The 917,429-nt window shown below is 36.7% G+C and carries 978 protein-coding genes, 2 tRNA genes, 1 other RNA gene, 8 pseudogenes, 7 riboswitches and 8 other annotated features (1 of these 1004 cut by a window edge); of the genes and pseudogenes, 191 read left to right on the top strand and 798 right to left on the bottom strand.

Translation table 11 applies throughout. The features are described 5' to 3' along the window. Window positions 1-484 carry the start of a TraB/GumN family protein gene (locus MHH95_RS13420; protein WP_340727997.1) on the bottom strand. Its footprint begins 869 nt before the window's first position, so 484 of the gene's 1,353 nt are visible here — the first part of the coding sequence; the start codon lies at window positions 482-484; its stop codon lies beyond the left edge, outside the window. Window positions 485-901: 417 nt separating this feature from the next. Between MHH95_RS13420 and MHH95_RS13425 the strand changes: the two genes are divergently transcribed. Next, a complete protein-coding gene (locus MHH95_RS13425; RefSeq protein WP_191698909.1) occupies window positions 902-1,381 on the top strand; it encodes a YusW family protein in 480 nt (159 codons plus the stop codon). A 325-nt stretch (window positions 1,382-1,706) separates the two neighbouring features. On the opposite strand, the gene MHH95_RS13430 is transcribed toward MHH95_RS13425, so the two are convergent. From MHH95_RS13430 to ilvD, 13 genes are all read right to left on the bottom strand, one after another. Continuing rightward, window positions 1,707-3,515 (bottom strand): S-layer homology domain-containing protein, encoded by a 1,809-nt coding sequence (locus MHH95_RS13430; RefSeq protein WP_340727998.1) that lies wholly within the window; start codon window positions 3,513-3,515, stop codon window positions 1,707-1,709. A gap of 578 nt (window positions 3,516-4,093) precedes the next feature. Then, window positions 4,094-5,215, bottom strand: coding sequence for a Ger(x)C family spore germination protein (locus MHH95_RS13435; protein ID WP_340727999.1), 1,122 nt, complete (start codon window positions 5,213-5,215; stop codon window positions 4,094-4,096). Further along, window positions 5,202-6,305, bottom strand: coding sequence for a GerAB/ArcD/ProY family transporter (locus MHH95_RS13440; protein ID WP_340728000.1), 1,104 nt, complete (start codon window positions 6,303-6,305; stop codon window positions 5,202-5,204). The genes MHH95_RS13435 and MHH95_RS13440 overlap by 14 nt, the downstream gene beginning before the upstream one ends. Beyond that, complete coding sequence (locus MHH95_RS13445) at window positions 6,302-7,645, bottom strand: spore germination protein (protein WP_340728001.1); 1,344 nt, start codon at window positions 7,643-7,645, stop codon at window positions 6,302-6,304. The genes MHH95_RS13440 and MHH95_RS13445 overlap by 4 nt, the downstream gene beginning before the upstream one ends. Window positions 7,646-7,769: 124 nt before the next feature. Beyond that, complete coding sequence (locus MHH95_RS13450; RefSeq protein ID WP_340728002.1) at window positions 7,770-8,288, bottom strand: ABC transporter substrate-binding protein; 519 nt, start codon at window positions 8,286-8,288, stop codon at window positions 7,770-7,772. A gap of 179 nt (window positions 8,289-8,467) precedes the next feature. After that, on the bottom strand, window positions 8,468-9,058 hold the full coding sequence (gene leuD / locus MHH95_RS13455; protein ID WP_191698899.1) for a 3-isopropylmalate dehydratase small subunit: 591 nt from the start codon (window positions 9,056-9,058) through the stop codon (window positions 8,468-8,470). 12 nt (window positions 9,059-9,070) lie between these two features. Further along, window positions 9,071-10,480 carry a 3-isopropylmalate dehydratase large subunit gene (leuC, locus tag MHH95_RS13460; RefSeq protein WP_340728003.1) on the bottom strand — a complete coding sequence of 470 codons (1,410 nt, stop codon included), beginning with the start codon at window positions 10,478-10,480 and terminating at the stop codon, window positions 9,071-9,073. A gap of 154 nt (window positions 10,481-10,634) precedes the next feature. Continuing rightward, window positions 10,635-11,735, bottom strand: coding sequence for a 3-isopropylmalate dehydrogenase (leuB, locus tag MHH95_RS13465; RefSeq protein ID WP_191698897.1), 1,101 nt, complete (start codon window positions 11,733-11,735; stop codon window positions 10,635-10,637). A 287-nt stretch (window positions 11,736-12,022) separates the two neighbouring features. Continuing rightward, window positions 12,023-13,567: a 2-isopropylmalate synthase gene (locus MHH95_RS13470; RefSeq protein WP_340728004.1), complete on the bottom strand. Its 1,545-nt coding sequence runs from the start codon at window positions 13,565-13,567 to the stop codon at window positions 12,023-12,025. A 1-nt stretch (window position 13,568) separates the two neighbouring features. Beyond that, window positions 13,569-14,582 carry a ketol-acid reductoisomerase gene (gene ilvC, locus MHH95_RS13475; protein WP_340728005.1) on the bottom strand — a complete coding sequence of 338 codons (1,014 nt, stop codon included), beginning with the start codon at window positions 14,580-14,582 and terminating at the stop codon, window positions 13,569-13,571. Window positions 14,583-14,667: 85 nt separating this feature from the next. Then, on the bottom strand, window positions 14,668-15,183 hold the full coding sequence (gene ilvN / locus MHH95_RS13480; protein WP_191698894.1) for an acetolactate synthase small subunit: 516 nt from the start codon (window positions 15,181-15,183) through the stop codon (window positions 14,668-14,670). Beyond that, a complete protein-coding gene (gene ilvB / locus MHH95_RS13485; protein WP_191698893.1) occupies window positions 15,180-16,928 on the bottom strand; it encodes a biosynthetic-type acetolactate synthase large subunit in 1,749 nt (582 codons plus the stop codon). The genes ilvN and ilvB overlap by 4 nt, the downstream gene beginning before the upstream one ends. 447 nt (window positions 16,929-17,375) lie before the next feature. Beyond that, entirely contained in the window at window positions 17,376-19,046 is a 1,671-nt protein-coding gene (gene ilvD, locus MHH95_RS13490; RefSeq protein ID WP_191698892.1) for a dihydroxy-acid dehydratase, read from the bottom strand. A gap of 742 nt (window positions 19,047-19,788) precedes the next feature. On the opposite strand from ilvD, the gene MHH95_RS13495 reads away from it, so the two are divergent. Beyond that, entirely contained in the window at window positions 19,789-20,334 is a 546-nt protein-coding gene (locus tag MHH95_RS13495) for a cysteine hydrolase family protein (RefSeq protein WP_340728006.1), read from the top strand. Window positions 20,335-20,438: 104 nt separating this feature from the next. After that, complete coding sequence (locus MHH95_RS13500; RefSeq protein ID WP_340728007.1) at window positions 20,439-20,696, top strand: GlsB/YeaQ/YmgE family stress response membrane protein; 258 nt, start codon at window positions 20,439-20,441, stop codon at window positions 20,694-20,696. Window positions 20,697-21,025: 329 nt separating this feature from the next. Here the strand turns inward: MHH95_RS13500 and MHH95_RS13505 are convergent, their stop codons facing one another. Further along, window positions 21,026-21,721, bottom strand: coding sequence for a lytic transglycosylase domain-containing protein (locus MHH95_RS13505; RefSeq protein WP_191698889.1), 696 nt, complete (start codon window positions 21,719-21,721; stop codon window positions 21,026-21,028). A gap of 144 nt (window positions 21,722-21,865) precedes the next feature. On the opposite strand from MHH95_RS13505, the gene mscL reads away from it, so the two are divergent. After that, window positions 21,866-22,258, top strand: coding sequence for a large conductance mechanosensitive channel protein MscL (gene mscL, locus MHH95_RS13510; RefSeq protein WP_191698888.1), 393 nt, complete (start codon window positions 21,866-21,868; stop codon window positions 22,256-22,258). 110 nt (window positions 22,259-22,368) lie between these two features. Here the strand turns inward: mscL and MHH95_RS13515 are convergent, their stop codons facing one another. Then, entirely contained in the window at window positions 22,369-22,854 is a 486-nt protein-coding gene (locus MHH95_RS13515) for a DedA family protein (protein WP_340728008.1), read from the bottom strand. Further along, window positions 22,841-23,017, bottom strand: a complete 177-nt coding sequence (locus MHH95_RS13520; protein ID WP_340728009.1) for a hypothetical protein — start codon at window positions 23,015-23,017, stop codon at window positions 22,841-22,843. The genes MHH95_RS13515 and MHH95_RS13520 overlap by 14 nt, the downstream gene beginning before the upstream one ends. Before the next feature lie 472 nt (window positions 23,018-23,489). On the opposite strand from MHH95_RS13520, the gene MHH95_RS13525 reads away from it, so the two are divergent. Beyond that, window positions 23,490-24,605 carry a methionine biosynthesis PLP-dependent protein gene (locus tag MHH95_RS13525; RefSeq protein ID WP_340728010.1) on the top strand — a complete coding sequence of 372 codons (1,116 nt, stop codon included), beginning with the start codon at window positions 23,490-23,492 and terminating at the stop codon, window positions 24,603-24,605. Further along, window positions 24,602-25,765: a cystathionine beta-lyase gene (metC, locus tag MHH95_RS13530; RefSeq protein ID WP_340728011.1), complete on the top strand. Its 1,164-nt coding sequence runs from the start codon at window positions 24,602-24,604 to the stop codon at window positions 25,763-25,765. Before MHH95_RS13525 ends, metC begins: the two co-directional genes overlap by 4 nt. A gap of 295 nt (window positions 25,766-26,060) precedes the next feature. On the opposite strand, the gene MHH95_RS13535 is transcribed toward metC, so the two are convergent. Both MHH95_RS13535 and MHH95_RS13540 read right to left on the bottom strand, forming a co-directional pair. Further along, window positions 26,061-27,191, bottom strand: a complete 1,131-nt coding sequence (locus tag MHH95_RS13535) for a DUF4362 domain-containing protein (protein WP_340728012.1) — start codon at window positions 27,189-27,191, stop codon at window positions 26,061-26,063. Then, window positions 27,188-27,595, bottom strand: a complete 408-nt coding sequence (locus MHH95_RS13540; RefSeq protein ID WP_340728013.1) for a hypothetical protein — start codon at window positions 27,593-27,595, stop codon at window positions 27,188-27,190. Before MHH95_RS13540 ends, MHH95_RS13535 begins: the two co-directional genes overlap by 4 nt. A gap of 134 nt (window positions 27,596-27,729) precedes the next feature. Here MHH95_RS13540 and MHH95_RS13545 point away from each other — a divergent pair, with 134 nt between their 5' ends. The 3 genes from MHH95_RS13545 to MHH95_RS13555 are packed head-to-tail and all read left to right on the top strand — an operon-like array spanning window position 27,730 to window position 30,190. Next, complete coding sequence (locus MHH95_RS13545) at window positions 27,730-28,164, top strand: MarR family winged helix-turn-helix transcriptional regulator (protein WP_340728014.1); 435 nt, start codon at window positions 27,730-27,732, stop codon at window positions 28,162-28,164. A gap of 18 nt (window positions 28,165-28,182) precedes the next feature. Continuing rightward, window positions 28,183-29,121 carry a ring-cleaving dioxygenase gene (locus MHH95_RS13550; protein ID WP_340728015.1) on the top strand — a complete coding sequence of 313 codons (939 nt, stop codon included), beginning with the start codon at window positions 28,183-28,185 and terminating at the stop codon, window positions 29,119-29,121. Between the two features lie 13 nt (window positions 29,122-29,134). Continuing rightward, window positions 29,135-30,190, top strand: a complete 1,056-nt coding sequence (locus MHH95_RS13555) for an LLM class flavin-dependent oxidoreductase (protein WP_340728016.1) — start codon at window positions 29,135-29,137, stop codon at window positions 30,188-30,190. Window positions 30,191-30,301: 111 nt separating this feature from the next. Here the strand turns inward: MHH95_RS13555 and MHH95_RS13560 are convergent, their stop codons facing one another. The 3 genes from MHH95_RS13560 to MHH95_RS13570 form a co-directional block, all read right to left on the bottom strand. Then, window positions 30,302-30,805, bottom strand: a complete 504-nt coding sequence (locus MHH95_RS13560) for a GNAT family N-acetyltransferase (protein ID WP_340728017.1) — start codon at window positions 30,803-30,805, stop codon at window positions 30,302-30,304. Window positions 30,806-30,888: 83 nt separating this feature from the next. Continuing rightward, window positions 30,889-31,080: a DUF4083 family protein gene (locus MHH95_RS13565; RefSeq protein ID WP_340728018.1), complete on the bottom strand. Its 192-nt coding sequence runs from the start codon at window positions 31,078-31,080 to the stop codon at window positions 30,889-30,891. 77 nt (window positions 31,081-31,157) lie between these two features. Continuing rightward, a complete protein-coding gene (locus tag MHH95_RS13570; RefSeq protein WP_340728019.1) occupies window positions 31,158-31,421 on the bottom strand; it encodes a CPCC family cysteine-rich protein in 264 nt (87 codons plus the stop codon). Between the two features lie 106 nt (window positions 31,422-31,527). On the opposite strand from MHH95_RS13570, the gene MHH95_RS13575 reads away from it, so the two are divergent. Beyond that, entirely contained in the window at window positions 31,528-32,052 is a 525-nt protein-coding gene (locus tag MHH95_RS13575) for a carbamoyl-phosphate synthase small subunit (protein ID WP_340728020.1), read from the top strand. A 292-nt stretch (window positions 32,053-32,344) separates the two neighbouring features. Here the strand turns inward: MHH95_RS13575 and MHH95_RS13580 are convergent, their stop codons facing one another. The 16 genes from MHH95_RS13580 to MHH95_RS13655 all read right to left on the bottom strand — a co-directional run bounded on the left by MHH95_RS13580 (window position 32,345) and on the right by MHH95_RS13655 (window position 46,189). Then, complete coding sequence (locus tag MHH95_RS13580; RefSeq protein WP_340728021.1) at window positions 32,345-32,893, bottom strand: hypothetical protein; 549 nt, start codon at window positions 32,891-32,893, stop codon at window positions 32,345-32,347. 21 nt (window positions 32,894-32,914) lie between these two features. Then, a complete protein-coding gene (locus tag MHH95_RS13585; RefSeq protein WP_340728022.1) occupies window positions 32,915-33,721 on the bottom strand; it encodes a hypothetical protein in 807 nt (268 codons plus the stop codon). A gap of 267 nt (window positions 33,722-33,988) precedes the next feature. Further along, a complete protein-coding gene (locus MHH95_RS13590; protein WP_336046293.1) occupies window positions 33,989-34,609 on the bottom strand; it encodes a zf-HC2 domain-containing protein in 621 nt (206 codons plus the stop codon). Continuing rightward, a complete protein-coding gene (locus tag MHH95_RS13595) occupies window positions 34,599-35,108 on the bottom strand; it encodes an RNA polymerase sigma factor (protein WP_340728023.1) in 510 nt (169 codons plus the stop codon). The genes MHH95_RS13590 and MHH95_RS13595 overlap by 11 nt, the downstream gene beginning before the upstream one ends. A 671-nt stretch (window positions 35,109-35,779) precedes the next feature. Further along, the gene (gene ssuE, locus MHH95_RS13600; protein WP_339216786.1) at window positions 35,780-36,313 is read right to left on the bottom strand and encodes an NADPH-dependent FMN reductase; all 534 of its coding nucleotides are present in this window, start codon (window positions 36,311-36,313) and stop codon (window positions 35,780-35,782) included. Window positions 36,314-36,325: 12 nt separating this feature from the next. Then, window positions 36,326-37,654 carry an LLM class flavin-dependent oxidoreductase gene (locus MHH95_RS13605; protein WP_340728768.1) on the bottom strand — a complete coding sequence of 443 codons (1,329 nt, stop codon included), beginning with the start codon at window positions 37,652-37,654 and terminating at the stop codon, window positions 36,326-36,328. 4 nt (window positions 37,655-37,658) lie between these two features. Continuing rightward, on the bottom strand, window positions 37,659-38,786 hold the full coding sequence (locus tag MHH95_RS13610) for an LLM class flavin-dependent oxidoreductase (RefSeq protein WP_340728024.1): 1,128 nt from the start codon (window positions 38,784-38,786) through the stop codon (window positions 37,659-37,661). A 12-nt stretch (window positions 38,787-38,798) separates the two neighbouring features. Continuing rightward, window positions 38,799-39,170 (bottom strand): chemotaxis protein CheY, encoded by a 372-nt coding sequence (locus tag MHH95_RS13615; protein ID WP_340728025.1) that lies wholly within the window; start codon window positions 39,168-39,170, stop codon window positions 38,799-38,801. 15 nt (window positions 39,171-39,185) lie between these two features. Continuing rightward, window positions 39,186-40,484: an O-acetylhomoserine aminocarboxypropyltransferase/cysteine synthase family protein gene (locus MHH95_RS13620; RefSeq protein ID WP_191698864.1), complete on the bottom strand. Its 1,299-nt coding sequence runs from the start codon at window positions 40,482-40,484 to the stop codon at window positions 39,186-39,188. Window positions 40,485-40,499: 15 nt separating this feature from the next. After that, window positions 40,500-40,991, bottom strand: coding sequence for a redoxin domain-containing protein (locus MHH95_RS13625; protein WP_191698863.1), 492 nt, complete (start codon window positions 40,989-40,991; stop codon window positions 40,500-40,502). After that, window positions 40,988-41,344 carry a FixH family protein gene (locus MHH95_RS13630; RefSeq protein ID WP_191698862.1) on the bottom strand — a complete coding sequence of 119 codons (357 nt, stop codon included), beginning with the start codon at window positions 41,342-41,344 and terminating at the stop codon, window positions 40,988-40,990. The genes MHH95_RS13625 and MHH95_RS13630 overlap by 4 nt, the downstream gene beginning before the upstream one ends. After that, window positions 41,341-42,111 carry an ABC transporter permease gene (locus MHH95_RS13635; RefSeq protein WP_191704492.1) on the bottom strand — a complete coding sequence of 257 codons (771 nt, stop codon included), beginning with the start codon at window positions 42,109-42,111 and terminating at the stop codon, window positions 41,341-41,343. Before MHH95_RS13635 ends, MHH95_RS13630 begins: the two co-directional genes overlap by 4 nt. A 17-nt stretch (window positions 42,112-42,128) precedes the next feature. Further along, window positions 42,129-43,199 carry an ABC transporter substrate-binding protein gene (locus MHH95_RS13640; protein WP_191704491.1) on the bottom strand — a complete coding sequence of 357 codons (1,071 nt, stop codon included), beginning with the start codon at window positions 43,197-43,199 and terminating at the stop codon, window positions 42,129-42,131. An 11-nt stretch (window positions 43,200-43,210) separates the two neighbouring features. Further along, a complete protein-coding gene (locus MHH95_RS13645; RefSeq protein WP_340728026.1) occupies window positions 43,211-44,083 on the bottom strand; it encodes an ABC transporter ATP-binding protein in 873 nt (290 codons plus the stop codon). Window positions 44,084-44,087: 4 nt separating this feature from the next. Next, window positions 44,088-45,227, bottom strand: coding sequence for an acyl-CoA dehydrogenase family protein (locus MHH95_RS13650; protein WP_340728027.1), 1,140 nt, complete (start codon window positions 45,225-45,227; stop codon window positions 44,088-44,090). A 398-nt stretch (window positions 45,228-45,625) separates the two neighbouring features. Further along, window positions 45,626-46,189 carry a rhomboid family intramembrane serine protease gene (locus tag MHH95_RS13655; RefSeq protein ID WP_340728769.1) on the bottom strand — a complete coding sequence of 188 codons (564 nt, stop codon included), beginning with the start codon at window positions 46,187-46,189 and terminating at the stop codon, window positions 45,626-45,628. 1,366 nt (window positions 46,190-47,555) lie between these two features. Here MHH95_RS13655 and MHH95_RS13660 point away from each other — a divergent pair. Next, a complete protein-coding gene (locus MHH95_RS13660; protein WP_340728028.1) occupies window positions 47,556-48,053 on the top strand; it encodes a hypothetical protein in 498 nt (165 codons plus the stop codon). Window positions 48,054-48,166: 113 nt separating this feature from the next. Here the strand turns inward: MHH95_RS13660 and MHH95_RS13665 are convergent, their stop codons facing one another. After that, the gene (locus MHH95_RS13665) at window positions 48,167-48,391 is read right to left on the bottom strand and encodes a hypothetical protein (protein ID WP_340728029.1); all 225 of its coding nucleotides are present in this window, start codon (window positions 48,389-48,391) and stop codon (window positions 48,167-48,169) included. 241 nt (window positions 48,392-48,632) lie between these two features. Here MHH95_RS13665 and MHH95_RS13670 point away from each other — a divergent pair, with 241 nt between their 5' ends. After that, entirely contained in the window at window positions 48,633-48,935 is a 303-nt protein-coding gene (locus MHH95_RS13670) for a hypothetical protein (protein WP_340728030.1), read from the top strand. Between the two features lie 208 nt (window positions 48,936-49,143). Here MHH95_RS13670 and MHH95_RS13675 read toward each other — a convergent pair whose 3' ends face one another. Beyond that, the gene (locus MHH95_RS13675; protein WP_340728031.1) at window positions 49,144-50,037 is read right to left on the bottom strand and encodes a 3-hydroxyacyl-CoA dehydrogenase; all 894 of its coding nucleotides are present in this window, start codon (window positions 50,035-50,037) and stop codon (window positions 49,144-49,146) included. 1,313 nt (window positions 50,038-51,350) lie between these two features. Between MHH95_RS13675 and MHH95_RS13680 the strand changes: the two genes are divergently transcribed. Then, window positions 51,351-51,767: a hypothetical protein gene (locus MHH95_RS13680; RefSeq protein ID WP_340728032.1), complete on the top strand. Its 417-nt coding sequence runs from the start codon at window positions 51,351-51,353 to the stop codon at window positions 51,765-51,767. 47 nt (window positions 51,768-51,814) lie between these two features. Here MHH95_RS13680 and MHH95_RS13685 read toward each other — a convergent pair whose 3' ends face one another. After that, complete coding sequence (locus MHH95_RS13685; protein ID WP_340728033.1) at window positions 51,815-52,216, bottom strand: SLAP domain-containing protein; 402 nt, start codon at window positions 52,214-52,216, stop codon at window positions 51,815-51,817. A 76-nt stretch (window positions 52,217-52,292) separates the two neighbouring features. Between MHH95_RS13685 and MHH95_RS13690 the strand changes: the two genes are divergently transcribed. After that, window positions 52,293-52,676, top strand: coding sequence for an SET domain-containing protein (locus MHH95_RS13690; protein WP_191698852.1), 384 nt, complete (start codon window positions 52,293-52,295; stop codon window positions 52,674-52,676). 31 nt (window positions 52,677-52,707) lie between these two features. Here the strand turns inward: MHH95_RS13690 and MHH95_RS13695 are convergent, their stop codons facing one another. Then, complete coding sequence (locus MHH95_RS13695) at window positions 52,708-53,454, bottom strand: alpha/beta hydrolase (protein ID WP_340728034.1); 747 nt, start codon at window positions 53,452-53,454, stop codon at window positions 52,708-52,710. A 165-nt stretch (window positions 53,455-53,619) separates the two neighbouring features. On the opposite strand from MHH95_RS13695, the gene MHH95_RS13700 reads away from it, so the two are divergent. Both MHH95_RS13700 and MHH95_RS13705 read left to right on the top strand, forming a co-directional pair. Further along, on the top strand, window positions 53,620-54,165 hold the full coding sequence (locus MHH95_RS13700) for a copper resistance CopC family protein (RefSeq protein ID WP_191698850.1): 546 nt from the start codon (window positions 53,620-53,622) through the stop codon (window positions 54,163-54,165). Beyond that, on the top strand, window positions 54,162-55,241 hold the full coding sequence (locus MHH95_RS13705) for a copper resistance D family protein (RefSeq protein ID WP_340728035.1): 1,080 nt from the start codon (window positions 54,162-54,164) through the stop codon (window positions 55,239-55,241). The genes MHH95_RS13700 and MHH95_RS13705 overlap by 4 nt, the downstream gene beginning before the upstream one ends. A gap of 480 nt (window positions 55,242-55,721) precedes the next feature. Here MHH95_RS13705 and MHH95_RS13710 read toward each other — a convergent pair whose 3' ends face one another. The 6 genes from MHH95_RS13710 to MHH95_RS13735 form a co-directional block, all read right to left on the bottom strand. Continuing rightward, window positions 55,722-56,441 carry a TspO/MBR family protein gene (locus MHH95_RS13710; RefSeq protein WP_340728036.1) on the bottom strand — a complete coding sequence of 240 codons (720 nt, stop codon included), beginning with the start codon at window positions 56,439-56,441 and terminating at the stop codon, window positions 55,722-55,724. 149 nt (window positions 56,442-56,590) lie between these two features. Beyond that, a complete protein-coding gene (locus tag MHH95_RS13715) occupies window positions 56,591-57,211 on the bottom strand; it encodes a LysE family translocator (RefSeq protein ID WP_340728037.1) in 621 nt (206 codons plus the stop codon). A 302-nt stretch (window positions 57,212-57,513) separates the two neighbouring features. Continuing rightward, window positions 57,514-58,692 carry a DUF2812 domain-containing protein gene (locus MHH95_RS13720; protein ID WP_340728038.1) on the bottom strand — a complete coding sequence of 393 codons (1,179 nt, stop codon included), beginning with the start codon at window positions 58,690-58,692 and terminating at the stop codon, window positions 57,514-57,516. A gap of 29 nt (window positions 58,693-58,721) precedes the next feature. Then, window positions 58,722-59,687 carry a M23 family metallopeptidase gene (locus MHH95_RS13725; RefSeq protein ID WP_340728039.1) on the bottom strand — a complete coding sequence of 322 codons (966 nt, stop codon included), beginning with the start codon at window positions 59,685-59,687 and terminating at the stop codon, window positions 58,722-58,724. A 411-nt stretch (window positions 59,688-60,098) separates the two neighbouring features. Continuing rightward, window positions 60,099-61,304, bottom strand: coding sequence for a DUF2812 domain-containing protein (locus tag MHH95_RS13730; RefSeq protein ID WP_340728040.1), 1,206 nt, complete (start codon window positions 61,302-61,304; stop codon window positions 60,099-60,101). After that, entirely contained in the window at window positions 61,297-61,614 is a 318-nt protein-coding gene (locus MHH95_RS13735) for a PadR family transcriptional regulator (RefSeq protein WP_191698843.1), read from the bottom strand. The genes MHH95_RS13730 and MHH95_RS13735 overlap by 8 nt, the downstream gene beginning before the upstream one ends. Before the next feature lie 140 nt (window positions 61,615-61,754). Here MHH95_RS13735 and MHH95_RS13740 point away from each other — a divergent pair, with 140 nt between their 5' ends. Next, a complete protein-coding gene (locus tag MHH95_RS13740) occupies window positions 61,755-62,213 on the top strand; it encodes a hypothetical protein (protein WP_340728041.1) in 459 nt (152 codons plus the stop codon). A gap of 95 nt (window positions 62,214-62,308) precedes the next feature. On the opposite strand, the gene MHH95_RS13745 is transcribed toward MHH95_RS13740, so the two are convergent. The 3 genes from MHH95_RS13745 to MHH95_RS13755 form a co-directional block, all read right to left on the bottom strand. After that, window positions 62,309-62,536 (bottom strand): hypothetical protein, encoded by a 228-nt coding sequence (locus tag MHH95_RS13745; protein WP_340728042.1) that lies wholly within the window; start codon window positions 62,534-62,536, stop codon window positions 62,309-62,311. A 350-nt stretch (window positions 62,537-62,886) separates the two neighbouring features. Then, window positions 62,887-63,342: a DUF2975 domain-containing protein gene (locus MHH95_RS13750; RefSeq protein WP_340728043.1), complete on the bottom strand. Its 456-nt coding sequence runs from the start codon at window positions 63,340-63,342 to the stop codon at window positions 62,887-62,889. Window positions 63,343-63,539: 197 nt separating this feature from the next. Continuing rightward, window positions 63,540-64,127 (bottom strand): GNAT family N-acetyltransferase, encoded by a 588-nt coding sequence (locus MHH95_RS13755; protein ID WP_340728044.1) that lies wholly within the window; start codon window positions 64,125-64,127, stop codon window positions 63,540-63,542. A 386-nt stretch (window positions 64,128-64,513) separates the two neighbouring features. Between MHH95_RS13755 and MHH95_RS13760 the strand changes: the two genes are divergently transcribed. Both MHH95_RS13760 and MHH95_RS13765 read left to right on the top strand, forming a co-directional pair. Next, window positions 64,514-64,720, top strand: a complete 207-nt coding sequence (locus tag MHH95_RS13760) for a helix-turn-helix transcriptional regulator (protein ID WP_014823680.1) — start codon at window positions 64,514-64,516, stop codon at window positions 64,718-64,720. Further along, the gene (locus MHH95_RS13765; protein ID WP_340728045.1) at window positions 64,717-65,397 is read left to right on the top strand and encodes a hypothetical protein; all 681 of its coding nucleotides are present in this window, start codon (window positions 64,717-64,719) and stop codon (window positions 65,395-65,397) included. The genes MHH95_RS13760 and MHH95_RS13765 overlap by 4 nt, the downstream gene beginning before the upstream one ends. Before the next feature lie 323 nt (window positions 65,398-65,720). Here MHH95_RS13765 and MHH95_RS13770 read toward each other — a convergent pair whose 3' ends face one another. The 8 genes from MHH95_RS13770 to ribE form a co-directional block, all read right to left on the bottom strand. After that, complete coding sequence (locus MHH95_RS13770) at window positions 65,721-66,560, bottom strand: methyl-accepting chemotaxis protein (protein ID WP_339212248.1); 840 nt, start codon at window positions 66,558-66,560, stop codon at window positions 65,721-65,723. 220 nt (window positions 66,561-66,780) lie between these two features. Beyond that, complete coding sequence (locus MHH95_RS13775) at window positions 66,781-67,209, bottom strand: hypothetical protein (RefSeq protein WP_340728046.1); 429 nt, start codon at window positions 67,207-67,209, stop codon at window positions 66,781-66,783. A 287-nt stretch (window positions 67,210-67,496) separates the two neighbouring features. Beyond that, window positions 67,497-67,958 (bottom strand): hypothetical protein, encoded by a 462-nt coding sequence (locus MHH95_RS13780; RefSeq protein ID WP_340728047.1) that lies wholly within the window; start codon window positions 67,956-67,958, stop codon window positions 67,497-67,499. Window positions 67,959-68,931: 973 nt separating this feature from the next. After that, window positions 68,932-69,240 (bottom strand): spore coat protein, encoded by a 309-nt coding sequence (locus MHH95_RS13785; RefSeq protein ID WP_339212256.1) that lies wholly within the window; start codon window positions 69,238-69,240, stop codon window positions 68,932-68,934. Window positions 69,241-69,257: 17 nt separating this feature from the next. Continuing rightward, window positions 69,258-69,464 carry a spore coat protein gene (locus MHH95_RS13790; protein ID WP_340728048.1) on the bottom strand — a complete coding sequence of 69 codons (207 nt, stop codon included), beginning with the start codon at window positions 69,462-69,464 and terminating at the stop codon, window positions 69,258-69,260. A 162-nt stretch (window positions 69,465-69,626) separates the two neighbouring features. After that, window positions 69,627-70,091, bottom strand: a complete 465-nt coding sequence (gene ribH / locus MHH95_RS13795) for a 6,7-dimethyl-8-ribityllumazine synthase (RefSeq protein ID WP_191698830.1) — start codon at window positions 70,089-70,091, stop codon at window positions 69,627-69,629. Window positions 70,092-70,106: 15 nt separating this feature from the next. Next, the gene (gene ribB / locus MHH95_RS13800) at window positions 70,107-70,718 is read right to left on the bottom strand and encodes a 3,4-dihydroxy-2-butanone-4-phosphate synthase (RefSeq protein ID WP_340728049.1); all 612 of its coding nucleotides are present in this window, start codon (window positions 70,716-70,718) and stop codon (window positions 70,107-70,109) included. Window positions 70,719-70,732: 14 nt separating this feature from the next. Continuing rightward, window positions 70,733-71,368, bottom strand: a complete 636-nt coding sequence (gene ribE / locus MHH95_RS13805; RefSeq protein ID WP_340728050.1) for a riboflavin synthase — start codon at window positions 71,366-71,368, stop codon at window positions 70,733-70,735. A 121-nt stretch (window positions 71,369-71,489) separates the two neighbouring features. Continuing rightward, window positions 71,490-71,622: riboswitch (FMN riboswitch) on the bottom strand. Between the two features lie 99 nt (window positions 71,623-71,721). After that, window positions 71,722-71,856: riboswitch (FMN riboswitch) on the bottom strand. 200 nt (window positions 71,857-72,056) lie between these two features. Between ribE and MHH95_RS13810 the strand changes: the two genes are divergently transcribed. The 3 genes from MHH95_RS13810 (at window position 72,057) to MHH95_RS13820 (ending at window position 74,512) form a co-directional block, all read left to right on the top strand. Next, window positions 72,057-73,250 (top strand): transglutaminase-like domain-containing protein, encoded by a 1,194-nt coding sequence (locus MHH95_RS13810; RefSeq protein ID WP_339212262.1) that lies wholly within the window; start codon window positions 72,057-72,059, stop codon window positions 73,248-73,250. A 348-nt stretch (window positions 73,251-73,598) separates the two neighbouring features. After that, a complete protein-coding gene (locus tag MHH95_RS13815; RefSeq protein ID WP_339212263.1) occupies window positions 73,599-74,288 on the top strand; it encodes a VC0807 family protein in 690 nt (229 codons plus the stop codon). A gap of 20 nt (window positions 74,289-74,308) precedes the next feature. Further along, window positions 74,309-74,512 carry a transcription initiation factor TFIIIB gene (locus MHH95_RS13820; protein ID WP_339212264.1) on the top strand — a complete coding sequence of 68 codons (204 nt, stop codon included), beginning with the start codon at window positions 74,309-74,311 and terminating at the stop codon, window positions 74,510-74,512. Window positions 74,513-74,640: 128 nt separating this feature from the next. Here MHH95_RS13820 and MHH95_RS13825 read toward each other — a convergent pair whose 3' ends face one another. Both MHH95_RS13825 and MHH95_RS13830 read right to left on the bottom strand, forming a co-directional pair. Beyond that, the gene (locus tag MHH95_RS13825) at window positions 74,641-75,210 is read right to left on the bottom strand and encodes a GNAT family N-acetyltransferase (protein WP_339212266.1); all 570 of its coding nucleotides are present in this window, start codon (window positions 75,208-75,210) and stop codon (window positions 74,641-74,643) included. Between the two features lie 67 nt (window positions 75,211-75,277). Continuing rightward, window positions 75,278-75,685: a carboxymuconolactone decarboxylase family protein gene (locus tag MHH95_RS13830; RefSeq protein ID WP_339212267.1), complete on the bottom strand. Its 408-nt coding sequence runs from the start codon at window positions 75,683-75,685 to the stop codon at window positions 75,278-75,280. A 105-nt stretch (window positions 75,686-75,790) separates the two neighbouring features. Between MHH95_RS13830 and MHH95_RS13835 the strand changes: the two genes are divergently transcribed. Next, a complete protein-coding gene (locus tag MHH95_RS13835; RefSeq protein ID WP_339212269.1) occupies window positions 75,791-76,201 on the top strand; it encodes an Lrp/AsnC family transcriptional regulator in 411 nt (136 codons plus the stop codon). Between the two features lie 96 nt (window positions 76,202-76,297). Here the strand turns inward: MHH95_RS13835 and MHH95_RS13840 are convergent, their stop codons facing one another. From MHH95_RS13840 to MHH95_RS13870, 7 genes are all read right to left on the bottom strand, one after another. Then, window positions 76,298-76,432 (bottom strand): hypothetical protein, encoded by a 135-nt coding sequence (locus tag MHH95_RS13840; protein WP_340728051.1) that lies wholly within the window; start codon window positions 76,430-76,432, stop codon window positions 76,298-76,300. A gap of 2 nt (window positions 76,433-76,434) precedes the next feature. Further along, entirely contained in the window at window positions 76,435-76,992 is a 558-nt protein-coding gene (locus MHH95_RS13845; protein WP_340728052.1) for a cysteine peptidase family C39 domain-containing protein, read from the bottom strand. Between the two features lie 137 nt (window positions 76,993-77,129). Continuing rightward, on the bottom strand, window positions 77,130-77,456 hold the full coding sequence (locus tag MHH95_RS13850) for a hypothetical protein (RefSeq protein ID WP_339212275.1): 327 nt from the start codon (window positions 77,454-77,456) through the stop codon (window positions 77,130-77,132). Between the two features lie 114 nt (window positions 77,457-77,570). Beyond that, window positions 77,571-78,326 carry a nucleotidyltransferase domain-containing protein gene (locus tag MHH95_RS13855; protein WP_340728053.1) on the bottom strand — a complete coding sequence of 252 codons (756 nt, stop codon included), beginning with the start codon at window positions 78,324-78,326 and terminating at the stop codon, window positions 77,571-77,573. Window positions 78,327-78,342: 16 nt separating this feature from the next. After that, window positions 78,343-79,023, bottom strand: coding sequence for an HAD family hydrolase (locus MHH95_RS13860; RefSeq protein WP_340728054.1), 681 nt, complete (start codon window positions 79,021-79,023; stop codon window positions 78,343-78,345). Beyond that, window positions 79,001-79,912: a hypothetical protein gene (locus tag MHH95_RS13865; RefSeq protein WP_340728055.1), complete on the bottom strand. Its 912-nt coding sequence runs from the start codon at window positions 79,910-79,912 to the stop codon at window positions 79,001-79,003. Before MHH95_RS13865 ends, MHH95_RS13860 begins: the two co-directional genes overlap by 23 nt. 33 nt (window positions 79,913-79,945) lie before the next feature. After that, window positions 79,946-80,476 (bottom strand): GNAT family N-acetyltransferase, encoded by a 531-nt coding sequence (locus MHH95_RS13870; RefSeq protein ID WP_340728056.1) that lies wholly within the window; start codon window positions 80,474-80,476, stop codon window positions 79,946-79,948. Window positions 80,477-80,618: 142 nt separating this feature from the next. On the opposite strand from MHH95_RS13870, the gene MHH95_RS13875 reads away from it, so the two are divergent. Beyond that, window positions 80,619-81,104 (top strand): HIT family protein, encoded by a 486-nt coding sequence (locus tag MHH95_RS13875; protein ID WP_340728057.1) that lies wholly within the window; start codon window positions 80,619-80,621, stop codon window positions 81,102-81,104. Between the two features lie 387 nt (window positions 81,105-81,491). Here the strand turns inward: MHH95_RS13875 and MHH95_RS13880 are convergent, their stop codons facing one another. The 4 genes from MHH95_RS13880 to MHH95_RS13895 form a co-directional block, all read right to left on the bottom strand. Beyond that, window positions 81,492-82,103: an SCO family protein gene (locus MHH95_RS13880; protein ID WP_340728058.1), complete on the bottom strand. Its 612-nt coding sequence runs from the start codon at window positions 82,101-82,103 to the stop codon at window positions 81,492-81,494. Window positions 82,104-82,216: 113 nt separating this feature from the next. Further along, a complete protein-coding gene (locus MHH95_RS13885; protein ID WP_191698817.1) occupies window positions 82,217-82,357 on the bottom strand; it encodes a YvrJ family protein in 141 nt (46 codons plus the stop codon). Window positions 82,358-82,419: 62 nt separating this feature from the next. Beyond that, complete coding sequence (locus MHH95_RS13890) at window positions 82,420-82,641, bottom strand: DUF2922 domain-containing protein (protein ID WP_191698816.1); 222 nt, start codon at window positions 82,639-82,641, stop codon at window positions 82,420-82,422. A gap of 32 nt (window positions 82,642-82,673) precedes the next feature. Beyond that, on the bottom strand, window positions 82,674-82,892 hold the full coding sequence (locus MHH95_RS13895) for a DUF1659 domain-containing protein (protein ID WP_191698815.1): 219 nt from the start codon (window positions 82,890-82,892) through the stop codon (window positions 82,674-82,676). 118 nt (window positions 82,893-83,010) lie between these two features. Between MHH95_RS13895 and MHH95_RS13900 the strand changes: the two genes are divergently transcribed. After that, the gene (locus tag MHH95_RS13900; protein ID WP_191699408.1) at window positions 83,011-83,445 is read left to right on the top strand and encodes a DUF2621 domain-containing protein; all 435 of its coding nucleotides are present in this window, start codon (window positions 83,011-83,013) and stop codon (window positions 83,443-83,445) included. A 52-nt stretch (window positions 83,446-83,497) separates the two neighbouring features. On the opposite strand, the gene MHH95_RS13905 is transcribed toward MHH95_RS13900, so the two are convergent. From MHH95_RS13905 to MHH95_RS13950, 10 genes are all read right to left on the bottom strand, one after another. Beyond that, complete coding sequence (locus tag MHH95_RS13905) at window positions 83,498-83,989, bottom strand: CcdC family protein (protein WP_191698814.1); 492 nt, start codon at window positions 83,987-83,989, stop codon at window positions 83,498-83,500. Window positions 83,990-84,021: 32 nt separating this feature from the next. Continuing rightward, on the bottom strand, window positions 84,022-84,387 hold the full coding sequence (locus tag MHH95_RS13910) for a response regulator (RefSeq protein WP_191698813.1): 366 nt from the start codon (window positions 84,385-84,387) through the stop codon (window positions 84,022-84,024). A 55-nt stretch (window positions 84,388-84,442) separates the two neighbouring features. Next, window positions 84,443-85,153, bottom strand: a complete 711-nt coding sequence (locus MHH95_RS13915) for a cytochrome c biogenesis CcdA family protein (RefSeq protein ID WP_191698812.1) — start codon at window positions 85,151-85,153, stop codon at window positions 84,443-84,445. A gap of 136 nt (window positions 85,154-85,289) precedes the next feature. Then, on the bottom strand, window positions 85,290-85,673 hold the full coding sequence (locus tag MHH95_RS13920; RefSeq protein ID WP_225231104.1) for a hypothetical protein: 384 nt from the start codon (window positions 85,671-85,673) through the stop codon (window positions 85,290-85,292). A 125-nt stretch (window positions 85,674-85,798) separates the two neighbouring features. Continuing rightward, window positions 85,799-86,431: a hypothetical protein gene (locus MHH95_RS13925; RefSeq protein ID WP_340728059.1), complete on the bottom strand. Its 633-nt coding sequence runs from the start codon at window positions 86,429-86,431 to the stop codon at window positions 85,799-85,801. A gap of 138 nt (window positions 86,432-86,569) precedes the next feature. Continuing rightward, on the bottom strand, window positions 86,570-87,211 hold the full coding sequence (gene cbpA / locus MHH95_RS13930) for a cyclic di-AMP binding protein CbpA (protein ID WP_340728060.1): 642 nt from the start codon (window positions 87,209-87,211) through the stop codon (window positions 86,570-86,572). Window positions 87,212-87,531: 320 nt separating this feature from the next. Then, the gene (locus MHH95_RS13935) at window positions 87,532-88,869 is read right to left on the bottom strand and encodes a dehydrogenase (RefSeq protein WP_340728061.1); all 1,338 of its coding nucleotides are present in this window, start codon (window positions 88,867-88,869) and stop codon (window positions 87,532-87,534) included. A 23-nt stretch (window positions 88,870-88,892) separates the two neighbouring features. Then, a complete protein-coding gene (locus MHH95_RS13940; RefSeq protein ID WP_340728062.1) occupies window positions 88,893-89,510 on the bottom strand; it encodes a serine protease in 618 nt (205 codons plus the stop codon). Between the two features lie 120 nt (window positions 89,511-89,630). Further along, window positions 89,631-90,818: an NAD(P)/FAD-dependent oxidoreductase gene (locus tag MHH95_RS13945; RefSeq protein WP_339212301.1), complete on the bottom strand. Its 1,188-nt coding sequence runs from the start codon at window positions 90,816-90,818 to the stop codon at window positions 89,631-89,633. 32 nt (window positions 90,819-90,850) lie between these two features. Then, window positions 90,851-91,279, bottom strand: a complete 429-nt coding sequence (locus tag MHH95_RS13950) for a DUF1641 domain-containing protein (RefSeq protein WP_191698805.1) — start codon at window positions 91,277-91,279, stop codon at window positions 90,851-90,853. A 401-nt stretch (window positions 91,280-91,680) separates the two neighbouring features. Here MHH95_RS13950 and MHH95_RS13955 point away from each other — a divergent pair. Next, window positions 91,681-92,232 (top strand): annotated as a pseudogene (locus MHH95_RS13955) (GNAT family N-acetyltransferase); the annotation flags it as partial. Window positions 92,233-92,281: 49 nt separating this feature from the next. Here the strand turns inward: MHH95_RS13955 and MHH95_RS13960 are convergent. Then, window positions 92,282-92,650, bottom strand: coding sequence for a VOC family protein (locus MHH95_RS13960; protein ID WP_340728063.1), 369 nt, complete (start codon window positions 92,648-92,650; stop codon window positions 92,282-92,284). A 268-nt stretch (window positions 92,651-92,918) separates the two neighbouring features. Between MHH95_RS13960 and MHH95_RS13965 the strand changes: the two genes are divergently transcribed. The 4 genes from MHH95_RS13965 (at window position 92,919) to MHH95_RS13980 (ending at window position 96,453) form a co-directional block, all read left to right on the top strand. Next, window positions 92,919-93,221 carry a transposase gene (locus MHH95_RS13965; RefSeq protein ID WP_340728064.1) on the top strand — a complete coding sequence of 101 codons (303 nt, stop codon included), beginning with the start codon at window positions 92,919-92,921 and terminating at the stop codon, window positions 93,219-93,221. Between the two features lie 11 nt (window positions 93,222-93,232). Continuing rightward, the gene (locus MHH95_RS13970; protein WP_340728065.1) at window positions 93,233-94,108 is read left to right on the top strand and encodes an IS3 family transposase; all 876 of its coding nucleotides are present in this window, start codon (window positions 93,233-93,235) and stop codon (window positions 94,106-94,108) included. 359 nt (window positions 94,109-94,467) lie between these two features. After that, window positions 94,468-95,094 (top strand): LysE family translocator, encoded by a 627-nt coding sequence (locus MHH95_RS13975; protein ID WP_340728066.1) that lies wholly within the window; start codon window positions 94,468-94,470, stop codon window positions 95,092-95,094. Window positions 95,095-95,220: 126 nt separating this feature from the next. After that, window positions 95,221-96,453, top strand: coding sequence for an MFS transporter (locus MHH95_RS13980; protein WP_340728067.1), 1,233 nt, complete (start codon window positions 95,221-95,223; stop codon window positions 96,451-96,453). Between the two features lie 46 nt (window positions 96,454-96,499). On the opposite strand, the gene MHH95_RS13985 is transcribed toward MHH95_RS13980, so the two are convergent. After that, a complete protein-coding gene (locus MHH95_RS13985; protein ID WP_340728068.1) occupies window positions 96,500-96,775 on the bottom strand; it encodes a YqhV family protein in 276 nt (91 codons plus the stop codon). 295 nt (window positions 96,776-97,070) lie between these two features. Here MHH95_RS13985 and pnuC point away from each other — a divergent pair, with 295 nt between their 5' ends. Both pnuC and nadR read left to right on the top strand, forming a co-directional pair. After that, complete coding sequence (pnuC, locus tag MHH95_RS13990; protein WP_340728069.1) at window positions 97,071-97,784, top strand: nicotinamide riboside transporter PnuC; 714 nt, start codon at window positions 97,071-97,073, stop codon at window positions 97,782-97,784. Between the two features lie 2 nt (window positions 97,785-97,786). After that, window positions 97,787-98,869: a multifunctional transcriptional regulator/nicotinamide-nucleotide adenylyltransferase/ribosylnicotinamide kinase NadR gene (gene nadR / locus MHH95_RS13995; RefSeq protein ID WP_340728070.1), complete on the top strand. Its 1,083-nt coding sequence runs from the start codon at window positions 97,787-97,789 to the stop codon at window positions 98,867-98,869. A 599-nt stretch (window positions 98,870-99,468) separates the two neighbouring features. Here nadR and MHH95_RS14000 read toward each other — a convergent pair. The 18 genes and pseudogenes from MHH95_RS14000 to MHH95_RS14085 all read right to left on the bottom strand — a co-directional run bounded on the left by MHH95_RS14000 (window position 99,469) and on the right by MHH95_RS14085 (window position 111,297). Further along, window positions 99,469-100,245: a class I SAM-dependent methyltransferase gene (locus tag MHH95_RS14000; protein WP_340728071.1), complete on the bottom strand. Its 777-nt coding sequence runs from the start codon at window positions 100,243-100,245 to the stop codon at window positions 99,469-99,471. Between the two features lie 72 nt (window positions 100,246-100,317). Continuing rightward, window positions 100,318-100,782 carry a GNAT family N-acetyltransferase gene (locus tag MHH95_RS14005; protein WP_340728072.1) on the bottom strand — a complete coding sequence of 155 codons (465 nt, stop codon included), beginning with the start codon at window positions 100,780-100,782 and terminating at the stop codon, window positions 100,318-100,320. Window positions 100,783-101,124: 342 nt separating this feature from the next. Beyond that, window positions 101,125-102,180 (bottom strand): ankyrin repeat domain-containing protein, encoded by a 1,056-nt coding sequence (locus MHH95_RS14010; RefSeq protein ID WP_340728073.1) that lies wholly within the window; start codon window positions 102,178-102,180, stop codon window positions 101,125-101,127. Between the two features lie 53 nt (window positions 102,181-102,233). Beyond that, window positions 102,234-102,689, bottom strand: coding sequence for a GNAT family N-acetyltransferase (locus MHH95_RS14015; protein WP_340728074.1), 456 nt, complete (start codon window positions 102,687-102,689; stop codon window positions 102,234-102,236). A 60-nt stretch (window positions 102,690-102,749) separates the two neighbouring features. Continuing rightward, window positions 102,750-102,893 (bottom strand): annotated as a pseudogene (locus tag MHH95_RS14020) (cytidine deaminase); the annotation flags it as partial. A gap of 83 nt (window positions 102,894-102,976) precedes the next feature. Continuing rightward, window positions 102,977-103,555: a GNAT family N-acetyltransferase gene (locus tag MHH95_RS14025; protein WP_340728075.1), complete on the bottom strand. Its 579-nt coding sequence runs from the start codon at window positions 103,553-103,555 to the stop codon at window positions 102,977-102,979. A 241-nt stretch (window positions 103,556-103,796) separates the two neighbouring features. Further along, a complete protein-coding gene (locus MHH95_RS14030) occupies window positions 103,797-104,189 on the bottom strand; it encodes a hypothetical protein (RefSeq protein ID WP_340728076.1) in 393 nt (130 codons plus the stop codon). Between the two features lie 29 nt (window positions 104,190-104,218). Then, on the bottom strand, window positions 104,219-104,530 hold the full coding sequence (locus tag MHH95_RS14035) for a hypothetical protein (protein ID WP_340728077.1): 312 nt from the start codon (window positions 104,528-104,530) through the stop codon (window positions 104,219-104,221). A 304-nt stretch (window positions 104,531-104,834) separates the two neighbouring features. Next, complete coding sequence (locus tag MHH95_RS14040) at window positions 104,835-105,074, bottom strand: hypothetical protein (protein ID WP_340728078.1); 240 nt, start codon at window positions 105,072-105,074, stop codon at window positions 104,835-104,837. Between the two features lie 188 nt (window positions 105,075-105,262). Then, the gene (locus tag MHH95_RS14045; protein WP_340728079.1) at window positions 105,263-105,385 is read right to left on the bottom strand and encodes a hypothetical protein; all 123 of its coding nucleotides are present in this window, start codon (window positions 105,383-105,385) and stop codon (window positions 105,263-105,265) included. Between the two features lie 179 nt (window positions 105,386-105,564). Then, on the bottom strand, window positions 105,565-106,668 hold the full coding sequence (locus tag MHH95_RS14050) for a DUF4179 domain-containing protein (RefSeq protein ID WP_340728080.1): 1,104 nt from the start codon (window positions 106,666-106,668) through the stop codon (window positions 105,565-105,567). Then, window positions 106,665-107,219 carry a sigma-70 family RNA polymerase sigma factor gene (locus MHH95_RS14055; RefSeq protein WP_340728081.1) on the bottom strand — a complete coding sequence of 185 codons (555 nt, stop codon included), beginning with the start codon at window positions 107,217-107,219 and terminating at the stop codon, window positions 106,665-106,667. Before MHH95_RS14055 ends, MHH95_RS14050 begins: the two co-directional genes overlap by 4 nt. A gap of 296 nt (window positions 107,220-107,515) precedes the next feature. Then, window positions 107,516-108,076, bottom strand: coding sequence for an AAA family ATPase (locus MHH95_RS14060; RefSeq protein WP_340728082.1), 561 nt, complete (start codon window positions 108,074-108,076; stop codon window positions 107,516-107,518). A 73-nt stretch (window positions 108,077-108,149) separates the two neighbouring features. Further along, a complete protein-coding gene (locus tag MHH95_RS14065; RefSeq protein ID WP_340728083.1) occupies window positions 108,150-108,665 on the bottom strand; it encodes a DUF6985 domain-containing protein in 516 nt (171 codons plus the stop codon). Window positions 108,666-108,752: 87 nt separating this feature from the next. Then, on the bottom strand, window positions 108,753-109,151 hold the full coding sequence (locus MHH95_RS14070) for an NUDIX hydrolase (protein ID WP_340728084.1): 399 nt from the start codon (window positions 109,149-109,151) through the stop codon (window positions 108,753-108,755). A 98-nt stretch (window positions 109,152-109,249) separates the two neighbouring features. Continuing rightward, complete coding sequence (locus MHH95_RS14075) at window positions 109,250-109,819, bottom strand: GNAT family N-acetyltransferase (RefSeq protein ID WP_340728085.1); 570 nt, start codon at window positions 109,817-109,819, stop codon at window positions 109,250-109,252. 465 nt (window positions 109,820-110,284) lie between these two features. Beyond that, window positions 110,285-110,479, bottom strand: a complete 195-nt coding sequence (locus tag MHH95_RS14080) for a hypothetical protein (RefSeq protein ID WP_340728086.1) — start codon at window positions 110,477-110,479, stop codon at window positions 110,285-110,287. 119 nt (window positions 110,480-110,598) lie between these two features. Then, a complete protein-coding gene (locus MHH95_RS14085) occupies window positions 110,599-111,297 on the bottom strand; it encodes a YoaK family protein (protein ID WP_340728087.1) in 699 nt (232 codons plus the stop codon). Between the two features lie 235 nt (window positions 111,298-111,532). On the opposite strand from MHH95_RS14085, the gene MHH95_RS14090 reads away from it, so the two are divergent. The 4 genes from MHH95_RS14090 (at window position 111,533) to MHH95_RS14105 (ending at window position 115,372) form a co-directional block, all read left to right on the top strand. After that, window positions 111,533-112,564 carry an ABC transporter permease gene (locus MHH95_RS14090; RefSeq protein ID WP_340728088.1) on the top strand — a complete coding sequence of 344 codons (1,032 nt, stop codon included), beginning with the start codon at window positions 111,533-111,535 and terminating at the stop codon, window positions 112,562-112,564. Window position 112,565: 1 nt separating this feature from the next. Further along, window positions 112,566-113,243: an ABC transporter ATP-binding protein gene (locus MHH95_RS14095; RefSeq protein WP_340728089.1), complete on the top strand. Its 678-nt coding sequence runs from the start codon at window positions 112,566-112,568 to the stop codon at window positions 113,241-113,243. A 78-nt stretch (window positions 113,244-113,321) separates the two neighbouring features. Beyond that, window positions 113,322-113,999, top strand: a complete 678-nt coding sequence (locus tag MHH95_RS14100; protein ID WP_340728090.1) for a response regulator transcription factor — start codon at window positions 113,322-113,324, stop codon at window positions 113,997-113,999. Further along, a complete protein-coding gene (locus tag MHH95_RS14105) occupies window positions 113,996-115,372 on the top strand; it encodes a HAMP domain-containing sensor histidine kinase (RefSeq protein WP_340728091.1) in 1,377 nt (458 codons plus the stop codon). The genes MHH95_RS14100 and MHH95_RS14105 overlap by 4 nt, the downstream gene beginning before the upstream one ends. Before the next feature lie 102 nt (window positions 115,373-115,474). On the opposite strand, the gene MHH95_RS14110 is transcribed toward MHH95_RS14105, so the two are convergent. The 4 genes from MHH95_RS14110 to MHH95_RS14125 form a co-directional block, all read right to left on the bottom strand. Then, a complete protein-coding gene (locus tag MHH95_RS14110; RefSeq protein WP_340728092.1) occupies window positions 115,475-116,314 on the bottom strand; it encodes a DUF5700 domain-containing putative Zn-dependent protease in 840 nt (279 codons plus the stop codon). Between the two features lie 30 nt (window positions 116,315-116,344). Then, window positions 116,345-116,917, bottom strand: coding sequence for an acyl-CoA thioester hydrolase/BAAT C-terminal domain-containing protein (locus tag MHH95_RS14115; RefSeq protein WP_340728093.1), 573 nt, complete (start codon window positions 116,915-116,917; stop codon window positions 116,345-116,347). Window positions 116,918-116,995: 78 nt separating this feature from the next. After that, a complete protein-coding gene (locus MHH95_RS14120; protein WP_340728094.1) occupies window positions 116,996-118,027 on the bottom strand; it encodes an LCP family protein in 1,032 nt (343 codons plus the stop codon). Next, window positions 118,017-118,544 carry a sigma-70 family RNA polymerase sigma factor gene (locus MHH95_RS14125; RefSeq protein WP_339212344.1) on the bottom strand — a complete coding sequence of 176 codons (528 nt, stop codon included), beginning with the start codon at window positions 118,542-118,544 and terminating at the stop codon, window positions 118,017-118,019. The genes MHH95_RS14120 and MHH95_RS14125 overlap by 11 nt, the downstream gene beginning before the upstream one ends. A gap of 288 nt (window positions 118,545-118,832) precedes the next feature. Between MHH95_RS14125 and MHH95_RS14130 the strand changes: the two genes are divergently transcribed. Beyond that, complete coding sequence (locus MHH95_RS14130; RefSeq protein WP_340728095.1) at window positions 118,833-119,276, top strand: hypothetical protein; 444 nt, start codon at window positions 118,833-118,835, stop codon at window positions 119,274-119,276. A 191-nt stretch (window positions 119,277-119,467) separates the two neighbouring features. Here the strand turns inward: MHH95_RS14130 and MHH95_RS14135 are convergent, their stop codons facing one another. From MHH95_RS14135 to arsR, 6 genes are all read right to left on the bottom strand, one after another. After that, the gene (locus MHH95_RS14135) at window positions 119,468-119,695 is read right to left on the bottom strand and encodes a phosphoglycerate mutase (protein WP_340728096.1); all 228 of its coding nucleotides are present in this window, start codon (window positions 119,693-119,695) and stop codon (window positions 119,468-119,470) included. 66 nt (window positions 119,696-119,761) lie between these two features. Next, window positions 119,762-120,214 carry a GNAT family N-acetyltransferase gene (locus MHH95_RS14140; protein ID WP_340728097.1) on the bottom strand — a complete coding sequence of 151 codons (453 nt, stop codon included), beginning with the start codon at window positions 120,212-120,214 and terminating at the stop codon, window positions 119,762-119,764. A gap of 82 nt (window positions 120,215-120,296) precedes the next feature. Next, the gene (gene arsC, locus MHH95_RS14145; RefSeq protein ID WP_340728098.1) at window positions 120,297-120,695 is read right to left on the bottom strand and encodes an arsenate reductase (thioredoxin); all 399 of its coding nucleotides are present in this window, start codon (window positions 120,693-120,695) and stop codon (window positions 120,297-120,299) included. 17 nt (window positions 120,696-120,712) lie between these two features. After that, on the bottom strand, window positions 120,713-122,008 hold the full coding sequence (locus tag MHH95_RS14150) for an arsenic transporter (protein WP_340728099.1): 1,296 nt from the start codon (window positions 122,006-122,008) through the stop codon (window positions 120,713-120,715). A gap of 42 nt (window positions 122,009-122,050) precedes the next feature. After that, window positions 122,051-122,482, bottom strand: coding sequence for an ArsI/CadI family heavy metal resistance metalloenzyme (locus MHH95_RS14155; protein ID WP_340728100.1), 432 nt, complete (start codon window positions 122,480-122,482; stop codon window positions 122,051-122,053). Between the two features lie 56 nt (window positions 122,483-122,538). Beyond that, a complete protein-coding gene (arsR, locus tag MHH95_RS14160) occupies window positions 122,539-122,844 on the bottom strand; it encodes an arsenical resistance operon transcriptional regulator ArsR (protein ID WP_340728101.1) in 306 nt (101 codons plus the stop codon). Window positions 122,845-123,074: 230 nt separating this feature from the next. On the opposite strand from arsR, the gene MHH95_RS14165 reads away from it, so the two are divergent. Next, window positions 123,075-123,869 carry a M15 family metallopeptidase gene (locus tag MHH95_RS14165; protein ID WP_340728102.1) on the top strand — a complete coding sequence of 265 codons (795 nt, stop codon included), beginning with the start codon at window positions 123,075-123,077 and terminating at the stop codon, window positions 123,867-123,869. Between the two features lie 208 nt (window positions 123,870-124,077). On the opposite strand, the gene rarD is transcribed toward MHH95_RS14165, so the two are convergent. From rarD to MHH95_RS14185, 4 genes are all read right to left on the bottom strand, one after another. Further along, entirely contained in the window at window positions 124,078-124,992 is a 915-nt protein-coding gene (gene rarD, locus MHH95_RS14170) for an EamA family transporter RarD (RefSeq protein ID WP_339212364.1), read from the bottom strand. Window positions 124,993-125,362: 370 nt separating this feature from the next. After that, complete coding sequence (locus tag MHH95_RS14175; RefSeq protein WP_340728103.1) at window positions 125,363-127,135, bottom strand: ABC transporter ATP-binding protein; 1,773 nt, start codon at window positions 127,133-127,135, stop codon at window positions 125,363-125,365. Then, window positions 127,125-128,888: an ABC transporter ATP-binding protein gene (locus MHH95_RS14180; protein ID WP_340728104.1), complete on the bottom strand. Its 1,764-nt coding sequence runs from the start codon at window positions 128,886-128,888 to the stop codon at window positions 127,125-127,127. Before MHH95_RS14180 ends, MHH95_RS14175 begins: the two co-directional genes overlap by 11 nt. A gap of 183 nt (window positions 128,889-129,071) precedes the next feature. Then, a complete protein-coding gene (locus tag MHH95_RS14185; protein WP_340728105.1) occupies window positions 129,072-130,751 on the bottom strand; it encodes a methyl-accepting chemotaxis protein in 1,680 nt (559 codons plus the stop codon). Window positions 130,752-131,223: 472 nt separating this feature from the next. Between MHH95_RS14185 and MHH95_RS14190 the strand changes: the two genes are divergently transcribed. After that, entirely contained in the window at window positions 131,224-131,814 is a 591-nt protein-coding gene (locus tag MHH95_RS14190; protein WP_340728106.1) for a copper resistance CopC family protein, read from the top strand. A 125-nt stretch (window positions 131,815-131,939) separates the two neighbouring features. Then, window positions 131,940-133,181 (top strand): erythromycin esterase family protein, encoded by a 1,242-nt coding sequence (locus MHH95_RS14195; RefSeq protein ID WP_340728107.1) that lies wholly within the window; start codon window positions 131,940-131,942, stop codon window positions 133,179-133,181. A gap of 257 nt (window positions 133,182-133,438) precedes the next feature. Here the strand turns inward: MHH95_RS14195 and MHH95_RS14200 are convergent, their stop codons facing one another. From MHH95_RS14200 to MHH95_RS14340, 29 genes are all read right to left on the bottom strand, one after another. Next, window positions 133,439-133,915 (bottom strand): hypothetical protein, encoded by a 477-nt coding sequence (locus MHH95_RS14200; protein WP_340728108.1) that lies wholly within the window; start codon window positions 133,913-133,915, stop codon window positions 133,439-133,441. A 69-nt stretch (window positions 133,916-133,984) separates the two neighbouring features. Beyond that, window positions 133,985-134,269 (bottom strand): hypothetical protein, encoded by a 285-nt coding sequence (locus MHH95_RS14205; protein WP_340728109.1) that lies wholly within the window; start codon window positions 134,267-134,269, stop codon window positions 133,985-133,987. A gap of 446 nt (window positions 134,270-134,715) precedes the next feature. Further along, complete coding sequence (locus tag MHH95_RS14210) at window positions 134,716-135,492, bottom strand: helix-turn-helix domain-containing protein (protein ID WP_340728110.1); 777 nt, start codon at window positions 135,490-135,492, stop codon at window positions 134,716-134,718. 95 nt (window positions 135,493-135,587) lie between these two features. Continuing rightward, window positions 135,588-136,001, bottom strand: coding sequence for a GNAT family N-acetyltransferase (locus MHH95_RS14215; protein ID WP_340728111.1), 414 nt, complete (start codon window positions 135,999-136,001; stop codon window positions 135,588-135,590). 22 nt (window positions 136,002-136,023) lie between these two features. Then, on the bottom strand, window positions 136,024-137,061 hold the full coding sequence (locus MHH95_RS14220) for a serine hydrolase domain-containing protein (RefSeq protein ID WP_340728112.1): 1,038 nt from the start codon (window positions 137,059-137,061) through the stop codon (window positions 136,024-136,026). Between the two features lie 122 nt (window positions 137,062-137,183). Next, window positions 137,184-138,368: a peptidase gene (locus MHH95_RS14225; RefSeq protein ID WP_340728113.1), complete on the bottom strand. Its 1,185-nt coding sequence runs from the start codon at window positions 138,366-138,368 to the stop codon at window positions 137,184-137,186. A gap of 111 nt (window positions 138,369-138,479) precedes the next feature. Then, complete coding sequence (locus MHH95_RS14230) at window positions 138,480-139,673, bottom strand: HD-GYP domain-containing protein (protein WP_340728114.1); 1,194 nt, start codon at window positions 139,671-139,673, stop codon at window positions 138,480-138,482. 500 nt (window positions 139,674-140,173) lie between these two features. Then, window positions 140,174-141,625, bottom strand: coding sequence for an aldehyde dehydrogenase family protein (locus MHH95_RS14235; protein ID WP_340728770.1), 1,452 nt, complete (start codon window positions 141,623-141,625; stop codon window positions 140,174-140,176). 291 nt (window positions 141,626-141,916) lie between these two features. Beyond that, window positions 141,917-142,624: an ABC transporter permease gene (locus MHH95_RS14240; RefSeq protein ID WP_340728115.1), complete on the bottom strand. Its 708-nt coding sequence runs from the start codon at window positions 142,622-142,624 to the stop codon at window positions 141,917-141,919. After that, window positions 142,624-143,553 (bottom strand): osmoprotectant ABC transporter substrate-binding protein, encoded by a 930-nt coding sequence (locus MHH95_RS14245; RefSeq protein WP_445683013.1) that lies wholly within the window; start codon window positions 143,551-143,553, stop codon window positions 142,624-142,626. Before MHH95_RS14245 ends, MHH95_RS14240 begins: the two co-directional genes overlap by 1 nt. A gap of 11 nt (window positions 143,554-143,564) precedes the next feature. Beyond that, the gene (locus tag MHH95_RS14250) at window positions 143,565-144,200 is read right to left on the bottom strand and encodes an ABC transporter permease (RefSeq protein ID WP_340728117.1); all 636 of its coding nucleotides are present in this window, start codon (window positions 144,198-144,200) and stop codon (window positions 143,565-143,567) included. Further along, window positions 144,197-145,363, bottom strand: a complete 1,167-nt coding sequence (locus tag MHH95_RS14255; RefSeq protein ID WP_340728118.1) for an ABC transporter ATP-binding protein — start codon at window positions 145,361-145,363, stop codon at window positions 144,197-144,199. The genes MHH95_RS14250 and MHH95_RS14255 overlap by 4 nt, the downstream gene beginning before the upstream one ends. Window positions 145,364-145,621: 258 nt before the next feature. Next, window positions 145,622-146,365, bottom strand: coding sequence for an amino acid ABC transporter ATP-binding protein (locus MHH95_RS14260; RefSeq protein ID WP_340728119.1), 744 nt, complete (start codon window positions 146,363-146,365; stop codon window positions 145,622-145,624). Window positions 146,366-146,377: 12 nt separating this feature from the next. After that, complete coding sequence (locus MHH95_RS14265; RefSeq protein WP_340728120.1) at window positions 146,378-147,043, bottom strand: amino acid ABC transporter permease; 666 nt, start codon at window positions 147,041-147,043, stop codon at window positions 146,378-146,380. Between the two features lie 34 nt (window positions 147,044-147,077). Then, entirely contained in the window at window positions 147,078-147,863 is a 786-nt protein-coding gene (locus MHH95_RS14270) for a transporter substrate-binding domain-containing protein (protein WP_340728771.1), read from the bottom strand. 249 nt (window positions 147,864-148,112) lie between these two features. Further along, window positions 148,113-148,547 carry a hypothetical protein gene (locus tag MHH95_RS14275; RefSeq protein WP_340728121.1) on the bottom strand — a complete coding sequence of 145 codons (435 nt, stop codon included), beginning with the start codon at window positions 148,545-148,547 and terminating at the stop codon, window positions 148,113-148,115. An 84-nt stretch (window positions 148,548-148,631) separates the two neighbouring features. Then, a complete protein-coding gene (locus tag MHH95_RS14280; protein ID WP_340728122.1) occupies window positions 148,632-148,850 on the bottom strand; it encodes a hypothetical protein in 219 nt (72 codons plus the stop codon). Between the two features lie 86 nt (window positions 148,851-148,936). Continuing rightward, a complete protein-coding gene (locus MHH95_RS18645; RefSeq protein WP_445683014.1) occupies window positions 148,937-149,353 on the bottom strand; it encodes a VanZ family protein in 417 nt (138 codons plus the stop codon). Window positions 149,354-149,488: 135 nt separating this feature from the next. Further along, window positions 149,489-149,842, bottom strand: a complete 354-nt coding sequence (locus MHH95_RS14290; protein WP_340728124.1) for a hypothetical protein — start codon at window positions 149,840-149,842, stop codon at window positions 149,489-149,491. Between the two features lie 271 nt (window positions 149,843-150,113). Further along, window positions 150,114-150,848 (bottom strand): glucose 1-dehydrogenase, encoded by a 735-nt coding sequence (locus tag MHH95_RS14295; protein ID WP_340728125.1) that lies wholly within the window; start codon window positions 150,846-150,848, stop codon window positions 150,114-150,116. Window positions 150,849-151,066: 218 nt separating this feature from the next. Then, the gene (locus MHH95_RS14300) at window positions 151,067-151,255 is read right to left on the bottom strand and encodes a hypothetical protein (protein WP_191701867.1); all 189 of its coding nucleotides are present in this window, start codon (window positions 151,253-151,255) and stop codon (window positions 151,067-151,069) included. Window positions 151,256-151,270: 15 nt separating this feature from the next. Beyond that, complete coding sequence (locus MHH95_RS14305; RefSeq protein WP_340728126.1) at window positions 151,271-152,467, bottom strand: class I SAM-dependent rRNA methyltransferase; 1,197 nt, start codon at window positions 152,465-152,467, stop codon at window positions 151,271-151,273. Window positions 152,468-152,578: 111 nt separating this feature from the next. Next, window positions 152,579-153,811, bottom strand: a complete 1,233-nt coding sequence (locus tag MHH95_RS14310) for an ABC transporter permease (RefSeq protein WP_340728127.1) — start codon at window positions 153,809-153,811, stop codon at window positions 152,579-152,581. Next, on the bottom strand, window positions 153,804-154,706 hold the full coding sequence (locus MHH95_RS14315) for an ABC transporter ATP-binding protein (protein ID WP_340728128.1): 903 nt from the start codon (window positions 154,704-154,706) through the stop codon (window positions 153,804-153,806). The genes MHH95_RS14310 and MHH95_RS14315 overlap by 8 nt, the downstream gene beginning before the upstream one ends. Before the next feature lie 14 nt (window positions 154,707-154,720). After that, a complete protein-coding gene (locus MHH95_RS14320) occupies window positions 154,721-155,257 on the bottom strand; it encodes a DUF2812 domain-containing protein (protein WP_340728129.1) in 537 nt (178 codons plus the stop codon). Window positions 155,258-155,397: 140 nt separating this feature from the next. Beyond that, window positions 155,398-155,934 (bottom strand): DUF2812 domain-containing protein, encoded by a 537-nt coding sequence (locus tag MHH95_RS14325; RefSeq protein WP_340728130.1) that lies wholly within the window; start codon window positions 155,932-155,934, stop codon window positions 155,398-155,400. Next, window positions 155,934-156,245, bottom strand: a complete 312-nt coding sequence (locus MHH95_RS14330) for a PadR family transcriptional regulator (RefSeq protein WP_445683015.1) — start codon at window positions 156,243-156,245, stop codon at window positions 155,934-155,936. The genes MHH95_RS14325 and MHH95_RS14330 overlap by 1 nt, the downstream gene beginning before the upstream one ends. Window positions 156,246-156,888: 643 nt before the next feature. Continuing rightward, complete coding sequence (locus tag MHH95_RS14335) at window positions 156,889-157,551, bottom strand: DNA-binding response regulator (RefSeq protein ID WP_340728132.1); 663 nt, start codon at window positions 157,549-157,551, stop codon at window positions 156,889-156,891. Window positions 157,552-157,896: 345 nt separating this feature from the next. Next, the gene (locus MHH95_RS14340; protein WP_340728133.1) at window positions 157,897-159,777 is read right to left on the bottom strand and encodes an N-acetylmuramoyl-L-alanine amidase; all 1,881 of its coding nucleotides are present in this window, start codon (window positions 159,775-159,777) and stop codon (window positions 157,897-157,899) included. Between the two features lie 467 nt (window positions 159,778-160,244). On the opposite strand from MHH95_RS14340, the gene MHH95_RS14345 reads away from it, so the two are divergent. After that, on the top strand, window positions 160,245-160,478 hold the full coding sequence (locus MHH95_RS14345; RefSeq protein ID WP_340728134.1) for a hypothetical protein: 234 nt from the start codon (window positions 160,245-160,247) through the stop codon (window positions 160,476-160,478). Window positions 160,479-160,576: 98 nt separating this feature from the next. Here MHH95_RS14345 and MHH95_RS14350 read toward each other — a convergent pair whose 3' ends face one another. Together MHH95_RS14350 and MHH95_RS14355 are read right to left on the bottom strand one after the other, a co-directional pair. Continuing rightward, window positions 160,577-161,479, bottom strand: a complete 903-nt coding sequence (locus tag MHH95_RS14350; RefSeq protein ID WP_340728135.1) for a stalk domain-containing protein — start codon at window positions 161,477-161,479, stop codon at window positions 160,577-160,579. Window positions 161,480-161,534: 55 nt separating this feature from the next. After that, entirely contained in the window at window positions 161,535-162,293 is a 759-nt protein-coding gene (locus MHH95_RS14355; protein ID WP_340728136.1) for an N-acetylmuramoyl-L-alanine amidase, read from the bottom strand. Window positions 162,294-162,468: 175 nt separating this feature from the next. On the opposite strand from MHH95_RS14355, the gene MHH95_RS14360 reads away from it, so the two are divergent. Continuing rightward, on the top strand, window positions 162,469-163,386 hold the full coding sequence (locus tag MHH95_RS14360) for an EamA family transporter (protein ID WP_340728137.1): 918 nt from the start codon (window positions 162,469-162,471) through the stop codon (window positions 163,384-163,386). 439 nt (window positions 163,387-163,825) lie between these two features. Here the strand turns inward: MHH95_RS14360 and MHH95_RS14365 are convergent, their stop codons facing one another. The 7 genes from MHH95_RS14365 to MHH95_RS14390 all read right to left on the bottom strand — a co-directional run bounded on the left by MHH95_RS14365 (window position 163,826) and on the right by MHH95_RS14390 (window position 170,455). Continuing rightward, complete coding sequence (locus MHH95_RS14365) at window positions 163,826-164,833, bottom strand: serine hydrolase domain-containing protein (RefSeq protein WP_340728138.1); 1,008 nt, start codon at window positions 164,831-164,833, stop codon at window positions 163,826-163,828. A 204-nt stretch (window positions 164,834-165,037) separates the two neighbouring features. Beyond that, the gene (locus tag MHH95_RS14370) at window positions 165,038-166,522 is read right to left on the bottom strand and encodes an S-layer homology domain-containing protein (RefSeq protein WP_340728139.1); all 1,485 of its coding nucleotides are present in this window, start codon (window positions 166,520-166,522) and stop codon (window positions 165,038-165,040) included. A gap of 173 nt (window positions 166,523-166,695) precedes the next feature. Next, a complete protein-coding gene (locus MHH95_RS14375; protein ID WP_340728140.1) occupies window positions 166,696-166,824 on the bottom strand; it encodes a hypothetical protein in 129 nt (42 codons plus the stop codon). Between the two features lie 40 nt (window positions 166,825-166,864). Further along, window positions 166,865-167,830 (bottom strand): quinone oxidoreductase family protein, encoded by a 966-nt coding sequence (locus tag MHH95_RS14380; protein ID WP_340728141.1) that lies wholly within the window; start codon window positions 167,828-167,830, stop codon window positions 166,865-166,867. Window positions 167,831-167,988: 158 nt separating this feature from the next. Then, window positions 167,989-168,084, bottom strand: a complete 96-nt coding sequence (gene cydS, locus MHH95_RS18650) for a cytochrome bd oxidase small subunit CydS (protein WP_445683016.1) — start codon at window positions 168,082-168,084, stop codon at window positions 167,989-167,991. Between the two features lie 11 nt (window positions 168,085-168,095). Beyond that, on the bottom strand, window positions 168,096-169,124 hold the full coding sequence (locus tag MHH95_RS14385) for a cytochrome d ubiquinol oxidase subunit II (protein WP_340728142.1): 1,029 nt from the start codon (window positions 169,122-169,124) through the stop codon (window positions 168,096-168,098). After that, the gene (locus MHH95_RS14390; protein WP_340728143.1) at window positions 169,124-170,455 is read right to left on the bottom strand and encodes a cytochrome ubiquinol oxidase subunit I; all 1,332 of its coding nucleotides are present in this window, start codon (window positions 170,453-170,455) and stop codon (window positions 169,124-169,126) included. The genes MHH95_RS14385 and MHH95_RS14390 overlap by 1 nt, the downstream gene beginning before the upstream one ends. Window positions 170,456-170,648: 193 nt before the next feature. Between MHH95_RS14390 and cydD the strand changes: the two genes are divergently transcribed. Then, complete coding sequence (gene cydD / locus MHH95_RS14395) at window positions 170,649-172,349, top strand: thiol reductant ABC exporter subunit CydD (RefSeq protein ID WP_340728144.1); 1,701 nt, start codon at window positions 170,649-170,651, stop codon at window positions 172,347-172,349. Continuing rightward, entirely contained in the window at window positions 172,349-174,010 is a 1,662-nt protein-coding gene (cydC, locus tag MHH95_RS14400) for a thiol reductant ABC exporter subunit CydC (RefSeq protein ID WP_340728145.1), read from the top strand. Before cydD ends, cydC begins: the two co-directional genes overlap by 1 nt. 41 nt (window positions 174,011-174,051) lie before the next feature. On the opposite strand, the gene MHH95_RS14405 is transcribed toward cydC, so the two are convergent. The 11 genes from MHH95_RS14405 to MHH95_RS14455 form a co-directional block, all read right to left on the bottom strand. Then, complete coding sequence (locus MHH95_RS14405) at window positions 174,052-174,786, bottom strand: hypothetical protein (protein WP_340728146.1); 735 nt, start codon at window positions 174,784-174,786, stop codon at window positions 174,052-174,054. 166 nt (window positions 174,787-174,952) lie between these two features. Then, window positions 174,953-175,843, bottom strand: coding sequence for an IS3 family transposase (locus tag MHH95_RS14410; RefSeq protein ID WP_340728147.1), 891 nt, complete (start codon window positions 175,841-175,843; stop codon window positions 174,953-174,955). Continuing rightward, on the bottom strand, window positions 175,840-176,142 hold the full coding sequence (locus tag MHH95_RS14415; protein WP_340728148.1) for a transposase: 303 nt from the start codon (window positions 176,140-176,142) through the stop codon (window positions 175,840-175,842). Before MHH95_RS14415 ends, MHH95_RS14410 begins: the two co-directional genes overlap by 4 nt. Before the next feature lie 162 nt (window positions 176,143-176,304). After that, window positions 176,305-176,652, bottom strand: a complete 348-nt coding sequence (locus tag MHH95_RS14420; protein WP_340728149.1) for a DUF3139 domain-containing protein — start codon at window positions 176,650-176,652, stop codon at window positions 176,305-176,307. Window positions 176,653-176,662: 10 nt separating this feature from the next. Continuing rightward, the gene (locus tag MHH95_RS14425) at window positions 176,663-176,875 is read right to left on the bottom strand and encodes a hypothetical protein (protein WP_191701586.1); all 213 of its coding nucleotides are present in this window, start codon (window positions 176,873-176,875) and stop codon (window positions 176,663-176,665) included. Window positions 176,876-176,930: 55 nt separating this feature from the next. Continuing rightward, the gene (locus MHH95_RS14430) at window positions 176,931-177,125 is read right to left on the bottom strand and encodes a DUF6366 family protein (RefSeq protein ID WP_340728150.1); all 195 of its coding nucleotides are present in this window, start codon (window positions 177,123-177,125) and stop codon (window positions 176,931-176,933) included. A gap of 32 nt (window positions 177,126-177,157) precedes the next feature. Beyond that, window positions 177,158-177,757, bottom strand: coding sequence for a protein kinase (locus MHH95_RS14435; protein WP_340728151.1), 600 nt, complete (start codon window positions 177,755-177,757; stop codon window positions 177,158-177,160). Between the two features lie 29 nt (window positions 177,758-177,786). Continuing rightward, entirely contained in the window at window positions 177,787-178,329 is a 543-nt protein-coding gene (locus tag MHH95_RS14440; RefSeq protein ID WP_340728152.1) for a DJ-1/PfpI family protein, read from the bottom strand. Window positions 178,330-178,372: 43 nt separating this feature from the next. Next, window positions 178,373-178,942 carry a nucleotidyltransferase domain-containing protein gene (locus tag MHH95_RS14445; RefSeq protein ID WP_340728153.1) on the bottom strand — a complete coding sequence of 190 codons (570 nt, stop codon included), beginning with the start codon at window positions 178,940-178,942 and terminating at the stop codon, window positions 178,373-178,375. Between the two features lie 12 nt (window positions 178,943-178,954). Next, window positions 178,955-179,917: a phosphotransferase enzyme family protein gene (locus MHH95_RS14450; RefSeq protein WP_340728154.1), complete on the bottom strand. Its 963-nt coding sequence runs from the start codon at window positions 179,915-179,917 to the stop codon at window positions 178,955-178,957. 185 nt (window positions 179,918-180,102) lie between these two features. Further along, window positions 180,103-181,365 carry a M48 family metallopeptidase gene (locus MHH95_RS14455; protein ID WP_340728155.1) on the bottom strand — a complete coding sequence of 421 codons (1,263 nt, stop codon included), beginning with the start codon at window positions 181,363-181,365 and terminating at the stop codon, window positions 180,103-180,105. A 170-nt stretch (window positions 181,366-181,535) separates the two neighbouring features. Here MHH95_RS14455 and MHH95_RS14460 point away from each other — a divergent pair, with 170 nt between their 5' ends. Then, a complete protein-coding gene (locus MHH95_RS14460; RefSeq protein WP_191701579.1) occupies window positions 181,536-181,757 on the top strand; it encodes a hypothetical protein in 222 nt (73 codons plus the stop codon). A 689-nt stretch (window positions 181,758-182,446) separates the two neighbouring features. Here MHH95_RS14460 and MHH95_RS14465 read toward each other — a convergent pair. Next, on the bottom strand, window positions 182,447-183,577 hold the full coding sequence (locus MHH95_RS14465) for a serine hydrolase domain-containing protein (RefSeq protein ID WP_340728156.1): 1,131 nt from the start codon (window positions 183,575-183,577) through the stop codon (window positions 182,447-182,449). Window positions 183,578-184,032: 455 nt separating this feature from the next. Between MHH95_RS14465 and MHH95_RS14470 the strand changes: the two genes are divergently transcribed. Continuing rightward, window positions 184,033-184,105 (top strand) — tRNA-Val (locus MHH95_RS14470). A gap of 451 nt (window positions 184,106-184,556) precedes the next feature. On the opposite strand, the gene MHH95_RS14475 is transcribed toward MHH95_RS14470, so the two are convergent. Further along, window positions 184,557-184,769, bottom strand: coding sequence for a bacteriocin immunity protein (locus MHH95_RS14475; RefSeq protein ID WP_191701602.1), 213 nt, complete (start codon window positions 184,767-184,769; stop codon window positions 184,557-184,559). A gap of 132 nt (window positions 184,770-184,901) precedes the next feature. Then, on the bottom strand, window positions 184,902-185,240 hold the full coding sequence (locus MHH95_RS14480) for a hypothetical protein (protein ID WP_191701566.1): 339 nt from the start codon (window positions 185,238-185,240) through the stop codon (window positions 184,902-184,904). 496 nt (window positions 185,241-185,736) lie between these two features. Here MHH95_RS14480 and MHH95_RS14485 point away from each other — a divergent pair, with 496 nt between their 5' ends. Next, entirely contained in the window at window positions 185,737-186,765 is a 1,029-nt protein-coding gene (locus MHH95_RS14485; RefSeq protein WP_340728157.1) for a PTS transporter subunit IIC, read from the top strand. A gap of 222 nt (window positions 186,766-186,987) precedes the next feature. On the opposite strand, the gene MHH95_RS14490 is transcribed toward MHH95_RS14485, so the two are convergent. The 6 genes from MHH95_RS14490 to MHH95_RS14515 all read right to left on the bottom strand — a co-directional run bounded on the left by MHH95_RS14490 (window position 186,988) and on the right by MHH95_RS14515 (window position 192,913). Then, window positions 186,988-187,377 carry an OsmC family protein gene (locus MHH95_RS14490; RefSeq protein ID WP_340728158.1) on the bottom strand — a complete coding sequence of 130 codons (390 nt, stop codon included), beginning with the start codon at window positions 187,375-187,377 and terminating at the stop codon, window positions 186,988-186,990. After that, window positions 187,365-188,363 carry an ABC transporter ATP-binding protein gene (locus MHH95_RS14495; RefSeq protein ID WP_340728159.1) on the bottom strand — a complete coding sequence of 333 codons (999 nt, stop codon included), beginning with the start codon at window positions 188,361-188,363 and terminating at the stop codon, window positions 187,365-187,367. Before MHH95_RS14495 ends, MHH95_RS14490 begins: the two co-directional genes overlap by 13 nt. Next, a complete protein-coding gene (locus MHH95_RS14500) occupies window positions 188,363-189,349 on the bottom strand; it encodes an ABC transporter ATP-binding protein (protein WP_340728160.1) in 987 nt (328 codons plus the stop codon). The genes MHH95_RS14495 and MHH95_RS14500 overlap by 1 nt, the downstream gene beginning before the upstream one ends. Continuing rightward, window positions 189,349-190,287 carry an ABC transporter permease gene (locus MHH95_RS14505; protein ID WP_340728161.1) on the bottom strand — a complete coding sequence of 313 codons (939 nt, stop codon included), beginning with the start codon at window positions 190,285-190,287 and terminating at the stop codon, window positions 189,349-189,351. Before MHH95_RS14505 ends, MHH95_RS14500 begins: the two co-directional genes overlap by 1 nt. 12 nt (window positions 190,288-190,299) lie before the next feature. After that, complete coding sequence (locus MHH95_RS14510; protein WP_340728162.1) at window positions 190,300-191,250, bottom strand: ABC transporter permease; 951 nt, start codon at window positions 191,248-191,250, stop codon at window positions 190,300-190,302. A 79-nt stretch (window positions 191,251-191,329) separates the two neighbouring features. Then, complete coding sequence (locus MHH95_RS14515) at window positions 191,330-192,913, bottom strand: ABC transporter substrate-binding protein (protein ID WP_340728163.1); 1,584 nt, start codon at window positions 192,911-192,913, stop codon at window positions 191,330-191,332. A 441-nt stretch (window positions 192,914-193,354) separates the two neighbouring features. On the opposite strand from MHH95_RS14515, the gene MHH95_RS14520 reads away from it, so the two are divergent. Continuing rightward, window positions 193,355-193,885: a DUF6241 domain-containing protein gene (locus MHH95_RS14520; protein ID WP_340728164.1), complete on the top strand. Its 531-nt coding sequence runs from the start codon at window positions 193,355-193,357 to the stop codon at window positions 193,883-193,885. Between the two features lie 53 nt (window positions 193,886-193,938). Next, window positions 193,939-194,361, top strand: coding sequence for a hypothetical protein (locus MHH95_RS14525; protein ID WP_340728165.1), 423 nt, complete (start codon window positions 193,939-193,941; stop codon window positions 194,359-194,361). Window positions 194,362-194,912: 551 nt separating this feature from the next. Here MHH95_RS14525 and MHH95_RS14530 read toward each other — a convergent pair. Continuing rightward, complete coding sequence (locus MHH95_RS14530) at window positions 194,913-196,562, bottom strand: catalase (protein WP_340728166.1); 1,650 nt, start codon at window positions 196,560-196,562, stop codon at window positions 194,913-194,915. 448 nt (window positions 196,563-197,010) lie between these two features. Between MHH95_RS14530 and MHH95_RS14535 the strand changes: the two genes are divergently transcribed. Further along, on the top strand, window positions 197,011-197,277 hold the full coding sequence (locus tag MHH95_RS14535; protein ID WP_339212484.1) for a hypothetical protein: 267 nt from the start codon (window positions 197,011-197,013) through the stop codon (window positions 197,275-197,277). 68 nt (window positions 197,278-197,345) lie between these two features. Here MHH95_RS14535 and MHH95_RS14540 read toward each other — a convergent pair whose 3' ends face one another. Beyond that, entirely contained in the window at window positions 197,346-197,681 is a 336-nt protein-coding gene (locus MHH95_RS14540) for a hypothetical protein (RefSeq protein ID WP_340728167.1), read from the bottom strand. A 147-nt stretch (window positions 197,682-197,828) separates the two neighbouring features. On the opposite strand from MHH95_RS14540, the gene MHH95_RS14545 reads away from it, so the two are divergent. After that, complete coding sequence (locus tag MHH95_RS14545) at window positions 197,829-198,005, top strand: hypothetical protein (protein ID WP_340728168.1); 177 nt, start codon at window positions 197,829-197,831, stop codon at window positions 198,003-198,005. A 99-nt stretch (window positions 198,006-198,104) separates the two neighbouring features. Here the strand turns inward: MHH95_RS14545 and MHH95_RS14550 are convergent, their stop codons facing one another. From MHH95_RS14550 to MHH95_RS14605, 12 genes are all read right to left on the bottom strand, one after another. Then, entirely contained in the window at window positions 198,105-199,115 is a 1,011-nt protein-coding gene (locus MHH95_RS14550) for an LLM class flavin-dependent oxidoreductase (RefSeq protein ID WP_340728169.1), read from the bottom strand. Between the two features lie 6 nt (window positions 199,116-199,121). Next, complete coding sequence (locus tag MHH95_RS14555; protein WP_340728170.1) at window positions 199,122-199,406, bottom strand: DUF3219 family protein; 285 nt, start codon at window positions 199,404-199,406, stop codon at window positions 199,122-199,124. Between the two features lie 156 nt (window positions 199,407-199,562). Continuing rightward, on the bottom strand, window positions 199,563-200,540 hold the full coding sequence (locus tag MHH95_RS14560; protein ID WP_340728171.1) for a ketoacyl-ACP synthase III: 978 nt from the start codon (window positions 200,538-200,540) through the stop codon (window positions 199,563-199,565). Between the two features lie 44 nt (window positions 200,541-200,584). Continuing rightward, window positions 200,585-200,929, bottom strand: coding sequence for a hypothetical protein (locus MHH95_RS14565; protein WP_340728172.1), 345 nt, complete (start codon window positions 200,927-200,929; stop codon window positions 200,585-200,587). A gap of 464 nt (window positions 200,930-201,393) precedes the next feature. After that, window positions 201,394-201,867 (bottom strand): NUDIX hydrolase, encoded by a 474-nt coding sequence (locus MHH95_RS14570; RefSeq protein ID WP_340728173.1) that lies wholly within the window; start codon window positions 201,865-201,867, stop codon window positions 201,394-201,396. A gap of 74 nt (window positions 201,868-201,941) precedes the next feature. Next, on the bottom strand, window positions 201,942-202,418 hold the full coding sequence (locus tag MHH95_RS14575) for a GNAT family N-acetyltransferase (protein ID WP_340728174.1): 477 nt from the start codon (window positions 202,416-202,418) through the stop codon (window positions 201,942-201,944). 186 nt (window positions 202,419-202,604) lie between these two features. After that, window positions 202,605-203,018, bottom strand: a complete 414-nt coding sequence (locus MHH95_RS14580; RefSeq protein ID WP_340728175.1) for a molecular chaperone — start codon at window positions 203,016-203,018, stop codon at window positions 202,605-202,607. Window positions 203,019-203,345: 327 nt separating this feature from the next. Next, window positions 203,346-204,053, bottom strand: a complete 708-nt coding sequence (locus MHH95_RS14585; RefSeq protein ID WP_340728176.1) for a DUF4274 domain-containing protein — start codon at window positions 204,051-204,053, stop codon at window positions 203,346-203,348. A 48-nt stretch (window positions 204,054-204,101) separates the two neighbouring features. Continuing rightward, window positions 204,102-205,397 carry a DUF1963 domain-containing protein gene (locus MHH95_RS14590; protein ID WP_340728177.1) on the bottom strand — a complete coding sequence of 432 codons (1,296 nt, stop codon included), beginning with the start codon at window positions 205,395-205,397 and terminating at the stop codon, window positions 204,102-204,104. 18 nt (window positions 205,398-205,415) lie between these two features. Next, window positions 205,416-206,090: a hypothetical protein gene (locus tag MHH95_RS14595; protein WP_340728178.1), complete on the bottom strand. Its 675-nt coding sequence runs from the start codon at window positions 206,088-206,090 to the stop codon at window positions 205,416-205,418. Window positions 206,091-206,153: 63 nt separating this feature from the next. Beyond that, window positions 206,154-206,891, bottom strand: coding sequence for a YwqG family protein (locus MHH95_RS14600; RefSeq protein WP_340728179.1), 738 nt, complete (start codon window positions 206,889-206,891; stop codon window positions 206,154-206,156). Between the two features lie 322 nt (window positions 206,892-207,213). Then, the gene (locus MHH95_RS14605) at window positions 207,214-207,387 is read right to left on the bottom strand and encodes a hypothetical protein (RefSeq protein ID WP_340728180.1); all 174 of its coding nucleotides are present in this window, start codon (window positions 207,385-207,387) and stop codon (window positions 207,214-207,216) included. A 206-nt stretch (window positions 207,388-207,593) separates the two neighbouring features. Here MHH95_RS14605 and MHH95_RS14610 point away from each other — a divergent pair, with 206 nt between their 5' ends. The 4 genes from MHH95_RS14610 (at window position 207,594) to MHH95_RS14625 (ending at window position 209,776) form a co-directional block, all read left to right on the top strand. Then, window positions 207,594-207,776 carry a histidinol-phosphatase gene (locus tag MHH95_RS14610; RefSeq protein WP_340728181.1) on the top strand — a complete coding sequence of 61 codons (183 nt, stop codon included), beginning with the start codon at window positions 207,594-207,596 and terminating at the stop codon, window positions 207,774-207,776. Between the two features lie 257 nt (window positions 207,777-208,033). After that, the gene (locus tag MHH95_RS14615) at window positions 208,034-208,243 is read left to right on the top strand and encodes a spore coat protein (protein ID WP_340728182.1); all 210 of its coding nucleotides are present in this window, start codon (window positions 208,034-208,036) and stop codon (window positions 208,241-208,243) included. Window positions 208,244-208,255: 12 nt separating this feature from the next. Next, entirely contained in the window at window positions 208,256-208,618 is a 363-nt protein-coding gene (locus MHH95_RS14620) for a spore coat protein (protein ID WP_191701548.1), read from the top strand. A gap of 21 nt (window positions 208,619-208,639) precedes the next feature. Then, a complete protein-coding gene (locus tag MHH95_RS14625) occupies window positions 208,640-209,776 on the top strand; it encodes a zinc-dependent alcohol dehydrogenase (protein ID WP_340728183.1) in 1,137 nt (378 codons plus the stop codon). Window positions 209,777-210,013: 237 nt separating this feature from the next. Here MHH95_RS14625 and MHH95_RS14630 read toward each other — a convergent pair whose 3' ends face one another. From MHH95_RS14630 to MHH95_RS14650, 5 genes are all read right to left on the bottom strand, one after another. Then, the gene (locus MHH95_RS14630) at window positions 210,014-210,808 is read right to left on the bottom strand and encodes an alpha/beta fold hydrolase (protein WP_340728184.1); all 795 of its coding nucleotides are present in this window, start codon (window positions 210,806-210,808) and stop codon (window positions 210,014-210,016) included. A gap of 500 nt (window positions 210,809-211,308) precedes the next feature. Next, the gene (locus MHH95_RS14635) at window positions 211,309-213,246 is read right to left on the bottom strand and encodes a sigma-70 family RNA polymerase sigma factor (RefSeq protein ID WP_340728185.1); all 1,938 of its coding nucleotides are present in this window, start codon (window positions 213,244-213,246) and stop codon (window positions 211,309-211,311) included. A gap of 249 nt (window positions 213,247-213,495) precedes the next feature. Further along, window positions 213,496-214,464 carry an NAD(P)H-dependent flavin oxidoreductase gene (locus MHH95_RS14640; protein WP_340728186.1) on the bottom strand — a complete coding sequence of 323 codons (969 nt, stop codon included), beginning with the start codon at window positions 214,462-214,464 and terminating at the stop codon, window positions 213,496-213,498. 203 nt (window positions 214,465-214,667) lie between these two features. Beyond that, window positions 214,668-215,450 carry an enoyl-CoA hydratase/isomerase family protein gene (locus MHH95_RS14645; RefSeq protein ID WP_340728187.1) on the bottom strand — a complete coding sequence of 261 codons (783 nt, stop codon included), beginning with the start codon at window positions 215,448-215,450 and terminating at the stop codon, window positions 214,668-214,670. Between the two features lie 76 nt (window positions 215,451-215,526). Next, window positions 215,527-217,083: a class I adenylate-forming enzyme family protein gene (locus MHH95_RS14650; protein ID WP_340728188.1), complete on the bottom strand. Its 1,557-nt coding sequence runs from the start codon at window positions 217,081-217,083 to the stop codon at window positions 215,527-215,529. Window positions 217,084-217,455: 372 nt separating this feature from the next. On the opposite strand from MHH95_RS14650, the gene MHH95_RS14655 reads away from it, so the two are divergent. Further along, entirely contained in the window at window positions 217,456-217,761 is a 306-nt protein-coding gene (locus MHH95_RS14655) for a DUF5658 family protein (protein ID WP_340728189.1), read from the top strand. A 65-nt stretch (window positions 217,762-217,826) separates the two neighbouring features. On the opposite strand, the gene MHH95_RS14660 is transcribed toward MHH95_RS14655, so the two are convergent. Next, a complete protein-coding gene (locus MHH95_RS14660; RefSeq protein WP_340728190.1) occupies window positions 217,827-218,540 on the bottom strand; it encodes a hypothetical protein in 714 nt (237 codons plus the stop codon). 1,099 nt (window positions 218,541-219,639) lie between these two features. On the opposite strand from MHH95_RS14660, the gene MHH95_RS14665 reads away from it, so the two are divergent. Beyond that, window positions 219,640-224,148 carry a S8 family serine peptidase gene (locus tag MHH95_RS14665; RefSeq protein ID WP_340728191.1) on the top strand — a complete coding sequence of 1,503 codons (4,509 nt, stop codon included), beginning with the start codon at window positions 219,640-219,642 and terminating at the stop codon, window positions 224,146-224,148. A 154-nt stretch (window positions 224,149-224,302) separates the two neighbouring features. On the opposite strand, the gene MHH95_RS14670 is transcribed toward MHH95_RS14665, so the two are convergent. The 3 genes from MHH95_RS14670 to MHH95_RS14680 form a co-directional block, all read right to left on the bottom strand. Beyond that, the gene (locus MHH95_RS14670) at window positions 224,303-224,653 is read right to left on the bottom strand and encodes a DUF1428 family protein (RefSeq protein WP_340728192.1); all 351 of its coding nucleotides are present in this window, start codon (window positions 224,651-224,653) and stop codon (window positions 224,303-224,305) included. Between the two features lie 53 nt (window positions 224,654-224,706). Beyond that, on the bottom strand, window positions 224,707-226,233 hold the full coding sequence (locus tag MHH95_RS14675; RefSeq protein ID WP_340728193.1) for a class I adenylate-forming enzyme family protein: 1,527 nt from the start codon (window positions 226,231-226,233) through the stop codon (window positions 224,707-224,709). Window positions 226,234-226,802: 569 nt separating this feature from the next. Beyond that, window positions 226,803-227,732, bottom strand: a complete 930-nt coding sequence (locus MHH95_RS14680) for a DNA/RNA non-specific endonuclease (protein ID WP_340728194.1) — start codon at window positions 227,730-227,732, stop codon at window positions 226,803-226,805. 230 nt (window positions 227,733-227,962) lie between these two features. Between MHH95_RS14680 and MHH95_RS14685 the strand changes: the two genes are divergently transcribed. Then, window positions 227,963-228,526, top strand: coding sequence for a TetR/AcrR family transcriptional regulator (locus MHH95_RS14685; protein ID WP_340728195.1), 564 nt, complete (start codon window positions 227,963-227,965; stop codon window positions 228,524-228,526). A gap of 85 nt (window positions 228,527-228,611) precedes the next feature. Further along, window positions 228,612-229,811: an MFS transporter gene (locus MHH95_RS14690; RefSeq protein ID WP_340728196.1), complete on the top strand. Its 1,200-nt coding sequence runs from the start codon at window positions 228,612-228,614 to the stop codon at window positions 229,809-229,811. A 149-nt stretch (window positions 229,812-229,960) separates the two neighbouring features. Here the strand turns inward: MHH95_RS14690 and thrS (MHH95_RS14695) are convergent, their stop codons facing one another. The 5 genes from thrS (MHH95_RS14695) to MHH95_RS14715 all read right to left on the bottom strand — a co-directional run bounded on the left by thrS (MHH95_RS14695) (window position 229,961) and on the right by MHH95_RS14715 (window position 234,691). After that, window positions 229,961-231,880 (bottom strand): threonine--tRNA ligase, encoded by a 1,920-nt coding sequence (gene thrS, locus MHH95_RS14695; protein WP_340728197.1) that lies wholly within the window; start codon window positions 231,878-231,880, stop codon window positions 229,961-229,963. Between the two features lie 525 nt (window positions 231,881-232,405). Next, the gene (locus MHH95_RS14700) at window positions 232,406-232,840 is read right to left on the bottom strand and encodes an NUDIX hydrolase (protein WP_340728198.1); all 435 of its coding nucleotides are present in this window, start codon (window positions 232,838-232,840) and stop codon (window positions 232,406-232,408) included. 47 nt (window positions 232,841-232,887) lie between these two features. Further along, entirely contained in the window at window positions 232,888-233,337 is a 450-nt protein-coding gene (locus MHH95_RS14705) for a GNAT family N-acetyltransferase (RefSeq protein ID WP_340728199.1), read from the bottom strand. Window positions 233,338-233,418: 81 nt separating this feature from the next. Then, window positions 233,419-234,192 carry a Cof-type HAD-IIB family hydrolase gene (locus tag MHH95_RS14710; protein ID WP_340728200.1) on the bottom strand — a complete coding sequence of 258 codons (774 nt, stop codon included), beginning with the start codon at window positions 234,190-234,192 and terminating at the stop codon, window positions 233,419-233,421. Between the two features lie 253 nt (window positions 234,193-234,445). Continuing rightward, a complete protein-coding gene (locus tag MHH95_RS14715) occupies window positions 234,446-234,691 on the bottom strand; it encodes a cold-shock protein (RefSeq protein WP_191701531.1) in 246 nt (81 codons plus the stop codon). A 267-nt stretch (window positions 234,692-234,958) separates the two neighbouring features. Between MHH95_RS14715 and MHH95_RS14720 the strand changes: the two genes are divergently transcribed. Continuing rightward, the gene (locus MHH95_RS14720; RefSeq protein ID WP_340728201.1) at window positions 234,959-235,933 is read left to right on the top strand and encodes a phosphotransferase enzyme family protein; all 975 of its coding nucleotides are present in this window, start codon (window positions 234,959-234,961) and stop codon (window positions 235,931-235,933) included. Between the two features lie 35 nt (window positions 235,934-235,968). Here the strand turns inward: MHH95_RS14720 and MHH95_RS14725 are convergent, their stop codons facing one another. Then, the gene (locus MHH95_RS14725; RefSeq protein ID WP_340728772.1) at window positions 235,969-237,129 is read right to left on the bottom strand and encodes an MFS transporter; all 1,161 of its coding nucleotides are present in this window, start codon (window positions 237,127-237,129) and stop codon (window positions 235,969-235,971) included. Between the two features lie 963 nt (window positions 237,130-238,092). Here MHH95_RS14725 and MHH95_RS14730 point away from each other — a divergent pair. Further along, window positions 238,093-239,937 (top strand): serine hydrolase domain-containing protein, encoded by a 1,845-nt coding sequence (locus MHH95_RS14730; RefSeq protein ID WP_340728202.1) that lies wholly within the window; start codon window positions 238,093-238,095, stop codon window positions 239,935-239,937. Between the two features lie 76 nt (window positions 239,938-240,013). Here the strand turns inward: MHH95_RS14730 and MHH95_RS14735 are convergent, their stop codons facing one another. Continuing rightward, window positions 240,014-240,610 carry a CAP domain-containing protein gene (locus tag MHH95_RS14735; protein ID WP_340728203.1) on the bottom strand — a complete coding sequence of 199 codons (597 nt, stop codon included), beginning with the start codon at window positions 240,608-240,610 and terminating at the stop codon, window positions 240,014-240,016. A gap of 161 nt (window positions 240,611-240,771) precedes the next feature. Continuing rightward, window positions 240,772-241,359 (bottom strand): YitT family protein, encoded by a 588-nt coding sequence (locus MHH95_RS14740; RefSeq protein ID WP_340728204.1) that lies wholly within the window; start codon window positions 241,357-241,359, stop codon window positions 240,772-240,774. 181 nt (window positions 241,360-241,540) lie between these two features. Between MHH95_RS14740 and MHH95_RS14745 the strand changes: the two genes are divergently transcribed. After that, window positions 241,541-242,299, top strand: a complete 759-nt coding sequence (locus tag MHH95_RS14745; RefSeq protein ID WP_340728205.1) for a TerC family protein — start codon at window positions 241,541-241,543, stop codon at window positions 242,297-242,299. Between the two features lie 292 nt (window positions 242,300-242,591). On the opposite strand, the gene MHH95_RS14750 is transcribed toward MHH95_RS14745, so the two are convergent. The 28 genes from MHH95_RS14750 to MHH95_RS14885 all read right to left on the bottom strand — a co-directional run bounded on the left by MHH95_RS14750 (window position 242,592) and on the right by MHH95_RS14885 (window position 265,998). Beyond that, window positions 242,592-243,353 (bottom strand): DUF2935 domain-containing protein, encoded by a 762-nt coding sequence (locus MHH95_RS14750; protein ID WP_340728206.1) that lies wholly within the window; start codon window positions 243,351-243,353, stop codon window positions 242,592-242,594. Window positions 243,354-243,550: 197 nt separating this feature from the next. Further along, window positions 243,551-244,768 (bottom strand): ABC transporter substrate-binding protein, encoded by a 1,218-nt coding sequence (locus MHH95_RS14755; protein WP_340728207.1) that lies wholly within the window; start codon window positions 244,766-244,768, stop codon window positions 243,551-243,553. Window positions 244,769-244,850: 82 nt separating this feature from the next. Further along, a complete protein-coding gene (locus MHH95_RS14760; RefSeq protein ID WP_340728773.1) occupies window positions 244,851-245,558 on the bottom strand; it encodes an ABC transporter ATP-binding protein in 708 nt (235 codons plus the stop codon). Then, window positions 245,542-246,318 (bottom strand): ABC transporter ATP-binding protein, encoded by a 777-nt coding sequence (locus tag MHH95_RS14765; protein WP_340728208.1) that lies wholly within the window; start codon window positions 246,316-246,318, stop codon window positions 245,542-245,544. Before MHH95_RS14765 ends, MHH95_RS14760 begins: the two co-directional genes overlap by 17 nt. Window positions 246,319-246,320: 2 nt before the next feature. Beyond that, entirely contained in the window at window positions 246,321-247,340 is a 1,020-nt protein-coding gene (locus MHH95_RS14770; protein WP_340728209.1) for a branched-chain amino acid ABC transporter permease, read from the bottom strand. Next, entirely contained in the window at window positions 247,340-248,203 is an 864-nt protein-coding gene (locus MHH95_RS14775; RefSeq protein ID WP_340728210.1) for a branched-chain amino acid ABC transporter permease, read from the bottom strand. The genes MHH95_RS14770 and MHH95_RS14775 overlap by 1 nt, the downstream gene beginning before the upstream one ends. Before the next feature lie 41 nt (window positions 248,204-248,244). After that, on the bottom strand, window positions 248,245-248,661 hold the full coding sequence (locus MHH95_RS14780) for an acyl-CoA thioesterase (protein WP_191701522.1): 417 nt from the start codon (window positions 248,659-248,661) through the stop codon (window positions 248,245-248,247). 48 nt (window positions 248,662-248,709) lie between these two features. Further along, entirely contained in the window at window positions 248,710-249,879 is a 1,170-nt protein-coding gene (locus tag MHH95_RS14785) for a thiolase family protein (protein WP_191701521.1), read from the bottom strand. Beyond that, a complete protein-coding gene (locus MHH95_RS14790; RefSeq protein WP_340728211.1) occupies window positions 249,876-250,322 on the bottom strand; it encodes a MaoC/PaaZ C-terminal domain-containing protein in 447 nt (148 codons plus the stop codon). The genes MHH95_RS14785 and MHH95_RS14790 overlap by 4 nt, the downstream gene beginning before the upstream one ends. Beyond that, on the bottom strand, window positions 250,319-250,768 hold the full coding sequence (locus tag MHH95_RS14795; RefSeq protein ID WP_340728212.1) for a MaoC family dehydratase N-terminal domain-containing protein: 450 nt from the start codon (window positions 250,766-250,768) through the stop codon (window positions 250,319-250,321). The genes MHH95_RS14790 and MHH95_RS14795 overlap by 4 nt, the downstream gene beginning before the upstream one ends. 16 nt (window positions 250,769-250,784) lie before the next feature. Beyond that, window positions 250,785-251,549: an SDR family NAD(P)-dependent oxidoreductase gene (locus MHH95_RS14800; RefSeq protein WP_191701518.1), complete on the bottom strand. Its 765-nt coding sequence runs from the start codon at window positions 251,547-251,549 to the stop codon at window positions 250,785-250,787. 55 nt (window positions 251,550-251,604) lie between these two features. Continuing rightward, window positions 251,605-252,780 (bottom strand): acyl-CoA dehydrogenase family protein, encoded by a 1,176-nt coding sequence (locus MHH95_RS14805; protein WP_340728213.1) that lies wholly within the window; start codon window positions 252,778-252,780, stop codon window positions 251,605-251,607. 32 nt (window positions 252,781-252,812) lie between these two features. Then, window positions 252,813-254,432 carry a long-chain-fatty-acid--CoA ligase gene (locus tag MHH95_RS14810; protein ID WP_340728214.1) on the bottom strand — a complete coding sequence of 540 codons (1,620 nt, stop codon included), beginning with the start codon at window positions 254,430-254,432 and terminating at the stop codon, window positions 252,813-252,815. Next, window positions 254,429-255,199 (bottom strand): SDR family oxidoreductase, encoded by a 771-nt coding sequence (locus MHH95_RS14815; protein ID WP_339212575.1) that lies wholly within the window; start codon window positions 255,197-255,199, stop codon window positions 254,429-254,431. Before MHH95_RS14815 ends, MHH95_RS14810 begins: the two co-directional genes overlap by 4 nt. Window positions 255,200-255,274: 75 nt before the next feature. Next, window positions 255,275-256,249, bottom strand: a complete 975-nt coding sequence (locus tag MHH95_RS14820) for a quinone oxidoreductase family protein (RefSeq protein ID WP_340728774.1) — start codon at window positions 256,247-256,249, stop codon at window positions 255,275-255,277. A gap of 50 nt (window positions 256,250-256,299) precedes the next feature. Continuing rightward, the gene (locus MHH95_RS14825) at window positions 256,300-256,866 is read right to left on the bottom strand and encodes a TetR/AcrR family transcriptional regulator (protein ID WP_340728215.1); all 567 of its coding nucleotides are present in this window, start codon (window positions 256,864-256,866) and stop codon (window positions 256,300-256,302) included. 284 nt (window positions 256,867-257,150) lie between these two features. Continuing rightward, window positions 257,151-257,828, bottom strand: a complete 678-nt coding sequence (locus tag MHH95_RS14830; RefSeq protein ID WP_340728216.1) for an ABC transporter ATP-binding protein — start codon at window positions 257,826-257,828, stop codon at window positions 257,151-257,153. After that, on the bottom strand, window positions 257,829-258,950 hold the full coding sequence (locus MHH95_RS14835; protein ID WP_340728217.1) for an ABC transporter permease: 1,122 nt from the start codon (window positions 258,948-258,950) through the stop codon (window positions 257,829-257,831). Between the two features lie 768 nt (window positions 258,951-259,718). Beyond that, the gene (locus MHH95_RS14840) at window positions 259,719-260,243 is read right to left on the bottom strand and encodes a GNAT family N-acetyltransferase (RefSeq protein WP_340728218.1); all 525 of its coding nucleotides are present in this window, start codon (window positions 260,241-260,243) and stop codon (window positions 259,719-259,721) included. 57 nt (window positions 260,244-260,300) lie between these two features. After that, window positions 260,301-260,849, bottom strand: coding sequence for an NUDIX hydrolase (locus MHH95_RS14845; protein WP_340728219.1), 549 nt, complete (start codon window positions 260,847-260,849; stop codon window positions 260,301-260,303). 54 nt (window positions 260,850-260,903) lie between these two features. After that, window positions 260,904-261,602 carry a Type 1 glutamine amidotransferase-like domain-containing protein gene (locus MHH95_RS14850; RefSeq protein ID WP_340728220.1) on the bottom strand — a complete coding sequence of 233 codons (699 nt, stop codon included), beginning with the start codon at window positions 261,600-261,602 and terminating at the stop codon, window positions 260,904-260,906. Beyond that, window positions 261,599-262,018 carry an NUDIX hydrolase gene (locus MHH95_RS14855; RefSeq protein ID WP_340728221.1) on the bottom strand — a complete coding sequence of 140 codons (420 nt, stop codon included), beginning with the start codon at window positions 262,016-262,018 and terminating at the stop codon, window positions 261,599-261,601. The genes MHH95_RS14850 and MHH95_RS14855 overlap by 4 nt, the downstream gene beginning before the upstream one ends. A gap of 210 nt (window positions 262,019-262,228) precedes the next feature. Further along, the gene (locus MHH95_RS14860) at window positions 262,229-262,510 is read right to left on the bottom strand and encodes a hypothetical protein (protein ID WP_340728222.1); all 282 of its coding nucleotides are present in this window, start codon (window positions 262,508-262,510) and stop codon (window positions 262,229-262,231) included. 149 nt (window positions 262,511-262,659) lie between these two features. Further along, window positions 262,660-263,217 (bottom strand): cysteine hydrolase family protein, encoded by a 558-nt coding sequence (locus tag MHH95_RS14865; RefSeq protein ID WP_340728223.1) that lies wholly within the window; start codon window positions 263,215-263,217, stop codon window positions 262,660-262,662. Window positions 263,218-263,287: 70 nt separating this feature from the next. Beyond that, a complete protein-coding gene (locus tag MHH95_RS14870) occupies window positions 263,288-263,785 on the bottom strand; it encodes a DinB family protein (protein ID WP_340728224.1) in 498 nt (165 codons plus the stop codon). A gap of 153 nt (window positions 263,786-263,938) precedes the next feature. Then, the gene (locus MHH95_RS14875; RefSeq protein ID WP_340728225.1) at window positions 263,939-264,787 is read right to left on the bottom strand and encodes an MBL fold metallo-hydrolase; all 849 of its coding nucleotides are present in this window, start codon (window positions 264,785-264,787) and stop codon (window positions 263,939-263,941) included. 243 nt (window positions 264,788-265,030) lie between these two features. Next, window positions 265,031-265,519: a GNAT family N-acetyltransferase gene (locus MHH95_RS14880; RefSeq protein WP_340728226.1), complete on the bottom strand. Its 489-nt coding sequence runs from the start codon at window positions 265,517-265,519 to the stop codon at window positions 265,031-265,033. A 152-nt stretch (window positions 265,520-265,671) separates the two neighbouring features. Beyond that, complete coding sequence (locus MHH95_RS14885; protein ID WP_340728227.1) at window positions 265,672-265,998, bottom strand: nucleoside triphosphate pyrophosphohydrolase; 327 nt, start codon at window positions 265,996-265,998, stop codon at window positions 265,672-265,674. Window positions 265,999-266,213: 215 nt separating this feature from the next. Between MHH95_RS14885 and MHH95_RS14890 the strand changes: the two genes are divergently transcribed. Together MHH95_RS14890 and yidC are read left to right on the top strand one after the other, a co-directional pair. Further along, window positions 266,214-266,741, top strand: a complete 528-nt coding sequence (locus tag MHH95_RS14890) for a hypothetical protein (RefSeq protein ID WP_340728228.1) — start codon at window positions 266,214-266,216, stop codon at window positions 266,739-266,741. Window positions 266,742-267,238: 497 nt separating this feature from the next. After that, window positions 267,239-268,009: a membrane protein insertase YidC gene (gene yidC / locus MHH95_RS14895; protein WP_340728229.1), complete on the top strand. Its 771-nt coding sequence runs from the start codon at window positions 267,239-267,241 to the stop codon at window positions 268,007-268,009. Window positions 268,010-268,089: 80 nt separating this feature from the next. On the opposite strand, the gene MHH95_RS14900 is transcribed toward yidC, so the two are convergent. The 7 genes from MHH95_RS14900 to MHH95_RS14930 form a co-directional block, all read right to left on the bottom strand. Continuing rightward, a complete protein-coding gene (locus MHH95_RS14900; protein ID WP_445683017.1) occupies window positions 268,090-268,413 on the bottom strand; it encodes a hypothetical protein in 324 nt (107 codons plus the stop codon). Between the two features lie 172 nt (window positions 268,414-268,585). After that, a complete protein-coding gene (locus MHH95_RS14905; RefSeq protein ID WP_340728230.1) occupies window positions 268,586-269,833 on the bottom strand; it encodes an S-layer homology domain-containing protein in 1,248 nt (415 codons plus the stop codon). A gap of 189 nt (window positions 269,834-270,022) precedes the next feature. After that, window positions 270,023-270,178 (bottom strand): hypothetical protein, encoded by a 156-nt coding sequence (locus MHH95_RS14910; protein WP_340728231.1) that lies wholly within the window; start codon window positions 270,176-270,178, stop codon window positions 270,023-270,025. A 132-nt stretch (window positions 270,179-270,310) separates the two neighbouring features. Continuing rightward, the gene (locus MHH95_RS14915) at window positions 270,311-270,904 is read right to left on the bottom strand and encodes a DUF2441 domain-containing protein (RefSeq protein ID WP_340728232.1); all 594 of its coding nucleotides are present in this window, start codon (window positions 270,902-270,904) and stop codon (window positions 270,311-270,313) included. A 10-nt stretch (window positions 270,905-270,914) separates the two neighbouring features. Continuing rightward, window positions 270,915-271,166: a hypothetical protein gene (locus MHH95_RS14920; RefSeq protein WP_340728233.1), complete on the bottom strand. Its 252-nt coding sequence runs from the start codon at window positions 271,164-271,166 to the stop codon at window positions 270,915-270,917. 76 nt (window positions 271,167-271,242) lie between these two features. After that, window positions 271,243-271,551, bottom strand: coding sequence for a hypothetical protein (locus MHH95_RS14925; protein WP_340728234.1), 309 nt, complete (start codon window positions 271,549-271,551; stop codon window positions 271,243-271,245). A gap of 16 nt (window positions 271,552-271,567) precedes the next feature. Beyond that, window positions 271,568-271,855, bottom strand: a complete 288-nt coding sequence (locus tag MHH95_RS14930; protein ID WP_340728235.1) for a hypothetical protein — start codon at window positions 271,853-271,855, stop codon at window positions 271,568-271,570. 175 nt (window positions 271,856-272,030) lie between these two features. Between MHH95_RS14930 and MHH95_RS14935 the strand changes: the two genes are divergently transcribed. Continuing rightward, a complete protein-coding gene (locus MHH95_RS14935) occupies window positions 272,031-272,456 on the top strand; it encodes a hypothetical protein (RefSeq protein ID WP_340728236.1) in 426 nt (141 codons plus the stop codon). Window positions 272,457-272,539: 83 nt separating this feature from the next. On the opposite strand, the gene MHH95_RS14940 is transcribed toward MHH95_RS14935, so the two are convergent. The 7 genes from MHH95_RS14940 to MHH95_RS14970 all read right to left on the bottom strand — a co-directional run bounded on the left by MHH95_RS14940 (window position 272,540) and on the right by MHH95_RS14970 (window position 276,811). Then, window positions 272,540-273,232, bottom strand: coding sequence for a UDP-N-acetylmuramyl pentapeptide phosphotransferase (locus tag MHH95_RS14940; protein WP_340728237.1), 693 nt, complete (start codon window positions 273,230-273,232; stop codon window positions 272,540-272,542). Between the two features lie 196 nt (window positions 273,233-273,428). After that, a complete protein-coding gene (locus tag MHH95_RS14945) occupies window positions 273,429-273,689 on the bottom strand; it encodes an alpha/beta-type small acid-soluble spore protein (protein WP_340728238.1) in 261 nt (86 codons plus the stop codon). Between the two features lie 65 nt (window positions 273,690-273,754). Continuing rightward, entirely contained in the window at window positions 273,755-274,324 is a 570-nt protein-coding gene (gene thpR, locus MHH95_RS14950; protein WP_340728239.1) for an RNA 2',3'-cyclic phosphodiesterase, read from the bottom strand. Between the two features lie 306 nt (window positions 274,325-274,630). Further along, window positions 274,631-275,113, bottom strand: coding sequence for a GNAT family N-acetyltransferase (locus tag MHH95_RS14955; RefSeq protein WP_340728240.1), 483 nt, complete (start codon window positions 275,111-275,113; stop codon window positions 274,631-274,633). Window positions 275,114-275,163: 50 nt separating this feature from the next. Continuing rightward, window positions 275,164-275,304: a hypothetical protein gene (locus MHH95_RS14960; RefSeq protein ID WP_340728241.1), complete on the bottom strand. Its 141-nt coding sequence runs from the start codon at window positions 275,302-275,304 to the stop codon at window positions 275,164-275,166. A 12-nt stretch (window positions 275,305-275,316) separates the two neighbouring features. After that, window positions 275,317-275,712 (bottom strand): hypothetical protein, encoded by a 396-nt coding sequence (locus tag MHH95_RS14965; RefSeq protein ID WP_340728242.1) that lies wholly within the window; start codon window positions 275,710-275,712, stop codon window positions 275,317-275,319. Between the two features lie 208 nt (window positions 275,713-275,920). Beyond that, window positions 275,921-276,811, bottom strand: a complete 891-nt coding sequence (locus tag MHH95_RS14970; RefSeq protein WP_340728243.1) for a DMT family transporter — start codon at window positions 276,809-276,811, stop codon at window positions 275,921-275,923. Between the two features lie 150 nt (window positions 276,812-276,961). Between MHH95_RS14970 and MHH95_RS14975 the strand changes: the two genes are divergently transcribed. Continuing rightward, on the top strand, window positions 276,962-278,332 hold the full coding sequence (locus MHH95_RS14975; protein ID WP_340728244.1) for an aminotransferase-like domain-containing protein: 1,371 nt from the start codon (window positions 276,962-276,964) through the stop codon (window positions 278,330-278,332). A 105-nt stretch (window positions 278,333-278,437) separates the two neighbouring features. Here MHH95_RS14975 and MHH95_RS14980 read toward each other — a convergent pair whose 3' ends face one another. Together MHH95_RS14980 and MHH95_RS14985 are read right to left on the bottom strand one after the other, a co-directional pair. After that, window positions 278,438-278,839, bottom strand: a complete 402-nt coding sequence (locus MHH95_RS14980) for an MFS transporter permease (RefSeq protein ID WP_340728245.1) — start codon at window positions 278,837-278,839, stop codon at window positions 278,438-278,440. 123 nt (window positions 278,840-278,962) lie between these two features. Beyond that, window positions 278,963-279,592, bottom strand: a complete 630-nt coding sequence (locus MHH95_RS14985) for a hypothetical protein (protein WP_340728246.1) — start codon at window positions 279,590-279,592, stop codon at window positions 278,963-278,965. 171 nt (window positions 279,593-279,763) lie between these two features. On the opposite strand from MHH95_RS14985, the gene MHH95_RS14990 reads away from it, so the two are divergent. Beyond that, a complete protein-coding gene (locus MHH95_RS14990) occupies window positions 279,764-280,141 on the top strand; it encodes a nuclear transport factor 2 family protein (protein WP_340728247.1) in 378 nt (125 codons plus the stop codon). 549 nt (window positions 280,142-280,690) lie between these two features. On the opposite strand, the gene MHH95_RS14995 is transcribed toward MHH95_RS14990, so the two are convergent. After that, a complete protein-coding gene (locus MHH95_RS14995; protein ID WP_340728248.1) occupies window positions 280,691-280,936 on the bottom strand; it encodes a hypothetical protein in 246 nt (81 codons plus the stop codon). A 66-nt stretch (window positions 280,937-281,002) separates the two neighbouring features. Continuing rightward, window positions 281,003-281,299, bottom strand: coding sequence for a hypothetical protein (locus MHH95_RS15000; RefSeq protein WP_340728776.1), 297 nt, complete (start codon window positions 281,297-281,299; stop codon window positions 281,003-281,005). 309 nt (window positions 281,300-281,608) lie between these two features. Here MHH95_RS15000 and MHH95_RS15005 point away from each other — a divergent pair, with 309 nt between their 5' ends. Continuing rightward, complete coding sequence (locus MHH95_RS15005; RefSeq protein ID WP_191701897.1) at window positions 281,609-282,058, top strand: DUF2269 family protein; 450 nt, start codon at window positions 281,609-281,611, stop codon at window positions 282,056-282,058. A gap of 105 nt (window positions 282,059-282,163) precedes the next feature. On the opposite strand, the gene MHH95_RS15010 is transcribed toward MHH95_RS15005, so the two are convergent. The 6 genes from MHH95_RS15010 to MHH95_RS15035 all read right to left on the bottom strand — a co-directional run bounded on the left by MHH95_RS15010 (window position 282,164) and on the right by MHH95_RS15035 (window position 286,137). Next, window positions 282,164-282,598: a hypothetical protein gene (locus MHH95_RS15010; RefSeq protein WP_404828911.1), complete on the bottom strand. Its 435-nt coding sequence runs from the start codon at window positions 282,596-282,598 to the stop codon at window positions 282,164-282,166. A gap of 91 nt (window positions 282,599-282,689) precedes the next feature. After that, entirely contained in the window at window positions 282,690-283,403 is a 714-nt protein-coding gene (locus MHH95_RS15015; RefSeq protein WP_340728249.1) for a DUF5694 domain-containing protein, read from the bottom strand. Window positions 283,404-283,545: 142 nt separating this feature from the next. Beyond that, a complete protein-coding gene (locus MHH95_RS15020) occupies window positions 283,546-283,956 on the bottom strand; it encodes a GNAT family N-acetyltransferase (protein ID WP_340728250.1) in 411 nt (136 codons plus the stop codon). A 142-nt stretch (window positions 283,957-284,098) separates the two neighbouring features. Then, window positions 284,099-284,785: a DUF3600 domain-containing protein gene (locus MHH95_RS15025; protein ID WP_340728251.1), complete on the bottom strand. Its 687-nt coding sequence runs from the start codon at window positions 284,783-284,785 to the stop codon at window positions 284,099-284,101. After that, the gene (locus MHH95_RS15030) at window positions 284,775-285,302 is read right to left on the bottom strand and encodes a sigma-70 family RNA polymerase sigma factor (RefSeq protein WP_340728252.1); all 528 of its coding nucleotides are present in this window, start codon (window positions 285,300-285,302) and stop codon (window positions 284,775-284,777) included. Before MHH95_RS15030 ends, MHH95_RS15025 begins: the two co-directional genes overlap by 11 nt. Before the next feature lie 355 nt (window positions 285,303-285,657). Further along, window positions 285,658-286,137 carry a DinB family protein gene (locus MHH95_RS15035; protein WP_340728253.1) on the bottom strand — a complete coding sequence of 160 codons (480 nt, stop codon included), beginning with the start codon at window positions 286,135-286,137 and terminating at the stop codon, window positions 285,658-285,660. A gap of 140 nt (window positions 286,138-286,277) precedes the next feature. Here MHH95_RS15035 and MHH95_RS15040 point away from each other — a divergent pair, with 140 nt between their 5' ends. Beyond that, the gene (locus MHH95_RS15040) at window positions 286,278-286,649 is read left to right on the top strand and encodes a VOC family protein (protein WP_340728254.1); all 372 of its coding nucleotides are present in this window, start codon (window positions 286,278-286,280) and stop codon (window positions 286,647-286,649) included. A gap of 78 nt (window positions 286,650-286,727) precedes the next feature. On the opposite strand, the gene MHH95_RS15045 is transcribed toward MHH95_RS15040, so the two are convergent. The 6 genes from MHH95_RS15045 to MHH95_RS15070 form a co-directional block, all read right to left on the bottom strand. Further along, window positions 286,728-287,036, bottom strand: a complete 309-nt coding sequence (locus tag MHH95_RS15045; protein ID WP_340728255.1) for a hypothetical protein — start codon at window positions 287,034-287,036, stop codon at window positions 286,728-286,730. Between the two features lie 171 nt (window positions 287,037-287,207). Continuing rightward, on the bottom strand, window positions 287,208-287,774 hold the full coding sequence (lepB, locus tag MHH95_RS15050) for a signal peptidase I (RefSeq protein WP_340728256.1): 567 nt from the start codon (window positions 287,772-287,774) through the stop codon (window positions 287,208-287,210). Window positions 287,775-287,779: 5 nt separating this feature from the next. Then, the gene (locus tag MHH95_RS15055) at window positions 287,780-288,340 is read right to left on the bottom strand and encodes an ATP-binding protein (protein WP_340728257.1); all 561 of its coding nucleotides are present in this window, start codon (window positions 288,338-288,340) and stop codon (window positions 287,780-287,782) included. 29 nt (window positions 288,341-288,369) lie between these two features. Beyond that, window positions 288,370-288,729, bottom strand: a complete 360-nt coding sequence (locus tag MHH95_RS15060; RefSeq protein ID WP_340728258.1) for a nuclear transport factor 2 family protein — start codon at window positions 288,727-288,729, stop codon at window positions 288,370-288,372. A gap of 48 nt (window positions 288,730-288,777) precedes the next feature. Continuing rightward, window positions 288,778-289,257, bottom strand: coding sequence for a YjdJ family protein (locus MHH95_RS15065; RefSeq protein WP_340728259.1), 480 nt, complete (start codon window positions 289,255-289,257; stop codon window positions 288,778-288,780). A 120-nt stretch (window positions 289,258-289,377) separates the two neighbouring features. After that, window positions 289,378-290,247, bottom strand: a complete 870-nt coding sequence (locus MHH95_RS15070; RefSeq protein WP_340728260.1) for a hypothetical protein — start codon at window positions 290,245-290,247, stop codon at window positions 289,378-289,380. A 450-nt stretch (window positions 290,248-290,697) separates the two neighbouring features. Between MHH95_RS15070 and MHH95_RS15075 the strand changes: the two genes are divergently transcribed. Then, window positions 290,698-290,850, top strand: coding sequence for a YrzI family small protein (locus tag MHH95_RS15075; protein WP_340728261.1), 153 nt, complete (start codon window positions 290,698-290,700; stop codon window positions 290,848-290,850). A 232-nt stretch (window positions 290,851-291,082) separates the two neighbouring features. Here the strand turns inward: MHH95_RS15075 and MHH95_RS15080 are convergent, their stop codons facing one another. From MHH95_RS15080 to MHH95_RS15140, 13 genes are all read right to left on the bottom strand, one after another. Continuing rightward, window positions 291,083-292,378 (bottom strand): NCS2 family permease, encoded by a 1,296-nt coding sequence (locus MHH95_RS15080; protein ID WP_340728262.1) that lies wholly within the window; start codon window positions 292,376-292,378, stop codon window positions 291,083-291,085. 146 nt (window positions 292,379-292,524) lie between these two features. After that, window positions 292,525-292,624, bottom strand: a riboswitch (purine riboswitch). 215 nt (window positions 292,625-292,839) lie between these two features. Beyond that, entirely contained in the window at window positions 292,840-293,289 is a 450-nt protein-coding gene (locus tag MHH95_RS15085) for an NUDIX hydrolase (protein ID WP_340728263.1), read from the bottom strand. 41 nt (window positions 293,290-293,330) lie between these two features. Next, window positions 293,331-293,951, bottom strand: coding sequence for a histidine phosphatase family protein (locus MHH95_RS15090; RefSeq protein WP_340728264.1), 621 nt, complete (start codon window positions 293,949-293,951; stop codon window positions 293,331-293,333). Between the two features lie 127 nt (window positions 293,952-294,078). Beyond that, window positions 294,079-294,798 carry a GNAT family N-acetyltransferase gene (locus MHH95_RS15095; protein ID WP_340728265.1) on the bottom strand — a complete coding sequence of 240 codons (720 nt, stop codon included), beginning with the start codon at window positions 294,796-294,798 and terminating at the stop codon, window positions 294,079-294,081. Window positions 294,799-294,811: 13 nt separating this feature from the next. Further along, on the bottom strand, window positions 294,812-295,651 hold the full coding sequence (locus MHH95_RS15100) for an aminoglycoside 6-adenylyltransferase (RefSeq protein ID WP_340728266.1): 840 nt from the start codon (window positions 295,649-295,651) through the stop codon (window positions 294,812-294,814). 193 nt (window positions 295,652-295,844) lie between these two features. After that, a complete protein-coding gene (locus MHH95_RS15105; RefSeq protein ID WP_340728267.1) occupies window positions 295,845-296,735 on the bottom strand; it encodes an SDR family oxidoreductase in 891 nt (296 codons plus the stop codon). A gap of 197 nt (window positions 296,736-296,932) precedes the next feature. After that, window positions 296,933-298,549, bottom strand: coding sequence for a thiamine pyrophosphate-binding protein (locus tag MHH95_RS15110; RefSeq protein WP_340728268.1), 1,617 nt, complete (start codon window positions 298,547-298,549; stop codon window positions 296,933-296,935). Window positions 298,550-298,999: 450 nt separating this feature from the next. Then, on the bottom strand, window positions 299,000-299,824 hold the full coding sequence (locus MHH95_RS15115) for an inositol monophosphatase family protein (protein WP_340728269.1): 825 nt from the start codon (window positions 299,822-299,824) through the stop codon (window positions 299,000-299,002). 18 nt (window positions 299,825-299,842) lie between these two features. Further along, window positions 299,843-300,220, bottom strand: a complete 378-nt coding sequence (locus tag MHH95_RS15120; protein ID WP_340728270.1) for a cupin — start codon at window positions 300,218-300,220, stop codon at window positions 299,843-299,845. Between the two features lie 50 nt (window positions 300,221-300,270). Continuing rightward, window positions 300,271-300,828 carry a hypothetical protein gene (locus MHH95_RS15125; protein ID WP_340728271.1) on the bottom strand — a complete coding sequence of 186 codons (558 nt, stop codon included), beginning with the start codon at window positions 300,826-300,828 and terminating at the stop codon, window positions 300,271-300,273. A gap of 70 nt (window positions 300,829-300,898) precedes the next feature. After that, window positions 300,899-301,237, bottom strand: a complete 339-nt coding sequence (locus MHH95_RS15130; RefSeq protein WP_340728272.1) for a hypothetical protein — start codon at window positions 301,235-301,237, stop codon at window positions 300,899-300,901. 255 nt (window positions 301,238-301,492) lie between these two features. Next, window positions 301,493-302,272: a class I SAM-dependent methyltransferase gene (locus tag MHH95_RS15135; protein WP_340728273.1), complete on the bottom strand. Its 780-nt coding sequence runs from the start codon at window positions 302,270-302,272 to the stop codon at window positions 301,493-301,495. Between the two features lie 66 nt (window positions 302,273-302,338). After that, on the bottom strand, window positions 302,339-302,773 hold the full coding sequence (locus MHH95_RS15140) for a DMT family transporter (protein ID WP_340728274.1): 435 nt from the start codon (window positions 302,771-302,773) through the stop codon (window positions 302,339-302,341). Between the two features lie 153 nt (window positions 302,774-302,926). On the opposite strand from MHH95_RS15140, the gene MHH95_RS15145 reads away from it, so the two are divergent. Then, complete coding sequence (locus MHH95_RS15145) at window positions 302,927-303,562, top strand: phosphatase PAP2 family protein (protein ID WP_340728275.1); 636 nt, start codon at window positions 302,927-302,929, stop codon at window positions 303,560-303,562. Window positions 303,563-303,647: 85 nt separating this feature from the next. Here the strand turns inward: MHH95_RS15145 and MHH95_RS15150 are convergent, their stop codons facing one another. The 13 genes from MHH95_RS15150 to MHH95_RS15210 form a co-directional block, all read right to left on the bottom strand. Then, window positions 303,648-304,064 carry a hypothetical protein gene (locus MHH95_RS15150; protein WP_340728276.1) on the bottom strand — a complete coding sequence of 139 codons (417 nt, stop codon included), beginning with the start codon at window positions 304,062-304,064 and terminating at the stop codon, window positions 303,648-303,650. Window positions 304,065-304,130: 66 nt separating this feature from the next. Further along, window positions 304,131-304,445, bottom strand: coding sequence for a hypothetical protein (locus tag MHH95_RS15155; protein WP_445683018.1), 315 nt, complete (start codon window positions 304,443-304,445; stop codon window positions 304,131-304,133). A 159-nt stretch (window positions 304,446-304,604) separates the two neighbouring features. Continuing rightward, entirely contained in the window at window positions 304,605-305,090 is a 486-nt protein-coding gene (locus MHH95_RS15160) for a DUF2691 family protein (RefSeq protein WP_340728277.1), read from the bottom strand. 35 nt (window positions 305,091-305,125) lie between these two features. Next, a complete protein-coding gene (locus tag MHH95_RS15165; protein ID WP_340728278.1) occupies window positions 305,126-305,647 on the bottom strand; it encodes a GNAT family N-acetyltransferase in 522 nt (173 codons plus the stop codon). 101 nt (window positions 305,648-305,748) lie between these two features. Beyond that, a complete protein-coding gene (locus MHH95_RS15170) occupies window positions 305,749-306,537 on the bottom strand; it encodes a sulfite exporter TauE/SafE family protein (protein ID WP_445683019.1) in 789 nt (262 codons plus the stop codon). Between the two features lie 60 nt (window positions 306,538-306,597). Further along, window positions 306,598-306,825 carry a sulfurtransferase TusA family protein gene (locus MHH95_RS15175; protein ID WP_191699911.1) on the bottom strand — a complete coding sequence of 76 codons (228 nt, stop codon included), beginning with the start codon at window positions 306,823-306,825 and terminating at the stop codon, window positions 306,598-306,600. A gap of 123 nt (window positions 306,826-306,948) precedes the next feature. After that, a complete protein-coding gene (locus tag MHH95_RS15180) occupies window positions 306,949-308,076 on the bottom strand; it encodes an MBL fold metallo-hydrolase (RefSeq protein ID WP_340728279.1) in 1,128 nt (375 codons plus the stop codon). A gap of 77 nt (window positions 308,077-308,153) precedes the next feature. Then, window positions 308,154-308,549: a DsrE/DsrF/DrsH-like family protein gene (locus MHH95_RS15185; RefSeq protein WP_339212716.1), complete on the bottom strand. Its 396-nt coding sequence runs from the start codon at window positions 308,547-308,549 to the stop codon at window positions 308,154-308,156. 1 nt (window position 308,550) lies between these two features. After that, on the bottom strand, window positions 308,551-309,111 hold the full coding sequence (locus MHH95_RS15190; RefSeq protein WP_340728280.1) for a sulfurtransferase TusA family protein: 561 nt from the start codon (window positions 309,109-309,111) through the stop codon (window positions 308,551-308,553). Between the two features lie 49 nt (window positions 309,112-309,160). Further along, window positions 309,161-309,457 (bottom strand): rhodanese-like domain-containing protein, encoded by a 297-nt coding sequence (locus tag MHH95_RS15195; RefSeq protein ID WP_340728281.1) that lies wholly within the window; start codon window positions 309,455-309,457, stop codon window positions 309,161-309,163. Window positions 309,458-309,468: 11 nt separating this feature from the next. Beyond that, on the bottom strand, window positions 309,469-309,810 hold the full coding sequence (locus MHH95_RS15200; protein ID WP_191699916.1) for a rhodanese-like domain-containing protein: 342 nt from the start codon (window positions 309,808-309,810) through the stop codon (window positions 309,469-309,471). A 10-nt stretch (window positions 309,811-309,820) separates the two neighbouring features. Further along, window positions 309,821-310,297, bottom strand: coding sequence for a DsrE/DsrF/DrsH-like family protein (locus tag MHH95_RS15205; RefSeq protein WP_340728282.1), 477 nt, complete (start codon window positions 310,295-310,297; stop codon window positions 309,821-309,823). A 52-nt stretch (window positions 310,298-310,349) separates the two neighbouring features. Continuing rightward, window positions 310,350-310,610: a metal-sensitive transcriptional regulator gene (locus MHH95_RS15210; protein ID WP_340728283.1), complete on the bottom strand. Its 261-nt coding sequence runs from the start codon at window positions 310,608-310,610 to the stop codon at window positions 310,350-310,352. 189 nt (window positions 310,611-310,799) lie between these two features. Between MHH95_RS15210 and MHH95_RS15215 the strand changes: the two genes are divergently transcribed. From MHH95_RS15215 to MHH95_RS15250, 8 genes are all read left to right on the top strand, one after another. Next, window positions 310,800-311,270: a DinB family protein gene (locus tag MHH95_RS15215; RefSeq protein ID WP_340728284.1), complete on the top strand. Its 471-nt coding sequence runs from the start codon at window positions 310,800-310,802 to the stop codon at window positions 311,268-311,270. Between the two features lie 65 nt (window positions 311,271-311,335). Next, a complete protein-coding gene (locus MHH95_RS15220; RefSeq protein WP_191699920.1) occupies window positions 311,336-311,536 on the top strand; it encodes a hypothetical protein in 201 nt (66 codons plus the stop codon). A gap of 60 nt (window positions 311,537-311,596) precedes the next feature. Beyond that, the gene (locus MHH95_RS15225; protein WP_340728285.1) at window positions 311,597-311,863 is read left to right on the top strand and encodes a hypothetical protein; all 267 of its coding nucleotides are present in this window, start codon (window positions 311,597-311,599) and stop codon (window positions 311,861-311,863) included. A 5-nt stretch (window positions 311,864-311,868) separates the two neighbouring features. Then, the gene (locus MHH95_RS15230) at window positions 311,869-312,423 is read left to right on the top strand and encodes a nucleotidyltransferase family protein (RefSeq protein ID WP_340728286.1); all 555 of its coding nucleotides are present in this window, start codon (window positions 311,869-311,871) and stop codon (window positions 312,421-312,423) included. Window positions 312,424-312,677: 254 nt separating this feature from the next. Continuing rightward, window positions 312,678-312,902, top strand: coding sequence for a spore coat associated protein CotJA (locus tag MHH95_RS15235; protein ID WP_340728287.1), 225 nt, complete (start codon window positions 312,678-312,680; stop codon window positions 312,900-312,902). Next, complete coding sequence (locus MHH95_RS15240) at window positions 312,899-313,162, top strand: spore coat protein CotJB (protein ID WP_318245196.1); 264 nt, start codon at window positions 312,899-312,901, stop codon at window positions 313,160-313,162. The genes MHH95_RS15235 and MHH95_RS15240 overlap by 4 nt, the downstream gene beginning before the upstream one ends. A 27-nt stretch (window positions 313,163-313,189) precedes the next feature. Continuing rightward, a complete protein-coding gene (locus MHH95_RS15245) occupies window positions 313,190-313,759 on the top strand; it encodes a manganese catalase family protein (protein WP_191699923.1) in 570 nt (189 codons plus the stop codon). A gap of 110 nt (window positions 313,760-313,869) precedes the next feature. Further along, the gene (locus tag MHH95_RS15250; RefSeq protein ID WP_340728288.1) at window positions 313,870-314,838 is read left to right on the top strand and encodes an HNH endonuclease; all 969 of its coding nucleotides are present in this window, start codon (window positions 313,870-313,872) and stop codon (window positions 314,836-314,838) included. A gap of 92 nt (window positions 314,839-314,930) precedes the next feature. Here MHH95_RS15250 and MHH95_RS15255 read toward each other — a convergent pair whose 3' ends face one another. From MHH95_RS15255 to MHH95_RS15275, 5 genes are all read right to left on the bottom strand, one after another. Beyond that, window positions 314,931-315,365: an NUDIX domain-containing protein gene (locus MHH95_RS15255; protein WP_191699925.1), complete on the bottom strand. Its 435-nt coding sequence runs from the start codon at window positions 315,363-315,365 to the stop codon at window positions 314,931-314,933. 20 nt (window positions 315,366-315,385) lie between these two features. Beyond that, window positions 315,386-315,910: a GNAT family N-acetyltransferase gene (locus MHH95_RS15260; protein WP_340728289.1), complete on the bottom strand. Its 525-nt coding sequence runs from the start codon at window positions 315,908-315,910 to the stop codon at window positions 315,386-315,388. Between the two features lie 114 nt (window positions 315,911-316,024). Continuing rightward, window positions 316,025-316,846 (bottom strand): MetQ/NlpA family ABC transporter substrate-binding protein, encoded by an 822-nt coding sequence (locus MHH95_RS15265; protein WP_318245198.1) that lies wholly within the window; start codon window positions 316,844-316,846, stop codon window positions 316,025-316,027. Window positions 316,847-316,856: 10 nt separating this feature from the next. Beyond that, on the bottom strand, window positions 316,857-317,519 hold the full coding sequence (locus MHH95_RS15270; RefSeq protein WP_191699927.1) for a methionine ABC transporter permease: 663 nt from the start codon (window positions 317,517-317,519) through the stop codon (window positions 316,857-316,859). Then, window positions 317,512-318,258: a methionine ABC transporter ATP-binding protein gene (locus MHH95_RS15275; RefSeq protein WP_340728290.1), complete on the bottom strand. Its 747-nt coding sequence runs from the start codon at window positions 318,256-318,258 to the stop codon at window positions 317,512-317,514. The genes MHH95_RS15270 and MHH95_RS15275 overlap by 8 nt, the downstream gene beginning before the upstream one ends. Before the next feature lie 235 nt (window positions 318,259-318,493). Here MHH95_RS15275 and MHH95_RS15280 point away from each other — a divergent pair, with 235 nt between their 5' ends. Further along, on the top strand, window positions 318,494-318,790 hold the full coding sequence (locus MHH95_RS15280) for a hypothetical protein (RefSeq protein WP_191699929.1): 297 nt from the start codon (window positions 318,494-318,496) through the stop codon (window positions 318,788-318,790). Window positions 318,791-318,870: 80 nt separating this feature from the next. Here MHH95_RS15280 and MHH95_RS15285 read toward each other — a convergent pair whose 3' ends face one another. Both MHH95_RS15285 and MHH95_RS15290 read right to left on the bottom strand, forming a co-directional pair. Then, the gene (locus tag MHH95_RS15285) at window positions 318,871-319,365 is read right to left on the bottom strand and encodes a hypothetical protein (RefSeq protein WP_225231232.1); all 495 of its coding nucleotides are present in this window, start codon (window positions 319,363-319,365) and stop codon (window positions 318,871-318,873) included. 12 nt (window positions 319,366-319,377) lie between these two features. Then, window positions 319,378-319,980 (bottom strand): hypothetical protein, encoded by a 603-nt coding sequence (locus tag MHH95_RS15290; RefSeq protein WP_191699930.1) that lies wholly within the window; start codon window positions 319,978-319,980, stop codon window positions 319,378-319,380. 414 nt (window positions 319,981-320,394) lie between these two features. Here MHH95_RS15290 and MHH95_RS15295 point away from each other — a divergent pair, with 414 nt between their 5' ends. Both MHH95_RS15295 and MHH95_RS15300 read left to right on the top strand, forming a co-directional pair. Then, the gene (locus tag MHH95_RS15295) at window positions 320,395-320,943 is read left to right on the top strand and encodes a sigma-70 family RNA polymerase sigma factor (RefSeq protein ID WP_340728291.1); all 549 of its coding nucleotides are present in this window, start codon (window positions 320,395-320,397) and stop codon (window positions 320,941-320,943) included. Continuing rightward, window positions 320,927-321,724, top strand: coding sequence for a hypothetical protein (locus tag MHH95_RS15300; protein WP_340728292.1), 798 nt, complete (start codon window positions 320,927-320,929; stop codon window positions 321,722-321,724). The genes MHH95_RS15295 and MHH95_RS15300 overlap by 17 nt, the downstream gene beginning before the upstream one ends. Window positions 321,725-321,952: 228 nt before the next feature. Here the strand turns inward: MHH95_RS15300 and MHH95_RS15305 are convergent, their stop codons facing one another. The 8 genes from MHH95_RS15305 to MHH95_RS15340 form a co-directional block, all read right to left on the bottom strand. Then, window positions 321,953-323,170, bottom strand: coding sequence for a glutathionylspermidine synthase family protein (locus MHH95_RS15305; protein WP_340728293.1), 1,218 nt, complete (start codon window positions 323,168-323,170; stop codon window positions 321,953-321,955). A gap of 8 nt (window positions 323,171-323,178) precedes the next feature. Further along, on the bottom strand, window positions 323,179-323,634 hold the full coding sequence (locus MHH95_RS15310; protein WP_340728294.1) for an RNA helicase: 456 nt from the start codon (window positions 323,632-323,634) through the stop codon (window positions 323,179-323,181). A gap of 17 nt (window positions 323,635-323,651) precedes the next feature. Beyond that, the gene (locus MHH95_RS15315) at window positions 323,652-324,050 is read right to left on the bottom strand and encodes a DUF350 domain-containing protein (RefSeq protein ID WP_191699936.1); all 399 of its coding nucleotides are present in this window, start codon (window positions 324,048-324,050) and stop codon (window positions 323,652-323,654) included. A 15-nt stretch (window positions 324,051-324,065) separates the two neighbouring features. Then, complete coding sequence (locus tag MHH95_RS15320; protein WP_339212760.1) at window positions 324,066-324,398, bottom strand: aminotransferase yhxA; 333 nt, start codon at window positions 324,396-324,398, stop codon at window positions 324,066-324,068. A 633-nt stretch (window positions 324,399-325,031) separates the two neighbouring features. Further along, on the bottom strand, window positions 325,032-325,340 hold the full coding sequence (locus MHH95_RS15325; RefSeq protein ID WP_340728295.1) for a hypothetical protein: 309 nt from the start codon (window positions 325,338-325,340) through the stop codon (window positions 325,032-325,034). 257 nt (window positions 325,341-325,597) lie between these two features. Beyond that, window positions 325,598-326,461, bottom strand: a complete 864-nt coding sequence (locus MHH95_RS15330; RefSeq protein ID WP_340728779.1) for a M23 family metallopeptidase — start codon at window positions 326,459-326,461, stop codon at window positions 325,598-325,600. Window positions 326,462-326,744: 283 nt separating this feature from the next. After that, on the bottom strand, window positions 326,745-327,623 hold the full coding sequence (locus MHH95_RS15335; protein ID WP_340728296.1) for a dehydrogenase: 879 nt from the start codon (window positions 327,621-327,623) through the stop codon (window positions 326,745-326,747). Then, window positions 327,613-328,107 (bottom strand): RNA polymerase sigma factor, encoded by a 495-nt coding sequence (locus MHH95_RS15340; RefSeq protein WP_340728297.1) that lies wholly within the window; start codon window positions 328,105-328,107, stop codon window positions 327,613-327,615. The genes MHH95_RS15335 and MHH95_RS15340 overlap by 11 nt, the downstream gene beginning before the upstream one ends. 148 nt (window positions 328,108-328,255) lie before the next feature. Between MHH95_RS15340 and MHH95_RS15345 the strand changes: the two genes are divergently transcribed. Further along, window positions 328,256-328,447 carry a hypothetical protein gene (locus MHH95_RS15345; RefSeq protein ID WP_340728298.1) on the top strand — a complete coding sequence of 64 codons (192 nt, stop codon included), beginning with the start codon at window positions 328,256-328,258 and terminating at the stop codon, window positions 328,445-328,447. A 91-nt stretch (window positions 328,448-328,538) separates the two neighbouring features. Here the strand turns inward: MHH95_RS15345 and MHH95_RS15350 are convergent, their stop codons facing one another. After that, window positions 328,539-329,039: a DUF1648 domain-containing protein gene (locus MHH95_RS15350; RefSeq protein ID WP_340728299.1), complete on the bottom strand. Its 501-nt coding sequence runs from the start codon at window positions 329,037-329,039 to the stop codon at window positions 328,539-328,541. A gap of 104 nt (window positions 329,040-329,143) precedes the next feature. On the opposite strand from MHH95_RS15350, the gene MHH95_RS15355 reads away from it, so the two are divergent. Continuing rightward, on the top strand, window positions 329,144-329,797 hold the full coding sequence (locus tag MHH95_RS15355) for a DedA family protein (RefSeq protein WP_340728300.1): 654 nt from the start codon (window positions 329,144-329,146) through the stop codon (window positions 329,795-329,797). Between the two features lie 63 nt (window positions 329,798-329,860). Here the strand turns inward: MHH95_RS15355 and MHH95_RS15360 are convergent, their stop codons facing one another. From MHH95_RS15360 to MHH95_RS15380, 5 genes are read right to left on the bottom strand one after another with little or no spacing between them, the layout of a single operon-like run. Beyond that, complete coding sequence (locus MHH95_RS15360) at window positions 329,861-330,343, bottom strand: chemotaxis protein CheW (protein WP_340728301.1); 483 nt, start codon at window positions 330,341-330,343, stop codon at window positions 329,861-329,863. A gap of 13 nt (window positions 330,344-330,356) precedes the next feature. Further along, window positions 330,357-331,466 (bottom strand): M20/M25/M40 family metallo-hydrolase, encoded by a 1,110-nt coding sequence (locus MHH95_RS15365; protein WP_340728302.1) that lies wholly within the window; start codon window positions 331,464-331,466, stop codon window positions 330,357-330,359. 49 nt (window positions 331,467-331,515) lie between these two features. After that, window positions 331,516-332,496 (bottom strand): hypothetical protein, encoded by a 981-nt coding sequence (locus tag MHH95_RS15370; protein ID WP_340728303.1) that lies wholly within the window; start codon window positions 332,494-332,496, stop codon window positions 331,516-331,518. Window positions 332,497-332,528: 32 nt separating this feature from the next. Continuing rightward, complete coding sequence (locus MHH95_RS15375) at window positions 332,529-333,263, bottom strand: AAA family ATPase (RefSeq protein ID WP_340728304.1); 735 nt, start codon at window positions 333,261-333,263, stop codon at window positions 332,529-332,531. Window positions 333,264-333,302: 39 nt separating this feature from the next. Then, window positions 333,303-333,995 (bottom strand): AIM24 family protein, encoded by a 693-nt coding sequence (locus tag MHH95_RS15380; RefSeq protein WP_340728305.1) that lies wholly within the window; start codon window positions 333,993-333,995, stop codon window positions 333,303-333,305. Between the two features lie 150 nt (window positions 333,996-334,145). Here MHH95_RS15380 and MHH95_RS15385 point away from each other — a divergent pair, with 150 nt between their 5' ends. Next, the gene (locus MHH95_RS15385) at window positions 334,146-334,535 is read left to right on the top strand and encodes a general stress protein (RefSeq protein ID WP_340728306.1); all 390 of its coding nucleotides are present in this window, start codon (window positions 334,146-334,148) and stop codon (window positions 334,533-334,535) included. A 2-nt stretch (window positions 334,536-334,537) separates the two neighbouring features. Here MHH95_RS15385 and MHH95_RS15390 read toward each other — a convergent pair whose 3' ends face one another. The 4 genes from MHH95_RS15390 to mce all read right to left on the bottom strand — a co-directional run bounded on the left by MHH95_RS15390 (window position 334,538) and on the right by mce (window position 338,680). Continuing rightward, window positions 334,538-334,888, bottom strand: a complete 351-nt coding sequence (locus MHH95_RS15390; RefSeq protein WP_340728307.1) for a hypothetical protein — start codon at window positions 334,886-334,888, stop codon at window positions 334,538-334,540. Between the two features lie 4 nt (window positions 334,889-334,892). Further along, window positions 334,893-335,831: a GrpB family protein gene (locus tag MHH95_RS15395; RefSeq protein ID WP_340728308.1), complete on the bottom strand. Its 939-nt coding sequence runs from the start codon at window positions 335,829-335,831 to the stop codon at window positions 334,893-334,895. A gap of 873 nt (window positions 335,832-336,704) precedes the next feature. After that, complete coding sequence (locus tag MHH95_RS15400; RefSeq protein ID WP_340728780.1) at window positions 336,705-338,252, bottom strand: acyl-CoA carboxylase subunit beta; 1,548 nt, start codon at window positions 338,250-338,252, stop codon at window positions 336,705-336,707. Window positions 338,253-338,266: 14 nt separating this feature from the next. Beyond that, window positions 338,267-338,680 carry a methylmalonyl-CoA epimerase gene (gene mce, locus MHH95_RS15405; RefSeq protein WP_336046916.1) on the bottom strand — a complete coding sequence of 138 codons (414 nt, stop codon included), beginning with the start codon at window positions 338,678-338,680 and terminating at the stop codon, window positions 338,267-338,269. 109 nt (window positions 338,681-338,789) lie between these two features. On the opposite strand from mce, the gene prli42 reads away from it, so the two are divergent. Next, on the top strand, window positions 338,790-338,885 hold the full coding sequence (prli42, locus tag MHH95_RS15410; protein WP_008404197.1) for a stressosome-associated protein Prli42: 96 nt from the start codon (window positions 338,790-338,792) through the stop codon (window positions 338,883-338,885). Between the two features lie 24 nt (window positions 338,886-338,909). Here prli42 and MHH95_RS15415 read toward each other — a convergent pair whose 3' ends face one another. The 10 genes from MHH95_RS15415 to MHH95_RS15460 form a co-directional block, all read right to left on the bottom strand. After that, window positions 338,910-339,866, bottom strand: coding sequence for an aromatic acid exporter family protein (locus MHH95_RS15415; protein ID WP_340728309.1), 957 nt, complete (start codon window positions 339,864-339,866; stop codon window positions 338,910-338,912). A gap of 73 nt (window positions 339,867-339,939) precedes the next feature. Then, entirely contained in the window at window positions 339,940-340,380 is a 441-nt protein-coding gene (locus MHH95_RS15420; protein ID WP_191699952.1) for a BrxA/BrxB family bacilliredoxin, read from the bottom strand. A gap of 72 nt (window positions 340,381-340,452) precedes the next feature. Then, window positions 340,453-341,544 (bottom strand): methylmalonyl Co-A mutase-associated GTPase MeaB, encoded by a 1,092-nt coding sequence (meaB, locus tag MHH95_RS15425; protein WP_340728310.1) that lies wholly within the window; start codon window positions 341,542-341,544, stop codon window positions 340,453-340,455. Continuing rightward, window positions 341,544-343,694: a methylmalonyl-CoA mutase gene (scpA, locus tag MHH95_RS15430; RefSeq protein ID WP_340728311.1), complete on the bottom strand. Its 2,151-nt coding sequence runs from the start codon at window positions 343,692-343,694 to the stop codon at window positions 341,544-341,546. Before scpA ends, meaB begins: the two co-directional genes overlap by 1 nt. Further along, the gene (locus MHH95_RS15435) at window positions 343,691-345,373 is read right to left on the bottom strand and encodes a methylmalonyl-CoA mutase family protein (RefSeq protein ID WP_340728313.1); all 1,683 of its coding nucleotides are present in this window, start codon (window positions 345,371-345,373) and stop codon (window positions 343,691-343,693) included. The genes scpA and MHH95_RS15435 overlap by 4 nt, the downstream gene beginning before the upstream one ends. 126 nt (window positions 345,374-345,499) lie before the next feature. Continuing rightward, on the bottom strand, window positions 345,500-346,843 hold the full coding sequence (locus MHH95_RS15440) for a dihydrolipoamide acetyltransferase family protein (protein WP_340728314.1): 1,344 nt from the start codon (window positions 346,841-346,843) through the stop codon (window positions 345,500-345,502). Window positions 346,844-347,098: 255 nt separating this feature from the next. Continuing rightward, on the bottom strand, window positions 347,099-348,082 hold the full coding sequence (locus MHH95_RS15445; RefSeq protein WP_340728315.1) for an alpha-ketoacid dehydrogenase subunit beta: 984 nt from the start codon (window positions 348,080-348,082) through the stop codon (window positions 347,099-347,101). Next, on the bottom strand, window positions 348,082-349,092 hold the full coding sequence (locus MHH95_RS15450; RefSeq protein WP_340728316.1) for a thiamine pyrophosphate-dependent dehydrogenase E1 component subunit alpha: 1,011 nt from the start codon (window positions 349,090-349,092) through the stop codon (window positions 348,082-348,084). Before MHH95_RS15450 ends, MHH95_RS15445 begins: the two co-directional genes overlap by 1 nt. A gap of 70 nt (window positions 349,093-349,162) precedes the next feature. After that, on the bottom strand, window positions 349,163-350,572 hold the full coding sequence (gene lpdA / locus MHH95_RS15455; protein ID WP_340728317.1) for a dihydrolipoyl dehydrogenase: 1,410 nt from the start codon (window positions 350,570-350,572) through the stop codon (window positions 349,163-349,165). A 132-nt stretch (window positions 350,573-350,704) separates the two neighbouring features. Next, on the bottom strand, window positions 350,705-351,799 hold the full coding sequence (locus MHH95_RS15460) for a Leu/Phe/Val dehydrogenase (protein WP_340728319.1): 1,095 nt from the start codon (window positions 351,797-351,799) through the stop codon (window positions 350,705-350,707). 411 nt (window positions 351,800-352,210) lie between these two features. Between MHH95_RS15460 and MHH95_RS15465 the strand changes: the two genes are divergently transcribed. Continuing rightward, window positions 352,211-352,444 carry a DUF2627 domain-containing protein gene (locus MHH95_RS15465; RefSeq protein ID WP_191699963.1) on the top strand — a complete coding sequence of 78 codons (234 nt, stop codon included), beginning with the start codon at window positions 352,211-352,213 and terminating at the stop codon, window positions 352,442-352,444. A 33-nt stretch (window positions 352,445-352,477) separates the two neighbouring features. On the opposite strand, the gene MHH95_RS15470 is transcribed toward MHH95_RS15465, so the two are convergent. The 25 genes from MHH95_RS15470 to MHH95_RS15590 all read right to left on the bottom strand — a co-directional run bounded on the left by MHH95_RS15470 (window position 352,478) and on the right by MHH95_RS15590 (window position 380,364). Continuing rightward, window positions 352,478-353,206, bottom strand: coding sequence for a glycerophosphodiester phosphodiesterase (locus tag MHH95_RS15470; RefSeq protein ID WP_340728321.1), 729 nt, complete (start codon window positions 353,204-353,206; stop codon window positions 352,478-352,480). After that, on the bottom strand, window positions 353,206-354,777 hold the full coding sequence (locus MHH95_RS15475) for a DUF342 domain-containing protein (protein ID WP_340728322.1): 1,572 nt from the start codon (window positions 354,775-354,777) through the stop codon (window positions 353,206-353,208). The genes MHH95_RS15470 and MHH95_RS15475 overlap by 1 nt, the downstream gene beginning before the upstream one ends. Before the next feature lie 144 nt (window positions 354,778-354,921). Then, complete coding sequence (locus MHH95_RS15480; protein WP_340728324.1) at window positions 354,922-355,356, bottom strand: hypothetical protein; 435 nt, start codon at window positions 355,354-355,356, stop codon at window positions 354,922-354,924. Between the two features lie 308 nt (window positions 355,357-355,664). Beyond that, window positions 355,665-356,456 (bottom strand): sporulation transcription factor Spo0A, encoded by a 792-nt coding sequence (gene spo0A, locus MHH95_RS15485; RefSeq protein WP_191699969.1) that lies wholly within the window; start codon window positions 356,454-356,456, stop codon window positions 355,665-355,667. A gap of 336 nt (window positions 356,457-356,792) precedes the next feature. Beyond that, entirely contained in the window at window positions 356,793-357,716 is a 924-nt protein-coding gene (locus tag MHH95_RS15490) for a SpoIVB peptidase S55 domain-containing protein (protein WP_340728326.1), read from the bottom strand. Window positions 357,717-357,904: 188 nt separating this feature from the next. Next, on the bottom strand, window positions 357,905-359,596 hold the full coding sequence (recN, locus tag MHH95_RS15495; RefSeq protein WP_340728327.1) for a DNA repair protein RecN: 1,692 nt from the start codon (window positions 359,594-359,596) through the stop codon (window positions 357,905-357,907). A 16-nt stretch (window positions 359,597-359,612) separates the two neighbouring features. Then, the gene (ahrC, locus tag MHH95_RS15500) at window positions 359,613-360,062 is read right to left on the bottom strand and encodes a transcriptional regulator AhrC/ArgR (protein ID WP_191699975.1); all 450 of its coding nucleotides are present in this window, start codon (window positions 360,060-360,062) and stop codon (window positions 359,613-359,615) included. 198 nt (window positions 360,063-360,260) lie between these two features. Beyond that, window positions 360,261-362,282 (bottom strand): cellulose biosynthesis cyclic di-GMP-binding regulatory protein BcsB, encoded by a 2,022-nt coding sequence (locus MHH95_RS15505; RefSeq protein ID WP_340728328.1) that lies wholly within the window; start codon window positions 362,280-362,282, stop codon window positions 360,261-360,263. A 1-nt stretch (window position 362,283) separates the two neighbouring features. Further along, entirely contained in the window at window positions 362,284-363,555 is a 1,272-nt protein-coding gene (locus tag MHH95_RS15510; protein WP_340728329.1) for a glycosyltransferase family 2 protein, read from the bottom strand. Then, complete coding sequence (locus tag MHH95_RS15515) at window positions 363,555-365,108, bottom strand: DUF2334 domain-containing protein (protein ID WP_340728330.1); 1,554 nt, start codon at window positions 365,106-365,108, stop codon at window positions 363,555-363,557. Before MHH95_RS15515 ends, MHH95_RS15510 begins: the two co-directional genes overlap by 1 nt. Continuing rightward, the gene (locus MHH95_RS15520; protein WP_340728331.1) at window positions 365,098-365,949 is read right to left on the bottom strand and encodes a diguanylate cyclase domain-containing protein; all 852 of its coding nucleotides are present in this window, start codon (window positions 365,947-365,949) and stop codon (window positions 365,098-365,100) included. Before MHH95_RS15520 ends, MHH95_RS15515 begins: the two co-directional genes overlap by 11 nt. Continuing rightward, entirely contained in the window at window positions 365,939-367,000 is a 1,062-nt protein-coding gene (locus tag MHH95_RS15525) for a glycosyl hydrolase family 8 (protein ID WP_340728332.1), read from the bottom strand. The genes MHH95_RS15520 and MHH95_RS15525 overlap by 11 nt, the downstream gene beginning before the upstream one ends. Window positions 367,001-367,248: 248 nt before the next feature. Further along, window positions 367,249-368,067 carry a TlyA family RNA methyltransferase gene (locus MHH95_RS15530; protein WP_340728333.1) on the bottom strand — a complete coding sequence of 273 codons (819 nt, stop codon included), beginning with the start codon at window positions 368,065-368,067 and terminating at the stop codon, window positions 367,249-367,251. Between the two features lie 6 nt (window positions 368,068-368,073). Next, complete coding sequence (gene dxs / locus MHH95_RS15535) at window positions 368,074-369,969, bottom strand: 1-deoxy-D-xylulose-5-phosphate synthase (RefSeq protein ID WP_340728334.1); 1,896 nt, start codon at window positions 369,967-369,969, stop codon at window positions 368,074-368,076. An 88-nt stretch (window positions 369,970-370,057) separates the two neighbouring features. Beyond that, window positions 370,058-370,942, bottom strand: coding sequence for a polyprenyl synthetase family protein (locus MHH95_RS15540; protein WP_340728335.1), 885 nt, complete (start codon window positions 370,940-370,942; stop codon window positions 370,058-370,060). 3 nt (window positions 370,943-370,945) lie between these two features. Continuing rightward, entirely contained in the window at window positions 370,946-371,173 is a 228-nt protein-coding gene (gene xseB / locus MHH95_RS15545) for an exodeoxyribonuclease VII small subunit (RefSeq protein WP_008404237.1), read from the bottom strand. Beyond that, window positions 371,170-372,528 (bottom strand): exodeoxyribonuclease VII large subunit, encoded by a 1,359-nt coding sequence (gene xseA / locus MHH95_RS15550; RefSeq protein WP_340728336.1) that lies wholly within the window; start codon window positions 372,526-372,528, stop codon window positions 371,170-371,172. The genes xseB and xseA overlap by 4 nt, the downstream gene beginning before the upstream one ends. A gap of 188 nt (window positions 372,529-372,716) precedes the next feature. Next, complete coding sequence (folD, locus tag MHH95_RS15555; protein WP_340728337.1) at window positions 372,717-373,580, bottom strand: bifunctional methylenetetrahydrofolate dehydrogenase/methenyltetrahydrofolate cyclohydrolase FolD; 864 nt, start codon at window positions 373,578-373,580, stop codon at window positions 372,717-372,719. Window positions 373,581-373,693: 113 nt separating this feature from the next. Next, complete coding sequence (nusB, locus tag MHH95_RS15560; protein WP_191699988.1) at window positions 373,694-374,080, bottom strand: transcription antitermination factor NusB; 387 nt, start codon at window positions 374,078-374,080, stop codon at window positions 373,694-373,696. A 204-nt stretch (window positions 374,081-374,284) separates the two neighbouring features. Next, window positions 374,285-374,551, bottom strand: coding sequence for an aminopeptidase (locus MHH95_RS15565; RefSeq protein WP_340728339.1), 267 nt, complete (start codon window positions 374,549-374,551; stop codon window positions 374,285-374,287). A gap of 72 nt (window positions 374,552-374,623) precedes the next feature. Further along, window positions 374,624-376,114, bottom strand: coding sequence for a glycerol kinase GlpK (glpK, locus tag MHH95_RS15570; RefSeq protein WP_340728340.1), 1,491 nt, complete (start codon window positions 376,112-376,114; stop codon window positions 374,624-374,626). Beyond that, complete coding sequence (locus MHH95_RS15575; protein ID WP_340728342.1) at window positions 376,114-376,923, bottom strand: MIP/aquaporin family protein; 810 nt, start codon at window positions 376,921-376,923, stop codon at window positions 376,114-376,116. Before MHH95_RS15575 ends, glpK begins: the two co-directional genes overlap by 1 nt. A gap of 11 nt (window positions 376,924-376,934) precedes the next feature. Next, a complete protein-coding gene (locus MHH95_RS15580; RefSeq protein WP_340728344.1) occupies window positions 376,935-378,581 on the bottom strand; it encodes a glycerol-3-phosphate dehydrogenase/oxidase in 1,647 nt (548 codons plus the stop codon). Window positions 378,582-378,754: 173 nt separating this feature from the next. Next, a complete protein-coding gene (locus tag MHH95_RS15585) occupies window positions 378,755-379,159 on the bottom strand; it encodes an Asp23/Gls24 family envelope stress response protein (RefSeq protein ID WP_191699997.1) in 405 nt (134 codons plus the stop codon). 134 nt (window positions 379,160-379,293) lie between these two features. Beyond that, on the bottom strand, window positions 379,294-380,364 hold the full coding sequence (locus tag MHH95_RS15590) for a mechanosensitive ion channel family protein (protein WP_340728347.1): 1,071 nt from the start codon (window positions 380,362-380,364) through the stop codon (window positions 379,294-379,296). Between the two features lie 188 nt (window positions 380,365-380,552). Here MHH95_RS15590 and MHH95_RS15595 point away from each other — a divergent pair, with 188 nt between their 5' ends. Then, a complete protein-coding gene (locus MHH95_RS15595; protein WP_340728349.1) occupies window positions 380,553-380,900 on the top strand; it encodes a nuclear transport factor 2 family protein in 348 nt (115 codons plus the stop codon). Between the two features lie 32 nt (window positions 380,901-380,932). Here the strand turns inward: MHH95_RS15595 and MHH95_RS15600 are convergent, their stop codons facing one another. The 4 genes from MHH95_RS15600 to MHH95_RS15615 form a co-directional block, all read right to left on the bottom strand. Continuing rightward, window positions 380,933-381,934 (bottom strand): VanW family protein, encoded by a 1,002-nt coding sequence (locus MHH95_RS15600; protein ID WP_340728351.1) that lies wholly within the window; start codon window positions 381,932-381,934, stop codon window positions 380,933-380,935. A 121-nt stretch (window positions 381,935-382,055) separates the two neighbouring features. After that, window positions 382,056-383,054, bottom strand: coding sequence for a M23 family metallopeptidase (locus tag MHH95_RS15605; protein ID WP_340728352.1), 999 nt, complete (start codon window positions 383,052-383,054; stop codon window positions 382,056-382,058). A gap of 7 nt (window positions 383,055-383,061) precedes the next feature. After that, entirely contained in the window at window positions 383,062-383,841 is a 780-nt protein-coding gene (locus MHH95_RS15610) for a polysaccharide deacetylase family protein (RefSeq protein ID WP_340728354.1), read from the bottom strand. A 163-nt stretch (window positions 383,842-384,004) separates the two neighbouring features. Next, a complete protein-coding gene (locus MHH95_RS15615) occupies window positions 384,005-385,306 on the bottom strand; it encodes an NCS2 family permease (protein ID WP_340728356.1) in 1,302 nt (433 codons plus the stop codon). 460 nt (window positions 385,307-385,766) lie between these two features. On the opposite strand from MHH95_RS15615, the gene MHH95_RS15620 reads away from it, so the two are divergent. Continuing rightward, window positions 385,767-385,961 carry a hypothetical protein gene (locus MHH95_RS15620; protein WP_340728357.1) on the top strand — a complete coding sequence of 65 codons (195 nt, stop codon included), beginning with the start codon at window positions 385,767-385,769 and terminating at the stop codon, window positions 385,959-385,961. A 292-nt stretch (window positions 385,962-386,253) separates the two neighbouring features. Here MHH95_RS15620 and accC read toward each other — a convergent pair whose 3' ends face one another. The 13 genes from accC to MHH95_RS15685 form a co-directional block, all read right to left on the bottom strand. Next, window positions 386,254-387,618, bottom strand: coding sequence for an acetyl-CoA carboxylase biotin carboxylase subunit (gene accC, locus MHH95_RS15625; protein ID WP_191700010.1), 1,365 nt, complete (start codon window positions 387,616-387,618; stop codon window positions 386,254-386,256). Window positions 387,619-387,633: 15 nt separating this feature from the next. Further along, entirely contained in the window at window positions 387,634-388,128 is a 495-nt protein-coding gene (gene accB, locus MHH95_RS15630) for an acetyl-CoA carboxylase biotin carboxyl carrier protein (RefSeq protein WP_191700012.1), read from the bottom strand. Between the two features lie 193 nt (window positions 388,129-388,321). Further along, the gene (locus MHH95_RS15635; protein WP_191700014.1) at window positions 388,322-388,855 is read right to left on the bottom strand and encodes a SpoIIIAH-like family protein; all 534 of its coding nucleotides are present in this window, start codon (window positions 388,853-388,855) and stop codon (window positions 388,322-388,324) included. Then, on the bottom strand, window positions 388,852-389,229 hold the full coding sequence (locus tag MHH95_RS15640) for a hypothetical protein (protein WP_340728358.1): 378 nt from the start codon (window positions 389,227-389,229) through the stop codon (window positions 388,852-388,854). Before MHH95_RS15640 ends, MHH95_RS15635 begins: the two co-directional genes overlap by 4 nt. Window positions 389,230-389,295: 66 nt before the next feature. Beyond that, a complete protein-coding gene (locus MHH95_RS15645; protein WP_263617017.1) occupies window positions 389,296-389,430 on the bottom strand; it encodes a hypothetical protein in 135 nt (44 codons plus the stop codon). Continuing rightward, the gene (locus MHH95_RS15650) at window positions 389,427-390,338 is read right to left on the bottom strand and encodes a stage III sporulation protein AE (RefSeq protein WP_340728362.1); all 912 of its coding nucleotides are present in this window, start codon (window positions 390,336-390,338) and stop codon (window positions 389,427-389,429) included. Before MHH95_RS15650 ends, MHH95_RS15645 begins: the two co-directional genes overlap by 4 nt. Next, window positions 390,338-390,715, bottom strand: coding sequence for a pyruvate formate-lyase (locus MHH95_RS15655; protein ID WP_340728364.1), 378 nt, complete (start codon window positions 390,713-390,715; stop codon window positions 390,338-390,340). The genes MHH95_RS15650 and MHH95_RS15655 overlap by 1 nt, the downstream gene beginning before the upstream one ends. A 4-nt stretch (window positions 390,716-390,719) precedes the next feature. Then, complete coding sequence (locus MHH95_RS15660; protein ID WP_008404269.1) at window positions 390,720-390,926, bottom strand: hypothetical protein; 207 nt, start codon at window positions 390,924-390,926, stop codon at window positions 390,720-390,722. Between the two features lie 103 nt (window positions 390,927-391,029). Further along, entirely contained in the window at window positions 391,030-392,034 is a 1,005-nt protein-coding gene (locus MHH95_RS15665) for an NAD(P)H-dependent flavin oxidoreductase (RefSeq protein WP_340728365.1), read from the bottom strand. 169 nt (window positions 392,035-392,203) lie between these two features. Then, the gene (gene efp / locus MHH95_RS15670; protein WP_340728366.1) at window positions 392,204-392,761 is read right to left on the bottom strand and encodes an elongation factor P; all 558 of its coding nucleotides are present in this window, start codon (window positions 392,759-392,761) and stop codon (window positions 392,204-392,206) included. 17 nt (window positions 392,762-392,778) lie between these two features. After that, window positions 392,779-393,840, bottom strand: a complete 1,062-nt coding sequence (locus tag MHH95_RS15675; RefSeq protein ID WP_340728781.1) for a M24 family metallopeptidase — start codon at window positions 393,838-393,840, stop codon at window positions 392,779-392,781. Window positions 393,841-393,855: 15 nt separating this feature from the next. After that, entirely contained in the window at window positions 393,856-394,284 is a 429-nt protein-coding gene (gene aroQ, locus MHH95_RS15680; RefSeq protein WP_340728367.1) for a type II 3-dehydroquinate dehydratase, read from the bottom strand. A 69-nt stretch (window positions 394,285-394,353) separates the two neighbouring features. After that, window positions 394,354-394,761 (bottom strand): DNA helicase, encoded by a 408-nt coding sequence (locus tag MHH95_RS15685; RefSeq protein WP_340728368.1) that lies wholly within the window; start codon window positions 394,759-394,761, stop codon window positions 394,354-394,356. Between the two features lie 235 nt (window positions 394,762-394,996). Here MHH95_RS15685 and MHH95_RS15690 point away from each other — a divergent pair, with 235 nt between their 5' ends. The 3 genes from MHH95_RS15690 (at window position 394,997) to MHH95_RS15700 (ending at window position 399,847) form a co-directional block, all read left to right on the top strand. Next, entirely contained in the window at window positions 394,997-395,884 is an 888-nt protein-coding gene (locus MHH95_RS15690; RefSeq protein ID WP_445683027.1) for a DUF1385 domain-containing protein, read from the top strand. A 451-nt stretch (window positions 395,885-396,335) separates the two neighbouring features. Continuing rightward, complete coding sequence (locus MHH95_RS15695) at window positions 396,336-398,054, top strand: ABC transporter ATP-binding protein (RefSeq protein WP_340728370.1); 1,719 nt, start codon at window positions 396,336-396,338, stop codon at window positions 398,052-398,054. After that, window positions 398,051-399,847: an ABC transporter ATP-binding protein gene (locus tag MHH95_RS15700; protein ID WP_340728371.1), complete on the top strand. Its 1,797-nt coding sequence runs from the start codon at window positions 398,051-398,053 to the stop codon at window positions 399,845-399,847. Before MHH95_RS15695 ends, MHH95_RS15700 begins: the two co-directional genes overlap by 4 nt. Before the next feature lie 89 nt (window positions 399,848-399,936). Here the strand turns inward: MHH95_RS15700 and MHH95_RS15705 are convergent, their stop codons facing one another. The 14 genes from MHH95_RS15705 to MHH95_RS15770 all read right to left on the bottom strand — a co-directional run bounded on the left by MHH95_RS15705 (window position 399,937) and on the right by MHH95_RS15770 (window position 412,147). Continuing rightward, window positions 399,937-400,809, bottom strand: coding sequence for a CPBP family intramembrane glutamic endopeptidase (locus MHH95_RS15705; RefSeq protein ID WP_340728372.1), 873 nt, complete (start codon window positions 400,807-400,809; stop codon window positions 399,937-399,939). Between the two features lie 192 nt (window positions 400,810-401,001). Continuing rightward, window positions 401,002-401,847, bottom strand: coding sequence for a PhnE/PtxC family ABC transporter permease (locus tag MHH95_RS15710; protein WP_340728373.1), 846 nt, complete (start codon window positions 401,845-401,847; stop codon window positions 401,002-401,004). Then, complete coding sequence (locus MHH95_RS15715; RefSeq protein WP_340728374.1) at window positions 401,847-402,638, bottom strand: PhnE/PtxC family ABC transporter permease; 792 nt, start codon at window positions 402,636-402,638, stop codon at window positions 401,847-401,849. Before MHH95_RS15715 ends, MHH95_RS15710 begins: the two co-directional genes overlap by 1 nt. A gap of 9 nt (window positions 402,639-402,647) precedes the next feature. Then, the gene (phnC, locus tag MHH95_RS15720) at window positions 402,648-403,493 is read right to left on the bottom strand and encodes a phosphonate ABC transporter ATP-binding protein (protein ID WP_340728375.1); all 846 of its coding nucleotides are present in this window, start codon (window positions 403,491-403,493) and stop codon (window positions 402,648-402,650) included. Window positions 403,494-403,618: 125 nt separating this feature from the next. Next, window positions 403,619-404,659 (bottom strand): PhnD/SsuA/transferrin family substrate-binding protein, encoded by a 1,041-nt coding sequence (locus tag MHH95_RS15725; protein ID WP_340728376.1) that lies wholly within the window; start codon window positions 404,657-404,659, stop codon window positions 403,619-403,621. 115 nt (window positions 404,660-404,774) lie between these two features. Beyond that, window positions 404,775-405,596 (bottom strand): PHP domain-containing protein, encoded by an 822-nt coding sequence (locus tag MHH95_RS15730; protein ID WP_340728377.1) that lies wholly within the window; start codon window positions 405,594-405,596, stop codon window positions 404,775-404,777. Further along, window positions 405,593-406,288: a phosphonate C-P lyase system protein PhnL gene (phnL, locus tag MHH95_RS15735; RefSeq protein ID WP_340728378.1), complete on the bottom strand. Its 696-nt coding sequence runs from the start codon at window positions 406,286-406,288 to the stop codon at window positions 405,593-405,595. The genes MHH95_RS15730 and phnL overlap by 4 nt, the downstream gene beginning before the upstream one ends. A gap of 11 nt (window positions 406,289-406,299) precedes the next feature. Then, complete coding sequence (gene phnM / locus MHH95_RS15740) at window positions 406,300-407,472, bottom strand: phosphonate metabolism protein PhnM (RefSeq protein WP_340728379.1); 1,173 nt, start codon at window positions 407,470-407,472, stop codon at window positions 406,300-406,302. An 11-nt stretch (window positions 407,473-407,483) separates the two neighbouring features. Beyond that, on the bottom strand, window positions 407,484-408,320 hold the full coding sequence (locus MHH95_RS15745; protein WP_340728782.1) for an ATP-binding cassette domain-containing protein: 837 nt from the start codon (window positions 408,318-408,320) through the stop codon (window positions 407,484-407,486). Beyond that, window positions 408,320-409,165, bottom strand: a complete 846-nt coding sequence (locus MHH95_RS15750; RefSeq protein ID WP_340728380.1) for an alpha-D-ribose 1-methylphosphonate 5-phosphate C-P-lyase PhnJ — start codon at window positions 409,163-409,165, stop codon at window positions 408,320-408,322. The genes MHH95_RS15745 and MHH95_RS15750 overlap by 1 nt, the downstream gene beginning before the upstream one ends. Beyond that, window positions 409,162-410,247, bottom strand: coding sequence for a carbon-phosphorus lyase complex subunit PhnI (locus tag MHH95_RS15755; RefSeq protein WP_340728381.1), 1,086 nt, complete (start codon window positions 410,245-410,247; stop codon window positions 409,162-409,164). The genes MHH95_RS15750 and MHH95_RS15755 overlap by 4 nt, the downstream gene beginning before the upstream one ends. Further along, on the bottom strand, window positions 410,235-410,816 hold the full coding sequence (gene phnH, locus MHH95_RS15760) for a phosphonate C-P lyase system protein PhnH (RefSeq protein ID WP_340728382.1): 582 nt from the start codon (window positions 410,814-410,816) through the stop codon (window positions 410,235-410,237). Before phnH ends, MHH95_RS15755 begins: the two co-directional genes overlap by 13 nt. Before the next feature lie 11 nt (window positions 410,817-410,827). Then, a complete protein-coding gene (gene phnG / locus MHH95_RS15765) occupies window positions 410,828-411,250 on the bottom strand; it encodes a phosphonate C-P lyase system protein PhnG (RefSeq protein ID WP_340728383.1) in 423 nt (140 codons plus the stop codon). A 195-nt stretch (window positions 411,251-411,445) separates the two neighbouring features. Continuing rightward, on the bottom strand, window positions 411,446-412,147 hold the full coding sequence (locus MHH95_RS15770; protein WP_340728384.1) for a GntR family transcriptional regulator: 702 nt from the start codon (window positions 412,145-412,147) through the stop codon (window positions 411,446-411,448). A gap of 138 nt (window positions 412,148-412,285) precedes the next feature. Between MHH95_RS15770 and MHH95_RS15775 the strand changes: the two genes are divergently transcribed. After that, window positions 412,286-412,744, top strand: coding sequence for a cAMP-binding protein (locus MHH95_RS15775; RefSeq protein ID WP_340728783.1), 459 nt, complete (start codon window positions 412,286-412,288; stop codon window positions 412,742-412,744). Between the two features lie 125 nt (window positions 412,745-412,869). Here the strand turns inward: MHH95_RS15775 and kynB are convergent, their stop codons facing one another. The 6 genes from kynB to MHH95_RS15805 form a co-directional block, all read right to left on the bottom strand. Further along, window positions 412,870-413,484: an arylformamidase gene (gene kynB, locus MHH95_RS15780; RefSeq protein WP_340728385.1), complete on the bottom strand. Its 615-nt coding sequence runs from the start codon at window positions 413,482-413,484 to the stop codon at window positions 412,870-412,872. Between the two features lie 10 nt (window positions 413,485-413,494). Continuing rightward, window positions 413,495-414,841: a sodium-dependent transporter gene (locus MHH95_RS15785; protein ID WP_340728386.1), complete on the bottom strand. Its 1,347-nt coding sequence runs from the start codon at window positions 414,839-414,841 to the stop codon at window positions 413,495-413,497. Between the two features lie 39 nt (window positions 414,842-414,880). After that, complete coding sequence (gene kynA / locus MHH95_RS15790; RefSeq protein ID WP_340728387.1) at window positions 414,881-415,738, bottom strand: tryptophan 2,3-dioxygenase; 858 nt, start codon at window positions 415,736-415,738, stop codon at window positions 414,881-414,883. 11 nt (window positions 415,739-415,749) lie between these two features. Further along, window positions 415,750-417,009 carry a kynureninase gene (gene kynU, locus MHH95_RS15795; RefSeq protein ID WP_340728388.1) on the bottom strand — a complete coding sequence of 420 codons (1,260 nt, stop codon included), beginning with the start codon at window positions 417,007-417,009 and terminating at the stop codon, window positions 415,750-415,752. 126 nt (window positions 417,010-417,135) lie between these two features. Continuing rightward, a complete protein-coding gene (locus tag MHH95_RS15800; protein ID WP_340728389.1) occupies window positions 417,136-418,023 on the bottom strand; it encodes a signal recognition particle in 888 nt (295 codons plus the stop codon). Further along, window positions 418,016-418,492 carry an RNA polymerase sigma factor gene (locus MHH95_RS15805; RefSeq protein WP_340728390.1) on the bottom strand — a complete coding sequence of 159 codons (477 nt, stop codon included), beginning with the start codon at window positions 418,490-418,492 and terminating at the stop codon, window positions 418,016-418,018. The genes MHH95_RS15800 and MHH95_RS15805 overlap by 8 nt, the downstream gene beginning before the upstream one ends. Before the next feature lie 178 nt (window positions 418,493-418,670). Here MHH95_RS15805 and MHH95_RS15810 point away from each other — a divergent pair, with 178 nt between their 5' ends. Further along, a complete protein-coding gene (locus MHH95_RS15810) occupies window positions 418,671-418,841 on the top strand; it encodes a hypothetical protein (protein ID WP_340728391.1) in 171 nt (56 codons plus the stop codon). A 61-nt stretch (window positions 418,842-418,902) separates the two neighbouring features. On the opposite strand, the gene MHH95_RS15815 is transcribed toward MHH95_RS15810, so the two are convergent. The 13 genes from MHH95_RS15815 to trhO form a co-directional block, all read right to left on the bottom strand. Further along, window positions 418,903-419,082, bottom strand: coding sequence for a hypothetical protein (locus tag MHH95_RS15815; RefSeq protein ID WP_191700070.1), 180 nt, complete (start codon window positions 419,080-419,082; stop codon window positions 418,903-418,905). A 127-nt stretch (window positions 419,083-419,209) separates the two neighbouring features. After that, window positions 419,210-419,917 (bottom strand): response regulator transcription factor, encoded by a 708-nt coding sequence (locus MHH95_RS15820; RefSeq protein ID WP_340728392.1) that lies wholly within the window; start codon window positions 419,915-419,917, stop codon window positions 419,210-419,212. A gap of 22 nt (window positions 419,918-419,939) precedes the next feature. Then, window positions 419,940-420,593 (bottom strand): phosphate signaling complex protein PhoU, encoded by a 654-nt coding sequence (gene phoU / locus MHH95_RS15825; RefSeq protein ID WP_340728393.1) that lies wholly within the window; start codon window positions 420,591-420,593, stop codon window positions 419,940-419,942. Window positions 420,594-420,608: 15 nt separating this feature from the next. Further along, the gene (pstB, locus tag MHH95_RS15830; protein WP_340728394.1) at window positions 420,609-421,424 is read right to left on the bottom strand and encodes a phosphate ABC transporter ATP-binding protein PstB; all 816 of its coding nucleotides are present in this window, start codon (window positions 421,422-421,424) and stop codon (window positions 420,609-420,611) included. A 16-nt stretch (window positions 421,425-421,440) separates the two neighbouring features. Next, window positions 421,441-422,265, bottom strand: a complete 825-nt coding sequence (pstA, locus tag MHH95_RS15835; RefSeq protein WP_340728395.1) for a phosphate ABC transporter permease PstA — start codon at window positions 422,263-422,265, stop codon at window positions 421,441-421,443. Window position 422,266: 1 nt separating this feature from the next. After that, complete coding sequence (gene pstC, locus MHH95_RS15840) at window positions 422,267-423,181, bottom strand: phosphate ABC transporter permease subunit PstC (RefSeq protein WP_191700078.1); 915 nt, start codon at window positions 423,179-423,181, stop codon at window positions 422,267-422,269. Between the two features lie 21 nt (window positions 423,182-423,202). Further along, window positions 423,203-424,033, bottom strand: coding sequence for a phosphate ABC transporter substrate-binding protein (locus tag MHH95_RS15845; RefSeq protein ID WP_191700081.1), 831 nt, complete (start codon window positions 424,031-424,033; stop codon window positions 423,203-423,205). A 468-nt stretch (window positions 424,034-424,501) separates the two neighbouring features. Beyond that, window positions 424,502-426,460, bottom strand: a complete 1,959-nt coding sequence (locus MHH95_RS15850; protein ID WP_340728398.1) for an ABC transporter permease — start codon at window positions 426,458-426,460, stop codon at window positions 424,502-424,504. Continuing rightward, on the bottom strand, window positions 426,450-427,214 hold the full coding sequence (locus MHH95_RS15855) for an ABC transporter ATP-binding protein (protein WP_340728400.1): 765 nt from the start codon (window positions 427,212-427,214) through the stop codon (window positions 426,450-426,452). Before MHH95_RS15855 ends, MHH95_RS15850 begins: the two co-directional genes overlap by 11 nt. A gap of 75 nt (window positions 427,215-427,289) precedes the next feature. After that, entirely contained in the window at window positions 427,290-428,183 is an 894-nt protein-coding gene (locus tag MHH95_RS15860; RefSeq protein ID WP_340728402.1) for a sensor histidine kinase, read from the bottom strand. Window positions 428,184-428,260: 77 nt separating this feature from the next. After that, entirely contained in the window at window positions 428,261-428,872 is a 612-nt protein-coding gene (locus MHH95_RS15865) for a response regulator transcription factor (RefSeq protein ID WP_191700091.1), read from the bottom strand. A gap of 97 nt (window positions 428,873-428,969) precedes the next feature. Beyond that, on the bottom strand, window positions 428,970-429,539 hold the full coding sequence (locus MHH95_RS15870; RefSeq protein WP_340728403.1) for a hypothetical protein: 570 nt from the start codon (window positions 429,537-429,539) through the stop codon (window positions 428,970-428,972). A gap of 133 nt (window positions 429,540-429,672) precedes the next feature. Continuing rightward, on the bottom strand, window positions 429,673-430,614 hold the full coding sequence (gene trhO / locus MHH95_RS15875; protein WP_191700095.1) for an oxygen-dependent tRNA uridine(34) hydroxylase TrhO: 942 nt from the start codon (window positions 430,612-430,614) through the stop codon (window positions 429,673-429,675). A 221-nt stretch (window positions 430,615-430,835) separates the two neighbouring features. Here trhO and MHH95_RS15880 point away from each other — a divergent pair, with 221 nt between their 5' ends. Then, a complete protein-coding gene (locus MHH95_RS15880; RefSeq protein ID WP_340728784.1) occupies window positions 430,836-431,600 on the top strand; it encodes a YqjF family protein in 765 nt (254 codons plus the stop codon). A 112-nt stretch (window positions 431,601-431,712) separates the two neighbouring features. Here the strand turns inward: MHH95_RS15880 and MHH95_RS15885 are convergent, their stop codons facing one another. Further along, window positions 431,713-434,283: a vitamin B12-dependent ribonucleotide reductase gene (locus MHH95_RS15885; protein ID WP_340728405.1), complete on the bottom strand. Its 2,571-nt coding sequence runs from the start codon at window positions 434,281-434,283 to the stop codon at window positions 431,713-431,715. Window positions 434,284-434,534: 251 nt separating this feature from the next. Further along, window positions 434,535-435,368, bottom strand: coding sequence for a lipoate--protein ligase family protein (locus tag MHH95_RS15890; protein WP_340728406.1), 834 nt, complete (start codon window positions 435,366-435,368; stop codon window positions 434,535-434,537). 99 nt (window positions 435,369-435,467) lie between these two features. On the opposite strand from MHH95_RS15890, the gene MHH95_RS15895 reads away from it, so the two are divergent. Beyond that, entirely contained in the window at window positions 435,468-435,851 is a 384-nt protein-coding gene (locus MHH95_RS15895; RefSeq protein ID WP_191700099.1) for a rhodanese-like domain-containing protein, read from the top strand. A gap of 129 nt (window positions 435,852-435,980) precedes the next feature. Here the strand turns inward: MHH95_RS15895 and gcvPB are convergent, their stop codons facing one another. The 10 genes from gcvPB to comGA all read right to left on the bottom strand — a co-directional run bounded on the left by gcvPB (window position 435,981) and on the right by comGA (window position 444,985). Then, entirely contained in the window at window positions 435,981-437,462 is a 1,482-nt protein-coding gene (gcvPB, locus tag MHH95_RS15900; RefSeq protein ID WP_340728407.1) for an aminomethyl-transferring glycine dehydrogenase subunit GcvPB, read from the bottom strand. After that, a complete protein-coding gene (gcvPA, locus tag MHH95_RS15905) occupies window positions 437,455-438,801 on the bottom strand; it encodes an aminomethyl-transferring glycine dehydrogenase subunit GcvPA (protein ID WP_340728408.1) in 1,347 nt (448 codons plus the stop codon). The genes gcvPB and gcvPA overlap by 8 nt, the downstream gene beginning before the upstream one ends. Before the next feature lie 23 nt (window positions 438,802-438,824). Then, window positions 438,825-439,928 carry a glycine cleavage system aminomethyltransferase GcvT gene (gene gcvT, locus MHH95_RS15910; protein WP_340728410.1) on the bottom strand — a complete coding sequence of 368 codons (1,104 nt, stop codon included), beginning with the start codon at window positions 439,926-439,928 and terminating at the stop codon, window positions 438,825-438,827. A gap of 272 nt (window positions 439,929-440,200) precedes the next feature. After that, window positions 440,201-440,293, bottom strand: a riboswitch (glycine riboswitch). A 129-nt stretch (window positions 440,294-440,422) separates the two neighbouring features. Continuing rightward, entirely contained in the window at window positions 440,423-440,935 is a 513-nt protein-coding gene (locus MHH95_RS15915) for a shikimate kinase (RefSeq protein WP_339212875.1), read from the bottom strand. Between the two features lie 428 nt (window positions 440,936-441,363). Beyond that, the gene (gene comGF / locus MHH95_RS15920) at window positions 441,364-441,816 is read right to left on the bottom strand and encodes a competence type IV pilus minor pilin ComGF (protein WP_340728412.1); all 453 of its coding nucleotides are present in this window, start codon (window positions 441,814-441,816) and stop codon (window positions 441,364-441,366) included. Further along, window positions 441,813-442,106 (bottom strand): pilus assembly FimT family protein, encoded by a 294-nt coding sequence (locus MHH95_RS15925; protein ID WP_340728414.1) that lies wholly within the window; start codon window positions 442,104-442,106, stop codon window positions 441,813-441,815. Before MHH95_RS15925 ends, comGF begins: the two co-directional genes overlap by 4 nt. Continuing rightward, entirely contained in the window at window positions 442,015-442,566 is a 552-nt protein-coding gene (locus tag MHH95_RS18655; RefSeq protein ID WP_445683020.1) for a prepilin-type N-terminal cleavage/methylation domain-containing protein, read from the bottom strand. Before MHH95_RS18655 ends, MHH95_RS15925 begins: the two co-directional genes overlap by 92 nt. Before the next feature lie 18 nt (window positions 442,567-442,584). Further along, window positions 442,585-442,896 carry a competence type IV pilus major pilin ComGC gene (comGC, locus tag MHH95_RS15930; RefSeq protein WP_340728416.1) on the bottom strand — a complete coding sequence of 104 codons (312 nt, stop codon included), beginning with the start codon at window positions 442,894-442,896 and terminating at the stop codon, window positions 442,585-442,587. An 18-nt stretch (window positions 442,897-442,914) separates the two neighbouring features. Then, a complete protein-coding gene (gene comGB, locus MHH95_RS15935) occupies window positions 442,915-443,988 on the bottom strand; it encodes a competence type IV pilus assembly protein ComGB (protein ID WP_340728417.1) in 1,074 nt (357 codons plus the stop codon). Beyond that, on the bottom strand, window positions 443,969-444,985 hold the full coding sequence (gene comGA, locus MHH95_RS15940) for a competence type IV pilus ATPase ComGA (RefSeq protein WP_340728418.1): 1,017 nt from the start codon (window positions 444,983-444,985) through the stop codon (window positions 443,969-443,971). The genes comGB and comGA overlap by 20 nt, the downstream gene beginning before the upstream one ends. A gap of 189 nt (window positions 444,986-445,174) precedes the next feature. On the opposite strand from comGA, the gene MHH95_RS15945 reads away from it, so the two are divergent. Together MHH95_RS15945 and MHH95_RS15950 are read left to right on the top strand one after the other, a co-directional pair. Then, window positions 445,175-445,873, top strand: coding sequence for a helix-turn-helix transcriptional regulator (locus MHH95_RS15945; protein WP_340728420.1), 699 nt, complete (start codon window positions 445,175-445,177; stop codon window positions 445,871-445,873). Window positions 445,874-445,990: 117 nt separating this feature from the next. Beyond that, window positions 445,991-446,233: a DUF2626 family protein gene (locus MHH95_RS15950; RefSeq protein WP_008404362.1), complete on the top strand. Its 243-nt coding sequence runs from the start codon at window positions 445,991-445,993 to the stop codon at window positions 446,231-446,233. A 77-nt stretch (window positions 446,234-446,310) separates the two neighbouring features. On the opposite strand, the gene MHH95_RS15955 is transcribed toward MHH95_RS15950, so the two are convergent. Beyond that, a complete protein-coding gene (locus tag MHH95_RS15955) occupies window positions 446,311-446,955 on the bottom strand; it encodes an MBL fold metallo-hydrolase (RefSeq protein WP_340728422.1) in 645 nt (214 codons plus the stop codon). Between the two features lie 171 nt (window positions 446,956-447,126). Here MHH95_RS15955 and MHH95_RS15960 point away from each other — a divergent pair, with 171 nt between their 5' ends. Next, the gene (locus MHH95_RS15960; protein WP_191700211.1) at window positions 447,127-447,303 is read left to right on the top strand and encodes a DUF2759 domain-containing protein; all 177 of its coding nucleotides are present in this window, start codon (window positions 447,127-447,129) and stop codon (window positions 447,301-447,303) included. Between the two features lie 94 nt (window positions 447,304-447,397). On the opposite strand, the gene MHH95_RS15965 is transcribed toward MHH95_RS15960, so the two are convergent. From MHH95_RS15965 to rpmG, 4 genes are all read right to left on the bottom strand, one after another. Beyond that, window positions 447,398-449,296: an LTA synthase family protein gene (locus tag MHH95_RS15965; RefSeq protein WP_340728426.1), complete on the bottom strand. Its 1,899-nt coding sequence runs from the start codon at window positions 449,294-449,296 to the stop codon at window positions 447,398-447,400. Between the two features lie 317 nt (window positions 449,297-449,613). Beyond that, window positions 449,614-449,814, bottom strand: coding sequence for a YqgQ family protein (locus tag MHH95_RS15970; protein WP_191700213.1), 201 nt, complete (start codon window positions 449,812-449,814; stop codon window positions 449,614-449,616). Window positions 449,815-449,832: 18 nt separating this feature from the next. Continuing rightward, the gene (locus tag MHH95_RS15975) at window positions 449,833-450,396 is read right to left on the bottom strand and encodes a 5-formyltetrahydrofolate cyclo-ligase (protein ID WP_340728427.1); all 564 of its coding nucleotides are present in this window, start codon (window positions 450,394-450,396) and stop codon (window positions 449,833-449,835) included. Between the two features lie 147 nt (window positions 450,397-450,543). After that, the gene (rpmG, locus tag MHH95_RS15980) at window positions 450,544-450,693 is read right to left on the bottom strand and encodes a 50S ribosomal protein L33 (protein WP_008408521.1); all 150 of its coding nucleotides are present in this window, start codon (window positions 450,691-450,693) and stop codon (window positions 450,544-450,546) included. 224 nt (window positions 450,694-450,917) lie between these two features. Between rpmG and MHH95_RS15985 the strand changes: the two genes are divergently transcribed. Genes MHH95_RS15985 through MHH95_RS15995 form a run of 3 tightly spaced genes read left to right on the top strand, consistent with a single transcriptional unit; the run spans window position 450,918 to window position 453,118 of the window. Continuing rightward, on the top strand, window positions 450,918-451,367 hold the full coding sequence (locus tag MHH95_RS15985) for a hypothetical protein (protein ID WP_340728428.1): 450 nt from the start codon (window positions 450,918-450,920) through the stop codon (window positions 451,365-451,367). Further along, on the top strand, window positions 451,364-451,855 hold the full coding sequence (locus tag MHH95_RS15990; RefSeq protein WP_340728429.1) for a hypothetical protein: 492 nt from the start codon (window positions 451,364-451,366) through the stop codon (window positions 451,853-451,855). Before MHH95_RS15985 ends, MHH95_RS15990 begins: the two co-directional genes overlap by 4 nt. Before the next feature lie 57 nt (window positions 451,856-451,912). After that, complete coding sequence (locus tag MHH95_RS15995) at window positions 451,913-453,118, top strand: MFS transporter (RefSeq protein ID WP_340728430.1); 1,206 nt, start codon at window positions 451,913-451,915, stop codon at window positions 453,116-453,118. Between the two features lie 20 nt (window positions 453,119-453,138). Here the strand turns inward: MHH95_RS15995 and MHH95_RS16000 are convergent, their stop codons facing one another. Further along, window positions 453,139-453,990: a DegV family protein gene (locus MHH95_RS16000; RefSeq protein WP_340728432.1), complete on the bottom strand. Its 852-nt coding sequence runs from the start codon at window positions 453,988-453,990 to the stop codon at window positions 453,139-453,141. Window positions 453,991-454,230: 240 nt separating this feature from the next. Here MHH95_RS16000 and MHH95_RS16005 point away from each other — a divergent pair, with 240 nt between their 5' ends. Further along, on the top strand, window positions 454,231-454,701 hold the full coding sequence (locus MHH95_RS16005) for a glutathione peroxidase (RefSeq protein WP_339213017.1): 471 nt from the start codon (window positions 454,231-454,233) through the stop codon (window positions 454,699-454,701). Window positions 454,702-455,091: 390 nt separating this feature from the next. Here MHH95_RS16005 and MHH95_RS16010 read toward each other — a convergent pair whose 3' ends face one another. The 11 genes from MHH95_RS16010 to cymR form a co-directional block, all read right to left on the bottom strand. After that, window positions 455,092-455,955 (bottom strand): TIGR04104 family putative zinc finger protein, encoded by an 864-nt coding sequence (locus MHH95_RS16010; RefSeq protein WP_340728436.1) that lies wholly within the window; start codon window positions 455,953-455,955, stop codon window positions 455,092-455,094. Continuing rightward, the gene (locus MHH95_RS16015) at window positions 455,945-456,439 is read right to left on the bottom strand and encodes an RNA polymerase sigma factor (RefSeq protein ID WP_340728438.1); all 495 of its coding nucleotides are present in this window, start codon (window positions 456,437-456,439) and stop codon (window positions 455,945-455,947) included. Before MHH95_RS16015 ends, MHH95_RS16010 begins: the two co-directional genes overlap by 11 nt. Before the next feature lie 111 nt (window positions 456,440-456,550). Then, window positions 456,551-456,922 carry a DUF5071 domain-containing protein gene (locus MHH95_RS16020; protein ID WP_339213023.1) on the bottom strand — a complete coding sequence of 124 codons (372 nt, stop codon included), beginning with the start codon at window positions 456,920-456,922 and terminating at the stop codon, window positions 456,551-456,553. After that, on the bottom strand, window positions 456,919-457,500 hold the full coding sequence (locus MHH95_RS16025) for an anthranilate synthase component II (RefSeq protein WP_340728440.1): 582 nt from the start codon (window positions 457,498-457,500) through the stop codon (window positions 456,919-456,921). Before MHH95_RS16025 ends, MHH95_RS16020 begins: the two co-directional genes overlap by 4 nt. Beyond that, window positions 457,497-458,885: an anthranilate synthase component I gene (gene trpE, locus MHH95_RS16030; RefSeq protein WP_340728441.1), complete on the bottom strand. Its 1,389-nt coding sequence runs from the start codon at window positions 458,883-458,885 to the stop codon at window positions 457,497-457,499. Before trpE ends, MHH95_RS16025 begins: the two co-directional genes overlap by 4 nt. 53 nt (window positions 458,886-458,938) lie before the next feature. Further along, window positions 458,939-459,142 (bottom strand) — a binding site (T-box leader). A 50-nt stretch (window positions 459,143-459,192) separates the two neighbouring features. After that, on the bottom strand, window positions 459,193-460,560 hold the full coding sequence (locus MHH95_RS16035) for a hypothetical protein (protein ID WP_340728442.1): 1,368 nt from the start codon (window positions 460,558-460,560) through the stop codon (window positions 459,193-459,195). Further along, on the bottom strand, window positions 460,557-461,198 hold the full coding sequence (locus MHH95_RS16040; RefSeq protein ID WP_339213029.1) for an ATPase: 642 nt from the start codon (window positions 461,196-461,198) through the stop codon (window positions 460,557-460,559). Before MHH95_RS16040 ends, MHH95_RS16035 begins: the two co-directional genes overlap by 4 nt. A gap of 407 nt (window positions 461,199-461,605) precedes the next feature. Next, entirely contained in the window at window positions 461,606-462,265 is a 660-nt protein-coding gene (locus MHH95_RS16045) for a tetratricopeptide repeat protein (RefSeq protein WP_340728785.1), read from the bottom strand. A gap of 63 nt (window positions 462,266-462,328) precedes the next feature. Then, window positions 462,329-463,447, bottom strand: coding sequence for a tRNA 2-thiouridine(34) synthase MnmA (mnmA, locus tag MHH95_RS16050; protein ID WP_340728444.1), 1,119 nt, complete (start codon window positions 463,445-463,447; stop codon window positions 462,329-462,331). Between the two features lie 59 nt (window positions 463,448-463,506). Then, window positions 463,507-464,652 (bottom strand): cysteine desulfurase family protein, encoded by a 1,146-nt coding sequence (locus tag MHH95_RS16055; RefSeq protein ID WP_340728446.1) that lies wholly within the window; start codon window positions 464,650-464,652, stop codon window positions 463,507-463,509. 24 nt (window positions 464,653-464,676) lie between these two features. Next, window positions 464,677-465,096: a cysteine metabolism transcriptional regulator CymR gene (gene cymR / locus MHH95_RS16060; RefSeq protein ID WP_191700229.1), complete on the bottom strand. Its 420-nt coding sequence runs from the start codon at window positions 465,094-465,096 to the stop codon at window positions 464,677-464,679. 131 nt (window positions 465,097-465,227) lie between these two features. Here cymR and MHH95_RS16065 point away from each other — a divergent pair, with 131 nt between their 5' ends. Further along, on the top strand, window positions 465,228-466,520 hold the full coding sequence (locus tag MHH95_RS16065; protein ID WP_340728448.1) for a replication-associated recombination protein A: 1,293 nt from the start codon (window positions 465,228-465,230) through the stop codon (window positions 466,518-466,520). Between the two features lie 52 nt (window positions 466,521-466,572). Here MHH95_RS16065 and MHH95_RS16070 read toward each other — a convergent pair whose 3' ends face one another. Together MHH95_RS16070 and MHH95_RS16075 are read right to left on the bottom strand one after the other, a co-directional pair. Next, window positions 466,573-467,067, bottom strand: a complete 495-nt coding sequence (locus MHH95_RS16070) for a GTPase (protein WP_340728450.1) — start codon at window positions 467,065-467,067, stop codon at window positions 466,573-466,575. A 147-nt stretch (window positions 467,068-467,214) separates the two neighbouring features. Next, on the bottom strand, window positions 467,215-467,619 hold the full coding sequence (locus MHH95_RS16075) for an aminopeptidase (protein ID WP_340728452.1): 405 nt from the start codon (window positions 467,617-467,619) through the stop codon (window positions 467,215-467,217). Between the two features lie 174 nt (window positions 467,620-467,793). Between MHH95_RS16075 and MHH95_RS16080 the strand changes: the two genes are divergently transcribed. Beyond that, window positions 467,794-469,251: a methyl-accepting chemotaxis protein gene (locus MHH95_RS16080; protein WP_340728453.1), complete on the top strand. Its 1,458-nt coding sequence runs from the start codon at window positions 467,794-467,796 to the stop codon at window positions 469,249-469,251. Window positions 469,252-469,309: 58 nt separating this feature from the next. On the opposite strand, the gene MHH95_RS16085 is transcribed toward MHH95_RS16080, so the two are convergent. From MHH95_RS16085 to hisS, 4 genes are all read right to left on the bottom strand, one after another. Next, entirely contained in the window at window positions 469,310-470,071 is a 762-nt protein-coding gene (locus tag MHH95_RS16085) for a tRNA threonylcarbamoyladenosine dehydratase (protein WP_340728454.1), read from the bottom strand. A 192-nt stretch (window positions 470,072-470,263) separates the two neighbouring features. Further along, window positions 470,264-470,463, bottom strand: a non-coding RNA gene (gene ssrS, locus MHH95_RS16090) — 6S RNA. Between the two features lie 147 nt (window positions 470,464-470,610). Next, window positions 470,611-472,377, bottom strand: coding sequence for an aspartate--tRNA ligase (gene aspS / locus MHH95_RS16095; RefSeq protein ID WP_340728455.1), 1,767 nt, complete (start codon window positions 472,375-472,377; stop codon window positions 470,611-470,613). 14 nt (window positions 472,378-472,391) lie between these two features. Then, window positions 472,392-473,660: a histidine--tRNA ligase gene (gene hisS / locus MHH95_RS16100; protein WP_340728456.1), complete on the bottom strand. Its 1,269-nt coding sequence runs from the start codon at window positions 473,658-473,660 to the stop codon at window positions 472,392-472,394. Between the two features lie 85 nt (window positions 473,661-473,745). After that, window positions 473,746-473,980, bottom strand: a binding site (T-box leader). 155 nt (window positions 473,981-474,135) lie between these two features. On the opposite strand from hisS, the gene MHH95_RS16105 reads away from it, so the two are divergent. Continuing rightward, complete coding sequence (locus tag MHH95_RS16105) at window positions 474,136-475,740, top strand: N-acetylmuramoyl-L-alanine amidase (RefSeq protein WP_340728457.1); 1,605 nt, start codon at window positions 474,136-474,138, stop codon at window positions 475,738-475,740. 57 nt (window positions 475,741-475,797) lie between these two features. Here the strand turns inward: MHH95_RS16105 and MHH95_RS16110 are convergent, their stop codons facing one another. The 3 genes from MHH95_RS16110 to MHH95_RS16120 all read right to left on the bottom strand — a co-directional run bounded on the left by MHH95_RS16110 (window position 475,798) and on the right by MHH95_RS16120 (window position 478,313). After that, complete coding sequence (locus MHH95_RS16110) at window positions 475,798-476,997, bottom strand: iron-containing alcohol dehydrogenase (protein ID WP_340728458.1); 1,200 nt, start codon at window positions 476,995-476,997, stop codon at window positions 475,798-475,800. Between the two features lie 132 nt (window positions 476,998-477,129). Continuing rightward, window positions 477,130-477,915, bottom strand: coding sequence for a vWA domain-containing protein (locus tag MHH95_RS16115; RefSeq protein ID WP_340728459.1), 786 nt, complete (start codon window positions 477,913-477,915; stop codon window positions 477,130-477,132). 176 nt (window positions 477,916-478,091) lie between these two features. Beyond that, window positions 478,092-478,313, bottom strand: a complete 222-nt coding sequence (locus tag MHH95_RS16120; protein WP_191700240.1) for a phosphate-starvation-inducible protein PsiE — start codon at window positions 478,311-478,313, stop codon at window positions 478,092-478,094. Window positions 478,314-478,565: 252 nt separating this feature from the next. On the opposite strand from MHH95_RS16120, the gene MHH95_RS16125 reads away from it, so the two are divergent. Further along, window positions 478,566-479,399 (top strand): hypothetical protein, encoded by an 834-nt coding sequence (locus MHH95_RS16125; RefSeq protein ID WP_340728460.1) that lies wholly within the window; start codon window positions 478,566-478,568, stop codon window positions 479,397-479,399. 58 nt (window positions 479,400-479,457) lie between these two features. On the opposite strand, the gene MHH95_RS16130 is transcribed toward MHH95_RS16125, so the two are convergent. The 13 genes from MHH95_RS16130 to MHH95_RS16190 all read right to left on the bottom strand — a co-directional run bounded on the left by MHH95_RS16130 (window position 479,458) and on the right by MHH95_RS16190 (window position 491,308). Continuing rightward, complete coding sequence (locus tag MHH95_RS16130; RefSeq protein WP_340728461.1) at window positions 479,458-480,021, bottom strand: NUDIX hydrolase; 564 nt, start codon at window positions 480,019-480,021, stop codon at window positions 479,458-479,460. 116 nt (window positions 480,022-480,137) lie between these two features. Continuing rightward, entirely contained in the window at window positions 480,138-480,566 is a 429-nt protein-coding gene (locus tag MHH95_RS16135) for a GatB/YqeY domain-containing protein (protein ID WP_340728462.1), read from the bottom strand. An 85-nt stretch (window positions 480,567-480,651) separates the two neighbouring features. Further along, window positions 480,652-481,875, bottom strand: coding sequence for a hypothetical protein (locus MHH95_RS16140; protein ID WP_340728463.1), 1,224 nt, complete (start codon window positions 481,873-481,875; stop codon window positions 480,652-480,654). After that, window positions 481,868-482,365, bottom strand: coding sequence for a sigma-70 family RNA polymerase sigma factor (locus MHH95_RS16145; RefSeq protein ID WP_340728464.1), 498 nt, complete (start codon window positions 482,363-482,365; stop codon window positions 481,868-481,870). The genes MHH95_RS16140 and MHH95_RS16145 overlap by 8 nt, the downstream gene beginning before the upstream one ends. A gap of 103 nt (window positions 482,366-482,468) precedes the next feature. Further along, window positions 482,469-483,122 (bottom strand): phosphate signaling complex protein PhoU, encoded by a 654-nt coding sequence (gene phoU, locus MHH95_RS16150; RefSeq protein WP_340728786.1) that lies wholly within the window; start codon window positions 483,120-483,122, stop codon window positions 482,469-482,471. 21 nt (window positions 483,123-483,143) lie between these two features. Further along, the gene (gene pstB, locus MHH95_RS16155) at window positions 483,144-483,887 is read right to left on the bottom strand and encodes a phosphate ABC transporter ATP-binding protein PstB (RefSeq protein ID WP_445683028.1); all 744 of its coding nucleotides are present in this window, start codon (window positions 483,885-483,887) and stop codon (window positions 483,144-483,146) included. Between the two features lie 84 nt (window positions 483,888-483,971). Continuing rightward, window positions 483,972-484,850, bottom strand: coding sequence for a phosphate ABC transporter permease PstA (gene pstA / locus MHH95_RS16160; RefSeq protein ID WP_340728466.1), 879 nt, complete (start codon window positions 484,848-484,850; stop codon window positions 483,972-483,974). A 1-nt stretch (window position 484,851) separates the two neighbouring features. Continuing rightward, on the bottom strand, window positions 484,852-485,796 hold the full coding sequence (gene pstC / locus MHH95_RS16165) for a phosphate ABC transporter permease subunit PstC (protein WP_340728467.1): 945 nt from the start codon (window positions 485,794-485,796) through the stop codon (window positions 484,852-484,854). 104 nt (window positions 485,797-485,900) lie between these two features. Further along, window positions 485,901-486,866 carry a PstS family phosphate ABC transporter substrate-binding protein gene (locus MHH95_RS16170; protein ID WP_340728468.1) on the bottom strand — a complete coding sequence of 322 codons (966 nt, stop codon included), beginning with the start codon at window positions 486,864-486,866 and terminating at the stop codon, window positions 485,901-485,903. Between the two features lie 160 nt (window positions 486,867-487,026). Continuing rightward, window positions 487,027-487,440 carry a response regulator gene (locus MHH95_RS16175; protein WP_340728469.1) on the bottom strand — a complete coding sequence of 138 codons (414 nt, stop codon included), beginning with the start codon at window positions 487,438-487,440 and terminating at the stop codon, window positions 487,027-487,029. Window positions 487,441-487,492: 52 nt separating this feature from the next. After that, window positions 487,493-489,703: a peptidoglycan D,D-transpeptidase FtsI family protein gene (locus MHH95_RS16180; protein WP_340728470.1), complete on the bottom strand. Its 2,211-nt coding sequence runs from the start codon at window positions 489,701-489,703 to the stop codon at window positions 487,493-487,495. A 269-nt stretch (window positions 489,704-489,972) separates the two neighbouring features. Further along, window positions 489,973-490,416: a universal stress protein gene (locus tag MHH95_RS16185; protein WP_340728471.1), complete on the bottom strand. Its 444-nt coding sequence runs from the start codon at window positions 490,414-490,416 to the stop codon at window positions 489,973-489,975. Window positions 490,417-490,549: 133 nt separating this feature from the next. Continuing rightward, window positions 490,550-491,308 carry an SDR family oxidoreductase gene (locus MHH95_RS16190; protein ID WP_340728472.1) on the bottom strand — a complete coding sequence of 253 codons (759 nt, stop codon included), beginning with the start codon at window positions 491,306-491,308 and terminating at the stop codon, window positions 490,550-490,552. A 150-nt stretch (window positions 491,309-491,458) separates the two neighbouring features. Between MHH95_RS16190 and MHH95_RS16195 the strand changes: the two genes are divergently transcribed. Then, complete coding sequence (locus MHH95_RS16195; protein ID WP_340728473.1) at window positions 491,459-492,037, top strand: TetR/AcrR family transcriptional regulator; 579 nt, start codon at window positions 491,459-491,461, stop codon at window positions 492,035-492,037. A gap of 131 nt (window positions 492,038-492,168) precedes the next feature. Here the strand turns inward: MHH95_RS16195 and MHH95_RS16200 are convergent, their stop codons facing one another. Continuing rightward, window positions 492,169-492,774, bottom strand: a complete 606-nt coding sequence (locus MHH95_RS16200; protein ID WP_191704983.1) for a superoxide dismutase — start codon at window positions 492,772-492,774, stop codon at window positions 492,169-492,171. 210 nt (window positions 492,775-492,984) lie between these two features. After that, a complete protein-coding gene (locus MHH95_RS16205; protein WP_191700255.1) occupies window positions 492,985-493,464 on the bottom strand; it encodes a DUF456 domain-containing protein in 480 nt (159 codons plus the stop codon). Window positions 493,465-493,595: 131 nt separating this feature from the next. Here MHH95_RS16205 and MHH95_RS16210 point away from each other — a divergent pair, with 131 nt between their 5' ends. The 4 genes from MHH95_RS16210 to MHH95_RS16225 all read left to right on the top strand — a co-directional run bounded on the left by MHH95_RS16210 (window position 493,596) and on the right by MHH95_RS16225 (window position 496,350). Beyond that, window positions 493,596-494,102: a DUF1189 family protein gene (locus tag MHH95_RS16210; RefSeq protein ID WP_340728474.1), complete on the top strand. Its 507-nt coding sequence runs from the start codon at window positions 493,596-493,598 to the stop codon at window positions 494,100-494,102. 75 nt (window positions 494,103-494,177) lie between these two features. Beyond that, window positions 494,178-494,516 (top strand): hypothetical protein, encoded by a 339-nt coding sequence (locus tag MHH95_RS16215; RefSeq protein WP_340728475.1) that lies wholly within the window; start codon window positions 494,178-494,180, stop codon window positions 494,514-494,516. Between the two features lie 130 nt (window positions 494,517-494,646). Beyond that, window positions 494,647-495,756 carry a flavodoxin-dependent (E)-4-hydroxy-3-methylbut-2-enyl-diphosphate synthase gene (gene ispG, locus MHH95_RS16220; protein WP_191700258.1) on the top strand — a complete coding sequence of 370 codons (1,110 nt, stop codon included), beginning with the start codon at window positions 494,647-494,649 and terminating at the stop codon, window positions 495,754-495,756. 18 nt (window positions 495,757-495,774) lie between these two features. After that, window positions 495,775-496,350 (top strand): hypothetical protein, encoded by a 576-nt coding sequence (locus MHH95_RS16225; protein ID WP_340728476.1) that lies wholly within the window; start codon window positions 495,775-495,777, stop codon window positions 496,348-496,350. A 60-nt stretch (window positions 496,351-496,410) separates the two neighbouring features. On the opposite strand, the gene MHH95_RS16230 is transcribed toward MHH95_RS16225, so the two are convergent. From MHH95_RS16230 to MHH95_RS16290, 13 genes are all read right to left on the bottom strand, one after another. Further along, window positions 496,411-497,220 (bottom strand): C40 family peptidase, encoded by an 810-nt coding sequence (locus MHH95_RS16230; protein ID WP_340728477.1) that lies wholly within the window; start codon window positions 497,218-497,220, stop codon window positions 496,411-496,413. Window positions 497,221-497,235: 15 nt separating this feature from the next. Then, window positions 497,236-498,006, bottom strand: coding sequence for a serine hydrolase (locus tag MHH95_RS16235; RefSeq protein ID WP_340728478.1), 771 nt, complete (start codon window positions 498,004-498,006; stop codon window positions 497,236-497,238). A 1-nt stretch (window position 498,007) separates the two neighbouring features. Then, entirely contained in the window at window positions 498,008-498,946 is a 939-nt protein-coding gene (locus MHH95_RS16240; RefSeq protein WP_340728479.1) for a S66 peptidase family protein, read from the bottom strand. Between the two features lie 7 nt (window positions 498,947-498,953). Beyond that, entirely contained in the window at window positions 498,954-499,904 is a 951-nt protein-coding gene (locus MHH95_RS16245; protein ID WP_340728480.1) for an ABC transporter ATP-binding protein, read from the bottom strand. Between the two features lie 5 nt (window positions 499,905-499,909). Continuing rightward, a complete protein-coding gene (locus tag MHH95_RS16250; RefSeq protein ID WP_340728481.1) occupies window positions 499,910-500,941 on the bottom strand; it encodes an ABC transporter ATP-binding protein in 1,032 nt (343 codons plus the stop codon). Window positions 500,942-500,956: 15 nt separating this feature from the next. Beyond that, a complete protein-coding gene (locus tag MHH95_RS16255) occupies window positions 500,957-501,943 on the bottom strand; it encodes an ABC transporter permease (protein WP_340728482.1) in 987 nt (328 codons plus the stop codon). Continuing rightward, on the bottom strand, window positions 501,943-502,887 hold the full coding sequence (locus MHH95_RS16260; protein WP_340728483.1) for an ABC transporter permease: 945 nt from the start codon (window positions 502,885-502,887) through the stop codon (window positions 501,943-501,945). The genes MHH95_RS16255 and MHH95_RS16260 overlap by 1 nt, the downstream gene beginning before the upstream one ends. Before the next feature lie 103 nt (window positions 502,888-502,990). Beyond that, window positions 502,991-504,802 carry a peptide ABC transporter substrate-binding protein gene (locus MHH95_RS16265; protein ID WP_340728484.1) on the bottom strand — a complete coding sequence of 604 codons (1,812 nt, stop codon included), beginning with the start codon at window positions 504,800-504,802 and terminating at the stop codon, window positions 502,991-502,993. Between the two features lie 24 nt (window positions 504,803-504,826). Next, window positions 504,827-505,912, bottom strand: coding sequence for a mandelate racemase/muconate lactonizing enzyme family protein (locus MHH95_RS16270; protein ID WP_340728485.1), 1,086 nt, complete (start codon window positions 505,910-505,912; stop codon window positions 504,827-504,829). A gap of 13 nt (window positions 505,913-505,925) precedes the next feature. Beyond that, window positions 505,926-506,720: a M55 family metallopeptidase gene (locus tag MHH95_RS16275; RefSeq protein WP_340728486.1), complete on the bottom strand. Its 795-nt coding sequence runs from the start codon at window positions 506,718-506,720 to the stop codon at window positions 505,926-505,928. Next, the gene (locus MHH95_RS16280) at window positions 506,717-507,400 is read right to left on the bottom strand and encodes a M15 family metallopeptidase (protein WP_340728487.1); all 684 of its coding nucleotides are present in this window, start codon (window positions 507,398-507,400) and stop codon (window positions 506,717-506,719) included. The genes MHH95_RS16275 and MHH95_RS16280 overlap by 4 nt, the downstream gene beginning before the upstream one ends. Window positions 507,401-507,775: 375 nt before the next feature. Beyond that, complete coding sequence (locus MHH95_RS16285) at window positions 507,776-508,816, bottom strand: P1 family peptidase (protein WP_445683021.1); 1,041 nt, start codon at window positions 508,814-508,816, stop codon at window positions 507,776-507,778. A 168-nt stretch (window positions 508,817-508,984) separates the two neighbouring features. Next, window positions 508,985-509,122 carry a hypothetical protein gene (locus MHH95_RS16290; RefSeq protein ID WP_191705031.1) on the bottom strand — a complete coding sequence of 46 codons (138 nt, stop codon included), beginning with the start codon at window positions 509,120-509,122 and terminating at the stop codon, window positions 508,985-508,987. Between the two features lie 248 nt (window positions 509,123-509,370). Here MHH95_RS16290 and MHH95_RS16295 point away from each other — a divergent pair, with 248 nt between their 5' ends. From MHH95_RS16295 to MHH95_RS16305, 3 genes are all read left to right on the top strand, one after another. Next, window positions 509,371-509,865, top strand: a complete 495-nt coding sequence (locus tag MHH95_RS16295; RefSeq protein WP_340728489.1) for a 23S rRNA methyltransferase — start codon at window positions 509,371-509,373, stop codon at window positions 509,863-509,865. A 65-nt stretch (window positions 509,866-509,930) separates the two neighbouring features. Next, window positions 509,931-510,128 (top strand): CsbD family protein, encoded by a 198-nt coding sequence (locus MHH95_RS16300; RefSeq protein ID WP_340728490.1) that lies wholly within the window; start codon window positions 509,931-509,933, stop codon window positions 510,126-510,128. A gap of 191 nt (window positions 510,129-510,319) precedes the next feature. Then, window positions 510,320-512,500, top strand: coding sequence for a sensor domain-containing protein (locus tag MHH95_RS16305; RefSeq protein WP_340728491.1), 2,181 nt, complete (start codon window positions 510,320-510,322; stop codon window positions 512,498-512,500). Between the two features lie 24 nt (window positions 512,501-512,524). Here the strand turns inward: MHH95_RS16305 and MHH95_RS16310 are convergent, their stop codons facing one another. The 7 genes from MHH95_RS16310 to yneA all read right to left on the bottom strand — a co-directional run bounded on the left by MHH95_RS16310 (window position 512,525) and on the right by yneA (window position 518,140). Beyond that, window positions 512,525-513,172 carry an alpha/beta hydrolase gene (locus MHH95_RS16310; protein WP_340728492.1) on the bottom strand — a complete coding sequence of 216 codons (648 nt, stop codon included), beginning with the start codon at window positions 513,170-513,172 and terminating at the stop codon, window positions 512,525-512,527. A 14-nt stretch (window positions 513,173-513,186) separates the two neighbouring features. Beyond that, the gene (locus MHH95_RS16315) at window positions 513,187-513,750 is read right to left on the bottom strand and encodes a DNA helicase (RefSeq protein ID WP_340728493.1); all 564 of its coding nucleotides are present in this window, start codon (window positions 513,748-513,750) and stop codon (window positions 513,187-513,189) included. Window positions 513,751-513,965: 215 nt separating this feature from the next. Then, window positions 513,966-515,960 carry a transketolase gene (gene tkt, locus MHH95_RS16320; RefSeq protein WP_340728494.1) on the bottom strand — a complete coding sequence of 665 codons (1,995 nt, stop codon included), beginning with the start codon at window positions 515,958-515,960 and terminating at the stop codon, window positions 513,966-513,968. A 136-nt stretch (window positions 515,961-516,096) separates the two neighbouring features. Continuing rightward, entirely contained in the window at window positions 516,097-516,333 is a 237-nt protein-coding gene (locus MHH95_RS16325) for a DUF896 domain-containing protein (RefSeq protein ID WP_191700270.1), read from the bottom strand. Window positions 516,334-516,747: 414 nt separating this feature from the next. Next, window positions 516,748-516,975: a lactate dehydrogenase gene (locus MHH95_RS16330; RefSeq protein WP_340728495.1), complete on the bottom strand. Its 228-nt coding sequence runs from the start codon at window positions 516,973-516,975 to the stop codon at window positions 516,748-516,750. Between the two features lie 174 nt (window positions 516,976-517,149). After that, entirely contained in the window at window positions 517,150-517,806 is a 657-nt protein-coding gene (locus tag MHH95_RS16335; RefSeq protein ID WP_340728496.1) for a YneB family resolvase-like protein, read from the bottom strand. Beyond that, entirely contained in the window at window positions 517,793-518,140 is a 348-nt protein-coding gene (gene yneA, locus MHH95_RS16340; RefSeq protein ID WP_340728497.1) for a cell division suppressor protein YneA, read from the bottom strand. The genes MHH95_RS16335 and yneA overlap by 14 nt, the downstream gene beginning before the upstream one ends. A 162-nt stretch (window positions 518,141-518,302) precedes the next feature. Between yneA and lexA the strand changes: the two genes are divergently transcribed. Then, the gene (gene lexA / locus MHH95_RS16345; RefSeq protein ID WP_191700274.1) at window positions 518,303-518,926 is read left to right on the top strand and encodes a transcriptional repressor LexA; all 624 of its coding nucleotides are present in this window, start codon (window positions 518,303-518,305) and stop codon (window positions 518,924-518,926) included. An 83-nt stretch (window positions 518,927-519,009) separates the two neighbouring features. On the opposite strand, the gene MHH95_RS16350 is transcribed toward lexA, so the two are convergent. From MHH95_RS16350 to MHH95_RS16360, 3 genes are all read right to left on the bottom strand, one after another. After that, entirely contained in the window at window positions 519,010-519,705 is a 696-nt protein-coding gene (locus tag MHH95_RS16350) for a gamma-glutamyl-gamma-aminobutyrate hydrolase family protein (protein WP_339213087.1), read from the bottom strand. A 118-nt stretch (window positions 519,706-519,823) separates the two neighbouring features. Beyond that, window positions 519,824-520,369, bottom strand: coding sequence for a 5' nucleotidase, NT5C type (locus MHH95_RS16355; protein ID WP_340728498.1), 546 nt, complete (start codon window positions 520,367-520,369; stop codon window positions 519,824-519,826). Between the two features lie 77 nt (window positions 520,370-520,446). After that, entirely contained in the window at window positions 520,447-521,154 is a 708-nt protein-coding gene (locus MHH95_RS16360; protein ID WP_339213090.1) for a DNA alkylation repair protein, read from the bottom strand. Window positions 521,155-521,448: 294 nt separating this feature from the next. On the opposite strand from MHH95_RS16360, the gene MHH95_RS16365 reads away from it, so the two are divergent. Next, window positions 521,449-521,847 (top strand): gamma-type small acid-soluble spore protein, encoded by a 399-nt coding sequence (locus tag MHH95_RS16365; protein WP_191700278.1) that lies wholly within the window; start codon window positions 521,449-521,451, stop codon window positions 521,845-521,847. A 93-nt stretch (window positions 521,848-521,940) separates the two neighbouring features. Here MHH95_RS16365 and glnA read toward each other — a convergent pair whose 3' ends face one another. The 3 genes from glnA to MHH95_RS16380 form a co-directional block, all read right to left on the bottom strand. Beyond that, complete coding sequence (gene glnA / locus MHH95_RS16370; RefSeq protein WP_191700279.1) at window positions 521,941-523,275, bottom strand: type I glutamate--ammonia ligase; 1,335 nt, start codon at window positions 523,273-523,275, stop codon at window positions 521,941-521,943. Window positions 523,276-523,337: 62 nt separating this feature from the next. Next, window positions 523,338-523,721, bottom strand: coding sequence for a MerR family transcriptional regulator (locus MHH95_RS16375; protein WP_191700280.1), 384 nt, complete (start codon window positions 523,719-523,721; stop codon window positions 523,338-523,340). Window positions 523,722-523,969: 248 nt separating this feature from the next. Then, window positions 523,970-525,217 carry a methionine gamma-lyase family protein gene (locus MHH95_RS16380; protein ID WP_191700281.1) on the bottom strand — a complete coding sequence of 416 codons (1,248 nt, stop codon included), beginning with the start codon at window positions 525,215-525,217 and terminating at the stop codon, window positions 523,970-523,972. A 122-nt stretch (window positions 525,218-525,339) separates the two neighbouring features. Between MHH95_RS16380 and MHH95_RS16385 the strand changes: the two genes are divergently transcribed. Next, a complete protein-coding gene (locus MHH95_RS16385) occupies window positions 525,340-525,948 on the top strand; it encodes a trimeric intracellular cation channel family protein (RefSeq protein WP_339216931.1) in 609 nt (202 codons plus the stop codon). A 127-nt stretch (window positions 525,949-526,075) separates the two neighbouring features. Here MHH95_RS16385 and MHH95_RS16390 read toward each other — a convergent pair whose 3' ends face one another. The 14 genes from MHH95_RS16390 to gpr form a co-directional block, all read right to left on the bottom strand. Then, complete coding sequence (locus tag MHH95_RS16390; protein WP_191700282.1) at window positions 526,076-526,378, bottom strand: rhodanese-like domain-containing protein; 303 nt, start codon at window positions 526,376-526,378, stop codon at window positions 526,076-526,078. Window positions 526,379-526,453: 75 nt separating this feature from the next. Beyond that, window positions 526,454-526,684 carry an RNA chaperone Hfq gene (gene hfq, locus MHH95_RS16395; protein ID WP_191700283.1) on the bottom strand — a complete coding sequence of 77 codons (231 nt, stop codon included), beginning with the start codon at window positions 526,682-526,684 and terminating at the stop codon, window positions 526,454-526,456. An 85-nt stretch (window positions 526,685-526,769) separates the two neighbouring features. Beyond that, window positions 526,770-527,669 (bottom strand): tRNA (adenosine(37)-N6)-dimethylallyltransferase MiaA, encoded by a 900-nt coding sequence (gene miaA, locus MHH95_RS16400; RefSeq protein ID WP_340728499.1) that lies wholly within the window; start codon window positions 527,667-527,669, stop codon window positions 526,770-526,772. Beyond that, on the bottom strand, window positions 527,662-528,579 hold the full coding sequence (locus tag MHH95_RS16405) for an alpha/beta fold hydrolase (RefSeq protein ID WP_191700285.1): 918 nt from the start codon (window positions 528,577-528,579) through the stop codon (window positions 527,662-527,664). Before MHH95_RS16405 ends, miaA begins: the two co-directional genes overlap by 8 nt. 22 nt (window positions 528,580-528,601) lie before the next feature. After that, window positions 528,602-530,482: a DNA mismatch repair endonuclease MutL gene (gene mutL, locus MHH95_RS16410; RefSeq protein ID WP_339213095.1), complete on the bottom strand. Its 1,881-nt coding sequence runs from the start codon at window positions 530,480-530,482 to the stop codon at window positions 528,602-528,604. Between the two features lie 13 nt (window positions 530,483-530,495). Next, on the bottom strand, window positions 530,496-533,114 hold the full coding sequence (gene mutS / locus MHH95_RS16415) for a DNA mismatch repair protein MutS (RefSeq protein ID WP_339213097.1): 2,619 nt from the start codon (window positions 533,112-533,114) through the stop codon (window positions 530,496-530,498). Between the two features lie 180 nt (window positions 533,115-533,294). Next, window positions 533,295-533,864, bottom strand: a complete 570-nt coding sequence (gene cotE / locus MHH95_RS16420) for an outer spore coat protein CotE (protein ID WP_191700288.1) — start codon at window positions 533,862-533,864, stop codon at window positions 533,295-533,297. A gap of 337 nt (window positions 533,865-534,201) precedes the next feature. After that, a complete protein-coding gene (locus tag MHH95_RS16425; RefSeq protein ID WP_340728500.1) occupies window positions 534,202-536,388 on the bottom strand; it encodes an EAL domain-containing protein in 2,187 nt (728 codons plus the stop codon). A 178-nt stretch (window positions 536,389-536,566) separates the two neighbouring features. Beyond that, window positions 536,567-537,004, bottom strand: coding sequence for a RicAFT regulatory complex protein RicA family protein (locus MHH95_RS16430; protein ID WP_191700290.1), 438 nt, complete (start codon window positions 537,002-537,004; stop codon window positions 536,567-536,569). Continuing rightward, window positions 537,001-538,536, bottom strand: coding sequence for a tRNA (N6-isopentenyl adenosine(37)-C2)-methylthiotransferase MiaB (miaB, locus tag MHH95_RS16435; protein WP_340728501.1), 1,536 nt, complete (start codon window positions 538,534-538,536; stop codon window positions 537,001-537,003). The genes MHH95_RS16430 and miaB overlap by 4 nt, the downstream gene beginning before the upstream one ends. 74 nt (window positions 538,537-538,610) lie before the next feature. Beyond that, window positions 538,611-538,955, bottom strand: coding sequence for a hypothetical protein (locus MHH95_RS16440; protein ID WP_340728502.1), 345 nt, complete (start codon window positions 538,953-538,955; stop codon window positions 538,611-538,613). Between the two features lie 121 nt (window positions 538,956-539,076). Beyond that, window positions 539,077-540,906, bottom strand: coding sequence for a translation elongation factor 4 (lepA, locus tag MHH95_RS16445; protein ID WP_340728503.1), 1,830 nt, complete (start codon window positions 540,904-540,906; stop codon window positions 539,077-539,079). 336 nt (window positions 540,907-541,242) lie between these two features. Next, entirely contained in the window at window positions 541,243-542,064 is an 822-nt protein-coding gene (gene spoIIP / locus MHH95_RS16450; RefSeq protein WP_340728504.1) for a stage II sporulation protein P, read from the bottom strand. 90 nt (window positions 542,065-542,154) lie between these two features. Beyond that, entirely contained in the window at window positions 542,155-543,183 is a 1,029-nt protein-coding gene (gene gpr / locus MHH95_RS16455) for a GPR endopeptidase (RefSeq protein WP_191700295.1), read from the bottom strand. Window positions 543,184-543,347: 164 nt separating this feature from the next. On the opposite strand from gpr, the gene rpsT reads away from it, so the two are divergent. Beyond that, on the top strand, window positions 543,348-543,596 hold the full coding sequence (gene rpsT, locus MHH95_RS16460) for a 30S ribosomal protein S20 (protein ID WP_191700296.1): 249 nt from the start codon (window positions 543,348-543,350) through the stop codon (window positions 543,594-543,596). A gap of 140 nt (window positions 543,597-543,736) precedes the next feature. Here rpsT and holA read toward each other — a convergent pair whose 3' ends face one another. Continuing rightward, a complete protein-coding gene (holA, locus tag MHH95_RS16465; protein ID WP_340728505.1) occupies window positions 543,737-544,747 on the bottom strand; it encodes a DNA polymerase III subunit delta in 1,011 nt (336 codons plus the stop codon). Between the two features lie 234 nt (window positions 544,748-544,981). Here holA and MHH95_RS16470 point away from each other — a divergent pair, with 234 nt between their 5' ends. Then, entirely contained in the window at window positions 544,982-545,155 is a 174-nt protein-coding gene (locus MHH95_RS16470; protein ID WP_340728506.1) for a YqzM family protein, read from the top strand. A 589-nt stretch (window positions 545,156-545,744) separates the two neighbouring features. Here MHH95_RS16470 and MHH95_RS16475 read toward each other — a convergent pair. The 12 genes from MHH95_RS16475 to MHH95_RS16530 all read right to left on the bottom strand — a co-directional run bounded on the left by MHH95_RS16475 (window position 545,745) and on the right by MHH95_RS16530 (window position 555,544). After that, complete coding sequence (locus tag MHH95_RS16475) at window positions 545,745-547,835, bottom strand: DNA internalization-related competence protein ComEC/Rec2 (RefSeq protein WP_340728507.1); 2,091 nt, start codon at window positions 547,833-547,835, stop codon at window positions 545,745-545,747. Window positions 547,836-548,028: 193 nt separating this feature from the next. After that, the gene (locus MHH95_RS16480) at window positions 548,029-548,604 is read right to left on the bottom strand and encodes a ComE operon protein 2 (protein ID WP_340728508.1); all 576 of its coding nucleotides are present in this window, start codon (window positions 548,602-548,604) and stop codon (window positions 548,029-548,031) included. Between the two features lie 84 nt (window positions 548,605-548,688). After that, window positions 548,689-549,324 (bottom strand): helix-hairpin-helix domain-containing protein, encoded by a 636-nt coding sequence (locus MHH95_RS16485; RefSeq protein ID WP_340728509.1) that lies wholly within the window; start codon window positions 549,322-549,324, stop codon window positions 548,689-548,691. Window positions 549,325-549,463: 139 nt separating this feature from the next. After that, complete coding sequence (locus MHH95_RS16490; RefSeq protein WP_340728510.1) at window positions 549,464-550,201, bottom strand: class I SAM-dependent DNA methyltransferase; 738 nt, start codon at window positions 550,199-550,201, stop codon at window positions 549,464-549,466. After that, a complete protein-coding gene (gene rsfS / locus MHH95_RS16495) occupies window positions 550,194-550,547 on the bottom strand; it encodes a ribosome silencing factor (RefSeq protein ID WP_191700303.1) in 354 nt (117 codons plus the stop codon). Before rsfS ends, MHH95_RS16490 begins: the two co-directional genes overlap by 8 nt. A gap of 6 nt (window positions 550,548-550,553) precedes the next feature. Then, a complete protein-coding gene (gene yqeK, locus MHH95_RS16500) occupies window positions 550,554-551,114 on the bottom strand; it encodes a bis(5'-nucleosyl)-tetraphosphatase (symmetrical) YqeK (RefSeq protein ID WP_340728511.1) in 561 nt (186 codons plus the stop codon). Then, a complete protein-coding gene (locus tag MHH95_RS16505; RefSeq protein WP_340728512.1) occupies window positions 551,083-551,676 on the bottom strand; it encodes a nicotinate-nucleotide adenylyltransferase in 594 nt (197 codons plus the stop codon). The genes yqeK and MHH95_RS16505 overlap by 32 nt, the downstream gene beginning before the upstream one ends. Before the next feature lie 11 nt (window positions 551,677-551,687). Beyond that, window positions 551,688-551,993 carry a ribosome assembly RNA-binding protein YhbY gene (gene yhbY / locus MHH95_RS16510; protein ID WP_191702673.1) on the bottom strand — a complete coding sequence of 102 codons (306 nt, stop codon included), beginning with the start codon at window positions 551,991-551,993 and terminating at the stop codon, window positions 551,688-551,690. 5 nt (window positions 551,994-551,998) lie between these two features. After that, window positions 551,999-552,829 (bottom strand): shikimate dehydrogenase, encoded by an 831-nt coding sequence (aroE, locus tag MHH95_RS16515; RefSeq protein ID WP_340728513.1) that lies wholly within the window; start codon window positions 552,827-552,829, stop codon window positions 551,999-552,001. Between the two features lie 226 nt (window positions 552,830-553,055). Further along, entirely contained in the window at window positions 553,056-554,159 is a 1,104-nt protein-coding gene (gene yqeH / locus MHH95_RS16520; RefSeq protein WP_191700307.1) for a ribosome biogenesis GTPase YqeH, read from the bottom strand. Window positions 554,160-554,212: 53 nt separating this feature from the next. Then, the gene (locus MHH95_RS16525) at window positions 554,213-554,728 is read right to left on the bottom strand and encodes a YqeG family HAD IIIA-type phosphatase (protein ID WP_191700308.1); all 516 of its coding nucleotides are present in this window, start codon (window positions 554,726-554,728) and stop codon (window positions 554,213-554,215) included. 33 nt (window positions 554,729-554,761) lie between these two features. Further along, window positions 554,762-555,544, bottom strand: a complete 783-nt coding sequence (locus MHH95_RS16530) for a phosphatidylserine decarboxylase (RefSeq protein ID WP_340728514.1) — start codon at window positions 555,542-555,544, stop codon at window positions 554,762-554,764. Window positions 555,545-555,701: 157 nt separating this feature from the next. Between MHH95_RS16530 and pssA the strand changes: the two genes are divergently transcribed. Further along, window positions 555,702-556,241: a CDP-diacylglycerol--serine O-phosphatidyltransferase gene (gene pssA / locus MHH95_RS16535; protein ID WP_340728515.1), complete on the top strand. Its 540-nt coding sequence runs from the start codon at window positions 555,702-555,704 to the stop codon at window positions 556,239-556,241. An 85-nt stretch (window positions 556,242-556,326) separates the two neighbouring features. After that, on the top strand, window positions 556,327-557,028 hold the full coding sequence (gene sigK, locus MHH95_RS16540; protein ID WP_340728516.1) for an RNA polymerase sporulation sigma factor SigK: 702 nt from the start codon (window positions 556,327-556,329) through the stop codon (window positions 557,026-557,028). A 125-nt stretch (window positions 557,029-557,153) separates the two neighbouring features. Here sigK and mtnN read toward each other — a convergent pair whose 3' ends face one another. The 14 genes from mtnN to MHH95_RS16610 form a co-directional block, all read right to left on the bottom strand. Beyond that, a complete protein-coding gene (gene mtnN / locus MHH95_RS16545; RefSeq protein ID WP_340728517.1) occupies window positions 557,154-557,846 on the bottom strand; it encodes a 5'-methylthioadenosine/S-adenosylhomocysteine nucleosidase in 693 nt (230 codons plus the stop codon). A gap of 41 nt (window positions 557,847-557,887) precedes the next feature. Continuing rightward, window positions 557,888-558,550 (bottom strand): YrrS family protein, encoded by a 663-nt coding sequence (locus MHH95_RS16550; protein WP_340728518.1) that lies wholly within the window; start codon window positions 558,548-558,550, stop codon window positions 557,888-557,890. 158 nt (window positions 558,551-558,708) lie between these two features. Next, the gene (greA, locus tag MHH95_RS16555) at window positions 558,709-559,194 is read right to left on the bottom strand and encodes a transcription elongation factor GreA (protein WP_191700314.1); all 486 of its coding nucleotides are present in this window, start codon (window positions 559,192-559,194) and stop codon (window positions 558,709-558,711) included. Window positions 559,195-559,545: 351 nt separating this feature from the next. Then, on the bottom strand, window positions 559,546-560,181 hold the full coding sequence (udk, locus tag MHH95_RS16560; RefSeq protein WP_340728519.1) for a uridine kinase: 636 nt from the start codon (window positions 560,179-560,181) through the stop codon (window positions 559,546-559,548). Further along, a complete protein-coding gene (locus MHH95_RS16565; protein ID WP_340728520.1) occupies window positions 560,182-561,459 on the bottom strand; it encodes a peptidase U32 family protein in 1,278 nt (425 codons plus the stop codon). A 19-nt stretch (window positions 561,460-561,478) separates the two neighbouring features. Beyond that, window positions 561,479-562,411, bottom strand: a complete 933-nt coding sequence (locus MHH95_RS16570; protein WP_191700317.1) for a peptidase U32 family protein — start codon at window positions 562,409-562,411, stop codon at window positions 561,479-561,481. 5 nt (window positions 562,412-562,416) lie between these two features. Beyond that, on the bottom strand, window positions 562,417-563,049 hold the full coding sequence (locus MHH95_RS16575) for an O-methyltransferase (RefSeq protein WP_340728521.1): 633 nt from the start codon (window positions 563,047-563,049) through the stop codon (window positions 562,417-562,419). A 209-nt stretch (window positions 563,050-563,258) separates the two neighbouring features. Then, on the bottom strand, window positions 563,259-564,377 hold the full coding sequence (gene mltG, locus MHH95_RS16580; RefSeq protein ID WP_445683022.1) for an endolytic transglycosylase MltG: 1,119 nt from the start codon (window positions 564,375-564,377) through the stop codon (window positions 563,259-563,261). A 196-nt stretch (window positions 564,378-564,573) separates the two neighbouring features. Further along, the gene (locus tag MHH95_RS16585; protein ID WP_340728522.1) at window positions 564,574-565,086 is read right to left on the bottom strand and encodes a DUF1292 domain-containing protein; all 513 of its coding nucleotides are present in this window, start codon (window positions 565,084-565,086) and stop codon (window positions 564,574-564,576) included. Window positions 565,087-565,157: 71 nt separating this feature from the next. Then, window positions 565,158-565,448, bottom strand: coding sequence for a DUF1292 domain-containing protein (locus MHH95_RS16590; RefSeq protein ID WP_191700320.1), 291 nt, complete (start codon window positions 565,446-565,448; stop codon window positions 565,158-565,160). 148 nt (window positions 565,449-565,596) lie between these two features. Beyond that, a complete protein-coding gene (gene ruvX / locus MHH95_RS16595) occupies window positions 565,597-566,013 on the bottom strand; it encodes a Holliday junction resolvase RuvX (protein WP_191700321.1) in 417 nt (138 codons plus the stop codon). Continuing rightward, window positions 566,010-566,282, bottom strand: a complete 273-nt coding sequence (locus tag MHH95_RS16600; protein WP_191700322.1) for an IreB family regulatory phosphoprotein — start codon at window positions 566,280-566,282, stop codon at window positions 566,010-566,012. Before MHH95_RS16600 ends, ruvX begins: the two co-directional genes overlap by 4 nt. A gap of 117 nt (window positions 566,283-566,399) precedes the next feature. Next, the gene (gene alaS / locus MHH95_RS16605) at window positions 566,400-569,072 is read right to left on the bottom strand and encodes an alanine--tRNA ligase (protein ID WP_339213132.1); all 2,673 of its coding nucleotides are present in this window, start codon (window positions 569,070-569,072) and stop codon (window positions 566,400-566,402) included. A 66-nt stretch (window positions 569,073-569,138) separates the two neighbouring features. Next, window positions 569,139-569,346, bottom strand: a binding site (T-box leader). 54 nt (window positions 569,347-569,400) lie between these two features. Next, window positions 569,401-570,549, bottom strand: a complete 1,149-nt coding sequence (locus MHH95_RS16610) for an MFS transporter (RefSeq protein WP_340728523.1) — start codon at window positions 570,547-570,549, stop codon at window positions 569,401-569,403. Window positions 570,550-570,654: 105 nt separating this feature from the next. Between MHH95_RS16610 and yeiL the strand changes: the two genes are divergently transcribed. Next, complete coding sequence (yeiL, locus tag MHH95_RS16615; RefSeq protein ID WP_340728524.1) at window positions 570,655-571,323, top strand: transcriptional regulator YeiL; 669 nt, start codon at window positions 570,655-570,657, stop codon at window positions 571,321-571,323. Window positions 571,324-571,379: 56 nt separating this feature from the next. On the opposite strand, the gene MHH95_RS16620 is transcribed toward yeiL, so the two are convergent. Both MHH95_RS16620 and recD2 read right to left on the bottom strand, forming a co-directional pair. Beyond that, window positions 571,380-572,612 carry a NupC/NupG family nucleoside CNT transporter gene (locus MHH95_RS16620; RefSeq protein ID WP_340728525.1) on the bottom strand — a complete coding sequence of 411 codons (1,233 nt, stop codon included), beginning with the start codon at window positions 572,610-572,612 and terminating at the stop codon, window positions 571,380-571,382. 342 nt (window positions 572,613-572,954) lie between these two features. After that, window positions 572,955-575,450, bottom strand: coding sequence for an SF1B family DNA helicase RecD2 (recD2, locus tag MHH95_RS16625; protein WP_340728526.1), 2,496 nt, complete (start codon window positions 575,448-575,450; stop codon window positions 572,955-572,957). A 161-nt stretch (window positions 575,451-575,611) separates the two neighbouring features. Here recD2 and hisA point away from each other — a divergent pair, with 161 nt between their 5' ends. After that, window positions 575,612-576,376, top strand: a complete 765-nt coding sequence (gene hisA, locus MHH95_RS16630; RefSeq protein ID WP_340728527.1) for a phosphoribosylformimino-5-aminoimidazole carboxamide ribotide isomerase — start codon at window positions 575,612-575,614, stop codon at window positions 576,374-576,376. A 76-nt stretch (window positions 576,377-576,452) separates the two neighbouring features. On the opposite strand, the gene MHH95_RS16635 is transcribed toward hisA, so the two are convergent. The 9 genes from MHH95_RS16635 to MHH95_RS16675 all read right to left on the bottom strand — a co-directional run bounded on the left by MHH95_RS16635 (window position 576,453) and on the right by MHH95_RS16675 (window position 586,860). Further along, window positions 576,453-577,346 carry a manganese catalase family protein gene (locus MHH95_RS16635; protein ID WP_191700328.1) on the bottom strand — a complete coding sequence of 298 codons (894 nt, stop codon included), beginning with the start codon at window positions 577,344-577,346 and terminating at the stop codon, window positions 576,453-576,455. 66 nt (window positions 577,347-577,412) lie between these two features. Further along, window positions 577,413-577,619 (bottom strand): YuzF family protein, encoded by a 207-nt coding sequence (locus MHH95_RS16640; protein WP_225223674.1) that lies wholly within the window; start codon window positions 577,617-577,619, stop codon window positions 577,413-577,415. A gap of 70 nt (window positions 577,620-577,689) precedes the next feature. Then, complete coding sequence (dtd, locus tag MHH95_RS16645; RefSeq protein ID WP_191700330.1) at window positions 577,690-578,136, bottom strand: D-aminoacyl-tRNA deacylase; 447 nt, start codon at window positions 578,134-578,136, stop codon at window positions 577,690-577,692. Window positions 578,137-578,157: 21 nt separating this feature from the next. After that, complete coding sequence (locus MHH95_RS16650) at window positions 578,158-580,353, bottom strand: RelA/SpoT family protein (RefSeq protein ID WP_340728528.1); 2,196 nt, start codon at window positions 580,351-580,353, stop codon at window positions 578,158-578,160. A gap of 200 nt (window positions 580,354-580,553) precedes the next feature. Further along, entirely contained in the window at window positions 580,554-581,066 is a 513-nt protein-coding gene (locus MHH95_RS16655) for an adenine phosphoribosyltransferase (protein WP_191700332.1), read from the bottom strand. A gap of 16 nt (window positions 581,067-581,082) precedes the next feature. Then, a complete protein-coding gene (gene recJ, locus MHH95_RS16660) occupies window positions 581,083-583,404 on the bottom strand; it encodes a single-stranded-DNA-specific exonuclease RecJ (protein WP_340728529.1) in 2,322 nt (773 codons plus the stop codon). Between the two features lie 171 nt (window positions 583,405-583,575). Then, window positions 583,576-583,950, bottom strand: coding sequence for a LapA family protein (locus tag MHH95_RS16665; protein WP_340728530.1), 375 nt, complete (start codon window positions 583,948-583,950; stop codon window positions 583,576-583,578). Between the two features lie 113 nt (window positions 583,951-584,063). Then, a complete protein-coding gene (gene secDF, locus MHH95_RS16670; protein WP_340728531.1) occupies window positions 584,064-586,337 on the bottom strand; it encodes a protein translocase subunit SecDF in 2,274 nt (757 codons plus the stop codon). 214 nt (window positions 586,338-586,551) lie between these two features. Then, the gene (locus tag MHH95_RS16675; RefSeq protein ID WP_340728532.1) at window positions 586,552-586,860 is read right to left on the bottom strand and encodes a post-transcriptional regulator; all 309 of its coding nucleotides are present in this window, start codon (window positions 586,858-586,860) and stop codon (window positions 586,552-586,554) included. A 132-nt stretch (window positions 586,861-586,992) separates the two neighbouring features. On the opposite strand from MHH95_RS16675, the gene MHH95_RS16680 reads away from it, so the two are divergent. Next, a complete protein-coding gene (locus MHH95_RS16680) occupies window positions 586,993-588,462 on the top strand; it encodes a putative polysaccharide biosynthesis protein (protein WP_340728533.1) in 1,470 nt (489 codons plus the stop codon). On the opposite strand, the gene MHH95_RS16685 is transcribed toward MHH95_RS16680, so the two are convergent. From MHH95_RS16685 to MHH95_RS16720, 8 genes are all read right to left on the bottom strand, one after another. Further along, window positions 588,442-589,083 (bottom strand): DUF421 domain-containing protein, encoded by a 642-nt coding sequence (locus MHH95_RS16685; protein ID WP_191700338.1) that lies wholly within the window; start codon window positions 589,081-589,083, stop codon window positions 588,442-588,444. The genes MHH95_RS16680 and MHH95_RS16685 overlap by 21 nt on opposite strands. Before the next feature lie 101 nt (window positions 589,084-589,184). Continuing rightward, the gene (yajC, locus tag MHH95_RS16690) at window positions 589,185-589,445 is read right to left on the bottom strand and encodes a preprotein translocase subunit YajC (protein ID WP_191700339.1); all 261 of its coding nucleotides are present in this window, start codon (window positions 589,443-589,445) and stop codon (window positions 589,185-589,187) included. A 128-nt stretch (window positions 589,446-589,573) separates the two neighbouring features. Then, complete coding sequence (gene tgt, locus MHH95_RS16695) at window positions 589,574-590,731, bottom strand: tRNA guanosine(34) transglycosylase Tgt (RefSeq protein ID WP_339213157.1); 1,158 nt, start codon at window positions 590,729-590,731, stop codon at window positions 589,574-589,576. A 117-nt stretch (window positions 590,732-590,848) separates the two neighbouring features. Beyond that, entirely contained in the window at window positions 590,849-591,886 is a 1,038-nt protein-coding gene (gene queA, locus MHH95_RS16700; protein ID WP_339216937.1) for a tRNA preQ1(34) S-adenosylmethionine ribosyltransferase-isomerase QueA, read from the bottom strand. Window positions 591,887-591,901: 15 nt separating this feature from the next. After that, complete coding sequence (gene ruvB, locus MHH95_RS16705; protein ID WP_191700341.1) at window positions 591,902-592,906, bottom strand: Holliday junction branch migration DNA helicase RuvB; 1,005 nt, start codon at window positions 592,904-592,906, stop codon at window positions 591,902-591,904. 17 nt (window positions 592,907-592,923) lie between these two features. Continuing rightward, the gene (gene ruvA / locus MHH95_RS16710) at window positions 592,924-593,544 is read right to left on the bottom strand and encodes a Holliday junction branch migration protein RuvA (RefSeq protein WP_191700342.1); all 621 of its coding nucleotides are present in this window, start codon (window positions 593,542-593,544) and stop codon (window positions 592,924-592,926) included. A 203-nt stretch (window positions 593,545-593,747) separates the two neighbouring features. Then, window positions 593,748-594,590, bottom strand: a complete 843-nt coding sequence (locus MHH95_RS16715; RefSeq protein WP_339213160.1) for a phosphotransferase — start codon at window positions 594,588-594,590, stop codon at window positions 593,748-593,750. Further along, window positions 594,581-595,627, bottom strand: a complete 1,047-nt coding sequence (locus tag MHH95_RS16720) for a LysM peptidoglycan-binding domain-containing protein (RefSeq protein WP_340728534.1) — start codon at window positions 595,625-595,627, stop codon at window positions 594,581-594,583. The genes MHH95_RS16715 and MHH95_RS16720 overlap by 10 nt, the downstream gene beginning before the upstream one ends. Window positions 595,628-595,750: 123 nt before the next feature. Between MHH95_RS16720 and MHH95_RS16725 the strand changes: the two genes are divergently transcribed. Further along, window positions 595,751-596,278, top strand: coding sequence for a transcription repressor NadR (locus MHH95_RS16725; RefSeq protein ID WP_340728535.1), 528 nt, complete (start codon window positions 595,751-595,753; stop codon window positions 596,276-596,278). 51 nt (window positions 596,279-596,329) lie between these two features. On the opposite strand, the gene MHH95_RS16730 is transcribed toward MHH95_RS16725, so the two are convergent. From MHH95_RS16730 to MHH95_RS16935, 41 genes are all read right to left on the bottom strand, one after another. After that, window positions 596,330-597,622, bottom strand: coding sequence for an FtsW/RodA/SpoVE family cell cycle protein (locus tag MHH95_RS16730; protein ID WP_339213166.1), 1,293 nt, complete (start codon window positions 597,620-597,622; stop codon window positions 596,330-596,332). Next, window positions 597,612-598,007 (bottom strand): helix-turn-helix transcriptional regulator, encoded by a 396-nt coding sequence (locus MHH95_RS16735; protein ID WP_340728536.1) that lies wholly within the window; start codon window positions 598,005-598,007, stop codon window positions 597,612-597,614. Before MHH95_RS16735 ends, MHH95_RS16730 begins: the two co-directional genes overlap by 11 nt. After that, on the bottom strand, window positions 598,000-598,545 hold the full coding sequence (locus MHH95_RS16740; RefSeq protein ID WP_340728537.1) for a sigma-70 family RNA polymerase sigma factor: 546 nt from the start codon (window positions 598,543-598,545) through the stop codon (window positions 598,000-598,002). The genes MHH95_RS16735 and MHH95_RS16740 overlap by 8 nt, the downstream gene beginning before the upstream one ends. 112 nt (window positions 598,546-598,657) lie before the next feature. Next, window positions 598,658-598,831 carry a hypothetical protein gene (locus MHH95_RS16745; protein ID WP_340728538.1) on the bottom strand — a complete coding sequence of 58 codons (174 nt, stop codon included), beginning with the start codon at window positions 598,829-598,831 and terminating at the stop codon, window positions 598,658-598,660. Window positions 598,832-598,895: 64 nt separating this feature from the next. Continuing rightward, complete coding sequence (locus tag MHH95_RS16750) at window positions 598,896-599,285, bottom strand: thiol-disulfide oxidoreductase DCC family protein (protein WP_339213172.1); 390 nt, start codon at window positions 599,283-599,285, stop codon at window positions 598,896-598,898. A gap of 10 nt (window positions 599,286-599,295) precedes the next feature. Further along, entirely contained in the window at window positions 599,296-600,168 is an 873-nt protein-coding gene (gene pheA / locus MHH95_RS16755; protein ID WP_339213174.1) for a prephenate dehydratase, read from the bottom strand. 136 nt (window positions 600,169-600,304) lie between these two features. Beyond that, window positions 600,305-600,760: an ACT domain-containing protein gene (locus tag MHH95_RS16760; RefSeq protein ID WP_191700351.1), complete on the bottom strand. Its 456-nt coding sequence runs from the start codon at window positions 600,758-600,760 to the stop codon at window positions 600,305-600,307. A 17-nt stretch (window positions 600,761-600,777) separates the two neighbouring features. Continuing rightward, on the bottom strand, window positions 600,778-602,067 hold the full coding sequence (gene obgE, locus MHH95_RS16765) for a GTPase ObgE (protein WP_340728539.1): 1,290 nt from the start codon (window positions 602,065-602,067) through the stop codon (window positions 600,778-600,780). 5 nt (window positions 602,068-602,072) lie between these two features. Beyond that, window positions 602,073-602,597: a Spo0B domain-containing protein gene (locus tag MHH95_RS16770; protein WP_339213178.1), complete on the bottom strand. Its 525-nt coding sequence runs from the start codon at window positions 602,595-602,597 to the stop codon at window positions 602,073-602,075. Window positions 602,598-602,872: 275 nt separating this feature from the next. Then, the gene (gene rpmA / locus MHH95_RS16775) at window positions 602,873-603,169 is read right to left on the bottom strand and encodes a 50S ribosomal protein L27 (protein ID WP_008405208.1); all 297 of its coding nucleotides are present in this window, start codon (window positions 603,167-603,169) and stop codon (window positions 602,873-602,875) included. A gap of 13 nt (window positions 603,170-603,182) precedes the next feature. Next, window positions 603,183-603,524, bottom strand: a complete 342-nt coding sequence (locus tag MHH95_RS16780) for a ribosomal-processing cysteine protease Prp (RefSeq protein ID WP_008405207.1) — start codon at window positions 603,522-603,524, stop codon at window positions 603,183-603,185. A gap of 16 nt (window positions 603,525-603,540) precedes the next feature. Beyond that, window positions 603,541-603,849: a 50S ribosomal protein L21 gene (rplU, locus tag MHH95_RS16785; protein ID WP_008405205.1), complete on the bottom strand. Its 309-nt coding sequence runs from the start codon at window positions 603,847-603,849 to the stop codon at window positions 603,541-603,543. A gap of 14 nt (window positions 603,850-603,863) precedes the next feature. After that, window positions 603,864-603,940, bottom strand: a sequence feature (ribosomal protein L21 leader region). Window positions 603,941-603,985: 45 nt separating this feature from the next. After that, entirely contained in the window at window positions 603,986-604,597 is a 612-nt protein-coding gene (locus MHH95_RS16790) for a site-2 protease family protein (protein ID WP_191700354.1), read from the bottom strand. Then, window positions 604,598-605,137 (bottom strand): hypothetical protein, encoded by a 540-nt coding sequence (locus tag MHH95_RS16795; protein ID WP_339213181.1) that lies wholly within the window; start codon window positions 605,135-605,137, stop codon window positions 604,598-604,600. Between the two features lie 117 nt (window positions 605,138-605,254). After that, window positions 605,255-606,052, bottom strand: a complete 798-nt coding sequence (gene minD / locus MHH95_RS16800) for a septum site-determining protein MinD (RefSeq protein ID WP_191700463.1) — start codon at window positions 606,050-606,052, stop codon at window positions 605,255-605,257. Between the two features lie 87 nt (window positions 606,053-606,139). Beyond that, a complete protein-coding gene (locus tag MHH95_RS16805; protein ID WP_340728541.1) occupies window positions 606,140-606,808 on the bottom strand; it encodes a septum site-determining protein MinC in 669 nt (222 codons plus the stop codon). Between the two features lie 92 nt (window positions 606,809-606,900). Further along, a complete protein-coding gene (gene mreD, locus MHH95_RS16810; RefSeq protein ID WP_340728542.1) occupies window positions 606,901-607,419 on the bottom strand; it encodes a rod shape-determining protein MreD in 519 nt (172 codons plus the stop codon). Continuing rightward, window positions 607,419-608,336: a rod shape-determining protein MreC gene (gene mreC / locus MHH95_RS16815; protein WP_340728543.1), complete on the bottom strand. Its 918-nt coding sequence runs from the start codon at window positions 608,334-608,336 to the stop codon at window positions 607,419-607,421. The genes mreD and mreC overlap by 1 nt, the downstream gene beginning before the upstream one ends. A gap of 12 nt (window positions 608,337-608,348) precedes the next feature. Next, complete coding sequence (locus MHH95_RS16820; RefSeq protein ID WP_191700359.1) at window positions 608,349-609,365, bottom strand: rod shape-determining protein; 1,017 nt, start codon at window positions 609,363-609,365, stop codon at window positions 608,349-608,351. Between the two features lie 380 nt (window positions 609,366-609,745). Continuing rightward, entirely contained in the window at window positions 609,746-610,444 is a 699-nt protein-coding gene (radC, locus tag MHH95_RS16825) for a RadC family protein (protein WP_318245204.1), read from the bottom strand. 11 nt (window positions 610,445-610,455) lie between these two features. Continuing rightward, window positions 610,456-611,049 carry a Maf family protein gene (locus MHH95_RS16830; protein ID WP_340728544.1) on the bottom strand — a complete coding sequence of 198 codons (594 nt, stop codon included), beginning with the start codon at window positions 611,047-611,049 and terminating at the stop codon, window positions 610,456-610,458. 105 nt (window positions 611,050-611,154) lie between these two features. Next, a complete protein-coding gene (locus tag MHH95_RS16835; RefSeq protein WP_340728545.1) occupies window positions 611,155-611,754 on the bottom strand; it encodes a translation initiation factor 2 in 600 nt (199 codons plus the stop codon). Window positions 611,755-611,914: 160 nt separating this feature from the next. Further along, window positions 611,915-613,171: a bifunctional folylpolyglutamate synthase/dihydrofolate synthase gene (locus tag MHH95_RS16840; RefSeq protein WP_340728546.1), complete on the bottom strand. Its 1,257-nt coding sequence runs from the start codon at window positions 613,169-613,171 to the stop codon at window positions 611,915-611,917. Further along, window positions 613,168-614,439, bottom strand: coding sequence for a bifunctional folylpolyglutamate synthase/dihydrofolate synthase (locus tag MHH95_RS16845; RefSeq protein ID WP_340728547.1), 1,272 nt, complete (start codon window positions 614,437-614,439; stop codon window positions 613,168-613,170). The genes MHH95_RS16840 and MHH95_RS16845 overlap by 4 nt, the downstream gene beginning before the upstream one ends. Before the next feature lie 97 nt (window positions 614,440-614,536). After that, window positions 614,537-617,179: a valine--tRNA ligase gene (locus tag MHH95_RS16850; RefSeq protein ID WP_340728548.1), complete on the bottom strand. Its 2,643-nt coding sequence runs from the start codon at window positions 617,177-617,179 to the stop codon at window positions 614,537-614,539. 57 nt (window positions 617,180-617,236) lie between these two features. Next, window positions 617,237-617,620: a binding site (T-box leader), on the bottom strand. Window positions 617,621-618,196: 576 nt separating this feature from the next. After that, the gene (locus MHH95_RS16860; protein WP_340728549.1) at window positions 618,197-618,859 is read right to left on the bottom strand and encodes an alanine racemase; all 663 of its coding nucleotides are present in this window, start codon (window positions 618,857-618,859) and stop codon (window positions 618,197-618,199) included. Between the two features lie 64 nt (window positions 618,860-618,923). Then, a complete protein-coding gene (gene hemL, locus MHH95_RS16865; RefSeq protein WP_340728550.1) occupies window positions 618,924-620,213 on the bottom strand; it encodes a glutamate-1-semialdehyde 2,1-aminomutase in 1,290 nt (429 codons plus the stop codon). 1 nt (window position 620,214) lies between these two features. Beyond that, window positions 620,215-621,195: a porphobilinogen synthase gene (gene hemB, locus MHH95_RS16870; protein WP_340728551.1), complete on the bottom strand. Its 981-nt coding sequence runs from the start codon at window positions 621,193-621,195 to the stop codon at window positions 620,215-620,217. Then, window positions 621,192-621,935 (bottom strand): uroporphyrinogen-III synthase, encoded by a 744-nt coding sequence (locus tag MHH95_RS16875; protein WP_340728552.1) that lies wholly within the window; start codon window positions 621,933-621,935, stop codon window positions 621,192-621,194. The genes hemB and MHH95_RS16875 overlap by 4 nt, the downstream gene beginning before the upstream one ends. Continuing rightward, the gene (gene hemC / locus MHH95_RS16880; protein WP_340728553.1) at window positions 621,925-622,857 is read right to left on the bottom strand and encodes a hydroxymethylbilane synthase; all 933 of its coding nucleotides are present in this window, start codon (window positions 622,855-622,857) and stop codon (window positions 621,925-621,927) included. Before hemC ends, MHH95_RS16875 begins: the two co-directional genes overlap by 11 nt. Before the next feature lie 18 nt (window positions 622,858-622,875). Next, window positions 622,876-623,703, bottom strand: coding sequence for a cytochrome c biogenesis protein CcsA (gene ccsA, locus MHH95_RS16885; protein ID WP_191700370.1), 828 nt, complete (start codon window positions 623,701-623,703; stop codon window positions 622,876-622,878). Between the two features lie 134 nt (window positions 623,704-623,837). Next, window positions 623,838-625,196: a glutamyl-tRNA reductase gene (hemA, locus tag MHH95_RS16890; RefSeq protein ID WP_340728554.1), complete on the bottom strand. Its 1,359-nt coding sequence runs from the start codon at window positions 625,194-625,196 to the stop codon at window positions 623,838-623,840. A 296-nt stretch (window positions 625,197-625,492) separates the two neighbouring features. After that, on the bottom strand, window positions 625,493-628,450 hold the full coding sequence (locus MHH95_RS16895) for a VWA domain-containing protein (protein ID WP_191700372.1): 2,958 nt from the start codon (window positions 628,448-628,450) through the stop codon (window positions 625,493-625,495). A 12-nt stretch (window positions 628,451-628,462) separates the two neighbouring features. Then, on the bottom strand, window positions 628,463-629,911 hold the full coding sequence (locus tag MHH95_RS16900; protein WP_340728555.1) for an S-layer homology domain-containing protein: 1,449 nt from the start codon (window positions 629,909-629,911) through the stop codon (window positions 628,463-628,465). Window positions 629,912-629,990: 79 nt separating this feature from the next. Continuing rightward, complete coding sequence (locus tag MHH95_RS16905) at window positions 629,991-631,685, bottom strand: phosphate ABC transporter ATPase (RefSeq protein WP_340728556.1); 1,695 nt, start codon at window positions 631,683-631,685, stop codon at window positions 629,991-629,993. 180 nt (window positions 631,686-631,865) lie between these two features. Continuing rightward, on the bottom strand, window positions 631,866-632,039 hold the full coding sequence (locus MHH95_RS16910; protein ID WP_191700375.1) for a YjfB family protein: 174 nt from the start codon (window positions 632,037-632,039) through the stop codon (window positions 631,866-631,868). A 168-nt stretch (window positions 632,040-632,207) separates the two neighbouring features. Then, a complete protein-coding gene (gene yihA / locus MHH95_RS16915) occupies window positions 632,208-632,789 on the bottom strand; it encodes a ribosome biogenesis GTP-binding protein YihA/YsxC (RefSeq protein ID WP_191700376.1) in 582 nt (193 codons plus the stop codon). Continuing rightward, window positions 632,789-635,131: an endopeptidase La gene (gene lon / locus MHH95_RS16920; RefSeq protein WP_340728788.1), complete on the bottom strand. Its 2,343-nt coding sequence runs from the start codon at window positions 635,129-635,131 to the stop codon at window positions 632,789-632,791. The genes yihA and lon overlap by 1 nt, the downstream gene beginning before the upstream one ends. 156 nt (window positions 635,132-635,287) lie before the next feature. Continuing rightward, window positions 635,288-636,559, bottom strand: a complete 1,272-nt coding sequence (gene clpX / locus MHH95_RS16925) for an ATP-dependent protease ATP-binding subunit ClpX (protein WP_191700378.1) — start codon at window positions 636,557-636,559, stop codon at window positions 635,288-635,290. A 412-nt stretch (window positions 636,560-636,971) separates the two neighbouring features. Beyond that, window positions 636,972-638,261, bottom strand: a complete 1,290-nt coding sequence (gene tig / locus MHH95_RS16930) for a trigger factor (protein ID WP_340728557.1) — start codon at window positions 638,259-638,261, stop codon at window positions 636,972-636,974. Between the two features lie 109 nt (window positions 638,262-638,370). Continuing rightward, window positions 638,371-639,363: a DUF3196 domain-containing protein gene (locus MHH95_RS16935; RefSeq protein WP_340728558.1), complete on the bottom strand. Its 993-nt coding sequence runs from the start codon at window positions 639,361-639,363 to the stop codon at window positions 638,371-638,373. Between the two features lie 260 nt (window positions 639,364-639,623). On the opposite strand from MHH95_RS16935, the gene MHH95_RS16940 reads away from it, so the two are divergent. The 5 genes from MHH95_RS16940 to nspC all read left to right on the top strand — a co-directional run bounded on the left by MHH95_RS16940 (window position 639,624) and on the right by nspC (window position 644,214). Then, window positions 639,624-640,082, top strand: coding sequence for a hypothetical protein (locus MHH95_RS16940; protein ID WP_340728559.1), 459 nt, complete (start codon window positions 639,624-639,626; stop codon window positions 640,080-640,082). 159 nt (window positions 640,083-640,241) lie between these two features. Further along, window positions 640,242-641,051 (top strand): pyrroline-5-carboxylate reductase, encoded by an 810-nt coding sequence (gene proC / locus MHH95_RS16945; protein WP_340728560.1) that lies wholly within the window; start codon window positions 640,242-640,244, stop codon window positions 641,049-641,051. Between the two features lie 108 nt (window positions 641,052-641,159). Beyond that, a complete protein-coding gene (locus tag MHH95_RS16950; RefSeq protein WP_191700383.1) occupies window positions 641,160-641,636 on the top strand; it encodes a hypothetical protein in 477 nt (158 codons plus the stop codon). A gap of 158 nt (window positions 641,637-641,794) precedes the next feature. Next, the gene (locus MHH95_RS16955) at window positions 641,795-643,024 is read left to right on the top strand and encodes a saccharopine dehydrogenase family protein (RefSeq protein ID WP_191700384.1); all 1,230 of its coding nucleotides are present in this window, start codon (window positions 641,795-641,797) and stop codon (window positions 643,022-643,024) included. Continuing rightward, window positions 643,024-644,214 carry a carboxynorspermidine decarboxylase gene (gene nspC / locus MHH95_RS16960; RefSeq protein ID WP_340728561.1) on the top strand — a complete coding sequence of 397 codons (1,191 nt, stop codon included), beginning with the start codon at window positions 643,024-643,026 and terminating at the stop codon, window positions 644,212-644,214. The genes MHH95_RS16955 and nspC overlap by 1 nt, the downstream gene beginning before the upstream one ends. A 40-nt stretch (window positions 644,215-644,254) precedes the next feature. Here nspC and MHH95_RS16965 read toward each other — a convergent pair whose 3' ends face one another. The 3 genes from MHH95_RS16965 to MHH95_RS16975 form a co-directional block, all read right to left on the bottom strand. Next, entirely contained in the window at window positions 644,255-645,388 is a 1,134-nt protein-coding gene (locus tag MHH95_RS16965; RefSeq protein ID WP_340728562.1) for a hypothetical protein, read from the bottom strand. Continuing rightward, window positions 645,375-645,872, bottom strand: a complete 498-nt coding sequence (locus MHH95_RS16970; RefSeq protein WP_340728563.1) for an RNA polymerase sigma factor — start codon at window positions 645,870-645,872, stop codon at window positions 645,375-645,377. The genes MHH95_RS16965 and MHH95_RS16970 overlap by 14 nt, the downstream gene beginning before the upstream one ends. A 147-nt stretch (window positions 645,873-646,019) precedes the next feature. Beyond that, on the bottom strand, window positions 646,020-647,483 hold the full coding sequence (locus tag MHH95_RS16975) for a protein adenylyltransferase SelO (protein ID WP_340728564.1): 1,464 nt from the start codon (window positions 647,481-647,483) through the stop codon (window positions 646,020-646,022). A gap of 204 nt (window positions 647,484-647,687) precedes the next feature. Between MHH95_RS16975 and MHH95_RS16980 the strand changes: the two genes are divergently transcribed. Together MHH95_RS16980 and MHH95_RS16985 are read left to right on the top strand one after the other, a co-directional pair. Next, entirely contained in the window at window positions 647,688-648,284 is a 597-nt protein-coding gene (locus MHH95_RS16980) for a biotin transporter BioY (protein ID WP_191700389.1), read from the top strand. 136 nt (window positions 648,285-648,420) lie between these two features. Then, entirely contained in the window at window positions 648,421-648,870 is a 450-nt protein-coding gene (locus tag MHH95_RS16985; protein ID WP_191700390.1) for a universal stress protein, read from the top strand. A gap of 104 nt (window positions 648,871-648,974) precedes the next feature. Here MHH95_RS16985 and MHH95_RS16990 read toward each other — a convergent pair whose 3' ends face one another. Beyond that, window positions 648,975-652,172 (bottom strand): DEAD/DEAH box helicase, encoded by a 3,198-nt coding sequence (locus MHH95_RS16990; RefSeq protein WP_340728565.1) that lies wholly within the window; start codon window positions 652,170-652,172, stop codon window positions 648,975-648,977. 165 nt (window positions 652,173-652,337) lie between these two features. Here MHH95_RS16990 and MHH95_RS16995 point away from each other — a divergent pair, with 165 nt between their 5' ends. Continuing rightward, complete coding sequence (locus tag MHH95_RS16995) at window positions 652,338-652,808, top strand: DUF2975 domain-containing protein (protein ID WP_340728566.1); 471 nt, start codon at window positions 652,338-652,340, stop codon at window positions 652,806-652,808. Window positions 652,809-652,817: 9 nt separating this feature from the next. After that, window positions 652,818-653,027, top strand: a complete 210-nt coding sequence (locus MHH95_RS17000; RefSeq protein ID WP_340728567.1) for a helix-turn-helix domain-containing protein — start codon at window positions 652,818-652,820, stop codon at window positions 653,025-653,027. Between the two features lie 36 nt (window positions 653,028-653,063). Here MHH95_RS17000 and MHH95_RS17005 read toward each other — a convergent pair whose 3' ends face one another. Both MHH95_RS17005 and MHH95_RS17010 read right to left on the bottom strand, forming a co-directional pair. Continuing rightward, window positions 653,064-654,107, bottom strand: coding sequence for an acyl-CoA dehydrogenase family protein (locus MHH95_RS17005; protein WP_340728568.1), 1,044 nt, complete (start codon window positions 654,105-654,107; stop codon window positions 653,064-653,066). A 20-nt stretch (window positions 654,108-654,127) separates the two neighbouring features. Further along, window positions 654,128-654,643 (bottom strand): DUF4242 domain-containing protein, encoded by a 516-nt coding sequence (locus MHH95_RS17010; RefSeq protein WP_340728569.1) that lies wholly within the window; start codon window positions 654,641-654,643, stop codon window positions 654,128-654,130. 206 nt (window positions 654,644-654,849) lie between these two features. On the opposite strand from MHH95_RS17010, the gene MHH95_RS17015 reads away from it, so the two are divergent. Next, window positions 654,850-655,278, top strand: coding sequence for a winged helix-turn-helix transcriptional regulator (locus tag MHH95_RS17015; protein WP_339213238.1), 429 nt, complete (start codon window positions 654,850-654,852; stop codon window positions 655,276-655,278). A gap of 16 nt (window positions 655,279-655,294) precedes the next feature. Here MHH95_RS17015 and MHH95_RS17020 read toward each other — a convergent pair whose 3' ends face one another. Genes MHH95_RS17020 through MHH95_RS17030 form a run of 3 tightly spaced genes read right to left on the bottom strand, consistent with a single transcriptional unit; the run spans window position 655,295 to window position 657,806 of the window. Beyond that, window positions 655,295-656,056: an ABC transporter permease gene (locus MHH95_RS17020; RefSeq protein ID WP_339213240.1), complete on the bottom strand. Its 762-nt coding sequence runs from the start codon at window positions 656,054-656,056 to the stop codon at window positions 655,295-655,297. Window positions 656,057-656,076: 20 nt separating this feature from the next. Further along, window positions 656,077-657,009: an ABC transporter substrate-binding protein gene (locus MHH95_RS17025; protein ID WP_340728570.1), complete on the bottom strand. Its 933-nt coding sequence runs from the start codon at window positions 657,007-657,009 to the stop codon at window positions 656,077-656,079. Window positions 657,010-657,029: 20 nt separating this feature from the next. Then, window positions 657,030-657,806 carry an ABC transporter ATP-binding protein gene (locus MHH95_RS17030; RefSeq protein WP_340728571.1) on the bottom strand — a complete coding sequence of 259 codons (777 nt, stop codon included), beginning with the start codon at window positions 657,804-657,806 and terminating at the stop codon, window positions 657,030-657,032. 213 nt (window positions 657,807-658,019) lie between these two features. Here MHH95_RS17030 and MHH95_RS17035 point away from each other — a divergent pair, with 213 nt between their 5' ends. Continuing rightward, complete coding sequence (locus tag MHH95_RS17035) at window positions 658,020-658,583, top strand: GNAT family N-acetyltransferase (protein WP_340728572.1); 564 nt, start codon at window positions 658,020-658,022, stop codon at window positions 658,581-658,583. Between the two features lie 41 nt (window positions 658,584-658,624). Here the strand turns inward: MHH95_RS17035 and MHH95_RS17040 are convergent, their stop codons facing one another. Continuing rightward, window positions 658,625-660,421, bottom strand: coding sequence for a carbon starvation CstA family protein (locus MHH95_RS17040; protein WP_340728573.1), 1,797 nt, complete (start codon window positions 660,419-660,421; stop codon window positions 658,625-658,627). Between the two features lie 421 nt (window positions 660,422-660,842). On the opposite strand from MHH95_RS17040, the gene MHH95_RS17045 reads away from it, so the two are divergent. Beyond that, window positions 660,843-661,103 carry a KGG domain-containing protein gene (locus MHH95_RS17045; protein ID WP_340728574.1) on the top strand — a complete coding sequence of 87 codons (261 nt, stop codon included), beginning with the start codon at window positions 660,843-660,845 and terminating at the stop codon, window positions 661,101-661,103. 289 nt (window positions 661,104-661,392) lie between these two features. Further along, on the top strand, window positions 661,393-661,947 hold the full coding sequence (locus MHH95_RS17050) for an integrase (protein WP_340728575.1): 555 nt from the start codon (window positions 661,393-661,395) through the stop codon (window positions 661,945-661,947). Window positions 661,948-662,013: 66 nt separating this feature from the next. Here MHH95_RS17050 and MHH95_RS17055 read toward each other — a convergent pair whose 3' ends face one another. Further along, complete coding sequence (locus tag MHH95_RS17055) at window positions 662,014-663,678, bottom strand: ribonuclease J (protein WP_340728576.1); 1,665 nt, start codon at window positions 663,676-663,678, stop codon at window positions 662,014-662,016. A 132-nt stretch (window positions 663,679-663,810) separates the two neighbouring features. Here MHH95_RS17055 and MHH95_RS17060 point away from each other — a divergent pair, with 132 nt between their 5' ends. Next, the gene (locus MHH95_RS17060) at window positions 663,811-664,494 is read left to right on the top strand and encodes a TraR/DksA C4-type zinc finger protein (RefSeq protein ID WP_340728577.1); all 684 of its coding nucleotides are present in this window, start codon (window positions 663,811-663,813) and stop codon (window positions 664,492-664,494) included. A 134-nt stretch (window positions 664,495-664,628) separates the two neighbouring features. On the opposite strand, the gene MHH95_RS17065 is transcribed toward MHH95_RS17060, so the two are convergent. The 5 genes from MHH95_RS17065 to MHH95_RS17085 all read right to left on the bottom strand — a co-directional run bounded on the left by MHH95_RS17065 (window position 664,629) and on the right by MHH95_RS17085 (window position 671,895). Beyond that, window positions 664,629-665,540 carry a glycine betaine ABC transporter substrate-binding protein gene (locus MHH95_RS17065; protein WP_340728578.1) on the bottom strand — a complete coding sequence of 304 codons (912 nt, stop codon included), beginning with the start codon at window positions 665,538-665,540 and terminating at the stop codon, window positions 664,629-664,631. 220 nt (window positions 665,541-665,760) lie between these two features. Next, window positions 665,761-666,633 carry a CAP domain-containing protein gene (locus MHH95_RS17070; protein ID WP_340728579.1) on the bottom strand — a complete coding sequence of 291 codons (873 nt, stop codon included), beginning with the start codon at window positions 666,631-666,633 and terminating at the stop codon, window positions 665,761-665,763. A 263-nt stretch (window positions 666,634-666,896) separates the two neighbouring features. Further along, window positions 666,897-669,260 carry a bifunctional 2',3'-cyclic-nucleotide 2'-phosphodiesterase/3'-nucleotidase gene (locus tag MHH95_RS17075; protein WP_340728580.1) on the bottom strand — a complete coding sequence of 788 codons (2,364 nt, stop codon included), beginning with the start codon at window positions 669,258-669,260 and terminating at the stop codon, window positions 666,897-666,899. A gap of 178 nt (window positions 669,261-669,438) precedes the next feature. After that, window positions 669,439-670,251 carry a bifunctional hydroxymethylpyrimidine kinase/phosphomethylpyrimidine kinase gene (gene thiD, locus MHH95_RS17080; RefSeq protein ID WP_340728581.1) on the bottom strand — a complete coding sequence of 271 codons (813 nt, stop codon included), beginning with the start codon at window positions 670,249-670,251 and terminating at the stop codon, window positions 669,439-669,441. Window positions 670,252-670,339: 88 nt separating this feature from the next. After that, window positions 670,340-670,438: riboswitch (TPP riboswitch) on the bottom strand. 167 nt (window positions 670,439-670,605) lie between these two features. Further along, complete coding sequence (locus MHH95_RS17085) at window positions 670,606-671,895, bottom strand: glycoside hydrolase family 18 protein (protein WP_340728789.1); 1,290 nt, start codon at window positions 671,893-671,895, stop codon at window positions 670,606-670,608. Window positions 671,896-672,065: 170 nt separating this feature from the next. Between MHH95_RS17085 and MHH95_RS17090 the strand changes: the two genes are divergently transcribed. Continuing rightward, a complete protein-coding gene (locus tag MHH95_RS17090) occupies window positions 672,066-672,506 on the top strand; it encodes a cell wall hydrolase (RefSeq protein ID WP_191700415.1) in 441 nt (146 codons plus the stop codon). Window positions 672,507-672,580: 74 nt separating this feature from the next. Here MHH95_RS17090 and MHH95_RS17095 read toward each other — a convergent pair whose 3' ends face one another. Beyond that, window positions 672,581-672,784, bottom strand: a complete 204-nt coding sequence (locus tag MHH95_RS17095; protein ID WP_340728582.1) for a hypothetical protein — start codon at window positions 672,782-672,784, stop codon at window positions 672,581-672,583. 144 nt (window positions 672,785-672,928) lie between these two features. Here MHH95_RS17095 and MHH95_RS17100 point away from each other — a divergent pair, with 144 nt between their 5' ends. After that, window positions 672,929-673,090: a hypothetical protein gene (locus tag MHH95_RS17100; RefSeq protein WP_340728583.1), complete on the top strand. Its 162-nt coding sequence runs from the start codon at window positions 672,929-672,931 to the stop codon at window positions 673,088-673,090. A 71-nt stretch (window positions 673,091-673,161) separates the two neighbouring features. On the opposite strand, the gene MHH95_RS17105 is transcribed toward MHH95_RS17100, so the two are convergent. After that, entirely contained in the window at window positions 673,162-673,314 is a 153-nt protein-coding gene (locus MHH95_RS17105) for a YpzG family protein (RefSeq protein ID WP_191700418.1), read from the bottom strand. 182 nt (window positions 673,315-673,496) lie between these two features. On the opposite strand from MHH95_RS17105, the gene MHH95_RS17110 reads away from it, so the two are divergent. Next, window positions 673,497-673,778: a hypothetical protein gene (locus MHH95_RS17110; RefSeq protein ID WP_191700419.1), complete on the top strand. Its 282-nt coding sequence runs from the start codon at window positions 673,497-673,499 to the stop codon at window positions 673,776-673,778. A gap of 45 nt (window positions 673,779-673,823) precedes the next feature. Here MHH95_RS17110 and MHH95_RS17115 read toward each other — a convergent pair whose 3' ends face one another. Further along, window positions 673,824-675,014 carry a M14 family metallopeptidase gene (locus MHH95_RS17115; protein ID WP_340728584.1) on the bottom strand — a complete coding sequence of 397 codons (1,191 nt, stop codon included), beginning with the start codon at window positions 675,012-675,014 and terminating at the stop codon, window positions 673,824-673,826. A 193-nt stretch (window positions 675,015-675,207) separates the two neighbouring features. Here MHH95_RS17115 and MHH95_RS17120 point away from each other — a divergent pair, with 193 nt between their 5' ends. Continuing rightward, window positions 675,208-675,837, top strand: a complete 630-nt coding sequence (locus MHH95_RS17120; protein ID WP_251686599.1) for a hypothetical protein — start codon at window positions 675,208-675,210, stop codon at window positions 675,835-675,837. A 394-nt stretch (window positions 675,838-676,231) separates the two neighbouring features. On the opposite strand, the gene MHH95_RS17125 is transcribed toward MHH95_RS17120, so the two are convergent. The 57 genes and pseudogenes from MHH95_RS17125 to MHH95_RS17395 all read right to left on the bottom strand — a co-directional run bounded on the left by MHH95_RS17125 (window position 676,232) and on the right by MHH95_RS17395 (window position 713,511). Then, window positions 676,232-676,768, bottom strand: a complete 537-nt coding sequence (locus MHH95_RS17125; RefSeq protein ID WP_339213280.1) for a hypothetical protein — start codon at window positions 676,766-676,768, stop codon at window positions 676,232-676,234. A 104-nt stretch (window positions 676,769-676,872) separates the two neighbouring features. Further along, entirely contained in the window at window positions 676,873-677,337 is a 465-nt protein-coding gene (locus MHH95_RS17130; protein WP_339213282.1) for a toxin-antitoxin system YwqK family antitoxin, read from the bottom strand. 247 nt (window positions 677,338-677,584) lie between these two features. Further along, window positions 677,585-678,256: a PoNi-like cognate immunity protein gene (locus MHH95_RS17135; RefSeq protein WP_339216943.1), complete on the bottom strand. Its 672-nt coding sequence runs from the start codon at window positions 678,254-678,256 to the stop codon at window positions 677,585-677,587. Between the two features lie 77 nt (window positions 678,257-678,333). After that, window positions 678,334-678,600: a hypothetical protein gene (locus tag MHH95_RS17140; RefSeq protein WP_340728585.1), complete on the bottom strand. Its 267-nt coding sequence runs from the start codon at window positions 678,598-678,600 to the stop codon at window positions 678,334-678,336. Between the two features lie 478 nt (window positions 678,601-679,078). Further along, the gene (locus MHH95_RS17145; RefSeq protein ID WP_339213286.1) at window positions 679,079-679,396 is read right to left on the bottom strand and encodes a hypothetical protein; all 318 of its coding nucleotides are present in this window, start codon (window positions 679,394-679,396) and stop codon (window positions 679,079-679,081) included. Between the two features lie 212 nt (window positions 679,397-679,608). Then, entirely contained in the window at window positions 679,609-679,776 is a 168-nt protein-coding gene (locus tag MHH95_RS17150; protein WP_339213288.1) for a hypothetical protein, read from the bottom strand. A 274-nt stretch (window positions 679,777-680,050) separates the two neighbouring features. Beyond that, the gene (locus MHH95_RS17155) at window positions 680,051-680,584 is read right to left on the bottom strand and encodes an SMI1/KNR4 family protein (protein WP_339213290.1); all 534 of its coding nucleotides are present in this window, start codon (window positions 680,582-680,584) and stop codon (window positions 680,051-680,053) included. Between the two features lie 12 nt (window positions 680,585-680,596). Next, entirely contained in the window at window positions 680,597-680,932 is a 336-nt protein-coding gene (locus tag MHH95_RS17160; RefSeq protein ID WP_339213292.1) for a DNA/RNA non-specific endonuclease, read from the bottom strand. Next, on the bottom strand, window positions 680,904-681,356 hold the full coding sequence (locus MHH95_RS17165; RefSeq protein ID WP_339213294.1) for a toxin-antitoxin system YwqK family antitoxin: 453 nt from the start codon (window positions 681,354-681,356) through the stop codon (window positions 680,904-680,906). Before MHH95_RS17165 ends, MHH95_RS17160 begins: the two co-directional genes overlap by 29 nt. 183 nt (window positions 681,357-681,539) lie before the next feature. Continuing rightward, on the bottom strand, window positions 681,540-681,914 hold the full coding sequence (locus MHH95_RS17170; protein WP_340728586.1) for a hypothetical protein: 375 nt from the start codon (window positions 681,912-681,914) through the stop codon (window positions 681,540-681,542). Between the two features lie 106 nt (window positions 681,915-682,020). Then, window positions 682,021-682,437 (bottom strand): immunity 70 family protein, encoded by a 417-nt coding sequence (locus MHH95_RS17175; protein ID WP_339213298.1) that lies wholly within the window; start codon window positions 682,435-682,437, stop codon window positions 682,021-682,023. A gap of 148 nt (window positions 682,438-682,585) precedes the next feature. Then, window positions 682,586-683,161 carry a suppressor of fused domain protein gene (locus MHH95_RS17180; protein ID WP_340728587.1) on the bottom strand — a complete coding sequence of 192 codons (576 nt, stop codon included), beginning with the start codon at window positions 683,159-683,161 and terminating at the stop codon, window positions 682,586-682,588. A gap of 11 nt (window positions 683,162-683,172) precedes the next feature. Continuing rightward, a pseudogene (locus tag MHH95_RS17185) lies at window positions 683,173-683,291 on the bottom strand (hypothetical protein); the annotation flags it as partial. 114 nt (window positions 683,292-683,405) lie between these two features. Continuing rightward, entirely contained in the window at window positions 683,406-683,822 is a 417-nt protein-coding gene (locus MHH95_RS17190) for an immunity 70 family protein (protein ID WP_339213302.1), read from the bottom strand. Between the two features lie 127 nt (window positions 683,823-683,949). Beyond that, window positions 683,950-684,156, bottom strand: coding sequence for a hypothetical protein (locus MHH95_RS17195; protein ID WP_340728588.1), 207 nt, complete (start codon window positions 684,154-684,156; stop codon window positions 683,950-683,952). 64 nt (window positions 684,157-684,220) lie between these two features. Then, complete coding sequence (locus MHH95_RS18660) at window positions 684,221-684,436, bottom strand: hypothetical protein (RefSeq protein WP_445683029.1); 216 nt, start codon at window positions 684,434-684,436, stop codon at window positions 684,221-684,223. Between the two features lie 26 nt (window positions 684,437-684,462). Further along, a complete protein-coding gene (locus MHH95_RS17200) occupies window positions 684,463-684,753 on the bottom strand; it encodes a hypothetical protein (protein WP_340728589.1) in 291 nt (96 codons plus the stop codon). Next, window positions 684,741-684,950: a hypothetical protein gene (locus tag MHH95_RS17205; protein ID WP_340728590.1), complete on the bottom strand. Its 210-nt coding sequence runs from the start codon at window positions 684,948-684,950 to the stop codon at window positions 684,741-684,743. Before MHH95_RS17205 ends, MHH95_RS17200 begins: the two co-directional genes overlap by 13 nt. Window positions 684,951-685,205: 255 nt before the next feature. Next, window positions 685,206-685,922 carry an endonuclease V gene (locus tag MHH95_RS17210; RefSeq protein WP_340728591.1) on the bottom strand — a complete coding sequence of 239 codons (717 nt, stop codon included), beginning with the start codon at window positions 685,920-685,922 and terminating at the stop codon, window positions 685,206-685,208. Then, window positions 685,919-686,380, bottom strand: coding sequence for a toxin-antitoxin system YwqK family antitoxin (locus tag MHH95_RS17215; protein WP_340728592.1), 462 nt, complete (start codon window positions 686,378-686,380; stop codon window positions 685,919-685,921). Before MHH95_RS17215 ends, MHH95_RS17210 begins: the two co-directional genes overlap by 4 nt. Then, window positions 686,364-686,738, bottom strand: a complete 375-nt coding sequence (locus MHH95_RS17220) for a YwqJ-related putative deaminase (RefSeq protein WP_340728593.1) — start codon at window positions 686,736-686,738, stop codon at window positions 686,364-686,366. Before MHH95_RS17220 ends, MHH95_RS17215 begins: the two co-directional genes overlap by 17 nt. Window positions 686,739-686,872: 134 nt before the next feature. Then, window positions 686,873-687,193: a DUF6572 domain-containing protein gene (locus tag MHH95_RS17225; RefSeq protein ID WP_339213312.1), complete on the bottom strand. Its 321-nt coding sequence runs from the start codon at window positions 687,191-687,193 to the stop codon at window positions 686,873-686,875. Between the two features lie 13 nt (window positions 687,194-687,206). After that, entirely contained in the window at window positions 687,207-687,665 is a 459-nt protein-coding gene (locus tag MHH95_RS17230; RefSeq protein WP_340728594.1) for a toxin, read from the bottom strand. Between the two features lie 165 nt (window positions 687,666-687,830). Continuing rightward, on the bottom strand, window positions 687,831-688,373 hold the full coding sequence (locus MHH95_RS17235; RefSeq protein ID WP_340728595.1) for a T6SS immunity protein Tdi1 domain-containing protein: 543 nt from the start codon (window positions 688,371-688,373) through the stop codon (window positions 687,831-687,833). A gap of 12 nt (window positions 688,374-688,385) precedes the next feature. After that, window positions 688,386-688,511 (bottom strand): annotated as a pseudogene (locus MHH95_RS17240) (polymorphic toxin type 15 domain-containing protein); the annotation flags it as partial. A gap of 88 nt (window positions 688,512-688,599) precedes the next feature. Further along, on the bottom strand, window positions 688,600-689,025 hold the full coding sequence (locus tag MHH95_RS17245; RefSeq protein WP_339213318.1) for an SMI1/KNR4 family protein: 426 nt from the start codon (window positions 689,023-689,025) through the stop codon (window positions 688,600-688,602). Between the two features lie 96 nt (window positions 689,026-689,121). After that, entirely contained in the window at window positions 689,122-689,310 is a 189-nt protein-coding gene (locus MHH95_RS17250; RefSeq protein WP_340728596.1) for a hypothetical protein, read from the bottom strand. Window positions 689,311-689,379: 69 nt separating this feature from the next. After that, window positions 689,380-689,628 (bottom strand): hypothetical protein, encoded by a 249-nt coding sequence (locus MHH95_RS17255; protein ID WP_339213322.1) that lies wholly within the window; start codon window positions 689,626-689,628, stop codon window positions 689,380-689,382. Between the two features lie 155 nt (window positions 689,629-689,783). Further along, entirely contained in the window at window positions 689,784-690,236 is a 453-nt protein-coding gene (locus MHH95_RS17260) for an SMI1/KNR4 family protein (protein ID WP_340728597.1), read from the bottom strand. A 15-nt stretch (window positions 690,237-690,251) separates the two neighbouring features. Further along, the gene (locus MHH95_RS17265; protein WP_340728598.1) at window positions 690,252-690,503 is read right to left on the bottom strand and encodes an HNH/ENDO VII family nuclease; all 252 of its coding nucleotides are present in this window, start codon (window positions 690,501-690,503) and stop codon (window positions 690,252-690,254) included. Continuing rightward, complete coding sequence (locus MHH95_RS17270; protein WP_340728599.1) at window positions 690,503-691,141, bottom strand: hypothetical protein; 639 nt, start codon at window positions 691,139-691,141, stop codon at window positions 690,503-690,505. The genes MHH95_RS17265 and MHH95_RS17270 overlap by 1 nt, the downstream gene beginning before the upstream one ends. A gap of 20 nt (window positions 691,142-691,161) precedes the next feature. After that, window positions 691,162-691,459 (bottom strand): annotated as a pseudogene (locus MHH95_RS17275) (recombinase family protein); the annotation flags it as partial. Between the two features lie 460 nt (window positions 691,460-691,919). Beyond that, window positions 691,920-692,042, bottom strand: a complete 123-nt coding sequence (locus MHH95_RS18665; RefSeq protein WP_445683023.1) for a YxiF family protein — start codon at window positions 692,040-692,042, stop codon at window positions 691,920-691,922. Window positions 692,043-692,078: 36 nt separating this feature from the next. Further along, the gene (locus MHH95_RS17280) at window positions 692,079-692,501 is read right to left on the bottom strand and encodes a hypothetical protein (RefSeq protein ID WP_339213324.1); all 423 of its coding nucleotides are present in this window, start codon (window positions 692,499-692,501) and stop codon (window positions 692,079-692,081) included. A gap of 3 nt (window positions 692,502-692,504) precedes the next feature. Further along, window positions 692,505-693,035 carry a hypothetical protein gene (locus MHH95_RS17285; RefSeq protein ID WP_340728600.1) on the bottom strand — a complete coding sequence of 177 codons (531 nt, stop codon included), beginning with the start codon at window positions 693,033-693,035 and terminating at the stop codon, window positions 692,505-692,507. A gap of 15 nt (window positions 693,036-693,050) precedes the next feature. Continuing rightward, window positions 693,051-693,557, bottom strand: a complete 507-nt coding sequence (locus MHH95_RS17290) for a DNA polymerase III (RefSeq protein ID WP_339213332.1) — start codon at window positions 693,555-693,557, stop codon at window positions 693,051-693,053. 235 nt (window positions 693,558-693,792) lie between these two features. Further along, window positions 693,793-694,113 carry a hypothetical protein gene (locus MHH95_RS17295; RefSeq protein ID WP_340728601.1) on the bottom strand — a complete coding sequence of 107 codons (321 nt, stop codon included), beginning with the start codon at window positions 694,111-694,113 and terminating at the stop codon, window positions 693,793-693,795. Between the two features lie 54 nt (window positions 694,114-694,167). After that, window positions 694,168-694,407, bottom strand: a complete 240-nt coding sequence (locus MHH95_RS17300) for a hypothetical protein (protein ID WP_340728602.1) — start codon at window positions 694,405-694,407, stop codon at window positions 694,168-694,170. A 191-nt stretch (window positions 694,408-694,598) separates the two neighbouring features. Further along, window positions 694,599-695,153, bottom strand: a complete 555-nt coding sequence (locus MHH95_RS17305) for a T6SS immunity protein Tdi1 domain-containing protein (protein WP_339213336.1) — start codon at window positions 695,151-695,153, stop codon at window positions 694,599-694,601. A 79-nt stretch (window positions 695,154-695,232) separates the two neighbouring features. Then, a complete protein-coding gene (locus MHH95_RS17310) occupies window positions 695,233-695,646 on the bottom strand; it encodes a hypothetical protein (RefSeq protein WP_339213338.1) in 414 nt (137 codons plus the stop codon). 11 nt (window positions 695,647-695,657) lie between these two features. Next, window positions 695,658-695,924, bottom strand: coding sequence for a hypothetical protein (locus MHH95_RS17315; protein ID WP_339213340.1), 267 nt, complete (start codon window positions 695,922-695,924; stop codon window positions 695,658-695,660). Continuing rightward, window positions 695,893-696,588: a hypothetical protein gene (locus MHH95_RS17320; RefSeq protein ID WP_340728603.1), complete on the bottom strand. Its 696-nt coding sequence runs from the start codon at window positions 696,586-696,588 to the stop codon at window positions 695,893-695,895. The genes MHH95_RS17315 and MHH95_RS17320 overlap by 32 nt, the downstream gene beginning before the upstream one ends. Window positions 696,589-696,648: 60 nt before the next feature. Next, window positions 696,649-697,067 (bottom strand): annotated as a pseudogene (locus tag MHH95_RS17325) (T6SS immunity protein Tdi1 domain-containing protein). Window positions 697,068-697,208: 141 nt separating this feature from the next. Next, window positions 697,209-697,666, bottom strand: a pseudogene (locus MHH95_RS17330) (DUF2247 family protein). Between the two features lie 267 nt (window positions 697,667-697,933). Next, window positions 697,934-698,350, bottom strand: a complete 417-nt coding sequence (locus MHH95_RS17335) for an SMI1/KNR4 family protein (protein WP_339213344.1) — start codon at window positions 698,348-698,350, stop codon at window positions 697,934-697,936. 15 nt (window positions 698,351-698,365) lie between these two features. Beyond that, complete coding sequence (locus MHH95_RS17340) at window positions 698,366-700,000, bottom strand: T7SS effector LXG polymorphic toxin (protein WP_340728604.1); 1,635 nt, start codon at window positions 699,998-700,000, stop codon at window positions 698,366-698,368. Between the two features lie 57 nt (window positions 700,001-700,057). After that, the gene (locus MHH95_RS17345) at window positions 700,058-700,522 is read right to left on the bottom strand and encodes a DUF5085 family protein (RefSeq protein WP_340728605.1); all 465 of its coding nucleotides are present in this window, start codon (window positions 700,520-700,522) and stop codon (window positions 700,058-700,060) included. Beyond that, window positions 700,504-700,953, bottom strand: coding sequence for a biotin carboxylase (locus MHH95_RS17350; protein ID WP_340728606.1), 450 nt, complete (start codon window positions 700,951-700,953; stop codon window positions 700,504-700,506). Before MHH95_RS17350 ends, MHH95_RS17345 begins: the two co-directional genes overlap by 19 nt. 13 nt (window positions 700,954-700,966) lie before the next feature. Next, window positions 700,967-701,752 (bottom strand): ABC transporter ATPase, encoded by a 786-nt coding sequence (locus tag MHH95_RS17355; RefSeq protein ID WP_340728607.1) that lies wholly within the window; start codon window positions 701,750-701,752, stop codon window positions 700,967-700,969. Window positions 701,753-701,771: 19 nt separating this feature from the next. Continuing rightward, complete coding sequence (locus tag MHH95_RS17360) at window positions 701,772-703,343, bottom strand: ribonuclease YeeF family protein (RefSeq protein WP_340728608.1); 1,572 nt, start codon at window positions 703,341-703,343, stop codon at window positions 701,772-701,774. Then, window positions 703,343-703,645 (bottom strand): YwqI/YxiC family protein, encoded by a 303-nt coding sequence (locus MHH95_RS17365; RefSeq protein ID WP_191700476.1) that lies wholly within the window; start codon window positions 703,643-703,645, stop codon window positions 703,343-703,345. Before MHH95_RS17365 ends, MHH95_RS17360 begins: the two co-directional genes overlap by 1 nt. A 49-nt stretch (window positions 703,646-703,694) precedes the next feature. Beyond that, window positions 703,695-704,135 carry a type VII secretion protein EssA gene (gene essA, locus MHH95_RS17370; RefSeq protein WP_340728609.1) on the bottom strand — a complete coding sequence of 147 codons (441 nt, stop codon included), beginning with the start codon at window positions 704,133-704,135 and terminating at the stop codon, window positions 703,695-703,697. Between the two features lie 70 nt (window positions 704,136-704,205). Beyond that, complete coding sequence (gene esaA / locus MHH95_RS17375; protein WP_340728610.1) at window positions 704,206-706,929, bottom strand: type VII secretion protein EsaA; 2,724 nt, start codon at window positions 706,927-706,929, stop codon at window positions 704,206-704,208. 17 nt (window positions 706,930-706,946) lie between these two features. Then, complete coding sequence (gene essC / locus MHH95_RS17380) at window positions 706,947-711,419, bottom strand: type VII secretion protein EssC (protein ID WP_340728611.1); 4,473 nt, start codon at window positions 711,417-711,419, stop codon at window positions 706,947-706,949. Between the two features lie 69 nt (window positions 711,420-711,488). After that, complete coding sequence (gene essB, locus MHH95_RS17385; RefSeq protein ID WP_339213357.1) at window positions 711,489-712,817, bottom strand: type VII secretion protein EssB; 1,329 nt, start codon at window positions 712,815-712,817, stop codon at window positions 711,489-711,491. A 12-nt stretch (window positions 712,818-712,829) separates the two neighbouring features. After that, window positions 712,830-713,069 carry an EsaB/YukD family protein gene (locus tag MHH95_RS17390; protein ID WP_191700481.1) on the bottom strand — a complete coding sequence of 80 codons (240 nt, stop codon included), beginning with the start codon at window positions 713,067-713,069 and terminating at the stop codon, window positions 712,830-712,832. A 148-nt stretch (window positions 713,070-713,217) separates the two neighbouring features. After that, window positions 713,218-713,511: a WXG100 family type VII secretion target gene (locus tag MHH95_RS17395; RefSeq protein ID WP_191700482.1), complete on the bottom strand. Its 294-nt coding sequence runs from the start codon at window positions 713,509-713,511 to the stop codon at window positions 713,218-713,220. A gap of 305 nt (window positions 713,512-713,816) precedes the next feature. Between MHH95_RS17395 and MHH95_RS17400 the strand changes: the two genes are divergently transcribed. Further along, window positions 713,817-714,152, top strand: coding sequence for a YwqH-like family protein (locus MHH95_RS17400; RefSeq protein ID WP_339213361.1), 336 nt, complete (start codon window positions 713,817-713,819; stop codon window positions 714,150-714,152). A gap of 41 nt (window positions 714,153-714,193) precedes the next feature. Here MHH95_RS17400 and MHH95_RS17405 read toward each other — a convergent pair whose 3' ends face one another. The 4 genes from MHH95_RS17405 to MHH95_RS17420 form a co-directional block, all read right to left on the bottom strand. Then, entirely contained in the window at window positions 714,194-715,255 is a 1,062-nt protein-coding gene (locus MHH95_RS17405) for a YkvI family membrane protein (RefSeq protein WP_339213363.1), read from the bottom strand. A 192-nt stretch (window positions 715,256-715,447) separates the two neighbouring features. Continuing rightward, on the bottom strand, window positions 715,448-716,101 hold the full coding sequence (locus MHH95_RS17410; RefSeq protein ID WP_339213366.1) for an SIMPL domain-containing protein: 654 nt from the start codon (window positions 716,099-716,101) through the stop codon (window positions 715,448-715,450). 195 nt (window positions 716,102-716,296) lie between these two features. Further along, window positions 716,297-717,439, bottom strand: coding sequence for a cation:proton antiporter (locus MHH95_RS17415; RefSeq protein WP_340728612.1), 1,143 nt, complete (start codon window positions 717,437-717,439; stop codon window positions 716,297-716,299). A 176-nt stretch (window positions 717,440-717,615) separates the two neighbouring features. Further along, the gene (locus MHH95_RS17420) at window positions 717,616-718,299 is read right to left on the bottom strand and encodes an SGNH/GDSL hydrolase family protein (protein WP_340728613.1); all 684 of its coding nucleotides are present in this window, start codon (window positions 718,297-718,299) and stop codon (window positions 717,616-717,618) included. Window positions 718,300-718,658: 359 nt separating this feature from the next. Between MHH95_RS17420 and MHH95_RS17425 the strand changes: the two genes are divergently transcribed. Next, window positions 718,659-719,138, top strand: a complete 480-nt coding sequence (locus MHH95_RS17425; RefSeq protein WP_340728614.1) for a DNA polymerase III subunit alpha — start codon at window positions 718,659-718,661, stop codon at window positions 719,136-719,138. 159 nt (window positions 719,139-719,297) lie between these two features. Here MHH95_RS17425 and MHH95_RS17430 read toward each other — a convergent pair. The 11 genes from MHH95_RS17430 to MHH95_RS17480 all read right to left on the bottom strand — a co-directional run bounded on the left by MHH95_RS17430 (window position 719,298) and on the right by MHH95_RS17480 (window position 727,122). Continuing rightward, window positions 719,298-719,371: transfer RNA gene (locus tag MHH95_RS17430), tRNA-Arg, on the bottom strand. A gap of 178 nt (window positions 719,372-719,549) precedes the next feature. Beyond that, a complete protein-coding gene (locus tag MHH95_RS17435; RefSeq protein WP_191700489.1) occupies window positions 719,550-720,050 on the bottom strand; it encodes a metallophosphoesterase family protein in 501 nt (166 codons plus the stop codon). A gap of 114 nt (window positions 720,051-720,164) precedes the next feature. Continuing rightward, a complete protein-coding gene (locus tag MHH95_RS17440) occupies window positions 720,165-720,758 on the bottom strand; it encodes an XTP/dITP diphosphatase (RefSeq protein ID WP_191700490.1) in 594 nt (197 codons plus the stop codon). Then, on the bottom strand, window positions 720,755-721,510 hold the full coding sequence (rph, locus tag MHH95_RS17445) for a ribonuclease PH (protein ID WP_191700491.1): 756 nt from the start codon (window positions 721,508-721,510) through the stop codon (window positions 720,755-720,757). Before rph ends, MHH95_RS17440 begins: the two co-directional genes overlap by 4 nt. A gap of 125 nt (window positions 721,511-721,635) precedes the next feature. Continuing rightward, a complete protein-coding gene (racE, locus tag MHH95_RS17450; RefSeq protein WP_191700492.1) occupies window positions 721,636-722,436 on the bottom strand; it encodes a glutamate racemase in 801 nt (266 codons plus the stop codon). 16 nt (window positions 722,437-722,452) lie between these two features. Next, on the bottom strand, window positions 722,453-722,896 hold the full coding sequence (locus MHH95_RS17455) for a MarR family winged helix-turn-helix transcriptional regulator (RefSeq protein ID WP_191700493.1): 444 nt from the start codon (window positions 722,894-722,896) through the stop codon (window positions 722,453-722,455). A gap of 73 nt (window positions 722,897-722,969) precedes the next feature. Then, on the bottom strand, window positions 722,970-723,191 hold the full coding sequence (locus MHH95_RS17460; RefSeq protein WP_191700494.1) for a helix-turn-helix domain-containing protein: 222 nt from the start codon (window positions 723,189-723,191) through the stop codon (window positions 722,970-722,972). A 69-nt stretch (window positions 723,192-723,260) separates the two neighbouring features. After that, the gene (locus MHH95_RS17465) at window positions 723,261-723,704 is read right to left on the bottom strand and encodes an acyl-CoA thioesterase (protein ID WP_191700495.1); all 444 of its coding nucleotides are present in this window, start codon (window positions 723,702-723,704) and stop codon (window positions 723,261-723,263) included. A gap of 169 nt (window positions 723,705-723,873) precedes the next feature. After that, window positions 723,874-724,650 (bottom strand): succinate dehydrogenase iron-sulfur subunit, encoded by a 777-nt coding sequence (sdhB, locus tag MHH95_RS17470; RefSeq protein ID WP_191700496.1) that lies wholly within the window; start codon window positions 724,648-724,650, stop codon window positions 723,874-723,876. Window positions 724,651-724,666: 16 nt separating this feature from the next. Further along, a complete protein-coding gene (gene sdhA, locus MHH95_RS17475; protein ID WP_191700497.1) occupies window positions 724,667-726,412 on the bottom strand; it encodes a succinate dehydrogenase flavoprotein subunit in 1,746 nt (581 codons plus the stop codon). Window positions 726,413-726,504: 92 nt separating this feature from the next. Beyond that, window positions 726,505-727,122 carry a succinate dehydrogenase cytochrome b558 subunit gene (locus tag MHH95_RS17480; RefSeq protein ID WP_191700498.1) on the bottom strand — a complete coding sequence of 206 codons (618 nt, stop codon included), beginning with the start codon at window positions 727,120-727,122 and terminating at the stop codon, window positions 726,505-726,507. Between the two features lie 271 nt (window positions 727,123-727,393). Here MHH95_RS17480 and MHH95_RS17485 point away from each other — a divergent pair, with 271 nt between their 5' ends. Further along, window positions 727,394-727,810, top strand: a complete 417-nt coding sequence (locus MHH95_RS17485) for a YslB family protein (protein ID WP_191700668.1) — start codon at window positions 727,394-727,396, stop codon at window positions 727,808-727,810. A gap of 106 nt (window positions 727,811-727,916) precedes the next feature. Here the strand turns inward: MHH95_RS17485 and MHH95_RS17490 are convergent, their stop codons facing one another. From MHH95_RS17490 to zapA, 13 genes are all read right to left on the bottom strand, one after another. Next, window positions 727,917-729,149: an aspartate kinase gene (locus MHH95_RS17490; RefSeq protein ID WP_340728790.1), complete on the bottom strand. Its 1,233-nt coding sequence runs from the start codon at window positions 729,147-729,149 to the stop codon at window positions 727,917-727,919. A gap of 92 nt (window positions 729,150-729,241) precedes the next feature. Continuing rightward, window positions 729,242-729,420: riboswitch (Lysine riboswitch) on the bottom strand. Between the two features lie 34 nt (window positions 729,421-729,454). Then, a complete protein-coding gene (uvrC, locus tag MHH95_RS17495; protein ID WP_340728791.1) occupies window positions 729,455-731,245 on the bottom strand; it encodes an excinuclease ABC subunit UvrC in 1,791 nt (596 codons plus the stop codon). Window positions 731,246-731,343: 98 nt separating this feature from the next. Beyond that, window positions 731,344-731,658: a thioredoxin gene (trxA, locus tag MHH95_RS17500; RefSeq protein ID WP_191700500.1), complete on the bottom strand. Its 315-nt coding sequence runs from the start codon at window positions 731,656-731,658 to the stop codon at window positions 731,344-731,346. Window positions 731,659-731,818: 160 nt separating this feature from the next. Then, window positions 731,819-732,796, bottom strand: a complete 978-nt coding sequence (locus MHH95_RS17505; RefSeq protein ID WP_340728615.1) for an electron transfer flavoprotein subunit alpha/FixB family protein — start codon at window positions 732,794-732,796, stop codon at window positions 731,819-731,821. Window positions 732,797-732,854: 58 nt separating this feature from the next. After that, complete coding sequence (locus tag MHH95_RS17510; RefSeq protein ID WP_340728616.1) at window positions 732,855-733,628, bottom strand: electron transfer flavoprotein subunit beta/FixA family protein; 774 nt, start codon at window positions 733,626-733,628, stop codon at window positions 732,855-732,857. A gap of 60 nt (window positions 733,629-733,688) precedes the next feature. After that, entirely contained in the window at window positions 733,689-734,462 is a 774-nt protein-coding gene (locus MHH95_RS17515) for an enoyl-CoA hydratase (protein WP_191700503.1), read from the bottom strand. A gap of 15 nt (window positions 734,463-734,477) precedes the next feature. Continuing rightward, window positions 734,478-735,059: a TetR/AcrR family transcriptional regulator gene (locus MHH95_RS17520; protein WP_340728617.1), complete on the bottom strand. Its 582-nt coding sequence runs from the start codon at window positions 735,057-735,059 to the stop codon at window positions 734,478-734,480. Window positions 735,060-735,162: 103 nt separating this feature from the next. After that, on the bottom strand, window positions 735,163-736,854 hold the full coding sequence (locus tag MHH95_RS17525) for a long-chain-fatty-acid--CoA ligase (RefSeq protein WP_340728618.1): 1,692 nt from the start codon (window positions 736,852-736,854) through the stop codon (window positions 735,163-735,165). Window positions 736,855-737,299: 445 nt separating this feature from the next. Further along, on the bottom strand, window positions 737,300-737,713 hold the full coding sequence (locus tag MHH95_RS17530) for a DUF350 domain-containing protein (protein WP_191700506.1): 414 nt from the start codon (window positions 737,711-737,713) through the stop codon (window positions 737,300-737,302). A gap of 68 nt (window positions 737,714-737,781) precedes the next feature. Next, window positions 737,782-740,145: an endonuclease MutS2 gene (locus tag MHH95_RS17535; RefSeq protein WP_340728619.1), complete on the bottom strand. Its 2,364-nt coding sequence runs from the start codon at window positions 740,143-740,145 to the stop codon at window positions 737,782-737,784. A gap of 14 nt (window positions 740,146-740,159) precedes the next feature. Continuing rightward, entirely contained in the window at window positions 740,160-741,875 is a 1,716-nt protein-coding gene (gene polX, locus MHH95_RS17540; protein ID WP_340728620.1) for a DNA polymerase/3'-5' exonuclease PolX, read from the bottom strand. Between the two features lie 183 nt (window positions 741,876-742,058). Further along, window positions 742,059-742,598: a CvpA family protein gene (locus tag MHH95_RS17545; RefSeq protein ID WP_191700509.1), complete on the bottom strand. Its 540-nt coding sequence runs from the start codon at window positions 742,596-742,598 to the stop codon at window positions 742,059-742,061. A gap of 5 nt (window positions 742,599-742,603) precedes the next feature. Next, window positions 742,604-742,864 (bottom strand): cell division protein ZapA, encoded by a 261-nt coding sequence (gene zapA / locus MHH95_RS17550; RefSeq protein ID WP_191700510.1) that lies wholly within the window; start codon window positions 742,862-742,864, stop codon window positions 742,604-742,606. Window positions 742,865-743,128: 264 nt separating this feature from the next. On the opposite strand from zapA, the gene rnhC reads away from it, so the two are divergent. Continuing rightward, on the top strand, window positions 743,129-744,061 hold the full coding sequence (gene rnhC, locus MHH95_RS17555) for a ribonuclease HIII (RefSeq protein WP_340728621.1): 933 nt from the start codon (window positions 743,129-743,131) through the stop codon (window positions 744,059-744,061). Between the two features lie 38 nt (window positions 744,062-744,099). Here rnhC and MHH95_RS17560 read toward each other — a convergent pair whose 3' ends face one another. Further along, window positions 744,100-744,471 carry a VOC family protein gene (locus MHH95_RS17560; protein ID WP_340728622.1) on the bottom strand — a complete coding sequence of 124 codons (372 nt, stop codon included), beginning with the start codon at window positions 744,469-744,471 and terminating at the stop codon, window positions 744,100-744,102. Window positions 744,472-744,567: 96 nt separating this feature from the next. Then, a complete protein-coding gene (locus MHH95_RS17565) occupies window positions 744,568-746,091 on the bottom strand; it encodes a DHA2 family efflux MFS transporter permease subunit (protein WP_191700513.1) in 1,524 nt (507 codons plus the stop codon). Between the two features lie 229 nt (window positions 746,092-746,320). On the opposite strand from MHH95_RS17565, the gene MHH95_RS17570 reads away from it, so the two are divergent. Next, complete coding sequence (locus MHH95_RS17570) at window positions 746,321-747,214, top strand: TetR/AcrR family transcriptional regulator (protein ID WP_340728623.1); 894 nt, start codon at window positions 746,321-746,323, stop codon at window positions 747,212-747,214. A 63-nt stretch (window positions 747,215-747,277) separates the two neighbouring features. On the opposite strand, the gene MHH95_RS17575 is transcribed toward MHH95_RS17570, so the two are convergent. Together MHH95_RS17575 and MHH95_RS17580 are read right to left on the bottom strand one after the other, a co-directional pair. Next, entirely contained in the window at window positions 747,278-748,723 is a 1,446-nt protein-coding gene (locus MHH95_RS17575) for a DEAD/DEAH box helicase (RefSeq protein ID WP_340728624.1), read from the bottom strand. A gap of 19 nt (window positions 748,724-748,742) precedes the next feature. Next, window positions 748,743-749,639: a LysR family transcriptional regulator gene (locus MHH95_RS17580; protein ID WP_340728625.1), complete on the bottom strand. Its 897-nt coding sequence runs from the start codon at window positions 749,637-749,639 to the stop codon at window positions 748,743-748,745. A 153-nt stretch (window positions 749,640-749,792) separates the two neighbouring features. Here MHH95_RS17580 and MHH95_RS17585 point away from each other — a divergent pair, with 153 nt between their 5' ends. Continuing rightward, window positions 749,793-750,983, top strand: coding sequence for a coenzyme F420-0:L-glutamate ligase (locus MHH95_RS17585; protein WP_340728627.1), 1,191 nt, complete (start codon window positions 749,793-749,795; stop codon window positions 750,981-750,983). 49 nt (window positions 750,984-751,032) lie between these two features. Here MHH95_RS17585 and MHH95_RS17590 read toward each other — a convergent pair whose 3' ends face one another. The 4 genes from MHH95_RS17590 to MHH95_RS17605 all read right to left on the bottom strand — a co-directional run bounded on the left by MHH95_RS17590 (window position 751,033) and on the right by MHH95_RS17605 (window position 754,855). Next, a complete protein-coding gene (locus tag MHH95_RS17590; protein ID WP_340728628.1) occupies window positions 751,033-751,920 on the bottom strand; it encodes a glycine betaine ABC transporter substrate-binding protein in 888 nt (295 codons plus the stop codon). A gap of 1 nt (window position 751,921) precedes the next feature. Beyond that, the gene (locus MHH95_RS17595) at window positions 751,922-752,785 is read right to left on the bottom strand and encodes an ABC transporter permease (RefSeq protein ID WP_340728629.1); all 864 of its coding nucleotides are present in this window, start codon (window positions 752,783-752,785) and stop codon (window positions 751,922-751,924) included. After that, the gene (locus MHH95_RS17600) at window positions 752,778-753,977 is read right to left on the bottom strand and encodes a quaternary amine ABC transporter ATP-binding protein (protein WP_340728630.1); all 1,200 of its coding nucleotides are present in this window, start codon (window positions 753,975-753,977) and stop codon (window positions 752,778-752,780) included. The genes MHH95_RS17595 and MHH95_RS17600 overlap by 8 nt, the downstream gene beginning before the upstream one ends. Window positions 753,978-754,228: 251 nt before the next feature. Next, window positions 754,229-754,855, bottom strand: coding sequence for a TrkA C-terminal domain-containing protein (locus MHH95_RS17605; protein WP_191700521.1), 627 nt, complete (start codon window positions 754,853-754,855; stop codon window positions 754,229-754,231). Between the two features lie 319 nt (window positions 754,856-755,174). Between MHH95_RS17605 and MHH95_RS17610 the strand changes: the two genes are divergently transcribed. Next, window positions 755,175-756,557 (top strand): amino acid permease, encoded by a 1,383-nt coding sequence (locus MHH95_RS17610; RefSeq protein WP_340728631.1) that lies wholly within the window; start codon window positions 755,175-755,177, stop codon window positions 756,555-756,557. A 145-nt stretch (window positions 756,558-756,702) separates the two neighbouring features. Continuing rightward, entirely contained in the window at window positions 756,703-757,242 is a 540-nt protein-coding gene (locus MHH95_RS17615) for an ECF transporter S component (RefSeq protein WP_340728632.1), read from the top strand. Window positions 757,243-757,286: 44 nt separating this feature from the next. Here the strand turns inward: MHH95_RS17615 and MHH95_RS17620 are convergent, their stop codons facing one another. Continuing rightward, window positions 757,287-757,826, bottom strand: a complete 540-nt coding sequence (locus tag MHH95_RS17620) for a hydrolase (protein ID WP_340728633.1) — start codon at window positions 757,824-757,826, stop codon at window positions 757,287-757,289. A gap of 127 nt (window positions 757,827-757,953) precedes the next feature. On the opposite strand from MHH95_RS17620, the gene MHH95_RS17625 reads away from it, so the two are divergent. After that, window positions 757,954-758,430: a nucleoside-diphosphate sugar epimerase gene (locus tag MHH95_RS17625; protein WP_340728634.1), complete on the top strand. Its 477-nt coding sequence runs from the start codon at window positions 757,954-757,956 to the stop codon at window positions 758,428-758,430. A 126-nt stretch (window positions 758,431-758,556) separates the two neighbouring features. On the opposite strand, the pseudogene tnpA reads toward MHH95_RS17625, so the two are convergent. The 8 genes and pseudogenes from tnpA to MHH95_RS17665 form a co-directional block, all read right to left on the bottom strand. After that, window positions 758,557-759,032: pseudogene (gene tnpA, locus MHH95_RS17630) on the bottom strand (IS200/IS605 family transposase). Window positions 759,033-759,215: 183 nt separating this feature from the next. Continuing rightward, the gene (gene pheT / locus MHH95_RS17635) at window positions 759,216-761,621 is read right to left on the bottom strand and encodes a phenylalanine--tRNA ligase subunit beta (RefSeq protein ID WP_340728635.1); all 2,406 of its coding nucleotides are present in this window, start codon (window positions 761,619-761,621) and stop codon (window positions 759,216-759,218) included. 17 nt (window positions 761,622-761,638) lie between these two features. Continuing rightward, window positions 761,639-762,676 carry a phenylalanine--tRNA ligase subunit alpha gene (gene pheS / locus MHH95_RS17640; protein ID WP_340728636.1) on the bottom strand — a complete coding sequence of 346 codons (1,038 nt, stop codon included), beginning with the start codon at window positions 762,674-762,676 and terminating at the stop codon, window positions 761,639-761,641. 524 nt (window positions 762,677-763,200) lie between these two features. Beyond that, window positions 763,201-763,430: a binding site (T-box leader), on the bottom strand. A 68-nt stretch (window positions 763,431-763,498) separates the two neighbouring features. Further along, window positions 763,499-763,780: a cytochrome aa3 quinol oxidase subunit IV gene (qoxD, locus tag MHH95_RS17645; protein WP_340728637.1), complete on the bottom strand. Its 282-nt coding sequence runs from the start codon at window positions 763,778-763,780 to the stop codon at window positions 763,499-763,501. A gap of 3 nt (window positions 763,781-763,783) precedes the next feature. Beyond that, window positions 763,784-764,383 (bottom strand): cytochrome (ubi)quinol oxidase subunit III, encoded by a 600-nt coding sequence (locus MHH95_RS17650; RefSeq protein WP_191700528.1) that lies wholly within the window; start codon window positions 764,381-764,383, stop codon window positions 763,784-763,786. Then, window positions 764,383-766,347, bottom strand: a complete 1,965-nt coding sequence (gene qoxB, locus MHH95_RS17655) for a cytochrome aa3 quinol oxidase subunit I (RefSeq protein ID WP_340728638.1) — start codon at window positions 766,345-766,347, stop codon at window positions 764,383-764,385. The genes MHH95_RS17650 and qoxB overlap by 1 nt, the downstream gene beginning before the upstream one ends. Before the next feature lie 36 nt (window positions 766,348-766,383). Beyond that, window positions 766,384-767,274 (bottom strand): cytochrome aa3 quinol oxidase subunit II, encoded by an 891-nt coding sequence (gene qoxA, locus MHH95_RS17660; protein ID WP_340728639.1) that lies wholly within the window; start codon window positions 767,272-767,274, stop codon window positions 766,384-766,386. Between the two features lie 607 nt (window positions 767,275-767,881). Continuing rightward, window positions 767,882-768,643 carry a TrmH family RNA methyltransferase gene (locus tag MHH95_RS17665; protein ID WP_340728640.1) on the bottom strand — a complete coding sequence of 254 codons (762 nt, stop codon included), beginning with the start codon at window positions 768,641-768,643 and terminating at the stop codon, window positions 767,882-767,884. A gap of 128 nt (window positions 768,644-768,771) precedes the next feature. Between MHH95_RS17665 and sspI the strand changes: the two genes are divergently transcribed. Next, the gene (gene sspI, locus MHH95_RS17670; protein ID WP_340728641.1) at window positions 768,772-768,981 is read left to right on the top strand and encodes a small acid-soluble spore protein SspI; all 210 of its coding nucleotides are present in this window, start codon (window positions 768,772-768,774) and stop codon (window positions 768,979-768,981) included. A 268-nt stretch (window positions 768,982-769,249) separates the two neighbouring features. Here sspI and argF read toward each other — a convergent pair whose 3' ends face one another. Next, window positions 769,250-770,215 (bottom strand): ornithine carbamoyltransferase, encoded by a 966-nt coding sequence (gene argF, locus MHH95_RS17675; protein ID WP_340728642.1) that lies wholly within the window; start codon window positions 770,213-770,215, stop codon window positions 769,250-769,252. Between the two features lie 284 nt (window positions 770,216-770,499). On the opposite strand from argF, the gene MHH95_RS17680 reads away from it, so the two are divergent. From MHH95_RS17680 to MHH95_RS17690, 3 genes are all read left to right on the top strand, one after another. Further along, window positions 770,500-770,952: a CoxG family protein gene (locus MHH95_RS17680; protein ID WP_340728643.1), complete on the top strand. Its 453-nt coding sequence runs from the start codon at window positions 770,500-770,502 to the stop codon at window positions 770,950-770,952. Between the two features lie 780 nt (window positions 770,953-771,732). Next, window positions 771,733-774,699 carry a bifunctional diguanylate cyclase/phosphodiesterase gene (locus MHH95_RS17685; protein ID WP_340728644.1) on the top strand — a complete coding sequence of 989 codons (2,967 nt, stop codon included), beginning with the start codon at window positions 771,733-771,735 and terminating at the stop codon, window positions 774,697-774,699. 38 nt (window positions 774,700-774,737) lie between these two features. Beyond that, entirely contained in the window at window positions 774,738-776,405 is a 1,668-nt protein-coding gene (locus MHH95_RS17690) for a sensor domain-containing diguanylate cyclase (protein WP_340728645.1), read from the top strand. Window positions 776,406-776,457: 52 nt separating this feature from the next. Here MHH95_RS17690 and MHH95_RS17695 read toward each other — a convergent pair whose 3' ends face one another. Both MHH95_RS17695 and MHH95_RS17700 read right to left on the bottom strand, forming a co-directional pair. Next, window positions 776,458-777,546 carry a M42 family metallopeptidase gene (locus MHH95_RS17695; protein WP_340728646.1) on the bottom strand — a complete coding sequence of 363 codons (1,089 nt, stop codon included), beginning with the start codon at window positions 777,544-777,546 and terminating at the stop codon, window positions 776,458-776,460. Between the two features lie 90 nt (window positions 777,547-777,636). Further along, complete coding sequence (locus tag MHH95_RS17700; protein ID WP_191700540.1) at window positions 777,637-778,119, bottom strand: dUTP diphosphatase; 483 nt, start codon at window positions 778,117-778,119, stop codon at window positions 777,637-777,639. A 90-nt stretch (window positions 778,120-778,209) separates the two neighbouring features. Here MHH95_RS17700 and MHH95_RS17705 point away from each other — a divergent pair, with 90 nt between their 5' ends. Beyond that, window positions 778,210-778,590 (top strand): sigma-w pathway protein ysdB, encoded by a 381-nt coding sequence (locus tag MHH95_RS17705; protein ID WP_340728647.1) that lies wholly within the window; start codon window positions 778,210-778,212, stop codon window positions 778,588-778,590. A gap of 48 nt (window positions 778,591-778,638) precedes the next feature. Here the strand turns inward: MHH95_RS17705 and MHH95_RS17710 are convergent, their stop codons facing one another. The 5 genes from MHH95_RS17710 to infC all read right to left on the bottom strand — a co-directional run bounded on the left by MHH95_RS17710 (window position 778,639) and on the right by infC (window position 781,030). Next, window positions 778,639-779,229, bottom strand: coding sequence for a peroxidase-related enzyme (locus MHH95_RS17710; protein ID WP_340728648.1), 591 nt, complete (start codon window positions 779,227-779,229; stop codon window positions 778,639-778,641). A 213-nt stretch (window positions 779,230-779,442) separates the two neighbouring features. Further along, window positions 779,443-779,712 (bottom strand): DUF1294 domain-containing protein, encoded by a 270-nt coding sequence (locus tag MHH95_RS17715; protein WP_340728649.1) that lies wholly within the window; start codon window positions 779,710-779,712, stop codon window positions 779,443-779,445. 138 nt (window positions 779,713-779,850) lie between these two features. Next, window positions 779,851-780,210, bottom strand: a complete 360-nt coding sequence (rplT, locus tag MHH95_RS17720) for a 50S ribosomal protein L20 (RefSeq protein WP_191700544.1) — start codon at window positions 780,208-780,210, stop codon at window positions 779,851-779,853. A 76-nt stretch (window positions 780,211-780,286) separates the two neighbouring features. Further along, window positions 780,287-780,487, bottom strand: a complete 201-nt coding sequence (rpmI, locus tag MHH95_RS17725) for a 50S ribosomal protein L35 (RefSeq protein WP_036156293.1) — start codon at window positions 780,485-780,487, stop codon at window positions 780,287-780,289. Between the two features lie 39 nt (window positions 780,488-780,526). Beyond that, on the bottom strand, window positions 780,527-781,030 hold the full coding sequence (gene infC, locus MHH95_RS17730; RefSeq protein ID WP_191700545.1) for a translation initiation factor IF-3: 504 nt from the start codon (window positions 781,028-781,030) through the stop codon (window positions 780,527-780,529). Between the two features lie 445 nt (window positions 781,031-781,475). On the opposite strand from infC, the gene MHH95_RS17735 reads away from it, so the two are divergent. After that, window positions 781,476-782,312, top strand: a complete 837-nt coding sequence (locus tag MHH95_RS17735) for a manganese catalase family protein (protein WP_340728650.1) — start codon at window positions 781,476-781,478, stop codon at window positions 782,310-782,312. Window positions 782,313-782,446: 134 nt separating this feature from the next. Here the strand turns inward: MHH95_RS17735 and thrS (MHH95_RS17740) are convergent, their stop codons facing one another. The 15 genes from thrS (MHH95_RS17740) to MHH95_RS17810 all read right to left on the bottom strand — a co-directional run bounded on the left by thrS (MHH95_RS17740) (window position 782,447) and on the right by MHH95_RS17810 (window position 802,144). Then, window positions 782,447-784,378, bottom strand: coding sequence for a threonine--tRNA ligase (thrS, locus tag MHH95_RS17740; RefSeq protein ID WP_340728651.1), 1,932 nt, complete (start codon window positions 784,376-784,378; stop codon window positions 782,447-782,449). A gap of 560 nt (window positions 784,379-784,938) precedes the next feature. After that, window positions 784,939-785,880, bottom strand: coding sequence for a primosomal protein DnaI (dnaI, locus tag MHH95_RS17745; RefSeq protein WP_340728792.1), 942 nt, complete (start codon window positions 785,878-785,880; stop codon window positions 784,939-784,941). Between the two features lie 2 nt (window positions 785,881-785,882). Next, the gene (locus tag MHH95_RS17750; protein ID WP_340728652.1) at window positions 785,883-787,247 is read right to left on the bottom strand and encodes a replication initiation and membrane attachment family protein; all 1,365 of its coding nucleotides are present in this window, start codon (window positions 787,245-787,247) and stop codon (window positions 785,883-785,885) included. Window positions 787,248-787,266: 19 nt separating this feature from the next. Further along, complete coding sequence (gene nrdR, locus MHH95_RS17755) at window positions 787,267-787,734, bottom strand: transcriptional regulator NrdR (protein WP_340728653.1); 468 nt, start codon at window positions 787,732-787,734, stop codon at window positions 787,267-787,269. 275 nt (window positions 787,735-788,009) lie between these two features. Then, window positions 788,010-789,029: a glyceraldehyde-3-phosphate dehydrogenase gene (locus MHH95_RS17760; RefSeq protein WP_339213430.1), complete on the bottom strand. Its 1,020-nt coding sequence runs from the start codon at window positions 789,027-789,029 to the stop codon at window positions 788,010-788,012. A 183-nt stretch (window positions 789,030-789,212) separates the two neighbouring features. After that, entirely contained in the window at window positions 789,213-789,809 is a 597-nt protein-coding gene (gene coaE, locus MHH95_RS17765; protein ID WP_340728654.1) for a dephospho-CoA kinase, read from the bottom strand. Between the two features lie 12 nt (window positions 789,810-789,821). Further along, window positions 789,822-790,694 (bottom strand): bifunctional DNA-formamidopyrimidine glycosylase/DNA-(apurinic or apyrimidinic site) lyase, encoded by an 873-nt coding sequence (gene mutM / locus MHH95_RS17770; protein ID WP_340728655.1) that lies wholly within the window; start codon window positions 790,692-790,694, stop codon window positions 789,822-789,824. A gap of 12 nt (window positions 790,695-790,706) precedes the next feature. Continuing rightward, the gene (gene polA, locus MHH95_RS17775; protein WP_340728656.1) at window positions 790,707-793,337 is read right to left on the bottom strand and encodes a DNA polymerase I; all 2,631 of its coding nucleotides are present in this window, start codon (window positions 793,335-793,337) and stop codon (window positions 790,707-790,709) included. A 533-nt stretch (window positions 793,338-793,870) separates the two neighbouring features. Beyond that, window positions 793,871-795,391, bottom strand: coding sequence for a methyl-accepting chemotaxis protein (locus tag MHH95_RS17780; RefSeq protein ID WP_340728657.1), 1,521 nt, complete (start codon window positions 795,389-795,391; stop codon window positions 793,871-793,873). A 218-nt stretch (window positions 795,392-795,609) separates the two neighbouring features. Next, a complete protein-coding gene (locus MHH95_RS17785; RefSeq protein ID WP_340728658.1) occupies window positions 795,610-796,776 on the bottom strand; it encodes an ATP-grasp domain-containing protein in 1,167 nt (388 codons plus the stop codon). 225 nt (window positions 796,777-797,001) lie between these two features. Further along, window positions 797,002-797,442 carry a DNA polymerase I gene (locus MHH95_RS17790; protein ID WP_191700554.1) on the bottom strand — a complete coding sequence of 147 codons (441 nt, stop codon included), beginning with the start codon at window positions 797,440-797,442 and terminating at the stop codon, window positions 797,002-797,004. A gap of 164 nt (window positions 797,443-797,606) precedes the next feature. Beyond that, window positions 797,607-798,680, bottom strand: a complete 1,074-nt coding sequence (gene hflC, locus MHH95_RS17795) for a protease modulator HflC (RefSeq protein WP_191700555.1) — start codon at window positions 798,678-798,680, stop codon at window positions 797,607-797,609. Then, a complete protein-coding gene (hflK, locus tag MHH95_RS17800; RefSeq protein ID WP_191700556.1) occupies window positions 798,677-799,648 on the bottom strand; it encodes an FtsH protease activity modulator HflK in 972 nt (323 codons plus the stop codon). Before hflK ends, hflC begins: the two co-directional genes overlap by 4 nt. 247 nt (window positions 799,649-799,895) lie before the next feature. Then, window positions 799,896-801,434: a two-component system histidine kinase PnpS gene (pnpS, locus tag MHH95_RS17805; RefSeq protein ID WP_340728659.1), complete on the bottom strand. Its 1,539-nt coding sequence runs from the start codon at window positions 801,432-801,434 to the stop codon at window positions 799,896-799,898. Next, complete coding sequence (locus MHH95_RS17810; RefSeq protein WP_340728660.1) at window positions 801,434-802,144, bottom strand: response regulator transcription factor; 711 nt, start codon at window positions 802,142-802,144, stop codon at window positions 801,434-801,436. Before MHH95_RS17810 ends, pnpS begins: the two co-directional genes overlap by 1 nt. A 357-nt stretch (window positions 802,145-802,501) precedes the next feature. On the opposite strand from MHH95_RS17810, the gene MHH95_RS17815 reads away from it, so the two are divergent. Genes MHH95_RS17815 through MHH95_RS17825 form a run of 3 tightly spaced genes read left to right on the top strand, consistent with a single transcriptional unit; the run spans window position 802,502 to window position 805,007 of the window. Then, window positions 802,502-803,275 carry an ATP-binding cassette domain-containing protein gene (locus MHH95_RS17815; RefSeq protein WP_340728661.1) on the top strand — a complete coding sequence of 258 codons (774 nt, stop codon included), beginning with the start codon at window positions 802,502-802,504 and terminating at the stop codon, window positions 803,273-803,275. Between the two features lie 13 nt (window positions 803,276-803,288). After that, entirely contained in the window at window positions 803,289-804,227 is a 939-nt protein-coding gene (locus MHH95_RS17820; protein WP_340728662.1) for a sulfonate ABC transporter substrate-binding protein, read from the top strand. A 12-nt stretch (window positions 804,228-804,239) separates the two neighbouring features. Beyond that, window positions 804,240-805,007, top strand: a complete 768-nt coding sequence (locus MHH95_RS17825; protein WP_340728663.1) for an ABC transporter permease subunit — start codon at window positions 804,240-804,242, stop codon at window positions 805,005-805,007. 50 nt (window positions 805,008-805,057) lie between these two features. Here MHH95_RS17825 and mdh read toward each other — a convergent pair whose 3' ends face one another. From mdh to citZ, 3 genes are all read right to left on the bottom strand, one after another. Continuing rightward, complete coding sequence (gene mdh / locus MHH95_RS17830) at window positions 805,058-805,996, bottom strand: malate dehydrogenase (protein ID WP_340728664.1); 939 nt, start codon at window positions 805,994-805,996, stop codon at window positions 805,058-805,060. Window positions 805,997-806,221: 225 nt separating this feature from the next. Further along, a complete protein-coding gene (gene icd, locus MHH95_RS17835) occupies window positions 806,222-807,484 on the bottom strand; it encodes an NADP-dependent isocitrate dehydrogenase (protein WP_340728665.1) in 1,263 nt (420 codons plus the stop codon). A 79-nt stretch (window positions 807,485-807,563) separates the two neighbouring features. Then, window positions 807,564-808,679, bottom strand: coding sequence for a citrate synthase (citZ, locus tag MHH95_RS17840; protein ID WP_191700564.1), 1,116 nt, complete (start codon window positions 808,677-808,679; stop codon window positions 807,564-807,566). A gap of 261 nt (window positions 808,680-808,940) precedes the next feature. Here citZ and MHH95_RS17845 point away from each other — a divergent pair, with 261 nt between their 5' ends. Continuing rightward, entirely contained in the window at window positions 808,941-809,909 is a 969-nt protein-coding gene (locus MHH95_RS17845; protein WP_340728667.1) for an AI-2E family transporter, read from the top strand. Here the strand turns inward: MHH95_RS17845 and MHH95_RS17850 are convergent. From MHH95_RS17850 to MHH95_RS17885, 8 genes are all read right to left on the bottom strand, one after another. Beyond that, on the bottom strand, window positions 809,893-810,282 hold the full coding sequence (locus tag MHH95_RS17850; RefSeq protein ID WP_340728668.1) for an FxsA family protein: 390 nt from the start codon (window positions 810,280-810,282) through the stop codon (window positions 809,893-809,895). The genes MHH95_RS17845 and MHH95_RS17850 overlap by 17 nt on opposite strands. Before the next feature lie 110 nt (window positions 810,283-810,392). Continuing rightward, window positions 810,393-812,153, bottom strand: a complete 1,761-nt coding sequence (gene pyk / locus MHH95_RS17855) for a pyruvate kinase (protein WP_340728669.1) — start codon at window positions 812,151-812,153, stop codon at window positions 810,393-810,395. Window positions 812,154-812,180: 27 nt separating this feature from the next. Next, window positions 812,181-813,140 carry a 6-phosphofructokinase gene (gene pfkA / locus MHH95_RS17860; RefSeq protein WP_340728670.1) on the bottom strand — a complete coding sequence of 320 codons (960 nt, stop codon included), beginning with the start codon at window positions 813,138-813,140 and terminating at the stop codon, window positions 812,181-812,183. 156 nt (window positions 813,141-813,296) lie between these two features. Further along, complete coding sequence (locus tag MHH95_RS17865) at window positions 813,297-814,253, bottom strand: acetyl-CoA carboxylase carboxyltransferase subunit alpha (protein WP_340728671.1); 957 nt, start codon at window positions 814,251-814,253, stop codon at window positions 813,297-813,299. Beyond that, window positions 814,246-815,118, bottom strand: coding sequence for an acetyl-CoA carboxylase, carboxyltransferase subunit beta (accD, locus tag MHH95_RS17870; RefSeq protein ID WP_340728672.1), 873 nt, complete (start codon window positions 815,116-815,118; stop codon window positions 814,246-814,248). The genes MHH95_RS17865 and accD overlap by 8 nt, the downstream gene beginning before the upstream one ends. A 32-nt stretch (window positions 815,119-815,150) precedes the next feature. Then, entirely contained in the window at window positions 815,151-815,783 is a 633-nt protein-coding gene (locus tag MHH95_RS17875) for a FadR/GntR family transcriptional regulator (protein ID WP_340728673.1), read from the bottom strand. Window positions 815,784-816,017: 234 nt separating this feature from the next. Continuing rightward, window positions 816,018-819,092: a DNA polymerase III subunit alpha gene (gene dnaE, locus MHH95_RS17880; RefSeq protein ID WP_340728674.1), complete on the bottom strand. Its 3,075-nt coding sequence runs from the start codon at window positions 819,090-819,092 to the stop codon at window positions 816,018-816,020. 19 nt (window positions 819,093-819,111) lie between these two features. Beyond that, window positions 819,112-820,056 carry a DHH family phosphoesterase gene (locus MHH95_RS17885; RefSeq protein ID WP_340728675.1) on the bottom strand — a complete coding sequence of 315 codons (945 nt, stop codon included), beginning with the start codon at window positions 820,054-820,056 and terminating at the stop codon, window positions 819,112-819,114. A gap of 92 nt (window positions 820,057-820,148) precedes the next feature. Between MHH95_RS17885 and MHH95_RS17890 the strand changes: the two genes are divergently transcribed. Further along, on the top strand, window positions 820,149-820,460 hold the full coding sequence (locus MHH95_RS17890; protein WP_191700574.1) for a YtpI family protein: 312 nt from the start codon (window positions 820,149-820,151) through the stop codon (window positions 820,458-820,460). Window positions 820,461-820,535: 75 nt separating this feature from the next. On the opposite strand, the gene MHH95_RS17895 is transcribed toward MHH95_RS17890, so the two are convergent. Together MHH95_RS17895 and MHH95_RS17900 are read right to left on the bottom strand one after the other, a co-directional pair. Continuing rightward, window positions 820,536-821,843 (bottom strand): DRTGG domain-containing protein, encoded by a 1,308-nt coding sequence (locus MHH95_RS17895; protein WP_340728676.1) that lies wholly within the window; start codon window positions 821,841-821,843, stop codon window positions 820,536-820,538. 171 nt (window positions 821,844-822,014) lie between these two features. Beyond that, entirely contained in the window at window positions 822,015-822,695 is a 681-nt protein-coding gene (locus MHH95_RS17900) for a metal-dependent hydrolase (protein ID WP_340728677.1), read from the bottom strand. 123 nt (window positions 822,696-822,818) lie between these two features. Between MHH95_RS17900 and MHH95_RS17905 the strand changes: the two genes are divergently transcribed. Further along, the gene (locus tag MHH95_RS17905) at window positions 822,819-823,907 is read left to right on the top strand and encodes a M24 family metallopeptidase (protein ID WP_340728678.1); all 1,089 of its coding nucleotides are present in this window, start codon (window positions 822,819-822,821) and stop codon (window positions 823,905-823,907) included. A gap of 433 nt (window positions 823,908-824,340) precedes the next feature. Further along, a complete protein-coding gene (locus MHH95_RS17910; RefSeq protein ID WP_340728679.1) occupies window positions 824,341-825,114 on the top strand; it encodes an SH3 domain-containing protein in 774 nt (257 codons plus the stop codon). A gap of 63 nt (window positions 825,115-825,177) precedes the next feature. Here the strand turns inward: MHH95_RS17910 and ald are convergent, their stop codons facing one another. Beyond that, window positions 825,178-826,314, bottom strand: a complete 1,137-nt coding sequence (ald, locus tag MHH95_RS17915) for an alanine dehydrogenase (protein WP_340728680.1) — start codon at window positions 826,312-826,314, stop codon at window positions 825,178-825,180. Between the two features lie 316 nt (window positions 826,315-826,630). Here ald and MHH95_RS17920 point away from each other — a divergent pair, with 316 nt between their 5' ends. Further along, window positions 826,631-827,077: a universal stress protein gene (locus MHH95_RS17920; RefSeq protein WP_191700580.1), complete on the top strand. Its 447-nt coding sequence runs from the start codon at window positions 826,631-826,633 to the stop codon at window positions 827,075-827,077. Between the two features lie 115 nt (window positions 827,078-827,192). Here MHH95_RS17920 and MHH95_RS17925 read toward each other — a convergent pair whose 3' ends face one another. From MHH95_RS17925 to ezrA, 9 genes are all read right to left on the bottom strand, one after another. After that, a complete protein-coding gene (locus MHH95_RS17925) occupies window positions 827,193-828,134 on the bottom strand; it encodes a class I SAM-dependent methyltransferase (RefSeq protein WP_340728681.1) in 942 nt (313 codons plus the stop codon). A 192-nt stretch (window positions 828,135-828,326) separates the two neighbouring features. Then, window positions 828,327-828,833, bottom strand: a complete 507-nt coding sequence (gene tpx, locus MHH95_RS17930) for a thiol peroxidase (protein WP_340728682.1) — start codon at window positions 828,831-828,833, stop codon at window positions 828,327-828,329. Window positions 828,834-829,017: 184 nt separating this feature from the next. Then, on the bottom strand, window positions 829,018-829,509 hold the full coding sequence (locus MHH95_RS17935) for an RDD family protein (protein ID WP_340728683.1): 492 nt from the start codon (window positions 829,507-829,509) through the stop codon (window positions 829,018-829,020). A gap of 14 nt (window positions 829,510-829,523) precedes the next feature. After that, window positions 829,524-830,531 carry a signal peptide peptidase SppA gene (sppA, locus tag MHH95_RS17940; protein WP_340728684.1) on the bottom strand — a complete coding sequence of 336 codons (1,008 nt, stop codon included), beginning with the start codon at window positions 830,529-830,531 and terminating at the stop codon, window positions 829,524-829,526. Window positions 830,532-830,691: 160 nt separating this feature from the next. Further along, a complete protein-coding gene (mbcS, locus tag MHH95_RS17945) occupies window positions 830,692-832,263 on the bottom strand; it encodes an acyl-CoA synthetase MbcS (RefSeq protein ID WP_340728685.1) in 1,572 nt (523 codons plus the stop codon). Between the two features lie 165 nt (window positions 832,264-832,428). After that, on the bottom strand, window positions 832,429-832,635 hold the full coding sequence (locus MHH95_RS17950; protein WP_191700586.1) for an alpha/beta-type small acid-soluble spore protein: 207 nt from the start codon (window positions 832,633-832,635) through the stop codon (window positions 832,429-832,431). Between the two features lie 109 nt (window positions 832,636-832,744). Then, window positions 832,745-833,956: a tRNA uracil 4-sulfurtransferase ThiI gene (thiI, locus tag MHH95_RS17955; RefSeq protein ID WP_339213452.1), complete on the bottom strand. Its 1,212-nt coding sequence runs from the start codon at window positions 833,954-833,956 to the stop codon at window positions 832,745-832,747. Further along, entirely contained in the window at window positions 833,953-835,101 is a 1,149-nt protein-coding gene (locus tag MHH95_RS17960; RefSeq protein ID WP_340728686.1) for a cysteine desulfurase family protein, read from the bottom strand. The genes thiI and MHH95_RS17960 overlap by 4 nt, the downstream gene beginning before the upstream one ends. Before the next feature lie 205 nt (window positions 835,102-835,306). After that, window positions 835,307-837,010 (bottom strand): septation ring formation regulator EzrA, encoded by a 1,704-nt coding sequence (gene ezrA, locus MHH95_RS17965; RefSeq protein ID WP_340728687.1) that lies wholly within the window; start codon window positions 837,008-837,010, stop codon window positions 835,307-835,309. A gap of 140 nt (window positions 837,011-837,150) precedes the next feature. On the opposite strand from ezrA, the gene hisJ reads away from it, so the two are divergent. After that, entirely contained in the window at window positions 837,151-837,954 is an 804-nt protein-coding gene (gene hisJ, locus MHH95_RS17970; RefSeq protein WP_340728688.1) for a histidinol-phosphatase HisJ, read from the top strand. Between the two features lie 15 nt (window positions 837,955-837,969). After that, on the top strand, window positions 837,970-838,449 hold the full coding sequence (locus tag MHH95_RS17975) for a GAF domain-containing protein (RefSeq protein WP_340728689.1): 480 nt from the start codon (window positions 837,970-837,972) through the stop codon (window positions 838,447-838,449). 43 nt (window positions 838,450-838,492) lie between these two features. Here MHH95_RS17975 and MHH95_RS17980 read toward each other — a convergent pair whose 3' ends face one another. Beyond that, window positions 838,493-840,349, bottom strand: a complete 1,857-nt coding sequence (locus MHH95_RS17980; protein WP_340728690.1) for a sensor domain-containing diguanylate cyclase — start codon at window positions 840,347-840,349, stop codon at window positions 838,493-838,495. Between the two features lie 541 nt (window positions 840,350-840,890). Between MHH95_RS17980 and rpsD the strand changes: the two genes are divergently transcribed. Continuing rightward, window positions 840,891-841,493 carry a 30S ribosomal protein S4 gene (gene rpsD, locus MHH95_RS17985; RefSeq protein WP_191700593.1) on the top strand — a complete coding sequence of 201 codons (603 nt, stop codon included), beginning with the start codon at window positions 840,891-840,893 and terminating at the stop codon, window positions 841,491-841,493. Between the two features lie 146 nt (window positions 841,494-841,639). On the opposite strand, the gene MHH95_RS17990 is transcribed toward rpsD, so the two are convergent. Then, entirely contained in the window at window positions 841,640-841,834 is a 195-nt protein-coding gene (locus MHH95_RS17990; protein ID WP_340728691.1) for a hypothetical protein, read from the bottom strand. Between the two features lie 251 nt (window positions 841,835-842,085). Between MHH95_RS17990 and MHH95_RS17995 the strand changes: the two genes are divergently transcribed. Continuing rightward, window positions 842,086-842,253, top strand: coding sequence for a uroporphyrinogen-III decarboxylase (locus MHH95_RS17995; RefSeq protein WP_340728692.1), 168 nt, complete (start codon window positions 842,086-842,088; stop codon window positions 842,251-842,253). A 59-nt stretch (window positions 842,254-842,312) separates the two neighbouring features. Here MHH95_RS17995 and MHH95_RS18000 read toward each other — a convergent pair whose 3' ends face one another. The 3 genes from MHH95_RS18000 to tyrS form a co-directional block, all read right to left on the bottom strand. Continuing rightward, complete coding sequence (locus MHH95_RS18000; RefSeq protein WP_340728693.1) at window positions 842,313-842,930, bottom strand: YIP1 family protein; 618 nt, start codon at window positions 842,928-842,930, stop codon at window positions 842,313-842,315. A 103-nt stretch (window positions 842,931-843,033) separates the two neighbouring features. After that, window positions 843,034-844,206: a PstS family phosphate ABC transporter substrate-binding protein gene (locus MHH95_RS18005; protein WP_340728694.1), complete on the bottom strand. Its 1,173-nt coding sequence runs from the start codon at window positions 844,204-844,206 to the stop codon at window positions 843,034-843,036. 102 nt (window positions 844,207-844,308) lie between these two features. After that, window positions 844,309-845,580 carry a tyrosine--tRNA ligase gene (gene tyrS, locus MHH95_RS18010; protein ID WP_340728793.1) on the bottom strand — a complete coding sequence of 424 codons (1,272 nt, stop codon included), beginning with the start codon at window positions 845,578-845,580 and terminating at the stop codon, window positions 844,309-844,311. A gap of 71 nt (window positions 845,581-845,651) precedes the next feature. Further along, window positions 845,652-845,859, bottom strand: a binding site (T-box leader). Window positions 845,860-845,961: 102 nt separating this feature from the next. Here tyrS and MHH95_RS18015 point away from each other — a divergent pair. Then, entirely contained in the window at window positions 845,962-848,808 is a 2,847-nt protein-coding gene (locus MHH95_RS18015; RefSeq protein ID WP_340728695.1) for a transglycosylase domain-containing protein, read from the top strand. 266 nt (window positions 848,809-849,074) lie between these two features. On the opposite strand, the gene MHH95_RS18020 is transcribed toward MHH95_RS18015, so the two are convergent. The 5 genes from MHH95_RS18020 to acsA form a co-directional block, all read right to left on the bottom strand. Then, window positions 849,075-850,223 carry an acetylornithine transaminase gene (locus tag MHH95_RS18020; protein WP_340728696.1) on the bottom strand — a complete coding sequence of 383 codons (1,149 nt, stop codon included), beginning with the start codon at window positions 850,221-850,223 and terminating at the stop codon, window positions 849,075-849,077. Beyond that, window positions 850,220-850,996: an acetylglutamate kinase gene (argB, locus tag MHH95_RS18025; protein WP_340728697.1), complete on the bottom strand. Its 777-nt coding sequence runs from the start codon at window positions 850,994-850,996 to the stop codon at window positions 850,220-850,222. The genes MHH95_RS18020 and argB overlap by 4 nt, the downstream gene beginning before the upstream one ends. Then, window positions 850,959-852,182, bottom strand: a complete 1,224-nt coding sequence (gene argJ, locus MHH95_RS18030; RefSeq protein ID WP_340728698.1) for a bifunctional glutamate N-acetyltransferase/amino-acid acetyltransferase ArgJ — start codon at window positions 852,180-852,182, stop codon at window positions 850,959-850,961. Before argJ ends, argB begins: the two co-directional genes overlap by 38 nt. A 19-nt stretch (window positions 852,183-852,201) precedes the next feature. Beyond that, window positions 852,202-853,236 (bottom strand): N-acetyl-gamma-glutamyl-phosphate reductase, encoded by a 1,035-nt coding sequence (gene argC, locus MHH95_RS18035; RefSeq protein WP_340728699.1) that lies wholly within the window; start codon window positions 853,234-853,236, stop codon window positions 852,202-852,204. A gap of 256 nt (window positions 853,237-853,492) precedes the next feature. After that, the gene (gene acsA / locus MHH95_RS18040; RefSeq protein WP_340728700.1) at window positions 853,493-855,220 is read right to left on the bottom strand and encodes an acetate--CoA ligase; all 1,728 of its coding nucleotides are present in this window, start codon (window positions 855,218-855,220) and stop codon (window positions 853,493-853,495) included. 164 nt (window positions 855,221-855,384) lie between these two features. Here acsA and MHH95_RS18045 point away from each other — a divergent pair, with 164 nt between their 5' ends. From MHH95_RS18045 to MHH95_RS18060, 4 genes are all read left to right on the top strand, one after another. Next, window positions 855,385-856,017: a GNAT family N-acetyltransferase gene (locus tag MHH95_RS18045; protein WP_340728701.1), complete on the top strand. Its 633-nt coding sequence runs from the start codon at window positions 855,385-855,387 to the stop codon at window positions 856,015-856,017. Window positions 856,018-856,042: 25 nt separating this feature from the next. Further along, window positions 856,043-856,690, top strand: a complete 648-nt coding sequence (locus tag MHH95_RS18050; protein WP_340728702.1) for an acetoin utilization AcuB family protein — start codon at window positions 856,043-856,045, stop codon at window positions 856,688-856,690. Next, entirely contained in the window at window positions 856,687-857,850 is a 1,164-nt protein-coding gene (locus MHH95_RS18055; protein WP_340728703.1) for an acetoin utilization protein AcuC, read from the top strand. The genes MHH95_RS18050 and MHH95_RS18055 overlap by 4 nt, the downstream gene beginning before the upstream one ends. 105 nt (window positions 857,851-857,955) lie before the next feature. Next, complete coding sequence (locus MHH95_RS18060) at window positions 857,956-858,369, top strand: universal stress protein (RefSeq protein WP_340728704.1); 414 nt, start codon at window positions 857,956-857,958, stop codon at window positions 858,367-858,369. Window positions 858,370-858,450: 81 nt separating this feature from the next. Here MHH95_RS18060 and ccpA read toward each other — a convergent pair whose 3' ends face one another. The 3 genes from ccpA to MHH95_RS18075 all read right to left on the bottom strand — a co-directional run bounded on the left by ccpA (window position 858,451) and on the right by MHH95_RS18075 (window position 861,573). Continuing rightward, window positions 858,451-859,449, bottom strand: a complete 999-nt coding sequence (ccpA, locus tag MHH95_RS18065) for a catabolite control protein A (protein ID WP_340728705.1) — start codon at window positions 859,447-859,449, stop codon at window positions 858,451-858,453. Between the two features lie 156 nt (window positions 859,450-859,605). Then, entirely contained in the window at window positions 859,606-860,367 is a 762-nt protein-coding gene (locus MHH95_RS18070) for a 3-hydroxybutyrate dehydrogenase (RefSeq protein ID WP_340728706.1), read from the bottom strand. Window positions 860,368-860,487: 120 nt separating this feature from the next. Further along, a complete protein-coding gene (locus tag MHH95_RS18075) occupies window positions 860,488-861,573 on the bottom strand; it encodes a bifunctional 3-deoxy-7-phosphoheptulonate synthase/chorismate mutase (RefSeq protein ID WP_340728707.1) in 1,086 nt (361 codons plus the stop codon). Between the two features lie 178 nt (window positions 861,574-861,751). Between MHH95_RS18075 and MHH95_RS18080 the strand changes: the two genes are divergently transcribed. Continuing rightward, window positions 861,752-863,899 (top strand): cell division FtsA domain-containing protein, encoded by a 2,148-nt coding sequence (locus tag MHH95_RS18080; protein WP_340728708.1) that lies wholly within the window; start codon window positions 861,752-861,754, stop codon window positions 863,897-863,899. A 59-nt stretch (window positions 863,900-863,958) separates the two neighbouring features. On the opposite strand, the gene MHH95_RS18085 is transcribed toward MHH95_RS18080, so the two are convergent. The 9 genes from MHH95_RS18085 to MHH95_RS18125 form a co-directional block, all read right to left on the bottom strand. Further along, a complete protein-coding gene (locus MHH95_RS18085; RefSeq protein ID WP_191700612.1) occupies window positions 863,959-864,444 on the bottom strand; it encodes a YtxH domain-containing protein in 486 nt (161 codons plus the stop codon). 33 nt (window positions 864,445-864,477) lie between these two features. Beyond that, window positions 864,478-864,993, bottom strand: coding sequence for a DUF948 domain-containing protein (locus tag MHH95_RS18090; protein ID WP_340728709.1), 516 nt, complete (start codon window positions 864,991-864,993; stop codon window positions 864,478-864,480). A 288-nt stretch (window positions 864,994-865,281) separates the two neighbouring features. Continuing rightward, window positions 865,282-866,580 (bottom strand): UDP-N-acetylmuramate--L-alanine ligase, encoded by a 1,299-nt coding sequence (gene murC, locus MHH95_RS18095; RefSeq protein ID WP_340728710.1) that lies wholly within the window; start codon window positions 866,578-866,580, stop codon window positions 865,282-865,284. Between the two features lie 148 nt (window positions 866,581-866,728). Beyond that, the gene (locus MHH95_RS18100; protein ID WP_340728711.1) at window positions 866,729-869,773 is read right to left on the bottom strand and encodes a DNA translocase FtsK; all 3,045 of its coding nucleotides are present in this window, start codon (window positions 869,771-869,773) and stop codon (window positions 866,729-866,731) included. Between the two features lie 194 nt (window positions 869,774-869,967). Then, window positions 869,968-870,582 (bottom strand): YtpR family tRNA-binding protein, encoded by a 615-nt coding sequence (ytpR, locus tag MHH95_RS18105; protein WP_191700616.1) that lies wholly within the window; start codon window positions 870,580-870,582, stop codon window positions 869,968-869,970. Then, a complete protein-coding gene (locus MHH95_RS18110; protein WP_340728712.1) occupies window positions 870,579-871,394 on the bottom strand; it encodes a DUF1444 domain-containing protein in 816 nt (271 codons plus the stop codon). Before MHH95_RS18110 ends, ytpR begins: the two co-directional genes overlap by 4 nt. 107 nt (window positions 871,395-871,501) lie before the next feature. After that, window positions 871,502-872,020, bottom strand: a complete 519-nt coding sequence (locus MHH95_RS18115; protein ID WP_340728713.1) for a hypothetical protein — start codon at window positions 872,018-872,020, stop codon at window positions 871,502-871,504. Window positions 872,021-872,091: 71 nt separating this feature from the next. Further along, entirely contained in the window at window positions 872,092-872,628 is a 537-nt protein-coding gene (locus tag MHH95_RS18120; protein ID WP_339213487.1) for a DUF84 family protein, read from the bottom strand. Window positions 872,629-872,771: 143 nt separating this feature from the next. After that, entirely contained in the window at window positions 872,772-873,848 is a 1,077-nt protein-coding gene (locus tag MHH95_RS18125) for a M42 family metallopeptidase (protein ID WP_340728714.1), read from the bottom strand. A 145-nt stretch (window positions 873,849-873,993) separates the two neighbouring features. On the opposite strand from MHH95_RS18125, the gene MHH95_RS18130 reads away from it, so the two are divergent. Continuing rightward, window positions 873,994-874,308, top strand: coding sequence for a hypothetical protein (locus MHH95_RS18130; RefSeq protein ID WP_191700621.1), 315 nt, complete (start codon window positions 873,994-873,996; stop codon window positions 874,306-874,308). 92 nt (window positions 874,309-874,400) lie between these two features. Here the strand turns inward: MHH95_RS18130 and MHH95_RS18135 are convergent, their stop codons facing one another. The 6 genes from MHH95_RS18135 to pepV all read right to left on the bottom strand — a co-directional run bounded on the left by MHH95_RS18135 (window position 874,401) and on the right by pepV (window position 880,325). Beyond that, a complete protein-coding gene (locus tag MHH95_RS18135; protein WP_340728715.1) occupies window positions 874,401-875,261 on the bottom strand; it encodes a YtnP family quorum-quenching lactonase in 861 nt (286 codons plus the stop codon). Window positions 875,262-875,285: 24 nt separating this feature from the next. Then, window positions 875,286-875,933, bottom strand: a complete 648-nt coding sequence (gene trmB, locus MHH95_RS18140; RefSeq protein ID WP_340728716.1) for a tRNA (guanosine(46)-N7)-methyltransferase TrmB — start codon at window positions 875,931-875,933, stop codon at window positions 875,286-875,288. 65 nt (window positions 875,934-875,998) lie between these two features. After that, window positions 875,999-876,919, bottom strand: coding sequence for a diacylglycerol/lipid kinase family protein (locus MHH95_RS18145; protein WP_340728717.1), 921 nt, complete (start codon window positions 876,917-876,919; stop codon window positions 875,999-876,001). 3 nt (window positions 876,920-876,922) lie between these two features. Further along, entirely contained in the window at window positions 876,923-877,930 is a 1,008-nt protein-coding gene (locus MHH95_RS18150; protein ID WP_340728718.1) for a nuclease-related domain-containing protein, read from the bottom strand. A gap of 128 nt (window positions 877,931-878,058) precedes the next feature. Further along, window positions 878,059-878,910 (bottom strand): D-amino-acid transaminase, encoded by an 852-nt coding sequence (dat, locus tag MHH95_RS18155; RefSeq protein ID WP_340728719.1) that lies wholly within the window; start codon window positions 878,908-878,910, stop codon window positions 878,059-878,061. Window positions 878,911-878,930: 20 nt separating this feature from the next. Continuing rightward, window positions 878,931-880,325, bottom strand: coding sequence for a dipeptidase PepV (pepV, locus tag MHH95_RS18160; protein WP_340728720.1), 1,395 nt, complete (start codon window positions 880,323-880,325; stop codon window positions 878,931-878,933). 327 nt (window positions 880,326-880,652) lie between these two features. On the opposite strand from pepV, the gene MHH95_RS18165 reads away from it, so the two are divergent. After that, the gene (locus MHH95_RS18165) at window positions 880,653-880,874 is read left to right on the top strand and encodes a DeoR family transcriptional regulator (protein WP_008408196.1); all 222 of its coding nucleotides are present in this window, start codon (window positions 880,653-880,655) and stop codon (window positions 880,872-880,874) included. 187 nt (window positions 880,875-881,061) lie between these two features. Here MHH95_RS18165 and MHH95_RS18170 read toward each other — a convergent pair whose 3' ends face one another. Together MHH95_RS18170 and MHH95_RS18175 are read right to left on the bottom strand one after the other, a co-directional pair. Further along, complete coding sequence (locus MHH95_RS18170; RefSeq protein ID WP_340728721.1) at window positions 881,062-881,775, bottom strand: pseudouridine synthase; 714 nt, start codon at window positions 881,773-881,775, stop codon at window positions 881,062-881,064. 50 nt (window positions 881,776-881,825) lie between these two features. After that, window positions 881,826-883,442, bottom strand: coding sequence for a putative polysaccharide biosynthesis protein (locus MHH95_RS18175; RefSeq protein ID WP_340728722.1), 1,617 nt, complete (start codon window positions 883,440-883,442; stop codon window positions 881,826-881,828). A gap of 251 nt (window positions 883,443-883,693) precedes the next feature. Here MHH95_RS18175 and MHH95_RS18180 point away from each other — a divergent pair, with 251 nt between their 5' ends. Both MHH95_RS18180 and MHH95_RS18185 read left to right on the top strand, forming a co-directional pair. Next, window positions 883,694-884,956, top strand: a complete 1,263-nt coding sequence (locus MHH95_RS18180; RefSeq protein ID WP_339213503.1) for a BaiN/RdsA family NAD(P)/FAD-dependent oxidoreductase — start codon at window positions 883,694-883,696, stop codon at window positions 884,954-884,956. Between the two features lie 80 nt (window positions 884,957-885,036). Next, complete coding sequence (locus MHH95_RS18185) at window positions 885,037-885,852, top strand: cysteine methyltransferase (protein WP_339213505.1); 816 nt, start codon at window positions 885,037-885,039, stop codon at window positions 885,850-885,852. A gap of 37 nt (window positions 885,853-885,889) precedes the next feature. On the opposite strand, the gene trhA is transcribed toward MHH95_RS18185, so the two are convergent. The 5 genes from trhA to MHH95_RS18210 all read right to left on the bottom strand — a co-directional run bounded on the left by trhA (window position 885,890) and on the right by MHH95_RS18210 (window position 889,212). Then, window positions 885,890-886,531, bottom strand: a complete 642-nt coding sequence (trhA, locus tag MHH95_RS18190; RefSeq protein WP_340728723.1) for a PAQR family membrane homeostasis protein TrhA — start codon at window positions 886,529-886,531, stop codon at window positions 885,890-885,892. Between the two features lie 186 nt (window positions 886,532-886,717). Then, the gene (locus tag MHH95_RS18195) at window positions 886,718-887,152 is read right to left on the bottom strand and encodes a CoxG family protein (RefSeq protein WP_340728724.1); all 435 of its coding nucleotides are present in this window, start codon (window positions 887,150-887,152) and stop codon (window positions 886,718-886,720) included. Window positions 887,153-887,237: 85 nt separating this feature from the next. Beyond that, window positions 887,238-887,774, bottom strand: coding sequence for a hypothetical protein (locus MHH95_RS18200; RefSeq protein WP_340728725.1), 537 nt, complete (start codon window positions 887,772-887,774; stop codon window positions 887,238-887,240). 12 nt (window positions 887,775-887,786) lie between these two features. Continuing rightward, complete coding sequence (locus tag MHH95_RS18205) at window positions 887,787-888,713, bottom strand: hypothetical protein (RefSeq protein ID WP_340728726.1); 927 nt, start codon at window positions 888,711-888,713, stop codon at window positions 887,787-887,789. Continuing rightward, window positions 888,694-889,212: a sigma-70 family RNA polymerase sigma factor gene (locus MHH95_RS18210; RefSeq protein WP_340728727.1), complete on the bottom strand. Its 519-nt coding sequence runs from the start codon at window positions 889,210-889,212 to the stop codon at window positions 888,694-888,696. Before MHH95_RS18210 ends, MHH95_RS18205 begins: the two co-directional genes overlap by 20 nt. Before the next feature lie 279 nt (window positions 889,213-889,491). Between MHH95_RS18210 and MHH95_RS18215 the strand changes: the two genes are divergently transcribed. After that, on the top strand, window positions 889,492-891,183 hold the full coding sequence (locus MHH95_RS18215) for an HD-GYP domain-containing protein (RefSeq protein WP_340728728.1): 1,692 nt from the start codon (window positions 889,492-889,494) through the stop codon (window positions 891,181-891,183). Between the two features lie 44 nt (window positions 891,184-891,227). Here MHH95_RS18215 and leuS read toward each other — a convergent pair whose 3' ends face one another. Then, window positions 891,228-893,642: a leucine--tRNA ligase gene (gene leuS / locus MHH95_RS18220; RefSeq protein WP_340728729.1), complete on the bottom strand. Its 2,415-nt coding sequence runs from the start codon at window positions 893,640-893,642 to the stop codon at window positions 891,228-891,230. A 112-nt stretch (window positions 893,643-893,754) separates the two neighbouring features. Next, window positions 893,755-893,970 (bottom strand) — a binding site (T-box leader). 57 nt (window positions 893,971-894,027) lie between these two features. Beyond that, a complete protein-coding gene (locus tag MHH95_RS18225; protein ID WP_340728730.1) occupies window positions 894,028-895,191 on the bottom strand; it encodes an MDR family MFS transporter in 1,164 nt (387 codons plus the stop codon). A gap of 126 nt (window positions 895,192-895,317) precedes the next feature. On the opposite strand from MHH95_RS18225, the gene MHH95_RS18230 reads away from it, so the two are divergent. The 3 genes from MHH95_RS18230 to MHH95_RS18240 are packed head-to-tail and all read left to right on the top strand — an operon-like array spanning window position 895,318 to window position 897,301. Then, complete coding sequence (locus MHH95_RS18230; protein WP_340728731.1) at window positions 895,318-896,274, top strand: TIGR01212 family radical SAM protein; 957 nt, start codon at window positions 895,318-895,320, stop codon at window positions 896,272-896,274. Next, a complete protein-coding gene (locus MHH95_RS18235; protein ID WP_191700643.1) occupies window positions 896,271-896,852 on the top strand; it encodes a tRNA (mnm(5)s(2)U34)-methyltransferase in 582 nt (193 codons plus the stop codon). Before MHH95_RS18230 ends, MHH95_RS18235 begins: the two co-directional genes overlap by 4 nt. A 41-nt stretch (window positions 896,853-896,893) precedes the next feature. Further along, window positions 896,894-897,301, top strand: a complete 408-nt coding sequence (locus MHH95_RS18240) for a pyrimidine dimer DNA glycosylase/endonuclease V (protein ID WP_340728732.1) — start codon at window positions 896,894-896,896, stop codon at window positions 897,299-897,301. A gap of 66 nt (window positions 897,302-897,367) precedes the next feature. Here the strand turns inward: MHH95_RS18240 and MHH95_RS18245 are convergent, their stop codons facing one another. Both MHH95_RS18245 and MHH95_RS18250 read right to left on the bottom strand, forming a co-directional pair. Next, window positions 897,368-898,834: an alanine/glycine:cation symporter family protein gene (locus MHH95_RS18245; protein WP_340728733.1), complete on the bottom strand. Its 1,467-nt coding sequence runs from the start codon at window positions 898,832-898,834 to the stop codon at window positions 897,368-897,370. Window positions 898,835-898,966: 132 nt separating this feature from the next. Next, the gene (locus MHH95_RS18250; protein WP_191700646.1) at window positions 898,967-899,770 is read right to left on the bottom strand and encodes an alpha/beta hydrolase; all 804 of its coding nucleotides are present in this window, start codon (window positions 899,768-899,770) and stop codon (window positions 898,967-898,969) included. Window positions 899,771-899,906: 136 nt separating this feature from the next. Between MHH95_RS18250 and MHH95_RS18255 the strand changes: the two genes are divergently transcribed. Then, window positions 899,907-900,419: a gamma carbonic anhydrase gene (locus MHH95_RS18255; RefSeq protein WP_191700647.1), complete on the top strand. Its 513-nt coding sequence runs from the start codon at window positions 899,907-899,909 to the stop codon at window positions 900,417-900,419. A gap of 104 nt (window positions 900,420-900,523) precedes the next feature. Here MHH95_RS18255 and metK read toward each other — a convergent pair whose 3' ends face one another. After that, window positions 900,524-901,720 carry a methionine adenosyltransferase gene (gene metK, locus MHH95_RS18260; protein WP_340728734.1) on the bottom strand — a complete coding sequence of 399 codons (1,197 nt, stop codon included), beginning with the start codon at window positions 901,718-901,720 and terminating at the stop codon, window positions 900,524-900,526. A 261-nt stretch (window positions 901,721-901,981) separates the two neighbouring features. Continuing rightward, a riboswitch (SAM riboswitch) is annotated at window positions 901,982-902,097 on the bottom strand. Window positions 902,098-902,297: 200 nt separating this feature from the next. On the opposite strand from metK, the gene pckA reads away from it, so the two are divergent. Continuing rightward, window positions 902,298-903,884, top strand: coding sequence for a phosphoenolpyruvate carboxykinase (ATP) (gene pckA / locus MHH95_RS18265; RefSeq protein ID WP_191700649.1), 1,587 nt, complete (start codon window positions 902,298-902,300; stop codon window positions 903,882-903,884). A gap of 128 nt (window positions 903,885-904,012) precedes the next feature. Here the strand turns inward: pckA and MHH95_RS18270 are convergent, their stop codons facing one another. From MHH95_RS18270 to MHH95_RS18285, 4 genes are all read right to left on the bottom strand, one after another. Continuing rightward, window positions 904,013-904,792, bottom strand: a complete 780-nt coding sequence (locus MHH95_RS18270) for an alpha/beta hydrolase family protein (protein WP_340728735.1) — start codon at window positions 904,790-904,792, stop codon at window positions 904,013-904,015. Beyond that, window positions 904,776-905,243, bottom strand: a complete 468-nt coding sequence (locus tag MHH95_RS18275; protein ID WP_339213528.1) for an NUDIX hydrolase — start codon at window positions 905,241-905,243, stop codon at window positions 904,776-904,778. Before MHH95_RS18275 ends, MHH95_RS18270 begins: the two co-directional genes overlap by 17 nt. Window positions 905,244-905,306: 63 nt before the next feature. After that, on the bottom strand, window positions 905,307-905,624 hold the full coding sequence (locus MHH95_RS18280; RefSeq protein WP_318245216.1) for a transposase: 318 nt from the start codon (window positions 905,622-905,624) through the stop codon (window positions 905,307-905,309). Between the two features lie 76 nt (window positions 905,625-905,700). Further along, the gene (locus tag MHH95_RS18285; protein ID WP_191700653.1) at window positions 905,701-906,144 is read right to left on the bottom strand and encodes a Dps family protein; all 444 of its coding nucleotides are present in this window, start codon (window positions 906,142-906,144) and stop codon (window positions 905,701-905,703) included. Between the two features lie 239 nt (window positions 906,145-906,383). Between MHH95_RS18285 and MHH95_RS18290 the strand changes: the two genes are divergently transcribed. The 3 genes from MHH95_RS18290 to MHH95_RS18300 all read left to right on the top strand — a co-directional run bounded on the left by MHH95_RS18290 (window position 906,384) and on the right by MHH95_RS18300 (window position 907,899). Then, entirely contained in the window at window positions 906,384-906,536 is a 153-nt protein-coding gene (locus MHH95_RS18290; RefSeq protein WP_191700654.1) for a hypothetical protein, read from the top strand. Window positions 906,537-906,538: 2 nt separating this feature from the next. Next, a complete protein-coding gene (yidD, locus tag MHH95_RS18295; RefSeq protein ID WP_191700655.1) occupies window positions 906,539-906,772 on the top strand; it encodes a membrane protein insertion efficiency factor YidD in 234 nt (77 codons plus the stop codon). A gap of 104 nt (window positions 906,773-906,876) precedes the next feature. Beyond that, window positions 906,877-907,899 carry a metal ABC transporter solute-binding protein, Zn/Mn family gene (locus MHH95_RS18300; RefSeq protein ID WP_340728736.1) on the top strand — a complete coding sequence of 341 codons (1,023 nt, stop codon included), beginning with the start codon at window positions 906,877-906,879 and terminating at the stop codon, window positions 907,897-907,899. Between the two features lie 53 nt (window positions 907,900-907,952). On the opposite strand, the gene MHH95_RS18305 is transcribed toward MHH95_RS18300, so the two are convergent. From MHH95_RS18305 to MHH95_RS18325, 5 genes are all read right to left on the bottom strand, one after another. After that, entirely contained in the window at window positions 907,953-909,392 is a 1,440-nt protein-coding gene (locus tag MHH95_RS18305; RefSeq protein WP_340728737.1) for an o-succinylbenzoate--CoA ligase, read from the bottom strand. Between the two features lie 74 nt (window positions 909,393-909,466). Next, a complete protein-coding gene (gene menB, locus MHH95_RS18310; RefSeq protein WP_191705226.1) occupies window positions 909,467-910,291 on the bottom strand; it encodes a 1,4-dihydroxy-2-naphthoyl-CoA synthase in 825 nt (274 codons plus the stop codon). Between the two features lie 21 nt (window positions 910,292-910,312). Continuing rightward, window positions 910,313-911,128 carry a 2-succinyl-6-hydroxy-2,4-cyclohexadiene-1-carboxylate synthase gene (gene menH, locus MHH95_RS18315; protein ID WP_340728738.1) on the bottom strand — a complete coding sequence of 272 codons (816 nt, stop codon included), beginning with the start codon at window positions 911,126-911,128 and terminating at the stop codon, window positions 910,313-910,315. Continuing rightward, window positions 911,110-912,843 carry a 2-succinyl-5-enolpyruvyl-6-hydroxy-3-cyclohexene-1-carboxylic-acid synthase gene (menD, locus tag MHH95_RS18320; protein ID WP_340728739.1) on the bottom strand — a complete coding sequence of 578 codons (1,734 nt, stop codon included), beginning with the start codon at window positions 912,841-912,843 and terminating at the stop codon, window positions 911,110-911,112. Before menD ends, menH begins: the two co-directional genes overlap by 19 nt. Further along, window positions 912,836-914,218 carry an isochorismate synthase gene (locus MHH95_RS18325; RefSeq protein WP_340728740.1) on the bottom strand — a complete coding sequence of 461 codons (1,383 nt, stop codon included), beginning with the start codon at window positions 914,216-914,218 and terminating at the stop codon, window positions 912,836-912,838. Before MHH95_RS18325 ends, menD begins: the two co-directional genes overlap by 8 nt. 240 nt (window positions 914,219-914,458) lie before the next feature. Here MHH95_RS18325 and MHH95_RS18330 point away from each other — a divergent pair, with 240 nt between their 5' ends. Next, window positions 914,459-915,376, top strand: a complete 918-nt coding sequence (locus MHH95_RS18330; protein ID WP_191700662.1) for a 1,4-dihydroxy-2-naphthoate polyprenyltransferase — start codon at window positions 914,459-914,461, stop codon at window positions 915,374-915,376. A 38-nt stretch (window positions 915,377-915,414) separates the two neighbouring features. Here MHH95_RS18330 and MHH95_RS18335 read toward each other — a convergent pair whose 3' ends face one another. The 3 genes from MHH95_RS18335 to MHH95_RS18345 form a co-directional block, all read right to left on the bottom strand. Then, window positions 915,415-915,762, bottom strand: coding sequence for a TraR/DksA C4-type zinc finger protein (locus MHH95_RS18335; protein ID WP_340728741.1), 348 nt, complete (start codon window positions 915,760-915,762; stop codon window positions 915,415-915,417). A gap of 65 nt (window positions 915,763-915,827) precedes the next feature. Then, window positions 915,828-916,586 carry a MerR family transcriptional regulator gene (locus MHH95_RS18340; RefSeq protein ID WP_340728742.1) on the bottom strand — a complete coding sequence of 253 codons (759 nt, stop codon included), beginning with the start codon at window positions 916,584-916,586 and terminating at the stop codon, window positions 915,828-915,830. 162 nt (window positions 916,587-916,748) lie between these two features. Beyond that, complete coding sequence (locus MHH95_RS18345; RefSeq protein ID WP_340728743.1) at window positions 916,749-917,372, bottom strand: NUDIX hydrolase; 624 nt, start codon at window positions 917,370-917,372, stop codon at window positions 916,749-916,751. Window positions 917,373-917,429 lie beyond the last annotated feature (57 nt).

Here is a 917,429-nt window from a genome sequence, read left to right on the forward strand (position 1 = left end):
GAATTAAACGGACAGCAAAAATGACAGCATGCTGTGTCGTTGCTTTAGCATCCAGCATTAATCCACTTTCAGACCCTTGCAATACTTTGCGCTCTTGCATATATTTAACCGCATCTTCTGATACATTCAAATCGTATTGTGCGACAATATTATATAGTTGGTTAATGATATCACCGCGTGTTTTGTCACCAGTAACTTTTAAAGGTGTAAAAGCCACATTTTTAGGTAAATTTAATTCTGCAATTTTCTTTTCTGTTAATGTCATTAATGAATTTAAACGTTCAGTAGAAATAGTGGATCGAAAGCCATCATAATACCATTCAATCGGGAAAATGCCGAACTTTTCGCCATCATTTAATGTTTGGATTGCCCAATTACTAATATCGGGAGTAACCTGTTCTGCTTTAACGGCTGGCATAATTGTCGTAAACATTAAAGTCGTTCCTAATGTTGTTGCAATAGCCGTTTTCGTAAACTTTTTCATTGTTAACATCCTCCTAAAAAACGATTATGAAATCGCTTTTTCAAAATAGAATATATGAAATAGCTTTATTAGTTTGTAGTCGCTCTATAACTCTACTTGAATACATTCTAAAATTATATTTCACCCAATAATTGTATCATAATTTTTTATAAATATTTTCATTTAATGGTAATTTTTATGCAAATTTTTTATATTGCTATATTTGGTTGATGATTGATGAAATCCGTTCATATTACTGACTACTAAGTATTTTTTATTTCTGTCTGAGACATATTAAATTAGGTTGATTTATACAATTTAATTTGATACCAAAAAAATTTTATATGGAATAATCATCTTTTTAAAATAATATTTTCATGATTATTTTTTTTTATTCAGGGTAATTTAACTGTAGATAATCGAAAGGTGGTAAAAAGGATGAAAAAACTCGCTTTATTTTTAGCAATAGGAACCAGTGCATTTTTAGTAGCTTGCGGAGATAAAGAGGAAGCAACTAATTTACCGGATAATGCACCTACAGAGCAAAATACAATGGATCAGACAAGTAAAGATACTAATACTGATACGACGAATGCACCGTATAACTTTACACACTTTGATTTAGATATTAAGTATGCTGATAATAAGAGCTATGAAGTGGATTATGAAAATGAAGCATCTCGTGCAGAGGCAACCATCGATGATGAAGTAAATAATTCTAAAATCGAAGGTAATGAAGCTACAAATACTTTAGTACCGATTTTTGAGAGCTTTACATTTGATGCGAATACAGATTCTGATGCAGTCATTGATGAAGTTTTAGAAAAGTTCAATCAGCCTGACAGCTTCTTAGAAGTTGAAATTGAAATTAAGTTTGCTGACGGTACAGTGAAAGAATACCGTCGTACAAACCAATAAGAACCTGTAGATAATAATTCTGGTTCATGCTAAAAGATGTCTGGACACAAACTAAACACCATTTTTCTCTTAGAGAAGAATGGTGTTTTTTCTGAGCACACAATTGATTTCCATTGCGCTTTCCACGGGCGTGGCCTGAGCCTGTAGTCTCAGGCGTCGTGCTCCTGCGGTTACTCGTCGCAAAATAAATTTCGCTATTCCCGTAGGAGTCGCCCCTCCATTCCAATCAATTTTATAGAGTATCAGTTTCTTATGAGGGTTTTCTCCATAACCCTTTCAATTCAACTACTGTCCCGCCCTCATTTTAGTTTTTCACTTTATTAATCTAAATCATCTTTGCAATTTGAAGCGTGCGATGCAGTACTTTTGCCATTTGTGATCGTGTTAATTTTCCATTTGGATCGAAACGGCCATTTTCTTTTCCTCCAAAGATGCCATATTCAAACGCCAATGCAATATAGTATCGCTCCGAAGAAGAAAGCTGTTTAATATCCGTGAATGGCATTTTACTTAAGTTAGGATCAGCCATTGCCACTCCTGCATGTTGCAGCATACGAATCGATAGTAGAGCTGCTTCTTTTCTAGTAACGACTTGTTCGGCATGAAAGTAATTTGATTTTTTATCATCCAATATCCCTGCCTCCAGTAGCGCTTGAACAGATGCTTCATACCATTTCCCCTGTATATCCTGATAGTTAGAAAATTCATTAGCTGTTAAACCCATTGAACGGGAAATCATTGCTGCATATTGTGCTAACGTAACGTGTGCACTCGGTTTAAAATAATTATTTTCAACTCCAGAAACAATTTTACGTTTCGCCAGCTGCTCAATTTGATAACGGTGCCCGTCTGCCTGAATATCAAAGAACTTCGGATTGTGCTCGGAAACAATATATTCTGCGGAGTTTTTTGTCTTCAATACATGCTTATTCAACACTCTTGTATATGGCGTTGCTTCATATTCACCATCATTACCTAAACGAAGTATTGTTGCTGAAGCCGGGAAACCTTTTACTTCGATATCAATATAAGATGAGAACTGTAAATTTTCATTATGCATACTTGCTGAAAACAAAATAGACTGCCCTTTTACTTCATCAATCGTCAAAGCAATGACTGCATTATTATTTGAAGCAGGAATTGCAGCTCGAGGGATGGAAAGTGAAATGCTGTCTGAAACCGTGATTTTTGTTGGTATATGACGGTTCATATCCGATACTGGGATTAGTATAGAATACGAATCACCTTTCTTTGAAACTTCAATCGACGTCGGGTTTTCCTTTTCCTCGACCTCTTCATAATAATAAGGATCCCATCCAAATGGTATATTGCGCTGAGCCTCTTCTATATATAATAAATCTTGTAAATTCGTCACTAATCGTTGCTGCAATGCGTTTAATGCATTATATTCCTTTCGAACCGCTTCTACTTGCTGCTGCGTTGAAGAAGTCGTCAATTTCGATATGGCAGTCATGACTTGCTGTGCGATGGAGCGATTGTAGGCAGGAGACTGATGTAGCTCATATTCTCGCATTTTTTCATTTGCCATTGTCGATAGTAAAGTTCGGAAATCGTACGGCAATGAATTGTACGCTTGCATCGCGGATTGGTAGTTGGATACATAGTTCCAATCTTTCGTATTTAATTGTTCGAAGCTGAGTTGGACAGCTTCCATTTTTCGTACGTTTTCCATATAATTTTGAAGCTGTATGTATGAATGGCTTGGAATTGCATTTTTCTGTGAGTACGTTAATGAATTGTAATAACGATTTGCTTCTTCAATATCTCGAATAAATGTGCTATTTCTCGCCGAAATTGCTGACATCTTTGCAGCAAATGTATTCAAAATTTCCTGATGATTTTCATATGTATCTAAATAATAAAATAAAGTCGCCGCATTCCTAACTTGTGTCTGCTGGTAATAAGTTAATGCATTATAGGCGTTTCGTGCTTCCCTTAAGTAGTAATCATATGTACTGCTTGCTGCATTAATTTGATCGATTAAGCTCTCTACGTTATAAACTTGCCAATCATAGGAGTTACTGCTATTGGCAGAAGTAGGTGCATCGGTAATTACGATTGCAGCAGGAATGGTAAGCATGGCAAATAGTGCTGCTGATTTTTTAATAGTCATGAAAATCAACCTTTCTTAATTAAACTCGCATGTAAATTGTAGCATGAATTAGTAAGTGGATGTTAAATTTTCCAAATAACTGGCTCATCATTCTGTTGTTACGGGGAAAACACGTTGAAGCAAGTTTGGGGAGGGATTTGAATTGTGTAGTGAGATAAATAGCGGAAGGAATTTCCGTTATTTTTAAAGTAGCTTAAAAAATGGTGAAAATAAGGGAAGGAATTTCCGCTATTGACCTTAAAAACATGAAATTTCATGGTTTTATTTAAAATAACGGTAAAATGTTCCCTTATTTAACATAAAATGAGCTACACCATGCCAAATAACGGAAAAATATTCCCTTATTTTAGGAATCCACTGAAAAACATTTTGCCTACTCGAGGTTGGTCAGACGTGAAGGAAGCGGAAGTTGTGTACAAATAACAGAAGCATTTTCACCAATACAAAGCTTCTATTAAATGAGGTATCAAAATGCCAAGAAAAGAAATAAGTTAAAAAGTATGCGCGGTTATATGCAGGTGATATTTCAAACTAAAAAGACCAATTTTTCTCATATGAAAAATTGATCTTTTTTCTTTTTATTGAATGGACCCTGTACTTTTCAGACCCGGAGTTACAGTTACATTTACTTTTGCATTTTTATAGGCTTCCATCCATTCCGTTTCGCTCATACGCCTGTTATGAAGGACTTTGCCTTTATAGTCAATTCCAAAGCCAAGCGGATCAAAGCCGAGTTCCATCATCTCTTTAATAAATGCTGTAATTTTTTCCTCTGTTTCACGTTTAAGCTGTTTGTTATACTTTGGCAAATCTTTATTTTTTAACGGCTTCTTTGATTCTGAAATTGACCCTTTTAAGCTAACTTTTATATCAAGCTCTATATTTGATTCATCTTTTATGATGACTTTGTAATTGGATCGGATTGTGTCAATTTTAGCTATAAATGAATCGCCATCTTCTTCTATTTTTAATTCAGCACTTTTTGATTTTTTTGTGAGCAAATTATAGATGGAGGTATTTAGCGTTTCAAGTTCATGTGGCTCTTTGTTATTTGCTAATAAGAATGACTTATTAATTTTGAAATGCTCATCTGCTTTAACTATCTCGATAATTGGTATAACTGTATCTATTCCTTTTTCCTTCATGTTTCGTCTGAATTCAAATAAATATGTCGTCACGATTAATGGACTAGTCGTTCCATTTTCATCAAAATAGTTAAATAGCTCTGGATAGGCAGCGGTCTCCCCTTGTGGAATCAGTTTAATAATTTCTTCAGCTGATGGTCGTCCAATGCTGATCCATGAAATCATTTGAATGTCCGGTCTTCTTAATAAAAAATCAATAATTCCCTCATTTTTATCCTCTTTTAATAATTCTTCTCCAATGACAATAAGTTTGGAATGCCCAAATTCAAGCTCCTTATCGGAATACGATTCTAATATACGAATAGCTTCTGACAATGTTTCACCAGTTTGTGTTAAATAAGAGTACTCCGGAGCAGTCGCTTCTTTAAAAGAGCTTGTTGGTTCATATAGCTTTAACGTTATTTTATAAGGTTTGTCCTCTTCATCTGATTTATCAATCGCAATCATTGCAATGAAAACAGTTTTATCGATATCTTTAAATTCGCAACCTGCTATGAAAATGCTGCACATTAATAACAAAATGAGAGCCTTCATTTTAATATTAAGATTTTGCATATTTCATTCTCCTTTTTATAAAAACAAAGACTAGGACCATTAAAGGAAATACAAACACTAAAATGCTATAAAAAATACTTGTATAACGAAATAGTTGGTACTCATTTAGTTCAGTTACTAAATACAGTGTAATGGCTATGAAAAAAGGAATTGGTATAAATTTTCCAATGCTTTTTCCTTTGAATTTTATATTTTCAAACTTAAAAATAAATCTTAAAAATTCCATCGAAGCATGCCAATGAATGAGAATACTTATAAATGCAATCCCTAAATAAAATAACAGAAAAATAAACAGTACTCGCTCTATTACAAAAAAGTCCATTTTTAATGAGTCTGTAGTAGAAATCCACGGGTAAACAAGCTGATTAATATCCTCAAAGCCATTAAATCCAATTGGTATAAAATATGTCGTAAATAATGTTGCGCCGGCTATGAATGTGATGAGACTAATTTGTTTCCAACCAAACGTTTGTTTTTTTGTAAAGTATCGATTAAATATAAACAAATTTGCTACACCTAAAAATAAAAAAAAGCATGAAGAGAATGAATGCCAGTTTGGAATTTTATTAATATATAAAGCAGCTTCTCTTACATAATCCCATTCCAAATTTGGACTAGTATACGCTTTATAAAAGATGAACAGGATTAATGGGCTTGTAATTAACAAGATAATTTCCGTTGTAAATAATACACGTTGTGTTTTCATTAAACATCCAAAAATAACGGAAAGGATTATCGTTAAGCTAATTTGCATAATAGGCATTTCTGGACTCAAGTAACGAATTAACAGAAATGTAAAGGTGATTAAGGTGATAAGCCCCGCAACAAACCATAAAATCGCGAGTGAAAATACAAACGGTAAATAAAACCATTTAGGTGTCGTTTTCTGTAAAAGCTCAGGTAAAGTCATACCAGGATAAGAATTAAAAAAGCGAGTATAAATTGTAACAAGAATCACACCTGCTATTATTCCCATTATCATAGAAGAAACCGTACCTTCTTTATGGTAATGTAAAAGAATGGCAGGTACTGAAGCGATAATATTTGCAACCATATTAATTAAAATTAAATAATAATAAAATCGGTTCATGATTCCTCCCCTGATTTCATTTTATTTTTTTTGCCCATACTAAGTTTTAAATAAGGTTCCCCAAAGCTATTAATGCTTACTAAGTACATAACTAAAGCGTACAGCCCCAGTGTTAAACCAGCTAAGCCGAATATAGTTGTCACTAATATGAAAAATATACGTAGGACACGAATAGAAAAGGCCATTTCATTTATCGGAATAACAAAAGTGGATATGGCAACAGCAGATACGACAATAACCATTACATTTGATGCCAGGGAAGCCTCTGTCACAGCAGTTCCTAATATTAACCCACCTACTGTAGTAGCAGTTGCACTTACTGCTTTTGGGAGTCGAATACTTGCTTCTAATAGCATTTCCATAAAGAAAAGCATAAATAAAACTTCTATAAATGAAGAAAAAGGAACACCAATGCGACTTCCGGCGATTGTTAATGCTAACTCTGTACGAAATACTTCCGGTGCATATGAGGTAATACCAATATACAAACTCGGCAGGAGAATACTTATAAACAACCCTGTATAACGGAGGAATTTTAGGAAAAAAGAAATAAAAAACGTGTGGTAATTATCTTCCATAGTTGTCATGAAATCAAAAAAGAAAACGGGTGCAATAAGCGCCTGAGAATTTCCGTCCAATAGTAAAACAACTTTTCCACCTGAAAGATTGTATGCGATACGGTCTGGTCTTTCAGTCATAATCATTTGAGGAAATAAGGAAAATCTCTGATTGTTTATATAATTATTTAACTGAGTTGTCGAAGTAATGATATTGCGGTCTACAGCTTGAAGCCTTTCTTCAATTAGCTTCAATGCATTTTTGTTTACATGTTCTTTATCATAAATGATTGCCAATTTTTGCTGGTTCACTTCGCCCATTACAACGTAATCAACGTATAATGTAGGCTGATGATAATTCGATCGAATCATATTTATGCTCATTGTCAGATTTTCACTTAACGCTATTTGTGAACCATGTGTGGTCATTTCTACTGAGGTTGTATTTATTTGATCATTCGTAGAGAACTTTAAATCGAGTACTAGAATTTCATTTTGAATCCTTATTATTACATTACCGCTCATTACATCCTGTTTAAGCTGATCTTTTGATTTACTTTCTTGGAATTGGGGCAATGCCTGAATATATCGAACAAACTTAGTTTCAGAGGACATTTCAAAAAAAGGCTTAATAATAATTTTTTGCAATAATTCCAAATCAATAAGGGACTTAATATAATGTATTTCTGCTTTTTTCCCCTCATCTTCTAGCGTCTTCTTTGTTAGTTCGTTTGTATCCTTGAATTGTTCTTCAATTGACTTTATATTTTCTTCAGAAGACATCGTAATTCTCCTATTCTTAAATATCTTTATTTCAGTATGTCCAATTCTAGGAATATTAATCATGTAAGGTTAATTTTGGTCAATAAAAAAGCCATTCTCAACTGATGAGAATGGTCTTACGTTATTAATCATTATGGATTTGCTTTAGTAAACGGTAAGCATTAATATTAATAGATTTTACAGGACTAATGCCTTCCATTATTTCTACTACATCTCGTAATAATGGCATCAAGTTTTCCTCAATGAATTCTTTTTTTACCGCATCTGTCACTTCGATTTCGAGTTTGTCCATACGATTAAGTAATTCATCACACATGATATGTAGTACTTCCTCTTCACGGTATGTAGACGTGTCATTTAAAATTAACTTGGCGCGTAAATCCAAATATTTATACCAGTAATCCCGCAAATTTAATTGCTGCTTAGTTTTATATTCCTGACGTTTAGAACGATTCGGGTCGAGGTTTTTCGTTATCGTTAACAGTCTTTCCATTTTATATTCGATCGTGGATTGACTTTCTTTTTTTAGCTTTAATTGAGCTTCCAATGCTTTTTGTAGTTGCTTTTCTTTCTTATACTTTTTAAACTTCTTGAAGCCAAAATACAGAACAATCGCCCCTACGAAAACCATCCAATTACTCATTAAAAGTAATATTACAAAAAATATTCCGAACCAACTCCAAAATTTCTTCACCAGCTACTACACTCCTAATACTTAAACATTATACCGGAATTATAGCATCGGCAAATTTCTGCAACAACCGGTAAAATAAGACAAAGCCTGTTACGAAAGGTGTTGACCCTTCATAACAGGCTTGTTATTTAATACGCTATACGTTTTTTTTCATATGCCGCGATTTGTTCTTCGTATTGGAATGTCAACGAAATTTCATCCCAGCCATTTAACAGCATTTGCTTATAATATGGGTCAATCGTGAATGAATACGTTTTGCCATACCCTGTAGTAACAGTTTGTTGCTCCAAGTTTACTTCAATTGCCTGTGCTTTTTCTAAGCCTTTTTCCAGTAGTTCATCACATTCAGCTTCTGTTAATTTAATCGGTAAAATACCGTTTTTAAAGCAGTTATTATGGAAAATATCTGCAAAGCTCGGTGCAATAACTACACGGAATCCGTAATCAAGAATGGCCCATGGTGCATGTTCGCGTGAAGAACCGCAGCCGAAGTTATCTTGTGCGACTAAAATTTCAGCACTTTTATATTCAGGCTTATTTAATACGAAATCCTCATTTGGCTTGCCGTCTTTGTCAAAACGCCAGTGATAAAATACGTATTGTCCAAACCCTGTACGCTCAATACGCTTTAAAAACTCTTTTGATATAATCTGGTCAGTATCGACATTTTTACGGTCGAGTGGTGCATATATGCTGTTGACGATATTAATCGGTTCCATACTAATCTCTCCTTATACTTCCTGCTTTTGTAGCTTACGAACATCTACAAAGCGCCCATGAATTGCAGCGGCAGCCGCCATAGCTGGTGACACAAGATGTGTACGTGCACCCGCGCCTTGACGCCCTTCAAAGTTACGGTTTGACGTCGATGCACAACGTTCACCGGATGGAATGACATCTTCGTTCATGCCTAGGCAAGCTGAGCATCCCGATTCACGCCATTCAAAGCCAGCATCAAGGAAAATTTGGTGTAGTCCTTCTTCTTCTGCCTGACGTTTTGTTGACCAAGATCCTGGAACAACAATCCCTTTAACACCTGGAGCTATCTTTTCGCCTTTAACGATATCTGCTGCTGCACGTAAGTCATTAATACGTGAGTTTGTACAAGAACCGATAAATACGTGCTGAATCTCGATATCAGTAATATTTTGTCCTTCTTGTAAATCCATATATTGCAATGCTTTATTTAATGCTGCTCTATCAGTCTCGTTATTGTAGTCTGCAGCAGTTGGTACAGTTTTCGAAACGCCAACACCCATTGCTGGATTCGTACCCCATGTTACGATTGGTTCGATTTCGTCTGCATCAATTTCAAGTACTACATCATAAGTAGCATCCGGATCAGACGCTAAGCTTAACCAGTACTTTGCCGCTTCTTCAAATTGTTCGCCCTGTGGTGCATGGCGGCGGCCGCGAAGGAATTCGACTGTAATTTCATCTGGAGAAATTAGACCGGCTTTTGCTCCGGCTTCAATTGACATATTACAGATTGTCATTCGTTCTTCCATAGAAAGCTTGCGAATTGCTTCTCCCGTGTACTCAACGATATGACCTGTTCCTACACCGATTCCCCACTTGGCGATAATTGCTAAAATGATGTCTTTTGCTGTTACGCCAAGACCAAGTTCACCGTTAACACGAATTTCCATAGTAGGTGGCTTTAATTGCCATAATGTTTGAGTAGATAGAACATGTTCCACTTCCGATGTTCCGATACCGAATGCAATGGCACCGAAAGCACCGTGTGTAGCTGTATGTGAGTCTCCGCAAACAATCGTCTTACCAGGCTGTGTTAACCCTAGTTCTGGCCCGATTACGTGAACAATCCCTTGATCAGGGTGTCCGATATCTGCTAATTCAATGCCGAATTCCTTCGCATTTTCAGCTAGTGTCATAATTTGCTTTTTCGCTATCGGATCGTTAATTGTCGGTAAATTTTTCGTTGGTACGTTATGGTCCATTGTAGCAAAACATAAATCTGTTCGACGCACTTTTCGCCCTGCTAAGCGTAATCCCTCAAACGCCTGTGGACTAGTAACCTCGTGAATTAAATGTAAGTCGATATATAGTAAATCTGGCTTACCTTCTTCACGATGTACGACATGCTGTTCCCACACTTTTTCAATAATATTTTTCCCCATAGTTTTCACCGTTCCTTACCCATATATAGAGTTGATGTTCATTCTTGGGGCAGACATGATGCTGGCTAAAAATACGTCATAACAAGCGTGACATTTTTAATTCGCACCATGCTCCCCTTTTTTACAATCAACAATCTGCTTACTTAAAAAATGATTAATTATATGAAATCATAATGCTGTCCGAAACGAAGCTTGCATCGATTTCGTTTAGTACTTGTTCAGTCCATTCTTCAGTAGATAGTGAACGTGTATGTTCCTGTGCTAAATCTGCTGTGAAATACCCATCATTAAACACTGCAGTAACCGCACGTTCAATTTCGGCTGCTTCCTCTTTTAAACCGAATGAGTATTGTAGCATCATTGCTACTGAAAGAATTGTTGCTGCCGGGTTGGCAACACCTTGCCCTGCAATTTCAGGTGCTGAACCATGTACTGGCTCGTAAAGACCGAAGTTATCACCGCGAATTGATGCTGAAGGCAATACACCTAGTGAACCTGTAATAACAGAAGCTTCGTCACTTAAAATATCACCGAATAAATTTTCAGTAACGATGACATCATATTGACCAGGATTTGTAATCAGCTTCATCGCCACTGAGTCAACTAAGTTATGTTCTGTTTCTACATCTGGGTACTGCTTTTTCTTCTCTTCTACAATTTCACGCCATAAACGTGATGTATCGAGTACGTTTGCTTTATCTACTGAGCAAAGTTTTCCACGACGTAAACGAGCTAATTCGAAAGCATTTTCGACAATACGCTCAATTTCTTCACGTGAATACACACATGTATCAATAGCACCTGCATCTGTTTTTTTACGTGGCTCTCCGAAGTAAAGCCCTCCTGTTAATTCGCGGACGATCATTAAGTCTACATTTTCCGCAACTTCACGCTTTAATGGAGAAGATGCAAGTAAACTAGGGAATGCTTTCACAGGACGTAAATTCGCAAATAAATCAAAGTGCTTACGAATTTTTAATAAACCTTTTTCCGGTCGTAGGCTTGGTGCGTTATTATCCCATTTCGGTCCACCGACAGCGCCTAATAAAATAGCATCACTTGCTTCACACATCGCAATTGTTTCATCCGGTAATGGATTGTTGTATTGATCAATTGCTGCTCCGCCGATTGCCGCGTAGTTTAAATGAAATGTATGATTAAAACGTTTCCCGATTACTTGTAATACTTTTACTGCACTTGCAACAACTTCTGGACCAATGCCGTCACCTGGTAGTACTGTAATTTTCTTTTCCATTTGTAAAACACCTTTCTTTCTACGTGAAGTTACTTGATGTAGAAGCGCCATCAAAAAGGATGACGCTATTGTCAATATAAAGAGAATGCTAGTTGTTTTCCGTTACGGTGGACGCTTTCCGGGGGCACAAGGCCGACACGATGTCGGTCACAAAAGCGTTGCCACAGGACGTGGCGTTCTTAGCTTTTGTTCCTATTCTCAGGCGTCATGCTTATCCCCCAGGAAGCTTTGATTGCAGTTGCACTCGCCACCTTCACTCCAAACAACAATTTAGTTTGTATAATCTATTACACCGTAATTGCATTTTCAGCGCGTACTTGCTGTTGAATCAGTTGGCGATTGACTGCATTTAAGTATGCTTTTGCACTTGCTTCTAATACATCTTGTGCTGAATCGCGTCCTGTAGAGGTATAGCCATTGTATTTTAAATTAACGACCGCTTCTCCAAGGGCATCGCGTCCTTTGCCGACTGATTGTACTCGGTAATCTAGTATGTTTACCTTTCCTCCAACAAGTAATTCCAACGTATTGAAGATTGCTTCGACTGAACCTGAACCTGTTGAAGCGAGTGTTTTCAACTCACCGTCAGGAGTAAGCACTGATGCAGTAGCAGTTGGGATATTTTCAGTACCGTACTGAACTTGAACTGATTTTAGTTCAAATAACGGAACATCTTCTATTGAAACTTGTTGCTCAGTTAAAATCGTTGTTAAATCGTCTTCCGTAACTTCTTTTTTGCGGTCGGCCAATTTTTTGAACTCAGCAAATGCTTTGTTCAGTTTTTCATCCGATAGCTCGAAGCCCATTGTTTCTGCACGGTCACGGAATGCTGCGCGTCCGGAATGCTTCCCTAAAACTAATGGAATATCGTCTTCTCCTACAAGTGCCGGAGAAATAATTTCGTAAGTTTCTGGATTTTTCAATACACCGTCCTGGTGAATACCCGATTCATGAGCAAATGCGTTTTTCCCTACAACAGCTTTGTTAGGCTGAATAACAACATTCGTTAGGCGGCTTACCATTTGAGATGTACGTTTAATTTCTTTTAAGTTAAGCCCTGTTTCAACACCGTAAAAATCTTTACGAATGTGAAGCGCAACACCGATTTCCTCTAATGCTGCATTTCCGGCGCGTTCACCGATACCGTTAATCGTACATTCTACTTGATCGGCACCATTTTGAACGGCTGCTAATGAGTTTGCTACTGCCATTCCTAAATCATCGTGGCAATGGGCAGAAAACTTAATTTTTTCTGCACCGATTACGTTTTCACGTAAATAGCGGAATAATGCGCCATATTCTTCCGGCGATGCGTAACCAACTGTATCCGGAATATTAATTGTTGTGGCACCTGCTTTAATTACTTCCTGGCAAATGCGTACTAAAAATTCTTTATCGGAACGGAAGCCATCTTCTGCGGAAAATTCTACAAGCGAGAACTTTTCCTTTGCGTATTTCACAGCGGCTACTGCCTGCTCGACTACTTCATCCGGATTTTTCTTTAATTTGTATTCCATATGAATCGGGCTTGTTGCGATAAATGTATGAACATGTGGTTGTTCTGCATGGCGAATTGCTTCCCAAACTGCGTCGATGTCACTTTTCACGGCACGCGCTAAGCCTGTTACAATTGAATTTTTCACTGTTTTTGCAATTAACGAAACAGCTTCCAAGTCACCTGGAGATGAGGCAGGAAATCCCGCCTCAATAATTGTGACACCTAAACGCTCTAGTTGTTTTGCGATTTCCACTTTTTCTGCTGTATTTAAATTGATACCAGCAGACTGTTCACCATCGCGCAATGTTGTATCAAAAATGTCAATTTTTCTCATATTATTTCACTGTAACCTTTTGTTTTCCTTTGTTGATGAATGGCATCATTGCGCGTAATTTTTCGCCTACTTCTTCAATTTGGTGGTTAGCGCCAGCTTCTTTAAACTTCGTATATTCTGGACGACCCGTTTCATTTTCTTCGATCCAGCGTTTCGCGAAAGTACCATCTTGGATATCTGTTAACACTTCTTTCATACGTGCTTTTACAGATGCGTCGATAATACGTGGACCTGATACATAGTCTCCCCACTCAGCTGTATCTGAGATTGAATAGCGCATTGTCGCCATACCGCCTTCGAACATTAGGTCAACGATTAGCTTTAATTCGTGTAAAGTTTCAAAGTAAGCTAATTCTGGTTGGTAGCCCGCTTCTACTAATGTTTCGAAACCTGCTTTTACAAGTTCAGTTGTACCACCGCAAAGTACGGCTTGCTCACCGAATAGATCCGTTACTGTTTCTTCAGCGAATGTCGTTTCAAGTAATCCACCACGTGCTGAACCGATTCCTTTACCGTATGCAAGGGCTAAATCACGTGCTTGACCAGTTGCATCTTGGTGGATTGCGAATAAGCCAGGTACGCCTGCACCTTCAACGAATTGACGACGTACTAAGTGACCAGGACCTTTTGGCGCTACTAGGAATACGTCCACATCTGCAGGTGGTGTAATTTGACCGAAGTGTACGTTGAAACCATGTGCGAACATTAACGCTTTACCAGGTGTTAAGTAAGGTGCGATTTCTGCTTCGTAAACTGCTTTTTGACGCTCATCCGGAAGTAAGATTTGGATTACATCTGCTTCTGCTGCTGCTTCAGCAACTGTTTTTACTTCTACGCCGTCTTCTTTTGCTGCATCATAAGATTTACCTGGACGGATACCTACTACTACATCAAAACCTGATTCTTTTAAGTTAAGCGCATGGGCATGGCCTTGTGAACCATAACCGATAATCGCGATTTTTTTCCCTTGTAATACTTGCTCGTTGATTTCATTTTCATAATACATTTTAGACATTTTCATTTCCTCCAATTAAGTTAAATTATATATTTTTTGATATACGGGCTTCAGATGACATCCTCCGCCCCGTATGGAATGCCGGTTATTTTAAAATTGAAAGTTGTGGACCTTCGATTTTTTGTGCTTCACGTATCGACGCTGTTGCGCCAGTACGTGTTAATTCTTTAATGCCATATGGTCTAATCAGTTCGATAAATGCATCGATTTTTTCCGGATGACCTACAACTTCATATGTGACAACATTTTTTGACGTATCGACAACTTGTGGTCGGAACGGCTCAACAATTGCATTCATTTCCATTCGCATATTCGGTGGTGATACTACTTTAATGAGTGCCAGCTCACGAAGAACGATTGATTTTTCTGTAATATCATTTACTTTTAATACGTCAATTTGCTTCGATAGCTGTTTAATTAACTGTTCGATTTTATTTTCATCTTCCACATGAACGATGAACGTCATTTTCGAGAAGTTCGGCTGTTCTGAGTGGCCAACTGTAATTGATTCAATATTGAATTGGCGTTTCATTAACAAACCTGTCACTCGATTTAATACTCCGCTTTGATTAATTACTGTTACTGTGAGCACACGTTTCATGGCTTTTCCACTCCAATCATTTCATGTAATCCTTTTCCTGGTGCGACCATTGGGAAGACGCTCACGAGCTGTTTCACTCGACAGTCAATTACGACTGGTTCATCTGAATTAATTGCTTCGGCAAAAATTGCTTCTGCCTCCGATAAATTATCAATTCGATAGCCCTTTACTCCATATGCCTCAGCAAGCTTTACGAAATCCGGCTGAATCGGCATAAGACTTTGAGAGTAGCGCTCTTCATAGAAAGTTTCCTGCCATTGACGTACCATTCCTAAGCAGCTGTTATTCAAAATGACAACTTTTACAGGTAAATTGAATTCTTTTAATAGAATCAGCTCTTGGTTTGTCATTTGGAATCCTGCATCACCTACGATGGAAATAACCTTCTTATCAGGTTTCGCAAATTGTGCTCCGATTGCTGCAGGGAATCCGAAGCCCATTGTTCCTAATCCGCCTGATGTAACCCAGCCATGTGGATTGTTTAAATGATAATATTGTGCTGCCCACATTTGATGTTGACCTACGTCAGTTGTAACAATTGCGTCGCCATCCGTTAATCTATGGATGATTTCCATTGCTTGCTGCGGTAAAATTTCCTCACCAGCATCTTCATACCAAAGCGGGTATCTGTCGCGACTATCATTTAAGTAATCCATCCAGTCCGTCGTATCCGGTCCTTGGAAATCTTTTTTCAATAATGCATAAAGTGCTTCTTTTGCATCCGCTACAATCGGAATGTCTGTCGGAACATTTTTCCCGATTTCTGCTGGATCGATATCAATATGGATAATCGTCGCATTTGGTGCAAAAGTAGCTAAGTTCCCTGTCAGGCGATCGTCAAATCGTGCCCCGATATTGATTAATAAATCACATTTTGTAATGGCATCATTAGCTGTTGCATAACCATGCATTCCTGCCATACCAAAGAACTGTTTATGCTGTCCATGTATACTTCCTAAACCAAGTAGAGTGTTTACAACCGGTAAATTATATTTTTCAATAAATTCAGTCAATTGTTCACAAGCATCTGCGAATAATACACCTGCACCTGCAAGTACTAAAGGTTTTTTAGCTAAAGTAATGGCCTGAATCGCTTTTTGAATTTGTAAATAGTTCGGTTTTGTCGTTGGTTGATATCCTGGTAAATAAATATCTTCCGGTGTTTTTATATCCTCAAGGAAAACAGATTGTGAAATATTTTTAGGGAAATCAATAACTACCGGCCCTTTTCGTCCTGTATTCGCAATATGGAATGCTTCTTTAACGATTCGTGGAATATCCGCTACATCCTGTACCTGATAGTTGTGCTTTGTAATTGGTGTTGTAATCCCCATAATATCTGCTTCCTGGAAAGCGTCCGTACCGATGACTGATGTTGCTACCTGACCTGTAAAAATTACTAGTGGAATGGAATCAATCATCGCATCCGCAATACCTGTTACAAGGTTTGTTGCCCCTGGTCCAGATGTTGCAATGACTACACCCGGCTTATTCATGACACGTGCATACCCTTCTGCTGCGTGGATAGCACCTTGTTCATGTCGTGTTAAAATATGGCGAATCGGGTTACGGTAAAGTGCATCATAAATCTGTAATACGGCACCACCTGGATAACCAAAAATAATTTCGACTTCCTGATCATGTAATGCCTGCACTAAAATATCGGCACCATCTCTAGATTTAATTACTTGTGGCTGTTCCTCAGGCATTTCAATTTCTTTACTGATTGAAACATTTGTACTCATTTTTTTAATACTCCTTCCTTTTAAAAAACTTTATATGTTAACTCATGGACGATTTTTATATAAAAAGAAAAAGCCTCTTATATCCGCACGCAAAAGAAAACCTCTTACGTAGGGATGAAAAAGACTTTTCATGGTACCACCCTTATTTATAGCTAAGACAACAAAGGCCCCTTTAAAAGACCAATGTCCACTTTGCTACCTCGTGAACCGCCTTGACCTCTCTATTACCAAATTCCATAAGAAATTTGTGCAACTAATAAAGAGAGCGATTCATTAATAACGAGCATTTCGATTATGCCCGGAGCTATCTAATGGCGAATGCGTTTAATAGCTCACTCCGAGGGGATGTCGAATATAGTTGTATCACCGGCTTCCACCAGCACCGGCTCTCTGGTAAATACAAGACTCTATATTCTTTAACCTCATCAACGATTTATATTATTCTTTTTATATTTTCATTACGCCGCCTTGGGAAGCATTCGTTACTAAAGCTGAGTAACGTGCAAGCCAACCGCGCTTAATTTTTGGTTCAAATGGTTGCAAGTTTTGACGACGCTCTGCAAGAACTTCATCAGAAACTTGTAAATTAATTGTTCGACCTGGTAAATCGATTTCGATAATATCTCCGTTGTTTACTAAAGCGATTGGACCGCCTTCAGCTGCCTCTGGAGAAATATGACCGATGGAAATTCCGCGTGATGCGCCTGAGAAACGACCATCTGTAATTAAAGCTACTTTCGTCCCCAATCCGCGACCTTGAATCGCTGATGTAGGAGCAAGCATTTCCGGCATACCCGGACCACCTTTTGGCCCTTCATAGCGAATGACTACTACGTGCCCTTCACGTACAATGCCTTCATCAATTGCTTTTTGTGCTTCTTCCTGTGATTCAAATACGATTGCCTCACCTGTAAATGTTTTAATAGAAGGGTCAACAGCACCTACCTTAATAACAGATCCTTCAGGTGCGATGTTTCCGAATAGAACGGAAAGACCTCCTACAGCACTATATGGATTATCTTTTGTTCGAATAACCTTATCATTCGTAATCTTGTAATCTTTTACAAGTTCTCGCATCGTTACGCCTGCGATTGTTGGACGATCTGGGTGGATCGCACCAGGAATTTTCGTTAATTCATTTATAATTGCCTGTACGCCGCCTGCTTTTGCAATGTCATCCATCGATATATCCGATGCCGGCATAATTTTCGCAATATAAGGAACGCGTTCTGCGACTTTATTAATATCTTCAATGTTATATTCGATTTCAGCTTCATTCGCGATTGCCAATGTGTGAAGTACTGTATTTGTTGAACCGCCCATTGCCATATCCAATGCAAATGCATCATCAATAGCCTCTTTTGTTACGATATCGCGTGGTTTTACGTCTTCTTTAATCATGCGTACCAAGTGTTTGGCTGCTTCATAAATTAACTCTTTCCGCTTATCACTCGTTGCAACAATTGTACCGTTACCTGGCAAAGCCAAACCTAGCATTTCCATTAGGCAATTCATTGAGTTGGCTGTGAACATTCCTGAACATGATCCGCATGTTGGACATGCATTGTTTTCAATATCAAGAAGTTCTTCTGCTGACATCGTTCCTGCCTTATGTGCGCCGACTCCTTCAAATACACTCGTCAATGATAATTGCTTACCAGTTGATGAAGTACCAGCTTCCATCGGACCGCCGGAAACAAATACTGATGGTACGTTCGTTCGAACAGCTGCCATTAGCATACCCGGTGTAATTTTGTCACAGTTCGGAATGTAAAATACGCCATCGAACCAGTGTGCATTAATAACTGTTTCGGCTGAATCTGCAATAATCTCTCGAGATGGCAATGAATAACGCATGCCGATATGACCCATTGCTATTCCGTCATCAACACCGATCGTATTGAATTCAAATGGAATACCGCCAGCTTCTATAATGGCATCCTTTACAACGTCTGCAAACTGACGTAAATGCACATGGCCTGGAATAATATCAATATATGAGTTACAAACACCGATAAACGGCTTCTCTAAATCTTTCGCCTTTACTTTACCTGTAGCATATAAAAGACTACGGTGTGGAGCTCGGTCAACTCCAAGTTTGATCATATCACTTCTCATATTAAACGCCCCTCAACGTAAAGCTTTCACTCTTGTTGTTTTATATTTCGCTTCCCCGTAATTAAAAATAAGAATTTTCTAAATTTTAATTATAGGAATCGATTTTGTCACATCATTCATTTAACATGTTTGTGTGCTTGAATGATGTGGTGTACTAAATTGTTGTTATCATAGTACGGAATGAGTGCTACCGTCAACACTATTTTTTGAATTTTTTATACAATTCAAAATGTTCTAATTTATTGTAACCGCTTTCTTACTGATTACTGTGCTGTTTACTCTCTTTCAGTTCAATTTTTACAAATTTGAATTTTTAAAAAATTTAATTTATTTTTATTTGAAAATGGTGTTGGAGCTCATCACAGTACTTGACCTAAATGCTTACATGCCTTGTTAGCATTGGTGTTAAATCATTTGAAATGATTAACAAAAAAACAATAACCTAGCAAACTGATGCTAGGTTAGGAATATCCCATTTTATTAGAGTAGTAGTAATTCAATTGCAAAGTTCAAAATTATAAAGCTGTGGATTCCTACAAAAATAAGTGCCTGACGGTTTAATTTCCTCATTAATGCCTGATCCATCTTATCCACTCCACCCCGTTTAATTTTTTGATATTCTTAATATACATTACCCAACTAAATAAATCAAAATATTTTGAATATTTAGTTAACAATTTATTTTATCATTATTGCTTCTATCATGGCATAATAGCTTTATAACATATCAAGGAGGATAATAATGGTAAAAAGAGCACTGATTGTAATCGATTATACGTATGATTTTGTCGCATCGGATGGGAAATTAACTTGTGGAGCTGCTGGGCAGGCTATTGAACAGGATATAAGCTCGTTAATTGAACAATTTGTAGAACAAAATGAAGTAGTCGTTTTTGCAAATGATTTACATGAAGAAAATGATCCTTACCACCCTGAATCAAAATTATTCCCGCCTCACAATATTAGAGGCACAAAAGGCCGTGACCTTTATGGATCGGTAAAGGACATGTATGAAAAATACAAAGAACAGGTTATTTCCTTCGATAAAACTCGCTACAGTGCTTTTGCAGGCACAGACTTGGATATCCTTCTGCGTGAGCGAAGTGTCGAAGAAGTAGTTCTTGTCGGGGTTTGTACAGATATATGTGTGTTGCATACAGCCGTTGACAGTTACAACCTTGGCTATAAAATCATAATTCCAGAAAAGGCGGTAGCTAGTTTCAATGAGGCAGGACATGCTTGGGCTCTGCAACATTTTAAAGGTTGTTTAGCTGCTACCATTATTTAACACGCCAATAGAAAGCTTAAAAATGTTTAACCCTTCAGAAGAAAGGAAATAACTAACTAGATGCAATTATCATTCACTATTTTCAGAAGGAGTTGGACATTTATATGATGAGTTTTATTTGGTTTTTAATTATCGGAGGTATTTTAGGTTGGTTAGCAGGAGTAATTCTAGGTAAGGACGTTCCGGGAGGCATTATCGGTAACATTATTGCAGGTATTGTCGGTTCTTGGATCGGTAGTATGTTATTAGGAAATTGGGGATGGAGAGTTTCTGACTTCTATGTATTCCCAGCATTAATTGGTGCTATTGTATTGATTTTCATCGTAAGCTTCATTTTACGTTCTATGCGAAAAGCAGTGTAATAAATACCAAATTTCAAAAAATCTGTGCATCTAAGTTTTAAAAAAGTGTGACTTCACGTCACACGTTCAGACTGTAGACAAACTCGAAGAAATTCGGGTTTGTCTACAGTCTTTTTTATTAAAATAAAGTTAACTAATGAACACCGGTGATTTCCATTCCGGGACCGATGCTTTCCCCGGGCACGGTTCCCGGTGGAGTCACGGTCCCTCCACTCCAATCAACTTATTCATCGCTTTAAATACAGTGAGATAGGATATCTACGATGACTAATAATCAATTCAAATCAATGAACATGAACAACTTATTCCTGCTAAGCATTTAGTTTTTTTTATTTAGTATCATCCATTGCAATTTGCTTCAATTGATCACCATAATCTCGGTATTGTTTGTAATAATATAAAACATCTTCTACATAGGCATCGCTGTGATTATATTGAAAAACGGCTTTTTTCAGTTCCCCATTTCTTACTCCGGCAATCGATAAAAACTTTGCCGCACTAAAAATCGCGTCTTCTATGTCAAACGGATCTGCAATACCATCTCCATTGGCATCTACCCCATATCCACCATATTTTTTAATTACTGCTGGATTCGTTTTATCCTTTTCCGGAATCTCCCCTAAACCTAAGTCTTTACATGACGGGTGCTTCCAACCGACAAATGTACAAGGCATAAATTGCATATGCCCTTCTGCTCCCACAGGGGAAATAAGCGTTCTCATTGTAGAAAAACGTGTTTCTACTCGATGATGTGCAGCAAGAAGTGTCCATGGTACATTATACTTTTGTTCCGCCGCTACGTAGACAGGTATGTACTCGATCGGGATTTCTAAATCAAATTGATCCTGAATTTGTTGGTAGACCGACTTTTCGGTAAATCGTTCGATAAAAGGCAATCCACGAATTTGCTGCCAACTAAAAAAAGCAAATATGTATATTGTTAATGATATCGGAATGAGTAGTACGATTAAGTAAATTTTTACTTTAGGTGATAATAAAGGTTGTTTCTTTTTGCTTTTTGCCATAGCCGCCACCAATCTTTAACTGATTAAAACCCTACTATTCTATTCATTTTACTAAATTTCAACTCTATTTCATAGTTGATAATCAGATAGACAATCGTTACAATAGAAAACTGCATTAATTATTGATTATAGGAGTTGTTGAAGATGTGGAAAGACTTTAAGGAATTTGCGATGAAAGGTAATGTCATCGACTTAGCGGTTGCAGTTGTAATTGGATCTGCATTCGGAAAAATCGTAACATCTTTAGTAGAAAATATTATTATGCCCCTTGTAGGGATGCTTACAGGTGGAATTGATTTAAAGGATGAGTGGAAATTTGGTTCAGGTGAGGCACAAATAGCACTTGGAGTATTTGTCCAATCGATCATTGATTTTCTTATTATTGCGTTTGCCATTTTCATGGCTCTACGCCTATTAACAAAATTAAATCGGAAAAAGGAATCGGAAATTGTAGAAGAGCCAAAACCGGAACTTGATACGAAGGAAGAACTTTTAAAAGAAATTCGTGATTTATTAAAGAACGAACAAGCCAAATAATCAAATCTTAAGTAGAAAAACTAAAAAAGCCATGAAATGTTATTGATTCAACATTTCGTGGCTTTCATAATGAATTTTAACCATTGCTCTTTTAACTCTCCCCCGTGTTATTAATCAAAGTGACCTACCATTCTTCCTAAAGTTAAAAGTACACAACACCAAATAATTGCACTGATGCCTACATAAATCGCATAGGTTTTTAATCTCATCTGAGAAACACCAAAAAAATAGCCTGTAACATGCCGTATACCCGGTATAAAGAAACTGATGACAATAGAAGACGGGCCGTACTTATGAATCCATTTTTCGGTCTTTCCTATTCTTTTATCTGTTAATCCAATCCACCTTCCAATTCGCTCAATTAAAGGACGACCCGCTTTTTTCCCAACATAATAGCTGAACATCATCCCGAGAAACGTGCCGATAATGCAGACGACAAGAGAATAGGTGTAATTCAGCGTGCCGATTTTAGTAAAATACCCTATCCATAAAACGAGTAATTCATCAGGGATTGGGAGTCCAAAAAGCCCTAATGAAAGAATTACGAAAATAGCCAAGTACCCATATTGCGACACAAGCTGATTAAGGACTTCCATTTGGCAGTTCCCGTTCAATCATGTGTTTTTTTAGATATGGAAATGTAATCCGGTTCATCATCCAATACAGTAGTAAACATAACGCAACAGCTATATGGTATGGCATTATAACAAAGGCTGTTCCAATGAAACCCAATGCTGCTATTAGAAATGCATGTATCATTATATTACCTTCTCCTCTTCGTTGATTTCGAAATCCATATGTTTGTTTAGAAGGCTTACTGCCAAAATTTCTTATCCTTTATAAGTATATTGCTAGATTTTCTTGTTTCACGTGTTATTTTCACTATGTATCAATCATAAAATATTGAATTACTTTAGGGTTAAGAAAAAGAGGTGAAATATTTGGGGAAATAATTGAGAAACGGTCTAACATTAAAGAACATCGTTTATTGTCAAACAGAAATGTCGATTGGCGTCGTTTGTTTTTTGGAAGTATATGCAACTATTTTAGCAATTATTTATACATGCCCCTTTGTTGCAGAGTTGCGTTATTGTTCTTTTTTACACGTTTTACTCTCCATTTCGTTAATTCCTACTTTCCGCTATTGTCCCTTTCAGTTGTTCATGTTAAATTGATTTAATAATCGATCCATTTGAAATGTTTCGTAAATTAAGTGTAAGGAAGTGTTTTCATGTCACAGCGCTCTATTGAGACAAAATTAGTACAGCTTGGAAATTTAAGTGATGCAAAAACAGGAGCAATCAATCCTCCGATTTATATGTCAACAGCCTACCAGCATACAGGAATCGGTGAATCTACAGGCTATGATTATACACGTACAAAAAATCCGACGCGTTCTATTTTGGAAGAAGGGATTGCAGAACTTGAAGGTGGAGACGCTGGGTTTGCCTGCAGTTCAGGAATGGCAGCCATTCAGCTTGTCATGTCATTATTTAAACCGAATGATGAACTAATCGTACCAGAGGATTTATATGGTGGGACGTACCGACTATTTAAAACATTTTCAGAAAATTACAACATTAAACCTGTCTATAATGCCTTTACGAATGTAAATGATGTAGAAAGTGCAATCAATGAAAATACGAAGGCGTTGTTTATCGAGACACCTACGAATCCTTTAATGCAGGAAATTGATTTAGTTCAATATGCAGCATTGGCTAAAAAGCATCAATTACTTTTAATTGTGGATAACACATTTTATACACCTTATTTCCAGCGTCCAATAGAATTAGGCGCGGATATTGTTTTACATAGTGCAACGAAATATATTGGCGGACACAATGATGTATTAGCAGGACTTGTCGTTGCAAAAGGTACAGAGTTGTGTGAGAAACTAGCCTATTATCATAACGGGATCGGTATGGTGTTAGCGCCGATGGATTCGTGGCTGCTTATTCGCGGATTAAAAACTTTGCATCTTCGTCTAAAGCAGCATGATTCAAATGCGAAGAAAATTGCGGAGTATTTAAAGAATGAACCACTCGTTACGGATGTGCTGTATACAGGAAAAGGCGGGATGCTTTCATTCCGAGTGAAGGAAGCATTGATGGTCAATCCGTTTTTAAAAGCAATGAAACTTATTACATTTGCAGAAAGCTTAGGCGGCGTGGAAAGCTTTATTACATACCCTGCCACACAGACTCATGCCGATATGCCGTATGAGGAGCGTGTAGCACGTGGAGTATGTGACCGATTGCTGCGTTTTTCTGTAGGGATTGAAGAAGCGGATGATTTAATTGCCGACCTTCAGCAAGTTTTCGATACGTTACGAGGTGAATTTGCATGACAAGTCGCATTGAAACAGCACTTATTCACGGGGCAATTCGTGAAGGCTATGCCGATAAAAAAGGTGCAGTAAATGTACCGATGTACCTTTCTTCCACTTTCCATCAAGAATCAATCGATGAATTTGGCGAATATGATTATGCCCGTTCCGGTAACCCGACACGTGCCGCATTGGAAAAGGCTATCGCTGAACTGGAAGGCGGAAATCGAGGTTTCGCCTTTGCAACAGGCATGGCTGCGGTATCTGCATGCTTTATGACTTTATCTGCCGGTGATCATATCGTTATTACAGAGGATGTCTACGGAGGGACGTACCGTTTTGTCACAAAAGTATTGCCTCGCTATGGAATTACCCATACATTTGTAGACTTTACGGATATTGAGGCTGTTAAAGCAGCAGTCCGTCCTGACACGAAATTAATTTATATGGAAACACCATCAAATCCAACATTAGGCATTACGGATATTCGTGCTGTTGTCGAGATTGCGAAACAACATGGTGCGATGACATTTTTGGACAATACATTTATGACACCTTTGCATCAAAAACCGCTTGATATGGGTGTTGACGTAGTCATTCATTCTGCGACGAAGTTTTTATCAGGACATTCGGATATTGTGGCCGGTTTAGTTGTAACAAAGGATGAAGAGCTCGGCAATCAAATTTATTTCGTGCAAAATTCTTTCGGGTCTGTATTAGGTGTACAGGATTGCTACACATTAATTCAGAACATGAAAACAACGGCTGTCCGATTCAATGAAGAATCACGTGTTGCGATGCGTATTGCACAGTTTTTACATGAACATCCGTTAGTGGAAAAAGTGTATTACCCTGGTCTTCCCTCTCACCCTGGTTATGAGATTCATACAGCACAGGCAACTTCTGCCGGAGCAGTATTATCGTTTAGTTTACCGAACTATGAGATTGCCAAAGCGTTTGTTGATGCAATGAAGATTCCCGTTTTTGCTGTCAGTCTTGGTGGTGTTGAATCGATTTTATCGTACCCTGCTAAAATGAGTCATGCGGCAATGGAGCCGGAAGAGCGTGCGAAGCGTGGTATAACAGATGGCTTGCTGCGTTTTTCAGTCGGTTTGGAAAATGAAGATGATTTAATTGAAGATTTCACACAGGCGTTGAATATTGCTGGGCAATTTAAATAATTTATGGGACAAACCCGTTGATTTCCATTCCAGGACCGAAGCTTTCCCCGGTTCCTGCTAAGCATCTAGTTAAATTCATAGTAAAAAGACAAAAGGCCTCGAGAGACAAACTCTTGAGGCCTTTTGTCTAGTGGGAGAAAATTGTTTTTTCTACTTCCACTAGAATTGATTTCCGTTCCGGGTACGCTTTCCGCGGGCACGGCCTGAGCCTGTAGTCTCAGGCATCGTGCGGTTCCCGCTGGAGTCGACCCTTCACTCCAATCAATTCATATATCCGTTTATTATTAAGTTGCCCCTATTCAACTTTTAACGCTGTTACATACGTTGCGCGACTTTCATTCCAATAGCCTACAATTTCCAGAATGATAGGTCCTATTTCCTTAATTTCTTCCAATGAATGATACGTTGAGATGATGCCCGCTTCGTTCCAAATGTTGAATTCTACCTTTGTCGGTTCACTATCAAAAGTGATTTCAACCGGTTCATTTAAATTCACTTCTATTTCCTGAACTGCCTCCATCATTTGATTGGGCGAAGCGTGGTCTGTCATAGTTGTAGTCGTTTCTCCGGTTGATGCATCAAATGAGCTCCAGGAATATGCGCCTTTATAAGTTTTAATTGTTTGATCACCAATTAATAAGTTTATATTTGGAATTTCAAGCTTAGTAGATGCTTCTGTAGTTTTTTCAACGGACAGCAAATTAATATCAAAATCTCCATCACATCCTGTAAAATTATAATCGATTAAAGAACCTGTCACAACCTCATCCAGTTGTGTGCATTGATAGTTTTCAACCGTTTTACTTCCAAATGCATCTTCCCGGTTATCAATTTCAATCGCAAATTGCTGTCCATCATATTTGATTGTCCAGTAAATCGGGTCCCCTTCGATTGTGTAACGGATCATTTCAAGTAATGTTTCATTATTTGCTTCGATGTCGTTTAAAAACTGTTCAAACAGTTCTTCATTTTCAATCTGCCCGTGTCTATCAATGACCTGCTTTTTTTCATTTATCAATGGCTGAAGCAGCTCTTTAAATGGTTTGCCAAATTCAGCATTCAGCCGTCCGTATCCTTCTGTTTCAACATTACTCAGAATCGTTATGGACTGATCCTGCTCATACCAGATGCGGTACGTGTTAATTCGTTCGGGCAAGTTTTTCTCCAATTCAATAAATAATCTCAATACTACATCTTCTTTCCTTGCCATTTCGGCCTCGACATTTGGCTGCCATTTTGTTTCGGACAAATAACCCTGGATGTCATCAAGCTCCTCTTGATCAAAAACCATGATCTCTTCTGTCCCAATATTATTATCGCTAACTACCCGTTCAATTACCGCGCGCTGAATTAAACCTGAATCGTTCTGTTCATCTGTACATCCGACTAACAGCAGCAACACCGCAAATACAAGTATTCTTTTCATTCTTCGTCCTCCCCTAGTTGTGTTAGAGCTTTGCGGATCTGCTCATCGTATGGAATGGCAACATGTAAATTTTGTTCATGGACATAAAAAATGAGCATTGTATTTAGCTCATACAGTTCATAAGAGACGACATTTTGTGAGGCGGTTTTTTCGTAAAATTGCTGTTTCGCTTTTGAACGATCTTTGCTCTGGTCAAATGTATATACCGAGAGTAATTTATCATTCAGTAAATACGTTTTCGGCTTTTCCCCATTTAAATCCTGCGTGAAAATCGATTTTTCTTTTTTCTCCATTACTCTTACAGGTACTTGCAGTTCCTCCAGCGCTTTATTAAAACCGGATTGCTGTGGTGAATGACAGCCACCTAATAAAACAAAAACGCATAAAATAAACCATTTTCGCATTTGTCATCCCCCTTTCTATATTGGTCGCAAGAAAAGTAAAAAAGTTACAATTTATTTTATTTCGAATTCGAGATATTTTCATTGCATTATTATCATTTGAGTAGTAAAGTGATAATTAAGAAAGGACGTGTACGATGAAGAAAAATACTTTAGGCTCTCTTATATGGCTTCGTATGATGCGTTTTACTCATGAAAGTAATAATCTTTCAAATGAGTTTTTAAAACAGTTTGACTTAACGACTGCGCAATTCGATGTGCTTTTGCAAATCTCTATATTCGAGCCGATTACACAATCCGAGCTTGCAGAGAAAGTAACGGTAACACAAGGTGGTATTTCCCGCATGCTTACACGTCTTGAACAGGAACAGCTTATTGTAAGACATCAGGACTGGAAAACGAAATTTATCTCATTAACACCAAAAGGCAACGAAAAGTTAAACAATGCTTTTGAAGCCCAGCTCGCCTTTCAATCTTCTTTTTTTGATGAAACATTAACAAAAGAAGAACAAAAAACATTGTATAAACTGATCTCCCGTGTTCAAAAAAATAGTGAACAGCGGAGTAAGTAAAAATAGGAGGCAACATATATGTATACAATTCCAGGACATCACCATATTTCCATGATTACGAAACATGCACAGCAAAATAATACATTTTACCGAGATGTTCTAGGATTACGCCGTGTAAAAGTAACAGTAAATCAAGATGAAACTTCCATGTATCATTTATTCTACGGAGATAAAACAGGCAGTCCAGGCACCGAGTTATCATTTTTTGAAATTCCACTAGTCGGACGCACTCATCGCGGTACGAATGCGATTACGAAAATCGGTTTAATCGTCCCTTCCGAAGAAAGCCTGAACTATTGGGTGAAGCGGTTTGATGAGTTTGGTGTAAAGCATGAGGGGCGCTCTACATTTACGAACCGTCCTGCTGTGCTATTTGAGGATGAAGAAGGTTTACGAATGGCACTAATTGCCGCGCCCAATACAAAAGTGCCCTATTGGGAAACGTATGAAAAGTCGGTAGTACCGGCTGAACATCAAATACAAGGTATGGGTCCTGTAGAAATGACCGTAAAAAGTATGGGGAAACTGATCCGTACGTTAACAGAAATATTCGGTTATGAAGTAAAGGAACAGACAGAAACCACTGCCCTTCTCCAATCCGTTAAAGGTGAAATATTTGGTGAGATTTTCATCAACGAACAGGATGGTCCTTCCGAAAAACCAGGTCGAGGTAGCATCCACCATTTGGCGATTCGTGTGAAAAATGACGAAGAACTCGCCTATTGGGATGAACAAGTAAAAAAACGTGGATTCACCTCATCAGGCATTGTAGACCGATATTATTTTAAAAGCTTATATTTCCGTGAATCGAACGGAATTTTATTTGAAATAGCAACTGATGGTCCAGGCTTTTTGCGCGACGGCGATATCGAAACACTGGGGGAACAGTTGGATTTGCCGGATTTTTTAGAAGAGAGACGCGAAGAAATTACCGCAAAACTAAAACCGATTTTTTAAGGAGAAATGAATGATGGAACAATATCGAATTGATGAAAAAAAAGGAATGGAATTTGGGTTGTACACATTAGGTGATCATATGCCAAATCCATTAACAGGCTCTCGTATTTCTGCACAAGAGCGTCTAAAGGAAATTATTGAAGCAAGTCAATTAGCCGAGCAAGCTGGTATTGATGTGTTTGCTGTCGGTGAAAGTCATCAGCAATATTTTACAACACAGGCACATTCGGTTGTGTTAGGTGCGATAGCCAATGCAACGAAGAGCATCAAACTTTCCAGCTCTGCAACGGTATTAAGTGTAGCTGATCCGGTTCGTGTATATGAAGACTTTGCTACGATTGATTTAATTTCAAACGGCCGTGCAGAAATTGTTGCGGGTCGTGGATCGCGTGTTGGCGCACATGAATTGTTCGGTGTGAGCTTACGTGATTACGAGGAAATATTTGAGGAAAAGTTAGCTTTACTAAAACAGTTAAATGACAATACGGTTGTCAATTACAGTGGTAAATTCCGTCCTTCTTTAAATAATGCCCATATTTTACCGCAGCCATTAAACGGCTCCATTCCTATTTGGCGTGCAGTTGGAGGACCTCCGGCAAGTGCCATAAAAGCTGGTTATATGGGGATACCGATGATACTAACGACATTAGGTGGTCCATCAATTAATTTCAAGGCTTCTGTTGATGCTTACCGGGAAGCAGCTGATCGCAGTGGCTTTGATGCGAGTACATTACCGATCGCAACGACAAGTTTATTTTATGTTGCAGAAACAGAACAAGAGGCAGTTGACGGGATGCACCCATTTTTAAGCGGCGGTTTCCAGGCAATTCGTGGACAAGGTTATCCGCGCTGGCAAGTAGAACAGGCTCCTCGAGTAGAGGATGCCTTAATGGTCGGCAGCCCGAACCAAATTATTGAAAAAATGCTGTATCAATATGAACTGTTCGGCATGCAACGCTTTATGGCTCAAATTGATTTCGGAGGCGTTCCGTTCGATAAAGTGATGAAAAACATCGAGCTGATCGGCAATGAAATCATTCCGGCTATAAAAAAATATACGGTAAAATAAAAGTAGTGACAGCCGTGGCGAAATTGATGAAAAGCTCGTAAGTACTATTTTTTAATTATAAGGAGAATCCGTTTTGGTTAAAATGGGTTCTCCTTTTTATGTTCAATCAATTCAAACTATCCATTCCATTAAAACCAGATCGTTGTTAAGATCTTTAATTCTCTTAAAACCGCATTTTTTATAGCTTGATATTGCTCTGACATTATTACTTTTCACCTCTAATAGAACCTTTGAGGCACCTTTATTACAAAGGGAATTTAACATCATTTGTATCATTTTTGTCCCTATTCCTTGCCCCCATAATTTAGGTTCACCAATAAATTGATCTATTCCATAAATATTTTGGTTTCCTGGATAGCCGTACTTTTTAAGTTCAGTATCTTGAATCTCATAGTATTGAATATAGCCAATTGATTCATTATTGTATTCTACAATACAGGGAGTAACATAGTGTTTGCCGTCTATTCTTGGTCCGTATTTATTTATCACTCGTTCTAAATTTGAAGGTGGTTCTTCATAAAACTCTAATACCTGCTGATTATTTAGCCACTTTACCATTAAATTAAAATCAGCCTTGTCCATAAGTCGTATATGTAGTTCTTGATTTGAAATCACGGCTATTTTTCTCCCCTACTATATTTGTATATTAAAAATATGAAAGCTTAAAAGTACTTAAATTTCCTCTATATCTTTTAAATCTATTTTTGTTCCTTTAATAATAAAAGCAGCTGTTCGTTTTGTTCAATTAACTTATCCATTTTTTCACCTAAATCATTCGAATTATTTGCTTTAACCGCGGAATTAATTATTAATCGTCTAATAAATAGAGTAAAGGAAATAAAGAACAAAATAATTAATAGCAACACGATTACCAGGAATATGATTTCCATAATCAGCCTCCTATTATCCATTTTTTAGCATTATATCATATCTACTTTCTAGTTTACTAAATGCATCTTCTATTAACTTATAATGGTTTCCAACCAAGATCTCTTACATCATTTTTATTTGGTTTTCTTGCAGCGTCAATACAACTTTCTTCACAAGCCCCAAATAAGACGTAATTTTTCTGTGCCTTTCTTAAAGATGGTAGATTTGCGCCTCCCTCATAATCTGGGTCTTCATATTGAACTCCATCATCTTCCCAAAAACAGATACTACATATTTCATATGTTCCTGGAGGTTCTTCATCTAATGTTTTATAGCCACAACAAGGACAAGTATATTTCATTTAATCACCTCAATATATATTTTCTTTATTTACAGGCAAGAATTCATTTATAAAATAACTTACCAATATTTTGATATAATAAAAAGTAAAAAATTGAGGAGGTATTATGAAGTCAGAAGATAAAAAACTTACAATAGAAGAAAAAAGTATGATTATTACAGAAGTTAATAAAGTATTGAACAGTGGCTTCCGAATATTAGGTTTTGATGGTGGAATGGCGTTTCCTCATTACCCATATTATTTATATTTCGGGGATGCTGATAAAGAATTGAGACGGTATTCTGTTGGTATATTTACTATTTGGCTTGGCTATTGGAATTCAGGATGCAGTTTCCGTTTTACTAAACAAAGTGAGTTATATAAGTATATTAAAGCTTTAGTTGAATACCAGGAAGAAATCGAAAAAGATTTCCCTGTATTATTTAATTATATTATTTCCTTTTTAATGGATCTTACCGAAAGTTATGATTATGCGGAAGAAACTCGGATGAAACCATATATTAATGAAATTGTGCATAAAGATTTTCTCAGTAAAAAATCATATTATAGAGAAAAATATAGATATAGAATAAATTTTATTGAATTTCTAAAAGAGCTTAAAATTCAGGATTATGATAAACCATATGACTAGAATGGAAACATTACTCAGCTAAATAAAATGAATCTAACCATAAAATATACACAGGTCTAAGACTTAAATAACCGGAGGATTTACCCTTATTTGAAAAATTGAGCCCGTTTCTCTGAAAATAAGGGTAGAAATTCCGCTTATGGTACGTTAACACCTCGATATTTTATGGATTTTTATGAAATAGACGGACTTTCTCCGTTTATTTTAGTGGTTTTTTTCTTTATTTGCTTAATAAACGGAATTTCTCCGTCTATTTTAGTCGTCCTAACTGGCTGCATCTGCTTCACCACCTTCACAATGGCTCTACCTGATCCTGCCTTTCTTGAAACTCCATCAATTTCCCGTACTTCATCATCTTATAACAATATACGATAAATGTAATAATACCAATGACCGCTACTATGCATGCCAGTACGAATAATAATCCAAAAAGCAGATTTTGGGTAAGTTCATAAATATAAAGCAACGTAATCATAAACCATAAACTTCCTACTACTAAATGTTTAACCTTTTTCGTGAAGTTAATCTGCGGTGTGTCTTGAACAAAGCTAAAGAAAATCCAAAAAATATAATAATAAAAAAGAAGTTGAATGATGCTCGTTATAAACCCGTAAAGTAAAAACACTACTGTCGGGAAATTCTCTACTGCACTATATAAGATAGGCATTTCTATTATAGATATGACTCCTGAAATATATGAAAGCAGGACTGCGGTTTTATTGTACTTCGACTTGGCATATTTTTGAATCGCTCTTGCAATGAAAATATAGCCGATAATATCCGGTACAATATCAATTCCAAAGTTTAAATCAATAATGATAAAAGCATAGCCAATAAGCATCCGGGAAAAAAATTGGTGCATTTATCTGTTCCTCGCTTCCATTACAAAATCGTTTATCCATTTTTTAGGAGGGAGTTCATATATGTATTGTGCAATTCCCTCGGTAAATGGTTCTCCAGTCGCAAATGTGCCGTGAACAATAATATTCTTATATCTAGAATCCCAAATACGGTAGTTTGGCGAGATGTGAATCGATAGCTTTTCGCCTTTTTCTGTATTGTATGGAAGAGTCAGCTGCTTATCTTCTTTATATAACTTAATATTCGCCAACGGAAATACCGTTTCTATTTCTTCTATAGTTCCAGCCTCTGTAATAGTAAATATTGTTTCTGATTCACCATCTGCTGTATCACTACTTTGTACTCCGACAAACAAGTATTCTTTATTCTTAGTAAGCACTTCCACTTTTAAAGGGAATTCCTGTTTTACACCATTAGAAAAAAATGCAATTGCATTTTTGTTGGAGGCAGCAGTTAATGTACTGTATTCATTTTCGTTTACTTTAAATTCGACCGAATGCAGATCATAATACGGATAGCTTTGTATAATGGAATCTCTTTCGTCAGTTTCTGGATTTATAGAAAAGTGATGCGGTTTTTTATACGGTACTAGCTTCATTTCGCCCACTTGAATAGATTCGAGTTCTATCTCCTCATTACGATTTGTAACATAGCTCATATTAATAAAGCTCTCTTCCTCCATATGCAGTGCCTGTGTACCAATTGGAAGAATAATAGGCTCTTCGATTTCCTTTTGAAGTAAAATCACACTGCTTGTTGTAAAAATAATGAACGTTACAGCAAGCATCAAAATAAAGCGTTTGCTCATAATTTCACCCCTCCCCGGTAAATTATACCATATTTTGGATATAGTGAGCTTTTTTATATAAAAAATCCCCGCAAAGTGAGCAACTCTTCGCGAGGATAATTATTTAAACAGTTTCTTTCTCGTGTGGTGCAACGGTTTCCCTCACCTCTTCTATCCTTCCTTTTGAAATGAGGAACCTTGCAAAAAATCAAGTATATACAATGTTCCACAAACTTTTATTTACGAACGTTATTTTGAATTATAAAATCAACTTGATACTAGATACATCTATACTGCATTAATAAAGAAGCGCCCTGGTGAAGCTTTTATTTCAAAAAAGTATTTTTCTTTCCTCTTCAAACCTTCTAATTTAACCCCTTTTCCAGAGGATATTGGAAATTCATCAATAATTACATCGCCCTTTTCATCTTTTACTCTTAGATACACATTACTATCACTATTAGCATCATTAATAATCTCCTTCTTCCAAAAAACGCTATCATATATCACATAATCTTGAGTATTAATCCCATCGGCAGAGAATCTAATACTTTGCCATTCTTCCCTGTCATTCGTTATATGTGCAATTGCTGTAACCTTTGGGAAAAAGAATTGATTAACAACCCCTACATCTTGTATTACTAGAGCACTTATTGTAGTAATCATAAAGGTCATCAAAATAGCTGTAATAACTTGAAATCGGCGCTTTTTGTTAATGAGGTTAAACGGTTTTTTCGCAACCTCTACATTTGTTTCGACTATTTGTATGGTGGGTTGCTGCATCAGTTGCATAGTTTTTTTACAATCTTGGCAATGCTCAATATGTTCTTCCACTGCTGCACCTGTTTCTTTACTACAAATTCTATCTATATAGGACGGCATCAAATCCTTTATAATATTACAATTCATCCAAATCCACCCTTTCTGCTAATTTGCATTTTGCACGATAATATGTAACCCTTGCCCAGTTTTCACTTTTCTCATAGATGTCACCTATTTCTTTAAAACTTAAATTCATAGTTATTCGAAGTAAAAAAATTTCAGAATACGGTTGTTGTAATTGCCGAATTTCTTGATGGATTTCACGTAGTGTACTTTCTTTAATCATTGCGATATCAGGCAAATCTTCTTTTGAACGGATATCTACACCTGCTTTAATTAAGTAATCAATACTCGTATGATTTCGATGCTTTGCCTTCTTTAAATAATCAAAATAGCTGTGCTTAGCAATTTGACATAACCAAACTGAAATTTTGCATTCGCCATTGTAACGATGAATCGATTTAACCGCTTGATAAAACGTTTCCTGTGTTAATTCTTCTGCTAAATCCTCACTTGATGTTAAACAAAGAAGAAAAAGTTTTACTTCATTTGCATAGGATTTATAGATTTCACTTAAATCCTCCACTGAATACCTCCCTCCAACATCCTTAAATTGAGTTCACTTATATATAGAATGAAACAAAGATTCGTTACAATTAATGCTAAATTAATTTAATGAATTATAATCTAATATGTATGGAAAATTCCCAAAGCGTCGTTTCGGGACATAAGCAGCTAAAATTTAACACCTTATTCAATTGAATGAATAAGGTGTTTAAGTGACACATTTAGGAACGTTATTTTGTATTGATTTGTAGTTAACTATTAAATTAGTTTCGAATAAATAACCATTGTTAATGGGATTGATGTACCCATAATACAAGTTAAAACAATTAAAACCTGTGTAGCACTTAAATTAATAAATCCAAGTGAGCCCCACGAGAGTTAAATAAGCGGAGGATTTACCCTTATTTGAAGAATTGTGCTCGTTTCCATGAAAATAAAGGGAGAATTTCCGCTTATATACGTGAAAATCTTTAAATTCTATGTTTTTTTACTCAATAGACGGAATATCTCCGTTTATTTTGGTGGTTTTTATTTTATTTTTTTTAATAAGCGGAATTGGTCCGCCTATTTTGGTTACTTCTCCTGGTTGCCCCTGTACTAAAACCCCCATAACCTGCAAAATTATACCATAATTTAAATTTACATTAAAAAATCCCCGCGAGGTAAATTACTCTTCGCGAGGATGATCTTTTATACGGTTTGTTTCACTTGTGGCGCAACGGTTTCCCACACCTTTTCTATGCGTTCTACTGCTGCCTGATCCAATGTAAAGCCGTTTTCTGTTTTTGTCACTTGAGAATCAACAATATAAATCGGACTTGAAACCGTTGTAGCCCCTAGTATTGAAAGTACAGGTTTCAGTGAGTACTCCAATGCCAATAAATGCGCAATTGATCCGCCTATAGCTACCGGAATCACCGTCTTATTTTCGAGCCCCTTTTGCGGTAATAAGTCGATGAAAGTTTTTAATATCCCTGTAAATGAGCCTTTATAAATTGGGGTTAAGAAAAATACGATATCCGCCTCCCCTACTTTGACGATTTCCTTTGCGATTTCCTTACTTGCAAAATTGGCTGTTATTAAATCCTTTGCAGGCAGTTCGTGTACTTGAATCGTCTCATATGAGATACCGTCTTTATCTAGTACTGATTCAATATATTGCTGTATTCCCGTTAATCGTGACGAAATACTATTACCGCCATTAATTAAGATTGCTTTTGTCATCTTTCACTCCTCCTAAACTTGTTGTAATGCATATCTTGATGGCACTTGCTGTAAGCCTAAATTTTCTCGTAATGTATTGCCCTCATATTCTGTACGGAAGACGCCGCGCTTTTGAAGTTCCGGAATGACCAGGTCAATAAAATCCGTAAATCCTCCTGGGAAGTATGGCGGCATTAAATTAAAGCCATCCGCCGCATCGTTATCCACCCATTCTATTAACTGATCAGCAATTTGACTAGGCGAACCGAAAATAATTCGGTGTCCACGGGAACCGGCAATTTTCAAATACAGTTCACGGATTGAAAGGTTCTCACGCTCAGCAAGCTCGATAATAAGTTGCTGACGACTGCGGTTGCCGTTAGTTGGCGGAATATCTTTTGGAAGTGGACCATCCAAATCATAGCCTGATAGATCAATACCTAGATAATCTTCCAAAAAGTCCAGGCCAATTTCCGGTGTAATTAATTGCTGCAGCTCCTCGTATTTTGCTCGTGCCTTTTCCTCTGTTTCAGCTACATAAACCGAAACACCCGGCATGATTTTTATATCATCACGGTCACGTCCAGCAGCTACTGCCTTATCTTTTAGTTTTTTATAAAAGCTTTGTGCATCTGCTAATGTTTGCTGGGCTGTAAAAATAACATCGGCCTGTTTTGCGGCTAATGTTGTCCCTGCTTCTGAAGAGCCTGCCTGCACTAGTACGGGTCTTCCCTGCGGTGGTCGAGATGAATTTAATGGACCGCGCACTGAATAGTATTCGCCTTTATGATTCAAAGTGTGCAGCTTCCCTTTTTTAATATATTCACCTGTTTCTTTATTACGTGCTAGTGCATCATCCTCATAGGAATCCCATAAGCCTTTTACCACTTCAACAAATTCATCTGCCCGCTCATATCGTAATGAATGGTCCAAATGCTTATCTTGATTGAAGTTGCTTGCCTCTGCTTCATAATAGCTCGTGACAATATTCCATGCCGCTCGCCCTCTACTTAAATGATCCAGTGAAGAAAATTTCCGGGCGATATGGAAAGGCTCATTATACGTAGTCGATGCCGTACCTGTTAAGCCTATATTTTTTGTTACCGTTGATAGAACACTTAATAATGTCAGTGGCTCAAAGCGCACTTGTTCAGCCGGATGTGACAGTTCATTAAAGGATAGGCCGTCACTCAAAAACAGCATATCAAGTTTTCCTTGCTCCGCTTTTATGGCTACTTCTTTAAAAAACTCTACATTTTCACTAGCATCTGCCTGGGCATCCGGATGACGCCAAGAAGCGATATGATGACCCGTTCCCATTAGAAATACACCTAGTTTTATTTGCTTTTTCGTCATGATGATCCCCCTATACTACTTGCTTTTCGCGTTCAGCCAAAATTTCGTGAACTAGCGGTATGACTTTTTCACCAATGTCGGTAATGACCTCTAAATGAGGGAATCCACGAAGTAATACTTTATCAAACCCTAAATCTACAAACTCCACGATTCGTTCTGCAACTTGCTTTGGCGTTCCAACTAAGGAAATCGAATTGCCTGATAATACTTGTGTTAAGCCGGCCCAAATATTTGGTGCAATGACAAAGTTATTATCCTTTGACTCCAGCATTAGCTGATGCAGACGATTCACGCCAACTGCCCCGTTTTTTAATGTGTTTTCATGTTTTGCGGCTAAAACTTCTGGCTCGATTTGACTTATAATTTTATTGGCATTTTTAAACGCTTCTTCTTCCGTTTCACCTAAAACAACCTGGAATGACACACTGTATGATAAATTGCGGTTTTTCTCTTTTGCGAGTTTGACAACCGACTCCAGCTCTTCTTTCGTCGTTTCCAATGTTTCACCCCACAGCATGTAGACATCCGCTACATCTGTAGCGACTTCTTTTGCAATTGGTGAGGAGCCCCCAAAGAAAATCGGTGGTGCTTCTTTTACCGGTAACGGCAAGTTCGCACCTTTTAATGTGTAAAACTCACCATCATAATCAAACGTCTCTCCATTGAATAAACGTTTTAAAATTTCGATATATTCACGCGTACGCTTGTAGCGATCCGTATGTGATAAAAAGTCTCCGTCATTTTCCAGTTCCTTTGGCGCCCCACCTGTTACGACGTTTACGAATACTCGATTATTCGTCCAGTAGTTAACTGATGCGAACTGCTTCGCTAATTGAGTTGGAGCTGTTGAACCGGGACGTACTGCAAATAGGAAATTTAATGTTTTCGTATGGGCAGTTAAATGCGATGCTGCGACTAAAGAATCGACGCAGTTTCCGCCAATTGGTAACAGTAATGTTGAGAAGCCGGCTTTTTCTGCAGCTTGAGCGATCTGTGTAATATACTCTACAGAAGGTTCACGATCTGAATCTACGCCAACGCCAGACCATGTTTGTTGGCCTTTATTCGAAACTTGATTCCCTATATACTCACTATCTCCTGAAGTTGGTGCCATTGTAATGAACTCTACATTTGTCATGTGTTTTCCTCCTTATTGTACAGCCGGTGCGCTTGGTACTACTTCTTCAGCCGGCAGTTCCTTTGAAATTTGAATTTCACCTGAATTTACCTGTTCTATAACCTGCGCAAATGATTGGTTTGCTGCGATATTAATAAACGAAATCTGTTCTTCCTGCGCTTTTTTATAAGAAAGTTCACAAAACGTTTCAGGCGGTGCAATAAATATTGTTGCCCCTTGTTCAATGGCTTTACGTAATGTGGCACCGCGTCGACCTTCTGTTAAATCGAGTGCCGGGTTACGAAAATCTTCTATAGAATGGTCTTTTTGAATAATACGTAAAATCGTTCCTTCCACGATTGGTGTTACAATACCTTCATCATTCACTACTACTGCAATTGTCATATTCAAATCCCCCTATTATTTTGTAATGTGCGCGACTTCGGCAGCCTTTTGAAGACTTTGTGCCAAGTCTGCTTTAATATCTTCAATGTCCTCTAAACCGATGGATAAACGGATTAACCCAGGTGTAACACCACTTGCAAGCTGCTGCTCAGCCGTTAATCGGGAATGTGATGTACTTGCCGGATGAATGACAAGTGATTTTGAATCACCTACATTTGCCACATGTGAAAGGAGCTGTACATTGTTGATAAATGTTTTTGCCGCCTCTAACCCGCCTTTAATGCCGAAGCTGAAAATTGAACCTGCACCTTTTGGTAAATATTTTGCTACTAAGTTTTGCGGGTCATTTCCTTGTAATGTCGGATAATTTACCCACTCCACTAATTCATGCTGTGCTAAATACTCGGCTACTGCCTGTGCATTCACTACATGCTGGCGTACGCGAACAGCCAAAGATTCAAGACCTTGAATAAATAGCCATGCATTAAACGGTGACAATGTTGCCCCTAAATCATGACCTAATTCAAAACGGGCTTTCGCGATAAACGCTTTTTCACCGGCTGCTTCAACAAATGAACGGTTATCAATTAATTCATTTGGTCGTACAAACGTTGGAAAGCGCGTCTCTTTCCATTCAAATTTACCTGAATCAATAATTGCTCCACCTAGAGAAGTTCCGTGTCCACCAATAAATTTTGTTGTTGAATGAACAACGATATCTGCGCCAAATTCGATTGGCTTTGATAAATAAGGTGTAGCAAATGTATTGTCAACAATCAGTGGCACGTCATGGCGATGTGCAACTTGTGCCAATCCCTCTATGTCAGCGATTTCTAAGCTTGGATTCCCAATTGTTTCCGTAAATACGGCACGTGTCTTTTCGTTGATTGCAGCTTCAACTTGCTGTAAATCAGATCCTTCGACGAAGCGTACTGTCACACCAAAGCGAGGCAATGTTTTGGAAAATAACGTATAAGTACCACCATAAAGCGCATTTGTTGCAACAATTTCCTCACCAGCCTGTGCCAAAGTTAATACGGCAATTAATATAGCCGCCTGACCTGACGAAACAGCAAACCCTCCAACTCCCCCTTCAAGTGCAGCGAGACGCTCTTCAAAAACGGCATTCGTTGGATTCGCATTGCGGGAATATAAATAGCCGCTGCCTTGTAGTTTAAAAAGGCTTGCCGCATGCTCTGTATCATCAAATACATAAGAAGTCGTCTGATATAGAGGAACGGCACGTGATCTTGTTACTGGATCTACTGTTTGCCCTGTATGTAAGGCAATGGTTTCTTGATTAAAAAATGTCATAGTTGATGCTCTCCTTTAGTAAAGAAAATTTTTAGTTAACGTAAGCAATTCCTGTTCACTTAGTTCACCCTTGACGGTGTGTACAACTTTTCCGTCTTTCACAAATAAAGTTGTTGGTAATGTTAATATTTCATAGACTTCTTTTAGTTCTCCATTCCGATCCAACAAAATAGGAAACGATAGATTAAATTGTGCTAAATACCGGTTAACTAGTTTCGTTGGTTCCTCCACATTCACCGCAAACAACTCGATATTTTGTGCTTGCAGTGTTGCGTAAGCTGCTTCAAACGCCGGCATTTCCCGCTCACATGGAGGACAATACGTTGCCCAGAAATTGAGAATGTAGCTTCCCTCTGAAGGAATGGTGACTTGTTGACCAGTAGGCGTCAGAAGTTCAATATGATCGATTTTTGCTTCTGCATGACCGCTCGTTACGTTTGATAAAATGGCGTAACTGAGCCCGATAATTAGTACAATAACAAGGGCTAGCTGTGTAGCTTTTTTCATTTCAGCGTAACCTCCACTTCAGGCATTTCATGTAATTCCCCGTAGCTGACATGCGAGATGATTTTATAGGTACCTTGACCATCAAAGCTCGTTTCAATTGAATAAAGTCCCTCGCCTTCATTTGTAGGCGTTACGGTTCCAATCGAAGTACCATCCGGATTGATCAATTCAAACTCAATTTCTACCCCGCTGCTAATCGATTCGTTATTGAGTGTTACATGTGAAGTGATTTTCACTGGCTCAAAGGCTTCCACTTCTTGTTCTGATGCCTTTATCGTCACTTCAATTGTTTCAGCAGACGGTGCGCTACAGCCGGCAAGCAGTAATACGAGTAAATAAAGTAATTTCTTCACTTACTATCCGCCTTTAAATTCGTCCAAAACAGCAGACGTTTTTTAATCTTTTCAAAGGCGATCATGACTGTGACGATAATAATACTGTTAAAAATAATGCCGGCTAACACATAGTGGTATTGTGAAAAATCACTGTAGTATTGAATGAAGAACCCCATTCCCGATGAAGCACCGAACATTTCAGCAATCGTTAATATGAGGAAGCTCATTGCCAATGACGTACTTGCCCCGCTTAAAATATGAGGTGCACTCGCTGGTAAAACGACTTTCAATAAAAATGTTGGACCTTTTAAACCAAGTGATTTTGCATTATCCAAATAATGTTTTTCTATTAAAAGAACTCCGTGAATCGTTCCTAAGAAAACGGGCCAAAATGCGCCAATAAAAATAAGGGACATCGATGCTGTTTGAAACGTCGGTAAAATCGCGATGACATATGGAATAAACAATGTCGGAGGAATCGGGCTTAATGCATGGAAATATGGCATTAACACTTCTCGCGATCTTCTGTTTAATCCGAAGAACAGCCCCCCTACAACTCCTATGATTAATGCTCCGAAAAATCCTGGAATGAGCAGCTTCATCGAACTCACAACACCGTTCAAAAGTTCGCCGATTTTTACACTAAATGACTGGATAACCGTTATTGGCTGTGGGAATATAACCGGATTAATCCACGTTGCATATTTTGTGACGATTGCCCAAACCGCAATGAATATAATTCCTATTAAAATAGTAAGATTATAGCGTTTAAAAAATGTGAGCATTCACTCTCACTCCCTACTTAAATGTTTTGTTCATTGAAACGAACTAATTGCTCTTTATAATAAGAATCATCCGGATACTGTTCGATTAATTCACTTAATGCTTTTTCATAAAGATCGATATTGACATAGTCATTCACATCAATGTCGTCAACATTTTCTACATAGCCAATTTCCTTCATTTGTTCCCACATTTGAACGACTTTTTCTTTACTAGGATCTGAAGAATAATGGGAATGTGATTCATTAACAATTTTATTAATTACCTCTTCATCAACATTCATATATTCTTTCGCAGCGGTAATGGCAGCTTCAGGATCTTCAATTTTTTTACGCTCTGCACGGATTATTGCTTTTAAAAATCGCTTATAAGCTTCGCCATCGTCTTCAGCCAATAATTCTGAACGAGTTACAACACGGCAGCAAACATGACCTTCCTGTAAGTCATTGCTCCAAGCAACTGCTTCTAGCCCCATCTCAACACCCTGTGCATAAAATGAGTTGGCAGATACGGCAACATCCACTTTCCCGGATGCTACAGCTTCAAGCAGCATACTACCTGTTTTAAATTCGATTATTTCCAAGTCTGTTTTCCAGTCAATACCTGCATCTTCAAGCGCTGATCGGAACACTATATCCGAAGTGAAAATTCGGATTGTACCTACTTTTTTTCCTTTATAGCTTTCAAGAGATGTATACTGTCCGGCATTTTCCTTTTTCGTTAAAATCGGATGACCGCCTTCCAAATGTCCTCCAATAATCGAAAAATCGGAGCCATTGGCGATAAATGTTAAGGGACCTGCAGTACCAAATGTTAAGCCAACATCAATTTTCCCAGCCTGCAAAGCATTTAGCCCATCTGCTGAATTCGCAAAGCCTACCCGATTCACCTCGATGTTTTCCTCTTCAAAATAACCTTCCTGGTGGGCTATATCGACTAACACTCCACCCGCAGATTGACTTAATCCAACAGTAATTTCATAATCATTCGACGCCTTGCCTTGTGAAATTTGCTTTTCATCCCCGCAGGCACCAAGTATCCCTGCCGTTATTGCTAAAGATGCCAGCCATTTCAGTTTACTTTTTTGCATTATCCATCCTCCTAAATTCCTGCTCCATCAGTTATTTCTGTTTTTAAACTGTTAATGATTTGCTCATTCATTTCGTTTAATAATGATTCCCGGAATGCCCGGAATTGCGGGTCCTCAAAGAGTTTTTGACGATTTGTTCCTTTTTTCTGAACCGGTACTTCGATGCTTTTTGTAACTGCACCGTTTTTTCCAGGGGCAAAAATGATAATTCTGTCCGCTAAGTAAATCGCTTCATCGACATCATGTGTTACAAAAACTACTGTGCGCTTTTGCTCAGCACTAATTTGAACGATTAAATCCTGAAGCTTTATACGGGTTACCGGATCCAGTGCCCCGAATGGTTCATCCATTAACAGTAAATCTGATCCGAAACTTAAAGCTCTTGCAATAGCTGCACGCTGCTTCATGCCGCCTGACATTTGACCAGGATATTTTTTAATGGCATGCCCTAAATTAACGAGTGTTAAATATTGTTCTGCAATATGCGCGAGCTCTTTTTTCGGCATTTTCTTATTGCGCTGTTTTAAGGCAAGCATGACATTGGATTGTGCAGTCAACCAAGGGAATAACGAGTAATCCTGAAATACTACACCACAATCTGGGTGCGTTTGCCTCACTGATTTTTCATCAATTACAATGTCACCGTCGGAAAACGGCTCCAGGCCAGCAATCATCCGAAGTAATGTGCTCTTCCCGCATCCGGAAGGTCCCATAAATACAAGGAATTCACCTTCTTTTACTTCGAGCTGAATATTATTGAGAATTTTTGTCTTATCATCATAGCTAAAATCAATATTATGCACTTTAATTTTTGTTTTCTTCTGAGTCTGTTCCAAAATTGGTAATTCCGGTTCTTGAACTGTGCGCTCTAATAGTTGAACCATTAAATCACTCTCCCAGTAAAAATTTTTTACCTAATGCTTGAAGCGATGTATCAACTGGAACATGCAATGTCATCGTTCGAAGGTTGCGCCAATAGCGATCAAATCCATAATGACTCGCTGTAGACCGGCTTCCCATCACTTCAAATATTTTGGAAGTAATATCTAACCCAACCTGCGTAGTAAATATTTTCGCTGTCTGTAGGGCATTATCCAGCTCACTTCGGTCGTTTGCTGTTATCGTTTCAGGATGATCCCATAGCTGCTGCAGTAATTGATCCGCTTTTTTTACAACCAAATTCGCTGCTTCAATCTGTACATAAAACTGTCCGTAGTGATGTTGAATGATTGGATCTTCAATTGCAGAAGTCTGTGTCATTGTACGCGGTCTTGTTTGTTCTCTTGTATAAGAAAGCGCTGATTTCAATGCACCTTCTGCAATACCAAGATACACATGGTTTAATACAAATGTTGCAATATTTAGGCGGAGCTGCGAAAACTCGCTTGCATAAAAACCGCGTTGCAATACTTCTGAGGGAAGCACTTCCACCTGCTGAAATTGTATGGACCCACTATCAGTTTGCCGTTGCCCCATATTATCCCAGTCTCCATTTATTTCTACACCTATCCGATTACTCGGAATAACGGCCAACAAAGGTTCATTTTGGCCATCCAGTAAAGCCGATACTAATAAAATATCCGAATCGACACTGCCTGAACAAAATGTTTTAATCCCGTTTAATACATAACCAGTCGGAGTTCTTACAGCTTTTAGCTTAATATCTACTGGATTGAAAGCATTTCCCCAAAAGTAATTATGCTTAGCTGTCTCTCTGTAAAAGTGATCCTTTTGCTGCGTAGTTCCACATAAATGCGGTGTAACTAGATTAATAAAATGGTAACCAAACACATGTGCAAGCGAGCTATCTACACGGGCGAAAGTTCTTATAACATTAAATACATCATGCCAATTACCACCTAAACCACCGTATTCAGTCGGAATTATAAGTTTTAAAAGCCCGCTTTCTCGTATTAAATCCCGCTCGTGCTTTGCATTACCCCCATCTTTATCCCGCTTCACTGCAGTTTTCGCAAACTGAGCGGCGAGTTGAAGGGCTATCTCTTCAAAGTGTGCAACTGCTGTCATCATACCTGCTCCTTTAAATAAGTAATAGAATTTTCTTGCAATTCAGTAATCTTAATTCGTAAGTTTACAGAGGCATTTACCCAAAGTCAATAGCGAATTTAAACAATTCATACAGGAATAATATGTTTTTAGCGAATCAGCGTATTAAAACGCTTTACTATGTAATTTTTAACAGTTTTTTAATTTTAATGGTGCTTTGAAATTTACAAGGTAAATTATGAGGGTAAGAAAACGCGAACTAAATTATAAGGAAGCTTGGAAATCAGCCAAAAATAGATTTCCATTCTGGAGCTGTGCCCGGGGAAAGCGTCGGTCCCGGAATGGAAATCAACGGTTCAAGGATAAAGTACAAACCTTTAACAGTGTAATTGTGTAATCTCATATTTAGAGGATAATTTTTAAAAAATACCGATAACTAAAAAGATGAAAGTTAGAATTGCCCCGATAACTGCGCCAATTATATGAACAGTAAATGCACCTAAATTATAAAAATTTCCGATAATGAAATAGCCGATAGTAAATTGAATTGGATAGGAACTGAATTTAAGATTTAAGAATGTTGAATCCTTGAAATGTAAAATGAAAATACAAATAATCAATGCATAAATTCCTGGTGAAGCACCGTTTCCGTCCGTATAGGATATAAGCATCGAATAAATAATGTAAGTACCGATATTACTAATCAAATAAATAAGTAAAAAACTCAAAGGACCAATTTTATCTTCTAAAATTAATCCAACGAAGTAAATACCAAAAACATTTGCTAACAAATGCAACATATTTTTATGGAAAAATGATACTGTTACAATTCGATACCATTCATTTTGTTGCATCACATCAAAGCTTTTGCCGCTTCCATGTTGAAAAAGAAGTCCTTTAAATACGAGCCTATCTAAAACAAATATTGAAATATACAGAAAGGCAAGTGCCAAAGAAACGATTGGCATATTCCCGTTATTCATCACTATAATTTACTCTCCCTTGGCCTACCATACAGCTAAAAAATCTGTCAGTATTTCTCGATTTTAATTGTCATTTTTGTTTTTTCTTCGCTAGTGAATCGAATTTTCAACTATTTTTTGAATTACCGTCCCGTCAATATTTGCATCCTTCGGGAAACCAACCGATATTGTATATTCACCGGCACCACCATCTAACAACATCATTGCTAGTGAATCACTTTTAAGTTCTGTTTGCTCTGTAATGGCTACTATTATTGCAATTCAGAAAATAATTTTTCCTTAGAAACTACTACTTACTGCTCGCTTTCTATTACCTCGATATTATTACATCCAACTAACAAGGCTGAACAAAAAATAATACCCGATAGGATGGCCTTTTTCATCATTTCTAAATTCCCCTTTCAATTATTATTTAATATTGGTCTGTTGTTGCTCCTAATGTAGCACCGCGCATCATGGACTCACCAAATTCATTAACAGCCATTTTAAAAATAAGCGGACGATTTCCCCTTATTTGAAAAAATGTGCTCGTTTCACTGAAAATAAGGGTAGAAATTCCGCTTATGTACACTAAAACCCGTAAATTTCATGTTGATCTTAGTCAATAGACGGAATTCCTCCGTTTATTTTCATGTTTTTTTAATTTTTTTGCTTAATAAGCGGAATTTCTCCGTCTATTTTGCTCGTTAGTTCTTTTAGAGTAAAAAGCTCAACTAATTTCTTAACAGTCTCAGCAGCTGTAAACCGTCAGACGGAAATCCACTATAGCCTCGTATCCACTGAGGATAAGTAATAGGGATAATCGTGAATAAAAATTGGGAAAAATTCAAAACTGTTGTCGCCCATAAGAGTGAATGTAAATCCCCTTGAGAAGTATTAAGCGCGAACAATAAACATATGAGGGTAACTAGCAATGACATGGCTGGACCACCAATTAAAGAAATAACGCGTTGTTGATTGTTCAGTTCATTTCCCCAGTAACAATAACCTTTATAGGACCAAATAATATGAAAATGAAGTCTACCTATTCTAAAATTTTCTCTATTTTTCTCATTTGTATTTCCTAGATAAATATATGCGTGACACTTTGAAGTAAAGATGACTCCGAGTCCATGCCCTATTTCATGCAATAGAACTGTAAGTGGCCATATTACTAAATAAAAAAGTAGAAATATTAACAAATCATTCTCCCTTTCTCTTAAATAATACTTTCCTACTTATTGCACTAGCCTGCACCCTTACTTTATAGTTTAAATATTAACATAAATATCCATTTTTCTTGTGAGGTATTTTTTGGAGAATATCTGTGGAATAAAGGCGCATCAAATACTACTTTGACAACGAAGAATACGAGGGGGGATTTTAATTGAAGTACTTTATAAGATTTTTAGTTGCACTTGCTATATGTGGAGCTGTTTGGATAGTTCATCCTGCAAGAGAACAAGTAAGAGAATTAGAAAAAGACATTAGTTATCAATACTTAAGTGCAAACCGTTTACTGGGAAATACGGTTGAAGAACTCCTCGAATGGGATTTTAGTCAACCTTTAACTAATGGTGATAGAGAGTATATACAAGGGCTATATTTGGAGATGATGTATTTAACAAGTTTACTTTTTAATGGTAATGTTGTGCATTTTGAATGGGAACAGCGAATGTATGATATTCAATCTCATATCCATCTTTACATGTTGGATTCTTCACTTTCAGAGGAGGATGTTGCTGATTTAGAACAGGCGTTACAGGCAACTCGATTTATTACTAAAGATTTTCAAGACGTAAGGTTTCCTGATTATGGAGCTATGCATGATGAAAAACATAAAATGGTGGAAAAAATAAAAAAACGCTTAGAAACACAATATTAATGCACAAAATAACTCTAACTTTTCGAATCGAAGTTTAAGAACACTTAAAAAAGTCACGAAATGCTGTTTCACCAGCGTTTCGTGACTTTCCTGTTTCTGTTATGTAATCCCTGTTACTGCATTACGTTAAAATAAAAATAAATATTATAGAATGCTGGGACAAGCAGCGCAAAAGCGAGCGATAATACAGCTCCCCACTTGTTATAATTTAATAGTTGCTCGTTGCCGCTTCTCATATGCTGTAAAAAAGAAAGCCTAAAATATAGACAACTTATTAAGAAAATCGGCGTCACAAAGGATATCCATATTGCTGAATTAAATTGATTTACCATTTCCATAAAATCACCTCATTTTCCAGTATACTGTAAGAAGCACTAAATGTGACTACAAAATAAAAAAGCGCACACCTTTTCTTGGATGTCGGTAAATCACTTTGAAAAAAACTGAATACATTGAAGGGAACAAATTATTTTATGATAAAATAGAGATATAAGAAGTCGGTTTGCTCATCAAACGGAGTCAGATTTGTAGGAGTCTTTTTAATAGAACGAAAGTCAAATTTCACCAGGAGGTGCTCATTTGGAATCGAATAAACGATACACTTGGAAGAGCTATGTCTTTTTAATCACAAGTGTTTTAAGCGCAGTATTTATGCTTTTATTGGACCTGATTGGGACTGCGACAGATGAAAAATTCACAGGGGCTTGGCTTTTGTTAATAATATTGAGCTTGGTCGTTTCAGTGGTAATAGGTATCATTGCCTTATTCTCAAAATCGGAAGGGAAAATCATCCCTATAATAGCAAGTGTTTTGACTGTAATTAACGTGAGCATAGTGGGTTTTTTCCTATGGTTCGGTGCTAATTTTGCAACTAGTTTATAACGGACGCAATTGTTAAAGAAGTCACTATAATAGAATATGGCAAGTAAAAACGCACAGACAACATTGTGCGTTTTTTAATCCTGTTTATACTGTTAATTAAGGCGTGAAATGTATGTTGATAGGGGGTGGTAATTGTAGTGCATTTCAGCATTTTCTCCCCATCAAACGAACCCGTTAACCTTTTCATGATGTGCAAGCCAAAATAATGCTAATTTGATTTCAAAAAACTCGGATCCATATAGGCTGGATTTGGGTATTTGTAGAAGCCTTCACCTGTTGAAATGCCCATTTTGCCTTGATCAATCATTTCACGTTTAATTTTGTCGGCAACAAATTTTGCAGCCGGGTCATGCTCTGCACGCATTAAATTCAGGTTATAGGGTGTTTCCATTCCAACGATATCATAAATTGCAAATGGTCCACGTGGTGAGCCCGTTGAAATCATCCAGTTTTTATCGATAGTCTGCGGATCAGCAATATCCTTCACCCAAAGCTCCATTGCTGCCGATAAAAATGGAACAAGTAAAGTGTTCAAAATGTATCCAGGCTGCTCTTTTTTCAGCATAAACGGAATCATGCCGATTGAGCGAGCGAATTCTGCCACCTGCTCCACGTACTTTGCATCTGTTCCTGGGTGTCCCATTATTTCTGCTGTATTGTTCTGCCAAATGGAGTTGGCAAAGTGCAAAGCGAGAAATTTTTCAGAACGACCTGTATACGCTGCAAATTGACTTGGCAATAAGGTAGAAGAGTTTGAAGCAAATACTGTTTTCTCGGGCGCTACTTTCCCAAGATTTTCATAAAAACTCTGTTTAATTTCTATGCGTTCTGGTACTGCTTCCACTACGATGTCCGCCTCTTTCGTTGCCTCTGCTAAATCTGTGAAAAAGTTCAAACTGCTAAATGCTTCTTCAGCACGGCTAGTATCATTAAAAAACTCACCATATGTTGTTTTTAATGTTGCCATACGCCCTTTTGCTGCTTCAATCGCTTCCGAATTTATATCATAAACACATACATTAAATCCGAAAAATGCGGTCTGAAATGCTATTTGACTCCCTAAAACACCACTACCTGCAATCGTTACATTTTTAAAATGCATGCGAACCTCTCCCTCTATAAATGTTGATATATCAATGCCTTACACCTTCTGTCAAAGATTTTTAATATACTGTAGACTTCTCCATTTAGGTTTTCCAAGAATACGTTAACTATCCACTTATTCATTTCCAGTTTCAATTAGTTTTATAAGCTTGGTTTGTTTTAGGTGCTATTTATACTTGATAATTTGTTATATATCTTTTTGAATAAAAAAAGGAAACTCTTAGGATAAATCTAAGAGCTTCCGCTATATAAAGATTATTTTTCCACACCAGAAATTTTCTTTCATTAAATGTTGTTTTACATACTTAAACAATTTTTTAATATTTGAGGGACTGGCAAGCTAGAAAAACATATATAACCATTCTCTAGGAAGAAAAGCGGTTACTATTGTAATAATAATAAAGTACATAATTAAAAAATGTGACAAATAATCTCGATTCAATTTTAAATAAAATGATTTATAATAATCAAATGCGAGGAGACTTCGAATGATACTATATATTATTGTATAAATATATGACAAATAATAGGATGATATAATCGAATCCTGATACTCTTCAGGAAACCTAAAAATTAATACTTCAATCGAATCATAAAATAGCATAGAAAACAAAAAAGCTATTGTAATCGGTATTGAAAATGTTGTTAAGCTCATTACACGTGTTGTTTTCCAATCAGTTATCTTTTCTTTAAATGATGGAGTACTTTGACGCCTAATGCAGAAAATTATAACCCACATTAGAAAAGTAAATATTGGAATAACTAATTTATAAGATAATTGATCGGTAATTTTCAACCCAAATTTTGGAGTTTCAAAAAGAAATATACTATGAATTATGCCTATTCTAAAAAATATGTAAATAAAAAATATGTAATCAAATATTAAATACCATTTCCCTTTTGAATAATATTTTTCTCCCTTTACTAAAGAAATTGATCGCCTATTCATTTTACAATTCTCCCCCTTTGAGAAAGATGATAGTAATATGGTATTATATGACAGAACACCCATACCATAGTTGAAATAATTTGATAATAGTCATTTTAAAAGGACAAGTTAATATCATACGTCTGCATCAGAAAGTAACAACATCAGTATAGCTAAGGACGAGTATGAATTAGCTTATCAATATATATTAGTCGGAAATCATTCAAATGAAATTGGTTTATTTATTTAATGCCTTATTTCAATAATTATAAATTTTACTTTTGAGGATTATTATAGTCTTTTTACTAACAGAAATGATCCTTAAAGCGAATGGACAGAAATATATAGATAGACAGAAATGTTTATTTATAAGGGGGAGTTTTTTGAAAAAAAATGTATTTAATCTCGGTTTCTTCATACTTTTTGGCTTTGCAGTTTTTTTATTTCACTTTAAACTGCCGACTTCCATTATGGAATCGCTTCCTGCGGCTATTGCCGGTGAAGAATTTGAAGATGCTGCACTCTTTGAAAGAGAAACAATTAATTTAAACCAAGAACAAAATAAGCAGCTACTTGAGCTACTTGACGAAGAAAATTATCGAAAAAAATTAATTCCTAACTTGCCAAATACTAAAAAAGAAATTGTTTTTGACCTGTATCTTACAGGGGCCGATCGTTCATTTTTTCTATATATTGATTCAATAAAGGAAGTCATTCTTATTGAAAATAATGGGAGGCTTGAACCATTTACTATTATAGATGCTCGTGACCTATTAGCCTTTGTGGAAAGTTTAAAATAACGGTGGGGGTTGTCAATCAGTGTGACAACCCCTAATTTCCAAATGAATTATTGAATAACCACATGCAAAAGTTCAGTGAATAGAAAATCTTCATAGTCATCATAAATAAAGGTCCATGGCATTGAAGTATGTGGAGGAATATTCAGTTTTGGAATGGTGAATGCTTTTGCAAAAACACCCTTAGCTGTTGTGCAGGTAACTTCTCTATTTTGAAAATTTAGCACTTCTTCACTTCGATTATGAATGAGTACTGTTAGGAGCAGCTGCTGCCGATGATTTAATGCTTTTCGTACGAAGCAGCACGAAATCTCCTCCGTGTCTTCATCTTTAGATTGATGAAATAATTGTTCGATACTGAGGCGGTCTTGTTTTGCAATCGTTTTATCCCATGCCGCTTCAAATTGTAGTTTTTGTACGATAATAACCTCTCCTTCCCGTTTTTTCAGCAAATAAGCTAGAATACAACCATTCTTACAACATCCGTGTTACAGTAGAGTAGAATCTTAAAAGATAGAAGGCGAAAAAATGATTGAAATAAAAAATTCCCCAATTAGTGAGGGAGAATATACTCGCGGTGTTTTTGCGCAAGAAGCAATACCGGAAGGCACTTTATTCCACCAGGCTCCTGTCCTAAGTTACCCGAATGAGCAGCATAAACATATTGAAAAAACAAGTCTTGCAGATTATGCATTTGAGTTCGGTGTAGGCCGATCTGCGATATTATTAGGCTACGGGATGTTATTTAATCATTCTTATACGCCAAATGCTACGTATGAAATAAACTTTGAAAATGAAACATTCGATTTTTTTGCCTACAAAGATATTAAAGCCGGCGAAGAAATTTTTATTAATTATAATGGTGATATCGATGATAATGATCCATTATGGTTTAATAAAGAAGAAGAATAAGCATGGTATCGAGAACTGTCTAAAGGTAACTTTAAACAGTTCTTTTTTCAATTTTCTTTAAAAAATCTAAAATATCTTCTGCTAGCAAATCACGTTCTTTTCCTAATGAAATAAGATGTCCACTATTTTTATATAGCTTTTTACAGACAATATTTCCGTTAACCTTCTGTTCGATTAAATCAATACTCTTATGAAATACCGCTTCATCCAACCCGCCCTTTGCCAAAAACAACGGCTGCTTCATCGCGTATACTTCCTTTCCGGACTGGACGATAAATTGCTGAAAAGCAATGAATTTTTCGATAGGTCTTGGAAAGTGTTCACTCATAAACTCCTGAATTTCCTGTTCCGTGTTTCCATTATTTTTTAAATACCGCTTTGAAAAATGGGCAGCCCTTTTTTCTAGCTCTGCCGCTGGACGTTCCAATATAGGCGAGGAAATAATGCATACTGCTTTAATTTGCGGAAATTCGTTGGCCAAGCGAATACTTAACACACCACCTAAAGACTGACCAATCAAATAGATTGTTTCATATTTTTGCTCAATTAGATACTTAACAGCCTCTATACTGCCGGCTGCTACTTTTTCAATGGAACTTGCAAATAGATGCTCAGGTGTAGCACCGTGTCCTGCCAGGTTTGGTGCATAGCATGTATAGCCTTCCTCATGAAGCTCTTTTGCTAAATACTGCATTTCCTTCGCATTACTTGTATAACTATGTAAAAGTAAAACCGCTTTTTCGTTGCCCCGTAAAAAGATATTTTCAACCAACTGCATCGTAATCTCCTTTATGAATAGTCCAAATTATTATAGCATAGCACCCATCTATTACTTATCTTATTTGGATTAATAGGTTTTCAAAACCGAAATGATGAAAATGTTTCATGTTTCAGCTACAATGATGGGTGAGTGAAAAAAACTTGAAAGGAGAATCATTATAATATGAAAACAATATTATTATCGATTCTAGCTGCACTAGTTTTATTCGTTCCAAATGCTGCAGCACATACTTATTTGGATACGACAAAACCGGAAAATGGCGAAGTTGTTGTAGAACCGCTGCAATCTATTTCGCTTACATATGCCGGTAAAATTGAACAAGGTAGCACATTTAAAGTCATTACAGCTAATGGCGAGCAAATGGAAACTAGCAATATGACTTTAGTAGATGGTGTGTTAACTGGTAGTTTTGATAACCCTTTACCGAATGGTGATTATACAGTTCAGTGGAACAGTATAAGTGAAGACGGACATCCATTATCAGGAGAGTTTTCTTTTACTGTCAATGCACCTGAAACAGAGGAAGCTGAAGAGAACGTTGAGCAGGCTGAAGTAGAAGATTCGGCACAAGTTGATGTATCTGAATCTGAACCCGTAAGTGTAGAGGATGATAAAAATAATATGCCGTTGCTGGTCGTTGGCGGAATGTTACTTGCTATTATTTTCATTAGTATAATCATACTTTTAGCACGGAAAAAGACTAAATGATAGCTATAACGATTTTTAGCCAATTTCTGCTCTATATAGGCTTATCGATTTTAATGGGGACATTTATTCTAAGCTGTATCCCCACTTCGTTACGTCCGCAAGTTTATATTTCAAAAAAATGGTTAATAATCAGTACGATTGCTTTACCTATTGTATCGTTTGTTCCTAATTTACAATTACTTACAATATTGACGCCGCAATTCGGATTTTTCGACTCAATATGGATGCTCCTATCAAAATTTAAAGTCGGACATTCATGGCTTGCCATTGTTGGCTTCACGATTATTTTACTATTAATCGTTCGAATGTATGTAAAACATGAGTCGAAGCTTAGTGCTGTTATGGGAATTTTAGTCCTTATCGCGATTATGGCTGCGATTGGCTATATTAGTCACGCAGGGTCGATGTCAGGCATTGTTGGTTCCATTTTCGACTTTGTTCATTTGCTTGCTGTAAGTGTTTGGCTCGGTATTTTAATCATGATTAGCTTCTTCTCAAAAGACGCGGCAAATTGGGAAGCTTATTTAAAATGGTTTTCACCGGTCGCACTTGTGTCTCTTACAGCAATTGCATTAAGTGGTGTGATGATGACTGAAGCGATTGTTCCTGGCTATATAACAAGCTGGTCAAGCAATTACGGGCAATTTTTATTTATTAAACATGCATTGCTTGTACCCCTTACCGTAATCATTTTGGCCAATGCGCTATTAATTAAACTGAATATAAAAAAGCCGTTATTTGAGCCTCGTACGTGGGTCATAATGGAGACTACTTTATTGATCATTATTTTGTTCATTACAGCGCTATTCAGTGAACAACAGCCACCAAGCTTTACTGTACAGGAAATTTCACCATTTTTTGAGCTTTTTTATAGTAGCTCGGTTGAGACAGGTATGCGGGCATATTTGCAAATGACTGGAATCGGCTTAGGCTTTTTCTTACTTACCGTCCTATTTATTGGGCTGGTCATTGTAAGCTATATTAAACAGCTTCCTATTATAATTTCAGCAGCTATGACTTTCGCTGTTGGTTTATGTTTTTATATGGGCTTTATGTCGATTGTGTTTTTTAATTGATTTACAACTGAAATATATATGGCAATATCGAAATGTGCTAGGATAATCCCCACAACTTCAAAAACCGTACAAATTTTACGATGAGTAAAGTTTGTACGGTTTTATTATTGTGTCTCCTTAGTAGCCGTTGTTCTCCGTTACGGCGGACGCTTTCCTGGGGGCACGAGGCCAACACGATGTTGGTCACAAAAGCGTTGCCACAGGACGTGGCGTTTTTAGCTTTTGTTCCCTGCGCTCTCCCTCGTGCTCCTGCGGTTACTCGTCGCATAAATAAGTGCTCCTGCGATTACTCGTCGCAAAAAAATTTTGCTTGTCCCCTGGGAGTCGCCGCCTTCTCTCCGAACAACTTCATTTCTTCTATAAAAAATAAATCTATGAACATTTCAAGCATAAAAAAAGGACATTCTTTGTAGAAATTTGAGTATCTCACTACTAAATTCTAACGAAAGAAATGTCCCTATTTTATCTAGTTCACTATTCTTAAGCAAACTTCTTATTGCGCATATAGCGAATGAGCGATGCAATAATTAATATGATCGTTAATGCGATCGTTCCGTATTGCATTGTAGTGTCGTCTGTTTTGACAGCAATACCGATTAATGCCCAAACAATTACTAATACAAAGAAAATATCATGGGAAAGCGCGACTGCCAAATAGCCGAGGATGACTGCAACTGCTACAAGTACAAGAGAACCGGCTACTTCCGAAATACCAAGGTCCACATTGTAATATTTTAATACATAGCTCATATTAGCAATGGTTGCTACTGAAATCCATGCTAAATAAAATGAAAATGGAAAACGTTCTGATAGGCCTTTTTCTGTATTTTTATACTGTAAATATATCGTGATGAGTGTGAACAGTAATAAAAACATGATGATTATAGATAAAATAAATTGCTCATAATGCCAGCTAAATAACCAAGCAATGTTAAATATACAGCTTATAATAAATAAAAATCCTACTTTTGATTTAAAACGGTTTTCTTTCACTTTTTTGTAAATGGCAATTAACCAAATTACTAATAATAGATAAATAAGCGACCAAATCGAAAATACATAGCCGGCTGGTGTAAAGAGTACATCTAGCCTATTCGAAATTTCAGCTGCTGTCACCCCGTTTAATGGTAGTGTATTGGATAATGCATTGACGACAATTACGGCAATCAAGGCAATCCACATGACAATATATAACCCCATAAAGTCTCACCCTTTTTCTATAAGATTAGGTATCCATACCCTACCTATTAAAAAAGTATGCGACCGTTCCAGGCATTATAAATAAACCCCATCTAAAATATAAAAAATCGATTAAATGCCTAAGTAGCAATTAATCGATTCTTTAGGATTTACTGTTTTTCTAATGCAAGTTTCATGCCAAATCCGATCAACACAGCACCAGTTAAACCTTCAATAGCTGATTGTGTAGCTGGTTTTTTCATAAAATTACGTATTTTGTTTAATAAGAATACATAAACAGCAAACCATACAAACGTGAGTACAATATAAATAATACCCATAGTTAAGAAAGGCCAAAATGGCTCACTGCCAGCTGATAAAAATTGCGGTAAAAATGTTAGGAAAAATACCGCCACCTTAGGATTTGTAATATTCGTTACCAACCCTTGCCTAAAATAGGAATTCCCCTTTGCTTCGATAGTCGGAACTTCATCGATCTCTGTTTTTTTCACACGCATAGCAAGCAATGTTTTTATCCCCAAATAGCATAGATAAGCCGCACCCACATACTTTAACACTGTAAATGCTACGGCAGATTTAACGATAAGGGCTGATAATCCGGCAACCGCAGCAATCGTATGAACGGTTAAGCCTACACATGATCCGAGCATCGTCTGAAAGCCGCCCTTTTGTCCATTAACAATTGTATTTTTCGTTACAATGGCTGTATCAGGTCCAGGCAAAATAATCAACAGCACACATGCAATAATAAAGAATACGATATTCTCCATTTCCTCACCTTCGTTTTCTAAATTTTTAGTTATTTTAACATAATTAAGACGAAGGAAGCTACATACATTTTATTTTTGTTGGCTCATCACTATAGCATATAAAGGAATATTTTACCGTTGTTTAAATGATGTAGATTATTTTTAGGATAAATAAGGGAACGTTTTACCGTTATTTTAAATAAAATCATGAAATTCCATTTTTTTTAGGTCACTAAGGGAAATCTATTCCCTTATTTTTACTATTTTTTATGTTATTTTCGAAATAACGGAAATTCATTCCTCTATTTATCTCATTAGGCAATTTATTTATTTGTTAGTAAGCTGATTTTGTCAGCAGCTTGATCTATTATGACATCTGCTTTTACCTGACCATTATAGGAAATATACATTACGGCATTTTCTTTTACGAAAATAAATTCTTTAACTTTATCTCCTTCATGAATTAACAGTTGATCAAATTTTTCATGTGTTGTTTCTGTAAAAATCTTTTTATCATTGCTTTCATTATTACTTTCTTTTATTAAATCTTTAACTAAAGGATCTACAAGGAATTGAAAACGTAGCTGATAAATATTTGAGTATATTATTGGTGTGTAACTGTTATAGGGATCAGTCCATTCCCCCGTTTTTTCTTCACCATTCTCTACAGTCTCATATATGACTGGGGCAAAAGCACTCCAATTAACGCTAACATAGTTTCCCCATTCCTTTCTTACTAAATGTGGATTATTTTCAATCGACTCCAGTCTGACAATCGGTAATGAATTCTCCTCTTTCGGTAACGTCAAATGATCTATTTTAGTTATTTGGTAAATCGGGATAATCAGAGCAAATATTGTAATCGCTATATTAAATATATAGGTAATCTTATTATATAAAAAAGAGAGTTCCCAAGGCTTATGGTGATCAATCAATTCACCTTCTATAAACTTTTTACGTACTCGAGTAATTCCCCACCAGCTTTTAAAAGCAGATATTATATATAATGAATTAATTACAGCTAAAATTAATGTAACTTCTAAGCCCCCGTCAATTAAAAGCAATATTTTAGTATTATCAAGGAACCAAAATCTGTATAATATAAAAAGTATTAATGCTACCCCTCCTACTGTTACAAGTAGATTCAGCAGCATTTTTCTCTGAAGTGATTTTAATACAGCGATATATTCTACCGAATGGACTTCTACCTCTTTCGTCTTTCTTTCAGTCGGGGCTGAAAAAATATGGAAGTATCGGTCACTCGCTATATAATCCCAGCCATTTTCCTTATATAAATCGATTTTGTCATTTGAAATATATTTGTCCTTCGACAGTTCCAATCGGTATTCCATTTGCTTTCGTTCGCCTTTTTTAAACTTAGCAAAATGGGTACCAATATCATATATATGGAGGCCTTGTTCGGACATATCCGAAAACCAACTCTCATGTTCTCCAACTTTCCAAAAATCAGCAGGTCTTAACTTGCGTACAGTTTTCGTCATTCTTTCAACCTCCTTCTTCTGAATCTGTTCTACTTAAATAATTGACCGATTACTTTAGGTATCATCTGTATCATTTCAACAATTGAAAATGAATTCTCGACTTTATCCAACTTTTCTTCGGAATGATCTTTAAAAGGCAGTGGCTTAACTGTATCGCCCTGTATTGGTTCATAATCATCCTGAAACTGAATTCGAATCGATTTTGCTTCGTTCATATCGGCTTTATCCATTACTTGAAAGTGAATGTGCGCTTCCGACGAATTGCCCGAATTTCCACATTGACCAAGCAGTTGCCCTTCTTTTACTGTATCCCCGGGTTTTACAACGATTGAATCTTTCTTAAAATGAGCAATCATACTGTACTCCTTATTAGGGTGGGCAATGACAATATAATTTCCTGCAGCGTTCGCTTCATCCATTTCCCCAGGTACATTATCTTTTATGTCTGAGACAACTGTTATTACTTCCCCTTCATATGGAGCTACAACATCTGCATTAAATGCATAGTAATTAGCATTCAATGTCGGTGAATCCATATAGCTTCTGCCATCTTTCATGATAATTAGATCATAGGCATAGCGCTGCTGTTCATATGGATAGTGGTAATTGACGAATTCATTCGTACCGCCCCAAAATACAAACCATTCCTGTTCAATGGGCATACGATATTTATTTTTCGTAAGTTTCTGATCCGTTTCGGGAAATGTAACATATGGCTTTAAATAAAGACTTTGAATGACATTTTCCACATCAAATGCAACGACGATTGCTTTTTTCTTCTGATTATCCAGCCAGACAAATTGAGTGATGTCATCGTATTGAAATTGTTGGGCAATTTCATAATATGTTACACCTTTATTGTATTCCTTCCCAACTTCAATAAAATCTTCAACAGATATTAAGGTGTGGAAATCTGCAGTAGCAGCATTATAGATCTTTTTAAATTCATTATTGATAAAATATGTACCAAACGAAAGTGGATCCTGAATAGACATAACAATCCCTCCTAAAGGTTTTACTATATATACGGCTCAAGGTCCGAATTCGTTTCAAAATAATATTAAGATCCTAGATCAATAAAAAGTGTTAGTTATATTAAATTAACATTAAACCGTTGATTTCCATTCCGGGACCGATGCTTTCCCCGGGCACGGCTCCAGCTAACTAAATTATGCCTACAACGGCAGGCACAATTTAGTGGATCTTCCGCGCGTGCGGTTCCCGGTGGAGTCACGGTCCCTCCATTCCAATCAACTTATTCGTCGCTTTAAATAAAGTGAGCACGATATCTACAATGACGAGTAATAAAATCAATAAACGTGAACAACTGTTCCTGCTAAGCATCTAGATGAAATTTATAATAAAAAGGCAAGAGGTTTCTCGAAATCTTTTGTCGAAAATCTGTATTAGATATTATCTTTTTTAGCAAGCACTTCTATTTTTTGTGCGACATTTTCTATTAGATGATCAACGTCCGCATAACCGTAATACCGCACGTACATGACTACTTTCCCTTTAGCAGCGACTATTTGTTTCTTTCCTTCCTCTTCATATACGAGTAATTCATCTAGTGTGGCATGATCTATTTCTACGTACGAATCAATTTCCTCTTCATACGAATTCCACTTAATAAGATCGGCTACTAATGGAGCTGCAAAAGCTTGAAAAGTGAGTTCATAAACTTCCGATGAGATACTAGGTGAATATGGGCCGCTTTCATCTAACCACGTCTTCCCCTCTACGATACCACTTTCATCTACCTCATACTGCACAGGTGCAAAAATCCCCCAATTCGTCGAGTAGCGGTTTGCCCAATCCACTTCATCGATATAATATTCATCACGTTTAAGCAATGGATTCTGTTCAATATCAGCCAAACGGACAATTGGTAAGCCTATATCCTCTTGTGGCAGAGTATAAGTATCCATCTTTATTAATTGCATCACTGGCAATATAGTACTGACAAGCGCAACTACAATAAATATAAACGGGAATACAGAATTTTTATGCAAACTATTTTGCCATGGGGCATGATGGTTTATTGCTTTTCCTTCCTTTAAATCTCTTTTTAGTGAACGGATTGCCCTTGCTGCACCTATGGAGTAATACACATAGAAAAGAAGGATGATACTCATGATACTTTGCTGAATAATATGACCTTCTACTAGTCGTAAAACAGGTGTTCCATCCAAAAACCAAGTAGCGCTCAGCAGACCGAATGATAATGGTACTATCAATGACATTGCGATTAAATTAACGAGAAGAATCTTGCTTAGGCGCTGTAACGTATAAGCCTGTTCTGCCGGGTCTGTATGAATTTCCGGTGCATTGCTCTCTTCCGGCGATGAGAAAACATGAAAATATTGATAGCTTGTTACATGTTCCCAGCCATTCTCTTCATACAAATCTATTTGTTCATACGAAATGGATTTTTTCTTCGTTACTTCCATACGATATTCAATCCGCTTCGGCTCCCCTTTTTTAAAATGAATAAAATAAGTCCCAATTTTATGAAGATGCAGCCCCTTTAAAGACATATCGGAGAAATAGCTTTCATGCTCCCCGATACGCCAGTATTCAGATGGTCGAATTTTACGTACAATTTTACTCATCGTTTCCCTCCTCTAAAATGCGGCTGTCATAAATTAAAGATTTCAGTCTCTCGTACTCCACACGTAATGCCTGCTCGCCCTCTTTCGTAATTTCATACGTTTTTCTTCGTCCATCATCCTTTGCCAGAACAATTAAACCGTCCTTTTGCATACGTGAAAGAACTCCGTATAATGTGCCTGGCCCCATTTTTAACCGTCCGCGCGATACATCTGTAATTGATTGCATTAATTGGTATCCGTGGTTTGGACGTATTAACGCTAATAAGACGTAATACATTGCCTCTGTCATCGGTCCACCATTATAGGACATATTAATCCCTCCCCGTTATTATGTGTCGCGATATATCGTATAACATAATAGTAAAGTATGCAGAAATATTTGTAAACTTTATTTTTAATTGTAACTTTCAGGGGGGTAACTCCGTCTAACAATTATGGAGGGATTATTATATGAAAAAAATAATGTTACTCGTTTTATCACTGACTATTACATCAACGCTACTTTTTGGTTGCCAAACAAATGAAAGCAATACAATAAACAGTAGTGAAAATAAACCTAAACAGCAGTCCGAGGTAGAAGAGATTCCAACAATAAAAATCGATGGGGAAATTAAAGAAGTTAGTATTTCAAAAACGAAGGGAAGCAACAAAATCGTTCTTGAAGATAGTAGTTCTATTGAGACGTTAAAAACTATAATTATGAGGGGTATAAAAGTAAATGGCATAGCGGATATGACTAATCCAGAATATTATATGAACATTATTTATGAGAATGGAAATGTACAATATTTTCATCTATGGATACATGAAAAAGGTGAAACAAGTACTTTGATGAACACCGAAGATACCCATACAGCTTATACAGTTGGGAAAGAAATGACGGAAAAATTAATTGAGTTTATTAAATAGCATACTTTCATGCTAAAATTCCAAGTAAAAAAGCTCAGATTTACTCTCTGAGCATTTTTACTGTTAAACTAATACATCAATTAATTTAAAAAGAATTAAGTGCTGCTTTTCATAACCTTATTAGCACCTAAGATAATTAACATGATTAACATAACAGAAAAGACTAAAGCCCATATACTTCCTTCTCCGAACAATGCAGTTAATACCACATCAAACGTAGGAACCCCCATCGCATACAGTAATGGCACTCCTAAAATTGTTGCAGTAATACCGATTACAAAATAGAATAAAAGATTTCTTTTCTTTCCATTCACAATTTTCACCCCCCTTGTAAAACTAATTTAACATATAATTACAAATTATTAGTTAATTATTCCGATTAATGGACATTCTCTTATTAACACAATAATCCCAAAACCATTTCCCACTTCTTTTAGCACTAGTTTTAACAAAATTACATAAATTTATGTTTTTACTTTAATTTATAAACACATTGAGGTGCCATTTCGGTCGGTAAATTACCTTAAATACCGATCTAACAATAAAAATAGGGACATAATTCATCTTACGAATTAGTCCCCAATTGTTTTGTTATTTAATAGGTTCTCCCCATCAACCGTACATGAATTTAATTTCGTCTCTTTTTTTCTTTATACTACTAAGTAATTTGTCATTAGTTTGATAATGAAATTTTCATTATTACATTTTTAATGAATGCTGCTCCGGTTGCTACCATTATTGATACGGCAATAATTACTACCCCTGCAACTGCCATGATTGGCGGGAATGCATTTGCCGTATCAAGTATAATAAATCCTGCTACGTACAAAGCGATAATTATGAATGCACAATATTTAATATAATTTAACCCTTTTATAATGCTGCTTGAAAATAATGATTTGCGTTCAATCACATAAATCATATTCAATGACTCATAAAGCGCGTAAAAAAATGGGATTGCTGTTGCGTATAATCCAAGTAAAATAGGATATTGCAAGTAGGCGACTTCCGGATGAACAGTAGCTGCTTCCTGGGCAAGGATAGGTAAAAGATATACACATAAAAACAATACGATTATGCCAATCACTACAATACCTAAACTTAAAAGAATAGAATTAATTCTCTTCATAGTGTCCTCCTTATTTTCCAATGTTTCTCATTAAAACGAATTATGTTGCTGAAGGTTTCCGTAATCGTTTCCCTTCTCTTTTTCAATTAGAGGAGGAGTGAAATCTGACGGAATCATCGATGAATGGAGCTTCCTAGCGTGGTGGCCCTATCTTTTACCTATATTATTTTAGTTTTCATAACAATGCCCAAAGCTGTTTAATTTTCGCTTGCTTTCACGTCGCTACTCGCTTTCGTCATGACTTTTTCAAAACGGAAAAATTCAAACTCATCAAATATAGGGTCTTTCGCTTCCTCATTTGATCCTGGATAGCCTTTATGGTTAAATTCAACATTTTTAAAGCCACATTTATTCACGTAAAAGTGAATATTGCGCTTTTCAAAATAAGGTGTGTATAGTTCCCACACTTTCGTTTCAGGGAAAGCTGCTTCAATCGCAAACCACGCCTTTGTGCCAATGCCTTTACCGTGTGCGGCAGATAGTGTATAGAAGAAAACCACTTCATTACGACCCTTTTCTTCATCTATCTGTAAGACTACCCCACCGATTCGTTTACCATCTTGTATGAGCTGACGAACAACAGAATCAGTTCCAAATAGCGACTGTTCATAATCTTCTTCTGATGGCACAATTCCCATTTTTAACGGGTCCTCTGCATCTGGGAAACAATCGTATAAACCTTTTAAAAACGCCTCTTGGATTTCTTTTTTCATAATTATTAGTTCTTCCTGTGGAACAAGTGCTAATGTAATCTCGCTTGTCATAATATTAATCCTTTCTTTCATTAAAAACTGCTTAAAGTGCATACACCGCTAAATGTAGTTTTGAAATAGTGTTTGATCAAATAAAATCATTATTTTACGATTAATAAAGAATATAGTATATACAATTTTAAAAGAAGATTGAACAAAATGGATTTTTCTTGTGTGTTAGTAAGTTTGTTTTTTATAAGAAAGTTTGATCATTTTCTACCTACATTACTCCATAAACGCGCCAAGATTGTTGCATAAATCGGCATGAGACTTATTCATTTACTATGTTAAACAAAAAGAAAATTCCAACCGACGTTAAGGAATATTACCCTAAACCAAATGACAATAATAATTTTATTTTTGACTATTATCATTGTCATTATGACTTTTATCATTTACAATTACTTTGAGGTGATGAAATGAAAAACAGATTAAAGGAGTTGCGTGCTAGAGAAAGTATGAATCAAACTGATTTAGCTAAAAAGGCAAAGGTCTCTCGCCAAACAATTAGTCTAATTGAAAGAAATGAATATATGCCATCTTTGTTAATCGCCACAAAAATCGCGTATGTATTTAATGAACCCATTGAACAAATTTTTATTTTTGAGAAGGAGGAATTAGAATGATCTTGTTAACAACTGCATTAATTATTACTATTTACAGCCTACAACAATTGTGGGTATCCCATTCCGTTATTTCTACAACTGAAACGCTTTTATTTCTTTGCAATATTAGTAGCGGACTTTTATTAGTTTTTGCAGCTACCTACAATATCAAAATATCACGTGCTTTGAGCTCTCCATCTACCGAAAATGATGACACTTTTTTCGATTCTCTTGAACGAAAATATTATCGAATCCCAAACTCAATCATAACTGCACTGGTCATTGCTTTCATAGCAACTGTTATAGGCTTTATTTTTTTTCGAGACGAACATCCGCAACTTGTATTAACATCATTTATTATTGGTGTTGTTTCATTATTGTTATCCATGTCAGATTCAAAAATGACATCTATAATTTTCCCGAATTATTCGCCGCCTGTACCAAATACAAAGGAGCCTGTTTTAGATTCCTTAAATATGTACGATGACGGACAAAAATATTTATTATTAAAATCGTTATATAAATTATATTTCCTTATCATATTTCTACTCGTCTTACTTATTTTCGGACTCATGTATTACTCTATACTATCCGGTAATAACCAAACTGTAAGTATTATTGGAATCGGTGTGATTTTATTGATCAGTTTAAGTATCTTTACAAATAGTTTGAAACCCCAGAAAACAATTAAAAAGTAAAGAATCAGATTTAAACTTATTGAAACGTTACAAAATAAAAGATTGTTGGCATAAGAAAAATGTTACTCCACAATATGGCCCGTTTGTTGAATAAGAACTGCATTCCATACAGGTTTTTATCAAACTTTATTATAAATGATCGAACTTAATTATTAATTATCAATCTTTATTAAAAATCCACACTCTTACCATAGTTAAATATCCCCAATATTGAGGATTCATAATAATTAAGTTAAAAGCGAAGTAGCCCCTTGTTTAAGGTACTACTTCGCTTATATTTATGGAAATCCATATTATATGTATATTTTTAACGTTCCTAATTTTTATAATTCGGAAGCATACTTGTTTAACTCTTTACTCATAGATTCAATCTTAGTCATAATGTTTGAAATTTCGTCAGTAGAGGATGCTTGTTCACGTCCAACAACGACAACCTCTTGAATAGAAGCTGTAATCTCGTTCACGGAATTTTGGATGTTCGTTAGTGTTTGTCTTATTTTTTCTGTTGAAGAAACGGTTTCAAAAGAAAGTTTTCTTATTTCATTAGCAACTACTGTGAAGCCAAGACCTTTATCCCCTGCCCTTGCTGCTTCAATAGCGGCATTTAACCCTAAAAGGTTTGTTTGATCAGCAACTCTCTTAATGAAATTTAATACTTCATCTGTATTTTTCACTTCTTCCATTGCATGAGTGGATTGTTCTAACAATTTATCACTGATTTTTGAGAGACCTTCTGAGCTATCTGTGATTGATACAACACGGTTATTAGCTTTTTCAAGTGATTGTACAATCTCATCTGAAATCGCTCTAAGTTGTTTTTCATTTTGTTTTTGTAATTGAATCGCTAGTGCTCCAATTACCTGACCATTATCTAATATAGGTGCAGCTATGCCAGTAAAAGGAAGTCCAAAGAACTCCGGTGGAACTTCATCCTGTATTAATTTGTTGTTTTTAATACAATCTGCTAGAGGTTCTTGTGGATTTATTTTAGTACCTGGTCTAGCTCCTATATCTATTTTTCGCCCTGGAAAGTAAGCGATCCATTCTTCTGTATCAGTTAATCCGATAGCTAAGTCTGGTAACATCGAATGGAATAAAGGTAAGACATCTAAATAGTTTTGTAACGTCGGATGAATAGCTGTGTTTGAATTGAGTTTATACATTGTTGTTCTCCTTTGAGTAATTGCTAATTTTCATCTTGTCAATGCTTTTGAAAAACACGCTGCTTGTAATTATTGTATTTCTTTAAATAACATAACACGGTTTTAAAATATATGCTACATAGGTCCTATAAAATAATATTCTGGGGAGCATGGGTTGAGTTAGTGAGTTTATCGCAAACACCCCACTTTCAATTATTTGGGGGTGTTGGTTAACAAACTGTCATTTTGGAACTAATGGGGATTCAATTTTATTATTTAACGCTTCTGCTTGGCTCATAAAAGAATTCATATTGGCACTTCTAGTAATACGTAATCCTAATCCAACTTCACGAAGTGCTTCCCTTAAGTTTTCAAAGTTCCGCTTATCTTCTACGGTTAAATCAGCAAATCTATATAATTCATCAGTTGGAAATTGGTTTAACTTGAAATATAAATGTTCAAGAATTTCCTTTTCACTTTTAGAAAGCGTTCCCAATTGCTTGCCAGTTGTCATTCCAAGCCAAATACCGTTTAATACATCGCCTAATTCAGTTGTAACCAAATTAGGTTCAGACCAATTATCTTCCATCTGGTTAGCGATCAAGCCTTCCAACTCTACTAAATTACTTTGGACTTCTGTAACAACAACTTGCTCCTTTACGAAGTTCATCTTTATAATTCCCCAAGCTACAATTGCCACGAGTAATATGTTCAAACCTATTGAAAGTCTGAAAAATAATTTTCTTTTCACTTAATTAAACTCCCCCTTTAAAAATAGCTTACCATGGTGCCATCTTGCTTATTAACATATTTCTTATCGGCGAAATTTTAATCTATTCAGACACTACCCTATATAAATGTTATTCAACAATATGGCCCTTTAATGAAAAGTGGTGTGATCCTTATTAAAGAATTGCGCCCGATTGTGGAAGTTTGTTATTCAACTAAAATCTCTCGTTAGTTTAAGAAAGAATGTTCTTTATTTATCTTGTTATATAAATCGATTCTCTCTTCAACTTTGTTATTATTATCCTTCCATTTAACAATCATATAGATGCTATCAACTTGCTCAATTGTTATCGGGGCTTTATTTTCATTAAAGTACGCTGGCCCTTCAATTGCTCCAGTCGATTTTTCTGTTAAATCTGTACCTGGGCCACTTTCCATATTGTGATGAACTACTGTATCTTTATTGTTAATAACTACATGGGTAATAAACTCAAACCAATCTGTCATATATTCATTCTCATCTTTGATTCTTAATGTTCCGTTACCTGCTTTAAAGTCCTCTTGAGTTAGAACAATTTCATAGTTTGTTAAACTCCAATTATCACTTTCACCCATTAACGACAAGTAATAATTGTCTACACGCTCATTACAACCTGAAAGGATTAAGACAAAATAGAATAATGGAATCAAACTCAGATATTTTAACTTCTTCACTGATACTAAATCCCCCTATCAATTGGACGCTTTTTCAACCTAACCTGCTTAGTTTAAGTTCACTTATTCACAAGACCCTCTATATATTAACATAAATATCCAGTTTTTCTTATTAGGCGTTATTCAAGATAATGGCCCGTTTGTGGAATAAGAAAATTGTAATCCTTACAGATTAATTATCAATCTTTATTAAAGACCACACTAAAATTCATGCAATATGTCACCTGCTCGGAATAAAATAACTCACAATAATAGAGGCGCCCTTACTAATAAAGTGTATAATTGAATTATTAGAATTCTTCAATACTAGGTGATAATATAATGAATTTCCCACGACTTTCTCAAATACGTTTCCCAAAATTAATATTACACTCCTTGCTATTAGTCAGCGTTTTGACACTAATATCTATAATTAGCCAAGACATAATTAGGTGGATATTTAAAATAAATTTTTCTTCGATAAATGGAATTGCTAGTTTCTTAGTAATGATTTGGATTTTCTTTGCTATTCAGAATAAAAAATATCAGAAAGATTAAATGGGTATAACATTCTGATTTTGCGAAAAGTTGTATAGGAGGTGTGTTATGAATAAAAAAATGGGGATTTTTATATTTGTATCCTTCTGTTTTTTAATATGGTTATACTTTGCCATATATGAATCCTCAATCGATAACTGGTGGACAGTACTTGAAATAACACAGGAGACTGATCATATTGTGGATATCGAGGTGTCATTAGTAAAGGTGCTGATCGGGACGATTATATTTACCATCAGTGGTTTCCTAATCAATTTATTGTTGTCTAACCTTCCATTAAAAGATTGATAAAGCATACAGAATCATTCTAAATAACGTTTCCAAATCAAATCGAAAAAGGCATGAATGTTAATCGATACGACAGTTTTAGGCTGAAGAAAACGGCTGATTAAATATCAGCCGCTTTAAACTATTATTTCGCTAATTTTAATGCAATATCCGCTTTTTCCAGATCATGCTCCATCTGCTCTTGTAAATCATAGGCATGGTACATTTCATTTTTAATCATATACTGTGCAATTTTATCATGTGTGTCAATCGCATTATCAAGCTCACGACGTAACAGCTTCTTCACAGAAGGTGTTGCTGTTTCTGTAATAGCTACCGCTAAACTTCTGACTGCAGCTTTCGATGTAAGCAGTAAATCTGTCGCAATTGCCATATCATCAATGATCGATACATTTAGCTCTTCAGTTTGAGTTTCTGATTTTTTTGTCGCCATTTTTTTCACCTCACGTATTATTTACTTGCGTCAGCAAGCACTTTTTTTAAATCTTTAATTGCTTTTACTGAAAGCTCCAAATCCTCTTCAAGAATTTCTTTTAACTTTTTGTCCTGTACAAGATCAACAAACAATTTCCCTTTTGTCACACAATTCGTTTTAAAAATCAGTACTTCATGGACTTCAAGTTGCTCATGTAAAGCTAGTTCCTTTTTAGCGGCCATTATAATACCTCCTCTTTCATAAAGTGTTCACAGTTATTTACCCAACTTACATAAAAATAATCACTATGGATTGATGAAGCTATGTAAGAAATGTATAAAAGAAAAAAGGGCTTTTCGAAAATTTGAATGAATCTTTTCCGAAAAGCCCTTTTATTTATGAAACTAAAACATCTTATTTAAATTCGCCATTTCTATAGCAGACATTGCACTGTCATAGCCTTTATTCCCCGCCTTTGTCCCTGCACGTTCAATCGCCTGCTCGATATTTTCAGTTGTGACAATCCCGAAAATAACCGGTACCCCTGTATCCAAGCCCGCTTTGGCAATGCCTTTAGCTGCTTCATTGCATACGTAATCATAATGCGTTGTTGATCCGCGAATGACTGTACCTAACCCGATTACTGCATCATACTTATTGGCTTCTGCCATTTTCTTTGCAATAAAGGGTACTTCAAATGCACCTGGTACCCAGGCAGTATCAATATTATCTTCATTTACACCGTGTCTTTTTAATCCATCAATTGCACCGCTTAATAATTTATCATTAATAAATTCATTGAACCGACCGACAACGATTCCGATTTTTAAATCTGTACCTACTAATTGTGCTTCAAAAGTTTTACCCATTTTATCTGCTCCTTCTTATACAACCATTGTGTTTATTTTTATATATTGAACTAAATCTTCTATCGTAATAAATTTCAGCTGATGTTTTAGTGCGAGTTTTTCAAGCTGTGGCATCCGCGCCATTGAACCATCTTCATTCATAATTTCGCAGATGACCGCGGCTTCCATCGACCCGCATAATTTTGCAAGATCTACCCCTGCCTCAGTATGACCACGGCGCTCTATTACGCCTCCTTGTTTTGCAATGAGAGGAAAAACATGTCCAGGACGGTGGAAATGTTCCGGCTTCGCTGCTGGATCAAGTAATGCCAAGATCGTTGCTGAACGTTCAAATGCACTGATTCCTGTCGTTGTATGAATATGATCGATACTAATCGTAAAAGCCGTTTGATATGTATCTGTATTACTTTGGACCATTGGATGAAGACATAGTTTTTCAGCGATGGCTGGAGATATAGGTGTACATATTAATCCTCTGCCATGAAGGGCCATAAAGTTAATATTTTCCGGTGTTGCAAATTCACCCAAAACGAGAAAGTCACCCTCGTTTTCACGATGTTCATCGTCGGCAACAATAATAATTTCACCATTTTTTAATGCTTGAATTGCTTCGTCTATCGTATTCATCTTTTCCCACTCCTTTAAAACCCTGTACGTTGCAGTAATTCCTTTGTAATCGTACTTGCCGTTTGATTTTGTAAATGTTTTTTCACATATTTCCCGATCAAATCTATTTCAATATTCACAACATCCCCGGCCTTTTTATAGCCCAACACAGTCTGTTCGTAAGTATGAGGGATTAAGGAAATGGTAACGAGTGTATCTGTCATATTAAAAATCGTTAAGCTTATGCCATCGACTGTAATAGAACCTCTTTCGATACACTGTGCAACTAAAGTACGGTCCATCGCTAAATCTACATAAACCGCGTTTGCAACAGGTCTTTTCCGCTGTATGATTGCGACACCATCAACATGGCCAGATACAATATGTCCGCCAAAACGGCCATTCGCCAGCATTGCCCGTTCCAAATTGACATGCATACCTACAGTCAATTGTTGCAGGCTTGTTGCTTTAACAGTTTCAGGCATCACATCCGCTAAAAATGAATTGGACGTAAATTGTTTCACTGTTAAACAAACTCCATTCACCGCAATGCTGTCTCCAAGCTTTACATCTTCTAAAATTTTACTTGCGCGAATGGCTAATTCCATCGTTTGTGTGGACTGACTAATCTGCTCCACAGTTCCTAACTCTTCAATAATTCCTGTAAACATCCTACTCACCTCTTTTTAAAAGTAAAAAAAGAACCCCGATTGAATTCGGAGTTCGATGAGAGGGAAATTTAGCAGCATCAAATAAGCCTTTTGAACACATATTTCAAAAAACGCATGACATTGCTTCCTTCTCCCATCCAGACTATACTGTCGGCTTTGGACTTGCACCAAATCCTGCACACAAAAGTGGCTCACGGGCTTAGAGTAAACTCATCACCGTCGATTGGGAATTTCACCCGACCCCGAAGGAAATTCATATAAAATTATCAATAAAAAAATCCCATCACTTGGCGCGACGGGAAAAGTGTATAGCAAAAAAGCACATTTTAAATCGAATTTTCAAAAATGCGTTGCTATTCCTTCTCCCATCCAGACTATACTGTCGGCTTTGGACTTGCACCAAATCCTGCACGCAAAAAGCGGCTCACGGGCTTAGAGATAAACTCATCACCGTCGATTGGGAATTTCACCCGACCCCGAAGGAAATTATTTTATTTGAAAATTATTGTAACATAGATTTTTTAGAATACTAATAGTCATTTCGGACCTTCTTGCTTCCATAAGTATCATTCCATTTACCTCTGCTAACTTGCTATTTTGTTAATTAAAATGAAACTTTTAAGGTGGGCATCCGTATATAAAAATATCCAGAATTTTTTAAAAACTAGGAAAAGAAAAGGTGTCTATAATGAAAAACATTGTCAATATAGCATATTCGTATCATAACTCAAATAAAGGTATAACAAGGATATGGACTACTTTACCGATGGATCATCCTGACGTGATTTGTACTCATTCTCCTGAAGAAAAAGTAATTGATGACGGGAACAATGAACTCTTTTATTTTACTTTAAAAGAAAATGAACAGTTTCAAATGAATTATTCCATCGATACGTATAAACAAAACGAACAAAAAATACTTACGAATAAAGAAAAGGCATTTTATTTACGCAGCGGCACACTTGTTGTTGTGGATGAACAGATGAGGAATCTAGCACATGAAATAACGGCTGGCGCTGTATCGACAATGGAAAAAGCGAAGGCAATTTTCCATTATGTAGTCAATCATTTTAAATATATGTACCCGCCTAAGGGGAGAGGCATCAAGTCTTTTTTAGAGGCGAAGCAAGGTGATTGTGGCGAGTATGCTTTTATGTTTTCTTCCCTTTGCCGTTCTATTGGTATCCCGTGCCGATCCCTTGTAGGCAGTTGGGCAAACAGCAAGATGAATGCACATGTGTGGAACGAATTTTTTGACGAACAAACGGGCTGGATTCCGGTTGATTGCAGCATGGCCTATATTCAAAAGAAGAAAAAAACTCAATTTTTATTCAGTAATGTTCGAACATTAAAATGGACCGCATACTTCGGGCAATTAGAACAGCAGCGAGTTGTTTTTTCCAATGATGCAGAGCTGTATCTTTCCCCTAAATATAATGATCTGGATAAACAAACTATAGTCGATTCGAAATATCCTCCCATCGTGCCTTTTCAAATTGACGGTCAGCCTTTTTATTGGGGCTACGAGGCAGTAAAAGGATGTGTACCATACATGCAGCCGATCTACGTGCGGTTTGACCAGGAAAATTTATCGATAAAACCTAATAAAAATCAGCATAATTATTTAGGTCAATGGAAAATTACAGAAACCGGCGCTCTAGGGTTCTTTTCAAAATTAAAAAGCTTTTCCTATTTCGTTTTCTTTATTTCCATAATATTTAGCTTTCTGTTAAGCAGTCCTTTCTTTTCTGCATTAACAGCTGGTTCGGTTATTGTTATATGTATTTCATTTATAGCCAGAAGAGAAAGAGCATTATTTTACACGGTTGTTGCACTGTACTTTTTATTGCCTTTAATCTCTAATTTATCAAAATTAGTTTAATTGCATTGCAGTATTGTAAATAACTTCTCTATCTATTTTCTTAATTTTCATTCAATTTCTCAGGAAATAAAATAATCCATTTTATTACAATTGGGTTTATAATTGATTCATCACCATAAGTTGGGGATGACAAAATGCCGCCTCGCGATAGCGCAAGCGGCTGATTGGTTGTTTTTCACCTTATAACGAGGGCAAAATTTTGGGATGGGTGGGCCTCGCAAACGGCAATAAAGGCAGTGATAAAGACACGTATCTGTGGCTTTAGCGCTGTCTTGCCGTAGCCCACCAATCAAGTGGAATTTTATTAGAGAATAATTGTAATTACATTTGATATATATGGAGGATTCTATGGCAAAAAAAACACAGTCGAATAAAAATTCTATTTTACTTGAGTTGCTATTTTATGCGGCATTACCCTATATTATTTGGAATTTTGGTAGGGAACCTTTAGGGGATTATGTTGCCATGCTGCTTTCAACCGTTCCTGGTATTGTTTATACCCTTTACCGATTTATTGTGGATAGACAATTTAATATAACGGGGTTATTTATTTTAGGTTCGATGCTAATTGGTACAACTGTGGATTTACTGTCAGGTTCAGCAGAGCAAATGATTATTAACGGAATTTATTTAGGACTTTTTTATACATTTATATATTTTATTCTGTTCGTTGTGAAGCGTCCTTTTACATTATATATCGCGGTTGATTTTGCGTATTTGCAGGGCTATGACCGAAAAGACAGCAAAACTTTATTTTTTCAAAAGGGTATTTTCCAATGGTTCCAAATCATCCAAGCGGTGTTTATTATTCGAGGTCTTGTTATGGCAGGATTAACGGCATTTCTGCTAAATAAATATGGTATCGACGGATATGGGGACATGCTCATCTATAAAAAAGTAGCGGGCTGGGTATTTTCCATTATCGTAATGGGACTTTTCTTTAATATAAATAACGTTATACAAAAACATGCAAAACAATCTCAGGAAAACAAGCAACCGGAGACAGAAAGTTCGGAAGTAGTAACGGAATCAGTATAGCAAAATGAGGAGTGAAGAAATTGAGCCATTCTACAAAGGTAAGTGAATGTCCAAAATGCGGTTCGACGGAATTAGGAAAAGGCCAGCACAGTGGTCATAGTGTCATGTCCCTCGTCAATAAATTAGGGTTTGGGTCTATTATTGAATACATTATTTGTACGGAGTGCGGATTTATAATTGAAGGCTATGTGAAAAAGCCGGAGCGGTTTAAGGACACGTATTAACCGAACCGGGAAACTTGAATCCCTTTGTCCTAGCCCATTGAACTTTACAATGGGCTACATATTTTGATAACTACCTTGTAAGGTTTCTATATATTTTATTACAGTAACCTAATGAATATATTTTTGGCTTAATCGTTAGTTTTAAAATAATCTTCCTGAAGTATTCCATAAATAACACAGTCTTTGTATTGGTTTTTGGCATTGCGAATCATATGTCTAATAATTCCTTCTTGAACCATCCCTGCCTTACTCATTACTTTACCTGATGCAGGATTGTCAGTATTATGTGCAGCAGAAATTTTATGAAGGTTCATATATTTGAACCCAAATTCCACAACCGCCTTTAACGCCTCCGTCCCATACCCCTGATTCCACCATTCATATCCAATCGAATAGCTTACTTCACAGTTTCCGGTAGCGTTATCGAATTCATACAAATCGATTTCTCCAATCAATTCTCTATCAACTTTCCGCTCAATTGCCCACCAACAAAATTCATTACTAGCATAATTACTTATAATTTTTGTTACTCTTTCTTTTGTTTCTGAAACGGTCCTATGTGCTGCGCTCGCTCTGTTGTCAGAAACCCGCTCGTCTGAAAGCCAGTGATCAAACACCTTTTGAATATCGGATATCTCCATCCTTCTAAGGATTAATCTTTCGGTTTCTATTTTCTGTGTCCCTAAAAAATTTATCATTTTTTACCCTCGCCTATTAATTATTGTTCTTACATATTTCCAAAGTGGAACACCTTATCATTAAAGATTATTGAGAAGGCGGCAATTGCATTAAGGCTCCAAAATATTGCGAAGCAGTCGTAAAACATATAAAAGCAAGAAGTTCACTAATTTCTTCATCCGATAAATATTCTTTTAAAACTAACGTAACATTCAATGGTGTGTGCCCCTTTGTTTTCAAAAAGGCTTGAGCGTATCCAGTACATATAGCTGTTTTTTCATCGTAAAGTAGTGGGTCAGGTTTTGCTTTACAATATTGACAGCCGTTTTCTTGTGCGAGTATTCTACGAACTTGCTCTTTTAATGTTGCAGATAAAAATCCATCTTTTTCAAGCGCCTCTCCTAAACTAGCCCATTGCTCTTGAATTTGTAGATTGAAGCCAAATAATTGCTGAAATGGTGTATCCCCTATATTGTTCATTTTTATAATTGTCATTATTCATCCCTCCTGTTTTAGGATAGAATAATTATAGACAGTTTCACATAATTCATTTAATGTATTTTCAGTATTACTATTTAAAAATAGAAAGGATTATTCGAGATGGATTTAATCGATGAATTAATTATACAAGAACTAAAAAAAGATAGTAGATTATCAATGAGCGAGCTAGGTCGTCGCGTTCATTTAACATCACCTGCTGTTAGAGAACGGGTAAGGCAATTAGAAGATAAGGAAATTATTACAGGTTACACCGTTAATTTAAATGCGAAAAACCTAGGATTTCCTATTGCTGCAATTATTGAAGCAACAATTAAAAATAACCGTTATGAGGAATTCAAACAACATATTTTGTCTTATTCAAATGTAGAATTTTGTTATAGAATTGCAGGGAATGCCTGTTTTATGTTAAAAGCACATTTCTCTACACTTGAAAATGCGGAACTTTTTATTGATGAACTACTATTATTTGCACAAACAAAAACAAACTTTATTTTTTCTGAAGTAAAATAAGAAAACACTTCAACATGTTATTGGCAAGTTAATATAGGAAGGAAGTTGTTCTATTTTTGAACAGCTTTCTTACATACTCGGACCTCATATATCCCATTAAAAAAACCACTCAAAAAATTTAGCAATTAAATATAGTGGTGCACCAACGATTATTGCGCCGGCAAAAAAATAACAGATATATTTAAAAATATCAAATATAGCCCCAGCCATATCATCGATAAATTTAAGCATGCTCATCCCTCCTTAGAATTGGCATGAACCGCTAAGTACGTATTGCTATAAAAAAGCATATGCATTCTCTTTATATCCCATAGTTTTTTAAATTCTTCGATTGGAACTTTTCGATTATAACTCTTGTGTTTACCTTCAATATTCACCAGATGCTTTAAAGACTCTGAAAGGTAAATATACTCCTTGTCGTAGCCTACAACCGGGACAAAATGCAAGTTATTGAAATCTTTATGTACTTTAATAAAAGCTATTACAGGAGTACCTTTACTAACTTCGTATTTTAATGTGTCGATATTCCCTTTATAATAATTTGTTTTAAAGCCCTTTTTTCTTAACACCGTACGAATTCCCTTAGGATATACATTGCCGGCCATCGTTTTACTAGGAAAATGTGTGTATAACGCTTCCCCATCTGCCTCCATACCAAAATGGCGCAGAATATACGCTGTTGAAAAAGCCGCACATTCCGTATTGTTTTGGAAATCTATCCGATTATTTTGTTGAATCAGATAGTTGGCGGGATAAGCTGTTTTACGTAAAACGGGAATAGGAAATGTCATTAAATATGTATTAATAAGTGTGGATATAACGATCCATAAAATGACTGTATTAACTATAAATATAGTACTTCCCCCTTAGCATAGAGTAAAAAATCCCCGCTACTAGTAGGAGGACTTTGAATTAGTTATATATGACTTCAATCAATTTCTTCATTAAATATTTCGCCTTGATCCCCTTCATGCTGGATGATTAAGCGAGATGTTTTATGAACATAAATAGATCGGTAATTTTCACGATCCGCTTGAATCGTAATGACACGCTTATCATCATTGTCACTTACTGTATTGAAATTATATTGGTCGGCTTCAATTTCTTCTAGGATATACTGGTATTCTGGTAAATTTGCATAATCCCCATGCAATTCAAATTGCGCTTCAATTACTTCTTTCTCAGCATCGGCGCTATTTCCGCATGCAGATAAAATAGTAGCTGCACTGAATACGATTAACATTTTTTTATACATCAAATTCACCCTTTTAAATTCATCTCTGTTTCATACTAACAAACATATATGGTATGTATCTAGGAAAGAGGCTTATATGATTGGACTTTAATGGACAAAATGTTCATTATTTTGCTATATAATTTGCATCACTCTCTCCCAAAATTTCAAAATTCTTTCCGGCTCCTTTAGTTTAGAAAAGATCCATTCCTTTTCCTGTTCAAGTAGATGGCACATATACTGTGCAGCTTCTTTATGAGTATTGACGCCAATATGGTTCATAATGTTGTGCATCTGTACTGCCTTGTCCCCTGGTATGGCAGACTCTAATGTTTTCAAGCCTAATATAGCTTTTTCAGGACAGTAGTGATGCAACAAAATGGTACCGATGTTGCCGAACGACAGGTGAAGCAGGTGACAACACCATAAATCATTTCCACGCTTAGCGCTTTGGTTATACTGATATAAAAACCAAATCGAATCATCCACTGCATCGATAAACTGCGCAGGTGATGCTTGAAGAGATGGTTCGTAATCACTCAAATAATGCTCGGGGTCATAAAGTATTTTAATATGATCCTTTTCATTAAGCGTTTTTGGAGTAACCGTATACAAGTCGATGTGAATGAAGTCTTCATACACGCCTAATATTTGGGGCGCTACTATGAAAATATCATCCCAAAAAATCAGTTCTTTATAAGCTTTTAAATGCTCCAGGCGATGCGGCAAAAACCCCGTTACATCGTCTTCCTCTACTAGGCAATATAAGTCGATGTCTGAGAAAGAATCATGTTCATTACGCGCTATCGATCCTTTTAAAAACACAGCCTTCACTAAAGAGTTTCCTTTTAAACTTGCAAGCAGTACTTGTACAACCTCTTCCAAATGCATATAAAATACCTCCTCATCAAAGCAGACTGGATTGGGATTCATTGATCGTTTCTATAATACCTATAATTTCATCTAAATCATCAACTATATAAGGTGTAGTTATTGAACCAAAATACGGATCTCTTTTCCAAATAGTTTTCATGCCCAAACGTTGAGCCCCTTCTATATCGTTTACAGGATGGTCACCTACATAAATACTTTCATCAGGCTGAACGCTAAGTTGTTTCAGTGCCCTATGAAATATTTCAGGCTGCGGCTTTTTCATTTGCTCCCACTCTGACACTAAAATGGTATCAAAATAGTTTGCAATACCGAGTGCATGGATATTATCCATTTGGAATTGTCCGAAACCATTTGTAATGATTGCTAATCGGAGGTTTCTCTGTTTCAGCTCATTAAGCATTTCATGCAAAAGGGCAAAAGGGATACAGTAAGAATGGAAATGGGCTATATAATCTTGAAGCAGGACTTCCCATGAGATTTCAATACTGAATTCTTGTACGAGCTGCTGATACACTTTATCCTTCCATACATAACCTCTTTGTTCCAGTTCAATAAATCGGTTTAAAAAATCCAGCCGTTTAATAGTATGTAGTTGGTGATAGAAACGGTCATATTGATTGGCTATGAATTGCTTAACCGATGCATCCCTGTTTAATAATGTACCGTCTAAATCAAATATCACTGCTTTGATCATTTAAATTACCCCTATCGATTTTGCGTGAATAACTGTTCCAGCTAGGAAATTGTTTAAAATTCAGAAAGCTGAATAATGAAAAGGCGCTGTTATCTGTTGTATCTATTTCAATAGAAACCTTCTTTATTCCTTCACGCTGTAACAGTTCCATTTGTGTTTTGAAAAGAGCTGTCAATTTCCACTCATCTTCGGTATTTCCTTGAAATCCAGTCCATCCGACTTCATAATGATTTCCTAATTTATGCAACAAAATATACGCCTCTACTTGAGCTCCTTCAAATACAACATAGCTATAATCTAGATCAGGTTCATCATCGAGCAATATTTCTCCCCACTGTTGCCACGTATATGTTTGCACAGGATTATGTAAATGTGTGTTCTCATAGTTTTCCTTTAGTTGTGTAAGAAAGGCTCGTTTCTTCTCCTCGTTTTGCAGGACATCATTTAGAGATTCATATTGTTTAAAGGTTGGAACAGTCGGCATTTGCTGTAATAAAGCCCCTACTTCTAAATCAGGCATATACGTTTTCCTAAATAGCTTAAAACCTTGCTTTTCCATAAAAGAAATAGCATCTTTTTTCTCATCCCAACATGAAAAGATAAGCTGCTTCTGCGAATATGTATCTTTGAATAATTGCTCATATAGAGCTGTCGGCCAATTTGTCTCTGTACAGGCTGAAGTTGTATAGACTCTTACATATTTAGCTTCAGGATGAAAGCTGTTTAACCAGCTAAGCGAGAGCCCCATGATTTCGTCATCTTTTTCAAGAATAAATAACTGATGAAATGCCTTTTTTTCAATACGAGGCTTTACCTCTTCCAATTGAAGCCTTAGTTCATCCATTAATGTAGATAGATCAATATCCTGTACATGTTTGATTTGCCACATATTTTATCACTTCATTTCCTGATAAATCTGGTGTTAGGAGATCGATAGTTTTTCTAGTACATTCTCAGCACTTTCCCACTCATAAATGAGCTCATCAATTACTTTGCCGCCTATTTTGATTTGGACTTCCTTTACTAGGTGAGCGCCGTAATGTTCATAAAAATGGCGGGTTTTATTATCCTTTAGCACTTCCACAAATATCTTTTCATAACCGTTTTGAGTGAAATAGATAAATAGCTCTTTCATAAGCATTTTCCCGATGCCGTAACCTTGCATATCAGCAAACAGGTAAATAGAAGTTAAATCAGATGCATTCTCATTTTCATTTTCTTCCCTTTTCCCTGCAGTAGCAAAGCCAACAATGTGCCCATTGCTATTTTCTGCAACAACAATGTAATTATTGGGAGCTGCCATATTTCTCTTCCACAGTTCTTCTCTTTGTTCGTAGGATAGACCATCCAAATATTCATCCGGAATAATTCCTTTATACGTCGTCCGCCAGCTATCGACATGTACTTTGGCGATTCCCGCAGCATCCTCCAACTGTGCTTGCCTAATTTGCATACAAAACCCCTCCTGTTTACATTTAGTTTACCTTATATTGGGATTATATTTTTAAAATTTTCGTAATTTATTTGTGGAAAAATTGGATTTACTTTTATAATGGATAAAGCTGGTATTTAAAATTAGTTCGGGGGAAAAACACTTGAGAAAAATCACCTTATCAAATGGGGAAACCGTAGAAGTTGAATGTCTTAGTTGTGCAATAACAAGCGGGTTAGTTGAACCTGAAGGCGGTGTGGTTGTTGAAACACCGTATTTTCATGCTCATCAAGATGTAGCTTATCCAATTAGAGGATTAATAATTTTAGCTTCTAAAAGACATATTAAATGTTTAGATGAATTAACCGAGTCCGAAAGATTAGATTACATAAATATTTTATCAAGAATAAGAAAAGCACAAAGAGACGTTTTAGGAATCGAATATGTCTATTATTTTTATAACGAAGACACTACCCACCATTTCCATACTTGGATGGTTCCGAGATATGAATGGATGTATGAATTCGGACGTTCAGTAGAGTCAGTACGACCGGTATTACTTCACGCTAGAAACAAAATGAATGATAAAGGAAATGTTGAAAAAGTTATGGACGCAATCCGTGATCTAACAGAGGAGTTGAATAAATAATTTAACTGCTTGATACTTTTCATTCATCCGCGACTGAAAATTTTTTCTAATATCATACTAAAATGTGCTAATAAATTTTAAAATGTGCTAATAAAACTGGGGTTTTCTAATATATTCTTGAGTTCTTCAAATATCCTGCGAAATTTGCTAATAAAGTAACCTGATTTGCTAATAAGTTGCTCCGATATGCTAATAAAATGAAAAATCTGCTAATATCTCAGATCGCCGCTGAAATGGGCTCGGCTATTTCGAATATATCTCCCTGTTTTTCTAATAAAATAAAAAATCTGCTAATAACCCCGGCCCAACCTCACACCCGCTTCAAAACCACAAAAAAACTCACTAAAAGCATTTCCCCTTTTAGTGAGCTCAAACTTAAACCTGTTATTATTTTAATCGTTCATTAATTAATGCTTCTATATCGCTAGCAATTGTCTCATATTGTACGCCGTCAGTTCCTTGGCCTGTACCGGAATAGTTTTTAACCGCTACTCCTTTTTCATCGACTAGGAAAAATGTATCGGCGTGGATGACTTGATTATCGGTTACGCTTGCTCTAACCGGGGTTTTGAATGAATTGATTGCGAGCTGCTCGATAAATTTCTGGTCGTATCCCGTAAGCATATGCCATTTCGATTCATTTAACGGGTTATGGCGGCTTAAGTATTCCGTTAAGCGCTCTGGTGTATCGTAGTCAGGGTCTACGGAGAAGGCGACAATTTTATATTGCTCAAGCCCCTTCTTTTCGATTTCATCCTGTACTAGTTTCATATTTTGAGTCATTGGTGAACAAATTGTTGTGCAGCTTGTAAAGATAAACATTGCAAGCCATGGTTCCCCTTTTAAACTATCAAGTGTCACTTCTTCATTGCGGTGATCGGTCATTGTAAAATCGGAAATTTCGAAACTTGTTGTTGGCTTAAATTGATAATTACTGCAAGCAGAAAGTACTGTAGCGATTACGAGTACAAATGCGAGTATTATGTTTTTCTTTTTCATTTATCTCTCTCCACTTCCCAAACATTACCTTCATCTTATCGAATGTTGTCCACATTCTCAATAGTTATCATGCGAAAGGTTATGTGTCAAAATTGTGAAACCGCGCTTCACAACTAATTGCGTTCTACCGGATTACTAAGTGAGACGAGTGCTGTATGAATCGCTTCAAGCTTCGTTTCAATTCGATATAACAAATAAAATGAAATAAAGATTGGAAACGTTACTTCCTGAATGATTGCTATCCACTGGTCCATTCTAATCCCTCCTTCGACTATATAAAAAGCCGGTAAAGCATTGCACTTCACCGGCCTTCCTTTTAGTTAATCAAGTCAATCGCTGTTACATGACGCTCAACAATTCTTGCAGACTTTTTCACGTTGAATAAAAACCCTTCTTTTGAGAATGCTGCCTGGTCAATAATTGCTTGCATTGCTGCATTTACTTCAGCTTCCGTTAAATTTGGTTTTGGATCATTGATATTAATCGTCATTGTGCTTCCAGCAGCATTTGCAAATGTTAATTGTAATACTTGTGCCATACGCTCACCTCCTGTCCATTATTTTTGGTTCGTTAGGCCGTTACACTTTCTTTTTGTGTCTTCACAGATTCGATATAATCATAATCTGTTAATCCGACGATTGTTGTTGCCACAGTGTGAAGTTGCTGTGCTGTTGCATTCATCGCCACATTTCGGAAAGTTGAGCTTTTAATTACTGGCTCATTAAATTCATCTAGGCCCGTTTGGTAGAATACCGTCAATGTTGCAGAAAGGAATCCGAATTCGTTCATGTTTATCACCTCCTTGCCCTATATATGTCACGATTTTTTGAAAAAAGGGACAATGACGATGAAAAAATTTACAAAACCTTATATAATAGACATATTGAGTAAAATTGAGGTGAATATTGTGGGCTTAGAAGGCTGGTTTTTATGGTTTATATTATTTTGGGTTGTCGTGTTAGTTTCGCTTATGGGGATCGGCGGCTTCTTTATGTTCCGCAAATTTTTAAAGGCGCTCCCAAAACAGGATGGGAAATCAGATTTGGACTGGCAAGCCATTTATTTAGATAAAACGATCCATTTATGGGGACATGAAGAAAAAGAGTTACTCTCTGAACTTGTAAGTCCTGTACCTGAGCTGTTTCGTCAAGTAGCTAAGGAAAAAATTGCTGGGAAAATCGGGGAAATTGCTATAGAGGAACATGCTACGAAAATTGATTTGGATTTAATTATCCGTGGTTATATTATCGCCTCCCCTAAACGCGACCATAAATTTCTGCGTAAAAAACTGAAGGAAATGGAAATTGATACAACGCACTATGACCATTTATTTGAGGCATAATGCGTAAAAAGGCTGCTCATGAAAGTAAATAACTTTCATGGACAGCCTTTATTTATGCGATGATTTGAGACTTTTCAAGCTTCTTATACTTGATGAGCATACCAATACGCCACGGTAAAATCATGGAGAACGCCAAAATGAAAAACATTCCCGCAAGCTCGCCTACATCAAAGCTTTCTGCAAATATTAATTTTAAAATAATCCGTAAAACCAATAATCCCACTAATATAAATGGAAACGCCTTTGATTGCTTCATATAGACTGCGTTATCCCGGATTTCAAATTTCGACGTTAGTATTAACACTACCGAAAACAGTAAGCCCAGTGCAGCCGCTTCTGCTATTTGAAGAGGTGCTACTCGAAATTCCTCAAAAATAAACATCAATGCTCCTGTTGACATGGCAAATGGAGGGATGAGTATTTTTTTAGTGGATACCGGCTTTTTTTGTGCGCGCAGTCGTATTACCATGACAAACGAACCCATGATGACGGCCATAATCGTCGAACCAATTAATAAATAGTGAGAAGGTATACTGTCAAACATCATATTCCTCCTCTTATGTTGACAAATAAGTATTACGTTAAGTTGAGAACATTTGATGCGACCTCTTTTAATTGCTCAGGCTGAAAAGGCTTTGTAATAAAATCTTTGGCACCACTTTCAATGGCGGTTTTAATTTTAGTTTGCTGACCAAGTGCCGTAATCATAATGATATTGGCATCTGAATGTTTAGCCTTTATCCGTTGCACCGCTTCAATGCCTGTCATAACCGGCATTGTAATATCCATCGTTACGAGGTCAGGCAATAGCTGATCATATAATAGAACTGCTTCTTTTCCGTTGGCAGCCTCTCCCACCACTTCAAAGCCGAAATCCTTAAATATATTTCCGATTGTAACACGCATGAAAAGCGCATCATCTACAACTAACACAGTCGGCATTTAATGATCACATCACTTTCAATAGTATAGCATGGTATTAAAAAGCATGGAACTATTAGAACCCTGTAAATCCGCCGAAAATTGGCGAGAAAATTGTAATAATATATGTCATACCATCGAAGAACAATAGAATTCCGACAGCAATCATAATATAACCGCCAACTTTAATAATTTTTTGGCTATGAGTACGTATCCAGTTCATTCGTGTGATGAAGAACGATAATGTAAAGAACGGAATGGCAAAACCTAAGTAATAGGCAATCATATACCAAATAGCAGAGTCAGGGTTCGTCCCACCAAGTGTGATAATCGCCATTAATATTGGCCCTGTACATGGTGTCCAACCTGCTGCAAATGCTAAGCCGATTAACAACGAGCCTAAATATCCTGAAGGACGATTTTTAAATTGAAATTTACGGTCCTTCATTAAAAAATTGACCTGTAATAAGCCGACAATCATTAAACCGAACGCAACAATTAAAATCGCTCCGACTTGACGCAATAAATCCTGATACTGGAAGAAGAAGTCTCTTGCTAGAGACGTTCCAAACCCTATTGCAATGAATATGATGGAAAATCCGAGCAGGAAAAATAAAGTATGTAAAATGGCGCGTCTTTGCATCATTCCCTTTTCGGTTTTGAGCTCATCGAGGGTCATGCCGGTAATGTATGACAAAAACGCTGGGTAAAGCGGTAAGGTGCATGGTGAGATAAAACTTAGAAATCCAGCACCAAACGCTAAGAAGATATTTAAATCTGTATTCATGCTGCATTCAATCTCCTTCACATTGATGCCTCAATCGTACCAAATTTTCCAATACATTACTCACTTTTTTAATGTGAATTTTTTTTGACAGCCGTGTGAGGTATATGTGAAACGAAGAAACGAAGTAATTTACCTTCTACCGAATCATATCTATAATCAGTAAGCTAGAATAAATAACCGATGTAAATAGTACTACAATGAAGATTGTAATTGTCTGGAATTTAATCGACCAGCGCCATACACATTCCTTTGGATAGACCTTTTTCCATCGAAGTGCCGCTTTAAAATTGATAAACCAGCAATGTAATGTCACAACCAACGAAGGTAAAGTATATAAACCAATCAAGATCATCACTTGCTGAAAAGGTGTCGTCGTATATTTTCCGTAACTAATTACGAAATATGGAAGGACAAACCAAAAAACGGATGTAAATAATAATACGATAGCTACTACTAAATGAAGCCATAAATATTCACTATGGACTTGCTTGTAATATTTTAATGCTGCTTCCACAATCATCACCTGTCCTGTTCTTTTTCATTTACTATTCCCACTAATATAGGCAAATGAAACGAGAAAAGTGATTGATTTTTTTAATGATGTGAAAAATTACCTTCTTACATTGGTGTGAAAGTTGAAAAAAACTAAAATGCGGACGTTAATTCGTACAAATCTCTGTTCGAACGTAAATTCCATTCCGGTTCAAATCGGTTAATTATAGCGTTTTTTAGGCTATTCATTTCCTTTTCGTTGTCCATAAGATAAATAGCAAAATGGACAGCATTATCTGGTAGCATTAACGTAATATTCGCATTCACATGACAATGTGTCGCTGTGCCGTCTCTGAAGCAGCCTTTCGCATAAATGTTCCCGATATGCTGATTAAAGCGTTCTTTAAATGTTCGTGCGCAAACCCCACAAAATTTCAGCTCATCATTGACGATAATCGTATATATCCCTTTTTGCTTTAGTAATTCCTCGTCCCCACTGACGATAAAGCGTGTATATGTAAGATCTCCGTAGTTGTTTAGAAACTGCTTGTAAAAGAGGTTCCCCTCATCTTTTAATCGTTTTAACGCCTTTCCAGCTGGTAAATTCATTACATGCTGTGCATGGCGGCTTACTTCCTCCTGCAGATGGTCGTATTTCTTTTGCAATGTAAGTTCATGCAACGTTTTTTTATCGAAACTTTCGAATAAATTCTCAACCCTCTGTTCTAGTACAATTAATTCCATTTTTGTAAATTTAATCTTTTCCCCTTTTACTTGAATTAGCATAGTAACTCCCCTTTCAAATAAATCCCCATTTACTTAAAATTCGCTATAAACTGACAAAATCCTCTAAAATTTTTGGTTGCATCTGTATTAGTACAATAAAAAAAGCGACTCGCTCTATTTGAACGAATCGCTTTCCCATTAAAAATTCTCTTTATCAAATATTTCAAGGTCGATAATACGCGCACCTTGTTTTGTAATAGCCGCTTCCAGCTCATCTACTGTAGACTGTTTAGCACCTTTAGTCAAAGTCATGACAACACGGCGCAAATAGGTAGTATCGTCATCTAACGAGAACACACAATGTAATGGCCATACCTTTTTAACTGCCGTCAGCACTTTAATTAATATACCGTCCGTATCCGGCAGTGCAACGGTAATCGCACAGCTGCCTGTTCGGTAGCCCCATGCTTCTTCCAAAAGCTCGAACACTTTTGAATGGGGTAAAATGCCTGAAAAGTTCCCTTTTGTATCAACTACTGCTAGATATGGGAGCTGTTTAATAGAATGGAACACTTCAAAAAAAGAACTGTTTTCATGAATGAAGGCATCGGGCTCTTCTGTTAGAATTTTTACCGGTACTTTCATATCGCCCTCTTTTAATTTATGTTCGAGTAATTCTACCTTATAAATATTGCCGATAAATTTTTCGCCGGCTTCGTCCAGCACAGGAATGCATCGGTAGCCATTGTCATTCAATTGACCGAGTACATCTGAAATCAAGTCAGTTTCTTTTACATAGCTTACATCTTTCTTTTTAACATACTTCTGTTTTACAAGCATTGTGTTACCTCCTTTGGTGTTCTATCTATTATTTTAATAGTAGAATCCCAATTACGGAAGTTATTTTTTGAATATTTTGTAAAATAAAAGGCTAATCACCAGAACATGGGGTTGTTTTTCTAATAAAATTTCATTTGATTGATTGGTGGGCTGCGGCAAGACAGCGCTAACACTGCCTTTATTGTCGTTTGCGAGGCCCACCAATCCCAAAATTTTGCCCTCGTTATATAGTGAAGTAAAAAACACCTAATCAAGCCGCTTGTGCTATCGCGAGGCGGTAATTTTGTCATCCCCAACTTATGGTGATGAATCAAATAAAACTATTTGTAAAGTTCATAATAAATATAGGCATACGCTAAATCGAGACATTTTTGATAGTTTGCCAGATTATTTTCCTTATTATTAACCGAGGCAAAATAGATGGCCTCCAACACACTGCCGTTCCTTGGGTATTGCTCGCGGATTTTTGCAAACACCTTTGCGCACAGCTCATCGGTCTCCTGTTCCGATAATTGGATGATATAGCCGATTGTCGACGCGTCGATTCGTGTGCTCGTAATAATCTCTTGCTTCATTGCCTTCATCATTTCGTCATTGATTAAATAAAGGATTTCACTAATGCTTTCTTCTTCACATGTTAATATTTTGCAATCCACTAGAACTAGTGTATGCCCATCATTTTCTACATTACTCAATAAACACTTTCCTGCAAGTTTAAATCGTGATAAAGGAGATAGGAAATGCTCATCCTGTTCATACTCATTGTCATAGGCAGCTTTAATATACTTTTCCATATAGCGCTTGTCTGTTTCAATTTTCCGGTAAAACAGCGCATGAAATTGTTCCATTTCCCGAGAGATGCTATCCTCATTCAGCATTTTATATGAGTCGGTAATGAACGTATAACATTCCTGAACTAAATCTTTATTTCTTTTTAAATTCATACAGACGATGAGTACTTCATGCAGCAGCTCTATTGCTGTTTCATATTCACCTTTTTGATAATGTATTTTCCCCCGAAGTACACGAATATGTAAATCAATGCGAGAATCCTTTTCCACTTCATATCCCGTAAAATAGCTATTATATAAACTTTCAGCATACTGAACTTTATTAAGTTGTAGTGATATTTCAATATGCGCAATAAATCGTGTTATGAAGTATCGCTCATCATATTCTGACCCCATCTTAAAAAAGACTGCTGGGAGTTTACTCAATTGCCATAATACATCACTCGGCAAAACTTCCTTCTGTGCTGCAGTGTAGTTATTCATTGCGATTGACAGGACGGAGTAATTTTCGAATTGAAGTGCATAGCTACTCGCAATTTTATAGTAGTTTTTCGCCTTTTCGAAATCCAGACTAAAATAATAGCAATGCCCAATTACTAAATAGAGTACAGCTAGACACTCTTTTAAGTTGTCCTTGAAATAAGGTTCTTGATTCATTAAGTATTGCAACAGCTTCATGTTGTAGTCGTGAGACAATATAAATGGCTTACTCTCCAAGAGTATAAAGTCATTGATTGTTTCAGCATCGCCTTTTTGAATAATGTATGTAAAAATCGATTCAAAACCCTCATACTGTGCTTCCTGCGATGGGAATGGCTGTGATCGATAAATTTCTAGCTCATGTATTGTTTTCACACGTTCTACCATAGATTTGCGGACCTCCTATTCTTTTAAACTACCGGCAGCTCAAATAGCTCTCTTTTTGTAATTGTAAATTGATCCATAAAACGTATTACGTTTAATTTCCGATCAGTATAGGTCGCTTCATGCTGTTCTAGGTATCCCCGCATGCTTTTAATAATCATAGTCTCAATGAGGACAAGTTTTTTCGGATAATGCTCATAAGTTGCAAAGCGATCATTAAATAGTTGCTTCGAGCTGTTTTCAAATTTCATGTAAAAATCGCTTTCTTCTTTCGGTATGGAACTGAGAAGCTCGCTTAAAATATCCATAAACAGATTTACTGTGAGAACAGCTGCCATTAAAGCATTGGTATAGGAACCGATTGTCGTTTTCTTCAATCGTTTAAATTTCGCACTGATCAGGACTTCATTTAGCATAAAATTCCTTAATAAATAGTGGAGCGCATGCTCGGAATTTATAATCGGAACTTCCTCGAAGTAATAGTAAACCCATAAATCACTTAAACTAAAATTCGCGAATGATAAGGAATGGAAGTCTGGGTGAATTAAGTGATAAAAGTAATCATAGTATTCAAGTCTTGAAAATTGGTTCCGCTGTTGCTCATTTAAAAGAAATAAAGAGTTGGATGCTTCAAAATATTTCAACTATATATCACCTCATCAATTATTTTATTCCATTATAATAGGTTTTTACCAAAAAAGTGAAATTTATTCCTAAAAAAAAGACATACCAGAAAGTAATAAACTTTCTAGTATGCCATATAATTAATACGCTAAACCGAATAGCGCTTTAATATGTGTCATATAACGAACATTTGAAGCTTCTTTCATCAGTGAAGCTGGTAATCCTACTAGTTGCGTATTGTTAGCACCAATTGTAGCGATACCGTCTTTACGTCCTAAAGAACCTAAAGTACCAGAGTTTGTAAATTTGAATTCTTTTAAATCTGCGCCTTTAATTTGAGCGAAGATGTTATAGCCTGCTACTTCACCTTGCTGCCATGCAACTTGTGCTGTTGGTGCATAAGTTGGACGGTCGCCCGGGTTAGGAATATGTGCTGAAGCATCACCGATTACAAATACTTCTGGGTGAGAAGTTGATTGTAGGAAATCGTTGATTGTCGCTTTACCGCGATCTGCTGCTAAACCAGATTCACCTACGATTGGAAGTGGTGCAACCCCACCAGTCCATACTAATGTATTAGCTACGATTGGCTCACGGTCTTTTAACTGAATTACATTTCCTTCTACACCTGTAACAGGAGTTGACGTGATAAATTCAACACCACGTTTTTGTAATGAAGTTGTCGCACGGTCGATTAAGTTATCCGGGAATACTGGTAAAATTTTTGGACCTGCTTCAACTAGCTTGATTTTTAGGTCTTCGAATTGTACACCGTATTTTTCCGCTACTTTCGGGAAGTGGTCAACGATTTCACCTACAAGCTCAACACCTGTTAAACCGCCACCGCCGATAACGATTGTCGCGTCTGCTTCATCTTTAGTTTTAGCGTATTCTTTAATACGAGCTTCAATATGCTCGCGAATAGCGTTTGCTTCATCAACAGATTTTAATACGAAAGAGTTTTCCTCTAAGCCTGGGATACCGAAGAATCCAGTTTGGCTTCCTAAAGCAACTACTAACGTATCATATTGTAAAGTTTTGCCGTTTGAAAGTGCTACTTCTTTATTATTTACATTAAAGCTGTTCACTTTAGCGATTTCAAGGTTAATATCTAAGCCTTTGAAGATTTTTTCAAGTGATAAAGATACAGCGCCTTCTTTAATTGTTCCACCTGCAAGACGGTGTAATTCTGTAATAATTTGATGTGTTGGGAATTGGTTTACGACTGTAATACGCGCTTCATTCGTAGTTAAAAATTTGCGAGCTGTTTGAGCAGCTAATACACCGGCAAACCCAGCACCTAAAATAACGATTTCTTTAGTTACCATGATCAATATCCTCCAATAAATAGATTATGCAATTATTTCGTTTCTTTACGTTCAGCTGCTACTTGTAAAAATGCATTTGCAAAACGTAATGCCCCTTGTACTTGAGGGTCTTTCAACATTTTTAATAAGCCAAATACGCCTACTGTTTCATTGCTTACTTCAGCACGGTCTTTCGCTTCAATTGCAGTTTGAGCAATAGATTTTGCTGTTCCTACTACTGGGCTTGCCATTTCAGTAACTGCAGCTACTGTATCATTTTTTAGCGTTTCATCTGTTGCAACACTTGATGCGAAATCATACGCTTTTGTTAATAAAGTTGTCATTTCAGCTAATTTCGGTAAATTATCTACCAAAGTAGTCAATGAAGCCTGTACCTCTGGCTTTAATAGTTGGTCTAATACGTCTAATTGCTCTTGTGTAACAGACACTTTTTCTACCTGCTGATTATTCATTTCTGACATAATAACTCTCCTTTGCCAACACCAATATTTTTTCTAACGAAAGTTCATACTTATTTGTAATTCCTTTCACATACCCATTCATTAAGCAACGATAGCACAAAGAATCACTTGTTACAATTAGAAAAATGAAATAAAATTAGGAAAAATAAAATAATCGAATATTCTGTAATTTGAACCGATTAAAAACTTTTATTTTTATGTATTTTAAGAGATATTCTGTGATTTTTCGGGTTGAATTATTCTTTTATATTTTATTTTAATGAAGTATTTTTTTGCGATAATTTTTTTAGGTAAATAAATTTATGCAGTAATTAATAAGAAGAAACTTATAAAAGCGGAGTGCTACAACTTAGAAATACTTGCGCAAAGATCTTAATCCAAACCGGAAATGAGGCGGAACAATGTATTATAAAGAGTTATATGTATCCAATGAAAGTAAACCGTTCCCTGCGACGATTCGAAATTATCGGGAAGAGGATTTCGCTGAATTAATCCGCATTCAAAAAGAATGTTTCCCCCCTCCATTCCCCGAAGAATTATGGTGGAATACGGAGCAATTAAAAAATCATACTGTGCTATTTCCAGAAGGTGCATTGTGTATTGAAGTAGAAGGTAAACTTGCTGGCTCTATGACAGCCTTGCTTGTCGACTTTGATATGAATGCACCGCACCATACATGGGAGGAAATAACAGACAACGGTTATATTAGAAATCACAATCAAAACGGCAATACACTTTATGTAGTCGATATTTGTGTAAGTCCTGTTTATCGAAAGTTAGGCTTAGGAAAATGGCTCATGTTATCGATGTATGACATAGTCGTCTATCTCAAGCTGGAAAGATTATTAGGAGGAAGTCGCATGCCCGGCTACCATCGTTATGAAAAGGACATGACACCGGAACTATACGTTCAGTCCGTAGTAAACGGCGATATACAGGATTCTGTCATTACGGTGTTTTAATGGAGTGGAGAAATCCGTTTAAATAGGTGAATTACTTGAACTATTTTTTAGTGTTACTTATCATCTCGACTCTGTTTCCAAAAGGATCTCTAAACTCAAAACGTTCAAAAATGGGAATAGGCACTGATTCTAATATTTTTATATCATTTTCAATCAATACTTCTTTCCAATAGGATACATCTTCTACCTCATATGCTAAATGGGCTTTCGTTGATAATCTGTCAAAACCATCTTCTGTTCCTACATGAACTTGTGTACTACCAACTTGTAACCAAAAGCCCCCTCTTCCTTGAAGCGAATCTGGCTTTTGAATTTCTTCTAAACGTAAGACATGGCAATAAAAATTCTTTCCTTCTTCTTCGGCGCCTTTTGGTATCGTAATTTGCGCATGATGTAATCCAAGAATCATATTTATCCCCCTAAGTATTAAGACTGTAATTTTATTATATGTAATATGGTATATAAATAAAATTATGGGTTATTTATGAAAATCCATAACTATTTCTTATCGGATTGTGAATGCCCTCCTAAAATAAGGGGAAACTTTACCGTTATTTGAAGGTGATAGCTCATTTTAGATTAAATAAGGGAACGTTTGAGGTTAGGTTAGTATGAAAAATGGACACGTCTTAAGAGACACTTTAAGATAAAGATATCTAAAAAAGGACGTGGAACCGATGAAAGAAAAACAAACTCGAAAGCGATTAGACGCACAAACAAAAGAATACATTTTAAAATCCGTTTTAGAGGAGGGCGTAAAAGTCTCCGACCTGGCATTTAAATTTGAAATTGGTACTTCAACGATTCATAAATGGATTAAAGATTATCGTGATGCCAAAAGTGAAGATATTACACGTTACATCACATCAAGCGAATTGGAAAAAGTTCAGGCAGCTTATGAGAAGAAAGTGCGTGATCTGGAAGAAGAGAATGCCATTCTAAAAAAGGCTATGCACATCTTTGCGAAAAACCCCGAGTGATTTATGCATTTATGGAAAAGCATAAACACAAATTTAGAATTGCGAAGATGTGCACGATATTAAAGGTTTCCAAAAGTGGATATTATGAATGGCGTAAAATGCAAAACCAGCCTTTATCTGAAAAGGAAGTACGCGATACAGAGCTCACCCAGCAGATACATAAATCTTACGCGAAAAGTTTTGGAACATATGGTAGTCCTCGTATTGCTCAAGATTTAGCAAATTGGGGCTATGTCTGCTCACAAAAGAAAATCGCTAATATGATGCGGGATTTAGGATTAAGCGCTGTGTTCCCTAAGTCTGTGCAACGAACAACAGATTCAAATCATAAGCAATTTATTTATCCGAATATAGTAAACCGAGAATTTCATGTCTTAGAAAAAAACAAAGTATGGGTCGCAGACATTACCTATATCCGAACGTTAGAAGGCTGGGTGTATCTCGCGTCCATCATGGATTTATATTCCCGAAAAATTGTGGGTTGGGCGATTGCGGATCATATGGAAGAAACATTGGTTGAAGAAGCATTAAAGCATGCTTTATCCGTTCGAAAACCGACAAAAGGATTAATCCATCACTCCGATCGTGGCGCACAATATTGCGCCAATGGTTATACAAAACTATTAAAAGAACAAGGGATTCAAATTAGCATGAGTCGTAAAGGGGATCCTTATGACAATGCGTGTATTGAATCATTCCATGCGACGATAAAAAAAGAATGGATATATCGTCACCGATTTCAAACCAAAAATGAAGCAAGAAAGAGTGTGGAAGCTTATATAGTGAAGTTTTACAATGAGCGTCGACGTCATTCCACACTTGGCTATTTATCACCGAATCAATTTGAGAGAAATCAGCAGGAGCGCTTTTTACAAAGTGCCTCTTAAAGTTCTCTTATAGGGTTTTCATCACCACATGCCCAGACCTGGGGATGTGGTGATGAAAAGCAGAGCAACCGAAGGGCGGTAGCAAAAAAAGTCTCTTAGCCCGTGTCCGGAATATTGACAGAAGACCATTCATTCCGCTATTTAGCGCATTACACACTTCAATCTCCCACCTGCATCTCCAAGCAGAACAGAATTCATTAGAAAATCTTATTTTTCTGCAATCTATAATTAATCTCACCATCAAGTTCAGCAGTTTTATTTATTCATCACATTTTCTATTTCATTTTCCCATTAACTAGTCCTAGAAGTCATTGACTCGGAATAAAATGCAAGGAAATCATTTTCTTGGGGGGCTATTCATGAATTCTATTTTGACGTATGTCTTTTTAGGCATATCTATGGCTGCAACAATTGGACCTGTTAAAACCGTTTTAATAAATACGGGTTTGAAAAACGGTTTTTTTCATGCCTGGTTTTTTAGTCTCGGTGCCATAGTAACCGATGTCATCTATATGTTTGTTGTTTATTTTGGGATTGGACAATTTATTGAATCGGAATTATTAAAAACGATACTTTGGTCTTTCGGCTGTTTTGTCCTTTTGTATACAGGTATAGAAAATCTTCTATCGCTACATAAAATTGAGATGGATTCAAATACCAAAAAAAGAACACGTCTTAGACAATCGATTATGTCCGGTTTCTTCATGTCGCTGCTAAACCCGCTAACGATTCTTTTCTGGCTTGGGATATATGGCTCCATCCTTGCAAAAAATGCTGGGTCAACTACAATCTATCAAATCATAATTCTTAGTATTGCTATTTTAGTTGGTATTATTTTAGTGGATTTTCTAATGTCCTTTTTCTCCAGTGTTGCACGAAAATTATTATCCACGAGGCTTTTGAAAATCGTTTCCTTCATTTCAGCCATATTAATGATCGTATTCGGACTATACTTCGGCAAGATGGCTTTTGAACTGTTATTTTAACGCATTTGGACAACACTTATCCGCATAGAACTGATTCGTGAAACTATGTAAAATAATGCTACGCATAAAAAGACCACGAAAGGAAACCATACCTTTATAAATAAACAAATTAGTCGAGGTGTGGTAATGGACAAAAGTAAGGCTCAAGTTAGTGTCATGTGTATTGTCAGTTTAACTTCAATTCCTCTTATCATGACACTGGGAAATTCCATGCTTATACCGGTGCTTCCGATACTTGAGGATAAGGTCGGGATTACATCATTCCAATCAAGCATGATTATTACAAGCTATTCTATTGCAGCAATTTTCCTTATACCTGTAGCAGGTTATTTATCAGACCGATTTGGAAGGAAAATGGTAATATTACCTAGTTTAATCCTCGCTTTAATCGGTGGTCTTATTGCCGGGTTTGCTTCCTGGAAAATGGATGACCCGTACATGATGATCATTATTGGTAGGGTTATTCAAGGGATCGGTGCGGCAGGAGCAATGCCGATCGTTATGCCCCTTGTAGGTGACCTATATCAGGATGATGATGAAAAAATAAGTTCGACATTAGGAATAATTGAAACCTCTAATACGTTCGGTAAAGTGTTGAGCCCCATTTTAGGTTCAATATTTGCAGCAGTTTTATGGTTTCTGCCCTTCTTCTCTATTTCAGCGCTTAGTTTAATTTCTATTTTACTTATCTTTTTCTTTGTAAAAGTCCCTAAAGAAAAAGATGAACCTTTAAAGTTCAAGGAATTTTTAAGTAATACAAAGGAAGTTTTCAAAGAGAAAGGAAAATGGTTGTATACCATTTTTTTAAATGGTGTACTCGTTATGCTGATATTATTCAGTATGTTATTTTTCTTATCCGACAACCTCGAAAAAGTTCATGATATAAAAGGTGTTAAGAAAGGTTTTGTACTAGCTATCCCACTTTTACTATTGTGTATTTCTTCTTATGTTTCTGGTCGTAAAATTAAAGGCGACTTGAAAAGAATGAAAAAAATAATTGTTATTTCGTTAATTGCCATGTCTACAAGCATTGTTTTCGTAGGTTATACAAGCAAAAAACTCATTCTTTTGCTCGTAGTAACAAGTATAGTCGGAATCGCCATTGGTGCCCTCTTGCCTGCACTTGACACAATTATTACAGATAACATCAACAAAGAATTAAGAGGCACAGTTTCTTCTTTCTATAGCTCAGCGAGATTTATCGGTGTTGCAGCCGGCCCCCCTATTATGTCACTCGTCATGAAAGACTATCTCAATGTCAGCTATATTGTGGCAGGTGTATTAGGATTCATACTGTTATTTGTTGTCTTCAAATGCATCAATGTCGAGGAAATCGAGAAATCCAAAAAAGCAACATAAAAAAATAAGGACCTGACAGCTTTTGCGGCTGGAACGGTCCTTAAAATTATTGAGATTTCAAACTGAACAGAATAAGGGAAATGCCTGCAAAAAGGCATATTATCCTAGTCAATGAAATTTTCTCTGCCAGACCTAGTAGAGCTAGTCCAGTCGTAACGATTAGAACAACCGGACCTACTAAGGCTAACATTGTATTGATATAAAAGGCCTTTTCCAAATCATTGAATTTAAACATTAAAGCAGCAGCCGTCAATTCAATACTTCCTGAAATAAGTCTTAAAATAATGATAATAAGAAGCGCCTTTTCAATAAATGGAACCACATCCCCTGCTATTATTCATTCATAACATATGCAGCAAACCTCGAATTTATATTAACTTGAGACCATTCTCTTTCAAACAGCATCTTCCTATACCAATGAGCATTAATCTCACTTCACAATTACATATATTTCATATATCGTGTACAAATAATTCTCTTAAAATATAAAAATTTCTCGTTAATATAATAAAATAATTAATTCATTTAATTCCAATTAATGTTAAAATATTAGCGGGTAAAGCCAATATTATCCATCAATAGGGTGCCCTTATAAATATTCGTTTTAGCCATTCATCATGGAGAAAGAAGGTACAGTAGTTATGTTCAAAAATTGGACGTTATTCGAAAAGGCTTGGTTAGTCGTTTCAACAGTCATCATCCTCATTCTTAGTATTTTATGGGATGATACGCTTCTAGGAACGATTTCATCTATAGCCGGCATTATTTGTGTTGTATTAGCAGCGAAAGGGAAAATTGGAACATATGTAGTCGGTGTTGTTCAATGTTCGACATACGGTTACATTGCTTACGGCTATGGATTATATGGAGAATCCATGCTGAATCTGTTATTCTATTTACCTATTCAATTTATCGGATTTTACTTATGGTTTAAAAATAAGAAATCCCCTGATGAAGCTGCATACGGGGAAGAAATTTATGCGAAACGGTTAACAACGAAACAATGGCTTTATACAGGAGCGGGAATAATTGTTGCCTATATTTCCTACTCGCTATTTTTATCAAGAATTGGCGCAAACTTGGCGGGTCTTGATGGTTTGGCCGTTGTCTTATCGGTAGTAGCTCAAATTTTAATGATTATGCGTTACGCTGAACAATGGATTTTATGGATTGTCGTCAATGTCATTACGATTGCTTTGTGGGCGATTATTTTAGTACAACAAGGCGGTAATGATTGGACAGTATTTGTCATGTGGTGTGCATTTTTAGTTAACTCAATTTACGGGTATATTAACTGGATTAAAATTAGCAAGGCGCAAGGAGCTGTATAAAATTGAACTTCGGTGTACCAATCAGCGAATATAAAAATAAAAAAATCGGTTTATATGGCGGTAAGTTTCTACCATTCCACAAAGGACATTTAAACTGTATTTTTGAAGCGCAGTCTCTCGTAGATATTTTGTTCGTTGTCGTTGGTTATGATGATGTCTATGATAAAAGCTTATGTGAGAATACAGGCTTTGAATGGGTATCGAGTCGTGTCCGTGAACGCTGGATTACGAAAGAATTGAAGAATTTTAAGAATATACGTGTGATTTCGCAATATGAAAAGCGCTCGGATGATTACATGAATGATGATTCCATTTTTGATTCGCACAAAGAGCTGCTATCTAAAATTGGCGGCAAAGTGGATGTAGTGTTCAGCAGTGAGCACGAATACGAGGAGTATTTTGCAAAATACTTACCTCAAGCAAGGCATCACATTATTGATACTGAAAGATCAGCATTCAACATTTCTGCAACGGAAATTAGAAAAAACGGTATTTTTAATTCTTGGAATTTCTTACCGCCCGCTGTTCGTGAACATTATGTAAAACGTATTGCTATTTGCGGCATTGAATCAGTCGGTAAGTCGCATCTTACTAAAATGTTGGCAAAGCACTTCGAAACTAATCATTTGGAAGAGTATGGTCGTTTATATTATGACGAAATCAATGGGTACGCCGATATATCTGAGCCATCGGACTATGCTGACATTGCAGCAGGTCATGTCCATCTGATGAATGAGGCCAGCAAAAAGTCTAATAAAGTGTTGATGGTGGATACCGATTTAGTTTATACACAATTTTTCCATTTCATGGAGACCGGTGAGTATCACAAATTGGTTGATACGATGCTAAAATTGAAAGTAGAGAAAATCGATGAATATATCTTTATTGAACCCCACAACTTCCATGAGCTGGACGGCACACGCAGACCGGTTACGGATGTAGAGCGACAGAAGCGTAATCATCTCCTAAAATCGATATATGAAATGTATGGCATTACACTGAAAATTGTCGATGAAGTAGATCGAAATAAACGGTTTAATCAATGTAAGGAGATCGTAAGAAGCAGTATAACGGGGCATTCATAAGTTTTACGCGGATTTTTACATTTCAACAACGGCTACTCCCCCGTAGTCGCTTGTTGAAATGTTTTAGTGAAGCAAAATAAGCGGAGATTTTTCCGTTATTTGTTGATTGGAGCCGTTATCGTGCGGAAATAAGGGAACGTTTTACCTTTATTTGAATTAAAAGCGCTCATTTTTTTGTATTTTGATTGAATAAGTGAAATTCCTACCGTTATTTTGACCGTTTTTTATTTTATTTTCTGAATAAGGGAAATTTCTCCCTCTATTTCATCAGCTACCACCCCAGCCGGTATGAACAGCGCCTCTTAATGTACATGCATATCTGGGTCAGTGCATCCCTTCCCGTAGTCGCTTGTTGAAATATTTTAGTAAAGAAAATAAGCGGAGATTCTCGTGTTATTTGTTGTCTGGAGCCGTTATAGAGCGAAAATAAGGGGAGGTTTTCCGTTTATTTGAATTAAAAACTTTCATTTTTCTATTTTTTGAACGAATAAGCGGAATTTCTACCGTTATTTTGGCCTTTTCTTAATTTATTTTCTGAATAAGGGGAATTTCTCCGTCTATTTCATCAGTTACTTGCCCAGCCTTAATGGAAATGTAAATTATTTAACTGCTATCCAAATTGTCCATCTGTCTTTTTCCACGATGTTTTGATCAGACGAGATTGCCTCATCTATATACTCAATTAATAATTTTAATTCCTCATCTGTTAGTTCATGTAATATACTTCTTCCTGTTCTCTCACTTAAGTCTTTTAGTAATTGCGCTTTATTTGTATATTCCTTTCTAGTTTCCCATAACTTAATTTCCTGAACCTCTGTAAATCCAACATCCGTAAGTGTTTTTATGACAAATTCACTGCTGTATCTCCGTTTTATCTCGCTCTCAATTAATTGCGGAAACCGTTCAAAAAAATATCCCCTTATATGACTCGGATCTCCCTTTAATAAACAATCTTCCGGTGTCCGGTCCTGGACGATATAATTTCCTTTTTCAAGCAACAGTCTATAGGCCTCTTTGAAGCACATTTGTAAATCCTGTATATGATGGATTAACGCTCTTTCCAAAATTAAATTGTATTCGTTACTTTCTAAATCAGTTTGTAGTGCATTCCCTAGTCTGAATGAAATGTTTGGATACTCGGCACAATTTTCTCTAGCAGCTTTCAGTATTTCCTCTGAATAGTCGACCCCTGTAACAGACATTACGCCCATGTCAGATAACGCTTTCGAGTAAATCCCCCCACCGCAACCTATATCCAATGCTTTAGGAATATTATTAAAATTTACTAACTCCTCCAAAGCATGAATCCATGAACTATCTGCCTTTCGAGTTGAATAAGAATATCTATTTTTTTCATTATGAAAATCAATCCCCACTATAATCCCCCCTTCATAACGCCAATATGAATGAAAGTCACTTTTTCAATAAATTTACTTTCCTCCGTTGTTTTACTTCAGACTTAATTTTAATCCTTCATGTGTTGCATTAAAGCCCAACTGTTCATAAAACCTTAACGCATCCGGTCTTCTTTTATCTGTCGTCAGCTGGACCAAGTGACATTCTCGTTGTTCTGCACGTTGGATTGCCCAATTAATTAGCTTAGACCCAACACCTTGCCCTCGTACAGAAGCTGCTGTTCTGACTCCTTCAATTGTCGCTCTCCATCCACCTTGATGAGTTATATACGGAGTAAAAGTAATTTGTAGGACGCCAATCACCTCATCGCCATCACAAGCCACAACTAATTCATTATTCGGATCTATTGAAATCGCATCAAATGCTTTTCTGTAACTAAGAGGAAGTGGATCTTCATAGCGCTCTCGTTTACTGCCTAATAAATCATCCGCAAGCAAGCCCACGATTCTTTCTAAATCCTTTTCAGTAGCCAGTCTAAACTTTAATTCAGTTTCCATTGAAATCCCCCTTATTAATCTTCTGTACGTATAATACTTCCACAAAAAAAGCGCTGAATCCTTCTCGGACCAACGCACTAAAGAGTATTCGTACTTATTGAATTCCAGATATTAAAATTAAATCATAATTAAAGAAAGTGTAAATGCCGCGCTCCATACACATCCTAAAACCTTTTGATTATGTATATTTCTCCCGGCCTTTAATTTTTCCAAGAGCTGAACTATGTTAAGAAACCATAATACCGAAAATACAATAGGTACTAAAAGAAATAAATCTTCAAATTTCTGTCTCCTTTCGTTATGAATAATTAAATTTTTCATTAGTTGACGATGAAACTATGGTTAACGCTTGTAGTCGGGCTGTTCCAACTTAATAGGATTCGGATTACTGAGTACCCATTGCACCGCCAGTTCGCATAGTCTTTCAACTTCATTACTCCCATTTCCTTTAGGAAGGTCTTTTACTAACGCTTTAGCCTCCAAAAGTTTAGCCGGGGGTAATGGCGTGCCTAAGCTAAAGTAATGATCTAAATGGTTAAGCATTTTACGAAATTGATTATCCCAGTTGACCCCACCATTATCCAATATTTCATAAGATACTTTACCGGTAATACGTATCACCTCACCCTGTACAGTTTTCGCATGCCCCTCGGAAGGAATTAATAAATCCCAGAGTTCATTATGCTGCGCCTGCCATCCTTTTGCTGTAACGGTTATTGGAGAGGAGCCATCGTGAGTTATCCGTTTCTCTACTGGAAGAACATCAAATAGTGCATATAGATGTATAAGTGCCTCTTCTGTTTGATTCAAAAATTCCGGATTAAAGCCTTCTCTGTAAAATTCAAACTCATTTCCAATTCGCTTAATAGAGTCTTTCATTTTCTGCGTTTTAGTTGCTCCAGCTTTAAGCAAGATGTCAGCAACTTTCGCCATATTGACGATATCTATGTTTCTACATACCGACAAAGCTTTTTCTAAAGGCGTCTGTCTCATCTTATTTTCTGCACTGATATTTGCACCTTTGGCAACTAATGTGGAAACTGCATTTGGATTAAATGAACTAGCTGCGGCAAATAAAGGTGTTTCGTTTTGATAATCCATCGCTTCTATATGGGCACCTAACTCTAGAAGCAATTCTGTATTACCGCGCCAGCTTTTTACATGGTTATGTAGGGCCGTTCTACCGTAACTATCACTAGCATTGATATCCGCACCCTGTTCTAAAAGCCAGCGAACCAATTCATCCGGTATATTGAAAAAGCTCAAAGCAGTTGATTTACTGTAACCGCCACGGGCATCTAATTCGCAATGCACAAATACTTCTTTTAATGCTGATATATCGCCCATTTTAATTAGTTCATCAAAATTTTTCGGTAAAGTTTTTTTCTTCTTTCCCATTTTGGCTACTCTCCTAGCAAATCATTTTTCAAAAAATGCTACACCCTTATAACTTAACGGTGTCCATCTTTCCTTGCTTGTATATAACCATTATCTACGCAAGTGCCATGCGTAGATAAATCCTTCACTTCCAATCCACATGTTTCATAAAATTTAAAGTTATTTGCTGAAGTGTGTGCAAACCAATCCCCGTGAGGCAGTTTTTGAATACATAATTCAACAAGCTTTTTGCCAATGCCTTTACCACGATATTCTGACAAAACGACTAAATCCATAATATTAGCTGCCATTATTTGATCGGATATTATTCTAACCATTCCAATCATCCGATCATTATCCCATACAGTAAATGCCCAAGTTGAATTTTTAAAGATTAGCGAGTATTTTTCTTTTTGCCACGAAGGAATATTTTTTGCCCATCCAGCATCTTTAAACAAGGATTCAACATCGTCAGCAGGAACTCCTTCAGTACCTTCTCTAATTACTAAGCCATTAAAATATTGATACATACGATCTCTCCTTTGATTAAATAGTTATTATTCTACAACTTTTGCCAATGTTCAGTCATTTCATCGTAAAAAAATAATTACTTGTGTATTGTTTGAAATGGCACATTGTACTTGAGGACCCCAGTAAAATAAACGTTCTTGATAGATTCCGCAAGGTGAAAGAACTTTTAATTGTGAATGTTCATCTTCTCGTGCTAAACAAATCACACGATACAATACGAAGACGCATTTCTTCTTCAGAAATGCGTCCGATTGTGGAATAGTATATTGATAAACTTAGTTATTTATTAAAATGACTTTTCAAAACAAACACATTGGTGAATACGTTTATTATTTTTAAATTGGTCAATATCTTTCCCAACATAATGGGTAAAAGCATTAACTAAATATAGATTGGGCGTGTTACTTTGAATTTTATGATTCATTTCATCTCCTTCAAAGTAAACGTGGTAATAGGAATCCACCATTTTAAATTCCATTTTTTCATACCAGTTTTGAACCCATAGATCATCTCTTGTCCATGCTTCAAAACGATTTAAATTCATTCTTTTAGCTTTAGTTTCAGCAGCATGAAGTAGTTGTTGCCCTATTCCTTGTCGAGAGTAATCCGGATGAACAGCAATGTGCCAAATCATTCCACCTAACCCTTCTCCTCTTGAGCAAACTGTTCGTTCTTCTTTTTCATACTCTACATCGATAAGTCCAACGATTTGACCATCTAACTCTGCGACTAGCTCAATGGCAGGGTTTTTATAGTATTCTTTCTTGTTTAGAACATTATCAAAATAGGCTATCTGTAAAAATGCAAGTGTTCGGCATCTCACCCAACCAGTTTCATCGTTAACTCTATAGTCTCTAATAATCACTTTGACCTCCGGATTTTAGGAACCACGTAGTTTATAGGGGAATTATACGCCCATCCCTTAAAATAGATTAACCCCGTTAAATTTGTTCATGATTTTCATAATATACCGCCTCCCTTTACTAATAATTATTCAAATTTTATCAGATTTTTCCAAAACATACACTAATAAAATTGGGCGGTTTTGCTAGATCATTTATTTTTTTAAGCATTATTTATCTAAATGTAAAAATTTATCAGCTTAATTAAAAACTATCCAACGGCAATACTGGCTCATTATCACTATATCTTGAGTAAGACCAACCTTCATTCGAAACTTCTGTACATAATTTATCCGTACAGTTAAAAATATAAGTTTGCTTTTCAGTTTGGACAGATATTTCATAAAGATAAATAGAAGATGGATCAGAAACATTAAATCGGTTTACTCCTTGTTTAATTGCATAAACAGTTTCCCTAGATGCAATTTCTTGATACTGCTCATTTTGAATTACCATTTTAGTCATTTCCCCTAAAATCACTTGGTCATCCAAGTTCGCTGTATATGTACTTTTGATAAAACTAGTAATCCCCAAAAATAAATTTAATATTACGCTAATGAATAATAGGATAAAAATTAGCTTTGTTTTTTTCTGCATAAATGCCCTCACTTTGTAAATTATTTTAATTACATACCTGACATTCCGGCTATAATTATAAAAGTAGTCCATAAAAACCCAGTTCCTAACGCCAAAATCGATAATGTTCTAAGTGAAATAAGTAAAGAAGAAAAGTATTGTTGATCACCTTCTCTTTTTTTAAAAGAAAGCGCAAAGAACACAATCCCTAATAATCCAATTAGATATGTAAATGTAACACCCACCCAAAACCAAGTTAATCCATTACCCCAATAAGCCATCTGCTGAAATTTAATGCTGAGATAGAATACCCCAATCGCACATACTAATGACATGAACGTATACAATATTTGTTTATTCACACTTATTTTCAATAAAATACACCTACGATCCCTATAAAACTTTTGTAGCAAGTAACCTCCCACAAAACCTTTTATACTTTTAGTGTAATTATACACTTTATGAGTCATTTTTCAATAACACTTATATAAATGGCATTCTCTCTTAAATAAAAAAAGCACCTTCCTTATAAAAGGAAAGCGCATTAATATAGTCGGAGGATTATGCCTTATTCTACAAATGTTCTTTTATATCTAGTACAAATTGTGCAACTAAAGAATAAACATTAAAAAGGTATCAGCTATTAAGTACCTTTTGTTTTCAGGTTCACCCTTCGACCAAATAACCAGCCGCGTATAGGGCATTTAAATTCTCTTGGTGCTTTTCTACATTTCCTTTTTTCGCTATTACCACTTCTCCGAAATACGGTTTTCGATACAGATATACGAATGTAGAACCACACTTACTAATATAGGCATTTTTATAAATATCTAAGTGATACCCTAACTTATTCAACAGCCGACCATCTACAAAATCATTCACTTGCAACATATTTAGTACCAACATGCCCAGTTCCCCCATTCTTTGTTCAATTTCCACAATCTAGATGTATTCGCAAATCGTTTATCAGCGAAAACAGATTCCTAATAAAGGATTACGTTGCGGAATATCATATGCATTTAATAGCTTTGCAATACCTTTCAAAATTTGATGTTATTGCATTGTTGATTTTATCGAGCTATTATAAACAGCCTCTATATCCATACCCATTTTTTACAGAAAATAGGCACCCCCTTATCATAGCCCTCTGCAACAAGAATGGAATCGTCTTTTTGAAATATACAAATAACCAGTGCTCTTATTATTCCTTTTTTCATTGTAATCCTCCAAAACATTAATCAATAATCTTTAGTTGTTTCGATTCACTTACAAATAATTCCTCCTTCTATTCCACTTAATCGACAATTAAAAAAAATGAGCGCGATTCCTTTTACAGAATCGCACCCTCATATTGGATAAGAATTATCATTCTAAAACCTTTAATTTCAGGCAAAAACTACTTATTTACAGGAAATACAATTGGATCAATTTCGTATGGGTCCATTACAGGTACCAATGGTCTATTTCCATCACTGTCTGATTTTCCAACTGTTAAAACATGAATGGTTGGTGTAATGGTGATGGACTTTGCTCTATTATCAAAATCACCTAGAGTTAATCTAGGAAAGCTTACATTACCGGGAAAATCAGTACTATGACCAGAATCTCGATAGTGAATGAAATTTTGTTTATTTCCTAAATCATCTGTTACATTATATTCAATAAGTACACCTCGGAATTCATCATCTTCCTTCGAAACCAGACGTTCGTCTACTAATTCCGATAAATAAAATGTACTTGAGATAGGCGTTTCAGTCATTTTTAGAAGTGTAATTGTTACCCCAGTGTCTTCAGTGTTGTAACCGGCTCCGATTAAATTTTCCGATTCGCTTTCTAAGGCTTGTAAAGCGAATTGATAAGACCATTTTCCGGAATGTAGTTGTTTCCCATTATTCAAATTTCTAACTGCGTTCCCATCCCAAGAAACATTTATTTTACTTGGCTTAGGACCTTTGATTAATTCATATACATAAAGAACGGCATACTCATTCTCACCAATTTTTTTAGTTAAATAGTTTTCAGAGTATCCATTATGTTCATACGCTCCATTAAATTCTTCTACTATGAAATCCCCTTCTAAAATTGGTCTTTCTCCTAGATCCTTTTCACTTTCAATTGTATATGCTATCGTTACATTTTCACCGTCATAAACTGCATCTGTTAAGGTAATATTTATACCATTACTTTCTTTTGCAATACCTATATCAGTCGAATAATTGCTATACTCTTCAAAAACATAACGATTATCTTCATTAAACAATTCAAAAACACTACCGATAATTGGTAACTTGGCAGCATAGGTTGGAAATGCAATACTTAAAGTGAAACTAGAAGCTAACAAGAGGGATGCAGCAACGGCTATATTTCTGAATAAGTAATTTTTCTTTTTGCCTTTCAAAACATTTCTTTTAATTCTAGCCTTTTCCAATTCATCTACATCCATAGGTTCAATGTCCATTTCGATTTTTAAATCGTTTAATTTACGATAAAATTTTTTCAAGAGAAAACGCCCCCTAAACGTAATTGTTGAAGTCTTTTTTTACCACGATATAAGCGATTATCAACGGCTGCCTTTGTTAAGCCAAGCTGATGAGCAATTTCTTCATTTTTCATATTTAAAAAGTATTTCATAATGAAAATGTCATGATCTACCTGATCCAATTTTTCCATAAGTATTAATAATTCATCTAGCATGTACTTAGAGAAAAATTCATCCTCTGCCGATTTCACTTCCGAACCATTCACGGTTAATTCGACAACCTTTGGTGAATTTAATGATCTCCTTTGTATATCAATCGCTTTAAATTTGGCAATTGTACAAATCCACTTACTAAAATCCTCTTGGTCACCTTTAAACTGCTTTGCATTTTCAAATGCTCCTAGAAACGTATCGCTTATACATTCTTCAATAAGCTGCGGGTCCTGGAAGGATATTAACGCATTATATATAATCGCTTTCACAATTCCGATATATTGGTCAATTACAAATTCAAGTGCATCTTCTCTTCCCTTCTTAAAATACTTGATAAAGTTCTCACTCGTCATCTTCATACAATTAACTCCTTTGTCTTTGTAAGGGCCCTACACTTAATACATCGTATAAAACTAAAATAATTCTCATTATTCTAAATTATTTATTTATAAAAAACTGAAAAGGAGAGAGATATCGGGCAATGAAAAACACTTTCCTTATTTCTAGGAAAGTGCATGATTATTGACCATTAGATTCAGCGTGCGACATGCAACTCAAGCGTTACAATGAAACCGTCCCACCAAATATCATTGTATGTATTAAAAGAATCGTATGTAATAAGACTCAACGGAATTCGTCCGAGACTGTCCTTCTTCTATAAATCGAATTTTAATTTAACTATCTCGGCAACTTCTTCTGCACTTAAATTTGTATTGTTAATCTTGATATAATTTTGGAATGGAATTTCACCTTCTAAAGAATTTAGTCTATGTTTCTCCATGGTGCTTTTCAAGTCATTCTCAGACCATTCAAGGTCTCTTTTTTTAGGTTTGTGCTCCAGCCTATTTGGTGTTTTATTGCGATCAAGTCTCTCGTTCAAGTCAGCTTCCAATTCTACATAGTAAATAGTGCCTCCTCTGGACTCAAAAAGCTGGGAATGCCGCTTTACATACTCCCAATCCGACTCCTGATCAAACAACCAGACGTAAGTAAAGATCATTCCATATAGATCACTTTTCGAAAACTCTTCAAAAATCTCCTGACGAAATAAATTTACTAATCTTTTCCCTTCTTTTGTACTATAATCAAAAAAATGAGTAACTAAATCAATCGTCATATGGTTATGAAACAGCTTCAAATCTGTTATTTTAGCTAGCTCCTGCCCAACTGTCATTTTACCAACTGCCTGTGGTCCAAATATGTGAACAAGTTTCATAAACTTCCTCCTAATTAATATTTAATAACTTTAGTATTGGCTCTTTCAGCTCCAAACAATAGTCATTTAATAATTAAATTGTAATATTTTCATCTGTTACGTAAATCACTTTTTCATTCGCCAAAGCGACACTTAAGATACGATAATCATCATTTACCCAATTCGCTTCAAACAATAGTACTACGTATCTTTTTTCTTCCGTGCCACCTAGTTCTTCTTTCATTACTTTATTATAGAGATTTGAATCCGCAACTACTCTATGAAGTTCTGTTTGTAAAGCAATTTCAAAAAGCTCGGTATTTTCTATGACATCTTTAGTAATTTCGAAATATTTAAAACTCGCTGTATAGTCAGTGTCGTCATGACATTCATTCTGATATTCAATGATAGACTGTATTATATCTGGGGTTATTCTATCTAATTTTTCTATAAAAGATTGATATGCTCGACAATGTTCCTCGTTTATTTCATCATCAAAAGTTATTTTCACCTTTTTTTCTAATCCTGAAAACTTTATCAGTCCAATTGCTTCGTATTCCTCAAATTCATTTATCTCTAACTCTCCGAATATAGGGTGCAACAAATCCATAAATAAGTTTCCTCCTTAACACGAATAGATGTTTCTAAAATTAAGCTTGTGAAATATTACGATGGATATTATATTTCAACTTTGACATCATGATTTGAAAAAGGATTGAACTTTAAAAGAAACTTCTCTCGGTTTTACATTAAAAGACGATAACATGTTTATATCTATCCAAATAGGTAAATATATTCCTCTTGTTCTCTCTTTGTCTGTATATTCCTCCCCTTGTCCCGTTCCAAATGTTCCATTAATGATTTCAGATAAGAAAAAGTATTGCGTTCCATTATATTCGATTTTTGCTAGACACTCATTGACCATTACTTCTACGCCCAATTCTTCAAATGCTTCTCTTTTAGCTGCTTCTTCTGGTGTTTCGCCCTTTTCAATTCCACCACCAGGAAAAACATAATAAACAGAGCCATCTCTAATTCTTTTTATTAACCCAACCTTATCATTTTCTATTATTACTACTGAACCTCTATCCCGCATATCCGTAACCTCTTTTCATTCAATTCTAAAAAAATCCCTATCCTTAAATGAAAACAAGCAAGTGATGTTGCTCTCTATGTAATTACAACTACTAATGTTTAATTTGGGGACGTTATTTTATTTTCATGATTAAGTTTCTGTGCTTCCCATTCTTCTCGCAAGATGCCCATTCTAATAGAATCATAATATTCCCCATCATAATAACGAACTTTACGAATACGGGCTTCTAATTGCATACCTAATTTTTCACCTACACGAATCATCCGTTCATTTCCAGACCATGTAGTGAAGCCAACGCGAACTAAAGGCATCGAATTAAATAAATGATCAATCCACAGTTTTAAAGTACGGGTACCAAGCCCTTTTCCCCAGTCTCCACCTTCGTAAAAAAGGATACCCATCTCTAACCATTTTGATGGTTCATGTTCCCAGTAATAAGAAACAGTTCCACACAATATACCATCAACCTCAATTACCCAAACGTTTGATTGATTCACCCAACCTCTACCGATGGGTAAAAATTCATCGAATGATTTTGTTTCGTGAGGATAATAAGGAGCATTCCATTTTTTCCATTCTGGCTTTTCTTCATTGTATTCCAATTCCCAAATACGAGGTAAATCCACTTCTTCTATCGGTCGAATGATTAAGTTTTGATCTTTATACAAGTTAAATTTCCTCTTTTCTTATATATTTGTTCTTCACTTATGTATTAAAGAGAAATCCCCTCTATATTCCACATTATACCATTTTTATTTCTTGGTCCATAGTGAATTAGAGTGGTTGGTGATGGGGGAAACGCGATTGAATTGCGTAATGAGATAAATAGAGGAATGAATTTCCGCTATTTTTAAAAAAATATAAAAAATAGTAAAAATAAGGGAAATAAATTCCGTTATTGACCTAAAAAACATGAAATTTCATGATTTTATTGAAAATAACGGTAAAACCTACCCTTATTTAGCTTAAGAACAAGCTACATCATTCAAATAACGGTAAAATCTTCCCTTATTTTGGCGGAGACTATTAAAAAGCAAAAAACCCCAAAACATTTCGGGGCCCTATGCTTCTTTAAGAATGCACTCTATTCGGTTTATCATTCTTAAACCCTTTTAGTGGTCAGAAAGGTATGGTCAAACGCCATCTAAAACAGTTAACAGCGCAATTGTTATACAGGACATCATTATTGTAAATGAACCCGTCATTAAGTAAACATTTACGTGAAAATCCTTATCGTTACGGGATTTATCGATTATTAGGGCCAAGTTTAAGCAAAAAATAATCGCTAAAACTGGTGTACCATATACAGCCATATAAATAAAAAACATTGTGACCTCCAAATTGCTATGTAATATTTTACAATTGTAGCATAATAAAAGCTCACCTAATGATTAAGTGAGCTTTTTTATTTGCTTTACTTCATTTTCCACGATAGGCGATATGTGTACTACTCTTTCACCTCAATAGGTTCATTTGTACCTTTCTCTTCTCTTTTTTTGTGATAAAGGATAGCTGTGACTAGTATAATTGCCGATGCAATCCATATTGCTTTATATTCTAAGGAGATACTAAAGTAGGTTCCAATTAAAGCTCCTCCGATAAAGGAAAGAATGATGGCAGAAAAACCTATAAATTTCTTCATGGCTTCCTTATCATGATTTGCAAATGCTTCATAGGAGGCTGAAGAGGCTGTACGTAAATTCCCTGTCGTAATAGTTGAGTTATAGCTCCACTTCCCCAGCTTATTAAAGGTCGCAATTTGTAACGAGGACACAAATGCAACACTAATCGTAATAATCATATTAGGAACACTTCCCGGTAACCAACCGACGATAAATAAAATCACACATTCCAACGCCAGAACAGATCGTCTATGCATATCCAGGCGGTCTTTCATATGCTCGGCAACTAATACACCCGCTATAAAAGCCACGAATGGTGGGATATTTTGAAGTGCTCCATTATATTCCGGACTCGCAGCCCGCACTGCAAACAAGACTGTATTTCCGGTTTGTGCTGTCGCAAATACACCGTCTCTGGTGATATACGTATAAGCATCCAAATATCCCCCGACTAGAGCCAGTATCATACCCATAACTAAAGAATTCGGTGCTAATGAGTACCACCTTTTCGTTTTATCCTTCATTTACTTTATCTCCTCACACAAAATGCTCTAATAATATTGGGCAGGCTGAACAACATTATTATTTAATTGGCATTATTCCACATGCAGGTGCTAATTATTCGAAATAGAGTTATTAACTAAATCAAATAATTATTAAGTGCAAACTATGCTGATGACAGTATTTAATATACCGTTCATCGTGTGTTCATAATTAGCCTATATACTAACGCTATCAACAATATTAGGAGGCAATTTTATGAATTTAGCATGGAAAGAAATAAAGAAAAATAAAAGCAAATTCTTCATCTTCGGACTAATTGTCCTTTTAATTAGCTTACTGACATTTATGATTGCAGGGTTAGCAAACGGATTATCTCAAGATAATGCAGGACTAATTAAAGAGCTACCAGATGGACAGTTTTATATGACAACCGAGGCAGAAGATAACTACGCCCTATCAAGAATATCAAGTACACAGCAAAAGAAGCTTCTTAAAAAGTATCCAAATGCTACGGCCCTTTCAATACAAATGGGTATGTTCCACAATGCTGAAGGTAAGCAGCAGAGTGTGGCCTTTGTAACAACAACCGAATCCGATATCTTCCCTAAGGTCGCTGCAGGTGAAATGATTGTAGATAGTTCTTTAAAAGAAGAAGGGTTTAAAATTGGTGATATTTTAACAAGTAATCAATTTAGTGGTCAGTGGGAAATTGTTGGTTTCTCCGAACAAACCAAATTTAATCACGCAGCTGTAGCCTTTATTCATCAAGAGGATTTCACAGAAATGTACCGGACAACTGATCTTCAACTACTGTATTTAGCAAATGAAGAGGTAAAAACGATTGATGGCTTAACTATGTATTCGAACAAAGATTTTTTAAATACGATTCCTAGTTATTCTGCTGAACAGCTTTCGCTTAACATGATTATTTGGTTTTTAGTTGTGATTAGTGGCATGCTCTTTGCAATTTTCTTTTATATGATGAACGTACAAAAAATTGGTTTATATGGAATTTTGAAAGCAATCGGAGTAAAAACAAGCACATTATTTATCATGATGTGGACGCAAATGCTCCTTATTTCAGCAATTGCTTTAAGCACTTCCCTTTTGTTAAGCCAATTATTTCAAAACTTTGCTCCACAAGGTATGCCCTTCCATTTAACACTGAATACGACCTTATTATTTGCTGCAATATTTTTAATCATTGGCTTTTTCGGAGCAACATTATCAGGGCTTCAAATTAAAAAAGTTCAACCTTTACAAGCAATTCAGCAAGGAGAGATATAATATGAGTTTTTTTACTATACAGCAACTAGAAAAATCATTCCCTATCGGAGAAACAAATGAAATGATTTTAAAAGGCATTGACCTGTCACTTCATAAAGGTGAAATCACAGCACTTATCGGAGCTTCTGGGTCAGGGAAAAGTACTTTATTAACAATTGCCGCTGGGTTACAATCTGCGTCAAATGGACATATTTATTTTAATGAGCAAGACCTAACAAGCCTTTCTCAGGAACAGCTTCGCCAAATGCGGGCCGAACAATTTGGCTTCGTATTTCAGTTTGCACACTTAGTACCGTTTCTTACAGCAGAAGAGCAGTTATTATTAATGTTAGATGTTGCAAATAAGAAAAAAAATAAAAAGGATGTCGCTCGTGTATTAGAACTTGTAGGCATGACACATCGAAAAACAGCGTATCCTTCTTCACTTTCTGGTGGTGAAAAACAAAGAATTGCAATTGCTCGTGCCATCATTCATGAACCAAAAATATTATTTGCAGATGAACCGACAGCTAGTCTTGATTCAAAACGTTCCAGAGAAGTTATGATGCTTCTTCAAAGTTTAACAAAAACATTAAACTTAACAACCTTACTTGTAACACATGATGAAGAAATGCTTCGTTATGTTGATAAAACTGTACACATGAGAGATGGTAAAATTCTGGTTGAACAGCTAGCATAAAATAGATTTCAAAAATAATTATTTAAAATAGCGCAGCTTATGCTGCGCTATTTTAAATAGAAGTTAGGAGTTTAAGCGATGACTACCATTTTAGTTGTTGATGATGATCCGCATGTACGCGACGTCATTACAATTTACTTTTCTAAGATGGGCTATCAAGTCCTGAATGCAAAGAATGGTATGGAGGCACTTCAGCTGTTGAAGACGCATACGATTACAATTGCAATTGTTGATGTGATGATGCCCTATTTAGACGGCTATGAGCTTACTAAAGCTATTCGCAACTATTATAATCTCCCTGTCATTTTATTAACGGCCAAGGGACAACTTGAAGATAAGGAAAAAGGGTATGTAGCTGGAACGGATGATTATGTCGTAAAGCCTGTAGATCCAAAAGAATTACAGTTTCGTGTAGAAGCGCTCCTTCGTCGTTACGAAGCAACTACACCTTCAGCGACTTCCCATTTAGGTCCACTTACAATTTTATATAAAAGCTATGAAGTCATTATTAATGAACGTACATTATTGCTACCTTTAAAGGAATTTGAGCTATTGGCCTTTTTAGTCAAACATGCTACACAAGTGCTAACACGCGAACAAATAATTGAGGAAGTATGGGGTATTGATTATAGTGGTGATGAACGGACGGTTGATGTACATATTAAGCGATTACGTGCACGACTCTTAAAATTAACACCGCGAATCCAAATTAAAACCGTTCGTGGTATTGGCTACTCCATAGAGGAAATTCAATGAGATCATTATATGCAAAATTTGTCATAACAACGGTTGTCATTATGGTATTCAGCAGCATATTGGCCTTCTTTTTATCCAATCTGTATTATCAACAGTCCTTAAAGCCTCAAAATGATGAGAAGACAACACTACTTGCTGTAGAATTGGCAAATTATATTGAAACTCATCCAGAACTAGAGTTGCACGAGTATTTACAGCACTCAGCATTACTCGGGTACCATATTATGGTTTTTGACCGTGAATTGCAATCTACTACATTTCAGGATCCATTTCGTGACACATTTATTGAAGATGCAACAATTCAGAAGGTTCTAGATGGTACTATTTATCATGGGATTTTACAATTTCCCCATCAAACATTTGTGACTGGGTTTTTTGCAAATGAATTAAAAAACTCAATTGGTGTGCCACTTCAGTATCAGGGTGAGACTTACGCATTATTTGTAAGAACGAATATAAAGTTGTTATTTAATGAAATGCACTTTTTATTTGCCACAATATTATTATTAATGATTATCCTTAGCATATTACTTGTTTTATTATGTACGAAGTTAATTGTTAAACCGATTACAAAGTTAACTGAAGCTACCACTTCTATTGCAAAGGGACAATACGATATTAAGCTAGATATTAGAAGACTTGATGAACTCGGACGATTGTCACAAAGCTTTATGCAAATGTCAAAACAGCTTTCACAAGTTGATGAGAAACGTAAAGAATTCATCGCTAATATTTCACACGATTTCCAATCACCTCTCTCAAATATTAAAGGCTATGTCACATTAATTGAAAAAGAGCATCCAATAAATCAAAAATATATTAGTACAATCCATCATGAAATTACTCGACTGTCGACTATGACGAATCAACTTTTACAGCTCACAACGCTCGATCAGCAAGACCTGCCTTTAAAGGCTAAATTATTTTCAGTAAGCAAACAAATCAAACAGCTTCTGCAGCATTATGAATGGCAAATTCAACAAAAAAATTTAATGCTTAGCTATTCTCTACCTGAAGTACAGATCTATGCAGATGCTGGATTGTTATATGCGGTGTGGGATAATTTACTATCAAATGCGATAAAATATACAAATGAGTTCGGATCCATTGATATTGAACTTATTGAACAGCCAGATACTGTAACTATTACATTTGAAGATAATGGCATTGGGATTAGTGAACACGACCAACAGCAAATTTTTGATCGCTTTTATCGGGCTGATTCATCACGTACACGCACGATTGAAGGTATAGGATTAGGGTTATCAATAGTAAAGAGTGTATTAACACTGCATAATGGAACCATTCATTTTACAAGTAAACCAGGAGTTGGGACAACCGTGACAGTGACCGTGCCAAAAACCATCAAGTGAATACTAAATGCTCAGCCTCCTCCTAATCCTTAAGATTAGGAAGAGGCTGATTCTGTACTCAGAAATGAGTAATATTCTCGATGAAATCATTTTAAACTAAATTTACAAGATAGTATGTAGTAATTCTTTCATTCGCTCTTCAAAATCAACATGACCCCAAAACAGCATGGCATTTTCGATACCTTCCTCTGTAGCTAAATGATGAACTAACACATAACCGATATAATAACCAAGGCGAGTATAACCAAATGTCTGACCGCCATTAATTGAAAACCATTCTTTAAATATATCCTTTGATGATTTGTTTTTTAAATCTTGTTGAAAAGAACGTATAATCTTTGGTTTATTTTCTTCACAAAATGACAGCCATTCCACGTCTCTTTTATAGGCAAAGTAAATATCCTGTTCCACTTTTACAATCTGTGTTGATAAATAAGTGGCAACACCTTCTTGCAAGAGCCAAGTTAAAGGATTGGACCAAGAAATAGTCGCAGCATCAATTCCATTATAAGTAGTAAATAAATGATGTGTTGCATGCCCAAACTCATGGGCTATAATCACTTTAAGTGCATCTTCATCAGCTTCCAATTTTTCAACGCAAAAAGCAACTTGAGGGTCCATCGAGCGATATGTATAGGCATTTGAACCCCCTAAACCGACAAAAATATAAACATCTTTTGTAAATTTTATTGGATATAAGTCTTCATATTTTATCGTAACTTCCGGAGTTAAGGAAGCAATTTTCCGGGCAATCCATTTCATTTCTTGAATCATTCCCGGATGATGAACTAAAGCTTTTTCAAGTTTCATCTCTTTATTAAGACAATGATGTTCAAAATAATAACTGTAAATATCTAAATTTTCACTGAAATAATTTTCGTAATAATTCTCGGTAGGTTCATATGAACTTAAAAACGGGTTTGCAATATCATAGATTTTCACAAAATTATCTCCTCTCTGGTTTTATACTTATCATTTGTACAGATTGGCATTTTTATAGCTTTGTTTATAGAAATCAATTGTCTTTAACCAAGAATTCTTACTAGCATTATTTGTATCATATTTATTTCCTTGATTATAACTTTGTATGATATTGGGAATCCCTATTGAATGTCCGGCACCTGGATAAACGATGTGCTCATACTCATTTGTGCAATTGAACTTTTTTAACCTATTTATTGCGATTTTTGATAATCCTGTAGTATCTACATCATCTTCTTTGCCAGTGATGAGTAATATCGAACCATTTATCTTTTCAACCGGAATCTCTGCTTTTTTAACTTCAACAGGATTAGATGCTAATGCTACATACCATTCCCCCAAAGGATTTCCTTTTCTTTCGTTCCACATTTTCATACATTTAAGTGCGACATCAATAGGATTTTTAGGAGTTAAATAAGGAAGTGGTTCATTATTATATAACCATGCAGGTGGCAGTTCATCATTATCAGACCATGGGACAATACCACTAAACGCTACAGCGAATCCATTCAATGCAACGACCGACCGAATTTCAGAAAATAAACTTGCAGATAAAAGGGCCAAAAATAATGAATTTTTGAAGTAGGAAGAGCCAAAAAAAGGATAAGCCCACTATTACAGCTTATCCTACGCAATCCCTATTCAATTAAATGTAGTTAACTCTTGTTTAACAGCTTGCAAAAAGTCTTCCTCAAATCTATAAATGTGTTTACCTACTCTCTTCCCTAATGGTATGACGTCCGAAATCATTCCTTCATTTAAAGGTAATGAGTTTATAGAATTTATCTCTCTAGGATTATCTACTAAGTGATCCAAGGGCGTATTGGTCTCTATTTGAGAAAATAACTCTTTTAATTTTGCTTTTGGAATTTCGTCTTCTGCCTTATTCATTACAACGTTCATTAGATTTATTAGGTTTTCATGATCTAGATAGAACCCATCTGTCGCAGCCATCATTAATGATATAACCTGTTCCCCGTTAAAATAATGCGTACCCTTTTCGAAATCAATAGCTGCCTGTGTTACTCCTCTTAATCGAATATCTTTTTGAATTTCATACTCAATCCCATTCATCGATTCAATAAACTCTGAAACGGTTTTTAAATCAAGCACTGCATAATAATCAATTGGTATATCTAAAAACTTTGAAACCGTCTTTTTTACATTTTCAGCATCGCCAAAAGAATAGGCAAACAACAATTTATCATAAAAAAATGTTCCATCCACATTCTCCGATATCGGGGCATAAGTATCATTAGGAAGCGATACAACTTTCATCAACTTTTTATCTTTATTATAAGTAAGTAAAAGATTAAGGTATATTCGATTATCCATAACTTCAGACTTTACCGTAATCAACGAAGTAGAAAACTCAGCTTCCAAGGCATTTGTTGGAACACCTTTGTTCGATTCTTGACTCAAATTGCTACTGTTAGATCTTTCAATAAAATCCCCGGAAAGCATCGATGGAAGAAACAGAATCATACATAAACCAACTACCAATAAAGATACTGTTATGGGAACGAATTTATTAGAAGAAACATTCTTTTGGGTATGATGAATCTCATCCTGTTTACGGATTTCTTCAAATACTGCATTACGGTCTTCCTTCGTAAATGACTGGTGTTGATGAGACGAATTATGAATTTTTTCTCGTAATCGTTTATCTTCCATGAAGTTCTGCCTCCTTTAACATTGATTCTAATCGTTGCTTCGCTCTTCTTAACCTGGTCTTTACGGTATTAACCGAAATATCCAATACATTGGCAATTTCCTCTGTCGATAAAGAATCATAATAATAAAGATAAACTACTTCCCGATACACCTTGGGAAGAGAATAAATCGTATCTTTTATTTCTTCATTATTGTATTTATCGATTACCTTTTTCTCAGTGGATGGTAATATAGACTTCGCTGTTTCATTGATAAAGCTTTTTACCTGCACCATTTTGTAATTCCAGCTTTTCAAATAATCTTTACATTCGTTAATCGTTATACGATAGAGCCATGTTTTGATTTGTGCGTCGAATCGAAATGAATCAATGTTTTTATAGCATTTGATAAACGTATTTTGTACAAGATCCTTCGCAGTTTCTACATCCTTTACATAAGAAAATGCCAACCGCACTAGCTCATTGCCATATTCAATCATTATTTTTTCCAATAGAAAATCTTTTTCCTCCCTATCCAAATGACTCTCCCTCCCTTTCAACCTACTTCAAATTCTGCTATTAGACGATTGTCAATTCATATTAGGTTCAATTTTTCCGTTAAATTATATTTAATTACATTATTTAGCAATCTATAAAGTGATTTTAATATAATTTGCAATAAAAAAATATCTCCCCTCTAAAAAATAGAGGAAAGATAATTTTTCTGGACTTATCGTGCAAATACTTTTGACAATTTTATAGTAATTCTCATTACTTTATTGGTATTATCTGTTAAAATCAATATAATATTTATAAGGGGTGTCTGAATGAGCAACAGTTCTAACTATTTTAAAAAAATAATTTGGGTTATTGGATTAATATTACTAGCAAAATTCAGCTATGATTTAAAAGTCCAGCTGCAAAAAACCGCACAAATGGAGTACAATATTGTACCTGTTCTTTGGTTTGATGTAATCAGTGCACTATTACTGGGAGGCTATATTTCTTTACTGCTAGTGAATAAATGGTCAGTAAAAATTAATCATGCTTTGCTATGGTGTGTAGCGACCCCTTGTTTAGTACTTCTATTAATCTATCCAACGCTAACAACGCTGGCAGTAAATGAACTTATACCAGAAAGCTTCGCGTATAGTTTTATTGCAGCTTGGGTGTTTAAAGTAGCTATGACTTCCCCAAACGTAGTAGGCATAGTTGCAGGAATGACATTGGCATTAAGCATTTTTAGTAATCAATCCAATCGGGCCAAATAGAGATTTCAGTTTACTTAGACTTAGAAAGGTTTTTAATCATTTCAAATGCTATACATAATGTAAACACAAAAAATACTAGCGCAAAAATTTTGGATACAGTTTGTTCCCTCACTAAAAACTGTGAACATGACAGGTACATAGCAAAAGATAAAAGAATAAATGCTAATACTTTTTTGAAATACTGCATGTGCTTAACGTTTCGCAATACGATTAGGATCATAATCGATATTTTTTTTAATTTTGTTTAGATCCTTTTCTATTTTGGAAATAAGCATATGTATCTCTTCATTTTCTGAAGCGGTAAAGTTTTCGCCTCTTTGTATATTTAAAATCATCGTTTGATTAATTAGCCTCAAACAAGATTTAATCAGGGCCAAATCCGTTTTGATTGCTTCTTTACTTGTGTCTAATCCATCCATTTATACCACTCCCTACCATAAATTATATACCATTATATAGGAGTATTGTAAAATGAATGCTAGAATTTATAAATCTTTTGATAAGCGAATCATATCCCTGCATTGTATTCCATTTTCAAAAATCTCTTCCTCATAATGCTTAATAAAAAAGTCAAAATCAATACCGATTATTCGGAAACCGCATTTTTGGTATAAAGCGAGTTGACCTATACTTGAATTCCCCGTTCCAATTTCGATTGTTTTATAACCTTTAGTCTTAGCAACATGAATTGCATCCGTAATTAATAACTTTCCTATACCTTTGCCATGGTGTTCTTCGGCTACTGCGACATTCACTATTTCTACTGTTTTAGGTCTTGTTGGTAATAATATATACACTCCCACAACTTGTTTTTCACTTTCGGCTATAAAACATTCGCCCCTAGTAATATACTCTTCCACTATACTTTTTGAAGGATCTGCCAATAACAGCAAGTCCATAGGGATATTATCTTGTTCCTCCAGTTTTCTTATATTCAATGTTGATTCCCCTCCTAGCTATATTTTTATAGAAAAAAGCGCAAATTCCTGCTACAGAATTGCGCCAAATATTTTTATCTTCTTATTTTCCAGTTTCACTAAATTGCTTAATGCGCTCGCCAATTTCGTCACGGACGCGCTGAAATTCAGACCACTCTTTGCCGGCTGGATCATCAAATCCCCAATGTTCTCTTTTAACATGTGGTGGTGTCACAGGACACTTATCTGCCGCGTCCCCACATAATGTCACAATCAAATCAGCATTATTTAAAATTTCAGGATCAATGATATCGGATGTTTGATTGGAAATATCTATGCCAGTTTCTTTCATGGCCTTCACTGCATTCGGATTTAAACCGTGAGCTTCAATTCCTGCACTTTTAACATCCCACTGCTTACCGAGATATTTTTTTGCCCAGCCTTCCGCCATTTGGCTTCTGCAGGAATTACCTGTACATAAGAAATAAATTGTTTGTTTCAACCTGAATCCTACTCCCTTTAGAAAATTAATAATGTGATATATAGCCCAAGTAAAGTAATAAATAGAATTGGGATAGTTAAAATAATACCTGTTTTAAAATACGTTCCCCACGAAATTTTAACGCCCTTTTGTGAAAGAACATAGAGCCATACTAATGTTGCAAGAGAGCCGATTGGTGTAATTTTCGGACCTAAATCTGATCCAATAACATTAGCATAGATTAACGCTTCTCGGATAACACCGGAAGTATTCGTTTCAGTAATCGCTAATGCATCAATCATAACGGTTGGCATGTTATTCATAATCGAAGAAAGAAAGGCAGCAATAAAGCCCATTCCAATCGTTGCAACAAATAATCCCTGATCAGCTGTTGCCTGAATAACACTAGACAAAGAATGCGTCAACCATGCATTTCCTAAACCATAGACAACTACGTACATCCCGATCGAGAAAAACACCACATTCCATGGAGCACCTTTAACAACTGATTTCGTCCGTACTGCATGGCTTCTTCCCGCCATTAATAAAAAGAAAATAGCGATGCCCCCTGCAATAATGGAAACGGGGATTTGTGTGAATTCACTTGAAAAATATCCAATTAGCAATACCCCTAGTACATACCACGAAAGTCGGAACATTTTTATGTCTTTAATCGCTTCTTTAGGCGTTCTTAATTTAGATAATTCATACGTACCCGGAATACTTTTTCTAAAGAATATTAATAGAATTGTAATCGTTGCGATCAGTGAAAAAAGGTTAGGAATAATCATTCTTGATGCATACTCCACAAATCCGATATTGAAGAAATCCGCCGATACAATGTTAACTAAGTTACTGACTACGAATGGAAGAGAAGTTGTATCCGCGATAAATCCACTCGCCATAATGAATGGGAAGATCATTTTTTCGCTAAATTGCAAATGACGAACCATTGCTAACACGATAGGCGTCAAGATTAGCGCAGCCCCATCATTCGCAAATAATGCCGCGACAATAGCCCCTAAAATACTTACATAAACGAACATTTTGATGCCATTGCCCTTTGCAGCCCGCGCCATATGTAGTGCTGCCCATTCAAATAAGCCAATCTCATCGAGTATTAACGAAATAATAATAATCGCGACAAAAGATAAAGTAGCATTCCACGTAATACCTATTACTTCGTTTACATCATTAAAATCCACTACCCCGACCAATAAGGCCAATATTGCCCCACCACAAGCTGACCAACCAATATTTAATCCTTTTGGCTGCCAGATGACGAGAATAAGTGTTAATAAAAAAATCGCTGTTGCTAGAATTGCTGTAATCACTAAATATAACCTCCATCACTCACTGTACAAACTTCTTACTTACTAGCAACAGGAATTGCTTGTATCCACTTCCACACAACAAGTAGTAGATTCTATTTTATGAACATCACTATCAGCTTTTGTATAGAAAAACTCCCACTCATTTCCGTCTGGATCTGTCACCCAGAATTTATCCTGCACAGCATAACAGCATGTAGTATCCATTTCATCACGTGCAAAAAAGCCTTCTTTTTCTAGTCTTTCCTTATGAGCAGTAATTTCCTCGCTCGTCTCTACTTGAAATCCAAAATGATTAACTTGATTTCCTTTCACTTCATCACGAACATTCAGTGTAAAATTCAGTCCCGGAGTATCAAGCAAGAATTTAGCATAATCTGCTTTCACCTTAACTGGTGAAGCTCCAAAAACCTTTTCATAAAACTCAATTGATTTTTCAAGATCCGTAACGTTTATACCTACATGTACATATTTCATATACTTACCTCCAATGTATTATTAATCAAAAAAATTTGATTTAAGAAACAAAAAATTTAACAGCAGCTGCCTTTTCCAGTCTTTCTAAATATGCAGCACAGCTCTTCTGATAATAAATTGTTTACTTCTTTATCATTTAAATCATAATAGCTCCATGTTCCTTTCGTTTCTTTCGTAATCAAATTTGCATCCAAAAGGATTTTAAGATGATACGATAATTTTGATTGGGACATGTCAAATGCTTCGGTTAAATCACAAACGCAACTTTGACCACGTTGGCATAGCTCATACAAGATTTCCAGTCGCTTTTGATCTGCCAATGCCTTAAATTTCTTTTCATATTGCTCAAACTGAATTTCCAATAAAGATATCCTCCTTCATCAATTTATTTTGATATATTAATTATAACCAAAGTAATTTTGTATCGCAATCATTAAATCAATTTTTTTTGATGAATGAATCGGAACTTAAAAAACCTTTAATTTGGTTAAGTTTATGTGGTAAGTTTATATTTCTTAATATATTCTTAAGAATTCTTATCAGTTTTTATTAAGTTTTATGCGCTATGCTTGGATTAAAGGAGATTTATTATATGAAAAAACTAATTTTTGCACTTATAGTTGCCGTTATAGGCTATCAATTTTTTATGGGCAAACAAGCAACTGCTCCTGATTTACCACAGCAGTTATCCCTAGAACCTTATGCAATTTCGAGCGGAAATCTTGTACTCGTCAATCGAGACATTCAGCTAAAACAGGACCCGACCAATTTAGCGCCAATCCCAACTGATATCGCGGAAAATGTTATTGTGAATTCAGAATTTCTTTTCGAGAATCAGGCAATAAAGCCGCTCAAGCAACTATTTGATGCAGCAGCGAAGGATGGAATTGAACATATTATCATTAACAGTGCGTATCGCAGCGGTAAACTACAGCAGCAGCTTTATGAAGAGCATGGCGCTGACTATGCGCTGCCATCCGGCCATAGTGAACATCAGACGGGCTTATCACTTGATATTGGTTCGACTGCCGGCAAAATGGAGAATGTCGATGAAGGTAAATGGTTGGAAGAATATGCAGCGGATTTTGGCTTCATCTTACGTTACCCAGAAGACAAGGTGGATGTGACTGGTATCAACTACGAACCATGGCATTTCCGTTACATAGGCTTGCCCCATAGTATGATCATGAAAAAAAATAATCTCGTGCTTGAGGAATATATTACTTTCCTTAAAAAGGAGCAGTTTTATACAACAGAAATAAATGGTACCTCCTACTTCGTGCAGTATACGGATAATAAGACTACTGTTAATATCCCGGATTCTGAAAACTATATCGTGTCTGGTGATAATGAAAAAGGATATATCATTACATCAATTGTAGAATAATTCGTGGAAGGAAAGTAAGCGGAAGATTTCCTGTTATTTGGTACTTGACGGTAGTTTTACGAGGAAATAAAGGGAGTTTTTCCGCTTATGTATGAAAAAATCACCTCATTTGGAGTTTTTTTTAAGTAATAACCGGAATTTCTCCGTCTATTTTTTGGAATCAAAAATCGGCCATTTGCATTAAAGCAATGTGGCCGATTCTTTTTAGTTACACACTTTTCGCATATGCGACGTGCTGTTTTCTTGCTTCCTGAACCTTTGCCGCTGAAAAGATAAATACAGCGAGCCAAATGCATAGGAACGTTACAAATTCTGTTGTAGTAAAGGGTTCTTTGTAAAGAAAAATCCCCAGCAGTAAACTGATTGTCGGTGATAAAAACTGGATAAAGCCCATTAAGTAAAGCGGAATTTTTTGTGCACCTTTCGCAAAAAAGATGAGCGGAATCGCTGTTACAATACCACTGCCGATTAAAAATAAATTCGTTTTCCAATCAACGTGCATAAAAGCAATTTCCGTCGTTTGCATTAAGTAAATATAGCTAATGATTGCGATCGGTAATATAAATAATGTTTCGATTGCTAAACCGCGCGTTGCATCCAGCGGAATCTTCTTTTTGATAACACCGTAAGAGGCAAAAGATAAAGCAAGTGCTAATGAAACCCATGGAATTGTACCACCTAAAAATGCCTGGTAGCCAACCCCAACTGCAGCAATCAGTACGGCAACAGTAGTAGCTTTCGAAATTTTTTCCTTGAAGAAAATCAACCCAAACAATACTGAAATGAGCGGATTAATATAATAACCTAAGCTCGCCTGTAATAGGTGTTCGTTATTTACTGCCCAAATGAAAATTCCCCAGTTGATGGAAACAACGACAGCGGCGATAAATAGTAAAATAAAATTCTTCTTATTTTTCCAAAGTATTTTAATATCGGCAATCGTTTCTTTATATTGGCGAATGATTAATATAAAGAGCGCTGTAAAAACGAATGACCATATAACACGCCCTACCAAAATTTCCATGCTGCCAACATGATCTATTTGTTTCCAAAAGAGTGGGACAATCCCCCACATGAAATAGGCACCCATCGCAAAGAGGATACCCTTTTTTTGTTCTGACATTATTGCACCTTCTAGTATTTTTATATTTCAATTATAGTTGTCGCTATGAAGGAAGTAAATGTTGATGTGTGGAACAGGTGTTTTTATTCGCCACTTAGTTTGCGATAATCGCCAGTTCATCCCACATATTCTTCAAATACTCCAACTTAATCGTCAATTCAACATCGATATTCGTCTCTTAGCACCCTATATTCGCCACTTGCATTTTTATTCGCCACTTCAGCTGACTTATTCGTCAGTTCACCCCCGATATTCGCCTCCTAAAACTACACTTTCGCCTACCCAGCTCGAACACCGCTCCACTAATGCAATAAAGTCATATCCACCCCTACACATGTTAGGAATGAATATGACTTTTCAATTCAACTAGCTACTCGACTATCCCATTTTGCAGCAAGTACATTTTTTGATATAGCCCTTTTTGTGCAATGAGTTGCTGGTGGGTACCGCGCTCCACAATTTCTCCTTTATGCAGCACTAAAATCTGCTCTGCATCTTGAATTGTCGAGAGTCGGTGTGCGATGGCGATAGTTGTACGGCCTTTTCGCATTTTCTCCAATGATTGCTGAATACCGACTTCAGTTTCTGTATCGATCGCTGCAGTCGCTTCATCCAACACTAAAATTTTCGGGTTCGTTGCAATCGTTCGTGCAAAGGCAACTAATTGACGCTGCCCGCTTGAAAACGTAGATCCACGCTCCGTAACAAAGCTTTCATAACCATCCGGCAAAGCTTCGATAAAGTCGTTCGCCTGCACAAATTCAGCAGCTTCCTTCACCTTTTGTAAAGTCAGCTTTTCATTGTACAAACGGATATTCGAATCGATCGTCCCGTAGAATAAAAACGGATCCTGCAGCACTAAGCCCATTTTGTCACGAAGCTCCTGTTGTTCAAAATCTTTAATCGATTGGCCGTCTATTAAAATATCGCCACGCTTAAATTCATAAAAGCGCATCAGTAAATTAATAATTGAGCTTTTCCCACTACCCGTATGACCGACGAGTGCGACGGTTTCACCAGGATTGACTGTAAACGATATATTTTTCAGTACATCCTGTTTCCCGTCATAGCTGAACGACACATTTTTAAACTCAATATGACCTTGTGACACGGTAACCGCCTTGTTTTGCTGTGCTGGCTCCAGTTCTTCATTATCAAGTAGCTCAAACACACGTGAAGCGGCAACAATTGCCTGTTGGAACAGTGCAAGCCGTTCCATTACTTGATTGATCGGATCAAAGAAGCGGTTCATATACGTAATAAACGCATACACAACCCCTACTTCTACCGCAGTTTCAAACGATGCCCACCCAAAGTTGAACAGTAAAATAATAATAGCCGTGAAGTACACTAAATCGATAATCGGTCGAAGCAGTAAACTGTTCATTTTCGTATTCGCCATCATCGATTGGAAATGCTCTTCATTGACACGGTCAAATTCATCATTAAAGCGCTTCTCTTGACGGAAAGCCTGCACAATGCTCATGCCTGACAGTGTTTCTGATAGTTTCGCATTAAGCTCACTTAGTTTTTCGCGCATACGCATATACACGACCGAGCTCATTTTCCGGTACAGCCAAATAATATAAATAATGACCGGCAATAGTAGCAGCATATATAGCGCAAGCTTTGCATTAAGGAAAAACATCGCACTGTATACACCGACAATTAAAAATGCCGCCTGCACAAAGCTAATCAATACAGATACGAACATATCCTTAATCGCTTCGGTATCATTTGTTGCTCTTGATACAATAGAGCCGGCTGGTACTTTGTCGAAATAACGCATACCAAGCTTATGGATTTTCGTAAATACATCAATTCGAAGCTGCTGGATAACCTTTAACGCAAGCTGCTGAAATTTAATATTTTGATAATACGTAATGAAGACGTTTAATAACTGGATTATGAAATAACTAATCCCCAAAATTAAAATCGGTGTCATATCAAAATTACCGATCATTAAATGGTCATCAATATATACTTTGATTAAATACGGACCGATTATATCCCCGATTACAGTTAGCACAAGTAGGAACAGCGCAATCGCTAATAACTTTTTATGAGGCTTTAAATATGTAAATAGCCGTTTTAATACAATTCGCTGCTCTTTACTTGAAATGGTATTTGTTTCATTCGCCAAGACGATCGCCTCCTTGCTCGACTAACTGCTCTAGTTGCTGTAGCTGATACATCTCATAATAGCTTCCTTCTAAAGCCATTAACTGTTCATGAGTACCTTTTTCAATAATCGTGCCATCTTCTACAACGATAATGACATGCGCTTGTTGAATTGCACTTAGACGGTGAGATGTAATGATCGTTGTCGCATCTTTACGCTCTTCCTTCAAGGCATGTAAAATTGCTTCCTCTGTTCGTGCATCCACTGCAGAAAGAGAATCATCTAAAATTAGAAGTTCCGGTTTCATTAATAGCGCCCGTGCAATCGAAATACGTTGCTTCTGCCCACCTGAAAGTGAGACACCACGTTCACCAACAAGGGTGTTATAGCCATCTGTGAAGCTCAAAATATCTTCATCTATATTTGCCAGTCTTGCTGCAGCACGCACTTCTTCTAAACTAGCATTCGGATTGGCAAATGCAATATTGGAGTATAGTGTTGCAGAAAACAAGAAATGATCTTGAGGGACATAGCCAATTGACTGGCGTAAATATTCTTTCTTGTAATCGTTTATATTGTGGTTACCAAATTGAATCGTACCTTCATACCCTTCAAATTCACGAAGCAACAGCTTCAATATCGACGTTTTCCCTGCACCTGTTTTCCCTACAATACCTAGTGTTTCTCCGCGCTTTAATTCAAAGTGCATATCTCGTATTGTTGGTGAAGCATCACCTGGGAATGTAAACGATTGAACGTTAAAAATAAGATCTCCTGAAGGATTTTCCGAAATAGCATCTGGCTTGTCATCAATATCAAACGGAGTATTTAATATTTTTTCGATACGGTCATAGGAAACACTCCCCCGCTCGACAATATTAAACAGCATCCCAATCGCCAGCATCGGCCAAATAAGAATGCTTAAATACGTAGTGAACGTAACTAAATCCCCGACAGTCATTGCCTCTTCTAGAATGAATTTTGTTCCGAAGCCGAGACTTAGCATAAAGCTTAAGCCAACGACAAAGCTGATTGTCGGATCGAATAAAGAATCTACCTTCGCCACACGCATATTTTTTTCTACTACTTCATCCGAAAGCTTAGTAAAATCTGCTACATCTTGAGATTGCTGACCGAACGTTTTTAATACTTTCATGCCGCTTATACTTTCCTGTGTTTTGTCATTTAAATCCGAAAACGCAGCCTGGGCATGGCGGAAACGTTCATGCAATAGTTTGCCGTAATAGCTGGTCGATAACGCAACCAATGGCATCGGAATTAACGCAATCAATGTCAAACGCCAGTCAATGGTAATCGCCATTGCTAAAATAACAAACCCGCCTGTTGTAATCGAGTCAAATAATGTTAAAACCCCACCGCCAGCAGTTTGCTGCACTGCACTAATATCATTTGTCGCATGGGCCATTAAATCGCCGACACGATTTTTTTGATAAAATGACGGGGACATTTGCGTAAAATGACGATGTAGCTTTTCACGCAATGTACGTGCCAATAAGTTGGAAGAACCGAAGATCATTTGACGCCAGTAATAGCGCAGCACATACATTGCGATCGCTACAACGGCAATGATGGCAAGCCATTTGAATAGGCCTGATTTCGTTAATGTCTGATCCCCAATTTCATCGATTGTATATCCAATAATTTTTGGTGGTACGAGCTGTAGAATCGCTACAAGTATAAGCATTAGCAACCCTACTGTATACTGAAACTTCCGCTCTTTAAAAAACCAGCCTAATTTCAAAAACACCTTCATTTTTTCACCTTCTTTTTTTACTCAAGTTCCACTATTTTAACAAATTTTATAATTTTCGGATATATCAAAAAGAAATATTTTTTCGGATTCCGAATTATTTTTTTAGTGCAAACCAAATAAGCACAAAAAAGCATAGGAAATGTCTCGATTTCCTATGCCTGCTAATTTTATTTTCTTTTTTGACTATACACTATAATTGGCAGTGACTTGCTGCAACTGCTGTGCACGGTTACCTAAATCATTGGCTACCGCACCGATTTCCTGAAGTGTTGACATTTGCTGTTCCGATGACTCATAGGCATGCTGTGCACTTAATTGCGTCATTTCAGCTGAACGGGAAATTTCGAGTACGGATGCAGCAACCTCTTCTGCCGTAGCAGATATCTGTTCCGTAACGGCAGAGACATCTTCAATCTGAATTTTCATCTCGCCGATCGCCCCTACAATTTTCTCAAATGATTGACCTGCAAAACCGATAATTTCCACGCCCTGTTCCACATTGTCCAAGCTATCTTCAATTGCTCGTTCAGCATTTTTCGTATCTTGCTGAATTTCATTCGTTAATGTAACGATTTGATTGGCCGAACGATTCGATTCTTCCGCCAGTTTCCTTACTTCTGCTGCCACGACTGCAAATCCTTTTCCGTGTTCACCTGCACGTGCAGCTTCAATCGATGCATTCAACGCAAGTAAATTTGTTTGATCCGCGATCCCTGTAATGACTTGTGTAATTTTTTCGATTTCTCTTGATTGATGGCTTAGTTTTTGGATTAGCTCTGTCGTTATTTTTGTCGATTTATAAATGGAGCTCATCTGTTCACTTGCAGTATAAATATTTTGTTTCCCTGCATTTGCCATCGTTTCTGTCTCGCCGGTAAAGTGATGCAATTCTTGCGTGGATTCTGCAATTTTTTGTACCGCTGTTGCCGTTTCTTCCATCGCAGTTGCACTTTCGGACGCTGATATAGACATAGACGTAGCAGCTTCTGCGCCACCTTTTGCACCTGTTAACATAATACCGGCAGAAATGTTTACTTCTTCAACCGAAGCCATTAATTGTTCCGAAGTTGCACTTAAGTGACCGGCATTTTCTGAAAGATTATTTAATAAGTCCGATATTGTAGTTTTCATTTCATTCATCGCTTTTGATAACGTTCCGATCTCATCCTTAGAACGAATCGCCAACGGTTCAACCGCCAAATTGCCTTTTATAATTTCCTGAACATGCTGTTCTAAATTTTGCATTGGCTTAGAAATGCGGTTCGTTAGTGCTAATGCCGTAATCATACCGACTAAAATCGCTACTATAATGGAAATCCCCGTCATAATCATTGCGTTTAGCATTTCTTTATCAATATTTTTTTCCGCTAAAACGAATGAATTGGCAATTTCTTCGGATAACGCCCTTACATCTTCCTTAAAAGCGGTTACATTATTTTCAGCAATATCTATATAGTAAGTCGATGCCGCATCCATTCCTCTCGTATCAGTAAGACGAATGGTTTCATCGAATGAACTATTCATCACCTTTACTTTTTCTTGAATACTGGCCAAGAACGTCTCGGCCTCTTTATTGAGGGTTAATTGTTCAAACTTTTGGATTAAATTCTTTGTTTCTGTTCTGCTGGCCTGAATTTCTTGTGAAGTATCTTTACCTAAAATATAATTTTGAATTAATGATGCCTGAACAAGTGAGAGACGACTCAATTCTGACGCGTCATACGTCTGAGGTAAATTCGTTTCCAGTGTATTGCTGTATTTCTTTTCAACTGCCATTAACTGATTAAAAATTGTCAAACAGGCTAAAACCGTAACGAAAATCGAAATAGTAAAACCTACTAGTAATTTATTTCTAATTGACATATTACATCCCCCTTCTTATCTACAATTTTATACAGTATTCGACATATAATATAGTCATTTCTAATTAATAGACTGAAATTAATACGATATTGCTATAGAGCTAAAAAATATTAATAAAAATGAAAGAAAATCCAACAAACTACAATCAATAATATAAATAAATTATTATATTCCTAATAATATTTTGACACTATAAGTGAATATTAACGTCTAAATAACACTTTTTATTCTGAATATTCTTGAATTTATGTCCTTTTTATGTATACAAAATTTTCCTATATCATTTCTTCGTTAAAATACCGTTATCCTACAGACAAAAGTTACTGCTTTTCTCTTTATGTTGTCCCATAAATCTGATTAACTTCCGATATTTCCGCCTCTTTTTGTCCATACTAAAATTATCACTCCATTCTCAGCAAATTTAAATCCAAATGTGTAAATCGCTGTAATGGGAACGGGGATTAAAATGATTATGAAGGGAAGTAAATTATTAATGAAACAACTTTTATTTGCGCTTGCAGCTGCATTTTTACTATTTGTACCTGATGCATATGCTCACACATATTTGGATTCAACAAATCCGGATAAAGGTGCGACGGTAACAGAGTCATTACAAACAATTGAATTAACATATTCAGGTAAAATTGAAGAAGGCAGTATTTTTAAAGTACTGTCCAGTGACGGCTCAGAAATGCCTATAACTTCTATCACAGTAAATGATGGTGTCTTATCAGGTGCATTAGCTTCACCTCTTCCTAACGATACTTATATAGTGGAATGGAATAGTATCAGCGAGGACGGACACCCTTTAACAGGTTCATTTTCCTTTACAGTAAATATAGCCAAGGATCCAAGTAATCAGGAGACTGCTGAAGATACAGTGAATAAACTAGAATCTAATGTAGACTCAATTGTCGATACGCTTAAAGATGAAACTGATTCGGAGGACAATAATTCCATTTGGACACTAATCATCGTCGTAAGTATCATTGTTCTTGTTTTAGTTGGAATTACTATCTATAGCTATAAAAGATGGTTAGTAAAACGCAAAGGAAATAAGTAAAACTACCGTATCTATATTAGGAATGCCTATTTTCGCTTTAGGCATTCCTCTTAATTTTGTTTCATAACTATACATTCATGGTTAATAATAATGAACCACTTTTTTAAAAGAAAGGAGTTTCCACAATGACAGATAAATTAATCCATTCTATATCAGAACATTCTCTACCACTTAATGATACGAGTTTAAATAAAATGGTAGAGGCTGTTGGAGATGCTAAAATCGTAATGATTGGTGAGGCTTCACACGGGACATCGGAATTTTATACAGTACGGGCTGAGCTCTCCAAAATGTTAATCGAGCAAAAAGGCTTTCAGCTCATTGCAGTTGAAGGAGATTGGCCATCCGCACAAGCGGTAAACCGCTATGTAAAAGGCTATAGCGAAGAAAGTACGAACGCAAAAGAGGTTTTAAAGAACGCTTTCCATCGATGGCCAACGTGGATGTGGGCCAATGAAGAGGTCGCTGCCTTTACGGAATGGTTAAAAGAGATTAATACTAAGCGCCTACAAAAAGTAGGCTTTTATGGTATCGATATGTACAGCCTGTTCGAATCAATTGATGAAATATTAAACTTTTTATCGGACCATCCCGAGCATAAAGTTGATTTAGAACATGCCAAAAAAGCTTTTTCCTGCTTTGAACCGTACAATCGGAGCCATGAGCACTATGCCATTTCCGCTGTTCAATTTTCTGATGCATGTATTCGTGAAGTGACGGGGTTATTAAGCTCATTGCGTAATCATAAAGATCTGTATTCCAGTGAGCACGAAGAAGATTTAAATGTCGTGATGAATGCTCTTGTCGCAAAAAATGCTGAATCATACTACCGGGAAATGATGTCGGATGAAAAGTCGTGGAATACACGCGATTATCATATGGTGGAGGCGATTCATGAATTGCGTAAGTATTACGGAGAGGAAACGAAAATCATCGTTTGGGAGCATAATACCCATATCGGTGATGCTTCCGAAACCTCAATGAAGGATGAGCAGCTAATCAATGTTGGTCAAATTATCCGGGAGCAATACGGGAAGGAAAATACGTATGCAATTGGCTTTGGCACTTACGAAGGTACGGTCATTGCTGCAGACCGCTGGGGAGATCCTTTTGAAATTATCCAAGTCCCTCCGGCAAATATAGATAAATGGGAAGGCCAGCTCCACGCAGCAAGCCCCGAAGATAAAGTACTTTTATTTACGGATGAAAACAGACAATTGTTTAATGATTGGATTGGCCACCGCGCAATTGGCGTTGTATACGATCCGGCATACGAGGCATACGGCAATTACGTTCCTTCCAGAGTCGGCAGCAGGTACGATGCATTTATTTTTATAGATAAGACAAGTGCTTTACGACCTTTATGATATAAAATTTGAAAGCAGCATATTTCGGGACACAACTCATATATAGTTAGTGTCCCTTTTAGTATATTGGAAAATGTGTAAAATAAGTGTAGATGGTTGTATAAAGGAGCGATAATAATGAAGCCTAGAAGGAAAAAAATTATTGCATTACTGTTTTTCGTATTTATATGTCTAATAGTCATCAGATTTATTATTAGGATTTTGGATTTTTGGATTTCTAATTATTAAATCTTCAATTTATTTTACCCTCGAAAAGTTTAGTCAACATGTAAATATCCTATATATCTTGCAAAGTTGCCATTTGAAGTAAATTCGACTTCAAGAATGTATTCACCCTTTTCAGGAGGCGCAGCAAAAGAATGTATTTCTTCTAACATACTAGTTTCCATATCATCTTCATATAATAATTGTTTATCGCCATTTTGAGTTGCTGAAATTTCGACTTTAATATCAGTATATTGCCCTTCATCTTCAATGCTATCTTCAAATATAATTTTTAAAAATTGTCCACTACTTACATTAATTTTTTCAGATTTGCTTAATAACGATTCAAGATCATTTTCATTCAATGAGGTCGTATCTCCCTTTGTATTCCAACCTATTCGAGAGGGCTCTAGATTATATTCTGACTTATTTACTTCTAACTTAGTAATAGGGTGTCCAACGCTATAATTTTCAGCAAAACAACCTGATAAACAAACAATCGAAAAGCATAAACAGATTAACTTTTTCAATATTTTTTCACCTCATCTTTTAATCTAGATATTCCTTTGAAATTACAACACTATCTACAAATAGAATTATTAATAATTCATCATAATGAACATTCCCCATAATAAAATAAGGATTGGAAAAAGAATAAAGAACCAATTCAACACTTGTAAAATACGTATAAAAACGGTATTTTTCTTTACGACAAACTTTTTAATATATATAAGGGAAATCACAGCAATTACAGGTGTCCATAAAGCTAATGAGCCATAATTTGGATCGGTAGCATCTATTAACTCTTCTATCAAAAATAAAGTAAAAATAATATTTATAACGAGTAATAACGATGGAATCACAGAATTGTTGCTTAATTTCAAATTAACTCTCCCCCTTTAGTTAAGGCTCTTTTCTAAAAGATTATTGTTAATAAATCGAACTAATGCATATTATACTAAAAACAAGGAAAATTTGTTAATATCTAATTAGGAGGTGTTTATTAAATAAAATTAAAAGGGTTAATAGTTACTTTTGGAACGTTTGCACTGACAACAGCCTTACTTTACTTGCTTGGTTATAAGCTTACTATTCCTTGGCTAATGTTGCAGTACGAGTATACTAATAATGCAAGCGAGTTCTTATTTTCAATAGGGTCGTTAGTTCCCTTAGTAATCGGTTTGTTAATGAGTTTTATTGCCGAAAGAATTTATTTGGACAAATCCCGACAAAATTCGTCTAATTATTAAAAATAGGTGTTATATTCTCAAAGTACTTTTATCACTGGTATTGGATTTCAAAAAACTATTCAGTAGCTACTGCTACCCCTTCATCGCTCTGACAACCAATCATAAAATGGCACTGATCGAGTACTTTGCTTTTGTTCTTTCACTTCTCGTATAACCGGGCGTGCAATAGCCTTATCATATGCTCCTTTATAAATTGCGCGTAATGTTGTACGAATCGTTAATTTCCCCTCATGAATATCTTGAATAATTCGCCACATGGCATCCTTTGCAATTGTAAACTCCCGTCTGTTTTGGATTGGTGTTGCTAAAATGGCTGCTCGTAATCCATCTTTTAACTCTTCTTTCATTGGCAAACTTGTCATGAATTCATATAATGTTTTTTGCCACTCGTTCATTTGACCAACTATATTTATATATATTTCATTTAAAGAGCTTGTTTTAAAAAGATTAAAAGAAATAGTTTGTTGCTCAGAAAAATTGCCAACTTCCTTTATTTCATGCGTTTCTTCAGCTGGGACTCGCTCGGACATTTCCGATGGGACATGTAATATTTGATAAATGTTTGCCCCTTTAATCCCATTCAATTTCGTACTTGCAACGACTCGTAATATGCCAAGTTCGGCTGCTTTTTTCACCGATCGATAAACCGTTTTTGTGCTGACTCCTACACTATCTGCAATTGTCTTCGCCTTTAAATGTGCTGCCCCGGGGTAAGCCAGTGCCGACTGCGCGATACGTAAAATAACATTGCGCTCGCTTTCCGTTAATTCATTTGCTTCCAGATGCTGCGCCACCGCCTCATCCATTTCCGCTACTGTGTTGAAAGTTTCATAAGTTTTTAAATAATCGAATACCATCCTATGCATCTCCCCTCACCATACATATGTCAAAAAAACTGGTGAAAAGGGACAAGCTTTTGAAAATATTTTAAATTTATTTTACTATCACATGTTTAGTTATTAAAAACCCACACATTAAATTCCCCACTTTGTTCTTGTAAATACCATCCTGATTTAACATAATAATTATTCAAATTAGAATTAGTCGGACATAATGAAATGATAGGTAAGTCATTTATCGTTTCTAGCATCTTTTTAAATAACCCTTGACCACGGTAAATTTCACTAACCGCAAATTGATACAAAGATATGTTGTTTTGTGTTTTTTTTCGGTAAAAGCGAAATGCCCCTACTAATTGACCGTTAACTGTTGCAACTATCATTTGTTTTCTTCTTATAGCTGCTTTAATTCCATGAGGACATAAAAATTCTTGAGAATAAACCGCACTGTTATTGCTGTCTAAATTTTCGTTAAAGAACGACACTACTTCAGGGATTTGAATTGTATTTGCGAAAGCTATCTGCATATTTCTCCCCCTTTTACGCTTTTTAAGACAAAAGAGACTTATATATTTCTCCTATAATCCCTTCCAGTTGATGGACACCCAATTCAGTGTTCGTCATGATGACAGCACCTTTCTCTATAAAGGGAAACGCCACCATCATACATTGAAAACCCACTCCCCAACCAAGTGATGTAATTTCCAGTTCTTTTTCAGAGCCTTCTAGAAATACACCTAATCCAGACCATCTTTTACCTCTTTGTGGGGTGATCATTTCTTTTGCTAATCTTTGTGAAATACCAATCTTGCTTGCTCCTTTTAACGCATTCATTAACTCAAGAACCAATTCAGCTAAATTTAAAGAAGTTGTCCATAATCCAGAAGCTGCTGGATAAGGATATAGAGGATATTTCCCACCTACTATTTCACCATTTTTGTTGTGACCACAAGAAAAGTTTAGCCTATCTACGTCCAACGTAGTGATATTGAAGTGGCTATTTGTCATTCCCAATGGCTCAAATATTTGCTCGTTCACAACTTGATGAAACGGCTTTTCAGTGACATCTTCTATCAGTTGCTGAATAATACAAAACCCTGCATCCGAATAATGAAATTCACTTTCTGGTTCATACTTGACGATAATAGGCGTTTTACAATAAGGAGTTCGACCTTCTAATAAATCAACCATCGACGGAACCCCTATTTCCGTATTTAATTCAGCAAAACTCCCTTCAGGATCTTTAATTCCAGATTGATGGCTTAATAAATGCCGTAATGTCACCTTTTTATTTTTAGTAAATTCATTTTCTGGTACTTTCCACGATTCAAGATTTTCATTCACATCCCCATCTAAATCAAGAAGTCCTTCATCTAATAGCTTCATAGCAAGCATGCCTGCTAAGAACTTGCTAATTGAACATGCACTAAAAATAGAATCTTCATTTGTTTTTCTATTGCTACCTTCTTCTAATATGCCGTAATTTTTTGTGCCACTTATTTGACCGCCCTCAATTAAAGTAATACTTAAACCTTGCACATTATAGTGTTTCATTCTTTCTTCTATGTTGATTGTTTTTAGTTTCATAACTCTCCCCTTTTTAGCATTATCAATTAATCATAACACGAATATACGTTCTATTGTATATATTTGTAAAATACTTTATATAAAAAACCGCTAAACTTGGATCAGAAGTTTAGCGGTTTCATTTAGTTTTCTCGTCGTTTTTTCCTCGCTAAATATACAAGCAAGATAAGCATCAACATCGTTTGTATTAAGAAGGCAATAGCATCCCAAAATGCTGCACGATCTCCAGCCCCCATAATATTTAAATAAACGGTTGTGATCATATAATAGAGCTGCGGGATAAAGTACACAACCGTTAAAAGTAACGTTAAAAAAACTCCAATTATATAAAATACACTATAAATACGGACCAAATTCCATTCATCCTGGAACATCTCTTTATGATCCTTCGCTGATTTACGCTGTTTTTTAAGGAATGACCTTAAATAAACTTTGCCGCTCTCCATCAGGTTATAACACCCTGTAACATTTTCAACAACATAATAAACATCTGTTTTCATATAGAAACAGCATTGATAGATAGATTTTATAAAAATATCCAACACGATGATACTAACGATTCCTACAAAACTTGCATTAGGATATAGCAGCATAAAAATGAATGAAAGGAAGAGAATAATTTGTTCGAAAGACATGCCAGCTAAGTATAGGATATTCCTCTTTTTAGGATCGAGCTTCCACGCTTGAGTCAAATCCGTTTCAAATACAATAAATATGAGCCGATTCCCGATACTTAATTTAGCCGGTAAATCATGCGACCTGATGGCGAGAATATGCCCAAATTCATGAATAACAATTAATACTAAAGAAATTAATAAATAAGTAAGGACATTTAGCATCATCGAATCGAACAGGAATATGTCTTTATAATGAGGAAAAAATTCTGGATTCAATATAAGAATGAATATGTTCGATACTAGCAACAGCAAGTAAACTTTGTTTATTATGCTATTAAAAAAAATACGTCCCATCCATTGCGGGATCCATAGAAAACCACTTTCAGATTTAGCCTGCTTTTCTTTTTCTCTATGTACTTGGACACCATCCACAAGTTGAACAAGCCCTAACTCCACCAATTGCTCAACAAATTCAATGATATCTACTTCTTCTTCGGGATAATGTTCTTTTAGCGCCTTTTCAATTGCAGCTAAGTTTTCGCCTTTTTCCAAACGTTGGATTGCATCAACGCTTATCTCAGGCAATTCAAAGAAGTCACCGGAAATCGGCTCCTCCACGATATAATTTTTTTTATCTTTACGAATGGATAACGGATATAACGTTATTTCGGATTGCAAGGATACCTTCAACGGATTGCCTCCTCTATAAATTAAAATAGGATGCTAGTATTCAGCATCCTACATTTACTTACTCATCCTTTTGGAATTAACCAACACCACCAGCAAGTAACTTTAATTTTATTAAGTTTGCGAATTTTCATGTCTATCCCCTCCTCTCATGTCCATACCTTTACGGTAATTTTTAGAAATCTGCACCCAATCAGGATAAATTTGTTTAAATAATTCTGCAAGCTGAGGATCGAATTGAGTGCCTTGTCCTTCTATTATCCGTTCATAAGCCACTTCGAATGGAAGAGCTGGACGATATGATCTGGAGGAAGTCATCGCATCAAAAGCATCGGCAACAGCTGTAATTCTGGCTGAAAACGGAATATCCTCCCCAGCCAGTCTATCTGGATAGCCTTTACCGTCCCATCTTTCATGATGATGGTAGATTACATCAATATTATCAGCAACCCCCTCAACATCACGAATAGCTTCAGCTCCTACAACAGGGTGTGTTTTAATTATATCAAATTCCTCGTCTGTCAGCATACCGGACTTTGTCAAAATTGAATCCGGTATATTAACTTTTCCAATATCATGTAATAGGCAAGCGTAATAAAAAGAATTTAATTCAGATGGTTTAAATTTCCCTGTAGCTTCTGCCATGTTCATTGCGTATGCTGCAACACGTTCACTATGCCCCCTAGTATATGGATCCTTTAACTCTAGAATAGCAATAACTCCTTTAACAATACCTTCCAACTGTTCATCATATGAGTACTTTAATGCTTTTATATAATTTAAAAATCGATGAAGCAAGATAAAGGAAATAACAGATAGCACGATCATTATACCAATCGGAAATACAACCAGAGGGTCCTGTATAAATAAACCAACCAAAATATATTTTAGCAATAGACCAATTGTTATATAATATGTAAATTTCTTATTTACAAAAATTGGAGCGAAAAGTATGATAACAAGTTCTACCATATTTCCACTAGTGTAAGTAATCGTACTATCTCGATAATACAATATATCTGAAACTAAATTTGTTATAAAATAACCAAAAAATACAATATATTTTACAGAGTCCACCTTTCCCTTTTTTATTAAATAAATAGATAAAGGGATGAGTGCAATAATGACTCCATATTTAACAATCATAAAATCGTATACTACTCTACTATTTGCACCAATATCACTCCATGGAAAAGCTGGGAAAAGGTTGTAATAAAATATTTCGTAAACAAAAAATACAACATAAAACAACCATAAAAATAGTATCGTTGAATTCTTTTCTTCTTGTAACAATGACGTTTTCTTCATTTTTTACCTCGCAATTTTTTTACGACTCAATAGACTTTGTACTTATTAACTTAATTATAACACGATATTAGAAATTAGGTCTATATGTCTATGAAGTATTTTTCCTTCTTTTAATCTTTTATACTATAAAGTACTCATTATCCAATAAATGCCTTTTCAGTGAGAACAATAAACTTTTCTTTTAGTTCTTTTCTATTCTACCGATAAATCCTTCTTTTACAATACACTTTTACACCTTACAACTCAATTCCCTATTTTAATAAAATTTATAGAATACTCTCTCTATTGGATTTTTATCGTAAGTTTAATCCTAAAAGCAGTAAATTTTGCTATATTTAAATTACGTTGTTATAAATTGTTCATAAACAATGACTCTAAATTAAAGGTGTAAAGTGTACTACCTTCCCTAATTTTAAAGTCTCATTATATTTATTTACCCTAATGTAAAAAGCCCTAACCGCAATTTGCGATTAGGACCACACCTCATCTAAACCTTCTATTTAAAACGGATATTCCCTTGGATCTGTCTGAACAGAAATCCATTTTGTTGTTGTAAATTCATGAATTGCCCATTCTCCACCATATCGACCTAACCCTGAAGCTTTTTCACCGCCAAATGCAACAATTGGTTCATCATTGACTCCCTGATCATTAACATGAATCATTCCCGTTATAATTTGTTTCGCGACTTCAACACCATGTTCAGTTGTACCGGCGTGTACTGCACCACTTAGTCCATAGTCACTGTCATTTGCTACACGAATCGCTTCTTCTTCACTATCTACAACGATGACACCTACAGCAGGTCCAAAGATTTCTTCCTGTGCTATCGGCATATCATTTGTAACATTCGACAAGATGGTAGGGGCTAGTACATTTCCGTCTACTTCACCTTTTAGAGCATATTCTGCTCCTAGGGCTATACTTTTGTCGATTAAATTTTGTATACGTTTAATTTGTTTATTGTTAATTAATGGACCAACCACAACATCCTCATTTTTCGGATCCCCATATTTAATCTGGGATGCCTTATCCACAAAGGCTTTCATAAATGCTTCGTAAGCCGGACGCTCGACAACAATCCGATTTAGGGACATACAAATTTGACCGCTGTTTAAGAATTTCCCAAAGGCTGCAGAAGCTGCTGCACGTTGTACATCGGCGTCTTTTAGTACTAGCATGACATTATTTCCACCAAGCTCTAAAGCAACGCGCTTAAGATGTCTTCCGCAAAGCTCCCCAATATGACGTCCTACCGGTGTTGAACCAGTAAAGGATATAATTTGCGGGATAGGGTGTTCAATAAAAGTATCTTTAATCTCAGAAGAGCTGCATACTGTAATATTCAATAAACCTTTTGGAATGCCGGCCTCTTCAAAAATTTCCCCTAGAATAAGACCGCCTGAAATCATCGTCTGCAAATCCGGTTTAAGCACTACCCCATTACCAGTTGCTAAAGCAGGTGCTAGGGAACGCATCGTTAAATGAAATGGGAAATTGAATGGGCTAATAATCCCTACAACTCCCGCTGGATTGTGATAGACTCGATTTTCCTTACCTGGAATGACAGATGGCATTATTTTTCCGTGCATTCGAAGAGGGAATGTAGCTGACTCTTTCATAATGCCCATTGCGGCAGAAACTTCAATGTTAGCTTTCGTATGGGAAGCCCCATTTTCCTCCACTAAAACTTGAACAATTTCATCTCTTCGTTTTTCTACTATTTGAGCGGCCTTTTCGATAATGGCTTGTCTTTGATAAGGATTAACCTTTTCCCATTCTTTTTGTGCTTCTTTTGCCGCCTGATAAGCCTCATCTATATCCTTTTCATTTGCCAGCCGAATTTCCGCGATCGTTTCCTCGCTGTAAGGGTTCTGATCTACATACACTCTTTCGCTGTTCCCTTCTCTCCATTCGCCACCAATAAACTGCTTATTCCATTTTTTATACATAAAATCATCCTTTCCATAGGTCTTTTGCTGGATTAAATTGCCTTGTTCGAAGCTTGCATCAAACAGGTTCTTCAGCAAAATACACTTATCTTTCTCTTTACTTCAACACTTCTTCCCCATTAGTATTAGTGATAATCAATACACCATACATTTAGACTTACATTTTTCCACATTTAAAAATTTTTGATAAATTTCTCTGAAAATAAAAAGCACTTAAATCCTATATTTATCTAGGATTTAAGCGCTTTTTAGTTGTTTTTTCTTGATAATTTATTTAAAGAAAATGATTAATTACTCCACTCCTGCATTAGAAACAGTCGCTTTTTTAAGACGTTGTTGGCGTTTTTCCGGATCGAAACGGCGCTCCAGCCAACCTAGCCCGATATCTACAATTACCGCCATTAAGGCTGTCGGAATAGCACCGGCCAAAATAATGGCAGTTCCATCTGTTGCATTTGTGCCACGGATAATAATATCCCCTAATCCGCCCGCACCGATGAAAGCACCGATTGCTGTAATACCGATGGCAATAACTAAAGCTATTCGAATACCTGTTATAATAATCGATAAAGATAATGGCAGTTCGATCATATAGAGGATTTGTCTACGTGTCATCCCCATGCCGCGCCCTGCATCCGTTAAACTTTTATTAATCGTGGTAATTCCCGTATACGTATTTTTAATAATCGGAAGCAGTGAATAAAGGAATACCGTTGCGATTACTGTTGATTTACCTAAGCCGAGCACCAGCATAATCATTGCCATTAAGGCTAATGCCGGTATCGTTTGAATAATATTTGCCAATGTAATGATAAATCCAGCTAGCTTCATATTTCTGGCGATAAAAATACCGATTGGAATTCCGATAAGTGCAGCAAGCAATACACCATATACTGAAATATAAAAATGTGTAAAGAACAGTTCAAGTACATAAAGTCCGTTTTCCTTAAAATAATAGAATAGCTGTTCAAACGTACTTAATTGCGATAAATCTTCCATTATTCCTCACCCTCCTCATTACTGAAATAATTGTTTTCAATTAGGAAATTTTCTGCCACGACAGAGGGTTCCATTAAGTTATTGTCCGCCAAATAGTTCAGTTCCTGCATTTTATCTGTAGAGATTTTACCAACTAAACGTTGGAGTATTCCCCTTAGTTCAGGTTTCGCTTCTAAAATTTCATTTGTTGCGAGTGAGCTCGTTTCATAGGGCGGGAAAAACTTCAAATCATCTTCAAGTACCTTTAAATCATAAGACGCAATACGTCCGTCTGTAGTATACCCAAGGACAATATCGATTTCACCTGCCTGTACGGCATCATACACTAAGCCAATTTGCATTGGATATGTACGTTTAAACTGAAATCCGTATTCCTGAACAAACGCCTTAAAGCCATCTCCTTCACGACTTAGCCAAGATGTATCAACACCCGCTTCAATGTCTGAAGCTATTGCAGCCAGATCGCTGATTTTATTAAGATTGTATTGCTGCGCTGTTTCCTGCGTTACCATAAAGGCATATGTGTTTTCAAACCCGTACTTATCAAAGAATGTTTGGTTATATCTTTCCTGAAACTCATTTTGTACAAAGGCCAATGCCTCGGCCGGATCTTTTATCAGTTCCGCATTTAAAGCTCCGGTTAATTCTGTACCGGTGTAACGTGTAGCGGAAATATTCGCGTCCCCATTGATCATTGCCTGGTGAAGAACGGTACTCGAACCAAGATTATTAATTAACTCTACTTGTTCATCTGTGTAATACTCAATCATATGTTTGAGCATATAGCCCATAATTTGTGATTCGGTTGTAACAGCACTCGCAATCTTAATTTTGTCGGTATTGCTTGCCTGGTCACCGCCAATCGAACAGCCAGCTAGAAAACTTAACGCCAGCAGCATACTTCCGAATAAAAGAATCGTTTTTTTCATCCTGTTAGGCCTCATTTCTCTACTTTTAGTCCTTTTGGTGTTGTCCAAATCTCCACTTTGGATAATATAAAATCTGTTAGCAGTGCCAATGCCGTAACAAGTAAGGCACCACCAATAATTAATTCAGTTTGATAAAGGTTTAAACCGTTAAAAATGAAATCACCTAAACCACCAGCCCCGATATACGACGCAAGTGTTGCCCAGGCAATGACATAAACAGCAGATAATCGTACACCTGCCATAATGACCGGGATTGCTAGAGGTAATTCCACCATCCATATAGATTGGAATGGTGTCATCCCCATACTAATGCCCGTTTTTCGTAAATCTGCATTAACAGATTTTAATCCGATATAAGTATTGTTTAGAATTGGAAGTAAAGTATAAATAAACAAAGCAACAATTGCAGGTACTTTCCCAACACCTAGAAATGGAATCATAATTGCTAAGATGGCTAAAGAGGGTAATGTTTGGAAAACACTTGTAATGGCTAAAACAATTTTTGCTATTGTTTTTGTTTTTGATAAAAATATACCTAGAGGAATCGCGAAGATTACACCAAGAAATAATGCAATAATTGAAATATAAAAATGTTCCCATGTTTTTAATAGGATGTCACTGCTATTATCCGTAAAGAAGGCTATCATAGAACATTCTCCTCTCGAGTTACAAGAAGAGCATTTTTATTTTCTTCCTCGTCACCCCAAATCGTGTCATAAATTGTATCCACAATATTAGCACGGGTAATTAATCCGATTAGTTTGTGATCATGATCGACAATTGGTATATTTTGAAGGTTCCGTTTTAAAATACGTCGAACAGAATCCTGCAGCTTTGTCCCGGTTTTTACGTATATAACTTCTCGCTGTAATACTTCATTAATGCTTTGCCGTGTTCGTTGCGGACCTGTAAAGCTATCAACATTTAAATAACCTATCAATCGTTTGTCTGCATCTGTCACAAATAACGTATCAACACGCTTTGATACCATCAGACGTAGTGCATCGTCCAGACTTTTCTCAATTGTAATGGAAATGGGCTGGATCATTACTTCATCTACTATTTTGACGCTTGGTTTATTTTGAATTAGGCGGTGGGAGCCAATAAAATCACGTACGAAATCATTTGCGGGGTTTGCTAAAATATTGTCTGGTGTATCAAACTGTATTACCTTCCCTTCGTGCATAATGCAAATTCGGTCAGCCAGCTTGATCGCTTCATCCATATCATGTGTTACAAAAATAACAGTCTTGCCTAGGCGTTCCTGCAAATCCTTCATTAAATCCTGAAGTGTATCACGTGTAATAGGGTCCAGTGCACCAAATGGTTCATCCATTAAAATGATATCCTGATTCGCTGCTAAGGCACGTATAACGCCGATTCGTTGTTGTTGTCCGCCAGATAGTTGAGCTGGATACATATCCAAGTAAGAGGTAGGTAGGTTTACTAGGCCGATTAATCGTTTAGCTACTTTATCCTTTTCCTGTTTGTCCCATTTTAGAAGTTTTGGTACGAGGGTGATATTATCTCTGATGGTCATATGTGGCATTAAGCCGATTTGCTGAATAACATAGCCAATTTGTCTGCGAAGCTGTACTGCATTCATTTTCGATAAATCCGTTCCATCCATCATAATTTTGCCACTGGTCGGCTCAATCATGCGATTAATCATACGTAGAGCGGTTGTTTTACCACTGCCGCTTGTTCCGATAAAGACAATAAATTCCCCTTGCTCAATATCAATACTTAAATTGTCTACTGCCTTTTTGTTACCACGATAAGTTTTCGTCAAATTTTGTATGGATAGCATACAATAACACTCCTTCTTATAGAAAATACAATTTTGAAGTTCATTAACCTGATGTTAAATACCCATTACAAACAGATTACAAACCATTACAAACATTTCTTGCAAAATAATGTTAACCCTAAAAGTAACAACTTCAAACAAACTCGAAGTTGCTTCGTATTCTATTATATAGTAAAACTAATCCATCTGTTAACTTGTTTTTCATTAAATTGAAAAAAAAGAATTCTGCCTACATATATAGACAGAATCCTCGTTTGTTCATTTCAACATTGTTGTCTTTAAAAACTCTTTCGTTCGTTCCTCTTTCGGATGTTCGAAAAATTGCTCTGGATCGCCGCGCTCGATAATTTCTCCCTCGTTCATATACACAATCCAATCGGCTACTTCTCTAGCAAATCCCATTTCATGTGTAACAACTACCATCGTCATTCCTTCATTAGCCAGTTCTTTCATCGTGGTTAAAACCTCTCCCACAAGCTCTGGATCAAGGGCTGAAGTCGGCTCATCAAAAAGCATGATGTCTGGTTCCATTGCAAGCGCTCTTGCAATGGCTACCCGTTGCTTTTGCCCACCTGATAGTTTATTAGGAAAGACATCGGCCTTATCTTCCAAGCCAACTTTTCCTAGTAATTCTTTTGCTTTGGACGTTGCGACCTTTTTGTCAACGCCCTTTACCATAACCGGTGCTTCAATAATATTTTCCAAAACGGTTTTATGAGGGAATAGATTGAAATGCTGAAACACCATTCCGACCTTTTCTCTAATCTTATTCAAATCGTCGTTGCTAGGATCGACTTCTTTACCTTCTATAATAATACTGCCGCTATCTTTTCTTTCTAAAAAGTTCAGACAGCGAAGAAGCGTACTTTTCCCTGAACCACTTGATCCTATTAAACAAACAACATCGCTTTCGTAAACGGTCATGTCGATATTTTTTAATACATGCAAGTCACCAAATGACTTATTCAATTGATTGACTTTAATCATTTCCTTTGCTTCCATTGGTGTTGCCTCCTACCTATCGCTAATTGCTAATTTCTTTTCTAATCGGTTTACTATAAATGTTAACAATGCTACCAGCACTAAGTAGTAGACTGCTACAATGAGTAAATAAGTCATTTCATCAAAATTATTCGACCCGAGTGTTGTCGCTACATTAAAGAGTTCATTCATGGAAATAAATGCAGCTAATGACGAATCTTTCAACCCAATAATAAACTGGTTGCCAAGCGGTGGAAGAGCACGGCGGAATGCCTGAGGAAGAATAATTCTTCTTAATGTCAGCACTTTAGTCATCCCTAATGAGCGTCCTGCCTCCATTTGACCTTTATCTACTCCTTGGATTGTCCCACGAAGGATTTCAGAAATATAAGCGCCATTATGTAACGCTAACGCAAGTGAAGCAGCCCAAAAATCAGGAATCAGGAAAAGCCCGCTAAGACCGAAGTAGAGGATGAAAATTTGAACAATTAACGGTGTTCCTCGGACTAAAAAGACATAGATATCTGATATAAGTTCTAATACTTTAATTTTAGAAATTTTCATTAAGGCAAAGAAAAGTCCGATTACGATACCAATCAGAATTGATACAACCGTCAGCTCTAATGTTAAGAGCATTGCTTTAAGAAAAACATCTTTGTTTTCTATTAATACGTCTAAAAAATGTGAAAAACTTGGCACTGTACATACTTCCTTTCTTCTTTAATAAATTGAATTATTCCGGTTTTTTTGTAATATCCTCACCAAAATACTTCATACTGATTTCAGTAAGTGTTCCATCTTCCCGGAGATTTTCCAGCGCCTCGTTCACTCGCTTTAATAAGTTCGGGTTATCCTGTGGAAGTACAATCGCTTGTTCACTGCGCTCAATTAGCTCCCTACCCTCAATTTTAAAGCCTTCTTTTGCAGCATTTTTTCCGGTCACAAAATCGGTGATTACCGCATCATGACGGCCGCTGCTTAACGCTTGTAAAGCTGTGATATCACTGTCATAGGTTTTAATATTGTCTGTATACTTGGAGGCTGTATCAGAATAGGTTGAACCTTTTGCTACAGCTACTTCCTTACCCGCTAAATCGTCGACAGTTTCAATGTCACTGTCAGGTCTCGTGAAAATTTGCGGTCCAGAATAATAATAGGGGGTACTGAAGGAAACATGTTTGCTTCTCTGTGGATTAATCGTGTGGCTGGCTACAGCTACATCTGCACGGCCCGTTTTGACACCTTCAACAATTCCTTTAAACTTAATCCGCTTTTGAACCGGCTCAAGACCGAGTTCCTTTGCGATCGCTTCGCCAACTTCAATATCAAAGCCGGACATGCTAAGATCTTCATTATTTACATAACTAAATGGCTTAAATTCGCCAGAAGCAGCAAAAACAAATTGATCTTTATGTATCAGTTCAGATCCATCGGCAAGCTTCTCTTTCTCTGCACACGCAGATAAGAAGCAAACCGCGAGTAAACTGAAAATGAATATGATTCTTTTATTAAACTGCATATTACCTACCATTCCCTTTCCTATATTTCTAAGATCTTTTGCTAAGTACCTTACAATAAAAGTGAATACCCCTTTAGGTGTCCACTCAAACAAAAAGTGCCAGACACCTTTACGGCACCTGACACTCTTTGCATAATTATTCAATGTAAAATGGTTCGTTTCGCAGATATTATTGCTATAGGTAGAAAATTAACCCCTAATAAATTATAAAAAATAAAATAATTTTTTTAAAAATGATGAGTTTTTTTATTATCCCATTTTCTCAATTATCGTATAATCTTTGGTTTTACGATAAGGCACAGCATTTTCTTCGCAAAATACGATTAAATCTTCATATACATCATTTGGTTTAAAATAACCAACACGAATCGGAAGCCATTTTCGAACCTTAATGACAGCTAATTTTGCATTCCAACCCATTCGTTTAAACGTAATTTTTATAACATCCGTATGAATTATTTTCTTGTTATAAATCTTTAAACCAAAGAGTTTAATCGTATAACTAATTGTATGTTTGTTTATTACTACTTGATATGTTATAAAAGCATTGCATACACCGAAGACAAATACCGCTAACGATACCCAATTTACAGATGGATTTTGCCAACTCGCTATATTGACAGCAAGAACTAGAAACGATAATGATAGAATAAGCTTTCGTGATGTAGTTCTACTATATTTCATCATATCCCCCCAAGAACATTTAGTATTATATAAATAAACCTCATATTTTTTCTCTACATGATATTGTTAACCCTTTTAAAAAGCTTAATTAGATGCCCATAAAATTGAGTCGGCAATGGCAATGAATAGACAAGCAAATGAAAAAAGTATGTAAGCAACGCTGACACTAATTATAAAAGTTTGTTTTTTTACAGATTGATCTGGATGATGGATTATAATTTTTAGCAAGTTGATAGTATTGACACAAAGCACTATCGAAAAAAGTGGAATACCTATTAATGATAAAGGAACTAATGTTTCCATAAAGCTCTAACCTCCCCCGTTTTGGAATTGTTATACGATACAGTCCTTTACACCTAACAAGGGCCTAATAGTAAGATTAACTAAATTCAAGAAACTACTTTAAAGATTTTCTTATACGCTTTAAAAAGTATAAACCCTATAAAACAACTTAGTAAGTTTAAAATAATATCATCTATATCAAAAATGCCTAAAAGCAAAATTAGTTGGAGAGTTTCTACACTGATTATGATTAAAAAGCAAGAAATCATTGTTTTGATTAAATTTCTTCGAGAGGGAAAAGCCATTGGTATTAAAAAACCCAACGGTATAAATGGAATGATATTACCAAAAATGTTCATAAAAGCTACACTAAAACTCAAATCACTTATATAAGTTTCAATTGTTCTAAAAGGAACTAAGTTTGCAAATGATTCTCCATTATTTCTACGCTGGATATTCGATTGTATCTTATTGATAACAAGTTGTACCTCTCCATTGAACTTAATCACTATAAAATTTAGCACTAATAATATGTATATTGAGAAAAGAAACTTTCAAATATTATTAAACATACTTAAATAACACCTCTATTCGAATGTGACTCACTTGTTACAGCGATTTGTCTAATTTTATTATTTCCTCATACCCCAAGCACATTTTTACATTCTTATATCTCTACTAACTATTTCTTTAGTAGAAGGATCAATATAAATCCCGATTGGTCCTAAAAATCGATCTTGAGTTGTAGTAAATTCTACTTTCAAGACTTTTAGTAGCTTTTCCTCCCCGTTTGTTTGTCTTTCATTAATAATGCTTTCCTCTGTAACTTTGGCATCTTCCCAATTACCAATCACTGTTTCTTTTGCCATGTCACTCAAACTCGTCCATGCAATTTCCCGCATTTCCAAATATACTTTCTCTACTTCATTGATCTCTTTCTGATTTTCATTACTGCACCCAAATAAAAGGAAGTTTAATGAAAGGAAAGAGATTACAAAAAATAAGTTCTTCACCCCTCCACCTCAACCCAACTTTACCATAAATTTACATATAATTCGGTAATTTATTTAATTTAGAGGGAAAATTAGTAGTTTAATGACTCTCGGGGAAAGACACGTAGCAGAGAGATTCGTGTAGAGGTAACGGAGAAATCAATGGCTAACGAAGCAGACACAAAATTAAAAAGGCATGAGTCCCATATCAAACTCATGCCCAAAATTCATATTTAAACAGCTTTGAAATTTGAGTTGAATTTATCCCAAATTCGTTCAGTAAATTTACTTCTTATTGAGCTGTAATCCCGCCATCTACGACGAATTCAGCGCCTGTAGAGTAGCTAGACTCATCAGAAGCTAAGAATACTACTAATTGCGATACTTCTTCTGGTTGAGATACGCGTTTTAGAGGAATATGTTTTGCAAATTCTTCGATCGCTTCTTTTGCATCTTCTTGCATAATCATCGGTGTTGCAATTACACCTGGGTGTACTGAGTTTACGCGAATACCCATATGCGCTAAGTTAAGTGCTGCTGCTTTTGTCATACCGCGCACTGCGAATTTTGTATCTGTGTAACCAACTGCTCCACCAACTAAACCGTTGATAGATGAGATGTTTACAATTGAACCGCCTCCAGCTTTCGCCATTGATCCTGCAACAGCCTTCATACCTAAAAATACAGATACTTGGTTAATGTTTACGATTTTCATGTACTCGTCCAAAGATAACTCGAGCATAAATTTATTTAATGAAATACCTGCGTTGTTTACTAATATATTTACTGGACCGAAAGCTTCTTCTGCCTTCGCTACAACTGTTGCCCACTCTTCTTCAGAAACAACATTTTGCTTAATGAATAAAGCGTTTTCGCCTAATTCTGCAGCAAATGCAATACCTTTTTCTTCATTTAAGTCTGTTAAAACTACTTTAGCACCTTGTTCGATAAATGCTTTTGCATGTGCTGCACCCATACCTTGTGCTGCCCCTGTAATAATTGCTACTTTACCTAATAAACGAGACATATGAATTTCCTCCTTAGAATAAGCGATAGTTACTACCACTTCTCATCTATACAATACCTATATTTTTCCTGCAAAACAAACAAACTTTTGATGAACATTTCTCCTAAATTTGTTCACTTATATACAAAATTATGCCCCATAAATTTGCTTTTTAGCATTTTATTTTAATGATATAAAAAACACCGCAACACTTGTGAAAAAGTGTTGCGGTGCTTGTATTAACGTAGTCGTTCTAAATCTTGATAATCCTTCATGTACGGGCCATCTTCTGCCACTGCAGAATGATACAATGCTTTAACAGCAAAGTTTTTCTCAAGACCCATTTCTGATTTTAATTTCTTTAATTCATCATGTAGCTCGCGATGTTCATTTATAAGTTTTAGCATAATTGTTTTATTATATTTCATGTAAAATCACTCCATTTAGTTGATCACTTGTATGATAACAACTTTTAAATAATTGAATTCAGGGAAGTTGTGTGGCACCGTAAAGTCTTCCGGTAATTGGTGCTCTTCCAGAATTTTATAGCGAGTACCGGCATCTTTAAACGCTTTGTCAATAAACGTTTTGAACTTTTTCATATTAAAGCTAGCGTTATTAGTTGAGGCGATGATAACCCCATTGTCATTTGTAATAGCTAATGCATCCTTCAACAACTTCGGATAATCCTTAGCCGTGCTGAATGTCATTTTTTTCGTACGGGCAAAGCTTGGGGGATCAAGGACCACAACATCAAACTTCAAGCCTTTACGAGCCGCGTAGCTAAAGTAATCAAAAACATTCATTACTTTAATATCTTGTGATTCAAAGTCAATACCATTCACACTAAATTGTTCAATCGTTTTTGGCAAGCTTCGTTTTGCCAAATCTACACTCGTTGTGCCTGCCGCGCCACCAAGTGCTGCTGCTACAGAAAATGCACCTGTATAAGAAAATGTATTCAGTACCGTTTTCTCTAGAGAATAGCTGTCTCTTAAAGCTTTGCGTACATTACGCTGATCAAGGAAAATACCTGTCATTGCCCCATCATTTAGATCAACCGCAAAATTCATGCCATTTTCTTGCACGATTAACGGGAACTCACCTTTTTCACCTGATACATAATCGTCCTGATCGATATATTGACCGTTCGTATTGAAGCGCAGTTTTTCATACACACCACGTGTATTTACTGCTTGATTCAAGGCTTCATAGATCTCTGTGCGGAATGAATAAATGCCTTCACTATACCAGCTCACCATGTAAAAGCCGTTAAAGAAATCAATTGTCAAACCGCCAATGCCATCGCCTTCCCCGTTAAATACGCGGAATGCACTCGTTAGCTCGGATGCAAAAAAGTCAGCACGCTTTTCAGCAGCTTCGCGAATTTTTTTCGCAAAAAACTTTACATCAATCAGTTCTTTTTCTTTACGAGAAAGGACCCAGCCAATTCCTTTATTTTGTGCACCGTAATAGCCAGTTGCAATATAACCACCGTTTTTATCGACTAAATGCAGTAGGCTGCCTTCTTCGATTGATACTTCATTAGTTACAATCGCGTCTTTTAAAATAAGCGGATAGCCATTCGTTAAATCTTTAATCGCTTTTGCATCTACTTGTAATTCTACTTTTTTTCTCATGTTTTCATCCTTACTACTGTTTTTCGTTCAAAAAAAGAGAGATTTGTGTATACAAATCTCTCCGTACTTCTTTAGTTTACTACGAATGACGGACAATAGCTACTCACACCATTAAGTCGTCACTTTAAATACTGTTTTCATTTTTTCAATAATACCACCCGAAGAATACGTTAGAACACTTCGTTTGTAGAATGATAAGCTTAAGAAATATAAAACTAATACAGTACCTAATAATACAGCGAAGCTAATAATTGGTTCGATTGCACTTATATCCGTTGCACCCAATCGCATCGGCATTACCATTCCTGAAGTAAATGGAATGTAAGAGAATACTTTTATTAGCATTGTATCCGGGTTACCCATACCTGTAAGCATGACATAAAACCCTACAAGTGTTAACATCATTGCCGGCATCATCACTTGACCTGCTTCCTCTACCTTTGAAACAAGTGAACCGAATAGCGCCCCGATGATTAAATACATGAAGATTGTTAAGAACAGGAATCCCATCACATAAAGGAAATAGCTAATTGACATCGAATCAAGTAAATCCGTTACGATGGACCATTTGTTGCCCCCGTCTGAGAAGCGTAGCAGCAACAGTAAGCCACCGAATAGGATGACAAACTGTGTAAGTGCGACTAAAAATACACCAACGATTTTCGAACGGAAGTGGATTTCAGGCTTTACACTTACAAGTAACATTTCCAGTGCACGTGACCCTTTTTCTGAAGCCACGTCTGTCGTAATAATTGATAAATAGGTTGCGACAAAAATATAAATAATAATTCCGATAGCATACGAAATAAATACGCCGGCCATTTTTTCATCAGCGGACTTACCATCTGTTGCTGCTTCATTAATTGAATTCAGTGTAATGATCGGTTCAGATGATAATAAAAGTTGCTGTTGCTCCGGTGACAGATCAAGTTGGCTCATTGCATAAAGCTGACCTGCCTGACTTAGCATCTCTTGAAAGTTTGACTGGTCATTTAACGGTAATGGATCATAGGATTCAATTTTTGCTGCCAGTTTTCCGTCAGCATCCGTTAATGTAAAGGCTGCATAATAGTCCCCGTCTTTTAATTTCTCCGCGACTTCACCTGCTGTTACATATTCGTATTCGTAATCATCTGTATTTTGCAGTACTTCCGTTACGTCAAAATTTGTTTCATTTACAACAGCAATCGTGTCAGCATCGCCAGAAAAAATTAGGTCTCTAATTTCCGACCAGTACATAATTCCCGCAAGGACGACTAAATAAAGTAATGTAGTTAATATAAATGACTTAGCTGTTACTTTTTGTTTATACAGTTGTTTGACGAGCACCATAAATTTAGACAAGGCCAGCACCTACTTTCTCTTTGAAGATCTCATGCAATGATAAATAATCTAAACTGAACTTTTCCATATAGCCCCCATTGGAAAGCAAATCGAATATAGCTGGTGCATAAGATTCGTCTTCCAAAGTCAGTACTGCCTGTGAGTCACGCTCCATTTTCACTTGAACTACACCAGGGAACTTGCTTAACTCTTCAAATGATTTGTCTGTTCGCACTGTCAATTTCGTTTTGCCGTATTGCTTTTTCAAATCGAGCAATGAGCCAGAGAACAATGATTCACCACGTTTTAATAAACATAGATGATCACACAGCTCCTCGACATTATCCATTTGGTGACTTGAAAATAAAATCGTCATTCCTTGATCACGTAAATAAAGAATCGCATCTTTCAGCAGCTCCATATTGACCGGATCCAATCCGCTAAACGGCTCATCTAAAATTAAAAACTTAGGTTTATGGATAAAGCTCGCAATAAGCTGTACCTTTTGTTTATTACCTTTTGAAAGTGTTTCTGCTTTTACATTGCGCTTTTCTTCCAGATCAAAGCGTTGAATCCAAAAATCGATATCCTTTTTAATTTCCGCCTTATCCATACCGTGAAGCTCACCGAAGAAGTACAACTGCTCTTCAACTTTCATTTGCGGGAAAATACCGCGCTCTTCCGGTAAATAGCCTAAAATATCACGATCGACTGATTTAATCGGTTGCCCATCCCACGTAATTAAGCCTTCTGTCGTATCCTGCAAATCCAAAATCATGCGGAATGTCGTCGTTTTTCCTGCTCCGTTTTGACCGATTAACCCGAAAATTTCACCTTTTTCAATTGTAAAATTAAGCCGGTCGACTGCCACAAAATCTCTGTATCTCTTTGTAACATCTTTTAGTTGTAACACCATTCTCATTTCCCTCCTTAATTTTCAAACATAGCCATTTCTTTTTTTAAAATACGTTTTCGCTTTATAACATTGATTGTCGGAACGATTAGTAAGAGCACAGCAAGTAGATTCATAACACTGATGAGGAAATTTACATCATACGTAAGTTCCCCCAACGCAAACGCACCATTTGTACAAGCCGCCAGGAAATTAATAAATAGTAATGGATAATATATCGACAGCATTCGATTGAAATAGTTTAATTTCGAAGAGGCATCACTATATAATTCAAACGGACCTTTGCTTTTGTTTTGGCGGAAATATAACCAGTTTAAACGTTTTTGTATTAGCTCGATCCCAGCGCTTTCTGTAAAGTCCAAGTATTCTTTCACATCTTTCCCTTTAAGAAAGTGATCAAGTACTTCAAGACGGTACTCGTATTCACCTTGCTCGCCCTGCTCAAAGTAATAAAATGAGAATCGTATTTTTTTAAGAAGCCAGCCTTGATTTGCCATGTCATTAATCCAATTCTCTTCTTTCGCATCATCAAAGAAAAACTTAAATATACGCATCACATATCCCCTTTGCTTATATGTTTTATAAAGGACTTTAATGCGGGAAGTAACAATTCGCCAAGATGTGATGACATACTCTTTTTTACGTGCTTCCCTCGTTAAAGTTTCAATATATTGTAAAAAATTTTAATTGAGCATTAATTTTCATACAACGCGATTTCTTTTTTTAAATTCTGTTTACGGTAAATTGTTTTTGCCAGTGGGTATAATAGTGCTATGAAAACGCCGGTGTTCAGTCCAGCAATAAAGCTGTTAAAATGAAAACTATTCTCAAACACTGTCATCACCCCATTAAATAGGGCAAATATTAAATTTAATACAGCCACGGTTCCATAAAGGGTATAAATTCGGTTTATATAAGAGAGCTTTGAAACTGGATCACTATAAAGCTCAAAATCACCCTTACTTTTATGCTGACGGAAATAAACCCAGTTAAATCGTTTTTGTACAACTTCTACACCTGTACTTTGCACAAAGTCCAAATACTCATTTACTGCTTTTCCGTAACCGAATCCTTCAAGCATTTCTGAACGGTATTCATATTCACCTGGTTGACCTTTTGCAAAAGTGTAGAATGGAAAGTGAAAGCTTTGGAAATACCAGCCTTCAGTTGCCATATCGTTAATCCACTTTTCTTCTTTCGCATCATCCAGGAAAATTTTAAATTTACGCATCACAAATCTCCTTCCGCTTGTATAATTTTTCTACCGCTGTTATAGAGCTCTTTAATGCGGGTAACTTCAGCTTCGACAATCTGTTTGCCAAGCGCTGTAATGACATACTCTTTTTTTCGTCCTTCCCCCGCTAAAGTTTCGATAAATTTCTTTTCCTGTAAATTTTTCAGTGCACCGTAAGTTGTTCCCGCGCCTAACTTTACACGCCCATCGCTCCATTCCTCGACGATCTGCATAATTCCATATCCATGGCGCGGTTCATATAGTGCCAACAAAATATAATAAACCCCCTCTGTTAAAGGTTGCTGCAACAAAATCACTCCGTTCTATCGACATCTGATATATCGGCTCTTGATATATAATATATCGGAGGCTGATATATTGTGTCAACAAAATTTTGGAAATTATGGTGGGAATTAATTTGTTTGTGGATAGGTAACGGGTGGAAATTCTGTCATGGGGGAATTGTAGCGTAGAGGGATTTTTCATTTAGAGCAATGAAAAAAAGACAAAAATCACCAGGAAATAGGCTTTTTGTCGACAATTAACGGGCCTATTATAATTCCTTGAAAGATCTTCATAAAAATCGCCCCCTTAAATCGCCCATTTCACAATTATTTAGATAATTATTATTTATTAATGCAGAAAAAATACGTGATTAACCGCATTATGTTTGTCCAGAAGCATCCTATACGGATCCACTTTTCACCATATGATGTATGAAGTAGGAGTTTTCTCTCGGTAAGTTTTCTGTTAAGAAGAAAATAAGCGGAGATTTTGCTGTTATTTATAGTTTGGAGCCGTTTTAGTGGGGAAATAAGGGGAGGTTTTCCGCTTATTTGAGTTTGTAGTGATTAATTTTTGTGTTTTTTTAGTCAATAAGCGGAATTGCTCCGGTTATTTTGGCTATTTTTTATGTTTTTTTCCAAATAAGCGGAATCTCTCCGTTTATTTTCAAATTGGATCCCTCACATGATTTCCCAGTCGGTATGAACGGATCCGCTTGTTACCAGAAGCAGGAATAAGCAGTTTTTTTTCGACTAATTGAGTTAATACTTTTTTTGCTGGCTTGTCACTTAGTTTTAAATATGATTCAACTTCTTTCGGAAAAATCGCTTCCCCTTTCCGAACTGCCAGACGAAGAACTTCTTTTTCATAATAGGTTAAAGATGTATAATCCAGTTTATCTCCTAACCGTTGCCCGAATACTTGCTGAACTATTTGCTGACAGCGTCGGGGCCTCTCTTTCACTTGGTCATAAGAAAATCGGATTACAGTCCATCCGTCAATCACTAGCTGATTTTGCCGTTCGAGGTTATCGGCAAACTGCCATCTGCTTATATTCTTCAAGTGTGGACCATACCCATCAATTTCAAAACAAATCCGGATACCGGGACGGATATAGGCAAAATCCAAATACCTTTTACCATCCTTAAAATCATCGACTTCATATTCCGGATGAAGGTAATTAAAATGGGAAAATAAAGGCCACCACACTTGCTTCAAAAACAACATCTCTGCCTGATTATGACCTTCTTTTAGTCGCCGCAGCCTTTCCCCGTTTCTTGCTTGTACATGCCTGTTCAAAAAAACTTGATATTCTTCTTCAAAACTCATAAAAAGCCCTCCTCTATAATTTTAAATGTGGGATTATAAGAAAATAAGCGGAGATTTTACTGTTATTTTTATATTGGAGTCGTTTTAGCGGGAAATAAGGGTAAGATTTCCGCCTATTTGAATAAAATACTTTCAATTTTATGCTTTTGAGGTGAATAAGCGGAATTGCTCCCCTTATTTTGGCGTTGTTTTACTTTATTTTTTGAATAAGCGGAATTTCTCCGTCTATTTAACGGTGTGTGTAGGAGCATTCGAGGATAACTATTTCTAGTTTAATAAATACCTAAAATTTGTCAATAAGTACACAAAAAAACCGACTCCATAAAGGAATCGGCCATATAAAACTTATTTTTTATAGTAATCCACAATCCCGTTATAAATAGATTGTGCATAAATTTCTACATATTTATCGTCAACTAACTTTTTGCGGTCTTCAGCATTTGAGATAAATCCAAGCTCAACTAATACAGAAGGGATGATCATATTGCGCGTTACATAGTATTGCGCTTCTTTAACGCCGCGATTTTTCATTTTCGCATTATTGACAATCTCTGTATTAATATAAGTGGCAAGCTTTTTATCCTCTTCAAACTGGTCACCTGAACTGATACTATAGTACGTTTCTGTTCCTTGTGCACTTGTAGATGTTGCTGCGTTTACATGAATACTCACATAAATTTCACCGAACTTGTCCTGCGTAAATTTCACACGCTCCTGTAACGAAGGATACGTATCGCCAGAACGAGTCATCTGCACTTTCGCACCATCAGCTTCAAGCTTTTGTTTTACAAGGTTGGAAACTTTTAATACGATCGCTTTTTCCGTATGACCTGAGTTAACGGCACCTGGATCTTTACCGCCATGCCCTGGATCTAGAATAATAATACGGTCTTTTACAGCGCTGCCTTTTTCATTCATCAATTTAATATATGATTTATGAACATAGCCCGTATCTTTGCCTGCTGTAACTTTTGCCCAAAAGCCGTTAATCGAATGAACTGCAATAACTGAGCCTTTTGATAACGTTTTGATTGTTTTTGATGAGCCTGATGCTGATTGACGCATATTTAAGCTCGCAACCGTTACTTTACCAATTGTATTTGTCGTTGCGACAGGTTTTTCGTCATCTACTTTTGGAGGTTCCACAACAGAACCGCCTACAACTGTCGTACTCGCTTTTACAATGTAGCCAGGTACTCCATCAACAGTCGTTAAATAATACCCGCCCATTTCTTTATAAACAGACAATGCTGCTCCAGCTGAAATTTGCGTTATTTTTTTTGAAGAAGAAGTTGGTTTGTAATATAGGTTCAATGTTGCATTTGCTGTGACAGCCTTAATCGATGGACCTATTGCATTACCATCTTGTTCAAGGAATTTGGCATATGACTTACTGATATAACCGTAATAACCTTGATAAGATACTTTTAACCAGTTCCCTTCTACTGCATAGACAGATAATTTACCGCCTGTATTAACTCTTCCAATTACTGTACTTGACGTATTCGGACCTGTACGGACATTTAAGCCATCAGTCGTTACCGATACTAGACCGATCACTTGTGTCACATCAACAGCATCCAGTTGATCTGGTAATGCAAGGCGATATTCTTCACTTTTAGCACGCGCTATAAATGATGCAAACTGTGCTCGAGTTACCGAGCTTTTCGGCATAAATCTGCCATCATTTCCTTTTGTAATCCCGTTATAATAAATTGCTTTTATATACGAAGCATATGTATTCGATGTCGTTACATCTGGGAAAACAATCGCTAAGTCCTTGTAGTCATTGACATTTAAATTGAAAGCCACTGCTAATACATGGCTCATTTCTTCACGTGACAGGGGTGCATTAGGAGAAAATTTTCCAGACTTTGCTGAAAACAATCCAAGCTGTTTTGCTCGCTCAATATAAGTGGATTGTTCTGTACCGACCTTAACATCTGAGTAAGAAGATTTACTTACTTTAAGTGGACTCTTTCCTGCAGCAATCACTGCCATTTTAGCAGCCTGTGCACGAGTCACACTCATGTTTGGTTTGTAATATGTGTTGCCCTTCTCCTGATATCCTTTAATTGCGCCTAAGCTAATTAAGTATTGGATTTCTTCGTAAGTGGCATCGGTTGTCGCAACATCTGCAAATACTACTTTAGCTGATGTCGGTGTAACAGCTAGTGTACAAACGAGGAAGATTGCAACAACCAATGTAATCAATTTTTGATTCATTGTTCCCTATCCTTTCATAAGCTGTCTCCATCATTGTATAGTAGAAATAAGGAAATAAATAGAGGTAAATCCATATTTAATATCAAAATCTTGTTACATTATAGTTACAAAATGATTACATCCGATAAACTTTTTGTTTATAGAGGAAAATAATCGGGTAAATAGTATATTTCATGTCCTCTAAAATTAGGTATTTCCGCCGTTTATAAGACCTTCTGGAAAGTCAACCCAAATTTTTAAATGATCCAGCAAAATCTCCTATGTGATAGGATGGAAACGATTTTCTAGCATCCGTTAAAAGAAAGGCTGATTCAATTGGAGCATTCGTTATTTTTAGAGCGTTATTTTTCAAACTTGAAGCTAAAACTTTTTTTTCACATACCTCGCCCTCCTCATATATATAGTAAGAACTTTTTATTGAATTTGATAAGTTGTCAGAATATTATTGATATTAAGGAGGCTGTTCAATGAAAATCTTTGCTACTATCTCACTGCTATTCGGAATCATTTTTACGTTTATAGGTGTATTACCGTTCATTTTTTCTTATCCCTTCAGCAATGGTCCTCATTCCGGTCCATCAAACGCTTGGGAATTGATATTGATGATTTCCTACGACGGCAAGGGATGGTATTTGATAATTGGTATTGCCCTATTTTTATTTCCAAACTTCTTGGTATTTAAAAGAAAGAACCTAAACTAAAATCTACAAATTCCTCTTTTCGTAGAGGACTTTTTTATGTACTTTTCTAATAAAAAGGCTGAAACTCACCTTAGTAGTGAATTTCAGCCTGACATAAACTATTGAAGCAATTCTTCTGCAAAGCTAAGTTCAACATAAGTTTTATTTTCTTCCAATAACTCAGGTGCGACTTCAAAATAATGCAGTGCACGATTGTGGCCATATGCTTTTTCACCGCGCGTTATTGTGTACGAAAGTGCACCTTTTGAAAGAATAGCCCCTTTACCTGTAGAAGTAACTTTAAAGTCCATTTCTTCTGCAATAAGACGTAAAGGTACCATGATTTTTCCATCGACTTCCTTATAATCCCCACCAATAATAGCCTGGATTTCCGGTGCGATTTCAGGTGTTTCTACTTCCTCAGCATCTTCATGCTTTGGAAATACGATAATTTTCTCAGGTGAAGTTTGAGCCGGGATGCTTTTCGTTGTTGGTCCATAAAAGACAGCAGCATTATAATTTTTTAAATCTTTTGCATCGACTTTTTCACCTTTTGTATTTACAATGTCAGCTTTTTCATCTAAGTTCAGCTTTAATTCGCCGTCATCACTTAGAAGATTTTCATCAAATTGCGCAACCTTTACTGAGCCAGCTGCATCTTCTTTCTCCACTATCACCACTGCCGGTGAGTATTGAGGCGGATAAATTAAAATCATTGGTTGGTCGGCAAAGATATAAATTGAAGTTGTATCCCCAACCTGTAATTCCACCTCATTGCCTTGTTGATCAAAAACGAGTGTTTTATCATCAACATGGAAGTGGAAAATATTTTCATCTACTTTAGCTGTATAAAGTTTTGATGTTTCCATTTGTTTAACTTCAGTTATTTCTCCGGAATACTTCGCAAATGTTGCTTCCTTCACAACTTGCTCAGCCCCTTCTTTATTCAGTGGCTGTTCTGCTCCTGCAGTCATTGTTCCTAATAAAAATGCTGATAATGCTAAAGGTACTATTTTTTTCATAATATCCCACCCTTTCGGTAATTTCACTACATTAGTCGATTCAATTCCATAAAGGTTACACAAAATGTTTATTTTTTTGAAATTGCAGTGCGGTGAGGGCTAAATAGTCGTATAGCGTTAACTTACCCTGTTCAAAATTATCCAACCATATCCGTTGATAAGCGCCAGATTGAATGCCATGTTCCAATTGCTGACGAACTGCTAGTTTATCATTAAATAAAGTTTCCACCGCTTGCTGCAAAGTAGGACTTGAAATTGTCGGCGTCTGCTTGGGTAATGGGGTCGTCCCTGATACATAGCTTTTTAAAGTTTCCGCAATAGCTTCGATAATTTGTTCTTTACTTGCTCGGTATAACTGTATATCTTCCTCTGAGCTGACAAAGCAAATTTCAATGATGATAGCTTTTTTGGCTGTTCCTTTTAAAAAAGCTAAGTCTTTACGTAGCTTGGCCCCCCGATCTTTAAATCTCCCTGCTTTAGCGACTTGTCGACTCATTTTCTGGGCAAATGGCATTATCGCCGGGTTTATATACAATACTTCCGTGCCGATTCCTGATTTTTGTTTTTCCGCAGTAGCATTAAAATGAATACTCACATCTAAATGCCGTTGTGTGGCGTTATGTTGTCTGATTAAATACGATAAATTTTGCTGCTTATTTTTCGAATGGGTATCAATGATTGTATGGGTGATGATTCCTTTTTGACTTAGTTTTTTCCCAAGCTGCTTTACAACCTCAATATTTTCCTCTCCTTCATCAAGAAAGCCCCTTGCTCCTGTACCTTTACCAAAATGACCTGCACTAATTGTTAACATGATAATTCACCTCTTTTTGTATGTGTATGTCCTTAAAATCCCGGAAAAGGGACAGCGATTTCATTAATTATATTAAAATAGTTATATACTCGTCACACAGTTATGAAAACCAACATAGAGTTTCGTATAAAAATTCGTTACAATGAAGAGACTATACATAATGTGAGGGTTAGGCATGAAAAACAAAAGAATGATTGGCTTTATATTGGTTGTAAGCGGCTGTTTTTTCTGGGGAATCGGTGGAACGATGTCACAGCAGCTGTTTTCTCAAGGTATTGAAGTGAGCTGGCTTGTCTCGACACGGCTTGTAATTGCTGGTATATTACTCTTAATTACCCAGGCAATATTTAAAGATCATCATCAAATTTTAGAAATTTGGCGTCAGAAATACACAGTATTCCGATTGGTTACCTTTGGAATTGTCGGCATGCTCGCTGTGCAATACACATATATGGCATCGATTAAAGAAGGAAATGCAGCGGTCGCAACTTTGCTACAATATTTGGCACCTGTCATGATAATTGTATGGGTCACACTGCGTGGACAGTCTAAGTTTACAAAAAAAGATGCTGTAACAATTGTGTTAGCTCTTTGCGGTAGCTTCTTTTTATTAACAAATGGCTCGCTGTCTGCATTTGCCGTACCGCTCCCGGCGATTATTTGGGGACTGCTTTCTGGTTTGTCGCTTGCCTTTTATACACTTTATGCCATTCCTCTGCTGCAGCGGTTTGATTCACTTGTTGTGGTTGGTTGGGGTATGCTGCTTGCAGGAGTTACGATGAGTTTTGTGCAGCCACCTTGGGATGTTGACGTTTCGAATTGGACTGGATCGACTGTCTTTTATTTAATCATCGTCATTATTTTCGGCACGATGCTCGCTTTTTGGTTTTATATCGAAAGTCTGCAAACCCTTACTGCGAAAGAAACAAGCTTGCTGGGCAATATTGAGCCATTGACTGCCGTGTTGGCAACTGTTTTATGGCTGAAGGAACCGTTTGGCAGCTTCCAATGGTTCGGCACTTCGCTGATTTTAGCTATGATGATCTATATTGCGTTGAAGGCGGATCAGAAGCAGGATGTTGTATCGGAATGAAGTCGGTCTGAAGAGAAATTTTATTAGAACATTTAGATCGGATATTAGAAACTTTGGTATGGATATTAGAAGATTTCCGGGTGATATTTGCACATTTCAGAAGCTTATTAGCAAATGGAGCCGACATATTAGCAAACCGGGATTTTATTAGCACTTTTCGCAATATATTAGAATATTCAACTGATTTTTTAGCACCTGGAATCGGTTTTCGAAGCCGGGATTATATTAGAACTTTTATCCGTATATTAGAAATTTCATCCCTGATATTAGAAGATTTCCGGATGATATTTGCACATTTCAGCAGCTTATTAGCACATGCAGCCGATATATTAGCAAACCAGGATTTTATTAGCACTTTTCACTATATATTAGCACATTAAACCAACATATTAGAAAACGAAAACCAACTAGTCTAAATTACGCTAGTTGGTTTTCATGTTTACATAGTTTCAATTGCCTTAAAGACGTCAAAAGCCCCTTCACTTTTGTTCGAACATACTACTGTAATTTCATCGCTTTCCGGGTAATAGGCAGAATGGAAGCTTACTCCCGGATCATAGCCCATTACATGGTATTTTGTAATGTTCGAATCGTGAACATCAATCCAAACCCCGTACCCGTAAAATCGGTCATAGTCATCGTCGGTGTGGATATACGGCGTTAACAGCTGCTTCGTCATCTGCTCGCTTAATAATGTAAAATCAAAAAGCGCCTTCCAAAAACGATACATATCCTCGACCGTTACAAAAGCGCCACCGTCTGCCCCACCCTTTGCAGGAACGGAATAAATGTTTGACCTCCACGATCCATCCTCATTGTCAATATAGCCTAGCGCAGTATTTTCCGGTAAAGCATCCATTGCAAAGTAGCCTGAGTCGTTCATACCAGCCACTTTAAAAACCGATTCCTCTATATACATCTCAAAACACTTACTGCTAATTTTCTCAACGACAAGTCCAAGCAGTATATAACCGGCGTTATTGTAATGGAATCGTTCACCGACACCTAGCTTCATCGGTTCATTTTGAAATAACGGTAAAAAATCACTCCCGCTACGCATTAAATACATCGGATGCTTCACCCATAATTCTTCAAAATCATCCATCACTTCTTCATCGAAATAATCCGGTATCCCTGCTGTATGTGTGAGTAAATGATGAATCGTAATGTCCGGGTCAAAATGAGGAAATGTTATATCTAACACATCCGATAACTTCGTATCAAAAGACAGCTGTCCTTTTTCAACGAGCTGGCAAATGGCAACGGCTGTAAAGATTTTGCAGCCGGAAGCAATACCAAAGCGTGTTTGCTTATTATTCAATGCTTCGTATGAACGATTGGCATAGCCATTACTGAACTGCTGTATGACTAGATGATTTCTTTTTACTAAAACTGTTCCTGAAAAGTCGATTTTTTCAATTATTTCATTAACCTTTTTCATTTTCATCTTATTCTCCTTCATATTGAATGATTGTAGTAAGATAAAAACTGGTTTACATGGATTTCCCGAATAATATTTTCGGAATAACAAAACTTGGCAATTCCATTTTAACATAGGACTCATTTTAGGTGAACTTCATTTTTATTTGCCCCCATACATAACAAAAAGCAGACATATACATCATGTCTGCTTCTGTAGTAACCTCACCAATTACATATGCATATCGATATCTTCATAAATATTTACATTAATAATCGGACCTAACTGCTCAACATATACCTCTACCCCTAAAAGATCCGTCTTTTTATGGTCGGGTAATTTAATCGTAAAGCTGCCCTTTTTCTTTCCTTCGACAGTGAACTCGTTCGTTCCCTCAGCACGTGTCACCATAGCAATTTCCTCAGATCCTTTTGGTAAAATATGATTTCCGATGTGGTAGCTTGCGCCAAGATCCACTGAATCGGTTGTCTTCTCCTCTAGTACTCGAATGCTATAATTAAAATGCGGGCTGAGACTTACCGCTTCAATCCCGTACCTTACTTCTTCGCCGTCAATATCACGGATGATGGCAATATACCGACCCGGCTTTTCGATTCCGATACGAATGTTATTATACTTGCCCTCCGGATCTGTTTGATTGCTGTTTTTGCAATCCGATGGGCTGTATGAAAGACATTTTGTAAAATCAACACGATCCGATAGTTTGGTCCCGTCCATTGTATATAACGAAACGTTTTGTACCGCTTTTTTATTCTTCACATCGATTACAGCAGGTGTAGTAAGAAAATCTTGTGTCTCTTCAAGCGACAACTTCAGTTTTCCGTCCACTTCTTTAATCGTTATATAATATTTTCGATAATACTTCTTGTCAGGATTCCCTGAATAGACTAAAGCGACTTGTAATGTGCCCGTCCCTTCTTTAAGCGGGACTAAATGAAGTTTATCAGAAGTTCTACCATTCAATTCATTGCTCCCTGCAACTGCATTGAATAAACCTGAATCACTATGATTCGAATCGTACATTTTAAACTGTTCCCAGTTGAAGTCACTTGCCCGCAACGTTACAATTTGTGATTTCGCTTCTTCGGTAGCTTGCATCATTTTGGCCGCTTGTCCTCTTGTAATCGCTACATTCGGACTGAATGTAGTAGGAGTTGTTCCTCCCGTGATACCAAGTCGATGGATAATCAGGATGTTCGGATTGTGTCCGGCACTTGTTTTCACATCTTCAAATGGATTTTTGTGAGACGAGTAGTCATAGCGCGGTAAATCGAACGCTTTTACAAGAATCGAAGCCATTTGTCCACGTGTGATCGGATCATTCGGTCCAAAACGACCATCTCCATACCCTCGAATGATACCTTTTTCTGCCATAGCTGCAATCGCTTTATAAAAACCATTTGCTGTCGTAACATCCTTAAATTTAGGGTCCTTTACTTTGGCTGTATCCAATTTGATAAGCTTCGCAATAATTGCCGCCGCTTGTCCGCGTGTAATGGAGTTTCCAGGTTTAAATGTACCGTCCGGATAACCTCCTATAATATTCCGTTCTGCTAAATCATAAACCGCTTCAGCAAAGTACTTTGAAGGCGGTACATCTGAAAATTGGTTTGTACTTGCGGCAAATGTAGCGGTTAAAGGTAAACTACACGCAAGCATTAGTGCGCTGAACGCTGCAAAAAGTTTTCTCTTCATTCACTAGCTCCCTCTCTGTTTTACTAGGATTCATTATTTTGAAAAAAACTTATTTAATCGTATATGAATATAAGAATTCTTTTCTATAATCTTCCCATAAACTATATTACCTTATTAATTTTTAATTCCCAGTATTATTAAAAATATGAACTTTATAGTGAGAATCTTTTATTCTATCGTTCTTTTAATTTTGCTTTAATTTCTTCTAACAATTTATTTTGCTCCACTTGCTTTTCTACGATTTTATTTGTTGATTTCTCTATTGAATTTTGCCCTAATCCATGAACGAAGATGGATGTCATGGAATCCCCCCTTTATCGTTGTGAGGTATTAATCATTCCTTCAAACTTTCAACAATACTTTTCCTTCATAATTCCGGCTTTCAATTAATTGATGTGCTGCTGCAGCATCTTTTAAATTAAAAATTTGCGCGATTGGAAGTGAAAGCTGTTTCGTATTAAAAAGTTCAATGACTTTTTCGGCAACCGGTGCCAGTCGTAATGGATCATGTGCTCTCGTTGTACCTAAGCTAAAACCTTTAATGTTTCGGCAACTGCTGTGGACATCACTTGTTTTCAATTGTCCGGCTTTCCCACTGCTATTTCCGAATTGTACGAGGGTGCCATATAACGCTAAGCAGTCTAAACTCTTACTTGTGACATCACCGGCAACCGAATCGAATATAATGTTTGCCCCTCGATTCTTGGTTACGTTCAAAACTTCCTCTGTAAATGTTTCATATGTGCAAACTATGTTCGCTCCAAGTTTTTTAACATAGCTTGCTTTGTCGATGTTGCCAACTGTTCCAATGATTCGTTCAACACCTGCTAATTTTGCTAACTGTATTAGCATCGAACCTACGCCACCCGCAGCACTATGTATTACAATTGTATCGGTCATTTTTACTTGTCCAATTTCATGTAAAAGCATATACGATAAGATAGAAACAGTCGGCATGGCAGCAGCTTGTTCAAATGAAAGCGTGTCTGGAATTTTAAATACTAGCTTTTCATTAGCACGGACATATTCTGCATAGGATCCACCTTTAGGAAAAGCAATAACACGGTCTCCAATAGAAAATTTTGAATCAGGAGCAGTTTCTACAATAGTCCCCGCAGTATCTAAGCCTAATATTAATGGGAAATTCCCTTGTCCTTTGTTGCCAATCCGTTTTTTTATATCAGCGTAATTGACACTTGTATAGGATACTTTTATTAAACATTCTCCATCTCCTATTTTCGGTTGCTCAATATCCGCATATGTAAGAACATTTGCATCCCCAAATTCTCTTTGAATAATCGCTTTCATCGACAATACCCCCTAACCTAATAACCATATTTTAGCATAATTATTCGGATCATATCAGAATTCAATTTGTAGCACAGCAAAAAAACACCATTTTTCTCTTAAAGAAAAATAGTGTCTGTATTTTAATTTAATACTAAGCTACTTACAAGAAGCACCAATCAATGTGTCTCTGTCTTTACCGCGACTACAAATGCTGCGAGTACAGAGATGAACACGACTATAAACGGTGCGTAGAAAATTAAAAAATCCATCATAAAATCCACCCCTAAACATGTGTTTCGTCTTCCCCGGTAATATAGCCTTTATGAAAAATAAATAATTTAAAAACTAAATACATCGATGGAATGAGTAAACATAATCCAGCGATAAAGGCTAATACAAGTGCAATCGCCATCGAATCATTTGTGAAACTATCGTGAATCGTTAAATAAGGATAAAGCAAATAAGGATAATGAGAAATACCGTAAGCAAAGAAAGCTGTGGCAAACTGTAAAATCATCACAACTACCGATAAACCGTAGCTCTTCTTTTTCCAAATGAACCAGATCGTTATAATAAATAAAATGCCGGATACGATAAATAGCCAAGTAAGATCCAGTATATTTTGATAGTGCCAATTATTTGTGGCACGCATTTCCAAAATGATCCCCATGGCACTGACGATTAAAGGAATTGCCCAAATGAGTGCATATTTACGCATCAATTCACTTGCCTTCGTATCACCAGCTTTATTGGCATACCAATTTAAAAAGACTGCGGAAATATAGAGAACAGCGGTAAGGCTTAATACGACAATTGACCATGCCAGAGGACTTGTAAATAACGCGCTATAGTCAAGTTTTGGTCCTGTTTCATCTATTGTGACAAAGCCACCTTCTGAAATCGCCAATACGACAGATAATGATGCCGGGATTAATAAACCTGCGATACCGTATGCCGTCGCATATCCTTTATGTCCTCTTAACCCACTATAGGATTCAAACGCATAGTAGCTCCCCCGAATTGCCAGCAAGATTAAAGCAATCGATACCGGCACTAACAAAATTGTTCCATAATAATAAGCCGTCTGCGGAAAAAATCCTACGATGCCAACAAAGAAAAATACTAAAAACACATTGGTAATTTCCCATACTGGTGATAAATAGCGTTTAATTATTTTTGATAAAATATTATTTTTCCCCGTTAAAAGACTGTATGCATTGAAAAACCCTGCACCAAAATCAATCGAGGCGACAATGACATAGCCAAACAAGAATATCCATAAAACAAAAATCCCTAGTATTTCTAATGACATTAATGTTCACCGCCTTTACGAAGCGCTAATTCTTTGGAAACGGGATTATTTTTAAACATTCTTCGTAATACGACAACGCTTCCAATCCCTAATATTAAATAGACAACAGCAAATGCGATAAACAGCCATTCGACACCGGTTGCTGTTGTTGCACCTTGCTCTGTGCGCATAATCCCGTATAAAATCCATGGCTGCCGTCCCTGTTCTGCTAGCCACCAGCCTGTTTCAATGGCTATAAATGATAAAGGCCCGCCCAATACGATAAGCCATCTGAACCACCGGGATGCAATCCACTGCCAACCTCTCCATTTTCCGACTACATATCCGAGCGCTAAAAAAATCATTAGACTGCCGATTGCCACCATAATATTAAAATAATAATGGGTAATAAGCGGTGGTCTTTCATCTTCAGGGAAATCATTTAACCCTGTTACTTCTGCATTGAAATTATTACTTATTAAGAAACTCAATACTTTCGGCATACGAATTTCATATTTCACTTCATCCCCGTCAAGTATCCCGAAAAAGATTAAATCTGCCCCGGCTTCAGTTTCAAAATGCCACTCGGCTGCTGCTAGTTTTTCCGGCTGATATTCCGCTAAATATTTGGCTGAAAAGTCTCCTACAACGGCTGTTGCTATGGAGAAAATGAGTCCCAACTTCATCATTAGGTTCAGCGACTTTTTATGATAAATGTGGTTCTCGCCTTTTAGCAGTTTATATGCAGCAATTGCCGCTAAAGTAAAGGCAACGGTCATAAAACTCGAAGTTAGCACATGTCCAACTTTAGTTGGCATAGCAGGTGTAAACATCGCTAAAATCGGTTGAATATTAATGATCTCTCCGCCAACAAGATCAAAGCCTCTCGGTGCATTCATAAACGCATTGACAATCGTAATGAAAATAGCCGACATGAAAGCGCCGATTGCGACCGGAATGAGAAGCAGCATATGATATTTCGGATTTTTAAATCGATCCCAAGTATACAAATAAATCCCTAAAAAGATCGCTTCAAAGAAAAAGGCAAACGTCTCCATAAATAACGGCAGCGCAATCGTTTGTCCTGCTAACTCCATAAACTGAGGCCATAAAAGCGATAGCTGCAAGCCAATAATGGTCCCTGTCACAACCCCTACCGCTACTGTAATCGTAAAGCCCCGCGCTACTCTTCGTGCCAGCAACGTATAGTGTTCATCGTTTTTCTTATAGCCCACATACTGAGCAATTAAAATGATGAGCGGGACCCCGACACCGAGCGTCGCAAAAATAATGTGAAAAGTTAATGTAAGCTCTGTTAGCGTCCTACTCCAAAACACCGCCGAGTTGTCCATTGTCTTACCTCCAACATCAAGAATCTGTAAATCATTTGCAAGTTTTATTAAATATCCTCACATCAGTATTCACATCCAATTTGTTAATATTCACTGCTCGTAAAGATTCTCTGCTCGGAAGAACTAAAAATTGCGTAGTGGATGGTTGCTTTTAACAAAAATTGACTAGTATAGCTAATGAGGAGTTGATACTATGCCATTTCTGCAGCATTTCATGCGCGCTAACCGATCCAAGATTGTTATTTTAATTTTCATCTCATTATTTTTGGGAGGAAGTATTATTTTGCAAAGCTACAGTATTGTAGAAACGGTCAACCTTGTTTTTATGGAAAAGAAGGCTTTTTCGTATACGTACGTATTCTTTTTACTATTACTATTAGCCATTGTTGTTAGACTGGCTTCTCAATATTCTTTAGGTCGGATCGGCGGAAAGCTAGCGGAAGATGTAAAGGTAACAGTTCGGAAAAAGTTAATGCAGCATTGGTCTTCAACGACAATGGAAAAACACGTCTCTTACCAAACCGGCGAGAAGGTCACACTGCTGGTAGACACTGTGGACCAACTGGAAAGTTATTATAGAGAATATACACCTCAGCTTATTAAGACTATCGTAGTCCCTATTATGATTTTGATTGCTGTGTTTCTCATTCATCCGAACAGTGGTTGGATCATGCTCGTTACTGCACCATTTGTGCCGATTACTTATATCATCATCGGGATGCAAACGAAGAAAAAGTCAGAGGAGCAATTGGATGCACTGAATCGATTTTCCGGTAAATTTCTAGACTTGCTTCAAGGGTTACAAACGATTCGCTTGTTCGGGCAGAGCAAACAGCAGGAGCAGATTTTAGCCAAAAGCAATGAAGCATTTATGAGCCGGACACTCGGTGTATTAAAAATTGCATTCGCCTCAACACTTTTTATTGAGCTTATTACAACGCTTGGTATTGGTTTAGTCGCACTGGAAATCGGCTTTCAAATGATTGTTTTTAAAACCTTAACCTTTGCATCGGCTTTTTTTATTTTGACATTAGCTCCTGAATATTATAATTCGTTGAAAGAATTAGGCGCGGCATTTCATACAGGCAGAGGGAGTTTAGGTGCTGCCGCATTACTCGAAGAACAGCTGAAGGAAGAGGAAAGACCTGTACAATGGGGAGATCAAAAATTAACAAACGGACCGGTGCTATCTGTGGAACATGCGAAATTTCGCTATAACAGCGGCTTTACTATTGGCCCCCTATCATTCACTATCCAGCCTGGACAAACCGCCGCATTTATCGGGAAAACAGGTCATGGCAAAACGACGATATTAAACCTTTTATCGAGCTTAACCGAGCTTGATTCTGGGGGCATCTATTTAAACGGTGAACCACGCAAATTATATCGTGCAAATGACTGGTATGCACAAACAAGCTATATTTCACAACATCCTTATATTTTTGCAGGGACACTTCGCGACAATATATGTATGGGGCTGCAAGTTTCAGATACACAAATTTATAACGTATTAAAACAAGCACAATTAACCGAATGGGTAGCCTCTTTACATGATGGACTTGCTGCCGTGATCGGTGAAGGTGGCATCGGACTATCCGGTGGCGAGAAACAGCGCGTGGCGATTGCACGAGCTTTCCTAAAAGAACCTTCTATTGTCTTTTTTGATGAGCCAACAGCTGGATTGGATGTCGCAACAGAGCACCTGCTCAATACATCCATTGAAAAACTAAGTGAACAGGCAACCGTTATTATTGCTGCTCACAAGTATAAAAGCATCCGGTTTGCAGATGTCATTTTTATCGTTGAAGACGGGCAAATCGTCAAAGCCGGCACACCTGAAACACTAAAAGATCACCCATATTATAAGGAAATGGTCGAAAGGAGGGTTACGTAATGCAGGAACTCGTCGCAATGATTTGGCAGGATAAAAAAGATGTACTTCTTGCACTATTAGCTGGCACAATAAGCGGGTTAACAGCGGTGGCTTTATTTGCACAAAGCGGTCTGCTCATTTCAAAAGCTGCCCTCATGCCGCCTTTTTACATCATTTTAATTTTAACTGCCTTTCTTAAATTATTCGGTGTAACAAAATCCGCGAGTAAATATGCCGAACGCTACATTTCACACCGCGTTACTTTTAAGTTTATTAGCATTGTGCGGATGAAATTTTTCAAAAAGCTTTTGCCGCAAGCACATGTACTCAACCATTATAAAAGCGGTGATCTGCTAACACGGATTACAGGCGATGTTGAGCAGTTGCAAAACTTCTTTTTACGCGTGTTATATCCACCCTTTATCGCCCTTTTTGTATTTATCGTCGTTATATTATTTTCACTGTTTTTCTCACCTTGGATTTCGTTGCTTTTGCTCATAGGTATTGTACTAACAAGTATAGTCGTTCCCTATATATTATTTTGGCGTCCGTATTCTACAAGTAATTTAGAAAAAAAGGAACTCACGATTTTGGCTACAGAATACTTTTACGGCTACCGGGATTTAGTACTGCATCATCAAAATGAATCAAAAGCCGTGGAATTATCAGCCTTATACAAAGCTTACGGGAACTCCCGCAGAAAAGAGCTTGATCAGGAGCACACTTCTTATTTATGGAATCAGCTCATTGCCTTGTTTACAAGCTTTTCCGTAGTATTTGTCGGAGCTTATTTAACTTCAGTCGAACAGCTGGATGGCGTGTACCTTGCGTTAATTGTGCTCATCTCGCTTACAGTTTTTGAATCGGCCGTCCCCCTTGCCCTCGTTCCTATTTTTGCAAGACATACGAAAAATGCCGTTGATCGACTTGAGGCAATTACATCTAAAAATGAATCAGATGGAACACTGCATTTAAAGGGAGTTATCCAACAGATACAATTGCACGACGTCTCCTATTCGTACCCTGCTGCTAATCGACCCGCTCTTGAACAGCTCTCGTTAAACATTCAGGCTGGTGAGAAAATTGCCATTATTGGTCCAAGTGGCTGCGGCAAAACTACGTTGCTGCAACTTTTAATGAAGGAAATAAAAAGAACGTCCGGTGTAATCCGCGTTAATACTACTGATATTAATGACATCAGCTCACAGTCGATGTATACGCATATGAGTACGATGCTGCAGCACAACCATTTCTTTTCGGGAACAATTAAAAGCAATCTGCTAATGGCGAATGAGGAAGCATCAGATGAAGCGTTACAGGAAGTACTCCAAAAAGCACAATTAAATAAAATCCTGGAAGATCCTATTTTTGAAAAAGGCGGGAATTTGTCAGGCGGAGAAAAACAGCGGTTAGCTTTTGCCCGACTTTTATTAAAAGAAAGTGACTTATGGATTGTGGATGAACCGTTTACGAGCCTCGATGTTTCAACAGAAAAAATATTGTTCAACACCTTACACGAGGAAGCCGCTAACAAAACCGTTGTTATGGTTACCCATTCCCTAGCAGACTTGGACCAGTTTGATCGTATCTGCGTCATGCTCCGGGGAAAAATTGTCGAATGCGGTACACATCAACAATTGGTGGAGGGAAAAGGACTTTATTGGGAGATGCTTAAGCAGTAATGAAAAAGGCGTTGATTCTAATTACTGAATCACGCCCTTTGTTAATAATTAATAATTCTTTCTTCAACCTTTATCTTAAGTAGTAGCACCTCATCATCCTGTTGAATCATTTGATTAACGGAATCCTCATCTTGGAAATCGAACGTACGCATTGAGTCGCCTTCCGTTTCTCTGTAGACTCCTAAAATTTTTGTTTCACCTAATTCTAATTCCACTTCGTCATTACCAATGGCATATTCCGCTCCACTAAAAATACCCGACTTAGCTTCTTTTTCAATTCTTTCTGGATTGGTTCTAACACTAGGTCCATAAAGGAAAACTAGCGTGTCTTCTTCTGAGCTCGTATTAATCATACCAAAACCCAAATTCCCTTCTTGAACTTTATTAGGACTGTTCCCGTATGACAATTGCGTTAATGGTTCTGACTCTAACTCACCGTCAATATATCGCTCCACCCATAGATTCACCCAGCTTTTATCAGCATTCGGTAATTTAATATTAAAATCAAACAGGATGCCCAAATTCAAATCTTTAAATGTATCCACATATTCTGATTCCGAATTAACCTCGATTGTTATTTTCTCCTCACCTGAAATAGCGCATCCAGAGCTTACTATTAAAATAGAAAATAAAGTAGAAAACAATATGATATATTTATTTCTCAAAAATTTCCCCCTCCTGCCAAAAATAGCGGTAATAATTTCCCTTATTTCAAAAATAATGAGAAAACCCTCAAAAATAGCGGAAGGATTTTCCCTTATCATGTCTAAATTCATAAAAAAACGTGCTATTTAATGAAATAACGGTAATTTCTGGTCTTCTGTCAATATTCCGGACACGGGTTAAGAGACTATTTTTTGCTACCGCCCTTCGGTTGCTCTGCTTTTCATCACCACATCCCCAGGTCTGGGCATGTGGTGATGAAAACCCTATAAGAGAACTTTAAGAGGCACTTTGTAAAAAGCGCTCCTGCTGATTTCTTTCAAATTGATTCGGTGATAAATAGCCAAGTGTGGAATGACGTCGACGCTCATTGTAAAACTTCACAATATAAGCTTCCACACTCTTTCTTGCTTCATTTTTGGTTTGAAATCGGTGACGATATATCCATTCTTTTTTTATCGTCGCATGGAATGATTCAATACACGCATTGTCATAAGGATCCCCTTTACGACTCATGCTAATTTGAATCCCTTGTTCTTTTAATAGTTTTGTATAACCATTGGCGCAATATTGTGCGCCACGATCGGAGTGATGGATTAATCCTTTTGCCGGTTTTCGAACGGATAAAGCATGCTTTAATGCCTCTTCAATCAATGTTTCTTCCATATGATCCGCAATCGCCCAACCTACGATTTTTCGGGAATATAAATCCATGATGGACGCGAGATACACCCAGCCTTCTAACGTTCGGATATAGGTAATGTCTGCGACCCATACTTTGTTTTTTTCTAAAACATGAAATTTTCGGTTCACTATGTTCGGATAAATAAATTGCTTATGATTTGAATCTGTTGTTCGTTGCACAGACTTAGGGAATACAGCGCTTAACCCTAAATCCCGCATCATATTAGCGATTTTCTTTTGCGAGCAGACATAACCCAAACTCGCTAAATCATGGGTAATACGAGGACTACCGTATGTTCCAAAACTTTTTTCATACGATTTATGAATCTGGTGGGCAAGTTCTGTATCACGTACTTCTTTTTCTGATAAAGGCCGCTTTTGCATTTTACGCCATTCATAAAATCCACTTTTGGAAACCTGTAATATCGTGCACATCCTCGCAATTCTAAAATCGTTTTTATGCTTTTCAATAAAGGCATAAATCACTCGGGGTTTTTCGCAAAGATGTGCATAGCCTTTTTTAGAATGGCATTCTCTTCTTCCAGATCACGTACTTTCTTCTCATAAGCTGCCTGTACTTTTTCCAATTCGCTTGATGTGATATAACGTGTAATATCTTCACTATTGGCATCACGATAATCTTTAATCCATTTATGAATCGTTGAAGTACCAATTTCAAATTTAAATGCCAGGTCGGAGACTTTTACGCCCTCCTCTAAAACGGATTTTAAAATGTATTCTTTTGTTTGTGCGTCTAATCGCTTTCGAGTTTGTTTTTCTTTCATAAGTTCCACGTCCTTTTTTAGATATCTTTATCTTAAAGTGTCTCTTAAGACGTGTCCATTTTTCATACTAACCTCATTTCTTCCTTTATTCCGGCTCAAATCTCGCCAGTTTTGCATTTAAGGGTAAAAACTTCCCTTATTTATTTCACAAAAAATTTGCCACTAGAATCTCGGTTCATAATTTTTCAATTCATCCTGAGATAAATTCTTGTACTGAGAATCAATAATCTGATACTCGTACTGTGATACGCTGCCATGTGCAACATAAAGATATTCAACGTACGGTTCATTTTTAAAGACCACAGCTACATAAAATTCAGGCATTTTGAATCCATAAACCCCTTCAACTTTGGCTATTTCATCTTCATCGTATTCCATTTCCGTAATCAAATAATCCGATACCCTATTTTTATAAATAATTTTATTCACTTCAATATAAATAAACCGAGTGAATATTAATGCTAAAACTATAATAGCGATAAATAAAATTACTCTAGAACGTCTGGACATCCGATCCCGATCAAACTGAAATAAACCGCTGTACAAGGTAAGCCACTCCCCCAAAAATGATGAGTGTAATCGATACTTTAATTAATGAGACATGCTCCATGAGAGGTGTATGTGTTGAGCGATCAGCATTAAAGATGGACCACCAACTCGGTTCAGGATATTGATGTGAAATTGCAATCCAAGCGAGAAAAAATATTCCAACTAAAACCCAATAAATTTTCATAGGCACCCCCTTTAAGCTTTGATTATTCAAAGTTACGCCTTGCCCATAATCCTCTTTAGTTGAAAAATGCTAAATAGATAACAATAGCAATGACTATTATAAGAAAGAGTAATCCTGTCCCTCTCCAACCCAAATCTCCAATTAAATCCTGAAGCCCCCCACCATGCATACTAGCAGATGGATTTCGCTTTAATTCTTCCTGTCTCAATCGCTCTCTTCGTGCTTGGGGCGTTTCATTATTTTTATTCACTGAGTACACCTCCATCAAAAATCTACTATTTATTAATAATCTTTACCACAAGCTACACAACGCAGATCGGTGTCATTTTCTCCATACATCCGAAGTTCCTTTTCAATATTACACACCTGACATTTTTCGTATCGAATTTGAGGTAGCTTACCTGCTTCAGCTAATGGAACCCACTGTTCTTCATATAATGTTTTAGTCATGCCGTAATCAATTAAAACGAGGTGCCCTTCTTCATTCAACCCATAATTGCCAATATCTTTAAAATCAAAGCCATCTAGTTCTTGATCAAATACCTGGAGTGCAGCTTTTAAATCTTCTGTCATTCTTTTATCTGTCTCTAAATCAAGATCATATGAGCAGTTATTATTTAAAGGAAGCTGCTCATAAAAAGGCTGAATAACATATTTTTCATTCATAAAAAGAATGGGTGCGATATGTTTTTCTAACCCCTTCATTTCCAATGATTGATAAATTTCATATTCATTTTTGCTTTGAGCGTATCCAACCGGGTGTAAAAAAGTTTTGATGACAAGGTTTTCGTAACGATAAACTTTTCGTGTTGAACCGATACCAATCATTTCCGCGCTTTTTAACATATCATCAATATTTTCTACTACATTGGAAATATCCATTTCATCATCACCAAATCATTATGTATTTTTTATTTTTCTTGATACCAGCTTTCATCGAATTCGAGGTTTAATGCCTTTCCTAAACAAACGCCGAATTTAATAAATCCACTTCCTCGTGCTGTAATCATATTGCCATCCTGTACGACTAAATCAGGGCAGTAATTTTCCTTCTCAAAAACGCCTAGCTTATCAATCGCTTCCATCGGTAACCCCACTGTATATTTCTTCCCTGTCAGTAAACCAGCTTTTGCTAAAAAATACGGAGAACTTGATATACTGGCAACGATTGTTTCTGTTGAAACGACTTGCTTTAAAAACTCGATTAAACCCTCTTCACCTAGAAGCGGTTCAATATCCAAACAACCCGGTAAGACGATACTATCAATCTCTTCAATATTAATTTCACTAATCGTGGTGTCAGCTATACAAGTTAATCCAGACTCTCCCCTAATTGGTTGGGTGTTCAACCCCACCGTTACAATGGGCTTGTTCCCTTGCATTAAAATCGATAGCGCGACACTTAATTCATATTCGCTGAATTGCGGATATAACATTATGGCTGTTTTTTTCACTATAGTTATCTCCATTCATTATTTTAGTACCGCGCCCAAATTATTAATTTAAAAATTCAACCCACTTATGTTCTGGTTCGTGCAGTTCAAGTGCATTTCGTAGCCATTGTTTCTGCTTATTATTAAGCAAGTCCTTTATTGCAAGAAAATCCTGATGGTCTTTTTCTCTTGTATTCTTCGCTTTATATAATAGAACAATTTCAGGATTTAAATACGGAATGCCGGTTTTAGAAACGCTGCAAATTGAATTAAGTGGCGCATGAATTCTTAAATCTCGTCTAAATTTCCAGTCATTCTCCTCTGTTTCATTAAGAAGGACTTCAATTCTCTCTCCACTTAACTTATTTGTAGCGTGTAATTCGTGAATTGGGAGCTCTAAAAATTCATTACCCCAATCATAAAATTCACCTTGTTTCACCTGCTTAAAATCCCAGTCATTTAAATATCTTTTTAAATGTAGTTGGTCTTTTCGAAATATAGCTATTTCAATATCCTTATGTTCCCTTGTTTCTTTCCCTATAAAAAGGTCAATTGCCCATCCGCCAGCAACGAACCATGTTTTATTAAATTCTGCCATTAAAGAATTAACATGTTGGCATTGTTCAAATGACATAGAAGTCCCTCCTTAAAACAAACCATCTATATCCAACAAATTGTAGTTGTTTTCAATTCTCATCCTAAAATGGTTCATGATACGAATCTGTTCTTCCGTTAACTTTTCTTTATTCCAGTACATATGCATTAAGCTATATTCAAATACTTCTTTAAGTTTTATAAATAAAGGAATTTTTTCTAGCATTTCGCTCGCGATATCATTTTCCTCTTTGTAGCCCTCGATGATTGCCTTTGTTATACTTCTTCCATATTCCAGGATGTTGCCGCCCCCGACAAATGAATACTCGATCGCACTATAAATAGGAACAGCTAAATCAAAAGCATAAAAATGCTTCTCACAATCCTGAAAATCAACCATTGTCAGTTTTAAATCACGATCTACTACTACATTTTCCAACCATAAATCACCGTGTAACAACCCATAATTGGCCTTGTCTTTCGGAAGGTTTTTAATCTTTGTTAAAACCTCCTGTGCAACTTCTCTAATCGCAGTTTCTTCCTCAGGAATATATTTCAGGAAAGCATACTCCTCATTTTGATGCCAATCGTTGATATAGCGTGTCGAATAAGTCTCTTCAAACTTTCTCGAGAGACGATGTAATTTTCCGATTTGCCGGCCTAACGCTTTTAATACCTCGGCATTCCATTCATTTCTTGATAAGTGCTTACCAGGAGCCGCTTCATAAAGAACTGTTAAAACTTCCTTATTATTAATGGTGATTTTTTCTACCTCTTGACCATTTATTGAAAGGATTGTGGGTGACACACCTAGTCCTGCTTTATGTAGGAAGTTTGTATAGGCAACCTCTTCTACTTGTTCATCATACCCTTTGTAGTTTGTAATCCTTGCAAAATATTCCCCTTGTGCTCCGGTACACCGATACATTTCATTTGTAACGGCTTCCACTTTAATCAAACCCACTGGATAAATTCTGTTGAGCAATTCAAGTATTTTTTGTGCCATAAGTGCCATCTCCTGCAGTAATTTTTATTCTATTCCAATTATTAGGACTAATATGTAAATAATAACATAACCAATTTATGATGATAGGTTTTGTTCAATAAAATCCATCATTCGCGCCAATTCATCAGAAAAAGAAAAAACGCCCCAAACCCTCGATTTACAGGGATTTGAAGCGCCTAACTTATTCTATTTTTCTATTCTTTGTCAGCTTGTTCGGCTACTTTATTGATTCTTTCTAACATCGGCGGATGAGAGTAGCGGAACCATTTGACCAGTGTGGACGGGTTTACTTCGCCAAGTCCAGCTTTCGTCAACTGTTGAAATGTCGAAATCGCCGCTTCGGGATTTTCCACGAGTTCCATTGCATATTCATCGGCCCGGACCTCCTGATACCGCGAAACCGCATTTGACAATGGATTTGAGAAGAATAACAGGAAAGATGAAATCAATAAAAACAATGGCAGTGAGCTAATATTACTTAATTTCTTAACTTTTATGATCGATCCATATCGATTAATCATTCGAGGCATTATTTTTGCAATTAACCAAAGCCCTATAAACGTCATGAACAAATAGACAGCGATGTTAATATAAATATCTTTTAACAAGTAATGACCCATCTCATGCGCCATTATAAAGAGAATCTCATCATGCGTTAACCGGTCTAATGTCGTATCCCACAGCACAATTCTAGAATTTTCGCCGATCCCTGTCACATACGCATTTAAAGCATTCGTCTTTTCCGACATATTCACTTCATACACATGGTCTGAAGGAATGTCCGCCTGCTCTGCAAGTGAAAGAATCTTCGTCTCCAATTCCTTATCCTTTAACTGATAAAAATCATTATAGATCGGGTCAATCACGACGGGTTGGATGAACATAAGGAAAATTGAAAATGGAACAGTTAACGCCCAAGTATAGAACCACCATCTCTTCGGACTTTTTTTAATGAGCCAATAGAGAACCGACACCGTAATCACCGACATCCCAAAATCAAGCCAAAAATCAATTACATTATCCCGCATCCAGGAGGAAAAAAACTGAGTACTAATACCATAGCTTTTGCTCACCGTATACTGATAAAAGTCCAGTGGGAAGCGTAGGATGAACAATACTAACGAGAGCAAAAATACATACATGCCTGTTCTAAACAAGGACCATTTAAACTGTACAGAACTCCATTTTTCAAACACCCGTGACATTCCTGTAATCAAAATAGCAAAATAAAGCAGCCATTCCAACGGCCCTGCTACAAAGAACAAGAAATTTCTTATCTTAGATAACTCTTCACTTAATAACAACTCCTGCGTTGTAAGAAAAGTACTTGGATCCGCTGCCGATCCTTGAAGAGCATCTGGTATTCCGCTATTTGGACCATGAAAAATATAAAAATACATCGCGGCTGCATACAGACCAAATGCAACAACAGCCATTAAACCCCATTTTTTCGTCATTTCTTCACACCTCAATTCATTCGTTACCCTATCTTATTATTGAAGTGGAGAAATCATTTCTAAATAGTTTGTCTATCTCCTTTTTAGTCAGTTCTATACGCTCCGAAATCATCATAAATTGAAAAAAATTCACTCAAACTTCTATTTGAGTTTACAAGGAGCCCATAAACATGCAATTTGCTATTCATTATTTAGAAAACAACACACCTGTATTAAGTCAATGTTTAGAGCGTATACCCGAGGTTGATGAAAACCTCAAGATCAAAGGCCGTAAAGGAAAAGTAGTCAATGTTGTTCAACTCGAAGACAATAAATATCAAGTCCATGTAGCCTTGGAAAAGATAGATAAAAAGCAAGCCTTACTAAAAGATGATAAAAAGAAAAAACGTTAATATATAGGAAAAAGCGCGAACAAACGATTGTAAAATTATAACAATTAAAATCTAGTGATGTTAGCTCATCTCATCCTGCCTATCAACCTGCATGCTATTACGATAAAGATGGCTGGGCTTGCAAAAGGTAAGCATCAGTAATAGAAGCATTATACAAAATAGAAGAAACTCTATAATTTTAAATACGCTCAGACGAATCGAGATGAGATTAACCGCCATCTCGTTAAAAAAATCGTCTGAGCGCATTTATTATGTACACTTTAATTCTTTTCTATTTTATTTCACTCTATACAATCATCTTTAGGTCATTCTTTAGCTAATTGAAAAAATAGCAGAATAAAGATAACGGGTTCGGTCGATGGGGAGAAAACCTCAAAAAACAATGTAAATAACAAAACAATTAACATACTTTTTAATAGTAAAGAGGCAATATAGAAGGCAAGCATAAACGCTCAATAGTTTATTCTGAGCGTTTTTTGTCATTTACTGTGCTTGTTTTACTAATGCCTCCGTCGGTTCATGTAGTTTATACATCCTGAGTCATTACTCCCAATACTAAATATTATTTTAAATGATTGTGGGCCCATACATCGTAGTCAACAAATTGTAGCTTTTTCTATTTCATGAATATGCATTATATCTTCTTTATGCAATTCAACGTACTCCCCCGTATATCCAATCAGAATATCTCAAAGCGCTCCATATAAAATATTTAGCATTTTTGGTTCTATTAAATGTTTAGGGCTACGAAGACAATGTTGTGCAACAAAATAAGAAATTTTGTTTGTAGGATCTATAAAAACATGAACTCCTCCTAACCCACCCCAAGAAAAAGAATTGTCAGGTACTAAACGAAATGCCTTGGCCGCATCCATTACTACTGATACACCTAGACCATAACCAACTCCTTCAGCTGGTATCATTTTTTTATAGTCTAAATAACTTTTGCCTTCTAATTGATTTGTTCTCATTAAATTAATGGAATTTACACTAATAATGCGTTCCCCATATTTGCCAACTCCCCCACAGGCCAATGCATCTACAAATAAAATGTAATCTTCAAGAGTAGTAATTAGCCCACCGCCTCCACTCTCATGCCTCAAACCAATTACTCCTACACAATCGCTGCTAATCCTTCTCAACTTTTCTGTTATTGGATTATACTCATATTGTGGAGCAATATTAATTTTCTTTTCTTCTGCAACAGAAAAACCAGTTGTCTTCATCCCTAATGGCTTAAAAATCTTTTCTTCTAAATACGCTCCGAAGCTTTTACCTGTTACAACTTCAATTACCGCAGCTAAAACATCATGACAAAAACTATAATTCCAACCTTCGCCTGGTTCAAATAACAGAGGTTCTTTTGCAAGTGTCTCTACAAACTCTCTTGTATTAAAATCCAACCCTTTCTCTTCAAAAAGTTTTCGAAGTTGCGGCGTATCCCTTTCATAACTTAAGCCCGCTGTCATCGTTAATAAATCAGCTATTCTTATATGCTTTGTTGCAGGTGTAATAATAAATGTTCCACTTTTAACATACATCTCTTTAAATTCAGGTAGATACATATACAAGGGATCAGTCAATAATATTTTCCCTTCTTCAACTAATTGTAATGTCGCAATACATGTGACTATTTTAGTTGCCGAATAGATGTTATACAATGCATTGGGTTGCATAGGAACTTGATTCTCAATATCCGAATAACCAGCATCATATCGAAAAATCTCCTCATGTTCACGATAAATGATGCAATCAATACCAGAAAGCCCTAGTTGCGGTACAGTATCCATAAAATCTTTTAATTTCTGAAATGTATCCATATTTCAATCACCCTTCATCTCATTTTCTAATCTCTTTCCATTAGCTACAAAACTGAAATTTCTAATGTCGACTATTCAATATATGATTTATTATCAAAAAGTAGACAAGCCTTCATTCTATGCTCAGGAATAAATTTCAGTCCTGGATCCACTTTACTACATTGTTCCATTGCCACTGGACATCTCGTATGACATTGTCATTGATTTAACATTCGTTCGTGTCTGAAAAAATGGCACTATGTATTCAGAATAAACTAATTTTAATGGCGGTTGAGACGTTTGGAATTTAGCGATCACTGAGCATGAAGGGATGCGATTATGTAACAGTTGGTATGTACTTTTATCACCTAACTATGCAGATAATAAAAAAGCACAAATCCTTTTAATACCTCCAACAGAATTTTATGGTATAATTTACAAGAACATTGATATAATTGTTTTTTGTATCTTATTAAGGTCTTGTAGCTCAGTTGGGAGAGCACCACCTCGACAAGGTGGGGGTCGCTGGTTCGAGACCAGTCGGGACCATAACGCTGAAAGCCTTTATTTATAAGGGTTTTCGGCTTTTTTTATTCCATAAATAACTCCCGAAAATAAAGCATTTTTATTGTTACGTGAGGGATATGTGACGTAAGAGAACCATTTTCAGCAAACTCCTTGACCGTTTCTTCAGCGTGACTTTGCACTCTACTTGTGAGAAATCAATGAAGTCCGTAATATCAGCAAAAGCGATTTTCTTGTACATAAGAAGAACGTCTAATGCATCCATTTCTGCTTCTGATAATTAGCGTGCCTACAAATCAGTATGTAGTCGGTTGTCCAGACCTAACTATATTGTACGATTGGAGTTTTTTTTATTGTCCATAGCTAAAAGCTTTCCGGAATCCCCTGTACAGCAGAGGGGTTTCAAACCTACAAAAAAGAACCCTTGAAGGCATATAGCCATTCAAGGTTCTCCTGATACATGTTCTAAATATAATTATTTTTCTTCTTCATACGCTAAGGCAATCTCCACTACTTCTTCTGGTGATAAATCCTCTTCATTCCAAAAAATTAAGTCACTAGGGGCTGGATGAGGAACATTGTCTTCTAAAATTTCTATATATCCGCTTACTTCTTCATCAGACAACTTAGGATTACATATTTTATTTACTAGTCCAACTAATTCATCTTTAGATAACTTTTTTCTCATTTTTTCCACCTTCTCTACTTCCATTTCTCCCCAAAATGATAAGCAGGGCCTAAAATATTTTGGTGCATTTCTTAAGTCTTTATCTATATCCTTAGTAACTATTGATTATCTCTTAAAAATATTCACATTATATTATGAATACCACTCATCGTCAGAAAATTTCTCGCCATCTTCAGTAGGCTTTATATTGTATATGTCTATGAACCTTTTTATTTCTGACCTTAACAACACTAAATCCTTACTCTCAATTACAAAGCCCCTATGGTTATTCCAACCCATATCAACCTCTAAATTTATATCCAACTCTCTACACCAATCAATAAAATCATACATAATCATGGTAAAACAAACGTTAAATTTATGAACTGAAACCCAAATACCTATTCTTCCATCTTCAAGATCTTGTTGTCGTAATTTTAAATCTCCATCTAAGAACCATTTAGTATGTTGTTTTTGCTTCTCTTCAAGCATTAATTCGTCTCCTCCTATTCTTTGTATAAACCTGTAAGCACATTCATTGTTAGCCTTGTTCTTAAGCTACCATAAATCACTTCTTCCCACGACCAATAATTTCCCAAAAAATTGTAATGATTCACCAAATACTTTAGCTAACTCATTTTCAACTGATGTCCCTATTTGTGATTAGGCCTTGATTTATATATAGAGTATAAGAGTACCGATTTATCCTTAACATTATAAATTTACGCTTGCTAACCAAAATGCTAAATCCCAAGATGTCATTAAATCTTTGGTTTTACTTCACTCGTTATTATACCAGAATAGTATTGACTACTTTTTTAAATTATATTAATATTATAACAATTTACTAGTGGAAAGGATTTAAACAGAGGAGTTAATCAAAAAATAGAGCTTATTTCTATTCGTAAGTTACTCATCCCTTCGTCGGCTTATTATTTTTAGAAAATTCACAATATAATTAATGTTATACATTTGGAGGTATTTGGGAATGAAACAAACAACAAAACAATACATTATTGATCGGATGTATAAGGGGTCTCAAGGGCTAGCAAACGCCGTTCTTGTCACATTAGGTATTGGCCTTCTGATTGAAACGTTCGGAACTTTTACTGGTTGGGAAGGCTTTACAACTATCGGAAAGGCAGCACAACTTATGCTTGCGCCTGCAATTGGTGCTGGTATCGCTTATCAACTAGGTGGAAATACATTAGTTATTTTCAGTGCGATGGCATCTAGTACGATCGGTGCAAATGCCCTTCATATGAATGCAGATGGAGCCTGGATTCTTACTACAGGGCAACCGATAAGTGCCGTGTTAGCTACCATTATTGCTGTTTGGGTTGGAAAACGCATTGCCGGTAAAACGAAGTTAGATATGCTTGCTATTCCATTTTCATCTATACTTATCGGAGGTGTCTCAGGTGTAGTATTAGCAGCAGTTACTACCCCCCTTTTGGAGCAGTTAAGTAGATTTATCGCAAACTCTGTTTCAGGATCTCCTGTGATAGGTTCCATAGTTATCGCATTAGTCTGGAGTATTTTTCTAATGTCTCCGGCCTCTTCTGCAGCAATTGCTATTGCCTTACAGCTTGACCCAGTTTCGAGTGCCGCTGCACTGATTGGATGTACGGCTCAGTTTGCCGGATTTACGGCGATGTCTTATAAACAAAACGATTTAGGTGCCAATATTGCCCAATCATTTTTAACACCAAAAGTACAATTGCCAAATCTCGTTAAAAACCCCCTTCTTGCTATAGGGCCATTTCTATCTTCCGTTATTTGTGCGCCAATCGCAATATTAATGTTTAACTTTGAAGTTCCTTATACATTAGCTGGACTTGGTCTAAACTCATTTATTGCACCTTTAAATATTCTTGCTAACCAAGGTGTGATGGTTCTATTGATGTATATTGTATTAGGTGTCATTTTACCAGCGGTTATTTCTGTTACTGTTTATCATTTACTAAAAGCAAGAGGACTAGCTAAGACGGGTGATTTACGTATGGAAATTCAATAGTTTTTAGATTTTTGACCAGGTCTTTATAATCTTCTTCACGCGGAATACTTTCAAACAAAATTGACCCCACGTTATTCGTCACAAACTTAAGTAAATACACAATACGAGAGGTGTAATCCTCGTGAAAAACAGAGATGGCGTTGTCTATAGACAACGCCATCTCTGTTGGAGGACGAAATTTTTACTTATTGTCCCAACATCATTACCATATAATATTTTTAACTATCTCTCTACAATTTCTACCGCTACATCGCTAACAAGCGTGTTACTAATCGTACAGCCTCGCTCTATTATTTTTAAGAGCTTAGCTTTATATGCCGTTTCAAAAGTAGAGGGGAATGTAACCTGTACTTCAAATTTCGCAAAGTGATTTTCTACGCCTTCTGCTTTTGAAGCAACTACGTCTATTTCTACTTCGTTTAAATCCGCTTCAACCGCATCACGCTCTAGAACTTTTTGTAATGTAATCGACAAGCATAGAGCCACTGCACCTTCTAATAATTCCTTCGGTGAAAGACCTCCATCTAGATTTGGTCCCATGTTTCCACTTAGTTGGACCCCTGCTTCATTTGAAATTTCATTTTTATTTTGTGCCCAGTTTAATTTGACCATTGTTTTGTCTCCTCTGCATAATGGCACGCAACTTTATGCTGCGATCCTTCTATTCCTATCTCTCGTAAAGCCGGTACTTCATTTTTACAACGCTCTGTAGCAAATGGACAGCGTGTATGGAAAACACAGCCCGGTGGTGGATTTATTGGTGATGGAATCTCACCTTTTAAAATAACACGTTCACGCTTTTGCTTGCCAGGGACAGCTGAAAATAATGCTTGCGTATACGGATGAAGGGTATTAGTAAACAGTTTCTCTGTTGGCGCCTCCTCAACAATTGTTCCCAAATACATAATACCAATACGATCCGAAATGTAACGAACAACGCTAATATCATGTGTAATAAAGAGCATCGATAAATCCATATCTTGCTGTAATTGCTTTAAAATATTTAAAATTTGTGATTGAATCGAAACATCTAGCGCAGAAACCGGCTCATCACAAATCATTACTTTTGGATTAACAATTAATGCGCGCGCAATACTAAGGCGTTGTCGTTGTCCACCAGAAAATTCGTGCGGAAAACGATAAAAGTGCTCATTTTGTAAGCCTACCATTTCTAACATTGAAAACACTTTTTCAATTCGTTCTTCTTTCGAACCAATACCATGAATAATTAGTGGCTCTTCTAAAATCCGACCAATGCGCTGACGTGGATTTAATGAAGAAAATGGATCTTGGAAAACAAGCTGTAAATCTCTACGGAATTTACGCAACTCTGCTTTCGATAGCTTCGTTAAATCTTGCTCGTTATATATAACCTCTCCAGCTGTTGCCTCCGTTAACCCTAAAATCGTACGCCCCGTCGTACTTTTACCAGAGCCAGACTCTCCTACTAAGCCATAAGTTTCACCTTCGTACATCGAAATCGAAACATCTTTTACAGCATGTACTGTTTGCTTGACTCCACCTAACTTACCAAAAGGTCCGTAAAGAGGAAATTGCTTTTGCAATTGTTTTACTTGTAAAATCGGCTGCTTTGTCATTATACCCAGCCTCCCTTTTGCTCATCATACAACCAGCATTGTACTCGCTGATCTGCTTCCATTTCGATTACTGGCGGCATTTCTACACGACATAAATCAGTTGCAAACGGGCAACGTGTCGCAAAGCCGCAACCAGCAGGAATATTAGACAAAGGTGGTACAGTCCCTTTTATTACCTGAAGTGGTGCATGACGATCTCCGTCGAGCTCGGGCTTTGAATGTAATAAGCCTTGCGTATACGGATGAAGCGGATTTTTAAATAAATGATCGGTTGTTGCTTCCTCAATAATTTGACCTAAATACATTACTTTTACCTTTTGACAAATTTCTGCAACTACTCCTAAATCATGCGTAATAAAGAGCACAGCCATTCCTAGCTCTTTATTTAATTTAACAATTAAATCTAAAATTTGCGCCTGAATCGTTACATCAAGAGCTGTCGTCGGCTCATCCGCAATTAAAAGCTTCGGCTTACACGCAAGTGCCATCGCAATCATTACACGCTGTTGCATTCCTCCTGATAGCTCATGTGGGTATTCATCAATGCGCTTTTCAGGTGAAGGAATGCCTATTATCCGAAGCAAATCGATAGCTCGGGTACGCGCTTCCTTTTTTGATAGCTTTTGATGAAGACGTAAAACCTCTACGATTTGTGCGCCTACTGTTTGTATAGGATTTAATGAAGACAACGGATCTTGGAAAATAATCGAAATATCATTACCACGAATTTTACTCATTTGTTTCAAGGGTAAATCAAGTAAATTTTGCTCTTCAAAATAAACCGCACCCTCATAATCAACCGGCTCCGTATGCTCTTGTAAGCGAATAATCGACTGTGACATCACACTTTTACCACAGCCAGACTCACCAACAATACCGATAATTTCTCCTTTTTCTACTGTAAAATTAACTCCGCGTACAGCAGATACTTGACCGCGCTCCGTTTGGAAATGCGTCTGTAAATTTTCTACTTTTAATAATGCCATTACGCATTTCCTCCCTTTATTCGTTTATTTGCCTTACGTTTTCTTGAAGGTAATCCTTTTAGACGAGGGTCCAAAAAATCACGTAAGCCATCGCCCAATAAATTTAGCGAAAGTACTGCTAACACAATAAATGCTCCGGGCACTAATACCATCCACCAAGCTTTAAAAATAACAAGCTTGCCGGCCTGTAATATATTGCCCCAACTTGGTTCTGGTGCTGGAATACCTGCGCCTAAGAAACTAAGTGCTGCCTCAGAAATAATCGCCTCTGCAAAAACAAATGTCGCTTGCACTAACAATGGTGACAATGTATTCGGCATAATATGTAACCAAATAATACGTGTATTACTTGCACCTTGCGCATGCATCGCTTCTATATATGTTTGTTCCTTTACCACTAATGCCGCCGCCCGAACAACGCGTGCAATATTAGGCGTAAATACTACGACTAATGCGATAATTACATTTGTCGCAGATGCACCTAATGCTGCCATTAACGTTATCGCTAGTAATATACCTGGAATTGCAATTAATCCATCACAAATACGCATTAAAACATGGTCTAACCATTTATAATAGCTCGCATATAATCCCATAACTAAACCAAACATTGACGATAAAAATGCAACGGTTACACCGATTAATAGTGATACTCTTGCCCCATATACTATGCGGGTAAATAAATCTCGACCAAACTCATCTGTTCCAAACCAATGCGCAGCACTCGGCTCTAACAAACGACTTGTTACTTTCATTGCATACGGATCATTATTAATAAATAAAGGACCTAGTAATGCTAGTAAAGCTAATACAACAAATATAAAACTGCCCGCAAGCAAGCCTTTATTACCTTTTATTTTTCGCCAATTGAGTGCACGCTGTTCCTTTTTGAATTCCTTAGACAGCTGTTCAAGCTCATCCTTCGAATAGGTAGTCATTTTTTCACCTCTCTATTTACGATCCAAACGGACACGTGGATCCACAACGCCGTACAGTAAATCGATAACTAAGTTAATAAATACATACATAATTGTTACCATTAGCACGACACCTTGAATAACCGTATAATCGCGTCGCGTTACAGAATTAATAATTAATTGACCAAGCCCAGGAATATTAAAAATCGTCTCTACCACAACTGCACCCGTTACCAATGTGCCAAACGTTTGGCCAATAACCGTTAAAATCGGTAAAAACGCATTACGGAACGCATGTTTTAACAATACGCCCAACTCCAGCACACCTTTAGCGCGCGCTGTTTTAATATAGTTTAAATTTAATACATCTAGCATCGAAGAACGCGTCATACGAGTAATTAATGCTGCCTGAATCGTCCCAAGTGAAATCGCTGGTAAAATCAAGAATTTTATATGTTCCATTAAGCCATCTGATAGCGGTGCATAGCCAGCTATTGGTAGCCACTGTAGCTTCACACCGACGACAAGCATTAAAATAAGCGCTAATAAAAAACTCGGGATGGCCATCCCTAACAATGAAATACTCATCAATGAAGTATCTGTTAATGAGCCTCGCTTATAAGCAGCAAGTACACCAAATGGAATTGCTAATACAATCGCAATAAGTTGCGCTAAAATGGCGAGTGATAATGTTGGGCCGATATGTTCTTTAATTGCCTCAGTTACAGGCTGTCTCATAAAAATGGAGTTACCTAAGTCTCCTTTAAATACACCACTAACCCAAGAAATATACTGTTCATGAATCGGTCGGTTATAGCCAAGCTGCTCGTTAAGCTCTTCAATTTGCTCTGGTGTCGCTTCCATACCTAAAATTGTTGCACCCGGATCCCCCGGCGTAATATGAATAATAATAAAAATTACGACAGATACAACAAACAGTACTGGGATTGTTGAAAGCAAGCGTTTAAAAATATAAGCTAGCATGTTTTTCCCTCACAATCGGTTTATCCTTTTACATTAAGAAAAAGGAGAGCAATTAACACCCTCCTTTTTTATTTATACATTATTTTGGGATTTTAGCATTCCAAACTACTGGTGCTTCAAATAACTCAAATCCTTCGATTTCTTTATTTACTGCGACTACACCATTATAGTGACCTAAAACAGTTGATGTTGCATGTTCGTACATATAACCTTGAACTTTTTCCCACTCAGCTTTCGCTTCCTCTGGCGTCACTGCAGAGCGAATAGCTTGTAAGCCTGCCGCTACTGTCTCATCGTGTAAGCCAGCCCAGTCAGGTGTTACAGCTAATAGTTGTGGTGGTGTAATTTGGTAACCTGTACTTGCTAAGAAAATATCCCATTTACTTGTATCACCCTTTGTTTCTAAGAACGTTGGGAAATCAAATGTATCTACGCGTACATTCATACCTAATTGACGTAATTGTTCTTGAATTACTAGAGTACCTGAGTACATTTCATTGTAATCTTTTGTTGTTAATAATACGATTTCTTCACCATTATAACCTGCTTCTTCTAAAAGATTTTTCGCTTTTTCAGCATTTGCTTGGTTATAAAACTCAGCACCTGCATCATTTGTCCATTGCACTTGTGCTTCATTTAAATAGCTTGGTGATAAAGAATAAAGTTCTGGTTTAGCGAATGCCGCTAACATAATTTCTTCGTTATTTAATGCCGCTAAAACTGCTTGGCGAATTTTTTCATCCTTCAATGAGCGTTCTGTCGTATTAAAGAATGCCGTTAAGGTTCCACCTGGGAATGTTAGCAGCTCTAATTTTTTGTCTGCTGCTAATTGATCATAGTTTTCGATTGGAATACTATCTGCTATATCATATTGACCCGTTTGAACCCCAGCAATACGCGTCGCATGGTCTGTTACGAAATGATACGTTAACGTTTCTGTTGGAGCAGTTATTTCACCAGTGAAGCCACTCGCCTCTTCCGCACCTTCAACGGCTACATACTCATCAAAACGAGTTAATTGGATATTTTGATCTTGCTTCCACTCTTTAAATTGGTATGGACCTGTACCTACATATTCAGAGAAGCCTTCTGCTGTTGCAGAATCGATAATTTCCTTCGGCATAATTGAAGGGAACTGTGCTTGAGAAGCCATTAATACTAAAATATCAGAAGTTGCTGTTGGTACTGTTAATTGAACCGTATTTTGATCTACTTCTGTAAATTCAGCACCTTGTAATAATGATTTTGCACGAGAAGATGTTACTAACCAACGATTCATCGAAGCAACAACGTCAGAAGCTTCCATGACATCACCGTTATGGAATTTTACACCTTCACGTAATTTAATTGTATATGTTTTACCATCTTCACTTACTTCATAAGAAGAAGCCAATACTGGTTGTGGCTCATAGTTTGCATCTAATTGGAATAATTGTTGATAAATGTTTCCTGCGATATCTAAAGCTACTGCCGATACAGTTTGTGCCGTATCAAGTGTTGGTGGCTGAGCTGTAATCGCGATATTTAATTCATCACGGTATTCTACTTGCTGTTGTTGCTCTGTAGCCGTCTTATCTTTTGAAGAATCATCTCCACCACAAGCTGCTAAAGTAAGTGCTAGTGCAGTTGCAGCGAAAGGAACTTGCCATTTACGAAATTTCATTGAATTGCCTCCTAAATACCTAGTTATGCTTTCTATTTTATACATCAATAATCTTACTTTCCAATTCCGACAATGTCAATAGGGATACATACAAAATTACTATTAACTCCAAATCCACAATTTTTATTTAGAAAAAACATTTATTACATTTATTTAAAATATTCAATCGTAATCCCGAAATATAAAAAAGAGCTAACTTTTATGGTACGTTCGACGAATGGCTAGTTTAAGACCTGTCAATTGGGAGCAGTTTTCCTTTTAGTCTTGTAAGCTGTTTCAAATCATCTTACAATTATATTGGTAGTAAATTACCAAGTAAGGAGTGGTTAAAATTACTGAAGAAGTAAAACATGCAGTGATTAATGAATTTATTATAGATTTAGCGAGTGAAAATGAGGACGTAGAGCTAGCTGTTGCACGTGGGTTAATGGAGTATTTTAAATGAAGAAAACACTAATCATTCTAGGAATTATTGTAGGGGTTCTAGCACTGGCAGTTGGAATTTATTATTTAGATGCTTATTTAAAACAGCCAACGGAACAAGAAATTGAGGAGGCTCGGGAACAAATTGAAAAAGGATTTCAAACTCCTGAGAAGGATATGCCAGAGAACCAAAAGCTTGATTTAATCGAATTTTTCCCAGATGGAATGTTAGAATTTCAATTGCAAGAAGTAATTCATGCCATGTCTCATCAAAAAGTAAAAGCAGACCAGAAATGGGGCGTTCATATGATTACGAAAGAGCGCATTGAACGTTTGCTCGAAATAGCAGAAATGAACAAAGAAAAGTACGAATGGGGTCAAATTTATATAGATATATTAAGCAGATGGGTAGAAGGTGATTTTTCTAAAGCAGTTGAGGACCATAACGCAATTTGGGAGCTTCAAGGCGGAAACGTTGGGATAGCTTATGATCTGCTTTCTCCGGTTGAAGAAAAAGCTTACCTTGATTATTATTTTAAAAAACAATGATGAAGCTACTTAGGAATGTGAACTAACTGATTCAATACAAAGGGGGATATTCATTGCATCCAACTGAACTAATTGAATTGTTCATAGTCGGTGGGATTTTACTTGTTATTCTATCAGTTTCTATTATTTTAAAAGGAAAATGGAGAAAAGTTAGTCAGGGATTGGCTATTTTATTTTTAGTGTCCTTTGGCATTTTTTATTTAGTACGTCCCTATTGGATTGATATGCAAATTGAAAAAAAAGTAGGTTATCTACAGATATATTTGGAAGAACAGTACCCTGGAGAAACTTGGGATTATAGGACGGTGCCCCATCGGGAGGACGGCTATAAACACCTGAATCCATATTATATAGGCGTAATATTTGATAATGAACCACTAGTGGAATATAAATATTTCGTCCGTAATAAAAGTGACATTACCCAACGAGGGTGGAGTACATCTGATTTACATGACCTAAAACATTTAGAAGAGTAATTACTGTTTATTAAGAAGTTTAATCTTCTCTAATTGATTTGATGATTAAGGGGGAGCTATGGAGGCGAAAAAAACGGCGGTTCTATATTAAGCTCAATTGGTTGGATCTCTGTGGCGTTCTTATTTATTACTTTAATGCCGCCATTTTTTATATTTTTCCCTATTTGTATAGGGATAGTTTTAAGAAGAGATTATCAAGAGCAGAAACAAGGATTAGCAATGATTCTTTTGGGGATTATTGGCGCACTTGTAGGTTTCCTTTTAGCAATGTACGTTAATTTAAAGATACTTTAATAGGAGGCTGTTACCAACAGGGGGTTCTCTATTTTTAGGGGTTACGCTTTATCATGAACATATTCCGTTGATAGTCTCCTCAAAAATTCACTCATCCTGAAGGTGGTAGATAACTATCTCTCCTTTATAAATACAGTCATGTTTCCACCAATAAGTGTAACTACACCGCCACTACAAATCACAGTTAAGTTAAAAGACTTAAGCTTGGTTGAATACCAAACTTAAGTCTTTTAGTTTTAACTAATTGGATTTAATTATTAATACGGATCTGCCTCATGGCTTTTCTTCACTGCATCTTTTGTTGCTTCATTCGCAGCAGTCGTACCTTGTCCATATTTAGAAAATCCTGACTCTCGGCCTGGTAATTTACCTTCCTGAGCCATTTTTTCGATTTCTTTCATTTTCTTTTGAGTCTCTTCCTTAACACGGCGGCCATAATCTTCATCCGCCTGTGTAAAGTGATCAAACATCGCTTCCTGAATGCGCTTATCACAGATTGCCAGAGCATCCGATAAGTTTTTAATGAGCTCTTCACGTTCCCAGTCTTCAAAGCTGCGGTATGTTTCACCAGCTTGACCATAGTTATTCGGGCGATCAATAGGCTCACTCATTAATGCCGCATTATAAGATGGCTGATGTGGTGGGTGTGCTTTATCCCCTGCATCACGGTAGCCACCAATCATTGACGGCTCATAATTAATATGCGGGTTTTCACCGGATTCTTTAGGATCACGAGTATCCATTTGACCACGCTGCTGATTTGTACGAACCGGTGCCTTTGGTGCGTTGACTGGCAATTTTAAATAGTTTGAGCCTACACGGTAACGCTGTGTATCTGAGTAAGAGAATGTACGTCCTTGCAGCATTTTATCGTCCGAAAAGTCCATACCGTCTACTAGAACACCAGTTCCGAATGCAGCCTGCTCGATTTCTCCATGGAAATCTTCAGGATTGCGGTTAAGCACCATACGACCTACAGGCAACCAAGGGAACTTATCTTCTGGCCATAGTTTCGTGTCATCAAGTGGATCAAAATCAAGTTCCGGATGATAGTCGTCCTCCATAATTTGGACGAACAGTTCCCACTCTGGATACTCTCCACGTTCAATTGATTCATATAAGTCCTGTGTAGCATGTCCTACGTTTGTAGCCTGAATAGAGTTTGCTTCTTCTTGTGTCAAATTGCGGATACCTTGTTTTGGTTCCCAGTGATACTTCACAAGTACAGCTTCACCTTTTTCATTAACCCATTTATATGTGTTAACACCTGAACCTTGCATATGACGATATGTCGTTGGAATACCCCAAGGAGAAAATAGGAACGTAATCATATGCGTCGCTTCCGGTGTACGTGAAACAAAGTCAAACATACGCTGTGGATTCGGTACGTTGGAAACCGGATCTGCTTTAAAAGCATGGATCATATCAGGGAACTTCATCGCATCACGAATAAAGAAAATCTTTAAATTATTACCTACAAGATCCCAGTTGCCATCTTCCGTATACATTTTCACCGCAAAGCCGCGTGGATCGCGTGCAGTCTCAGGTGAATCCTTTGCACCTGCTACTGTAGAAAAACGCACCATAAGTTGCGTTTGTTTACCGGCACCAGAAAAGACTTTTGCGCGGGTATATTTTTCTACCGGCTCATCTCCAACCTTGCCGTAAGTTTCAAAATAACCGAAAGCACCTGAACCACGTGCATGTACTACACGTTCAGGAACCTCTTCACGGTCGAAATGTGAAATTTTTTCAATGAAATGATAATTTTCTAAAGTCGCTGGTCCACGGTTACCCACTGTGCGGATATTCTGGTTGTCCCTTACAGGGTGTCCTTGACGAGTAGTTAGAATCTCACGTTCCCCATCTTCTTTTTTTGCAACATGTTTGTCTTTGTTCTCTGCCACAATAAAACCTCCTCTAAAATACATTACTTATAAAAATATTAAACCTATCTTTATGCTTTATACCCGAATTTATTTGTTTATATTCAATTTCCCTCTTGATTTTTAATTTATGTCGGAGTATTTAGCTGGAAAAATTCGATAAGATGGGGGGCACAAGTTTGAGACTTTTTGTGACCATTATTTTAAGTCCTCAATCACGTGGGTATAGTTTTCGGGCATTTCCTTTTTGGAGGACTCCCTTACGTTTGGAGTCAAAATTTTATTAGTAACTTTCATTTTTTTATAAAATGAAAAACACTTTTATGCTTCTATGGCTAAAAACTGTTAGAGTATTTTTGAAATTAGAAACTTAAAAAGCTAACTGATGTATGAATTCCCGTTACAAAATGGATTATTTTGTTTTTATGAGTAAAATTATGGTAAAATGATATGTAGGAGGTGTATATGTATGCTTTTTTGGAGTCCCTTTTTGTTGGGTATATTAGCAGGTGTTATATTTATAATACTTTCCATTTATCTAAGAAAGAAAAGCTTTCCTAAATTAGTTACAGTTATCCCTACATTTGTTTTATTAGCTGGCGGAATTATTATGATTTCTGTGGGGTATATTTATTTCTATGGCTTTGAAGGGTTTGCTTATTTCCAATTCGGTGTAGCCAATCTACTTTGCCTGTTACTTCTATTCCCAATTATTACAAATAAAACTTCTTACTGAGAGTTATTGAGGCATTTAAATCCCCCAATAACTCTTTTTTAATAGCAAAAACCTCACACCTTATATTTCTAATTTTCGATCACCGTTATCTCTTTAGCCTCAAATGTTGGCCTTTCAGTACCGGTACTTAATGATATTGGCTCTTTAAAATATACTGAAACGATATTATTAATATTTAATTCATCAAATGTTAATACCTCACCAGCCTGAGTCTTAATAAGCGTTTCATTGGTTATTTTTATAGTACAAGAATAACCTATGTCATCTTTACTACTAACTAAATCTGAACAGCCAACATTGATGCTGCCTTCTTCAATTGAAGAGATTTCTCCATAAATAGAATGTGATTCATTTGAACAAGCAGTTATAAAAATGATACTAAATATGAAAATTAATTTCTTCATACATAAACACCTCCATATGCTTTATATATTGGATGAGTACAAACCTCTCTATAGCGTGATGTGACGCTTTACAAATGATTAAAGGATATAGTAACTAACATATCGAAGTAATAATTAATGTAAAAAATTGGTTTAGGATGTGTAATTATGAAAATAATAAACTCAATCATAGGACTACTGATCATTATATGGGGCTCTTTACTTCTTAGTATAACAGTCCATGATGAAACTTCTAAAACGCTTATGTATAAAGTAAATGGTACATTATTTATGACTTTAGGTATTCTCTATTTAAGAAACTTTGCAAAATGGGGGAAGCGGTAGTTGTTTGTTTAATTTTCTAAATCAACATTAGATTGCCCTTTAGCTAATAAAGGCGCAACTCTCCTTCAAGAATGCGCCCGATGGTTGAGATTAAAGCCCCTAAGTAATGTCCTTCTGAAACACTTCCTTCGCAATAAGTTCATAGGAGCGAATTCGATCTTCCGGTAAGTATGTGATTGTATTAATCATCATTTCATCTGCTTCGTATTTGGCCTTTAACTCAAATAATTTCTGTTTCACTTCATGAGGATTGCCAATTATCATGTTTTGCCTCATTTTTTTCAACGTTTCTTTTTCCTGTTCATTTAATGTATATTGCTTCGCTTCACTTATAGAAGGAACCCCTTGATGTGCCTTCCCTTTGTCCATTTGTAAAGACCAAATGAGATAGCTTGCTGCAACTTCTTCTGCTTTTTCAGTTGTTTCTCCACAAATAACATTCACAGTCACGATGACTTGTGGCGTTTCCCCTTCTTTGCTTGGTCTAAAGGTATCAATATATTTTTTAACGATAGGAGCTCCATCATAATTGCTCATAAAATGTCCGAAAGTATATGGCAAACCATGTTCCGCCGCTAGTATGGCACTTTTTTCACCCGTTCCTAGTAGCCAAATTTCTGGTGGATTTTCAGGTATGGGAGAAGCCGATAACTTTGAATATTCGTTATCCGTTGGGAAATCGTCGTTTATAAAATGAAGTAAGTCTCTTACTAAGGTAGGAAAGTTCCCAACATTTTTGATAAAGTTACCCGACAAAGCAGTCATCGCTTCAGAAGAACCACCTGGTGCTCGTCCAATCCCTAAATCAATACGGTTTGGAAATAATGTCGCGAGCATATTAAATGTCTCGGCCACTTTATATGGTCGATAATGAGGCAATAAAACCGCACCAGATCCTAACCGAATTCGATTCGTGTGAGCACCAATGTAGCTTAACATTACTTCAGGTGCAGGACATGCTAGACCAGATAAATCATGATGTTCGGCAATCCAGTATCTTGTATATCCAAATGCCTCCCCAGCCTGTGCTAATTTCATTGACCAATTTAATGCATCCCTAGGCGTTTGGTTGGAAGAGATAGGAGATTGATCTAATATGCTTAATCTCATTCAAATTCAGTCCCTTTCTTCCACTAAAGTCAATGTATACTGCCCTACCTGATCTTTTTCATACAAATTTGTAATAGAAGTCGAGTAGTTATAAATCGTTCCTCTAAACATTAATTCTTTCTCAGGAATTTTAACGTCAAATGTTCCGTTGTAAAGTAAAGTCGCAACGTCATGATAATCTTCACTTGTCACATCAAAAATGACCGAGACTTTATAGCGCCCATTTACTTTTTCTTCTTCATAGCTATTCAATTGAATTACTCTGTGATCTAAAATTATTTTACTGACCAAAAAAATCACTTCCTTATCTAAAAACTATAAATTCCATTATAAAACAAGAGTAGGAAAATGACGCATTATCCCCTCTCCAATTTCCCGACCTAGAAAATATAAAAAGACAAAAAAGGGCGACAACCATATATGGTTACCGCCTTAAAATTTGTATTTTTAATATTTAAATAACATTGCTACCATTTCGTGACCAGCTCCAATAGTCCAGAACAATACAATGTCGCCTCGTTTTATACGGCCTGTTTCAATACCTTCATTTAGGCAAACGAAAGGACTGCTAGTAGACGTATAGCCGTATCGATCACCTACATATACAATCTTTTCTTCTGGAATATCAAAGTGATCTTGGATTTTCAAAATATTCGATAATGCAAATTGCGATAAGCAAAACGAATTAACATCCTCTATCGTTAAACCGTTATCTTTCAATAGGTTTTCAATCATCTCACATGCAGCTGGAATCGCCATCGCACCATCAAACGGAGTGAAAACGATATGCTCTTTCTTGCCGATTGTTTGAGAGAATCCTTCTTTTGGATAAATTATATTGTTTCTATTCGCTGAATCTACTTCGTATACCGCATCAATAAAACCTGTTTCGGCCTCTTCTGTCTTTTCAAGTATGATGGCTGCTGCTGCATCTGAAAAATTAGCATATGTAAAGGCCTGTTCAGGATTGGAAATTAAGCTGTTAGCATCAGAGCCAATAACTAACGCACGGTTAATACGTCGGTTTGCCATCATATACCGCGAAGCATTATCCACTGCAACCGTCATGCCTGCGCAATTGGCGTTACTATCAAGCAGCATTGTATGATTCGATGCACCAATTTCGTGGTGCACAAACATCGCATTTGTAGGTAATGTATGCTCAGGCACTTGCGTAGAAAATACAATCATATCAATATCTTTCCCAGTTAATTGAGCCTTTTCTAATACACGTTTAGCCGCTTCAATACCCATTGTTAAGGAGTTTTCATTATTGTCGATGATATATCGTTCATTTCTTCCCATCGAAGTTAAGAAGTTAGTAACATCTTCTCCTTGCTCTTTAAAATGCTCTAAGTAAAACTCATTTGTTACTAAATTTTCCGGATGATAAAAAGCAACATTTTTTATTTTAATACTCGTCATACTATGAATTAACTCCTCGCTGAACTTATTGTTATTACGATTATTTATTTGATTAATTCAACTGTTGCGTTTGTAAGTCCAGCGCTGTTTGCAAGACGATTTAATTGCATTTTTAACGTTATATTATTATCTACTGTAAATTTCACTTGTTTGAATCCTGTTGTTTTATACATTTTCATGACTTCCGTTAAATTTGCAGTCATATCTGGATTCAATAATTGCATTTGTGTGCAATCAACTTCTAGATCAAAAGTAGATGGTGTGATTGCTTTCATTTTAGCATTGTAGTCTGCAACGAATGCATTGGCATCTTCCATTGTCATTTTGCCATTTACAGAAATGTTCACTACTTTTTTTACTGTGTTTACTTGAATGCCTGTTTTTTTCATGTTCGATTCTCCTAATCTAATTGTTGGATTTTAAAATTAATACTTTAAGTAAAAAGTTATGTAAGCTCTAGGGCATATGAATTATATCAAGATAACTTTAAAAACGACAATAGGAATGTCAAATTTCCTTAATAGAAAATACAAAATAATCATTTATAACTAAAAGATATTTTAATTTTTAGAAATTTAGACCCACTTTTAGAAGTTCGATGATAAATAATTAGTTAAAAATATAGTAATTATTAACCTATACATTCCCACTGTAAAATTGCTTGCAAATAGCTTAATCACCATAGTCAATTTAATATCAAAAAGTAAGTTACAAGTGTTGTTTTTTTCGTCAAAGAAAAACCGTAGACTAACATAACCATCCAAATAAATAAGTGGTTATATTCCCTACGGTTTTCGCTTATTTCGAATATTTAACACAGTTCTTTAATTAAGAATAATTAATTTGTAGACCATTATATTTTAGAAATATTTGTCTCATAGTTATTTGATATATAGCCTACCTTTTCAAGTAACTTTAAAGTTGTATAGTTGAGATTAGGGAGTTTGTCTAAAGAAAAATATTTTAATGCTTTACTTTCTTCATTTTTCTTAATAGAACCAGTTACATTTGTAGTTTTATAAATCGCAGTTGCATTATAAATTTCATCTCCATGTGGGAACTTAAAATACAATTCCTTTCCAGAAGCTAATCCAACTAATTGTAATTCTTGAGCGATTAATCCTGTTTCTTCAAATAATTCTTTTAGAGCGGTTTCTTCAAAACTGTCTCCTATTTCCATACCGCCACCAGGAAGCCCCCAATCATTTGTATCCGAGCGTAATTGTAATAATACTTCATTCTTTTCATTTAAAACTATAATGGCAGACCCCGGTGCAATTATTGGTCTTGTACCAATGTGTTGTCGTAATGATTTAATATAGTTCATTGTGCTCCTTCTTTCTTAAATATGTATGGGCTACATTAAGTTGGACACTACCACTTGAATTCATTTTTTTAATTTTAAATATCACAGGATTTTTTATAAAAAATAATAGTGATTTTATCACTGATTTTCTTTATTTCTCCTGTTCTCCTATAACCTAACTTTTCATACAGATAACAAAGCCCGTCTTCTTGCATAATAGTGTCCAACTCCCATGATTTTGCATCAAGGTATATACTTTCTATTTCCGAAAAAACTTTTTGAGCGATTCCTTTTCCTTGATGTTCAGGTAATATAAATATTGGACTAATACGATAAGCGTTTTTATCCAACTTAACTATTCTAATACCACCAATTATGTCTTCAAAATATTTGATTAAATAATAATCTGTATAGGATTGATTAAACCGAGTAATCACTCTTTCTAAAGATTCATTGGCAGGGTTTGTATCATAATCTTGATATTTTTCCAGTAAAGGCATAAATGATTTGACTTGCATTTCATGAAGAATAGCGGCATCATCTAAGTTCGCTTTACATAATGAGACTCCCATAAAAATAAACCCTCCCTCCATAAATGTGAATAAGTTAATTAATATTAACATATTTATCCATATTTAGATAAGAAACATTTAATTAACATCGATTGCCCATCGGTTGCCTTATGCTAAATAGATATAATAACCCCTATATCACGAAGAAAACCGTAGCGACTGTACTCGCTACGGTTTATTAAAGTTTTAAATCTCTATATCCATTACCTCAAATTTAGCACTCTGATCGTAACCTTCTTCAAAATCACGGTTATACATTTCTTTAAAATCCAATGACCTGTAAAACGGAACATCCTTACTGCTTTTTTCCAGCGCTTTATGTATGGCTAATATTACTTCGTCATTTGATACAATCCCAAATAAGCTCTCTCGCTTAATCTCACCTGTCGTATAGATTGATAGGTCATCGTAAACTACGAAATCAATATAGCGAACAACATTGAGGAAGCTGCCCCCATGTGTCATAGCAATTCGTAACGGATCTTTTAAAGATATAATCTTATTTTTAAATCCAAACTGGATGCCCCCAGCTGGAATATAAATGATTTTATTTTTCTCTGTTTCTACGATATTTTCAATTTTTAAAAACTCAAGTTTCATCTTTACTCCTCCTAGTATTACATCTAACATATACCCTGTTTTCTCAATTACTAATACGCGGGAGTAAAGTTTTTCAACCTGTTTGTTTTTGTGATTTAAGTCCTACCATTTCAGCCAAATCTTTAGTTCATACGATTGGCTTTTCCCAATTGCTAAGCAATAGCTAATAAAGACCCTCTTATCTAAACAGACAGGATATATAAAACAAAAAAGAGTAGCACAAATCAATTGTTTAATCTTTTGTCCGTAGAATTATTTTTTGACTCAAGGAAAATGGGGGCATAGTGGAAAGCATGAAATAGCCTCCCGTTTTCAAAGCGGGCTTTTTTAGCTGCTGGTCCGCTCCAATCTTTCATTTAGGGCAACCGCAAGTTGATTAAAGCGTCTTTCCTCTTCCGTGCTAAGCGGATCACTCGAATTCCCCTTATCCAGCCAATAATCTCCATCTAACAATTCATACATGTCAAGAAGTGTAATTTTTTGAGTGACCGGATTATGAAAAACCGACAACATCGGTTCCGGGCCATCATCCCAGTTATATTCGTTCACAATGGCATGTAGGATTTCCGCCGAATTTATTCTTTCAATCTTTTCACACATCTTTTTCTGAGACTCCTCATATAAAACCCCATCAACAACCCTTTGCTCTTCTAGTGTCAGAGAAAGGCGAACGGCTCCTTTGGTTTCGAGCAGAAGGTCCGCAATCTTTTTATCTATACGAGCTGCATTCCAAGCTGTAGCCAATATGCCGAAAGGGGAGTCCAGTTTGGCCCCAGCTTCGATGAGCTTTAACAGGGCTTCAATTTGCTTGAACTTTACAGCTTTTTTTAGTGCAGTATCACCAAGTTTATCCTGTGCCTCAAGATCTGCTCCCTGTTCGATCAATATTTCTATCGCCTCAACGGGTATTCGATTGGTCAAAAAAAGCATCAGCGGCGTTCTTCCCCGCTCGTCTCGTTCATTCACATCCAGTTCCGTTACAGCCTTCTGCACAAGTGAAAGATCATCTGTCTTGCTAACTTCTTTCCAATTCAAGCGTAACCCACTCCTTTGAAACGGTACTATATTAAACATGAATGCCATTCAGCTTTGCTGATATATCGTTGCTGTAATCAGGTCTTTAGAACAAATAAACATATAATAGATGCCTTCAGCATACTCGTCAAAATCGGCATAATCAATCTGCCCTATAAACCGCATTCTTCGTTCACAATAAGGACAAACCGGGTACTCAGGATCCTGGACCCAGCTTGGGTGCCCGCCAATCTGAGAATCCAATTGTGACATAGTCCAAACAGCAGCATAATACGGTGATTGTGGCTCTTTTGATAGAACTAGTTTAGGTGAGGGTTCAGTACTGCTGTTTACGTCATCTAAATCCGGGAGATAAACGGGTTCCTGATTAAAACGGCTCCAGACAGGTAAGCCATCTTTGTCCAATTCCAATTCCATATATATCACGCTAAAGCTCCCACATAATTCACAGGTTATCACCTGTAGGTTCTCCATTTGCAGGTCGAGATATTGCAAAGCCGGATGAGAAGTAGCAGCGACCATCAACTTCGTTAACTTCCTATTGCACCATGGGCATGTTGAATCGCTCGTCTCAAGAAAACGGGCATGATTTTCTTCAATTACAACATCATCCTGTTGGTCAGTTTGCCTGATAGCGTAACATAATGGATTTACCAAATTACGCCTTTCCCCATTCGAAGTAAGCTCCCATCCTCCATCAACAGCATAAGTTTCAGGCGTTACATATAACTGTTCCGCCCATTTTGGTTGATGCATATGCCATTCCTGGTACTGGTTTATTACCTTAGCATCACCAATCCAGCCGAGCGCAAGGAGAAGATGATTTCGGTTGTCCTCATCCCATAACACCCGCTCTATAAGCTGATCCCGAATGTCTTGTGGTGCATCTTTAAAAAGAATCGGATCCTGAAACAAGCCGCGCTGTATAAGCTCTGGTAAAGCAATTGATATATTATCATTTCGGTAGCACACCAAAGCTAATAGAATATCCTGTGCTTCACTTTCCTTGTTAACAGCGAGTAATTCTATTGCATAATTCAGCATACGTTGCGCATCTTGGTTTGATAAAGAAACGTAAAGCTTCTCCTTTCTTATTGGAAAGGGAACGTATTGAATTAGCGGAACATACTTTCTCGGTGCATGCATGACCTTGAGAATGTCCACTTGATCTGCTAATCCCTCATAGAGATTCACCGTTTTTCGGTTTTTCTCAATATAAGCTACCCGTTTTTTTCGTTCCTGCTCCTGGTGGCAAGGCATGCAGATACCGTTTGTTTTGGCTGCTGTACTCGGTAGAATAGTTGCGCTGCATCCTTCCATCCTGCATGGTATTCGTTCTGTCATTTCCATTCACCTCCAAAATTATAAACCAATATACAGTTTATTTTCTGAGAAGACCGCTGCGTATCCATGTCTGTACAGTTCAAAATAAGCTGCGAACGGGTCACCATTTAATCTATAACGGGGCCACTGAAGATAATATGAAATCCAGTAATCACAAGCAATCGAGTAATATGCCTCGTCCAAAACTTCAATCGGTTCATCGTATTCAATCTGTTCGCTGATTATATCAAAAATCGCCTCATATATTTCAGGATCATATTGCTGACGAATTCCATCTATCGATCCGGGAGGTACAATTTTAATTTCTTCGATTTCATCTAGGTACTCGGTAGAATCTTTCGTATCAAACTTTCCGGAAGATCCCAGCAATAAATCCTTTAAGCCTTGAATAAACTGCCTGCCATAATCTACGAGTATATCATTGGGTACATTACTATCTTTACTAACAAAATATCCTGACACTGTGGGCCCACTATAATCCACAGGATTTAGCATTTCATAGATTTGTAATATCCTCTCCAAATAAATATGCCCATCTTCAAGAGGTTCAAAAGTAGCCTCTACACCTTTTCCATCTGGCATAAACATTTGAAAGTAACCATAGAATCGTGCTTCATCGATATCTGCTTCCCCGGAATTCATATCATCATCCATCAATTGAAGTAAATATCTTGCATAGGATTGTTTATCCATATAAACTTTAAACCTCTCTTTCGCTTATTAGTGGCGGCTTTTTTAGACGGATTTGGTATCTCACTAGCAACTTTGCCAATCATACACGACTTTTGAAAAATCCCTATTTTTCAAAGCGTCTTTTGGAATAGAGAAAACACAGTTGCCAGAATCCCCAAACATAATACCGCATTCGTCATCGATATCCAGTTGCAATAAAAGAAAATCGTCATCACCAAAACCAATATAGTCATTTTGGACAAAATATGGATAACCGCCAATTCTGCTATCGCTACTATAGCAATCTTCGCTCAATTTCTCATATTCTTCTTCTGATAACTTATCCATAAAAGTCTCTTGAAATAAATCTAATGAGGAAGACATAGGCATTTCCCTTGATTTAAAATACATTTTACCACTATGTGAAAAAGGGAGATTCATGATATATTCTTCATTTCCATAAGGATGTTCCTTCACTAAAAGTTCTTCATTTTCTATATAACTTTCAATATATCTTACGAAAATGGGGTCTTCCAAACCGTACAAGTCATCGTTTGTAACAAAAAATTGTAGTAATCCCTTTTCTGGTAATTCAACTATATTTTCAAGATCTCCCAGATTAATTTGTGCTAAAAACAACATCGGTTTTCCATTTTCACCTATCGGATAATCTATATTATTTTCCAAATAGGGACATCCCCCTAATTTACTTTCATAAGGTTTTGTTTCTTCACGCTTAAAACTTATCTCATTACTATACCTAAAAGTACCTTTAATCAAGTTTTCATGTTCTTTCAAAAGTTTAGGAATTTCGTATTTCATCAATGAATGTCCTCCAATTCTAATTTATTTTTATAGTCGGATTGATTCAAAGTAATAAGATTAGTATTACTTATTACCATTGTTGCCAATTCTCTTTGTAATAGATTGTAATATTCTTACAAAGAATATTACAACCTTTTGATTGATCAATAGGATATTAAAAGATATCATTCAGCAATAATGGTACCATCACTATCTCGATTAAGTTATGGATAAATAGGCGGGTTATTACAAGTAAAATTTATAAAAATAGCCACTCTGTCCGAAAATAGAGTGGCTTGTTGAGCAGAACTTTTCAAGAGTCATTTTCCTTCCAAATTAATCAATCTTCTTCATCTAGCTGATTCATTTTATCCTTTATCTGAAATAAAAAATGAAGTTGCATTTGTTTAGCTAATTTTTCTGCCATTCCTATCGAATCAAGATTTCCTTGTATATCAGCTATCTGTTGTTCAATATAAGCTCTTAACTTTTCATACTTTTCTAAATCACTCACTCAACTTACCTCTCTAAGCAAATTTTTTTATTAACTAGTATGCTCTGAATGTAAAGAAATTAAAACTAGAATTTAATACAACTGCTCAACTTTTATTCAACTCTTTATGAATCAATTGTACTTTTAAGGGAGAATTTCCAACTGAATATTAGTATTTCCCATAGCTGTTTAAGCCATTCTAATTATGCGTAAGGAGGTGAGCAGCATTGGAAAATAATAACTTCAAACGTGAACGTCAACGTAATAATAATAACAATAAGAACAATAATAATGCATTTGAATTCGGCGAAGATTTCAACTTTGATAATTTAAATGATCATAATCAAATTAAACGTAATAACAACAATAACAACAACGTTAAATTTATCAAGAAAAACAATAATAAGTAATATTATTATGAGGCTAAAAGTTGCTTTCCACTCCGGACAACCTTAACGATGACTAATACAGATGTGGTTTAATGCATAAGTCTTAATCATTGTTTTTATCAAACGTAAATAAAGAGACGAATTTGGAGCACAAAAGAAGGATGTGCTTCAGTTCGTCTTTTTAGTTATTCAATTAATCCAATCTAAAAGGAGAATTTGTATAAATAGACTTGCTCCAGGGCAAACTTTTTCAAATAAACTCTGGAGGTGGGATGACCATGTTTGAGAAAAAATTAGCACTTCATGAAACAATGGAATTTCATGAACTCATTAACTTTATGACAACTAGTTTACTTAAATCGAAGCTGAGTCAAGGTGTAGTCTTTGATGATGATTTAAGAACTTTATTAGACAAAAACGTAAAATTATCTACCCCCGCACTTACCGCTATGGTTAAGCTCTACGCTAAATCGGAATTAGAATATTAGGAGGACTATGTTATGGAAGACTATTTAGATCCTTTAAATTCAATCGGAATGCCCGAACTAACTGATTCGGGAATTGCCCTTGAATTTTTACTTACAACAAAAACGGGAATTCGAAATCTTTCAATCGCTTTAACAGAAACAGCTTCCCCAACTCTCCAAAAAATCATGAGAACGCAGCTAGAAGTCATGATTGATATATACTTTGAGATTTCTGAGCTAATGTTGAAGAAAGAATGGCTTAAACCCTATGATCTTGAAGGTCAAAAGGAATTGGATATTAAATCTGCAGAGAATGCGATTAGTATTGCACAGTTGGATCTATTCCCTAAGAGCATGAATCGCAAAGGCATGTTCCCTACCCCACCAAAAAAGTAAACGGAAAAGAGGGATTTTTTAATGAAAGCTGTTACTTTCCAAGGTATAAAAAATGTTGAGGTTAAAGAAGTAAAAGATCCTAAAATAAAAAAAGCCGATGATATTATAATTCGCCTAACAACAACAGCTATTTGCGGATCTGATTTGCACCTGATGCATGGTATGATCCCAAATATAGGGCAAGATTATGTTATTGGCCATGAACCAATGGGAATTGTAGAAGAAGTTGGCAAGGATGTAACGAAGGTGAAAAAAGGTGACCGGGTCGTCATTCCTTTTAATGTTGCATGCGGGAACTGCTGGTATTGTAATCATGAGTTGGAAAGTCAATGCGATAATGCCAATGACAATGGTGAAATGGGCGCCTACTTCGGATATTCAGACACAGCAGGCGGATTTCCTGGAGGTCAGGCAGAGTATATGCGTGTTCCCTATGGCAATTTTCTCCCCTTCAAAATTCCAGAGAGATCTGAAGTTCCCGATGAAAGTTTAGTTCTCCTTGCCGATGCTGCCTCTACTGCTTTTTGGAGTGTCGAAAATGCCGGTGTAAAAAAAGGAGATACGGTTGTTATTCTTGGCTGCGGACCTGTTGGGCTATTGGCGCAAAAATTTGCTTGGTTGAAAGGTGCAGAAAGAGTAATCGCAGTTGACTACATCGGCTATCGTCTTAAACACGCAAAGAAGACAAACAAGGTAGAAATCGTTAATTTTGAAGACCATGAAAATTGTGGGGAATATTTGAAAGAGATGACAAAGGGCGGCGCAGATGTTGTCATTGATTGTGTCGGGATGAGTGGAAAAATGACGCCTTTAGAGTTTCTTGCAAGTGGCGTAAAACTGCAAAGCGGTGCTATGGGAGCTATTGTTATAGCCAGTCAAGCTGTACGTAAAGGAGGAACGATTCAAATTACTGGTGTTTATGGTGGTCGATACAACGCTTTCCCACTCGGAGATATCTTCCAACGCAATGTAGCTATTCGTACTGGACAAGCACCAGTTGTTCATATTATGCCTCATGTCTATAACTTAATAGCTGATGGTAAAGTGAATGCTGGCGATATCATTACACACGTCCTCCCTCTTGAAAAAGCAAAACATGGTTATGAAATATTCGACACAAAACAAGATGGTTGCATTAAAGTGGTTTTGAAACCGTAATCGATATAGAAGAAAGCCAAAAAAATATTTATAAGTATAAAAAGAGCACCATTTAAACTACTATTGAACAAAAAACAATCATTTTAGAGTAAACGAGTACTTATCTAATTTCATTTTATATTTTAAAAAAGTAATACCTTATGAATTCCTCTAAATGTTCATTACAAGTGTTTAAAGCCACCTACTATAAAAGTGTAGGTGGCTTTAAAGTTGTTATTATGAAAGTGTTGAAAAGTCTCACAGTGAACTAACTTTTGCAAACACCTGATTGGACTCGATAAAATGGTGGATCGCTTCATTTGACTCCGCGCTTTTTTCAATAACGCATACATGCCCGCAGTCATCAAGGATTTGTAATGATGCGTATGGATTATTCTCTACTGCTCGCTTAGCTTCATCTAAAAATAAATGATCTTCCCTACCGATTAGATAAAACTTCGGAATTGTACAGTCACTTTGCTTAAGCTGCTCATAGGGCTTCCTCGCATTTTTCAATAAATACGTCCACTTTACAAACTCTTTTCGCCCTAACTTCGTTGCCTCCTGCACAAAATAAAAACGTGATTTAGCATGCGATTTTTTCGGCATAATTAAGTATGCAAATGTTTTGTAAAAGAGCATATATGGTGCGAAATGGCGGAATATCCATGCGCTCTGAATTAACAGTGACGACCATCTATTAAACTTGAGCACCGGACCAGCTAGCGTCATCGTTTTAATGTACTGCTTCGCACGGTACATAAGCTCATTGCCGATAATTGTCCCCAGTGAAAATGTTAAAAAGTGTGCGTGTTTAATCTTTAACTTCTCGAGCACCTCTGTAATTTTCGGCACTACATCTGCTGCGACATAGTAATTTACATCTAACCCATTCGAATCGCCATGACCCGGTAAATCAATTAATAATAAATTATAATGCTGCGATAAATAATCCGCTTGTTTATAAAAAAGGGTGCTCTTGCCTCCTAGACCATGTAGCAGCACGAGCCATTCCTTTTGATGACATGAAAACAGTTTTGTGTAATGTAGCATATAGGTCTCCTATTAGTATATTTCTTCGTTGTCAGTAAGCTATATATTTTCCATTCAAGAAAATATTATTCTTTGAAAAATAATATCTAGTTGTAACCTGACTATAACGTGACGGTTTAATCGCGTCAAATGTTGCATACTAATTCACAAAATGCTCATATTTAACTAACAATTTCTATGTTTTAATGTAATTTTTGGTCATTACTAATATTTGTAGGTTGGATTGCTTAACGGGATAAATAGAGGAACTAATTTCCGTTATTTTTAAAATAACTTAAAAAACAGATAAAATAAGGGAAGGAATTTCCCTTATTGACCTAAAAAACATGATTTTTCATGATTTTATTTAAAATAACGGTAAAACGTTCCCTTATTTATCCCAAAAATGAATTACATCATTCAAATAACGGTAAAATCTCCCCTTTTTTTAAGAGGACACGGATGCCGAATTAGTGTAAAATATTGGTAAATCTTGTTAGTTGTACCGCACAGGCTTTTCATTAAATCAAACTATAAATAACCTCTCCACTTTCCGCATTTACCCCTTTTATAAAGGCACCATCCGTCATCCGTATACGGTAAATAATGCGCATTTCATCCTCATCATGTTCTGTTTCCCCATACACCTTGTCCCATTCCAGATGTACTTTTAGACCTTTTAGTGGCAGTAATTCTTTAACGGGCTTAATTGCTTTTGGTTCAAACTGTTCAATATATTCAACCGCTACATTCGGTGTTAAAAACATCAAAATAGCGCCTGTTATTTTACTAATATTCATATGGAAAAATTCATTTTCAACGAAAAATCCATCCTTCTGCACGACAAAACGGAAAAAGGCACGGTTTTCCTCTATGTCCTCTTCATCTTTTACTTCAACATATAAATATGGTGTATACTCCGAATAGTATGTTTGAATAAACTGTGCGGCAATCTGTAAACATTCCTCTTCAGAAAGTTTCCCCTCACCTTCAATATCCGCAAACCAAATAAAACTATTCAAGCGCTTCGTACGTTTGTCCACCTTTGCTTTTACTCGATTTTCAAATTTACTTTTCATGTAATGCTCGTATGATTTCCCCTGAGGATTTTGCCAGCCTTTAGGACGCCAATTCAGCTCTTCATACGCTTCATCCATACTCATGCTTACCTCTTCATATTGCTCCCATTCCTCATTGATGCCAATGATTTCTCCAATTTTGTACTTTTTCGGCAATGCTTCAACATTTGGAAATGGCACATAATTTTGCTTTCTCTCATCACCAGAATCAAATAATTGTTTACCTGTTACCGCATCATAGGCCTGCCTTAATAGCTTTGATTCATAGATAGCATATATACCTGATGCTGCAACGGAATCATATTTTTCATTAAAGCTTTCTGCACAACTTGACCAGTCACCTTCATACAATGCATTTAAAATACGTTCCGTAGGGTAAAGCTCCTTTGGTATTTCTGGAGGATTTTCCATATAACCCGTATAGGTGAAATGAATGATCTCACCTGGATCGGTTACTTCTATAAGACAATAAAAACCGTCTAATGGAAACCCGCCCACAACTTGTCCATACTTAAAGCTTGTACTCGATTCCTTTTTATTTTGTTCTATTAGTGTATAATACGAAAGTGCTTCCGGGTATTGTTCATGTAGCAGTCGCTCGGCTATTTTAAGCTTCATCTCTTCAGTAATCGGTGCACCTTCTTTTGAGGGAGTTTTCGCAAAATCATCAAGTCGCCCTTTATCATCTAATCGAATAAAAACTCCTTCATCTTTACTTGGCCCTTGCCACATAAACGAAGCAATTCCTTCCTCATGATAATCTTCCAGTTCTAGCTCATAATGCTCAGGCACATTTCCATATTGCTGTGCTAAGACCAATAATTGTTCTTTTAACATGCGCTTTACCTCCTTTTGTTGTAATGGCTTTTGCATTGTTTCCTCTAGCTTTTTACGTATTGCCTTTCTGCCGCGGTGCAGATGCATTTTAATCGTGTTGTTTGGTTTCCCTAGCATTTCCGCGATTTCAAACACTTTAAAATCATAAAAATAATGCATTACGATCGCCATTTGGTAGTCTTTTTTAAGGCTTTCAATGGCGTTATGCAACTCGCTGTAATCCTCGCTATTTTCCTGGTCTAGTAACTGAAGCTGTTCCATAATTTCTAGCTCTAACAGCTCCGTACGCTTCTTCTTATTCATTGCAAAAAAGCTTTCACGAATCAATATTTTATATAGCCATGTCGCAAAATATTTCGGCTCCTTTAGCTGGGCCAGTGCACCAAATGCTTTTATGAACGTTTCTTGCACAATATCTTCCGCATCCTGCTTATTTTTCATATATGTATATGCTTTAGCGAGTAATCTAGGCTTATGTATCGTAGTTATGTGCCGGATTGCATTTTCATCACCAGCAAGTGCTTGTTGTATGTACTGATCCATCTTATTCCCTCCTACTATCTTAGAGTACCGATTTAGTTTAAAGGTTTCATTTTGTGAAAAATTTTTAAAACTAATCACTAAAAAATAGACCATTTATTAAAGTTTATAATATTAACAGCTGAAATTCACAATATCGTATTCCTGCTTTTTCTGCTCAAAAAAAGACTTCCCTATAGAGAGAAGTCTGTTAAAAACATAATTGAATTCAAGCATAGATTGGCTTTAATCCTTAAATTCATCTTACCCATCCTATACAGGGAGCTTTTGCATTGCCATTTTCATATGTGCTTCTTTATACTCTTCCTCAAACCGATTAATCAGATCTCTCGTTGGCACTACTTCCTTAATTGCACCAATACCTTGTCCACTTCCCCAGACATCCTTCCAAGCTTTTTTATCTCCCTCTTTAAAATTCATAGCTGAAAGATCGCCTTGCTCTAGGTTATCTGGATCAAGCCCTACATTTTTAATAGAACCTTTCAAATAATTGCCATGCACACCTGTAAATAAATTACTATAAATAATATCGTCTGCTGTACTGTCTACAATCATTTGCTTGTATTCTTCACTCGCATTTGCTTCCGTTGTTGCAATAAATGGCGATCCAATATAGGCGAAATCAGCTCCCATCGCCTGTGCCGCTAAAATAGCTCTACCATTTGCAATCGAACCTGACAAGGCTAATGGTCCATCAAACCATTCCCGAATTTCCTGTATTAGAGCAAATGGACTTTGTCTTCCAGCATGTCCACCTGCACCGGCAGCAACGGCAACCAATCCATCTGCCCCTTTACTAATCGCCTTCTTAGCAAAATTATTTGTTATGACATCATGAAAAACGATACCACCATAGCTATGAGCCATTTCAAATACTTCTTCACGGGCTCCTAGCGAGGATATAATAATCGGCACTTTATATTTTATACAAAGCTCCATGTCTTGCTCTAATCTCGTATTCGTTTTATGCACAATTTGATTAATCGCGAACGGGGCAGCAGGTTTTTCAGGGTTATTTTTGTTATACGTGTTTAATTCCTCCGTTATTTCTGCTAACCATTCGTCAAGTACACTCGTTTGTCGTGCATTCAATGCTGGAATAGATCCAACAATGCCTGCTTTACATTGCTCAATCACGAGTTTTGGATTACTAATAATAAACAATGGGGAACCGATAACTGGTAGTCTTAAATTTTCTAAACTTTTTGGTAAACGCTCCATAAAATCCACCTCTCTATTTATACAAAATTTCAACATACATGTATTCACAAGAACTATCATCTAGACCACCAATTGAACTATCATATAAGGTTGTTTCTTGATGGTCTCTTAACTGAAAAACCCTTCATTATATCTGCTTGCCCATTCGCATATCCAAGATCAATTTCATCTGCTCGCAAAATGCCTCCGATTTTATTTGTCGACTATGATTGGTTAAAAACAGGTTTTCGTTTTTCAAAAAAGGCTTCGACACCCTCTTTAAAGTTTGCTGATTCAAAGCACATTGCTTGTGCAAACCCTTCTAACTCCAAAGACTGAGCCAAATCATCAAGAATGCTTCTATTTACTAGTTTCTTCATTAACCCTAAAGCCATTTGCGGACCTTCTGTAAGCTGATTTGCTAGTTTATATACTTCATCTGTAAACAAATCATCTTCAAATACCCGATTAACAATTCCAAGTTCATGCGCCTGCTCGCCAGAAATCTTATCTCCAAAGAACATCAATTCTAGTGCACGATGCTTTCCTATAAGTCTTGGTAAAAAATAGATAGAGCCTAAATCAGGAATTAACCCCACCTTTGAAAAACTTTGAATGAAAACGGCAGATTGATTCGCAATAATTATGTCGCAAGCTAATGCTAGGCTAAAGCCTGCTCCTGCTGCAGCTCCATTAACAGCCGCAATAACCGGTTTCTCAAGCTGTACAATGGAAGAAATCATTTCATGTCCCGTTTGCAATCTCTTGCGACCCGAAGCCGCATCTACATCTTTTAAAGCACTTAAATCACCGCCTGCAGAAAACGCAGTTCCTTCACCTGTCAAAACAATCACTTTTACGTCATCATTGTTTTGAACTTCAGTAAAAAAATCTTTTAATTCCTCTCGCATTTGAAGGCCAAGTGCATTTCTCACCTGAGGGCGATTTAATTTAACGGTACAAACACCATTTTCTGCTAATGTCACTTGAATACTTTGGTAGGTCAACGTATGTTCTTCCCTTCTTTTTAGTTTACCATTTCATACTATTTATTATTTTAAATATTCAGATATTTTATTAGACTTATTGGTAAGCTCCCGTACGTAAAACCGTTTTAAGTACCTTTCCCGAAGCATTTCTAGGCAACGACTCCATAAATTCAATAGCCCGCGGTTTCTTGTAAGAAGCAATGCTACTTTGACAAAATTGTATTACTTGTTCTTCCGTCATCTGTTTGCCTGACTTTAAGACAATATATGCTTTCACAGTCTCACCCCAAGTAGGATGCGGAATTCCCACTACAGCAGCTTCTAAAATATCCGGATGAGAGTATAAAACATCTTCCAATTCTTTCGGGTAAATATTCTCACCGCCACTTATAATCATGTCCTTTTTCCGGTCTACCACATAAATATAGCCCTCTTCATCCATTCGTACTAGATCGCCACTATGAAACCAGCCCCCTTTGAATGCTTCTTCTGTTGCCTCCTCATTTTTATAATATTCCTTCATTGTAGTTGGTCCCTGATAGACAATTTCCCCCACTTCTCCAACAGGCACATCATTCATTTCATTATCCACAATTCGTACCCTTACATTAATAGAAGGTTTTCCAACTGATTCAGTCTTCCTAAGAGCATCTTCACCGGCTAAATAAGTTGTAGAGGGACTCATTTCTGTTTGTCCAAAAGCTTCTAATATTGTTGCATTTTTAAACACTTGTAAAATTCTTTTTTTAATTTCAATAGGACAGATTGCTCCCCCTAAAGAACAATTCGTCATTGAACTTAAATCATAATCAGATAGATTCGGCACTTGGAATAGAAAATTCCACATGGCCGGAACCATAAACATTGTTTCAATTTTCTCTTCTTGGACAGTTTTCAGTACAACATCTGGTTGGAATTCACGGTGGATAATAATTGTCCCTTCTATTAGACAATTTTGTAAAAGTGAGGACAGAGCAGCAACATGGAAAAGTGGAGGAATAATCAGTTGCCTAGAGCCCTTCCTAGGTTGAGAGTGATAAAGTTTATTCATTGCATTCATATAAAAATTTTTATGGGTTAATACTGCCCCTTTTGGTTTCCCTGTTGTACCCGATGTATAAATAATGGCATGCGCGTCATCGTCAGTGAGATTCACAGGCTTGTATTCATTAGTTGTATTAAAAATTACATCATATGGGATTGTGTTTATCTCAAATTCTAAATTCTCGGCTTTAATTGGCACGATAATTTTAACTTGAGATAAGTTTTGCATAATAGAACGAACGCTATCTATAAATTCTTCTTCAACAAATAATATCTTTACATCAGATTGGTTTAGAATATATTCAATTTCCTTTGAAGCTAAACGGAAATTGACAGGAACAAAAACACCACCACTTAATGAAACGCCGAAATATAGCTCGACAAAAGGCAGGCCATTCTTCAACAAGCAGCCTACCTTGTCATCTACACCAATCCCTTGAGCTTGTAGCCATCCCGCTAAATGGAGCGAACGCGTCAAAAGTTCCCCATACGTTAATCGATGATCTCCATCTATAAATGCTTCCCGATCAGCAACATTATGTGCAGCATATTTAAGTGCTTCCCCAATCAGCAGCTGTTGGGACGTAGATAATACTTTCTGTACCATACCCATCACCTCTCTATTAATAAAGAATAGTAATCTTAAATATTCCTATCGTTTAAGCGTCTCCTTTAAATTATATTCATCTAGCATCTCTTAATATGCAGATAAAACGTCTTTTATGTTTTGAATGTAATATATTTGCCATTGTCTCTAATATATCCTCTGCCTTGGAACTATCTCCAGTTAACGAATGTGCTAAATAATCCGGAACTAAATTAGGTGTCTAATTTAATTCCGGTGAAATAGGCAGTATAAAATGAGTTCACTTTGGTAAACATTTATCTAAATATGAAGAGATTGAAAAAAAGCAGAAAAAATATATCTATGGAAAAATAAAAAAGGAGAGATTACGATTCAAGCGAAGAGTGATATATAATGAGACGTTTGTTTGATATTAAACGGATGTTGCTGGTCATATTAGTGTTAAATCTTATCGATGGCATTTTTACAGCTTGGGGGCTTAGTAACGAATGGATTGAAGAAGCGAATCCACTGTTAAGTTCACTTTCCCCTTTAATGATTCTCGGAACAAAAGTTGTTTTATCTGGTCTAGTTTGGTTTTTATGGAAATCAGATTTCCCTACAAGGTTAACAAACGTTTGGCGAATAGTTCTTTCTTTCGTCATGTTCCTCTATACTGGGATATTCGTTCTACACATAACATGGATTTCAATGTTGTAAAAAAGCACATAAATATAGGCTGACGAGAAAGTATTATTTTCTCCTCAGCCCTCTTTTATAACATATTAAATAAATTTCACACCATACATAACCAATGTAACTATTAATAATACAGGCATAGCTTCCTGTGGCAATAGCAGCTCAATTTTACGTCTAATGACAAAAGCCACAACAATGATACTGATTACTAAATACAACAAATAGCCGCCCTCTGCGAAAATAGGCATACCTGGAGATAAAAATAAAATGGTAAAAGCCATTAAGAAAAATACAAGGCGCGCTAGAACTTGTGTTGCACGAAGGGATTTCTTTGCCGCGATTATTAAAAACGGTATTGAAATAAAGATGCCACCAATTATCGCTCCTGGAATAATAGTATGTTCAATTCGCATCGCAATGTAGAGTATCAACAATAATAGAGCAGCTGTTAAAGCATCGACTACTATGCCATTTGCTCGATAAACATAAAGACATACGAGTATAAAAAGTAACATCCCAAGCATAATCAACACACTTGGCATTTTCTGAAATAATAAAATATCTCCAATCGTTAATAAGGTATACCAAGCAATCAAAACAAAAATCCATTTATGAAATGCGTTAAATTTTGTTTGCTGCACTAGCCTTCCCCATCCAATTGTAAAGACAATATAAATAAGACCCGTTAAAGCCGCCATATAGGCATCCTTTATTATGTATTCTTCTGGATTAAATGTTGTCAACGTCACTAAAGTAATTGTAACTACATATGTAAGTATCAATATTAATTCGTTCTTCATACTGAGTCCTCCTATCCTATTCATTATGGCACAATAACTTTAGAAAATATATACTTCCCCTATTTACTCCAATTACTTTTCAATTGAATGGCTCATCACCATAACATGGGGTTGCTTTTCTAATAAAATTCTACTTTGGTTGGTGGGCTACGGCAAGACAGCGCTAAAGCCACGTGATACATGTCTTTATCACTGCCTTTATTGCCGTTTGCGAGGCCCACCAATCCCAAAATTTTGCCCTCGTTATAAAGTGAAGTAAAAAAACACATAATCAAGCCGCTTGCGCTATCGCGAGGCGGCAATTTTGTCATCCCAACTTATAGTGATGAATTAATTTAATTGTAAATTATACAGGACCTAGAATTTAGACAAATTTCGACATTTCCAAATCATAGCTTTTACTCAAAAAGAACGCCAGTGAAATAAAAACTAGTACACTAGTTAAATATATACAGGAATCTTACAAGCCTTTTTTCCCCTATCAAATTTATCGATAAGTTTGTTGAAAATAACATTCTGTTTACTGCAATGTTTATTTTTATAAACTATTAACACTCTCAGTTGCTTTAATTTCTGAATTTTCAATCTAATTCACTTCAAAAGATACTTACCGCTTTTCTTCATTAAGAATAATAATTTCAAATTAGATAGATGAATAAAAAGTCCTTCTTACAACCTCCGAAAAATAAATGACCTTTAGACCTATTGCTCTTTTTTAGGTTAAACTAATCTTTTTTTAAATATGAGAGATAAATTCAATCCTTTTGCAAAATCTAAAATAACTGCAAAACCTTAATAACACTATCTCCCTCTGATATCCAACTGTGTCCCTTGGCTCTCCTTCAGGTAAAAAAAATAGGCATTTAAATTCAAATGCTTTTCACTTCTAAATTATTCGACATAATACGACAAATAAAATATTTTCCATAATCTAACATAGTACTTACATCTAGAGAATTTAATTTCACAAACCAGTCATTTCTACCTAAAAAAAGTATAGAGAGGAGGAAAGGTTGTTCTTAAAATCCTTAAAGTCCAACCTACAAGTTTCAAATTTAGTAAAAGTAAAGTTCGATTGAAAATCTAAGGGGGAATGAAAATGAAGAGAAAAAAGAATTCTAGGAAAGCATTTAGTATCCTCGCTACTGCAGCGATGACATTTTCTTTATTGACACCAAGTGTTGCTAGCGCACAAACAACTTCCAATCAACTCTATGAATCTTTTAGAGATTCCAATTCTATTAGTACTTTTAGTTCCGCACGTGAAAAATTAAATGCGCGCTTACTTGAAAATTTCAAAGAAGATAACAAAGTAACCTTTTTAGTGAAATTTAAAGATAAAGCGAATTCTGCTCAAGTTGCTACGGCTGCTCGTCAAAAAGCGGTAGATTCCAACTTATCCGCTCTAAATGCCAAGTTGATTCAGCGTTCTGCTGTTGTCTCCGAATTAAAGGCAACATCTATTGAATCTCAACAATCAGTCATGCAATTCCTCAATAAAGAAGCGGAAGTTGGCAATGCATCAGATATTACATCCTTTTATATCGTAAATGCCATTGCCGTCACAGCAACCCAAGAAGTTGCGGAAAAAATCGCCACATTTGAGGAAGTAGAGAAAGTATTACCGAATGAAACACGTCAACTCTTTACGACCAAAACTGAGGATGCCGTAGCACCAAGCGCGGAAGTTGCAAACGTTGAGTGGAATATTGAACGCGTTAATGCTCCAGAAGTTTGGGATATGGGTATTGATGGATCAGGTACGGTAGTTGCAAGTATCGATACCGGCGTTCAATGGGATCACCCAGCTTTAAAAGAAAAATACCGTGGCTATAACGCAGCAACCGGTGAAGTTTCTCATGATTATAGCTGGTATGATTCAACTTCTGCTGGACGTGCAACTCCATATGATGATCAAGACCATGGTACACACGTTACAGGTACTATGGTTGGTAGTGAACCAAATGGCTCAAATCAAATAGGTGTTGCACCTGGAGCCAAGTATATTGCCGTAAAAGCATTCACTGCTAACGGTGGTTCAGATGTTGACCTTTTAGAGGCAGCTCAGTGGATTTTAGCACCAACAGATGCTAACGGAAATGCGCGTGTTGATATGGCACCAGATGTCGTGAATAACTCTTGGGGCGGTGGTCCTGGTTTAGATGAGTGGTACCGTGATGTTGTTATTAACTGGCGTGCAGCAGAAATCTTCCCTGAATTCTCTGCAGGTAATACAACTTTCACTAACCCAGGGGGTGCTGGATCTGTTGCTGCACCAGCAAACTATCCAGAGTCATTTGCTACAGGAGCAACAGACATCAATAACTTAGTTGGGAATTTCTCTCTCCGTGGCCCTTCACCTTATGCTGAAATTAAACCAGATATTTCTGCTCCAGGTGTAAACATTCGTTCATCAGTTCCTGGCGGTGGTTATGAAGGTGGTTGGAATGGTACATCGATGGCAGGTCCTGCTGTATCAGGTGTAGCTGCCCTTCTACGTCAAGTAAATGCTAATTTAACAGTAGATGAAATGGAACAGATTCTTCTAGACACTGCAAATCCTTTAACAGATAGTCAATACACTACTACACCTAACCAAGGTTATGGTTATGGATTAGTAGATGCTTATGAAGCAGTTTCTTCTATTATTACTGGACTAGGTACGCTAGAAGGTCAAGTTACACAAGCAGGAACGGATAATGAAGCCCCTAATTTCGAGCATACCGCACCAAGTGAAACATATGCCGGAATGGATCTAAATTTAACCGTTTCAGTTAGTGATAACATTAGTGTTTCATCAGTTGTACTTAACTACAAAGATGAAAATAATGCTTGGCAACAAATTCCTGCTGGGCGTAAATCTGGTGATCATAACGCTGGTGAATTTGCTGTAGTTATTCCGGGTGATTTAATCTCTGGCAATTCATTTACGTACAAATGGACAATTAATGACTTCGGTAATAATGAAGTAATCAGTGACGAGTACGTTGTGGAAGTAAAACCAGGCATCACTGTTGGATATTTTGAAAATTTTGAAACACAACCAATTGGCTGGTACTCATTTGGTACTAATGACAGCTGGGATTGGGGTGTACCAACATCTGGTCCAGGAAATGCTGCCTCAGGTGAAAAGGTGTATGCAACAAACTTATCTGGCACATATGCAAACAGCATGAACGCGACACTTGTTGCACCTCCAATTGATCTGCCCGAAGGAAACTCTTACCTACAATTTAAACATTGGCATAACTTCGAACAAGCTAGTTCTGGTAGAGCGTATGATTATGGACATGTATTTGTGTCAACAGACCAAGAAAACTGGACACAATTATTAATGGTTCAAGGTATATCCAATAGTTGGTTAGACGCAGAGGTTGATTTATCAGACTATGCTGGACAACGTATCTATATTGGTTTCAATGCATTCTCAGATTCTAGTGTACAACGAGATGGCTGGTATATTGATGATGTAGCATTAGCTAGCGTATCTCAAACTGGTAAAGTTTCTAAAGGTAAAAACAATAATAATGGCAACGGTAATGGTAAAGGAAATGACAACGGCAATAAAGGAAATACCAATGGCAACAACGGTAATAATGGCAATAAAGGTAACGGGAAAGAAAAAGAAGCATTAAAAGAAGCTGTAGATCCAAAGACCATTAAACCTGATGTACTTTCAAAAGATAAGGCACCTGAGATTGAAGTAATCAACAATCCAACACTTCTTCCATTAGGCGCTCAAGTAAGTGTGATAGAGTCAGGACGTTCGGTTTATTCAAGCCCAGCAGACGGTTCATACAAACTGACACATGGTACGGGCACATTTAATGTAAAAGCAGAGGCTTACGGTTTCGAATCTGAGATACAAACAGTCACAATTGAGGCGGATAGCACTTCTACTGCGAATTTCACATTAGATGAAATTGAACAAAATACAATAAGCGGTACAATTACTGACGAATCAACAGGAGAAGCGATTGAAGGTGCAACAGTTATTTTAGTTGAAGACGCAAATATCACACCTGTTCAAACAGATGCTAACGGTAACTTTGCCCTTACAGCATATGTAGGAACGTATACACTTAAAGTAATTGCACGTGGATACCATGGTAAGGAAATTCCTGTATCTCTTACAGGTGAATTATCTCCTATAAGCATTTCTCTTGAACCTTTCTACACATATCCAGGTGGAGAAATCGGCTATGATGATGGCACTGCGGAAAATGCTCGTGCATTCAACGCTGCCGGAAATGCATGGGCAGTAAAAATGTCTCTTCCTGAAGGAAAAGAAAACGGAATTGTAACAGATGGTGTATTCCGCTTCTGGACAACTGAATGGCCTACTCCAGGCGGTACTGCATTTGCAGTGGAAGTTTGGGATGCTACCGGAGCAGACGGTACGCCAGGTAAACAATTAGCTGGTCCAATTGATGCAACGGCTCTTCGAAATGGTGAATGGACAGTGGTAGATTTAACAGATCACAATATTGTTGTAAATGGTGACTTCTATATGGTTTACCGTCAAACAGTTGCAAACCCGAATACGCCAGGTCTTGCAACGGATGAAGATGGTAAAAATGCAGCAAGAAGCTATCAGCATGTATCAGGTGCATGGTCTACAGCTCCTGCCGCTGAAGGAAACTATATGATTCGCGCACGCGTTAGCTATGAAGTAGTCGGTCCTGTAATCACTTCTCCAGTAACAAACTCAATTACAAATGAGCCTGAAACAACAATTACTGGAACAGCATCTCCAACAACAACTATTGAGTTAAAACAAAATGGCGAAGTAGTTACATCAACAGTAGTTGGAGACGATGGTAAATTTAAAATTAAAGCAGACTTAGTTGAAGGCGCTAATGAATTTTCTGTTCTTTCAAAATTAGATGGTCGAGTAACAGGTGAATCGACTCCGGTTTTAGTAACTTTAGATACGATAGCTCCGGAACTAACGATCGACAAACCATCTAATGGTGAAAAGGTAAATCGTGAAACAGTTACTGTAGAAGGTTTAATTACAGATGAAAATATTGACACAGTGACTGTTAATGGCTCAAACGCTACTATCAGCGATGGAAAATATTCAAAACGCGTTATTCTTGATAATGGAGCGAATGAAATCACAGTAGTAGCTACAGACAAAGCTGGCAACAGTGTTTCTAAGACAGTTACTGTAACTGCAGATTTCGATGCACCAATTATTTCAAATTTAAAACCAGATACTGACATTACAATTACAACGGGTAGAACAGTTAAAATTGAGTTTGATAGTGAGCCAGGATTAAAACCTACTTTTGTGATCCATATGCCATTAACAAACTTAGTTCAAAATGCTACTGCGTTACCAATGATGGAACAAGGAAATGGTCATTATGTAGGCTACTGGACAGTTCCTGCTGACACCGTTGCAAACGGTGCAGTTATTGAAGTAATTGCAATCGATGACTTTAATAACGAAACTCGTCAAAAAGCTGCCGGTAAATTATATATTAATTTACCAGTAATTACAGAAGGACCTAGCGATGCCCCTGCTGAGGAACAATCTTCTAAAGAAGAATTAACAGAAACACCTAATTCTTTAGAGGAAGACTTAACAGTGACACCGTAAAAAATGTAAATCATTAGAACTGCACCCCTTAAGTTTGTTTAAAAACTTAAGGGGTGTTTTGAATGACAAAATATTAGTGATTATTCATGAAAAAAATGCACGCACTTTTGAATATGTACGTGCACCCAATTAAAGCAATTTCAATTTAAGCCCCTCAAAGAAACTCAAATTCACCACGGACAGTACGACTAAGATCGATTACCTTAACCACTTGATTGTATAACTTTTCAATTTGTTCATCATTATCAACTTTCTCCAAAACCTGACTATGGTGCTCCTTATGATGATACCGATTAATTTCCATCATAAGGATTTCATTTTCGCGTAGTTCAACTGACGATATCATACCCAAACAACCATACCCTGGCTGAATAGATGTAGCAGTATATGTGTCGCTCTCAAGTGCACCATATTCTTTGTAGATACGTTCTGCTTCTCGATTAATTTTTAAAAATTGTTCCTTGTTTTCTTCAGGTACAGGATAAAGATAAATTTCTAAATACATGATTACTCCCCCTAGTAATACAAACCGCCTGATATGAATTGCTGTAAAGTCCCCTACTGACTAATTTTATCCTCTTTCCAGTTTTCACGTAATTGATATTTCAATATTTTCCCGGAAACATTACGAGGTAAAGCTTCTACATAAATAAAGTGACGTGGCAATTTATAACCAGCTAAATGCTCGCGACAATATGCTTTGATATCTTCTTCATCAATCTCTATATCATCCTTTTTAACGATAACAGCTGTTACAACCTCTCCCCATTTCGAATCTGGCAAACCAATAATTGCCGATTCAACAATGCCTGGATAACCATTTAAAATTTGCTCGACTTCAACCGAATAAACGTTTTCGCCCCCTGAGATAATCATGTCCTTTTTTCGGTCTACAAGTGTAATAAAGCCCTCGCCATCAATTGTTGCTAAATCACCTGTTAATAGCCAACCGTCACGAAACGTTTTCGCTGTTTCTTCTGGTTTTTTATAGTATTCTCTCATAACAGATTCACCGCGCATGATTAGCTCACCAACTTCACCTGGCAATATATCTTCCATATAATCATTTACTACCCGAACATCTAAAAATGTCATCGCTTTTCCACTCGCACCTAGCTTTGTCTTATGTTCTTCTGGTGTTAAATAAACGCCTCCTGGTCCACCTTCAGTTAAACCACACGCATTATAGAACTGATCTGAACCCAAATATTCTACAGCACTTTCAATCATACTTGGTGACATTGGTGCTGCACCATAAATATAGCCACGAACAGATGATAAATCAAAGGACCCTTTCGGAATCATGAAAAATGCATTATACATAGCAGGCACACCAAAGAATAACGTGACTTTATGCTGCTCTATCGCTTTTAGAGTTTCTAAAGGATGGAAATCTCGCATCATGACAACTGTGGCACCAGCAAAAAAGCAAGATGTAAGAACCATATTTAAACCTGCCGAGTGAAATGCCGGCGCTACTAGTAAATAGACGTCCTCACGATTTAATTTCATCATTACAGTTTGAGCACTATTGAGACTAATTACATTCCCATGTGTAAGCAGTGCCCCTTTTGGATTACCAGTTGTACCTGATGTATACAAAATTTGCGCATCATCATCTGCAGAAATTGGTACATTCGGGTCATCAGTTTGTGTAGTATCAAGCTCTTTTAAAGATATAACCCCTTCAGTTTCATCTCCCGTACTGTAAATTAATGGATTTGCAGAAATATTAACAATGGCGCTCTTTACTAATTCAGTTTGATCCGCATCTGTAATGACAGCAATTGAATCAGATTGATTCACAATATAATGGATTTCTTTCGACGTCAGACGGAAATTAATAGGAACGATGACACCTCCTGCCTTCATCACGGCATAAGCGCAAATCACAAACCAATGCGAATTTTTTAAAAACAAACTAACTTTATCGCCCTTTTTTAAACCTTGTTTAATTAAACCATTACTATATCGATTAATTTCATCGTTTAACTCTTTGTACGTGTACGTATAATCCCCAAAAACTAGTGCTTTCTGATTTGGCATTCTACTTGCGTGAGATAAAATCGGTTTTAATAAATCCATATTGCTTATCCTCCTAAATTGAAATTAATGGACAAACTGGCAGATCTAAAATCTCATTGCAAAAACAACAAAGAACAAGGAATAGCTAGACTGAGACGAGAAGTTATTATATTCATAGAAAATAAACTTCTATAAAATAATATATTCTTCTAAAACTGATTTATAACTTCATTTACACGTAACGTATATCAATTGTGAGTTGATAGTTTGTCTTGCAAGTTTTTAACCAGTCTGGGATAAAACTTAGAAAAATGAGCGCTAATCCTTTTTACAGAATCGCGCTCAATAAAGGAATATTAAAATGTGGTTTAACAATTAGGGCAGAAAAAATAAGCGGAGGATTTCCGCTTATTTAAAGAATTTGAGTTATAATGAGGAAAATAAGAGGAGAATATCCGCTTATCTCTATGAAAACCGATGAATTTTATGTTTTTTTAATCAATAGAAGGAATTTCTCCGCTTATTTTGGTTACTTTTCATGAAATTTTTATATTAAGCGGAATTTCTCCCTCTATTTTGGTCGCTCTCCTTGGCTCTCCCAATATAATTTGGAATAAGAGCTAGTACACTTACTCGCCTACTAAACCGTCCTTATCAGCATCATGCATGTAGGGGTATAACCAATGATCACTTGTTATTGGCATACTGAAACCTGCTGCTTTTGCTTCTTTAATTGTTACTTGTCCATTCCCGTTTGTATCAACACTCGAAATATCGCCACCACTAGTGTTGGATTGAGCTGGCTTGGAAGGCTCACCTGTTAAACCGAGTGATTCGTTAACTTCATCAGGGTTCACGTTGTCAAATGAATCAACGATCTTTTTCCCCTTTAAAGTATAGGTATACTGATAACTTGAAGGAATCTGCGTTTTAGTATTTGGATAGGTGATAATCGCTTCAAACATAGTTGCTCCATTAGCTTTACGGATTGCGTCTTCCATATAAGCTTGATCACCATGACGGTTGAGCGTACTATTTTGTGGGGTAATATTGTAAGCGTTCGATACCCCTCCGAGTGAATCAGCAATGACATGTCCTTCATCTAAAACGGAACTCTCTACACCTGGAACCTTTGCTTCATCAGAGTAGTATCTACCAGACGATAATACCGGTTCGTTATCATCATCTTGTAAAATAATTTTGTCCGCAATGACACGTACTAATTGCCCGTATTCATTCGTAAATGCCCAATAATCACGGTCCCCGAAACCAATGTTAACTACCACATTAGGTTCACGATGACCAGATAAATTACCGCCATCTACCTCAATAAGTTTATATCCTGAAAACTGGTCTTTATTTGATTGAGCTGTAGTTTCTTCTACTATTGATTCATCAACAACCGTAGTAGCAGTTTCACTATTTTCAGTTGTATCAACAATTGTTACATCTTCTGTCTCTATTTTTTCATCCGGAATAGAAACTTCTTCTACATCCGTACAACCAACCATAAAGATGGCTGTTAAAAGTAAGATTAACACGTTCATTTTATTCTTCATTTTTTAGGACTCTCCTATAATCGTTACATATTGTTCACTCAAAAAGAATGCTAACATAGTTTAACATTGTTAACCTTTCGATAATAGTATAAATATATTATAATAATATTCAGAGATATTTTTTACTGGAATCATATTTATTGAAGATTTTTAACCTAAATTTAATTTGCATTAGTAAATCTTATGCTTTATTATAAAAATTAACCACTGGTCAATAAGGGGTGTATATTATGGGACGAAAGAAAGTATCGGATGGTTTATCTAAAGAAATGATTGTTGAGGAGGCAGATCGACAGTTTTTACTATTAGATTTTCAAAAAGTTTCGATGCGTTCTATTGCAAGTGCTTTAGGATTTAGTCACGGCTCCATTTACTATCACTTTCAAAACAAAACAGAGTTATTTAATGCAGTTATCGAAAAATATTTCACGAAATTAAACGACTTATTAGATAATGCATTAAAATTTGGTTGCATAGAAGGAACAAAATATGTTTTAACAAGCTACATCGAATTTGGTTTAAACAACCAAAGCCAATATGATTTTATGTTTGTTAAACAAGATGGCTTAGATGATCCTCTTCAACAAATGGCTCCAAAAGAAAGCTTAAAAAAATTCACTCATACTTTACAATGTTTACATCAACATGCATTAGATGAAGATAATATTCACTCAGTATTTATAGCGCTTCATGGATTTGTCCTCTATTACAAAGGACGTGTCGATAATTACGAACAAGCACAAGAAGCAGCACATTCTTATATCAATTTTCTATTAAATACTCTAGTTTGCTAGAGTTTTTTTACACCATTAATTGACCACTGGTTAATTAAGCATTTTTATTTTTAGTTAAAGTAAAATTACTATATGAGGTGAAAATATGTTTAACAACAAAAAATTCCTTTTATTATTTTCTGCTAACTTTTTTAGCGCATTTGGAGATGCAATCTTATTCGTTGTTTTATTAAGTATGTTGCAAGCATTAGGAGGAACTGGTGTCGATACTTCCTATTATTTTATATTTTCAGCAATCCCTGTTTTACTGTTTGGTTTACACATTGGTGCATTTGTCGAAACAAAACCATTACAAAAAATGATGATTTCTTCAGATGTTATTCGAATAGCATTACTATTACTTTTTTATTGCATAAGTTATTTTCAAACCCACTCTACTTTTTTAATCTATGTATTAATATTTCTAGTTACACTCGTGAATGCTTTTTTCACTACCTCAAGCGCTAGCTTAATTCCACATATTATAGATAGTAAGACAATACCTAAAGCGAATAGCCTCTTTCGTATAGTAAATATGACAGCCAAACTGATTGCTTATTCCTTTACAGCAGTATTATTTAAATTTGAATTTACTACATATGATTGTTTATTGCTCGTGTCTATATTTTACTTCGCATCTTTTCTAACCGTTTTCTTTATTCGACCTACTTATCTAAATAAAGCTGATTCATCAGAAAAAATTTCCTTAATGAGGTCTATTAAGGAAGGTCTTCTCTATATTAAAAATGATCAAAAAATTTACAGGTTGTTTATTATATTTTTTTTAGGTTGGATGGTTGGCTCAGCGATTGATATTTACTTAATTAGTTACTTAAAGCTGATTTTTGGTAAAGGCGCCGAAAGCCTATTTTTATTTACAACCCCTACAATCATTGGTATTGTAATAGGCTCATTTATTAGTCCATTTTTGTATAACAATCTTAATAAAAAATATGGTTTCTTATTATCATTATTTGCTTTTAGTTTTGCCATTTTATGTTTTGCATTAAAATTGCCTTTACCATTATTACAACTTCTTTTAATAGTTGGCGGGATTTCTCAAGGAATATTAAATATCTTTGTAGTGAGTTATCTCCAAACCCATATACAGAGCACACATCTTGCTCGTGTTTTTAGTGTTTATAATATTATATGTGTTGGTGGAGGCATACCAGGTTACTTACTATTTGGATATGCGATAGACCTGATTGGTGTCATAAGCTTAGGATTCATTTTATCCGCCTACCTTCTAATTATCGGAATACTTTGCTTGCTGATACTCCCCTCACTAGAGACAAATAACTAATGATGCTACTAATTTACCTTCCCAGCTAATTTTACCCATAGAAAAACTGCACCTATTTGTTTGAATCAAACAAATGGGATGCAGTTTAGCGTATAGTGAAATTTCTTGAAATCTATTCATCCATTACGATATTTTTAATTGTTATCAATTTAGGAAGGCAATTGCTTATTTAGAATTTCTAATTGAATCTGTTTAATAAACGCATCAATAGATAATGTATTTAGTCCATCTTGTTTAAACGCTCGTACAGTTACAGTTTCATTTTGCTGCTCTTGATCACCTAATACAAGTATATACGGTGTTTTTTGCATTTGCGCATCTCGAATTTTTCGACCAAGCTTTTCGTTACGTTTATCTATATTTACTCTAATATTGGCCTGGCGTAACTGGGCTTTAACCTTTTCAATATAGTCTGTATGTGCCTCGGAAACGCCAATAACCTGTACTTGTCTTGGCGCTAACCATAGTGGGAATCCGCCGCCAAAATGTTCGATTAAAATACCTAGGAAGCGATCGATTGAACCAAATACAGCTCGGTGGATTACAACTGGGCGTACTTTCTCATTATCTTCATTAACATATGTTAAATCAAACTTCTCTGGTAGTTGAAAATCTAGCTGGATCGTTGCACATTGATGACTACGGTTAATCGCATCTCGAATATGAATATCAATCTTCGGACCGTAAAATGCCCCGTCTGCAGCATTAATTTTATAAGCAATGCCGAGTCGGTTTAATACATTTTCAAGTGCTTCCTCCGCTTGATTCCATAAGTCAAGCTCCCCCATATAATCTTCTGGACGTGTCGATAACTCAACTTCGTATTCAAAGCCAAATACTTTATATACGTGATCAATAATTTGTAATGCTAGTGCAATTTCGTCTTCAATTTGTGCGGGAGTCACGAAAATATGTGCATCGTCTTGACAGAATGTCCGAACGCGAAGTAGCCCATTTAACGCACCACTAAATTCATGTCGGTGTACTTGGCCAAACTCTGCCATACGAATCGGTAAATCTCGATACGAATGTAAATCATTTTTATAAATGAGCATATGTCCAGGACAGTTCATCGGTTTTAAGGCAAATTTTTGCTCATCAACTTGTGTGAAGTACATATTTTCTTTGTAGTGCTGCCAGTGTCCAGATTGCTCCCAAAGACGTTGATTCATCATCAGTGGTGTTCGCACTTCTTTGTAATCGTAAATCGCTTGCAAATTGCGTAAAAAGTTTTCAAGTTCATTACGAATGATTTGCCCATTTGCTAAATAAAACGGCATACCGGGCGCTTCTTCAGAGAACATAAATAGTTGCAGTTCTTTCCCTAGCTTTCGATGATTACGCTTTTCAGCTTCTTCAAGGAATACGAAATAATCTTGCAAATCTTCTTTCGTTGCAAAGGCTACCCCATAAATGCGTTGCAGCATCTGATTATTCTTATCGCCGCGCCAATACGCTCCTGAAATATTCATTAGCTTAAAATGCTGCATTTTATTAGTCGATGGTACATGTGGCCCTCTACATAAATCAACAAATTCCCCTTGCTCATAAATTGTTACAAGTTCTTCTGTCGGTATCGATTCAAGTAGCTCTAACTTCAAGGGGTCATGTGCAAAAATGTTAGCAGCTTCTTCTCGTGACACTTCCTTACGAACAACAGCATAATTTTCATTCGCGATTTTTTTCATTTCACGTTCAAGTGTTTGCAAATCCTCTGGGACGAGGACATGGCTCATTTCGATATCATAATAAAATCCGTTTTCTATGACAGGACCAACCCCAAATTTTGCATCAGGGTACAGTCGCTTTATTGCCTGCGCTAATAAATGTGCTGTTGAATGACGAAGTACCTTTAAGCCTTCCTTTGACGAAGCTTCATACAGTGAAATTTCAGCGTCCACTAGAATTGGTCGTGTCAAATCGGTTGTCGTCGTATTTACACTTCCCGCAATTGATTTTTTAGCTAAGCTCGAACTAATCGATTTAGCAATTTCGGTTAGCGTAACACCTTTGGCAAAACGTTTTTGTTCGCCATTTGGAAATTGAATTGTAACTTGTTGATTTGACATACTACCTCTCCTTTTTCTTTTTTTGGTAAATAAAAAAAGCATATATTCATCCGCAAAGGGACGAATATATGCTTGAATACCCGTGGTTCCACCCAAATTCCTACTGCATGTAACTCCAGTAGCTCATTGATACAGATAACGCCTGTAAACGTCACTAGTTTCCTAGCACAGCTCCAAGGGAGTAAATCGATTTGTCCAATCAGGAAACTTTCAGCCGGTGATTTCCCTCTCTTTTGACCTTCACTAAAACGATTCATATCCTCTTCATTGCATTTTAAATTGAAATTAGTAACTAATCTAACGTACCACCTAATTATTGTCAATATATATTTTCCAGTAAATAACAGGTTATATCATCCATACCCTTTGCTGTTATTGATTTTGTTGGCCTTCGAAATTTTTTTGAATTTCTATTTTTTTATGTAAACAAACAATAAAATCTTCGAGCCCAAATTCATTGGGATTTAAATACAGAAAAAAAAGAGGCGCTAATTCTTATTATAGAACCGCGCCTTAAAACTAAAATTACTCATGTAAATTATCCTGTAGTACTTTCTCTGCAAGTTTAATGTTTTCTTTTAAAAATAGAGGTAATTCTGTATGAGTAATAATCTCTGATGTAGTCATCCAAACAACACCATCCACTTCATCCGTACTTTTAGCGTAAGGTTCCCCAGATTTATGCTGACATAGAAAAACGATATCAAATACATTTATCCCTGAATCTGTCACGAAGGAGGAGCTATTAACATATTTAATACCTGTAATTTCGCAACCTACTTCTTCAAAAACTTCTCGTTTTAACGTTCTTTCCAGAATATCAGATGAATTACCTTCAATTTCACACTTTCCACCTACTAAGGAGAGGCCTCCACCAGCATGCTCCTCCTTTTCACTTCTATGTATTAATAGCCATTTGTCATTGCGACGAATTGCTCCTTCTACATTTACTACAAACATAAAATAACCCCCTGAAATTTAGACTTTATCTATCAAATCTTGCTGTTTCAATAAATCACTTTCTTAAATACATCAATCTTTTCGTATTTTTCATCAGAAACAGTTTCAACATAGATCCACCCTCGTTTTCTATAATAGTCAGATGCATCCTCTGTTCTTAAATATAGTTCATTGAATCCTAATTCCTTAACTATCTCAATCGTTTTGTCTATTAACGCTTTCCCAACACTTCTCCCCCGATATTCAGGTTTCGTATATAAAGATGCCAGCCAAGGCTTGTACTTTTCCCTTATCTTTAGATCGTTTTCAAAAATTGAAACTGTACCAATACATTCTCCGTTCTCAAAAGCAACGAGGGTTATTGGAAAAGTAGTATCCATTTCATTTGAAATATAATTCACTACATCTTCAAACTTCTTACTGCTACCCGTCTTTTCAACAAATTCCTTGAAAATCATTGTCGAAACTTCATTTATTTTAGCAGGATGTTTTTTCAAAAAATCGATTTCTATTTTTATCACCCTTTCAATTCGAATAAGTTATGCATTAACAGCGATTTTTTAATAATCCATAGATCCTCAAATTAATTCATATCTCTTTAACGCCCATGCAATACCATCCTCACTAGAATCTTTCGTTACAAAGTTAGCGGTGGATTTTAATATTTTGCCTGCATTTCCCATAGCGATGCCTAAGTCTACAAGTTCCAACATATCAATATCATTTTCTCCATCTCCAAAAGCAATAGCTTCTTCCTTTGTTAGTCCAAAATAATTTAACACTTTTTGAATAGCCAAAGATTTTGAAACATCATTTTCAAGTACGTTCACAATATATGGGTGCCAGCGTTTAAAGTGAATTGTAGGAAATTGATTTTTATACTTTTCAATTTCTACATCATCCGCAAATAAACAAAGCAAATAAATTTCTTTCAATTGTACATCCTCATTGATGGGAGGAAATTCCTGCAGTCTTAATGTTTCATAGAGAGCCTGCTGTATTTTTGGACTTTGTACCTCGTTCATATGTAAAGTATCCGAATAATAAGTAAGGGCATTTTGTTGTTCCAATGCAAATTCACTAAATAGGTTAGCTGTTTCATTTGGTAATACAATTTTATGAATACAGTTTCCTTGATGCGTAACGTAGGCGCCATTAGCTGTAATAAATGTTTCTATCCCTATTTCAGCAAGTTCATTGCACATTGATAAAGGTCTGCCTGTTGCTGCTACCACTTTAAAACCTTGATCTAACAGCTGTTTAATCGCTGTTTTCGTACTTTGTGAAATTGTACCGTCTTTATAACTTGTAATAGTACCATCTACATCAAAAAATATTATTTTATGTTTCACATTACACTCCCTTTGTTTTTTAATATTTTTCTAGGAAAATTATCATTCGTGCTTATCCCAGCTACACAAGTCGAAAATTTTCTGATTCAAGTCTGTTTAACCAGTTATGAACTAATCATTACTGCTCGTTATTTAAAATGTAATATACAAACTATTCTAACATAAATACCCATTTGTTTTGTAAAAGGTATTTCATTTAAAAAAGGCACATTTCTTATAAAAGGAATGCACCTGAATACTAAATAAGTCCTCTTTAATCAGAAATAACCATTACATTTTCAGCTACTTGTTTCTGATCTGTAGAATTTGGACTTTCAATTAAATCGAACGATACTTTTTGACCTTCTTTAAGAAAACTAAATCCATCTGGAAATCTCTTGTTATCAGGTAAGATCGAACTAAAGTGAACGAAAACATGATTAGTATCTTCACCATCAAGCATTATACGACCGTACCCCTTTTCAACTTTATACCACTTAACTATTCCCTCTCTTTTCATATCTTTTCACCCTTTCAGCGTTTATCGTTACATTTTCCGACGTAATGGTACGGTCTGAATTGATTGCTAAGCATCTTAACCAATATAGCATGGAAAAAAGAGGGATTAGTAATTTCATGTCGAATTTAACTCTGATTGGCTATAGCCGATTCTTAAGGAAGGGGTGACTTATTGAAAATGATCGAACTTCAAAATAGTATGCTAATGAGAGGGATTACTTCTTAAATAAGGCTTAACCCTCTCAGAAGTAATGGGAGGAAAAAGAAAATGATGGATTTAGGAAACATGGTAAGAGGCGTTGCATCTAATGGGTTCGCTCAAAGTTTACTTCAATTTTGGGAACATGATGAGGGAACTTTGGAATTACGGCGCGCAAGTTCAAACTTCGTATATGCTTTTATGCGTAATCAAGTTCAATACTTTTTAAGAATTAGTTTTGAACAGCATAACTCGATTGAACAAATAAAGGCAGAGTTAGAGTTTATGCACTATTTACAAACAAATGGATTTCCAACTGTAACACCAATTCAATCAAACAATCAAAGATTAATTGAAACGCTAAAAACTTCAGAAGGAACGTATATTGCTGTCGTCTTTACTGCTGCTAACGGAATCACTTTGGATGAGGAGACAATTACTGAAGAACAGATGGAAGAGTGGGGAAAATCGCTTGCCTCACTTCATTGTTTATCTAAAACGTTTAATCCATTAGATGAAAAAAGAAAAAGTTGGCTAGACACCGTACAATTCATGGAAAGCGTGTTTAAAAAACATCCAGGAGAAGAATTAGCTCTTCAAGAATTACGTAAGATGACGAATTGGCTTCAATCATTATCAACTGACCAAGATGTATTTGGATTAATCCATTATGATTTTCAATTAGATAATTTATTCTTTAAACGGGATAAAGATCCGCATTTTAATGTCATTGACTTTGATGATGCCCTCTATCATTGGTATGCACTTGATCTTGTAACAGCACTTGATGATTTTATTGATAATCCTCAATCAAAATGGTTGATTGACTCATTTTTGAATGGCTACCGTACCAAAATGGATTTAGATGATGATGTCGTGGCTCAATTCCCACAGTTTAAAAGGTATGCAAATTTATATAAGTTTGCCAGAATATTAAATTCATTGGATTACGGAGAAATTAATGATACTCCCCCCTGGTTCGAGGAGCTAAAAGTAAAGTTAGTTCGTGTTGCTGATAGATTAAGAAATAACTTTCAACAATAAAAAAAGGAGACACAAATCCTCTGAGAATTGTGTCTCTAATTCACCTTTTGAGCAGTTTTAGTATTTGTTTTTTTAACTTGTTGGCAACTAAGGGCGAAGCTTAAAATTGCTGCAAAGCTACAAACATACGGAAGTAAAGTGTAGCCCCAATTAGAAATGACGAAACCGCCAAGCATTGATCCTAACGTTATACCGACATATAAAGCTGTCATATTCCAAGCCATTACAGTTCCTCGTTCATTTGGATATTCCCCCGCTAACCTAGCAGTGTAAGATGTAAATCCTGCATATCCAATTAAAGCCCATAAGAATAAGTAGAAATAGATCCAAATACTTGAAGTAAAGAAGATGCCTAAACAAACGAGTATTAGCGCTAAGGAAATGAGTATTAGTTTTGAAATTTTCTTTTCTCCAAATCGATCTGTTAACTGTCCACCCGTAAGGCTACCTATAACAGCACCAATACCATAAAATGTTATAGCTGCAGCGATTTCTAATGATGAAAAACTATTCTCGGAATAAAGGGCCGCGCCTAAGTAAACATATAAAGCATACATTGAAATCGCCCAACTAGTAGTCACACTTACTGAACCAAATATTCGTAATAAATTTCCCCCGAGTAGATTCCTCGTTGAAAGGCTTTTCGAATTATTTTTCCATGTTTTATGATTTACTACTGCCAATATAGCGCCCATAAGAGCCAGTGCCACAAATACTGAACGCCATCCAAGAAAATGCTCTAACAAAATACCGATTGGAGCTCCAGCCCAAAGAGCTGTTAAGTGACCTGAGGCAAGAATCGAAAGCCATGTCCCTGTCCGATTTGCAGGTGCAACATCGCCAATAATTGCATAAAGCAACGGAGCAATTGAAGCAACTGATAAACCAACTAAAATACGACTAACAATTAACCAAAAAAATGTAGGAGCGAAGGCGGTTAGTATGTTAGAAACGACGAATAACACTAATCCAAATGTGATGTATGCACCCCGTCCATGTTTATCTGACAGCCACCCGAAAAAAGGAGCGAAAATAGCATAGGTAATTGCAAAAACAGTGATCATCCAGCCAGTCATCGCTGGACTTGTAACATACGCTTCCGAAATAAATGGCATTAAAGGAGATACTACAAATAAGTCAATGCCGATTAAAAACAATGTAATCCATCCAACAAATAAACTGACTCTCCCATGCACCTTCAAAATTACAACCTCATTTACATTTAATATTAAATATATATTATTCAAAGTTGTAAAAAACGGACTTCTTGTTTTTGCAGACTTTCCACTCGTTTCAATGGCAACTTTTTGAAGACCATTCCCCCCAAACCTAAATTCAAAGCTTCTAATCTTCTAACCACCAGCATTACATATTAGCCGAGATTAAAATAAGCGGAGGATTTCCTTTTATCTATAGAATTTCGTTTATTTCAGCAAAAATAAGAGGAGAATTTCCGCTTATTTACATTAAAATCATTAAATTTTATGTTTTTTTATTCAATAGACGGAATATCTCCGTTTAATTTATTTATTTTTCACTTTATTTTTTAAATAAGCGGAATTCGTCCCTCTATTCCGCCCGCTATTCTCGGCCCCCCTCTCCTCCCTGTTAAATGAATTAATATATTCCTAGTTATTTCACCTATTCTTAATTACAATATAATGAAAATGGAATATTTAAACATTTGTTACGGGTAAATTTATCATCATCATAATACGGGATTTCTTTTCTAATAAAATCTCTCTTAATTGATTGATGTGCTACGTGTCTTTATCGCTTCCCTTATTGCCGTTTGTGAGGTCCATCAATATTTTTATTTAAAAAACTAATTCTCCCAAAAAATAAAGGAAGATTTTACCTTTATTTGAATGATATAGCCCATTTTCAGGAAAAATAAGGGAACGTTTTACCGTTATTTTAAATAAAACCATGAAATTTCATCTTTTTTAGGTCAATAACGGAAATTTCTTCCCTTATTCCCCCTATTTTTCACGTTAATTTAAAAATAGCGGTAATTCCTTCCGCTATTTATCTCAATACCGAAAAGCCTGCCCCGAGACCTAGCTCAACGGGCCAGAGCTTCAAAAACACTTACTTCATCATTAGACAATCCTAAACTTTAAGTGATGAAATGAATAAATGTAAAAAGGAGCACTTTAATGCAAAAAATAAGGTTAATTGTATTCGCACTATTGTTTTTTTCTGTATCAACTGTTTTTGCAAATGAGGATAAACTAACACCTTCTGGAATTCCTTATACTGAACTAGAGGATCGTGTGGATGAATATGTTGCTCAATATATTGGGACATCAACAGCTGGAGCGAATATATTAATTATGAATGACGGCGAAATTTTCATGAGTTCGTCCTATGGCTACGCAAATATTGAAAATCTGATTAAAGTCACACCTGATACTGTTTTAGAGTGGGGTTCTGTTACGAAGCTTCTTGTGTGGACAAGTGTAATGCAACTTGTAGAGCAGGGAAAGCTTGAACTAAATGAAGATATCCGATCATATTTACCAGCCGGATTTTTAACCAATCGGCAATATGATACCCCTATCACGATGTTAAATCTTATGCACCATAATGCTGGCTGGGAGGAAGCATATATAGATTTATTTTATAAGTCCGCGCATGAAATAAATCCTTTAGAAGAAATGCTTCACATTACTAATCCTTATCAAGTGACTGAGCCGGGAAGTATCGTTGCCTACTCTAACTATGGTGTTGCACTGGCCGCTTTCATTGTAGAACAGCTCTCCGAACAACCGTTTTATGAATATGTAAATGAACATATCTTTTCTATTTTGAATATGAAATACACATCCATTCACCCTACACAGCAAGATAACCTAAGTATTGCAACAAAAAGAGATGAAGTTTTTGGGTATCGTGGTAGTGATGGTGAATTAAGTATTTCTAAAAATGGGCGTATTTTTATCGGTCTATATCCAGCTGGAAGTGCAATGGGTACTATAGGGGATTTAGCTAAATTTATGATGGCGCTTATGCCGGCGGATGGTGAGAGTAGCCCCTTATTTCAAAACAATCGTACATTAGATGAAATGCTGACGACGAGTGATTTCTATGACAATGGCTATCCGCGAAATGCTCATGGTTTTTGGGAAGGTCTTTATGCAGTAGATGTATTGGGCCATGCAGGGAATACGGACAGTTTTTCAAGCAATTTCATCTTTTCCAAAGAAAACAAATTAGGTTTAATTATTATGACGAATCAGCAAAATGAAGTAGCGCTTAGTTACGGCTTACCGACACTCCTGTTCGGAGAATATTCACCATCAAACAAATATCAAACTATGCCCAATGTACAAAATCATGAAGGAAATTATTTTTGGGCAAGGCAGCCCTATAAAGGTTTCGCCAAGCTATATGGTGCGCTAAGTACTCTAAATATTGAAGTGACAGAGTCAAATAGAATGAATACTTTTGGAGTGACGTATAAACAAATTGCTCCGTCTCTTTATAAATCTACTGATGATTCGAATGATTTTCTGCATGTGACTTTGAACAATGGTCAAATAGAAAAGATCTCAACGCTAACAAGTGATTTGATGCCGGTCTCCAAAAGTTCAAAAATCTTTAAGCTGCTCAGTTTCTTAGCCATAACTTTTAGTATTCTCTATACAGTTATTACTCTAGTAATCAGCTTAATCCAATCCATAAATAACAGAAAAAACAAAGTTCCATCTATCATTTCAAAAAAATGGGAAACAAAACTGCTTTTAGCGAATCTCATTATTGTTATAAATGTAATTACTTTATTTTATAGAGCACTTAACTACACACCTTATGCCGCACTAAAACTTCATTTTTGGATAAATTATGCGTATATAATTATCGTAGCGGTTTGCATCGTTGCTCTATTATTAGGGTGGCGGCAAATAACACTAACACGTGGTCAAAAAATTCGCTATACACTTTCTTGTGTCTCTGGTTTACTAATGGTCATCTTAATTTTCGGCTGGGAGCTTTATATATAAAAATTGTAGACATAAAATAAAGCAGTTCAAATTTTACTTAATTGCGTAAATTTGAACTGCTTATAATTTTGAGATTTTATTTTTTAATAAACATTTGCGTCCAGTAGTAACCATCTTCAACGAAACCTACACCAATGTGCGTAAATTTCGCATCCATAATATTTGCTCGGTGACCTGAACTATTCATCCATGCATCCATTACTTGCGTAGCTGTTCTTTGGCCTTTAGCAATGTTTTCACCTGCTGATTTATAGCTAATACCAAATTTTTTCATCATATCAAATGGTGAGCCGTAAGTTGGGCTTGTATGGCTGAAGTATTTTTTGTCGTGCATATCTTGTGATTTGTATTTTGCAACACGCGATAGCTCCCAATCGATTGTAAGTGGGGCTAACCCTGCTTTCGCACGTTCTTTGTTCACTAAGCTAACTACTTGCTCTTCTACTGCTTGTTGTTCATTTTCAGAAATAATAATTTTATCTCCAACATAAATCATGTCCGGATTTTTTAATGTAGGGTTTAAAGCAATTAATTCGCTTAGTCCGATTTGATTTTTAGAAGCAATCTTCCAAAGCGTGTCCCCACTTTTTACTGTATATGTAGCTGCAGATGCAGATGTCGGCAAAGCAAAAATCAACATACTAAACAACAACACGATACTTTTTTTCAACATTATTGAATCATTCCTTTCTAGTTGTCTGTTACAAGCTTACTAGAAAGTAACCCCAAAATCATTAGGGAATCAATGGCGCCTCTTTTGCAATAGTATAACAAATATTACAATTGTGACAATAGTGTTGAAAGAGGTTTCGTGGATGATAATACGCAAACTCATTAATAAGCTACTAGTTGCCCTCGCATACTTGTAATAAGACTAGTTGTGATACCAATAGAAATTATCGTTAAAATGGAGAGATAAAATGTTTCCGGAGATAATAATAGCCCCCCAATAATTATAACAACTGAATCAATCACCAAAATATAAATCCCTACATTAATACCCGTCTTATCACACAAAAACTGCGCAATAAAATCCGAGCCTCCTGTACTTGTCTGAAAGCATAACATCATCCCGATTCCTATGCCTACTAAGATGCCTCCTAGAATAGAGCTGTATACCGCTTCAACTTTTATTAGCTTACTAAGAGGTGAAAGGTAATCAATAAAAAAAGCAGATAGAATCATGCCATGTAAACTATTATAGAAATAGTTTCTATAATGAAACCATGCGTATATAAAGATGGGAATACTTAATAGGATTATTATAAGTCCGGTATTAAACCCCCATAAGTAATTTGCTATTAATCCAATGCCAACTGTTCCTCCATCTAAAATTTTATGCGGAACTAAAAACAGATTTATACCTAAAGAAAGAATAATGCTGCCTAAAATTAGCGCCAAACTTTTTCTAAGAAAATACACGGAGGCCACCTCTTAATATCAACTTTTATTAAATACTGATAAATATATGTTCTCGAAGAAAATTAAATGTATTTTTTTAAAAGCATTTTTAGTGATGCCTCGCTATATGATTATAGTTAATGGAAGTGGGAATATTATTCTTACTTACCATTAATCTTAAATGTAGCTAGGAGGAATATAATTGGATATATCATTATTGTTAGAGTATGGTTGGGTACTATTATTATTAATTGGATTAGAAGGATTACTTGCGGCAGATAATGCCCTCGTTTTAGCTATCATGGTTAAACATTTACCCGAAAAAGAAAGACGGAGGGCTCTTTTTTATGGTCTAGCAGGTGCCTTCATTTTCCGTTTCGCTTCGTTATTTATTATTTCCTTCCTAGTAGATGTCTGGCAGGTTCAGGCTATTGGTGCTCTCTATTTACTATTTATTGCAATCAATCATATTGCTAGAAAGTTATATTTTAAAAATAAAGTACATGTGAAAGAGAAGGAAAAGAAGAAATCTGGTTTTTGGGGAACGGTTATTAAAGTGGAATTGGCGGATATTGCATTTGCGGTTGATTCAATTTTAGCAGCTGTAGCTCTTGCGATGACACTACCTAATACTGACTTACCTACGATTGGTGGCATGGATGGCGGAAAGTTCCTAGTCATATTCACAGGTGGTTTAATCGGGTTAATCATCATGCGTTTTGCAGCAAACTTTTTTGTAAAACTTCTTGCAGCAAAACCAGGCTTAGAAATTGCTGCATTTGTAATCGTTGGATGGGTAGGTGTTAAACTTGCTGTTTTAACTTTAAGTCATCCAGATGTAAATATTATTTCTTATACGTTTGCCCATTCCTTTGAGTGGAAACTAACTTTTTATAGCGTATTAATTGCTATTGCAGTAGCTGGTTGGTTTTTATCCAAAGATAATACTTCTAAAGAATAATTGAGTAAAATAAGCGGAGGATTTCCCCTTATTTGCAAAATTAGCTGCATTTAATGGGAAATAGAAGTAGTTATTCCGTCTATTCACATGAAAACCTTTAAATTTTATATTTATTTATTAAATAGAGGGAATTTCTCCGTTTATTTTGATTACTTTTCACTTAATTTCTTTAATAAGCGGAGTTTCTCCGTTTATTATTGATCGGTTAATATACTTCACTCCAAAATAAAAAACCGCAGATGACTATAACCACTAAAATAAATGAAGTGGGTATGGCCCCTGCGGTTTTCGTTTAAATGTTAGAAGACTCTGCTAATTTCATTAAATAGTACTGTTCCTCCCTCGCCATGTGGTCTGCCATAGACGCAGTAAATGTTCCTAATACTTCCGCACTTAGCTCCATTTCTTCCAGTTCATTTAAAAACGTCTTAAATAAGCCCATTTCCACTTCAACCTCATTGTTAAATCTGTTTAATGCCGGGAATTTATGAACATTCGTACGTAAATAGCCCGTTAATTCTACCGCTTTCAAATAAAACTGATCAAAGTGTTTTGCAAAAGTACTGCTTTTTTCCTTCAATCTTTTTTCTACGCCATCCAATTGGTCATTAATGGCCCCCGCATGACCCGATGCATCTACCAACCAGATTAGATGGTGATGTAATTCGTGAAATATTGGTGGCACTTCACCCTGTTTGAGATAGTTTAATATACGTAAATATTCTTCTAATTCATTTACCATATGATTTATAAAAGTAGGTGTTAAATGGATTTTCATTTCACCTGTTAAGTGGCGTTCAATAATGGATAGTTTGAAGGCCCTTAATTGTTTTACTGATTCTTCAACATTATTAGTGAAAAGAATTATATTGGATTCGTTAAGTGAACTTACTTGAGAAAGAAGTTGATCGAAGTGATGGATAAAGGAAGCAGCTTTAGTAATATCCTCTATTTGAGAAGGGTATAGCGAATCGTTAATAAATCTTGAATGATCCCCAAGTACTTGAAGCCAAAATTGATGTTCAAAAACAGCACTTTCCAAATAATTTCCCACGCAATTTACATCTCCTTTTTTCACACTAGTATCCAATTTATTCGACTTAAAATCTTTTTATGAGAAAATTCACCGGAGCTCAGTTTGAACTGAAAAAAAAGAGTAATACAGATCAACTGTATACTCTTTTGAAATGTTTTCCCGGTACTAAGTACGGGATATAATTCGTAAAAGGTGCTTTTTTCTATCTGTATTATTTACTTTTCTTCACCCATCTGAACAATTTCTCCATTTTCAATATAAGCCATGCGTAATAATGGAAGGAATCCACCATCATCGTCTACACCTTTAATGTAATAAACTTCTTTGTCTTCTGGCAGGTTTTTTGCTCCTTGATCCATTGCTGCCATAATTTTCTCAGTATCATCCACAGTTCCAGCTGCTTTCATTGCCTCAACTAGAATATACAATGAAATATAATGGAATCCTGATTCAGAGCCTGGATCTTTATCGTTTTGGCTACGGTATTTTTCAATGAAAGCTTCTGTACCACCATATTGGGATGTAACTAGTGGTGGTGTCGAAATTACGCCTTCAAGTAAATCATAACTTCCGCCTAATACTGCTGCGATCTCATCCAGCTTTGCTTGGTCCATAATAATGAATCCACCTTCGAAACCTAAATCACGTGCTTGCTTTAATACAAGGGCAGTCGGTTGTGAAGGTCCACCGATGAATAAGACATCCGGGTTTTTTGCTAATGCATTGGTCATAATTGTTTGGAAGTCCGTATCCTTACTAAAGTCGATTGACTCATCAAAGACAACTTCCCCACCATTTGCTTCCCATACAGGGCGTAATGAATCTGCCCAATCCTTACCGTACTGAGTTGCTGTTGGTAAGAATGCTATTTTCTTTCCGAAACGTTCCATTTCGTATTTTGTAAATGGCTCAATATATCTGTCATAGCGAGGTGGAATACGAACAGTCATTTTATTTCCTGTTTCGGTAACACCTGGCTCACTCGTATAGGCCATAACAATAAAATCTTCCATTTCATTAAACACTTGCATTGCATATACACCGCCACTATGTGGTGTATAAATGAACTTAGTATCTTGTTCCTGTACTAATCTTTTCGCATTCGCTGCGGCTTCATTCGGTAAATATTTGTCATCTAAAGTCGATAAGTTAATCGTATACTTCTGACCATCCACTTCAAATCCACCACTATCATTAATTTCTTCCGCAGCCATTTTTAATCCTTTTAATGTTTCTTCGCCATAAAATGCTGCTGGACCACTTAAAGGACCGGTATAGCCGATTGTAGGCTCTTCTACTTTACTGCCCTCTGTACTAACCGGTGCTTTTCCTTCATCTTTTTTTGTTTCTTCCCCATCTTCAGAACAAGCAACTAGTACTATAGCCAAAATAAAAAGCAAACTAAGAAATAATCCCCTCTTAAATGTGTTCATGTTTATCTCCTTTGTTTTTTATATTTTTAGTGCGACAATACATTATTTGTTCCATTTCCTCGCCGTTCCTACATGCCCATGTCTATGCCCCAATATATGCTTTGCGAATATCATCATTATTAAATAGTTCTTTACTATTCCCTTGAAGAACTAATATGCCGTTCTCTATTACGTAGCCACGGCTAGCAATTTTCAGTGCAGCATTGGCATTTTGTTCAGCAAGTAACACGGTCGTTCCATTTCTATTAATCGACTGTATAACAGAAAACATTTGCTCGACTATTAACGGAGCAAGCCCTATGGAAGGTTCATCGAGCATAATTAGTTTTGGCTTTGCCATTAAAGCTCTACCAATCGCCAACATTTGCTGCTGTCCTCCACTTAAGGAACCAGCTGCATCATCTTTTTTCTCTTTTAAAATTGGGAATAAATCATAAGTTTCTTCCAAAGACTGTTTTAATTGTGCTTTTTTCCGTCGATGGACAAAGCCACCCATCATTAAATTTTCCTGAACAGACATCTCAGAAAATAGCTTTTTTCCTTCGGCACATTGAACAATACCGGTCTTTACGATCCGATCCGGGGCAGCCCCGCTTATACTGTTTCCATTAAACTGAATGTCGCCTGAAGTCATTTTGTTCAAGCCGCTAATTGTTTTAAATAGCGTGCTTTTCCCTGCCCCATTCGCGCCAAGTAATACAACTAACTCGCCCTCATGCACTTCTAAATTAATGTTTTTTAATGCTTCAAAACCACCAAACTTTATCGTTACATTAGATAACTTCAGCAGATGATTCACCCCCTAAATACGCTTCAATTACAGTTGGGTTATTTTTAATTTCCTCTGGTGTACCTTGTGCTATTTTCGCACCATGGTTTAGCACCATAATATTATCTGCGAGTCCCATAATCATCTGCATCTTATGTTCAATCGTACATACAGTAATGCCGCTATCAACGATTTTCTTCATTAATTCTGCCAAGCCTTCAGTTTCACCAGGATTGATTCCTGCTGCCGGCTCATCAAGGAAAATAACTTTTGGACCTGTTGCAAGTGCAAGTGCAATGGCCACTCGTTTTTTTGACTCCTGTGAAATTGTCGATACAGGACTGTTAGCTAAATTTGTTAAGCCTACGAAATCCAGTACTTCAATTGCTCTTTCAAATGCTTCCTTTTCCTCACGCTTTTCTCTTTTCGTCCGAAGAATAGCATCAAACAGCTTTGATTTAGTACGTAAGCGATAGCCTACTATAATATTGTCAATGACAGACGACGTATCAAATAAATGAGTAGTTTGGAAAGTACGGGCAATACCTAATCTCGCTACAATATGTGGCGGTGTTTTAGTAATATCCTTCCCTTCAAAAGTAATTGACCCGGATGTTGGTCGATGGAAGCCACTAATCAAATTAAAAAAGGTCGATTTACCGGCTCCATTTGGTCCGATAATTGCGGTAATTTTTCCTTTTTCAATCTCAAAATCAACTTCATCCACTGCAGTTAAACCACCAAATCTTTTCGTGAGGCCCTCTAGTTTAATAAATGTCATCATTAAACCTCCCTACTTTTCATATCCGTTGATTCACTATTCTTTGAATATGACCTGTTACTCTCTTTTTTCCTAGTCCGTAAATATCCCCTTAAGGACTGAATAGCACCTACGATCCCTCTAGGGTAGAAAATAACGATTAATGTTAATATAGGTCCAAAAATTAACATCTTATGTTCTTGGAAACTTTGTAAATATTGCTCAAGCCATATAAACAGCAGCGTCCCTATAATCGGTCCCGCAAGTGTTCCTATTCCACCAACGATTAAATACATCAAAAATGTAAATACCATTGTAGTCCCTGCAATTTCAGGTCCAATAAATCGAACAAGTGAAGCGTATAATCCACCTGCCAGGCCTGCAAAAGATACCGAAATGACAAAAGATACTAGTTTATTTATTTTTGTATTAATTCCTAGAGTTTGTGCTAGCTCCTCACTATTACGAATCGCATTATATGTTCTCCCAGTTAAAGAATAAACAATTCTTACAGTGACAAAGATAGAAAGGAGAAGAAACAATAACACTAAATAATACATGGCGATCGGTGATTCGAATTTAATGGGGCCAATTGCATTTGGTATTGGTATGCCAATTAATCCCCTTACACCACCCGTTAAATCTTCCCATTTATAAATTAATAAATAGATTAAATAACCTGCTATTAACGTATAGATGGCAAAGAAGTGCTCTTTCGTTCGGAGTGCAATTATCCCTAGAGCAAAACCAATTCCCATTGTAATAAGAACAGCTAACAATAATGCCAACCAAAAATTAAGCCCCGCTTTAGTAGTTAAAACCCCTACAGAATAGGCTCCAATGGCAAAAAAACCTGCGTGTGCCAAGGAGAGCTGCCCCGTATAACCAGCTAAAATGTTCATTCCATAGATGGCGATAATATAAATAAAGGCGAGTGTCATAATATATAAAACATATTTATTATCTGAAAAGGCCAGAGGGAAAAGAAGGGATAAAATGAGTACTGCGATAATTCCATTTCGTTTATTCAGTACTTTACTCATTAATAAACCCCCTTCGCAAACAGACCTTTTGGACGCATCGTCATAATAATAATTAGTAGTAAAAAGGCGATCATATCCTTATAATCATTCGAAATATACGTAGCTCCCAAGCTCTCTGTAATACCAAGGATTAATCCACCAATGATAGCGCCTGGAACGCTACCCATCCCTCCTATAATAACGACGACAAATGCTTTCAAAATAACAATATGTCCCATGGCCGGGAATACAAGATTAATCGGAGAAGAAATAGATGCCGCAATTGCAGCTAATGCTCCTGAGATAGCAAATGTCATCATCGCTACTGCATTCGCATTGATCCCTACTAAAAAGGCTCCTTCACGATTTTGCGCCATTGCAATAATCGACGCTCCAATCATTGTTTTCTTTAAAAAAAGCTGCAATAAAATCACCACAACGACCGCCACTACAATAACCAAAATTCTTTGATACGATGTGGCTATGCCAAAAATTGTAACAGAGTCACCATATGGAGTAATCATTCGTTGATAGTCGTTGCCCCATATAAGGCTAACAAGTGCATCGAAAAACAATACCATACCAATGGCTGCTATTTTGTCATGAATAGCAGGAGCATTCCTTAACGGATTAAAAACCAATCGTTCCATTAAAATCGCTATTAATGCAACGCTAATCATAGAGATGATGATAGCTACAAAATAATGGACGCCTAGTCCTTTCATTGCCATTAACGTGAGATACCCACCAATTAAGTACAGCGCTCCATGGGCAAAATTTGGAACATGTAAAATACCAAATACGAGAGTAAGTCCAATCGCAACTAGAATGTAAACGCTTCCAAGGGTGAGTCCATTAAACAATTGCTGCAGTAATAATTCCATATTTATCCCCCTTCGTATTGTAAGATGAATTTTGGCTTACTCTAACGTGTGGTAATTAAATATTCTTCAAGGGCCTTCCTTAATTCCATTGGTATTTCAATTGAATGCTGATCTTGAAAGTTATAACAAACAATAACTGAACTTCCATTAGCTATAAGAGCACCAGTATGTGCATCTTTAATTTCATGTTCAAGTGTATAGCTTTTTGTTCCGATATTTGATACGCCTGTTGATACTCTCAGTATTTGGCTTGCATATGATTGTTTAATGAAGTTACTTTCAAGACGCGCTACGATAAAATTAAAATTCTTTCGATCTTTCCCGCTAAATTTAATCGCTTCAAAAAATTTGGTACGTGCTTCTTCATAATAAAGAAAATAACTCGTATTACTCACATGACCTCCAGCATCCGTCTCACAATACCGTACATAAATATCAACATCCGGGATAGTTTTCATATATTTTCTTCTCCTTCATTTACGATTTTTATTATGTGAAAGAATTGACTACCCCTCTCGTTCAATGATCGTCGCAATTCCTTGCCCGCCACCGATACATGCAGTAATGAGTGCATATCTTCCGCCTGACCGCTTTAATTCGTAAATTGCTTTTGTCATTAAAATAGCTCCCGTGGCACCTAGAGGATGTCCATGTGCAATTGCCCCACCGTTAACATTTACTTTTTGCGCGTCCATGTTTAGTTCCTTATCACAAGCAAGAACTTGTGAAGCAAACGCTTCGTTTATTTCTATTAAATCCATATCCTCTAATGTTAAGCCAGCCTTCTCTAATACTTTTTTTGTTGCAGGTACTGGTCCGATTCCCATAATATTTGGATCAACCCCGGCAACTGCCTGTGCTCGAACGACTGCTAAAGGAGTTATTCCTAACTGATTTGCTTTTTCTCGAGACATTATAACAACGACTGAGGCAGCATCATTTAAACCTGAACTACTACCTGCAGTAACAGTACCACCATTCAAAAATACTGCCGGTAATTTTTCTAATCCTTCTTTGGTCGTTTCTGGACGAGGATGTTCATCCACTTTAAACTCAATTGGTTCACCTTTTCGAGTAGGTATATAAATCGGTACAATTTGCTCTTCAAATCGGCCTTCTTCCATCGCTCTAGCCATCTTTTGTTGGCTTTGTAGAGAAAATGCATCTTGTTCTTCCCTACTAATGTTATATTTCTCAACTAAGTTTTCCGCTGTAATCCCCATAGGTGGATCACCAATTTCTTTTGGAGCTAATTGAGACTTTCGGAAGCGAGGGAGTGTAGGGCTATAAGCTTTTTCTGGACGGTCCATTAAATAAGGAGCACGGCTCATACTCTCCACTCCACCTGCTACAAAAATATCTCCATCGCCTGCCCAAATTGCCTGTGCAGCTAGATTAATCGCATTAATGCCAGACCCACATTGACGGTCTACAGTTAACCCGGGCATTCCAGTAAATAGACCTGTTTGCAAAGCTGTTAATCTAGCAATATTTCCACCACCACTTAGTACATTGCCTAAAATAACGTCATCAACCATATCAGCCGTAACATTTGCACGCTTTAGCGCCTCTTTCATCACTTCTGCTCCAAAAACATGAGCAGGAATAGATGCAAGTGCGCCACCTTGCCTGCCGATTGCTGTTCTTACTGCGGAAACAATTACAGCCTCTCTCACACATTCATCCTCCCTTTTAATTCATCTGAAAATTCAGAAACATTATGACATAAAAATTTTACAGATCCATTCATAACTTCCTTTTGGTGTTGATTGATTGCTGCAACTTCAAACACCATTTCACTTGAATGATGGTCTTGTAAAGTTGCCTTTAATGTAATGCGGTCATCTATAAATACCATGCCTTTAAAACGGATGGCGAAATCTTGAATAAAACCTTCCTCAACGTAAGGTGTAAATAACTTTGCTAAATTACCCATCGTCCACATTCCATGCGCTATAATGCCTGGTAAACCTGCTTTCTTCGCCTCATCATCAATTGTATGAATAGGATTGAAGTCACCAGATGCGCCTGCATATTTAATCAAGTCAAGTCTATTCACCGGCTGTATTTCAATAGAAGGTAATGAATCGCCTGGCTTTAAGTTCGTAATATATATCAAGCACCCATCCCCTTTCTCACTGCTTCATTAATGATGAGAATACGATCTTCGCTGAAAATTAGGTTTTGATCTATATCTAAGCCTTCACGACGAATGACTAAAAAGCCCATTCTTCCATTACTCCCAGTTTTCTCATAGTAATCTTTCACTTCTGTAGAGCAATATAGTTCTTCTCCAACAAAAATAGGCCGTTCATAACGAAAGATTTGCTCTCCATGAATGAGTCCCTTTGCCGGTAGTTTTAAATTTGGAATCGTACCAAAATCAAGTGTAACTGGAAAGGTAGGTGGCGCAATATTTCGTTGATATTTTGAATTTTTCCCTGCTTCCTCGTCATAATAAATCGGAGCAAGATCATTAATGGCCTCTGCAAATTTTTTAACAGCACCTCGCTCAACTGTATTTTTAATTACAGCTGAGCGAGTTCCGATTGCTTCTTTAAACACTTAATCCCTCTTTTCTTTAAGTTCTAGGTCCTCCAGCAACATAAATAATTTGCCCACTTACAAAAGATGATTTTTCATCTGCAAAAAATAAGACTGCATTTGCAATATCTTCTGGTTTTCCGCTTCGTCCAACCGGAATTGCCTTAGTAGTAAATTCAACAAACTGATCAAAAGGAACGCCCATTCTTTCAGCAGTTGCTTTTGTCATATCTGTTTCAATAAAGCCTGGTGCAACAGCATTTACGGTTACACCATATCGACCTAGCTCTATTGCTAGCGTCTTAGTTAATCCTTGTAATCCTGCTTTCGCCGTCGAATAATTCGCCTGTCCGCGATTACCTAAAGCAGAAGTGGATGACAAGTTAATAATTCGGCCGTAATTTTGCTTCGTCATATAAGCTTGCGCAGCTCGAGAGGCGTAGAATGCACCTGTTAAATGAACATTCATAACAGTTAACCAATCTTCATCCGTCATTTTAAATACTAAGTTATCTCGAATAACTCCCGCATTGTTTACTAAAATATCAATCGAGCCGAACATTTCATAGACTTCTTTCATCGCCAACTCAACATCTTCACGATTGGCGACACTTCCGACTTTTGTATAAACTGAATAGCCCGCTTCTCTTAATTCACTAGCTGCACCTTCTAACGCTTCTTCATTCACATCAATAATTGCGACATTAGCCCCTTCTTGTGCGAATTGCTCTACAATCGCTCTACCGATTCCTCTGCTGCCACCTGTTACAAATGCTGTTTTTCCTTCAAATCTTTGTCCCACGACTATTCCTTCTTTCTCTATAAAAGTTTTTTGATTTCACAGCTCATTAATAGAGTTAAACATATTGGCCAACCTTAACGTTTCCTTTTAAGAGATTTCTTGAAATGATCATACGTTGTATTTCGTCTGTACCATCATAAATTCTCCAAAGTCTTGCTTCACGGTACCAGCGTTCAATCGGTAACTCTCTCGTATAGCCCATTCCACCATGAATTTGCAGTACTCGGTCTACTACTCTATTGCCCATATTGGCACCATATAATTTTGCCATTGATGCCAAGTGGCGATTATCCTCTCCTTGATCGAGAGTAAAGGCTGCATTAAGCACAAGCCATCTCGCTGCTTCAATTTCAACCGCTGAGTCGGCAATCGGCCATTGAATCGCTTGATTGTCTGCAATTGGTTTTCCAAATGTTTTACGTTCCTTCGAGTAATCGATGGCCATTTGCAGTAGACGTTCTGCCATTCCAACTGCTCGAGCACCTACTACCCATCGTGCAAAGCCAATCCATTCTAGCCCCAACTTATAACCACCATTGATTTCACCTAAAATATTTTCTTCTGGAACACGAACATTATCAAACACTAAACCAGCAGGTCCCCATTCCCCCATTGTGTCGATATACTCTGATTTCCAGCCCATATCACGGTCTACGATGAAGCAAGTTACACCATCTCGACCAGTTTTTTTATGGAGCTCTTTATCAGTTATCGCAATAACCATTACGAAATCTGCTTCATTACCACCTGTAATAAACGTTTTTTCACCATTTAAGACCCACTCATTGCCATCTTTCACGGCTGTCATTTTAATATTTCTTGTGTCGGACCCTGCATCTGGTTCTGTGATAGCAAAGCACGATTTTTTGTCACCATTTATCGTAGGAATTAAGTACTTTTCCTTTTGGTAGTCGTTTCCATAATAAAGAATATTGTCTGCTGAACCGCCAAAACTAAAAGGAACAAATGTTTTCGAAATTTCCATTAGAACGAGTGCCATCATCATTTGGCCAAGGTCAGCACCACCATATTCTTCTGGCGTATTAATACCCCAAAATCCAAATTCTTTCGCCTTTAAGCGTAGCTCTTTTAATTTTTCATTTGAAAGACCCGGTTTCCCTTCACGCTCGTTTTTCAGCACTTCATTTTCAAGAGGGATTAATTCCTCTTTCACAAATTTGCGGATAGTTTCCTGCACCATTTTTTGTTCATCAGTTAATCGTAAATACATATAATCACACTTCCGTTTCCATTAGATTTATATTAAACTTGATCACTTTGAGCATTGAATTGCGTTATTAAATTTCTTTTCAGTATTTTGCCAACAGCCGTTTTCGGTAACTCTTTAACGAATTGAATTTCTCTAGGAACCTTATATGCAGACAATTGAGTACGACAGAAATCAATGAGTTGGTCAGACGTTACATCCTGGCCTTCCTTCAGTACTACAATTGCTTTAATTGTCTCGCCGCGATATTCATGTGGAATACCTATAACCGCGACTTCAAGTACGGCAGGATGCTTATAAAGAATATTTTCAACCTCAATCGGATAAACGTTATATCCGCTCGCGATAATCATTTCTTTTTTACGTCCAACTATAAAGAAGAAGCCGTCCTCATCCATTTTTGCTAAATCCCCTGTATATAGCCAACCATCTCGTATCGCGATATTTGTTTCTTCAGGTCTGTTCCAGTAACCTTTCATCACCTGAGGACCCCTAATTACTAATTCTCCCACCTCTCCAACGGCAAGGGTTTGTTCTCCAGTTGCAATATCTACTATTCTCGCATCCGTGTTTGGTATCGGAATGCCAATACTCCCCTTTTTTTGCAATCCATCAACAGGATTCCGGTGCGTAACAGGTGAAGCTTCAGATAGCCCATAACCTTCAGCAACTGAAGTACCGCTTATCTCGTTGAATTGATTAATAATCTCTATTGGTAAAGGTGCCGATCCACTCGAACATATATTAAAACAGCTCAGATCAAATTTTCTGACATTGTAATAATTTACGAGTGCAATGTACATCGTTGGAACGCCCGGAAATGAGGTTGGCTTCGTTTTTTCAATGATGTCAATGACTTGCTCCACATCAAATTTAGGCACCAAAATCAAATTGCTGCCGAGATAGAACGTGACAGACATAGCACTCGTCATTCCATATACATGAAACAATGGCGATATAGTTAAAACACGCTCTTCCCCTTTTTTCACCTTAACATTAGAAGTCGCTTCACTTTGAAGTGTGTTAGCAACGATATTAAAGTGGGTTAGCATTGCCCCCTTTGGTGTTCCGGTAGTTCCTCCCGTATATTGCAAAACTGCAACATCTTCAACTGGATTAATTTCTACCGTTTGTAATTCGCCCTCATCTTCTATTAATAATTCATCTGGCAAGTAAGCGCTTTCTACAGAAACCGGGTAAACTTCTTGAATCGGTGTTTGCGCTCTAATTGCCTCTATTAAAGGTAGTAATTGATCCATTACAATGATTGCCTTTGCTCCAGAATCATTTAAAATATGGATTAATTCTGAAGCTTGATACATTGGATTTACTTGAACTACAATTCCACCACATGCTAGTATGCTGTAAAAACTTACAGGGTATTGAGGACAATTCGGAAGCATAATTGCAACCCGATCCCCTTTGCCAACACCACTTTTTGATAGACCTTTCGCAGCCTTTTTAATGTTATCGCTCAGTTCCTGATACGAGAAAGTTTTTCCATAAAACGTTATAGAAGTATGGTTTGAATAGGTTGCTACCGATTCATCTAGCAGCTGCGGAAGCGAAATAATCGGAATTTCAATTTCTTTCGGATTTCCGGGTACAACATGCTCTAACCAAGGTCTCTCCACATTTGTTTTGCTTTGCGTCATAATGATCCACCCCCATCAATAGCTATTACTTGCCCTGTAATATAATCACTTGCTCTTCCCGCGAACAATATTGCTGTAGCCTTTAACGAATTCGTATCTCCCAGTTTATTCATTGGGTTTTTTTCCTTAATACGATCGCCGCTTCGTTCAAGAATATGTTTGGTCATCGTCGTTTCGAAAAATCCAGGCGCAATGGCATTGACAGTCACACCATACTCCGCCCATTTACGTGCTAAATCCTTTGTAAAATGATGTATTGCAGCTTTACTTGTGCTGTAACCAATGGCATTTAACACTTCAGCAGGCTCCGCTTTTAAACCTGCCACAGAGCCAATATTAATGATCTTCCCGTATCCTTTTTCAATCATGTGATTGCCGACTGCTTTCGACATAAGGAAGGTGCCGGTAACATTGACGTTTAACACTTTTTGCCATGCTTCAAGGGGCATCTTCTCAGCCTTTTCTCCCCAAGTAGCCCCGCTATTATTTACTAAAATATCAATTTGACCAAAATCCGATAAAACTTCATTTACAGTACTAATGACGTTTTCTTCGTTACCTACATCACATACATAAGCTCTTGCTTGCACCGAATACTTATTTTGGATATAGTCTACGGTGTCTTGGCAATTGCTTAATTTACGGGAACAAATCGCAATATTGGCACCATGCTCTGCAAATGCTTCTGCGATATCCCTCCCTAATCCTCTTCCTCCACCTGTAATAAGAGCTGTACGTCCACTTAAGTCAAACAAAGATTGATCCATATATTCGCTCCCATCTCATAAAAATGAGTAAATACTAATCGGTTAGTATGTCGTGCGTAAATAAAAACAATTTTTTTAGGGTGTAAGAATTAACTTTCCAACTGTTTTTCTTCCTTGAAGTAATTGGTGAACTAATGAAGCCTCTTCTAATCGATAAATACCGCCGATTGTTAATTTAAGCTTTCCGCTATCAACGAAATTCAATAATTCTGTAAAGCTACGTTGGTATAACTCTGGTTGACTCATGATTTGTGGGAGGAAGAAACCAATAACAGAATGGTTACGACGCATAAGCTGGGCTGCATCAAGTGTTGACATTTCACCACTCGCTCTTCCAAATATCACTAAACGTCCGAATGGTGCCAGGCATTTAAATGTCTTTTCAAAAATATCTCCGCCCACCATTTCAAGAGCGATATCGACACCTTTTCCTCCAGTAAATTCACGTACCTTTTCTTCCCATCCCGGTTCCGTATAATTGACAAGGTAATCTGCACCTAGATTCTTTGCATGTAAAAGTTTTTCCTCAGTACTAGCTGTTGCAATAACTTTGCCCGCGCCAAATAATTTTGCTAACTGTACCGCAAGTGCGCCTACACCGCCCGCAGCTGCATGGACAAGAACAGTTTCACCTTTTTCTAGACGTCCCATTGTCTTTAAAATGTGGTACGCTGTTTGACCTTGTAAAGGTAGGGCTACAGCATCCGAATATTCAACACCATTTGGTATTTCTGTAAGGACCCTTTCATGAACGCTAACAAATTGTGCGTAAGCCCCTGACTCTATAAGTGACACAACACGCATACCAGGCTTTAATCTTTTTACATCTTTCCCAACCGCAACTACTTCACCTGCTACCTCTGCACCTGGTATAAATGGCAGTTTTGTTGGAACAACATACTTCCCTTCTCTTCTAGCAGTATCTGCATAATTTACTCCAATAGCTTTTACTTCTACTAAAACCTCTTGATCACCAATTTCAGGCCTTTCAATATCTATGAAATTTAAAACATCAGGCCCCCCATATTCAGTGAATTGAATTGCTTTCATTGTTTTGGCATGAACTGTCGACATATAATACCTCCGATTTAAATACTTTCTTACCTTTGTAAACTTATTCCATACAACACAAAGTCCACATATTTCTCAGCTAACTCTTCAACCGATACTTCTCCCTCGGGATTAAACCAGTTATAACTCCAATTCGTAACTCCTAAAATAGCCAAGGCAATCATTTTAGGATCGATACTTTCTCGAAACTCACCCGATTTAATCCCTTCACTTAATACAGCTTCAATATTCAGGCGAAACTCTTCTCTTTTTTTCTTAACTTTTTTGGCATTCTCTGGTGTTAAATTCCGCATTTCTCGGAAATAAACGCGACCATTCGCCCTTTGATTTTTAATATCTAAAATAACAAGTGATACAATGCCAATAATCTTTTCGCGACAATTTTTCGTGCTCTCAATAATTACTTTTTGTCGGGTTAATAAATCATCAATATATCTAAGGTGAATCTCCATCAGCAGAATTTCTTTGCTCGTAAAATAATAATAAAAAGTACCTTTCGTAACGCCTAGTGCATCTACAATGTCTTGTATGGATGTTTCGCTAAATCCTTTTTCCTGAAAAAGCTTAATGCTTTGTTTTGTTATTTTTTCTTTCAACTTAACAACAAACCCTTTCTCTCTATTTACGTTACTTAAGCTCCTAGGTACTCTCTTCTTTCACCCAATTCTTTTAATACTGACCGACCAGTATTCTCCAGATAATTAGTTATATGATTGAAAAGTTGAAAATATTAATATTTTTTTATCTCTTTTTAAAGTTATTTTTGAAAGAATCAATGTAAAGCATTGTACAAGCGTGATACTTTATAAAAAATATTAATTTTAAGTGAAAAAAAATAGCTTATGAAAATCAAAAATGATTTCATAAGCTATTTTTCTTATTAATTTTGTAGCGTTAATACGCCGTCTTCCATGCGGTACACTTTATCACAAAACTCTAGCATACGCTCATCATGGGTTACCATAACGGCTGCTTTATTACGTTCTTTAACTTCATATCGAATTTGTTTCACTACTTCAAATGCACGGTTAGAGTCTAAACTTGCTGTCGGTTCATCTGCCAAAATTACGTTTGAGTTGTTAACAAATGCACGAGCGATCGCAACACGTTGGCGTTCTCCCCCTGATAATTCATTCGGGAATTTCGATAATTTTTGCCCTAAACCTAAGTCTTTTAATAACGCTTTCGCGAATTTCACTTCTTTAGTAGTTACTTTGCCTTTCATCTTACATACAAGCAGCAATTGATCCAATACATTTAAATACGGAATTAAGTTTGACGTTTGTAAGATGAAGCCGATGTCTGTTAAACGGAATGAAGAAAGTTCTTTTTCTTTCATTTGCCCAATATTTGTATTATTTACTAATACTTCACCTTTAGAAGGTTGCAGAAGCGCACCAGCGATCGATAACAATGAACTTTTACCTGAACCAGATGGACCAATAATAGCGATGAATTCACCAGGATTTACAGATAGTGAAACATTTTTTAATGCATCAACTGTTGAGTCGCCTTCTTTAAATGATTTTGTAACATTTTTTAATACTAAACCAGTCATTTATTCCACTCTCCCAATCGCTGTTAATGGATCGATTTTCGTTACTTGACGAGCTGAAATCACGGAACCTAAAACAGAAACAATTAGTAAGACAACGGCATAAATCAGTACCATTTTAAAGTCTAAGTTAAATGGCATTCCTTCAGGGAAGACTAAAGCCGTTAAATATGTCAATCCGATACCAGCGATAATGCTTCCTAATGATAAAACAAATACTTGTGAGATAATTGAATTTTTAATAAAACGGTCTGAAGCACCAATTGCTTTCATAACACCGAATTGTTGTGTTTTTTGTAAGATGAATACATAGAAGAATACAGCGATAATTACTGCTGAGATGGCAAACAAGAATGCCAGCATCATATAAATTGTTGCACTTTCTTCTTTATAACCAGGCATCCCCATAATAGCGTCTGATTTTGTTACCGTTTCAATTGCATCATAGTTACTTGCAATCGCATCTGCATCTACATTTTCACCTTGTAGCGCAATCATAGCTACTGGGCTTTCTAACCCGTTGTCTGAGCCAGGTGCTGCGAATGCATAACTTTGCCAAGTTTCAACGTTTGCAAATACTGTTGGTAAATGGTTAAAAGTTTCACCTTTTGTAATACCAACAACCTCTAACGTAATGTCAGAAGATGTTACTTCGAATTTATCACCAATTGAATAGCCTTTATCTGCTAAAGATTCGTCGATAACGACACCGAATAAATTGTCATTTGAAAGCTGTTTACCTTCAATTACTTTTGGCTCGATGAATTTCCCTGGGTCAATCCCTAAAAAGGCAACGTCCTCATTTACTTTAGAGTCTGTAATATTAGGGTTGTGTATGATAATTGTAGATTGTCCAAATTTCGCTGCTTCTTTGACACCGTATTTACCTTCGATATCATCTGCAATTGCTCCAGACACTTTCGTTTTCATCATCGTTCCTTCAGAACCCTCTTCATAAATGAAAAGATCCCCATCAATATTTTTCATCGTTGCCGCTGCTAATGTAGATAATCCATTACCTAGGCCCGACAAAATAAAAACAAGCCATGCGATTAGCATAATAATAGCGCCAATCATTGCAAAACGTGTTTTTGAATGTTTCATTTCTTTTATTGCTAAAAACATTCTTAGTTCCCCCTATTAATATGTCGAATAGAAATAGATTATACAAAAATAAGTTATCCATACTTTAAAAACTATCTTTGTATAATAAAATTCTCTTAAAAACCGAAAATAGCTTTATCGAGTTCGGATAAAAAAATTTGCGTTATCTACTTCTCTTACAGAAGTATAGCTCGCCAATATAAACTTTATATAAACTTTTCAACATTTAATAAGATGATTCTAAAATAACAACTATAGAAGGGTTTCCAACTTATTCATTATATTGGTATACTTTTAAGCGTTATATAATTATACTAATACCTTCCTTAGGGTACGAATTTAGCGAGATAAAAATAACGCTCCCCTGTTATTCAAGAGAGCGTTTGTGTGTGCTTTATTTTAAGTTGTTTAAAATTAGATTGAAGCTCCAGAACATGATTGAAAAATATATCCCCAGTATCAATAAAACAATTAAATACCGATAAAATTCTCAAAAATAATACGCCAATCCTTTACCCTTAACTGTCATAAATAAAATCCATATCAATGTTAATTAAGCAATTAGCTGCTGAGTAAAAAATAAGCGGAGGTTTTCCGGTTATTTGGTGGATTTTAAGTATTTCGGTGAAAATAAGGGGAGAGTTTCCGCTTATCTACCACAAAACCATGAAATTTTATATTTTTTTTATAAATAGACGGAATTCCTCCGTCTATTTAGGTCGTTTTTTTCAATATTTTTCAAATAAGCGGAATTTCTCCGGCTATTTTTGTCGCTTAACCTGAGAAATCCTATTCAACTATGGTTACTGTTATTTTCCTATCCAATTTTCTAATCGCATGCACCGAGTTATCCTGAATAATACCTGTTTCTACAAAACCTAATGAAGCGTATAATTCTTTAGCTATAACATTATCTTTATGATAAAAAAGGTCTACATTTTGTGATTCCCCATTTGGAAGAGTTTCAATATCCGCCAACATTTTTTCAAAGGCTAGTTTGCCATATCCTTTCCCCTGATAACGCTTATCAATCATAAAATGCCAAATGAAATAGGTCTTCTCCCCATAAAAATCTTCATTTTGAAATGATTCATGATCTGTCGTATCATAAATATACATCAAAAATCCCACCATATTATCATTAGCATAAATGGCTAGTGGTGTCGCTGGTATACCATCTGCGTTCAACATTTGAGCGTCTGCGAAACATCTAAGGTGAGTAGTTTCTAATATAAATTCCTTTTGGTTTTCTCCAACATCAAGCGCTATTACTTCATCTATGTTATCCCCGTTAATGCTTCGTAATTCAATCATTTTTTATCTCCTATCTTTTGAATCTCCACCGCTAAAGAAGAACCATTGAATTTCCAATTACCTTTCCATAAGGTACATTTTCGCCATCAAATAAGCATGTGCTGTAAAAAGTTGTGTGTTAATCTTTTTCTCTTGAATTAGCTTTCCCATATCATTAAAATCAATTAATTTAACAGTTACCTCTTCAGTATCATCTAAATCCTGTTCAAATTCTTTATAGGCATCGAGAATTAGATAAGTTATTACTTTATTATTTTGTGTGGCTGGATTCACCATGAATTCTCCCAAATAGATAGGCTTTTTCACTGAAATATATCCTGTTTCTTCTATTACTTCGCGAATGATCCCTTCCTCGTATGTTTCATTTTCTTCAATTTTCCCAGCAGGGACTTCTAGGTAAAAGTCTTCTCCTGCATAACGATACTGTTCAACAAGTACAATCTGATTCTCTTTTGTGATAACCACTGCATTTACCCAATCAGAGTATTCATTTACATAATAATCATCAATCACGATCCCATTCGGAAGCTTGCATTGGTCTTTTCTAATATTGCCGAATGGACTTTTATGTATATAATCTGATTTTATTGTTTTCCAAGTCTCCATAATTTCCCCCGCATTAAATAAAATTATATTGTACGAATCTTAATTCAACTAAATTCAATAAGAACCTAAATATTCTGTATGAAGTTCTGTCTCTATAATCTTAGTCTCGAAGGAAACACTATACGCCTTAGCATTAGTCCTTGAGCTCACTATTTTACTAATCCCTTGCTCCTTGTAATGAATAGCAACCCCATCATCTGCTGCAATACCTGATTGTATTTTTTTAGATTCAATAAGTTTGTGAAAAGCAAATCTTCTTTCTACTTCTCCATCGTAATGCGGGCAATTACTCCCCTGGATCAAGCCCAAACAATTAATTGGTTCAAGTCCATCCCCAAACGAATCTGTAACTCCTTCTTCAAACCAACAAATGGAACCTGCACTTACCCCTGCTAAAATAACACCTTGTTCCCATGCTTTTCTTAAAATACTGTCTAAACCCCATTCTTTCCATAAAGCTAAAAGGTTTTTAGTGTTTCCCCCACCAACATAAATAATGTCTTTTTCTAATATAAAGCTCTCAAGGTCCCTTGTTGGAGGTGCAAATAAAGATAAATGTGATGGCTTACAATCTAGTTGATTAAAAAAGTTATAATACCTTGATATATAATTTTCAGAATCTCCACTTGCAGTAGGGACAAAGCAAATTTGTGGGTTAGCTTTCTTTGCTTGTTTTAATATATAAAGATCTAACAATGGATTATCTGGTTCCATTGAAAATCCCCCACCACCAAGAGCAATAATTTGTCTCATTTTACGAAATCCTTTCCATTAGGCTTTGTTAATAATTGCTCAATAATTTCTTGATCCTCAGGATAAGCATGTATTATATTTGAAATTTCACTACTATTTATCCATGAAATTTCTTCAATTTCATCATCAGGATCTTGATATTGAATTGCCCCACCTGTAATTTCACATAAGAAATATTGTGTTGTGACTTTATAATCCTTGATAATGGTGTTCTTCGTATGTAATGCTTTCACTACCTTAGCTTCATAACCCGTTTCTTCTGAAATTTCACGTATACACGTTTCCTTTGCTGTTTCGTCATCCTCTACTTCACCTGAAGGAACACTCCAACTATTTGAATTCTTTGCCCTTACCATTAGTACACTATTATCTTTAATGACAATAGCGGATGCCCCATTCCAAATCTTATATTGCATTAAGGATAACCTCCATTACCTCATATAATCTTCCATCGCCTTGAAAAAGAACCCACTTCTCACTTAGTTCATTACCATAAATTGTAACTACTTTCTTTGTTTTATTCAATGATAATAACTAGCTGTACGTATGGGTCTTAATTATTGCAAAACAGCCTGCATACAAAAAAAACGAACTTCTATAAAGTCCGCTTGTAGTAGAAAAATTAATTACTTGAAATATTCTCTATACGCTGTGATAAAAGCTTCTGGTGAAGATTTCACATTATACGTATATACACCTAGTAACGTGTGTAAATAGAGAATACCACCTTGATTTCCAATTTCCCGATAAGAAAAATCCGTTACCACCTTAATCGGAAACTCTCTATACTGTGTAATAACCTTATCAATGTATAAGAAAATCATTCTTTCATGTTCAATTTCAACCTGTTCAATACCTGTTACTTTTCTTTCTACTTTTATATAAGGATGTTGCGCTATCAAGCTCATATGGTCCTCCTAAAACATAGACTTATTCCCATTATCTTATCACAAACAGAATATAGAGTTCCGATTCACATATCCAGTACTATGTCCATTAATGCAAACGAGCGCTGATCCTTGTTGCAGAATCGCGCACGTCTTTAAATTTAAAATAATTACCTATATGAATCGTGAGTTGGACGAAACAAGTCTTCTTCTGAATTTCTGACAATTGAAAAATGATCAACATTATAATGACCGTGAAGTGTAGCATTATGATGTTTTATAATTTGTTCTGCACTTAATACATCATTGCCTACTGTTGAATGGCCATCCCCAACTAATGTTACATCAAACCCACTTATAGTTGCTGTCCTCACCGCGCTATCAATACAATGCTGTGTTTCACAGCCCATAATCACAAGGTGTTTAACATGTTGTGATTTTAAATACTCTAAAAGACCCGTTCCATAAAAGGAGTTTGTTGCAGCTTTATCGAAAAACTTTGCTTCAGTGGGAACATTAATTGCATTGTGAATTTGAAATCCATCACCTATTCCCTCAGCAACATCAAGATCCCTTATAAAAACAACTGGAACATTTGTATCTCTTGCTTTTTCAATCACTTTATTAATATTCCTAACAAGTAGCTCTTTATTGAAAACCGGCTTAACTTTTTGATTTACATCAATTAATTCTTGTTGTGTATCAATAATTAATAACATTTGATTCAAATAATTACCCCTTTCAGATCGGCGAGGAAATTTAAGTTCCTACACTAACGAAAACAGCTCATTCATTTCCTCAGGACCAATCAACGCCTTCCCAAGAAGATTGCAACTTTCTCAACAGAACAATTTGCCCTAGGTGATAAGAATCATGCATCATGATATTGCTAAGTAAACGCTCAATAGAGTACCTGTTAACTTTATACGGGAGTTTTAACTTTTCATCGTCAAGCTCCATAATAACCGTTTTTAATTTATTCATGACTTCACTAAGGCGCTGCACTGTCTGAGTCCACCCGATTTCATCTTCTGGCTTCCCAGGATTTCCAAAGGTTTCTTCATTGTTTTGCGCCTTATGTGGATTCTCTGTTCCTTTAATTCGATGGATTACGTCTTCATTCCAAAATATCAAGTGGTTGACAATCTGCCAAATAGAATTGCTGATTCCTGAATTTGTCCATGCAGCCTCAGCTGCGCTGACTCCATGAAGCGCCTGATTAATGGAGGCAAACCATTCATTCCCATAACAATGCATGTCGTGTTGCTCTAAAAATATTTTGGTTACAACTTGCATAAAACCAATCTCCTCACTGTTTAGTGTAATATTCCGGAATTAAAAGATATATGAACTCCTTTAATTTTGAGAATGCATCAAAACAAAATTCACTATAACTTATTCGACTAATCCAGTATAAATTCTTTATTTCATTTACCTGACTAGTGCTCATTATTGAGATTGAATAATCTGGTTATTTACAAATGCTTTTATAAAGAACAACTCATCATCATTTGGAGTTCTGTCATTTTCGAACTTGAAGGACTCTATTGCTTCTTCTATTGAAGGTGATGCAACCGCTTCACTTGCTGCTTTTAACTCTCTCCAAAACGTCGTCATTTCCTCCAAATCGCAAATTGATTCATGACCTAACAGAAATGCTTCAGCATTATATTTTTGAATGTCTTCAATCATTGGTAATAATAAAGGTTGCTTATATTGAAACAGAGAATTGGTCGTTGTACCATATACACAATCCCCTAAAAAAAGGACTTTTTCATCTGGGATATAAATGATGGTCGCATCGTCTGAATGAGTACTATTAATTTTTTCAAGCACACAAATTTTATTGCCTAGATCAAGCGTTAACGTTTTTTCAAAAATTATTTGTGGAGAATTTAATTTAAAGCTATCTCTATTTGGAATCTCTTCTTGAATAATCTCAATACACTTAGCGCTCATCAATTTTGTCCGCGCATACGTTTGTAATGAACTATCATTAAATGTGTAACTTTGCCATGTTTTTAGTAATTCGTTTGTTTGACTATTAACAATAATGGTTGCATCAAATTCATTCATGCCTAGGAAATGATCCCAATGCGCATGGGTAATTACCGCATATTTCACTGGAGGAACATTTAGTTTCTCAATTTCTAGTATAAATTCCTTCGCATGCTGAGTTGAGTTACCACAGTCTATTATTAAACTATACTGGTCACCACAAACCAGTCCTAATGTCGGTCGGTCATTTTCATCTTGATTGGGCATATAATAAATAGTTTCGCTGAATTTATTTAACATGTTATTTCCTCTTTTCTAGATATTAGTAAGATAAAAGAGAAAATCTTCATGTTTATCTTATATTAAATAAAATAAATTAAGATTTTCTCAGATTAATTGTTTACCATCGGACTAATGCCCCCTCTCAAATATGGAAAAGTATAACATTTATAATCGTTGTTAGGTAGCCTTAAATAAAATGAGCACTGATTCTTGTTAGAGAATCGCGCTCATAAATTTCTTTGGTTCAATTATTTCTTCTTCTTAATTATCTACTATTATTTTCTTAAGTATTAATTCGTCCTTTAATGGAATTCCGTCATTACCGATTAAAGGGATCGAAGGTTTTAATTTTCTTGCCTTGTTTACAGCATCAGAGTTAACAGAAATAATTCTGTAACCTCTTTTTTGATAAAATTTTAAAGCGTTCAAATTATCATTTGTAGTGATTAAACTTACAATCTGTATTTGTTTTTGTTTTGCTATGTTTTCTACTTTCTCGATTAAGGCAGATCCAATACCTTTTCCTTCTGTATGGCTATCCAGTGAAATAATTTCTATTTCATTATCATAATCTTTAATAACGTATGTAACCAAACCAATAATCTCGTTATTTTCTTCAAAAATAAAACCGTTTAATTTTTCGCACTGATAAATACCTGATGAAATGACCATTTCAGAACTTCCCCAATGCTCACTAAAAAAAGAAACAACCTTTTCTCTATTTTCTTCATTTATTTCTCTAATGCTCAAGATAATTACCCCATATCCCTATAAAATAAATTAAATTACATATCTAAATTTCAAAAATACAAGAAAAAAAACATCGGATTTAGTAAACCTTTATTAAAAGGCTATCTACTACCAGCACTATTCCTCTATAGAGCCCATCACTTTAACGCAGATTATTTGTCTTCTACATTAACCAAATAAATTGCTTTTTCAAACCCTCCACGATTTTCCTTTTTTTGCTGCCGTACTTCATCTAGCTCTTCATAAGTCACACCTAATACACTAATTGCTGTATGTAATAACTCTAATATATCTGCTAATTCTTCAACGCTTTCATTAACAGTTTCTGTTGCACGAAACTCTTTAGCTTCTTCAATCATTTTCTCCTTAACTTCACTTAAAATCTCACTCGGCTCTAGTATTCGAGCATTATAAGCTAACCCCTCTAGTTCGATAAACTCTAAAATCCTATCTCTTACTAATTTATTATACACAGGCATTACCTTAGCTCCTTTAAATTATTTGTTCTATTGTACTCGAGAAGAATTTAATATAAGCTTTTATTAACACTATTATATCCATACTCTATCACCTTATATGTCTTATTAATGGATAAGTTCCGATTATTTACATATGTATTTAACTATTCAAATAACGTTTTTAAGTCGTTCTACATATAAGTAGTGGGCATAGGTTGGAAGGAAGGAGTGTTTTTATGGATGATCTATCGTTTTTAGATGCAAGTCTAATTTATTTATTGTTATTTTCACCGCTCTTAAGCATAATTTTAGTATTGTTCTGGACGTCTGCGAATATGAAAAATACCGCTAAAGCTCAACTATTTGGTATTGTCATTTTATTAGTACTAGGATTTTTCGCTATCAACTCACCTTTACTTTTAATAGTAGAATCAATTGCTATTATTTTATTAGTTGTTTGGATCTTTGCTTATAAGAAATTCTTTCTCAAGGGACAATTCCCTTTCATTTTACTCTTCTTTGCAATACAGGTTGCCTACTATATACTATTCTTTGTTTTCATAGGATTAGAATATAATCTAGCAATCATTTTACTTTTACTATGTATCATCCCGATCGTTTCAATGATGCTATTATATCCATGGATATTCGGGATTAAGAAAGTATTTAAAGGTCGAGTACTCATAATCATTGTTTTCATTATACAAGTGATTTATGCAGTTTTAAGTATTGTACTTTCGTTAATAGCAAAGTCCAATTTATAATTAAATATAAGTTCTAAATGCAGCACGCCTCCAGTTAATTTAATTGGAGGTTTTTGAATGCTCCTCAAGCCTTTCAATATTATTTAATTCTATCAGCAACGTTTCCATAAATTGTATTAAATATTGAAACTTTTCTTAGAGTTAAACGTAATAAGATTATATGAATTTATATTGAGGTGTTTTCATTGTTAGATATATTGCTCGAATTTATGAATCTACCCGTCACGCTTACGGTATACTCAAGTATTTTACTAAATTTTGCTCTAGTCTATATTCTATTTTCAAAGGGATATTTTACATATTTTGAAATAAGTTACCCGATCTATGATCAGCTCAATACATTAACACAAATCGTAATTAATGAAAATTTGTTTATTACTTCCCCTGTTATCGTTTGGCTACAAAGATCAACGAAAAGATACGAGTACTCCGATGAGGAGGGCGACATCTCTATACTTCCTACAATCATTTAAAGATCGTTACTAGGAGGAAATAGAGTGTTCAAATCAAAAAATTTATTTTTATATATGGGAATTGCATTAAGCGCCTTATTCTTATCTGGTTGCCAGCAAAGTAATGGAGATGGCACCTTTCAAAAAGTCTTTGTTAATCCGTTTATAAGCAGTTTAGATGGACTTGCTGGAATATTGGGTGATAACTACGGCTTCGCTATCATTATTGTTACGATCATTATTCGACTAATCATTATGCCTTTTATGTTAAAACAACAGAAGAAGCAGCAGGAAATGAAAGTGAAGATGGCGTTGGCAAAGCCAGAAATAGAAGAAATTCAACGAAAACTTAAAGAAGCAACAAATCTTGAAGATAAACAGAAGATGCAGGCCGATATGATGAAAGTGTATCAAAAACATGAAATCAACCCTTTAAATATCGGATGTTTGCCACTTCTTATTCAAATGCCTTTCCTAATGGGCTTATATTACGCCATTACGAGCTCAGAAGAAATTGCTACCCATTCATTTTTATGGTTTAGTCTTGGGCAGCCAGATTTATTTGTCACGGCAATAGCAGGATTATTATATTTTGTTCAATTTAAAGTTTCACAATCTGCAATGCCAATCGAACAGCAAAAGCAAACAAGATTTATAGGATTACTGTCACCGATAATGATTGTGATTTTTTCTATTAATGCCCCTGCAGCGCTACCGTTGTATTGGTCAGTCGGCGGACTATGTCTTATCTTACAAGTGCTCCTTGGACAAAGGCTATATCCACCACAAATCATGCAACCGGAAACTAAAGGATAAAAACCATTAGCTAAACAAATAAAGTAGATGCTTCACATGTCATATGTTGAAGCATCTACTTTTTAGTTAGTTGCATTAATCTAAATTTTTTTACTACCTACTCTTGGCGTTCTATTACGATATACAACGAATGTCATGATGTTTAACAAGAGCGTAATAACAAGGAGTACTGATCCTGCAACTACCACTCCCCTACTTGTATCCATAAGAGCAGACCAATCTTCAATTTTCACTAAATAGTTATTATATAGTAGTTGAAAGTATAACGAAATAACACAGGCACCAATACTTAGCATAGAAAGAACTGCCCAATTATTATTGTTATGGCTTCGAAAAATATTAACAACAGGAAGTATCCAAGCAATAAGCCCTAGCACAAGACTACCAATAGTAAGCCAACCCATTATATAACCCTCCCTCTTAAGTTCAAAAGTAAAGAGCAAATTCCACAATAACCCTCTATTTGAAATTTAGACGGTATATTTTGGAAAAGGTTTCAATTTATAGCACAATATTGTGACGCGCTAATTGAAAAAGAGCGCTTATCCTTAATACAGAATAGCGCTGTTAGTTGGTTTATTTGTTTAAGCCTTTTTCATGTATACGATAAATCATAGCTGCCATATGTGCTCTTGTTACTGGGTTGTTCGGGCCAAAACGGCTAATAGTATAGCCAGCCATAATTCCTTCTTGTTTCATCGTTTCAATCGCAATATATGCCCAATAGTATTTTTTTACATCATCAAATGAATTCTCACCATTATTCGCAGATTGGCTATAGAACCCTGCATTATAAAATACCTGAGCCATTTGCGCTCTTGTTAAAATAGTATGAGGGGAAAAACGACCTTCGCCAATGCCATTGATTATTTTATGTTGTGCTACTAACTGAATCGATTCTAATGCCCAAAAACTCTTCTCAACATCAATAAATGAAATAGTTTTATTTAGTGGAGTCAACGCTAAAAACTCACTTAGAATAGCAGCAGCTTGTGCTCTTGTTATCGTAGTATTCGGTTTATATGTACCATCAGAATAGCCAGAGATCCAGCCCTTTTCAGCTAAGAACATAATCTGTTCCTCTGCCCAATGTTCGCTTATGTCTTTGAATTCCTTATTGTCATACTGATATAAATCCCATTCATCCATTACCCCACCTACTTGCTTCCGATAATATTCACCGCCCAAATGGTTATATCCGGCATTCGCAATATCGTAGAGATATTCTTTGGATGCTCGCTCAAAACTCCATCCCTTTTTAATTCTTTCATCATAATTTGTTTTCGCGAAAAGATATCTCTTATTTACTAGTAAGTTTCCTGCTAAATAGTTTACCGCCTCTTTATAGGTACTAAATGCACGATACCAGTTATCTCTTCTTTTGCTTTCATCGTATATTTTGCGGTCTTCTCCGTAATCAGCTAGGACAGGTATCCGTTCATAATCTTCATCAGGCTGCCCTTGTAGCTGCCAGGCATTCTCCGGATTATATCCCCATACTTTTATTCCGAAAAGATTATTGGCATTAATCGCTATTCTTGTTGTTCCATAGCCACTTTCAATAATAGCCATTCCAATAATAGCGCTTACAGGGATCCCCCACCTTTCATTTGCTTTCATTGCATATGTAGAAATTTCTTTAATAAAGTCCTCTTTCATCTGTATCGATGGAACTTCGTATGTCGATAAATAAGCACTACTATTTCTCCCTAACGTTTCATCTTCAAACGGTAAAAGATTAGCGCTATTTGCACTTGATACCAACGGATTAATATTAAAAAGTATCAAAATTAACGCTATCAACGTTCTTGCTGAGTTTACCAATTCTACAACTCCTTTTACAAAATTTACAGACTTAAACTCTTTCATCATAGCAGTTTTTTATTAGACTTAGCGTTTATAATCACATTTTATTACTATTAATTCATGGGTGTATTTCCTAATTTATCCTCTATTTTTAAACAAAAAGAAACCACCATTCATCCCTTTGGACAAATGATGGTTTGATTCACTTTATGAAAGTTTATGATTTTCTTTTATACCATACAGAATAAAAAGCACTCCTAATAATAAAAATACGAACCCTTTGGATAATCCGATAATCGTGAAAATAACACCAGCGAATAAATAACCTGCAATGACGGGATTATTATAATTAATAGGTTTCATTTTACTATCTCCTTTAAATAAAATGTTGTTATTGTTTTTACGGATAAGTCACTGAAAAGTTACAAAATAAGGAATGAATTCTTATGTTAAACTACTTTTCAACATGTATGTATTATAAAAGCTCTGAATTATTTACTCAGAAAAATCATCAATAATTTCTATGACTTCTATCTTCCCATTAATTAAAAGTTCGGGAAGTTCGTTATTTATATTACCGTTCCAGTAATTTCTTGCTTGTTCCATTTTTTTAGAAAAAGAAATTCCGTCTTCTTTTGGTAAAAGGTCGCCATCTCCTTCAAAATAGTTGCCATTAACCTTTAATTTAACAATCTGCAATACATTACGATTGAAAGAATCAAATAATTGCTTCCACTTCAGTGCATCTTCATATGTTTTGGCAGCATATAGGCAGGATAACCTTGAAGGATATTGTGGATATTCTTTTAAACGAACCATTTCTACTATCACTTCTCTGACAGCTCTAGTTGTTTGCCCTATATATTTCATCGCTACATCGGCATTATCTTTGTCTAAATTCAAACCTTCCTTTTTATAATGACTCTGCATAATTTGAATAAAATCTTCGCCTTTAGCATTTAATTGTTCCGCTTCAAAGAAGAAACGATATAAGGTGTTATATTCATTTTCATCAAAATAAATGATCTGTTCAAGACTCATTTTATTCCTCGTAACAATATGATAAACAAAGAATTGATTTTCTCCCATAGTTAATCTCCTAATTTTTACGTTTTTTTCTTCTATATAAAATGGTTAAAATGACAGTGAAAAAGGCTAATCCCAGTGACGTCCAAATTATAATTTGATTTCTAGTTTGTTCACCACTTAAATTAACCTCTTCAATCGGTACCTCGCCTTCTCCTAGTACCGCCAAATCATTTTGAGAAGAAATCAGCACATTCGTACGACCACACATACTTGATACAAGTGATTTTGCCCCGTACATCGTAGATTCGTTGGCGTATACCAAATATTCATTTTCCTCAATAAAATTAAATCCACAATCTCCACCACCTTCACCAGTGATAATAATAATTTGGGTTTGTTCAACAAAGAACGGATTTATATGTATATCCTTTTAGACTCTTTTTCTTTTTTATATCTAACACTTTCCCGCTAAATACTGCTGCTGAACGTTCAAATGCTTCTTCTACACTTGATAATTCTGCACAGGAACAAGCACTTGTTATTGAGGGAAATGAACCTATAATAAAAATGAAAGTAAGAAGTATCATTGCTTTCCTAAAAAAAATCATCTCCATCACTCCCAAAATTATTTTATAGTACAGGTCGATACTATCAATACTTCTCCCCGTACTTACCACCCCTAATTGCTTTTTTATATTTACCTTCATCTTCTATAGCAATGGCTTAATCCGTGCTTATCCCTTGTATAGCGTAATACTTTGTTCCTTTTTCATACTCATTCGAAAAGTTTCCAGAATAAGTCCCTTCCATGTCAGAGTACTTTGTTACTTCGCCGATTTCTTCAGCTACGCTTTCTACATATTCGTCGGTTAATTGATAAATATACCCATCCCAAACAACAAAGTTATAGGCCCAATCTGCGGATGAATTGTCTAGTGGATTGAAATTGGAGCAACCTGATATAAAAACAATAGCAGTGACTATACAGATAAAGCTGTATTTTAACCTCAAAAGTATCCCCACCCCTTAATATCTAATTATAAGAATATTGTATCAATACATGGTATAAATATCCATTTGATCCCCTACATTCACAAATATTTGTAATTACATCCATTCGAGTAAATAACTTTCCTTCGTGGTTTATGAAAAGTTGTGCTATATTCATTATGTCAGGAGTGAGTTGATGAAAAAGTTTTTAACATTTACAGCAATAATTCTTGTTTTACTTGGAGCAGCTGGTTATGCTGTGTGGCATTTTGGAACAAATATCGCATCCGAAAAAATTATCGAAAAAGTGGAAACTAATTTAGATGATGAAAGTCTTAAAGAAGTAAATACCTATATCGAAAACGATCCGAAGCTTCAGGAAATGGTTAGCGAGGCAGCAACTACAAATCCAGATTCTCTTCCCTTCCAAACGAAGGAAGAAGCGACACGTTTGTTAATTAAAAAAGTGGGCGTCACTCGTTTACTGGATATTCAGCAACAAGCGCAAAATGGTGCAATTAATAAGGACGCACTATTAGCTGAAATCGAAGGTAAACTGTCCGAAGATGAACTTTCTGCTTTAAAGTATGTTATATTTCAAGAGCTTAATAAATCAAACTAGTCATAATACAAAATGCGAAAATAGAAGCAATATATAAAGGCTCGATTCCACGAATTAGGAATCGAGCCCTTTTTTACTACTCATTAAATAAAGCGATATTTACTTGATAATTGTGAAATAGCCAAAATAACAGTGAATCCAACAACCAAATACCACACTATATTAATAGAGATCACAAACATGATTAAGCCAAATAGAAGCGCTACTAAAGAGCTAATAATAATTGATTGTACACTCGTTAATTTATTTTGTAAGATGAGATACAATGCTAGTGGCAATATTAGTGTGAAAATCGGAATATAAATCATAACAAAGGTTTGGTTAAGCAAGGCTAATGATAGAACTGCTATTACAAAACCGATAGCTGTAGTAAATGTTCTTCCCGTATTCCCTTTACCTGAAAGCAGTAACAGCATAATTGTTAAAGCCGCACACATTCCTATGATTGAAACAAATGAATACCCCATAATTAGAGCTGATATAGAAAAACAAACTAAAGAAATACATGGTATCAGCAAGATAATTGGTTTTTGCTGTTTTTCTGTATTTAGTACATTTGTAAAACCTACAAGGAATAATAATGCAAATGGAATTGTTAAATAGCCTAATTCTATTTGGGTAATATAACTAACTTTAAGATTGCCGAGCAATATAATGACCAATGAAGCACTAATTTGACCTACTAACAACCAAACACTTGATAATTTCAGCTTTTCAGTAAGCTTCGTTGTAAATACAATTATAATCAAACCTAATAATAAAGATAAATATAGCAAATTTATCCCTCCTGATAATTTCTTTATAGCTGTCATTTTGTTTATGTAATCTTAATCCTCTTTATACTTTAACATAAATATCCAATTTATTCGTTTTTTTCACAAATTACATTCAAAGAACAGTCCTTAAAAAATATAAAAACCCCCAATAGGTACACTATTTAACGTGTCCGCTACCAGGGGCCAGTCCATTCATTTATTGATCTTTCTTTATGCTTTCCTGAGCCATCCTTACTAGCTCCTTAACCATATTCCCGCCAATTCTTCCGCCTACTTTACCAGCTTCTTCAGAAGTAAGTTTGCCGTTGTATCCTTCCTTAAGGGGAATACCTAATTCTTTAGCTACCTCTAATGCTGCATCTTCTGGTTTGCTAGTCCCGGATACCTTCGCTTTTAATTGATCAAGCTGTTGTCTAGATTCGGGTACTAGTATTTTATTTCGGTTCTTCTTTGCCATCGAATCACTCCTTTTATACTAGCTTAAGCACATAAAAGTAAAGTATACGATGCAGATTATGTTAATCATTTCATCAATGTAAACGACGCGATTGATTCATATTTTGGTGTATTTTCTAAATTGGATTTATATAATACAATTTCATTTACCTGAAAAGATAACGCCTTTTCTTTAAAAGGATTATGTGTGACTAAGTCCTCCATTTTAAAATCTTCATTTTTTCCCCACTTCCGCGCCAAAGTGATGTGGGGATGATAAGGACGTGTTTCAAGAGTAAAGCCCTCAGCAAGACATGTTTTATAAACCATTGCCTGAATTTGAAATAATGGCTCCATTTCGTTCACCGCTCCCCAAAATATGCGAGGAGCTTTTTGAGGTCCAAACACATTCAGTCCTTTAATATCTAACAGAAATGCTCTTTGATTTTTAAGAGCTTCCCCAACCGAGTGAATTACGGCTTGAAGTTGCTGTGAATTTACGGAACCAAGAAAAGCAAGAGTTATATGATAATCACGTAAATCCACCCATCGTTTAAATTGGAAGATCGGTTTAATTCGTGTTAGTTCATCATAAATTGTTTGTTTCACATCATCCGGAATACGCACTGCCCAAAAATAATGAGCCTCTCTTTCCATATGCTTTCACCTCTTTTACTTTGTTGATTTAGAATTGACATTCATAAAGGAATTAATGCATTTTAATGGATAAAGAAAAATAAGCGGAGGATTTCCGCTTAATTTTAAAATTGTGCTCATTTCAGTGAATATAAGGGTAGTATTTCCGCTTATTTACGATAAAATCATAAAATTTTATGTTTTATTTATCAATAAGGGTAATATCTCCTTTTATTTTCGTTATTTTTCACGTAATTTTTATAATAAGCGGAATTTGTACCTTTATTTTATTCAATTCCCGTGGCTCTCCTACCAATCAATGTTCTATTAAACTAACTTCTTCTCCATGATCCAGTAAGTATCATGCCAGCCAACATGCTCATAACCTAATTGTTTATATAAGCGGCAAGCCGGATTTCTTGGATCTACATTTAAACATAATTTCTGATATCCAAATTTTAATGCTTCCGCTTCGAGCGCACACATTAATGCATGTCCAATTCCTTTACCTCGATGTTCTTTCAGGATGGCAATTCCGATTTCGGGTGTTTCAGCATCACCACAGCCTTTTTGTGTTTCATCAAACAGTCGCAACCAAATGGCCCCAATCGCCTGTTGTTCATTTTCCGCAATCAAGCCAATATCACCGCCCTGTTTCCCCCAATCTTCTACATATTTAGATACAGACGGTTCGTTTAGTATTGTTCGAGGAAAAGGCTTCTCTCCTTCTGGTACAAACGCAGATTCATACAACATATCCCATAAGAAGGGTATATCGCGTTCTACAAGAGTTCTTATTTTAACATTCACTGTATGAACCTCCATTCGACGAAACTTTGTTAGTTGAACTAGTCATCCATTCATTGCTGTATTGGCACTATTGTTTCAAGCTGCCCTTTGTTTGGAGTTCGTTTATTCCATACAAAACTAATTAAATACTGTCGATTCTTTTCAACTAATTTAAATTCATTACTAGTTACTCTAATTTTTTGATCATTCACTACTAAATAATACTATCTATCCTCAAGAAGTTTCTCATCTATTTCAAATATTCCAGTAGTTGATACCTCAAAAGATTGATGAACTGTTATAGAAATTAAAATGACTATAGAACATATTACAACTATTGATTTAATTCCTTCTTTAATATTTAGCTTTTGTTTTCCTCTTTTTACTAAATATTTAACCACTAAAAAAATGTAGATAACCAACACAACAGGTGCAACAAATAGAGAAATAATAGCCGGGAAGTACATTATTTCATGCAGATTATAATTATAATCTGCAATAGCCTGAATTTCTCCAAGCTGTAATCCTATAAATCCCGAAACAATAATTCCTAACAGCCAATATAAAGCCAACTTTTGTGCTTTGTATAATCTGTAAATCTTTTTTTCTTTGTTATTCATCAAAACCTCCAAAAAAATACTTATACACCCAATTTTTGGACCAATTTACTCCATTTCTATAAGTATAGCATTTACTCATCTGTAGCTGATATGTAGTACTAAACCTTCTCCACTTTTTTAGATATTTAGCCCGTAATTATATTCAAAATAAATAATGCCTCGATAATTCAATATCGAAGCATTTTATAACTTTAGATTGAGTGGATGTCTATTCTAAATGAATCTCCTTCTTCATCACGGGTGCATTTTTCCCTACTATTACACTGCCCACAACGATTATTGCTAAACTAATTGTTAACCAACTAATCGATTCTCCTAAAAATAATACAGAAAATCCAATCATTAAAAAAGGCTGTAAGTATTGGATCTGCCCCACTCTCGCAATACCTCCAACAGCCATTCCGCCGTACCAGGCTACATAAGCTAAAAACTGACTGACAATCCCTAAATATAAGAGACTTATCCAAGCTTCTACAGGTGCCTGTAGCATACTGCCCGATATGCTGAGTCCCACAGGAATAATAAAAAATGGAGCGCCAATTAATATTGCCCAAGCAATTACTTGCCAACTACCAAGCTCTTTTGATAATTTCCCACCCTCTGCATAACTTAATCCAAGTACAATAACAGCTGCGATTAATGCTAGATCTCCTTTTTGCAATTGCCCAAATCCTACATAGATGGCATATATAATAACAGTTATCGCACCAATAATACTTGCAATCCAATATCGTTTCGAAGGTCGCTCACCACCGCGCCACATAGCGAAACCCGCTGTCGCAAGCGGCAATAAAGCTAATTCAATTGCACCATGTGAAACAGGCAGTGATTTCATAGCAAATGTCGTTAGTAATGGGAAGGCAAGAACTGCTCCTATCGTGACTATCAACAAACTTTTAAATTGTGATTTATTTGGTAAAGATTGCCTTTTCATCATAAATATAGCCACTACGATAATAGCTGCAATAACCGTTCTCCCTAATCCAACAATCACCTCGCCAAAATAAGGAACAGCAATACTTGTTGCAGGTAATGTAAGACTGAAACATACGATTCCGATAAAACCTAATATCATTCCTCTTTTTATACTATTCGTCATGTAAATCCCCCTTCTCAGTCATAAAGAAATACCCCATAATCATAGTTAAAAGAACTAAGCTAATTAAAATGATTGTAATGAATATCAGCTCTTTATAAAACAGGAGAAATCCCCATCTGTCATGGGACAGATAGCGAAGGAGAGGATTGAGTGAAGACTAAGTATATGGCCATTTTAGAATGGGTGAAACGGCAAATTGAAGAGGGGAAATTGAAGACAGGCGATAAATTACCTTCGATTCGGCTGCTCGCTGAACAATTTCATTGCAGTAAAAATACGGTGGTTAAGGCATTGCTTGAATTGGAAAAACAGCATATCGTCTATGCGAAACCTAAAAGCGGCTATTACGTTGTGGATGATTATCAAACATCTAATCTCGATGCCATTGCTATTGATTTTTTATCCGCTGGTCCAGATAAAAGAATCATGCCGTATGAAGATTTTCAGCATTGCATCAATCAGGCAATTGATCATTATAAGGAACAATTATTTACCTATAGCGACCAACAGGGCCTTTTATCTTTACGAAAAGAGCTCACGAAATATTTACAGCAGCTACAAGTATTCACAATACCCGAACGCCTTGTCGTTACTTCCGGTTCTCAACAAGCGCTTCATATACTTTCCACCTTGCCGTTTCCAAACGGAAAAAAGAATATATTAATTGAGCAGCCTACCTACTTTGGTATGATCGATGCGTTACAGTTAAATCAGATTCCAACGTTGGGTATTGAATTAACAATGAAAGGGATTGATTTTCAAAAACTTGAGAATTTGTTTCAATCGAATGATATTAAATTCTTTTACATCATTCCAAGATGTCACAACCCATTAGGACATCACTATTCCAATGAGGAAAAGAAAAAAATTGTAGCTCTCGCAGAAAAATACGATGTGTACATAGTAGAGGATGATTACTTAGCTGAATTAGATACAGATTCAAAAGCTGATCCGTTGTTTGCATATGAACCAAACGGCAGAGTCATTTATGTAAAAAGCTTTTCGAAAGTATTTTTACCTGGACTAAGAATTGCTACAGTTGTTCTCCCTGAAAAGATGATTACTGGGTTTGTCCACAAAAAATTTAGCGTTGATTTCAATACATCGCCCCTTTCACAAGGTGCATTAGAAATCTATTTAAAAAATGGGATGTTTCAATATCATTTAGAAAGCGTAAAAAAATTGTATAAAAAGAAAATGAACATATTATTAGAAGCTTGTTCAAAGAATTTACCTGACTATGTTCAATACACAAGGCCTAAAAGTGGTTTTTATTTAACCCTCTTCTTGCCTTCCGATATGAATGTCGATAAATTAATTGACCTACTCCATGAAAAACAGATCTATATAGATAATGCTTCGAGAATGTACTTAACCAAAAACAGCCAGAAAGCAATTCGACTAAGCATTTCTCAAGTAAACGAAAATAAAATCCATCTCGGCATTCAACATTTAACAGCAGCGATTATTGAACTGTATGAAAAAAGGAAATTTAATTCCTTTTCATTTAAATCTCATTAATTTAGATGACAACTTCATTACTGGAATAAACTCTAAGTACGAAGTTGCATCAAAAAACCCCTGAAAACTAGTATCCATCCATACTAATTTTCAGGGATCACGATATTATGCTGCATGTTCTTCTTGTAAATTTGAAACATGCACACGTTGATAAATGACACCGTATACAATCGTCATTAACACCACACTTGCCGCCATCACTGTAATACTCGGAAAAATAAATGCTTTACTCATCGCAAATAATACATCTGTACGGAACCAGCTTTGGAATGGTATACCGACACTTAAAAGAGCGGCAAAGAATACCACTTTGACACCAATATGCTTTCCTTTCATTTTACGAATCATGCCATTAATAAATAAACGTAATGCTGCTAATCCAGCCCCAACGAAAAAGAAAATCACTAAATAACCTTTCACCGCTTCATCTAAAATAAACGCTTTACTCATCATTACTATAATAATTGCAGTAGCAATAGACATCATCATTTTTGCTGTTTTACTCATCATTGTCTCCTCCTCAAAATTCAACATATTGTTGATTTCTATTTATAGTTTAAGTCGAATCAATAATGATAGCAACGAACAAAATTGAACACATTGTTGAGTTTTGAATAAAATTATTAAATGTCATTTATTAAAATTGGCTTTAAGTAAATAAACAACCTCATATTTTTCTATTTCATTAATATGACCATTAACATCCTGATAAAATTCCGCGGTAAGGGAATTCATTCTTCCATCATTTGAGTAACAAATACTGCCTAATACCACTTCGTCTGCTATAGATATATTATCCCCACGGAAATTCCCCCACACACTTGACATGTTATCTAAATTTTTTGAGTTTGTATCAGAGGCATAAATTGAACTAACACTTTCATTATTGCTAATTGTAATACTGAATGGCATTTCCTTTGAGCTAGAATTTGTTTTGGACGTTGAGAATATAATTGAACCCTCCCCCTCTACCTCCATCGTTAATTCCGCTATTTTATTCTCAGCTAGATTTCCAGATTCGTATCTTTCTATCCATACAGATACTTCTTTGTATTCTTTTTCTGTATTGAAATCGTATACAAACGATTGATCTGTAATACTTGACAGAATTGCATTTTCTCTGTCTGTTAATGCAGCGACAGAAATTGTATTCTTATTTGAAACAAATAAAAAATAATTTAGTATTAATAAAATTAGCGCTAATGAAGAAAAAACAAGACTAGCTATCTTGGTTTTACTCATATTCTTTTTACTACTCATATAGTCCACCTACTTTTAACGGTTTTATATTCAAAAATCACCTTTATTTATTATACAGTAAAAAGTTCATCTAACCGATGGCATATTCTTTTTCTCTGATTTAGAGGATTATATTTAAGTAAGATAGAAACTAGTTACGACGTAAGTAAATAAAGTTAGGTGGTTATTATTATGGTAGAGAATTTAAAAGAGCATTTACAACAATTAGAGGAAAGTCATACAGGTATGGAAGTAAGAATGAGTAGAGAAAGGCTCGATGAAATTTTAGCTGATGATTTTTTTGAAATTGGAAGCTCTGGTTTTATGTATGATAAGAAAGAATGTCTTGAAACAGGTGTTGTATTGACAGAAATGAAGCTACATAATTATGAAATCTATCCGCTTGTTCACGACGTTGTCTTAGCTACATATTTTCTTGTAGATACTACAAGGGAAAGAAATACACTTCGTAGTTCCATATGGAAATTCATTAATGGGAAATGGCAACTTTATTTCCACCAAGGTACAATCACACCACTTCAATTAAATAGTTTTATTAAAGAATCATAAAGTAACTAGATGAAATTAGAAAAGGCCTTTCCTTTTTCTAGGAAAGCGCCTGTTTTTTATATGAATTTATCTCTTTTTTGATTGAATGTATTTTTCCGACAATAATCCCGCATTAAACACCGAAAAAATCATGATTAAGAAAAAGATTACCCGTATGGCTGGATCCCTCTTATCTTCTATAAACTCAATAGTAGAAAAATTTATATACACAAAGCCAATAGCAACAAGTATAGATACGATAAACTGCCATTTCAAAGACTTAATTATAAAACTTCCTCCTAAAAGCTGATTTAACTCAATATATTCAAGTCTATTTGGAAATATCTTGATTACCATCCAAATAAAAAGAAGATGCAAGCAATGAAAGAAAAGATTCCTGTCCCCAATGCAATAGTTCCTGAGACAACGTTATATTTGTTTTTCTTTTTCAGCTTAAACAAAATGAGTAGCCCTGTGGTCGTTGAAATAAGAAAAAGTATAAAAAAACCCATTGGCACAATATACACTTCATTCCCCCACTCATATTATTTTATATATCTATAGATAAATCTAACCAGCGATTCCTCTAGCTAGCACAATTAAATATACAAAAATCAAGACTCCTCCGTTTAATAAAACACCCAATATTCCTGACAACCACTTCTTTGATAAGACTGCAAATATAATACCGAATAGCGAAAGCGTCCCAAGTACGATAATAGCCATCAGCAAATTCGCGTTAGGCCCTCGTATAATTAAAAATGAAATGATACTCGCAATAACCATTACTAAAGAAAGAACTCCTAGCTTGTTCATCTTATCCCCCTTTCAATTTCGAAATATCCTTGTAGAGCGTTTTTTTTAATCTAATTTTGTGTATTACTAATTACTCCGATTATGTAAAAAATCTAATAATCCATCAAAAGAATGAATCTCAGCAAACGGAAGAATTGTTGTATCATTTTTTGTCATATGTGGATTGAACCATATACCTTTTATGTTTACATTTTGACAACCGTTAATATCCTTTGTACTCTTATCATATTCTTTGAATTTTTGTAGCATTATATTTTTGGTAGAATCGTTAACAACTTCATAACATTTTTCTAATATCATTAAAAACATTCGATCCACTGCGTTTTCCCTATCAAGCAGTGTATCATCTAGATCAAATACTATTGCCTTATAACTTACCAATTAATTATCCCCCCTCTGTTTTTCCTTGGACAGAAATTTAAAGTAAAAAGGTCGCAAATTCATTCTCTAAAAACGCGCAAGTATGCGGAAGAATAAATCTCTATTTCTTGTTTATTTTAAATATTAACAATTACAAGTGATAGTAGATATTAGAAGCTATAACCTATATGCAATTCAATTTAATTAGAAGTATTAAAGGACTATTTATTTTACCTGTCGAATGTAAAAAAGTGGATAAAAAGATAAAACTATTTGAAGTACTGAATGCCGTTATGAAAGGAAGAAGATAAAATGGTTTATTTAGTGTTAATACACATTATTTCAGCAATTCTTTTTATTGGTAATATTATTACGGCTGCTTTTTGGAAACTAAAGGCAGAATTTTCAGGAGATGAAACCCACATCAACAAAACAGCAAAGAATATAATGATTGCTGATTATGTGTTTACTATACCTAGCATTATCACATTATTAATTTCCGGATTTATATTAGCAATAAAAAGTAACTATCCCCTAGATGAAATAAATTGGTTAACAATTTCTCTAGCTTTATTTGCAATAACAGGATTTATTTGGATTATACTTTTGATACCCCTACAAAGAAAAATGATTAAATATAGTGAAGAAATATTCAGTAAAAGTGATTATAAAAAAGCCTCGAGAACTTGGGATATTATTGGGACAATATCAACAATAATTCCCATCATTATTCTATATTTAATGGTTGCCAAACCTTTTTAAAATTTTACTAACTGGGTGCGCTAAGGATTTAGCATTTCATAAACGTGTAGAACAAATACTAATTTTAGGCTGTCAAAAATCCAATTAGAACTCGAGGTCACATTATTATTTTAGTTCTGATAATTTTTCACCCGTAATTATTTCAAATAGTTCTGCTGACTTACCCGTATCTAATTGAATATATTTCATTTCAGCGTCTATAACGAGTGTCACTTTATCTTTGTTCCGACTTATCCAAAGTTCATATAACGCCGCTTTTGCTTCAATTTCAGGATTTTTATATTGAAATATAAACCTGAAATCCGCAGGGCGAATCATATTTACTGTTGTAATTTCCCAATCAATATAGTTTAAAATATCTTTCACTTTTTGAACTTGCTCATTATCAGTAATTTCTTTGAAGTCTTCATATTCATTTTGATCACCAATACGCTTTTGAACTTTTATATATTGTTCTTCATTTTCTATTAAGTTTGAACAACCTACTATAAAAAGTGAAATTGCTCCAATAAAAGCAATTAAGTATTTAAACTTTTTCAAGGACATCTCTCCTTAATAAATTAGACATATTAGAGATTGGAAAAGTTTCAATTCCCCCTTATATTTAACAACACAACAAACTCCTTGTATTTTATTCTGACCAATCTCCGTAGTGAATGACTTTAAGTGACTGATCATCTTCCAGCAGTTGTTTCAACAAATAGTTATGTCCGCCGCCATATAAAATAACAGCACGTTTTGTTTCAGGTCTGATCGATCGTTTAATGTTTCGAACGATTCGTAAGTTACGGTAATACCAATATTTCGACACCCACTCAAAAGCAACTTCATCGTCTAGCTGCATTAAATCTAGATAGACTTTATGATCATTTAATATGCAATCCCGAGAATTAATATATTTGTACAATTTGATGATATCATATTGCTGAATGATCGAAGAAAGAGTCTTCATTACTGCCTTTATTGGTTCCATAATTCCCTCGTACTCCGCCTTTGATTTACCTTCTGCCACTAGACCTAAATTGATTGATTCCTCTGGTTCCTCATGCCAATCGACTGCGTAAATAGAATTATGTCCCAGCATTTTGGCTAATCGAAAGCCAATATGATAAATTTCATTTTCTTTAAATTCTTCGTTTACTTCAGCCGAGCGATAAATTACATTTAACTGTTTCTGTAATTCAAAAGGATATTCAACAAAAACTTGATCCGCTTGAAATTTTGCGATATCTTCAGCCAATTGTTCAAAATGGACATCACTATATTTCTTTTTATCGTTTTCCGATAAGCTGTTAATATCAGGTGTTTCACCTAGATGAATCGTTCCAACTAATAGAATTTCCATATTAAAGCTCCTTTTCAATCGTATCTTAACTAAATACTAACATAAATTTTTACAATTATTGAATTTTAGAACAAAAAATAGACGCTGACTCTAATATAGAGTCACGCCTTATTAATCAAATTATTTTTATATTAGGTTCATATCAACCCAATTTAGCAAAAGAGACTAAAGTGCCTTGATCGCATGAAATAAATCCATTCTTCTCATAAAAGTGCCGAACGTCTGGTGCTTCTTCTGTTAACAAAACTTTTTGTCTGACATTTTTATATTTATTAAGAACATGTTGCATTAGTAATGTTGCGATGCCCTGGTTTTGATATGCTTTTAAAACAAGTATATCTTGAATATAGATAATCGTTAACCCATCACCGACAACACGAACTAAGCCAAGTAGCTTTTCTTCCCGCCAAACTGAGATAACATCTAGTGATTGTATACACGCTTGCTGTAATAAATCTAAATCATTGGTATACGCATACCATTCAGCATCTTCATATAAAGCCTTTAACTGACTGATGGGAATGTTTTTTTCGTCTTTTATTTCAAATTCCATTTTTATCCTCCTAAAATATTATTTAGAAGAATTTTTTCGTAATTTATCCATAGGTATGACCACCTTTTCTTAAATTCCTAATATTATAATCTGAAAATAAATAATTATCAATATTTTAAACATTGAAAGGTGATGTATCCAGTTAATTTTTCCTTTGTTTTTCATTCACATATTCCAGAACATTTCGAGCATTCATAAACGCTTCTCGTAAATCTATTGGGACCATCTCGATTTCTGGTGGTGAGGAGACACCGGTTTTAGCCATAACCGTTTCATATGTTATTAAAGCCTGAATGTATTGTTCAAATTCTTCAGCTGTCAAAACCTCTTTACTAGATAGTTCATCGTTTAATTTATCAAAGTAAGGTTGGATGTCATAGAGAGCTGCTTTAATTTCCTCTAGATTTTCACTAGGGACTAGAGAATAATCGATATTTCCATTTTTATCGCCAAATTCAAGTTTTGCATTTGTAATTACATATAGTACTTCTTTAAATTGTTCGTATTGCTCTTTTCCTAATTCACCTTTTGCTTGAGATAATTTGGCATCAAATAATAAATAACTTTTCATTGTGATATTTGCGATATGCTTTTTCACGTTATCGAATGAACCATATAAATCATCCGCAAGTAACGACTGATACGCAAATGCTCCCGTAGGCACCATTAAACAAGCTGCCATGACGGTAATAGCTATACGTTTTTTCACAAAACGTTTCACTGTTCCACCCATTTCCGATTTAGCGTCCTGGATACCTTTCTTACTTCTTTCATGAAGCTGATATGGGATTTCAATTTTTTCTATATCTTGTTTAAAATTATTTTCCAAAGTTCTCTACCTCCTTTAAATTTTGGCGAAGTTTATTTAAGGCACGGTATAATATGGACTTTGCGGTTCCAAGTGGTATTTCTAAAATCTCCGAAATTTCCTTTAACGTCCGGTCATTATAATACTTTAGTAAAATCACGCTTTTCTCATCTTCATGCAAAGTATCCATAAGTTCTCGTAAAGATAAAGAAGTTTCAATATCTTCAACTTCCGCCCCTGTATGTACTTCAAATTGAGGGATTAGTGGAACCACTTTTTTGTTTTTATCAACTACGTTCAGTGAACAATTAATCGTAATTTTCATAAGCCATGTCTTGAAATATTCCGGTTTATTTAAAGTGCTAATATTTTTGAATGACTGATAAGCTACTTCTTGAACGACGTCTAAAGCGTCATTTTTATTTTTCACATAGACATAGGCCATTCGATAAATATCTGCTTCATATTGTTGGAAAAGCTCTAAATACGCTTTGTCATTTCCTTTTTGAGCTTTTTTTACTAAGCGTCCAATATTCATCGCAATTCCTCCTTTCATTTTTGTCTTACACTTATTAGACAAACAAGAAGAGCATTTGGCTTAAAAATTTTCATTATTTTTTCAAGTTCAAATTTCCCTCTATCATTGCATGAAGAAAGACGCTTTTCTTGTTACAGAAAAGCGTCCGTTACATCTATAATTTTTAACCTTATAAATACAATTTTTTCTATTTACTACTATACTTTTTTACAGTAATTTCAATAATATATAGGGTTACTAGTTCAATTGTTGTCCAAAATGAAAAGAATAGTGCATCCTGCCACATGGTTTCTTGAACCGTTTCGTAGTCAAAAATAAAATAATCCTCTTTTTATGTATCTTACTCTTTCGCTCATCACCCGCCATGTTTTAAAGTAAATTTTAATTCGTTTATGTGATGGATATCGTGTTCCATTAATCCTTTTAAATATTCATAAAGTGTTAAAGTAGAGTCTTCAATCTGCAGTTTAATCAACCATTGCTCTTCAGGTATTTGGTCTAACTGATTTAATAGGTCTTCCCGAATACGTATGCATTTTTCAAATGTTTTTCCAATCGTCTCAGTTCTAGCAATGAAGGAAGAATGAATGTTTACATCCTCGGCACTTGGAGCTTTCGGTAAGCTTTTACCTGCTAATATATATGGAATTCTGTGTTGTAAAACAAATTCATCCCAAGGGTAAAAATGACCAACTATTTCGATGATGGACCATTTTCTTTCTCCAATTGGTTTTCTTAGGAGACTTTCATCTAAGGTTTTCATTCTTTGCAACAATAGAAGAAAGTTTTGATGATGTCCTATTATTTCTGATTTTTCTCTAAGCAATTTTTCCACCTCGATTTTGACACCCTATCACGCATTATATTTACCCAAATTTTAACATACATTTACTACTGTTTGATGTGTTTTAGTAGGAATATAGGATATAAAAGGCGAACTATTTAAATATCGGATTAAATAAAGGAGAGAAGACTTTGAGCGAATCATTTATTGAACAAGTACATTATGTTCGAATTCCTGTTAAAGATTTGGAGCTTTCTGCACAATGGTATCGAGAGGTTTTGGGACTCCAGTTGCTAAATAATACAGAGGAACTTGCCATTTTAAAAGTCGGTGAAGGACCATTCTTACTTATTCTAGTCCCTACCGACGATGAAACCTTTGCGCATTTTACTATTAATAATAAACAAGAATTTAGTATTGGCTTTACAAGTCGGGAATTATCTAAGTTTCATCAACACTTAATTGATCATCAAGTCAAGGTCGAGGATATAAAAGAAGATAATGGTCATTTCTTTTTCCACTTTTATGACCCAAATGGTAATAAACTTCAAGTACACTGGTAAAATGGCTATAAAGCTTAATGGGGATGACAAAATTAGAAATCCTAAAGTTCCACCCCTCAATTGCAAATAGATACTTATTTATATAATTTTTTTTATTACTCGAACGATATATTTTGCAGCAAAGTATGAAAAAGGAATACCTAGTAACATTGTAATATTGAACGTAAAATAACTGAACCAAAATAAATTTGACAAGTATGCACAAAATTTAAAGTATGGGATAAAAACGATTACCATTAATGCTATAAAGCCCACTTGTCTCACCATTAATCTATTTTCCTTAATACTCAGTTCTTCCTTCCGTTTTTCATCCATACATAATTCCACATTTGTATTCCCTACTTCATCTGATTCTATTTCCTTTATCTTTTCACGTAGTCTCTCCATTTCCGTACCTCCAAAAACTACTTTTCAATATTTTAACATAAATATCCAGTTCTAACTATGGATCACGTGTTGAATAGGGAGAAGTTAAGAAGCGCATTCACTCCAATTTAAAAACACAAAAAAACTGTGTCAAAAAATCTGACAAGCCAGATTTAACACAGTTTTTCTGTTTTATTTAATTAACTTTAATTTATCTAATGGAAAGAAAACAATATTTGTTGTACCTATTATTTTATCCTTTGAAACAAATCCAACGTTGGGGTCTCTACTATCTATACTTTTCCGGCGATTATCTCCTAGCACAAAAAAGTATCCATCTGGTACAACTGACTCACCTAAATACTCTTCTAACGTAAAATCTTCAGTGAGTGTACCATTATCGTTCAACGCCTTTTTATATTCCTTTAAATATGGTTCTTCATATTTTTTACCGTTAATAAAAAGTTCATCGTTTTTATAGGCGATGTGGTCACCAGGAATACCAATAATACGCTTGATATAATTTGTATCTTCCTTTGCTTCAAATACAATCACATCAAATCGGTTATACTCTGTTAATTTTGGCCCAATCTTATTTACGATTACTTTGTCCCCGTCTTCAACTGTTGGCATCATAGAAGCACCATCCACCACAATAGGTGTTAATATGAACATCCGAATTCCTACGGCAAATAAAAGTGCGATACCAATCACTTTTACCCATTCCAAAAACTCATTTTTTTCTTTGACTGCTTTCAAAGTCATCACATCCTTTCAGCAATTTGGATAATCTTTTGAATAACTACATTAACTTCATCATTGTCTTTAATGACAAATAAATAATCTGCTTCATCTTCTGATGGATTAACTATATCTTCCTTTTCGGCCTGTTGTCTAGCAAGTACTTCTTCAAAATTTGAATATGCTCCCCTAAATATATTCGTACTTCTTTGACTTTGAATAACTCGAGCTTTAAGAACATCATCTGGAATATCAAAGTAAACTAAGATACGGATAAAATCTTCGGCTTTAAATAATTCTTCAAGCAAATACACGCGTCCTTTTCGACTTCGATTGGCATTGCAAATAATAAAGTGAAAATTTGTGTGCTCTTTTGCATAATCGACGATCAGCTTTGAGATGGCGTGCTTAAGTATATTAGGGCCTTGTGTCGGTAGTAAATTCTTATAGTATGTATTAATAAATTCGGCATGGTTATCTTGATCCACCACAACAGAGTTACTTAACTGTTTTTCCAAAGCATGGGCAAATGTCGTTTTTCCAGAATGGGTTTTACCTACTGTAATAATCGCTAACTTTTTCATAACCCCGTCTCCTTCTAGCAAAGCTAAAGTTAAGAAATAACCTTTGTCCCTTGATGAAAATGCATTTTCCAACGTCCGTCGATTAATTTCCAAATCGAGCTACGTAATGAATGCTGGTTATTTATCTCATTATGTATTCGGTAGGTCGTTAAAATTATTTCTTCAGTTAATGAATGAATTTCAAAATCACTTATTTTCATTCGCACTAAACTTAGTGTCATTTCACCAATATTCGCATCTTTGTACAATACCTGCCCTGAACTTCCAAATTCAAAAAAAGTTTCTGCAAGTAGATTCGAAAGCTCTTCTTTAGATGTCCTAATTTCTGGTTCTAACAATTTTTGCTCTAGTGCAAATAACTGTTCTTTTAACGAAGATTTACATTCCATTCTATACTCACCTTTTTCCGTTCATAGAATTGATATTAGTGAAACTAACTAATTGAAGATCGGACGTTTATGTTTGTTCTTTCTTAACGATAGTAAAACTGCACCTGCTATAAATAATAGTCCGCTTATTGAAGTAATCCAGAAGAAAATACTACCCCCAGTAGTTGATGAATTAAAAGTCAAACTACTAAATAATATCATTATAAAACCTATAAATCCCCAAAAACCAATTGCCCATTTAGATTTACTTTTGATGAGATAATAGCCAGTTACACTTAGAATATAAAGTATACTCACTATCATTAAAGTGGGAAATAAAGGTTGAAATTTTACTGCATAAACAAAATAATCAAGTTGGCTAATATCCTGTCCAGTTGTTATCTCTATATTAAACAATTTGGTAAACGGTGTGGAATACTTCCATTCGATTGAATTATTTATAAGTGCACTTCCTTCATACCATGCAATAAAAGTTGCTACCATAAAAGTTAAGATTCCTATTATAATTTGCAACGCATACTTAAACAACTACACTCCCCCTCTATGATTATTTAACAAATCACTGGTAATTTTGACGGAAATAAATAACAAAGGTTCCAGAGATTTTGTCGCTTCAAAATTGAGAAAGTAAATAGTTAATTGTTACACTCAATAATTTGGTAAATAGTTTTTATATTGATCCCATGCTTCCAAATACTCCGGCAAATCCTGTGGATGCGCTTTAATACATATCCCTATACGTGTATATAATTGAAAAATCACCTCATCTAAAAGTCTTTCTTCAGTATAGCTAAGATCACTGTTCCACATCTCAAACAATGTAAGTAACGTCTTAAAATCTAGATTGTCTGGTGATGAACAAAATGCATATGTAAAATCATAATTTTTCGGCCCAATTATTGGTGAAGGATCAATCACGCCCTTTAATTGGTTATTTAAATAAACAAAATTATGTACACCAGTATCTCCATGTAAATAATATTTTTCTTCCAAATGGCTATATCCCTTTAACTTATTTACTAAAAGTTCTACCCTTTTATGATCCTCTACTGAAAGAACATTTCCTATATTTTGCTGCGCATATTCCAGACTACTTTGATTAAAATCAGACCAACCGCTTTTAGAAGTACCATTAATTCTTCCCCAAGGGGTATCTTCATCTACCCTCCTATATTTATCAAATAGTTCCTTTATTAAAATTGTCATCCAGTCTATTTTAGTGCCACGATTAACATGTGTTTCTCCAGCAATATAGTCATACACAATAAATAGTTCTTCTGGATCTGTGTAAATAATATTAGGAAGTAAGCTCGTATCACTATAAGCAGTAAGAAATTGCTCCGTAGGCTTAATAATATTTGCTGTATCCATTTTCACTACATATGTTGGTTTTTTATCGACAAGTAGTAAATATAAAACGCCATTTGTAGTGCCGCTATTAAGCTTTTCTGCCTTTAAATCTGTACTAATTAAAAAATTACTTTTCAATAAATTTATAATTTCATTTATTTTTTCCACATTTGAGCCCTCTTTTGCTAATTAATATCATGCCTGATAGTTATATTCTTTCCTAAATGTTGAAACCCTTTTATTTAATCAGGTCTCTCCAGAGGAATTAGCAAATAACCCCTTCATTATTTTACACTAATTAGAAAATTTTCAAAATAATGTTTACAAATAAAATCGAAATGGGTATACTTATGCAGTAATCAAAATTTCTTAAGGAGGTCGGATAAAATGATCGTTATTAATAAATTAATGTCATTAGTTGTTTCAATTTCAGCAAAAACAAAAACCACACATTCGACCAAATTGGAATGGATTGCTTAAAGTATTTTTATAATTAAGTATACCCATACCTTAGGGAGAAGTGTGCCCCTACGGTATTTTTGTGTCTTTTTTTACCGTAGGGGAATTCTCTCTACGGTTTTTTTCTGTTTGGGGATAATTTTAAGGAGGTGATAATCCATGATATTAAACATTTTTTCTGTAACGATAGCTATTACAAAACGTGAGCCTACGATCTCATTTGAGAAAGCACAACATGATAAACATGCGAAAAAAGTCTTTGAAGAGAATCGAAGAAAATTAGAAAATTACGCACGTCATCGTCAATATTAATTTTGTTAATTAAAAATATGAAAGGTGGGAATTGAAATGATTTATATGTTTAAAAGAAGTTATGCAGTTTTATGGGTGGAGAAAGACTCCACATAGCTAACTGATCTAGTAGTATCCGTAAGTAAAAAAAGGATAGATGTAAGCAGGAATTTATTCCTGTTCATCTACCCTTTCTTTTTCTTCTATATTTGTAACAAGACCTTAAATTATTTAGCCTTTTTTATTCGCTTTCCTAAACGATAAACGCAAAGTATGAAATGAATAATAAACAAAGCACGTACATTATTGGATGGACTTCTTTAGAACGCTTTTGTGCGATTAAACAAATTGGATATAGAACAAAACCTAATCCGATTCCGATAACGACACTAGAAGTTAATGGCATCATAATAATTGTTAAAAATGAAGGAATCACGATTTCTAACTTCGTCCAGTTAATTCTACGGATCTCCATAGCCATTAGTGCACCTACAATAATTAATGCAGCTGAAGTTACTTCCGCTGAAATAACACTAACAAGTGGCGAGAAGAATAACGCAACAACAAAACAAGCAGCAATGACTACAGATGTAAAGCCGGTCTTCCCTCCAACAGCAATACCTGCAGAAGATTCAACGCTTGTTGCTGGTGTTGATGTACCTAAAATTGCACCAATAACCCCCGCTGCAGAATCGGCAAGTAAACCTTTACCGATATTCGGAATTTTATTGTCCTTCATCATGCCTGCTTGACTCGTTAATCCAATTAATGCACCCGCTGTATCAAAGAAGGCAACAATTAAAAACGTGAAAATAACTGTAAGGATTTCTGGTGTGAAAATCTCATCTAAATGACCAAACACAACACCAAATGTCGGTTCAAGACTTGGGATACTACCAACAATTGAAGATGGTACTTCGATTTTACCGAACAGCATACCTACAATTGTAGTAATGACCATAGCGTAGAAAATACCGCCGTTAATGCCTTTTACTAACATAATGATCGTAAGGAAAATACCTAGAATGGCTAATAACGTCATCGGTGAAGTTAAATCACCAATCTTAACAAATGTATCTGGATCTGCTTGTACAATGCCACCATTTTTTAATCCAACAAATGTGATAAAAAATCCAATACCAGCAGCGATTGCGAACTTTAAATCACTTGGAATAATGTTAATAATTTTTTCGCGAATTTTAAATAAACTTAAAATCATAAAGATGATTCCGGCAACAAAAACACCTGTTAATGTAACTTGCCAATCAATGCCCATTCCAATACAAACTGTAAACGTAAAGAATGAGTTCAATCCCATACTTGGTGCAATAGCAATTGGGAAGTTCGCAAGTAAGCCTATAAGTAATGTTCCGATTATTGCAGTAAGCGCTGTTGCAGTAAATACAGCACCACTATCCATCCCGGACTGACTTAGAATAATTGGATTTACCACTAATATATAAGCTATCGATAGGAAAGTTGTTATTCCTGCGAGTGATTCCTGCTTATAGGAAGTGTTCCGTTCTGCAAATTTAAAAAAGTTTTTCATGTTGTAATCTCCTATTTGCCAAAGTTAAGAATGAACGGAAATCATTCTGATATTAGTATTCAGCTATTGCATTTTTCTATTAATAAAAAAAAAACTTTGACCACAATCGGCCAAAGTTTTTTCTACATTAAAGCGGAATAAAAAATCAATAATTTCCCATTCCTTGTAGTCAGCTAATATCGGTAGCTGGTAGAAACTTTCAAGCCGTCTTCTTGAATTTATACAAGGTAAATCTATTCTTTTTTAAAAACATTAGGAGAATAATATCAAGTATAATTTGAAAGGTCAATAGTATAAATTGGAATAAGTTCTCCCTATAAAATATGTAAAAATATTCTAAAAAGAGCGAAAAATCAACTAATATAAAACCTATAAAAAAATATAATGAAATCACTCAAGACTTATGTAGGATAAAATGGATATAAGCAGCTCTGTGAGCACGAAAGCCTGTAAGAACTATCTTAATTTATAAAATCGAATATTTTCAAATCTATTTCATCTATAGGACCAAGCTTTTGTTCTAAGTCCCATAATAAAATTTCGGATGTCTCATTATTTTTCTGAAATGGTTGGAGTTTTTCAAGAGTAGTAAAGTAAACAGGATTATACTTAATTTCATTATTTATTGCGTTTTTTACTTTTAACAAACCCTTAAATTCTATATCCAAAACTCTTTGCCCAGTTTCTTCGTAAAGTTCTCTTATTGCACAATCTTTTGGTGTTTCATCCATCTCCCTTTTCCCTGCCGGTAATTCCCATTGTTTTCTTAAAGTGTTATAACATAAAAGATATTTGTCATCACATTTAATTACCGCATATGATCCAGCCAATCGGTGATAATTATATATTTCAGTCTCTTTTACGATAAGGAATTCAAGAAATTGAAAGCCATTATCCTTTGCACATTCCAATTATTTTCCCCCATCTTTTTAACCAATCTCACTCAAATGTATTAAATAGTAACTTTATCTAAATGCGCTAAGTCTCCTTCAGATAAAATACAATATTCCCCATTTTTTATTTCCATTATTGAAAGACTTGTGTCGTGTATAAATGGTGGGGCCCATAAATCTGTAATGTCCATTCCTTTTGCATGCATTAATAAGGATTTTAGAATAACAGAATGAGTAATAACCAATATATTTCCAGCTTCATGTTCTGAAATAATGAAATTTAATACATTAATAGCCCTGTTTGTAAGCTGCTCAAAGGTCTCACCACCAGCTGGTTCATAAAGGGCTGGGTTCTCCCCAAAATTTTTATATTGCTCAGGGTATGAAACCTTTATTTCTTCATGCGTTTTACCCTCCCATTCACCCAAATACATTTCTCTCAAGTTTTCATTCGTACTAATTGGTAAATTTCTTTTCCCAATAATTAATTTAGCTGTTTCAATTGTTCTTTCACTCGTACTTGAATAAGCAGCAACAAATTCTACCCCTCCTAGCGTTTTTCCTAATGCAATTGCGTTATTAACCCCTTGTTCAGTTAACGCTGAATCTTTCCAGCCTTGCATTCTTTTTTGAATATTCCACTCTGTTTGACCATGTCTCACTAAATATAATCTAACCAATGTGCGTTCCCCCACTCTATTTCTCTAAAATCGCTTTACATTAAATTATAGCAGCCAAGAAATATTGTTTCTCAGCATTTTTCAACTATTTGTGTATCCCTAAACTGCATATGCCTCCCTTAGAAAATTATAATTTGTTTTTATCTATTTTATAAATCCCTTTCCGATCACGGAGTTCGCATCCATTTCCCTCAAAGAATTTAATCATATTAGAATTATGTACGTCGGTGCTGCCGACGTAATAGCTGGCATGGAAATTCTTGAGTAATGCGAGAGTAATTTTATGAATAGTTCTCCCTAGGCCTTGCCCTCTAAAATTCGGGACTACACCAAAATAAAATAATCTTCCTTCGTCATCTGTTCCCATTTCAATATGAGGAATACTTATCCCTATTAAAGTTTCATTCTTCGTGAAATAATAGCAATACTTACGCCAGTCAGATCCCAACTCATTTTTTATAGATTGCATAACTTGATCAATGGGCTGCTTTATATTTTTATTGGCAGAACCCATTCGACATAGATCATACAATTCCGCATATTCTCGTTCATCGAGCATTCCTTCAGAAAGTGAATGCCAAACAATTTGATCATCTATTTGTGGTAAACTCTCAAGTTTCCTTGTGTACTCGACAATACTGGAAATCTTGCTGAAATTTTTTTGAAGCAGCCAGCTTTCAAAATGTTCATCCATAAGTAAAGATAAGTAGCCAATTCCCAGATGGTCCCATTCCTCGAGAATTTTTGTGAATTGCAACCTGTATTCTTCTTTTGAAACATTTTCATTATTGATTTGATCAACAAGCCAATATTCCGGGTTGTTTTTAATGATATTGAATAAGTTCAAGTTGTTGCTCCCCCTAATACACCAATTCAAGAATTTTTTTGAAATGATCTTCATTTTCTTCTATACTAACTTGCCTACTCAAATATTTATTCAGTCTAAGAATTTCTGGAAACATAGAAATCAACGTCTTCATAATTTGATTAGCATTCCGACCACAATCCCATTCTTCCAAACGAGCTAGCTGCCAAGGACTTAATTTACTTCTTTTTCCCTCAATTTTTGACCAGACACCGTATGGACTATCTAAATGTTGTTCCATTTCCATATACCAGCCAAAAACAACAAGCCATCGCACTCTATCTAAATTAGAGATAGCATAATATAATTCTTCCCGCATAACTGCTCTGTACGTTTCATGGATAAAAGCAAACAGCTTTCCTCTCCAAAAAACAACTTCATCCGATGACGGTTTATATACTTCGAATGAAGAATCCTCTATGACCTTAGTGATTATATTATTAGGATCGTAAAGAACTTTATACCCCTTAAGCCAAATCGAAGGTACAACTTCGTCAGGTGTATGATACCAGCTATCCACTTTTATAAAAGATTCATAGTGGGTAACTACGAATGGAGAAAAAGGATTAAGGTCTTCGAAAAATAATACTTCTCCCCAATTCTTTGCTCTATTCTGTTTGTTTTTTATATATTCAGCTTTCTTTTCAGGCGCAACAATCGTATGTATGTCAATATCAGAATAATTGTCAAAGGTACCTCTTGCTAATGAACCCGCTAGGTAAATTGCTAAAACATCCGAATCAGATGTTAAGTCTTTTAAGATATTTTCCAATAGTCTTTCACGATATTTTGGTAATAATGTATCTCTTTCTATATGTCTGTTTTCAAGTTCCATGCACATAAACCAACCCCTCTACTTCTTAAGAAGATTCTTAATAAATTTCCATTAGTGGTATTCTCCCCATCGGAAGCCTTATGAAACTTCCTTAGTATAATAATTTCAACAAAAAAGGCATTAATCCTTGTTGGATTAACACCTTTTTTTGAAACGGGAAACTTATACTTTTTTTATAGTAAGTAACTATTTTCTAGTTTATCGCTTCGCCACCAGTTACCCCGTAAATTTGTCCAGTAATATAACTTCCTTCATCGGAGGCTAGTAGAACATATACCGGTGCAAGCTCTACCGGCTGTCCAGCACGACCAAGTGGCGAGTCTTGGCCAAACTCAGGGATACTACCTTCCAATTGTCCGTTATCCAACTGCAACGGTGTCCAAATCGGTCCTGGCGCTACCCCATTAACACGTACACCCTTAGATGCAAAGTATGCAGAAAGGTTTAACGTAAAGTTGGTTATCGCACTTTTTGTAGCTGCGTAATCTAGTAATTGTGTGGATGGATTGAACGATTGAATAGAAGAAGTAGTAACAATGGCACTTCCTGGCTCCAGATGATCTTCGGCAGCTTTTACAGTTTCAAACATACTAATAATGTTTACTTTGAAAGTGTCCTCCACTTGTTTGATTGTTATTTCACTTAGGGAAGGTTGTGCAATTTGCTGCGCCGCATTTAATACGAGCGTGTCCAAACCGCCAAAAGTTTCCACTGTTTTTGTTACAATCTCAGTCGCTGCGCCGTCTTCACGCAGATCATACGGTAGCAGTAATGCTTTTTTGCCTTCTTTTTCAATTAATTCTTTCACTTCATTAGCATCCTTCTCTTCACCAGGGAAGAACTGGATCGCTACATTTGCCCCTTCACGTGCATAGGCAATAGCAGTGGCACGGCCAATTCCGGAATCACCACCTGTAATCAAGGCATGGCGCCCTTCTAGGCGATTATGACCTTTGTAAGATTGTTCTCCGCAATCTGGTTCTGGGCTCATATCTTTTTGGAGCGCTGGAGTGTTCTGTTCTTGATCCGGGAAGTTTCCTGTATGATATTTTTTACGTGGATCTGTTAGATGTTTGTTTCCCATCAAAAATCATCTCCTAATCTAGTTTTGATAGTAAGGAAAAATCTAAGAATCTATTCCTTTACTAATTTATGTTACATTCCTTTGAATACCCTGTGATCATTCACTTTAAACAGTTGAAAGCTATTCTACGCATTGTATTGAAATTATATTATCCTTATAAGTGAAGTGGAGACCGTTCATTCGATCACCACCTCTTGTTAGTTCGTTTCCGGGAAGAATACTTGGGCTGTACGAACATCTACCAACGTAGGCGCATTTGTATTAAGTGCCTCTTCCATTACCGATTCCAGCTCAGAATCTGAAGCGGGGCGTAGTCCTTTCCAACCGCAAGCTTCTGCCAACTTCACAAAATCTGGGTTGGTTAAATCAACACCTACTTCTTCCTTCTCAGCTACTTTTAATTTGTCTCTTTCCATTTGCAGACTCTCATTATTTAACACAACGACCGTAATATTGAGTCCATATCGAGTAGCTGTCAATAAATCTGCAAGTACCATTTGGAGTCCGCCGTCCCCGACAATTGCCACTACTTGTTTATCTGGTTGGATAAGCTTGGCCGCCATCGCTGCTGGAAGTCCAAAGCCTAATGTCCGCCAGTAGCCAGAGAATAAAACAGATTGCCCCTTTTGTCGGAAGTTCCGATTCATCCACACTGTATTATCTCCTGTATCCAGTGCAAGAATGGCATCCGGTTCCACTGTTCTGTCCAAGGCATGCATAATTCGTGAAGGATGGACCGGATAACCTGTAGTACTGCCTTCCTTCTTATTTTGCTCCGCCCATTTTTCTTTAACTTTCTGACAACTATTAACCCAATCTTCAGAGCGGGAGAATCCTTGCATGCTCTCCAATAAGAATGGTACAACTTCTTCTGTTTTTCCCATGATGCCAAGCTCAGTTGGAATTTCTTTTACAAACTTATCGAATTGGCGGTCAATCTGTATAATCCTTGCATTAGTTGGCACATACCCTTCAGGCCACCAAGTCGTGCCCGCAAGAAGTACCACATCTGCCTCTTTAAATAAATCAGCAGCATAAGGATTACCGCCTTCGCCTATTCCTTGAAGAACGAGCTCTGAAGATTCATTAAATAAGCCTTTGCCACCTAAGCTTGTCAGTATTCCAGCTCCCCACAGATTTGCTAGTGTTTCCAACTCCTCTGATACGGATGTGGCACCTAAGCCTGCCAGAATCATTGGCCGCTTGGCTGTTTTCATAATTCCGATTGCATGTTCTAAGCTTTCTTTCGTAAAATTGGAAGCCCCTTCTATTACATTAGGCAATGGACGTGGCTCACCTTTAGCCGGCATCATGAAAATGTCCTTCGGTATAGATAGATGTGTGACTACCCGCTGTCCGAGTGATGTTCTTGCCGCTTTTTGCAGAACCTCAATCGTCGCATCTGGATTAGCCAGATTAGCAGAATAAGCAGCAAAGGGCTTCATGAGCTCCTGCTGGTCCACATATTGTGGATATTCCGTCCCAATTTTATCGCTTTGGGCCTGTCCTGTAATGGCTAGTACCGGTGCTCTATCAGCATGCGCATCACCAAGTCCATTTAAAAGGTTAGCTGCACCAGGTCCCATCGTTGCGGTGCATACTCCAAGCCCTCCTGTCAATTTTGCTTCTGCAGAGGCCATAAAAGCAGCAGTCGACTCATGCTTAACTGCAATGTATTGTATTTTATCCTGCTTAGCCAGTGCATCTATGAGTCCGAAAGTGGTATCTCCCACTACCCCGTATATCCGTTTAACGCCAAACATAGATAGTTGGTCCAACATCAATTCACCAACTGTTCTCTCTTTATTATCCATAAAATATGAACCTCCTTGATAGATTTTCTAACTTGCCAGTTAGAGAGCCTATTTATATTTTCCGGTCATACTTTATTACTTTCCCAAAATAGCGAGAGTTAACCTTTGTTTTTTAATTACTTTGCAAAATGAGAGTTAAGTTAACCCTGTTTGATAGAGAGGTAAAAAAGCTCATTTAGAGCCTGGATGAATGGGATGAGGAAAATGGATTTTTAGTTCAGACATATGATTAAACGTTTAGAGATATTTCAGTATATATTAAAGGACATAACTTATTTGGAGAAAAAGTTATGTCCTTTATTGAGTTTTTATATAAAAAAGCAGTACATCAACATGAGTAAATTCATGGGAATATGTGCAAGCATAGCTAGCTCTAGATTGTACCTCCAATAAATCCACCAAAAGATTAAACCGGCAAAACCATTCCAAAAAATGAACTGTCCATATTTATTAAATAATATGTAAAGATTCTTTAGAGCTATTTAATCCTTTTCGAACCATATCTAAGAAGTAATCCTTATTGTCTGGATGGCAAGCAATTAAGTAAGGTTCATTGCTCATGCCTGTGAAGTCATTTCCTTCAAAGTCAATGACAATTCCCCCCGCTTCTTTTACCATAAGTATGCCGGAATACAAGTCATCCCCTTCAGAGTTATAAAGGATAATTCCGTCTATATCGCCTTTTGCAAGCATACACCACTGCAGAGTAGGAGCCCAAAGTCTCATCATCCTTTTACAATTCACATCGATATATTGTCGTAATATTACAGCCTTTTCATCATTCTGCACTTTGTGACCCTGTATCCAAGCAATCGTAAACTTTTTCGGATGATCTCTCTTCATAACTTTTAATGCTGTATCATTACAAAATGAACCACCGTTAACACTAGATATAAATAACCGATCTACCATCGGTTCATAGATAACACCAAGAACCGGTTCATGTTTATGTAATAGTGTTATAGAAGCAGTAAATACAGGAAGCCCAATGGCAAAATTATTCGTTCCGTCCAATGGATCCACTTGCCATAACCACTCACTCTGTAAGCCATTATCCCCTGCTTCTTCACTATGTATTTTATGGTCAGGAAAAGCACTCGTTAATGCGTTTAATATTACAGCTTCAGCTAAATGATCTACTTCAGTTATTATATCCCCAAAATCATCTTTTTCTTCCATACTCGTAACTTTACCAAAACGCTCTTTTGCTATATTCCCCGCATCCATTACAGCCTTAGTTGCTACTAACCGCGCTTTATTTAATAATTCTTCCATATGAATCTCCTTTTGGCATTAAGAATTCAAACTTTTACTATCATACTTTAGGGGCATAAATAAATTAGGCGTCAGTTCCTTACTTTGAATGACTATAGCCGTTAACCCCTCATCCGTTTTCGTTTCGTGCCATTCGTCTTTCTCCCAAAAAACAGCATCCCCAGTCGAAACTTTAAAATATTCCTCTTTTTCATTCCGAACATAGCCCTCTCCGTTCAAAATTAAAAGGAGTTGAGGAACTACTGCTTGATGATAGCCTATAATTCCATTTTGATTTAAGTGCATACACCCAATGTTCGTTTCTTTAGTTGTTTCAATAATACGGGAAATAATAAAATCCGAATTAAATTGTGAAATCCTTTTGCCACTCTCTTTATTAAATGTATAAAATTCCATGATGACCTCCTAGAAATTTATAAAGCTAAATATGATAAACTGAAAAGCCCTTACTTCTTCTCCTGCTCAATAAACCGGATATTATTTGCTTTAGCTACCCTATAAATTTCACTTTTATCTTCCTGAAGATACTGTTTAGTTACAGGAATGCGAAGTGATCTTCCATCAACTGAAGTAAAGATATATTCTTCATGTGAACCGATGTCGTCAACGTAATATTCGAACACTACCTCTTCAATTTCAGACCATTGAAATGTTTTATCATCGAATAATTTATTTGAAACGACCTGTTCTTTTCCTATATAGGTATAAGTTAAAATCGATAAATAAAAAACAAAGAGGCCACCAGCTATAAAAGCAGTCATGAGGCTAGAAGTAAATTTATTCTGTTTAATGATAGGAATCATCAATCCAATAATTAATATTAAACAAGCAGCCATTACTATTCTATAATTTGTACTACCAGGATAGAGTACAATTGTCGATGGATCATAAATAAATGTCTGAACATAGAAAATAGGAAAGATTAGTCCGAAAACAGGTGTACTGATAAGAATTAATATGGCTATTATTGATAAAACTAGACGAGGCGAGTAATTGGTCTTCATTCTAATTCCCCCTTTAATTTAAATATAGATCTAGCATTGTTTCATATAATCACTAAAATTTAACTTGAAATTAGCTAAATGCCCCGAAATAACTTATGAATTTCCCAGTATGTGCATCTAACACAATAGTTGAATTCATTTCAGGTGATTTTATCGACACTTCCCACTGCATTCTATTTAATAATTCATTCCAAAATCCAGATTTTTGTGAAAGATTTACACCTATATTTTCTTCCGGAATTCCTTCCAGCCCATTGAATATTACCGTTCCCCATACTTCTTCATTAGGATTTAATAAATATTTTTCTGCATGAAATAGAGCTGCGTCTGAACTTAGTACGGGTGATTTATAAAAATATATAAAACAAACAGCGACGGAAACAGCTAAAATTAATAATATTTTTTTCAAAAGAATACCACCTTACGTTAACTCTTTATTAGTCCAATGTCTCCCTTCACTATATCTACGGAAAGAAATAAATAAAGTTTCATAAATTTTTACAAAAATGAAATTTATAAGGTGATTCATTCAGCGGATTTTCGTCCCCTTTTTTGTAGGTGAAGGTAGTTATTTAGTACATGACAAAAAAAGTCCTGTACATCGGATACAGGACCTTTCTAGTTATTCTATTTTCAAAATATGTAAGTATAATATGGGAGTGATTTAAACAGTTACTCGAATTACATAACGGGAGAATGTTATAGGCAAGCCTCTTTCTGTAGCATGTTGTTCAAAAATTCTTGCAGTTTTCTGTAAGTCTTTTTTTCTTAATGTTTCATAAATGGAGGGATGCTGCCCAAAACACCGTAACTTTAATATATCTATTGGAGTATGAATAAACTCTGTACTGTTTATAACTTCAATACTGAAATATGAAAAATTACTCAGCTCAAGCCTTTGCTGAATATTATCTAAAATAGGCGTTCCTATTGAATTTTCAAATAGATTAGGGAATAAATTTGGGAGTTCTTGATTTGTATCATCTCCAGGGTGTAAACCTATTATTTTGCCGCCTTTTTTTACGATGTTAGACAGAAGTGGATATGCTGAGGTTGGACCTTTTCTAATATAGGCACAATCAAATTCATTCATTTCAAATGGCAGACTTTCTTTTGTACTGCCTAAAACAAAAGAAACATTTGTTGGTTTATTTTCTAGACCAGCTTTAATGAAATTATTTGTTACATCAAACCCTATTATTTCTTTTGCGACTAAACCATTTTTTTTAGTGAAATCACCATGCCCGCATCCTACGTCTAAAACTTTTTTATTGGTAATTATTTTCGTTACTTCCTCATCAAAAATTGAATCTCCGTTAGGCTCTGAAAGTGTTGATTCCCAGGAGTATGTGTACTTCCCTTGAATATCACTTAATTGTTGGTACCATTCAATGGAATGAGGCCGTAGCCAACTTGAAATTGTTGTGGGATCAGTTAATGACATATTTAATTCCTCCCTTTATAAATGTTGATATATCTATCAATGGCTCTAAATCCAATAAATTCGTCATTACGCTTTATTAAACAAATATATTCCGGCGAACATTAACGTAAGGGCAATGAATTTAGTGATATTTAGCGGATATACTTCCCCACCAAACAGTCCAAAATGATCAATAATTGCACCGACCACAATCTGACCAATAACAACTGCCATAAGGGTAGCGACAACACCAATAAGGTTGACAGAAAAAATATTTACGACAATAAATAATGCACCTAGTAATCCACCGATTAATTGCCATTTTGGTACATTAAATACATTTAAAAAATTTCCTTTTCCAAAAAAGAAAGCTAAAAAGAATAGTGCAAGCGCCCCCACTAAGAATGAAGTAGTCGCACCTTCCAATACGCCAACTTTTTTACTTAACTGTGCATTTATCTGACTTTGTATAGCAACTGCCGCACCACCGATCAGTGCTAAAAAAGCGATTATTAATTTCATCCTCAACATTCCTCCATTGTCTATATCATGTTGATTTCAATTAAACATTTTAATATTCCTTTGTAATTTGGAATACCCATTCGTGTTAAATAATAGTATATTTCATTCAAACTAAGCCATAATAAGATCTATTTCCAAAAATGGAGGACATAAGTGCAAAGGAATAAAAAAATAAACAAAATGCCATATGTGTTAGCAGTTTGTTCTTTCGTTGTATTCTGTATTTTATGGGGTACGTATCAAACATCATTCATTCAAGCTTTTGACAGTAAAGCATCGGATTTATTATTCGGCAATAAATTTATTACAATGTTTCATTATATAGGTGAAACTAAGTTTATTTTTACTGTTACAATCGTTTTATGGATTTTTATTTTGCTTCGTAAAAAAGACCTTAAATTAATAGTCTTTGTCATTTTCTCTGTAGGTGGCGGATATGCATTATATCATTTATTAAAACGCATAATTGAACGGCCCCGTCCGGATATTGTGGATCAATTCTCAACTTATAGCTTTCCCTCAGGTCATGCAGTGCATGGTTTGCTGTATTTAATTACCATCGCATATGTATTAAACCGAGTTATCACTTCTAAGAGCTCGTCGCTTATCATTTGGATCATAGCAATTGTATTGGCAATATTAATTGGGCTTTCACGTATAGCAGAGGCTCGTCATTTTGCTTCTGATGTGATTGCAGGCTGGTTGCTTGGCTATAGCTGGTTTATTCTTTCCTTATGGTGGCTTAAAAGTGAAAATCCTTATTGGGGAAATAATAAAATTAAAAATTAGTTATTACAAAGGGTCCTAATGGATTCTTTTTTTGTTTATAACCTAGTTCAAAGTCGATTTTCATTTACTTACAATAACTGCATCATCATCGCTCTATATAAATAATATCATTTTCATTTGAAGGTTCAAGATACTCTTTATCACCTAACGAGAAAGTAGTTTTTAAACGCTCAATTTCTGCATATTGAACTGCTTTACTTTCATTAACAAAGATCAATAAGTAAATATCATCTCTTAAACCAATATTACTTGGATCCTTGAAATTAACACCCAGCTGCTTTTCAATATCTGCTTGCGTTGTATAAGGTTGAATTAAATAAGCCTTCTCCCATTTGAAATCTGTAAAAGTATTTATATAGTGTGCGCTAGTGCTATTATCAGATACCATCACAATGGATGAATGAAGTTTTTCTTCAAGTTCTGTATTTCGTCTTACACTGCTGTCGTTGCATCCCATTAGTAATAATAAGGTAATCAAAACGACTCCCATTTGTTTTATCAATATATTAATCTCCTTTTATGAAAATAGACGCTAATTCTTGTTTAAGAACCGCGCCCTTTATTTTAGTTATGGAGCAAAATTCGCTAGACCTGTAAACAACGCTAAAAGAGCTATGATCCAAAAAATAAAGAGAGATGAAGAAAGAATTAAAGAGAGCACGGGAATTATTTTTTTCTCCGTTTCTTTTGAAAGTGCCACAAGCGATAATAGGATCCCTATAAATGTAAGGAAGTAGGTGATATAATCTCCTATCATATTTCCAGTGTGGGCTAACCTTGTCGGTGTTACAAAAACGATAAAGAAACAAATGATACCAACTAGAAGTGAACTATAGCTTATTAAACTATGCTTCTTTGATACACTTTGTTCAATATTATTCAAATAAACAACCTCCAAAATTTGTAATTAGCTTTATTCTACTTTTTTATACATTGTTAAGCAAACTCTAAATATAAATGAGCACTTTTTCTTTTCCAGAACGCAAATATATTAAAAGTTGTTCTCACTGAGGTTGAATAACCAATTAGTGCTTGTGAAATGTTAGATCGTTAAATGTGGCGGTGGAAATGCATGATCTTCATTTATAATTTTAATACTTGTACACCCTTTATTGTATGCGTTTTCAACAAATTGCTGAATCATTAACTCATCTTTTAAATAAATTGAAACAAAACCTGTGTCCATTATGATTATGGCGAGTTGGCAAGAACTAATCTCAAAATCATGAAAATCTAGAATATCTACTATATCTTCTTTTACAAGGAAAGCTTTAAGAGCTGCAGTGATTACATAATGCCTCGTAGTAGTTATACGTTCTCTGAACTCTTCCCCGGTAAGTACCAACTCATCTACACTAAATAAAGGGGTTAAAATTCTGTTATACCCTTCCCCCTCTACTTGATAATTTTCGCCGCCATCACTCTGCCAATACCAAGTTGGATCAATTACGTCTAATAATAAATCAGATAACAAGTAATCTGAATGAATGGCATCATTCACAAAAAAACTTACACCTATTTGCTTCATTATAACCTTCCCCCTGGTTATCTTTCCTGTGTATACTATTTAATCGTTGTCCACTCTTCATCCAAAATCGCGTAATAATACTCATCCCACCACTCGGCTCCGTTCGGAATACACTTTTTGTAATGCCCTTCTCTTCTCATGCCGATTTTCTCCATCACACGGTATGAAGGCGTATTTTCAGGCTGACAGGTTGCGATAATTCGATGTAATTTCATTTTTTCAAAGCCATATGCTAACATTGCTTTTGCAGCTTCTGACGCATAGCCCTGATTATAAAATTTCGGATTGAACACCCAACCAATCTCATATGTATGATCACCAAAATATTTGCCAAAAAAGATATGTCCAATCAAAATGTTTTCTTCTTTTAATACGACAGCGTATTTTTCAGCTTTCTCCCCTATATTTTGCGTAATAAATTCTTTTGCAGCTTCTTTTGTAAAAACGCCTTCAGGTATATATTTCATGACAAGGTTATCGGATGTATATTCAAATACTGCCTGTTCATCCTCCCGCTCAAATTCTCGTATATACAATCGTTCCGTTTCAATCCACATTTTTTTAACCTCCTTACCCTCTACTCTTTTAATTATTTCGACATGTAAATAATGATTACCTCTTAATAAAAAAAGTGAAGCGCAAGTATACGCTCCACCTCCTATTGTTGAAAAATATCAACCCATATTTTAATTGCAGTTGCACCAATCATCACTGCAAGTAGCCATTGTAGCATTTTCACGTTCATTTTCTGCCCAACTTTTGCACCTAATGGAGCAGCGATAATACTTGCAATAATCATTATAAAAGCCGGCCAATATTCGACTTGACCAGTCATCACTTTCCCGATACTGCCGCCGATTGACGAAATAAAAGTAATCGCTAAACTAGTCGCAATTGTCACGCGTGTTGGGATTTTAAGGATCGTCAGCATAATCGGCACAAGTAAAAATCCACCTGCTGCTCCGACAATTCCTGAGCCTACTCCGACAACAAGTGCAAGCGAGCTGGCTAATACCTTATTAAATGTAATCTCTTTACTATCTTCAACCGTTTTCCGTGGAATGAACATCATTATAGCTGCGATTCCGGCTAATATACCATAAACGATATTGACGGCATCTTCTGATAAAAAACCAGATCCGTAACTACCGATAAAACTACCAATTAAAATCGCGGCACCCATGTATATGATTAAGTCCTTGTTTAACAATCCGCTTTTACGATAAGCCCAAACTCCTGCAATCGAAGCAAATAATACTTGTACAGCACTTATCCCTGAAACTTCATGAGCAGTAAATGCGACTAGACCAAACATTGGTGGGATATAAAGTAACAATGGGTATTTAATAATCGAACCGCCAACACCGAGCATGCCGGAAATAAATGAGCCGACAAACCCGAGTGCAAAAATGACCGCTATAAATGCGAACGATAAATCGATTTCCATATAAATGCCTTCTTTCGAAAAAAATATAGCGAGTAGAACTTCTCTCTACTCGCTATTTTTTTATGCTTTTTGGATGTAGAAGTACAGTACGCCTGCTTCTTCTTTTTGTTCTACGATTGTGTGACCACCAGCACCAGCCCATGCAGTAAAGTCATTCAGTGCACCTTTGTCTGTTACTAATACTTCTAAAATTTCACCTGAATTAATTGTGTCGATAGTTTTTTTCGTACGTACGATTGGCATTGGGCAAGCTAAGCCTTTTGCATCTAAAGTTTTTGCGATATTCATATTGGTTTCCTCTATTCTTAAAAATGATTTTTGTAAGCGATTTTCTTATTTACCGTACAAAACGGTTGCTTGCCTCTTGAGCACGAGGCAAGCGATAGGTATAACATTTTATTTATGAATGAATTAACGTACTGCGCAACGATTTGGTCCAATTTCCATTTCCGTTTGCTCTTCATCACTAGGTGTCACTTTCCCCATGTTTACAATACGGATTTCCTGATAAGCATTTGGCTGTGGCGGTAAGTTATCTGTTACCATTGAACGGAATACTGCTTCGTCCTCCACATTTAAACCATGGTTTTCAGCGAATAAGTCACCAAGGCGTTTTGCCACTGTACCATCTTCATTCAGCTCTTCAATAATCATAAAGTGAGCAGGTAATACGATTAAGTCCTCTGCTAATGTGCGATAGCGTTTATATAATGTTTCGCGTAAATCACCAACCCAGTCCTCAGCTAAACCAGCTAAGTCCGGACGACCGATTGAATCGATGAATAAAATGTCACCTGTTAATAAATATTTACCATCAATTACGAAAGATGTTGAACCGATTGTATGACCTGGCGAATACATCGCGCCTACTTCAATTTGTGATGCACCTAAATGTACTGTTAATCCATCTGTTAAAGGTGTATAGTCAAACACTACTTCTTCCGCATCTTTTGGCGGCAAGTAGTATGTTGCACCAGTTTCAGCTGCGATATGACGTCCACCGGAAATGTGATCAGCGTGCAGATGTGTATCGAATACATGTTTAATCTCTACACCTTTTTCTTTTGCAAAGTCTGTAAATACATCTGTAAAGCGTACCGCATCGATTATTGCAGCTTCTCCGCCATTAATCGCCATGTAAGAAAGACAGCCTTTACCTAAACGGACAAATTGGTATAGCTCGCCACCATTTTTTAGGTCGCCCACTTTGATTGGCTCAAGGTACATTGACCATGATTTCATCCCACCTTGAAGATAAGCCACTGTAAGGCCTGCATCCGACAGCATTTCCGCGATCATAATAGAAGAACCTTCCTTCGCACATACGACTAAAACTTCTTTATCTTTAGAAATCTTCGGTAAAATCTCTTCTACTCCATCCAAAAGATCGAAGTAAGGAATATTTAAGTATTCGAATTGATGTCCTTCAATTTTCCAATCTTCAAATGCATCTGTATTACGTACGTCTAAAATAAATAATTCTTTGTTCTCGATTACTTTGCGTGCAACTTGTGCCGCTGTCCAAGCTGTTACTGTCATATCAAGTACCCCCATAGGTATTATTTTATTTAAAATTTTTTAGGCTCTAGTAGCAAGTTGCTACTAAAACCTTAAGATTAAAATGTTAAAGTTGGTGCTGCATCCTTCGCATATTCCAAGAATGTTACAGCGCCACCTACACTAATTCCATCTACGAAATCTTCTTTTGTTAAACCCATTACGTCCATTGTCATTTGGCATGCGATGAATTGTACGCCTAAATCTTGTGCCATCTCCACTAATTGTGGAATTGCTGGGACATTTGCATTGGCAAACCCTTGTGCAAAGTGCTCTTTGCCAGCTGGCATTTCAAGTGCATGCATACCTTGTTTATGAATTAGATTCAAGCCTTCAAATGTAAAGAAAATTTGAACTTCTTTTTCTGACGCTGCTGCTGCAGTGGCAATATTAAATACTTTATATGCATCGAAAAGTCCACCGTTTGCTGCGATAATCGCTACTTTGTTTGACATATTATTCAACCTCTCTCTGTAGTTCGCCTTCATACCCTGTCATACCAGGTAAGACGTTATAAACTTTTGTAAAGCCTGCTTCAGATAATTGCTGAGCTGCTAAATCTGAGCGTGTCCCTGTACGGCAAATAACATAAATAGTTTGTGCCTTGTCCAGTTCATTCATACGCTCTGATAACTCACCCATTGGGATTGATTTTGCGCCTGGAATATGACCGAAAGCATATTCCGCTGCTTCACGCACATCTAAAATAATGCCATCTTCTTTTATAGCTGCTTCATTTGAAATCGTTTTTTCATACGACTTCTCCGCTGCTTTGCTTACATCTGGATTGCATTTTCGGATATAGTGATAAAATACGCCATTTTCTTCATTAGTCCCAATGTATTGATGACCAACTGTTTTTGACCAAGCTGCTAAATCCGCTACAGAACCTTTATCTGTTGCCTGAATTTCCAATACTTGACCTTCTTCTAAATTACCCATTGCTTTCTTTGTTTTGACAATAGGCATCGGGCAAGCTAAGCCCTTTGCATCGAGCTGTACATCTGATTTAATCATATGAATCCTCCATCCATACCTAACAGGGTATATTTTCGTTTAAAATTTTTTATTTTACTTCGCCAGTCCACTCAAGCATACCGCCAGCCATATTCGTTACATTAAAACCTTGAGACTCTAAATATGCTGTAGCTTGACCACTGCGACCGCCAGAACGGCATACCATAATATATGGTGTTTTTTTATCCAATTCATTCATGCGGAATTCAAGTAACCCTAAAGGTATATGTTTAATCCCTGGAATGTGACCTGACTCTACTTCATCTACTTCGCGAACATCGATTAAATGTACCGACTCGCCTGCTTCTAACTTTTTCTTTACTTCTTCTGGTAAAATGGTTTTCATGTTAATTCCTCCTAATATGCGCTCATACCGCCACGGACATTCGTCACATTTTCAAATCCTTGTTTTTTTAATTGTTTACAAGCCTGACTAGATCGCATACCACTTTGACAAATCACAACAATTTCCTTATCCTTTGGCAATTTAGAAAAGTCAGAGCCTAGTGGGATGTTTTTAAATTGCTTGATATTACGTGCTTTGTACTCACCTGGTGTACGAACATCAATAAATACTTTATTACGATCATTAATCATTGTTTTAAGTTGAGCTGTCGATATAGTATTTACTCCTTTTGTCGGCTTCATACGCCAAACAAAAAATGCAACAATTACTGCAATTAGAATTACTATTTCCATAAGTCACCTCTTAAATGAATAGATTTACGTTTCCTTCTTCCGCATCTGCTAAGTATGCTGCAACACCCGCGTACTCTATGCCATCTAATAATTCCTCTTTTTGAAGACCTAATAAATCCATTGTCATCGTACATGTAACAAGCTTAATATCCTGTTCTTGTGCCATTTCAACCAATTGTGTCAACGTTAACGCATTATGCTTTTTCATAACATGCTTAATCATTTTCGGTCCCATACCTAGCATTTGCATTTTTGATAAGCCAAGCTTTTCAGCGCCACGAGGCATCATTTTTGCAAACATTTTTTCTAAAAATCCTTTTTGTACGGCTACTGGCTCTTGTTTTCGTAAAGCATTGATACCCCAGAACGTATGGAATATTGTTACCTCATGATCATATGCTGCTGCACCATTCGCAATAATATAAGCTGCCATTGCCTTATCATAATCACCGCTGAATAAAACGATGGTTGTTCTTTTCTTTTCCAATTTATTGTCCCCTTACCCCTATAGGTATATTTTATGTTAAAAATAAAAAGTCTTATCGACTTTTTACTAATAAATCTACTGCCTGTTTAACGATTGCATTTTTATCTACTGTTTCTGCATCTTCCTTTGAAAGACACTCCACTAGATTATCTGTTACAATAACACCAATAGTTCGGTCAACAGCAGAACGCACAGCACTTAGCTGAGTGATGACATCTTTGCAATCCTTCTCTTCTTCCATCATCCGTAAAATGCCTCGAAGCTGACCTTCCATCTTTTTCATGCGTGCCAGCACCTTTGGATCGTATTGCATATGCTCACCTCTTTTTTAAATGTTTTTATTAGCTTGACCTCATCTTACTACCCCACAGGGTATGTGTCAACTGTTTATATATTTTAATTTTGTAATGGTTTTTTATTACACTATACATATTGTTCCAATATATCAACCAGTAAGTTATAATTCTTTTAGATTTTCTATTTTGATAAGACGAGGTGGAAGATGTTATCTTTATTCCAATATAACTGGCAAGTACGTGAAGACTGGCTGCAGTGGTGTGAGACACTACCTGTAGAAGAGTTTCATAAAGAGCGTACAGGCGGAATGAAAAGTATTCGGGAAACATTAATACATATAGTAGATTGTGAACTATTATGGTTAAATTCAATGCTTGAATCAAAAATTGTTTTTGAAGCACGTAAAGAAATTGACGATTTAAATGCAGTTAAAGCTTACTCTACTTTTGTGAAAGCACATACGGAAAGATTCATTAAACATTTACCTTCTGACTATGAGAATGTAATTGTTAATGTAACACGGCGCGACAAAACTATTCTGCATTTTACTCAAAAAAAGATATTGGCCCATATCATCACACATGAAGTCCACCACATCGGTCAATTATCCATCTGGGCAAGAGAAATGCAGCTAAAGCCTGTTTCTTCAGATTTGATTATGAGAAATTTTGAGTAGTCTTTATTAATAAGCATAACGCGCAATAATACATTGTAGTTGAAATAAAAGATGGGGGTAGTTAAATGGGTACAATCTTTTTCTTGTTTTTGCTTTATATCGTTATATTTCTTGCAGTAAAACATGGAATCAATTATTCGTATATTGGTCAATTAGCTAAAAATAAGTTTCCCGATGATATAGAAGCTAAAAATACAGAGGTAGTAGAAGTAGTAAGTGATGAGGAAATCGAAAGTGAATTGGAAAAGCAATCGGATAAAAATTAAATTTTGAAAAATCAATTCTCACTCATTTTGAAAAAACAAAAAATATGGAGGAATAAACTTATGACTAACAGCACATCCAGCGGAGCAACTGTTCTAAATATAGGAGATATATTGGCAACACTCCTTATGTTGGGGGCTATGGCGCTTTCTTTTATTTTTGTTACTTTCTTATATAAATCGTTTAAGAAAAACGCGAATCGGGCAGAGGAACGATTCAGTGCTGAAAAACAAGAAATACTTAATTTACAAAAAAAAATAGATGAATTGAATGAACGTATAGGTAAAATTGAAAATGAAAATACGATTGATACTAACCAAAGGAGATAACCTTATTGAATTATGAATTAGAGCTGACTAAAATCATAAAATCAGACGATGTATTTATGTCAATTTTAAAAAACGTACAGACCTTACAATTAAACGATTGCTGGGTTGCAGCTGGTGTTATTCGAAATAAGGTTTGGGATTATTTACATAACTTACAAACAGAAATAAACGATATTGATGTCATTTATTTTGATAAATCCGATCGTTCAACAGAGACGGAAAAGTTCTTGGAATCCAAGTTGCAACATATAATGCCCACTCAACCTTGGTCGGTAAAAAACCAAGCAAGAATGCATATTAAAAATAAAGTCTCTCCTTATTTATCTTCATTTGATGGTGTAGCCCATTTTCCTGAAACACCTACAGCAATTGCTGTCCGTCTAAATAATGAGAAGATAGAGATTATGGCTCCTTATGGATTGGGCGATTTATTTGAAGGCATAGTTAGACCTACCCCTCCATTTAACCGAAACTCCAATCTACATACTATTTATTTAAATCGAATACAAAACAAAAATTGGTGTTCGATTTGGCATAATTTAATTATAAAATCAGAATAGCGTTACCACAGTCAATGTTTTCCCTGACACGCGTTATATAAAATTCAGCTCACACCTAGGCTACACAAAGCACAAATTGCTTTATAGGTGATTTGTGCGCACTTCTAACTTGCTTCATCTTATAAAATTCCATGAATAACCATAAAATTACACCATTCTCCCTGAAAATACATGATTAAACAAGCACGGGATTCATTATTTTTATTTCTTAACATACACTTAAATGATACACACTACCCTGAGAGGAGCGTTTTGTGTTTACACAATATAAATACTGGAAACCGTATATTAGCCCGAACGACCCGTGCAAACCTATTGAAGTGAAAAGCTATTCTACTCCCCCACAACTTTACATCGGATTTCAACCTAGTGGATTACCCCAATTTCAAACAGCTAAAGAAGCTTTAATGCATGGTACCCTATGGCCTCAGCTATTTAGTCCATATCCTAATCCTGAAAAAAGGAATGAATCATCGTGAGCAAACAAATGCCCCCTGAATTTTATACCCTTCTGGAGGAAATTCAGGCAATTGATTTTGTCATTGTTGAGTTAAACCTTTATTTAGACACCCACCCTGATGATTTTGAAATAATTCAGCAGTTTAATGACTTCACGGAACAAAGTATGAAATTAAAAATCCAATTTGAGCAAAAATTTGGTCCTTTAATGAATTTTGGCAGAAGTTATTCCAATTATCCATTTAACTGGGTGGATACCCCATGGCCTTGGCAAGTTTAAAAGCTACTTTTATTAGGAGGAAGATGTGTGTGGTATTATGAAAAGAAATTGCAATACCCGGTAAAGGTTAGTACGTGTAATCCAACGCTTGCAAAGTATTTAATCGAACAGTATGGGGGAGCTGATGGGGAGTTAGCTGCCGCACTCCGGTATATGAATCAACGCTATACACTTCCAGATAAAGTAGTCGGTCTTTTGACAGATATTGCCACAGAAGAATTTTCTCACCTTGAGATGATCGCAACGATGATTTACAAGCTCACAAAAGATGCTACTCCTGAACAAATGAAAGAAGCAGGTCTAGCTGACCATTACGTCAATCATGACAAAGCCCTATTCTATCAAAATGCTGCCGGAGTACCTTTTACCGCTTCCTATATCCAGGCAAAGGGAGATCCGATTGCCGATTTGTATGAAGATATCGCTGCAGAAGAAAAAGCCCGCGCTACGTACCAGTGGATCATTGATATGTCGGATGACCGTGACTTAAATGATAGTTTAATTTTTTTAAGAGAACGCGAAATTGTCCATTCGCTGCGATTTAGAGAGGCTGTAGAAATTCTAAAAGATGATCGTGATACAAAGAAGATTTTCTAACTGCTAACAGTAACCCATCTGAGCCTTAAACTCTAAGATGGGTTTTTTTATATAAAATTATCACCTTTATTGTATAATAACCCCATATATTAAATTAGTGAGGTGAAGTCATGTCCTGGAAACTACAAGTCGCAGAAATGAAGAAAACTTATGTAACCGACCAGGAAGCCTGGAATACACTTCACCATTTCTTTTATCATGGGAAAACGACAACAACCTATAAGTATGGATTTTTTAAAGCTTTATTAGAGGCGTGTATAACTGCCAATGAACATAATGAAATTTCCTATGACTCAATTTTTTATTCGTTTACGAAAATTTATTGGAATCTTGTCATTGATCATGGTCTTTGGCAATCCAATACTCGTACCCAGCCATCTAGTGTTCAAAAAGAAATCGATAAATTTGCCCAACAAAATGCTATACCACCCCATTGGAATTTTGAAAAGCTGACAGATACACAGAAAATTGAGCTCATTCAAAAAGTGAAGCAAGTAGGGAAAAAATATGTCATTGGTGCACTCTACGGAGACTTTAACGGAGAGATCTATACGTTTGATTTAAAGCGGGAATATTTACAGCTTCACCCTAAATATTTATTATTTCTACAAACGTATAAACGCATTTTAACGAATGTGACAAATTATCAATTGGCTCTATTCCTTGAAAAATTTAACGAACTCGAAAAAGTACAAAGTTTATTGACGAAAGTTGAATTCATTACAGAACGCCAGTCATTAAAGGCTTTTGAACGTTTATTGCAACAAGCAGGTGTGACGGCTTGCTTTTATTGTAATAAAACACTGCACTCGAAAACACATGTCGATCACTTTATTCCTTGGAGCTATTTCCAAAATGATTTGCTCTGGAACTTTGTTCTCGCTTGCCCCACATGTAATACACGAAAAAGCGATAAATTGGCCGCTCCTCAATATCTTAATAGCTTAATCGAAAGAAACGAGGCATTACTTAATCAAGAAATTTTAAAAGACAACTTGAATCATTACAATGCAGCTAAGCTTGAACAGCTGTATACGTTCGCCGAGAATAATGGGATTGGAGGCGGGTGGATGCCTTAATTGAAAATGCCGAAGCGCTAATATTACCGGCTTTGGCACTTCATTATGTGCTATGTAAGTAAAAGAGAAGACGGTTTCCAAGCACTTATCCATTACAAACTATTTAAATACTGTTTCACTAAGTATAAATGATGTTCATGGAAAAGGCGCTCCTCCAGTTCGTTAAAAAATACCCAGCGCACCGGTTCAATTTCAACAGGTTCCGCAACCTTTTCCAATAGTTCACAAGCATACAATATGCCGATATTATGCTGAGAGTCCTTTGGATATTTTGTTGAAACCCAATGTCTTTCGGCCTCCCCTATATATTTTACAATTTCGACTTTATAGCCTGTTTCCTCTATACACTCTCTTAACAGTGCCTGCTCTGAAGTTTCACCAGCCTCAATACCTCCACCTGCCAGAAACAAATACCCATTCACTTCTTCCACACATAAAAATTGCCCTTTTTCATTTTGAATAACAGCATAAGCTCCCGTTCTTTTACAATAATTTAAATCATCATTTCGTTTACCAAAAGTTTTCATTGTACCCCTACTCTCTGCATCTATTTAACTATTGAAAACATATTTACATCGTAAGCTATATTATTTTGATATATATATTTTTTTAAAATACCTTCTTTTTCAAAACCATTTTTCAGCAATAATTGAATCGATGCATCATTTTCGATAAAGACAACGGCGCCCATTCTTGTTAAACCTAATTCATTAAAGCCGTAATTAACTATTTCCTTTAAAGCCTCTGAAGTATAGCCAAGTCTCCAGAATTCCGGATGCATTTCATACCCAATTTCAGCTCGTTTATGAGCTGGTGACCATAAGTTGAAACCGATCGTACCTATTAAACCTTTTTTATCTTTTCTTTCAATCCCCCAGCGAATGCCTCTTTTTTGTGTGAAATTTGAAGAAAAAGTATTAATTAAATTCTCAGCTTCCTCTAATTTTGTAAAAGTATTCATTCCATAAAGTTTTGTTACGCGGTCATCAGAAAAATTAGAATAAATAGCTTCTGCATCCTCCTGGAAAATTTCCCTTAAAACTAACCGGTCTGTTGATAACGTCGGAAACATTCTTTCACCCACTTTTTTACAATTTCACTTATTATATAATATCTTTAATTCTTCTCATAGAAAAAAACCGAAACGCACATCTAAGACTGCGATTCGGCATTTCAATATATTTATCTATTCAAAAGCAGGTGTAGCCGTTTCATTGTAGTTTTCCTTTAGGAAATCGCGTACTACATCACTTGTCATTGCTTCAGCAAGTTTTTTGATCGCTTTGTCGTCCTGATTGTCCTCACGAGCTACTAATGTAATCGCGAAGTCGTTTTCCACACCTTCTGTCAGCAGTGCATCACTTTTTGGCGTTAAACCAAGTGGTGCCGCATAGGCTGGTGTCATGACAACTGCATCGGCATCATCATACATCCGCGCCAGCATTAATAGATCAACTTCTTTAAACTGAAGATTTTTCGGATTGTCCTCTATACTCGCTAACGTATAATACACATCTGTTTTTTCCTTTAATGTAATGACATTATGCTGGGCAAGCAGCATTAAAGAACGGTCAACATTTGAAATATCATTGGCAATCGCTACGGTCGCACCATCCGGTAAGTCATCGATCGAATCATGATTTTTTGCATAGACACCGTAATTCGCAAAGTAAATCGGTTGAATTGGCACTAAATTCGAGCCATTATTCCGATTGAATTCTTCCATGTATGGGACGTGCTGGAAGAAGTTTGCGTCCACTTCCTTCGCAGCGAGTGCACTGTTAGGTTGTACATTATCACCTAAAACGACAACTTCCAAGTCGATGCCGTCTTTCGCTAATTGCGGCTCAACCAACTCTAGAATTTCAGTCATTGGTGCAATTAAAGATGCGACCTTTAATGTTGTTTCTTCATTTCCTGAATCTTTATTGTCCTTTGCTTCCTCTTGCCCTGTGCAGCCAACTAATGCAAATGCTGCTGCTAAGCTTAATAACCATCTTTTTTTCACAATCATTCTCCTATCTTTTATCCAACCATCTTGCTACAGTCGTTCCAAGCAATTGAATGAGCTGTACCAAAATAATCATAATCAAAATCATGTAAAGCATTAAATCTGTTTTGAATTGCTGATAGCCGTAACGAATGGCAAAATCACCAATCCCACCACCACCAACAACCCCCATTATTGTGGAATACGAAATAAAGCTGACAATCGACGTTGTTAAACCAAGTACAAGCCCCGAGCGCGCCTCCACATAAAGAAAGCTAAAAATAATTCGTTTAACTGATGCTCCCATTGATACCGCAGCCTCGATCACACCTTTTGGTACATCCAGCAATGATTGCTCGACAAGCCTTGCATAATGGGCGATGGCAATAATCGATAGTGGGATTGTAGCTGCAACCGTACCAATTGCAGTCCCTACAATTAGCCTTGTAAAAGGTATCAAAAATACGACGAGCAATAAAAATGGAAACGAGCGGATTGTATTTACAGCTAAGTTCAGTATATTGTAGACGATGCGATTTTCTAGTAACTTCCCTTTGCCGCAAAGAAATAAATATGTACCAATTGGCAGTCCGATAAGTACAGCCGCGATAATGGATACGCCTACCATGAAGAACGTTTCGCTTACCGCCCGCCATATCTCGGCTTCATATTGGATGAGTACATTAGGCATGTCCATCTCCACCTTTCACAAGCTGATTAACAAAGCTTTGGGGGTGATGGTCCGTTTCCTTTATGCCTGTCGGTACTAAATCCACTGTTTCATAAATTTGACCGGCATCCATAACCGTTGCGCGATGGCAGATGCTTTTGACTACATCAAGCTCATGACTAACGAGCACAATCGTTACACCTAGCGTTTCATTTACCTTTTGTAGTACACGCAGGATTTCCGCTGATGTATTCGTATCGAGTGCAGAGGTCGGCTCATCGCAAAGCAATACTGCCGGTTCATTTGCAAGCGCCCTCGCTATTGCGACACGCTGCTTTTGCCCGCCGCTTAGCTGTGCAGGATATTGCTGAGCAAACTGTTCAAGCCCGACAAATTTCAGACATTCCAAAACACGCGCCTGACGTAATTGTTTTGGATAATTCGCTAATGAGAGGGCAATTTCTACATTAGCGAAGACGGTCTTATTCGCTACTAAGTGAAAATGCTGAAAAATCATCCCAATCGATTTTCTCGCTTCCCGAAGCTGTGTACTATTTAACTCGGTCAGCTGCTGGCCATTGATAATAACAGCACCACAATCAGGAACTTCCAACAAGTTCATCAAACGTAGCAACGTCGATTTCCCAGCTCCACTAGCTCCAATAAGACCGTGAATTTCCCCATTTTCAATCGTTAACGTCACATTATGAACAGCCTCAAACGTACCAAATTTTTTTGAAATTTGCTGTAATTGTATCACTAGAAAAACACCCCTACTCCTTACCCAATCGATTTCTAATTATAGTAGATATTTCATCAATGACCAAGGGAAAGATATTTTAAACAATCTGTATATCTACAAAAATAGCATGATATCAGGGAAAGATGGGTCAATAATGCAAATTATACTATTCCGAAAAAATATTCTAAATTTTTAATTTTTTGATAGATTTTCACTCCTATTTACTATATATTTTGATAAAGGGGGTGATTAAATGTTCCATCCTGGCATCCTGCAAGAAACAAACCCATATTATGAAATCGACGTTTTCTTCGGTATTGAACAGAATCCATCGTTTGTTTCTATTATTTTGGATAAGGAAAAATATTCTGTGACTATTTCATTAAACGAGCCTGAAAATGAATTCTCGGAGATAAGATTGGAGGATAACGTAGAAATAATAAAAGTAGTTTTTGAAAGTTTAGGTGCTGCCAGCAATTACTACACCCATGTAAGAAACCCCATGAGTATCAATAACATTGTAAAAAATTTCAAAAGCAAGGAGCAATAACTGCATCATGAATATACATAACTAAAGCCATCCACAAATAATGAAGTGGATGGCTATTTTTCTGATCAATTTGTCTCCCATTACTGATGCCATTCAAAGAGTAAAATGCGATTTTCCTCTTTCTGATAAATTGCCGTAAATGTATCGAAATCACCATTTTCTGATCGATGGAAGTAATAATCACCCGGTTTTAAATTGGTAGTATATGCTGCAATCACATTTTTGAATGCTTCATCTTGCTGAATTTTATACATATTTTGAACTCTATTTATAAAATTATTAACAAGCCGATTAGCCGCAATTAAATTTTCATCAGTTACTTCTTCAAAATCACGTAGTTGTTCTGGATTAACAACAAGATCATATCGCAATTCATTCACCCACTCCCCATCCCCACGTGCGGGATATTTAGTAGACCAAACGCCGATTATTTCATTTGGAACTGGTAGCTCCACATCCCAGCGTTCCTTATATTGCACCACCATTTCTTCAGGTGTTACAGAAACCCGGTAGGAGGCAATATAGATGAACAAAATGACAAGCCCAATAAATAAAGAAATGATAATTTTCTTCATAGTGTCTCCTTTTTACTTCATGATCAACGCTTTTAAAAACGATTCAAGATGCATGTTATCGTCATGTTGCAGCACCTTTATTAATTCATCCGAATCCGCTATATTTTTATCCATCAGCTTCCTCAGTAAAAGGCCTAAACAATCTCTTGTTATGAGCTGACTATTTGTTTGCTCATAGGACGCATCGAAATAGTTGGCAATGGCTAAATATTCAGCATTGTCATATAAATTAAGCATTGTCTGTGGGGACTCGTCATGTTGAATCAAAATTTGTAGTGATAAATGAATGCACCGTTCATATTTGGCAATTGTATCCGCATCTATAAAAGGCTCGTGAGCTTCTGGGGTTGGTTGTTCATTGATAAACTGCTGATCGAGTGCCCAGCGGTATATGTCATTTTCATTATCATAATAACTCGGATCGCCAAATTGTATAACAAAGCCGCATTGCTGACAAATGGCTGTATTATGTACAAATGTAACTTGAATTCCTGGTTTTTCAACATCTGTAAACGTTTCAATAGGGATAAAAATATCGTGGGAGCAGATATGACAAAGGATGGGCTTTTTAAAAATATATAAACGGCTCTCTTCTGATACTAAGTGATCTACCATTTAATCACCCACCTGAACATATTCAATCGTACTTACCCCATTAAGTTCTCGTTCTTCAAATTTCATTTCATGAGCGCATGTAATACAGGAGAAAGATTGCAGTGTTAATTTCTTTCTTTGCACACCCGGCTCATGATTAGTCAATTTCACAAAGACTTCCCGGTGCCTAAATCTAGTTTCTTCGCAAAATAAACAAACTAACGGCTTACCTATTACGTTCACCTCATATATACCTCTTCTTCTCACCATTTACTAGCACCTCTATCCGTAGTGAATTTGTAATTTACTACCATTATATAGTAACTCTAACGTATTCTAATAGAGATGAACTTTATTATTTATAGTTTTATCCCAAAATTTTATGAGTCATTACCAAATTGAGAGTCGTCTAATTAATAAAGGGAGGTGCAATGCGTGATAGATCTTGAAGCAGATTATTCAGAAGCTTCATCAGATGAAATCCTAAATCAACTGATGGAGGACTATGCAACTGATTTAAAAAGAATCGCTTTCTTATATGTAAATGATCTGTCTGAGTGTGAGGATATTATTCAGGAAGTCTTTATTTCTTGTTATCAAAAGTTACCCAGCTTCCGCCATGAATGCAGTTATAAGACTTGGTTAATCCGTATTACGATTAATAAATGTAAGGATTACAAGAAACGGTGGAGTATTAAAAAGCTTATTTATAAACCCATTATTTCAACGGTTTATACTGTACCCTCTGCAGAAGAACAATTTATGTATGAACAGAATTCTAAAACTATGATAGAACAAATAGCCAAGCTACCAGCTAAATATAAAGAGGTGCTCATCCTTTATTATTATCAGGAATTGACGATGACTGAAATAAGTGAAATCCTCAACATAAATATTAATACGATTAAATCAAGATTACTTCGCGGAAAGAAAATGCTACAAAACAAATTGGAAAGGAGTCATACTAGTGGACAACTTCGATAAACAGGTGAAAGAAGAGATTCAGGGATACTTAGATAAACACGTACACTTTTCTCGCGAAGAAAGTCAGCAAATTCGCAGTAAGACAGTAAATAAAAGCTCAACTAAAAGCTTTCATGGAGTTTATTATACCGTTTTGGCTGCAGCCATTATTTTAATTTCTATTCTAAGTGTACCGCTATTTAAAACTACAAACTTTAATAGTAATACCCCAGCCGATTATATTGCAGTAGAAGAAAAGGAAACAAATGACAATAAGGAAATAAAAGCTTCTTTAGATCAACGTGTTAATGGAAATGCATTTAAAAGAAGTAGGCAAATGTTACCAAATGAAATCACAGACAAATTACAATTAGCCGTAATTAATGCTCCGGAAAAGTATAGACTTACAAAAGCAAGTTATAATTACTGGTCAAATAGCGGGGAATCAATCGATATTACCTTAGCCTTAAGTTTTAATAGCCAACAAAATTCTTACTTCACACAAATTTTTAAAGGGCAAGTTAAACTTGAAGACAACCATAAGGTAATAGAAAAATCGGGTAACTGGAAACTCATTCCCGAATCTGAAACTTCTAGTGGTGATAATAAATACATCATCGCTGTTTCAGAAATCGTAGTGAATCAAGAAAAGTATACAATAATTGTTCAAACATACGACATCCATGATGATTTTTACGAAAACCCTTATTCTAAAACGGATATTGTAAATTTTTTAGAATCTTTACAACTAAAAGTTGCAGTAAAGAATTTGTTAGAGATAAATACCGAGGATTCCATGTAATTTAAATATGTATGATATCTTCTGCTATATAAAGATTTTTCACATAAAAAAGGACATGCTTTCACCTCTTCGATAAATCAGAAGCATTCTCCCTCATCTCTTTAAAAAAGCTTAGCAAAATTTCGCTAAGCTTTTAACGTGTATATTGCCTAATGGCCCCATTCCTAATCGCATCTCTTGGCAAATGCCGCCCCTGGAACAGTTCTATAAACTAACTCTGCTAGCGAATTACCGTTTTTTCATTCCTATTGGCAAATAATAAGAAAGATTATTTGTAATCATCCCACCTACCCGTAAACCGTTTGCTGCAGGCTTTCCACTTATTAGAAAGCTGCCGACTAATAGTTCTCCTGTTTGTGTACCCTTCTCACTTTGGAAAGTTGTTTTTGGCTGCTCGATATATTGCTGATAAACTTTCGGATATTGAAGATACGATTTTTGTTTATCCTCTTTTAGGAGCTGCCCACCTGCGTCATATATTTCGACCGTATCCCCTTCACGTCCAAATACCGGTTTCTTTACATAGCGCATCCCTTTTTCAATAAAAGGTTGTTCTTCCAAATAGGTCGGCAGAAAATATTCAGCAATCCACTCATGCTCATCCGCTGTAAAAAAGGCATTTCGTTCCTCATGTAATCCCCAAATGACCGCCTGCACCGCCTTATTTTGCAGTAAAAAAGCGGACGGCGGGTTAAGTATGGTCAACAGGTTTTGCTCGACAAGCTCTAATAGCCACAATCCGATTTTGTTCTGTTCATCATCTTCGTCCATTAGCAGATTTTCAATCGGGAAAGTAGGACGGTAAAGCAGATCAACCCGCTTACCGTTCTCGTCAAACAACCCAATACCTCTTTGAATTTGTAGTTGTGACAGTGACGTAAATTTCGCGTGAGGTACAAATTGCATTAAGTAAAGCGTTGTATAATAGTCTTCTATATTTTGGTCATGTGCGGTGAAAACGATATGGGCATTAGGGGAAAAGATGCTTTGGGCTACACTTTTCCGGATTGTGCTTTTTAATAATGGTTCCATTCCAGCATTCGGATTTTCCATGCCAAACGCATTGCATATATGCTCATTTACAACAAACAATTCCTTAATAAATGTTGGCGTATCAGCATTCATTTCGATGCACTTATAGCTGCCTTCATGCGGAATAAAATCAAAGCGGGCAATGACACTTTCAGCATCCAGGGTTTTCAAACGGAGAAAATGCAGTGTTTCTTTTGGGTAGCCCATTTCAAGTAATGCCTCATCCGGAATGTTTCGCAACAAGTGAGCCACCTTAAAAAAGATTTTCCCAACACATTCCGTCGCCAACCGAATTTTTTTAACTTCTACCTCTTTCACTTCATATAGATCGTAAAGTGCGTATTCTTCATTATATAAATCCGCCCAAAAATGTTCTATATTCGAATAAAACTGTTGTCGCTCCCTGTTAGTCATGAAATTTTTCAGCCCACTTTCAACTCTGTTGCGTAAATTACATACACACCGCGGTCTTCATCAATTTCGGTAGAAGTAACAAGCATTTGCCCGATTTCGGGAATATCCACAATATCCTTTAGTAAATAGCGGATCACTTCAAAGTGCGTATCACAAGGAATACGTCCGAACAAACGGTAATTTTCACGTTCGTTCGGGCTTCTGAATTCAATATGAATGCCCCGTTCGCGGAAACTTTGCTCATCCTCGCCTGATAAATTGCGCCCGATCTCTTTTAAAACGAGCACTTCCATTTCATCTTCCATTTCATTCGATATAAGTTCATACTGTGTACCGCGCATAATAAAATAAGAGCAAAGCTGGCGCGCATAAAATTCATCCGGCCCAACATTAGTTTCCGTATATTCATAAAATGGCTCGAAATGTCCATTTCCTCTATCTATATAGTAAATTAACCGCTTCAATATTTTCTCTCCTCAGACTAATAAGATATACATTTTGCTACAATCCAGCCAACCGCTATGGATAGAGATAATAACATCGTCCCAACTGCACGATTGTCTTCTTCAATCGCCTTTTGAATACTGAAGCGAATTGTTATTAGTTCTGCAACAAAGAATACAATTACTTGCGCCACTATTCCGATTGCACCCCAAATCGCCATATCCAATAACGAAATCGAATATTCGGCAGCTGCACCTAATACAATCGCTAGTCCTACTACTTTCCCGCCTAACAGCATAGCGGCTGCTACATTCTTTTGTGAAATCAACTGAAACTCTTTAATCTTTGGCGTACTTAACGCAAACAGTACCATACCGATTATAAGTAAACCCAATGATACACCGAGATATGATAAAAAATTCAAATATCCATTCATGCTTTTTTGTCTCTCCTATCCACCGAAACTTTTTGTACCACTACCAAACCCAGAGCTGGACTGAGTGGCTTTAAAACTTGAACTGTTTTTATAACTGTTATAATTACTGTTACTATGTAGTGCCGATTTATTGTTATAGTACCTGCCGCCATAATAGTACGCCCCATAATAGCCTGAGCGACTTTCATCACATCGCCAAACACCATCTTCCTCTGACCAGTCCCAATCATTACAGCTTTTATCAGTAGGCTTTGGCGGTAAACTGTTTGTCGAAGTCCCGCACCCAGCCAAGGTTAATGAAAGTGCTGTTGCGGAAATACCGACCATCAATTTCTTTGTTTTCTCCATTTTGCTGCCTCCATTTCCTTTCCACTTTTAATGTACGAAAAAATCGTTAAAAAAGATTCCAAAAATTAATATATTTTTATATTGATGTAATTCTAATAAGGAGTATATTTGCAGAACAAAAACCCTGTTTAAGAAAACAGGGGAGACTGAGACAAACTCTTAAAAATGTTTTTTATAATGATATTAATATTAAACCGTAAATTTCCATTCCGGGACCGATGCTTTCCCCGGGCACGGATCCAGCTAACTAAATTGTGCCTACAACGGCAGGCACAATTTAGTTAGTGGATCTTCCGCGCGGTGCTCCTGCGGTTACTCGTCGCATAAATAATTGCTCCTGCGGTTACTCGTCGCAAAATAAATTTTGCTGTTCCCAGTGGAGTCACGGTCCCTGCATTCCAATCAACTTATTCACCGCTTTAAATAAAGTGAGATACGATATCTACGATGACTAGTAATTAATGAACGTGAACAACTTGTTCCTGCTAAGCACCTATTTAAAATTTATAATAAAAAGACATAAGGTTTCTCGGACCTTTTGTCGACATTCTGCAGGATTCTTCTTTAAGTAATATAGAAATTTTCTATCTTTGGATAACTATAATAGCAACCTTAAACCTGTGTTCTGCTAATTCATTCCGGCATATTGTATCGAGGGAAAAAATAATACATTAAAAATACTCCAAATAGTAAGCAGATGGTCGGACCAATAATTGTTCCATCTAGATAACCTAAGATTCCCATAATAAAAGATATGAGACCAAACCACGCAGCAAGAGAATTCACAATATAAGAATAAATTAAGCCAATAAACAATAATATCCGTTCCAAAAAATGATCTAATTTAGGCTCTTTAACAAATCGGATAATACTTAAAACAATGCTCCAAATCAATAGGATCGGGATCCCCCATAATAAAATCCATCCCAATAACTGTATCATTTTTATTACATCCTCCAAATTTTTTTAAATTCTCTATAGGATATTTTAATATATTTAAGATTGCTATTTGAAAGAGAAATTTACGTATACATACGAAAGTATTTACTTTATAAATATTAATACAAAGAAAAACCACCATTTCGGTACTGTACCTTAAAATTTAGAACAGGTTTCTAAATAAAAGTCGACACTATCTATATGGTGGGATTTTATTTGTAATGGAGACTTATTTATAACAGTAATTATAGAAAGATAGTTTAACTCGGCTTCAATATTTCCCCTTGAATAAGGTCAGATTCATCCGAAAATTGAATGCGCAATAATTTTGCTTGCATGAAATTAGCATGATTCATCACTTGAAAATGGATATGAGCTTCAGAGGAGTAGCCTGAGTTCCCGCATAAACCCAATAGGTCCCCAGTCTTTACATGGTCCCCTATGTTTACACAAATCGAATCCTTTTTTAAGTGAGCAATCATACTAAATTCATTCTTTTCATGTGCAATAATACAATAGTTACCTAGAATATTCTCTTCATCTCTTTCGCCTGGTATATTGTCTTTTATCGAATCCATTACTTGGACAACAGTTCCATCAGCAGGAGCTACAACTTCAGCTCCGAAGGCAAAATAATTTTCGTTTTTTAGTGGGCAACCTCTGTATGTCTGATTATTAACTAATTTCGCAAAACCATATGCATATCTTATTTGTTCAAATGAATAATGGTAGTTCAAATATTCTTGCGTGCCATTCCAAAAAACAAACCATTCATCCGTAATCGGCATCCTGTATGTATTCTTTGTCCTTATTTGTTCACTCATTGTATATGTTGTCTCAAACAGTCTAAAATATAGTCCCTGAATGATATCGTATTCATCAAAAGCTATTATTACCGCCTTCGTTTGTGCGTCATCAACCCATATATATCGGTACAAGCCATGAATAATATTGGATGCGATACAATTATATTGACTCACACCATTATTAAACTTAATAGATAGTTTTAAAAATTCTTCAAAAGATACAAGTTTCTGAAATGTAATGGAAGTATTTTCATAGATTATTTTATAGTTCCTTTGTAAAAAAAACTCACCAAACCTTTCCTTTAGTTGATAGTCCATATACAAAACAACACCCCCAAATTTATTCTGAATTATAAGAATATTTTAACAAATAATATTGTTTTTGTCATCGTATTTTAAGGTTTAAGAGTAATAAAAAAGCTTAAAAAATAGCGGCATTCGTAACAAAACCGTTTCACTTTAGCAATTTTATAAATTTACAATTTTTGTCATATATTTGATATTAACCATTTCCTCTATAATTAAGTAGTTTATAAAAAAAGTACCCAACGGAAAGACTTTCTACTGTCCCTCCGATTGAGTACATTTAAGATATTTTCTGTTAGTACGTAACTATCCAGCTGATAAAAAGCAAAACAATAAGCAAAATTTTATACTTTTCCACTTTTAAAATATTCAAATTTGTAATATGCCGTTTCATCGGTAGCCACATACTAAAGCCGTAACCAACTGTTAATAGTATTAAAAGCGGTTTATACAACGGTCCGATTGTATTATGATACCAAAAAAGCAGAGCTAAAATAGTTAAATTAATTGTTAAAGAAACCCCTAAGCCCCGAATTTTAGTTGGTCTATAAAGTTTTCTGCGATTATAATAAATGGCAGTAAAGCCATTCATCAGAAGCACTGCTACAGCAATCCATATAATCGGAAACTGAATTTTATAATGCGCATCAAATAAATCTGAATAAATCGCCGTTGGATACTCTTCATATCCGGGGTAATACAGTTCTTGCTTAATATCATATAAATAATTCCCTGCCAATTCATATTGATGCTGTTCCCCGTTTTTATATAAAACGACAATATCATAATGATGATGATTATACTTTTCAGGAGCTGTGATTGTCGGAAGTTCCTCTAAATTTTCAAATAAAGTCACAATACTGGGGGTTGTTATATTTTCTACACCCATATAATTTGAAGATGATTTCCCTCTAAATTGCGATTCTCCAAGATATTTATACGAGGTGATTTTAGCAATTTCACCTGAAGCTGCCTGATTTATTTGATTACTGGATGTATAAAATAAAAATAGGGCGATGAAACAAATTGATGCAATGACGAGCAATTCTCGCAGAGGTTTCAATGAAATAGACTCTTTTACTGGTTGATCTTTTATTTTGTTTAATATCGTTTGTTTTAACCGTTCATTTTCGGGGATTTTGTTTAACTCTTGTAATCGTTCATCATGCTTCATCGATTTCACCTCCCAAAATATGCTGCAATGCTTTCATTGCACTTCTTTGTGTATTGGCTATTTTCATAGCTGTTAAACCCATAATGTCACATGTTTCCTGAATCGAGAGCTCTTCAATTTTGCGGTAAATAATCACTTCACGCTGCACGGGCTTTAATTGTTGAAGTGCTTCGTATAATTGCTTCCTTGCTTCCTCCTGCACTAGCCATTCATGTGGCACATAAACGAACTCCTGCTGTTCCGGAGCACTTTTAAATGGTAGCCATTGAATTAATGCTTTTTTCCGGTAATAGTCATAAACAAGATTTCGGGCGACTTGCCTTATATAGGTTTGAAAATTAGCGACGTTTTCTGTATTAGATTTATAAATCCGTAAAAAAGTATCCTGCGTCAAATCCTCAGCCAGTTGTGCATTGGATACCATATACCGTATGTATTGATATGTTTTATGAAAATGAAGCCCATACAACTCATCAAAGTCCATGTCTTTCACCTCTCTTATTTATATAGACGAACGAAACGATGAAATTTGTAATTAATTATAAAAAAATTATAAAGTACAAAAAGGTTTACATTAATCATTGTAGACTTAGTGAAGAATGGCCCAACATGAAAAACTGGAGTTGATCTAAATGGTAAATAAAATCAAGGATCTATTTACACCGAGACTACTCATCTGCACAAACTGCGCAAATAAAATTGAAGAAGGTGACCGTTTTATCGCACATATTACAATGCCTACTGAAAAGAAAATGCTTGTGTCAAGAATGGATCATGCCATTGCCAGAACGGCAAACCGTGTAATTTGTGAAAAGTGTCAATAAAACAGCAAACTAGCAAAAAAGCGTATTCGATGACTAAATCGAATGCGCTTTTTTAAGTTTAACCCTTTTAGGAGCATAACATTAGAAACTATCATTTTATCTTACTAGTTTTGATCATCTTCCAAATTAGTACGATGAACAGCACAATCAGAATTACAAAGAACGGCCAGCCAATTACAGCGTCATCACCTAATGCAATAGCAACGCTCCGGTATACGATGTAGGCAAATAATATATTAATTATATTTCGCATATAATTTAATGTTTGGCGACTGTTTTGATAGAAGGCTTCACGATTGGATTCGTTCAATCTTTCAGGGTAATTATGTGACTGAGGAAATTTTTCAAATACCATTAAAAAGAAATGCAATGCAATAGCAATGCCTGGTAATATTATAAGTTCCATTTTAGAGCCCCAACGATCAACAGTCCCGCTGCCGTCAAAATGAGCCGGAACTTCATTTGGCATGTCACGCCAGTTCATCACTAAAATGGCAATCATAACAGCCAATGCCACATAGCCAATAATATCCATTACCCATTCCGATCTCGTTTTTGGTATGTCTATTTTAGGTTGCTTTGGATTGTTCATCTTCTCTCACCTCACTCATTTATTCTCCGATGCTTTTTATAACATAAAAATGCCTGTATCCGTTATACTTGAATTTACTAATCCTATTGATAGGAGAACAATACATGCTACTTGATATCATTCAATTTTTACGGGAAATCGATCAGGTCATTTTTTATTACATAAAAGAACTCGGCTTATATATTTACGTACTATTATTTGCGGTCGTTTTCTCAAAAACTGCCTTTGTCATATTAACGTTCCTGCCGGGAGACAGTACGGTTTTTACGAGCGGTACATTAGCTGCGATTGGAAAGCTTGATTTAATTACATTACTGATTATATTTATTGTCGCAACAACACTTGCAGATAGCAACAATTACTTAATCGGTAAAATCGTTCGGACAATCCCGGAAAGGCGTAACCTTTTTATGCGATTCATTTCTGAAGAAACGAACGAAAAAGCGTTAAAATTTTTAGAGGAATATGACCGTGTTGCCATTACTTTTTCCCGGTTTGTTCCATTAATGCGAACGATGACTCCTTTTATATGCGGTTATTCCGGGTTATCCTACTCCACTTTTTTACGTTACAACTTTATTGGTGCCACACTTTGGACAGTCGTCTGGCTCGGTGGAGGTTTTTTACTCGGAAACATTCCTTGGGTAGAAGACAATATCGTGCTAACGTTGGCCATTATTTCGATTATTGTTTTCGGCTTTGCGGGATTCGCCTATTTAAAACAATTTAAAAAGAAAAAGACCATTCCCTTAAAGTGAAAAAAGGAGCTATCATTATATTTGATGATACGCTCCTTTTTTCGGTAAAACATGTACTTTCATTTATACGTTCGTTTGTTCGTCTGCGAGCATCTTTTGTAAATAGTCAATAATTTCACGCATGCCCTCAAGTGAATGAACGAGAATACTTGGGTCAACACAGGAAATCATGCGGTTCTCCAAATTCGCTACAGCTGTAAAATATTTCGTTTTATTATAATTAACAAGGCCTAGCTGTTTTAAAACGCCCTCTTCAAAATCAATAATTTCCTTCGCATCTACTACTAAAAGACCGTAGTTTATCATTTCCGTTTTTAATACGATAACTTTTGAGTTTTTCGTATCTGTTGGACGGTTGTATAAGATAGTCTGAAAATCAATGATCGGTGTAAGCTCCCCACGAATCCGTGAAAAACCTAATAAATAATTCGGTAAGTGCGGTATAGGTGTTACGCGCTCCAATTTTTCAATAGAGACAACTTGCTCAACTGGTACGGCATACTCTTCTGTCCCGCATAAAAATACGACTGCTTTTTCAAATCCCATATATGCTCACCTCTTATTTCGACGTTTCGATAATAATGGCTTCTAATAAATCGGCCAGCTTTTCCAGTTCTTCTATCGGCATTCTTTCGTTCGTTGTATGAATTTCCTCATAGCCTACCGATAAGTTTACTGTCGGAATTCCAAAGCCTGCAATGACATTCGCATCACTACCGCCTCCTGAAATACCTAACATTGGTGTGCGATCAACTGCCTCTACTGCAGCTTTTGCAATTTTCACCACTTGATCATCTTCTGTTACACGGAAACCAGGATACATTAATTTTACTTCCACTTCTGCACGTGCACCGTTTTCTTTTGCGACACGCTCGAATGTTTCTTTCATATGTGCTGTTTGAGCATTTAATTTTGCTTCATCGATTGAACGGGCTTCAGCTAAAATATTTACTTCATCACATACGATATTTGTCGCCTGTCCACCTTCAAAGCGACCGATATTTGCTGTTGTTTCTTCGTCCAAACGCCCAAGGTTCATTTGAGCAACAGCTTTGGCAGCTACCGTAATTGCTGAAATTCCTTTTTCCGGTGCAACACCTGCGTGTGCCTTTTTACCGATTACTTTTGCAAAAACTTTTGCCTGGAAAGGAGCTGCTACAACGATGCCGCCTACTTTTCCGTCACTGTCTACAGCAAAACCGTATTTCGCTATAATTTTCGATGGATCCAGTTCCTTTGCACCGACCAAGCCGCTTTCTTCACCGGCAGTAATAATGAATTGAATCGTACCATGTGCGACATTCTTTTCTTTTAAACGACGTGCCATTTCAAATAATGCTGCCATACCTGCTTTATCGTCCGCGCCCAAAATAGTCGTGCCATCAGAATAAATATAGCCATCTTCTCGAATTTCAGGCTTAATCCCTTTCCCTGGTACAACTGTGTCCATATGTACTGTGAAATAAATTGGTTCGATTGATTCATCGCCTTTTAATGTAGCGATAATATTGCCTGCCCCATGACCATTGCGTGTATGCGCATCATCCTGGTATACTTCAAAGCCCATTTGCTCCAATTTTTCTACTAATACAGGTGCAATGATTTCTTCGTGCTTTGTTTCCGAATCAATTTGCACTAATTGTAAAAACTCTTCTACTAAACGATTCATATTCCATAACTCCTTTTAACTAAACAAGTTTACGCTTTATTTTACGCCTCTATTTTTGAAAAAACAATGAAAGATCATCGGCATTCAGTATTGCTTCTTTCTGTTTTATGAGCGCTGCTTCTTTTCGTGATGCGATATCCAGCTTTTGCTCCAACTCACTAATTGTATTTGCGACATCATCCTGTACGCGTGAAATTTGATTCATAGATGTCGTAATTTTTGAATGGATCGACCAATCGGTGAAAATATTATCGAAGAAGTAATCGGTAAACATGACAAAACCGTCCGTATCAATAATGAGGGCATCCTGGCGTATTTCCTTCACATCCAGGAGTTCATTTTGGAAACGTTGTAAAGCAATTTGCGCACCATGTAAATAATTATTAGATTCTTTCAATTTATCGTGCTTCATCATCGTAGCCATAAATCCTCCGCCTAAAAACGTATCCCAGGTAGAATAGCTTTTCGCATCATTTAGCGCATATCCGGCGTCTGTTAGCTTTGTTAACGCATGGTTCCCCGCGTCAATCGCTTCCTTAATTTCTTTCATTAGCTGTCTGCATAACAGCTCCTGTTCGGTAATACTCGTAAGCTCAGCTGCGACATGTGCTGCATGTTGCTGTAGCCATTGCTGCTTTTGATCATTAATTTGCTTTAACTGCTGCCCCACATAAGGTTCATTAATCCCATTTAATTTATCAATCAGTTCGACGTGATCGTCCTGCAAATCCTCATATGTTAATTGAGCTTCTGTAAGCTTTAATTCTATGACTGCAACACGGTCAAGATTTTGCTCCATCAACTCATCCTTTTTCCCTGACCAACCACGGAATAAGTTGATAAAAGAAAAGTTCTCTAGCTTATTTAATTGTTGGCGTGCGTTTTGCAGATCCAGCTGATGTCGATCTATTTCCCGTTTCGCATGGGAGAGAAGTTTTTCCACATTTTCGATTTTTTTATGTAGCTTATCTGCTTCAAGCAACTGTAATTGATACTCTTCCGAAAGTTGGTGCAATTGCTGCCATTCCATACTTACCGCCTCCTATAATATAAACTTACCTTCTAGTCCTCTTCCTCTTCAAAAAGCTCTTTCAGCATTTTCTCCCGGTGTTTCAAAAAGTAGGATGTAATTTGATAATGCTCCGTTTGTTCATATTCAACCTGCTCGATGCCGTGTTCGTCAAATTGGTATATAACTGCATTCGGAAACCCTAGTAAAATCGGAGAATGTGTCGCAATAATAAACTGTACATTTCCCTCTTTAACTAAGTCATTTAATAATGTCAAAAAAGCCAACTGTCTGGCTGGAGACAACGCGGCTTCCGGCTCATCTAGTAAATAAATGGCCTGTTCTGTAAAACGATGCTGAAAAAGTGAAAAGAACGATTCCCCGTGAGATTGATGATGAAGCGATTTCCCCCCATATGCTTTATAGCCGTTCATATCGGTTTCATCTAAGTGGGAAGCAAACTGATAAAATGTTTCGGCACGCAGGAAAAAGCCGTTTGTCACTTTTGGCCACCATGAAAGTTTCACAAACTCTCCAAGCGCAGATTCAGCTTCATGCACCTCATATGCCTTATAATTTTGTGTACTGCCCCCTGCTGGATTGAAGCCGACTTGATCTGCAATCGCTTCGAGTAATGTTGATTTTCCTGCACCATTTTCGCCAACAAAAAAAGTAACTGGTACATCGACATCCAGCTCATTCATATGACGAATAAATGGAATGGAAAAAGGGTACTCACTATAATTAGGGATTTGATCTTTTTTTAATTTGATCGTTTTTAAAAACATAGGTCTACTCCTTCGAACATTGCTGTAAATTTTACTTCGTTAACTTTCTGACGACAAATACACTTCCTCAAACGGCTGAATAATTACAAAACCTTCTCCTGAAAACGCCATTTGAATTGATTCACTGCTCCCTCTGCCAATTAGCGTACGAAATGTAATATCTGTTACAAATTCCGGCTTTAAGTTACCAGACCAAGCTACTGTGGCGTTCGGATCGGTATAAACCGTCTCACCAGGCTTTACAATCAATGTTAATGGTTCAAAATGGGTAGTAATCGCTACTTTCCCTTTACCTTTTAGCGTCACATTAAACAAACCGCCTGCCATCATTCCGGCTATTTTACGCATTAAATGAATATCCCATTGAATAGTAGGTTCAAAAGCTAGCAAGTCGTTGCCATTGACACATAAACTTTCATTTTGTAAATCAAAGATTGTCACCTTTTTCCCTTGGTCCGCTAAATAGAGGCGCCCCTTACCTTTTGCCTTCATCAGCTGTGTACCCTCACCCGTCAGCGCCTTTTTAAACATTTTTGACATACCATGCTCAAGCATCCGCTCACGCTCAAACTTAATGGAACCAACATACGCAATCATCGCGCCCATTTTTGACCATACTTCCCCGTTCAAATTCACCTCTAGCACGCGCTCTGTTTCCAGTTCAAAAAAATCATTTTCCAGCTGGTCTTGCTGTGTTTTATTCACAAAATCACGAATGGAATAGTTCCCCATCAAAAAAAACCTCCCTTTTTATGATCTACGGATTGAAAGTGGTATAAGTTTCGAATTTTCTGCATTTTATATTTTTAATAGTATGATTTCATTTTGTTATTACTACCACTTCATTAAAAAATCCATTACAATGAAAAAAAAGAGGTGACAATGATGGAGTATCGACGTGAAATCGGGTTAGTATATTCAGTTGACGAAGCATTGGCAAAGCTTAATATTATTCGTGCGCATGGCTTTTCTGAGCATGAAATCCATCTATTTGCTAAAGATATCCGTCCTCTTCATTCTTTAAAAATGTATACCGAAATCAACATACACGCTGCCGGCAATTGGATGGATCAGATGATTAGCTTAATTACAGGTCAAAATGTATATGAAGTGAGCTTGCGGATTTTGCAGCTTACACAAGAGGAAGTCGCGCATTATGGTCACGGAATTGAGCAAGGGGCCATTTTTCTATTTGCTGAGCACGAGCATCCTTACGAAAAAGAACCGGTAAAACAAAGAGTTCCAGTCAATATCCCGAACGTTGTGGACTAGCCTTACAAAAAACTGCCGTTATTTATAACAAAATTATATATTAATGAACCAGCTATCAAAATACCGACAACTATATTCAACAGAATAACTAGTCGTTTCGGGAAAGGTATTTTTAGTAACGATGCAATGGACCAGTGAATAACACTATAAACAAATTGCACAAGTAAAGTACCCAATGTATAGAATGCAATATAAAACAGCCGTCCACTATTCGATATATCTCCCGGTGGTGCATCTGCTGCAATGAATAAAAGCATGCCCATAAACAGTTCTGATAAAAGATGGCAAAAGTAGCCGATAAAGCCGATCATCGCCGAATACAACAAAAAATTGATAACCTCTTTTAATTTCAATCCATCACCCCAAATTGTGCTTTTTTAATGATATTAACGGAAAATAATCCGCATGACCTCGAATGAGCAGTTTCCCATCATCCGGTGTAACCCAGAAAAAACGGAATACCTTACCATCTTCTGCTCCACCACCAGTTGGTTCATAGTTCCATTCATCTTGAGTCTCATCTATATTTAACCGATAAAAGTATCGGTGATGAATTACGCCATCATCATTTTCCCAGAAATCGTCAATCAGATAATGAATGTCGGGGAAATTGCTTAACCCCGTTTCCTCCTCCATTTCTCGCTTCACTGCATCAACAGGCAGCTCCCTATGCTTTACGGTTCCTTTAGGAATTTGAATACCTGCTTTCTTTACCGGATGCTGAAATACTAGAATTTGAGTCTCTGCCTCTGTCATTCTTGTTATGTATCCATAGGATTTTTTAATAATCGACCATTCCTGTGCTTCTTCCATTAGCCCGGTTACGAAACTTTCTTTAGCTTGTTGGTAACTGGACGTATCATCTGGAAATTTAGTTGCAAGTTCTATTTTCAATTGTCCGTATTTTCGTGCTTGCTCAGGATGATTCATTAAATAATATTTAAATTGTAAATGCTTATTTATATTTTCATGACCAGCACGATAAATATGCACATGATGGCTTCGATTATGACCACCTTTTGTATAATAACGACGGTCTGTTATGCCGTTTTCACCTCGTACTTCATAGCCAAGTTGACACATTTTTTCATCATAAAGTACAGTCTTATCAATATTTGAAAGTCCAATCACAATATCGATAATCGGTTTTGCATAGCCTATAGTCGGAATAGCTGTACTTCCAATATGATAAATTTGAATTAACTCTTCCTGGAAAATATCCTTTAGCCGCCTTGCTTCTTCCTCATATAATTTATTCCAATCACTTGTCCATTTACGGATGATTGTATTTCTCATAAATTAACTCCCTTCTTCAAAAATGGTAATCAGAGATGCTTGGAAAATAGACGACCATAACATGGGGTTGCTTTTCTAATAAAATTCCACTTGATTGGTGGGCTGCGGCAAGACAGCGCTAAAGCCACGTGTCTTTATCACTGCCTTTATTGCCGTTTGCGAGGCCCACCAATCCCAAAATTTCACCCTCGTTATAAAGTGAAGTAAAAAACACCTAATCAAGCCGCTTGCGCTATCGCGAGGCGGCAGAGAGCAGAAATGCTAAGTTTTATTATCTTCATTTTTGCAGAAATTTACGTTACGCCAAAGCAGAGTGACATGGAGCGAAGGGTGAGCCGCCCAAAATACTGGACTCCTTAGCGATTAAGCGTGCGCGGAAAATAGTTGCTCCTGTCGCTGCCGCTTTCGTCGCAAAACTTTTTGACAAAAGCTTTGGAGCCACGCCGCCCGGAACGGAGTACAACGGACGCGCGCTTCAAAAACACTTGCTCGACGCGTTTTCCCCGTAGAACAGCAGAACGCAATTCATTAGAAAATCTTATTTTTTCAATTTTGTCATCCCCAACTTATGGTGATGAATCTAATAGACGGAGAATTTCCGCTTATTTGGAAAATTATATACTTTATCGCTCAAATAGAGGGAGTAATTCCGCTTATTGTTCTGAAAAACATAAATATAGGGAATTTTTCACTAAATAAACGGAAAACTTCCCCTTATTTAAGCCAAAATCAGTGCCATCTTTAAAATAGCCGGAAAATCTCCGCTTATTTGTTGGTCGGAATCCTTGCTCGGTCATCTCACCCACTTTAAACAAAAACACCAGCCCTCTATAAAATAAAGAGCTGGTGCCATACTGTTTTAAACAGTCAAAATTATAGTGGAATGTTGCCGTGTTTTTTATACGGACGGTCTTCTTGCTTCGTTGAAAGCATATCCAATGCCTGGATTAGCTTAATACGCGTTTCACGAGGATCAATTACATCGTCAACCATACCGCGAGATGCGGCAACATATGGGTTAGCGAATTTTTCTTTATATTCCTCGATCTTCGCTGCACGTGTAGCGTCTGGATCTGCAGATTTCGCGATTTCACCTGCGTGAATGATATTCGCTGCACCAGCAGCACCCATTACCGCGATTTCAGCATTCGGCCATGCAAACACTAAATCTGCGCCAATTGCTTTTGAGTTTAATGCTACATATGCGCCACCGTATGCTTTACGTAAAATAACCGTAATTTTCGGTACAGTTGCTTCTGAGTATGCATAAAGAATTTTCGCGCCGTGTCGGATAATTCCGCCGTGCTCTTGCTTAACACCTGGGAAGAAACCAGATACGTCTTCGAATGTAATAACTGGAACATTAAATGCATCACATGTACGAACGAAACGAGCTAATTTATCAGATGAATCGATATCAAGTCCACCTGCTAAGAACTTCGGCTGGTTACAAACTAATCCTACTGATTCACCCGCGATACGTGCAAAACCAACTACGATGTTTTTCGCAAATTCTTTTTGCACTTCCATGAATGTTCCTTCATCTACCACTTGTTCTACTACTTTACGAACATCATAAGATTTCGTTTGGTCGATCGGAACGACATCAACAAGCTCTGAACGGAAGTTGTCGCCTTCTGGAGCTGGCTGCTTCGGTGCTTTTTCCTTATTGTTTTGCGGTAAGTAAGATAGTAATTGCTGAATTTGTGCAATGGCTGCTTCTTCATTTTCAGCGCGGAAGTGGGCATTACCTGAAACCGCATTATGCACTTTTGATCCACCTAAACCTTCAGCAGAAATTTTCTCACCTGTAACTGTTTCAATTACTTTTGGACCTGTAATAAACATTTGAGACGTTTTATCAACCATTAAGATGAAGTCCGTAATTGCTGGTGAATAAACAGCACCGCCAGCACATGGTCCCATAATTACTGAGATTTGCGGAATAACACCTGAATAAATTGAGTTACGGTAGAAAATGTGGCCATATCCATCTAAAGAAAGTACACCTTCTTGAATACGCGCACCGCCTGAATCATTAATACCGATAAATGGTGTACCGTTTTTAGCAGCTAAATCCATAACTGCAGCGATTTTTTTCGCATGCATTTCACCTAGTGCTCCACCAAATACAGTAAAATCTTGCGCGAATAAATAAACATTACGACCATTAATTTTACCGAAACCTGTAACAACACCATCACCAGGTCCCTCTAATTTCCCCATACCAAAGTCAACAGTACGGTGTGTAATGAATGGGTTAATCTCAACGAATGATCCTTCATCCAATAACATTTCGATTCGCTCGCGGGCAGTCATTTTACCTTTTTCGTGTTGCTTTTCAATACGTGCATCGCCGCCACCAAGCTGGATTGCTTCTTTGCGGTCATATAGCTCATTAATTTTATCAAACATATCCATCGTAATTGTCATCGTTATTTATCCCCTTTTCCGCTTTTATCACATAATTCATAAAGTACACCAAATGAGTCTTTAGGATGTAAAAACGCCACTTCTGCGCCACCAGCACCTGGGCCTGGCTCGTCCGACAGCAGTCTTACACCTTTTTCACGTAATTCTGCCATGCGCTCGCGGATCCCCGTTACACCAAAAGCAACATGGTGAATGCCTTCTCCACGCTTTTCCAAAAAGCCGTGAATCGCACTCTTTTCACTCATCGGTTCGAGAAGCTCAATTTTCACATTTCCTGCATCAATGAACGCTACTTTCACTTGCTGAGATTCTACTTCTTCCATTTTTAAAAGCTTTAAACCTAGCGTTTCTGTGTAATATGTAATACGTTCTTCAATATTGCGTACAGCAATACCAATATGATCAACTTTTTCCACGATGTTTGACTCCCTTATAATAAAATTTCTATGAGGTAATTCAATAGTACTTGAGAATTCCTTCAGATTTGTTAAACTAAAATTAGTTCATTATGAAGGAGCGAAAACAATGAGCAACAAAAAATTCCAAAAGATCGTCGTTTATTCAATGGTTGTAATTATGTTAATTTCAACTGTGGCAATGGGCGTAGCAGCAATCATGTAATGGATGTTTCGTACATCCATTTTTTTATTTCATACCTTTAAATGATTGCTTTATAACAAGATAAGCATCCATTTCCTCAATAAACTGATACAACGATGCCATCGCAATAAACGTCTCATGGTCATTAGGCAGCGGCATTTTTGCAAACTCTTCCTTCACTTTATCCAACTTCTCCAAAAAATGACTTGCTGTATTTCCCGAGTGAACATGCTCACTAAGGTCTTCTATAAATGCTGCAACAAGTGGCGCCTGCTCGGTCATAACCGGTAGTGTTGTTATTTTAGGCAACACACGTTCAATAATTTCGAGCTGCTTTTCACGCATATCAAAATACACATAATATATATTTTCTTTACGTGTTAAATGGTTTTCGACATCTTTGAACGCTAGCGCTTTCCCCGCCTCAATCACCTTTGCTGCTTCAATAATTTCTTTACCATCCCATAACGTATCACCATTTCGTAAATACACGGCAATTTCCGCCAGTATTTTCTTTAATAATGATTCAATCTTTTCACGATTGTAAAACAGGCCATGCTGTATATCAGGCATGTACATATTAATAACTACCCCGACGCCAAAACCAATTGCCATTAATCCCAATTCATTTAATAGTAAATCGGTTGTAAAATCAGCAGTTAAAAAAATATGCATCATAATGACAGAACTCGAGATAAAGCCTTCCACAACCCGCAATGATACGATCGTAGGTATGAATAGAAGTAAAACAATCCCCAAAACGATCGGTGAATAACCGAATATTTCGAAAAATATGAATGCATATGTCATACCAACCAATGTGGAAACGACTCTCGTATAAACTGCATGGAGAGATTTTCGTTTAGTTGGTTGAATACATAAAATCGTTAAAATTCCGGCCGCCGTAAAAAACTGTAAATCAAAATACTGGGCAATTGCTATCGCGATAGAAGCTCCAAGCGCTGTTTTCAGTGTACGATAGCCGATTGAAAATTTTTTCATATCGGTAGTACCCCCTTTTTATAGTAAGTGTAACGGGTGCACATTATGACACCCGTCCACTTAAAATAATCGCTTAGATTTCTTCGCAGTTCTCTTCGAAGTGTCCTTGTAGGTTTGTTACAACACTCATTGGATCATGACCTTCGATTTCAAAACGACCAACTTCTCCAACAACTTGACCATCTTTTAATAAGATAAATGATGGTGATGATGGAATGTGATCTTCACCGAAATAATAACGAGCAGCTGCTGTCGCTTCTTTATCTTGACCAGCAAATACTGTTACTAAATAATCCGGACGTTTATCATAATGTACAGCATGTGTTGCTGCTGGACGTGCAATACCGCCTGCACAGCCACATACAGAATTCACCATTACAAGTGTAGTCCCTTTACGAGCAAACGCTGCTTCTACTTCTTCCGGAGTGCGCAGTTGTTCATAGCCAGCTGCTTCCATTTCCGCACGTGCAGTCGTTGTAATTTGTTGCATAAATAAATCATAATCCATGTTCATAAGCTTTTTAGCCCCTTTCAATATTCCTTTTTACTATAGCAAGGTTACGAAAGATGTGCAAAGACTGTTGATTCATTTATTATTGTCTTCTTCACCAAATAATGCATTGACCCCTTGTGTAACGGTTAAACGTCCATGCAAAATTTCATCCTCAAGTGAACGTACTTGCTTTTTTCGATCCGAATTTTTATAAAACGAATCGATTAAATGGTCGGTAATCATCGAATGGAACCAATCACGTGTTTGTTTATGTCGTCGGAGATTCCAATAGTTGGACTCCTTCACGGTCTGCTCAAATTCCATTAACATCGCCCAAACGTTATCCAGGCCTTTTTTCTCCATTGAAGAAACAGTTAAAGCTGTACTTAACCAGCCTGGTGTGGATGGCTGCAAGAAGTGAAGTATTTGTTTGTATTCCTGCATTGTCCGACGTGCCGGGCGAACATTGTCACCATCCGCTTTATGGACGATAATGCCGTCCGCAAGCTCCATGATGCCCTTTTTCATACCTTGCAGCTCATCGCCTGCACCCGTCAATACGAGCAGTAGGAAGAAATCGACCATGCCGCGTACATACGTTTCACTTTGTCCGACACCGACTGTTTCTATTAAAATTACGTCATAGCCAGCTGCTTCACATAAAAGCATTGTCTCTCGAGATTTTTTATGGACACCGCCTAATGTCCCGGCACTAGGTGATGGACGAACAAATGCGTTTTCTTGACGCACTAGTTCTTCCATCCGCGTTTTATCCCCTAAAATACTACCACCTGAAAGTGACGAGCTAGGATCTATCGCCAACACGGCTACGCGCTTCCCCATTTTACAAAGCATTGTACCAAACGCTTCAATAAATGAGCTTTTGCCTGCACCTGGAACACCCGTAATGCCAATACGAATCGCATTGCCTGTATGCGGCAAAAGCTCTTGTAACAGCTTTTGCGCGTCTTCTTTATGGGTATTGTTCGAGCTTTCGATAAGCGTAATGGCTTTTGCAAGCGATGTACGGTCACCTGCTCGAACTTCCCCTGCTAACTGTTGAATATCAAGCGCTTCCTGCTTTTTTTTCCTGAATTTCTTTGGGTTTGAATAGCTCATACCATCATGACCACCCTTCACGCCATCCATGACAAATAAAGCACTTTTGTCTTGATGTGGCATCATTATTCCGCCACTTCCTCATAGCCTAGCTTCTTGTAAATTTCTTCAATGATACGCATTGCTGAAACCGGAATTACTGAACCTGGACCGAAAATGGCTACAGCACCTGCTTCATATAGGAAATCGTAGTCTTGAGCTGGAATAACCCCGCCGCAAATAACGATAATATCTTCGCGACCTAGTTTTTTCAGTTCCGCGATTAATTCAGGCACTAATGTTTTATGTCCTGCTGCAAGTGAAGAAACACCAACACAGTGAACATCGTTTTCGTTTGCCATTTGAGCTGTTTCTTCAGGCGTCATAAACAATGGAGAAATATCTACGTCAAAGCCTAAGTCGGCATATCCCGTTGCAACAACTTTCGCACCGCGGTCATGTCCGTCTTGTCCCATTTTCGCTACTAAAATACGTGGGCGACGGCCTTCTGCTTCTAGGAAGTCTTCTGTCATTTGTTTTACTTCAGCAATCATTTCATCATCTGAGAAGTTTGCTGAATATACCCCTGAAATTGAACGGATAATCGCTTTATGACGACCTGATACCGCTTCAATCGCATCAGAAATTTCACCTAATGATGCACGTGCGCGAGCTGCATCTACAGCAATCGCCAATAAGTTTTCAGAGCCATCCTCAGCTGCTTTTGTAAGACGGGCTAAATGTTTTTGCACTTCCGCTTCATCACGTGTTGCCTTCATTTTTTCAAGTCGTGCAATTTGTGCTTCACGAACGATTGCATTGTCGATATCTAAAATATCAATCGGGTCTTCTTCAGCAAGACGATATTTGTTAACCCCAACAATCGTTTCTGCTTTTGAGTCGATTTTTGCCTGGCGTTTTGCCGCAGCTTCTTCAACTTTCATTTTTGGCAGACCTGTTTCGATCGCTTTTGCCATACCGCCTAGCCCTTCAATTTCCTCGATTAATTCCCATGCTTTTTCTGTCAGTTCTTCTGTTAGTTTTTCAACATAATACGAACCGCCCCATGGATCGATTACTTTCGTCATACCCGTTTCTTCTTGCAGGAATAACTGTGTATTACGTGCAATACGAGCCGAGAAGTCTGTTGGCAAGGCGATTGCTTCATCGAGTGCGTTCGTATGAAGTGATTGAGTATGCCCCATCGCTGCTGCATTCGCTTCGATTAATGTACGCGTTACGTTATTGAATGGATCTTGCTCCGTTAAACTCCAGCCTGATGTTTGCGAGTGTGTACGTAGTGCAAGAGACTTTGAATTTTTCGGGTTAAATGTAGACATCATTTGTGCCCAAATACGACGTGCTGCACGCATTTTCGCGATTTCCATGTAGTAGTTCATACCGATAGCCCAGAAGAATGATAATCGTGGTGCAAATGCATCGATATCAATACCTGCTTTTAATCCCGTACGTACATATTCCAAACCGTCAGCCAATGTATAAGCAAGCTCGATATCATTCGTCGCACCAGCTTCTTGAATATGGTAGCCCGAAATAGAAATCGAGTTGAATTTTGGCATGTATTTCGCTGTATATTCGAAAATATCGGCAATAATTTTCATCGACATAGCCGGTGGGTAAATATACGTATTACGCACCATATACTCTTTTAAAATGTCGTTTTGAATCGTTCCTGCCAATTTGTCTGGTGAAACGCCCTGTTCTTCTGCAGCCACAATATAGAAAGCCAATACAGGTAGTACAGCACCATTCATAGTCATAGATACCGACATTTGATCCAACGGAATTCCGTCAAACAAAATTTTCGCATCTTCAACAGAATCGATTGCCACTCCGGCTTTTCCGACATCCCCTGTTACACGAGGATGATCTGAGTCATAACCGCGGTGTGTTGCTAAGTCGAATGCTACAGATAATCCCTTTTGTCCCATCGCAAGGTTACGACGGTAAAACGCATTTGATTCCTCTGCTGTCGAGAAGCCTGCATATTGACGAACTGTCCATGGACGAGCAACATACATTGTAGGGTATGGTCCACGCGTATTAGGCGCGATACCTGCCACATCATTTAAATGTTTAGCTTGTTGATTATCCGCTTGATTGTATACCGAATTTACTTCGATGCCTTCATTTGTTAAATATGAGCCTGTAGAAGTAAGTTGTTCCGCCTGTAGCACATCTTCAATTACAACGGATTCGAAATTTGCTTTACTCATTGTTGTACCTCCTTCACACGCGTCACGACATCATTTAGTTTCTGAACAATATTTTGACCTGCAAAAATAAAGCCGTTTAAGCCGTTCGCAGTCCATGCTGCTTCATCATCTTTGAATTTACCAGCAACATCTATTACGACATTTGCTTTTTTACTTTGTAGCAGTGTCGGTAAAATGGCCTTTGTATCATCATCAGTAGCTGCAACAACCACATAATCATATTCCGCGCTTTCTAACCACTGCACAGCATCTTCAATTGTTTGGAACCCGGCAGTTTGATGTGCCACAATTCCTGCTGTTGCAAAGAAGCCTTGTACGAAATCAGCACGCGGCTTATAGTTTTTCAGCTCACCAAATGTTAAAATAGCTGGCTTTAATCCTGCTTGAGCAAAATTAGCACGCAAATTTTCAAATGGAAGTGCAATGCGCTTCACATCAGCAAATTGAGCATTTACAGCTGTAGGGATTTCATCTACAGGATTTGCATAAATATTTGTACCAATTAAAGAATGCTTACGTGTTTCCACTTGCGCGATTCTTGTATTATAAACTTCTTCAATTTTTGCATCGATTCCGTAAGCGTGTAATCCGCCTGCTTTTTCGATTTCTAAAAACAGTGCCCATGCTTCTTTTACATAATCAGCTGTCAATGATTCGATAAAGTATGAACCACCAGCTGGGTCGATTACGTTTGTTACATGAGACTCTTCTTTTGTAACAAGGGATACGTTGCGTGCAATACGGACAGATTGGCCAGTCAGTGCTGTTAATGCGTCATGTGGATGCACTGTAATTACATCGGCACCACCGATTGCCGCTGAGAATGCTTCGTTTCCTGCGCGTAATAAGTTTACGTATACATCATACTTTGAGAAGCTGCGTACAGATGTTTCAGCTACTACCGGTACTGCACTTGCTTCATGACCAAATGCTGAAGTAAACGCTTTCCATAACACTTTGAATGCACGGATTTTTGCGACTTCTGCAAAGAATTGTGTATCGACAGCAAATTGCACGAAAAATTTATTTTCAAATTCTTTGAAATCATCCATATCTTTAGCCAGTTCAGCAGCTTGTACTAATGCAATAGCAACCTCTTGAACTGCATTTGCGCCATTATTGTGGAACGGAACTGTGTCGGCCGCATATGTACGGACGTTTGGATAGTCAGCCAGCAAAATGGCTTCTGGTGCAACAATGAATCCTTTTACAGCTGCACGTTTTGATTTATCTATATAATCAAATACACGTAACACGTCATCTTCAGAAGATTTCACTGTAACTTTAAATGAATTTTCAGAAAAATAAGTAGCGAGTTTGCTTAAATTTTCTTCTGACCAATCAAAAGCAACAGGGCTGTAGATAGTAATCATTTCGTTGCCGCGTAATAAGCTTTCTTCTAGGTTTGCAAAAAAGCTTGCAGCATCTGCCCCATTAATTTGCTGTGCAACAGTAAAACTTGCTGACTCAGTTAGCGAGCGAATCGTTGATACTTGCTTTTCTAATTGATCCCCCAGCTTCTCCAATAATGTTTCTTGTGTATATAGTGGCTCAAGCGTAATGTTTTCAATCGTTTTTGTGAATAGGGATTCAAACGGTTTTCCTTTTAAAGCTTTTACCGCTTCTTCCTTCCACTGATTGTAGCTAGCAGACTGAAATTCAATATCTTTCATATTCATTGACATGTGGACGCTTAGTAGCTTCCCCCCTTGTTATATTTCTGTACTATATTTTACACGAGAATGTTCTGACAATAAAGTAAAAAAAAACGCGAAAGCCTTATTTTACAGGCTTTCGCGGCACTTTTAGTAGACTGACATCTTCTTTTTATCTACGTTTTCGAGAATTTCCTTCACACGAGATAGGAATTTACCACAAATCATACCATCCAAAATTCTATGATCTAATGATAAACATAAATTTACTATGGACCTCGGTGCAATCATATTACCCTGTACTATTACAGGCTTCTTTACAATACTTTCCACCTGCAATATGGCTGCTTGTGGATGGTTGATAATGCCCATTGACTGAACAGAACCAAATGAACCCGTATTGTTGACCGTAAATGTACCACCTTGCATATGCTCGAGTTTCAGCTTCCCATTGCGTACAAGATGTGCATATTCGTGAATTTCTCTCGCAATGCCTTTAATCGATTTTTCATCGACATTTTTAATAACCGGCACAAACAATGCATCATCAGTAGCAACTGCGATTGATAAATTAATATCTTTCTTTTGAATAATTTTATCTTCAGCCCATACAGAGTTGATGATTGGATATTCTTTTAATGCCTGTGAAACAGCTTTTAGGAAGAATGCAAAATAAGTCAGGTTAAAGCCTTCTTTTTTCTTAAATTCCTCTTTAATGCTATCACGGTATTCAACAAGCTCGGTTACATCCACTTCCATCATCATCCATGCATGAGGAATTTCATGTGTACTGCGTAGCATGTTTTTCGCAATCGCTTTACGTACTTGTGTTACCGGAATTTCAATATCTCCTGCAGCCGTCACTTGTTCGTTTGGACGTGGTGCAGCTGGAGAAGGTGACGAAGGCTGTGGTTGAGGTGTCATTTCATCCTGTGGCTCAACAAATGCTACTGGTTGTTCATCATTTGAGATTGCTTGATTAGTAGGCTTTCCAGCTGCCACGTATGCTTCGACATCTTTTCTCGTAATACGGTTGCCCGTTCCTGTACCTTCGATTTGGGACAAGTCTACATCATGTTCGTTTGCCAATGCTAAAACTGCTGGAGAAAATCTGCCCGGTTTTCGTTCTGTACGAGCTGGCTTCTCCTCTTTTTTTGCAACAGGCTCTTCTTCTTTTCGCTGTACTCCTGCATTTAAAATCGCTGAGCTGACATTTGAGCTTTTTTCTACAGGTGCAGCTGGCAGTTCAGACCCTTCTATTTCAACCGTACATACAACTGCTCCTACTGGCAGAGTTTCCCCTTCAGAAGCGATGAGTTCCTTAATAACACCTGCAAAAGAAGAAGGGATTTCTGCATTTACTTTATCTGTAGTCACTTCTGCCAACGGATCATATTTATTTACTTTATCGCCCACCTGGACAAGCCAACGTTCGATTTTACCTTCTGTTACACTTTCGCCAAGTTGTGGCATGACAATATTTTGAATGGTCATTTAACAATCCCCCTTTAACTAATAACACTTTGGTGAAATAGTACAAATTTCCACATATAAAATAATTCTTCCGCATAATGTTAGAGTTGATTTCCATTCCGGATCGGACGCTTTCCAGGAGGACGGATCAAGCTTGTAGTCTCTCCCTGGTGCTATTCCCCTAGGAGTCGCCTCCCCTCCATTCCAATCAACTCTTTCCTTTACAAAGTTGTGGCTTACTTATTGCGAAATTCTATATAATTCTTAATCTATTAACTAAAATTCAGCGAGTTCGCGAATGGCTTTTTCCACTTTGTCAGGATTAATCATGAAAAACTTTTCCATTGTTGGTGCATATGGCATCGCGGGAACATCAGGTCCTGCCAATCGTTTGATTGGAGCATCTAAATCAAATAGACAGTGCTCTGCAATAATCGCTGCTACTTCACTCATAATGCTACCTTCTTTATTATCCTCTGTTACAAGCAGGATCTTCCCTGTTTTCTTTGCGGCTTCAATAATCGCTTCTTGATCAAGAGGATACACTGTACGCAAATCCAGAATATGTGTTTCAATACCATCTTTGGCTAAACGCTCTGCAGCTTGTAAGGCAAAATGAACAGCTAATCCGTACGTAATCACTGTGACATCATCACCTTCACGCTTTACATCCGCTTTGCCAATCGGCAATGTATAATCATCTGCAGGTACTTCCCCTTTAATCAGTCGGTAAGCACGCTTATGTTCAAAAAATAATACTGGGTCCGGATCGCGAATAGCCGCTTTTAATAATCCTTTTGCATCATATGGCGTTGAAGGAATAACGATTTTTAATCCTGGTGTCCCGGCAAACATTGCTTCTACCGATTGTGAATGATATAGTGCACCGTGAATCCCACCGCCAAATGGAGCACGGACAACTAACGGACAGCTCCAGTCATTGTTAGATCGGTAGCGGATTTTTGCTGCTTCTGAAACAATTTGATTCACTGCTGGCATAATAAAGTCTGCAAACTGCATTTCAGCAATTGGACGCATCCCATACATCGCTGCTCCAATCGCAACACCTGCTATGGCACTTTCAGCTAAAGGTGTATCAAGCACACGCGCTTCACCAAACTGGTCATATAAACCGGTTGTCGCTTTAAATACCCCGCCTTTTAAACCAACGTCTTCTCCTAATACGAAGACACGCTCATCACGTTCCATTTCTTCTTTCATTGCTAAATTAATTGCATCAATATAAGAAATTACCGGCATTACGCATCCTCTCCTTCCGCATACACGAAACGCATCGCATGTTCCGGTGAGGCGTAAGCTGCATTTTCTGCATAGTCTGTCGCCTCGTTAACCGTTAGCATTACGCGATCATTTATTTGTTCAAATAACTTATCATCCGCAATTCCGCGGTCTTTTAAGTATGCTTCAAAAAGAAGAATCGGGTCTTTTGCCTTTCCTTCTGCAATATCCTCGGCTGTACGGTATTGACGATCATCATCATCTGAAGAGTGTGCTGTTAAACGGAAAGTAACCGTTTCAATTAAAGAAGGGCCCCCACCGCTGCGTGCACGATCTGCTGCTTCTTTAATAACTTTGTACACTTCCAAAGGATTTTTGCCGTCTACTGTTACTCCAGGCATGCCATAGCCAATTGCACGATCAGATACTTGTGCACAGCCCAACTGACGTTCTACTGGAACAGAGATTGCATATTGATTGTTTTCAACCATGATAATGACCGGTAATTTATGAACGCCTGCAAAGTTGGCTCCTTCATGGAAATCCCCTTGGTTTGACGAACCTTCACCTAATGTCACGAATGTAATAAAGTCCTTTTGCTGCATTTTTCCTGCAAGTGCCACACCAACTGCATGTGGTAACTGTGTCGTTACAGGCGATGAGCCCGTAAGAATGCGGTTTTTCTTTTGTCCGAAGTGTCCCGGCATTTGACGACCGCCTGAATTTGGATCTTCAGCTTTTGCAAAGGCAGATAGCATTAAATCCTTTGCTGTCATACCGAAGTGAAGGACAACCCCCATATCACGATAGTACGGAGCAATATAATCCTTAGTATGGTCCAGTGCAAATGCAGCCCCTACTTGAGCTGCCTCCTGCCCTTGACATGAAATTACAAATGGGATTTTGCCTGCACGATTTAATAGCCACATACGCTCATCTATACGCCGTGCCATTAGCATCGTTTCATACATTTCAATTGCATCTGCATCCGTTAATCCTAACTCTTCGTGTGTAATATTTGTTTCAGTCATAAAATACCCCCTATCATTTATCAATTATTTCTTTGCATAATTGAATCATAACGCTAAAAGTTATTAGAAGTTAAAAATGGATTGCTTTTCCTTCAATTGCAAGTGCTGCTTCTCCGATAATTTCACTCAACGAAGGATGCAAGTGCACCATTTGTCCAAGTTCCCAAGGAGAAGCATTTAAAAATAGCCCCAGTGCTGCTTCAGATATTAAATCTGTCGCATGAGGACCGATTAAGTGTACACCTACTAAATCATTTGTTTTTTCATCCGCAATGACCTTTACAAATCCTTCTGTTTCCCCATAAACAATTGCTTTACCTATTGCCTTGAACGGGAAAGTAGTCGATACGACACTATAGCCGTTATCTTTTGCTTGTTGTTCTGTAAGACCAACGCTTGCTACTTCCGGATTACTGTAAACACCTCTTGCAATGTTGGCGTAGTGAAGTGGATTCGAATTTCCGCTAGCAATATGTTCCACCGCCAAAATGCCTTCATGTGATGCGACGTGTGCCAACTGCATTCCACCAATAACGTCTCCAATAGCATATATATGACTTTCTTTCGTTTGGAAATTATCATTTACTGAAATAAAGCCATTTTCGACTTCTATTTCCGTGTTTTCAAGTCCAATATTTTTTGTATTCGCTATTCTTCCGACTGACAATAGAAGTGCCTCTGCCGAAATTTCCTTATCATTGAGCTGTAGTGATACATTATCCTGTACATTAATTGCCGAAGGATCAAGCTTCACATTCAAATGGACGTTTACACCACGCTTTTTCAATGATTTCAGCATCTCAGCAGAAATCGCCTCATCCTCTGTCGGTAATAAACGGTCACCTAGTTCCAAAATCGTGACATCGACATCAAAATCAACAAGCATCGAAGCCCACTCAACGCCGATCACACCACCACCGATGATAATAACGGACTTAGGCAGCTTTTCAATTGTTAAAAATTCATCCGATGTGAAAACTTTTTCCCCATCGACTTTTAACCCATCCAGATGTCTAGGACGGGAGCCTGTCGCGACAATTACGTTTTTTGGGACAAGCATTTCATTTTCTGTACCGTCATTCATTTCTACTGAAATGGTTCCTGGCATCGGTGAGAATATAGAAGGACCCATAATACGTCCGAAACCGTCATATACATCAATTTTTCCTTTTTTCATTAAGTGTTGGACACCTTTATAAAGTTGCTCTACGACGTTTGACTTTCGCTTTTGAACTTGTTCGAAGTTAACCTTTACATCATTAACTTCCACTCCAAAATCAAGCGCTTTTTTTGATTGTACATATACTTCTGCACTGCGGAGCAATGCTTTCGTAGGAATACAGCCCGCATGTAGGCATGTGCCTCCAAGCTTATTTTTTTCAACGATTGCCGTTTTCAAGCCAAGCTGTGAAGCACGTATTGCAGCAACATAACCGCCTGTGCCACCGCCTAAAATCACAACATCATAATCTTTCGCCATTTCCAACACCCCTTTTTGCATTTAAAATCCAATATACCTCTGCATCATCCGGATGTGGCATTTTGTTGCAAAACCACATCCGTCACATTTAACAAAGGCTTTTTCTTTCAGTGAGAAGCTAAAAGAAATCTATTAACGTCCATTTAATATGTTTTTTTCATTTTGCAGGAACTGACTGCGAGATTTTGCTACACGGGCAATACGCTCTTCAGCCAAACGATTCGCTGCTAAGTATGTTGGAATATCTTCCTTTTTCGAGATCGCAAAAATTTTCTCTAAACTTGTGTAAATCGTTTCAACCCGCTTCATCGCACGCTCACGGTTATAGCCGTATAATTCGTCAGCTACGTTAATTACACCACCGGCATTAATTACATAGTCCGGTGCATAGACAATACCCATTTCATGCAATACTTTACCGTGTCTAGATTCTGCCAGCTGATTATTCGCCGATCCTGCAATCACTTTTGCTTTTAATTGTGGAATCGTTACATCATTTACAATAGCGCCAAGTGCACATGGTGAGAAAATATCGACTTCCTGCTCGTAAATTGCATCCGGTGCAACTGCGACAGCATCAAAATTTGATACGACACGGTCAATCGCCTGCTGATTAATATCAGTTACGATCAATTTCGCGCCTTCTTTATGTAAATATTCACATAAAGTATATGCAACATTTCCAAGCCCTTGTACTGCTACTGTACGACCCGACAGTGAATCATCGCCAAACGCTTCCTTCGCTGCTGCTTTCATCCCTAAAAATACACCATATGCTGTAATTGGCGACGGATTGCCTGAGCTACCGAATGCTGGCGAAATACCTGTTACATAATTTGTCTCTTCGTGAATTAAATCCATATCGGCCACTGTCGTACCTACATCTTCTGCTGTAATGTAACGGCCGTTTAACCCTTGGATAAACCGCCCTAAAGCACGGAACATTTCTTCATTTTTATCTGTGAATGGGTCCCCGATAATTACGGTTTTACCACCGCCTAAATTTAAACCTGCCGCGGCATTTTTATATGTCATTCCACGGGCTAGACGAAGTGCATCTTCAATTGCCGCTTCCTCTGAGGCATAAGTCCACATCCGTGAACCTCCTAGAGCTGGACCTAATGTTGTATCATGAATTGCAATTACCGCTTTTAACCCCGATGCTTCATCTTGGCAAAAGACAACTTGCTCAAAATCATACTTCTGCATGTACTTGAAAATCTCCATAATACTCTACTCCTCCATTTAAGAAAGCGCTTACTTTCTCGTATATTATTGTTTTTTGTTAATTAAGATAATAAATACTTAAATTTGTATAATTTTATTATCGTTATTTTTACAATACTTATAATTTAAAAATGATGCAACTAGAAATCTCCAAATTTAATTAAATTAGAAAATTCGGACAATTTTGAGCGTTAATGAGCACTAAAAAAACAATATTTTCTATGAGACTTTTATTATGCTAACATAACATGTTGATGTAAATTCGACATATCTTTTAATTGAATTCGTTAATTTGGATTGATGTTATTGACATTCTTTTGTGTCATTGTAAAATTAAGTGAAACTTCAATAATAATGACATTAGCCTGATTATACGGTGGGCTGTGCAATCAGTCGGTAGGAGGTCTTTTAATGGCACGTATGGCTGCATTTATCGTTTTAGTTATTCCAGCAATTTTAATGGCTGCTGGTATTAAATTTATGCGCGATACTCTTTTTGGTATATTAATTTCACCATTTCCATGGATTTGGTTACAATTCATTGTAGGCGCCATCTTTTTTGCTGTAGCGTTTTTGTTTTTTGCAGGGTTTTTACTACATCGGGATCGCAAGCGCGGTAAAGTATCGGAGCGCTGGCAAAAATAATTGAGTATACGAAAAAGGTGCCTAGAAAATATTCTAGACACCTTTTTTACGTTGTTGAGCTTCTAGTACTTTATGTGGAAAATCGGTTATCCAGCCAATCACCGCTTGATGGGGAGTTTTTAAAAATGGTTCGTTCCCCCTAATTCCGTAAAATCGTATACCCATATTTGATGCTGTACACAATTCCAAGTACTGCATTTTATAGTATTTCCTATGTGCATGAATAGCATCAATATAATCGCATTTCCCTAATGAATTCCAATCGAACTTTTTCGTTATAATGATGGCCGTTTCAGCTTTCGGCAGGACTTCTTTCACTGATTTTAATAATGATTCATGAAATGACGAAAAATGACTGTTTGCCGGCAATTGTATATTATGTAGGAATGATTTTAGTACATTCTCTTTGGAAATAAGTGATTCTTTTAATTCTATGTTGAGTGATATATTTTCTTTATTTGCCCACTTCAGCACATCCTCAAAGGACATCATCCTCTCTTGAAGAAAGAACCGTTTAAAGCGGGGACCTAAATTGTATTTTACGAGCTCCTTGTAATCACACTGTGAAACAAGTCTATTCTTTCCTGCCAGCCTTTTCAAATCGAGATCATGGAACACAACTAAAATGCCGTCTTTTGAAATTTGTAAATCAAGTTCAATTCCATCTGCACCCAGATCTTTTGCCTTTTTAAATGCAGAGAAAGTATTTTCCAAATAAAAACTCGATGCACCACGATGAGCAAAAACAGGTATATCATTCATTATACATTCAGCTCTCCGTTTTCAATTAAAAATCTTCCATTGGTCATCGTCGATAAAAACGAAGACTTTTTACCAATTTGAATATACGTTCCGGGGTAAGCTTCTTTTTTCACTTCGATTTCTTCCTTTCCGACTTTACGTAAATCATTCATTAACTGCTTAATTTCCCGATCCAGCTCCATTGCCGTCGATTTATTATATTCAAGCTTCTGCTTTGTTTGCTCAAACACTGCAAGTTGTGGCTTCGTCAATTTCTGGACGACCGGCATTAGACGATTTATTTGGTTTTCCAACTGCAAGATATCCTCCTGCATCGTCTTCAGCAATGCGGCCTTCGATTGAATGAGCTCAAGCCCCTCTGCTTTATTTACGCCATTTATAATTAGTTCTGTTCTCCGTTCCAGTCGGTTTCCAGTAATGGCTGTAACGATTTTATTTTTGGCAATAGCTGTACCACCTATAATTTTACCTTTTCGTTCATCCACAAAAATCGACTGTGCTGTAATGATAGATCCTAAAGCATAAAACCCAATATTAACATCTTTCCCTGCTACCAGATGGGCTTCATTTACATGTTTTACGAATATACTGCCACCTGCTTCAACACGGGTTTGACCTAATCCAAAAATGCCACCTCGTATAAAAACATCTCCATCTGTCGATTTAATGAGTTTCGCACCAGATACACCTTCTGGACCTTCAATCGAAATATCCCCTTTTGCAATGACGGAGTATCCTGGCTGAACCGTACCTCGTATAGAAATTGATCCATTAAAATCAATATTGCCAGTCTCAACGCTAACATCACCATTAATCGGTAAATGATGATTAACACTTATCATTCCTTTATGGTTTTCAAACACACCGCTAATTTTTGAAAGAAGAACTGTTTTTCCGTCTTCTTCCTTTTCATATGCTGATTTACGATCATATTTTAGTGGCAGATCGCGCCCCCATTGTGCAGGAATTGACTCTCCGTACACATTTATTCCAGGAGTACCGGGTTTGGCATGAATCTTTTCGCCTAACCATGTCCCTTGTTCAATTTCAAATATAAAATTCATATCGTAATAATCCGCTGTACCATCTTCTCGAATAACGGGTTTTCGATTAGGCAGCTGTAAATAGGTGATTTTTGCATCATCTCCTTTAATAGGAGGTGTTCCTTGGGCGATCATTATAGCCTTGCCACTTACGATTGATTCGATTTGAATATCGATAACACCATACCTAATATTATTTTGAGATAATATATTTTTTACATCATCCAAAAATAATTGTGGATTTACTCGAATGGACTCTACCGTTTCATACACGAAAAGAGAAGCAGACATTTTATCTCGTGATACTTCAATCGTAATTGCTGGGAGCCAAGTACCTATTTCTACGGGGGTAGATGTAATCTCCATTAATACTTTTTTCAATACTGCGAAATTGGTTAATTTGATGCGAGGATTTAAACGTACAATCATATCAAAGTCTTTTAATAAAAAACCTGGTTGAATTGTTTTTATATATACTATTTCATTATTTACTGTAATCTCAAAAAAACTATTTTCAAAAATAACCACGAATATCAACCTCCGATACATTCAGTATATACAAAGATTTGATATTTGTTTAGTTAAAAATTTTCACAAAAAATGGTTTTTTAGCCTAGTTAAAAAGTTAATTATAAAGCATTATAATCAAAAGGTATTATTACCTATCTACTATTAATATAAAGTATGATGGTATTGTAATAAACTATGATATATTTCTGATACTCCATCTAAATAACGTTCATCATTAGTCTCTATTGCCTTGATAGTATTGTTAATAAGCATAATGTCTAGTTCAATAGACTCGTTAAGGACTTTATTTTTAACCCCCTTCAAAATTATGACATTTTTCAAACTATTTAGTTCATTTAAGTACTCCTGCATTTTCTCATTAGCCAATTTTAGTTCTGAATTGTTTAATGTCCCTAGTAATAATATATCACTATAACATTCTTCCCGTTGAGTCTGTAATCCTTCTATATAATTTCTTTTAACATCCGTTGTAAAATCCGCTGGTGCGGAAGCTGTCCTAAAATTAAAAGGAAATGTTAAAAGAAGAATGAATATGATTATAATAAGTACAAATATGGGCATTTTCAATCGCTTCATCTATCATCTCTCCTATAATCATTTTCTATCATTTTACCTAAGATTAATGTGAGAAATGTAAAATTAATGTTAAATTCACATAACAGATTGAAACACGATGAAATAAAAAAAGTGTCCAGTACAATTTCTGGACACAAAAGTGAGTAATACCGAGCATGGTATTATTCTTTGAAAGGAGGTAAGGGAGACTTCTAGGCCTTACTTGCTTTAAATATTCCCCGACTTTTCCTGTCTTAAACTTAATCGATAAAAAAAACACCTCCATATTAGCATTTAAGCTGAAAATGAACGTGTTAAAATCTATTATATTACGAAGCTACCATTTCAATACGAATCTTGTCTGCGATCATAGCAATGAACTCCGAATTGGTCGGCTTTGACTTCATATGGTGTACCGTATAGCCAAATAGCTCTGAAATGTTCTCATAGCTGCCTCTGTTCCATGCTACTTCAATTGCATGACGGATAGCCCGTTCTACACGAGAAGGCGTTGTGCTGAATTTCTTGGCGATTTCCGGATACAGAATTTTCGTTACGGAACTTAATAATTCGATATCATTGTACACCATTTGAATTGCTTCACGTAAATAAGCATATCCTTTTATATGGGCAGGTACACCGATTTCTTTAATTATACCTGTAATTGTTGTATCTAATAAACGCGTATCTATTTTTGTAGGTGTGTTTGTTGCTAAAATTGGTGTACGTTTTTCCTGTTCAAACTTTTTGCCAGCGCAATGTAGAATTTTGTGCACAAGCTGTTCAAATTCGAATGGTTTCAGCATAAAGTAAGATGCGCCAAAATTCACAGCCTGCTTCATAACATCCTCTTGTCCAAAAGCAGTAAGCATAATAACCTGAGTATTTAGATGACGTTCATCATTGTACATTTCTTCCAATACAGCTAGTCCATCTAAATGTGGCATAATGATATCCAGCAGCAGTACGTCGATTTTATGCTCTTCCAACATTTTAATGCACAATTTTCCATTTGAAGCAGTTGCCACAATTTCAATTTGCGGATGGTTCGCGAAATAAATCTCCATCATTTTTATTAATTCGCGATTATCATCAGCAATCGCAATTTTTACCTTTGTCAATCAAAATCCCCCTTTTATTTTGTCCAATTTCTCCCATACAAAAACAAACTTTGCCGAGTTTATTAACAAATGCCCCTAATTATTTGTCATAAGAATATAACAAAAATGATCGACAGTTGATACCAATCCCTTTTGCATTGTCCTGTAGGGAAGTTTCGACAGAAATTCTTTAAATCCTTCTTCACACACAAAAATGAGTAACAAGTATTATGTTTTCTACCTTTATCGACAAGGAAATATATGGTTCTGTTTTTGTCGAATTATCTCTAAGTACTATTGTAATGAAAAAAGGAAAAAATGACTACACTTTATTAAAAGTGTAGTCATTTTTTTTTATTATGGACTCTTTTTTAACATTTCTATGACAAGAATTCCGGCACCCTTTGTAGGTTCTTCAATAAACATGTGCGTTACAGCTCCTACAAATTGATTGTCTTGAATAATCGGACTGCCACTCATCCCTTGAACAATACCGCCTGTTTTATCGATTAGACGTTCATCGACAACATGGAACGTAAAAGTATTATCCGTTTGTTTGTCAATTTTTATATCAAATAAATTGACCTCTTCACCGTCGATTGCTGTTAAGATTTGTGCTTTACCTTTTTTTAATTGATCGGCATGTATAATTTCAAGCGGTGGATGCAAACTGTCATGTAATGATTGTTCCCAATTTCCAAAAATACCGTATACATCATTACTGTTAACAGTTCCGAGTGGCGTTTGAGATTTATCTACAATTGAAATTTTGTAACCTGGTTGACCCGGAGTACTCTTTTTCACCTGTGAAATGGATGCTTCATAAATAGCACCTTCACTGAATTTTGGAGGAAGTTTCATCGTGGAGTCTACAATTTGATGGCCAAGTGCTCCGTATTCCATCGTTTCGGGATCGATATACGTGAGTGTTCCTACACCATCCGTTTCGCTTCTTAAAAATGGCTTTAAATGTACCAGTTCATGGGCAGATACACTTATTTCTCGCTGTTGCTTTCCATTTTCCAATGTTAGGGTAAACGATTCATCTTGACCGGATAAATCTTCTAGCTGGCTAATTGTTTCACCATTTAATTTTAAAACCCGCTCTCCCTTTTTCAGCCATTCACTACTTTCTAATAAAACGTCCTGAGCAACTATAACATATGGCATTTGCAATTGTACTCCGATTGAATGCCCCATCGGAATTAAAGATTTCCCAAAAACCTGCATTGGCGACAATATTAAAAGCATTGCAACGAGTAACGACCATTTTTTTATCATCATTCACCTCCTCTATGCGCTTACTATGTGAAGAAACGAAGGAGTTATGAACGGAAAAATTTTGTTGATATGAGGAAAAATTAGAATGTATTCAATTACATTTAGCTTAACGAAGCGATTCCTCTAATAAACAAAACAGCAAAAGCCGCCTAAAAAATTTTTTTATTTTTAGACGGCTCTATAATTTATTATTTCATGGATTCTTTACGTTCATTTGCCATTTGTATTAGTTCTGAAGCATGTTGTAATGTAAGCTCTGTAATTTCAGAGCCACTCATCATGCGGCTAATTTCTTCAATGCGTTCTTTTTCTTCCATTTCAGAAAGTGTTGTAAAAGTACGATCATACTCAACTTGCTTCTTTATATAATAATGATGATCAGCCATTGCTGCTACTTGTGGTAAATGCGAAATACACAATACTTGGGAATTCACTGAAATCGCAGCAATCTTCTCTGCTATGGCTTGAGCGACTCGACCACTTACACCGGTATCCACCTCATCAAAAATGATGGAGGTAATGCCATTGGATGTTGAAAAAATTGTTTTTAAAGCAAGCATCATTCGTGAAAGCTCTCCACCTGATGCCACTTTAGGCAACGACTTTGGAGGTTCTCCGACATTTGTCGAAATATAGAATGCAACGAAATCTCTACCATTCGCATCGAATTGTGCCAATTGATTAAACTGAACGATAAACTGCGCTTTTTCCATATGCAGCATGCGTAATTCATTCATTATTGCTTCACTTAGCTTTACGGCATTTTCTTTTCGAATTGCAGTTAATTCTTTTGCCATTTTATTTAAGTTTTCTTCCATGCTCGCTAATAATTGCTCGTTTCGCTGCAATGTTTCGTCGCGGTTCATAAGCTGGCTAAGCTCTTCTTCAATTTTTTCGTAGTAGTTTAAAATTTCTTCTACAGTCGTACCATATTTACGTTTCATATTTTGATATAATGCAAGACGCTGTTCGACTTCATTTAAACGCTCGGCATCATATTCCAAATCATCGAGCACATTTTTAATTTGGTACGCGGCATCCTGAAGTGCATAAAAGCTTGTTGTAACAGCTTCGGAAGGCTCCTTAAAGTTCGAATCAAGATCTACAATATCTTCAAGTGCATTCATAGCATTACCGATAAAATCAAGACCATTCGCATCACCGGAAATTGCTTCATATGCCATGTTTGCCCGTTCAAAGATTTTATGGAAATTCATTAAACGAAGTCGTTCTTCGTTCAGCTCATCCTCTTCATCCTCTTTTAATGCAGCCTGCTCCAGCTCCTGAATTTGAAATTGATATAAGTCGATACGCTGTGCCATCCGCTGCTCGTCCATACTTAGCTCCGCAACTTCTTTTTTTAACTGACGGTACGCTTCATACGCTTCACTGTATTGTGCTTTTACAGAATGAAGTTCATGATGTGCAAAATGGTCCAATAAATGTATATGGAATTTCTCATCCATCAGCTCTTGATTTTCATGCTGTCCATGAATATCGATTAAACTACCACCAATATCACGTAAAACAGATAATGGAACAAGTTTGCCATTAACTCTGCAAATACTTTTTCCCGAATCATGTAAATCACGACGCAGTATGATGGTCCCTTCTTCTGCCTCTACCCCATGTTCCTCGAGTTTCATAAATATCGGATGTTGACTATTATTCACTTGGAATAGTCCACCCAACTCTGCTTTTTTTTCACCATGGCGAATAAATTCGGTTGATCCTCGACCACCGGCTAATATATTAACTGCATCAATAATAATTGATTTCCCGGCACCAGTTTCACCTGTTAATACAGTTAAACCTCCAGAAAAACTTACCGTTAAATCATCTATAATAGCAAAATTTCGAATACTTAATTCTCTTAACAAACCACTCCACCTCGGTTTACAGCATGTCTAATAATCGGTTTTTTATTTCTTCACGATCATTTTCTGTGCGGCACATAATTAAGATTGTATCATCACCACAGATTGTTCCTAAAATTTCCGTCCAATCTAAGTGATCCAATAAAGATCCGATTGCATTGGCATTTCCCGGCAATGTCTTCATTACTAAAAAATGTGAAGCTCCATCAATCGATACGAATGCATCTGACAATGATCGATGCAATTTTTGAATCGGATTGAATCTCTGATCGGCTGGTAAACTATATTTATAACGCCCGTCCTGCAGGGGAACTTTAACTAGATGCAATTCTTTAATATCACGGGATACGGTAGCTTGTGTAACATTGTAGCCCGCGTTTTTTAAATGATCGACTAAATCATCCTGTGTTTCAATTTCATTATTTGTAATAATATCGCGTATACGAATATGGCGCTGTCCTTTGTTCACAAAAGTCACCTCATTAAAATAGTTAAGAATATATGTATATTTACACTAACATTTGCATAAAAGAAATACAAGAAAAAATCGTACATATGTTCAATTCCCCTTTTTTTATCAACATTCATTCTATTTTATAAACTTGAAATAGGAAACGCTCTTCGTATAATTTGTGCAGACAAATTAACGAAAAGCGTGTGAGTTATCTTATATGTTTTTATTTCTTTTACGTTTCCGCCATACATAAACAATCAACGCAATTACTGCAAACAGGAACAGGAAAAACAGATAGAAACTATTGCTGTCAATCATGTTAGTTGTTAGTTTTTCTGTCAGGTTTTTATCGGTAACTTGCGCTTCATTTGTATGAACTCTGCCACCACTTCCGTTCACTGCAATATTGGCATTATCACCCAACATTTTCAAACTAGCTGCAAAATCCTTTGGCACATATTGGTCTGTGCTACTAACGACATCAAACACTACTAATGCAAAATCCTTATTCCAAGGGTTGTTTTGAATAAAGGCAAATTCTGATACATTGAAAAAACCATGCTCCGTTAAATCAGGAATATTATTATTGTAATGAACTGTCAATACTTCATCCTGTAACAGTTTATGCTGTTTTTTACCGCCTATAAAAATAACATGACTTTTTTCTAAAATGTCTTTTTTAATATCCTCTGTTCGGATTAGCGTAATTTCAGGTAACTTATTATTAATCGTAAGTGCCTCATAAACAGCTAATAAATCTGACCAGCGAAATTGATCGGGTACTACAATCGTGATTGGCTCATCAATTTTAGGGAATGGGAAGAAGCGGAATGTATATTGTGATACTTCCTGTTCCTTAACATTAAAGTTTAACGAGCTTACATCGGCAATATATACCCACTTGGCTTGATCTGACTGTATACATTCTTTACTTTCATGCAACCCATTTGCCATCAGTTGAATACGCATCAAGGTAGAATGTGTAAAAACAGCACTACTCATCGGTACTTCTACAAAAATATCGCCATTTTCATCTGACTTCACTTCATTTAAATTAATACTGTGTGGAACATCATTTATGAACAAAACTAATTCATGCTCATTGTTGGATTTATTGGTTAAAATAGACTCTGACACTTTTAAATGTAGTTGAATACTTGCCTTCATATCATTAAATGGATAATAAGGCATGTAGTAAAAATACATTTTTGAAGTTGTATTGCCAAAACCTAACGTCGTATTTGGGATCCCCATTTTTTTAAATGCTATCTTATTTTCCTGAACAGGTTGCTGTAGGATAGGCTGATTTACAATCTTAATTTGTTCTCCATGCAGCTGTTTAACGAATGAATCCTCGGTTAATACCTCTATTTTATTGAATTCCTCATCATCTTTACCTGTTATGACAAGTACATTTTTCACGGCAGATTGTTGCAGTGCCAATGTCTGTACCGATAAACTAAGACCATCTTCAGCATAGCTTTTGGTTACTAGCTCATTGAAGGTTGGGTTTTTAAACTCATCCTTCAATCCAATGAAAACCGTCGCATCTGTAATTGCCTTTACCTGTGATTCCTTTAAAAGTTTAACTTTGTTCGGAGTTGAACTATTTGAAAGGTAATTTGTCAGCTGTAAAGCGGCATTAAGTGTTTTCAACGTAGGCTCATCAGATACAACAATTTGTGTGTTTCGCGTATCCGTTCCGATAAAATAAGCTGGATATTGATTGAGATTTTGAAGTTCAGCGTCTAACTTTGCGCGAATATCTATAAACGAGGAAATTTGTAATGTTATCCAATTCCCACTTGTATTTTGATTAAGACAGATTCCTTCTTTTAAAATACCTACATATTTAATAGTAATTCTATGTTCACCTTTTTCCAGTGCATTCCCCACTAACGGGATAGTCATTTGCGATTGCATTTGGTCTAGACCAATCGTTTGGACTGGTATGCCATCAACCTCAACTGTTAATGAGGAAGGCGCAATCAGTAGGCGAGAATGATTAAAAAATAACTGTATTTTTTGCCCCTGCTCTTGTTGTGTTTCCAATAATTCGTAAACAAATTCAATTTCGCTTGATTCACCTTCTAATGTCACTTCTTCAGTGAATAAAGGGCTTCTTGTAGTTTCACGAACTTCTTCTGGCAGCATATTTAATTCGTTTGCGAATACTGCTGTTTGCCAAACAAGAAAAGCGATGAAGCTTATTAATATAATCGACAGATGCTTCATTTTACTTATCCCCCTTTACCGAAAACCGCTCTGTTTTATACCATTTGTGGTCTTCCTTTTTTAAAATGCGTTTAAATTCCAAAAATATAGAATAAACAACTAACATGATCCACATTTGCGAATACGAAAAATACATTGATACTACATATAATATATTCCGCCATGTAAGCTGATTCCGTTCAATGCTTAATGTTATCATGACTTCTGTTAAAAACAACAAAAAGGCGATAATCCAAAGGAAGATTGCTATATTACCGACAGATAAATTCAAATCAACGAAAAGATTGACGATAAAAATGATATTCGACATGATGACTCCAAAGAAAAATAAAAAATACGTAAAGAAGAAATAGAAAATATCAAACATAATCCGCTTTTGTTTTAAGCTGAATATTTTCCCAATAAACTTCAATACAACATATTGGTTACCACGAGCCCAGCGAATTCGCTGCTTCCACCAAACCCTCAACACTTCAGGCTCTTGTTCCCATGTAATGGCAGCAGGGAAAAATCTGATGTGATAGCCTAGATCATATACACGAATAGTCAACTCCGTATCTTCAGCCATCGCATTTGCATCCCATCCGCCAAGCTGCTCAATTACATTTCTTCTGATAGCAAAATTAGTACCTGGTATCGTAGCTACCCCAAACCAAAACCATCTCCCCGCCTGTGCCATCCATTGAAAACAGATAGTTTCGATATTGATAAAATGGGTTAACCAAGTATTATTTGCATTTATAACACGAAACTTTCCAACCATTGCAGCAGCTTTTTCGTCATTCACAAGTCCCATTACCAAATACCAGAGTGCATCCTTTTCAGGTGTATTGTCTGCATCATAAACTACAATAATATCATCTGAAGAGTTCTGCAAAGCATAGTTTAATGCGGTAGCTTTCCCGCGCCCTTTTAGTGGATCTTCGGTTTCAATAACCTTTAAATATTGAAAATCCTGTGCAAAAGACTCTCCGATCTCTTTTGTTTTATCAGTGCAATTATCACATATTAAAATAATTTGAAGACGATCCTTCGGGTAGTTGAGACGGACCATCGCTTTTAATGTTTGTGCGATAACCATTTCTTCGTTATGAGCAGGAATAAAAACCGAAACTTTAGGAACTTTTGGAAGTGAACGCATTTTTTTATCCCAAGTAGGGATTTGCTGTCGATAGCGTTTATAGTGCAAATAACCACCTTGCGCAAGAAACATATGGTAGAGCAACATAACCCAAATTAAAAACAGCGACATATAAAATAGGAAATTTGCCACTATGTTCTCTCCTCAAATAAATTTTTTCGATAGCGTAACCTTAAAAGGAATATATTAATTGTAAACAATAGAACAAATGCAACCGGTAAAAAAACAAGTACCCACAACACCATCTCCAATGGCCGTTCCTTAAATCTCCATTTCAGCTCGTCTATTATAGTCCATTCTGATTCTACTCGATAATCCCCATCCACATTATTGACTTCGAATTTATTGGTCTTTATGTGGAATGCTTCTCGATTAAAATCATACCAATACATCTCCGGTACGTTTTCCAATGTAGTAATTATGTCAGATAGTACGGATATACCATCATACATAGAAAAAGTTGTACTTAAAACTGTATTATTGACGAGTTCTAAATGATCTACCTCATTTTTCAAAATTAACAAAGGATCTTCATAATTATATTGCGGAGAACTTAAAGTAATAGGAAACAACTTTTGGCGATTTAATAGACTAGGGTTACTGATTACTAAAGGTGCTTGTGTATCAATAGAGTTATCATCAGATAGCGAAAGCTTACCAAAAAAAGTAGAGGTTTTCTGTGACATCTCGATATAGTGTGCCAGTGGGATATTGCTTTGATCATTATAAATTGCTGAGGGAATCAACTCTTCATTAATTAATACTTGGACCGCTGTTTCGAAATTATCATAAAATATTCGCTCACTATCTGTTCCATCTTCCTCGTAATCAATTGAATTACTAGTGATAATTACTGCTCCTTGCTGTTGAAGTTCCCGCAATAGTGAAACTAGCGGTTTTGCATCAATTAGGGATGCACTAGTACTTGTTTTTTCATCATAATAATTGGGTGACACATTTAGAAGGATAGGTACTCTTCTTTCAGTCAGTACATTTGCAACTTCAGCAAGTTTATCTACATTCGTCAACGGATTAATATGCTCAATAATGATAAACGATGGATGCTCATTATAAGCATTTGGATTACTAACCGAAGCTATTAATTCATTCAATAAAATTTGTGCTTCTAAATGATTATACTGTTCTAAAAACAACGACTGGTGCTCTTTATACTTCACAAGCAAAGGAACTATCTCATTGTAACCTTTTGCATATTTTAGTATTTGTGATTGCGGATCAATCTGTACATTCGAGAGCAATCTCAAATTTTTCATTGGCATTGTTGCGAGCGTATGAATAGGGATATTCTCTTTATTTATCCAATTGGGAAACTGTGGGGCAACTTTATAAAACTGACCGAGGGCAATTACTGGGCCAGCAAAAGCCTCTAACTTATTTATTATGGAACTATTTCCGGCTAGATCTGTACTTCCCTTATATCCTACTAATATATCGGATTGAATTTTTTTATTTGCTATCTCGTCAAAGGAATACATGATAACCTCATCAAAATGTCCCGTTAAATTTGCCTCTATATATCGTACCATTGTGAATTCCTGTTCAGTATTCGCCTCATATAAAAAAGTGACGGAAGAATATTCAAAATTAAATGCATCGACAGGAACGGCCATTATACTTAAAATCAATACGAGCGACGACATAAAGACTAATACTTTACATCGCATAGAAGATAATCTCTCTTTCTAAATTGTTCATTAAAGTTTTATATTCAATATCCCCTGACTTACTACTACATTCTTCAAAGCTCATATGAAAAGTTAACGTCACTTTTTTACCATTTAATAACTCATGTTCCTGCAAGCCAATCGCTAAGTTATTTAAAATGATTTCAATTGAGGACTTTTTCGTTTCGATAAGCAAAAGTGCGAAACGATTGTCTGACACCCTAAATTTACTATCCGACGTTCGTACGATATCATTTACTCTTCTACCAATAGTTTTTAATAGATGCTGTACTTCCTTTTCACCATATACTTGCTGAAACTCTTCAAAATAATCAATTTGAAATAGTAGTAATGTAAATCTGCCTCCGTGACGTTTTATCCGGCTAAGTTCTCTCTTTACTTCCACTTCCATTCGCTGAGCTGAATCAAATGAAGTATCTAAATCGATGGATACAAATTGTTGAAGGTCTTTTTTCAGTTTCTCATTTACCTTCATTAACATTGTAATTTTTTCCTGAATGGACCCAGCAAGCAAAATACTTATAATTAAAATGACACCGAACTGAAGGAATTGATTAACTTTAATTGTTTGCCAGTTTCCAATTAACATTGTCGTTGACTGTAAAAGTAATATTGTCCCTGCTCCAAAAATTATAAAAAGACTAAACATAAGGCCGCCAAGTGTGCTTGTAAAAAGTGTCACGGCAATAACTATTACTAATAGAACGACAAGCAATAATTGTTCAAGTTCATTTGGGTCGATAATATATAAAAACAGCAATTGAATACAGACCAAACAAAACACTTGAATTAATAAATCATAATTTTTTTTATTTTTCATGGCCAGTACCTGCCTCTGCTAATAATGGTAGAATATTATCAAAAAAATGTGTTTGCCTAGTAAAAATATCTATATAGCCACCTTTATAATTGCTTACACTATCTTTTACTCTTAACTTCAGCATTTTTTCAAACAACTGTCGAGCTAATTCCTCTTCACCTGCCCGTTCCATCGCCATAAAGGCTAAGGCATACACAGCCGGTGATTCATAATTGACCGTAAACTTTTTCGTTTTAGCATTTATGCGTCCGTATAACTTGCCATGTTGAGATAGCATTTGCTTCGTAAAGCTTATTAGTTCATCATTTGGTGCATCGATAAATGTCCGATGGTAGGCAATATAATATTGATCGATTAAATTTACCTCTTCATCAAATTCATATCGTTTTTCTTTCGGAAAATATCTTTTGGCAAACCACCCATTCTGAATAGGTATTTGCTGTAATAAACTCATATTCCAGTCCATCTGCTTTTTGCTCAGTAAGTTTTCTTGTTGTAAAAAACGTAGAGCTGACGGCTTTAAATAGGACAATGTCAAAGAATCATTAGAAGATACACCGTCATAGAAATCCACTAAAGTACCGTTTTTTAATTGTAGTTTCACAATGCTATTTCCGATTGCAACTGCCATTTCTTTGTACTTTTTATTCCCCCACAAGTTGCCGGCCTCATTTAAACCCGTCATTATGCGAAAATCATCTATTAATGCATTTGTACCGAAATGCATCCCATCCTCATATCGCCAGGAAACGAGAGAATCCTTCGTCATAAAATATTCCGATAATATTCCTACCTGCTCGTCAAATCGCTGCTCATCCCCTATCAAAAGCAGATATTGCATCCATAGACCTATTGATTCAGACAAGTAAATTTCTTGTTGATCAGTTAAATCTGTTTGGAGCCACCCGTCCTTAATAAAGTACTTGTCAATAAACTGCGCATTTTCCTCCATTGGCTGAAAGGGAATTTCTTCTTTCTTCTCCTTTTGGCAATATGCGAGAAGAAGTACGAATATGATCACTGCAATTAATCTAAAAAAATTCGATACCACACTTAAGTCATCCTCTAGATTGTTATATTTTCTATAGATTATACTATATAATGCCAATAAATAGTTCAATAGAAATCGTTCTAAAGATAAATTAATGTGCTTTTGATTTTAATTAGTATTTTATGCCTAAAAACTCTCTTAATGCTAAATTATTCAAAAACATTTTTTACAGCAATTCAATTACCCATATTCAAAAAATAATAAAAAAAGCACAAAATAAGTCAAATCGACCCATTTTGTACTTTTCATTATTTTAAACTAGTATGTGCATCATTTACGACTTGATCAAAACTTGTAAATGCTTCTACTTCTTCACCATCATGAGGGTTATACAAATGGAATAAAAATTCGATATTGCCTTCCCCACCAGTTATCGGTGAGAATGATGCATCCTTAACCACAAAGCCATTTTCAGTCGCCATTTTAGCAGTTTCCTCTAATACAGCTAAGTGAACTTTAGGATCCCGGACAATTCCTTTTTTTCCTACGTTTTCTCTACCAGCTTCAAATTGCGGCTTTACAAGGGCCATTACATCGCCCCCTTGCATTAATACCGTTTTCAAAACAGGTAAAATAAGCGATAAGGAAATAAAGGAAACATCAATTGTTGCAAAATCCGGTAAGCCTTCTACTAAATCTTCCGGTTTTGTATAACGGAAATTCGTCTTTTCCATAACCGTTACACGTTCATCTGACCGAATTTTCCATGCTAGCTGATTCGAACCTACATCAAGTGCATAACAATGACGGGCACCGTTTTGTAAGGCGCAATCTGTAAAGCCGCCTGTTGACGAACCAATATCAAGCATAAGCTTGCCATCTACGGATAAATCAAAAATTTCAAGTGCCTTTTCAAGTTTTAATCCACCGCGTGATACATATTTTAATTGCGACCCTTTTACTTGCAGCGGGGCGTCAACCTCAATTTTCTCCCCTGCTTTGTCGATACGTACTTCATTGGAAAACACAAGTCCAGCCATGATTGAGCGCTTTGCCTTTTCCCGAGTTTCGCACAACCCGCGCTCTACAAGCATTACATCTACCCGTTCTTTTTTTTGCTTTGTCATTCTATATTAAACCCTATCCGACTGTTTATTCGGTACGAGCTGTGTAATGCGTTTTACCGCTTCTTCAGCCGTCACGTTAATTTCTTTTAATAATAGATCTACTTCACCATGTTCGATAAATTCGTCCGGAATACCGATACGTTCAATCTGCACATTTCGGTATTGCTTATCGAAGGCAAATTCTAATACTGCGCTACCAAATCCACCTTGCAACATCGTTTCTTCAATTGTTAAAATTGGTAGATTTGCCTGCATAATTTCATGCAGCATTGCTTCGTCCATAGGCTTGATAAAACGCGCATTGACAACTCGAACAGAAATGCCTTGCTCAGCCAATAATTCTGCCGCATGTAACGCCATTGGAATTGTTGTACCGAAAGTTAAAATAGCGGCATCTGATCCTTCACGCAATACTTCCCATGATCCAATCGGCAACGCTTTCATTTCCGCATCCATTTCTACTCCATAACCATTACCGCGAGGATAACGAAGAGCTATAGGCCCGTCATTATACTCTAGTGCTGTTTTCACCATATGTTGCCCTTCATTTTCATCCTTTGGCATCATTAATACGATGTTCGGGATATGACGTAAAAATGAAACATCAAATACACCCTGATGTGTTTCACCATCTGCTCCAACTAAGCCTGCACGGTCAATTCCGATAAATACGTTCAGGTTTGGACGGGCTATATCATGTAGGACCTGGTCATACGCACGCTGAAGGAACGTAGAATAAATCGATAAAAACGGTTTCATATGCTGTGTGGCAAGACCCGCAGCCATTGTCGTTGCATGCTGTTCGGCAATTCCGACATCATAGAAGCGATTCGGGAAGTCACGTTGAATCCCTTCAAGCTTTGATCCAACCGGCATTGCTGGTGTAATAGTCACAATGCGGTTATCCTCTTTCATGCATTTACGAACCGATTCCGCTACTAAACTACTCCATGCAGGACCTTTAGAGGCAGATTTTACGAATGCACCTGTTTCCATTTTATATGGACCAGTTCCGTGCCAAGTACCGACTGTATCATCTTCTGCAGGTTTGTAGCCTTTACCTTTTTTCGTAATGACATGCACAAGAACAGGACCTTGAACTTTCTTTGCATATTCTAAAGTTTTTTCTAATGCTTCAAAATCATGACCATCGATAGGACCTAAATATTTGAATCCTAATTCTTCAAAGAAAACACCTGAAACAACCAAATATTTCAAGCTATCTTTTACACGTTCTGCAGTCGCTGCCAATTTGCCTCCGACCATAGGAATTTTATTGATTAATGATTCCAAATCCTCTTTAGCACGAGAATATTCCTTTGCAGTACGAAGTCTGCCCAAAACGTCATGGAGTGCTCCGACGTTTGGTGCAATCGACATTTCATTATCGTTTAAAATGACAATCATATTTGTTTTTTCATGCCCAATATGGTTCAGTGCTTCTAGCGCCATACCACCTGTTAAAGCACCATCACCGATAATCGGAACAACAAAGTTTTTATCTCCTTTAATATCCCTAGCTGCTGCCATACCCATCGCTGCAGATAAAGATGTGGAGCTATGACCCGTCTCCCACATATCATGTTCACTTTCGACAAGCTTCGGAAAACCGCATAACCCTTTAAATTGACGTAAAGTGTCAAATTGGCTCGCCCGACCTGTTAAAATTTTGTGGACATATGCTTGGTGTCCAACATCCCATAAAAATTTATCCTTTGGACTATTAAAAGCTTTATGCAATGCAATCGTCAGCTCAACTACGCCTAAATTAGGGCCAATATGACCACCAGTTATTGAACATTTTTCGATTAGAAAAGCGCGAATTTCGCCTGCCAGCGCTTCTAGTTGCTTTTTATTCAAGTCTTTTAAAAAGGATGGACTAGAAATTTTAGTTAAATCCATCTCTACACGCACCTTTTCATCAGTTTATTTACCTTTGTGATTTTTCTATTATATCAATGTACAACCCAAGAAAAAAGTTTAACACATTTTAGTTATTACGTCTCACAATATATTGCGCAAATTGTTGAAGTAAGGAAGTATCAATGTCGATCTTTCTTAATGCTTCAATAGCCAGTTCATAGTGTTCATTAAGTTTGCTTTTTGCACCTTCTAACGTTAGTAATGCAGGGTATGTACTTTTCTCACTTACAATATCTTTACCTGCTGTTTTACCTAGCTGCTCTGAAGTTCCCTCAATATCTAAAATGTCATCCTGGATTTGGAACGCTAAACCAATATGGTGTGCATATTCGACTAAAGCTTGTCGGTCTGACTCACTAGCATCTGCTAAAACTGCACCCGATTCAATGCTGAAGCGTAATAATGCCCCTGTTTTATTTACATGAACTGTTTCGAGCTCCTGTAAATTTAATAGACGTTTTTCGCCATCCATATCCAAAATCTGTCCGCCAACCATTCCTTCTGCACCTGCAGCAACACTTAATAAATTAATCAGTTCAATTCGTTTTTCTGCAGGAATATCGTTCAGTCGAGCAATGACACCAAATGCAATCGTATTTAATGCATCGCCAGCCAAAGTTGCTAATGCTTCTCCATACACAACATGGTTAGTAGGTTTACCACGACGTAGATCATCATCATCCATACAAGGCAAGTCATCATGAATTAAAGAGTACGTATGAATCATTTCAACCGCTGAGCCAACTGTATAGCTTGCTTCCAGTGGTTGATTATACATTTCACAAACCGCTGCAACAAATAATGGACGAATTCGTTTTCCGCCTGCTTTTAATGAGTAAAGCATTGATTCTTTTAAATGGGCAGGTGCCTGAATTTTTTCAACAAGCTCATACATCGTCGCTTCAATTTGTGGAATATTTTGATCAATAAATTGCTTTAACGCGTTTTCCATTAGTTAGTCTTCTCCATTTCCCTGTTGGAAAGCTTTCTTTTCACCATCTTCTCCAACGATTGAAATTAATTGCTGTTCTGCATTTTGAAGTGTGTCATGGCATAGCTTGGAAAGTTCCATACCTTTTTTATAAAGATCAATTGCTTCTTCTAAAGGTACGTCTCCTTGCTCAAGCTTGCGTACTACTTCTTCTAGTTCTGTCATTGCTGTCGCAAATGTTGGTTTTGTCACTTTGCTTCCCCTTCCTTATTCACATGCTTTTTTTCGACCTTTGCTTCTGCAAATCCGTCTTGAAACGTTACATGAAGAGTGTCGCCCTTTTCCAACTCATGAATTGATTTTACTACGTTTTCCTCTTTATATGCTACGCTAAAGCCCTTACTCATAAGCGCAAGTGGATTCAATGCCTCCAGCATGCGCAATTGGTTAGTAAAAGCCACTTTGCTTTGTGCTAACTGTTGCTGCATTCGTTGCGTCAATAGCTCTGTTCGATGGCTCAATTGCTGTTTCGCTGCCGATAACTGATGACTCGGCGAATGTAGCTTCATTTTACTGTCGATCGTTTGTAGCTTTGATTTTTCATTCATCAAATATAGCTTTGTTGCATTTTGCAGTGCAGCATCCGTTTGCGCCAGCCTTTCAATAAAAGGACGATATAATCGCTCAGGTGTTGCAAGTGGATAGGAATTTTGCATTTTTGTTAATCGATTACGTTCAAAATTAAGACGGCTTGTCAAAATTTGATGGAGAATTGATTGATGATGCAAAATTTGCTGATACAACTGCTGCTGATTAGGAACAGCCAATTCTGCTGCTGCTGTTGGTGTAGGCGCACGTAAATCCGCTACAAAATCCGCAATTGTCGTATCTGTTTCATGTCCTACAGCACTAATGATTGGGATACGGCTTTCAAAGATGGCCCGCGCCACAATTTCTTCATTAAATGCCCACAAGTCCTCTATTGATCCACCACCACGTCCGACAATAAGAACATCACAAAGAGCATGCCGATTCGCCAAATAGATATTTTCTGTAATTTTTGGCGCTGCCCCAGCCCCTTGAACAAGCGTTGGGTAAATTAATATTTCCGCCTGTGGATAGCGTCGTTTAATCGTCGTACAAATGTCCCGAATGGCTGCACCGGTAGTAGCTGTTAAAACCCCGATAGTTTTTGGGTATTGTGGGATCGGTTGCTTAAAATTTTGATTGAACAACCCTTCCTTTTGAAGACGTTCCTTTAATTGGTTAAAGGCAACGAAAAGACCTCCAATTCCATCTGGCTCCATCGTTTGGGCATATAATTGATATACACCGCTTGCCTCATATACGTTGACATCCCCACGTATGAATACTTTCATACCCTCTTCAGGTTTAAACGAAAGTTTGGAAGCTTGTGTACGGAACATTGTGGATGTTATACGTGCACTATCGTCTTTTAACGTAAAATATATATGGCCTGAACTATGTACTTTTACATTCGAAAGCTCCCCCGTTACATACACATCACGTAAATGGGGATCGGCATCAAATTTTCGTTTAATATATTTCGTTAATGCTTTTACGGATAAATAAGAAGTCGAAGTCATATACGTACTGCTCCTTTACGATAGGATATTTCAATAATTTTGTTTTATTATGCCTTTTTTGGACAAAGTTTTTCGCAGAAATGAGTCTACAAAGTAACATTCAACTCATTATTATCTATAATTATTGCCTATTTAAGCGAAAAAACACGATTTTGATCTACGTCAAAATCGTGATTTTTGAAGTTAGATTATTCCGCTTGACGTTCTAACTCTTTTTCAGCTGCCTGCACCGTATTTTCCAATAGCATTGTAATTGTCATTGGACCTACACCGCCTGGCACTGGTGTAATATGAGAAGCGATTCCCTGAACATCATCAAAGTTCACGTCTCCGCATAGATGATTTTCTTCATCACGGTTAATCCCAACATCAATAATAACCGCGCCTTCTTTAATGTGCTCACTTGTAATAAAGTTCGCACGGCCAACTGCTGCGATTAAAATATCTGCTTGTTTCGTGAAAGATGGCAAGTCAGGTGTTTTTGAATGAGTATATGTAACGGTTGCATCTTTTTGTAGTAGTAGTTGTCCCATTGGCTTCCCAACGATATGGCTACGACCTACGATGACCGCATGCTTTCCGGCAACATCAATTCCGGAGTGTTCAAGTAATTTCATCACCCCGTAAGGTGTACATGGCAAGTATGTATCTTGTCCTAACATCATTTTCCCTACGCTAATCGGCGAGAAGCCGTCGACATCTTTTTCCGGGGAAATTGTTTGAATAACTTTATCTTCATCGATATGCTTCGGTAATGGGAGTTGAACAAGAATACCGTGAATATCTTTACGATTGTTTAATTCACGAATTTGTTGAAGTAAAGCTTGTTCGGAAATATCTTCTGGGAGTTTGATTAGGTCTGAAAACATACCAATTTGCTCACAAGACTTTTGCTTGTTGGCAACATATGTTTTCGAAGCCGGGTTATCCCCCACTAAAATAACTGCCAATCCAGGTGTTATCCCTTTTGCTTTAAGCACTTGGACACGTGCCGCAACTCCTGTGCGAATTTCCTGACCGATTTCTTTACCATTGATAATTATACTTGACATGTTGTTACTCCTTCCAGTGATCACGACAATTTGGAAGGTCACCAAAATTATTGATAACCAACCAATTTAAATCTCATATATTAATCTTTATAGATTTGAATACATTTATTGATTTATTGCTCAGTAAATTTCGAAAGTACACCATTGACGAACTTGCTTGATTTTTCATCACTGAATGTTTTGCAAAGTTCGATTGCTTCATTCATTACAACTTTATTTGGTGTTTCTGCCTCATACAATAATTCGTATACGGCTAAACGTAAAACAGTTCTCTCAATTTTTGGTAGACGGCTTATCGTCCATTTTTCCAGGTTTTTTTCTAGCGCTTGGTCAATTGCTTCCAAGTTTTCAGTTGTCCCACGAACTAATTGTTCCAAAAAGGCATTCGATTTTTGTTCTTCTTCAAGAACATGACCAATCGCCTCTTCTATTGAAAGTTCTGTGCTGTCTAACTGAAACAAAGCTTGCAACGCTTTTTGGCGCGCCTCTGTTCGTTTCATAAATTAAAGCTCTCCTTCATAAGTAGCATTACTTGTTATCATAGCATATTTTGCAAGGCATAGCACAGTTTGACGGAAATTTTTTGGCGGTAAAAAGAGATTTGTGTAAACTATCTTAAAATGGTGAAATTTGCGCTAAAAAAACGACATGTTTAAGTAAAACAACATGCCGTTCCTATACTTTATATACAAGATTTTAAATTACTAATTGTTCTGAAGCGGAATCATCAGTGTGCCTGTTTCGCGCTTGTCGTTTTCCGAACCCGGGAATTCAAATAGGTACGTAATTTGCTCCATCGATTCCTTTAGTACAAAGAACTGAAAATGCGCCATATTTTCCAGGAAATATCGGATGTCCTGCATCGCCATTAACTCCCCTACTTCTTCATAATGCGCTAATGCTTGTTTAAAGTAAGCTGTAATTAAGGTTAAATCCTCTTCATTTGCCGTACGAATATAATCTTTGCTCATGTTTATTAACTCCTCAACTAGACTATGACATATTATAGCATAATTCGGAAAAGGTATGAGACTGACAGCCTCCTATTTAAATGCTTGGGCAGCTTTTATTGCTTTATGCCAGCCGGTAAATAACTTTTCACGTTTTTCTTCATCCATTTTTGGTTCGAATTGACGATCTAGCTGTCTATGTTGTTGGACTTCGTCAGTATTTTCCCAGAACCCAACAGCTAAACCGGCTAAGTAGGCTGCACCAAGTGCGGTAGTCTCATTTATTGAAGGTCGCTCAACCGGCACGTTAAGTATATCGGATTGAAATTGCATTAAAAAGTCATTCATTACTGCGCCGCCATCTACTCGTAGCATTTTAAGTTTAATCATTGAATCGGATTCCATCGCCGATAGTACATCACGCGTTTGGTACGCTAGAGATTCCAATGTTGCACGAATAAAGTGCTCCTTCGATGTTCCACGAGTTAAACCAAATACAGCTCCGCGCACTTCGCTATCCCAATACGGGGTTCCCAATCCTACAAAAGCGGGTACGACATAGACACCTTCCGTATCTTCCACACGCTTGGCATATGCTTCGCTCTCAGCAGATTTCCTGAACATACGCAGACCATCGCGTAACCACTGGATAGCTGAACCTGCCACAAAAATACTTCCTTCCAGTGCATATGTTACTTTCCCGTCGTAGCCCCAAGCAATCGTAGTGAGCAGCCCATGCTCAGATTTCACCGCTTCTTCCCCGGTATTCATAAGCATAAAGCATCCAGTTCCGTATGTGTTTTTCACCATTCCCTTTTCGTAACAGGCCTGACCGAATAAAGCCGCCTGCTGATCACCCGCTATACCCGCAATGGGCACTTGATGACCGAAGAAGTGATTACCGGAAATTACTCCGTATACTTCAGAGGACGGTTTGACTTCAGGTAGCATCGATTGTGGTATACCTAATATTTCAAGAAGCTGTTCATCCCACTTCAGTTCATAAATATTGTACATTAACGTACGGGAAGCATTCGAGTAGTCGGTTACATGAACTGCACCTTCTGTAAGCTGCCATATAATCCATGTATCGATCGTTCCGAATAATAGGTCACCCGCTTCTGCTTTTTCCCTTGCACCTTCTACATTATCCAAAATCCATTTCACTTTTGTTCCGGAAAAATAAGCATCCAAAAGGAGTCCGGTCTTATCACGGAAAAGAGTATCGTGTCCGGCTTCTCTTAATTCATCGCAAATCCCAACAGTTTGGCGTGATTGCCACACGATCGCATTATAGACGGGTTCCCCTGTATGTTTATCCCATACAACAGTCGTCTCACGTTGGTTTGTAATGCCGACCCCTTCAATTTGGGTAGATTTTATATTGTTTTCGGAAAGCACTTTCGCAATTACAGCTAAGATTGAACTCCAGATTTCTTTTGCATTATGTTCAACCCATCCTGATTTCGGAAAGTACTGTCTGAATTCTTGTTGTGCTACATGAACAATATCTCCTTTTTTGTTGAATAAAATAGCACGCGAGCTTGTCGTACCCTGATCCAATGACATAATATATTTTTCCATCATGTAATCTCCTTTGTAGTGGATTTCGGTTGTGTAAGAAACGCTGCAATACAAATAACAATAAACAATGCAGCAAATACCCAAAATGTCACTGTACTTTCATTTAAAAAGAATTGTTTGTAAAATAATGCGCCTGTTGCCCCTCCTATAATCGGACCGATAATTGGTACGAAAGCATACGACCAATCTGAGTCTCTCTTATTTGGAATAGGCAGTAAAAAATGGGCAATACGTGGACCTAAATCGCGTGCCGGATTTATTGCATATCCAGTAGGTCCACCTAAACTCATACCAATAGCCATAACTATTATCCCTACAAGCAGTGGATTAATCCCATCTGCTAGTGAGTTGCCCCCGAGCGCCAAAATCCCTAACAATAAGATGAACGCGCCAATCATTTCCGTAACAGTATTTGATAAAGGGTGACGAATAGCGGGTATTGTTGCGAATACGGATAGCTTGGCATCCGCATCCTCTGTTTTTGACCAATGCGGCAAATATGCAAGGTACACAATTACTGCCCCAATGATAGCTCCTATTAATTGGGCAAGTATATACATCGGAACATCTATCCATGGTAATTCGCCAATTGTCGCGAACGCAATAGTTAATGCTGGATTTATATGAGCACCGCTAATCCCTCCAACAGTGTATGCTGCAATTGCCACAGCAAAACCCCAGGCAATCGTAATGAGGACCCAACCGCCATTTTCGGCTTTAGAAAATTTTAACAAAGAGCCGGCAACAACTCCACCACCTAATACAATTAATATCATCGTACCTACGAGTTCAGCTAAAAAAGTCGACATTCACTCCACCTCTATTTGTTGGATATTGTTACGTTTTTTAGTTCGTTTTCGAGTTGTTGTATTTGATATTGCTTTTGATTTTCTGTCCAGTTCAAATATTCGGCCATTTCATTTATTACGGTTTCTTTATACCGTCTTACCAAATCGATATTAAATAGAAGCGCACCTGTTCTGCGAATGAAGAAGTCTGTAGGAGTACATGCAAATTCCTCATTCATTGCATAATAAAGCTGACCATATACAATGGGCGGTAAATCTCCTTTAGCCTGTGAGATATAATGAAATACCTTGTCAACATTCGTTCCGTAAAACTTCGCTAAATAGCGGCTTTGATCTTCCGTTAAACCATATTGCTGTCCCGTTATAGTACGCTTACTGACAAACCGTTCAAAATATTTAGAGCCACTCATATCTCCGCCTGAAATAGGGAGGTTCTTTGTAATGGACTTCCCGTATGACTGCTGATATTCATCATTTAACTGTGAAACAACTAAGTCCACAATTTTTTCAGCCATTTTCCGGTAACCTGTCAGTTTCCCACCGGCAATTGTAATAAGCCCGCTTTCAGACTGCCATATTTCATCTTTCCTTGAAATTTCGGAAGGAGCTTTCCCTTCTTCATGAATAAGTGGTCGGACACCTGCCCAAGCGGACTCTATTTTTTCTTCAGTTATTTGCAATTGAGGGAACATATAATGAATCGCATCCAAAATATATTGACGGTCTTCTTTTGTAATATCCATATCTTTTGGATCACCATCATAAAAAGTATCCGTTGTCCCTACATAAGTTTTTCCATCACGAGGAATCGCAAAAATCATTCTTCCGTCTTTTTCCGTATCAAAATAAATGGCCTGCTGTAATGGGAAATCTTCCTCGTCAAAAACAAGATGGACACCTTTTGATAAAATAAGGTGTTTATTATTGAACTCTCCATCTAATTTTCGTACGTCATCCACCCAAGGACCGGCTGCATTTACTACCTTCTTTGCTTTAATAGCATAATGTTCACCCGTTAATTGGTCTTCTACCTTTACTGTGGAGAAGGCTAAATTAGTTGATTCAAATCCAACCACTTTCAAATAATTCATTGCCATTGCTCCATTAGCGGCTGCCGCCTTCATCACTTCAATTGTAAGCCGGGAATCGTCTGTTCGATATTCCACATAGACACCACCTCCAAGTAAACCATCTTTTTTAATAAGTGGTTCGCGGGCAATAGTCTCATCTGCAGAAAGCATAAATCTTCTTTCATCTTTTTTAACGCTCGCTAAAATATCGTATACTTTCAAACCAAGCGCCGTTGAGAATGTACCGAACGTCCCACCTTTGTGAAACGGCAGCAGCATCCATACAGGTGTCGTCACATGAGGACCATTTTCATATACAATTGCCCTTTCACGTCCTAGTTGTGCCACTTCTTTAATTTCAAATTGCTTCAAATAGCGCAATCCCCCATGTACAAGCTTCGTTGAACGGCTACTCGTTCCTTCTGCAAAATCCTGCATTTCTGCCAATCCTACCTTCAATCCTCGTGTTGCAGCATCAAGCGCAATACCTGCTCCTGTAATGCCGCCTCCTATCACAAAAAGATCAAACGTTTCTTCTTGGAATACTTTCTTCATTCGTTCTCTAGCTGTTGCTGAAAAGTTTCCCATTTAACGTTTCCTCCTAACTATACAAAACTGTTATTCTATACCCTATTTTTACCCTGTCCCTACACATAAATTCATAAAAGCAGGAAAAAATGAGTTCAACAATGCATATTTGAACTTACACAACAAAAAACCGAGCTTTATGGAAAATAAGCTCGGTCACTTGGTTCATATTATTATTCTGCGTCTTTTGTATTTTCGAACTGAACACCCGTAATATGGATATTCACTTCACTCGTTTCAATAGCTGTCATATTTAAAATAGCTTGACGAATCGTTGTTTGTACATCTTTTGCTACTTTTGGAATCGCAAAGCCATATTTAACCGTGCAGAAGACATCGATAACAATATTACCCTCTTCTGACATAGCCGATTTAATCCCTTTAGAATGTACTTTTTTACCGAAACGCTCGGCAACACCTGATGCAAAATTTCCGCGTGTTGCTGCGATTCCTTCTACTTCCGTTGCAGCTATACCTGCAATTACTTCAATTACTTCTGGCGCTACTTCAATCTTTCCTAGCTCTTCTTTGCCAACTGGTGTAGGTTGAACAAATGCTACATGTTGTTTCTCAGCCATTTGCGATACATCCTCTCTTATGTAAACTAATGGATTTCTAACGCTTTTACTTTAAATCCTTATGTTCAGTATACTACAATTATACACTTCATGTAGAATGGATACGCCACTTTTTCTAACAGGAATGTTTATTCTCAGTCATTCCAAACAAATTGCCCATGGTTTGGATCTACTAGTTTAACGTCGTACTCCTCACAATAATGCTTTGCAGCAAATAATATATCCTGTCTCACTCTCAACATAATCTCCGAGTCATTCGTATCGACAAAATAACGGATAAGAATACGACAACTATTTGGCCTAAGCTCATCCATTGCTACATGGATGACATTTTTTGACGTCTTCGGATGCAGTGAAATCTGCTTACGTAATCTTTCAATAAACTTAACAATTGTCTCCTCGCTATTGTCATTTGAAAGGAACAAGTAATGCTCTACTTTTCGCTGTGTACGCTTTGATAAATTGTATATAGGGCGATTCACCAAATACGAGTTCGGTACATAGACCAGACCTTTATCGGACGTTTGGATAAGGGTACTTCGTAAATTAATATCTTCAATAGTCCCATCAATTTTTTCATCACCGGACATTATCCAATCGCCAACTTGAAATGGTTTATCAAGTGCAACACTCATCCCGCCAAAAATATGAGCCAGTGTATCACGAATACCAAAAGCCAGCGCTACCCCGGTTAATCCAAGTGCTGTTAAAAACCCATTTAAATTAAAATTCCACAATGAAGCAATTGTAAACATTGCAATAGTCATAACGGCAACTTTACTAATCCGCAAGAAAAATGGTGTTAAAATATCCTGGTCTTTCCCCGTTTCAAAACGATGTGGATTTTTCAAATAAAAACTCAACACATCATAAAGTGCATTAAATGCAAAAAATACATAAACCGAATCAATATAAATACTTAGCTTTTCATTGTCAAATAGCCATACTTCCACTAAAAGCGATACTGCTATTACAATTAAACTGAAAATAAGCGCATTACGTAATGATGGATATACGCTCTTAGCAATATCACTCATTACCGGATGACCTTTTTTATTTAACAAATCCGCTATTTTAAATAGAAGCGGTCGAATAATTAATCGGATGATAAGTATACCAACGATTAAAATCGCAGCAGCAGCTAATGCATCTGGTAATGTAGGTACAGTAACAGATGGTATTAACCATTTAATCGATTCCCACATAATTTCACCTTCTTTACAACATTAAATCAAAATCATACCATGTAGTGAAATGGTTTGACTAATACAATAAGATTTCCGGAATTTTTAGTCTTTTCTCGTTTTATATCTTGATTATTGGTTCATAAATTCGTATTATTTCCTTACAAACAATATGCACAACTATTGAGCATTAAAACGGAGGTATCGTAATGAAATCAATAAAGGAACAGTTTTTACAGTTAGAACAACAGCTCATGCTTTACCGTAAACATGATTTTATAGCTTTTTTAAGCGAAGATTTCAAAGAATTTGGTTCCTCTGGCGGCATTATGGATAAAAAATTTCTACTTGAAAATGTAACCGAAAAAGGAATTAACGAAATCTATTATGACGTCACTGACTTTGAAGCACTACTACTTACGGACGATATTGTACAAACAAGGTTCATCACAACAAATTTAACTAATGGTAAACAACAAAATCGAAGCTCACTTTGGCGCAAAGAAAACGGAACATGGCGTATATTTTTTCACCAAGGTACACCGGCGGCAAATTAAAAAGCTACTCCCAGTCGAGAGCAGCCCATTTATTAAGACTTTTTTAATACTTCCTTATATTGATGTGTAGTCCGTATTTCAATAGTAAGCGTGTTTTTCGAATAAAAGGTTCTAATTAAAAACGGCGCCCCGCTATTATTTTGGAATTTAAAATCCAATGTGTCATATGAAACCGTTGCGTCTCTACCGGTTGGAACATAGCCGATGTTTAGAGAATGATGGTGTCTTTCTTTCATTTTAACTCCAAGTTGATCCACCGCATTAAATAAAGTAGATGACGTTTGGCAAATCCCTCCGCCTATACCCATTACAAGCTGCTTATTAATAATTTCCGGAGCCGGTTGGTAGCCTTTTGACACCGATCGTTCACCAACCATTGTATTGAATGAGAAGGTGTCCCCATCCCCTACTATTATGTTATTGAGCGCATTTGCGGAAAGCTCGATATTTCTGCTTCTCCCTGTTTCAGACGAGGAGAAATATGTTGTAAATGAAGCAACAGTAACATCATTCATTGAGGGAATGTCCTCAGCGTTATAATTACTCTCTAGCAAATATAAGGGCAAAAAAATATCTTCACCTTTATATGAAGAAGCAATTATTTTTTCCACTAATTCACTTTCCTTTAAAAGGATTCCGGGATTCCCTTTGACAATATCACCGTTAACGTCCACTCTATCCAATTCCATTTTTTGATCATATCCAGGGATATCCTTTGTACCTCTAGCCAACTTCCTTGCTATTTCTTCAACTTTTGTTTGGTACAATTTATCATCCACCCCGAAACCAAGCAATTGAGGCGAAAAGGATTTTACAATTTGTAAAGTTCTCGGATCAATTAAGGTAATCACGACGGGATAGATGAATTGTTGTTCTGCCACAGCGGTTTCAGAAGTAGATAACTGGAAATCAGTTACTACGTCCAAAACTTGTTCATTTTTTTCATTATCTCCCTTATCCTTTGCCTGCAAATTCGGTTGGCAACCCGATAAAATGCTTACACTTATAAAAAAGTAAATAATCCATTTTTTCATTTTATTTCCCCTATCTATAAAAGCAAAGATTGTCTAGTCTATTCAGAAATTTTCTTTTAGTACCGTTACTTTTATAGGTAAGGAAGGGTGTAAATAATAAGTATAATGAACTTCCACCGCTTTATTTTTTGGCGTTTTTCGCTTCTTTTTCCCATTTAGTAAGGGCAGGATAAGGATCAAACGCCCATTCTGTCCGCCCATTGAATTTATAAATTCCATAATGGAGATGCGGAGGAAATTTCCCTGCTGTACCTTCTTTTCCGTACCCAGTACTTCCAACATATCCTATAACTTGTCCAGTTTTTACAATATCACCTTCCTGTAAGCCTTTTTCAAAAGAGCCTAGGTGTGCATAGTAGTGATATGAATTATGATTATCTCGAATTCCAATACGCCAACCTCCAAATTGATTCCATCCCATCACTTCCACTACACCATAGGAAGCAGAAAGTACAGGGGTATTGTAAGGAGCGAATATATCCGTCCCTTCATGGTTGCGCCTTCCACCCCATCCTCGGTTGGCTCCCCATGTACCTCTATAACTATATTGTGCTCCAAGCATGATTGGAAACGTATGCTGGTCAAGTTCAATTGTTCTAAACTTCTCATACAATTTCGCCATCACAACGATTTGATTGACCGATATTTCGTTTTTATAGTAATCCCATAAAGCCAATTTAAAATTATCCTCACCGTAGCCATACTGTCTTAAATAGTTGGCCATCGATAACAATACATCCTCATCGTTCTGTTTATCCGCAATTCCATCTCCATCTCCATCAATTCCCAACCCTTTAAAATAGGCAATGGATAGTGGTGATATATCATTTTCGGCTGGATTTAAGGCTCCTGACCAAAATTCATCTGAAAATTGAATAGCAATGACCGATTCGCGTTTCGGTATATCCGTTCGAACCTCCTGGATATTGCGCTCAAATTGGTCAACGGCCGCTAAATAATACCATGGCATCAATACATTTTCGTGCTTCATATAATAACTCATTCTTTTTTGAACCAATTCCTCTTTCGTCGGTGGATTACTGGCTTCCGAAGATGCTTGTGCTATTGGTGTAAAAGTCCATAAGAATGCGGTCGTGATTATTATTGCAAGTCGGTACATATCTCCCTCACTCCTCTACGACATGGTGTTTTTCTTCATTTTGTAAATGAAGCATTTGGGAAATCGTAATAAATTTATATCCGTCTTCTTTAAGTTCAGGCAGGATTTTCTCTAATGATTTTACCGTCTGCTCCCGATTTCCTCCACCATCATGAAACAAAATGACATCGCCATTCTTTAGTCCTTTTAATACTGTGTTGACAATTTTATTAACACCTGGTTCTTTCCAGTCTTCTGTATCTTGATGCCAAGACCACATCACAATCTTATAGCCGTTTTTTACGACTTCATTTACAATATCCTCCGTATAGTAGCCTTCAACTGGTCGAAATAAATATGGCTTTTCTCCCGTAATACTAAAAATAACATCCGATGTTTGATTAATTTCCTCTACAATGCGGGAGACTGATTTTGAATTCGGATGGGTAAATGTGTGATTTGCAATTTCATGTCCTTCTTCAGACATGCGAAGCACAACTTCGGGAGTTTTTTCAGCGTGCTGTCCCACGATGAAAAAAGTTCCCTTCGCTTCATATTGTTCGAGCAAATCCAAGATCTGCTCAGTATACTTTGGGTGTGGCCCATCATCAAATGTAAGTGCAACAACTTTTTCATCTGTTTTTATATCCCAAATAATATGTCCTGTCTCCTCATAATACTGGCGTCCTTTTTCTAAAGATTTTGCATTCGTTGCCCCGAGACTATGGAAAACATAGAATGCCGCAAATAAAAATAAAAGGACTAAAAATGTAATAAACACAATTCTTTTAATTCTTTTTCTTGACACATTATCACTTCCTTCATTAATTTACTCTTTGTTAGTATTTAGAGAAACGTAAAAAAAATGTACTCAATTTAAAGTGAATTAAATCCAATTAAATAATGGTAAGAAATTGTATTTCAAAAACAAAAAAGTGTTGTTTCATAAAGAAACAACACTTTTCTTAAATTTAGTGTGGTAAATAAGCTAACTGTAATACAAATAAAATCGCAAATATATAAACAAGTGGATGTACTGCACGTCCACGACCTTTAATTAGCATAATAAGTGGATAACTGATAAATCCTAAAGCAATCCCTGTTGAAATGCTTGAAGTTAACGGCATCGATAAAATAACTAAAAACGCAGGAAATGCATCTTCTATTTCATCCCAATTTATATGCTTAACAACACTAATCATTAGACTTCCTACAATAATCAGCGCCGGTGACGTAATTGCCGCTACACCAGATAAGGAACTGACAAGTGGACCGAAAAATGAAGCGAAGATAAACAGTACAGCGACTGTTAAAGCAGTTAAACCTGTACGACCACCTACCGCAACACCAGAGCCTGATTCTAAATACGCTGTTGATGGACTTGTCCCGAACATCGCACCAGCAGTGGTTGCAAGTGAATCGGAAATAAGTGCTTTACGTGCACGAGGTAATTTTCCATCCTTCAATAATCCTGCCTGCTTTGATACGCCGATTAATGTACCTGTCGTATCAAATAATGTAACTAAAATGAATGAAAAAATAACGCCGTATAAACCATATTCTATTACTTCCTGAATCGCTGTAATCGGATTGAATACAATTAGGCCTTCCGGAAGATGCGGTAGCGCTACAACTTTATCAATCGAAAGCTGTCCAGTGAACATCGCAATAACAGCAGTCACAACCATACCGATAAAAATTGCCCCGTTCACTTTACGTGCCATTAACGAGACTGTTATGAATAGCCCGATAAACGTAAGTAATGGTGCCGGTTCTGTAATATCTCCAAACTTGACTAAATTGGATGTATCCGCCACGACAATTTCAGACATACGAAGCCCGATGAAAGCAATAAATAAGCCAATCCCTGCTGTAATCGCCAATTTCAAGTTTTCCGGAATGGCTTTTATCAGCTTCTCACGGAATGGCGTTAAACTAATAATAATAAATAAAATACCAGCAATAAATACTGCTGAAAAGGCAGTAGTATACGTAATCTCACCATTTGAGGCTAATACCACAGTATAAGTAAAATATGCGTTTAATCCCATACCCGGTGCAACGGCAATCGGATAGTTCGCACAAAGCGCCATCCAGCCTGTCCCGATAACTGCTGCGATAATTGTTGCCATAAACACTTGATCAACCGGAACTCCAGCAAATGATAAAATAATTGGATTGACAATAATGACATATGCCATCGTTAAGAACGTTGTCAGTCCAGCAAACAATTCACGCCTTACGGTAGTCCCATTTTCTTTCAATTGAAACATTTGCATAACCTTCTTTCAAACACGAACATTTTTAAACAACTCATATATAATATTCGTTTATAGATCGAATTGCAATCTTTTAACATAAATATGGGTAAAGTCTCAATTTTCTGTATTGTAATAATTATCTAAATTATCTGTATGTCATTGGAATGAACTGTATATAAGTATTGTTTCCGCTTATCTATTCATCCATTCATATCTTTTTAAAGCAAATTTCGAATTACATTTTTAAATTATTCCCCAATATCTAACAGTAAAATCATCGACCTTTTTCATGCCAAACCCCTACGTTTTAATAACGCATTGAGTTTTTACTATTATTAATTCGCTAAATTAACGTGATTTGAGACCGATAACTAACTACCTGTCTAGTCAAATTTTACTGTACACGAATGAATTTTTAGTGTAAATGTATACTCAGTGTGGTAATGTTAACCAAACTAAATGAGGTGCTAACTTGGATGAACTCGAGAGAAGGAAATGTTTAGACGATATTCGGCTCCATAAAGTACGCTCAAAAAAATTACGGATTTTAATCGCTAATACCGTTGATGCTGACGTTAAAAAGCACTTAACTAAAGGATTGATTTGGCATATCAAGTCCAAACGAAAGTTAAAGCAAATGTTAATCGACGACATCGAGGAGCATTGATCGGCTAGTTTTAAAAAACTGTAGCGAAATTTTATAGGGGATGCGTCAGTTTTCCGTAATGCTGTATCCTGGGTAATAATTGTCTGTCCATGATCGTCTACTTTCACTTAACGAGCATTTGTCGGTGAATTTTCTATATAAAAACCGTGGATTTCTTTTTTGACAAGAAAAACCCCCTAACAATTTCTTGTTAGAGGGTACAAATTTATGGCATTCCGATATTTCTAAATCCGTAAGACAACCTAATATCCTTCCCGCTCAATGAACGATTAGAATAGCGTCATATCCACGATTAAGCCTTCACATTCACGCCTAAAATATCATTCTCTTCAAGGAACTTCGTGTTGAATTTCGCTGATTTGAATACGTCGTTGTTCATTAAAGCTTGGTGGAATGGAATTGTAGTGTTAATTCCAGGTCCAGCTACTTCGAACTCTGATAAAGCACGATCCATTTTGGCGATTGCTTCCTCACGCGTGTCAGCATGTACAATCAGTTTTGCTACCATTGAATCGTAATATGGTGGGATTGTATAGCCTGCATATACAGCAGAATCAATACGAACCCCATATCCGCCTGGTACAACATAAGTTTCTACCGTACCTGCTGAAGGCATGAAGTTTTTGTATGCATTTTCAGCGTTAATACGACACTCAATTGCCCAACCGTTGATTTTAATATCTTCTTGCTTGAATGGCAGTTTTTCACCAGAAGCAATTTTTAATTGTTGCTGAACTAAGTCAACACCTGTGATCATTTCTGTTACAGGATGCTCTACTTGGATACGAGTGTTCATTTCCATGAAGTAGAATTTATCTTCCTGATAATCATAAATGAACTCAATTGTACCTGCACCTTCATAGTTACAAGCAAGCGCTGCTTTCACAGCTGCTTCACCCATTTGTGCACGACGCTCTTCAGAAAGTGCCGGTGATGGCGCTTCCTCAACTAGCTTTTGCATACGGCGTTGTACCGTACAGTCACGCTCACCAAGGTGAACAACATTGCCAAAACTATCTGCAAGCACTTGAATTTCACAGTGACGGAAATACTCAATGAACTTTTCCAAGTAAACACCAGGGTTGCCGAATGCAGCCGCAGCTTCTTTTTGAGTAATCTCAATACCTTTTACAAGATCCTCTTCAGTGCGTGCTACACGGATTCCTTTACCGCCACCACCAGCAGTTGCTTTAATGATGACTGGGTAACCGATTTTCGCCGCCCATTGTTTACCTGTTTCGATATCCGGTACAATACCAGTACCAGGAACTAAAGGAACGTTTGCCGCTTCCATTGTGTCACGTGCAACGTCTTTAATCCCCATAATTTTAATCGCATCCGAAGAAGGACCGATAAATTTAATACCCGCGTTTTCACAAGCCTCTGCAAATGCTGCGTTTTCCGCCAGGAAGCCATATCCAGGATGGATTCCGTCAGCACCTGTTTTTTGTGCTACCCCTAAAACAGCCGGGAAACTTAAATACGAATCTTTCGATAATTTAGGACCGATGCAGTATGCTTCATCCGCTAACTTTACGTGTAACGCATCTGCGTCAGCTTCTGAATATACTGCAACAGTTTGAATACCAAGCTCTTTACATGCACGGATAATACGTACCGCAATTTCGCCACGGTTTGCGATTAATACTTTTTTCATTGATAGTTACGCTCCTTATTCAGCTTTTACTAGGAATAAAGGTTGACCATACTCTACTAATTGGCCATCTTGTACTAAAATTTCTACAATTTCACCTTTAATTTCAGCTTCGATTTCGTTGAATAACTTCATTGCTTCTACGATACATACGATTGATTCATCGCCTACTTTGTCGCCTACTTTTACGTAAGGTGCTGCTTCAGGGTTTGGAGATTGATAGAAAGTTCCGACCATTGGAGAAGTGATTTTATGTAAATCAGCTGCGTTTTCCACTGGTGCTGGAGTTTCTACTTTAGGAGCCGGTGCTGGGATTGATGCTACCGCTGTTGGAGTTGGTGCTGCAACTTGCGCTACTGGTGCCTCCTCTACTTTTTTAGGAGCTACTACTTCTGTTACACCATTCTTTTTCTTTAATTTAACCTTTGCGCCGTCCGCTTCATAAACAAACTCGTCGATAGATGATGCGTCTACTAATTTAATAATTTCTCGGATTTCTTGAACTTTGAACATTCTTAACTCTCCCTTTAAAAAAGTAATAACAATACAAACCCTATTTTATAATTTTTCCGACTATTTTGAAATACTTTATTTTAAATTACATAAAAATAGGCATAAAACAGAACAAATGTATATTAAAACAAAGAAATAAATAACCATCTGCTATATAACACAGCTTTGTAATTTACATTAATAGGACGATCAATTAATTAAAAGGTTCAAACTTTACCTGTACATTTACATAGTCATTAAATTCAGAACGTACGATGTACATAATTTCACTCGCCTGCTGTTTTGAAATCTCATCAGACATAACTGTTACCATTACTTTTTCTTCGTCAATCCGAACAAGTGCATCGGAATATCCGATTGATTTAATAAGCATTTCCAACATTGCCTCTGAAGACTCTAACTTAATAAGCTCATCCATTTCATTGAATGCCGTATTCTTTTCTTCCGCGCTGTATTCATCAGATGCAATTTTTTGTGTTAATTGCGCTTTCAATTGGCTTCGTTTGTTTGCTTGCTCTAGGCGCACTTCCTGGAATAAATCACTTTCTGAATTAACTGGTTGAGTTAGCTCTTTGTTAACACCTAAAATATCCGTTTCATTAATAGCTTCATCAGAAAAAATAGTTAAGATATTCGGTGTATTGTCTTCAAAAATGTAGAATACAGAAATTACCGCAACTAGGCTTACTAATGTTAAAAACCATACTGTTCGCTTTTTCACTTTCACTTATTTTCCTCCTTAATTTGCATTGGTACCACTTGAATACGATGCGCCGGAATTTGAAGAACATGCCCCACTGTTTCCTTTAGCATGATTTTCACGTCGGCCCTGTTTGCTCCTTGTGCCACAATAATGACACCTGATAGTTTCTCTTGTTGTGTCACAGCTAAAAACTGTTGTTCCTTTTGTTGATCATAGTGAAAATAAACCTGTACTTGTCCGACTGAATCAATTTCACTTAATAAATTTGCGAGCTGTTCTTCATTTGAGCGATTTTTTTCCCCTTTCTCTGATTGTGGTAGAAGAAAGAATAAACAAAGAATAAATACAACGGCAATGAAGATTAAAATGATAGGACGATTCGCTTGTTTCTTTTCCACATTATTAAGCGTATGCGCCCCCTTCTCTACTAGATTTCAACATAATGTATGAACGAATGAACTCGGTTATGCAAAGAATGAAAGAATTGTGCTTGTCACAAATAAATATAGGGCAAGCTTCACATAGACTTGCCATTGCTTTTCATCTGCAAACACAAGCAAACTGCTCCCCAGCAAAATAAATAGAAATAATTGAATCACGTTTTTCCTCCCATGGACATCTGCATAAAGAAAATAAATAATAGCACGATAAACATAATGGCAAAGCCGAGCAAAAATGCGACTGCACATAAAACAAACAGCGTCTTTCCGACATCATCAAATAAACTGCTTAATCGCATATTTGTAAAAGGCTCGGTAACTGCGCCCATCACCTTAAATAGCAGGGCATGTAAGAGCAATACGGTTGCAGGATAAAAGGCTGCCCCCCAAACGATTGTTAAAAAGGAGAGTCCAATAAAAGTCGAAACAGTTGATTGGGTTTTTTGGAAAAAGGACAATCCTTCAACAATAAGACTTCCGATTAAAGGGATATTTTGTTCTATTAATTTTTTTATAGGAGATTTTAATGCATCGTTTAATTGGATAAATGCAATGCCGGATAATGTAAGAATAGATGTGAGTGCCACGACAGAAGCAATCATGACGCTCAATATGGAAGAGCGAATAAGGTCTGCAGCTTTAGTAAAGGAAATTGCCGGATATATTTTCGTACATACATCGAAAACTAGGGCGAGGACAAGAGCTGGTATTAAAATGTTCGTACTGACAAATAAAATAATTTGAACAAATATAATAATAATAGGATTCCAGGCGATTGCTGTAAAAACTGTTTGAATCGTCAACAGCATGAACGTCATAATCGGTAATATAGCCATGAAAAAATTTTGAAGCAATGCGATTAATTCATATAGTACGACAAAAGCATCGACTACATTTTGCGCAAATACTACAATAAAAAGCAGGATAAATAACTGCTCTATTAACACGACTTCACTCGGTACTAGGGCAATTAACAGTAAATACAATAAAATGTAGATTGCAACGAGCAATAACGAAAATAACAAAGATTGAAATGGCTCGGTAAAGATTGAAAAGAACGTCTCCATTACTGTAGCCTTTCTAATAGTTGGATTAACACCTGAAACTTAGGTTGCAAAAGATTGATCCAATATAAAACTGCTGTCATGCGGACGGACAATGTAACCAGTGTTGCAAATGCATCATACTCATATTGCTCCAATAGCTGGCAGATCAATTCATTCATTAGGAAAAGCAATGCCGTAAACAATAGTCCCTTACTATAGGGAACACTATTAAAAATAACGGCAAGTCGCTGCCAAAGTGGGATTAATTGTTCGCGAATAACAAATTGGAAAAAAATAAAAAATGCGATGACGACGATAATCGAGTGCAACTTGTCCATTGTCTGTTTTAAAAATAAAAACAGAACTAAGTAAATGACACTAGCAAATAAGGCAATCATTTAGCTAGACTGCTGTCAACCATTGAAAAAATACGACAATCTCTTGAAAGAACAAGCGCAAAAATCGGATTAATTCAATCGTCATATATAAATACGCAATAAAGAATAAGAAAAATGAAAACTCTTTTTTTCCTAAATGTTCGAAGAATAAATGAAGAAGTGCAATAATCAACCCAATCCCTGCAACACGAAGCACATCTTGTAATTCCAATAAAGCCCTCCTTCCTTAACGAAACTATATGCAATTCATAACGAAATAAGCACAAAAAACGCCAATGAGAAAGATTTTATCCTTCGTCATCAGCGATCTCCTGTTAATGATATAAATGTCCGATAATCTCTTTTATCGTTCCTTCTTTAGCCAAATAGCTATTTTCCCCCATCCATAGAGACATATATTCAGGGTTATTTTGATTGGCACTCTCTTTCCGAATATGTAATGTTAAATAATGTTGGATAGGATACGGCGCCACTATAGCATCCTTTAATTGCTCAGTAAATTTATTTTTCAGGCCACGTGCATATTTTCCTGTAAATGCCTTAGTCAATGTTGTGGACTCCTGTGAAGAATGTAATATGGCATTTTTATGGGTTTTTGCAGCACCACACTCATGAGTCGTCAATAATACCGTTCCAACTTGTACAAACGAAGCACCTAAGGATAGCATGCTAGCTACATGCTCTTTTGTCATTATGCCTCCAGCAGCAATAATCGGAATCGATACTTTGTCCCGTACAGTCTTCACTAAATAGGCTGTTGCAATGAGTTCGATTGGTTCAGTAAATGTGCCGCGGTGACCGCCTGCTTCACGCCCTTGTAAAACAACAGCATCTAGCCCTGCCTTTTCAACCGCAACGGCTTCTTCGATTGTTGTCGCTGTGCCAATTAAATACACATCATGCGATTTCAAATTCTTAATAGTATCTTCATCCGGAATGCCAAATGTAAACGATACGATATTCACACCTTCATCAATAATCGCCTGAACTTGCCCTTCGAAAACTTCTGTTGAAATAACGCGTTGTATTTTGGGTATGCCGAGTTCATCATAAATCGGCTGTAGTGCATCACGTGCATCTTGAAGAACACTCACATCAATTCCAGGCTCCTCCTGAATGAACAAATTCACACTAAATGGCTTATTCGTTAATGATTTCACCTTTTTAATAAAGTCCTTCGTCTCTTCTCCATTTAAATAGCCTGCTCCTATTGAACCTAATACTCCTGCTTCACAACAGGCTGCCACAAATTCAGGAGTTGTAATACCTGCCATCGGTGCTTGTATGATTGGTTTTTCAATCGAAAAACTTGATTTCATAATTGTCCCACCCCCTTTTTTAATTATACTAACCCACCCCTTAATTATCTATAATTTCTAGAGAATGGAAGGTATATTTATATTCCCTCTAATATAAATTGTCACAAAAAAATAGAGATACCGCATAAAATGCAGTATCCCTATACAAAGATTCAGGTACACGTGCAGATTATGCGCGTGAAACGTAAGAACCTTCAGTTGTATTAATGATTAGTTTGTCACCTTGGTTAACGAAGAATGGTACGTTTACCATTAAGCCCGTTTCCATTTTAGCTGGTTTAGTACCGCCTGAAGCTGTATCACCTTTAATACCTGGCTCTGTTTCAGCAACTTCTAAAGTAACTGTATTCGGTAATTCAATACCGATTAATTCGCCTTGGTAAGATTGGATGTGAAGCTCCATGTTTTCTAATAAGTAGAATAACTCATCTTTAATTTGCGCTTCAGATAGAGTAGTTTGATCATATGACTCTAAGTCCATGAATACGTGCTCGTCACCTTGTGCATATAAATATTGCATTTTACGGTTGTCGATCATCGCTTTTTCTACTTTTTCACCCGCACGGAATGTTTTTTCTGTCACGTTACCATTACGTAAGTTACGTAATTTAGAACGCACGAATGCAGCACCTTTACCTGGTTTTACGTGTTGGAATTCAAGTACGCGGAATAAGTTACCGTCAACGATAATTGTTAAGCCTGTACGGAAATCGTTTACTGAGATCATGAATTATTTCCTCCAAATTATAAAATAATTAATTCTTTTGTCGAATGTGTTAGTACTTCATTACCCGTTTTTGTGATTAAAATATCGTCCTCAATTCGAACGCCACCAATTCCAGGAATGTAGACACCCGGTTCAATTGTTACAACCATATTTGGCTCTAGCACAGTATCAGATCGGAATGATAACCCAGGTCCTTCATGCACTTCCAAGCCGATACCATGACCAGTTGAGTGACCAAATGCATCGCCTAAGCCTTTTGATTTTAAGTAATCACGTGCCACTGCATCTGCTTCGATCCCTGTCATGCCTGGACCAACTTTTTCAAGTGCTAGAAGCTGAGACTCGAGTACAGTATTGTACATTTCAACCAACTTCTCTGAAGGTTGTCCTACAGCGATTGTACGTGTTATGTCCGAAATGTATCCATTATAGTAAGCACCAAAATCAAGGGTTACAAAATCGCCCGTTTCAATAATTTTATTTGTCGCGACACCATGTGGCAATGCTGAACGCAAACCACTTGCAACAATAATATCAAAAGAAGAGCTTGTAGCACCTTGTTTACGCATGTAAAATTCTAATTCATTCGAAACCTCAAGCTCTGTTATTCCAGGCTTGATGAACTTTAAAATATGTGTAAATGCATCATCTGCAATTTCACAAGCAACCTTAATAATATTAATCTCTTCCGCAGTCTTAATCAAGCGAATTTTTTCGATTAAGCCTGAAACTGGGATAAAATCAGTTTTTACTGTAGATTTATATACTTCATATGTACCAAAATGCATCGCATCCTTTTCAAATGCCAATGATTTCACACCCATTAACTCTGCTTGTTTCGCTACTTCTTCAAAAATCGGTCCTGTATGTTGGGCAATTCGGAAATCTTTAATTTGTTCTGAGGCCTGCTCAGTATATCGGAAATCAGTAATAAATACAGCGTCGTTTTGTGAAACGATTGCCACTCCTGCAGTTCCAGTAAAGCCTGTCATATAACGACGGTTATATTCATTTGTAATTAATATTGCATCTACATTATGTTCGATTAATGCCTGTCTCAATTTTGTTAGTTTCACGATTTCTCATTCCCCTTTTTATTGTTGTAAAAACTTGCGCATGGCCAGCTCATAGCCAAATGTACCAAGTCCGCAAATTTGCCCTATACATTGTGCAGCCAATTTCGATTCGTGACGAAATGCTTCGCGTGCATGGATATTGGAAATATGCACTTCGATTACCGGTACATTTACAGAAGCAATTGCATCCCGTAGCGCGATACTTGTATGTGTATATGCACCAGGATTAAAAACAATACCATCAACTTCTGTGTCAGCCGCCTCATGAATCCAGTCAATGAGGACCCCTTCATGATTAGACTGCCGGAAATCGATTGTAGCATCAAACGAACTTGCCAGCGCTTCGCATTTAACCTTTACATCGTCTAATGTTTCAGCTCCGTAAATTTCCGGTTCACGCATTCCTAAACGATTTAAATTTGGACCATTTAAAATAAGTAGCTTCATCAATATGCGCTCCCTTTTTTCATACTGCCCCTATTTTATCACAGACTTTTCAGACATCAATACTTTCGCCTAGCGAAATATATATAACTTCTTATACTGGGCAGTTTCAACAATAAAGCGCATGATTGTTAAAACAACAATAATAAAAGGAATGGATAACTTTTTCAGCGATGAAAATTCAATCGGAAGGTCTAATATCAGCCATTCCAAAATTAAAGCAACAACCAGCCCTAAAATAAGCGAAAATAAAAAAGGTGGAGCCTTGAAAAAATACTGTGCCAGAAGCGTTATCACATATACACATACTACCAGGATTAAAAACAGAACAGCCCATCGTTCAAAGGCAGTCCATTCAAACCATTCATATTTTTTTAAAAAAGAGACAGGGTGCCATGAAATGAGATTGAAAAAGTGCAACCCTTTTAAACTAATTGTCCCTAAAAGTGCTGCGACTATCGCTGTTACTAATAAATGCATTCTAATCAAAACTCCTCTTTTTTTGTTTCAGTATTGCCGTTTGCAAAAAAACTATTCGAATCGATAGTGCTTTTCCCCAAAATTTAGTACAATATGAAAGTGAAACTTTACATAGAAAAGGCTAGATTCATTTCTATATTAAAGTGTAAAAGTAGAAATTTAATTAGAGAGTGGTGTGCAGCAAGTGAGTAATAATGCGCCAGTATATGGTGGGCAAGCCCTTTTAGAGGGTGTCATGTTTACCGGGCAAGATCATATGGTAACTGCGATTCGTCGTAATGACGATTCAATTGACTATTTCCATGTTAAAAAAGAGAAAAAGCCTATATATCAAAAACTGAAAAAAATTCCGTTCGTTCGTGGTGTTGTGGCATTAATCGAATCGGCAGGCTTTGGATCGCGGCATTTACAATTTGCTTCAGATCGCTATGACGTTACTCCAGGTGAAGAAGAAGAAAACGCTGGTGAGGAACCATCTAAGTTAATGATGATCTTAGGGGTAGCCGTTATTGGTGTATTATCATTCCTATTCGGGAAATTTGTTTTTACATTGGTACCTATGTTTCTGGCGGAATTTCTAAAACCTTGGTTCCCCGGCAAAACAATACAGATTTTTATCGAAACAGGCTTTAAATTAGTTTTATTATTGGCCTACCTTCAAATTATCGCGATGACACCTTTAATTAAACGTGTATTCCAATATCACGGAGCAGAGCATAAAGTAATCAACTGCTATGAAGCCGGTCTTGAATTGACGGTCGAGAATGTACAAAAGCAATCCCGCCTGCACTATCGATGTGGATCAAGCTTTATTTTGTTCACAGTAATTGTCGGAATGTTTACATACTTCTTCGTTCCAGTAGATCCTCTTTGGGTCCGCCTTGTAAGCCGTATATTATTAATTCCTGTCGTAATAGGCATCTCATTTGAAGTATTACAGGCTACAAACGCGGTACGTGATATTCCTGTTTTACGTTACTTAGGGTATCCCGGTTTATGGCTACAACTATTAACAACAAAAGAACCAAAGTATGAAATGGTTGAAGTGGCTATTGCTTCATTCAATAAGCTACATGAAGTGGAAAAAAATCCAGCTATTGCTCAAACTTTGGTGCATGATTAAGGAAACAGAGGAGATTGGGACATAAGTAGAAATTTCTTAGGATAAGTGAAATACTATTATTAAGAAATTGATATTAGATGAATTGATTGGAGTGAAGGGGCGACTCCTGGGGGAACAGCACGACGCCTGAGACTACAGGCTCAGGCCGTGCCCCCGGAAAGCGTCCCCGTAACGGAAATCAATTCTGGTAGAAACAGAAACCTATCTATTTTTTCTTTGAAAAAATAGATAGGTTTCGTTTTGTCCCAGGCTCTTTTTTTCATTATTATTTAGACTCTCGAAATAATTTTATTGAGTTCATTTACATGAAATGGCATAATAGATATCAAATATGCAAGATTCAAAAAATTTAAAATCTATATCTTCTGCTATAGAACTTAACTTCTAATGAAAGGAGATTGCTCAGTAAAAGAAGTTAAAATCCAGTAAATTCAACATGAGAGGTTATTACATGAAAACTATTTTTCAATTTATGAGGCGCTATAAATGGCCTGCCGCAATTGCCTTTTTCCTAATGCTTTTAGAGCTAACAAGCGACTTGATCCAGCCACTTTTCATGGCAAAGATGATCAATGAAGGTTTACTAGAAGAAAATTTGTCCAATGTGGCATTCTGGGGTGGCTGTTTATTTGTATTGGCACTGTTTTCCTTTATAAGCGGTGTGTTAAACTCCTTCTTCTCCGCACATGTCGCCCATAGCTTCGGCTTCGACTTACGTAAAGCACTTTATAGTAAAATTCAATCGCTGACAATGGCTACATATTTAACGTTCCCGACATCGGGGCTTATTACCCGCCTGACGAGTGATGTGACGCAGACAATGAATATTGTCTTTATGATGCTACGCATTGCAATGAAAGCACCATTAATGACAATCGGTTCACTGATCATGGCATTTATCATCAATGCCAAACTAGCCTTGATTTTATGTGTAAGTTTTCCGTTTTTACTCATCTTCCTCGTATGGATGGTATCGATAGGCATCAAATTGTTTGCACGTGTTCAGCATAGACTTGATTTTGTGAACAGACAGCTTCAGGAAGGACTTCAGGCCGTAAGATTGATTAAAGCATATATGCGCGGACAGTATGAAGAAAGTCGATTTTTGACAGTCGCAGAAAATTTAAAGTTCGATACGATTAAAGCGACGCGTGTCATGGAAATTGCACTGCCTGTTCTCCAATTTGTAATGAATATTAGCTTACTTATTGTGATTTGGGTTGGTGCAGATGCGATCCGGGAAAATGAAATTCTTGCCGGGGACTTGGCCGCAATTATTAACTATGCATTCCGTATGACCGCATCGTTTTCTATTTTTTCATTTATTATTATTGCGTATGCCCGCGCAAAAGCCTCTGCTGAGCGTATTGAGGAAATTTTAAATATCAATGAAGGTACTGAAGAAGTAGAGAAAAATGAAGCTCCAATTCTTGAAGACTTCTCAATTTCTTTTGATAATGTTTCTTTCCATTATCCAACAACGGAACAATATACGCTTCAGAATCTATCCTTTACAATTAGCAGCGGTGAAAAAATTGCAATTATGGGCGCAACAGGCTCAGGAAAATCAACTATTTTGCAGTTGGTCGAACACTTTTACGAGCCGAACAATGGCGCGATTTATATCAATGGTCGCAATATAAAAGACATTCCGCTTCAACAATTGCGTAGCTCCATTTCCTACGTACCGCAGCAATCACTTCTGTTCTCTGGGACAATTGTAGACAATTTACGCTGGGGGAAAAATGATGCGTCGATTGAACAAATTATTGACGCGACGAAAAAAGCACAAATCCATCAATCCATTGAAAGCTTTGATGAACAGTATGAGACAATGATTGGACAACGCGGCATTAATTTATCAGGCGGTCAAAAACAACGCCTTGCCATTGCACGTGCCCTTCTAAAGCCAGCTTCGTTACTCATTTTGGATGATAGTACATCTGCGCTCGATGTCGCGACTGAGCAAAAATTGTGGGAGGCGCTCGACGGTGAACCTTTAACGATGCTCGTTGTCACACAGAAAATCCAGACAGCACAAACGGCTGACCGAATACTTCTTATTAATGAAGGGGAGCTCCATGGTTTTGGCACACATGAAGAGTTAATGGAAACAAACGATTTGTATGCAAAAATCGTTGCTTCACAGCAGGAGGTGCTTGCCGAATGAAGTTTTTCAACTATGAACCAATCATTACGAAAGAACAGATAAAAAATGCAAGTGGAAAAAAGAAAAAAGGTGAACGTGCCCAAAACTGGACATACACTTTAAAGCGTATTCTTGATTTTGTTGCTGAGCAAAAAATACTGCTATTTGCAGTGCTATTTCTCGTCGTATTAAGCTCTGCGCTCGCTTTAATCGGACCATTTATTATCGGGAGACTAATTGATCAGTTTATTGATGGCAGTTCGTTAAGTCAACTGCAATATTGGCTTTATGGGTTAGCGGTCATTTATTTGCTCTACAGTTTAGCAAGCTATTTCCAGAATTACTGGATGGTCAGTATTGCCCAGCAAACAGTATTTCGTATACGTACGCAGTTATACGGGCATTTCTTCAAGCTTCCCCTTCGCTTTTTTGATAAAAGAAAGCACGGAGAATTGATGAGCCGCGCGACTAATGATATCGAAACAATCAGCGCAACATTAAATAGTGCCTTTATCCAAGTCGTGTCCAGTATATTAACATTAACAGGTACTGTGGCAGTCATGCTTTGGCTGAGTCCTGCCCTTACACTCATTACAATGTTGATCGTACCACTCATGTTTTATAGTATGCGCTGGATTACAAAACGGACGAGCCTGTTATTTAAACAACAGCAAGCAGCCATTGGAGAAATGAATGGTTTAATTGAAGAATCTATTACAGGTCAGCATGTCGTAAAAGCTTTTTCACAGGAAAACGAAATGCTGCGTCAATTTGATGAAAAGAATACCCGCATTCGCACTGTTGGTTTTTGGGCATTAACCTATTCCGGCTTCATCCCAAAAGTCATGAACACATTAAACAGCTTAAGTTTTGCAATTGTCGCATTTGCAGGAGGTCTATTTGCATACTATGGACATATTTCTATCGGGACGATCATTATTTTCACAGAATATGCCCGCCAATTCACCCGTCCACTGAATGATTTGGCAAACCAGTTTAACACCGTCCTATCTGCTCTAGCAGGTGCTGAACGCGTCTTTTTAATCATGGATGAGAAAGAAGATAAAACCGTTGGAGAAGATGTTGAAATACTTGGTAATGTCCGTTTTCAAAATGTTTCATTCCAATATGATTCACAGGCATCCTCCCCTACATTATCGAATGTGTCTTTTGAGGTGAAAGCAGGACAATCAGTTGCATTAATTGGGCAAACCGGTGCTGGTAAAACGACAATTATGCAGCTGTTAACAGGACTGTATGAAAAGACAGATGGGAAAATCATTTTTGATGATATGGATATTGAAGAGATTTCCAAGGCAAGTCTGCGCAGCCAAATGGCATTCGTCTTGCAAGATCCGTTTCTTTTTGAAATGTCGATAAAAGAAAACATTCGATACGGGAAACTCGATGCTACGGATGAGGAAATTTACGAGGCAGCCAAAAAAGCTAATGCCCATTCATTTATTGATAAGCTTCCAGATAAATACGACACAATATTAAGTGCGGATGGTAGCCAGATTTCACAAGGACAAAAACAGCTGCTATCGATTGCACGTGCCTTTGTGGCAGATCCAAAAATTTTATTATTAGATGAAGCGACGAGCAGTATCGATACTGTGACTGAGCTCCATATTCAAGAAGCCCTTGAAAAGCTGATGGAAAACCGTACTAGCTTTATTATCGCGCATCGTTTAAATACGATTCGCAAAGTCGATTATGTCATCGTGCTGAATCAAGGAAAAATTATCGAACAGGGAAAGCGCCAACAGCTTATTGAAAAACAAGGCGTGTTCGGACAAATGCTGAACGTGTAGGAACAAAAGAATTTTTTGCATAAGAAATACAAAACCGCCCATGTTGCTAGAAAAGCAAACAGAGGCGGTTTTTTGTGTCTAGTTATAGCTTAAATAGGATCAATTTCTTCTTGCTCCACAACTTTCGGTACGGGATTTTTTAATTGCCGGAAACGCTTATAATATTTAACAAGCAAAATTATAATAACGACTGCCAATACTATAAACAAAATACCGTTTATAAACAGTTCACGCTGTGCTGCTTCTGTCGAAGGTAAATTAAGTTCGGCCGTTTGATTTGTATATACATATTGAAGGAATGCAAGAAAATTACTGAAACTATGTAATAACATCGGAACAAATATATTTTTTGTTTTTAAATACGCATAGCCGAGCACACAGCCTAATGCAAAAGCAAACACTACATTAATCGGATTAAGATGAATAATCCCAAAAATTATTGATGAAATTATAATGCTTTTTTGCGGACTCCATCTTAAAGTAAAGCGACGAAGTAGGATCCCTCTGAACAAAAGCTCCTCATAAATAGGTGCGAGAATGCAAATATTAATGAAAAACAAAATATAAACGAGTAATGATGGTTGCACTTCTTCCAAATCGATCATCGGATCAAATAAAAATAAGTTGCGTAAAAGTTCTTCAAACATGAGATACAGAAGTGTTACAACAATCGCTGTAAATACAACGGTAATTAACTGAAAGCAGGCAGTTATCGATAAGTACCTTGCCCAGCGTCCTTTTGACATCATTGTATTCATTGGCTGTTCATTATAAGTAAAATTCCATTTCTTTGTTTGATATACAATATACAACAAAAGACACATGGACATAATAAATGTAATCCATTGCTCGCTTTCCGGGAAATCGACTGCAAACACCAATACAATACTCGCTATAAATAAGAAAACCGCAAACAAAATAAAATAACGCATTTTAAATTTTTTCAACTCGGTATAGTCCATAAATTTGCACCTCCTGCTTTAAGAATAGCATAATATGACAATATTATCCTTTTTTAGGCACGTAAAGATTACCCGCCTCTTACACATTATGATATCGTGTATGTTTTTAGCAGTTATCAAGATTAGCATGGACGAACAAACAGCGCAGTCCACTTACCAAATATATTAGTAAGGGACTGCGCTCTTTGTTTTCTAGTATTTTGTCATTAAACGTCGCTTGATCCGTACCGAAATAAACTCTAGAATAAGCGCGATAATGAGTGCACAATATGTAATCATGCCTACTTCGTGCAAGTCAAAGTAAAAGTTTGATGCCATAAACAGCTCGAATCCGATACCACCAGCCGCTGCTGCTGCCCCCATTGCAATCGCAATATCAAAATTCGTCTCAAAACGTAAAAACGTCCATGAAACAAGAAATGATGAAGATTGCGGGATGACGGCATGTCGAATAATATGCCACCAGTTTGCTCCAGCAGAACGTAATGCTTCAATCATTTCGTCACCCAGTTCTTCAATGGATTCGGAATAGGCTTTCGTCAAATAGGCTATTGTATGCAGCATCATCCCTAGTACACATGCTACTGCACCGAGACCAGCCACAATGGCAAAAATGAGTACCCATAAAACAGTCGGTACTGCCCGGATAAACGAGTTCACCGCAATAATAATATGTGAAACTTTTGCATTGCCTAAATTTTTTGCGCAGGCAATTGCAAGGAAAAATGAAATGACTGCACCTAGTACTGTAGTCAGAAATGTAAGAGCGAGCGTAATCAGAATTTGGCTCATCGCTGTTGCAAAAGTAATTTGATTGAATGCCGGTTGTAAAAACATCATTTTCAAATTACCTAATGTCATTGAAATAGCAGTCGACCATTCAATTGCCCCATAATCCAAGAGGAATGGACAAATGCATGTAAAGACAAGGAGCGAAATCCAAACGGTGCGCATCACGATCGAAGCTTTTGAAACCTGCTGAATTTGGATCCGACCCTTTTTTACTTTAACATTTTTAATAGATGGTACTGCTTGCATTATGAAATCGCCCTCCTTATTTTGTTCGATGCAAATTCAATTGCAAATACTACAAGTACAATCGTAATAGTAATAAGGCCGACCATTTCGTAATTTAAGCTTTTATAGTACATATCGAATAAATAACCGATCCCCGTACCTGTTAGAATTCCAACTAATGTAGCACTTCGAATATTCGTTTCAATCATATAAAATACCCAGCTTAGCATTTGTGGCATCGTATCCGGTAAAACCCCTTTAAACACGACTTGCAAATAAGTCGAACCCGTTGCTTTTAAAGCTTCCACACCATCTGAACTCGCCTCATCAATCGTTTCAATAAACATCCGTACTAGAAAGCCAAACGTTGAAAAGAAAAGCGCGAAATACCCAGTAATAACATTATGTCCAAATGAAATAACCAACATTAGCGCCCACGCTACAACCGGTATATTTCGGAATATGGATGCAATAAAGCGCGCTGCAGCCCCTACCAAATGCTGGACTTGCGTCGTTTTGGAACCCAACATTGCAAAAAACAAAGCACAAATCGTGGCAGTCATTGTCGCAAAAATTGAGAGCACAATCGTTTCCCATAATCGATCAAGCACTTTCGGTAAGTTTTCCAATGCTTCACTACTAGGGATTAAATTGACCGCCATCCATATTACTGTACCTGGAATGGCTGCAATTCCTTCGATTAAGCTAAACTCCGTTATCACAGCCGAACTATAAGTTAAGAGAATTAATAAAATTAAGATTATAGTTGTTCGCCATTTCTTCTTCCGTAAAATATCTGTATTCACAATCATTGCCCCCGTCTATTCCGTGATCAATTCATCTACATTGGTCCCATAAATTTCGTGAATTGCAAATTTCGTGAGTTTCCCTGGTTCATCATCAAATACTTTACAGCCTTTACTCAGTCCTATAATCCGATCGGAATACCTGGTGGCTACTTCAACTTGATGTAAATTGACTAATACAGTAATGCCCATTGTTTCGGAGATTTCCTTTAAATGATCCATAATGACTTTTGAGGCGTTCGGATCGAGGGAAGCAATCGGCTCGTCACACAACAAAAGTTTTGGTTCCTGCACTAATGCACGTGCAATTCCGACACGTTGCTTCTGACCACCACTTAACTGATCACAGCGTTTATAAATATGTTCTTCCATTCCTAGCTTCTGCAATATATTTAAAGCAAGCATCTTCTCTTCTTCTGTATATACATTGAATAGGCCTTGCCATGTATTTTTATAGCCGAATCGACCATGCAGGACATTCTCAAATACTGTTAGACGGGATACGAGATTATAGTGCTGAAAAATCATTCCTATTTTCGCACGTGTACGTCGAAGCCTTTTTTTATCCAGTAGCACAATATTCTGGTCGTCGAAAATAACTTCCCCGCTCGATGGTTCGATCATGCGGTTGATGCAACGCAATAAGGTAGACTTCCCTGCACCGGATGGACCGATAATGGAGATTAACTGCCCTTCCCCTAATGAAAGACTAATATCATTTAGCACGCTATTTTTCTGATCATAACTTTTATGGATATTATTTAGTTGTAAAATGGTTTTCGATGATTTTACGACTTTCGTTTCATGGAAGGCAATTGGTCTAGATATTTCTTTTACAGTTCGTTCCAATACAGTTTGCATCACTCATTCTCCTTTATTGGTGTTTTAAAAAGGGTGCCCAGGAAGCCATTGCGATAACTTGACTCTTATGAAGGAGGGCTGTGTTTAAAGCAAAATTTACTTTAATCACTGCCCCCACAAATTATTTATTTCGATAATTCACGAATCGGGTCGAACCATTGATCATCTACTTCCAAAAACCGCTCATTTCCTGACGTATAGAATAATGATGGTTGTTCTTTTTCCTTAGGCATAAAAATTTCTTCGTTTTTTGCCGTCGCATCGGAAGTTAATGCTTCTTTTAATTTTGAAATTTCCTCTTCGGACAATACTTCTGTATTCACAGCAAACGGTGCATTTAACACAGGTGTAACTTGAATTAATGTAAATTCCTCGCCTGGCATTGTATTAAATGGTGGTGCTGCATTGTCTCGTACACGGTAAACCGTTCCTGGTTTGTTTGCTTCTCCTTCAACTATTTCAATATATGGATCCACACATGTATCACAGAAGGAAGCAATATCTGTTCGCCCCATTAACATATTGACTGCTGCACCTTGATGTGAACCGCCAAACACTACACTTGGATACACAGCATTGCCTTCCATCAAATCTTCTTCCTTCAAGCCTTTGTCACTGAAATGTGAAATAATTGTACTTGCCGGCATTTTAAAGCCTGATGTAGATGATGGAGATACAAATGAAATGCTTTTCCCTTCTGTCGTATCCAAATCAAATTCTTCATTCACTTTGTAAGCATTGGCTTTTTCTTTAGGTACAGCTAACCAGCTATAATAAAGCGCATCATCAAGAGTACCTGATTCACCTGAAGTTACTACCAATGGTTCAACTGCCTCATTTTTCTTATTTGCTTCGATATAGCCCTGAGCGCCCATGAATGCTACTTGTGCATTTCCATTGGCAATTGTTTCGATTGCAATTGCGTAGTCAGTCGTTAATTTATGTTCTACTTCTCTTCCTGTCGCTTCTTCAAATAGCTCTCCGAAAGCATCACGTGATGGGCCCATTTCAGAACCAGATTCATTCGGATACCATACGACCACTAATGGTTCTTTTGAGTTTGCACTTGCCGAGTCAGTTGATGATTCATTATCGGATGAATTGCACCCTACTAAAAGCAGTGCACTTAGCATACCAACAACAGGTAGTTTCCATAGTTTTTTCATTACAACTCTCCTTGTTTTCGTAATAGTCCAAATTTTTAGAGCATCCTACTTCCATTCACATTTAATCATGTTTCTGTAGTAACGAATAGGGTTCTTCAACGATCTTTATAATGTTTTACAAATACTTTACAGTTAAGGACCTTTGTAAATCGTCCATTATATAGCTGCCCAGCTTAACAGCAGCACCATATGTGCCGTGATAGTCGGAACCCCCAGTTAACAACAAATTATACTTGGCAGCCAATTGCTTCACGCGGTTCTTGTCCGTCTCGGTATGATCTGGATGCACTAACTCAATCCCATCTAAGCCTTGTGCAATTAATTCCTCTGCAACTTCATAGCTATCGAGCTGTCCAGGGTGGGCTAATACCGCAAATCCTCCATCGGCATGAATTGCTTTAAGTGCCTGAAAGACATCGATATAAGCAATATCTCCAGCCGCCACACCTGACCCTTTAAATAACGATTGATACAGCGTTTGATAATTTTTATTATCATACGATTCTTCCAATAACGCGTTCATAATATGTTGCTTATATAAAGTACCGCTCGTATGGGCATAGGCAAGCGCATCTTCAGTATTTATCTGAAATCCAGCATCTTTTATGCACCTCGTTTGCCAAATGGAATGTGCATGACGACGGGCTAATAATGGCTGGCAAAGTGCTTCAATTGCTGGACAGGATCCTTTAAATCCGTATCCAAGCAAATGGACTTTCCGTCTGCGTTTAAAGTCAAAAGCAGAAATTTCAACGCCAGGTATAAACGTCATATCATATTGCCTGGCCAGTAAATGACCTTCGTTATGATGCGCCACTGTATCGTGATCAACAACACCTAAGTGGGTAATTCCTGCCTGTTTTGCTTTCCAAAAAAGCATTTCTAATGTATCACTGCCGTCGGAATAGTGACTATGTGTATGCCAGTCAATTATCATGCAATCTCATCCTTAACGTATTTTTCCATTGTAAATACTTCATCGCATAAGCCTTCCATAAACTCCAAATCGTGAAAAATCCCGACTAATGTAGTACCTTGCGCTTTCAGTTTTTCAATAGATTCCTTCACTTTTATTTTCGAAGTTTCATCTAAACTGGCTGTCGGCTCATCCAACAGTAATAAGCGTGGTTGCTTTACGATGGCACAGGCAATATTAAGACGGAGCTTTTCACCACCGGAAAAATTATTCGGATAACTATTCCATAATGTTTCTTCCAAATCAAAATGCGTCAGTGCTTCTTTTGCACGTGTAACTGCATTATGACGTTTAATCCCAATATCAAGTAGTGATTGCGTTACTAATTCGAGTGCCGTTGTACGTGGCATTACATTTAAAAACTGTGATACATAGCCAATCTCATGTTTACGTAAATAAACAATTTGTCTGGGGCTTGCCTTTAATAGATCTATCATTCCAAATGCTTCTGAATGAAAAAGGATTTCTCCGCTTTGAGGCTCGTACGTACGATAAATGCTTTTTAATATAGTGGACTTCCCGCTGCCACTTTTACCGACAATCCCTAAAAATCCCCCTTCTTTTACGTGCAATGAAATATTATTTAACGCTGTGAACGTATTTTGTAGATGATGAATAGTAAAAGTCTTTTGTAGCTCGTTAATTGTCAGCATTGTGCCACCCCTTATCGATAATTTGTTTGCATAATCACTTTGCCATCTACCATCGTATTGGTTACAATAGGATAACCGTCATCCATTTTACCGATGATAATGATGTCCGCTTTCTTTCCGGCTTTAATTGACCCGATTTCTTGATCCAAATTTACAGCACGAGCAGGATTAATCGTGACAAGCTGGAACAATCGATGCAAATCTTCTTCATATTTATCAGCAAGTTCAAAAATGCCCTGTAGCATTGCTGGTGGATAATAATCACTGCAAACAATATCAATGACACGAGCTTGAATAGCTTCACTCGCACTTAAATTGCCAGAATGCGACCCACCCATCAAAATATTTGGAGCCCCGGCAATTGTATATAGACCCATACGCTTTGCCTCTTTTGCAACATCCAATGTAATCGGAAACTCGCTAATTGTTGTACCGTATGATTGAGTAAGCTGCAGCTTGGCAACATCATCGTCATCATGGGACGCAACAGCAATATTTCTTTCAATCGCAAGACAGCTCAACCGCTCAATTTCTCCATACGTCATTTTTGTTTTATCAATTTGTTCTTTAATGAGCACATCGGCTTCAGGTTCCGAAATAGACCGGTAGCCACGCATTGTCTCTTTATATATTTCTAGATTGCGATATTGCCCTTGTCCTGGCGTATGGTCCATAAATGAAAGTAAATGTATTTTTCCATCCAAGATATTTTGTTCAAGTGCCGGGATTTGATCGATTGAATCGATTTCAAAACGTGCATGCATCCGATGACGAATTAAGTGTTGTTCTGTATGTGTACTATGAATGGCATCAATGCAGCGTTGCACATTTTGCGGTTCGCGGATGGCCTTATGGGAATATTTATCATCTCCATAAAAGGATAACGAATGGAAGATTGTCGTAATACCATGTGTCATTAAAATACGTTCGCTCTCACGTAAACCAACTTTTAAACTCATAATGGATGTAGGTCTTGGGCTGATAATTGTCTCAATATAATCCGAGTGAATATCAACAAAACCAGGTGATACATACCCTCCGTCTGCATCAATTACCTGAACTTCAGCTAAATCCAACTCCTTCACAGGTACAATTCCTGCGATTAAAGCGCCATCAATAAGTACGGCATGGTCACTTAAAAACTGCTCTTCTGTTACGATAATACCGTTAATAATTGCTTGCATTTATATGCCCCCTACAATAATGAATAGACTAATTGCTGTGTATAAGAATGCTGCGGATCTTCCAGTACTTGATCGGTTAGGCCATGCTCAATAATTTCGCCATTTAGCATAACAATCGTGCGGTCTGCCAACATTCGAATAACAGCTAAATCATGTGAAACGACAATCATGGAAATATTAAATTCGCGCTGAATGGACTTGATTAAATCCAATACATCCGCCTGTACAGATAAATCGAGTCCTGTCGTCACCTCATCGAGCAATAGTAATGGCGGATTATTCGATAGTGCCTTTGCTATTTGAATACGCTGCTGCATCCCACCGGAAAAGTTTTTAGGCGCTTCCTTACTGCGATGAAGCGGAATATTAACATGCTGTAATAAGTCATAGCTTCTTGCTTCCATATTCCCAACATGACGATTCCCTGCGGCGATTTGTTTTTCTGCAATATTGCTTAATGATGAAAAGTCCATTTTTAATCCAAGAATCGGATTTTGGTACACCATCCCTAGCAACATATTGCGGATTTGACGCTTCATTTGGGAAGACTCCGTAAAAATATTGACCTTGCCATCTTTATAATCTTGCAAATAGCCTTCACCTGTTGTGACGTTTTCATCAAAATACAGGCTTTTCATGAAGGTAGATTTACCACTACCGCTTTCCCCGACAATCCCTAAAATTTCACCGCGATATAAATCAAACGAAATGTCACGGCATGCATAAACCGTCTTGCAAACTGGACAATAATTCTTCTCTAGCCTTGGGTTCGATTGTTGGCAATGCAAGCAACCTTCCCCATATTGTTTCGAAAGATTCCGAACAGATAAGATTGGCTGTTCTACCATCATTTTGCCCCCACCTTTTGCTGTAAAATTTCTTGCATATAGCTCGTGTCATTGCACATATAATACGTTTCACCTGTTTGTTCATCTGTTAGTTCATCTAAAAAGACGTTAGATAGACCCGTTTCTTTACATGCTTTACCGTCAAATTGCTCGACAACAAACGGATAGTCTTCAAATGCCAATGAAGCCACATTTGTATAAGGGGGAACGGCATAAATTTTCTTTTCCCGGCCAGCTCCAAATAAAATTAGTGCTTCGCTATTATGGATTTTCGGATTATCATAACGCGGAATCGGGCTTGGATTCATTACATACCGATCATTGACGAGCACCGGATAATCAGCACCTTGGGATGTTTGGTTATAGCGCATAATTTGTTCAAATAACATTAAATACGCACCACTATATTCTTTTTCCGCATGATGGCGCTTTGTTTTGAACTCACTCCGCTCTATTTTCCTAAGCGGCTCCGGCTCTGGCACTTGGAGTACCAGCACTTGATCTTTGCGTAATGGCACTTCCGGAATTCTGTGCCTTGACTGGATGAGGCTCGCTTCCTGTGTCCGTATTGTCGTTTCGACTCCGGTCGTTTTTTTTACCAGATTTTTAATATTCACTGCGTTAACGGAATCATCCGCACCTTGATCGATTACTTTTAACACGTCCTCTTTGCCGATAAGTGCAAGCGTTAACTGAAGACCGCCTGTACCCCAACCACGGCCAATAGGCAATTCGCGGGAAGCAAATGGTACTTGATAACCGGGTATGGAAATTCCTTTTAAAATAGCGCGTCGAATTTCACGCTTTGATTGTTCATCCAATAATGCAAACGGTAAATGACTCATCGTTTCCCCTCCTTTTTAATCGTGCGCATTTGTTCTAATTTCGACTGGAATGTAACATAATGCGGCATTTTCAAGTGAGAGATAAAGCCTGTCGATTCAATAATATCAACATGCAGCAATACAAATTCCTCATCATGGATCGGTGTATTACCTCCTGTTTCCAGTGCATGGTCAACAATCGACATCGCAATGGCCTTCGTTTCGTTCTGTCCAAAACATGCCCCATACCCAATATCGAATTCCAATACTTGCTGCTGTTCATCATCGACATTTACCGGTATAAACGACTCTACTTCAGTCAGTTTAATAGAACCAATGTAGTATGGATCGTCATCACCATCGATTTCAACATGGATTGGCTGCATACCGACACGTACTTCCCCTACATTTGGATGTGAGGCACCATATCCGCGCAAACCTGCATAACCAAATGATGTAACAGTTCCAGTTTGTCCTCTTGTTAATGTTTGCAGACGCTGCGAGCGGTTCGTCGGAAATGATAAAGCCTGCTTTGTTACATCACTTGGCTCCTCATCATTCAATGGGAAATTTCGAATTAAGTTTTCTTCCCGTAAATAATCCATTACTTTTGGTAATTTCTCGAGCTGCAGCTTACTTGTCTCAGGTTTCTCGAGGGCATTAAATTGTTCTATTTTCCGTTCCACATCCTCTTTTGTTTCTGTCATTAAACTGAAATCCAATAGACGATGCAAATAGTCATGTGAAGCACCTAATAGCTGACCTCCGGGAATATCTTTGAAACTTGAAGATATTCTTCGCAACACAAACATATTTCTAGGATCGGTTATAGTTGAATAGTAAAGTCTCGGCAATGTGGAGCGATGGGCACGCAATAAAAATACCGCTTCCTCCTGATTCCCTTCACTTTGCTTCATAGCGAGAGCAGCTAATTGTTCGCTGTACAGGCTACTTTCCGACATAATTTGATCAAGGAATCCTCGCATCGTTCCTAGTAATTTTTGAACGGTAACATGCTCTCCACTCTTAATACGCTCATATTGTAAATGTTCCAAAGAAGCTTCGATTGCTTCGGATCCGCCTCTAACTGCTACGTATGCCATGATTGCTTCACCTCTTGAATTTTAGTTGTTCGTGGCAATGCTATAATGTCTGAATTGGAATTGATTAGAAGAACATCTACTCCCAATGGAAACTCATTATTTTTCATTTCTCTTAACTGCAGCCATTGTTCAGGAACATTAAGTTCCACCGCCTTTGTATGTTGAATGCCAGGTCCTTGTATGTGAACGATATTGCCAATGTGATCTGTCATTTCATACAAAATGGTTGCCGATAGCTGTGGATCAATAAGATTGCCTACTTTTGCATGCTGTAATGCAAGCTGTGCCTGCTGTTCCGAGCAATCTGCTGAAATAATTATGAAGTCGGCCAAATCCACAGAGGCTAATTTGGCACCTGTCCAAGCCCGAATTTCACTTTGGATTACTGGACATTGATTCGCGACATAAAAGCTCACTTCCCCATCAAGCAATGTAAGACAAGTTGAGACGGTTGCTGAATATAGCCCCGTAATTTCCTGTGACTGTTCTAGCCGTTGCTGATCTCCTGGGCGTGAGAAGCATTCCATTAATGAACGAAAAGTTTGCTGAGTAAAATGTACTGTTTCCATCATGTGCCTCCTTAAAGCGACATCGTGTTAAATTGAACTTTTGTTCCTTCAATCGAGCGTTTAATAGTCTGCTGTTCTTGTGACAGTTCCATTTTCAATTGCTCCATAACAGGAATCCATTGTTTCGTTTCAGGAAAATCGCCTTTAAAGGCAGCATCAATTATCGCCAATGCCCTGCTTAATTCAGGTTCCATTTCACGGACTATTCCTGTACCAAATACATTTTGGATTTTTACTTTCGTCTCTGTAACAAGTACCTCCCCTATGTAGAATAAAGACTGTTGGGCAGATTCCCTTAATTTCACCATCACTAGGCCTTCTCGTGGTGGCTGTACTTCAACGATTTCATATGTGTTCGCAATTTGATCAGCCATTTCCAGAGCTTGTTTTCTTCCAACTTCGATTAATAATTTTGTACGTTCTGCTCTATTCAATTTGATCGCCCCTCTCTAACTACACCTTAACTTGTTGCCAAGTTGCGTAGTGTCAAGGTTTCGTAAAAAACGTGTAAAGGCGCTTTACATAACTGGCGCCAGGTGGGCATGTAGTACCCCCCAACAAGCCCGAAAACTATTAAAAATACAAATTAGCCCTCAGCATAAAATGCCGGGGGCTAATTTGTGTCGTCACTATATTTGAAAATAGAAAAGATCTGTGCGGTAAATGATTTCAGTATATTCCAGCAGCACATTACGTTCTGCATCCCAGTTGTCGGATTCTACTTTTACTATAGGCACGAGCACTTCACAATTCAGCATCTCCCGTTCAATTTCATTTACATATTGCACGGAAAGCTGAGAAAATGTACTCCGAAACTCATTCACACCAAAACGTTGATAAAACTGATACATTGATGTTAGACGGCTATCAATTTTCTTTATTTCCGGCATATTACTAATGACAACATACGAGCGATGAATGGCTGCTGGTTCATCATCGATATAGCGCAATCGTTCTACTAAATAAAGTGGCTCTTGTCCAATATCAGCTTTTGTATAGATGGCATGATCCTGTGCCACACGCTCAAATTTTGTAAGCTTCGATTTATAATTGGCTGTTTGACTTTTCATTTTTTCACTAAAGCTAATATTACCAGTCATCACAACATCCAGCGGTTTTTGCTGATGTTTAATAAATCTGCCAACACCTTTTTTGGAGTAAACAAGACCCATTTTCTCCAATAATGTATACACATTTCGCACTTTAATTCGAGGGATATCAAATTGTTCTACTAATTGATATTCACTCGGTAACTTGTACTCAATATGAAATTTTGTAGCTGAAATTGTTTGCAGCAAATAATCTTTTAACATTAGTTCCTGCTTGTCCATAAAAAACCACCTCTTTATAAAGAGGTTACACAGTAACTATTAATGCTTTGTTAGGATTGAGTGAATAATTGTAAAGTTGTGAATGGCAAAAATTAATTAGATTTATATTTCAGTTTTTAGTAAGATTTATAGATGGAGGTGAGTACGTTGAAAAATGTTAACCGTTTATTTGTAATTATCGGCCTTATTATTCTTATTATTGTCGGGCGCTTCTTTTTAGCCCAAAATGAAGTAACCGAAATTCCTACTGCAACGGTTGTAACGAATGAACAAACAATTGATTCTATTCGTGGAAGCTATTGCTGGCATTCTGCTGGCGAAGCTACATGTGTGGATACTGCAGCGCCTCATAAATTGGTACAGGAATCGAATATGCCTTATATTAAAGTTCAACCGAATGAAGAGATTGAATTTAAATATGATCAGCAAATTACGAGTGTTTCGATTCAGCTGTGGCTGGAAGATCATAATTATGAGGAAATCGCAACGACCGCTCGATTTACCGCACCAACTGAAAAAGGTACATATATTATTTCTAGCCTGACCCGTTTTAGTAATGGAGATGTCAGCGATACAATAGCAATAGAAGTCGAATAGCAGAACGATACACAGCATGGTTTTGTACAAAGCCATGCTGTTTTATCTATCTAAAATAATTAGTATATTTCCTATAATAAAAAAGAAGCACCACGCTGATAATACGTGTGCTTCTTTTCATATTATTATTTTTTTCGAACAACAGCCCGTACCGGTGACCCGTCAGCGCCATCTATTTTTAATGGTAATGCAATTAAATCATAGAGCCCGGGCGTTACTTCTATTAAATCCAGCCCCTCTAAAATATGAATCCCATTTTCATAGAGCGCATGATGGGCTGATACTTCCTTACTATCTAAAGGATCAACTGAAGGATTATCCACACCGAGTAAAATAACACCGCGCTCCTTTAAAAAGGATGCTACATCTGGAGAAATAACAGGTATCTTTTCCGGAAATTGTTCTGAAGGCTGATTCACCGTTTTCAACAGAACACGTTTTGCTCCAAGAAAATCAATGGATGATAGCATTTCTGCTGTAATGACTTCCTCTCCGACACAAGATACAATATAACAATCCCCAATATAAGTATTGATGTCTAATTGTTCGATTGTCTCGGCCTCACTATTAAAATGAAAAGGCGCATCTACATGTGTGCCGGTATGCAAGGAAGTTGTTATTCTCCCAATATTGACCGAGCCCGTCTGCTGCTTTGTATACCCTACTTCAAATGAAAACGGTGTATCCCCCGGCCAGTTCGGCATCCCTTTTTTCATCGTTTGTGTTATATCAATCCACATAGCATCACCTCTAATATTGAAATACTAAATAGCCGAGAACGAGTAAAATTACTGCCGGTACAACAAAGGTCATTAAAATTCGATAGGTTCTGTAAAAGCCTTCCCCCATTTTACTGCCCTGTAACAACTCACTTTTAACAATATTTTTATCCATAATATGCATAATAAAAATTGCTATCAGTAAATTGCCGACCGGTAAAATTACATTCGACACAACAAAATCTGTAAAGTCAAAAATACTTCGGCCAAATATTGATACATCACCTAATGTACTGTATGTCAGAGTAGATGGAATCGAAGCGATAAATACAAGTACACCAATAATCATCGTAATTTGAGCGCGCGTAATATTCCACTTCTCGATTACTGCCGCTACTATAATTTCATACATACTGAAGGATGAAGTTAAAGTCGCGAATAAAAATAAAATTAAAAACATCGCCAGGAAAACTTCGCCAAATGGCATCTGTGAGAATGCTGCCGGCAATACCATGAATAATAATGGCGGTCCGCTTGCCACTTCCATATCAAAAGCAAATACGACAGGGAAAATGGCTAAACCTGCTAAAAAGGAAACAAAAATACTCAACCCTACAACTGAGCCTGCTGAATTCGGTAAGCTTACATCTTTCTTTAAATAAGAACTATATGTAACTAAACAAGAAAACCCAACTGCGAGCGCAAAAAAAGATTGCCCTAAAGCATATAGTATTGATTCACCTGTAACGTTCGAAAAGTCCGGATACAGGAAAAACTTGATTCCTTCCATCGCACCATCAAGCGTAACAGCTCTAATTACTAATATAAAGAACATAATAAATAAAAGCGGCATCATAAACTTATTGGCTTTTTCAATTCCGTTCTGTACACCAAGTGCAATAATAATTACATTGGCAATTGTGAATAATGCTAGTCCTAAGAGCGCAATCCATGGTGTACCTGTTACTTGTCCGAAAAATGCACCTGGATCCAAAGTCGGCTCAATCACATTGCCAACTATAGATACGCCACTATATACGAATATCCAGCCACCTACAACACTATAAAACGATAATAATAGGAAACATCCTAATATCCCGAGTTTTCCGATCCATGCCCAAACTTTTGGATTTGGCGAAAGCACTTTATACGCAGTAACCGCTTCTTTTTGTGCGGCCCGCCCGATAATATATTCTGATAATAGCATTGGTAAACCAATAATTAATGTGAGTACTACAAAAATTAAAAAGAATGCGCCGCCTCCACTTTGACCGGCTACATAGGGCATCTTCCATATCGCCCCAAGCCCTATCGCTGCACCAGCTGACGCTAATACAAATCCTAATTTACTTGACCACTGTCCTTTACTCTTCTCCATTTGCCTCACTCCACTCATACTAAACTAAGCTTAACTAAACTATAACACTGTTCGTAAATCCCATAGCTCCGGGAAAAAACGATGATCAAGCACTTGACGTAAATAATTGACTCCGGATGATCCACCCGTGCCTACTTTAAAGCCAATAATACGCTCGACCGTTTTCATATGACGGAATCGCCATTGCTGCAATGAATCTTCTATATCGACAAGCTTTTCGCCGAGCTGGTATAAATCCCAGTACTTATCGGTATTTTCATAGACGGTTTTCCATGCAGCAGCAACAGAATCGTCACCACTATATACTACCGAAAAATCTCGATTTAGCAAAGCCTCATTAACTGGTAATCCAGCTTTTGCCAACGCTTGGATGGAAACGTCATAAATACTCGGTGCATCGTAAGCTTCCTTTAATCTTGCTAAAACGTCCTTTTCTTTCTCATAAATTTTTAAAATATGAGGTGTTTTATATCCAAGCGAAAATTCAATTAAACGATATTGATAGCTTTGGAAACCGGATGCTTTTCCAAGATCATCTCGGAACTGCAAATATTCTGCAGGAGTCATTGTTGCCAATACATCCCACGCCTGAATAATTTGCATTTGTATTTTTGAAACTCGTGCCAGCATTTTAAAAGCCGGCTGCATTTCCCCACGTTCAATTGCTTGAATTGCACCTTGCATTTCATGAATAATTAGCTTCATCCAAAGCTCACTTACTTGATGAATAATGATAAAAAGCATTTCATCGTGATGATTGGATAGGCGGTTTTGATTGTTTAAAATTGCGTCTAAACTTAAATACTCGCCGTATGTCATATCCTCCTTGAAATCGGTATGAATGCCATTTTCACTTTTTAGCTTTTGCTGTAAATCTGAAATTGAACGTTTTTCCATCGAACCACTCCTTATGCAATGATATCTCGCTTATTCTCATGATTCTCATAAGTTTTATTGATAACAATATCTTTTAAACCTTGAACAGCCCGCCATACTTCTTCAAAAGAATTATATAGCGCAACCGGGGCTAAGCGGATACCATTTGGTGCACGGAAATCCGGTACCACTCCATTTTCCTTTAAAGCTTTACAAATCCTAGCCGCCTCGTCATGCACTAAAAACAGATGCCCCCCTCGTGTTTCATCAAGTGGGTTACCGAATGTAAATGTATTTGGCATTTCGTGCATAATGCATTCCATCATATATGCTGTTAAAGCAAGCGACTTTTCACGTACAGCATCAATCCCTACTTCTGCAAAAATGGAAAGTGCGCCTTCAATAGGTGCCAGACTTAATATATGAGGTGTCCCGATTTGATAAGCCCCTGCATGAGGCGCTGCCGAAATCGTTGTCGTTAAATCAAATTGTTTTTCCTTTGCCGAGCCGAACCAGCCGGCTAAACCAGGTACTGTACCAAAATGCTTCTCATGGACAAACAAACCTGCAACAGATCCCGGGCCCCCATTTAAATGCTTATAATTGCACCAAAATGCAAAGTCTGCACCAATTTCATGAAGCTGATGTGGAATCGAGCCGATTGAATGGCATAAATCAAAGCCAACGATAATGCCTCGTTCGTGAGCTGCTTTCGTAATTGCCTGTAAATCCAGCACTTGCCCACTGCGATATAACACAGCCGGTAAAACAGCGACTGCTACATCATCAGTCATTGCTTCAATAATTGCTTCAGTTGTAATTGTTTGCCCATTCTCACTTTTTACGAGCTTCATATGGCTTTCCGGTAAATTATGTAGCGCAATTTGACTGGCAATCGCATATAAGTCAGACGGGAAATTCAGCTCATCTGCCAAAATTTTATTCCTCTTCTCGGTAGGTTTGAAAAATGTAGCAAGTAGCTGATGTAAGTTCGTCGTAGTTGAACCGGTTAATACGACTTCCTCACTTTTTGCGCCAACAAGTGGTGCACAGTATTCACCGAGCTTTTCAGACAAATAAAACCACGGATGCTCCCCACTCGTCCAGCCATCAATGCCGTAGTGCTTCCATGAGTCAAGCAGCGTCAGTACCGATTGTTCAGCACGCTTTGAAAGCAGTCCTAGTGAATTGCCGTCTAAATAGATTTGACCTTCTTTTTTATAAAACTCGTCGGCATATTTTTTTAGTCTATCCTGTTGATCTAGAAGTCTTGCTTTTTCAATTGTAGCCATCCTTTCACCCCTTCATATTTCCTTACTATTATCGTACGAGGGAAAGAATAGGTTGTCAAAGTATTCTGAAATATAATGAGGTTTAAAAGCTTATCCTTCTCTAAAAGATAAAGGCTGATGTACTTATTAGACGTTCCATAAAATAGAATATATATAAACACCTGCAAATATTTTCCATAATATAAACTGAACCATGCGCCATTTATTTTTGCCATGCTTTACTTCTAATAGAATATTAATAAGTGCCGACAATATTAAAAATGAAATGAGCTGAAACAGATGAAATTGTGGTATGGAGATAAGTGAAATCATGATTAACAATGACAGGATTTCCACTACACTTTGCCAATAAGTAGAATGCATCGGTATGTGACGTTTCGGATCCTCTGGGTCGCGCATCTTTTTCTTCACCTTGCTCGTCGCAAATAATAGCAACGTAATGAATACTATTCCCATGTATAAGGATGAATTTCGACCGGCCTCTGGTTCATGTAATTCAATAATTTCCTGCAACGAATTTTCATTTAATAAATATACTTGCCCTGTATCGAGGTCTCGGTAATACATTGATTCGCTTCCTCGGTATTCTTGAAGGCGCATGATTCTGTTATCTTCAAATTGGAATCGATAGCTTTGGTAAATAGAAGGATCTTCTATTTTAATATCAGTTTGCTGCAACTTTTGCAGTAAATTTTCCATTTCTTTTAATGTCTTTTCTTTTTTCACCTTTTTCACACCTCTTTGTAGTGTGGACTTAGGATCCCCTTCCCATTGCATATAATAAACCGCTTGCAATACGCTGCTATCCATATCGTCAGAAGTATTTTGTTGCTGAATCGGAAAGGTCCCAACTAAAAACAATGTAATACACGCAATCGCTATAATTACTACTGGGATTTGCCAGTGAAAAGGTTTCGTTTGGAGGCGTTGTTGAATTTTATTGAAGTCCTCTTCCTTTTTTTCTGTTTGGACTTGAATTTTTTTAAGCTCACTTAATTTTTCTTTTTCAAACATCCTCTTCCCCTCCTAACAGTTCCCGTAATGCCTTCAAACCCCGCGCCGTATTATTCTTCACTTTCACCTCACTACAGTTCAAGATTATCGCCGTCTCTTTTACCGAATATTCTTCAATATAACGTAGGATAACTATTTCTCGATAGTTCCATTTAATTTGTTGTAACGCGCCATAGAGCTTTTCGATTTCCGCATTGCGCTCAATTATTTCTTCTGGTAAAGCTTCCTTTGCAATCGGTTCTGACTTCAGTTGAAAAAATCCAATAATTTTTTTCCTGCGGTAATGATCATATACAAGATTTCGTGCAATCTTCAGCAAATATGTACGTTCAAAATCGGTATAATTTTTATGATAATAACGGTAAAAAGTTTCCTGCAAAAGATCATGTGTTAACTCTGGATCATTCGTTAAATAACGTATGTATTTATAAACGGCATCGTAATTATTTTCAAAAACTTCATGTCGCAAATAATCAGCCTCCTTCCTCTATAAAGACGAGTGACATACAATTTGGAATCACTTTGATTCACCACTATAAGTTGCGGTGACAAAATTGGAAAAATAAGATTTTCTAATGAAGTGCGTTCTGCCGCCTAGCGATAGAGCAAGCGGCATGGTTAGGTAGTTTTTACTTCACTTTATAACGATGACAAAATTTTGGGATTGGTGGGCCTCGCAAACGGCAATAAAGGCAGTGATAAAGACATGTATCCCGTGGCTTTATCGCTGTCTTGCCGCAGCCCACCAATCAAGTGGAATTTTATTAGAAAAGCAACCCCATGTTATGGTGATGAGCCATCACTTTGTTTCTATGTAAAAAATTACAAAAACAAAACCCTGTGCAATTTTTCGATTGCACAGGGTTTCAAATTGCCTAATTAAACGCCCATTTTACGACGTGTGTTGCTCGTTTTTTTCGTTTGTTGACTTTTCATCTTTTTCGTTGAAGTGTCACCTTTTAAATTACCCTTGCCGTTATTGGCATTGTTTTTCTTAGCTTCTAATTGTTGTTTCACAAGTTCCTGTAAACTTAATTTCTTTTTCTCTTGCTCAGACATATTCATACCTCCTCATTTACCTTCTCCACTTAGTATAAATCGAGGTTCACTCATTTGTAAAAGAAATGATGCATTTTCCCAATTTAAATTTAAACCAATGAAGAATACTCATAAAAATAGTCTCCTACTAATTGTAAGAGACTTCATGTGTCGGGGAATTAAAGTAATACCCAATTCCGCTTTTAGTTTTTATCCATTTAGGGGAGCTTGGCTGTTCTTCAATTTTTTCTCGTAGTCTACGGATATGTACATCGACTGTACGTCGATCACCTTTAGTAAAATCCAGTATATCAATGATTTCCTCACGTGATTTAATATTTCCCGGCTGCTCGAGTAAATGCAGCAGCAATTTAAATTCACGCTTCGTCAATGGAATTTCCACATCATCTTTATATACTTTAAATGTTACCAAATCAACACGGAATGGCCCGATTAACAGTTCTGATATACGCTCCTGCTGCCGAATTTCTTTTTCATGCCGCTTTAAATGAATTCGAAGACGTGTGAGCATTTCACGGAATCCAAACGGCTTACGAATGTATTCCGTTGCCCCTATCTCAAGGGCTAGCACAATATCCAGCTCATCTGTCCGCGCGCTTATCATAATAATTGGAAAATCATGCTCGTAACGAATTTGACGGCATAATTCAATCCCCTCAATGTCGGGAAGCATCCAATCCAGCAGCATGGCATCCGGCTCAAACGTTTTAATTACTTGCATAATGTTTTTTCCATTTTTAACGCAATGAACTTCATAGCCGTCCTTTACTAAATAAATACGCAGTAAATTTACTAAATTTTCGTCATCTTCAACGACTAATATTTTTTTCGTCATTAATGATTCCCCGCTTCTCTAGTTAATTTAGATCGAATAACTGCCCTTTAATAAAGTACGCTGTTGATTCCGCCATATTTGTAATATGGTCTGCTGCTCGCTCAACAAAGCGATTAATGAAAAGCAACTGCAGTGTTTGCTCTATATCCTGTGGGCTTTCCTTTAAATACTCCGTCAGTACTGCATAATTTTCGTGGTTCTTCTGATCGACTTTATCGTCAAGCTCCCCAACTGCTTTTGCTAATGCGATATCTTCCTCTATGAAAGCAGTCATCGATTTTTTCAGCATATCCATTGAGATATTTTTCATTTCAACTAAGGATGTTTTTGCCAATATAGAATTGGTTTTACTGATTCTGATCGTCGCTTTTGCTGTATTTACGGCAAAATCTGCTATACGCTCGATGTTGGAAGACATTTTAATCATACTAATAATACGACGTAAGTCACGAGCTACAGGCTGCTCTTTCGCCATCAGCCAAATTGCCATTTGATTGATCTCATTTTCTAGGTCATCTATGGACGAATCTTCTTCAATAACAGCTAACGCTAATACCATGTCCTGTTCTTCTAGGGCTTTAAACGCTTTTTCCATAGCTACAACCGTTAAGTCGACCATTTCACCCATCTTATTTTGTAACTCGAGCATGTTCTTTTCGAAATTTTCGCGAATCATTCGTAAATCCCCCTTTTATCCGAATCGTCCTGTTACATAGTCTTCTGTACGCTCGTCTTTTGGTGTCGAGAAAATCACATTCGTATCATCATATTCAACAACTTCGCCATTTAAGAAGAATGCCGTTTTATCACTAATTCGTGCTGCTTGCTGCATGTTGTGCGTTACGATAACAATTGTATAGTCTTTTTTCATTTGCGTGATTAACTCTTCTACTTTTAATGTAGAAATCGGATCAAGTGCTGAAGTTGGTTCATCCATTAAAATTACATCTGGCTTCATTGCGATTGCACGGGCAATACATATACGTTGCTGTTGCCCGCCGGATAACCCTAAAGCAGAAGATTTTAAACGATCTTTTACTTCATCCCAAATGGCAGCACCGCGTAGAGATTCCTCAACTATTTCATTAAGAATTTTTTTATTTTTAATCCCTTGCATACGTGGGCCATATGCTACATTATCATAAATGCTCATTGGGAATAGATTCGACTTTTGGAATACCATCCCTACTTTTGTGCGCAGTCTGATGACATCATTCGATTCGTATACATTTTCACCATCAATATGAATATTACCGATTACACGTACACCGTCAATCAGGTCATTCATCCGATTTAAAGTACGTAAAAATGTTGACTTACCACAACCAGATGGACCGATTAATGCTGTTACTTCCTTTTCTTTTATATCTAAATTGACATTGTATAATGCCTGTTTTTCACCGTAAAATAAATTTAAGTCATTTACTTGTATTTTCGTGGCAAAATCGTCCGTCGTTGCAGTTGTTGTTGAATTGAAGATTGATGCCTCTGATACGATCATAGTCATGTTAGTTTAGCTCCTTTTAATAATCTGCTTTGTTTAATTTTTTTGAAATATACGTTGCCGATAAATTCAGCACTAAAATAATGACAATCAATACGATACCAACAGCAGCTGCAAGACCGATATCGCCAGCCTCCTGCGTAACTAAAAATGAATGTACAGTTAATGTACGGGCAGATGAGAATATACTAGTTGGCATAGCCGCTACTGTACCTGCCGTTAAGAAAATTGCCGCCGATTCCCCTACGATACGACCAATTGACAGGATAATACCTGATAATATACCTGGCATTGCACTTGGCAGGATTATTTTAATTAGTGTCTGCAATTTTGTCGTTCCTAATGCAAGTGAACCTTCACGATATGTTGTCGGTACTGTCTTTAATGCTTCTTCAGTTGTTCGGATAATAACAGGTAATACGATAATTGTTAAAGTTAGTGATGCTGCGATAATTGACATTCCGAGCTTTAAAATCGCTACGAAGAAAACGGCACCGAATAGACCATAAATAATAGATGGTATCCCTGTTAAACTTTCCGTTGCAAAACGAATGATGCGGACTAGACGACCTTGTTTTGCGTACTCATGTAAGTAAACAGCCGCTAAAATTCCGATTGGTGTTGCAATGGCCAATGAAATTAAAATTGTTAAAATTGTTGTAACAATCATCGGGAAAATCCCACCGCCACCTGTTGGTGAATAATCACCGAATATAAAATCAAAGCTAATGTATGAAAAACCTTTATAGAATATATAGCCCACGATTATAACTAGGACAGCTACCGAAACGAATGCGGAACCCCAAAGTAATCCACGGAGCATATTATCTTTAAATTGTCGCATGTTACTGAGCTCCCTTCGCTGTTATACGAGCTAATACAAAGTTTAAAATTAAAATGAATGAGAATAAAACAATCCCTGTAGCAAACAGCATCTCCTGGTGAGTCCCTGCTGCATAGCCCATTTCAAGCGCGATGTTTGTCGTTAATGGACGCACACTATCTGTTAAGCTTGTCGGAATAATGAGTGAGTTCCCAGCCACTAAAATTACGGCCATTGTTTCTCCTAATGCTCGGCCTAATCCTAGTACGATTGCCGCCATAATCCCTGATTTTGCAGCTGGAACGACTACTTTAAAGATTGTCCCGATTTGCGAAACACCAAGTGCCAACGAACCTTCTCGATATGTTTTTGGTACTGCACGAATAGCTGTTTCTGCTACTGTTACGATTGTTGGCAGCATCATGATCGCTAGTACTAGAATTACTGCAATTAAACTTTGTCCACGTGCTAACCCTAAATTGTTCTGTAAAAAAGGTACGATAATTGCCAATCCGAATATCCCGTACAATACAGATGGAATACCTGCTAAAAGCTGAATGGCCGGTGATACGATTTTTGCTACTGATTTCGGCGCTATTTCCGCTAAAAAAATTGCTGTCAGTAATCCAATCGGTACACCAATGATAAGAGCTCCTATTGTTGCATAAATTGATGCAACAATCATTGGGAAAATACCGAATTTATCTTCCGAAGGCACCCAATCATTGCCGAAAAGGAAATCAAAGAAACTGTAGCCGCCCGTTATAAACGGGTTTGAGCCTTTATAAAATACAAACCCTACAATTAGTAGTAGGCTGACAACTGATAAAAGCGCACATGCCAGGAAAATTTTTGATGAAAGACTTTCTAAAAAATATTTTCGTTTATTGCCTTTACTAATTTGCTGTTCTAGTTCATTTTTGTCTTGTATATTCACAAATTTATCCTCCAGCACTGATTATTTCGTTAATGGAATTGCTCCAGCAGCTTCCACAATTTTCTGTCCATCTGCACTTAATATATAATCCATAAACTTCGTTGCTGCTTCTGGAACGTCTTCTTTATGAACGAATAAGAATGGTCGGGATAATTGATAGTTCCCATCTAATACATTGCCTGCTTCGGCTTTTACCCCATTAATATCCATAGCCGAAACTGTTTCATCAATGTATTCGAATGATATAAATCCAACAGCGTGTTTATTTGTTGCGACTGTTGTTTTAATGTTGCCATTGCCGCTTGCAACAATTGCATTGCGAATTAACTGACCTGATTTATAGCCTACGATTTCCTGGAAAGCATCACGCGAACCAGAACCATCCTCACGCGACACGACTACAATCTCTAAATCTTTACCGCCAAGTTCTTTCCAGTTCGTAATTTCCCCTGTGAAAATCTGCTTTACTTGTTCCATCGTTAAATCTTTTACAGGATTGGAAGGATGTGCAACAACTACAATCCCATCATAGGCAATGATTAGTTCCTCAATGCCCGAATCTATTTCTTCCTGTTTAAGATCACGCGATGACATACCGATTTGTGAAACATCCTTAATTGCATTTGTAATACCTGCTGATGAACCAATTTGATTAATTTCTATTTTTACATTTTCATTATCTTCATATTTCTCTGCTAACTTCTCAGCTAAAGGTCCAACCGATGTGGAACCTGAAATTGTGATTAAATCTTCACTACCGGAATTTGATTCCGATGTTTCTTCTCTATTGCAGGCTGCTAATACTACCATTAGAATTGTTAACCCAATGAAGTAACATGTTTTTTTCAACATACTTCAATCCTCCATCAACTTGCATTTTTTCTATCTGCCTTAACAATACCTTTATAAAATTAATAACATATGTGAATCATGTAAACCTTCTGTAAATTATGAAGAGAGTAATGCATATTTTTGTAAAACTTTTCAATAAAATCTGAATATTTTGTATTAATAGTTCTATTAGCCTTAACTTTTTATAATTGTGGTTGAATCGGGCAATTTATACACCAGTAAGAAGCAATATTTCAGATAGTTCTGAAATTAATAGTTAAATTACGGTTATATAGCGTTAATATTTCTATTAAATTAGATGTAAAGAGCGTCTTTTTTTGAAAATGAGATGAATTTTCCTTAAATCTCATTTACAAAACCTTAACAATGGCTAAGTTTTTTATTTTACATAATAAAAAAAGCCGATTTTCATCACAAGAAGTTGTGAAAAATCGACTTTACTATTAATTTGCATTCCTTTTAGCTTTCCTACCGCCTTTGGATAACATATTTTTTCGTCAGTCCGAAAGTAACCATAAAATAAAGGAAGTAAATCATCCCTATAACTACTATTATTGAAACGGATACTACATTAAAATTCAGCATTGCGCTAAATCCGGCTAGTTCAATAAATTGATTGAGAATGATTGTAATTGGTATGGATAAGCAGATTGGAACGACTATTGGAAACGTAAAGAACACAAAAATTTGCTTCGCTAATGTCTTTCGCTGTAACTCCTCATTAACACCCAATCGATTGAGCAGTCTATACTTTTTCTCATCATCACGTAGATTCGATAATATTTTTAGTGCTAGAATCGCCATAGCTAGCAAAATAAAGACGACCGCTAAGTATAATGCTCCGACTATAAAGATAGCTGAGAATGCTGCAGCATATAATCGACGCTGCTCTTTAACCCGGTAGTCACTCGATAAAATAGAGTAATTGTTTTCTTCTATTTTATAAGTATAACTTAATGCATCTTGAAGTTTTTGTGCATCAAATGGTCCTTCTTCTAGAGTAATGGCTACCGCTGTTTGACTTATTTCCATACCTTCTACTACTTCATCCGGCACGACAATGACAAAATAGCTCCATAAAAACATCGGCATGGATTCCACTATATGACTTAATGTATAAGTTTGACCTTTATGATTAAATGATGCCTCTGAAAAGTCTGCCCCTTGAATTCCCGGCATATCAGAGAAAATTGCAAATTGATTTTCTAGATTCAGTGGTTTGCTGCCAAGTTCTTGCAATAGCTCATTTACATCCGATTCTTTCATGAACATATCGACGTCCTGATATTTATCGCCCTGCCAAATTGTATGCTTATGGAATGTCCTTTCATTTGTGGAATAGCCGTTATACACCTTCGACCAATCTATAGGCATATTAGATTCAATCGTTTCCTTTGCTTGTTCCAATGGAATACTGCCCTCTTGCTCCGCATTAATATTGGCTATAATATCAAACGGATATTGTTTATCTAAATTTGCTTCTTCAATTTCTTTATATAAAAAGCTGAAATTAGCAGCAATCATGGCAAATACGATTAAAAAAGACAGCGCCCCAAGTAGAATAGCATTAGAGCTTAACATCGCACTCAATTGACGTAATAAAAATTGATTTGTCCCACGTTGTGTAAATTGTTTAAACCCTAATAAAATATACATTAAGCTTTTGGCAAGTCCAATGTGGAATGTCACCAATGATATTGCTAATAATAGCATCAGCCATACGAAGTTCCCTGGATTTGAATCGACTTCTAAAAAGATATGCTTTAATTCCCGAGAAAAAAAGATAAATGATACAATGATTCCAAGTAAGGATACGCCTGTCACTAGCATGGTGACATACGGATGCTTTACCCCCTGCTCCACTTTCTTCTCTCCATGTATGAGTTCGTAAATAGTAACACGGTTTAAATAAAAACTTGATACTATGGATGAGAATAGGAATATGCTACAAACCATTCCGATCGTTAATAGCACACCTTTTAATGAAAACATCGAAAACACAAATGGAATATCCAGAAGCTGAGTCATTAACAGCATGAGTCCCTGATAAAAAAGTGAACCCACAAAAAATCCAACAACCATCGCAAAAAAACCGAGTAAGCTATTTTCAAATAAAAACAGTTTCACAATATGCTTTCGTTTCATTCCGACTGTTAAATAAGTGCCAAATTCTCTTTTTCGCAGTCGTAGCATAAAGGCATTCGCGTAACCGAGTACAAAAGCTATAATGATACAAATTATAATCGATAGAAACACTAATCCTAATGCCAATTCCGCTATGGATTGAGCTTGAGTTTGTAACTGTTCATTAAATATCAAGTTATTCATTGCAAAAATAAGGGAGATCGTTAATGCAACGGTTATAAAATAAATTAAATAATTGCCAATTTGTCTTCGCACATTGCGTAAGGCTAGCTTACGATACATGCCCCTCACCTCCGAGCAATGCCATCGTCGCTAAAATATCTTCATGCATCGCACGTTGACTTTGATTCCCTCGATACAATTCATTCCAAATCTTTCCGTCCTTTAAGAACAATACCCGCTTTGCAAAGCTACCAACAAGAGCATCATGTGTCACCATTAAAATTGTGGAATGCAATTGTTCATTCATAAATAAAAATGTTTCCATCAGCTTTTTGGAATTGGCTGAATCTAATGCCCCCGTAGGCTCATCAGCTAAAATTATACTTGGATTTGTAATAAGTGCTCTTGCACAGGCAACACGCTGACGTTGCCCACCAGAAAGCGCCATCGGAAACTTCTTTAGCTGCTCCTGAATTCCTAACTTATTTGCAATGTCTATTAAGCGCTTCTCCGTTTCTTTAGGAGATACTCCTTGTAAATTAAGAGGGAGTGTAATGTTTTCTTCTACTGTTAAAGTATCGAGTAAATTATATTCCTGGAAAATAAATCCTAGCTTATCGCGTCGATAATCTGCTAACTCCCTTTCCTTCTTATTCGATATTTGCTCTCCGTCCAATAAAATGTTCCCTGCGCTAATTCGATCAATTGTCGCAATACAATTTAAAAGTGTACTTTTCCCCGAACCTGATGCACCCATAATCGCTATAAATTCTCCATCCCCAACTTCAAAGGAAATGCTATCAAGTGCCTTTGTTATAATGGCTTCAGCACCATAATATTTTGTTACCTGTTCAATTTGTAATCTTTTTTTCATCGAAACACCCTCCGCTTCGACATTATCATATCACGCTGTGCACGGTTCTTTTCTAACAGACTGGTAGCAGAATTCTTACATTTCCGTTAGATTTGGAAAGATTAACTGAAATCGAGTATAGCTGTTATGTTCTGATTTTATATTCAACTCGATATGTAACTCTTTGCACAGCTGTGCCACAATATATAAGCCCATTCCAGTACTTGTCCCTAATTTACGACCGTTTGACCCTGTATATCCCCGTTCGGTAATACGCTCTAATTCGTGAGACAAAATACCGATTCCATCATCTTCATAAATTAGTTCCTTACCCTTTACACGCATTGTAATCTTCGCACCAGGGCAATATTTGGCACTGTTCGTCAATAGCTGATTGACGATGAATTGTAGCGCTTTATTATCCGTATAAATATTGGCATCCCCATCAATTTCAACCTTCATTTTTGATGCAATTAATAAATCCATTTGGTTTTTCACCACATCATTTAAAATGGCATTCAGTGAATGCTCTTTCAGCTGCTTGTCCTTTTCGATGGAATCTAGCCGCGCATAATGTAAAATGTTATCAGTTAAATTATCCGCACGCTTTAGTTCCCGACGCAATTTCCAAACATCCTGCTCATTGGCTAAAATTAACGACATCGCAGTTAGAGGCGTTTTGATTTCATGAATCCATTGTTCGACGTATTCCTTATATTCTTTCGCTGAACGTTGGCTTTGTTCTACACGGGATATAGCATCTTGAGAAACAGCTAGCATTGCCTCATAATATTTATGCTCTACTAAAGATTTTGGTTTTCGTAAAACTTCACCTAATAAATATGTTTCCTCGAGCTTTTCCATCTGCTGCTTCATTTCTTCATAACGCTTCTTTTCATAAAAAAAGCTTGTGATAAGCCAGCTGACCTGTATGAAGATGAAGGCTAACGATATCATGGCAATCGTTCCAAATGGTACATCAATTAACATAAAAATTAACAGGAATAAAAGATAACCAATCCATAAGAAACCTACCGATATGAGTTTAGATTGAAGAAATCCTCTGATCATAGACGATATCCTACGCCACGTACTGTTTTAATAAAGTCTGTCGCATTTAGTAGTTTTAGCTTTTCGCGCAATCGGTTAATGTTGACATACAATGTATTTTCATCAATATACAGCGAGTTATTCCATAAATCCTCTATAATTTCTTCCCTTGTAACAAGTTCTTTTTTCATTAAACAAGCTAAAATACGTGTTTCATTTTTGGTAAGCTCAGTAGAATTGTTTTCAAAGCTAACCATCATATTCCCTACATCCAATGTTAATCCGCGCACTGACTGATGACTCGTTATTTTTCTCATCAATAATCGTGAAATGCGCGCTAATAGGATCGAAGAATTATAAGGTTTGCGAATATAATCATCCGCACCAACGCCAAAACCAATAAGTTCGTCCTCTGTAGAATCCCGTGCCGTCAAAAAAATGATTGGCACATCTGAAGATTCTCGGAGCTTACGGCAAATTTCAAAGCCACTTTCTCCTGGAAGATTGACATCTAACAGTGCTAAGTCACATGGGGGTGCATCCACGGGTAAATAGCCATTACTTTTTAAGAGCTGTTTTAATTCTTCCAAAATTACCGTATCATCTTCTACTACATAAATTTTTTGCACAAAAAGTACCCCTTTAAAGCATTTTTCCTTATTATACACAATGTTTATTCATGAAAAAAACAGCCTATTTAAAGAAATAGCCTGTGAAACAAGAAAATTAAGGTAAATATATTTCAGAAATGAATACTACTTCCCCATCTTTTTCATATAATTTCAGAAATCCGCTCATTGGAGCAAATTCCTCCCAAGTTACTTGTACTGATTCTCCCGGGTTTTCGAGCATCCAGATTGGCACATCCTTTTTTATACTTATCTCTTTCGTTCCTTCTGTGGATTCAATTAGTCTATAACCATTCGGCGCATCCTCATCGATGAGTTTATTCGTATACGTAATATTTATAACAAATGATTCTTCGTTAATATCGAAACTATTTAAAATAGCTGTTTTATAATTAGTTGTTTCGTTTATAACGGCTTCTTGTAAATCAAGTCGATTTTGCAAATAATAAGTGGACTCTTTGAGCAACGATAATTCATTCATGACTTGCTCCCACTCATCCAATGCTGTCAGTTTATTTTCATGGTCTACAATCGTTTCCTGCTGATCCACCAGTTTTCCATACTCATTATTCAAACTAAACACTGTATTTTCATCATTAGTACAGCCTGCCAGTAAAAGAATAGCCAAAAAACATCCGAAGAATAACGAATATTTCTTGTTGCCCAATAAAATCCCCCTTCCTTTTTATCCTATTAAATTACGATATTCTTAAACATTAGAAAGTTTACCAAAATATACAAAAAAGGTAAGCCATTACTGATGTAATAGCTTACCTTTCTATTATTATGATGTTGGTTTTTTATGCTTCCAGTAACGCAATTGCTTCTTCAACTTGTTGCTCAGATAGCCCATTACGTACAATATAACGGTTACGTTCATGTTTCGTACACTCTATTGTACAGCCGCCTAAATGCTTCGCTTCGTTTTCTTCTGATGCTAAAACTTGCTTGTTGCATTCAGGATTTGCACAGTTAATATAGCGCTCACATGGTGTACCATCGAAATGATCACGACCAACTACGACATGCTCTACCTGGTTGATCGGCACTGTTAAACGCTCATCGAATACATACATTTGGCCGTCCCAAAGTTGACCTTTTGTTGCTGGGTCTTTACTGTATGTTGCGACACCACCATGTAATTGACCAACATCCCCAAATCCTTCACGCTTCATCCAGCCGGAGAATTTTTCGCAGCGGATACCGCCAGTACAGTAAGTTAATACGTTCTTACCTTCAAATAGTTCACGGTTTTCCCGTACCCATTGCGGTGTATCACGGAAATTCTGTACTTCTGGTCGAATCGCGCCACGGAAATGGCCAACATCATATTCATATGTGTTGCGCACATCTAAAACAACCGTATTCTCATCTTGCAGTTCCTTCATAAATTGCTCAGGGGATAAATAACGGCCTGTCAATTCATGTGGATTAACATCTTCCTCTAAGCCTAAGTTAACAAGCTCTGGTCGAGGACGGACATGCATTTTTTTGAATGCATGGCTTTCTACCGCATCAATTTTAAATACGATACCTTCAAATAAAGGATCTGACTTCATCTTTTCCATGTAGGCTTCTGTTTGCTCAATTGTTCCAGAAACTGTCCCGTTAATGCCTTCATTAGCGACTAAAATACGTCCCTTTAAACCGATTTCTTTACAGAAAGCTAAATGCTCCGCTGAGAATACTGCCGGATCTTCAATTGTTGTATAATGATAATATAATAATACTTGATAATTCATGTTTTCCACCTATCATTCATATATTTGCAGGATATACCTGATAGTTTAAAACTACCTTACAATGATAAGGTATTGCACAATCATTTCCTATCAGTATTTAGACTGATATTTTAGGACAATTTTCCCTTTTCCCACCCTTTTTACAGAGAATATATAAATAGTGATATATTTTATATATAAATAATTTAGTGCAAAGGAAGCGAAATGCGGTGAAAGAACAGATGATAACGGAAAAAAATAAGTGGGATGACAGTCATCGTCCATGGGCACTACCAAATTTACCTTGGGGTATGAAGCAGACATGGAGTGATCTTTTGTTTGCCCATTACCCGATTAAATATGAAATGTTAAGAAAGATAGTACCGAAAGAGCTGGAACTGGATTCATATAAAGGAACTTATTGGATAGGAGTTGTTCCTTTTCTTATGTCAGGAGTTAGAATGAGGGGGCTGCCGCCAATTCCCGGAACTGATCGCTTTCCGGAACTTAATGTACGTACATATGTGACGATGGATGGGAAACCCGGCGTATACTTTTTTAGTTTGGATGCTGACAATTGGCCGGCTGTCAAAGGAGCCCGAACATTTTTCCATTTACCGTATTGGTATTCTAAGATGAAAATTATCAATCGTGGCTCATCCATAGAATTTGAAAGTAAAAGACGCCATGACTTGGAAATTGAATTTGCTTGTAGCTATAGACCAATTTCAGATCCCTATTTAGCAGCAAAGGGTTCTTTTGATGAATGGATGTCGGAGCGTTACTGCTTCTATACTTTAAATTCGTCAAAGACCCCTGTCCGCTGTGATATTTTGCATAGACCATGGATTATACAAAAAGCTGAAGCCAAGATTACGATAAATACGATACTGTCAAAGCAAGGCATTGTGGTGGAGGATTCGGTTCCTATCGTCCACTTCGCAAAAAAAATTGACGTGCGTGCCTGGCCATTAGTACACCATGCTACGAATCGGTTAAGGATTTAGTGACAGATGAATCTAAGGCTATATGTTATTGCCAACAAAAAAATCATCCCTCCCCTAATAAACTCTTAGGGGAGGGATGATTTTAATTTATTTCAAATTCACTTGGAAAAATTTACAGTCCGCATTTCAGCTGTGCGCCACAGTTTGTACATGTGTTGCAACCGCCCATTTCCTCTACCGTACCTTGACGGCAAACAGGACATGTATTACCTACTTCCGACCCGATTGTTACGTCAGTATCTGTTAATGGTTTAATCGTATCCACTAACACAACTTGACGTTTTACTTGGTCTTCCATTTGTTTGAACTCTTCAAACTCTAATTGCTCATCTGAATTTGCCTCTTCAGCTTTTAAAGTTAATACTTGTGTATCACGGGAACCGTCAACATACACCGTACCACCTTTTGCACCGCCGCGGTATAGACGCTCGTACACTTGTTGTACTTGCTCTACTCCATAGCCTTTTGGTGCATTTACTGTTTTGGAAATCGATGAATCAATCCAGTTTTGAATAATACATTGAACATCTGCATGAGCTTCAGCAGAAAGCTCCATTGAAGATTTGAACCAGTTTGGTAAGTTATTTTCATCCACACCTGGGTTCGCATCTAAATATTCTTTTACGATTTCGGCTTTTACTTCAATAAACTTCCCTAAACGACCTGAACGGTAGTAAGTAAAGCTGAAGTAAGGTTCAAGCCCTGTTGCAACTCCGACCATTGTACCAGTCGATCCAGTTGGTGCAACCGTCAATAAATGCGAGTTACGAATACCGTTTGCCACAATATTTTCGCGAATATGCTGTGGCATTTTTTTCATGAAGCCTGTGTTAATAAATGCTTCACGTAAACGCGCTGTTTCTGCTTCTGTTTGTCCTTCTAGGAACGGGAAGCTTCCGCGCTCTGTTGCTAATTCAATTGACTGCTCATAAGCTGCAACCGCAATTGTTTTGAAGATTTGATCAACAAGTGCATTGCCTTCTTCAGAACCATATTCTTTTTCGCAATAGATTAGTAAATCCGCAAGCCCCATAACACCAAGACCTACACGACGTTCACCAAGTGCTTGCTTTTTATTTTCGTCAAGGAAGTAAGGTGTTGCATCAATTACGTTATCCTGCATACGTACGCCAACTTTTACTGTTTCACGTAACGCCTCAAAATCAACTGTTTTTGATTCCTTATTTGCAAACTTCGCTAAGTTTACTGCAGCTAAGTTACAAACAGAATATGGTGCTAATGGTTGCTCACCACAAGGGTTTGTCGCAACAACTTGCTGACCGTATGCTTTAGCGTTCGTCATGTCGTTTGCGTTATCAATGAAGAAAATCCCTGGTTCTGCAGCATATGTTGCACAAATATTAATCAAATTCCAAAGTTCTTTTGCTTTAATTGTACGGTATGTGCGCACTGGGTACCCAAGCTTTTCCCATTCGCGAACATCGCCAACTTCATGCCATTTTTCATTGTAATCTTTCATTTGCTCTGGCGTGTAGTTTGCTACATCCGGGAAGCGCAGTGGAAATTCTCCGTCATTTTCTACTGCTTCCATAAATTCTTTAGTTAATGTTACCGAAATATTCGCGCCCGTTAAGAAGTCTGCATTATGGACTGAATACGTTCCGCCATCACGTAGCTTCGTTTCAGCGTCACGGATAATCGCTTCATTAAATCCACCAAAACCTTCAATATTTTTATAGTTCACAATACCTTGATACATCGCATCTTCCTGCTGTGATAAAGGCTTGAATTTTAATTTTTCTTTTGCTAGACGAATAATCGATTCATCATCGGTATTCTCGATTAAATAACGTAGAATACGAGGGTTTTGCATTTTTGAAATGATAAACTCTACGATATCTGGATGCCAGTCTGCCAACATAATCATTTGAGCACCACGGCGAGAACCACCTTGCTCAACAAGATGTGTCAGCTTGGCAATATCATCAAGCCAGCTCACAGAACCACTTGATTTACCGTTTACACCGCGCGCTAATGTGTTACGTGGACGGAGCGTTGAACCGTTTGTACCAACACCGCCACCACGGCTCATAATTTCCATTACTTGCTTACGGTGGTCACTGATTCCTTCACGAGAGTCTGCCACAAATGGCATAACATAACAGTTGAAGAATGTTACTTCAGTTTCCGAACCTGCTCCATAAATTACACGGCCTGCTGGAATGAAGTTCATTGATACAAGCTGTTCGTAAAACTTTTCGAACCATTCTTTTCGCTTTTCTTCAGTTTTTTCTACAGATGCTAAGCCTGTTGCATTTCGCTTTGCAATCTGCTCATAGAAAATTTCCAAAGGCTTTTCAATAATATCTAAAGAGCGCTCAATTATTCCTGTTGTCTGCTCTTCTCCCTCTAGTACGTGGCGATAATCCTCTTCAATTTCAATAAGTGCACTCTTCTTATCGAGATCAATTGATTTGATAATACCTAGTCCACGTGCCGGGAATTTTGGATCCTGCTTTACTGTCAGTACAACAAAATCTCCTGCTTTTAATGTTTTCTTTTCTGTATCCTTAAAAGAATACCGGTCAATCATGACAAGACGCGACACACCTTTATGCGTAATATGCATATCTGGTGTAATCGGATGAACTTGAGGAAATTGCTTAATATCCTGATTTAACTGATTGAATGGGATGGATTGTTCTAAAACACTTACCACCATGCAAGCCCCCTTTGAACGCTATTTAATAATGTTAACATTCCCAACAAAAACGAGAATCAAACACCATATCTTGTGTTTGATTCATTAGGACTATCCCATATGTTGAGTTATATATAATTCCTTAAAAAAGATTACACCAAATATTTATTTCAATCAAGGGTTGATTTTTTTTAGTTTATGTTAAATCCCTGTATATCAACGTTTCGAGTATCAAAATTTTTTTCGTAAAAATAAAAACAAATGTTCGTAATCTATTTTTTGAAATTCCACTCATCGGTTAAATATTTTTTTTGCATTAATTGATCCACATATTGCTGTTGTTTTTCGTTTAATTCATAAAGAATCAATTCAATATTTAGCGCATCTTCAAATCCTTTTGAAAATGCATTTACACATTGCTCAATAGTAAATGGGACATCGACAAACTGATTCATCGCTACGGCCTTTTCAGGTAATTTTTTTCTCATTCTTTCTTTTGCCTCAGCAGAATCGAAATTAAATACCGATAATAACAATTCTTCATTTAAATCCAATAATATTGCACCATGCTGTAATATGACGCCTTTTTGACGTGTTTGCGCACTGCCTGCCACTTTTTTTCCTTCTACAACAAGCTCATACCAGCTTGGCGCATCAAAGCAAACTGCACTTTTCGGCTTTTTCAGATCATCAAGTTGCTCCTTCGTTTCAGGTACACTGAAATAGGCGTTTAACCCTAGCTGACGGAACCCCTGCAATATCCCTTCGCTAATAACACGATATGCTTCTGTTACCGTCTCTGGCATATTTGGATAACTTTCTGATACAATCACGGAATATGTTAGCTCCTGATCATGTAAAACAGCACGTCCACCTGTAGGACGGCGAATAAAACCTAAATTTTGCTTTTGGACTGCTTGTAGATTAATATCTTTATGTACTTGCTGAAAGTAACCGATCGATAAAGTTGCAGGATTCCATTCATAAAATCGAATGACAGGGGGGATTTCTCCTTCACTGTGCCAATCCAGCAAAGCTTCATCTAATGCCATATTAAATGCCGGGTTACATGGACCGGAATTAATAAAATACCATTGTTTTTTCATAATTTCTCGCCTCCAATAATACATTTTAGCAAACTGGCTCGACTAACTCTAGTTCATCTCTTATAATAGAAAGTACAGAAAGAAAGGGGCAATATCGCTGTGACAATTTTATACACGATTCTAGCAATTTTAGTCGTAATCGTTGCTTACGTAGTAATCAATTCAATGCGATTGAAAAAAGCGGTAACAAATTTAACGCAAGAACAATTTATTGAAGGTTATCGTAAAGCACAATTAATCGATTTACGCGAACCGAAAGAATTCGAAGCAGGCCATATTTTAGGCGCTCGAAACATTCCTATGACGCAATTCAACACACGTCATAAAGAAATACGTCCTGACCTGCCTGTATACCTTTACTGCCAAAATTCCGGCCGTAGTGCACGAGCAGCGCTATCTTTAAAGAAAAAGGGTTATAGCCAGCTTTATCAATTGCAAGGTGGCTTTAAAACTTGGACAGGTAAAGTAAAATCAAAAAACTAATCTTAAAGGCTCTCTAATTCATTAGAGGGCTTTTAATTTTGAGTTTCTACTATATATAAAGTGAATTGTAAGAAGTCTAACTTCTCCATTAGAAAAAGGGTCAGAATATCTCTGACCCTTTTGGTAATATTAAGACACTGTTACTTGTTCTTGTTTTTTATAACGTAATACTGGCGTTCTTGCAGCACGTGTCTCGTCTAGACGGTTAACAACTGTCGTATGAGGGGCTTCCTGAACTAACGCAGGATTATCTATTGTTTCTTGTGCGATTTGAATCATTGCATCACAGAATGCATCTAAAGTTTCCTTCGATTCTGTTTCAGTCGGTTCAATCATAATTCCCTCTTCAACATTTAATGGGAAGTACACTGTTGGTGGATGATATCCGAAGTCAAGCAGGCGTTTTGCAATATCCAGTGTTCGTACGCCTAATTTCTTCTGGCGACGCCCCGATAAAACGAACTCATGCTTACAATGACGGTTATAAGGTAAATCAAAATGCTCTTCTAAACGGCGCATCATGTAGTTTGCGTTTAGTACAGCATATTCTGTTACAGCCTTTAAGCCATCTGGTCCCATTGATCGGATATACGTATATGCACGGACATTAATGCCGAAGTTTCCGTAGTAAGGTTTCACACGACCGATTGATTGTGGACGGTTGTAATCGAAGTGGTATGTACCATCTTCTTTTTTCACTAATACTGGTTTTGGCAAGAATGGAATTAAATCCGCTTTTACCCCTACTGGACCTGAACCCGGACCACCACCACCGTGTGGACCTGTAAATGTTTTGTGTAAGTTTAAGTGAACACAGTCAAAGCCCATGTCGCCAGGACGTGCTTTACTCATAACGGCATTTAGGTTTGCACCATCATAGTAAACTTTTCCGCCAACACCGTGAACGATATTCGCCATCTCAATAATATTCTCTTCGAATAAGCCTAATGTGTTCGGGTTTGTCAGCATAAGCGCTGCTGTATCAGGACCGACAACACGTCGTAAATCTTCAAGATCAACTAAGCCGTCTTCACCTGATTTGATTGTGATTGTTTCAAAACCTGCAACTGTAGCAGAAGCCGGGTTTGTACCGTGCGCTGAGTCCGGTACGATTACTTTGTTACGGTGCCCTTCTCCATTTGCCTCATGGAATGCACGGATCATCATTAATGCTGTCCATTCACCATGTGCGCCTGCTGCCGGCTGTAATGTTACTTCATCCATACCTGTAATTTCCTGAAGGGATGTTTGCAGGTCATATAATAATTCCATTGCACCTTGTACTGTTGACTCATCTTGTAATGGGTGAACATTGGCAAAACCAGCATAGCGTGCAACCGTTTCATTGATTTTCGGATTGTATTTCATCGTACAAGAACCAAGTGGGTAGAAGCCTGAATCCACACCATGGTTACGACGGGAAAGTGCTGTATAGTGACGCATAATATCTAATTCAGAAACCTCAGGTAGCTCAGCTGCTTCTTGACGTACTAAATTTGATGGAATAAGCTCCTCAAGATCAAAATCAGGCACATCTAAAGGCTCTAAGTTGTAACCAATACGGCCTGGTTTTGTAATTTCGAAAATGAGTGTTTGGTTTTCGTTATTCATTATAAGCCCCCATTTCTGCAACTAGTGCATCAATTTCTTCTTTTGTACGTATTTCAGTAACAGCGATTAGTGCATGGTTTTCTAATTCAGGGTAAACTCGCCCTAAATCAAATCCACCGATGATGCCTTTTTCGATTAATGCTTTATTTAACTGTGTCACATTATGTTTTGTGTTTACTACGATTTCGTTGAAGTGTGCACCTTGATATACAACTTCGAATCCAGCTGCTTCAAACGCATTTTTTGCGTAACGTGTTTTCACGATATTTTGTTTTGCCATTTCCTGCATGCCTTGCTTTCCAAGTGCTGTCATTGCAACTGATGAAGCAAGAGCAAGTAACGCTTGGTTTGAGCAAATATTTGATGTCGCTTTATCACGACGAATATGTTGTTCACGTGCTTGTAATGTCAATACGTAACCTCTGCGTCCATCTTGGTCTACTGTTTCCCCAACTAAACGTCCCGGTACTTTACGCATCAATTTAGTCGTAACAGCGAAGTAACCGCAGTGTGGACCACCAAAAGCTTCGGAAATGCCGAATGGCTGTGCGTCACCAACTGTAATGTCCGCTCCTAATTTTCCTGGAGGTGTTAAAACGCCAAGTGCTAATGGATTTGCAGATACGATAAATAATCCTTTTGCATCATGTGTAATATCTGCAAGAGGTTGCAAGTTTTCAATTTGCCCGAAGAAGTTTGGATATTGCACGATAACGCCAGCTGTTTGATCGTCAATTAATCCTTTTAACGCTTCAACATCTGTTACACCGTCTTTTGTAGGGATTGTTACCACTTCAATTGATTGGCCGTATGCATACATCGTTACTACATCTTTATACTCTGGGTGTACTGCACCGGAAACTAAAAGCTTTTTACGGCGAGTATGGCCTGCAGCAAGCATTCCTGCCTCTGCTAACGCTGTACCACCATCATACATAGAAGAGTTTGCGATATCCATACCTGTAAGCTCGGCGATCATCGTTTGGAACTCAAAAATTGCTTGTAACTCACCTTGGGAAATTTCCGGTTGGTATGGCGTATAGGCTGTATAAAACTCTGAACGGGAAATAACATGATCAACAATTACAGGTTTGTAGTGATTATATACACCAGCACCTAAAAACGATACATTGCTAGCAGTATCTTTGTTTTTTGACGCCAGTTGCGATAATTCCTTCATTAAAGCTGCTTCTGATTTTGCAGGTTTAATATTGTAGTTTCCTTGGAAGCGAACTTTTTCCGGGATATCTGCAAAAAGTTCATCGATTGTAGCAACTCCGACGCGATCTAACATTTCTTGCTTATCTTGTTCCGTCATTGGTAAATAACGATGTTTCATTGTTAACCCTCTTTTCAAAAGTATTATTTTGTACGTTTATAAAACGGTTTTTCCACAATTACTGCTTTCGCTCTATTTTTACGAATTTCAACTTCTAACTCAGTTCCGACTTCAGCGAATTTTGCGTCAATTAAAGCTAGACCGATGTTGCGTTTTGTCATCGGAGATTGTGTGCCAGTTGTAACTTCTCCAATTTCAATACCATCTTTAAATACTTTATAGCCGGTACGTGGAATCCCTTTATCAATCATCTCAATACCTACTGATTTACGAGCTAGGCCTTTTTCTTTTTGATCAATTAATGCTTGTTGTCCGATAAATTGTGGTTCTTTAGCTAATTTCACTGCAAACCCAATCCCAGCTTCAAGTGGTGTAATCTCTTTAGACAGTTCCTGTCCGTATAATGGCAGGCATGCTTCAAATCGTAATGTATCGCGGGCACCTAAACCAGCTGCAACAACACCTTTGTCTTTACCTGTATCTAAAATTTTATTCCATAGTTCAATAATAGCTTCTGGTGTACCGTAAATTTCAAATCCATCTTCACCTGTATAACCAGAGCGAGATACGAGTACCGATTGTCCAGCTACATCGACATTGTCTTTAAATTTGAAATATTTAATCGCTGCTAAGTCTTCCGTCGTTAACGATTGCAGCAATTCCTCTGCTAATGGACCTTGTAATGCAATTTGAGCATAGTCATCTGAAGCGTTTGTTATTGTAACATTGCCTTCTACATGTTTTTGCAACCATTCGAAGTCTTTTTCAATATTAGAGGCATTGACACAAAGCAAATAGCGCTCATCTGCTAAACGATATGTTAATAAATCATCTACAACTCCACCGTCTTCGTAACATAGTGCACTGTATTGTGCCCCGCCAATTGCAATTTTGGAAATGTCATTCGTCAGCATTTTTTGTAAATATGATAATGCATCTGAACCTTCTACAAAAATTTCTCCCATATGTGAAACATCAAAAAGACCAGCACGGTTACGAACTGCATCATGTTCTTCTTTAATAGAAGAAAATTGTACAGGTAATTCCCACCCACCAAAGTCAATTGTTTTCCCACCATATTTTGCGTATTCATCAAATAGCGGTGTACGTTTTAATTCATTTGTCATGTCATTTCCTCCTTAAATTTTTTATGTTTTAACCATTGTAAAAATGTGACGGGGAATGATTAATTTGTACGGTACAGCTAGCTGCCTCTTTTTACTTTTAAATTGGAAAACGTATTTTTTTCCATAAAAAAAAGACAGACGAATCCCTTTTAATGGGATTCTCTGTCCTTGCACCTGAAAGTTACACCTAAATTTGATAGTCTATCACATTTTAGGCTTTCCCCTTTGGTGGCTGCCGGTAACTTGTACTACAACAGCACTCTCCAGAGTTGCGTCAAATACGAGTCTTTTTGCCTGAGAGATTCATAGCACCGCTATTTGCTCCTTCGGCGACGTGACATCACGTTCTCTCCCCGTATCATCATCCGCGCTAGTTTTTCAACTAATTTAAATTAACTGTACTCTTAGCAATATCCTAACATTGAATGTGTTGTAAACGCAATCTTTTTTTAATTTTACTTAATAAGCGAACATTTTTGCGCTTTTTTGAAAAATTATTCGCCTTTTAATCTATTCACTTGAAAAGCAATGTATTCAACTATTTGTCTTAAAGATCTACCTACTGTCAGTACTTGTATATGGCTTGCTTCCCGATAAGCCTTTCTACGGCTATGATACAGTTCTTCCAACTCTTGTTCTGTCTTTATTTGTACTATGGGACGATTTTTATCATTACGAATTCGCATATATATATCTTCGAATTTGGCGTCCAGGAAAAAGACTAGCCCTGTCTTTCGCATAATTTTACGATTTTCTCCATTAACGGCTACCCCACCGCCAGTCGAGATAATGCATGCTTCATCACGGAAGTTTTTTAAAAATTCCGTCTCTATTTTTCGAAAATGTGCTTCCCCGTATTGTTCAAAGATCTCTGGAATTGACATTCCTTGTTGCCGAACGATTTCATGGTCCATATCATAATAGGGCATCTTTAAGAAATAGCTTAATCTTCTGCCAATCGCACTTTTTCCGCATCCCATAAATCCAACTAAATATATTTTTCGCATGCTGTTCACCTTCTTCTAATTACGAACTACTTTTCCATAGCACCTCTATTTCAATATATTGAAAACTGGTTTTGTACTTAATGTGAAATTCCAATTTTTAATGCATTATTTACTACTACCTATTAACGATGCATAGGTGACTTTCACTTTAAGTATTTCTTACCCAACTTTTAATAATTGCCGAGATATTAACTTCTTTCATTTGAATTTTACACTGTCATTCCCCTCTATTTTGAGATATAGAAGACAATTGTTGAAAGAAGTCGAAACTTCAATGAGTATTTAGTATGTTTATCGTAGCACGAACGTAAATAGATTCCAATGAATTATAAAATTTTAATTGTGCAAAATACGCATTTGTATATAAAATGGCAGCTCCAGTAACGATGAATAATAAGAGAATTGCCAGCAAAAATAATGCCCCTTTTTCATTTTGGATCCAATGGTAACACGAGGGATCGTTCTCTTTCCGTTCCATCCTGCATCACCACTTTCATATTTAGATCATTGTCGATTCCTTCTAGATGCCAATTATCAACGAATGGCAATAGAATCTCATTGCCCCCTTTATTCGACCTTTTCCGTAAATGCAGCTCTGATTTATCAAATACAAATAACCTATCATTTGGGTCATTTAGCATTTCAAGCTGCAATGTGCTGGAATTATATAATCTTCCGGATGCCGAATTCATATTATATTGATGTAAATCATAGACGAAAAACTCCCAATTCACTTCATCCTTCATCTTCTGTATTTGCTGGATATCGTTTACCCAAATTAGGATTAGTAAGCTAATCGAAGCGAACAAACCGAAAACAGTTAACTGGAACAGACTTTCCAACAGTGTAAATCCTGCCTCATTTATCCGAGCTCGTTTCATATACATTGCTCCTCTTCCACCCCGTTGTTATCGAACAGAACACAAAGTTGCTGGCCATTATAGGTCCAATGAAAAACGGTTTGATCGATTTCTTGAGTACCGGCTGATTGACTGTATCTTTTATATTTTAACGCACCCATGAAGGCGACCTCAGCGGCATGGGTCTGCAATTTTTGATCTGCTATTTGCTGTTTCATATTATAAGTGAGTGGAATCATGGTTGAAGTCAGGAAAAATAAAATGACGACTGCCAACAGTGTTTCTACAAGCGTTAGGCCTCCCTGTGTCATGAAAAACCTCCTTTTCCAAAATTCTTGCTTTCCCAATATTCACAGAGTATTGATAACTCACATTTTCAAAATGGTACATAATTCGCCCAAACGCATGCGCATTTCCTTTCGTATTAAAGCTGAGCCTTGAGTTCGGGGTCGTTATAAATATTTCAATGTGACTAGGCACCATCTGCTCGTATATAACGCCCTCTCTATTCATTTCCCTTATACGAATTCTACGGCAATTGACGATTTCAAAACTATGTGGATTCTCTTTTTCAATTGAAATCAACTGTGTCATTCTTATTAATAGTTCATTTTGATTCATTAATTGTTTTTCGGTAAAATCCAACAATGGTTTATGTGAAAAAAAGAGAATTGCTGTACTTACCACCATAAAGATCGAGAGGACAACGAGCATTTCCAATAAAGTAAACCCTTTTTCATTCGTTAAAACTGTTCTTATTTTTAACTTCATTTATTATTACCGTGTTAGCTAGCTGCCCGAAGTCGAAGCTATCACTTTGCCATTCTCAATTTTAATTTGCGTATTATCAGGGCATCGTAAATCTTCTTCCATAACATAGTTCTCTTCTATTAAGTCTGATATGGAACTTGGATATTCTTTATGGTTCAACTTATACGCCTCCACTTGTCCTTGAAGCATTAAAACATAGGCATCACAGCCTTTTTCATCAATTGACGCGAAATGTTTGGAGACATTAGGAATGGTTACTAGAATCAATATAGAAATAATTAACAATACAACAAGCATTTCAACTAACGTAAATCCTTTTTCATTTTTCATCATCTCTTCCACCTCTTCTTAAATAAAATCAATTACATCATACATAGGAATTAAAATACTTAAATAAGCAGCAATGACACACATGGCAATAATGATAAAAAGTAATGGTTGAACAATTGCCAGTAACCGTTCTATAACTTTCTGCAGCTTTTCATCAAGAAGCTCACAATATAAAATCAGTTCCCGCCCCAGTAAACCACTAGCCTCACCGTGGGCAATAAAATGTTCAAACTTAGGATAAAAATAACCGACAAGTACAACAGAATGAGATAAAGAATCACCGATAAGAATACGTTCCTGTAACGTTTCGGCAATATAGGCTATTTGTTTCTGATGCTGCTGGGATTTCAAATGGTCAAATGCATCTTGAAGAGAAATTCCCGCGACCAAAAGATTACCTAAATGTCGTGAAAATTGTCTTGTTAATATCAATCGCCAAATTAGGCTGAAGAAAGGAAGCTTAAATAGCAGATGGAGTTGTATGTCGATGCGTTTCTTTCTTACATAAAAAATAAACGTTATCAGCAGACAGCATAAAAAAATACTAGCTGCTACGATATAGTCGGGCAAATGGAGGAAAAATGCAGACCATTGGATACTTGCTGATTCCTCAACTTGACCACGCGAAGCTACGACGGAAGCCATATTCGGCAAAAAATACGTACGGAACGCAAAAAACAGCAGTATTAAAAAGGAAAATAACACTATTGGATAAGAAATTACTTTTAACAATTTCAGTTTCGCTTGTTGTTGGAAGGTAAGTTGCTTTGATACTATTTCTATTGCTTCGCTCAATCTGCCGGTTACTTCGGCCATTTCTATTGATACTAAATACTGATTGTCCAACCGGAGGAACTGAAAAACTTGTGTCACATTCCCTCCATTGTGCAGGATATTTGATATTTCCTGTTGTACCGGTTCATAATGTTTCACATGATAAGGAAGCAGCATTTCTATACTATGGGCAAATGTATAGCCTTCATTTAATAATGTTGAAATGCGTTGAAGTAATGTAGGGAATTCGGAAGGCTTAATAATTGTTTTGTGAAATAACGGGGTGGTCGGTAGGTTTTTAATGAGAGATATATTCATAGCCTTCTCCTTTTAATAGTGCCTTTTGTCCAGCTATTGTTTGTTCATAAGGCAGTGTAAAACGATTGCCTTCTATTATAGATTCTATCGCCCGCTGTAATTGTTTATCTGTCAAAAATTCAAAAACTGCTTTATAGCCCTGTTCATCAGTTTCGATAAGACGCTGTGAAATGACGGCTTTAAGCATTTGCCTCATCTCTTCCAAAGAAACAGACAAATCCTGAAGCCGATATAAACAATTAACAGTATCTTTCGCATGAATTGTTGAGATAACTAAATGCCCTGAAAATGCGGCTTCCATCGCAACCTTCGCTGTTTCCTGATCACGGATTTCTCCAAGCATGATGACTTCAGGTGAATGTCTCAATACTGCCTTCAAACCGGCTGAATACGTAATACCAGCCCGTTCATTAACTTGAATTTGCAGCAGATGATCCTGTGTACTTTCCACCGGGTCTTCAATTGATATAACATGTCGTGAAAGATGCTGAGCACAGTATTGCAACATTGAATATAAAGTGGTCGTCTTTCCACTGCCAGTCGCCCCACTAATCAATATTAACCCGCTATCCATACGGGCCAGCCTATCTAGCTGTCGAACACTCTCATGGAAATGACATAATGTTTTTAAGGGGACTGTGTGATTTTGACGCAATAAACGAATTGCCAAGCTCTCTTTGTAAAAACTGGAAGGTAATGTAGAAATTCGGAATGCATACATCGATTGGCCGATAAATTTTTGAAACGCACCACTTTGGGGTTTTCGCCTTTCACTAATATCGAGGGATGACAAAAATTTAAAGTAGGAAATCATTCGTAAGGCGAGATCATTGGGAATTTCATTAGTCTTTTCAAACCGGCCATACTTTCTGAGCAATACATCAAAACACTCTTCTCTTGGAATTAAATGAATATCCGTTGCATCAAGCTTTGCTGCATTCGACAATAGCTCTAAACATTTTTGTTCAATTATAGATTGCTGTTCGATAATAGTCACCTCTTTTAACTTGATATCTTTTATCTATTTATATTATAAAACCGACTATACAAAATTAATAGAAATGGTGAAATAATTTCTTTTTAAGGTATTTTTTGTATGAATATTAACAATTTCAATGGCATTTCATGTAGAATAATAGAAAAGTAGGCAATTTTATATTATATTTAGCTTGATGGAGGTGGAAAAATGCTACATCCTATTAAAATTACTAGTACATTGGCAGATGAAACTCGCTTTTCCATTTATGAGTATATGTTACAGTACAAACAATTTGTATCGGTTCAGGAAATTGCTGAACAGTTTAACATTCATTCAAATGTGGCACGTTTACACTTAACAAAGCTGTCGGAAATCGATGCAATTTCAGCGGAATATTTAAAAACTGGAAAAGGTGGACGGCCTGGACGAGTTTATAAAGTTAATGATGAAGGTATTAACCTAAGCTTCCCTAGACGAGATCCTGCTTCCCTCATCAGATGGTCACTCGAACTTATATATGAACTAGGTGACGAAGCATTGGGCAAAGCGCGGGAAATTAGTTATGAGGATGGAAAACAGTCTATGCAGGAAATGCTCGATGATATAAAAAGGAAATCCCCTTTAACTTTCGAAGATAAAATTGCCTTGTTAACAAAAAGCGCAAAATTAATCGGCTATGTTCCTGAAGTTATTGAAAATGAACAAACAAAATCAATTATATTTTCAATTTTCAACTGTCCATTCCATAACCAATTAGAAAAACACGGAAATATTGTATGCCAACTTCACGAATCTTACTTAAAAGGACAAGTTGATATATTGTTTGGCAAAAATGAAATTTCTCAAGTAGAAAGTATGATGAATGCGTGTTCGTTCTGTAAATATAAAATCTCTGTTCACAATTAATGGCAAAAATCACGCGATTGTCACAACTCTTCCATAACTTCCAGTTTACATTATTAAGAAACTTGATTTATAATGGTTAAGAGATTACTCTATTTTTTTGCAAAAGGAGGGAAATTCATGAGCAATATGTATAAAGTTATGGCATTCTGGACTGCTATTTTCGCCGTTATGTTCTACCTTGGTGGTATGAACGAGGTTTCGCTATTATTCGTAGGTAATACAGGTTTATTCTTATTATTAGGCTTCTTAAATCTTTCAGAACGCATGTACATGTACATTTTCGGAGCATATTTAACAGTATTCTTCGCCGGATTCACATATTATACAACTTTCATCCACACACCTGGTGGTGGACACTAAAAAAACGACCTGCTCTTAGTTTAAGAGCGGTCGTTTTTTTATATTAATTTAAATCGTACTATATATAGAAAATACGCTTAAAATCCGTTTAAAAAAGGATTCGAACTCATTTCTGCTGCAGGAGTTGTATATTCTCCATGCCCCGGATATATAATAGTATCTTCAGGTAAAGATAATAATTTCTCATGTATTGATTTAAGTAATACTTCCATTGAACCACCAATTAAATCTGTTCGACCGATACTTTGCTCAAATAACGTATCCCCTACAATAGCAAAGCCATCTTCTTTAAAAATAAAAGAAATACTACCTGGTGAATGCCCTGGTGTATGTACAACGTCAATTTTAAATTCGCCAATTGCCAGCTCACCTTCTTTACGAATAACGTGCGCTTCATCAGGTTTCCCCACTATATAATTTGGTAACTCCGCATATTTTCCTGAACCGTTTTTCAACGGATCTGCTAACCAATCAACTTCCTTTGCGTGTACATATAGCGGTATATTGTACATTTCTCTTATAGCATCCACTGCACCGATATGATCAAAATGTGTATGTGTCAATAAAACCGCTAAAGGTCTTAATCCGTTTTTTCGTATCTCACCAATAATACGTCCTGCTTCTTCACCAGGATCAAAAATCAGACAATCTTTCTCCTTATTGCTTACAATGTAACAATTTGTTTGAACTGGCCCTAAACTATATTTTCTTATATTTAACATCTAATCACCTCAATTCTCATTATACATTTTTTCTTCTTACTAGATAGAGAAAACTAACGTTCAAACAAACGTCATTTTTAGTTCTCGACAAACGAATTGGAAACCTTTACAATAAAAGAGGAATATTGTTGCGACATTTTTTGGAATGTCTTAAAGGAGTGTCAATTTTTTATGAACTTATTAATGGTTATTTTTGGTCTAGTTGCAATTCTTGGCGTAGTTGGCATATTCCAATCAATCAAAGAAAAAAACCTTTTAGCTGTAGCATTCAATGCTTTAGCAGCAGGAGTATTTGGTTGGTTTGTTATCATGACAGTTTTAAATCAAGGCTATCCACCAACACACTAATTGCAATGGAAAAACGTGTCGCTGTTTTAGCGATGCGTTTTTTTCATGTAAAGTAAAAAAGCTGTTCTTGAGAATATTCAAGAACAGCTTTTTGTTATTTATAATTTTGATCTGTTAATAAATTACCTGTTTCAGAATCATAGAAGCGTAATAAATCGCCATTGATAATCTGATCGGAATACTCTAATTCCTGGGTAGCTCTGTCGATATATGGCTGACAAGCATCAATTTCAATTGATTCGCCTGTAGCACGGTCATAACATACTTCCCCTGCGTAAACTACTTTATCCGTAATAAAACGTCCATCACGGAATATAACGAAATCTTCATGTTCCTCTGAAAACAAATCTGCACCAAGCTGCATATCTTTAGATGTCTCGATACCTAGAAGGTGCAATAGTGTCGGACGAATATCCAGTTGCCCAGATACATTATCCATCACTTGTCCCTCATTGTCGCCCGGAATGTGAATATATAATGGTACAGCCTGTAATAATGCGCTGTCATAAGGTGTAATTTCTTCTTTATTTAAATACTTTGCCATCGCCTTATTATGGTTTTCCGAAATTCCATAGTGGTCACCATACATAACGATAATTGAGTTTTCATATAAGCCCTGTTCTTTTAAATCATCGAAGAATTCCTTCACGGATTCATCCAAATAGCGAACCGTTTGGAAATAACGATTCAATGTACCAGAGTTTGAATCATATTCTGGAATCATAACATCTTCCGGATCCAAGTAGAATGGATAATGGTTTGTTAATGTAATTAATCGACTATAGAACGGCTGTGGCATATCCTTCATCAATGCTGCAGATTGTTCAAAGAATGGAATATCTTTTAATCCCCAGTTTACTGATGTTTCTTCTGTTACTTCATATGACTCAATATCGTAAAATTCATTTAAATTAAACGATTTGTAAATCATATCTCGGTTCCAGAATGATTTATTGTTCGCATGCATAACATTCGTGAAATAGCCATTTTCTCCTAAACGCTCTGCAAAGGAGTTATACGTATTTTCACCATGCGTAAAGAATACAGCTCCACGACCTAGACCATATAACGAGTTTTCAAAGATAAACTCAGAATCGGATGTTTTCCCTAATCCTGTTTGGTGATAAAAATCGTTGAAGTAATACGTATCTTTATCCTGTGTTAATGAGTTCAGGAAAGGTGTAATAACTTCCCCATTCATTTCATTATTAATAACAAAGGATTGCAATGACTCCAATGATATAGCAATGACATTACGTCCTTCATACTTGCCGAACATTTGGATGTTTGGCTCTGCCTGATTGGCACGTATATAGTTATTCACTTCCACAAGTTCACTACCATCTGCTAAAGCACGTTGAGCAGATGATTTAGATTGTACATACACATCATATAAATGGTAGTTATACGTTCCGATATTCTTAACTAATAGCTCACGGTCAAACGCACGCGTCAATAGCTGTGGACGTTCTGTTTCCGCTAATCCCAAATTCAAAAATAATACAGCAGCTGTCATAACGAAATATGCTTTGCGTGCATCTTTGCGAATTGGCGTGAATTCAACAGATTTAGGCATAAGCTTTAGTGCAATTAAAATAATCGCTACATCGACGAAATATAAAATATCCGTCCAGTTGATAATTGCAGCCGCAGATGTTCCAAGCTCTCCGAAATTGCTTGTTTGAAATAATACCGGTAATGTAACAAAGTCATTATAAAAACGGTAGAACGCTACATTTCCATATAAGACAAATGCCAGTAATATACTACCGCCAACGATAAAGCGATTTCGTGCCTTTGGAGATTTTAAAAATAATGCCAATCCATAGAAAAATAGCAAAAAGCTTAATGGATTGATGATTAAAATTAATAATTGCATTGCATTCTCTATTTTCATATCAAAACTTGTTTCATAAACAATTACAGTTTTAATCCATGTTGCTATTACGGCAATCGCTAATATCGAATGTTTAGGCCATTTAAAATCTTTCATATCCTATACATCCTCTCTTTACATATTCAAATTTTTAAATATATTATTTTATTTGTGTAAATTCCAAGTGAAACAAAATATATCTTAAAGCTTTTCAGTCTAATACGCAACAGTATTCTGTTGGAAAAATTATGAAAACGCTTTTTGAAAATACACTATTAGTTAGTACGTATTACAAACGAAAAGGTTTCGTAAAATATGAAAACAGCGGTTAACTTCCGCTGTTTGACTAAGGGTATAATTGATTAGAACGTTTAAAACCCTAGTTACACAAGCAGTCCCGTAAACGCTACCTATTATTATACACTAAATAAATTTTATTTTCCTGCTTTTAACCTTTGCTCTTCTTGACGTAAAATTAACAACGCCATCTGAAAATCTTTTATATCCAGAACGTTCGTTTTATATAATTCCTTTATTTCATCTTCCATCAAATATAGATCACCAATACGATCCTTTGTATAAATGTAGATTCCGTATTGTTTCAGTAATCCAATTATGTCTAACATTGACTTCATTTGTCGTTCCTCCAACATTTATCCGCAAATTATGCGCTCTTTGTCTGTAAGTAGTATATGTACCGGAAGATCATGTGATTCTCTCGGTACTTCATTTAAAAGCTGTTCTTCAAAAGCGAGGGAAATGCGTTTTCCGCTGTACCCCACCAAAAAGCGGTCATAATAACCACCACCAAAACCAATTCGGTAGCCTTGACGATCAAATACTACCCCTGGAACAACTATCACATCTATTTCCTCTTTATCGACTTTTTGATTCATCTCCGGAATAGGTTCTAAAATGTTTTTGTATGCCCGTTCCGTTTCAGCAAAGCTATCTATTTTATAAAATTGCATCGAACGGTCTTTCGGGTTGCATTTCGGAACGACAACTTTCTTATTTAATAGCCAAAATTGCTCGATTATAAACGTAGTATCTACTTCAGGTTGATTTGATAAAGTGAGTGCAATAGTACTAGCCTTTTTAATAGAAGGTTCTTGTAATAACTGCCGGGCTATATTGAATGAGCGCTCACGATATGTTTGATAAGTCATTCGTGCCAAATTTTCCTGCACTTGTTTACGATAATCCCTTTTATCCAACTAATCCTCCTACTTTCCCCATATAGGTTAACAGTTATTATCATAGATCAATTTTAAATCCATCTATCATAAAAACGTTCAACAATGTTCATATGTTCCAAGTAAAAAGCCAAAACCCACAAGTGGTTTTGGCTAACTGAGCGATTATTACTTTGTTTCACGGTGAAGAGTGTACTTCTTCTCGCGAGAGCAATATTTTTTAAGTTCAAGACGCTCTGGATTGTTACGCTTGTTCTTTTTTGAAATGTAGTTACGTTCGCCGCAGTCTGTGCAAGCTAAAGTAATGTTTACGCGCATCATTAACCCTCCCACTCTAAATTAAGAATATAAATTTATTTGAGCATGATTTATACGACTTACCTATTATAACACACTCTCTCAAAAAATCTAGTATGATTTATTATTAAGTTTTACTATGCTAAAATAAAGGTAATTTGTAATGAGGTGGGAAGTTTTTATACGAACAATACACGTTTCATTACATCTTCAATAAGATTAGTAATTAAAATGGAGGACTACATATGGAACTTTCTTCGATATTAATGATTGTAGGAATTATCGTCATTATCTTATCGTTATTTTTAAAAGATAAGTCCGTTCAGGTTGAAAAAGATGTAGAAGATTTATCAATTAATATTTATCAAGAAACAAATGCTTTAAAACGCCGGATTAAATTACTAGAGGAAGAGTTGCTAGTAGAACCTAACTTCCAGGTTAAGCATCCTGAAGTTGATAAATCCGATCCTTTTACTTCTTTTCAGAAAGTGGCGGCTCAAGTCAAGACAGGTCAAAGTAGTTATACCCAATCTAGCTTGAAATCTGAAAAGAACACTAAGCCAATTAATGGCATTTTAGTAAGCCAGGTTTTGGCATTAAACAATCAAGGTTTATCAATTGATGAAATCAGTAAACTTTCTACTTTATCACATGCCCAAATCCAGTCGATATTGGCAAATGGAGGTAAACAATGAAAACCTCGTTGCGAGCATTTGGAATCGGTCTATTTGTCGCGGGTGCAAGCATCGCTTTAGTTGATTTATCTTCTGGTGAAACCGAATCCAAACATAAAGACATAGCACTATATGAACAGCAGTTAAAAGATTATGAAAATCAAATAACTTTGTTAACCGAACAATTGGACAAGCAAAATTCTCACACAGATGTAAAATCTGAAAACCAAACAGCTGAAAAAACAAGTGATTCCTCTTCTATAAATGAAGAAAAATCGAATACTAAGAAAGTTACCGAAGCGACGATTTTTATATATGAAGATGTTTCCATTTATACAATCGGACAGCAGGCAGAAGATTTGGGCATTGTTGCAAATGGACGCGAACTTGAGCTGTTTTTATCTAAGCCGGATTATGCGCGCTCTATTCAAAAAGGTGCGTTTGATTTAAGTTCTGACATGACAATTGAACAAATGGCTAAAGTATTAACAGGACAACCAATTGAATAGCGAATACGAAAAGCTGTTTTTGACATTCGGGTCAGCTATTCATGAGTGGGGGGTATTATGGATTACATAAAAAAAGGAACGAAAGCATTTACAATGACGAATATCGCTCTATTTTCCGCGGGCTTTATTACCTTTGCAAATCTTTACGTTACACAGCCACTTCTGCCTCAGTTTTCGAAAGACTATAATGTTTCCCCCGCTACAGCAAGTTTGTCGCTATCTGCAGCTACTTCAGTCCTAGCATTTAGCCTCATACTATTCGGTTCATTATCCGAAGCATGGGGACGGAAAAAGTTGATGACGATTTCGATTTTTGCAGCATCTTTCCTAACTTTCGCATTGGCTTTTGCACCTAATTTCGAGGCAATTCTTGTCCTGCGAATTCTGCAAGGTTTTGTATTTGCAGGTGTTCCAGCTATTGCGATGGCTTATTTAGGAGAGGAAATGGATCCCTCAAGCTTTGGAGCTGCAATGGGGCTTTACATAAGTGGAAATGCTGTAGGAGGATTATCCGGTCGTATCATTATTGGTACCATGTCCGATCTGTACAGTTGGCAAATAGGAATGATTGTTCTTGGGGTATTAAGCATCATTATAAGTTGTTATTTCGTCTGGGCACTTCCGGAATCGAAGCATTTCAACCCACGCCCATTACAATTTAAACTATTATCAAAAACATTATTTCAGCATATTAAGAACAAAAAGCTCGTTTTATTATTTGGAATTGGTTTCACATTAATGGGCAGCTTTGTCACAATGTACAATTATATTGGATTCAAATTAGTCGAGCCTCCTTATTTATTAAGTATGACAATTATTAGTTGGCTTTTTATCGTATATCTAGTCGGGTCATGGAGCTCTGCCTGGTTCGGCAGCTTATCCGATACATATGGACGTCAAAAGGTTTTATACAGCGGTATTCTTATTATGCTGACAGGGGCACTTTTGACATTTCCCGTGAGTTTAACTTTAAAAATTATTGGTCTTATTATTTTTACATTTGGTTTTTTTGGGTCCCATTCTATAGCGAGCGGTTGGGTAAGCCAGTTGGCAGAAAGTGATAAAGCACAGGCCTCTTCCTTATACTTATTTGCTTATTATATGGGCTCTAGTATAGGAGGGACAATTGGAGGATTATTTTGGTCTAAATACGGCTGGATAGGAACGGTAACCTTTATGGTATCTTCCCTATTAATTACTTTGATTTTCGCTGTCTTAATTCATTATTTATATTTGAATAACAAAAAAATGCAGGGCATCTAAATGGATGCCCTGCATTTTACTTATTCACGTACCCAAGTTAAACCTAATGTCCCTTCACCTGCATGAACACCTACACATGCAGATAATAGCGTCGGCGTAAATATAATAGTAGGAAACTGCTCTTCCAGTTCCTTTTTCCACTCATTTGCTCCTGTAAGATTGTTACAATGTATAACTGCTACTTCTTTTACAGGTGATTTCTGAATGGCGCGTTGCAGTTTTTCAATTACGGCTTTTTTCGCACGCTTATCTGCACGAACTTTTTGCGCTACCTCTACGCCGCCCTCTTTATTATATTCAATGACTAATTTAATATTTAATAAATTACTTAGAAACATAGCTGTCCCTGAAACTCGTCCACTTTTATGCAACTGTTCTAAACTCGCTGGTATAAAAGCTAGTTCTGCATTTCCACGCATTGCTTCAATTTTCTTCACGATCTCTTCTGGTTTCAGGCCGTCTTTTTCAAGTTCCAATCCTAACTCCAACATATATTGCATTGGGTAGGAGCCAATTTTTGCATCAATAACAAAATTTTTAAATCCTGCCTGCTCAGCTGCCATAGGAGCACTTAATACTGTTCCTGATAATTGCTCGGATGTATGAATGGCAATTGCACAATCATAGCCTTCCTGTTTTAATTTTTCATATAATGCTACATGCTCACCAAAAGCAGGTTGGGATGTTTTCGGATGTGCTTTTGCATTTTTTAATTTATCGTAAAATTCATCATGTGTCATATCAATTGTTTCGCGTAGTGCGCCTTCTTCAAATACAATATTTAATGCAAGCACATGTATGTTATGCTTCTTTATAAACTCCGGCGATAATAGTGCTGCTGTATCTGTAACCCATGCAATCTTTTTTGTCATTCTAAATCCCCTTGATGTATAAAATTATTTACTCCACATAATGTAAGCGCAAACATTATTCTCACACAGTGACAACTGTCACGTTTTACTTAATAAAATTTACCGTTCGACATTTTTTCGACAAGAATTTTATTTTATTTTTATACTCCGGTGAAATGGATTATTTTACATAATGGCATTTTTTCCGTACGATAATAATACAAAATTTAATATGAATAGTTTTTTAGGAGGAGAATATGAATGAATATTTATGACATCCCGGTTAAAACAGAAAAAGGGGAACAATATGAATTAGACCGCTATAAAGGACAGGTAATGATGATTGTCAATACAGCGAGTAAATGCGGCTTTACAAATCAATTTTCACAGCTTGAGGAACTTTATGAAAAATATAAAGAAGAAGGGTTTGTCGTCCTCGGATTCCCATCCGATCAATTTAAGCAGGAATTATCTTCAAGTGAAGATGCTGCCGAATTTTGTCGCATGGACTACGGCGTAACTTTTCCAATGCACGAGATTATTAAAGTGAACGGTGCGGACGCTCACCCATTATTTAAACATTTATCTTCAGAAGCAAAAGGACTTTTAGGCCAATCAGTTAAATGGAATTTCACGAAGTTTTTAGTCGATCGGGATGGAAACGTCATTAAACGTTATGCACCACAGGATTCCCCGACAAAAGCAGAAAGCGATATTGCCAAATTACTTTAACGTGTAAAAGCAGCCGAATATTTGAATTCGGCTGCACAGATTGTCGACAAATGGTCTCGAGAGTTTTGTCTTATTATTATAAATTTAACTAGATGCTTAGCAGGAACAAGTTGTTCACGTTCATTAATTTGAATTGATTACTAGTCATCGTAGATATCGTATCTCACTTTATTTAAAGCGATGAATAAGTTGATTGGAGTGGAGGGACCGTGACTCCACCGGGAACCGCACGTGCGGAAGATCCACTAAATGGTGCCTGCCGCTCTTGGCACCATTTAGTTAGCTTGAGCCGTGCCCGGGGAAAGCATCGGTCCCGGAATGGAAATCAACGGTTTTAAGAGTTTGTCTACAGTCTCAGCAGCCGAATATTTGAATTCGGCTGCAGTTTTTTTAAAACAAAAACTCTTCTTCCTTTTTTAAATCCAGATATAATGGCATAATCACCAAACACATTACGATTATAAAAATAGCAACACATAGAATATTCAATGGAAGCGGTAAGCCCAAATAAGGCGAGAAGATTAAAGTTGCCGTTGTTTGCATCGTTAATACCCCTATTATTTGACGGTATTTTTTTGTGTAAAACAATTTTTCATTACATGAGGGACAATGCAATTCCATTTTAAAATGCCATACCATTTTAATTTGCTCCTTTTTTGAAAATGAATGGCTACAATGCGGACAGGATACAGTACCGGTTGTATTGCGGGCAAAATAAAATGAAAGTAAGATTTGAAAAATAATAATTAGGATGAAAATACTAAACTTCAGCCACTGAATGTCCAATTCTAACATCTGAAGCATTCCACCTATTGCAGAGATGATAAATGGCGCAATAAAGATAAGCACATATCGCCAACTATAAACCGTTTTTCGTAATTTAAGTATTTTCGGTTTTTGCCATCGCTTCATCGTAAAAAATACAATTGTCGTGAGGATAACATTAATAATTAGCAATACACTAATAATGGCTACATGTTTGCCTCTTCTTATTAATTCAGTTAAATGTTCTGTTTCATAACTATCTGTTACTGGCTTAGATGCTTGATTGATAGGTGAAACAAAATCATCATTACTAATTAGGTACAAAAAAAACAATGCTGTAAAAACAAAAATCGGTGCAATCACCATTGTCCAATTCATCTGACGTTTCGGGCGTTTTGAATGAATAATCGTTTGTTTTATATTCATCTTCTGTTGTTTTGTTAGTTGCAGCTTACTTAACTCTTTTTGCCATTTTTCTTTATTCATCATTCATCACCTCCATACTTAACGTTGGCTTTAACTTCGCCCTTGCACGCTGTAAACGTGATTTAACCGTCGATACCGCCAATTGTAATAACTCTGCTATCTCGATAACTGTCATCTCTTCATAATAATAGAGCAATAATACTTCCCGATCTTTGACGGGTAAGGCAAGAACTGCAGCAGTTACTTTCCCTTGTAACTCCTTCTCTACATAAACCTGCTCTGCACCCTTTTCATATGGCTGAAACAACTGAAAAACAACAAATTTCTTGTTCTTCCAGCTTCTCAAATAATCATAGCTGCGGTTTATCGTCATTTTTACTAAATATGTTTTAATCGACGCCTTCTGTTCAAATTGATCTGATTTATGATAAAAATTTAAAAATACGTCCTGGACAACTTCTTCTGCTGCTAAGCGATCCTTCGTATATATAAAGGCAATTCGGTACAAGTAATCACTATATGTATCAATAAGCTGCTCAATATTCACTTGCCGGCCCCCTTTCCACCTTATAGACGGATCTAATTTAAAGTTGGACTCATTTTCCTTTTAGTTTTTTAAAAAAAATCACCTAACCAGATGTCTGATTAGGCGAAAGTTTTAGGGTTCGAAACTTTGTAATGCTTCTTTTGCAGCTTCAATATTATCTTCATTAAATGGGGTTTCCTCCATTGCAGCAATCTTCTCTACTGCATCTACCAATACAAGCTTTGAATAAAACGGCAGCTTCGGGACAATTCTGACTAAGCACCAGTAAATCCACATATCATCGTCTCCACGAAGAACCTCTTCAACAAGTGGAGTTATCTCATTTGGGTACTGAAGCAATAGTTCGACCATTGGCTCAGCTACCGGCCAGTTCATATCCTGAACCCACTCAAGTAGCTGTGGCAATATTGGGATGATCAATTCAGCATCTGCTTCTTTTAACTGTTCAACTGCGGCTAAATCATGTTTATCTTTTGGAATCATACACGTACCTCCACCTCTTCAAGAAATTTCCTGATCATATCGGAACCAAGCTTAGTTCCGATAGACTCAGGGTGGAACTGTAAACCGTATACAGGATACTTACAATGCTGAATTGCCATTATTTCTTCATCATCCGCGCTTATTGCAACAATCTCAAAATCCTTATGCAATGTTTCTTTTTCGATAATAAGCGAATGATAACGCATCACTTCAATTTCCTCTTCAAAATGTTCAAACAAACCTTTCTTTTCAAATCGAAGCTTGCTCGTTTTACCGTGCATTATATTTTTCGCCCTGCTCACTGCCGCGCCAAAAGCTTCTCCAATAGATTGATGTCCTAAGCAAATACCTAAAATCGGAAACTCAGAGTATAACTGTTGAATCATTTCAATTACAATGCCCGCTTCCTTAGGCTCACCCGGGCCAGGTGAAATAACAATGGCTTTCGGTTTCATAGAACGAATATCATTAACTGTTACGGTATCATTCCGGACAACTTTTACATCTTCACCTAACATTGCAATTTGGTGATACAAATTATACGTAAACGAATCATAGTTATCGATGAGTAAAATCATTTGCGCACCTCCAACAATGCCTTTGCTTTATTGAGCGTTTCTTCGTATTCCATCTCTGGCACTGAGTCATACACGATCCCGGCACCTGCCTGGACATAGGCTTTTCCATCCTTTACAATCATCGTCCGAATCGCAAGTGCCAAATCCATATTTCCTGAAGTGGATAAATAACCAATTGCTCCAGCATATATGCCCCGCTTACGACGTTCCAAGTCATTAATAATTTGCATCGCCCGGATTTTCGGAGCTCCTGAAACCGTTCCAGCTGGCAGGCTTGATGCAAGAACATCAACTAAATGTGCATCATCTCGCAATTTACCAGACACTTCAGACACGATATGCATAACGAATTTATATTTTTCGATTTCCATATATTTAGTCACTTGCACCGTTCCGATTTGTGCAACACGTCCAACATCATTTCGCCCAAGATCGACTAACATTTTATGCTCAGCTATTTCCTTTTCATCCTGTAAAAGAGCTGTCGCCAATGCTTCATCTTCTTGTGCTGTTTTCCCCCGAGGCTTTGTTCCTGCGATTGGATTAGTTGTCACAATCCCATCCTGAACTTTTACCAGGCTTTCGGGTGATGTCCCTAAAACTGTATAATCATCAAAATCGATATAAAACATATATGGAGATGGATTGGACGTACGTAATTTCCTATATAGTGTAAATGGATTTTCATTGTATTCCGCCTCAAAAGTTTGAGATAAAACAACTTGGAAAATATCACCTTTACGTATATGTTCTTTCGCCGTTTCCACCATTTCGATAAAGCTGTCCTTTTCAATTGTTGGAGTGAATTTCACTTCAACCGGGTTATTCGGTGTTAACTGCGTCGCTTTAGTAATCATCTGTTCAATTACATCCACTTTTTGCTGCAATTGTTCAGCAGAATAGCCTTTTTCAAAAAGATCGAGGGCAATAATCGATATCTCCTGCAATAAGTGATCAATTACGATAAATGTTTCGTAAAAATATACATGAACATCGGGCATATTATATTTATCGCCTACAATTTCTCCTATGTTTTCAAAATGGAAGGCTGTTTCATATCCGAAGTAGCCAATTGCTCCTCCGAAAAAGGCAAACGGAAATTGCTCATTACAAATCGGCAGTAATTGTTTTAACTTTGCCAGCACAGGCAGCCGCTCGGTTTCCAATGGCTCGTCATGAATCTGGAATGTACTTGTTGCTCCATCGCCTTTTAGCTCCCCTACAGGATTGAACGCAATAAACGAATAGCGCCCATTATGTTTAAATTTAGCATTTGATTCAAATAATACTTTTTTCGTTCCCTGCACAGATTCATAAATGGAAATCGGTGTATGCGTATCTCCATTTATTTTCTTTACTACATAACTTCTCATCTCAACTACCATGCTCATCTCTCCTCAACTCAACTAAAAATGCATACAAAAAGGCCCTTTCGTTATTAAAGGACGAAAGAGCCGTGGTGCCACCTTTATTGACTAAAAAGTATTTAGTCCACTCAAATCTCGTAACGTGAGAGCTACGGCACGACATTTCCTTCGTGCAGCTAGAAATTCCATTCATAAAGTGCGTTTACTAACTTCCACCGACCGTTAGCTCTCTGGAAAACAAAACTTTACTACTCTTTTTTCATCATCGCTTTTACTATACGTTATATTGTAATGCTTAACGATATTTTTTTCAAACTATTTCGAATTAATTATAAATATATAATTGACCATGTGACTTTGCATAATATAGATTGGCATCAGCATAAGCGGCCAATTGTTCATACGAAGCCTGATCTTTAGGTAATTGGTTTGAATGAATAAATCCGAAATGTACAGGAATTTCCATGATGCCCATTGTAGAATGTACAACTGAAGATTGAAGCTTTTCTTCCAATTCCATTAACAGTTCAAAAAATTTCGGTTCGGATATATCTTTTATAAAAGCTTCCCCTTCATTCTTTGAAAGGACATTTACTTCTGCATCATGTTTAAAAATGAAATGATAAATTGTTTCAAACATTGTAAACAGCAAATGTTCAACGAATTTATCACCAAATAAGCTTTCAATTTCCGTTGTTATGAAGCACCAATGAATACAATACAATGATTCATTATTTTGAAGTGCCTGTTCAACATGTTGTACGATTAATTCTTTTGAAATGACCTTCGGATACTTTATAGAAAGGGCGGAAACATCCTCATCAATAAATAAATCAGATAACAAACTTTTTACATTATTTGCGTCCAATGGTTCACGGTTAGAATTTTCAATGATTTCACGCAGCTCATTTGTATATTGAAATGTATCATACAGTTTAAAGGTTTTAATATGGTAATCCACCGTTATTAAAAACATAATATTTTGCTGATTTTTGAATTCAATGTAAGCCTGTTCAAATAATAAAGTGCTTTTCTCTTTTTTCCCCATATTGAATGCTAAAATTGCATCAGCAAATAAAATCTTGGCGTTATATAAACTGTGTTTGTTCTTTAAAAGTTCTACAAATTCCTGCTTCACATTTTGATACCCCTCATTATCTGCTATTGTAGCAAAATAATAGAGCGCACCTATATAACCTTTAGCAATTGTTAAATCTTGTTTCGGAATCTTATTTTTATAAAACTCCGCTAGACTAATCGCTATTCTTGCTTTCTCAAATTGGTTTATATGGACTAATTGGGCAGCAAAATTATAATAATTAATAGAAATTAGCTCATAGGAGTTTAAATAATACGCATATTTAATTGATTTTTTGGTCGCATCAATTGATTCATCAAAGTTTTTAACAACTACTTGTAAAAGACTGTATAAATAGTAAAAAAACATTTTATTTTCATCTTTTCCATATGTTAAACATAGCTTTTCATAGTCATTCATAACGACGAGGAATTTCTCATATTTACCTGTTTCATAATAAGCTGAAGCTAAATACTCATAACAAATAAGCGCCTCATCATAACGTTTTTCTTCAAGTGAAATCGGTAATGTTATCGTGCCAAAGTGAATTACTTCAAAATAGTTCAGTTCTCTATACAGACTTCTTAAATGTTCTACTTGGTTTGATATAATCATGGCACACGACCACCCCAATCATTGATCAATCCGAATACAGCTTCATACATTTTACTAGCCTCATCAATTGCCTGCTCTAATGTCCAAGCCAATGGTATATCGAATTGTTGTTTAATTTCCTGCAATTGCGTTACTACATTACTTTGCAACGTAGCTAATTGTTTTGGATAATTTTCATATTCAATATATTTTGTATCATAAAAAGGTCTTAAACTTTTATGGCTGTATCTTTTTAATTGATTAAAATTTTGTAATACCTCTTCATTTAATGCCATTTTTTCATTAATAAAACTATCTAATGTATTATAAATATGTATTGCACATATAAATGCTAATTTCGTATTTTCATAAAGAGCTAGCTGAACATAGCGTTTTATTTGAAAGTTTTTAATAATTTCCAATAAAGAATTCCGATAAGCATATATCATCGTATTTTCAGGATTGGATATACGGTTAATCTCTTCATTTGATATTAAATACCAAATATCCAATATAGAAACAGATCGTTGATAGGATTCTTCAACAAACGGAAGGATTAGTGTAAATAAATCAAGTTCATCTATTAATTGTTGAAATTCATACAACTTCTCATCAGAAATTAAAAACATACAATCTGCTTTATCTATTTTAGCCTGCATGTCAAATCCCCACCTCAAATTGTCAGTTTAATTCATCATATCATATATGTATTATTAGTATATATTTCATTTATTTATCATTATAAAGTCAAAAAAAGAGCCTTGGACAAAATGAAAAACATCTATTTTTTTAAAGAAAAAATAGATGTTTTTCTGCTTCTGCCATAATTGATTTCCGTTACGGGGACGCTTTCCGGGGGCACGGCCTGAGCCTGTAGTCTCAGGCGTCGGTGCTCCTGCGGTTACTCGTCGCAAAATAAATTTCGCTGTTCCCCCAGGAGTCGCCCCTTCACTCCAATCAATTCATATAGTATCAATTTCTTAATAAGTGTATTTCCTTTTTACAAAGAAATTTCTACTTATGTCCCAACTCCGCTTCCTTATACTTTATATAAAACTAAATATGATTAGTTTGAACGTTGGCAAATCATATCATATAAATATTTTGCTTGGTCGAATTCAGGCTGTAATGTATACGCTTGTTTTAAATGATATTTTGCTTTGTCTGTATCTGTTGTTGAAACTGCATATAATACACCCAAATTATAGTGTGCATCGGCATTATTCCAATCTTCTTCAATTACATATTCCAGTTCAGGTTTTGCAAAGTCAAACATTTCTAAGGAACATAGTAAAATACCATATGATAAACGAATTTGCAGATCATTTGGGGCAAGCTCAGCAGCACGTTGCATGAAAGGCAATGCCAACTTAAATTGCTGTTCACGCTCAAAAGATTTCGCCAACATATAATACGCATCTGCTCCTTCAATACCAAAATCAATCGACTTTTGATACAGTTTTGCAGCTTCCGTATAACGCTCTGCTTCATAATATAGATTTGCTAAGCCATAATATGCCGTGGCCGCTTTTTCATCAACCGTTATCGCTTTTTGGAAAAATCGCTCTGATCTTTCGATATCTCCCATAGCTGCAAGGAGTGTACCAAAATTCACATAACCGATTGCATCATTTGGATTTGATTCAATTGCTTCGGTAAAAGCTTGTGCAGCTTCTTCATAACGCTTCTCCTGGAATGCTTTAATTCCAATTTCATTATAGTTTATATCCATTATTCCACCTCAAAACAAAAGTATAGACGCTCAATTATTATGAACGTCTACCGTAAATTACCCTACATATGTTAACTTTTCGCTATTTTTAAACACGCCATCGATTGTACCGCCACCTAGGCACTCTTCGCCATCATACAGAACAACAGCTTGTCCTGGTGTGATCGCTCGAACCGGCTCGGCAAATTCAATATAAGCTGTACCGTCTTCACGCATTGTTACTGTTACCGGTGAGTCTTCCTGACGATAGCGGAATTTAGCCGTGCAGTTAAATGTGCCCGTTTTTGCTTCCCCTGTAAAACTCATTTTTACGGCAGTCAATGCATCGGAATACAGTGCATCGTGATGGAAGCCTTGGCCAACATATAATACATTGCGTGTTAAATCTTTACCTACAACAAACCAAGGTTCGCCGTCTCCGCCGATTCCAAGGCCGTGACGTTGACCTAATGTATAGTACATTAAACCATCGTGTGTACCTTTTACTTCACCATCAAATGTTTCCATATTGCCTGGCTGTGCAGGAAGGTATTGGCTTAAAAATTCTTTAAAATTACGTTCACCGATGAAACAGATCCCTGTTGAATCTTTTTTCTTCGCTGTAGCTAAACCTGCTTCTTCCGCAATTTTACGAACTTCAGGCTTCGGTAAATGTCCGATTGGGAACATAACCTTTTCAAGTTGTTCTGAAGTTAACTGATTCAGGAAATACGTTTGATCTTTATTATTATCAATGCCTCGAAGCATTTTCACACCGTTTTCGTCATGTGCTACACGTGCATAGTGGCCTGTCGCTAAATAATCCGCGCCAAGTGCCAGTGCATGCTCTAGGAAGGCTTTAAATTTAATTTCTTTATTACACATAACATCCGGATTTGGTGTACGACCTGCTTTATATTCCTCCAGGAAGTACGTAAATACTTTGTCCCAATATTGTTTTTCAAAATTGACCGCATAATATGGAATGCCGATTTGGTTACATACTGCGATTACATCATCATAATCTTCTGTTGCAGTACATACACCAAATTCATCTGTATCATCCCAGTTTTTCATAAAAATACCGATTACATCATAGCCTTGCTGCTTTAATAAATAAGCGGCAACTGATGAATCTACTCCACCACTCATACCGACTACAACTCTGATTTGAGATGGATCTCTTGTTTCTACCATTTACTATTCACCTTTTCTTAGACAAATCGCGTAAAAGGCGCGAAGTCTTCCTTATATATTTACGAAGTTAGTCGTTTCACAATTTCAGCAGTACGCTTCCCTGCTTCTCGCACTAACTCATCTGTTAATCCTAACCCAAAACTGAAACGAATGGAACTACGAAGCTCAGGCGCATCTTGTCCAAACATTGCCACTAGTACATGAGAAGGATCAATCGAACCTGCTGTACATGCCGAACCACTCGATACAAGTACTCCAGCCATATCCAGGTTAATTAAAAATGACTCTACATCTGTCCCTGGGAATGTCACGTTAAACACATGTGCCAACACGTCTGTTTGATGACCATTTATATGGAAATCGATATTTGCCTCCCGGAACTGTTCAATTAAAATATTTTTAAAACCATTATATTTTTCTTTGCGTTGCTGAAGCTCTTCTTCCACTATATCCGCTGCTTTTGCAAACGCAACAACAGCAGGTACATTTTCAGTTCCTGCACGACGCTTCTTCTCTTGGGAGCCACCATACAGTATACTCGAAATTTTCACACCTGTTTTTGCATATAAAAAACCGATGCCTTTTGGACCGTTTATTTTATGTGAAGAAACACTTAATAAATCGATATGGAGTGCTTCGACATCCAACTTTTCTAAGCCAAAAGCTTGGACTGCATCAGTATGGAATGTTGCTATATGGTTTTTTAAAACCTCTCCAATTTCAGCGATTGGCTGAATCGTACCAACTTCATTGTTGCCATACATAATCGTTACCAATATCGTATCTTCACGTAAAGCAGCCTTTACTTGATCTGCACTTACTCGACCTGTGCGATCGACAGGTAAATAAGTCACTGTAAAGCCTTCTTTTTCAAGCTTTTCACATGCATGTAAAACGGCGTGGTGTTCGATTTGAGTCGTAATAATATGCTTGCCTTCATCTTGGCGGGCATAGGCAGTACCGAAAATTGCCATATTATCGGCTTCTGTACCCCCACTTGTGAAAATTATTTCCGAAGGTTTTGCATTTATTTTTTGCGCCAAGCTTGTTCTTGCCTCATCCAATGCTTTACGCGCACGTCGTCCTACTGCATGAATACTTGATGCATTTCCACTTTCCTCCGCCATTGCACGGGCCATCACGTCAATAACTTCCGGTGCTACTGGTGATGTGGCTGCATGATCGAGGTAAATTGTATTTTTCAAACTAACTAACTCCTTTAAATAAAACTAAATGTAAAACATATAGCCATCAGTTACTTCATTATTTGTATATTTCGCTAAATCTTCTATTGTAGTTGTGTCCAATACATTTTTTACAGCATCCCGGATGCGCATCCATAATTCACGTTGGGGAGCCTCTTCATTTTCAATTCCTTCGACCGGTTGGATCGGACCTTCCAATACACGAATAACATCTGCAGCTGAAATTTCGTTTGGCTTATGTGCCAGCATATAACCGCCGTAAGCGCCACGAACACTTTTTACAAGTCCTGCATTACGGAGTGGTGATACTAACTGCTCCAAGTATGCTTCAGATAACTCTTTGTCTGCTGCAATTTGGCGCAATGGAATCGGTCCTCCTCCATATTGTTTAGCAAGTTCTATCATTATTGTTAAACCGTAACGACCTTTTGTTGAAATTTTCATTGTTACACCTCTATTTTCTAGTCCATTTATAACGTCTATTATACCATAACTCCTTTTAAACCACTCGGAAATACTTTATTATAAATGATATAAAGTTTAAGTTCTATAAAAAAGTAAAGGAGCGAACAATTGTGCAGAACGAACCGCTCGCCTATAAAATGAGACCTCGCACCATTCGGGAAATTGTCGGACAACAAAATATTATTGGTCCACATACTCCACTTTTTAAAATGATTGAAAAAGACCATATTCCGTCTATGCTGCTTTATGGTCCTCCAGGAGTAGGAAAAACTTCTATAGCAAATGCTATTGCCGGTAGTACTAAGCTACCGTTTTTCGCTTTAAATGCAACTCATGCCGGGAAAAAAGATATTGAACAAGTTGTGATGGACGCACGAATGAGCGGAAAGGTTATTTTGTTTCTGGACGAAATTCACCGCTTCAACAAACTACAGCAGGATACATTGTTGCCGCATGTTGAAAACGGCTCAATTGTCCTTATTGGTGCAACAACTGAAAACCCATTTCACGATGTCAACCCTGCCATTCGCTCAAGATGCGGGGAGATACTTCAGCTGGAACGGCTTACTATAGAAGATGTGAAACAATTACTTCACATGGCACTGGAAGATAAAGAACGTGGGTTAGGGAATGAAACAATAGAAGCAACAAATACACAAATCGAGAATATTGCAAATGCTTCTAACGGTGATGCGAGAAAAGCTTTAACATTGCTTGAATCTGTATATTATGCATCAGATGAAGTTGATGGCGTAACAAGCTTAAATGATAATGCGATAGAAGCGCTCGCTAAACGCATTGGGGTTTTTGGTGATAAAGGTGGCTCAAATTTCTATAATTTATTATCAGCCCTTCAAAAGTCCGTGCGAGGTAGTGATCCAAATGCAGCATTATACTATTTGGCCCACTTATTAGAAAGTGGAGATTTAATTGCAGTATGCCGACGACTCCTCGTCATGGCATATGAAGATATCGGCCTAGCAAATCCAAGCGTAGGTGCACATGTACAGGCTGCCACTGAGGCAGCGGTGAAGCTCGGTTTACCTGAAGCCCGTATTCCACTAGCAACAGCTGTAGTGGAAATGTGCCTTTCCGACAAATCAAATTCAGCATATAAAGCACTTGATAAAGCAATCGCTACAATACATGATGGCAAGACAGGCGCCATACCAAACCATCTTAAGGATGCACATTACGCGGGTGCGGCTACGCTTGGCCATGTCGGATACAAATACCCGCACGACTCCCCGATTGGTACATTTGGCGGCTGGGTTCAACAGCAATACTTGCCGGATGAACTAGTCGGAACAGAATTTTATCAACCTGTTATTGCAGGGGAAGAAAAAAGAATGGCTGCCATATATGAAAAATTAAAATCATTTCGCAATAATACGAAGAGTTAATTTAAAAAGAGCCATTTTCAGTTTAAGTGAAAATGGCTCTTCTTAAGTTGTTTTATTGGTAGGTCTTTGTAAAAGTATAGAATTTCTCCATGCAGTTTTCTAAATTTTCAGCAACTTGCAAATCTACCTTTTGTTGACCATTTAATTGTTGGATACTCTTTTTAATTTCGGAAATCAATTCTTCGTTATTTTCTAAAAGTGCATTTGGAATACAGCCTGCGCTAATATGATAAAGCTCAATAACATGTGCGCGTGCGTCCACATCATCTTCTGCGATTAAATTCGAATGAGCTAAACCAGTAAAATAGAGAAGTTTTGAAGTAATGTCCATATATAATGTCCAATAAGTTGTTGATGATGGCATTTCTCCATTATTTTTTTCAATATAATTATTAAAATTGAAAGCTACCTTCTGTAATAATTCATCAAGCTGCTCATATGCCTTAGACCAGTTTGGCTTTGTATCAATATTATCAAAAACGATATTATCCATTTTTAATTGTAAACTCGGTAAGTTTAGCAATTCATTCTTCATTTCGATTGTCATTCTAATGTCCTCCTTGCATCCCCATGCATTATAATCAATACGTACCTTAACTATAACAAAAAAAAGGTATTATACGGCAAAAACGAAGAATTAACGCAAATCCTGCCATAATTTTGCCATAATTAACCCCTTTAATAGAATATTATGTCATTTGCCACCCAAAGATTCATCCTTCAAACGGGAAAAGTACTTTTCATACAATAGCATATCTTCTGCACATGATGATATAGGTTGTATTTTCATCTTTCCTTCTTCAAATACTTTAATTGTTTGATTTGAACTATAAAAAACCCATTTAAAAGGTGTAATCCACAAATTCAAGTTACTTTCATCATTTTCAAGAAAAAGTTGTTTTTCTTTTATGATTTTTGCCATCTTCCAAAACCCTTCACTTAATATGTAACTTTTCGATAAGAAATCATACTCGGGTTCTACAATATGTTGCGTATCATAAATATGAATCTGCTTCAAATCGGCGTCAATCGCAACCTCCACTGTTCCCACCACATCGTATAGATTAAGCCCGCGGTACTCCAATTGTTGAATTGGCATTGTGTTAGCCCCCTTTCACCCATCTTCTCATTATTTTATCACAATAATAATACCCTAAAAGTATTAATGAATAACGATTCAAAAAGACGTGACATTGTGAGGAAAATACTGTATAAATTAATAAAAGCATGTAATATGTTACAAAATAACGACATTTTATGGAAAGGTGATTGTATGATTCATCAATTATATGCAAAAGATTTACATGAAAAAAACACCATTTTAATGATTGTCTATGGCATGGCTGCTTTCTTAGGCAGCATTGCACAACTTTTTATTGATCGTCCCATTGGAGTCGCCTTATCGTTAATTATCCCTTTGACAATTACACTTATATGTTACTTTATTCAAAGAAAAATAGTTGCATTGCATCCATATTTTCCATATGTCGTTATTATCGCTTCAGTCTTGACTGTGTACGGTACAATCATTACCAATAAAGTAACATTAGCCACAATTATTTTAAGTGTTTTTGTACTAATTTTAAGTAGTGTCCACAATCGGATAAAAGTTCTGTGCGCGGGATATATTGCCTCTACTCTTGGTTTGATATTTAATTTCACTATGGATACTGGTGGTTTTGCCGTTGATCCTGCAAATGTTTTTGTAGTTCAAACCTTAATGTTTGTCGCTATTCTTCTACAAGTGCGACAAAACAAAAAAATGTTCAATAATATTGAAAACTATATGACTCAGGCGAACGAGCGTGCTGTTCACGAAGAACAACTGCATCAGCGTCTGGAATCTTCCGTTCAAGGTATCACTTCAAAACTTGAGCTTATAACTGACAGCACTAATCAATCAAGTGCTGCACATCAACAAATGTTGGCATCACTAAAAGAAGTGAGCATCGGGGCACATAAACAATCCGACCACGTGCAATCTATTGTTGAAAGTACAGATTTAACGCATAGAGAGCTACATTCCATCGTTTCCGAGCTCAACAAGATTGTTACTGAAGCGGAAGATGGAAGTGTGAGTGCAGTAGAGGGAGTTAATTCCATGACAAAGCTCAAACAGGAAATTGATCAGTTTACTGCATTTTTCAATGAACTCAATACAACTTTTATGTCTTTATCAGATAAAATAAATGAAACAAATCAGTTCGCTTATTCAATTCATAAAATTACTGAACAAACAAACTTATTGGCGTTAAATGCCTCAATAGAAGCTGCACGTGCAGGGGAACATGGAAAAGGGTTTGCGGTAGTTGCCCAAGAAATTCGTAAATTGGCAAGCTTGACAGATGATACGGTACTAAAGATTGATGAAAATTTAGCACAAGTCAATTCATATAATAAACTTGCGCTTGATCGATTAACGCATGGCTTAAATCATGTAGAAATACAAGTGCACATGGTTGAAAGCTCGAATAATACTTTTACAAATTTATTTAAAGCTATGAATAATTTACAATTGAATTTAACCCAGTTTTCAACGAGCGTAAAATCGATCGAAAAGAATGGGGAATCAGTACAAGTTGCGACAAACGAATTTGCTGCAATAATCGAGCAAAGTACAAGCTCCATCGATCAACTATGCAACGTCTTAGAGAAAATTACTAAAGACCAAACTGATGTAACAAAAAATATTGAAGAAACTTATCAACAAGCATTAAAAATAATTCACTAAGAACGAAAAAGGCAGTGATGAAAAGTCAAATTGACTTCATCACTGCCTTTTCCTTATATTACCCTTGAACGCGGTTAATTTCCACATCTTTCAAAATGGTATTAATCACCCAGCTTGCTGAAATTAATCCAGCAACAGAAGGTACGAATGCATTTGAAGAAGGTGGTAATTTTGCTTTACGAATTTCTGCTTCCGGCTTGCCTACATATTGCGCGACATCCGGACGCACAACAATTGGTGATTCATCTGAAAATACGACAGTTATACCCTTTTTGATCCCCTCTTTACGGAGCTTAGTACGAATTACTTTTGCAAGCGGGTCTGTATGTGTTTTCGAAATATCAGCAATTTTGAAACGTGTTGGGTCCATCTTATTAGCTGCACCCATACTCGAGATAATTGGAATATCACGTTTTAAACATTCTTTCATAATATGAATTTTGTACATGACAGTGTCCGATGCATCAATAACATAATCAATCCCCTGAGCAAAAAACTCTTCATACGTTTCTTCCGTGTAGAACATATGCATATCAATAACTTCGCATTCCGGGTTAATATCTGCGATACGTTCTTTCATAACAGCCGATTTGGACTTCCCTACTGTTGATAAATACGCAACTAATTGACGGTTTACATTTGTTATATCAACATTATCTTTGTCGACTAAAATAATTCGGCCAATCCCACTCCGTGCACACGCTTCAGCTGCAAAAGAGCCAACCCCTCCTACACCTAAAATTGCGACTGTTGTATCTTTTAATTTTTGTAAACCTTCTGTACCAATAGCTAGCTCATTTCGTGAAAATTGATGTAACATCTAATTTTACCCCTCAATCTTTATCATTCTACTAGGCATTATAACGACAACAATTCTTATATGCAAGCAACATATTAAAAGTGTAATAGTGTTGAGGTTGTTTTAATTTACATTCTTGATAAATAAGATCGAGACTTTTTCAACAAAAAAATACCCTTCCAACTTATTAGTCGAAGAGTAGATAAATTAAATACGAATCCCAAATGTGCCGTCTTGCTAAAAAACATCGTTTTGATCCCGCATGAATAGCAAGGGGGTGCACTAGTCGTAGCTTTAAACGTCCCGCTCCAATGGGGCATGTTTGCGGCTACGGTAATAAGTAGCTCCCAACGATTTAATGTTCGGTCAAAAGTGTTAAGTAACAAATTTAGCGACGAACACTTTAGGATTCGTGTTAAACAAATATTAACACCTAATTTCTGATAATTCAATTAAAATGTCATTTTTTAAGTAAAATATTAAAAATGTACTATATTAATTGAAATATTTAGAAAAACTCGACAGCTTGAAAGTCCTTTTCAAACTGCCGAGTCCTATTTTTATTTTTTTAAAGCTACTCGAAGACTTAACTCTTCAAGCTGTGCATCTGAAACTTGTGATGGTGCCTCTGTTAATAAACAGCTTGCCGTTGCCGTTTTAGGGAATGCAATTGTATCACGTAAGTTAGTACGGCCTGCAAGCAGCATTACTAAACGGTCAAGTCCCATTGCTAAGCCACCATGTGGAGGAACACCGTAATCAAACGCTTCCAGTAGGAAACCGAATTGAGCGCGCGCCTCTTCTTCAGAGAAGCCTAGTAGTTCGAACATTTTTGCTTGTAAATCTGGCTCATAAATACGTAATGAACCACCACCAAGCTCATAACCATTTAATACGATATCGTATGCTTGTGCACGAACTTCTTTAGGGTTTGTATTCATTAACTCTAAATCTTCATCGAATGGACGCGTGAATGGATGGTGTGCTGCATAATAGCGACCTTCCGCCTCATCGTATTCGAATAATGGCCAATCAACTATCCATAAGAATTCAAATTTCGACTCATCGATTAATCCTAATTCTTTTCCTAGTTTTAAACGTAGTGCGCCTAGTGCATCTGCTACTACAGAAGATTTGTCTGCAACGAATAATAATAAGTCGCCAGCTTCTGCTTCTGTTGCAGAGATAATGCCGTTTGCCGCTTCGCCTTCAAAGAATTTCGCGATAGGACCATTTAAGCCTTCTTCAGTTACTTTTAACCAAGCTAAACCTTTTGCTCCATAACGACCTGCAAATTCGCCTAATGCATCAATGTCTTTACGAGAGTAATTAGTAGCTGCGCCTTTTACATTAATCGCTTTAACTTCCCCGCCATTTGCTACAGCATTTGCAAATACACCGAATGCAGAATTTTTTACAATGTCAGAAAGCTGTTTTAATTCTAGTCCAAAACGTACGTCTGGCTTATCTGAACCGAAACGATCCATTGCCTCTTTATAGCTCATACGCGCGAATGGAGTTACAACATCAATTCCCTTAACATCTTTCATAACTTGAGTTAACAAACGTTCGTTCATTTCGATAATTTCATCCATCGATAAGAATGAAGTTTCGATGTCAACTTGTGTAAACTCTGGTTGACGGTCTGCACGTAAATCTTCATCACGGAAGCAGCGAGCAATTTGGAAGTACTTTTCAAAACCACCTACCATAAGTAGCTGTTTAAATAGCTGAGGTGATTGTGGTAACGCATAAAATTCACCATCATGCACACGAGATGGCACTAAGTAATCACGTGCACCTTCTGGAGTTGATTTTGTTAAGATTGGTGTCTCCACTTCAAGGAAGCCTTCATTTTGTAGGAAGTTACGAATCGTACGTGTTACATCTGAACGCATTTTGAATGTGTCATACATTACTGGACGACGTAAATCTAAATAGCGGTATTTTAAACGTAACTCTTCCGAAACTTCTACATTGTTATCAATGGCGAAAGGAGGGTTTTTTGCTTCATTAATAATTGTTAACTCAGAAGCTACCACTTCAATTTCACCTGTTTGCATATTTTTATTTACTTGGGAAGCATCACGTAAAACAACATTCCCTTTTACTTCGATTACATATTCATTACGGATTTTTTCCGCTATTTCCAATGCATCCTTTGCCTGATCACCGAAAACTACTTGTACGATGCCTTCACGGTCACGCATATCCACGAAAATTAATCCGCCTAAATCACGTCGTTTTTGTACCCATCCTTTTAAAACAACTTCCTGCCCTGCTTCTGCAGCTGTTACTAAGCCACATGCATGTGTTCTTTGTGCCATTGTTATTCCTCCACCTATTTGTTTTCTAAAACGTATTGTACTAGCTGACCAAATTCAACTTTTGTTTGATCACCAGTTGCCATTGTTTTTACATTTACTACTTGCTCTTCTATCTCAGTCTCACCTAGCACAATAACAAATTTTGCTTTGGCACGGTCCGCTGCTTTCATTTGTGCCTTCATTTTACGATCTAAATAATCCATATCTGCTGAAATGCCTTTAGCACGGAATGAACTTACAAGCTCAACTGCTTTTAGTTTTGCCTCTTCCCCCATCGCCACTACATACATTTCCAGATCATTTTCCGTTGGAAGTTCAATATTCTTTGCTTCAAGCGCTAATAATAAACGTTCAATTGAAAGTGCAAATCCAATACCAGGTGATTCCGGACCACCGATATCTTCAACTAAACCGTTATAGCGACCACCACCGCAAAGTGTCGTAATTGACCCAAAACCGTCACCTGTAATCATAATTTCAAACGCAGTATGGTTGTAATAATCAAGACCACGTACTAAGTTTGGATCCACTTCATACGAAATACCCAATACATCTAAATATTGTTTTACTTTTGTAAAGTACTCCGCTGATGAATCTGTTAAATAATTTGTTAAAGCCGGTGCAGTTGCCATTGCCGGGTGTTTTGCATCTACTTTACAATCTAAAATGCGTAAAGGATTTTTCTCTAGACGGCTTTGACAATCGCTGCAAAGCTCTCCAATAACCGGTGTGAAATGCGCGATTAATGCACTACGGTGTGCATCACGTGTATCTTTATCACCTAATGAATTAATAACTAATTTTAAATCTTTCAAACCAAGTGTTGTATACACATCCATCGCAAGTGCCATTACCTCTGCATCTATTGCCGGATCAGCTGAGCCGATTGCTTCAACACCAAACTGTACGAACTGGCGATAGCGCCCTGCTTGTTGACGTTCATAACGGAACATTGGACCTGTATAGTATAGCTTGACCGGTTGATCTACTTGTCCAAACATTTTGTGCTCGACATATGCACGTACCGCCGAAGCTGTTCCTTCTGGACGTAATGTTAACGAGCGATCTCCTTTGTCCGTAAACGTGTACATTTCTTTTTGTACGATATCTGTTGTATCGCCTACACCACGTTGAAATAATTCTGTCGCTTCAAACATCGGTGTACGAATTTCGTTATAACGATATTTATCACATAAATCTCGAATGACACGCTCTACATACTGCCATTTTTCTGATTGACCCGGTAAAATATCCTGTGTCCCTTTAGGTACTTTAAAATTCATTAAAAGCACTCCTTTCTTAGTTGACCAAACAGTTCGCGAGCTGAACAAAGAGAAAATAAAAAAAGCTCCCGCCCCTTGCAAAAATGCAAGGGACGAAAGCTTGTATACTCTTCCGCGGTTCCACCCTAATTGATGTATTGCTACATCCTCTCGTATTCGGATAACGGCCGATTCCGTCTTCCCCTACTAGAAAAAATTTTTCGAGGAAACGCCTCTCAACTGTTGTTCACATGTTACTTACTGTAGGAAAGATTACAGCCTAAGTCTCTCCCTCTCTTTTCAGCATTGGCAACCGCTACTTTTTTGGTCATTGGCAATGTTACTTTTGTTAAATTAACACTAATCTTAATGATGTCATGACAAGTTGTCAACCATTTTCAATAAAACGCTATATTTTTTGTCATATTTCCTTTTATAATAGAGGATATATGTGAAAGTATTGTAAAATTACAAATCCCACTAAAAGGAGGAAGCTATGAATAAAAGAAAAATATTAATAGGTCTATCACTTTTAATACTATTTACAAGCATTTTTCCGTATAATTTTTCCACTAGCCAAGTGGCGGCAAATGGCGAGCAATTATTTGTAAAAGCAGAAAAATTATATTTGCGTGAAGGTCCTGGTCTTTCCTATCCTGTGCTTGAAACATTAAAAGAAGGAACAGAGCTGCTGTCGATAAAGAAAGAAGGAGATTGGCAACATGTCAAATATGGTGAGATGGAAGGTTGGGTTGCAGCATGGCTTGTCAAATCGGCCGACAATAGATCTGCTGCCAAATCCGAAAAAACTGTTATTGCTCAAGTAAATGATTTAAATCTTCGAGCTGGTCCATCATTATCTTCTCCGGTATTAACAAAGCTTTCTTCGGGGACAGAAAGTAAGTTTTTACATCAAGAACAAGATTGGATTCAAATTCAAAATGGAGACCTGGTTGGTTGGGTATTCGAAAAATATGTGACGATTAAAGAAGAAACAATATTGGAAACACCCTCTACTCCTTCAAATAACAATGAAGAGTCGAATGTAACACCTCAGCAATTTGATCCAAATACATTCACCATCAATGTAAATGCTGTAAATATTCGAAAAAAGCCTGATCTAACCGCAAAAAAACTTGGGGTTGCAACAAACGGTCAGCAATTCAAAGTAATTAGCCGTGATCATAACTGGGTTGAAATTGAATATAAAAAAGGCGCTAAAGGTTGGATTTATAGCTTTTATGGAACATTTACAAAACAGCTGAAGTCTGAACAATCTTCAAAAAAAGAACAAACAAATAACTTTGTCACTGTAATTTATAACGGGACAAATCTACGTGAATCTGCATCAACATCTTCAAATGTTGTGACTCGTGCAGATGCCGGTAATACATATCCGATTATAGACAACGAAGGCGATTGGTATAAAATCGCATTAAATGATGAAAGAACAGCCTACGTTGCAAACTGGGTTGTAACTGAGAACAACAATGCAACAGGTCAAACTTCTCAAAACCATGAAAATCAATCGGAAGATCGGAAAAAAGGGACTCTAAAAGGCGTAACAATAGTACTGGATGCTGGGCACGGCGGAAATGATCGCGGAACTACAGGTGTTCGCGGAACAGATGAAAAAGATATTAACATTATGACAACAGAATTGCTCAGGTCTAAGCTTCAGGCTGCTGGTGCAAATGTTGTAATGACACGTGAGTCGGATGTGTTTGTCGACTTGCGAAAACGTGTTGCTGTATCACACCAGACAAATGCCGATGCATTTATCAGCATTCACTATGATGCTATTGAAGATAGTTCAGTTAGTGGTTTTACGACTTATTATACGAATAGCTATCAGCAGGAGCTTGCCGAATATGTACATGCAGGACTCGCATCCAAAGTTGATCTAAAAGACCGTGGAGCACGATTTGGTGATTACTTAGTGCTGCGTGAAAACCGTCAGAATGCTATTTTATTGGAGCTGGGCTATTTAAGTAATCCATCCGAAGAACGTGCAATCACGACAGATTACTACCGGGAGCAAGCAACACTGGGAATTTATCAAGGTTTACTCAACTACTTTGATGCCCAGCTTGAACTGTAAAAAATTAAAAATAGCTGTGTTATAAGTCCTAGTGACTTTAACACAGCTATTTTTTAATTATTCCTGAATTGTTTGATACAAATAAAACAATTCATCTTCATTTAAAATTCGTGGTACAGGATACAAAGGGTTCGCCTCCTGTATAGCACGCTCGACCATTACAGGAACATCCCTATTGATAATCCCCTTTATTTTTGAAGGTATATTCATTTTCCGATTTAATGCTTCTATCTCTTCAATAAATAGCTGGGCTTTTCTTTCATCATTATCGTTAATGGTCCCGATCCCTACAATATTGGCAAGTTCGGCTAAGGGCTTTGTTGCACTTTCTCCGTAAAATCGAAGGACGTGCGGTAAAATTACAGCATTTGCAAAGCCGTGGGGAATTTGATAAAAACCACCTAACGTATGTGCAATTGCATGAACATAGCCAACATAGGCACGAGTAAATGCTAACCCTGCTAAATAGGAGGCGCGTTGCATTTCCGCGCGCGCTTTCATATCTGAACCATCTTCATATGCCCTTACCAAATATTTAAAAATAAGAATAACAGCTTCACGGGCATATTTTCTCGTTTCCGCTGTATTACTTTTCCCTATATAGGCTTCTACAGCATGTGTTAAGGCATCCATCCCTGTTGTAGAAGTAATATGTGGCGGTAAATTAACCGTTAAAACGGGATCCAGAACGGCATAATGCGGTATAAGTACAGGATCCATAATAGCAAACTTTTCATGTGTATCACTATTTGAAACAACCGCTGCAATCGTTCCTTCACTTCCGGTACCGGCCGTTGTAGGAACAGCAAAAAATGGTGGCATTTCTTTTCTTACTTTAAATAAGCCTTTCAAATCAGGAATAGACTTTGTAGGTTGTGCGATACGAGCCGCGACCGCTTTTGCACAATCCATCGGCGACCCCCCTCCAAAGGCAATAATTCCCTCACAATCATGTAGATAATAAAGTGCCAATGCTTCCTCAATATTAGTGAATGTCGGATTAGGCACAGTTTTACTGTAGATGACGAATTCAATATTTTGCTCATTCATTTCTTCTAATAATGAATCCATCAATTGGAGCTTATTAATCCCTTCATCTGTAATAATCAGGACAGTCTTCAAATTTAACTTCTGGATAAGTACCGGTAATTTTAATATACTGTTTTCGCCTTGCAGTAAATCAGGCTTTCTCCAGTTCATCAGCTTCATACCCATACGCATCGAACTTTGAAATGTTCTACAATAAGCTGTATACATCGTAACACTCCATTTCTCTCTATTTATGTATCCCTCCATTTAATATTCCGCATTTCTGCTGGAAATTCCTTGATTTTCACAAAAATTCCCAAATAAAAAAACGAACCCTTTTCGGATTCGTCATTTCAATACTTATTCATTTGCAAAAAATACTTTATCTGCAAATGGTATAGGCTGTACTTCAAAATCAGCTTCACTCATTGCTATAACAGAAATATCTACAGACAGTTCGTGTAAGCGCTCCGTGAAATCAGTTTCAATGAAAGGTTGGAAATCATTAAATTGATTGTCTGTTATAATCATTAAATCACGTTGATTATTGATACTGTCTTTTGTGAATAGTTCTAGTACCTTTTCTAAAGCAGGGACGATTTGTGCAGTTCCATTTAAGTGTTTGTATAAAAAGCGTTCAAATAACGAAACATCCAGAGCTCCATTATTAAACAAAAGAGGTTCAGCAGTTGTATGACTGAACGGAAGAATGATTAAATCTCTCTTTTGCAAAGCACAAAGATTAAACAGGGGCATAATGGTACCTTTACTAAACGCTTCATATTCACTCATTGAATCAGATTGCTGGATCATCACAATCATAGGTGAATAAATTTTTTCAAGTTCCTCAAACGGTACAAACAAGACATTACCACGGGACACTGTTCGATTTTTTAATAGTAGTTTTTGCTGTTCTTGTGAGAATAAAAAGTCTTTATCCTGTATTTTGGGCATTGTTGCCTCTACTTCTTCAATCATTTCTTCAAGCGCGATGGATATTTCAATTACTTCTTTAAATAATGGTTCGTTTTTAAATTTAGCGAAAAGTATTTGTTGCTGCTCTTCTTCCAAAGCTTGAAAAGATGCATTACGATATAAAAAATGAAGAATTTCATCGGTTAAAATAGGCCTATGTTCTTTTGTCATGCGAAACTCCTCCATCTGTTTTCAAATCAATATCGATAGTATAGCGAAAAACAAAATGAAAAAGTAGTAATTCAAACTGACAAAGTCCAACAAATTTTTGGTTGTGTGAACAGCCCATGTCCATAAAAAAACGACATCCATAATTGAGGATGCCGCGCCATACATAAAGTATGTAATTATAATTTTTGAGTTAAACCGTGTAATGTATCTTTTAACTCGCGATCATGATTTGAAAGCTCAACTAAGTTAGCTAATCGTTCATGCAAAATTGGACGCTCAATTACTAATTGCTCATCTAACACTTGAACTAATAATTCAAGAAGCATACGGTTTTGAATTAATAATGCTTCTTCCACACGATCAGGATTAATTGTATATTCTTTCACTTTTTTTGCCATTTAAAAACAGCCTCCCTTTTGTTTATACAACGTTATTTTAGCATATGCTTGTTTAATTTTGTGTATTTATTTCAAAATCATAGAGCCATTCAGACATTTTTAGTAATTTTACAGCAAACAATACATAGGCAATTTATTCCTAATGATATTTATACATATGCTATAATTACTTTTACCTATAAAATAGGTATTTCTATTAATCGGCTTTGGCTTGATGAAAGGAAGATTGATTTGCTACCAAATATTCCTCAAATGGATTACGAAATTCGTTTAGTAAAACAGTTATTATCCATCCGTTTTTTACGACCATTTAACGGAAAACTGGCAACTTCCCGGGCCATTTCAGATGATACGTATGGCTTTGTAACTGAAGATAGCCTATGCCGGGAATGGTTATTATCCATTTATAAAAGTTATTCATTTTACGAAGGCTTTGAGACAATGGAAGATTGTCTCTCATACATCTACTCAACAAACTATGACAACGAATTATATCGTGTCATTAAATTCTATGATCAATATTATGCCGTTGTTTATGAAAATTCGCAGCATCAACAAGTGATTGGGAAAGATATTTCCTATTATGCGAAAAATAATTTATTTTTATGTTCAAAACGTCCCCCATCAAACTTAATGGTAAGAGATCGCAGTAAATCAACACCTATTCCACTCATATATTATGAATTGAATGCCTTCGATCCCACGATAGCAATTTACAAATTAATAAACAATCATCATACAGGTTATATTGAAGTTCCAATTGATGAAGATATAGAGTATGCTGTTTTGCTAGGGATAACCTTTAAAGATGTTTGGTATCGATGTGATACACCGCACGCCATTGCTCATAATCGTGCAATTTTAAATCTTTATTTTATGAAGGGTCATAATTTGACTTTGTTCGGAAAATATTCGAAAGCAATTGCGATTAATCCCTTTCAGCGTCTCATCTATTTGCAAAAGGGACGAATTGAGCCTTTCCAGATGGATGTAGAGGATTTTCGAAATCAACAGCGGCTCCTACCTTACCGTGAAGTTCGCAGATTTCAAGAATTTATAAGAACAAGACCTGTTGATTTAATTTAGAGTTCCGGTATTAAAAAAGATGAGTTGATTGAATGACCAATCAACTCATCTTTAAAATTTAACCTTCTATTTTCTTTACTTTTTCAATTATCTTTTCATAAATAGGTATCATATGCTGCTCAGAACATTTTTGAGCAACTTCATCGATGGCAATCCATCCTACAGCACTGTTTTCATCGGGTTTTGATTGGAGAGTTGCTTCATCAGACACTTCAAATACATAGGTTGCATTAAAATGTAAATGCGCTGCCACATATTTTCCATTTTTCATATGTCCAATTACCGGCAATATATCCAGGGAAATCATTTCTTCTTGAAGAGGATTTACTTCCGTAAGGCCCGCTTCTTCCATGAGTTCCTTTTTTGCTACATGAAATAAATTCGGATCCCCATCTGCATGACCGCCAGTCCATCCCCATGAATTATAAATATTATGATAAACCATTAAAACATGTGTACGGGCAGGATTAAATACAAAGGCGGAAGCAGTAAAATGCAACACTTCATTATTTCGTGTGAGTACATCCGATAACGTAACCATCGCACGCAACATAATATCCTTATCGGTTTCTTCCTGTTCATTAAAAGGTACATATAATTGTATTTGGTCATGTAAATTCAAAATGGTTTCCCCCTATTAATTTCCCTTTTCTATATTGTAAGGGATGAAAATATAAAAACATAGTGAAAAGGAGCGCCTAAAATAAAATTTCAGACACTCCAACCTATATTTTTAAATTAAGAAATCAGTGATTTAACAACTTTTGAAATTGTTGCGCCATCTGCTTTACCGTCCAATAAAGGCTTCGCAATTTTCATTGCATCCCCCATATTCATACCTGATACAATACCGGCTGCCTGAAGTTCTGCAACAATTTCATCTTCTGATAATTGTTTTGGTAAGAAGCTTTTTAAAATCACTAATTTTGCTTCTTCTTTTTCGATTAGGTCTGCACGGTCCGCTTGCTTTGCTCCGTCTAGTGACTGATTCGTCTGTTTAATCTCACGGTTAATAATTGCCGTTTCCTCTAGCGGTGTTAATTCAGAACCTTTTTCTTTTTCGGCTGAATCCAATGCAGATTTTACGAGTGTTAAAACACCTTTAGCCAATGTGTCCTTATTTTTCATCGCTTGTTTTAATTGATCAAATACAATTGTTTTTAACATGTTGTCAAACTCCTTTAAATTTATAAGCAAAATTCCGCTTATTCGTATTGCCTTTATTGTAACATGTATCCAAGTAATACATGAATTATTTAGCTAGGTATGGCTGAATAAACTCTTCTATTTTTTCGGTTCTCCCTTGAGTAACTTTTGCGATTTTTGCTTCACCATAAGGTACGATTAATAAATTCTTGTAATCATTTTTGAAAATAGTATATTTTTTTTCACCTTCCTCGAGAATGAACATTGGTTTAGAAAAGTTATGAACAAAATCTTGGGATTCCCACGATACACCGTTTAAAAGCTCATTCCACTGTGCACCGGCTATTTGTTCTAATTTTATTTTCGGGATGGTACTCGACTCTTCCACCGGTAAAATTACTTCCAACCCTTCACTCATAGCATTCGCTGTATTTTCCCCATCAATCCAGCCTACTCCACCAATTGAAACTTTTACATAATCTCCAATTTCGACAGGAATTTCATCTATATTTACAATCCAGGATTTAATTTTCCCCTCTTCTAAACGGAACTTTTCCTCTTCAGACAAAACTTGTAGTTCTTCAAATGTACTATTTTGAATAAAAAACAACATATTGCCTTCAATCGCAGCAATTACGCCTGACTTAGGCACACTCATTCTGTTTTCATCAGTGACATTGTACCTTTTTTGAATTGCAAAATATTGTTCCTCAAAGTGTTCCTGCAAATAACGTTTCGCTAACTGTTCCGTATAGCCCGCAGCAAATTCAGAAAACATGGACGGATTTTCCTTTAGCCAAATTTTATTTAACTTCTCTACCAAAACATAATTTTTGATTAACTTAGGTCGCACATATTGTTCATATTGTTCAAATGTTAAATTTACTTTAGATAAAACTTGCTGGAGCTGCTGTTTATTCATTATCTGATCAGATAGAATTTTTCTCTCCGACATTTCCTGTTTTGAAACCTCTACCTGATAACCTTTTGCCAATTGCTCTACACCAATTATTCTAATATATTTAGTAAATGCTGCTTCTTTATGAAACTGTGTTATTTCATCCTCGGAAGTAGTCATCATTTCTATGGCAACAAAATAATCGTATAAATAATCATTGTAAAACATATTGTCCGCTTGTCTTTGTTCAACTTCATTTGGAACTAGCAAAAGGGCTACTGTGAAGAAAAGTACAACGAGAAAAGCCGGGATAATGATGATTTTACTGTATTTCTTTTTGCTTTTTTTATATAGCACTGCATTTTTCACAGCCTTTTCACTTTCGGATAAATCTCCTGCAACTTTAATTAACGCTTTTTTAAAATCATTCATGACGTAGTACCTCCCATTCCCCTTCAAGTACAGGTCGTAACTGTTCCCGCCCACGCTTTAATCTAGTTTTTACTGTGTTTTCGTTAATTTGTAATAAATCTGCAACTTGTAGGACCGACATTTCTTCATAGTAATACAAAATAAGCGGTTCCCGGTATTTTAGTGGTAGCTTTAAAATGGCGGCACCAATGTTAGAGCGCTCTTCTTGTTGTACGATATGATCATGGTCAGAAGTTTTCATCCACCATTTCGTTTCAAATTGTATTTTTCTATACGCCCAGCTTTTTAAATAATCTTTGCTGCGATTCACCGTCATTTTTGTTAAATAAGCACGGAGTTGGCCTTGCTCTGAATAGTCGGATTGCAAAAATTTAATGAAAACATCCTGCACGATATCCTCTGCTGCATGACGGTTTTTAGTATAAAAATAGGCGATTCGCAATAAATGCGTACTGTAATCATCTACAATTCGCTCGATATTCTCATTCATTTTACGCCCGCCCCCTTTCTAACATTGTAAACGATTGCCAAATAGTTGACGTTTCAAAAAACAAAAAAAGTATAAGGAGTTTTTATCTCCTTATACTTTAAAATTAGTTATTCAATTCATAGTGCTTGCCTTTTAAGAGATAGAATAAATGCTCTGCAATATTTGTTGCGTGATCTGCTGAGCGTTCAATACAACGGCATACATAGGATAGGCTCGTTATTTGGGCCACTTGCTCATTGGAAACCGTTAGTTTCATTAAATTGCTGATTGTATTGCCGGTCAACTCGTCAACCTCGTCATCAAGCTTTGCGATTTCTTTAGCTTTTGTCGTATTTTCTTCCAAAAATGCGTCGGTAATTTGTTGCAACATCGATATCGATTTATGGAACATTTCCTCTATTGGTTCAATACTCGATACAAATGGTTCTTTGCCGATTCGAATTGTTTCCTTTGCAATATTGACCGCATGATCTCCTATTCGTTCCATATCGGCTGCTGCTTTAATCACTACAATTAATCTGCGTAAATCAGTCGCAACAGGCTGTTGCTTTGCAATGAGTAAAATTACACGATCATTGATTGTTTCTTCTAACCGATTGATTTTAAGATCTGTTTTTATCACTTGAAGGGCTAAATCGATATCTTTGTTCACAAAAGCTTTAAATGCAGTTTGCAATGAATCAATGCTTAAATCGCAAATTTCCATTAAATCCTGTTGCACAGCAATTAAATCATGTTCAAAACGCTCCCGTATCATATTCACTTTAAACCCCTTCCCCTATCCGAATCGACCTGATATATAATCTTCTGTACGCTGATCTGACGGCGTGGAGAAAATCGTATCTGTTTGATCGAATTCAATCACTTCTCCGTTTAGGAAGAATGCCGTTTTATCTGAAATACGTGCTGCTTGTTGCATATTATGTGTGACAATTACGATTGAATATTGTTCTTTCATTTCCTGCACAAGTTCCTCTACCTTCAATGTAGAGATTGGATCAAGTGCTGACGTCGGTTCATCCATTAAAATTACATCTGGTTCAATCGCTAAGGAACGAGCAATACAAATACGCTGTTGTTGACCACCCGATAGACCATATGCATTTTGATTTAAACGGTCTTTTACTTCATCCCAGATGGCTGCACCTCGTAATGACTTTTCTACAATTTCATCTAAAATCTTTTTATTTTTTATACCGTGAATCCGTGGACCGTAAGCAATATTATCGTAAATCGATTTTGGAAATGGGTTTGGCTTTTGAAAAACCATGCCAACTTTTGTCCGTAGTTCTTCCACCTCATATCCATTCCCGAAAATATTACGTCCTCTATAATTGATTACACCCGTTGTACGAACAATAGGTACAAGCTCTACCATTCGATTTAATGCTTTAATATAGGTAGATTTCCCGCACCCTGAAGGACCGATAATCGCTGTCACTTCATTCTCCTGCATATTTAAATTAATATCTTTTAAAGCATGATGTCCACCATACCATAAATTAAAATTATTCGATTGCATAACAATAGATCTGTTATTTTTTTCATGCACCGCATGCTGTGTTCCATTATATTTAGTTAAAATTTGTACCATTCTACTTCACTCCTAATAACGTTTTTGGAACTTATTCCGAATAAAGATTGCGACCGAGTTCATCGTCAATAGCACAACCATCAAAACAATAATGCCCGCTGATGCGACATATTGGAATGCTTCCTGTGGACGTTTTGCCCAGTCGAAAATTTGCATTGGCAATGCCGTAAACGTATCCAAGTATCCTGTTGGCAAGAATTGTAGAATTACAGGAATACCAATTACGACTAATGGAGCCGTTTCCCCAATTGCACGAGATAAGGCCAAAATACTGCCTGTCAAAATACCAGGAATCGCCGCCGGGAGGACAACACGGGCAATAGTTTGCCACTTTGTCGCCCCCATTCCAAATGAAGCTTCCCGCTGCTCATTCGGTACTGCTCGGATTGCTTCTTGAGCCGCAACAATAATAACTGGCAGAATCAATAAACTCATCGTCAAACCAGCAGCTAATATACTTTTTTCAAAACCGAATAATCTAACGAATATTATTAATCCAAGTAAACCGAATACTATCGAAGGAACACCTGCTAAATTGGAGATATTTATTCGAATAAAATCATTTAGTTTATTTTGCTTCGCATATTCTTCTAAGTAAATTGCCGTACTTACGCCTAAAATAATCGATACAGGCGCCACAACGCTCATCAGCCAGAGCGAGCCGACTAAAGCAGCTTTAATTCCTGCATTTTCGGGAATGCGAGAAGCAAAGTTTGTGAGAAAATTTAAATCTAAAAAGCCGATTCCTTGAGATATAATCCGGTATAACAGCATTCCTAATGAAACGAGGGCAAAACTTGTGGCAATAATAAAAATTACCTTCCACATTTTATTTGAAATGAGACGTTTATTCATTCGCTTCATAACTAGGTCTTCCTGTATATAGCGCATTTTAATACTCCTCTCTGAAGCGTTTTGAAATGTATGTTGCAAGCAGATTCATCGCCAAAGTGAAAATAAATAATGTGAATCCTACTGCGTAAATCGAGTAGTAAATTGTCGTTCCATATCCTGCGTCACCTGTCGTAACTTGAACAATATAGGCTGTCATCGTTTGAATGGAATCTGTAAATCCAAAGTCGAATTTTGGTGTAGATCCACCTGCTAAGGAGACTATCATTGTTTCCCCTATTGCGCGGGAAATACCAAGTACAATCGAAGCGATAATTCCAGATAATGCAGCAGGCAGTACAATTCTAATTGCCACTTCGAACTTTGTGGCACCTAAGCCTAAAGCCCCTTCGCGAATTGAACGGGGTACTGAGCTCATCGCGTCTTCCGACATGGACGTAATCATTGGTAGAATCATAATTCCAACAACAATACCTGGACTGATAGCATTGAAAATTTTAAGATTCGGAATAAGTGTTTGCAGAATTGGGGTAATAAACGTTAAAGCAAAGAACCCGTAAACAATTGTTGGGACACCTGCAAGAACCTCCAAAATTGGCTTAATAATTTTTCGTACACGTTCTGATGCATATTCACTCAAAAAAATTGCTGCACCTAACCCAAATGGTACCGCTACTAAAATTGCGATAAATGTAATTTTAAAAGTCCCTATTATTAACGGTAAGATTCCATACAATGGTTCCTTTCCCGAAAAAGGCAGCCACTCTGTACCAAATAAATAGTCATTTATCGACACGCGCGTGAAAAACTCTATCGTTTCAAAAATTAATGTAAATACAATCCCAAACGTTGTAAGAACCGAAATCGTCGCTGCCAGAAATAATCCTATCGGCACAATCTTTTCAATTACTTTCTTACCTTTACGATTACGTGAACGCTCAATTAATTGTTGGACACTTACTTGCTCCTGTTGTTTAAGAGCCATGAGCGATAATTCCCCCCAGTCATCTATACGGATAAACTTTTTTCTATAGTGGTTAGCCTCATAAAAAAGTGCGGGGCATGCGATCCCCCACACTATTTAAATACTTATTTTAATCCTTCCAAAACTTTTAAACTTTCATCATACTTTTCGGAAGGTAAACTTACATATCCAACAACTTCCGCCATTTCCCCAGCATTCTCTAAAGTAAACTTAATGAAATCATAAGTTGCTTCCTTATCTTTTACCGCACTGTTTTTCACGTAGATGAATAACGGACGGGACAAAGGAGAATATTCACCCGATTCAATCGTGTCATTTGTTGGCTCAACACCGTTCACTGTGACAACTTGCAACTTGTCTTTGTTTTCCAGGTAATAGGCATAACCGAAGTAGCCAATCGCATTTTTATCCGCTGTTACCCCTTGTACCAAGACGTTATCATCTTCGGATAACGTTGCAGATTTTACGATGTCCTCTCCATCTAAAATTACTTCATCAAAGTAATCGAAAGTTCCTGAATCGGAGCCTGGTGAATAGAAAACGATTTCTTCTGCCGGCCACGATGGATCAATATCAGACCATTTTTTAGTCGACCCATCTTCAATCCAAATTTGCTTTAATTGTTCAATCGTTAAATCTTTCGCCCATGTATTTTCCGGATGTACAACTACCGATAAACCGTCATATGCCAATTCAAATTCCGTGTAGTCAACACCAGTTTTTTTTAGCTCTTCCACTTCCGACTCTTTAATTGGACGGGATGCGTTAGAGAAGTCCGTTTCTCCATTTATGAATTTTTCGAATCCGCCGCCTGTACCTGATACACCAACTGCCACACGTACATCTTTTTGTACTGCTGCGTATTCTTCAACTAATGCTTCTGTAATCGGAGCAACTGTTGACGAGCCATCGCCTACTACGTTACCGGATAATTGTGCACTGCCCGACTCAGCCTGTTCTGTTTGAGTTTCTGCTGATATCGAAGCTTCATCTTCTTCCTGGCCACATGCTCCTAAAAGAATTGCTGAACTAATTAAAGCTGTTGATGTTAAGTACTGCCACTTTTTCATTTGTTATTCCTCCGCTTGTTTAATAAATGTTTTTTCTTACAATTCCAACTATAGTGAAAATTTGTTGAGCGCATATATTTCGTTCGTTAATTGACCGTAAAGCTTTGTAAACAAAAAAGACAATTTGCGGTATCTTTCCGCAAATTGTCTCATTTTCTTATTATTGAACTTTTTTTACATTCTTTATGTTAATTAGTTTAACAGGATGTTCCGTAAATGTAGATTTATCCTTTTTTGTCTTTACAGTATGTACATGCAATAAAATTGTTTTTGCGTCTTTCGGATTCGCATAGCCTTCAAACGTTACATTGTAAAGTACTGTGCCGTCTCGTAATGTAACAGTAGCTTTTTTTGCATCCACTAGCTCCTTTAAAAAAGGATATGCTTTTACATTTCGCTCTCTTTCTGCTCGTACTAGTCTAGGTTCTAATAATAGTAGAAGCCCTTCAAAAATAACGACGTAAATCACAGACATTAAAATAATTAACCAAGTCGGCATGTCCATAATAGCTAAAATAACTGCATTACTTAATGCACCAATAATAACTACTGTATGCATAATCTTTTTTTTCATTTTATATTTCTCCTTTAAAAAATCCCGTAGTATTTAACTACGGGAACTTTTTTTATTCATTTACTGTTTCAACTTCTTCATCTTCATCCAGCTTTTCGTCCGAATGCTTAATAATCGATTTTTCTACTTTACTTGAAGATAAACCCTCTTCCGCATATTTTGTTTTTAATTCAAAATAGGAATCGACTAATTCACGAGCTGTTAAATTTGCATGTGGTAAGTAGTTATTTTCAAAGATTGTAGTTGCCCATGGGAAAATTATAGCATAGGCAATTTCAGGGTTTTCAAATGGTGCATAGCCCACGTGTACAATATTAATCGTGTTGGTTCTCCATTTATCTTGATGAGGCCCGTAATAAACTACCTCTGCTGTACCAGTTTTACCCGCTCCTGTATAATCGGCTGTTGCAAATTGACGTTTAGCCGAGCCATTTGCTCCAAAGTATACCCGGCGCAAACCTTCCTGGACATGAGCAATTTCTGATTCACTGTTCTCTATTTTATTTAATATCGTTGGTGAAACTTCTTCAACTACTTGGCCTAAGTATTTACCATCTTTTGAAGGGTTACGAATCTCTTTCAGCATTCGTGGTTGAATACGGTACCCACCATTTGCAATTGTGGAAATATATTGCGCCAACTGCATCGTTGTGTACGTATCAAACTGTCCAATAGCTAAGTTCAGCAATTTCACATCCGTATCCGGCTCTGCCTGATAACCAACTGTTTCTCCTGGCAAGTCAAGACCTGTTGGCACGCCTAAACCGAATTGTGCATATTCATTACGAATCGTTTGCAGCGTTCCTGGAGCTAGACTAAAACGCATACCAGGTGAATAAGTACGCCCGCCAATCCCCATCGCAATTTTGAACATATAAATATTAGAAGATCGCTCTAATGCTGTTAAATCATCTAATATGACACTACCATGCTTATTAAATAATGTATTTAATGTAATATTCCCGATACGCATTGGAGAATCGAGCATTCTTGTTCCTGGTTTTATAACTCCTTCGTTATAGCCCATTAATACAGTTGCTGCCTTTACTGTTGACCCTGCTTCATAGGCAGTTGTAAACGTACCATATGAATAATCGACAATATAAGGTTTTCCTGTTTCTTTATCTTTTTCTATTTTTTTACCAACAACAGATAATAATTCCCCTGTTTTTGGACTCATCGCCACTAAGAAGGCACGATCTAATAATTCCGACCCTCTTTTTGATTTTAAATCCAGTAGCTGACGTTCTAAAATTTCATCCGCTTTTTGCTGAAGTTCTACATCTAATGTAGTGACTAAATCCTTCCCTGGCAAACCATCGAAAGTCGTTACAGTTTCTACTACTTGACCTTTTTTGTTCGTAATATTTTTTACTACCGACTTTTCACCTTGTAAAATTTCCTCATATTGGGCTTCAAAATAACTCTCTCCTACACGATCATTTCGAGAATAGTCCCGTGCCAAATAAAAGTTCAGCTTTGATTTTGGAACACCTTTACTTGGGACAGTTGTACGCCCTAAAATAGCTAAAGGTGATTGGCGAACACGCTTCCAATCGGTTGTTGTATTCACACCAGGTAAATCAGCCAATTGTTCAGAAACTCGTGCAAATTCTTCAGGTGTAACATTTTCTCCTTTAATAATTTGTGGAGATAAATTATACCCTGTCATCATTTCACGGTAAATCGCCAGAACTTCTAAATCAAACTCAGTTAATTGCTCAAGCTCTTTTTCTGTAATTCGATCACGTATTCGACGGTCGAATTCTTGGTTGATTTCTTTTTCTTCTAGCTCTTCATTTTCGTTTCTGAATTTTGTCATTTCCTCTTGTGATACTTTTTTGAGTGCAGCTTCCTGGTTACGTATAATCCAAAAGTCCAATTTATCTCGATGTGTTACTTTATCAGTAGGCTGCTCGATTAAATGTGCAAGCTTTTCTGCTATTTCAAGCATTTCAGGAGATTTTGTTGTTTGCATTTTTGTATAAGTAATTGCGTTTTCAGGCTGATTATCAACTAATATGCGGCCATAGCGGTCAAAGATTCTCCCGCGCGGTACACTTGTATTAACACGCACTTCCTCAGTGCGTTCCAATTCACGCACATAATCCTCACCTTTAACAATTTGTAAATATCCTAGACGAAAAATTAGTACAGAGAACAGAACAAATATGGAAAAGAAAAGGATGTTCATCCGAAACGTTAAACTTGACCGTTGCTTTGCCTTCGGATTTTGCTGACGATTTGGCATAATTTTGCGCAACTGAAACTCCCCTTTCTTGCTTTATGTAGATTATACATGAATGCTTAGTCATGCCTATTAGTATAACACTGAAAACCTATTGAAAAAAGACTTCAGATTTATATCATTCATCTTTTAGACGGTTCTGTTGTCGTAAAGTTTCATAGGAAAAGATGAAGGCTATGCTAAAGGTCCAAATGACATTTAACACAGCCTTCATTCATAAGAATTATTAATAAGTTACGAGGTATGTAAGGAAACCCTGTCCTTACATCACCTCGCTATATCATTTATTGATTTCTCACAACAAGTACATCACATTTTGCAGTTCGTACAATTGCTTCAGATACGGAACCTAGGAAGAAACGCGCTACATCACCTTTACCAGTGGCACCGCAAATAATCAGATCGATTTGTTTTTGCTTCGGAATATCCCTTGCTATGATATGCTTTGGTGTCCCATACTCCATTATTTTATAAGTCCTGTCGAATCCCAACTTTACTGCAACTTCTTCATATCCTTCCAGCATATCCTTTTTACTTTTAGAATATCGATCTGCTAAATCGAAATTATATCCTTCTGAAAAAGCAAAGGAACGAGTATCTATTACATGAATGATATAAAGCCAACTACCTACATTGTTAATTGCAACTTGCACAGCTCTTTTAAAAGCAATCATCGATTCAATCGACCCATCCACAGCAACCAATATATTTTTATACGTCATGCTCATCTAATCCTCACCTCTTTACACTTTATTCATGAACAATTGCTTTATATGTACTTTCTTCTCTAAAAGAGCGCTTTTAAGTTCAAAAAAAAACAGCTCTGAAACCGAAGTTCCAAAACTGTTTAAATAAAAACTATTAGTAAGTTGTCCAACCTGCATCAGCTGTTATAATCTGACCATTAATGAAGCTTGAATCCTCAGAACCTAAAAATACCGCTAAGTTTGCGATTTCTTCCGGATTACCAACACGTGGAATTAATGCAGAACCTTTTTGCTGTTGCCCAGCACCGTACTGACTTATATTTTGCATTGATTGTTGGATGTTTGTCATTACTGCACCAGGGGCAATACCATTTACTCGAATGCCTGATTGAGAAAACATGAACGCTGTATTTTTTGTTAAACCTACTACAGCATGCTTTGAAGCAGTGTAAGCAGCTCCTGCACGGCCACCATTTAAACCACCTGCAGAAATATTGTTTACAATGACACCATGACCTTGTTTTAGGAACATATCTGTCGCAATACGCATCGACTTCATAACAGATGTTGTATTTACGGCAAAAATCATATCCCAACGAGCATCTGTAATTTCAGTTACTGGCTCAAAACCATCCATGATTCCAGCATTATTTACTAAAATGTCTAATTGACCAAATTTCTCAATTGTTGTATCAAATAATTGTTGTAAGTCTTCATCTTTAGTAACATTTGTCGCAATGGCAAATGCCGTACCACCATTTGCAGTAATTTCATCTGCAACCGTTTTTGCGCCTTCTTCATTCATATCGGAAACAACTACTTTTGCACCTTCTTTAGCATATGCTTCAGCAATTGCCTTTCCCATACCAGATGCAGCTCCTGTAACGATCGCTACTTTATCCTGTAATTTCAATTAAATCTCTCCTTTAAAATTGAGTTATTGTACAACTGTTCAATAAAAATTATAATTGAAAGAAAAAAAACGTACAAACGACAGTTATATGAACTTCAGTTTATTATTCAACACTTTTTGAAATTTATGTTCATTAAAGGGGAAAATATTATGGATTTACGTGTAAAGAAAACACATGACAATCTACAAAAGGCATTAATAATACTATTAAATCAAAAGTCCTTAGAAAATATTTCGGTTGCAGAATTATGCCGAATTGCCGAAATTAACCGTGGAACATTCTATTTGCATTATAAAAATGTCCACGGTGTATTCGAACGCTATTTTAACGAAATTGTAAAAGACTTAAAATTTTCTTATGATTTTCCATATGACATTACAAAAGATAATTTAGCCATGTTAACACCTGAAATGATTCAAATTTTTCACCATGTCAAAAAATATGAAGCATTTTACCGCATTGTTTTTGATGAAAAAACACCGATGCTTTATTATCATAAATTGTTAGAGACGATTCGCTCGTTCGTTTTGGAATCACATACTGAAGAGACGGATCATATGTCCAAACAGCAGCTTGAATATTTAGCAAGCTATACTGCAAACTCCATCATCGGATTGCTCCTTCAGTGGCATAAAGAAAATTATATTCTCTTACCGGAAACGTTGAATCAATATATTTATGACTTTCATCGTTTAAGAGAGGTATTGCAGAAGAAAATAAAAAGTTAACTAATTTGAGAGAGAAAATAAAAAACACATGGGAAGATTAATTCTTCCCATGCGTAAATTTCTAGAATATTACTGCACCTGTCGCTTTGCTTTCGGTGCAGTAATAATTAAATTTGAGTGGTCAAATTTAATTATTTAGCTGCTTGGAATTTTGCTTCTACTACGTCCCAGTTCACTACGTTCCAGAATGCACCGATGTAGTCTGGACGACGGTTTTGGTAGTTTAAGTAGTAAGCGTGCTCCCAAACGTCTAAGCCTAAGATTGGTGTTTTACCTTCCATTACTGGAGAGTCTTGGTTTGGAGTTGAAGTAACAGCTACACCGTCACCTTCAACGATTAACCAAGCCCAGCCTGAACCGAAACGAGTTGTTGCAGCTTTAGCGAACTCTTCTTTGAAAGCGTCGAATGAACCGAATTTAGCGTCGATTGCTTTAGCAACTTCGCCTACTGGAGTGTTTGAACCGCCTGGAGCGATTAATTCCCAGAATAATGTGTGGTTGGCATGTCCGCCACCGTTGTTACGTACAGCAGTTTGTTTGTCAGCTGGTAAAGCATCAATGTTAGCGATTAACTCGTTGATGTCTTTGTCAGCATATTCAGTACCCTCTACCGCTGCGTTTAAGTTTGTTACGTAAGTGTTGTGGTGTTTAGAATGGTGAATTTCCATTGTTTTTGCATCGATATGTGGTTCTAATGCATCGTAAGCGTAAGTTAATTCTGGTAATTTGAAAGCCATGTTTTTATTCCTCCCTGGAACATATAATTAATGTTGATTACAATACTAGGTTATCAAAAAATGATTCGTCATTCAATCAAAAAAAACAGTAATAATAACATTTCAGCCTTTTGACCGACAACCATCTATTTCTTGCTTCACCTTTGTCTGTAACCTCTTCATTACTAGTGTAAGCGATATAAGTTTGTATTTACAAATATTTGCTCTTCCTTAAATCGCAATAATAAATAATACAATCATGACTACTTGTATAATTCCTTTTGTAACAACAGAAGTTAAAAATCCAACTACGGAGCCAATACCTACTTGAATGGCCTGCTGTAAATTACTGCGTGTAACAATCAGCTCTCCGATAACAGCTCCGATAAACGGTCCTGCTATAATTCCCGCGAATGGAATGACGAATGGTCCTATTAATAGACCGATTGTGCTCCCCCACATCCCTGCTTTAGAGCCACCAAATTTTTTAACTCCCACTAAATTAGAAATTGTATCGGCGACAAATAATAAAGCTACAAATAATAGTTCAATTAACCAAAACCACCAAGGCAATTCACTGAAGCCGTAAAATAAACCATAAACAATGAATCCTCCTAGTAAAAAAATTACAGAGGGGATGATCGGATATACCAAACCAATAAAAGCGATGACAAATAAAGCTATAATAAGCACCCATGCAATGATATCCATATGTTCACATCCTTTTAAAAGTATATTCACAAATTATACGAAAAAAATAACGAAAAGATTCAATTTTACTTTAACAAGTTCAAATAACGTTTTGTTCATGATAAACTACTGTTTAAAGGAGCCTCATACATATGAAAATTTCTCACATGCAACTATTTATTCATAGCTTAACTAACCCTAAAAAACTAGGACCTTATCGTATTCTTTCCATAGGTAAAGTAATGCAATATGCCTTTTTAATGATTGCGCTAGTAACGGCATTTTCTTTCGGTCAGTTTATTAATGGCGGAACGGACGAAATTTTCAGTTATTCTGAAATCGAACAGTATGCCCAGGATGTGCAATGGATTGTTTACCCTATTGCTATTATTTTTTTATTCGTTTTAAATACTTCAATCTATTTTGTTAAAGTAAGTCTATTTGCCCTTGCAGGACAGTTCTTTATTAGACCGATGAAGCGTCGCGGTGAATATCGACAAGTATGGCGGACAGCTGTATTTGCCAGTACTTGGGGAACATTTATAACGATGTTCGGTAACCTATTCCCCATTTCCCCTACAATTGCTACCTTAATTAGTATATTTATTACAATGCTGTTTATTATAATTGCCCTAACGAAATATCCGATTGAAAAATAATAAATTCTCCTTATGGATCATATAGTTTAACAACTTGTTTTTGTGAGTTAAATTGTAGAGATAAGGAGGATTTTTTTGCGCTTTTTAATAGCTTCCATTGTGCTTTTATTAATTGCTTTTGTCATTAAAGTAGATTTGCAAGAAGGCTCTCTGCCTTTAGCATCCTTTTATGCTTCTTCCATACCGTCCTGTGATGAAATACCGCAAGAAAGCTATGTTGTCGTAAAAATCCAACAAGGCGATACAATTTACAGCCTATTCTCAGCAACGCCCTCTCCCGTAAAAACAACTTTCCCTGAACGACTTGCACATTTCTATAAATTGAACCCACATTTGAACCTACAGCCACTAGTTCCGGGTGATACAGTATTTGTTCCAATAATCTCAAATGCGAAAGAAAATTGTACAAATTGAATTCGTAACGTTTCTTCCTTGTTCTTCTTTTCATACACTGATAAAATAAGGAACAGTGACGGCTTACATATCGTTATATCTTTTAGGTGATATAACAACATTAACAAGCCTGAGAAGGAGAGAATTTTTCATGAGTGAAATCGTTCACCGTACGAAAACGCGTCCTGTACGTGTCGGTAACTTAACAATTGGTGGGAATAACGAAGTCATAATACAAAGTATGTGTACGACAAAAACACATGATGTCGAAGCAACTGTTGCTGAAATTAAACGTTTAGAAGAAGCTGGGTGTCAGATCGTACGTATTGCAGTACCGGATGAGCGTGCAGCTGATGCAATACCGGAAATAAAAAAACAAATCAATATACCTTTAGTTGCGGATATACACTTTGATTATAAATTAGCATTAAAAGCCATTGAAGGTGGTATTGATAAAGTTCGAATCAACCCGGGTAATATTGGGCGACGCGAAAAAGTAGAAGCCGTAGTAAATGCTGCTAAAGCGAAAGGGATTCCAATTCGTATTGGTGTAAATGCCGGTTCTTTAGAGCGCCATATTCTTGAAAAATACGGCTACCCTACTGCAGATGGTATGGTTGAATCTGCGTTACACCATATCAAAATTCTAGAAGACTTAGATTTCCATGACATAATCGTATCAATGAAAGCGTCTGACGTTAACCTTGCGATCGAAGCGTATGAAAAAGCTTCAAAAGCATTTAACTACCCACTACACTTAGGCATTACTGAGTCTGGTACATTATTTGCCGGAACAGTAAAATCCGCTGCTGGATTAGGCGCGATTTTATCTAAAGGTATTGGTAATACTTTACGAATTTCTTTATCAGCTGATCCTGTTGAAGAAATTAAAGTTGCTCGTGAATTATTAAAATCATTTGGTTTAGCTTCAAATATGGCAACATTAATTTCATGCCCGACTTGTGGTCGTATTGAAATCGACTTAATCTCGATTGCCAATGAAGTGGAAGAATATATTTCTAAATTAAGTGTTCCTTTAAAAGTAGCTGTACTTGGCTGTGCTGTTAACGGCCCTGGTGAAGCTCGTGAAGCGGATATCGGTATTGCCGGTGCACGTGGGGAAGGACTTTTATTTATGAAAGGTAAAACAGTTCGTAAAGTACCAGAAGAAACAATGGTGGAAGAACTGAAAAAAGAAATTGATAAATTAGCTGCTGAAATGGTTGCAAAGCGTGAAGCAGAAGCAAATGCCAGCGTGTAAAGGAATGGAGCAATGGAAATGACAAACTTAAAGCATCGATTCGGTATTGATATTGACGGGACAGTTACATGTCCTGCCACATTAATTCCACATATTAATAAACAATATAATATTAATATGACGCTACAGGACGTAACGGAATATGATTTTTTAAGCGGGTTTCCATATCCAGTTGATCGAGCTCAATTCCAGTCCTGGTTTCAGGAAAATGAACCTCGTCTTTATGAAGTGAGTGAACTTGCTGCTGATGCACATCGTATATTGTCAGCCTGGCAAAACCAATATGAACTTTATTACATTTCGGCACGTGGGGAAAATGTTTTCGATATCACAAAAAAATGGTTTGAAAACTACAAAGTACCTTACGACCATATTGAATGTATCGGTAGTCACAACAAAATAGAAGTGGCAAAAAAGCATCGCGTAGAGGCCTTTTTCGAGGATAAACATGATAATGCTGTGGAAATTGCCGAGGAACTTAAAATCCCTGTAATTCTTTTTGATACACCCTACAATCAATTGAGCGTACCGAATAACGTTATTCGTGTTTATAATTGGACAGAAGCAAACGAATGGATTCAAAAGAACTTTTAAAATTAACACATATAAGAGGCGAGTTAAAAGTATCTGCTTTTAACTCGCCTCTTATTGATTTTAAAATATACTCCCGTATTCAGTAATCGTAGTGGCCAAGTCGTGGCGGTACTCTGAATGCTGTGGGTTTAAACTATTAACGTTCACTTCATTGCCACCAAGAGAAGAATGTATATACAAGTCTTCGCCGATATACATCGCTACGTGGCCAGGGAACATAATTAAATCGCCGCGCTTTAGTTCAGCTTTTTCTATTTTGCGAATTGGGAAGCCATCCAATATTTTCGCATCCCGGTAAATGTACGCACCGTTCAACATATATGCCATAGACACAAGACCTGAACAGTCGATGCCTAAAGGAGTTTTCCCACCCCAACGATACGGTGTGCCAATATATCGAAACGCATCCTGGACAACTTGTTCACGGAAAGCTACTTCATCTATCGTATACACTTTCTTCCGCTCCTGAAGCCAATATGAACGTACATAGCCAACCTCTCCTGTAACTAGCTGTACCTTTGTCCATTCTGCATCCAAATCAGCTTCTATCACAACTTGAATAAAAGCACCGCGCGTTAATGTTATAATTTTACTGCTTTGAATTTTAGGTCGAGCCAGCACATCGGCAAAGTTTTGAATTACTACATAATTAGCATCAACCCATGTCAGTATATCTTCACTTTCCATGTGTAAATTCGCTTTTAATGTATAGCCTTCATAGCGATAAAACGTTCGAATTTTTACCCAATTATCATCAATATCTTCTAACACTTCAACTGGCATCCCATATAACGCTTCATCGGTTAACTCCGTACTTATATCTGTACTCTCGTGCAGATTTGCAATCATTACTTTTACTATCGCATTCAAAGTTTCCCCTCCTCGCTATTTTGTATAATGCTCATACACCACTTTTGAAATTGCTCCAATATATTGCTTAGCCTTATCGTTATCTTCCACTTCCGTAATAAACACACCGATAAAATAGTCCCGGTCGTTTGTATATACAATTCCAGCATCATGATCAACTGTATCAAGACCACCTGTTTTATGGGCCATTTTTACATGATCGACAATATAACGCTTTAATGATTCATGACTGCGCTGACGGCATAATATATCGATGGCTATGTCATTCCACTGTTTTGAAAGTAAATGACCGTTATAAATTTGCTGGAATAAATACTGTATATCATAAGCACTTGTTTCATTATCCAATCCAAGCTTTTGTCGTTCAAAATCCATCATCTTTCGTTGTATTCGTGTACTCTTTAGTCCGATCTCATTAAAATACTTATTCAGCGTATCCATGCCCAAAAAATCGATACAAGCATTGGTGGCAGTATTATCACTCGTAATAATCATCCACACTAATAACTCATATAATGTAGAACTCGTTTGCTCTTGTTCTGTGAGTACGCTAAAGTCGACAATATTCTCCTCCGCGATTTTAACTATTTGCTGCAGGGAGCCATTAGTTTCTTGTAAATGTGCCAGAATAGCGACCAAAATCGGTACTTTTATTACACTTGCGCTGCTAAACACTTCATGTTCCCGTAATTGAAAAACCGATTCGGTTGTTTTATAATCCTGAATACTGACATGCACTTTATAAGGACATTGTTCAATTATTTTCTCAATTCGTTTTTTCATCATTTTACCCGATTACTCGTATCGTTTTATTCGTTGCGTCCATCGTAATTGTTTTTCCCAATGGCAACGACATTGTCGGCAAAACATGCCCACATGTGACATTCATTAAAATGGGGATATTCAATGGTACTAAAATTTCTTCAAACACGGTTTTTAAATCCAAATTATTTTCAGGATTTTTTGTATCCATTGGTCCACAATCTGTCCAGGCTCCAAGTAGAATACCCTTCAATTCCTTCAGATTCCCGGACATTGAAAGCTGTGTTAACATTCGGTCAATACGCTGTACATTTTCATCGATATCTTCAAGGAATAAAATCTTTCCTTTTAAATCAATTTCAAAAGGTGTCCCTAAAGATGCTGTTACAAGTGTTAAATTACCACCTGCCAATTGTCCAGTAGCAGTACCGGAAACAAGTGTATCCAGTGGCTCGCCTTTTGAATTTTCAAGTAAATAATCGCACCACTCGGTATTTGTAACACTTTTAATGAAATAATCCCAAGTATATTCATCCATTTTATCTTTAATGAATTCGGTTGAAGGCATTGGCGTGTGGTATGTAACAAACCCGCATAGCTGATTAAAGACAATGTGCAATGCAGTTACATCACTATAGCCTGCGAAAACTTTCGGATTTTTGGTAATCATATCTAAATCAAGCATTGGTAAAATTCGTGTAGCGCCGTACCCCCCTCGGATACAGAAAATGCCGTCAATTTCAGGGTTGGCAAACATTTCATTCAGTTCTTTTGCACGTAATGCATCATTTCCTGCGAAGTAGCCGTGACGTGTACGGCAAGTTTCACCTACTACTACACGAAACCCTAACTTTTCTACAGCTTCAATAGCAGGCTGCAAACGCTCAGTCGGTGTAGCACCTGATGCACTTATAAGCGCAACAGTATCGCCCTTTTTTAACGCCTTCGGAATCTTTAATCCCATTGATTAATTACACTCCTTTTCCTACAAGAACAGCTTTATATTGTTCCTGCTCCTCATTATTTGCTAATACGAAATGACCTTCCTCAATTTCAACAAATTCAGGTGGATCCATGTCGTATTGATGAACGGATGGATCGTAAACTTGCAGCTTTTTTTGACGTTCCTTTAATGGGTTCGGCTCAGGTACAGCAGCTAAAAGCGCTTGAGTGTATGGATGGAGCGGATTGTTAAACAGCTTTTCTGTCTCTCCAAGCTCTACGATTTTCCCTTTATAAATAACAGCTGTGCGATCTGTAATAAAACGCACGATTGATAAATCATGAGCAATAAATAAATAGGTTAAATTACGGTCTTCCTGCAAGTTTGATAATAAATTCAAGACTTGTGCACGAATCGAAACATCCAAAGCGGAAATCGGTTCATCCGCCACGATAAATTCAGGCTCCATTACTAGCGCACGGGCAATACCGATACGCTGACGTTGACCACCAGAGAACTCATGAGGAAAACGAGAAGCAAATTCCGGTAGGAGCCCTACTTCCATCAATGCTCTTTTAACTTTTTCGATACGTTCTTGCTCACTGCTGTATTTTTTATTATTTATTAATCCTTCTGATACGATATAATCCACTTTTGCACGTTCGTTTAGCGAAGCACCCGGATCTTGGAAAATCATTTGGATTTTTTGTGTAATTTCACGGTCCCAAGCACTTGGAATGCGACCATTAATCGGTTTACCGTGGAACAGAATTTCTCCGTTCGCAATTGAGTTGAGGCGCATAATTGCACGCCCTATCGTTGTTTTACCAGATCCTGATTCCCCTACAAGACCAAATGTTTCTCCTTTATAAATATCGAAGCTAACATTATCAACCGCTTTAAATTTTTTCTTTCCTGTACCGAAAATGATGTCGATATTTTTAATTTCTATTAGTTTTTCTCTAGTACTGTTACTCATTACTATTACCCCTCCCCTTTGAAAAATGCCTGCAACACTTCTGGAGGACTTACTTTTGGTGCTTTCGGATCGAGAAGCCACGTCCGTGCATAATGTGTATCGCTCACTTTAAAGAAAGGTGGGCGCTCGACAAAATCAATTTTTAAAGCATATTGATTTCTTGGGGCAAACGCATCTCCTTTAATTTCCTTAAATAAATTCGGTGGCGTTCCTTTAATCGAATAAAGCTCTTCCCCTTTTATCCCTAGCTGAGGCAATGACGAAATTAGAGCCCACGTATAAGGGTGTTTAGCATTGAAAAATACTTCATTCGTTTGGCCAACTTCGATTATGTCTCCTGCATACATTACAGCAATTCGATCAGCAACTTTTGCGACTACACCTAAATCATGCGTAATGTATATTGTCGTCAATAAATACTTTTCCTGTAAGTTAGTCAATAGCTGTAAAATTTGCGCTTGAATAGTAACGTCTAAAGCAGTTGTCGGCTCGTCACAAATTAAAATCTGTGGATTGCATGCGACGGCAATTGCAATAACGATCCGTTGACGCATACCTCCGGAAAATTCATGCGGATATTGCTTATAGCGTCTTTCTACCTCGTGAATCCCAACATCGCGTAGCAGCTGCAACGTTTTTTCATAGGCGTCTTTTCCTTTTAATCCTTGATGTAAAATGACGCTTTCTTCAATTTGTTTACCAATCGTTTTTAGCGGATTTAGTGAAGTCATCGGATCTTGGGTCACCATCGCTATTTTTTTACCACGCACTTTTAGCCAGTCGTTCTCTGTTTTAAATTTTGATAAATCATGTCCTTCAAAAGTGATTTTACCTGAATCAATATAGCCGTTTTTATCGAGTAAGCCCATAATTGATTTTACTAAAACGGATTTCCCTGAACCTGATTCCCCTACAATTGCAAGGCTTTCCCCTTTATATAAATCCAGTGAAATATCACGGATGGCTGTTAATGTTTGACCGCGCAATTTAAATTTAATAACTAAATTTTCGATGGATAATATTTTTTCTTGTTCCATTTAACGCCCTCCTCCTTAAACGTGATTTTTCGGGTCTGCTGCATCTGCAAATGCATTTCCGATAATATAAAAGGCAATTGTAATGACACTCAGCACAATACTTGGGAAAATAAGCTGGTAACGTAAATCAGGTGACATCATCAAGACGCGTCCTTCATTAATTAAATTCCCTAAAGATGGCTCACTTACTGGTAAACCTAAACCGATATAAGTTAAAAATACTTCCGCACCAATTGCAGCTGGCACCGCTAAACTCATACGCAGCATGATTACCGAAATTAAATAAGGAAGCAGGTTTTTAATAATTATTTTATAGCCTGGTGTCCCTAACGTTTTTGAAGCTAAATTATACTCTCGATCTCGTAAAATAACGATTTGGTTTCTTAAAAATCTTGCCATTTCTACCCACCCAGTAATACACATTGCGATAATAATAGTCGAAATACCAGGTCTTAAAATGTAGGCCATTAATATTAATACAATTGTTGTAGGTATGTTATCTACGATGTTGTAAAGCTGCGTAATCGGCACTTCTAGCTTTCGAGAGTAGCCCCATAATGCTCCGACGGAAAAGCCAATGATCACTTCAATGATTGCTACAGCAAAGCCGATAAATAAAGACGTTCGAGTTCCTTCCCAAATACGTGACCATAAATCTTGACCAATTGAATTTGTACCAAATATATATTCTTCGTTCGGTGCAACATTCCGATCCTGCATTCCCGTTTCGGCATTTATATAAATTTGTGTAGGTGATTTTTGGTCCGGTAAATACGGTTGAATAAATGTAAATGCTATTAATACGATTACAAATATCAATAAAAAACCAGCTATTTTATTTTTCCTGAAGGAACGGAAAGTAGATCGCCAATAGGAATAATTTGAATATGCTGTCTCCTCTGCTTTTGCATCATCAACTGTCGCAAACTCAAATAAGTGATCATTCAACTGTTCATTCGACTTTTCCGAAATATTCTGAATCTCTTTCGTAAATAATCCCATTAGCGTACACTATCTCCTTTCCCTAGCTTAATTCGAGGGTCGACAATCGCCATTAATATGTCCCCAAAAATTAACCCTATGATACCTAGCGAAGAAAATACTAAAACTAGCCCTTGTACAACATTGTTATCTTGACGCTGAATCGCATCAACTAACAAACCACCCATACCAGGGATTGAAAATAACGATTCAATATAAATCGAACCTGTAATTGTAAATAAAATGGTTGCTGGTAAATACTGAGCCATTGGGATAAAAGCATTTCGCATTACGTGACTAAACATAATTGTGCGCTCCGTAACCCCTTTTGCGCGAGCAAGTTTAATGTAATCTTTATTCAATTCATCTACCATATAACGACGCATCCACATTGCATAGGATGCGATCGGTCCCAACGCTAAACAGAATAACGGTAATATAAAACTCTTAGGATTGTATTCATCAAATAGCATCGGTAAATTAAACCAATCAGAAATATACATTTGTATCATTAAGAAATAAACCATGGCTGGTACGGCTACAACAAAAACGATATATCCTGTTCCGAGACGATCAAGCCATCGTCCTTTAAACTGAGCCATAAAGATACCAAGTGGCACACCGATAAGAAGAGATAATGCAACGGCTCCTAACCCAAACATAATCGAATACATCATTTTATCTTGTATAATGTCCAAGACTGGTACATCAGTACGATATGTAACCGATTTTCCTAAATCCCCTTGAAATAGACCGATATAGAAATTTTTAAGTTGAATTAATAAAGGATCCCGTAAACCTAGATTTGTTAAATAAACTTCTTGTTGCTCCAGCGACATCTTTTCCGCTGCTGCTCCTAAATAGCCCTCATCAGGCATTAATCGTAACAGGGAGAAAACAATTGTAACAATAATGAATAATGTCAAAATTGATTGTGCTAAACGTTTAGCAATATACTTTATCAAACGTGTCTCCTCCTTATAATATAAAATAAGAAAGGAGATGCAGAAATATTCCTGTCATCTCCTAATCTCCATGCATTTGAAAAGCGCTTAAATTAATGACTTATTAATTAGAAGCATTCGCTAAAGCTTCAGCACGTTCTTTTTCCCATGCTTCCTTAGCAGACTTAAATTCTTCATTACTCATTGGCTTTTCTAGGATAGACTGACCTTTAAATTTCTCGGATGTTACACCAAATGGTGAATATTGTGATTCAAATGGATTTAATTTTGAAGCAACATAGCCACCGCCACCAACAGCGTATGGAATGACAAATGCTTCATCAATTAAAAATGCTTCTGCTTTTGCAAAAAGTTCATATCGAACTGCCGGATCTATTTCCGCTTTTGCAGCAGCAACCAGCTTATCGTACTCACCGTTGTAGCCTTCAGCCAATTCCGGTTTGTTATACGTACCACCTTCAGTAAATGGATCTGTGTACGTAGATGGATCTGCAAAGTCCGGACCCCAGTTTGCTTCAATCATAGAAAACTTACCTGGACGACGAATCTCCCCTAAGAAGCCTGTCGCTGGTCCTGCATATAACTCAACATCGATATAATCTGTACCTAATAAGTTTTCAAGCTGCTGTTCAACAACTTGTGAACGGTTTGCCCATTCAGGCGAACCCGAGTTATATGGAAGTACAACTTTTACCGGGAATGTTGCTTTACCATTTAAAGCTGCCATAGCTGCTTCTTTATGTTTCATTGCTGAATCTTTATCAAATGAATCATTTTCAGTAATTGCTTTTAATGGTTCTAATAATGTGTAATCAACACCTTCAACGTCTACGAAATTTTTCGGTGTAATTGTGTTCGATAATAGATCTTGAGGGTTATATGGCTCAATCGTTAACATTGCTGATACACGATCTAGCGCATGGTATAGTGACTTACGGAAATCTTTATTATTTACTGCTACTTTCCAGTTTTCTGGCTCATACTCTGCATCATATTGTGGATCAAAGTTTAATGCATAGAAGTACGTATAGAAGTTGTTGTTGTTTTGACGAACTAAATCCTTTTTGTCCTCGCTGTTTAACCATTCATCTAAAATTGATGTCGGAATAGCTGCACCGTCGATTTCACCGCGTAAAAATAGTTCTGGCGCTACAGTAGCGGCTTCTTTATTGTACTTATAACGAATTCTGTCGATTTTAACCGTTTCTTTATCCCAATATTTATCATTTTTCACAAGTACGCGCTCATTTTGAGGCTCAAACTTGTCTAAAACATATGCACCGTTGTATAAAATGTTTTCACGAGTTGTACCGAAGTCTTCACCTTTTTCAGCTAAAAACTCCCCGCTGACAGGGAAGAAACATACGTAGTTTAACATTGATAAGAAGTATGGCGTTTGACCTTCCAACGTATATTCCACTGTCTTTTCATCAATTGCTTTTATGCCGACTTGCGAGAAATCCGTTACTTCTCCGTTGTAGAATGCATCACCGTTTTTTACAACAGTTGCAATCCATGCCGTAGATGACTCATTTTTAGCATCAAGCACATAGTTTAATCCGTCCACAAAGTCCTGAGCGACTACATCTGCCACTTCTTTCCCCTCGTGATCTACCCATTTCACTCCGTCGCGCAGTTTGAATGTCCAAACCGTCGCATCATCATTGGATTCCCAACTTTCAGCCAAGCCAGGTTTAACTACTCCGTACTGATCGTATTCTATTAAGCCTTCTACAAGATTTGCAGATAAAGCAAACTCATTTGTTTCAGCCGTTTTTAAGTAGTTTAGCGTTTTAATCTCGCCTGAATAAACAGTTCTATATTCCGACGATTCACCAGAATCTGCTGAATCATCACCGCATGCTGCCAACAATAGAGCAAACATACTCACTACAATGAATAAATATTTTTTCATGTAATTTCCCCCAATTTTCTTTTTTTATTTGGCTATAAAAGCCTCTATTAAAAATCCAATCCCCGAAGCATCGCTCATTTGAATATTTTCCCCTTCAAAGAACGGTCCCCCTTCGATAGGATCCTTAACACATAAGCTCGGTCCGTCTAAATCCACCATTGTGACATTTTTGTTTGCTGCTGCAAAATGTGCTGCGGCACCCACACTGATTTTTGTTTCCAACATACAGCCAATCATGCATTCCACCCCATTAGCTTCTGCAATAGCATTAATTTGCTGTGCTTTTGAAATACCGCCAGTTTTCATCAGTTTAATATTTATTAAATCCGCAGCACGCTTTTCAATAACTTCGATTGCTTGCTTAGGAGAAAATACACTTTCGTCCGCTAAAATATTTGTATACGTTTGATTCGTTACAAATTGCATTCCGGAAATATCACTATAATGAACAGGCTGTTCAACCAGTTCCATATCAGCTCCACGATCTTCTAGCTGACCGATAATTTTAACAGCTTCTTTCGGTGTCCATCCTTGGTTCGCATCGACGCGTAACACGATGTCTGGACCGACAGCTTTTCGAATAGCTAATATACTATTAACATCACTATGTGGATTTTTCCCTACTTTAACTTTTAAAATGGAAAAACCGCGTTTAATAGCCTCTAAGCTATCCTTCACCATTTCTTCCTCGTCATTCACACTGATTGTAATATCTGTCTTAATCTTACTTCGATAGCCACCGAGCAATTTATACAAGGGTGCTTCGTATTTTTTGGCCCATAAGTCATAGAGGGCGATTTCAACAGCTGCCTTTGCACTCGTATTTTGATACATACATTTATCAATCAGTTCACAAAGAAGTGCAATCTCATCAATTTCGATTCCAATAATGAGTGGGGTAATCACTTCTTCAATCGCATAGCGAATTGAGTGAAGTGATTCTCCCGTAATAACATGCGTCGGTGCTGCTTCCCCAATTCCAATATATCCATTGTCCGTATATATAGTTACGACGATGTTTTGTATATTATATACAGTGCGTAATGCTGTTTTAAAAGGTGTAATAAGTGGTGCTTCAACTAAGCCAACATCTACTTTTGTAATTTTCATAAAACCATCCACCTTAAGTTAAAAACTGTAGCAGTCGAAGTACCTCAAAATAATCTGTCGTTTCAAACTGCACGGTATTGTGCGCCTTATATTTAGCGCCGGGATAAAATGAATTACGATATGCTTTTATATGGTCTTTATAAATAATCTCAACATTAAACTGTTGAGGTAATTCGATTTGAAGCTTACTGCGTTCAATCTTCATTGCTTCTTCAATCAGTCTTTTCGTTTCTTTTAACGTCGTTTGTGGACTTACGCTAATTGTTGCATGACCAATTCCTTCTTTTGTTGCAAACGTTACGATCTCGTCATTATAGCGGGCGATGTGCTCTGTTAATGCTTTATCGCCACTTACAAATGCTACTGGCACCCCATGCAGTGCTGCGGCATATGTATTAATTAGAAACTCACTTGCATATTCGCCGTTAATTTTGACATCTGCCAGTAAGCTTAACGTATGGGCAAGCGGGTTTTTTTCACTTCCGCCCTCACTGTGATAGCCGATAAAAATTGCACGGTCAAAGCTTTCATCCAATCCAGCAACCATACACATTGGCTCTTGTGTCCAACCTCGAATTATTTTTACATTTTCCGGTAAGTTCTCAATTAAAATATTCCGCCCAGAATCATGTGCATCTTTCAGTAATATTTCTGTCGCCCCCCCGGCGGTTGCACCCTCTATCGCAGCAAGCACTTCTTTTGTCATTTGCTGCTGAAATTGTGCATAGTCGGTAGTATTTAGTTCTGTTTCACTCCAAACAGTCGTCCCTGTAATTCCTTCGATATCTGCGCTTATATATACTTTCATCTGAATTGATACTCCTTTAATTCATTCTGTTCGATAGTGGCGATAATCGGTCCGTACATGCATTGGTCTTTATATGATTTTCGCGCCCATGCTCTATTTCCATAATCATAATGCCACCACTCTTCTTCGTAATTTTGAAATCCTGCTTGCGTCATGCAATGAAATAAGATTCGCCGATTAATATGCGCTGCTTCATTTTCCGAACGATGTTTTTCAAAATAAGTGGTAGCCGATTTTTCTTCAGTCGCATCAAATGCTGTACCTAAATCCAATGGACGTCCCTGCTCGTCGCCTAACGTTAAATCAATTGCCCCGCCAGTTAAGTGCGGCGACGGAGAACTGTTTTCCGTGCTTGGAAATGCAACATACTTCAACGTCTCGTGTTCAAGTTGTTCAGCCGTCCAAAGCGGGTATTCTAATCGTATTTTATTTTTAATTTCGCTATATAAAAACGACTGAACTTGTAGTGGGCGAAACCCATCGTATAAAATAAAGCTCATCGTTTCTGGTAAAAGTTGAAGTGCTTTTAGTAATTTACTAGCAGCTTCCCGACGCAAATATAGCTTATTTAGGCTATCCGGAATACCTTTCAAAAAATATTGCGGCTCGATATACAATTTATTTGCAATCGGTTTAATTTCCACTAAAGGCTCCCCGTTTTCCATTAAATCTGGAATCATTTCCGATGCTGCCTTTATGGATATTGGAAATGAATAATAATATATCTTAATGGATACCTCCTACCTGTTAGGACTTCAAATGATTTCCTAATATAATTTTGATGTGGAAAATATTTTCTAAAAATGATATCTAAAAATTTAGAGTTTTCAAACTTTTAAGTATAAATTTAAAATATCACATATATTTCGATAGTGAAAGTTTTTTCTTGAAAATTTGCTAGTAGTTTACTAATCATGCAAAAGATTCCCCTTCATCTGACACTTTTCGTCAAATTTCTTGTTTTCTTTAAAATAAAATGCCTTTCACAGAATAATAATGTGAAAGACAAATCATTGTAGGAGTATTCCCATTAGAAAACTTCAATTAAATATTTATTAAAATATTAACTTTTTTACTATATGATTATTTCTCCCAGTAGTTGTTTCAGCCTGTGACATTGAATTAAGAATCGCCTCTTCTGTAGCTTCGGCCGCTGCCATAAATAATGAGTTCATTACTTCTCGGTCATCGCGTAATTGCAGGCGTGTTTCTAGAGTATCATCGTAATGGTGCTGGATTTTTCTCGCAGTTGTAAATCCTATTACGATATCCCCACTCCCGTTTGAGAAATGGCTCCCTGTTCGTCCTAATCCAATACCGCAACGTTTAATTACACGTTTTAGCTGACGGCTGCTAAGAGGCGCATCTGTTGCAAGTATTATAATAATTGATCCATCAGTGGGACTCATTGTAGGTTCGCTGCTGTTTGCAGAAGTGGTATAGCGTTCCTTCAAGAATTCGTTTGCCTTTCCAAAATTACTTAATACGAGGCAGCCAACCATATATTGCTTTTCATCAGTATCATTTACGACACGTGATGAAGTGCCAATGCCCCCTTTATGACCAAAGCATATCATTCCTTTGCCTGCCCCAATTGCTCCCTCTTCAGCGCGATTATTTGAAGCGCTATATATCGCCTCTATGGCATGCTCAGGTTTCACAGGAAAGTGACGAATCGAATTTAAATGACTATCATTACATTCACCAACTACTACGTTCACCGTCCCGGTCGTCACTCCAATTTCTTCATTATTTTCAAGTAAATATTGGAGTGTACCTTGTGTAACGTTTGCCACACCAAAAGTGTTTGTGAGCATGATTGGAGATTCCAAAACTCCAAGCTCGTCCACTTGGACTAGACCAGTTGTTTTTCCATATCCATTTAATACATAGCTTGCTGCCGTTACTTTTTCGCGATATAAATTTCCTGGATGCGGTAAAATTGCGCTTACCCCTGTACATGCCGCATCTCCCGAATCATTTATCGGATAATCCAGTGTAACATGACCGACCATTACTCCTTCGACATCCGTAATGCAATTTTTATTGCCTGTATGTAATTGCCCGATTTTAATACCCATATCACGTACTTTCATTATCATTGCTCCTTTGTATTGGAATTTTTTATAAATCTATCGTAATAATAATTTTCTAAAAAGGATAGCAAAAATAAAAATACACTCCCTATTCTTAAGTAGGGAGTGTATTTTAAAGTCCATTCAAAATGAATACGCTATTATTAAGAACAAACGTGTATTAAGTTTTTATAATTCAAGAATCCCTCTCGTCCAACGATCTACAAAAGTTTCAAATGTAATGCCGTACCGGTTATACACTTCATGATAAACAAAATAACTACCAAGTTTTTCAAGTAACTCATCGTCGATTCGCATCTCCAACACTCACTTTCCACTTTTTTCAAAACTACCTATTCGAAATACTATTCATTTATAAACTATTGTGACCCAACTTTAAGTACCGTATACATGAACAGATATTGAAATAAAAAATTTATATTTCCATGCAAAATTCCTCTTCAATTTCTAATTACAATCTGTTGCAAATATTTCACATTCTACTACAAAAATGATGCGTTTCCTTGTACACATTTTAGTAAAATGATAGTAATGACAACATTGGAGGGACTCTAATGAGAAGTTCTATATTATTTTTATTTGCAGCAATTTTGTTAGCGGGTTGTGGAGATACGATTGGTGATATTAAACAGGCGGCAGCTGGTATTAATTCTAAGGCAAATGAAGCCGCTACTGCCATATCAACTGATGTGCACTCCATCCGGGCAGTCGAAATGGAGTTCGACAATCAGACTTTTACAATTAATGACTTATTTAAAACTATATTACGCGATGTGCAATGGTATTATGACGAAAATGGGAACGAGCAACAATTAAAAATAACAGGTACATGGCAGGATAATGGGCTATTTGCAGAAGAAAACTTCTCGGAAATCGAGAAACAACAATTAATTGAAATTAGTAAAATTGAGGTCATTTTGTTTTTCCACAATGGTGTGTTAGATGAGGAAAAAACAACTGTCAGAATGTCTCAAAATAGACAAACAATTATTGACCAAAAAGGCACTGAAGCCCTTCTCCATTTCTACACGATCTACACGAAAAGTTAATATTTTGTTTACTCTTTCATGTTAAGGGAAATAGACATATGTAAATACTTTTAGGAGGTTTTACTATGTCAAATGGATTTTCAGATAAAATAAAAGGTACAGGCAACAAACTAAAAGGGGAAGTAAAAGAGTCAGTCGGACGTAATACAAACGACCCATCCCTACAAGCTGAAGGAAAACGTAACCAAGTAAAAGGTAAAGCACAAGAAAAAATCGGTGATGCAAAAGAGAGTATCTCAAATAGAATGGACAATAGAAAATAAGGTCCTAATTCTAGAAACTAGTAATTTTCCATTACTAGTTTCTTTTTGTTTTGCATCCATTTGTTTTATTCAAACAGGAAATAAGGCTCAATTAGAATAAAGTTTTTATATATTACAATAATCATACTTTCTATTTATAGGAAATTTGTTATACTTTAAGTAAATCTTATAACTAAAAAGGGGAAGTAATTATGACAATTGATCAATCTATACCCCTATCAAAAGATCGATTATTTAATTGGTTAAAAACCTTAAGTAACCAACTTTCGAAAGGAACTCTCATCATTGACATTAACGATGAGAATCTACCCATTCTACATGCGAACCCATATTTTTCAAAATTAACTACTTTTGAAAACAAACAAGTCATTAATCAAAATATCAACATTTTAAACGGCAAAAGAACAAACGAAAAAACAATTGAAGATTTAAATTTACATTTAAAATGCGGTTCTCCAAAAAAATTAACAATTTTACATTACACTAAAGAAGGTTCTGCCTTTTGGAATTCGATTACCCTTCATCCTATCAGGAATGATGAAAAGATCATTCAATACGTTTTATTAACATGCGAAGATACAACAGAAGAAACATTAAATAAAATGATTTATAAATTGGAGCACGAAGTATATCAAGCGATCGATAATGAGAATAACCTGCAATCGATTTTGAATTTAATTTCGGAAAAAATTGAACTATTTTATATTCGGGATGTCTATTGTACGATTCATTTATATAACAAGAACTATGAGATTAAATCTATGGGTTCTTATACATTACCAGAGTACGTAATTAATAAACTAGATCTTCTTGAGATTACACCAAATTCCAGCTTTAATAAGAGCGCTGTTTACTTAAAAGATTTTACGGCTACTCCACAGTACGCCGATATTTCAGAAAATTACGAATTGGATGCGATTAAAGGTTCCTGGACAAAGTTGATTTTGACATCACAAAACGAAGTTAGCGGTATCTTAACATTATTTAATCAGGACAGTACTGAATTAAAACAAATTGATATTAATTATTTAAATCGTTTGACGCTCCTTATTCAACTTGCCATTAAATATGCAGAACAGAAAATACAATTGCGACATTTAGCTTTTTATGATTCAGAGACTAATTTACCGAACATACACTATTTTAAGACACAATTATCCGAATGGTTAACTACAGGTGAATTAGGTTTTGTAGCAATTATCCACCCTACCGAATTTAACAAAATCGTGGATTTATATGGGCGTAACGCAGGTGCTGACCTATTAAGTCAATTGGCCAAACGATTACGCGAGTATTTAGCTGTAGATGATGTGCTCATTTCACGATTCTCAAATTCCATAGTTCTAGGGATAAAAGGAGAAATTTGTTTCACAACTTATTACCAAAAGATTGATCTACTTACCCTTATTCCTTTTTTAATTGATAATAACGAAACTTATATTACATTAAAAATTGGCTATACAACTTTCGATCAATCGTTGACAGTAGATCAAATTATCCATCAGTCAGATATTGCCTTATCAAAAGCTCGTAACCGAAGCGGCAATAGTTTTGAAATTTATGAAGAAAACAGTACAAAGCAACTGATAGAGGAAATGGAGATTATTAATCAATTGGCATATGCGCTACACCACGAAGAGTTTATAGTATATTTACAGCCAAAAATTAATTTTACTACGATTGAAGTGGAAGGATTCGAGGCATTGTCTCGTTGGAATTCAAGCAGACTCGGTTTTATTTCACCAAATAAGTACATTCCGATAGCTGAAGAAACCGGAAAAATAAAAGAGATCGATCTGCTGAACTTTAAAAATATACTCATTTGGCTACAAAATCGGCTGAATAAGAGCAAAAGAATATTGCCTGTCTCCCTTAATATTTCACCGGATCATTTTTATGATCCACAATTTTTGGAAAACATTCAGAATACGTTTAACCAATTCCATGTTCCACCACAATTTATTAAACTCGAAGTAACAGAAAGCATTGAATTAGTTGATTTCAAGAGAGCAAAGGATATTTTAGATCAATTAAAGGCACTTGGTATTGAATGCTCCATCGATGATTTTGGTGTAGGTTTTTCTTCCTTAAGTTATTTACCTCAATTGCCTTTTTCTGAAATAAAAATTGACCGTAGCTTTGTTAGCTCAATGGATGAACCAGGCATGTATGCAATAGTACAAACGATTATTCTACTTGCAAAAAATATTAAAATGCGAGCGATTGCTGAAGGTATTGAAACTAAGGAACAACTGGCTATGCTTCAACAACTCGGCTGTCCTGCCGGTCAAGGTTACTATTTCTACAAACCGATGTCGATTAGTGATGCCGAACAATTATTAGACACAAAAAAAACAGCTGACGAGAAATAGTTTTTATTTCCATCAGCTGTTTTTTTAGTTTAAATTATTTGGTAAATCTTCAGATAAAAATGCGATTAAATCGTGTATGTTTTGCTCACTGACACCATGACCTACCGGATATGATTTAAATGTAACTTTCGTGCCATAGTCATTAAAGAAACGTACTGCATGCTCAGCCCATTCAAACGGATAGTCATAGTCATATTCACCATGTGAAATGAAAATTTTAGAACGATCCATCGTTTTTTTACTATATTCAAGTGCAGCAAACTCAGGTAAATAGCCACTTAACGCTGCTGTACCACGAATCGTATCTCCCATTACCATTGCAAGGGATTGTGCCAATGCTGCTCCTTGATTAAATCCAACGACATAAAGTTGTTGTTCATCTAAATTATATTCTTGAACAGCTTCTTTAATAAATGCTTCAATTCCTTTTAATACTTTATCAAAAATAGCACGGTTTGGCTTACCTTCTTCTTCAAATGTATAAAAAGCATAGCCAGGTCGATGTTGAATAGGGCCTTGCAAACTAAAAATGTGACATTGCGTAGAAAACGAATTAACTAATTGTAATAAATCGTTTTCATCACTTCCTAAACCGTGCAATAAGAAGATAGCAGGTTTTTTCTCTGTATTCATCACAGGGACTTTGTGTAAATAAGTAAATGGTGTATTCATTTTTATATCTCCTTTTAAGAAAGCGTCATTTTATTGACGATTTGGTCGGTAAAATAAGCAATATAACCGTCCATCGTTTTTAACGTTTCGTCAATGTCACCTTGTGCTAAAAGTGTTGCTTTATTCGCACAAATTAATGTTAAAAAATCGACGCGTAATCCATGCTCCACAGATGCATATGCATAATCATAAATTACATCTGCATCTTCTACTTTTAATGCTTCATATTGCTGATGGAAAGCTTTCGTATAATCATCCATCTTTTCTGCTACACTGTTACGAATCTGCATTTGGTGTACCATTAGTTCATTTTCAATATACGATACAGTCGGTAACTCCCCAGCAGTAAATGTAGCACGAACAAGATCTGTCCATGCCATTTTATTTTCAACGAAGTAGGCCATGTTTAACATAAGACGATCATAAAAGTCTATTGTTGAAGTGGACGATTCTCGTTTATCATTAATATTTTGTTGGATAATCGTTTGAAATTTTTGGGGATCTGCTTTACTGGATAATAAAAATAATGCTTTTTCTATATATGTAGCAATGTCCTTTTGTATATTTTCGGCTGTCATAATCAATCACTTCCTTAATCTATTGGCTTCTTTTTTCATTTACTATCGTACCATTCCTCATATAATATCGCACGTATCCAATACATAATACCTGGGCAGTTTGCATCGGAAATATGTAATTTAGTATGTTCTTCTTAAATAACCGGGAATGCACACGATAAGAAGTTAAAAAAATGCCACTTGGTCTAGTAGACAAGTGACATTTAAACTTTAAATTAAAGTGCTTTTACTTTAGCAACTATATTTTCTACAGTGAAGCCATATTCTTTTATAACAATTTCTCCAGGCGCTGATGCACCGAATTTATCAATTGCTAGTACGTCACCTTCAAAGCCAACATATTTATGCCAACCGAATGATGAACCCATTTCGATTGCTAAACGTTTTGTCACAGCTTTTGGTAATACAGACTCTTTGTATTCTTTAGATTGCTTTTCAAAACGGTCCATTGACGGCATTGATACAACAGATGCATCAATTCCTTCTTCCAGTAGCGCTTTTTTCGCCTCTACAGCTAAGCCAACTTCAGAACCCGTTGCAATTAAAATAGCATCCGGTGTTTCTTTTACTGATGCAGCAACGACATAGGCACCTTTTTCAACACCTTCATATACAGCATCTTTCGCTACGTCCAACACCGGTAAATTTTGACGAGATAAAACTAATACAGTTGGAACTGACTTACTTTCTAAAGCTAATTTCCATGCTGCAACAGATTCATTTGCATCTGCCGGGCGAATAACCGAAAGATTTGGCATTGCACGTAATGATGCTAAATGCTCGACAGGCTCATGAGTAGGGCCATCTTCCCCTACTGCAATAGAATCGTGTGTAAATACATACGTTACAGGTAAGCCCATTAATGCTGATAAACGAATTGCAGGACGAACATAGTCTGAGAATACGAAGAATGTACCGCCAAATACGTTTAATCCTCCGTGTAATGCCATACCGTTCATTGCAGCACCCATTGCAAATTCACGTACACCAAACCAAATATTACGACCTTCTGGAGTATCAGCGAAGAAATCTCCAGCGCCTTTAATCGTTGTTTTGTTTGAACCTGCCAAGTCTGCAGAACCACCAAAGAATGAAGGAGTAGTTTTTGCAATGGCATTGATTGCATCACCAGAAGATGAACGCGTAGCTACAGCAGTGCCAGCTTCGTACACTGGTAATTCAGAAGCAAAGTTTTCCGGTAAATTGTTTTCCATTGCATTTACAAATTGTGTAGCTAGCTCCGGATATTCATTTTTGTAGCTTTCGAACAGTTCATTCCAAGAAGCTTCCGCTTGTACACCCTGTATTTCGCTTGCCGCTTTAAATGTTTCGTACACTTCATTTGGTACGAAGAATGACTCATGTTCCCAAGCATATGCAGCTTTCGTTAAAGCAACTTCATCAAATCCAAGTGGCGCACCATGGCAATCCGCTTTACCTGATTTATTTGGAGAACCAAAACCGATGACAGTCTTAACTTCGATAATTGTTGGTCCGCCAGTATTTTGTTTTGCTTTTTCAATCGCTGTATTAATTTCAACAAGATCAGTGCCATCTTGAACTTTTAAATAATTCCAACCATAAGATTCAAAACGCTTTTGGATGTTTTCTGAGAATGACTTTTCCAGATCACCATCAAGTGAAATATCATTTGAATCATATAGCACAATCAACTTATCCAATTTCAAGTGTCCTGCAAGTGAAATCGCTTCTGCAGCAACACCTTCCATTAAATCACCATCGCCACATAGCGCAAATGTATAGTGGTCTACAATATCTAAACCTGGCTTATTGTATGTTGCAGCTAGATGACGCTCAGCCATTGCCATACCTACTGACATCGCAATACCTTGCCCTAATGGACCTGTAGTTGCTTCAACACCTACTGTATGACCATATTCCGGATGTCCTGGAGTTTTAGAATTCCACTGGCGGAAATTTTTTATCTCTTCCATCTCTAAACCATATCCACCTAAGTGCAATAAACTATATAAAAGCATTGAGCCATGTCCAGCCGATAATACAAAGCGGTCACGATTGTACCAATTTGGATTTTGTGGGTTATGACGTAATTGCTTCGTCCATAAAGTATAAGCCATTGGAGCTGCACCCATTGGTAAACCTGGGTGACCTGAGTTTGCCTCCTCTATTGCATCGATTGATAATGTACGGATTGCGCTAATTGCTAACTGATCCATCTGTTGTGTCATTGTGTGACATCCTTTCTCGTACGATAATTCTACATCCTATAGTTTAGACAAATTCCCCTAAGAAAACAATCTTTTCTAATTGAGTTTATTAAAATATGTCATACTTTATAAGAAATGTGTCATATTATTAAACATTCTAATTTAGAAAGTTTTTTTGCGATTTTATTTGTTTTAATTTTTCTGGCGTTACATCATTACCTTCTTCATCAATAACTTTCATATGCTCTATCGTATCGCGCATAGTCGAACGGAATGTGTCTAAATATTCCTTGCGCAGTGCCGTACGTTCCTTTGCTAATTCTTCCGTTAACTTTCCTTCTTTTGCTAATTTTGAAAGCTCATTAATTCGAGCTAATTTTTCTTTTGATAACATCTTAATCTCACCTTTCTACATACCAATAATACAAAGGTATAAAAAAAAGACTGGAAGGGCAAGTAAAAACGCTTTGAAAGTAACTACTCTTACAGCCTAAAAACATTGAAATAATAAGGTTTGAGCTAAAAACACGACATAAATTTTACTATGGAATGCAATTAAACTTAAGATTATATTCACTAATTTATTCATCATCGCTATAAAAAACGCTTTTTCTGATGCGTGAAAAATTGGTATCCGATCCGGGAACACTTTCCATGGGAACGACTTGAGTCTGTCGTCTTAGACGTTGGTTCTCCTGCGATTACTCGTCGCAAAATAAATTTCGCTGTTCACGTTGGTGTCGGCCCCTTCCCTTCAACCAATTTAAATGTTTTTATACATATTATGCTCACTACAGAGCCTTTCTACTTAAGTCCTAGTCGCCTCATCTAAAATAAATGCAAATTTTTCGGTATTGTCATCTGCTTCAATACTAATTCCAAATACAGTAACGGCATCATTCTTAACTTCAACATCAGTAAGCTTGTTAGTCATCCTTTCAAAAACCTTAGAATTCATTTTAATTTTTTTTACGTGCTTACCTTGTGAATTTAAATAGTCCAGATCTTTACGAATTTGTTCTAATAATACGTCCAAAATTTCTCCTCCTAATACTTTAATACCTTCTGATTCATATCATTCCACAAACTAAATAAATCATAATAAAAAGCCACGCTCAAATGAACGTGACTCTTCTGTATTTACTTTATTAAATTTTTATAATTGCTTTAGAATTCCTATAATGATGTTGCGATATCTTAAGGACAATTTTCAATCTTCAAGATGCTCCATATATTCAATATATCGTCTATGTACTGTTGCTTTACTTATGGGTATACCTAATCCTGATATGGTAGTGGCTATTTCAGCAAACGTTAAGCCTTTTTGACGAAGCTGTACAATTTCTTCAACTGGTACATCTTTTCGTTCGCGACCTTCAATATTCCCACGGTTTTTTAAATTATTTTGGGGTTGATACCCGTTTTCTACTGCTCGACGCATTCCCCGACGAATTTTAGCATTGTGCATACGTCGCTGATACTCTTCAACTACAGCCAATATTTCAAGCAGCATCGTATCCATCTCATTTAACACTACAGGACCAGCATCATTCAATGTATAAACAGTCGCTTCGTATTTTTGTAATAGATGGAGAACTGCCATTCTTGCATTCCCTCGCCCTAAACGAGTTTCGTCCTGAACAAATAATGCTTTGATCTTATTTTCCCTCATATAATCGAGCATATCCAGTAATCCATCACGTTCCACGTCATAGCCGCTATGTTGATCCGTAAAAATCTCTACTTCTTTAAAACCGAATGCTCCTGCATATTTCGTAAGTTCCTCTTGCTGGCGCTGCAACGATGTTTCTTGCGCACTTTTTTCGGTACTGACGCGGCAATAAATTACTGCTTTAGTTTTTTTCATTATTATCTCTCGCTACCTTAATTGTCGACACATCGGATGATTCATTCAACTGAACAATATATTGGGCTTCCTTTTCAACTGGTACAACCAATATTTGTCCTGAAACAACTTTTCCATCTCGTAGACCATTTTCTTTTTTCACTTTGTTTATCCAATCATGCGTTGCCATTTTACCACGATAATGGTCTGCAAGCGACCATAAAGTATCTCCTTGTTCGATAGATACTTGTTCGTATAATTCTATATTATTGTCTTTATGGAATATTAATACCAATAATAGAATAGAAAACATGAGAAACATTGATGTGAAGCTGTTTAACTTAATTTTTTTCATAATAAAAACCCCTCTTTTCGAATATATGTTCGGAATGTTTGTTCCCATAATAATACGAACATATGTTTTTGTCAACCGTTTTTTCGAACTTATGTTTGCATTCGTGTTCGCATACTGCTATACTTACACTAAGAAAAATAGCATGATAAAGAGGTGAGTTAGTTGACACAAAAAATTTCCAAGCGACAAGAAGCTATTCTAACTTTTATAAAAGAGGAAGTTCGTTCAAAAGGCTATCCGCCTTCAGTTCGTGAAATTGGAGAGGCAGTAGGTTTAGCTTCTAGTTCAACTGTCCACGGGCATTTAGCTCGATTAGAAAGTAAAGGGCTTATACGTCGCGACCCTACTAAACCGCGTGCCATTGAAATTTTAGATCAAGAAGAGCTATCAATAGCTAAGCAAGGTGTAATTCACGTACCATTAATCGGTAAAGTTACAGCTGGTTTACCTATTTCAGCTATTGAAGATATCCAAGAATATTTCCCGCTGCCCGATGCATATGGATCATCAGAAGATGAGTTATTTATGCTTGAAATAATGGGTGAATCAATGATTGAAGCAGGCATATTAAATGGGGATTACGTTATCGTCAAGAAAACTTCTACTGCAAGCAATGGAGAAATTGTTGTTGCAATGACCGAAGAAGATGAGGCGACTGTGAAGCGTTTCTACAAAGAAAAAACTCATTTCCGTCTACAACCTGAAAACAGTTCAATGGAGCCGATTATTGTTAATCAAGTATCAATTTTAGGTAAAGTAGTAGGGCTATATCGAAATATTCATTAATTAAAAGCTTGCCATTCTAATAGAATCGGCAAGCTTTTTCTTTTTCAAACAAAAAACCCAGCCGAAATCGACTGGGTCCTCCTTTATTTTTTACATGCATTTATAAAACTACTAAATAAACGTTGTGCATAAATATCACCGTTTGGTGCCAACTCTTCAGGGTGCCACTGTACAGCCACACAATATGGATGGGATTCGTGCTCTATTCCCTCAATTATACCGTCTTTTGCAACAGCCGATGTGATCAGACCTTTCCCTAATTTCCCTACTGACTGGTGATGGAAAGTATTCACACGAAATGATTCTTCTCCAAAAATAGCTTTAAACTTTGGTGTTTTCACATCAACAGTGTGGGCTAATTCTCCGCGCTTGGATGGTTGCTTATGTTGGACTATATTTTCCACCTGTGATGGAATATCCTGAATAATCGTACCTCCAAAGGCTACATTCATAATCTGCTGTCCTCGGCAAATACCTAGAATGGGCATTTGTCTTTTAAATGCTTCATTCATTAATAAAAGATCACTGTCATCACGCTTTCGTACTACACTCCCGATATTACGATGCGGCTCTTCATTAAATAATAACGGATCGATATCCGCACCACCAATTAATACAATACCATCAACAATATCCAATAAAGCCTCAACATTTCCTTTCGTCGCATTCGGAATACAAATCGGAATTCCCCCTGCTTGTTCAATTGATGTTAAATAGACATTATTAATATCCATTTTCTTGTCAAAGTCATACATCGTTAATCCAATAATCGGCTTCATTTTCTATCCCCTTAAAGTTAAAAGATAATTCAAATATTTTAAATTATACTATTATATCGCCTTAAATGACTACTAAAATTTACAAATAAAGGGGCTGCTAAATGCAGACCCTGTTTGACTAAACAATTTCAAGTTGTTTTATAAAATATTCCTTAATTTCTTTCCAATTATGGACGCGTGTATATCCTTCTTCTGCCCGATTGTATGGCATTGAATACAATAGTCCTGTTCCTTTAAATGCCGCAAGTTGTCTTGGACTGTCGTCAATTAAATAATCGGTATGTATAACTGCTTTATTTCCGCAAAATACAATATTTTGTGTTTTAATGAATGGAAAATGCTTGATTAGCCAATCATATTTGGCTGTGAATGATCCCGGTACATCCATTGCAGCAGTAGCTATAAAGATTTCATAATGCTCCTGCAGCTCCTGAATGACTTCAATTGCATCTTCATCCAGTAAGTCCAAATCACGGAAATAATCTGGCTCATTTAATAGTGCAAATAGTTTCTTCGCATCTTCACGTGGTAAATCACGCTGCGTAGTTAATAAAAATTCCTCGTCCGTAAAGGAAGTGCCAAAATTCTCATTGTAAGTAATACGTAACTTAGAATAAAAGTCAGCTAAAACCTGGTCCATATCAATCGCAATACTTTTCTTCATATAATTTCCTCCTTGAAATTTCCTAATTTAAGTTTATACAATTATATCGTGAAATAACAAGGTATTACTCTCCACAACTAACAACGAACATATTTGCGTTTAAATCCGATACGCCCTTTTTCAACTTGCTTTACAATTTCTGCATACGCGTGTACTTTTCCAGGCTTTTTTCCTTTATGCTTAATTTCTACCTCACCAATATCCTCTGCAATTTGCAACGCCTCATTATGTAATGGCTTAAAAGAAATACCGACAGTCATTACAAAGTTATTCATCGCAACTTGTGTACGTGGTGGTACTAGGTGGATATTTTGTTTTACCTGTTCAAGCATTTCCTTCATTTTCTGAACTGAGAACTCCTCATCTTTTCTATTACCGAGGAGCCAGCAATAACAATGCCAGCCAGCAGACATTTTCAGCTCTTCTCCACTTGCAATCCATTTATCGCTTACTTGTTGGGCAATCTCAGATTCCGCTAATGTAACTGCAACAATATAATCAGATATCATATAAAAATAGGCCTGCTCAATCCATCGATTATAATCTGCTTCCGACATTGCTTTTGAATCTGCGATGATTCCGGCAAAATACATCGCATCATAGTTCCCAGTTGCATATAATTGTTCCGCAAGTTCCTGGTCTATTTTGATTTGCTTAACATATGGTTTCATCGAGCCAATCGTTACACCAAATAGCGGTTCCTTTGCTCCGTTAGACATGTAAATTTTTTTCGTTCGTTCTTTTCCTAATTTTTCTAGTTCATGTATTATCATATTGAAATCCATATTAATCTGCTCCTTTAATCTGGATGTAAAACGGTTTTTTAACCCTTATATATATGATCTGCAATTAAATGTACATAATAACCATTGTATAGTTTTTACACTCATTTTGATCTTCTAAAAAATGTTTTATAACTGAATTTCCAACAAATCTTTATAGCTCTCCTCTACATCTTCACGAGTATGTAATATGAATTCAAGATAACAGATAAAATCCCTTTTATCATTTAAAAGTAAATATATTCCATAGAATAATAAAACAACCTCTGAACAGAATAAATTCAGGAGGTGATATTCATGAAAAACAAAAACATGAATACTGAATTTGGGATGGAAACAGACGTTAACAAGGTTATTAAGCAAAACCAGCAGGCTGAAGCTAAAAAGCAGCAAGCTTCTGGTCAATTCGCTAATAACGGTTTACAAAAAAGCCCTAGTTCAATGAACGCGGAATTTGGAATGGAGACCGATGTGAACCAAGTTAAAAAGCAAAACCAACAAGCTGAAGCTAAAAAGCAGCAAGCTTCCGGCTTATTTGCTAATAGTGGTTTACAAAAGAAACTTAGTTCAATAAACGCGGAGTTTGGAATGGAAACAGATGTAAGCCAAGTCAAAAAGCAAAACCAACAAGCTGAAGCCAAAAAGCAGCAAGCTTCTGGATTATTTGCAAAGAATCGTTCCCAAAACGGTAAATAATTGAATATCATCCCCATACCGGCAATTAATATTGCCGGTTTTTCTCCTTAAAAAAGAAAAAAAGCGTTGGGACAAAACGCCCCAACACTACTATTAGTACATCTTCATATATTGATCGCGTTCCCACTGATGAACAGTTGAACGGTACATATCAAACTCGATTTCTTTTGCTTCTTTAAAGTTTGCATAAATGTGGTTGCCTAATGCTTTTTGCACAACCTCGTCTTTTGATAGTAATGTTAAAGCGTCGTCTAATGCTGCTGGTAAATTATCGATACCGTTTGCTTTACGCTCTTCTTCGTTCATTACATAAATGTTACGGTTAATTGCTGGTGGTGGAGTTAACTTTCTACGAATACCTTCCAAACCAGCCTCTAAAATAACTGCCATCGCTAAATATGGGTTTGCCGATGGATCCACTGAACGAACTTCTATACGTGTTGAAACTCCACGAGAAGAAGGAATACGGATAAGCGGAGAACGGTTTTGCGCTGACCATGCTACATAACATGGCGCTTCATAACCCGGTACTAAACGTTTATAAGAGTTAACTGTTGGGTTTGTAATTGCTGTAAAACCTTGTACGTGCTCAAGTATACCTGCCATAAACTGCATTGCCGATTCAGATAGACCTAATTCAGTAGATTGATCATAAAAAGCATTCTCTTTTCCTTTAAATAAAGAAACGTTAAAGTGCATTCCTGATCCAGCTTCACCGAATAAAGGTTTTGGCATGAATGTAGCATGTAAGCCATGCTTACGAGCAATTGTTTTAACAACTAATTTGAATGTTTGAATATTGTCACAAGCCGTAATGGCATCAGCATATTTAAAGTCAATTTCATGTTGGCCAGGTGCAACTTCATGATGTGAAGCTTCAATTTCAAAGCCCATTTCTTCTAACTCTAACACGATGTCACGGCGGCAATTTTCACCAAGGTCTGTTGGTGCTAAGTCGAAGTAGCCACCATGGTCATTTACTTCAAGACTTGGTTCACCTTTTGAATCTAACTTAAATAGGAAAAATTCTGGTTCAGGTCCTAAGTTGAAGTTAGTGTAACCTAACTCTTCCATTTCCTTCAATACACGCTTTAAGTTATTACGTGGATCACCCGCAAATGGAGTACCGTCTGGATTATAAATATCGCAGATGAATCGCGCTACTTTCCCTTTTTCGGCAGTCCATGGGAAGATCATAAATGAATCATAATCTGGGTATAAGTACATATCAGATTCTTCAATACGTACAAAACCTTCGATTGAAGAGCCATCAAACATCATTTTGTTATCCAATGCTTTATCTAGTTGGCTTACTGGAATCTCTACGTTTTTAATTGTCCCTAAAATGTCTGTAAACTGTAAACGAATGAATTTTACTTGTTGTTCTTGTACGAGTTGCTTAATATCTTCTTTTGTATATTTACCCACTAAATTCCACACTCCTATAATTGTTCAGTACCGATTTTTATCAAATTTATATAATTTACACGCTATTGATAAAAGCGTGATAAATCCCCTTGTCGAAGAGATGTCTTTTGCATGCGCTGAGCTTGTCGCATCTCTTCACGCAAAATTTTACGTAAATCTGAATCCGAAATAACTTCTTTACTCGCCTGTTGTATTGCTGGGTCATTTTTCATGTCAAATACTTTCTTTATACCTGCCATATTAATACCCTGTTCGAGCATATCCTTAATTTCCAATAAGATATCGACATCGTTTAATGAAAACATTCGACGATTACCTTCTGTACGGTGTGGCTGAATTAAATCATGCTCTTCGTAATAACGGATTTGTCTGGCTGTAAGATCCGTTAATTGCATGACGATACTTATCGATAATAGTGGCATTGAACGTCGAATTTCACTACTCATTTAATTCACCCCCTTACCGCTATATTACGACTTGTTACGTACATTGTCAATTATATGTTAGAAAAACTGACATACGTTGTATAAATCAGCATTTTACATACTAGACTTAGAGAAGTGACCATCACAAATTGAACAGACTATATACTATTACCCTAAATTCTATAAAAACAGCGTGTATTTTAAATATTTTCCTAATATTATTATTTAATTAAAAAAATCGTCCATAAAATAGACGATTTTTTTTAAAATTAAGTTAGTTTTTGGACAGCTGCGCAAATCGCATATTTAACATGTTCATATGTTAAGCCGCCTTGGACAAAAGCTGTATATGGAGGACGAATTGGACCATCAGCAGTTAATTCAATGCTTGATCCTTGAACAAATGTTCCCGCTGCCATAATAACGTCATCTTCATAACCGGGCATATATGCAGGTTCCGGGGCAAAATGAGCATTGATAGGAGAAGCTGCCTGAATTTCACGACAAAACGCTACCATTTGTTCTGGAGTCCGGAATGCTACAGATTGAATTAAATCTGTTCGTACATCCGTATAATGAGGAGATGTCGTCATTCCGATTTCTTCTAACATTGCCGATGTAAAAATCGCACCTTTTAAACTTTGCGCAACAATATGCGGTGCCATGAAAAACCCTTGATAAAAATCTGCTAACGTATTCAATGATGCACCCGCTTCAGCACCAATACCAGGTGAAGTCATACGGTATGCGCATTTTTCTACTAGATCTGCGCGTCCTGCAATATAGCCGCCTATTTTTGCAAAGCCCCCACCAGGATTTTTAATTAAAGAACCAGCCATTAAATCTACACCTACTTCTGTAGGTTCAAGCAACTCCACAAATTCACCGTAACAATTATCAACAAAAATAACTGCATTCGGTGCAATTTCCCTAATTTTTAAAACCATTTGTGAAATTTGTTCAATTGTAAAGGATGGACGTGTTGCGTAGCCTTTTGAGCGCTGAATTGCAATCATCTTTGTATTTTCGTTAACTGCATTTTTCACACCTTCCCAATCGATTTCCTTATTTCCGATTAGATCAACATGGGAATAGCCAATTTTGTAATCCTTTAATGATCCCGTATCTTTTTCGCCGCCGTCGACGATTGATTGAAGTGTATCGTAAGGTTTCCCGGTAATATAAAGAAGTTCGTCACCAGGTCGTAGAATGCCAAATAAACTTAATGTTATAGCATGTGTGCCAGATATAATTTGCGGACGTACAATTGCTGCTTCCGCTCCGAAAGTTTCCGCATATACACGCTCTAAATTGTCCCGACCCTCATCATCATAACCATATCCTGTAGAAGGATGCAGATGAAAATCACTTACTTGATTATTTCGAAAAGCAGCTAGTACTTTTTGTTGGTTAAAAAATGCGCGGTCATCTACTTGTTGATGATAAGTACGAACCTTTTCTTCAACTTTCGTCGCTAGCTTTATAGTTTCTGGTGTTAATAATGATTGAAATGCCATGATTTACTGCTCCATTCTGTTCAAACTGTAACTATTATACCTTAAAAAAATTAGTTTTGACGAATGTTTGAAAAACTGCTATCCTCATGGCGATAGTATTAGTTGGATTGGGAGAGATGAATATGGCTTGGGAGGTATTCAGTGTTATCGGGACCATAGCATTTGCAATATCAGGCGCAATTGTAGCTATGGAAGAAGAGTACGATTTATTTGGAGTTTATATATTAGGAATTGTTACAGCTTTTGGTGGGGGTGCAATCCGTAATATATTGATTGGTTTACCAGTTTCGACTTTATGGAATCAGGAAATGATGTTTCAAATTGCACTAGCTGCCATTACCATTTTCTTTTTAATACCGAATCACTTTATAAAACATTGGAATCGTTGGGGAAATGTAACCGATGCAATTGGATTGTCTGCTTTTGCAATTCAGGGCGGGATGTATGCTGTCCATTTAGATTTGCCCCTTGCCGCTGTTATCGTAGCAGCAGTATTAACAGGAGCTGGTGGTGGTGTTGTACGTGATCTTCTTGCTGGAAGAAAACCGATAGTTCTACGTCATGAAATATATGGGGTTTGGGCTGCATGTGCCGGTTTCTTACTTGGGCTTGAAATCTTTAAAGGTGATATATTTTTGTATATCTTATTTGTCCTAATTACTGCTTTGCGTATTTTATCGTATACAAAGGGCTGGGGATTGCCTTCGAAAAAAATAAGCATAGTAAAATAAGCAAAATAAAAGCTGTATCAAAAGTCAAATTTACTTTTGATACAGCTTTTTTAGTTGGAAAATATGTGCGGCTACAATTGAAAGAGGGCGTGTCCTAAATGACTGCTAAACATTCCCCTGTCAATTATTACTTGAATTCCAACTCTCCGTCATAGGCCATCATTCCGCCTTCGAGATTCGTTACATCAAAGCCTTTTCCCTCTAAATATTCACAAGCATTCGCACTACGAACGCCACCTTTACATACAACTATATATGATTTTGAACTATCCAATTCATCTGTACGTTCCGGAACAGAACCAAGTGGAATATGTACTGCACCCGGGATCATTCCGTGCTCCACTTCAAAATCTTCACGTACATCGATTACATTCAAATCTTCATTCGCATCCAATAAATTAATCAGTTCATCTGTCGTCATTGTTTTCATTATAATTCCTCCAATACTAGTACCATCTTAGTCATTATAATCAAACAATTAATATTGCGCTACCGTTTAGCCGGATTACTCTTCTTCATCAAGTAATGCAACATTTTTGGCAGGAACAAAAGTAGAAATGGCATGCTTGTAAATTAATTGCTGCTTCCCTTCTGATTCCAGTAAAACAGTAAAATTATCATAAGATTTAATTAAGCCTTTTAGTTGGAAACCATTCAGTAAAAATACCGTTACAAAAGTATTGTTTTTGCGTAAATTATTTAAAAACGTATCCTGCAAATTCAGTGATTTCATCATCGTCTAATCTCCCTTACCATAGTATACATGCAATAGTTAATTATTCGTTATTCATGTAAGATTTACCTTTTAAATTTAAAATATTTTAGATTATACTTCTAACGGCATCCCAATCATTTCCAATCCAAGAGATATCCATTTTATTTCGGAAGTATGTCAATTGGCGTTTAGCGTACCTACGGGAGTTTTGCTTAATTTGTTCGATTGCTTCTTCAAGTGTTACTAAACCATCAAAATATGCATACAACTCTTTATAGCCAATCGCCTTAATCGACTGTACATCCCGGATACCCGCATTATATAATGCTCGCACTTCTTCAAGCAGACCAGCTTTCATCATCAAATCTACACGTAAATTTATACGTTCATATAATTTCGCACGGTCCATGTCCAGTCCGATAATTAAATGATTGTATAGGGGAATATTACCGCGGTTAAATTGCTCTTCTGCGCGGGATACACCGGCAAGCTTTGCCATTTCCAATGCACGAATGACGCGTCTCGTATTATTCGGATGAATTTCTGCTGCAGAAGCTGGATCAATTATTGCTAATTTGGCGTGCATCGCTTCTGGACCTAATTTCTCCAATTCCTCATAATATTTAAGACGCGCTTCTTCATCGACTTCTTGTTTTGTAAATTGAAAATCATAGAGTACTGACTGTACATAAAGTCCCGTTCCCCCTACGATAATTGGCATTTTACCGCGGGCTTGAATTTCTTCAATTTTCCCTCGGACTAGCTGTTGATATTCTGCTACGGAAAATGCTTCTGTAGGTTCTTTAATACTTAACAGATGATGTGGAATCCCTTCCATTTCATCAACAGTGATTTTTGCTGTACCGATATCCATATGGCGATAGACTTGCATTGAATCCCCATTAATGATTTCCCCATCTATTTCTTTTGCTAAACGTATGCTCAACGCTGTTTTACCAGATGCTGTAGGGCCAATAATGGCCACTACATCAATTTTATTATTCATCTTTTAACCACCGTACTATTATTTCCATTACTTGATCCTTCTTTTTTTCATTTAATATTTCATGTCGCATTCCTTCAAGCAAATGTACCTTCACATGCTCCAGCCCAGCGTCCACAAGCTGTTTACCTGTACGCAGAACACTTTTCCCATTTTCATCTGCAATCGGGTCAAGTGTACCGCTTATGAGCAATATTTTTAAATCAGGACGAATGCGTGCATTTTGATTTTTGTTTTTTAACGTAAGAATCCCACCGGTTAAATCTGAAAAAAATTGGTGAGTCGCGATAAAACCGCATAAAGGATCCTCAATATACTTTTTCACTTCGTCTTCATCAGTAGTGAGCCAGTCAAAGTTTGTTTTTGGATTTTCTATGTGCCGGTTAAAACCTGCGAAACTAAGCTTATGCATTAGGAGACTTTGTTCTTTTGCGCCTTGCAATTTCACTAATTGACCTGCAATGGCATGACCAGCTTCATGTAGTAATTTTGCAGAACCTGTACCGCTCAATACTAAGCGTTCAATCATTCCGCTATGTTGCTGTATGAAGCGTCGAGCAATAAATGAGCCCATACTATGGCCAAATAAAATTGGACGACCTGTTGTTTTTTCTGTTAAATTTGCGAGTATTTCATATACATCCTCCACTACACGTTCAAAACCATTCTGATCACCATAATAACCGGGCATACCATTTTTTTGTGCTGTATATCCGTGACCTCGATGATCATGGGCTGTTACGAAATAGCCTTCTTCACAGAGTTTTTCGGCAAAAGCTTCATAGCGTTGACTATGCTCGGCCATTCCATGCAAAATATGAACATGCCCCATCGTTACTTGGTTTGGTTTAAAAGTGCGCACAAATATATCGTGCCCATCTGACATTGTTATAAAGAAAGATTGCTGTTCCAAAAACTCCACCCCTTTTAGGAATTTACATTACTCGTTTGAACATTTTCTCGACTTCATATGATGTAAAATGAATTAAAACAGGGCGTCCGTGTGGACATGTAAATGGATTATCTGCATTTCGTAAATCCTTAATCAGTCTTTCCATTTGCTCTTTATTTAAAAAATGATTTGCTTTAATGGACTTTTTGCAGCTCATCATAATCGCTGCATCTTCACGTAATTTTTTGATATCTGTTTTTCTAGCTTTTAAAACCTGTTCGATCAATTCTTCAATAACTTCCTGTTCTTCCCCTTTTGGAAACCAGGTCGGATATTCTCTTACAACAAATGAAGAAAGTCCAAATTCTTCTAAATAAACGCCCACTTCCTCAAGCGCTTCTTTAGATTCTTTTAAACGCAATGCCTCATCTGCAGCATAATGGAAAGTTAAAGGCATCAGTAATGTTTGACGTTCATTTGCATTTACTTCTCCCACTTTATCACGGTAATATTCATACTTAATTCTTTCTTGTGCAGCATGCTGGTCGATTAAATAAAAGCCGTCTTCCATTTGTGCCACTATATACGTCCCGTGAATTTGACCGACAATTTCAACATCCGGAAAATGACGTTTTATTTCAGGTTGAACAATTGGCCGTTCTTCCTCGGAAGGTACTGATTTCATAAATGGTTCTGCAGGTAACTCCATCTGGGACATCACTTCATGGGCATCTTCGTATTGTATGGAATCCTGATTTTCTACTGAAAGCGGAGCATACGGTTCTTTTACTACGGATGTATCACCTGATAATCTTTCCACAATAGAAGTTAGCTTATCCTCATCAAATACTGGCTCCGATGCTTTTACAGGATTCCAAATATTCATCTGCTCTTGTGCGGGACGAATTGGCTTTTCCTTTTTTTCTGCCAGTGGAATGCGTATTTCTTCCCGAATAGCCAAGCGGATTGTATCTTCAATTAGCTTTAATAGCTCTGGTTCTTTACTTAAGCGAACTTGATGCTTTGCAGGATGGACATTGACATCGGTTAACTGCGGGTCTCCCTCAACATAGAGAAGGACAATCGGGAATCGCTCAATCGGTAAATACGTATGGTACGCATTAATAATCGCCTTTTGAATAACAAAGTGCTTGACCCATCGCCCATTGACGAATAATGACATATAGTTTTTTGATGCACGGGTAACTTCAGGCAGGCTGGCAAAGCCGTGAATTTTATAGTCATTATTACTCGCTTCAAACGGCAGCATTTTTTTTGCATGATGTGCACCGTATATTGCAGCTAATACTTGCTGTACTTGACCCCGTCCATTTGTTTGAAGCAATGTTTGATCATTATGCACCAATTTTATCGCGATCTTTGGGTAGCCGAGCGCTATTCGGTTAATAAAGTCAATTGTATGACCGAGTTCCGTTTGAATGGTCTTTAAATATTTTAGTCGAGCCGGTGTATTGAAAAAGAGCTGGGCTACAGTAATATCTGTCCCACGACGAAGTGCAGCAGGTTTATGCTCTTTTAAATGTCCTCCTTCTAAATATAAATGCATACCACCCTCACCATCGGATGTCCGTAATGTTAATTTAGAGACAGAGGCTATTGATGCTAATGCTTCACCGCGAAAGCCGAGTGTTCTGATTCTAAATAAATCTTGCTCTTTTTCGATTTTTGATGTGGCATGCCGAGAAAAAGATTTAAGTGCATCTTCTTCATCCATTCCACTACCATTATCTATTACCTGAATGGAGCTAAGACCAGCTTCTTCAAGAAAAACTTCAATCGATGTACTACCGGCATCAATTGCATTTTCAACTAATTCTTTGACGACGGACGAGGGACGTTCCACTACTTCACCGGCGGCAATTTTATTGGATAGCCACTCATCCATTATTTGAATTTTCCCCAAAGCTGTTCCCTCCTTATTTATTTCCTAAAAGCTTTTGTTGGAGTTCGTATAGTAATGTCATTGCCTGCATTGGTGTCGTTCCCATAACATTTAATTTTGTTAACGTATCAAGCACTTCTTGCTGCTCTGGTGCTATAGCAGGCTCCTCAGAAATTGAAAATAACGAAAGCTGCAATTCTTCGTCTGATTGTTTTTGAGGGGGCTGTTCCACAACGGCTGGAGTCTGTTTAAGATCACTTTTAGATGATTTTTCCGCAGTATGTGTCGCTTCAAACTGCTCAAGTAAAATACGGGCACGCTGTAAAATAGCTTCAGGCATTTCTGCAAGTTCTGCTACATGTACACCGTAGCTTTTATCAGCCGCCCCTTTTTTTACTTTGTGCAAAAATACGACCCGTCCATCTTGTTCTGTTGCACTCACATGAACATTTTGCAATCGAACTAGTTCGTTCTCTAAATCAGTCAACTCATGGTAGTGGGTTGAAAATAAAGTATTTGCCCCTATTTCTTCATGAATATATTCCATCATTGCCTGGGCCAAACTCATACCATCATACGTTGAAGTTCCGCGTCCAATTTCATCAAACAGCAATAAACTGTTCTTCGTCGCATGTGTAATAGCATGCTGTGACTCGAGCATTTCAACCATGAATGTCGATTGTCCTGCGACTAAATCATCCGCTGCCCCTATACGTGTGAAAATTTGATCGGTAATTGGCAATATCGCTTCATCTGCAGGTACGTAACATCCAATTTGCGCTAATACTACAATTAAGGCAACTTGACGCATATACGTACTTTTCCCCGACATATTCGGTCCGGTAATAAGCATCATATTTTTATCATCTGTCAATATGCAGTCATTTGGTACATAGCTTTGTTTATTAAGCATCTTTTCTACGACAGGGTGTCGTCCTTCAATAATTCGCAGTCCGCGCCCTTCATGGAATTCAGGCTTTGTAAAACGATACTTGTCTGTCACCGCTGCAAAGCTCATCAAAACATCAAGCTCACTAATTTCTGCGGCTAATGCCTGAACACGTGGAATAAATACCTTCAAACGGTCACGTAATGCAACAAACAAATTATATTCAAGTGCTAAACTTTGTTCTTCTGCATTTAAAATGAGTGCTTCTTTTTCTTTCAGCTCTTCCGTAATAAAGCGCTCTGCATTTGCTAAGGTCTGTTTTCGTTCAAATCGGCTTAAATCCGTATTATTTAAATGAGACTTTGTGATTTCGATATAATAGCCAAAAACACGATTATAGCCTATTTTTAAATTTTTAATGCCTGTTATTTCACGTTCTTTCTGTTCAAGCTGCGCTATCCAATCTTTACCGTTGCGTGATGCATCGCGATATTCGTCCAACTGCTTATTATATCCATCACGAATCACATCACCTTCCTTAATCGAAATCGGAGGATGATCCGTAATTGCCTCTGCCAATAGTTGCTCAACATCATCACAAACATCCAGCTTTTGCCCTAGAATGCTACATTTTTCAAGACCACTATTAATTAATTTTTCCTGAATTTTTGGTACTTGGCGTAAAGATTCCCGCAGTTGGGCTAAGTCACGCCCTCCAACAGAACCAAATGCAACACGTCCCGCTAATCGCTCCAAATCATACACATTTTTTAATAATCCCGTTAATTCATCGCGTAAAAAGAAATCCTCTAACAACTCGGTCACAATTGATTGTCGCGATTCGATTGCCTTTTTATTAGCCAATGGTTGGTGTAGCCATTGCTTTAATTTCCGTCCACCCATTGCTGTAACTGTTTCATCCAACAGCCATAATAACGTGCCTTTTGAATCTCCGCTACGGATTGACTGTATAAGCTCTAAATTACGTTTGGAATTAGTATCAATTCGCAAAAAGTTGTTTGCCTCCGTATAATTAAACGGCTGGATATGGGATAAAGAGCGCATTTGTGTTCGTTCCACATATTGCAATAGCCGTTTAGCCACTCCTTGCAGATTGGCCGGCAAATGATTTACATATTGCGCAGCACGTACTGCTTCCATTTCCTCCATCTCCAATGATAAAACAATACCCCCTGCCTCGGCATATTCCGCCAACAGTAACTGTAGCTGCTCTGTAACAATCACTTCTTTAATTGCATAAGATTGTACTTGCTGAATTAATTGTTTCGCACTGCCTTCAATTATGGAACAATTAGATTCACCTGTAGAAACATCTAAATAGGCAAACGCAATTTCGGTCTCCCCTATACTTTCTGCCGCTGCAATAAAATGATTTGACTTGCCATCAAGCGCTTTTCCTTCTGTAATTGTTCCTGGCGTAATAACTTGGACAACTTCACGTTTTACAACACCTTTTGCATGTTTTGGATCCTCTGTTTGTTCACAAATAGCAACTTTATAGCCTTTTGCTACGAGTGTTTCAATATAGCCCTGTGCAGAGTGATGCGGAACCCCACACATTGGGATCGGATTATCCGTATTGCCTGCACGTGCTGTTAATGTAATTTCCAATAATTGTGATGCATTTATAGCATCATCAAAAAATAATTCATAAAAATCCCCTAAACGATAAAATAAAAAAGCATCCTTATAATCCTGCTTTACGAGCATGTATTGTTGCATCATCGGTGTATATGTAGTCATGTATATTTCCCTCACTTGCTAAAACTTGTACAAGTATTATACCATTAGCCTCGTAATTTTCCTTGTATACGCAATGAAAAAAGGATTGTTTGAAAGAAATCTTCAAACAATCCCAAACTGCCCAGCTTATAATGCTGATAATGTTCGCTCTTTAATAAGTGAGTTTTTTAATTAAATCGTTTATGAGAATGACGAGGATTCATAGTCTCCACTAGACGAACTAGATGAACTAGACGAGCTGGAAGATGACGAACTTGATGGCTGCTGTGAGCTTTCCTCGTAAGACCAATCTTCCTCATAGTCAAGTGGGTGCACATTAATGACTACAGTTGTTTCACCGATAATTTCCACTAAAAATTCGCGTTCAATTGTTACTTGGAATTTATCCCCCTGCTTCGTAATTACAGCCTCTATACAATTTGGTTGCTGTAATACACGAGTTTTCACATCATTTGAATCGACTTCTTCTCCATCACGGAATGACAGTTTAATACGATCCTTATAAGTGATTGTTTCTGTATGAACTGCCGTTTTTGAATGGTTGCTATAAGCATACCATACATTCACATCGAACTTCCCTGTCACATCAACAAATTTACCATTACGCTTTGCTTGATAATGATGATTGATTACCCAGCAACCTAAAATGCTTGTTGGCGCATTCGGTGGACTGAGCGTTTCAACACATTCGGTACGCTTTTTCCCTTTCGCTATAACTGCTTTTGTCACAATTTGGCGTAAACGCTTCACCGAACATCTCTCCTTTCTTCAACTACTCGATTTATTGTATGCGGCAGGTGCCTAAAGGGTGAAATGAGTTTTTACAAAAGAAAAACAGCCTGAGACAAAACGAAAAACATCTATTTTTTCCAAAGAAAAAATAGATGTTTTTCTGCTTCTATCAGAATTGATTTCCGTTACGGGGACGCTTTCCGGGGGCACGGCCTGAGCCTGTAGTCTCAGGCGTCGTGCTGTTCCCCCAGGAGTCGCCCCTTCACTCCAATCAATTCATATAAGATCAATTTCTTAATAAGAGTATTTCCCTTTTACAAAGAAATTTCTACTTATGTCCCAGCCCCATCTTTCACTAGTGTACGGTCATTTGGTCTGCCAATAAGTTATTGATTTGCTCAATAGGCATTGGTTTATAATAATAATATCCTTGACCAATATTGCACCCTAACTTTTTTAATTCGTTATGTTGGTCTTCAGTTTCAATGCCTTCAGCTACTGAAATCATATTCAAGTTGCCTGAAAGTTGGATAATCGTTTTAATTACTGCATTCATCCGTGGATTGGATAAATTATCGACGAAACTTTTGTCGATTTTAATTTCTTCAAAAGGCAACTCTTGCAAATAACTGAGTGATGAATACCCTACCCCAAAGTCATCAATTGAAGTTGCGACTCCGTAATGCTGCAATTCATTGATGATTTTTTTTGCACGTAAAACGTTGTCCAACTCGACACTTTCGGTAATTTCAAATTTTATATATTTAGGATCAATACTATATTTTTTTATGAGCGCTACTGAACTTTCCACAAACGATGCATTATAAAAATGACTCGGCGAAATATTGATCGATACTTGATACAATTTAAGCCCAGCATCAAGACGGGTTTTTTGCCACTGCAATACTTTCTGGAAAATTACCAGATCTACTTTATAAATATTGCCTGTATTTTCTACGACAGGAATAAACAAAGCAGGTGAAACGAATCCAAGCTCTGCTGACTCCCAACGCGCCAGAGCTTCAAAACTTTCAATTTCGCCAGTTCTTAAGTTAACCTTAGGCTGGAGCACCGGGAAAAATTCACTGTTCTTTATCCCTCTTGAAAAATGGGATAGTACATTCATTTCCTGCTCTACTGACTCGATTAAACTTTGGTCAAATTTCTTAATTGCTGTGCCATTTACTTTCAGAGCACTCGATAAAGCTGTGTCCGCCCGGTGAACTGCTTCTGTTAACGTTACTTTAGGGCTATAGATAGAAGTTCCGACTTTTAATGTAACGTACACTTCTTTTCTGTCAATATAATAAGGATCCGATAATATTAAATCGACTTCCTTCTGTGGAATACTCATTTCCCGAAGTGATAATCGTGTTGCCACAATAATAGTAGAATGTGTATAACGTGCAATTATAGAGTCCTCAAATGTCGATAAACTTTGAATTCGGTTTGCCAACTGACTTAAAACTTCATCTCCACCACGTCGACCATATAAATCGATTATCGTTTGATATTCACCCGGCTTCACAATATATATATGACCTGCATTTCCTTCAGCAATCATTTCATTTAAGATGATTTTAAATCTTTCAAAATTGTTTAACCCTGATGCAACGTCCTGATAGGCAAGTCGACGAATCGCTTTTTTTTGGTCAAAGTATTTCATTGCTAGCGTTGCAATTGGTGCAATGCGATTTAGGAATTTCAAATCGATATCTTTAGGCTCTATATATTGTTTAAAATACATCGTAAATATTCCGATGATTTTGCCTTCCATATTTAAAATAGGTTCGCCCCACAATGATACTATCTGGTATTTCCCCATTAAATCGCGATATGATTCATAATATACAGACTGTACTATGTCTCCTAGAATAATCGTTTTATGTAATCGCCCCATGTCTCCAGTTCTCATTCCCATTAACAAGGCATTTTCATCAAGCTTATTTAAATCTTTGAACAGTTCTCCATAAATCTTCAGCGAGCGTTCATTGTCGTCTCTTAGAACAATGGAGCAATAACATTCTTTCCAAAAGGTTGTTGCAACCGTATCGCAAATATTCCCCATCACACTTTCAAACGTTTCGCCATTTTCCAAACTAAAATAAACATCACGCTCTAGTTTAATCAATGACTCTATATTCATTGAATCCGTCACATCTCTTAAAGTAAGCACGCAATATTGCAGTTCTCCTTGAGGATTACGCATCGCTAAGTGACTTACATCACTCCAAAATGAAGAGCCATCTTTCCTATAAAGAAAGGAAGAAGTTTTAAATGTAACACCTTTTTCAATGCTCTCCTGAATATCCTTTTCATTTAACAGATCCGTATGCTGACCATGGAGCAAAGAAAGCGTGGAACCAATCATGTCAGGTTCACTATATCCTGTCATATACATAAACATATGATTTACATATTCAATAGTAAAACCTTTTTTTGGATTAATAATCACGACCGCTGAATCAAGTTGACAAGCCATCTGACATAACCAAAAAAATAATTCATCATCACTTAAAATTCGTTTATCAAATTCATTCATAGACAATGTCCTTCCTATTAGTTACCACTTACTGAACAGTATATCAAAATATGTTAGGAATATCGACGGATTTTCTTCCCAATTTATGTTTATAATTCAGCACTACTAAATTGAATATAAAAAAAGAGGCTGTATTAAAAGCTAATTTCACTTTTAACACAGCCCCCTCATATTTAATTTAAGAACAAGAGCCTGGAGTACTGTTACGTACTTTTGAACCAGTCTCACCTTTTAATAAATCTCCGCCCGTTGTAGCAATAACTTCGTCTGTAACATTGTTCGCAATCGCATTCGACACGAGTTGCAATAAACCGTTTACCTCAGTTTGAGATTGTTTAAATTGTTGAACAACTGGTAAATCGTCAATTTCTTGTTCAATACCTGTTATTTTGCCTTCAATCATTTTTAATGCTTTTTCTTTCCCTAAATGCTGGAAGTTTACTGCCTGCTTCTGTAAAGTTTTTAAAGATGCAATTTTTTCACGAACAAATTGATTTTCATTAATTTGCTCTTCTGCTTTTTTGAAAAACTCAACTTCTTCTGTATTGGCAATCATATGGGCAATTTCTTTTGCTTTTTCAATAATTTCATCTTTAGTATACAATTTTGTTGTCATTTTACAAATTCCACCTCTTCGATTACTTCTTCTACAAACTCACCTAACAATGAATATGATTTTGCTTCTAAAATCTTCACTTGTACAAGCTTACCTATATACTTTGGATCTGCTTTGAAGTTTACAAGACGGTTTTTTCGTGTATAACCAGCTAAAACATCATCTCGTCTTTTACTGCTGCCTTCAACTAAAACTTCTACTGTTTGACCTTCCAAATCTTTTAATGCTTTTGCAGAATACTCTCCAACAACTGCATTAAGACGTTGTAAACGGTCTTTCTTTTCTTCGTCCGTTACATTATCTGTCATTTTCGCTGCAGGTGTGCCTTCACGTGGTGAATAAATATACGTGAATGCCATATCAAAACCTACCTGACGATACAAATCAAGCGTTTCCTGGAACTGTTCTTCCGTTTCGTTTGGATATCCAACGATAATATCAGTCGTTAATGTTACACCTGGAATCGCGGCTTTAATTTTATCTACTAATTGTAAAAAGTGCTCACGAGTGTATTTACGTGCCATGATTTTCAAAATTTCATTCGAACCTGATTGGACAGGCAAATGGATATGATCCACCAAGTTACCACCTTTGGCCAGTACTTCAATCAAGTGATCGTCAAAGTCTCGTGGATGACTTGTCGTAAAGCGAATACGTGGTATATCAATTTTGCGAAGTTCATCCATTAAATCACCTAAACGATAGTCGATGTCGTCAAAGTCTTTCCCGTAGGCATTTACATTTTGACCTAGAAGCATAATTTCTTTATATCCTTGCGCTGCCAGATCCCGCACTTCCTGAATAATCTCATCAGGTCTACGTGAACGTTCTTTACCTCGCGTATACGGAACTATACAATATGTACAGAATTTGTCGCAACCGTACATAATATTTACCCATGCTTTGATTGAGCCTAGGCGCTTCTTCGGAAGGTTTTCAATTACATCACCTTCTTTTGACCAAACTTCTACAACCATTTCTTTTGACATGTATGCATCGTGTAATATATTTGGCAGACGGTGAATATTGTGTGTTCCAAATACCATATCGACATGCTGGTATTGTTTTAAGATTTTGTTGACGACAGATTCTTCTTGCGACATGCATCCACAAACACCAATTAACATTTCTGGATTTTTACGCTTATATTTTAACAGGAAGCCAAGCTCACCGAATACTTTATTTTCTGCATTTTCACGAATAGCGCAAGTATTTAGCAATACAACATCAGCCTCTTCGATTAATTCAGTCGGTGTATAGCCAAGCTGCATGAAAATACCGGCCATTACTTCAGTATCATGCTCATTCATTTGACAGCCGTAAGTGCGGATATAAAACTTACGGTCTTGTCCCATACCAATATACTTTTCATCAATATCAAAATCTTTATGATATTTCACTTCTTCTTTACCGCGTTTTTTTGCATCTTTAAGTGAAGGAGCAGTAAATACTTTTTCAAAATATTTACTATAGTCTTTTTCTTCCTTAGGTTGCTTAATCTGCTGACTAGCTAGTCGTTGTTCCTCATTCATCGACCCAGAGCCCCTCTCATTTAATACATTTACTCATTTCATCATTATAGCGAATTGTTACTAGTTCCGACAAGTTAGTCCATGAATTGTTTATAACTATTTACATCATTCGTCCGCAAAATTGTAAGAAATGTGACACTTAATTTTATTACTTGTGTCCATTCCATTTCATAATTTGCTTCAAATTGGTGTTTTGGCAAACGTAAAACATCTTGAAACACTGTTTTTGCATCAAGCTCATGCTGTGCTAAATATGCCAGGAAAGCCAAAAACAGCTTATGATCCTCTAATTGTAATTCTTTATTTTCTATTAGAGCATCCACTCTGCCTGCAGGTGAATTGGCACGCTCGAACAGTTTCGTCAGTTCGCTCTCAAGTTTTTCGTTTTTATATTGTAGAAAGTTTAAAATGTCCGTCATAGCATATAGCCCCATTTTAAAAATTGGATTTCATTTCCTTCTTACTGTAGCAGATTAGTAAATATTTCTCACCCAAAAAGCAAAAGGCAGAAAGATTGCTCCATCTGCCTTTTTAAAAACATTATTTACTATCATCCATTTTCAGTACCGCCATAAATGCTTCCTGTGGAACCTCTACTGAACCTACTTGTTTCATACGTTTTTTACCTGCTTTTTGCTTTTCAAGTAGTTTACGTTTACGTGAGATGTCACCACCGTAACATTTTGCAAGTACGTTTTTACCCATTGACTTAATTGTAGAACGGGCAATAATTTTTTGACCGATTGCTGCTTGCACGGGTACTTCAAACTGTTGACGAGGAATTAGTTCTTTTAATTTCTCTACAATCACTTTTCCACGCTCGTATGCGAAGTCTTTGTGCACGATGAAACTTAGTGCATCGACTTGTTCACCATTTAATAAAATATCCATCTTGTTTAATTTCGATGGTTTGTATCCAATTAACTCATAATCGAATGATGCATAGCCTTTTGTATTGGATTTTAAGAAATCGAAGAAGTCGTAAACTATTTCAGCTAATGGCATTTCATAAACGATTTTAACTCGACTATCATCAATGTAATCCATACCCGAGAAGTTTCCGCGTTTTTTCTGGCAAAGCTCCATAACTGCCCCTACGTAATCGTTAGGTACCATTATTGTTGCTTTAACATATGGCTCTTCAATTTCGTCAATCTTTTGTGGATCCGGCATCATTGAAGGGTTATCGACTTTCAATACTGTACCATCAGTTTTTGTTACTTCATAAATAACAGAAGGAGCTGTCGTAATTAAATCAATATTAAATTCACGTTCAATACGCTCCTGGATAATTTCCATATGAAGAAGACCTAAGAATCCGCAACGGAAACCGAAGCCCAATGCTTGAGAAGTTTCTGCTTCATATTGAAGTGCTGAGTCGTTTAATTCCAATTTTTCCAACGCTTCGCGTAAATCATTATATCTCGCTGTATCAATAGGATAAAGACCACAATATACCATCGGGTTTAACTTACGATACCCTGGTAGCGGCTCTGTCGCTGCACGACTGCCGGCATAAGTTACCGTATCACCAACGCGTGTGTCCTGTACATTTTTAATTGATGCAGTTAAATAGCCTACATCGCCAACAGTTAATTCAGCTTGAGGTATTGCTTTAGGTGTATGAATGCCCACCTCGATAACTTCAAACTCGGCACCAGTTGCCATCATTTTAATTGTATCGCCTGCTTTTACTGTTCCATTTACGATACGAATGCTGATAATAACCCCTTTATAAGCATCATAAACTGAGTCAAAAATTAATGCTTGTAATGGTGCATCAGGATCTCCCTGTGGTGCTGGTACTTTTTCAACAATTTGCTCTAAAATATCTTGGATCCCAATACCAGCTTTTGCAGATGCAAGTACTGCTTCAGATGCATCAAGACCAATAACATCCTCCACTTCCTGGCGAACACGCTCAGGATCTGCAGCTGGTAAATCGATTTTATTGATTACCGGTAAGATTTCCAGATCATTATCCAATGCTAAATATACGTTTGCCAATGTTTGTGCTTCAATTCCCTGTGCTGCATCCACAACTAAAATGGCACCTTCACAAGCCGCTAACGATCGCGATACTTCATATGTGAAATCGACGTGACCAGGTGTATCGATTAAATGGAATGTATAGATCTCTCCATTTTTAGCATTATATTTTAACTGTACGGCATTTAATTTAATCGTAATTCCGCGCTCGCGCTCCAAATCCATTGAGTCTAATAGCTGTGATTTCATTTCACGCTGTGTAACTGTTTGTGTTGATTCTAAAAGACGGTCTGCTAAAGTTGATTTCCCGTGGTCGATATGTGCAATAATCGAGAAATTTCGGATATTTTCTTGACGTTTTAAACGTTGTTCTCGGTTCATGTATAATTCCTCTCCTAATTAGAAAAAACACCTGAGCCCATTATGGGTTGGTGTCACTACGTATGTAGATTATCATCCATTTACTTTTCTACTAAAATACAGCCTCTATATCCATCAAATTTGAAAGTAATGGAACAATAGAGGCTTTCTTAATTTAAATTATACTATGAATCGTAGTAAAACGACAACAGCGAACCTTCAACTGCCATAGGAAAAACGCATTTCGCTCAGACTCCTGCGAAATGCGCTTTTACATATTTGAGTAAGGAGTAGTGTTTAAGTTCCTTTTAAGAATGCACTACTCACTTTCATTTTATAAAATTCCCTCTAAAATAATTACACCGCCGCTTCAACAAATGCGAGTCGGATGGCCTGCGCTAATACAGCCATTGTTCGGTGAAGTTCTTCTTCCGTATTGTCAATACCGCCAAGTTCAATCAGCAACATATTCGGTGCAAGATCCTGGTTATAAACGCCATTCACATGATCCCCTTGTTGTTTTAATATGCCGCGTGAAATACCAGGTAACATGTTATTTAACTGTTTATCCAGCATAGTTGCATACGCTAAATTTGCTTCATATGCAGGGTGTTCCGCCCCCACGACAAATGCCACTTTTGCATAGCTTTCCTCATTCACTGTATGTGTAGTAGCCTTTTTCGGAACTGCATCACGATGAAAATCAATTACCAGTCCGTATTCACGCTCTTCCAAATATTGTTTTAATATAGGGCGAGCAACTTTGTAGGCTTGAGGTAATCTTGCATCCACTAACTTCATTTCGTTCATTACATCAACATCAACAACATGTGGTGTGATTTCGTTTAATTCGAAATAATACTGCATCATTTGCTGTAATGAGAAAATATTCATTTCCTCATCATATACTGCCTGCATCCCTTTAGTTTGTTTAACAATCGGCTTATACGACTCGTGAGAATGTGTAAACATCAGTAATACATTAAATGGATCTGGATTATACGGCGGTTCTTCGACTACTATTGGTAGCGGTTCTGCTGCAGCATAGACGACGTGTGTATTTTCAGGTTTTTTTGTGGACATTTCATTATTTGGAAAAGGGAATTGCCCAATAATGATAGGCAGTGAAAATAAAAATAAGAACAATAATGAGAAGCGTTTTAGTTTCCGCAAACACATCACCCTTTCTCCAATACAATATGGGGAAAGAGCAAAACTTAGAACGTATAACTAGTTTTTAGTGTATCTAAAATTTATTCTTTTCTAATTTTAAGTAGATTGTTTTTGCTCTATCCATTTAAACAAACTTTCCCCTAACAAAAATGCATATTGACTCAACCAAAAATCAACTTCTTTTGGTGTAACCATAAGTCGTTCAGGATGGGTACTAAATACTTCTTCAAATAATTGTCTACGATCTTCTGTCGGCCAAGTCGCCCATTGTCCGAAAATCGGCTCCACTTTCGATAAATCCACTTCTTCATTTACAGGTGTCCAATTTGTTACAGATAACTTCCCGGAAGGTTTCCCCTTTTCTTGTATTTTTGCTGCGATTGACCTGAAAGCAACATCAATTGCATCTGCAATTAATATCGGTGCCTCTACGACCGTTGGAATCCCGATAGCTGTAACAGGTACACCTAGAACTTCCTTGGAAATTTCCTTTCGGTGGTTACCTACACCCCCACCTGGATGAATACCAGTATCCGTTAATTGAATAGTCCTACATAAACGTGCACTGCCACTTGTTGCAAGTGCATCAATTATAATTACTAGCGATGGCTTTATTTTTTCTGTTAAAGCATGAATATAATCACTCGTTTCAAATCCGGTTTGTCCCGTTACGCCTGGCGCATATAAAATAAATTTAGGCTCCTGCAGTTCCGATTGCTTTTTATGCATTGCATCAATAGTATATGGACCAATTGCATCTGGTGTAATCGTCTTATTTCCTAAGCCTATGACTAAAATTTTTGATTCTGCAGTAATTTTTAAATCTTTATGCAAGTCATGTAAATAATGGATTAGTGATTCCTGTAGTTGCGAAAAGCCATGTTGGTCTTCCGAAGTCAACGTAGGTATCGATAATGTAATATACACTCCTTGTTTTTTACTAATTTGCTCTTGCCCAGCCGCATTTACTTCAACCTTTGTAATTTTTACTCGGTTTTGTTGCGACTCCTCCATATGAACGCCACGTTCATGCTTTAATTTTTCCTTATCCGCAGGCGTTTGTTGAAGCAGTACTCCAGCTGTTTCATCAATTAAATCTGTGCGATTCCAATCTACTTTTTTCATAATTGCACCTCCACATTCCAGTTTGTTCAAACTGTCAAGTAAATATTCTTTGCGTTTATGTATTGCAATTCTTTCAATCCTTTGGTAGAATGATTTTTGTTGTATTGACACATGAAACAGTGAGAAAATACTCATCTCGTACCTAAATCTAGGAGGTGAAAGAAATGCCAAACATTAAATCTGCTATTAAACGTGTAAAAGTTAACGAAAAAGCAAACGCTGCTAACGTACAAGCAAAATCTGCTATGCGTACTACAGTTAAAAAAGCTGAACAAGCGATCGCTACAGGTGCTGAAAACACTCAAGAATTAGTAGTTGCTGCTTCTAAAGCATTAGATAAAGCTGCTTCTAAAGGTCTTATTCACAAAAACGCGGCTTCTCGTAAAAAGTCTCGTTTAGCGAAAAAAGCTTAATTGTAAACTTATAAAGCCAACTGCGCATTTTGTGCAGTTGGCTTTTTTCGTATAATATAACTAGATTTATAAAACGCTACTATTATGATACATAATAAGACAGGGATATCCCACTTCAAAAAATATATAAAAAACTTTTCCTATAGCTTCTTCAATAAAAATAGTTCCAAGTGGCGTTCGCGATTGCCACCTGTAGTTTTTAGTTGAAGATCCACTTCCGCCAGACTATACAGTGCTTGAAGTAATCGTTGATCCGTTGGACGGCTTCTTTGATTCGAAATAATTTGAACACGGTAAGGATGAATTTTAAGTTGCTTTGCAATTTGTTGCTGATGATAGCCTTTTTTTTGTAAATAAAAAACCTGTGTCATTGTTCGGATATTATTTGCAAGTAACCCAACAAGCTTGATCGGTTCTTCTTTTTGACGCAATAAATCATGATATATTTTAAGTGCCTCTTCCTGATTATGCTCCAAATAGGCATTTAGCATTTTGAAAGCGTCATGTTCAAGTGTCTTCGCTACTAAATCTTCCACAAGCTCATGTGTAATTTCTAACTCTTCCCCTAAATACAGTGCCATCTTTTCTATTTCCATTTGAAGTTGAAGCATATTAGGTCCAACCATTTCAAGCAACTTTCCTATCGCTTCATCCGTAATGGCTTTCCCATGAATACTCGCTTCATTTTGCACCCAAACATTTAAATCATTATTTTGAGGTGTTTGCGCAAGGATAACCGTACATTTATCCTTCATAAGCTTCGTGATTTTTTTTCGTTCATCCAATTTTTCGTAGGGAGCTATAAATACCGTAATTGCAGTATCGGTAGGATGCTCGAGCCAGCTTTCAAGACGTTTTAAGTCATGTTCGATCTTTTCTTTTCCTTTTTCAGTGGCTTTTAAAAAAGATGTATTTTTGGCGATTATCAGTTTGCGTTCTGAAAAAAACGGGATTGTGTCCGCTTCATCAATGACATAATCTATCGGTTGTTCATTTAAATCAAAGGTCATCACTTCTGCTTCTTCCTCTTTTTGAAGTACAGATTTCAATTGCTTTATTGTTTCATCTATAAAATAAGATTCTTCTCCTACAAGCAAGTAAACCGGTGCGAAATTCCCTTTTTTAAAATCCTGCCATATTTTTGTTATCATCTGGGGAACCTCCTTTACTTTCGTATTTCTTAGTATAACATTTTTTAATTAATTGAGAATGTACAGATTCACTTACAATCCCGAAGAACTGGATAAAATAACAAGCTAATTACTTTGTGGACTTTTCTTGAAATTTACACTTATCATTATCACCAATAAAAGGAATAATTAGCATTTCATATAGCATTTTTAATTAGATTATTCTATAATGATTGGAGATTAGGAGGGATACTTATGGCAGGACATCAAGATCCAAACTATGTAACTGAAAACCCATTTGAAGGTCGTGGCCGTGCGATGAATGGTAACGACTTCCCAGATGCTGGTTACGGTTTCGTAGTTGGTGGCGGTTTCTTTATTACAATGTTTATCATTGCAATTATTGTAGAAGCAGCTACACGTATGTAATCCTAAAATGGAGTGATTTCTATGTAAATAATAGAAATCACTCCATTTTTATGGTTCATCACCATAAGTTGGGGATGGCAAAATTGAAAAAATAATATTTTCTAATTAAGTCCGTTCTGCTACGCTACGGGGAAAACGCGTTGAAGCAAGTGTTTTTGAAGCTCGCGTCCGTTGTACTTCGTTCCGGGGCAGGCTTTCCGGGCGGCGTGGCTCCAAAACTTTTGTAAAAAGGCTTTGCGACGAAAGCGGCAGCGACAGGAGCAACTATTTTCCGCGCACGCTTAATCGCCAAGGAGTCCGCCCCTACACTTCGCACAACTCTTTTCGTTGAAGCGAGTATTTTGGCGGCTCACCTTCCGCTCCGTGTCACTCTACTTGGGATAAAGTAAATTTCTGCAAAAAATGAAGATATAAAACATAGCATTTCCGCTCTCTTCCGCCTCGCGATAGCGCAAGCGGCTTGATTGGGTGTTTTTTACTTCACTTTATAACGTGGGCAAAATTTTGGGGTTGGTGGGCCTCGCAAACGGCAATCATTCAAGTGAAATTTTATTAGAAAGCAACCCTATGTTATGGTGATGAGCCATTTTTATTGCAAATAAATTGAATTCGATTTTTCTATTGCCATCTCACCTTTTTTTATCGTTACTTCTATCGTTCCGTCCATTCCAGTTGTTGCGTGTGGGATATTGTATGATTCAAAACGATTTACTACATCAATATGCGGATGATTGTACCGATTGTTTTCTCCAGCCATAAACACTGCAAATTTCGGTTTTGTCAGCGCAACAAACTCTTCAATGCTCGAAGTTTTGCTCCCATGATGACCGGCCTTTAACAAATCAATATTCCTTAGCTTTTCTGTATATAATTGAATTAATTGCTGTTCACCTTCTTTTTCAAGATCTCCTGTAAACAGTGCCTTATACTGATTATACGTTACCAGAATAACAAGCGAATCATTATTCCCTTCGTATTCAATATCAGCAGGCCATAAATACTCAAATGTCGTCGTACCAACGTTCCAGTAATCTCCTGCCATCTTTTCAATTAGTTTTGTATTTGTATGCTTCAGTTCCTTTAAAAAATCATTCATTACCGGCTTTGAAATCGAGCCTGGTGTCACATGTACCTCTTTCACAAGCACCTCTCGCAGAACTTCTTCAGCCCCTTCAACATGGTCGGCATCGGCATGAGATAATACAAATGTATCAATCGATTGTATGCCGCGGCCTTTTAAATAAGGTACTACTATTTGCCGCCCCACCTCATAAGGCGTTTGACGCTCTTTCCATTTTTCCTGATCAAATCTCAATAATCCTCCCGCATCAATCACTATAACGGATTTCCGATAAGGTAATTCAATAACAATACAGTCCCCCTGCCCTACATTTACAAAGGCAATTTTCAAATCATTATGCCAATAGGACTGGAAGTGAAAAACCAATGCAGGTAGAACCAATAGGACCATTGCCTTTACTGTTGCTTGTTTATCGAGCAAATAAAAGGTAATGAAAACGGAGCTGTATAAGAAGATCAACCAATAGATGGATGGTTTTCCCGGGTTCCACATTTGAATAATTGGCTGTTGAATGAGGAATATAAAGTTTGTAAGTGCCGTTCGCAATGGTTCATATAGGAGAAAAATAAAAGAATCAAACGGGAGTGGTAAAAAGGTAAAAATTAAAACGATAAGATTAATCGGCAGGATAACAAAAGAAAAAAGTGGCACGAAAAAGATATTCGCTATTAAAGAAGAAAGACTGATTTCAAAAAAGTGAAAAAGTAACAATGGGTAAACGAGGATTTGACAAACAAAGGTAATAAAAAAGGATTGAACCAAAAAATTAGAATACCGCGCTAAAATCCGACTAGAATAGACTAGACTGTATGTAGCTAAATAGGAAAGTTGGAAACCTACTTGAAAAATAACACCGGGCTCCAATAGGACAAAGAAGATAAAACTTAGTGACAGGGCATCATCCATTGGGATATTCCACCGGAAATACCGGGCTAGCATTATAAATTCCACAACACTTACTGCACGCCATATTGATGGAGCACCGCCTGCTACAATCGCATACATCGGTAATATAGCAAGAAGTAGAATTGTGGCTGGTTCTCTACGAATGCCCAGGCGTAATAATAACTGAAAAAATAGGAAAGAAACGAGGGCAACATGCAGACCGGATATCGCAAATAAATGTGTAATCCCTAGCTTTTGGTACGCTCTATTTAATTCATCATCGACATTATGCTGTAAACCGATTAAAAGGGCCTGTGCTTCAGCAACAAGCGAAGGAGGAAATGTCTCTTCTATATGGCGTTTTAATTGAAAACGCTGTTCATATAAAGGCTGTAACAATGAGTTCTCCTTATCCATAAATGTTAGTTGGCGAATTTCGATAATTCCCCGAGCATTTTTACTTTGTAAATAATGAGCCATAGAAAAGCCATAGCGGTGTGCGGGAATAGATGGGGATACTTGCTCCCCGACAACAAAAAAATTCGAACCAGCGAGTTGCTGGGCTTCCAGGAGTTGCTTTTCCTGTTCACTTTTTATTTCGTAGGTTACATATAGCTTTTCGCCTTCTGCATTGGTCATAAAACCTCGCAGCATAACGCCATTAATTCTGTATTCATCTGACCATGTCAAAATTGCTGGAAGTTCTACCGGCACTAAAAGCTTGTTTACCTCATGAGAGAAAAAAAGATAACTCACAATTCCCGTAGAAAAAATAAAGACGAGATGTATTTTGAGGAAACACTTATAATGACAAAATAACAACAAAATAACTAATAATACAAGTAGCCTTATCGATTCAAATGCAGCAATTGCACTAATACAAATCGACAAGGCATAAAATATCCACTTATGCTTGAACAAGTTTACCAAATAAAGCATGCATCTTCTCCTCTAAAGGGAGCAACTGTTCATTACTTGCACCTAACTCACGAAGCTTCTCGAGCATTTCAAATGTTAAGGAAAACTTTTCATCTTGCAGAAAATCTATTTTTGCTTCATCGAATGGGATGTGCTGAACATGGACATCAGCCTTCTTAAATAGTTCCAAAGCATATACATTATTTTTATAATCTTTGGCATAGTACACGTTTTTAATTCCTGCTTGAATAATCGTCTTCGAACAAGGCAAGCATGGGAAATGCGTCACATAAAGGTCCGCCCCATTTGCTGGTGTACCATATTTCGCACACTGCAACAGCGCATTCGTTTCGGCATGGACTGTTCTGACACAATGATTGTCCACTACATAGCACCCTTCTTCAATACAGTGTTCATCACCGGAGATTGATCCATTGTATCCACCGGCAATAATACGCTTCTCTCTCACAATAGTTGCCCCTACTGCAAGACGGGCACATGTACTTCTTAATGCAAGTAAATGGCTTTGTGCCATAAAAAATTGATCCCAAGTAATTCGCTCCATATGATAACCCCCAAAAATTATATCACTTATCAGTTTATACATAGTTCGAACCATTCGCAATGTATGATTTTTTGAAATTTCACTTTATTTTACATCAATAAGGTCCTTCAACTGCTCAAATGTTTTATCCCCGATGCCAGTTACCTGTTTTAAATCATCTACTGTTTGGAAATTTCCGTGTTCTGATCGATGCTGTATAATTGCGCTAGCTTTTGAAGGTCCTATACCCGGCAATTGGGTTAACTCTGATTCAGCCGCTTTATTTATGTTAATTTTTCCAGAGCTGTTACCACTGCTTGTTGAATTTGTTTCAGTCATTTGCAGAAGCAGCTCCATTTCTTCCAATGCATCTTCACTAGAATTAGGAATATAGACAACCATTTCATCATGTAATTTCTGCGCATGGTTAATAAGTATTGGATTTGCATCATCCGTATAGCCCCCTGCCGCTTGAATTGCATCGACAATTCGCTGCTCTTCTGTCAAGGTATAAACACCCGGATATTTTACTGCGCCTTTTACATCAACAATAATTGTTTGTGGAGTGTCTTCCATTTCTGTTTCCGGAATATTTGGAGTAGAGCCAATAGTAGCCAAGGCCATTTGGTCAATTGTTTCAATTGTAGCACTGTTCGAGGAATCTTGAATAAAAAAGAAATAGACAACTATTACCGCAAGTACACTACCAAAAATAGTGATTTGCTTTTTATACTTCTCCACAAATGGCTGCAAATTAAAAAACACCCTTTCATAAAGAAGGTTTTATATATGGAGCTTACTTCCACTATACAAATTTCACTTCTTTATGAAAAGGTATTTCATCTAAAACTGCCGAAACATTCTTTTTCGGGCATTTTATTTATTTTACAGCACGGATAAAAATACGTTCACTTTCTTCAGTCGGCTCGGCTTTTGTCCAATCAGCCGAAACCTCGACATGTGAGAAACCAATTTCTTTTAGCCAAATAATATATTGTTCATAGTTAAAAGTTCTTTGAAAGTGTTCTTCATCAAATCGTTCATATAAACCATTTTCTGTCTGTAAGAAAAATGTCATTTGATGATAGACTGAATGTGGATACTCCCCATGCTCTGTATGCCATACATAGGAAATATCTCCGTCATCATACGTAAATGGACCGTCTAAGAAAATAGCGTCCATCTTATATAACGAGTGCACATCAAAAAATAATTGTCCTCCAGTACGAAGACTTTCAAAAATCCGTTTTAATGTTTCGATGACTTGATGTTCTTCTTTTACGTAATTAATCGAATCTATTGGAATGATTGCCACATCCAAGTCACTGAAACCGTCTAGTTCGTCCATCGACATTGCATAAAGTGGTATTGTAACCCCATTGACATCCATACGAGCACTTGCAATCGAAAGCATTTCCTCAGATAAATCGATACCTGATACATTGTAGCCTGCTTGATGCAATAATAAAGCAAGTGTTCCCGTACCACAGCCAATATCCAATAAATTTTTATAGTTCTGTGCAGGGGCATGCGATTGAATCCACTCCACATATTCCGCGTACGGGATATCTGTCATCAATTCATCGTATACTTCTGCAAAACGCTCATAACTATTCATTGTCAGCTTGTGGTGCGTCTAATTGTGCTGCATCTCCCCATAAACGCTCCAAGTTATAGTATGCACGCTCATCTTTGTGGAAAATATGCGCAACAACATCACCCATATCAACTAAAATCCAACGAGCTGTATCAAAGCCTTCCAATTTACGAACAGTGTAGCCCGCTTCTTCAGCTTTTTCTTTAATTTCTCTTGCAATAGCCTGTACTTGGCGTTCTGAACTACCTTCTGCAATGATGAAGTAGTCAGCTAATAAAGAAATCCCCTGCATATTTAGGGCAACAATATCTTCCCCGCGCTTGTCATCTATTGCTTTGTACGTAATATTTAATAACGTTTCATTCATGTATGTTTATTCCTCTCTCATTAAAAAGTTATAGCATTCAATTGATACAGGGTAAATAGCCTGTTGTGATGAAACTAAAAAGCTAAGGGTATGAATTATACATGCCCGGAATGCATCATCCAAATTAATGTCTGCATCGGCTCTTAATTTTTCTACACCATGAAATTTACGGTTTGGTTCAATCATATCTGCCACAAAGATAATTTTTTCAAAAGTTGTCATATCCGCTCGCCCAGTTGTATGGTAACGAATTGCATTTAAAATTGCTTCATCGTCAATATGAAATTCCGTCTCTGCAATCCATGCCCCGATAGGACCATGTAAAATCTCAGCATCCCAATCAAGTAAGCGAGGATCCAATTGCTGCTCAATCACAACTTTTTTCATCCATTCGACATCTGCATATTTCGCAATATCATGTAAAATGGCTGCAATTTCTGCTTTTTTCGGATCCTCCTGATATTTTTCGGCTAAACGAATCGCCGTTTCCATAACACCAATCGTATGAAGATACCGCTTTTCGGGCATTCGCTCTTTAATTGCTGCTAATAACATCTGACGATCCATACAAACCTTCCTCTCGAATATACTGTTCAACAGCCTTAGGCAATATAAAATGCAAATTGGCCTTATGTTGCTGTAATCGGTTTCGAATATAAGTTGAAGAAAGGTCTATTTGGGGCGCATCAACCATGTGTACATTATAAGACGTTTGCGCTTCACTGCCTGGACGCTTCACTCCTACAAATGTTACAAGCCCCATTAACTCATCAATCCGATGCCATGTAGGTAATGAATCAATCATATCCCCACCAATAATGAAATAAAACTCCGTTAGCGGCTCACGCTCACGCATAGCTTTCATCGTATCGAACGTATAGGATACACCTCCACGGTCCAACTCAAAGGTCTCCACATGAAAATAGGGGATTTCTTCAATTGCCAGCTCAACCATTCGAAGACGCTGTGCATTAGTTGTAGAACTCAACTTATCCTTATGTGGCGGCTTTGCATTGGGCATAAAACGTATTTCCGCTAAATCGAGGGCAGCATATACTTCATTGGCCATCATTAAATGTCCGATATGCGGTGGATTAAATGTACCGCCAAAAAGACCGACTTTCTTCATTTCGCTTCACCTTATTTCGTAGCTACTTTTGGTAATACGATTTTTTTGTTATTGCGTGATTCTTTATATAAAACAACTGTTAAGCCAATTAGTTGAACCAGCTCAGCACGTGTTCCTTCTGCAAGCTCTTCTGCCACAACATTTTTGTCTTCTTCACAGTTATCTAAAATACGTACTTTAATAAGCTCACGTACTTCTAATACATCGCGTAATTGTGCAAGCATTGCATCATTTACGCCACCTTTCCCAACTTGGAAAATTGGATCTAAGTGATGTGCCTCAGCACGTAAAAAACGTTTTTGTTTACCTGTTAACATAAAATTTAATTTCCTCCTAATTGCGCCGTCAAACGGGCAATCATTGCATTTGTATTTGGATAATGGCCTAACCAATATTCGTAGGCTATCGCCCCTTGATGCACGAACATGCCTAAACCATTAACAATTGTCGCCCCTTTTTGCTCAGCCGCTTGCAAAAATGGCGTCATTAATGGATTATACACAATATCTGCAGCAATTGCGCCTGCAGGGAACTTTTCAAGCGAAAATGGCAAAGCAAAGTCGCCCGTAGACATTCCTGCAGGTGTTGTTTGTATAAAAATTTGGAAAGCATCTAAGTTCTTTTCTGCGTGTTCCAATGAAATAGCCCGGCCTTCAGACATCTCATCTATAATTTGCTGTGCATTTGCAACTGTACGATTGGCAATAGTAATGTCTGAATAGCCTATAAGCTGTAAGGCGAATGCGATGCCACGTGCTGCCCCACCTGCGCCGATTAATAAAACCGGTGCATCACGCTTATTTGTGCCAATTACTTGCTCTAATGCTTTCACAAATCCCGGACCATCTGTATTATAGCCCTTTAGTTTCCCTTCAGCTGTACGAACGACAGTATTGACCGCGCCCATCTTTGCAGCGAGTTCATCAAGTTCATCCAAAAAGGGAATAATCGTTTGCTTATGCGGTATTGTTACATTCCAGCCACTTGTGCCCAACAGCTTGAATGATGCTACAGATTGTTGTAAATGTTCAGGCTTCACGTGTACCGGGATATAAGCCGCATCCACATTCTCTTCTTCATACCATGCATTATGCATTTCCGGAGATTTTGACTGTGCAATCGGATCCCCAATAACCGCAAACCACTTTTTCATCATCTTTTCCTTCTTTCCAGCTACCATTTCATTTACCACAAAGTATCAGCTTCCGTCATTAAATGCCGTTGATTTCCATTACGGGTCGGACGCTTTCCGCGGGCACGGCCTGAGCCTGTAGTCTCAGACATCGTGCTTGTCCCGCTGGAGTCGCCTCCCCTTCATTCCAATCAACTAACTTTGAATAATAAAATATCAACCTTAATTAGGTGAAGAGTCCATTCTATCAAATTAACGATGGGCGGATGAATACTTCTACCCCTTTTGGCGCATGAGCGGCTACAACTACATTTGCATGCTGTACCGTTACCCATCCTAATCCTGAGATGACCACATCTGTTTTTGCTTCTTTAATTGAGAATTCGTGGCGTACTAGCGGTGGTAGTTGGTCAATATGCTTTGTAGTTGGTGGAGCCAATAATTCACCTTTATGTTCTTCATATAAGCTATCTGCACGTTCCAGCTTTGTTCTGTGAATCGGTAAATCGTTTGCTGCATGTATTGTAAATGCAGAACGTTCGCCCTGAATAAAATCAAAACGGGCAAGTGCACCGATAAATAAAGTTTGTCCTGGATTTTGCTGATATACTTTTGGTTTAATTTCTTTTTTTGGCATAATATATTTCAATTCGCTTGAATCAATATGGTGGGCCATTTGATGATGATTAATAATACCTGGTGTATCAAATAACGATGCACCGTCATCCAGTGGAATTCCAATCATGTCCAAAGTTGTTCCCGGGAAGTGGGATGTTGTTATAATTTCACCTTCCCCTGTAGCCTGCTTAATTATACGGTTAATGAATGTTGATTTCCCCACATTTGTACAGCCAACAACATATACATCCTTGCCGTTGCGGTATTCTTCTATCGCTTCGACTACTTCCTGCATGCCCATTCCTTTATGAGCCGATACAAGTTTTACGTCAATTGGTTTAAGCCCTAATGCCTTTGCTTCACGCTTTAGCCAATTAATTACTTTCTTTTCCTTCACCGATTTAGGTAAAAGATCTGCTTTATTAGCCACTAAAAGTACCGGGTTATTTCCTACAAAGCGGTGCAAACCAGGTAACCAGCTGCCATTAAAATCAAAGATATCGACGATTTTTACGATAAGACCTTCCTGTTGTCCAAGACCGTTTAAAATACGTAAAAAGTCGTCATCTGTTAAGCTGACTGGCTGAATTTCATTGTAATTTTTTAATCGGAAACAGCGTTGGCAAATAATCATTTCCTTTTCTAGAGAGGATGCTGGGGCATACCCTAATCCATTTTTATCTTCTGTTTGAATCACTGTTCCACAGCCAATACATTGTGGCATTTCGTTCATTAACTATTTCCTCCTAACTGGTATTGCAAAAACTATGCAACTTGGGCTACTTATTAGTCTTCCCAAGGGTACTTTCCTTTTCTTCTTAAATCATTGTAAACACGGCGTTCCACAAAACGGTTAAATTTTGTAACTAGTCCGTCTGAGTTCGCTACTGGACGTACTAAAAACGTATACAGCTTCTGACGCTTCGCTCCCATTACATCTGTTAGTAATTGGTCTCCCAACATCGCTACTTCATGGCGACGCAGACGTAACTGTACAAGCGCCGCATAATATGCCGCACCTAAAGGTTTTTTTGCCCTGAAAATAAAAGGGATACCATGAGGTTCTGCAAATTGTCGAACGCGTGCTTCATTATTATTTGATGCAATAATAATTTTGATCCCTGATTCACGCATCATTTCAAACCATTGCACAAGCTCATCTGTTGCATCCGCACGATCCCATTCCACTAGGGTATTATCCAAATCCGTAATAATTCCTTTAATGCCTAATTCATTTAATTTTTCTGGCGTAATCTCAAATACACTACGAATAAATTCATCTGGTAATAAAAAGTTGTACAAAGCCGTTACCCCTAACTCAAATTTATTTACTCATTATAACATAGTAGCAAATGCTTCTCCCATTTTTATCTTCGCACCGCTAGTAACATTCTCAGTAAATTCAATCGCATTCTGTTCAAACAGCATAACGACTGTCGATCCGAAAGAAAAATAGCCGACTTCTTCCCCTTTTTTCCACTCTGTTGATTTGTTTGTAAGTTTAATGGAATTCACAAATGTTGCGCCTACTTTAATAAAGGCTGTACAAAAATCTTTTTCATAGTTAATTTCACTTATCATACGATAATTATGACTGATTGGTTTTTTCCCATATTGTAAGCCCATTTGATTTACTGGATATGATTTCTTACCCAAAATGTATTGACGCTTAATGACACCATCAATTGGACTATGAATACGATGATAATCTGCAGGGCTTAAATAAAAGACAATATATTTGCCTTTGCTATACCTTGTAGCCTGAGTTTCATTTCCCAATAAATCGACTAATGAATACGGCTTATTTTTAACTGAAAACATCATACCATCCGTAATATCGCCAAATGCTTCTAATTTTGCATCAACAGGACTTGCAAATATATTTGTCCGTATATCTACAGGGCGAACCTCACCTTTCAGCTCACGAACAAAAAAATCATGTAAACTTGTAAAATCTTTTGGCGATTTTGAAACTTCTTGTATATTAATTCCGTATATTTCACTATAACTACGAATAAAATTTTTACTTATACGTGATTGAGCAACATGTTGTAATACTTTCGAAGAGAGCTTACCGTTTGATAGTTCTATCAAATTGCGGTATAATTTTTCCTTCATTCTGTGTCCTCCCATTTATAATAAATATGGAATAAAGATAAATTATATAATGTATAGGCGCTCAAGGAAAGGTATTATGCAGAATTAAACTATTACCTTTTTTTCTAAAGAAGAAGTATAATAGAGTATAGCCGATGCGCAAGGGAGTGTTTTACCAATGTTTTTACTTCAAAAAGTGGATTCAACATTAAAAAAGATAAAAGCAAATGCTGCAAATATTATTACAATTACAAATATGTCATTTGGTGGTGCTGCTATTATGGCAACATTAAATGAATACTATAGCTACAGTGTTTTATTAATTTTTATTGCTGCTTTTTTAGATCGTTATGATGGGAAAGTTGCCCGCAAATTTAACCAGGAATCAGAATTAGGAAAACAGCTTGATTCCATGGCTGATATTATATCCTTCGGTGTGGCCCCAGCCTTGTTAATGTATGAAATGGTATTAATGGATGCGGGGATTGCAGGTATGATGATGCCGGTGCTATTTATAGCAGCTGGTGCATTAAGATTGGCACGTTTCAATGTAATGGATTCAACTGGATATTTTGTTGGGTTACCGATAACAGCCGCTGGTACATTGCTAACGTTCTCTTATTTCTTTACAAATTCTTTATCCGAAACATTTTACCTGATTTTATTCCCGGTATTAGCACTACTGATGGTAAGTACATTTACATTAAAAAAAGTGTAAGAGCAAAAATTAGCTCTTACACTTTTTTTCATTTCTCCGCAAAATTTATCATATACTGTCGAAAAGACGAAAGGATGTTTATTGCTTGAGCGGTTTTGTGACAGCATTGCTTCAACTTTGGCTTGAGCTTCCCGCACTATTGGGCTATTTAAAAGGGCAGACATTTTATAAACCTTTATCACGTGAGGAAGAAGAAGAAGTCATTAATCGCTTTATTAATGGCGATGAAAATGCACGTATCGAACTAATCGAACGTAATATGCGTTTAGTTGCCCATGTCGTAAAGAAATTCCATCCCCCTCATGACTTACTGGACGATTATATTTCCATTGGAACGATAGGTCTTATGAAGGCAGTAAGCAGCTTTACACCTGAAAAAAAGACCCGCCTCGCTACCTATGCAGCACGTTGTATTGAAAATGAAATTTTAATGCATTTGCGAGCTCAGAAAAAAGTGCAAAAAGACGTATCATTATTCGAACCAATCGGGGTTGACAAAGATGGCCAGTCGCTGCAAATACGGGATTTACTTCAGCTGGATGAACCTTCAACAGTTGAAAAAATTGAGTTACGGGAAGATTTCGCACAGCTATATCGATATTTAGATACGTTAGACCCCCGTGAGCTTGAGATTATTTCTTATCGCTATGGCTTACAGAACTTTGACCCGCACACTCAAAAAGAAATTGCAAAACGTCTCAATATTTCCCGCAGCTATGTTTCCCGCATTGAAAAGCGTGCACTTATTAAGCTTTACCAGCAATTTAAACATAGTGAAAAAGAATAAGTTCTTTTCTACAAATATATAGGAACACGGAAACCATCGTTTTTTATTGACTGACCCCTAATGAAAACTGCCCAATCAAAGCGATTAGGCAGTTTTTAAATATCCCTGTAGTTTAGATTAATTACTTATAATTTTGTGATGGCATTTAACACTACTTCTGTCGAATGCTTTGCTGCAACAGGTAAAAACTCATCAAATGACATGCCCGATTCTTGTCCAGCAATATCGGATAATGCACGAATAACAACAAATGGGGTATTGAACTGATGGCAAACTTGCGCTACTGCTGCTGCTTCCATTTCCACTGCTTTCATTGTTGGAAAATCTTTTCGAACTGCTTCAACACGTTCAGGATTGCTCATAAACACATCGCCTGAACAGATGAGACCAACACTATAGTGATGTTCCCCTATTTCTTTTACAGCCTCTTTTGCAATTTCCATTAAGCTTTCGTCTGATTTATACGCTGCCGGCATACCAGCCATTTGACCAATTTCATAACCAAATGCAGTTACATCTACATCATGATGGCGCACTTCATCAGAAATGACAATATCCCCTACATTCAAAGCGGCATCAAAGCCACCTGCAGAACCTGTATTGATTACAACCGTCGGATTAAATTTCTCCAATAAAATCGTTGTTGACATAGCTGCATTTACTTTTCCAATACCGCTTTTTAACAGGATAACTTCTTTTCCCTCGTATGTACCTGTTGTGTATTCACTGTTTGCAATTGTTTCTGTATTCGTATTTTGTAGAGCACCTCGTAATAATTCCACTTCTTGCTCCATTGCGCCGATTACTGCAATCTTCATTAGTTAATTCCTCCAATAAAACTATTATCTTAATTATAATGTTAAATACCTTCTAGCGTGTTCAACACTTCCACTTGAGTAGGCTTCCATCCTTCATTGTCAATCCATTCAATACTTACCCGATATTTTTGTTCCTTATCCATTGATGTCACAACAGCAATTGCACTTTTAGCATTTCCGTTATTATTTACACGTAATACTATACTGTTGTCCTGCTCCAATTCAATTACACTGAAGATTGCCTTTAGCTTTTCCTCATAGTCAATATGTCCACTTTTGAATGTGGATACATGTTCACCTGTTTGTGCAGTTGGATACACCGGCCAATTTGGATTTGTAATTACTTCTTGTACGGCTGGATTATCGGAAGTACTTACTGTATCCTCAGTTTCTTCAGGTAATGAGTCCGCGTCATTAGATGTATCTTCATCCTCTTCTTTAACAACTTGCCCATCTTCATCTACTTGTCCATCTTCTGCTGTTTCTGATCCACCTGCAACCGAATTAGCTGGGGGCTCGTCTTGCTGTGCTTCATTATCAGGTGCTGGATCCCTAGAAATAATAAAAATCAACGTCGCAACAATTAATACAGCAACAATTGCGATCAGGTAGTTTAAGCTTTTATCCGCTTTTTGAAATTTCGACTGTTTTGCTTTTTGTTCCGCATACTGTTGTCGTGTTTGAAATCGCCGTTTACGTTCCATCCCAATCTCCTCCTATGCAAGATTATTTTAGCATTAGAAAAACAGATTGTGCACTAAAAACATACGAAAGAAAATCATTTCCAGAATTCCTTACATACCTTCCATTCATTGCCACAAAAGAAAAGCAGCTAGCGATTTCAATGCTAACTGCTAAGAAATTATTTTACTTCTAAAATAACAACTTCCATATCTCCGCCTGGTGTAGTTAATTTAACTACATCATCAACATGTTTTCCCATTAAAGCCTTTGCAATCGGTGAATCATTTGAAATTTTACCTTCCATCGGATCAGCTTCTGCAGAACCAACAATCGTGTACGACTCTTCAAAATTAGCACGTTTTCCGTTAATTAACTCATCGAATGTAACAGTTTTCCCTAGAGAAATAGAAGTTGATGAATCATCTTCTGTAATAATTACGGCATTGCGAAGCATTTGCTCGATTAACGAAATTCGTCCTTCCACAAAGCCTTGCTCTTCTTTTGCTGAATCATACTCCGAGTTTTCCGATAAGTCACCAAAGCTACGAGCTGTTTTTATACGCTCTACAACTTCCGGACGCTTAACAGTTTTAAGCGTGTTTAGTTCATCTTCTAATTTTTGCTTTCCTTCAAGTGTCATTGGATATTGTTTTTCATTTGACATTATTCCCACTCCTTAGTAATAACTTGAAAACGTTTACTTTTCTACGTTTTTCTCTTCTGTATTAGCGTTCATAAATAACAGAAAACCCGACTACTAGTTTACAGTATGTGTAAATTACTTCTTTTAGAAGAGATTTACACTGCAAATACTAGCAGCCGAATTTCATGAATACTTATTTATCAATCAATAAAGTTTCGGCATAAACTACGTCCAGATTTTATTCAAGTTCACTCGAATAACTTTCTAAAAAAATCTGTGACATTGCCATTTACTAACTTTTACATCCACCAATTAAAAATATGAGAGTTGTATAAAGTAAAATGTAAATATTGTAAATACTACATCATCATATTACAAGTTTGCATCAGTTTCAAGAATTGTTTTTATTTTCGTAACCATTAAGTCAATAGCAACGTTGTTATCTCCACCTTCTGGAATGATAACATCGGCATATCGTTTCGTTGGCTCGATAAACAGATTATGCATTGGACGAACTGCTGTTAAGTATTGTTCGATAACAGAATCAGCTGTACGACCACGCTCTTTAATATCACGCTGAATACGGCGGATAATACGTAAGTCCGAATCCGTATCAACGAATAATTTAATATCCATTAAATCGCGTAATTTTTCATCTTCCAATACTAGAATCCCTTCGACTATTATAACATCTCTTGGCTCTACATGTATTACATCGGCCGAGCGTGTATGTTGAACATAGTCATACACCGGCTTTTCTACCGGCTGATAAGACAAGAGCTCATTAATATGTTGGATTAATAACTGATTATCAAACGCAAGAGGGTGATCATAGTTTGTATTTAGACGCTCTTCAAACGTCATATGACTTTGATCTTTATAGTAATAATCCTGTTCGATTACAACTACCGAACGGTCTTTAAAAACATCATATATTGCACGTGTTACACTCGTTTTACCTGAGCATGAGCCACCTGCGATCCCGATGACAACTGGTCGCTTTGACATTTAGTTATTCTCCTTTCGCATCATATCAAAGTGCGATAATGAGCGATCTACTTTAAATTTTACAATTTGCAGTGGGTGTCGGGCAACATCAAGTTCATTGCCGTCTTCATCCCATATTTGACCAACTGTCATTTTGAATGTTTCCATATTTGGACCGAAAAATTCAACCGTATCTCCCGGTTTGAAATAGTTTCGTTGTTCCAGCGTAACCATTTGTGTTTCAGCATCATAATCCATTACAAATCCTGCGAAGTCCCATTTCATTTTATGTGAATGGAAGCCGAACATTTGCTGTTTATAACTTGGTTCACCTTCAAAGAATGATGAAGCTGTTGCACGGTTTGCACAGCGTGCTAGCTCTTCTAGCCACTCTTTTTCAAACTTGAAATTTTCCGGGTCAGCACAGTAGGCATCGATCACTTTGCGGTATACGGAAACTACAGTGGCTACATAGTGAATTGATTTCATACGGCCTTCCACTTTTAACGAATCAATGCCCAATTCAATCATATGAGGGATAGATTCAATTAACTTCAAATCTTTTGGACTCATTGCGAAAGGTGCTTCACCTTCGTTAAATAATGCCACTTCTTCACCGTCATTGTTCTCATATAAATCATAATCCCAACGACATGATTGACAGCAACCGCCTCGGTTCGAGTCACGTGCCGTCATATGGTTGGAAAGCGTACAGCGTCCTGAATAGGCAATACACATTGCACCGTGCACGAATGCCTCGATTTCAATGTCTACCTCCTCTTTCATTTTGCGCATTTCTTCCCCGCCTACTTCACGTGCTAAAACTACTCGTTCTAAACCTTCGTCTTTCCAGTACTTTACAGCTTTCCAGTTCGATAAAGATTGCTGTGTCGACAAGTGGATTTCTAAACTTGGAGCTGCCTTTTTACAAGTTTCGATAATTAGTGGATCTGCAACGATAATCCCTTTAACACCGGCACCCTCGATTGCTTGTAAATATTCTTCCAGCCCGTCCATATTTTCATTATGGGCAAAAATATTTGTCGTTACGTAAATAACAGCGCCGTATTTGTTGGCGAACTCAACGCCTTCCTTCATTTCCTCGATTGTGAAGTTACCCGCATTTGAACGTAAACCGAATTCCTGACCACCGATAAATACGGCATCTGCACCGTAATGTACGGCTACTTTTAATTTTTCTAAGCTTCCTGCTGGTGCAAGCAGCTCAGGCTTTTTCGTAATGACTGTTTTTCCGTTAATTGTTTCACGGATTTTTTCGTTTTGAATTAACTGTAGCATGTTGCCTTCGTTCTCCTTCCTAGTAAACTGTTTCTTTGAAGATGAAGCCAGTATCCAGTGGGCGTAACGCTGGCTGAATTGCTTCCACTTGCTCAAAAAGGGCTGATTTAATATCGTCATATGCATCTTCGCCTTGTTCAAAGTACGTATCGATTGCTTGACGGTAAAGATTTGTCACTGTCACAACATAATCAAATGATTGGAGAACACCATCAATTTTCAATGAGTCTATTCCTGCTTCAAATAATTCATTCAGTTCTTCGATAATGCACATATCATTTGGAGAGAAAATGTGCGTACCGTTTAAATCTTCATAAATCGGGTATTTATTTTTACGTTCTTTATCATGTAAAAACATATTTTTATTTTCTTTGCGATTTTCAATTTGCATCGCTTCATCACGGTATAAGAAATAGTTCCCTAATAGTGAACGCTTTGATTGGAACATACAAGTCATTCCGTGCACTTGCACTTCAATTTCATGTTTTGTATTTTCTTTGATTTCAATGACTTCATCAACAGAAAGTTCACGGGCAAGTACAGCACGCTTACTGCCACGTTCGCCCCAATAATTCACTTGGAAGTAATTTGTTGCTGTCGTTTCAGGGTTCCAATGCAATGGAATAGTAATACCTAATTCACGTACCGCTACGATAACCGCCGGATCACCAAAGATTAGTGCATCAACACCAATACGTTGCATTTCTTTTAAATATTCATCCAGTGCATCTAAACGGTCATTATGAAATAAAGCATTGACAGCTACATACACTTTTTTATCTGCAGCATGGATTAATTTCGTAGCTTCTTCCACTTGTGCTACTGTAAATTCTCCAGCCAATCGCAGACCAAATTTCTGTTCACCAATAACGAAAGCATCTGCTCCTGCATCAAGTAATGCAGCCACATGCTCTACGGATTGGGGAGTAAGTAATAATTCTGGTTTATTCACTCTAATCACCTCTTCAAACAAATTAACAATCCATCACCGACTGGGAAAAATGCGCTCGTATAATCCGGGTGCGCCATAATCCAATCTGAGAATGTTTTTAAATTACGAATCATTGTTCTTTTTCTTCTAGGCACTTCTTTTATATCTAAATTCGAAAGCCCATGCATGTACATATTATCGATATATAATACCCCACCTGATGGAACAAGTGGCGCGTATTTTTCGAAAAACTTCATGTACTGACCTTTTGCCGCATCAATAAAAACAGCATCAAAAGTAGTAGGAAGCATTCCCATTTCTACCTCTAACGCATCGCCTTCAATTATTTGTATACGGCTTGCCGCATCTGACCTTGCAATGAACTCTTTAGCATATTGAACGCGTGATTCATCCCGTTCAATTGTCACAATCTGACAATCGGGCAATGCCTTTGCCATTCGCAGTGCAGAATAGCCAATGGCCGTACCAATTTCCAAAATAGCTTTCGGTTTTTGAATACGCAATATTTGATTCAATGATTCAATTCCGGCAAGCTGCATAATTGGGACATGATGTTGTTTTGCGAAGTTTTCCATTTCTACTAATAACTCATCACGCTCAGAAATGAAGGAAGCAATATAAGCGTCTGATAATTCCATTCTTCATTCTCCCTTTACCTGGTTGTTTACGCATATCTTATATCCATAAGAAAAAAGACGAAACGAAGATGTTTGCGCCTACAAAATTGTTATATAAGGACAAAAAATCACAACTTATAATAGCATGAAAAGAAAAGGAATGCGAATAATCTTTACTAAAATCCATCTTTAGACGGATTTTAAAAGCTATCCGATTCCTTTCATTCTAATTATCGCAAATATTTCTCAATGTTTGCCAAATGCTCATCATATGATTTTGCGAAGTGATTCGTACCTTCTTTATCAGCCAGGAAATATAAATAATCGGTTTGTGAAGGATTTAAAGCCGCTTCTATCGACGTTTTCCCCGCTCCTGCTATCGGTCCAGGAGGCAATCCTACATTCTGATACGTATTATATGGGTTGTCTACTTCTAAATCTTCATACAACACGCGATCCTTATGTGAGCCTAAAGCATATAAAACAGTCGGATCGGTTTGTAATGGCATATCAATATCCATACGGTTATAAAATACACTAGCAATTGTTTCACGGTCAGTTTGCGCTGTTGCCTCTTCTTCAAGTAATGAAGCAAAAGTCAACAATTCGTGCACTGTCATTTCACGTTCTTCCAAAATCGGTGTATATTCCGAAACAATTGTGTTCATCGAAGTGAGCATTGTCTTTACAATCTCTTCAATGGATGGATTTTCTTCATAAAACGGATATGTTGCAGGATATAAATAACCTTCCAATGCATGGCGAATATTTTCATTTAAAATATTCTCGGTTAATAAATCTGGATATTCAGTCATTAACTGCTCTACATAAGCAACGTCCGTGACTTTTTTCATGAAATCTTCTGCTTTGTGAGAGGTATTTTTCTGTATGACGCTTGCAACCTGCTCAAGTGTCAATCCTTCTGGAATCGTCATTGTAAATGCCGGCTCTCGATATACTCGGCCCGTTTTCAAGCTTTCAATAATTTCATCCAATGTCATTGATTGTGTTAAAGAATAGTCACCAGCCTGGAATGCAGATTCATTTTTAAATTTTGTATAATATTTAAAAATCCTCGCATCTTTAATGATTCCCTTGTCTTCCAGAATGCTTGAAATCAAAGTAATCCCGGAACCCATTGGAATTTCAACTTCAATTTGCTTATTTGATTCTGGATCCATTGGTTCTAATGCGGATGTAACATAGTTATAACCTGAGTATCCTGCAATCGCGATAATGATGAGAACGACAAGTGCGATGATTCCTACTATTTTTCGCACAGTTTTAACTTCTCCTTTACGCTCATTCATCTTATTGAACATTTCCTTTTTTGAATTTTCATCTAGCACGGGAGCCCCCCCTTTTTCTCTTTCATATGATACATAAATTTTACTTCCGATACAATAATGAACAATGAATGTTGCATGTTTTGTATTTTATTAGCGACGTTTTAAAGAGAAAAATGTTCTTTTTCCAAATATATTAAGAAACCTCACAGCACTATAAAAAAACCTAACTAACGAATAACGTCAGTTAGGTTTTGGACTAATTTTGTGATAATGAGTTTAAAACTTGCTCGACCATTGCCCACTCAGCATCGGTTTCGATTGGTAAAAGATCTTCTACTTCACCATTTTCACCAGGAATGTACGCAGAAGCGAATACTTCTTCTAGCTGTGGTTCACCGTCTTCTAAAGTAGCGTAAAATAAATAATTTTTCCCGCCATTTTCAAAACGATGTAAAATTTGGCACATAATTTCTTCATCGTTATCATTCGTAATTGTGAAGTAATTTGTTTGATCTGCACCAAACTCAGCCATTACGGTATTCATTACTTCTTCTACCATTGCCCATTCTTCTTCTGTTTCAATATCTGAGAAGCCGCCCATCTCGCCATTTTCATCCAAAACATAACGCAATGCTGAAATACCAGCCTCTTCATCACCAACTAGCGTAAACAGTACATAAGAATGTTCATCTGAATCAAAATTGAATATGACGCGGCATTGTTGCTCCCCGCCATCTTCTGTTTGTAAAATAAAAATATTTTCTTCCATTAAATTTCCTCCTAAATAATAAAACAGAGAAGGCTCGTCACCCACTCTGTTTTTTTATAATATCGAATGAATTATTCTTCTTCGCCTAATTCGTCTTCAATTTGGTTTAATACTTCTTCGATTAAATCCCATTCTGCTTCAGTTTCGATAGGCGTTAATTCGCCATCTTCACCATTTTCAGCAGGTACGAATGCAGATGCAAAGATTTCTACTGCTCCATCTTCATCTTCTTCTGCACCTACTAAAGAATATAACACGTATGATTTACCGAATTCTTCCGAATCAAAAGTGTGTAAAATTTCGCAAAGTTGTTCATTGCCGTTTTCATCGACTACAGTAATATTGTTTTGTTGTTCTGACATGAAAGTCACCTCTTCATTAAATTTAAGTATTGCCGGTTGTTGCTTCGTATATTATACATAAAGCCATTGCATTTAAATACAAATAAGCCCTAACAAAAGCAACATTGTTAGAAAAGCTCAAACTAATTGCCTTGATTGAATAGAGCGTTTAGTTTTTACTGTCTAAATAACCTTGTAAAATCATGACCGCAGCCATTTTATCAATTACTTGCTTGCGTTTTTTTCGGCTAACATCCGCTTCAATAAGCATGCGTTCAGCAGCCATCGTCGTCATACGCTCATCCCACAGTTTGACAGGAAAACCGAAAGTATCTTCCAATAACTTTTTATAGTTCTCAGAAGCTTCCCCACGCGGACCGATAGTATTATTCATGTTTTTTGGATAACCCACAACGAATTCAGTAACATTGTGTGCCTTTACAAGTTCGTTAATACGTTCAATCCCAAACTTGCCTGCTGCTTCATCAATTTTTATTGTTTCGATTCCTTGCGCTGTCCAACCGAACGCATCACTAATTGCTACGCCGACTGTTTTCGAGCCGACGTCTAAACCCATAATCTTCATTTTTCTGCCTCAGCATTCCTTCTAATATAAAACTTCACGAGCTCCTCTAAAATTTCATCGCGCTCCAGCTTGCGGATTAAATTACGTGCGTCCTGGTGGCGAGGGATGTATGCCGGGTCACCAGATAATAAATACCCTACAATTTGGTTTGTTGGATTATACCCTTTTTCCTCTAAAGCCGTATACACCTTCAGCATCACTTGCTTTACTTCTTGTTCCATAGATTCCTCTGGAAAACTAAATTTCATCGTTTTATCGAAAGAACTCAAGACCAGCACCTCGCTTTCAGCAATAAAGAGATGGAGCATAGAAGCCCATCTCCATTTTTATCATTATAACTTATTCCCGCAAGCACTTCAAATATGCTAGTAGTAAATTTTAGATGTTTAGAAAGATTTTACTTTTTCATAGACTCCATTTAACGCTTCTTCTAGTTTTGAAGCATCTTTAGCACCAGCCATAGCCATATCAGGACGACCGCCGCCTTTACCGCCACATGCTTCAGCAACAACCTTTACAATGTTACCGGCATGGTAGTTACCACCTACGATATCTTTCGTTACACCTGCGCATAGCATTACTTTATCGCCATCTACTGCACCTAGTACAATAACAGCTGCCTGCATTTTTTCTTTTAAGTCATCCATCATTTGACGCAATTGATTATTATCTTTTGCATCCACTTTTGTTGCAAGTACTGTTACGTCACCGATTTTTTGTGCTGCATCCAATACTGCCCCCGCTTGAGCATTTGCAATTTTTTGTGATAATGATTCATTTTCACGTTGTAATTGTTTATAGTCTGCCTGTAGACCTGCTACACGTGTTGAAACATCTTTTGGATTTGCTTTTAATAGAGCTGCTGCTTCATTTAAAATAGCTTCTTCTTCTTTGATTGCTTCATACGCCGCTTTACCTGTTACAGCTTCGATTCGACGAGTACCTGCACCGATACCACCTTCTGAAACAATTTTGAAGATACCAATTTCTGAAGAACGGCTTACATGCAGTCCACCGCATAGCTCAATCGAATAATCTGAAACAGCTACTACGCGTACAACATCACCATATTTTTCACCGAATAGAGCCATTGCGCCCATTGCTTTTGCAGAATCGATATCCATCTCCTGAATTACAACTTCGATGTCTTCCCAAATTTTTTCATTTACTGCACGCTCTACTTGTGCAAGTTCCTCTTTTGTTGCTGCACCGAAGTGAGAGAAGTCGAAACGTAAACGGTCAGGTCCAACGTAAGAGCCTGCTTGTGCTACATGGTCACCTAATACATCCTTTAAGGCACGGTGCATTAAGTGTGTTGCTGTATGGTTTTTAAGGATTAATTTACGTTTTGATTCATCTACTTTCGCAGTAGCCTCATCCCCAACATTCATTTCACCTGATTCCACTACAACAGTGTGTAATGGTTGACCATTTGGCGCCTTTTGAACATCTTTAACAATGGCAGTGAATCCGTCTGCTTCAATAACTCCAGTATCAGCAATTTGACCACCCATTTCAGCATAGAATGGTGTTTCAGAAAGAATAATTAATGCCTCTTCACCTTCATTAGCCGTTGTCGTTTCTTGACCATTTACAACAATCGCAGCAATTTTTGCTGAAGCTTCTAATGCATCATAAATAAATGTTGATTGCTGTTTTAAGTTTGAAAGCACTTCGTTTTGCACTTGCATAGAATCAACATCTGCACGCGCGTTACGAGCTCGATTACGTTGTTGTTCCATAGAAGCTTCGAAACCATCATGATCAACTGTCATGCCAACTTCTTCTGCATATTCTTCCGTTAATTCGATTGGGAAACCGAATGTATCGTAAAGACGGAATGCATCCGGTCCAGGAATTACAGTTTCACCTTTTGCTTTTTGACTCTCAACTACTTCGTTAAAGATTGCAAGTCCTCCATCAAGTGTTTCATGGAAGCGAACTTCTTCGTTTTTAATAACACGTTGAATAAATGCTTCCTTTTCTTTTACTTGTGGATAGAAATCTTGCATAATCTCCCCTACAGTCGGAACTAATTCAAACATAAACGGCTTTTCAATACCGATTTTTTTCGCGTAACGAACTGCTCTACGTAATAAACGACGTAATACATAGCCTCGTCCTTCGTTTGATGGCAATGCTCCGTCACCAATTGCAAATGCTACTGTACGGATATGGTCAGCAATTACTTTGAACGGTGTATTAATATCTTCTGCTGAACCGAAGATTTCTTTTAAGTCTACTTCGTGCGGGCGTTTGTATGAACGGTTAGCAAAGCTTTCAGTTTTTTCAATGATTGGCATGAATAGATCTGTATCAAAGTTCGTTGGTACATTTTGTACAACAGAAACTATACGCTCCAGACCCATACCTGTATCAATATTTTGCTTCGGCAGTGGCGTATATGTTCCATCAGGATTGTGATTGAATTGAGAAAACACTAAATTCCACACTTCTAAATATCGCTCATTTTCCCCACCTGTATACATTTCTTCTGGAGGTGCCCCAAAACCATATGCTTCACCACGGTCATAGAAGATTTCTGAGTTCGGACCAGATGGACCTTCTCCGATATCCCAGAAGTTTCCTTCCAAACGAATTAAACGCTCTTTCGGAATACCGATTTCGTTGTGCCATACATCATAAGCTTCTTGGTCTTCCGGGTGAATAGTTACTGATAACTTTTCCGGATCAAAGCCCATCCATTTTTCGTCCGTTAAAAATTCCCAAGCGTAATGAATTGATTCTTTTTTAAAGTAATCCCCGATTGAGAAATTCCCCAGCATTTCAAAGAAAGTATGGTGACGTGCTGTTTTCCCTACATTCTCGATATCATTTGTACGAATAGATTTTTGTGCATTTGTAATACGTGGGTTATCCGGAATAATACGTCCGTCAAAATATGGCTTTAATGTCGCAACTCCCGAGTTGATCCATAAAAGTGATGGGTCATTAATTGGCACTAATGGTGCGGATGGTTCAATATGATGTCCTTTTTCTTTAAAAAAATCAAGATATAGACGACGAATTTCAGAACCTGTCATTGTTTTTGTAGTCATAATTATATCCTCCTGTAATGTTTTTGAAGTACGATGAATTGGGCACAAAAAAAGCCTTCATCCCGGTAAAGGGACGAAGACTGTTATCTCGTGGTACCACCCTAATTTATAATGCATAAAGCATTATATCTCAAGTGCTTATAACGTAAGCATACGGCAGGTATTAGCTGCACTCTGGAGTAGCTTTCCGTAATTTTCGCGGAGATTTTTTCAGCCAAGAAATCTCTTTCTGCTCACGAAGTCCAATACGTACTTGTTCCATCATCGTTTTCATTAATATATGTTCTTCATTATAGAAAATTGACTACGTGCTGTCAATCCGCATTCCTTAATAATTAAAACGATTTTTCGTCAATAGTATCAATACAATAGCTGGTCCTGTACAAATAACCATTCCTAAAAATGCCAAACTAGGTTCAACTTCATACAGAGCTCCACCTAAAAGCGTTAAGATCGCAGCACTTAAACTCATTGCAAGCGCAGAATAAATCCCCTGTGCATTCGGGATTTGTTCTTTCGGTAATGCTTGAGATATGTAGCGGATGAATGCGTAATGCGCCATTGCAAATGACAGTGCGTGAAGTGCCTGAGACACAATAAACATAGGCATATTTGGAAAAGCATATATCATAATCCAACGTACAGTTGAACCAACCGCTGCCAATAACATTAACGATGATGGCTTCCACTTCGTTAAGAACGTATCTGCTTTTAAAAAGTAAATAATCTCAAATAACACTGCGACATTCAATATCATTCCGATATAAAAGGGGTTTACGTTTAACTCCTGTAAATATATATAGCCATAATTATAGTAAGAGGCATGTGCCCCTTGAAGTAAGATCACTACAAATAATACGACAATAAAACTTTTTACATCAAATAGCCCTTTCATCGATAATGCTTTTCCAGTTTCCTTTGAAGGAGCTAAGCTCAAAACATTTGGGGCGGGCATTAGTTGAATTGCTAATAATGCAGTTAAACCGAAAATCATCGCCCATAAAATCATTTGTTCGCCGTACATTCCTGTAATCATACTAATAATTAATACAGCAACTACATAGCCAAATGAACCTAGTGAACGTGCCTTACCATAATGAATTCCACCTTGCTGCATTAATGTCGCTGCGCTGCTTTCCACTGCAGGTAATAATGCAGGATACAATGCACTAAAAAGCATCGTCATGATGAATAAGCCTACAAAAGAATCGATAGGTACATAAAGTAGTGCGGTTACTAAAGATGCCACTGTGAAGAATATAAGTACATTTTTATTGCTCATTATTTTTGAGACATACGGGAAAATAAGGATTGTCGAGATTGCTCGTGCAACTAAACCAAACCCCATAATAATACTCGCATCTGAAACGGTTAAACCTTTGTCATTAATAAGCCAGCCTGTCCAATAAGGTAAAAATATACCCCACGTAATAAAGAACATAAAAAAATTCTTTGCCAGCCAACGCTGATTGTTCATAATAATATAGCCTTCTTCCATTCTTATAATGTTGAATAATAGCACGACAATTTGTACAATAATGTGAGATATCTCATATTTTATATTAAGGAGTTGCTTTATAATTTGAGAAAGTTATCACTAGAAGAAAGTAAACCTTATATTGAGCAATACCCTATTTCTCAATATTTTTCATTTGATATTAATCCTTTTATACAAGTTTATGAATTTGATAAAGGGGAGTATATTTTTCATGAGCATTCTTTTCCCGACTATTTGTATTACATGATTGAAGGAAAAGCAAAATTATATGTTACACATAAAAACGGGAAAATTTCTCTAATTGATTTTATAACATCTCCTACATTTATGGGAGAAATGGAATTATTAAATGCAGAACGTTACTCAAAAGGCATCCAGACCGTTACAACATCCATTTGTTTTGCAATTTCCATCCGTGAAGTGAAAGAAAAATTATTAGCTGATCCGGTATTTTTAAAAATGCTCTGTCTTTTTTTAAGTCAAAAAACTATGGATATGACAGCCAAATATACTCAAAACCAGGCTTATCCATTAGAAAATAGACTGGCATCATTCATTTTACTATCGTCTGATAAACAATTCTATAAAGAAAAACATACAGAGGTATGCGAATATTTAGGGGTATCATACCGACATTTATTATTTGTTCTGGCACAATTTTGCGAAGAAGGATACTTAACGAAGAAAGATCGGGGTTATGTCCTAACAAATCGACAAGTACTAGAAAAGCTTGCTAGCGAAATTACTTACTAAAAAAAGACTGCGCTAAACTAAGTTTTAGCACAGTCTCCTATATAATAATTTCTTATTTAAATAAACATACCTGCAATAGCAGCTGATAATAGAGATGCTAACGTACCTGCAGCAACTGCCTTAACCGCAAGTTTTGCAATCATACTACGTTTTTCAGGAGCCATACCGCCAAGACCACCAATTAAGATACCCATTGAGCTTAAATTAGCAAATCCGCATAGCGCAAATGAAATGATAATAGCTGTCTTATCCGAAAATTCACCAATCACAGGACCGAAGTTAGAATACGCTACAAATTCATTTAAAATTAATTTTTGACCAATAAATGAACCGGCGCGAACTGCTTCATCCCATGGTACACCAATTAAAAATGCTAATGGAGCAAATACATATCCTAAAATACCTTCAAGTGTTACGTTATCTAAGGCTGTCCATCCTGTAAAGTTACCTATCCAGCCAGTTACGCCACCTAAAATACCATTCAGCAATGCGATTAATGCGATGAAACTTAGTAACATTGCACCAACGTTTACTGCTAATTTTAAACCGTCAGATGCCCCGGATGCAGCAGCATCAATAACGTTTGTCGCTTCAGAATTACGTTCTAGTTTGAAATCTGCTTCATCGATTTCTTCTGTTTCAGGAATCATTAGCTTTGCCATAACCAAACCTGCTGGAGCGGCCATGAAACTTGCAGCCAATAAGTATTCAAGAGGCACACCTAATAAAGAATACCCGATTAATACAGAACCTGATACCGATGCAAGACCACCAGTCATAACAGCGAACATTTGTGACTTTGTCATTTTATTTAAAAATGGACGAATTACAAGCGGTGCTTCTGTTTGACCAACGAAAATATTAGCAGCAGCATTCACCGACTCTGCTTTTGTTGTTCCTAACACTTTTGATAAAAAGCCACCGATAATTTTAATGATAAATTGCATAATCCCTAGATAGTAAAGAACAGAGATTAAAGAAGAGAAGAAAATAATAATCGTTAATACACTCATTGCAAAAACAAATCCAACATTATTCGGATCTGCTAATCCGCCAAATACGAAGGAAATCCCTTCATTTGCATAACTTATTAACTTTTGTACCCCTTCAGAAAGTTGCATTAATCTTTCACGGCCATATGACCACTTTAATACGATAAATGCGAAAATTAGTTGTACAATTAAACCTGATATAATAATTCTCCACTGAATTGCTTTACGGTTATTTGACAATGCTATAGCAATCGCTACGATTCCAACAATACCTATGATTCCCCAAACGAAATCCATGTTTGCGCACCTTCTCCTTTAATTTTGTAAACCTTTTCATTTTACATTATTTGACATCAAACTTCGGACATCATATAAGTTTTTATTATACTAACATAATCACATACATATTATTAATTAATAGTTTCTTTAAAAACTTCTGACATTTATATTTTGCGACTTTAATGTTTAAAAGTGTCATGTCATAATTCCCTTAACTTTTTATTATATTTTAAAAACATTTCCCTTTTTCGATGAAGATAAACAATCCACATATTATAAAGTATTTTGAAGTCAAACAAACTTTAATACAACAAAAAACCAGCTATTTTCATTCAGAAATGAAAAAAATAGCTGGTTTTATTATTCATTAAAATCATATGGAGAAATGTCATTCATGCCTATTAATGGATGAATATACGGTGCAGTTTCCACTGTTAAATGATTCGGTAATGATTCTCCGATTTTATGTGAGGAGGTAGTATTTAGTAGACCTAACTGTTCAGAAGATGTTTTTGATTGTTTTTTTTCACTAATTCCTTCTGTTTTTACCTCTTTTTCCGGTATTTCATTTACTTCCTGTATTTCTGTAATTTCAGGATCAAGTCGAGCCTTTAATGTTGTTAGTCGTGTTAAATCATCATTTTTGGCTAAGCCATTCGCTAATACATCCGGCTCGCCGCATAATATTAAGAAGTTTTTTGCGCGTGTTATTCCGGTATACAGTAAATTTCTACGTAGCATTTTAGAGTAGCTGCGTACTACCGGCATAATAACCGTTTGAAATTCCGAGCCTTGGGATTTATGAATTGAACAGCAATATGCCAATGTTATTTGATTTAAATCAGCACGTTGATAGGTCACTTCAATCCCATCATAACTTACGATTAATAAATCCTGCTTTTCTACTGTTTCCTTTGCTCGAATAATGGAAATCACTTCACCCATGTCACCATTAAATACATTATTATCCGGCTGATTCACTAGCTGCAGTACTTTGTCCCCGATACGGTAAATCGTATCACCGAAAACAAGTTCTTTTCTTGTCCCATCATTCGGATTGACAAGCTGCTGAATTTCTTTATTTAAATTATCGATGCCTGCAGGACCTTTGTACATCGGCGCTAAAACTTGAATATCTCGAATTGCCTGACCTTTTGCAAGCGCACCTTTTACAACTTGTGTGACAACGCTCGTTACTTGTCCGGCTCCTGCCTGAATAAACGAGCGGTCCGTTGTTTTTGTAGTCAATGAATCCGGAACTTTGCCCTTTTTAATTTGATGGGCCATCTCGATAATTGTAGATCCTTCCGCCTGACGGTAAATATCCGTTAATTCGACGGTCGGAATTTGCTTAGATGCAAGCAAATCCTTTAATACTTGTCCAGGACCTACAGGCGGTAACTGATCCTGATCTCCTACAAATACTACCTGTACATCTTCATGAAGCGCTTTAAGCAACTGATGGGCAAGCCACGTGTCTACCATTGACATCTCATCGATAATGATAAGACGACCGACAACTTCACGCTCCGTTTCCTCATCCTTTTCCTGACCATTAAATCCTAATAAGCGGTGAATCGTCATCGCTGGTAAACCTGTTGATTCGGCTAACCTTTTTGCTGCCCGACCAGTTGGTGCTGCCAGGACAATAGGAAACGGCTCTTCTTTTTCCGCATAAGTTTTTGGATTCAATGATAATCCATGAAGTTCTGCATAAACTTCGACTAAACCACGCACAACGGTCGTTTTCCCTGTACCTGGACCACCTGTTAAAATCATAACGGCAGAGTTAAGAGCGGTTTCAATAGCGAGTGCTTGCGTAGGTGCATATGTCACATCATACTGTTCTTCAATATCACCAATTGCTTTACGAATTTCATCACGCGAAAAATTCTCTGCTTTTTTATTTTTTTCTTTGAGCTCATTTATCTTGCTGGCAATGCCGACTTCACTAAAATACAGAGAAGGTAAATACATACGGGTTTCTTCACCACAAATTTTTGACTCTTCCCGCATATCAATCGCTGCCTTCGAAATTGCTTCGTATGGAATTTCAATACGCTGACTTTGCTCAAGCATTTCTTTAACCATTGGAAGAACCATTTCTGCATCCAAGTAGACATGACCTTCTGATAATGCTGCATTTGTCAGTACATGAAATATAGCCGCTTTTATACGGTCCGGGTGATTTCCCGTTATCCCTAGCTTCGCACCAAGTTCATCGGCACGAATAAAACCGACCCCTTCTACTTCTTCAATAAGCCGGTAAGGATTTTCTGTTAATAAACTTAAGGTTTCTTCCCGATAGGCCTGATATATTTTCATACCAAGCTGTGGTCCAAATCCCCACTCATTGAGGCGAACCATTACCCTCTCTAACCCTAAATTTTCTTCGATTGTTTGACGAATGAGCAACTTCTTTTCAGCAGATAAACGAGGAACCGCATCAAGTGCATATGGATCTTCTAATATTTTGGTTAACGCATCCATACCCAACTTTTCAACAATTATTTCTGCCGTTTTCCGGCCTACCCCTGAAAATAAGTCGCTTGATAAATAATGGACAATACCTTGCTCTGTTGTCGGTACTTCTTTTTCAAATGTTTCAATTTGAAATTGCATCCCGTATTTCGGATGACTTTTCATTTGTCCGGTGAATCGATAAAGTTCATCGTCTACTAACTTCGGAAAATAGCCTACGACAATAATTTCTTTCTCATCATACTGAAGGTTTGTTTCTTGTATTTTGACACGAACAATGGAGTACATATTCGTTGTATTATGAAAAATTGTTACAATAGGTCGACCTAAAATAAATAGCTTATTTATGTCAAACAAATTTAGATTTTCCGCCATTTTCATGCCACGCTTTCTAATAATTGTATGCTCATTTTATCATACACGCAGCGCCCTGTCTTACTATATAACGCATGACTTGTTGCGTCTGATTTTTCTATTAATTTGGCACACTAAAATGTTATGATAGGAATAGATTTCAAGAGAAAGTAGTGAAGAACATGAACTTTAGACCTTGTATTGATTTACATGACGGGAAAGTTAAGCAAATTGTCGGGAGTACGCTTGGATATGATAATAAAGAAGTCATTGAAAATTTCACATCGGATCAAGATGCCTCGTATTTCGCTTCATTATTCCAGCAAAATAAACTAACAGGCGGACATGTTATTATGCTTGGTCCTGGGAATGAGGAAGCAGCAATTCGTGCATTACATGCATATCCAAATGGACTGCAAATTGGTGGCGGCATTACTGCAGAGAATGCACAAAAATATATCGAATCCGGTGCATCACATGTCATTGTCACTTCATATATTTTTCACGATGGATTGCTTGATCTAAATCGATTGGAAAACTTAGTTGAAAAAATCGGGAAAGAACATCTTGTCATTGATTTAAGCTGCCGCAAGCGCGATGATAAATGGTATGTAGTAACAGATAAATGGACAAAATTCAGTGATTTTGAAGTAAATGCACAATCGATAAAAGACATTGAAGCATATTGCGATGAGCTGCTTATTCACGCAGTGGATGTTGAAGGAAAACGCGGAGGCATGCAGGAAGAATTAGTACGTGATTTGGCTGAATGGACAACGATTCCAACAACATATGCTGGAGGAGTTCGTTCGCTTGATGATTTAAAAAAGTTTGAAGCCATTTCAAACGGTAAATTACATGTAACGATCGGGAGTGCACTGTCCATATTCGGTGGGGATTTGGATTTCCAAACAGTTGTTAATTACTGCGAAGGCATAAGTGAATGACGTCATAAGACTATGAAATAACGTGAAGAAAAGGCTGTTATAGGAAGTTGTTTACTTTCCCAAAACAGCCTTTATTTTATATATTGGACATGAGTCGTTTCGCAATCATTTGAAATTCTTCCGGACCGATTCCCGGAGCAAATTCTTCCGGTAATTCGTCTAAATCCGGCATTTTTGCACCCTTTGGCATTCCTTCCTCTACAATGAGGGGAGCATTCGTCCATGGATGTGGTCCTTTCCAAATTTTATTGATATCCTGATAATCTCCTACGTAATTCCACGTAAACAGTACATTTCCATATCCTCGATCTTCATACTTCCGCGCATGATCAAATACATGATTATCAAGGCTAGGTATCGGAAGCATCTTCGTTACATCCAATCCTGTTGCCATCTCAATTGCTTTTGCATAAGCAACAACATGTGTTCCGCCGCGTACTAATAAATAGCCGATCATTTCACGTGCTGTTGGATGATCAGTCATTTCATATACACGCATTTTATGAGTACGTGCTCCACATTCCAAAAAGAAATTATGCAGTAAATCAAGCACTAAATTTCCACTTGAAAATACATATTCGCCATTCCATGGTTTCCCCATCGAATCTACAGGTAAAGATGTTTGTGCAGATGCAATAAAACTTTGTGTATTGCGCATATTTTTAGCGTTCATCATCGGAGCAAGATTCGGGTTTCCGGAAAACGTTGTATCTTTGCTTAATAAATTGATGGTAGTGGCAACGAGTTCAACATGTCCAAACTCTTCTGCTGTAATACTCGCAACTAAGTCATAAAAAGGCTTTAGTTTTTTCTTTCCTCGGAAGTTGAACGACTGATACATATAGTTATTGAGAGTCGACATCTCCCCGAATTTCCCGCCTAACAGTTCTTGTACAGCACTCGCTGCATTTGCATCACCATATTCAACTTGTGGTAAATCAATTGCTAAACGATTAACGCGTTGAAACAATAAAGCACCCCCTAATTGTCATAGTAAGCTTATGACAATTAGGGGGTGCATAGACCAAATCATACTTTATTTTTTCAAAAACGGCATAATCGATACAATTTTATCAATCCGAATATAAAACGGTGTTTGGCAAACATCAAGCACAATATAATCTGGACAGATAGCTGCTAGAACTCCTTGTTGAACTCGATTCCCATCTTGTTGTACCGCAACCATTTGACCTAAATAATTTTGAATTGCTTCCAACCAATAAGCGTTAGGAAAAGTACTCATTTGAACCAAAAAATCACTCCTTTGTATGCATACTGTACAATATGCTTTCAAGGAGTGATGCGTTCATTGATTATTTAGCTTTCGACTCAATAGTAATTGTAACTGGTCCGTCATTAATAAGTGCTACATCCATCATTGCACCGAAAACGCCTGTTTCAACATGTAAGCCATGTGCTTTTAATTGTTCATTAAAAGCATTCCATAAAGGCTCAGCCTGCTCTGGTCTTGCTGCTTCCACGAAGCTCGGTCGTTTTCCTTTACGTGTATCAGCATATAAAGTAAATTGGGAAATGGATAAAATGTCGCCGCCAACTTCCAGTATAGAACGATTCATTTTCCCTTCATCATCTTCCCAAATGCGCAAATCAGTAATCTTTTTTGCCACATAGGCAATATCCTCTTCTGTATCGCTATGTGTAATGCCGACTAACAGCACGTAACCTTTATCAATGGCACCAGTTTTCTGTCCGTCCACTGTTACCGAAGCCTGTTTTGAACGTTGTAGTATTACTCGCATAACATAACCTCTATCTATAAATTAATTAATGACACGTTGTACCGAATAAATATCCGGAAGCTGCTTTATTTTCTCCACTACTCGATGAAGCCCTGAAATATTTGTAATCGCTATTGTTAAATGGATCGTAGCAATCTTTTCACGATCAGCTCTACCTGTAACTGCTAAAATATTTGTTTTCGCTTCACTTACTGCGTGCATCACATCATTTAATATACCAGGACGATCAAACGCAGAAATCTCGATATCTACCGGATAATCTTTGCGTATTTGTGTACCATCATTTTCCCATTCCACTTCAATAAGACGTTCTAAGTTGCCATCTTCCTGAATATTAGGACAATCAGCTCGGTGTACCGATACACCTCGACCTTTTGTAATAAACCCGACAATATCATCACCCGGTACCGGCGTACAACAGCGTGAAAGACGAATTAATAAATTATCAATCCCTTTAACAATAACACCAGATTCAGTACGTTTTTTAGGTGTAGGATTGTTCATGCTTTTAACGATTTTTTCGAGCGCTTCTTCCTGTTCACGCTCTTTTCGCATCTTCTCAGCTAATCGGTTGACGATTTGTTGGGCTGTAATCCCGCCGACACCAACAGCTGCATATAAATCATCTTCATGTGTATAGTTAAATTTATCAATAACGCGTTTAATATTTTCTGGAGTTAAAACTACCTTCATATCAAACTCTTGTGCTTTTATTTCTTTATCTACAAGCTCTTTACCTTTAATTACACTTTCTTCACGCACATGCTTTTTGAAAAACTGTTTTATTTTATTTTTTGCTTGGGAACTTTGGGCAATTTTAATCCAGTCACGGCTTGGCCCAAATGATTGCTTTGAAGTTAAAACTTCCACAATATCCCCTGTTTTTAATGGAGTATCAAGAGGCACCATTTTGCCGTTAACTTTTGCACCGATAGTTTTATTTCCGACTTCAGAATGGACACGATACGCAAAATCGATTGGGACAGAGCCCGCCGGAAGTTCGATAACATCCCCTAATGGCGAGAATACATAAACCATATCTGAAAATAAATCGAATTTTAATGATTCCATAAATTCTGCCGCATTTGATGATTCGTTTTGGAATTCCAGGATTTCGCGGAACCACGTTAATTTTTGGTCTATATTTTCCTTACTTCGCTCGACTGTTTTGCCTTCTTTGTATGCCCAATGTGCGGCGATACCAAATTCAGCAATTTTATGCATTTCCTTCGTACGAATCTGAACTTCCAATGGATCACCATATGGACCAATGACCGTTGTATGCAAAGATTGATATAAGTTTTGCTTTGGCATCGCAATATAATCTTTAAATCGGCCAGGCATTGGCTTCCATAATGTATGGATAATACCAATAACTGCATAACAGTCTTTAATACTATCGACTAAAATTCTTACAGCCAATAAATCATAAATTTCATTGAATTGCTTCTTTTGAAGAACCATTTTCCGATAGATGCTATATAAATGTTTTGGACGACCATAAACATCCGCCTCAATTTCAACTTCCTGAAGTTGCGAATTAATTTCATCCATTACATTGTCTAAATAGGCTTCACGCTCATCACGCTTTTTCTTCATCAAACTAACAATCCGGTAATATTGCTGGGGATTTAAATAGCGTAATGCCGTATCTTCCAGCTCCCACTTCACTTTCGAAATTCCTAAACGGTGCGCTAAAGGAGCAAAAATTTCCAGTGTTTCCTGTGAAATGCGACGTTGTTTTTCAGCCGGCAAATGTTTCAATGTTCGCATATTGTGTAAACGGTCTGCCAGTTTAATTAAAATGACACGGATATCCTGAGCCATAGCGACAAACATTTTTCGATGGTTTTCTGCCTGCTGCTCTTCTTTTGACATGTATTTAATTTTCCCAAGCTTCGTTACACCATCAACAAGCTTGGCAACTTCTTCACTAAATTCATTCACTAAATCTTCACGTGTTACTTCTGTATCTTCTACGACATCATGTAAAAATCCAGCGGATACTGTTTCAGGATCCATTTGCAGTTCTGCCAAAATACCTGCTACTTGTACTGGGTGAATAATATATGGTTCTCCAGAGCTCCGGAACTGCTCTTTATGGGCTTCTTTTGCTACCTCATATGCTTTTACAACAAAGGTAACATGTTCTTCGTTCATATAAGATTTGACGAGCTCGAAAACATCTTCGGGCGCCAATATTTGTTCTTTCGCCATCATTAGTCCACCTGTTCTTTTAATTTTCGCAATAAGTATAACTTCAATTGTATAAAAGATAGCTACTAAATGTAAAGACACGCGGTCATTTAGTTTTGCAGAAAGTCGAAATTTGTAGAATTATTGAACAGCTAATAGCAATTAATTTCATTGAAAAAAAAACTATCTCACATAAACATGCGAGATAGTTCGATAATAAATTAATATTGAATTAATGTTTTAATCGGAACAGATCCGATTTTGTTACGGCCATTTAATTCTGTAAGCTCAATAATAAATGCAGCGCCTACAACCTCGCCGCCTAATTGCTCAATTAAGCGTACAGTTGCTTCTACTGTACCACCTGTTGCAAGTAAATCATCACAGATTAAAACCTTTTGACCTGGTTTAACAGCATCGTTATGCATTGTTAACGTATCTGTGCCGTATTCCAAACCGTAATCTGCAGAAATGACTTCACGAGGTAATTTACCTGGTTTACGTACTGGTGCAAAACCGATTTCTAAAGCATAAGCTACCGGACAACCGATAATAAATCCGCGCGCTTCTGGACCAACAATAATTTCTGCGCCAACTTCTTTTGCATATTTAACAATTTCATCAGTTGCATATTTGTATGCAGGACCGTTATCCATGATTGTCGTAATATCTTTAAAGCTGATGCCCTCTTTCGGCCAGTTTTCAACTGTTGTTACGTATTGTTTTAAATCCATTCTTCCTATGTCCTCCTCAAGAACTCAATCGTTCATTAAACCATTGTTTAAGCTCGCTGTATGTAGCATATACAAGCTTCTGCTCAAGCTCGATTTGTTGTGAACGCATTTTATATGACGGGGCTTCTGACAATGCTTGTTTTGGTACATTTTCATTTACTGTCGTCAGACCATTCTCTATTGTAACAAATCCTAGCTCAAAAAACACTGTTGTCATAAATTTAATTACTTCCATATTTAGGCCAATATGTTCCGACAATTTCTGAATGTGCTCATTTAAGTTAAAAGCAGGACGTTTTTTTAAGAAGCCATAATACCATTTGAAATGATCTCGTGTCGGCATTCCGTTAAAATAAGCAGATTGATCCGTATGGAAATGTGCATAAATCCGTTCAATCTGTACTTTATTTAGTATTTTCTCCAACAGTAAAAAGTTTTCAGGTAAATCAAGCAAAACAATATTTTTATGAAGCGTTAAGGGATTCACCTCATCTGTAAAGTGTATAATCTCTTTTGGAATCGCTTGTTCAAAGTGATCTTTCGTCTGTTTAAAAAACGCAATAAAATCCGTTTTTTCAATATTGACCTTCGCTACCCAATTGCTTGTTTGACTTTTTCCACGATAGTCATATAGTTGCCACTCATTAATACGTACATCCTGGACCATAAATTGCGGCTTTTTATTACCTTGCCACTCATTAATTTGTAAATCCCCTACTAAAGATAAAGCGATGCCATAGGATATTTCGTCATGTAAATAACCTTTATTAAAACCGATTGCATCTAATGAATTGTAAGCATCCTCCAACTCCATCTTCAAATGATTTTCAGCTGACCCAATTTTTCTAAGCGATTTTGCTTTCACATTTTGAATAGCAAAAATCGGTTTTGGAAATTCCGTACCAAAAGGCGCTAATTTACGTATTTCCTGTATTGCATCAACTGTAATTTCATTTAAATCAATAGGAACATCAATTTGCAATTTTTGTACCAGTTGCTCCTCCGATAAACATGCTTTAGCCTGTTCATTTAAACGTGTTCTCAAAGCTTCGACATGTTCAATTGGCAATGTCATACCTGCTGCCATCGGGTGTCCACCGAAATGAGGTAAAATATCGCGATTTTTCGCCAGTTCATTGTACAAATGAAACCCTTCGATACTACGGGCAGAACCTTTTGCAATTCCTTTTTCATGATTAATGGAAAGAACAATAGTCGGGCGATAATATTTTTCCACTAATCGGGAAGCCACAATACCAACAACCCCGGGATTCCATCCTTCTCCAGCAACTACTAAAACAAGCGATTGTTTTAAGTCCTCATTATTTTCAATCATTGAAATCGCTTCATTGCTAATATCCTCAACTATTTTTTTGCGTTCAGTATTTTTATCATTTAACTGTTTTGCAAGGTCATTTGCCTGCAGCGGATCTTCACTCATCAAAAAATGCACACCTGGCTCTGCACTTCCTAAGCGACCGATCGCATTTAACCTAGGACCAAAATAGAATCCTACAGTTTCTTCATTAATCTCTCTTTGATTGGTTCCTGACGCCTCACACATTGCTTTTACCCAAGGGTTTGTAGACTGTTGTAACGCTTGGAGACCTCGCTGTACCAAAAAGCGGTTTTCCCCGACTAGAGGTACTAAATCGGCAATCGTCCCAATTGCTACATATTCAAATAAATGATCAGGTATCTCGCCATATAAAGCATGCGCTAGCTTAAAGGCTACCCCCACTCCAGCAAGCTCTCCGAATGGATAATGTCCTTCAGGTATACGTGGATGAATAATAACATTTGCGTCTGGTAATACATCCCCTGGCTCATGGTGATCAGTAATGATAACATCCATCCCGAGCTCCCGTGCTACTTTCACTTGTTCGATGCCACTAATACCATTATCGACAGTTATTATTAAATTTACGCCATCTGCATATGCTTTTCGGAAAAGTTCTTCATTTGGACCATACCCATGTGTAAATCGATCAGGAATAACAAAGCTTACATCTGCCCCTATATCAAGTAAGGCATTCATTAACACAGTCGTACTTGTAATCCCGTCCGCGTCATAATCTCCATATACTAAAATCTTTTCCCCGTTCTCTAATGCTTCTTCAATACGAGTAATGGCTTCTTCCATTCCCGCCATTAAAAAAGGATCATGGTACTGACTTTCATCAATTTTTAGTAAGGAGGCTGCCTGCTCTGAATCTTCACAGCCTCTTGCAATTAAAATTTTTGCTGCGATAGATGAAATATTTAATTGTGAACTTAGTTGTTTAATAAGTTGTTCATCTTGTTCCTCTATTTTCCAAACTTTTTGTGATTGTATCATATATATTCACTTCCTCATGCAGTACATTATACCGAAAATCACGTGCGTTTCCTAAAGATAATTTCGTAAAATACCATTCTAATATAGGGTTTAGAAGAGATAAATTTACACTTAAAAAAGTGCTATCTAAAAGTTTATCACTTTTAGATAGCATAACATTGAAGAATTCTATTATTTTGTCCATTCTTTATTTGTATCATATTCATCCGGAATCTCTTTTACTTTTAATGTAGATTCATCACGCTTACGTAATTCCTCTTTTAAACGTAGAATTTCAGCATCCTTTTCATTTAACAAAACACGTGTATCATCCAGGTCTTTTTTCACTAATTTTGTTTGACGCTTGCTCCCTAACATTCGAAATGCCGAAAAACAAAAGCTAATAATAAATCCGACTAACACTGATCCTAAAACCACTAAAATTAATGGCCAATTGGCTTCTCCGAAAATATAGTTTACCGGGACACTGTCTACATTTACCGTAGCAAAAATAGCGATAATAATAGCAAAAATAAGGCCTACAACTAATGTCCATTGTATTTTCATAAAATGCCCTCCTTTAATGGTGTATCCATTAAATGTTATTCCTTATATCGTTTTAACGTAAACAAAAAGCATGCAATTTTGTCTTTAAACAAAATTGCATGCTTTCAATACTATTATACTTGTGGCTCGTCTGAACCCCATTGTTTTTTCTCTTTTTTCACAACAGATGTACCTTTTTTATCCATTTCGCGGCATTTCAGTGAATACCAAACTTGTGCTGCGATACAGATAGAAGAATAGATACCTGTAACTAAACCAATTAATAAAGCGATTGAGAAGTTCTGAATTGAAGGAGCACCTAGGAAAATAAGTGCTATTACAACAACAATAACCGTTAATACGGTGTTAACAGAACGACCCATTGTTTGACGAAGAGATTTATTAACAATTAATGCCAGATCTTCTTTCGTCGTAATTTTTTCTTGACGATCAATATTTTCACGAATACGGTCAAACGTTACAATTGTATCGTTAATAGAATACCCAACAATTGTTAATACCGCTGCTATAAATGTAATGTCTACTTCCAAACGTAATATACTGAAAATCACGACAATAAAGAATACATCATGCAATAATGACATAATAGCACCAAGACCCATACGCCATTCAAAGCGAATAGCTACATAAATGATTATTCCTATTGCAGCTAACGCTAAAGCATACATTGCATTTTTGGCAAGCTCTTTACCGACCGTTGCTGAAACTGTACTTAAGCTTGGCTCTTGACCAAATCTCTCATTTACCTGTGCTTTAAAGTCAAGTACCTCTTGTTGCGAGAAGTCTTCTTTATAACGCATTACTGCCATATTCTGTTCATCGCCAGAGATGACTACATCGTTATTTTCAAACCCAATCTCATCTAAATAATCGATAACTTCCTGTTGTGTTAATGCTGTATCTGATCCAATTTCCACTCGTGTACCTTGAGAGAAATCAATGCCGAGATTCAGCTTAAATACACCAAGTACTACAATACCAACTACTAAAATGATTGTAGATAACGCGTAAAACTTTTTACGATTTCCAACAAAGTCTAGTTTATCGAATTTCGTAGTTAAATCCAATGAAGTAATTCCTTCATCAAGTGAATGTTGTTTTGATCTGTTAATCCCAAACCATGCTGGATTGTTGAAGTAACCGCTGTTTACAAGCAGACCTTGCAACATACGAGAACCCCAAACAGCTGTAATAAAGGATAATAAAATTGAAATAATTAATGTTGTTGCAAAACCTTTTACAGAACTTGTACCGTAATAGAATAATACTACTGCAGCAAGCAACGTTGTTAATTGTGCATCAATAATTGCTGATAAAGATTGTTTAGAACCCATTTTGTAAGCATCTTTTACAGAATGACCAACTCGTAATTCTTCACGAATACGTTCAGCTGTTAAAATGTTCGCATCTACGGCCATCCCGATACCTAATACAATTGCGGCAATACCTGGTAATGTTAATACGGCATTAATACCGTTAAAGACGATTAACACTAAATACGTGAATACCGATAATGTAATAATGGAGATAAACCCTGGTAAACGGTAGTATAGCAGCATGAACAAGAAGATTAACAGTACGCCGACAACGCCTGCAAGTACTGTATCATTTAATGCGTCTTCACCAAACTGGGCACCAACCGATGTTGAGTATATTTCTGTTAATTTTACAGGTAAAGAACCTGCATTTAATACAGATGCAAAGTTTTTCGTTTCTTCTACTGTGAAGTTACCCGAAATCATAACATCTGTTGTATTTAAAACTTGCGTTACTGATGCAGCTGATTGATATTTTTGTTCGCCAGGCGGCTTTTGACTTTCTGCAGCGTATGAATCTACGCCCTCTTCAAAATCCAACCAAACAACTAATAGGTTATTCGGAGCACCCATGCTCATTACTTTTTGAGTAACTTCAGCAAATTTTGATGCATCTTTTAAAGTTAATGTTACGATTGGCTGATTTTGCTGGTCAAATGACGCAGCTGCGCCACCTTCCTTTAAATCCGTCCCATCGAGTAAAATATTATCGTTTACATCACGGAATGTTAAATTCGCTGTACTTGATAAAAGCTCACGAGCAGAAGCTTGATCTGCTAAACCTGCAAGCTGTACACGAATTCGGTCTTCTCCTTCAATTTGAATGCTTGGCTCACTAACCCCGAATGCATTAATACGATTGTTTAATGCAGTTGTTGTATCTGCCAATACACTTTGTGTAATGTTTTGTCCATCCACAAGAGATTCCACTTCATACAGTACTTCAAATCCACCTTGAAGGTCCAAACCAAGCTTTACGTCGTCTAAAACCTTCTCTACCGTTGTGCCCATCCCTGTAAATAACAATGCTACTACTAGGATAAACGTAATGATACGGTTTGCTAATTTCATTAAAAAATCCTCCTCAATATCACAAGAAAAGCACTGTGATGTAAAACGTAAAAATAACTACAAAAATCTATGTATCTATAGCACAAATTTTTTATCGCTTTTTAAAAATAACATCGATACTTTAAAAAGCGCAACACTCTCATTATGAAACAGCTTGTGGAAACTGTCAAATTATTACTAGATAATTTGTTTTTTTATACTATACCTTTTATCCCTATTCTTTAAGAGGATGAAATAACCCTTGAAGCTCTTCCTCCGAAAGTTTTAATTTTAATTCATTACGTTTAAAATCGCTAATTTGCACATAATTTAGTACTTCTGAAGCGGTAGTGCCAAAAATGCCAGACGTTAACTCATGTAATCGTAAGTTCTGCACATCTTGTTTGCGCCAAACTTTGTCGACACAATATTTCCATAAATCCTGTTCTGTTAGAGCATCATATCCATAGTAATGGAATTCCTCAATTTTGTTCGTCAATATAAGCTGAACTTTTTCGTAAAGACTGAAAAATGGAATTTGCATTTCGATCACTCCTATACTTAGGTTTTAACTGCGATTAGTATTGCATACTTTATTGTATCTGAATGAAATTAAATTGAGAAGGGAGAATATTGAAGTTATTTGGGCTCATTTTTAAAAGGAACATTATTTTTAATGTTTGTCATATTCATTTCTAAATGTCTTGGGTTTATTTACAGAATGCAGTTTATGCGTATTGCTGGAGAAGAGGCTGTCGGACTTTATATGACAGCTTATCCGACCTTTATTTTTTTCATTTCTCTTATTCAATTAGGTATTCCCATTGCAATTTCTAAGCTAATTGCAGAATACTCCGCAAAAAGAAAAGTTGAACATGTTGCAACAATTATGAAAACGGCTATAAAAATTTCTGCTATTTCTATTATTTTATTTAGTCCATTCGTTTATTTTAGCATCCCGTATATTGCAAAAGTGCTATTACATAATGAAAATTTGATTTTCACACTTTATATTAGCATATTCACAATTCCAATCGTTGTATTTTCAAGTTTGATAAAAGCATATTTGCAAGGCTTAGCAAAAATTGCTCCTACCGCATGGGCACAGCTTCTTGAACAACTTGTACGAATTGGTCTAATTGTCGTATTATTACCGTACTTCATTTCTGAATCACCTGCCATAACAGCAGCTGCAGCAATGGGGATTACAGCAATTGGAGAAATCTTTTCTTTATTATTTTTGGCTTATTTCTATAAAAGGTCCAGTAAAGCATTTAAAAAAGGCAACAGCAACGGATCTTTTGCAAAACCGATTTTTAATATTGCGCTTCCATCAGCAGGCAGTAAATTATTCGGAACATTTACATGGTTTTTAGAGCCGATTATTTTCCTGAAAGCCCTAACTGTTTCTGGTTTAGCAGCAGGTGCTGCTACAACACTTTACGGAATTATTTCGGGTGTTCACATACCGTTGCTACTATTCCCGGCATTTATCCCAGCAGCTCTGGCAATTGTCCTCATCCCTGCAGTAAGCAGTGCCATGGCCAGCGGTAATTACACATTGGTGAATAAACGGGTGACACATTCTTTAAGACTGTCTTCATTAATTGGCTGTTTAGCCGCCTCTTTATTCTTTTTGCATGGAGATGAACTGACAATGGTTCTTTTCCATTTAGAAGAAAACCGTGGCTATATGAAAATATTGGCACCAATTTTTTATTTTTATTATATTCAAAGTCCGCTTCATTCAATTTTACAAGCAATTGATGAAGCTCAGGCTGCTATGATGAATTCCATTTATGGTGGTATTGGAAAACTTTTCATTCTGTTTTTCTTGGCATCACAGCCATCCATTCAGGAAAAAGGGGCAATTATCGCCATTGGTTTTGGCGTATTAATCACGTCTTTCCTGCATATTGCCTCCATTAAGCAACAGAAGAAAATCAATGTTGGCTTTAGATTCTTTTTCCTGCCTTACGGTATTTTCATCATTACTTGTATTGCTTTGCCATTGTTCACGAAAGGCATACCGTTATTTACTAGTTGTTTCGTTACTATTGGTGTCGTAATGTTATTACTATTCATTACAAAACAAATTCGAATTAATGATTTCCATTACATCCGATCAATTTTTTCGCGCTCGTAATTGGACAAACCACTTTTCATTTTCATACGTACAATAAAAAATGTCCCTTATATTGGGATATCCATTGACTAATAATTCATGCACCAGCCATTCTTCATCTTTTCCCATTATTTTCAAATGTCTTTTGTCAACATAACCATCCAGTATTAATGGCAAAATAAATCCACCTTGATCTTTTTTATAAACGGATAATTTACCGGACTGTTCCAAAAATGCATAGGCTACATCTTGTACAGAGCAGACTCCCTGTTCACGAAGCTGCTGGAGCAGATCATCTAGGTTGTATCGCTGTTTTTTCATTTCAGATTCACAAATCCAGCCATCTCTAATGACCATTGTAGGATCGCCTTCAATAAAGTCACGTAATCGTTTATTTTTTAATATAGACCAAGAGTTTAAATACTGAATTAAAAACAATAATATAATTGGTAATATTGCTTTTGAAAACTCTCTATGTATGTCATCTAGTGCAAGTGCCGCAACTTCAGCCATCAATACAAAAATCGCCAAATCAACAATGCTTAGCTCACCAACTTCACGTTTGCCCATAAGTCGAAATACAACAAGTAAAATAATATACAAAAGAACTGTTCGTATAATAATAATCATATAATCATTCATTTTCGCTCACCTCTTTCTTACATTTTAGCTTGTACAAAAATGTAGGAAAGATACAAAAAGCTTGCGGAAAATTAACATTTCCGCAAGCTTTTTTCATTCGTTTAAACTGATTCTACACGACCAATTGCTTGGCGCTCAAATTTCAAACGAGTATTTCCGTCAACTAATAAATAAACAACCGTATCTTCAATTGCATCTACTTCTCCGTGTAAGCCACCTACAGTAACTACTTTATCTCCACGTTTTAAGCTATTTTGCATTGTTGCTGTTGCTTTTTGACGTTTTTGTGCTGGACGAATTAAAATGAACCACATCGCAACGAACATTACGATGATTGGTAAAAATTGTACTAAGCCTTCCATTCTTATATTGCCCCCTTTCTCTATCTCTTTCTCACTTACCTAGTATAGTATAGAATTGTTAAGTTTTGCTCAAAAAAACTCTACTTTTTCTAAAAAATTATATTAATTTTCGGATTTCGAACATATTATTAGAAGTTTTTTGCATTTGGTTTGTTATAACCATATTTTTCGAAAAATTCTTCTTTAAAATCACCTAAACGGTCTTCACGAATCGCTTGGCGTACATCTTCCATTAATTTAATTAAGAAGCGTAAGTTATGGTATGACGTTAAACGTAAACCGAATGTTTCTTCTGTACGTAATAAATGGCGTACATATGCACGTGTATAGTTTTTACATGTGTAGCAATCGCAATTTTCATCGATTGGCGTAAAGTCTTTAGCGTATTTTGCATTTTTGATGACCATACGTCCTTCAGAAGTCATGAGTGTACCATTACGTGCAATACGTGTTGGCAGTACACAGTCGAACATATCAATTCCGCGCATCGCTCCATCAATTAGAGAGTCTGGTGAACCGACACCCATTAAATAGCGTGGTTTATTTGCCGGCATCATTGGTGCAGTAAAATCTAATACTTTATTCATAATATCTTTCGGCTCGCCAACAGATAAACCGCCGATTGCATAACCTGGGAAATCAAGCTCTACTAAAGCTTCAGCAGATTTACGTCGCAACTCTTCATATTCCCCGCCTTGAATAATCCCAAATAATCCTTGCTCATCTGGACGTGCATGAGCTTCTTTACAGCGCTTTGCCCAACGCGTTGTACGATCAACAGATGCTTCCATATATTCATATGTTGCTGGGAATGGTGGACATTCATCAAATGCCATCATAATATCAGAGCCTAGATCATTTTGGATTTCCATAGCCTTTTCCGGAGATAAAAATAGCTTGTCTCCATTTAAATGATTACGGAAATAAACGCCCTCTTCTTCAATTTTACGGAACTTTGATAAAGAGAATACTTGGAAACCGCCTGAATCCGTTAAAATAGGACGGTCCCAGTTCATGAATTTGTGTAGGCCACCCGCTTCTTTTACAATATCATTTCCTGGACGAAGCCATAAATGATACGTATTAGATAAAATGATTCCTGCATTCATTTCTTTTAATTCTTCAGGACTCATCGCCTTCACGGTAGCTTGTGTACCAACGGGCATAAATGTCGGTGTTTCAAACGAGCCATGTGGTGTATGCACAATCCCTAATCGGGCACCTGTTTGAGCACAAGTTTTAATTAATTCATATCGAATTGGTAATTGGTTTGTTGTTTCTGTCATAATAAAAAATCCTCTCGTTTCTAAAGTAAGAACACTACTTCGAATGAAAACACCTACCACTGTTGTAGTAGGTGCACACAAATAATAATTGTATCGATATGTTACCTTAATTGCAAATTACTTCCCTGGACGAATGAACATTGCATCTCCAAAGCTAAAGAAACGGTACTTTTCTTCAACTGCTTTTTCGTAGGCATTCATAATTGTTTCTTTCGTAGCAAGCGCACTGACAAGCATGACTAATGTTGACTTCGGTAAGTGGAAATTCGTAATAAGACCATCAATTGCCTTATATTCAAATCCTGGATAAATAAAAATATTTGTCCATCCTTGTGATGCCACAATTTTTCCGTCATTTTTTGCTGCCACTGTTTCAAGGGTACGAGTAGAAGTAGTTCCTACCGAAATGACGTTTCCTCCTGCTTGCTTCACACGGTTAATTGCAGCTGCAGCTTCTTCCGATACACTATAAAATTCTGAATGCATATCATGGTCTTCAATGGAATCAACACTTACTGGTCGGAATGTACCCAGCCCTACATGCAATGTGATGAACACGATTTCTACACCCTTTGCTTTTATAGCTTCTAGTAAAGGCTCAGTAAAATGTAGTCCCGCTGTCGGTGCCGCTGCCGATCCACGTTCCTTTGCAAAAACTGTCTGATAACGTTCCTGGTCGTCTAACTTTTCACGGATATATGGTGGCAAAGGCATTTCCCCCAGTTTATCCAGGATTTCATAAAAAATGCCATCATACGTAAATTTAAATGTACGTCCGCCATGATCTAGTTCGCCAGTGCATGTTGCAGTCAACAGTCCATCACCAAATGTGACAACCGTTCCGACCTTTACACGCTTGGCTGGTTTAACTAGCGTTTCCCATTCATCCTCATTTGTTTGCTTTAATAGTAATAATTCTATATTGGCACCTGTGTCTGCTTTAGTCCCCATTAACCGAGCCGGCAGTACTCGTGTATCATTTAATACGAGACAATCCCCTGCTTTTAGTTCATTTAAAATATGGGCAAATGTATGATGCTCAACTTCCAATGAGTTTGGGTTAACGACCATCAAGCGGCTCGCTGTACGGTCTAATAATGGTGTTTGGGCAATTAATTCTTCTGGTAAATGAAAATCAAAATCTTCTACTTTCACGGTCATAACTTCCTTCTATTCTTTTTGTGCCGGTGGATAACCGAAATGGTCGTAGCATAGGTTTGTTGCTATTCGACCACGTGGTGTACGTTGAATAAAGCCAATTTGCAATAAAAACGGCTCATACACATCCTCAATTGTAATTCTTTCTTCTCCGATGGATGCTGCTAGCGCATCTAAACCAACAGGACCACCACCGAAACGTTCAATCATCGACTGCATCAGTTTATGATCTATATGGTCAAGTCCTCTTGGATCAACTTGTAGAAGCTCCAATGCTTGCTTCGCCAAATTGTGCGAAACAACACCGTCTGCTAATACTTGTGCATAATCACGAACTCTTTTTAATAAACGATTTGCTATTCGTGGTGTTCCACGGGCACGTCTTGCAATTTCATAGGCCGCTTGTTCATTTAATGCAACCCCAAACAATTCGCCCGATCGAATAACAATTTCCGCCAGCGACTGTTCATCATAATATTCCAGTCTCGCCAAAACACCAAAACGATCACGAAGCGGTGCAGAAAGAGCGCCTGCTCGTGTCGTCGCACCAACAAGTGTAAATGGCGGCAACTCTAAACGAATCGAACGTGCTTCTGGACCTTTTCCGACAACAATATCCAGACAGAAATCCTCCATGGCAGAATAGAGTACTTCCTCAATAGCACGTGGCAAACGATGAATTTCATCAATAAAAAGTACGTCACCTGCTTCGAGAGAACTTAAAATTGCTGCTAAATCCCCTGGTCGTTCAATCGCCGGACCGCTTGTCATTTTTACGTTTACATTCATTTCATTAGCGATAACGATAGCTAATGTTGTTTTCCCTAAACCTGGTGGACCATAAAGGAGTACATGGTCAAGACTTTCCTGACGTAGCTTAGCGGCTTCGATAAATATTTTAAGGTTTTCCTTCACTTTATCTTGACCTATGTATTGCACTAAACGCTGCGGTCTTAAAGAAAGCTCAAATTGCTCTTCGGCATCTGTTGCTTCACCTGAAAGTACACGGTCTGACATGTTATCTCACTCCTTTTTTATTTCAATTTCAACAATAGCTTTAATGCCTGTTTAATATAGGCATCTGTCGTCGTTAAACTTTCATCTTCACTTAATTGTGGTTTAACCTTATCCAGTTCCTTTTCGGAGTAGCCTAATGCCAGTAGAGCAAGCATTGCCTCCTGAAGTTCATGTTCATTTGGATTAACACCAAATAACGGCAGCTCATTTTCTGCGCTCGGTAATTCCACCGAATCAAGCAGCATATCGAGCTTTCCTTTTAAATCCAAAATCATTTGGCGTGCTGTTTTTTTACCTACACCAGGGAATCGGATTAAAAATGCTTCGTCTTCCATTTCAATTGCCTGTATTACGGAAGTAGGGTTCCCACTAGCTAAAATCGCCAGTGCACCTTTTGGACCGATACCTGATACTTGAATTAGTTTTTTAAATAATTCACGCTGCTCCAAACTATTAAATCCATATAAATTTTGTGCGTCTTCCCTTACCTGCAAGGACACAAATATTTGCTGATCGCTTGCTGAAATTCGGAATGCATATGGATTGGGAGTAAAGATCATCCAGCCAATGCCTTGTTGTTCTAATACAATATATTCTGGTGTAACTCTGGTTACTTGTCCTTTTAAATAATCATACATCGTTCATCCCTCACATTTCTCGATTTATTATAGCATACGAAAAGGTAAGTTACCGAACGTACGTTGCTTTTATTCGAGACTAACAGCCATGCGGATACCGATTTCGGTTTTATGCATTTTTAAATACAAAAAAGACTGTCCTATAAGACAGCCTTAAGTTTATCATATTCTTTATCTTGTATCACAGAATTATATGCTACAATTTAATTTTGCAAAATTTCAATTTGTTCTGCTAAAGAATCTTTGTATTTAAGCCACTCATACACAATTGATTGGATGAATGGATAGCAGGCAATTTTTTGTCGGTCGCTTAATTTGAGATAAAATAAACATTCCCTCAAAATTTCATTAGGGTAATTCAAATAATGAAGCTTCGGCTGAACAATCTGTAAATAAGGATGATCATTCATTGCCTGCTGTAAATTATATTTAGTTTGTGGCATTATGCGATGAAGCCATAAAATAATCTCATCTGATGCTTCTCCTAAAGAAGCTAAATCAAAATCAATAAGCTTTACTTCTTCACCACGTAACATCACGTTATGATGAACGACATCCCCATGTAAAATTGTTTTAGTTTCAGAAGGTACAGTCCTTTGCGCCATTGTATTTAACGCATTGGACGCATGCTTAACTAAATCGTCATAATTGTTTTTTAATAAGCGTCTTAGCTCTCTTTCATTTGCAATAAAGCGTTCGAAGCGCCTCATCCACTTCTCCGGCATTCGGTACAATGAAAGCATGCCTGTTTCATCCCAATTAATTTTTTCATTGGTTTCATGCAATTGTTGGAGCGCATAAATAGCAAAATACTGATGTTCAAACCGCTTATAATCAACACTTTTCCCATCAAACCACCGTTGTTTTAAAATATTTGGCTCTTCATTTTCTTCTACAGGAATATGATATGGGAATTGTATATTTTCAAGCTCACGATGAATCATTTTCACTTTTTGTGCAATAAATCCATCTTCATAATACTTCATAAAATAAGACCCTTTTTGTGTATCCCACTTCCAGCAATTCTCTTTTATGACTATTGACATGACTTCGGCGGTTGTGGCATCGGTTGCATTTGAGGCATCATACTTGCTGGATAAGGCATCATTTGTGGGTGACAGCAAGGGTTTTGTTGGTGCATCATATAATCAATTTCATTATAGTAATGGTTTACTAATTGCTCTTTATCCGGGCAATGTTTTCTTTTTACTGAAGACTCATCATGATGGATTGGCTGCATTTGCATATGCATTGGATGTTCCATATGCATAAATGGTTGCATTTGCGGATGCATATACATTGTTGATTCCATTGGCATATGCTGACATGATGGGCACACCGGCATTTGGTGCATATGCATTAGCGACTCCATTGGCATTCGATGACATGACGGACACACTGGCATATGATGCATTGGCATTTCCATTGGCATCCGATGACATGACGGACAAGCCGGCATTTGATGCACTGGCATTTGATGCACTGGCATTTTATGGCATGAAGGACACACTGGCATTTGAGGCATTGGCATTGGCATTGGGTGAATAAACTGTGGCTGATGTTCGAAGACTGGTTGCTGCGGCATTGGTTGTGGTTGTGGTTGTGGTTGTGGTTGTTGCTGAATGATAATAGGTTGTTGTGGCATCATCGGTGGCATATAGACGGGTTGTGGTTGTGTAATATTGTTTTCAAATGTTGGTTGTACATGAACATTCGTTTGCCAATTTGGCATCGGCATCGGCATTGGCTGAGGAGTAGGCTGCAAGTAAATATCCCCTTGCCAAAGCGGTTTTTGTGGTTGTGGCTGCGGCATAGGTACCGGTGTTGGAACGGGTGCCGGCATTTGAACGGGTTGCTCTTTCACAGGCTTTGGCTGCTCCTTGACTACTTTTGGCTGTTCCTTTACAACTTGCTTCACTTCTTTTTTATGCACGGAATCTGGTAAATATATTTCCATCCCTGGAACAATATAATCAGGGTTAGCTAAATGTGCATTTAATCTTTTTAAATCTTCAAAACCAATCGCATATTGCTTTGCGATTTTCCACAAAGTATCTCCCTTTTGAACAATATGAACGCGCACATCTTTCCTCCTTTTCTCGTAATAGCATATGCATAAATTGTGCTATTGCCACAATGTTCACAGTAAGTACACTATAATTATGATAAGATGTAATGTAACTGGTATGCTAATGAGGTGGAATTGATGAAAAAATTATTAGGCGAAGAACGCCGTCTCGAATTGCTTGCATTATTAAAGAATGCAACACAACCGCTAACAGGTACAGAATTAGCAAAGCATACAAATGTTTCGAGACAGGTCATTGTAAATGACATGAATTTATTAAAAGCACGAAACGAACCCATTGTCGCTACAAGCCAAGGTTATATTTATATGCATAACGTTCAACAATCGCGTATACAACGTAAAATTGTCTGTATGCATAATGCTGAGGAAGCGAAAGAGGAGCTATTTATATTGGTCGATTGTGGGGTTATGGTCGAAAGCGTTATTGTCGAGCATCCGGTATACGGAGAAATTACCGCTTCGATTATGGTATCTAACCGCTTAGAAGTGGAGCATTTTGTAAAACGAGTTCAAGAAACTAATGCCCTTTATCTTTCAGCTCTTACCGATGGCACACATTTGCACGTCATTAGCTCGACTTCTGAAGAAAGCTTGAATCTAGCCGAAGAGAAATTACGTCAGCGCGGATTTTTGATTGAAAACTAAGATAAAACAGCTTATTCAGAAGACACTTGTCAAATGAATAAGCTGTTTTTCTTATGAATAGTTCTGTTGCACGCCACTCCCGATAAATGTCTTCCGGCGATACACGCTAAGTGCAATCCCGATGACAAATGAGTTTAATAGGAGAGATGTAAAACCATAACTTATAAAAGGAAGCGACAATCCGATGATCGGCAACCAACCAAGAATCATAGCCACAGAATATCCAAACTGCATGCAATAAAAAGATACTGCTCCAATTACAAGCATTTTTCCATAGGAACGGGCTAATTGTTTTGCTTTCCAAAGTATACGAATTGCGATGGCGAATAATACCGATACGACAGCAATTCCTGCAATATAACCAAATTCCTGGATAAGCTGCACTAAAGCAAAATCTGTATGCCCTTCCGGAATATAACGAACCGTCTCTGCCCCAAACCACCCAGCTTCATTTAATGCATTTTTGATTGCCAAATATACATAGCCTTCCTGTGTAGCATAACTTTCCGGATTCAGAAAAGCATAGATACGTACAAGCTGGTAATGATGCAGCTGCGGAGCAATCAGAAACATTGTACTAGCGATTAGGCCTATTAAAGTTATACTTGTCATAATTTTCGATTTTAGTGAGTAGTCACTTAAATAAAATAAAACCGTTACTACCCCTGTATAAATAAGGGCTGCTGTCAGGTTTGGCGCACTTAAAATAAACCATAACGGCAAAACAAATAAGACGATTAACTGCCAACTTTTAAATTTTTTCTGTGTAAAAAAGCCTGCCCAAGCAATCAGCAACAATGGTAAAACGGTCCAAGCTTGTATCTGTATCGGCCCTACCATTAAATAGCTTTGCCCAGAAACCATAGCTGTCGGAAAGAAATATAATATCATTAACAAAATAAGTGCACCCAAATATATAGCGAGACTGAACCGCTCCAGCTTCCGGTAATCGATATACATCAGTGCTGCAATCAATATGGCGGCACAAACAAGGTGCACCCATTTGCTTCGAATAAAATAATCAGTCATATCTGCCCCAAAAATAACGGTACTATCAAATGTTAAAATAGGAATAAAGCTGGCCCCTAATAGAAGTGCAACTAAACTAATTAACAGCCAATCGACTTTGGGCCGGTGAATCTTGTCCATCGATTTTCCGAGTGCGGATGGTGAACCCATTTCATCAATTGCTTTTCGTTCCGCTTCATCGGGTGTATACCCTTTTTTTAACCAGGCATTTTTCGAATGCTCTATATGGTGCTTTAATTCATCATATACATGTACCTGAGCTTCTTTTGAACGAATAAAAGCTGTTACTTTATTTAAAAAACGTTCACTCTGCATGCATACGCACCCCCAATAGACGCTCCTTCAATGTCAGTTTGATTTGCCCCTCTTGCTGTAATTGTTTTTTTCCGGTCTTCGTTAACTCATACCGCTTAACGCCGTCCGTCCAATTTGCGAGCACAAACCCATTCCTTTCCTGTTCATGAAGAATTGAATAGATGATTCCCTCATTATTGATTACATCCTGTATTCCCCTTACATGCAGTAATTGCGTAATTTCAATCCCTGACTTTGCTTCAAATAAAAGTGATAAAATTAACCTTTTCAACTCGTCCATGTTTAACTGTCGTTGAACATTTTCTTTATGCTGCTCTGTGAACTTCGTGCTGAAAAATGCAGTGCGATCCATCGCTTTTTTCAAATTTTTTAAACGATCATCCATTTTCTTCACGCTCCAGATATTTTTTTAATAGCTGCTTCCCTTTTCGAAGTCTTGTTTTTACTGTGTTCTCATTAATTTGCAGTACATCTGCCATTTCCTTCATCGCCTGATCTTCGTAATAACATAAATAAATAACTTCACGGTATTTGATCGGCAGCGCCATGATCGCCTTGACTAAGTTCTCATCTTCCTGCTGCTGTATGACTTCTCGTTCAACAGAAGTACCGCTTTCTACTTGCATAAAGACTTCATCGTCTTTTGCTTCGACATTTTTGGCATACCAGCTTTTCAAATAATCTTTTGAATGGTTAATTGCAATGCGCCAAAGCCATGTTTTTAACGATGAATCATATTGAAAAGAAGGAAGTGCCTTGTAGCATTTCACGAAAATCTCCTGCGTTAGATCCTCGGCAACAGCGTTATTATGTACATATTGCATGACAAGCTTTAATATGTCTTCTCCGTAATGTTGCATTAATTCATCTATAATCGTTTCATTTGATAAGTTAGCAGTATCATTTATTAAATAACTTTCCACAGAAATACCTCCTTTCATCAATTAGACGAATCCCGTTTTTAAAAAGTTTGATTTAATTACAATTAATTAATAGGATACTGGATTAAATAGAACCCTGAAAATTCTAATATATTTATAAATCTTCTAATATAATTTTATTTTTTCTAATAAAATCCCGATTTTCTAATAAAACGTCCCATTGTGCTAAAATGCAATGACTTTTATCTAATATCTCCGTTGGATTTGCTAATATCCAATTGCCATCTTCTAATATCCCGCAGCATTGTTCTAATAAAATGACGCGCATACATTATTCCTTTAAAATAAACATAAAAAAGTGCACTCCATTGACACGAGTGCACAACTTCATTTTATAAAAATCTTTTTCGCTGCTCTGCTGATGGTAGCATGCATGCATCTTTTTTACCGAACCATTTGTAGCGGTTTTTTGCAACGAACCGATAGAAAATATCCCGCAGTGGTTTAGGCACTACAATGAAAATATAGCATAGCTTCCAGAGGCCTGTAAGATTCCGTGCAATTTTAAGCGCTGCTGTCGATTCAGTATAGTAATTATCCCCTTCAATCAATACAATGCTGTCCGTCTTTTCGGAGACACCAAACTTTTTCAACATATCAATCCCGCTATCACTTTGAAGTGAGGTAAACTTAAACAATGCTTTCGGATCACGCTTTATAATAAATTGAACACTTGCATCACAGAAGTTGCATTCTCCATCAAATAGTATAAGACGTCTCAAGATCTCCACCTCATTCTGGTGTTACATAAGTAAAATATGTGCCGAGTGACTTCACTGTGCAGCCAAGAGCCTTAAGCTCCTCCAGAGCACCTTTCATCATCGGTTCCTCTTCATCGTCTAGTATATCAATAATGAAGAAATAATTCCCGAGTCCTGTTTTTAATGGTCGTGATTCTATTTTACTTAAATTTATTTTACGCCATGCAAATACAGATAATACTTGATGAAGCGCACCGGACACATCTGTCGGTAATGTAAGCATAAATGTTGTTTTCGGCTGTGATTGTAACGGTACTAAACCATGCTTTATATTTTGCTTTGATAATACAAAAAAGCGCGTATGATTAAAATGGAAATCATGAATATTATGTTCTGCAATATGTAGGTTATATTTTTCAGCTGCTGAAAGATTTGCAACGGCTGCAATACAGCGATCTTCGGTTTGGGAAACAAGCTCGGCAGCTGCTGCAGTAGAAGCATATGGTGTTTGCTTCACATTGCCATGTGTGTAAAATAAAAATTTATGACATTGTGCCAATGCATGTGGATGTGAATATATTTCTTCCAGCATCTCTAAATTTTCAGCGAACTTTTTATTTACCAATAAATGCTGTTGAATTTTTGACATTACTTCAGCTGTTACAAATAGCTCTGCTTCATGATATAAATAGTCAATTGTTAATGGCACGGAACCTTCCAATGCATTTTCTACAGGTACAACTGCTAGCTCGACTTTCCCCTCCGATACAGCTTCAATACATTCCGGAATTGATTTATATGGAATATGCCAATCATGCGGATATAAACCCTTTGCAGCTAAATATGTAAAAGATGCTTCTGGACCTAGATAGGCAATTCGTTTTTCCCATTTATTTTCTGACATAATGTACACCTCAGTCTCAAGTTCTAAATTTTCTGTTAAATATTTTTATAAGAAAGGACTGTCCATTTGCCCTAGCAGATTGGACAGCCCTAATTATTTGGTTATTCCTTGGTGCATTTGCGTGAAATTCTAGAGGTTAAAATGCACCTGAGCTAATAACTTCAGCCGATTCAATAAATTCAAGATGATTTAAGCTGCGAATGAGTTCATCCAACTCATACGACATACTTGTAACGTCCAATGACAACGTAACATTTGCACGCCCTTGAATCGGAATTGTTTGGTGAATCGTCAGCACATTGCAATGTGCATCCGATACGGTTTCTAGTAATTTGGCAAGTGTACCTTTACGATCTTGCAGTTGAATGAACACCGTTAAAATACGTTCTTGCACAATCGAATGGAAAGGAAAAACAGCATCACGATATTTATAAAAGGCGCTTCGAGATAAATCAACCTCTTTTACCGCATCCCAAATGGAAGTAACAGAGCCTTTTTGCAATAATTGTTTTGCTTCTAACGTTTTTTGCATCGCATCTGTCAATACGTCCTCACGCACTAAATAATATCGTTGATTAGCTACGTTTTTCATCGTCATCCCCCACTTAATTAATCGACAAAGTCAAATTCGAATTCCATTAGACGTACTGTGTCGCCATTTTGGGCACCACGTTTGCGTAATTGCTCGTCAACACCCATAGCACGTAGTTGGCGGGCAAAACGTCGAATACCGTCTTCACGACTGAAGTCAGTCATTTTGAATAAACGTTCAATAGTGTAACCTGAAAGTACATATGCACCATCATCATCACGTGTAATTTCGAAATCGCTGCCTTGGCTTTCATGTTTGTACATTACTACCGCATCCGACTCTTCTTCCAATACATCATGCAATAAGAATTCTGGTGTTACTTCTAGAAGATCGGCGATTTCAAATAGTAATGGCTTTAAACCTTGACGAGAAACTGCTGAAACCGGGAAGATTTTTACGTCTTCTCCTACTTTCTTTTTAAACTCTTCCAAGTTTTCTTCCGCATTTGGCATGTCCATTTTATTGGCAACGATAATTTGCGGACGTTCAAGTAAACGTAGATTATATTGTTCTAACTCGTTGTTAATCGTTACATAATCGTCATATGGCTCGCGGCCTTCCATCCCAGACATATCAATTACGTGTACAATTACTCGTGTACGTTCGATATGACGTAAAAATTGCATCCCTAAGCCAACGCCTTGGTGCGCGCCTTCAATTAAACCTGGTAAATCGGCCATTGCGAATGAACGACCGTCATCTGTTTCTACCATTCCTAAGTTCGGTACAATCGTTGTAAAATGGTAAGCACCAATTTTAGGTTTTGCTGAAGAAACGACAGATAATAATGTAGATTTTCCTACAGAAGGGAAACCAACTAAACCAACATCAGCCAATACTTTTAATTCTAGAATAACTTCTAATTCCTGACCTGGTTCACCTTTTTCGGCTAATTCCGGTGCTGGATTTGATGGTGTAGCAAAACGGCAGTTACCACGTCCGCCACGTCCTGCTTTAGCGATAATAGCCTGTTGACCATGTTCAACTAAATCGGCAATGACTGTTTTTGTTTCAGCATTCATTACAACTGTTCCGGGTGGCACTTTAACGATTAAATCTTCAGCACGACGACCGTGCATCCCTTTACTCATCCCATGCTCTCCACGTTCAGCTTTGAAGTGGCGTTTGTAGCGGAAGTCCATTAACGTACGTAAACCTTCTTCTACTTCAAAAACAACGTTACCACCACGGGCACCATCGCCACCTGCTGGACCACCATTTGGTACATATTTTTCACGGCGGAAGGCAACCATTCCATCTCCACCGTCTCCACCTTTAACGTAAATCTTTACGTGATCGACAAACATTTCTTTCACTCCTCATGCATGTGAAGGACATATTTCCAACTTGTATTCGTTTGTTCATATGTTTCCACACCAAAAATATTCTGTTCTATTGAAAATAGCGACTGTTCCCATTTTCCCGTTAAATGAAATGAAATATTCCACTTATTTTCTTTTGTTTCGATACTTAACTGCAATTTGTGCTCTTCATATGGATCAAGCGTGTCATAAACATGAATAATTGTGTTTTCCAAGTATTGAGTAATAGCTTCATCGTACTTGCTTTCAACTGGGGCATTTACATCGCTATCCATTTGAAGCTGTATAGCTGGGAAACGCCATTGTACTGTATGAAGCCATTCCATCGTATTAGGTAATTGAAGTCGATTGATGTTCGAAAGCATCTTACAATGCTCTGACTGTTCAAAAATCACTTTTTTTGCATCGTCCACTCGACCTAAATCTAAATTCATTTGAATCAAATGAAGATGATTTAAAAAGTCATGATTTGCATAGCGTAACGCTTCAGTTACAGTTAATTTTGAACCAGCCATTTTCCCACTCTCCGTTTTCCAGTATCGTTACTAGTATAACAAGTTTCACATCTATTTTCCTTCTATTCATCTGTTCCTCAAAAGAATGACATAATCGATACTTAAGAAAATTTCAACCATTCATATCAATTATACTTAGCATAATTGCCATCGGATTTAGCTATATGACCATAGCGAATCAGTTAGCCTTTTTCTCCTGAACTATGACACCTGTTAAAAAAGGTGAAAAAGTGAAAAAAAGGACTGCAATAAATGCAGTCCTTTCATTGCAAGAATTATGCTTCTTGAGCTGTAGGGTATACAGATACTTTTTTCTTGTCGCGACCATAGCGTTCAAATTTAACAACGCCGTCAACTTTTGCGAATAATGTATCGTCACCACCGCGGCCTACGTTTGTACCTGGGTAAATTTTTGTACCGCGTTGACGGTAAAGAATTGAACCACCAGTAACGAATTGACCATCAGCGCGTTTAGCACCAAGGCGTTTAGACTCAGAGTCACGTCCGTTTTTAGTAGAACCTACACCTTTTTTAGATGCGAAGAATTGAAGATCTAAAGTTAATAATAACATCCTGTTCCACCTCCTAGATCATTTTATATTTCAATTCGATGTATTCTGAATAGCTCGCAGTCATTGTATAGAACTGTGTAACCATTGTGTTCAGAATAACTTGTAATTTAGCGTCTGTTTCATCATTCAGTTCAGCTTGTGGAACAGTTACTTTTAAGTAACCACCTTCAGCACCTTGTTCGATCTCAGGAGTAATTCCTGTAATTTGTGGGATTGCGTTTACTGCACCAAAGGCAACAGCAGAAGCACCTGCACAAACTAAATCACGACCATAGATATCCGATAAAGCATGTCCTGAAATTTCAAATCCATAAGATTTACGATTTTCATCACTATAAATAGTTACTGTAATCATGTCCATCACCTACTTATTAAGCGTTGATAGCTTCAACTACTAATTTAGTGTATGGTTGACGGTGACCTTGCTTACGACGGTAGTTCTTTTTCGCTTTAAGTTTGAAAACAGTAATTTTCTTTTGCTTACCTTCTTTAACAACTTTCGCTGTTACAGTAGCGCCAGCAACTGTTGGAGCTCCAACTTTAACTGTTTCTCCACCTACGAATAAAACTTTGTCAAAAGTAACGATTTCGTCAGCAGCCACACCTAGTTTTTCAACATAGATTTCTTGACCTGCTTCAACTTTGATTTGTTTACCACCAGTTTCGATAATTGCGTACATTAAAATGCACCTCCTCTTAGACTCAGACTCGCCCGGAATTGCAGGTGACCATAAAGGTACTTAAACCTGTTCAGCGCGGTTGCAGTAGCACGGGTGCTACAAACAATAACATTCAAATACTACCACATCTAAAATATCAAGTCAACCTATTCATTACTATTTTTTCAAATGCAGAACGGTATTTTCGAAATTTCCAATCGCCTATAACTTTGGTCCATAAAAAGAGACCAATGATTGTTAATGACAATGATTGCGGCAATAAATATAATAGTACGATAATTATTACCGTAAGTAAATAAAAAGAAGCCGTTAAATAAAATTCGAAAATTTTAGAAAACGGCCGCCATTTTAATAAGCTATAGCAAAATATTCTACCACCATCAAGAGGCCAGATTGGAATGAGGTTAATAGCTAGAATAAATAGTTGAACTTCTATTAACCTCTCACTGAGCATAGGAGGCAAAAAAACACTGACGAAGATTCCAATGCACGTTGCAAGCGGTCCCCCTAATGCAATAATAATGAGCTGATTGTAGGATAAACGCATCTCATCCTTTATCGTCATTTCTCCGCCGTACGGAACAATTTTACATTGTGTAATGTGCGCTCCGACTAATTTCGCTGCGATAAAATGACCCAATTCATGAAATAATAACGAGACAATAATAACAGTATAAAATGCAATATCCCCATACAAAACAATTGATAAGAGCAGTAACAAAAATAATGGGTGAATCGAAATTTTCATTTAGATGGACTTTTCCTTTAGCCAGCTAATCGTTTCTTCCATATTCAAAACTTGCCCATTTCGCTCAATTTGCACATACAGTTTTCCAGCTTTTTTAGTTGCAACAACCATCCCTTTACTTACAGTTGTGTAGGGTAATACATAAAAATCATCGACAAAACCAAATGTAACTGTATCCCCTGTATCATATACAATCGAAATTGCTTTCCCATTATATTTTGTATGGCCAGTAAAAACAATTAGACCATCAAACAAGGCATTTAATACAAAAGGTTCATCATAAGCGAGTAAAAAACCATCGTTAAAGCGATCAATCGTCTGGAAAAGTTGTAATTGATTGATTGATATATCTGCACTTACAGGGATTTGTGTTTCATCCTTGGACAGTATATTTACAACTGCCTTTCTCATCATGACTAAGTCATCCGAGCTATATACGATGGAATGAATAACACGTTTTGTAGATATATCCCCATAATAATTACAGCCATAAATAATCACAAAGACGATGCTCGCGATGAGCCATTTCCATTTTTTCAAGCTCACCATCCAATCTTTTTGAACTATTATATGTCATGAAAGACATTTCAATTCAAGAAAGCTACTAATAGAAAAAGCTGTATGGAATAGTTCGATACATTCCATACAGCCCACGCTTTATTTGAATAATGATTTTAATTTAGCAAATACACCTTTTGGCTGGTCATCTTCCAGACTCATTAACGGTACAGAGTCCCCTAAAATACGACGGGCAATATTGCGATAGCCTAATGATGCTTTATTATTCGGATTCATTACAATTGGTTCACCTTTGTTTGAAGAGCTAATGACATCTTCACTATCGACAATGATTCCCAATAAATCAATCGATAAATGCGTTGTAACTTCCGTAATATCCATCGCATCTCCGTTCGTCATTAAGCTTTTACGTATACGGTTAATAATAAGCTTTGGTGGTTCAATTGGCTCTTGCTCCAGCAAACCGATAATACGATCCGCATCCCGCACTGCTGAAATTTCAGGTGTTGTAACGACAATAGCGCGATCCGCACCAGCAACAGCATTACGGTAGCCTTGTTCTATACCTGCAGGACAATCAATTAACACATAATCAAATTCCCGCTTCAGCTCATCTATTACGATCTTCATTTGTTCCGGGTTTATCGCATTTTTATCTGTATTTTGAGCAGCAGGCAATAAGTACAAACGTTCATCTACTCGCTTATCTTTAACTAACGCCTGATGCATTTTACAGCGGCCCTCAATTACATCAACTAAATCATAGATAATACGATTTTCCAGTCCTAAAATCACGTCTAAGTTACGTAAACCTATATCCGTATCTACTAAACAAACTTTCTTGCCTTGAAGTGCCAATGCAGTTCCTAGGTTTGCCGTAGTAGTCGTTTTACCTACGCCACCTTTCCCTGAAGTTATAACGATTGCTTCTCCCACATTAGCGGCCCCTTCCTTATATAAGGTAGCATCTTGAGTAATTGCATCATCAATATTCTTAGAGAATAATAATTCGTCTTCACTCATTTAGCTTCCTCCTTTATATGTTGATAAATTCGGTCGTATATTTCTTAACTCTTGGATTCTATCATATGCAATTATGTCATTTTCTCCAAGATATGCAAATATTTGGTGAGTATGGTCTAATATAAATTGCGATTCGTTCGTCATGACCTCAACATGATTACCGATTAATACATGTGTTGGTTCAAAATGAGAGGCGTACACAATCGCTTCCTCATTTCCATTTACACCAGCGTGCACAATTCCTTTTAGCTTACCCGCAATATGTACATTACCGCCTGCTTCAATTCTTCCATTCGGATTTACGTCGCCCAAAACAAGAATATCTCCCGGCACGCGTAGTGTTTGTCCAGATCGAACAATTCCTACGTATGTTTCAAAGCGATTTGTTTCAAGCTGTTTGAAACTTTCTTCTATCGTAATGACATCACTTTGAATGTTTTTTACACATAACTTTTGATGCTCTTCAACAACTTTTGTAAGCTGGTCTTTTTGCTCTGGTGTACAGTAACGTTTCCCTAAGTGCAATTGTACATCTATTTTACCATCAAGATGTCCTTCTGTAACTTTTTTCTCAAGTTCTTCCACTAATTCGGAATAAGAACATTGATCATCCAAACGAAGGACCAATCCATCTTTAGTTCCTTTAATATGGATAAGTTGTTTTTTCATAGCTTTTCAAGTCACCTCGCGCTACATAATGGTGAAAAGAAACAACCGAATCCAATATTCGAGTTGTCTCTTCATCACTTGTTTTACAATGCTTATTGTGCACGTTGAAATACGCGAGCGCTAATACAATATTTAAACGCCCATGCAAGCATTATTAAAAATAATAGATTCCCTATTGTTGTAGGAACTAATCGATTTACGATAAACGGCTGAACTGCCATTGTTGTAAACTGTAGAATATAGAAAAATTCATATATTACAAATTCAAAAATAGCCATTAAAAGTAAAGCTAAAAACATTGAAAATACTAAATGGGGATGAACACGCTTCACACACCATGCTGCAATATAGCAAACCGCCGGATATAACACCATGTATAAACCAATAATATTAATATAGAATACATCAAAACATAATCCAAAAATAAGACCATAAATCATGGCTTTTTTACGACTATAATAAATGGCTAAAAAAATTAAGTATAAAATTAAAAAACGTGGAATTAAATAGTACGTTTCCTCACCTAGCTGCAAGGGGGAAAACATAGCTAATCCAGATTCAAATAAAAACAGCAAAACACCTACAAATACTATTAAAAACCGAGCGAGCATTATTCCTCCCCCTCAACTTCCACAACCGGTTCATTCGTTAAATCTTCATTTGAACCAGACCCATCTGAACCGTCTATCGAAATTGTGTTACGTTTGGCAATAATAACATGATCTAGTATTGAAAAATCCGCTGCCGGTTTTACATAAGCCATTTTCGTCAAGCCAAAGTCATCTGTCGTCACTTCTGTAATTTCACCGATCAAAATACCTTTCGGGAAAATCCCGCCTAGACCAGAAGACAATACTTTGCCGCCGACATCAAGATCTACATTGGAATCGATTCGTTTTAATAGTAATTCGTTACGCTCATCGTCATACCCTTCTATTAAACCATGAATTTCTTTATTGTCTTCATCTACTACAATAGCAGATACACGATAATTTTCATTATTTGTATAAAGTAGCTCTACTTCTGACGTATAAGGTGTAGCAATTACAATTTTACCTATTAGACCACGAGAAGTTCTAACCGCCATATTTTTTTCAACACCATGTGCTGTACCCTTATTTAATATAATTTTCTCTTCCCACTGATCAGGGTTTCTCGCAATGACCGTCGCTTGAATCGGATCGAAATCACGCAAACTTTCCTCGATTGATGCGAGTTCACGCAATGAAGAATTTTCGGCTTTTAAAGTACTTACTTCTGCCTGTAAAACGGCAAAATCTTCAAGGCGCATTTTTAGGCGTTGATTTTCTTCATACGTATTTAACAGCGAATCAATATTGCTAAAAATACTTGTTATGTAATTAGTCGGCTTTGCGACAATCGATTGTGCAAAGCCAACTGTATCTTTAATAATTTGCTCAGGTAATGTTGCGTTATGACGATCACGTAGAGAGAACCCAATCAATGCCACAAGGAAAATAACACTTACTAAAAGAATAATTAATTTTTTATTTGAGAAATGTGGCACTGCGAGTCCTCCTTATTTCACTTGTTGCGAACGAATTAAATCAATATTATCCAACGCTTTACCTGTACCAATCGCTACACAGTCCAGGGGATTTTCAGCGATAAATACAGGCATTTTTGTTTCGTCACTAATTACTTTATCAAGATTACGTAATAGTGCGCCACCGCCTGTTAGTACGATTCCGCGCTCCATAACATCTGCAGATAATTCAGGAGGAGTTTGTTCCAAAGTTTTCTTCACGCCATCCAGAATTACAACGATTGCTTCATGTAAAGATTTTGAAATCTCACTTGAAGTAATTTCAATCGTTTTAGGCAGACCTGTTAATAAGTCACGACCGCGAATTTCCATCACTTCGTCAGGACCCTCAGCAAGTGCTGTACCAATTTCCATTTTAATGCTCTCCGCTGTACGCTCACCGATTGTTAAATTATATGTCTTGCGGATGTAGGCAATAATTGAGTGATCCATCGCGTCACCACCGACACGTACCGATTCACTAGTTACAATACCACCTAGAGAAATAACAGCTACTTCTGTTGTACCACCGCCGATATCTACGACCATAGAACCTGTTGGCTCCCAAACCGGTAAGTTAGCACCGATTGCAGCTGCAAAAGGTTCTTCTATAGTAAATGCCTCTTTTGCGCCAGCTTGACGGCTTGCATCAATAACAGCACGTTGTTCAACAGATGTAATACCGTAAGGAACACAGATCATCACATTTGGCTTTTTCCAGTTAGAGCCTGATGCTTTCATTGCTTCTCTTAAATAATATTGAATCATTGCAGTTGTAATTTCAAAGTCAGCAATAACGCCATCTTTCATTGGACGAATTGCCACGATAGAACCCGGTGTACGTCCGATCATATTTTTCGCATCATTACCAACAGCAACAATGTCACCTGTTTTTGTATTCTTCGCTACTACTGATGGTTCTCGTAATACGATACCTTTTCCCTTTACAAATACTAATGTATTAGCTGTGCCAAGATCAATCCCGACATCTTTATTCCCTAATCCAAACAAATTAAGTACTCCCTTTCCTATAAAACAATTTCTATTTATGATGTTACTAAAATCATACGCTCTATTATAACGAATTACATCAAATAATTATAGTGTCATATGCTCTTAATCTCGACTTTTGTCGAATGTTTTTTTCTATAACACTACCTTACTATTGTATTTCTATTTTCGCTTTGAAACAAATAAAATTAATATGTAAGATTTAACAAAATCACCACATCCATATGACGAATATAACAAATAAAAGTTGCATAGGCGAAATATGTCGATGAATCATTAAAATATATAATAATTGTTATTGTAATGTAACATTCCTTCTATTTCTTTCTTATCATTCTCATATTAAAAAGACAAACGTGCACTTACGTTTGTCTTCACTATCAAAAATATCCTTTTTCTTTCATGCTTATGAACTGATGATCACCGATTATGACATGATCAAGCAAATCAACGCCGACAATTTTACCTGCCTCATACAGTCGTGATGTAACATCGACATCTTCCGGACTAGGTGTAGGTACCCCGCTAGGATGGTTATGAGCACAGATGATTGATGCTGCGGAACGTTTAACGGCTTCACGGAAAATCTCCCTAGGGTGAACAATGCTTGCATTTAAACTTCCAACAAAAATTGTTTGTTTATGGAGCACTTGATTTTTAACATTTAAAAATAGGCAAACAAAATGCTCCTGCTGCAATGACGTCATATCTTGCATTAAAAAGGTTGCAGCATCTTCAGGAGAGCGTATAGTAAAACGTTCTTCTAAGTCTTTTGTTGCAAGCCTTCTCCCTAGTTCAATCGCGGCTAATAACAATACTGCCTTCGCTTCGCCAATTCCTTTAATATCCATAATTTCCTCGAGTGTTGCATGTTTTAAATTATGCAATTTCTCAAAGTTTATCAATACCCGATTAGCAACCGTCAGTACCGACTCTTTCTTTGTACCTGTTCCTAAAAGAATTGCAATAAGCTCTTGGTTCGACAGACTTTTTGCACCTTGACGTATAAGGCGCTCACGCGGACGGTCTACTTCAAGCACATCATGAATTTTTAAATTTAACAACGGTGTTCCAGTCATTGACATCACTCCTAAAAGGTTAGTTTTAGTAGTTGCAATGTAAGCATTTTTTGAACTAACGATGCAATCGGCAAGCCGACGACATTGTTATAATCTCCCTCTATGCGATCCACGAGCATGGCGCCACTCGTTTGAATCCCATATCCCCCTGCTTTGTCAAATGGATCTCCTGTCTGCACATAAGCTTCTATCATTTGTGGAGAGACCTGTTTAAAAATAACTGCAGTCCTTTCAACAAATGTATGCTCTGTTCCATCCGCTAAAATAATCGCTACTGCTGTCATCACTTCATGACGATTGCCCGCCAGCTGCGTTAAATGCTGAATCGCTTCTTCTTTTGAAGTAGGTTTGTGTAATATTTGATCGTTAAACACGACAATAGTGTCTGCTCCAATAATGCACTTATTCGGGCATTTTTTTGCGACATCACGTGTTTTCAAAAGCGCTACTTCTGTTACATATTCCTGGACTGTATTTGCTTTGACACTCGTTTCCACTACATCACTTGTGACAATTGTAAAGGGAATATTTATCATTTGGAGCAATTCTTTTCTTCGTGGTGATGAAGAAGCTAAAATAAGTTGTTCGTTCGTAGTAAAATTCATTTCCAATCCTCCTATCATCTATAGTAACCGACAATAGGAAATTTGAACATTGTACTGCCGTGGATACTTTTCATTAAAATAGACTATTTCTAGCATTTTTCTATACTAAAATGTTACTTTAAGGCAATCTAGACGCTCATAATAATTTAAAAACATATGCAACCGAATAATATTGGGGTTAGTTGAAAGCTTTGAAACTTCCGATGCCAGCCCAATCCAGTCCGTTGGCACAAGTTGTTCATCAATCGAATCCATTTGTTGACCTGTAAACATTTTCGTATCTTTCAAGGTAATTGGCAGCTGGAGTTCAGCATTATTAGGACAACTGCTTGCAATTGTTATACTTTTATAAAATCCACTTGGTATTAACGCTAATGCAGCATCGACTTTCGTTGTATCAAGACGTGACCAAACAAAATACTGCTCGTCCACTTTCACTACAGCCGCTTTATTTAAAGTAGGGTAAGTCGCTAAAAATTGAGCTGCGCTATCAAAATTTGAGAAAACACCATGTTGTAATGCAAAATATTGCTGCTTCACTTGCTGTTGTTCCTCAGTTGTTTGCACTGTTGGAATGGTTTCTGCAACTTCTTTTTCTGTTGTTGGTAATTGTAAAATAAAAACAAATGCTAGGACGCCAGCAAGCCCTGTAAGACTTCCAATGAACATTGCTTGGAAAATGGCATTATTCTTTAAAGCTTTCATATTTGCTACAGCTCCATCTCTTTTTAATCAACCATAGCAAAATAGACATAAAAAAGGGCGAGACTGCTGTCGTCGCCCATTAAAAATGTTTCGCTAATATTCTTCTTTATTTTCACTCGACAACAAAGAAATACCATCAAATCGAAGTTTATTAGCAAAATCATATGATATTTTTACATTTTTGTCGAATCTCGCTTAACAAATATAATGAGCCGGTTACAATTCTAACCGTATCACCTTTCACTGGCTCCGTTAAAATCTTAACTGGGTCGTTAATAATATATTTATTCTCTGCCTGGCTCAGTTCAAAAATAACCGACGCTTTCATCGCCCGTTCATTTTGGATATCGGCAAAGTAAAAAGCATCTCCGACTTCCTCTAACAGTTTTAAAATTGATTGGACATCTTTATCCGCCAGTAATCCTACAAGGAATTCAATTCGTTTCTTAGGAAAATGCTCCCTTATTGTTGAGATCAGTGATTGAATGCTTGCCGGGTTATGTGCACCATCAAAATAAATATTTGGCAGGACTTGTTCAAAGCGGCCTGCAAGAACAGCATTTTTTATACCAATCTGAATTTTACTCTCATCAAGCTCCAACTGAAATTTTTTCGCCACTTCCATAAAGGCAGTAATGGCCAAAGACATATTGTGACCTTGATGTGCGCCTAAAAGCTGACGCTGTAAATTTCCGAATTTCACTTCGTACACCGTATTTTCGTAAAGTTCAGAGCCGTTTGTTTTTGTAACGGTAAAATGTTGCCCATAACAATATAACGCTACGTTTTTTGCTTTGGCTTCCTGTACAAAAACATCCTTTACATTACCAGGCATTTCCCCTATCACAGCAGGGCAGTTATTCTTGAATATCCCTGCTTTATGGCGTGCGATACTCGTCAATGTATCACCTAAAAATTTTGTATGTTCCAATGCAATACTCGGAACAACCGAAACAATAGGTAAAACTACGTTCGTGCTGTCTTCTCTTCCACCCATTCCTGCCTCGATTAAAACTAAATCGGGCTTTTGATCGGCAAAATAAAGAAAGGCCACGACCGTCAATAATTCAAAATCCGTTAATTTCCCGCTTAGCCCCGCCTCAGCCAAGTGCTGAAACATCCGATCCATCTGATCTGTAGAAATAGGCTTCCCATCGATTTGTATTTGATCATGCACATCTACAACGCAAGGTGACATAAACTTACCTACCGACAGTCCGTGAGCCCGTGCTATTCCTTCTACAAACGACAATGTAGAGCCCTTTCCATTTGTACCGGCAAAATGTACGACATTTAATTGCTTTTCAGGATGTCCCAATATAGTTAGAGCCGATTCAATTGCCGCTAATCCCGGCTTAATTATTTGTTCACTTTCCACTTGCCACCGCTCTTTATAAAGGTTTAATAACGGAATCATGAAATCCACCCTTTCTTTACAAATAGACTTCGTACTTCAGCGATGAAATATAACGAGCCCGTAATAACAAGCAGTTCATTCTCCGCCAGTTTTGCCTTTTCTGTTTCAATCAACTGTTGCCAATTCGAATTCATAAACTTCTTAGCATGGTTACTTTGTTCGAAAAGCTGATTCGCTGTTGCAGCGCGCGGTAAATTTATCTGAGTAAAATGCATCTCAGCAGCGAATTTATCCATTAATTCAATACTGACAGCATGGTCTTTATCTTGTAATGCTGCGTAAATAAACTTTACTTTATGATGTGGGGCAAATTCTTTTATTGTTTCGACTAATGCCATGGTGCCTTCAGAATTATGTGCACCGTCTAATATGACATTGCCGGTCACCCTTTCAAATCGGCCATCCCATTTTGCCTCATGAAGTGCTTGTTTTACTTTTTTTTCATCAACAGATGGCAAGAACAATTTCACTGCAGTAATTGCCAGTGCGGCATTTTCCTTTTGATGCTCACCGATCATAGCCATTGTTATATTGCTGATATTTATATCTGATACATAGTCGAAATTCGAGTTTTTATTGTTTTCAATATAAAATTGCTCATTTATCATATAGATTGGTGCATGTAATTGAATCGCCGTTTCTTTAATCACCGATAATGCTTCTTTATTTTTCACTCCTACAACTACAGGTTTCATTGTTTTTATAATCCCGGCTTTTTCTGCTGCAATTTCCCCATAACTTTCACCAAGCATATCTGTATGCTCTAATGAAATTGTTGTAATGACGCTTACTTCCGGTATGACAACATTGGTCGAATCCAAACGCCCTCCGATTCCTGTTTCAAGCAAAACGACATCTACCTGTTGTTCTGTAAAATATTGCAGGGCAAGGAGTGTCATAAACTCAAAGAAGCTCGGAAACTTGCCATCCAATTTTTCTTTAATTACTTCACTCAGCTGATTCGCGATATTTAGAAAATCTTCATCAGAGATTTGGTTTTTATTTATAGTCACCCGTTCATTTGCTCGTTCTAAATGAGGAGAGATAAAAGCACCTACCGTTAAACCATGCGCCATTAAAATTTCACGTGTCGCATTTAAAGTAGAACCCTTTCCATTCGAACCTGCAAAATGAATAAATTTATTTTTTTTCTCCGGATTGCCAAGTGCATTTAAAATCATTTTGGCTGACTGTAAAGGTTCTCCTTTGTATTGGCTTGCTTTTAATTGAAAAATAAAATTTGTACACTGCTCAATCGATTGAAACATTTAATTTCTCTCCCTAGTAAGGCTAATATGTAATCAATTATATTATAGCGAAATAAAAAGAAAGAGGCACCGAATTCCGGCACCCCTTTCGTATAAATTACATGTTTTTTAATTCTGCAATACGTTTTTCAACCGTTGCATATTTCGCTTCATAGTCGGCTAACTTTTCACGTTCAGTTGCTACTAATGCTTCTGGTGCCTTTGATACAAAGCGTTCATTAGATAATTTACCAGAAACTAATTTCACTTCTTTTGCCCACTTTTCAAGCTCTTTTTCAAGACGTGCAATTTCTTCATCAATATTGATTAAACCTGCAAGCGGCATGAAGATTTCTGCGCCTGATACAACTGCCGACATTGCTTGTGCTGGTGCTTCAAGCTCTGTACCGATTGTTAAGCCATCAGGGTTACAGAATTTTTCGATGTAACCTTTGTTCGCTTCAAGAACTGCTGCAATACCAGCATCTTTTGCCGATATCGTCATCGCTACTTTTTTGCTCATCGGTGTATTTACTTCTGCACGAATGTTACGTACTGAACGGATAATATCCATTAACAGCTGCATATCGCCTGCTTCTGCCGTAAAGTTGAATGCTGGGTTTACAGTCGGCCATGCAGCTACTGTAATAGACTCCCCTTCATGTGGCAAGTGCTGCCAAATTTCTTCTGTTACAAATGGCATGAAAGGGTGCAGTAAACGCATTGTATTGTCTAAAACATAGGCAAGTACTGAACGTGTTGTTAATTTCGCTGCTTCATCTTCACCGTATAATGGTAATTTCGCCATTTCGATATACCATGAACAGAAATCATCCCAAATGAAGTTGTATAGCTCACGTCCTACTTCACCGAACTCATATTTATCAGATAAAGTTGTTACACGGTCGATTGTTTCATTCAAGCGTGAAAGAATCCATTTATCCGCTGTTGAAAGGTCACCTGTTAAATCAATTTGCTCATATGTTAAACCTTCCATGTTCATTAACGCAAAACGAGAGGCATTCCAAATTTTGTTTACAAAGTTCCATGTAGATTCTACTTTTTCTGTAGAGTAACGTAAATCCTGACCAGGAGAAGAACCTGTTGCCAAGAAGTAACGTAGTGAGTCCGCGCCATATTGACCGATTACATCCATTGGGTCAACGCCATTTCCTAGTGACTTGGACATTTTACGACCTTCTGCATCACGTACTAAACCGTGAATCAACACATCTTGGAATGGGCGTTTACCAGTAAATTCTTTACCTTGGAAAATCATACGGCTTACCCAGAAGAAGATGATATCATAACCAGTCACTAGTGTGTTTGTTGGATAGTAACGTTTGTATAAATCTGCTTCTTCATTTGGCCAATCCATTGTAGAAAACGGCCATAAAGCACTTGAGAACCACGTATCCAATACGTCTTCATCTTGTGTCCAGTTTTCTTTGTCGGCTGGTGCTTCCTTACCAACATAAATTTCGCCTGTTTCATTATTGTACCAAGCTGGAATTTGGTGCCCCCACCATAATTGACGGGAAATACACCAATCATGGATATTTTCCATCCAACGGTTATATGTGTTTTCGAAACGGTTTGGCACGAAGTTTACTTTTTCATTTTCATCCTCTTGCATTTTTAATGCTTCTTCTGCAAGTGGTGCCATTTTTACGAACCATTGTTTTGAAAGGTATGGCTCTACTACTGCATTTGTACGCTCAGAGTGTCCTACTTGGTGTGTATGCGGTTCAATTTCAATTAATACGCCTGCCTCTTGTAAATCGGCTACAATCTGCTTACGGCACTCGAAACGATCCATGCCAGCATATTTACCAGCTAAATCATTCATTGTACCATCTTCGTTCATTACTAAAATACGTTCTAAATTATGGCGATTTCCTACTTCAAAATCGTTCGGGTCATGTGCTGGCGTCATTTTTACGACACCTGTTCCAAATTCCATATCTACGTAATCATCCGCAACGATTGGAATTTCGCGACCTACGATTGGAAGGATAACCGTTTTCCCTACTAAGTGTGCATAACGTTCATCGTTTGGATGTACAGCTACACCTGAGTCACCTAGCATTGTTTCTGGACGTGTAGTTGCTACACGTAATTTTCCAGAGCCATCTGCCAATGGGTATTCCATATGATAAAATGCGCCTTCTACTTCTTTATGAATTACTTCAATATCAGAAAGTGCAGTTTTTGCAGCTGGATCCCAGTTAATAATACGTTCACCGCGGTAAATGTAACCTTTTTCATACAGCTTAACGAATACTTCTTTAACTGCTTCTGATAAGCCTTCATCTAATGTGAAGCGCTCTTTTGAGTAGTCAAGACCTAAACCAAGTTTTGCCCATTGCTCACGAATATGTGAAGCGTATTCTTCCTTCCATTCCCACGTCTTTTCCAGGAATTTCTCGCGGCCTAAATCATATCGTGAAATGCCTTCACCGCGTAGTTTTTCTTCGACTTTTGCCTGTGTCGCAATACCCGCGTGGTCCATACCCGGTAACCAAAGCGCGTCATATCCCTGCATACGTTTCATACGGATTAAAATATCCTGTAATGTTGTATCCCAAGCATGACCAAGGTGTAGTTTCCCTGTTACGTTCGGTGGTGGAATAACGATAGAATACGGCTCTTTATCGCTCGTTGGATCTGCTTCAAAAAACTTACCGTTTAACCACCATTCATAGCGGCCGGCTTCTGTTGACTTTGGATCATACTTTGTTGGCATTGTAATTTCCGTCATGATGAATCTCTCCTTTTCAAATACAAGTTGAATAAAATAAAAAACTCCCTTCGCCTAAAAAAGGACGAGGGAGTTAATTCGCGGTACCACCTTTAATTCCGAAGGGTTTAGTCAAGCGATCGCATACTTTGTCACTTGCCTCTCTCAGTCGCTCATGAACACTATGTTCAATTCGCGTCTTCGCTCGGCTACGTTCCTCGTCTGACAAGCGCTTTCTTTAAACCCTGTGATTTAAATGTCAAGCGCTCGCATACAATGCGGCGTTACTATGCCCAATCGGCACTTCATTCGATAACGGTGTCAAACCGGAACTCAGCTACTGCTATTTCACTAAGTCAGCTCCTAGGCTACCTTCTGTAAGTATGATGTAGAAACTTTTCAGCTACTGTTTCCTCTCTGCACATCATGTTCATACATACTCTTCCTATTCAACGCTTCAAATATATAGTTAAAATAATTCTAAGCTGTTTTTTATGAAATTTCAAGTATCATATTCATTATCGGAAAACACTTTTTTTAATTTCTAAACATATACTATGCAAAAGGAGTTTGGAAATTGCGAAAAAATTATAATCCTTTCTTATTACCTCCATGGTTACGAAAATTCCGATTTTACATGAGATATTGCATTCTACCGCTGACAATTTTCCAGGCAATACGTACAATACTCATTCCGACAACAGGCGATATCATATTATTAGCCATACTAATTTTATTTTGCTACTTATTATTGACAGATTTTATTTAAGCTTGGTTTTTTAAACAAAAAAGCCTGGGACAAAACGAAAACTATCTATTTTTTCAAAGAAAAAATAGATAGTTTTCTGCTTCTGCCAAAATTGATTTCCGTTACGGGGACGCTTTCCGGGGGCACGGCCTGAGCCTGTAGTCTCAGGCGTCGCGCTATTCCCCCAGGAGTCGCCCCTTCACTCCAATCAATTCACACAGTATCAATTTCTTAATAAGATTATTTTCCCTTATAAGAAGAAATTTCTACTTATGTCCCAATCCCTTTTATTATTTTTTTAATTGAATTTGGACACGGCTGTATGCATCTGCTAACTGCTCCAAAAAATCAATTTCTTCTGCTGGAAGATGCTGAGCCTGTCGTTGCACTTCCTCATGAAATAAAATATGGCTTTCAACCTCTTCTTCCTGTTGGTCTGAAGTAGCCATATGCGGAATTGGCTCGACAGTTTCTTTAATTTCTTTAATTTCTTGAATTACTTCCACTTCCTTCTCCGCCTTTACTTCCTTTACCTCATCGATTTTCTTAACTTCTTCTATTGCTTGTACTTTTCTTTCCACATTACAATTAACTTGCCAGCTACATGAACAGTACCCGTTATTTGGTTCTAGTTTTATTTCATTTATTTGCAGAGAAACCTTTTCAATCTGATCATTTGGGAAATCAACCGAAAAAGGCAATGCATATTCAAAATAGCCGTAATCCTTTTCTATATCGATATGCTCAATATATATGCCTTCCTCTATTTCCTCCTCTCTCGCTTTATGGTCAAATTGTATATTTCCTTTTACTACATAAATACCTCTTATCACTACAGAATCTTCATTAAATTCTTCATGCCATTTCGGTTCAACTACTATTTTTGAATTTTGTTGGATATTCCCTAATTGCTTTGGAAATGTAAACGTTTCATTCATTTGCCATTGTTGCATAAAAATCCCCTCCCTACGCTTACATTATGCATAGAAAGGGGATTTATGAGTTTATTAAGTAAGATTATCTTGCTAATTTAGCAAATACATGATGGAATGCTTGCACTGTTTTAGCGATATGTTCTTCTGTATGCGCTGTTGAAATAAACAATCCTTCAAATTGTGAAGGTGGTAAGAAAATGCCTTCTTCCGCCATTAATTTAAAGTATTCCGCAAACAATTCTAAATCAGAGCTTTTTGCTGTTTCAAAATCAATTACCTCTTCGTTTGTAAAGAAGAAACCAATCATTGAACCTGCACGATTCACAGTATGTGGAATATTATATTTCGTTGCTGCTGCGCGGAAACCTTCTTCTAGTTGGTCACCTAGTTTACGGAAATATTCATACGATTCTTTATTTAAACGAGATAGTGTTTCATAGCCAGCCGTCATAGCAAGTGGGTTGCCTGATAATGTCCCCGCTTGATAAATCGGACCTGCCGGTGCAATTTTCTCCATTATTTCACGTTTACCACCAAACGCACCTACTGGTAAACCACCACCGATAACTTTACCTAAACATGTAAGATCCGGAGTTATACCATAGTACTCCTGTGCACAACCGTAATCGACGCGGAAGCCTGTCATTACTTCATCAAAAATCAAAAGTGTTCCATTTTCCTCAGTTAGCTTACGCAAACCTTCCAAGAAACCTGGTTGAGGTGGTACAACCCCCATATTTCCTGCAACAGGCTCTAAAATAACAGCTGCCAGTTCTGAACCAAATTTTTCAAATACTAATTTTGCAGACTCTAAATCGTTGTATGCAACTGTTAAAGTATTTTTCGCAATATCTGCCGGTACACCAGGAGAATCCGGTAAACCAAGCGTTGCTACACCTGAACCGGCTTTTATTAAAAGGGAATCACCATGACCGTGGTAAGAACCTTCAAATTTCAAAATTTTATCGCGTCCTGTATAACCACGTGCCAAACGTAATGCAGACATCGTTGCTTCAGTTCCAGAAGAAACAAAACGAATCATTTCAACAGAAGGTAGGCGGTCCATTACAAGCTTTGCTAATTTGTTTTCAGAAAGTGTTGGAGCACCAAACGATGCACCTTTCGCAGCTTGGTCCTGAATAGCAGATACTACTTCAGGATGTGCATGTCCTAAAATTAACGGACCCCATGATAATACATAGTCAATATATTCATTGCCATCAATATCTTTAATTACCGCGCCTTTGCCCGATTCCATAAAAATCGGATCCAAGTTTACTGATTTAAACGCACGTACAGGCGAGTTTACCCCACCTGGCATTAAGTCAACAGCTTCTGTAAATGCTGCTTTTGATTTTTCATAACTAGTCATATTATTTTTCCTCCAGCCAACGACAAACGTCTTTTGCGTGATACGTAATAATTAAGTCAGATCCTGCACGCTTCATACCTAATAATGTTTCAAGTACTACAGCCTTTTCATCTATCCAGCCATTTTGTGCAGCTGCTTTCACCATCGAATATTCCCCTGAAACGTTATACGCAACTACCGGCACAGGGAAGCTATTTTTTACATCGCGAATAATATCCATATAGGCTAGTGCCGGTTTAACTATAAGGAAATCCGCTCCTTCTTCTACATCTGAAGTTGCTTCACGAATTGCTTCCATTCGGTTTGAAGGGTCCATCTGATACGTTTTACGGTCACCAAACTGAGGAGCGCCCTCAGCTGCTTCACGGAATGGACCATAATAGCTAGATGCGTATTTCACTGCATACGACATGATCGGAATATGCTGGAATCCTGCTGCATCTAATCCTGCACGTATTGCCACAACAAAACCGTCCATCATGTTCGATGGTGCAATAATATCAGCACCCGCTTTAGCCTGAGAAACAGCAGTACGTGCCAACACATCAAGTGATGGATCATTCAGGACTTGCTCTCCTTCAATCACACCGCAATGACCGTGGTCTGTAAATTCACATAAACATGTATCCGCTACTACTAAAAGATTAGGGTGACGCTCTTTAATTAACCGAGTTGCTTTTTGAACAATTCCGTGGTCATGGTATGCTCCTGTACCAACAGCATCCTTTTCAGCAGGAATACCGAATAGAAGTACCGCCTGAATACCTAACTCAACAATTTCATCCACTTCGGCATTTAATTTATCCAGTGATAATTGATATACACCTGGCATAGAGCTAACAGGATTTTTAATATTTTCGCCTTCAATAATAAATAATGGATAAATTAAATCTTCTTTTTGTAAGTATGTTTCTTTTACTAGGGCACGCATCGCTGCACTTTGACGTAAACGACGGTGACGCTGGAAATAAAGTTCTGTCATTTTTTCTGTTCCTCCAGGATGAGCTGCTCAATAACAGCCTGCATCGTATAGATTTTCGGTTGTACAATTGGTTCCACCCCATATTTAGCAAGGGCGGACGTTGTCACATGACCAATTGAGCCAAATTTAACATATCGCCAGTCCACATTCGGAACAATATGCTCAGCATAAATGTCAACTGCAGATGGACTGGCAAAAATAACAATTGGTTCTTCGTGTTCAAGTATGCATTGTTCAAGGTCTTGTAAATAAGTTGTACAAGGACGTGTTTCGTAAACTGTCCATTCGTCTGCACCAGTGCCATTATGTATTGTACTTTTCGCCATCGAGCCTCGTAAAAATAATGCACGTTCTGTTGGCTCCATAACAAATTCCTTAACGAATACATCGGCACTGTAAACAGTCGGCATAAAGTGAATAGAATAGCCGTGCTGCTGTAAAAGTGTAGCTGTTTTTTCTCCGACAGCTGCGACTTTTATAGACGATGGGACCTTTATTCTACTGCGCTCACACTTATTAATAAAGCTTGTCACGGCATTTTGACTCGTAAAAATTAACCATTGATACGAGTCGAGGTTAGCCGTATATATGTTATCTTCATCCGAAACTATTTCAGCAGTTTCGATTAATGGATAATTATATACTTTCCCACCATGTTGCTCAATTAATTGCTGCACTGACTGTACAACAGCTGAACCTGTAATAATAATTGTCTTTCCTAAAAGAGCATTACTCGGCATCAAGCTCAGCCTTTACTTTTTGAATTAAATCAAAGGCGCCCTGCTCTGTTAATTTTGCGGCAACTGCTTTACCTAATTCATCAGCATTTGTGCCCGATAATGTCTCTTTATATGTGACAGACGCATCCGGTGCTGCTACTAAACCTGTTAAAGTAAGTGTTTCCCCATCCGCTACTGCATAGCCTGCAATCGGAACTTGGCAACCGCCATCCATTGCCGCTAAAAATGAGCGCTCAGCATGTGCTGTATTCCACGTTGTTTTATCTGTAAGTTTCGCTAATTGCTCAAGAAGCTCTGTATCATCAGCACGGCACTCAATACCTAACGAGCCTTGTGCAACAGCCGGTAGACAAATATCTGTATCTAAGTATTCTGTTACGACATCATCGCTCCAGCCAAGACGTTTTAAGCCGGCTGCCGCCAAAATAATCGCATCAAAGCCTTCTGTTTTTAATTTGTTTAGGCGCGTGCCCACATTTCCACGAATCCATTTAATTTCTAGGTCCGGACGCACGTGTAATAACTGGGCGCTTCGGCGTAATGAGCTTGTACCGACAACTGCCCCTTTTGGTAAATCGGCAAATTTCACATGACCGTTTGAAATAAAGGCATCGCGCGCATCTTCACGCGGTGGGATACAGCCGATTACAAGACCTTCTGGTAATACTGCCGGCATATCCTTCATAGAGTGCACTGCAAAATCGATTTCCTTATCAAATAAAGCTTGTTCGATTTCCTTTACAAAAAGACCTTTACCCCCAACTTTAGAAAGCTGAACATCTAAAATCCGATCTCCTTTTGTGACAATTTCCTTTACCTCAAAATCAAAAGGAACGCCTGCAGCCTTTAATTCATTAATGAACCAATTTGTCTGTGTTAATGCTAATTTACTTCTACGAGATCCTACAATAATTTTTCTCAATATACTCCGACCTTTCTGTTAAACCCATAGATGGAAATTTGATAGTTTGCTGCCAAGGAAGAAATTAATGACGACGAGCAGAAATAACCCAACATGCACTTGTGCATAAGTCGTCCCAACTAACCTACCTCTTCGATGCAGTAAGAAAATAATTAAGTAAATAACGGATACGATGAAAGAGCCTAAAATTTTAACATCAAAAATAGAAACATTCTCTAATGTTAAAAATGCCCATTCCAACCCTAAAATTAAACTTATAAGCAGCAATGGAATTCCGATTATTGTCGATAGATTAATCCATTTAACCATTTGTTGCAAACTTGGCAATCTTGACCACAAATTATTTAATTTTTTCCGCTTTAAGATTCGATATAAAATTATATATAGTAGCGAAAAGACAAACGCCACAGAAAAAGCGGCGTAAGACATAATCGCAAAGCTAATATGGATCAATAACATTTCCGAAACTAAAGAATCACTCACAATTTGAGCGTTTGATTGAGGTGCAAATAAATGGATTGTCATAAATATAAAGCTCAATACATTTATAAAAAATACCGGTAAGTCGACACGGGCAATACAATGTAGCACGATCGACAGCGTAGTTAGAAGCCACGCATAAAAGAATACACCCTCATACAGAGACAAAATTGGGAATCGTTTTGTTTCGAAAATAAACAATACAATAAATAATATTTGCAATATCCACACTATCGAAACAAACCAAAACGCAACACGTCTGAATTTCACATTTTTATAAAGATAATCAGTAAAATACAGTACGATACAAAGCCCGTAGAGAATAATCATGAGCTCATATAATCTTGTCATTACTAGTTCTGTCATATGCACCCTACTCCTGTTTAAAACTAAAACCCACTTATGAAAAAAGCGCTTTCGGTATCTATGATTTTACCATATAGATACGAAAACGCTTATGTTCATTTGGTAAGGCTCAATGTCTATTGGCTATTGTTCAATTAATAAGTTAAACCCGGACTTAAGTTCACTTCTTCAACTTTTTTGTTGGATGTTGATTTGACAACATGCATCTGCTGTACTTCTTGCTGCACTTCATCTTCAATCCCGAAAATTTGTTGGAATAGTGCAAGCTGTGCTTCTGCATCTTTGTCATTGGCAAGCTCTTTTGCTTGAAGAATCGGCGTTTTCAGCAACTGATTAATAATTGACTTCGTATGTTTATTAATTATTTTACGCTCGCGTTCCGTTAAGTTTGGCATCTTATTTTCAATGCTCATCATCGTTTCTTCCTGTATAGATGACGCTTTTTTACGCAATGCAGAAATAACCGGAACGACACCAAGCGTATTAAACCAATCTTTGAATTGAATAATTTCGTTATGAATCATCGTCATAATTTCATTTGCCGCACGCTCACGCTCCGCCAAGTTCGCTTGTACAATTCCTTGTAAATCATCAATATCATACAGGAAAATATTCGGTACATCGCCAATACGCGGATCTAAATCTCGTGGTACTGCAATATCGACCATAAATAATGGGTCACCCTTACGGAATTTTGCAACGTCCTTCATTAGATCGTAATCAATGACATAATCTGTTGCTCCTGTAGAACTGATTAAAATATCCGCTTCTAAAAGAGTACATTGTAATTCATTCATTGCTTTTGCCTTACCATCGAATTTCGATGCTAAATTTTGGGCTTTTTCAAATGTACGATTAATAACCGTTACTTTACCTACACCGTTGCCATATAGGTTTTGAATCGCCAATTCACCCATCTTACCTGCACCTAAAATTGCAACATGTTTATTTTGTAAAGAACCGAAAATTTTCTTTGCAAGTTCTACGGCTGCATATGAAACAGATACAGCATTTTCACCAATCGCTGTATCACTATGGGCGCGTTTAGCAAATGTAACTGCTTGTTTAAATAACTGGTTGTAAACGGTTCCAGTAGTACCAATTTCTTGACCTTGTAAAAAGCTCTTTTTAACTTGTCCTAAGATTTGTGTTTCGCCTAATACCATTGAATCAATACCAGCCGTTACACGGAATAGGTGGTTTAACGACTCATCCTCTTCATAAATGAATAAATGATCCTCGAATTGCTCCATTGGGATGTTAAACCAGTTAGCCAAAAATTGTTTAATATAATAGCGGCCAGTGTGTAATTGATCAACAACCGCATAAATTTCTGTACGGTTACAAGTAGAGATAATTACGTTTTCTAATATGCTTTTTTGCTTTTGTAGCGCCTCCATAGCATTCGGAAGATCCGATTCGATAAACGATAACTTTTCACGAATTTCTACTGGCGCTGTTTTATAATTCAAGCCTACTACTAATGTATGCATGAACCTCTACACCTCACACGTTCTAATTCATAGATTCTATTGTAACATAAAGGTAGCATGACTCACGTTTAGTTTGTGAACATGCTATGAAAGTATTTGCTGAATATGATAAATCAAATCCTCTTTTCCGATTTTTGATCGATAAGAGTTGAAAATTTTTTTGCTACGATGATATATACCCTAATTTCAAAAAGTTAAATTAGAATTATTCTAATGTAAGTTTAACAAAGTTCGACATAGATTTCAATCATACAAACCGAAAAAGAAGCTCACTTATGCAATGAGCTTCTAATTTGTCACATATTATGAATTTTTGTCGCGATAACGTTTCCTGATTCATCTAGAGCTTGGAATTCAACTTCTACGTATAAATCAAATTCAGGGAATTCATATAATTGCGGTCGATGCATAAAGCGCGATGAACCACGTTCAGGTAAATCATAACGCACATCTCCACTAGGCGAAATAAATACGACACGCACCGCTTTTACATTTTCACAGCCTGTATTTACATCCGCGAGAATTGTTACACGTTCTTCTATACGTACATCTGTACGATTAAAGATTGTGTCCCCTACTAAACAACTATTATTCAAAGTTGGAGTTTTACATAAAATCGTAGTAATAATCGATTGTAACGAGCCATGTAAATTCTCGATTGTTGAAATGTTTTGATACGTACCTTTTGTTTCAGATGATATATCTTTCAATAACTTTTCATTCACAGTTGTGTATGAGCCAACTGAAACAGTATGAATCGCAATTCCCTTTTCTTTTGCCATTCGGATAACCTCATCTAGTCCATTACTGTTTGAATAGCCATCCGTTACCAATACAATTGCCTTATTTGTATATTGATTCGTAGTGAAATTATTCACTGCCGTTTTTAATGCTGATACAATATTCGTCGAACGATTCTCATTTTTATAGCTCAGTAAGCTATCAATACCTGAAACGATTGCTGCTGTATCTGTTGCTTCATGGTTTGAACGATTGCTGAATCGATACACATGACTTGGATTCGCTCCAATTTGCTTCACCGTCTGTTTCACTTTGTCTGCTGTATAATTTTTCGCATCCCGTACTTTCATCGAACCTGAATGATCCACAACAAACATAACTTCAGATTCAACTGCACATAAATTATTTTCAAAACGTGGATTTGAAAATACTGATTGTGTAACAGTCGTATTTTTCAGTCCTTGAAAAACTTTATCATAACGTGGATCCAAATCAATCAATCGTGCTTTTACCTGTGAATTGCCGTATAGAATATCATCAAAGTATACAACTGCAGACCCGCGGCTACCTGTGTTATTATTGTAGTCTTTAGTATTCGTATCAAATGATACAACACGAGTTTTCCCATTGAACGATACTTCTACTGTTCCTTTATAATCAGTAATAATAACACCACTTGGCGCTACTAAATTGACAATAACTTTTGTATATCGATCCATGCCTTCCGGACGTTGTTGTAATTCTTTCCCTGCCTGTAAAACGGCAATTTTTGATACAGCGCCTTCCAGTTTTCCGATTAGGTCTGCATAATCTTTTCGCAGTAAATTTTTATCGATTTGTCCTAAGCGATCGTACATTGCTTTTATTACTTCGACCGATTCTTCGTGCGCTAATGTAATTTGATCTGCAATCGGTAAAAACTTGCCTGTTAAATAAATAATGACAGCATGTAGCATAGAATTGAAGGGAACTGTATCTTCTTCACTCATAACGCCTTGAAGATCGTATGTTGCTCGTCCTTCATTATTTACTGTGTACATTACTTTCGCATTTCCTAGACCGCCCCATGAAGATTCATCTTTCGGTCCTTCAATCATATAATCTAAAATTTGTTCAAATAACCAAACAGAAATAATTTGGCCTTCTAATTTTAAGTCGGCATTTCCGTATTGTATTTCCTTTGAAGTGACTTGCCCTTGTGTTAATTTACCATCGGATGTCGTATAAGATTCCCATTTAGAGCCTGTCATTACTTTTATATCTTCGTCATAATCGGTAATTGTAATAATCCCATTTGGTGTATATGGTACAGTCGTTGTTCCAACTACACCTTGTGGTAAAGCTGGCAATGGTTTTACTCCAGGATCAACCGTACCGCCATTCCATTCTGTCTGCTCTGGATCAAACACTTCATACGTAATGCGAAGCTCTGCTTTTGGTACATATCGCATCGATACTTCAATGACTTGATTTTTATATGTGTGGTATTTCTCCGTTGGATTGACCATTTCAAAGCGAATCGTATCAACTACCGACTTTGTAAGTGCCGGTGCTGTCACATATACATTTAACTGAGGGCCATCTGTATATACTACTGTCGATTGTCCACTTGTACTCGTGTTCGTTTCCGATACTTTCGCTCCAGCTACAGAGGTAACTTTAAATGCAAGCGATTCATCATATGAAATGTCATTGCCATAGCTATCGCGCAAATTAATTGTAATTAAAGAGGAATCCAGACCGTTGGCAGTTAGTTCTTCTTTTGCTACTTTAATGTCTTTTACAGCTTTGTAAACGTCCGGTCTAGTCGTTTTATCATCCGGATTTTTGCCTGGCTTTGTTGGAATGGTTACCGTTCCATCTTTACTTTCAATAAAGTTTGTTGGCAACGTTATCTTATTATTGTCCTTACCAGTAGGAGCGCTTGATAATCCTTCTATCGCCATTTTCCCTTGCTGATTAATTCGATACATAAAAACGGCCATATCTCCCCGGTTAATATTGCGGGTCGGCTTATAATCTTCAAATGTGCGCTTACCAGATGTTCCAGTAGTAATTTCATTCATATATAAATATTGAACTGCTTGTACTTCCGATAAATCTAAACCATTCACTGCCGCATATAGGCGGGCAAAATGACCTCTGGAAATGTTTGCATTTCGCTTTGATGGATTGTCTGCTCCATATAGCGGTATATTCAACTCACTGTAATATTCATATAACATATCCTTATTGTTCGTATTGAAATGATAATTACTATCTAACTTCGCTAAAAACTGAAGCATTTGCCATTCCATAACGAGAGTGCCAGATTGGAATTTGTTCCCGCCATATAATTGCATATAATCCTTGTCTACTGCCCATTTAGCCGCTTTATATTTCGAATTAGATTTAGCAATATCCGAAATTTGCTTGTTTGCTGCTTCCACCTCTATCGGACCAAATGGAAAAGCTAAAGAGAGAACTAGAAGACAAGATAGCAACATCGCCATTAGTTTCTTCATTTTATTCATTTTTGCAACTCCTTAGTTAAAGAACAGAATATTGTCACGGTAGTTTTCTTTTAAATCGTTTTCTAAATAGCGTAAAAATCGTTCAATGATTGCCGAAGATTGTGCACGTGTTAACGTATCTTTCGGATTAAAATAACCGTTGCTGCCGGACATTAACCCTAACTGTGTCGCTACATATATGGCATCTCGTGCATAATCTGTAATTCTGTAGTCATCTTTATAATCCGTTGTATAGCCTGGATCTGGCGCTTTCCCTTCTAAACCAAGGGCACGTACTAAAATTGTCGCTGCTTGCTGACGTGTTAAAAATCCATCAGGGTCAAAAGTATTCGGTGTCGTCCCTTTAATAACCCCTTTATTCACTGCTGCAACTAAATAATTGTGATCTTTCGTAGTGCGCTTTACATCTTTAAAAATGGTCGGCTGTGAAGTAGGACGGCGATTGTTTTGCTCTTCCAATACACGTAGGTCTATTGCTTTACCGATTGCAATGGCAAAGTCTAAACGTTGCACTGGTGTATTAGGAGAGAAGAAGTTGGATTGATCCTCCAAAATCCCAAGTGAATATAATTTTTCAATTTGTTCACGAGCCCAATTTGTTGATAAATCACGGAATTTTGGGATCTTCAGCATTTCTAGCTTTGGCATATAGTCAATGCTACTTGCCACTCTTCCTCTTCCGGCAGGTAAATCGTATTCATATTCAGATAATGAATCTGCCGAGCTAACTGTTTTATAGTTGCCGTTAAAGCTGGATAAAGTAGCATCACTTTGATTGAAGTCCAAAGTGCGTGATTTAGCTGTAGAAACTTTGTTTTTTACCGTTCCGATTGACCCGTCTTCATATACAATTTCAAAATCGGTAATTTGAGTTTCAGTGGCACCCCAGAAGTTTTCATATCCTTCATTTCGGCTGCTTGCCTCTACTGTAATTGTTTTTGTTACAGCATCTTTTCCCCGACCTGTCGATTCGGTATATGTTTTACGGGCAATCGCTTCTCCAGAGTAATAGTCAGATGCTGGACGCTTGTCTGTAATTGTACTTTTTGAGAGTTGGTAATCCGCCAATGTAAATGTACGGTCACCAATAGTAATTTTTTCTGTAAATTTTGTTACGCTACCAGTCGCCGAACTTTGACCGACCTGGTCATAGTTTGTTACATCATATGTATACGTAAAGTTTCTCGTTAATTTTTCTCCACTTGGTCCTGATAACGTAAATTTATATGTTTCAGTTAATTTACCTTGACGTTCTGTTTTGTTTACAGAAACGTTTTTATTAGTTCCCGTAAATTTAATTGGTTTCCCTGTTAAAAAGAAATACTCTTCGTATTCATACTCATTTTTAACTCCACCTGTTAAATCAATTGACTGGGCTGAACTACTCGACGGGTGGACGAGTAGTACTATAATTAAAAATGAACATACTGCTACAAAGTTTAAGTTAAACTTTTTCCTCACAAATTCGTCCTCATTTCCTTAAATTATTCCGTAAAATAGTATTGGCATGTGAGAGGCACATCTCACATGCCTTATCAGTTTAGTTTATAAGTAGTACATATACATCAGATGTCGAACGTGCAACAGCTGTTACTTGACTTCCTTTATTAATTTCCTCAATATCAACCACTTTTCCATCTTTAACAATCATTGCTTTGGATAAGTCTAATGTAAGTGAACCGTATCGGAAATTCCAATGGCCGTCGTTCCCCCACTGGCTACTATTAATAACTGAAATCTTTTTCGTATTGAAGTTCACCGAGCTTACTCGTCCTGTCAAAGTTAACGTTGCCAATCTTTCGTTTGGAACAAAGTGAATGCCTTGAATATGTCCATCCTTTACATAGAAGTATGCATAATAAGGATTTGGCGAGTTTGTATAATTATCATATAAATCTAAGTCCAATTCAGGTATTACTTTAAATTGCTTTGTCCCATCCAGTTCAGATGCAATTGTAGAATTGCTGTATCCAAATTGGGAAATTCGATTATCTGAACTCCAGAAATGATTATCAAAACGTTGCAAATCAGATAAGTCCACTTCATATGCGTCTAAATCTGCGACATCAATTCGGCCAAAGTAAAGTTGGTATTTTGATAAATTCGGCGCTAAAAACGCATCATTTGTAACATTTACAATATGCGCATAGTCATTTTTCGCACCACCATCCGTTAATACAAAGGCTGTTGTCGAAATTGGTTTTTGTGCTAAATCCAATGCGATTAATCCTTCAGGTTCTACTAATCGACCATTGCGTAATAAAATCGATCCATTATGATAATTTAATTTCTGTGCATTTTTTAATTCCAGCATATTTACACCAATATTCACACGATTAATTGGTTGATAGAATGTACGTTCATTTTTGGCTAATACAATAATTTTATCGATTACTTCTTTATTAAACTGTTCTTTTGTTACAAAATAAATATCACTGTTGTTATAGTTTTTCAATTGATTTTTTGATATTTTTTTATTCCCTGCATAAATGGTTGTATTATTAGTAAAGTTGAAAGTAGCCTTTGTTTTTATGTTTCCAGTTCCGAAACGCCAATTCAATAAAGTATGGGCATTTTGAACATTTATTGTATTTTTATTAGTATTAACCGTATTTAAATTTGCTTTGTATAAATCTGCAACCATGTTGGCTGTACTCATAATATTAATCTCGGCAATACGAGATGTATTGGCTGTAGCAAATTTTAAACGTACACGGTCCCCTACATATAGGGTACTAATATCTACAAAAGATTTCCCTTTAAACACTTCTGTATTATTAGTTACAGTAAACGTTTTCGTCGATGCCCCATCTACCTTTACGCGGACTTGTAGACCGTTTGGATCGATTTGGGTAACTACACCTGATATTTGTTTACTATTTTCAACAATTGAACCGTCCCCGTCATTTGTAGAACCGCGTAATTCAGTGATCTTACCTGATTTTAGTTTAATCGTGACATTCATACCCGCTTTAAAACCAGCTATATTTGTCAGCGTATTATTAATATAGAATTTACCTGTATTTGAAAGGCTTAATGTTGCTGTTTTTCCAGAACTATTTTTTAAAGTGACGCTTTTTAATGTACGCGTCACCGTTCCATTCTTATCTTCAGTTTCATTATAATTTGCTTTCATAAAGGTATATGTAGTAGATGCTTCAGCTTGTTGACCTAGCGGTAGAATTGCTAAAGCAAGTGTAATTGCTGTCAACAGTGTTACTATTTTTTTAAGCAATTGTTTCTCCTCCTCATTCATTACTCCCCTTAATTTTTATTTCAAATAGTCTTACTTAACCTCATTTCTTTCAATTCATAATTAAGCACTCTTTAATTTGTATAAATTTACAAATAATACTGCATTAACTATTTAAGTTTACCAAATTACCTAAGTGTTCGCATCGTAAGTCTTAATTAATTAAATAGAGATATCAACTGAATGACCTAGAGTTGGGTGAGATACATTCGTTACTTCTATTAATTGTTCTATGCTTTGTTCTTGAAATTCCATCGATTGTTTTGTAACAGCTATTGAAACATTTTTCATTAAATCCGCTTGTTTCATCGAGATTGCTAAAGCTGCGATATCCATATGTAGCACCTCCTACAATTTTTATCGACAAATCCATATTAATATCAAGTAATTATTATAATTTTGATGAAGGTAACCTTTTAATTAAAGCGAAGGGTTGTTTGACTTTTAAAAATTTATAAACAAAAAAGAACAACTCCGAATTTAATCGAAGTTGTTCTAATTTAATTACATACGCGATTCAATTTCAGCCCATGCCTCTTCGAAGCCAAGACCTTTCTCTGAAGAAAACACGATTAATGGATCCTGTTTATCCATTTGCAGCGTTTCTCGCACATGCTTTTTATGCTTATCCCATTTACCTTTCGGGATTTTGTCAGCCTTTGTCGCTACTACGATAACAGGAATATTATAATGCTTTAAGAAATCATACATCATACAGTCATCATTAGTGGGATTGTGACGAATATCAATAATTAATACAACGGCTCTTAATTGGTCGCGTCCCATGAAATATTTTTCAATCATTTTTCCCCATGCTGCACGTTCTGATTTTGAAACTTTTGCATAGCCGTATCCTGGAACGTCAACATAATAAAGTTGCTCTTCAATTTTATAGAAATTCAACTGTTGCGTTTTACCAGGCTTTGACGAAATACGTGCCATTGCTTTACGGCCAATCATACGATTAATAAACGAAGATTTGCCGACATTTGAACGACCCGCTAACGCAAATTCAGGTAGCCCGTCTTCCGGGAACTGTTCTGGTCGGACAAAACTGCCGATCATTTCAACGTTATGGACTTTCATTACTTTTTAAAACCTCCATCTAGTGCAAGAGCAAGAACTTCTTCCGCCTGTGACACTAGTTTAAATGTGAGTTGCTCACGAATTGTTTCTGGAATATCATCAATATCACGCTCATTGTCTTTCGGGATAATAATCGTCGTTAATCCTGCACGGTGAGCACTTAAAGATTTTTCCTTTAGGCCACCGATTGGTAATACCCGACCTCTTAAAGTTACTTCCCCTGTCATCCCAATTTCGCGTTTAATTGCTTTTCCAGTTATAGCTGAAACGATGGCTGTTGTCATCGTTATACCAGCTGAAGGACCATCCTTTGGCACTGCGCCTTCTGGAACATGGACGTGAATATCATGTTGATCAAAATAATCTGAATCAAGTCCTAAATTATCTGTTAATGTACGGACAAATGATAGTGCAATTTGTGCGGATTCCTTCATTACATCTCCAAGCTTCCCTGTTAGGATTAGTTTTCCTTTACCAGGTGTTAATGAAACCTCAATTTGTAAAGTATCGCCGCCAACAGTAGTGTAAGCAAGACCTGTTGCAACACCTACTTGATTTTCAAGCTCTGCTTGTCCGTAACGGAAGCGATGTTTGCCAAGCATATCCACTAATACTTTGGAGCTAACAGTTACTTTTTTCTTTTCACCTGAAACAATGATTTTTGCAGCTTTACGACAAACAGTTGCTACTTGTCGCTCTAATCCACGAACTCCTGCTTCACGTGTATAATAACGAATCAAATCCGCAATTGCTTCGTCTTTTATAACTAATTGCGCTTTCTTTAAACCATGTTCCTTCGTTTGTTTCGGAATTAAATGGTTTTTCGTAATTTCAATTTTTTCATACTCCGTATATCCGGCAATATTAATAATTTCCATACGATCAAGAAGTGGGCCAGGTATTGTGCTTAAATCATTTGCTGTTGCAATGAACAGTACATCCTGCAAGTTATATGGCTCTTCAATGAAGTGATCGCTAAACGTATTGTTTTGCTCAGGATCCAAAACTTCCAACATTGCAGCAGAAGGATCACCACGGAAATCATTTGACATTTTATCAATTTCATCAAGTAAGAATACAGGATTTGTTGTACCTGCTTTTTTCATTCCTTGAATAATACGGCCTGGCATAGCACCTACATACGTACGACGGTGACCGCGAATTTCCGATTCATCACGTACACCACCAAGTGAAACTCGGACAAATTTACGATCCAAGCTCTCTGCAATGGAACGTGCCAAACTTGTTTTACCAACACCTGGAGGTCCTGCTAAACAAAGAATAGGACCGCGTAATGAATTCATTAACTGACGGACTGATAAATATTCCAAAACACGCTCTTTTACTTTTTCTAAACCGTCGTGATCACGATTCAAAACTTCTTCAGCGTGGGCAATATCGATACGGTCTTCCGTTTTCTCTGTCCAAGGTATTGAAACAAGCCATTCCAGATAGTTACGAATAACACCACTTTCTGCACTTGCAGCAGGCAATTTTTCATAACGATCAAGCTCTTTTAACGCCACTTTTAATGTGGAATCAGGCATGCCTGAGCTATCAATTTTTTTGCGAAGGTCGGCAACTTCCCCTGTTTTCCCTTCACGATCACCAAGCTCTGTTTGAATTGCTTTCATTTGCTCACGTAAATAATATTCTTTTTGCGTGCGCTCCATCGCTTGCTTCACTTTTGTACTGATTTTTTTCTCGAGATTTAAAATCTCCTGCTCATCATGTAGACGAATCATTAAGTGGTCTAAACGTTTCTTAATGTTAGTGATGTCTAACACTTCCTGCTTCTCATTAATTTTAAATGGTAAATGAGAGGCAATTACATCCGCTAATCGACCTGGTTCTTCAATATCGAGAACAGATTCGATTGTTTCAGTTGTAATTTTATTTGATGATTTTGCATATTTTTCGAAATAAGATAGAACTGTACGCATTAAAGCTTCTGTTTCGGAATCTTTAAATTGATCGTCTTCAAATATTTCCAAATCTGCAATTGCAAATTTTTCAGCATCTTTGTAACTTACCATTTCCGCACGGTTTAAACCTTCAACCAATATGCGTAATGTGCCGTTTGGAAGCTTTAGCATTTGTTTAACTTTCGCTAAAGTACCCATTTTATAAAGATCTGATTTTACGGGTGAATCAACACGTAAATCCTTTTGAGTTACTAAAAAGATTGTACTGTCTCCAAGCATCGCATGTTCAAGTGCAGCAATGGAACGTTCTCTACCAACATCAATATGTAAAACCATTGTTGGGTAGACAAGAAGTCCTCTTAACGGTAAAACTGGCATATTTGATAATTTTTTTGTCACGCGGGTATTCACCTCCATCCAAATCTTAAAAACAACCCGCATTATAAGTATGTGTCAGCTATTCATAAAATTTTCATCCAACCAATATGTATATCCTTTTTGTAAGAAAAAGCTGACTTTGGACTTGCTTAAGAAGTCTAAGTCAGCTACATAATTGGAAACATTCAGCAAAAATTATGCTGAGGTTTTTTCGTTATCATCTTTTTTCAATACTGAACCATCATCCAAAATTAATTTTGGCTCTGCTTTATCACGAATTGTCTCTGCCGTGATGACACATTTTTTAATGTCTTCACGTGAAGGTAATTCAAACATAACGTCCAGCATTGTTACTTCGATAATAGAACGAAGTCCACGAGCACCTGTTTTACGTTCGATCGCTAATTTTGCAATTTCAACTAATGCCTCATCTTCAAACTCAAGCTCAACATTATCCAGTTCTAGCATTTTTTGATATTGTTTTGCCAAAGCGTTTTTAGGCTCTGTTAAAATTTGAACTAACGCATCTACATTTAACTGCTCTAACGTTGCCAATACTGGTAAACGACCAATAAATTCTGGAATAAGTCCAAATTTCAATAAGTCTTCCGGAATTAATTGGGACATAATAGAAGCATCTTCATCAACACCGTTATTTATAGTAGAAGCAAATCCGATTACTTTCTCACCTTGACGACGTTTAATAATCGTCTCGATTCCATCAAACGCTCCACCAACAATGAAAAGAATGTTTGATGTATCAATTTGTAAAAACTCTTGGTGTGGATGCTTACGACCGCCTTGTGGAGGAACGCTAGCTACAGTACCTTCTAGAATTTTAAGTAAAGCTTGTTGTACACCTTCACCTGATACATCGCGTGTAATTGAAGGATTTTCAGATTTACGAGCCACTTTATCAATCTCGTCAATATAAATAATCCCTTTTTCGGCACGTTCAATATCATAATCAGCAGCTTGGATTAATTTTAAAAGAATATTTTCAACATCCTCACCAACATAACCTGCTTCAGTTAAGCTTGTTGCGTCAGCAATCGCGAATGGTACATTTAAAATACGTGCCAATGTTTGAGCAAGTAAAGTTTTACCGCTACCAGTTGGGCCGATTAAAACAATATTTGATTTCGATAATTCAACATCGTCAATTTTCGAATTTGAATTAATACGTTTATAGTGATTATAAACAGCAACTGCCAAAGCTTTTTTTGCCCGTTCTTGTCCGATAACATATTCACCTAATATATTTAAAATTTCTTTAGGCTTCGGAATATCTTTGAACTCAATTTCCTCTTCGATTCCTAGTTCTTCTACTACGATCTCTGAGCAAAGCTCGATACATTCGTCACAAATATATACGCCTGGTCCTGCAACCAGTTTACGAACTTGTTCTTGTGGCTTACCACAAAAAGAGCATTTTAAATTGCCTTTTTCATCATTAAATTTAAACAATTTGGTTCACCCCTATTCAAGCAACAATCTTACAAGATTCTAGTTGTTTTATCAAATAAATTGATTGCATATTGTTACTGTCTTAATTTATGTCTTATGAATTTCACGTTAGTGCTTTAACATTCATTGGATTTTATTGTATCTTTTTCTCCACAAATATTCAAATACCCTAACAATTATATGTATGTATTCAAATCACAAATAATTTAACCTATATTATCTTTTTAAATTTTTAAGTGATAAAACAAGGCACGGAAAAACCGCACCTTGTTAAAATTTTGATTTAATTTATTTATTACTAGCTAACTCATATATAAAAGACGGTAGCCCAGTGATTAAACTAATAATAATCGACAATGTTAATAGTTAGCCATGGTTATTAAACAAAGTACGTTTCGATAAATTAAATAAATTAGTTAGTAATTTTAGCGTTTTCAACTAGGAATTCAACTGTTTTTTGTGTACGGATATCGTTCTCAAGAACTTTTGTTCCGCCTAAAGCAGTTAAAATTTGGTCATTTGACATACCAAATTGTGCAGCCATTTTTTCAAGCTCAACATTGATGTCTTCTTCAGTTACTTCAATATTTTCTGCTTGACCAATCGCTTCCAACACTAATGTTACACGAACACGGTTTGCAGCTTCTTCAGCCATTTGAGTGCGTAATGCTTCTTCGTCTTGTCCAGAGAATTGGTAGTATAAATCTAAGTTCATACCTTGCATTTGTAAGCGTTGACCGAACTCTTGTACCATACGGTCTACTTCTGTGTTGATCATACCTTGTGGAATTTCAACTTCTGCATTAGCAGCTGCTTTTTCTACAAGTTCATCACGTAATGATGCTTCAGAATCAGCTTCTTTGTTAGCTAAAGTAGTTTCTTTTAATTTTGTACGTAAAGCTTCTACTGTTTCAACTTCTGGGTCCATTTCTTTTGCGAACTCATCTGTTAAGTCAGGTAATACTTTAGTTTTTACTTCTTTAACTGTTACTACGAATTTCGCTTCTTTACCAGCTAATTCAGCAGCATGGTACTCTTCAGGGAAAGTAACTACAACATCTTTAGTTTCGCCAGTTTTAGCGCCTACTAATTGCTCTTCGAAACCTGGAATGAATGATCCAGAACCGATTTCTAATGCGTAATCTTCACCTTTACCACCTTCAAATGCTTCTTCGCCTACGAAACCTTCGAAATCGATAACAGCAGTGTCGCCTTCAACGATTGCTTCATCTTCTTTGATTTCAAGTTCAGCTTTTTTAGCTAATTGAGCATCGATTAAAGATTGAACTTCTTCGTCAGTTACTTCTGTAGCTTGTTTAGTTACTTCTAAACCTTTATATTCGCCTAATTTTGGTTCTGGTTTCACAGTTACTGTTGCAGTGTAAGTGAATTCAGTACCTTTAGCGAAGTTTTCTGTACCAGCGATTTCTGGGTAATCAACTGGCTCAATACCAGCTTCATCCAAAGCAACTGGGTATGAAGAGTTGATAACGATTTCTAAAGCATCTTGGTAAAGAGCTTCTACACCGTACATTTTTTCGAATACATTACGAGGCATTTTCCCTTTACGGAAACCAGGTACGTTAATTTGTTTTACTACTTTTTTAAAAGCTTGGTCTAAAGCTTTATCAACTTCTGCTGCTTCTACAGTAACAGTTAATAAACCTTCGTTACCTTCTTGTTTTTCCCATTTTACTGACATATATATTACCTCCAAAGTTAACATTCGTTTGAATAAACAAACTCGTCATATATATTGTTTGACAACCATTTTAGTATAACATAGATGAACAATGTTTCAACTTTTTTCACTACTCTTGTAAATCTGATATTTTTTCTATGTTCTGTAAAAATTCCACTATTTCACCGTTGATTTCCATAGTTTCACCAAACATGGATTTAACAAATTCAATATAACTTAGTGCAACATCCTCGCTTCGGAAAATAGTCCATTCGAAAGGATAAAGGACAATGGCATGCTTAGACATTAATTGCTGCACAAACTCCAGTGTAGAGGGCTCTTGTAATAGTGTTTCCGTTATAATCGCTGCAATTTCCTCATATTGGGGCATTTTTGTTGGCAAAGGTAATTCTGCCGGATTGATCTCCCTTATCATGTTAAATTTAGCTATATTCAAATCCAGATTAACTTCCTGTTCCACCAGCAAAATAAGCAACAAACTTTGAATAAAAGGGTGCACATTTTCTGATTCAATAACGGCTTTAATTTCTGTTATATATGGACGAATATTCATTTCAGGCAGCTCATTTATCAACATCAGCTGTTCTTGTACAGATAACTTCAGGAACTCACTTGCGATAATATCAAAATTCTCTTCAATATCGACTAATGGAGGAGACTGTAACTGAGATTCCTGGTTTTCTGCTATATGCGCATTTAAGTTTTTTAAACGCTCAAACTTTTCGACTTCATGCTCTGGTATTAACTCTTCATCAAACAATGATTCAATAATTTTCTCCACTTGTTTAAATTGGCGCAATTGCATACAAATTGTTAAGTAAAGTTCCATCACTTCAAAATACATACTTGGACCAATTGCCAATAGTTCTTCACATATTTGTTTTGCCCTTTCAAAATTTTTTACTTCATATAAAGAATAGGCAAAAACACTAAGTGATAATTCATCCCCTTCTCCTAATAGCAATGCTTGCTCAAATAATTCATTCGCTTCTTTATAATGGAACGTCTCGGCTAAATGTTTCGCTTCATTAAATAGTCGATCTACTGTACCCGGAAATAAAATTACTTTTCTTTTGTTTGTGTTGTTACTGTTTTCTTTCATCGTAATCACTCCATTGATGACAAAGGTAATCTTCGCATCCTTTATCAATTGCACTTATTTTAACGTTGTTACCATATTTCAACAATATGTTCACAAAATTTATACTTATATTAATTTACAATACTAAAAAAAGTTATATACTAAGTACTAGTATTTTTGAAATTCTTGCTATTATTTAAGGTTCTAATTCAATATTCCCATTCTACTTAGTAAATAATCGTAGTAAAAAACATCCACTATTCATAAAAGGAGTGTCTATTATGGTAGTACTATCGGAAAATGTACTGCTACAGTTTAAAAATCGGTTCGAAAATTCATTGGAAAAGCTGCCGATTAGTGTAGTAAGTCGAAGTACAGCAATTGTAAACGATGTAGAGTATCCAGTAAAATTTGATTTCATAACGGAAACGATTGTTGATTATAAAGGACAAAGCGTAACTACTTATATTATTAAAATCGAAGGAACAATTCCAGGAACGATTAAAATTGGATCCATCACGGTTTTACCTCAGCACATACACCTTACCTGTGAATACGAAATTTTAACGATTACAAATAATGAACTAAAAAAGTTAGTAACAAATGATAAGCCGTTGTTATTATACAGTGAGTGGCTATTAGAAGCGATCGAAAATGAAATATTAGTCTTGGAAGTAAAAGCCGACAATGATCAACTAGTCGACTGGCCTGTCGGGATTAAAAACGCATATTTTTTATAAAATAATAGAGTACATAGCATTCACCATCTTCCTAAATATAGAAAGATGGTGAATTTTTTTAATCTTTTCAGCTGATAATACGTTCTATTTGCATTGAACTTTCAGTGCTGTATACTAAGCGCTATGCATATTTTTAATGAATGAAAGTGGGATATATTTATGAAATTCGGATTTATCGGTCTTGGAAACATGGCCAACGCGATTATTAATGGAATGATTACAAGTGGACAATTTAATGCTACAGATGTATATGGGATTAATCGTAGCATCGAAAAAACAGAGGCACTCATCAGCCAATATGGGATCCAAACTGCAGATTCAATAGAGCATCTCATGTCACAAGTAGATGTCGTTATTATTGCAGTAAAGCCTCAAATGTTTGATCAAGTAATTCCAGCAATTCAACAAAATTTAAAGAGCAATCATATTGTTATTTCGATTGCTGCCGGAAAATCACTTGACTATTTACATCGTGAGCTTGGGGCACAGACACCTATTTTCCGTGTCATGCCTAATATAAATTCAACTATTGGCGCATCTACAAGCTGTTTTTCAACAATCATAGGAAATGACGAACAAAAAGCTATTGTTGAAAAGCTGTTTGCTACAGTAGGAACGATTGATGAACTTCCTGAAGAATTATTTTCAATATTTACTACGATTGGTTGCGCCTCCCCGGCCTTTACTTACCTGTACATTGATTCGTTGGCACGTGCTGCTGTCCGCGAAGGTATGCCAAAAGATATGGCACTTAAAATTGCAGCAAGTTCTGTATTGGGTAGTGCTAAAATGGTATTACAATCTGACTCCCACCCATGGCAATTAATCGATCAAGTATGCTCTCCAGGTGGAACGACAATTCAAGGTGTCACATCCCTGCAAGTGAACCATTTCGAAAGTACAATATATGAAGCAGTTGATGCCGTTACAAACCGCGATACTGTTCTTCAAAAGCAAACAGTTAAATAGTCTATTACCTAGTGAAATCAAATTTCACTAGGTTTTTTCATCTTGCTTTACTTTTTTATCATAGTATAATTACCTTTATTTAGTAAATCATTCAATAAGAGGTGTATCATGACTTTAACGTTGCGAGTCTTAGCCATTATCCTATTCAGCTCCTTTCTTATTTCCGCTTCAAGTGAAGCAGCAACCGGTGAAAAAGGGCATGCACTTCAATACCAATATGAAATAATAGAACAAAACGATAAAATTTTTTGGAACATTCAGTTTGAAGATCAATTTCTGCAGATTAAAGAAAGTGAAAAATCTGCTGAAGCCTTGTTGCAGTTCAGAAGCTTGATTGAACAGGCTACAAGTAACGTTCTACCATTAATCTTTTATAGTTGCTTTATATTATTTACAATCGTTTTGACAGTAACATTCATACTAACTAAACCAAAGCGCTTAAAACACCCACTCTATTTGAGTTGCGTCTTCATCTCTTGCCTGTTCCTGTTCAAAAGTTATTCCTACTATGAAATCCTTCAGCATACTAAAGCTAATTTACGCTATTATTATCTATTGCTTGAAATGATTAATTCTTCTCATTAACATGTAAAACAACTATGTTTTGCATGTTTTTATAATTATCTCTAAAACTTGTAAAAAAATACGAGAACATAATTGCTAAGTCACGTACTATTCTATATAATCAATCTTGTTTCAAATTGAAACACAATTAAATTATAGATTGGGAGCGTGACAAGAAATTGGGTAAAGCATTGATTATTGGAGCTGGCGGTGTAGCTAGCGTTGTCGTACATAAATGTGTACAAAACTCAGAAGTATTCGAAGAGATTATGATCGCAAGTCGAACAAAGTCTAAATGTGATGCTTTAAAAGAAAAATTAGATGGTGGAAAAACGATTATTCATACAGCACAAGTGGATGCGGATAACACCGAGGAACTAATTGACTTAATCAATGGATTTAATCCAGATGTGGTGATCAATGTAGCTTTACCATATCAAGACTTAACTATTATGGATGCATGTTTAGCAACTAAGACTCATTATGTAGATACAGCAAACTACGAGCCTTTAGATACTGCTAAATTCGAATATAAATGGCAATGGGCGTATAAAGAACGTTTTGAAGAAGCAGGCATTACTGCGCTTCTAGGTTCAGGTTTTGACCCAGGTGTAACAGGCGTATTCACAGCGCATGCACAAAAGCATCATTTCGATGAAATTCATTACATCGATATCGTTGATGCTAATGGTGGAGACCACGGACTTCCATTCGCAACAAACTTCAACCCGGAAATCAACATTCGCGAAATTACTGCGAACGGTCGTTTCTGGAAAGATGGCGAGTGGGTTGAAACGGAGCCTTTAGAATATAAAACAGTTTATAACTTACCGGAAATCGGTGAAAAAGATTGCTACCTTCTATACCATGAAGAATTAGAATCTTTAGCGAAAAACATTAAAGGTTTAAAACAAATCCGCTTCTGGATGACGTTTGGCGAAAAATACTTAACACATTTAAACGTTCTAGAAAATGTAGGTATGACTTCAATTGAGCCAATCGAATTCCAAGGACAAATGATTCAGCCAATCCAGTTTTTAAAAGCTGTTTTACCAGATCCAGCAACACTTGGACCTCTTACAAAAGGTAAAACAAACATCGGTTGTATCGTTCGCGGTATTAAAGACGGTAAAGAAAAAACTTACTATGTATACAATGTATGTGATCACCAAGAATGCTACAGAGAGGTTGGCTCACAGGCGATTTCTTACACAACTGGTGTACCGGCAATGATCGGCGCTATGCTTGTAATGAACGGCGAATGGCAAAAACCAGGTGTATGGAATGTGGAAGACTTCAATCCAGATCCATTCATGGACGCTTTAAACAAATGGGGCTTACCATGGCACGAAACTGAAAATCCTGAATTAATCGACTTAGAATTCACTTCTAACGGAGTAACAAAATAATGGCTGATGTAAAAATGAAGAAGCCTATTATGGAAGAAGCTTTAGCAGAAGAAACGGGCATCGATTGGTCACAGGCTCCGTCTCCGGCATTCGTAGTTGACGAGCGATTACTCGAGCGCAATTTAAAGCTATTAAAATCTGTACAGGATCGTACAAATTGTGATATTTTACTTGCACTTAAAGGGTTTTCAATGTGGTCAACATTTCCGATGGCGCGCAATTATTTAGCTGGCATTACGTCTTCTTCATTATTCGAAGCACGTCTTGGCTATGAAGAATTCGGTAAGGAAGTACATGCTTATGCCCCTGCTTATGCAGAACATGAAATTGATGAATATTTAACATATGTCGACCATATTGTATTTAACTCTTTTGATCAGTTAAATAAATATAAAGACAAAGTGTTGAATCATGAGAAAAATATTTCAATCGGCTTACGTGTAAACCCGGGCTATTCAGAGGTGGAAACACCACTTTATGATCCATGCTACATTAATTCACGTTTAGGTATCCCGTATGAATCATTCCAGCCAGATGAGCTAGAAGGTGTGGAAGGTATACATTTCCACGCTATGTGTGAGCAAGGTGCGGAAGTGCTGGAACGTATTTTAGTTCATTTTGAAGAAAAATACGGAAAGTACTTACACCAGATGAAATGGATTAACTTCGGTGGCGGTCATCATATTACAAAACCAGGTTATAACGTAGAACTATTAGTGTCGTTAATTAATCGTATTCAGGAAACATACGATGTGAAAGTAATTTTAGAGCCAGGTGAAGCAATTGCACTGAATACAGGTTATTTAGTAGCAACAGTGCTTGATATCGTTCATAACGGTATGGAGCTTGCAATCGTAGACTCTTCTGCTACTTGTCATATGCCGGATACGCTTGAGATGCCATACCGCGCACATATTATCGGTTCTGGTCAACCAAACGAAAAAGCATATACGTACCGCTTAGGTGGTATGACATGCTTAGCCGGCGATATAATTGGAGATTACTCATTCGATGAGCCACTTCAGGCAGGCGACAAAATCGTCTTTACAGATATGGCGCACTATACGATGGTGAAAACACATATGTTCAACGGTGTGAATTTGCCGAGTATTTGCACTTACAATGATGAACAAGGAATAAAAGTTATTCGTTCATTCCAGTTTGAAGATTATAAAGGTCGATTATCATAAGAAAAAGCAGAAACGTTTTATTGCGTTTCTGCTTTTTTCTTTATTCAAGCGGAGTATAAATAGGCCGACTAAACGATGGTTGCCATATACCTTGCTCATTTTTTTCCATTCTCACTTTTGCAGGTAATCCATTTTCCCCAGTATAAACAACCCAGCCTTCTGTTTCTGAGCGTACTTCAAAGGATGCCTTTTCTATACCATTAAAGCCACTTGCAATCATTAAACGATTTAGTTCTGGTGTATATAACTGTTGACGCACAGCTTTTGTTGTTTCATAATACTGCTTTACTTCAATAGTGTGTTTATTTTCAACATTTGTAAAAAGGGCTTCATATGTTTCATAATCTTGTTCACTTTCACTTAATAAAAACATTTTTGTAATCGCAATGGGTGAAATACCACGCAAGCGTTCCAAATCATAATCCGTTTTAAATGCCTCATAAACAGCTTGTTCTTCAGGTGTCAATGTAAGCGCTAATTCAACTGGAGCATAAATAGCAGTCACCTTGCCGGCTAGTTGAGCATCCTTAATTTTTAATAATTGCTGATGGTCTTCTTTATTGTAAACAAGCAGCTCGTCCTTAGCGGTATCTACTGTTTCATTGGCAAAAGGTGTGAATTGTATACCCCACTCATAAAAATAATACGGGTTTTTAAAGGGATCTTTCTGTTCTGCCTCCCCTATTTTCTTTCCAAGCCCTCGGACAGTTAATATCGTACCATTTACTCGAATTTGCCCTTCATCCATTGTCACCGAATCATTCGCTAAACCGAGCACTGTTGATACAACGATTCCCTCAGGACCGTAATATGCTACATAATCTCCATATGTAATTTTGGCCTCTTCGTCTATCACCATCCGAAAGCCATGCAGCATCCATTGTTCACCTAGTAGATACGCGGTTTGGGGTTTAATCACCTCTAACGCAGTAACATCCTTAATAATTGGCAATAGTGGATTCCCTTCATTCGCTGTCTGGACACTTTGCTGTGGGGCGAACTGAGCATATACTATCATTCCAATTAAACAGCACATTGCAACAGAAACCGATAGTACTTGCCAATTGCGTTTTTTCGGCTTTCGCTTCGTCTGTAACAATCGCTGCTTGAGCTCAGTTGTATAAGGTGCATCCTGCTGCAATTCCCGCTTCAGCTGATTTTTAAATTCCTTCATAAAATAGCGCCTCCAATTCCTGATCATTTTTTAAAAGCTCTCTCGCCCGACGAATTCTTGTACGCACGGTATTTTGTGAAACCACTAGTAAATCGGCAATTTCTGATACCTCAAATTCCTCATAATAAAATAAAATAATGACCTCACGATAATGAACAGGCAAGGCGAAAATATGTTGTTTTAATGTTGTAAAAGCTTCTATCTCTAAATATGCTTGTTCACTTGAAGGCACATTTTTACGCATTGGTATTAATTTTGTTAGAAGTGTTTTTCTCTTTTGTTTGCGTAGCTCATCATGACAACAATTAATCGCTATACGAGTTAAATAGGTTTTCAGTGAAGCTTCACTACGGAAATTTTCTTTATGTAATAGAAACTTCATTAAGACGTCCTGTGTAATTTCCTCTGCAATTTGACGATCCTTTACGTATAAATAGCTAAAATGATATAAATATTCTCCATATTGTTCTACAATTTCCTCCACCGACCACTCACCTCTTTTCAATTCTACAACTTAGACGTTTGCTTTTTAAAAAATTGTTCAAAATCTTCCATAATAATTTCTTCAAGGCTAATTATGATACAAAAAAAGAGCACGGTTTCAACTTTAACGTTGTACCGCGCTCGATTTTTATGTGCCGCAATAGCTGACAAATGGTGGTTCTTCATCTGTTGGCGGCTGTGTATATTTTGAAAACTGTTCATTTGTATCATAGGGATTTGATAAGACTTGAAGCATTTCGGCAAACATTGAAGGATTGCCTGCAATAAATTCTTCTATAGCTTGTTCTACTAAATGATTTCTTGGAATTACGGAAGGATTAACTGATTTCATCACCTGTAAAGTTTCTTCTTTTGTCATGTCCTGTTGCTCAATACGCTCGAACCAAGCTTTTTCCCATTGTTTGAACTGTTCTGATTGGAATAATTTATTGTTTGGTCGTTCTCCCTCTGCCAATGAACGAAATGTATTCGTATAATCTGCATCATTGTATTCCATTATCTGAAGCAAATCGTTAATAAGCTGTTCATCCTGATCACCCGGATAGAGAAGTCCAAGCTTCTCACGCATTTCACTATAATAATGTGCTTCATAAACAGAAGGGAATTTTTCTAGAATACCTTGTGCTAAACGAACCGCCTCTTCTTCATCCTCATGAATAATTGGCAATAAACTTTCTGCAAATCGCGTTAAATTCCAAGCAGCAATTGCAGGTTGGTTACCATACGCATAACGTCCTTGAGTATCAATTGAACTAAATACAGTAGATGTGTCATACGTATCCATAAAAGCACATGGACCATAATCTATTGTTTCACCGCTTATTGTCATGTTATCCGTATTCATTACACCGTGAATAAAGCCAACACTTTGCCATTTTGCAATAAGTGCCGCTTGCTTTTCTAATACAGTTTCTAATAATGCAATATAAGGATTATCTGCTTTACGAATCTCAGGATAGTGCCGGTCTATCGCATAATCCGCTAATGCTTTTACGTCAGACAATTCTCCAAATTGAGCTGCATATTGAAATGTACCGACGCGCAAATGACTAGCCGCTATACGGGTTAAAACAGCACCATCAAGTGCCTTTTCACGATAAATAACATCCCCTGTTGCAGTAATCGCTAAGCTACGTGTGGTAGGAATTGAAAGTGCATGCATCGCTTCACTGATAATAAATTCTCTCAACATTGGACCTAATGCCGCTCTTCCGTCTCCCCCTCGTGAATACGGTGTGCGCCCTGAACCTTTTAATTGAATATCATAGCGTTCCCCATCTTTTGTAATATGCTCGCCAATTAATAGTGCTCGTCCATCTCCTAACATATTGAAATGGCCAAATTGATGTCCCGCATATGCTTGGGCAATTTGCGCTGCCCCTGAAGGCATTTCATGTCCGGCTAAAATTGCCGCCCCTTGCTCTTTTAATTCATTTGCATCTAAATCCATTCTATCTGCTAGCGTACGATTAAAAATGACAATCGCTGGTGCAGTAACTTTATTTGCCGCTATCTCGGTATAAAACATTTGTGGCAAATTCATATAACTATTATCAAAACGAAAACCAAAATTGTCTTCTTTTTCTGTCATTGTTTTTCGCCTCATTTCTTTTAGTTGATACATTTATTATAAACCTTTTAAGATTAGTTAACCAAAATCCGGTCTTTTAAAACGAAAACTGTAATCTAGTCTCACTTTAGTTAACCAAAAATAAATTTTAGTTGACACAACTCGTTTTACATTTTATATTTACGTTAACCGAAAAAATATTCTAGTTAACAAAGGGGTTAGAAAATGGAAACCGTTCACAAAACACAAACCTTTAAAACAGTAGATTTAATTTACAGTGCTTTGTTTGCAACATTAATTATGATTGGTGCAAACATAACATCATTTGCACCCTTCTTAACAGTGGGTGGTGTACCAATTACATTACAAACTTTTTTTGCTATTTTAGCAGGATTAGTTCTAGGATCTAAAAAAGGAGCCATTGCTTGTACTGTATACATGGCTATTGGACTTGCTGGTGCACCGGTGTTTTCAAAATTTACAGGTGGCTTCTCAGCAATTTTGCTACCGACATTCGGTTTTATTGTTACATTTATCGTTAGTGCCTATATTGCCGGTAAAATCGCTGAAACATACAAAACTAGACTTGCCTATATTATTGCGGCAGTTATAGCGATGGCTATTAATTATATTCTAGGAACAACTTGGATGTATTTTGCTTATACATTATGGGCAGCGGCGCCAGAAGGGTTTTCCTACAAACTGGCTTGGTTATGGATGATTCCACCGATGCCAAAAGATATTATTCTAGCTATTTTTGCAGGATTCTTTGCCTTCCGTATTCAAAAAGTTTTAAAGATCCTTCCGATTAAACACTCGTAAACAGTTGGAAATGTGGAGAGAAACTGCTTTTTGCTGGACACATTTATCCTTTTTTATACAATATTTTGGCGCCATCATTATACCGAAATCTATTTATTTGATATAATTTATCATATTGATAAAGGAGGAATTCCGTATGGCAAATCATTATCAAAATATCGTTGTGGCAGTAGATGGCTCTGAGTTAGGCGAACTCGCTTTTCAAAAATCAATTGATGTAGCAAAACGTAATATTGGCTCGACTTTACATATCATCCACGTAATCGATACAAGCTTTTCCGCATCTTTTGATATGCTTTATGATAATATGGTCGAATTAGTCCGTAAGCACGGTGAAGTGTTATTGGACCGCTATGAATTAGAAGCAAAAGAAGCTGGCATTGTAAATGTTAATAAGATTTTAACTAAAGGTACTCCGAAAAATGTTTTATCCAAAAAGCTTTCAGAACATGCGCCTGCAGATATTATTATTTGTGGTGCAACAGGTTTAAATGCAATGGAGCAAATGTTCATGGGCTCCAGTACTGAAGCAATCGTCCGACATGCAACTTGTGACGTATTAATTGTACGTACACCTATCAAATAGGAAAAAAGGTTATGAGGCTAATTAATGTCCTCATAACCTTTTTAAATTATGCACGATGCGAACTTACCTTTAAAAGCTCCTCTTACGTGAACATATGCAAAAAGTTAAATCATTAAAATTTCACGGATGTCTTGCTCGGTTAATCTACTGTTAGACTGGTCATCTCCATCCAAAATATCGGAAATGAGCAGTTTCTTTTTTTGCTGAAGTTCACTCATCTTTTCCTCTATCGTCCCATTTGTAATGAGTTTGATAATTTGTACAACTTCCTTTTGTCCCATTCGATGCGCACGGTCAGCTGCTTGTTCCTCTACTGCCGGGTTCCACCATAAATCATATAAAATCACGGTATCTGCCCCTGTTAAATTCAACCCTGTTCCTCCTGCTTTTAACGAAATTAAAAACAAATCGCGCTCTCCATTATTAAAAGCATTGCAAAGAGCTACACGCTCCTCTGATGGAGTTTGACCATCCAGGTAAAAATACGATTCCCCACGCTTGGATAGCTCAGTTGCAATCATTTTCAGCATTTGCGTAAACTGCGAAAATATTAGCACACGGCGACCTGATGCTTTCGATTGCTCCAACAGGTGAAACAACTGCTCAAATTTTGCAGAACTTCCTTTATAGCCTTCGACAAATAGGGCCGGGTGACAGCAAATTTGCCGTAGTCGGGTTATGCCCGCCAAAATTCGAATACGATTTTTATGAAACGTCTCTTTGTCTAAATGTTTCATTGTATCCACCCGTAACTTTGCCAAATACGCTGCATATAACGCTTTTTGCTCGGGAAAAAGTTCCGTTTTTTCGATTATTTCCTCTTTTTGAGGAAGCTCGTTCAGCACCTGTTCTTTCATACGGCGCAACAAAAACGGTCGAACTCTACGTGCAATATCTTTCCGTTGCATATGTCGGAACTCTTCTAGCTCCCGGAATAGCTGAGGAAAAACAACGCGATAGATTGACCATAATTCGGACAAGGAATTTTCAATTGGTGTACCCGTTAAGGCAAAACGGTTGGTCGCGTTAATTTTTTTGACTGTACGTGCCGTTTGAGTTACCGGATTTTTAAATGCCTGTGCCTCATCAAAAAATACCGTATGGAAATGTTGTCGTTCATAAAATGATATATCACGTCGCAATAACGGATATGTTGTAATTACAACATCTTGTTCTTCCATTGATCGCAGTAGGGCCCTTCTCTCTGACACATCCCCATCCACAACAATTGCTTCAACTTCTGGAGCAAATTGCATGAACTCATATAGCCAATTGTAAGAAAGTGATGATGGACAAACGATTAATACAGGTTGTTTATTCGCACGGACTATTTCTAATTCGGACAAGATAAACGCAATACTTTGAATCGTTTTGCCAAGTCCCATATCATCTGCAAGTACACCGCCAAATCCATAATTGGAAAGTAATTTTAACCAATTGTAACCATGCTTTTGATAATCTCTAAGAATAGATTGTAGACTTGGCGGAACTTCGAACGTTAGTGATGCTGGATTTAACAATTGTCCGGTAAATTCTTTAAACGATTGTTCCGCTTCAAAAATTGTACTCTCTTCAAATTGCTCCAAAAACGGCAAGCTATCTAAAATCGGCATGTTAAACGTTAATTCGTATTCATCATCTTGTGCTGGTATGGCTCTTAAAAAGCGCTGAATTTCTTCTATTTCCCTCGTTTCCAATGACAGCAATGCTCCATCTTTCAGTCGGTAATATTTTTGCTTCACTTTAATAGCCGCTAAAATTTCTTTTATCTGCTTATTCGAAACCCCATCCATTTCAAATTTAAATTCAAGCCAATTTGTCCGTTCTTTTTGTACATTTACTCGAATTTTAGGGAAGTTATTTTCCTTTGCAATACGTAATTTAACAGAATTTGTTGCATAAATTTGAGCGAGCTTTGTTAATTTCGGAAGTTGGTGAAATAAAAAATTATATTCGAGCTCCTCATTTTGCATATAGTAACCGCCATCTGTTTTCGTAAATCCACTTTCATCCATTAACGCTAAAATAGTTGACTCTTTTTCAATATCTCGAATAATTAGCACTTCATCCGATATGTCATATTCACTTAATGGTTGAATAACAAACTGCCCATATTGAAACTCCAAACCTGCAAGAAAGCGATTATTCACACGATCTAAATAAACATTCGCAACTAATGGTGTTTGCATTTGCTGTAATGAAAGGGCTCTATCCATTGTAACGTTACCGATCTTTTTCAACTTCGGAATAATCTGCTCTAAAAAGTAGTTCCAATGTGATTGCTCGATTATTAACTTGGATTGCTGTTGAAGTATTTTCTTTAATTCCAATAGTTGCGTCATACTTTCATCGCTAATTTGTGTCATTTCTCCATCAAACAGTACTAAGTGATAACTACGTAGTAAGACCGTTCGTTCAATTCCTTCTATAGTAAGCTCATAATGCTCACCTTTTTCATTGATGAAAAAATGAAGCGCTGTAGGTCGAGCTAAAAGTTTAATCCCACTATAGCTTTCATTTTGATAATTGACTGAAACATCTTTTATTTCCGAGAGTAATGAAGCAAGGTGATGCCATGATGATGGCGGAATGATCAATAGATGTTCTTTAAAATGGATTGGCTTATTTTGCGTAGTTTCTATATATAATGCATCGTCTTCTACTATTTTGATAAGGAGCTGTATCATAGCATCGTGCTGTGTTTCGAAGCAGAATCGCTCAAAGTTATAAACCGTTCTTTCTGAAATCCGATATGATTTTTTATTTTTAATATGTGTTAAAAAATCACGAATAGATAACACCCGTTCCCCATTTACTTGGAGCTGGATAGCAAAAAGTGTGTCACCTTCTATAGATTGGACTGGTGTCAGCGAAAAGTGCACATCCATTATTTCTCGCTTTTCAAAATGGCGTTGCTGACGACTCGTTTGTACTTTTGGCTCTTTGAAAATAGAAAGAAAGCTATTTTCAAAATCTAAATTCTGCTCAATAGGAATCGTATGCGAAGAAGGAGATGTTTTTTTATTACGATTTAAAATAGCAATAAGCACCGCCGCAACATGTTGACAGCTTTTACTGTAGCCCTCTAATGTAGGGCAGCTACAGGAGGTTTTAAACTTACCAGTAGTCTCTTTTTCCACACGGACAATGAATTGTTCTGTACTTTTCACAACCGCTTCTCCGAAAATATCCGTATATTGCAGGAAATTTACTTTCCCTGTTTGATAAAAAGTCTGTCCTTTTTTAAAAGAAACGGTCCCGCATAGATCTTTTATCTGATTTTCCGAAAGTTTAATATCCATGCTGATCCCCCTTTTTCTTTTTAGTTCATTTTCTCATGTACCACATTGAAATACTAGCTCCAAGCAATTCATAGAAAAAATATTCACCTTTCAATACATATTTATTGTAAATCGATAAATATAATCTTATTATCAATATAAATTTAAAATAGCGAGGTGGAATTTATGAAGCGTGAAACAATATTTTTAAAGGTTGCCGTCGTTATAATTGGTTTACCGATTGCTGCAGTGTTAACGTATTTAGCTTATGATTTGATTTTCGTTCCAAAAACGAAGGCCTTTTTATTGTTCATTCCAATGGTAGCTGTTATGTATCTCTCTGCAATACCTTATTTTATTGCTCTTTTCCAAACGACAAAATTATTAAGCTATATTGATCAACAGCTTGCTTTTTCCAATTTATCGGTAGAAGCTTTAAAAAAAATCAAGCGCTGTGCGATTGCAATCAGTGTATTGTTTATTGTAGATTTACCGTTTTTATTTCGTATTGCAGATATAGATGATGCACCCGGAATCATGTTATTTTCACTTATTATCATTTTTGCATCAATCGTCATCGCTGTATTTGCAGCTGTTCTACAAAAGTTGTTAACACATGCGCTAGTGTTTAAAGCTGAAAATGATTTAACGATATGAGGTGAAAAGATGACGATTATTATTAATATAGATGTTATGCTGGCGAAAAGAAAAATGAGCGTGACCGAACTTTCTGAAAGGGTCGGCATAACAATGGCGAATATATCTATTTTAAAAAATGGCAAAGCAAAGGCCATCCGCATTTCTACATTGGAAGCAATTTGTGAAGCGCTTGATTGTCAGCCAGGGGATTTGTTGGAGTATCGAAAAGAAGACTAATCTAAAAAAGGGGCTAACTGGATAGCCCCTTTTTACTTAAGTGAAATTTGATTTTATTTTTTCTAAATGACGGACAGTTGGCGTTAAATTTGCAAAGAAGTATGCTTCACGCAATTTGCGGGAAGGTACGCTACCAGCTACATAGCCTGCCGCACCATTATGAATCATATTTGCCTGCACTGCAGCTAATGTATCATGGACTGCCTGTAAACGCGTATTTACTACATCTTTTAGTGTTAAATTGCTTGCTAATTGAGTTAATTCCGCTTCAATTCTTTCTTGATGGTTACGTAGTTCAGTTGCCTGTACTTTCAAAAAGTCATTACAGCCGTTTTGCTTTGCTTTTACTTTCTCTATGCCATCAGCTGCTGCAGCTATAACCCCGGCACCAAGCGGAACTTGGTAGTAAATGAATGTCGGTCGTATAATATCGCAAAATGCCTTTGCATCCTCCGATATAACAAAATCATTTGGAATAAGGACATTCTCAAATTTACAAGTATACGTTGCACTTCCATTTACCCCGATAAACCCAAGTCGTTCGGTCATTTCCAAACCTGATGTATTTGTTGAAACGAGCACCATCACTTCCCGTGTATCAATTGTAGCAATCGCACCAAAATAATGGCGCTTCCCTAAATTCGATACAGCTGGTAATGTCCCGTTAATAATATAACCTGCTTCTGTCTTTTCGGCAGTTAAATGAAGCTTCTCTAATCCAGAATAGTATTTCATTGCATTTGATAAGCCTGTTGCCCCTAACTTTACGCCATTTTCTAATTGAGGCAACACATCATTTTTCAAAAATGAATTATCACTATTTCTTAAGTAAGTTAATGCGGCTAGATGGCACCAAACACAAAATGCTGTCGTCATACATACCTTTGCTGTTTCACGGACAACTGTCGCTTCATCTACTAATAAACTCGATTGATCTTTATTTGCCGATTGGAAAAATCCAGCCTCGCCTAATGCTAAAATATAGCTTTCTGCATAATGTGCCTGCTCATCGACTTTCTTTACTAAAGGTTTTAATTTCTCCTCGATGATTTGCGCTAATAATTGTTTGTTCAATGCCATTCTCTCCGCATCCTTTCCTTTTAGTCCGATAATTCCGTTAACGATGTAATCGGTGTTTGTACTGCTTCACGTGCACGTTTTACAGCTGCTTCGTCTGGTGCATCATAGAAGCATAAGCACTTTGTCATATCTTCACATACATACGTACGAGAGAATTTTACATCAGGTACTTCTTCATACTTTACAGAGTTTTTCTTTTTGCGTTCCAAATATTTTTCCATTGTAATTTCAGCAGGAATTTCCCACTCAACTAAATAATTTACTTGCTCGCCGCCAGCTTTTACTTCATCTAATTCTTTACCGATTAAACGAACTTCCTTAATTAAGTCGATGGAAACACCTTGTGATTGTAAAGCTTCTTTCGCTGCTTCTTCTTCCGTTGCTTCAATAATAAAATAGCCGCGTGAAAAATTCTTCGCTACTTGTACTTCGATAACCCCTACATTTTTTGTTGCATGCACTTTATCTACTAATGTCGAAAATGCCTCTTTTGAAGATACTTCATTAATTGTTGATTCTACTAAATATAAACTCATTTAAATTCCTCCTAGTAGTTAATATTAAATTTCTCTATATTCAAATAGGCGTCCAATTAGATCGCACTATGAATATCAATAATTAATTGCACCTATTTGTCATGAGGTACATATTTTTGAAAATTTCAAACCCCTTATAAAGTTAAAAAAATTAACTCGCTTTGCATAAAATTAATGTTTATACTAAGTACGAAGGAGGCATAAGCATGAAAACTCGTTATGATTTACCTTGTAACATTGCACAAACATTAAATATTCTCGGGGATAGATGGACACTTCTAATCATCCACGAACTTCTAATAGGTGAAACAAATTTCAATGATATTAAGCTCAAGCTACCCGGACTTTCGGCAAACGTTCTTTCCAATCGTTTAAAGGAATTAGAAGAAGCCCATATTGTCCAAAGCGAACTTTATGTTGCACATCCACCTCGTTACCGCTATACACTAACCGAAAAAGGCACTGCCCTGGAGCATGTATTTAATGCGATGATTATTTGGGGAGCTGAGCATCTTGAAACTTGTTATAAAGAAATTGTCGATCCTGATGAAAATCGGGTTGAAATTGGGTATTACTCTACTAAAACGGGTGATCGAATCGACAATATTCAAATACGACCTATAAAAACTGTCTAAAACTTTTTAGGCAGTTTTATTTTGCGCCGCCCCAAATACGATTGACCCAACTTTCAAAATAATGAATGCCTTTATCTAACGCTATTCCAAGAACCCCAATGACAACGATACAAGCCATTACTAAATCAAGACTTAAAGAATTTCTTGCATCAATAATTAAAAATCCTAACCCTGATTGCGCACCGACCATTTCACCCGCTACAAGGAAAATCCACGCAGAACCTAACGCCATATGCAAACCATTTGCAATCATCGGGAATGATGCCGGTAATACAATTTTCCGTAATGTTTCAAACGGGCTCATTTCAAAATTGGAAGCAATACGTAAATAGGTTTTGTCTACTTTTTTGACAGCAGATACGGTCGATAAAAGGACCGGGAAAAAAGCAGCTATAAAAATTATGACAATCGCGGGCATATTGCCAATGCCAAACCATAATACGATAAAAGGTGACCATGCAATTGGAGAAACTGGACGCAATACTTGAACAATTGGGTCCACTACTTTCCATACGATTGTCGATCTACCTAGTAGAAGGCCTAAAATAATGGCCACAATTACTGCTGCTAAATAACCTGAAAAAAATCGAAATAAACTAATTTGAATATGAACAAACAAAGAACCATCCGAAATGATTGCTAATAATGCTTCCCCCACTTTTAAAGGCGGAGGGAAGAGTGCTGCCTGATGTCCACCGATCAAGATGGCAAATTGCCAGAAGATAAGAAGCAGTATAAAGCCAATCGCAATCGGTGACAGTTTTTTCACTATGGCCATAATATCCCTCCGTTCCTCTATTAATTTACAAAGCTAGCATCAACAAAGTCTTCATAGGATGGTGGGTCATCAGATAATCCCATTTCCATTAATGCATCACGTAAAATAGCATAGCTTTCTTGTTCAATACTTAAATTGTCATATGAAATCCAATCAAGAGAAATATCCAACACATTTTGATCCACAGTTAAATATTGCCCGACCACTTCATGCATATGTTCGTCTTTTCCTTGTGCAAGCTCTCCGCCTGCTACATAGTCGTTAACAAATTTGTCGGCTAATTCTTTATTATCTTCAATAAATTTACCTCGTAATACTAAGCCGCAATCGATGGAATCTTTCCATATTTCTTCTGACTGATACAATACCTTACCATTTTCAAGCGCTACAGAAATCGCTCCAAATGGCTCAGCTACAACATAACCCGCAATTCGCCCTTCTGCTAAAGCTGCCGGCATTTCTGCTGGCGGTAGTTCGATTACATCTACTTCATCATAGACAATGCCATGTTTTTTCAGCATTTCATACAACAAAATATTATGTGTAGAAAACCTGCTTGGAATTGCAAAGGATTTTCCGACTAGCTCTTCAACAGAATTAATATCATTACCTGCAATTAAAACATTGCCATCACGGTGACCGAGTGCCACTGCTTTTAAATCAATGCCTTTTTCCTTTGCATTCATAGCTAATTGGATCAGTACAGATGCCCCGTCAATCGCTCCCGTATTAAGTGCATCCATTAGTTCTGGCCAAGAACCAAACTTTACTAGCTCTAAATTATAATCCTCATAGTTCTCATCATTCTGCATATATAAAGGCACTGCATGTGTAATTGGCAAATAGCCAATTTTTATTGTTGGTTTTTCCCCATCGACTGCAGAATCGTTATTTCCGCATGCAGCTAAAAATGTAACGAATAACATTGTCATTAATAAAAATAGCTTTTTCATCCACTAACCCTCCTTAAAACTTAAATATTAAATTCGATCGTCGCTTTTTCGTGTGTAAATTGAAATTCATTAAAAATTAATTCTCGATAATATTGAAAGTCTGCATCAGCACGATTTCGTTCCTTTGGTAATCTCAATACAATTTCTTTATGAATCTCCCCAGGATTTGGCTTCATTATTAAAATGCGGTCTGCTAAATAAATAGCTTCATCAATATCATGCGTTACTAACACAATTGTCATCTTTTCTCGATGCTGAATTTGTATTAATTCATCCTGTAAATAGTAGCGTGTAAATGTATCGAGCGCGCCGAATGGTTCATCCATTAAAATGACCTCTGGCTGCATTGCTAAGGCACGTGCAATAGCAACTCGTTGCTGCATCCCACCAGATAATTCACTAGGTAGAGCATTAGCCCGATCCTCTAATCCAACCATTCGCAAATAATGTAGAGTTCTTTCAGATATTTCCTGCTTTGATAAACTTATATTTTCAATCCCTAACTCTACATTTTTCCGGACAGAACGCCATGGCAGTAACCCATAGTTTTGCATCAGCATAATACATCGCTTACTCGGTTTCTTGACAGGCACTTCATCGAGCAAAATTTGGCCGTTGTTTACCGCTTCAAAACCGCCTATACAATTAAGCAATGTACTTTTTCCACAGCCGCTTTTCCCTAAGATTGCGATAACTTCACCTTTTTTTATATCGAAAGAAATATCCTGCAGTACTGTCGGCCCCTGTTCACCATAAGACTTACTCACATTCCTAATATCAATCATTACCGAAGACAATTACCTTTCACCCCAATGCCGATTATTCAACTCGGTTTTATATTATATGAGTTATATTATTATACTTACTTAAATAAAACAACCTTATTTTCCAATTTATTTTTATTTTCTAAAAAATTGTCGGTTATTTTATGAATATAATATAGAATGGAACAATATATAGTTATCTACATAGTGATGGAAGTTCATTTAAAAAAGTGAGGTAGAAATAAAATGAAAAAAGTAAAGTTAGTTCCCCATGATCTTCGTTATGCGAAAGAAATACATCGTTTATCTCAGGCACCCGAGGTAAAAAATGCACTTGGGTTACCTACTCAGTCCATAGAAGATACGGAAAATTTTATTATTAATAATTTAATAGAGGAATCTGAAGGAAAAACGGTTTCTCGTGTAATTCTAAATGAGGAAGAAAAATTAGTTGGTATTACGACACTAATGTTTATTGACCAACATAAAAAACATTGTCACATTGGTAGTTGGATTGGTTTTGAGTTTTGGGGGCTTGGCTATAATTTGCCATCTAAAATCGAAATTTTAAAAATCGCATTTGAGCAGTTGCAATTAGATGTTGTGTTTGCAGGTGCGCGTACTGTCAATATTCGTTCACAAAAAGCACAGGAAAAACTACCGTTCATCTCATTAAATGTAGAACAACAATTTCAGGAAGAGCATTCATTACTGGAAGAGAGACAAAAACAGCCTTGTGTACTAAATGCAATTTTAAAAGAAGATTACTTAAAATACTTATCCATTACACAAAACGGTCAGGAAATTTAGAGGTTTCTCTAATTTTCCCGACCATTTTTTAAATCTATAATTTAGTTTGCTGTTGCCTGTTTTGTAAAGCGCGGATGTGCCCATAGTTCACGCCATTTAATAAATGATGTTATGACAATAATTAAACCTAGCGTTAACATGATGATGGATAAAATTCCATTTAAAATATTATATCCACCAGCCATACTGTTCCAATAGACATTTTTCACCATCCAGAATCCTGCTACGTTTACTGTAATATATAAATATACTAATGGAATAAAGCATGTTAATACGTAAATGCGTTTATCTGCAATCTTCAGTACGAAAGTTACACCACATACTAAACCGATTGACGCCATCAATTGGTTGGATACGCCGAATAATGCCCATACGGATGCAATATCCCCGGAATTCAATAAGTAGCCCCACATGACACAGGCCAGGGCGCTCGCACCAATTGCACCGGGCAGCCAATCGGTTTTCTTTAATGGCTTATACACATTTCCTAAGAAATCTTGAATTAAGTAACGAGCTGTACGTGTACCTGCATCGATGGCTGTTAATATAAATACCGCTTCAAACATAATAACAAATTGATAGAAATATGCCGTTAGATGACTGAACCATTCCACCCCGGCAAATATCGATGCCATACCGACAGCAAGCGTAACTGCGCCCCCTGTACGTCCTTCTAAATCCATCCCAATTGCTTCAGATAATGCAGGTAAATCTACTACAGACATTCCTAATGTTGCAAATTTTTCAGGCGTTGAGTTAATTGCAAAATAATCTCCAGGATGTAAAACCGTTGCTGCTATTAGAGCCATAACCCCAACGACACATTCTACGAGCATTGCCCCAAAACCTACAACACGAATATCTTCCCAGCGATTTAGCATTTTCGGTGTTGTTCCTGAACCGACAAAAGCATGGAAACCGGAAATCGCACCACAGGCAATTGTAATTGAAACGAATGGCCAAACAGGACCCGCAACGATCGGTCCTCCGCCACCTAAAAAGTCAGGAATAATTGCTGGAAACTGAATTGTAGGATTAATAATAAATACACCGATAATCAAGGCAATAAATACACCTATCTTCATAAAGCTACTTAAATAATCACGTGGCGCTAATAAGAACCATATTGGTAAAGCTGCCGCAAAGAATGCATAAATCGGTAATAAAATTGATAATGTTTCACGGTCTAATGTTAATACCTCACCGAGCCAAGTCCCTTGAATCGATGGACCGTAGAAGACAGCCGCTACGAGCAAGACGACCCCTATAATAGTAGAGAGCTTCAAGTTACCCGTGAACTTATTAATTAAGCCCATCAGCATAGCAATAGGAATTGTCGCTGCAACAGCAAATGTTCCCCATGGATTTTCTGCTAATGCACCTAAAATTACCATTGATAACCCGGCCATTGTAATGGTGATTATGAACAGCATTGCAAGACCTGTACAAAAGCCCGCCACTGGTCCTAACTCTTCACGCATAACTTCAGACAATGATTTTCCGCCTTTTGTCATCGATGCAAATAGTACGACTGCGTCATGGACTGCTCCACCAATAACAGCACCGATTAATAGCCAAAGATAACCTGGCAAATAACCGAATTGTGCAGCTAAAATTGGTCCTACTAATGGACCTGCAGCTGCAATAGCCGCAAAATGATGTCCGAATGCTACCCATCTATTTGTCGGTACATAGTCTTGTCCGTCATTTTTTTCATGAGCAGGTGTTGGCTTGTCTTCATTAATTTTTAAAACTTTCTTAGTAAAGAAAATACCATAAAAACGATAAGCTATTACTAATATACAAATAGCCCCTATAACTAGTGTAATTGCATTCACTTCTCTTTTCCTCCTAAATTATATTTTTGTTGTAATATAACAATATCAAAAAAAACCTCTGTTGTATTACAAAAATTAAAAATTAACAGAAAATTTTGTGTAATAGTCATTTTAACTTACAAAGTTACAAAATTGAATACATTTTCCATTTTATAAAAAGATATTAAATATTTTTTTAAATAGAAGAAGAATTAATTTTTTTTTTGGCAGTCATTATTTAATGATAAATTCTTATATAACATGGCGCTGTAACCAGGCACTCTAAGGGTTCATACCATGCTCAATTAAGATATATAATAAAAATCAATCATTTACTTGTAATATATTTGAAATATAATTAATGTTTAATAAATGTAAGGGTGGGAATTAAACTAGTAAGCTTAGCAATAGGCTTAAAAAATATTCTAGGAGGATGTTAGAAATGGCTAATAACAATCGTAACCAGAACAACAATGGTAAAATGACAGTTCAAGAAGCGGGTCGTAAAGGCGGAGAAGCTACATCCAATAACCACAACCAAGAATTTTATCAAGAAATCGGCCGTAAAGGCGGAGAAGCAAGTAATGGAAACAACCAGAACAATAATGGCAATAACAATGGTGGTAAAATGAGCCGTGAAGAAGCTGGCCGCAAAGGCGGAGAGGCTAGCCGTAGAAATAACAACAACAATAATAACAATTAAGACAATCAATATGGATGAAATCAAATAAAAATGAACAGTAAAATACGCGTATTTAATAAAAAGATGCTTGCCGTTGTATAAACACGGCAGGCATCTTTTTTATGCATAAATAAGCACTATAACAAGCTTTAAGCCGATTTTTCACTTTAAAGAAATAGCATATTACATAAAATTGTAAACAAACAATTTGAAAAAATTCAATAAAAATTATATATTACTTTATGTTCATTTATAAAAACAAATATTTTAATATAACTTATTTATTAGAGAGAGGGAAATGACATTATTCATGCAACAATATACAAATCAATATCTTAAAGAAATTATTCATTCTACTATTCTAGCTACCGGCATGAATATTGAATTAAAGCAAGATTATACAGGTGTAAATATGAGTTATAATTTCATTACGCATATCGTTAGTTTCGATGCTAATCGTTTAGTAGAAGCTGCCGCAGAATTCTCTAATATTATACCTTTAGAAATATATATAAATGCTTTAACACTGCACGAGCTAGGACATGCTCTTGACAGACCTGCATTACAGGCTTCCCTTCCAAGAACAATTGATTTTTTTGAAATGAGAAATGAAAATTCTTTAAATGAAATCTATAATACACCTAGCCTTTTAAGTATGATTATTGAAGAACATATAATGAATATTGCCTTCGAAGAGACAGCATGGTTTAATGCAGAAATCCTTAATAATAAGTTACAATTAGTAAATATCGATACGTTTAAAAAAATAAAAAATCACAGTTTGTCATCATACTTGAATAATTACAGAGAAGATTTAGCCCTATTTAAGGAAATTCAAGATGAAGCAGAACTTCTACCGGCATAATAATTTAGATAATATAAAAACGTCCTGCAAGAATTTTTATCCTTACAGAACGTTTTTTTGTGGCATTTAGATTTCAATAACAATCGGTAAAATCATTGGTTTTCTCATTTTCAACGTAAATATATATTGATCTACAGCTTTCTTAATCGCCTTTTTCATAGCAAATGGATTAGATTCCTTAAAGTTCATTACTGCCGCTTTTGAAATCTCATTTATATCATTTATTAATGCCTCGGATTCTTTGGCGTAAACAAAACCTCGTGAAATACTATCCGGTCCTGAAATAATCGAACCATCATATTTACTGATTGTGATAACAATTACAAGCATACCCTCTTCTGATAACTGCTTGCGATCCCGTAGTACAATTTCTCCCACTTCATCACTGCCAACACCATCTACATACGTATCTCCTGCAGTAATGGCACGAGTTTGCCTAGCTTCCGCATTTTTAATATCCACAATTTCCCCATTTTTAAGTATAAAAGTATTGTTGTATTTAACGCCAACTGCTTCTGCAAGTAATCGGTGGATATGAAGCATGCGGTATTCCCCATGAATAGGAATGAAATACTTCGGTTTCATAAGGGTCAGCATCATTTTTAAATCTTCCTGATAGCCATGACCTGATACATGCATTCCTGTTACACTTGAATTTCCATATACAACTTTTGCTCCAAGCTGAAATAAGTTATCAACAATTTTGGAAACGTCCTTTTCATTACCCGGTATTGGCGAAGCAGCAAAAATCACCGTATCCCCCTGTATTACTTTGACATCACGGTTTCGCCCTGTTGAAAGCCTGGATAATGCTGCTAGTGGCTCACCTTGGCTACCTGTACATAATACGACTATCCTCTCGGGAGGAAGTTCTCTCATATCCCGTGGTTCAACTAACATCCAGCCCGGGATATCTAAATAACCGAGCCGCATTGCGACAGAAGTAACGTTTACCATACTCCGACCAAGCAGTACAAGTTTTCGGTTCGTCTTTTTTGCTGCTTCCACAATCTGTTGGATTCTATTTACATTGGAAGCAAATGTAGAAATAAATACCTTGCCTGTCGCTCTTAGAAATTCTTCTTCTAAATGACTGGCAATAATTTGTTCAGAAGGGGTAAACCCTGGTCGCTCAGCATTTGTACTTTCGGATATTAGTGCTAACACCCCTTCTGTACCGATTGCCGCCATCTTATGAATATCCGAAACTTGATCGTTTACAGGGGTAAAATCAAATTTAAAATCTCCAGTGTGTACTATTTTCCCTTCCGGAGTATCAAATACAATACCTAAACAATCCGGGATACTATGGCTTGTTTTAAAGAACGTTACAGACAAATGCTCAAAATCAATACGAGATTCAGCATTAATCTCATTTAAAACAGTATCGCGTAAAAGTTTATGTTCCTTTAATTTTAATTCGATTAATCCAAGCGTAAATCGTGAAGCATAAATAGGCATATTTAACTTCTTTAGCATAAAGGGAATGCCGCCAATATGATCTTCATGCCCGTGCGTCACAATTAAAGCTTTTATTTTATGTCTATTTTCTTCTAAATAACTTAAATCGGGAATAATCAAATCAACTCCCAATAAACTTTGGTCTGCAAATTTTGCACCACAGTCAATAATTACTAGCTCTTCCCCATATTCAATGACATACATATTTTTTCCGATTTCATTTATACCACCTAAAGCGAAAATGGAAAGTTTATTATCGGTATTTAGCAACTTTTATTCCTCCTGTTCGCATCATAAAAAATAGTATTGCCTATACGGTATGAACTATACGAGAACGGAGATTGAAGTCATGAAATATTTTGCGTTATTTCGTTCATACTAACTAAGAAAGGAATGATAATGATGCTAACAGAAAAACAACTTGCGAAATTAAAAAAACAGCTGATCGAACAAAAATCAGAATTAATCGGTGATGTAAATGAAAATGAAAATGAACTACTTGCCCGCGCAAGCTTACGTGATTCAACAGATGAATTATCAACAGTCGATAATCATCCGGCAGATTTAGCAACTGAGTTATACGATCGCGAAAAGGATATGGCGCTAAAAGTCCATAGTGATGATCTATTGGTACAGGTAAATGCTGCTTTTGAAAGGATGGAACATGGTACATATGGAGTTTGTGCAAAATGCCATGCTGAAATTCCTTATGATCGCCTTGTAGCAATACCTTATACAACATTTTGTATTGACCACAGTGTAGCAAAATCAGTACCAACCGATCGTCCAATTGAAGAAGATCTGCTTCATCCTGCTGTAGACAATTCATTCTCAGATAGAGAAGATCATGATGAACTGCAAGATAATGAAGATTCCTTCCAAATCGTTGCTCAATACGGAAATTCGGATACACCGGCCGATTTTGAAGGAGATTATGACCATTACAATGATTTATATAAGGACAAAGACGGTGAGGAAATGTATTCGGCTTTGGAATTCCTCCATGTTTCTAAAGAAGAACAGCTTAACGGGCAAATTTCGCAAAAGTATGCGGATGAAGCAAGCAAATATGATTATTTGGAATGATAAGTAAAATTGGCTATGGAGAGCCGAACATGGTTGGTGCTCCTTCATGCGTGAAGCTCTTCCCAGCAAACAGAAAAATACAGCCTGTTATTTTTTATAATAACAGGCTGTACATATTTAAGATTATTTAATTGTTATTCTTTCGGCTCTAAATCTTCAATTGAATCAATATCTACATAAGACGGTACAACGAATCCATTTTGTGTACCTTCTAAGTTTTCGCCTAAATCTACAATATCGTCTTTATGTTTTTCATAAAAAGCGTTGTGAGTTGATGGTAACCATGGTGCTACAGTGACATCCCCTTCACCTGTTGCAATTGCTTGGAACATAATTGCAGGATCAACCGGTGTAACTTCAACTTCATATCCTAATCCTTCAAGGACAAGTTTGACTACACTGCTTGATGCAAATTCAGAATCCCAAGGAGTTGAAATGATTTTAACCTTCTCACCATCAGCTTGGGCGATATCTTTTGTCCATTCACTTACTTTTTCTTCGTTGTTCTCAATCCAAAGAGCTGCAGCTGCATCAAAATCACCACTATCTTGTGCATCATACATCACTTGCTCCATATCTTCCGGCTCCCAATAGAAACGATCCATTACTGTATACACATCCGGCAAGTCTTCTTCCAACCCTTTTCTTGCAAGTGTTTGAATATTTTCCGCTCCACCTAAAACACCTTTAGGGTCTTCAAGAATTTTTAAGTCATAGGCAGAGAATTTCCAGTGCGGTGTCCAACCTGTCACAATGACTGGCTCTTCGTTACGAATTGCCTGTTCTAAAGTTCCAAGCATTCCTGCAGTTGAACTTTCCTGCAATGTCCATCCTTCCAGATTTTCGTATTCATCTAATACATCTTGTGATAGACCTGTCAATCCAGCGCCGGGTTCAACTCCGACTATCGTATAGTCTACTTGTTCACTAAGGTTATTGTTATCTCCGTTTTCACTACTGCTACCATTAGTATCATCTCCGCACGCAGCCAAAAGAAGTGCTGAAGAAACCCCTAAAGTCATCCCAAAGGTTTTAAATTTTTTCATCTTAAATATCAACTCCAAAAATATAATTTCGTCTACTCCTTCAAAAGCAACAACCCAATTCTAACAAGAGGTTGTTACTAATGTCAAACGAGTACTCTATACAGGCTTATTTTTTTGGCAACGCGCTGTTATCTATATAACTAAGGAGTATATTGAATAAAAAAAGAAGCATCTCCATGATTGATTTACTCAGTCATGGAGATGCTTCTATAAATAACTATTATTGTTTAATGAATTGTTGCGTCCAAATATTACCGTCCTTCACATACCCAACACCGATATGTGTAAAGTTTGCATTTAAAATATTTGCACGATGACCTTCAGAATTCATCCAAGCTGTAACAACTTCCTGTGCTGTACGTTGACCTTTGGCGATATTCTCACCAGCTGCCTTATAGCTAATGCCTAGTGCTTTCAAACGATCAAATGGACTACCGTAAGTTGGACTTGTATGAGAGAAATAATTTTTATCTTTCATATCTTGTGATTTTTCACGTGCTGCCGCCATTAATGGTGCATGCGTTTGAAATGGTTGTAAACCGGCCTTTACACGCTCAGCATTTGTTAATTCTACAACTGCCGCTTCCATTGCATCTATGTCCGATGAATTAGATGCTACGGTGTTTGTTGGTTGTTTTGCAGGTGACTGAGTCGACGTTTGTGTTGTTTCAGTTGCTTTTGGTTGTTCTGGTGCTACTTCCTTCACTGGCGTTTTTGGCTGTTCTGATGTTGCTTCCTTCACTGGTGCTTTTGGTTGTTCTGGTGTTGCTTCCTTCGATGGTGCTTTTGGTTGTTCAGCTGGCACCTCTTCAACAGTACCTTTTTCATTTTTATTGGAAACAGACTTTTTAACTTTTTTAATTTTAATTGAAATTTTTCCATCTTTAAAATGATCATTTTTAATCTCAATAAAGTTAGACACCGAGTTCCCATTATTAAAATATTTATTAGATGCTATCTTTTTATATTCATAATTTTGAGTAGATTTATATTGTGGTGTTACCTCTCCTCCAGTTGATGATGCTGCGTTAGCTGCTGGAGCTTGAGTAGCTAAAAGTGCAAATGCACAAAATGTGATAAAGCTTTTTTTCATTTTGTACGCCTCCTTTCGTACCCCTATCGTAAAATACTTTTTATTAAATTTTTTCACCTATAATTTGGAACGATACCCATTGCGAATTACGAATGCTATTAAAATGGTGTTTTGTGATATAAAAGTTGACCAATAGTTACCACTAACTCCGAAACTTTCATTCCATATGGTGTTGACAAAGTTCTAATTCTCCGATTCTATACACCCATAAACAAAAAAGCAGAAGTTTCTCTTTGTGTGAGGAACTTCTACTTTTAAAATTTTTAGTTAGTTTTTAATCCATATTTACCAAAACCATCTGTACCTTCACCAATATAATGAATTTTACTATTTTCATCTAACACATCGACTGCTTTTTTCGACGATTCAAATACCACTTTCACGTTTCCTGGAAACGCAGCAAATTTCCAGTTACCATCTGCACTTGGATCAATTGTTTTTTCAGCTAAAATATAGTCGATGATTGCTTGACGGTTTTCATCTGGATATACTTCAACTGCAGTCGCGTTTCGTACACCTGGGAATGTTCCATTCGCACGATAGTTATTTGTCGCTACAATGAACTCCTGTGATAAATCGATCGGCTTTCCATCATATTGTAAGTTTACAATGCGGGAAGCCTTTTCATTAACTATATTTCCACTAGCATCATATTTGGCTGGTTGTGTTACATCAATTTCATAAGTGACGCCATCAATCACATCATAGTTATATGATCTGTACTCAGCATTAATTAGTTGTTGTTCATCTTCTTTATTTATATCGATTTGGTGGAATTGACCAGCAGACATTTCAAGCCATTCTTTCACATCAGCACCTGTCACTTTTAACATAGCTAATGTATTGTCATATAAATATAGGTCTGCAACATTCTTAATTGCCAACTCACCTTTTGGTACGAATGTGTAGTACTCTGGATCACTTCTCGTTCCTGCTTTAAATGGCGCACCCGCTGATAATACAGGTAGACTTTCAAATGGTGTTCCTTTAATTTTATCTTTTACATAAATCGCTTGGGCATTTGTTACGATTTGAATGGAAGGGTCATCCTGCACTTGTGAGAAATAACTATGTATATTTGCTGTAGTTGTTCCTACTGCCTGACGCACATAATCAATTGTCCCTTCATGGGCTTCTTTTACGCTTTCCACAACTGCACTGCTTACATTTTCATTATCTTTTGCAATTTCACGCACGGCACCTTTTCCTGAAATCACATCCCAAGACTCAGCTTTTTTCTCAAGCTCTAAATCAATTACTCCTAGATGGCTACCAAATTTACCTGCCATTACGATAGGTACACCGTTCATTGTTCCATTATCAATATCCACATTCGGTAAAGTGCTATCTACTTTTCCTGGGAATACATCATGGGCATGTCCTGTTATAACCGCATCTACATCGCTGATTTTTGTTAATAGATAGGATACATCTTCCTCACCGATTTCATGTATATCATCACCCATACCTGAGTGCGACAGTACAACTACTACATCCGCGCCAGCTTTCTTCATCTCTGGAACGATTGTTTTTACCGCTTCTACAGAATCATCTACCGTTACTTTTCCTTCTAAATTTGCTTTATCCCATTTTAAAATTTGTGGAGGGACAATGCCTGTTACACCAATTTTAATCATCGTACTTTTTCCTGTAGAATCAAGTACTTCTTTTTCAATCATGACATACGGTTCATACATTAATTTCTTAGTTAAAGCATTTCGTACATTCGCATTAACATACGGGAATGGTGCATCATCTGTTACTTCATCAATAAATTCTAAACCGTAATTAAATTCATGATTGCCATAAGTCGCTGCATCATAATCTAGCGCAATCATTGATGCAATAGAAGGATGGACTTCTCCTTCTTTTAATTTTTTCACGGATTGAATGTAAGAGCCAAGAGGCGTTCCTTGAATGGCATCTCCATTATCAAATAATACCGTATTCGGGTTTTCCTCACGGGCTTTTTCGATGAGCAGCGCAGTTTTTGCCAAGCCTAAACTATTCGTTGGCGCATCTTTATAATAATCATAGTTCATAATATTAGTATGAATATCCGTCGTACCTAAAATGCGCAATGCCACGGTCGTATTTGCTTCAACTGGGTTATATTCCGCTAAAAACCGCTGCAGAATCTTTTGCATTTGCATTTTCGTGACAAACTCATTCGGTTTGATCGTCCCGTCTTCATAGCCTGTTAATAAGCCTAACTCTACTGCCTTTGCCATCTCTTGACGATTCCCAGATCCAATTTTATTCGCATCTTTAAATTGATTTAATACATTTTCGGAATATTGTTTTTCATCCTGTATACCCCTAGCTGCAATAAGGAAGGCATGTGTGCGTGTCAATTTTTCATTTGGTGCAAATTGTGTCGGTGTTTTACCTTTAATTAACTTTAGTTCCACAGCCTTTTCAATATATGGCTTCAGTGAATCGGGTACGTCCTTAAATTTAACGGATTGTCCAGAACCTACTTCTACCCCTAATGCATCAATGACTGCCTTCACAAAATCTCCGCGTGTCATTTCTTCATTGTTGGAAGTAGATGCCGCTGATACCCCAGCCATTCCACTAGTTAAAAGTGTTAATGTAAGGGCCGAAGCAGAAAGTTTTTTCCACATTTTTTTCACTCCTATTATCTAAATTGTTCAACAAGTCCATCATACTAAATTGCCAGAATAGTAGAAAAGAGCAAATTGATACATTACTATATCTAGGCAAGTAGTACTTTTTGAGAGTTAAAAAAATGCCACAAGCTATTCACTTCAAGAAACGGGTACAATTTACTCAATAAATTAATTAAATTACTTGCACATCGCAAATTCCTCGGTGCTCCTGGTAGGCAAAATGGTTTGTAGGACCAAATCCATGACCAATATTCAGTGGGTAACGAATTGCTAATTGGACAAACTTTTTTGCTTCAATGATCGCTGTTTTTAATGGCTTCCCCTTCGCAATTTCTGCAGTAATTGCTGCTGAAAATGTACATCCTGTTCCATGTGTATGAATTGTTTTCAGTCTTTCTGTTTTCATTTTAAAAGGCTTTTCCCCTCGAATAAACACCGTGTCAATCGCATGCTTACCCGCTAAATGACCACCTTTTATCACTACACATTGCATACCTAAATTTAATAAATATTCCCCTGCAAGCTCTATTTCCTCCTCGGTTTTGATCGTTAGCCCGGTCAATACTTCTGCTTCGGGTATATTCGGTGTACAAACCGTAGCAACCGGAAGTAGTTTTTCCTTTAAAGCTATTGTTGCTTGCTCTTTCAGTAAGCTAGCACCGCCTTTTGCAATCATTACTGGATCTACAATAAGTGGTATTTCTTTAGATTCCAATACCGAGACAATTGTTTCTACGATCTCTGCATTAAACAGCATACCTGTTTTAACAGCTTTTAAATCAAAATCATCGATTACTGCATTTAATTGATCCTTTACAAAATCAGCAGTAGCAGGATAGATTCCATGCACCCCTTTTGTATTTTGAGCCGTTAAAGCTGTAATCACTGATGTACCGAATACTCGAAGCTCTTGAAAGGTTTTTAAATCAGCTTGGATGCCAGCCCCGCCCCCACTATCGGATCCTGCTATAGTACATGCAATCATTTTTACCACTCCTAATAAAAATATTATTAAGTGACACTGCAAAAGAAAGACCCCACGTAAAATACGCGGGGTCTTAGTAAGTACATATGTATAATTGTACTTTGCTCCCTACGTCCGTATTAACGGTCAGGTTCTAAGGGTCAGGTTTTAACCTTCTCAACACAAATGTGTCCCCCTGCAAATGCATTTAATTACGTCGAGTGTATCAGAATAAAATTTACATAGCAAGTAAATGGTAAATTTTTAGATTCATAATATACTTCTAATGCGAAGTACGATTGTAAATTGCCACATCACTTATAAAAACTCAGATGAGCTATAAGCATTTCATCTGAGTTTTTATTTATTCCTATTTTATTTCTTAACGACATTAAAGTTTGAACCGATAAGTTGCCAGTTTTGGGGGAAAGGTAAACCAAGTTTCCAGTAACCGACACCCCGTAAATTCAGTCTTTTTACTAGATTAAATTTTGCCTGAATGGAACGTGCATCTTCAAACCATACAATATGTGAACGTCCTTGCTCATCATAATAGTTAAAGTAAGGTGCCTGTGCGGTATAGTCATATTGAATGGCTGCATTATAACGTTTGGCTATTTCAATTGCACGCTGTGGACTTAATGCTTCTGCATATTCTCCCCCTTGCACAAAAGGTAACGTCCAATCATACCCATACAAATTTTGCCCAAGTAAAATTTTATTTGCCGGAATTTCCGTTAAAGCATATTGAACTACTTGTTCAACTTGAGGGAGCGGGGAGACAGCCAGAGGAGGTCCTGCTGAATACCCCCACTCATATGTCATTAGCATAACAAAATCTACTATTTCCCCATGAGCTCTATAATCATGACCTACCGTCCATTCCCCTGGCTGATTCGCACTCGACTTTGGCGCCAGTGCCGTGGAAACTGTATAACCTTCAGCATGCATACGCTCTACCGCGCTTCTCAAGAAATTATTATAGGCTTCCCTTTGGTCACCTGGTATTCTCTCAAAATCAAAATGGATATCCGAAACATTCCCAATTCTTTTTGCTTCTGCAATAATATTGTCAAAAAGTAAGTTTTGTACTGCTTTACTTTGAAAAATATCACGTGCTAGCTCACTACTGAACTGATAATCTTCTAAATTCGTTATCGCCATTGCAATACTCGCATTATTTTCTGCCGCCAAACTAGGTAATGGTTCAATTACTGGTGCCTTTAATGAACCATCCCGTCCTGCTTCATAGCTGAATAGGGCTAAATACGTTAAATAGGGACTCGTTTCACGAACTTGATTTACTAGTAGCTCACTTACTTCGTCGCCTCTTGGTTCAACATAAGCAAAAATTTCAGCAGATGTTTTCGCAGCGGGTGGAATATATAAACGTGTTCCTATCATTAATAACGCGTTTGGAGATAAACCATTTACTTGTGCAAGTGTCAAATAATTCACGTTAAAACGTTGTCCTATTGACCATAAGCTATCCCCTGGTTGAACAATATAATATTGACCATTTACTGGAACCACAAGCGCTTGCCCTACAACTAAGCGATTAGGCTCAGGAATTTGATTGGCATCTACGATATTCTGTATCGTCGTTCCATAAGCTTGCGCAATTCCCCATAGCGATTCTCCTGGCTGTACAACATGAATTTGAATTGTCGGTCCTCCTTTTTCTATATACTAATTTATGAACTTAATGCTCTATTAATGCGAGAGAAAAAGTCATAAATGAATAAGAGCACTTTTTGAAATATTTTTTATACAAAACTAATTAAGATATGCGCATCCTAGCAAACTTTTTCATACTATAAATATGAGGTGAAAAAATGCCAAGAGTTAAGTACCGAGATGCAGATGTCGATTTGATGGCAAGAATGATGCGAGCTGAGGCTGAAGGTGAAGGTAAGCAAGGGATGTTATATGTTGGGAATGTAATTGTAAATCGAGTTGTCGCGGATTGTTTAGACTTTAGAGACGTCAGAACAGTAGAGCAGGTTATTTTTCAAGTTCAGGGAAATAACTATTCTTTTGAAGCAGTTCAAAAAGGAAATATGTTTTATCAGCGTGCAAGACCTACTGAACAACGTTTGGCAAGGCAAACATTAGATTTTTGGAGAGACCATCCAGCAAAATATGCCCTCTGGTATTTTAATCCTTCAGGGGAATGTCCTCCTACATGGTATGGGCAACCATTTACAGGGCAATTTAAACAACATTGTTTTTACGAGCCTGTAGCCGGAACATGTGAAAGTGTATATATGGGATAGTTTTACCTTTCTCCATATTATTAAAGAGCCTTTAATTAAGGCTCTTTTTTATTTGAAAAGAAAATCAAGATTAACTATTTTTTGTTGGACTGCTGATTTTTGTCATGATTTGTTTTATTGTTTTTATTTTTTAGTTTGGCATCAAATTCTTCTGCAAATTCAGCTACATTGTCTTCTGGATTTCGATCATGACTTGTTTTGTTATGATGCAGTTCTTTATAAGTAGCAAAAGGATTATGTGTTCTTTCATTCAATGTCTTTTTGTTGTTTTTGCTCATTTTCTCCACCTCCTACTGATTTAATGTGCTCAGTATTGGGGGTTTTATGCCTTTTTCCATCTTCGTTTACTTCCCTACTTTTTGTGATAAAAAACTGATCTCATGCCATATTAAGAAGGAATCCAATCGAAAGGAGAATACGAAATGGGCAGAGACGACAGCACAAGCAAAGGAACTAATAAGAGGTCGTTACCTCAAACACCTAAGAATGAAAAAATTGCTCCAAACAAAATGAGAGAAGAAATCGCAAATGAATTAAATGAACTACATCGCCTTGTAGAAAAGGGTAAAAGTAAAAAATTATAAGTAAAAAGTAAAAGGGCCTTCACAACAGAATACTACTGTTGGTGAAGGCCTGATTTACTTCTTAACAAAGGTTAGAACTGTTTAGCTTTCGCATTAATTCTCAATATTTGGTTTTGCAGAGTAACCTCTGTTTGACCATTAACCTGAGATTTCTGATGCTTATTTCTTGTCCAGTTTTGGTGGATTTTTTGAGATTTCGGATCTAATGCACCCTTTTTGCTCATTCGTTCCGCCTCCCTATGTTTAAAGTGAAATCCAAATTAGTATGGTACGAATTACTTCATTTATTCTTAAAGCAAAGTCCTTTTTGAATTCATTTACTGGCAATTTTTTTGACGGATGGATTACTCATCAGGATCAATACTAACAGTGAAAACAGTCCCGAAGACGGAAAGGATGAGGAACAGTGGCTAAAAAAAGTTCAGGCACACCTAGCTGGAAACAAAATCACCCGATTAGTTTACTATCCAACTCAGTTGAAAGAACAGAGCGAGCAGTAAAACAGGCAATGTCCCACCCAGAAGAATTTGCAGTAGAACATGCATTCAATTCATTGGAGCGTACCGAAAATGCACTTGCCAATGCAGAACAAAAACAGGAACATATGGATATTGTTGAGCAAAATAAATCCAAACTAGATGAACTAAAGCAAAACATCCTGGAAATTGATGAAAACTTAAATTCATAAAAGTATCCCCCCGTTCCATCACAAGTGGTAACGGGGGGATTTCATTTACATATAAAGTGCACTTAAGAAAATCCCTAATGCTTCTTCATAAATTTCACCAAACTGGCTGATTGGTAAAGGGTTCGTTCCAAGACCTAGTTCTACTGTGAAACCTGGGCGACGCCAGTCTTGAATAAACCAATCTTTATAACCAGCATAGCTTTCGATTGTCTGTATCGGCTCATATCCACTAACCCTGGCAAACTCGTTGACAAGCTGTTCTGTTTCAGGAGGCTCCAATCCCATGAATCCCCAAAAAATAACTTGCCCTTGTGTATGAAAAGCCAACACACGAGCAAAATCCCGTTCAACCGTTAGCTCGGCCATTGCAATGGACTCTGGTTGAGATAGCGGACTTTCCCCACCATAATCGCGTGGACCTGGTGTTTTCGGATTTCTTTCTCTTTCCAGTTCCCATTCAGCAGGAAACTGGTCATTCAAATCAACCCCATTAATGTTTGCTTTCCAACCAGAGAAATCCGTACTCCCCCCATTCCATTCGATTAAATTATTGCGGATTGTTGCATCTTCCGGAGGTCCGTTCAGTACTAAATCCACTCCATCCGGATTTACCATAGGCACGATATTTAAACTTGTTTGATTATACAATGGCAATGTATAAAGCCCTCGTATTGAACCATTATTCGTTAGCGACAGTAGGTACTCATTAAGAAACGTCATAACAATCGGTGTTGTAATCCATTCATTGGCATGAAAAGAAGCATTAAAATGAACACGTTTCTGCCCTTTTCCAATCGTGAGTCCTGGAATTTCTTTTTCTAATACAGAATTTCCAATCGGCTCATTTACTAGGAATGGATAGATTGCCTGCAATGTACGAATATCCTGTACCATCGTGCTGTAATCATAATTTTGTTTACCATTTACAACTAGCCATGTTACACGAACAGGTAATAGTAATTGGATACCGACTTGAAGTACATATGGACTGATACGTGGATTAACCAGAAAAATCGCATCCATCGGCAAATTAATTCTTTGTGCAATCGACCAAACGCTATCTCCCGGTTGAACCGTATATGGATTTGTTACATAGCCGGGAATTTGGACAGGTTGGTTCGGGATTAGTGCCTGTGCATTTAAATTACGATTTGAATCAATAATTAGCTGATAAGGAAGATTAAAAACTTGGCTATAATACCAAAAAGAATCACCCGGTCTAACAAAAACCTCCACAAAGCTCCTCCCTCTATAAAATAATCAATAGAAAAGTATATGAATGTGGGGAATGATTATTAACACGGTTCGAGAAAACGGTTTATTACTTTCAATCACTTTCTTTATCTCCTAATATTTCCCTATATAGTGAAATTGAGAGCAGTTATGTTATAGTATAATCTACTAAATTTTTATTGTATGGAGGTTCATCATGGAGACGAAAAGAATATCGCTGCATCGTGCACTATCTGAGTTAAAAATGCTTGGTGAACGGATCCAATCGGCTACGTACCGCGTAGTGCTGGCTCGAGCAAACCGAAAAAGCAACGAAAAAATTGAAGGCATGTCAATTGATGAATACAAAAAAGAAATGCAAGGTTCGTATGACAAAGTCACAAGCCTTATTCAATACCGCAATAAACTAAAAGCACTCGTTGTCGAATCAAATGCTAAAACAATCGTTAAAATTGGAGTAAATGAAATGACAGTGGCTGAAGCAATTGAACGTAAACAATCAATTGCATATGAGAAGGATTTACTGAATCATCTACGCCGCCAATATTTTGAAGCAATCGACGAAGTAACAGCTGCAAATGAGGCCCTTCCAGAAAAGCTTGAAAATTACCTGATTAATATTTTGGGCAGCAAGGAAAAGCAATCATCCTCAGACGAAGTGAAGCTTCATACCGATACTTTTATGAAGCGCAATGAATATGAATTGATCGACCCGATGCAAGTAAAGAAAACCATTGACGAGCTTGCAGCGAAAATCGAGGAATTTGAGTCAGAAGTAGACGCTGTATTATCAGAATCAAATGCCACAACATTTATTGAGATCTAACTAATAATTTGCATAGCGTAGCGAAAACAGTAAACGGATCGGCGCTCGTGCTTTGACTGTGTGCGAGTTGAAACAACCAAACAGTCACTCAACCTACAATTAATAGATGAATTTTTAATAGAAAAGTTCAAAGTATAAAGGTCAAAGCTGAAATATCAAAATTCAAAGCTCTTAACTTTTAAAGCTCAATGTTCAAATGATAAAGCTCATTCAAATCCTGGAGTATGGTTTAGGTATGCCGATTCATGACCGTCTGTGGCTCCACCAGGCAGCTATTGTTGTGCACAAATAAGCCGAATTCGCTTTCTTAGCGAATTCGGCTTTTGTTTTACTTACCCTTTTACCGGTGCTCATTTTTCCGTCCGAATAATTATGGATAACAAAAAAGAAGCAGTCAATTGCAACTGCCTCCCTCAAAATTTAATAGGACAATCTCATTTTCATCATACCAGTACTTTTCTGCTCTATCTATGTATGATAAAAAATCTTCGTAGCGTCCTGTCCAATTTTCAGGTACAAAATCCTCGTAGGAAGCTGGTTCTGAATAAAGAGAGTACAGCTCTCTTTTATCGAAATTTACGAATAAAGAAGGCATAAAACTATAAAAAGTGTCCTCTTTCGTTTCAGTAAGTAAATTTAACTTAAGCCTTTCTCTTAATTCTTTTGCTGAAACAGCATACTTTGCCATTCTTGGCGCAAATTCTGCATATGAATCCTCATCTAATATATCTATGCCTTTCCTTTCATCATCTTCTTCGATAAATGGACCAGTATATGCAATTCCCATTTCTTTAAATTTCTTTTTATATGCCTCTTCTAGTTTTTTTCTATCTAAAAACCAAATATCTTTTTTGGAAACATACCATTTGAAATGATTATTAATTAATACACCTACAATAATATTCTCAAGTGCTTTAGGTACTAATAACATGTGTTTCAACTCCGTGTTATTATTTTTCTTACTCAACGTTTTCGAACTGTAATCATTACTTAGAAATCACTAAAATTCCCACGATTAATATATTTTCATCAAACTTATTCATCCTCATTACCTTCAGAAAGTCGGGCAATTAGTTCAACTTCATCTTTTGTCGGGGTATCTTTTATTCCAATTATGTTTCCTTGCTTATCCCATTCAATATATTTTAAACAAATGCCAAATTTATACTCTCCTAAAAATTTAATTTCTTCACTTTCATACCAAATTTTTCTTATACCCCTCGTTTGTCCTTTTACCATGTAATCTGAAGATTTCACTTTTCCATTATTGTGAAATTTAATATAATCCCCTTCTTTAAAACCATTTTTATAATAGCAATAATAGGCAATACTTCCATTATCAAATAATTCATAAGCTAAACCTGTAAATGGCATACCTCCCTCATCTTCTGGATTGTCTAGTACTTCGTCGCCGTACGAGGTAAACCATAATTCTTCATCAAAATTTATACCATGATTTAATACATATTCTTTACTTAGTATATCTTTTTTATTTTCCACCTTTTTTCACCTCTGAATTAGATTCAAATCCTTCAGTAATACAATTTCAATGTAGGAAGGTCGGCATTATCATACCAGCTAGTTTTAGTTTCTTACCCGACCTTACGATATGCTCAAAATTACAGTAATGTTTTATAAAAAAATTACAAGCCTCACTTTCCATTTTACTGGGCAGACCCACAAAAAAAGAAATCTTGAAAGGCAATTGCCAATCAAGGTGCTATATTAATGAATTATATTTATATTATCATTCTTCAAAATGAACCAAATCATAAGGATAGTATGGAACTTCTCTTAATAGCGTATCATCTAATCGAAGGATTTTTGCAACTGCACCACTTTCATAGCTCCAATAGCCACTATAGATATCTTTATTGCCTTTATGAGATTCATACCATCCTGTATCATTTTGCCCTTTATACCATTCTTTTTCCAGATAAACTTTTAACAACTCCAAAGCTGTATTTTGATTTTCCGCCTCAATAATATTTTGAACATATCCATATGGATTTGAAAACAGGTATTCCGATCCGTTATTTTCCCAGTCTGAATCAATATACTGCACTAAAAAATCGATCAATTTATCATTTAACTGTTCTTTTTTTATTAAATCTAATAAACCTTTTAACTGATCTTTAGAAATGTTAAATAAAATTGCTAAAGACATTATCTTTAATAAATTTGAATAACTGCCTTCTTTATTCCATATATCTGTAAAATACTGAATAACCTTAGGAAATAACTGCTTTATTTCTTTAACGGGGGCCCCTAGAGAATACAAAGCATTCATCTTATCGAGATAAAAATTCACTAGGGATAACTTGCCCGTTCTAACTCCCTTAAATTCTGTTCCCTTTTCATTTATTAATTGTTCTAATAAACCTTCAAATTTATCTATTCGTTGATTTTGATAATCTATATAACATTAAAATATTCTCGATCTTTTAATTTATCTCTCATAAGTAGCTCCTTTATTTTTTCACTTTTTCAGCAGAGTCAAGGACTGATTCTAAGACATTTCGCTTCTGCAATTATAAATTGTGGCGGAGGATTTGAATCTTCATAAACACCGTCGATGCCTTTATAGCCTTTGCTTTCATAATGAACAACCATCTTCATTTCACCGTAATTCCCTTTATGTTTGTTGGTTTTTAAAGAGCTCTTTCCGGTTTCTACCTCATCTCTAATCTTTAATTGCGTCTGATTTACCTTTCCGGATTTACCCGAACCCTTCCCAACAACCTCATCCAAGTCACTCTTCATAACAACCTCACCCACGTTACTATCTACAATTTTATCAATCGCTTTCGTTTTCAGACTTTTGTAGCGCCACTTGTTTGAATCGTCGTTAAAGCACCTGTTTGCGACACGTCGAATTCAATCAAAAAATAAAGAGTAATTGTACTCTACACTCTGTATCATAAAAAAACATGGGATAGTATTCCATTGTTAAAATAGTTATAGGTTAAGAATTTTCAAATCACCTTTATCTTCCTCTGCCACATCCATTGCTGTACGTAACACTTCAAAAATGTTTTCCCGTTGGTTGTTGCAAAATAATTCACTATATTACTTTTTTTACCACAAACTTCTTTTAGTTAAGAAAAAAACTTGAAAGGCATAAAGCCAGTCAAGGTATGATAACAATTACATTATATAAATATCCACTACTTCACCTACTGTTTATAGGTAAGAATATCATAATAGGTTTTTATACTCTTTCTAATACTTTATGGCTATTTTAAAGCAATTCCACTCCAACTTGTTTAAAAAATTTAACCTTTAATTTTTCTTCTTCCCCCACATTTATTACCATAACTTTGTCATCTTTTTTTATACTTGTTACATTATTTAAATCCCCTGTAAATACTATAGAATCATTAAATGTAATGGTTAGACTACTCGTTTGTTGATATACATCTAAGGTTAAAATCACCTTGAAATTTTGGTCATCTTTGTAAGTATAAATTAATTCTCCATCATCTATATTACCCGATATACTAACCGGCTCACTTTGAAAAAGTTCTAATAGATCGTACTCATCATACTTTATAAACATTCGTCTTCATCCTTTTATTGATTATTTCGGTATAACTGTAATAACATCGTCTAATACTTTGACATCCTTTGCTTCATGAACGAACGATCTTCTATTACCAGGTGTCTTTTTCGTATTCATTATAGCGTCTTCAATAACTGAAGATGGAATATTTCTTGGATTAACCTATTTTTTGATAAAGTCACTAAATTCTTTTGTTTGTGGCTTATAACCTAATTCTTCAGCTTTCCCACGTTACTATCTACAATTTTATCAATCGCTTTCGGTATTTTCAAAAATTCCCCTATTGGAATGAAGGATGCTAAAGCAATACCTTTATCAAGGCCCGAAGCATTTTTATCTTCTAGCGTGTTCACATCGTCCAATAGTAAGAAATCCAACAAACCTTTTCCGACTTTTGTCGCGCCACTTCCGACATCTCCTAGGAAATTAAGAAAACCATTCCCCTCTTTTTAGTACGAGCTTTGTCATCTCGTGTGCAAAATATAAATCGAGTAGTTAGGGTGTGGTTGTTTATTTAAATGTCACTGTAACCAATCTCATAAGTTTGCTAACCATCATGGGTTTTTGATTCAAAAGTGATTTTGTTTCTAATCATAAAATTCTTAAAGTTAAAAAACCTTGAAAGGCATATAGCCAATCAAGGTTAAATAACTACTCAACATTTACTGAAACAAATGTAGTTTCATCACTTGGAAAGTCATCAGGGAATGCATTGCATATTAATTCTTTCGTTATTATTTGATATAAAAATTCTACCATTGGAAGTGAGTAAGTATAATACTCTGGTGATCTTGATTCATACACCACAATTTTCCATTCAGCAGGTTTTCCATCTGTTAACCAGTACAATTCGTCACCATTATCCGTGTAAGCCCATGGAAGTATCCCCTCACTTGAAGGGTAAACTTCATGTTTATAATATTGTGGGAAATTTTTCTTAGATTGAATATATGCATCTGTCATTTCCTTCTGCCTAACAAGATAATTTACATTTTCATCATTTACAAAAGGAGTTAATATCCACAAGAAATTGTCAATACCACCCGTACCATAAGTTTCAATAAATTTTACATAATCTGAAGGCAGTTCCGTACCAAGAGTGTCAAAAAATTTTCGCCATTGTTCTTTATCCCCAGTTTTTTGTGAAATTTTTGGAGGGGGGAGTATTTTAATTAATTTATCCAAATAAATCGACTCCTATTTCATATTTATTACTGTAACATCTAAAGAAAAACCATTTGTTCCCCTTGCTTTTAACGTAACACCTTTAGGCATTAAATTATTGCTCTCATAGATCGGAATTGATTGGTATCTTACAACTTTACCTTTTTCAACAACTGCTCGAACAGAACTCTCAAAATCTCTCATAACAGTTGAGTTTACAGGTGTCTGATAAAGTGTGACTAAATTTCGTGCATCTTTTCGAGAGCCATCTAACTGGCCGCTGAGACCAAAATTACTTAAAGGTTGTTGACCATTTTGATAAAGACCAGGGAGGGCAATATTAAGGTTCCTTACTGTACCTTTTGGCATACAATAAATCGAATTCACTTGGTTCTGTTTTTTGTTCCATAATATTTCCCTCAACGTCGTACTTTTTAAATGTCATCTCACGTCCGGCAATACATTCAGACTCATACTTTTTAGCCCCGTTTTCATAAAACTCAACCTGATAGCCGTCTGCAGAGCTTTTATCCATATTCCCTATTAATTTTATATTACCATTCAGAAAAAACTCCACATACTTACCTTGTTTAACACCATTTTCTACATAGAAATAACTCTCTATATTTCCATTTTCATAAATATCGTAAGCTATGCCCGTAAACAATTTTTCTTTGTTATCATCAGTATACTCTACTATACCTAAATTATAAGGTCCCCCGTAACCTAAATGATTTTCAAACTCTACTCCGTTCTGTATTATATATTCCTTCGTTAATATATCATTTAACATTTTTTAAAACCTCCGTGATTATTTTAAATTCATCTGTAAGATAAGCACAATGCGAGCATCCAGGATACATCATTTCAGCTGTCTGGTTTTGTTTTACTCTGAACAGTACGAATTACATTTATAACAAAATTATCTATACTAGCGTTAGGATTAGCTTTCAATGCTTTATTTAAAGTAATTACCTCAGCGTGTGAATCCACACCCTTCGTGAACTTTAGACAGAAAGTCTTGAAGGATTTTCCTTACTGGTGCACTGGCACCTGGTAATAGGTCATTTATACGTTGCAGAATTTCAGGGCCACCTAATATCTTTCTTTTACTTTCTTGGCTTGTATAACTCCTTAATGTATCTATACAAGTCGCAAATAATTCTTCATCATCAGTATTCAGCAAGGACATTAAAATATTAAGTTCATGCTCATTACACTGATTATCCAAACAATATGCTATTTTTCTCTGCCATTCTATTGATTTACTAAGTACTTGATTGGATAATTCATCCCAATCACTTAAACTAAATTTTAAAAGTATCTCGCCTGCTATAATACAACCCGTCATCATACCAAGAATCTACTGTTGTATCTGCAGATAAAAGATTATCTAATTCCTTGTACATATTTGGTACCTCCACATAAATTTGAATTAAAAACCTAATGGACGATATTTATATGCTTTCTATATAAACATCAGAATTAGTTTTTTGTCCCTTCTCTAATGCTTTCATTAACATATCTATTAAGTCCTCACCCTCACTTGTTATAAAATAATTAGATAAGTTTGTTATATCCTTACTAATGTTATCACCCCAAGGCGGACTTTTAGATAAGTTATCAATGTCCCATATTACTTGTGATGGGCTAAAATCCTGTAATTTCTTTTTAATTGCTTCTAATTCATTTATAGCGCTATCAATATTCTTATTCTCAAGTTTCCCATTATAGAGTTCATTTAATAAGAAAGGATATTCAGTTCCCCATCCATTTTGTTCTAAATGATAACTTATTGTAGAGAAAAAAGAGTGTAAGTAATTACCATGCCCGATTTGATACCAGTAATATTTCACTTTAAATCCCACAGCCATTCTTCTCACCTCAATCAATTTGTTTTAAATCTTTTATCTACTTAGTTAGTATGATAACCATCATGAATTTTTGATTCAAATATTGTGTAAAAAAAATATAAAAACCTTGAAAGACAATGTAGTCAATCAAGGTCAATAAACTAGAAAATTACACTATTGATTCTCTTTCTAAATCAAAGATATCTATCTCTTCCTGTTCAAATAATTCTTCTAATGTATCTGTTCCTTTTTCTTGGGCAAATAGATATTCATTCTCAGATATTGGAACAGCTAGCAGCCAAGCCACTTTTTTATTTGGAAATTCAAGTATATGTAAATCTTCCCACAAGAAAGGTGACACAAATAACACATGTTTCATTTCAGTATTGGGATAATACATCTTTATTATATCTCGAAATACTGAACCATGGGAAACTGAAAATTTTGAGTTAATAATACAAAATGCACAGCTTGCCAATATATTAGGATATTGTTTATAATCTGTTGCTATTGCGCCAACTATTTCTATTCGCAAAGGCGTTTTTTCAACAGTCAATTCAATTGAATAGTCAGATAGTCCAATAGTTGAGTATGATGATACACCGTCAAAGGGTCTATTAACTGTTGAAAGCATATCAATGTTACTGACATTATTTTCGTCCCAGTATTTTGAGACACAAGGTTTACCCCCTAAAGCATGTAGAGCTGTCTTTGCAATTATTTTATTCTCATTAGAAATACTCAAAGTAAACCTCCTTATCCATCTTTACAATTTTTATCTCCGAAATAATCGTCGATCAGTCTTTAATTTTATGGCTTGAAGATGGTAATTCAGGTCGGCAATGGTCTGGATTATTGTGTTCATCTAGAAACTCTTAGCCTCAAATAGGGCTTATAAAGTTTAGCTTTACTATCAGAATAAAGAGTGATGTATTCGACACTCCGTATCATAAAATAATCATGGGATAGCGTCCCATGGTTTAAAAAAATTATAGTTTATGAATTTTCAAATCACATTTATCTTCTTCTGCCATATCCATCGCTGTTCGTATCACTTCAAAGAATGTTTTCCCATCCGTTGTTGCATAATAGTTCGCAAGATTAGTTACTTTGGAACTTATTTTATCCCCCCACGGAGGTTCTTGTGATAAATCATCAATATCCCATATAACATGTTCTTGAGAGTGTTTTGATAATTTCTGTTCAATTTCATTTAAATTAGATTTTGCAACAGAAACATCATCCCAATTTAGTGTGTCATTATACAACTCATTCATAATTAAAGGGTATTTTGTCCCCCATCCTTCTTTTTCTAAATGATATGAGATTGTTGAAAAGAAAGAATGTACAAAATCGCTATGACCTAATTCGTAATAAAAACAATCTACTAATATTCCTACTGTCATCTATATTTCACCTCTAATCTTGCCAATGTATTTCTTTTAGTCTTACTCCGTTAAACAAAAAACCTTGAAAGGCGTAAAACCACTCAAAGTATGTTTTATTCTATCTATAAATTATCTCCGCCTCCAGTTAATTTCCCCTACCAGGATAAACTGCAGGTATGTATATACCCTTTTTCCTATTTTCATTATCGATAATATGCCAATTACTATCATTTAACCATTCTTCGTTAAAAATATTTTCATTAAAATCTTTTTCCTCATCAACAATCGCTGCAAAAAAATCGTTGAATTTGTCGATATTTTTCGAAGGGTTAATCTGAGCATTAATCCACATTCCCTCAACACTAATATTGCATATATCTCCTAAAACTCATTTAAAAAGTATAGTTTCAAAATTCTCACTCCTTTGACGTAACCTTAATATATTTGCTTGGAACTTCCCCTTTAATCAAATTCTCATTATCCCTTTTAGTCCTATTTCCATCTGTTTTTTCTCTAAATTTAACACCTCCATTATAATTGCTTAAATTAACTTCATACTTCTTGCTATTAATTTTGTATTCAACTTCAAATTTTGAAGGACGGGAAGAATTAACTTTATAAATAGGTTCAATTTTAACTTCAACTGTTTTGCCTGATTCTAAAGCCTTTTTCCAAGAAGTTTTAAGAAATCGAACAAAATTTTTTCGACTTTTGTAGTGCCACTTCCGATATCTCCTAAGGAATTAAGAAAACCATTCCTCTCTTCTTTCACATCATCTACTGTTGGGACTGTAGCTGAAAGCTCTTTTACGACTTTTTTATTTCGTTGCTTCATACCAAATACTTTCGGAATTTTCAAAACTTTTCCTATTGGGAGGAAGGATGCTCCGGCAATTCCTTTATCTAGTAATGATGCATCTTTATCAGCGAGCGTGTTCACATCGTCCAATCTACTGTTGGGGCTGTAGCGGAAAGCTCTTTTGCGATTTCTTTTTCTTTTTGCTTCATAAATGAAACGAAATTTGTTGAAACCATCGCACCGCTGAGACCGAAAGTAACTAAAGGCTGCTGACCATTTTGATAAAGACCAGGGAGGGTATACGGATTCGCTCCACCGATTCCTCCAAGATTTAATAATGGATTCATATTAATCAATTGATCCAACGATTGCATACGTTAGGCCAGTGCAATCATTAACGGATTCCGGGGTGAGAAGGATTGCCAGCATTCTACCTGGAAGTTAACACTCGCCAGGAATATTGAAAACAAAAAAGCACATGTCGCCTAAATTAGACACTCAAGTGCTTAAAAATCTATTTGTTTTCCTTGTTAATTACTATGAAAACACTTTATTAGCTGAAATATTATTTATTAGTCATTATGTCTTATTGTATATAGAGATTATCCTCCCAAATCATTCTCTATTAATTGTTTTCTAATTTTATGGGTTTCTATATCTGCTAATCTAACGGGAATAGGTAAACGACTCATATTATTAATACAGTTCAGAACAATTTCAGTACTTGTTTCTATGTCAATCCAGTTCCCACAGGAAATAAAAATGGGTTTTACATTTTCTGTTGTTCTTAAAGTTCGACCATATATTTCATTATTAATTACAATATTGGTATAAGATCCTTTTATATTTTTTGGCATAATCGAGTCTACACCTTGGATTTTAAGATAACTTTTTGCCACACCAATTGTTGGTTTCTTTAAATACATTGAAGCATGAGTAGCAATTCCCATATGACGATAATGTAAATACCCATTTCCATCAAACATATATAAATCAGGTTCATTAGATAATTTCTTCGCAGCTTCAAGTACTAAAGGCAACTCACGAAAAGCGAGGAAGCCTGAAATATAAGGAACATTTATTTCTCCATAACTATATACTTTTTCGACAACTTCCTTTGTAGAATAATCAATCATAACAATACAGCATGTACCATACGTCGTGTTATTTACATCCCAATAAGCTAGATCTACTCCCGCAATGGTTTTGATTTCATTAACGTCAAAGCTATTCTCAAGATTTACTTTGGGTAACAATTCATTCTGAATATTGGTTAATTCATTTATCAATTTCATATTATTTAAATCTACCTTTTTCATTGAGTATCACTTTTAAAAAAAGATTCAATCAATTTTAAATCTGTTTCTGTAGGAGAAAGTTTTTGTTTTATGATACGACCTTCAGTATCCCATTCTATATAATGAAAAGCTATACCAAATTTATATTCTCTTTCAAATTTTAATTCTCCACTTTCATACCAGATTCTTTCGGTACCATTACTTTGTCCATGAATTAAATTTTTCTCTGATTTTAAATTGCCATTTTTATAAAACTCTATTAACTCTCCCTCTATAAAACCTTTTACATAATTTGTATAGTATATCAAGTTACCATTATCATATAATTCATAAGCTAAACCGGTAAAAGGTTTCCCATTCTCATCCTCAGGATTATCTAAAACTTCATCACTGTAGGATGTAAACCATAACTCTTCGTCAAAGTTAGTCCCATGTTCCATAACATATTCTTTACTTAATATATCAATTTGATTTTCCAATCTTTTTCACCTCTGAACTAGATTCAAATCCTTCAGTAATAAAATTACAATGTGGACAGGTTGGCATCATCATAGCTGCCGATTTTAATTTTTTACCAGACCGTACTACATGGGTGATAAAATTTGAAGTACTCGCTTGTGGGTTTGCAAGTACCGCTTGATTTAATGAGTAAACTTCCGCGTGAGATCCTGCCCCATACGTAAATGTATATCCTTCTTTAATATTTTTTGGCATATTGATAATCCGTTGTTCTATTAAATGGTGTAACTCTTCTGGAATCTTACCTGAAGTATTATTGATTCCAAAGTAATACTTACCTGTTGTTTTATCAAAAGTTCCAGCTACCGCAGGCCCCATCTATCTTTTTATAAATACAATTAGATATTATTTTAAAATTTTGTTTTTTCGCCTCATGCTTTATATTAGTCAATATGATTTTCTCGTGTTCTTGGTTCTTTTGATTTTTGCTCATGCCTCTTGCTCCATCCATTTTAAACGTCACTATTTACCAATTGAATATTATACTCTCTTAATTGAGTATTAATCACCTCGAAAAATTTTAAGTAATTCTCGGTTGCTTTATATTTAAACCTTACATCAATAACATAATATTCAAAAACTCTGTCTGGATAGTTATCTGAATACTGATTTGATTCAATAAAGCCTATATATGCATTAATTTTATCTTGCAAAAGAGTTAAATGTTCCGATTCATTTTTCCAATCCAAATGATCTGCAAGCATCAATATCAAGCCTTCTCCGTCCTTGCTGATACCCATAGCATCAATCTTATTAGTTTCTAATATAGACATAATGTTCTCCTCTCTAATCCGGTCTGATAATCTCAACTTTTGTAGGAGATATAGGAGTACCACCTTTAAAGTTTCCTTTTCCTACTACGTTGCCCCCACCACTTTGTAGTTCAGGGAATCCTTTTACTTGATTTTTAGTTAATGGTGCTGTAGTTGATGATTTATATTCTTGAATTACTATATTACCAGTGGATTTATCAGTACCTATTGCATCAACTCTAATTTTTGTCCCTTGATTTGTTTTTATAGTTACTTGTTCTACTATATAATCTGCAGTTTTCTCAAACTCTAGTAATTGTGCTTCTTCAAAAGCTCTTCCTTTCGCCCGATTCTGAGCTAATATATCAGCCTTCTTACGACGCTCAACATCTTCACCCCTAGGCTTACCAACAACCTCATCTACATCACTCTTCTTAACAACCTCACCCACGTTACTATCAACAATTTTATCAATCGCTTTCGGGATTTTCAAAACTTTTCCTACTGGAATGAAGGACGCTAACGCAATCCCTTTATCAAGACCCGAAGCATTTGCAAATGTACCAAAAATAGAAATTACTAAGGAAAGATTAAAACACCTGATTCCAAATTAGGTAATCAAGTGTTTATGGTTAATTCTATAACATACTCCCGAATATTACTGAATTGGTCCCATAAATTCAGTAATAATAAGAATATGCTCCTTCAGTTTGACTTTTTTTAGATTCTCTACTTTTTCTGCTCCACCTAAACCTAATAGAGGGGTATAACCGAAGCAATCTTCATAAAATAGTTCTCCCCAATGATCCACAGCTTCAGGATATGGTTTCCACTTTAAATACTCATTCCGAAATTTTTCTGAATCCACACTTTTGAAAAAATACAAAAAGTTTGGCATAACTGTTTTAAGTACTCCATATCTAAAATTAAGCAATCTTACATAACCGTCAGCCCATAATACTAAATCTCCCATACCAGTAGCAAATAACACTATAGAATCCTTATATCTTTGACTACACTCTTGTAAAATATCAATGTACTCTTCTGGGTTAACACTTTTAAAATATCCTTGCATAAATGTTCCAAATCCATATTCCTGCCACAAGTCTATTATTTCTTTTGGAACAAGGTTTTTATATTTTTCTATTATTTCTTTAGGAACTTTACTGTGTGTCTTAAAATCATTTAATGTTTTCTCCATAAAAAAATCTCCTTAGTATGTCAGTTTAACATTTAAATAGGTACTTTTTAGTTGCTCAGGTGGCATATTTTTTGCCATTCCCCTTATTTGTTCATCAACAATATCAATTCTATATCTCCATTGGGAATCTATTGAAGGGGCGTTACTACTACTGCATTAAACTTATGAGTTTGTTCTGGTCCGTTAATTGATTCATAAGTATCCCCCGGATTAACCTTATTGTTTTTTACCAATTATCAATTCCTTCTTGAAATATGTCTATTAAATAGTCATCAAATGTATTATATCGTGGGTGTAAATCTATCCCTCCCCTTTCCAAACTATATATTCTGTCATCATTAATATCTGCACAATACATACATCTAGCAAATTCTCCCGAGTCCTCTAAAACAATTAAGTTCATGCCCAACCCTAATTTTCTCCATCTCTCTGTTGCATCAACTACAGATGCTCCTAAATTACCCTGAACACCTTCAAGCTCAACTCCACATATTCCTCCCGAACCATATTTTTTTATAAAATTGCGATAACTTAGAGGGAATTTAACTTTAAGTTTTTCTTCAGCCTTATTAATATATTCTTCTGATATTTCTCCAAAAAAATCATCTTCTTCACCATAATTTTCGATCATCTTTATAATTCTTTCATCCATAAATTAACTCACTCCTATTCGACTTTCCTAGTGCCTTCGGATTATTAGGTACATAATTTTTATCAATCTCAATTTAGTAAACTCTTCTGGATACATCTACTTCCTTTCCACTAACTTTAACTGTTCCAATATTAAAAAATCCAACAAACCTTTTCCGACTTTTGTAGCGCCACTTCCGACGTCTCCTAGGAAATTAAGAAAACCATTCCCCTCATCTTTCACATTATCTACTGTTGTGGCTGTAGCGGAAAGCTCTTTTGCAACTTCTTTTTCTTTTTGCTTCATAAATGAAACGAAATTTGTTGAAACCATCGCACCGCTGAGACCGAAAGTACCTAAAGCCTGCTGACTATTTTAATAAAGACCAGGGAGTGTGTATGGATTCGCTCCTCCGATTCCTCCAAAATTTAATAGTGGATTCATATTAATTACTTGATCCAACGATTGCGTACGATAGGCCAGTGCAATCATTAACGGATTCTGACTAGCGAATGATTGCCATTGTTCTGCCGGGAAGTTAACATCGGTATGAATATTGAAAACATAAAAAAGCACTCGTCGCCTAATATAGACTATCAAGTGCTCATAGTTAACTGAATCCATAAATTCATAAAGTAGCTGTACTCCAACTTGTTTATATCCCCCACTATAATTTTCATAGCTTTTTTTATTCTTGTTATATAATTTCTTGATGGTACAACCAACAAGAGTTTTTGATTTTCTTTAATTTCATTTATAATTCTTGCTAATTATCTATCTTAAAAATCTTCTTCCCAAGCTTCTTTTGCATCAAATAACCTTTGTGATAAAAACTCATAAAAATTTTCTGCCGAATTATAGTCATCAAGGCCTCCTTGCTTATTCCACGCTATTACTGGGCATTCATTATTATTCTCCACATTGCTTGTATCCAAACAATAAGCATATTCATCTATATCTTCAATAACTACTAAATTCTCACTCATTCCTAAATCCCTATAACGCTTCGTTTCTATAACAACAGTAACAATATTAGACTTAGCCACTCCTAAGATATCTACACCATATAATCCACCAGACCCATAATTATTTAAAAACCACTTATAACTTTCTGGCAATTTTAACTTTAGGGTATCTTGAACATAATTAATCTGTTTTCCATCTACACCTCCAGTAAAATCATCTGGTTCCATATTTTCCTTAATAAAAATGGTTAATTCTTCTTTATTCATTCAGAATTTCTCCTTTTACAATTCACCTTTATCTATTTGTTTAGCTCTCCATCTCCAATATTTCGATCTAAAGTTTTCATATTGTTTTTTCAAAACAGGATCATTTCTAAAGCTTCCTCCATTCTCCACTAAACCATGCAATATTCTATCATATTCTTTATGCATACTACTCGGGAGCTCCACCATTGATCCGGGTTCTCTTTGGATTAAATGATGAAGTTCTATTTTTGTCCCATCTTTCCAAATTGGAGGTCTTCCACTCTTCATTAATTTGTCTTACCAGTTTTAGAGTCAACTCTCTCGTAATCAATATCTCTCCTTTGAAAAACTCGTCTGCTAGTATCCCTTAATTCTCCATTAATTTTAGTATTTCCATTATATTTTACAGCCTTATAGTTTTTATATTCCTTACCCTTCCCAACAACCTCATCAACATCACTCTTCTTAACAACCTCACCCACGTTACTATCAACAATTTTATCAATCGCTTTCGGGATTTTCAAAACTTTTCCTACTGGAATGAAGGATGCTAACGCAATTCCTTTATCAAGACCCGAAGCATTTTTATCAGTGAGCGTGTTCACATCGTCCAATAGTAAGAAATCCAATAAACCTTTTCCGATTTTGGTAGCGCCACTTCCGACGTCTCCTAGGAAATTAAGAAAACCATTCCCCTCATCTTTCACATTATCTACTGTTGTGGCTGTAGCGGAAAGCTCTTTTGCGACTTCTTTTTCTTTTTGCTTCATAAATGAAACGAAATTTGTTGAAACCATTGCACCGCTGAGACCGAAAGTACCTAAAGGCTGTTGACTGGTTAGATAAAGACCCGAAAGTGTGTATGGATTCGCCCCTCCGATTCCTCCAGGATTAAATAGTGGATTCATATTAATCACTTGATCCAACGATTGCGTACGATAGGCCAGTGTATCAGTACCTTCACAATATCTGACCGCCATAATCGTCTTGTGTTCAGCACCACCACATAATCAATTTGGACAGACGAAAGGTGAGCCAACATTTCCTGTAAGCCCACCCTGTCAATTTCTAATGCTTCTTCATTTAGTTTGGCGCCACTAATTCCTTCATCTCTAAAAATATGAATCAAGTTTTAAGCCTTGTTCCTTACAATATGCTTTAATTTCCTCTTCTTGATATTTCAAGCTAAATCCATCTCTTGGCTGCCCTTGAGTTGAGATTCGTATATACCCAACAAAGTTCAACTTTTCACCCTCCCGTTAAATAAATTGTAATTTTGGTAACGCTTTTTTAACGAATAGCGAGTATTATACGACCGTCTTTAGTAAAAATACAACCCAAAATGCAAAGGCAATAAAACAACTCTCTTTCACTTTACCCATTGTTTATCGTCACAAGCTTTGTCGTTCTCGTTAGTTTGTTATCCAATCCTTGTCATAACTACCCATGCTATGTAAAATGTCATCTCACCAAATTCTCACACTTCTTCCTAGCCATGTATTAAAATAAAACGCCTTGATGGTACTACCATCATGAGCTCTCGATTCTCAAACGAATCATTTTCTTATTGTCTCACTCAAATATCAGCTGATTTAGTATAAATTAAAGTAAAAAACCTTGAAAGGCATCTGCGCCAATCAAGGTTCTCATATTTTTCCTTATGAAAGTCCCCAAACACTTAACTCATAAAAATATTCCGTTCGTTCAATACAAACCAAAATTAAAATCTTCTGCAATTAGGATAAAATCTCCATATCTAACTGAAAACTTTGTTAACTCAATAATTTCATTTAAGTGACTAAATACTTCATTAACATTAACCAACACTGCTTCTATTTTATTTTCTCTAAAAAACGTAACAGACTATTTAAATTTTTCCAAACTATAATACGGATTAGAGATATTCTCGCCTACTTCATCTATTGTTTCCTGTATTTCATCTAGGATTGATTTATCTATATCCTTATACTGTTCCAGTGATTCTTTTATTTTATTAAAGCAAATTTCTAGACCGAGATTTACTACAATAGAAAGAATAATATCTACTTCATCATAGGAATCTGTATTCCATAATTTAGAGAGAGTTCTATCAATATCATTTCTTATATCACTTCTTAATAACTCGTATGTCATAACTTGCCTGTCTGTAAGTTGATTAAGTATTAATAAAAAATCATTTTTTTCAATTTTATTATTTCTAAATTGATCTAATACATTTTGAAACAATGATATTAGTGTTTCACTTGGTATTCTATCAGGTAGATTCTTAATTTCATTTATATCCATATTTTATTTCCCTTCTATCGGAATATGAACCTCATTTAAAGATTGATTTTTTGTCCATGTTCCATCTGATTTTAGCTGTTTATTTCCGATTTTTATCTGTGCAGTCCATCTTGAACCTGATGCTGATCCTGAATATTTGCTTGCCGCTACAGGGTCTGGAGAATGCCATCTAATTATAGCCTTTTGTCCATCGGCAAGTGTAAATTCATACTTTGCACCATCAGTAATAGTATCGGTTGGTTTAAATGAATTTGGAATATTCGAAGGAATCATTGATTCCAGATTAGACATACTAACTTCTCCATTTTTCAGTAGATTTTGAGCAGTATGTCTGGCCTGATCTCTGGTCTTATTTCCGATATTACCCGTACCCTTACCAACAACCTCATCTACATCATTCTTCTTAACAACCTCACCCACGTTACTATCTACAATCTTATCAATTGCTTTCGGGATTTTCAAAACTTTTCCTATTGGGATGAAGGATGCTAACGCAACCCTCCACAAAAAGAAACCTTGAAAGGCATTAGCCAATCAAGGTATATAAGTCTATTCTTCACATAGTTGAATAATTTCTTTGGGAACAGATTCAAAAATTAATACTTCTGGCTTTGGATAAGACCTCTTTATTAAATAGTCTTCAAGTGTCATCATACTTTTCCAATATAGTTTTAGCCAATATTCAATAGTTTCTCCAGTATCAATATTTAAAGCTTCCTCATCAAAGTCTTTCAAATCCTCATAGAATGCTTGGTCATAGATTGAAAGGGAAATATCACCATCAAATACTAAGATTTTATCCGTAAATATAGGAAAGCCAAAAGATTTTGAAAAACGATTGGTTATATCAACACCTATTGCTTCTTTAAAGTTAAGCCAGGCAGGAGCATTGGAGGGTTTTAATAGTTCTGTTATCTCAAATTTTACTCTACCACCATTACTATATCTATTATTAGACTTAGTAGAATATTTAATGCCACCATTCATGACTTCTTCCAGCGAAACATGATGTTCATGATTTTCAGGTAAATATGCATGATACAACATATTACTCAAGTATTTCACCTACTTAATAGTTATTTTCTTGGAACATATGGGACATGTGAGCTTCTGGTTGGATCAACAAGATTTTCAAATACCCTATGACTCCCTGTCGGTGTATCAGGTGTACTGATATTTCAGTCAAATTCTTTATAATACTTAGTTATTTTGTTTGGATTTGGATTGTTAGGATTTGGCCAGTTTGAATAAACTTTATCAGGATTAGTCATTGTTTCTTGCCTTAACTTGGCTACATACACATCTTCACCATATTGTGACCTATTAGGAGTAGATGGTCTACTTGGCCCAAACATATGTTTTTCAGAATGTGGGTTAACAAAGTCTTTAGAATTGCTACCACCACCTGGTTTGGTAGGAACTGGAGCATCACCCTTCCCAACAACCTCATCAACATCACTCTTCTAACAACCGCACCCGCATTACTATCCACAATTTTATCAATCGTTTTCGGGATTTTCAAAACTTTTCCTACTGGAATGAAGGATGCTAACGCAATACCTTTATCAAGACCCGAAGCATTTTTATCGGCTAGCGTGTTCACGTCGTCCAATAGTAAGAAATCCAACAAACCTTTTCCGACTTTTGTAGCGCCATTTCCGACGTCTCATAGGAAATTAAGAAAACCATTCCCCTCATCTTTCACATCATCTACTGTTGTGGATGTAGCGGAAAGCTCTTTTGCGATTTCTTTTTCTTTTTGCTTCATAAATGAAACGAAATTTGTTGAAACCATCGCACCGCTGAGACCGAAAGTAACTAAAGGCTGCTGACCATTTTGATAAAGACCAGGGAGTGTATACGGATTCGCTCCTCCGATTCCTCCAAGATTTAATAGTGGATTCATATTATTCACTTAATCCAACGATTGCGTTCGATAGGCCAGTTCAATCATTAACGGATTCTGACTAGCGAATGACTGCCATTGTTCTGCCGGGAAGTGAACATCGGTATAAATATTGAAAACATAAAAAGCACTCGTCGCCTAATATAGACAATCAAGTGCTTATAGTTAACTCTAACCATATTTCCTGTACATTACTGCACTGGACCCATAAATTCAGTAATAATACGAATATGTTCCTTCAATTTGACTTTTTTTAGATTCTCTACTTTTTCTGCTCCACCTAAACATAGCAAAGGTGTATAGCCAAAGCAATCATCATACTCTGGTTCATTATATTTTTCTATTGCTTCTGGATAAGGAAGCCAATCTAAAGCCTTCTGTCTAAAAGCCTCTTCCTCTAAAAATCTTAGAAACAAGGAGTATTTTGAAGCTACAACTTTTGTTTTACCTTTTCGGTAATTTATTGTTACAATATAGGATTCTTGATTTTCATCCTTTTCAAAAAGTATTAGATCACCTATGGATGTACTGAAAATAGGTATTGTCCCTTTACTTCTTAAATAAGACTCATTTACTAAAGAGCTAAATTCATCAGGGTTAATTATTTTTAAGTATCCATTCATTATTGTACCATACCCATATGATTTCCATACTTCAATTAAAGCTTCTGGGAGCATATTCTTATATTTATTAATTGTATATTCCTCAACTTCACTTACTTTTTTAAAATCTTTAAATAAGCTCAAATTACACCCTCCTCTGATATGGCAGCATAGCAATTAAATAGACAGGGCTAGCTCCAATAACTAAAGGTTTTAATCATACTTACTCCTCTACCCCTGAATAAGGATTACCAATGTTTCCATCTAATTCATTTATTGTTTCCTCTATTATTTCCTTAACATTAATACTTAGACTTGTACTATCTATTTCCTTTAATGTTTGAAAACTATTTGAGAGTCCAAGATATGCAATTATTGACGTTACATTATCCATTAACTCATAAGAATTTGGGTCTAATATTTCTTGAACTATCGAATCTACCTTATCTTTAATTTTTTCATCCAAAAATTTATAGGTATGCCATTGTCTTTCTGCTAATTGATATATAGCTTCAGACAAATCAATCTTACTTCTATCCCCATTATTTTCGTAATAATCAATAACCTGTTCAAAATACATTTTTAGTATTTCCTCAGATAAATAATCGGGTAACTCATCAAATTTAGAAAAATCCATTCTTAATTCTCCTACTCAATTGGAATATGTGTTAAATTATTCGGCTTTTTATAAAGGTTACCATCCTGTCCTAGAAGTTTTTTCCCTATTTTTATTTGGGCAGTCCACATATTCCCTGAATTACTATCAGGGTACAGTTGTTTTGCATTTAAATCTGGTGAATGCCATTTTACTTCTATCTTTTGCCCGTCTATTTCAAAATTATATTTATATCCTTCAGTTATAGTTTCACTCGGTTTAAATGTATTAGGTATGTCGTTTGGTATTATTGACTTCAAAATCAACTGGAATTTTCCCATTTTTCACAAAATTACTTGTATCTACAAGAGCATTACCTTTACCAACTACCTCATCTACATCACTCTTCTTAACAACCTCACCCACGTTACTATCTACAATCTTATCAATTGCTTTCGGGATTTTCAAAACTTTTCCTATCGGGATGAAGAATGCTAACGCAATACCTTTATCAAGGCCCGAAGCATTTTTATCAGCGAGCGTGTTCACATCGTCCAATATTAAGAAATCCAACAAACCTTTTCCGACTTTTGTAGCGCCACTTCCGACGTCTCCGAGGAAATTAAGAAAACCATTCTCCTCTTCTTTCACATTATCTACTGTTGTGGCTGTAGTGGAAAGCTCTTTTGCGACTTTTTTATTTTGTTGCTTCATAAATGAAACGAAATTTGTTGAAACCATCGCACCGCTTAGCCCGAAAGTACCTAAAGGCTGCTGACCATTTTGATAAAGACCAGGGAGGGTATATGGATTCGCTCCTCCGATTCCTCCAGGATTAAATAGTGGATTCATATTAATCACTTGATCCAACGATTGCGTACGATAAGCCAATGTAATCATTAACGGATTCTGACTAGCGAATGACTGCCATTGTTCTGCCGGGAAGTTAACATCGGTCTGAATATTGAAAACATAAAAAAGCACTCGTCGCCTAATATAGACAATCAAGTGCTCATAGTTAACTCTAACCATATTTCCTGTACATTACTGAACTGGACCCATAAATTCAGTAATAATAAGAATATGTTCCTTCAATTTGACTTTTTTTAAATTCTCTACTTTTTCTGCTCCACCTAAACCTAATAGAGGAGTGTAGCCAAAGCACTCATCATAATCCAACTCACCATAAAGAAAAATTCAAATGTAAACATAATTGTCTTTACCACACCATACCTGTAATTAAGTAGTCTAACATATCCATCTGACCAAATAACTAGATCACCAATACCTGTAGCAAACAATACAACTGAATCCTTGTATCTTTGACTACTCTCCCCCTAAATTTCTTTAATTTCCTCTGAATTTACACTTTTAAAATACCCTTGCATAAATGTACCAAATCCATAATTACTCCATAAATCTATAAATTCATTTGGTACCAGTTTCGTATATTTTATAATCATTTCACTCGGAACTTTTTTATACGATTTAAAATCTATTAAATATTTTTCCGTTTAAACTCCTTAAACCAATAAATTTTCACTCCAAGGAAACAAAATGCTTTAAGTGCACCTTGAAAACGAAAATTCTTCCATATTTAAATTTCAAGAATATGAGCTAACTAAATCTTTCTCTAATTTTAAAAATTCTTCAAACCTTTTTACCATATCTGCTATTGTAGTTGGGACTTCTTGAGGCATATAATTTATGAAACTCACCATGTCTTCTGGGTAATGATGACTTTCATAAAACTCGGCTATTTTATTTAATAATTCATTATCTTCTTTACACTCTTCTTTTATTTTAGATAAACAAACAAATCGAAGTTTTCTATTCTCAGCTATTAAAAATGCGCTATTTTCATCTAATTGTGGGAAATAAATGTCCTTTATCTCCAACATCACTTTATTTAAATCTTCAATAGATATTCCCCATGTAAGTTCATTAACAAACTCATTTTCATCACCATTTTCCATCAACTCTACCGCATAGTCAGAAATAGCATTTTTACTGAAGTAATTTTCATCGATTCCTACAAAAATAGTTTTCCAATCATATTAATATTTCTATTTTTTAAATCTGTTAAGTTTACATTCCTTTGGAAAAATTAAAGCACCTGATTCCTAATAAGGCAATCAAGTGCTTGTTGTTAATTCTATAAAATACTCCTGCCGTTCTCGTGTGAAATATAAATCGAGTAATATATACCTTGGTTTTCTATATTGTTCATTATAACCAATACCATATGTCAGCTAACTATCATGAGATTAATTATAAAAGGAAAAGAAAAACTCGACAAGGTACGAGCACCTGATTAAGGTTTAGTGAATTATTTTGAGAACTGTTCTACTAAAAATGTGTAGAAATTTTCATATTCATATATTCCATCCTCATCATCTTGCTCCCAGTCTATAACAGGACATTCATTGTTGTCTAACCTTGAAGTATCAAGACAATAAACACCAGATCCGTAGTTCTGTATTACAACGAACTCCATTGGTAAACCATATTCTCTCCATTCTTCCGTTTCTCTTACACAAGTTGGCACCTCGCGAAGTCCACCTCCAAAGATCTCTATCCCAAAAACTCCTCCAGTTCCATATTCTTGCAAAAACCACTTATAACTTTCCGGCAATTTCACATTAAGTCTTTCCTCAATGTCACTTATTTTACTCTCCTCTAAAGCCCCAACAAAAAACTTTTTAGGTGCGTTATTTATTAATTCAATGACTGCCTCTTTATTCAAAGCTATCATCCTTCCTTATTTATTTGGATCCTTAAGAAGTTCATCTGACCGCCATTTCCAATACTCTCCCCGAAAATCATTATATTTTTGATCTAAGTCTGGGTCACTCCTAAAACTACGTTTTTTTCTCATTTTCCTTTCTCTTCTAATCTCTGAAATTTCATCTATAGATTTATTAGCATGTGAAGCTATTTTATCAATAGGCTTAACCCTTTTAAATTTATTTTTTTCTAAAAGTCCATGAAGAATTCGATAGTTTTTCTGATGTACTGTTTGATGAATCTCTAACATTGGTCCAGGTTCCTGTTGTAGTATATGATGCAAATTGATAGCTTTACCATCCTTACCTAAAGGTGCCCATCCCATTTGAGCCCTCTCTAAATTCGTAAGACCTTTATCAGGATCAACCATGTTCCAATCAATATCATTCCTTTGATAAACCCTTCTTCCTTGATATTCTACAGGAGAATACACCTTACTTCTGAATTCAAAATTTTTAGCTTTACTAGTACCCTTACCAACAACCTCACCCACGTTACTATCTACAATTTTATCAATTGCTTTCGGGATTTTCAAAACTTTTCCGACTGGGATGAAGGATGCTAACGCAATACCTTTATCTAGTAATGATGCATCTTTATCAGCGAGCGTGTTCACATCGTCCAATATTAAGAAATCCAACAAACCTTTTCCGATTTTTGTAGCGCCACTTCCGACGTCTCCGAGGAAATTAAGAAAACCATTCCCATCTTCTTTCACATTATCTACTGTTGTGGCTGTAGCGGAAAGTTCTTTTGCGACTTCTTTTTCTTTTTGCTTCATAAATGAAACGAAATTTGTTGAAACCATTGCACCGCTGAGCCCGAAAGTACCTAAAGGCTGTTGACCGGTTAGATAAATACCCGAAAGTGTGTAAGGATTCGCCCCTCCGATTCCTCCAGGATTAAATAGTGGGTTCATATTAATCACTTGATCCAACGATTGCGTACGATAGGCCAGTGCAATCATTAACGGATTCTGACTAGCGAATGACTGCCATTGTTCTGCCGGGAAGTGAACATCTGTTACCCCTTCTGTCATCATCGTTTCTATGTTGGTAATCCATGTTTTCATGTGCATCAGGTCTGTTTGAATTGCCGTTAATGCATCTGTTTGGGATACGTCAAATTCAATCAGTTTTTCAACGGTTTCGTCCCGATGGCGTTTCGCGTCATGTACACCCAGATGGACTTCACTATCATCCAGTTTTGGCAAGCTCACGATATCTGACACTTGGTCCATGATATTATTGGCTTCGTCTGTCAGCTCTTCAGTCACTTGTTTGGCTCGGTTTAAGCCTTGCTCAATTTCGCCTTCCAATGCTGCTTGGCGAATAAAGCCTGATGAATCCGGTTCAAGCGATGAAAGGGCTGTTTTCATCTCTTGAAGAACACTAGTAAAGCTATTTTTAAAGGTATTGAAAAATGTGAGGAATGGCAAATGGCAACTCTCGTAATATGCACGTAATGCTTCTCCACCTTGACCTTTTAGCGATTCTTCTAATTGTGTGAGACCTTGAACAGCACTTTCAATTTGTTTCATTTCACTTTCCAGGCGGGTTAACTGACTAACAGTTCTTTCAAGTCCTTGCTGAAACTCATTTACATCCAATACCTTCAATTTATCACCATCTTTTTAATAGTTCCATCTAAATTGACCAACCATTAATTACCTCACTCCTACACTCATTTCCGCATATACTGTACCAGAATGGCTGCGTTTGTATTCCACAAAGATTGGGCTACTTTGATTAAAATTATTTTTTTGTAAGTGTTCCACTAGCTCCCAGTACTTCTCCTGAGACTGCGCATCAAATTCGTTCGTAATCCTTGTCATAAGCATGCGATTGACTGAAAAATAGCTTCTAAAATTGACATCTTCAGCAGCTTTCATATCCGAAACATAACTTTCCTCTATAGAACGGAATATTTCAGCTGTCATTACAGGAGCAGTAGGGTCACTAATAATAGAAAAGAACATCGTGTCTTGAATATGAAAACCATTGTTTAAGAGAATTTGATCAAAATCCGCAAAAGCCAGATCAATTTCTTCTGGCACGAAGTTATAATATTTAGAAGCTACATTCCGGTAAGAAATTTGGTGATTTTCTACAATCATTTCACTTCGCTCCATTCTTTTAACGGGACGTATAAATCAATTAAATATTCTCCATAAACATCCAATAGTACGCAAATGAATGAATTATCTACTGATATATTCTCAGTTGCTGCATAACTTTTGATCTTCTGGATAGCTGTACTAAAGTCTGCCTCTTCCTGTGCCTGGCGCATTAATAGCGCTTTTTCTATACTAAATTGGTGGATATATTCAAAATCTGTAATAGCTTCTTCAAATTCCACGGCATCATTTATCGGTAAATAATATGTGAACAGGCCTTCATTATCTTTTTCTTCTTCATAGGAAAAAAATACAGGACCATTTTGATACACTTCATGATTTAATGGGAAATCTTCTAAAATCTTAATCCCTTCTAGCCAATTTTCTTTTTTATCTCTTACTTGAAATGTAATTAAATGATCGAAATGTAAGCTGCGAATATCCATTAAATCTAGCCTCCTAATTATGTTTAACTTTTCTATTATTTTTAGCTACTCTTTCCGTGTACAAATAGCCACTTATATCAAAATTAAAGCTTTTAAAACGAAATTTACAATATAGAATAACGAGCTGTTCGGGCAAGACGAAAATCAATGTGTAAAAAAGACCAAATGGTAAAAAAACAAACATTACTGTATCAAAGAAATCAGAAGATCCCATTTTCATTACGTATTGGATAATAAAAACAAGACTAATACTGCCGATTATTGCAATAGGGATATAAGATTTCGTTTCAAATTTCCCGCGCATTTCATCACTTTTAGATCCTTTGCGATAATAACCTTTCTGAAGGAGTATATAAAATCGAATAAACGTTGCGAGAAATAATAATAAACCGATCGTAAGTGTAATCCATGTTAAGTTAACTAGAGATTCAACTGTTGCATCATCACTTTCTCCTAGATAAAAAAGCGCAGATAGGTAGAAAAAAACGGTGAAATTTTGAGTGACTATAATAGATAAGAAGTACTGTACCTTCTCCGCTCTTTTAAAAACAGCTGGTATCGCAAAAACAATGGATAATAAAATTAAAATTGCTGTCAACCATATATGGAATGTTTGAATACTTTCGAAATTTGGATAGATTGTGTACTTACCAGCAATATAATAAGTAAGATAAAATACCAATGCCTGTATGAACATACCTAATATCAACACAGTAGCTAATGAATTTGGGCTTTGTCTACCAGATTCCAGCGGTCCTCTTAATACAGCGAAATCTTCTTCTGATAGTTTTTTTAACATGAGGTGAAGCCTCCTATTTTTAACGGAACCAGCCCTTTATTTTATCCATGGCCGATTCCCCTGTTTCTTTATCTTTTTTATTTAACAAACCATTGATAAATATACCAGCTGTAACACCAATTGCAGTCCCAACACCGGGAATAGGAACAGCTGCAGTGAAAAATGCAACACTGGCAGCCTGAACCGCACCGCCGACTGCTGTATCTATCGCTGTATCTCTTATGGCACTCTTATGCAGGTCTCCGCCTGATAACCCGGCATCTTTCGCATTATGATAGTTAGCATAATAGTTGAATCCGGCCGTGATGGGCGCCAATCCTTTTGTAACTCCTTTTGCAAATCCATTAGTAAAGATACCTTTCACATCTACAATATCTTTAAATGATTTTCCAGCACCCGCCGCTGCTGCCTTCCCTACAGTTTTTGCCTTTTCAGTTATACTTGCTTGATCATTCCAGTACTTAAGGGAAGAGTGGTCCTTTAATGCGGCTTCTCCCACTTTTGACCAGCCGGATTGCCCCTTCTTTTGTGTGCCGAATTTTAAAATTGCACTGTTATTAGCTTGCTGCTGATGGTGTTGCGGCTTCCATGGTTTGTCCCCTTTTGGTAGTTTATAATTTAGCTCTCTTAACGCTCTTGCATCTGGAGTAACCCTCAAATAGTGAAGTGCCTCTTTACTAGCACGTAAACGGTAAGCAGGTCCACCAGTACGTGTATCACGTACTAACTCGATTTTCAAACCACCCTTTTTACCCGCCATAAACATTCCAAAGCTTTCAACTGCTCCATTTAAAGCCGTATTAAATCTCCTAAAATTACCTGTGTCTTCCTTATATCCCATAATTGTTTCATCAGCTGATGAGACATTACCGGTCTTTTCTCCCGGTGCCCCTTCTGTTACTCCATCTAGTGGATTGGTTCTACTCGTTAACCCCGTGAGAAGTGCTGTCGTTGAAGCATACTGTGCCCAAAGCTCTTTAGGAAAATTCACATCTGTTAAGCCTTCCGCTATCATCGTTTCCAAATCTTTAATCCATGTATTCATTGCTAAAAAGTCACTCTCAACAGCTGTCAGAGCGGACGTTTGGCTACTGTCAAATGTATTTAGATCTTCTACTGTTGTATCGCGATGCTTTTTTGCTACCTGAATTTCATTATGAACTTCGGAATCATTTAATTGCGGAAGCGATACAATATCTGAAACGCTACCTATTATTGTATTTGTTTCATTTGTTAGGCTTTCTGTAATTTGTTTTGCATTGTTCAAACCTTGCTCCACATTATTTTCAAGGAATGATTGTTGAATATAACCATTACGATCAGGTTCTAGGCTATCAAGTGCTGACTGCATTTGCGTAAGAATATCCTGGAAATTGCCTTTAACTAAATAGAAAAATTGCAAAAAGGGCACATGACAGTCCTGGTAATATGCTCGTATTGCACTGCCGCCTTGCCCCTTTAATGATTCCTCAAGCTGAATTAGCTCTTGAATGGATGTTTCAACTGTTTTCATTTCTGTCTCAAGTCTTGTTAGCATAGTTAGATTTCGTGAAATACCACTGTGGAAATTACTCGAATCTAGTATTTTCATTAATCTATTAGCCTCCTCGGACCAGAAACGGTGCCATTAATATTCGTCGAAATACGTTGATCCTGCTCCTTCATATATTGAACAGAATTTCTTGTAGTCTGAATATTATTTTGCAGCACCATCTGGTAACTTGTTAAGATTTGCTCTAATTGTATAGAGAGCTCGTTTAACTTTGTTACTACATCTAATGTATTTCCTTCAATCGGTAGTTCTGCAGTCGGCTTAAGTGATGAAGCTGCATTTTCAATCACAGATAGCTGTTCTTCTACATCCGCATAGACGATTTTCACTTCATTTGACAAATGTACTCTCTCCTTTCTAATGGAATCTAGACATTACTCCTACCATTTCTTATTTTTTCTCACTTTGCACCATTTTAGGTACAAGCCAAATTAGCACAACTAAAATACTTACTATTAATATACCAATATAAATAATTCGTAAATTTTTACTTTTACTTTGGTTAATGGGCTTTGCATTTGAAACTTGTTCTTTAGCAGCATTTAATTCGCTTGAGAATAATTGATATTTTGTTGATTCGTAAGCAATTGTTTTACGGTTTTCAAAGTTATTAATAAAGAGTTCTTCCTTTATTTTTTCATTGGAGTTATTATCCTTTGGCAGGAAATCCAGTTTTTTTTGCTCTTCTCGAATATTTTTGCGAATCTCTAATAAAGCCTCATTATGAAGGTATTCCTTATTATGTTTAAACTCTTTTTCTTTATATTCGTTTGGATTCAATTTATACAGGTCGGTAGATGCATAGACAGTCATTCCAACTTTTAAATCCAACGGGAAGCTGGTTTCAAATATGAATCCAGCTCCCCAAATTAGAGATAAACTAAAGAAACCAACTATTACCTTACATTTCATACATAGGTTCCTCGTCTTGTTCATTAGAACGGTTTTTGATTTTCCCTGCGATATACGGTATTAATGCAGACACTCCAATAATCACCAATAGAACGATACTTGCAGGGATAATTAATGATTCCGGACCGTATTGAATCGATAAATAAACTTTTGACATCGGATCTTCATAATCTAGATTCGAAGCTAACAATGTCAACATTGGTGTTACGAAAAACGCGATCACTGCCACACTTACAAACCAACCGATTAAAGGTCCAATCGAGAAGCTTGCAAAAATAATTGTCGATACAGCAGCTAATAATAAAATAGTGAAAATCGTCCACTCGATTGTTCCTGTTTCATTTAGAGAATAAATTTCCATGCCGTAAATACTTATAATCAACCCGACGATTAAGTTTAATAAAGAGAATAACGCGATACGTACGCCCGGTTTGTTATTGTTGAAATAGTAGCAGAAGTAGCCGATTAATAAACTACTAATTAATACAATGACAAGGACGATGACTGGCGGTACTTTATTCTCTTCTACCGTTGCATTTAAGCTAGTAGATGTAAGCGGAGTTGATAAATGATCATATATATGCCCATTTCTTTGTCCATCCACAAACGCATTATTTAATACGTTATGAATATCATTTCGGTATTTTTCTGTTGTACTAACGTTATCATTCCACTTATTATTTAGTTCATTTGTATCTGCGTTTACATTAGCTGCTTTTGCATATAAATCATTTGTAACGAGCATGATGTTATCTTGATTATCCATAATGCTGTTCATTGAGTTACTCATTGCTGTTAAGTTTTGAATAATACTATGTTGATTTGAAACTAATGCACTGCCGTCTGCAGGTGGTACTGAAAATACTGTGGAACCCGATATAAATGAATCCAAGCTTTTCTGCATATTGTTAGCACTTGTCTCAACAGCCTGTATTTGTGATGAAATTGCCTCATAGTCAGAGTCAACTTTTGCCGTATACTCTGTAAAGAAAGATTTAACATCTTCCTCTAAACTTACTAACTGTTCCTGGGAATCCGGAACCCCTTGTTGTAATTCATTTAGAATGCTTGAACCTTCATTGTTCATAACTAAAAGGTTATTTACACTTAAGTTTGTCTTTAAAATGGTTTCGTATTGCGCTAATGCCCCGTAATATTCCATGAGCATTGCTGTATTGTTACTATCAATAGTTTTAGAGAAAACACTTTTTAGCCTTTCCTTTTTCGCCCCATTCATCAATGGTGAATTCATAATTTCAGATTCTTTCCGCTTTACTTCTTCTACAATTGTGAATTCATTTATTTCAGGCTTCAGCTCATCTTCTTTGGCGTCTTCCTGAGATTCTTGAGACTCGATTAACTCCTCTTGCAGTTGTCTTTCTTGCTGTTGAATTTGATTAATATTTGATTCAATTACAGCAATCTGAGAAGACAGCTGTGAAAGTTGATCATTTACAGCTAGAATTTCTTTATTAGAATTTTCATCATTTATTTCAGATGTATTTCCCGAAGCAATGACTACTTCTTCTTTCACTGAATTAATATTTTGAATTAAGCTTATTAATTTATCTCTTTCAGAATCTAATGCTGCAATTTTAGAGGATGCGATAAATTGGCGCGTATTGTTTTTTACTTCTCCACTTTTTCTAGCCTGTATTGGTTGTACTTGACTAGGTGAACTAGTATTTAGCTGATCTTTTAACGTAATTAATTGATTTTCATATTGAACAAGTAATTCGCCTTCCACTTGATTTAAAAGGTCGATAATTTCCTCTCTCTGTTTAACGACCTGGCTAGTTAAGTTGTTTACACTCTCCTTATTTTTTGCCAGTTGTTCTTCAAGCATTTGGACGTTCTCATTAATGCTATCGTTGTGATCAATCAAATAATTTTTTGTTTCATTATATCGAGGTTCCTGATCATTTTTCATAAAGACTACTGAAAGCAAACTTTCCTGCTGTAGTGGCTGTAATAGCTGTTGTTGGGTCGTATGATATTCTTTGTAGTCATTTACATAAGATACAAATTGGGATAATAGCACTTCAAATTCTCCAGCTTCCTGAATACTTCCATCGATTGGAGTCCCACTTACAGTTGAAGCTAGATTTTCTAGCATTTGTTTTTGACTTTCAATATCCCCTACTACGCTCGCTAAATTTGGACGGTAAAATTCCGATATTGTATTTAAAAATTCTATTTCCTTTTGCAAAATCGTATCAAACTCATTACGGACCTTCTCTAAATCTTGAGATACATAACTCCAGTAAAGAGTAGCGATTTTCCCGTTGACACGTGCAGTCGCTTTATCAATTTCACGTAAAACTTTCTCACGATTTGCTGCATTTAATTGACCGCCAACTGTATATTTAAATTCAGCCTTAACTGGTTGTTGTTCCTCATATGTCATTATATTTTTCGAAAAATTTGATGGAATATAGACGATTGCATCGTAATCTTGACCCGCCAACCCTTTTTCAGCAGCACTACGACTCACAACAGACCAGTTGAAGTCAGAGTCTGTCGTGAGAACTGTTGCTACCTCTTTTCCGAATTCCAGTGCATTTTCTTCCTTTTCTGCACCTGTATCTTCATTTACAACAGCGATATTTTTCGTTCCATTTGATTCATCAAATAACGGATTTTCGCCTATTGCAAAGAAATATAGAATCGGGGCTCCGATAATCAAAATCATGACGATTGCAATTTTTAACATTAACCTCTTTTGAGACGTCATGAGTATATCTTCCTTTCAACATCACATAGTGGGAGTTGTATTTTGATTTCTTTGTTATTTAAAACGTAATAACCAAACCCTGCCTGAATCTCTTCTTCTTTACGATCATAAGGAAGTGTGAACAATGTTTGATCGGACTTCTTCATTAATAAGACTGCTTGTCTAATTTGTTTAACCTCAGCCGACAGCGAATCATAGCCTTTCAAAATATCTGACGCATTGCCTGTAACGATAACGTTAAATCCTAAATAACTAGCATTCTTCATCAGTTTTACAATATGTTCTTGTAATCTAGTATCCATAGCTGCGTTGAATCGTGCAAAGTCATCTATTACAAATAATATTGGCTCAAAATTGAGTTCTGATCGATCACTGAAATTTGTATTAGTGTAGGTCATTTCGCGCGCCGCTAGTTCTTCTTCAATTGCGCTCAACCATTGCTCAACTTGATCCTTTCCTTCTAGTTGTGTCACCAACTCATTCTCTGTTAACGTAGCCAAGCCTCTGTCGAAAGAATCATATACAGCAATGTGTCCTAATCCCTTTTGTAGAGCGGTCGTTATAAGTAGCTTTAATACATTTGTTTTTCCTTTTTGCGCTTGTCCGATTATTAAGCAGTGCTTATTTGTTAATAGATTAATTGCGACAGGTTGAACAAATTCTTCGTCCAATCCAATTGGTAGAAATTGTGGTTGCCCTTCCAGACGGACATACTCAGAAAACTTCGTTAATGTTAAATCATTAGGAAGCATTGGAATAGGCTGTGGCGCAGCATACTCGTGGTACTTGGCCTTTAATGATTTAACTGTTTCTTTTACTGCTTCAAGCATTTCAAAATCATTTGCCCCATTAGCCGGCAGGAATATTTGAGAGAAATGTACTTCATCCTTCTTTATGATGGCTCTTCCAGGAATTGTTTCAGGAGCTAGATTTGTTTTACCCAGGACTGAATACGCCTCACTGTGGTCCATTAAGTAATGAACTATTTTCGTTTTTAAGTTGTTCATTACTGCTTGGCGAATCGCTGATATACGAGTCGCAGTAAAAATCATATAAATTCCTAATGATTGTCCATCCCTTACAAATTGATTGAAATTTGTTTCGAAATCGGGCATTTCATCTTTTATAAAGTCAAAATTTTCTACAGCAACAAAAATTAACGGAAGCTTTTTCTCTGCAACACTGTTATATAATTTAATGTTACCAACTTCCAACTGTTGCAATAGCTGTTTTCTCCGGATAATCTCTTCCCGGATCATTCTCATAAACTTTTCCATTTTCCGCTTTTCTTCCATTAAGAAGAAATCCGCAGTATGAGGAAGTTGTTTTAATGGAAGCAATGATCCATTCCCAAAGTCCATTAAATAATAATGCACTTCTTCGGGACTATAGTTCTGTGCGATAGTTAATAGTAACGTAAGCACTGTCGTAGATTTACCATAACCGCTTGAACCGAATATACCGATATTTCCATCTTCCATCACTTGATAGTAATAAGGCGTTTGTTTTTGTTTTTCCGGTTCATCGACTAAAGCGATCGCAATTTGATATCGCTCCTCCGAATTGTAGGTATTATTATAAATTCTATCTTCAAGCGGTGATAACCATGGACTTCTAAGCTTTTTGACGCCTAATATATTTTGTGTTTCTTCAATTTTCGAAACAACCGCTTCAATTTCGGAAATCGACTTCTGCTTATTTTCCTTCGCTGCTATATTCGATAAAGGAATGAGCCCCAAATCGGTTACAATAGCTATTTCGTCTTCACCACCAGAATGTTCTGAAAGATAAGGTGCTCCACTCCAGGCCGACTGGAACAAATCATACACTTCATTATTTCCCACTTGTAAATAACCTCTACCTGTAACAGTGATTGATGCAGCATCCGTATTTTTAAGTATTTCTTTACTGTCCGTCGCATCCTGAACTTTTAAGGCTATTTTAAAGCGTGCATTACTCCAGATTTGATCATCGATAACGCCACCTGGCTTTTGAGTAGCTAATATAAGGTGAACCCCTAAGCTTCTTCCGATCCGGGCTGCACTAACTAGTTCGCGAATAAAGTCAGGCTCTTCATTTTTTAATTCCGCAAACTCATCAGAGATTAAAAATAAATGAGGTAGCGGCTCTTCTGCGAGTTGTTGTTTGTATAAATCCGTGTAATCGTTAATATGCGTTACATTATAACGGTCAAACAGAAGCTGACGGCGTTTTAATTCACTTCGAATGGAAGCAAGCGCACGATTTGTAAAGTTTACACTTCCCTCTATATTTGTTATCGTCCCTAAAAGATGCGGTAATTTTTTAAACGGTTGTGCCATTCCCCCGCCTTTATAGTCAATTAGTAAAAATGCTACTTCATGCGGGTGGAAATGAACGGATAATGATAAAATGTACGATTGTAAAAATTCACTTTTCCCTGAACCCGTAGTACCAGCAAGTAAACCATGGGGTCCATGAGCTTTTTCATGCAGATTCAGGTAAACAAGATCATCTTTGCCTTTAAGCCCAATTGGTACAGCTAAAGATTGGGAAGATTTATTCTCCATCCATTTATGTGCGATATTTAATTCTTCTACTTCTCTTACACTCATCATTTCAAGGAATGTTACACTATCTGGTATGGAGTTTGTCATACCCGTTTGATGATTTAAGGTACGTAACATCCGTGAAAAGCGTTCATTGTTTTCCTTTTGGTGACTATCTAATGTAAACGGTATATTTACCGCTTTTTTGTTCTGAATTAAAATATCGCCCTCCGTATCATTTAAGTACCGGACGAGTGTGTATATGTTGTCAGATAAGCTTTCCTTTGCATCAGTTGCAGTTATGACAGAAATATTTAAATGAGTATGGTCGCCTTCCAAGTACTCTAAAATGACGTGGTCTGAGATGAGCTGTTGATTTGTAACAATAAACACCAAATGTGGAGTAAATTGAATTTGCTCTTTTTCTTCTTTCAGATCACGATCACGAACCATTTCATAAATGGAGGAAAGCAGCTGATCCCTCGTTTTTTCGTTATAAATGAGTCCCCTTGCATACATATTAGGTATATTAAAATGCGGCAACCACTTCATCCATTCAAACTGAGCATAATCTTCTTCATCAAAAATAAAAATAAAACGGAGATCATGATAACTATGAAAAAAGGCGAGTTGACCAATTAGCTGTTGTATTTCCTTTTTTACTACTCGATCCTTACCAATTAATCCAATCGGTCCTTTCGCTAAATTTGCGATAACTGGCATATCAGCGATTTCTTTATACACTTTTTCAAGTTTCTGAGACTGCTCGATTAAATTATCCATTTCGCGATTGGCCATATCATTTGAATTTAATGAAATGGAAAAGCTCGACGGAACAATACCAGTTCCTAATCGAAACTGAAGAAAATCCTCACTTTCTACAGATCGTTCCCAAATTCGATCGGATATTTGATTTGTTAAATACTTCATCCGTTCAAACGTAGGAAAGTGAAATTCCATTGTGAACTTCTGTTTATCTGCCAGCTCCTGAAGTTCATGGCGTTTGTTCTCAAGATAAGCTGTGTACACACGGATTCGCTTTTCTTTTTTTCTTTTTTCGTTGCTGCGATCTTTAAAATATTGCACTGATGATGTAATTAATGTCATAACGAACATAACCATCGTAATTAGAATAAAAATTCCACGAGGTTGAATAACGGCTACAATTCCCATAACAATCAACATTACAAGCGGCGGTAAAATTATTATCCACAACCCTCTACCTGAAGGATCATTTTCTTGCGAAGGAAAAGAAAGTGTTACTTTTTCACTCGGAAGCTCATATACCATCCTTGGAGTCCTTCTATAAATTGGATACTTTTTTTTCATTTCTGAAGCAGGTTCGATAATATTGGAAAGCGTTGAATCGAAGTTTTCAAAACTGCTAATTTCGAGTACGTCCTCTTCCAAAAGTCGAATAATCAAAAAAGGTGTGAATATAATATCCCCAATTTGTATTTCCTTACTTGCAAACTTTCTTTGACCATTTATATATAGGTGATTCTCATTCGATATTTCGAGGAGCCATTTTTTCTCCGCTCTTATTAGTGAGAACGACTGCGTATTTCCGTAATTTTCTTCCCAGAAAATATCTGCTTCTTCAAACTTAGTTGAAAACAGAATTTCCTGTCTATTTCCAATGAAATAAGTATTGCTGTTTGTTACGGCTAAAAAGAGAATGATTTTCAATTTTTTATTGCTGTTTTCATCTTGCCATTCAAAAAATTGCTTCGGATTTACTTTGCCAAGCAGTTTTTCATGCTGTTTTACTGTAAAGCCAAAGGAATCTTCGGTAATCAGTAGTGAGCCATTTGTAAATGGTAAGTTTTGAATCGTCACTGTATGCGATGAATCGGGACCAACTGTAACGGTTTTACTTTTCAACTGATCCAGTTGTATCGCTTGGTAATAGTTATCATAAAAAAACAAAAGCGTACTCATTAAATCACCTTCTAATAGGGACTTTTACTACTAAATAGATTAGTGCTGGAATAACTTTATTAAATTCAATTATTCTTCTGTAGAATTATCCGCGCTTTCTGTATCTGTAGAACCCGCAGTGTCTTCCTTATTTTCCTCTGCGGTTGGTTTGTTGGTGCTTGGTTTTTCAGACTTTATTTCCTCATTTTTGTTTGAATCTTTATTACTAGAACTTGCTTCCTCTATTTCAAGTTCTTCTTTTAATTGTTCAAGCTGTTCCGTTACTTCCTCTTTTTCAGTTTGAATTTTATCTAGTAACTGCTCTCGTTCTTCATTTTCCAGATCGAGGTTTCCTTTTACAGTTTCCTCATAATGCAGTAAAGCTAGCATTATTAAATCCAAATCCTCGAGTTGTCGGGCTAAGGCTAAAGCTTCCTCTGCCTGTCCACGGCCAATATAAATCCAATATTTAAAATAATTTGGATCTGTCTGCAACGTTATTGTCTTTAAGACATTTTCTTTCTGCTCTTCGGTCAATGTTTCATTTACGATATAAGCAAGCGATAACTCATACTGTATAACTTTAGGCATATGCTCAATATCATAATTTGTCAGTTTATTAATTACTTCACTATAATCTCCTTGAAGATAGGAATTCTGAACCTCCACAAAAGCTTCTTGACGAGGTTGAAGCACTAGTGCCGAATATCCTGTATATGCTCCTAGAGGTATAAGTGCCAATAAAAGACCTGCAATACCGTAACGTACCCAGCTCCATTTTGTTTTTGAAACTGTTACTAGCTTTTTTTCTTCATTTTTCAGTAGAGTTATTTGTTTTTTTATCGTATCATTTAGTTCATTTTCATCCTTTGCACTCATTACCTTTTCAGCGATGGGACTAAGTTCAATAGATTGAGAGAACTGAATATATTGTTCGAATGTATATTTAGGATCAATTGCAGCAGCAATAAGCGCTTTCGTTTCATTCCAAATTCGGTTACTTTCTTTTTCATAGGGAGGAATACTTTCCTTCACCCCGTAATGTAGAAAATATGGCATTAAGCTTTCATCGATTAATACATTTTCCGGGCATACAATAAGGTGGAGCCGGTTAAATGAATGGCGGCTTTGCACTTTTAAAACTTGTGAAGCAAACATCCAGCGACTTAGTTCTTTTAATTTCCGCAATTCTCCAAAATTCATATAATTTGATTCTTTTTTATAGGTGAAGATTAATTCATCATCTGTTAAAGTGATACTTTTATTTATGAAAGGGTTATGTTCTTGTAATAGTGCAATTTCTATTTCATTTGCTAGTTTTATTTTTTCTTTTTGAAAAATAATTGTGATCTCATCTTGTTCAAACTTGAGGGTAGCCTCTAATTGCTTTTCTAAATAGGATAGTTTCTTTTTTGACATCTGCTTGACTCCTTACAAGATTTCTAGTCGATCACCTGTAGTAACACCACTATTTGCCAATAGGTCATTTCCGGATAATACGGTTTGTTTATTTACAATTCGAATCCAATAACCTTCCTTTGGAGGATATGTTATTGACTTTGCCTGCCAAACAATATTGACCAACTCTTTGACTGAATAGGAATTTGACAGACGTAAATCAAAACACTCCTCACTATAGTTTTTTAAGTCTATAGATACCTCTATGTACATTTTATATTCACCTCATTCAATCAAATTAAGGTTGACTAATTCAAAGTGAAAGTCGTTTTATAGGGAACAAATACAAAACTGTCCAGCAAATGAAAAGAGCGCCTTCATCTGAATACGACGCTCTTTAAATCTTAATTCTAGATGAAACTTAACTGCGAATTTGCCCTGCAATTTGACGATCTGCATCTGCAAGAGCATGTGCAGTATTTTTCAGTTGTACAGAAACATCCTGTAAAAGTCGTTGCATATCTTGAATTGATGGACGTAAAGTCGTGTATTGATCTGCAAAGGCGCGACTTGATTCACCTTCCCACATAGACTGTAATTCTTGAATCATATTATCTAATCGTGAAATTTGTTCTTCAACCTGTGCACTTTCAGTTCCATAACGATTGGACATTGCTTCTAACTCAGCTGGGGTTACACGAATAATTCCTGACATAAATTTCTCTCCTTTTTCTTGTTTATTTAGGTATAAATTGTAAAATATATCCTGCAATTTAATACCCGTATTTTAATTTTATAAACCAAAAAATAACAAGGTCAACAAGATTTGAGTAAAAAAGGAGTTTTATACTAATTTTAAATTAATAAAATAAGCAAACTATATCAGTTTAAGATTTTTTAATTGTGATATATTAATGAGGTATAGTTCGAATTGGAGTCATATTTTAGAACTTAAAATTAACTAAAATAGTTAATTTTAAAAGCTAATCCGCAAAAACTAATAGATTATGAGGTGACGAAATGTCGTTAGGATATTGGTATTCTGAGTTGAATAAAAAGCAAAGTCATTTAAACCGTTTGGAAACATGCAATAGTCAATTAACAGGAAAGCAAAATGAATTTTCCAACAATAAGCACCTTATGACAAAACCTGAATTAACAACAATGACATGGAATGGAAGTTTAGCAACACGATTTGATGATATTCGAAACAACGGAATTCTTAACAGCTATGAAGCTATACAAAATATACAATTGAATAACGTATTTGCCGCACTGTCGGATATGATGGATAAAATCCGTCAAGAAATCGAATCAATTCGAGCAATCATTGCCCGCCTTGAAGCAGCAATTTAAGAGTTAAATTTACCTAGCTGAGGAATTCAGCATTTTAGTTTTTATATTTTTCTCTTGTTGGTACGTAAAATACGTATTTGCGCCAATACAATAGCCACTATTAACACCATCCCGAGGTAGCCCATAATGGTATACAGTTTACCGACTAATGTTGTAAAGCCTATGAGGCTAGCTGCAAAACCTACTAAACTAAGCAGTATCACAATGATTTTCATCATGAGATTTTCTTTCTTTACAATTCTTACTGCCAGTATATATAGTGTGCCTACCGCTGTACTGTATATCATTGCTAGTAAAACGATGGACATAAGATTCCCTACTGTTGGATGAATTTGTTTTGCTAGCTCAAGCGTTGGCATATCCACGCCTGCCACAATATCCATTTTCGCAAAAAGAGCTAAATTAATGAGCAATATTAATAAGCCAAGTACTCCCCCTCCTAAAGCACCACCCATTCTTGCTGCTTTTCTATCTTTTGTCGTTCCTCCCATTAAAATAAGCATAGCCGCCCCTGCAGCAATATTATATGAAACATACAATACCGCGCTCGTTAGCCAATGAGAGCTTGCAGATGGTTGTTTTTTTGCTATAATATTCAGCTCGCTTATTGAGTAATCGATTGTAAATAAAGAATAAATCAAAAGAATAAAAATAACGCCCAGTAAGTATGGCATTAATGCCGCAATCATATTGATAATGCTATTCGCATTTAGTAAAAGTGTAAAAACTACTGCGAGAGTCATTAACATACTTCCAAATGACGGCTCCATATTATACATTTGATTAAATGTAGCTCCTGCACCCGCGAACATAACAATCGCAATCCCAAATAATACAATAGAAATTAATACATCCAGCACCGGACCAAAAGCACGACCGCCAATGTAATGAATGCCCTCCTTATGGGAAGTCGTCTGCAAGTCCGATCCGATCTGCGCAAGTGTCATGCCTAAGAAAGCAAAAATGACCGCAGCAACAATACAACCAAACACACTTACTAGTCCAAAGCTTGTAAAGTACTGCATAATCTCCTGTCCAGAAGCAAAACCTGCACCGACTACCAAACTGACAAATGTACCTGCAATTTGTATACTCTTTTTCAATACGCACCTTCTTTATTTCACTTTTTATCATTGTTACTTTATGTATACAAAGGATCCAATCATGCTTTTACATGAAAGAATAAGCAATACAAAATAAAAACCAAACTGAAAAAGTCCTTAACAGTTTGGTTCATTTCTATTTTTTATTTGATAGAAAACGGAATTTAAAATTAGAATATCTAACTTACTGCGCTAATACTGAAATTTGACTTTTACAGTAGCTGTTACTGTTATCAAACCTGGTTCAATCGGTGTAACAGCCTGTTGGTTACTTAGTTGAAGCATTTTGTATGGAATAGGAGTAGCAGTATTTGTCTCTTCAATTATTTCTATAGGTAACGGTTCTAAAGTTGCATGCATCGTTTCAGCCATTGATTTTGCTTTACCTAACGCGTCAATCAGGGCATACTGAAGTGCCTGACGATAGTAAGTATCTACGTGCTCTATTTTAAATTGTATGCCCGATACATGGTTCGCCCCATTTCGTGTCGCTGTATCGATAACCGTACCAACTTGATTAATATTCACTATTTTTACAGTAATTGCATTTTGAACTTCATAGCCTCTTAATACTTGTTTTCCATCAATATAGTCATAGGTTGGAAATATATTATAAGCTGACGTTTGCATTTCATCTCTCCGAATATTTAAATTCAAGAGCGATTCAATAACCCGATTCATAATAATCGCATTTTCATGTTGAGCAGAACTGACATTATCTCCTTCTGTACGCACTTCAGTTTGAATTTGCGCATAATCTGGTTGAAGCGTTATTTCCCCATTACCCGAAACTGTCATTTCCCGTGAAGTAGGTAATGGCTGATACTTCATTTGTGGATAATACATACCTCCCACCTTTCTTCTAATGTTTTTAACATACTATGCGAGTTAGTATTAATTCATTTTTATTTCTGATCTTTTTAATCTAGGTGTGTAAAAAAAATACAATTTTTCTCCGGAGAGAAAAATTGTATTTTGTAGGATAATTGTTTTTCGTTTTGATTACTCACGGGCACGGCCTAATTATGTCCTGGCCTCTTCTTACTCTATGACAATTCTCTTTCCAAAAATTGCTTTTAGTAAAGGCGGAGTAACAATTGTCGTTACAATAATGACGATAATAACGGAAGTATAATAATTTGCTGGTAATAATCCACCTTCAAGTCCCATTGCAGCTAATATAAGTGCAACCTCACCTCGGGAAACCATTCCTGCACCAACACCCATCGATGATTTCGTATTGAAACCAGCTAGTTTGGCACCTAATCCTGAACCAACAAATTTGGAAACAACTGCAATAATTGAAAATACGACTATAAACCCAATTTGATTTCCAATTCCATCAAATGAAACCGCTAATCCGATACTTACAAAGAAGAACGGTACAAAAATTCCATACGCGATTGGTTCAACTTTGTGCTCAATTTCTTTTCTAAATTCTGTTTGTGCAATGGCAATTCCGGCAAAGAATGCACCGATAATTCCCGCTATACCTAAAAATTCTGCAAAGTACGATAAACCAAAGCAAATAATCAAACCTGCACTCAATATTGATTCTGTAACTCTAAATTTCTTAAATGTACGGATAAAATGTGGAATAAACCATTTTGCAAGTACGATTAAAATTACAAAGAACAGTATTTTTTTCCCTATTAATAATCCAATATTCGTATCCGAACCTGCAAAGAAACTCATTGCAATGGCAATTAAAATTACGACTACTATATCATCCAATACAGCAGCGCCCAGTAACGTTGAACCTTCTTTACTATTTAACCAACCTAGTTCACGCATTGCTTGAACAGATATACTTACAGATGTAGCAGAAAGCAATAGTCCAATAAAAATAGATTCTCCTACAGACATTCCGTAGTATTGGGCTCCCGCGTAACCTAAAATAATCGGTAAAATAATACCGCCTAATGCAACAAATATCGCTGCCTTTTTATTTTTATTCATTTCCTGAAGATCTGTTTCAAGTCCTGCCAAAAACATTAATAATAAAACTCCAATTTGACTAAATACCGTTAATAATTCTGTATCGTGGATCCATCCAAGTAATGCCGGCCCTAGAATGATACCAACAATTATTTTTCCCAATACTGATGGTTGGCCTAACCTAGCAGCTAAGTGCCCTGCCAATTTTGTAGCAAATAAAATAATAACAATTTGTAAAATAAACATAAATTTCCCCTTTCAAATGCAAAAAAGACAAGGCGGTGCCGTAGCTGACTACGACTCCACCTTGTCTTGCATTTATTAAATTTATTGTTCCTGTTTATATATTAATATATTTACTAATTTAATTGCAAGTACTGATTATTTATTTTCCGTAAAAAATTACACATTTCGACAAAATTTTAATCACTGTAAAGCAAGCGCTCTATTTCAGTCGTATATATGTCTGCAACAAGTTGTGCCCCAGTACTATTAAGGTGTATACCATCTAACGTAAGATGTAGCCCTCGTTTTTTGGATTTTTTATCAATTTTTGAAGGTTTCTTATAAAAAAGAACGTCGGTCATAACACTCAATACTTTTGTGCTGATGTAATTCGAGCTATTCACTGCTGAAAGATGATTCAGGAAAGCTGTTTGGACATCTAGAAAACCAACATTTGTCTGTTTATGTGCAATGGATTGGATAAGGTGATTCAATTCTTTAATTTCATTATTGGGAGCATTATTAGTATTTTCACCAACTATAGTCGGGGTAACTGTTACGACATTATTTGACGATTCTATAACTAGCTCTAAGACTTTCTCATAGTAAGTCTGAAATTCATCATAATCTTTCGCAATCGGCTGCGCTTGAACGCTAAGCAGTTTTGAATAGACATCATTTACCCCAATCCATAGGAAAGAAAGATCATAATTATCCTCTAACTTTTTTTCTAAAAGGCGCGTATATAAACTTTTCACTGTTTCCCCTGGTTTACCAAGATTAACAAAAGTGATATTTGGAAATTTATCTTCTAATATCGTATGAAAGGGAACCCCTGGACGACCTTCAGTTAAACTGTCACCGATTAAAGCAATTTTCATTTTGTATCCCTCCTCTTAATACATTAGCTGTTTTTAGCGGCTCTTGTTCAAAGTTTTATCTAACTTATTCGTATTAGCCAAACCTTCTAATCAATTATATTCCATTTAACGGAAAATATAATTAACTTCCCTTTTCTATAACGTGGCACAATTCAATAAATCGCGAAATAAGTTGGAAAAACGAATTGAATGTTATACCAAGGCGAAAAGCGTTAATCATCTATAATAAGTGCTCTATAATTATTAAGTATTTAATCCGTCATATTCGACATATGTTAATTTATGAAACGAATAAAAAAAACCTTTTAAGGTTAGAATACTCATAATTTATAAATCAATGTAAAAAGGATGATTATTAAATGAGTGTTATGGTACTAGACAACAAAAGAATTCTTCTAAAAGGAATTAATAGGTACGAGATAAATTCTGATGAACTATATCATAGAAATGATACGGAAGAGGAACGTTTTTTTTTCATATTGCTTAATCAGAATGAACTTTGGAGTGAATATAGTTTCAAATATTTATATATTGAGATGCGTGATGGCAATTTATATAATTTTTATTCTGATAAAAAATTAGACTTTTTAATGAAACAAATGGCTGAATATTTTACAGAAATGGGCATTGATAGTGAAGTAGAAGACTGTATTTATGATCAAATTTCTAATAGTTATGATATTAGTGAAGAGTTAGAAGAGATACTTGAAGAAGACGAGGACCTAGAACAAGCTGTTGAAAGTTATGTAAGGATTAGAGATGCTTTCACATTCATATTAGTTGATGAAGACATTTCAGCTATAGCAAATAGATTAGATAATGCTTTTGGAGTGATATAAACATAAAATCGATTAAATAATGTTTGTTGTTCTTCTTTAAAGATTTTGATTAAGTACGTTTTAAACGATCATTCGTACCTTCTTTTTGTAAACACAAAAAAACCTCCTAACATTAAGTTAGAAGGTTAATTTTACGTGGTCTAAACCACAAATTATATACGTCCCCAGTAGGATTCGAACCTACGACCGCACGCTTAGAAGGCGTGTGCTCTATCCAGCTGAGCTATGGAGACAACTGCTTTAATAACGTAATTGGTATTAAAGACAATTTTTATTATATGGTACATTAACTAGAAAGTCAACAATCAATTTTATAAAAATTATTATTCAACTAAAATAAAATTCACTTTCCAGTGGCGACTATAAAAAAGTGAAGCCCCCTTGATAAAAAGTGGACTTCGCTTCTTCAATCTAACGTTCAAAAAACATTTTATCGATTAAATTATTATTATCATCATAGCAATCTAAAGTAAAATGGGTAGGAGTAATTGTTAGAGTAACAAAAGATTTTTCTTTAATGCCCCGGGGCTTTAATAAGCTACCTGGATTAATAAACAAAGTATCTTCTATATACTCCGCGGCTAACACATGTGAATGACCGAAGCACACTATTTGGGCACCAACTTCCTGAGCCCGATAGACTAACTTCATCGGAGAGTTTTTCACATCATATAAATGTCCATGTGTCACATACACACGGTCTCCATTTACTTGGAATAGAATCTCCTCTAAATAATTCGGATCATGGTCACAGTTGCCTTTCACACGCTCGATTTCTTGCATCGATGGATGGGTATACGGTAATTCGCTATCACCACAATGGATTATTTTATATGCGTCTGGATGGTAGCCCTTTACACGTTCAATGATATCCTCGTCACCATGTGTATCACTCATTATCAATAGCTTCATTTCGTAACCACATCCTTTCCATTTATATACATATTGTGACAGGAATGAATCAAAAATTCAATCGTTATTGCACAATTCTATTAACAGTTGTTTACAATACAAGAAAAGTACTACTTATTTAAGAAATTCAGCTAACTGTAAAGCAAGCTTGCGAATCGCATTACCACGGTGTGATATAGCGCCTTTTTCTTCGGCTGAAAGTTCAGCCATATGCTTTTCTAAGGCAGGTACATAAAAAATCGGGTCATAACCAAAACCGTTAGTTCCCTTCTTCTCATGCGCAATCACACCTTCACATGTTCCAAATACCGTCTTCGTTTCTAAATTAGGACCTGCAATCGCCAACGCACAGCAAAAACGAGCTGTACGCTCATCTTCCGGTACATCTTTCATGTTTTCCAGTACTTTTACCATGTTCGCCTCATCGTCATGGTCTCCAGCATAGCGTGCAGAATAGACACCCGGTTCACCATTTAATGCATCAATAGCTAAACCGCTGTCATCTGCAATCACAATTTGACCTAATAGGTTGGCTAATGTCTCCGCCTTTAAAATCGCATTTTCTTCAAATGTTGTTCCTGTTTCTTCAATTTCCACATCTGGTGCTACATCAAACATTGTAACAACCTTATAGCCGAATGGTTCAAAGAGCGCTTCAAAGTCTTTTGCTTTACCTTTATTTTTCGTTGCAATGACTACCTGTTTCATTTTGGTTCCACCTTCCCAATCAGTTGTGCGATTTCACCTAAAGTATTTTTTTGAATAATAATCAATTCTGAGATTCCTGATTCGCCTAAATCAAGCAGTTCATTCAACTCTGAACGAGTAAATGTCGATTCCTCTCCTGTACCTTGTAATTCAACAAATTCGCCAGCACCTGTCATGATAATATTCATATCGACTTGGGCTGCTGAGTCCTCAATGTAGTTTAGATCCAATACTGCACCAATTTCAGCTAGTTTCCCTACACTTGTAGCAGCTAAGTAATCAGTCACAGGGAATTTTGCGAATGGTTTTTCAGCATCTAATTTGGCTATCGCTTGTGTCATCGCTACAAATGCTCCAGTAATCGAAGCTGTACGAGTTCCACCATCGGCTTGAATAACATCACAGTCAATCCAAACTGTTTTTTCGCCTAATGCCTCTAAGTCTACAACAGCGCGCAATGCACGGCCGATTAAGCGTTGAATTTCCATTGTGCGACCACTTACCTTCCCTGCAGAGCTTTCACGGCGTGTGCGTTGCTCTGTAGCGCGTGGTAACATTGAATATTCAGCCGTAATCCAGCCTTTACCTTGTCCACGTAAAAAACCTGGTACTCTTTCTTCTATCGTAGCTGTACAAATTACTTTCGTTTGTCCAACCGTAATTAGTACCGAGCCTTCCGGATGCATTAAATAATTATTTTCAATTTGAACTGGACGTAATTCATTCACAGCTCGTAAGTCATGTCTAGTCATTCTTGACCTCCTCAATTTGTTCGCGCACTAATCTTAACACACTTTCAGAACGGTCAAAAGTGTAAACGCAAGACATAGAAGGAAAAAGGCCCAAATTAGACAAAATGCCTAATCTGAACCTTTAATTACTTTTCAAATGTAATTTTGCGTATATCCAGTTCATCATTCTCCAACCAACGTTCTGCAATGGAACGGAAAATCGGAACAGAACCGGAAGCATATAATATATGTTTTGGTGGTTCCACATCTGTACGCAACTGCCCTTTATAGCTTAAAATTGCTTCGACATCTTTGGCAGTTTCTTCAGCAGATGACAAAACATGAACATGTGGACCAACTGCTGCTTCAATTTGTTTTTGTAAAATAGGATAATGTGTACAGCCTAAAATGACTGTATCAAATCGCTCATCTTCCAATGGCTTTAATCCTTTTGCGACAAGATCATATGAAAACTGACCTTCATACTCGCCACTTTCAACAAGAGGAACAAATGTCGGACAGGCGAGTGGAATAATCGTTGCTTTTGTTGCTAACGATTTTACCGCCTGTTCATAAGCGCCACTTTTAACCGTGCCTTCTGTTGCGAGTACTACTACTTCATTACGCTTTGTCTTTTTTATTGCAGCTCGTGCCCCAGCATTAATTACACCTAGAACAGGAAATGGCATATGCTTTTGTAAACTTTCCAATGCAACGGCTGTCGCAGTATTACATGCTATGACAAGCATTTTCACATTTTTCTTTTCAAGTACTTTTGCCATTTGCCATGTAAAATTACGTACCTCTTGTTTCGTGCGAGGTCCATATGGACAGCGCGCCGTATCACCTATATAGTATATTGTTTCATTTGGCAATAGCTCCATAATCGCTTTTGCCACTGTTAAACCGCCAACTCCAGAATCGATTACACCAATTGGGGCATTCACTTGTACCGCCTCTATCCTATTTCATTAATAAATGTAGTTTTTGTAAAGTTCGTGATAATTGCTCGAATTCTTCTTCGTTAAATTCCTCTGTAATATCCCGTAAATAATCTTGACGCTTAAGAATCACTTCTTGAATAATTCGCTCGCCTTCGGATAAAAGATGAATACGTACAACACGGCGGTCATTTTCGTCACGCACACGTTGTACCAATTCATTTTTTTCCATCCGGTCTACTAAATCCGTCGTTGTCGAAAAAGCTAAATACATCTTCGTCGACAAGTCACCAATCGTCATATCACCAGATTCATGCAACCATTGCAATGCAATAAACTGCGGTGGGGTAATTGTATAATTGCTTAGTATTTCGCGACCTTTTTGTTTAATTAAGTGTGAAATATATCTTAATTCTTTTTCTAGGATTGCTACAGATTCAGAGCTATGTGTGCTGTGATCTTTCATCTACTCCATTCACTCCTCGATGCGTTTCATAGTTCTATTTTGAAGTTTTTTTTGTGAAATAGCAAGTCTTCAATCAGTATATTGACAATTCTTGAAGTCTTAACAGCTCCAGAATTGCTTGAGTACGACTTGATACACCCAGCTTTTGAATCGTATTGGAAATATGATTTCGAACAGTTTTCTCACTAATACCTAACTTTGCCGAGATTTCCCGAGTTGAATAGTCCTTTATTAAAAGCTCAAAAATTTCGCGTTCTCTTTTTGTTAACAGCGAACGATGCTGCGGACGATTCATTTTGCAACACCCTCCTATCTTCTTCCTTGTACATTATGTCGAATATACAAAGCAGGTGAGGGCATTTAACTATTTCCCGAGCAATAATTTTTTTTGGTCCTCTAATAAAGGGACACCTTTCCCCGTATTATGATTCAATTGTACAAGCGTTCCACGTGCTGTGTAGCATATTTCATCTTTTTTATTCGTCACCATATAATGCAAATCAAGTGATGATGTTCCGATTGATGCCGTTTTAACGAAAATTGTCAATTCCTCATCAAAAAACACTTCCTTCAAATAATCACATTGAATATCTGCTACTACAAACATACTTGTATCATCTGATCCTTCTATGAAATTAAAACCCATTGCTTTAAAGTACTCAATTCTTGCATACTCTAAATATGCAAACACTTTTGTATTATTTACATGACCATACATGTCTGTTTCCGAAAAGCGGACACGTACTTTTGTCGAAAAAGAAAATCCAGCCATCCACTCTTTCACATCTTGAATATATGTAGCTCGCATAAAAACATCCCCCTTTTTAAATAAATCATCATCCCCTGATAATGAATATGCATTCATTATAGCATAATTTGTAATTTCTTTTAAATACGAGAGCACGATAAAAGGAGTTATTCATACAGAAGTAAAAAAAAGACTCCCACCAAAGCGGGAGTCTTTTAAATCTATTAGATTAGTCAACCATATGGTCAGAACCGAAGAAGTTCTTGAACATTTGAACTGTTGTTGCACGGTTAAGTGCAGCGATAGATGTTGTTAAAGGAATTCCTTTTGGACAAGCAGCTACACAGTTTTGAGAGTTACCACAGTTTGCAAGACCACCGTCGCCCATAATTGCTGCTAAACGCTCGTCTTTATTCATTGCACCAGTTGGGTGAGTGTTGAATAAACGAACTTGTGATAATGGTGCTGGACCCATGAATGAAGCTTTTTCAGACACGTTTGGACATGCTTCCATACAAACACCACAAGTCATACATTTAGATAGCTCATATGCCCATTGACGTTTACGCTCAGGCATACGTGGACCTTCACCTAAATCATAAGTTCCATCGATTGGTACCCATGCTTTAACTTTCTTAAGTGCATTGAACATGCGCTCACGGTCTACTTGTAAGTCACGTACAACTGGGAAAGTTTTCATTGGCTCTAGGCGAATTGGTTGAGTTAATTTATCTACTAATGCTGAACAAGATTGTTGTGGACGTCCGTTAATAACCATTGAACATGCACCACAAACTTCTTCTAAACAGTTCATATCCCAAGTTACCGGTGTCGTTTTTTGACCGTCAGCAGTAACAGGGTATTTTTGAATATGCATTAGCGCAGAGATAACGTTCATACCTGGACGGTAAGGAACTTCAAACTTTTCAACGCGTGTAGCACCGTTCTCACTATCTTGACGAACGATTTCTAACTTAACTGTTCTTTCAGTATTTACTGTTTCCATTTTTTAGTTCCCCTTTCTACGCTGAGTAGTCGCGTTTACGTGGTGGAATTAACGAAACGTCTACTTCTGCATAAGAAATAATTGGTTCGCCCGTTGCAGGGTCGAACTTCGCCATAGTTGTTTTTAAGAAGTTTTCATCATCACGTTCTGGGAATTCTGGCTTATAGTGAGCACCACGAGATTCGTTACGTAATAATGCACCCTTAGTCATAACTTTAGCTAAATATAGCATGTTCTTTAACTGACGAGTGAAGTGGGCACCTTGATTCGACCATTTTTGAGTGTCGTTAATGTTGATGTTTTCCCAACGCTCTTGTAGCTCAGTTAATTTCGCATAAGTTTCTTCTAATTTTGCGTTCACACGTACAACAGTCATGTTGTCAGTCATCCACTCACCTAGCTCTTTATGAAGTAAGTAAGCGTTTTCTGTACCATCCATGTTTAAGATAGCTTCCCATTTTTCTGTTTCTTCTTGTACGCGGCGAGTGTAGATTTCTTCTGGTAAATCTTCAGCATGCTTTTGAAGTCCTTTAATGTACTTCACAGCATTTGGTCCCGCAACCATACCACCGTAAATTGCTGATAATAGTGAGTTAGCACCTAAACGGTTTGCACCGTGTTGTGAGTAATCACATTCACCCGCAGCAAATAATCCAGGGATTTCAGTCATTTGGTCATAGTCGACCCATAATCCACCCATTGAATAGTGAACTGCCGGGAAGATTTTCATCGGTAATTTACGTGGGTCATCCCCTACGAATTTCTCGTAGATTTCAATGATACCACCTAATTTAATATCTAATTCATGTGGATCTTTGTGGGATAGGTCTAAGTATACCATGTTTTCGCCATTAATACCCAGTTTTTGATTTACACACACATCAAAAATCTCACGTGTTGCGATATCACGTGGTACTAAGTTACCGTAAGCAGGGTATTTTTCTTCTAGGAAGTACCATGGCTTACCGTCTTTATAAGTCCAAACACGTCCACCTTCACCACGAGCAGATTCTGACATTAGACGGTTTTTGTCATCGCCAGGAATTGCAGTTGGGTGAATTTGAATCATCTCACCATTTGAATATGTTGCACCTTGTTGATAAACAATCGATGCAGCAGAACCTGTGTTAATAACAGAGTTCGTTGTTTTACCGAAGATAATACCAGGTCCACCAGTAGCCATAATAACTGCATCACCACGGAATGAACGGATTTCTTCGCTTTTTAGATCTTGTGCTACGATACCACGGCAAACGCCTTCATCATCAAGCACAGCACCAAGGAATTCCCAGTGCTCATATTTTGTAACTAAACCAGCAACTTCTTGTGCACGAACTTGCTCATCTAGTGCGTATAATAATTGTTGACCTGTTGTAGCACCTGAGAATGCTGTACGGTGCATTAACGTACCGCCGAAACGACGGAAATCAAGTAAACCTTCTGGCGTACGGTTGAACATTACACCCATACGGTCCATTAAGTGGATAATTCCAGGGGCTGCATCACACATACCCTTAACTGGTGGTTGGTTCGCTAAGAAGTCTCCACCGTAAACTGTATCGTCAAAGTGGATCCATGGAGAATCCCCTTCACCTTTTGTATTTACTGCTCCGTTAATTCCGCCTTGTGCACATACAGAGTGTGAACGTTTTACTGGAACTAACGAGAATAATTCAACTGCAGTACCAACTTCAGCTGCTTTAATCGTAGCCATTAAGCCTGCTAAACCGCCACCAACGACGATTACTTTACTCTTTGCCATGATTATTTCTCACTCCTCATCAATTGCTAATTACTTTTACTCATAATTCATCTGAACTGTCTTAATAACTGTATATTAGTGGTCAAGTTAAACTAAACAGCGAATGAAATGATAGCTGCAACACCTATGATTGCTAAAATTACGAAGAATAATAACGTAACATAAGTTGTAATCTGTTGAGATTTTTTAGACTGTGTAATACCCCAGCTCACTAAGAATGACCATAGACCGTTCGCTAAGTGGAATGCTGCTGATACGATACCAACAATATAGAATGCCAACATTAATGGGTTATCTACGATTTCTACCATCATATCAAAGTTAACTTCAGCGCCAAATGCTTTTTGAACACGCGTTTGGAAAATGTGCCATGCAATGAAGATTACAAGGAAGATTCCTGTGAAACGTTGTAAAGCAAACATCCAGTTACGGAATGTGCTGAAACGGCCCGTATTGTGTGTAGATGTAAATGCAATAAACACACCATAGAATCCGTGGAACATTAATGGAATATAAATAATAATCCATTCCATTGCTAACAATAACGAGTGCGGAACTAATTCCATCATACCTGTTGCGTTATTGTAAACCTCTTCACCACCAACTGCAGTGAAGTTCAAAGACAAGTGGAACACCAAGAACAACCCGACAGGAACTACACCTAATAACGAGTGTAAGCGGCGCCATAAAAATTCACGATCTTTCGACAAAACTGTTACCCCCCTTAGTACTTGAAATACACAAGTGCAACGCCTCAAATTTGTAAACGTTGTGTTATTGACTGCGCATTTCATCATGGTACAATATTATGACATGTCCATTGTACTCTCAACAGATACTAGCGTCAAGGTAACGAGGGATATTTTATAATCATTTTAAAGACGGATTTTTGCTATTTTAAGTCCAGTTTTTTCTACTTATAACTATTTTCTTCCTGAAAGAATGAAAATTATAAGAAAATTTATGAAAGAGGTTTTTAATATGGAGGGGTACAAAATGAAAACGATTCCAAGTTTTGGATATGAAATCCTTCGCGATCATCTTCTACCATCGATTTTAGGTAAGCATGAGGAAGATGTTTTATATTGGGCAGGGAAAGAACTAGCACGTAAATTTCCGCTATTTTCCATGGATGAGCTTCCTTCATTTTTCGGGGAGGCCGGCTGGGGTCAGTTAATTTTGGAGAAAGAAATAAAGGATGAACTTCATTACATACTTATGACGACCGAGGAAATGTCGATTAATATTGAGCAGCGCTGTTTTCGTTTAGAAGCAGGCTTTTTGGCTGAGCAAAAGCAAAAACAACTTGGCTATTTAACAGAATGCTATGAAGAAAAAATTGAAAAGAAGAATTACGTCAAATTCATTTTAAAGTGGGATTTAAAAGAGAAGATTTGAGCGCAAATAAAAACTGCTGCTTTTTAAAAGCTAGCAGTTTTTAGTTTTTTTAACATAGAAAAATAGTTATATCACTCTTGATTAGCACTAGTAATGGCTCCCCACTTTAAGAAGCGGGAACTTCCTTCATTGCTATATTAAATTCCTCATGCAAAGCATTGGCAGCGCGCACCATTTCTTCTTGTGGCACGACGACAGACACTTTTATTTCAGATGTGCTAACCATTTTAACCGGAATATGTTCACGTCCCAGACGCGCAAACATACGTGCTGCGACTCCAGGGTTTGAAGCCATTGCTGATCCAATAATCGATACTTTAGCCAACCCGATTTCAAAATCTGCAAAACTAAATCCAAGTGACAATTTACTCGACTCTAATACACGTAAAGCATCAGCAAATTCTTCTTTTGAAATTGAAAAAGAAATTGTAGGCTTAATCCCGTCAATAACTGCCTGCACAATAATATCAACATTAATATCATTTTCCGCTAAAACACTAAATACTTCGGCTAATGACGCTGTTTCATATGAATCATATCCGATCGTTAAACGAATAATATCAGATTCATATGCCACCCCGCGCACAAGTAAATTTTTTTCCATGTCTACATCCCCTTTTATTAATGTACCTTCTACGTCCTCGGTAGCTGAGCGTACAACGATTGGCATATTGTAATTTTTTGCAAGCTCAACTGCTCGAGGATGCAAAATTTTAGTACCTAAATTGGAAAACTCCAACATTTCATCATATGAAATTACAGATAATTTCGTAGCATCTTCCACAAGCTGCGGATCTGCAGTATAAATGCCTTCTACCGTTGAATAAATATCAACACGTTCCGCATTTAAAGCAATGGCTAATGCAACGGCGGAAGTTTCAGAACCGCCTTTCCCTAAAGTCGAAATGTTGTGTGTGTCTGTTATTCCTTGGAATCCTGAGACAACAACGATCTCTCCTAGATCAAAATGTTTTTCAAAACGCTTATTATCTATAGAATCAATTCGGGCATTTCCATATTTTTCATTTGTTTGAATACCTGCCTGCCAACCGGCAAGTGACACTGCTTTTCCCCCATGCTCCTGAATTGCTAAAGCAAGAAGGGCGCTTGTTATCTGCGCTCCCGTAGAGATTAATGCATCCATTTCACGCTTCGACGGTTCATGAGTAATTTCCGCGGCAAATTGCCGTAAATTTTGACGAATGGACGTCATCGAAGAAACGACAACGACTAAGTTTATGCCACGACCTTGCTCTTTTATCACCTTTTTTGCTACCTGTACTATTTTTTCTGTTGTTGCCAACATTGGTCCACCAAACTTTACTACAACTGTCTGCAATGTCTTCCACCCCTTATTTTTTTCCATCAAAAAAGCGACCTTCCATATGTTCATGGAAAGTCGCCGTCAATACAAATAAAGGTTTATATGTTTTTCAGGATAGCTCTCCAGAACATAAAGTTCTGACAATCTTACATTTCTTAAATGCAAAACCAGCAAAATACGTGAACAATACGTATTTCACTTCGGCAGAATTCCCTTTCAATTGCTGTCGCTGGAATTGTTCTTCCTCGAGCAATTTACTCTTAAATACTGCACCTCTATCGTTTATTAACTATTGAATTATCTTTTATAGTAACACAACATTATTCTTTATTCAATGATGCTTCGTGAAAGTGACGATAAATTACTTCTGCCAATTTGGCGGGAACACCAGCTTCTTGCAATTGTAACTCTGTTGCTTCCCGAATTTTTTTTACCGATCCAAAATGCTTCATAAGTTGCTGTTTACGTTTCGGTCCTATACCCGGAATGCCATCAAGTACGGATGTAATTGCATTCGTCTGATGTTGCTGACGCAGAAATGTAATGGCAAATCGGTGTACCTCATCTTGTATACGTTGCAATAAGTAAAAACCATCACTTGTCCGTTTTAAAGGTACAACTTCTGGTGGAGCGCCAAATAACAGTTGGGATGTGTTATGCTTATCGTCTTTTGCAAGACCTGCTATTGGGATCATTAATCCTAGCTCATCTTCTATTACTTCTCTTGCAACCTCCATTTGTCCTTTTCCTCCATCGATTAGGATTAAGTCCGGTAATGGCAAGCTTTCTCGTAATACCCGTGTATAACGGCGCCGAATGACTTCTTGCATCGCCCCATAGTCATCATGTTTTGCGGCTTCTCGTGTTTTATATTTCCGGTATTCCTTTTTTGCAGGCTTCCCGTCTACAAACACAACCATTGCAGAAACAGGATCAGCACCATGCATATGACTATTATCAAATGCTTCGATACGAAGTGGTAATGGAATTTGCATAGCTTCGGCAAGTGCTTCACAAGCTCCTACTGTACGTTCTTCCTGACGCTCAATTAACTGGAATTTTCCGTGTATTGCAATATTGGCATTTTTCATAGCTAAATCGACCAGCTCTTTTTTTGTACCGCGCTTTGGTGTCTGCACCTTTACGTTTAAAAGCTTTTGCAAAATCGTACCATCAATCGTCTTTGGTACAAAAATCTCTTTCGGCAGTAAATGATGTGGTTGCTCGTAAAACCGTCCGACAAATGTTAAAAATTCTTCTTCTGCCTCGTTATATATAGGGAAAATCGATACATCTCGTTCAATTAATTTTCCTTGCCGCACAAAAAATACTTGTACACACATCCACCCTTTTTCGACTGCATAGCCAAATACATCCCGATTGCTTAAATCATCCGATACGATTTTTTGCTTTTGCATAACCTGCTCGATATGTGCAATTAAATCCCGGAATTCCTTCGCCCGTTCAAATTCCAGCTTTTCGGCTGCATCGAGCATTTTTCGCTGAAGATCTTTCTGAATTTCTTCGACACCACCGTTTAAAAACTTTGAAATTTCACCAATCATTTCATCATATACTTGTTTTTCAATTTCTTTTACACAAGGTGCTAAGCATTGCCCTAAATGATAATACAGGCATACTTGATTTGGCAGATGTGTACATTTACGAAGTGGATATAAACGATCAAGCAATTTCCGCGTTTCATTGGCTGCATACGCGTTTGGATAAGGTCCAAAATATTTTGCCTTATCCTTTTTTACTTTCCTTGTCGTTATTATTCGAGGGTAACGTTCATTCGTTATTTTTATATAAGGGTATGTTTTATCATCTGTTAGCTTTACATTATATTTCGGATCATGTAATTTGATCAAATTCAGTTCGAGTATAAGCGCTTCGAGATCACTTGAAGTTACAATATATTCAAAGTCCTCTATTTCACTGACTAATCTGGCTGTTTTACCATCATGACTTCCCGTAAAATACGAACGCACTCGGTTTTTTAACACTTTTGCCTTGCCGACATATATAATCGTCCCTTGACGGTCTTTCATAATATAGCAGCCGGATTCATTCGGTAATATTTCTAGCTTTGCTTTAATATTTGCATTCATATTCTCACCTATTGGATATGTCATTCACTTTATTTTAACTGATAGTCCCATAAGAAAAAAGCCGTACACCTTATTAGGCATACGGCTTTGCAATTTAATTATTTGTTGTCGTTAATAAAGTCGATTAAAGCTTCTTTTGGCATGAAGCCAGCAGTTTTTGCTTTTAATTCACCATCAACAAATAATAATAATGATGGGATTGACATGATTTGATAATCAGCAGCAGTGCCTTGGTTGTTATCTACGTCAACTTTTACGATTTTTACTTCGTTACCGATTTCTGCATCTAATTCTTCAAGAACTGGAGCAATCATTTTACATGGTCCGCACCATGCTGCCCAAAAGTCTACTAAAACTGTGCCGTTTGAAATTTCCTGTGGGAAAGTTTGATCTGTACCGTGTACAATTGCCATAATAAAATAGCCTCCTTAAATAACATCTGGTTGTAGTATAGCATGTTTTGCCATTTAAAAAGTAGTAAAATGCTTGGGAATATAAATGTATGACATTTCTACGTAGTTTTTCGGATTTTTCACATAAAAAGCTCCCCTCAAAAAGAGGGAAGCTTATACATTATGCGTTTACTTTAAGCGCTTTAAACTCTTCGATTAACATTGGTACTACTTCAAATAAATCGCCTACAATACCATAGTCCGCTACTTTGAAAATGTTTGCTTCCGGATCTTTGTTAATGGCAACGATTACTTTTGAATTCGACATACCAGCCATATGTTGGATAGCACCGGAAATACCAGCTGCAATATAAAGGTCCGGTGTTACAACTTTACCAGTTTGACCGATTTGTAATGAGTAATCACAATATTCCGCGTCACATGCACCACGAGAGGCACCTACTGCACCTCCTAGTAAATTAGCAAGCTCTTTTAATGGCTCGAATCCTTCTTCAGATTTTACCCCACGGCCACCAGCTACTACTACTTTTGCTTCTGAAAGGTCAACACCTTCAGTTGATTTACGCACAACTTCCTTAATGATTGTACGTAAATTTGTAATATCAACGGATACCGAAGATATTTCACCAGAACGAGAACCATCTTTCTCTAAAGGTGCGATGTTGTTCGGACGGATTGTCGCAAAGATTACGCCGTCTTTAATTTTTACTTTCTCAAATGCTTTACCAGAATAGATTGGACGGATGAATACTGTATCATCGCCAGACCCTTCAATATCTGTTACATCCGAAATTAAACCGGATTGTAAGCGAGAGGCAATTTTTGGTGATAAGTCTTTACCTAAAGATGTATGACCGAAGACAATTGCTTCTGGGCTTTCTTGTTCAACAACCGCTAAAATAGCTTGGCTGTAGCCGTCTGATGTATAATTTTTTAAGTGTGGATGCTCAACTGTAATTACGCGGCTTGCACCATAGGCAACTAGCTCTTGAGCTAAATCCGTTACTGAATCCCCTACTAATAATCCTACTACTTCTCCACCGTCAGCGATTTGTGAACCTGCTGCGATTGCTTCAAATGTAACGTTACGTAAGCTCCCTTCTCGAACCTCACCTAACACTAAAACTTTCTTTGTCATAAAATATCCCTCCATTACCATCTTCGTAAAAATTTTCGTTTCTCAAGTTGATATTCTATTAGATTACTTTTGCTTCACTATGAAGTAAGTTTACTAATTCTTTTACCTGCGCTGAAAGATCCCCTTCTAATACACGACCAGCTGCTTTTTGTGGCGGCAAGTAAATTTCAACTGTTTCTACTTTTACTTCAACATCGTCTTCATCGATATCTAAATCATCTAACTCCAACTCTTCAAGCGGCTTTTTCTTCGCTTTCATAATGCCTGGTAAAGATGGGTAACGTGGCTCATTTAACCCTTGTTGAGCTGTTACTAATAATGGTAAAGATGTTTCTAATACTTCAGAGTCACCTTCAATATCTCGGACAATTTTAACATTTGTCCCATCAATTTCTAAGTTTGTAACAGTTGTTACGTAATTAATTCCAAGTAAATCTGCAAGACGAGGACCTACTTGCCCTGAACCACCATCAATTGCAACGTTACCAGCTAAAATTAAATCTGCTTCTTTATCTTTTAAATATTCCGATAGAATATAAGCTGAAGAATACTGGTCAAGCTCATCTAAATCATCTTCTGTATTAATTAATACCGCTTCGTCAGCACCCATTGCTAAAGCTGTACGTAATTGCTTTTCTGCATCTTCGCCACCGATTGTCACAACTGTTACTTTACCGCCTAATGCGTCACGCTTTTGAATTGCTTCTTCAATTGCATACTCATCATATGGGTTGATGATGAACTCAGCACCATCTTCTTGAATTTTACCGCCTGATACGACGATTTTTTCTTCTGTGTCAAAAGTACGTTTTACTAATACGAAAATATTCATAATCTAGACCTCCTAAAAGCTTTTAATTTAATCCCGTAAAAACGGGGCGGATACATTTGTTTACTTTCCTGTAAATACTGGTTCACGTTTTTCAATAAATGCATGGATACCTTCTTTTGCATCTTCTGAAACGAATACATCCCCAAAGCTGTTCGCTTCTGCATTTACACCATCATAGTAGGACGATGGTTTTGAATAATTAAGCATTTGAATAGCTGCCTTTAATGCAATTGGTGATTTCTTTGCAATTTTCTTTGCAATTTTTAAAGTTTCTGTCAGAAGCTCTTCATCAGAGAAAGCACGATTTGCTAATCCCCATTCTACAGCTTCCTTTCCAGAAATCGGATCGCTCGTGAACATCATTTCAGCAGCTTTCGCAACCCCTACATAGCGAGGTAAACGCTGTGTTCCTGCAAAGCCAGGAATTAGGCCAAGCGATAATTCAGGAAGTCCAAGTTTTGCAGATTCAGTTACGAAACGCATATGGCATCCCATCGCAAGTTCTAAACCTCCACCTAATGCTGCACCGTGAATGGCGGCAATTACAGGTTTACTGAAAGTTTCAACACGTTCAAAGACGTCCTGACCTTTTTTTGCCAATCCCGTAAACTCTTCACCTGTCTGTACATTTGTAAATTCTTTAATATCAGCGCCGGCAGAGAAGAATCGTCCCTCACCATGGATGACAATTACGCGTACAGTTTCATCATTTTCAACAGCATCTAATAGTGCATTAACATCTTGGATTAAGCCTTGTGAAAGTGCATTGGCTGGTGGTCTTGAAATAGTAGCAATAGCTACCCCTTCTTCTACTTTCCAACTTAGAAACTCCATTTCTCTACATCCCCTTTATGCTTTTAATGCATTTAACAATAATTGCTGTATTTTTGGAGCTTGTTCCAATAAGTTGTAACGATTTTCATTCATTACCCATGTCGTTGTAATTTCATCGATTGTCCCAAATACCATTTGTCTTGCAATACGAACATCCATTGCTTGATTAAATTCACCGTTAAGCATACCTTCAATTAAAATTTGATCTAGTAAAATCAAGTATTCTTTTAGAATAGCATTAATTTTCAGTCTAATTTCTTTATTCGATTGCCTTAACTCAAGTTGAGTTACAGTTGCCAGATGTCGATTGCTTGATAAAACGTGTAAATGATTCTCAATCATCTTACATAACTTATCAGAAGCAGTATCTCCACTTTTTATTATAGCCTGTAAATTGTCTACGAATATACCCATTTTTTCCTGAAATACAGAAATTAAAATATCTTCTTTATTCTTAAAGTATAAATAGATTGTACCATCAGCTACTCCAGCCTGTTTTGCAATTTTTGAAACTTGGGCTTGATGATAGCCGTTTTCTGCGATTGCTATGACTGCAGCATCTACTATTTGCATGTATTTGGGTTTGTTTCGTTTCAAGCTGATCACCACCAAAAAAATATGAAAACATGAATGACCATTCATTCATGTTTTCATATTATAATTTGTTCTACATTCTGTCAACAGTTTGCTCTACAATTAATTATTTTGCTTCTTGCTGTGTCATTTTCTGTTTTTCTTCATCAATAAGTGTACGGCGTAAAATTTTGCCTACAGCTGTTTTAGGCAGTTCAGTACGGAATTCGTAAAAACGAGGTACTTTATAGGCTGCTAAATTTTTACGGCAAAATTCATTTAGCTCTTTATCTGTAACTGACTTACCTTCTTTTAAGACAATATAAGCTTTAACTGTTTCCCCGCGATACGGGTCAGGAATACCTGCTACAACACATTCCTGAATAGCTTCATGCTCATAAAGGACTTCTTCTACTTCACGTGGATAAATATTGAAACCACCAGCAATAATCATATCTTTTTTACGATCTACAACATAGAAATAACCTTTATCATCCATATAGCCTAAATCACCTGTTAAGAACCAACCATCAGAAAATGTCATCGCAGTTTCTTCTGGGCGATTCCAATAGCCTTTCATTACTTGAGGTCCTTTAACGGCAATCTCACCAATTTCTCCTACCGGTAAAATTTCTGCTTCACCAGAACGTAAAATGACAGAATCAGTATTTGGCCACGGTAAACCGATAGAACCATTTATACGATTCTCCCAAATTGGATTGGCATGCGTAACCGGAGATGTTTCAGTTAAACCATATCCTTCTACTAAGCGTCCACCAGTCAATGCTTCAAATTTCTCTTGCACTTCTAATGGCAGTGGTGCCGAACCACTTAAACAAGCTTTTATGGACGACAAATCATACTTTGCTAAATCGGGATGATTCAATAAACCAATATACATCGTTGGTGCACCCGGGAATAGCGTTGGCTTTTGCTTATCAATTGTTTTTAAAGCCTGTTCAGCATCAAACTTCGGCAATAATACCATCTTGCCTTGCTGCATTACTGATAAAATGAGTACTGTCGTCATACCATAGACATGGAAGAAAGGCAGGATACCTAGAATCGATTCTTCACCTTTTTTACATTTGTACATCCATGCATCACACATCATCGTATTGGCAATCAGGTTTTTATGTGTAAGCATAACGCCTTTTGGATAGCCTGTTGTGCCCCCTGTATATTGCAATAATGCCAAGTCATTTTCAAAATCAAAATCTAGCTCGATCTTATCCATCTTAGCCATTTTCATAACTTCCGTGAATAAGTGATTTGTGCCACTATGTTCAACTTTTACGCTAAAGCCATATTGCTTCTTTTGAATAAACGGATAGATCAAATTTTTTGGGAACGGTAAGTAATCTTTTATTCCTGAAACAATAACATTTTCAATACTTGTTTCATTCATTATCTTCATGACACGTGGATACAGAATATCCATTACTAAAATAACTTTCGCGCCAGAATCCGCCATTTGATACTGCAACTCTCGTTCTGTATAAAGAGGATTTGTCTGAACAACGATTCCACCTGCATACATCGTACCATAATAAGCAATTACAGCCTGCGGACAATTCGGTAACATGATTGCTACACGATCACCTTTCTCCACCCCTAGAGAACGTAAATAATTCGCAAACTTCATCGCTGATTCATATAACTCTTTATACGTAACCTCGCGCCCCATAAAGTGAATAGCAACTTTGTTAGGTAAAGACTCATATGCCTGCGTCAAAAATTGATGCACTGGAAATTCAGGCAGTTCCAGTGTATGCGGAACTTCTTCCGGATAGCTCGAAAACCAAACTTTTTCTGTCATAAAACTTCTCCCCTTTGCTAAAGCTTTACTTGTTTTTATTATTATAAGTAAAAAAGGAAATTCTTTCAAACTATTTTCATAGATTTCTACATTTTATTCTCGTTTATACGTTTATTTTCTCATTATTTATTTTTGGTTTTATAGTATTATCGTAGCAGATTAACCATCGATCCCTCATTTAGTATAGAAATATACTTTTTCAGTAAAATTTTTAATATTCAAATTTTTATTTCAACGATTGTATTAATTATAGTATTGATTAATCATTTTTATGAATAACATAATATTCCAGTAAAAAATCCAACAAAAAAAGCAAACAAACTAACAGTTATGTTAGTTCATTTGCTCCTAAGCCTAAAGGGTCATCATGTAGTAAATACCGACTACGAGAAATATTATACAGACGGCTATTAGTATTTTTGATAAAGTTTCCATATTTAAACTCCTAAGATATACTTGCTCCTATAACAAATGATAAGCCAAGTGAAATCGTAAATGAAATAAAACCTACCGAGCGATTATCTGCCGCTATTTCTTCGTCAACATTAAACTTCGGTGTTAAAAATTCAAATAAAAAATAAGCAAAAATCAGCAGTATAAAACCAAACAAACCCCAGCCTAGCATTTCAATAAAGGATGTATGCTGGTTAATCGAATATCTGAAAATATTGCAAACACCTAATATTTTCCCACCGGTAGCTAGCGCGACTGCAACATTCCCCTTTTTTATTTCATCCCAATTTTTATACTTTGTTACAACTTCAAATAAGATCATCGATACGAATAAGCAAAGGACTACGACACTAAAATAACCTGCCGTTTCTACGAGAGGATGGTGCCAAAAATTTGAACCTAGCAATCCATTTTACCCCCTTTAAATTTTCTTCCTATTACTAATTTTAGCGGATAATTAAAAAGGAGCAACTATTATTTTAGTTCCACGACTGTTACACCAAAACCACCTTCGCCTGCTTCACCGTAACGGAACGATTTAACACGCTTATGATTTTTCAGGAAACTTTGAATTCCTTGTCGTAATGCCCCAGTTCCTTTTCCGTGGATAATCGAGACGCGTGGATAATTGGCTAATAAAGCATCATCCAGATACTTTTCTGTGCGAATGAGCGCTTCTTCATATCGCTCTCCACGTAAATCAAGTTCCAACTTTACGACACTATTGCGATTTTTCACATTCATCATTGGGCGGGTAACCTGCTCTTTTTCAGGTTTCATATATTCTAAATCAGATTCAGGTAATTTCATTTTTAAAATACCAATTTGAACAACCCACTCATTGCCAGCCTTTTGAAGAATTGTCCCTTTTTGTCCGTAGCTTAATACTTTTACTTCGTCGCCTACTTGAAGGTTTTGCTTACGTTCTCGGGCCGCAACTGCCTTTTGCAGTACTTTGTTTTCGACTGGCGCGGCATTGTCTAATCGTTTTTTTGCGTCAATTAACTCATGCTCTTTTACAGTTAATGCTGCATTTTCTTTCATTTTTCTTAAATCTTCAATTACTGATTCAGCTTCTCTTTTCGCTTCATCAATAATTTTACGCGCCTTTTCTTTTGCCTTTTTCTCTAAGTTCTCTTTTTTCTCATCATAAATTCGAAGGCGTTCTTCCAGTTCTGCACGAATCTGTTGAGCTTCTTCGAGTAAAACATGTGCTTCGTCTGCTTCACGCTCTGAGCGCAAACGGCTCTCTTCAAGCGATGCAATCATTGACTCCACTTCATGACGATCTGTACCTGTGAATGATTTCGCATGGTCAATGATATTTGTTTTCAAGCCTAGACGCTTAGAAATTTCAAATGCGTTTGAACGACCTGGTACACCGATTAACAATCGGTAAGTTGGGCTAAGTGTTTCTACGTCGAATTCTACACTTGCATTGACAACTAACGGTCGGTTATATCCGTATGCTTTTAACTCTGGGTAGTGTGACGTTGCCATAACACGTGCTCCACGATTTACTGTTTCATCTAAAATAGCAATGGCCAGCGCTGCACCTTCTTGAGGATCTGTACCTGCTCCAAGCTCATCAAATAAAATTAAAGACTTCTCATTAAACTTACTTAAAATATCTACTATATTTACCATATGAGAAGAGAATGTTGACAAGGACTGCTCAATCGATTGCTCATCACCTATATCTGCAAAAATTTGCTCAAATACAGCTAGCTCCGAACCGTCAAGAGCCGGGACTGGCAAGCCGCATTGTGCCATAATCGTACAAAGTCCCACTGTTTTCAAAGTAACCGTTTTACCACCTGTATTTGGTCCAGTTATTACAATTGCTGTAACATCACGCCCAAATTCAATCGTATTGGCAACTGCTTCTTCAATAGGTAAAAGCGGATGACGGGAACGTATTAGTCGTGTATAGCCTTCATTATTCATCTTTGGCATTGTACATTTATTCGCTTGTCCATATTTCCCTTTTGCTAAAATCACATCGATTTCTCCAAGTAATTGTACGAGAACAAATATCTCATGACCGACTTCCTGTACCTTTAATGTAAGCTCAGATAAAATGCGCTCGATTTCTGCCTTTTCTTTTACTTTTAGACGTTGCACTTCGTTGTTCGCTTGAATCACTGCATCAGGCTCAATAAACAATGTTTGACCAGAAGCAGACTGATCGTGGACAATACCACCATAATGTGAGCGATACTCTTGTTTGACTGGGATTACGAATCGGTCATTACGAATCGTAATAATCGCGTCTGACAGCATTTTCGTTGCATTCGACCCACGTGTGAGACTTTCCAGCTTTTGACGTACTTTAGACTCTTCTGATCGCAATGACTGTCTAATCGAACGTAGTGTAGCACTTGCAGAATCAAGGACTGTCCCGTTATCATCAATACAATCATTAATTTCATGCTGTAATGCCGTCAATACAGGCATTTGTTCTTTCCGTTCGATAAAATGAGGAATGTTAATCGCATTCTCAGATTCAATATCTTCAATGAAATTACGTAAAATTCGACTTGCACGAATTGTACTTGCGATTTCCATCAACTCCATCGGACTTAGCATACCGCCAATTTGAGAACGACGTGCATGGGGACGTACATCAAAAATTCCACCCATCGGTACATTGCCTTTTACTCGTAAAATGGCTAAGCCTTCATCCATTTCCTCTAATAGTTCTACAACTGTATCATAGTCCGTTTCTGGTACGAGCTCATCAATCGCTTGTTTCCCTATAGAGTTTGTACAAAATACCGCTACTTGCTCACGCACTTTATGAAATTCTAGTGTTTTCAATGCTCGTTGTTCGATCATGAGAACACCTCCTATTACTTTTCTTTATTTTTTTTAATAAATGCTTCGAATTTTTCTTTAGACCATGTATTAACGATTAATTCTCTCTTTAACCATGCTTTTTGTGCATATTTAACACCAATATCCATGTAGCGCAATTGGTCAATTGCATGTGCATCTGTATTGATTGCGATTGGAACATTCTTTTCCATCGCTAACTGTAAAAACTCGATACTTAAATCTAAACGATAAGGACTTGCATTTAATTCTAATATTTTCCCATTTTCTGCTGCCCACTCAATTAAAAGGGGAACATCCGGATCGTAGCCTCCGCGCTGCCCTACGATTCGCCCAGTCGGATGTGCAATCATATGGACATATGGATTTTCAATAGCTGTTTTTAAACGCGCCATAATTTTATCCTGCGATTGTGTAAAACTCGAGTGAATGGAAGCAATAACAAAATCTAAATCTTTTAATACATCGTCACCAAAATCAAGAGTGCCATCTGGTAAAATATCCATTTCTGTTCCACGGTATAGTCGGAAGTCAGGATTTGCTTCGTTAAATGCATAAATATCAAGCTTCTGTAATTCTAATCGTTCTGGAGTTAAACCATTTGCTACTTTTAAATATTGTGAATGATCGGTAATGACAGCATATGAATAGCCCTTTTCAATTAAAGCATGCCCCATCTCACTGACAGAATGCGCACCATCAGACCAAGTTGTATGCATATGCAGATCCGCGACAATATTATCTAATGCAACTAAGTCCTGAAGTTCATCCAAGCGATCAAGTTCCTTCCCGCTTTCCCGTACTGTTGGTGGGATAAATGGTAAATTAAAATGGGCAAAAAACGCTTCTTCTGTTTCAAAAGTTTCGATCGTACCATCCTCTTGTTCTACACCGTACTCACTAATTTTTTTTCCCATTGATTTAGCCAATTGACGCATGCGGACATTATGATCTTTCGAACCTGTAAAGTGATGAAGTGCTGTTGCATACTCTTCTCGTTTTACTAGCCGGAAATCTACACTTACCGGGTCTTCCCGGTCTAAAATCACAGATACTTTTGTATCACCAGCAGCAACTGTCTCTAATATTGCCAGGTGTTTTAGAATAGCCTCACGAACAATTTCATATTCGTTAGTAGCCACGATAAAATCTATATCTTTACTTGTTTCCGCAACTCGTCGGAAACTTCCTGCCACTGAAAATAGCTCGACTTCAGGCAGGCTTGCCAAAAGCTCATTAATTTCCAATACTACAGGCTCAAGTTGCCAAATTGGTAACCGTTCTGCCCGGGTCCCAAAATTCTCAAGTTCCTTTAGAATCTTTTCTTCAGTTTTTGCCGCAAACCCAGCCAACTCACGTACTTTTCCTGTTTCACACGCTATCTTTAATGTATCAGCATCGACAATGTGAAGCTCCTGATAAAGTTTCGCAAGTTTTTTTCCTCCTAAACCCGGTAATTTCATAAGCGGTACTAGTCCTTTAGGTACTGCTTTTTCAAGTTCCTTTAATACACTGGATTCACCCGTTTCCATCAGTTCTGTAATAACTGACGCAGTACCTTTTCCTATCCCTTTGATTGCAGTAATATCATCAATTTCACTTAGACTACGCTCGTCCGCCTCAAGGGCAGCTGCCGCTTTGCGGAATGCAGATACTTTAAATGGATTTTCTGCTTGTAGTTCCATATATAACGCAATTTTTTCTAAAGTACGAATAATAATTTTTTTGTTCATTAATAATTGCCTCCCCTTTAAAAAAGCTCCTCCCGAAAATCGAGAGAAGCTTTCGCATGATTTTCAATCCATTACATCCCGGTGCATTTGGCACCTAGACGTAGGTAAGTCAGCTGTTAATGTATATAGCAGCTGATTTTCTTCAAGAACTTCATACTGAATGTAGGACACTAGCTAAAAAAGTTAGTTTTTATAAATATACCACCAGTTTTGAAACATGCTCGTAATAATTGGCGTATGCTCCAACATCATTCCAGCTAGAATAGATCCGTCAATAATAGATTGGATGGATTCAATTGGCAGTAATGCAACGACATATAATCCAATAAATAAAATAAGGTACATTTCAACAAATCCAAGCACTGCGCCCAATAAATAGTTTAAAGAACTCAGCACAGGTAAATACGTTAAAAAATCAAACATTGAGCCAACAATTTGTAACGCTATTTTTACAGCAAAGAAAATGATGGCAAATGCAAATACGCGATAAAATGTACGATCGACATCAAGTGAGTCGAGTACTAATGTCATCGTTGCACCTTCTGTAAACCCTGGATACGGTATCCACAGTACAAATTTTTCTGCAAGCGGCTTATAATAAATTATGGCCACAACAAGGGCAATTATAAAACTACCGATATTTATTAATTGGACAACGAGCCCTCGTTTCGCTCCAATTATAAGGCTAATGATAAAGACAGCTAAAATAAATATATCTAACATGTATGTCAACCCTTCAATTGTTTCAATTGTTCTTCTAATTTTTCAAATTGTTTTTTTAATAGTAAATAATCATGAACTGAATTAACTGCTGTAAGTACAGCAAGTTTCGCTGTATCCAATGATGGATTATGTGCACCGATTTCCCGCATTTTGTCATCTACTATTGAAGCAACAAGACGCATATGACCCGATGATTCTGTTCCTACCATTTTATATGTATTGCCATATATTTCTACGGAAATGCGATTCTTCTCTTGCTCAGCCAAAATAATCCCTCCAGAAAGAATATGTAAACAGTACGAAAATACTTTTTCAATTCTTACTTAATGAAATGGTTAAAAGCAAACCCGATTGCTGTTATTTTATAAAACGATGCTATTTTCATATTGTACATCATATCATTTCCCATTTCACTATCGCAACACCATGACGTTAATGTTCATCGAAACATTATATGAATTTGTTATTTCCCCTTTCTTTCGTCAAAAGTTATACTACTTAAAAATGAATGTTTTTTGAAAGGATTACTTATGACAAATATCGTTCTACTATGCAGTGCTGAACAACAGCAAACAATTAAACATTTCTATAAAGACGCAATCATCGAACGAAAGGCTCCTGGAGTTTTATTTGCAGTAAAACTTGCCGATACCGCAATTACCGCCTATAAATCCGGTAAAGTCATGTTTCAAGGCGCTGGTGCGGAACGGGAAGCAGCACGTTGGGGGCAAGTAAGTTCCCAAACTCCGAAAAAAGTTTCCACTAAAGGGGATACGCTACCGGATAATTTTGCAGCATTATCGGTAATTGGTTCAGACGAAACGGGAACAGGCGATTATTTCGGACCTGTTACGGTGGCAGCAGTATATGTTCCTGCCGACAAAATCGCACTTGTAAAGGAATTGGGTGTCAAAGATTCCAAACAATTAACAGATGACTATATGCGCAAAATTGCACCGGATTTAATGAAAGTATGTGCCCATAGCATATTGACACTTCGGAATGACAAATATAACGAAATCCAGGCGCGCGGGTATTCACAAGGTAAAATAAAGGCAATGCTTCACAATCAGGCTATCAAGCATGTCCTAACTAAAATAGCCCCCGAGACGCCTGAATATATTTTAATAGATCAATTCGCAGAACGCGGAATTTATTACAATCATATTAAAAATGAGAAAGAAATTGTCCGGGAAAAAGTCTTGTTCTCGACAAAAGCAGAAAACCTGCATGTAGCTGTTGCAACAGCATCGATATTGGCAAGGTATGCTTTTTTAAAGGAAATGGATCGTCTCTCAAAGGTTACAGGTTTTTCCCTTCAAAAAGGAGCAAGTGGTAAAGTGGACGAAATGGCAGCAAAAATTTGGCTAAAATTTGGAGAAGAGACACTTCGTTCAATAACAAAGTGGCATTTCGCCAATACAGAAAAAGCACGTAAACTTCTTCAAAAAAGAAAACAGTAATGAAAAAGAGCTGCGGCCAATAGGCACAGCTCTTTTCGTTATTTCTCCATAACAGCAAAGTAATTTTCCTCATCATCGGCAAAGTTAAATACTTTACCAAAAGGCATTTCCATAAACTCTCCAACTGTAATTCCTTTAGTTTGATAGTCTCTATATAACTCATCTAAATTTTCAGCATAAAACATTAAAGAAGGTGTCGTTAAATTTAACTCGGGAGACATTTCCGCAATCTTCTTTTTATCATGTAAAACAATGCTTGTTTGTGCATTTTCATTTGGCACTATTGTAATAATACGCATTCCACTATTAATATCAGAAACTACAGTAAAGCCTAATTTTTCAGTCCAAAACTTTTTTGAACGTTCCTGATCCTCTACATACAACATTACTTGCCCTATTTGTCCAATCACTTTTATGCTCCTCTTTTATAAAATATAATTTTACCAATTATATCAAATAAAAAACGGCAGGAGCAAAAAACTCCCGCCGATTGATCCGATTATTTATTATTTCTTTTGTGGCACTGGACCTGTATAGTCCTCACGTTTCGTCACGTCAACACGCTTAATAAATAATGCTAACACTAAAGCAACTACTGTAACAGCTGCTGCTACGAAGAAACTGAATGTAATGCCGTCAAGCATTGCTTGTTGCATTACCTGTGCCTGAACTTGCGCGATTTGCTCTGCTGTCGGTTGGACAGCAGATGAAGCATTTGCTTTAAGATCAGCCGCAATTTCTGCTGCACGTGTTTTTGTATGAGAGTTGAAGACAGTTACTAGGACAGCTGTACCAATCGCTCCAGCAACTTGCTGAGCTGTATTGTTCATTGCTGTACCATGTGGATTCAAACGGTTAGGTAATGCATTTAAACCGTTTGTCATAATCGGCATCATTACCATTGAAATACCAAACATACGAATTGTATATACCGAAATGATATATAAATATGATGAATCGACATCCAAATAACCTAAACCTACTGTCGCCAATGTTGTAATAGTTAATCCTATAACGGCTAGAATACGCGGTCCGAATCGATCGAATAACTTCCCGGTAATTGGTGACATAATCCCCATCATAATTGCACCAGGCAACATCATTAATCCTGCTTCAAATGGTTCGATTCCACGAACATTTTGTACATAAGCCGGTGTTAAAATCATCCCTGAGAACATAGCTACAGATAGTACCATTGATACGACAGAAGCCAATGCATACGAAGGGTATGTGTAAATTCGTAAATCTAGTAATGGTTGTTCTAAGTTGAATTGACGTACGATAAACCATGCTAAACCAATTGCCCCTGCAGCAATCGTACCCCATACTTCTATTGCTGACCAGCCAGCTGAACTTGCTGTACTGAAGCCGTATAACAATCCGCCAAAACCGATTGTAGACAATACAATAGAAAGTATATCGATTTTAGCATCACGATTTGGAAGGACATCTTCCAGTTTCCAAACTGCCAGTAAGAGTGATAAAACGGCAATTGGAAGAATCATTTTGAACAGAACGCTCCAGTCGTAATGTTCCACAATCCACCCTGATAGTGTTGGTCCGATTGCTGGTGCCAGTACCATAACTAAACCGAACATCCCCATTGCCTGCCCGCGCTTTTCAACCGGAAAACTAATCAGCATTACGTTCATTAAAATTGGTGCCATCGTTGCTGCACCAGCAGCTTGAATCATACGACCCGCTAGTAAAAGTGCGAAGCTAGGGGCAAATGAGGCCAATGCTGTACCAATAACGAAAATCGCCATCGATAAAATGAACAAAGGTCTTGTTCTGAACTTTGTAATTAAATATGCCGAAGCAGGAACCAATACCCCACTTACAAGCATATAGCCTGTTGCTAACCATTGAACAGTTGAATAATCTTGAATATCAAACGCTACCATAATAGATGGTAAGGCTACGTTTAATAATGTGTTATTTAAAAATGCTACAAACGCCCCGACAAATAATACAGCAATCATTAAATATGGAGGTTTTTTAAATGTCTTTATATCTTGTGTTTTATCCATAAATTTTATTTCCCTTCTTTATACGTTCAAACTTCCTATTTCTATACTCGAACTATTTTATACTCGGTGTCCAATAAATACAACAATTTTATACTCTAAGTCTAAAAACATTGCTAATACGCGTTTCAGTCAGTAGAATAGGAGTATAAATCAGCGTATATAGAAATGTTTTTTTCTATTTATTTTTTATATGCACACTGAATCGGATATATTTATTTGGAGGAAACTCATGAATCAACGAAAAAGACAGGTGCTCGACAATGCATTACAGCTTTTTATTGAAAAAGGCTTCCATGAAACATCAATACAAGATATTTTGGACAAAGCACTTATTTCCAAAGGGACTTTCTATAATTATTTTTCTTCAAAAGTAGAATGTTTTACAGCAATTATGGAGCAAACCCGTTATGAAGCGAGCTTGTTACGCCATGAAATGCTATTAAACCAAGATAATACAGATGAAAATTTATTGTTGGAACAAATACTCGTACTTATGCAAATAAATAAGAAACAAAATCTAGCATCCGTGTTCGAAAATATTTTTCAGTCGAACGATAAGGAGCTCAGGGAATTATTAGAGCGCTATCGCTTACTGGAAATTGAATGGGTATCTAATCGGTTCACCGATATTTTTGGCGAAAAAGTACGCCCTTATACTCTTGAGCTCGCTATTTTGTTTTTTGCGATGGTGCATCATTTAACGTATTGTCATCGCTTATTTTATAAGGATATGATTGATCCGAAGAAGATTTTAAGGATTGCACTTCGCAATATTAAAGCAATTTACCCTTCCATGCTGGAAAATGGCGAAATATTAATTACTCAAGATGCTCTTCAACTAGTTGTGGAGAAAAAAATTTACCAATCGGTAACAAAGAGCGATTTAATTGAAAAAGTGCAAGGGTTTCTTGACCAGTTAAAATTGGATGCCGCAAATGGGGTAGGAGCTCAATTCACGGAAAGTATTCTAGATGAGCTACAGCGCGATGAATTACGTATTGCCGTCATTGAAGCATTGCTAAAACCATTTCGTGAAGCTTTTGCAAATACGCCGCATGCTGGGGAAAATGTCGAGCTCGCAAATTTATTATGGTTTTATATCAAAAACGCGGAAAATAATTAAACATGCTTATAACAATAAAAGTCGTATTGAACGTTATACAATGTTCAATACGACTTTTTTAAACTATTTACCGCTCGTCGATATATGCACTTTTAATTGCTTACCTTTTATTGGCGTTGTTTTCATCGCTTTTAATACGAGATTAGCTTTACCGTTTAAAATTTCTACAAACGTTGAAGTATCTAAAATTGTAATAATGCCGATATCTTCGGCACTCATCCCCGGAATTTTTGCAATCGTCCCGACGAAATCAATCGCACGTAGTTTTTTCTTCTTACCACCATTAAAATACAGCTTCGTAATGTTTGCATCGACTTTCGCATTTTTTTGCTTTTTCTTTTGGGGGCGACTTTGCATTTTTTTATCAAAGGCTTCTGTATTGGCATTGACTTCTTCATGGGTAGGTAAGTTCACCTTTGGAATGGCAAAGCCAATAAACTCCTCGATAGCTTCTAAAAACTTATGCTCATAAGGAGTGATAAATGTGACAGCTTTCCCTTGTAATCCAGCACGTCCTGTACGACCCGTACGGTGAACATACGCCTCTTTTTCCATCGGTAAATCATAGTTCAGCACAAGTGAAATGTTTTCAATATCAATACCACGGGCTGCAACGTCTGTAGCAACTAAATAACGGAAATCGCCGCGCTTATAATCATTCATTACAAGTAAACGAGTTGACTGGTCCATTCCACCATGTAATTTATCGACACTATATTCGCGGTCATACAAATAATCATGAAGCTCATCAACACGATCTTTTGTACGACAGAAAATAATGCATGTATCCGGATTTTCGACAACCGCAATTTTCTCTACAGCTGCTGTTTTTTCTTCTTCGCGTACTTCTATAACAGCATGCTCAATTTTTTGAGCAGCCTCCTCTGACTGTACTTCAATATCAATCGGATCATTTAAATAATTGGCAGCCAGTTTTTTTATTGTTTCGGGCACGGTCGCAGAAAATAGCATCATTACTTCTCGATGCTTGACATGTGCTAATATTGCTTCTACTTGTTCAATAAAGCCCATATTCAGCATTTCATCTGCTTCATCAAGGACAACATAGCGAATTTTATCAAGCTTTAATGTCCCTTTTTCAATATGATCCAATACACGTCCTGGCGTTCCGACAGCAATATGTGTTTTTTGCTTTAGTTCATCTTGCTGATAACGAAATGGCTGCTTCCCGTACAATGCTGTCGCTTTAATACGTTTGTAGCGTCCGATATTTGTGAATTCTTCTTTTACTTGGACAGCCAATTCACGTGTAGGTGTTAATACAAGAGCTTGTGGCTTATTTTCAATCCAATCGATATTTTCGCAAATCGGGATCGCAAATGCAGCCGTTTTCCCGCTTCCTGTTTGTGCTTTTACGATTAAATCTTTATCTTTTAAAGCATGGGGTAATACCTTTTGCTGTACTTCAGTTGGTGCGCTGTAATCCAAATCCTTGAGCGCACGCTGTAATTCTTGTGATAATGGAAATTCCTTAAAATTAGTTGTCATGTTTATTCCTCTTTTTCTTCTATTTATGAATAATTCCTGGGTCAACAATGGCAATAAACTTCTTCGTTGCCTTTGAGAGTGAAACATTTTTTAAATGGACAATTCCTAAACTTCGCTTAGGAATTTGCTGTTGGAGCTCAATTTCATATAAAAGCCCTTTTACTAAGTAATCGGTCGCAAACTCCTTCGTTACACTTGCGACACCTAAATTAATTTTTGCAAATTCTAACATTAGATCATGTGAGCCTAATTCGAATTCAGGTGAAATCGTATATCCCTTTTCTTTTAAATAGTTTTCCACATAAATACGCGAATTTGCTTTTTTTTCTAAAAAAATTAATGGAAGCTTCATGAGCATATCGAGTGTAATAGGCTTTTTCGTTAAATTTTTATATTTTTGTCCGCACACAAATATATCATGAATCTCCTTACAAGGGATAACTTGAAGCTGTGAATCTTGAATTGGCAAGTTACAAATGCCTAAATCCGCTTCCCCTGATTTTATAAATGCTAATATTTCACTTGTTGTACCGTTTAAAACCTTTAGCTTAATGCCAGGATATTTAATATGGAATGCTTCTAAATAAGGAAGTAAAAAATATCTTGAAATCGTATCCCCTACACCAATACGCAAAACGCCGGTACGCAGGTTTTTAAATTCTGCAATTTTTTCTTCCCCTGCATCTAAAATACCAAGCGCGGAATTAACATATTCATGTAATAGCTCGCCCTCTTCTGTTAATGTTACCCCTTTTGGTGTTCTGTTAAATAAAACGATATCGAGTTCTTTTTCAAGTTTTGAAATGGATTGGCTAACGGCTGGCTGTGTCATATACAAAGCTGCCGCTGCCTTTGAAAAGCTCTTATTTCGACTTACTTCATTAAATACGCGATATGCTTCTAACTTTATTATCATATAACCCTCACTTATATCTGATATTAGAATTATTAATTTTACTTATATCACATGAACGAGTTATAGTAAACCTTGTGAGATTTCTTAAGTTTTGCTTAACGGTAAGCAAAAACAATTAAAATATAACTTACAGCTTTTGAAGGAGAGATTATTTTGGAACGTGTAGTAGGAACGGTTGTACGAGGTCTTCGTGGCCCGATTATTAATGAAGGTGATGATATTGTTCAAATCGTTGTCGATACAGCGTTAAATGCCGCAAAGACTGAAGGCTATGAAATTGAAGATCGTGATATCGTGACAGTAACAGAATCTGTTGTTGCTCGTGCACAAGGTAACTATGCAAAAATTTCTGATATTGCATCTGACGTGCAGGCCAAATTTGGTGATGATACTGTAGGTGTTATTTTCCCAATTCTTTCGCGTAATCGCTTCTCTAATATTTTAAAAGGGATTGCAGCAGGCACAAAGAAAATCGTTCTTATGCTAAGCTACCCTTCTGATGAAGTGGGTAACCATTTAGTAACATTAGATGAACTTGATGAAAAAGGAATCAATCCTTGGACAGATGTGCTGACAGAAGCTGAATTCCGAGGTCACTTCGGTTATAACAAACATACATTTACAGGTGTGGACTACATCGAATACTATAAAGAATTAATCGTTGAACAAGGCGCTGAAGTAGAGGTTATCTTCTCAAACAACGCAAAAACGATATTAGATTATACGAAGAGTATTTTAACATGTGATATTCACTCTCGTTTCCGTACAAAACGTATTTTAAAAGCTGCCGGTGCAGAAAAAATTTACGGTCTAGACAATATTTTAGCGGAATCTGTGAACGGATCTGGCTTTAACTCTAACTACGGCTTACTTGGTTCAAACAAATCGACGGAAGATAGCGTAAAATTATTCCCGGATAACTGTCAACCAATCGTTGATGACATCCAAGCAAAAATTTTAGCGGCTACTGGCAAACTTGTAGAAGTAATGATTTACGGTGATGGAGCATTTAAAGATCCAGTAGGTCAAATTTGGGAGCTTGCAGACCCTGTAGTATCTCCTGCCTATACGCCAGGCCTTGACGGTACTCCGAACGAGATCAAGTTGAAGTATTTAGCTGATAATGATTTTGCAAATTTACATGGTGAAGCATTAAAAGAAGCAATTAAAGATTATATTAATAATAAAGAAGAAGATTTAACTGGTAATATGGCTGCTCAAGGTACTACACCTCGTAAGCTGACTGACCTTATCGGCTCATTGTCTGACTTAACTTCAGGATCAGGCGATAAAGGAACACCAATGATTTATATTCAAGGTTACTTCGATAACTATACAAAATAAAAAGAAAGCAGAATGGTCGCTATATCAGCTTCCATTCCGCTATTTTTTATTACTTTTCAATACCTTCTGTCCATTTATTCACTCGGTCCTCATTGTTTTCAATCCATTTTTGGGCCGCATCTTTAGGTTTAGTCCCTGAATAAATATCCAGCATTACTTCTTCAATATCTTCTGTAGTCCATTCAAAGGCATCTAAGATTTTAAATGCATCTGGTGCATCTTGTTCTAAGTTTTGACGAACAAACGTGTGAATACTTTCTTCCCCACCGAATACACGTTCAGGATCTTCCAAATATTTTAAATCATAATTTGCAAATTTCCAGTGTGGGCTCCAGCCTGTTACAACGATCTCTTCTTCATTTTTAATCGCTTGCTCTAAAGCAACCGTCATCGCACCTGAAGAAGATGGTTGTAATGACCAAGATTCTAGGTTTGGATAAGTTTCTAACGCTCTTTCCGCAGCTGCAACTACTCCCGCACCTGCTTCAATACCAGTAATTGTAGATGCTGCTTCTGTCGACAGATCCGTAATCGATGCAACTTCCATATAGCTTGGTACAACTAAACCAATTTTTGCACCTTGTAAATTCGGCCCTAAATCTTCAATATCTGCACCATATTTTTCATATTGTGAAGCATGTGTTGCAGGTAACCAGCCAGATACCATGGCATCTGACTCACCTTTTGAGACAGCTTCCCACATAATAGCATTATCTAAAGGTGTAATATCGACTTCATAGCCGACACTTTCTAATACTTCTGCTACTACATACGTAGAAGCAACTTCTGAATCCCACTCAACATAGGCTAAATCGATTGAACCTACATCTTTTGAAGAAGAAGTGTCTTTTGTATCTGTTGTTTCATCTCCACATGCACCTAATAAAAGTGCTGCGCTCATTGCAGTAGCTGCAGGCATCCATTTGAATTTTTTCATTTTATTTTCCCCCATTTGATTTATCTTTATTTAAACTTTGTGTTAATCGGTCTACGATTATCGCAAAGATAACTAAGCTAATACCGGCAACAAATCCGTTCCCAATTTGTGCACGTTGTAATGCTGATAATACTTCTCGGCCTAATCCCGGTGCACCAATCATTGATGCAATAACAACCATCGATAAAGATAATAGTACTGTTTGGTTAATACCGGCCATTATAGTAGCTCTGGAAAGTGGTAGTTCTACTTTTAATAACTTTTGTGTAAACGTACTACCATAAGAGTCCGCCGCCTCAATTAAGTGCTTTGGAACTTGGCGAATACCTAAATTTGTGAAGCGTACAGTTGGCGGTAATGCGAAGATGACTGAGGCAAATACACCTGGTACGACACCAATTCCGAAAAATGCAACCGCTGGAATTAAATACACAAATCCTGGCATTGTTTGCATGAAGTCTAAAATTGGTTTAAGTATTTGTTCAACAATTTTTGATTTAGACATTAGTATTCCAAGTGGTATACCGATTATAATTGCGATTAAACTTGAGAACAGTACAAGTGTAAATGTGTTCATAAGTTGATTCCATAGCTCTTGGTTTAATATGAATAATAAACCTAGTATCGAGAAAATCGCTAAACCAAATCTTTTACCTGTTGCAAAAAATGCTAAAATAGCAATGATAATAATAAATACGTATGGTGGTATAGACGTCAATCCTGATGTGACGAGATCCATTAAATCCGCACCATTATTTTGTATAAAACGGAATTGAGCTGAAAGTGTATCCGTAACTATGTCCATTAAGTCTTCTACTCTATCTGCTACTGGTATTGGAGTTCCAAAATTTAATAGTTTACTCATGATCTACACCTCCGTTTTTTTCAGAGGATAATGAATCTAGTACTACACCGCGGATAAGTACACCGCGCAGTTTCCCCTCTTCGACTACAGCAACAGGTGTCGGAGAATCGGAAATAACCGATAAAATATCCTGTATGACTGTAGATGGTTCAACAATTGGCATATCATTGCGTAGAATTGATTGCAATGATTTTTCACCGGATTGCGCAAGCTCAAGTGCATCATTTGCAGTAATATAGCCTAAATACTTTCGGGCTTTATCTACTGCTAGCAGGACACTTACTTTATCTTCTCTCATACGCTGCAACGCAACTTTTGGCCCTTCATGATCAATTTGAATTGTCATTGGACGAATCATCGCATTTTCCGCCGTCAATACTTTCGAACGATCTACATCTTCCAGGAATGATCGGACATATTCATTTGCAGGGTTAGTCAAAATTTCTTCCCCTGTTCCTACTTGAATGATCTTACCATCCTTCATAATGGCAATACGATCGCCAATACGAAGTGCTTCATTTAGATCATGTGTAATAAAGACAATCGTTTTTTGTAAATTAGCTTGTAATTCCAATAGCTCATCTTGCATTTCTTTTCGAATGAGCGGATCAAGAGCAGAAAAAGCTTCATCCATTAAAATAATTTCTGTATCATTTGCTAACGCACGTGCAAGTCCTACACGTTGTTGCATACCACCTGATAATTGATCTGGATATTGATCTTTATAGGAGAGCAATCCTGCATTTTGTAAAGCCTTTTCTGCTTTTAATCGTCTTTCCTCTTTTGGAATGCCTCGGATTTCCAGGCCATACTCTGCGTTTTGCAAAATTGTACGTTGTGGGAATAATGCGAAGTTTTGAAACACCATGCTCATTTTTTCTCTTCGAACAATTTGTAAGCTCTTTTTATTCAAGTTTGTAATGTTCTGGTTATCTATATATATATCACCGCTTGTTGGTTGAATTAATCGATTTAACAATCGTATTAATGTTGACTTCCCACTTCCTGAAAGCCCCATAATTACGAAAATCTCACCTTCTTCAATCGTTAAACTAGCTTCATATACACCTACAGTGGCATTTGTTTCTTTTAAAATCTGTTCTTTAGATTTTTCCTGCTTAACTAACTTCAATGCTTGTGATGTATTTTTCCCAAATACTTTCGTGACTCGTTCAATATTAATTTTCCCCATAATCCACTTCCTATAATTATAAATTTCTCGCAAGTAACAACTCTTTTACTCTATCAGGTTGTTACAGGCAACAACTTCAATACTAATGAACGTTGTTACTTTTGTCAAATAAGAAGTATCCATTCGAGAATTTCCAGAAAGAAATAGTTTACATTAAACAGAAAAAACTACCACCGAACAAGTTTTCGGTAGTAGTTTGTTTTTATTACAAATATGACAAGCTTCACTAAAGCTAAATGAAAATGGTTACTTTATAGTTGTAAAAAGTGTTTCACATTTGAGTAGCATTCATCTTTACCAATAAAAAATAAAGTGTCTCCAGAAGAAATTGTAGCGTACGGACCAGGAGAAACAATTAGTTCATGATCCTTTTTGATGCCTATAATTGTTGCTCCAGTTTGTTGCCAAAAGTTAATTTCCCCAATATTTTTTGATAAATAAGGACATTGCTCTGTAATATCAATTTGAAAAGGAACAAAAGGATTAATGGATTGATATCTGCTTGTCCGATTAACCATCTCCTCCAGCGTATCCTGGAAGTTATTTAATTCATCAATTTGTTTGCCAATACTATCTGTTAATTGCTTTTGTAAATCCCGTATTGATTTTACTCCCTGCAATCGCTGAACGTAATTGGCGGCATTTTCGTACGAAACGATTACAACACCGCTTCCTTTTGTTGCTTCGACGATATTTAAATCTTGTAAAACGGCAATCGCTCTTCTCGCTGTTTCCGAAGATACATTGTATTGAGATGCTAATGATGAACGTGCATAAATTTTTTCTCCGACAATATATTTTTTTTCAACAATTTTTGCTGCTATATCCTCTGCAATCACTTGATACTTCGGCTGTTTAATTTGGATTTTTTTCTCCATTATTTGCACTCCTTTGTGCTAGGTTCAAAAGATGAGTAAATTTCAATATCTTCACTCTATCGAAATTATATCTGTTTTTTTCATAACCGCAAATTTACTTTTCAATATTCTTTATTTAAATAGTATTTATTTTACATAAAACTTTAAATATAAACAAATAATACTTTTATCTCTGTCATTTCAGTCTCTCTTTAACACCATATTTTTCTGCTTTTCGAAAGGAAATCTCACTTTAACGCTTCAACTTGATAAACTTCTTTATTATTCCGATTAATGATGATAAAATTTTGATATTGTTAAATTAGAAATAGGTGAAATAGTGAAAAAATTATTTAGAAAAAAACCCATTGAGGACCTTTTGCATAAAAGCAATAATTTGCAACTCCCAAAAACATTAGGCGCATTTGACTTAATTTTACTCGGGGTGGGTGCAATTGTCGGAACAGGTATATTTATCTTGCCTGGAACAGTTTCAGCTCTACATGCAGGACCAGGGATTATATTTTCCTTTGTCATTGCAGCTATAGTGTGCGCATTAGCCGCGCTCTGTTATTCAGAATTTTCTTCAACTGTCCCCGTGACAGGAAGCGCTTATTCTTATAGTTATATCGTTTTCGGTGAAATCATCGCCTGGCTCGTTGGGTGGTCGTTGCTACTGGAATATGGACTCGCTACAGCGGCAGTAGCAACTGGATGGTCAGGTTACTTTATTTCCTTATTAGAAGGGTTAAATATTCACATTCCGTTAGCTTTAACCGGACCATTCAACCTGGAAGAAGGCACTTATATTAACTTACCAGCAATTTTTATTATTTTTGTAATCGGAATTTTACTGACAATAGGTATGAAAGAGTCCGCTAGATTTAATGCATTATTAGTTGCGATAAAAATAGGGGTTATTTTATTATTTATTGCTGTCGGGGTATTTTATGTAAAGCCAGAAAACTGGACACCTTTTTTACCATTCGGTATGAGCGGTGTATTTACTGGTGCAGCACTCGTGTTTTTCGCTTACTTAGGATTTGACGCAGTGTCATCTGCAGCTGAAGAGGTTAAAAATCCACAGCGAAGTATGCCTATTGGTATTATCGGCTCCTTATTTATTTGTACATTGTTGTATGTGGTAGTTTCATTAGTATTAACAGGTATTGTCCCTTACTCAAATTTAAATGTAACAGATCCCGTTTCCTTTGCCATGCAAGTAATCAATCAGGAATGGGCAGCTGGCATTATCTCATTAGGTGCAGTGATCGGGATGATGACCGTTATATTAGTAATGATGTATGGCGGCACTCGTCTATTAATGGCATTTGCTCGGGACGGTTTAATGCCTAAAATATTTTCACAGTTAAGTTCAAAACGTAAAACCCCTGTGAAAAACACATGGATTTTTACAATTGTCATTTCTTTTTTTGCTGGATTTGTTCCATTGGCGACATTAGCAGAATTAGTAAACATGGGAACATTAATTGCCTTTATTTTCGTTTCAGCCGGTATTTTAAACTTAAGAAAAAACAAAAACTTGCCGCCTAATGGATTTAAAGTACCATTTTATCCTGTTTTGCCAATCGTATCGCTAGTTTTATGTATTTTCCTCATTACACAGCTGTCAATGCAAACTTGGGCTGCTTGTGGTATCTGGTTCATAATTGGACTCGTTATTTATTTCCTTTATGGAAAAAGAAAATCCACTTTAAAATAGCCTTAGCCTTTGTTAAATGTTCATTCATTTAACAAAGGCTTTTTTCTTTAATCTGACCTTATCAAATTATTCATTTTTGAACCTTTTGCAGGTGTCAATATATTGCTAAGATGATAGATAATTTCAAATAGAAGGAGAATTATCTATGCAAACAACAAGTTCTGTTTCAGCCTCATCCGAAAAAACAAAAGATTTAATTATTACGAGCTTACTTATTTCACTTGTTTTTATCGCAACATTTTTTATTAATATTCGATTGCCTATAGCAGCAAACGGTGGGCTCGTTCATTTAGGGTCGGCAATGCTGTTTACTGTAGCGATATTATTTGGTCCTAAAAAAGGAGCAATTGCAGGAGCTTTTGGAATGGCATTGTTTGATATTCTATCCGGCTGGACATTGTGGGCACCCTTCACTTTTATTACACGTGGAATTCAAGGATATATTGTAGGTAAAATTGCTACATCTAACGGAAAAAATGGTGAGAGTTTTATTTATAATATCATTGCGATACTTATTTCAATTCCCTTTATGTTGGGCGGTTATTATATTTGTGAGCGTGTGTTGTATGGAAACTGGATTATTCCGTTAGCTTCTATTCCAGGCAACCTTGTTCAAAATACAGTCGGACTTCTTATTGCCATACCTGTATGCATTGCATTAAAGAAGCTGTCGATTTTTAAATAATGAAAAAGCTAGCGATAATTTACTGTCGCTAGCCCTTCTCCCTATTATTTTACTAATTTACTGATTGCTTTAAATACGTCGCCTTTTGCTACTTGCTGCATTTCAAATAAGGCCATTTCTACGCTTGTAACAGTAGCTCCAAGTTGTACCATTTTCTGAAGACCTATTTTACTGTTAGCTGTAGTACGTGAAGATACACAATCCGCCAACACTTCCACCTCATAGCCATTAGCAAGTAAATGCGCAGCAGTTTGATAGACACAAATATGTGTTTCAATACCAGCTAATAGAATCTTCTTGCGCCCTGTTTGTTCTAAAGCTTGAACAAATTCTTCTGTATCATATGCACTAAATGTAATTTTTTCGATTGGTTTTTCATCAACTAAATGCTCTGCAATACGTTCATCGGTTGGTCCGAGCCCCTTAGGGTATTGCTCAAGCCATAAAATCGGTAACTCGAGTAATTTTGCTCCCTGTATTACATTGGCAATATTTTTTATGATAAATTCACTCTCATCAACAATTTGTGCCAATTTCCCCTGGATATCAATAAGTACCAGTACCGCTTCTTCTTTTTTAAGCATAAAAATTCCTCCCCCTTTACATCATTCTACTATATTATACTGAATATATCGGATAAAAGAATCCTATATGCTACATTGAAACGAAATAGAGTACCATGTATAGTGATAATAGAAATGGAGGATTTACATGCTACGTCTTAGTTGGCTCATAAGTTTGGGCATTAGTTTATTTGGTGTAATGATTATTCAGCACTTTTTTACGGTTAAACCAGATGATGTTGCAGATGGCGGTAATCTTGGTGCACTTGGTTTAGCGCTTGTCGCACCATTTTTATTATTAAGCTTATTTATTACATATCGTTTTTTTGTTGTAAGTGCGCGCAATGCTAAAGATCATATAATGCGTATGATCTATTTTATATTTGGGGTTGCACTACTCGTCGTTTTGATCTTTTATTCAATTGACTTTAAAGATAGTGTTTATACTTCACTTGGAGGCGACACGACTACGCCTGGCTCTGTCATCTACGGGTTTCCCGTTTTAAATGAATATACAAACCATGTCTTCTTAAATTTTTACACTTTTGGCATCGTACATACAATTAGTGGTCTATTTGGCACAATTGTAGGAATGACAAAGTCAGATAAACAAATTCAACCGTAAAATAAAAACCACCAGTCGAACTGGTGGTTTTCTCTGCGCGTGAAACGCTGGGTTACTGGCCCACGTTTAAAGACGCTCTGAAAGGTCTGCCAACCGCACTACGTTTCCGACTACCGCTAAAGCGGTTTATTTATTTTTTCTTCGATTGATTTCTTCTCCTGTGAATGGGTCAATGAATTCTTTCATCGATATTTGATCCTCTACGTAATCTTCTTGCAGTTGATTTTTTATATACTCTTGAATGACTTTTCTATTTCGACCTACTGTATCCACATAATATCCGCGACACCAGAATTTCTGGTTCCCATATTTATATTTCAGATTGGCATGTCGATCGAATATCATCAAACTACTTTTTCCTTTGAGGTATCCAACAAACGCAGACACACTTAGCTTTGGTGGAATACTCACTAACATAGTATATGATCCGGACATGCTGTCGCTTCAATAATTTCTACGCCTTTTCTTTCACACAGTTGACGTAATATTTTTCCGATATCCGCTTTTATTTTTCCATATATAATTCTTCTTCTGTATTTTGGCGCAAACACTATGTGATACTTACAATTCCATGTTGTATGTGCTAAACTTTTATTATCCATTATTGGAACTCCTTTCGTACGTAATCGGTTGACCAGACCTGATTTTATTGTACGATTGGAGTATTTTTTTTGTCCATAGCTAAAAGCTTTTTAGAACCCCCCGCATAGCAGGGGGTTTTCATTTCCATAAATAAAACCCGAATGCTAAAAAATTGCGCATTCGGGTTTTAAATATTTATAAAATTATCGTACTTCCGCGCCAGCTTGTGCTAATGCTTTTAATACTTTATTGTGCGCTGCAACTACTTCTTCGTCTGTTAATGTACGCTCTGGGTCATAGTATGTTAATGAGAATGCCACTGATTTTTTACCAGCCGTCATTTTTTCCCCTGCATATACATCGAATACTTTTACATCTTTTAATAATGAAGTGCCTGCATCTTTAATAATGCTTACAATTTCACCTGCTGGAGTCGCTATATCCAGTTCTAATGCGATATCACGGCTCATTGCTGGGAAGCGCGGAATCATTGAATAAACAAGCTCTTCTTGCGTCGCACTTAAAATGGCATTCAAGTTTAATTCAGCCACATAAGTTTCTTTTACATCAAATGCTTTTTGTTCTTGCGGATGAAGCTGGGCAATGACACCCACTTTTTCGCCATCTAATAAAACATCAGCTGTACGACCAGGATGTAAGCCATCTACTTGCGCTTTTGCATAGCCTACGCGAGATGTTAAGCCTAATTTTGCAAATACCGCTTCTACAATACCTTTTGCAACGAAGAAATCAACGTTTTTCTTCTCGCCTTGCCATGTATTATCAATCCATTTACCTGTTAATACAAGTGCCAAGTGCTCTTCTTCAAATGGAAGTTCTTCCGCAGTTTGACCAAGGAATACAGAACCAATTTCATATAATGCCACTGTTTCTGCTTGGCGGGCTACGTTATAGCTTGCCGCCTCTACTAAGTGAGGAATTAAGCTTTGGCGTAGTGTAGAGCGCTCTTCAGACATAGGCATTAATAATTTTGTCGTCTCTTCAGCTTTTAGAGCAAACTTTTGAGCATGAGCAGCAGAAGTTAAAGAATAAGTTACTGCTTGGTATAGACCTGCTCCTTCCATAACATTACGTACAATACGGCGTCCTGCTTGATATGGCGTTAAGCGGCCAACTTGATCACTCGCCGGTAAGCTTACAGGAATCTCATCGTAGCCATACATACGTGCTATTTCTTCCACGATATCTTCCGGAATTTTAATATCCTGACGTCGTGTCGGAGCATCAATGATTAATAATCCATTAACTGCTTCCACATCAAATTTTAAGCGCTCTAAAATAGACAGCATATCCTCTAAAGATATCTTCATACCTAAGCGGCCATTAATGAAGTCAGGTGATACAACTACACGGGCTGGTGTCTTATCTAACTCATCAACTAGCAATGTACCTTCCAGTACTTCTCCCCCTGCTAATTCAGCAAGTAACTGTGCTGCACGTTCCGCAGCAGGAAGGACACGGTTCGGATCTACACCTTTTTCAAAACGTGCAGAAGAGTCCGAACGTAAGCCAATTTCTTTTGAAGTACGACGTACAGATGATGGGTTGAAGTATGCAGATTCGATTACTACTGTCGTTGTAGTATTTGATACTTCTGATTTAGCACCGCCCATAACGCCTGCTACTGCTTCAGCTTCTTGACCATTTGTAATAACAAGGTTATGTGGTTGTAATTTACGTTCCTGATCATCAAGAGTCGTCATCACTTCGCCGTCACGAGCCATACGTGTAACGATTTCACCAGTTGCTAACTTGTCATAGTCGAACGCATGTAATGGTTGACCGTACTCCATTAACACATAGTTTGTAATATCGACTACATTATTATGTGGACGTACTCCCGCAGACATAAGCGCATGTTGAAGCCATAATGGAGATTCTTTTACTTCAATATTTTTCACAACTTTCGCTGCGTACATTGGGTTTGCTTCTTTATCTTCTACTGTTAATTTTAATACATCTGCCGCTTTTTCAGCTGAAGCTGTATAATTAATTTCCGGTAATTTTACATCTTGAGATAAAATTGCTGCTACTTCATAAGCAACACCAAGCATACTTAATGCATCCGAACGATTAGGTGTTAAACCAAGCTCAAGTACTGTATCACGTAAACCTAAAACTTCTAATGCATCCGCACCTGGAGTTGAATCTGCAGGTAAAACATAAATCCCTTCAGCATAAGCTTTTGGCACAAGGCGACCTTCAATGCCTAACTCTTGAAGTGAACAAATCATACCGTTTGATTCTTGACCACGTAATTTTGCCTTTTTAATCTTAATGCCTCCAGGTAATTTCGCACCTGGACGCGCTACGATTACTTTTTGACCTGCATCTACATTTGGAGCACCACAAACGATTTGTTGAAGTTCTTCTTCCCCAACGTCTACTTGGCACACATTTAATTTATCTGCTTCAGGATGCTTTTCTTTTGATACAACATGACCGACTACAACATTTGACATTCCTAGTGAACGGTCAATTACTGCGTCTACCTCAATCCCCGCTCGCGTAATTTTTTCTGCTAATTCGTTTGCTTCTAAAGAAGAAATATCTACATATTGACTTAACCATTTTAATGAAACTAACATTTATATTGTCCTCCTTCTTACACTTCTGCCTGGTGGAATTGTGATAAGAAGCGCGTGTCATTTGTATAGAAATGACGAATATCATCCACACCGTATTTTAACATTGCGATACGCTCGGCACCGATTCCGAATGCGAAACCTGAAACTACCGTTGAATCATATCCAGCCATTTCAAGTACGTTCGGATGAACCATACCAGCACCTAAAATTTCGATCCAACCTGTTTGCTTACAAACGTTACAGCCTTTACCTGAGCATTTATGACAAGATACGTCCACTTCTACAGAAGGCTCTGTGAATGGGAAGAACGATGGACGTAAACGAATTTCGCGTTCTGCACCGAACATTCTTTTCGCAAGGGCATCTAAAGTACCTTTAAGATCAGACATGCGAATATTTTCACCAATTACAAGGCCTTCAATTTGCATGAATTGGTGAGAATGCGTTGCATCGTCTGTATCACGACGGAATACTTTACCTGGACAAATTACGCGAATCGGCTCGCCTTTTTTGGCTTCCATTGTACGTGCCTGTACTGGTGAAGTATGTGTACGTAATAATGTTTCTTCTGAAATGTAAAATGAATCCTGCATATCACGTGCTGGATGGCCTTTTGGTAAGTTCATCGCTTCAAAATTATAGTAGTCTTTTTCTACTTCTGGACCTTCTACAATTTCGTATCCCATTCCTAAGAATAAATCTTCAATTTCTTCAATAACACGTGTTAAAAGATGGCGGTTTCCTGCACGTACTTTTGCACCTGGTAATGTTACGTCGATTGATTCGTTTTCAAGTTGTGCTAAAATTGCTGCCTCTTCTAATGCAGCTACTTTTTTCTCAAGCTCAGCTGTTACATTTTCGCGTACTGTGTTTACAAGGGCACCCATTTTCGGGCGTTCTTCTGCAGAAAGTTTCCCCATTCCTTTTAAAAGATCCGTGATTGGTCCTTTTTTACCTAAGTACGCAACACGAACTTCGTTTACTGCTTTTAAGTCAGCCGCATCAGTGATTTTGGCTAATGCTTCTTGTTCTAATTGCTTTAATTGTTGTTCCATTTTACAAAGTCCTCCTTATTTAGTTAGAGAATAAAGTTAGCTTCTTCAATACGTTGATTTCCATTTCGGCGGACGCTTTCCACGGGCACGGCTCCAGCCTTCTCCCTCGCTTCGCTCAGTCCGGGTGCTTCCGCTCGTGCTGTTCCCGTAGGAGTCGCCGCCTACATTTCAATCAACTAAGTATCTCCAAAAACCACAAAATTCCTACTCATTAGAAATAGCGACATAGTGCCTGCTCTGAACCCGTTGCTTTCCGTTCCGGAAAAATGCTTTCCGCGGGCAAGAATTAGAGTCAAACTTGTTTGTCTCTAATTCTTTGCGCCGAGGATGGCGGCAATTTATTGCGGCCACCGCAGAAGCACCGTCACGCTTTTCCCACAGGATGCTCTGCATGTAGCGAAAGGCTTTAGCCGTCAGCTACACTCATCGCCCTCCACTCCAAGCAACTAATGTTGGCTTTAATAAAGTTACATATACACTATAATAATCACTATTTTTGAAAATAAAAAAACCTCGTCCCCTAAGAAAGGGACGAGGACGAGTTTCGCGGTACCACCCTAGTTATTGCTTTAAAGCAATCACTTCATTGGAGCTAACGACTATGTCTAGCCGGCAATCCTTTCACCACAAGTGGCTCCCGGATGCTGCTCGCGGGGTGAACTTCGCTATACAATTTGTTAGCAAGCTTTCAGTCATGGCTTGCATTCCCTAAAACAAATGTTGTATACCTACTCTTCCCGGTCAAAGCATTTCGTAATATATTCTCCAACTAGTTTAATGTATAACTGAATACTTTTCAACTAGCTGGAGAAATTTTAACGATTACATATCCCAGATTAGAATTAATAATGTACCTAAAATAGTAAGTACGATTAAACCAAGACCGTAAATGATGTTTGAGTAGATAGCCCATTTGTCTTCTGTTTCACCAGCATGCATGAATACCATGAACTGTAAACCTGCTTGAATGAATGCTGTTACTAGCAGGATGATCATTCCAGTTGTGAATGACATATCTGTGAAGTAAACAAGCATTGCAATCACTGTTAAAATCAGTGAAAATACGAAGCCCATAATTTGGCCTATTGGAAAGAACTTTGCCATAGATTACATCATTCCTTTCAAGTAAATGAAACTGAAGATGAAGATCCAAACTACATCTAGGAAGTGCCAGTAAAGTGAGAATACGAATGCTTTACCCGCTGTTACTGAAGTCAGACCACGTTTAGCGATTTGAATCATAAGGAAGATACCCCAGAATAAACCGAATGTTACGTGAAGACCATGTGTTCCTAAAGTTGTCAATAAGATAGAAGTGAAGGCACTTACAGTAATACCTGCACCTACATGTGCATAGTGTACAAATTCATAAATTTCGACAGATAAGAATGCCGCACCAAGTAGTAATGTAATACCCATAAATGTCAACGTCGCTTTTTTACTACCAAGACGCATCGCATGAATGGCTAGACCAATTGTAAAACTTGATGTTAACAGGATGAATGTCTCTGCTAATACTGGAGTAATTTCGAAAATTTCCGCACCAGTTGGACCGTTACCTGTACGATCCACTAGTGTGAAGTATGATGCGAATAATGTACCGAATAACATAATCTCCGCACCTAGGAAAGTCCAAAAACCAAAGATTTTTAAGCTATTTTCTTCAGTAGAATACTCTAAAGGAACATTGTTATTTACTTTACCCATTATTTCGCACCTCCTTTTTTGTCATAGCTTTTTTCTGTTTCTTCCACTTCATGTTTGTGGATATGATAGCCATGGTCGTCCTCCATAGAACGGTAACCCATACAAGCTAAAATACCGATTAAGCTGATGATTGCCAAAGTAAACATACTGAATACTAGAGCGAAACCACCGATGAAGAAGAATACTGATAAAATAAATGTTTGACCTGAGTTATTCGGCATATGAATATCTTTAATTTCACCTTTGAATAACTTCGTGCCGTTTTTCTTAGAATCCCAGAATGCTTCTGAAGTTGAATCAGTTACGTCTGGAGTAATTGCAAAGTTATAGTGTGGAATTGGTGTATGTGTCGCCCACTCTAGACCACGTGCATCCCATGGATCTGATCCAATGTCGCGTGGAGAGTTTTTGAAACTGTACCAAATATTCCATACAAGCATTAAGAATGAAACAGACATAATACCAGCACCAACGAATGATACCATGTTCAACATGCTGAATCCTGTTGATTCTGAATATGTGTACATACGACGAGCTTGACCGTCTAAACCAGTAATATACATTGGAATGAATGCAAGTACGAAACCTGTAGACATTACCCAAACAGTAGCTTTACCAATACGTTCATTTAACATGAAACCAAACATTTTCGGCCAGTAGAACGTTAAACCAGCTAACATCGCATAAACAACACCAGGAATGATTACGTTATGGAAGTGAGCTACTAAGAACATAGTATTGTGGTATTGGTAGTCAGCTGCTGACATCGCAAGCATAACACCTGTTACCCCACCTAGTGTAAATAAAGGAATGAAGTGCATCGCATATAACATCGGCGTTGTCATTTCAATTTTCCCTTTATACATTGTGAATAACCAGTTGAAAATCTTAACCCCTGTTGGGATGGCAATAGCCATTGTTGTAATTGAGAAAATCGAGTTCGTGAATGCACCTTGACCCATTGTAAAGAAGTGGTGAGTCCATACAGCGAACGAGAATACTGAAATTACGATCATAGACCATACCATTGAGTTATAGCCATATAAATTACGACGTGAGAATGTCGAAATAACTTCAGAGAAAATACCGAATGCCGGTAAAATTAGGATATATACTTCAGGGTGACCCCAAACCCAGAATAGGTTGGCCCAAAGCATGTCCATACCACCATCACCGATAGTAAAGAACTTAGTATCAAATAGACGATCCATCGTACCCATAGCTAAAGCTACAGTTAGTACAGGGAATGCAAATACGATAATTAAGTTTGAGATAAGCGCTGACCAAGTGAACATTGGCATTTTGAATAATGTCATACCAGGCGCACGCATTTTAAAGATTGTCGTTATGAAGTTAATACCTGTCAATAACGTACCAAGACCCGCGATTTGCAGCGAGAGCATGTAGTAGTTTGTACCAACGGATGTACTGAACTCATTACCCGCTAATGGGAAATAAGAAGTCCATCCTGAATCAGGTGATCCACCGATAATGAATGAGATATTAAATAATCCCATACCCATGAAGAATAACCAGAACGCTAAGTTGTTTAAACGTGGGAACGCAACGTCACGTGCCCCGATTTGTAATGGTACTAAATAGTTAAAGAAGAAAGTAATGAATGGCATTGCCATGAATAAAATCATTACTACCCCGTGAGTTGTAAATACTTCGTTATAGTGTTGTGCATCTAAGAAGCTGTTTTCTGGAACAGCTAACTGTAAACGCATCATTACAGCATCGACACCGCCGCGGAATAGCATTACTAAAGCGACGATTAAATACATGATACCGATTTTTTTATGGTCAACAGTTGTAATCCATTCACGCCATAAGTAACCCCATAATTTAAAGTAAGTAACAACAGCTACTAACGCGATACTTCCTAAAACTATTGAAGCCATTGCGATATAAATCAAGGTACTTGGGTGTGGAACTGCAAACTGTGCAAAAAATTCCGACATAGTAGTTACTCCTTTCAAAAGTGCTTACTTTCAAAATTAATGTGAAGAGTGATCCTCTTCTTCTTTTTCATCATCTTCATCTGAAGAATCGTGGTTGTGTTCAGGAGCTGGTGAGAACTCTAAATGAGTACCTGTATAAGTTGACTTACCAAGATGACCTGGCTCCAATAATTCTTCAAACTTTTCTTCTGTTAGAGGTGCAGCTGTTTCATGAACTTCTGTTACCCACTCGTCAAATTCTGCTTGCGTTAAGGCCGTTACATCAAATATATTTTCTGCTGTACCACGACCTGAGAAGTTCGCGTTACGTCCCCAGAATTCGCCTGGGTTATCAGCAGCTAAATGTAAAGTTGTTACCATGTCTGCCATCGCGTATTTCTGACCACCAAGTTGTGGAATCCAGAAACTTGTAATTGGACCGTAAGAATAAAGTTTAAATTCAATAGCTCGTCCAGCAGGAATGTATAAGTAGTTTACTGTTTCAATTCCTTGCTCTGGGTAGCTGAAATGCCATTTCCAGTTGGATGATGAAGCATAAATTACTAATGGCTCCTGATCTTCGTATGCTTGAGGAACATTTTCTACAATATAGTTACTCTTTACAGATACGAACGATAAGAAAATAACGATAATTACAGGAATACCAATCATAATTGACTCTACAAGCCAGTGACCGTGAATGTGCGGTGGCTCATAATCTGGACTTTGTTTTGAAGCGCGGTACTTAACTAACATAAACACCATAATTGCTAATACTGCTAGAACAATCCCTGACATTAGATAAATTAATAACATTGTGTCGTCGGCTTGTCTTTGAGCTTGAGGACCTTTAGGATCAAGTACTGCTAACTTGTCGTTACAGCCTGCTAATAAAATAGCTCCTAGTCCCATGAAAGAGATTAATGTTCCCTTCATATTTACTTTCATAGTTGGACTCCTTTCCAATTAAATAAAGCTTGTTAGATCTTGCTTAAGCGCTTTCATCTGAGAGCGAAAATAAAATAGTGAAAATAGTGCAATTCAATTGAATAAATTCACTTACAACTTTTAACACTATGCATATAGTGTTAAATATAATGGATAATCCCCCAATCCATCATTACCAAGTAGGAAATTTAGATTGAAGTCCATAATTAACAGTTTGCACAATTTTTTCGAAAGCATTATTTTATTTTTTCGTGCGGCAACTTCAAGCGCTTGTCTAACCTACTTAGATTTTAGTTAAACAACAAATAAGTGTCAAAACATCAAATTGGAAAAAACCCTTAATTCTTACTATTTTCGCGCTTTTATTTATTGGTATTTTAAAATAATAACGAAAAATACAGTAAAACCGCGCAATTGCGAGCGAATAAACAGCTCGATTTCAAAAATGACATTTCTATGAACATAATGAAGTAATTCTTTTGGGACTAATCAGAAAAATACATTTGCCCTATTTCACTGGATTTATTTACATAATAATGCCTTTAAATGCCAAAAACACAAGGGTTTCATAGGTGAAATACTATGAACCCCTGTGTTTTTTATTGTATTATTTAACAAATGCATATAATAAAATTCCAGTAGCTACTGCTACGTTCAATGATTCTGCACCACCTAGAATCGGAATAATAACATTTTGGTCTGTCTTTGCCAAAATTTGCGGATTTATACCGCTGCCTTCATTCCCTACTATTAGTGCAAATGCATCACTTTTTTCAATATCTCTATAGGATATTGATTCTTCCAATGAAGTACCGTATACACGAACTCCATCTGCTTGTAAATTTTCAATCCATTCCATTAAATCTCCTCGGATAACAGGAATATGAAAATGTGAACCCTGTGCAGAACGCAATGATTTCGGATTAAATGGATCGACACAACCTTTCCCCAAAATGACAGCATCTATTCCTGCTGCATCAGCAGTGCGGATCATTGTCCCGATATTGCCTGGATCTTGAACGGCATCGACTAAGAGAACTTTACGCCAATCATATTGTTCATCCTCTGAAATTGAGCGCTGTTTACAATGTGCAAATACACCTTGTGATTTTTCTGTTTCTGCAATTTCCTTTGCAACTGCTTCGTTAACGTATACTATTGTCACATCATCAATTGCCCATAATAAAGGTAAATCAACGCCTTCTCGAACAATAATTTGAACAATTTGCTCTTTGTGCTTTAAAGCTTCCTCTACTAAATGGAAGCCTTCTACTATATATTCTTCTGTTTTCTCCCGCTCTTTACGCTGAGTAACAAGCTTCTTCCAATGCTTCACTAGACTGTTTTGTGTAGATTCTATTCTTTTCATAATTTCCCGTCCTTTTTCAGTACTCGAAGTTACATTCTATCATAAATTTTTCGTAATCTATACCGCAATGCAATGTATAAAGTTGATAAATTGGTACAAAGTATGGGAAAAGGAGGTTTCATATTTATATGGATTTTCAAATTCGGCAAGCTATCACTGCAAACGTAATGGGTTCAGATGCAGCAGAATTTCAGGATATTGTTAATGATGCAATTGCACGAGGTGAGGAACATTTGTTACCTGGACTCGGAGTATTTTTAGAAACATGGTGGAAAAGCGCAAATGAAAATGAGCGCAATGAATTCACCCAAAAATTGGCCCAACAATTTGTTAATTAAAATTAGTATGACCCATTATTAGTATATACAGTGATTTTTAAATAAAAAACAAAAAGCAATCTGGCGTCTCCCAGATTGCTTTTACTATGTAGCGATGAAGCATTCCATCTTGAATACAAACATCACTTGTAATCCTGCTATAAATCGTCACAGCGTCTCCCGTTGTTATTCATATTGGACTACTACATAATTTGCTCGCCCTACCTGCTTGCAAATCTGTACGAAAGCAGATGTGCCTGCAACCCGCAGGACACCATCTCCTAGATCTTTATGCTAATAAAGATACTAAAACTGCTTTTTGAGCATGCAAACGATTTTCCGCCTGCTCAAATATATAGGAATTTGGTCCATCAATAACTGATGTCGCAACTTCTTCCTCACGATGTGCCGGTAAACAATGCAAGAACATATAATCTGGCTTAGCATGCGCAACGAGTGCGTCATTAATTTGATAACCAGTAAAATCTTTTAATCGTTTTTCCGTTTCTTCTTCTTGCCCCATCGAAGTCCATACATCAGTGTATATGGCATCTGCATTAGTTACAGCTTCTACTGGGTCATGCGTTACAAATACTGTCCCACCATTTTGGGAAGCAATGTATTGCACTTTTTCAATAATATTCTCATTACATTCATATCCTACAGGAGTAGCAACGGATACATGCATTCCTACATGTGCAGCAGCAACGATAAGTGCATGCGCCACATTATTGCCATCCCCAATGTATGCTATTTTCAATCCTTTTAGTTCACCTTTATTTTCGGCGATTGTTTCAAGGTCCGCCAATGCTTGGCAAGGATGATCGATATCTGTTAAACCGTTAATAACTGGCACAGTAGCATACTCGGCTAACTCTTCAACCATTGCATGGGAATTAGCGCGAATCATAATACCATCCAAATAGCCGGACAAAACTTTTCCAGTATCTGATATTGGCTCTCCGCGTCCAATTTGCATATCCCGGGCATTCATATACATCCCATAGCCACCTAATTGTTGCATACCAACTTCGAAGGATACACGAGTACGAGTTGAGCTTTTTTCAAAAATCATACCGAGCGTCTTACCTTCCAGTAGACGTGGACATTTTCCCGCTTTAGTGATTATTTTTAGTTGTGTAGCGAGTTCAAGCAATTGCTTTACTTCCTCACTTGTATAGTCAAGTAGCGTTAATAAGTCTTTTCCCTTCAGACTTTCAACAGGCTTTAATTGAACCTCTTCCAATAATTTCATATAACACACCTCTGTAAGCTTTATATTGATTTTCATTATACATATGCATAAATATAAAATCAAGCGAATTAATATAAATTTTTATAATTAATTAAATTATTCAATAATTATACATATTCAGTAGTTAGACAGTTATGATAAAAAAATTACTTGAACGACAATTTTTAGTTCACAGATAGAAAATTATTAATTTACCATTGAATTCCCATTCACTTTTAAGCATAATATTTTAAAGAACTGTTTTTTGTGAAAATTCACTTAAAACAAAATAAGGAGGAATCATTATGCCAAATGCTACACATACAGTTGATTTACCAATATCTAATCAAGTTACATGGGACTTTTTAAAGGATTATAATAATTGGGCACCATTAATGCCCGGTTATATAGCCCATGAAGTACAAAATGAATCACAGTTTACGTGGATTTATTTAGCGGATTTAGGCTTTACGAAAAAGACGATTAAGTTACAGGTTGATATGAAAGAATTTACTGAGCTGTCTGAAGTAAACTTCGACTTAAAAGGGCTTTCTGATAACTTTGAAGGCAGTGGCTACTTTAAGATTTCTGAAAACAGTAATGATTCTGTGCAAGTGACTGGCAGTTTAGATTTATCTGCAGGTGGATTTATGGGCATAATGATTAATTCTGTATTAGAAACCTTCGTACCCCAAGCAACTAAAGATTTAATCAATTCCATTGAAACAAAACTCACGGAGTTGCATAGTGTAAAGTAACTGTAAAGTGAGTTCAAAAGAAAAACATTAATTTTTCCTTTCGGAGAAATTAATGTTTTTTTACTTTTGCTTCAATTACTACGTGTTAGGGTAATACATTAAAAATTTAATTTCCTCATCAAATTCACTGTATATAATAACACATAGATTATTTATAAATACTGTCTTTACAGTGAGTTTCATCTTCTGGTAACTACTGCAATCACTCATGTTTTCATAAATTCCTTCTCCTGCACATTTTGAGTGACCTCTTTCCTCGTCCAAATCTCAGAAAATGCTGTTCCTTCTTTTACTTTTTGTTTTCATCTTTATGCAAAATCCAGCCATGCACCTTTCTCGCGAATTATATAGATTAACGTATCATCTTTATGTGACCAATCTATTAGAGATATATAAGGTTACCTATTTAAATCTTTTAGAACGGCAACATTAGATAACCGCCCTTTAATTAATTCAATTGCCCAAATTTCTTTCGGCTAAAAAAACGTTATTTCTATATCATTTAAATTACCACCTCACGAGTAAACATAGTCTATTTTTAATGTTTTTATTTTTAATAATATCCAATAAATAATACAAAATACCTAATAAATTTTTATTTTATTACTATATTTATATAAAAACTAAAAAAATGATTCAATATAAATGGTTATTTTATAATGTCTACGGGTAAATATAACATAGAAATTTATTAGGTAAAGTAACCTTTGATTTTTATATCAAATTATTAATAGTTATGATATTCTGATGATTCTAAAAATTAAGAACTAAGGAGATTTTATGAGGAATAATAAAAAAGTTAATAAACTGAAGAAAATATTCACTAAAAAGGATAGCATACCTAACACTAGTTTTAACCAGAACCATAGTATAAATGATCTCCTAAATTATTATTCATCTCTTGCCATTTATCATCCCGACTTAATTGTTATATTTTCAAGAGATGCCGATATTGTTACTTTAGATAGTAAAAAAGCTTCTTCTTTATTTGGAATAACGATCAATCATAAAAATAAGCTTAAAGATTTTTTATCTGAACAAAACTACGATCTTTTATCCTCTATTTTCCTCAAAACTCTGAATGGAAAATCAGAAAAGTGCAGTATTGAGGTGAAAAATAAAAAAGATAAGAGCATGTTTCTTGCTCTTACCTTTATACCCATTATTAATAATGAAGAAGTTGAGGGTGTTTATTTAATTGTTACTAACATTTCCGATAAAGTAAGGTTAAAAGAGCAACTAACATTAAATGAGAAACATTTGAATTATGCACAGCAAATTGCAACAGTCGGTAGTTGGGAATATCAAATTAATGAGGACAAACTATTTTGCTCAGAAAATTTTTACAACATTTTCGGACTAGAGCCTGACAATTACATAAGTATGGAAAATCCATTTAAATTAGTTCATCCACACGATAAAGAAGATGCATATGAAAAAGTTAGAGATGCTATGATTTATGGCAAAAACTATACAAATCAGTTCCGTATTGTACATGGCAAAACATTAGAGTTAATGTATATAAAAGTTCAAGCAGAAGTTTTTTATGAAGATCGTAAACCTTCTAAAATCATCGGTGTAATTAAAGATGTAACCTATGAAACACAACTCGAAAATCAATTAGTTGACCAAAATGAAAATTATAGAAATATTTATAACAATTTATCCTCCGGGATATGGATGCGTGAAACAATAGGTGGGAAATTTTTGTTTGTTTCGAAAGGATTGGAGAAAATTTTGGATATTCCAGTTTCAGAATTGTATATCAATCCAAAATCTTGGTATGACATGATTCATCCAAATTCCATACCTAAAATAGAAAGGTGTATGAAGAAGCTAGAAGTAGGAGAAGGCTTTAAAACTATTTATCAATTTCAAAGTAATAACGGGAAAATAAAATGGTTGCTAGAAGAAGTTGTTCCTAAGATTGATGAACACGGACAAGTCACTAATATATTTGGCTTAGTTACTGATGTTACAAATGAAATGGAAATTAAAGAAAAGTTAATTTATTTAGCAAATTTTGATGATCTCACTGGTCTCCCCAATCAAAAAAGCCTTTTCCAACAAATGGATCTCATTTGTAAAGATGATACACCGTTCGCTATTTTCTCATTAGACCTAGACCGGTTTAATATCATTAATGACTCACTAGGCTATTCGATTGGCGATGAAGCATTAAAATTTATTGCTAACCGGTTTGTAGAATTGACTCCAAAAGATGGTTATTTAGCTCGTTTAAGTAGTAACGATTTTATTATGATTTATAAAAATTTCCATGATAAAGAAGACGTATATAACCTTGCAAGAACAATTATAAAAAGAATTAGCGAGCCATTTATAATTCAAGACTACGAATTATACGTCTCTACTAGTATCGGCATCACCTTTTTTCCTGAGGAAGGACGAGAAAAGCATATTTTATTGGAAAATGCCCATACAGCTCTCTATCAGGCAAAACGGGAAGGAAAGAATAAATATCAACTCTCTTCCCACCTAGCTGATATTTCATCATATAAAAAATATGTTTTAGACCGAGATATGCGAAAAGCGATTTCAAATCAGGAATTTGAATTATACTTCCAACCTCAAGTTGATTCAAAGCAAGAGTTTATTTGTGGTGCTGAAGCATTGATTCGCTGGAATCATAAAGAGTGGGGAATGATTTCTCCAGGTGAGTTTATCCCGCTTGCAGAAGAAAATCATATGATTAATCCCATCACAGATTGGGTTATTCAAAAAGTGTGTTCTCATCTTTATGAATGGAAAGCAAAAGGTTTACCGATAAAACCTATTGCAATTAATATACCACCAGCACGGTTTCTGAAAACGGACTTATTGCAATTTGTTAAAGAACAAATTGAACAATATCAAATTGATCCTTCTTTTCTTGAGTTTGAAATAACCGAAAGTACGATATTAAATAATGAAATAGGAATCTATTCTATAATTCAAAGTTTAAAAGAACTGGGTATACGTTTTGCAGTAGATGATTATGGTACAGGTTATGCTTCATTAGCATCTATACGTCAATTTAAACCTGACACATTAAAAATCGATAAATTATTTATTCAAAATATTACACATGAAAATGGTGTTGATAGGGGGATTATCTCTGCTACTTTACATTTGAGTAAACTGTTAGATATGAAGGTAGTCGCAGAAGGTGTCGAAGAATTTGATCAACTTAGTTTTCTCAAACAATTAGAATGTGACGTTATACAAGGATACCTTTTTTCTAAACCTGTTCAAATTAATGAATTCGAAAAACTTTTAACAATTGGTTATTTAAAGCCTAAAAAAACTAATCGAAAGCCACTTATTAATGAACGAAGACGTTTTTTCCGATTCGAATTTTCTGTTCCGCTACTGGGGCAAATGACTATCAGTGAAGTGAACGGAAATAAAGTTCAATTAGGTAATACTCCTATTATTGTTGATAATATCAGCTTGGGTGGCCTAAAAATACACTCTAATTTAAAATTGCCAATCAACACTAATATGAAATTTCATATTAGATTTACTCTTTTATATGAAGAATTTGAATTAAGCGGAGATTTGAAGTGGGTGAATGAAGAGGATAACGGTTTGTTTTCTTACGGAGTAGCTACTACCTTAAACCGCTTAGCAGAAGATCGATTAGCATCTGTTATAAACAAGTTAAGTACTTTACGTAGAAACAATGAAAAAATTCCAGGTACAGAATTTGTCTATGAAGATATCCAGACTTATTTTAGAAAAGAATAATATAAAATTGGTGCTAATAAGTTAGGAGATGTTACATTTTGAATAATTTTTTTAAGGAAGTTCTAATGGACGGTATCACTGATATGATTTTTGTTCTTGAAGTCGTTAATAATGATGATTTTCAGTTTCAGTTTATTAATAAAGCCGCGAAGGAACGTGTTGGTCTAACAAAAGATATTATTGGTTTAAGTCTTAAGGAAGTTGAGAAGCGATTAGATAAAGCAGAATTTTTATATGAACAATTTAGAAAAGTTGTTATAAGTCAAACTAGTTTTACGTATGAAGATACTTATGAAATTATCGAAGAACGACAAAAAAAGCACTATTTTGAAACGGTTTTAACACCGCTATTAAACAAACAAGGTTTAGTCGATCGAATTGTTACAGTTGTACGAGATATTACAAAAGAAAAAGAAACTCTTTCTTCTGTGAAGGAAATGGCAAGTAATGCTATAGAAAACAATGAACGTTTCCATTCATTATTTTTTCATAATACAGATGGCATTTTTATTCTAAATAATATGGGTTATATTACAGATGGAAATGAGGCAAGCGAGAAAATTACTGGCTATAAAATTGAAGAAGTAGTCGGGAAATCCTTTAATATGCTAGTACAATTACAAGACATAGAATTAAACAGAATTATTGATGATGCAATTAAAGGAACAACTAAAAGCTACAACATAATTATTAAAAATAAAAGTGGAGACTATGTAAATATCCTTTATAAAATTGTACCGCTTATCGTGGAAGGTGTCGTCATTGGACTTTACGGAATCTTAAAAGATGTAACAGACTTGATGAAAAATATTGAAAAGTTAGAGGAAAGTGAAAATCGATTTCGAATTATTGCAGAAAACGCCAATGATTTAATAACACTCGTTAATAAGGATGGTAAAATTATTTATGTCTCCCCTTCCTATCAAAATGTATTAGGCTATCAAAGTAACGAATTTCTCGGGAAAGATTTTGTACATAATATTCATCCTACTGATCAGGAACGCATAAAAGATGTAGCTAAGAAATCAATACAATCAGGGGAAGCCTTCACTATTGAATTCAAACAGAAAAATGCGAATGAAGAAATGCTCTGGTGCGAATCCATTGGGAAACCAGTTTTTAATCATAAAAATGAGTTGCAGCATTTAGTCATACTTACAAGAGATATTACTTTAAGGAAAGAGTACGAATCTAAACTTAAACATTTTGCTTATCACGATGCTTTAACGGAACTTCCGAATCGTCTTCTATTCAATAAACGATTTGCATCAGCTAAAAAACAGTTTTTAAACAAAAACAATGGTTTAGCAATAGTTATTTTAGACATAGATCATTTTAAAGTAATTAATGATACTTACGGCCATGATATAGGCGATGCAGTTATTAAGGAGTTTGGAGCTCGAATCCAACAATCTATTAGAAGTCATGATACTGTGGCAAGAATGGGTGGTGATGAATTTGTTATTCTTTTACCCAACATACAGAATATCGAAAATGCCGTTGAAATTGCGAAAAGAATTAAACATAAAATGCAGCAACCATGGAAAATCAAAGGACAAAAATTAACGGTTACTACAAGTATGGGGATTGCAATGGCGACATTTTCTCAAAAAATCACTAAATCCGATTTAATTAAAAACGCAGATATTGCATTATACGAAGCTAAAAATAGTGGTAGGGATAATTATAAGTTATATATAAAATAAAAAAATTGGTATATTCAGGAAAGGTTGAACCCTTCCTGAATACACCCTTTTACTACTCAAACGTAATTTTATTTACTGTCTCACGATCTAATCGCTTGATTACTTCTACGATTAGTTTTACGGCATTATCATAGTCATCACGATGTAAAATACCTGCATGCGAGTGAATATAGCGTGTAGCAACACCGATTGCTAATGATGGAACACCGTTTGCTGTAATATGAATACTGCCCGCATCCGTGCCTCCGCCTGCCATTGCCTCGAATTGATATGGAATGCCCGCTTCTTCTGCCACATCAAGTACAAATTCGCGTAATCCTGTATGAGAAACCATCGATGCATCAAATACAACTATTTGTGGACCTTCACCCATTTTTGAAGTAGATTCTTTTGATGTTACACCTGGCGTATCTCCAGCAACACCTACATCTACTGAAAAACCGATATCTGGCTGTACTTTAAATGTTGATGTTTTTGCACCGCGCAAGCCGATTTCTTCTTGTACATTCCCTACACCGTATACGATGTTTGGATGATTTTCGTTTTTTAATGCTTTTAAAACATCGATTGCAATGGCACAGCCAATACGGTTGTCCCATGCTTTAGCCAAAAGATGCTTTTCATTTTTCATGACATGGAATTCAAAGTACGGCGTAATCATATCCCCTGGACGTACTCCCCACTCCATCGCTTCTTCTTTGGAAGTAGCACCGATATCTACGAACATCGATTTAATATCCACTACTTTGTTGCGGACATCTGCCGGTAAAATATGTGGTGGTTTTGAACCGATAACCCCAATAATTTCTTCCCCTTTACGTGTTGTAATTGTAACACGTTGAGCAAGCATAACTTGACTCCACCAGCCGCCCACTGTTTGGAAAAATACAAAACCTTTGTCATCAATGCGAGTTACCATAAAGCCAACTTCATCTAAGTGGCCAGCAACCATAATTTTTGGACCATTTTCATCGCCCACTTTTTTTGCAATTAAGCTACCTAAGTTATCAGTTTCTATCTCATCTGCAAATGGCTCAATATACTTTTTCATTACTTCACGTGGAGCGCGTTCGTTTCCTGGAATTCCGTTTGCATCTGTTAAATCTTTAAACATTTGTAATGTAGCATCTAGCTTTGTCATGTGGATATCCCCCTAATAGTTACTCTTACCTATTATAGCGCCAATATTTCGAAATGTGAAATAGTTTATTGCTGACTAATTAAAACTGTTTTAATAGCCATTACGTTGACGTTCATAGTTTTTTTCATTTTTTAGTTTATATGCCTCTATAATATCCTCTACCGTGAAACCTAAATTGTAGGCAATTAAGCTATACTGCGTCCAAATGTCTTTATAGTTTTCCTCTGTTTGGTGCTGCAGGAAGGTAAGAACCGTTTGTGTTGCCGTAATAAAACACTTTGTTAAATCCGCTTTCTCCATTACAACGGGCCATTCATCCAGTTTAAAATCACGCATATACCCAAGTGATAGCATGAAATGAATTGAATCTACAAACTCCTCCAAAATAACATTTCGCTCCGACGGACCTTTTGTGGACCAAAATTTAAAACAGCGCGTCTCATTTGCCAACTCTCCAAGCTCAACCAATAGCGCGAGTCCTTTTTCATCAAAAACGTCATGTTGTATATTTTGTGTTTCTTCAATATACCGGTCAAGCTGCTTCTGCATTTCAAATAATTGACTAAATTCCATAATAAAATCCCTCTTTTGCTAAAAATATTGAAACTTTTTCTACTACTTAATCGTATAGCAGAGAAACACCGCTAGCAAGGAGGAAGTTTTATGGCTATATTAATACGGTTTGCCATTATCCTTCTCATCATTTACATATTTTACAAAGGGGTACGCTATTTAACTGACCCGAAGCGTAAATTAGATGAGGCCTATGAAAATGGACACTATTATTTTTATGATGATGTAAAGAACATTCGGAAAAACTTTTTCATTACGTATAAAGGAGCATTATTTGAAGGTGAAAAATATTTAGGTACGACTGAAAATGCATTTGATGTCGTCAGCATTTTCGTCTTCGTCCATGATTCGATGAAACTTCAAGGCTTCACGAAAGAGGATTTTTTATATTTAGAAAAAGAAATTTTAATGAATTATCCTAACGCGAAAATTAACTGGAAAAACCCAATTGAACAATTAATGCAAGATTGAATACTTTGAACGAATCAGGGTGCTACATTAAACTGTAGCACCCATTATTTATCGATTATGTCCGTAATGACCTTCATTTGCAATTGCACCTATTGTACTTACCCAGCGGTTTGTATAATTGAAGAAGCCTACTGTAAATGCCGCTTCTAAAACTTCATGATCATTAAATCCAGCTTCACGCAATAAATCTACTTCTTTTGTAGTAATTTCATTCGGATAACGTGTAGTACGGTATGCATAATCACATAAAGCTCGCTGTTTATCCGTCAGCTTTGCAGAACGATAATTATATGTAAGCTGGTCTACCCAACCTGGATTTTTAGTCAGCCCACGCAATATATCGCTATGCGTTGTTAAGCAGTAGCTACAATTGTTTGTTGAAGACACAACAAGTCCAATCATTTCTTTATCTGCTGTTGATAAATAGCATGTTTCTTCATTAAACAAGGAATATTTAAAATCTAAAAATCCTTTATATTGCGCAGCGTTTAAAGGAAGTACTTTAAATAAGTTATTCACGAAGCCATTTTGCTCTAATTGCTTTTCTACATGACCATCGAAAATTTCCTGTAGCTCCAGTGGAATTTCCTTTTCATTAGGCACTTGTAAATGCGACAGCTGTTCATTGTATTTGCTCATTCATTTATTCCCCATCTACCATAATTGCAAATACTGGTGACTGTATGAAATTTGTTGAGACTATCATAAAAAAACCCCCTTAAAATAGTTTTCTGAATATATTATAAATTACAGCTATTTATAATACAAACCAATTATGTAGGAATAATGAGAAACAATAAATGCCCCAAAACAAAAAACACAATAAGGAAAATACTTCCTTATTGTGTTTCATTAAATACTACTATATAGCTGTACTAATAGAAAAATATGTACTGCAGCCATTAATGGAAAGCCGAATGCGAATGTATTATGCTTTGTTTTGTGCCGGAATAAATACATTCCTAACACACCACCGCATGCTCCACCTAATAATCCAAGCGTCAGCAATGTTTTTTCTGAAATGCGCCATTCCTGTTTCTTTGCACGTTCTTTATCAATATACATATAGATGCACAAAATGAGTGAAACGACTACTATATATGAAAGTGCTGCCAATGCCATAAACATATTCCTCCTCAATTTGAAAAAAGACTGATAAGGAAAATTCCCTACCAGTCTAATTATAAAAGTAATTGCTAATTATCTTGCACCTATCGCTTACGCTTTCGGTGCAGAAATAATTTTTGACAAGGTCAAAAATTATTTAGCTACTGCTTTTTTAGCTGCGTCAGCTAATTGAGTGAATGCTGCGCTATCAGTTACAGCTAAGTCAGCTAACATTTTACGGTTAACTTCGATACCTGCTACTTTTAAGCCGTGCATTAAACGAGAGTAAGATAAACCGTTCATGCGAGCAGCTGCGTTGATACGAGTGATCCATAATTTACGGAAATTACGTTTCTTTTGACGACGGTCACGGTATGCATATTGACCTGATTTCATTACTGCTTGGTTAGCTACTTTGTATAATGTATGTTTTGAACCGTAGTAACCTTTAGCTAATTTTAAAACTTTTTTGCGACGAGCGCGTGTTACTGTTCCGCCTTTAACGCGTGGCATAGTAATTACCTCCTGCTAATTCTTTCGAATGTAGTTGTTTTTTAGTTTTTTTAATAATCTTTAAAACGGTCAAAGATTACTTCATGTAAGTTAATAATGTACGGATACGTTTGAAATCGCCTGAAGATGCAACTTTCGCTTTACGTAAGTGACGTTTTGCTTTAGTTGATTTGTTAGCGAATAAGTGAGAGCCATAAGCACGGTCAAATTTTAATTTACCAGTACCTGTTTTTTTGAAACGTTTCGCAGCTCCACGGTGAGTTTTCATTTTTGGCATGTCGATTTCCTCCTAAACTTGTTTATACATAAGTAAGTATTATTTCTCATTCTTTGGTTGAAGAACTAAGAACATGCTGCGGCCTTCCATCTTCGGTTTTTGTTCAACCGTAGATACTTCAGCACACGCTTCAGCAAAGCGATCTAACACACGTTGACCGATTTCTTTGTGTGTAATTGCACGACCTTTAAAGCGAATTGATGCTTTAACTTTGTCACCTTTTTCAAGGAACTTAATCGCATTACGTAATTTCGTTTGAAAATCATGTTCATCGATTGTTGGGCTCAAGCGAACCTCTTTCATAACGATTACTTTAGAATTTTTACGAATTTCACGGTCTTTCTTTTGCTGATCAAACTTAAATTTACCATAGTCCATAACACGAGCGACTGGTGGTTTGGCTTGAGGGGCTACAAGGACAAGATCCAAGTTAGCACGAGCAGCAATCTCCATCGCTTCTGTACGCGTTTTTAGACCTAGTTGATCACCGTTGTGGTCGATTAGACGAAGTTCGCGTGCGCGAATGCCTTCGTTTACATACATGTCTTTGCTAATATTAATCCACCTCCAAATGTTTGTCGGAATACATGAGTTGGTGTAAAGTATAACCCGGTCGAACGGTACACCTCTGCGTTATGTCCATATGTACTTTTCGTTTTATTCAAACAAAAAGGACGGACATTTGAGATGTCCGCCCGCTATATGTGCATACGCAGTCCTGCGCAAAACAATTCAACGTGTCCAATACCTGCTCGTAACTTATAAAAGCACTTAATCAGGTGAGAAGCGGGCAGCCTCTACTTGCAAACTTTTGTATTCATAACTTAAACAATCTTAGCATGCTTTAAAAATAACGTCAAGCTTTTTAATACGCTTTATAATATAATCTTTTAAGTTTATAAATTTTTTTAATTTTTAGTGTTTTGTTTTTTTTCTCCGTGGTATCTAGTTAGAGATTCAAAATTTACCGATAGGAGGAATCTATATAATGTTTAGACATCAAAAGGAATTACAATTTGAGGTAAAAGTTGAAAGACCCGATCCTGTACTAGCACGTCAGATTCAGGAAGTGCTCGGTGGTCAGTTTGGGGAAATGAGTGTTATGATGCAGTATTTATTCCAAGGATGGAACTGTCGTGGTGAAGAAAAATATAAAGATTTATTAATGGATATTGGTACAGAGGAAATCGGCCATGTTGAAATGCTTTGTTCTTTGATTAGTCAATTACTGGACGGGGCAACACCCGAGGATCAGCAAAAAGTTGCACAGGACCCGATGATGGATGCAATTATGGGTGGAATTAACCCACAGCACTTAATTGTCAGCGGATTAGGCGCTACACCAAAGGATTCAAACGGCGTACCATGGAATGCTGGATACATCATTGCAAGCGGAAACTTACTTGCTGATTTCCGTGCAAACTTAAATGCTGAATCGCAAGGTCGACTCCAAGTAGCAAGATTGTATCATATGACGAAAGATGAGGGAGTCCGTACTGTATTTAGAAAAATGCTGGCACGTGACCGTTACCATCAATACCAATGGATGGCTGCTATTAAAGAGTTGGAAGAAAAGAATGGCGTGGTCGTACCTGCTTCATTCAGACCCGAAGGCGAATTGGAAGCACAGCCACATGCATATGAGCTATGGAATTTATCTGAAGGCACTGAATCTAAAAACGGTCCTTGGGCTCAAGGTAAATCACCAGATGGGACAGGAGATTTCGTCTATTTAGATAACCCTGCACCAATGGGGAAAATCCCTAACCCGGTTGTTCCACCGACATCATTGCATCATGACATTGATTTTGAGAAAAAATTATAATCCACTTTGAAAAATCGACTGTGTCTAATGATAATCTCTAGGCACAAAAATAAAGCAGTTCAAATTTACTCAGGTAAAATTTGAACTGCTTTTATTATGGAGACAGCCTTTGTTCCAAGCTCCAATTTGCTATCTTATTTTTTTATTTCTTCAGTAATATCTGCAAGGAATTGCTCAAAGCTAATAGTCTCAGAATCCTTCGAACCGTAGCGGCGAATGTTTACTGCACTATCTTCTACTTCCTTATCTCCAAGTACGAGCATATAAGGAATCTTCTTCATTTGAGATTCACGGATTTTGTAGCCTAATTTCTCTTCTCGATCATCCATTTCAACACGTACGCCAGCAGCAGCTAGTTTTTCTTGAACTTCACGGGCGTAGTCATAATGTACACTGTTTGATACAGGAATAATTGTTGCCTGAACTGGTGCTAACCAAGTTGGGAATGCCCCTTTGTACTCTTCAATTAAGAATGCTACAAAACGTTCCATTGTCGATACAACACCACGGTGAATAACTACTGGACGTTGTGGCTGACCGTCTTCACCAATGTAAGAAAGGTCGAAGCGTTGTGGCAATAAGAAGTCAAGTTGTGCAGTTGATAAAGTTTCCTCTTTACCAATTGCTGTTTTTACTTGAACGTCTAATTTCGGACCATAGAAGGCTGCTTCATCTTCTGCGATGAAGTAATCATAACCTAGCTCATCCATTGCCTCTTTTAACATTGCTTGTGCAGTTTCCCACATTTGATCGTCATCAAAATACTTCTCTGTGTTGTTCGGATCCCGGTATGAAAGACGGAATGAGAAATCTTTCAATTCGAAGTCTTTGTATACTTCAAGGATTAATTCAACTACTTTTTTAAATTCAGCTTTAATTTGATCCGGGCGTACGAAAATGTGCGCATCGTTTAAAGTCATTCCGCGTACACGTTGTAAACCAGATACGGCACCTGACATTTCGTAACGGTGCATTGTACCAAGTTCAGCAATGCGAATTGGCAAGTGACGGTAAGAGTGCAGACCGTTTTTGAATACCATCATATGGTGAGGACAGTTCATCGGACGTAAAACAAGTGTTTCATTGTCCATTTCCATTGGCGGGAACATGCCATCTTGATAGTGCTCCCAGTGTCCTGATGTTTCATATAACTTTTTCGAGCCAAGCACTGGTGTATATACATGCTTGTAGCCTAAAGATAATTCTTTGTCTACGATGTAGCGTTCAATAGTTCTGCGGATTGTCGCACCATTTGGTAACCAAAGCGGTAAACCTTGACCAACTGTTTGGCTAGTCATGAATAAATCCAATTCTTTACCGATTTTACGGTGATCACGTTCTTTTGCCTCTTCAAGCATTTGAAGGTGATGTTTCAGCTCGTCTTTTGTGAAGAATGCAGTACCGTAAATACGTTGTAACATTTTGTTGTCTGAGTTACCGCGCCAGTAAGCACCAGCTAATGATAATAGTTTGAACTCTTTTAATTTGCCTGTAGATGGTACGTGTACACCACGGCAAAGGTCAAAGAAATCGCCTTGGTAGTAGATTGACACTTGATCATCTGCTGGAATTGCTTCAAGTAATTCTAATTTATACTCGTCGCCAACTTCTTCGTAAATTTTTTGTGCTTCATCACGAGAAACATTTTTGCGCTCGATTTCGATGTTTTCAGAAATGATTTTTTTCATTTCTTTTTCGATTGCAGGTAAATCTTCAGCAGTAATCGGAGTTGGTGAATCGATATCATAGTAGAAGCCAGAATCAATTACTGGACCAATACCTAATTTTGCATCTGGGTACAGACGTTTTACTGCTTGCGCTGTTAAGTGAGCAGTTGAGTGACGAAGAATTTCTAACGCTTCATCTGATTTGTTAGTAATGATTTCGATTGCACCGTCTTGTTCGATTCCTGTTTTTGCATCGATAAGTGTACCGTTGATTTTACCGGCTAATGTTGATTTTTTTAGACCTGGGCTAATAGAGCCTGCAACGTCTAATGTTGATGTTCCTTTGGCAAATTCCTTTACTGCGCCATCCGGGAAAGTTAATTTGATCATTTCTGACATGTTATTGTCCTCCTTATAAGGTTTTCATTTAATAGAGAGTAGCAAAGTGTCGTCATCCCAATCCGTTGATTTCCGTTTCGGGCGGACGCTTTCCGCGGGCGTGGCCTGAGCCTGTAGTCTCAGGCGTCACGCTTTTCCCGCTGGAGTCGCCGCCCTACACTACAATCAACTAATCTATAGCTATAAATTAATTTGCTCCCAATATTTTTTATCAGTCAAAATATTTGCATATTAAGGCAAAATAAAAAGCACCGTCCCTATAAAAGGGACGATGCTGTACGCTCGTGGTGCCACCCTTCTTCCTTCTTCGTCAATACGAATTAGAAGCTCTCGGTCAGTTAACGTACTGAGAAACGTTGACGGATTGGCCCCGTCACTGCTCGAAGGTAGTAAAGTGAAACGCTTGTGCTAGGAAGCTTGCAGCCGTGGCTCCCCTCTCTAAAAGCTAGTTCGTTAAACTTGTTGTCCTTTTCAATGCATTTTTTGTTTAATTACGTACAAAGTATACGCTCGATTTATAACAATTGCAACTGGTAAAAAGTAAATTTTTCTGTTATTTTTTATTCTCGGCGATTGACTCCATCCATCGCAACCGGAATTGTCACAGCTTTAATTCGTTCCATAATACGAGCAGCCTTTACGACTTCGATATCACCACGTTGTGATTGCGCTAAATGATGCTCCAGCCCTTTATAATCAAAGTTCGATGTAATAAATGTTGGTAATTCTTCACTCATTCGATAATGTAAAATCGTCCCAAGTATTTCATCACGTGTCCATGCCGACATCGTCTCTGCACCGATATCATCCAACATTAATACAGGCGCCTTTTTGACATAGTCTATTTTTTCATTCAAAGTATTGTCGCTAATCGCATTTTTCATTTCTCGTAAAAACTCAGGAACAAATACGACAACTGTTCTTACCTTTAGTGTTGCAAGCTCATTTGCAATCGCTCCAAGTACAAAGGATTTTCCTACACCGAATTTACCGTACAAGTAAAATCCTTTTTTCGGTAATTCTCCCGTTCGCTTATAAGTCGCGACAAATTCAGCTGCTTGTTCTGCAATACTAAGTCGGGAATGATTGTCGATTGCCAAATCTTTTAATGTTGCCTTTAATACATCTTTTGGCATATGCATGCTCGAAATCATATTGGCTACATCACGTCGTTCATCTTCACGAAGCTTTTGCTCACAAGGAACATACGTAATATCAATGACATTATGCGTTATAAATAGTTTCGGAAGATAACCTTGCAATAAATTTGTACATTGTCCTGTATGTCCATTTCCGCAACATCCTGTTGACTGTGAAATAAATTCGTATAATTTAGGTAAACTAATTTCAACCATTTCTTTCGTCACTTGCTGTTCATGTTCACGTAAAAACTGCTGAACTTTCGGATGTTCGATCGTCTCTCTGCGCATCGCTTCAAAACGTTCTTTAAAAGAGGGCATTTTTTTCTTGATTTGATTTAATTGATTATTAATCGGTTCTATTGTTATTCACCTGCCCTATCAAGCTTTTGTAATATTTTTAGGCGCTCCTGCTCGAAATCCACTGTACTGTCTTTTTCTGGTTGCTGCTGCTCATTGCGCTTGTAAAACCAGTCAGGAACTTGTTCATCTCGTCCACTTTTACGATTGTACGAAGGCTTCTTTTGGGAAGTAGCCGGTTGTTTGACCACTGAACTTTCCTGTTTCCATTTCGTATATTTATCGCGTTCTTCACGAGCTAAATCCATCGCCTCTTTAGCCGTCTTCAATTGCTTACGATTCCAGTGATCTGCGATTTTTTCTACATAGCTTTTCGGTAATTTCATATCTGTCGATAACATGACATATTCGAGCAGTACATTAGCCACTCCTATAGGCATGCTATACTTTACAACTAAATCTTCTGCAAGTTGAATTGAGGAAGGAATTGGTTCTTTTCCATTATTGATGTCACGCAACACTTGAACAGGCGGTGTTGTTTCCAAATAATGCAGAAGTTCTTGTTCTTTCGTCAAGTTTTCCGCGTGTAAAGTATCATTACTTTTCCCCTCGAATACTTTTGTCATGACAGGGGCTTCTGTAGAAACGGTCAATTTATAATAATCTGCTGCACAACGTTTTAAACGATCTGTCGTTAGTTTATTTTGCTCGTCCAATGCTTGTATTACCACTTTTTGCATTTGCAATGGTGTGAGATGATACAAAAAGGCAAGCTTTGCAATTGTTTCCTTTGCTTTCACAGTTAATGCAGCACTCGGTATTAACTGCTCAGATAAGCCAGCCTGCAGTAGCTTAAAATCAAATTGCTCATAATAAAATGGATAATCAATTTGCTTCGGTGTCATTGTTTCCAACTCATCCTGAGGCAGATTTTGATTAATCGGACGGTACACATCCATAAATGTACGTGTAACCTCTTCATACTGTTCTTTATTTGGCTGAGTCAAAAAGCGCTGACGTAATTTTCGATAAGCTCCCTCGCCAATTTTACTAAATAAGAACATCGATAAAAGCGGATCTTTAAAAAAGCTCGGTGCATCGAGTGGTCTTACTAATTCATATATAAAATGACGTTCATTAGCAGTATCCTTTCGCCAAGTACGCATTAAACCAATCGCTTCCAATGCAATTCGCGCTTCAAAAATCTTTTTCAAAGGCATCGACAATACATGCATCAAATAATAATGATTATATTGCTGAGGTGTATGATTTTCAGCTTCCGCCCATAGCGTTAAAAATAAACTTATCGGCTCCGGTCCTGTTAGGGGCTGATAAAATAGCGTTAATAATTGACGTTCATTTGTAGATAATGCGTGAGGGAGCGTTATTTCAAAATGATCTGTTGGCTGTATTTCTTTAAAGTGAACCATTTTGTCCCCCTCCTAAAACTTATTTGTCACTTGACTGGCGTGTCATAATTTCTTTTAATTCCTCGATAAATACAGTAATATCCTTAAATTGTCGATAAACGGATGCAAATCGTACATATGCAACTTCATCAACTGTTGCAAGACGATCCATTACCATTTCACCCACTTCTTCCGAGCGTACTTCTGCATTGCCAAGTCGACGTAATTCCTTTTCAATTGATAATACTATCTCTTCCAATTGATCTAAAGCAACCGGTCGCTTCTCACATGCCCGTATTAGTCCTCGCAATACCTTTTCACGGCTGAATTCTTCACGCGAGCCACCCTTTTTCACAACAATTAAAGGTGTTTCTTCTATTTTTTCAAATGTCGTAAAACGGAAAGCACACGATTCACATTCACGACGTCTTCGAATTTCTTTATTATCATCAACAGGTCTTGAATCTACAACACGTGTACCGTTGTATTGACAAGCTGGACATCTCATATTTTATTTCTCCTAAATGTTAGTTTATCTATATTATAACAAAAACAACGCGCGTGAAATAGTTCTTCATGCGCGTCGAAATTTTCCAAAAGGAAAGTGATTCAATTATATAGTGCCCTATCGATTCACACAATAGAAAATGCCTTTTGTAAAAATAAATATTCTACAAAAGGCAATAGTTTAGTTATATCCCGGCACTATACATGCCGAAAGAATCACTTACCGAATTTCGAATCAAGACTTTTCAATCTTTTTACTCGTAAAAAGAAATTAAATTATGCATTAACCGCTACTAATTCTTTGGCAATTTTATTTGCTAAGTCTACTACACGTGCAGAGTAACCCCATTCGTTATCATACCAAGCAATTACTTTTACTTTACGGTCACCTAAAACAATTGTTGTTAATCCATCAACTGTAGAAGAATATGTTGTTGTATTGTAGTCTGAAGATACTAATGGCTCCATTGAGAAGTTTAAAATACCGTTCATTTTGCCTTCAGCAGCTGCTTTAAATGCAGCATTTACTTCTTCTACTGTTACATCTTTTTCTAAATCTACAACTAAGTCCACCAATGATACGTTTGGTGTAGGTACACGTAAGGCCATACCGTGAATTTTACCATCCAATTCTGGCAACACTAAGCGTAAAGCTTTAGCTGCACCAGTTGAAGTTGGAATAATTGACGATGCACAGTTACGAGCACGACGTAAATCTTTATGTGGGTTATCAATGTTATTTTGATCATTTGTATAAGCATGTACAGTTGTCATTAAGCCATTTACAATACCAAATTCATCATTTAATACTTTTGCTACTGGAGCTAGGCAGTTTGTAGTACAAGAAGCATTTGAAATGACATCGTGTTTTGATAAATCTAATTTATCATCGTTTACACCTAACACTACTGTAATATCTTCATTTTTACCTGGAGCTGTTAAAATAACTTTTTTCGCGCCAGCTTCTATATGCTTTGCAGCGTTTTCACGGTCATTGAATTTACCAGTAGCTTCAATAACAATATCTACACCCATTTCAGCCCATGGTAATTTTAAAGGATCGCGTTCACTAACTAGCTCAACACGTTTACCGTTTACGATTAATGCACCTTCAACCGCTTCAACAGTACCTGGGAATACACCATGATTTGTGTCATACTTAATTAAATGTGCTAACGTTTCAGATGGGTAACTTGCATTTACTGCTACGATATTAACATCACCGCGCATCATCGCTTGTCGGAATACCATACGACCAATGCGGCCAAAACCATTAATTGCAATAGAAACTGTCATATTATTTAAATCCTCCTAAAAGTACGATTCATTCGTTTTATTTATTCGTTGATTAGTATAACACATATTCTAAAAAGGTGAACATATTTAACGCACATAAAAAAAGTTGTTATTTTCAGATAATACATACCCTAAAAATAAATGCCTTAACCCACTTCAAACAAAAACGGGCAAGGCATTATTTTATTTCAAAACATTCCATTCAAATAAAACATTTTGCAATTGAAGGGCAGTATCTTCCAAAGAGCCATTATTATAAATAACTACATCAGCTAGCGCTTCTTTATCTTTAACAGGAATTTGCGTAGCAATACGTGCTTTTGCTTCTTCTTCGGTCAAGCCATTTCGTTCCATTAAGCGTTCTAGTTGAACATCCTCCGTTACAGAAACTACGATAATCTTTTCAACAAAATGCTCGAGCTTGCTTTCGAATAATAATGGAATATCCATAAATACGTTTTTTTCACCGTAGGAAATAAACTCATCACGCTGGCGAATCATTTCTTCACGAATAGCTGGGTGAATGATGGCATTTAGTTGTTGACGCTTCGTTTCATCATGAAAAATAAGATTCCCTACTTTTGCGCGGTTCATTGTACCATCTTCAGAAATGACATCCTGTCCAAATACTTCTGCGATTTTCAAAAGCGTTGGACTTCCTGGCTCTACGACTTGTCGTGCAACTTGATCGGCATCAACAATTGGTAAGTTATATGACTGAATCATTTTTGCGACTGTACTTTTTCCACTTGCAATACTTCCTGTTAAACCTATAATCACAGTAATTCCCCTTTACTTTTGACATTGAGGGCAATATGTTGACGTCCTTCCCCCGATAACGATGGACTCTGTATTTGCTTCACATATTACACATTGTTTTTTTCCGTACATTTTTAAGCGATGCTGCATCGTACCTGCCCCACCGTTAATACTCCGATAGTCAGATATTGTAGAGCCGCCTGAGTCGATGCTTTCCTGAAGTACATCACAAATCACTTGAAAGAGCTCCATTTTTTTCTCTCTATTTAAGTCACTTGTCACACGGCCAGGATGAATGAATAATTTAAATAAAGCTTCAGTTGCATATATATTCCCGCAGCCTGAGATAACTTGACCGTCCATAATGACTTCTTTAATTGCCTTTTTCGCAAATTTCGGCTTTTCACTTTGCGTTAGGAAAAAATCACATGCGCTTTCATCAAAAGGCTCCGGTGCCATTTTCAGTAAAGGGGGATGATCTGCGAGTTCTTTTATAAAGCGTAATTCACCAAAACGGCGAATATCTGCATAGACAAGTAATTCTCCACTTGCTAAAGTGAATACTGCATGAATATGCTTCCGAAATTTTTCTTCCGCAATCTCCAGCACATCATTAACAACAAACCATGCACCACTCATCCCTAAATGATTTACTAAAATAAAACGTTCATCACTTTTCTTGAGATGAAAGAATATATATTTTGATCTGCGCTCCAATTTATCGATTATCATGTCGCGTACTACTAGTTCAAACTGTGAAGGCTTCGCATTTTTTACAATCGCCTGTTTCCCTGCTTCATGCGATGTATACACGACATCCGATAAAGAGACTGAAACAATCGTTTTTCCTTCTACTATTGGTCGTAAATCACGTACGACCCCTTCTACTTCTGGTAATTCCGGCATAACTGGTACTCCTTATTTCGCATCGTACCATGTAGGACCATATGAAAACTCAACTTTTAACGGCACACTTAACTTAATTGCATTTTCCATAACTTCAGGTACGATACGTTCTAAAATTTCAATTTCTTCTTTTGGTGCTTCAAAAATAAGCTCATCGTGTACTTGTAACAACAGCTTCGTCTGCAGCCCTTCTTGTTCAAGGCGTGCATCCATGTCAATCATTGCTTTTTTAATAATATCTGCTGCACTTCCTTGAATCGGCGTGTTCATCGCCGTACGCTCCGCAAAACTTCTTAAATTGAAGTTCGAGCTTGTGATGTCCGGCAAGTAGCGGCGGCGATTTAAAATCGTTGTAACAAAGCCGGCTTTCTTGGCCTCTTCAATACTTGTATCCATATAGTTTTTTACACCCGGGAAGCTTTGCAAGTAGTTTTCGATAAAAATTGCCGCCTCTTTACGTGTAATATCAAGGCTTTGTGATAAGCCATAATCACTAATCCCGTATACAATGCCAAAGTTAACAGCTTTTGCTGTGCGACGCATTAAGCTTGTCACTTCATCCGGATTTTCAAGATTAAACACATCCATTGCCGTACGTGTATGGATATCCATTCCTTGCTGGAATGCCTCTACAAGCGCATCATCACCACACATATGTGCTAATACGCGCAGCTCGATTTGAGAATAGTCTGCAGCAAACAGAATCCAATCTTTTTTTGCAGGAACAAATGCCTTTCGAATTTTGCGTCCTTCTTCCAAACGAATCGGGATGTTTTGTAAATTCGGGTTTGTTGAGCTTAATCGTCCCGTTGATGTTAATGCTTGTTGGAAGCGGGTATGCACTTTGGAATCCGCTTCATGTACCTCTTTAATCAACCCTTCAATATAAGTTGACTTAAGTTTCGCAAGTGTTCGGTATTCCAGAATATGCTTTACAATATCATGCTCGGACTGCAGTTTTTCCAGCACATCGGCTGCTGTCGAATAACCTGTTTTCGTCTTTTTAATGACAGGTAAGCCTAGTTTATCAAATAAAATGACACCAAGCTGTTTCGGTGAATTAATATTGAATTTCTCGCCTGCCAGTTCATAAATTGTCGCTTCCATTACTTCGAGCTTTGTCTTCAGTTCATCACCCATTCGACGCAATGTATCGATATTGACTGTTATCCCTTCGCTCTCCATTTTCCCTAAAATATGTGCAAGCGGCAGCTCCAGCTCTTTATATAATTCAAACTGTTCATTTTCTTTAAGTGTTTGCTCTAAAACTGGCTGCAGCTTCCATACTGCTACTGCTTTTCGGCTTACATGTTCTGCTACATGATCTGCCCCCGGAACAATCCACTTTGCCCCTTTTCCGTAAATCGCTTCATTGGATTGTACATCCTGATAACCGAATTCTTTTGCAAGTGTTGCAACATCATCACCTGAAATCGACGGCTTTAAAATATACGAAGCTAACAATAAATCGAACTCCACACCTTTTAGCTCAATCCCTAAACGATGGAGCATTGCTTGTGTCGCTTTACTGTCTACCATATATTTTTTCTTTGTTTCATCTTGGATCCATGCTTTTAAATCTGCATTATCCACTACATTATCAATCGCTGTATATACCGTGCGTTCCCCGTCTGTCAAGGCTAAACCGAGGGCATTACAGCTATGGTAATGTTCATTTTCCAACTCTAGATGAATTGCCATTGTATCTTTTAACATGTCAGCTTTAATAGACTGTACATTTTCAAATACTAGTTCAGCTTGTTCAGTTTCTACCGCTTCAAAATCGCTCTTTTCGATTAAAGATTTAAACCCAAGCTCTTGCCATACATTAAGAAGTGATTCCTCATCCGGTCCTGAATAAGCTAAATCATCCAGTGAAATTGTTAGCGGTGCATCTGTATGAATTGTCGCAAGCTTTTTTGATAAGTGTGCCATTTCTTCATTATCTACCAGCTTTTCCTTCATTTTCGATGCTTTCAATGAATCCATCGCTTCATATAGTTTTTCAATTGTACCGTGTTCCTTCAATAATTTAATCGCTGTCTTTTCACCAACGCCCGGAACTCCCGGAATATTATCCGATTGATCGCCCATAAGCCCTTTCATATCGATAATTTGCTCCGGTGTCAGTCCATACTTTTCTTCAATATGTGCCGGTGTATATTTTTCGATATCGGTAATCCCTTTACGAGTTATATAGACTGTGACATCTTCTGTTGCTAGCTGCGTTAAATCTTTGTCTCCCGAAACAACGATAACTTCTATACCTTTTCCGGTAGCCTGTTTCGCTAATGTTCCGATAATATCATCTGCTTCGTACATTTCCAGTTCATAGCGTTTAATGTTGTATGCATCAATCAGCTTACGAATATAAGGGAATTGTTCGGAAAGCTCTGGCGGAGTTTTTTGACGTCCACCTTTATATTCACCGAACGATTCATGACGAAAAGTCGTTTTCCCGGCATCGAACGCAACAAGCATTTGTGTCGGATTTTCCTCACCGATAATTTTTTGCAGCATCGTTGTAAATCCGTAAGTAGCATTTGTATGAATCCCACTGTCATTTGTCAGCAGCGGCAATGCAAAAAAAGCACGATAAGCCAATGAGTTTCCATCTAGTAAAAGTAATTTTTGTTTTGTCATGCGCGTTCCTCCATTAATCAATTTCACCTCGGGGTGATTATGCCCGGTTTCGGGTCAGGTTCACAGGATACGGATCAGTCACCCGACGCTTTTAACCTGATTTTCTTTTAAACACTCTTTGCCGAATCTGTTGCTCCACCCAGAGGCATTAACTTCTGGCGTGTGTTCAAAACGCACTGTAAGAAGTTAAGTTACGATTGTATGTTCTCCTTCTACTTTAGCGATTATTGCGATGAATTGCCAACATAAACGCAAACTCTTCTGCAATAAAATTCTTATTCGCCAAATTATGCAGGACGCCAAAGTGAATGTCCCTCCCAAGAACTTAACATCAGCTGGCAATACCCTCTATTCGCAATTCATCTCAAACTCCATCTTATAATCCTTATGCAAACAGAAACCTTCCGCAACATGTATTCCCCGCCTAAAAAGAAAAAATCCAGATGAATGCAATATAGCATAATCTGGATTTTTCCATCATTGAATTAAGTTCATATTAGTTTAGAAGTTATTTATATAACTAAAGAAAATCTTTATATTTTGAAGTGATTAATTTGTCCTTTTAACTTAATAATCATTTCATTCAATTCGTGTGCGATGCTTAGCATTTCTTCAGTCGATGCTGTCTGTTCTTCTATTGATGCAGCAATACTTTGAGAATGCTCATTAGATTCTTCCAATGACTGAACCGTTATATCCGTTGTTTCAAGTATCCGATTAGAGTCTGTTGCGATGCCTTGGAATGCTTCTGTTACATTTTGAATTTCATTTTTCATATTATCCACTAACTTAGAAATTGTATTAAATGTTTCAACAGCCGAATAGATCGTCACGCTTTCCTGCTCGATTTTCGTTACTACATTATTAATTGCAACAACAGATTCATTTGAATCTTTTTGCATTTCATTAATCAATGTCGTAATATCGCTCGCCGAATTCGCCGATTGTTCTGCCAATGAACGAACTTCATCCGCTACTACTGCGAAACCTTTCCCGTATTCCCCAGCTCTTGCCGCTTCGATTGCTGCATTTAAAGCAAGTAAGTTGATTTGATCTGAAATACTTGAAATAATTTTCGTTATTTGACCAACTTCTAAAGAACGGCTATTCATTTGTTCTGTTTTCATTAATGACATTTTCGCCGTTTCGTTAATTGTTTCGATTCCTGCAACAGACTTATGAATAACTTCTATTCCTTGTGTTGCAACAGTATTGGTATCTACCGCCTCCTGCGCCACTAATTTCGTAACATTAGAAATTTCTTCAATTTTGAATGCGATCTGTTCCACTGCCACCCGGTTTTGCACAGCACCTTCTGTAATTAGCTCAGTGCTAGAAGCAATTTCCTGAATCGCGCCCGATACCTGATTCGATGTAATTGTTAACTGTTCAACCGTTTCTTTTAATATCGAAGAACCTTCCTCAACATGGTCGGATGTGTCGGTTACATGGTAGATAGTCTCTCTCAATTGCGATTGCATATTCGAGAAGCTAGTTGTTAAGCGCCCGATTTCGTCATGACTGGAGACTTCCAATTGTTTTGATAAATCACCCTGTGCCACAATTTCAGTGTGGTTTAAAAGCTGATTTAAAGGATTCACAATTTTTTTTGATATGATAACCGCTATAATTGAGCCTATAATCAATGCAACAAGCAGTGAAGCAAAAATAATTTTAATTAACAAGCTATTCAATTCATCAATAAAATCCGCATCCGCATCCAATCCCAGAACAGATTCCGTCCCAGGAATTTGAAGGAAGGTTGATTGATGTTTACCATAATCATCTTCATAAATATCGCTCGCCACTATTTTCGTTGTGGAAAGTGCCGCTGTCTGATCTTCTGTAAAAGCAAGCGGTGTAAGGTAATCTTCCGAATTCCCCAATACCAGAATAACTTCATCTCCATCGACTTTACTCATAATATAGGCATTTTCCAAATCAAAATCACTTTGGAAATCGGTTATGACCTCCAGTAATTTTTCATATGAAGCCTTGTTTTTCTTAGCATCATTCACTATATCCGCGTCAAAAAGCGTACTGAATTTCTCCATACTCAACAATAAGTTTTGATTGTGCTGCGGAATGATCTGGTTATTAATTAAGTTGCTGGAAACCAAGAATAGAATTGAGCTAAAAACAACACTTAATAAAAAAATAGGAACTAAAATCCCTAATAAAATCCGAGTTTTTACTGAATTAAATTTTTTTAACATTTACATTGCTCTTTAAAACAATTATGAAATTGTTTTAGCCAAGCGTCCCCCCAAATTTAGTTATTCACATACAAGTTTTTTTCTTTTTCTACATATTCCATAAAGTCCAACGATAAGATATGGTCATTTTGCGCCAATGAGTCACTACTAAAGAAAATGACAGCAAACGTCGCACCCTGCTCGTACGGAATATGACGATATTCTAAAATATGGTGGAATTGTTTTTGCAATAACTCATGGTGTATCACAAGCCCGTCATCAATCTTTATCTCACCTTCAAACTCGGCACAAGTAAAGCTGTAAATTTTATTGTCCATTGTGTTTATTAAGGCAGCCCAATCCGGTTTTTTCTGTTCGAAGAAATAGTCGTATGAGTTAACCCCATATGCAAAACTTCCCAATTCGGTCGTACCTGCACCTGCAAAGCGTAATGGATTCACTTCAATTGGTACAATTGTTCCTTCATCATCCATGCGCAGTTCTACGTGCAGTGGCATTTTCCGCAAATTGAAGATTTCCCCAAGTCCTTGCAGATACTCGGTAATCGGAGTTAAGAAATTTTGCAGCACTTGCTTGCTCGTATAATAAATACGATCACTCATATCTTTTTCGTCTTTGAACATACGCGCAAATAAATTGAGCACAACCGGATCATTCTTTTCGTCGAAGAAAAGATCGATTGCAAATTCCTGCCCCTCAATATAACTTTCAATGATAAAGGTTTCACTACCCAAAATATCCTTTGAATCTTCTTCACTCGACTGTTCCATCGTTTCTTCCATCTTATCGATTATACTTTGGAATTCTTGTGGATTCTCTACTCTGTAAACCCCAACACTTGAGTATCCGACTGTCGGCTTAAAGATTAACGGATAGGGTAGTGAGGATAGATCAAGTTGCCCTAATTCACCTGAAGTAGTTTCTAAAAAGAAGAAATTAGGATAACTCTCAGCTAAACGCTTTCTGAATGCAAATTTATTTTTAAATAAATTCGCTGTTTTTGTTACATGCGATTCTGCATAATATTCATTTAGAATCTGAATGGCTTCTTCAGAATTCATAATGATTAAATCCTCTTGTTGAAATACTTTCACCAGATTTTGCTCATCTTCTGATTTGTCATTTAGAATCAACTGTTGTTCAATATCCAAAATCTTTACTTTCTTTTCGATCAATGTTTCTGCTAAGAGCGGGGATACATAAGCTGTATCTAATAGAATCAAAACTTTCACTTCCTTATATGTATAGAGCATTAATTAAACAACGCGCATTATTACCTAATTTTTCTGAATATATAAGCATTTATACCCTACAAAAATTATTACAATATATGCAAAAAAGACTACGCTTGTTATATTATACACACTTCCTTAAATTTTTCCATTTTATTTAAATAATCTTGCTATAATAAAAACCGCGTGGAATAAAATCCCGCGCGGTCTAAATATCTATTTAATTTTATTTTTGAACTTCACAACATGTACACTGTTTTTCTCTTCTTTATAAAAAATCTCTTCAAAAATAACTGTTAGTAAAAATGCATTTAAAAATGGAATGATGATGTACATTGGCATACCACCTAAATCGTATTGCATTAATCCACGTGCAAATACTTCAACAAAACCAATTTGGGAAAAGTAAAAAATCATTCCTACTCCAACCTGCCAAATCGGCCGCTTGTCCTCACGTTTTTCAAACCATAGTACTTTTTTAAACGAATTACGGACATCTTCTGCTATAAAGGCACTTAACAATAAAATCACAATAAATAAAATAGGTATATGATAAATTTCCACTTTCATGAAACTTAAATTCGTTTGATAAAATAGTGCTGTCACTGATGTTGCCATAATGAAAGCAATTAAACTATTTTGTATTTTTCTACTCAAATGTGCTCCCCCTTAATTATATTACTCACTTATTATAACAATAAAATAATAATTTGAAATAATATAATTCAAATTTTCAGTGAAGGTAAATATTGTAAAATAAATCCATCAATAAAAAAGGCTATTTAGAATGGGTTTACATTCTAAATAGCTTTTTTCTGCTTTTAATCTAATTGACCTGATAGTAATTTCGCATATGGTGAATCAGATGGAATAATAATCATTGTCTCATTACCAATTGTTTTCTTGTATGATTCCAATGTTCGGAATAAACTGTAGAACTCCGGGTCTTTCGAGTAAGCGGCATTATAAATTTGAGCTGCCTGTGCTTCCCCTTCTGCACGGATTACAGACGCTTCCTTATTTGCTTTTGCAAGTGTTACCTGTACTTCCTGATCAGTCTTTGCCTCTTTACTACGCTTTTCCGCATCCCCTTCAGACAGATACTTTTGCGCAATCGATTGACGTTCCGAAACCATTCGTGTATAAACAGACTGTTCGTTCTCCTCAGGTAAATCAGTACGGCGAATACGCACATCAATTACCTCAATACCGAAATTGGCAGATTCAATTAATTCATTGACACGTTGTGTAACACGGTCATTAATGTTCCCGCGTTTCGAATCTTTTTCATTAATAATATCTCCGTACTCCGTTTGACCGAATTCTGTACGAAGTGCCGAATAAATAAACTCCTCCATACGATTTTCCGCATTGAGCAACTGTCCTGCATTTGAGATTAACGCTTTTGGATCCGTAACACGCCATACTGTATAGTTGTCGATAATAATCCGCTTTTTATCCTTCGTGCTGATCTCTTCTTCTGTCATATCATGCGTCATTAAATTTCTTGGAAGAGTCGTCACACTTTGGATGAATGGGATTTTCATATGAAGTCCCGGTTCCCTTTCGTACTTCACTACTTCCCCGAACTGACGAACTACTTTATATTCATTTTCTTTTACAATATACAAGTTCGCAACTACGACAATTAATGCAGCAAACACAACCGTTAATACAATAGCAGAAGTAACCCATTGCTTAACATTTAAAGGCTTTTTATCTTTTTTTAATGGTGTTGGTGCTTTTTTTGTATTTAAATCACCGTTATTTACTTGTTGATCTGGATCATTCGCTTTCGGGACTTTCTTTACTTCTTTCGATCCGTTTTTATTGCCGAATAGTTTTTTCACAAATTCATCTAAATCGCCGTTAAAATTATTTTTGTCGTTACTCATTCACTTTTGCTCCCTTCTTTTTTCTCTTCTGTAGAAGGTGGTGTCGTTTGCATTGGTTGAATCGGCAAGTACTTCATCGTACCGCTGCCATCATCATTCATTATATAAATTTGGGCATTCGGTAAAACTGCCTCCAATGTTTCGAGCACTAATCGTTCACGTGTAATATCTTTATTCAGGCGATATTCTTCATAAAGCTGATTAAATAATGCCACTTCACCTGTAGCTTGCTCAATACGCGAAGCCTTTTCCCCTTCCGCTTTTGAAAGAATTGCCGCTGCTTCACCAACCGCTTCACTTACACGCTGGTTTTCATACTTTTCTGCTTCGTTAATCTTTGTATTTTTTGTCTCACGCGCATCGGTAACATCTGTGAATGCTGCACGTACTTCCTGATTTGGTACTTCTACATCTTGCAGCTTTACGCCTACAACCCCAATACCGATATCGTACTTATCGATTAACGATACAAGCAACTCACGTGTTTCTGCTTCAATATCCGCTTTACCATCCGTTAATGCCTCATCGATTGTTGAGCTGCCAATGATTGAACGAATCGCACTGGATGTCGCATTATGTAAAATCGCTCGCGGCTCCTGTGAACTAAATAAGTATTTTTTCGGGTCAACTATTCGCCATTGAACAACAAGATCTGTTAAAACAATATTTTCATCACCTGTAATCATTTTTGTTTCTTTATCGAATGCTTCCACCGTACCGTCCGGATTTTGCTTATAGCCGAACTGTAAACTGTATGTTTCCTTTGATAAAATCTCTACTGCCTGTACTGGCCATGGTAATTTAAAATGAAGTCCTGAATCTTGTATTGTCTCATCCGCTTGACCAAATGTAATTACTACTGCCTGTTCCGATTCATCTACTGTATACCACGATGTCGTAACAACAATAATTGCCACAACGGCAAACAAGGCAAGTGCTACCCATAGTAATGTTCTTTTTACACTCATCGTAAAGAACCTCCTTTTTTATTTTCCTTTTATTCTACGCTCCATCTATTGTAAAAGTTTCATATTTTTTGAGAAACATAAAAAGATAGAAGAAAATCAAAAAACCATGCAAATAGCGCAAAGCTTTTTGCATGGTCGCGTGTACCATTGTGGCATATTACCTTTTTTTGAAACGGGGGTTTCTATAAGAAATATATCACCCCAATATAAAGGCTATATAAAATAATTGTAAAGCTACTGTTAAGCTTTATCGTTGCAATGGCAGAAATACTTTTATGCTTGTACCCTTTCCAACTTCACTTGCTACTTGAATTTTCCCATGATGAGCTTCTATTAAATGTTTCACGATGGATAATCCAAGCCCTGTCCCACCAGAATTTCGGCTACGTGCACGATCCACTCTGTAAAAGCGTTCAAAAATACGTGAAATCTCTGCTTTTTCAATCCCAATTCCTTCGTCCTTCACTTCAAATATCCCGTATTGTTCATTCGCACTAATACATAGTGTCACGGTAGTTTCTTCTTTTGAATATGCAATGGCATTATTAATTAAGTTCGTAAAAATCTGCATCAATCGATTAACATCACCCAAAATAACCGCATCCTGCTCTATTTTTACGTCAAATTGCATATCTTTACTTTCCAGCTGCGAACTCGTTAAATCAACAACCCGCACTAGAATATCCTGAAGCTTCGTTGGTGTCACATCAAGCGTAAAGCCGTGGCGCTCAATTTTGGATAGCTCGAGTAAGTCATTAACAAGAACCTGAATTCTATTACTTTCATCGTAAATGATATTCAAGAAAGAAAGCAACATCTTCTCATCTTTAAATGCTCCATCCAGAAGGGTTTCCGAAAAACCTTTAATCGATGTAATCGGTGTACGTAGCTCATGGGATACGTTCGCCACGAAATCTTTTCTAATCTGCTCCAATCTTACAAGTTCACTTACATCATGCATTACTATAACTACACCTAGCCAACGACCGTGCTCTCCAACAACAGGAGCCCCATATACTTGCTCATAATATTCTTCGGCAGCAATTTCCATTACGAGCTGCTGACGATAAGGCAATTCCGTTAAGAACACATGGTCGATAAACTCCTCCAGTTCCTTCGGTAATCCAAGCATCATGAAATTTTTACCGATAAGCTGTTCTTTTGGGAGCTCGAAAAGTGTTTGGAACTTTTTATTAACAATAGAAATGTTCCCTTCACGGTCTATCATCATTAGCGCACTACCCATATTTTCAATTAATGTCTTTAAACGCTCTTCCTCAATTGCTCGTGTCTTCGTTATATCCTGTAAATTGCGTGCTAAAATATTTATTGAGTTTCGTAATTCCACAATTGTTTTTGGTCCATTTGCAAAAGCACGCGCACGATAGTTGCCTTTTGATAACTCCCGTGCTGTCTTTGTAATATTGATAATCGGTGTTATAAAATTACTAGCAACACGATGAGCCATAAAACCGGTTATAATAAATCCACCTAATAACATTGCTGCTATAAGGACATACATTTTTTGCTTAATATCTATTAAAGACTCTGCCTCAACATCAATCATAGAGGCATCTATAATAGCTTGTTTTTGACTTGCCGTCAGCTCAATCTGCTGTTCCTCTACTATCTGTGCTAATTTGTTTTCTGAGACATTTGTCGCTTCGTTAATATATTCATCAATAAAAAAAGGAAAAAGCTGCCCTATGAACAGCCCTAGAACAGCTAAACTTGATCCAATAACAAAAATAAACGAATAAAACAAACGATTTTTCATTCCGTTCATTATTTTTTTGGCTCCTCAAATTTATATCCTAAACCACGAATTGTTTTAATATAAAGTGGTTTACGACTATTTTCTTCAATTTTATCTCGAAGGTGGCTAATATGGACATCTACAATACGTGTATCTCCTGCAAAATCATAGTTCCAAACAGCACTAAGTAATTGATCACGTGTTAATACCCGATTTTTATTTTCAAGTAAGTATACTAGTAATTCAAATTCTTTCGGTGTGAACTCCAAAGATTCTTCATCAATAAATGCTTCAAATCGCTCCGGGAATACTCTTAAATTTCCAAACGAGTATACGACTTCATTTGTCTCAATTGTCTCTTCTACAACTGGCCCTGAAAAACGTCGCAGTACGGCCTTAACACGTGCGATTACTTCTCGAGGGCTAAAAGGCTTAGTCATGTAGTCATCTGCACCCAGCTCTAAACCTAATACTTTGTCGAATTCATCATCTCTGGCTGTTAACATAATAATTGGTATATTTATGCGTAAACGTCGTAATTCTTTACATACTTCCACACCATCCAGTTTCGGCAGCATTAAATCCAGTAATATTAAGTCTGGTGCTTGCTGAACTGCCGTATCAAGCCCAGCCTGACCATCATGTGCTAAAAGAACTTCAAAGCCAGCTTGCTCCAAATTATATTTCAATAATGTTGCGATTGGCATTTCATCTTCTACTACTAAAACCGTTTTAACCATTTTAAGTTCCTCCAAATCGATTTGAAACCCCCATCTCAAAATCAATTTTCCATGTGGTTGACTATCAACTATTTCTATAATTATGTACTGCTTAGAAACACTATCTTCATAGTAGCAACTTTTTTTGAAAAGTACAATTATTCATATGTGAAGACATCATTTTACGGACTAGAATTTCATATACCTTATTATTTCGATAGGTAAAATAATATTTATTATTGACCGAATATTCGTTATTATGTTAACATTTAGAAAATTATTTATACGCGTACGGAAGGCAAACGTATGTAAATTTTTTTAATATTAATTCCTAGTATTTCAATATGTTAAGTATAATAATAGAAAGTAGGTGCTTCCATGGCAAATGGAATCAATATTGAGTTAATAAATTTAACGAAAAGTTTCGGTGAAAAAGAAGTATTAAAAGATATTAACTTAACAATCCCCGCTGGACAATTTGTCGCAATTGTCGGGAAAAGTGGTTGCGGAAAGAGTACGCTTCTACGAATCATCGCAAATTTAGAACAAAAAACAGCTGGCGAATCTTTAAAGAACGGTATTCAGCAAGACGATTTCTCAGGCGTTCGCGTCATGTTTCAAGAGGATCGATTGCTCCCATGGCTGTCTGTATTAGAAAATGTCGGGGTCGGCACAGAGTTGAAAAAGGATTGGCAACCGCTCGCATTAGAAGCGCTTGAACATGTTGGGTTAAAGGACCGCGCGAAAGAGTGGCCACATGTATTGTCAGGTGGGCAAAAACAAAGGGTTGCACTAGCACGTGCGCTTAGTGCAAAACCAAGACTCTTGTTATTGGATGAGCCGCTTGGGGCATTGGATGCTCTAACACGATTGGAAATGCAAAATCTAATCGAACAATTATGGTTAAACCAAAAATACACTTCCTTGCTCGTGACACATGATGTAGCAGAAGCGATTACATTGGCTGATCGAATTATTCTAATAGAAGACGGGATTGTAGCACTGGATTTGCCAGTTAACCTTCCCCGCCCTAGAACACGCTCAAATCCAAAATTTGCGGAGCTAGAGGAAATACTGCTTCAACAGTTATTAGGACAACAAATAAAAACAGAATCATTAACTAAACAAAAACAATTACAAGCAATTATTTAAGGAGGTATTACAAATGAAAAAACTATTCTCTATCTTTTTTCTCTTAACGCTATCCATTATTTTAGTCGGGTGCTCAGCATCGAATGCAGAAAATAAAAAGGTGCGAATCGGCTACCAAAAAAACGGTACAACATTATTATTAAAAGCGAATGGTGAACTTGAATCACGTTTAAAGGAATTAGGTTATTCAGTCGAATGGTCAGAATTTAATACCGGCAGTTCAATACTCGAGGCACTTAATTCTGGAGCCATCGATTTTGCAAATGCAAGCGATGCTCCTTCTGTAATGGCATTATCAAAAGGGATGAATTTTAAGTACATAGCTGCCGAAAATTCAACTCCCCAAATGGAAGGTATTTTAGTAAAAAATAATGACGCCATCCAATCAGTTGAACAATTAAAAGGAAAAAAAGTTGCTTATAATAAAGCCTCCATCTCAGAATATTTATTAGTTTCTGCATTAGCAACGGTTAACTTAACACTGGATGATGTACAATCCGTAATTTTAAGTCCTGCCGATGCGAATATTGCGTTTGAAAATGGTGATGTAGATGCTTGGGTTATTTGGGACCCGTATATGACAGTTTCCGAAAGTAAAGGCAATAAAATATTAACTACAGCAGAGGGCATTGTGGAGCATCGCAGTTTCTACTATGCATCCGACAAGTTTATCAAATCGAACGAAGATGCAGTTATTGCTTATGTTGAAGAGCTAACAAAAGTCGGGGAAGCCATTGATAATGATTCAAGTGAGGCAGCGGAGATTCTTGAAGAAAATACAGGTATTACAGCAGATGTTTGGATAACAAGCCTAGGTCGCCGTTCATCAGTCGCAACATATATGGATGAATCCGCACAGGCAGATTTACAAAGGTTAAACGAAGATCTTTACGAAATTAAATTAACGACTGATCTTATAGAAAATCTCGAAAACTATATTTGGAAACCATAAGAGGTGAGAAAAATGAAGAAGAAAAAATGGATTCATTTGATTGAGCCGTGGATCATTCCTATTTTAATTATTGTCATTTGGGAAGTATCGAATAAAACAGGCATCCTTGCTAATACAATATTACCTGCCCCCTCCGATGTAATAGCAGCAGGCTATCAACAAGCAGCTTCAGGTGTTCTGTTTGAACATCTTCAAATTAGTACAACGCGTGCTTTAATCGGGTTTCTGATTGGCGGAAGTATTGCTTTTATTATCGGTATTTTAAATGGGATTGTTCCATTCGCACAGCGGTATTTAGATACAACTATTCAAATGCTGCGAAACATTCCGAATTTGGCACTCATTCCATTAGTTATTATTTGGTTTGGTGTAGGCGAAGAAGGAAAAATCTTTTTAGTGGCGATAAGTGTATTTTTTCCGATTTACGTCAATACGTACCATGGAATCCGTAATGTAGATCCGCGGTTAATCGAAATGGGGAAAATATATAATCTTTCAAAGTATAAGCTCTTTTTTAAAGTAATTATTTTAGGAGCAATGCCATCGATATTAGTCGGTATTCGCTATTCATTAGGAATAATGTGGCTTACTTTGATAGTTGCAGAAACAGTAGCGGCAAGTTCAGGTATCGGTTATATGTCAATGAATGCACGTGAATATATGCAACTTGATATCGTTGTATTGGCAATTATTTTATATGCCATTTTAGGAAAAATTGCAGATTCTATTGCAAAACTATTAGAGAAAAAATTACTGAAATGGAATCCAGTGTACCAATAAAAAATTTAAGGGCTTCGGTATAAACTACCGAAAGCCCTTATTGCTTTATATTATTTTAATGCCTTCATAACGTCGACAACTGCATCCGCAGACTGATCCAACGCTGCTTTTTCATCATCTGTCAGTTCCAGTTCATAAATTTTTTCAATTCCATCGGCACCTAATAATGCTGGTACGCCTAAGTAAATACCATTATAACCATATTCACCTTCTAAGTAGGCGATTGCTGGCAAAATGCGTTTTTGATCCTTTAAAATCGCTTCCGCCATCTCCACCATAGCGGCAGCTGGTGCGTAGTAAGCAGAACCGTTTCCTAATAGGTTAACAATTTCTCCTCCACCAACACGTGTACGCTGTACTATTTCCTCTAAACGATCCGCTGGAATCAAGCTATGTAAAGGTACCCCTCCAATGGAAGCATATCGAGTTAATGGAACCATCGTGTCACCATGACCACCTAATACTAAAGCCGAAATGTCTTTTACCGAAACATTTAATTCCTCTGCAACGAACGCACGGAAACGAGCTGTGTCCAATACACCCGATTGACCGATGACACGATTTTTCGGGAATCCCGATTCTTTAAACACTGTATAAGTCATCGCATCTACAGGATTTGTTAAAACGATGATGATTGCATTTGGAGAAGTGCTCGCAATTTCCTTTGCTACAGTTTTCATTACACCTTGATTAATTTGAACTAAATCATCACGACTCATACCCGGCTTACGTGCAACACCTGCAGTAACTAAAACGATATCCGAGTTAGCTGTATCCTCATAAGATGATGTACCTGTCACATATGAATCAAATCCTTGAACAGGCGCTGCTTCCCACATATCCAATGCTTTTCCCTTTGTAGGATTTTCAGCTGCTGGAAGATCTACAATTACTATATCGCCTAATTCTTTTTGTGCAGCTATAAATGCTGCTGTTGCTCCGGTAAATCCACTACCAATTACTGAGATTTTTTTGCGTTTAAGTGTCATTATGAATCGCTCCTTAGAATAATAATCTTAGCATCATAAAAATATGTACAAAAAAGGGAGAAAACATTACGCTCTCTCCCTTTTGTAACTACTATTAATTTTGGAACGAATAACTTATAAAGTCAATAATTACCTCCGCAAATCTGAAATTATAAAGATAATATTATTCATTACTAAACAATTTGTTCATAATTTCACATATAAAGGTAAAAAATTAAGCTTTATTTAGAAGTTTTCGATTAATTTTGTAGCGAATTCAGAACATTTAACTTCTGTAGCGCCATCCATTAAACGTGCGAAGTCATAAGTTACATATTTAGAAGAGATTGTTTTCTCTACAGAATTTGTAATTAAGTCCGCAGCTTCTTGCCATCCTAAGTGCTCAAGCATTAATACGCCTGATAATAATACTGAAGATGGGTTTACTTTATCTTGACCAGCATACTTAGGTGCAGTACCGTGAGTAGCTTCGAAAATAGCGTGTCCAGTTAAGTAGTTAATGTTAGCGCCTGGAGCGATACCAATACCACCAACTTGAGCAGCTAATGCGTCAGAGATGTAGTCACCATTTAAGTTCATAGTAGCTACTACGTCGAACTCATTTGGACGAGTTAAAATTTGTTGTAAGAAGATATCAGCGATAGAATCTTTAATTAAGATTTTACCAGCAGCTAATGCAGCAGTTTGTGCTTCGTTAGCAGCAGCTTCACCTTTTTCAGCTTTAATTGCATCGTATTGGTTCCAAGTGAATACTTTGTCGCCGAATTCAGCTTCAGCTACATCGTAACCCCATTGTTTGAATCCACCTTCAGTGAACTTCATGATGTTACCTTTGTGTACTAAAGTTACAGATGGTTTGTTGTGTTGGATAGCATACTCGATAGCAGAACGTACTAAACGCTCAGTACCTTCTTTAGATACAGGTTTGATACCTAAACCAGAAGTTTCTGGGAAACGGATGTTTTTAACACCTAGTTCGTTTTGTAAGAATGCTAATAATTTCTTTTGCTCGTCAGAACCAGCTTTGTACTCGATACCAGCATAGATATCTTCAGTGTTTTCACGGAAGATTACCATGTTTACGTCTTCTGGACGTTTAACTGGTGAAGGTACACCGTCGAAGTGACGAACTGGACGTAAGCATACATATAGGTCTAACTCTTGACGTAATGCTACGTTAAGTGAACGGATACCGCCACCGATTGGAGTTGTTAAAGGACCTTTAATAGCGATTAAGTATTCGTTAATTTTTTCTAAAGTTTCTTTTGGTAACCATTCACCAGTTTGGTTGAATGCTTTTTCACCAGCTAAAACTTCTAACCATTCGATTTTCTTTTCACCGTTATAAGCTTTTTCTACAGCTGCGTCGATTACGCGAGATGCTGCTGCCCAGATATCTGGACCGATACCGTCACCCTCGATGAAAGGGATTACTGGATTGTTTGGAACGATTAAAGAACCGTTTTCTACTACGATTTTGTTAGTCATTGGAAATTTGCCTCCTAATAATCATAAATCTAGGACTGTGTCAATTCACAGTCCTAGATATTTTAACATACTTTTTTGATTAGCGCTCGTTAATTGGTACGTATTTTTGCATATCTGGACCAACATATTCCGCACGAGGACGGATTAAGCGGTTGTTTGCATACTGTTCTAAAATGTGCGCTACCCAACCTGAAGTACGAGAAACTGCAAAGATTGGTGTGAATAAGTCATGCTCGATACCTAAAGAATCATATACTGATGCTGAGAAGAAGTCTACGTTTGCAGGTAATTTCTTTTGTTCAACAATCATATCGTGAATCTTAACTGACATATCATATAATTCTGGTTTACCAGTTAACTTAGTTAACTTTTCAGACATTACACGTAAGTGAGGTGCACGTGGGTCTCCACCACGGTATACGCGGTGACCGAAGCCCATGATTTTTTCTTTATTATCTAATTTGTTTTGTACCCAAGATTCAACTTTATCGATAGAACCGATTTCAGTTAACATTTTCATAACTTGCTCGTTCGCACCGCCATGTAATGGACCTTTTAATGCGCCGATTGCTGAAGTTACACCTGAGTATACATCAGATAATGTAGCAACACATACACGAGCTGTGAATGTAGAAGCATTTAATTCGTGGTCAGCGTGTAAAATTAACGCTTTATCGAATGCTTCAATTTCGATTGCTGCTGGTTCTTCACCTTTCAGCATATATAAGAAGTTTGCTGCATAACCTAATTCTGGTTTTGGAGCAACTGGTTCTTTACCTTGACGTACACGTGCAAAAGTAGTTACTACTGTACCAATTTTTGCTTGTAAACGGATCGCTTTACGGTAGTTAGCTTCCGCATCCATAACGTCTGCTTCTTCATCAAATGCACCAAGCATTGATACAGCTGTACGTAATGCAGCCATTGGGTGTACTGTGTTTAATGGCATAGATTTGAATAAATCTGTAATTGCCGCCGGGATATCCATGTTGTTAGCTAATTCTTGTTTTAAGTTAGCTAATTCTTCAGCGTTTGGTAAACGTGTGTTCCATAATAAGAATACTACTTCTTCAAAAGTTGCATTGTTAGTAAGATCGTCGATTCCATACCCTACGTATGTAAGTGTATCATCGATAATTGAAGAAATTTTTGATTCTGCTGCTACGATACCTTCTAAACCTTTAGTTGCTGACATAAAAATCGCTCCTTCACTTAATAAATTAATTTTGTAAGTGCTTTCTTTTCAGTCTATTAAAAAGAGGCACACTCATATCGTTCTGCTCAGTTGAACCTATAAGTAAATCGCTTACATATTTCATTATAATAAATTTTGACGTCTTTGTGAATGAATTACTCGGATTTTAAGAAAAATTAACATAGATGATAGATTTAGCGTATGAGAGAGAATTTATCGTTAACAACGAGATATATATGGCATAATTTAGGAGTGGTATAAGTGGATTATACAAATAAACCAAATCAATTGCTAGTGAAAAGTAGGAATATTATCATTCTTCTACTTTATTTTATCCTTTTTTATTTCATACCGCCTATAATTTTCGGACTATTTTTTGCTTATTTATTATTTCCTGTTTTCATCTTTTTTAAGGAACAGTTTAAACTACCGTTTTTTCTTGTCGTAATTATTTTATCTGTTTTAATATTTGCAGTAGTTGTATCTATTATTTTATTGCTTATCCATAGCTTCATAACATTACTACCTGTAATCCAATCAACACTTCTATCTTTGGAAGACAATTATATTAAACATCCCCTGCTTCCGTTTATTATAGAAAAACTTCAAAATTTTTTAAATGAATTTTTATTTTTGATTGTTACTATGCTGAAGAATAGTTTTCAATCGTTGTTTGAATTTTTTATATTCGTTGTAACATTTTATTTTGCTTTATTTGAAAGCTATAAAAATAGGCTCTGGTTTTTTGCTTATATTCCTAAAGCATATCGGGATGCCTGGTCACGGTATTTCCAAAAAGGCATGGAGCTTATTGGAAGCTTTATCGTGGTAGAACTGCAGTTATTTACTATAACTTTTTTGCTTCTTTGTGGCTCTTTTTACTTTTTAAATTTTGAATCATTTATTATAAAAGCATTTTTAATTGCTGTAGCAGACTGCTTGCCTTTTTTAGGTATCGGTATTTTCTTAATACCGGTCGCCATCTATTATTTTATTATCAGTAATCCACTTATGGGAGCAACTATTATAGGCATTTACTTTATTGTACAAACAATAAGACAGCTAACTGAATCGATGCTTTGGTCTCATACATTGCATTTACGTATGATCCACACATTTTTAATCAGCGCTGCCTCAGTCTTATTATTTGGTTTTTATGGAATTATCGTCAGCCCAATACTTTTGATGGTTGCCATTAAATTAAAGCAGCATCCTACCTTTGCAAGATGACAACCTGTCCTTTTTTCATTCTTTTGCGTAAAAAATAGAAAATTACAGGTTTAAATAACTTTCTTGTAATGCCCAATATGAAAAGCAAACCAATAATATCTGTAATAAACCCTGGTAATGCTAATAAGGCACCACCAATAAAAAACATGAATGTTTCAATCATAGCAACTGCAGGAGGTTGTCCTTGCTGCAAACTTTTCTGAATATCCTGTACAGACTTTGTTCCACGTTGTTTTGCAATAAGCAGCCCAACTATAGAAGTGGAAATAATCAAAAGTAAAGTATATAAAACACCGATTGCTTTCCCAATTACGATAAACAAGGCAATTTCAGCGAATACAAGTGCAAGTAATCCAAATAAAAATTTCTTCATTAAAAAAGCCCCCTCTTCTACTATTTAATACGTTTAAGGAGTGAAAAAGTTTCAAAATAAAAGCTACTTCTGCAAGTTTATACTTATCAGAGTAGCTTTCATTCATTATATTACAGAACGCTTGCATGTCCTTTGTAAATAACACCTGTTTCAGCATCCATAGTAATTTCCTGACCATGGCGAATTAACGAAGTAGCTTCTTTCACGCCAACAATTACTGGAATTCCCAGGCTTAGACCAACTACAGCTGCGTGCGATGTTAAGCCGCCTTCTTCTGTAATAATACCTGCACAGTTTTCTATTGCTGGCATCATTTCACGGTCTGAACCAACTGTTACAATGATTGCACCTTCTGTATCATAAGTTAAAGCTTCGCCTGCATTTTTTGCGACAATTGCCTTACCGACTACAGAAGATCTTCCAATACCTTGCCCACGAGCCAATAGGTCCCCAATTACGTGGACTTTCATTAAGTTTGTTGTACCAGCTTCTCCAACTGGAACACCTGCTGTAATGACAACTACATCTCCATGGCTAACATATTCATATTGCAATGCTTCGTCTACAGAAAGCTCCAAAATTTCATCTGTTGTGGAAACACGTTGCGTTAAAATTGGTCTTACACCCCAAACTAACGTTAATTTTTGAGCTGTCGAAGGTTGGCTTGTTACAGCAATAATGGATACACCCGGACGGTATTTTGCAATCATTTTAGCAGTATTTCCACTTTCTGTTGGAGCTAATACAGCTTTTACACCAAGATTAATTGATGTGTAGGCAACAGCTTGAGAAATAGCTTCTGTCATGTTCGCTTCTTTTTCGCGACTACGTTGTGTTACAATTGCTCGGTAATCCAGCGCATTTTCTGTACGGTTAGCAATTTTGTTCATCGTTGCTACCGACTCTACAGGATATAAACCTGCTGCCGTTTCTCCTGAAAGCATAATTGCATCTGTACCATCCATGATTGCATTGGCAACATCGGATGCTTCAGCACGAGTAGGACGAGGATTACGTTGCATAGAATCTAGCATTTGAGTAGCCGTTATTACAGGTTTACCCACTTGGTTACATTTACGAATTAATGATTTTTGTACTAACGGTACTTCTTCTGCTGGAATTTCTACACCCAGATCCCCACGCGCTACCATTAAACCATCAGAAACTTCGATAATTTCATCAATATTATCTACGCCTTCCTGGTTTTCTATTTTAGGAATGATTTGAATATGGCTTCCTTCATTTTGTTCCAGTAACTCACGGATTTCCAGAACATCCTTCGCTGTACGTACGAATGAAGCAGCGATAAAATCAATACCTTGGTCAATACCAAATAGAATATCGGCTGCATCTTTATCCGTAATACCTGGTAATTTGACAGATACGCCAGGTACGTTAACACCTTTTTTATTTTTCAAAACGCCGGCGTTTTCAACGATTGTATGGATTAATCCTTGTTCCAAGTCTTTAGCCAACACACGCAGTTCAATTAAACCGTCATCTAATAAAATTTTATCATTTTGGTCAACGTCTTCTATTAACTGGTCATAAGTCACCGAGAAGCGTGATTCATTCCCCAACACTTCTGTCATTGAAATATCGATAACTTGTCCTGATACTAGGTGAAGCTCTCCGTTTTCCATCGAATGTGTTCTAATTTCCGGACCTTTTGTATCCAATAATATTCCTACCGGTTGTTTCTTGCGTTCAGATGCATCGCGAATAGCTGCAATACGAGCAGCATGTTCTTCATGGTTTCCATGTGAAAAGTTCAAGCGTGCTACATTCATACCTGCTTCGATTAACTTATCTAACATTTCTGGTGATTCACTTGCTGGTCCAATCGTACAAACAATTTTAGTTTTTCTCATAGTTTCGTCATCTCCGTTTTATGCACTTTAAATTGAAAGTTCTTTTGATAATGTATACAAACTCAAATCTGCCTTGTGCTTTGTTTCAAATGCTTCCCTTAAATCATAATCTATTACTTCATGATTTTTCACGCCAACTGCTCTTCCGCCTTTATTTTCCAATAATAACTCAACCGCTCTTGCACCGAATCTGCCTGCTAACACACGGTCACGGGCAGATGGAGAACCACCGCGTTGTATATGACCTAAAACAGATGTACGTATTTTTACACCTGTACGATCCTCCAGTTGTTTTGCCAGCTTATGACCATTCATTACACCTTCAGCTACAATAATTATACTATGTCGCTTACCACGTGCTGCCCCTCGTTCAAGGCGGGTTACAATATCCTCTATTTCAAATGACTCTTCAGGAATTAAAATAGATTCGGCGCCTGCTGCTAAACCTGACCACAATGCAATATCACCCGCATCACGACCCATTACTTCAATAACAAATGTATTTTCATGGCTTGTTGCAGTATCACGAATTTTGTCAATAGAATCAACAACTGTATTTAATGCGGTATCAAAGCCAATCGTATATTCTGTTCCAGGTACGTCATTGTCAATTGTTCCCGGTATGCCGACACAAGGGAACCCTTTTTCAGTTAATTGCATTGCACCACGATAAGAGCCATCTCCACCAATCACTACTAAGCCTTCTATACCTTCTGCTTTCATAAGCTCGATTGCTTTATATTGGAACTCGTCCTGTTTAAATTCAGGGAAACGTGCAGAGTATAATTTCGTACCGCCTCGTTGTATAATATCGCCAACAGAGCCTATATCTAAAAGCTCAAATTTGCCATTATAAAGGCCTTCGTAGCCATGGTAAACTCCGACAACGTCTACTCCGTGAAAACGTGCTTTACGAACAACTGCCCTAATAGCAGCATTCATACCCGGTGCATCTCCACCACTCGTTAAAACCGCAATTTTCTTCATACGACCTTTCCTCCTATTACGACTGTTACTATCCACATTAACAGAAAAACCACTTATATGTAACTATTCTAGAAAACAAAAATGTAAAGCATTTGAAAATAACGAAAGAATGCGCTTTCACGCATTCTTCGCTTTTCAATCATTAGTTAAACAATATTATTGTTCAATAAACTGACCAATATTCTTAAATTTTGTATAACGATTCTCAACTAATTGCTCTGCACTTTCTTTATTTAAATCGTTTAACGTATTTGTAATGTATTCTTTCATTATTATAGCTTGCTGTTCCTTATCTTTATGCGCTCCACCGGCAACTTCCGGAATAATCCCATCGATTATTTCAAGCTGCTTTAAATCAAGGGCTGTAATTTTCATAGCTTCTGCTGCCTGTTTAGCATAGCTTGCATCTTTCCATAAAATCGATGCCGCTCCTTCTGGCGAGATAACTGAGTAGGTCGCATTTTCAAGCATTAATATTTTGTTTGCTACTCCTAATGCAAGTGCGCCACCACTACCGCCTTCTCCTATAACAACGCTAATAATCGGTACCCGGATACCCGCCATTTCAAACAAGTTGCGTGCAATCGCTTCACTTTGGCCGCGCTCTTCAGCTGCTTTACCTGGGTAAGCACCTTTCGTATCAATAAAACAAATAATGGGACGATTAAATTTCTCCGCTTGCTTCATCAGTCGTAATGCTTTACGGTATCCTTCCGGGTGTGGCATCCCGAAATTACGTCGAATATTCTCTTTAGTCGTTTTCCCGCGTTGGTGACCTATAATCGTTATTGCCTGCCCATTAAATGAGGCAATCCCCCCTACAATTGCTGCATCATCCTTAAACGTACGATCCCCATGCAGCTCAATGAAATCATCAAATATTCGTTCAATATATTCAAGCGTAGTCGGTCGTTCCGCATGTCTGGCTACTTGCACCCGGTCCCACGGCTCCATATTTGCGTAAACGTTTTTTTCCAACTCCTGCAATCTCGTTTCCAACTTCTCAATTTCACCGCTCATATCGACTTCCGCTTCTGTAGCAATTGTTTTTAATTCTACAATTTTTTCCCGAAGCTTCACTACTGGTTCTTCAAATGCCATTAATTTAGACATGGGTTACGCCTCCTTGTACATGTAACTTTACAATTGTTGCAATTTTATCTCGCATTTCCAATCGATTAAAAATGGCATCAAGTTGACCATGGTCCAATAAAAACTCTGCCGTTTGGAAATCATCAGGCAGCTTTTCCCGTACCGTCTGCTCGATAACACGACGTCCAGCAAAGCCAATTAAGCTTTGAGGTTCGGCAATATTATAATCCCCAATCGATGCGAAACTTGCAGAAACGCCTCCTGTTGTAGGATGTGTCATAACAGAAATATAAAGTAAGCCTTCTTCGCTATGGCGTTTTAATGCAACGCTCGTTTTCGCCATTTGCATTAAAGATAGTACGCCTTCTTGCATACGAGCTCCACCACTAGCAGTAAAAATAATAAATGGCACCCTTAGTTCTGTTGCCTTCTCCACAGCTCGAGTGATTTTTTCCCCTACCACAGACCCCATCGATCCCATACGGAAATGTGAATCCATTACTGCAACAACGACCTGCATTCCTTTTAATGCGCCTTCCCCTGTTAAAACTGCTTCATTCAAACCTGTTTTCTTTATGTCGATCTCTATCTTTTCCACATAAGCCGGGAAATTTAAAGGATTAGTCGTTTGTAGATGATCATCCATCGACACAAATGAACCTTTATCTAAAAAGCAGGCAATTCTTTCATCTGCTGTTAAGCTGAAATGATGCTGGCATTTCGTACATACTTTCAGGTTCTTCTCTATTTCCTTTGTTACATGAATCATTTTACATTTTGGACATTTTGTAACGATGCCTTCTGGAAAGGCCTTTTCATCTTCTCTTTTTGTTATATTATCTGTATTTTTTTTGCGGCTAATTGTAAATAAATCACGAATTGACATCGTAATCCCCCTTTGAATTGATCTGAAAATGTTTATTTTATAATGGCTATCCAGTTTTCGTATGCATCAAGTGCTTCCTGTGAATACCCCATCTGCATAGAAGCTAGTAAAGTCTTTACTTCCCTTTTCTCTTCGGCAGTTATATCAGTCGCAAGCAGTTTATCGCTAAACGCAAGAAGCTGCAGCCAAATTTTTAATGAAAGACGGTTCCCGGAAATAACAATACATTCACGAAGTATATCTTCTCGCTTTAATGCTTCTCCAAGCTCCAGCTTCACAAAAAAACTTTTCCAAATCGGTAATGCGCAGAAACCAGGAGACTGACAAATGATGCGAATGGCTTCTTTTTCATGCATTTGTCTTGTCGCATGAACATCAGCTATAGATTTCTCATCCTGCAAAATAAATGAACCAACAATCTCAACGAATTGATGTTGCTTCATGCTGGCTAAATAAGTACCTCCGCCATGTCTTGTTTCTATTAAGCCTAACAATTCCAAACTACGTAAAGCTTCCCTGACAGAAGATCTTCCCACTTGGAGCTGTTCACTTAACACTCTTTCTGAAGGTAGCTTTTGCCCTTCCTGAATGTTTTGTTCAGCTATTAAATCATGCAACTGCTTTACAATTTGTATGAATCTTTTTTTTGCGGGCTTTTCTTCCACGCTTTTCACCTCATCGAGTCCAACATTCCATAATTCATCAAAAGTGGTCAGACCAGTTTATAAAGTAAGGATACAAAATGTTTTTGAAGTTGTAAAGGGAAATTATAAAACTATAATCTTATATATAATAAAATTTGCGAATATATAACTATTTTTATGTTTTTTCGATAAAATTTGATGAAGTAATATAAAAAGAGCGTTTCTAATTTTATTAGAAACGCTCTATAATACTATTTATTTTATAATAATATCCTTAATTTTTATTTGGGACTTATTAAAACGATGTTCGAAAAACCCTTCAATATAAAGCAAAGTATCCTCCTGTAATTTACCAACAACTTTCTCGTATTCTTTTGGAAAAAGTGTTAAAGAGACCACTCCATATTCATCTTCTAATTGGACAAATGCCATCAGTTCTCCTCGCTTCGTACGGAGCTGACGAATTTCCTGAACTTGACCAATCATTTTTACGTAAGTATTATCTTTCAATTGGGATAAAGTTCGGACTGTCGCTGTAACCTCCGGGAAATGTTTGCGTACTTTTACAATTGGATGGTCGGATAAATAAAAACCGAGTACTTCTTTTTCGTATTGCAGCTTAATTTTTTCAGGGATCGGTGATGTTTCGCTGTATTTCGGCTTTCCAAATGCTAGTAAGGCGCCTTCAAATAAATCATCTCCACCAGGCCGCACAAAATCAGCTTGTTTTTGTGCCCCTTCAATTGTGGCAAGTAAGGTTGCGCGATCTTTCCCAAATTCATCAAGTGCCCCTGCCTTAATCAATGGCTCCATAATTTTACGCGTGAAATTCGCTGTCGTCATGGTAACCGCTAAATCAAATATGGATTCGAAAGGCTTTTGTCTTTCTTCACGGGCAGTTAGCAACTTTTGCAAAAAGGGTTGTGGTACTCCTTTAATCGCCGAAAAGCTAAAACGGATCTTCCCACCTTCTACTTTAAAGTGGCGCATACTTCGATTAATCGACGGCGGCAGAATTTCAATTCCCCTTGCTTTTGCCTCCATTAAAATTTGCGCTAGCTTATCTGAATTGCCCGTTGCATTTGTAAGTAGGGCTGCATAGAAATTAACAGGGTAATTTGCTTTTAAATACGCCATGTGATACGAAATGACACTATATGCGACCGCATGACTTTTCGGAAATCCATAATCGGCAAAGCGTACAATTAATGCATAAACCTCTTCTGCTACTTGCTCGGTATAACCTTTTGCCAATGCACCTTGCACAAAAGAGGCGCGCTGCTGTTCCAACACATCTCGCTTCTTTTTACTCACCGCACGACGGAGCAAGTCTGCCTGTCCAAATGAAAAGCCTGCCATTACATTAGCTATACGCATAATTTGTTCCTGATAAATGATAACACCATATGTCTCTTCCAAAATTGGCTTTAAATGTGGATGTGGCATCATTACCTGTTCTTTTTTATGCTTCCTTCTTGCATAAAGCGGGATAAATTCCATTGGACCTGGTCTATATAATGCATTAACTGCCACAATATCTAAAAAGTGATTTGGTTTAATTTCCCGCAAGGCATTTTTCATTCCATCTGATTCTAGCTGGAAAATCCCAGCTGTATCTCCATGCTGAAGCAGTTCAAATGTCTTCTGGTCATTAAGAGGAATTTGATTAAAATCTAATCGAGTATCATGTGTAAACTGAATGGATTTTCTAATTTGTTCAAGAATCGTTAAATTGCGTAACCCTAAAAAATCAATTTTTAATAAGCCTGTTTGCTCAACTTCAAGCATTGGCCATTGTGTTAAATAAATTCCATCATGACCTTCTTCAATTGGAACAACATCGACTAATGGGACTGGGCTTAAAACAACACCCGCCGCATGGGTCGAAGCATTTCGAGGTAGCCCTTCCAAGCGTAATGACGTTTGAAACCATTTATGTCGGATTGGCTCTGCTGCTATCCATGAACGTAAATTTTCGGATTTCGTATACGCTTCCTGTAACGTAATACCTGGTTTATTCGGGATAAGCTTAGAGATCATTTCCAATGTTTCACTTTCAAAATTGAACATTCGGGCAACATCCCGCGCAACAGCTTTTGCCGATAGCGTACCAAACGTAATAATTTGCGCGACATACTGCTTCCCGTATTTTTTCGCCACATATTGAATTACTTCATGACGTCTCGTATCCAAGAAATCAATATCGATATCCGGTAATGTAATACGTTCAGGGTTTAAAAAGCGTTCGAATAATAAATCATATTGCAGAGGGTCCACTTGTGTAATTTCAAGTGCATAGGCAACGAGCGATGATGCCGATGATCCTCGTCCCGGACCTGTTAATATTTGTTCTTCCCTTGCAAAGAGCATAAAATCGGCAACGATCAAAAAGTAGTCAGAATACCCCATTGATTGAATAACATTCAGCTCATAATTTATACGTTCCAAATAGCGAGTCGGCAATGAATCCATTTTTAATCTGCGCTGAAGCCCAGCAACTACTTGCTGCTGCAATATACTCTCTGCTGTATCCCCTTCAGAAAGAGGATATTTCGGCATATATACATCATCCGTAGTCAATTGAACTTGGCAGCTCATTAATAGATTCTCCATTTGTATCAACCATTGGGGCTCATCATGGAATTTCTCTTGCCATTGCTCTGCAGTTAATACATAGCTTTCTTCTTTATTGCTTTTAGCTGCTTCATTGAGCTTCACACCCGTTTCAATCGCCTGGGCTACTTCAAATGAAAAAAAGTCCTCTTCTTTCAGAAACAATGATTCATGCGTTGCAACAATAGGCAGCCCATTGTTCACTGCAATTTCTACAGCTTGTCTTTCATAAGGGGCTTCATTTGATCCACGGGAAATTCCAACATACAGCTCATTTGAATATGCATTTTTAATCTCCAGCATTGTTTTCTCTGCCGTTTGCTGCAGCCATCTTCCTTGTAAGTCAAGCGCAGGTATCATGAAGGCTATTCCTTTTCCATAGGCTAGCAGCCATCTTAAAGGAATTGTCTGTTCTGTTCGTATCGCAATACTACTGGAAATCTTCAATAAGTTTTGATAGCCTTCATTTGTTTTCGCGTATAATATAATCGGTAATGACTGTTCTTCCGTCCATTCCAGCTGTACTGTCAGTCCAATTACCGGGTGTATGCCAGCCCTTTTCATTTCAAACCAAAAAGGCAAAAGTCCGTACAATTTCGTATTGACGATTGCACAGCTTTTTGCCTTTTGTTGATGTAAAAAAGGGATGAGCTCTTCAAGACGAATTGTACTTTTTAATAAATCGGCACTTGTCCGTATTTGTGGATATACAGTCACGCTTCATCCCTCCAACATATTATTTATATTCTTTACAAATAGCTTTTAAATCTTCAATTACTTGATCTGCCTCTTCCCAAGTATAGGCTGTTGCACCGGATGCCAATGGGTGCCCTCCACCATTATATTTTTTTGCCAGTCCATTGATAACCGGACCTTTTGAACGTATACGCACACGAATTGTATCATTGTCTTCGATAAACATCACCCATGCTCGGATATTTTTCACATTTCCCAATGAGCCAACTAAAAGAGATGTTTCGGAAGGTGTTGCATCATATTGCTGTAAAACAGATGTAGGCAATTTAATCGAAGCCGCTCCGTTTTCATCCATTTCGAAATGCTGGTATATATAACCTTGAAGATTCAATAATTTGCGTTCCATTTCATACATACCATCAAACACTTGATTGCGGTCGAAATTATATTGGATTAGTTGACCTGCAGTTTCAAATGTTTTTGGACTCGCACTGGGGAATAAGAAGCGCCCCGTATCTCCAACTATTCCTGCAAATAAAAGACGAGCTGCTGCATCGGACATTTGCCAATTCGCATATTCTCTGCCTTCCTCATAAAGTTCATAAACCATCTCACTGCATGAGCTTGCATTCGTATCAACCCACAGTAAGTCACCGTATGCATCGTCATTTGGGTGGTGATCGATTTTAATAATAAAATCACCTTTTTGATAACGATCATCATCAATACGCTCTGTGTTTGCAGTATCAGTTACAATAATGAGTGCATTATTAAACTGCGTATCTTCTATATGCTGTGGGAAAGCTAAAAACGATAAAGACGGATCATGTTCACCTACTGTATATACTTCTTTTTCCGGATAATTCGCACGGATTAATTCTGCCAAGCCAATTTGAGAACCATATGCATCTGGATCTGGCCTTACATGACGATGCAGTATAATCGTGTCATATTGTTTAATTTTGTCAATTATTTGACGTTTCACAACATTTCCCCCTCGCACATAGTGAATACCTATATCATTTTTCAAGAAAAATCGTTACAATATTTAGTAGTTTGGCTACTAGGAGGTTCACTATGGTCTATTTAAATTTTCTGTTCGTTGCTGGTATTGTAGCATCACTTGTATTTTACTTTTATTTTAAAACGAAGCAATTCCGCTCCACTTTGCCTATTCGCCGAAAATGGTATACTGCAAAAGCAGGTGTTTCACTTGCAGCATTTTTAATTTTCTTCGGTCTTAATGCAATAATCTTATATCCTGATATCATTGGATTTGCCATTGCAGCTGTATTTATCGTTTTAGGTGCCGGCTTAGGTATAAACAATTATAAACGTATGCGCCATGAAGGTCGTTACGTACATGAAGAATATGAATTGAATAAGTAAATGAGAAGGGTGTTTTTATAGGTATTACCTTGAGGACACCCTTTTTATTATTAAAATTCAATATTACTGCTGTATTTATCTTTCTAAAAGCTGGAATGTCATCATTGCTTTACCAACAAGATTTGCTCCACTGAATACTTCAAAATCCATCTTCACAAATTTACGTGCCATGTCCAAAATTCTTGGACGAACTGTTAATACACTCTCCATCTGCACAGGCTTGATGAAGTAAATATTCATATTTTCTACAACGGCTTCGCCACGTTTACGTCGTTTCAACGCAAAAGCCCCAACTTCTGAAAGTAAAATCGTAAAGGCACCATAAGAAATCGCACCAAATTGATTCGTCATTTGCGGTGTGACTGTAAACTCAACGGCGATATCTTCTTCGCCCATAACACGCATCTCATTTTTAACTAAATCATCAATTGTCTCTCCGTGCTGTGGCTGACGCTGCGCTAATTGTATCGCCTTTAGAACGTCCTGACGGCTAATAACACCTTTTAACAAGCCATCTTCATCTATGACAGGAAGCAAATCTATCCCTTCCCAAATCATTCGGTGACCAGCAGAAGCTACACTTGTTTTCATAGAAGCTGCAATTGGACTCTTTGTCATGACCTTATCAATCGGCTCTGACTCTTCTTTGCCAATAACATCCTTACTCGTAATCATCCCAACTAGCTTGTTTTGATGTGTTAAAACCGGGAATGCGCCATGTGTAGTTCTGCGATTCTGTTTATGGAAGTCTGCAATAGTATCACTATTTCTTAAAACAGCAGTATCCTCCATTGGTACATATACATCTTCAATAAGCAAAATATCTTTTTTGATTAATTGATCATAAATAGCACGGTTAATCATTGTTGCTACAGTAAACGTATCGTAACTTGTTGAAATAATCGGTAAATCCAATTCATCAGCCAATGCTTTGTTTGAATCCGTCGTATCAAAACCACCTGTAATTAATACGGCCGCACCGGTTTTTAATGCATATTCATGAGCTTGTGTACGATTTCCGACAATCAGAAGGCTTCCCGCATCTGTATATCGCATCATATCGTCAAGCTTCATCGCACCGATTACAAATTTAGTTAACGTTTTATGTAGGCCTGACTTTCCACCCAACACTTGACCATCAATAATATTTACAATTTCTGCAAATGTTAATCGTTCAATATTTTCTTTCTTTTTCTTTTCAATACGGATTGTTCCTACACGTTCAATTGAGCTGACTAGCCTGCGATTTTCAGCTTCTTTAATCGCACGATAAGCTGTCCCTTCACTTACTTGCATTTCTTTTGCAATTTGACGAACAGAAATTTTATCGCCAACTGGTAGTGATTCAATGTATTGTAAAATCTTCTCGTGTTTCGTTGACAATTACATCACCTATTTCTCATCATTCATTTATGTCCCTAGTGTACCATATTTAAACGTTGCAATTATATATTTTCCATATCTATACCCTCATTATTACTTATAAAAAACAGCAGAAAATAAGACAAACTGCCCAACCTGGTCTACTAGGTTGGGCAGTTTGCTTTTTTCATATTAAAATTCAACAAATTCCCCTGACTGTAGAATTTGGACTTCCGCCCCTTCTACAAGTTTCGCAAATTCATCAGGATTTTGTGTGATTGGCGGGAATGTATTGTAGTGGATTGGTACAACGATTTTTGGTTTTAGTAATGATACTGCAAACGCAGCATCTTCTGGTCCCATTGTAAAGTTGTCGCCGATTGGCAGGAAAGCTACGTCAATTGGATGACGTTTTCCGATCAGTTCCATATCTCCAAACAATGCCGTATCTCCAGCATGGTAGATTGTTATTCCTTCTGCTGTAAATAAAATCCCTGAAGGCATACCCGTATAAATAATTTCCTTATTCTCCGTTACATATGAAGAACCATGGAAAGCCTGGGTAAATTTCACTTTTCCAAACTCGAATTCATGAGCTCCTCCAATATGCATATTATGCACATTACACCCTTGCCAGCCTAAATAGTCGGCTAGCTCATTTGGTGCTACAACGAGTGCATTATTCTTTTTGGCCAACTCTACCGTATCTCCTACGTGATCATTATGACCATGTGTCAATAAAATAACATCCGGATTTTCGTTTTCAACTTTTAAATCTGTAAGACCATTTCCATTTATAAAAGGGTCTATTAAAATAGTTGTACCATTCGTTACTATTTTTATAATTGAATGCCCATGATATGAAACTTTCATAAAATTACCCTCCTAAAAGATATATTGTCACCACTAATATATTCGATATTTATGCATAAATCTCCTTTTTTTGATATGCTTAATTATGAATTCATTCTTAGGAAATAAAAGGGGATTTTTAATATGTCAAAGCAAAATCAATTACAGCAATATTTAGTAGAAAATGAGTGGGATGCTGCTTTTATCACTACTCCCGATAATGTGTTTTACTTTTCTAATTTTAAAAGTGATCCGCATGAACGTTTACTCGGTGTCATGGTATTTAAAGACGCAGAGCCTTTTTTAATTTGTCCGAAAATGGAAATACCAGATGTTGTAGCAGCGGGATGGTCTTATGAAGTAATCGGACATGAAGATACTCAAAATGCATGGGATGTTGTGGCAAACGCTGTTAAAGCACGTAACGTATCATTCAATACATTGGCAATCGAAAAATCCCATTTGACTGTTGAACGTTTAGAAGCAATACAAGAACGTTTTGATACGTTGAAGTTTACAAATATCGATGAAAAGGTAAATGCACTCCGCATTTGCAAAGACGAAGAAGAGCTTGTGAAGTTACGTAAAGCAGCGCAATTAGCAGACTTCGCAATCGAAGTTGGCTGTAATGCAATCGCTGAAGGCAAAACAGAAATGGAAATTTTAAATACGATTGAATCTGCTATTAAAGCAAAAGGTTATGCGATGAGCTTTAATACGATGGTATTAGCCGGTGAAAAAACAGCTTCTCCACATGGTACACCGGGAGATCGTAAAATCCAAAAAGGTGACTTCATATTATTTGATTTAGGCGTAATTTATGAAGGATATTGTTCTGATATTACACGCACAGTAGCATTCGGTCAGCCAAATGAGGAGCAAATGAAAGTATACAATACAGTGCGCCGCGCAAATGAAGCTGCAATCGAAGCAGTAAAACCTGGAGTTCGTGCAAAGGATTTAGATAAAATTTCTCGCGATATTATTACAGATGCAGGCTACGGTGAATATTTCACTCACCGATTAGGTCACGGGCTTGGGATTTCTGTTCATGAGTTCCCATCGATTACAGGAACAAACGAAATGACCTTACAGCCTGGTACAGTATTTACAATTGAGCCAGGTATTTATAAATCAGACGCAGCCGGAGTTCGAATTGAAGATGATGTAGTCGTAACAAATGACGGCGTAGAAGTATTAACGAAGTTTACCAAGGAATTAGTTATCCTTTAAATCTGACTGTCTGTTTTAACAGTCCTAAAAATATATTTTAACTTATTAAAAGGTTGTATTGAAAGTTGCGTTTTAACTTTCATACAGCTTTTTTTGTTTGGAATAGCAGGGGAATTTTATAAAGTTGTTTAATCAGAATTCAAAAATTTACACGTTTAGAGCATTTTTTAACTTTATTTAATAATTAGGAATAAAGAAAAATCTCAGTAATATACTTGTCCTTGAGAATATTTTTTCCAGGAGATATGATATAAATTTTCGTTGTGAGAATAAGATGTTAAGTGAAGGTATATCAACGTTTACAACTAGTATTCACCTACTAGGATTAATGTACTTTTAAGGCTATTCCCAAATCTTTACTTGTTTTCTATAGGTAAAATTGAGGAATAGGTAATTTACAAGAGGAAATAAATACGAAGAAAGGGAGTGCATCATGAAAAAATTATCGTTATTTATGCTAATCATCTTGCTCATGCTTCTAATGCCATTTAGCTTATTACAAACGCAGCCAGCACATGCCGAGTCGACTCAGTTTATTAATGCGGAAGAAAATATTTTTTTACGTGATGCTCCATCACCTAGTGCAAAAAAATTATCACTTCTTGAAAACTTGTCTAAAGTTACTGTTCTTTCAAAAGAAGGTCAATGGTCTTATATAAAACATAATGGCAATAAGGGTTATATTCTTTCAAAAACTTTAACAACAAAAGAACCGAAAAAATATGAACCTAAAAAGGCGCCTGTTATTACAAACGGTTTACTTCCTAAAGCTAATCGAAGCTATACTTATGAACCTTCATTAGAAGGTGGAGCAAAAACTACGTATAAAGCTTCCGTGAATCCGGATATAAGAAATTCCGTTAGCTTAATGGAAGAAGACTTTATTGGCTACACATATATTGAAAATGAAAATAGTTTCGAACTTGGTGTTGCCTATTCCGATGTATTCTTCTTTTCTTTAAGTTATCCGATGAAGGAAAAATCGACAATTTATGATACGGATTATGGAATTGAATCGGATACGAAAACAGAGGTAACTGTCGAAAGTACTTCGACTACTTTAAAGACTAAAGCCGGGACATTTAAAAATGTTGTAGTCATCAAATACCCAAACGGATCTAAACTTTATTTAGCAAAGGATTACGGTATAATTCGAGTTACTAACTTCGAAGGTGAAATTACGACAGAGCTTGTTTCAGTGAAATAAACATTCATAAAAGAACACTCGGACGTTATTAATAACATCCGAGTGTTTTATTATTCATACTTTTCAGCTGTTTAATCCTGTTAATACGCCTAAAACGTCATCTACAGCTACATAAGGTAATCCCTGTGCATCTGCTACCGCCTCATAGACAACATGCCCATCAACCGTGTTTAAACCAAGCTTTAACGCTGGGTTGTCAAAACATGCTTTAATGAATCCTTTATTGGCAATTTGTAATGCATATGGCACAGTATTATTTGTTAATGCCAGTGTAGATGTGCGTGGCACTGCACCTGGCATATTTGCAACTGTATAGTGAACTACATCATGTTTAACAAATGTTGGGTTGTCATGTGTTGTAACTTTTTCAGAAGTTTCGAAACAGCCACCTTGGTCGATCGCAATATCAACTACTACTGAACCTGGTGACATCGATTTAATCATTTCTTCTGTTACTAATTTTGGTGCCTTAGCTCCAGGAATTAAAACAGAACCTATAACTAAATCTGCTGAGCGAACAGCATCAGCAATATTGTAAGGGTTTGAAATTAAAGTTTGTACATCCCGACCGAAAATATCTTCAAGCTGACGTAAACGTTCCGGACTTAAATCAATTATTGTTACATCCGCACCCATACCAACTGCAATTTTCGCTGCATTCGTACCAGCAATACCCCCACCAATTACAGTTACTTTTCCGCGTGGAACGCCTGAGACACCCCCAAGTAAAATTCCTTTTCCACCTTGGTATTTCTCTAAATAATGCGCACCAACTTGAGTCGCCATTTTCCCTGCCACTTCACTCATCGGTGTCAATAGTGGTAATGAACGGTTTGGTAATTGAACGGTTTCATAGGCAATTCCCGTAACACGTTTTTCAATTAATGCTTTTGTAAGCTCTGGTTCTGGTGCCAAATGTAGATACGTAAATAATATTAAACCTTCACGGAAATAATTATATTCGCTTTTAACTGGTTCTTTTACTTTCAGAACCATTTCCGCATTCCATGCATCTGCAGCTGTATCAACAATTTTTGCGCCTGCTGCAATATAGTCATCATCTGTAAATGCCGAACCTAAGCCAGCACCTTGTTCAATATACACTTCATGACCATTAGCAATTAATGACAATACTCCTGCTGGTGTCATTGCCACTCGATTTTCATTATTTTTTATCTCTTTCGGTACCCCGATTTTCAACGTAATTCCTCCCTATAAATAGCGCTTAGAAAAATGCATAACATAATTCAAATCCATTCTACCAACTTTAACACAAAAATAGTAGATTTATTTTAAATATAAAGTTTATTCAGAATAGTGAACTCTGCTAAAAATCGAAAATAATATTTAAAAGTGTAATAAAAATATATTATCATAGTATTTGAACAAATTATGTACGTTTTCCACATAATAGATGACATAATAATAGTAATTTTTTTAATTTTCCGTGTTAGCTATTTCCATTCGATAATCATTTGTTATAATAAAGTCATAGAAATATTAGGAGGTAATGGAAATGGCAAATCATTATAAAAGCATTGTAGTAGCAGTAGACGGTTCTAAAGAGGCTGAATATGCGTTCCGAAAATCAATTGATGTAGCAAAACGTAATGAAGGTGCAACAATTAATCTAGTAAACGTTATCGATACACGTTCTTTTGCAGCTATCGAAGCTTATGACCGTTCAATCGCTGAGCGTGCTCAACAACACTCTGAAGAATTACTGAATGGCTATAAAAAGCAGGCAGAAGAAGCTGGTGTTGAGAATGTAAACCTTATCATCGAGTATGGTTCTCCTAAAAATATCATTACAAAAGACCTTTCAAATATTGTTGAAGCAGACTTAATCATTTGTGGAGCTACTGGTTTAAACGCTGTAGAACGTTTCTTAATCGGATCCGTTTCTGAATCGATCGTTCGAACTGCTAAATGTGATGTATTAGTAATTCGTACTCCAGAATGATTTCATAATTTAAAAGTAAAAAGCCATCTCCTCAAATTGAGAGATGGCTTTTTAGTTCAATAATATCTGTTTCTTCAGTTGTAAGGCAGTAACCAAACTAACGTCTTAATGTGAATTAACGTTTTTGATTATTGCTTTCTTTCCACATACGTACCTTTTCAAAAAACATTGCCAACGCTTCTCTATTGGACATATTAGGTACTTTTGCCAATAATACTTCGCGTGGTGCTTTTAGTTGTGTACTTTGCTTCTGTAAAATTAAAATACTTTTCTCATGTGCTTTTGAAGCAAATAGATTTTCAGGTAGTTGAATGACAGCCTGAATCCACGCATGGCCCTTAATATACTGATGCAATTGCTTTGCTTGATCAGATTCAAATAAGTTAGATGGAACTAAGAAAAATGCAAAGCCGCCTTCTTTTGTGTAATTCAGCGATTGCTCAATAAATAAGTGGTGTGAATAACTCATTCCTTCTGCAGCACATAATTCATAATCAAGTGCTACTTCTTCGTTCGGATAATAACCTACAGGTAAGTCACATACCACTGCATCTACCGGATCGACTAGTAGCTTCTCGAGTGCATCTTGGCGAAATAGTGTTACAGGTTGTTCAACTAAGTCTCCAGTTGCTGCAGCTAATCGAATTAGCACATCATCAACTTCTACCCCAGTAGCTTCCACTTTGCCTTCAAACGCATTCATTAATGTAAACAGTAAATTTCCTGTCCCTAGGGCTGGGTCTACTATTGATATTGATCGCTCAGTGAGTTCCTGTTCAAAGCAACGCTCCACAAAATGGCTCACAATCAGTCCTAACGTGTCAGGGGTCATTTGGTGATTTGGCTGAGCACTTTTACGCATACCTTTAAGAATCGCAATTTGGATAGCTTTACGCATATCTTCCTTGGTTGCACCTTCTACTTGCCAATCAAATTTCCCATCAAGTGTTTCTTCCAATGTTTGTAACAACGCTTCTAAATAATCCTGCTCTTCCTGGGCAACAATTGTTTCAGCATGGTCATTAATGTATTTAAAGATTTGTTCAAACTTCTCCATAAAAATAACTCCCTCATTCCTATTCATCGAAGAAACGATTCCCACTAAAAAGTGAAACACCACCTCTTTTCATCTGTGGATTCCTTGTTGAAATCTATTTCTCAATCCACAAATGAACAACCCACTCAATAATTATTGAGTGGGTATCCATCATCATGTATTTACTTTACAACAAAATCGTCAAAAACGAAATTATTTTGAAAGAGCTTTTACAGCTTCAATCGCTGCGTCATAATTTGGGTGGTCTGTACCTTCTGGAACATATTCTACATAAGTTACTTTGCCGGCTTCATCCACTACAAAAATCGAACGTGCTAATAGGCGTAATTCTTTCATATGTACGCCATACGCTTCGCCAAAAGATGCATCACGGTGGTCAGATACTGTAATGACATTGTCAATACCTGCTGCTCCACACCAGCGTTTTTGAGCAAATGGCAAGTCCATTGAAACTGTATAAATAACTACATTTTCACCTAAACTAGCTGCTGCTTCATTAAATGTACGTGTCTGCTTGTCACAAACACCTGTTTCCAATGATGGTACTACTGAAAATAAGCGAATTTTACCTTCAGAGTCTTTTAGTGTTACCTCAGATAGATCATTTGCTAATACTTTAAAATCCGGGGCTTGATCCCCTACTTTTACTTCATTGCCGATTAATGTTACCGGACCGTTTTTAAATGTTACTTGTGCCATAACTATACGCCTCCTTTATATTCCCTAATATTACTAAACATGATTTGAAAAATGCAACTAACTGAACTCACATTCACTTCCTAAATAAAGAAAAGGATTGCTCAGCATCAAAATTGATTACGAAGCAACCCTTTTCTTTTATATAGAAGGTGTCGATAGTTTACATTTCCCCTTCTAATTTTTCTTAAACATCTTTAGTATAAATCTTCTCATGAATGACAACAGTATCCGCAAAATAATCTGCAATACTTTTATTATTTGGCGAAAATGCGACGATTAAATATGGTAAGTACAATAATGTACCATTAATGAATCTGCCTACTACTTCACGAAAAAGAATAGTCATCCAGTCCAAAGGTTCGCCATTTTCTTTTTCTACCTTTATACCAAAAACCATTTTCCCTAATGTTTGCTTGAAGAACTTCGTCAACAGGACAAAATAAGCATAAAAAATGATTCCGGATATAATGGTCATTGGTGCATACCAGACATTGCTAGCTGTGTTCCAATCCATTAACGCAAATATTGGTTTTATAGATATCCCCACTATTGCACTAACAACTAGAGAATCCAGTATAAAAGCCCAAAAACGCATCCAAAAACCTGCTGTTTTTTGTTTAATAGAAGGCAGCTCTTCGGCAGATGTTGTATCAACTACTTCGATTGCTTCAGTCATTGCTTTCCCTCCTATTAATAGTCACCGTATAAATACATCATACGTGGTGAATTCGTTGATGAAATAATTTTAGATAAAACTTGCGATTCTGCTGATGGGCTGAACATTGAGCCTAATTTGGCCCCTAAAAATAAACCCCAGCTCGTTGTATTTTTCGTATATTCAAACAACTGTGCATCTTCAAGGCCATAATCTGCCCGTAATGCATTAATGGCTGCCTCTTCATTACCAATTTCATCGACTAAGCCAGCTCTTAATGCCTGTGTACCACCTAATACACGACCATCCGCAACTTTTTTCACTTCTGCTTCTGACATATTACGTCCAGCTTCAATAATATCGACAAAGTGTTCATACGACTCATCAATCATCTCCTGAAGCATTGCCAGCTCTTCTTTAGTAGAAGGACGTGGCCCCCCGAACATATCTTTATGTTCGCCGGATTTAATCGTTTCAAATTCTACGCCGATTTTTTCAGCTAATTTTTCATAATTGATCGACTGCATAATTACACCAATTGATCCTGTAATCGTTTCACGCTGAGCAAAAATCTTATCTGCTGGTGCTGAAATATAATAGCCACCCGAAGCAGCCATCGCCCCCATTGTTACATAAATCGGTATTTGTCTTTCTTCTTTAATCTGTAATAATTTTTGATATATTTCTTCTGATTCAATTACACCACCACCTGGCGTATTAACCGTTAAAAGAACTGCCTTAACTGTTTCATCGTTTAAAACAGCGTCCAGCTGTTCAAGAAATACTTGATGATTATAACCTACAGTTTCCCATATACTTGGTTCACCAACATCCTGAATTACACCATCAACTTTTAGATTAGCAATACGCTTCGTAAAATCACCTGTTTCGACTACATTTTCATATGTAAGTGCATCTGACCCTAGCATATCAAAGCTACTAAAGAAATCCGTTTTAAAAATTGTAATAATCGTATTAATCCCTATTGAGAAAAATAATAATACGGCAGCTATTATTAAAGCTACTACTCGTTTTGTATTCATGCCTTCGCCTCCTTATTATATGTACGATGGTATATTAAAAAAGTTTCAATGAAAAGCATTTCATTTCACCAGTTTTATCTTATCCTCATTTCCCACAAAAAAAGGCGGCAAAGTTCGCCACCTTTTTCCCTTATTCCCCAGGAAATAATGTCGGAAACTGTTATTTCAACTCTTTTGAACGCAGTTCGACACGACGTATTTTCCCTGAAATTGTTTTAGGTAACTCATCTAAAAACTCAATCACACGTGGATATTTGTATGGTGCTGTCAGTTGTTTAACGTGATTTTGTAAATCCTCAACAATTGTTGGGCTATCTTTCAACGATTGGTCTTTTAATACAATAAAAGCTTTTACGATATTTCCCCGTACTTCATCAGGACTTGCAACGACTGCACACTCTTGTACTGCAGGATGCTTCGTTAAAGCATCTTCGACTTCAAACGGACCAATTGTGTAGCCCGAGGAAATAATAATATCATCATTGCGTCCTTCAAACCAGAAGTAACCTTCGTCATCTTTTGTAGCACGGTCACCTGTTATATACCAATCTCCACGAAATTGAATTGCCGTACGCTCTGGATCTTTATAGTAGCCTTTAAATAGTGCTGGCGTTGATTTGTGTACAGCAATATCCCCAACATCACCTACCGGAACCGGCTCACCATCCTCATTTACTAATTCAATAATGTTACCTGGAGTTGGTTTTCCCATTGAGCCGGAACGTAATTCTGTATTTAGCAATGTTCCTATTAGCAATGTGTTTTCCGTTTGTCCATATCCATCCCGCACTACTAAATTATGCTCTCGCTTAAATGTTTCAATTACTTCCCGATTTAACGGTTCACCTGCAGATACTGCACTTCGTAATGAATTTAAATCAAATGAGCCTAATTGGTCCAATTTAGCCATCATGCGATATTCAGTTGGTGTACAGCAAAGAACATTTATTTTATATTGCTCTATTAATTGCAAATATTGCTTTGCATCAAACTTCCCTTTATATACAAATGCTGTTGCACCACTTCCCAACACCGCTAAAAAAGGACTCCAAATCCATTTTTGCCAACCTGGTGCTGCTGTTGCCCATACCGTATCACCATCCTGTACGCCAAGCCATTCTGCGGCTGTCGTACGTAAATGCGCATATCCCCAACCGTGTGAATGCATTACACCTTTTGGATTTCCCGTTGTTCCAGATGTATAGGCTAAAAACGCTAAATCATTTGATGTTGTATTTACAGAATTAAATTCGTTTAATTGTTGCTGAGCAAGATCCATTAACGATGTCCAACCTTCTTTGTTGTTCCCAACAATAAATCGTTCAACATTGGATAAACTTTCAACACTTTCAAATTCTTTTACAAATTGCTCCATTACGATAATTGCTTTTGCTTCAGAATGAATTAAACGGTATTCAATATCTTTTGCTCTTAGTAATTCTGAACTTGGAATTATTACTAGTCCTGCTTTTAATGCGCCGATATATGACACATATGCTTCCAAACAGCGTGGTAGCATAATTAAAATTACATCACCCTTTTTTAACCCTTTTGCATAAAAGGCATTTGCAGCCTGATTTGCCTGCAGCAAAAGTTCTTCATATGTATAGCGACTTTCCTTTCCATTTTCCTCTTGAAAAATCAATGCAGTTTTATTCGCTTTATTTTCGTGTTTTTCAAATTCATCCACAATATTATAATTTGCTGGTGCTACTAAATAGTCTTGAATCATTTTAAATCTCCCCTTTGTTTAAAAAGATCTTACCATTTAAGTATAATAATGAAGTTCATTAATATCAAAATATTCCGCCATTTTTTTAATGAATAAATTATTTTATTACCTGCAAAATAAAAAAGAACCGCTACTTAAAGTAACGGTCCCTTTTTTAAATTTTTATTATTGGTTTCCACCACGTAATTGTTGCTCAGCCATCTGAACTAGGCGTTTCGTAATCTCTCCGCCTACAGATCCGTTTGCACGAGATGATGCTTCTGCTCCTAATTGTACACCAAACTCTTGTGCAATTTCGTATTTCATTTGGTCAAGCGCTTGTTGTGCACCAGGTACACGTAATTTGTTTGAAGAACTATTGTTGTTTGCCATGTGTTGCTCACCTCCTTGTGACATTAGAATGCACCAGGAGAAAAGTTTAATACACAAAAAAAGCAGGTAATTTATAGTTCCATTAGGAAATCATTTCTAGAGTTTAAACTTATAGTAAATCAGCAAATTTATCTTCTTTTACCTGCTTTTGTGGAAACACATGAACTTCGCGGTTTTTCACTGCTCGTTCAATTAAATCATCGAATTCCGTAAAGCTTTCAAAATGCAGTACTTTTTCTAATTTTGGCTTAGTTTTCGGACTAGATGGTGTAAAAATCGTACAGCAATCTTCAAAAGGCTGTATTGATGTTTCGTAGGTGCCTATATCTTTGGCAATTTTAATGATGTCATTTTTATCTGCTGAAATTAGCGGACGTAATATTGGCGTGTTTGTCACATCATTAATAGCAGTTAAGCTTTCTAATGTTTGAGACGCAACTTGCCCTAGGCTTTCACCTGTAACGATTCCTAGTGCACCAATTTCTTCGCGAACTTTATCAGCAACTTTCATCATCATACGACGAGTGGAAGTCATAGACATATTATCCGGTACTGCATCTTTTACGGCTACTTGCAATTCTGTGAATGGAATGACATGCAGACGAACATTTGCACCGAATTTAGTTAACTCATTTGCTAGTTCTTTTACTTTTTGCAATGCATTATCACTTGTATATGGTGGACTGAAGAAGTGAATGGCATCCAGTCTAACGCCACGCTTCATCATTAAATACCCAGCAACTGGGCTATCAATACCACCGGAAAGCATTAACAGTGTTCGGCCATTTGAACCGATTGGCATTCCTCCAGCACCTTGGATTACTTGTGCCATCATATAGATCGCATCTTCACGTACTTCAATTCGAAGTGCGACATCCGGATTTTTCACCTGTACTTTAAAGTTAGGAAAGTTTGGTAATAGGGTTGCACCCATTTCACGCTGCAATTCATGTGTATCCAGTGGGAACGTTTTATCTGTACGATGCACTTCCACTTTAAATGTTAAATCGCCTCGATCACGGTAGTCTTCTAAAATATCCATAGCTAATGCCTTCATTACATCTAAATCTTTTTCACATGATGCAACAGGGCTGATAGATTGAATACCGAATACATTAGGTAAACGCTCCATTAACACAGCAAATTTCTCTTTGTTTTCTATTTCGATAAACATACGATCACGTTCTGCACGAATTTTCAGTGGTGCAATATCATTGAATGAATAACGGACATTATCACGTAAACGGCTGATAAAATCTTTTTTGTTACGACCTTTTGTTGATAATTCACCGTAGCGAACTAAAATTTCTTTAAAAATCATTGTGTAATTTCTCCTTTTAACTCTTTCATAACTACTGAAAATTGCTTTTTAAATGCAGCAATATCTTCGTCTGTATTATTAGCGCCGAAGCTTAGACGCAATACGCCGTTTTTGTAGCGACTATCGATATTCATTGCCTCCACAACATGGCTTGTTTTCGTTTGTTTAGATGAACAGGCACTTGATGTTGAAACGATAATATCGCGTTTTTGTAATGCATTAATTAAAATTTCACCTTTTAATCCTTTTACACTAAACGATAAAATATGTGGTGCACCGTCTTTTGGGGAAAGTATATAAACCTCTTGATCAAATTGCTCAAAGAAATGATGCAGCTCTGCTGACCATTTTTTAAAGTTCTCGACATGTACAGGCATTTTCTCAACAGCTAAACGCGCAGCTTTTGCCAACGCAGCAGCTTGTGGTACTGCAACAGTTCCACTGCGTAAACCAAATTCCTGTCCCCCACCAACGATAAATGCCTTCAGTTGTGGTTTTTTACGAAATGCTAACAGACCGCTCCCTTTCAGACCATGAATTTTATGTCCTGAAATAGAAATAACATCCGGACCATTATCGCCATCAAACAATACTGGCAGCTTACCGAAACTTTGTATCGCATCTACGTGGAACATTGCTTGGCATTCTTTATGAATTAGTTGGGCTGCTTCTTTAATTGGCTGTATTGCACCCATTTCGTTATTTACGTGCATAATGCTTACGATAATAGTATCTTTACGAAGCTTTTGCTGTAATTCCTCTAAAGAAATAAGCCCAGACTTATTCACTTTTAAATAGTCGATTTCATAGCCTTCTTCCTCTAAACGCTTAACAGCTTCCAAAATCGATGGATGCTCTATTTCTGTCGTAATAATATGCTTTCCTCTAAAATTACTTGATTTTGCAAGACCAAAAAGTGCAGCATTATTTGACTCAGTTCCCCCGGAAGTAAACAATATGTTCTTTTCTTCAGTATGGAGAATACTTGCTAATTGCTCACGAGCTTTTGTTAATAACGTATTTGACTCAACACCGGCACGATGGATGGAAGCCGGATTTGCAAAATACTGTTCATTTACTACCAAGAATGTTTTTAGAACATCCTCGTGTGGTTTTGTTGTCGCACTATTATCTAAATAAATCATCTATACTCTACCTTCTTTTTTAACTATTTAGCTTTGCGACAAGGTGGCGTGATAACACTTACCCCAACGTAAAGCAATACTTTATAGGTAATTTCATCTCAAGCAGAGAGGTTGTGATAATAGTCTATTAAACCATTACCACAACCTCTTTAATTTGCTTATTTATTATAACGCTAAATCGTTCAACATGTAACCGTTATGCTTATCATTTTGAAATCAGTTGTTCTTGTACAAGCTCTTCAATACGATTAATAGCATTTGGATCAACAATTTCAACTGCCCTTGCTGCGTCTTCCAATGCCTTTATGTAGCGGAACTTTTTAAATGCATCCTCTGCTTCAAGTAAACTTTCATGCACTTGACGATTGTTGGCACGATATCTGTTACCAAACTGAATGAGACGTTCAATGATTAAAACATTCTCAATCATTTCCTGTGCTTTTTCATGTGTTTCTTCAATGGATTGCTTTGCACTTAGTAAATGTTGGTTTACTTGTACAATATTTAGTGGTACTTCCTGTAAACTTTGAACTACTACAAAAATACGTTCTGCCGCTTCTTCCAATCGCGCATCCATTTCCTCTGGTATCCCAGGAATATTGGCACGTCCTAGCAAGCGTTCTGTATTTTGTAGCAAACGCTTTAAAGTTTCCAATTCAGCCCTTGCTTTATTCTCGTCAATCCGTAAATTCTTTAATTTATTTGAAAAGCTCTCTTGTTCTTCTGCAATACGCTCAATTTCATCTGTAATTTCCTTCAATTCTTCCTGAAGGCTTGAATATGCGGACTTTTCTTCCTGTACACGCGTAGACAATAATTCATAGCGTCTTTGTAAAACTTCTAAATGCTTCAAACCGACTTTTGGAATTTCAGCCTCTTTGTCCTGCAATCGATAGCTATGCTGAATATAAGCCACTTCATCACTAATATCTTTTGTTAATCGCATCACTTCATTAATCGTACTATACATACCCGAACAATTGCGTTCGACATATTTTCTTGCCATTACTTCTTTTTCCAGTAAATTATAGAAATGATCAATTTCATCATTAATCGTTTGAATGCGTGGCAATACAGTCTGTAAATTCAACTCGGCAATTGCTTCCTTCAATACGTCTAATTCGTTTTCAAGCCCATCCAGGTATTCTGTCAGCTCTAAATGACGCAAATAGTAGTTTTGCTCTTCCATTTCACGCTGACCATTTCGTAACTCATGAATCGCTGTCGGAATTTTTGTCTGTATTTCTGTAAGTAATGTTGGTACTTCATTTAGTAGGTTAAAGATTGTTTGAGCTTCATCATTTAGTTGGAGTACAATTTCACGGGCCTGTAGGTAGTTACCGTCTTTCGTTAACTCATCAAACTCTTCAAACTTTGGTACAAACTGCTCTAGTTTCTTTTCCAGTTCCTCTAAAGCGGGACCAAATGAATGTTGATGTGCCAAGATCGTTTTACGAGCTGAGCGGTAATACTCTTTCAATTGTTCAATTTCGATACGGTTTTTTTCTTCACTGCCGATTAATTCGTCTAGCTCTGTAATAATTTGCACACGAACTTGCTCACACTTTGTAAGCTCCTGATCAATTTCTCGTTCTGTATGCGTAGCTTTTTTGAATTTAAAACGATCAATAAATTCTTCCGCATCAAATAACAATTCGTCAATTTTCGGAATTTGTTTATCCACAACATCCAACCATCGATTTCGCCAGTTTTCAAATAGCTCTTCTGTTTGACCATTCATGTTTAGCGCTTTTACTTTAGCTAGCTCTTCAAAAATTGGATAGTGTTGGATTTGTAACTTTTCTTTATCTAATCGTCCTATTTCTGCATTATGCTTGCGTCGTACTACCAACCCTACAATCAATAATGCTAATAGTATGACGACAACAATGATGATATAATTTATCATTGTAAGCCCCCTAATCCCAATTAAAATCAATAAATTACTTATATATGTCTTATTAATAATAACATGTTTTATACTATTTGTTGAACTATTTACAGGTTTTTTTACTGCAAATCCCATATTTTTGAAGGAGGTCGCATAAATTGATGCGCGATGGACATATACATACCCCTTTTTGCCCACATGGCTCTACAGATTCATTCGAGGAATATATCGATAAAGCGATTGAAAGTGGATTCAAAGAAATATCTTTTACAGAACATGCTCCTTTACCTGATGGCTTTATCGATCCAACACCCGACAAGGATAGTGGCATGGATAAAGCATATTTGAAAGACTACATTCATCAACTGAAAAGACTTAAAGAACGCTACCAGTCAAAAATTATTATTAATATCGGTTTAGAAGTTGATTATATTATTGGTTTCGAGAATCAAACTCGTCACTTTCTAAATGAGTTTGGTCCTTTCCTCGATGATGCCATTTTATCAGTTCACTTTTTAAAGGCAGAAGACGAGTATGTATGCATTGACTTTTCCGACAAAGTCTATTTACAATTTGCTAATAAGGTAGGCGGAATCGCCCCTATGTACGAACTCTATTACGAAACGGTTAAAAAATCGATTTTGGCAGACTTGGGCCCTTACAAGCCGACACGAATAGGTCATCCAACATTAATTCATAAATTTCAGCTTGCTCATTCAGAACAAATCGACGACTCCTTGCGTATTAAGGAAGTCCTCACTTTAATGAAGCAGTATCATTATGAACTTGATTTCAATAGTGCCGGTATAAGTAAACCTTTCTGCAAGGAGCCCTATCCGCCATTACCATTTGTACAATTTGCAAAAGAATTAAACATACCTATTATTTTTGGATCTGATGCACATACTGCACAGGATTTACATCAGCATCACGAGGCTTTACAGCAAAAAATTATATTTTAATTGGAGGTTTTTTATATGTTTTCTAATATTACTTACAGCGGTACGCTAACAGAGCAGTACGAGCAACTTGCAAAACATCTTGACGCATTATTGGATGGGGAAAACGACCTCATTGCTAATTTAAGTAATGCTTCAGCTTTACTAAATTACTTTTTAGAAGATATCAATTGGGTTGGCTTTTATTTAATGAAGGATGGCGAATTAGTTCTTGGTCCATTCCAGGGATTACCTGCTTGTGTGCGCATTCCTGTTGGACGCGGTGTTTGTGGAACTGCAGTCGAAAACAATGAAACAATTATGGTGGATGATGTACATACTTTCCCTGGACATATCGCCTGTGATGCAGCATCTAAATCGGAAATCGTCATTCCTTTAACTGCAAATGGAACAGTATTTGGCGTTTTGGATATTGATAGCCCGAATGAAGCTCGTTTTTCATTGGAAGATAAAGCAGGATTAGAGCGATTTGTCAGTGTGCTCTTAAAACATTTTTAAATAGAAAATAGGGAGAACCTGAATTAATTTTCAGGTTCTCCCTTTAACATTTTAGTTCCATTGAACTTTCAAACACACAAACGCGATTTTTCCCGTTACTTTTAGCATTGTATAAAGCTGTATCCGCCTGTAAAAAGATATGTTGAAAATCCGGTCGCTTTCCTTTATACCATGTAACCATTCCGGCCGAAATTGTGACAGAAGGTTTCGTTACTTTTGGTATCAGATCCACTAGCTCTTTCGAAACTTTCATTGCCTCATCTTCTAGAATGTTCGGAATATAAATTGCGAGCTCTTCACCGCCCCACCTTGAACAGATCCCTCTTAAACCAATTTTCTTTTTTAATTGAACAGCAATTTGAACGAGCACTTTATCCCCAACCTGATGTCCAAACGTATCATTAACCTTTTTAAAGTTATCAATATCAATTAGAAGAAACATACCTGAGTCATCTTTTTGAATTGATTTTTCTACATAAGTATCAGAGTAACTACGGGCATAAAGCTTTGTTAAATGATCACGATCCACCATTTCCTGTAATTGCTCCCGTAAAACAGAGTTGGAAATAGCTAAAGAAGAATGATGAATAAGCGATTGCATCAACTTAAAACTATCAAAGGAGAAGAAATACGGTTCCTGATGCAATACAATGCTAAATCCAATAATCTTTTCTTCCACAATCATTGGAATAGCCATCACTGATTTATATTCAATTTCCTCCGCAATAAGACGACTAAAATCAGCGATAAATAACGGATCCTGTTTTACTTTAAAGTGCTTTTCTACATAATGTATATATGCTAGAGATTTATCTTGATTAAAATACGGAGTACAGACTTCCGTCATTTCATAATGATCTTTCCCTTTAAATAAAAACCCGACTTCCATCGGTTGGAATGACTTTAATAATTGTTTTTGTAAAAATAAAAGCATTTCGTTAATCGTCAACTTCATATTCAAACGATGAGAAGTTTCGTTAATTAACTGCAAATCGCTGATTAGTCGATGTGATTGGTGATAGAGTTTGGCATTTTCCAATGCATTCCCTGATGCCTGGGCAAGCATTTTTATAAACTCTTTCTCTGAATTGGTAAAGGAATAATTAATAGGTGCTTTTACCTGTAATATGCCGTAAATTGCTTGCCTACCTTTAATAGGTACGTTTAATAAACGACAGTCCAATTCTATGGCTATATCCTCTTTTAACTCTCCAGATACAAACGCCTCGATTGTTGAAGGTCGTTCTGACAAGTAATCAAAAGGCTTTATTTGGATTTTCGTTTGACGATCCTGATCATTTGATAATATCAGTTCTACTTCTAAATCTGAAAAATTATCTTCAATCGTAATCAGTACATTTTGCAAAATTACATCAATATCCATCGTGGAGTGAAAAAGGTCAGTCATTCCATAAAGTTTACGATATTTTTGCTCATTTGAATGTACTTCATAATTTTGCACTAAATATTTATGAACGGAGGAGATATTAATTATAATATCTTCTGTTAATTGTATTTCGAAAGGGGGAGTTGTTTTTTTATATTTAAAAACAATGATTCCATCGATTTTATTGTTACTCATAAGTGGCATTATATTTGTATGGTTTCTGAAATACGAAAGTTCCTTTAAAAACTTAGGTAACTCTACAACCTTATTTCCATTTAGATAAGGGACTAATAAATTAAAATCGATATTATAATAATTCAGGTTGGTTACCGGTTTTAGGTTGTTATCAATCAAATGGAATAAAAAACAATCTTCCATTTTGAAAAAATCTGCCAGGCTCTCTTCCAATAGCAGAAAATAGTCATGAAGTTTATTTTGCTGTATATTTGAATTCATACAAAGGTTCAGGATATTAGATTTAAATTGATCAATCTTTAGTTGATTTTCCACCATTAAATCACCTTTTCTTTCGCTATTGCCATTGTCAGTTTCTTATTACTTATCATCAAGTATACACTTATCGTGTCTATTTGACTATTTATTTATGTAATATTTTTCTAATAAACACCCCTAATAGTATCGTTTTTATTAGAAAAACGAATATTTTCTGTCTCATCACCATTTTCCCTTATATGTATAATTACCTAACATTAATTTTTCCGGTAGTTTACCTCTACTAATTGATGTTTTATCTCCCATTTACTTCTTTTATTCTTCTAATAATTCATACTTAACATTTACTACTTCACGGAAATAGTACTAATTGTTGACGTGCTGTTAAAAAAAAGATACAATAGCCTTTGTGTAAAATGAATGCAGTAGTTGTATAACTTAATCGTGTATTTTGTTCCTTCTAACTTATTAGAATGGTGTATTGTGTAACCCTCTCGGCTGCATGGGCGAAGATACATGAAAATAGAATACCGTTTAATGTCGGGTACAACTGGTTTTTTCTTTTACAACAAAAACCAAATTTAAAGGAGGAGACACAATTATGTCTCGTTATACAGGTCCATCTTGGAAACTATCTCGTCGTCTTGGTATTTCATTAAGCGGCACAGGTAAAGAAATCGCAAAACGCCCTTACGCACCAGGTCAACACGGCCCGAACTCTCGCGGTAAAAAATCAGAGTACGGTCTACAATTAACTGAAAAACAAAAATTACGTCATATGTATGGTATGACTGAACGTCAATTCAAAAACACTTACCTTAAAGCTGGTAAATTACAAGGTGTACAAGGTGAAAACTTCATGATCTTACTTGAAACTCGCCTTGACAACTTAGTATACCGTTTAGGTTTAGCTCGCACTCGTCGTGCAGCTCGTCAATTAGTTAACCACGGCCACATTTTAGTTGATGGTAAACGCGTTGATATCCCATCATTCTCAGTAAAACCAGGTCAAACGATCTCATTACGTGAGAAATCAGCTAACCTTTCAGTAGTAGCTGAATCTGTAGAAGTTAACAGCTTCGTACCAGAATATTTATCATTCGATGCAGACTCTAAAGTAGGTACTTTCGTACGTATGCCAGAGCGCTCTGAATTATCTGCTGAAATCAACGAACAATTAATCGTCGAGTTCTACTCTCGTTAATTAGTAGTTGACTCTGCAAAGAGTAACTTAAAAAGCCCTAGAAACTTTGTTAAATCAATGTTTCTAGGGCTTTTTTTGTACTTAGTAATAGGAAGTATTAGATATCACTCAATTGATCATGCATAAGTAGCTGAACGAAATATATTTTATTCTTCAGAAATATAAATTGTTGCATCATTTTCTAAACCTATATGAACACTTACAACTGAATGTCCTTTGTCATCAAACCATACTCCATTAGATTTGACTATTAAATCTAATGTTTGATAATCAAGTTTTATATTGTCTTTAACTTTTTTATCTGATTCATTTATTAAAATAGAAACATTATAAGATTCCATTGTTACACCTCCCAACTTCTACCTACAATTGCACGCAAATAAGAAACCCAAGGACAAGCTATTACTCTGATAAGTTTACTTTTTTCTTATTCAACTTCAGAGAAAAACATCAAACTTTTGTATTGATGCGGGGATAATTTACTTCACATAACTTATATTGCGTTACTTTTTGTATACCCCAATAACACATTTCTGCAAACGGATAAATATTAAAATATCCCTCATACTTATTTTATAATTTAATAAAGGATGTGATTTTTTTGGAAGATGCAAAATTTGCCGAACTGAATAGTGAAAAACTTAGTGCAATCAAACAACTGGAAGAAAAGTTGAACGTAACATTAATTGCTTATGACATTACCGGATCGAATAGTCATATTCAAAATGGCAATAATCCAGATGTGATTAACCCGTCTTAATGTTTTACTTTACAAAATAAAAAGACATTCACAAGATGCTACAATGTGAATGTCTTTTTTTAAAACAATAAATAACCAGCGCTTACCATTAATACTATTATCACAATAAAGGAAGCGAAAAATGCTTTCCATGTTGAAATTCGGTGCACTTCTGAAATACCAACTACTGTTATAACATATGTCCATAAACTGGCGATAATTATAAACGTACCACATACAAACTGTAGGATTAAATCACTTAATGATGTTTCAATATAAGTAATATTAAAAAAAGATTGCGGCGCAAATTGCATCCAAAACAATAGTATCGGTAATATCCAAATATAAGGAATCATCGTTACACTAATCATGCGGAACATTTCTTTAAACTTACCTATCCCGCCGAATGCTTTTGCTGATAGTGTCAAAACACCCGCTGATAATGCTGTAGAAAGAAAGTAGAGCAATAAACTTGATAATAATGTCGAATAAACGATATCACCTAAAGTATATGCCCCTGTAAAATCCGAGCCGATAAAGCTAATTAAATTGCTTGCAAACATACCGATAATACCTACGATAATGAAATAAGATAACTTTTTATGTGTTAGAACATAACGAATGGTATCACGTGGTTTGGTAGCAATACTTAATACCGCATGTCGATCATCGACTGCATGTGTCAATTGCTCATTCAAAACAAAATCCCCCTAAAAAATATGTCTATACTCTATTATACTGGCATACTGTGGGCGATTCAAAATTATTGTACTTAAATATGATTCTCTTATTTTTCAACAGTTATTCTCCAGAAGATAAGGAAACATACCCCGCTTTTTCTATTAAAGATTGACCTTCTTCTGACAAGATCCAATCTATTAATGTTTTTACATTGCCAGTTGGCTCACCGGCCGTCACAATATAAAATTCCGAAGCAATTGGATAGGCATTGGAGCGAATTGTTTCTTTTGTAGGAGCCACCCCATTAACTTCCAATAGTTTTATTTCTTTATTCCGCACCATTTCATTTGAGTAATATCGGAATGTATAACCAATTGCATTTTTGTAATTTTTATATTGGGAAACCTCATTAATAATTCCCCCCATGCCTGTCGCGATATCTTCAGTTGGCGCCTCCATTAAAGGTGTATCCCCCATTAGACGTTGCAAAGCAGTTTGAGATCCACTATCCTGTGGTCTTTGGAATGCACGAATTTCATCATTATTCCCACCAACTTCAGACCAATTTGTAATCTCACCGGAATATATTCCTTTGATTTGTTCCAACGATAAACCGTCAATATTATTTTTACTATTCACGAAAAAGACGAATGCCTCTTTTCCAATAGGCGTTAATACCAATTCAAAGCCCTTATCTTCTGCTCGCCTTATTTGATTTTCAGAAGGTCCTGCTGCGAAGATTAGGTCTGCCCTTCCTAAAATCAAATTTGTATAGGCTTCATGTGTTTGGTTAACCATTACCTCACTCTTATATGGGTTATAATTTTTTTCAGGATATACTTCTTGAGCAATCGCGGCATAGAGTGGATACAATGCCGTCGCACCATCGATGACCGGTAAAGGTTCTTCTAATTTTAATGACGCAGTTTGTTCAAGCTCCACTAGTTGATTGCCTTCTACAAACGGTTCATACTGATAAATATTAACCTCAGCATCAACAGTAGGCACTCTGCTATCCAACCACTTATATATCGGTTGAATACATGTAATAGCTATAATAATCCCAGCTAGTCCCCAAAATACTTTCACACGCTTCTTCTTTTGATAAAATACATCAAAAATTTGAAGCACAAAACCTATATATAAAATTGAAGCTATTGCAATTATTAGCGGTATGTAATGAATGTTGCCCGCCAGTAGAAACGTGAAAACAATAACAAACGTGAAAAAGCTTGCTCCCAGCAATACAAAAATGGCCATTCCAATTTGTCCCCAATAAGATTTTTTCTCCATATCATCTCTCCCTTCTCATTATTACGTTCTTTCTAATTCCTAATATTCCTTTAAAAAACGCCTTGGAAAACTTTATTTCCAAGGCGTGTTAAAATCATTTAGTTATACAAATTTCACCATGTGATATTTTTTCTTTCCTCGACGGATAATCGCGAATGCATCTTCTAATCGGTCTTTTCCATCAATCACATATTCCAACTCTGTAACCTTTTCTCCGTTTACGCTGATCGCACCGTTTGTTACATCTTCACGTGCTTGGCGTTTTGACGATGAAATGCCGGCTTCTACAATTAACTCAACAATGTTTTTGTCTTCTTTTGCTACCTCTACAGATGGAACGCCAGCAAATGCTACTTTCATTTCATCTACTGATAGTGCTTTTAAATCCCCTGAGAATAACGCTTTTGTAATACGCTCCGCTGCTTCTAGACCAGCTTCACCGTGGATAAGGCGTGTCATCTCTTCAGCTAAAGCTTTTTGTGCTTTACGTAAATGCGGCTCTTCTTCCACACTTACTGCTAATGCTTCAATTTCATCACGTGTTAAGAAAGTAAAGATTTTAAGGTATTTGACAACGTCTGCATCTGCAGTGTTGATCCAGAACTGGTAGAACTCATATGGTGATGTTTTTTCAGCATCTAACCATACTGCGCCACCTGCTGTTTTACCGAATTTTGTACCATCTGCTTTTGTTACAAGAGGAATCGTAATACCGAATGCTTTTGCATTTTCATCGTGTGTTTTACGAATCATTTCCAATCCCGTCGTAATATTGCCCCACTGATCCGAGCCACCTACTTGAATACGAACATTATGGTGATCGTATAAATGATTGAAGTCGATTCCTTGAATTAATGTGTAAGCAAATTCAGTAAATGAAATACCTGAATCTAAGCGTGAAGCTACTGTGTCTTTATTTAAAATGTAGTTTACATTAATTAATTTCCCGTAATCACGTAAAAAATCAATTAATGACATTGGGCCAACCCAATCATTATTATTAACTAATACAGCACCGTTTGCTGCATCTGATGAGAAGTCGAATAAACGCTCCATTTGTTTTTTAAGACCTTGAACGTTTTTGTCGATTTGTTCCATCGTCTGTAGTTGGCGCTCTTCAGAACGTCCTGACGGATCCCCGACAGTACCTGTAGCTCCTCCAACTAATAAAATTGGTGTATGGCCGGCTTTTTGGAAACGGCGTAATGTAAGTAATGGTACGATATGACCGATATGCATCGAATCTGCTGTTGGATCGACTCCTACATATAATGAAACCTTCTCCTCGTTTAAAAGCTTTTCCATACCTTCAGCGTCCGTTTGTTGGTATAACAAACCGCGCCATTCTAAATCTTGCAGTAATTCATTCATTATTTTTCTCTCCTTTTACATGTGTTGTTATTCGCTATGTAAGGAAACAAAAAACGCCCCTACACGCCAATGCATGCAGGGACGTCAAATTTCTCATTTAACGCGGTACCACCCAGCTTGAAGAAAATTAAAACTTTTCTTCCACTTTAAGCGTCTATAACGTGACGATCCGTTCAAGCTCCAAGTACGTAATTCATAAATGCGCTTTCTCTGGCTTTCACCAACCGCCAGCTCTCTAATCAGGGAACACATTTATTACTGCAAACTCTTCTTTGCCTGAAATTTATATTTTCTATTCTACCTAGAAAATAGATGTTGTCAATAAATATATTCGTTTATATATCAAATATGCTATAATAAACAAGATTTTAGGAGGGCGATGTTGTGAAAGAATGGCTTGATAAATTTAATAAAAAAATCGAATCCCTTGTTTCTTCAAAACAGATGCGCTACGTACGAATTACCGGTGGCGTATTCTGGAATTTAACCTTATTAGCAGTAATTTTTGTTGCTACTACGCTGTTATTTGTTGGGGGTGTAGGTGCAGGTTACTTCGCATCATTAACAAAGGATGAACCTTTGCGATCAAAAGAAGAAATGCGCGAGCAAATATTCAGCTATGAAGAAACAAGTGAACTTTACTTTGCAAACGATATTTACATAGGAAAAATTCGAACTGATTTAGACCGACGTGAGACATCGCTTGCTAATATATCTCCAATAGTTATAAATGCGGTGCTTGCTACGGAAGATGAATATTTCCGCGAGCATGAAGGAATTGTACCAAAAGCAGTTTTACGTGGGTTACTGCAGGATGTATCGAACTCCTCTACACAAACTGGTGGCTCTACTTTAACACAGCAGTTAATAAAAAACCAAATACTTACAAATGAAGTTTCTTATGAGCGTAAAGCAAAAGAGATACTACTTGCTTTCCGTCTCGAGAAATTTATGAGCAAAGAAGAAATTTTGGAAGCATACCTTAACATTATTCCTTATGGTCGTAATTCTTCCGGTCGTAATATTGCCGGAATTGAAACCGCAGCCCAAGGTATCTTTGGTATTCCAGCTTCTAAGCTAAATTTACCGCAAGCAGCCTATATTGCCGGAATACCTCAAGCGCCTTTTAAATACACACCATTTACAAATAAGGGTGAACAAAAGAGTGCTGAAGGAATGAAACCGGGTATCGACCGTATGAAAACGGTATTATATCGTATGCAGGAAGTAGGCTATATTTCGGAAAAAGAATACAACGAAGCAATAGGCTATGATATTACAAAAGATTTGAAGGGTTATGAAGTACGCCCAGAGGACAAATATCCTTGGCTAACAGCAGAGCTTGAAATGCGAGCAAAAGAAATTTTCGCAAAAATACTTGCTGAAGAAGATGGAATTGACCCAGATCGTTTAAAAGAAGAAAAGAACTTAAACGAAAAATACTCTATTTTAGCAGACCGTACAATTCGTTCTGGAGGATATCGTATTTATTCGACAATCAATAAAGATATGTACGATGCTATGCGAAATGTAACAGAAGAATTCACATTATATGGTCAAACGTATAAGAAAAAAGAAAAAGATCCCGAAACAGGTGAAGAAATCGACGTTGATGTGCCTGTGCAAACAGGAAGTATTGTTATTGATAATAAAACAGGTCGTATTTTAAGTTTCGTTGGTGGACGTGACCACCAATTGGAACAGTTAAATCATGCTACACAAGCTTATCGATCAAATGGATCAACGATGAAACCATTACTTGCTTATGCACCGGCACTGGAATATGGTGTAATCGGGGCAGGTAGCCCGGTAGTGGATGTTAAATTTAAACGTGATTATGATAATTACGAACCTGTAAACTATATTCCAACACAGGAATTAGGTATTATTCCTGCCCGTCAAGCAGTTGCGTCTTCTCAAAACTTGGCCTTGTTACGTTTATACGATTCAATTTTAGATCGTCGTCCTGCAACGTATTTAGATAAAATGGGCTTCTCCAAGTTAACTGAAGGAGATTACGTCCACCTATCTACAGCCATTGGCGGTATCACGCATGGTGCAACAGTTGAGGAGAATACAAATGCTTATACTACATTTGCAAATGAAGGTAAATTCATTGATGCATATATGATTGATCGTATTGAGGACTTAGACGGCAATGTTATTTATGAGCATGAAGTTGAGCCAGTGGAAGTGTTTAGTCCGGAAACTGCTTATATGATGACAGATATGTTACGTGGTGTACTTCAACAAGGCGGTACTGCAACTTTAGCAAAAAGTCAGTTAAAGTTCTCTTCTGACTTTGCTGCTAAAACAGGTACAACACAGGACCATAAAGACGTTTGGCTAGTAGGCTATAACCCGAATATCTCAGTCGGCGTATGGTTAGGTTATGACCAGCCACGTACTCTGTACGCATTTAATAACCGTTACCAACACCCTAGTAACCGTGTTAACCGATTATGGGCTAATTATTTAAATACGCTTTATGATATTGATCCAGACTTAATCGGTACGAAGGAAACATTTAAAAAGCCAGAAGGTGTTGTTACTCAGTCGTTCTGTGGAATATCCGGATTAGCTGCTTCCACATCTTGTTCGAATGCTGGTTTAGTTGTCTCCGATTTATTTAACAAAAATGTATTTTTACCTACACAGCCAGATGATAGTTTCGTTTCATCTACTTCTGTAGTAATTAACGGCAGTACTTATGCGGCACTACCAAGTACACCTACTGAGTTTGTCCAAATGAGTGGATACGGATTAAATCAGGCCTTTATTGACCGCATGCTAGGTAGACTCGGCGGGGATGCATCCAAGTTATTGCCATTTAGTACTGGTAATGGTGTTGTATCAGGTGCCCAGTTCGAAGCGGATGGTGCTCCACCTGAAGCAGTATTTGCAACATTAGCAAATGGTTCATTGTCATGGACGGCTTCAGCATCCAATGATGTGGTTGGCTACCGTGTCTACAGTATTACAAATGAAGGCAGATCACTTGTAAGATCATTAAAGTCTTACGAAGGATTCCAAATGTCTGTATCAGAAGGCGTTAGATATGTTGTTGTTGCTGTTGATATTACTGGCCTGGAGTCGGGTTATTCGAATGAAGTTGGGGAAGTTTATACTGCGCCACCTGAACCCGAAGATGAAGAGAATATCGTACCAGGAGAGATCATAGAAGAAGATTTAGACGATATAGAAATCGATCCAGAAACAACTATTGATTAATTTATAAAAAACTGGGGCCGAGTCATAAGTAGAATTTCTTTGTATAAGAGAAATTTCCTTATTAAGAAACTGATACTTTATGAATTGATTGGAGTGAAGGGGCGACTCCTGGGGGATGAGCGTGACGCCTGAGACTACAGGCTCAGGCCACGCCCCCGGAAAGCGTCCCCGCAACGGAAATCAATTCTGGTAGAAACAGAAAAATATCCATTTTCCCTTCAGGAAAATGGATATTTTTCGTTTTGTCCCAAACTCTTTTAAATTATTTATAGAGTTGTAATTTTATCAGTTTGTAATACACCTTTTAGAATGTCTACCGCTTCATCAATTTCCTGCTCACTTACTGTTAATGGTGGCAATAAGCGTATTACTTTCGGACCTGCCGCTACAGTTAACAATCCTGCTTTATCTAAAGCAGCTACATATGGCGCTACGTCTTCTCCACCTAATCCTAAGCCAATCATTAAACCTTTTCCTTGAACAGTATAGTTCGGGAACGCTTCTTTAAGTTTATTTACAAAATAGCTTGATTTTTGTTTTACAGATTGTAAAAATTCATCATTAAATATATGATCAATAACCGTTTGTGCTACTGACACTGCTAGTGGATTTCCACCGAATGTCGTGCCATGTGTTCCTGCGTTAAACGTATTAAATAGTTCCTCTGTACCGAGAATGCCTCCAATAGGAAAACCTCCGCCTAGACCTTTCGCCATCGATACAATATTAGGCTTAATTACAGTTTGCTCAAATGCAAAACGGGTACCTGTACGCCCAATTCCCGTTTGTACTTCATCGGCGATTACTAAAATATCCGTTGATTGCTGAATGTCGTGAATAGCTTGCGCAAATTCATCCGATACAGAATTCACCCCGCCTTCACCTTGAATCATCTCAAGCATAATTGCTGCTGTTTCAGAGTCTGCTGCTGCTTTTAAAGCATCTACATCATTAAACGGTAATGTAATAAATTCACTCACTAAAGGTCCGAAGCCGTTACGTACTTTATCTTGACCAGTCGCACTCATCGCACCAAATGTACGTCCATGAAAGCTTTGTTCAAAAACGATTATTTTATGCTTCCCTGTATGCTTTCGTGCCAATTTAATTGCAGCCTCATTTGCTTCTGCTCCACTATTGCAGAAAAAAGCATAGGATAGATGTAAATCTTTCACTAAGGATGCCGCCAGCTTCTCTTGACCTGGGCTTTCAAATAAGTTACTAATATGCCATAGTTTCTCACTCTGCTGCTGAATTGCCTCTACAATCGCAGGATTGGCATGACCTAAGCTACAGACAGCTATTCCACTTGTAAAATCTAAATAGCGTTTTCCTGTAGTATCGAATACTTCAGTTCCTTTCCCTTCAACAATAGCGAAAGGTCTTCTTGCGTAATTTTGAAATAATGCACTCATTTTACTAGCTCCTCACTTAAAATAGTTGTACCGGTTAATGTTTCATTGACAATTTGGACAGATGGTATTCCCGACTCTAAACAATTTAAAGCACCCTGTACTTTCGGTATCATACCGCCGTATATATCTCCTTCGTCAATCCATTGCTTAATTAAATTTGGCGTGGCTTCTGATTGAAATTCATCTTTTATCCGAATACCTGCAACATCAGTAACGAGGAGTAAACGGTCTGCACCTACTGCCAATGCAATTTCACTTGCCACTGTATCTCCATTAATATTAAGTGCATGCCCATCCTTTGTTGCACCAATGCAGGCAATTACAGGGACAATACCACTTTCAGTTAATGTATTTAATAAGTTTACATTAACACTTTTTACCTTACCTACATATTTATAAGTTTCATAATCTAAATATTCACTTTCCAACAAAGTTTGATCAAAACCATTTAACCCTACAGAGTCAATTCCTGCAGCATTGAGTTCATGAACTAATGCAGGATTAACTTTACCGATTAAAGTTGATTGAACAATTCCAATCATTTCTTCATTCGTTACTCGTAAGCCGTTTACAGTTTGAGATTGAATGTTAGCAGCGGCTAATTCACGATTAATTGCAGGTCCGCCCCCATGAGTAATAATGAGTTGAATTCCCTGTTCTTGAAGGGCTTTGAAATTACGAAAGAAGGCCTCGTTAAGACCTTCCAATGTGCTTCCGCCCAACTTTATGACCATTTTACGAGCGGTATGATGCGTTGATTTGAACATAGTCATAAGTTAAATCACACCCCCATGCAAAGCCGTGGCCCTCTCCCACTTCTAAAGACACAAAGATTTTAACTTCATGCTGCTTTAGGATTTCAATCAGTGCTTCTTCTGAAAAGTTAATAGGCTCGCCTTTTTCTACCATTGTCGCTCCGCCAATTTTAATAGTAATTTTATCAGGATCTACTACAGCACCTGAATAGCCAACTGCCGCGATAATACGACCCCAGTTTGCATCACAGCCGAAAACTGCTGTTTTTACAAGAGGGGAACCGACAACTGTTTTTGCAATTTTTCTTGCTTCTTCATCAGAAATGGCACCATCAACCTCAACTTCAATTAGTTTTGTTGCGCCTTCTCCATCACGTGCAATTGATTTTGCTAAGTCTTCTGACACTAATCGTAAAGCTGTATAAAAATTCTCCCAATCCGGATGTGCAGGTGATAGTGGTTCATTACCGGCTAAACCATTTGCCATAACTACTACCGTATCATTTGTTGATGTATCCCCATCTACTGTAATTGAGTTGAATGTACAATCCGTTACATTAGATAACGCTTTTTGCAATTCATCCGATTCAATATTTGCATCTGTCGTAATAAAGCCTAACATAGTCGCCATATTCGGTTCGATCATACCTGAACCTTTTGCTGTTCCTGATACAATCACTTCTTTACCGTCTATAATTGTAGCGTATGTTGTATTTTTCATTACGGTATCTGTTGTCAGGATTGCTTGTGAAAAATCAATTCCATTTTCAAGTTTGGAATCCGGTAACAACATTTCCATCCCTTTTTTAATCGGCTCCATTTTCATAATTTCCCCAATAACACCTGTAGATGCTACCCCAACTAAATCTTCAGCAATGCCGAGCTTTAATGCAGCAAGTCTTTGCATTTCGTAAGCATCTGCTATCCCTTGTTTACCTGTGCATGCATTAGCATTGCCCGAATTTACAATCATTGCCTGCATTTTTTTCGTTCCATATACAACTTCCTTTGTTACTTTAAGAGGTGCTGCTTGAACAGCATTTGTTGTAAATACGCCCGCTACACTTGCTGGTACATCACTGACTAAAATCGCTAAATCTTTTTTCTTATGTTTAATACCGCAATGAACACCTGCTGCAGTAAAGCCTTTTGGTGATACGATATTTTTGCTAGATAGTTTTTTCATTTCAATTGTTGAAGCCATTTGATGTTCCTCCTAATGTTTAAATAAAGTACGGTACAAGTTGTAGGCCTGTTTGCTGTGGCAACCCAAACTGAACATTCATGTTTTGGATTGCCTGCCCTGCAGCCCCTTTTACTAAGTTATCGATAACCCCAATAATTGTTGCGCGATTCGTCCGTTCATCGAGCTTCACATAAATATCGCAATAATTCGAACCTTTTACGCGGTTAGTTCCAATAGATGACGCTTCCTGAATGACACGTACGAAAGGGTGATTCTCATACGTTGAAGTTAAACAATCAACTAATTGTTTTTGGGTCACACCTTCTGTTACCTGTGCATAGGAAGTTGCTAAAATCCCCCGTGTCATCGGTACTAAATGTGTGTTAAACGTAATAGTTGTTTCGGTATCGGTAAACATCGAAATCGCTTGCTCTATTTCAGGAATATGTTGATGCTCATTAATTTTATAGATTGAAAAGCTTTCATTCGCTTCACTGTAATGTGTAGTGTTTGATGGTTTATTGCCAGCGCCGGATATCCCACTCTTTGCATCAATAACTAAAAAACTTGGATCGATAAGCTGATGCTTTATAAGTGGCAGAATAGATAAGAGAACTGCTGTTGGATAGCATCCTGGGTTGGCAATTAAATCCGATTTCTTGATGGCCGCTTCATTCCACTCTGTTAATCCATATACACTTTTTTCAACTGCTTCTTTCGGTGCCGGCTTTTTTTTATACCAAGATTCATAGCTTTCAAGGTTTTTCAATCGAAAATCTCCTGATAAATCGATTAATTTAGGACCTCGATTTACTAAAGGTGGAAATAGAGTACTAGATACCCCAGACGGTGTACTTGCAAAGACAACATCGGATTTTGCTAATACATCGTAATCTATTTTCAATAATGGTTGATTATAAATATCTGTTAAGTGAGGGAATTTATCTGAAAATACTGTTCCTTCCTCAGATGATGTAAATAATCCTATTTCTTCTACTTCTTTATGGTTATGCAAGAAACGCAATAATTCCAGACCGCCATACCCTGTGGCACCAATAATACTTACTTTCATCTTTGTCACCTCTAATTTTTTTATTGCCAAAAAATACATTAATGAAATCTAAAAGATAAAAATAAGTATAGTTATGTATATTTATTTAGTCAACTGTATTTTTATATAATCATAGATAATTCCAAATTATCGTTCAATTATTTGAGTATTTAAGGTGAAAAGCACTAATTGCCTTTCTTATAGCCTCATTATATTAATAGTAAAAAAAGCGCCTACATATGTAAGCGCCCCATAGCATATGCAAATGTGAAAAGGATTAGTCTTCCATAGTGGATAAATCACCCGTTGGTAAGTTTAATTCCCATGCTTTCAATACCCGGCGCATGATTTTTCCACTTCGTGTTTTTGGCAACTTATCTTTAAATTCTATTTCACGTGGTGCTGCATGGGCAGATAATCCTGTTTTTACAAATTCTCTAATATTTGCTTCAAGTTCATCATTTGGCTCTACCCCTTCACGCAATGAAATGAATGCTTTAATGATTTCCCCGCGCACAGGATCCGGTTTTCCGATGACACCCGCTTCTATTACATCCGGATGTTCAAGTAATTTACTTTCTACCTCGAACGGACCGACACGCTCACCTGCCGTCATAATTACATCATCTACACGCCCTTGGAACCAAAAATATCCGTCCTCATCCTTATATGCTGAGTCACCTGATACGTACCATTCACCTTTTAAAAAATAAGAATTATATCGTTCAGGATTCCCCCAAATTTGGCGCATCATAGCTGGCCAGCCTTTTCGAATTGCTAAATTCCCCATTGTGTATGGTGGTACTTCATTTCCCTGATCATCCACAATCGTAGCATATACTCCCGGAACGGGTTTTCCCATAGATCCTGGTTTGATCTCCATTGCCGGGAAATTGCATATCATATGTCCGCCTGTTTCTGTCATCCACCATGTATCATGAATACGGTGATTTAGGATCTCCATTCCCCATTTCACAACTTCAGGGTTTAAAGGTTCCCCAACGGATAAAACATGTCGTAATGAAGATAGATTGTATTTGCTGATCATACTTGGACCAGCACCCATTAACATTCTGAATGCAGTTGGTGCACTATACCAAACAGTAACACCATATTCTTCAATCGCACCATACCATGCTTGCGGGCTGAAGCGACCACCAATAATTACATTAGTAACCCCATTCAACCAAGGTCCAAAAATACCATATGCTGTTCCTGTTACCCAACCTGGATCAGCTGTACACCAATAAATGTCATTCTCTTTTAAATCAAGTACCCATTGAGCGGTTTGATATTGCTGTACCATTGCATAATGCACATGCAATACACCTTTTGGAGTACCGGTAGAACCAGATGTATAATGTAAAATGGAGCCATCCTCTTTATCGACCCATTCAATGTCAAAATCTTGAGGTGCCTCTTTGAAATATTTATTAAAGTCCAATATTTTATCCGTTTCCTCAACATCTTCTCCAACTACAAAAATAGTCTTTAAATGTGGAAGCTTCTCGATAGGTACCCGATTTAATAATGATGGTGTTGTTATAATTGCAACTGCCTCACTATCCATTAAACGGTCATAAACGGCCCCTTCCATAAATGCCTCAAATAACGGTCCAACAATTGCCCCTATTTTTAATGCCCCTAATAAGCTGAAATAAAGCTCCGGTGTACGTGGCATGAATACAAATATACGATCCCCTTTTCGCAAATTTGCTTTCTCCTTCAGTACATTTGCCGCTTTATTCGAGTTGCGTTTCATATCAAAGAAAGAATATGACTCTTTTCGATGCCCATCATTATAATAAAGTGCTACTTTATTTTTCCGATGTGTTTCGACATGTCGATCTATTGCTTCATATGCAATATTAATCTTCCCCGTTTCATACCAAGAAAATGCCTTCTCAGTATTGACCCAATCATGATTTGCAGCTGCATCCTCATAATTTTTCAAATTATGTTCCCCTGGAATTACTGCTAGTTTTTCAACTGTTTTTGTCCCCATGAAATTTCCCCTTTCTTTAAAACATACAACCATTTTACAATAAAAATACTATAATGGGCAAAACATTTATAATTTTCTAACAATTTAGTTATTTATCGTAAAATAAAGCGTATTTTCGCATTAAATAGAGTATAATGGAGGTATTACAAGCAGGTGGTGTGATTATGAATCATGTAAAAAAATACTATTGTCTTGAATTCGAATCGAAGAATGGTAATGTTTTAGTGGAAGGGCCCGTTTCCTCAGAAAAACTTGCATCCTACTCATTACACGAAGACCTGAAAGCATTTCGACCTTCTCATCAACAGCATAAAGCACTAGTAGAAATTGCCGGACTAGAAGAGGGACGTATAATTATTATACGAAAAGATGATATTATCGTGGGCTATGTGACATATCTTTACCCTGATCCTTTAGAGCGGTGGGCAGAAGATCGTATTCCTAATATGATTGAACTTGGTGCTATTGAGGTAATACCCTCTTATAGAGGTACGGGTGCAGGAAAAAAACTGCTCGAAGTTTCCTTTATGGATGATGCTATGGAAGATTATTTAGTTATCACGACTGAATATTATTGGCATTGGGACCTCAAAGGAACAGGTTTATCAGTTTGGGATTATCGGAATATGATGGAGAGAATGATGACTACCGCCAATTTTGAATATTACGCTACAGACGACCCTGAAATAACGTCCCATCCTGCAAACTGTTTAATGGCTCGTGTCGGGTCACGTGTAGGAACCGAGACACTTGAAAGATTTGACAAACTTCGCTTTAGAAGTCGTTTCATGTATTAATTCTTATTGCAAAGGGGATTGAAAAATGATTGTCGAAGAAATTATGAAAAGGGAAATACATACACTACTTCCTGAAAATACGGTACGTGATGCTGTCCGACTGATGCGGGAAGAAAAAATCCGTCATGTACCAATTGTAAGTTTGGATAATATAGTTGTCGGAATAATTACTGATCATGATTTAAAAAATGCATTACCATCATGTTTACGAGAAGAGCCAAACTCCATTATTTATGATGCACCAATCGAAGAAATAATGGTAAAAAATCCGATAGTAGGCCACCCTTTAGATTTCGTGGAAGAAGTTGCAACAATATTTTATGATGCTAAAATCAGTTGTTTACCCATTGTATCTGCAGGTAAATTAGTTGGAATTGTAACAACAACAGATTTACTTTACACATATATTGAATTAACAGGAGCACATCAACCAGGTTCAAAAATAGATATTCGAGTGAACAATCAACCTGGAATGCTTTTTGAAATTTCAAAAGTATTTCAAGAAAATAAAGCAAATGTAGTAAGTGTTCTTGTATATCCCGATGGCGATAATACAAATTCCCGTATAGTAAGTGTCCGTTTACAAGTAATAAATCCGCTTCATATCATCGAGGATTTGCGTAAGCAAGGATACGATGTATTATGGCCGAACTTACCTGGCGTTTCACTATGAAAAAAGCTGTATTTATTTATTCTCCAGATCAACTTACTTACAAATTTTCGGACACACACCCGTTTAATCATAAACGACTACATTTAACAATTGATTTACTTAAGGATATCGGGGCTTTAAACGACGAAGATATCATTCCGGCCCGTGTTGCAACAGATGAAGAAATTGCTTTGGCTCATGACCCTCAGTATATTGAAATTGTAAAAAAAGCCGGTCATGGTGAATTAACCGCACAACAGGGTGAACCATTTGGAATTGGTACTGAGGATACGCCTATGTTCCGAAATATGCACGAAGCAAGTGCATTGCTTGTAGGGGGTACATTGCAGGCGGTCGACTCTGTTTTGCAGGGGAAATCACAGCATGCCCTAAATTTAGGAGGTGGACTGCACCATGGCTTCCGTGGAAGAGCTTCCGGTTTTTGTATATACAATGATAGCAGCGTTGCTATTAAATACATCCAGGAGAAGTATGGGCTTCGCGTTTTATATGTAGATACAGATGCCCATCATGGTGATGGTGTTCAATGGTCATTTTATGATGATCCCAATGTATGTACACTTTCTATCCATGAAACAGGTCGCTACTTATTTCCGGGTACAGGGAATATTACGGAACGTGGTAACGGCGAGGGCTATGGTACATCCTTTAATTTCCCAATTGATGCCTTTACAGAAGATGAGAGCTTCCTTGAAATATATGAGCAATCAATGCGTGAGGTATTTGAATTTTTTAAACCGGATGTAGTACTAACTCAAAACGGAGCAGATGCACACTATTTTGATCCTTTAACTCATTTGTATGGAACGATGAACATTTATAGGGAAATTCCAAAGCTTGCCCACAAATTGGCCCATGAATATTGCGGTGGTCGATGGATAGCTGTCGGTGGCGGAGGCTATGATATTTGGCGGGTAGTACCACGTGCTTGGTCACATATATGGACAGAAATGACTGACCAATCTACACCAACTGGTCCACTACCACAAAAATGGCTTGATAAATGGCAACAGGAATCACCTGTTCCTCTAATTCCGACTTGGGATGATCCAACACCTTTATATGAGGCTATTCCTCGTAAAGCAGAAATTGAAGAAAAAAATGCACGAATGCTTGAAAAAGCGCTACATATTATTCGTACAGAAAAGAATCGTTCTTAAAGGATGCTATACAATCTTTAGTCAAAGATTGTATAGTTTTTATTTTCCTAAAATAGGGATATTCCTATATACTAAAATAGAAAAAAGAAAATTGGGGGCTATTACATGTATAAACATATTTTACTGGCAATCGATGGTTCTGAAAATTCATTTCGTGCTGCAAAAGATGCTGTAGGTATTGCCACAGAGGACTCGTTGATTGAGATTATTTCTTCTATACCTACAGAAGCTATTTCAAATGAACCGTTACATATGGGAACCCTCACTCAAACAGATGAACAATATATTCAAAAATTATCGCGTGAAATTGATTATGTTAAAAATAATCATCCCCATTTAAAATTAACAATAGTACATGGTCCTGCAGGTCGAATGATTTCAAACTATGCTAACCATCACAATGTAGATTTAGTTATAATCGGTTGTCGTGGATTAAATACAATGCAGGAAATGGTATTTGGCAGTGTTAGTACATACGTATCCAAAAATGCTAATTGTTCTACTTTATTAGTAAAATAATTATTAGTGATTTACAAAATCCAAGTAGCATAGAACAAAAAATAACAAAAAGCCTGCCACATTGTTGTGACAGGCTTTTTGTTATTTACTTGAATCACGCTGTTCTATTCGATGTGGCAAGATGACATGCTGATCATCGACTTCTTCTTTATTCATATACTTCGTCAATAAACGCATTGCAACTGCCCCAATATCGTATAAAGGCAATACAACACTTGTTAATTGTGGGCGTACCATACGAGCCAATTTGGAATTTTCGAAGCTAATAATTTCCACATCTTCCGGTACCATTTTCCCGCTATCCTGAATTCCATGAACTAAACCAATTGCAAGTTCATCATTACCTACAAAAATAGCGGTAGGTGGGTTCTCAAGTTCGCTTAAATTTACCCAACTTTCCAGACCATCGTCATATGACCCATCCCCAGCAACAATTAATACTTCATCAATGGCAATATTTGCTTTTTGTAGGGCATCCTTATACGCTGCTAGTTTGCGTTCACCATTAACTGTATATTGTAAAGGACCCGAAACAAAAGCAATGCGCGTATGACCATTGTCAATTAGCATTTGAACTGCTTCCAAAGCTGCCTTGTAGTAATCGATATTCACAGATGCAACTTTTTCAGTTGAACTTATCGATCCAGCTAAAACTATCGGGACTGGACAAGCCTCTACTGCCCGTTGGAGCGTTTCCGTTACTTCCTCACTCATCATGACAATTCCATCTACTTGCTTTCCTAGCATAGTATCGAGTAATGTTAACTCTTTTTCTTCATTCTGATCTGAGTTTGCCAAAATAATATTATAGCGGTACATTGTTGCAATATCTTCTATACCACGTGCAAGCTCTGCATTTAAATTATTCGAAATGTCAGGGATAATGACACCTACTGATGTTGTTTTTTTACTAGCTAAGCCACGTGCTACTGCATTTGGACGATATTCAAGACGCTCAATCACTTCCAGCACTTTTTTTCTTGTAGCTGGCTTAACATTTTGATTTCCATTCACCACACGTGATACTGTTGCCATTGAAACATTTGCTTCACGCGCAACATCATAAATTGTGACAGTCAAAAAATCTCCCCCTTTAGCATGTTATACGGTTTTATTTTTTAAAGTAGATTGACTAATAATATGTATAGTTTTATCATATAATATTTTCATTTCTTTTTTCAATCTAAAACCTAGTGAATAACTAGTTTTAGCTATAAATATTGCAAAAAAATTATTTTACTGCACTGTATAACCTCCATCTAGGACAATTGCCTGTCCTGTCATGCCTTTTGCTGCCTCACTACATAAATATACAACCAATCCTGCTATTTCAGAAACATTTATCAATCGCTTTTGTGGTACTAAAGGATACAGCACTTGCTCTAATACATCTTCAACTGCTATATTTCTTGTTTTCGCTAAATCTTCAAATTGATTTCTTACAAGTTCAGTATCGACATAGCCAGGACAAATAGCATTGACCGTTATTCCATCTGTAGCGGTTTCTAGCGCTGCTACTTTTGTTAATCCGATCACTCCATGTTTTGCAGTATTATAACCGGCTTTTCCTGCAAAACCGACTAAACCATTAATGGAGGCTATATTAATTATTCTGCCAAATTTTTGTTGTTTCATAATCGGCAAAGCATATTTCATAAAAATAAATGGTGCGACAACCATCACCTTCTGCATCAATTCAAAAATTTCCGTATCAAACTGCTCAATTAGTGAGACATGTTGAAAGCCTGCATTGTTTATAACGATATGGAGTGCACCAAATTGGGAGATAACAGCGTCTATCGCTTCTTGTATTTGTAGTTCGTCACTGACATCACATACTAAAAAACTTAAATTTGGCTGTTCTTCAACAGCCTGTTTTAATCTTTCTTCATTTTTATCGGAAATTATGACCTTAACTCCATTGTTTGAAAGCTCTTTCGCAATTTCATATCCAATTCCTTGTGCAGCCCCTGTAATTAATGCAATCTTTTGCTCCATACAACTTCCCCTTTATAATACTATTTAGAAAAAATTGTAATTTAATACGCATCAACAGTCAATTAAATATAGCGCAAAAAAGGCTATGTTGAATAAATTCAACATAGCCTTTATCAAATATTATTTTGATACTTCGTATTGCTTCATGAATTTTAAAATTTCATCATAATATGCATTGAAAGTAGGAATATCCATTTGCTGTTGTTGATCAGATAATGCAATTGATGGATCTGGATGTACTTCCGCCATGACACCGTCTGCTCCAATAGCAATTGCAGCCTTAGAACATGGTAACAGTAAATCACGACGTCCTGTTGAATGCGTTACGTCTACCATGACTGGTAAATGTGTTTCTTGCTTTAAAATAGGAACTGCTGAAATATCTAAAGTGTTACGTGTTGCTTTTTCGTATGTACGAATACCACGTTCACATAAAATAATATTTTCATTTCCTTTTGACATAATATATTCTGCAGCATGGATGAACTCATCGATTGTCGCTGCCAAACCACGTTTCAATAGGACAGGTTTATTTGTTGAACCTGCTGCTTTTAATAACTCAAAGTTTTGCATATTGCGGGCACCGATTTGAATTACATCGATATAGTCCAGTGCATGCTCCAAGTCAGAAGGCGTTACGATTTCTGTAATAACTCCTAAACCATATTCTTTTGAGACTTCTTTTAATATTTTTAATCCATCTAATCCTAAACCTTGGAAATCATATGGAGACGTACGCGGCTTGTATGCACCGCCACGAATTAATTTTAATCCTTTTTCCTGGATAGAGGCAGCTACTGCAGCAACTTGCTCATATGACTCAACTGCACATGGTCCAAATACAAATGAAGGTGTTCCAGATCCAACTAATTCACCATTAATATTAATGACAGTATCTTCTGACTTTTCTTTTCGTGATACTAGTAATTCTTTTTTCTTTTCTGCTTCTAATTGTTTTAATGCTGTTTTGAAGATTTGTTTAAAAATATAATCAACCGTCATCTGATTTAATGGACCATTGTTATTCTTTTTAATTAAATCAAGCATATGGCGCTCACGAAGCGGGTCATAGCGATTAACGCCCTGTTTCTCTTTTATTTTACCTATTTCCTCTACAACGGTTGCACGTTCGTTAACCAACCGTAAAATTTCTAAGTTTAAGCTGTCAATCTGACTACGTAAGCTTTCTAAATCCTGTTGACTCATATTCCTCTACCCCTCTTCTTTGCGTATCCAACTCTTTCAGATAACTTAAAAGTGTGATACATTTTTAAGTAATAAACTTATTATAATCAATCTACTGTAGAATGTCACGTCTTTTTAATTTAGCGATTCAACTCGCTAAAGTATATTGTAATAATAAATTGAAAGGAAGCGTTATCATATGACAAATAAATTGTTTGCACTTGATATCGGGACGCGCTCAGTTGTTGGCATTATTTTAGAACAACACGAAGATAAATATCATGTCGCTGATATTTTAGTGAAGGAACATAAAGAACGTGCAATGGTAGATGGTCAAATACATAACGTCCTGTATGTTGCAGAACTAATACAGGAGATTAAAATCAAGTTAGAAGAAGCACATGGGCCATTAAAAAAAGTCAGTGTCGCAGCAGCGGGTCGAGCATTAAAAACGGAGCAAGCACTTGTCACACTCTCAATTAAAAATAGACCAATTTTTACTGAAGAAGATATTAATAGGTTAGAACTTCAAGCTGTCCAACAAGCCCAGCAGCAATTATTACAGCATAAAGAAGATGTAAAAAACAATCATTACTATTGTGTCGGTTATTCCGTTTTATATTTCCGTTTAGACGGCGAAGAAATTGGCAGCTTACTTGATCAGCAAGGTGATGAAGCTTCTGTGGAAGTTATCGCAACATTCTTGCCGCGTGTAGTTGTTGAATCACTTCTAGCTGCTTTAAAACGTGCGGATTTGGAAATGGAAGCTTTAACTTTAGAGCCCATTGCAGCGATTAATGTCCTCATTCCTCCAACAATGCGTCGGTTGAATGTGGCGCTCGTTGATATTGGTGCGGGTACTTCGGATATTGCAATTACCGATAAAAGTACTGTTGTTGCTTACGGAATGGTACCAACTGCCGGCGACGAAATTACTGAAAGCTTAAGTGACCACTACTTATTGGACTTCCCAATAGCTGAAATAACAAAACGCCAAATGCATACAAATGAAGAGATTTTAATTCAGGATATTTTAGGATTTGACGAATATATTCCACGTGCAGAAGTCGTAAAAGCTATTTATCCAGCAATTGAAAATCTAGCAAAATCTATTGGTGAGGAAATTTTACGTTTAAATAATAATGTTCCTCCTAAAGCGGTTATGCTCGTAGGTGGCGGGAGCTTAACCCCCCATCTTCCGGAAGAGCTTGGGAAAATATTGAATCTGCCTGCGAATCGTGTAGCAGTTCGCGATGTAAATGCTATTCAGAATTTAACACGTGCAGAACATATTCCAGCAACACCTGAACTTGTCACACCGATAGGCATTGCAATTGCAGCACAAAAATCGCCGATTCATTACATGTCCATCACAGTAAACGATCAAGTGGTTCGTTTATTCGAATTAAAAGAAATGACAGTTGGCGATGCCTTTTTAGCCGCGAATATCCGTGCAAAGCAGTTGTACGGCAGATTAGGTCACGGTTTATCTATTACAGTGAATGGTCAAAATGTATTTGTACCGGGAGAACATGGACAGCCTGCACAAATAATTTTGAATGGGGAAATTGCTTCCACTAAAACACAAATAAAAAATGGCGATAAAATTCAACTTATTCCTGGAAAAGACGGTGCTGATGCATGTGCCACAGTTCGTGACATTATTGATGAGGCAGCTGTTAAAAAGATAACTATTGGTGAGGAAAAATACATAATAGAGCCAAAAGTAATAATAAATGAAAAAGCGGTAAAATTGGATACACCTATACAGGATCGTGATGTCATTGTTGTCCAAACAATTGCAACGGTAGAAGATGCTTTTAGCAGTACGAATAATACGAAACATCTCCAACAGTTTAGTTCTTATTGTGTTCATCTGGATGGTAAACCCGTTTATTTACCGGAGTTTTCTTCGCAACTTTTTATAAATGGAAAGCCTGCTAAAATTCATTATCCTATCCAAACAGGGGATGTAATTTCCTTTGAGCAAATTAAGTTGCCTTCCGCAGAACAAATAGCGGCTTCCTTAAATTTGCTTTTGGAGGAAAAAGTGATTGTCACATTCCAACAGGAACAAGTAGAACTTGCCAAAACAGCACGGGAGTTTTACGTCAATGGTCAAGTTGTTCAAAGTACTTCAACTGTACCAAATGGTGCTACGATTAAAATTATTGAAAAGGATACGGGGAAGTGGATTTACCAGGATGTTTTCCGTTTTTCAACTTGGCAGCTTCCTACCACATTTAAAGGTTCTTTCACGATTTTACGAAATGGACAGCCTTCTACATTTGATGCGGAAATATTCGGTGGTGACCAGTTAGAAATTCAGCTCTCAGAAGTTAAATAATAATTGAATGTCAGTAATATAAAAAGGCTTCCAATGTTTATTGGAAGCCTTTCGCATGGTTACATATCAGTATGACGTGTAGAGTTTGCAAGATCTGGATCTGTATTTAAAGTATCAGGATCTGCATTTTCAGCAGCTATTGCCTGAGATTTCGGATCATCTACTTTATCTACTTCGTCTAAAGGTAATGGTTCTTCCCCTTCTGAAGATGCTGTTCCATCGTCAAATACTGGTGGTTGTTTTGTTGTTTTCCCTTTTACTTTTTCAACAATTGATGAAGATTGTTCTTTTAATTGAGTAGATAGTTGAGCAGTCTTTTCCTTTGCTGTTCCTGAAAGCTCTATACTTTTATCTTTCAAAGTTACAGCTTGTACAGCAACATCGTTACGCATTTCACTGCCTGTTTTTGGAGCTAATAATAATGCAGTGGCTACCCCTACTATTCCACCAACTAATGCGCCAATCACAAAATCTTTTACATGAATTTTTTCATCATCATAAATTGAATCATTAATCTGTTGATAGTTAACTCGTTTTTCTTCCATCACAATACTCCCCCTTGACATTTTAAAATAATTTTACCCATTATTCCTTTTCAAAAACCCAAATTTTGATTTTGCACTCATATTTGGTGGTGTTTCATTTGTTTTAGTACTCGTATAAATTACATCTTCATCGTTAATTGGCTTGCGCTGACGCCATTGATCTGCGATACCCATTGCGACATTACTCCACTGAACGACTTGTGCAATTTTATCTTCATTTTTATGAACTTCTGTGGAAATTGATGTAGTAATACGTTGTACTGAAGAATTTAAACTATTTACAGAATCGCCTACTCCTTTAACTGCATGAACTACAGAATTTAACTTCTCCGACTTATCTGAAATATCATCAGCCAATGCATTTGTTTTTGTAAGTAAGCTCGTCGTCTCACGGGTAATGCCTTCCATTTGCCCTTCAATTCCAGCAACTGTCCCGGCAATAGAATTTAATGTATTCTTTACAGAAAACAGTGTCATACCGATGCTTACACATAATACTAAAAATCCGATTGCAGCTACTAATGCAGCGATATAAAGTAGTACTTCCATAATGTTACCTCCTATATCTAGTCCATTTAAACATTCGACAAAAAACCTGACAATCCTTTTCTTTGAAAAACATATTTCGCCAAAACTACAGGAAATATTAGTTTTTCATTCGTGAAATAACTACAACGATATATTTTTTTACTTCACTCAAAAATGAATGTGCCTTTTGTCCATATTGTCATATTTCCCAATCTATCAGTTAATAAAACCCTTTATAATTATTAGTTCTATCATTTATGTATGAAAAACAGCTTATCCTCTAATCCAGGTTAAGCTGCTTTTCTTTTTTTATTTCAAAATAGCTTCAAAAGCATCTTGATATTTATGAACATCTCCCGCTCCCATGAAAAGGAATACGGCATTTCCATGCTTTTTAAGATCTTGAATTGTATCAAGAGTCAATACAGTGCACCCTTCGATTAGGCATGCTAAATCATCAATGGAAAGTTCACCTTGTTTTTCACGAGCAGAACCAAATATATCACATAAATATGTCTTATCTGCCCCACTTAAACTATCCGCAAAATCTTGCAAAAAGGCTTTTGTTCGAGTAAATGTATGTGGTTGGAATATCGCAACAATATTACGCTCCGGATATTTTTGTCGTGCGGATTGCAAAGTTGCTGCAATTTCAGTAGGATGGTGTGCATAATCGTCCACTAAAACAACGTCGCCAATTTTTGTTTCTGTAAAGCGGCGTTTTACCCCACCATAAGTATTAAGTCGTTCCTGAATTAAATTTGCTGGGATACCCTCATAATGACAAAGCGAAATAACCGCTAATGAGTTTAAAATTGTATGATCTCCAAATAGTGGAATAAAGAACTTACTGTAAAACTCATTACGAACATATACATCAAACTTAGTACCTTCTGTTGTTTTCTCAATATTTCGGGCTGAAAAATCATTGGCTGAATCAAAACCATAATACACAACAGGTACATTTGCCTGAATTTTTTGAAGCTGTTCATCATCTCCGCATGCAATGATTGCTTTATTTACTTGTAAAGCTAGTTGCTGAAATGCGTCATAAACATCATCTATACTCGTAAAATAGTCAGGGTGATCAAAATCAATATTTGTCATCACTGCATAATCCGGATGATAGGCTAAAAAGTGTCGGCGGTATTCGCATGCTTCCATTACAAAGTACGATGCATCCTGTGCACCAGAACCCGTACCATCACCTATTAAATAAGAAGTTGGCATATAGCCACCTACAACATGACTCATTAATCCAGTTGTTGATGTTTTACCGTGCGCACCAGTAATAGCAATAGATGTATAGCGATTACTATACTCTCCTAAAAACTTATGGTAACGGATTACCTCTAAACCTAATTCACGTGCACGTACCAATTCTGGATGGTCATCATTAAATGCATTACCTGCAATTATTGTTAAGCCTTCTTTAATATTATTTTCATCAAAAGTAAGAATTTCTATTCCTCGATCACGTAAAGGTTGCTCTGTAAAATAATACGTATCAACATCAGAACCCTGTACTTGCTCTCCAGCATCAAATAAAATTTGCGCAAGTGAACTCATTCCTGAACCTTTAATACCTGTAAAATGATAGCGTGTCATTATTGTTAAAACCCTCCTAGGATACATTGATCCCATTGAAATTATCAATTTGTTGTTTTCAAAGTTATGCATACATTATAGCACTAAATATACGTAACAATAATTGAACGACAATTCAAATTTTATTGTCATTCAATTATCATGTACCTTAGCCGCCAAATTGCTCAACTATATCTTCCTCAGTTATAAATACATCTCTCGGCTTGCTCCCTTTTGGTTCAGAAACAAAGCCCTGACGCTCTAACATGTCTATTAGTCTTGCCGCTCGATTGTAGCCTATATGATAACGACGTTGTAAAAGAGATGTCGACGCTGAACCTTGTTCATATACAAATCGGCATACTTCTTCAAACAATTCATCTTGGTCCTCTACTGTTTCTGAGCGTTTTAATAATTCTTCTTGCTTAAATATATATTGTGGCTCTCCCTGTTCACGTACATACTCAATAATTTCTTCTATTTCATCATCAGTAACAAATGTACCTTGAATTCGGGTAGGAGCCGACATTCCATTCCCTAAATATAACATATCTCCGCGCCCTAGCAAGCGTTCTGCGCCTTGTGTATCTAAAATCGTACGAGAGTCAATTTGAGATGATACTGAAAAGGCAATACGTGTAGGGATATTGGATTTAATTAGTCCTGTAATGACATCCACAGAAGGTCGTTGTGTTGCGACAATTAAATGAATCCCTGCAGCACGGGCCTTTTGAGTAATCCGAACAATACTATCTTCTACATCTTGTGGAGACATCATCATTAAATCCGCCAACTCATCTATTACAATCAACAAGTATGGGAGCTTCTGTGCATACATTCCATTGGCGTCACACATTTTATTATATGCTTCTATTTTACGTGCACCGCTATGCATAAATAACTGATATCGTCTTTCCATTTCCTCAACTGCCCATTTCAGCGCGGCCGTAGCAGCTTTAACATCCGTTATAACAGGACTTACTAAATGCGGAATATGATTAAATGGTGCCAATTCAACCATTTTGGGATCAATTAACATTAGTTTTAATTCATTAGGATTCGCTTTATACAGCAAACTAACTAAAATCGAGTTAATACATACCGACTTACCAGAGCCCGTTGCACCTGCAATAAGACCATGAGGCATCTTCCTTAAATCGATTGTTACAGGTTTACCTGTTAAATCCAATCCTAAAGCAGCCTCTAATGGCGAATCGGAATCTGTAAACGATGCTGAATCCGTTACTTCAGATAATCGTACTGAACGGGAAATCCGGTTTGGGATTTCAATGCCAATCGAGCGCTTCCCTGGAATTGGTGCATCAATACGAATATCTTTTGCAGCCAGCGCCAACTTTATATCATCTGTTAGATTCCGGACTTTACTTACTTTCGTTCCTTGCCCAACCGTAATTTCAAACTGTGTTACAGCAGGTCCCTGCACAATTGACTCAATATGCGCCTGAATTTGGAAGTGGGATAATGCTTCGACTAAATTCTCTCCCTGTTCGTCCATCCAATCACGGTCTTCAACCATTTCCTCTGGCGGCACTAAATACTCAAGTGGTGGTTTTACATAAGGAATTCGTTTCGGTAATGGAGGAGTTTCTATAACTTCCTCGCTAGTATTTTCAATTGAAGGTAATTCTTGAATTTCTTCTGTAGTAGCCGCTACTTCAAGTATTTCCTCCATTGGTTGCTGCACATTTTCATCTCGTTCCAGTAATCCTACGGAAGTCAAAGGCAGGTCATTTATTGGTTCTGTCTGTCCCCCACTGTCTTCAACTTTTTGTACCGGCTCATGTTGTAAGATAATCGTTTCAGATTGTTCTTCTTGTTCCTGTCCATCAGATAGTGTTAAGGGGTTTGTATCAATAATATTCTGCACATCATCCAATTGTTGAATGGTAGTGACTTCTTTGTTAAACGTAGTAGTCATAGTCATCTCAGAATCCATTAATTCATTTTGATCGTTAACCACTTCATTACCTTCATCTATTTCTTCCGACTCTATAACAATATGCTTCTGTTGACTTAAATGCTGCTCAACAAATTTCTTTGTAAGCAACTTTTGTTTATCTGATTTTAACATCACAACATTGAATGGAAGACGACTTCCCGTACTTACAGGTTTTACTGTTTCTTCACTCTTCTGCTCGATTACAGTATTATCGTCTGTCGAAGGAACCTGCTCAACATTTAATTGACCTATATGAATTGTTGAGTTTTCAATTGTTACATGTTTTACCTGCACATCATTCATAGTATCTGCAGCAGGTGTCTCTTCAATTGTTTTCTTTTCTTCAACTTCTTCCACCTCTATAACAGGAGGGGATAAATCTTTATTATCTGGTGCTTCAGTGAACTCTTGTGGTTCTAGAACATCTTCTTCTACTTCAAATAAAATAAGCTCTTTCTCACTACTATTTTCATTTTCCACAACAACTTCACTTTGTCGTAATGGTTCTTCGCTTGTACTTTGTTCAACTAGTTCGTGATGTTGCGATTCAAGGGGATTTTCAACAGCTGTCTCCGCCTCCGGGAATTGATTTAGCGCTTCACTATTTTCCGGTGCGACCTTTACTGTTAATGATGACGGTTCATCATTTTTATGCTGCTCATCCGCATCTTGATGTTTTTCGATTAGCTTTTCAATGGGTGTTGGCTTTTTAAATCCATGTACAGGCGAAGGTACATCCGTAGGAATAAAGCGTTTTCTCAATTCGATTGGTTTCGTAGCTTGGTTGCTGACTTGTTTTTCTTCAAGCGACGGTTTTTTGCGTAAATTTTCCCGCTCTTCTTTTAAAATCGGCAATCGGCGTACTGGCTCATTCTTCTGTATGACATTTGAATGCCCTTTTCCTTTACGGCGTCGCTCCAGCAGCTCTCCAATGCCTGAGACTTCTACATCGTAGATTTCACGACCCGCAGTAGATTTTTGCAAGTAATTTGGCAATGAAAGCTTTTCATTATCTTCATCATAAAAGCTAGTCGTTTGGCGTTGTTGCTCTTCTTTTTGTGCAGCTTCTTTAAATTCATCTTCTATTAAAGGGAATCGAAATGCATTTTTCGGTCGATCTGTCTGCTCATTGTAATTGGGTTGCACCTTATGTTGCTCATTTAAATCGGTGTTTGTATAGCCCTCATGTTCATCATAATCTTCATTTAAATCCATCTTAAAAAGTTTATTAAATTTATTTTTAATCCAGCTCATAAAATACCACTACTTTCCTTAAAAACATTGCCATTCAAATTTCATTATTTAAACGGTCTTTATATGTATATAAGATTTACACACATCAAAAGCATATCATATTTGCTGTATAAATGCGCTTTGTCGCTAATAATTTTAAACATAAAAAAAGTTAGTATGCGAGACTAGGCTCAACATACTAACTTTAGATTAATTTAACGAGAAGGCATTTCGAACGGACTACCTACTTCAGCAGAATCCTCTAATACTAAAATCCCTTTCACCTCTGGAGCACCTGGAATTGCTAGTTCCCGTGCAGAGCAAAGCATACCAAACGAATCTTCTCCACGTAAATTGCCCTCTTTAATTAATAATCCTGAAGGCATAACTGCACCAACTTTTGCTACTACTACTTTTTGGCCAGCTTCAACATTTGGTGCACCACATACGATTTGTAATGTCTCGTCACCTACATTTACTTTACACACACTTAATTTATCAGCATTTGGGTGTTTTTCTTTCGCTTCTACATAACCTACAACGAATTTAGGGGAGAAATCTACATCCAAAGAAATTTCTGCACCATTAGTCGTTAAGGCTGCCTCTATTTTTTGAACTAATTCAGGAGTAACTTCCACATTGCCTGCTACATCCAATTCTAAATATTTGCTAGCATTAAAAAGATTGAATGCTTTTATTTCTCCAGTTGATTCTTCTTTTAAGATGGCTACGTCACCAGCACGTTCAACCTCTGTTTTTACAATGGATTCTGTTGCTAACTGAACTAATAGGACATCTCCTACATGTGCTTTGTTGTATGCTACTTTCATTTTTCGTCTTGCTCCTTTTTCACTTTGTTTTTTGCTAAAATAAATATTGGTTCTAAATGACCGTTTTCATATACAAATGACAAGCTCGTAATCGGAACCGCGCCAACTGTAAAGAAATGCATTGTCATCTGCGCTAATACATCATACCCTACTTCATTTCGAATATCACCAATAATTAATACATCCTGGTGTGGTACAGATACTGTCATTTCTCCTTCAATTTGACTTTCCATTTCCTTTAAAAAGCTTTCGTTTAATATACGGCTCGCATCATACCCATCATTCTGATTTAAAAAATAATAGATATTGCCTGAAACTTCATCACGTTTAACAGAAGTAGGTAATTTTTTTACAGAAAAACGGGCAGCTTCACGGATCTGCTCCTCTGTAACACTTAATTTGGGCAACATTGATTCATCAATTAAACGATAAGTTGTCCCTAAATCAAGCGCATAATAAATACGAGTTTCTGCAGTGTGGCTAGTCATAACAAAGGCATGACCATCATTTGATTTTTTGGGGAAGGATGTGGAACGAATTATCGGATATACAGAAGCCAATCCTCCAAATCCTTGTTCCTCTTCTCGTTCCATTGCTAAAAAAGTTTGTTCAATTGTATAAACAACTTCATCAATTGCCTGATGCTTCTTCGTTTTGTACTTCGTCACTATTTCCGGTAAAAAAATATCCATTCCTTTACCGATTTTTTTGTGATCCAGACGCAATTTATCATGCTTCTCATCGAATGTGAATGTAAAGTTAGCCTCACCCAATTTAGTTTTCAGTTCAGCCACTAATTGTTTCGAATCCATTCAACCACTCCTTTATCTAATCAAAAACGGCCCACAAATGTGAACCGTTTCATCTACTTCACTATTGTAGCAAAAAAGCAATACGAATACTTTGCTCAATGCTTCAGTTATTCAATAACGTTGACCGTCTTTACAATTTCCATCATTTCTTGAATTTTGATATCCAACTTTTTGTCTTCGGAAATCGTAGATAATTTAACGCCGCCTAAATTTGCAATGAGTTCATATTTCTCTTCAGATTGCTCTACAACTCCCGCAAAGCCAAATAGACCATCTGATTGAAATGTTTTTTCCTGTACAATTTTACCTGTGCTCTCACTCTTGAAAATATCATAATGCAGCTGACTATCACTTGTTTCATTTTCGTTTACAAATAAAATATAAGAATCTTTACCATTTAGAATTGTATAATTTAAATCATCAATTCCTTTTTCAATACTATATCCTGCCGGTAAGTACAGCTCTATATGTCCAATCGATTTATTCACTTCTTTTGGTTCACTACCAAACACCGTTTCGGCATTCTCCATTCCAGCTAAAGCTTGTTCCTCAGCTGATTGTGAACACGCAGTTAATACAGCAACTATTGCGATAAGTATAGCTGCCTGTATCCATTTACGACTCATAGTTTCCCCTCACTTTCATACTTTCTAACGTATCATAATAATTTTCCAACTTGCAAAGCAACGAAAATGATTTACATTTCTTCTTTCTGTTCTTTGCTCATTTTGAATAATACTTGTCCAACCAATAGCTTTACGATATGTTCAAACATTGCTTTACGATCGATTAAATTATGTGTAAAGATGCCTACTGCACCTTGATGTTGACGAATATTTTCGATATTAGTATAGACGTCCATGACAGGTCCAAGTTCCATCCCTACCCGAAGCTCCCGTGCGATTTCTTCAGGCAATGCAAATTGTGCACCAGAGCTGGCAATGACCGTTCCGTCCTTTAAATTTACAGCTCCCCAGTTACAGCAATACATTGTCCCTTCTATCTCATCAACCCCGCCTTCAAGACCAAATGTTATATCGGCATTTGTTTTCATCATTGCATTGCGTGCGCGATTAATGGCACCTTGCCTCGTTTCTTCGTTTGAAAAAGGTTGAACTGATACATCAGAAGGTACATCTATACTTTCCACTGTAGCTTCTGGGAAGAACTGTTTGACAATTACTTCGACAGCGCCGACTTTCGCTTTATTTTTCGTTCCGACTGCTACTTTCATCTTTTCATCTCCAAGTTAATCAATTTAGGAAAAAGTTCTTAAAATCCTTTTCCTTATGTAGATTGCCTATCTCGTCATTTTCACAAAAAAACAAGGATGCAATTATTTCACATCCTTGTATTATAATATATTCTTCTATTTTTTTATACGTTTGCACGTATTGAATCAATTGTGGAACGGTCTGCCGATTGAACTAACTTAACAAGCAACTCTTTTGCCGCTGCATAATCATCCACATGAATAATGGAAGCAGATGTATGAATATAGCGGGAACAAATTCCAATTACAGCAGAAGGGATACCATCATTTTGCGTATGCACTCGACCTGCATCCGTACCACCTGGAGATACGAAATATTGGTAAGGAATTTTATTTGTTTCGGCTGTATCCAATACAAATTCGCGCATCCCTCGGTGAGTCACCATTGAACGGTCAAAAATGCGTAATAACGGACCGTTACCCAATTGTCCGAACTCATTTTTATCACCGGATGTATCATTCGCTGGCGATGCATCTAATGCAAAGAACAAGTCCGGCTTAATCATATTTGCAGAAACTGCCGCTCCGCGTAAACCTACTTCTTCCATGACATTTGCACCCGAATAGATATGGCTGTTCACTTCTGTTCCATGAAGCTCCTTTAAAAGCTCGATTGCCAATCCACAACCGTAACGATTATCCCAAGCTTTTGCCATAATTTTTTTGGGGTTTGCCATCGATGTAAATGGACATACAGGAATAATTGATTGACCTGGACGTACACCTAATTTTATCGCATCTTCTTTTGAATCTGCTCCGATATCAATCAGCATATTTTTAATATCCATTGGTTTCGAACGCTCCGCATCTGTTAATAAATGTGGAGGAATTGATGCAATGACCCCTGGAATTTCACGTTCTTTAGTATAGACTGTCACACGTTGTGCCAACATTACCTGGTTCCACCAGCCACCAAGAGTTTGGAAGCGAATCATTCCATTGTCAGTGATGGAAGTAACCATGAACGCTACTTCATCCATATGCCCCGCTACTAAAATTTTCGGTGCATTTTCGTCCTTTGCTTGACGTACGCCAAAAATGCCCCCTAAATTGTCCTGAATAATTTCATCGGAATACTTTTCTAATTCTGAACGCATAAAATTACGAACAGCACGTTCATTACCTGGTGCTCCAGGAAGTTCTGTTAACGTTTTAAATAGGGCCAGTGTGTCTTGATTCATTATGTAACACCTCTATAAGTAGATTTGCACTTATTATAACACAAAATTAATTGAGTATTTCGACTTTCGAACCTTCTATTTTTTTTACACTATTTTCAGAGTGTGTTAAAGTAAATATAGTGAATATTTTGAGGAGGTTTTTGGGATGAACTTAAAAGATTTTACAATAGGTCTTGTAACAGGGGTGGCAGCAGCTGTCATCGTAAAGGAAATGAGCAATCGCGTTGCGCCATATGCAAATCCTGATCATATTTTAACAAACATTAAAGATGAATTTAAAAAGCAGGCACCGATTGATGGTTCTTGGATTTATATGAAAACTGAAAACTTCAGTAATGGCTTTACAGAAACACCTGTATATCGTGGTGGTATTTCCCGTACGATGAATGGGGAATTAGAAAATTACGAATTTGCAGCAGATGCCCGTTCAGGTGCAATTGTGGATATTAAACAAGTTTAGAATATAAATGCGATGACGAAATATGTCATCGTATTTTTTGGATGAAAAAAAGCGCCTGCATGAATGAAAAAATCATGTTGGCGCTTTTTTACTTACTTAATTAAAGCCTCTTTCGAACGTTCCAAGCTGTCCGTTATTACTTTTCCTGTTGTATCCCATTGAATCATACGGTAATACGCATCATGGTAGAAAATAAACCGGTAGTTATTTTCGAGTGCTTCTTTCAGTAATTTTTCCTTTGCAAATACGCTTGTCATCGGGTAATCATCATACGCCAATACCCAAAGCGGATTTTGGTGAGCATGCGTTGGCATAATATCCGCCATATGTAGCGCCACTTCACCATTTTGCTCCAGGCGAATAATCGCATGTCCTTCACTATGGCCACCCGTATGAATCATTTTTAAACCTGGTGCTACTTCAAGCTCGCCTTCAAATGTTGAAACTAAATGTTCTACTGGCTCCCAATTTTCTTTCCAATACGTATTTTTCGAGCGAATATTTGGGTTGCGCATTTCATCCCACTCGTTTTGTGTTGTGTAAATTACAGCATTCGGGAAGACAGGAACTAGCTTGTCACCTTCCCACTTTGTTAAGCCGCCTGCATGATCGAAATGTAGATGCGTCATTAAGATTGCATCAATATCACTCGGCTGTAATCCAGCTTCAGCTAAGCTTTTTTCAATTGTTGATTCTTCTGAAACACCGAAATTGCGAAGTTGCTTTTCATTTAATTTTCCAGCACCAACACCAGAATCCACTAAATAATTTTTACCCTCGTATTGAATTAAGATTGGTTCACATGCTAATTCAATTTGGTTCAGTTCATTTACTGGATATTTACGAGACCACAGTGCTTTTGGCACTACCCCAAACATTGCCCCGCCATCCAGTGCTGTAACACCCCCATGTAACCATGTTAGTGTCATGTTGTGAAATTCAAATCGATCCATTTCTCCATCCCCCTAAATCATAAATTATTGAGTTTTGAATTGACATTCTAGTCGATAAATTGGTTGACCGAGCTTCGAGAATCTCTCCTCGTACTCTGTCATAATATTATCTTCCGGCATATTCGCATGCAAATCTAACGATACATATTTTAATGCCATGCCGTATTCATTCATACTTACTAGCGAATATTCAAAAAGACCACGGTTATCCGTTTTGAAGTGGATTTCCCCGTTATCGACTAAAACATTTTCATAAATTTTCAAGAAGCCGCCATGTGTTAATCGTCGTTTCGCATGGCGAACTTTAGGCCATGGATCCGAAAAATTTAAATACACACGACTAACATCACCTTTGCCAAAGAACTCTTCTAATTTTTCGCCATTTACTTTCAATAATCGTAAATTTGCAGGCTTATTTGCTGCTACGATTTTTTCTAAGGCACATACTATAACACTATCAAATAATTCAATTCCAATATAATTAATATCAGGGTTTTGAAGAGCCATCCCTAATACAAATTGTCCTTTGCCAGTACCCACTTCAATATGAATTGGGTTGTCATTACCAAATACTTCATTCCATTTCCCTTTATAGTGCTCAGGGTTTGGGATAATCACATCCGGATGTTCCTGAATATAATCTGCTGCCCATGGTTTATGCTTTAATCTCACTTACTTATCCTCATTTCTGTTGTTTGCATGTCTCATATTATAGCTTATAAAATCTATTTTTGCTTTTATTTTGCTAAACTCCATGCTTTTTGATGAACCGATATTTCAATAGTATTCATATGTTGCTGTAATTTTTGTTTTTCCCCATCTGCATGTGCCATAATAGGTTCCTCAAAAAATAACTGTATGCTGTGCGTTGAAAACTGGTGTACTTCTCTCATGCCTGTATGTTTAGCAAAAAATACACTCCCGAAAACAAATAATAATTTCCACTTTGATAAATTGGATACAACTGTAACTTCCAATGTTCCGTCACAAGTGTTGGAAGCTGGAGATAACTTCATCCCACCCCCAAAATACGGCTGGTTGCTAATGGTTGTGAACCAAACATTTTCAAATTGTTGTTCTTTCCCGTCCACAATAATCGTTAAATGAAACGGCTTATATGTAAATAAGGCAGAAATCACATAATACGGATAACTGAGCTTCCCTAACTTCCATCTATTCAGCGATTTTTTCAGTTTGGATTCGTTTGCCTTCATTGCAACAAATGCATCAAAACCGACACCAAAATTATTAATAAAATATTTTGATGTACCATTAAATAGTGCACTCCCATAATCATGTAGGGAACGAGTTGGGTATTTAATAAACTGTTCCAGCTGTTTGCCTGTTTTAAATGTTTCGAAGCCACGGGCAAAGTCATTACCAGAACCTGCTGCAATTACGCCAATATATACATGTTCAAAATGTACGACACCGTTCAAAACTTCATGAACTGTTCCGTCTCCCCCTACCGCTATTAAACAGACCGGATTTTGTTTTGTAGCGCGCTCGGTAATTTCTTTTACGATCAATAACGTATGGCCTGCATATTGTGTCCAATGGGTAGTATACGGCAAAGTTAAATCCTGTTTAAATTGCTCCCAACGCTTTATCCCTCGTCCATTACCGGCATTAGAATTAATAATAAAATGTAATTCCATTTGTTAATCTTCCTTATTGCCATCTGTATTCCAAATATCACGGTTAAACGAAGTCGTTTGAACCGTATTCAAAATAGCCTGTGCGCCGCGTATTTGCATATGCTTCATTGGTGAAACAGAGTGCTTCAAGTAATTCATCCAATCTGGGAATTTTCGTTTATCAACAAATGAAATACCATACATCGTCCCTGGATAATCAATATAGCCATTTCTTGTCAGTAACACTTTACGAATTGGTAGTTCAATATTGTTCTGAGCAAAGATTTGTTCGATTATTTTTTCCATACGGTTTAATTGAATTAGAGGACTTAATAGCTTTTTCTCATTTTTCCCGACTTTTTTAGTCCAGAAACGCTCGCTATTTGCAATAAATACAGCCTGTTCTTCTTGTTCTAATAAAGTAATACATAAGCATTCTGTCGGCGTTAAAATAATAATGTCCAATTCAATTGGTGCTTTTTTCACCCTTAATATTGGGAAGTAAAATATTAAATAATTATCTGGTAATGTTTGTAGCATTGAACGCAACAATGTATCCCGCATAAATTTTGGATCTACATACGATTTTTGACGTAATGTCGAACTTGCCCATTTCATTTGAAAGTGGAAAAACTGATCTATAAACATTTTCTTTAACTCTTCAAGGGTTTGTGGTGTATAGACGATATTCGGTTCAAATAATAACGTTGTTTCCTCTTCTAGAACTTCGTCATTTTCTACTGCCCAATCATTTGAAATCGTTATTTTTTCAATATCTTCTTGTTCTTCATTTTCTTCACTGAGTTTATCTTTTTTAAATGGGAAGATTTTTTGGAACAGTGAAGTTTTCTTCTCCTCCTGAACATTGTCTTCCTCTATATGTTCCCAACGCTCAATCATTTCACCCGTTTGCCATTGATACTTTACCCGATCCCACTGGTTTTGCTTTAAGCGTATAAATTGTGTTGGATAACGTGCTAAATCAATTTCATAACGTGAAATATAATCCTGAAGTTTTACTAACTGAGCCATTTTATCTTCTCCCTAAATTCATTGCTAATCGTTAATACTTATATTTTACAGGTTATTGTGCAAAAAAAATAGCGCATTGCCAATAAGCAATGCGCTAAATTATTTAATTGTTTAGGTGGAGTATTAGGTTATGCATTAATCCCTTTAGGAATTTTTGTTTCGAATTGAGCCTGTAGTTTACGTGTCCATTCACCTGGAGTGCCATTACTAATAACCGTACCATCTATTTCAATAATCGGTGTTATTTCTGATGTTGTTGATGATACGATTACTTCGTCCATTGCAAGTAGCTGCTCTTTCGTCATTGCCTGTTCGTTCACAGGTAAACCAATTTCCGCAGCACATTTAAGGATCACCTGACGTGTAATCCCATTTAAAATTAAATTGTTAGCTGGGTGTGTATAAAGGACACCGTTTTTAATTCCGTAAATGTTAGAAGAAGAGCCTTCTGTAACAGTTTCTTCACGATGTAATATCGCTTCATAGCAGCCTTTTTCATAAGCTTCCTGTTTTGCCAACACTGCACCAAGAAGATTTAATGATTTAATGTCACAACGCAACCAGCGAATATCTTCCACAAATGTAGCTTTTACACCCTTTTCAAAGTTTTCTAATGGGCGTGGATTTTCTTTCGCGTTTCCTGTTAATACCGGCTTCACGTCATCACCAGGGAAAATGTGATTACGTGGACCTGCACCACGTGTAATTTGGAAATAAACATGACCCGTATCAATATTGTTCGCCTCTACAAGTTGATGCAGTAATTGGTGTAATTTATCCTTCGTATATGGAATAGTAATACGAATTTTTTCAGCACTGTCATAAAAACGATTAATATGCTCTGTCGCTGTAAATAGTTCGCCATTATATACTTTCACTACTTCATAAACACCATCGCCAAATTGATAACCACGATCTTCCTTATCCACTAACACTTCTTCATTTTTTACAATTTGATCATTCCATAAACTAAAGCTCATCTCAAATACCACCTTTATTATTAGTTAGTTGCTAATTTCACAATCGCTTCTGCATAAATAGCAGTCGCTTTTATTAAGTTTTCAATATCTACAAATTCATCTGCCTGGTGTGCAACATCTGGCTCACCAGGGAATAGCATCCCGAATGCCACCCCTTTTTTCATAACGCGTGCATATGTGCCTCCACCAGTTGAAAGCGGCTTCGAGTAATCTTCACTGTATTTACGATACACTTGCAACAATGTTTGGATTAATTCATCTTCCTCGCTAACATAATGTGGGTTTGAGTTACTCACAACATCTAATGTAAACACTTCACCCTGTAACAATAATTGTGCTCTTGTTATTTTCTCTTCAAAAGGGTAAGAAACTGAATAACGCATGCTCACTTCAATTGATGCCCCGTGCTTTTCAAATTTTACTATTCCAGGATTGAATGTTGTTGGACCTGACATTGCATCTTCAAAGTTTAAGTCCAATGCCGTTCCAAAATGATCTTTATCAAAAACGCGAACGATAAAATCAACAAATGACTTACTTTGTTCTGTCGTCAGGATATTTTGTAAAAATTTCGCTAAATAAACCGCTGCATTACGTCCTTTTTCCGGTTCCATCGCATGGGCTGATTTCCCTTTAACAACAATTATAATCCCATTATCTGTTTCTGTGAAAGTACCTTCAACCTGATTTTCTTTTAAATATTTCTGAAAATTCTCACTTGTGCTGTTTTCGGCATATTTTAAAGTAGCGGTTGCTTCGTCTGGTACCATATTTGTTCTTTTTCCTGCATAGAATGTTAGTAGTTGTTCATCGCTTGATGGTTTTTCTTTACTTGTAAACGTTAAATGGGCAATACCCTTTTCAGCATTGATTAGCGGGAAATCTGCATCCGGAGCAAAACCAATTGTCGGCATTTCTTCTTTTTCGAAATAACGTGTCACACATTGGAATCCGCTTTCTTCATCGGTGCCGATAATCATGCGTACACGTTTATTTAAAGGGATTTTGGCATCATGTATAAGTTTCATCGCCATCCAAGCAGCCATTGTCGGGCCTTTATCGTCGATTGCACCGCGACCAAATAATTTCCCGTCTGCTACTTGCCCATCAAATGGAGGATATGTCCAACTTGCAACATCACCGGCAGGTACAACATCGACATGACAAAGCACACCGATTAGTTCTTCGCCTTGTCCCATTTCAATATGACCTGCCATATTGTCAATGTTTTTTGTAGTCATTCCTTGCTCTATACCTTTTTGCAGCATAAAATCCAATGCTGCCTTAGGTCCGGTACCAAAAGGTATTATATCAGAAAAATTAATTTCATCTTTTACACTTTCAATTTGAATTAACTGCTGTAATTCTTGAATGAGCTCTTGTTTTCTTGCTTCTGCCATCTGTAACCAATCCATTAACTGCACCTCATTTTTATAATATTGTTATTGTACTCTTTCTAAACAAAATTACAATAATCATTCGGTATTTTCACAAAGAACTATATTTCTATTAATATTAAAAATATGAATTTTCTGTAAAAATATCAAAAATTGCAACTCAATTCTGGAATTTTATTTAATTTTTCGCTATAATGTATGTGTCGGAACATCTATTCTGACCAAACTTTCAGAAAAGGGGATGTCTAAGGCAAACAACTAAAGCCTAAGTGCACTCCGCACACATTTTGTCGTCCGCTAGTCTTATGCCATGAGAATTTAAGATCGAAGGAGTGGTTTTTAGAAATGAAACCAACTACTGATAGAATGCTTAATCGTATTAAAGACGTGTATATGTTTATCCTCAATAAAGGAGAAGTGACTACACAGGATTTAGTCGAAGAGTTTAACATCACTCCTCGCACCATTCAAAGAGATTTGAATGTGTTAGCCTTCAATGACTTGGTAATGAGTCCAAGTCGGGGTAAATGGACAACGACGAAGAAAAAAGTAAAAATGACATCTTAGAATTCTTGAAAGCGGCTGATTCTTTATTTTGTGAGAAAGGACTAATATTGTCCCAACATAACGTAAGGTGTCGATCAGTTACACAATGAAATATTAGGAACGTTTATTCTTAGTAAACGTTTATCGGTTCTTGATTGAGAGAACTAAAAAGCGAATGCCTTTTCGTCGGGGCATTCGCTTTTACTTTTTATTTATTTGCTGTTAACAGATTAAGTTCCTGTTCTGTCAGCTCACGATATTCACCTAGTGCCAGTTGCTCATCGAGTTGCAATGGTCCCATCGATAAACGTTTTAAGTACGTAACTGTTTTACCAACCGCCTCAAACATACGTTTCACTTGATGAAATTTCCCTTCCTGAATCATGAGCTCAATTTCCGATTGCTCACCTGAGTGTAGTATTTTTAATTCCCCTGGCTTTGTATGATAACCATCGTCCAGTGTAACTCCTTGTGCAAAAGTTTTAATATCCTCTTCCGTTACAACTCCGTCAATTTTGGCATAATACCATTTTGGGACATGCTTTTTTGGAGATAATAAGTTATGTGCTAAGTTCCCGTCATTCGTAATGAGCAGAAACCCTTCTGTATCTTTATCTAGACGCCCTACAGGAAAAGGCTCGAAATGCTGGAAATCCGGATCCAACAGATCAATAACTGTTTGATCATATTTATCTTCTGTTGCAGAAATAACACCAGGCGGTTTATTCATCATTAAATATATAAACTCTACATATTCTACACGTTCACCCAATACCGAAACATCCTGCTTTTCAGGATTTACATGCATCGCCGAATCCTTCACTGTAATGCCGTCTACGGTTACAGCTTTTTGCTTTAACAGTTGCTTTACTTCTTTTCGTGAGCCGTAGCCCATATTTGCCAATAATTTATCTAAACGCATAAAGTCCTCCATGTAAAAAGGGGACGCCTTTATTAGAGACGTCCACATTTTTATTTTACTAATCTTAATTTACGTGCGATTTTTGTTAGCTTATCACCTAATAAAAGCTGTGCTAACCCTAATTTATAGGATATTGTACCATAAACAATGACACCAACAGCCGCACAAACAATTGCATAAAGCAATGCTAATAGTTTTGATGTTGCAGGTGCAATTGATGATAATGCAGCATGAGTTAATGAAACAGCTAACGCCATTAAAATAGTTAAAATAATAATTAATAATATTCGGCGTACTACAACTTTCGCATTGTAGTTTGTCACTTTGTTTATAACAATAATATTAATAATTATTGTAACACCATAACCAAGCGCTGTAGCTAAAATGGCCCCATCAACAGACATCAAGTGAATAAGTGGCGTATTTAATACCGTCTTTACGAGTAAGCCAACTAATAAACTGAAAATAACCCATTTTTGATAATTGACCCCTTGCAGAATCGCGGCTGTTACAGTAAATAGTGCAAATAAAATGGCCACAGGTGCATAATGACTTAACACTTGTGTTCCCATCTCACTGTAGGAATAGAAGAAATGATATAAGTCTTCCGCTAAAATTGAGATTCCGATCGCGGCCGGTACTGTAATAAACAGTAGCACTTGATATGTTTTATCCATAGCAGAATGTACTTGCCGCAAATTGCCTTCTGTATAAAACTTCGTGACCGTTGGAATAATTGCCATTGAAAACCCTGTCGCCAATACGACTGGAATCATAACAATTTTTTGTGTTAACAAATTAAGCATCGTAAAGTAGGCTTCACTGATGTCTCCTGCTATCCCACTGGCGTTCATTGCTCGGATGAATGTCAGCAGGTCCACAAGTTGGAATAAAGAGCTTCCTAAACCAACGAATACAACAGGAATCGAATATTTGAAAATCTCTTTATACATATCTGAATAAGGAAGTCTTCGCTCTTTCGGTGCAACAACTTGAACTGCCTTAATATCAGGACGAAGCTTTTTCCAAAAATAAAACAGCGTTACAAGCCCGCCAAGCGCACCTATAAATGCAGCAAATACGGAGAAATTGATTGCTGTTATTTCATCGCCACCCATAACATTGACAACGATAAAAGCACCGCCTAGTAAAAAGACGATACGTACAATTTGCTCAACTAATTGTGAAACAGATGTCGGCAAATAATGCCCGTAACCTTGCAAATACCCCCGCACTAAACTCATGAATGGTACAACAATTAATGCATAGCTTACCCATTGAATAACATTCGCAACTTGCTCGACACTAAACGTCTGATCTTCACTATCAATTACTATATTGGCAAGAGGTGTTGCAAGTAAATTCATTAAAATAAATGCTATGATCCCTGTTAATGTCATTAGGAGAGCACCTGTTTTTACTAAACGACGACCAGCATCAAAATCACCTAATGCATTATATTTCGAAACAAATTTTGATACTGCAATTGGTAAACCCGCAATGGCAATACTTAACATAATGTTATAAGGAATGTAGGCGTAGTTGTACAAGACAATGTTTTCTTCACCTACAATGGCATAAAACGGGAAAATATAAATTAATCCTAAAAGCTTTGATAGAAACAAACCGATAGTTAATATGGCTGTTCCTTTCATTAATGAAGACATGAAATGACCTACCGTTCTATATAAAAATTCTCTTAATATACCTTTTTTTAATCGTTATATCCATTTGCGAAGTCCAATTTTATCCTCGAAAGACAAAGACGGATTGTGCTTCGCTATAGTTCCCGAACATTTCCTTTTACAAGTTTACATGTGAAAGTCCATTTACTCAAATAGTTTCTTCAATTCATGTATAATAAGTAGAAGAAAAATCGTTTAAGAAAATTTGTATAAAAGAGAGTGAGAAATAATATATGTATGATGTGATTGTAATTGGTGGCGGACCATCTGGATTAATGGCAGCTATAGCCGCAGCCGAAAAAAATAGAAAAGTACTCCTACTTGAAAAAGGTTCGAAACTTGGGAAAAAACTCGCAATTTCAGGAGGAGGACGCTGTAACGTAACAAATCGTTTATCAGCAGAAGAAATTATTAAACATATTCCTGGCAATGGTCGCTTTTTATACAGTCCTTTTACAGTTTATAACAATGAAGACATAATTGCATTTTTTGAAGGGCTTGGCGTCCCTTTAAAAGAAGAAGATCACGGTCGCATGTTCCCGGTTTCCGATCGTGCACAGGATGTTGTCGATGCACTCGTAAATGAAATGAAGCGTCTGAAAGTGGAAGTGCGCCTGCATACAGCGGTTAATAAACTTTTAATGGATGAGGAAAAAATTTATGGTGTTCGTTTGGAAAGTGGCGATGAAATCCGCGCAAATGCTGTAGTTGTAGCAGTTGGTGGGAAAGCTGTTCCACAAACGGGTTCAACCGGTGATGGTTATCCTTGGGCAGAACGTGCGGGTCATACAGTTACGACTTTATACCCGACAGAAGTACCTGTTACATCAAAGGAACCATTTATCCAATCCCGTGAATTACAAGGATTAGCATTACGAAATGTTGCTGTTTCAGTGCTTAACAAAAAAGGGAAAGTTCTCGTTACCCATCAAATGGATATGTTATTTACACACTTTGGATTAAGTGGTCCCGCAATATTACGTTGCAGTCAGTTTATAGTAAAGGAGCAGCTGAAAACCGGTAGCGCTCCTGTGCAAGTACGTATTCAGTCATTGACTGACTATAATGAAGAGACATGTTTCCAAATGTTAAATAAGACGATTAAAGATGAACCGAAAAAGGCTGTTAAAAATTTATGGAAGTCACTAGTACCAGAACGTTGGTTATTATTCTTATTGGAACGAGCCGACATTGACGCTACATTAACTGGCATTGAATTATCTCAAGAGAAAATTCGCAATCTCGCACGTGAACTTGTTGCATTTACGATGGATGTTCATGGCACCCAGCCAATCGAAAAGGCATTCGTCACAGGCGGCGGGATTTCTGTAAAGGAAATTGAACCTAAAACGATGGCTTCCAAGAAAAAGCCGGGGTTATTTTTCTGTGGGGAAATTTTAGATATTCATGGCTATACGGGCGGCTATAATATTACCTCAGCACTTGTAACTGGAAGAATAGCAGGAATGAGTGCTGGTGAAATCAAACATTTATAATTTTTATCACAAAAATACTAGTACTCCCAATAATTCCCTAGTATCATAAAAGGTATGTACACTCAGGAGGACATGATGCGATGCATAATTCCGAAACAAAACAAACAATGCTCTTTTTAGCATCAGACGAGCTTATGCAAACTCATTTGACTTGCAAAAAAATTAGCGACAGTAATAAAGATGAATTTACTTTTTCCATAAAGGCTTTTTGCTATATCGAAAAAAATGAATCCTATGCCAAAAACGTACCGTTAAAATTGACTCTCGGTTTAAATAAAAAAGGCCTAGGGATGTCACTGGCTATCGATTTAGCAAATATACCAAATGTTTTTCCAATGCAATTAAAAAAAATAATTGAGCACATTCAAAAAAGCCCGACGCTCTTACAAAGTGTATGTCAACACCTTGATAAAATTGCTGTTTCATCATCAATTGAAGAAGCTGTCCAAGCTAAACTTGCCAAACATTTTCTAATTGAAAATGCACCGCAAGGAATTACGAGCTATACAACGAATCGGCAAGCGAACCAACTCTATTGGCTTATGGACCAGAATCAAATAATTTCCAGTATAAGTCCTTTTAAAATAGATGGTGAAGGTGGACATATAGCATTTACAGTACAGATTGGCTTTAAGCATGAATTTATTATGCAATGTTATGAAGTGGAATGCATGATGCATTTATTTAATGAAGAGGACAAACTAGGCTATTATTTTGAACTGTATTTGGATCAGGAAAACTATCATCATCAGCTTTTGTACGATGCATTGCCTGATCAATTTATGGACAACAAAGTGTTTTTAAATCAAGTATTGGAAGAAATGAAAAAACGAAACGAAGAACAATATAACGATTACTTACAAGACTTAATCGAAAAATTCACAGCTAGCATCTAAAAAGAGTCAATCCGGAAAGTCGGATTGACTCTTTATTTTATACATATAAGTAAACGGCTAAAAACATTGCCACACTGCCTCCCATGACAAATAAATGCCAAATTGCATGGTTATATGGAATACGGTTATTTTTGTAGAAATACGTACCGACTGTGTAGGATAAACCACCGATTAATAAAGTAGTAAAACCAGCTATTCCTATATGCCCATATAAAGGCTTTGCTACAAAAATGATGATCCAGCCCATTCCGATATATACAAACAGTGACAACATTTTAAATCGGTGAACGAAAAATTGTTTTAGTACTATTCCGATTGTCGCCAAAATCCATTGAATGGCAAAAATAGTCCATCCTAATTTACCACCTATAGCAACTAATGCAATAGGTGTGTATGTCCCAGCAATTAATAAAAAAATAGAACTGTGATCGAGCTTTTTCAGAAATGTTTTATGTGACGGCCATGAATGATACATTGTTGATGCAAAATATAGGCAGAACATGGATATCCCAAAAATAACATAGCTAATTAACTCGATTGTCGAGCCCTGATTTTGCGCTTTATTAATAAGCATCAATGTAGCAGGGATTGTCATAACAGCCGCTATTCCATGTGTGAGGCCATTCCAAAATTCTTCCTTCGTACTATACTTACCTTGTTCAAACATGATTTGTGTCATAAAGCCACCTCTTCCTTCTTTCCAGTATAAAAAATAACAAGTACCTGTTATAGAGGTAGTTGTCATTAGTTCCATATGATAGTTATCATGATATAGCCTTTTATAAAGTGATATCCATAAAAGCTATACCCACTTATACGCAAATAAAAAACTCACCTGAACTAATTTTCCAAGTGAGTCGATTTTTTATGCTTGTATGTGACGAGCGATTTTTTCCGTTAGACGCGTTGTCACTTTTGGTAACAATACTTTTATAGCTGGATTTAATACCGCTCCGGAAAGTCCGCCTGCTGTAACTTCCACCTTACATGTCATATATGTACCACCATCTTTAGGCTCCGCTGTAAATTCACCGCCGCCTTTAAAATTATCTGAAAGACCTTTAATTTCAAATTTGATTTGAGATGGCTCGTTCATTTCTATAATTTTTATTTCAAGTTCTACTTTTTTCGTTAACCCTTTAAAATTCCCTTCGAATGTCCAGTGAGAAGTTTGGGAATCCACTTCCTTATGCTCTTTATAAGCAGGTACCAACACTGCCCATTTCTCAATTTTACTAACGAAAGCCCATACTGTTTCCTGATGCACTGGGATTTGTACTGAATGTGATGCTTGTGCCATTGTTACTACACTTCTTTCTTCATAAATCGTTAAATGATGTCATTTACTTTTCTAGTATTACATAGAAAATGTTTTGGCAACATAGTTATTTTTGCCCTTCATGCAACAATAGGGCTGCCTTTTTCAGTTCTTCGGCAGGCACATCTACTGAATATCTCGTTGCTTCCTCACTAAATGAAACATTACCGATGTTTAAAGTCATAAGAGGTACGCCTTCCAACTTCACTTCCAGTTGTGAAAAAGACTGTGGAATCCCCTCTAATTCAGCTTTCGTTGCTCTTACATGAATTTTCATCGCATAATATACTAAATCTTCTATTTCAAAACGTTCCCCAATTACTAAACTTGCTTTAGGCAAAGTGAAATTATTCTCAACCGTTTTAAATGTAATATACGTTTCGTTTCTCTTTAGAAAAGCGGCCTGTTCGTAAGTTGTAACAAAATTAATTTTGAACTCATTGCTCGATGGATAAGTTTTTTGTGTAATATTATTCGGAACTTCCTGTACAAGGCGCTCATTAAAAGGATAATCTTTTTCCACAGGATAAGGCTCCTTTGCACTCATATCTGCACTGCACCCGACAAGAAACAAAATAAGTGACATCCATATTAACTGTTTCATTTGATTCCCTCCTTAACCGAATGTGATGACTATCCATAAAAATACAGCCAATAACCCCATCCCAATCCATTCATAAATTTGTTGATTTTTCGTTTTTATCGACTTATCAAATTGATAAGATCCTACTAGCAACCCACTAGCAAATATAAAAAACAGCACACTTTTATGCATTAAATACTCATTTTCTCGCAAATAATGAGCAGATAACTGTAGTGGAATAACAATTGCAAGAAAAATCACTGTCCCTTTCCAGCTTCGCTTCTCATCTCGTTTTTGCTTTGGGATTTTTAATACAAATTTTAAAATATAAGCTAATGCGAGAATTACGCCACCCAGTATCACTATCTCCATAAAATCAAAACCCGCATCATCTATTTTTTTATCCCACACAGAATAATTTACTGCTGATGTATCTTCTAGTTTATAAAAAAGTTTTGTATGCACATCTTCAACGACATACCATCCGTCATACTTAGAAATTTTCAGTTTCAACTGCTCACCATTGGACATCACAACGAGCACATCTTTCCCTAAACCAAAACTGTAAGGTCGTTCCATTAGCTTCATATCATGTAAAAGTATATTCATATTTTGCACATCAATATCTTTTTTGAATGCATGAACTTGTGTATAATAGCTTGAATCCCGTGCAAAAAATTGATCTCTTTGGCTATATTTCGAGCTTATATAGAACTCTTCCACCGTAGCTTCTTCAATCAGCTGTTCAAACGGTGTGGCACTTTGAACAGGAGGCTCCACTTGACTAGGTCCAGCTAACAGAAGAATTAACACAACAGCACAAAACGAAACTGCTGTAAACGCATAGCGCCAGTTAAACGATCTTTTCGATGCTTTACGCAATATTCTATTTTTCATTTCGGGAGTAAATTTTTGCTCCTCTCCAATGTAGCGGTCTATTTCACCCTTCCATTTCGTCATTTAGCAGCACCTCCCATTCAATATTTACTAATAACGGCTTTAACTTTTCACGACCGCGTACAAGCCTCGTTTTAACCGTATTCTCACTCAGTTGTAAAAGCTCCGACATTTCTTTGATTTTATAATCATCATAATAATATAAAATAAGTACCTCTCTATATTTAACAGGGAGTTGCAGTAATGCCGCTACAAGTTCGGATTGTTCCTCTTCTTGAATTTTCACCTGTTCAATGGAGGGAGTAGCAAGTCTTTTAGGGAGAACATGTGCCATCTTGCGTTTCCAACTTCTTAAATAGTCATGACTTTTATGTATCGTAATTTTCACTAAATAGGTTTTTAGCGAGGAACGACCTTCAAACCGCTCTTGCTGTTTGTAATATGCTAAAAACGTATCTTGTACGACTTCCTCTGCAACTGCCCAATCTTTCACATATAAATAGGCAACACGTATGCAATATTCCCCATAGGCATCCATTACTTCTTCTAAATGTTCCGACACTGCCCCACCCCTTTCTCTTTTTCTTTATAGTCGTAATTCTTTTGGAATAAGTTTCAAATTTCTAAAATTCATTTAACGATATTGTAATTAATCCATTTCTACTGTGAATACGTTATAAACCTTTTATACTACGTTTCTGCCATGTTTTTAAAAAATATAAAGTACTTATTTATTAAATTTTTAAAAATATTCAATAAATAAATATCCAAACATTCAGAACTTTACCATATAATAATAATTATATTGTATAAATTAGATTACTTATAGGAGGTGTAACGAATGCCAAATATTGAAAAGCTCTTAATCCAGGATGTCGAGCCTGGCGATGTTCTTGCAGAAGATGTTTTTATTAACCGTACATTATTCATGAAAAAAGACAGTATTTTAACAGCAAAAGCTCTGGAATTACTAAAAAAGAAAAGCATAAAATACCTTTCCATTTATTATAAAGAAAAATCTGCAAATCCCTTTGACTTCCCAGTATCATTAGAAGATACACACATTAATTTTTCCGATAGCTCTTTAAGCGGGAACGGGGATGAATTTAACTTTTACGCTATTTTAGCAGAACTCGATATTGAAATCCGATACGGTCAACTTTTAAAAGATGAAGGAAATATTGATTATTTACAAATAATTTTTGAAGATATTTTATCTAAATCTGCAAATAAATACTGCTTGTCTCAATTGAAAAAATGGGATTATCATTCCTATTTACACAGTATCGATGTTTTTATTATTGGAACGCTATTTGCTCGCCACTTAAAAATTGAACATGTAGAAAAGCTAGCTCTGGGGTACTTGTTGCATGATATCGGAAAGTTAAAGATACCACAGCAACTCCTTCAAAAACCTGGTCGTCTTACTGCAAAGGAATTTGACCTGATGAAAAAACATACTTTATATGGCGAGGCAATTCTTAAACAAATAGGTCTATCTGATTTTTCCTATTTGGCTAAATCCCATCATGAACGTAGAAATGGTGAAGGCTATCCGGAGAGTATGCAAATAAATTCCAAGGCAGAGCTCGAACTTTTGCAAATAATCGACGTGTATTCAGCGATTACAATGAAACGTCCATACCGTGATGCAATGCGTGCTGCAGATGCATTTAGTTTACTTTATAGAGATGAAGAAAAGTATAATAGTATACTGTTAACTGAATTTGTGGATTTTATTGGCATTTACCCTGAGAATTCGATTGTATTATTATCAAATGGCCATAATGCACTTGTCCAAAAGGCAAATCCACAGTTCCCCACTTCACCAAGAGTTAAATGTATGGAAACGAACATTTCATTTCATATTTCTATAAACAACGATATTACGATTTTGAAAATGGTTGCTTATCAAACAGAGGATAAAATCGAATTATTAAATCTATTTTATAATGAGTTAGTGAGTGCAAATGTTGAAAATGCAAAAAAAACTTATTTAAAAATTGTAGATAATTTTACTATAGAAGAATATTTCACTAAAATATTTATACCTGTTTATCAGATTTTAAATTTACTGAAGATGCAAAAAGCTATTACTAATACGAAATATGAGCAAGTTGTAGAGTATATGGAACAATTAATGCAGCATAAAGTCGATGAACTGATTGAAAACGATTCATATCATGATCATGTTTTAATTCTAATTGATGACCATGTTCAAAATGATTATTTTTTCAAAGTATTTATAGGCTTAATTCATAATAATCGAATATTTCCTCATGTTATGCCGGTGCATTCCAGTCTGGAAATGATCTTAACAAAGCTTGATACACAAAACTTTTCTAGAACCTGTATCATTACGTGCGGAAATACAGATACGCTATTACTTTCATATTTACCGAATATGTATGAAATGCCGCAAAGGAAAATTGAAAAGTATTTAATTGATTTAATAGGTGACAATAAAGACAATTTTGATTTTCATTATCTTTTGGAAAGAATCGGTGTTCCATCATCAACTATAATCCATTAAAAAAAGTCTGCTCAAAATGCGAGCAGACTTTTTTGTTTTAATATTTATTTAATAACGATATTGACTAATTTCCCTGGAATAACAATTACTTTGACAACTGTTTTTCCTTCAATGAATTCTTGTACTTTGCTATCGGCTAAAGCCACTTTTTCCAAGTCTTCTTTTGAGATATCTTTTGCTACTGTTACTTTCGCACGTACTTTACCTAATACTTGAACAACTACTTCGATTTCGTCATCTACTAGTTTTGCTTCGTCATATGTTGGCCATGTAGCATACGTAATTGTGTCTTCATGTCCTAAAATTGTCCAAAGCTCTTCCGCGATATGTGGTGCGATTGGTGATAATAGTTTGACGAACCCTTTTGCATATTCAACAGGGATCACTTCCGCTTTGTAGCAATCATTAATGAATACCATCATTTGTGAAATAGCAGTGTTGAAGCGAATACCTTCATAGTCATCTGTCACTTTTTTCACAGTTTGGTGATACACTTTTTCCAATGTTGTGTCATTAGAATCTTGAATTTTTGTTGCAAGTTTTCCTTCTTCTGTTACAAATAGACGCCAAATGCGATCTAAGAAACGACGTGCTCCGTCAAGACCGTTTGTGCTCCATGCTACAGATGCTTCTAATGGACCCATGAACATTTCGTATAAACGTAATGTATCTGCACCATGTGACTCAATAATATCGTCCGGGTTTACAACGTTCCCTTTTGATTTCGACATCTTTTCGTTACCTTCACCTAAAATCATCCCTTGGTTGAATAATTTTTGGAATGGTTCCTTCGTATGCACAACACCTAAATCGTAAAGGACTTTATGCCAGAAGCGCGCGTACAGTAAGTGAAGTACAGCATGCTCTGCACCACCGATATAAATATCAACTGGTAACCAGCGCTTTAGTAATTCAGGATCTGCAAGTGCCTGATCGTTTTTCGGATCGATATAGCGTAAGAAGTACCATGAAGAACCGGCCCATTGAGGCATTGTATTCGTTTCACGACGACCTTTTTTACCTGTTACAGGATCAACTACATTTACCCATTCTTCAATATTTGCCAGTGGTGATTCTCCTGTACCTGAAGGACGGATGTTTGTTGTTTTTGGTAATTCTAATGGCAGCTCTTCTACAGGAATTGTTGTCATTGTGCCATCTTCCCAGTGAATTACTGGGATTGGCTCGCCCCAATAACGTTGGCGGCTGAATAACCAGTCACGTAGACGGTAAGTAATTTTCTTTTCCCCTACGCCATTTTCTACTAACCAATCAATCGCTGCCTTAATGCCATCTTCTTTATTTAAGCCATTTAGGAATTCAGAGTTAATATGTGCACCATCCCCGACGAAGGCCTCGATTTCGATATCTCCACCTTCAAGTACTTGGACGATTTCTAAATTAAACTCTTTTGCGAATTCGTAGTCACGCTCATCATGTGCTGGAACAGCCATAATTGCACCTGTACCGTATGTTGACAATACATAATCTGCAATCCAGATTGGCACTTCTTTGCCGTTGATTGGATTTACTGCATATGCACCAGTGAATACACCTGTTTTTTCTTTTGCTAAATCTGTACGCTCAAGGTCAGATTTTAATGATACTTTCTCTAAGTATGCTTCTACCGTTGCACGTTGCTCTGGAGTAGTTATTTCAGCTACTAGTTTATGTTCTGGTGCCAATACACAATAAGTAGCACCGAATAAAGTATCAGGGCGTGTAGTAAATACTTCGAATCCTTTGTCTGTACCAGCCACTGTGAATTTCACTTGAGCTCCTTCAGAACGACCAATCCAGTTACGTTGCATTTCTTTAATCGATTCCGGCCAATCAACATCGACTAAATCATCAACTAGACGGTCTGCGTATTTCGTAATGCGCAGTACCCATTGTCGCATCGGACGACGTACTACAGGGTGACCACCGCGCTCAGAAAGTCCGTCGATTACTTCTTCGTTTGCAAGAACTGTACCTAAAGCTTCACACCAGTTCACGGCAACTTCATCAACATAAGCTAAATCCATTTCCACTAATTTTGTGAAAATCCATTGTGTCCATTTGTAATAAGACGGATCTGTTGTATTAATTTCACGGTCCCAGTCATAAGAGAAACCTAGTTCATTAATTTGACGTTTAAATGTTTCAATGTTTTTTGCCGTAAATTCAGCAGGGTCATTCCCCGTGTCTAATGCGTATTGCTCTGCTGGTAAACCAAATGCATCCCATCCCATTGGATGAAGAACATTATAGCCTTGCATACGTTTAAAACGAGATAAAATATCTGTCGCTGTATAGCCCTCAGGGTGTCCTACGTGTAGACCGGCACCCGATGGATATGGGAACATATCCAAAGCATAAAATTTTGGTTTATCCACTTCATTTTCCGTTTTGAATGTTTTATTTTCATCCCAAAACGCTTGCCACTTTTTCTCAATCTCTTGATGATTAAAACTCACAATAACTCCTCCTTTAAACTCATTCTTGCTGTGGTTTATGTATTGTAGGCGTATTATCCATGATTTAACAGAATATTTAAAAAATAAAAAAATCCCGTCCCATCTTATGATAAGAAGGGACGAGAGGTTATTTTTACTCCCGCGGTACCACCCAAATTAGTGACACAGCACTCAGCTTCATTTCTTAACGCGAATACACGGCCTTAGCTACTAAACATTTCACTAAAGCAAACTCCGAGGCGAGTTCAATTTGACACTTACCAGCTTCCACCATCCGCTGGCTCTCTATAAAGTGAGTCCATCTACTATTCCTCATCACAGTCAAAATTATTATTTCATTCATTTTAACTAATTCCACAGAAAAGTACAAGTAGCTGTTTTATGATTATACTTTTCTTAATACACGATCATATAGCAGACATGGAATAATTGCCAAAACTATAAGAATCGATAAAATCATCATGAGCATTTGCATGCCATATAAGTCCACCATTAAACCACCAAATACAGGTCCAATCATTCGCCCGATTGTTGTTGCACTGTTCACTAGCCCTTGATAAAAGCCTTCTTGACCTTGTGGAGCCAGCTTGTTGGCAATCATCGGGATAATCGGTGTAAAGAATACTTCCCCGAATGTTAAAATGACCATAGCCGCTGCAAACATTTTAAAATCCTGCGCAAAATAAACGACACCAAATGAGATCGACATAAGTACTAAACCTAGTGTTAATTGATGTTTTATTTTATTTTCCCAGCGTGTGACAAGCGGTTTAATAATTGGCTGGATCGCCACTATCATAAAACCATTGATTGTCCAAAGCAAACTATATTGGGACAAGCTCATCCCCAATCCTTGCGTATATGAAGAAATCGTTGCACTCCACTGTGAGTAGCTTAACCAACATACTACGAGAGATATACTTAAAATCCCTATAGCGATTATAGGTGCTTTATTTCTTTGTTTGCCTTCATCACTCGATAAGGACTTCGTTGTGATCCTATTGTTATCAAAACGCTTGTACGTAGTTATGACAAGAACGAAAAATAGTGCATAGAAAAATAAATTCGCACTAAACACATAATCAAACTTTATATCCGCGACTAATCCTGCTAACGCTGGTCCAATGGCAACTCCAACGTTATTTGCCAAGAAAATCGCATTAAAGGCTCTGCGTCCTCCCTCAGGCCAGGCACTTCCTGCAATGGCGTAAATAGCCGGATACACTATTCCCCCGCTAAAGCCCATCATCGCCAAAAATATAATGTATTGTGGCCAATCATGCCAAATAGTGAGAAGCGAAATTGAAAATAAATTAAGTACTACTCCTATCAAAATTGCTTTATAGCCACCTAATCTATCGAATAAATATCCACCTACTAGATTCCCAAAAACACCCGCCAATGAATTGAGCATCAGAACAATGCCCGCTGTAGTCAATGATTTTCCTAAATGATCATGAATATAGATACTATTTAAAGGCCATAAAAATGAATTCCCGACCGTATTTACGAATGTGCCAATAATTAAAAACCAGACTTGTTTCGGCACTGAATTTCCTCCTTCAACATTTGCTCAAATAACAAGTGTATTCTTTCGCATAAAAATGTACAAGAAAAAAATTTTCTATTAGGTTCTGTCCATGTTAGAATAATACGTTAGAGGAGTGAACAACGAATGACTGAAACAAATTTTCCTTTCCCTTCCGACGGGAAACGTTATTATACATGGAATCGCTATTTACGAAATGAATTTGGAAAGAAAGTATATAAAGTCGCATTAGATGCTGGCTTCGATTGCCCAAACCGTGACGGTACGGTCGCTTTTGGTGGCTGTACGTTTTGTTCTGCTGCAGGTTCAGGTGACTTTGCAGGTAGTAAAGTAGATCCGATCCCTGTACAATTCGAAAAAATCAAAGCTAAAATGGAGAACAAATGGAAAGACGGCTTAACGATGGCGTACTTCCAAGCGTACACAAATACACATGCCCCACTTGAAGTATTAAAAGAGAAGTTCGAAGCAGCACTTGCCTGTGAAGGAGTAATGGGTATTTCTATCGCAACACGTCCCGATTGCCTGCCAGATGATGTCGTAGAATATTTGGCTGAATTAAATGAGCGCACTTATTTATGGGTAGAGCTAGGATTACAGACAGTCCATGAAAAAACAGCCAACTTAATTAACCGCGCACATGATTATGCGACATATGTGGAGGGTCTTAATAAACTGCGTAAGCACGGCATACGTGTCGTAACACATATTATTAACGGATTGCCTTTAGAGGATTACGATATGATGATGGAAACAGCAAGTGAAGTGGCTAAACTAGATGTACAAGGTATCAAAATCCATCTGCTCCATCTTTTAAAAGGGACACCTCTTGTGAAACAATACGAAAAAGGTATGCTGGAGTTTATGGAAAAAGATGCATATGTTCAGCTTGTAGCAGATCAGCTTGAAATTCTTCCACCTGAAATGATTGTCCACCGTATAACAGGCGATGGTCCGATTGATTTAATGATTGGTCCAATGTGGTCTGTAAACAAATGGGAAGTACTTAATGGAATCGATGCAGAGTTGGAAAGACGTGGCTCGTATCAAGGAAAGTACTATAAGGCGGAAATTGCAAAATGATATTAGAACGTGTTATTCAATATGCTCAAACTTTATTGAAAAAATCGGTCTCAGAAGGTGAAATTGCCGTAGACGCAACAGCAGGTAATGGACATGACACACTTTTTTTAGCAAACCTTGTAGGGGACAATGGCTATGTGTATGCGTTTGATGTGCAAAAGGAAGCGGTTGATGCCACACTACACCGTCTACTCGACAACGCACTTGAGCACCGGGCAATTGTGTTAAAGGACGGGCATGAAAATGTAGCCAAATATATAAATAAACCTGTTGCTGCAGCCATCTTTAATCTAGGCTACCTGCCTGGCAGTAATCATGAAATTATTACCCGGCCTAATACAACAATTCAGGCAATCGAAAGTCTTCTAACATTATTGAAAATTGGTGGAGTTATTGTATTAGTTGTATATTATGGACATGAAGGCGGCAAAGATGAACGTAACGAAGTAATTGAATTTGTCAGTAATTTACCTCAAAAGCATGTACATGTTTTGCGCTATGAATTTATGAATCAAAAAAATGACCCACCATTTATTATAGCATTGGAAAAAGTAAAAGAATTTCCGAAAGAGGGCTAAGTTTTCTTAGCTCTTTTTTATCTAGTAATGAGGTGAATATTATGCGTTTATGGCACACCGAGCTCATCCCATTTATCCCGAAAAGCCAATTACTTGCCCAATGGCGGGAATTAAATAGTATCTTCGCTAAGGAAGATAACCATATATTAATTAATTATGTATATGATTACCCGAAAGAGGATTTGTTTATTTACACACAAATTGTACTGAAAGAAATGCAGGCACGTAATATTACAGTTCGTACTATTGATAAAATGGAGCGCTATTTTGCAGGGGTTACAGTTTCCCAGCACTACACACCTTTCAAAAACCATCATAACGATGAATATTTAACAATCTGTTATTACAATTTATATGAAAAATATATACGTGGACAAAAGGATTTTTCAGCAGAACAATTTGATGCATTACAACTTTATTTTTGCGCGAAAAAAAGAGAGTACAAATAATCATTTGTTCACTTAATAAGTTTTTCACATATAAAAAGAAGCAACCTATTAGGCTGCTCCTTTTTTCTATTTATCTTCCTTCTTATATGTCTCCCAGAAATCTGCATTTTTAATACCGAGTTTTATTGGATCAAACACCGGGTCTTTTCCTTCTTTTTTCTGTTGCTCATAGTCTTTTAAAGCAATGAGCGCAGGTTTCATGATGAATAATAGCATGATGACGTTAATCCAAACTGTTAATCCTAGCCCTACGTCACCGAATGCCCAAGCTAAATCCGATGTTTTTACAGTGCCGTAGAATGCAGAACCCAATAATATAAACTTCATCAGGAATATCCCTATTCTTCTAGCATTACCATTTAGCATATACGAAACATTTGTTTCCGCAATGTAGTAGTATGCCATTAATGTAGTGAAGGCGAAGAAGAATAATGAAATTGCCACAAACCCAGAACCAAAGTTATTTAAAGATGGGAACGCGTCATTTACCGCTGCTTGGGTAAAGCCTGAATACGTAATCGTCTCATCCATTTTTGCTTCGATTAATGGACCATCTTGGCTACCATCATGTACGTTGTATGTACCCATGAATAAAATCATCAATGCTGTTGCAGAACATACTAATAGTGTATCAATATATACTGATGCAGCTTGAACTAGACCTTGTTTTACAGGATGTGATACTTCAGCTGCGGCTGCAGGATGTGCACCTGTACCTTGACCAGCTTCGTTTGAGTAGATTGCTCGTTTTACACCCCAGAAAATCGCACTCCCGATCATCCCGCCAAATACAGCATCTGTTGCAAAGGCACTACGGAAGATTAAAGCAAATACATCTGGCACAGCTGTAATATTCATAATAATAATAATACCCGCTACCAATAAATAAGCTAATGCCATAAATGGTACTAAAATTTGCGCAGCATTTGCAATACGCTTAACACCACCAAAAATAATAACCGCTAATAAAAGAATTGTAACTAAACCAGTAACCCAAGGCTCAATTCCAAAAGCATTGTCTACTGCTCCAGCAATCGCATTTGCCTGAACACCTGGCATTAAAAATGCCACAGAGGCAATCATCGCAATTGCAAAAATAACACCTAAGGCACGAATACCTGTTGTCTTTTCAATATAGAATGCTGGACCACCGCGGTATTGGCCATCTTTCTTTTCTTTGTAGATTTGTGCTAATGTCGATTCCATATATGCTGTTGATGCTCCAATAAATGCAGTAACCCACATCCAGAACACCGCACCAGGACCACCGAACGCGATTGCTGTAGCAGTACCAACGATATTACCTGTACCAACACGGCCCGACAAAGCAATGGACAATGCCTGGAACGAAGATACACCTGCTTCTGACTTCTCTCCTTTAAACATTAACTTGAACATGTCTCCAATTAATCGGACTTGTGCAAATTTTGTCAGGATTGAAAAGAACAAGCCTACAATTAAAATACCGTAAATCATTACTGGACCCCATAGAATATTATTGGCCCATCCTACAAAATCATTAATAAAATCCATATTTTACCCCCTTGTTGAACTATTGTATTAATTAGAAATTTAGTATATTACAAATATTCTAAAATTTCGATATATTTTTTACTGAAATTTTTAAAAAAACCTAACAAAAGTCGAATTTTGTTAGGTTTTTCATTATTCTACTATATAACCAAGGTCTCTTAAGACATTATTAATAAAATCAATTGTGTATCGGAAAACATCCTCACGTTCCACTTCAAAAAACAAACTATGCAGGCATCCATTCCATTGTTTATAGTGGAATTCTGAAAGAGTTTGTTCCATCAGCCACCTTTTAGAAGTACTAATATCCGTTATTTTATCATTTTCCCCGGTCATTAGTAACAGTGGAATATCAGGGAATTTATTTTCAGGATCACGGATTGTTCGCGTCATATGTTGCCAATCCCGATACCATTTAACAGTCACCATACTATTTAACGGTAACTGCTCCTTTAACTCCATTAATACATCCGTATTACGTGTGAAATATTGTATACTCAATTCATGTTTTAATTTCACATTCGATGTTATTGCACTAAAGCTTGATAATGCATTGGATAATTTTCCCGGTGCTAATTTAAAATGAAGCCACGGCGATGTTAAGACAACACCCGCGCATTCTATTTTATTTTTCTGAAGTACGTATGTTGCTATAGATGCACCTAATCCATTGCCTACAATAAATAGAGGCAAATTATATTCTAGGGCAACTTTTAATAACACTTTTGTATAATTATAGTATTCTTCAAAATTCTCATCATGATATCTTGCATATTTTCCTTGCTCACCATGCCCAGGTAAATCCCCCATTACTACATGAAAGCGAGCACTTCTGAATTTTTCGATTAACCATGCGTACCACCGATGCTGTTCATATGCACTATGAAGAATAACGACTACGGCTTTTGGCTGCTGCTCTGTTTCCCATTTCCACATGGTCAATCCTCCTTACTTAAAACAGTCTGCTATAATTTATTATATAAAGTTAAGAGATGTTAATTGAAAATTAATAGTGATTTGATACGATTACATTAGCTCTTATACATTCTATAAAAGAAATGAGGAATTGAACATGATATACCCTTATAAAGATAAATCACCAACTATTCACCCAACTGCCTACATTGCTGATTATGCAACAATAACAGGCGATGTGACAATAGGGGAAAATACTTCCATTTGGTTTAATACAGTCATACGCGGCGATGTGAATAAAACAATCATTGGAGATCGTGTTAGTATTCAGGATTTAAGTTGTCTTCACCAAAGCCCTGCAGCTCCACTCATTATTGAAGATGAAGTTACAGTAGGTCATCAAGTAACATTACATAGCTGTACAATAAGAAAACGCGCTTTAATCGGCATGGGTTCCATCATTTTGGATGGTGCAGAAATAGGCGAAGGAGCATTTATTGGTGCAGGTAGTCTCGTACCACCTGGAAAAGTAATTCCTCCCAATTCACTTGCTATGGGGCGCCCAGCAAAAGTTGTACGTGAAGTAAATGCAGAGGACCGGGCAGATATGGATCGCATAATTAATGAATACGTAGCGAAGGGACAATATTATAAATCATTGCAGAAGTAACATTCCGCTATCAATCCAATTACTTACAATATAAAGGAAGGAAGTATTATTTTTCATTATAATAGAAAAGGAGCCGTCCATTTAAATGAACGCTCCTTCTTTCTTTAAATTCCGGCTTTTTCTTTAAGTTCTGCCGCTTTATCTGTATTTTCCCATGGTACATTGATGTCAGTACGACCGAAGTGTCCATATGCTGCTGTTTGTTTATAGATTGGACGGCGTAAATCCAACATTTTAATAATTCCTGCTGGGCGTAAATCAAATAGCTCTCGAACCCATTCTACGATTTTGGAAGATTCTACTTTACCAGTTCCGAATGTATCTACCGCAATTGATACTGGTTGTGCAACACCGATTGCATAAGCCAATTGAACTTCAGCACGATCCGCTAAGCCTGCAGCAACGATGTTTTTTGCGACATAACGAGCTGCATATGCTGCTGAACGGTCCACTTTCGTTGCATCCTTACCAGAGAATGCACCACCACCGTGACGTGCGTAACCACCGTACGTATCTACGATAATTTTACGACCTGTTAGACCAGCATCTCCTTTTGGACCACCAATTACGAATCGACCTGTTGGATTAATGAAATATTTAGTTGCTTCATCTAATAACTCAGAAGGAACTACTGGTTTAATAACATGTTCTTTAATATCCGTTTGAATTTGCTCCAATGTCGCTTCTTCATCATGCTGTGTTGAAATAACGATTGTATCCACACGAACAGGCTCATTGTTTTCATCGTATTCGATTGTTACTTGTGTTTTACCATCCGGACGTAAATATTCTAATTCCCCTGATTTACGCACTTCTGTTAAACGACGAGCTAATTTATGAGCTAAAGAAATAGGCATCGGCATAAGTTCCGGTGTTTCATTACATGCGTAGCCGAACATTAAACCTTGGTCTCCAGCACCGATTGCTTCTAATTGATCTTCTGTCATAGAACCTTCACGCGCTTCTAAAGCCTGATCTACACCTTGTGCAATATCCGGTGATTGTTCACCAACTGCAACAAGTACCGCTAAGTTCTCTGCGTCAAAACCATATTTTCCGCGCGTATAGCCAATCTCTGCTACCGTATCACGGATAATACCTTTCATATCTACATAAGTAGAAGTTGTAATTTCACCAGATACTAATACTAAGCCTGTTGTTACCGTAGTTTCACAAGCTACACGTGCATTTGGATCTGCTGCTAAAATTGCGTCTAAAATGGCATCCGAAATTTGATCGCAAATTTTATCTGGATGTCCTTCCGTTACACTTTCTGATGTAAACAGTCGACGATTTTTCATGTCATTTCCTCCTAATTCACTTTGGCAATTGTTTTTATTGATACGGTACTCATTACCCATGTCCGTTATATTGCGTCTTACACCGTGGCATAGTAGCATTATTAACGTCAAGCTTTATTTGCTTTAACACGAGGGTCTGAAAGGCTGTAACTATATAATTTTCGCTCAATACGAAATTGTAAATTCAAATAAAAAAATCCTTTCACTCATAACCGTGTTCATCACACGTGAGGAAAGGATATTACGTTTCGTTACCTTTCACTCTTATCGTTCAAGGGAAATTTTGCCCTTGCATCAGGTTGGCACCAACACGTATAAAATATACGCAGGTTGCCGGGTTTCATAGGGCCTGCCCCTCCACCAGCTCGGGATAAGAGTATCCGTTCAATTACACATCCTACATAAAAAAATAAGTGCTGTCAATAAATTTTGTCTGATTTTAAACAGTTAAAAATTCCACAAAAAAATAATTCATAATTAGTATAGATTATATCCTTCAATGTGTTATACTATTTTTGAATTAATAACAACTCCCCTACTATAAGGGAATACTATAAAAAAGGATGGTATTTAATAGATGAATTCGGTAGAAATTGCTAACGAGCTGAAAGAACTTTTAAACGGGGAAAACATCAAAACTCAATTATCTGTTCCACAATTAGTTGAAAAAGCTACATCACGTGGAGAAGCAATGTTAACTGTTGATGGCGCATTACGTGCTGAAACAGGTAAATATACTGGTCGATCACCTAAAGATAAATATATCGTTGAAGAGGAAAACTCTAAAGATAAAATTGATTGGGGTAAAGTTAACCGTCCTATCTCTTCAGAAGTATTTGATAAGCTTTATGTCAAAGTTGTAAACTACCTAAAAGAACGCGATGAATTATTTGTATTCAACGGTTTTGCGGGTGCTGACAAAGACTCTCAATTATCGATTAAAGTAATTAACGAATATGCTTGGCATAACCTATTCTGTCATCAATTATTCATCCGTCCTACAGCAGAAGAATTAGCTGCACATGTTGCTGACTTTACAATTGTTTCTGCTCCAAACTTTAAAGCAGATCCTGAAGTAGATGGAACTGGTTCGGAAACATTTATTATAACATCAATTGAAAAGAAAATCATCTTAATCGGTGGTACTGAATATGCTGGCGAAATGAAAAAATCAATTTTCGGGATTATGAACTATTTATTGCCTGAACAAGGTATTTTCCCAATGCACTGCTCAGCTAACGTTGGCGAAAAAGGCGACGTTGCCCTGTTCTTCGGTTTATCAGGTACTGGTAAAACAACTTTATCAGCGGATTGCGACCGCAAATTAATCGGGGATGATGAACACGGTTGGTCTGATAATGGTGTTTTCAACATTGAGGGTGGATGCTATGCAAAAACAATTAACCTCTCTGCTGAAAATGAGCCGGAAATTTACAATGCAATCCGCTTCGGTTCTGTATTGGAAAATGTAGCGGTTGATTCAGAATCACGCATTTGTGACTACGACGATGGATCTTTAACAGAAAATACTCGTGTTGCATACCCAATCGATTATATTGATAACATCGTATTACCATCAGTAGCAGGTCACCCAAACACAATTGTCTTCTTAACAGCGGACGCGTTTGGCGTACTACCTCCTATTTCAAAATTAACGAAGGAGCAAGCGATGTACCACTTCTTAAGTGGCTTCACTTCAAAATTAGCAGGTACAGAGCGTGGTGTTACTGAGCCAGAGCCAGTGTTCTCTACATGCTTCGGTTCACCATTCCTTCCACTTCCTGCAACAGTCTATGCAGATCAATTAGGTAAGAAAATTGACGAGCATGGTTCACAAGTGTTCTTAGTGAACACGGGTTGGACAGGAGGAGAATACGGTGTAGGTAGTCGTATGAAACTTGCTTATACTCGTACAATGGTACGCGCTGCCATTAACGGTGAATTAGACAATGTTGAAACGACACAAGATGGAGTATTTGGTTTAAATATTCCTGTAGCTATTGAAGGAGTACCTTCTAGCGTATTAAATCCACGTGCTGCATGGGCTGATACTGCTGCATACGATAAAAAGGCTACTGAACTTGCAGAGCTATTTAAAAACAACTTCACAAAATTCGCTGATGTTGATGAAGCTATCGTGAAAAAAGGCGGTCCATTAGTATAAATTACTAATGTTTAGCTCGACATATTGTTTGACGATATAGTCTGCACTAATACTACGACGTCAAACTTAAAAATATATCATAGTAAAAGGGATGTAGCGTATTTCCACGCTACATCCCTTTTTTGGATTTACTGTTGTTTCATCCAGTCATTAATTTTTTTTACTGTTTCTCTATTCAGATTTGGCGGGTAATGATGTTTCAGCCTAGATGAATACCATGTCTCAACTTGTTTACCTTTATCTTTCAAATAACGCTCCAATTGATAGGCATGTTCAATATTAACATGTTGATCTTCTGCCCCATGTATAATTAATACTGGTGATTGAACGTTTTCAATATTGTATAAAGGCGTACGGCTTTCATAGTTTTCTGGTACTTTATTAGGAGTTCCTCCCACTATTCTTTTTAATCCACGACGCATGTCGATTCGATCCCAATAGGTCGCTGTTGCATCTGAGACGCCAGCCCATGTTACGACAGATTTTACATCATCACGTAATATTGCTGTCCACAACGCCATTAAGCCTCCTCGAGAAAAACCAAACAAATTCACTTTTTTAACAGGGGTAAATTGTTTCAGTACTTCTACACCAAAAACTGCATCATACCGGTCTTGCCCCCCAAATTCGTCTTTTCCTTCTCCCCCACGATTTCCACGATAATAGGGTGCAAACACGATAAATCCATGCATTGCAAACTGGGCGATACGGGCAGGTCTAACCATACCGATTGATTGTAGTCCACCACGTAAATATAAAAGGGCTTCATACTGCCCCTGTACTTTAGGACGCGCCAGCAACCCCTTTACACGCAGTCCTTGAGACCAATATGTCACTTCATCTAAACGGACATGCGGATTCGGAGAGGGATATTGATGCATTGATAAAATTTCACCATTTGCGTTCATAATTATTCACTTCCTGCAGCATCTTTTTCATACCTGCATCTCGCATATAAAAGCTTAAATTTGGCTGTTGCCAAAGTTCCTCTTCCGTTAACCATAAAATGCCTTCTGTTTCAAAGTCTCCTACAAAGGGTTCGATATCTTTTACTTTTGCTGTAAAAACTGCCTTACAAAATGGAATAGTATCATGAACAATATAGTAGGCGAACCATTTAACATCATCTATTATTACATTGGCTTCCTCATATACTTCTCGGATAGCTGCCTGCACTAATGTTTCACCGGGCTCCTGCTTTCCTCCAGGAAACTCTACGCCACGTCGATGATGTATTGTGCACAACCATTTCCCCTCGTATTGTACAAGAGCCAGGACATGCTTAGGCTCTATTTCAAAAGGTCCTTCATCAAATCTTAAATCTACCGGTAATCCATTCTCATCAATAAATCTAAACATTTTCGCTCAACTCCTATTACTAGTTTAGCGAACAGATGTCTCTCATTCAATAAAAGCGGGTAGTTAATGATTAAAATATGGCAATTGCTCTACAAATTTTTTCGCATCTTCATCTCCAAATTCATGTATAAGTGCATAGACCTTTTTCAAACGATGGTCTATTTCATGATTCAATCTATCTAAATGATAAGGGATGAAGGGCATATGCGCTCGAAAGGCATTCGATGCTTCGAGTGACTGCATTTGATCGAAGAGCTTTGCAAATACACGTGCTTTATGCGGATCCATTTTCAATACAAATTCATAGGATGATCCCGGATGCAAATTACATGTTAAATTAGCGACAGATACATATACATTATTTTTTTCCAATTTACTCACCTCATACTTAAGGTGAGCTATAGGAAAATGATTTATACATAAAAACGACCCCAATATTGGAGTCGCTTCTTCAAAACTAGTTACCTAAATATGCATTTAACATCCAAGTATGTTTCTCTAAGCTTTGGTATTGCGCATTCAGCATATCTTCTGTACGGTCATCGCCTTCTTCAGATGCTGCTTCCATCGCTTTTTCCAATGCATCCATAATCGTGTTAAAGTCCTCAATTAAAATAGATACCATTTCCTGCGTTTCTTCTTTACCAGACGCTTCTTTAATTAAAGAGATATCTAAATGCTCTTTTAATGTTGCCACAGGCTTGCCGCCCTTTGTTAAAATACGTTCGGCAATTTCATCTAGATTAAGTGTTACTTCATTGTATAACTCTTCAAATTTTGTGTGTAATGTAAAGAAAGACGGTCCATTTACATACCAGTGGTAGTTATGTAACTTTGTGTACATTACCGACCATGTTGCTACTAAATCGTTTAAATGTGTGTTTAATTGTTTCTTCGCCATAAACCTTCACCTCATAATTTTATATTTAAAACTTCAAAAAGAAATTTTAATCCTGAATTACAGTGAAAAGATAAGGATTTTCCACTACTAATTATATTATAACCGTTCCTCCACTTGTTAAAACCTTATAAATTCGACGATTATTCAAATTTAGCCGCGCTTTTTCATGTACAATAGTAAGGAATGAACCGGTTAGGGTGTAAATTTACTGTGCCGGTTAAATTAGTTGAGGTGAAAAAATGAGCTTACCAATCGTATTAATTATCATCATTACCATTATGGGGATTTTTGCGTTCTCCATAATTTTACTTGCTCGAAAAAACAAAGTATCATTAAAGCAAACGATTGATGCAAAACCAACCAATACCTTTAAAAATGGAGAGCAAAAATAGTTATGAAAAGGATATTTATTGGGCTAATACGAGTTTATCAAAAATATATTTCTCCTATGAAGCCCCCATCGTGCCGATTCCATCCGACTTGTTCGAGCTATGGTATTGAAGCAGTTCAGAAACATGGCGCTTTTAAAGGACTAATCATGACCATAATACGTATTTTAAAATGTCAGCCACTTCATCCGGGAGGTTTTGATCCGGTACCTGAAAAATGGCCTTCGAAAAGAAAATAATATTCGAAGGCTTTTTATATTGTTTTTTTTCTTTTAATATTGTATGATTGAAAATGTTCAAAAACACAAATCGTAATTGTTACTATTTAAGGAGATTTACTATAATGAAAAAATGGCTTTCTATTATTTCAATGCTTACATTTATTCTGTTATTAACTGCTTGCAGCAAAGATAATGAATCACCTGCCGAAACAGACAATACTCAATCGAATAATGATACTCTATCCATCTATACGACAGTTTATCCATTGCAATACTTCACAGAACGTATTGGCGGCGAATTTGTAGAGGTGGCTTCTATTTATCCTGCAGGTGCAAACGAGCACTCATTTGAACCAACGCAAAAGGATATGATGGCTTTAGCAGATTCGGATTTATTTTTCTTTATCGGACTTGGGCTAGAAGGCTTTGTTGAAAAAGCCAAAAAGACATTGGAAAACGAAGATGTAAAATTAGTTGCAACTGCTGATGGTGTAACAGAAGAGCAATTGCATATTTCGACTGGTCATACACATGCAGAAGCTACTACAGAACACGATGATCACGGTCATAATCATGACCATGATGAAGAAGATGAAGGTGATAAAGATCATGCTCATACCGATCATGATGCACATGTTTGGCTATCCCCTATTATTTCGCAACAGTTAGCCTTAACGATTAAAGAAGAGTTAACTAAGGCTTTACCTGAACATGAAGCAACTTTCAATGAAAACTACGAACAATTAGTAACAGATTTAGATACACTGCATTCTGAATTTGAAGAAATGGCTAGTGCTACTACTAAAAAAACGTTCTTCGTCTCACATGCAGCGTTTGGCTATATTGCCGGACATTATGGATTTAATCAAGTACCCGTTGCAGGTTTAAATTCGCAAAGTGAACCATCACAAAAAGAATTGACGACAATTGTGGACTTAGCTAATAAAGAAGGCATTGAATATATTTTCTTTGAGCAAAATGTTTCCTCAAACTTAACTGAAGTGATTCAAAAAGAAGTGAACGCAAAAACGTTAACTTTGCATAATTTGAGCGTGCTTACAAAAGAAGATGTTCAAAATAACGAAGATTACTTCTCATTAATGCGAAAGAATATTGAAGTATTAAAACAAGCATTATCAAAATAATATAAATGGTCCCAGCAATTGGTTAAAATGCTGGGACCATTTTTTTAGTGCCCTCATATATCATCCAGTAATTGAAGCAAATTTCTTCTTAATAGCTTGTTGGATCCGCTTCGAGGTAAGTTAGCAACAAAATGAACTTGTTTAGGTACTTTATAATTCGCTAAATTCATCTCACAAAAATCTATTATATTCTGTTCAGATATTTTTTCTTTCAATACGATAAATGCTACAGGCACCTGTCCCCATATGTCATGATCCATCCCGCAAACCCCTGCTTCCTTTACGTTAGGATGTGCGAGTAAAACATTTTCGATTTCGGCAGGATATATATTTTCGCCACCTGAGATAATCAAATCACTTCGACGGTCCACTACATACAAATAGCCTTCTTCATCCAAATAGCCAACATCCCCTGTATGTAGCCAGCCATCAATTGTTGTTGGTTTATGTTTGAACTGACCAATATATTTTGGCGTGACATGTGGTCCGCGTATTAATATTTCTCCAATAGACTCTCCATCTTTAGCGTCAATCTTTATGTCATTAAAGAACAATGGTTTTCCTGCAGAACCGATATGTGTCATTGCATCTTCATTTGCTAAAGTAGCGGTTTGGGATGCGGTTTCAGTCATTCCGTATGTTTGTGCTACACGCAAATTTAATTTTTCTGCTCGTTGTAAATAACCGATTGGCACCGGACCACCACCTGCTAACATCGTAGAAAATACGGGATGAGCTTTTTGATCAATGCGTTCCATTTCAGACAATATATTTTCCAACATAACTGCTACGACTGACATTTTCGTCACTGTACCTTTAATAATTTCCTGTGCACATTTTTTAGCATCGAATTTTTCATATAAACGTATTTTCATCCCGTATAGTAATGACCGGACTAAAATTGAAAAACCACTTATATGAAAAATCGGAACAGTACAAAGCCATGTATCCTTCTCTGAAATACCTATATTTAGTGCAGAACTAATTGCGCTTGAACTATGATTTGAAACCGTTTGACAGACTCCTTTCGGAAAGCCTGTTGTACCAGATGTATACATGATTGTGAGGGCGAAATCTTCATCCCAATGTGTTGAAATGTTAAATTCTGATTCAGACGTTTGATAAAGCTTAGAAAACATAATGATACGGTCATCATCAGGAAGCTTAGCAATGTCTTCATTGGCAACTAGAATCGCATCAACTTCTGCATCCTCAATTTGATATGCAAGTTCTTGCTTCGCTAACCTGCCGTTCAGTAAAACCACTTCACACTGTGCCTGCATACAAGCATATAGCAGTTCAACTAAAGCTGGTGTAGATGGAGCTAAAATGGCAACCCGTTTCCCATTCGTTAAATGAAGTGTATTCAATTTATAAGCTAACCGAACAGACTGTAGATAGAGCTCATTAAAGGTCCATTCTTGATCACCATAGCTAAGTGCAACGCGATTTGGTGTTAAATAGGCACGTTGTTTGATCCAGTTTGGCTGCATCCATTTTTCCTCCTATCGTAAAGAAAAGGGATGTCCATTTTCGGACATCCCTTTTGAATTATTATATGAACAAATCAAGGGAAACGAGGGAATTGACCGAAGTCTGGTTTACGTTTCTCTTTAAATGCATCGCGACCTTCTTTAGCTTCATCTGTAGTGTAGTAAAGAAGTGTAGCATCACCAGCAAGTTGCTGGATACCAGCTAAACCGTCTGTATCTGCATTCATAGCAGCTTTTAAGAAGCGTAATGCTGTTGGAGACATTTCAAGCATCTCTTCACACCATTTAACCGTTTCATCTTCTAACTGCTCATATGGCACAACCGTGTTAACTAAGCCCATATCAAGTGCTTCTTGTGCATCGTATTGACGGCATAAGTACCAAATTTCACGAGCTTTTTTATGTCCTACGATACGCGCTAAGTAACCTGAACCGTAACCAGCATCGAATGAGCCTACTTTAGGACCTGTTTGACCGAAGCGTGCATTTTCAGCAGCAATTGTTAAATCACATACTACGTGTAATACGTGACCGCCACCAATTGCATAACCAGCAACCATTGCTACGACTGGTTTAGGAATTTTACGAATTAACGTTTGTAAATCCAAAACATTTAAGCGAGGAATATTATCATCACCTACATAACCACCGTGGCCGCGTACTTTTTGGTCACCGCCTGAGCAGAATGCATGCTCGCCTTCACCTGTTAGGATAATTACGCCAACTTTTTCGTTATCGCGTGCACGTGTAAATGCGTCAATTAGTTCCGCTGTTGTTTTTGGACGGAATGCATTACGAACTTCCGGACGGTTAATCGTAATTTTTGCGATACCGTTATAGAATTCATACTTAATATCTTCATAAGTATGTAAAGATGTCCATAGACGTTGCTTTGTCATATATATTGCCTCCTAAATTGATTATGAAATCGTTTCCTTTACTATTGTAGCAAACTTTGTTGGATTTTCCACATGAATTGCGTGTCCAACTGCTGGAATTATGATGTGATTAGCTTTTACGATTTGTTTTTGCATTTCATCGTTTAATTGTACAAATTTTTCATCTAAAGCGCCTGTTATTAGAGTAACAGGCATCGGTAATGTAGTGAGAGGCTTTCCCCAAAGTTCTGGCATTACTCCTGTTCCCATACCACGCAAACTATTTGCAAGCCCGATTTCACGCTGTTGTACTCGCTCTTTTCTTATCTCCTGCTGCACCTCCGCAGGCAAAAGCTTTTGCGAGGCAAAAAGAGGAATGTCTTCCCATTTATTTACGAAAGATTCTACCCCATTTGCTACAATTTTCTCTGCAAGTTGTTCGTCAGCCATTTTTCGCGCTTTTCGCTGCTGTTCTTCCACTAAACCAGGAGAAGCACTTTCCAATATTAGATGAGTCAATTGGGAAGGAAACCGGACTGCATAACTTAAAGCCACACGTCCTCCCATCGAATAACCTAATAACACGAAATTTTTAAGATTCAAGGTACGAAATATTTCGTTCAGTAGCTCGATCTGAAATGTCATGGAATATTGCTTTTCTGTTAATGGCGCAGCTGTTTGTCCATGACCAATTAAATCTACCGCAATACAGCGAATGTTTGTTGGCAACTTTGCTATCACTCTATGCCATGTTTTAGTACTCCCGGTAAAACCATGCAATAGAACGATTGTTTGTTTAGCATCCTCATTCCATTGTTCCACATACACATCTAAATCTTTTACAGCGAATCGAGCCACTGTTCAATCACCTCGTTAATACGTGTCCACAATAGACGATGCTGCTTTACATTTTCTTCGCGATCAGTAAACACCTCAATTAGTTTTAAAGAGGCTTGTTTATTTGTTGCCAATGTATTGATAAGTTCAGCTTTTGTTTTTGCTTTTTCGTATTCCATATCGTACATGCTAGCAACCTGCTCGAATGTTAACTCAGTCGGTGTACCGAATAAATCCTCATAGTGTGCTTCTACTTTTGACTGGGGTAAATATGAGAATATTCCACCGCCATCATTGTTCATTACGATGACTGTGAGATCACAGTTCTGATAACGGCTTGCAATGAATGCATTTGTATCATGTAGGAACGCTAAATCTCCAATCAGTAAATATGTTTTACGCATTTTACGACCATTGCTAAAGCCAAGTGCAGTAGATGTCACCCCATCAATTCCATTGGCCCCTCTGTTTGCGAATATTTGAACTGATCGATTAGTTGAAAGTAAAAAAGTATCTATATCACGAATCGGCATACTGCTGCTTACGAATATGTCAGCTTCTTCTTCAATATTTGCAAACAGTGATTGAACCATTGCCCCTTCATCGTCAGCATAATCACTATATTTTTCTATAACATCCGATGCGAGTAAATCGGCCATTTTCCAAAACTGAACATATTCGATTTCAGCTACAGAATGTTGTAGCTCAATTTCACTTAGCCACTCCCCTGGAAGCGCATGGATAAAGTGCGTGGACATATGTGTAGAGTCTCTATACATTGGGTCCTCATCGATAATAATGTAGCTTTGCGGATTTGCTTGGACGATAAATTGCATTAAGAATTTCGATACTGGCTGTGCTCCGAAACGAATAACCGTTTGCGGACGGACATTTTGTTTGAAACGCTCATTTTTCATCAAGGCATCATATGTAGAAATTGCATACACTTGGCAATCCTCAGGTACTTCTGTGCGTAGATTCGATAAGCTTTCAATCATTACCGGCCACTTTACCTCACGAATAAAGTTCCATACATGATTGGTATCTGTTCCTAATGGCAATTCACCTATAATTATCATTCCATTTGTTGTTCGTTCCAAAATATGTGTCAACTCAGCGATCGCTTGCTTTGAAGGTATCAGCTCATTTGTATAGCTTTTTATATAACTGGACTTCGGCAGCATATCTTTAAAATCGATCATTAATGGTTCACGGAATGGAATATTCAAATGTACCGGTCCAAATGGTGCAGTTGTTGCAATATTTACCGCGCGGACAGTATGACGCTCAATAAATGGCAACGTTTGCGGCGCATTGTCTGGAATCGGGAATTCAGCTGACCACTTTACGTTTTCGCCGTATAGTCGTACTTGATTGATCGTTTGTGGTGCACCCACTTCTCTTAATTCATGTGGACGATCAGCTGTTAAAATGATTAAAGGCACCCTTGCATATTTCGCTTCGACAATTGCTGGGTAGTAGTTTGCAGCTGCCGTACCTGATGTACATAGTAATACAACAGGTTTTGCCGTAGCTTTAGCTAAACCAAGTGCATAAAAAGCAGCTGCGCGCTCATCCACTTGTCGATGCATCTCCAACTCCTTTGTTGAAGCAAATGCATATGCAAGCGGAGTAGAGCGAGAGCCAGGACTAATAACGACTTTCTCTACACCAGATGCTACTAAAGCCGATACAATTTGATATACATAATTTGATAATATTTCACGCTCATTCATGTAATTTACCTCCAAGCGCCCGTAGCATCGGACGGAATTTCACGAGCGTCTCTTCATATTCCGATTGCGCTTCTGAATCTGCTACAATCCCACCGCCTGCATATAAGTATGCCTTATCCTGTACTAAAGCAGCAGAACGAATTGCTACAGCGAATTCCCCATTTCCATCTGCATCAATCCAACCAATAGGTGCTGCATAAAGCCCTCGATTCATCGGCTCGTACGCGCGGATCATTTTCATTGCCTGTTCGCGAGGCACACCCCCTAATGCTGGAGTTGGATGTAAATGTTTCACTAGCTGTAAAATCGTTGCGTCTTTATTTAAATTCCCTTCAACAGGAGTATATAAATGCTGAATATCTCTGATTTTCAAAAGCTTCGGTCCATGAGGCACTTTAACATCAGTACAATTTTTTTCAAATATGTCAGTAATCATTTCAACGACATAATGATGTTCACCAAGGTTTTTCATATCATTTAGTAGGCTTTGTCCCAATGCTTCATCAGCTTCTGCAGTTAATCCACGCTTTATTGAACCCGCAACACAAGAAGAATAAGCTCGTCCATTTTCTACTTTTACTAAACGTTCTGGAGATGCACCATAAAATAATAAATCACCGTGCTCTAAGCCAAATAGATAACTTTCCGGTTGCTCATGAACAACATGCGATAAAATTTGCGGCGATGTAATCGCTTCCTTAAATTGCAATGCTAAAGAACGCGCAATTACTACCTTCTGCGCTTCGTTATCTTTTATTAAACTTGTCACTTTGTGAATGGAATTTAAATAGTCTTCCTTAAATGGCTCCATATAGCTGGTCATCGTCGGCTTTGCATATGTTTTAACTTCCTTTACTTGTGCCGCATGAATTAGCTCATCACGCTCTTTACGCAATGTCTCAAAAGTCTTGGCGCTATTTGCTTCATCTGTAATATAGTTAATTGTTACATACGCTTTATCATTTCGAATGACTAACTGATGGGTTGCTACTGTAAAATAGCTTTGCGGGAAGTTTGTCCATTCTGCTGATACTTCATTTTGTGGGTCAAATGTGAAACCACCAAAAAGAATAGGCTGTAGGTGCTGATCTTCTTGCACAATTTGACTAGTTAGCTTTTTCCAATGTTGCTCAACTAAATCAAAACGGGAGTCAGATGCATTATTTTCTATTGTGTATGCATGACCTAAACCGACCAAAGTGAAAGTTTTTTCACGATTTTGCCAGTAATTGCGTTTTCCTTTATATTTCTTTTCACCCGCTGCAAAAAACGCTAAAGCGGATAAACGACTTACTTCGATTGTTTCTATATAAAAAATTTGTTTTGAATTTAAGCCTACTTCGATTTCAGTGGCGTTGTACCACTTGTGTTGCATGAAAATTCCCTCCGTCATGTTGCAAATTCACTAAGTATGATGCAATTACCACGTTTTTTAATACGTGCTAAAATTTTTATAATTTGCTCAATTTATTTGCGTTCGTTCTCTAAATAATACCTCTCCTATCATACCATTTTTCAAGCAATCGTTACATGTATTCATGCTTCACTCTGTTCTTTTTGTTGTAATTGCTTTACAATAGTTTAGATAATTGTATTTGGTAAGGAGCGTTTTTTTATGACAAAAGTCGTTGAAGCGGACAAAGGGTTTAAAGTTTGGTGGCATTTAACGCGTCCCCATACATTAACAGCTTCATTTGTACCAGTATTACTAGGTACTTCAATGGCACTTGCAATAGACCATGAAACAATTCATTTTGGATTGTTTTTTGCAATGCTTATAGCTAGTATGCTCATTCAGGCAGCTACAAATATGTTCAATGAATATTATGATTATAAGCTTGGACTGGATAACGAAAATTCAGTCGGCATTGGGGGTACAATTGTCCGGCACGGTGTAGCACCGAAGACAATTATGATGATTGCGCTAAGCTTTTATGGAGTGGCGATGCTTCTAGGCATATACATATGTGCGATGACTTCGTGGTGGTTAGTAGCTGTTGGTCTTGTTTGCATGCTTATTGGCTACTTGTATACAGGTGGTCCATATCCGATTGCCTATTCACCTTTTGGGGAGTTAGTTTCCGGAGCTGTTATGGGGATGGGTATTATTTTAATCGCCTTCTATATTCAAACAGGGGAAGTAACACTCGATGCAGTATTAATCTCAGTTCCTAGTATGATTTTAGTGGGAGCAATTATGCTTTCCAATAACATCCGTGACATAGTAGGAGATACTGAAGGCGGTCGCAAAACGATGGCTATATTGGTCGGCCGTCATAACGCCGTAACGATACTTGCTGCATTTTTTGTTGTATCTTATATTTGGATAGTAGGTCTCGTTTTTCTTGGGCATTTAACACCATGGGCTTTACTTGTATTATTAAGTGCGAAAAAGCCAATCGATTCCATTAAACTATTCCGTGCTAAAGAAAAGCCTTTAGAAGTAATGCCTGCTATGAAGTTTACTGCACAAACGAACACTATTTTTGGTTTCCTTTTGGCGATTGGTTTATTGCTTTCATATTTTCTTTAAAAGTAAAGAGGCATGTTGTCATCAACATGCCTCTTTTATTATTCCACATTTTCTTTTTCTGCATGATCAACACATGTTAAAGCTGTAGGAATCGCTTCTAAACGTCCAAACGGAATGTTTTCACCACATACAGCACATTTTCCATATGTACCCTCATCCATTGCAGTTAATGCGGTTTTAATTCTCTCGATTTCTTCTTCCTTCAATTCATTTAACGTAAGTTCCGTTATAACTGTTGTCAAATCCGTAGCTGCATCAGCTGGATGATTATCAATCGCGGATAACTCTGTTTCCTCAACAGGCAGTTCTTCATTGATAAACTGCTCTAATGTCGCAAGCTCATCCTCTAATGTGTGACGTAATTGTTGTAATTGATCGCTATTCATATTAAATCCCCCTTTTATCTGGTAATTAAATATTACCTAAATGAGGATTTCTAAAACATCTCTACTTATTTAATCGCTGTATATGCACTAATTGCATCATGCAAAAATAGAGTAGCACCTTTACCAACCTGTTGATCATAATACGAAATAAAGCGCTCATCGTATATATACATTTGTGCTAATCCTAGATGCGCTTCTTTCGTATATTTTGCCCAAGAAAAGCTTAACCAACGTTTATGAAGCTCTGCAACCTCCATAGCAATTGCTGAAGTAGTATCTCCTTGTTCCATCGCTTCTTTTAAACGTTCAAACAACTGCTTCTCTAACTGCTGCATAGCTTCGTATTGTTCTTCTGACATATTTTTCAGTTTGCCGTAGCTTGCTTCAACTTGTTCCTCACCATATTTTTCACGAATTTCCTGCCCATAGTTTTGTTCGTTTTCTTCCACTAATTTATTTTTGAACACTTTAAACTTCTCTTCATTTGTCATTTTAATATCCCCTTCCAACATATTGATTGTTTGATTTATTGTCTCAAGTAAATTATCGAGATAATTTCTTTTTTTTTGTATAAGCCCGTATTGTTTTTTTAACACTTCTTTTACTTCAAAATTTGGATCGTTTAATAAATTTTTAATCTCCTCTAGCTTAAAATCTAGCTCCCGATAAAATAGAATTTGTTGAAGTCGATCAATATCAGATTGATTATATTTTCTATAACCATTTTGCTCGACCGCTGAAGGCTTTACCAAGTCAATTTCATCATAGTACCTTAATGTTCGTGCACTTACACCAGATAACTTTGCCAACTCATTTACTAGCATGCCATCACCTCTTATTTAGTACTATAAAGGATGACGTAACGTAAAGGTCAATTGAAATTTGTTATAAATTGAATTTTTATTTTCAAATATAATTGGTGAAAGGATGATTTTTCAAAATCAATCGATATTGCACTATAAAAAAAAGGAAGCATTCCTAATCATTTAGGGTGCTTCCATAAAATTTTTCATTCTAGAAATTAACTCACTCAAGTACATTCTCGGTAATGTAGACATTTGTTTTAAACTAATATTTTTCACTTCAAAACATTTAACATCATTTTCATAGCGATATCCTGTCACTTCAACTTCCTTCACTGCTTCTTGAGCCAATTGCATAAAATGTTCCCATTTAGCACGATACATTCCATCAACTTCTTCACGTTGAATGGAAAACTGCTCAAATCCTCCTACCAACTCAAAAACAAAAATATTGGCAAATTCATTATCTTTTATTAATTCATTTTCGATACTATATGGAATTACTCCGAATGATTTTAATTGTGAAAACTTAGCAGTAATACCTATTTCCTCTTCAAGCTCTCGCACTCCATCTTCTACAGTTTCTGTAGAAAGTAAATGACCAGCAGCAGTAATATCGTATTGGCATGGGTAATCCTTTTTATATTTACTTCTCAGTTGAAAGTAAATATGCCACTCTGCATTAATTTTTTCAATAACCCAACAATGGAATACTTCATGCCAATATCCTCTTTCATGAATTATTTCACGATGTTCAACACCTATTTCTTTATAGTCTTTATCAAACATTTTTAAAAGCTCTGTCAAATTGTCATCTCCTTATATACAAAAAAGCTAAGTACTTTTCTAAGTACTTAGCTTTTC

This window comes from Solibacillus sp. FSL K6-4121, assembly GCF_038002585.1.
GTDB lineage: Bacteria > Bacillota > Bacilli > Bacillales_A > Planococcaceae > Solibacillus > Solibacillus faecavium.

Excerpts from the sequence above, each read along its gene's own strand:
- MHH95_RS13425 (WP_191698909.1), top strand. The coding sequence starts at position 902 with ATGAAAAAACTCGCTTTATTTTTAGCAATAGGAACCAGTGCATTTTTA.
- MHH95_RS13430 (WP_340727998.1), bottom strand. The coding sequence starts at position 3,515 with ATGACTATTAAAAAATCAGCAGCACTATTTGCCATGCTTACCATTCCT.
- MHH95_RS13435 (WP_340727999.1), bottom strand. The coding sequence starts at position 5,215 with ATGCAAAATCTTAATATTAAAATGAAGGCTCTCATTTTGTTATTAATG.
- MHH95_RS13440 (WP_340728000.1), bottom strand. The coding sequence starts at position 6,305 with ATGAACCGATTTTATTATTATTTAATTTTAATTAATATGGTTGCAAAT.
- MHH95_RS13445 (WP_340728001.1), bottom strand. The coding sequence starts at position 7,645 with ATGTCTTCTGAAGAAAATATAAAGTCAATTGAAGAACAATTCAAGGAT.
- MHH95_RS13450 (WP_340728002.1), bottom strand. The coding sequence starts at position 8,288 with ATGAGTAATTGGATGGTTTTCGTAGGGGCGATTGTTCTGTATTTTGGC.
- leuD (WP_191698899.1), bottom strand. The coding sequence starts at position 9,058 with ATGGAACCGATTAATATCGTCAACAGCATATATGCACCACTCGACCGT.
- leuC (WP_340728003.1), bottom strand. The coding sequence starts at position 10,480 with ATGGGGAAAAATATTATTGAAAAAGTGTGGGAACAGCATGTCGTACAT.
- leuB (WP_191698897.1), bottom strand. The coding sequence starts at position 11,735 with ATGGAAAAGAAAATTACAGTACTACCAGGTGACGGCATTGGTCCAGAA.
- MHH95_RS13470 (WP_340728004.1), bottom strand. The coding sequence starts at position 13,567 with ATGAGAAAAATTGACATTTTTGATACAACATTGCGCGATGGTGAACAG.
- ilvC (WP_340728005.1), bottom strand. The coding sequence starts at position 14,582 with ATGTCTAAAATGTATTATGAAAATGAAATCAACGAGCAAGTATTACAA.
- ilvN (WP_191698894.1), bottom strand. The coding sequence starts at position 15,183 with ATGAAACGTGTGCTCACAGTAACAGTAATTAATCAAAGCGGAGTATTA.
- ilvB (WP_191698893.1), bottom strand. The coding sequence starts at position 16,928 with ATGAGTACAAATGTTTCAATCAGTAAAGAAATTGAAATGCCTGAGGAA.
- ilvD (WP_191698892.1), bottom strand. The coding sequence starts at position 19,046 with ATGAGAAGTGATATGATCAAACTTGGAGTTGACCGAGCTCCACACCGT.
- MHH95_RS13495 (WP_340728006.1), top strand. The coding sequence starts at position 19,789 with ATGGTAAAAAGAGCACTGATTGTAATCGATTATACGTATGATTTTGTC.
- MHH95_RS13500 (WP_340728007.1), top strand. The coding sequence starts at position 20,439 with ATGATGAGTTTTATTTGGTTTTTAATTATCGGAGGTATTTTAGGTTGG.
- MHH95_RS13505 (WP_191698889.1), bottom strand. The coding sequence starts at position 21,721 with ATGGCAAAAAGCAAAAAGAAACAACCTTTATTATCACCTAAAGTAAAA.
- mscL (WP_191698888.1), top strand. The coding sequence starts at position 21,866 with ATGTGGAAAGACTTTAAGGAATTTGCGATGAAAGGTAATGTCATCGAC.
- MHH95_RS13515 (WP_340728008.1), bottom strand. The coding sequence starts at position 22,854 with ATGGAAGTCCTTAATCAGCTTGTGTCGCAATATGGGTACTTGGCTATT.
- MHH95_RS13520 (WP_340728009.1), bottom strand. The coding sequence starts at position 23,017 with ATGATACATGCATTTCTAATAGCAGCATTGGGTTTCATTGGAACAGCC.
- MHH95_RS13525 (WP_340728010.1), top strand. The coding sequence starts at position 23,490 with ATGTCACAGCGCTCTATTGAGACAAAATTAGTACAGCTTGGAAATTTA.
- metC (WP_340728011.1), top strand. The coding sequence starts at position 24,602 with ATGACAAGTCGCATTGAAACAGCACTTATTCACGGGGCAATTCGTGAA.
- MHH95_RS13535 (WP_340728012.1), bottom strand. The coding sequence starts at position 27,191 with ATGAAAAGAATACTTGTATTTGCGGTGTTGCTGCTGTTAGTCGGATGT.
- MHH95_RS13540 (WP_340728013.1), bottom strand. The coding sequence starts at position 27,595 with ATGCGAAAATGGTTTATTTTATGCGTTTTTGTTTTATTAGGTGGCTGT.
- MHH95_RS13545 (WP_340728014.1), top strand. The coding sequence starts at position 27,730 with ATGAAGAAAAATACTTTAGGCTCTCTTATATGGCTTCGTATGATGCGT.
- MHH95_RS13550 (WP_340728015.1), top strand. The coding sequence starts at position 28,183 with ATGTATACAATTCCAGGACATCACCATATTTCCATGATTACGAAACAT.
- MHH95_RS13555 (WP_340728016.1), top strand. The coding sequence starts at position 29,135 with ATGGAACAATATCGAATTGATGAAAAAAAAGGAATGGAATTTGGGTTG.
- MHH95_RS13565 (WP_340728018.1), bottom strand. The coding sequence starts at position 31,080 with ATGGAAATCATATTCCTGGTAATCGTGTTGCTATTAATTATTTTGTTC.
- MHH95_RS13570 (WP_340728019.1), bottom strand. The coding sequence starts at position 31,421 with ATGAAATATACTTGTCCTTGTTGTGGCTATAAAACATTAGATGAAGAA.
- MHH95_RS13575 (WP_340728020.1), top strand. The coding sequence starts at position 31,528 with ATGAAGTCAGAAGATAAAAAACTTACAATAGAAGAAAAAAGTATGATT.
- MHH95_RS13580 (WP_340728021.1), bottom strand. The coding sequence starts at position 32,893 with ATGCTTATTGGCTATGCTTTTATCATTATTGATTTAAACTTTGGAATT.
- MHH95_RS13585 (WP_340728022.1), bottom strand. The coding sequence starts at position 33,721 with ATGAGCAAACGCTTTATTTTGATGCTTGCTGTAACGTTCATTATTTTT.
- MHH95_RS13590 (WP_336046293.1), bottom strand. The coding sequence starts at position 34,609 with ATGAATTGTAATATTATAAAGGATTTGATGCCGTCCTATATAGATAGA.
- ssuE (WP_339216786.1), bottom strand. The coding sequence starts at position 36,313 with ATGACAAAAGCAATCTTAATTAATGGCGGTAATAGTATTTCGTCACGA.
- MHH95_RS13610 (WP_340728024.1), bottom strand. The coding sequence starts at position 38,786 with ATGACAAATGTAGAGTTCATTACAATGGCACCAACTTCAGGAGATAGT.
- MHH95_RS13615 (WP_340728025.1), bottom strand. The coding sequence starts at position 39,170 with ATGACAATTGCAGTAGTAGTGAATGATGAAGGTATTGTAACACCAATC.
- MHH95_RS13620 (WP_191698864.1), bottom strand. The coding sequence starts at position 40,484 with ATGACATTTTTTAATCAAGAAACCATTGCCTTACATACAGGGCAAACA.
- MHH95_RS13625 (WP_191698863.1), bottom strand. The coding sequence starts at position 40,991 with ATGAAAAAAGCTACACAGCTAGCCCTTGTTATTGTACTAATTATCGGG.
- MHH95_RS13635 (WP_191704492.1), bottom strand. The coding sequence starts at position 42,111 with ATGCTCACATTTTTTAAACGCTATAATCTTACTATTTTAATAGGAATT.
- MHH95_RS13640 (WP_191704491.1), bottom strand. The coding sequence starts at position 43,199 with ATGCAAAAAAGTAAACTGAAATGGCTGGCATCTTTAGCAATAACGGCA.
- MHH95_RS13645 (WP_340728026.1), bottom strand. The coding sequence starts at position 44,083 with ATGGTTCAACTATTAGAGCGCACAGTTCAAGAACCGGAATTACCAATT.
- MHH95_RS13650 (WP_340728027.1), bottom strand. The coding sequence starts at position 45,227 with ATGACAGCAGTTGCACACTTTGAAGAGATAGCCCTTCAACTCGCCGCT.
- MHH95_RS13655 (WP_340728769.1), bottom strand. The coding sequence starts at position 46,189 with ATGAATAACGGGAATATGCCAATCGTTTCTTTGGCACTTGCCTTTCTG.
- MHH95_RS13665 (WP_340728029.1), bottom strand. The coding sequence starts at position 48,391 with ATGGAAATGGTAAATCAATTTAATTCAGCAATATGGATATCCTTTGTG.
- MHH95_RS13675 (WP_340728031.1), bottom strand. The coding sequence starts at position 50,037 with ATGCATTTTAAAAATGTAACGATTGCAGGTAGTGGTGTTTTAGGGAGT.
- MHH95_RS13690 (WP_191698852.1), top strand. The coding sequence starts at position 52,293 with ATGATTGAAATAAAAAATTCCCCAATTAGTGAGGGAGAATATACTCGC.
- MHH95_RS13695 (WP_340728034.1), bottom strand. The coding sequence starts at position 53,454 with ATGCAGTTGGTTGAAAATATCTTTTTACGGGGCAACGAAAAAGCGGTT.
- MHH95_RS13700 (WP_191698850.1), top strand. The coding sequence starts at position 53,620 with ATGAAAACAATATTATTATCGATTCTAGCTGCACTAGTTTTATTCGTT.
- MHH95_RS13705 (WP_340728035.1), top strand. The coding sequence starts at position 54,162 with ATGATAGCTATAACGATTTTTAGCCAATTTCTGCTCTATATAGGCTTA.
- MHH95_RS13710 (WP_340728036.1), bottom strand. The coding sequence starts at position 56,441 with ATGGGGTTATATATTGTCATGTGGATTGCCTTGATTGCCGTAATTGTC.
- MHH95_RS13715 (WP_340728037.1), bottom strand. The coding sequence starts at position 57,211 with ATGGAGAATATCGTATTCTTTATTATTGCATGTGTGCTGTTGATTATT.
- MHH95_RS13720 (WP_340728038.1), bottom strand. The coding sequence starts at position 58,692 with ATGACGAAAACTGTACGCAAGTTAAGACCTGCTGATTTTTGGAAAGTT.
- MHH95_RS13725 (WP_340728039.1), bottom strand. The coding sequence starts at position 59,687 with ATGTCTATTCAGGATCCACTTTCGTTTGGTACATATTTTATCAATAAT.
- MHH95_RS13730 (WP_340728040.1), bottom strand. The coding sequence starts at position 61,304 with ATGAGTAAAATTGTACGTAAAATTCGACCATCTGAATACTGGCGTATC.
- MHH95_RS13735 (WP_191698843.1), bottom strand. The coding sequence starts at position 61,614 with ATGTCCTATAATGGTGGACCGATGACAGAGGCAATGTATTACGTCTTA.
- MHH95_RS13740 (WP_340728041.1), top strand. The coding sequence starts at position 61,755 with ATGAAAAAAATAATGTTACTCGTTTTATCACTGACTATTACATCAACG.
- MHH95_RS13750 (WP_340728043.1), bottom strand. The coding sequence starts at position 63,342 with ATGAAGAGAATTAATTCTATTCTTTTAAGTTTAGGTATTGTAGTGATT.
- MHH95_RS13755 (WP_340728044.1), bottom strand. The coding sequence starts at position 64,127 with ATGAAAGAAAGGATTAATATTATGACAAGCGAGATTACATTAGCACTT.
- MHH95_RS13760 (WP_014823680.1), top strand. The coding sequence starts at position 64,514 with ATGAAAAACAGATTAAAGGAGTTGCGTGCTAGAGAAAGTATGAATCAA.
- MHH95_RS13765 (WP_340728045.1), top strand. The coding sequence starts at position 64,717 with ATGATCTTGTTAACAACTGCATTAATTATTACTATTTACAGCCTACAA.
- MHH95_RS13770 (WP_339212248.1), bottom strand. The coding sequence starts at position 66,560 with ATGTATAAACTCAATTCAAACACAGCTATTCATCCGACGTTACAAAAC.
- MHH95_RS13775 (WP_340728046.1), bottom strand. The coding sequence starts at position 67,209 with ATGAACTTCGTAAAGGAGCAAGTTGTTGTTACAGAAGTCCAAAGTAAT.
- MHH95_RS13785 (WP_339212256.1), bottom strand. The coding sequence starts at position 69,240 with ATGGCGACAAAAAAATCAGAAACTCAAACTGAAGAGCTAAATGTATCG.
- MHH95_RS13790 (WP_340728048.1), bottom strand. The coding sequence starts at position 69,464 with ATGGCCGCTAAAAAGGAACTAGCTTTACATGAGCAACTTGAAGTCCAT.
- ribH (WP_191698830.1), bottom strand. The coding sequence starts at position 70,091 with ATGGGTAAAACTTTTGAAGCACAATTAGTAGGTACAGATTTAAAAATC.
- ribB (WP_340728049.1), bottom strand. The coding sequence starts at position 70,718 with ATGAATACGATAGACGAAGCAATTCAAGCATTAAAAAATGGTGAAATT.
- ribE (WP_340728050.1), bottom strand. The coding sequence starts at position 71,368 with ATGTTTACAGGAATTATTGAAGAGTTAGGAACTGTGGAGCAGATTAGT.
- MHH95_RS13810 (WP_339212262.1), top strand. The coding sequence starts at position 72,057 with ATGAAAAACATTGTCAATATAGCATATTCGTATCATAACTCAAATAAA.
- MHH95_RS13815 (WP_339212263.1), top strand. The coding sequence starts at position 73,599 with ATGGCAAAAAAAACACAGTCGAATAAAAATTCTATTTTACTTGAGTTG.
- MHH95_RS13825 (WP_339212266.1), bottom strand. The coding sequence starts at position 75,210 with ATGATAAATTTTTTAGGGACACAGAAAATAGAAACCGAAAGATTAATC.
- MHH95_RS13830 (WP_339212267.1), bottom strand. The coding sequence starts at position 75,685 with ATGACAATTATAAAAATGAACAATATAGGGGATACACCATTTCAGCAA.
- MHH95_RS13835 (WP_339212269.1), top strand. The coding sequence starts at position 75,791 with ATGGATTTAATCGATGAATTAATTATACAAGAACTAAAAAAAGATAGT.
- MHH95_RS13840 (WP_340728051.1), bottom strand. The coding sequence starts at position 76,432 with ATGCTTAAATTTATCGATGATATGGCTGGGGCTATATTTGATATTTTT.
- MHH95_RS13845 (WP_340728052.1), bottom strand. The coding sequence starts at position 76,992 with ATGACATTTCCTATTCCCGTTTTACGTAAAACAGCTTATCCCGCCAAC.
- MHH95_RS13850 (WP_339212275.1), bottom strand. The coding sequence starts at position 77,456 with ATGTATAAAAAAATGTTAATCGTATTCAGTGCAGCTACTATTTTATCT.
- MHH95_RS13855 (WP_340728053.1), bottom strand. The coding sequence starts at position 78,326 with ATGCATTTGGAAGAGGTTGTACAAGTACTGCTTGCAAGTTTAAAAGGA.
- MHH95_RS13860 (WP_340728054.1), bottom strand. The coding sequence starts at position 79,023 with ATGATCAAAGCAGTGATATTTGATTTAGACGGTACATTATTAAACAGG.
- MHH95_RS13865 (WP_340728055.1), bottom strand. The coding sequence starts at position 79,912 with ATGTGGCAAATCAAACATGTACAGGATATTGATCTATCTACATTAATG.
- MHH95_RS13870 (WP_340728056.1), bottom strand. The coding sequence starts at position 80,476 with ATGCAAATTAGGCAAGCACAGTTGGAGGATGCTGCGGGAATCGCCAAA.
- MHH95_RS13880 (WP_340728058.1), bottom strand. The coding sequence starts at position 82,103 with ATGAAAAAGAAAAACATAATACTCGCATTTGTACTCGTAATCGCTACA.
- MHH95_RS13885 (WP_191698817.1), bottom strand. The coding sequence starts at position 82,357 with ATGGACCAGTGGATAGCAATCATTCAGGAAGTAACGTTTCCAATCTTT.
- MHH95_RS13890 (WP_191698816.1), bottom strand. The coding sequence starts at position 82,641 with ATGGCACAAGTATTACAATTAACATTTGCAAATGCTGCTGGAAGCACA.
- MHH95_RS13895 (WP_191698815.1), bottom strand. The coding sequence starts at position 82,892 with ATGAACGAATTCGGATTCCTTTCTGCAACATTGACGGTATTCTACCAA.
- MHH95_RS13905 (WP_191698814.1), bottom strand. The coding sequence starts at position 83,989 with ATGTTTGACAGTATACCTTCTCACTATTTATTAATTGGTTCGACGATT.
- MHH95_RS13910 (WP_191698813.1), bottom strand. The coding sequence starts at position 84,387 with ATGCCGACTGTGTTAGTTGTAGATGATGCGCTTTTCATGCGTGTTACA.
- MHH95_RS13915 (WP_191698812.1), bottom strand. The coding sequence starts at position 85,153 with ATGAATACAGATTTAAATATCTTCTTAGCGTTTGGTGCTGGATTTCTA.
- MHH95_RS13920 (WP_225231104.1), bottom strand. The coding sequence starts at position 85,673 with ATGATTGTGGAAGCAGCATTAAAATATTACAAGCAAGTCCATAGTGAA.
- MHH95_RS13925 (WP_340728059.1), bottom strand. The coding sequence starts at position 86,431 with ATGCTAATTCAAGTAAAAGGGGAAAAGATTAAATTTACAAAAATGGAA.
- cbpA (WP_340728060.1), bottom strand. The coding sequence starts at position 87,211 with ATGCTTGTAAAACAGAAGTATGTTAAAAAGAAAGATGTAAGCTATGTA.
- MHH95_RS13935 (WP_340728061.1), bottom strand. The coding sequence starts at position 88,869 with ATGGTAGAACGTGTGAAAACAATACATGAGCTAGAAATTTATCGATCA.
- MHH95_RS13945 (WP_339212301.1), bottom strand. The coding sequence starts at position 90,818 with ATGGTAACTAAAGAAATCGTTATTTTAGGTGCTGGGTTTGCCGGTGTA.
- MHH95_RS13950 (WP_191698805.1), bottom strand. The coding sequence starts at position 91,279 with ATGTCAGAAATGAATAATCAGCAGGTAGAAAAAGTGTCTGTTACACAA.
- MHH95_RS13960 (WP_340728063.1), bottom strand. The coding sequence starts at position 92,650 with ATGATTCTTGGATTACATCATGCGCAAATTACGATACCAAAAGGCGCC.
- MHH95_RS13965 (WP_340728064.1), top strand. The coding sequence starts at position 92,919 with ATGAAAGAAAAACAAACTCGAAAGCGATTAGACGCACAAACAAAAGAA.
- MHH95_RS13970 (WP_340728065.1), top strand. The coding sequence starts at position 93,233 with ATGGAAAAGCATAAACACAAATTTAGAATTGCGAAGATGTGCACGATA.
- MHH95_RS13975 (WP_340728066.1), top strand. The coding sequence starts at position 94,468 with ATGAATTCTATTTTGACGTATGTCTTTTTAGGCATATCTATGGCTGCA.
- MHH95_RS13980 (WP_340728067.1), top strand. The coding sequence starts at position 95,221 with ATGGACAAAAGTAAGGCTCAAGTTAGTGTCATGTGTATTGTCAGTTTA.
- pnuC (WP_340728069.1), top strand. The coding sequence starts at position 97,071 with ATGGAGAAAGAAGGTACAGTAGTTATGTTCAAAAATTGGACGTTATTC.
- MHH95_RS14005 (WP_340728072.1), bottom strand. The coding sequence starts at position 100,782 with ATGGAAACTGAATTAAAGTTTAGACTGGCTACTGAAAAGGATTTAGAA.
- MHH95_RS14010 (WP_340728073.1), bottom strand. The coding sequence starts at position 102,180 with ATGGGAAAGAAGAAAAAAACTTTACCGAAAAATTTTGATGAACTAATT.
- MHH95_RS14015 (WP_340728074.1), bottom strand. The coding sequence starts at position 102,689 with ATGTATCAATATTTTAATGGCTTAGTAATTAGAGAAGGTACTGAAGGA.
- MHH95_RS14030 (WP_340728076.1), bottom strand. The coding sequence starts at position 104,189 with ATGCAGAAAAAAACAAAGCTAATTTTTATCCTATTATTCATTAGCGTA.
- MHH95_RS14040 (WP_340728078.1), bottom strand. The coding sequence starts at position 105,074 with ATGTTGGTACTAAATATGTTGCAAGTGAATGATTTTGTAGATGGTCGG.
- MHH95_RS14045 (WP_340728079.1), bottom strand. The coding sequence starts at position 105,385 with ATGAAAAAAGGAATAATAAGAGCACTGGTTATTTGTATATTTCAAAAA.
- MHH95_RS14055 (WP_340728081.1), bottom strand. The coding sequence starts at position 107,219 with ATGAAGATGACGAGTGAGAACTTTATCAAGTATTTTAAGAAGGGAAGA.
- MHH95_RS14060 (WP_340728082.1), bottom strand. The coding sequence starts at position 108,076 with ATGAAACTTGTTCACATATTTGGACCACAGGCAGTTGGTAAAATGACA.
- MHH95_RS14065 (WP_340728083.1), bottom strand. The coding sequence starts at position 108,665 with ATGGATTTGTTGCACCCTATATTCGGAGAGTTAGAGATAAATGAATTT.
- MHH95_RS14070 (WP_340728084.1), bottom strand. The coding sequence starts at position 109,151 with ATGCGGGATAGAGGTTCAGTAGTAATAATAGAAAATGATAAGGTTGGG.
- MHH95_RS14080 (WP_340728086.1), bottom strand. The coding sequence starts at position 110,479 with ATGTTTTTTATTTATATGGCTGTATATGGTACACCAGTTTTAGCGATT.
- MHH95_RS14085 (WP_340728087.1), bottom strand. The coding sequence starts at position 111,297 with ATGAAGGATAAAACGAAAAGGTGGTACTCATTAGCACCGAATTCTTTA.
- MHH95_RS14090 (WP_340728088.1), top strand. The coding sequence starts at position 111,533 with ATGAATTTAGCATGGAAAGAAATAAAGAAAAATAAAAGCAAATTCTTC.
- MHH95_RS14095 (WP_340728089.1), top strand. The coding sequence starts at position 112,566 with ATGAGTTTTTTTACTATACAGCAACTAGAAAAATCATTCCCTATCGGA.
- MHH95_RS14100 (WP_340728090.1), top strand. The coding sequence starts at position 113,322 with ATGACTACCATTTTAGTTGTTGATGATGATCCGCATGTACGCGACGTC.
- MHH95_RS14105 (WP_340728091.1), top strand. The coding sequence starts at position 113,996 with ATGAGATCATTATATGCAAAATTTGTCATAACAACGGTTGTCATTATG.
- MHH95_RS14120 (WP_340728094.1), bottom strand. The coding sequence starts at position 118,027 with ATGGAAGATAAACGATTACGAGAAAAAATTCATAATTCGTCTCATCAA.
- MHH95_RS14130 (WP_340728095.1), top strand. The coding sequence starts at position 118,833 with ATGAGCAACAGTTCTAACTATTTTAAAAAAATAATTTGGGTTATTGGA.
- MHH95_RS14135 (WP_340728096.1), bottom strand. The coding sequence starts at position 119,695 with ATGGATGGATTAGACACAAGTAAAGAAGCAATCAAAACGGATTTGGCC.
- MHH95_RS14155 (WP_340728100.1), bottom strand. The coding sequence starts at position 122,482 with ATGAAATATGTACATGTAGGTATAAACGTTACGGATCTTGAAAAATCA.
- MHH95_RS14165 (WP_340728102.1), top strand. The coding sequence starts at position 123,075 with ATGAAAAAACTAATTTTTGCACTTATAGTTGCCGTTATAGGCTATCAA.
- rarD (WP_339212364.1), bottom strand. The coding sequence starts at position 124,992 with ATGTCAGAACAAAAAAAGGGTATCCTCTTTGCGATGGGTGCCTATTTC.
- MHH95_RS14180 (WP_340728104.1), bottom strand. The coding sequence starts at position 128,888 with ATGAAGGTGTTTTTGAAATTAGGCTGGTTTTTTAAAGAGCGGAAGTTT.
- MHH95_RS14185 (WP_340728105.1), bottom strand. The coding sequence starts at position 130,751 with ATGTCAATTAGAAATAAATTACTAGTAGGTTTTACTATTTCGATTTTC.
- MHH95_RS14190 (WP_340728106.1), top strand. The coding sequence starts at position 131,224 with ATGAAGGGAAGTAAATTATTAATGAAACAACTTTTATTTGCGCTTGCA.
- MHH95_RS14195 (WP_340728107.1), top strand. The coding sequence starts at position 131,940 with ATGACAGATAAATTAATCCATTCTATATCAGAACATTCTCTACCACTT.
- MHH95_RS14210 (WP_340728110.1), bottom strand. The coding sequence starts at position 135,492 with ATGGTATTCGATTATTTAAAAACTTATGAAACTTTCAACACAGTAGCG.
- MHH95_RS14215 (WP_340728111.1), bottom strand. The coding sequence starts at position 136,001 with ATGCAGATAGCTTTCGCAAATACAATTCAAATCCCTGAAGTAGTGTCG.
- MHH95_RS14220 (WP_340728112.1), bottom strand. The coding sequence starts at position 137,061 with ATGAAACTAAAAACAATCAACATAGAAGAAAGAATGAAACACTATAAT.
- MHH95_RS14230 (WP_340728114.1), bottom strand. The coding sequence starts at position 139,673 with ATGAAGAAAACGTCATTGTTACAAGAAGAAAAGAATTCAACGATACTA.
- MHH95_RS14235 (WP_340728770.1), bottom strand. The coding sequence starts at position 141,625 with ATGTATAAAAAATGGAATAAGCAGTTTATTGGTGGCGAATGGAGAGAA.
- MHH95_RS14240 (WP_340728115.1), bottom strand. The coding sequence starts at position 142,624 with ATGGAAGATTTATCGCAATTAAGTACGTTTGAACAGCTATTCTATTAT.
- MHH95_RS14245 (WP_445683013.1), bottom strand. The coding sequence starts at position 143,553 with ATGAAAAAAACGATTCTTTTATTCGGAAGTATGCTGCTGGCGTTAAGT.
- MHH95_RS14250 (WP_340728117.1), bottom strand. The coding sequence starts at position 144,200 with ATGATAGCCTTCTTTACGGATAATAGCAGTGACATCCTATTAAAAACA.
- MHH95_RS14255 (WP_340728118.1), bottom strand. The coding sequence starts at position 145,363 with ATGCTATCCATACAAAATTTGACGAAAACTTATCGTGGTAACAAAAAG.
- MHH95_RS14260 (WP_340728119.1), bottom strand. The coding sequence starts at position 146,365 with ATGGAAGCAAAGGAAATGATTAAAGTCAATCAATTGAATAAGTCATTT.
- MHH95_RS14270 (WP_340728771.1), bottom strand. The coding sequence starts at position 147,863 with ATGCAGTTTAATAAAAGAATCATATTCATTTTCAGTTTACTCGCGGTT.
- MHH95_RS14275 (WP_340728121.1), bottom strand. The coding sequence starts at position 148,547 with ATGAAATATAGTAGAACTACATCACGAAAGCTTATTCTATCATTATCG.
- MHH95_RS14280 (WP_340728122.1), bottom strand. The coding sequence starts at position 148,850 with ATGGAAACATTAGTTCCTTTATCATTAATAGGTATTCCACTTTTTTCG.
- MHH95_RS14295 (WP_340728125.1), bottom strand. The coding sequence starts at position 150,848 with ATGTCTCGTTTATTAGGTAAAGTAGCAATTATTACAGGGGCAGCACAA.
- MHH95_RS14300 (WP_191701867.1), bottom strand. The coding sequence starts at position 151,255 with ATGAAATATAATAAAACAATTATGCTAAAACTTATAAATGAACATCGC.
- MHH95_RS14305 (WP_340728126.1), bottom strand. The coding sequence starts at position 152,467 with ATGAGAAAAAAAGTAGAATTACAAGTAGATGCAAAAGCGATTAAAGAT.
- MHH95_RS14315 (WP_340728128.1), bottom strand. The coding sequence starts at position 154,706 with ATGGTGTTACAACTAAAAGATGTTACAAAGAGATACAGAGATTTTGTG.
- MHH95_RS14320 (WP_340728129.1), bottom strand. The coding sequence starts at position 155,257 with ATGCGTATATTTAAGTTTTTCTTTGATGATGCGAAAGAAGAGAATTGG.
- MHH95_RS14325 (WP_340728130.1), bottom strand. The coding sequence starts at position 155,934 with ATGCGTAAATTTAAAATTTTCCTGGATGATGCGAAAGAAGAAAAGTGG.
- MHH95_RS14335 (WP_340728132.1), bottom strand. The coding sequence starts at position 157,551 with ATGAGTTTTGAAGAAGAATATCAAGTTTTTTTGAACAGGCATGTACAA.
- MHH95_RS14340 (WP_340728133.1), bottom strand. The coding sequence starts at position 159,777 with ATGAATCAAAAATTGATTACATTGGTTGTTGCAATCTTCCTCGTTTGT.
- MHH95_RS14345 (WP_340728134.1), top strand. The coding sequence starts at position 160,245 with ATGAAAATCTTTGCTACTATCTCACTGCTATTCGGAATCATTTTTACG.
- MHH95_RS14350 (WP_340728135.1), bottom strand. The coding sequence starts at position 161,479 with ATGAAAAAAATAGTACCTTTAGCATTATCAGCATTTTTATTAGGAACA.
- MHH95_RS14355 (WP_340728136.1), bottom strand. The coding sequence starts at position 162,293 with ATGTTAACAATTAGTGCAGGTCATTTTGGTAAAGGTACAGGAGCAAGG.
- MHH95_RS14360 (WP_340728137.1), top strand. The coding sequence starts at position 162,469 with ATGAAAAACAAAAGAATGATTGGCTTTATATTGGTTGTAAGCGGCTGT.
- MHH95_RS14365 (WP_340728138.1), bottom strand. The coding sequence starts at position 164,833 with ATGAAAATGAAAAAGGTTAATGAAATAATTGAAAAAATCGACTTTTCA.
- MHH95_RS14370 (WP_340728139.1), bottom strand. The coding sequence starts at position 166,522 with ATGAAGAGAAAACTTTTTGCAGCGTTCAGCGCACTAATGCTTGCGTGT.
- MHH95_RS14375 (WP_340728140.1), bottom strand. The coding sequence starts at position 166,824 with ATGACATCCATCTTCGTTCATGGATTAGGGCAAAATTCAATAGAGAAA.
- MHH95_RS14380 (WP_340728141.1), bottom strand. The coding sequence starts at position 167,830 with ATGAAAGCGATTATTCAAAGAGAATTTGGGGATGCAAATGTTCTTACA.
- cydS (WP_445683016.1), bottom strand. The coding sequence starts at position 168,084 with ATGATGGATTTTTTAATTTTCTACGCACCGTTTATAGTCGTGTTCATC.
- MHH95_RS14385 (WP_340728142.1), bottom strand. The coding sequence starts at position 169,124 with ATGTCATTAGAAATACTAGGGATTTTTGTTTTATGGATATTCTTGTTT.
- MHH95_RS14390 (WP_340728143.1), bottom strand. The coding sequence starts at position 170,455 with ATGGACAACTCGGCGGTGTTTTGGAGTAGGACGCTAACAGAGCTTACA.
- cydD (WP_340728144.1), top strand. The coding sequence starts at position 170,649 with ATGCCATTTCTGCAGCATTTCATGCGCGCTAACCGATCCAAGATTGTT.
- cydC (WP_340728145.1), top strand. The coding sequence starts at position 172,349 with ATGCAGGAACTCGTCGCAATGATTTGGCAGGATAAAAAAGATGTACTT.
- MHH95_RS14405 (WP_340728146.1), bottom strand. The coding sequence starts at position 174,786 with ATGAATTTAGACATGATAAGGGAAAATCCTTCCGCTATTTTTGAGGGT.
- MHH95_RS14415 (WP_340728148.1), bottom strand. The coding sequence starts at position 176,142 with ATGAAAGAAAAACAAACTCGAAAGCGATTAGACGCACAAACAAAAGAA.
- MHH95_RS14420 (WP_340728149.1), bottom strand. The coding sequence starts at position 176,652 with ATGTCCAGACGTTCTAGAGTAATTTTATTTATCGCTATTATAGTTTTA.
- MHH95_RS14425 (WP_191701586.1), bottom strand. The coding sequence starts at position 176,875 with ATGAAAATTTATTGGGTTTTAGTTGGAATATTTTTTCTCGCTTGGATT.
- MHH95_RS14435 (WP_340728151.1), bottom strand. The coding sequence starts at position 177,757 with ATGGATATTTCCAATGTAGTAGAAAATATTGATGATATGTTAAAAAGC.
- MHH95_RS14445 (WP_340728153.1), bottom strand. The coding sequence starts at position 178,942 with ATGTCATTTGAACAATGCCAACATGTTAATTCTTTAATGGCAGAATTT.
- MHH95_RS14450 (WP_340728154.1), bottom strand. The coding sequence starts at position 179,917 with ATGGCACTTATGGCACAAAAAATACTTGAATTGCTCAACAGAATTTAT.
- MHH95_RS14455 (WP_340728155.1), bottom strand. The coding sequence starts at position 181,365 with ATGACGAAAAAATGGGGTTTAATGGCTGTTGTTGCATTTGGTCTGTAT.
- MHH95_RS14460 (WP_191701579.1), top strand. The coding sequence starts at position 181,536 with ATGCAATTTGCTATTCATTATTTAGAAAACAACACACCTGTATTAAGT.
- MHH95_RS14465 (WP_340728156.1), bottom strand. The coding sequence starts at position 183,577 with ATGGATACATTTCAGAAATTAAAAGATTTTATGGATACTGTACCGCAA.
- MHH95_RS14475 (WP_191701602.1), bottom strand. The coding sequence starts at position 184,769 with ATGAGAAAAAAGTTATCTAAAGATGAATTAGTTGGACTAGTAAATAAA.
- MHH95_RS14480 (WP_191701566.1), bottom strand. The coding sequence starts at position 185,240 with ATGCTTGAAGAGAAGCAAAAACAACATACTAAATGGTTCTTAGATGGA.
- MHH95_RS14485 (WP_340728157.1), top strand. The coding sequence starts at position 185,737 with ATGAAACAAACAACAAAACAATACATTATTGATCGGATGTATAAGGGG.
- MHH95_RS14490 (WP_340728158.1), bottom strand. The coding sequence starts at position 187,377 with ATGGTCAAATTAAACTGGGCACAAAATAAAAATGAAATTTCAAATGAA.
- MHH95_RS14495 (WP_340728159.1), bottom strand. The coding sequence starts at position 188,363 with ATGACAAAGCAGCCGATTTTACAAGTAAAACAATTGCAAAAGCAATTT.
- MHH95_RS14500 (WP_340728160.1), bottom strand. The coding sequence starts at position 189,349 with ATGGCATTATTAAAAGTAGAAAATTTACAGACGCATTTCCAAACGGAG.
- MHH95_RS14505 (WP_340728161.1), bottom strand. The coding sequence starts at position 190,287 with ATGACTACCTATTCGAAGGATGAGCTTGAACAGCTGTCTAAGGAATTC.
- MHH95_RS14510 (WP_340728162.1), bottom strand. The coding sequence starts at position 191,250 with ATGCTAGCTTATATTTTTAAACGCTTGCTTTCAACAATCCCAGTACTG.
- MHH95_RS14515 (WP_340728163.1), bottom strand. The coding sequence starts at position 192,913 with ATGAAATTTCGTAAATGGCAAGTTCCTTTCGCTGCAACTGCACTAGCA.
- MHH95_RS14520 (WP_340728164.1), top strand. The coding sequence starts at position 193,355 with ATGAAGAAAACACTAATCATTCTAGGAATTATTGTAGGGGTTCTAGCA.
- MHH95_RS14535 (WP_339212484.1), top strand. The coding sequence starts at position 197,011 with ATGCTTTTTTGGAGTCCCTTTTTGTTGGGTATATTAGCAGGTGTTATA.
- MHH95_RS14540 (WP_340728167.1), bottom strand. The coding sequence starts at position 197,681 with ATGAAGAAATTAATTTTCATATTTAGTATCATTTTTATAACTGCTTGT.
- MHH95_RS14545 (WP_340728168.1), top strand. The coding sequence starts at position 197,829 with ATGAAAATAATAAACTCAATCATAGGACTACTGATCATTATATGGGGC.
- MHH95_RS14550 (WP_340728169.1), bottom strand. The coding sequence starts at position 199,115 with ATGAGATTAAGCATATTAGATCAATCTCCTATCTCTTCCAACCAAACG.
- MHH95_RS14560 (WP_340728171.1), bottom strand. The coding sequence starts at position 200,540 with ATGACGAGTATTAAAATAAAAAATGTTGCTTTTTATCATCCGGAAAAT.
- MHH95_RS14565 (WP_340728172.1), bottom strand. The coding sequence starts at position 200,929 with ATGAAAAAAACAGGCATTCAAGTAAACACAGTAAAAAAAGTAGTGAAC.
- MHH95_RS14570 (WP_340728173.1), bottom strand. The coding sequence starts at position 201,867 with ATGAACTATATTAAATCATTACGACAACACATTGGTACAAGACCAATA.
- MHH95_RS14575 (WP_340728174.1), bottom strand. The coding sequence starts at position 202,418 with ATGGGAGTCTCATTATGTAAAGCGAACTTAGATGATGCCGCTATTCTT.
- MHH95_RS14580 (WP_340728175.1), bottom strand. The coding sequence starts at position 203,018 with ATGAAACTTGAGTTTTTAAAAATTGAAAATATCGTAGAAACAGAGAAA.
- MHH95_RS14590 (WP_340728177.1), bottom strand. The coding sequence starts at position 205,397 with ATGACAGAACGAATACCATGCAGGATGGAAGGATGCAGCGCAACTATT.
- MHH95_RS14595 (WP_340728178.1), bottom strand. The coding sequence starts at position 206,090 with ATGGATAAACAATCCTATGCAAGATATTTACTTCAATTGATGGATGAT.
- MHH95_RS14600 (WP_340728179.1), bottom strand. The coding sequence starts at position 206,891 with ATGAAATACGAAATTCCTAAACTTTTGAAAGAACATGAAAACTTGATT.
- MHH95_RS14615 (WP_340728182.1), top strand. The coding sequence starts at position 208,034 with ATGTTTGAGAAAAAATTAGCACTTCATGAAACAATGGAATTTCATGAA.
- MHH95_RS14620 (WP_191701548.1), top strand. The coding sequence starts at position 208,256 with ATGGAAGACTATTTAGATCCTTTAAATTCAATCGGAATGCCCGAACTA.
- MHH95_RS14625 (WP_340728183.1), top strand. The coding sequence starts at position 208,640 with ATGAAAGCTGTTACTTTCCAAGGTATAAAAAATGTTGAGGTTAAAGAA.
- MHH95_RS14630 (WP_340728184.1), bottom strand. The coding sequence starts at position 210,808 with ATGCTACATTACACAAAACTGTTTTCATGTCATCAAAAGGAATGGCTC.
- MHH95_RS14635 (WP_340728185.1), bottom strand. The coding sequence starts at position 213,246 with ATGGATCAGTACATACAACAAGCACTTGCTGGTGATGAAAATGCAATC.
- MHH95_RS14640 (WP_340728186.1), bottom strand. The coding sequence starts at position 214,464 with ATGGAGCGTTTACCAAAAAGTTTAGAAAATTTAAGACTACCAGTTATC.
- MHH95_RS14650 (WP_340728188.1), bottom strand. The coding sequence starts at position 217,083 with ATGGTACAGAAAGTATTATCTACGTCCCAACAGCTGCTGATTGGGGAA.
- MHH95_RS14655 (WP_340728189.1), top strand. The coding sequence starts at position 217,456 with ATGAGACGTTTGTTTGATATTAAACGGATGTTGCTGGTCATATTAGTG.
- MHH95_RS14660 (WP_340728190.1), bottom strand. The coding sequence starts at position 218,540 with ATGAAGAACGAATTAATATTGATACTTACATATGTAGTTACAATTACT.
- MHH95_RS14665 (WP_340728191.1), top strand. The coding sequence starts at position 219,640 with ATGAAGAGAAAAAAGAATTCTAGGAAAGCATTTAGTATCCTCGCTACT.
- MHH95_RS14670 (WP_340728192.1), bottom strand. The coding sequence starts at position 224,653 with ATGTATTTAGAAATTTATCTTTATCCTGTACCTGAAGAAAACAAGGAA.
- MHH95_RS14675 (WP_340728193.1), bottom strand. The coding sequence starts at position 226,233 with ATGGATTTATTAAAACCGATTTTATCTCACGCAAGTAGAATGCCAAAT.
- MHH95_RS14680 (WP_340728194.1), bottom strand. The coding sequence starts at position 227,732 with ATGAAGAATAAAATGAACGTGTTAATCTTACTTTTAACAGCCATCTTT.
- MHH95_RS14685 (WP_340728195.1), top strand. The coding sequence starts at position 227,963 with ATGGGACGAAAGAAAGTATCGGATGGTTTATCTAAAGAAATGATTGTT.
- MHH95_RS14690 (WP_340728196.1), top strand. The coding sequence starts at position 228,612 with ATGTTTAACAACAAAAAATTCCTTTTATTATTTTCTGCTAACTTTTTT.
- thrS (WP_340728197.1), bottom strand. The coding sequence starts at position 231,880 with ATGTCAAATCAACAAGTTACAATTCAATTTCCAAATGGCGAACAAAAA.
- MHH95_RS14700 (WP_340728198.1), bottom strand. The coding sequence starts at position 232,840 with ATGTTTGTAGTAAATGTAGAAGGAGCAATTCGTCGCAATGACAAATGG.
- MHH95_RS14715 (WP_191701531.1), bottom strand. The coding sequence starts at position 234,691 with ATGAAAAGAGAGGGAATAGTTAAGTGGTATAAAGTTGAAAAGGGGTAC.
- MHH95_RS14720 (WP_340728201.1), top strand. The coding sequence starts at position 234,959 with ATGATGGATTTAGGAAACATGGTAAGAGGCGTTGCATCTAATGGGTTC.
- MHH95_RS14730 (WP_340728202.1), top strand. The coding sequence starts at position 238,093 with ATGCAAAAAATAAGGTTAATTGTATTCGCACTATTGTTTTTTTCTGTA.
- MHH95_RS14735 (WP_340728203.1), bottom strand. The coding sequence starts at position 240,610 with ATGTTGAAAAAAAGTATCGTGTTGTTGTTTAGTATGTTGATTTTTGCT.
- MHH95_RS14755 (WP_340728207.1), bottom strand. The coding sequence starts at position 244,768 with ATGAACACATTTAAGAGGGGATTATTTCTTAGTTTGCTTTTTATTTTG.
- MHH95_RS14765 (WP_340728208.1), bottom strand. The coding sequence starts at position 246,318 with ATGACATTTATTAAACTAGAGGGCCTCACGAAAAGATTTGGTGGTTTA.
- MHH95_RS14770 (WP_340728209.1), bottom strand. The coding sequence starts at position 247,340 with ATGAGTAAAGTACTGAATAAACGAAATGGAATTATCGCAGTACTCATT.
- MHH95_RS14775 (WP_340728210.1), bottom strand. The coding sequence starts at position 248,203 with ATGGAATTATTACTGCAGCAATTGTTTAATGGACTCACCCTTGGAAGC.
- MHH95_RS14780 (WP_191701522.1), bottom strand. The coding sequence starts at position 248,661 with ATGAAAACTATCCCGGATGTTGATATTTATGTACGGTATTGTGAGACG.
- MHH95_RS14805 (WP_340728213.1), bottom strand. The coding sequence starts at position 252,780 with ATGTATTTACGATTAACTGATGAACAAAAAATGGTGCAGGAAACTATC.
- MHH95_RS14810 (WP_340728214.1), bottom strand. The coding sequence starts at position 254,432 with ATGACGCAAAGCAAAACAAATGTGGAGAGACCTTGGTTAGAGCATGTT.
- MHH95_RS14815 (WP_339212575.1), bottom strand. The coding sequence starts at position 255,199 with ATGGATCAATCTTTGTTTGACTTAAGTGGACGTACAGCTCTTATTACA.
- MHH95_RS14820 (WP_340728774.1), bottom strand. The coding sequence starts at position 256,249 with ATGAAAGCAATTCAATTCACTGAATATGGGGGGCCTGATGTTTTAAAT.
- MHH95_RS14830 (WP_340728216.1), bottom strand. The coding sequence starts at position 257,828 with ATGACTGGTTTAGTATTAAAAAATGTTACAAAATCATTTAAAGAAGGC.
- MHH95_RS14835 (WP_340728217.1), bottom strand. The coding sequence starts at position 258,950 with ATGTTTTTAGCAATAAAAGAAATGAAACATTCAAAAACACGTTTTGCA.
- MHH95_RS14840 (WP_340728218.1), bottom strand. The coding sequence starts at position 260,243 with ATGATTGAATTACGAAGCATTAACGGGGATAACATAGATGAAGTAATA.
- MHH95_RS14845 (WP_340728219.1), bottom strand. The coding sequence starts at position 260,849 with ATGGAGACTTGGAAAACAATAAAATCAGATTATATACATAAAAGTCCA.
- MHH95_RS14850 (WP_340728220.1), bottom strand. The coding sequence starts at position 261,602 with ATGAGACAAATTATTGCTCTTGGTGGTGGGGGATTTTCAATGGAACCA.
- MHH95_RS14855 (WP_340728221.1), bottom strand. The coding sequence starts at position 262,018 with ATGCAATATAAGATTTGGAATGGGGCATCCGCTATTGTCATTAAAGAT.
- MHH95_RS14860 (WP_340728222.1), bottom strand. The coding sequence starts at position 262,510 with ATGAGCTTGATAGCGCAACATCCTTATATAAAAGTAGAAAGAAAAGTA.
- MHH95_RS14870 (WP_340728224.1), bottom strand. The coding sequence starts at position 263,785 with ATGCAAGTTGTAACCAAAATATTTTTAGAGCAACACGACATGCATTGT.
- MHH95_RS14875 (WP_340728225.1), bottom strand. The coding sequence starts at position 264,787 with ATGTTAAATAAATTCAGCGAAACTATTTATTATATGCCCAATCAAGAT.
- MHH95_RS14885 (WP_340728227.1), bottom strand. The coding sequence starts at position 265,998 with ATGCCTGTGTATAATAAATTAGTAAGAGATAGGATTTTAGAGTTTATC.
- MHH95_RS14890 (WP_340728228.1), top strand. The coding sequence starts at position 266,214 with ATGGATGATCTATCGTTTTTAGATGCAAGTCTAATTTATTTATTGTTA.
- MHH95_RS14900 (WP_445683017.1), bottom strand. The coding sequence starts at position 268,413 with ATGGGTTGGCTTACTATTGGTAGTCTTGTGCTAGGGCTTATTGCTTGG.
- MHH95_RS14910 (WP_340728231.1), bottom strand. The coding sequence starts at position 270,178 with ATGAAACCTATTAATTATAATAATCCCGTCATTGCAGGTTATTTATTC.
- MHH95_RS14915 (WP_340728232.1), bottom strand. The coding sequence starts at position 270,904 with ATGGGAGAAAATCAATTCTTTGTTTATCATATTGTTACGAGGAATAAA.
- MHH95_RS14925 (WP_340728234.1), bottom strand. The coding sequence starts at position 271,551 with ATGAAGGTAAATATAAAAAAGCAATTAGGGGTGGTAAGTACGGGGAGA.
- MHH95_RS14935 (WP_340728236.1), top strand. The coding sequence starts at position 272,031 with ATGAAAAAGTTTTTAACATTTACAGCAATAATTCTTGTTTTACTTGGA.
- MHH95_RS14945 (WP_340728238.1), bottom strand. The coding sequence starts at position 273,689 with ATGGCAAAGAAGAACCGAAATAAAATACTAGTACCCGAATCTAGACAA.
- thpR (WP_340728239.1), bottom strand. The coding sequence starts at position 274,324 with ATGGAAAGAGAGGCTCATTATTTTTGGGCAGTGCGTATTCCGGATGAT.
- MHH95_RS14965 (WP_340728242.1), bottom strand. The coding sequence starts at position 275,712 with ATGAATAACAAAGAAAAAAAGATTTACAGATTATACAAAGCACAAAAG.
- MHH95_RS14970 (WP_340728243.1), bottom strand. The coding sequence starts at position 276,811 with ATGACGAATAGTATAAAAAGAGGAATGATATTAGGTTTTATCGGAATC.
- MHH95_RS14980 (WP_340728245.1), bottom strand. The coding sequence starts at position 278,839 with ATGAGTAAAACAGCAAAAATGATGATGTCTATTGCTACTGCAATTATT.
- MHH95_RS14985 (WP_340728246.1), bottom strand. The coding sequence starts at position 279,592 with ATGAGTAGTAAAAAGAATATGAGTAAAACCAAGATAGCTAGTCTTGTT.
- MHH95_RS14990 (WP_340728247.1), top strand. The coding sequence starts at position 279,764 with ATGGTAGAGAATTTAAAAGAGCATTTACAACAATTAGAGGAAAGTCAT.
- MHH95_RS14995 (WP_340728248.1), bottom strand. The coding sequence starts at position 280,936 with ATGAACAAGCTAGGAGTTCTTTCTTTAGTAATGGTTATTGCGAGTATC.
- MHH95_RS15005 (WP_191701897.1), top strand. The coding sequence starts at position 281,609 with ATGGTTTATTTAGTGTTAATACACATTATTTCAGCAATTCTTTTTATT.
- MHH95_RS15015 (WP_340728249.1), bottom strand. The coding sequence starts at position 283,403 with ATGGAAATTCTATTAGTTGGAACGATTCATCTAGGTGAAACACCTGAT.
- MHH95_RS15020 (WP_340728250.1), bottom strand. The coding sequence starts at position 283,956 with ATGGAATTTGAAATAAAAGACGAAAAAAACATTCCCATCAGTCAGTTA.
- MHH95_RS15030 (WP_340728252.1), bottom strand. The coding sequence starts at position 285,302 with ATGAATATTGGACGCTTAGTAAAAAAAGCTCAAAAAGGAAATGACAAA.
- MHH95_RS15045 (WP_340728255.1), bottom strand. The coding sequence starts at position 287,036 with ATGGAGAGACTACGTGAAAAGATAAAGGAAATAGAATCAGATGAAGTA.
- MHH95_RS15055 (WP_340728257.1), bottom strand. The coding sequence starts at position 288,340 with ATGAAAAAGTTAGCGATTATTACAGTAGGTAAAACCCATTCTGGAAAA.
- MHH95_RS15060 (WP_340728258.1), bottom strand. The coding sequence starts at position 288,729 with ATGGAATGTAAATCTTCGTTAAAAGAACAGTTATTTGCACTAGAGCAA.
- MHH95_RS15075 (WP_340728261.1), top strand. The coding sequence starts at position 290,698 with ATGATATTAAACATTTTTTCTGTAACGATAGCTATTACAAAACGTGAG.
- MHH95_RS15080 (WP_340728262.1), bottom strand. The coding sequence starts at position 292,378 with ATGAAAAACTTTTTTAAATTTGCAGAACGGAACACTTCCTATAAGCAG.
- MHH95_RS15100 (WP_340728266.1), bottom strand. The coding sequence starts at position 295,651 with ATGGAACTTGAAAACAGACATATAGAAAGAGATACATTATTACCAAAA.
- MHH95_RS15105 (WP_340728267.1), bottom strand. The coding sequence starts at position 296,735 with ATGGGAAACAAACATCTAACAGATCCACGTAAAAAATATCATACAGGA.
- MHH95_RS15110 (WP_340728268.1), bottom strand. The coding sequence starts at position 298,549 with ATGGATAATAAAGAGAGAACAGTTGGTGAATTGATGTTGGACCAACTA.
- MHH95_RS15115 (WP_340728269.1), bottom strand. The coding sequence starts at position 299,824 with ATGGAAGAATTATTAAATAAAGCGCGGTTAGTAGCAACTAAGGCTGTA.
- MHH95_RS15120 (WP_340728270.1), bottom strand. The coding sequence starts at position 300,220 with ATGGAATTTTATACATTTAATAAAGAGAGTGGCAAAAGGATTTCACAA.
- MHH95_RS15125 (WP_340728271.1), bottom strand. The coding sequence starts at position 300,828 with ATGAAGACCAATTACTCGCCTCGTCTAGTTTTATCAATAATAGCCATA.
- MHH95_RS15135 (WP_340728273.1), bottom strand. The coding sequence starts at position 302,272 with ATGTCATTAACTGATCCCACAACAATTTCAAGTTGGCTACGGCCTCAT.
- MHH95_RS15140 (WP_340728274.1), bottom strand. The coding sequence starts at position 302,773 with ATGAAATTAATAATCGCTTTTTTAGCACTGATCGGTGGTGCGGCAGTT.
- MHH95_RS15160 (WP_340728277.1), bottom strand. The coding sequence starts at position 305,090 with ATGAAGCAAATAGGTGTAAGTTTTTTTGTGAATGATGCCATTCATTCA.
- MHH95_RS15165 (WP_340728278.1), bottom strand. The coding sequence starts at position 305,647 with ATGTGGATTGAAACGGAACGATTGTATATACGAGAATTTGAGCGGGAG.
- MHH95_RS15170 (WP_445683019.1), bottom strand. The coding sequence starts at position 306,537 with ATGGAAATCGATTTATCGTTCGCATTTATAGCGGTCATTTTTGCACTC.
- MHH95_RS15175 (WP_191699911.1), bottom strand. The coding sequence starts at position 306,825 with ATGAATATCGCAAAAACTTTAGATGCAAAAGGCTTAGCTTGCCCAATG.
- MHH95_RS15180 (WP_340728279.1), bottom strand. The coding sequence starts at position 308,076 with ATGACAGTAACAGCTTGGACAGCGGCACAAGTTGCACGCAAAGTAATC.
- MHH95_RS15185 (WP_339212716.1), bottom strand. The coding sequence starts at position 308,549 with ATGTCAAACAAAGTAGCGATTATCGCAGCAAACGGTGGACTTTTCGAT.
- MHH95_RS15190 (WP_340728280.1), bottom strand. The coding sequence starts at position 309,111 with ATGATTAAATCAGATGTACAGCTCGATGCAAAGGGCTTAGCTTGCCCG.
- MHH95_RS15195 (WP_340728281.1), bottom strand. The coding sequence starts at position 309,457 with ATGAAAACCATTTTACCAGAAGAAGTAAAGAAAAAGTTAGAAGCAGGC.
- MHH95_RS15200 (WP_191699916.1), bottom strand. The coding sequence starts at position 309,810 with ATGGAAATAGTAATTCTAATTGCAGTAATTGTTGCATTTTTTGTTTGG.
- MHH95_RS15210 (WP_340728283.1), bottom strand. The coding sequence starts at position 310,610 with ATGCAATACGATCCAAAGGTGCTGGCACGCATGAAAAAGATGGAAGGT.
- MHH95_RS15215 (WP_340728284.1), top strand. The coding sequence starts at position 310,800 with ATGTTATCTTTATTCCAATATAACTGGCAAGTACGTGAAGACTGGCTG.
- MHH95_RS15220 (WP_191699920.1), top strand. The coding sequence starts at position 311,336 with ATGGGTACAATCTTTTTCTTGTTTTTGCTTTATATCGTTATATTTCTT.
- MHH95_RS15225 (WP_340728285.1), top strand. The coding sequence starts at position 311,597 with ATGACTAACAGCACATCCAGCGGAGCAACTGTTCTAAATATAGGAGAT.
- MHH95_RS15250 (WP_340728288.1), top strand. The coding sequence starts at position 313,870 with ATGTCCTGGAAACTACAAGTCGCAGAAATGAAGAAAACTTATGTAACC.
- MHH95_RS15255 (WP_191699925.1), bottom strand. The coding sequence starts at position 315,365 with ATGAAAACTTTTGGTAAACGAAATGATGATTTAAATTATTGTAAAAGA.
- MHH95_RS15260 (WP_340728289.1), bottom strand. The coding sequence starts at position 315,910 with ATGTTTCCGACGTTATCAACAGACCGGTTAGTTTTAAGGGAAATTTTC.
- MHH95_RS15270 (WP_191699927.1), bottom strand. The coding sequence starts at position 317,519 with ATGCCTAATGTACTCATCCAATATGAAGCCGAGATATGGCGGGCGGTA.
- MHH95_RS15280 (WP_191699929.1), top strand. The coding sequence starts at position 318,494 with ATGTTCCATCCTGGCATCCTGCAAGAAACAAACCCATATTATGAAATC.
- MHH95_RS15285 (WP_225231232.1), bottom strand. The coding sequence starts at position 319,365 with ATGAAGAAAATTATCATTTCTTTATTTATTGGGCTTGTCATTTTGTTC.
- MHH95_RS15290 (WP_191699930.1), bottom strand. The coding sequence starts at position 319,980 with ATGGTAGATCACTTAGTATCAGAAGAGAGCCGTTTATATATTTTTAAA.
- MHH95_RS15305 (WP_340728293.1), bottom strand. The coding sequence starts at position 323,170 with ATGACTAACAGGGAGCGACAACAGTTTTATTCGAATATAGAACATTTT.
- MHH95_RS15315 (WP_191699936.1), bottom strand. The coding sequence starts at position 324,050 with ATGAATGGATATTTGAATTTTTTATCATATCTCGGTGTATCATTGGGT.
- MHH95_RS15320 (WP_339212760.1), bottom strand. The coding sequence starts at position 324,398 with ATGGAGAAAACAAAGAAATTGATGGTCGGTATTTCCGCAACAGCACTT.
- MHH95_RS15325 (WP_340728295.1), bottom strand. The coding sequence starts at position 325,340 with ATGATACAGTTATTGGGATGGATTTTATTATGGGGGATCCCGATCCTA.
- MHH95_RS15330 (WP_340728779.1), bottom strand. The coding sequence starts at position 326,461 with ATGGACTATCAACTAAAGGAAAGGTTTGGTGAGTTTTTTTTACAAAGG.
- MHH95_RS15335 (WP_340728296.1), bottom strand. The coding sequence starts at position 327,623 with ATGAAGCATGATGAACGATTACAAGAGTTAAACAAAATCCCCGAAAAT.
- MHH95_RS15340 (WP_340728297.1), bottom strand. The coding sequence starts at position 328,107 with ATGGACTTTGATGAGTTGTATGGGCTTCATTTTCATAAAACATATCAA.
- MHH95_RS15345 (WP_340728298.1), top strand. The coding sequence starts at position 328,256 with ATGGTAAATAAAATCAAGGATCTATTTACACCGAGACTACTCATCTGC.
- MHH95_RS15350 (WP_340728299.1), bottom strand. The coding sequence starts at position 329,039 with ATGAACAATCCAAAGCAACCTAAAATAGACATACCAAAAACGAGATCG.
- MHH95_RS15355 (WP_340728300.1), top strand. The coding sequence starts at position 329,144 with ATGCTACTTGATATCATTCAATTTTTACGGGAAATCGATCAGGTCATT.
- MHH95_RS15360 (WP_340728301.1), bottom strand. The coding sequence starts at position 330,343 with ATGGGATTTGAAAAAGCAGTCGTATTTTTATGCGGGACAGAAGAGTAT.
- MHH95_RS15365 (WP_340728302.1), bottom strand. The coding sequence starts at position 331,466 with ATGAATCGTTTAGTAGAAGAGTTTTTACAATTAGTGCAAATTGATTCG.
- MHH95_RS15370 (WP_340728303.1), bottom strand. The coding sequence starts at position 332,496 with ATGGAATGGCAGCAATTGCACCAACTTTCGGAAGAGTATCAATTACAG.
- MHH95_RS15375 (WP_340728304.1), bottom strand. The coding sequence starts at position 333,263 with ATGTTTTTAAAAACGATCAAATTAAAAAAAGATCAAATCCCTAATTAT.
- MHH95_RS15380 (WP_340728305.1), bottom strand. The coding sequence starts at position 333,995 with ATGGGGAACTATTCCATTCGTGATTTTGTGAATAAAACACAGCAAGAC.
- MHH95_RS15385 (WP_340728306.1), top strand. The coding sequence starts at position 334,146 with ATGATGGAGTATCGACGTGAAATCGGGTTAGTATATTCAGTTGACGAA.
- MHH95_RS15395 (WP_340728308.1), bottom strand. The coding sequence starts at position 335,831 with ATGAGAAATACAATCATCCGTAAATGGACAAGTGATTGGAATAAATTA.
- MHH95_RS15400 (WP_340728780.1), bottom strand. The coding sequence starts at position 338,252 with ATGGATATGTTTGATAAAATTAATGAGCTATATGACCGCAAAGAAGCA.
- prli42 (WP_008404197.1), top strand. The coding sequence starts at position 338,790 with ATGAGCAACAAAAAATTCCAAAAGATCGTCGTTTATTCAATGGTTGTA.
- MHH95_RS15415 (WP_340728309.1), bottom strand. The coding sequence starts at position 339,866 with ATGAAAAAATTTTCAATCGGCTATCGTACACTGAAAACAGCGCTTGGA.
- MHH95_RS15420 (WP_191699952.1), bottom strand. The coding sequence starts at position 340,380 with ATGAACATGGATTATGATTTATTTATGCAACAAATTACAACGACTGCA.
- meaB (WP_340728310.1), bottom strand. The coding sequence starts at position 341,544 with ATGATGCCACATCAAGACAAAAGTGCTTTATTTGTCATGGATGGCGTG.
- scpA (WP_340728311.1), bottom strand. The coding sequence starts at position 343,694 with ATGAGTAAAGCAAATTTCGAATCCGTTGTAATTGAAGATGTGCTACAG.
- MHH95_RS15435 (WP_340728313.1), bottom strand. The coding sequence starts at position 345,373 with ATGAATATGAAAGATATTGAATTTCAGTCTGCTAGCTACAATCAGTGG.
- MHH95_RS15440 (WP_340728314.1), bottom strand. The coding sequence starts at position 346,843 with ATGACCATTCAAAATATTGTCATGCCACAACTTGGCGAAAGTGTAACA.
- MHH95_RS15445 (WP_340728315.1), bottom strand. The coding sequence starts at position 348,082 with ATGCCGGTAATTTCTTATATTGATGCAATTAATTTAGCAATGAAAGAA.
- MHH95_RS15450 (WP_340728316.1), bottom strand. The coding sequence starts at position 349,092 with ATGACTGAAACAAATATTACACACGAAGAGTTAGGATTAACGGATGCA.
- lpdA (WP_340728317.1), bottom strand. The coding sequence starts at position 350,572 with ATGGCGAAAGATTATGATGTTGTGATTTTAGGCGGTGGCACAGGCGGT.
- MHH95_RS15460 (WP_340728319.1), bottom strand. The coding sequence starts at position 351,799 with ATGGAGATTTTCAAGTACATGCAGAAGTATGATTTTGAGCAAGTTGTC.
- MHH95_RS15465 (WP_191699963.1), top strand. The coding sequence starts at position 352,211 with ATGGCACGTATGGCTGCATTTATCGTTTTAGTTATTCCAGCAATTTTA.
- MHH95_RS15470 (WP_340728321.1), bottom strand. The coding sequence starts at position 353,206 with ATGAATGATATACCTGTTTTTGCTCATCGTGGTGCATCGAGTTTTTAT.
- MHH95_RS15480 (WP_340728324.1), bottom strand. The coding sequence starts at position 355,356 with ATGAAGCGATTGAAAATGCCCATATTTGTACTTATTATAATCATATTC.
- MHH95_RS15490 (WP_340728326.1), bottom strand. The coding sequence starts at position 357,716 with ATGATAAAAAAATGGTCGTTACTCGTTGCAATGCTTTTAATATTGTCG.
- MHH95_RS15505 (WP_340728328.1), bottom strand. The coding sequence starts at position 362,282 with ATGAAGCATCTGTCGATTATATTAATAAGCTTCATCGCTTTTCTTGTT.
- MHH95_RS15515 (WP_340728330.1), bottom strand. The coding sequence starts at position 365,108 with ATGCGATGTAAAGTATTAGTCTTTATGTCGTCGCTCGTATTGATTTTA.
- MHH95_RS15520 (WP_340728331.1), bottom strand. The coding sequence starts at position 365,949 with ATGAAAAATAAAAAAAATTATGATTTATTAATTCAAGTGTTTTGTTTG.
- MHH95_RS15530 (WP_340728333.1), bottom strand. The coding sequence starts at position 368,067 with ATGACAAAGCAAAAAAAAGAACGGGTAGATGTAATGCTTGTAGAGCGC.
- dxs (WP_340728334.1), bottom strand. The coding sequence starts at position 369,969 with ATGGATTTAACTAAAATTTCTAGTCCATCCTTTTTAAAAGACTTGAAT.
- MHH95_RS15540 (WP_340728335.1), bottom strand. The coding sequence starts at position 370,942 with ATGGAAAACGCGTTAAAGCAATTTATTGATCAAAATATTCCACAAATT.
- xseA (WP_340728336.1), bottom strand. The coding sequence starts at position 372,528 with ATGACTTCGACTTCTTATTTATCCGTAAAAGCATTAACGAAATATATT.
- folD (WP_340728337.1), bottom strand. The coding sequence starts at position 373,580 with ATGTCAAGTATAATTATCAATGGTAAAGAAATCGGTCAGGAAATTCGC.
- nusB (WP_191699988.1), bottom strand. The coding sequence starts at position 374,080 with ATGAAACGAACAGAGGCGCGCCAAAAAGCGTTGCAAGCTTTGTTTCAG.
- MHH95_RS15565 (WP_340728339.1), bottom strand. The coding sequence starts at position 374,551 with ATGAGCAAAGATTATATTCGTACGGCAAATGAAGAGGATTTAACCTTA.
- glpK (WP_340728340.1), bottom strand. The coding sequence starts at position 376,114 with ATGGAAAAATATATTATGTCATTGGATCAGGGTACGACAAGCTCGCGT.
- MHH95_RS15575 (WP_340728342.1), bottom strand. The coding sequence starts at position 376,923 with ATGTCGACTTTTTTAGCTGAACTCGTAGGTACGATGATATTAATTGTA.
- MHH95_RS15580 (WP_340728344.1), bottom strand. The coding sequence starts at position 378,581 with ATGGGAAACTTTTCAGCAACAGCTAGAGAACGAATGAAGAAAGTATTC.
- MHH95_RS15585 (WP_191699997.1), bottom strand. The coding sequence starts at position 379,159 with ATGGCTGAGAAACAACATGTAGCATTTGTTCAACCTACACCAGTTGGC.
- MHH95_RS15590 (WP_340728347.1), bottom strand. The coding sequence starts at position 380,364 with ATGTGGGAATCGATTAAATGGTTAATACCATCTGTTACTGTACCTACA.
- MHH95_RS15595 (WP_340728349.1), top strand. The coding sequence starts at position 380,553 with ATGAAATCAATAAAGGAACAGTTTTTACAGTTAGAACAACAGCTCATG.
- MHH95_RS15600 (WP_340728351.1), bottom strand. The coding sequence starts at position 381,934 with ATGAAAAAATGGATTATTTACTTTTTTATAAGTGTAAGCATTTTATCG.
- MHH95_RS15605 (WP_340728352.1), bottom strand. The coding sequence starts at position 383,054 with ATGTACCGACTTGCAATAATAATCACGACCGCATTCTTATGGACTTTT.
- MHH95_RS15615 (WP_340728356.1), bottom strand. The coding sequence starts at position 385,306 with ATGTTTCAATTGAAAGAAAATGGGACTACCGTAAGGCGTGAATTGTTT.
- accC (WP_191700010.1), bottom strand. The coding sequence starts at position 387,618 with ATGAAAAAAGTATTAATCGCAAACCGTGGCGAAATTGCGGTACGTATT.
- accB (WP_191700012.1), bottom strand. The coding sequence starts at position 388,128 with ATGTTCAAAGTTCAAGAAATCCGAGAAATTATTAAATTAGTAGACGCA.
- MHH95_RS15650 (WP_340728362.1), bottom strand. The coding sequence starts at position 390,338 with ATGGAGACGTTCTTTTCAATCTTTACCGAGCCATTTCAATCTTTGTTA.
- MHH95_RS15655 (WP_340728364.1), bottom strand. The coding sequence starts at position 390,715 with ATGATTGCCTTATTTGCTAGTGTCATTTACTTAGTTCTGTTTTTATTT.
- MHH95_RS15665 (WP_340728365.1), bottom strand. The coding sequence starts at position 392,034 with ATGAAATCAAGTTTTTCGATTGAAAAACCAATCATACAAGCACCGATG.
- efp (WP_340728366.1), bottom strand. The coding sequence starts at position 392,761 with ATGATCTCAGTAAACGATTTCCGTACAGGCTTAACAATTATCGTTGAC.
- aroQ (WP_340728367.1), bottom strand. The coding sequence starts at position 394,284 with ATGAAGCTACTTATTTTAAATGGTCCAAATTTAAATCGTTTAGGAATG.
- MHH95_RS15685 (WP_340728368.1), bottom strand. The coding sequence starts at position 394,761 with ATGCATTTATTAGTAACAGCGATAGTCGCAGCACTTTTAGGGACAATT.
- MHH95_RS15690 (WP_445683027.1), top strand. The coding sequence starts at position 394,997 with ATGTTTACCGGGCAAGATCATATGGTAACTGCGATTCGTCGTAATGAC.
- MHH95_RS15695 (WP_340728370.1), top strand. The coding sequence starts at position 396,336 with ATGAAAACTATTTTTCAATTTATGAGGCGCTATAAATGGCCTGCCGCA.
- MHH95_RS15700 (WP_340728371.1), top strand. The coding sequence starts at position 398,051 with ATGAAGTTTTTCAACTATGAACCAATCATTACGAAAGAACAGATAAAA.
- MHH95_RS15705 (WP_340728372.1), bottom strand. The coding sequence starts at position 400,809 with ATGGACTATACCGAGTTGAAAAAATTTAAAATGCGTTATTTTATTTTG.
- MHH95_RS15710 (WP_340728373.1), bottom strand. The coding sequence starts at position 401,847 with ATGCAAGCAGTACCATCTATTAAAAATGTTAAAGTAAAAAAGGGTCGG.
- MHH95_RS15715 (WP_340728374.1), bottom strand. The coding sequence starts at position 402,638 with ATGATTGTGAATACAGATATTTTACGGAAGAAGAAATGGCGAACAACT.
- phnC (WP_340728375.1), bottom strand. The coding sequence starts at position 403,493 with ATGCAAACTGTATTGGAACGAACTGTAAAAGAAATATCTAGACCAATT.
- MHH95_RS15725 (WP_340728376.1), bottom strand. The coding sequence starts at position 404,659 with ATGAAAAAACTATGGAAACTACCTGTTGTTGGTATGCTAAGTGCACTG.
- MHH95_RS15730 (WP_340728377.1), bottom strand. The coding sequence starts at position 405,596 with ATGATAATTGACTGGCATACACATAGTCACTATTCCGACGGCAGTGAT.
- phnL (WP_340728378.1), bottom strand. The coding sequence starts at position 406,288 with ATGCTGACAATTAACGAGCTACAAAAGACTTTTACTATTCATCATCTA.
- phnM (WP_340728379.1), bottom strand. The coding sequence starts at position 407,472 with ATGCAAGCAATTATTAACGGTATTATCGTAACAGAAGAGCAGTTTTTA.
- MHH95_RS15745 (WP_340728782.1), bottom strand. The coding sequence starts at position 408,320 with ATGGTAGAACAGCCAATCTTATCTGTTCGGAATCTTTCGAAACAATAT.
- MHH95_RS15750 (WP_340728380.1), bottom strand. The coding sequence starts at position 409,165 with ATGAGTCATTTACCGTTTGCATTATTGGATGAACAATCAAAGCGTGAA.
- MHH95_RS15755 (WP_340728381.1), bottom strand. The coding sequence starts at position 410,247 with ATGGCATACGTAGCAGTTAGAGGCGGATCCGAAGCAATCGAAGCTTCT.
- phnH (WP_340728382.1), bottom strand. The coding sequence starts at position 410,816 with ATGGAAACAGTACATTTTACTCAGCAAACTTTTCGTTCATTAATGGAA.
- MHH95_RS15770 (WP_340728384.1), bottom strand. The coding sequence starts at position 412,147 with ATGGACAAGCAGGAACTAATGTTAAAAGATTATTTGCTGCAAACAATT.
- kynB (WP_340728385.1), bottom strand. The coding sequence starts at position 413,484 with ATGTGGATTGATATAACACAAACGATGAAAAAAGGGATGCCGAACTGG.
- MHH95_RS15785 (WP_340728386.1), bottom strand. The coding sequence starts at position 414,841 with ATGGAGAAGAGTAAAGGACAGTGGTCAAGTAAATTAGGATTTGTATTA.
- kynA (WP_340728387.1), bottom strand. The coding sequence starts at position 415,738 with ATGGAAAAACGTTCAATTTCAGATTTACAGCAAAAGCTAAAAAGTGAA.
- kynU (WP_340728388.1), bottom strand. The coding sequence starts at position 417,009 with ATGGCTACAATTGAAAAAGCAAGACTTCTAGATCAACAGGATAGACTA.
- MHH95_RS15800 (WP_340728389.1), bottom strand. The coding sequence starts at position 418,023 with ATGTTTGAAAAAGAAAAATTAAGTGAGCTTAAAAAAATTCAAGTCCAA.
- MHH95_RS15810 (WP_340728391.1), top strand. The coding sequence starts at position 418,671 with ATGACAAAATTTTGGGATTGGTGGGCCTCGCAAACGGCAATAAAGGCA.
- MHH95_RS15815 (WP_191700070.1), bottom strand. The coding sequence starts at position 419,082 with ATGTCTGAGCAAGAGAAAAAGAAATTAAGTTTACAGGAACTTGTGAAA.
- MHH95_RS15820 (WP_340728392.1), bottom strand. The coding sequence starts at position 419,917 with ATGACGAAAAAAATATTAGTCGTTGAAGATGACGAAAATTTAGTAAAT.
- phoU (WP_340728393.1), bottom strand. The coding sequence starts at position 420,593 with ATGATTCGCGAAAATTTCGAAAAGAACATGCTCGAGTTACAAAATAAG.
- pstB (WP_340728394.1), bottom strand. The coding sequence starts at position 421,424 with ATGACTATGATCGTATCAGAGGCATCAATCTTCAATTCAACAACAACT.
- pstA (WP_340728395.1), bottom strand. The coding sequence starts at position 422,265 with ATGCGACAATTTAAAGATAATATGCTCCGTGGATTACTTTGGGGTTCC.
- MHH95_RS15845 (WP_191700081.1), bottom strand. The coding sequence starts at position 424,033 with ATGTTGAAAAAAACATGTTACTTCATTGGGTTAACAATTCTAATGGTA.
- MHH95_RS15850 (WP_340728398.1), bottom strand. The coding sequence starts at position 426,460 with ATGTATCGTAAGCTAGCCTTACGCAATGTGCGAAGACAAATTGGCAAT.
- MHH95_RS15855 (WP_340728400.1), bottom strand. The coding sequence starts at position 427,214 with ATGAAAAAAAGATTACAAATTGAACAGGTAACAAAATATTATGGTGCT.
- MHH95_RS15860 (WP_340728402.1), bottom strand. The coding sequence starts at position 428,183 with ATGTTAATTGATGTACCATTTGGAACGATTGCCATGATATCGTTAGCC.
- trhO (WP_191700095.1), bottom strand. The coding sequence starts at position 430,614 with ATGAATTATCAAGTATTATTATATTATCATTATACAACAATTGAAGAT.
- MHH95_RS15880 (WP_340728784.1), top strand. The coding sequence starts at position 430,836 with ATGATAACGGAAAAAAATAAGTGGGATGACAGTCATCGTCCATGGGCA.
- MHH95_RS15885 (WP_340728405.1), bottom strand. The coding sequence starts at position 434,283 with ATGGTGGTAAGTGTTTTAGAACAATCCATCCCATTCAATCAGTTAAAT.
- MHH95_RS15890 (WP_340728406.1), bottom strand. The coding sequence starts at position 435,368 with ATGAAAAAACAATGGTATTTTATTAATTCCGGTCCATGTAACCCGGCA.
- gcvPB (WP_340728407.1), bottom strand. The coding sequence starts at position 437,462 with ATGAATAACGAAAACCAAACACTCATTTTCGAAATTACAAAACCAGGC.
- gcvPA (WP_340728408.1), bottom strand. The coding sequence starts at position 438,801 with ATGAAACATCGTTATTTACCAATGACGGAACAAGATAAGCAAGAAATG.
- gcvT (WP_340728410.1), bottom strand. The coding sequence starts at position 439,928 with ATGACAAATGAATTAAAACGTACACCGCTATTTGATGAATACGCAAAA.
- MHH95_RS15915 (WP_339212875.1), bottom strand. The coding sequence starts at position 440,935 with ATGCGAAAAATATATTTAGTTGGATTTATGGGATGCGGAAAAAGTGCG.
- comGF (WP_340728412.1), bottom strand. The coding sequence starts at position 441,816 with ATGAAACGAGCTCGGATAAATGAGGCAGGATTTACACTGTTGGAAAGT.
- MHH95_RS15925 (WP_340728414.1), bottom strand. The coding sequence starts at position 442,106 with ATGACACAGGGAGGCCTAACGCTTGTAGAAACACTGTTGGCAGTCGTC.
- MHH95_RS18655 (WP_445683020.1), bottom strand. The coding sequence starts at position 442,566 with ATGAAGTTAAAAATAAGAACAGTTTTAACGAATGAAAAAGGGTTTACT.
- comGC (WP_340728416.1), bottom strand. The coding sequence starts at position 442,896 with ATGAAAAATGAAAAAGGATTTACGTTAGTTGAAATGCTTGTTGTATTG.
- comGB (WP_340728417.1), bottom strand. The coding sequence starts at position 443,988 with ATGAATATATCTCTCATTAAAAACCTACCGACCACCCCGTTATTTCAC.
- MHH95_RS15945 (WP_340728420.1), top strand. The coding sequence starts at position 445,175 with ATGCTACATCCTATTAAAATTACTAGTACATTGGCAGATGAAACTCGC.
- MHH95_RS15950 (WP_008404362.1), top strand. The coding sequence starts at position 445,991 with ATGAGCAATATGTATAAAGTTATGGCATTCTGGACTGCTATTTTCGCC.
- MHH95_RS15955 (WP_340728422.1), bottom strand. The coding sequence starts at position 446,955 with ATGTTAAATATAAGAAAATATAGTTTAGGGCCAGTTCAAACAAATTGT.
- MHH95_RS15960 (WP_191700211.1), top strand. The coding sequence starts at position 447,127 with ATGAACTTATTAATGGTTATTTTTGGTCTAGTTGCAATTCTTGGCGTA.
- MHH95_RS15965 (WP_340728426.1), bottom strand. The coding sequence starts at position 449,296 with ATGAAAGATTTTAAATGGCCTAAACATTCGATATTAGCGATTGCCGTA.
- MHH95_RS15970 (WP_191700213.1), bottom strand. The coding sequence starts at position 449,814 with ATGAAGTCAATGTTAGACATAATTGGATTACTGAAACAATACGGAATC.
- rpmG (WP_008408521.1), bottom strand. The coding sequence starts at position 450,693 with ATGCGCGTAAACATTACTTTAGCTTGCACAGACTGCGGCGAACGTAAC.
- MHH95_RS15985 (WP_340728428.1), top strand. The coding sequence starts at position 450,918 with ATGGAACTTTCTTCGATATTAATGATTGTAGGAATTATCGTCATTATC.
- MHH95_RS15990 (WP_340728429.1), top strand. The coding sequence starts at position 451,364 with ATGAAAACCTCGTTGCGAGCATTTGGAATCGGTCTATTTGTCGCGGGT.
- MHH95_RS15995 (WP_340728430.1), top strand. The coding sequence starts at position 451,913 with ATGGATTACATAAAAAAAGGAACGAAAGCATTTACAATGACGAATATC.
- MHH95_RS16000 (WP_340728432.1), bottom strand. The coding sequence starts at position 453,990 with ATGACAAAAAAGATTGCATGGGTTACAGATACAGCAGCACTATTATCG.
- MHH95_RS16005 (WP_339213017.1), top strand. The coding sequence starts at position 454,231 with ATGAATATTTATGACATCCCGGTTAAAACAGAAAAAGGGGAACAATAT.
- MHH95_RS16010 (WP_340728436.1), bottom strand. The coding sequence starts at position 455,955 with ATGATGAATAAAGAAAAATGGCAAAAAGAGTTAAGTAAGCTGCAACTA.
- MHH95_RS16020 (WP_339213023.1), bottom strand. The coding sequence starts at position 456,922 with ATGATTCCAAAAGATAAACATGATTTAGCCGCAGTTGAACAGTTAAAA.
- MHH95_RS16025 (WP_340728440.1), bottom strand. The coding sequence starts at position 457,500 with ATGATTTTACTCATCGATAACTATGATTCGTTTACGTATAATTTGTAT.
- trpE (WP_340728441.1), bottom strand. The coding sequence starts at position 458,885 with ATGGTAGTTGAGATGAGAAGTTATGTAGTAAAGAAAATAAATGGAGAT.
- MHH95_RS16035 (WP_340728442.1), bottom strand. The coding sequence starts at position 460,560 with ATGATTATATCAAACCAAGTAGAACATTTAAGAAGTCTGTATAGAGAA.
- MHH95_RS16040 (WP_339213029.1), bottom strand. The coding sequence starts at position 461,198 with ATGCAGGCTAAAATAGATAAAGCAGATTGTATGTTTTTAATTTCTGAT.
- mnmA (WP_340728444.1), bottom strand. The coding sequence starts at position 463,447 with ATGGTAGAAACAAGAGATCCATCTCAAATCAGAGTTGTAGTCGGTATG.
- cymR (WP_191700229.1), bottom strand. The coding sequence starts at position 465,096 with ATGAAAATTTCAACAAAAGGTCGTTACGGTTTAACAATAATGATAGAA.
- MHH95_RS16070 (WP_340728450.1), bottom strand. The coding sequence starts at position 467,067 with ATGACAATCGAAATGAAGAATGAATTGCTAAACTTACCGAGTTTACAA.
- MHH95_RS16075 (WP_340728452.1), bottom strand. The coding sequence starts at position 467,619 with ATGCCAATTCAACAATTGGAGTACCGCGGGCTTAATCTATACGATGTG.
- MHH95_RS16080 (WP_340728453.1), top strand. The coding sequence starts at position 467,794 with ATGATTCATCAATTATATGCAAAAGATTTACATGAAAAAAACACCATT.
- MHH95_RS16085 (WP_340728454.1), bottom strand. The coding sequence starts at position 470,071 with ATGTTACATCAATTTTCACGAAATGAGCTAGCTATTGGTACAGAAGGT.
- aspS (WP_340728455.1), bottom strand. The coding sequence starts at position 472,377 with ATGGCACAAAGAACACATGCATGTGGCTTAGTAACAGCTGCAGAAGCA.
- hisS (WP_340728456.1), bottom strand. The coding sequence starts at position 473,660 with ATGAATTTTAAAGTACCTAAAGGGACACAGGATATTTTACCGGGTCAA.
- MHH95_RS16105 (WP_340728457.1), top strand. The coding sequence starts at position 474,136 with ATGAATAAAAGAAAAATATTAATAGGTCTATCACTTTTAATACTATTT.
- MHH95_RS16110 (WP_340728458.1), bottom strand. The coding sequence starts at position 476,997 with ATGTATACAGCTTATTGTAGAACATTTCAAAGTTCGATGCGTATGGGT.
- MHH95_RS16115 (WP_340728459.1), bottom strand. The coding sequence starts at position 477,915 with ATGACAAAAGAACATAGGCCTATTTTAACCGATGAAATTCTTCATTTT.
- MHH95_RS16120 (WP_191700240.1), bottom strand. The coding sequence starts at position 478,313 with ATGGCAAAAAAAGTGAAAGAATATACAATTAATCCTGATCGTGTGGAA.
- MHH95_RS16125 (WP_340728460.1), top strand. The coding sequence starts at position 478,566 with ATGGATTACGAAATTCGTTTAGTAAAACAGTTATTATCCATCCGTTTT.
- MHH95_RS16135 (WP_340728462.1), bottom strand. The coding sequence starts at position 480,566 with ATGTTAAAAACAATTGTATTTGATCAATTAAAACAAGCGATGAAAAAT.
- MHH95_RS16140 (WP_340728463.1), bottom strand. The coding sequence starts at position 481,875 with ATGAATGATTTTAAAAAAGCGTTAATTAAAGTTGCAGGAGATTTATCC.
- MHH95_RS16145 (WP_340728464.1), bottom strand. The coding sequence starts at position 482,365 with ATGAATGAGAATATCGAGCGAATTGTAGATGATTACAGTACGCATTTA.
- phoU (WP_340728786.1), bottom strand. The coding sequence starts at position 483,122 with ATGATACGGGAGCGTTTTGAACATGATTTAATTGCTGTGCAACAGGAT.
- pstB (WP_445683028.1), bottom strand. The coding sequence starts at position 483,887 with ATGCAATCGAATAATTTTAATTTATGGTATGGTGGACATCATGCTTTA.
- pstA (WP_340728466.1), bottom strand. The coding sequence starts at position 484,850 with ATGCGCTATATACAGGAAGACCTAGTTATGAAGCGAATGAATAAACGT.
- pstC (WP_340728467.1), bottom strand. The coding sequence starts at position 485,796 with ATGGCTCTTAAACAACAGGAGCAAGTAAGTGTCCAACAATTAATTGAG.
- MHH95_RS16170 (WP_340728468.1), bottom strand. The coding sequence starts at position 486,866 with ATGAAAAAGTGGCAGTACTTAACATCAACAGCTTTAATTAGTTCAGCA.
- MHH95_RS16175 (WP_340728469.1), bottom strand. The coding sequence starts at position 487,440 with ATGAAAAAAAAGATTATGCATACAGTAGTTATTATTGGTGCATTAAGT.
- MHH95_RS16185 (WP_340728471.1), bottom strand. The coding sequence starts at position 490,416 with ATGAGCATGACGTATAAAAATATATTGGTTGCTGTGGATGGGTCGATT.
- MHH95_RS16195 (WP_340728473.1), top strand. The coding sequence starts at position 491,459 with ATGGATTTACGTGTAAAGAAAACACATGACAATCTACAAAAGGCATTA.
- MHH95_RS16200 (WP_191704983.1), bottom strand. The coding sequence starts at position 492,774 with ATGGCTTTCAAATTACCAGAATTAACTTACGCTTACGATGCATTAGAA.
- MHH95_RS16205 (WP_191700255.1), bottom strand. The coding sequence starts at position 493,464 with ATGGATATCATTGCATGGGTGCTTATTATAGCTTTATTTGTCATCGCT.
- MHH95_RS16210 (WP_340728474.1), top strand. The coding sequence starts at position 493,596 with ATGAAAATTTCTCACATGCAACTATTTATTCATAGCTTAACTAACCCT.
- ispG (WP_191700258.1), top strand. The coding sequence starts at position 494,647 with ATGAGTGAAATCGTTCACCGTACGAAAACGCGTCCTGTACGTGTCGGT.
- MHH95_RS16225 (WP_340728476.1), top strand. The coding sequence starts at position 495,775 with ATGACAAACTTAAAGCATCGATTCGGTATTGATATTGACGGGACAGTT.
- MHH95_RS16235 (WP_340728478.1), bottom strand. The coding sequence starts at position 498,006 with ATGATGAAAAAACGAATTGAGAAAATAATTGAACAATGTCCTTATAAA.
- MHH95_RS16240 (WP_340728479.1), bottom strand. The coding sequence starts at position 498,946 with ATGGGATTAAAGATTCCGAAGGCGTTAAAAAAGGGCGATACTGTTGCG.
- MHH95_RS16245 (WP_340728480.1), bottom strand. The coding sequence starts at position 499,904 with ATGAGTAACAGTACTAGAGAAAAACTAATAGAAATTAAAAATATCGAC.
- MHH95_RS16250 (WP_340728481.1), bottom strand. The coding sequence starts at position 500,941 with ATGGAACAAGAAAAAATATTATCCATCGAAAATTTAGTTATTAAATTT.
- MHH95_RS16255 (WP_340728482.1), bottom strand. The coding sequence starts at position 501,943 with ATGGGATTATTTACGAAAGAGATTCAGAATATTTCGGAAAAGTCGAAT.
- MHH95_RS16265 (WP_340728484.1), bottom strand. The coding sequence starts at position 504,802 with ATGAAAAAATATTTATTCATTGTAGTGAGTATGTTTGCTCTATTGTTG.
- MHH95_RS16270 (WP_340728485.1), bottom strand. The coding sequence starts at position 505,912 with ATGAAAATTACAAAAGTAGATGTTGGCTTAGTTGAAGCACCACTTATT.
- MHH95_RS16275 (WP_340728486.1), bottom strand. The coding sequence starts at position 506,720 with ATGAAAGTATATATAAGCGCAGATATCGAAGGAATTACAGGGACGACT.
- MHH95_RS16280 (WP_340728487.1), bottom strand. The coding sequence starts at position 507,400 with ATGATTCCAGATTTAATGGAAAACGGGGAGCCTTTAGTGGAAATTAAA.
- MHH95_RS16285 (WP_445683021.1), bottom strand. The coding sequence starts at position 508,816 with ATGAAAGTACGTGATATGGGTATTAAAATCGGGCAATTACATACAGGC.
- MHH95_RS16295 (WP_340728489.1), top strand. The coding sequence starts at position 509,371 with ATGAGAAGTTCTATATTATTTTTATTTGCAGCAATTTTGTTAGCGGGT.
- MHH95_RS16300 (WP_340728490.1), top strand. The coding sequence starts at position 509,931 with ATGTCAAATGGATTTTCAGATAAAATAAAAGGTACAGGCAACAAACTA.
- MHH95_RS16305 (WP_340728491.1), top strand. The coding sequence starts at position 510,320 with ATGACAATTGATCAATCTATACCCCTATCAAAAGATCGATTATTTAAT.
- MHH95_RS16310 (WP_340728492.1), bottom strand. The coding sequence starts at position 513,172 with ATGAATACACCATTTACTTATTTACACAAAGTCCCTGTGATGAATACA.
- MHH95_RS16315 (WP_340728493.1), bottom strand. The coding sequence starts at position 513,750 with ATGACAGCCGAAAATATACAAAAGGACATTGCTACATATATAGAAAAA.
- tkt (WP_340728494.1), bottom strand. The coding sequence starts at position 515,960 with ATGACACAACAGATGGATCAGTTAGCAATTAGCGCAATCCGTACATTA.
- MHH95_RS16325 (WP_191700270.1), bottom strand. The coding sequence starts at position 516,333 with ATGTTATCAAAAGAAAAATTAGCTCGAATTAATGAGCTTTCAAAATTA.
- MHH95_RS16335 (WP_340728496.1), bottom strand. The coding sequence starts at position 517,806 with ATGAAAAAAACTAAAGCAGTAATTTATTGCCGCGTCAGTACCGAAAAA.
- yneA (WP_340728497.1), bottom strand. The coding sequence starts at position 518,140 with ATGAAAAAAATTAAGTTAAACAGCTTCACATCAATGTTTCTCATGTTT.
- MHH95_RS16350 (WP_339213087.1), bottom strand. The coding sequence starts at position 519,705 with ATGAAGCCGATTATTGGATTAACGATGTATGACTTTGACAAGAAAATG.
- MHH95_RS16355 (WP_340728498.1), bottom strand. The coding sequence starts at position 520,369 with ATGAAGAAAAGTATTGCGATTGATATGGACCAGGTTTTAGCTGACTTT.
- MHH95_RS16360 (WP_339213090.1), bottom strand. The coding sequence starts at position 521,154 with ATGGATTTCAATATGATAATACATGAACTAGAAAAATTAGGAAAAGAA.
- MHH95_RS16365 (WP_191700278.1), top strand. The coding sequence starts at position 521,449 with ATGAAAAACAAAAACATGAATACTGAATTTGGGATGGAAACAGACGTT.
- MHH95_RS16375 (WP_191700280.1), bottom strand. The coding sequence starts at position 523,721 with ATGAGTAGTGAAATTCGACGTTCAATGCCACTATTATCGATAAGTATC.
- MHH95_RS16380 (WP_191700281.1), bottom strand. The coding sequence starts at position 525,217 with ATGGCATTTCAATCATTATTAACACCAGAAACTATAAAGCTAGCGACG.
- MHH95_RS16385 (WP_339216931.1), top strand. The coding sequence starts at position 525,340 with ATGGCTTGGGAGGTATTCAGTGTTATCGGGACCATAGCATTTGCAATA.
- MHH95_RS16390 (WP_191700282.1), bottom strand. The coding sequence starts at position 526,378 with ATGAAAACAATGACGACAGATGAACTGATTAATTTATTGGATGCGAAT.
- hfq (WP_191700283.1), bottom strand. The coding sequence starts at position 526,684 with ATGATGAAATCACTGAATTTGCAGGATACGTTTTTAAATAATTTACGC.
- miaA (WP_340728499.1), bottom strand. The coding sequence starts at position 527,669 with ATGAATAATAAAATTGATGTAGTGGCCATTATTGGCCCTACAGCATCT.
- mutS (WP_339213097.1), bottom strand. The coding sequence starts at position 533,114 with ATGACTACATATACACCGATGATGCAACAATACATGCTCGTAAAGCAG.
- MHH95_RS16425 (WP_340728500.1), bottom strand. The coding sequence starts at position 536,388 with ATGAATGAATTTGATAAACGAATTTTAAGTGATGATGAATTATTTTTT.
- MHH95_RS16430 (WP_191700290.1), bottom strand. The coding sequence starts at position 537,004 with ATGACAACAAAATTGTATACTAAAGATGAAATTATTGAAAAAGCAAAA.
- miaB (WP_340728501.1), bottom strand. The coding sequence starts at position 538,536 with ATGAATGAGGAACAACGACTAGCTAGTCAGCAGATTAAGCAACCTAAG.
- MHH95_RS16440 (WP_340728502.1), bottom strand. The coding sequence starts at position 538,955 with ATGACGGACATTTTAAACTTTCTACAATATAAAAACGAAAAACTTGAG.
- lepA (WP_340728503.1), bottom strand. The coding sequence starts at position 540,906 with ATGAACCGAGAACAACGTTTAAAACGTCAAGAAAATATCCGAAATTTC.
- spoIIP (WP_340728504.1), bottom strand. The coding sequence starts at position 542,064 with ATGTGTTTGCGGAAACTAAAACGCTTCTCATTATTGTTCTTATTTTTA.
- gpr (WP_191700295.1), bottom strand. The coding sequence starts at position 543,183 with ATGAAAAAAGTAGATTGGAATCGCACAGATTTAATTGATGAAACAGCT.
- rpsT (WP_191700296.1), top strand. The coding sequence starts at position 543,348 with ATGCCAAACATTAAATCTGCTATTAAACGTGTAAAAGTTAACGAAAAA.
- holA (WP_340728505.1), bottom strand. The coding sequence starts at position 544,747 with ATGATAACAAAAATATGGCAGGATTTTAAAAAAGGGAATTTCGCACCG.
- MHH95_RS16470 (WP_340728506.1), top strand. The coding sequence starts at position 544,982 with ATGGCAGGACATCAAGATCCAAACTATGTAACTGAAAACCCATTTGAA.
- MHH95_RS16480 (WP_340728508.1), bottom strand. The coding sequence starts at position 548,604 with ATGGAGCGAATTACTTGGGATCAATTTTTTATGGCACAAAGCCATTTA.
- MHH95_RS16490 (WP_340728510.1), bottom strand. The coding sequence starts at position 550,201 with ATGAATAGTTATGAGCGTTTTGCAGAAGTATACGATGAATTGATGACA.
- rsfS (WP_191700303.1), bottom strand. The coding sequence starts at position 550,547 with ATGAATGAAACGTTATTAAATATTACGTACAAAGCAATAGATGACAAG.
- yqeK (WP_340728511.1), bottom strand. The coding sequence starts at position 551,114 with ATGGATCGTCAGATGTTATTAGCAGCAATTAAAGAGCGAATGCCCGAA.
- MHH95_RS16505 (WP_340728512.1), bottom strand. The coding sequence starts at position 551,676 with ATGAAGAAAGTCGGTCTTTTTGGCGGTACATTTAATCCACCGCATATC.
- yhbY (WP_191702673.1), bottom strand. The coding sequence starts at position 551,993 with ATGTTAACAGGTAAACAAAAACGTTTTTTACGTGCTGAGGCACATCAC.
- aroE (WP_340728513.1), bottom strand. The coding sequence starts at position 552,829 with ATGAAAAAGTGGTTTGCGGTTATTGGGGATCCGATTGCACAGTCAAAA.
- yqeH (WP_191700307.1), bottom strand. The coding sequence starts at position 554,159 with ATGAACGAAATGCCACAATGTATTGGCTGTGGAACAGTGATTCAAACA.
- MHH95_RS16530 (WP_340728514.1), bottom strand. The coding sequence starts at position 555,544 with ATGAAGGAAAAATTATACCGCAATTTGATAGAACTATCAAACGGTAAG.
- pssA (WP_340728515.1), top strand. The coding sequence starts at position 555,702 with ATGTTTTTACTTCAAAAAGTGGATTCAACATTAAAAAAGATAAAAGCA.
- mtnN (WP_340728517.1), bottom strand. The coding sequence starts at position 557,846 with ATGAAGATTGCAGTAATCGGCGCAATGGAGCAAGAAGTGGAATTATTA.
- MHH95_RS16550 (WP_340728518.1), bottom strand. The coding sequence starts at position 558,550 with ATGGAACGTAAACGGCGATTTCAAACACGACAACAGTATGCGGAACAA.
- greA (WP_191700314.1), bottom strand. The coding sequence starts at position 559,194 with ATGTCAAATGAAAAACAATATCCAATGACACTTGAAGGAAAGCAAAAA.
- udk (WP_340728519.1), bottom strand. The coding sequence starts at position 560,181 with ATGTCAAAGCGACCAGTTGTCATCGGGATCGCAGGTGGCTCATGCTCA.
- MHH95_RS16565 (WP_340728520.1), bottom strand. The coding sequence starts at position 561,459 with ATGCTACAGTTAATTCAAAACGAAAAAATCCGTGAAACAATTAACGGA.
- MHH95_RS16575 (WP_340728521.1), bottom strand. The coding sequence starts at position 563,049 with ATGGAATTATCAGACGCTTATATTGCTTCCTTCATTTCTGAGCGTGAT.
- MHH95_RS16585 (WP_340728522.1), bottom strand. The coding sequence starts at position 565,086 with ATGGAAGAAAATATTTTTATTTTACAAACAGAAGATGGCGGGGAGCAA.
- MHH95_RS16590 (WP_191700320.1), bottom strand. The coding sequence starts at position 565,448 with ATGTCAGAACAACAAAACAATATTACTGTAGTCGATGAAAACGGCAAT.
- ruvX (WP_191700321.1), bottom strand. The coding sequence starts at position 566,013 with ATGAAGATTATGGGTTTAGACGTCGGCTCGAAAACAGTCGGCGTAGCA.
- alaS (WP_339213132.1), bottom strand. The coding sequence starts at position 569,072 with ATGACTACAAAAACAATGACAGGTTCTGAAATTCGTCGTCTATATCTT.
- MHH95_RS16610 (WP_340728523.1), bottom strand. The coding sequence starts at position 570,549 with ATGAACAATCAGCGTTGGCTGGCAAAGAATTTTTTTATGTTCTTTATT.
- MHH95_RS16620 (WP_340728525.1), bottom strand. The coding sequence starts at position 572,612 with ATGGATTTCGTTTGGGGAATCATAGGTATTGTTGGAATCGTAGCGATT.
- recD2 (WP_340728526.1), bottom strand. The coding sequence starts at position 575,450 with ATGGCGGAAAATCTAAATTTGTTTGACATAAATAAGCTATTTATTTTA.
- hisA (WP_340728527.1), top strand. The coding sequence starts at position 575,612 with ATGAACTTTAGACCTTGTATTGATTTACATGACGGGAAAGTTAAGCAA.
- MHH95_RS16640 (WP_225223674.1), bottom strand. The coding sequence starts at position 577,619 with ATGAGTACTTTTCCTAACGCTTATTGGTTGGAAGCAATTCAAAATTAT.
- dtd (WP_191700330.1), bottom strand. The coding sequence starts at position 578,136 with ATGCGAGTAATACTACAACGTTCAAAACAGGCTTCGGTAACAGTGGAC.
- MHH95_RS16650 (WP_340728528.1), bottom strand. The coding sequence starts at position 580,353 with ATGGCGAAAGAACAAATATTGGCGCCCGAAGATGTTTTCGAGCTCGTC.
- MHH95_RS16655 (WP_191700332.1), bottom strand. The coding sequence starts at position 581,066 with ATGGATTTAAAACAATACGTAACAACAGTTGAAAACTGGCCGAAAGAG.
- recJ (WP_340728529.1), bottom strand. The coding sequence starts at position 583,404 with ATGATACAATCACAAAAAGTTTGGAAAATAGAGGAACAAGATGAACAA.
- MHH95_RS16665 (WP_340728530.1), bottom strand. The coding sequence starts at position 583,950 with ATGAAAATACAATGGACATTAGTTGTAGGCCTTATTTTTGCTATTATT.
- secDF (WP_340728531.1), bottom strand. The coding sequence starts at position 586,337 with ATGAAATTAGCAAACCGTATCATTACGTTTATCCTAGTAGTAGCATTG.
- MHH95_RS16675 (WP_340728532.1), bottom strand. The coding sequence starts at position 586,860 with ATGCAAATTCCATTTTTCAGTCTTTACGAAAAAGTTCAGCTTATATTG.
- MHH95_RS16680 (WP_340728533.1), top strand. The coding sequence starts at position 586,993 with ATGTTTGTCATATTCATTTCTAAATGTCTTGGGTTTATTTACAGAATG.
- MHH95_RS16685 (WP_191700338.1), bottom strand. The coding sequence starts at position 589,083 with ATGAATGATTATATGATTATTATTATACGAACAGTTCTTTTGTATATT.
- yajC (WP_191700339.1), bottom strand. The coding sequence starts at position 589,445 with ATGGAAGGCTTAGTACAATTTTTACCAATCATCGTAATGTTCGTTGCG.
- tgt (WP_339213157.1), bottom strand. The coding sequence starts at position 590,731 with ATGACAGAAACAACAAACCAATTACCAATTCGATATGAATTAATTAAA.
- ruvB (WP_191700341.1), bottom strand. The coding sequence starts at position 592,906 with ATGTCAGACCGTGTACTTTCAGGTGAAGCAACAGATGCCGAAGAGCAA.
- ruvA (WP_191700342.1), bottom strand. The coding sequence starts at position 593,544 with ATGTATGATTATTTAAAAGGACAAGTAACCAGAGTTACACCAGAATAT.
- MHH95_RS16715 (WP_339213160.1), bottom strand. The coding sequence starts at position 594,590 with ATGTCAATAGTCATAAAAGAGAATTGCTGGAAGTGGGATACACAAAAA.
- MHH95_RS16725 (WP_340728535.1), top strand. The coding sequence starts at position 595,751 with ATGAAAAAATTATTAGGCGAAGAACGCCGTCTCGAATTGCTTGCATTA.
- MHH95_RS16730 (WP_339213166.1), bottom strand. The coding sequence starts at position 597,622 with ATGCAGAGTGAACGTTTTTTAAATAAAGTAACAGCTTTTATTCGTTCA.
- MHH95_RS16735 (WP_340728536.1), bottom strand. The coding sequence starts at position 598,007 with ATGGATGATCGTTTAAAAAATTTGAAAAAAGCGATGGATCGCACTGCA.
- MHH95_RS16745 (WP_340728538.1), bottom strand. The coding sequence starts at position 598,831 with ATGCGCGTCATTTTATTAGAACAATGCTGCGGGATATTAGAAGATGGC.
- pheA (WP_339213174.1), bottom strand. The coding sequence starts at position 600,168 with ATGTCAGAAAATAAATGGGAAAAACGAATTGCCTATCTAGGTCCAGAA.
- MHH95_RS16760 (WP_191700351.1), bottom strand. The coding sequence starts at position 600,760 with ATGAAAAACGTAGCTAATCAACGATATTATTTAGTGCGTGAGGACGTA.
- obgE (WP_340728539.1), bottom strand. The coding sequence starts at position 602,067 with ATGTTTGTCGATCACGTAAAGATTTACGTTAAAGGTGGAGACGGTGGA.
- MHH95_RS16770 (WP_339213178.1), bottom strand. The coding sequence starts at position 602,597 with ATGGCTGGTTCAAAATTAACTGTAACTGAAGCGTTACGCTATGCAAAT.
- rpmA (WP_008405208.1), bottom strand. The coding sequence starts at position 603,169 with ATGTTATTATTAACTTTAGATCTTCAATTCTTCGCATCTAAAAAAGGT.
- MHH95_RS16780 (WP_008405207.1), bottom strand. The coding sequence starts at position 603,524 with ATGATTACAGTAACTATTTATAGTGATGAAAATCGTAAATCTTATGGA.
- rplU (WP_008405205.1), bottom strand. The coding sequence starts at position 603,849 with ATGTACGCAATTATCGAAACTGGTGGTAAACAAATCAAAGTTGAAGCA.
- MHH95_RS16790 (WP_191700354.1), bottom strand. The coding sequence starts at position 604,597 with ATGAAAATTTCGATTCACCCATTATTTTTGTTACTGCTCTTATCAATT.
- MHH95_RS16805 (WP_340728541.1), bottom strand. The coding sequence starts at position 606,808 with ATGAAAAAACAACTTATCCATATTAAAGGAACTAAAGATGGATTGGTC.
- mreD (WP_340728542.1), bottom strand. The coding sequence starts at position 607,419 with ATGCTCGCTCGGTTTTTAATAGTATTTGTAGGTGTTTTGCTGTTTTTA.
- radC (WP_318245204.1), bottom strand. The coding sequence starts at position 610,444 with ATGACTGGAACACCGTTGTTAAATTTAAAAATTCATGATGTGCTTGAA.
- MHH95_RS16830 (WP_340728544.1), bottom strand. The coding sequence starts at position 611,049 with ATGAATTTTACTACGAACGAACAACTTATTTTAGCTTCTTCATCACCA.
- MHH95_RS16835 (WP_340728545.1), bottom strand. The coding sequence starts at position 611,754 with ATGAAAGCTTTAAAGAATAATGCCATTTTCCAAGCAATGTTCATTGGA.
- MHH95_RS16840 (WP_340728546.1), bottom strand. The coding sequence starts at position 613,171 with ATGATTCCGTTATTAAACCTTTATAAAGAGCGGTGGCAAGTGGAAAGT.
- MHH95_RS16845 (WP_340728547.1), bottom strand. The coding sequence starts at position 614,439 with ATGTTTCAATCGATTGAGCAGTGTACAAATTTTATTTTTCAATTAAAA.
- MHH95_RS16850 (WP_340728548.1), bottom strand. The coding sequence starts at position 617,179 with ATGACGGAAATTACAATGCCAACAAAGTATGATCCAAAGTCAACAGAA.
- MHH95_RS16860 (WP_340728549.1), bottom strand. The coding sequence starts at position 618,859 with ATGCAACAATGGCAAATGAATGAAACGTTTACATTTCCAAAGCAATTA.
- hemL (WP_340728550.1), bottom strand. The coding sequence starts at position 620,213 with ATGACTAGTTATGAAAAATCAAAAGCAGCATTTACAGAAGCTGTTGAC.
- hemB (WP_340728551.1), bottom strand. The coding sequence starts at position 621,195 with ATGACAGAACTTTATTTCCAGCGTCACCGTCGTTTACGTCAAAGTGCA.
- MHH95_RS16875 (WP_340728552.1), bottom strand. The coding sequence starts at position 621,935 with ATGCCGAGTAATGCTCTTTTAGGAAAGACAATTATTATTACAGGTTCA.
- ccsA (WP_191700370.1), bottom strand. The coding sequence starts at position 623,703 with ATGACAGAACTAGTAATGACAAGATTATATGAGCTCATGATTATTCTC.
- hemA (WP_340728554.1), bottom strand. The coding sequence starts at position 625,196 with ATGCATACATTAGTAGTAGGCTTGAATTATAAAACAGCGCCAGTAGAA.
- MHH95_RS16895 (WP_191700372.1), bottom strand. The coding sequence starts at position 628,450 with ATGAATAAAATGAAGAAACTAATGGCGATGTTGCTATCTTGTCTTCTA.
- MHH95_RS16910 (WP_191700375.1), bottom strand. The coding sequence starts at position 632,039 with ATGGATATCGCAGCTTTAGCAATCTCGATGAAACAAGCGGATTTAATG.
- yihA (WP_191700376.1), bottom strand. The coding sequence starts at position 632,789 with ATGAAAGTCCATAACGTTGAAATGATCGGCAGTTTTGTCCGACCAGAA.
- lon (WP_340728788.1), bottom strand. The coding sequence starts at position 635,131 with ATGGAGGTGAATACCCGCGTGACAAAAAAATTATCAAATATGCCAGTT.
- tig (WP_340728557.1), bottom strand. The coding sequence starts at position 638,261 with ATGTCAGTAAAATGGGAAAAACAAGAAGGTAACGAAGGTTTATTAACT.
- MHH95_RS16935 (WP_340728558.1), bottom strand. The coding sequence starts at position 639,363 with ATGAAAGAAAACAGTAACAACACAAACAAAAGAAAAGTAATTTTATTT.
- MHH95_RS16940 (WP_340728559.1), top strand. The coding sequence starts at position 639,624 with ATGGTAGTACTATCGGAAAATGTACTGCTACAGTTTAAAAATCGGTTC.
- proC (WP_340728560.1), top strand. The coding sequence starts at position 640,242 with ATGAAATTCGGATTTATCGGTCTTGGAAACATGGCCAACGCGATTATT.
- MHH95_RS16950 (WP_191700383.1), top strand. The coding sequence starts at position 641,160 with ATGACTTTAACGTTGCGAGTCTTAGCCATTATCCTATTCAGCTCCTTT.
- nspC (WP_340728561.1), top strand. The coding sequence starts at position 643,024 with ATGGCTGATGTAAAAATGAAGAAGCCTATTATGGAAGAAGCTTTAGCA.
- MHH95_RS16965 (WP_340728562.1), bottom strand. The coding sequence starts at position 645,388 with ATGAAGGAATTTAAAAATCAGCTGAAGCGGGAATTGCAGCAGGATGCA.
- MHH95_RS16975 (WP_340728564.1), bottom strand. The coding sequence starts at position 647,483 with ATGACAGAAAAAGAAGACAATTTTGGTTTTCGTTTTGATAATAGTTAT.
- MHH95_RS16980 (WP_191700389.1), top strand. The coding sequence starts at position 647,688 with ATGGAAACCGTTCACAAAACACAAACCTTTAAAACAGTAGATTTAATT.
- MHH95_RS16985 (WP_191700390.1), top strand. The coding sequence starts at position 648,421 with ATGGCAAATCATTATCAAAATATCGTTGTGGCAGTAGATGGCTCTGAG.
- MHH95_RS16990 (WP_340728565.1), bottom strand. The coding sequence starts at position 652,172 with ATGGATATTAAACTTTCGGAAAATCAGATAAAAGATCTATGCGGGACC.
- MHH95_RS16995 (WP_340728566.1), top strand. The coding sequence starts at position 652,338 with ATGAAGCGTGAAACAATATTTTTAAAGGTTGCCGTCGTTATAATTGGT.
- MHH95_RS17000 (WP_340728567.1), top strand. The coding sequence starts at position 652,818 with ATGACGATTATTATTAATATAGATGTTATGCTGGCGAAAAGAAAAATG.
- MHH95_RS17005 (WP_340728568.1), bottom strand. The coding sequence starts at position 654,107 with ATGGCATTGAACAAACAATTATTAGCGCAAATCATCGAGGAGAAATTA.
- MHH95_RS17010 (WP_340728569.1), bottom strand. The coding sequence starts at position 654,643 with ATGAGTTTATATTTAGTAGAATCAACAATTAATGAAGTATCTTCAAAA.
- MHH95_RS17015 (WP_339213238.1), top strand. The coding sequence starts at position 654,850 with ATGAAAACTCGTTATGATTTACCTTGTAACATTGCACAAACATTAAAT.
- MHH95_RS17020 (WP_339213240.1), bottom strand. The coding sequence starts at position 656,056 with ATGGCCATAGTGAAAAAACTGTCACCGATTGCGATTGGCTTTATACTG.
- MHH95_RS17025 (WP_340728570.1), bottom strand. The coding sequence starts at position 657,009 with ATGAAAAAGCTATTTTTATTAATGACAATGTTATTCGTTACATTTTTA.
- MHH95_RS17035 (WP_340728572.1), top strand. The coding sequence starts at position 658,020 with ATGAAAAAAGTAAAGTTAGTTCCCCATGATCTTCGTTATGCGAAAGAA.
- MHH95_RS17045 (WP_340728574.1), top strand. The coding sequence starts at position 660,843 with ATGGCTAATAACAATCGTAACCAGAACAACAATGGTAAAATGACAGTT.
- MHH95_RS17050 (WP_340728575.1), top strand. The coding sequence starts at position 661,393 with ATGCAACAATATACAAATCAATATCTTAAAGAAATTATTCATTCTACT.
- MHH95_RS17060 (WP_340728577.1), top strand. The coding sequence starts at position 663,811 with ATGCTAACAGAAAAACAACTTGCGAAATTAAAAAAACAGCTGATCGAA.
- MHH95_RS17065 (WP_340728578.1), bottom strand. The coding sequence starts at position 665,540 with ATGAAAAAATTTAAAACCTTTGGGATGACTTTAGGGGTTTCTTCAGCA.
- MHH95_RS17070 (WP_340728579.1), bottom strand. The coding sequence starts at position 666,633 with ATGAAAAAAAGCTTTATCACATTTTGTGCATTTGCACTTTTAGCTACT.
- MHH95_RS17075 (WP_340728580.1), bottom strand. The coding sequence starts at position 669,260 with ATGTGGAAAAAACTTTCTGCTTCGGCCCTTACATTAACACTTTTAACT.
- thiD (WP_340728581.1), bottom strand. The coding sequence starts at position 670,251 with ATGATTGCATGTACTATAGCAGGATCCGATAGTGGGGGCGGGGCTGGC.
- MHH95_RS17090 (WP_191700415.1), top strand. The coding sequence starts at position 672,066 with ATGCCAAGAGTTAAGTACCGAGATGCAGATGTCGATTTGATGGCAAGA.
- MHH95_RS17095 (WP_340728582.1), bottom strand. The coding sequence starts at position 672,784 with ATGAGCAAAAACAACAAAAAGACATTGAATGAAAGAACACATAATCCT.
- MHH95_RS17100 (WP_340728583.1), top strand. The coding sequence starts at position 672,929 with ATGGGCAGAGACGACAGCACAAGCAAAGGAACTAATAAGAGGTCGTTA.
- MHH95_RS17105 (WP_191700418.1), bottom strand. The coding sequence starts at position 673,314 with ATGAGCAAAAAGGGTGCATTAGATCCGAAATCTCAAAAAATCCACCAA.
- MHH95_RS17120 (WP_251686599.1), top strand. The coding sequence starts at position 675,208 with ATGGAGACGAAAAGAATATCGCTGCATCGTGCACTATCTGAGTTAAAA.
- MHH95_RS17125 (WP_339213280.1), bottom strand. The coding sequence starts at position 676,768 with ATGTTATTAGTACCTAAAGCACTTGAGAATATTATTGTAGGTGTATTA.
- MHH95_RS17140 (WP_340728585.1), bottom strand. The coding sequence starts at position 678,600 with ATGAAGAGTGACTTGGATGAGGTTGTTGGGAAGGGTTCGGGTAAATCC.
- MHH95_RS17145 (WP_339213286.1), bottom strand. The coding sequence starts at position 679,396 with ATGTTTATAAAGTATGATGAGTACGATCTATTAGAACTTTTTCAAAGT.
- MHH95_RS17160 (WP_339213292.1), bottom strand. The coding sequence starts at position 680,932 with ATGCCAAAAGGTACAGTAAGGAACCTTAATATTGCCCTCCCTGGTCTT.
- MHH95_RS17165 (WP_339213294.1), bottom strand. The coding sequence starts at position 681,356 with ATGTTAAATGATATATTAACGAAGGAATATATAATACAGAACGGAGTA.
- MHH95_RS17170 (WP_340728586.1), bottom strand. The coding sequence starts at position 681,914 with ATGACGGGTTGTATTATAGCAGGCGAGATACTTTTAAAATTTAGTTTA.
- MHH95_RS17175 (WP_339213298.1), bottom strand. The coding sequence starts at position 682,437 with ATGGCTGTGGGATTTAAAGTGAAATATTACTGGTATCAAATCGGGCAT.
- MHH95_RS17190 (WP_339213302.1), bottom strand. The coding sequence starts at position 683,822 with ATGACAGTAGGAATATTAGTAGATTGTTTTTATTACGAATTAGGTCAT.
- MHH95_RS17195 (WP_340728588.1), bottom strand. The coding sequence starts at position 684,156 with ATGTGGATTAATGCTCAGATTAACCCTTCGAAAAATATCGACAAATTC.
- MHH95_RS17205 (WP_340728590.1), bottom strand. The coding sequence starts at position 684,950 with ATGAATCCATTATTAAATCTTGGAGGAATCGGTGGAGCGAATCCGTAT.
- MHH95_RS17210 (WP_340728591.1), bottom strand. The coding sequence starts at position 685,922 with ATGAAAAAGGTAGATTTAAATAATATGAAATTGATAAATGAATTAACC.
- MHH95_RS17220 (WP_340728593.1), bottom strand. The coding sequence starts at position 686,738 with ATGGGGCCTGCGGTAGCTGGAACTTTTGATAAAACAACAGGTAAGTAT.
- MHH95_RS17225 (WP_339213312.1), bottom strand. The coding sequence starts at position 687,193 with ATGTCTATATTAGAAACTAATAAGATTGATGCTATGGGTATCAGCAAG.
- MHH95_RS17235 (WP_340728595.1), bottom strand. The coding sequence starts at position 688,373 with ATGGAGAAAACATTAAATGATTTTAAGACACACAGTAAAGTTCCTAAA.
- MHH95_RS17245 (WP_339213318.1), bottom strand. The coding sequence starts at position 689,025 with ATGGATGAAAGAATTATAAAGATGATCGAAAATTATGGTGAAGAAGAT.
- MHH95_RS17250 (WP_340728596.1), bottom strand. The coding sequence starts at position 689,310 with ATGAAGCAAAAAGAAAAAGAAGTTGCAAAAGAGCTTTCCGCTACAGCC.
- MHH95_RS17255 (WP_339213322.1), bottom strand. The coding sequence starts at position 689,628 with ATGGATTCAGTTAACTATGAGCACTTGATAGTCTATATTAGGCGACGA.
- MHH95_RS17260 (WP_340728597.1), bottom strand. The coding sequence starts at position 690,236 with ATGAATAAAGAAGAATTAACCATTTTTATTAAGGAAAATATGGAACCA.
- MHH95_RS17265 (WP_340728598.1), bottom strand. The coding sequence starts at position 690,503 with ATGAAGAGTGGAAGACCTCCAATTTGGAAAGATGGGACAAAAATAGAA.
- MHH95_RS17280 (WP_339213324.1), bottom strand. The coding sequence starts at position 692,501 with ATGGATATAAATGAAATTAAGAATCTACCTGATAGAATACCAAGTGAA.
- MHH95_RS17300 (WP_340728602.1), bottom strand. The coding sequence starts at position 694,407 with ATGAATCCACTATTAAATCTTGGAGGAATCGGAGGAGCGAATCCGTAT.
- MHH95_RS17310 (WP_339213338.1), bottom strand. The coding sequence starts at position 695,646 with ATGGATTTTTCTAAATTTGATGAGTTACCCGATTATTTATCTGAGGAA.
- MHH95_RS17345 (WP_340728605.1), bottom strand. The coding sequence starts at position 700,522 with ATGGAGCGAAGTGAAATGATTGTAGAAAATCACCAAATTTCTTACCGG.
- MHH95_RS17350 (WP_340728606.1), bottom strand. The coding sequence starts at position 700,953 with ATGGATATTCGCAGCTTACATTTCGATCATTTAATTACATTTCAAGTA.
- MHH95_RS17355 (WP_340728607.1), bottom strand. The coding sequence starts at position 701,752 with ATGTTAAAAAAACTATCAGAAGAAGATTTCGCTGTATTAAGAGGACCG.
- MHH95_RS17360 (WP_340728608.1), bottom strand. The coding sequence starts at position 703,343 with ATGAAAATACTAGATTCGAGTAATTTCCACAGTGGTATTTCACGAAAT.
- esaA (WP_340728610.1), bottom strand. The coding sequence starts at position 706,929 with ATGTTAAAAATTGCAATCGTCATGATTTTGATTATCGGAGCCCCGATT.
- essC (WP_340728611.1), bottom strand. The coding sequence starts at position 711,419 with ATGAGTACGCTTTTGTTTTTTTATGATAACTATTACCAAGCGATACAA.
- essB (WP_339213357.1), bottom strand. The coding sequence starts at position 712,817 with ATGTCAAAAAAGAAACTATCCTATTTAGAAAAGCAATTAGAGGCTACC.
- MHH95_RS17390 (WP_191700481.1), bottom strand. The coding sequence starts at position 713,069 with ATGTACATAGAGGTATCTATAGACTTAAAAAACTATAGTGAGGAGTGT.
- MHH95_RS17395 (WP_191700482.1), bottom strand. The coding sequence starts at position 713,511 with ATGTCAGGAATTATTCGTGTAACCCCAGCTGAGTTAGAAGCAATGTCC.
- MHH95_RS17400 (WP_339213361.1), top strand. The coding sequence starts at position 713,817 with ATGTCGTTAGGATATTGGTATTCTGAGTTGAATAAAAAGCAAAGTCAT.
- MHH95_RS17410 (WP_339213366.1), bottom strand. The coding sequence starts at position 716,101 with ATGTATTATCCACAAATGAAGTATCAGCCATTACCTACTTCACGGGAA.
- MHH95_RS17415 (WP_340728612.1), bottom strand. The coding sequence starts at position 717,439 with ATGTTTATTTTACAAATTGTTATTATTTTATTTGCTACAAAATTGGCA.
- MHH95_RS17420 (WP_340728613.1), bottom strand. The coding sequence starts at position 718,299 with ATGAAAATTGCTTTAATCGGTGACAGTTTAACTGAAGGTCGTCCAGGG.
- MHH95_RS17425 (WP_340728614.1), top strand. The coding sequence starts at position 718,659 with ATGAGTGTTATGGTACTAGACAACAAAAGAATTCTTCTAAAAGGAATT.
- MHH95_RS17435 (WP_191700489.1), bottom strand. The coding sequence starts at position 720,050 with ATGAAGCTATTGATAATGAGTGATACACATGGTGACGAGGATATCATT.
- MHH95_RS17440 (WP_191700490.1), bottom strand. The coding sequence starts at position 720,758 with ATGAAACAGGTAGTCATTGCAACGAAAAATAAAGGTAAAGCAAAAGAC.
- rph (WP_191700491.1), bottom strand. The coding sequence starts at position 721,510 with ATGACTAGACATGACTTACGAGCTGTGAATGAATTACGTCCAGTTCAA.
- MHH95_RS17455 (WP_191700493.1), bottom strand. The coding sequence starts at position 722,896 with ATGAAAGATCACAGCACACATAGCTCTGAATCTGTAGCAATCCTAGAA.
- MHH95_RS17460 (WP_191700494.1), bottom strand. The coding sequence starts at position 723,191 with ATGAATCGTCCGCAGCATCGTTCGCTGTTAACAAAAAGAGAACGCGAA.
- MHH95_RS17465 (WP_191700495.1), bottom strand. The coding sequence starts at position 723,704 with ATGCGAGCTACATATATTCAAGATGTGAAAGAGTGGATGGCTGGATTT.
- sdhB (WP_191700496.1), bottom strand. The coding sequence starts at position 724,650 with ATGGAAACAGTAAATACTGAAAGAACAGTTAAGTTAGAAATCGTTCGT.
- sdhA (WP_191700497.1), bottom strand. The coding sequence starts at position 726,412 with ATGGCAAAGAGTAAAGTAATCGTCGTTGGTGGCGGTTTAGCAGGCTTA.
- MHH95_RS17485 (WP_191700668.1), top strand. The coding sequence starts at position 727,394 with ATGGAGGGGTACAAAATGAAAACGATTCCAAGTTTTGGATATGAAATC.
- uvrC (WP_340728791.1), bottom strand. The coding sequence starts at position 731,245 with ATGAATGCAAATATTAAAGCAAAGCTAGAAATATTACCGAATGAATCC.
- trxA (WP_191700500.1), bottom strand. The coding sequence starts at position 731,658 with ATGGCAATTGTACACGGTACAGATCAAACTTTCCCACAGGAAATTTCA.
- MHH95_RS17505 (WP_340728615.1), bottom strand. The coding sequence starts at position 732,796 with ATGACAAAGAAAGTTTTAGTGTTAGGTGAGGTTCGAGAAGGGAGCTTA.
- MHH95_RS17510 (WP_340728616.1), bottom strand. The coding sequence starts at position 733,628 with ATGAATATTTTCGTATTAGTAAAACGTACTTTTGACACAGAAGAAAAA.
- MHH95_RS17515 (WP_191700503.1), bottom strand. The coding sequence starts at position 734,462 with ATGGAGTTTCTAAGTTGGAAAGTAGAAGAAGGGGTAGCTATTGCTACT.
- MHH95_RS17525 (WP_340728618.1), bottom strand. The coding sequence starts at position 736,854 with ATGACAGAAAAAGTTTGGTTTTCGAGCTATCCGGAAGAAGTTCCGCAT.
- MHH95_RS17535 (WP_340728619.1), bottom strand. The coding sequence starts at position 740,145 with ATGATCGAACAACGAGCATTGAAAACACTAGAATTTCATAAAGTGCGT.
- polX (WP_340728620.1), bottom strand. The coding sequence starts at position 741,875 with ATGAACAAAAAAATTATTATTCGTACTTTAGAAAAAATTGCGTTATAT.
- MHH95_RS17545 (WP_191700509.1), bottom strand. The coding sequence starts at position 742,598 with ATGTTAGATATATTTATTTTAGCTGTCTTTATCATTAGCCTTATAATT.
- rnhC (WP_340728621.1), top strand. The coding sequence starts at position 743,129 with ATGACAAATATCGTTCTACTATGCAGTGCTGAACAACAGCAAACAATT.
- MHH95_RS17565 (WP_191700513.1), bottom strand. The coding sequence starts at position 746,091 with ATGGATAAAACACAAGATATAAAGACATTTAAAAAACCTCCATATTTA.
- MHH95_RS17570 (WP_340728623.1), top strand. The coding sequence starts at position 746,321 with ATGAATCAACGAAAAAGACAGGTGCTCGACAATGCATTACAGCTTTTT.
- MHH95_RS17575 (WP_340728624.1), bottom strand. The coding sequence starts at position 748,723 with ATGACAACTAATTTTAAGGAATTTCCATTATCACAAGAATTACAGCGT.
- MHH95_RS17580 (WP_340728625.1), bottom strand. The coding sequence starts at position 749,639 with ATGATAATAAAGTTAGAAGCATATCGCGTATTTAATGAAGTAAGTCGA.
- MHH95_RS17590 (WP_340728628.1), bottom strand. The coding sequence starts at position 751,920 with ATGAAAAAATTCAAATGGATGCCTGCAGCTACTGCAATGAGCGCAGCA.
- MHH95_RS17595 (WP_340728629.1), bottom strand. The coding sequence starts at position 752,785 with ATGAGTAAACTATTAAATTTTGGAACTCCAATACCAGTAGCAGATAGA.
- MHH95_RS17600 (WP_340728630.1), bottom strand. The coding sequence starts at position 753,977 with ATGGGGAAAATTAATATTGAACGAGTCACGAAAGTATTTGGGAAAAAT.
- MHH95_RS17605 (WP_191700521.1), bottom strand. The coding sequence starts at position 754,855 with ATGGAGAAAAAAATCCAAATTAAACAGCCGAAGTATCAAGTGATTGCA.
- MHH95_RS17615 (WP_340728632.1), top strand. The coding sequence starts at position 756,703 with ATGCAAACAACAAGTTCTGTTTCAGCCTCATCCGAAAAAACAAAAGAT.
- MHH95_RS17620 (WP_340728633.1), bottom strand. The coding sequence starts at position 757,826 with ATGCTTAAAAAAGAAGAAGCGGTACTGGTACTTATTGATATCCAGGGG.
- MHH95_RS17625 (WP_340728634.1), top strand. The coding sequence starts at position 757,954 with ATGCTACGTCTTAGTTGGCTCATAAGTTTGGGCATTAGTTTATTTGGT.
- pheT (WP_340728635.1), bottom strand. The coding sequence starts at position 761,621 with ATGTTAGTTTCATTAAAATGGTTAAGTCAATATGTAGATATTTCTTCT.
- pheS (WP_340728636.1), bottom strand. The coding sequence starts at position 762,676 with ATGGAACAACAATTAAAGCAATTAGAACAAGAAGCATTAGCCAAAATC.
- qoxD (WP_340728637.1), bottom strand. The coding sequence starts at position 763,780 with ATGGCAAAGTTCTTTCCAATAGGCCAAATTATGGGCTTCGTATTTTCA.
- MHH95_RS17650 (WP_191700528.1), bottom strand. The coding sequence starts at position 764,383 with ATGGGTAAAGTAAATAACAATGTTCCTTTAGAGTATTCTACTGAAGAA.
- qoxB (WP_340728638.1), bottom strand. The coding sequence starts at position 766,347 with ATGTCGGAATTTTTTGCACAGTTTGCAGTTCCACACCCAAGTACCTTG.
- qoxA (WP_340728639.1), bottom strand. The coding sequence starts at position 767,274 with ATGAAAGTAAATATGAAGGGAACATTAATCTCTTTCATGGGACTAGGA.
- MHH95_RS17665 (WP_340728640.1), bottom strand. The coding sequence starts at position 768,643 with ATGAAAAGAATAGAATCTACACAAAACAGTCTAGTGAAGCATTGGAAG.
- sspI (WP_340728641.1), top strand. The coding sequence starts at position 768,772 with ATGGATTTTCAAATTCGGCAAGCTATCACTGCAAACGTAATGGGTTCA.
- argF (WP_340728642.1), bottom strand. The coding sequence starts at position 770,215 with ATGAAATTATTGGAAGAGGTTCAATTAAAGCCTGTTGAAAGTCTGAAG.
- MHH95_RS17680 (WP_340728643.1), top strand. The coding sequence starts at position 770,500 with ATGCCAAATGCTACACATACAGTTGATTTACCAATATCTAATCAAGTT.
- MHH95_RS17685 (WP_340728644.1), top strand. The coding sequence starts at position 771,733 with ATGAGGAATAATAAAAAAGTTAATAAACTGAAGAAAATATTCACTAAA.
- MHH95_RS17695 (WP_340728646.1), bottom strand. The coding sequence starts at position 777,546 with ATGACAAAGCTAGATGCTACATTACAAATGTTTAAAGATTTAACAGAT.
- MHH95_RS17700 (WP_191700540.1), bottom strand. The coding sequence starts at position 778,119 with ATGGAATTTAGTCAATTATTTGAAATGCAGAAGCAGCTTGACCGGTAT.
- MHH95_RS17705 (WP_340728647.1), top strand. The coding sequence starts at position 778,210 with ATGGCTATATTAATACGGTTTGCCATTATCCTTCTCATCATTTACATA.
- MHH95_RS17710 (WP_340728648.1), bottom strand. The coding sequence starts at position 779,229 with ATGAGCAAATACAATGAACAGCTGTCGCATTTACAAGTGCCTAATGAA.
- MHH95_RS17715 (WP_340728649.1), bottom strand. The coding sequence starts at position 779,712 with ATGGCATTGGCAGCACTTTCATATATAGTAGTCGTTTCACTCATTTTG.
- rplT (WP_191700544.1), bottom strand. The coding sequence starts at position 780,210 with ATGCCACGCGTTAAAGGCGGAACAGTAACACGCGCTCGTCGCAAAAAA.
- rpmI (WP_036156293.1), bottom strand. The coding sequence starts at position 780,487 with ATGCCAAAAATGAAAACTCACCGTGGAGCTGCGAAACGTTTCAAAAAA.
- infC (WP_191700545.1), bottom strand. The coding sequence starts at position 781,030 with ATGTATGTAAACGAAGGCATTCGCGCACGCGAACTTCGTCTAATCGAC.
- MHH95_RS17735 (WP_340728650.1), top strand. The coding sequence starts at position 781,476 with ATGTTTAGACATCAAAAGGAATTACAATTTGAGGTAAAAGTTGAAAGA.
- thrS (WP_340728651.1), bottom strand. The coding sequence starts at position 784,378 with ATGTCAGAAATGATCAAATTAACTTTCCCGGATGGCGCAGTAAAGGAA.
- MHH95_RS17750 (WP_340728652.1), bottom strand. The coding sequence starts at position 787,247 with ATGGTTCACTTTAAAGAAATACAGCCAACAGATCATTTTGAAATAACG.
- nrdR (WP_340728653.1), bottom strand. The coding sequence starts at position 787,734 with ATGAGATGTCCAGCTTGTCAATACAACGGTACACGTGTTGTAGATTCA.
- MHH95_RS17760 (WP_339213430.1), bottom strand. The coding sequence starts at position 789,029 with ATGACAGTTTCTATTGCAATTAATGGTTTTGGCCGCATTGGTCGTATG.
- mutM (WP_340728655.1), bottom strand. The coding sequence starts at position 790,694 with ATGCCGGAATTACCAGAAGTAGAAGGGGTCGTACGTGATTTACGACCA.
- polA (WP_340728656.1), bottom strand. The coding sequence starts at position 793,337 with ATGACAAAACAAAAATTACTTTTACTAGATGGAAACTCATTGGCTTAT.
- MHH95_RS17780 (WP_340728657.1), bottom strand. The coding sequence starts at position 795,391 with ATGGAGAAATTCAGTACGCTTTTTGACGCGGATATAGTGAATGATGCT.
- hflC (WP_191700555.1), bottom strand. The coding sequence starts at position 798,680 with ATGAGTAACGACAAAAATAATTTTAACGGCGATTTAGATGAATTTGTG.
- hflK (WP_191700556.1), bottom strand. The coding sequence starts at position 799,648 with ATGAGTGTAAAAAGAACATTACTATGGGTAGCACTTGCCTTGTTTGCC.
- pnpS (WP_340728659.1), bottom strand. The coding sequence starts at position 801,434 with ATGAACGGAATGAAAAATCGTTTGTTTTATTCGTTTATTTTTGTTATT.
- MHH95_RS17810 (WP_340728660.1), bottom strand. The coding sequence starts at position 802,144 with ATGGTTAAAACGGTTTTAGTAGTAGAAGATGAAATGCCAATCGCAACA.
- MHH95_RS17815 (WP_340728661.1), top strand. The coding sequence starts at position 802,502 with ATGGCAAATGGAATCAATATTGAGTTAATAAATTTAACGAAAAGTTTC.
- MHH95_RS17820 (WP_340728662.1), top strand. The coding sequence starts at position 803,289 with ATGAAAAAACTATTCTCTATCTTTTTTCTCTTAACGCTATCCATTATT.
- MHH95_RS17825 (WP_340728663.1), top strand. The coding sequence starts at position 804,240 with ATGAAGAAGAAAAAATGGATTCATTTGATTGAGCCGTGGATCATTCCT.
- mdh (WP_340728664.1), bottom strand. The coding sequence starts at position 805,996 with ATGACACTTAAACGCAAAAAAATCTCAGTAATTGGTAGTGGATTTACC.
- icd (WP_340728665.1), bottom strand. The coding sequence starts at position 807,484 with ATGACTAACAAAATCGTAGTAGAAAACGGTTCTTTAATCGTTCCAAAC.
- citZ (WP_191700564.1), bottom strand. The coding sequence starts at position 808,679 with ATGTCAGCAACTAAAGGTTTAGAAGGTATCGTAGCAGCAGAATCAAAA.
- MHH95_RS17850 (WP_340728668.1), bottom strand. The coding sequence starts at position 810,282 with ATGAAGAAATTTTTATTTGGATTACTTGCACTTGTATTCGCTGAAATT.
- pyk (WP_340728669.1), bottom strand. The coding sequence starts at position 812,153 with ATGAGAAAAACTAAAATTGTTTGTACGATTGGACCAGCAAGTGAATCA.
- pfkA (WP_340728670.1), bottom strand. The coding sequence starts at position 813,140 with ATGAAGAAAATTGCGGTTTTAACGAGTGGTGGAGATGCACCGGGTATG.
- MHH95_RS17865 (WP_340728671.1), bottom strand. The coding sequence starts at position 814,253 with ATGTCTAAATTAATGGCATTTGAAGAACCAGTAGTGAAGCTTCGGGAA.
- accD (WP_340728672.1), bottom strand. The coding sequence starts at position 815,118 with ATGTCAATTCGTGATTTATTTACAATTAGCCGCAAAAAAAATACAGAT.
- MHH95_RS17890 (WP_191700574.1), top strand. The coding sequence starts at position 820,149 with ATGGTCTATTTAAATTTTCTGTTCGTTGCTGGTATTGTAGCATCACTT.
- MHH95_RS17900 (WP_340728677.1), bottom strand. The coding sequence starts at position 822,695 with ATGAAAGTTTCATATCATGGGCATTCAATTATAAAAATAGTAACGAAT.
- MHH95_RS17905 (WP_340728678.1), top strand. The coding sequence starts at position 822,819 with ATGTCAAAGCAAAATCAATTACAGCAATATTTAGTAGAAAATGAGTGG.
- MHH95_RS17910 (WP_340728679.1), top strand. The coding sequence starts at position 824,341 with ATGAAAAAATTATCGTTATTTATGCTAATCATCTTGCTCATGCTTCTA.
- MHH95_RS17920 (WP_191700580.1), top strand. The coding sequence starts at position 826,631 with ATGGCAAATCATTATAAAAGCATTGTAGTAGCAGTAGACGGTTCTAAA.
- MHH95_RS17925 (WP_340728681.1), bottom strand. The coding sequence starts at position 828,134 with ATGGAGAAGTTTGAACAAATCTTTAAATACATTAATGACCATGCTGAA.
- tpx (WP_340728682.1), bottom strand. The coding sequence starts at position 828,833 with ATGGCACAAGTAACATTTAAAAACGGTCCGGTAACATTAATCGGCAAT.
- MHH95_RS17935 (WP_340728683.1), bottom strand. The coding sequence starts at position 829,509 with ATGACTGAAGCAATCGAAGTAGTTGATACAACATCTGCCGAAGAGCTG.
- sppA (WP_340728684.1), bottom strand. The coding sequence starts at position 830,531 with ATGAATACAAAACGAGTAGTAGCTTTAATAATAGCTGCCGTATTATTA.
- mbcS (WP_340728685.1), bottom strand. The coding sequence starts at position 832,263 with ATGATTCAAGACTATTTAGTAGCACCAGCAAATTATAATATTGTGGAT.
- MHH95_RS17950 (WP_191700586.1), bottom strand. The coding sequence starts at position 832,635 with ATGGCAAACAACAATAGTTCTTCAAACAAATTACGTGTACCTGGTGCA.
- thiI (WP_339213452.1), bottom strand. The coding sequence starts at position 833,956 with ATGATTTTTAAAGAAATTTTAGTTCGCTACGGTGAATTATCAACAAAA.
- MHH95_RS17960 (WP_340728686.1), bottom strand. The coding sequence starts at position 835,101 with ATGATTTATTTAGATAATAGTGCGACAACAAAACCACACGAGGATGTT.
- ezrA (WP_340728687.1), bottom strand. The coding sequence starts at position 837,010 with ATGATAAATTATATCATCATTGTTGTCGTCATACTATTAGCATTATTG.
- MHH95_RS17975 (WP_340728689.1), top strand. The coding sequence starts at position 837,970 with ATGTTTTCTAATATTACTTACAGCGGTACGCTAACAGAGCAGTACGAG.
- MHH95_RS17980 (WP_340728690.1), bottom strand. The coding sequence starts at position 840,349 with ATGGTGGAAAATCAACTAAAGATTGATCAATTTAAATCTAATATCCTG.
- rpsD (WP_191700593.1), top strand. The coding sequence starts at position 840,891 with ATGTCTCGTTATACAGGTCCATCTTGGAAACTATCTCGTCGTCTTGGT.
- MHH95_RS17990 (WP_340728691.1), bottom strand. The coding sequence starts at position 841,834 with ATGGAATCTTATAATGTTTCTATTTTAATAAATGAATCAGATAAAAAA.
- MHH95_RS18005 (WP_340728694.1), bottom strand. The coding sequence starts at position 844,206 with ATGGAGAAAAAATCTTATTGGGGACAAATTGGAATGGCCATTTTTGTA.
- MHH95_RS18020 (WP_340728696.1), bottom strand. The coding sequence starts at position 850,223 with ATGAGTGCATTATTTCAAAATTACGCAAGAAGACCTTTCGCTATTGTT.
- argB (WP_340728697.1), bottom strand. The coding sequence starts at position 850,996 with ATGACTATGTTCAAATCAACGCATCATACCGCTCGTAAAATGGTCATA.
- argJ (WP_340728698.1), bottom strand. The coding sequence starts at position 852,182 with ATGGCTTCAACAATTGAAATGAAAAAACTATCTAGCAAAAATATCGTA.
- argC (WP_340728699.1), bottom strand. The coding sequence starts at position 853,236 with ATGAAAGTAAGTATTATTGGTGCCACAGGGTATGGCGGTCTGGAATTA.
- acsA (WP_340728700.1), bottom strand. The coding sequence starts at position 855,220 with ATGGGGACAAAAACAGTTGAAAAACTAGCAGTAATTCCAGGGGAACAT.
- MHH95_RS18045 (WP_340728701.1), top strand. The coding sequence starts at position 855,385 with ATGAATCATGTAAAAAAATACTATTGTCTTGAATTCGAATCGAAGAAT.
- MHH95_RS18050 (WP_340728702.1), top strand. The coding sequence starts at position 856,043 with ATGATTGTCGAAGAAATTATGAAAAGGGAAATACATACACTACTTCCT.
- MHH95_RS18055 (WP_340728703.1), top strand. The coding sequence starts at position 856,687 with ATGAAAAAAGCTGTATTTATTTATTCTCCAGATCAACTTACTTACAAA.
- MHH95_RS18060 (WP_340728704.1), top strand. The coding sequence starts at position 857,956 with ATGTATAAACATATTTTACTGGCAATCGATGGTTCTGAAAATTCATTT.
- MHH95_RS18070 (WP_340728706.1), bottom strand. The coding sequence starts at position 860,367 with ATGGAGCAAAAGATTGCATTAATTACAGGGGCTGCACAAGGAATTGGA.
- MHH95_RS18075 (WP_340728707.1), bottom strand. The coding sequence starts at position 861,573 with ATGAGTCAACAGGATTTAGAAAGCTTACGTAGTCAGATTGACAGCTTA.
- MHH95_RS18080 (WP_340728708.1), top strand. The coding sequence starts at position 861,752 with ATGACAAATAAATTGTTTGCACTTGATATCGGGACGCGCTCAGTTGTT.
- MHH95_RS18085 (WP_191700612.1), bottom strand. The coding sequence starts at position 864,444 with ATGGAAGAAAAACGAGTTAACTATCAACAGATTAATGATTCAATTTAT.
- MHH95_RS18090 (WP_340728709.1), bottom strand. The coding sequence starts at position 864,993 with ATGGAAGTACTACTTTATATCGCTGCATTAGTAGCTGCAATCGGATTT.
- murC (WP_340728710.1), bottom strand. The coding sequence starts at position 866,580 with ATGACACGCTATCATTTTACAGGTATTAAAGGTTCAGGAATGAGTTCA.
- MHH95_RS18100 (WP_340728711.1), bottom strand. The coding sequence starts at position 869,773 with ATGAGCTGGATTAAAAATAAATTTAATAAACTTTTTAAGATGGATTTA.
- ytpR (WP_191700616.1), bottom strand. The coding sequence starts at position 870,582 with ATGAAAGTAGCATACAACAAAGCACATGTAGGAGATGTCCTATTAGTT.
- MHH95_RS18110 (WP_340728712.1), bottom strand. The coding sequence starts at position 871,394 with ATGGATTCGAAACAATTAGTGGCTGAACTGAAAACTAAATTGGGTGAG.
- MHH95_RS18115 (WP_340728713.1), bottom strand. The coding sequence starts at position 872,020 with ATGAGTCGTAAATGGATACAGGCAGCTATACTTATCGCAATAGTTGCT.
- MHH95_RS18120 (WP_339213487.1), bottom strand. The coding sequence starts at position 872,628 with ATGAAAGTAGCAGTCGGAACGAAAAATAAAGCGAAAGTCGGCGCTGTC.
- MHH95_RS18125 (WP_340728714.1), bottom strand. The coding sequence starts at position 873,848 with ATGAATCAAGACACACTGGCCCTATTTAAAACGTTAACAGAACTTCCT.
- MHH95_RS18130 (WP_191700621.1), top strand. The coding sequence starts at position 873,994 with ATGAACTTAAAAGATTTTACAATAGGTCTTGTAACAGGGGTGGCAGCA.
- MHH95_RS18135 (WP_340728715.1), bottom strand. The coding sequence starts at position 875,261 with ATGGATCGATTTGAATTTCACAACATGACACTAACATGGTTACATGGG.
- MHH95_RS18145 (WP_340728717.1), bottom strand. The coding sequence starts at position 876,919 with ATGGAATTACATTTTATTATTAATTCTAATGCCGGTAATGGACGAGGG.
- MHH95_RS18150 (WP_340728718.1), bottom strand. The coding sequence starts at position 877,930 with ATGGCTCAGTTAGTAAAACTTCAGGATTATATTTCACGTTATGAAATT.
- dat (WP_340728719.1), bottom strand. The coding sequence starts at position 878,910 with ATGAGCTTTAGTTTATGGAATGATCAAATTGTAAAAAATGAAGAAGTG.
- pepV (WP_340728720.1), bottom strand. The coding sequence starts at position 880,325 with ATGGATTGGTTACAGATGGCAGAAGCAAGAAAACAAGAGCTCATTCAA.
- MHH95_RS18165 (WP_008408196.1), top strand. The coding sequence starts at position 880,653 with ATGAAACCAACTACTGATAGAATGCTTAATCGTATTAAAGACGTGTAT.
- MHH95_RS18170 (WP_340728721.1), bottom strand. The coding sequence starts at position 881,775 with ATGCGTTTAGATAAATTATTGGCAAATATGGGCTACGGCTCACGAAAA.
- MHH95_RS18175 (WP_340728722.1), bottom strand. The coding sequence starts at position 883,442 with ATGTCTTCATTAATGAAAGGAACAGCCATATTAACTATCGGTTTGTTT.
- MHH95_RS18180 (WP_339213503.1), top strand. The coding sequence starts at position 883,694 with ATGTATGATGTGATTGTAATTGGTGGCGGACCATCTGGATTAATGGCA.
- MHH95_RS18185 (WP_339213505.1), top strand. The coding sequence starts at position 885,037 with ATGCATAATTCCGAAACAAAACAAACAATGCTCTTTTTAGCATCAGAC.
- trhA (WP_340728723.1), bottom strand. The coding sequence starts at position 886,531 with ATGACACAAATCATGTTTGAACAAGGTAAGTATAGTACGAAGGAAGAA.
- MHH95_RS18195 (WP_340728724.1), bottom strand. The coding sequence starts at position 887,152 with ATGGCACAAGCATCACATTCAGTACAAATCCCAGTGCATCAGGAAACA.
- MHH95_RS18200 (WP_340728725.1), bottom strand. The coding sequence starts at position 887,774 with ATGAAACAGTTAATATGGATGTCACTTATTTTGTTTCTTGTCGGGTGC.
- MHH95_RS18205 (WP_340728726.1), bottom strand. The coding sequence starts at position 888,713 with ATGACGAAATGGAAGGGTGAAATAGACCGCTACATTGGAGAGGAGCAA.
- MHH95_RS18215 (WP_340728728.1), top strand. The coding sequence starts at position 889,492 with ATGCCAAATATTGAAAAGCTCTTAATCCAGGATGTCGAGCCTGGCGAT.
- MHH95_RS18230 (WP_340728731.1), top strand. The coding sequence starts at position 895,318 with ATGACTGAAACAAATTTTCCTTTCCCTTCCGACGGGAAACGTTATTAT.
- MHH95_RS18235 (WP_191700643.1), top strand. The coding sequence starts at position 896,271 with ATGATATTAGAACGTGTTATTCAATATGCTCAAACTTTATTGAAAAAA.
- MHH95_RS18240 (WP_340728732.1), top strand. The coding sequence starts at position 896,894 with ATGCGTTTATGGCACACCGAGCTCATCCCATTTATCCCGAAAAGCCAA.
- MHH95_RS18245 (WP_340728733.1), bottom strand. The coding sequence starts at position 898,834 with ATGGATTTTATTAATGATTTTGTAGGATGGGCCAATAATATTCTATGG.
- MHH95_RS18250 (WP_191700646.1), bottom strand. The coding sequence starts at position 899,770 with ATGTGGAAATGGGAAACAGAGCAGCAGCCAAAAGCCGTAGTCGTTATT.
- MHH95_RS18255 (WP_191700647.1), top strand. The coding sequence starts at position 899,907 with ATGATATACCCTTATAAAGATAAATCACCAACTATTCACCCAACTGCC.
- metK (WP_340728734.1), bottom strand. The coding sequence starts at position 901,720 with ATGAAAAATCGTCGACTGTTTACATCAGAAAGTGTAACGGAAGGACAT.
- pckA (WP_191700649.1), top strand. The coding sequence starts at position 902,298 with ATGAATTCGGTAGAAATTGCTAACGAGCTGAAAGAACTTTTAAACGGG.
- MHH95_RS18270 (WP_340728735.1), bottom strand. The coding sequence starts at position 904,792 with ATGAACGCAAATGGTGAAATTTTATCAATGCATCAATATCCCTCTCCG.
- MHH95_RS18275 (WP_339213528.1), bottom strand. The coding sequence starts at position 905,243 with ATGTTTAGATTTATTGATGAGAATGGATTACCGGTAGATTTAAGATTT.
- MHH95_RS18285 (WP_191700653.1), bottom strand. The coding sequence starts at position 906,144 with ATGGCGAAGAAACAATTAAACACACATTTAAACGATTTAGTAGCAACA.
- MHH95_RS18290 (WP_191700654.1), top strand. The coding sequence starts at position 906,384 with ATGAGCTTACCAATCGTATTAATTATCATCATTACCATTATGGGGATT.
- yidD (WP_191700655.1), top strand. The coding sequence starts at position 906,539 with ATGAAAAGGATATTTATTGGGCTAATACGAGTTTATCAAAAATATATT.
- MHH95_RS18300 (WP_340728736.1), top strand. The coding sequence starts at position 906,877 with ATGAAAAAATGGCTTTCTATTATTTCAATGCTTACATTTATTCTGTTA.
- MHH95_RS18305 (WP_340728737.1), bottom strand. The coding sequence starts at position 909,392 with ATGCAGCCAAACTGGATCAAACAACGTGCCTATTTAACACCAAATCGC.
- menB (WP_191705226.1), bottom strand. The coding sequence starts at position 910,291 with ATGACAAAGCAACGTCTATGGACATCTTTACATACTTATGAAGATATT.
- menD (WP_340728739.1), bottom strand. The coding sequence starts at position 912,843 with ATGAATGAGCGTGAAATATTATCAAATTATGTATATCAAATTGTATCG.
- MHH95_RS18325 (WP_340728740.1), bottom strand. The coding sequence starts at position 914,218 with ATGCAACACAAGTGGTACAACGCCACTGAAATCGAAGTAGGCTTAAAT.
- MHH95_RS18330 (WP_191700662.1), top strand. The coding sequence starts at position 914,459 with ATGACAAAAGTCGTTGAAGCGGACAAAGGGTTTAAAGTTTGGTGGCAT.
- MHH95_RS18335 (WP_340728741.1), bottom strand. The coding sequence starts at position 915,762 with ATGAATAGCGATCAATTACAACAATTACGTCACACATTAGAGGATGAG.
- MHH95_RS18340 (WP_340728742.1), bottom strand. The coding sequence starts at position 916,586 with ATGCTAGTAAATGAGTTGGCAAAGTTATCTGGTGTAAGTGCACGAACA.